Source organism: Streptomyces sp. Ag109_O5-10 (genome assembly GCF_900105755.1).
Classification (GTDB): Bacteria; Actinomycetota; Actinomycetes; order Streptomycetales; family Streptomycetaceae; genus Streptomyces.
Genome location: NZ_FNTQ01000001.1, coordinates 6045075 through 6967820, shown reverse-complemented (window position 1 = coordinate 6967820; position 922746 = coordinate 6045075). Strand labels below are relative to the sequence as shown.

Here is a 922746-nt window from a genome sequence, read left to right as displayed (position 1 = left end):
TCCAGATCGGCCGGGTCCTCGGCGACCCGCACCGTGTACGCGCGCGTGGTCACCCGTACGTCTCCTCGCGGACCTGGTCGAGCGCCTCCTGCAGGTCGGCCGGGTAGTCGCTGGCGAACTCGACCCACTCGCCGTCCCCGGGGTGCTCGAAACCGAGCCGGACGGCGTGCAGCCACTGGCGGGTCAAACGGAGCCGCTTGGCGAGCGTCGGGTCGGCGCCGTAGGTGAGGTCGCCGACGCAGGGGTGGCGGTGGGCGGCCATGTGGACGCGGATCTGGTGGGTGCGGCCGGTCTCCAGCTTCACGTCGAGCAGGGAGGCCGCGCGGAACGCCTCGACGAGGTCGTAGTGGGTCACGGAGGGCTTGCCGTCGGCCGTGACCGCCCACTTGTAGTCGTGCTGCGGGTGGCGGCCGATCGGGGCGTCGATGGTGCCGCTGGTCGGGTCGGGGTGGCCCTGCACGAGCGTGTGGTAGCGCTTGTCGACCGTGCGCTCCTTGAACTGGCGCTTCAGCGACGTGTACGCCCGCTCCGACTTGGCGACCACCATCAGGCCGGACGTGCCGACGTCGAGGCGGTGCACGATGCCCTGGCGCTCGGCGGCGCCGGAGGTGGAGATGCGGTAGCCGGCGGCGGCGAGGCCGCCGATCACGGTCGGGCCGGTCCAGCCGGGCGAGGGGTGCGCGGCCACGCCGACCGGCTTGACGATCACGACCACGTCGTCGTCGTCGTGCACGATCTCCATGCCCTCGACGGGCTCCGCGACGATCTGCACGGGCGCGGGCGCCCCCGGCATCTCGACCTCCAGCCAGGCCCCGCCGTGCACCCGCTCGGACTTGCCGACCACCGAGCCGTCGACCTGGACCTTGCCCGCCGCGGCCAGCTCGGCCGCCTTGGTGCGGGAGAAGCCGAACATGCGGGAGATGACGGCGTCGACGCGCTCGCCCTCCAGGCCGTCGGGCACGGGCAGGGTTCGGATCTCGGGAATCGTGCTCACCCGTCGAGTATGCCGGACACCACCGACGGCTCCGTACGCAAGCCCCCGCGGGCCGCTCTGGGCCGCCGCGGGCCGCTGCGGGCCCTGCGCCCCCGTCAGTCCTTGTGGACGGTCCCGTCCGGGTCCAGGCCGCGGAAGGAGAGCAGCACGATCAGGATGCCGCCGCAGACGATCGCGGAGTCGGCCAGGTTGAACACCGCGAAGTGCTTGGGCGCGATGAAGTCGACGACCTGGCCCTCGAAGATCCCCGGCGAGCGGAAGATCCGGTCGGTGAGGTTGCCGAGCGCGCCGCCGAGCAGCAGGCCGAGCGCGACCGCCCAGGGGAAGCTGTACAGCTTGCGCGCCAGCCGGAAGATCACGACGATCACCGCCGCCGCGATCAGCGTGAAGATGATCGTGAAGGCGCCGCCGAATCCGAAGGCCGCGCCCGGGTTGCGGATCGCGTGGAACTCCAGCCAGTCGCCGACGACCTCGATCGGGGCGTGGTGCTCCAGCTTCGCGACCACGATCATCTTGCTGACCAGGTCGAGGGCGTACGCGAAGGCGGCCACCGCGAACAGCACGGCGATCCGGCGCCCGCGGCCGGGCCGCTGGTCCGCGGTGGACTGCTGATCCGCACCGGACGCGCCGGGCGGCACCGTCCGCTCGCCGCCGTCGTCCGGGGTGCCCGGCGTACCGATGATGCGTTCCGCCTCTGCCACGTGAGTCCCTCAACCTAGGTGCCTGCCTCGGGACGAGACTACGGCACGCCCCGGGGGACCCCGATGCTCAGTAGCGGCGTTCCTGCTTCTGCTTGCACTCCACGCACAGGGTGGCCCGTGGGAAGGCCTGCATCCGCGCCTTGCCGATGGGGTTTCCGCAGTTCTCGCAGAGACCGTAGGTGCCCGCGTCGAGCTTCTGCAGGGCGCGCTCGGTCTGTTCGAGCATCTCGCGCGCGTTGGCGGCCAGCGCCAGTTCGTGCTCGCGGGTGATGTTCTTGGTGCCGGTGTCGGCCTGGTCGTCACCCGCGCCGTCCCCGGAGTCCCGCATCAGTCCGGCCAGGGCGCTCTCCGACGCGTCGAGCTCGGCACGCAGCCGCATCGCCTCGGTCGTCAGCTCGGTGCGCGCCTCCTCGACCTCCTCCGGCGTCCACGGGTCCTCGCCGGCACGCACCGCGAGTTCGCCCGGAGCCGCCGCGGCGATCCGCGCCTTGGGGACGGCGGTGTCCGCCGCCGTGGCCGTGCCAGGAGTCTTCTTCGCAACCACCGTCGTGGCTCCCGTCTGCTTCGCGGCCCGCGCCGCGCCCGCTTTCTTGGCCGTGCTCTTCTTCTTGGCCGTGCTCTTCGCCACCGCGGTCTTCGTCGCCGCGGCCCTGGACGCGCTCTGCTCCGCCTTCGCCGACTTCGCCCCGTCGGCCTTCTTCGCGACGGCCTTCTTCGCGGCCGTCCTCCTCACGGGTGCCTTCTTCGCGTCCTCTTTCCCGGCGGAAGCCATTCCATCCGGCGTTTTCCTGGAAGGAGCCGCCGCTCTCGTGCGCGTGCCCCGCCTTCCGCGGTCCTCTTCGGTGTCGCCGCCGGAGGCGGCCGCGCCCCTGGACCGGCCGGACGCCGGCTGCTGTACGGCGGTCTTCTTCGCCACCATGGCCGCAGCCCCTTCACATATTGTGATTTTGCACGCGAATCGTGCTCGGACGATAAATCGACTCGAGTCCCGCGGCAACGGGGCACGCCGCCCGATCCGCCTGCCCCGCACCCCCCACGCAGCAGGTATGCATGCGTTGTGCCCAGCTCCCCGCCCGGTAATCCGTCGAGCAGGACATCCCAGGATGCGAACACGCGTACCCCGCCATTCGGGTCATCTCGGCAGTCGGGCCGCCGCGCCCCGGCGGGCTCCGGAAAACGGGTCGGCCGCTGTCCGTGCGGCGCCGTACACTGGGCGGAGCGAGAAGCGTGGATGGGGACGAGTAGCGGCGTACGCAGCCCAGAGCGACCCGGGGACGGTGGAAGCCCGGGGGCGAGCGCGACGTGAAGATCACCCCGGAGCCGCCGGAAGAAAGCCCTGCAAGGGTCGGTAGAGCCGGCTTCGCGACCCCAATGAGGGGGCTCACCGGCGCGCACGGCGTCCGGAGGGCCAAGGAGGGTGGTACCGCGGGAGCGCGCCGCACACGGCGTAGGCAGGACAAGGCTCTCGTCCCTCCGACGGAAGGCAGCAAGTCCGTTGGAGGAAGCTCGCAGATGACAGCGCCGACGTACCGCCAGGTGCCCGCACAGGTCGACCTGCCCGCCCTCGAGCACGCCGTGCTCGACTTCTGGCGCGAGCAGAAGATCTTCGCCAAGACCCTGGAGCAGTCCGAGGGCCGCCCCGAATGGGTGTTCTACGAGGGGCCGCCCACCGCCAACGGCATGCCCGGCGCCCACCACATCGAGGCGCGCGTCTTCAAGGACGTCTTCCCCCGCTTCCGCACCATGCGCGGTTACCACGTGGCCCGCAAGGCCGGCTGGGACTGCCACGGCCTGCCCGTCGAGCTGGCGGTCGAGAAGGAGCTGGGCTTCAGCGGCAAGCCGGACATCGAGAAGTACGGCATCGCCGAGTTCAACGCCAAGTGCCGGGAGTCGGTGACCCGCCACACCGACGCCTTCGAGGCGCTGACGACCCGCATGGGGTACTGGACCGACCTGGACGACGCCTACCGCACGATGGACCCCGAGTACATCGAGTCGGTCTGGTGGTCGCTGAAGACGATCTTCGACAAGGGCCTGCTGGTCCAGGACCACCGCGTCGCCCCCTGGTGTCCGCGCTGCGGCACCGGCCTGTCCGACCACGAGCTGGCGCAGGGCTACGAGACGGTCGTCGACCCCTCCGTGTACGTCCGTTTCCCGCTCACCTCCGGTCCGCTCGCCGGCCAGGCCGCGCTCCTGGTCTGGACGACCACCCCGTGGACCCTGGTGTCCAACACCGCGGTCGCCGCGCACCCCGAGGTCACCTACGTCGTCGCGACCGACGGCGAGGAGAAGGTCGTCGTCGCCGAGCCGCTCCTCGCCAAGGCGCTCGGCGAGGGCTGGGAGACCACGGGCCAGACCTTCACCGGCGCCGAGATGGAGCGCTGGACCTATCAACGTCCGTTCGAGCTCGTGGAGTTCCCGGAACCGGCGCATTACGTCGTGAACGCGGAGTACGTCACGACCGAGGACGGTACGGGCCTGGTCCACCAGTCCCCCGCCTTCGGTGAGGACGACCTCAGGGTCTGCCGCGCCTACGGTCTGCCGGTGGTGAACCCGGTGCGCCCGGACGGCACCTTCGAGGAGGACGTGCCCCTGGTCGGCGGCGTCTTCTTCAAGAAGGCCGACGAACGGCTCACCGAGGACCTCAAGCAGCGCGGCCTCCTCTTCAAGCACCTGCCGTACGAACACAGCTACCCGCACTGCTGGCGTTGCCACACCGCGCTGCTCTACTACGCGCAGCCGTCCTGGTACATCCGCACGACGGCGATCAAGGACCGCCTGCTCGCGGAGAACGAGGGGACGAACTGGTTCCCGGAGACGGTCAAGCACGGCCGGTACGGGGACTGGCTGAACAACAACATCGACTGGGCGCTGTCCCGGAACCGCTACTGGGGCACCCCGCTGCCGATCTGGCGCTGCGAGGACGACCACCTCACCGTGGTCGGCTCCCGCGCGGAGCTGACCGAGCTGACCGGCACCGACCAGTCGGAGCTGGACCCGCACCGCCCGTTCATCGACGAGGTCACCTTCGCGTGCCCGCAGTGCGCGAAGACGGCCACGCGCGTGCCGGAGGTCATCGACGCCTGGTACGACTCGGGTTCGATGCCGTTCGCGCAGTGGGGCTACCCGTACAAGAACAAGGACCTGTTCGAGTCCCGCTACCCGGCGCAGTTCATCTCCGAGGCGATCGACCAGACGCGCGGCTGGTTCTACACCCTCATGGCCGTCGGCACCCTGGTCTTCGACAGGTCGTCGTACGAGAACGTGGTCTGCCTGGGGCACATCCTCGCCGAGGACGGCCGCAAGATGTCCAAGCACCTGGGCAACATCCTGCAGCCGATCCCGTTGATGGACCAGCACGGCGCGGACGCGGTGCGCTGGTTCATGGCGGCCGGCGGCTCCCCGTGGGCGGCCCGCCGGGTCGGGCACGGCACCATCCAGGAGGTCGTCCGCAAGACGCTGCTGACCTACTGGAACACGGTCGCCTTCCAGGCTCTGTACGCCCGTACGTCGAACTGGGCGCCGTCCGCGGCGGACCCGGCCCCGGCCGACCGCCCGGTCCTGGACCGCTGGCTGCTCTCCGAGTTGCACGCGCTCACCGACCAGGTGACGCAGGCGCTGGAGGCGTACGACACCCAGCGCGCCGGAAAGCTGCTCTCGGCGTTCGTCGACGACCTGTCCAACTGGTACGTGCGCCGTTCCCGGCGCCGGTTCTGGCAGGGCGACAAGGCCGCGCTGCGCACGCTGCACGAGGTCGTGGAGACCGTCACCAAGCTGATGGCCCCGCTGACCCCGTTCATCACCGAGCGGGTGTGGCAGGACCTGGTGGTGCCGGTGACCCCGGGGGCGCCGGAGTCGGTGCACCTGTCCTCCTGGCCGGAGGCCGACCTGTCGGCGATCGACCCGGAGCTGTCGAAGCAGATGGTCCTGGTACGGCGGCTCGTGGAGCTCGGCCGGGCCACGCGCGCGGAGTCGGGCGTCAAGACGCGGCAGCCGCTGTCCCGGGCGCTGGTGGCGGCGGTCGGCTTCGACGCGCTCGACCCGGAGCTGCACGGGCAGATCACCGACGAGCTGAACGTGTCGTCGCTGGCGTCCCTCTCCGAGGTGGGCGGCTCCCTGGTCGACACGACCGCGAAGGCCAATTTCCGGGCGCTCGGCAAGCGGTTCGGCAAGCGGGTGCAGGAGGTCGCCAAGGCGGTCGCCGCGGCGGACGCGGCCGCGCTGTCGCTGGCGCTGCGCGAGGGCACGGCGTCGGTCGAGGTCGAGGGCGAGACGGTGACGCTGGCACCGGACGAGGTGATCATCACGGAGACGCCGCGTGAGGGCTGGTCGGTGGCGTCGGACTCCGGTGCGACCGTCGCGCTCGACCTGGAGATCACGGAGGAGCTGCGCCAGGCGGGCCTCGCCCGGGACGCGATCCGGCTGATCCAGGAGGCGCGCAAGAACAGCGGGCTGGACGTCGCCGACCGGATCGCGCTGCGGTGGGTGTCGACCGACCCGGCGGTGATCGCGGCGCTGGCGGAGCACGCCGGGTTGATCGCCGACGAGGTGCTGGCGACGGACTTCGCGCAGGGCGAGGCCGACGGCAGCTACGGCGAACCGTTCGTGGACGAGGGGCTGTCTCTGACGTTCCGGCTCCGCAAGGCGTAAGCGCCGGCCTGTTCGAGAAGGGCCCGGTCTCCACGGTGGGGATCGGGCCCCTTTTCGTAGGTGCGGGCCTGAGCAGGTACCGTGCGCGGCTTCCCGCGCCCCTTCATGCACAGGTCAGTGTCGTGGGCGCGCGGTTCCCCGCGTCCCTCGGGATGCCTGCGCAACACGCGTAAAAAGGGCGGGGCCCCGGATCGGAATCCGGGGCCCCGCCCTGTGGTGCTGCCGACGGCTACGCGCGCTACGCGCCCGCCGTCAGTTGTCGTCCTCGTCGATGAGGAAGCCGCGCATCGGGGACGGCGCCTGGCCCATCGGAGAGGGGCCCTGCGGGCGTACCGGTGCCATCGGCTGGGTCATCGCCGGCGTCATCTGCTGCTGGCCGCCGTAGGACGGGCCGGCGGGGGACGGGCCACCCATCGACGGGTTGCCGCCGTAGGACGGGGCGCTCGCGCCGGCCGGGGCCATGGAGGGCGCCGGGGACGGCGGGAGGGAGGCCGTGGCCGGGGTGCGCGGCGGCGCCAGGGAGTCGTCGGCCTGGGTCTCCAGCTGACGCAGCTGCGACTCCAGGTACGACTTCAGACGCGTGCGGTACTCGCGCTCGAAGCCGCGCAGGTCCTCGACCTTGCGCTCCAGCGTGGCGCGCGCGGACTCCAGGGAGCCCATGGCGACGCGGTGCTTCTCCTGCGCGTCCCGCTCCAGCGCGTCGGCCTTGGCACGGGCGTCGCGCTCCAGACCCTCGGCGCGGCTGCGGGCCTCGCCGACGATCTTGTTGGCCTCGGAGCGGGCCTCGGCGATCGCCTGGTCGGCGGTCTGCTGGGCCAGCGAGAGGACACGGGCGGCGCTGTCGCCACCGGGGCCCTGACCGGGGCCGCCCATCGGACCGCCCATGGGGCCGCCCATCGGGCCACCCATCTGCTGCTGCATGGGGGGCTGGCCACCCATCGGGCCCATGCCCTGGCCCATCGGACCCTGACCCATCGGGCCCTGACCCATCGGGCCCTGGCCCATCGGACCCTGACCCATCGGGCCCTGGCCCATCTGACCCTGACCCATCTGACCGGGACCCTGGCCCATCGGACCCTGGCCCATCGGGCCGGGACCCTGCGGACCGCCCTGGCCACTGGGGCCGGCCGGCAGCTGCGGGGCACCGCTCGGCAGCTGCGGGGGACCGCCCATGGGGCCACCCATCTGCTGCTGCGGCGGGCCCGATATGCCGGCGGGCACCGGAGCGCCGGGACCTCGCATGCCCTGCTGCGGCATGCCCTGAGGCATGCCCTGCTGCGGCATCCCGCCCTGCTGGGGCATCCCGCCCTGCTGGTCCTGCTCCGGAGGCTTGCGCATGTTCTGCTGGTTCTGGGCAGCAGCACGCGTGGCCGCGGCCAGCTTGGCGCGCAGGTCCTCGTTCTCGCGGAGCAGGCGCGTCAGTTCGGCTTCGACCTCATCGAGGAAGGCATCGACCTCGTCCTCGTCATAGCCTTCTCGGAGGCGGACGGTCGTGAACTGCTTGTTCCGCACGTCCTCGGGGGTCAACGGCATCTCTTCACCTCAACGTAGTCGTCGGCATCGGCAAGACGGTAGGTCACATCGCTCATCACAGCCGACCAACGATCGCGATCAGGATGTAGACGATGATCATCAGTACGAAGAAGGACAGGTCGAGCGCCACGCCCCCGAGACGCAGCGGCGGAATGAACCGCCGCAGAAGCTTGAGCGGTGGATCGGTGACAGTGTAGGTGGCCTCAAGTACGACCACCATCGCCTTGCCGGGTTGCCATGAGCGGGCGAACTGGAACACGTAGTCCATGACCAACCGGAAGATGAGCACGATGAGGAAGCACATCAGCGCGATGTAGATCACATCCAGGAACACGCTCATGGTCCGTGCTTTCCCTCTCCCCTGTTTCCGTGCCTAGTACCGGTCTTGCGTCTCAGCTCTGGTTGAAGAACCCGCCCTCTGCGATGCGGGCCTTGTCCTCCGCCGTGACATCGACGTTAGCAGGCGACAACAGGAACACCTTCTGCGTCACCCGCTCGATGCTGCCGTGAAGACCAAACACCAAACCGGCCGCAAAGTCGACAAGTCGCTTCGCGTCTGTGTCATCCATCTCAGTCAGATTCATGATCACCGGCGTGCCCTCACGGAAGTGTTCCCCGATGGTACGGGCCTCGTTGTAGGTCCGGGGGTGAAGCGTGGTGATCCGGTAAGGCTCTCGTTCCGACACGACCTTGGGCATGATCACCGGTGCGTTCTTCTCCAGGCTCGCGCGTTCTTGTGTGATGGACGCCACGGGGGCGATGCGCGCCGGGCGCCCCGATTCCGCGGGCAGCGCCGCGGAATGCGACACCGGCTCGCGGGGGGGCGACGGCTGTACCACTCGTACCGAATCGTCCCTTTGGGACTGGTGTGAACCGTGGGACTGGTGTGACGGCTCGTGCCGTCGATGATCCCGCTCGGGCTCCGGGTCCAGTTCGGGCTCGAAGTCGTCATCGGGGTCGAATCCGCGGCCGTCGTACCCATCGTCCTCCACGAGGCCGAGGTAGACCGCCATCTTGCGCATCGCGCCGGCCATGCTCTGAGTCCTCCGCTCTGTGGTGGATCGGTGACGACTGCCAAGTCCCGCGATCCACAAGGCCGTTGTGCCCGTATTGGGCGGCATTGACCATATTTTCTGCTGTGGTCCGACTTCCTGGCGACGTTACCCGAGCCTGGGGCGGACTCCGAGTACCGCAGTGCCGACGCGTACATGTGTCGCCCCGGCGGCCACGGCTTCCTCAAGGTCCGCACTCATCCCTGCGGAGACCATTTTCGCAGCCGGATGGGCTCGGCGCAGGTCGGTCGACAAATCCATCAACCGCCCGAACGCCGCGCGTTGGCGCCCCGCGTACTCCCCGGTGAGCGGAGCGACGGTCATGAGGCCGTCGAGCCGCAGTCCCGGCGAGCCGGCGACGCAGGCGGCCAACTCTTCGATTCCGCCCGGCGCCACGCCGCCGCGCTCCCCTCGGCCGCTCGCGCCCGCGTCGAGCGCGACCTGGAGGAGGCACCCGACCTCGCGCCCGGCCCGCACCGCCTCCCTCGACAGCGCGTCCACGAGCCTGGCGCGATCGACGGACTGCACGAGATCCGCATAACCCACTACGGATCGCACTTTATTGGTCTGCAATTGACCGACAAAGTGCCAAACCAAGGGCAGATCCGAACATTCGGCGGCCTTGGGGGCCGCGTCCTGGTCCCGGTTCTCGGCGACGTGGCGCACCCCGAGATCCGACAGGATCCGCACGTCGCTCGCCGGGTAGGTCTTGGTGACCACGATCAGGGTCACCTCCTCCCGCTTGCGCCCGGCCGCCGCACAGGCGGCGGCGATGCGCTCCTCCACTTTCGCCAGGTTTCCGGCGAGTTCGGTCTTACGGTCCGTCATGCCCCATCAGTCCAGCCACACATAGCCGGCGAGCCGCCCGGTGGTGCGGTCCCGCCGGTACGAGAAGTGATCACCCGACTCCAGCGTGCACACCGGCGACTGCGCCCGGTCGAGCACTCCGGCGCGCGCCAGCTGTGCGTGCACTCCGGCGCTCACGTCCACCGCCGGAGTGCCCCAGCTGGTCTCGGCGTGCGCCGTCGGCTCGACGGCGGCCACCTCGGCGCGCATCGCCTCGGGCACCTCGTAGCACCGGCCGCACACCGCGGGTCCGGTGCGGGCGACGATCCGGGCCGGGTCGGCGCCGAGCGACTCCATGGCGTCGATCGCGGCCGGCACGATCCCCTTGACCATGCCCGGCCTCCCGGCATGGGCGGCGGCGGCCACTCCGGCCACCGGGTCGGCCAGCAGGACCGGCACGCAGTCCGCGGTCAGCACGGCGAGGGCGAGCCCGCGGACCGCGGTCACCAGCCCGTCGACCTCCGGGGTGAGCCGGGTGGTCCACGGTCCCTCGACCTCGGCCACGTCGTTCCCGTGCACCTGGTTCATCCAGACCACCCGGCCGGGGTCCAGTCCGAGCGCCTTGGCGGCGATCTCCCGGTTGGTCCGTACCACGCCGGGGTCGTCGCCGACCGCCCCGCCCAGGTTGAGCTCCTCGTACGGAGCGGCGCTCACCCCGCCCCACCTGTCGGTGAAGGCGAAGTGCGCGCCGCTCACGGTCTCGCGCTGTCCTATCACGTCGTAAGGATCACTTGAGGAAGTCCGGTACGTCCAGTTCCTCGGCCGCGCTGTCCGTGTAGGAACGGGACGGCGGGACCGGCGGGGCGACCGGGATGTCGGCCACCGGCTCGGGCGCCGGCTCCGGCTCCTCCTTCGGCGTCACGCTGCCGAGCGAGCCGAAGGAGGGGCGCTCGGGCTCCCGGCGGGCCGGAGCGGGCTCGTCGCGGCGGGCGGAGGCGGAGGACGAACCGAGGACGTTGTCCCGGCGGGCCGGGGGCTGGCCCCCGTCGAAGCCGGCCGCGATGACGGTGACGCGGACCTCGTCGCCGAGGGCGTCGTCGATGACCGCGCCGAAGATGATGTTGGCCTCGGGGTGGGCGGCCTCACTGACCAGCTGGGCGGCCTCGTTGATCTCGAACAGGCCGAGGTCGGAGCCGCCGGAGATGGAGAGCAGCACGCCCCGGGCGCCGTCGATGGAGGCCTCCAGGAGCGGCGAGGAGATCGCCATCTCGGCGGCGGCCACCGCGCGGTCGTCGCCGCGGGCCGAGCCGATGCCCATGAGGGCCGAACCGGCCTCCGACATGACCGACTTGACGTCGGCGAAGTCGAGGTTGATCAGGCCGGGGGTGGTGATGAGGTCGGTGATGCCCTGGACACCGGAGAGCAGGACCTGGTCGGCCGACTTGAAGGCGTCGAGCACGGAGACCTGGCGGTCCGAGATGGACAGCAGCCGGTCGTTCGGGATGACGATGAGGGTGTCGACCTCTTCGCGGAGTTCGGCGATGCCGTCCTCGGCCTGGTTGGCGCGGCGCCGGCCCTCGAAGGTGAACGGGCGGGTGACCACGCCGATGGTGAGGGCGCCCAGCGAGCGCGCGATGTTGGCCACGACGGGCGCGCCGCCGGTGCCGGTGCCGCCGCCTTCACCGGCCGTCACGAAGACCATGTCGGCCCCCTTGAGGACCTCCTCGATCTCCTCGCGGTGGTCCTCGGCGGCCTTGCGGCCGACGGCCGGGTTGGCGCCGGCGCCGAGTCCGCGGGTGAGTTCGCGGCCGACGTCGAGCTTGACGTCGGCGTCGCTCATCAACAGCGCCTGTGCGTCGGTGTTGATGGCGATGAACTCGACGCCCTTGAGGCCGACCTCGATCATCCGGTTGATGGCATTGACACCACCGCCGCCGACACCGATGACCTTGATGACTGCGAGGTAGTTCTGCGGTGCTGCCACGTCGAAGGCCTCTCGCCTCGAATTACGTTGCCGTCCACGTGCGGTGTCCCGCGCGGGGCGACAGATGCCGATTGGGACGGTCCGTAGCGCCGACCCGAACCCTAACGTTGAAGTTTAGGGTTACCAGTGTGTCCGTTCCTTGAAGTCTTCTGAACAGGACACTAAGTCGACAAGTGGCGCCCGTTCAACGAACACGCCGAACCTCCCGTTTTTCTTTTCACCCTATGTGATCAGCCGTAGCAGTGCCCAACCAGGGTGCTGGCCTGCGCTGATGTGCGTCAACTCGCCGATGACGCAGGGGCGGTGGGAACACTCACGTCGAAGTGCCGGGCACCGGAAGCGGCTTTCAGGAGTGCGGTGAGGGTGCGCGCCTTCGCGGCACCGTTCTCGGAACTGCCCCACTCCACGACGCGGCCGCCGCTCAACTCCAGCGAGATGTCGTCGTAGGAACGGACCTTGAGGGTCCGGGTGTCCCGGCGGACGGCGGCCGGCATGGCGCGCGCGACGTCGACCGCCTCCCGCACCAGCCGGTCGGTGCCGAACCGGCGCAGGCTCGCGGTCGCCGAACCCGACCGGGGCGGACTCAACTCCAGCTCCGGAACGCCTTTCGGCGCCTGCGAGACCGTGGCGAACCGGACGCCCTTCCTGTCCACTTCGGTGAAATTTCCGCCCTTTTCGATGAGCAGCACGGGGGCGCGCTCGGTCACTTTCAGTCCGATTCCGCGCGGCCAGGAACGGACCACGTCCACCGTGTCGATGCGGGGCAGTCTCCGGCGCAGCCGGGCCTCCATCCCGCCGGTGTCGACGGAGACCAGCGGCGCCCCGACCGGCACGTCGGCCGCCTCCAGGACGTCCTCGGGGGTCAGAACGGCCGTACCGGACACGGAGACGTGGCGCACCCGCAGCCACGGGGAGCCGTACAGCAGCCAGGCGGAGCCTGAACCGAGGAGCACCACGGCCAGTACCAGAATGACCATCCTACGAAAGCGGCGGTTCCGTAGCCGCCGGACGAGCGGCGGGCCGGACGACTCCTGCTGGCGCTCACCGCGTTCCGCGGTGGTGGTCGGTCCGGCCACGCTGCTCACTTGCCTTTCGTCATACGGTCCTACCGGCTTGAGGCGATCGCCTCGTACACCATGCCGACGAGCAGGTCGTCGGCGTCCCGGCGGCCGAACTCGCTTGCCGCACGCGACATCTCGTACAGCCGGTGCGGGTCGGCGAGCACCGGCAGGACGTTCTGCTGCACCCACTCCGGGGTGAGTTCGGCGTCGTCGACCAGCAGACCGCCGCCCGCCTTGACCACCGGCTGGGCGTTGAGCCGCTGTTCGCCGTTGCCGATGGGCAGCGGGACGTACGCGGCCGGAAGCCCGACGGCGGAGAGTTCGGCGACGGTCATCGCGCCCGCACGGCAGAGCATCATGTCGGCCGCGGCGTACGCGAGGTCCATCCGGTCCAGGTAACTTACCGGGATATAGGGCGGCATCCCCGGCATCTGGTGCACCTGCGGCAGTTCGTTCTTCGGGCCGACCGCGTGCAGGATCTGGATGCCGGCCTGCTGCAGCCAGGGCGCGACCTGCTGGACGACCTCGTTCAGGCGGCGGGCGCCCTGGGAGCCGCCGGAGACCAGCAGCGTGGGCAGGTTGGGGTCGAGGCCGAAGCGGTGCCGGGCCTCGGGACGGGCGGCGGCCCGGTCCAGGGTGGCGATGGAACGGCGCAGCGGGATGCCGATGTAGCGGGCGTCGCGCAGCTTGCTGTCCGGCGTGGAGACGGCGACCCTCGCGGCGTACCGGGAGCCGATCTTGTTGGCGAGGCCGGGACGGGCGTTGGCCTCGTGGATCACGATCGGCACGCCGAGGCGCTTGGCGGCGAGGTAGGCGGGCAGGGCGACGTAGCCGCCGAAGCCCGCGACGCAGTCCGCCTTGGTGCGCTCCAGGACCTGCTCGGCGGCCTTGATGGTGCCGCGCAGCCGGCCGGGGACGGTGATCAGCTCAGGAGTGGGCCTGCGGGGCAGCGGCACCGCCGGGATCAGTGCCAGCTCGTAACCGCGCTGCGGGACGAGCGTGGTCTCCAGGCCGCGTTCCGTGCCCAGGGCCGTGATCCCCACGGTGGGGTCCTGCCTGCGCAGGGCGTCCGCGAGGGCGAGCGCGGGCTCGATGTGGCCGGCGGTCCCCCCACCAGCGAGTACGACATGCACCGAAATTCACCGCTCTCCGGACGAGCGCGCCGCCGAGGCACGCCGTCGCATCGTGTTCCATCTCCGAGGCCCCTGAGGGCCCCCGGTTCCCCGCTTTCTACCAAACCGAGGTTGCCGCATCGCAAGCGCCGCCCGCGCAGCGGGCTCGTCGCGCGCGAAGGCGATCAGCAGCCCGATGGCGAACATGGTCGGCAGCAGGGCGGAGCCTCCGTAGGAGAACAGCGGGAGGGGGACGCCGGCGATCGGCAGCAGGCCGAGCACCGCACCGATGTTGATCACCGCCTGAGCGGTGATCCAGGTGGTCACGCCTCCCGCGGCGTACCTCACGAAGGGGTCCTCCGTGCGTCCGGCCACGCGGATACCCGCATAGCCTAGAGCCGCGAAGAGGGCGAGTACCGACAGCGTCCCCGCCAAGCCCAGCTCCTCACCGGTGACGGCGAAGATGAAGTCGGTGTGGGCTTCGGGGAGTTGTCCCCATTTCTCCACACTCGCACCGAGGCCGGAGCCGAAGAGTCCGCCGGAGGCCAGCGCGTAGATGCCATGCACCGCCTGCCAGCAGTCGGCGACACCGCTCCTCGGCTCGGTGGCGCCGATGCAGGCGAGCCGGGCCATGCGGTTGGGGCTCGTCTTGATGAGGATCACACCGAGCACGCCCGCGATGGACAGCACTCCGGCGAACAGCCGGGTCGGCGCCCCCGCAAGCCACAGCACGCCGAACAGGATCGCGGTCAGGATGATCGCCGTGCCCATGTCGCCGCCGAGCATGATCAGCCCGAGCAGCAGGAAGCTCACGGGAACGAGCGGCACCAGCATGTGCTTCCACTGGTTCAGCAGCCGCTTCTCCTGTTTGCGCGCCATCAGGTCGGCGCCCCACAGCACCAGGGCGAGCTTGCCGAACTCGCTGGGCTGGATCTGGAAGGAGCCGCCCAGAGAGATCCAGTTCTGGTTGCCGTTGACGGACATCCCTATCCCCGGCACCTGTACCAGCGCCATCAGGAAGACGGCGCCGGCGAGGATCGGGTAGGCGAGCGCCCGGTGCAGCTTCACCGGCATGCGGGACGCCACGAGCAGCAGCACGCCGCCGATACAGGCGGCCAGGAACTGCTTCCGGAAGAAGAACGAGCCCGGCAGCGACATCTGCAGCGCGGTGATCTGGGAGGCCGAGTAGACCATCACCAGGCCCAGCACGATGATGAGCAGACTGCCGCCGAGGATCAGGTAGTACGCGGTGAGCGGCCGGTCCCAGGCCCGGTGGGCGCGCATGTAGAACCGCCGCAGCGCGTTGTCGCGCGAGGCGCGGGGCGTGACGGGCCGGCGCACCGCCCGCTGTACGGGCGGGCGGCCGGTGCGGCTACCGGACATCAACGCCTCCGCTGCACGTCGACCGTCCCACGGGTCCCTCCCAAGGTCGCCCGGCAGGCGGCCGGGTCAGGCGCCGAGTTCGCGAACCGCCTGGGCGAACGCGTCACCGCGCTTGTTGTAGTTGGCGAACATGTCCATGGAGGCACAGGCGGGGGCAAGGAGCACCGTGTCGCCTTCGACCGCCAGCCGCCGGGCCTCCTGGACCGCCGCGAGCATCGCCCCAGTGTCGGTCCGGTCGAGGTCGACGACCGGGACTTCCGGCGCGTGTCGCGCGAGGGCGTCCCGGATGAGGGCGCGATCGGCGCCGATGAGCACCGCGCCGCGAAGTCGCTTTGCCGACTTGGCGACCAGTTCGTCGAAGGTCGCACCTTTCGCCAGACCGCCCGCAATCCATACGATCGACTCATATGACGCCAACGAGGCTTCGGCCGCGTGAGTATTGGTGGCCTTGGAGTCGTCGACGTAGGCGACCCCGTCCACGTCGGCGACGTGCGCGATGCGGTGGGCGTCCGGCGTGAAGGCCCGCAGTCCGTCCCGTACGGCCGTGGGGGGCACCCCGAAGGCGCGCGCGAGGGCCGCGGCGGCAAGGGCGTTGGCGATGTTGTGCGGGGCCGGCGGGTTGACGTCGGAGACCTCGGCCAGCTCCTGGGCGTTCTTCTGCCGGTTCTCGACGAAGGCGCGGTCGACCAGGATGCCGTCCACCACGCCGAGTTGGGAGGGCCCGGGGGTGCCGAGGGTGAAGCCGACGGCCCGGCAGCCCTCCTCGACGTCGGCCTCGCGGACCAGATCCTCGGTGAGCTTGTCGGCGACGTTGTAGACGCACGCGACCCGGTTGCCCTCGTAGATGCGGCCCTTGTCGGCCGCGTAGGCCTCCATGGAGCCGTGCCAGTCGAGGTGGTCGGGGGCGAGGTTCAGCACGGCCGCCGAGTGGGCGCGCAGCGAGGGCGCCCAGTGCAGCTGGTAGCTGGACAGCTCCACCGCGAGGACGTCGTACTCCTCGTCCCCTAGGACCGCGTCGAGCAGCGAGACGCCGATGTTGCCGACGGCGGCCGTGCGCAGGCCCGCGGCCTTCAGGATCGACGCCAGCATCTGGACGGTGGTGGTCTTGCCGTTGGTGCCCGTGACGGCCAGCCAGGGGGCGGCGCCGGGGCCGCGGAGCCGCCAGGCGAGTTCGACGTCGCCCCAGATCTCGATGCCGGCCGCGCGGGCCGCCTGGAACAGGGGCTTGTCCGGCTTCCAGCCGGGCGCGGTGACGACGAGCTCGGTGCCCTCCGGCAGGGTCGCGCCGTCACCGAGCCGTACCGTGACGCCCAAAGCCTCCAGTTCGGCGGCCTGTTCACGCGCGCGTGCGTCGTCGCCGTCGTTGACGACCGTGACGACCGCCCCGCGCGCGTGCAGCACCTTGGCCGCCGGGACACCGGAGACGCCGAGCCCGGCGACGGTGACGTGCCTGCCCTGCCAGTCGGTCACTTGTCCGCTGCCCATCCTGCGTAGAAGAGGCCGAGTCCGACAATCACACAGATGCCCTGGATGATCCAGAAGCGGACCACCACAAGGACTTCGGACCAGCCCTTGAGTTCGAAGTGGTGCTGGAGCGGTGCCATCCGGAAGACGCGCTTGCCGGTGAGCCGGAAGGAGCCGACCTGGATGACGACCGACATGGTGATGAGGACGAACAGGCCGCCCATGATGGCGACGAGCAGCTCCGTGCGGGAGAGGATCGCCAGACCCGTGAGGACACCGCCGAGCGCGAGCGAACCGGTGTCGCCCATGAAGATCTTGGCCGGCGAGGTGTTCCACCACAGGAAGCCGAGGCAGGAACCCATCAGCGCGGAGGCGATGACCGCGAGATCCAGCGGGTCGCGCACCTCGTAGCAGGCGTTCGGGTTCGTCAGGGTCGTCGCGTTGGCGCAGGACTCCTGGAACTGCCAGACGCCGATGAACGTGTAGGCGCCGAAGACGAGCACGGAGGCGCCGGTGGCCAGACCGTCCAGGCCGTCGGTCAGGTTCACGCCGTTGGACATCGCGAGGATCATGAACAGCGCCCAGACCACGAACAGCACCGGGCCGATGGTCCAGCCGAAGTCCGTGATGAAGGACAGCTTGGTGGAGGCCGGGGTGTTGCCGCGGGCGTCGGCGAACTGCAGCGACAGCACCGCGAAGGAGATGCCGACGATCAGCTGCCCGGCCATCTTCGCCTTGGCCCGCAGACCGAGCGAGCGCCGCTTGACGATCTTGATGTAGTCGTCGAGGAAGCCGACCAGGCCCATCCCGCACATCAGGCCGAGCACCAGCAGGCCCGAGTAGGTCGGGGTGTAGCCGGTGATCACCTTGGACAGGAAGTAGGCGGCGACCGTCGACAGGATGAAGGCGATACCGCCCATCGTCGGCGTACCGCGCTTGCTGGCGTGCTCGCGCGGGCCGTCGTCACGGATGTACTGGCCGTAGCCCTTGCGGGCGAGGAGCTTGATCAGCAGCGGGGTGCCGATCAGCGTCAGGAAGAGACCGATGACACCCGAGAAGAGGATCTGCTTCATCATCGGGCATCAACACCCTCGGCACCGGGCTCCAGGAGCGCCTGCGCAACGCTCTCCAGGCCCACCGACCGTGACGCCTTCACGAGTACGACGTCCCCCGGGCGCAACTCGCTGCGCAACAGGTCGACCGCCGCCTGTGCGTCGGACACGTGCACCGACTCCTCACCCCACGAACCCTCGTTATATGCGCCCAGTTGCAGCCAGGAGGCTTCCACTCCCCCGACGGCGACGAGCTTGCCGACATTGAGCCGGACGGCGAGCCGTCCGACCGCGTCGTGCTCGGCGAGCGCCTCGTCCCCGAGCTCGGCCATCTTGCCGAGCACCGCCCACGTGCGGCGCCCCTGACCCATGGCCGCGAGCGCGCGCAGTGCGGCTCGCATGGATTCGGGGTTGGCGTTGTAGGCGTCGTTGACGATCGTCACGCCGTCCGGGCGCTCGGTGACCTCCATACGCCAGCGGGAGAGGGAGCCCGCCTCGGAGAGCGCGAGGGCGATCTCTTCCGCGGACATGCCCAGCTCATGGGCGACGGCGGCCGCGGCGAGCGCGTTCGACACGTGGTGCTCACCGTACAGGCGCATGGTCACATCGCTTGCACCGGAGGGTGTGTGAAGACTGAACGCGGGCTGTCCCGTGTCCGTGAGTCGCACGTTCTCGGCCCGTACGTCCGCTTCGGCCGACTCTCCGAAAAGAACCACCTTCGCCTTGGTACGGGAGGCCATGGCCCGCACCAGCGGGTCGTCGGCGTTGAGGACCGCGACCCCGCCGTCCTCGGCCGCGGGCAGCGCCTCCACCAACTCGCCCTTCGCCTGGGCGATCTGCTCCCGGCCGCCGAACTCGCCGATGTGCGCGGTGCCGACGTTGAGGACCAGACCGACCTTCGGGGGTGTCAGATCGGTGAGGTAGCGGATGTGGCCGATGCCGCGGGCCCCCATCTCCAGCACCAGGAACTTCGTCTCCCCGGTGGCGGACAGGGCGGTCAGCGGCAGCCCGATCTCGTTGTTGAGCGAGCCGGGCGTGAAGACGGTCGGCGCCTTGGTGCGCAGCACCTGGGCGATGAGGTCCTTGGTGCTGGTCTTGCCGGCCGAGCCGGTCAGCGCCACGAGGGTCGCGCCGAGCCGTCGTACGACATGACGCGCGAGGGCGCCGAGGGCGGTCTGGACGTCGTCCACGACGATCGCGGGCACGCCGACGGGGCGCGACGCCAGGACGGCGACCGCGCCGGCGGCGACGACCTGCCGGGCGAAGTCGTGGCCGTCCACGCGTTCGCCCACGAAGGCGGCGAACAGGCTGCCCGGCCCCGCTTCGCGGGAGTCCCGGACGACCTCCCCGGTGACCTGGACGGACGGATCCGGTATGTCGTGCGTCTGCCCGCCGACGACTTCTGCGATCTCGGCGAGAGAGAGGGCGATCACAAGTTCATCCCCTGGGTCTTCTGGATTTTCATCCCTGGGTTTTCCGGATGGCTTCGCGGAGGACCTGGCGGTCGTCGAAGGGGCGGATCACGCCGGCGATGTCCTGGCCCTGCTCGTGGCCCTTGCCGGCGACCAGCACGGTGTCGCCGGGGTGCGCGCGGGCGACGGCGGCCTCGATCGCGGCGGCCCGGTCCTCGAAGAGGAGCACCTCACCGCGCTCGTGGGCGGGCACCGAGGCGGCGCCCTCGAGCATCGTCGCGAGGATCGCGAGCGGGTCCTCCGAGCGGGGGTTGTCGGAGGTCAGTACGGCGATGTCGGCGAGCCGGGCCGCGGCGGCGCCCATCGGGGCCCGCTTGGTCCGGTCGCGGTCCCCGCCGCAGCCGAGGACGATGTGCAGCCGCCCCTTGGTGACCTTGCGCAGGGCCCGGAGGACCGACTCGACGGCGTCCGTCTTGTGGGCGTAGTCGACGACCGCGAGGTAGGGCTGTCCGGCGTCCACGCGTTCCAGGCGGCCCGGCACGCCCGGTACGGCGGCGATGCCGTCGGCGGCGGTCTGCGGGTCGAGCCCGGCGGCGGTGAGGGCGACGATCGCGGCGAGGGTGTTCGCCACGTTGAAGGGGCCCGGCAGGGGCGACTTGGCGGCGACCTGGACGCCCTCGGGCCCGACGACGGTGAACGTCGAGGCCATCGGGCCGATGTGCACGTCCGCGGCGCGCCAGTCGGCGTCGGGGTGGCCCTCCGCGGAGTAGGTGACGACCGGGACGGAGGCCTCCCGGGCGAGCCGGCGGCCGTACTCGTCGTCGACGTTGACCACACCCCGTCTGCTGCGTTCCGGGGTGAACAGCTGTGCCTTGGCCCGGAAGTAGTCCTCCATGTCGGAGTGGAACTCCATGTGTTCCGGGCTGAGGTTGGTGAAGACGGCGATGTCGAAGACGCAGCCGTCGACCCGGCCGAGGACCAGGGCGTGGCTGGAGACCTCCATGGCGACCGCCTCGACCCCGCGCTCACGCATCACGGCGAACAGGGCCTGGAGGTCGGTGGCCTCGGGGGTGGTGCGCTCGGACTTGATGCGCTCGTCGCCGATGCGCATCTCGACGGTGCCGATGAGACCGGTGCTGTGCGCGGTCCTCAGGCCGCCCTCGACCAGGTATGCCGTGGTGGTCTTGCCCGAGGTGCCGGTGATGCCGATCTGGAGCAGGTCGCGGCCCGGACGGCCGTAGATGGTGGCCGCCAGCTCGCCCATCCGCCCGCGCGGGTCGTCGACGACCAGGACCGGCAGGCCGGTCGCGGCGGCGCGCTCGGCGCCCGCCGGGTCGGTCAGCACGGCGACCGCGCCGAGGCCGGCGGCCTGGGTGGCGAAGTCGGCGCCGTGCAGCCGGGCGCCCGGCAGGGCGGCGTACAGGTCGCCGGGGCGGACCGCGCGCGAGTCGTGGGTGATGCCCGTGACCTCGGCGGTGCCGGCCGCGGGTTCCGGCTCGGCGGCACCCAGCTGGTCGGCGAGCTCCGCGAGGGGTGTTGCGGAGACCTGAACCGGCCTGGGCGGCCCCGGATATGTCACGGATGCGCCCTTCCGGGTGGTTTGGGACTGATCAGCGTGTGGCACGGCGGTGAGCGTACCGGGCGCACCCGCTCCGGAGCGAAGCGAGGGGCGCGGCATCCCGTGGTTCCCGGGATCGGGGGTGGTCGTTGTCACGAGCTCGTTCCTGGTGGTCTGTGCGAGGTGCTGAGGTGCTGATCAGGGCTTGTAGTCGACGGGCAGGTTCGCCGCCTTGGCGCCGGTCGGCGGGATCTGCAGGGTCTTGAGGGCGAACTCCATCACCTGCTTGTAGATCGGGCCGCAGATCTGGCCGCCGAAGTAGCTGCCGGCGGTGGCGTTCTGGATGGCGCAGTAGACGGTGATGCGGGGCTTGTCGGCGGGTGCGAACCCGGCGAACGACGAGGTGTAGCCGCGGTACCTGCCGGTGGCCGGATCGACCCTGTTGGCGGTACCGGTCTTACCCGCGACGTTGTACCCGGGAATGGCCGCCTTGGCGCCGGTGCCCTGCTCGTCGTCCACCACGGACTCCAGCATCTCGGCCAGGGTCTTCGCCGTCTTCTGGCTGATCACGCGGGCCTTCTTCGGCTGGGCGGCCGGGGTGAAGCGGCCGTCGGCGCCCTTGGCGCCGCGTACCAGGGTCGGCTCGACCCGGACCCCGCCGTTGGCGATCGTCGAGTAGACGGAGGCCGCCTGCATGGCGTTGATGGAGAAGCCCTGGCCGAAAGGAATCGTGTACTGCTGCGAGGTCGACCACTTGCCCGGGGCGGCCAGGATGCCCTTGGTCTCGCCGGGGAAGCCCAGCCCGGAGTAGCTGCCGATGCCGAACTTGCGCAGGTACGAGTAGAGGACCTGGTTGGCCTGTTCCTGGGTCCTGCCGAGCTGGCCGGTGGCGAGGATGGTGCCGATGTTGCTGGACTTGGCGAGCACGCCGTTGAGCGTGAGGTACCAGGTGTCGTGGTCGACGTCGTCCTTGAAGAGCCGGTCGCCGCGGTGCAGCCGGTTGGGCACCACCACGTGCGTGAGGGGGGTGGCGGCGTTCTCCTCCAGGACGGCCGCCATCGACATGACCTTGGCGGTGGAGCCGGGCTCGTAGGCGTCCTGGACGGCCGCGTTGCCCATCGCGTCGGCGTCGGCCGTCGACAGGTCGTTCGGGTCGAAGCCGGGCGAGTCGGCCATCGCCAGGATCTGCCCGGTCTGCGTGTCCTGGACGACCACGTAGCCGCGGTCCGCCTTGGACTTCTTGACCTGCTCGCTGATGGCGTTCTGCGCGGCCCACTGGATGTCCCGGTCGATGGTCAGCTCGACGTCGGAGCCGGGCACGGCCGGGGTCTCGGTGGAGCCCGCGGTGGGCACCTCGCGGCCGCCGGACTGGGCGTAGCGGATCTTGCCGTCCTTGCCGGTCAGCTGCTTGTCGAGCTGCTGCTCGATGCCGCCGCCGCCCTTGCCGTCGGCGTTGACCCAGCCCAGTATCCCGGCGGCCAGGTCGCCGTTGGGGTACACGCGCTGGCTGCTCGGGTCGGCGAAGACGCCGGCCAGCACGTTCACGGTGTTGTCGCCGGTCCCGGCCTTGGCGGTGAGGGCGGCCTTCAGGTCCTTGATCTGCTTCCAGACCTGCGGGGTCTGCCGGGTGGCGAGCCGGACGTAGCGCAGGTCCCTGTTCGCGGGCCGCAGCAGCTTGACGAGGTCGGCCTGGCTCTTGCCGAGGATCGGGGCGAGCAGCGCGGCGGCCTGCTCGGGTCCGTCGGACACCTTGAGCTGCTTGCCGGTGAACATCGTGGGGTCGGCGGTGATGTCGTAGGCGTCCTCGCTGATCGCCAGCGCCACGCCGTTGCGGTCGGTGATCCCGCCGCGCTCGGCGGCCAGGGTGTGCACGACGTACCGGTTCTGCTCGGCCTTCGCCGCGTACGCGCTGGCGTCGACGGCCTGGACCTGGAGCAGGCGGCCGACGAAGACCAGCAGCACCAGGGTCAGGGCGAGGCCGACCATGCGCAGCCGGGGCCGGGGGCTGCCGAGCCGCAGGGGGGGCGCGGCCGGAGGACGCGCTCCGCCCGGGCGGCGGACCGGCCGGGCGCCGGGACCGGGGGCGGACCGGCTCCGGACGGCACCCCTGGGGTCCCGGGGGCGGGGCGGCTTGGCGGGGCCGGGCACACGGCGGCGCGGCGGCTGCCTGTTTCCAGAAGTGTCGGGCACTTCCGTCACCTGCCGGGGGTCGTGGTCGGGGCTGTTCCGGGCGTGAGGGCCGGGGTGGGCGTCGGTCCGGCCGCGGTCACCGGCGCGGAGGGCGTCGGAGCCGTCGCCGTCGCGGAGCCGGTGGGCGTCGGGGCGGGCGCGCCCGCGGACTGCGTGCCGAGCGCCTCGGGGGCGGCCGGCGCGGTGCTCTGCCGGAGGGCGGCGGCGCTTGGGACGCCCTTCACCGTGCCGTCCGGACCGAGGAAGACCGGGTCGCCGCCGGGGACCATGCCGAGCTCGCGGGCGCGGCGCTGGAGGGCGTCGGGGGCGGAGTAGGCGTCGATGTCCCGCTGCAGGGCCTGTTCCTCGTCGGTGAGGTTCTTCGTCTTCTTCTGCAGGTCGTCGAGTTTGAACGAGCCCTCGCTGAGCGCCGAGTTCAGCACCAGCAGGCCGATCAGGCCGCCGCCGAGGAGCAGGACGACGAGCAGGACGAACGGGGTACGGGCGGCCTGGCGGGCACGGCCGGCCGGGAAGAGCCGGGCGAGCCGGGCCGCCCGGCCCCGCAACTCGGGTTTCCTACTCACGTGTCCTCCGGTGGGTCCGGAAACCCCGCTGGCTCACTCGGCTTCCTCCCTGATGCGCTGGGCTCCCCGAAGACGCGCCGGAGCGGCCCGGCGGTTCTCGGCGACCTCTTCCTCGGTGGGAAGTTCGGCACCGCGCGTCAGCAGCTTGAGCCGGGGCTGGTACTGCTCGGGCACGACCGGCAGCCCGGGCGGCGCGGTGGTGGCGGCACCGGCCGCGAACACCTGCTTGACGAGGCGGTCCTCGAGCGAGTGGTACGACAGCACGGCGATCCGCCCGCCGACCGCGAGGGCCTTCACGGCGGCCGGGATCGCCCGTTCCAGGACGGCGAGTTCGCCGTTGACCTCGATGCGCAGCGCCTGGAAGGTGCGCTTGGCCGGGTTGCCGCCGGTGCGCTTGGCGGCCTGCGGCAGCGCGTCCCGGATCAGCTCGACGAGCCGGGCGCTGTTGCTGAACGGCTCCTTCTCGCGCTCCCGGACGATCGCCGAGACGATCCGCTTGGCCTGCTTCTCCTCGCCGTACTGGAACAGCACGCGGACGAGATCGCCGGCCGGGTAGGTGTTGAGGACCTCAGCGGCGCTGATGCCGGTCGACTGGTCCATGCGCATGTCCAGGGGGGCGTCCTGGGCGTAGGCGAAGCCCCGGTCGGCCTCGTCGAGTTGCATGGAGGAGACGCCGAGGTCGAAGAGGACGCCCTGCACGCGCGCGATGCCGAGGCGTTCGAGTACGGCGGGGAGCTCGTCGTAGACGGCGTGCACGAGGGTGGCGCGGTCGCCGAAGGGGGCGAGCCGCTCGCCGGACAGGCGCAGGGCCTCCTTGTCACGGTCCAGGGCGACCAGGCGGGCCTCGGGGAAGCGGGTCAGCAGCGCCTCGCTGTGGCCGCCGAGTCCGAGGGTGCAGTCGACGACCACGCTGCCCGGCCGCTCCAGGGCGGGCGCCAGCAGGTCCAGGCACCGCTGGAGCATCACCGGGACGTGTCGACTCTGGCCCTCTTCTCGCCCGCCACCGCCCTTGTTCGGAAGCGCTTCGCGCCCTTTCATTTTCGGGGGCCTCTCAGTTCCGGCGCGGGGACGCACCGCCGGGTCCCCGCCCGCTCGGTACGCGCACCGCGCACGTGGGGAGACGGCCCGGGCGCAGTGCCGGGGTCTCCAGGGGATTTCACCAGCGGGGAGAGCCTCGCCTCCCGCTTCGCGTCACTTTAGTCCACCGTGTCGCGCGGTCAATCAACCGGCCTGCGCGGCGCGTACGGCGTCCCGGCCGGGGTGGGGATTCACCGGGAATCACCCGTGCGGGCGCATTTTGCCCTCCGTGTGGGTTAGCTCACAACAAGCCACGATGACGTTCTTTGTCCCCTCCCGCCGGAGGCCGTGACCGCGCGTGACCAGTAACGTCTTGACTATGACGACTTCCGCAGCAGTTCCCACTGGATCCGAAGGCGCCATAACCACGGACGGCACCGTGACGGACCGCCTGGTGGACGCCAACCGGACCTACGCATCCGCCTTCACCGACCCCGGCATGGACGCCCGGCCGGTGCTGCACGTGGCCGTGGTGGCCTGCATGGACGCCCGCCTCGACCTGCACAAGGCGCTCGGCCTGCAGCTCGGCGACTGCCACACCATCCGCAACGCCGGCGGCGTGGTCACCGACGACGTGATCCGTTCCCTCACCATCAGCCAGCGCAAGCTCGGCACCCGCAGCATCGTGCTGATCCACCACACCGGCTGCGGCCTGGAGGCCCTCACCGAGGACTTCCGCACCGAGCTGGAGATGGAGGTCGGCCAGCGCCCGGCCTGGGCGGTGGAGTCCTTCCGGGACGTCGACCAGGACGTACGGCAGTCCATGCAGCGGGTGCGCACCTCGCCGTTCCTGCAGCACACCGACGACGTACGCGGCTTCGTCTTCGACGTCCGCACCGGCCTCCTCCGCGAGATCGACCCGGCCTGACCGGGCCCCTGCCGGACCGCGCACCGAAGGCCTCGTCCGGCCGACCGGTCCGCCGGCGACGACCATCGGCCGCCGGGCACGCGACCACAGCGGCCGGAGCGCCCCGCACCGGGCCGGCCGGTTCGGCCCGGCCCCGGCGGATCACGGGCGGCGCGGGCCACCCGCGTCGCCTCACCACCGGGCCGGCAGACCGTTCGGGTCCGCTCCGGCCCGGCCCCCCGGCCCGGCCGGCCCCTCTCCGCCGGGCCGGCGGTCCGCGTCACCCCACGCCGCCCGCCCGCTTCGGCGCGCTCGCCTCGGCCGCCCCGCCCCGATCGCCCCGCCGTACGGCCGGCCGCTTCGCGGCTCACCGATCCGCCGCCTCGCTCCCGCCGAGCAGACCGCGCGCCTCGGAGCGCGCCCGCCGTAAGCTGTCGACCCCCTGTCGAATAGGCGGCCGAAAGGCCGCAAGGCCGACATACTGCGGGCAGTTGTCCACAGGCGAGTGACACGAATCGGTAACGGCAGCAAGAATGCGATGTGAGACGTCGCGCGGAACCATTCACGCGTGGTGTCCGTGATTCGGGGTGGGCCGGTTGTGCGAGATGACGCGCCGGCCGGGCAATGACGGGCCGAGGAGGGCCGGGTGACGACCTATGACGATCGAGCGAGCCTCACTGATCTGACCGCCACTGTGGAGCGAGTCCGCAGTTCGGTGGAGGGTGTGATCGAGGGCAAGCCCGAGGTCGTACGGCTTTCGCTGACCGTGCTGCTCGCCGAGGGGCATCTTCTGATCGAAGACGTCCCGGGCGTGGGCAAGACGATGCTGGCGAAGGCGTTGGCGCGGTCCATCGACTGCACGGTGCGGCGTATCCAGTTCACGCCCGACCTGCTGCCGTCGGACATCACCGGCGTGTCCATCTGGGACCAGCAGCGCCGGGACTTCGAGTTCAAGCCGGGCGCGATCTTCGCGCAGATCGTGATCGGCGACGAGATCAACCGCGCCTCGCCCAAGACCCAGTCGGCGCTGCTGGAGTCGATGGAGGAGCGGCAGGTCACCATCGACGGGCAGACCTACGAACTGCCCAGCCCGTTCATGGTGGTGGCGACCCAGAACCCGGTCGAGATGGAGGGCACCTACCCGCTTCCCGAGGCCCAGCGCGACCGCTTCATGGCCCGCGTCTCGGTGGGCTACCCCAGCGTGGAGGCCGAGTTGCAGATGCTCGACACCCACGGCGCGGTCAACCCTCTCGACGACCTCCAGCCGGTCGCGCACGCGCATGACGTCGTGAAGCTGATCGAGGCGGTGCGCGGCGTGCACGTCGCCGAGCCGGTCCGCAGGTACGCGGTGGACCTGGTCGCCGCCACCCGCACCCACCCCGACCTCAGACTCGGCGCCTCCCCGCGCGCGACGCTGCACCTGCTGCGCGCGGCGAAGGCTGCCGCGGCCCTGAGCGGCCGGGAGTACGCGCTGCCGGACGACGTGCAGGCGCTCGCCGTGGCCGTCCTGGCGCACCGGCTGCTGCCCACCGCCCAGGCCCAGCTCAACCGGCGCACCGCGGAGCAGGTCGTGCAGGAGATCCTGCAGTCCACCCCGGTGCCCGCGGCCCCCCAGCAGCAGGCCGGCTTCGGCGGTCCGGGCCGGGGTGTGCCGGCCTATCCCCAGCAGCCCCCGCGGAGTCTGTGATGGGTGCTCCGGCGGAGGCCGACCGCGGGGAGACGAGCGGGATCCGCACGGCCCTGGCCGGGCTGACCACCCGCGGCCGCTCCTTCCTCGCGGCCGGCATCGCGGCGGTGATCTGCGCGTACATCCTCGGCCAGGCCGACCTGCGCCGGGTCGGGCTGCTGCTCGCCGTGCTGCCGCTGCTCTGCGCGGCCGTGCTGCACCGCACCCGCTACCGGGTGTCCGGCAGCCGCCGGCTCTCCCCCGCGCGGGTACCGGCCGGCAGCGAGGCCCGGGTGCACCTGCGGATGGACAACGTCTCCCGGCTGCCCACCGGTCTGCTGATGCTCCAGGACCGGGTGCCCTACGTCCTCGGCCCGCGCCCCCGCTTCGTCCTGGACCGGGTGGAGCCGGGCGGCCGCCGCGAGGTGTCCTACCGGGTCCGCTCGGACCTGCGCGGCCGCTATCCGCTGGGCCCGCTCCAGCTGCGCCTGACCGACCCGTTCGGCATGTGCGAACTGACCCGCTCCTTCTCGACGTTCGACACCCTGACCGTCATCCCGAAGGTCGAGCCGCTGCCGCCGATCCGGCTCAGCGGCGAGGCGAAGGGGTACGGCGACGGGCGGCAGCGTTCGCTGGCGCTGGCCGGCGAGGACGACGTGATCCCGCGCGGTTACCGCCACGGCGACGACCTGCGCCGGGTGCACTGGCGCTCCACCGCCCGCTACGGCGAGCTGATGGTGCGCCGCGAGGAGCAGCCGCAGCGCGCCCGCTGCACGGTCCTCCTCGACACCCGGGGTGGCGCCTACGAAGGAGCGGGCCCGGACTCGGCGTTCGAGTGGGCGGTGTCCGGTGCCGCCTCGGTCCTGGTCCACATGCTCGAACGCGGCTTCTCGGTCCGGCTGTTGACGGACACCGGCAGTTCGGTGCCCGGCGAGGGCGCCGAGGGTTTCGCGGGCAGCGGGCAGGAGTCGGCGGAGGCGGCCGGGCTGATGATGGACACCCTCGCGGTGATCGACTACTCGGACGGCACGGGCCTGTCCCGCGCCTACGACGTGCTGCGCGGCGGGAACGAGGGGTTGCTGGTGGCCTTCCTGGGCGACCTCGACGAGGAGCAGGCGACGGTGGTCGCGAAGATGCGCCGGCGCAGCGGCGGTGCCGTGGCCTTCGTGCTGGACCCGGACACCTGGGTCAGGGAGCCCACCGACGTGCCCGCCGCCGGCGACGCGCACGAGGAGCGGCTGCGGATGCTGCGCGAGGGCGGCTGGACGGCCGTCAGCGTGCCACGCGGCGTCGGCGTGGCCGAGCTGTGGCGGCAGGCCGACCGGGAGCGCACCGGACCGGCCGCGCTGAGCGGGGAGGCGTGGCGATGAGTGGACGCGCCCGGCTCGCCCTCACCGCGGCGGCGGCGACGCTCATGGCGTCCTGCGCGCTGCTGCCGCTGGTCTCCCCGGTGACCTGGCTGTTCCAGGCGGCGTTCCTGCTGGCGGTCCAGACGGGCGTGGGCGCGGCCGCCCGGCGGGTGCCGCTGGCCCGGCCGCTGACCGTGGCCGCGCAGGCCCTGGCCACGCTGCTGATGCTGACCGTGGTCTGCGCCCACAGCCACGCGATCGCCGGGGTGATCCCCGGCCCGGACACCTTCCGCTACCTCGGCGACCTGCTCCAGCAGGGCTCGGACGACGTCAGCCGGTACGCGATACCCGCGCCGCTGACCCCCGGCATCCGGCTGATGGTGATCGGCGGGGTCCTGGTCGTCGGGCTGGTCGTGGACACCCTCGCGGTGACGTTCCGCAGCGCGGCCCCGGCCGGGCTGCCGCTGCTCGCGCTGTACTCGGTGGCCGCGGGACTCTCCGACGGGCCGACCGACTGGCTGTGGTTCCTGGTGGCGGCGGCCGGCTATCTGATGCTGCTGCTCGCCGAGGGCCGGGACCGGCTCTCGCAGTGGGGCCGGGTGTTCGGCGGGGCCGCACGCACCCCGGGCGGCCAGGAGAGCGGCGCGGTCGCCCCGGTGCGCACCGGGCGCCGGATCGGTTTCGCCGTGCTGAGCCTCGCCCTGTTCGTGCCGTTGGTGATGCCCTCGATCCAGGGCGGCCTGCTGGACGGCGCCGGGACCGGCGTCGGCGTGGGCGACGGGAACGGCGGCACCATCTCCGCGGTCAACCCGCTGGTGTCGCTGCGGGACAGCCTCAACATGGACGAGGACCGCCAGGTGCTGTCCGTGCGGACCAGCAGCGACGACGTCTCCGACCTGTATCTGCGGATCGTCTCCCTGGACGACTTCGACGGCACCACCTGGAAGCCGGCCCAGCGGCACATCACCGGCGTGCCGGACAAGTTCCCGACCCCGGCCGGGCTCGGCGCCGACGTCCGGCGGACGACCGTGACCTCGTCGATCGCGGCCGCCGACTGGTACGCCCAGGACTGGCTGCCGATGCCGTACCCGCCGAGCAGGGTGAAGGTGGCCGGCACCTGGCGCTACGAGCCGGTCGGGATGACCCTCGTCGGCGACCACGGACAGAGCACGCGGGGTGAGACCTACCTGGTCACCAGCCTGGACGTGCAGCCGACGGCGGAGCAGCTGGCCGCGGCGCCCGAGGCCTCGGCGGCGATGAAGAAGGAGTACACCAAGGTGCCCTCCTCGCTGCCGCCGGTGGTGGCGCAGACGGCGAAGGAGGTCACCGCGGGCTCGGCGAACCACTACGAGGAGGCGGTGAAGCTCCAGGACTACTTCGCGGTGACGGGCGGCTTCCAGTACGACACCCAGGTGGAGGTCGGCCGGGGCGAGGGCGCGATCGCGAACTTCCTGAAGCAGAAGCGTGGTTTCTGCGTGCACTTCTCCTTCGCGATGGCCGCGATGGCCCGGACGCTGGGCATCCCGGCCCGGGTCGCGGTGGGCTTCGCACCGGGCACTCCGCAGGCCGACGGCACGGTGTCGGTGGGTCTGAAGGACGCGCACGCGTGGCCGGAGCTGTACTTCGAGGGCGTGGGCTGGACCCGCTTCGAGCCGACCCCGACCCGGGGCACGACCCCGTCGTACACCGTGTCGCAGACGCCCGGCTCCTCGGTGCCGGACGAGACGCTGCCCTCCAAGGGCTCCTCGGCGGCACCGTCGGCCTCGGCCTCGCAGAGCGAGGGCTGCACGCCGCAGCTGCGCAGGCAGGACGCCTGCGCCGGCCCGTCGGCGGCGGCCGCGGTGCAGAGCGGCGACGGCGGCCCGCCGTGGTGGCAGCTGGCGCTGTGGGCGCTCGGCGGTCTCGCCGTCCTGGCGGTGCCGCTGTCACCGATGCTGTACCGGCAGCGGACGAGGTCGGTCCGGCTCGGGGCGCACGACCGTACGTCTTCGGGCATGGCGGCGCGCACGCTGGCGGTCTGGCTGGAACTGACCGACACCGCCTGGGACTTCGGCATCCTTCCGGACGAATCGCAGACCCCGCGCAACGCGGCGGCCCGGATCGTCCGGCTCGGCCGTCTGGATCCGGCCGCCGCGGCCTCGGTGCACCGGGTGGCGGACGCGGTCGAACAGGTGCTGTACGCACCGCGGCCGCAGCCGACGGCGGGCCTCGCGGACGACGTCCGCCGGGTGGCGGCCGCGTTCAACGGCACGGTCGGTGTCCCCGCGCGCCTGCGGGCCTTGTTCGCTCCGCGGTCGAGCGTGCGCGCGGTGTGGGCGGCGTCGGCGGGTTGGGCCCGGCTGCGGGAGCGGGTGTCGGCCGCCCGGCCGACCCTGCGGAAGCCGTCGGAGCAGGAGGGCTGACGGGGGCTGGCGCGGGGGGGGCGGGGAGGCTTACCTGCGCTTGCCGGGTGGAGCCAACGCGACTGCGGCGCCCCGTCAGGGGCGCGGGGAACCGCGCGAACAGCCCCCACCGGTCCGCAGCCGAACGACGACGGCAGGGTCCGCGACTCCGGCCGAGCGAACAACGCCTGAGGGGTGACCACCAGTCGGCGGTCACCCCTCAGTCACGCTCTGTTCGGCCTGTCGGCCCCCTCCGGTGGAGCCGTCAGCGGCCCTGCTCGTCGCGCCGCCGCTGCCAGCGCTCCTCGATGCGGTCCATCATCGACCGCTTCGGCCGGCCCTGGCGCCGGGCCTGCGGGCCCGCGGGCTGCTCGCCGGGCTTGGGCGCCTTGCGCCAGCCGGTGACGGCGAGGACCGCGCAGCCCAGCATGACGAGGAAGCCCACCACGCTGACCCAGACCTGCTGGACGACCATTCCGGCGATGAGGAGCGCGATACCCACGAGGAAGCCGGCCACCGCCTGGTAGACCCGTCGCCGGGTGTACGTCCGCAGGCCGCTTCCCTCAAGCGCTGTCGCGAACTTGGGGTCTTCGGCGTACAGCGCTCGCTCCATCTGCTCAAGCATTCGCTGCTCGTGCTCCGAGAGCGGCACGGCGTCCTCCTCATCGTGCAGTCGCCGGGGCGACCCGGGGGGTCCCTTCAGGATAGGCAGGGAATCGCCCCCGTGAAACCCGCCCCTCTAGGCCAATTGGCCAACCGGAGCCCGCCATGGCAGTCCCGGCTCGCTGAGGCTTCCATTCCCCGGCAGCCGACCCGTCATGCCGGGCTGGTCTCCCTCGATCATACGGCGCAAACCCCTCGATCGGGGGGCCTGTGGCGTACTCCATCCGCTGTCGAGCCCCTGATCAGCGGGCTCGTCTCAGGAGAACCTCAGACCTCGGTGGCACCCGGTGTCTCGCCGAGCACGTGCAGCTGGGTGGCGAGGGCCTGGAAGGCGGGGAGCTCGGCAGCCGCGGCCTCCAGCGTGAGCAGCGCGTCCAGGGCGCCCGGCTCGGTGTCCACCAGGACGCCGGGGACCAGGTCGGCGAAGACCCGCACGCCGTGCACGGCGGTGACGGCCAGGCCCGCGCTCTCGACCAGGCCGGTGAGCTGCTCGGCGGTGAAGCGGCGCGGCATCGGGTCGCCGCTGCCCCAGCGCCCGTCGGGGTCCTCCAGGGCCTGCTTGGCCTCCGTGAAGTGGCCGGCGAGGGCGCGGGCGACCACGGCGCCGCCGAGCCCGGCGGCGAGCAGGCTGAGGACGCCCTCGGAACGCAGCGCGGCCACCGTGTTGCGCACGCCCTCGGCCGGGTCGTCGACGTGCTCCAGGACGCCGTGGCAGAGGACCACGTCGTGGGCGCCGCGCTCGACCACGTCGAACAGGCCGAGGACGTCGCCCTGGACGCCCTTGACCCGGTCGGCCACGCCGGCCTCGGCGGCCCGGCGCTCGAGCGCGAACAGCGCGTTCGGGCTGGGGTCGACGACGGTGACACGGTGGCCGAGGCGGGCCAGGGGAACGGCGAAGTTGCCGCTGCCGCCGCCGGTGTCCAGGACGTCCAGCGCGTCCCGGCCGGTGGCCTTGACCCGGCGGTCGAGGGCGTCCTGAAGAACCTCCCAGACCACGGCGGTACGGAGAGAAGCGCGGGGTCGAGTGGGGTCCGGCACGGCAGTTGACTCCTCGGCGCGGCACCGCCTGTTGCCCGGCGGCGCTAACTCGGTGCCTCCCCGGGCCCGGGGTGCGGGAGGCGGGAAGGCTTCAGGCGCTGTCCACCCTATTGCCTCCGCCGCCCGTTGCCTCCGTCGCCTTGCCTGGTCATCCCGCGTCGGGCAGCTCCCTTCCCGGCCCGCCGGCCGGCCGCTCCCCGTCCTTCGGGCGCGGCTGCGGCAGCACCGGCTGGAGGACGAGCATCCGCTCGACGATACGGAGGAACATCGCGACGTCCCGTATCAGGTCGTCGGCGTCCCGGCGGCCCGCGGCGCCCTGGATGCCGGCCTCGGCGCGGGCCCGGCGGGCGGCGCCGGAGGCGAACAGGGCGCTCCACTCGGTCAGCTCGGGCGCGACCTCGGGGAGCACTTCCCAGGCACTGCGGATCCGGGCCCGGCGCCGGGGCGAGGTCTCGGGGCGGGCGCGGGCGGCGAGCACGGCGGCGGCGGTGCGCAGGGCGGCCAGGTGGGCGGTCGCGTAGCGCTCGTTGGGGGCACCGAGCAGTTCGGCCTCGTCGAGTGCGGCGCGGGCCTGGCTGAGCAGGTCGAGGGCGGCGGGCGGGGCCGTGGCCCGGCGGAGCACGGGGTGCACGTCGCTCGCCGGGCCGGTCAGTGAGGGGGCAGGGCCGGTGGCGCGGCGCCGGTGGGCGGCGGACGCTGACGAGTTGGCCATGACGAACCTCCTGTCGTCTGAGTGACGGCGCCCTCACACGGGGTGCCGTATGTGCCCATCGTGAGGTATGGCACTGACAATCCGTTCTGACCTGGGGTTTTGCTTCGATCGTAGGTTCGGAGTAGTTTTTGCACTGACCAGTCAGTTCAAAAATCGGCTTCTGAAGAGATCTGAAGTGAGAGGCAGGGGGAACCTGTGCACGGCGTACCTGTCACGGCCGAGCGCCTCGGGCTCGAGGGCCCGCGGGGCTGGGCGTTCCGGGGAATCACCCTGGACGCCGGGCCCGGCGCGCTGATCGCGGTGGAGGGGCCGTCCGGCTCCGGCCGCACCTGTCTGCTGCTCGCGCTCACCGGCCGGATGAAGGTCACCGAGGGCATCGCGACCGTCGGCGCGGCCCGGCTGCCCAAGCAACTTGCGGCGGTACGGCGGATCAGCGCGGTGGCCAACGTGGCCGGGGTCACCGACCTCGAACCCGCCCTGACCGTCGGCGAGCACCTGCGCGAACGGGCCCTGCTGCAGCGCCGGTTCGGCGACTCCCTGCGTGACCTGGTGCGGCCCCGCGCGGAACGCCGGGCGCGGGCGCAGCGGCGGATCGACGACGCCCTGGCCGCCGCCGGGCTCGGCCTGGAGTCGCTGCCCAAGGGCGCCCGGACCGCCGTACGGGACCTGGAGCGGATCGAGGCGCTGCGGCTGTCCGTGGCGCTGGCGCTGGTCGCAAGGCCGCGGCTGCTGGCCGTGGACGACGTGGACCTGAAGCTGTCGGAGGCCGAACGGGCCGAGGTGCGGGCGCTGTTGGCGTCGATCGCCGAGGCCGGCACGACGGTGGTCGCGGTGTGCGGGGAGGCGATGCCGGGGGCGGTCGTCGTCCACACCGAGAACACCGAGAACGCCGGAAACACCGAGGCAGCCGGAGCCGCGGAGGCGGCGAGGACAGCACGGGCATCGGAAGACGAGGAGGCCGGCGATGCGCTCACCGCGACTGGCCGCGCTTGAGCTCAGGCGTTTCGGACGGGGCAGGCTGCCGCGCGCGGCCCTGGTGGCCCTGCTGGTGCTGCCGCTGCTGTACGGCGCGCTGTACCTGTGGTCGTTCTGGGATCCCTACGGCCGCCTCGACCGCGTCCCCGTGGCGCTCGTCAACGACGACAGGGGCGCGACGGCGAGCGGGAAGCGGCTCACCGCGGGCGACGACATCGTGGCCGGGCTCAGGGACAGCAAGAGCTTCGACTGGCACGAGGTGAGCGCGGCCGAGGCCCGCCGGGGCGTGGAGAACGGCACCTACTACCTGTCGCTGACCGTGCCCGCCGACTTCAGCGCGCGCATCGCCTCCAGCGCGGGCGACTCGCCGGAGACCGGCGCGCTCCAGGTGCGGACGAACGACGCGAACAACTACATCGTCGGGCAGATCTCCCGCACCGTTTTCAACGAGGTGCGCTCGGCCGCGTCGACCAAGGCGTCCCGCTCCTTCCTGGACCGGATCTTCGTCTCGTTCGCCGACATCCACGGGCAGACCGTGAAGGCCGCCGACGGCGCCGACACCCTCGCCGGCGGCATCGGGAAGGCCGAGCAGGGGTCGAAGGACCTCGCGGACGGCCTGACGGACGCCAAGACCGGCAGCGCGAAGCTGGCCAGGGGGATCAGGAAGCTGGACACGGGCGCCGGGACGCTGGAGGACGGCTCGCGGCAGGTCGCGGCCGGCACCCAGGCCCTCGCTGACCAGGTCGACGGGGTCTACGGCAAGGTCGGCCCGTACCTGGCGAAGAACGAGAAGACGATCGGCGACACCGCCCGGCTGGTCGCCGACTCGGCGCAGACCGTCCGCGACAACCTGGGCGTCCTCGTGAAGACCGCTCCGGCGGCCGCGAAGACCGCCCACGCGGCCGCCGACACCCTGGACCAGGTCTACGCGGCGCGCTGCTCGGCCGACCTGCTGACCGACCCGGTCTGCCCCGACCTGAAGAAGGCCAGGGACGCGGCCGACGACGTGGCCGCCGTCGCCGACGACCTGAACAAACTGATCGCCGACCAGAACGGCGACCTGAAGACGCTCGACGAGAACCTCGGAACGCTCCAGACCCAGGCGCGGGCCCTCGCCGACCGCGCCCCGCACCTCTCCGAGGACGTCGCCGGCGCCGTCAAGAAGATCGACAAGCTGAACGACGGCGCGGCCCGGGTGGCCGCGGGCGCCGCCGAGCTGCACACCGGACTCGGTACGGCCGTCACCGGCGCCACCGGTCTCGACAGCGGCCTTGGCAAACTGAAGTCCGGCGCCTACGACCTCAACGGCGGGATGTACCGGCTCGCCGACGGGTCCAACACGCTGGCCGGCGGCCTGCACGAAGGCGCGGCGAAGATCCCCGACTACGACAAGCAGGACCGGGACGAGCGCACCGGGGTGATGTCCGACCCGGTGCAGCTCGCCTCGCACGACCTGCACAGGGCGCCCAACTACGGCACCGGGTTCGCCCCGTACTTCATCCCGCTCTCCCTGTGGGTCGGCGCGATGGTGGCGTACATGCTGATCCAGCCGCTCAACCGGCGTGCGCTGGCGGCCGGTTCCGCGGCCTGGCGGATCGCGCTGGCGGGCTGGCTGCCGGTGGTCGCGGTCGGGGTGCTGCAGACGGCCGCGCTGATGGCCGTACTGCACTGGGCGATCGGCCTGGAGATGGTCCGCGCGGCCGGGACGGTCGGGTTCCTGTTCCTGGTGGCGGCCTGCTTCGCGGCGATCGTGCAGTGGCTGAACGCGCGCTTCGGGGCGGCGGGACGGATCCTGGTCCTCGCCCTGCTGATGCTCCAGCTGACGTCGGCCGGCGGCACGTATCCGGTGCAGACCAGCCCGGGCTTCTTCAACGCGATCCACCCGTTCCTGCCGATGAGCTATGTCGTGTCGGCGCTGCGGCGGCTGATCACGGGCGGCGGGCTCGGGCCGGTGTGGCAGGCCTGTGCCGTCCTGGTGGCGTTCACCGCGGGTGCCCTGGCGCTCACCGCCCTCTCGGCCCGGCGCCGCCAGGTGTGGACGCTGGACCGGCTGCATCCCGAGCTGAGTCTGTGAGGACCTCGATGACCTCCCCCTCCGTGCCCACGGGGACCCCTGTTCCTGTGAGAATCGGAACCATGGAAAGCAGCAGCACCACGGGCGGCAGCACACGCCGTGAGGCCACCCGGCAGAAGCTCTACGAGGCCGCCGTCACGCTCATCGCCGAGCAGGGTTTCTCGGCCACCACGGTGGACGAGATCGCCGAACGGGCGGGCGTCGCGAAGGGCACGGTCTACTACAACTTCGCGAGTAAGTCGGTCCTCTTCGAGGAGCTGCTGCGGCACGGCGTGGGCCTGCTCACCGCCTCCCTGAAGGACGCCGCCGAGCAGACCGCGCGGGAGGGCGGCAGCCGGGTCGACGCCCTGGACGCGATGGTCCGCGCGGGCCTGGTCTTCATCGACCGCTACCCGGCCTTCACACAGCTCTACGTGGCGGAGCTGTGGCGCACTAACCGGGCCTGGCAGTCGACGCTGATGGTGGTCAGGCAGCAGGCCGTCGCGGTCGTCGAGGGGGTGCTGCGCGAGGGCGTGGCGAACGGCGAGTTCAGCGACGAGATCGACGTCCAGCTGACGGCGGCCGCACTGGTCGGGATGGTGCTGGTGGCCGCGCTGGACTGGAAGTCCTTCCAGCCGGAGCGCTCCCTCGACGACGTCCACGCGGCGCTGTCCCGGCTGCTCCAGGGGCGGGTGAGCGGCAAGGGCTGAGAGCCCCCTCACGGACCCGCACGCGCGCGTGGGCGTGCGAAGGCGCCGTCCGCCGGCGGCCGCGTCCCCCGCGGGCCGCCGTCGGACCGGCGCCTTCCGTGCACCCCCGGTTTCCCGCTCTTCCCCCGGGTCCCCTCTCCCCCGTGTCTCGCTTCCGCCGACGCGAATCGGCGGAAGGAGCGGTCAAGGGCGAAGACGCCGTTCCGCCGCCCCGTGTCGGCGGTGCCGGGCCCCGCGCCCCTTTCCGTGCCTCCACTCTCCCGTTCACGCAGGTCGCGGCCCATCCGTCCGGGTACTCAACTCGTTCCCTGGGTACCTGTACTCAGGTCTGCGTACCGAGGCCCAGGACGCGCGGCCCCGGACTGGTTACGATCGCGTCCGTGTCGGTACTCCCCTTGGTCTTCACCAGCGGCTGGGCCAGCGGAATCAACGCCTACGCGGTGGTGCTGCTGCTCGGCCTCTTCGGCGCGGCGGGCCTGAGCGACGACGTCCCCGAGACGCTGCAGCGCCCCGAGGTGCTGATCGTCGCGGGCGTGCTGTTCCTGTGCGAGGCGGTCGCCGACAAGATCCCGTACGTCGATTCGGTGTGGGACTCCGTGCACACGGTGATCCGGCCGGTGGCGGGCGCCTGGGTCGGCGCGCTGCTGGCCGGGCACAGCGGCTCGGTCAACGACGTGGTGGCCGGGCTTGTCGGCGGCTCCACGGCCCTGGCCAGCCACACGGTCAAGGCCGGGACGCGGATGGCGGTCAACACCTCGCCGGAGCCGTTCAGCAACATCGTGCTCAGCTTCGCCGAGGATCTCGGGGTCGCCGGGATCGTGTCGTTCGCGATGTTCCACCCGGTGGCCGCGGCGGTCGTCGCGGCGGTGCTGCTGGCGACGGGCCTGATCGTGCTGGTGTTCCTGATCTCCCGGATCCGGCGCTTCTGGCGCCGCCGGGCCCAGCGCCGGGAGGAGCGGCGGCTCGCGGCGCAGGTGGGACGGCCGCCCGGCTGACGGCCCGCCGGACCGGACTGTCGGTGGCGGTCGATAAAGTCGCGGGCATGGGACGGATTGCGGTGATCGGCGCCGGGATGGGCGCCATGGCGGCGGCCGCCCGGCTGGCCGTCGCGGGCCACCGGGTGACGGTGTACGAGCGCACGGAGACGTACGGCGGCGAGGTGCGCCGGTTCGAGCGCGACGGATTCGCCTTCGACACCGGCCCGGGACTGCTGCCGCTGCCCGCCGTCTACCGCGACCTGTTCGTCAAGACCGGCAAGGAGCCGCTGGAGGACTGCGTCGAGCTGGTCCAGGTGGACCCGTCGGCCCGGCACGTCTTCGCGGACGGCACGGAGGTGTCGCTGCCGAACGCGTCCCGTGCGGGTGTCGTCACCGCCCTGGACGAGGCCCTCGGCGCCGGTGCGGGGCAGCGCTGGGGCGACTTCCTGGTACGCGCCCGGGAGGCCTGGGACCGCACCCGGCGCCCGCTCCTGGAGGAGCCGCTGTGGCCGAACTGGCAGGTGCTGGCCGGGCGCGAGCCGTACCCGTCGGTCCCGCACAAGAAGCTGCTCCGCACCCGCCGGGCAAGCACCCTCTACGAGATCGGCGCCTGGGAGCTGCGCGACGAGCGGCTTGCCGCGCTCCTGAACAGCCACGCGCTCGCGTACGGCCTCAACCCCCGTGACACGCCGGCGAGCGCGGCCGTGCTGCCGTACCTGGAGCACGCCTTCGGCACCTGGTACGTGCGCGGTGGCATAAGGGAGTTGGCGCGCGCGGTGTACGAGCGGTGTGTGCGCAGGAGAGTCGAGTTCGTGTTCGGCACCGAGGTCGTGGCGGTGCGGGCGAAGGGCGGCCGGGCGGTGGGGGTGGAGCTCGCCGACGGCCGTGTGGTCGACGCGGACCATGTGGTGGCGGGAGTGGATCCGGTGCGGCTCGACGCCCTCACCAGGCCCACGGGGTACCGGCTCGACGCCGACGGCGACGTGGCGGCCGGCCTGAAGCCGCCTCGCCCGGTCCGCCTCACCGTGCTGCTCGCGCTCCGTGGCGGGCCGGAGGCCGGTGCCGCGCACCGCACGGTCGTGCACGCCCCGGACGGCGAGACCGAGCTGGACCTGCTGACCGCGCCGGGCGGCGACCGGCCGGTGCGCCCCACCGTGACGGTGCTGCGCCCCGCCGACCCGGCGCTCGGGCCGGACGGCGAGCACGAGTCCGTGGTGGTGTCGGCGGTGCTGTCGGCCGAGGCCGGCTGGGAGCAGGACAGCACGGTCCGCGTCTGCACGGACTTCCTCCTCGAAGCCGCCGAGGCGGCCGTGCCGGGGCTGCGGGAGCGCCTGCTCTGGCACGAGACGCGGCTGCCGGAACCGGCCACGGACGGCACGGGGTTCGGCGGGATCTCCGCTCCCTCCCTGGCCGCCGGCGGGGGGCGGTTCCTGCACCCGGCCAACACCACCCGGCTGCCGGGGCTGTACCGGGTGGGCGGCTGGTCGCACCCCGGTGGCGGGCTTGCGCATGCGGGCATGTCGGGGGCGCTGGTGGCCGGGCTGATCGTGGAGGGGCCGGAGTTCCGCGGCTCCCAGTGAGCCGGGCGCCGCGGGAAGGGTTCAGAAACGGTACTGCTCGTCGTACCCGTTGCCCTGGTGGCCCTGCTGCTGCCCCTGGCCGTCGCCCTGGCCCTGGTAGGGGTACTGCTGCTCCTGCGGGAGCTCACCGCCGTAGGTCTCGTCGGCGCGCTGCTGCGGGACCCAGACCCCGCCGGCCGGCGTCTCTCCGTAGCCGCCGGTGCCGTACTGGCCCTGGGCGTAGCCCTGCTGGTCGTACTGCTGGCTGCCGTACGACGACTGGTCGTACCCGGCGCCGCCGTAGGTCTGGTTGCCGATGTACGGATCGGAGTAGTTGGCGTACTGCTGCTGGCCGCCGCTGGTGTCGTAGCCGTACTGCTGCTGGCCGTAGCCGGAGTAGTCGTAGGCGTAGTTCTGGTCGGTGCCCTGGGCGGCGTACGCCTGGTCCTGGCCGGCGGTCGCGTAGGCGGCCTGCTGGTCGCCGGTGGCGGCGTAGCCGCCGTCGCGGTAGACGCCGTAGGAGCCGGTGTCCTCGGGCATCGGCTGCGGTTCGTACACCGCGGTGCTCTCGGCCGCGCCGGGCTCCATGGTGCGGGCCGCCGGGGCGAAGACGTCGTCGCGGTCGTATTCGTCGCCGCCGTAGGACGGGCCGCCGCCGGCCGCGGCGTAGCCGCCCTGCTGCTCGGCGTAGGAGGAGTCGGCCGCGTCCGGGCCGCCGGCCTCCGGGCCCGGGTCCTCGTCCTCGTCGGGCTCGCCGCGGCGGCGCTTGGGCAGGCCGACGCCGTCACCGTCCGCACCGGGGCGCTTGACCGCCCAGCCGGCCTCGAAGCCGCGGCGGAAGGACAGCGTGACGTAGGTCTGGCCGACCGCGAAGGCGATCGCGCCGATGCCGATCACGACGACCGACGGGATCAGGACACCGAAGACGACGCCGAGGAAGCCCACGAAGGCGAGCAGCCGCCAGCGCAGCCGTGCCTTGTACTGCAGCAGTACCTCGCCCAGCAGCCACAGCGCGACGATGCCGAACGCTACGTAGAGGACCGTCCAGCCCATGTACGCCCCTCTCCCTGTAACCGCTACGCAGTGTGTCGTACTCCGGTGCGGCCGGTCTAGGCCTGCGGAGGATGGTGCAGGCCCAGGTTCTCGTAGATCTCCAGCGTCGCCGTGGAGCTGTTGAGCGTGATGAAGTGCAGTCCTGGCACTCCCTCGGCCAGCAGCCGCGCGCAGAACTCCGTGGCGTGTTCGATGCCAATGGAGCGTACCGCCGCCGGATCGTCCTTCGCTGTGAGGATCCGCTCTTTCAGGGCGTCCGGGAAGGCCGCGTTGCTGAGTTTGGGCAGCCGTTCGAGCATCTTCACACTGGTGACGGGCAGAATTTCCGGAATCACCGGAGTCGCGCAGCCGGCCGCGGCGACCCGGTCGCGCAGGCGAAGGTAGGACTCGGGCTGGAAGAACATCTGCGTGATGGCGTAGTCGGCGCCCGCGCGGCACTTGTCGACGAAGTGCCGCACGTCGGTGTCCCAGTCACTGGAGCGCGGGTGCATCTCCGGGAAGGCGGCGACGCCCACACAGAAATCGCCGGACTCCTTGATGAGACGCACGAGTTCGGCCGCGTAGGTCAGGCCCTGCGGGTGCGCCACCCACTCTCCCATCGGGTCGCCGGGCGGGTCGCCGCGCACGGCGAGCATGTTGCGGATCCCGGCGTCCGCGTACTGGCCGATGATGTTGCGCAGCTCGGCCAGCGAGTGGTCGACCGCGGTGAGATGGGCGACCGGGGTGAGCGTGGTGTCCGCGACGATCTGCTGGGTCTCCCGCACGGTGCCCGCTCGGGTGGAACCGCCGGCGCCGTAGGTCACGGAGACGAAGTCGGGGGCGACCGCCTCGACCCGCCGGAGCGCGCTCCACAGGTTCCGCTCACCCTTGGGGGTCTTCGGCGCCGAGAACTCGAACGAGTACGTGGTCTTGCCGTCGGCGAGCATGTCGCGCACGGTGCGTGCGCGGTCAGTCCTGGTGGATGCGGTTCCGAGGGCCATACCCGCAGGTTAGTCAGGGGCGGCCGGTCACCCAACCACACTCGGGATATTTGCCCGAATTGTCGACCTCTTATGAAGGTCGCGTCCGGATACTGGACAAGTTTCCGGACAGTCGGGTCCTGCCGCCGCACTGCACCGCCGCTGCGCCTACAGCGATCGCAGCCGCTTCGCGAACTCGGCCGCCGCCGCGCCCGGATCGTCGGCCGCGGTGAGCGCGCGGACCACGACCACCCGGCGGGCGCCCGCGTCCAGCACCTGGTCGAGGTTGCCGAGGTCGATGCCGCCGATGGCGAACCAGGGGCGGTCGGTGCCCAGGGCGGCGGTGTGGCGCACCAGGTCGAGGCCGGGGGCCGGGCGGCCGGGCTTGGTGGGGGTGGGCCAGCAGGGACCGGTGCAGAAGTAGTCCACACCGTCCTGCACGGCGGCCGCGGCGGCCTCGGACTCGGCGTGCGTGGAGCGGCCGATCAGGACGTCCGGGCCGAGGATCGCGCGGGCGGCCGGGACCGGCAGGTCGCCCTGGCCGAGGTGGAGCACGTCGGCGCCGGCCGCGTGGGCCACGTCGGCACGGTCGTTGACCGCGAGCAGCTTGCCGTGCCGGGCGCAGGCGTCGGCGAACACGGCGAGGTGCTCCAGCTCCTCGGCGGCCTCCATGCCCTTGTCGCGCAGCTGCACGATGTCGACACCGCCCGCCAGGACCGCGTCCAGGAACGGGGCGAGGTCGCCCTGCTCCTTGCGCGCGTCCGTGCACAGGTAGAGCCGGGCGTCGGCCAGCTGGGCGCGGGCGGTGTCGGTCATCGGTGGTCCCCCGTCGGGTCGGTACTGGCTGCCTCAGACGGCGAGCGCCTGGGCGCGGCGCTTCACCTCCGTGCCGCGATTCTCGCTGAGCGCCTGCGCGGGGGTGCCGGGCAGGGTCGCGTCGGGAGTGAAGAGCCACTCCAGCATCTCTTCGTCCGTGAAGCCGTCGTCCCGCAGCAGCGTCAGGGTCCCGGTCAGGCCCTTGACGACCTTGTCGCCGTCGATGAAGGCGGCGGGGACGTGCAGTGCCCTGTTCTCACCGCGGCGGACGGCGATGAGCTGGCCCTCCTTGACCAGCTGCCGCACGCGCGTCACCTCGACGTCCATCATCTCTGCGATGTCGGGGAGGGTGAGCCAGGCGGGGACGAGAGCATCGATCTTCGTGTCAATCTCGGTCACGGGATCTAGGGTAGGCGCTTCGCCGGTTCGGTCGCGATGGGTGGTTGTCCGGGTGCGGCGCGGCGAGGGCTGCTCGCGCAGTTCCCCGCGCCCCCCGGGGCGCGTTTCCGGCAGGGCGCTTTCAGCCAGTCGTGGCGTTCTTGAGCGGATTCCCCGGGTCGGACAGGGCTTCCGGGTCCATGTGGCGGCCTGCCTCGATCAGACGCCGCCCTTGCGCGAGGTCGCGTGGGCGGCCTACCGCCAGCAGAGCGACCAGGCGGTCCTCGCGCAGCCAGCAGACGCTCCACGACGGGCCGGACGGGTCGCCGCGCCAGACCAGGCGGTCGGCGGCGGCGTGGTGGCCGGCGTACTGGACGAAGCGGCCGAACTGTTCGGACCAGAAGTACGGGACCGGGTCGTAGACGGCGTCGGTCTCGCCGAGGATGTTGGCGGCGACCGTGCGCGGGCCCTGCAGGGCGTTGTCCCAGTGGTGGATCAGCAGGCGCTCGCCGTAGCGGCCGGACGGGAAGGACGCGCAGTCGCCGACCGCGTAGACGTCCGGGACGGTGGTGCGCAGACGGTCGTCGGCGAGCACCTCGCGGTGCGCGCCGAGACCGATGCCGGAGCCGGTCAGCCAGGCGGTGGCGGGGCGGGCGCCGATGCCGACCACGACGGCGCCCGCGGGCAACCGCGTGCCGTCGTCGAGCAGCACCGCGCCGGGCTCGACGCCCGCCACGCGCGCGTGCGTGCGCAGATCGGCGCCGCTGTCGGCGTACCAGGCGGCCATCGGCGCGGCGACCTCGGCGGGGAGTGCTCCCGCGAGCGGGCGGTCGGCGGCCTCGACCACGGTGACCGCGCAGCCGGCCTCGCGGGCCGCGGTGGCGAACTCGGCGCCGATCCAGCCCGCGCCGACGACCACGATGTCGTGCTGCCGGGCGAGCACGGGCCGCAGCCGCTCGGCGTCGTCCAGGGTGCGCAGCAGATGGACGCCGGGCACGCCCTCGGTGCCGGGCAGCGTGACCGGCTCGGCACCGGTGGCGAGGACCAGGTCGTCGTACGGCACCGGTCCCGCCTCGGTGTCCAGCTCGTGGTCGGCGGTGCGCACGCCCAGCGCCTCGCGGCCCAGCGCCAGCTCGATGCCGAGCGCCTCGAAGTCCACCTCGAAGGCGGAGCCCTCCGACTTGCCGAGCAGCACGGCCTTGGAGAGGGGCGGCCGGTCGTACGGCTGGTGCGGCTCGGCGCCGATCAGCGTGACGGTCCCGGTGAACTCCTGCTCGCGCAGGGCGACGGCGGTCTGCACCCCGGCCATCCCCGCGCCCACGACGACCACGCGCCGCGTCTGTGACGTGCCCCGTCGCTGCGTCTGCTCGCTCACGTGATCACCATAGACAAGAACGATAGACAACTGACAAAGAGTCAGTCAGGGGTCGTGGCGGGTGACCTGTTCCACAGCGCGGCCCGCGGCGCGGCCCGGGGCCGTCTTACGGGGGCGGAGCCCCGCGGGCTAGGGTGGCGGTGAAGCACACGCGGGAGCCCGGACGCACCGGGCTGAGAGGGAGGCTGGCGGCCTCCGACCGTACGAACCTGATCCGGGTCATGCCGGCGAAGGGAGGGGCTGGACGCCCATGTCCTCACGTACGTCCGACGTCCTCGTCATCGGGGGCGGAATCATCGGCCTGGTCACGGCCTGGCGGGCGGCCCGGCGCGGGCTCGCCGTCGCCGTGGTCGACCCCGAACCCGGCGGCGGGGCCGCGCAGGTCGCGGCCGGGATGCTGGCCGCGGTCACCGAGCTGCACTACGGCGAGCAGACCCTGCTGGGACTCAACCTGGCCTCCGCGCGCCGCTACCCCGCCTTCGCCGCCGAGCTGACCGATGTCACCGGCCACGACCTCGGCTACCGGCGCTGCGGCACCCTCGCGGTCGCGCTGGACGCCGACGACCGCGCCCACCTGCGCGAGCTGCACACCCTCCAGCAGCAGTCGGGCCTGGAGTCCGAGTGGCTGTCCGGGCGGGAGTGCCGGCGCCTGGAGCCGATGCTCGCGCCGGGCGTGCGCGGCGGGCTGCGGGTGGACGGCGACCACCAGATCGACCCGCGCCGGCTGGCGGCCGCGCTGGTGGCCGCGTGCGAGCGGTCCGGGGTGGTGTTCCACCGCGACTGGGCCGAGCGCCTGGAGGTGGTGCGGGAGCGCGCCGCCGGTGTCCGCACCCGCGCGGGGGAGGCCCTGGGCGCCGGGCAGGTGGTGCTCGCGGGCGGCAGCCTGAGCGGGCGGCTGGCGGGCGTGCCGGACGACGTGCTGCCGCCGGTGCGGCCGGTGAAGGGGCAGGTGCTGCGGCTGACCGTGCCCGCGCGGTACGCGCCGTTCCTCAGCCGGACGGTACGGGCGGTGGTGCGCGGCGGGAACGTCTACCTGGTGCCCCGGGAGAACGGCGAGCTGGTCGTCGGCGCCACCAGCGAGGAGCTGGGCTGGGACACCACGGTCACCGCGGGCGGCGTGTACGAGCTGCTGCGTGACGCGCACGAGCTGGTGCCCGGGATCACCGAGCTGCCCCTGACCGAGACCCGGGCCGGGCTGCGTCCCGGCTCCCCCGACAACGCGCCGCTGCTCGGGCCGACGCGCCTCGACGGGCTGCTGCTGGCCACCGGGCACTACCGCAACGGGGTGCTGCTCACGCCGGTCACCGGAGACGTCATGGCGGAGCTGCTGACCGGCGGCGAGCTGCCGGCGGAGGCGCGTCCGTTCACGCCGAGGCGCTTCGACCCCGTTCCCCGCGTCCTTGTGGAGCAGACCGCATGAACCTCTCCGTCACCATCTCCGTCAACGGGGAGCGCCGGGAGATCGCCCCGGGCACCGCTCTCGACGCGCTCGTACGGTCCCTCACCGCCGCGCCCTCCGGGGTGGCCGCGGCCGTCAACGAGACCGTCGTACCGCGCGGGCAGTGGGCGACGACCGGGCTCGCCGACGGCGACCGGGTGGAAGTCCTGACCGCCGTGCAGGGAGGCTGAGCACCATGGCCGACGATCCGTTCGTCCTCGGGGGTACGACGTTCTCCTCCCGGCTGATCATGGGCACCGGCGGTGCGCCCAGCCTGGAGGTGCTGGAGCGGGCGCTGGTCGCGTCCGGGACCGAGCTGACCACGGTCGCGATGCGGCGGGTGGACCCGGGGGTACGGGGCTCCGTGCTGTCGGTGCTCGACCGGCTCGGGATCCGGGTGCTGCCCAACACGGCCGGGTGCTACACCGCGGGCGAGGCGGTGCTGACGGCCCGGCTGGCGCGGGAGGCACTGGGGACCGACCTGATCAAGCTGGAGGTCATCGCCGACGAGCGGACGCTGCTGCCGGACCCGGTCGAGTTGCTCGACGCGGCGGAGACGCTGGTGGACGACGGGTTCACGGTGCTGCCGTACACGAACGACGATCCGGTGCTGGCGCGGAAGCTGGAGGACGTGGGGTGCGCCGCGGTGATGCCGCTCGGGTCGCCGATCGGGTCGGGGCTCGGGATCCGCAACCCGCACAACTTCCAGCTGATCGTCGAGCACGCGCGCGTGCCGGTGGTTCTGGACGCGGGGGCCGGTACGGCGTCGGACGTGGCGCTGGCGATGGAGCTGGGGTGCGCCGGGGTGATGCTGGCGTCGGCGGTGACGCGGGCGCGGGATCCCGAGCGGATGGCTCACGCCATGCGGGCCGGGGTGGAGGCGGGGCGGCTGGCCCGGCTGGCGGGGCGGATTCCCCGCCGCTACCTCGCGGAGGCGTCGTCTCCTGCGGAGGGCCTGGCCGTGCTGGACCCCGAACGCCCCGCGTTCTGAGCGCCGGTCCACTCCCGCCATCTCTCCCACCCACGCACCGCCCGAAACCGTCTGCCGAGAAGCGGGACTCTCCCGTGGGGGCCGGACGCCGTCGGCGGCTGCCGGTGGGTGGGAGGGAAAGAGAAAGGCGGGCTCGGGGCCGACCGCCGTCGGCGGCTGGCGGTGGGTGCGGGGGAAGGAGGGAGGCGGGCTCGGGGCCGACCGCCGGCGGCGGGTGCGGGTGGGTGGTGCCGGTGGCTGGGGGTGGGCAGGTGCGTATTTCAGCCAGGTGCAAAGCGTCACAGGTGCGCTGCAAGTCCCCGAGAAAACGGTCTCACCTGTGGGGGTGTCAGTCGGTGCTCGTACACTCGCTGGGTGGATATGACCCTTCAGGACCCTCTCGTCGGGCAGGTGCTCGACGGCCGGTACCGCGTCGACGCGCGGATCGCCGTCGGCGGGATGGCCACGGTCTACCGGGCCCTGGACATCCGGCTGGACCGTGTGCTCGCGCTGAAGGTGATGCACCCGGCGCTCGCCGCCGACGGGTCCTTCGTCGAGCGGTTCATCCGGGAGGCGAAGTCGGTCGCCCGGCTGGCCCACCCGAACGTGGTGCAGGTCTACGACCAGGGAGCCGACCGCTCGTACGTGTACCTCGCCATGGAGTACGTCGCCGGCTGCACCCTGCGTGACGTGCTGCGCGAGCGGGGCGCGCTGCAGCCGCGGGCCGCGCTGGACATCCTGGAGCCGGTGCTGGCCGCGCTGGGCGCCGCGCACCGGGCCGGTTTCGTGCACCGGGACATGAAGCCCGAGAACGTGTTGATAGGGGACGACGGCCGGGTCAAGGTCGCGGACTTCGGGCTGGTGCGGTCCGTGGACTCCGTCACCAGTACGACCGGCGCCGTGCTCGGCACCGTGTCCTACCTCGCGCCTGAGCAGGTCGAGAGCGGGGCCGCCGATCCGCGCGTCGACGTCTACGCGTGCGGTGTCGTGCTGTACGAGATGCTCACCGGGGAGAAGCCGCACGACTCGGACTCGCCCGCGGTCGTCCTCTACAAGCACCTGCACGAGGACGTGCCGGCGCCGTCCGCCGTGGTGCCGGGGCTCGCCCACGAGCTGGACGAACTCGTCGCCCGCGGGACGGCCCGGGATCCCGCGGTCCGGCCGCACGACGCCGTCGCGCTGCTCGCCCTGCTGCGGATGGCGCGGGGCGCGCTCCGTGCCGAGCAGCTGGACGCCGTGCCGCCGCAGGCGCTGGCGGACGGGCACGACATCGGCGAGGACCGGACCAGTGTCATACCCCGGTCGCTGACGGTGCCACGGCCGCTGCCCGTCAACGAGGAGGACGAGGGGGTGCTGCGGACCAGCAGGTTCGAGGCGCCGCCGGTCCCGGAGCGGCGGCGCGGGGGCCGTCGGTCCCGGCGCGGGCTGCTGACGCTGGTCGTCGCCGTACTGATCGTCCTCGGTGCCGGCGCCGGCGTCTGGTACATCAACTCGGGGCAGTTCACCAAGGTCCCGCCGCTGCTGTCGAAGACGGAGGCCGAGGCCACCGCGCGGCTCAAGGAGGCCGGGCTCGAGGTCGGATCGGTCGAGCACGCCTACAGCGACACGGTGAAGCGGGGCACGGTGATCAGTACCGACCCGGCGGCCGGCAAGCGCATCCGCAGCAACGACTCGGTGCGGCTCACCATCTCCGACGGCCCCGAGACGGTGCGGGTGCCGGACGTGCAGGGGCGGACGCTGGGCGGGGCCAAGCTGGTGCTGACCACCGACGGGCTCGAACCGGGCATGGTGACGCGGGAGTTCAGCGAGGACGTGCCCAAGGGTTCGGTCATCTCGTCCGATCCGGGTGCCGGGATCCGGCGGCACGCGGGGACCGCGATCGCGCTCGTCGTCAGCAAGGGCGCCCCGGTCGACGTCCCGGACGTCACCGGCGAGGACCTGGACGACGCCCGGCACGAGCTCCAGGACGCCGGGCTGAAGGTGACGGTGTCCGCCACCGAGATCAGCTCCGAGTACGACCAGGGGCAGGTCGCCCGGCAGACCCCGGCGGGCGACGCGCAGGCCGCCGAGGGCGACACGGTGACGCTGACCCTGTCCAAGGGCCCGGAGCTGGTCGAGGTGCCGAACGTGGTCGGGGCCACCGTGGACGACGCGACCAGGCTGCTGGAGCGGTCCGGCTTCCAGGTCAAGGAGGACCGCGGGCTGCTCGGGCTGTTCGGCGACACCGTGAAGAAGCAGTCGGTGGGCGCCGGCGAGCAGGCGCCCAAGGGGTCGACGATCACGATCACCATCCGGTGACGGGGGCCTGCCCGCGGCGTGACACCCTGGACGGGTGAAGAGCGAGCAGCCGGGTCCTTCCCGCAACCCAGTCGGCGGCCATGTCCCGGTGGCCGGCGGTCTGCACTCGGTGGGGCTGTCCTACGCCCGTGAGCTGCGGGCCGAGACCGTGCAGGTCTTCGTCGCCAACCCGCGCGGCTGGGCCACCCCGGCGGGCAGCCCGAAGCAGGACGAGGCGTTCCGCGCGGCCTGTGCGCAGGAGTCGATCCCGGCGTACGTGCACGCCCCGTACCTGATCAACTTCGGCTCGCACACCGAGGCGACCGTGGAGAAGTCGGTGGAGTCGCTGCGGCACTCGCTGCGGCGCGGCCGGGAGATCGGGGCGCTCGGAGTGGTCGTGCACACCGGGAGCGCGACCGGCGGCCGGGCCCGGGACGTGGCGCTGAAGCAGGTGCGGACGCGTCTGCTGCCGCTGCTCGACGAGCTGACCCACGACGACGACCCGTTCCTGCTCCTCGAGTCCACCGCCGGGCAGGGCGCCTCGCTCTGCTCGCGGACCTGGGACTTCGGCCCGTACTTCGAGGCGCTGGACGCCCACCCGAAGCTGGGCGTCTGCCTGGACACCTGCCACATCTTCGCCGCCGGGCACGACCTGACCGGGCCGGGCGGGATGCACCGGACGCTTGACCTGCTCGTGTCGACCGTCGGCGAGGGGCGGCTGAAGCTGATCCACGCCAACGACTCGAAGGACGTGGTGGGCGCGCACAAGGACCGGCACGAGAACATCGGCGCCGGGCACATCGGCGAGGACGCGTTCCGCGCGCTGATGACCCACCCGGCGACCGCGGGCGTTCCGCTGGTCATCGAGACGCCCGGCGGCAAGGAGGGGCACGCGGCCGACGTGGAGCGCCTCAAGCGGCTCCGGGACAGCTGAGCCCGCCCGGCACCGGCGGCTCAGAGTTCCGGGCCGTCCCCCGGCTCCTCCTGGTAGGAGTAACGCTGTTCCTTCCAGGGGTCGCCGATGTTGTGATAGCCGCGCTCCTCCCAGAAGCCGCGGCGGTCGGCGGTCATGTACTCGACGCCGCGGACCCACTTGGGGCCCTTCCAGGCGTACAGGTGCGGGACGACCAGGCGGACCGGGAAGCCGTGCTCGGCGGTGAGCAGTTCACCGTCCTTGTGGGTGGCGAAGAGGGTGCCCTCGGCGGCGAAGTCCGCGAGGCGCAGGTTGGAGCTGAAGCCGTACTCCGCCCAGACCATCACGTGCGTGACCTCGGGAGCGGGCGGCGCGAGCTCCAGGACGGTCCGCGCCGGGATCCCGCCCCACTCCGCGCCGAGCATGCTGAACTTCGTGACGCAGTGCAGGTCGGCGACCACGGTGGCATACGGCAGGGCCGTGAACTGCTCGTGGTTCCAGACGTGCGCGCCCCCGTCGGCGGTGGCGCCGAAGATCCGGAACTCCCAGCGCTCGGGCCGGAACCTGGGGACCGGGCCGTAGTGCGTGACCGGCCAGCCGCGCTGGAGTCGCTGTCCCGGCGGAAGCTCGGCTCCCGCGGTTTCCCGAGACGCGCTCTCCACCCGATGACCCATGTTCTCCATCCTGACAGACCACGGGCAGTGCACCTGACCAGGCAGACCCCTCGGATATCGACAAAACGGCCAACTGATGCCAACCGTGCACTTACTTACTAAGTACGCACTTACTGGACGATCTTCCATGCCGGTGCAATCATGCGCCGCAAGCACCCCAGCCCGTGGAAGGAGCCTCTGCGATGCAGGGCGACCCCGAGGTCATCGAATTCCTCAACGAGCAGCTCACCGGCGAGCTCACCGCGATCAACCAGTACTTCCTGCACGCGAAGATGCAGGAGAACCTCGGCTGGTACAAGCTCGCGAAGTACACCCGGCACGAGTCGTTCGACGAGATGAAGCACGCCGAGGTGCTCACCGACCGGATCCTGTTCCTGGAGGGGCTGCCCAACTACCAGCGGCTGTTCCACGTCCGCGTGGGACAGACCGTGAAGGAGATGTTCGAGGCCGACCGGCAGATCGAGGTGGAGGCGATCGACCGCCTCAGGCGCGGGATCAAGGTGATGCGCGACAAGGGCGACATCACGTCGGCGAACATCTTCGAGGACATCCTGGAGGACGAGGAGCACCACATCGACTACCTCGACACCCAACTGGAGCTGGTGGAGAAGCTCGGCGAGGCGCTCTACATCTCGCAGATCATCGAGCAGCCCGAGACCAGCTAGGCGCTCCGCGGGAAGGGCCGAGGCGGATCGCCGGCCGTCCGCGGGTCCGTCGCGGCCGAGCGCGCGGTTCCCCGCGCCCCTTCGGGGCGCTCACCGGCAAGGGCGGCGAGGACCAGCCTGCCCTCGTCGGCCGGCTCGCGGCGCGGGCAGGCGCCGCGGCCGAGGATCGCCTGGATGCGGCGGACGCACGAACCGCAGTCCGTGCCGGCCTTGCAGGCGGACGCTATCTGGCGGGGCGTGCAGGCGCCGTCCTCCGCGTGCTGCTTGACCTGCGACTCGGTCACTCCGAAGCAGCTGCAGACGTACACGCGGATTCACCTCCCGCCGGGATCGATCAGTGGTGCCGTCCCGATTGGTCGGTGAGGCAAACCTAACCTTACCCATCACTCGGCGGGCGCAACAGTGGGGTGGGGCGCCGACCGCTGTGATCCGCGCCCCACCCCCATGAGGCCGCCCTACTGGTCGCGGTACATCTCCGCGACGAGGAACGCCAGGTCCAGGGACTGGCTGCGGTTCAGCCGCGGGTCGCAGGCCGTCTCGTAGCGCTGGTGCAGGTCGTCGACGAAGATCTCGTCGCCGCCGCCCACGCACTCGGTGACGTCGTCACCGGTGAGCTCGACATGGATGCCGCCGGGGTGGGTGCCGAGGGACTTGTGGACCTCGAAGAAGCCCTTGACCTCGTCGAGCACGTCGTCGAAGCGGCGGGTCTTGTGGCCCGAGGCCGCCTCGAAGGTGTTGCCGTGCATCGGGTCGGTCACCCAGGCCACGGTCGCGCCCGAGGCGGTGACCTTCTCGACCAGCTCGGGGAGCTTGTCGCGGACCTTGTCCGCGCCCATCCGGACGACGAAGGTCAGCCGGCCCGGCTCACGGTCCGGGTCGAGACGGTCGATGTACCGCAGCGCGTCCTCGGCGGTCGTCGTCGGGCCGAGCTTGAGGCCGATCGGGTTGCGGATCCTCGACGCGAACTCGATGTGCGCCCCGTCCATCTGCCGGGTCCGCTCACCGATCCACACCATGTGCGCGGAGACGTCGTACAGCTTGCCGGTCCGCGAGTCGACCCTGGTCAGGGCGGACTCGTAGTCCAGCAGCAGCGCCTCGTGCGAGGAGAAGAACTCGACCGTCTTGAACTCCTCGGGCTCCGCGCCGCAGGCCCGCATGAAGTTCAGCGCGTTGTCGATCTCGCGGGCGAGCTGCTCGTAGCGCTGGCCGGACGGGGAGGACCTCACGAAGTCCTGGTTCCAGGCGTGCACCTGGCGCAGGTCCGCGTAGCCGCCGGTGGTGAAGGCGCGCACCAGGTTCAGCGTCGAGGCGGAGGCGTTGTACATCCGCTTGAGCCGCTCGGGATCCGGGATCCGCGAGGCCTCGTCGAAGTCGAAGCCGTTGACGGAGTCGCCGCGGTAGGTCGGCAGCGTCACGCCGTCGCGGGTCTCGGTGGGCTTGGAGCGCGGCTTGCTGTACTGGCCGGCGATCCGCCCGACCTTCACCACGGGCACCGACGCGGCGTACGTCAGTACGGCACCCATCTGGAGCAGGGTCTTGAGCTTGTTGCGGATGTGGTCGGCGGACACCGCGTCGAAGGCCTCGGCGCAGTCGCCGCCCTGGAGGAGGAACGCCTCACCCTTGGCGACGGCCGCCATCCGGGTGCGCAGCTGGTCGCACTCGCCCGCGAAGACGAGGGGCGGATACGACTCCAGCTCCGCGACGACTGTGCGCAGAGCCTCGGGGTCGGGGTACTCGGGCTGCTGCGCCGCGGGCAGGTTTCGCCAGGTGTTGCCAGCACCGAGGCTGGTCTTAGCGTTCACGGTCACCTCGTAAACATTACGGGGTCGTGTCGCCATATTTTCCTCCGGCTCGACTGGTGAGACGTCGGGATTATCCTGTGGACAGGGAGCACGGTGGGGTAAGGTTTTCGGCATGTTCGCGCATTCGACCCAGAACTGGTGGTGGACCGCTTCTCCGGCGGCCCACTGACTGCGCGTACGCAAGACTTCGCGAAGGCCGCCCGGAGGGGCGGCCTTCGGCGTTCCCGGGGTCGTTCCTCCCTCACCAGCCCCCAGGCAGAGGAACCATGGACCTGACCCAGTTGCTCCACGACGACCGCCCCTTCGCCCTGCTCCGCCGCCGCACCCCCGGCCACGACGAGAGCACGGTGGAACTCCTGCTGGGCCCGGTCACCGCCCGTGACCGCCTCGCCGACCTGCCCGAGGAGGGGCTGGCCCTGATCCCGTACCGGCAGATCCGGGAAAGGGGGTTCGACGTGCGGGACGACGGGACGCCGCTGCTGGTGCTGACCCCGACAGTGGTATGTCACATTCCACTCGACGAGGCCCTCGCCACCCTCCCCTCCCACGACGTCCGGGTCGGCTCCGGCGCCTTCGACGTCGACGACGACGCGTACGCCGAGATCGTCGGCCGGGTGCTGCGCGAGGAGATCGGCCGGGGCGAGGGCGCGAACTTCGTGATCCGGCGGACGTACGAGGGTGAGATCCCGGGGTTCGGCCGCGCCGACGCGCTGGCCCTGTTCCGGCGGCTCCTGGAGGGCGAGCGCGGCGCGTACTGGACGTTCGTCGTGCACACCGGGGACCGGACACTGGTCGGCGCGAGCCCCGAGGTGCACGTGCGGATGTCCGGCGGCACGGTGGTCATGAACCCGATCAGCGGCACGTACCGCTATCCCGCCGAGGGCCCCACCCCCGAGCACCTGCTCGATTTCCTCGCCGACGGCAAGGAGATCGAGGAGCTGTCGATGGTCGTCGACGAGGAGCTCAAGATGATGTGCACGGTGGGCGACATGGGCGGTGTGGTCGTCGGACCGCGGCTGAAGGAGATGGCGCACCTCGCGCACACCGAGTACGAGCTGCGCGGCCGGTCCTCGCTGGACGTGCGGGAGGTCCTCAGGGAGACCATGTTCGCGGCGACCGTCACGGGGTCGCCGGTGCAGAACGCCTGCCGGGTGATCGAGCGGCACGAGGTGGGCGGCCGCGGCTACTACGCGGGGGCCCTGGCCCTGCTGGGGCGTGACTCCGGCGGTGCGCAGACCCTCGACTCCCCCATCCTGATCCGCACCGCGGACATCGGCGCGGACGGCCGGCTGCGGGTCCCCGTCGGCGCCACCCTGGTCCGCGGCTCGGACCCGGTGAGCGAGGTCGCGGAGACGCACGCGAAGGCGGCGGGGGTGCTGGCGGCGCTCGGGGTACGGCCGTCCCGGCCGCGTGCCGAGGCGGCGCGCTCCCGGCTCGCCGACGACCCCCGGGTGCGGGCCGCGCTGGACGGGCGGCGGGCCTCCCTGGCGCCGTTCTGGCTGCGGATGCAGGAGCGGACCGGCGAGCTGGCCGGGCACGCGCTCGTGGTGGACGGCGAGGACACGTTCACGGCGATGCTCGCGCACGTGCTGCGGGCGGGCGGGCTCGACGTCACCGTGCGGCGCTACGACGAGCCGGGCCTGCGGGCGGCGGCGCTCGCGCACCAGGGCCCGCTGGTGCTGGGCCCGGGGCCCGGTGACCCGTCCGACCTGGACGATCCGAAGATGCGGTTCCTGCGGGAGCTGGCGGCGGCCGTGATCCGGGAGCACCGGCACGGGGTGCTGGGCGTCTGCCTCGGGCACGAGCTGATCGCGGCGGAGCTGGGGCTGGAGATCGTCCGCAAGGAGGTCCCCCACCAGGGGGCGCAGACCACGGTGGACCTGTTCGGGCGGCCGGAGACGGTCGGCTTCTACAACAGCTTCGTGGCCCGCTGCGACGACGAGGCGGCGCGGGAACTGGCCGCGCACGGCATCGAGGTGAGCCGTGCGGACAACGGCGAGGTGCACGCGGTGCGGGGACCTGGCTTCGCCGGGGTGCAGTTCCATCCCGAGTCGGTGCTCACGCTGAACGGGGCGGCGATCGTGCGGGAGCTGGTGGCGCAGTTGCGCGGTACCGGAACCGTTCGGGCTTGAGCCCCGGGCGCGGGTGCGTGGGGGCTCGTCGCGCCCACGCGTCGGAGCCGCACCTCGAATACGGCCCCGCGCCCTCTGGGTGTCCCGCCGCAGCGGTTGCGTCGAAGCTCGGCCTGGTGCCGGACGCGTCTGCGCGCCGTCACGGTGACCGTGACGGCGCGCGGGCCGGGCAGAGGAGGTCTGCGGCCGTCAGCCGAAGAACACCCCGACCTCCTCGTACAGCTTCAGGTCGACGGTCTTCAGCTTGGCCGTGGCCTCGGCGATCGGGACCCGGACGACGTCGGTGCCGCGCAGCGCGACCATCTTGCCGAAGTCGCCGTCGCGGACGGCCTCGACGGCGTGCAGGCCGAAGCGGGTGGCCAGCCAGCGGTCGAAGGCGCTGGGCGTGCCGCCGCGCTGGATGTGCCCGAGGACGGTGGTCCGGGCCTCCTTGCCGGTGCGCTTCTCGATCTCCTTGGCCAGCCACTCGCCGACCCCGGAGAGCCGGACGTGCCCGAAGGAGTCCAGCGTGCCGTCCTTGAGGACCATCTCGCCGTCCTTGGGCATGGCGCCCTCGGCGACGACCACGATCGGGGCGTACGAGGCCTTGAAGCGGGACGTGACCCAGGCGCACACCTGGTCCACGTCGAAGCGCTGTTCCGGAATGAGGATGACGTTGGCGCCGCCGGCGAGACCGGAGTGGATGGCGATCCAGCCGGCGTGCCGGCCCATCACCTCGCAGACCAGGACCCGCATGTGGGACTCGGCGGTGGTGTGCAGCCGGTCGATGGCCTCGGTGGCGATGCCGACCGCGGTGTCGAAGCCGAAGGTGTAGTCGGTGGCGGACAGGTCGTTGTCGATGGTCTTCGGCACGCCGACGACGGGCACGCCGTACTCGTCGGTGAGACGGGCGGCGACGCCGAGGGTGTCCTCGCCGCCGATCGCGATCAGCGCGTCGACCTCCAGCTTGGCGAGGTTGTCCTTGATCCGGCGGATGCCGTTCTCCTGCTTGAGCGGATTGGTCCGCGAGGAGCCGAGGATGGTGCCGCCGCGGGGCAGGATGCCGCGTACGGCGGGGATGTCGAGGCGGACGGTGTCGCCTTCGAGGGGCCCGCGCCAGCCGTCCCGGAAGCCGACGAAGTCGTAGCCGTACTCCTGCACGCCCTTGCGGACGATGCCCCGGATGACCGCGTTGAGCCCGGGGCAGTCGCCGCCTCCGGTCAGTACTCCGACCCGCATGGAAATGTCCCTTCGCCGCGGTTGCCTGTGGGACTCACGCTAATGGTGATCCAGCTCACACAGGGATGGGCGCGGAAGGGCAATTCCGGTGAATTGTCGGGCGGTTGGTTTACGCGCCGCCCGAAGATCAGATCAGATCAGTCGTCTCAGTCGTCGTCGAGCCCCGCCTCTATCGCGTACCGCACCAGCTCCACCCTGTTGTGCAGCTGCAGCTTGCCCAGGGTGTTCTGGACGTGGTTCTGGACGGTGCGGTGGGAGATGACCAGGCGCTCGGCGATCTGCTTGTAGCTCAGGCCCTTGGCGACCAGCCGCAGCACCTCGGTCTCCCGGTCGGTGAGCCGGGGCGCGTCGGGCCGGTCGGGGTCCGCTTCCGGGGCGGGCTCGGAGGCCAGCCGGCGGTACTCGCCGAGGACCAGTCCGGCGAGGCCGGGTGTGAACACCGGGTCGCCGACCGCGGTACGGCGGACCGCGTCGAGGAGTTCCTCCGTCGAGGCCGACTTGAGCAGGTAGCCCGTCGCGCCGGACTTCACCGCCTCCAGGACGTCGGCGTGCTCGCCACTCGCGGAGAGCACCAGGACCCGCAACGCCGGGTTGTGGCCGACGAGTTCCTTGCAGACCTGGACGCCCGGCTTGGCCGGCAGGTTGAGGTCCAGGACGAGGACGTCGGGCGCGGCGGCCTTGGCGCGGCGCACCGCCTGTTCGCCGTCCCCGGCGGTGGCGACCACCTCGAAACCGGACTCGGTCAGGTCCCGGGCGACCGCGTCCCGCCACATGGGGTGGTCGTCGACCACCATGACCTTGATGCTCATCGCCGCTCCGCCTTCCCCGGGGAGACCTTCGGTACCTTCAGCTCTACTTCCGTGCCCTGCCCGGGGGTCGAGCACAGCTCGGCGCTGCCGCCCAGGTCGCGCAGCCGCCCGCGGATCGACTGGGCCACCCCGAGCCGCCCCTCCCCCTCGGCCTGGGCCAGCCGCCCTTCCGGGATGCCGGGACCGTCGTCCCGTACGGTCACCACGACCTCGCCGGGCTCGTCCTCGACCAGGATCCAGGCCCGCGCCGCCTCGCCCGCATGCCTGCGCACATTGTCCAGGGCGGCACCGACCGCGGCGGCCAACTCGCGTGCGGCGCCCGGCGGCAGCTCCACCGGCGCGCCGGGCTCGGCCAGGCTGACCCGGGATCCGGCGTACCGCGCGAGCAGCGTGCGCAGGTCGACGGGGCCGCCGCCGTCCGGTTCCTCGACCAGGCGTACGACGGCGCCCTCGGCCTCGTCCTCGGAGAGCCGCGAGGGGGGCACCAGGCCGCCGGAGACCAGCGTCCGCAGGGCCACCTCCTGCTCCCCGGCGAGCCGCCCGAGTTCGGCCGCCTCGCCGCCGAGGACCGCGCCGCGGCGCTGCACCATGGCGAGCACCTGGAGCACGCCGTCGTGGATGTCCCGGGCGAGCCGCTCCCGTTCCCGGGTCGTCGCCTCGATCTCCAGGGCGCGGGCGAGGGTGCGCTCGGAGGCGCGGGCGACCTCGACGACGTAGCCGATGGCGATGGAGGCGACCCAGACCAGGATCACGTTGTGGACGGTGTCGCGGGCCGGGTGGCCACGCTCGATCAGGTTGGCGGCGGCGACCGGCGTGGAGGCGAACGCGGCCCAGCGCCAGCCGCCCTTGAGGGCGTAGGCGAGGACCGAACCGGCGGTCCAGATCGACGGCAGGGTCGGCCCGCCGCGGTCGATGTGGCCCTGGGTGACCACCCAGGGGGTCAGCACGATGCCGGTGAGCGCGATGGCGAGGTCGACGGCGAGGAAGCGCTTGGTGCAGGCCGCCGCGTTCTGCACGCGGGGCAGGGTCGCCAGGGTCCAGACGGTCAGGACGGCGTAGTAGGCGAGGGCCACGCCCGCGCGGTCGTAGTCGTCGTAGGCGGAGGCGAACAGGCCGACGGCGTACAGCAGGGTCAGTACGCGGTAGCCGGTGAGGGCGCGCCACAGCGGCTGCTCGACCGACATCCGTATGACGCGTTCCCGCTTGCTCATGTCCCCCAGTCCCCCTGCCCTCCCGGCCGCCGGTCCCCCCGGCCGCCGGCCCCCTGCCTCCGGTCTAGGACTCGGCCTTCTTCTCGGCCTTCGCCGCGTCCTTCTCGGCCTTGGCGGCCTCCGCGATCTGCCGCTTGGCGGCCGTCGCGTAGATGTCCACGTACTCCTGGCCGGAGAGTTTCATGATCTCGTACATGACCTCGTCGGTCACCGCGCGCAGCACGAACCGGTCGTGTTCCATGCCCTGGTAGCGGCTGAAGTCCAGCGGCTTGCCGATCCGGATGCCCGGCCGCATCAGCTTGGGCATCACCTGCCCCGGCGGCTGGATCTTCTCGGTGTCGATCATGGCGACCGGGAGGACCGGGGCGCCGGTGGCGAGCGCCACGCGCGCGAGGCCGCCGGGCTTGCCCCGGTAGAGGCGGCCGTCCGGCGAGCGGGTGCCCTCCGGGTAGATGCCGAACAGCTCGCCGCGCTCCAGCACGTCTATGCCGCTCTGCACCGCGGCCTCGCCGGCGCCGCGCGCGCCGGAGCGGTCGACGGGGAGCTGGCCGACGCCCTTGAAGAAGGCGGCCGTGAGCCGGCCCTTCAGCCCGGGCGTGGTGAAGTACTCGGCCTTCGCGATGAAGGTGACCTTGCGGTCCAGCACCGCGGGCAGGAAGAACGAGTCCGAGAAGGACAGGTGGTTACTGGCCAGGATCGCCGGGCCCTCGGCCGGGACGTTCTCCAGACCCTCCACCCAGGGCCTGAAGGTGACCTTCAGCGGTCCCCCGATAGCGACCTTCATCGCGCCGTACAACAACCGAGTGCCTCCTGTTTCCGTCGATCAGACCTTAACCCGGAGCGCCGGGAATGGGCCCGACGACCCTGGTCGGTGTCAGTGCCGTCGCGTACGGTGAAGCACAACTGGAGTCGTCGTCCACGGCTCCCGCAGTTCCGCCCCTCTCGAACGAACTCGAAATGAATTGGAGACCGAAGGTGCCGGTTCTCCCCGGAGCCGAGCCGTACCGCCACGACGGCGGGGAGGCCGGCGTCCTCCTCTGCCACGGTTTCACCGGCTCGCCGCAGTCGCTGCGCCACTGGGCGGAACACCATGCGGCACACGGCCTGACCGTCTCCCTGCCCCTGCTGCCCGGGCACGGCACCCGCTGGGAGGACATGGCGGTCACCGGCTGGCAGGACTGGTACGCGGAGGTGGACCGCGAGCTGCGGCTGCTGCGCGAGCGCTGCTCCCAGGTGTTCCTGGCGGGCCTGTCCATGGGCGGCGCGCTGGCCCTGCGGCTGGCCGCGCGGAACGGTACGGGTGTGAACGGCGTGGTGATCGTCAACCCGGCGAACAAGGTGCACGGCCTGTCGGCGTACGCCCTTCCGGTGGCCCGGCATCTCGTGCGCACGACGAGGGGCATCGCCAGCGACATCGCCAAGCCGGGCGCCGCCGAGGTGGGGTACGACCGGGTGCCGCTGCACAGCGCGCACTCGCTGCGGAACTTCTTCCGCCAGGTGGACAAGGAGCTGCCGCAGGTGACCCAGCCGCTGCTGCTCCTGCGCAGCGCCGAGGACCATGTGGTTCCGGCGGTGGATTCCGCCCGCATCCTGAGCCGGGTGTCCTCCACGGACGTAACGGAGGTCGTGCTGGAACAGAGTTACCACGTCGCGACGTTGGACCATGACGCGGACCGGATCTTCGAGGAGAGCCTCGCCTTCATCGGCCGGCTCGCACCCAGTGTCGGCAAGGAAGGGACGGCCGCAGTTGGCTGAGCACGACTCCGGCCGCGAGGACCGCGAGCCGGACGAGACGGGGGTGCCCTTCGACGAGGAGGCCGCCTGGGCCGCGATCGTTGCGGGGTACGGCGACGAGCCGCCGGACCCGCCGGGCACGGCGCCCTTCAAGCCGGTGAAGGACCTCGCGCTGCCCGCGATGGACGACGAGGACGAGACCGAGGCGGAGGCCGAGCCCGCCGGGACGGGGGCCGGGGCGGCCGGGGAGCAGCGGCCGGCGCAGCCGCTGGGCAGCTCGGTCTCCTTCGCGCCCGGGGTGGGCGGCCCGCGTGACTACACGGCGCCGGAACCCTCCGAGGACGACTTCGACGAGGGCGACGAGGGGCACTTCGTGCCGCCCGAGCCGCCGCCGCTGCCGGAGGCCGACGCCACGGCCAAGTTCGCGTGGCTGGGCGTGGTGGGCGGGCCGATCCTGCTGCTGCTCGCGGTGCTGCTGGGCTGGGACATGACCTGGTGGCTGGCGACGCTGGGCATCGGCGGCTTCCTCGGCGGGTTCGTCACGCTGGTGACCCGTATGAAGACGGACGACGAGGACGAGGGGGACCCGGGCCGGGGCGCCGTGGTCTGAGGCGTCGCGCCCGCTAGGACGCTGCCGGAACTCTGAGGGCGGCCAGGACCGGAAGGTGGTCCGTGGCCGCCCTCAGGTCTGCGCCGGTCACACCGGGCAGGTGCTCGGGGACGCCGCAGCCGAGCACCTCGATGCCCTTGGTCGCGAAGATCGCGTCGATGCGCTGGTGCGGGGCGCTGGAGTCCGAGGTGAACTCGCCGCCCCAGGGCGCCGCGGTACGGCAGTCCTGGTAGGCGTCGGCCAGGCGGCGGAAGGTGCGGCCGTCCGGGCGGTCGTTGAGGTCGCCACCGGCGATGGCGTGCTCCACGCCCAGGCCGGCGACCCGGTCGAGGAGCATGCCGCCCTGCTCGTAGCGCTCGTCCTGCTGGAGGCTGAGGTGGAAGCTGGTGACGCCGAGGCGGGCGCCGCCGATGCGGACGACGGCGGTCGCGAGGCCGCGGCGGTGCAGGCCGGGGGTGAGGGGGAGGAGGACGTCCTCGGTGCGCTCGACGGTGGCGCGGAGGTCGCAGAGGATCGCCGGACCGGCCGCGGTACCGCCCCCGGTGAGGATCACGAGCTCGGCGGCGGAGGCCAGGCGGGCGAGCTTCTTGCGCCACCGGAAGAAGCGGGGGGCCTCCTGGACCAGGACCAGGTCGGGGGCGCAGGCCTTGATGACGCGAGCCAGGGCGTCGGTGTCGTCCCGCATGGAGCGGATGTTGTAGCTCAGGACGCGGACGACCGCGGAACCGTCGGGCTCTGTCTGGGACTTGGGGAGCGACGCCATGTGGATCAATGTACGCCGGGTGCGGGAGCCGTGCGCCCGGCGGGTGGGGCGCGAGGTGCGTGCGCGACGGCCGGCGCCTGACGGCCGGTCGCGCGGTTCCCCGCGCCCCTGGGTGGACGGCGTTTACATGATCGGGTCGGGCTCCCGGGCCAGGTCGGCCGCGCCGACCAGGCCGGCCTCGTTGCCCAGCTGGGCCGCGATGACCTCGGCGACCGGGCGCCAGTTGCCGCCCACCAGCCAGCGCTTGTAGGACTTGCGGATCGGGTCGAGGACCAGTTCGCCCTCGTCCGAGAGGCCGCCGCCGACGATGAACGCGGAGGGGTCGAAGAGGGAGGCCAGGTCGGCGAGGCCGGCGCCGGCCCAGCGGGCGAGCTCGCGGTAGGAGTCGACGGCGACCGGGTCGCCCTGGCGGGCGGCCACGGAGATGTGCTTGCCCTCGATGCCCTCGGGGGTGCCGTCGCCGAGCGCGAGGAGGACCTCGGCGTTCTCGGGGGTGGCGTTGGCGCGCTGCTTGGCGTACCTGACCAGCGCGCGGCCGGAGGCGTACTGCTCCCAGCAGCCCTGCGAGCCGCAGCCGCACAGCAGCCCGTCCGGGACCATCCGGATGTGCCCGAACTCGGCGGCGACGCCGAAGTGCCCGCGGCGCAGCTTGTTGCCGATGATGATGCCGCCGCCGAGGCCGGTGCCGAGGGTGATGCAGATGACGTTGCGGTGGCCCTTGCCGGCACCGAACTTGTACTCGCCCCAGGCGGCGGCGTTGGCGTCGTTCTCCACCACCACGGGGAGGCCGACGCGGGCCTCGACCTCGTCCTTCAACGGCTCCTGGCGCCAGTCGATGTTGGGTGCGAAGTAGACCGTGGAGCGCTGCCGGTTCACGTAACCGGCGGCTCCGATGCCCACGCCGACGATCTCGTGCCCGGCGCGGGCGCCCTCTACGGCGGAAGCAATGGCGTCCACGATGCCCTCGGGCGTGCCCGGGGTCGGCACCTTGTGGGTCGAGAGGATGTTGCCTTCCTCATCGACCACGCCGGCCGCGATCTTCGTGCCGCCGATGTCGACGCCGATGGTGAGTCCCATGAATCCCTCAGTTTCGGTCGAGCCCCGCTACGGCCAACCGTACCCGAGGCCCTGCCGTCGGGTTCCCGTCGTCCGCCCGGAGGGCGGGCCGGGCGGCGGCGATGGGGGTGCCCCTCGCGAGTTTTCGTTCGAGCGTGCGGGAGCGCGCAGCCGCGAGGCGGAGGACAGGGTCGACGCGGTGTGGGCACCGCCCGGCAGCCGGGAAGCCGAGGGCAGGGCCCTCAGGGGCTGTCAGTCGAGATCGATGCGTTCGCCCGGGCCGTCGTCCTCGCCCTTGTCGTGGCGGTCGGCGGTCCAGCGGGTCTCCTGGGCCTGGACCGCGGACCGGTAGGCGGCGAGGAGTTCGCTGCCCGCCGCGGCCAGGTGGTCGAAGACGTCCGGGTTGCGCTCTATGACGGGCTCGACGGCGTTCTTCGCCTGCTGGACGACCTGCCGGACCACCTGCTGGGCGGCGGGTCCGGCGACCGCGCCGAGCAGTGGGGTCTGGATGCCGGAGAGCTTGTCGGCGACGGCGTCGACGAGCTTGCGCAGTTCCTCGGCGGCCGACCCGGGGGGCGGGCCGTACTGGACACGGCGGCGGGCCTTCTCCGCCTCCAGGTCCTCGGCGCAGGCGGTGGCCCAGGCGTCGTCGTCCGTCGCCCGTACCTCGTCCGCGGCCTCGGAGGCGTCGGCTGCGGGGCGCTCTTCGCTCATGACGGACTCCTGCCTACGGTTCGTCTCTACGACGTTACCCGAACGGGCGTACCGGTTTCACCGTCAGCGCGGCCACAGCTCCGGGTCCGGCGTGAACCGCAGGCGCAGCTCCCCGTCGCGCAGGGCGGCCCCGGCGACGGTGCAGCGGCGCAGGGCCGACGGGAGGGCGACGATCCGGCGGAAGCCGCTCACGGTGATCACGACCTCGTCGCCGCGCCGGACGAGGTCGAGGTCGTCCCGTATCGCGCCGGGCAGCGGGATGTGCCAGACGAGGACGCCGTCCGCCTCGATCCGGTCGGCGACCGGCCACCCGACCGGGGCGGGCACGGTGTTGACACCGGGCACGGCGAGCGCGGCGAGGTCGTCGGTGCCGCGCGGGTCGTGCCCGAGGTGGGCGACCGCGGTGACGTCGTACGCGTCCCCCCACTCCGCGAGGGCCTTGCGCTGCTGGGCGACGAGGTCGTGCAGCGGGGTGGCGTCGGGCAGCACGCGGTTGGCGACCAGGGCCGTGGCGGGCAGGCCGCGCAGGGCGAGGCCCAGACGGGCGGTGCGGACGGCGTCGGCACCGGCCGGGCCGGGTTCGGCGACCAGGCGCACGGCGGTGTCGCGGTCGGCGAGGACGGCCTCCACGGCGGCCAGCTCGGTGTCCCAGCGGGCCGCGGTCTCGTAGAGCCAGTCGGCGGGCATGGGCACGCCGGCGAGACGGCCGAGGACGGGGCGCAGGGCGCGGGCCGCCTGCCGTTCGGGCGGGAGCAGGCGGCGCAGGTAGCGGCGGAGCTCCTCGGGGAGGGAGAGGAGGGCGAGCGCCTGCGGGGCGGGGGGAAGGTCGACGACGAGCAGTTCGTAACGCTCGGAGAGGGCAGCGTCGCGCAGGGCGCGGAGGAAGGAGAGTTCCTCGGCACCGGGCAGGGGGGTGAGCTCCTCGGCGTCCAGACGGGATGCGCCGAGCAGGTCGAGGACGTTCGCGGCGCGGCTCTGGAAGGCGGCGAGGTCCTCGCGGAAGCGGCCGGCGGCGTCGGGGCGCCAGGCGGTGAGGGTGGGGGTGACGCGGGTGGGCTCCGGTCCTGTCGCCGTGCCCAGGGCGGCGCCGAGGGTGTCCGTGCGGTCGGCGCTCAGGACGAGGGTCGGGGTGCCCTCGGCCGCGGCGCGCAGGGCGGTGGCCGCGGCGACGGTCGTACGGCCGCTGCCGCCGGGCCCGGTGATCAGGATGGTGCGCATGAGGGTGAACCGTAACGGACGTCCAGGTGAGCCCTCGCTACAGCGGGCGCAGGGGGTGTCACGGTGGCTGACGCGACGGCAGCGTCCCGTCAGGGTGCGGGGAACTGCGCGAGCGACCGCCGACGACCCGCACCCGGCGTCCTACGCGTACCCCGCGAGGCGTCCCTGCCTCACTTCTCCCCCGACTCGACCCTCTTCTTCAGGCCCGCCAGCGCCCGGTCGATGATGACCTTCTCCGCCTTGCGCTTGATCATCCCGAGCATCGGGATCTTGACGTCGACGGTCAGCGAGTACGTGACCTCCGTCGAACCCGCACCCGCCGGCTTCAGCAGGTAGGAGCCGTCCAGGGAGCGGAGCATCTGGGACTTCACGAGCGTCCACGAGACCTCGTTGTCGCCGGTCCAGGTGTACCCGAGGACCTGGTCGTCCTTGATCGCACCGGCGTCCATGACCAGGCGGACCTGCTCGGCACGGCCCTGGGCGTCGGTCTTCAGGACCTCCGCCTCCTTCACTTCGCCGGTCCAGTCCGGGTAACGGCCGAAGTCGGCGATGACCGCCATGACGTCGGCCGGGGCCGCCTCGATCGTGATGTTCGAGCTGGTGTGTTCCGCCATCGCCGTGGCTCCTCCAGATGCGGGCCGGTGGGACCGGTGGGACCGGTAAAGGGGGCGGCGTGCGCGGGCGTGCGCACACACATGCCGCGTGAAGGCTACCGCGCGTCCGACCAGCCGACTTCACCCCCTGTCCGGGGTCGTCACCATTCCAGCGCCCAGGGCCTGCCGGTACCGGCGAAGTGCCCGACGTTCACGCACTCGGTGGCCCCGATCCGCATCCGCTTCACCAGTGGCTGATGGACATGCCCGAAGAGCGAATACCGGGGCCGGGTGCGGCGGATGGCGTCCAGCAGCGCCCGGCTGCCCCGTTCGAAACGGCGCGCGACCGTGTCGTACACCAGCTCCGGCACCTCCGGCGGGATGTGCGTGCAGAGGACGTCGACCTCGCCGAGCGCCTCGATCTTCGCCGCGTACTCCTCGTCGGAGATCTCGTAGGGGGTGCGCATCGGGGTGCGCAGGCCGCCGCCGACGAAGCCGAAGACCCACCCGCCGATCTCCACCCGCTCGCCGTCGAGGACCGTCGTGCCCGGACCGGCGTACTCCCGCCACAGCGGCGGCATGTCGACATTGCCGTACGTCGCGTACGTCGGTGCCGGGAACGCCGCGAACATCTCGGCGTACTGCTTGCGTACCGCCTTCTCGATCGCCGTCGCCCGGTCCATGCCGATCCCGCCCCACAGCCGGGCGCCGAGTTCCCGGGCCTCCTCGAAGCGGCGGGCGGTGCGGAGTTCGACGAGACGGTCGGCGTTCTCGACGCCGAACAGGTCGGGGAAGATGCCGCGGGAGTGGTCGGCGTAGTCGAGGAAGAGGACCAGGTCGCCGAGACAGATCAGGGCGTCCGCGCCGTCGCCAGCCCTGGCCAGGTCACGGGCGTTGCCGTGCACGTCACTGACCACGTGGACGCGGGTCCTGCGGGTGCCGGAGGGTGTGGCTGCCATGGTGATCAAGGGTAGGCCTGTGCGGCAAACGTGAACAGGCGATGGCCGGGCTCGCGGTTACTGGTCAGTCACTAAAGCCGTGGACTACCGTACGCGGAGGAACACCAACCTGTGTGACGCACCGAACATCTCGCCGGACCCCCCTGTCGAAGAAGCCATACCGGCGGGTAACGTCCGGGCAGTCCAGTCGTGCTCAGGAATTCAACCGCCGGATCTTCCAGCCCGTGGCGAACCCTGAGCACCTGCCCGAGCCTTGGACCGCACCGTCGCATCGCACAACGTCGTGGCGTCGGCGCCCTATGAGGAGCAGCAGTCTTGCGCGAGTTCAGCCTTCCGGCTTTGTACGAGGTCCCCGCGGACGGCAATCTGACCGACATCGTCCGCAGAAACGCCGCGCAGCATCCGGACGCAGCCGTGATGGCCCGCAAGGTCGGCGGTGTCTGGCAGGACGTGACCGCCACCGCCTTCCTCGCCGAGGTGCACGCGGCGGCCAAGGGCCTCATCGCCTCCGGCATCCAGCCGGGCGACCGGGTCGGCCTGATGTCCCGCACCCGCTACGAGTGGACGCTCCTCGACTTCGCGATCTGGAGCGCCGGCGCGGTCACCGTGCCGGTGTACGAGACCAGCTCCCCGGAGCAGGTGCAGTGGATCCTCAGCGACTCCGGCGCGACCGCCTGCATCGTCGAACTGGACGTCCACACGGCCGCCGTCGAGTCGGTGCGCGAGACGCTGCCCGCCCTCAAGCAGGTCTGGCAGATCGAGGCCGGCGCCCTGGAGGAACTCGGCAGACTCGGCCAGGGCGTCACCGACGCCACGGTCGACGAGCGCAGCTCGCAGGCGAGGGCGGACGACCCGGCGACGATCGTCTACACGAGCGGTACGACCGGCCGCCCCAAGGGCTGCGTCCTCACCCACCGCGCCTTCTTCGCGGAGTGCGGCAACATCGTGGAGCGGCTGCGCCCCCTGTTCCGCACCGGCGAGTGTTCCGTCCTCCTCTTCCTCCCGCTCGCGCACGTCTTCGGCCGCCTCGTCCAGATCGCCCCGATGATGGCGCCGATCAAGCTGGGCTGCGTCCCGGACATCAAGAACCTCACCGACGAGCTGGCCGCCTTCCGGCCGACGCTGATCCTCGGCGTCCCGCGTGTCTTCGAGAAGGTCTACAACTCGGCGCGCGCCAAAGCGCAGGCGGACGGCAAGGGCAAGATCTTCGACAAGGCCGCGGACACCGCCATCGCGTACAGCAAGGCGCTGGACACGCCGTCCGGCCCGGCGCTCGGCCTGAAGATCAAGCACAAGACCTTCGACAAGCTCGTCTACAGCAAGCTGCGCGCGGTGCTCGGCGGCCGGGGCGAGTACGCGATCTCGGGCGGCGCCCCGCTCGGCGAGCGGCTCGGCCACTTCTTCCGCGGTATCGGCTTTACGGTCCTGGAGGGCTACGGCCTGACCGAGTCCTGCGCGGCGACCGCGTTCAACCCCTGGGACCGGACCAAGATCGGCACGGTCGGGCAGCCGCTGCCCGGTTCGGTGATCCGCATCGGGGACGACGGCGAGGTGCTGCTGCACGGCGAGCACCTGTTCAAGGAGTACTGGAACAACCCGGGCGCGACCGCCGAGGCGCTGGCCGACGGCTGGTTCCACACCGGCGACATCGGCACCCTGGACGAGGACGGCTACCTCAGGATCACCGGCCGCAAGAAGGAGATCATCGTCACCGCCGGCGGCAAGAACGTCGCCCCGGCCGTGATCGAGGACCGGATCCGCGCCCACGCGCTGGTCGCGGAGTGCATGGTGGTGGGCGACGGGCGGCCCTTCGTGGGCGCGCTGATCACCGTCGACGACGAGTTCCTGGGCCGCTGGGCGGCCGACCACGGCAAGCCGGCGGGCTCCACCGCGGCGTCGCTGCGCGACGACCCGGATCTGATCGCTGCGATCCAGGACGCCGTCGACGACGGCAACGCCGCGGTGTCGAAGGCGGAATCGGTGCGGAAGTTCCGCATTCTGTCCTCCCAGTTCTCGGAGGAGTCGGGCCACCTGACGCCGTCCCTGAAGCTCAAGCGCAACGTGGTGGCGAAGGACTACGCGGACGAGATCGAGGCCATCTACCAGAAGTAGCGGGCCACTTGGGGTTGCGGGGGTTGCTCAGAAGTCCTCGGCGAGAACCCGTTCCATCGTCCGCTCGGCGAGCGCGGTGATGGTGACGAACGGGTTCACACCGATGTTCCCCGGCACCAGCGAGCCGTCCGTGACGTACAGCTTCGCGTACCCCTTCACCCGGCCGTAGTTGTCGGTCGCCTGCCCCAGGACGCAGCCGCCCAGCGGGTGGTAGCAGAAGTCGTCCGCGAACACCTTGCCGGTCGAGCCGAACAGGTCGTACCGGTAGATCGTGGCGTTGGCCAGGTTGATCCGGTCGAACAGCTTCTTCGCCATGGCGACCGAGACCGCGCTCTGGGCCGCGGTCCAGCCCAGCTTCACCCCGTCCCTCGCGGGGTCGTAGGTGAAGGACGCCCGTTGCGGGTTCTTGGTGATCGCCAGGTACAGGCTCACCCAGGTCTCGAACCCGATGGGCAGCGGGGCGATCTCCGCGAAGACCGGGTTGGCGGTGTTGGCCCAGTCGTCGATGCCCATGACCGGCATGGTCGCCTGGTTGGCGCCGGTGGTGTCCCAGATGTGGTTGGCGCGCCCCACCATGGTGTTGCCGTTGGTGCTCCAGCCCGCCCCCACACTGGAGTTGAGCGCGGGCAGTGCCCCGGTGTCCCGGGCCCGCACGAGCAGTTCGGTGGTCCCGAGGCTGCCGCCCCCCAGGAACAGGTAGGTACAGCTGTACCGCTTGCTCTCGACGACGTTCCCGCTCGTGTCGATCCGGTCCACGCTCAGCACGTACGACCCGTCGCTCGCCCTGGTGACGGCCTTCACCTTCTCCAGGGTGTGGATGGTGAGGTTGCCGGTGCCGAGGGCGGCGGCCAGGTAGGTCTTGTCGAGGCTCTTCTTGCCGTGGTTGTTGCCGTAGATGACCTCCTGGGCGAGCGCGGACCTGGTGGCGGCGCCGGCGGCCTCCTGCTGCATGTACCCGAAGTCGTAGACGTTGGGGACGAAGGTGGTCTTGAGCCCGGTGTTCGCGGCGGCCTTCCTGGACGTCCGGGTGAACTGGTACCACTCGGTCGACTCGAACCAGCCGGCGTCGACGGTGTTGACGCCCAGCATGGTGCGGGCGCGCGGGAAGTACGTGCCGTACATCGCGGCCGCGTCCACGGTCGGGAACTGCTCGGAGAAGTACGACTGGAGCGGGGTGACCGCCATCCCCCCGTTGACCAGCGACCCGCCGCCGACACCGCGCCCCACGTAGACGGACATGGTGTCGAAGTGCACCCGGTCGAGGACTCCCGCGTAGGAGTCGATGTCCTTGTTGACGACGTCCAGCCAGAGGAAGGTGGCGAGCGGGGCCTCGGTGCGGGTCTTGAACCACATGGACCGCTTGTCCGGGGCGGCGGTGGAGCAGAAGATCTTGCCGTCGGAGCCGGCCGTGTTCCACAGCTGCCCCATCTCGATCATGAGGGTCCGGACGCCGGCCTGCCCGAGCCGGAGCGCGGCCACGGCCCCGCCGTAGCCCGAACCGACCACGATCGCGGGCGCGTTGTCGACGTCGGCCGCTTCCTCGGCGGCCTGCGCCGACTGGAGCCCGACCCGGGTGATACCGGCCGCCGCGGCGGTCTGGAGGGCGATCATGCCCAGTATGTGACGTCTCGTCAGCTGACGCTGCATCAGTTTTGCTGTCATGCGCGCAGCATGTGCGGATTTTCCGGTTCCGCCTAGAGCTGCGACAGAGTTGGTGACAACGCGGCCCGGCCCGCTACAGCAACTCCTTCAGCCGCTCCGCGAGAAGATCCCACCGCCACCGCTCCTCGACCCACCGCCGCCCGCGCTCCCCCATCCGCTGCCGCAGTTCGGCGTCCCCCAGGAGCGCCACGATGCGCTCGGCGGCCTCCTCCGGGGATCCGCCCCGCACGACCCACCCGGTCTCCCCGTCGAGGACCGCGTCCGGCGCCCCGCCCGAATCCCCCGCCACCACCGGCAGGCCTGTCGCCGAGGCCTCCAGGTACACGATCCCGAGCCCCTCCACGTCCAGCCCGCCCCGGCGGGTCCTGCACGGCATGGCGAACACGTCTCCGGCGCCGTAGTGCGCGGGCAGCTCCGCCCACGGCACGGCGCCCGTGAAGCGCACGGAGGCCTCGACGCCGGTCTCCCTCGCGAGGCGCCGCAGCTCCTTCCCGTACGGCCCGCCGCCCACGATCAGCAGCACCGCGTCCGGCTGGGCGGCCAGGATCAGCGGCATCGCGAGGATCAGGGTGTCCTGCCCCTTGCGCGGCACCAGCCGCGACACGCACACGACCACCGGCCGGCCGCTCAGCCCCAGCCCCTCCCGCACCTCGGCACCCCCCGAGCCGGGATGGAAGGTCTTCTCGTCCACCCCCGGCGGCAGCTGCACCATCCGCCCGGCCGCCTCCGCACCGAGCGCGGCCGCGATCCGGGACCGCGTGTACTCACCGAGGTAGGTGATCGTGTCGGTCGCGTCCCCGATCCGCCCGAGCAGCTGCCGGGCGGCCGGCAGCTGGGCCCAGCCCGCCTCGTGCCCGTGGGTCGTGGCGACCAGCCGCCGCGCCCCGGCCTTCCGCAGCGCCGGCGCCATCAGCCCCAGCGGTGCGGCCGCCCCGAACCACACCGACGTACACCCGTGCTCCCGCAGCAGCCCGACCGCCGTCCGGGTCGCCCGGGGCGTCGGCAGCAGCATCGTCGTACGGTCGCGCACGACGGTGAACGGCTGCTCCGCGTCGAACGCGGCGGTGGCCTCGGCGCCCTCCCGGCCCCGCTTCCAGGTGGACGCGTAGACCACGACCCGCTCGGGGTCCAGACGCAGGACCACGTTGTGCAGGAACGCCTGGATACCGCCCGGCCGGGGCGGGAAGTCATTGGTCACGACGAGGGTCTTGTTCATCGGCGCCGACCCTACCCGCACAGGGCGTGCGGCCGCGCTTCATGGCCCCCGCACAGGACGCCGGGAGATCATGTGGCCCACTCGACACGGCGATGCCGACGGACAGGGGCTCAGGTGGACAGGACGGGCGTGCGGCGTGCCCTGGCGTTGTTGCTGGTCACGTGGGGTGCCACCCGGCTGGTGCTGCTGCTGTTCGTCCTGAAGGTGTTCGTCTTCCCCGGCGCGGACGTCACCAGCGACGTCTCCGTGATCTACCAGGGCTGGTACGAGGTCCTGCGGCACGGAACGTTTCCCCTGGACGACGTCACCTGGCAGTACCCGCCCGCCGCCGCCCTGGCGATCCTCTCCCCCGGCCTCCTCCCCTTCCTGGACTACCCGACCGCCTTCTTCGTCCTGGCCTGTCTCGCCGACCTGGTGGTCCTCGCCCTCCTCCTCCGCGCCGGCCCGCGCCCCGGCCGCACCCTGCGCGGCGCCTGGGTCTGGGTGCTGGGCGTCCCGCTGCTCGGCCCCACCGTCTACGCCCGCTACGACCTGATGGTCACCGCCGTCGCCGTCGCCGCGCTGCTCGCCGGGGCCCGGCATCCCCGGATCATGGGCGCCCTCGTCGGCTTCGGCGCGATGGTCAAGGTGTGGCCGGCGCTGCTCCTCGTGGGAGCCGTACGGCGGCGGGCCTGGGGGGCGGCGGTCGTCACGGCGGGCGCGATCGGCACCCTGTTCGCGGTGGCCATGCCGGGCGCGTTCTCGTTCCTGACCTTCCAGCGGGACCGGGGCACCGAGGTGGAGTCCCTCGGCGCGCTGGTCCTCCACATCGCCCGGCACTTCGGCTGGCACGGCGAGGTGCTGCTCAACTACGGCTCGATCGAATTCCTCGGCCCGCACGTGAAGGCGGTGAGCACGGCGGCGCTGCTGCTCACCGTGCTCGCCTTCGGCTGGCTGCTGCTGTGGCGGCTGTCCGCGGTCCGCTTCCGCTCCCACACGCCGGCGGACGCGGCCTTCACCGCCGTCCTCCTGTTCACGGTCACCAGCCGGGTGATCAGCCCTCAGTACATGGTGTGGCTGGTGGGCCTGGCCGCCGTCTGCCTCTGCTTCCGCGCCGGCCGGATGACCCTGCCGGCCGTCCTGCTCCTTTCGGCGGCCTTCGTGACCGTCCTGGAGTTCCCGGTCGGCTTCTCGCACGTCGTGGTCAGCGACTGGTCCGGCATCACCCTGCTCCTCCTGCGCAACGGCCTGCTGGTGGCGGCCACGGTCACGGCGGCCCGCGCCCTGTGGCACTCCACGGTGACCGGGGACACCGCCGCCCCCTTCCCGTCCTCGGCGGCCCGGGCGAAGGGGACCGCGGTCTCCTCCTGAACCCGGCTGCGCGGCTCAGTCGCCCAGCTGAGCCCGCACGTAGTCGCGCCAGCGGGCGGTGAAGGCCGGGAGAGTCGTGCCGAGTCGCGTCTTCAGGGCGTCCTCCACGGCGCCCGTGCGTGACGTGTGGGCGCCGACGGCGCGGTAGAAGGCGCCGAGCTTGTCCTCGCCCCAGTGGGCGGCGATCATCCGGCAGGCCAGCCAGCCGCCCTCGTAGGCCTGGGCCAGTTTGGTGGGGTCGTCGGTGAAGCCGAAGTCCTGGTCGGCGGGGAGGTCTCCGGGGGTGTCCCCGGCCTCGACGGCGCGGGCGAGTTCGGGGGCCGCCTCGGTGGGCGTGCGGCTGGTGCCGAGGTAGCCGATCCAGTCGGCGTAGCCCTCGGAGAGCCAGAGCGGGGTGGCGGCCGTGGTGTGGGCGCGGGTGGCCACGTGGGTCGTCTCGTGGGTGAGGACGACCTGCCGGCCGACCGTGCCGAGGATCGCGTACGCCTCCGGGTTGAGGATGACCCGGTCGGCGGGTGCCTGACCGGAGCCTCCCGCCTCGCCGGTGGTGACGGCGGCGATGCCCTTGTAGTTGGCGGCGGGGGCGCCCAGCAGGCCCGCCATGCCGTTCAGCGACCCGGGTACCAGCAGGACCACCCGCTGCGTCCAGTCCGTGCCCCAGGCCTTGGAGACCGCGGGGACGGCGGTGTCGGCGAGCCGGGCGTAGTCGCGCAGCGTGGCCGGGGACTGGCCGACGCCGAGGACGAGGGCGTGGGCGGTCTTGACGGCGGTCACCTTGCCCTGGTCCCAGAGCTGCTGCCCGGACTTCTTGGCGGGCTTGTCGTATGTGACATACCACTGTCCGTCGGCCGTGCGGCTGAGGGTCAGCGCCCGGTCGGTCGTCACCGGTGCCTTGTCGTACCCCTGTATCCGGTAGCTGAGCTGTGCGTCGGCGGTGGCTCCGGAGGCGTCGGGGTGGAGGGCGGTGAGCCGGTACCTCCACTCCGCGAGCGGTACGGCGCGCAGGTCGGCGTACGCACTCCGGGCGCCGGTCTCGGCGTACACCTGCTCGTCGTGGCCGAGGACCGCGGCCGAGCGGCGGTCCAGGACCTGCTGCACCTCGGCCATCGCCGTACCGGTCGGCGACTGCCCGCCGCCGCATCCGGCCAGCGGCAGGAGCAGCAGACACAGTCCCACCGCTCCTGAGCGCCACACCCGTCCACGACCAGCCACTTTCCGATCGTAAGGGCAGAAGCCCGGAAGTCAGGGCCGGGTGACGGAGGAGACCGGCATCATTCCTACCGGGTCGTAGCGGACCGGGGCGCCGGGGTAGGGGGCGTGGATGACCTGGCCGTTGCCGACGTACATGCCCACATGGCTGGCGTCGGAGCGATAGACGACCAGGTCACCGGGTTGCGCCTCGGAGAGCGGGACCTGGTGGCCGGCGTAGCGCTGCTCCTGCGAGGTGCGCGGGAGGTGGATCCCGGCGTGGGCGTAGGACCACTGCATCAGGCCCGAGCAGTCGAACCCGGAGGGGCCGTTGGCGCCCCAGACGTAGGGCTTGCCGAGGGCGGAGCGGGCGGCGGCGATCGCGGCGGCGGCGCGGGCGTCGGGGACGGTGGCGCCGGAGAGGCCGGGCAGGTCGGCGCGGTCGTCGCCGCGGGAGGCGTGCTCGAAGGCGACGAGGTCGGCGGCGGGCATCGCGTTGAGCAGCCGCCGGGCCTGGGCGAGCTTGCGCTCCACGACGGCCTTGTGCGCGGCGACGGCCTTGCGGCTCTTCTCCAGCTCGACGAGGTTCCCGGCGGCCTCGGTGCGCTCCTGGGCGAGTTCGCGCATCGCCGTCCGGAGCCGCCTGAGCTGCCCGGCCTGGCAGGCGTCGACGCGGTCGAGCAGGGAGGCCCGGTCGAGGTAGTCCTGCGGGTCGTCGGAGAACAGCAGGGCCACGGTGGGGTCGAGGCCGCCGGAGCGGTACTGGGCACCGGCGAGCGAACCGAGCGCCTCCCGCATGGTGTTGATGCGCTGCTGCTGGCGGGCGATGCGGTCCTGGGACTCGTTGACCTCGCGGCGCAGCGCGCCGGCCCGCTCGTCGGCCTTGTCGTAGGCCTGGGTCGCCTCCTCGGCCTGCTGGTACAGCCGGTCCACCTCGGCACGGGCGTCGGCGTGCGGGGCTGCGCTCGCCGGTACGGCACCGAGCGTGGCGGCCGCGGCCGAGAGCACGCAGATTGCGGCACCGGCGCCCCGGTTGAACCCGGACGACGGTGCGAGACGGCGATGAGACCCCACGGCGGTCCTTCTGCTGGCGGACGGGAACCGCTTCCCCCGGCACGGGGGACGGGGATGCCCGGGCACCGGAGGAAACGCGCCGACAGTAGCCGCGTGAGCACACCCCGGCCAAAGACCTCCACGGCCGCACAAACGCCACGCCCCGCCGCTGACGCAGGTCACCGGCGGGGTGTGGAGTCAGTTCCGGTCGGCGCGATTCGCCCGTTCGGGCGTCTCGGCGAGTTGATCTTCGGCCGTACGGGTGTCGCCGTAACCCGGTGGGGTCAGATCCGGACGCCGAACTCGAAGGTCATGTCACCGATCGACTCGTAGCGGACGACGGCACCGGTGTGCGGGGCGTGCAGTACCTGGCCGTTGCCGGCGTAGAGGCCGACGTGGTGGTAGTCGCCGTAGAAGATGACCAGGTCGCCGACCTTGAGGTCGCTCTCGCTGTAGATGCGGGTGCCGGCGTTGGCCTGCGCCTCGGAGGTGCGCGGGATGGTGACGCCGGCCTGGGCGTAGGCCCAGGAGGTCAGGCCCGAGCAGTCGAAGGAGGACGGGCCGGAGGCGCCGTAGACGTACGGGGAGCCGATCACGGACTGGGCGGCGGAGAAGGCGGCGGCGGCCCGGCCGGAGGCGGAGCCCGTGTTGCCGAGGTTCACGCGGGAGGAGGCGCGGCTGGCGGCCTGGGCCTGCTCGGCGTCGAGGGCGGCCTTCTCCTTGGCGGTCAGCGTGTTGAGCAGCTTCTGCGCGTCGGCGAGCTTGCCCTGCACGGCCGACTTCTGCTTGGCGAGCTCGGTGCGGGTGGCGGAGAGGTCCTTGAGCTTGTCCGAGGCCTCTGCCCGCTCCTGGGCGAGTTCGCGCTGTTTGTCCTGGATCTTCTTCAGGGCCTCGACCTGCTGGCCGCTCAACTGGTCGAGCGTGGACGCCTTGTCGAGGTAGTCGTCGGGGTTGGACGAGAGGAAGAGCTGGACCGACGGGTCGATGCCGCCGGAGCGGTACTGCGCGGTGGCCAGCGAACCGAGGCTGTCCCGCAGCTTGTTGAGGTCCTCCTGCCCACGAGCCACGTTGTCCTGGATCGTGGATATCTCCTTCTGCAGCTTGTGCTGCTTGTCCTTGGCGCCGTCCAGCTTCTCGGTGGCCTGCTCGGCCTCCTCGTAGAGCTTGTCGACCTTCGCCTTGACCTCGTCCTTGGTCAGCTTCTCGCTGGGCGCCGCGTTGGCGGCGTTGGCGCTGAGGACTACGGCGGCGGCCGCTGCGGTGGTGAGCACGGTCACGCGCGCACGGCTCGGCTGCTTGGGTCGACGATGGGACGCCACGGAGACGGGCTCCTTCGTTTGAGTGATCACCCGTGTGGAGGTTCGAGGCCCGACCCTAGTGACCTACCTGTGATCAGTTCAAACCCAGCAGCCAAAAAAGTGGTCACGCAACGCACTCTTTGCACATAACTCACGAGCAGTAATGCGCGATTGACGCTACGTTGCGTGACGGTTCGGTCAATTCGGGCATTGCATATGCGGGTTGCACCTTCAGGACAGTCGCTTCAGAAGCATGGCAGAAGCGACCGGACGGGCGCCCGCCTTCGCGACCCCGTCGGCGACCTCGCGGTCGGTCGAGGCGACGATCACCGGCCGGCCCGGCGGCTCGGCGCGCACCAGCTGGCGGATCAACTCGTCCGCGGTGACACCGGGCTTGGAGAAGAGGACCCGGACCCCGCGCGGCGGGGCGAGCAGCACCGGCGCGACCAGTTCGGCGCCGTCGAAGACGCAGGTGACCTCGGCGCCGGTCTGGGCGGCGAGCTGGGAGAGCTGGCCGAGCAACCGCAGCCGCTGCTTCTCCAGGGGCATCTGCGGATAGCCGGTCTTGGTCACGTTGTAGCCGTCGACGACCAAGTGCGCCTGGGGCAGGGCGAGCAGCTGGTCGAGGATGGCGGGGTCGTGCTCGGACAGGGCACGCGCCGCGATGTCCTTCGGGGTCATTCGTCCCGGTTCGACCGCGTCCACGGTCTCGGCGGGCCGCACCGACACCGGTGGCAACGCCAGCTCCCGGCGCAGCCCCTGGGCCGCGTCGAGGACGGTGTCGAGGAGCAGCCGCAGCCGCATGTCCTCGACGCTGCGCCCCTCACGGGCGGCCCGCCGGCTGGCCTCCAGGGCCGCCTCGGCCTCGCCGAGCCGGGCCTTGAGCCGCCGGCTCTCGCTCTCCGCGGCGGACACCAGGGACTGCCCCTCGGCCCGCCCGGCCTCCATCTCGGCCTGCAGCTTGCGCAGCGCCGCCTCGCCGCGCTTCACGTCACTGAGGGCGGCCCGCAGCTTGCGGTGAAGCGATTCCGCTTCCTTCTTGGCCGCGTCCAGCTCGGCGCGCAGCCGCTCCGTCTCGGACCGGGTCTGCTCCCGGGCCCGGTCCAGCTCCTCGCGCAGCCGCTCCAGTTCGGCCCGGCTCTCCTCGTCGGCCCGCTCGGCGTCCGCCCGCTGGGCCTCCTCGCCGGCCGCCGCCACGAGCTTCACCCAGCCCGCGGGGCGCAGCACATAGGCCGCGGCCGCCACGTCGAGCGGGTCCGCGGCCGGGGGCGGGGAGCCGGAGTCCAGGGCGCCGGCCAGTTCCGGCTGGGCCTCTCTCAGCTTCTCCCCGATCCGCTGCCGGAAGAGGGTGTCCGTCTCCAGCGCGGCCGCCATGGCGTTCCCCGCGAACTTGGCCCGGCGATTCGGGGCGAACCGGGCGTACTGCCTTAGCTGTGCGGGCAGTTCGGCGAGGGTCAGGCCGCCGAACCCGTCCGACACGATCTGCACGACACGCCGTCGCACGCCGTCGGGCAACGGACGGTCAAGCACCTCGGCGGTGCCGTCGCCCGGCCCCCCGCCTGTGGTCTCCACCATCCGTCACACCCCATCACCTGTACGGGGCCGGCTCCCGGCATCAGGAGTCGGCGCCCGGCCTGTCCACGAGTTCCACCTGGTCCACCGCGTTGCACCAGCGGCAGCGCACCGACTCGATGGTCTCACTGACCACCTCGCGCTCCTCGACCTTCGGCTCACCGGCCAGGTCGAGGTGGACGTACTCGACCACCTTCGACGAGCGGGTCACGTCGAAGCGCGTGAGGTTGCCGCAGAGGGTGCAGCGCCACCGCGTCGTGGCGGTCGGCAGGGGAACCGTCATCGTGGCTTGTTCGCTTCCTTCTAGTGTCCGTGACGCGCCGTCCCGACGCGTGTGGCTCGTAACCCTACGGCCTGGCGGGTACTCGACGCCGCCCTGTCCACGGCGGCGAGGCGATCTGCACCAGTGCGTCCGGTTACGCCATGCTCTATGTCCATGATCGGCGACTGGAACACCACGGCGGCGCGGACCCTGCGGAGCCTGCGTGGCACGTCCGCACCCATGACGTACACCCTGATCGCCGTGTGCTGCCTGATCTTCGTGCTCGGCCCCGCCTCCGGCTTCACCCCGTCCTACGGCACCGGAGAGGCCCTCGCGGCCGCCCAGCGGGCGTACTTCCGGCACTGGGGGGTGGTCCCCGCCGACCTGTTCGACGGTCCGGTGCGGGAGGCGCTGACCCCGGCCACGGCGCTGTTCATCCACGGCAGCTGGGTGCACCTGCTCGGCAACATGCTCTTCCTCTTCGTCTTCGGGGCGATGACCGAGGAACGGATGGGCCGCGTGGAGTTCACTCTCTTCTACATCGGCTGCGGCTATCTCGCGCTGCTCGGCTACGCGGTCGCCAACGCCACGTCCCCGCAGTCGCTGGTGGGTGCGTCCGGGGCGATCTCGGCGGTCCTCGGAGCGTTCCTGTACCTGTTCCCCAGCGCCCGTGTGACCAGTCTCCTCCCCTTCCTCTTCTTCCTCCCGCTCCGGTTCCCGGCCTGGGTGGTCCTCCCCTTCTGGGCGGCCCTCCAGTGGCTGGCCCTGGACCAGGCCCCCTCCGGCCCCGGCGTGGCCTACCTCGCGCACCTGGTCGGGTTCGGACTCGGGTTCGGCTACGCGTGGGTGCGGTACGGCCGTACCACTAAAGTGAAGGTCGCCCCAGCTCCGGCACCCGAGGGAGAGAACCAGCCGTGATCACCGCGATCGTCCTCATCAAGACCAGCGTGGACCGGATCCCCGAGATCGCGGAACAGATCGCCGCGCTGGAGAGCGTCAGCGAGGTCTTCTCCGTCACCGGTACGTACGACCTGATCGCCATGGTCCGGGTGCGCGAGCACGAGGACCTGGCCGAGGTGATCCCGGGCCGCATCAGCAAGATCCAGGGCGTGGAGGGCACGGACACGCACGTCGCGTTCCGCACGTACTCCCAGCACGACCTGGAGGCGGCGTTCGCGATCGGCCTGGACAGCTGAGGCAGTACCTTTTCGGGGCGCCCCGACTGCAGCGCGCCCCAAAGGGGCGCTGGGGGTACCCCCAGCGACCAGCCCCCACCGGCCGGCAGCGGGCACGAAGCGCCGTGGCCCCCGCGGGTACGTCGTGGCTCGTCGCCCAGTTCCCCGCGCCCCTTACGGGGCGCTGCCCCTGAGGTCGTCCGGATCAGACCGCCGGGACGCAGCGGCCTTCTTCCGTGCGGTACGTCCACTTGGCGCCGTGGGCCACCAGTTCCTTCACGGCGTTCACGAAGCGCTCAACGTGCTCGTCCGGCGTCCCCGCCCCGAAGCTCACCCGGATGGCGTTGAGGGACTTCTCGCCCGGTGCCGCCTCCGGCGCCCCGCACTCGCCCTGGGTCTGCGGGTCGGAGCCCAGCAGGGTCCTGACCAGCGGGTGGGCGCAGAAGAGGCCGTCGCGGACGCCGATGCCGTACTCGGCGGAGAGGGCGGCGGCGAAGTGGGAGCTGTTCCAGCCGTCCACCACGAAGCTGATCACGCCGACGCGCGGGGCGTCGTCGCCGAAGAGCGAGAGGACCCGGACCTCGGGGACCTCGGCCAGCCCCGCCCGCACCTTCTCGATCAGGTGCCGCTCGCGGGCGACCAGCGTGTCGAAGCCCGCCTCGGTGAGCGCCTTGCAGGCGGCGGCGATGGAGTAGGCGCCGATGACGTTGGGCGAGCCGGCCTCGTGCCGCGCGGCGCCCTCGTGCCACTCCACGGCCACTCCCCCGTCCTCGCGCCGGGTGACCTTGCGGCTGGCACCGCCGCCCGCGAGGTAGGGCTCGGCGGCCCGCAGCCAGTCGGCGCGGCCGGCCAGGACGCCGGAGCCGAAGGGGGCGTACAGCTTGTGGCCGGAGAAGGCAACCCAGTCGACGTCCAGGTCGCGGACGGAGACGGGGTGGTGCGGGGCCAGCTGGGCGGCGTCCAGGACGATCCGGGCGCCGTGCGCGTGCGCGGCGGCCGCGAGCTCCCGTACGGGCCACAGCTCGCCGGTGACGTTGGAGGCGCCGGTGACGCAGACCAGGGCCGGCCCGTACGGGTCACGGCCGGCGAGGGCGCGCTCCAGGGTCTCGACGGCCTGACGCGGGGTGCGGGGGGCGTCGAGGTAGGTGACGCGGGCGTCCTGCCAGGGCAGCAGGGAGGCGTGGTGCTCGGTCTCGAAGACGAACACCTGGCAGCCGGCGGGCAGGGCACGGGCCAGGAGGTTCAGGGAGTCCGTCGTCGAGCGGGTGAAGACCAGCTGGTCGTCGGGGCGGCAGTCGAGGAACTCGGCGACGGTCCGGCGGGCGTTCTCGAAGAGGTCGGTGGAGAGCTGGGAGAGGTAGCCGGCGCCGCGGTGGACGCTGCCGTAGTAGGGCGCGTAGGCCGCGACGTCGTCCCAGACCCGCTGGAGGGCGGGGGCGCTGGCCGCGTAGTCGAGGGCGGCGTAGGTGACCTCGCCGCCGGTGACGAGCGGGACGGTGACATCCCGCCCTAGAACGGGCAGCGGGGCACAAACGGACCGGGCGGCGGCAGCGGTGGAGACGGACATGGGTGAACTCCTGTGTGAGCAGGTGGGATCCGCCGTGCGAGCGGGTGCGCTCAAGCAGCGGCGGGGAAAAAGGGGGATGCGGAGGCGGGGCTCTGCGGCCCTATCGCATTCGCTTGCTCACGGAAGACTCCTCGACGACCAGGACCCCTGGTGTACGAGGGGTCCGCGCTTGCCGCAGACCTCACTGCCTGCGGCCTGGTCTTCACCCGGGGCACCCCGCCACGGACGGAGGGTTGCCGGACAGTCGGCCGGGGCCTCATGACTGTCACTCATGACCTGGGAAGAAACGTAGGTGAACTGATCGCGAGCGCGCAACTCCTGTCCGGATGACGGGACACCGCCAGGTGCCGAGGCCGGGCCCTTGCCATCGGCGCCGGTCCCGAAATCCTCGTTACGCCGCGACGGCGATCAGCGCGACGGTGGAGCCCGGCGGTGCCGGACTCCACCCCGGCCGGCTGGGCCGGCCCCTAGCTGTTCGTCGCCGCCGCCCAGCGCTCCAGGGTCCGCTTGGCCGCACCCGAGTCGATCGACTCGGCTGCCCTGTCCATGCCGGCGCGGAGCTGCTCGGGCAGGGTCCCGGCGCCCGGGTCCAGGGCCACCAGGGCCGCCGCCGAGTTCAGGAGTACCGCGTCCCGCACCGGGCCCTGCTCGCCGTCCAGGAGGCGGCGGGCGACCTCCGCGTTGTAGGACGGGTCGCCGCCCCGCAGCGCCTCCACGGGGACCAGGTCGATGCCGACGTCGCGGGGGTCGAAGGTCTCCTCCGTGACCTTGCCGTCGCGGACGATCCAGACGTGGGACGTGGCGGTCGTCGTCAGTTCGTCGAGGCCGTCGTCGCCGCGGAAGACGAGGGAGGAGTGGCCGCGTTCGGCGAAGACGCCCGCGACCACGGGGGCCATGCGGGGGTCGGCGACGCCGACGGCCTGGGCGCGGACCCGTGCCGGATTGGTCAGCGGGCCGAGGATGTTGAAGACCGTGCGGATGCCCAGCTGGCCGCGCGCCGCGCCCGCGTGCCGGAGCGCCGGGTGGAACTTGATCGCGAAGCAGAAGGTGATACCGGCCTCCTCGGCGACCTCGGCGACCCGCCGCGGGGTCAGGTCGAGGTTGACGCCGAGCTTCTCCAGGACGTCCGATGCCCCGGACGCGGAGGACGCGGCCCGGTTGCCGTGCTTGACGACCTTCGCACCGGTGCCGGCCACCACGAGCGCCGACATCGTGGAGATGTTCACCGTCTTGGCACCGTCGCCGCCGGTGCCGACGATGTCGACGGTGCGGCCCGGTACCTCGATGACGTTGGCGTGCGCGTACATGGCGCGGACCAGGCCGTTGATCTCGTCGACCGTCTCGCCCTTGGCCCGCAGGGCGACGACGAAGCCCGCGATCTGGGCGTCGGTGGCCTGGCCGCGCATGATCTGGTCCATCGCCCAGGCCGTCGCGTCGGAGCTCTGGTCCTGTCCGTACAGGAGCGCGTTCAGTACCCCGGGCCAGGAACGGCCCGCCGCGGTGTCGCCTCCAGCGGGGGTCACAGCGCTCATAAAGCCGCTCCTGATCGTCGTACGGGCAACAGAGGTTCTCAGAGCTACCCTATCCAGCTCCGAGCACGGCGAAGGGCCCCCGTCCGTACACCGGGCGGGGGCCCTTCGACCGTGGCGTGGCGACGCGTCGATCAGTGGTGGCCGTGGCCGCTCGTGATCTCCTTGTACTCCTCGACAGTCGGCTTCGGGATCTGGTTGTCCTCGCCGTAGTAGGCGTTGCTCAGCTTGGCGCGGAGCTTCTCGGAGCCCTTGATCTTGCGCTCGACACCGTTCTCGTCGACCGCCGGGCCGACCTGGGCCGGCTCGTACTGGTGGTGCGCCGTGAGGGTGTGCAGCTGCTCCTGCGAGAGCGGCTCGTGGACCTCGATGAACTCACCGTGCGGCAGCCGCTTGATGATGCCGGTCTCGCGGCCGTGCAGCACCTTGTCGCGGTCCCGGCGCTGCAGGCCGAGGCAGATGCGCTTGGTCACGATGAACGCGATCACCGGTCCGGCGAAGAAGAAGATCCGGACGAACCAGGTCACGTCGTTGATCGACAGGTGGAAGTGGGTGGCGATGAGGTCGTTGCCACCACCGATCAGGCCCACCATGTACACGGTCACCCAGGCCACACCGAACCCGGTACGGGTCGGGGCGTTGCGCGGGCGGTCCAGGATGTGGTGCTCGCTCTTGTCACCGGTGACCCAGGACTCGATGAACGGGTAGACCGCGATCGCGCCCAGCACCAGCCCGAACAGGACCAGCGGGATGAAGACGCCCAGGACCAGGGTGTGGCCCCAGAAGTTGATCTCCCAGCCGGGCATGTAGCGGATCAGGCCCTCGGCGAAGCCCATGTACCAGTCGGGCTGGGCGCCGGTGGACACCTGGTCCGGACGGTAGGGGCCCATGGCCCAGATCGGGTTGATCTGGGTGGTCGCCGCGATGGCCGCGATGACACCGAAGACCAGGAAGAAGAAGCCTCCGGCCTTGGCCATGTAGACCGGCAGCAGCGGCATGCCGACGACGTTCTTCTCGGTCTTTCCGGGGCCCGCGAACTGCGTGTGCTTGTGGTAGAAGACCAGGATCAGGTGGCCCACCATCAGGCCGAGCATGATGCCCGGCAGCAGCAGGATGTGGATCGAGTAGAACCGCCCCACGAAGTCGTGGCCGGGGAACTCGCCGCCGAAGAGGAAGTACGAGATGTACGTGCCGACGATCGGCATCGACAGGATGGCGCCCTCGGTGAAGCGGACACCGGTGCCGGAGAGCAGGTCGTCCGGGAGCGAGTAACCGGTGAAGCCGGTGAACATGCCCAGGACGAACAGCAGGAAGCCGAACAGCCAGTTGATCTCACGCGGCTTGCGGAACGCGCCGGTGAAGAACACGCGCATCATGTGCACGAACATGCCAGCGAGGAAGATCAGCGCGGCCCAGTGGTGGATCTGCCGGATGAGCAGGCCACCGCGCACGTCGAAGGAGATGTGCAGGGTCGAGCTGAACGCCTCGGACATCATCTGTCCCTGGAGCGGGACGTAGCTGCCGTGGTACACCACCTCGTTCATCGAGGGGTGGAAGAACAGCGTCAGGTACACACCCGTCAGGATGATGATGATGAAGCTGTACATGCACACTTCGCCCAACATGAACGACCAGTGGTCGGGGAAGATCTTGCGCATGTTGGACTTGGCCAGGGAGTAGATCCCGAGCCGTCCGTCGGCCCAGTCGGCGATGCGCTCGCCGGCCGGTGCCTGACCGCGCTCGGCGCGGTACTCGGAGTTCTCGTTAGTGCTCATCCGCGCTCCCAGAAGGCAGGACCGACGGGCTCGTCGAAGTCGCCGAGCGCCTGGAGGTAGCCCTCCTCGCTCACGCCGATGCGCAGCTGCGGCAGGGCGTGGCCGGCCGGGCCGAAGATCACTCGGGCTCCGTCGGAGAGGTCGAAGGTGGACTGGTGGCACGGGCAGAGCACGTGGTGGGTCTGCTGCTCGTACAGCGAGATCGGGCAGCCCACGTGGGTGCAGATCTTCGAGAAGGCGACGATGCCCTCGTGTGACCACTCGAGCTCGCGCTTGTCCTTGATGTTGTCCGGCTGCAGCCGGATGATCATCAGGGCCGCCTTCGCCATCACGTTCTGGAAGTCCTCCTGGGACTCCTCGACGCCCTCGGGCTTGGCGAAGGTCAGCGAGCCGACGGCGACGTCGGAGGGACGCAGCGGCTCGTTGGTGTTCATGTTGACGAGCAGCTTGCCCTTCGACCACGCCGTGTGGCGCAGCGAGGTGCCGGGCAGCGGGCCGAGGTCGCGCAGCAGCACGACGCCGGAGAGCGGGACCAGGGTCAGCGCGCCGAACATCGTGGTGCGGATCAGCTTGCGCCGGCCGATCGCCGACTCCTTCGCGCCCTGCTTGAAGTCGGCCAGGACCTTGGCCTTGACCTCCGGCGGGGCCGAGATGGCGTGCCGCTCGTCGGCGACCTCCACGTCGGACATCAGGGTGCGGGCCCAGTGGACCGCGCCCGCGCCGATGCAGAACAGCGCCGCGCCGAGGGTGAGGCCCAGGGCGAAGTTCAGCGCGCTGATGTGACCGATCGGGAAGACGAAGATCGACTTGTCTTTGGGGATCGTCACATAGGAGGCGATGAAGCCGGCCGTGGCCAGCATCGACACCGTGAACAGCGTGGCCACGACGCGCTCGGACCGCTTGGCGGCCCGCTCGTCGATGTCCTGGATCCGGTGCTCGTGGGGCGGCAGACCCGGGTCCGAGAAGGGGTCCCTCTCGTCCGCGACGCTCACCGCGCCGTGCGCGTGGTGGTCCTGCTCAGCGGGCAGGTTCTCTTCTGGAATGTCTTGGCTACTCATGACTTCTTGGCCTTTGCGGTCCGAGCGGCGACCCAGACGGCGACCGCGATCAGTGCACCGAGACCGAAGATCCAGGCGAACAGACCCTCGCTGACCGGCCCGAGGCCGCCCAGGTTGAGGCCGCCGGGGTTCTCCGTGTTGCTGCTGTTGACCGCGTTCAGGTACGCGATGATGTCCTTCTTGTTCTTCTCCGTCAGCGTGGTGTCGGGGAAGGACGGCATGTTCTGCGGGCCCGTCTGCATGGCCTCGTAGACGTGCTTGGGGGCGACGTTCTCAAGGCTCGGGGCGAACTTGCCCTTGGTCAGCGCACCGCCCGAGCCCACGAAGTTGTGGCACTGCGCGCAGTTGGTGCGGAAGAGCTCGCCACCCTTGGCGATGTCGGCACCGTCCGGGCCGTACTGCTCCGCGGTCGGGACCTCGGGACCGGCGCCCAGCGAGGCGACGTACGCCGCGAGCTGGTCGATCTGGGCCTGGGTGTAGATGTTCTTCTTCTTGACGACCTGCGGGCCCTGCGAGGTGGCGGCCGGCATACGGCCGGTGCCGACCTGGAAGTCGACGGCCGCGGCGCCCACGCCCACCAGGCTGGGGCCGTCGGACGAACCCTGACCGCCGGTGCCGTGGCAGCTGGCGCAACCGACCGAGTAGAGCTTCTTGCCCTCTTCGATGGTCAGGGACTGGGATGTTTCATCGGCCTGCGCCTTGCCCGCGGGTGCGAACGCGGCGTACAGCCCCCCTGTGCATGCCAGCGCGAGGAGTAGGACGACGACCGCCGCCAGCGGATGGCGTCGTCGTGCGGAGAGCTTTTTCACGGATTACCCCGGTGTCAGGATCTTCTGCGTCGATGCTTCTGGAAAGTGCGCTTCTGCGGCGCGTGGTGCCGGCCCGGCTACTTGATCAGGTAGATCGTGGCGAAGAGGCCGATCCACACGACATCGACGAAGTGCCAGTAGTAGGACACGACGATGGCCGCGGTCGCCTGCTCGTGCGTGAACCTCTTCGCCGCGTAGGTGCGCCCCAGGACGAACAGGAAGGCGATGAGGCCGCCCGTCACGTGCATGCCGTGGAACCCGGTGGTCAGGTAGAACACCGAACCGTACGGGTCGGAGGACAGGGAGATCCCGTCCGTCCTGACCAGGTTCGTGTACTCGTAGATCTGACCGCCGATGAAGATCGCACCCATGATGAAGGTGACGATGAACCAGCCCCGGAGCTTCTTCACGTCCCCGCGCTCGGCGGCGAACACGCCGAGCTGGCAGGTGAGGGAGGAGAGCACCAGGATCGTGGTGTTGGTCGCCGAGAAGGGGATGTCGAGGTGACTCGCCATCTCCTTCCAGTGAGCCTCGCCGGTCACCGATCGCAGGGTGAAGTACATCGCGAAGAGGGCCGCGAAGAACATCAGCTCGGAACTCAGCCAGATGATGGTTCCGACGCTGGTGAGGTTCGGCCTGTTGACCGACGGGTGCGCGTGCCCGGTATCTACTGTCGTTGCTGTCGCCACGACCGACATTATGTCGGTCGCTTATCTCGCGCTCACTCCGGGGGGTGCCGTTCGGAGTGTCCGCCCCCTGTGTAGTGCCCGGATGGCCCATCGAAGCGGTGTTCCAACAGGTGTTGACGAGGTGTTCAGGGGAGTAGCATCCGGCGCATCGGTCCTGTCCGTACGACGCTGACGTCTCGGAGGAACAATGCAGCCGACCGCCACGGTGCTGGTCTACAGCGACGATTCCAACACCCGCGAGCAGGTGCGGCTCGCCGCCGGCCGGCGGCCGGCTCCCGATGTGCCGTTCGTCGAGTTCGTGGAGTGCGCGACGCCTGCGGCGGTGCTCGCCGAGCTGGACAAGGGCGGGATCGACGTGTGCGTCCTGGACGGCGAGGCCGTGCCGATGGGGGGCATGGGCATGTGCCGGCAGATCAAGGACGAGGTGTTCAACTGCCCGCCGGTGCTGTTGCTGATCGGCCGGCCGCAGGATGCGTGGCTGGCCACGTGGAGCCGCGCGGACGCGGCTGTGACGCTGCCTGTGGAGCCGGTGGAGTTCGCGGGGGCGCTGGCGTCCCTGCTGCGGCAGAAGAGGCTGCTGAGCGCCTAGGAGGGGGCGGGGCGCGGGTCTCGTGCGCGGGTGCGGCCCGCTGGGGGCTGTTCGCGCCCGCGCGGCGGTAGCCGCATGTCGACTACCGCCCCGCGTCCCTTCGGGGCGCGTCACACCGACGTCGGCTGGAGCCGTGCCGCGTCCTGGGGCCTCGGGCCGCCCTGGGTGCCGTCGGCGAGGGCGCTGCCCTTGCGCCAGTTCTGCCAGGTGAGGTTCCAGTCGCCGAAGCCGTTGCCGAAGTTCTCCATCGTCTTGCCGTTGGAGTTGACGACCTTCACCAGGTCGCCCGGGTGGAAGGTGTCGAAGAACCACTCGGCGTTCGAGGTGCTCATGCCGGTGCAGCCGTGGCTGACGTTCTCGTAGCCCTGGGAGCCCACCGACCAGGGCGCGGCGTGCACGTACTCGCCCGACCAGGTGACCCGGGTGGCGTAGTAGACCGGCAGGTCGTACGAGTCCGAGGTGCCCTCGGCGATGCCGACCGTGGTGCCGCGCATGCGTACGAAGTACTGCTTCTCCAGGACGACCTTGACGCCGTTGCGGGTCTCGAAGCCCGGTTTGCCGGTGGTGACGGGGATCTGGTTGATCTCCTTGTCGTCCTTGTAGACCGTCAACTGGTGTGCGGCGGCGTCCGTGACGGCGAGGAGCTTGGCGCCCGTGGTGAGCTTGAGGGGGGTGGCCGGGCCGCCCCACAGGCGGTCGCTGATCCGGATGCCGTCCAGGTTGCTGTGCACCTGGATGGTGGCGTGGGCGGGCCAGTAGTCCTTGGGCCGGTAGTGGAGTTCCTTGTCGCTCACCCAGTACCAGGAGCCCTCCACGGCCGGGACGGAGTCGACCCTGAGGGCGCGCTCGACGATGGCGCGCTGGGCCTTGTCCTTGATCGGGTGGTCCAGCTGGGCGGTGACCGGCTGGCCCACGCCGTACTCGCCGGCCTTGGGGCCGAAGGTGACCTTCAGCCGCTGCCGGGTGGTGGGCGTGCTGGTGTCGAAGGTGAGGGTCTTGCGGCCGGGTGCGCCGTTCTCGTCCTCGGTGCTGACCTGGACCGTGTAATGGGCGTTGGCGGCCAGCGGGGAGGTGCTGTGCCAGCGGCGGCCGTCGGCGTCGAGTTCGCCCGCCACGAAGCGGCCGGTGGCGTCCTGGGCCGTGACGTCCGTGATGCGGTCCTCGTCGCTCTTGGCGACGACCTCCAGCGGCTTGTCGGGGTCGGCCCGCTTCCCCGTCCCGGTGGGCGTGTTGAAGGAGATCTGGTCCGCCGCGTCGTACGGCTTGTCCGCGAGGGGGTTGCCGTCCGAACCGCAGGCGGTGACGCCCGCTCCGAGGGCGATCACCAGCAGGGTGCAGCTGACGACGGTACGGGCGCACGGAGAGTGACTCATACTGTCACGCTATGAGATGTTTTCCGGACCGGCGCGGCAGTTGACCCGGACGGGTGACGGGTGCTGCGCCGAAGGCGCGACCGGCCGGAAACGGCGGGAAACGGCGGGAGCCCGGACCCTCCTGACGGAGGGTCCGGGCTCCCGTGGTGTGCGGCACGTGCCTACTGGGTGCGGTTCTCACCGCGGTAGTACTCGAACACCCAGCCGAAGAGGCCGATCATGATGATGGGTGCCGAGAAGTACAGCAGCCACCAGCCGACGGCAACACCGAGGAAGGCCAGCGCGCCGCCGACGCCCAGGGCGAGCGGCTGCCAGCTGTGCGGACTGAAGAAACCGATCTCGCCGGCCTCGTCCGCGACGTCGGCCTCCTTGTTGTCCTGGGCGCCCGCGTCGACGCGCGAGGCGGTGAAGCCCAGGTAGAAGCCGATCATGATGCACAGGCCGAAGGCCAGGAAGAGCGCCGTGGTACCGGCCGGTTCCTTCGACCACACGCCATAGACGATCGCGATGACGAGGACGAAGACACTCAGCCACACGAACATGCGGCCCTGGATCTTCACTTGCCGGCCTCCTTGCTGCCCGCGACAGCGGCGACGGCCTGACCGTGCTCCAGCTGCTCCAGGGCGGCGATCTCAGGGTGGTGCAGGTCGAACGCCGGCGATTCGCTGCGGATCCGCGGCAGGGTGACGAAGTTGTGCCGCGGCGGCGGGCAGGAGGTCGCCCACTCCAGCGAACGGCCGTAGCCCCACGGGTCGTCCACGCCGACCGGCTTGCCGTACTTGGCCGTCTTCCACACGTTGTAGAGGAACGGCAGGATCGACAGGCCGAGCAGGAAGGAACTGATCGACGAGATCGTGTTCAGCGTGGTGAAGCCGTCGGCCGCCAGGTAGTCGGCGTAACGACGGGGCATGCCCTCGGCGCCGAGCCAGTGCTGGACCAGGAAGGTGCCGTGGAAGCCGATGAACAGCGTCCAGAAGGTGATCTTCCCGAGCCGCTCGTCGAGCATCTTGCCGGTCATCTTCGGCCACCAGAAGTGGAAGCCGGAGAACATCGCGAAGACGACCGTGCCGAAGACGACGTAGTGGAAGTGCGCCACCACGAAGTACGAGTCGGACACGTGGAAGTCCATCGGCGGCGAGGCCAGGATGACACCGGTCAGACCACCGAAGGTGAAGGTGATCAGGAAGCCGGTCGCCCAGAGCATCGGTGTCTCGAAGGACAGCGAGCCCTTCCACATGGTGCCGATCCAGTTGAAGAACTTCACACCGGTCGGGACCGCGATCAGGAAGGTCATGAACGAGAAGAACGGCAGCAGCACACCGCCGGTGACGTACATGTGGTGGGCCCACACGGTCACGGACAGACCGGCGATCGAGATGGTCGCGGCCACCAGACCCATGTAGCCGAACATCGGCTTGCGGGAGAAGACCGGGATGACCTCGGAGATGATGCCGAAGAACGGCAGGGCGATGATGTACACCTCTGGATGGCCGAAGAACCAGAAGAGGTGTTGCCAGAGCAGTGCCCCGCCGTTCGCCGCGTCGAAGACATGTGCCCCGAATTTCCGATCCGCCTCCAGCGCGAACAGCGCGGCGGCGAGCACGGGGAAGGCGAGCAGGACCAGCACGGCGGTCAGCAGTACGTTCCACACGAAGATCGGCATGCGGAACATGGTCATGCCCGGGGCCCGCATGCAGATGATCGTGGTGATGAAGTTGACCGCGCCGAGGATGGTGCCGAAGCCGGAGAAGGCCAGACCCATGATCCACATGTCGGCGCCGATGCCCGGCGAGCGGACCGCGTCCGACAGCGGGGAGTAGGCGAACCAGCCGAAGTCGGCCGCGCCCTGCGGGGTGAGGAAGCCGCCGACCGCGATGGTCGAGCCGAACAGGTAGAGCCAGTAGGCGAACATGTTCAGCCGCGGGAACGCGACGTCCGGTGCGCCGATCTGGAGCGGCATGATCCAGTTCGTGAAGCCGGCGAACAGCGGCGTCGCGAACATCAGCAGCATGATCGTGCCGTGCATCGTGAACGCCTGGTTGAACTGCTCGTTCGACATGATCTGCAGACCGGGGCGAGCGAGCTCGGCGCGCATCAGCAGCGCCATCACACCGCCGATCAGGAAGAACGCGAACGACGTGACCAGATACAGCGTTCCGATGGTCTTGTGGTCGGTGGTGGTGAGCCACTTGATGACCACGTTGCCGGGCTGCTTGCGCCTGACCGGCAGCTCATCTGCGTAAGTGCCTTCAGCTGCCGCGGCACCCTGGGGTTCGTTGAGGATGCTCACAGGTTGTTCGTCTCCCGGTTCTTCTCGTGGCTCGTCTGCGCGATGCCGGCGGGAATGTAACCGGTCTGCCCCTTCTTGACGAGGTCCTTGAGGTGCTGCTGGTAGCGCTCGGGCGAGACGACCTTCACGTTGAACAGCATCCGGGAGTGGTCGACGCCGCAGAGCTCGGCGCACTTGCCGCGGAAGGTGCCCTCCTGGTTCGGAGTCACCTGGAACGCGTTGGTGTGGCCCGGGATGACGTCCATCTTCATCAGGAACGGCACCACCCAGAAGGAGTGGATGACGTCACGCGAGGTGAGGACGAAGCGGACGGTCTCCCCCTTGGGGAGCCACAGCGTCGGACCGGGGTTGCCGGTCTGCGGGTTCTTCGTGCCCGGCGTACCGACGTCGTAGACGCCACCGGCGGCTGCCGGGAATTCGTTCTTGAACCGGTCCGGGATGGCGGCCAGGTTCGCGTCGGTCTTCGCGTCGCCGGTGACACCGTCGACGGGCGTGATGTAGTTGAAGCCCCAGCTCCACTGGAAGCCGACCACGTTGACCGTGACGTCCGGCTTCTTGTCGGTGAGGCTGAGCAGCTTCGTCTCGTCGCGCGCCGTGAAGTAGAACAGCACGGAGACGATGATGAGCGGCACCACCGTGTACAGCGCCTCGATCGGCATGTTGTACCGGGTCTGGGCCGGGACTTCGATCTTGGTGCGGCTGCGCCGGTGGAAGATGGCGCTCCAGATGATCAGACCCCACACCAGCACGCCGACGGCGAGCGCGGCGGCCCAGGAGCCCTGCCACAGGGAGAGGATCCGCGGAGCCTCTTCCGTGGTCGGGGTGGGCATACCAAGGCGGGGGAAGTCCTTGTATGTGCATCCGGTAGCGGATACCAGGACCAGGCCCGCGGTCATTGCCTGCAGCAGCTTCCGCCGCATCGGGCGCCGCGGCGAGCGGTCGGAGCCGTTGGGACTCACGTAGCGCCTTCCCGAGAGTCTCGCCCGCGCGGTCGGCTGCGGCCTTCTCGCTGGTCGGTCGCCGCCCTGCGTCGGGCAGGGGTTTGGATGTTTATGCGGACCAAACCCTAGCCGACGCCCTCCGGGGGTTCGCGGGGAGGGGGGCATACGCGTCGCCTGTCACTCGGTTGGGGTGGGATTGGGCGCCCAATAGCTCGGGTTGGTGGGGTTTCGTGCGCGGGTGGGGGCTGGTCGCGCGGTTCCCCGCGCCCCGGAGGTCGAGTGTTCCACCGGCGTTCTACCGTTGCCGTGTGCCCTACTTTGACGCCGCGTCCGCCGCTCCCCTTCATCCTGTCGCCCGTCAGGCGTTGTTGGCCGCCTTGGACGACGGCTGGGCGGACCCCTCCCGGCTGTACCGCGAGGGGCGCAAGGCGCGCATGCTGCTGGACGCCGCCCGGGAGGCGGCCGCCGAGGCCGTCGGCTGCCGGCCGGACGAGCTGACGTTCACTCCATCGGGCACACGGGCCGTCCATACGGGTGTCGCCGGGGCGTTGGCCGGTCGTCGTCGCGTCGGACGTCACCTGATCGTGTCAGCCGTCGAACACTCCTCGGTACTCCATTCGGCCGAGGTGTTCGAGGCGGAGGGTGGACAGGTGACCCGGGTGCCGGTGGCACGGACGGGAGCAGTGGACGCCGGCTCCTACGAGGCCGCTCTGAGGCCGGACACCGCGCTCGCCTGCCTCCAGTCGGCCAACCACGAGGTGGGGACCGTACAGCCGGTGGCGGCGGTGGCCGAGGTGTGCCGGGCGGCCGGGGTGCCGTTGCTGGTGGACGCGGCGCAGTCGCTGGGGTGGGAGCGGGTGGCGGGCGACTGGTCACTGCTGACGGCGAGTGCGCACAAATGGGGCGGGCCGAGCGGGGTCGGGCTGCTGGTCGTCCGCAAGGGGGTGCGGTTCGCCGTCCAAGGAGCCTCGGACGAGCGGGAGTCGGGGCGGGCGCCCGGCTTCGAGAACCTGCCGGCGATCGTCGCGGCGGCCGCGTCGCTGCGGGCCGTGCGGGCGGAGGCGGAGCGGGAGGCCGCACGGCTGCGGGAGCTGACGGCACGGATCCGGGCGCGGGTACCGGAGTTGGTGCCGGACGTGGAGGTGGTGGGCGACGCGGAGCGGCGGCTGCCCGGGGTCGTCACCTTCTCCTGTCTCTATGTCGATGGGGAGACACTGCTGCACGAGCTGGACCGGGAGGGTTTCTCGGTCTCCTCCGGGTCGTCCTGCACGAGCAGCACCCTGACGCCGAGCCATGTGCTGAAGGCGATGGGTGTGCTGAGTGAGGGGAACGTGCGGGTGTCGCTGCCGGCGGGGGCGGCCGGGGACGACGTGGAGCGGTTCCTGGAGGTGTTGCCGGGGGTGGTGGCCGGGGTGCGGGAGAAGCTGGGGGCGCCGGTGCCGGTCGCGGCCGTCCAGGCGGACGTACTCGTCGTGGACGCCTTGGGCAAGCGGTGCCCGATCCCCGTCATCGAGCTGGCGAAGGTCATCGGCACCGTGCCGGTGGGCGGCACGGTGCGTGTCCTGTCGGACGACGAGGCGGCACGCCTGGACATCCCGGCGTGGTGCGAGATGCGGGGCCAGGAGTACGTGGGCGAGGAACCGGCCGAACGGGGAACGGCGTACTCGGTACGCCGGGTGAGCTGAGCGCCCCGTCAGGGGCGTGGGGAACTGCGCGACCGAGCCCCCACGCGCCCGCACCCGAGATCAGACGAGATGACCCCGGACCTCTTCCGCGGCCTCGTCCCCGTACGCCTTGGTGAACCGCTCCATGAAGTGCCCCCGGCGCAGCTGGTACTCCTGCGTGCCCACCGTCTCGATGACGAGGGTCGCCAGCATGCAGCCCACCTGGGCCGCCCGCTCCAGCGAGACCCCCCACGCGAGGCCCGAGAGGAACCCGGCGCGGAACGCGTCGCCGACGCCCGTCGGGTCGGCCTTGCGCTCCTCGTCGGGGCAGCCGACCTCGATCGGGTCCTCGCCGACCCGCTCGATACGGACGCCGCGCGCACCCAGCGTCGTGACCCGGTGGCCGACCTTCGCGAGGATCTCCTCGTCGCTCCAGCCGGTCTTCGTCTCGATGAGCCCCTTCTCGTACTCGTTGGAGAAGAGGTACGTCGCGCCCTCCAGCAGTATCCGGATCTCGTCGCCGTTCATCCGGGCGATCTGCTGGGAGAAGTCGGCGGCGAAGGGGATGGACCGGGCCCGGCACTCCTCCGTGTGGCGGAGCATGCCCTCCGGGTCGTCCGCGCCGATCAGGACCAGGTCCAGTCCGCCGACCCGGTCGGCGACCGTCTTGAGCTCGATCAGGCGGGCCTCGCTCATCGCACCCGTGTAGAAGGAGCCGATCTGGTTGTGGTCGGCGTCGGTCGTGCACACGAAACGCGCGGTGTGCAGGGTCTCGGAGATGCGGACGGAGTCCGTGTCGACGCCGTGCCGGTCGAGCCAGGCGCGGTACTCGTCGAAGTCGAAGCCCGCGGCGCCGACCAGGATCGGCCGGGTGCCGAGCTGTCCCATGCCGAACGCGATGTTCGCGCCGACGCCGCCGCGCCGCACGTCCAGGTTGTCGACCAGGAAGGACAGCGAGACCGTGTGCAGCTGGTCCGCGACGAACTGGTCGGCGAAGCGGCCGGGGAAGGTCATGAGGTGGTCGGTGGCGATGGAGCCGGTGACTGCGATGCGCACGGCTGGGACTCTCCTGAGGAAAAAGAAGGGGCGCGCGATAGCGCTCGTTGGAAGGGTGGCGGCGGGCGACGGGCGGGCGTTATTGACAGTTAACGCTACCGGGTCGGCGTGGGCGCTCTGAAGGTGCCAAAACTACCCGATAGTAGATCTTTCTTCGCGGCCCGCGGCGTGCTTACCGTTCCGTCATGACGAACCTCAAGGTCCACGCCCCCGCTCCGGCCGACCTCGACGGCGACCTCGCGTCGCTGCGCGGGGACTGCGCCCGGATGGCTCCGCACTGGGCTGTTCCCGATCACAGCGATGCCCGTCCGGTGCCGCCGTCACTCATCCACGGGGTGACCGTGCCGAAGAAGTCCGCCAGACTCCTGGACGCGATGTCCGACTACGGCGACTGAGTTCCGCCCGGCGCGTTCCCAGGGAACCGCGCGCTCCCCTCCCGCGTCCCATCGCCGTCCCCCGCGAAGGGGAGGCGGGATACGACACGGCAAGGAGCGATGCGGTGAAGAGCGAGCGACCCGAGAACGACGACGACGCGGCCGCGGGCGGCACCGGGGAGCCCCCCGAGGCCCGGCAGGCCACGGAGTCGCCGAAGGCTGCCGAGCCCGAGGGGGCCGCTGACGCCGATGCCGACGCCGACGCCGACGTGCGGGCCACCGCGGAGTCCGGTTCGTCCACCGAGGGGGCCGCGGCGCGGGTTCCGGAACCGGAGGAGGTCCCGGAACCGGACGAGGCTCCCGAGCCGCCCGAGGCCGAAGCGGATCCCGGGGCCGGCGCCCCGGCCGCCGCCGGCACCGAAGCCGATGCCCCCGTCCCCCGTCGTCGCTCCCCCGCCCTCGTCATCGCCTCCGTGGCCGCCGCCGTGCTCCTGGTCGGCGGCGGCAGCGCCTACCTCGCCGCGAACAGCGGCTCCGGCTCCGGCTCCGGCTCCGGCGGCGGTACGGCCTCGGGCGCGTCCGGCGGTGCCACTCCCCCAGCCCTCGCCCTGGACGGCTACTCGTCGGGCGGCAACGGCGTAGCCCCGGGCGAGCCCAACCCGTACGGCGTGACGTACAGGGCGAGCGGCACGCTCCCCGCAGGCCCCGGCTCGGCCGCCGTGTACCAGCCCTCCGGCGAGGTCCCCGAGGGCCGGGTCGCCGCGCTGGCCAAGGCGCTCGGGATCGAGGGCGCCCCGGTCGCCGAGGGCCAGGTCTGGAAGGTGGGCACCGACAACGACGGCTCGGGCGGGAGCCTCCAGGTGAACCGGACGGCCCCGGGCATCTGGACGTACAGCCGCTACGCCCCGGGCACCGACAACTGCAAGCGCGGCCTGGTGTGCACCCAGGACCCGGCGGTCCCGGCCGGTGACCCGGTGAGCGTCGGCGACGCCGAGCAGGCGGCGGCCCCGGTGCTGAAGGCGCTCGGCCAGGACGACGCGAAGCTCGACGCGAGCCAGGTGATGGGCGCCCAGCGGGTGGTGAACGCCGATCCGGTGGTCGGCGGGCTGCCGACGTACGGCTGGACGACCGGGCTGACCGTGAGCAGGCAGGGCGAGGTGGTCGGCGGCAGCGGGATGCTCGCGACGCCCGCGAAGGGCGACACGTATCCGGTGCTCGGCGCCGCGAAGACGCTGGACCTGATGAACGCGGCGCCGCGCTCCGGCCACCGGATGGGCATCGGCGGCTGCGCCAGTCCCGTACCGCTGAAGGACCGGCTGGAGCAGCCGTGCGGCGCATCGTCGGCGTCCGCGTCGGCGTCCGCGTCGGCGTCGGCCACGACCTCGGCCGTGGTCGAGAAGGCGGTGTTCGGGCTGGCCGCGCAGTCCGTCGCCGGGCGGCAGGCGCTCGTGCCGTCCTGGCTGTTCCAGGTGCGCGGGGCGGCGGACACGTACACCGTGACTCATCCGGCGGTGGACCCGCGGTACCTGGCCTCCGCCTCGGCGAGCCCCGGCTCGTCCCCCGGTACCACGAGGAACGTGAAGGTGGACGGCTACACGGCGGACGGCCGTGATCTGACCGTCGCCTTCACCGGGGGGGTGTGCGCCGACTACAAGGCCACGGCGGACGAGGGTTCCGAGCAGGTGGTGGTGAAGGTCATCGCGACGCCCTGGCCGGACAAGATCTGCGTCATGATCGCCAAGCAGTACCACCAGACGGTCCACCTGGACGCGCCGCTGGACGGCCGGAAGGTGGTCGGCACCGACGGCGCCGCCGTCCCGAAGGAGAAGGCGACGACGCTGAACCCCCAGGTCGGCTGAGCCCGCGCACACGAAGGCGGCGGCCCCTCACCATGAGGGGCCGCCGCCTTGCCGATGTGTGCCCTTCGGTTCAGCTGAAGGAGTCACCGCAGGCGCAGGAGCCGGTCGCGTTCGGGTTGTCGATCGTGAAGCCCTGCTTCTCGATGGTGTCGACGAAGTCGATCGACGCGCCGCCCAGGTACGGGGCGCTCATGCGGTCGGTGACGACCTTGACGCCACCGAAGTCCTTCACGACGTCGCCGTCGAGGGAACGCTCGTCGAAGAAGAGCTGGTAGCGCAGGCCGGAGCAGCCACCGGGCTGGACGGCGACGCGCAGGGCGAGGTCGTCACGGCCTTCCTGGTCGAGCAGGGCCTTGACCTTGGCCGCGGCGGCGTCGCTCAGGATGATGCCGTCGGTGGCGGTGCTGGTCTCGTCCGATACGGACATCTACATCTCTCCCGGGTTGTACGGAGACTGCTTGCCGACGAGTGCAACCGGCGGGTCCGCTGTTTCATTCCGGGCCGGCATGCGCGTTCTCGCGTTTTTCCTACGTCTTCATGCTCGCACATGCCCGAAGTGACGCACAGCAGTCGCCGTGGCCACCCACGGCGACCCGCGCACACGGCGACCACCCGGCGGCCACCCGGAGGCCACCCTCCCGTTCGGCGCCAGGATTGATGTCACATCGACACTATGGCCATCGTCAAAGTGACGTGAAGCGGTTATGATAGATAGCGTCAGATAGACGAAAAGTAGAAAGGGTGCGTGCCGTGACCACCGCCCAGACCACGGAGCTCGACGTACAGCCGACTCCGCTCGCCCTGCTGCTGCTCGGCCGCGAGGCCGACCCGAAGAGCGAGCGGGGCGTCGAGTGTCCCGGCGACCTGCCCTCGCCGTCCGACCCGGACCTGGTCGCGCGTGCCCGCGCGGCCAAGGAGAAGCTCGGCGACAAGGTCTTCGTCCTCGGCCACCACTACCAGCGCGACGAGGTCATCCAGTTCGCCGATGTCACGGGCGACTCCTTCAAGCTGGCCCGGGACGCCGCGGCCCGCCCGGAGGCCGAGTACATCGTGTTCTGCGGTGTCCACTTCATGGCCGAGTCCGCCGACATCCTCACCTCGGACGACCAGAAGGTGGTCCTCCCCGACCTCGCGGCCGGCTGCTCCATGGCCGACATGGCCACCGCCGAGCAGGTCGCCGAGTGCTGGGACGTGCTGACCGAGGCCGGCGTGGCCCAACAGGTGGTCCCCGTCTCGTACATGAACTCGTCCGCGGACATCAAGGCGTTCACGGGCAAGCACGGCGGCACCATCTGCACCTCGTCGAACGCGCAGCGCGCGCTGGAGTGGGCCTTCGAACAAGGCGAGAAGGTTCTCTTCCTCCCCGACCAGCACCTCGGCCGCAACACCGCCGTCCGGGACATGGGCATGTCCCTGGACGACTGCGTGGTCTACAACCCGCACAAGCCCAACGGCGGCCTCACGGCCGACCAGTTGCGCGACGCGAAGATGATCCTGTGGCGCGGCCACTGCTCGGTGCACGGCCGCTTCAGCCTGGACTCCGTCAACGACGTGCGCGAGCGCATCCCGGGCGTGAACGTCCTCGTCCACCCCGAGTGCAGGCACGAGGTCGTGGCCGCCGCCGACTACGTCGGCTCGACGGAGTACATCATCAAGGCCCTGGAGGCCGCTCCCGCCGGCTCCAAGTGGGCCATCGGCACCGAGCTGAACCTGGTCCGCCGCCTCGCGAACCGTTTCGCCCCCGAGGGCAAGGAGATCGTCTTCCTCGACAAGACGGTCTGCTTCTGCTCCACCATGAACCGCATCGACCTCCCCCACCTGGTCTGGACCCTGGAGTCGCTGGCCGAGGGCAACCTGGTCAACCGGATCGAGGTCGACAAGGAGACCGAGGCGTTCGCCAAACTGGCCCTGGAGCGGATGCTGGCGCTGCCGTAGCCGTACGGCGCCGTGTCACCCCGGGTCGACGGGTTTGCGCTCGGGGTGCGCGGGGTCGAGGGTGAAGACCGTGCCGTCGGAGGTCGAGAGGACCAGCGCGCCGCGGTTGAACCAGACCGTGGGCAGCAGGCCGCTGTTGCCGAGCACCTCGGCGCGGGCGGAGGACTCCCACAGGACGGTGCCCTTCGCCGCGTCGAGCGCGACCACCCGTCCGCTCATGCCCGCCATGTACACCGTGCGTCCCTGGGCGTCCACCGAGGCCTGGCCCGGCGACTCCAGGGTCGTGTGGCTCGCCCACAGCCGGGCCCCGGTCGTGGGCGAGAACGCGGTGACCAGACCGCTGGAGGTGGCCAGGAAGAGCGTGCCGTGGGCCAGGGTGGGCAGCCCGCCCCGGTACTTCTCGGGCAGCGGGGTCAGGGTGCGCTTGCCGGTGCCGGGGTCCACCCGCACGATGCGGTGGTAGATCAGGTCGGGGCCGTTCTCGACGTCCTGGTCGTCCGACTCCAGGAAGAGCAGCTGTCCGGAGAGGATGCCGACGAAACTGGCCGTCTGGGCGGGCGAGTCCAGGGTGCGCACCGAGCCGTCGGCGGGGTGGACGACGTAGAACCTCGTGGCGTGCGAGCCGTCCGTCTGGTCGCCGCAGTCCGCATAGGGGAAGTCGCCCGCGGAGAGCATCGAGCAGAGCCAGCCACGGGGCACGGGGACGGTGCTGCGCACGCTGCCGTCGCGCGCCGAGCGGACGGTGAACGTGCTGCCGTCGCCCTCCTGGGTCAGGGTCACCCCGTCGCCGTAGGCCGCCCCCAGGCTGTCGGTGCGGACCGGGTGGGACCAGACACCGCTGCCGTCCTTGCCGTCGAGCGCCATGACGGACTGGGCCCTGCCCGCGCCGTTCTCGTCGGTGATCTGGAGTTCGACGAGGACCTGGCCGTCGTCCACGCCGAGGACGGTCGTGATGTAGCGGTCGGCCGGTACGCCCGCGGGCGCTATGCCGGCCCGCCAGAGGGTCCGTCCGGTGGTGGCGTCGACCCGGGTTGGCAGGAGGGAGGTGCCGCCGCAGTAGACGGAGGAGCCGTCCGACACGCAGGACGGGGAGGTGTCGCCCTCGTAGCCCGGCGCCTTCCTCACCCCCTGCCCGGCGGTCGCGGACACCGTTGTCTGCCAGGGCCTCCAGCCGGTCGGGAGGGCGGCCCAGCGGGAGCCTGGGGACGTGGCGGAGCCGGTGCTCGCCTCGCCGTCGCTGTTCCCGGGGCCCTGCAGCAGGAAGTAGCCGGTCAGGGCCAGGGCGGTCACCGCGGCGGCGGCGAGCAGCACGCGGGGGGTGCCGCGGGACCGGCGGCCGGTGACCGGCGGGGTGGCGGCGTCGGCGGCCGGGGCGTGCCGGCCGGGGCGCGTGGCGGGCAGCCGCAGGGTCATCGTCTGCGGTTCGGCGGACGACGGCTCGGGCAGGGCCGCCGCGAACTCCCTGGCCAGGTCGTCGAGTCCGGGCCGGGCGTCGGGGTCCTTGGCCAGGCAGCGCTCCAGGACCGCGCGCAGCGGGCCGGTGACGCCGTCCAGGACGGGCTCGTTGTGGACCACCCGGTAGCCGGTGAGGTAGGGGCTGTCGGCGTCGAAGGGGCCGCGTCCGGTGACGCAGTACACCAGGAGCGCGCCGAGCGAGAAGACGTCGGACGCGGGGCCGGCCGTACGGGCGTCGGTGAACTGCTCCGGGGACATGAACGGCGGGGTGCCGACCATCTGCCCGGTCTCGGTGAGGGTGTTGTGGTTCTCGGCGGCGCGGGAGATGCCGAAGTCGATGACGCGGGGCCCGTCCTCGGCCATCAGCACGTTGGCCGGTTTCAGGTCGCGGTGCACCACCCCCGCCCGGTGGATGTCCCGCAGCGCCTCCACCAGGCCGAGGGCCAGGGGCCGCAACTCGGTGAGACGGAGGGCGCCGTGGGCCCGGATGCGGGCGGCGAGGGAGGGGCCCGGCACGTACTGGGTGGCCATCCAGGGCGCCGGCGCGTCCGGGTCGGCGTCCAGGACGGGGGCGGTGAAGGCGCCGCTTACCCGGCGGGCGGCCTCGATCTCCTGCCGGAACCGGGCGCGGAAGACGGGGTCCTCGGCGTACCGGGCGTGCACCACCTTGACGGCGACCTCGCGCCCGGAGCGCGACCTGCCCCGGTAGACGATGCCCATCCCGCCGGCCCCCAGCCGGTCGGCGAGCTTGTACCCGCCGAGGGACCGCGGGTCGTTCTTGTGCAGCGGCACGCCGAAACTCCCCTTCCCCGCCGTGCGGTTCGCGGCGCCAGCATACGGAACCGGTACGCGCGGGCAGCCGGTTCCCGGGGGTGTTCCGGGAACCGGCCGCCGTTCGCGGGACCGTCACACGGCCGCGGGCTGCGGCTCCTCGGCCGCGGGGGCGGACTCCGTGTCCCCCCGGCCCTTCTTCGCGGCCCGCTTTCCGGCCCGGCGCTCCTTGCGGAGTTCGACCATCGCGTACAGCGTCGGCACGAGCAGCAGGGTGAGCAGGGTGGAGCTGATCAGGCCGCCGATCACGACCACCGCGAGCGGCTGGGCGATGAACCCGCCCTCGCCGGTGACGCCGAGCGCCATCGGGAGGAGGGCGAAGATCGTCGCCAGGGCCGTCATGAGGATCGGCCGCAGCCGGTGCCGGCCGCCCTCGATCACGGCCTCAACGACGCCGTACCCCTGGCTGCGGTACTGGTTGACGAGGTCGATCAGGACGATCGCGTTGGTCACCACGATGCCGATCAGCATCAGCATGCCGATCATCGCGGGGACGCCCATCGGGGTGCCGGTGACGACCAGCAGGCCGAGCGCGCCGGTCGCGGCGAACGGGATGGAGACCAGCAGGATCAACGGCTGGACCAGCGACCTGAAGGTCGCGACCAGCAGCATGAAGACGATCGCGATCGCCGCGAGCATCGCCAGGCCCAGGTTCTTGAACGCGCTGTCCTGGTCCGAGGTGACGCCGCCGATCGAGGCCGTCGCGCCTGCCGGGAGCTTCAACGCCTTGAGCTTGGACTGGAGTTGCGCGCTGACCGCGCCGGTGTTGTCACCGGTCGGCTTCGCGCTGATGGTCGCGGCGCGCCGGCCGTCGATCCGGGTCAGCGACACCGGGGCGTCCACCAGTTTCACGGTGGCGATGTCACCGAGCTTCACCGGGCCCAGCCTGAGCGCCCGCAGTTGCGCGAGGGTCTCGGCGGGCCTGGCGGACTTCACGACGACGTCCCGCTCGGTGTCGTCGAGGGTCGCCTTCGCGGCCGTGGTGCCCTTGACCGCCTGGGTGACGGCGGCGCCCAGCGTCTGGTCGTCGAACCCGGCGGCCGCGGCCCTGGAGTTGGCCTTCACCGAGATGCGCGGCACGCTCTGCGCCAGGTCGCTGGTGACGTCGGTGACGTCGTCCAGCTTCGCGACCGTGGCCCGGACCTGCTCGGAGGCCGTGCGCAGCACGTCGCCGTCGGCCGCCTTCACGACGACGCTCAGGTCCTGGCTGCCGAAGCCGTCACCGGCCGACACCGTGGTCGTGCCGATGCCGGACAGCTTGTGCAGGCCGTCCTCGACGGCCTTCTGCACCCGGTCGTACGACTTCGCGTCGTCCAGCATCACCGAGTACGACGCCTGGTTGGTGTCGGTGCCGCCGCCGAAGGCCGCCATGAAGCCGGACGAGCCGACGGTGACCTGGTAGTCCTTGACGCCGTCGACGGAGGCGAGCAGCTTCTCGACCTTCTTCGCCTGTACGTCGGTCGCCGCCAGGCTGGTGCCGGGCTTCAGCTCCTGCTTGACGGTGAGGACCTCCTGGTCGCCCTGGTCGAAGAAGTTGGTCTTCAGCAGCCCGGACATGCCGAACGTGACGACCAGGACCACGATCGCGATCAGCACGCTGGTGAGGCGGCGCCGGGTCGCGAAACGCAGGACGGGGACGTACAGGCGCTGCAGACGGCTGTTCGCCTCCTTCTCCTCCGCCTTGCGGCGGGCCTCCTCGGCGTCCTCGGGGGTGCTCTTCGGGGCGCGCAGGAACCAGTAGGACAGGACGGGTACGACCGTCAGGGAGACCAGCAGGGACGCCAGCAGGGCCGCGGTGACCGTGACGCTGAAGGGACCGAACAGCTGACCCACCATCCCGCCGACCAGGCCGATCGGGAGGAAGACGGCGACCGTGGTGAGGGTGGAGGAGGTGACCGCGCCGGCCACCTCGCGGACCGCGCCGAGGATGGCGGCCCTGCGCTCCTCGCCGTAGCCGAGGTGGCGCTTGATGTTCTCCAGGACCACGATCGAGTCGTCGACGACCCGGCCGATCGCGATGGTGAGCGCGCCCAGGGTCAGCATGTTCAGGGAGAGGCCGCGGGTCCACAGCACGATCAGCGTGAGGACCACGGAGAGCGGGATGGACACCGCCGTCACCAGGGTCGAGCGGACCGAGGCCAGGAACACCAGGATGACGAGGACCGCGAAGAGCAGGCCGAGGGCGCCCTCGGTGGTCAGCCCCTTGATGGACTTGGAGACCGCCGGGCCCTGGTCGCTGACGACGGTGAGGGTGGCGCCGGAGCCGAGGTCCTGACGCAGCTTCGGCAGCTTGTCCTTCACCGCGTTCGAGATGGAGACCGCGCTGCCGTCGTGGTCCATGGTGACGTTGACGGCGAGGCTGGGCCGGCCGTCCGTGCGGGTGATGGAGTCGGCCGGGGCCTCCTGCTCCTTCACCGTGGCCACGGTTCCGAGGCGCACGGGCTTCTTCGCGCCCTGCCCGGTGACCATCAGGTCCCTGATCTGCTGCAGCGAGGTGAGGCCGCCGCCGACCTGGACGGTGCGGTTGGCGCCGCCCTCGTCGAAGGAGCCCGCCGGGACGGTCGCGCCGGCCGCCTGGAGCGACTGGGCGAGGGCGGCGGAGGTGAGACCGGCCTTCGCCAGCCCGGCGTCGTCGGGGGTGACGTCGACCTGGAGGTCCCGGACGCCGGTGACCTGGACGCGGCCGACGCCGTCGACGTCCTTCAGGGCCGGGACGACCGTCTTGTCGAGCTGGTCGGCGAGGGCCTGCTGGTCCTTGTCGGAGGTGGCGGCGAGGACCACGGTCGGCATGTCGTCCGTGGAGCCGGAGATGACCTGCGGGTCGACGTCCTGCGGCAGCTGGGCGCGGTTGACGGCCAGCTGGACGTCGGCCACCAGCTGCTTGGTGTCGTTGCCGTAGTCGAAGGACGCCATGATCACGGCGTTGCCCTCGCTCGCGGTGGAGGTGACGCCGGTGACGCCGTCGACGCCTTCGAGGTTGTTCTCGATCGGCTCGACGATCTGCTTCTCGACGACGTCCGGCGAGGCGCCCTGGTACGGGGCGATGACCGACACCATGGGCAGGGAGATGGTCGGCAGCAGCTGCTGCTTGATCTGGGGGATGGCGATCGTCCCGAAGACGAGCGCGATCAGGGAGATGAGGCCTATCAGGGCCCGCTGCGCGAGGCTGAATCTGGACAGCCAGGACATGGGTCAGGGTCTCTTTTCGGTGAGCTGCTGTGAGCGGCGGACGAACGGCACAGGGGGCACCTGTGAGCGCCCACCGCACCACTCTCGCCCATGCCCGGACCTGCCCGGGTAGCCCCTGGGTGCCGTTCCCCTGTCCGGCTCCTACTCCGCCCGCAGTACTCCCGGGTGGAGATCAGTCCATCCTCGGGCGGACCAGCCCCGACTCGTACGCGATCACCACGAGCTGCGCCCGGTCCCGCGCGCCCAGCTTGGCCATGGCCCGGTTGACGTGCGTCTTCACGGTCAGCGGACTGACCTCCAGGCGCTCGGCGATCTCGTCGTTGGAGTGCCCGCCGGCGACCTGGACGAGGACCTCGCGCTCCCGTGAGGTGAGCGCGTCGAGCCGCTCGCCGCGGGCCGGGGCACGGCCGTCGTCCCCCAGGTCGCCCTGGGCGAGGAAGCGGGCGATCAGGCCCTTGGTGGCCGTCGGGGAGAGCAGCGCCTCGCCGCCGGCGGCGAGGCGGATGGCGCTCAGCAACTCCTCGGGCTCGCTGCCCTTGCCGAGGAAGCCGGAGGCACCCGCACGCAGTGCCTGGACCACGTAGTCGTCCACCTCGAAGGTCGTGAGGATCACCACCCGGACGTGGGCGAGGGCGGGGTCGGCGCAGATCAGCCGGGTGGCGGCCAGTCCGTCCGTGCCCGGCATCCGGATGTCCATCAGGACGACGTCGGCCTCGCGCTCCCTGGTCAGCCGCACCGCCTCGGCGCCGTCGGAGGCCTCGCCGACCACCTCCATGTCGGACTCGGAGTCGACGAGCACCCGGAACGCGCTGCGCAGCAGTGCCTGGTCGTCGGCGAGCAGGACACGGATCGTCATACGGAATCCCCCAGGGCGGCCGCACGGCCCTTGGCACGGCCGGTCGTACGGTCGCCCGTACGGTCGTCGGTGTCGGTGTCGGTCTTGACCGGCAGGATCGCATGGACGCGGAAGCCGCCGCCGTAGCGGGGGCCGGTGGTGAGGGTGCCGCGCAGGGCGGTGACGCGCTCGCGCATGCCGAGCAGGCCGAGGCCGCCGCCCTCCTCGGGCGCGGTTTCCTCGCCGGCGCCGTCGTCCAGGACGGTGACCTCGATGTGCGGTCCGACGCGTACGACGCTGACCTCGGCCGTGGCGTCGGGTCCCGCGTGCTTCTGCACGTTGGTCAGGGCCTCCTGGATGATCCGGTAGGCGGCCAGGTCGACGGCGGCCGGCAGGGTGGTGCCCTGGTCGGCGCGGGCGACCTCGACCCGGAGGCCGGCGTTGCGGAACGTGTCGGCGAGTTCGTCCAGGACGTGCAGGCCGGGGGCGGGCTCGGTCGGCGCCTCGGGGTCGCCGGACTGGCGGAGCAGGCCGACGGTGGCCCGCAGTTCGTTCAGCGCGGAGCGGCTGGCCTCGCGGACGTGGCCGAGGGCCTCCTTGGCCTGGTCGGGCCGCTTGTCCATGACGTGCGCGGCGACCCCCGCCTGCACGTTGACCAGGGCGATGTGGTGGGCGACGACGTCGTGCAGGTCCCGGGCGATGCGCAGCCGCTCCTCGGCGACCCGGCGGCGGGCCTCCTCCTCACGGGTCCGCTCGGCGCGCTCGGCCCGCTCGCGGATGGCCTGGAGGACCGCGCGCCGGCTGCGGACGGCGTCCCCGGCGGTGGCGCCGATGCCGGTCCAGGCGAAGATCGCGAGGTTTTCCTGGGCGTACCACGGCAGGGGGCCGGCGGCCATCGCGGCGGCGGTGAGCACGGTCATGGTGAGCAGGCCGGCCCGCAGGGTGGTGCGCCGGTCGGTGGTGGCGGCGACGGTGAACAGGGCGATCACGGCCGCCATCGCGACGGGGGCGCGGGGGTCGCCGGTGACGCACTCGACGACGGAGGCGGCGCCGGTGACGGCCAGGACCGTCTTCGGGGCGTGCCTGCGGAAGACCAGGGCCGCGGCGGCGAGCGTCATGAGCAGCAGGCTGAGGGGGTCCGGGACGCGGATGCCCCAGGCGACGCCGTGCCCGCCGTGCGGTACGGCGAAAGAGCTCACGACCATGCAGACGAGGGCGCCGGCGGCGATGACCGCGTCCACGGCGAGTGGATGGGCGCCGGCTCTGCACCGGGCTCTTTCGAATGGGCTCACAGTGTGAACAGTACGTCTCTGGGAGCTGCCGCCCCCATACCCCCGCTTCGGCCTGAACGGCCTCGTCCTCAGCCGCCGGACGGGCTGGAAAGGGTGGTCACCGGCCTTCGTCCGCACGCGCCGGACAGACAGTTTCCCAACCGTCAGCCTGGAATGAGACCGTCGTCCCGGAGCAGTGCCCTGACCTCCTCCAGGGTCGCGTCCGGGGACGGGAGGATGAGGTCGGAGGGCTCCAGGGCGTCGTCCGGGAGCACTGTGCCGAGCTCCCGGACCTTGTCCAGGAGGGCGGTCAGGGTGCGGCGGAAGGCTGCCTCGTCGCCGGACTCGGTCTCCGCGAGGAGCTCGTCGTCCAGCTTGTTCAGTTCGGCGAGGTGGCTGTCGGCCAGCCTCACCTGGCCCTCCCCCATGATCCTCACGACCATGTCGGCCATGTCGCCCTCCAGGCGTCGGCTACTGCTTGTCGAAGCGCGGGGTGTCCTGCGGCTGCTGCGACTGCTGGCCCTGACCGGTGCCGCCCTCGATCGCCTGCTGGGGCGAACCTCCGGCGAGCTCGGCCTTCATGCGCTGCAGTTCCAGCTCCACATCCGTACCACCGGACAGCCGGTCCAGCTCGGCGGCGATGTCGTCCTTGGCCGTGCCGGTCGGGTCGTCGAGGGCGCCGGAGGCGAGGAGCTCGTCGATGGCGCCGGCGCGGGCCTGGAGCTGCTGCGTCTTGTCCTCGGCGCGCTGGATCGCGAGGCCGACGTCGCCCATCTCCTCGGAGATTCCGGTGAAGGCCTCGCCGATGCGGGTCTGGGCCTGGGCGGCGGTGTAGGTGGCCTTGATGGTCTCCTTCTTGGTGCGGAAGGCGTCCACCTTGGCCTGCAGGCGCTGGGCCGCGAGGGTGAGCTTCTCCTCCTCGCCCTGGAGAGTGGCGTGCTGCGTCTCCAGGTCGGTCACCTGCTGCTGGAGGGCGGCGCGACGGGAGAGCGCCTCGCGGGCGAGGTCCTCGCGGCCGAGGGCGAGCGCCTTGCGGCCCTGGTCCTCCAGCTTGGTGGACTGCTGCTGGAGCTGGTTCAGCTGGAGTTCGAGCCGCTTGCGGCTGGTCGCCACGTCGGCGACGCCGCGGCGGACCTTCTGCAGCAGCTCGAGCTGCTTCTGGTACGAGTAGTCGAGGGTCTCGCGCGGGTCCTCGGCCCTGTCCAGGGCCTTGTTCGCCTTCGCGCGGAAGATCATCCCCATACGCTTCATGACACCGCTCATGGGCTTCGCGCGCCCCCTTCTGACGGACTCCAGCTCACAGATCCTGCGACAGAACCCACAGTACGGGCCCTGCCTCCATTACCGCACTGTTCGGGGACCGATGCGCTCATCCCCAAGGACGACTACCGACAGCTCCGCTCCGGCACAGGTAGGAGAGGGTCCCCCTGAGCGAAGCGCCTGCAACGTCCCCTCTGTCCCCCCATGGAGACGACTGGCGTTGCGGGATCGTTCCCCGCCGGGCTAGGGCCCACACCCCGTGACCCCGTACCCTTGGGTTTTGTGTTCCGTAGCCGTGCCAAGGATGAGAAGGCCCCCGCCGACAAGGCGGCGATGACCGACTCCAAGCAGACCCGTGACCCGCAGGCCCCGAAGGGCAGGCCCACGCCCAAGCGCAGTGAGGCCCAGACCCAGCGGCGCAGCGTGGCCAACACGCCGACGACGCGCAAGGACGCCGCCAAGCGTCAGCGCGACGACCGGCGCGCCGCCATGGAGCGGCAGCGCCAGGCGCTGGCCACCGGCGACGAGCGGTACCTGCCGGCCCGTGACAAGGGCCCGGTCCGCAGGTTCGCCCGTGACTGGGTCGACTCGCGTTTCAACGTGGCGGAGTTCTTCCTCCCGCTGGCCGTGGTCATCCTGGTCATGAGCGTGGTGAACAACGCGGCGATCAAGAACATCGCGCTGCTGCTCTGGCTGGTCGTGATCGTGCTGATCGTGCTCGACGCGCTGATCAGCGGCCTGCGGCTGCGCAAGCGCCTCGCCGAGCGCTTCCCCGACCAGAACAAGAAGGGCGCCGTCGCCTACGCCCTGATGCGCTCCCTGCAGATGCGCCGGCTCCGGCTGCCCAAGCCGCAGGTCAAGCGCGGAGAGCGGCCCTGAGCGCAGAGCCGTTCTCCGGGGGTGCGGCGAAGGCCTGGCTGGACAAGCTGGGCGGGCTGCGTGATGTGGTGCGGCAGCGGTTGGTGGCCCGTCAGCTCGACGAGCAGATAGCCGGGCGTTTCCCGGTCGGGCAGCGGCTGCGGGTGCTCGACGTGGGGATGGGCCAGGGCACGCAGGCACTGCGGCTGGCCCGGGCCGGGCACCAGGTGACCGGCGTCGAGCGGGAACCGACGATGATCGCGGCCGCGCGGGAGGCCCTGGCCGCCGAGCCGGAGGGCATCCGCGAGCGGGTGCGGATCGTCCAGGGGGACGGCCGGGACACGGGCGTCCACTTCCTGCCGGGCAGCTTCGACGTGGTGCTCTGCCACGGGGTGCTGATGTACGTCCAGGAACCGGACGCGCTGCTCGCCGGGCTGGCCCGGATGCTGGCCCCGGGCGGGCTGCTGTCGCTGCTGGTGCGCAACGCCGACGCGCTGGCGATGCGGCCGGGGCTGAGCGGTGACTGGGCCGGCGCCCTGGAGTCCTTCGACACCGTCTCCTACCGCAACCGGCTGGGCCTGGACGTCCGGGCCGACCGGCTGAGCACCCTGACCGGCGCCCTCGCCGGCATCGGCGCGCCGCTGCAGTCCTGGTACGGCGTAAGGGTGTTCACGGACACCGCCGCGGACGGCGCCGGGGCACCGGCCGACCTGGAGACGCTGCTCGCGGTGGAGGAGCGGGCCGGGCGGACGGATCCGTACCGGTCGGTCGCGGCGCTGCTGCACCTGTGCGGGGTGCGCGGCTGACGTCGCCTCACCCGGTGCCGCTCGTTCGGGTCAGCAGCGCGAGCCGGAGCGTCACCGCGGCGGCGAGACTCGGGGCATGGACGCTTCCCCCGCCCGCCGGACCCTGCGTTCGGCCGCCGTGCTCGGTTCCTGCTGCCTCGCCCTGGCCTCCGGATGTTCCGCCTTCGACGGCGACGCGACCAGGGACGCCTCGGCCGCCCGGGCCGCGCAGGCGGCGGCCGTCCCCCTGGCGGCGACGGAGCTGCAGGACCGGTACCAGAAGGTGATCAGGGACGTCCTGCCGTCGGTCGTACAGATCCAGGCCGGCAGCGACCTGGGGTCGGGCGTGGTCTACGACGGCAACGGACACATCGTCACCAACGCGCATGTCGTGGGGAACGAGAAGAAGTTCAGGGTGACGACGGCCAACAACGAGGAACCGCTGACCGCGACGCTGGTGTACTCCTACCCCCAGCAGGACCTGGCGGTGATCAGGCTCGACAGGATCCCGGACGGGCTGAAGGCGGCCGCCTTCGGGGACACCGAGAAGGTCTCGGTCGGGCAGATCACGCTGGCCATGGGATCGCCGCTCGGGCTGTCGTCGAGCGTGACCGAGGGCATCGTGTCGGCGACCGGACGGACCGTCAGCGAGAACGCGGCGGGCGGCGGTACGGGCGCCACCATCCCCAACATGGTGCAGACCTCGGCGGCCATCAACCCCGGCAACAGCGGCGGCGCCCTGGTCGACCTGAACGGCCAGGTCATCGGCATCCCGACGCTCGCCGCGAGCGACCCGGACCTCGGTGGCAGCGCGGCGCCGGGGATCGGGTTCGCCATTCCGGGGTCGATGGTGAAGACGGTCGCCGACCAGATCATCAAGCAGGGCAAGGTCACCGACTCGGGGCGGGCCGCGCTGGGCATCTCCGGGCGCACGGTGGTCGACGTGAACTACCAGCCGGCCGGGGTGGCCGTGGTGACCGTCGAGCACGGGAAGGCGGCCGACAAGGCGGGCATCCGGCCCGGGGACATCATCACCAGGCTGGGTGGCGACCGCATCACCACCATCACCTCACTGGCCGAGTCCCTGGCCGTGGACCGGCCGGGGCAGAAGACGACGGTGACCTACAGCCGGGACGGCATCGGCAGGACGGTGGACGTGACGCTGAGCGAGCAGTGAACCGGTGACCGGCGGGGCGGCCGGTGGGCCGCCCCGGACCGGCACGTCTCAGGACTCGTCCGCGTGCAGACTCATCGGCCCGTAGATCTCGGTGGCGTCCTCGAAGAGCCGCACCTGGTCGGCGCCGCCGGCCAGCAGGGCCTTCCACTGCTCGCCGATCCACGACTCGGCGTCGCCCTGGGTGGTGAACTCCTCGGGCTCCACCGCGGGCTGGACCTCCGTCCCGTCGGCCTTCTCGAACCGCCATGTCCATGCCGCCATGTAGGCCTCCTTTGATCCAACTGGTGCATCGTATAAGGGCGCCGACGAAAACTCCGCTGGTTGTGGGGCCGGCTGCGGGCCGGTGCGGACAGGGCGCGCAGTTCCCGGCGCCCCTCACGGGGCGCGCAGCAGGGGGCGTCGGCTGGAGCGAGAACCGTCAGGACGGGTGAGAATCGGTCCGTGGAAGTGACTTTGCTCGGTACCGGTGCCCCCGCGGGGCTGCCTCAGCCCGGCTGTCCCTGTGCGGCCTGTGCGACGGCCGTCGGGACGGACGCGCGGGCCGCCACCGCGGTGCTCGTCGACGGAACGCTGCTGCTCGACCTGACCCCGGGGGCGGCCTTCGCGGCGGCCCGGGCCGGACTGTCCCTCGGCGGGGTGCGGCAGGTGCTGCTGTCGCATCCGCACGACGGGCCCACCGTCGAGGTGCCGGACGGGCTGCCGCAGCCGGGGCGGGTGCCGGACGGGCGGGAGCTGACGCTGCTGACGGGGCATCGGGTGCGGGCGGTGGCGATGGACGCGGGCGGCACCGGGTACGCGGTGACCGGCCCCGACGGGCAGCGGCTGCTGTACCTGCCGCCGGGCGGGGCGCAGGGCGGACTGGAGAACGGGAACGGGGACGCGGACCCGTACCACCTGGTGCTCCTCGACGTCGTGGGGCGCCCGGACGCGCTGGCACGCCTGCGGGCGGTCGGCGCGGTCGGCGCGACCACGGACGTCGTCGCCGTCCATGTCGGCCACGACGTACCGCCCGGCCCCGAGTTGCGCCGCCGGCTGGCCGCGGCCGGGGCGCGGGCGGTGCCGGACGGAACGACGCTGACGGTCGGGGTGTACGAGGACGTACCCGACGTACCGCGCCGGACGCTGGTGCTGGGCGGCGCCCGGTCGGGGAAGTCCGTGGAGGCCGAGCGGCGGCTGGAGTCCTTCCCGGACGTGCTGTACGTCGCCACCGGCGGTACGCGCGGCGGGGACACCGAGTGGGCGGCGCGGGTGGCCGCGCACCGGGACCGGCGGCCGGGGTCCTGGCGTACGACGGAGACGTGCGATCTCGTGCCGTTGCTGGCGCAGGACGGGCCGGCGCTGCTCGTCGACTGCCTGTCGCTGTGGCTGACGGACGCGATGGACGCCGTCGGGGCATGGGACGACACGGAGTGGGCGTCGGGCGGGGAGAAGGCCCTGCGGCAGCGGGTGCGGGAGCTGACGGAGGCGGTGCGGGGGACGCGGCGGACGGTGGTGGCCGTGTCGAACGAGGTGGGGTCGGGGATCGTGCCCGCCACCGCGTCCGGGCGCCGGTACCGGGACGAACTGGGGCGCCTGAACGCGGCGTTCGCGGATGAGTGCGAGCAGGTGGTGCTGGTGGTGGCGGGGCAGGCGGTGGTGCTGAGGTAGTGCGGCGGCCCGTAAGGGGCGCTGGGGGTACCCCCGGCCGAAGGCTGGGGGAGGAACCGCGCGCTCAGCCCCGCCCGCGCGCAGTCGCGCGACCGGCCGTCAGCACCCCTTCCTCGCGACGATCCGGTACGCGTTCGAGAACGGCGTCCGCCGCAGCAGCGGAGCCAGGGCATGGTCGGCGAGCCTCGCCACGGCGAGCAGCGGCGCCGCCCCGCGCAGCCACCGTTTCGGCAGGACCCGGCCCAGGAACAGGCCGAGGGCGGCCGAGATGTCGTACGGCACGTGCGGCGACTTCCGGTCGGTGCGGAGGATCCGGCAGCCCTGCGACTCCAGCTCCGCCCGGAGGTTGGCCGGCGGCATGAGGTGCAGGTGGCGGGGCTGGCCGTAGGGGATCCACCACTTGCCGAGGAGTCGGGCGAACGCGCTGCGCGGGTTCGGGACGTCGATGAGGAGGTGGCCGCCCGGGCGCAGCGCGGCGAGGGCGGCACGGAGTTCGGCTCGCGGGTCGGGGGTGTGCTGCAGGTGGTGGAGCATGCTGACGACGTCGTAGCGGCCGCGCAGCTGGGCCAGCACCTCCGGCATGGCCAGGTAGCCGCAGTGGGCCTCCTCGATATGGCCCTCGACCTGGGCGCGCCCCACGCGCAGGGTCGGGTCGAGGCCGTCGAACGACGTGTAGGCGAAGAGTTCCTGGGCCGTGCGCGGGAAGTGGGCGTGGCCCGTGCCGACGTCCAGCCAGCTCTCCGGCTCCGGCAGCGCCAGCATCACGCGGGCGGCGGCGCGGTGCCGGCGGCGGCCGGCGCGGGTGGTGTGGAGGCGGTCGGTGTAGTCCTCCAGGCGGCCGTCGTAGAAGTCCCGGTGGTAGAGGGCGAGACCGGCCGGGGACAGCCGGGGGTTCTGGAAGGTGTGGGCGCAGTCCCGGCACACGTCGACGGTGAACGTGCCGGGCCGGTGGTGGAGGAGGTCGGGCGTGCGCAGGCGGGTGCGCAGGCGCCTGGAGCCGCACCAGGGGCAGTCCTCACGGCGCGGCTCGTGGAACCGGTCGGGGCCCGCGGCGAGTTCGGGCGTGCGCGGCGGCATGGGCGGCTCCCTGTGCTCCCAGTACTCCCTGAACGCAATCCACTGCAAACCGGAACGTATGGGATACCGATCTTGCCTGCCAAGGCGCCGTGCGGGTGTGCTGGCGATCTGGCACCTGACTGCTGGTTCGGTGCCGGTACTGTTCGGCGAATGAGCTCGCTTAATCTCGACGACTTCACCGATCTGATCGAGCGCCCCGACGGCGGTGTGCGCCGTGACGCCGAGGCGCGCCGGGAGCGGCTGGCCGTGCCGCCCGGGTCGCTGGGCCGCCTCGACGACCTGGGTGAGTGGCTGGCCGCCGCCCAGGGTTCGGTACCGGTCCGGCCGGTGGAACGGCCGCGGGTGCTGCTCTTCGCCGGCGACCACGGCGTCGCCGAACTCGGCGTCTCCGCCCGGCCCGCGGGCAGCGCGGAGCTGCTGGTGCGGGCGGTCCTCGAGGGCGCCAGCCCGGTGGCGGTCCTCGCCCGGCGGCTCGGGGTGCCGGTGCGGATCGTGGACATGGCGCTGGACTGCGACCCGGACACACTGCCCGAGGAGGTCGTACGGCACCGGGTGCGGCGGGGCAGCGGCCGTATCGACATCGAGGACGCGCTGACCCTGGACGAGGCGGAGACGGCCTTCCGGGCGGGCGTCGCGCTGGCCGACGGGGAGGCCGACGCGGGGACCGACCTGGTGGTCCTCGGCGACGTCAGCGTCGGCGGCACGACGGCGGCCGCCACGCTGGTAGCGGCGCTGTGCGGGACGGACGCGTCGGTGGTGACCGGGCGGGGCGGGCTCGCCATCGACGACCTCGCGTGGATGCGGAAGTGCGCGGCGATCCGGGACGCGCTGCGGCGGGCGCGGCCGGTGCTCGGGGACCAGTTGCAGTTGCTGGCGACGGTCGGCGGGGCCGACCTCGCGGCGATGACCGGGTTCCTGTTGCAGTCGGCGGTGCGGAAGCTGCCGGTGGTGCTGGACGGGGTGGTCGTGGCCGCGTGTGCGCTGGTCGCGCAGCGGATCGCGTTCCGGGCGCCGGACTGGTGGCTGGCCGGCCACGACAGCGGGGAGCCGGGGCAGGCGAAGGCCCTGGACCGGATGGCCCTGGAGCCCCTCCTTGAGCAGGGCGTGAAGGTCGGCGAGGGCATGGGCGCCCTGCTGGCCCTGCCCCTGGTCCAGGCCGCGGCGGCCCTGGCGGCGGAGCTGCCGGAGAAGCCCGAATCCGAGGAGAAGCCGCAGGACTAGCGGGACCGTTCACCACGGCCGGGACGGCACGGCGGGGTTTGGGGTATGGGCGCCCATATGATCGCTCCTCATGGGAGATGTCCGAATTGCCGTGGAGCGGTGTGAGGGACGTGAGCCGGGGCGGCGGGGTGGCGGGGTTTCCCAGCGGGCCGCCGCCTTTGCCGTCTGGTATCTGCGGGCCGTCGCCTTCGTCAACTTCCTCAGTGCGGTGTGGCTGTCGCTGGGTCAGGACGTGCGGCGGCACAACCAGGAGAACTACTTCACGCCGTACCTGCTGACCGCCGGCTTCGCCTCCGGTGCGTTCACCGCCTTCCTCGCGATCACGACGCGGCGGCGGAAGCGGGCCGCGTGGATCCTGAACCTGGTACTAAGCGGGCTCTTCCTCGCGCTGTTCGCGTTCGCCATGGCGTTCCCGGAGATCCGGCGGTACGCGCAGAACTGGATCTCGATCGTGCTGACCGCCGCCTTCGTCGTCGCCCTGCTCGTGGGCCGGCGGGAGTTCTACGCGAAGGGCGACCGGTCCAACCCGCGCCTCGCCGCCACCGTCGCCGTCGGCGGCGGTCTCGTCGCCTCACTGCTCGCCGCCCTCCTCGTGACCGTCACCGACCAGGCGCCGCACGCCGCGCGTTCGACGTTCCTGGAGCGCTGGCACTACGGCACCCTGCGCCTGGTGTCGGTCGCCGCCGACCCCTCCCGGTTCCCGTACATCGCGCCGCCGAACTGGGTGAACGTCGTCATCAACGTGCTCAGCACCCTCCTCCTGCTCGCCGTCCTCTACGCCGCCTTCCGCTCCCGCCGCGCCGTCGACCCGATCACCGAGGAAGACGAGAAGCAGCTGCGGGCCCTGCTGGAGCGGCACGGCGAGCGGGACTCGCTCGGGTACTTCGCGCTGCGGCGGGAGAAGAGCGTCGTGTGGTCGCCCACCGGGAAGGCGGCGGTCGCGTACCGGGTGGTGGGCGGGGTGTCGCTCGCCTCGGGGGATCCGATCGGGGATCCGGAGGCGTGGCCGGGGGCCATCGTGCCGTGGCTCCGCGAGGCGCGGGCGCACGGGTGGATCCCGGCGGTGATGGGGGCGAGCGAGGAAGCGGGGACCGTGTACGCGCGGCACGGGCTCGACGCGCTGGAACTCGGCGACGAGGCGATCGTCGAGGTCGCCGAGTTCACGCTGGAGGGCCGGGCGATGCGGACCGTCCGGCAGGCGTACAACCGGGTCGGGCGGGCGGGGTACCAGGTGCGGATCCGGCGCCACGAGGACATCCCGGCGGACGAGATGTCCTACCTGGTCCGGCGCGCCGACGACTGGCGGGACGGGGCCACCGAGCGCGGTTTCAGCATGGCGCTGGGACGGCTCGGGGACGCCCGGGACGGACGGTGCGTGATGCTGGAGTGCACGGACGGGGCGGGTGAACTGCGGGCCCTGCTCTCCTTCGTGCCGTGGGGGCCGGGCGGGCTGTCCCTCGATCTCATGCGGCGGGACCGGGACTCCGACAACGGGCTGATGGAGTTCATGGTCATCGAACTGCTCCGGCGGGCCCGGGAGATCGGGATCACTCAGGTCTCGCTCAACTTCGCGATGTTCCGGTCGGTCTTCGAACGTGGTGCGCGGCTCGGCGCCGGGCCGGTGCTGCGGCTGTGGAGGTCCTTGCTGAGCTTCTTCTCCCGGTGGTGGCAGATCGAGTCCCTGTACCGGGCGAACGCCAAGTACCGGCCCATCTGGGAACCCCGGTTCCTGCTCTTCGAGAAGAGCGCGGACCTTCCGCGCATCGGTCTGGCCTCGGCGCGTGCCGAAGGGTTCCTGGAGGCGCCCGGCCTGCCGAAGTGGGTGCATCGCAGGCACCTGGACACGCAGCGGGAAACCCACGGATGAGGACCAGCGCATGACGCCGCTCGCCCGCTGGGCCCACGCCGAGTGGGGGCTGTTGTACGCCACCGTGCGCGGCCCGCTGGCGAAGCACCGGCTGCGGGCGGTGCCGATGACGACGGGGGCGGTGTGCCTGACCGCGCTGCTCCAGTTCGCGCAGAACCAGTCGTGGGGCTACGGCTTCGTGCAGGACGTCGGGGCGGTGCGCGTCGCCGACCCCCTCTGGGCCTCCCTGTCGCGCACTCCCCTGTCGCTGTTCGTGCCGGCCCTGGACCTGCCGGTGTGGGGCGCGCTGGCCCAGGTCCTGGTGGTCTTCGGGCTCGCCGAGGTGTGCCTGGGCTGGTGGCGGACCCTGGTCGTCGCGTACGCGGCGACCCTCGCCGGCACGCTGTACGCGCGCACGGGCGTCGCGCTGGGGCCGCACGGTCCGCTGGGGCTGCCGGCCTCGGACGCCCGGGTGGTGGACACCGGCCCGTCGGCCGCCGTCGTCGGGCTCGCGGTCTACCTGGGCTGGCGGTACGGCGCCTACGTCACCGCCGGCGCGGTGGCGGCCGCGATGGCGGTCGAGGTGGCGGTGAAGGACAACCTGGCCGGGAAGGAGCATCTGGCGGCCATCGCGGGGACGGCGGCGCTGTGCGCGGCGGTGCCGGCGGGACGGCGGCTGCGGCACCGATGGCGTCACCGGCGGCCGGGGTCCGGTCCGGGTCCGGGGCCGTGGCCGGGGAGACGCAGCGGTTCGGGGCGGTCGGGTTTGCCGCCGATCCAGTCCTGAAGGGTCAGGGTGAGCCGGGACCAGCGGCGGTCGTGATGATAGGTGCGCAGCCGGGCCCTGGCCCGGGCGCGCGGCCGGTTGCCGTAGAAGCGGCGGGCCCAGGCCGAGCCGGGGCGGGCGAGCCGGACCGCGCCGACGATCGCGACCAGCGGGACGATCACCCCGAAGATCGCGGTGCGCGTCTTGCCCTTGCTCAGGGCGACGAGGGAGAAGGCGAAGTTGGCCACCACGTTCGCGACGACGGCCCCGCGGTCCTGGAGTTCGTCCGCCGACAGGTCGTTGACCCCGAACGGCGAGAAGCCGGCGAGCAGCAGCCCCACCAGCGCGGCCGTGATGACGACGGCCTCGACGCTCTTGCGGCCCTCCTCGGTCCAGTAGACGTCGCCGAGGTGCAGGATGAGCGCGAACTCGTCGAGGACGAGCCCCGCGCCGATCCCGAAGGCGATCGCGGCGAGGGCCGCGCCGAGGCCGTTGCGGGAACTGGCGACCGCGCCGAAGCCGCCGATGACGACGAGGACGACGCCGGGGACCACGTGGTGGATGTGCAGCCCGCCCGCCCGCACGTTGCGGAACGGGCCCCTTCCGGCGCGGATCAGCCGGGTGATGACCCGGGTGATCACGAAGGTCAGGACGAAGGCGGTCAGGGCGAGCAGCAGCGGGAGTTTGCCCGGCTCGACGATGTTCCGCTCCAGCCAATGTCCCATGTGCGCACTTTATCCCCGACGGGGAGCCGCACCGGGAGCCCGGCCCGGAGTCCGGCCGGGCCGCGGCCTCCTGACCACGGGTAATCTGCGCCGGTGGCTGTGACCTCTGCGACTCCCTGGCTGGACGGCGTCCGCTTCGCCTTCGGCACGCTCACCGTCTTCCCCGTGAAGGTCACCCGCTGGGACCGGGAGGCGGCCCGCGGCGGCATGCTGTCCGCCCCGCTCGCCGGCCTCGCGGTCGGCGCCTGCGCGGGGGCGGTCGGCGCGCTCGTGCTTGCGGCCGGGGCGAGCGCGCTGCTGGCCGCGGTCGCCGCCGTCGCCGTACCGGCCGTGCTCACCCGGGGGCTGCACCTGGACGGCCTCGCCGACACCGCAGACGGCCTGGGCAGCGGCAAGCCCGCCGAGGACGCCCTGCGGATCATGAAACAGTCGGACATCGGGCCGTTCGGGGTCGTCACCCTGGTCTTCGTCCTGCTCGGGCAGGTGGCCGCGCTCGCCCAGGCGTACGGCGAGGGGTGGCGGCACGGTGCCCTGGCGGCGGTCGTCGCGGCGACGGTGGCCCGGCTGGCGCTGACGCTGGCCGCGGTGGAGGGGGTGCCGGCCGCCCGTCCGGAGGGGCTGGGGGCGGCGGTGGCCGGGGTGGTCCCCAAGGTGGCGGCGACCGTGGTGACGTTCGCGGTGATGCTGCTGGCGGCGGGCGGCGGGGCGCTGGTCGGACCGGGCGACAGCCTGCGGGCGCTGCTCGCGGTGGTGGTGGCCGAGGCCGCGACGGACGGGCTGCTGCGGCACTGCCGGCGCCGGTTCGGCGGGGTGACCGGGGATGTCTTCGGGGCGCTCGCGGAGACGGCGGCGACCGCGGCGCTCGTGGTGTTCGCCCTGGGCGGCGGCTGAGGAGGGCGCTTCAGCAGGCCTTCCGCCGCGCTCCCGGCTCGTACGGTTCCGGTGGCCGTCCATGCTGTCGGGGTTGTCGGGCTCCACGGTGGGGGCGCGGGCTCCCTTGGACGATCCCACCCCGGGTACGGCCCGGACACCGGAGCCCGGCGCGAGGGCAAGTGGCCGTGCCGCAACCCTCAGGTGAACACCCGCAGGAATGAGCGAACGCATACACACGCGTAGGCTCGTCCCGGGTGTTCGCCGGCGCGGGGTGAAGGCCCCGGTCGCAACGCGGTCCGAGGACGCTCCTCAGGGCCGCTTCCCGGGCCCGGTCGACCCACCCGCTCGGCCACTGCAACTCAACATCGGAAGCGAGATTTCACCACCGTGACTGCTCTCACTCTCAGCACCGCAGCGGCGCCCGGCCTCCGGGCCGACGCGATCGTGATCGGTGTCGCCAAGGGCGCCAAGGGCCCGGTCGTCGCCCCGGGTGCCGAAGCCGTGGACACGGCCTACGACGGCAAGCTGGCGGCCGTCCTGGAGACCCTCGGAGCCTCGGGTGCCGAGGGCGAACTGACGAAGCTGCCCGCCCCGGCCGGCTTCAAGGCCCCGCTGGTCATCGCGGTGGGCCTGGGCGCCGAGCCCGGCCCGGACGCGGAGTACGACGCCGAGGCGCTGCGCCGGGCGGCCGGTGTCGCCGCCCGCGCGCTGACCGGAGCCAAGAAGGCGGCCTTCGCGCTGCCCGTCGAGGACGCGGCCGCCGTGGGCGCGATCGGCGAGGGCGTGCTGCTCGGCGCCTACTCCTTCGACACGTACAAGGACAACGGTGGCGGCACCGGCAAGAGCCTGAGGGCGAAGAACGACCGGGCGCCGCTCGCCGACGGCGTGCTGCTCGGCGGCAAGCCGCGGGACGCCGCCCACAAGGCGGCCCTGGCCCGCGCCACGGCCGTCTCCGAGGAGCTCAACCGGGCCCGTGACCTGATCAACACCCCGCCGAACGACCTCACGCCGGCCGCGTTCGCGGCGATCGCGCAGGGCGCGGCCAAGGAGCACGGTCTCAAGATCCAGGTGCTCGACGACAAGGCGCTCGCCAAGGGCGGGTACGGCGGCATCCTCGGCGTCGGCGGCGGCTCGGCGGCCACCCCGCGGCTGGTGAAGCTGTCGTACACGCACGCCGACGCGGACAAGCACCTCGCGTTCGTCGGCAAGGGCATCACCTACGACTCGGGCGGCATCTCGCTCAAGCCGGCCGGCCACAACGAGACGATGAAGTGCGACATGAGCGGCGCGGCGGCGGTGTTCGCGGCCGTCGTGGTGGCGGCTCGGCTCGGCCTGCCGGTCAACGTGACCGGGTGGCTGGCGCTCGCCGAGAACATGCCGTCGGGCACCGCCGTGCGCCCCGGTGACGTGCTGCGCATGTACAGCGGCAAGACCGTCGAGGTGCTCAACACGGACGCGGAGGGGCGGCTGGTGCTCGCCGACGCGCTGTGGGCGGCGTCGGCGGAGCAGCCGGACGCGATCGTGGACGTGGCGACGCTGACCGGCGCGATGATGCTGGCGCTGGGCAGCCGGACGTTCGGGATCATGTCCAACGACGACGCGTTCCGCTCCGCGGTGCACGAGGCCGCGGAGGAGGTGGGCGAGCCGGCCTGGCCGATGCCGCTGCCGGAGCACCTGCGCAAGGGGATGGACTCGCCGACCGCGGACATCGCGAACATGGGTGAGCGGATGGGCGGCGGGCTGGTCGCGGGGCTCTTCCTGCGCGAGTTCGTGGGCGAGGGGATCACCTGGGCGCACCTGGACATCGCGGGGCCGGCCTTCAACGAGGGCGGGCCCTTCGGGTACACGCCGAAGGGCGGGACGGGGTCGGCGGTGCGGACGCTGGTGCGGCTGGCCGAGCTGACGGCTGAGGGCGAGCTCGGCTGACGTCGGGTTTTGTGGGCGGGACCTCGCGTGCGGGTAGTGCGGGGTCCCGTCGCCCGTTGGATCGGTCCGTTCCGTCGCAGGGCGGCTGCGGGCCGTGGGGGTTGCTCGCGCAGTTCCCCCCGCGCCCCTTGCGGGGCACTGCGTGTGGTGTCTCACACCCCAGCCCCGCGTCTCGTTCACCTCCGACAAGTGCGAAGATGGGGCTCGGCAGGACAGGGCCCCACCCACAGGGCCGAAGAAGAGCGGCCGGACACCAGCCGCCGCGCGGTCACCGTTGACCGGCGTACGGCGCACATGCATGGAGGACGTGACGTGGCGAACGACGCCAGCACCGTTTTCGACCTAGTGATCCTCGGCGGTGGTAGTGGCGGTTACGCCGCGGCCCTGCGCGGGGCGCAGCTGGGCCTGGACGTCGCCCTGATCGAGAAGGACAAGGTCGGCGGTACCTGCCTGCACCGGGGTTGCATCCCCACCAAGGCCCTGCTGCACGCGGGTGAGATCGCCGACCAGGCCCGCGAGAGCGAGCAGTTCGGTGTCAAGGCCACCTTCGAGGGCATCGACGTCCCGGCCGTGCACAAGTACAAGGACGGCGTCATCGCCGGTCTGTACAAGGGCCTGCAGGGTCTGATCGCCTCGCGCAAGGTGACCTACATCGAGGGCACCGGGCGGCTGTCCTCCCCCACCTCCGTGGACGTCAACGGCCAGCGGATCCAGGGGCGCCACGTGCTCCTCGCCACCGGCTCCGTGCCGAAGTCGCTGCCGGGCCTGGAGATCGACGGCAACCGCATCATCTCCTCCGACCACGCCCTCGTCCTGGACCGCGTGCCGAAGTCCGCGATCATCCTGGGCGGCGGTGTCATCGGCGTCGAGTTCGCCTCCGCCTGGAAGTCCTTCGGTGCCGACGTCACCGTCGTCGAGGGCCTCAAGCACCTCGTCCCGGTCGAGGACGAGAACTCCTCCAAGCTTCTTGAGCGCGCCTTCCGCAAGCGCGGCATCAAGTTCAACCTGGGCACCTTCTTCTCGAAGGCCGAGTACACCGCCGACGGTGTCAAGGTCACCCTCGCCGACGGCAAGGAGTTCGAGGCCGAGGTCCTGCTCGTCGCCGTCGGCCGCGGCCCCGTCTCCGCCGGTCTCGGCTACGAGGAGCAGGGTGTCGCCATGGACCGCGGCTACGTCCTGGTCGACGAGTACATGCGGACGAACGTCCCGACCATCTCCGCCGTAGGTGACCTGGTCCCGACGCTCCAGCTCGCGCACGTCGGCTTCGCCGAGGGCATCCTGGTGGCGGAACGCCTGGCCGGTCTGAAGACCGTCCCGATCGACTACGACGGTGTCCCGCGGGTGACGTACTGCCACCCGGAGGTCGCCTCCGTGGGCATCACCGAGGCCAAGGCCAAGGAGATCTACGGTGCGGACAAGGTCGTCGCGCTGAAGTACAACCTGGCGGGCAACGGCAAGAGCAAGATCCTCAACACCTCCGGCGAGATCAAGCTCGTCCAGGTGAAGGACGGTGCCGTGGTCGGCGTCCACATGGTCGGCGACCGCATGGGCGAGCAGGTCGGCGAGGCCCAGCTGATCTACAACTGGGAGGCCCTGCCCGCCGAGGTCGCCCAGCTCATCCACGCCCACCCGACGCAGAACGAGGCGCTCGGCGAGGCCCACCTGGCCCTGGCCGGCAAGCCCCTCCACTCGCACGACTGACCCTCGGTCGACGCAAGCGACGACTCAGACTTCCGCAATTCGTAAGGAGCAACCGAAACCATGGCGGTTTCCGTAACCCTTCCGGCGCTCGGCGAGAGCGTCACCGAGGGCACTGTCACCCGCTGGCTGAAGGCCGAGGGCGAACGCGTCGAGGCCGACGAGCCGCTGCTCGAAGTCTCGACCGACAAGGTCGACACCGAGATCCCGGCCCCCGCCTCCGGTGTGCTGGCCTCGATCAAGGTCGCCGAGGACGAGACGGTCGAGGTGGGCGCCGAGCTGGCGATCATCGACGACGGCACCGGCGCGCCCGCTGCCGCTCCGGCTCCGGCCGCCGAGCCCGCCGCCGCCCCGGCTCCGGCCGCCCCGGCGCCGGTCGCCGAGGCCCCCGCCGCCCCCTCCCCGGCCCCCGCCGCCGCCCCCGCCGCTCCGGCCGGTGGCGCGTCCGGTACGGACGTGGTGCTGCCCGCGCTCGGTGAGTCCGTCACCGAGGGCACCGTCACCCGCTGGCTGAAGTCGGTCGGCGACTCGGTCGAGGCCGACGAGCCGCTGCTGGAGGTGTCGACCGACAAGGTGGACACCGAGATCCCGGCGCCCACCTCCGGTGTGCTGCTCGAGATCACGGTCGGCGAGGACGAGACCGCCGAGGTCGGCGCCAAGCTCGCCGTCATCGGCGCCCCGGGTGCCGCTCCGGCCGCCGCCCCCGCCCCGGCCGCCCCGGCTCCGGCGCCCGCCGCCGCTGCCCCGGCCCCCGCGGCTCCGGCTCCGGCCCCCGCCGCTCCGGCCCCCGCGCCCGCGCCGGCCGCCCCGGCGCCCGCTCCGGTCGCCGCCGCGCCAGCTCCGGCCGCCCCGGCTCCGGCCCCCGCGCCGGTGGCCGCCGCCCCCGTCACCCCGGCGCCGGCCCCGGCCGCTCCGGTCGACGAGGGTGCCTACGTCACCCCGCTGGTCCGCAAGCTCGCCGCCGAGAACGGTGTCGACCTGGGCGCCGTCAAGGGCACCGGCGTCGGTGGCCGGATCCGCAAGCAGGACGTGCTCGCCGCCGCCGAGGCCGCGAAGGCCGCCGCCGCTGCTCCGGCTCCCGCCGCTGCCGCTCCGGCCGCCGCCGCGAAGAAGGCCCCGGCGCTGGAGGTCTCCCCGCTCCGCGGCCAGACCGTCAAGATGACCCGCATCCGCAAGGTCATCGGCGACAACATGGTCAAGGCGCTGCGCGAGCAGGCCCAGCTCTCCTCGGTCGTCGAGGTCGACGTGACCCGCCTGATGCGCCTGCGCAACCAGGCCAAGGACTCGTTCGCGGCCCGCGAGGGCGTCAAGCTCTCCCCGATGCCGTTCTTCGTCAAGGCCGCGGCCCAGGCGCTGAAGGCCCACCCGGTCATCAACTCCCGGATCAACGAGGCCGACGGCACCATCACCTACTTCGACACCGAGAACATCGGTATCGCGGTGGACTCCGAGAAGGGCCTGATGACCCCGGTCATCAAGGGCGCCGGCGACCTCAACATCGCCGGTATCGCCAAGGCCACGGCCGACCTGGCCGGCAAGGTCCGCGCCAACAAGATCACCCCGGACGAGCTGTCCGGTGCGACCTTCACCATCTCCAACACCGGCTCGCGCGGCGCGCTGTTCGACACGATCATCGTGCCGCCGAACCAGGTCGCGATCCTCGGCATCGGTGCCACGGTCAAGCGTCCGGCCGTCATCGAGACGGAGGAGGGCACGGTCATCGGCGTCCGCGACATGACGTACCTGACCCTGTCCTACGACCACCGCCTGGTGGACGGCGCCGACGCGGCCCGTTACCTGACGGCCGTCAAGGCGATCCTGGAGGCGGGCGAGTTCGAGGTCGAGCTCGGTCTCTGATCCCCAGCGGGTTCCACGGTGCCCCGTCCGGATTTCTCCGGGCGGGGCACCGTCGTCTCCACAGGCAGCGTGTAAGTCTCGTCTCACCTGCGCGAAAGCGCCCCCGTGCGCCTCTCCCGAAAGACGGTCCGGCCTTATTGTCTAAACGTCAAACGCCCTTAAGGAGCTCCCATGACCGCGCCCGTCGTCCACTCGCTGCGCGAACAGATCCGCGAGCACATCGTGGAGGGGATCGTCAGCGGGCGCTGGAAGCCGGGCGAGCGGATCGTGGAGCGGCGGATCGCGACGGAGCTGGAGGTCAGCCAGACGCCGGTGCGTGAGGCGTTGCGCGAGCTGGAGTCGCTCCGGCTCATCGAGTCGGCGCCGAACAAGGGCGTGCGGGTGCGGAACCTGACGGCGGCCGACCTGGAGGAGAGCTACCCGGTGCGGGCCGGCCTGGAGGCGATCGCGGCGGAGCTGGCGGCGGAGAAGCTGGCCGAGGACTGCTCGGCCCTCGAACCGCACGTGGCGGCTCTGTACGACGCCGACCGCAACGCCGACGGCACGGCACAGGTCCGGCACACGGTCGGCTTCCACCGCGAGCTGGTCCGGGCGGCCGGCAACTCGGTGCTGCTGCACACCTGGGAGGGCCTCGGCATCGAGGTCTTCACGGCCCTGTCGATCCGCTGGCTGGGCACGGTCCAGCAGTCGTACGCCGAGGAACACGAGGAACTGGTCGCCGCCTTCCAGCGCCGCGACCCCCGCATCGCCGACATCGTCAAGTCCCACGTCCTCGGCTGCGCCCCCAGGCCGTGAGCCCTCGGGGCTGCGGTGACCCCGGCACCCCCGAAAAACACCGTCCCGGCCGACGCGAGGGCCCGCGACGCAGCACCAAGCCGGCGAGCGGCGGAAAAGAACGACGCACCGCGCCCAAACAAGAGACCCCAGCCCACAGCGCCCCCCAAGGGGCGCGGGGAACTGCGCGAGCAGCCACAACGACGCAGCACCAAGCCGACACCCGCGACGGCGAGCGGCGAAAAGAACGACGCACCGCGCCCAAACAAGAGACCCCAGCCCACAGCGCCCCCCAAGGGGCGCGGGGAACTGCGCGAGCGGCCACGACGGCGCAGCACCGAGCCGACAACCGCCACCCACAACGGCGAGCCGCTGAACGCCGCCACGGCGGAAAAGGGGGTGCGCGCCCCCGGCAAACACACGAGCGCTCCGCCGCTCAAACACCGCCCCACCTGCGTAAACGCCGGCGAGATCACGTCACCCGGTGCCATCGCCGAAGGCACCCCGTGCCGACTTTCTCGGAATCGAGAGGTTTTGCCCTGAACCCTTTGATCGATCATCGATCAGGGAGTTAGAGTCACCGACGGGCTCTCACCCGAGCCCTTCGCCCTGTCCTGCCAAAGACCAAGGGCACCCCCGAAGAACCCCTTACCGATGAGGGAACCCCCTTCGACTGAGGAAGGCGGCGAACATGACCGACCCCCAGGCCATCCAGCCGAGCGCGCTCGACCAGCTCCACGACCGGGACCCGGAGGAGACCGCCGAATGGCAGGCTTCCCTGGACGCCGTGGCCAGGGAGGCCGGACCGCACCGCGCCGCTTACCTGATGCGCCGCACGCTGGAGCGTGCCGAAGCGGACGGCGTCGCGCTGCCGAAGCTGCTGGAGACCGACTACCTCAACACCATCCCCACCGCCGCCGAGACACCCGTCCCCGGCGACGAGGAGATGGAGCGGAAGATCACCGCGTGGAACCGCTGGAACGCGGCCGCGATGGTCACCCGGGGCAGCAAGCACGGCGTCGGCGGCCACATCGCCACCTTCGCCTCCGCCGCCTGGCTCTACGAGACCGGCTTCAACCACTTCTTCAAGGGCAAGGAGGGCGACGGGAGCGGCGACCAGCTCTACATCCAGGGCCACGCCTCCCCCGGCATCTACGCCCGCGCCTTCCTCGACGGCCGCCTCACCGAGGCGCAGCTCGACAACTTCCGCCAGGAGGCCGGCGGCAACGGCCTCCCGTCGTACCCGCACCCCCGCCGCCTGCCCTGGCTGTGGGAGTTCCCGACGGTGAGCATGGGCCTCGGCCCGCTCTCGGCCATCTACCAGGCCCGCTTCAACCGCTACCTGACCGCCCGCGGCATCAAGGACGTCTCGTCCTCGCACGTCTGGGCCTTCCTCGGGGACGGCGAGATGGACGAGCCGGAGTCCACGGCCGCCCTCGCACTCGCCTCCCGCGAGGGCCTGGACAACCTCACCTTCGTCATCAACTGCAACCTGCAGCGCCTCGACGGCCCGGTGCGCGCCAACTTCAAGATCGTGCAGGAGCTGGAGGCCCAGTTCCGCGGCGCCGGCTGGAACGTCGTCAAGACGCTCTGGGGCACCGCCTGGGACGAGCTGTTCGCGCTCGACACCACCGGCGCGCTGGTACGACGGCTGCGCGAGGTACCCGACGCGCAGGTGCAGACGTACCAGACCCGCGACGCCGCCTACATCCGCGCCGACTTCTTCGGCAAGGACCCGGCGCTCGCCGAGATGGCGAAGCTGCTGAGCGACGACAAGATCATCGAGTGCTTCCACCTCTCGCGCGGTGGTCACGAGGCGCGCAAGGTGTACGCCGCGTACAAGGCCGCCGTCGAGTTCAAGGGCGCGCCGACCGTGATCCTGGCCCAGACGGTCAAGGGCCACACCCTCGGCACCGGCTTCGCGTCGAAGAACGCCAACCACCAGATGAAGAAGCTGACGGTGGACGAGTTCAAGACGATGCGCGACGTGTTGGAGCTGCCGATCCCGGACAGCGCCTTCGCCGACGGGGTGGTCCCCTACGGCCACCCGGGCGCCGACTCCCCCGAGGTCCGCTACCTCCAGGAGCGCCGGGCCGCCCTCGGCGGTCCCGCCCCGGCCCGCCGCACCCACGCCCTGGCGCCCCTGCCGGCCCCCGCCGACAAGGCGTTCGCCTCCTTCGACAAGGGCTCCGGCTCGCAGAACGTGGCCACCACCATGGCCTTCGTCCGCCTCGTCAAGGACCTGGTCCGGGACAAGGAGACCGGGAAGCGCTGGGTGCCGATCGTCCCCGACGAGGCGCGCACCTTCGGCATGGAGAGCCTGTTCCCGTCGCTGGGCATCTACTCGCCCAAGGGACAGACGTACGAGCCGGTCGACCGTGACCAGCTGATGTACTACAAGGAGGCCAAGAACGGCCAGATCCTCAACGAGGGGATCACCGAGGCCGGTTCGATGGCCGACTTCATCGCCGCGTCCACCGCGTACGCGACGCACGGCGAGGCGATGATCCCGTTCTACATCTTCTACTCGATGTTCGGCTGGCAGCGGACCGCCGACCAGATGTGGCAGCTCGGCGACCAGCTCGGCCGCGGTTTCCTCGTCGGCGCGACCGCCGGCCGCACCACCCTGACCGGCGAGGGCCTCCAGCACGCCGACGGCCACTCCCCGGTGATCGCCGCGACCAACCCGGCAGCGCTGTCGTACGACCCGGCGTTCGCCTACGAGATCGCGACGATCGTCAAGGACGGCCTGCGCCGCATGTACGGCGAGCCGGCGCCGGGCGAGGACCCGAACGTCTTCTACTACCTGACGGTCTACAACGAGCCGCTGCCGCAGCCCGCCAAGCCTGCCGGGCTCGGCATCGACGAGGGCATCGTCAAGGGCCTGTACCGCTTCAACACGGCGGAGGCGGCCGGGCTGTCCGCGCCGGCGAACGCCCCGCGCATCCAGCTGCTCGGCTCCGGTACGGCGATCCACTGGGCGCTCAAGGCGCAGCAGCTGCTCGCCGAGGAGTGGGGCGTGGCCGCCGACGTCTGGTCCGCCACCTCCTGGACGGAGCTCCGCCGGGACGCCATGGAGGCGGACGCGGCCCTGCTGCGCGGCGAGGAGCGGGTGCCGTACGTCCGCCAGGCGCTGAACGGCGCGGAGGGCCCGGTGCTGGCCGTGTCCGACTACATGCGCCAGGTCCCGGACCAGATCGCGCAGTGGGTCGAGCAGGACTGGTCCTCCCTCGGTGCCGACGGCTTCGGGCTCTCCGACACCCGGGACGCGGCCCGCCGCCACTTCGGTGTCGACGCCGAGTCGGTCGTCGTGTCGGCCCTGGCCCAGCTGGCCAGGCGCGGCGAGGTCAAGGCGACCGCGGTGAAGGAAGCACGGGAGCGCTACGGGCTCTGAGCCGTTGACGGGGTGTCGCACGGTGGAGTGACGGTGGATAACAATCCGCCGCACTCCGCGTGCGCCCCCGGCGCCCAGGCACGATGCTGGACCCGTGATGGACGAGACGGAGTTCTGGGAGCTGGTCGACAGCACCCGCGAGGCCGCCGAGGGCGACCCCGAGGAGCAGGCCGACCTGCTCGTGGAGCGGCTGCTGCAGCTGGAGCCCGATCTGGTCCTGGACTTCGCCCGGCACTTCGAGGCCCGCTACAACCGGGCCTACCGCTGGGACCTGTGGGGCGCCGCGTGGGTGCTCCTCGACGGGGCCAGCGACGACGCGTTCGACTTCTTCCGGTGCTGGCTCATCGCCCAGGGCCGGGAGGTCTTCGAGGGCGCCCTGCACGACCCGGACGCGCTGGCGGAACTGCTGTCCGACTTCGACGAGGAGATCGACGGCGACGGCGAGGAGCTGGGGTACGCGGCGGACGAGGCGTACGAGCAGCTCACCGGGACGGTGGCGCCGGACCTGGGCATCGCCCCCGCGCCCTCCGAACCCGAGGGCACCCCGGTCGACTTCGAGGACGGCCAGGCGCTCGCCGAGCGGTTCCCCAGGCTGTGGGACCGCTTCAAGGCGTAGGGCTGCTCAGGCCACGGTACGGCGGCGGGTCGCGTCGGACGGGATGTAGGCCTGGGTCTGCTCGGCCCTGACCGCGTGGTGCATCGGCGCCGCGTCGGCCTGGTCGAGGGCGGACGCCGTGACCGCGGCCGGGCCGAGGACGACCGTCGCGACGGCGCAGACCACGGCCCAGGGTCCCCTGGACGACCAGGTCCGGCCGGCCTTCTCCGTGACCTGCGTACGGGCTTCGGTACGACTGCTGTTCATGATCCCCGCCTCCGGTCGGCTGCTGATGTCCCTGACGGTAGGACGCGGGGATCTGAACGGCCTGCGTGCCGCCTATGGCGTTCCTGTGGGCGCTTTCGCGGGCGGTACGAGGGCGGCCGGCGGGGACGGTTCCATGAGTGTCCGCAGCGGAGTTCCCGCCCGGGCTCCCCTGCCCTGCAGCCGGGCCGCCGACTCCCTGATCTCCGGCAGGCGGTCGGCGAGGGCGGCTCCGGGGCAGTTGGTCCGATAGCCGTCCTGGTGGCCGGCGACGGCGGGCAGGGCGACGGTGGTGCCCTCCCGGTACCGGCTGAGGCCGTTGCTGGAGACCAGCCGGGCGGTGCCGCGCGGGTCGACGCCGGCCAGCCCGAGTTTCCAGGCGGCGACGGCGGCGATCGCGTCGGTCATGGCGCGCGGCACGGGCACGCCGGCGGTGAAGGTGCCCAGGGCGGCGATACCGGCGGTGCGGTGGTTGAAGCCCTGGGTGTGCGCGCCGGTCACGGCCCGGTCCGCGCCGCCCGCGCGGCCCTCGTAGATGGTGCCGCACCGGTCGACGAGGAAGTTGTAGCCGATGTCGTCCCAGGCGCGGTCGCCGGTCTGGCCGGTGTACAGACGGCGGATGATCTCGGGGGTCTGCGCGCAGGAGTAGCCGTTGGGCGAGTCGGTGTGGTGCACGAAGACGGCGACGACCTGGTCGTCGTAGCGCGGCGGCGGCTGGGTGCGGCGGACGGAGGCGTCCAGCCAGGCCGAGCGCGGCACGATCCGCGGCCGGGGCGCCCGGAAGAGTGCGGCGGGGCTGGCGGGCGCGGGCGCGGCCAGGTGGATCGCGACGGGCCGGTCGGCGCTCTGGGTGCACAGCGCCAGGACGAGGGCCGCGGCGAGGCCGGGCAGGCAGCCGAGCAGTGTCAGGGCGGTGATCCGGGTGCGCCGCCCCGCTCTTGGGAAGACACGCATGGCAATCACTCTCGGGGTGATCGACTGCGCCCGCGATGTGTGCTGTGCCACCTGGTGGAACCATCATCCTGGTCCGGGGCGTTTCAGGGGGTACACGTGCGCGTGGCCGGTTCCCGGGGCCCCGGACGCGTGAACTGATCACTGGACCCGTCCCGACCGTATTGAGGGCACCGAGAGAAAGGCGGCTCCGTGGACCTGCTCGACCTGGTGCTCGTACTGGTGGTCCTCGTCTACGCGGCGTCCGGTTACCGGCGCGGGCTGGTGGCCGGCTGCGTGTCGCTGGCCGGGTTCGTGGGCGGCGCGGTGATCGGCGTGTGGGTGCTGCCGTGGGTGATGGAACTGGTCACGCGCGGGACGGCGACGGCGACGGTGGTCGCGGTGCTGACGGTGCTGGTGCCGGCGGTGGTGGGGCACGAGCTGGCCGGGAGGCTGGCGCTGCGGCTGCGCCGGGAGCTGGACCAGGGGCCGCTCCGGATGGCCGACGGGATAGGCGGCGCGGTCGCCAACTCGGTGGCGGTGCTGATCGTGGCCTGGGTGGCGGCGAGCGTCCTCGGCGCGTCCTCCTCGCCCGCGGTGACCACGGCGATACGGGACTCGAAGCTGCTCGGCGCCGTGCAGGACACCATGCCGGACACCACGCCGGCCTGGTTCTCGCGGGCCACCTCGGCGCTGACCGAGGCGGGTTTCCCGCAGGTCTTCAACCCGTTCGAGAACGAGTCGACGGCCCGGGTCGCCAAGCCCTCCGGGGACAACGTCACGGCGGCGGCGACGAACGCGGCCAAGCGCAGCACGGTCAAGATCGAGGGGGCCTCCGGCACCCAGGGCCGCGAGGGCAGCGGGTTCGTGTTCGCGCCGGAGCACGTGATGACCAACGCGCACGTGGTGGCAGGCATCGACAACCCGAGCGTGCGGATCGGCGGGGTCGGCCCGTCGTACGACGCGCAGGTCGTCCTCTTCGACCCGGACCGGGACGTGGCGGTGCTGTACGTGCCGCAGCTGCGGGCTCCGGTGCTGAAGTTCGACACGAGCGCGGCGCGCGGGAACTCCGCGGTGGTGGCCGGCTATCCGCAGGACGGCAGCCTGAACCTGCAGGCGGCCACCGTGGCGAACACGGTGCAGGCCACCGGCCAGAACATCTACAGCGACGCCACGGTGACCCGGGAGATCTACTCGATCCGCTCCACGGTCCGCCCCGGCAACTCCGGCGGCCCGCTGCTGACCACCGGCGGCAAGGTGTTCGGCGTGGTGTTCGCCCGCTCCACGTCCGACGACGAGACCGGGTACGTGCTGACCGCCGGCGAGGTGGCCACGGACGCCGCGCGCGGCGCGCACGCCACCTCGCCGGTGGACACCGGCGAACTGATCACGTCCTGATCATGTCCTGACCGTCGCGTCCTGGCCTTCGCATCCCGGCCGTCACAGCGCCCGGCCCATGATCACGTCGTCGACGTACTCGCCGTCCAGGAAGAACTCCCCGGGCAGCACGCCCTCGACGGCGAATCCCTCCGACTCGTAGAGCCGGCGGGCCGGGGCGTTGTGCCCGAGGACGCCGAGCCGGATCCGGCGGGCGCCGCGGCGGCGGGCCTCCTCCATCGCCGCCCGCAGCAGCGCCCGCGCCACGCCCCGGCCGCGGGCCTCCTCGGCGACCGCGAGCCCCTGGATCTGCCGGACGTGCGCGTTGGAGGCGATCTTGTAGGCGAGGCCGAGGCGGACGTAGCCGACGATGCGCCGGTCGACCTCGGCGACCAGGGTGTCCTCGGGGGCGTGCCGCCCGCCGAAGAACGGGTCGTACGGCGGCTGCGGCCGCGGCAGGACCGCGTGCTGGTAGGACCAGGTGGCGCGGTCGAGGGCGCAGAGCTCCTCGTCGTCGTCGGGCAGGGCGGTGCGTATGTACGGTTCCGGCATGCGGTCACCCTAGGTCGGCCGGCAGCGCGGCCCCACGGGTTTTCCCGCGTCCTTCCCGGCATGCTGGGACGCATGGAACGTTCTCGTATCGCGGTGGCCGGCGCGTCCGGCCTCATCGGCAGCGCCCTGGTGCGGTCCCTCCGGGCGGACGGGCACGAGGTGGTGCGCCTGGTACGGCGCGCCGCCCACGGCACCGGGGAGGTCTGCTGGGACCCCGGCGGGCAGTACGTGGACACCGCGGGGCTGGCCGGCTGCGACGCGGTGGTGAACCTCGCCGGTGCCGGGATCGGCGACCGGCGCTGGACGGCCGCCTACAAGCGGGAGATCCGGGACAGCCGGGTGCTCGGCACGGCGGCGCTCGCGGAGGCCGTGGCGACGATGCCGGAGCCGCCGCGGGTGTTCGTGAGCGGCAGCGCGATGGGCTTCTACGGCGACACCGGCGACCGGGTCGTGGACGAGGACGCGCCGCCCGGGGACGGGTTCCTGCCGTCGCTGTGCGTGGAGTGGGAGGAGGCTGCGGCCCCGGCGCAGGAGGCGGGTGTGAGGACGGTGTTCACGCGCACGGGACTGGTGGTGGCCCGCGGCGGCGGGGCCTGGGGCCGGCTGTTCCCGCTCTTCAAGGCGGGGCTCGGCGGCCGGCTGGGCGACGGCAGGCAGTACTGGTCGTTCATCGCGCTGCACGACGAGGTGGCCGCGATCCGGTTCCTGATGGAGACTGAGGGTCTGTCGGGGCCGTTCAACCTCACCGCACCCCACCCCCTGACGAACGGTGAGATCACGGCGGCGATGGCCCGGGTGCTGCGCCGTCCGGCCCTCTTCCCGGTGCCCTCCCCGGTGCTGCGCGCGGCGCTCGGCGAGATGGCCGGGGACGTGCTCGGCAGTCAACGGGTGGTGCCGAAGCGGCTCCTGGAGTCGGGGTTCACCTTCGCGTTCCCGGGCATCGAGGACGCGATCCGGGCGGCCTGACGGCCCCTGTGACCGTATGCGACCGGCGTGCGACCGTGCCCTGTTCATGCGCGACTGTCCTTGACCGGTCAGGGCCCTAACCTCGACCCGAACTCGGGTATCCCCGGAGCTTGTTGGGGGCATCACGTCTCCACCGGACGCGCAATCGAGGAGGGGCCTCGTGCATGAGCCCGCGTACCAGGCGGACGTCGTCGTCGTGGGGGCCGGTATCGCCGGACTCTCCGCGGCTCATCGGCTGAACAGCGCAGGAGTAACGACCGCGGTCCTGGAGGCCGCCCCTTACGTCGGCGGGCGCATGTCGACCGAGAAGGTGGACGGCTTCCGGCTCGACCGGATCGGGCAGCTCCTGTCCACGTCCTATCCGGAGCTGCGCCTCGCCCCGGGACTGGACACCCTGGTTCTGCGCCGGTACGCGCCCGGCGTGCTGCTGCATCGCGACGGGCGCAGGCACCGGGCCGGCGCTCCGGCGGGCGGCGGGAGCGCGAGGGGCGCACTGTATGCCGTGCGCGCCCTGGCAAGCGCCCCCAGGGGCGGCTCGCCGGTGGCGCCGCCGCGCTCGACCGCGCCGATGGGCGGCGCCGTCGACCAGGCCCGCCTGGTCGCGGCACTGGGCCGCATCGCCACCACGCCCGTCGAGCGCATCCTCGCCCGCCCCGAGCTCCCCGCGGCGCACGCCCTCGCGGAGCGCGGGGTGCCCGCCCGCACGATCGACGGCTTCCTGCGGCCGCTGCTCGCGGCCCTCCTCTGCGACCCCGAGCTGACGACGTCCAGCCGGTGCGCGGACCTCGCGCTGCGCTCCTTCGCGAGCGGGCGGCTGTGCCTGCCGGAGGGCGGCGCCGAGGTCCTCCCGGACCTCCTGGCCCGCGGCCTCCCGCCCGGCACGGTCCATACCGGCGTGCGGGTCACCTCGGTCTCGACGACCTCGGTGAAAACGGCCGACCACGGCGAGATCCGCTGCCGTGCGGTCCTCCTGGCGACCGACGCCCGAGCCGCCGCCGAGCTCCTCCCGGGCCTGCGCGTCCCGGACTTCCACCAGGTGACGGTGGTCCACCACACCACGGACGAACCGGTGACCCTCACCACCGGCACGTCCCTCCTCCTGGACGCCGACCGGGGCGGCCCCGTCTCCCACACCTCCGTGGTCAGCAACATCGACCCGACCCGCGCCCCCCAGGGCCGCGCCCTGATCTCCTCGACCGTCCTCGGCACACCCCCCGCGGACATCGACACCGCGGTCCGCATGCACCTCACCCGCCTCTACGGCACGTCCACGCGCCGCTGGGAGACCCTCGCCGTCCACCACACCCCCGAGGCCATCCCCGCCATGCGCCCCCCGCACGACCTGCGCCGCCCCGTCCGCCTCCTCGCCGGCCTCTACGTCTGCGGCGACCACCGCGACACCAGCACAGTCCAGGGAGCCCTCCACTCGGCCCACCGGGCAACGGCAGCCATCCTCACGGACCTGGGCACCTCAGGCTCCTTGAACAACGCAGAACCTCTACAACGCCGAGCCGCATAACGCGCCCCTCAGGAGCGCGAGGAACTACGCGACCAACCCCGACGACACCGCACCAAACCGACAACCACACCCCACAACGGCGAGCGGCATCGGCCGGCTCGGCAGCGCCGGACAGCGCCGTCGGGGCTGATCAGCGTTGCGGCGCAAAAGAGAGGGCAGCCCCCATAGCGCCCCACCAGGGGCGCGAGGAACTGCGCGACCAGCCACGACGACACCGCACCAAACCGACCACCGCAACCCGCAACGGCGAGCGGCACCGGCTGGCTCGGCAGCGCCGTCGGGGCTAATCAGCGTTGCGGCGGACGGAAGGTGAGCGGCTGAGGCACCTGAGTCGCAGAGCTGGAGCAGCGGAGAGGCGAGCCGAGTGGGAATTCGGCTCGCCCGGCGCAGCGCGCCGCGGGCAGCGGCCCAGGGCACCAACAGGTCGGCCATGGCCGCGGACGGCATTACGTCGGCCGCAGACGCGCGCAGCGGACCCGTGGGGCGTCAGCTCATTGCGGCGACCTTCTCCCGGTACCCCTTCACCGGCGCCGCGTCCTTGTACGGCTCGAGGCGGCGTTCGAAGTCCTTGACGTACTCGATCGCGCGAACCGAGCGCATCTCCGCCGCCGCGCCCGCCGCCTCGACGCCCAGCGCGCACGCCTGGTCGAGTTCGCCGAGGCCCAGGCGGGCCGTGGCGAGGACGACACGGCAGAAGAGCCGGCTGCGGGCGTACAAGGGCGCGCGGAGCTGCAGCGAGCGCTCGGCGTGCTGCGCGGACGCGCGGAACTGCTGGAGGTCCCGGTGGCAGTGGCCGAACTCGTCGGCGAGCTGGGCCTCGTCGAAGAAGCGGGCCCAGTAGGGGACTTCGTCGCCGGGACGGGCCGTGTCCAGGGCGCGTTCGGCGCGGACGAGCGCGCCCGTGCAGGCGCGCACCTCTCCGAGCACCCCGTGCGCACGGGCCTCGGCCGCGTGCAGCAGGGCCTGCACGACCGGCGGGGCGTTCGTGCCCACCCCCTGCTGCGCCACGCGCGCGAGCTGCACCGCCTCCCGGCCGTGGCCGAGGTAGACCGCCTGGCGGCTCATGGTGACGAGGACGTAGGAGCCGTAGGACCGGTCCCCCGCCGCCTGGGCGAGCCGCAGCGACTGGACGAAGTAGCGCTGGGCGAGCCCGTGCGCGGCGATGTCGTACGACGTCCAGCCCGCGAGCCGGGTCAGGTCGGCCGCCGCGCCGAACAGCCTGCGGCCGGTCTGCTCGCCGTACGTGCCGCGCAGCATCGGCTCGCACTCGTGCTCCAGGTACCGGACGAGCGCCTGCCGGGCGTGGCCGCCGCCGTACTGGTCGTCGAGGGAGCGGAAGAGCTCGCCGACCGAGCGGAGCGCGGCGATGTCGCCGCCGGTCACCTTCTGGCCGGGCCCGCGCTCGGCCTGCCCGCGCGGCCGCACCGGTGCGAGCGGCACCGGCTTGGGCGGGGCGGGCCGGGTCTGCGCCGGCACCCGGGGGGTGCCCGCCGGTGCCGCCGGCTCGCCGCGGGCCACCTTGTCGTCGGCGCGGCCGATCAGCCAGTCCCGGCTGGGGACGACCAGCCCGGCCGGGGTGAAGGCGATCTTGCGGAGCTCGGCGTGGCTGCCGGAGTCCTTGCGCCACAGCCCGCTGACGATGTCGACGGCCTCTTCGGGGGTGGCCGCGAACTCCAGCCCGGCGTACACCGGCGCGCAGGCGTCGAGGCCCAGGTCCTGGGCGGTGAGCCGGCGGCCGAGGCGCCGGGTGAAGACCTCGGCGATCAGGGCCGGGGTGGTGCCCCGGGGCTGCTGGCCGCGCAGCCACCGGGTGACCGATGTCTTGTCGTATCTGAGATCCAGCCCGTGTTCGAGTCCGAGTTGGTCGACGCGCCGGGCCAGACCCGCGTTGGAGAACCCCGCTTCTGCGATGAGCGCGGCGAGCTGGCGGTTGGGGGTGCGCTGCGCGGGTCGGTCCGTCATCTGGGGTGCGGTCTCCTGCCTTCTGGCTCAGCTCGGTCGCTTGTGCCCGGATTGCCGGTGAGCAGCCCTTTTGGCGCTCATGGACGGCGCGAATGTAGCGGAGAGTGAGGAGTCGATCGCACATCTCGCCACTCATTCATCCGATCGTGTGAGAATTAGCCCCAGGGCTGACGCGCGACGGGCGGACGTACAGTGGCTTGGGCGCGTTACGCGCCTGACGCACTGATCGCCTTATCGCCGAGGGAGGCGCTTGCCGTGAGTGAGTTGCGGTTCGTCCGCATGGGGTTCGGCGCGGACGCCGTCGAGTACCAGGAGGCCTGGGACGAGCAGCGCCGCGTGCACGCGGCGCGGTTCGCCGACGAGGTGCCCGACACGGTCCTGCTGCTGGAACACCCCCCGGTCTACACGGCGGGCCGCCGCACCGCGGACAACGAGCGACCGCTCGACGGCACCCCCGTCATCGACGTGGACCGCGGCGGCAAGATCACCTGGCACGGCCCCGGCCAGCTGGTGGGCTACCCGATCCAGAAGCTCCCGCGCCCGGTCGACGTGGTCGCGCACGTACGGCGCCTGGAGGAGGCCCTGATCCGCGTCTGCGCGGAGTTCGGCCTGGAGACCACCCGGGTCGAGGGGCGCAGCGGCGTGTGGGTGCTCGGCGACCCGGTCGAGCAGCGCCCGCAGGCCCTCGGCGGCCTCTCCCTGGACTTCGACCCCCGGCTGGCGGACGACGAGTTCGACCCCCGCCTCAACGGTCCGGAGTACGCCCCCTCCAACGCCGGCCAGCGCCGCGAGGACCGCAAGATCGCCGCGATCGGCATCCGCGTCGCCAAGGGCGTGACCATGCACGGCTTCGCCCTCAACGTGAACCCGGACAACAAGTGGTTCGACCGGATCATCCCGTGCGGGATCCGGGACGCGGGCGTCGCCTCCCTCGCGGCCGAACTCGGCCGGGACGTGACCATCGAGGAGGTGCTGCCGGTGGTGGAGCGGCACCTGAAGGACGTCCTGGAGAACGCGGATCTGAAGCCGAGGGTGATCGAGAGGACGCCGGCGGCATAAATCAGCCCGCCCGGCACTTGGCAACGAAGGGCAACCCACAACAGCCCGTCCGGCGTTCGAGGACGAGGCCGGAGGCCTGCGGCGGGGGCCTGGGAGCGGCAGCCTCCGGAGAGGCCGGAACCGCCACCGGGCATTCAAATCAACGGGCGTACCCTGAAGGTCGCCGAAGAATCAATCGCTAGGGAGCCGGTCGTGTCCGCAGTCTCACCCGACGGACGCAAGATGCTGCGCCTGGAGGTCCGCAACGCCGAGACCCCCATCGAGCGCAAGCCCGAGTGGATCAAGACCCGGGCGAAAATGGGCCCCGAGTACACCAAGATGCAGAACCTCGTGAAGAGCGAGGGCCTGCACACGGTCTGCCAGGAAGCCGGCTGCCCGAACATCTACGAGTGCTGGGAGGACCGCGAGGCGACCTTCCTCATCGGCGGCGACCAGTGCACCCGGCGTTGCGACTTCTGCCAGATCGACACCGGCAAGCCCGAGGCACTGGACCGCGACGAGCCGCGCCGGGTGGGCGAGTCCGTGGTCACCATGGACCTGAACTACGCCACCATCACCGGCGTCGCCCGCGACGACCTGGCGGACGGCGGTGCCTGGCTGTACGCGGAGACGGTCCGCCAGATCCACGCGCAGACGGCGGGGCGCGAGGCCGGCCGCACCAAGGTCGAGCTGCTCGCCCCCGACTTCAACGCGGTCCCGGAGCAGCTCGCCGAGGTCTTCTCGTCCCGCCCCGAGGTCTTCGCGCACAACGTCGAGACGGTGCCCCGGATCTTCAAGCGGATCCGCCCCGGCTTCCGCTACGAGCGCTCGCTGAAGGTCATCACCGAGGCCCGTGACTTCGGCCTGGTCACCAAGTCCAACCTCATCCTCGGCATGGGCGAGACCCGCGAGGAGGTCTCCGAGGCGCTGCGCCAGCTGCACGAGGCCGGCTGCGAACTGGTCACCATCACGCAGTACCTGCGCCCGAGCGTGCGGCACCACCCCGTGGAGCGCTGGGTCAAGCCGCAGGAGTTCGTGGAGCTGAAGGAGGAGGCCGAGCAGATCGGCTTCTCCGGTGTCATGTCCGGCCCGCTGGTGCGGTCCTCGTACCGCGCCGGCCGCCTGTACCAGATGGCCGTCGAGAAGCGTGGCGCGTTCGTCGCCGCCCAGGCGGTCTGACGGCGGGCCCGGACCGGGCCCGCCGCCGAGCGTGTGAATTCACGCACAAACTATTACTGACCAGTAGTGACCGAATGGACGCGGTCCTGACCGTCCTCGCTGATGAGGGCGCACGTCAGGGCCGCGTCAGCGTTCCGGGCCTGCGTATCAAGGTTTCATTGGCGTTTGACCGGTCGGTCACGCCCTGGTAACACCGAACAGTGACCCTGGTATCACAGCACGTACACCCACCTCGAGGGGGGACCTCCACCATGCAGGCCGCGCCGCCCGTTCGCGCCACCGCGATCCCGTCCTTCACCGACGCGCTGCGCGCCGTCGAGTCGCTGCTCATGAGCGGCGGCCAGCGCACCGCGCGCCAGAACGCCTGGACCTCCGTGCTGGAGGACCGCCGTCGCGCCAAGGACCGGGTCGAGGCCCAGCGCTTCCTCGAGCAGGCCGCCGGCCGCTCCTGACGCCCCTTCCGTGGCCTTGTCGGGACACTGCCGTCGTAGGCACTCCCGGGGCCACGTAGACTTCGGGGCATGGCGAGGAAGGAACCCGCAGCGGACGCTGCGAATGCGGGACGGCTGAAGCAGATCGTCCTGACGTACAAGATGACGCGCAAGGCCGACAAGATGATCGGTCTTGTACTTGCGGGTGTCGGTCTCGGCACCCTTGCCGTCTTCCTCGTGATCGGCTTCCTGATCGGCCACCCGGTCTATCTGGGCATCCTGGGCCTGCTGCTCGCGTTCCTCGCGGCGGCGATCGTCTTCGGCCGCCGGGCCGAGCGGGCGGCCTTCGGCCAGATGGAGGGCCAGCCGGGCGCCGCGGCCGCGGTGCTGGACAACATCGGGCGAGGCTGGACGACGACGCCGGCGGTGGCGATGAACCGCAGCCAGGACGTGGTGCACCGGGCGGTCGGCAAGGCCGGCATCGTCCTGGTCGCCGAGGGCAACCCGAACCGGGTGAAGACCCTGCTGGCCGCCGAGAAGAAGAAGATGGCCCGGATCGTGGCCGACGTGCCGGTGCACGACGTGATCGTGGGCACGGGTGAGGGCCAGGTCCCGCTGAAGAAGCTGCGGACCACGATGCTGAAGTTCCCTCGCGTGCTGACGGGGCCCCAGGTGACGACCACGAACGACCGGCTGCGGGCGATGGGCGACCTGATGTCCAACATGCCGTTGCCGAAGGGCCCGATGCCCAGGGGGATGCGGATGCCGAAGGGTGGTCCTCGGGGGCGGTAGAGCTCGCCCACGAGCTCGGGGCGCGGTGGTTGCGTGTGCGACTGCCGCGCCTTTGTCGTTGCTCGCGCAGTTCCTCGCGCCCTTGAAAGGGCGACTCGCCGCCGAACGGAGCAACCAGCCGTTTATCGGGTCATCTGCTCCTAACCTGCCAGGTGTGACAAAACGCCATATTGCATACCTCGCGTGCAGCGCCGCCCTGTGCGGCTCCCTCCTCGGTGCCGCTCCGGCGACCTCCTCGCACGGCGTTCTGACCGTGCACCCGGGCCAGTCCATCCAGAAGGCGGTCGACGCCGCCGCGCCCGGCGACACTGTCCTGGTGCTGGCCGGCACCTACCACGAGAGCGTCAAGGTGACCACGCCCGGCCTCACCCTGCGCGGCATGGGCCCGGACACCGTGCTCGAGCCGGTCAAGAAGTCCAAGAAAGCCATGAAGGCCATGAACGGCACTAAGAAGACCGCCGTGAAGTCCTGCGCCGAGATGGGCAACGGCATCTGCGTGGTCGGCGCCAAGAACCAGCCCGTCGAGGACGTGACGATCGCCCACATGACCGTCACCGGGTTCTCCCGGACCGGCGTCATGGCCGTGGGCACGTCCAACCTGCACGTGCACGGCGTGGCCGCCGTGAAGAACGGGCAGTGGGGCCTCGCCGAGGAGCGCGCGGTCCACAGCATGTACCAGAACAACATCGCCCGGGACAACGGCGACGCCGGCATCTTCCTGGCCAACTCCGTCACCGCGGAGAAGGGCGCCGCCGACACGTTCGGCACCGTCGTCGAGCACAACATCCTGGAGAAGAACCGGATCGGCGTCACCGTCCGGCGGCTGCGCAACCTCACGGTCTCCGACAACTCGGTCACCGGGAACTGCGCGGGCGTGTTCGTCGTCGGCGACGAGAACAAGCCGAAGGCCGGGAAGCTGACCGTCGCCGACAACCAGGTCGTGAAGAACAACAAGTACTGCAAGAAGACCGCCCGGCTGTCCTTCCTGCAGGGCTCCGGCATCGTCCTGACCGGCACCGAGAGCACCCTGGTGACCGGGAACACCGTCACCGGCAACTCCGGCAAGTCGCCGCTGTCGGGCGGTGTCGTGGTCTTCAAGAGCTTCGTGGGTGTCACCAGCGACAAGAACCAGATCACCCGCAACAAGCTGTCCGGCAACGCCCCCGCCGACCTGGTCAACCAGGAGGCGAGCAAGCACGGCAACGCCTTCAAGGACAACTCCTGCAAGAAGTCCAAGCCCGCGGGTCTGTGCTGACCTGACGGCCGTACGACACCCCCCACACGGAAGGAAGGCGGCACATGACCGCACCAGCACGCGACCTCTCGACGCCGGCCAAGGGGCCGGCGGAGGACGCTCCGCCGCCGTCGATGCGGCTGCGCGAGCTCGTGTTCGGGGCGGCCTGTGCCGCCGCCGTCCGCGCGGCCGCCCGGCTGCGCGTCGCCGACGCGCTCGGGGACGCCCCCATGACCGTGGAGAGCCTGGCCTCCGCGGTGAAGACGGACCCGAAGCCGCTGCGCCGGCTGCTGCGCGCCCTGTCCTGCTACGGCGTCTTCGCCGAGCGGCCGGACGGGACGTTCGCCCACACCGATACCTCCCGGCTGCTGCGCGAGGACGACCCGCACAGCCTGCGCTACATCGCCATGTGGTGCACCGAGCCGTGGACCTGGGACGCCTGGCCGAAGCTCGACGAGGCGGTGCGCACCGGCCGCAACGTCGTCGAGGACCTCTACGGCAAGGAGTTCTTCGTCTACCTGAACGAGGACGCGCCGGAGTCGGCGGACGTCTTCAACCGGGCGATGACCACCTCCAGCGAGCAGTCGGCCCGCGAGGTCGCCGCCCTGCTCGACCTCTCCGGCAGCCGCTCGGTCGCGGACCTCGGCGGCGGGCAGGGGCACGTGGTGGCCAGCCTGCTGGACAAGTACCCGGCCATGAAGGGCTATCTGCTGGACCTGCCCAAGGTGGTGGAGAAGGCGCTGCCCCGGCTGCGCGAGGGCGGTGACCTCGCGGACCGGGCGCGGGTGGTGCCCGGTGACATCCGGGAGGCCGTGCCGGTCGACGCGGACGTCTACATCATCAAGAACATCCTGGAGTGGGACGACGAGTCCACCGCGCGGCTGCTCGCCAACGTGGTCGCGGCGGGCGGGCCCGGGGCCCGGGTCGTGGTGATCGAGAACCTGGTCGACGACACCCCGTCGATGCGGTTCAGCACCGCGATGGACCTGCTGCTGCTCCTGAACGTCGGCGGGGCCAAGCACACCACCGACTCCATGGTGCGCCGGCTGGGCGACGCGGGCCTGAGCGTCAACGACATCCGGCCGGTCAACCCGTACCTGCACGCCTTCGACTGCACGGTGCCCGCCTGAGCCGGGCCGCCCTGAACGCGCCGGTGCCGGGCCCGCGTCGTGTGCGGGTCCGGCACCGTTGGCGTACGGCGGCACGCGGGGTCATGCGCCGCCGTCGCGCTCCCAGAGGTAGAAGCGCTGGGCCATCGCGTCCTTCGGGGAACGCCAGGTCTCCGGGTCGTACGCGCTGACGTACGCCGTGAGACGCTCGCTGATGTCCCTGAACTCGGGGTGCGAGGTGACCTTCGCGATGGCCGGTCCCGGCTCGCGCTCGGACTCGACGAGGTGCATGTACACATCGCCGAACTGGAAGAGGCTGCGCCGGGTGACCCCGACGAGGTGCGGCAGCTCCCCCCGGTCGGACTCCGCGAACACCTTCGCGATGTCGGGCGCGGAGCCCGGTGCCATACGGGCGACGATCAGGGCCTGGTGCACGTGTCTCTCCGTTCCTGTCTTCCTGGCGGCCGGCTCAGTCGGCGAGGGCCGGGTCGGGGCGCCGGCCGGTGGCGGCCTTCTCGATCTTGTCCCGGATCAGGGCCATCTGGATCTTGGAGTTCTTGTTGATGTTGTCGGTCATCCAGTCGTCGTCGACGGGGGCGTCCGGCTTCATCGCGAAGTCCTGGGTCCAGACCATCCGGGTACCGGCGGGCACCTCCTCGTACTGCCAGAGGATGTCCATGTGCGCGAACGGGCCGGTCTCGACCCGGCGGGCCTTGACGCGGAGGTTGCGGCGGTCCGCCGAGCGCTCGGAGACCCAGCTCCACACCTTGCCGTTCTCGTCGGGGTGCATGGTCAGCCGGAAGGTGACCTTCTTCCCGTCGTCCTCGAGGATCTCGGCGCTGGCGTACTCGCTGAACAGCTGGGGCCAGTTGGCCACGTCGTTGGTCATGTCCCAGACCAGGTCGACGGGCGCGGCGATGGTGATCTCGTTCTGGGTGTGTCCGGTCATGTCAGGCTCCCGCGGGCATGGCGCTGTTGACGAGGTCGAGGAACTGGCGCGGCGTCTTGCACCGCTCGGCGTCCACCGGCATGGGCACGCCGTGCCGGTTCTCCAGCTCGCCGACGATGCCGAGCAGGCCCAGCGAGTCGACGCCGAGGACGTCGAAGCCGCTGTCGGCCCGGTCCTGGAGATCGGCCGGGGAGACGGTGACGCCGGCGGCCTTCTTCATGAGTTCGGACAGTTCGTCCACGGTGATGCTCATAGCAACTCCTTCTGCTTCGCTGCTGGGCAGCTGGTGTGTTCGACTCACTCGGCCGCGCCGTGGCGCAGCACGAGCGCCGAGTTCGACCCCATGAGGCCCCGGCTGAGCACCAGTGCCGTGCGTGGCCGCGCGGCACGCGCGCTGCCGGTCACGAGGTCGAGGTCGTGGCAGATGTCGTGGACACCCGGGGTCGGCGGGATCAGACCGTGTTCCATGGCGAGCACCGCGGCGGCGGTGTCCAGGACCGGGGCCGCGCAGTAGCCCCGGCCGATCCCGGTCTTGGGCGCGGTGACCGGCACCCGCCTGCCGTGCGCGCCGAGCGCGTCGGTGATGGCCAGCGCCTCCGCCCGGTCGGCCTCCGGGACGCCCAGGGCGTCGGCGAAGACCACGTCGACCTCCTCGGGAGCGCAGCCGGCCTCGGCGAGCGCCCCGCGGATGGCCTGGGCGAGCCCGGCCCGGGACTCGGCCCAGCGGGAGGCGCCGGTGAAGGTCGACGCGTGGCCGTCGAGGGTGGCCCGGACCGGCAGTCCGCGCCGGCGGGCCGAGCCGGTGTCCTCCACGACGAGCATGGCGCCGCCCTCGGCCGGCACGAACCCGCAGGCCTGCTCGGTGAACGGGCGGTAGGCGCGGGTGGGGTCGGTCTCCCGGCTGAGTTCCTCGTAGCCGAGCTGGCAGACCACCGAGTAGGGAGCTATCGGCGCCTCGGTGGAGCCGGCCACGATGACGTCCGTGCCGCGGCGGACCGCGCGGGCCGCGTGGGCGAGGGCGTCCAGGCCGCCGGCCTCGTCGGCGGCGACCACCGAGCAGGGGCCCTTGAAGCCGCGCCGGATGGAGATCTGGCCGGTGCTGGCCGCGTAGAACCAGGCGATGGACTGGTAGGGGCCGACGAACCGGCTGCCCTTGCCCCAGAGCTGCTGGAGCTCGCGCTGGCCGAACTCGCCGCCGCCGGAGCCGGCCGCGGTGACCACGCCGATGTCGAACGGCGATTCTTCGGTGTCGGCGCGGCCGAGCCGGGCGTCCTCGAGTGCCAGGTCGGCCGCGGCCATCGCGAAGTGCGTGAAGCGGTCGGTCTGGACGATGAGGCGTTCCTCGACGGCGGCCGCCGGGTCGAAGTCGCGGACTTCCCCGGCCACCTTCATGGGCAGGTGCTCGCAGCCGTCGCGGGTCACCTTGTCGAGGACGTTGCGTCCCTCCTGGACCGACTTCCAGAAGGTCTCGGTGCTGGTTCCGTTGGGCGCGACGACACCGATGCCGGTGACGGCCGCCCGTCGAGACCGGGGTTCGCTCATCGTGTCCGTCCTCTCTGCCGGGTCAGGATCACCGCGGACTGGAAGCCGCCGAACCCGCTGCCCACGGACAGGACGCCGTTCAGGCGCCGTTCGCGGGCGACGCGCGGTACGTAGTCGAGGTCGCACTCGGGGTCGGGGGTCTCGTAGTTGGCGGTGGGCGGGACGACCTGGTGGGCCAGGGCGAGCACGCAGGCGACGACCTCGATGGCGCCGATCGCGCCGAGCGAGTGGCCCACCATGGACTTGATGGAGCTCATGGGCGTGCTGTACGCGTGCTGCCCGAGCGCCTTCTTCACGGCGGCGGTCTCGTGGCGGTCGTTCTGCCGGGTGCCGGAGCCGTGCGCGTTGACGTAGTCGATGGCGGTGGGGTCGAGGCGGGCGTGGTCCAGGGCGGTCTCGATGGCGCGTGCCATCTCCAGGCCCTCGCTGGTGAGACCGGTCATGTGGTAGGCGTTGCCGAAGGTGGCGTAGCCGTCGAGCTGGCAGTAGATGTGCGCGCCGCGGGCCTTGGCGTGCTCCAGCTCCTCCAGGACGAGCACCGCGCCGCCCTCGCCCATGACGAACCCGTCACGGCGGTTGTCGAACGGGCGGGAGGCGTGCTCGGGGTCGTCGTTGTTCGGGGAGGTGGCCTTGATCGCGTCGAAGCAGGCCATGGTGATGGGTGAGATCGGGGAGTCCGAGGCACCGGCGATGCAGATGTCGGCGCGGCCCTCCTGGACGGTGTGGAAGGCGTAGCCGACGGCGTCCAGGCCCGAGGTGCAGCCGGTGGACACGGTCTGCACCGGACCCTGGGCGCCGAATCGTTCCGCCACCGCGGAGGCCAGCGTGCTCGGGGAGAACGCCCGGTGCAGCTGGGGCTGCGCCTGCCGGTGATCCACGTCCCAGCGCTGGCCCGCGCCGCTCACCAGGACGTAGTCGTGCTCCAGCCGGGTGGTGCCACCGACCGCCGTCCCCAGGGAGACCCCGATCCGCCAGGGGTCTTCCCGGCCGAGGTCGAGACCCGAGTCCCGGACCGCCTCGTCGCCGGCGACCAGGGCGAACTGTATGTACCGGTCCGCCCGCTCGATCTCCCCGGCGTCCAGGCCGTGTGCCGCCGGGTCGAAGTCGCACTCGGCGGCGATCCGCGACCTGAGGCCCGAGGGGTCGAAGAAGGTGATGCCGCGCGTCGCGGTCCGGCCCGAGGCGAGCAGATCCCAGAACGCCGGTACGCCCACACCCCCCGGAGCGACGATGCCTATGCCCGTAACCGCCACGCGCCGGGTCACGACCGGACCTGCCCCACGGCGACGGCTTCCGTCTCCTCGGTGTCGACGTGGCCCAGGGCCGGGCGCGGGGCCAGCGGGCCGAGGTGGAAGACGATCCGGGCCTCGACGTCCCCCACGTTGCGGAAGCGGTGCTTCATGTTGATGGGGATCATCAGCCCCTGCTCGGGCCGCAGCGGGTGCGCTTCGCCGTCCAGGTCGACCTCCATCTCGCCGCAGACGACGTACACGAACTCCTCGGAGTACGGGTGGTAGTGCTCGGCGATGCGGTCGCCCGGCTGCACGATGGCCACACCCATGAAACCGCTGGTGGAACCCACCGTGGCCGGGGTGAGCATGGCGCGCAGATCGCCGCCGCGCCGGGTGTTTGGCTCGATCTCGCCGAGGTCCACGATCTTGGGAATGGGCTGCATGTCTGCGTTCCTCCGTGGGGGTGATGCAACAGGGAAGGGTCAGGCGTCAGGCGTCCGGGGAGCGGCGGTCGGTGAGGAGCTTCATGCGCACCGCGTCGCCGTCCAGCAGGGCGGTCAGCGCGTGGGCCGGGGTGACGTCCACGGGTGTGCCGGGCCGCTGCTCGAGCAGGCGGACGACCACGTCGTCGCGCTGGAAGACCGTGCTGTGCAGCACCGGGCTCGCCGGGTCCTCGGCCGCGGCCTCGTCCTGCTGCGCGAGCAGCTCCGCGAGCCGCATCCCGCAGCCCGGGCGTGCCGGGTAGTACAGCGCGTGCCGCTCGCCCTCGGCCAGTTCCTCGGCGGCGACGTGGTGGACGGCCGGCAGCGCGGCCCGGGTGAAGAACACCCGCGCGGACTCCTGGTCGTTGAGGTCGCGCTCCTGCTCCAGGTAGGGGTTGATGGCCTCCTCGACGGCCCGGACCTCGGGCTGCCGGGCGACGTGGCGCAGGGCGGCCATCAGGTCGCCGCGCACCTCGATGGCCCGCACGACCCGGTTGCCGTGCATGAACAGGGAGGTGCGGCAGAGCCGGGTGGAGTCGTCGACCTTCGCCTCGGGCGAGGCGTAGTCCGCGAGGATCTTCGCGACCTTGGCCTCACTGCCGGGGGTGACCGTGAAGGTGAGCGCGTGGCGGATCACGCCGTCGCCCATCCGCGGCTGGGCCTGCAGGACACGGACGGCGTCCGCCGACGGGCCGCCGGTCTCCCGTACGACGTGGAAGCGGAGCGAGCGGGTGTCGCGGACGCAGTTGTGCAGTGGCTTCACCATCTCCACGTGCTCCTCGCTGTTCACCCAGGCGAGGAACGGCGGGGCGCTCTCCCACTCGCTGGTGATCAGCCACTGGGAGGGGTTCTCGATCGACTGGCAGAGCTGGTCGCTGACGTGGCCCGGCACCTGGGCGACCTGGCTGCACAGCTGCTCGTAGGCCTCCAGGAACTGCTGCTGTGCGCCGTCGTAGACGTCCACCAGCAGGACGACCCGGAGCCGGGAGCCGTCGAAGACGGACTGGGAGACCCGTGTCGAGACCGGGCGGGTCGTTCGGGTCGGCTTTGCCGAAACCTTTTCCGAGATCGTCGTCATGCTTCGCACATCTCCTTCGCTGGGGCAGCGGCCTGCGCCTTCGCCGATGACGCGGCGTCAGCGCTTCTTGATCCTGTGCCGGTCCTCCGAAGCGCGCGACTCGCGTGAACCAGGTGGGTGATTGAGTCCGCGGAACCCCTCCCGAGGGGGCCCGGACGGGGCATGGACGTTGCGACACGCACCTGCCGCACCAACACCCGCCTCTGGAGTGCCCGATGCACCAGAAAACCGATCACCAGGTCCCCGTCCTCGTGGTGGGCGGCTCCCTCGTGGGCCTGTCCATGTCCCTCTTCCTGGGCCGACTGGGCGTCCGCCACATGCTCGTCGAGAGACACTCCGGTACCTCGATCCACCCACGCGGGCGGGGCAACAACGTGCGGACGATGGAGCTGTTCCGGAGAGCGGGCATCGAGCCGGACATCAAGGCCGCGGCCTCCCTCCTCGCCGACAACCACGGCATCCTGCAGACCCCGACGCTGGTCGGCGACGCCGGCGACTGGCTGTTCAAGGAGATCGACCCGGGCGGTGGACTCGCCAGGTTCAGCCCTACGGGTTGGTGCCTGTGCAGCCAGAACGACCTCGAACCGGTGCTCCGCCGGGCGGCCGAGTCACTCACCGGCGAGCTGCGCTACTTCCACGAGATGGAGTCCTTCGAACAGGACCCCGAAGGAGTGACGGCGTACGTCCGCGACCGTGACTCCGACCGGATGTACACCGTCCGGGCGGACTACCTGGTGGCGGCCGACGGCCCGCGCTCCCCGGTCCGCGGCCGGCTCGGCATCGGCCAGACGGGCCCCGGCGACCTGTTCGCGAACGTCAGCATCACCTTCCGCTCCAAGCTGCTCCAGCACACGGTCGGGGACCGCCGCTTCATCTGCTGCTACCTCACCGACCCGGAGGCCGACGGCGCCCTGCTCCCCGTCGACAACAAGGAGCGCTGGGTCTTCCACGCGCCCTGGCACCCCGAACGCGGCGAGACCCTCGACGAGTTCACGGAAGAGCGGCTCACCCGGCACATCCGCCGTGCCGTCGGCGTCCCCGATCTCGACGTGGAGGTCACCGGCCGGGCCTCCTGGCGGGCGGCCGAACGGGTCGCGGAACGCTATGCCGACCGGCGGGTCTTCCTGGCCGGCGACTCCGCGCACGAGATGTCTCCGACGGGGGCCTTCGGCTCCAACACCGGCATCCAGGACGCCCACAACCTCGCCTGGAAGCTGGCGGCGGTCCTCGACGGCTGGGCCGGTCCCGGGCTCCTCGAGTCCTACGACGCCGAGCGCCGCCCGGTCGCCCTCGCCACCAGCGCCCGCGCCTCCGCCCGCTCCGTGGAGCACAGCCACCCCGGCTTCGCGCCCGCCCCCGGCGTCGGCGCCGACCGGCGCGGCGGCATCCTCAACATCGTCCTCGGCTACCGCTACCCGAAGGGCGCGGTCCTCGGCGCCGACCCTGACCAGCCGCTGGTACCCAATGGGATGAACCTCACCGGCCAGCCGGGCAGCCGGGCCCCGCACCTGTGGCTGCGCCGGGAGGGGGAGCGGGTGTCCACGCTCGACCTGTACGAGCGGTCCATGGTGCTGCTGAGCGACGCGGGCTCGGCGGGCGGCGCCGCCTGGCACGCGGCCGCCCGGCGGATCGCGGACACGGAACGGCTGCGGCTGGACACGTACCGGATCGGGGTGACGGGCGATCTCGTGTACGACACGGAGGAGGGCGACGGCGGCTGGACGGCGGCGCACGGGACGACGGAGGACGGCGCGGTCCTGGTCAGGCCTGACGGTTTCGTGGCCTGGCGCTCGGAAGGCGCCGTGCCCGACCCGGAGGGAGAGCTGCGGGAGGTACTGGCGCGGGTACTGCGGAGGAGGTGAGCCGGGGTGGGGCGGGGGTGGGGACGGCGCTCACCGGCGCTTGCCGGCTGCCGCCGCGCCCGCCCGTGCCGCCCTGCGGCACGCCTGCCCACGGCTGTGCAGCCATGTGGCCGACCCGGCCGCAGCGCCCCGTCAGGGGCGCTGGGGGCACCCCCGGCCGAAGGCTGGGGGAGGAACTGCGCGACCAGCTCCCCACCGGCCCGCAGCCGAACCGCTACCTCACGTACGGACCTCGACGGTCCTCGCCAGCCGGTCGTGCAGCCCCCTGCCGTCCCGGTCCCAGACCAGCGCCGGGATCGCGAGGCACAGCAGCACCGTGCGGGCCAGGGCGCGCAGCGGCTGCACCCGGCCCGTCCCGACGCCGACCACCCGCAGCCGGAACAGCCGCTTACCCGGCGTGAAGCCGATCGTGCCCACCGTGAGGACCCCGAGGACGAAGAAGATGAGCAGCGCCCAGTTGCTGGTCGCCGGGGTGTAGCCGCGCGTGATCAGGCCGTATGCGATCAAGACGCACAGCGCCCAGTCCACGACCAGCGCCCCGAGCCGCCGCCCCGGGCGGGCGATGGAGCCCGGCCCCTGCTCCGGCAGACCGAGCTGCTCGCCCCGGTACCCGAACTCGGCACCCGCGTCCTCCATGGCCGCGCGGGGTCCGGAGAGCCACGATCCGATTGCTTGCCTGTTGTCCACCCGTCCACGGTACTGGGCCCGGCCGGGCCCCTGGGTCGGCGGGGTGCCACGGGCTACGGTGGAACCGAGGCCGGTTAACTTCAGCGAAACAAATGGGTCACGCCCGAGAAATCACCCGTCCCTAGGGTCGAGGACAACGTGTGCCACCGCACTGGCCGCACGAACGAACTACCACCCCGGCACGGGAACGGCCGGGAGTAGGAGGAGCTGGATGTTCCAGAACGCCGACGAGGCCAAGAAGTTCATCGCGGACGAGGAAGTCAAGTTCGTCGACGTCCGGTTCTGCGACCTGCCGGGCGTCATGCAGCACTTCACGGTGCCCGTCGAGGCGTTCGACCCGGACGACGAGCTCGCCTTCGACGGATCCTCGATCCGCGGTTTCCAGGCGATCCACGAGTCCGACATGGCGCTGCGCGCCGACCTGTCGACGGCTCGGGTGGACCCCTTCCGCCGGGACAAGACGCTCAACATCAACTTCTTCATCCACGACCCGATCACGGGCGAGCAGTACTCCCGCGACCCGCGCAACGTGGCGAAGAAGGCGGAGGCGTACCTGGCGTCGACCGGTATCGCCGACACCGCGTACTTCGGCCCCGAGGCCGAGTTCTACGTCTTCGACAGCGTCCGTTTCGCCACCTCGGCGAACGAGAGCTTCTACCACATCGACTCCGAGGCGGGTGCCTGGAACACGGGCGCGCTGGAGGACAACCGTGGTTACAAGGTCCGCTACAAGGGCGGCTACTTCCCGGTCCCGCCGGTCGACCACTTCGCCGACCTGCGCGCCGAGATCTCCCTGGAGCTGGAGAAGAACGGCCTGAAGGTCGAGCGCCAGCACCACGAGGTGGGCACCGCCGGCCAGGCGGAGATCAACTACAAGTTCAACACGCTGCTCGCGGCCGCCGACGACCTGCAGCTCTTCAAGTACATCGTGAAGAACGTGGCCTGGCGCAACGGCAAGACCGCGACCTTCATGCCGAAGCCGATCTTCGGCGACAACGGCTCGGGCATGCACGTCCACCAGTCCCTGTGGGCCAACGGCGACCCGCTGTTCTACGACGAGGCCGGCTACGCGGGCCTCTCGGACACCGCCCGCTACTACATCGGCGGCATCCTCAAGCACGCCCCGTCGCTGCTCGCCTTCACCAACCCGACGGTGAACTCGTACCACCGTCTGGTCCCGGGCTTCGAGGCGCCGATCAACCTGGTGTACTCGCAGCGCAACCGCTCCGCCGCGATGCGTATCCCGATCACGGGTTCGAACCCGAAGGCCAAGCGCGTCGAGTTCCGCGCGCCCGACTCCTCCGGCAACCCGTACCTGGCCTTCTCCGCCCTGCTCCTCGCGGGCCTGGACGGCATCAAGAACAAGATCGAGCCGGCCGAGCCGATCGACAAGGACCTCTACGAGCTGGCTCCCGAGGAGCACGCCAACGTCGCCCAGGTCCCGACGTCCCTCCCGGCCGTCCTCGACTCCCTGGAGCGCGACCACGAGTTCCTGCTCGCCGGTGACGTCTTCACGCCCGACCTGATCGAGACGTGGATCGACTTCAAGCGCACCAACGAGATCGCCCCGCTCCAGCTGCGCCCGCACCCGCACGAGTTCGAGCTGTACTTCGACGTGTGATCCGCACAGGCGGTGTGCCCCTGACCTCAGGGGCACACCGCCTGACGCGTCCGGACGCCGCGCGTCGTCTCAGTGGGGTGTGCTCGCCCCTGCCGGCGTTTCCTGCCGCACCGCTCGGGCCGCCCGCAGGAAGGCGTCGTTCTCCGCCGGCGTCCCCACCGAGGCGCGCAAGCGACGCGGTACACCGTTGTCGCGGACCAGGACTCCGTGGTCGAGCAGGGCCTGCCACGCCCGGCCGGTGTCGGCGAAGGGGCCGAACTGCACGAACGGAGCGTCGGATTCGTCGACGTCGTAGCCGATCGCCGTCAACTCGCCGACCATGCGCCGACGTTCGTCCTTGAGCTGTTCCACGTAGGCCAACAGCGTGCCGGAGTGTTCGAGCGCGGCCAGGGCGAGTGCCTGGGTCACGGACGACAAGTGGTAGGGCAGCCGCACGAGTTGTACCGCGTCGACCACGGCGGGGTCGGCGACCAGGTATCCCACACGCAGCCCCGCGGCGCCGAAGGCCTTGGACATCGTGCGGGTGACCACGAGGTGGGGACGTCCCTCGACCAGGGGCACCAGGGACGGCCGGTCGGAGAACTCCCCGTACGCCTCGTCCACGACGACCATGCACGGACGGGCCTGCTGTGCCGTGTCGTACAACTCGAGCACGGCCTCCGCGGGGACGGCCGCACCGGTCGGATTGTTCGGCGAGGTGATGAGGACGAGGTGGGGGCGTTGCTCGGCGAGAGTGCGGCGGGCGGCGCGCAGATCGATGCCGAAGCCCTCGTCCCGCAGGCAGGGGATCCACGTCGTACCGGTGTTGCGGGCGATCAAGCTGTGCATGGTGTACGACGGCTCGAAGCCGAGGGCGCCGCGGCCCGGGCCGCCGAACGCCTGGAGCAGCTGCTGGATCACCTCGTTGGACCCGTTGGCGGCCCACACCTGCCGGGCGTCCACGGGGTGACCCGTGGCCCGTGTCACGTACCCGGCCAGCCCGGCCCTCAGCTCGAGCGCGTTCCGGTCCGGATAGCGGTTGAGGCCGCCCGCGACCTCGCGCACCCGTTCCGTCATCGCCCGCACCAGCGGCTCCGGCAGCGGATAGGGGTTCTCGTTGACGTTCAGGCGTACCGGAGCGTCCAGTTCGGGAGCTCCGTAGGGTGTCCGGCCGCGCAGCTCGTCCCGGACGGGCAGATCATCGATGCGGGTCACCGGGGGGTACTTTCTGGTCGAGGAATTCGAGGACGAGCGGGCCGGCGAGGTCGCGGCACTCCTCGAAGTAGGCGTGGCGGGCGCCCTGGATCAGCTCCAGCCGGGCGTCCGGGATGCGGGCCGCCAGGAGCGGTGCGTTGGCGGTGGGATTGAGCAGGTCGTCGGTGCCGTGCAGCACGAGGGTCGGGGCGACGATGCCGGGCAGCGCGTCCCATGCGTCGTGCCTGTCGCTCGCGACCAGGTGCCCGCGCCGGGCATGCGCCGGCATGCCCGGGTCGCCGAGCGTGTGGTACGGGCCGGGGTGTGTGGCGAGCCAGCCCGGGGTGTACATCAGCTCCAGCAGGGCCTGTCGCGTCTCGGCCGGATCGGGCTGGGCCAGGGATCTGCGGACTTCGCCGCTGCGCTCGACGCCGTGCCGGCCGCCGGGCGAGGTGCAGCCGAGTACCAGGGCACGCACCCGCCGGGAGTGGCGGACGGCCAGACACTGGGCGACGCGACCGCCCATGGACGTGCCGTACACGTCCGCCCGGTCCACGGCCAGTTCGTCGAGGACCGCGACCACGTCGTCGGCGAACCGCTCGGTGGAGTAGGACAGCTGAGGCTTGTCGCTCTCCCCCGTGCCCCGGTAGTCGATCGTGATCGTGCTGCGGGAGTCGGCGAAGTCGTCGCGGACACCGTCCCACCAGTGGTGGTCGTTCGCCTGGCCGGCGAGCAACACGAGCGGGGGACCGGCACCGCGCACCTGGTAGGCGACGCGGACTCCGTCCGAGGTCTTGGCGTGCGGCACGGCGGTTCCTTTCGAGGTGACGGGGTGGGCGGCCGTCCGGGGCGGAGGGGGACGCGATCACCTCACCCTGCCGGATCGGCGACTCGTGGCCGGTCACCCGGCCAGGTTCGGCTTCGCCTCGGCGCCGGCCCCGTGGGAGAAGCGACCGGTGGACGACTTGAACGTGGCGGCCACCGGGGTCGCCCGCCCCGCTCGTCGAATCCGGCCGGGAGCGGACCGCGTCCGCGGCGGCAATCCTGGCACGACGATGGGCACACCTGCCGCGTTCGGTGCCGCAGCGGACGCTCTCCGCCTCACCGCCGGCTGCGCCGTGCCCGAGACGGCGGCGGCGCGTCGGTGTCGCGACAGATCACTCCGGGGTGATGGACACGACGAGCTCGCTCTTGACCTCGGCGAGCCGGCCGACGACCTCGGCTGCGTCCTTGCCGCAGACGGATGCGACCGCGACCGCGTCCTTGGCCTGCCTGGGCGGCCTGACGAGTTCGCCCGGGCGGTACGGCGCCGTGAGCTGCAGCAACCACTCGGCCCGCGGAAGCGCGTCGAACCCGTCGAAGCGCCCCAGCCTCGGCGGATAGATCATGGACCAACCGGTCGCCGGCTGGTCCACGGGCGCCTGACGACCGCTGTGAGGGACAGCGCGCCCGATCTGCGGCAGGATGCTGGCGAAAAGCAGCGAGACCCCGTGCCGATACCGAAATGTGGTGTCTATTCCGGCGCCGCCGGGACGGCCGGCCAACTCGCAGAACACCGCCCTCCCCCGGTCGTCGAGGAACGCTTCGAGGTGTGCGGCGCCACTGAACCAGGAGATGCACGCGAGTACCGCGCGGTTGAACTCCAGCAGGACTTCGAGGTCCGGCCCGTCGTCGAGGGTGTGCGACCGGACCTGCCCGTCCAGCGGAAACTCCTCGTGCGAGTCCAGATACTGCGAGACGGAGACGGCGACCGGCACACCGTTGTCGACGACGCTGTCGATGTGGAACTGGCGGCCCGCGATGAATTCCTCGGCCTCGTACCGGCCTGGACCGGCGAACCCTTGTTGCTGCAAGCGCATCAGCTCGCTCCTGTCGCGGACGATGCGCACGTCCAGGGAAGAGGAGCCGAGGACTGGCTTGACGACGATGTGACCGAACTTGTCGAGAAGCTCTGCCGCCTGGACGGGTTCGGAGATCTCCATGTATTCCGGAACCCGGATCCCGTGCGCGGAGAAATGGCGCTTCATCGCCACCTTGTCGCGGAGCAGCAGCGTGTGCTCCGTGCCCATGCCGCCGACGCCCACGGTCTCGCGCAGGCGGGCGGCCGGCAGCAGCAGCCGCTCCTGGGTCGCCACCACCCAGTCGAACTCGAGGTCACCGACCAGTTCCGGCAGCGACCCCGCGAGTTCGCCGGAGGGGTGGATGTCCACCGGGATACAGCGCGTCACCTGACCGGGTGTCACCTGGGCGAGGTCGCGAGCTCGCGCGAGCAGGGTGATGTCGTATTCGTCCGGGGGGAAGAAGGGGGTGCCGTCGTCGAAGCGGTAGGCGCCGTAATCGACATGGCTGACCAGGACTACCCGTTGACGAGTCACTGCACCTCCGCATTCACGGCGCGACGGGTATCGACTCCCGGCACCTGTTCCGACGTCATCGGTCTGCCGCTGATCGCCAGGCGCGCCAGCCCGGAGGCCAGGGCGAGGGCCAGCCCCGCGAGAAGCAGCAGCGCCCCCGGCCCCAGCGCCTGGATGACCAGACCGCTGGCCGCCGCCCCGACAGCGCCGCCCAACGACATGAACGAACTGATCCACGACTGGGTCTCCGCGGCCAGGTTCTCCGGAGACAGATCACCGACCGTCGCCCACAGGGCCACGAAACTGGGCCCCACCGCGATGCCCATGACCGCCGCGGCCACGACCAGGAGTGCCGTCCAGGTGAAGGTGGCCGCCGCCACCAGCAGAGTTCCCACGGACAGCACGGCCAGCGTGACCGGGAACGTGGCCCGGCTCGCCCTCCCGGCCGGCAGGGCGCCCAGGGCGAGGCCGCCCGCCATACTCCCCACCGACATGCAGCTGAGGAGCACTCCGCTCATCAGCGGTGCGTGGTGCTGCTGGGCCCAGGCGGGGAAGGCCAGTTCGATCGCGCGGACCGCCACGAAGAAGGCCACCACCGCCACCATGGTCCGGCGCACCGCCCGGTCGCGCAGCGGGCCCAGCCAGTGGCGCTCCGCGGACCGCGGCTGCCGGCGCTGGTGCGGCAGCTTGCGGGAGAGCAGCAGGAGGGTCGCGCTGGTGGTCAGCAGCGCGGAGGCGGCCAGGCCGGCCCAGGGCGCCACGGCCACCACCAGGAAGGCGGCGATGGTGGGACCCACGATGTATCCCACGTCGGTCAGCACGGCGTCCAGCGACAGGATCGATCTCCTCAGGTCGTCCGTGGTCATCGCGCGCCACATCAGCCGGGTCACGATATGGATGGGCGGGAGCGACGCCGAGGCGACGAACGCGCAGACCATCGTGGTGGCGGACGGTCCACGGGCGCTCTCGTTCCACACCAGGACGGTCAGCGCGCCCAGGTACACCACGAGCCCCGGACACATCACCCGGACATAGCCGTGGCGGTCCATGAGCCTGCCCCGCAGCGGGACGGTGGCACCGGCCAGGGCGGACACCGAGACCACCACGGCCGCCTGGCCGAGGCCCCGGTAGTGCGCGACCTCGAGCAGGAGGGCGACCGAGGAGATTCCTGGCTTCAGCTTGCCCGCGACAGCGGCGAACAGGGACGAGCCGAACTTGGGCAGAGCGAAGAGCTCGCGGTACGAGGACAAGAACTTCATCGGGATCAGCAGACCGGTTCGATCACTGGTTCCACGGTGTCGCGGACCGCGGCCATGCGCTGGATCAGCGTCCGGCGGTCCGGCGCGGAGACACTCACCCTGAGCGGAATGGTCGCGATACTGGTGGTGGTCGGCACCATGTCGCCCGGCCGGTAGCGCACCACCAGCTTGTCCACACCGGGCAGTCGCTCCACCTCGTCCAGCCCGCGGATCTCCACCAGCCGGCCGGCCGGTCCGTCGTTGCGAATGGCGTTGGCGCCGCAGTAGCCGTCGAACTTCACCGGCTCGGTCGCGATCTTCGGCACCTCGCCGAGCCGGCCGGCCAGGGTCTGGCGGTGCGGGTCGAGATCGCTGTGCGCGAGCCACGCGTCGATCATGGGGTAGGCGGGCAGCCGGGCGCCCAGTTCGATGAGGTAGGGCTCGCCGGCCGACATCTTGATCTCGGTGTGGCTGGGGCCCAGGCGCACGCCGAACGTGTCGAGCACCTGCCGTACGTAGTCGACCGCGGTCTGCCAGTCGGGGTCGTCCTGGGAGATCTGCGCCCACTCCCAGTACGGGAACGAGTAGTCCCGGTCGTCGGGTTGCCGGTACTCCCAGATGTCCAGGACGTGGTGCGTGCCGTCGTGCGAGAAGAAGTTCACGCCCAACTCCCGCCCGCGCACGTACTGCTCGACGAGCCAGGCCTCGACCGGCCGTCCGAAGTGGTCGGTCCGGTGCAGGGCCGAAAGGTCCTCGACGTCCCCCGGTCCGCTCAGCAGCCGGATACCGTGCGACCCGGCCCCGCCCGTGTGCTTGGCGATGGCGGGGAAGCCCACGTCGCGCGCGGCTCGGGCGATGCCGGCCGCGTCCTCGACCATCACGTAACGGGGAATGCGAACTCCCGACCGCGCGGCGGTCTCCCGCATCGCGGACTTGTCCCGGCGGGCGAGGGCCAGCCGCGCGCCGTTGCCGGGCAGGCCGAACTCCTCGGCCAGCGTGTCCGCCTTGTCCACGGCCACGTCGTTGGCGGGCACCACCGCGCGAATGTCGGCACCCAGTGCGGCGAGTTGGGCCCGGATGTCGTCGAGTTCCGCGGCGTACAGGCTGACCGTGTCACCGACGGTGTGGTCGGGGTACCGGGTCCCGAGGTGCTCGCGGGGCATCGTGTACACGGAGATCACGGCCATTCCGCGCTCGGCCACCTGGGGTTTGAAACCCATGCTCGGCCCGCAGGGGTCCATGAGCACGACAGCGGGCGTTGCGCCGAGCGAGCTGGTCATGATGCTCCTTGTGCTTTCTCGTCCGATGCGGGGGGAACTGTGCTGCGCCGTATGCCGGAGGCGGCTCACATCGAGGTGCGCACCGCGTCCTTCGTGTCGTACTCGTGGGAGAAGTAGCCGGTGGACAGCTTCGTTCCGTCGCTCACGTGAGAGCCTTCCTGAACCTGGTACAACGAGTTGAACTCCGCGGCCGCGATCGGGAGTCGCCACTGGCCGGCCTCGCTGCGCACGGTCCTGGAGGCACTGCCGCGCACGAGCTTCGCCGTCGGCTCGTTGTGCGCGGCGTGCGGGCCGTAGTAGACGGGAAGGGCGTCGGCCGCGCGGTAGGAGGGGATGAAGACGCGGCGGTACATGTCCGAGAGGTTCTTCTCCGAGGAGTGCAGGAGGAGGGGGTGGATGAACACCACCGATCCGGCGGGCCCCTCGCAGTCGACGATCGCCGACTCGTCCAGGCCCACCTCCGCCGGCGACGAGACCTTGCCCACGAAATAACCCTCCGCCTCGTGCGGGAGAAGGCCGTGCCGGTGCGACCCGGCGACCACCCGCAGGCAGGCGTTCGCCCTGGTCGCGTCGTCGAGATAGATCAGCGTGGCGACCAGATCGGTGTTCGTGTGCGGGTAGAACGCGAAGTCCTGGTGCCACTCGACGACGCTGCCCACGCGCGGCGGCTTCACGTTGAGCTTCGAGTACTGCAGCACGATGTCGGAACCGATCAGTTGCTCGACCGCGTCGAGGAGCCGGGGGTCCTCCGCGATGTCGGAGAAGAGCTCGTCCCGCGAGGTCGGGGCCCAGATACGGCGAGCCTTGGAGCTGTCCTCCGGCTCCGCCTCGGCCACCCGGGCGAGGTCGGCGGAGGAGAGCAGGCCGTCGACCACGGATCGCGCCTTCTCGACCAGTTCGGTGTCGAAAATTCCGTCGACGACACAGAACCCGTTCTCACGGTAGAAATCGACCTGACTATCGCTGAGTATGCCGGCCATCGGGTAACCCTTCCTCACCATAACCTGGTTGCTCCCGCAGATTCCTACGGTTCAATTCGTACACGTCACTGTCACGTGCCGCAAGGCGTCCATTGCTGTTCGGAGAGGCAGTTGAGCCACTAAACGCGCACTCTTCTGCCGGGTTTCTGCCGCACTTCTGCCGCTGATACGGGTGCGCTTCTTCGCTAGTGTCGACACAACACTTGCCCCGCACTCCTCCGCTCGATCGAGGTAGCCAATGCCATTGCCGACGCCACGGTCGATCGCACTCGGCGGGATCGGCGCCGATGCCCATTCAGTGGGTCTGACACTGCTGAAACACGCCATCACGGAGGCCGGCCACGCGGTCCATTTCATGGGCACGCAGAACAACCTCGACGACTTTTTCCGGCATGCGGGCGACGTGGATGTCGTGATGATTTCGTGCATGGACGGGCATCTGCGCCATTATCTGAGGCAGTTTCCGGACCTGCTGCTCAGGTATCCCGACATCGACGCGCTCTGGTATGCCGGTGGGAACCTGGACGTGGGCAATTCCGAGCGGATACGCGGTGAAGCGCGCCGGCTCGGCTTCCGGCGGGTCTTTCCGACGTACGTCGACATTCCGACGATTCTCTCGGTGCTGGCCGAGGATCTCCTGACCAGGCCTCCGGCGGTACGCGCCAGACCGGTCGCCGCCTTCCGGCCCGCCCAGCCGGGCACCGCACCGCCCGACCAGCGGCTCACCGAAGAGGACCTGCTCAAACAGCGGCCCGCGGTGCTGGAGTCCTGGCCGACCGGCGCTCGTGCGCGGGACCTGGCGGACAACGCGGCTTTCCTGCTGCGGCAGCCGTCCTTCGCGCACGCGCACGCACCGGGCCCCCGGGGGGCGCGACCGTTCCTGGTGCAGCCGCGCTCGGGCGTGGCGCTTGCCGCCGAGCAGCGCACGGCCTTCGTGGCCCTGCGCCGGGCCGGCGCGGACGTGCTGTCCTACCAGATCGATTCGCTCACCAGGAACAACGACTACCGGAAGGCCCACGACGCGATCGCGGAGAGTCGGGAAAGCGGTGCCTCCACGCTCAACGGATTCCCCATGGTGAATCACGGGGTCGACGTTCTCCGCGAGCTGATATCGGAGGTGCGGACACCGCTGCAGACCCGACACAGCACTCGCGACCCACGGCTCCTCGCCGAGATCTCGTGCGCCGGTGGCGTCACCGGTTTCGAGGGGGGCGCGATCACGTACAACATCCCCTATTTCAAGGACTACTCACCGGCCCAGTCCCTCAGGAGATGGCAGTACGTCGATCGGCTGGTCGGTCTCTACCGCGAGAAGTTCGGAGTGGTCATCGACCGTGAATTCTTCGGCACTCTCACCGCGGTCCTGATCCCGCCGAGTCTGGCGATCGTCGTCAATGTGATCGAGGCCATGCTGGCGGCCGGCCAGGGCGTGGGATCGGTTTCACTCGGATACGCCGAACAAGGAAACCGGTCCCAGGACATCGCGGCGGTCAGGGTCCTGCGCGAACTGGGCCAGAAGTATCTGGCGAACCTGGGATATCCAGGAGTTCAGGTCAACGTCGTGTTCCACCAGCACATGGCGGCGTTTCCGCAGGACCGGGCGCGGGCGGCGCAGTTGATCGTGGCCTCCGCGGCCACCGGCCGGCTGTCCGGTGCCTCGCGGCTGATCACCAAGACACCGGTCGAGGCGACCTCCATTCCGTCGGTGTCCGACAACCAGGAGGGCCTGCAGCTGAGCCGGCTGGGCGCGTTGGAGGCGAACGGCGTCGAGGTGGACGAGCGGACGGTCCGCGAGGAGGCCACCGTCCTGCGGGCCGAGGTTGATCAGATCCTCGAGAGCGTCCTCCTGGCCGGCGACGGCAGCCTCACGGACGGCGTGGTGAAGGCATTCGCGCTCGGCTATCTGGACGTGCCCTTCTCCCCCAGCGTCTACAACCGTGGCGAGGTCCTGACGGCCCGGGACGTCCAGGGCGCGGTGCGCTACCTGAACACCGGCCGGCTGAGGTTCTCCTCCGATGTGATCGAGTTCCATCGGAGCCGGATGAGCGAGCGTCGCAGGACGGAGCAGCCGCCCGTGCGAAGCGAATGGCAACTCGTCGAGCGAGATGTGCTGCGCATTCCATCGGGCCATTACCGTAAGTGGCCGCTCGACGCGTGAAAAACCCCTGATCGCCGACCAAGCCGCACCGATCTCCTCACAGAAATGGGCAGAGTCACGATGGCAACGGAATTCACGATCCCGGAGTTCAAGATATCCAGCTCGGCGGTCTCGGCACTGCTGACGCGAGAAATAGACGCTGAAACGCCTCTGGACAAGTGGCCGACGGAGACCTTCCCGACGGCCGACACGGAGATCCAGGCGCTGCGTGGCGACATAGTCTCGGCCATCCGCAAGGACGCGGGGGGCGCCGTCGTGCGGGTCGCCCCGGAGGGACTCAGCGACCAGGACATCAGCACCGTCTACTGGAATTTCTTCACGCTGCTTTTCCGCCCGGTTCCGCAGTACAGCTCCGGCGAACTCATCTATCCCGTCGAGGTCAAGGCCGCGGCCGCGGCCACCAGCCACTACTCGAACTCGAACAAGACGGGCAACTATCACACCGACGGCACCCTGCTGCCGCAACTGCCCGACGTCGCCTTCCTGTTCGGCCTGTCCGCGGCGACGGGCGGGGAGACGCTGCTGATGGACGTCGAGAACCTGGTTCGGGAGCTCGACCGGATCGACCCGGCCCACGTCGCCGAACTGAGCCGACCCGTACCGTTCGACGTGAAGGACCAGATGGCCGGAGTCAAGATCAAACGGCAGCCGGTGCTGACGCGCACGGACAACGGCTACGAACTGCGTTACGTCCGCATGTACATCGAGCAGGCCTTTGCCGCCGAAGGTACGCCGGTTCCGCCGGAGCTTCTGGCGGCCATGGACGCATTCGACCAGGTCTCCGCTGCCGCGGCGGTGAACGCGGAAGCCGTGCTCCTCGAACGCGGCGTCGGCCTGCTGTGGGACAACCGGCGCATGCTGCACGGCCGCCGGCCGTTCCAGGAGACCACCTCCCACCGCAGGCTGCGCCGAATCTACGGGGTGCAGGAAGACGGACGAGCCAACTAAGCCGAAGCGAAGGAGTGGGCACCTCATGCCACGTACAGTTGATCTCTCCCGCCCGCTGGAAACGGGTATGCCGCACGCGCGCACGATCCAGGCACCCGAATTCACGCCCACCAGCACCTGGGCGGACGACCGGATGCGGGTCATGCGCCTGAACATACCGACCCACATCGGCACCCACGTGGACGCCCCGTCGCACTTCGTCGAGGACGGCGCCACGCTCGACCAGGTGCCGGTGTCGACGCTGGTCGGCCGGGCGTACTGCATCGAGGTGCTGCGGGACGATCCCGTGCCGATCACGGCGGCCGACCTGAAGTCCGCCGTCGACCTCGAACCCGGTGACGCGCTGCTGATCCGCACCGGCTGGGACGACCGCTACGGCGAGCCGGCCTATGTGGACAGCCACCCCTACCTCGCGGTCGACGCGGCCCGCTGGGCCGTGGACACGGGGCTTCGCCTCATCGGCATGGACACCATCAGCCCGGACCTGCCGATGAGCATGCGTCCGGCGAACTTCCCCTACGACGTGCACCGCACGCTGCTGGGCGCCGGCATGCTGATCGTGGAGAACCTCGTACTGCGCGAGATCGCGGACCGATGGAGCACGCTCTTCGTCGGTGTGCTCAACGTCAGCGGTGGAGACGGCGCGCCCGCGCGGGCGCTGGCCGTACTGGACGACTGAGTCCTTTCGGCACCTCCGCCCGCACGAACGATTTCGGGCGCCGGCCCGTCAGCCCCTTCGCCGCGCGCCCCCGATCCAGGAGCGAGATCCATGCCCACTCCCTCTCCCCCCGGCCTCGTCTGGCTGCGCTCGGAACGCGACCACATCTCGGTCGCGACGGCCGACCACGCGCGCGTGGCGGACCTGACCGCGGCGGCCGCGAGCCTCGGTGTCGCCCTGCGCACGGCCACGGTCGACGACCTGGTCCTGACCCAGACGGGGCAGACGGCCGTCGTGCGGGTGCGGGGCGACCGCGTGGACCCGCGCGACACCTTCTTCCACACCGGCTCGCTCGGCGGGTCCACGCAGGCGGCGGACGCCTGGCGGCTGTTGAGCACCATCGGGATCCTCGAAGCCGCCGGGTTCATGGTCACCGTGCCCGCCGTTCACTCGATCACCTGGACAGACACGATCGTGCCGCTCCTGAGTTTCGATCTCGGCGAGGTGCGCACCCTGCCGTCGGTGCGGCTGTGTACCCGCGAGATCGAGGTCCATCGCGACCGGCTGCGCCTCTCCGACTGGGGGCTGGAGTTCCCGGTGGCGGTGCGCCCGGCGGTCCGCCGGCCCGGCGACCGGCCGTTCGTCGCGGAGAACGAACGCAGGCTGACCACCCTCCTGCAGTTGGCGGGTGCGTCCGAGGTGACCGTCCTCGTGCAGCCATGGCTCGGCGAACACGTCGTCGAACACACCGTGGTGTGCGTCGACGGCGAGCCGGCCGGTCTGGAAGGGGCGCTCGCCGAGCGGCTGTCCGGCCCCGCGCGGACGGTCGCGACCGCGCTCGGACTCGCCTACGTCCGGATCGGCTTCGTCCAGGACGCCGATCGGTTCTGGCTGTCGCACGTGGACTGCACGGGTTTCGCGCCCGACGCCGACGCCGACGCCCTGGAAGTCCAACTCGTCGCCTACCGCGAGGCGTTCCGTCGGTTCCGTGCCGCGCGCGACGCGGTTTCGCCCTCGGCAGCCGGAGTCGGAGCATGACGACAGCGCACGACAGCGACGCGATCACCATGTTCTGGATCCGCTCGGAGCGCGAGAGCAAGTCACCGAATCCCTATGACGCCGCGATCAACACGGGCTACGACGACGCCGCGCGCGCGGTCGGGATGCGGCTGACCCGGATCAGCGTCGACGACGTCGTCGTGGGCACCACGAAGGACTGTGCCTCGGTCCGCGTGCGCGGCGCGCTCGTCGCACCGGACGCGACCGTCTTCCACACGAAGCTGGTCACGTGGCCGGTCGACCGGTTCGACTACTGGCGGCACTTGACGACCTACGCCGCCCTGTCAGCGGCCGGCTTCTTCACCACGGTCCCCGTCGGGCTCAGCCTGGTCAACAACGAGAAGCAGCTCACCGCGCTACAGCGGTTCGGCAGTGTGGTGCAGCGGCTGCCGTCGGTGCGCCTGTGCACCCGCGGATACGACCGGGACCACCTCGACTGGTGCACCGCCGCGATGCGCGCGAGCGACATCGGTCTTCCGGTGGTGGTCAAACCCGCCAGCTGGGGAGGCGGGAACGGCGTGTTCGTCGCCTCCACCGTCGGGGAACTGGACGCCGTGCTCACCTGGGCGGCCGCCACCGAGCTGACGGTCCTGATACAGCCGTGGCTGGGGCGCGACGTGGTCGACTACCGCGTGTACTGCCTCGACGGTGAGCCGCACCGCGTGCTGACGCGCGAACTGCGCGGCGACGCGCTCGCGGGCAACACCGCCCAGGGCGGCTCGGCGGCGTGGAACGCCATCCCCGATGCGCTGCTCGCCCCGGCGCGGGCGGTGGCCCGTGACATCGGGCTGCCCTACCTCTGCGTCGACTTCCTCCGTGCCGACGGGCGATGGTGGTTCTCCGAGATCGAGGTCGACGGCTCCGCAGCGCGTGACCCGGATCTCAACAAGGCACGCTTCGGCTCCTTCCGCTCCCGCTTCGACACGTTCGTCCGCGATCTGCGAGCGGAGGGCGCGCGCTGACAACGCGACGTCCAGCTCTTTCTTTTCCGCTGTCATTCCGGGTTGCTTCGGGGGGCATTTACGCCCGTCGATCCGCTCTTTTCTGCCGGGCTTCTGCCGCTGGCGGACGGGCACTTCTCGGCTAGTGTCGAAACACCGTTTTCCCCATACTTCTCTGCTTGAGGTGTTCAATGTCAGAGACATCGCCGATGGTTGCCGAGGACGGGCGGCCATCCGCAGTCGAAATCCTGGACTGCACACTCCGTGACGGTAGTTATGCCGTGGACTTCAAGTTCACCGAAAGCACGATCAGGAGCGTTCTGAGCGGTCTTGAAGGAGCAGGTGTCCGGTACGTCGAGCTGGGTCACGGACTGGGCCTCAACGCCGCCGAGCGCACGGCTCATCCCATGCTGGTCTCCGACGCACGGTGCTTCGGGATCGCGTCCGAGACGCTGACGAGCGCGAGTTGGGGGATGTTCTGCATCCCGGGAATCGCCGAGCTGGATCACCTGAGGCAAGCCGTGGCCGCCGGCATGCAGTTCGTCCGGGTCGGCGTGGACATCTCTTCCGTCGCGCCGGCCGAGGCCTTCCTCACCCTCGCCAAGGACCTCGGCATCACGGCGTTCGCCAACCTCATGAAGACGAACGTCCTCGAAGCCGACGGTGTCACGGACGCGGTCCGTCAGTGCACGGAGTACGGTGCCGATGTCGTGTACCTCGTCGACTCGGTGGGTGGTTACCTGCCGTCGGACGTCACCGAGCTGTTCGAGAAGGTCGGCCAGTCGGTGACCGTTCCGCTCGGCTTCCACGGGCACGACAACCTGAGCCTGGCCAACGCCAACGCGCTCGCGGCGACGTCGAGCGGCGCACGGTTCGTCGACACCACGCTCGACGGCATCGGCCGCGGGGCCGGCAACACCGTGACAGAGACGTTCGCGGCGGCCCTGCATGCCCAGGGCTGTCGCGACACGTACGACTTCCGGGCTCTCGCGGAGTTGAGCGAGTCCGTCGTCCGCCCGTTGGAGCGACTGCACGACGATCGCACATACCAGCTCGTCGGCGGCGTCACGCGCACGCACTCCAGCTTCTTCCCGCTGATCAGCAGGTGCGCGAAGACCGCGAACGTCGACGTCTTCGAGCTGATGGCCGCGGTCGCCGACATCGACCGGGTGCACCCCGCGGAGGCCATGGTGCTGGCGGCCGCCAACGCCATGGCCGCGCGCTAGTCGTCACCCGTCGTCGCTACGGAGAGGAGCTTCGGTGGAATCGAACAACCCGGTGGTCCTGCTGGTGGACCCCGCGGACAGCCGGAACGGACACGCGTACAAGGCCGCCGTCCGCGAGCTGGGTTTCGACGTGGTCTCGCTGTCCACGAGCCCGTCGTCCACGGCCGCGGACCTGCCGGCCGACCCCGCCGGCGAGATGTCGCTCCAGGCCGACGGGGTGGACGACGCCGTCCGGCAGGTCCGTGCGGCCGGGTTCGACCTGCGGGCTGTCGTCCCGTCCCGGGGGTCGACCCTCCACCTGGCCGACGAGATCGCGGCGCGGCTCGGCCTGCCAGGGAACGACCCCGCTCTGGGCTGGGCCCGGCGCAACAAAGCGGCGATGCGGACCAGGGCCGTACAGACAGGGGTCCGCGTTCCGGAGTTCCGGCTGGTCGACTCCCTCGACGCGGTGGCGGAGGCCGCCCGGGACATCGGCTTTCCCGTCATCGTGAAACAGACGATGGGCTCGGGCTCCTACGGCGTCACGGTCATCGGTGACGCGGCGGATCTGGACGCGGCGACCAAGGATCTGGCGGTTGACCGGCACGACCGACCGGTCACCGAATGGCTGGTGGAGCAATACATACGCGGGCGCGAGTACGCGGTGAATTTCTGCAGCGCCGACGGTGAACACCGGCTGATCGACGTCTGGGAATACCGACGGCCCGACGACCGCGACTACGACTTTCCCCTCTGGGACATCGTCCAGATCGACGGTTCGCATCCCGACTACGAACGGGTGGAGCGGTTTTGCAAGCGCGTGCTCGACGCGTTCGGCATCCATTACGGACCCGGCCACATCGAGGTCAAATGCAGTGACGACGGGGACGACGTCCACCTGATCGAACTCGCGGCCCGGTTCTCGGGCGGCCCCGCGGTACCGATGTGGACGAGACACTCCGATCTGCGACCGTTCCACGATGCCGTGGAGTGCTTCCTCGGCCGCCGTCCGAAGATGATCGACGGGGACCACGGGTTCCGGGCCGTGCTCGGCTCCGTCGTCATTCGCAACGACGGCCCGCCCGGCACCCTGGTGGCCATGCACGGGCTGGACGAGCTGCGCGCGCTGCCCGGCGTCGCCGATGTGCTCGTGGAGTTCGAGCCCGGTGACCATGTGCCGACCACCAACCACAACATGTGCATTCCGGTCAGCGCCTCGGTGCACGGTCCGGACCGAGCGACCGTGCTCCGCACCTTGGCCGTCGCGCGGGAGACGGTCAGGTTGGAGATCACGTCCGACCCCGCCGTCCTGACCTGACCGTCGGACGAACGTGCTCGGCGCCGTGACCCCGTCGCGGCGCCGAGCTGCCCACCCAGGACGGGCGGTGCGGGTACTGCTAGGCGGCTTTGAGCCTGACGGTGTTGCGGAGGGCACCGACGCCCTCGACAAGGGCCTCCACCGTGTCCCCGTCCTCGATCACGCCGGCGCCGGGGGTACCCGTGGCGATCACGGAACCGGCTTCGAGGACCATGCCGCCGGAGAAGTAGCCGACCTGCCAGTAGGGGTCGTACTTCATCGCGGACACCTGGTTGGACGCGATCGGCCGCCCATTGACGACGGTGGAGATCCGCACGGCGGACAGGTCGGGGATCTCGTCGGGGGTGACGACCCAGGGGCCGAGGCTGCAGAAGGTGTCGAAAGCCTTCGCCCACGGAATGTGGCGGGGGTTGACCCTGATCGCGTCCTCGGCGGTCATGTCCAGGATGCTGGTGTAGCCGAAGATGACGGACGGTGCGTCCGCGGCCGAGACGTCGCGGCAGGTGGTGCCGATGACCACGCCGAGCTCGGCCTCGGCGGTGACGCGCTGCGACTGCGCGGGAAGCAGGATGTCGTCACCGTAGCCGATCACCGTGGAGGAGGGCCGCAGGTAGGAGCCGGGGGCGTCGGTCGGCTGCAGTACGCCCAGGTCGTCGGCGTGCCGCCGGTAGTTCAGGCCCACGCCCCACAGCTTCGGGGGGCACCGGTACAGCGGCCCGAACACCGGCTCGCCCCGCAGGCCGTGCCCGCCGGGGTCGGACAGGGCGGCGACCGTGGCCGCGAGCGCCGCGGCCTCGTCCTTCTGGATGATGTCGAGCAGGGTGGGGCCGTAGCTGGTTCCCTCGGTCGCGTTGACGAGGCTCAGTACGGCGATTCCGCCGGGTACCGACACGCCGACGTCCTCACCGGTCTCAGTGCGAAGAGTGCAGAGGCGCAATGGTCAATTCCTTTCTGGTGGTTCCGAGTTCATGCGGCGGTGTGCTGTCCCGCGATGCCGTTCCGCCCTGCGGTCGCGTGCTGCCCGACGATGCCGACGATGTTGAGCACCTTGAACATCGCCACGTCGTGACGGTCGACGCGGCGCAGGATGCCGAGGATGACGAGGTGGTAGACGTCGTCGGCGCACTCCGCGGCCGGCAGGCCCATCTGGTCCGCCACCTCCGCCACCGACCAGTAGCCGTCGGACTCGCGGGACGGCTTCTGGGACATGATCGACAGCAGGTCGCGTTGGCGGCTGCTCAGCGTGGCGACGGTGTGGTGGACCGACGCGTAGGCGTCCGGCCGCTGGGGGCCGCCCAGGGGCCGCCGTGCCACGGTGAGCGGCTCGACGGCAAGTTGCCGGGCGAGCTGCCGCAGGGAGTAGATCAGGCTCCAGTGGGCGACGGATTCGAGAGCGGCGGGAAGGCCGTCGAGCGCGTGGCAGATCCGGGCGACGTCCGCGAGGACGTGCGGGTCGGGACGGAAGGCCGGCCGGATGCGCTTCGTCTGCGCGAGCAGCAGGGCCACCGACGCGACCGCGTCCAGGTCCTCCGGCTCGATGTCCGGCGAGGGCACCGGGAGCGGCGCGAGCGGGAAGAGGGTGTCGAGGGGCATGCCGCCGGGGTTTCTCGTCGTGACGAGGATGCGCAGCCGGGGGCAGACGGCCAGGAGATGGGCTGTGAGGTCCGTCAGCTCGTCCTCCGGCCGGGCACCGTCGAGGACGAGGATGCTGTCCGCATCCCCGATCGTCTCGGCGAGGCGCCGCCGGCTGTCGGGCCCGCGGTGCACGACCTCACGCCACCACGTGGGCTGGTCCGGGGCCCCCACCGGTGCCCTTCCGCTCCGGAGCCGGTCGTCGTCGAGGGGCAGCCAGAGGACCGTCGCGTGCTCGGCCGCTTCCAGTGCGTGCGTCACCTCCCGTGCGAGCCGGGTCTTGCCGACGCCCTCGATCCCGGTGATCGTGATCAGGCGGTGGTGATCGGCGCCGAGCATCGTCGTCAACGCCGCCAGCTCCTGCTCCCGGCCGATGAACGGGCCGCTCACGGCCGGCTCGGCGGCTGACGCCGGACAGCCTGGCGAGTGGCCGTTCGTCAGCCGGTTCAGCTGCGGGGCGCTGAGCCCAAGAGCCTCGGCGAGCAGGCGCAGGGAGTCCGCCCTGGGCTGCCGTACCCTCCCGTTCTCCAGATCACGTATCGCTCGAACGCTGAGCGTGCTGGACCGCGCCAGCTGCTTCTGGGACAGTCCGCTCCGCAGTCGCAGGTCGCGCAGCCGCCGGCCGAAGGGCGCGGCGCCGGTCCCGCCGTCGTCGGCCCGGTCCTGGCGGAATCCGAGCGGAATGTCCTGCTCGCGCGGCTCACCGGCGGCGACGGCCGGTTCGCGGAGCAGTGTCACCGGCGTTTCCCGCTCCGAGGGCCAAGCGGCGATCCGGCCGACTCCTGGCACCGATGGTGTTTCCATGGCACATGCTCCTCGGGGCCCTGGGAGCGGCCCCGGATAGGTCTCGTGGGGGGCGGATCGGATTCAGGGGCGCAGCAGGCTGAACATCTCGGCCCGCAGCCCGGCGTCCTCGCCGAAGGCCCCGCGGTAGGCCGTCGAGGTCATCTGGGCGGCCGCCTTGATGCCGCGCATCGTCATGCACAGGTGCTCGCCCTTGGCGATGACGGCCACGTCCTGCGCCCCGCTGAGCGCGGTGACGGCCTCGGCGATCTCGGAGACCAGCCGCTCCTGGACCTGGAGCTTGTGCGCGTGCCGATGCGCGATCCGGGCGAACTTCGACAGACCCAGCAACCGGTCGGCAGGCCGGTAGGCGATCGTCACCGAGCAGTTGAACGGCAGCAGGTGGTGCTCGCACAGGGACCACACCTGGATGTCCGAGACGATCACCAACTGCTTGGTGCCGACCGCCTCGAACAGGGTGCCGACCGAGCCCGGCTCGTAGTTGATGAACTCGCGCCACCAGCGGGCGAACCGCGCCGGTGTGTCGCGCAGCCCGTCGCGGTCGGGGTCCTCCCCTATCTCTTTCAGGAGCTGCCGGGCGAGTCCGACCAGTGGGTCTTCCTCGCGGGGCTTCTCCGGGTCGACGTCACCCTCGGGTATCCACGTCGTCACAGACATTCAGGCACCTCTCCATTCCGACCGGCACGGCCGTTGCTCGATTCCGATGAACGGGCGGCTGCTCTCGTCAGCCGGCCGGCGTTTCAGGGCCGGTACTCGGCCCAGGTCTTGGGAGTCTCGGAGACACGCACGGAGGTCAGCTCCGGGAACTCCTTCGACCAGCACTCGTAGAGCCACACCGCGAGGTTCTCGGCGGTGGGGTTGTCGTCCACCAGGTCGTTGAGGTGACGGTGGTCGAGCGTCTGGTCGAGCCACGACTTGAAGGAGGCCAGCTCGCCGTAGTCGCGGACGAATCCCGTCGGTGTCAGTTCGGTGAGATCGGCGCTCAGCTCCAGCTCGACGACGTAGTTGTGGCCGTGCAGCCGGGCGCACTGGTGTCCCTCGTCCAGGCCGGAGAGCCGATGGCTGGCGGAGAACTCGAACTTCTTCGTGATGCGCAGCGTCATGTCCGTGATTCGTCCTTCTCGCTTGATTCGGCCGTGCGTTCAGACAGCTCGTTTGTCGCCCCACAACAAGGTGTGCAGGCGTGTGGTGAGGTTCCAGCCCCGTTCGATCACCGCGTCGGCCAGCTCGGCCATGTGCCGGCCCACCTCGGCGCCGGTCTGCCCCTTCGGCATGATCCAGACCGGGTCGAGCCCGAACTCCGAGACCAGCGCGGCCACTTCGTCCAGGTCTCGGGTGTCGCGGCAGACGAACTTGAAGGTGGTGCCGTCGGTCGCCGCGAGGCTCTTCAGCGCGGCCGGCACGATCCGCCGGTGGGCCGCGTCACCCGAGTGGGCCAGCTTCGGCGAGACGTTGAAGCGCACTCCGGCGGCCACCAGGGCCGGGTCCGCCGCGTGGGTCCCGTTGGTCTCGATCTCGATCTCCAGGCCTCGCGCCGTGAGCAGCTCGACCAGTGGGACCAGTCGGCGCTGCTGGCCGAGCGGCTCGCCGCCGGAGATGACGATCAGCTCGACGCCGAACGCTAGGAGTTCCTCGGCGACCTCGCGGACGGGACGGCGGTGCAACTCCTGGTGGGGGTCGTACGCGACCCCGGAGTCGCCCGCTCCGGTCCAGTCCCAGGTGTAGGGCGTGTCGCACCATGTGCACGACAGGTTGCATCCGCCGAGCCGCAGGAACGCGCACCTGCGGCCGAGGGACCGGCCCTCGCCCTGGACGGTCGGGCCGAAGATCTCGTTGACTACGAGTTCCGGTTCCACGCGGCACCGCGTCCTTCCGTGTCGGGGCCACCGGTGAGGCGGCCGGCGGCGGTCACCGCGGTGTCCACGCTTCGCGGTAGACCGTCGGGTCCGTGATGCCGAGGTCCGCGAAAGCCCCGCGTCGCTCCACGCACGCCGCGCACGCGCCGCAGTGGATGTCCTCACCGCGGAAGCAGGTCCAGGTCTGGTCCCAGGGCACGCCGAGCTTCTCGCCGAGAGCCACGACCCCGGTCTTCGGCAGTTCGATCAGCGGGGCGAGCAGTTCGACCTCGGGCCGGAGCGAACCCCTCGTCGCCACCCGCTCCATCTCGAGGAACAGCCGCAGGAACTCCGGAGAGGTGTCGGACGGGCCGACGTCCTCGGCCATGACGCCGAAGGCGACGGCATCGGCCCGCACGGTGACCGCCAGCGCGAAGGCCACCGACAGCAGTACGGCGTTGCGGTTCGGCACGATGTTCGGGTTCCCGCCGACCGGCCGATCCGGGCGGGGCACGGCCACGGACGGATCCGTCAGCGACGATCCGCGCATGACGCCGCGCAGCGAGCGCAGATCGACCTCTTCGTACGGCGCGCCGAGCCGCTGTGCGGCGGCGGCGGCGAACTGCAGCTCCTTGCGGTGGCGTTGGCCGTAGTCGACGGCCAGCACCTGAAGGTCGTGGCCCTCGGCGGCCAGGTGATGCGCCATGGTGACCGAGTCGATTCCGCCGGACACCACGGTGACGACTGTGCTCATGCCGTGGCCCCCGGAATGGAGTCGGGCGCGACACCGAGCGTCTCCAGGACGCTCCGCCGCGCGTACACCGGTGACATCCCCCGGCCCCCGCCGATCGGAGCGGCCAACGGCTCGATCAGCGTGTCGGGGTCGGTTTCGAAGAAGAAGACCAGCGAGAGCAGTTCCTCGTCCGGTGCCGACGGGCTCGGCGGCAGCACCCGGTGCTTCAGCGCCCGCCACCGGCCGTCGGTCCACCGCTCCATCAGGTCACCGAGATTGACGATGAGCGAGTCCGGGCTGTAGGGCGGGGAGAACCAGCCCTCCTCGTCCCACGCCTGCAGCCCACCCACACCGCGCTGCCGGCTCAGCAACGTGACGGTCCCCAGGTCGGTGTGCGGTCCGTTGCGGAACTGACCGCGGGCCACCTCTCCGATGCTCGAGTACGACGGGTACCAACTGGCGTTCTGCGTCCACGTCGCCCGCCGCGCCCGCGAGGTGAAGAAATCCTCCGGCAGCCCCAGCGTGACCGCGAGCACCTCGTTGACCGCCTGCACCACCCGCACCATGTGCGTGGTGTACGCCTCCGCCGCCACCCGCAGTTCCGGCAGCTCGACCGGCCAGCGGTTCGCCGGATAGTTGAAGCGGTCCCGCTGCTCGTCGCCGGTACGGTGACCGGGCCCCACGTAGAACGACTCGTGGAGATCCGGCGCGCTCGGGGCGTCCTCGCCCTCGCTCACCGGCACCCCGACCCCGCCGGGGGGATGCATCTCCAGCCACCCGCTGTCGTACGCGGCCTCGATGGCGTACCGGGCCTTGACGTCCTTGCGCAGCGCGAAGAACCGCTTCGCGATGTCCCGGAAGTCGTCGATCACCGCTCGCGGCACACCGTGCCCGGACGCGAGGAACATTCCGGTGTTGCGCAGTGCGGCATCCAACTCCGCGGAGATCAGCGCACGTTCGGCGTCAGACGCCTTGTGCCACGCCTCGAGGTCGACTTCGGGAATCTTTCCTGGCACAGCCTTGGCCTCTCACTTGGTCCGCTTGAGCACCCGTGCCACGCAGGTACGGATGATGTCGAGACCCTCGTCCAGGTCGTCGTCGCTGATGGTCAGCGGGGGCAGCAGTTTCACCACGTCGCCGGCCGCACCGGAGGTCTCCATCAGCAGGCCGTTCTCGAAGGCCGCGACGCACACCGCGCGGGCCACACCGGGCGTGGTGAACCGCAGTCCGGCCGCGAATCCCCGGCCCCGGACCTCCATTCCCTCCCCGGGGTGCTCGTCGGCGACGGCGCCCAAGGCCGCCGCGATCCGCTCCGCTCGCTCGCGGGTGGACTTCTCCAGCGTCCCGTCGCTCCAGTAGGAGCGCAGCGCCTGCGCCCCGGTCACGAACGACCCGCTGACACCGCGAAACGTCCCGTTGTGGTCGCCCGGTTTCCAGACGTCCAACTCCGGCCGTATGAGGGTGAGAGCCAGCGGCAGGCCGAACCCTCCGATGGACTTGGACAGACACACCAGGTCGGGGGTGATCCCGGCGTCCTCGAAGCTGAAGAACGACCCGGTGCGGCCACAGCCCATCTGGACGTCGTCCACGACGAGCAGCACCTCGTGCCGTTCGCACACCTCCGCGAGGTCGCGCAGCCAGTCCGCGTCGGCGGCCCGCAGCCCGCCCTCGCCCTGAACGGTCTCCACGATGACGGCGGCCGGCCGGTCCAGCCCGCTTCCCGGGTCCGACAACAGCCGGTCGAGGTGGCGCGGGCCGGTTTCCCCGATGCCCGGATAACCGTCGTAGGGCAGCGCCGTCGTCAGGGTCAGAGCCACGCCGGCGGCCGCGCGCTTCGTCGCGTTGCCGCTGACCGCGAGGGCCCCCAGGGTCATCCCGTGATAGGAGTTGGTGAAACTCACCACCGACTGCCGTCCGGTGACCCGCCGGGCGAGCTTCAGCGCCGCCTCGACCGCGTTCGCGCCCCCCGGACCGGGGAACGCCACCTTGTAGCTCAGCTCCCGCGGCGTCAGGACGAGGTCCTGGAAGGTCTCCAGGAAGTCCCGCTTCGCCACGGTGGACATGTCCAGCGCGTGCGAGACCCCGTCCCGGACGATGTAGTCCAGCAGGGCCTGCTTGAGGAAGGGGTTGTTGTGACCGTAGTTGAGCGCACCCGCACCGGCGAAGAAGTCCAGGTAGGGCCGGCCGTCCTCGGAGAACAGCCGGCTGCCCTGTGCCCGGTCGAACACGACCGGCCACAGCCGGCTGTAGCTGCGGACCTCGGACTCGAGGTCGTCGAAGATCGTCATGTCGTCCTCCTCGCCTGGACCACGAACCAGTGCCGGTCGAGCCGGACACCACGACCACTGCTTGCCGATGCCACATAGCGTTCGAACAGAACGCGGTCCGCCTCGGAGTCGTAGTCCTCGAAGATCGGCACCTGGCGCAGGAACCTGTCGAGTTCGACCGGCGAGTGGTAGAACTCCTCGGTCCGGAAGGCCTTCTCCAGCACCACCGTGAAACCGGCTCCGACGAGCTCCGACACCACCTCGTCCATCACCGGTCTGCCGTCCCAGCGGCCGTAGAGCTGCCCCCGGCCGAAGGTCTCCTTCAGCTCGCGGACATCCGTCTCGCCGATGCCCATGTAGATCAGGTGACCGCCGGGCTTGAGCACTCTGCGGAACTCCGCGGGGAACAACGGCCCTCGTCGGCACGTGAGCACGTCGGCCTCCCCGTCGGGAAGGCCGGTACGGGACGCGTCACGCCGCTCGAACCCGACATGCTCCAGCCCCATCCCCGCGCGCCTCCGCTCGGCGGACTCCAGCATCGACGCCGACATGTCGATGCCGAGCACGCTTCCGAACGCCGGGGCGATCCTCAGCAGGCTGCGCCCGTCGGCACAGCCGACGTCGACCAGCCGGCCGTCCGGGCCGCCCTGGGCCCTCGCCAGCTCGTCGAACGCAGCCTCCGGGTCACCGTCCGGAAAGACGTCCGTACGAAGCCCGCCGCTGGTATATTCGCCGAACTCGTCGGCAACCCGCGAGTAGAATTCGGGGTTCATGATCACCTGACTCGGTTGGGTCGATCCGGCAGGGAAAACCGCTTGAAGGGTCACAGGCCACACGCTGTGATGGCGCTGCGGCGGTTCCTGGCCGAACCGGCAGCGTCAACAATGTCGTCGGTAGGGAGCCATCAGGGCGGGCGTCACCGCGTCCCCGGTCACTACGGTCATGGGACTTCTCCTTGCGCGCCGTCCGCTGAAGGGGTGCTGAGGTCGGCAGGACCCAATCTCCGGTGTCGCCCTATCGACCCGGCATCCATGGGGGACAGGGCCGGGATAACACGGTGATAGCGGGGGCATGCGGCCGCGATGGAGACCTGGCCGACGCTGGTTCGATCAGGCATCGGCGCACGCTTCCCGATCGCGGACGTCCACGGCGCGGTCTCGGCGGTCAGGGGACACCTTCGGCGATGTCCACTCCGGCTTCGGGGCGTCGAGCGGACCTCCCGACGGCGGCCGCCGGGCATCGGTGACCGCCGAACCGCGCGCTCGCGCCGGGTGCCCGTACCTCGCGGAGTTCCGTCCCTTCGGCTCCGTTCCTGACGACGAGACCGGAAGCAAGGTCACGCACGACTGCTTCGGCGAAGCCCCGCAGGCGCGGGGAAGCCCCTGGCACCTGAGCCGACGACGCGGCCGTGGCGGAGCCGCCCTCGTCCTCAACGGCGTCCGGACATCGTCCTCACCGGGAAAGGTCGACGGCTTCGTCGAAGGAGAGCCGAGACGCCCGGCAGGAGTCGTCGGCTGCCCGGACGCCTGCCGGCCGCCCGGCCACCGAGGACACGCCCTGGACGTGACGCAGGCCGCCGGACGGTGTCAGCCGACCGACGGCACCGGCCTGTCCAGGATGGCAACGATGTCGGCCCGTGTAGCAGCGGCTTTGCCGTGGTCCAGGGTCCGCTCCCGGATCCTGGCCGATTGCGAGTAGTACTCGATGGCGTGTTCCGGGCGACGCAGATCGGCATTGACCCGGCCGAGGTCGTGCAGCACACACCCCTCCACGACCAGATCGCCGCTCGCCCTGACCATGGCGAGAACTTCCAGCAGGATCCGTTCCGCCGCCTCGTGCTGCTGCTGGTACATCAGCATCTGGCCCAGCCGCCGCAGCAACAGGGCCTGGCCCCGGTCGAAGCAGATCGACCGGCAGATGCCGAGGGCTTCGTCGATATATGTACGGGTCTGCGCGAAATCCGCTCGACGCATCGTGATGCGCGCCATCTCGCCAAGGACATACGCGCGACCGATGACGTCCTCCACCCGCCCGAAGTTCCGCTCGGCGCTCTCGTAAAGGGTCATGGCCCGGTCGTCGTCACCGTGGTGCCGCTCGATGCGCGCCAGGCCGCGCAAGGACAGCGCCTGGCCACGAACCTCACCGACCCGCTCGAACATCCCCAGGGCGGCGCTGAGGTAAGGGCCCGCCGCCTTGTAGTCGCCCCGATGCAGGTACAGGGTCCCCAAGGAGCCGAGAACAGCCGCCCGGCCCCGTTCGTTGCCGGCCTCTTGCACCGCGGTCAGCGCCACCCGATGGGTGCGCTCCCAGAGGTCGGGACAGCCACGGGCTTCGAACAGCGTCACCAGACTGGTGGCCAACTCCCAGCACAGCTCGTCCAGCCCGAACCGGGCCGCCAACTCCACCGCGCCCACAAGGTTTTCCTGCTCGCTCTCCAGCCACCCGAGCGGGTCGCGGAGGCACCGCAGCACGACGTTCTCCGGCGGATGCCAGCGCTCGGCCCGGCCGGACACGAACATGTACCGACCGCCGTAGACCTCCTTGTGCGCCCGCTCGGCGAGTGCCAACCAGCCACCGACCATGCGCCGCACCGCTTCGACACGTTCCGCCTCGGGAATCTCCGCGGCCAGCCGTTCGCGGGTGAACGTCCGCGCCAGGGGCGACATCCCATACCGGGTCTCCCCGTCCTGGTCCATGGCCGTGATGTCGAGCAGCCGCGTGTCGACGAGCCGTTCCAAGAGGTCGTTGGTGCACGGCGTGCGGTCGTCGGCGAGGGCGGCACCCGGCCAGCTCGGAATCACCGTTCCCTCGGCCAGGCCGAGCAGGCACAGAAGGCGACGTTCGGCCGCCGTCAGGCCCTCGTAGCTGAGGGAGAAACTTGCCCGGATCGACAGCTCTCCGTGTGCCAGCTCGTCCAACCCGCGGTGCTCGTTCTGGAGCCGGTTCCGCATGAAGGTCAGTGACCAGTGCGGGCGCGCGGCCAGACGCGCGCCGACGATGCGCAGCGCGAGCGGCAGCCCGCCCACCAGGCGTACGAGGTCCCGCGCCGCCTCCGCCTCACCCTCGACCCGGCGCTCCCCGACGATCCTTCCGAGCAGTCGGAGGGCCTGCTCCGTGCTCAGCGGCTCCAGGTCGAACCGGTGTGCACCCGGCAACGCCGTGTGCAGGCTGCGGCTGGTGACCAGCACGCCGCTGCTGCCGGTTCCGGGCAACAGGGGCATCACCTGCGAGTCGCTCACCGCGTCGTCCAGCAACACCAGGATCCGGCGACCGGCCAGCAGGCTGCGATACATCTCCGCGCGCTCGTCGAGTGAATCGGGGATGGTCTCGCCGGGTATGCCCAGTGCCCGCAGGAATCGCCCCAGCGCCTGAGCCGGGTCCACCGGCCGGCCGCCCAGCCCTCCGAGATCACAGTAGAGCTGGCCGTCCGGGAAGTACTCGGCCGCCAGACGGTGCGCCACGTGCGTGGCCAGCGTGCTCTTGCCGACACCGGCCCCGCCGAGTACCAAGGCCACGCTCAGCGGCCCTTTGCACTGTCCTTCGGTGACGGCGTCGCAGATCGCCGAGACGATCTTGTCGTCGGCTACGAAGTCGTAGACGTCGGCGGGCAGCTGCCGGGGGGTGGTGACGGGGTTGGGATCGGCACCGGACTCCTGCGCCGGCTGGGCGGCCTGCGTCGCCACGACGGCACGAGGTTCGGGTTGTTCGGCCAGTGCCAGGACAGGGTCGTCGGTGAGGATCGCTTGCGCGAGGTCTTGCAGTTCCCTGCCCGGGTCCAGGCCGAGTTCCTCGGTGAGCAACGCGCGGCCCTGGTGGTAGGCGTCGAGTGCCTCCGCCTGCCGGCCCGAACGATACAACGCCACCATGAGGTACCCGCGCAGCCGCTCACGCAGCGGATGGCCCGCGACGAGCTGCATCAGCTCACCGACCAGGTGCTCGTGACGGCCCAGCTCCAGCTGCAGCCGCATGCAGGTCTCCACCGCCTCCAGGCGCCTCTCGTCCCACTGCGCTGCCGTGCCGGCCAGGACTTCGCTGGGTACACCGGCCAGGCACCGCCCCCGCCACAGGGCGGTCGCCGAGCGAAGCGCCTCCACCGCAGGCATCGTCAGGCCGTCACGGGCCAGAGCGTGTGCCTCTGCGACCAGGCGCCGGAAGTTGCCGACGTCGGTCGCGCCCTCCGGAGCCTTCAGGATGTAGCCCCGGGCGCGGGTCTCGATGGTGGCGTCGACTCCCCCGTCCAAAAGCGCCCTGCGGAGCCGGGAGATGCAGATCTGCACCTGGGCGCGTGCGGTCTTCGGCGGATGGTGAGCCCAGATGGCGTCCACCAGATAGGTGGTCTCCACCATCCGGTTCAGCTCGAGCACCAGAGCTCCGAGGACTATTTCCTGACGCCCCGATGCCACGGACACGGCCGCCCGCTCGCCGCTCACCTCGAGCGGCCCGAGCACCCGGAACGGGACCGCTGCTACGCCGCTGCCGCCGTAACCGAACGAGGCTGCCATGCATACCCTTTCTGTGGTACCAGCCAGGCGATGAAGTCCGGCTTGCAAAGTCGGAGATACTCGTCCGCGCCTGGCTGCTCGACCGTAACCGGCTGCCTCGCCAGACACACCCTGAAGCTCGGCTGTCACCTACCGGCGCCCCGTGAAGTCCGTGCGCCCGCAGAGCGGTTGGAGCCACGTCGGCTCGGCGGGGCCGCTCCGGCGAGACGGGCGGAGCCACTTGACGCACTGCCGTCCACGCGGCCGACGCCGAGTTCTGCGCTGAGCAGGGCGCTCAGGCCTGAAGCGGACAGGCCGGTACGGCACGGGTGTGGCCCACGTCGGCGTACGGCCGGCCGGAGTCCGCCAGGCACCCGCCGTCCGCGGCACTTCCGGTGGGAACGGCATACCCGGCCTGCTTTCGCAGGCACTCGCGCCGGGTGCGGGAGTAAGCGTTCCGGTACCGCCGTGCCCACTCCTGCGATCGAGCGGTCCGTCGTGTCGGGCGTCGCGGCCGGACCTGGGTGGGGGCCAGGCGCGCGGCCAGGGCTCACTGGGGAATTGCTGGTGTTCATGGGGGGGGTGCCATCCTTGTAGCCATCGACGGCCGCGCTCCTGCTCACGCGCTGCTCAAGCCTCCTCGGCCCGGCGGTGCGCAGGGGCGGCTCCCGCACGGTCAGGTCACCGGGCGGGCGAACTGCCGCACCGACCAGGCCGCCGCGTGCGCCCGCGAGTGCGGACCGTGCTGCTCACGTACGCGCCGGACGCTGGTCTCGGGGGTGTGGACCGCGCTCTGCAGCCGCATCGCGATCCGTTGGTCTGCGGGGCCCTCGGCGAGCAGGTCGACGATCTGCCGTTCCCGGCCGGCCGGGGAGGACCGCTGCCCGGCGCAGGCAGCACCGTCCCCGTCCGGCGCGCAGGCGATGGTCTGTCGTGCCGACAGGGCCGCTCCGGCCCGCGCTTGGGCACGTACACGGTTTCCTGCCAGGACTCGGGCCGCGGCGGTGTACGTGCGCAGCCATCCCTGCCGGCACGGCATGGGGGGATCACCGGCCCGCTCCCGGAGCCCGAGAGGGCCAGGGGCGTGCGACGGCGGCGCCCGTACCGGTGCGGGCGCGAGGTCGTGGAGGACCCGGGTAAGGCGGCCGGCCGGCAGAACGCCGACTGCTCTGCGGCAGACGGACGTTGACGGCTCCGGTCGTGGACCGCTCGCGGCGTGCCGTACTCCACCGCCGGCCGGTGCTCGCCGGCTCCCGGCTCGCCGTCGAAGGTCATGAACCGGTTATGGTCGAGCAGGCACCCAGCCAGGGTGATGTCCTCGTCCCGACCGTACGAAGTGCTCACGTACCCACCCGGACCGGCCGGTTGTTGCGCCTCGCCATCCCCGGCAAGCCGAATTCCCTTGCGGCAGTCCGCATATGAACTCCATGAGCGACAAACATGCTTTCTGAGGCAAATGAACTTTCACTCATCCTCCCCGGACTGTCAACTCCACGATCGCATCGGAGGTGGCTTCCACCCCATAGGCACAACATGATGCACTTTCAGTCCGGAATCGCTGTGCTGCGGAGCGGGCTTGACAAGGCCAAGTAGCGGCGTTCCGCTCATCGACAGGCACCTGGCGACCCCTCAGAGTTCACGCGCGACGCGCGCAGAGTTTCTCGAAATTCCTTTGGACCGACATCCAGCCCTTCCGGAACCGAGACCACGGCGAAGACCCTTCTCACCCCCGCTCCGTCCCGGACCACGCCCTGCCGTCACGGCGATCGCGGCGGAGCCGACGGCGCGCGGGCACGAGAGGTGCTCTTCCGCATCGGCACCGGTTCGAGGAGCGGGCCGACGAACGACACCAACGACGCCCGCCCGAACCGCAGATGACAGCACCATCAGGCCAATCCCGGCCCCCGGCGACCGGCGGCGTCCCGCCCGTCCGCGGCGCCGTCGACCCCCCGCTCCCGCTCCTCCACCAGGGCCGAGTTGACCTACCGCCCGGTCGGTGCGACAGCCAAACCAAATGATCGTCAATGAAGAAGCAAAGGCTCCGCCAATCCAGTTGGACGGGTGGATCCAAATGATGCGATGCGAGATCCGCCGTGTTCGCATGCGCAAGTGACCGACAACACAGGGGCAACAGTGAACTTTCCGCCCTTCGGCATCATCTCGTTAACATAGGGGGAATCCTCACCCTTCACCGCCTCTCATGAGCACGCGCACCATGAACGGTGAAATAAAGGACCAGAAACCGTCTCAGCCGGACGTGATTCCTTGGATTTGTGCCGGTAGACGATTCCGGCGTTCCTGGAGGGCGGGAATCGGCCATGGACGGGGCCACGGCCGGTGCCGGAGCGGCGGTGTATACAAGGTGTGCGGCACGGACGCCGGAAGTGCGCTGCGTCGCCCGACTGAAGTCGTGGGCGGTGTCCGCGTCCGCGCGGGCCGGCCGCCAGGTGGCGGGAGAACCCGCCCGGCCCGGTACCGCTCCGGCCGGATCCAGACCCGGTCGCGCCGCGCAGGTCGTCATCCAGTGGTGCCGCGCGGGTCGTCCCGGGTGTCGACGGAGGGTACCGGGGCGTGTGGCAGCGGTGATCGTACTGCTGGGTTGCATTCCGGCCGCGTTCGCCCTACTGACGAGGACCGCGCACCGGCGCGCCGCAAGGGGCGTGGGGCCGGATCCGATGTACGCGGCCCCGCCGCGTGGGCGGGGCGGGGCCGCGCGGGGCCGCGACCCCTCACAGGTACCTTTTGCCGCTACTAGGCATGTTCGGAACCTTCTCATTGCCCCTGGCAGGTGCACACTGGACAGCGGGACGAGTGCCTGACTGCGGGGTGAGGCAAGATGCAGAGCCGCTTCCGGAGCGACCGCCGGCTGACCGTACGGATGACGGTCACGCTGTTCCTGCTCGGGCTGTTGTACGTCGGCTTCGTTGCCGCGTTGATCGTGTTGCTGAAGTCGTGGCTGCTGGTCGTCGTGCTGGTGGGCGCGATGTTCGTGGCGCAGTTCTGGTTCTCCGACCGGATCGCGATGTTCGCCATGCGCGGGCGGGTCGTGGAGCGGGAGGAGTACCCGGAGCTGCACGCCGTGGTGGACCGGCTGTGCGCCATCGCGGACATGCCGAAACCGGTCGTCGCCGTCTCCGAGATGGACATGCCGAACGCGTTCGCGACCGGGCGGAACCCCGACCACGCCGTGGTGTGCGTGACCACGGGGCTGCTGCGGCGGCTGGAGCCCGCCGAGCTGGAGGGCGTGCTCGCGCACGAGCTGTCGCACGTGGCGCACAAGGACGTCGCCGTGATCACGGTCGCGTCCTTCCTGGGGGTCATCGCCGGGCTCATCGTGCGGTTCGCGTTCTACTCGCAGCTCTTCGGCGGAGGCCGGCGGGACCAGAACACCGCCGCGGTGTTCGCCGCGATCATCGGGGTCTCCGCGGCCGTGTACGCGATCAGCTTCCTGCTGATCAGGGCGCTGTCCCGGTACCGGGAGCTGGCCGCCGACCGGGCCGCCGCCCACCTCACCGGCCGGCCCTCCGCGCTGGCGTCGGCACTGACCAAGGTCTCCGGTGACATCGCCCGGATCCCGACCAAGGACCTGCGCACGGCCCAGGCCTTCAACGCGTTCTACTTCACCCCGGCGACCGGCAAGGAGCCCGGCATCGAGCGCTTCTTCTCCACCCACCCGCCCCTGGAGCAGCGCCTTGAGCAGCTGGGGCGGATCTCGGCGGAGCTGGGTGAGGCGGCGACGCCCGGAAAGGCCGGGTGAGCATGGGGTTCCTGGACATCCTGCTGGGCCGTACGAAGCCGGTCGCACCCGATCTCGACCAGTTGTTCGCACTGCCGTCGGCGGCGGTGACGCTGGAGGCGGCGGCCGGGTTCCGGCCCACCGGCGGGGGCGCGGTGTGCTTCGCCACCGTGGAGGGCGCGGCCTTCGAGCAGACCCACCGGGAGGTCCAGGCACTCCTCGACGCGGACTCGGACCGCGCCGGGGTCCCGGTGGAGCTGCAGCAGGACGACTACGGGTACTCCTGGCTGGTCTCGCAGCGCTCCCCCGAGCAGCTTCCGCAGCTGGTCAACGACCTGCACGCGGTGAACAGCTCGATGGAGGTCAACGGCTTCGGCCCGCAGCTGCTCTGTTCCCTGGCCGCCTTCGAGGACGAGCGCGGGCGCAGGCTCGCGCTCGTCTACCTCTACAAGCGGGGCACTTTCTACCCCTTCGCGCCGCTGCCGGGTTCCGGTCAGCGGCGCGACAGTGCACTGGAGTTGCAGGTGAAGGCGGCGCTCGCGAACGACCTGCGGATCGAGCAGGACCTCAGCCGCTGGTTCCCGGTCTGGGGTGCCCCCGGCCTGTGACCGGCCAGGGGCATCCGCGGCCCGCCTACTTCCCCTTCTCCTTCTGCTGGCGCCGGAACTCCAGGGGGCGCTCGCGGCGGTAGCGGCGCTCCCACTTGGCCTGCTGGTCGCGGCGGTCGCGGTACGTCTTGTAGTCGCCGGCCATGCCCCCGCCCCCGCCGGACGAACCGCCCGACGAGGAGGCCGACGACGAGCCCCGCCCGTACTGCACGTACAGGAAGAGCAGGGCGACGGCGGCGAGCCACCAGTTGTGGTTGCCGAATCCGAGGATGACCAGAACGACGGTTCCGGATATGACGATGGTGCCCATGACGGGCCTCCGTGGCGTGGTGTGGTGTGAGCGGTCGACGGATCCGACGGCACGCGGGGGACGGGCGGCCGTCCATCGGTGCGCGGCAGTGTAGTCCCGAGTCCCGGAGGCGCGGCCTGCCCCTCGGAAAGCGGTGGTCGACCACTCCGCAACGCCTCTCCAGCGTAGGGAGCCGGTCACTGGGCGTGCATCCTGTTTTCCTGCGGGCACGCGAGGGCGCGGCCGTGGGTGAAGGGGCGGCACGGTCCAGCTCACCGGCTTCACCCACGAGTACGACTGCGCCCGCTGCCCGCGGAGTTCGCCGGCCACGGCTGCCCCGCCCTGGCCTTCGGCTGCCCCGCCCTGGCCTCCGGCTTCTCCGGCCACGGTGAAAGCAGCGGCGCGCCGGCGGAGGTGAGCCTGCGCCGGCGAACCGGTGATTGTCAGTGGCGTCGGGCAGGATGCGGTCAGGCGGAGTCCACGGGGAGGTCGGCATGAGCGGCGGGCGGCGGCACATCGGGGTGGCGGAGCGGCGGGCCCGGCTGGCGTTGCGCCACCGGCTGGCGGGCGCGGCGCGGGCGACGACGCCGGAGGAGGTCGCCGAGGCGCTGGTGGCGCTGCACGGCTCGGATCCGGCGACGGTGTACCTGGCGGTGGGGGCACGGCTGGCCGACGCGGTGAAGACCGTGCCGGAGACGGAGCGGGCCCTGTACGAGGACCGCGCCCTGGTGCGGATGCACGGCATGCGGCACACGGTGTTCGTCTTCCCCGCGGAGCTCACGGCGGTGGTCCACGCCTCCACGGGCCTGACGGTGGCCGCGCGCGAACGCGCCGCGCTGCTGAAGGACATGGCGCGGGCCGGTGCCCCGGACGCGGCCTGGCTCGCGGAGGTCGAGTCCGCGACGCTGGCCGAGCTGGCCCGGCTCGGCCAGGCGACGGCGTCGGAACTGACGGCCGCCGAGCCACGCCTGCGCGAGCAGTTCCCGTACGCCGCCGGCAAGAGTTACGAGGGCGTCCACACCGTCTCGTCGCGCCTGCTGAGGGTCCTGGGCGTGGAGGGCAAGGTGGTGCGGGGCCGCCCGCTGGGTTCCTGGACGTCGAGCCAGTTCCGCTGGGCGGCGGCGCCGGACCATCCGGAGCTGGACCCGGCCGAGGCCCAGGCGACCCTGCTGAACCGCTGGCTGCACGCCTGCGGCCCGGCCACGGAGGCGGACCTCAAGTGGTGGACGGGGTGGCGGGTGACCGAGGTCCGCCGGGCGCTGACCGCGATCGGAGCGGAGCCGGTGACCCTGGACGAGGACGAGACGGGGTACGTGACGGCCGGCGACCTGCCGGCGGTCACCGCGCCGTCCCGCCCCTGGGCGGCCCTGCTCCCCGCTCTCGACCCGACGGCCATGGCATGGCAGCGGCGGGACTGGTACCTGCCGCCGGAGCTGCGGCCACTGCTCTTCGACAGAAGCGGCAACGTGGGACCGACGGTGTGGTGGAACGGGCTGGTGGTGGGCGGCTGGGCGCAGCGCCGGGACGGCGAGATCGTCTGGCGGATCCCCGAGCCGGGCATCCGGAGAGAGGCGGAGCAGGCGGTCGCGGCGGAGGCGGAACGGCTGCGGGGCTGGGCGGGAGCCGCCAAGGTGACGCCACGGTTCCGGACGCCACTGGAACGGGAGCTGAGCGGGTGAGGCCCGGGGGACGCTTAACGGGCGCTTGCCGGCCCCCGTAAGGGGCGCGGGGAACCGCGCAGCCGGCCCCCACCGGCCCGCAGCCGAAACACAGGAGGCCACACCCCTGATGCAGGGGCCTGGGGGCGGCGCCCCCCAGGCGGGGGCGCTTGCCGGCCCCCGTAAGGAGCGCGGGGAACCGCGCAGCCGACCCCCACCGGCCCGCAGCCGAAACACAGGAGGCCACACCCCTGATGCAGGGGCCTGGGGGCGACGACCCCCAGGCGGGGGCGCTCGCCGGCCCCCGTAAGGGGCACGGGGAACCGCGCAGCCGACCCCCACCGGCCCGCAGCCGAAACACAGGAGGCCACACCCCTGATGCAGGGGCCTGGGGGCGACGACCCCCAGGCGGGGGCGCTTGCCGGCCCCCGTAAGGGGCACGGGGAACTGCGCGGCCGACCCCCACCGGCCCGCAGCCGAAACACAGGAGGCCACACCCCTGATGCAGGGGCCTGGGGGCGACGGCCCCCAGGCGCCAAGTGCCGGGCGCCGCGTGAAACACGCCGCACCCGGCACACCGGCTCACCGTGAATATCGCATCAGAGCCCGCACCATGTGGCACGTCGTGTCCGACGGCGGGTGGATCCCGATGCTCTCCGCCGTGCTCCGTATCGTCTCGTTGCGCGCCTGGCCCGGCATGTAGACGCCGGAGTCGAGCAGGGCGATGGCCAGGCGCATGGCCTTCAGGCGGCGGTTGTGGGTGACGTACCACTCGCGTGGCCGCCCGGCCGGCAGCGGACGCTTCTCCGCCGGCGCGTACGGCGAGTCGAGCAGCACCGCACGCTTCGCGGTGGACTGGGTCGGCAGGGACTTCGGCTTCAGTGCGGCAGCGGGCACGGGCATCCTCCTGTCGCGGTCGGAGCGCCCCCGGACCTCCCGGCGACCCTCTCGAACACTGCGTCCAGTATACCGTCCGTCACTGACAACGAGACAGACCGCAGAGGCGCCGAACTCCCAGGTGGATGCCGGTTTTTCAGATGGGGCACGATGGGCGCGAGAGGTCCGCACGACATCCCTCAGAATTCGAACAGAACCGGCCGGGGCGAGGGCTCGCGTACCGTTCCCCGCATGGAGATCTGGATCAATCCCGCCTGCTCGAAGTGCCGCAGCGCGATCGGCCTGCTCGATGCCGAAGGGGCGGACTACACCGTCCGCCGCTACCTGGAGGACGTACCGACCGAGGACGAGATCAGGGCGGTACTGGAACGACTCGGCCTCGAACCGTGGGACATCACCCGCACCCAGGAGGCGGTCGCCAAGGAGCTGGGACTGAAGGAGTGGCCGCGCGACGCGGGCGCGCGCGAGCGGTGGATCACGGCCCTCGCCGAGCACCCCCGGCTCATCCAGCGCCCGATCATCACCGCCGACGACGGCACGGCGGTGGTCGCCCGCACCGACGAGGCCGTACAGGAAGCACTGGTCAGAAGCAAGAGCTGAACAGCCCTCAACTCCACTGTGACGCAAGTTACTTCGGTGACTCCCGTAACCGCTGAGTAACGACGTTCGGTATCTCGTACCTACCGACGTACGCTCCCCCACCCCTTTGAGGAGGCGCGCATGTCGCGTAGGAGAACTCTCGGCGCAAAGAAGACGATCGCACTGCTGGTCGGCGCCGCAGCCGTGGCCGGCGGCGGGGCCTTCGTCCTGGCGTCCACCTCGAACGCCGCACAGCCCTCGCAGGGCGCGAAGACGCTGTCGTCGGCCGCCGACTCGACCGTCTGCTCGGGGCTGGCCACGGCCCTCGGCAACAACCAGAAGTTCATCGCGGACCAGAAGGCGAACCCGGACGCGCAGTCGTCGGCCCGGATCGCCAACCGCGAGGCGGTCATCGAGCAGATCAAGGTCCAGCAGAAGGCGTCCGGTTGCGTCGTTGGGGAGTCGGCTCAGGGCTCCCAGGCGGCGAGCGGGACGCAGACGGGCCAGACCGGGCAGACCGGCCAGACCGCCACGGCGGCGCCGTCGCAGAGCGCGGCAACCGGCAACACCGGTAACGCCGGCAACACGGGCGGTGCCGCCTCCGGGCAGCAGGTCTGCAAGGGCTCCACGGTCACCCTGTCAGGCGAGGCCGGCGCGCCGGCCGCCTCCAGCAACCAGTTCCCGGCGGGGACCACGCTGAAGGTCACCAACCTGGACAACAACAAGTCCACCACGGTGAAGGTCACGTCCGTCTCCGGCAGCTGCGCGCTGCTCAACAACGCGGCCTTCGAACAGGTCCGCGAGCCCGGCAAGTTCCTGATCCGCCGCGCGCTGATCGAGAAGGTCGGCTGACCGGAGACACGAACCGGGGCTCGGCCGCCGGCCTTTACGGAGGGAAGGCCGGCGGCCGCGGCGAAGGGGCGGGCACGGTGCCCGAATTGGGCTCTGTACCCCGCCCGCCGCACTCCCACAACGTGAGTCGCACCACAGAACCACCAGGTAACACCGGGTTCACATTCGAGCAATGATCGGGAAATCGCCTGTTGACAGGCTTCCGGGCAACACCGAGGCGCCCCAGTGCCGTAGCGCCACTGCACCCGCAAGTGCGCCCGACCCACCCCGAAGGATGTGGCCCGTGACCTTCAAGGCTGAGTACATCTGGATCGACGGCACCGAGCCGACGGCCAAGCTGCGTTCGAAGACGAAGATCATCGCGGGCGCCCCCGCCGGTCTCGACGCGCTGCCGATCTGGGGCTTCGACGGGTCCTCCACGAACCAGGCCGAGGGGCACTCCTCGGACCGTGTGCTGAAGCCGGTCTTCACCTGTCCGGACCCGATCCGCGGCGGCGACGACGTCCTCGTCCTGTGCGAGGTCCTGGACATCGACTTCACCCCGCACTCCTCCAACACGCGTGCCGCGCTGGTCGAGGTCGCCGAGAAGTTCGCCGCGCAGGAGCCGATCTTCGGCATCGAGCAGGAGTACACCTTCTTCGACGGCTCCCGTCCGCTGGGTTTCCCCGAGGGCGGCTTCCCGGCCCCCCAGGGCGGCTACTACTGCGGTGTCGGCGCGGACGAGATCTTCGGCCGCGAGATCGTCGAGGCGCACCTGGACAACTGCCTTAAGGCGGGCCTCGCGATCTCCGGCATCAACGCCGAGGTCATGCCCGGCCAGTGGGAGTTCCAGGTCGGCCCGGTCTCCCCGCTGGAGGTCTCCGACCACCTGTGGGTGGCCCGCTGGCTGCTCTACCGCACCGCCGAGGACTTCGGCGTCTCCGCCACCCTCGACCCGAAGCCGGTCAAGGGCGACTGGAACGGCGCCGGCGCGCACACCAACTTCTCCACCAAGGCGATGCGCGAGGGCTACGACGCGATCATCACCGCGTGCGAGTCGCTCGGCGAGGGCTCCAAGCCGCTCGACCACGTCAAGAACTACGGCGCGGGCATCGACGACCGCCTGACCGGTCTGCACGAGACCGCCCCGTGGGACAAGTACTCCTACGGCGTCTCCAACCGCGGTGCCTCGGTCCGTATCCCGTGGCAGGTCGAGAAGGACGGCAAGGGCTACATCGAGGACCGCCGTCCGAACGCCAACGTCGACCCGTACGTCGTGACCCGGCTGATCGTCGACACCTGCTGCACCGCCCTGGACAAGGCCGGCCAGGTCTGATCCGCGGACGACTCTCCCGAAGGGGCGCCCACCGTGACGGTGGGCGCCCCTTCGGCATGCCGTCGTCTCGGCGTCGTGTCAAAGAAGCGTCCAAGCAGTGAGAGGAGGGTCCTGTTTCCCGGCCGTGTCTGCTTCAATGGGCGCATGGCCAGCTTCCAGAAGTGCAGCGCGACGGGTCGCCAGGACCTCGAGCCGTTCTGGCCTTCTCGTCAGCACCACGACTTCGACCGGGTGTGTTGCCGCGCGATGAACGCGCGGGCCCTCTAAAGCCGTACACCCCGGCCTTCGGCCAGCGCGGAACGCAGTACGTCCCCGCGGCGCGCCCGACCACGAATCGCGGCCGTCGCCCCCGACCGACTGACTCCTCGCGCGAAAGAGCTGACGTCTCATGGCGACCACTCGTTCTCTCTCCCCCTCCTCCGCCCTCGGCGCCTCCTCGCCCGGCCGTCACCGGCTGCGTGCCGTCGACCGGGACGAGGTCGTGGACATGACGGAGCTGCTGCCGCCGGGCGCCACCTGGCTGCCCGCTCCGCAGCACGCCCTGCCCACCCTGCCGGGCCAGCCGCCGATGATCGGCTACCTGGTGCTGGTCCCCGCGGACCAGCAGCCGCCCTTCCTGCCGGTCGCCGTACCCGACCCGCAGGAGCCGGCCGCGGAGCCCGCCGCCGGCCCCCGGCCGCTCGTCACCGTGGACACCGTGGAGCGCACCGCCCAGGTCGACGGGCGTGAACTCGACCTCACCTACCTGGAGTTCGAGCTGCTCGCCCATCTGGTGGCGCACCCGAACCGGGTGCACACCCGCGACCAGCTGGTCACCACGGTCTGGGGCTACGGCCACGTCGGCGACGGCCGCACGGTCGACGTCCATGTCGCGCGGCTGCGCCGCAAGCTCGGCGCGGAGCACCGCCGGGCGATCCAGACGGTCCGCCGGGTGGGATACAAGTACACCCCGCCGACGGGCCGCTGACAGGCGGCCGGGCCCCGGACGGCCGCTCCGCCCTCGGCTGAACCCTCTTACGTCCGGCGTCCCCCAGGGGCACGATCAACGGCATGAGGCTTCTGGTGCTGGGTGGTACGGAGTTCGTGGGGCGGGCGGTCGTCGAGGCGGCGCTCGGGCGCGGCTGGGAGGTGACCGTCTTCCACCGGGGCACCCGCCGGCCCCCGGCCGGGGTGCGGTCGCTGCACGGCGACCGCACCGCACCCGACGGCCTCGCCGCGCTCGCGGACGGCACCGAGTGGGACGCGGTCGTGGACACCTGGTCGGCCGCGCCCCGGGCGGTGCGGGCGACCGCGCGGCTGCTCCGGGGCCGGACCGGACGGTATACGTACGTGTCGAGCTGCTCGGTGTACGCCTGGCCGCGCCCGGCCGGGTACACCGAGGACACCCCCCTGGTGACGGGGGCCGCGGCGGACGCGGAGGCGACCGCGTACCCGCAGGACAAGGTGGGCGGTGAGCTGGCCGCCGTGGAGTCCTTCGGCGCGGACGGCTCGGTGCTGGTGCGGGCCGGGCTGATCCTCGGACCGTACGAGAACGTGGGCCGGCTGCCCTGGTGGCTGAGCCGGATCGCCCGGGGCGGCCCGGTGCTGGCCCCCGGTCCGCGCGATCTGCCCGTGCAGTTCGTGGACGCCCGCGACCTCGCCGAGTGGACCCTCGGGGCGGTGGAGCAGGGCCTGTCCGGGCCGTACAACCTGGTGAGCCCGCCGGGGCACGCCACGATGGGCGAACTCCTCGAGGCGTGCCTGCGGAGCACCGGCTCGGACGCGGAGCTGCGGTGGACCGATGCGGAGACGGTCCTGGCGGCCGGGATCGAACCCTGGACGCAGCTGCCGGTGTGGGTGCCGGCGGGCAGCGAGCTGCACGACGGTGTGCACGGGCTGGACGTGTCGCGGACGGTCGCGACGGGACTGCGGTGCCGGCCGGTGGGGGCGACGGTGGCCGACACGTGGGGGTGGCTGCGGGGCCTCGACGGTGCGGCGCCGGTGCGGGCGGGGATCGGGCTCGACCCCGCTGTCGAGGCGCGGGTGCTCGGCGCTTCGCTGGAGGGACCGTGATCAGTCTGCGGGCCGGCGGGGGCTGGTCGCGCAGTTCCCCGCGCCCCTACGGGGCGCTGCAGACGAGGCCGCTGAGCAGCGCCCCGTAAGGGACGCTGGGGGCACCCCCGGCCGAAGGCTGGGGGAGGAAGTGCGCGACCAGCCGCGACGGCGCCGCAGCCGGCACATGGCAGGTCGCGGCACTCCCGGGGGTGTATCCAGCACCACCCCCTGGCACGGGGCCTCGGGCCAGTGACCCCCACTCGTGCGGTCGGCGAGACTGACGGCATGACGACGAACACAGACAGCGGGGGCTTTCGGGCCAGGGCCCGGGAGACCTTGCTCGCCGCCGTGCGCGGGCTGGTGCTGGCGATGGTGATCCTGCCGGTCTCGGTGCTCTGCTTCGCGCTGACCGCGGTGTCGGTCGCGCTCATCCCGATCGGGGTCGGCATCGTCACGACGCCGTGGATCCTGGGCGGGGTCCGGGACGTCGCGGACGTGCGGCGGCGGCTCGCGTACGAGTGGTGCGGGGTGCGGATCCGGTCGGCGTACCGGACGCTCCCGGCGGACGCCAACCCGTGGGCCAGGACCTTCGGGATGCTGCGGGACCCGCAGGTCGGGCGGGACGTGCTCTGGCTGTTCGTCGACATGACGGCCGGGTTCCTGACCGCGCTGCTGCCGGCGGTGCTGCTGTTCTACCCGTTCGAGGGGTTCGCGCTGGCGGCCGGGCTGTGGCGGGCGGTCGCGAACGGCGAGACCTACTGGTACGGCTTCGTGCCGGTCGACGGACAGGCCACCGCCTTCGCCGCCGCCGCGCTCGGCGCCGTCGTCCTCGTCGGCGCCTTCCGCTACACCCCCGCCCTGCTGACCGCCCACTTCCGCCTCACCCGCGCCGTCCTCGACCCCGGGAAGGGCGAACTCGTCGAGCGGGTACGGGTGCTGACCGAGACCCGCAGGGACGCGGTGGACGCCTCGGCGGCCGAGCTGCGCCGGATCGAGCGGGACCTGCACGACGGGGCGCAGGCCCGGCTGGTCGCCATGGGCATGGACCTCGGGACGATCGAGATGCTCCTGGACAAGGACCCGGACAAGGCGAGGCAGTTGCTCGCACAGACCCGGCAGGCGTCCGTGGAGGCGCTGGGCGAGCTGCGGGACCTGGTCCGGGGCATCCACCCGCCGGTGCTGGCCGAGCGCGGGCTCGGGGACGCCGTACGGGCGCTGGCGCTGCGGCTGCCGGTGCCGACCGAGGTGACGGTGGAGCTGCCGGGGCGGGCGGACGCGCCGGTGGAGTCGGCCGCGTACTTCGCGGTGAGCGAGGTGCTGACCAACGCGGTGAAGCACTCCGGGGCCGACCGAATCTGGGTGGACCTGCACCACGTGCCGGACGGCGGCGGCATGCTGCGGATCTCGGTCACCGACCACGGCCGGGGCGGCGCGGCGGTCGGGGCCGGGTCGGGGCTGGCCGGGGTGGAGCGGCGGCTGGGTACATTCGACGGCGTCCTGGCCGTCAGCAGCCCCGCGGGCGGTCCCACCATGGTCACGATGGAGATTCCGTGCGCGTTGTCCTAGCCGAGGACCTGTTCCTGCTCCGCGACGGGCTGGTCCGGCTGCTGGAGGCCTACGGCTTCGAGATCGCCGCCGCCGTCGAATCCGGTCCCGAACTCGACCGTGCGCTGGCCGAGTTGGAGCCGGATGTGGCCGTGGTCGACGTACGGCTGCCCCCCACGCACACCGACGAGGGGCTCCAGTGCGCGCTCCGGGCGCGGCGGGCGCGGCCGGGACTGCCGGTGCTGGTGCTCTCCCAGCACGTGGAGCAGCTGTACGCGCGCGAGCTGCTGGCCGACGGCAGCGGCGCGGTGGGGTACCTGCTGAAGGACCGGGTGTTCGACGCGGACCAGTTCGTGGACGCCGTACGGCGGGTCGCGGCGGGCGGAACGGCCATGGACCCGCAGGTGATCCAGCAGCTGCTGTCCCGGCGGGCCGACGACCGGCCGCTGGGGGGCTTGACACCGCGGGAGCTGGAGGTCCTGGAGCTGATGGCACAGGGCAGGTCGAACGCGGCGATCGCCGGGCAGCTCGTCGTCACGGAACGGGCCATCGCCAAGCACACCTCCAACATCTTCACCAAACTGGGACTCGAGGTGTCGGACGACGACAATCGGCGCGTCCTCGCCGTGCTCGCGTATCTGGACCGCGACCGCTGATTTTCCAGAAACAGCCCTGCTCAAACGGCAGTTGTGCCCCAAGTGCGTAACAAATCTCTGATGAATTTGTGAGACGCCTGAACACGTCTGAGACGGGCTGCGTATGAAAGGACGCCGCTTCACTCCTGTCGGGCGCCTCGATGCCGCCCCGCAAGGAAGGTCTGAGGAGTTCCATGGGACGCAACATACGCAAACGCCGTTCGCCGCTGACCGTCAAGGTCGTAGCCGCATCGGCGGCTGTCGCACTCGGCGGGGGCGGGCTGCTCTATGCGCAGATGAACGCTTCGGCTCACGAGTCGAACAACTCGGCGCAGAACTACACCAAGGCCGCCTCCGCGACGGTGGCGACCATCTCCTGCCCGGACGTCGGCCAGAAGCTGACGAACGTGCCGGACAAGGCCAAGATGGGGGTGGCGAGGGAGCTGGCGAACCTCGACAAGCAGATCACCGAGGCCTACTCCCGGCTCGCCTCCACGCGCCAGGCGCAGGCGAACGACGCCAACTTCGTGCAGAACGCGATCGTCGGCCCCCTGAAGGAGAAGCGGGCGGCCACGATCGACCGGATCAGGATCGACATCACGCGGGTCGGCGGCCAGTTCAACAACGCGCTGTCGCAGCTCGCCGCCTGCACCACGCAGACCGCCAACCAGACCACCGCCGGACAGGGCAACAACAACGGTGGCCAGAACAACGGTGGTCAGAACAACGGCGGCCAGAACAACAACAACGGGAACAACGGCCAGGCCAGCGCCGCCCCCAGCGCCAGCGCCAGCACCCCGGTCGACGTCGGCGCCGGCGGCCAGGCGGGCAACGGCCCCTCCGCGGCCGACTTCGTGGACATCACGAAGGTCGCGCCGAACGTCCTGGCCAAGCCGCAGAACACCGGCCAGGCCTCGACGGGTTCCTTCACCACCCGTTGCGGTACGAACCAGAACAAGAACCACAACACCGACAACGTCATCGTGGCGCCCGGCGTGACCAACGGCGCGCACCACGAGCACGACTACGTCGGCAACCAGAAGGTCAACGCGTTCTCCACGAACGACTCGCTGCTGGCCGCCCCCTCCAGCTGCCAGAACCAGAGTGACCTCTCGGCGTACTACTGGCCGGTCGTGCGTGAGCAGGACGGTTCGCAGGAGTTCGACGCGAACGCGCTCGGCGGTGGCAAGGAAGGCAACGTCGGCAAGATCATCACGCCGGTCAAGGCGCAGATCAAGTACGTCGGCAGCCCGGCCAGCAAGGTCGTCGCGATGCCCCAGTTCCTGCGCATCATCACCGGTGACGCCAAGACCACGACCAACGGTCTGGCCAACGCCAACGCGCACTGGAGCTGCACCGGCTTCGAGAACAAGGTCCAGCTGACCCAGCAGTACCCGATCTGCCCGCAGGGCAGCCAGGTGGTGCGGACGTTCGCCTTCCAGAGCTGCTGGGACGGCGTGAACATCGACAGCGCCAACCACCGTACGCACGTGGCCTTCGCGGACCCGGCGAGCGGTGTCTGCCCGAACGGCTTCAAGGCGATCCCGCAGCTGACCATGCGCCTGGTGTACAACCTGGCCCAGCCGAGCATCGTGAACGGCCAGGTCAAGAACGCCTACGCGGTGGACGGCTTCCCGGAGCAGCTGCACAAGGCCGCGACCGACCACGACGACTTCATCAGCGTCACCAAGAACAACCTGGCGGCGAAGATCGCCAACTGCGTCAACAGCGGCCGCAAGTGCCAGTGAGCGGTGACTGACCGGCGACGCCGGTGACACGGAGCGGGCGGTGGGAATCTCCCACCGCCCGCTCTCGTGTGTGCCGTACGCAGGACCGTGGCCCTCAGCCGGTGTGCTTGCTGTGGTCGACCCCGATCTCCTCCTCGCCGCCCAGCGTGGTCTGCAGCGCCTTGACGACCTTGTCGGTGCCGACGGCGACCCACTTGCGGCCGACGAGGTAGAAACCGCCGTAGTCCTTCGCGTCGTTGATCCACTCGCGCTGGCCGCGGTCGGTGGCGAAGGTGGCGAAGACGAACTTGCCGGCGGGGACCTTGCAGATCGCCTGCCGGACCTCGTCGGAGTCGATCTGCATGTCCGGGGTGCACTTCACCTTGGCGGCCAGGCTCTCCAGGCTGCCGGTGGCCGTCACCGGGATCCTGGTCTCCGCCTTGCCGTCGCCGGATCCACAGCCCGCCAGCGCCAGTACGGCCACGGCTCCGGCCACGGCGAGCATCGGTCGGGTGGTCCTCATCTGTTCCTCCGGTCGCGTTGCCGGCCCCGGGTGCCTTCAGGGGCCCGTCCCCTTCGATACGGCTGTGGGCCGCGAAGCACTCACATCGGCCCGCGTCGGCCCGCGTCGTAGCGGACACCGCAGTGTCACCCGGGTGGCGGTGACCAACCAACGGTTCGCTCGTTCTCCAGGACGTGCAGTCACAGGATGTAGCCCAGCGTCACGCAGCCGCCTCCGCCGGAGCCCCGCATCCGGCCGTCGATGTCGAGCAGGCCGAGGCCGCGCTCATCGAGCACTACCCCCGCCTGGTCCGGCTGGCCTACCTGGTGCTGCCGCCGGGGCTCGCGCGCGGCCGCCGCGTCCTGACCGCGCACGCCCTGGTCCAGCGGGCGCTCCCGCGGGGCCGGAAGCAGGTCCCGGTGGTCCCGGCCCAGTCGAACGGGCGGCAGACCGACCCCGGGTACTCCCTGGTCCGTCTCGAAGTGGTGCGGACGGCGCTGGAGGCGGGCCTGCCGCTCCGGCTCACCGCCTGGCCCAAGCGCGCCCAGTTGCCGCCCCTGCTCCCCCAGGTGCGGGGGCTGAGGCTCTTCCCGCGCTCCGGCGGCGCGGACGAACTCGCCCTGGACCAGCGGCTCGCCGCACTCTCCGCCCCGGCCCGCGCCGCCTACGCGCTGCGCGGCCTCGAACAGCTCCCCGACGGCGACGTACGCGGGCTGCTGCGGGCGGCGGGGGTCCAGCACCCCGAGGACGCGCTCGCCGAGGCGAACGGCGTCCCGGCCGAGTACCCGCTGCTCGGCTCCCCCGAGTTCGACCCGTGTTCCCTGCAGGCCCGGCCCACCGACCTGATGCGCCGCCGCCAGCACACCAAGGCAGCACTGGCCGCGGCCGCCGCGCTCGCGGTGTGCGGGGCACTGGTCGCGCTGCCGGGCGGCGGCTGGGGCGCCGACGGCGCGGCCGCCCCGGTGTACGCGCAGAACCCTGCCGCCCAGGCCGCCCTGGACCCGGCCCGGCTGACGAAGACCCCGGCCACCGCCTGGAAGACCGCCGCGCGCACCGACTTCTCCGTCTGGCCGGCCCGTGGCGCCCTCACCGGCGACACCGCGCTGCTGCGCCGCGCCCTCGCCGTCTGGGCCCGCCCCGGCGACACCGTCCGCGTCTCCGCGACCCCCGGCACCCAGACCGGCGGCCCGGCCGGACCGCCCCAGCTGCTCTACGCGGGCGTGGTCGACAGCGCCCGGGTGGTGATCTTCTACGACGGACTGCGCATCGCCCGCTACGCCGAACCGAAGGACGGCACCCAGGGCGCGGCCCTGGACTTCGCCCGTGCCGACGGCGCGACCGGCGTGGAGGCGAGCGCCCTGGTCCTCGGCCGTTCCGACGGCAACGTGCGCTATCTGACCGCCCCCTGGGTGACCGGGGCGGCCGAGCGGGACCTGACGAAGCCGGACGGAAGGGCGCTGGACCTCGGGCTGACCGACGGGGTGACCGGGCCGCTGGCCAGCCCCGCGCTGCAGCAGGGGGCGTGCACGTCCTGGAACGCGCTCCAGCTGACCGACGCGCAGGGTGTGCACGTCTCGACCGACCTGGGCGAGCTGATGCCGGCCCGGCTCACCGCCGGGCGGCCCGGCGAGGCCGGCGAGGTCTCGGGGGCGGCGGCGCTGCGCGAGTGGGCGCCGTTCGCCTGCTCGCTGGCTTCGGAGCGGTCGGCGGGGGTGCGCGGTGTCAACGCGTGGGCGTTCGCCGAGCAGGAGCTGCCGGACGCCAGTGGCAGCGGGTCGTGGGTGTGCACGCGCACCGAGACCTGGCGGGGCGACGGGACGGTGTCACTGGCCCAGTTCCGGACGCCGGGCAGCCGGTACGGGGCGGTCGCGGCCAGGGGCGCCGACGTGACGGCCTGCGGTCCGCGCGATCCGCACGTGCTGGCCGGGGTGTTGTGGAAGTCCGGCGGCGGCCAGTGGTACCTGCTGGCCGCGGGCAGCCGCGACACCGCGTCGGTCCGGGCGACCGGCGGGGTCACGGCGTCGACTCAGGGGGCCCAGCTGGTGGCCAGGGCGAAGCAGGGGGCGCAGGCCGAGCTGTCGGGGACTCTGGAGGACGGGAGCGCGATCAGCGGGCTGCGGTGAGCCGGCACCGCCGGAGAGGCTTGCTGACGTTCGCGTAAACAAGGCGGGTCAGGGGTCTTCTCAGGCCACCTACCCGTCAGTACATTGACGCCATGTCCAACAAGCAGCCGCAGCCGGTGCAGTCCGAGCACATCGCGCTCAAGGCCCGCAACGTGTCCTTCGCCTGGGAGGACACCCCTCTGCACTGGGTGCCGGGCGACCCCTTCGCCACGCACACCATCAACGTGCTGCACCTGCTGCTGCCCGCCGGCGAGCGCTGGTTCGTGCACGTCTACAAGCAGGTGCTGCCGCTCATCCGCGACGAGCGGCTGCGTGCGGACGTCGTCGGGTTCATCGGGCAGGAGGCCATGCACTCCCAGGCCCATGACGAGGTGCTGCCGCACCTCAGGGAGCTGGGTCTCGACCCGACGCCGTACACCGCGCAGGTCGACTGGTTCTTCGAGAAGCTGCTCGGCGACCGGACCCTGCCGCCCGGGAGGGCCAGGCGCTGGTGGCTGCTCGAACGGGTCGCGCTGATCGCGGCCATCGAGCACTACACCGCCTTCCTCGGCGACTGGGTGCTCAACGCCGGGGAACTGGACCGGCGCGGCGCCGATCCGATGATGCTGGACCTGCTGCGCTGGCACGGCGCCGAGGAGGTCGAACACCGCTCGGTCGCCTTCGACCTGTTCATGCACCTCGACGGCGGCTACCCGCGCCGGGCACGGACCTGGGCGACCGCGTTCACGGCGATCGTGTTCCTGTGGCAGCGCGGCGCCCGCTTCTTCATGGCGAACGACCCGACGCTCGACGCGGGCCGGGCCCGGTTCCGGGACTTCTACCTGGCCGGCCGGCGCGGCACGCTGCCCGCCACCGGCGACATGCTGAGGTCGATCCCGCGCTACCTCAGCCGCACCTACCACCCCTCCCAGGAGGGCTCCACCGAGCAGGCCGTCGCCTACCTGGCCTCCTCCCCCGCCGCGCTCGCCGCCGAGCAGGAGGGCGAGTGATGACGCCGAGGCTGCGGACCGTCGTCGCCGTCGCGGGCGCCGCGCTGCTGGTCAGGCGGGCGCTGCGCCGCCGTGTCGAGGCCTCCCCGCTGTGGCCGATGCCGGCCCTGGACCCGCCGACCTCCGGGCGGCCGCGCTCCCGGGCACTGCGGCTCCTGGTCGCCTCGCACCGGACGGTCGCCGACGGGGTCGTCCAGCTGCGCCTGGAGGGCACGGGGTTGCCCGCCTGGCAGCCCGGCGCCCATCTCGACGTGGTGCTGCCGTCCGGGCTGGTGCGCCAGTACTCGCTCTGCGGGGACCCGGCCGACACCTCGTCGTACACGATCGCCGCCCGGCTGGTCGCGGACGGGCGGGGCGGCTCCCGGGAGGTCCACGAGCAGGTCGTGGCGGGCATGGAGCTGGAGGTGCGCGGGCCGCGCAACCGTTTCCCGCTCGTCGAGGCCGCCTCGTACGTGTTCGTGGCCGGGGGCATCGGCATCACGCCGATCCTGTCGATGGTGCGGGCGGTGCCGGACGGGGTGGCGTGGCGGCTGCTGTACTGCGGGCGGACCCGCGCATCCACGCCGTTCCTGGACGAGCTGGCCGGGGACGAGCGGGTCACGGTCGTCACGGAGGACGAGGACGGCCGCCCGGACCTCGACGCGCTGGCCGTCCCGGAGGGCGCGGCGGTCTACTGCTGCGGTCCGGAGGGGCTGATGTCAGCGGTGGAGGAGCGCTTCCCGGCGGTCCGCCTCGAACGTTTCGCGCCGCGCACCGACACCGGGGCCGACCACGCCTTCGAACTGGAACTCCGGCGCACCGGACGGACGGTGACGGTGCCGGCCGACTCGTCCGTGCTGGCCGCGGTACGTGCGGAGCTGCCGGACACGCCGTACTCCTGCGCACAGGGGTTCTGCGGGACCTGCCTGCAGCGCGTGCTGGAGGGGGAGGTGGAGCACCGGGACGAGCTCCTCACGGACACGGAGCGTGCCGACTCGATGCTCATCTGTGTGTCGCGGGCCCGAAGTGGGAGACTTGTGCTGGATCTGTGAACACCCGTGAAGGGTCGGATCCGTGGAAGGCCGGATCCGATCGGTAAGGTGTTCGCATGACAACCGGGGTACGCCGCAGGATGGGAGTCGAGGAGCGGCGGCAGCAGTTGATCGGCGTCGCCCTCGAACTGTTCAGCCGTCGCTCGCCCGACGAGGTCTCCATCGACGAGATAGCCTCGGCCGCGGGCATCTCGCGGCCGCTGGTCTACCACTACTTCCCCGGCAAACTCAGCCTGTACGAAGCCGCGTTGAAGCGGGCCTCGGAGGATCTCGCGGGCCGCTTCCACGAGCCGCACGAGGGCCCGCTCGGGGCCAGGCTGCTGCGCGTGATGCGGCGCTTCTTCGACTTCGTCGACGAACACGGGCCCGGCTTCGCCGCGTTGATGCGCGGCGGTCCCGCCGTCGGCTCCTCGGCGACCAACGCCCTCATCGACTCCGTACGGCAGGCCGCCTACGAGCAGATCCTCTCCCACCTCGACATCACCGAGGCACCGGCCCGCCTGGAACTGGTCGTCCGCTCCTGGATCTCGCTGGCCGAGTCGACGGCCCTGATCTGGCTGGACGGCCGGCGCATCCCGCGCGCGGAACTGGAGATCCAGCTAGTCCACGACTTCGCCGCGCTGACGGCGGTGAGTGCGGCGTACGACGAGGAGATGACGGCGTTGGTGAGGCGGATGGTCCAGGGAGAGCCGGCCGACGGGCCGTTCGCCGACCTGGCCGCCCGCCTGATCGCCCTGGCGGGCTAGGCCCGCCGGTCCCCTTCGGCTGCGACACGCCGGGGACCGGCGCGGCAGCCGGACGACAACCGGCAGATGCAGACCTAGCCCTCGTGCTTCCGGTACGAAGGATCCAGGTCCCGTACCTCGGCCGACGCGTGCAGCACGAAGCCCTCCGGCTTCAGATGCTCCCGCAGCAGCTCCAGCGCCGCCTCCGTCAGCTTCGCCTTCGTCTCGTCGGTGCGGCCGGCCAGCAGGCCGAAGGTCACGTGGACGATCACGTGCGCCCCGTCGGAGTCGTAGCCGAAGGCGGTCTCCTCGGCGGCGCGGAACAGGGTCTCGCAGGCCTCGGGCCTGGCCGCCGCGATCTCGACCACGGCGCGGTGCAGGGCCGTGGCGAAACCCCGCCGGTCGAAGGCGGGGCCCGCCGTGGCGGTGTAGTCGACGGTGATCAGCGGCATCGGCACTCCTGTTCTACGGCTGGTGAGCCTCAGCCTAGTTCGCCAGGCTCAGCGCGAGCAGTGCGACGTCGTCCTCGCGGTCCTGGCCGAAGCAGGCCAGCAGGGTGTCGCACAGCGCCTCCAGGCCGGGCAGGGCGCCGCCGGCGGCGGCCCGGAGGTGCTCCATGGAGACCGTGAGGTCGGTGCCGCGGGTCTCGATGAGGCCGTCGGTGACCATGAGGAGCCGGTCGGTGGGTTCGAGGACCAGCTCGGTGGGCGGCGGGTGGGGCAGGCCCACGCCGAGCAGCGGACCGGACGCCTTCACGTACTCGGCGCTGCCGTCGTCGCCCAGTATCAGCGGCGGGATGTGCCCGGCGTTGGCGATGCGGGTACGCCCGGTCCGGGGGTCGATCAGGGCGAGGCAGACGGTGGCCGTGACGTCGGCGTGGTAGTGCTGGAGCAGCTTGTCCAGCCGTTCGGCGAGGGCGGCCGGGTCGCTCTCGGTGAGGCAGTAGGCGCGCAGCGCGTGCCGCAGTTCCACCATGACGGTGGCCGCGTCCAGCGAGTGCCCCACGACGTCCCCGACCGCGGTGAGCACCCCGTCGCCGACCCGCAGCGCGGCGTAGAAGTCGCCCCCGATCTCGGTCTCCTGGGAGGCGGGCTCGTACCGTACCGCTATGTCGACGCCCGGCAGTTCGGGCAGCTGGTGCGGGCGGGGCAGGAAGCTGTGCTGGAGGGTGAGCGCGACGTGCCGCTCCACCTGGTACATGAGCAGCGGCTCGGCGGCGAGCGCGGCGGCCTGCGCCAGCTGGGCCAGCAGCGCCTCGTTCTCGGGGTCGACCCTGCGCTGCCCGCGGGTGGGGGTGGCCAGGCACACCGGCACCTTGCCGTTCTGGGTGAGGACCAGCGTCAGCCGGGCGTCGTGCTGCACCCCGGGCCGGAAGAACCCGGTGGGCCACAGCGGCGTCGGCACGGTGGTGATCCGGACCCCGGACTGCCCGCGGGTGAGCCGCCGCAGCAGGCCGGCCACGTCCCGGTGGGCGCCCTCGTCGGGCAGGGCGAGGGAGGTGCGCTCCCGGTACAGGCCGAGGTACAGCTCGTCGTCCTGGTCGAGGACGAAGACGGCGGCGGGGCCGCCGAGGAGACGTGCGGCACCGTCCGCGGCGGCGTCGGCCAGCTCCTGCAGCGAGCGCGCCGACTGGATGGTGACGATCGTCCCCGACAGCAGCTTCAGCCGCCGCAGCAGCGCCTGGTCGTCGGCGCGGAGCCGGGCGGCGCGCACCGCGGCCCGGACCGCCGCCTCGATCTCCTCCGGCTCGGCGGGCACCGTCAGATACGCCTCGGCCCCCGTGTCGAGGCCCGGGCAGCGGTCCGCCGGGGGGACCCGGAGGGCCGAGAAGTGCACGACGGGCAGGGCGGCCATGTGCGGCCGCTCCTTGAGCCGGCGGCACAGCTCGAAGCCGCTCATGTCCGGCAGGTTCACGTCGACGAGGGCCACGTCGGGCAGGGACCCCTTGCGCAGCCGTACGTCGAGTTCGGCGAGCGCCTGCCGGCCGTCGGCGGCCGCGACGACCTGGTGACCGGCCCGGCGCAGCACGGTGCCCAGCGCGTACCGGCTCGCGGGCTCGTCGTCCACGACCAGCACGGTCGTGTCTGTCAGCTTGCCCTTGACGTCCATTCTTCCAGCCCCTGGACAACACCGGTGGGGCAGTACCCGATGCCGGGCCTGCCCCACCAACGTAAGGCCTCGGTCACGTCGTCCGCGAGAACACCGCCACCGTGCGCCCCGGAACCTCGAACGTACCCGTTTCGCGGTCGTACGATGCCGATTTGACGACGGAGTCCGCACCCGACGCCTGCACCGGGTGCAGCCGGTAGCCGGTTCCGGCCAGCGTGCCCACCCGCTGCTCCTGCTGCTCGGGGCTTGCGTTGAACACGACGACGAGGTCACCGAGTTCCATGGTGATCACGCCCGGCGTCTCGTCCTTCCCGGACAGCGGGAAGGAGAGCCTCGACTGCACCCGCGCGGCCGTGCCGAGCGAGAACGCCTTGTCGGTGGTGCGGATCCGCAGCAGGTCCTGGTAGGCGGCCGAGGCCCCGTCGATCTGCGGGCACCCGACCTTCACCGAGGTCAGCAGCGGCCTGGCGTAGGACCACTTGGACTGGTTGTCGGCGGCTGTCGGCAGCCCGCGGCCGAAGCCGTTGCCGTCGGCGCAGTTCCAGTGGATGGCGTTGAACCAGTCGCCGCTGTCGAAGGAGTTGCGGTCCAGGGACTTGGAGCGCAGCAGGTCGGTGCCGGCCTGGGAGAGCGAGGGCCCCTGCGAGAGGGCGGCCGTGGCCATCGCCAGGACCTGCATCCGGGCCCGGTCGGACGCGGAGGTGCCGGCCGGCAGCTTGTACGTCAACGCGTCGAACAGCGACTCGTTGTCGTGCGCGTCGACGTAGGCGAGGGCGTCGCCGGGCGCGTCGGCGTATCCGGCGGGCGAGCCGTTGTAGTCGATCTCCGCGCCGGTGACCTCCTTGCCGTCGCTGTCGGTGAACCGGTACTTGGCGAGGTTGCCGGTCAGCCCGACCTTGATCAGGTCCTGGTAGTGCAGGAGGCGGGCCTTCTGCTCGGCCTCGGTGCCGTTGGCGGTCGAGGAGTTGGGATCGGTGTAGAGGCCGGAGGCGAAGCCCTGGATGCCGGGGTCGTCGTCGAAGGGACTGCCGCCGCGTACGCCGTCCCGGGCCCGGTCGGAGAAGGTGGCGATGCCGGTGCCGGCCATGTTCTGCTGGGTGGCCTGCACGAACCGGGCGTCGTTCGCGACCTCGCCGAAGTTCCAGCCCTCCCCGTACAGGATGATCTTCTTGCCGTCGACGCCGTCCTTCTTCAGGGTGAGCGCGTCGAGCGCCTTGCGCACGGCCAGGATGTTGGCCTTCGGGTGGTGGCCCATCAGGTCGAAGCGGAACCCGTCGACCTTGTACTCCTTCGCCCAGGTGACGATCGAGTCCACCACCAGCTTGCCCATCATGGCGTTCTCGGGCGCGGTGTTGGCGCAGCAGGTGCTGTTGGCGATGCTGCCGTCGGCGAGCAGCCGCTGGTAGTAGCCGGGCACGATCCGGTCGAGGACGCTGGTGTCCGCCTCACCGCCGGCCGCCGTGTGGTTGTAGACGACGTCCATGACGACCCGCAGCCCGTCGTCGTTGAGCGACTTGACCATCTTCCGGAACTGCACGGTACGCGCGGTGCCGTCCGGGTCGGTGGCGTACGAGCCCTCGGGGACCGTGAAGTGGTAGGGGTCGTAGCCCCAGTTGTAGGCGTCCTTCGCGGCCACCGCGGAGACGCAGGCCTGCTGCTGCTCCGAGTCGGCCGGGTAGGAGGCGAGGTCGCAGTCGGGGCTCGCCTGGTCGGCCTTCCTCTCGGGCACGGTCGCGAAGTCGAAGACCGGGAGCAGATGGACGTAGGAGGTCCCGGCCCTGGCGAGCGCCCTGAGGTGCTTGGAGCCGTCGCTGTTCTTGTCGGTGAAGGCGAGGTAGGTGCCCCGGTCGGCGGCCGGGACCGTGGCGTCCGCCACCGAGAAGTCCCGGACGTGCAGCTCCTGGATCTGCGCGTCCTTCATCGGGACGGCCTTCGGCTTGGTGTACGTCGCCCAGCCGCCCGGGGCGAGGGACTTGTCGTTCAGGTCGACGACGAGGCTGCGCTCCGAGTTCGCGGTGAGGGCGACCGAGTAGGGGTCGGTGACCTTGTTGGTGACCACCTTCTGGACAGTGGGCGCCCAGACCTTCACGACGTACCGGTAGGGCTTGTTCTTCCAGGACGCGGGCCCGGTGACGGACCAGACACCGGTGGCGGGGTCGCGGTGCATCGTCTTCGGCGAGCCGTCGAGTTCGAGGGCGACGGACTGCGCGGTCGGCGCCCAGACGGAGAGCGTGGGCCTTCCGTGACGGAAGACCGGCCCGAGGTCCGCCGTCGTCGCCTTGGCGTACACGTCGTCCAGCACGCCCGCGACCTGCACGCCGGTCGCGGCCAGCACCGCGCCGTTGGCGGCGCGCTGGGAGGCGACGAGCTGTCCGCCGAGCGCCTCGCGCACCCGGCCGCGGTCGCGCGGGTCGACCGACCAGGCCGTGTAGTCCTTCAGGTACGGGAACTTCGCCTTCTGCGCGTCGGTGAGGGTGGTCCTCGTCAGCCGCAGCCACCGCTCGTCGTCGCTGGTGAGGGTCCCGTCCTTGACGGCGATCGAACCGTCGTGGGAGTAGACCAGCTGGGTGGAGAGCGCGCCGTCGACGCCGTCCCAGGCGACCGTGTCCCGGTCGATCCAGACCGCCTTGGAGGTGGACAGGTCGAGGGCGGCCGCGCTGCCGGCCGGCTGCGGGAGCAGGTACTTCTCCTGGCCGTTCAACAGCCACACCTCGTAGCCACGGGACTTGAGGTCGAGTGACTGGTCGGCGGGGAGATCCTTCTCGTCGCCCTTGTGGATGATGTAGCTGAGGCTGGTGGCACCCTCGGTGAGGGGCACCTCGAAGACCGCGCCATAGGCGTCAGTCTTCACCGGCTCGAGGGGGTTCGACCAGTCGGTGGGAGTGGCCGCGCCCGTCCAGACGTGCAGGCCCCAGCCGTCGTAGTCCCCGTCGGCACGGTGGTAGTGGATGACGGCCTTCGTGGTGTCCTGGGCCGGGTAGGCGTCGGCCGGTCTCGTCGTGAGGACGTCGGCCTTCCCCTGCTCGATCCACACCTCGCCCGTCTTGCTGACGTCGATGGAGCGGTCGGCGGAGACGTCCTTGTCGCCGTCCTTGTCGACGACGAGGAAGCCGACGTTCGTGGCGCCGGGCTTCAGCTTGACGTAGGCGAAGGCGCCGTAGGCGTCCCGGCCGGTGAACGGGTGCCCGGCGGGCCAGGTGGTCGCCTCGCCGTCGGCGAGGTCGCCCCAGGCGTACAGGCTCCAGTCGGCGTAGTCGCCGTCGGTGCGCTTGTAGTGGACGACCGCGTAGTCGCGGGACGAGGCGGTGGGCGTCTCCGCGGCGGGCGGGGTGCCGCTGGTACTCGCCGCCAGGGCGCTGGAGGTGTGCCCGGCGGTGTCGACGACGACCGCCTTGTAGCGCAGGGCGGTACCGGCCGGAACGTCCTTGCCGAGGGTCTGGGTGACCTTGTAGGGGGCGTGGTCGGCGGAGCCGAGGGTGGTCCACTTGCCGTTGCCGACCTGGGCGGCGAAGACGACCCGGTCGAGCTGCCCGCCGGTGACGTCGGCGGTGAGGTCGACGGTGCCGGTGGCGCCGGCGGCCGGGGCCTGCAGGGTGATCGCGGGGGTGGTGACGGGCTTGGCGAGGGGGCCGCCCGCCTTGTAGACGACGGCGGACTCGGCGGGGACGGTGACGGTCAGCTTCGCCGAGCCGTCGGAGGTGAGGGTGCCGTCCGTGCCGTAGGCGGCGAGGTAGCGCATGCCGGCGGAACCGGTGGCGAAGGTCGCCGTCTTCGCCGTGTCGGCGTTGTTGAAGGCGACGACGTACTCCTGGCCGGTCCTCGCGTCCGTCCGGGTGAACGCGTAGACACCGGCGCCGTCGGCCGCGTAGCGCTCGGTCTGGACGCCGTCGGCGAGGGCTGGATTGTCCTTGCGGAGCTTGCCGAGAGCACCGATCTGCTTGTAGAGCGGTGCACTGGTGTCGTAGGAGTCGGTGGCGGCGGTCCGGTCGGTGCCGATCTCGTCGTCGTCCAGGTAGTCGGCGACCTTCGACGCGAACATGGTCTGGCGGGCGTCCTTGTCGCCGCCGGAACCGGTGAAGCCCTGCTCGTCGCCGTAGTAGACGACCGGGTTGCCGCGGCTGAGGAACATCACCTCGTTGGCGAGCCTGTCCTTGGCGAGCAGTTCGGCGTCCGTGGCCTTCGGGTTGTCCTGCTCCAGGAAGTACCCGATCCGGCCCATGTCGTGGTTGCCGAGGAAGGTGACCTGCTCGTAGGCGTTCGCCTTGTCGGTCGTGTACTTGTAGTCGTCGCCGAAGACGCTCGCGAGCTTCTGTGCGCTGCCGCCCTGGGAGGCGTAGGAGCGGGCCGCGTCCTGGAAGGGGAAGTCGAGGGTCGCGTCGAGGCGCCCCTGGGTGACGTACGGCGACGTGACGGACGTGTCCGCGGAGTACGTCTCGCCGAACATGAAGAAGTTCTTACGGCCGTGGTCCGCCGCGTACTTGTCCAGCGCGGTCGCCCACTGCGTCCAGAACTCCATGTTGACGTTCTTGACGGTGTCGATCCGGAAGCCGTCGATGGCGAAGTCCTTCACCCACCGCTCGTAGATCTTCTCCATGCCGCTGACGACCTCGGGCCGTTCGGTCCACAGGTCGTCCAGGCCGGAGAAGTCGCCGTAGGTCGCGGACTCGCCGGCGAACGTCGAGTCGCCCCGGTTGTGGTACATCGTCGGGTCGTTGAGCCACGACGGCACCTTGCTGTCGCTGGTCACGGTCGGGGTGCGCGGGAAGGAGGCGGAGTCCACCGGAGGGAACTTCCTGCCGCCGGCCGCGTAGTCCGCGTCGTCGAACGGCTGACCGTCCTTGGTCAGGTAGGGGAAGGCACCTTTGGAGAGGTAGTCGTACGACTTCTCCTTGTAGTCGACGACGTCGGCGGTGTGGTTGGTGATGACGTCGAAGAAGACCTTCATGCCCTTGGCGTGCGCCTTGGAGATGAGGGTCTCCAGGTCCTTGTTGGTCCCGAAGTGCGGGTCGACCTGGGTGAAGTCGGTGATCCAGTACCCGTGGTAGCCGGCCGAGGCGTTGCTCCCGGTTCCCTGCACGGGCCTGTTCTTGAAGATCGGCGCCATCCAGATGGCGGTGGTGCCGAGCCCCTTGATGTAGTCGAGCCGCTGGGTCAGGCCCTTGAGGTCGCCGCCCTGGTAGAAGCCCTTGTCGGTGGGGTCGTAGCCGGTGGAGAGGCGGGAGCCGGTGAGACCGCCCTTGTCGTTCTTCCTGTCCCCGTTGGCGAAACGGTCCGGCATGACGAAGTAGAACTGCTCGCGGGTGTCGTCGTGCCGGGCGGGCTCGGCGGCGAGCCGCGCGTCGGAGGGTGGTGCGGGCGGGGCGGCGGCGTGTGCGGCGAGGGGCTGCACGAGCGCGGCGGCGAGGGCGGCGACGGCTACGGCCGCGACCCGTCTGACATGTATCACCGGTGTGAACTCCTAGCGATAGCGGCTCTCTTGGGTCCGACCCGGCGCGACCGTACCGCTAACGAAAGGTTTACAGCAAGAGGCTTGAAACCCACAGCAAGAACTTTCACCAGGTGTATTGACGCGACATCTCAACTGGCCCACGCTCCACGTTTGTTGAAGCCGGTCCCTCGCGCTTCGGAGCCGCGCGTGACCCCCTCCGGCACGAACGCGTACGTCGTCGGCTCCCTCGGCTCCCTCGGCTCCCTCGGCTCCCTCGGCTCCCGGAACACGGATATGTGAAAGAGGACAGCTCGGGGAACCTGACCCGGGAGTCGGGCACGAACCGGTCGTACACGGCGGGGACCTCCTCCGGCCGCACGACCGGTGACACCCGGAAGTGGCCCCGCGAGGATTCCGGCGGCATGGCGCGAACAAATCCGCGGTGTCGTGCATCGAACCTCGTGTAAGGCACCAGAGGACGGCACGGGGCGCAGACCACGCCCCGTGCCTCACGACACGAGTGGAGCGTCGTCGCCGTGAACGAAGACCTGAACACCCACAGCACCGACACCGCCGGGTCCACGGGCAGGCACCGTGGCCGCCGCGGGCTCGGCCGCGCCAGGCTCGCCGGCGGCGCGGTCGTCCTCGCCGGTCTGGGCCTCGTCTTGGCGGGCACCGCCAACGCGGCGACCCCGGCCGCCGCCGAGACCACGCCCACCTGCTCCGAGGCCGCGCTCAAGGCCACCTTCGGCAAGCAGCTCGCCGGTGGCATGAACCACGAGGGTGTCGTCATCACGCTGCGCAACCTCAGCGGCAGGACCTGCGCGCTGCGCGGCTACCCCGGCCTGGGCCTGGAGAACTCCGCGCACAAGGCGATCACCACCCACACGCACTGGGGCGACACCTGGTACGCCAAGGACCCCGGCAAGAAGACCCTCGTCCTCAAGGACGGCCAGAGCGCCGAGGCCGTCGTCGCCTGGACCCACGCCAACACCGGCACCTCGGGTGCGGCGCACGCCTCCTACCTGGAGATCACGCCGCCCGCCTCGACCAAGCACAAGACCCTGGCGTTCCCCCGGTGGGTCGACCACGCCGACCTCTCCGTGACCGCGCTGGCCAGGCACATCAACGTCAGCGACTGAGCCGGGTGCTCCGCGGGCGGGGCCGGGCAGGCCGCCTGTCGGCCGCGGCGCCGTCGTGGCTGGTCGCGCAGGTCCCGCGCCCCTCACCGGTCGCCTTGCCGGCCCTGCCTAGAGCCGCGCCCCGCCGTCCACCCGCAGCACCGCGCCCGTCACGTAGGACGCACGGTCGCTGAGGAGCCAGGCGGCAGCCTCGGCGATCTCCGCGGGGTCGGCCGTGCGGCCCAGCGGGGTCGTGGACCGCATGCGGTCGACGACGCCCGGGGTGGCCTCCTCCCAGGCGCGCACCATGTCGGTGAGGGTGCCGCCGGGGGCGATGGCGTTGACGCGGATGCCCTCGGGGCCGTAGGTGACGGCGGCCGACTCGGTGAGGCTGTTGACGGCCCGTTTCAGGGCGCCGTAGACCGGCAGGACGGGGTTGGCGCCCAGGCTGCCGACGGACGAGTTGTTGACGACGGCACCGCCGGCGGCGGTGGCCCGGATGGCCCTGACCTCCTCGGACATGGCGAACCAGACGCTCTTGAGGTTGACGTCGGTGATGTGGTCGAAGGCGGCCTCGGGGAGTTCGTCCAGGGGGCCGGGGTGCTGGATCGTGGCGCCGTTGTTGAAGGCGAGGTCCAGGCGGCCGTACACCTCCACCGTGCGGTCCACGGCGGCCCGGACGCTCGCCATGTCGGCCAGGTCGCACACCGTGTACTCCGCGGTCCCGCCGGCCGCGCGGATCTCCTCGGTCACCGTCTTGAGCTGGTCCTCCGTACGGGCCGCCAGCAGCACCCGGGCGCCCTCGCGGGCGAAGAGCCGGGCGGCGGCCGCGCCGATCCCGCGTCCGGCTCCGCTGATGAAGGCGACCTTGCCGCTCAGAAGGCCGGGGCCGGCCGTGTTCGCTGTGTTCGCTGTGATCTCCATGGTTCGAGGCTGCGCCGGCGGGCCGGCCCCATCCAGGCACCGGCGGTACCTGGATGGGGCCGGGCGGTCGACGCACACTGGAGGCGTGGACAGGCAAGAGCTGGCGGCGTTCCTGCGCAGCCGACGCGAGCGGATCTCCCCCGCCGAGGTGGGTCTGGTGCGCGGCCCGCGCCGCCGGACGCCGGGACTGCGGCGCGAGGAGGTGGCGCAGCTGGCGTTCATCTCGACGGAGTACTACACGCGTCTCGAGCAGGCGCGGGGGCCGCGGCCCTCGCGTGAGGTGCTGGGCGGGCTGGCGCGGGCGCTGCGGCTGTCCGACGCCGAGCGCGGGCATCTGCACCACCTCGCCGGGGCGCCGCCCGGGCCGCCTGCCGGGCCCTCGCGCGAGGTCCGGCAGAGCCTGCTCGACCTGCTGCGCAGGCTTCCGCAGGCCGCCGCGTTCGTGACGTCGGCGACCTTCGAGGTGCTGGCCTGGAACGATCTGGCGGCCGCCCTCATGGAGGACTTCTCGGCGCTGCCCCCGCGCGACCGCAACCTCATGCGCCGCGCCTTCCTCACGCCGCACCCGGCGGGCAGCAGGCTGTACGGAGTGTCGGACGTGGACGCCTTCGCCCGGCACTCGGCGCGGCGCCTGCGGGCCACGGCCGGCCGGTATCCGGACTCGCCCGAGGTGACCGGCCTGGTGGCCGAACTCCTCGCCGGGAGCGAGGAGTTCAGGCGACTGTGGGAGCTGCACGACGTGTCCGCCGAGCCCACCCTGGTCAAGACCTTCCGGCACCCGGTGGTGGGGCCGGTCACCGTCGACTGCGACGCCCTCGACATCACCGACCGGGACCAGCAGGTCGTGATCTACACCGCGACCCCTGGCTCACGGTCCGAGGAGGCGCTGCGGCTGCTGTCGGTGATCGGCACCCAGCGGATGGATTCTCAGCAGGTGGACTTCCCGGCGTAGATCGCGAGGGCGGTGTTCGAGGCCAGGGTGGCGGTGAACTGGCCGCTCGAGTTCACCGTCACCGACGTGTTCGCCTGCACGTTGCAGTACGTGCCGGCCGGCAGGGACGTCTGGTAGGTCCGGGTCAGCGAGCCCGACTCGTGGTTGATGGCGACGTACCCCTTGGCGCCCCGCCCGAAGGCGATCGCGTCGGCGCCGTCGTCCCACCAGTTCGTCACCGCCTGGCCGCGCACCGCGTTGCGGAAGGCGACCATGCGGATGATCTCCGGCCAGGCGTGCTGGCACTTCCAGCCGTCCTGCCAGCAGGCGTTGACGACCCCGTTGTTGGGCGGCCCGGCGTCGGCGTCCGACCATTCGTAGCCGGAGTTGATGTCCGGGGCACCGTACGGGTAGGCGAGCATGAAGACGTTGGCCAGGGTGTAGTTGGCGCCGTCCTTGTAGTTCAGCGTGGAGCCGTTGCGCTCGGTGTCGTGGTTGTCGACGAAGACCCCGGCGACCGAACTGCTCATGTACCCCCAGCCCTCGCCGTAGTTCTTCAGGTAGGCGAGGTTCTCGTCGTTGAAGACGCGCTTGAGGTCGTAGGCGTACCGGAACTCCTGGACGTCCCCGTTGCCGGTGTACTCGGTGGGCTGGACGGCCTCGCCCGCGCCGTAGATGACCTCCTGCTTCCAGTACACGGAGGGGTTGGTCAGCCGGGTTTTGATGTTGGCGAGGTCCTCGGCGGGGATGTGCTTGGCCGCGTCGATCCGGAAGCCGTCGACGCCCAGACTCAGCAGGTCGTTCATGTAGCCGGCGATGGTCTTGCGGACGTACTCCTCGCCGGTGTCCAGGTCGGCGAGGCCGACGAGTTCGCAGTGCTGGACGTTCCAGCGGTCGGAGTAGTTCGAGACGGGGGAGGTGCAGTCGTCGAAGTCGTACGAGGAGTACAGGCCGGGGTAGTTGTACTTCGTGTACGACGAGCCGCCGGTGCCGGTGCCGCTGCCCGCGGACATGTGGTTGACGACGGTGTCGACGACCACCTTCACACCGGCCGCGTGGCAGGTGTTCACCATGTTCTGGAAGGAGGTGCGGTCACCGAGTCTGCCCGCGATCTTGTACGACACCGGCTGGTACGACGTCCACCACTGCGAGCCCTGTATGTGCTCGGCGGGCGGGGAGACCTGGACGTATCCGTAGCCCGCGGGGCCGAGGGTGCTGGTGCACTCCCTGGCGACCGAGCCGTAGTTCCACTCGAAGAGGACGGCGGTGAGGTCCTTCGTGCCGGGCGGGGAGGCCGACGCGACGGACGGGGTCATGACAACGCTACAGGCGGCCAGCGCCAGTGCGGCGGAGAGTGTCTTACGTGCCATGTGGGGTTCCTTCACCATTGAAGGCTCTTGCAGAAATGTTGCTGAAACCTTGCGGTTGCGCAGATGTTAAGGGCCCGCTCCCCGGATGGGTAGCGGGCCCTCAGAAGTTGCTGCAAGAAATTACCGATTGACGCCCCGTCAGGCAGGTGTCAGGCGACGGTCAGACGCCGATGGGACGTGCTCAGGCGGTGGTCCACCACACGGTGGTGTCGGCCGGCAGCTTCGCCTCCCCGTCCGCCTCGGTCAGTTCGCCGCTGGCCAGCAGCACCGTGCCGTAGGACGGCGTCGTCACCGACTCCCCGCTCGTGTTCGCGACGCACACGAACTCCCCACGCCGGAAGGCGAGGACGCCCTCCGGGGCGCGCAGCCACTCCACCGCGTCGCCCGCGCCGAGGTCGGCCTGCTCACGCCGGACGCGCAGCGCGCCTCGGTACAGCTCCAGGGTCGACCCGGCCACCCCGGTCTGCGCCTCGATGCTCAGCTCGCCCCAGCTCGCGGGCTGCGGCAGCCAGCTGCCCCCGGACCCGAAGCCGTACGACGAGCCCTCCCGCGTCCACGGGATCGGCACCCGGCACCCGTCCCGGAAGCCGTCCTGACCCGCGCCCCGGAAGTACGCGGGGTCCTGGCGGACCTCGTCGGGCAGGTCCACGACGTCCGGGAGGCCCAGCTCCTCGCCCTGGTAGACGTAGGCCGAGCCGGGCAGCGCGAGCATCAGGAGGGTGGCCGCCCGGGCCCGGCGCAGACCCAGTTCCCGGTCGCCGGCCGTGCGGATCTGGGTGCCGAGGCCGGGTGGGTTGGCGAAGCGGGTCGCGTGCCGGGTGACGTCGTGGTTGGAGAGCACCCAGGTGGCCGGGGCGCCGACCGGGCGCATGGCTTCCAGGGTGCGGTCGATCACCGTCCGCAGCTCCTTCGCGTCCCAGTCCGTGCTCAGGTACTGGAAGTTGAAGGCCTGGTGGAGCTCGTCCGGGCGGACGTAGTTCGCGGTGCGCTCGACGGTCGGCGTCCAGGCCTCGGCGACGAAGATGCGCTCGCCCGCGTACTCGTCCAGGACCAGCCGCCACTGCCGGTAGACCTCGTGGACGCCGTCCTGGTCGAAGAAGGGCATGACATCGTTGCCCAGCAGCTTCAGCTGGTCGGCGCCGCCGAGGTCCGGCAGCCCCTCCGCCTTCACCAGGCCGTGGGCGACGTCGATGCGGAAGCCGTCCACGCCCATGTCCAGCCAGAACCGCAGGATGGAGCGGAACTCGTCGCCGACGGCGGGGTGTTCCCAGTTGAAGTCGGGCTGCTCCGGGGCGAAGAGGTGCAGGTACCACTCGCCGTCGGCCACCCGCGTCCACGCCGGGCCGCCGAAGATGGACTCCCAGTCGTTGGGCGGGAGTTCGCCGTTCTCGCCCTTGCCCGGCCGGAAGTGGTAGCGGTCCCGCGACGGCGAGCCGGGGCCCTCCGCCAGCGCCCGCTTGAACCACTCGTGCTGGTCCGAGGAGTGGTTGGGCACGAGGTCGACGACGATCCTGAGACCCAGCGCGTGCGCGTCCCGGATGAGCGCGTCCGCGTCCAGCAGGTTGCCGAACATGGGGTCCACGGCCCGGTAGTCGGCGACGTCGTAGCCGGCGTCGGCCTGCGGGGAGGCGTAGAACGGGCTCAGCCACACGGCGTCGACACCCAGGTCACGCAGGTACGGGAGTCTGGAGCGCACGCCCTCCAGGTCCCCCATCCCGTCGCCGTTGCTGTCGGCGAAGCTGCGCGGATAGACCTGGTAGATCACCGCGTCCCGCCACCAGTCGCGGCGACGGGCGACGGTGACGGTGGCGGGGGCCGGTGCGGCGGATGGCTGCTGGCTCATGGCGTCCTTGATGCGTCGTAACAGGGTCATCGGGTCAGAGGTGGGTGTTGAGGCGGCCGTGGTCACAGCGGGGTCGGATGGAGACCACGGCCGCCTACCCGCGCCCCGGGGGGAGCGCCCCGAAGGGGCGCGGGGAACTGCGCGACCAGCCACGACGACGCCGCAGACGAACGACGGCCTTCGTGGCTCGGCCGACGGTCAGCCTTTGGTTCCGCCCGCGGTGAGGCCGGTCACCAGGTTCTTCTGCACGAGATAGAAGAACACGGCCACCGGTATCGCGATCAGCACCGCCGTCGCGGTCATCAGGTTCCGCTGCGCGTCGTGCTCGCTGATGAAGCTCTGCAGCCCCACCGCGAACGTGTACTTGTCGTCGCTGAGCATGAACGTCGACGCGAACGCGACCTCGCCGAACGCGGTGAGGAAGTTGTAGAACGCGGCGACCGCGAGGCCGGGCTTGGCCAGCGGCAGGATCAGCCGGGCGAACGTGCCGAACGGCGACAGCCCGTCGACGCGGCCGGCCTCGTCGATCTCGAAGGGGATCGTGTCGAAGTAACCCTTGAGCAGCCAGGCCGTGTACGGCACCACCGTCGTGCAGTAGACGAGGATCAGGCCGAGGTAGCTGTCGATGAGGCCGAGCCGCGACATGATCTGGTACATCGGCACGATCAGCACGGCGATCGGGAACATCTGGGTCACCAGCAGCAGCCACATGAACTTCCGGTAGCCCGGGAAGCGCATGCGGGAGACCGCGTAGCCGGTGGTCGAGGCGAGGATGAGTCCGATGATCGTCGTACCGCCGACGACGATCATCGTCGTCCTGAACCAGTCCCAGAACCCGGTGTGCTGGAGGACGAAGGAGTAGTTGCTCAGCGTCATCTTGTGCCAGATGCCGCTCGGGTGCAGGTAGTCGTCCTTGTCGGGGCCGAGGGAGAGGAAGATCAGCCAGCCGACCGGGAAGAACGCGACGAGGCTCGCGACACCCAGGACGCCGTGGATGACGGCGCTGCCGAGCGGGCCGCGCTCGTCCCTGCCGCGGACTCGGGGGGTGGTCGTCACGGCGGCCTCCTCGGCGACCTGGGCGGAGGTCTGGACAGTGGTCGTACTCATGGAAACTCCTGCCTCAGATCGCGAGCTGCTGGTCGTTGCGGTTGAGCCAGCGGCGGTAGAAGGAGGTGAAGACGATCAGGATGGCCAGCAGCAGCATGCCGTAGGCGGCGGACTGGGCGAAGTCACGCGGCTGCTGTCCGAAGCCGAGGTAGTAGGCCCAGGTCACGAGGATCTGCGCGTCGGGGGCGGTGTCACCGAAGAGCAGGTAGATGACGGCGAACTGGTTGAACGTCCAGATGATGCCGAGGAGCACGACGGTGGAGCTGACGGACCTGAGGCCCGGCAGGGTGACGTACCGGAAGCGCTGCCAGGCGCTCGCGCCGTCCATCTCTGCGGCCTCGTAGAGCGTGCCGTCGATGGCCTGGAGGCCGCCGAGCAGCGAGAGCATCATGAACGGCACACCGCACCAGGTGTTCACGAGGATCGCGGCGGCCCGCTGCCAGATCGTGTCCTCCAGCCATGCCGGTTGCGGCAGATGGAGGAAGTGCAGGGTGGCGTTGACGATACCGCCGTCGGCGAGCATGAACCGCCAGCCGAAGACGGTGACGAAGGTCGGGACCGCCCAGGGCAGCACCAGGACCATGCGGTAGAAGGTGCGGCCGCGGAACTTCTCGTTGAGCAGCAGGGCGAGGCCGAGACCGATCGTGTAGTGCAGGGTGACGCAGAGCGCGGTCCAGACGATCGTCCAGATGAAGTGGGACCAGAAGCGGTCGTAGGACGTCGGCCCGAACAGGATGTCCTTGTAGTTGCCCAGGCCGATGAACTTGTAGGTGGCGTCGATGTGGTTGACGCCGATGGTGCGCGCGGTGTTGAGGCTGTTGGCGTCCGTCAACGTCAGGTAGAAGCCGTACACCAACGGGTAGATGACAAGCGCCCCGAGGACGACGGCCACGGGGGCGATCATCGCGTAGGCGTACCAGTACTTCCGGTAGCTGTTCTTCAGCCGCTGGCCCAGCCCGGGGCGGGGCGCGCGGTCACCGTGGCGTTTGCCGGTCGCGCGGTCGATGGCGACTGTCATGGTTCGACACCTTCTGGTCTTCCGGGATCTGGCTGGGCACAGGCCGGTGGCCGCCGGACCCCCTCCGTGTTCCGGGGGAGGTCCGGCGGCCGTCTGCGGCTTACTTGCTGAAGTCGGGGACGAGCTTCTCGATCCCGAGTTCGGCGGTGCTCAGGCCCTTGTCCAGGGACTCCTTGCCACCGGCGATCTTGGTCAGCTCGGTGCCGACCGGGCCCCACAGCGAGGAGTACTCGGCGAGCGCCGGGCGCGGCTGGGCGGAGGAGAGGACGGCCTGGTAGCCGGCGATGCCCGGGTCGGCCTTGACCGCGGCGGTGTAGGCGTCGGAGCGGGTCGGCAGGGTGGAGTTCTTCAGGGCGATCTCCGTCTGGGTCTTCGCGGAGGTCATGAAGGCGACGAACTTCTCGGCCGCCTCCTGGTGGGCCTTGTCCGAGCCGGCGTAGACCGAGAGGTTGTGGCCGCCGGTCGGGGCGCCCGCCTTGCCGGTGGAGCCGGCCGGGACGGTGGCGATGCCGAGGTTGGACTTGTCGCTGAACGCGGAGCCCTTGTAGAAGTTGGTGATCTCCCAGGGGCCCTCCATGGTCATGGCCACCTTGCCGTTGACGAAGGCGTCCTGGCGGTGGGCGTAGGCGTCGGCGGTCACGTCCGCCTTGTGCAGGCCCTTGCCGGAGTAGAGGTCCAGCCAGGTCTGGTAGCCCTTCTTGGCCGCCGCCGAGGTGATGGTGATCTTCTTGGCGGAGGCGTCGACCATGTCGCTGCCCTCGCCGTAGAGGAAGGGCTGCGTGTAGTACGCGGCCTCGGGGCCCCAGTAGCCGGTGGTCCCGGTCTTGGCCTGGATCTTGGCGGCGTCGGCCCTGACCTGGTCCCAGCTGGTGGGGGCGGCGGTGATGCCGGCCTTCTTCAGGAGCGCCTTGTTGTATACGAGGGCGAGGGTGTCGGTGACCAGCGGAACGCCGTAGGTCTTGCCCTCGTACTGGGCCTGGGTGATCAGGCTGGACTGGAACTTGTCCTTGTCGGCGAGGGCGGCGGTGCCGTCCAGCGGCACGAAGTACCCGGCCTTGGCGAAGGCGGGGGTCCAGCCGACCTCGGAGCGCAGCACGTCGGGGGCGCCCTTGCCGGACTGGGCGGCCGTGTCGAACTTGTTCTGCGCCTGGTCGAACTGGACGTCAACGTAGTTGACCTTGATGTCCTTGTTCGCGGCTTCGAACTCCTTGACCAAGGCCTTGTACGTCGGCGACTCGTTGGTGGCGTTGGAGGTGTCCCACCAGGTGATGGTGACCGGGCCGTCCGACTTGCTGTTGCTGTCGCTCCCGCCGCACGCCGTCGCCGTGAGGGCGAGGGACGCCACCAGCGCGGAGGCCGCTATGCCACGCCGCATGAGTTCTCCTTGAGGGTTAAGCCCGAGTGATGCGGGGGCGGTCCCGTCCACCGTCCCGCTGTCGTGCCACTGCGCCGTTGCTGCGGCGGCCGGGCGACAGGGAACGTAACAGCGATGTAAGCCTTGCGAAAGACCTTGCAGCAAAAAAGTGCAAGAGATCTCCGAAGTTATCCGGGCGTGACCTGTCGGCGACCGCCGAGAGACGCTTGTTTACGGCGGTAGAGCGCTACGGGGGCCACTTGTGCAAGACTCTGCAAGCTCTTGCCATCATGTCTCAGTAGGGAGTGCGATGACGCAGCAGCCCACAGCGGGCCGCCCCCCAGGCCGCATCAGGCGCCCGATCGGTGTGCAAGGGGACATACGGCCGGTACAGTCCAGTGGCGTGACCACACGGCTTGCCGACATCGCAGCGCAGGCGGGGGTGAGCGAGGCGACGGTGAGCCGGGTCCTGAACGGGAAGCCGGGCGTCGCCGCCACCACCCGCCAGTCCGTGCTCGCCGCCTTGGACGTCCTCGGCTACGAGCGTCCGGTACGGCTGCGGCAGCGCAGCGAGGGCCTGGTGGGCCTGATCACGCCCGAGCTGGAGAACCCGATATTCCCGGCCCTCGCGCAGGTCATCGGTCAGGCGCTGACCCGGCAGGGCTACACCCCCGTGCTCGCCACCCAGACCCCGGGCGGGTCCACGGAGGACGAGCTGACCGAGATGCTGGTGGACCGCGGGGTCGCCGGCATCATCTACGTCTCGGGCCTGCACGCGGACACCACCGCCGACATGCAGCGCTACGACCGGCTGCGGGCGCAGGGCGTGCCGTACGTCCTCGTGGACGGTTTCTCGCCGAAGGTGCAGGCGCCGTTCATCTCCCCCGACGACCGGGCCGCGATGACGCTGGCCGTCACCCACCTCGTCTCCCTGGGCCACACCCGGGTCGGGCTCGCCCTCGGCCCGAAGCGGTTCGTGCCCGTGCAGCGCAAGATCGAGGGGTTCGTGCGGGCGGTGCAGGACCAGCTGGGCCTGCCGGCGGACGTGATCGAGTCCGAGCTCGTCCAGCACTCGCTCTACACCCTGGAGGGCGGCCAGGCGGCCACCACGGCGCTCATCGAGCGGGGCTGCACGGCGATCGTGTGCGCGAGCGACATGATGGCGCTCGGCGCGATACGGACGGTACGGCAGCGCGGCCTCGACGTCCCCCGGGACGTGTCCGTCGTCGGCTTCGACGACTCCCCGCTCATCGCGTTCACCGACCCACCGCTCACCACCGTCCGCAAGCCGGTCCCGGCGATGGGCCAGGCAGCGGTGCGCACCCTGCTGGAGGAGATCGGCGGCACCCCGGCTCCGCACAGCGAGTTCGTTTTCATGCCGGAATTGGTGGTACGCGGTTCCACGGCGGCAGTACCTGGGAAGTAGTCGCCGTGCCGTAGAACATGCACCGTGAACCCAACCTTGGGATGATCTGTCGACAACGTCTTTTCTGGCAGACTCTGTGCCTATGAGTGACTCGACCGTGACAGAGCCGGAAGGTCGCGCACCACAGACCCTTCCGCGGACCGTCACGGGCGAGGGGGATCAGGGGTTCCTGGGTCGGCTGCGGACACCGCGGCGGCCCCGGCTCTGGTTCGAGATCCTGCTGATCGCGGTGAGTTACTGGACCTACTCGCTGATCCGCAACGCGGTCCCGGAGCAGAAGGCACAGGCGCTGCGCAACGCCGACTGGATCTGGAAGGCCGAGCAACGACTGGGGATCGCCGTCGAGGATTCGGTCAACCACGCCGTGAACTCGGTGAATTGGCTGATCGTCGGCATGAACTACTACTACGCGACGCTGCACTTCGTGGTGACGCTGGGCGTTCTGGTGTGGCTCTACCGCAGCCACCCCGGCCGTTACGCGGCGGCCCGCCTCGCGCTCTTCGCGACGACCGGCGTGGCCCTTCTCGGCTACTACCTGTTCCCGCTCGCCCCGCCCCGCCTGATGAACGGCGGCCGCTTCGTCGACACGGTGACGGTCCACCACACCTGGGGCTCCATGGCCTCCGGCGACCTCAAGCACATGTCCAACCAGTACGCCGCGATGCCGTCCATGCACATCGGCTGGTCCCTGTGGTGCGGCTTGACGGTCTTCGCCCTCGCCTCGGTCCCCTGGGCCCGCCTCCTCGGCCTCCTCTACCCCACCGCCACCCTCCTCGTCATCGTCGCCACCGCCAACCACTTCTGGCTCGACGCGGTGGGCGGCGCCCTCTGCCTCACCTTCGGCATCACAGTGGCCCGCCTGTGGTTCGGCACCCTCCCCTACGCCCTTCCGCGCCAGCCGACGGGCGCACCCTTGCTGCGACGCCCTGCGGGCGGCGAGGCCGGCTTCTCATGAACCACGCCCGGACCCTGCTCCGGCAGATGCTCCGGCGGACTGCATGTATCGCGGGCGTATCGAAAACCGCATACGCCGCCGCAACGGACCTCCGGGTCCCATGGACGGCGTGAACCGAAACGCAACCTTCCTCGGCCTGGCGGTCGCCGGCGTGGCGGGCGCCCTGTTCCTCCTGCGGCGGCCGCTCCTGATGTCCGCCCCGAGGTGCATGGCAGGGCAGTGGCACGGCTGCTTCGACACGTTCAACGGCGTGGTGCTGATGACGCTGGTCACGCTGCCGCTCGCCGCGCTGGTGGCGTGGGTGCCGGCGCACCGCCGTCGTGCCGCAGGTGACGGGTCGGCGTGGCGGACGTCGCTGGCCGAGGTGGGCATGGTGCACGGCACGGTGCCGTTCGTGTGGCTGACCATGATGCCGGGCGGGGCGGCCGGCGCCGCTCCGGCCCGGGTGAGTCTCGTACCGCTGCGGGACCTGGTCACCATGGGAACGCTCGGGATCGTCGGCAACCTGCTGGTCTTCGCCTCGCTGGGGTTCTTCGCCCCGATGCGGTTCGCGGCGCTGGCGTCCGCGCCGCGGATCCTTGCGCTCGGGGCGGTCTGTTCGGCGCTGGTGGAGACCGCGCAGTACGTGTTCCGCCTGGACCGGGTGTCCTCCGTGGACGACGTCCTGGTCAACGCCGTCGGCGCCCTGCTGGCCGGGCTGGCGTCGCGCCCCTGGTGGCGTACGGCGGCACCGGCGCGGTCGGACCGGCCGGGCCGCGCGCTGACGCCGACGGGCTGAGTCACCCGCCGCCGCCCGTGTCCCGTCCTGCCTACGCTGGGTACACCGTGAACAGACGCCCGAACCTCAGCGCCCGCCTGAAGCTCACCCTCAGCTACGCCGGCTTCCTCCTCGTCGCCGGCGTTCTCCTGCTGGCCGTGATGTGGGTGTTCGTGCTGCGCTGGGTGCCGAACGACGACGCCAGGTCCATCCAGAAGCGGTTCGGCGCCGTGATCATCATCGGGCCCAAGCGCTCCGACCTCCTGAACGGCTTCGCGCCCGCCGCGGCCACCGCACTGGCCTTCCTGCTCGTCTTCGGCCTGCTGGGCGGCTGGATCCTCGCGGGCCGGATGCTGGCACCCCTCACCCGGATCGCCGCCGCGGCCCGGACGGCCTCGGGCGGATCGCTCTCCCACCGGATCCGCATGACGGGCCCCAGGGACGAGTTCCGTGAACTGGCCGACGTGTTCGACACCATGCTCGAACGGCTGGAGTCCCACGTCGGCGAACAGCAGCGGTTCGCCGCGAACGCCTCCCACGAGCTGCGCACCCCGCTGGCCGTCTCCCGCGCGCTCCTCGACGCCGCCCGCGACGACCCCACGCGGGACCGGGGCGAGCTCATCGAACGCCTGCGCACCGTCAACACGCGGGCGATCGACCTCACCGAGGCCCTCCTGCTGCTCAGCCGCGCCGACGGCAGGAGCTTCCACCGCGAGCCCGTCGACCTCTCCCTGGTCGCCGAGGAGGCCGCCGAGACACTGCTCCCCCTCGCCGAGAGGCGCGGGATCGCGCTCGACGTCACGGGCGAGCCGGCGCACGCGGTCGGCTCCGCGCCGCTCCTCCTGCGGATGGTGACGAACCTCGTCCAGAACGCCGTCGTCCACAACCTTCCCGCCGGCGGCACCGTGACGGTGCACACCGAACGGCGGCACGGCACGAGCGTGCTGCGGGTCGAGAACACGGGCCGTCCGGTGCCGCCGGAGCTGGTGCCGGCCCTCACCGAACCCTTCCGGCGCGGCACGGAACGCGTCCGCACCGACGAGCACGCCGGCGTCGGCCTCGGGCTGGCCATCGTGCACAGCGTCGTCCGGGCGCACGACGGCACCCTCGACCTGGCGCCGCGTCCAGCAGGCGGCCTCGTCGCCACCGTCCGGCTGCCCGGCTCCGGCGCGGCGGGTGCCGGGCCTCGTCAGGCGCCGTAGAAAAGCTCCTCCACGACGGCCCGCGCCCTGCGCGTGGTCCGCCGGTACGCGTCGAGCATGTCCCCGGCGTGGCCGTCCCCGTACCCCAGGTACCGCCCCACGGCGGCGAGTTCGCGGCTCTCGCTGGGGAAGGTGTCGCCGGCCCGCCCGCGCACCAGCATCACGGCGTTGCGCACCCGCGTCGCCAGCACCCAGGCCTCGTCGAGTATCGCGGCCTCCTCGGCCCCCAGCAGCCCCGCCGCGGTGGCCGCGGCCAGCGCCTCCCGGGTCCGGGTGGTGCGCAGCCCCGGCTCGGCCCAGCCGTGGCGCAGCTGCAGCAGCTGCACGGTCCACTCGACGTCGGAGAGGCCGCCCGGTCCGAGCTTGGTGTGCAGCTTCGGGTCGGCGCCGCGCGGCAGCCGCTCGGACTCCATCCGGGCCTTCAGCCGCCGGATCTCGCGCACCGCGTCCTCGCCGAGCCCCTCCGCCGGGTACCTGAGCGGGTCGACCAGCTCGATGAACCGGCGCCCCAGATCCTCGTCCCCGGCGACCGGTTCGGCGCGCAGCAGGGCCTGCGACTCCCACACCAGCGACCAGCGGCGGTAGTACGCCTCGTAGGACTTGAGGGTGCGCACCAGCGGCCCGGACTTGCCCTCCGGGCGCAGGTCCGCGTCGATGAGCAGCGGCGGGTCCGCGCTGGGGATCTGCAGCAGCCGGCGCATCTCGGAGACGACCTTGTTGGCGGCGTCGGCGGCCTCGCGGTCGGCCACGCCCTCCCGCGGCTCGTGCACGAACAGGACGTCGGCATCGGAGCCGTAGCCCAGTTCGTGGCCGCCGAACCGGCCCATGCCGATCATGACGAACCGGGTCGGCAGGGTGTCCCCCCAGCCGTCCCTGACCACCGCGCGCAGGGTTCCCGCGAGCGTCGCGGCCGTCAGGTCGGAGACCGCGCCGCCGACCCGGTCGACGAGAGCGCCCTGGTCGGCCTCGACGGGCTTGGTGTCGGTGCCGTAGGAGTCCACGATGTCGGCGGCGGCGGTCCGGAACAGCTCGCGGCGGCGCACCCCACGGGCCGCCCGCACCCCGTCCTCGGCGTTGTCGGCGCGGCCGGCGGCGGCGAGGATCTCCTGCTCCAGCTGGGCGCGGCCGCGCGGCTCCAGGCCGCCCCCGTCGCCGTCGCCGAGCAGGGCCACCGCCTCCGGGGCGCGCATCAGCAGGTCGGGGGCGAGCCGGCCGGCGGACAGCACGCGGGCGAGGTTCTCGGCGGCGGCCCCCTCGTCCCTGAGCAGCCGCAGGTACCAGGGGGTCTTGCCGAGGGCGTCGGAGACCTTGCGGAAGTTCAGCAGGCCCGCGTCCGGGTCGGCGGACTCGGCGAACCAGCCGAGCAGGACGGGCAGCAGGGTGCGCTGGATGGCGGACTTGCGGGTGACGCCGGAGGCGAGGGCCTCCAGGTGGCGCAGGGCGGCGGCGGGGTCGGCGTAGCCGAGCGCCTCGAGGCGTTCCCGGGCGGCCTCCGCGCTCAGCCGGGTCTCGCCGGGGGCGAGTTGGGCGACGGCGTCGAGCAGCGGGCGGTAGAAGAGTTTCTCGTGCAGGCGCCGTACGACGCCGGTGTGCTGCTTCCACTCGCGGATCAGCTCGGTCACCGGGTCGGTGCGCAGGCCGAGCGAGCGGCCGAGGCGGCGCAGGTCGGCCTCGTCCTCGGGGACCAGGTGGGTGCGGCGCAGCCGGTGGAGCTGGATGCGGTGCTCCATGGAGCGCAGGAAGCGGTAGGCGTCGTCGAGCTGGACGGCGTCGGCGCGGCCCACGTAGCCGCCGGCGGCGAGGGCCTGGAGGGCGTCGAGGGTGGTGCCGGAGCGCAGCGTGGCGTCGGTGCGGCCGTGCACCAGCTGGAGCAGCTGCACCGCGAACTCGACGTCCCTGAGGCCGCCGGGGCCGAGCTTCAGCTCGCGGTCGACCTCGGCGGCCGGGATGTTCTCGACGACCCTGCGGCGCATCTTCTGCACGTCGGCGACGAAGTTGTCGCGCTCGGCGGCCTTCCAGACCATGGGTTCGAGCGCGTCGACGTACTCCTGCCCGAGGTCGGCGTCGCCGGCGACCGGGCGGGCCTTGAGCAGGGCCTGGAACTCCCAGGTCTTGGCCCAGCGCTGGTAGTAGGCGAGGTGGCTGCTGAGGGTGCGCACGAGGGGGCCGTTGCGGCCCTCGGGGCGGAGGTTGGCGTCGACGGGCCAGATCGACCCCTCCACGGTGGTCTCGGAGCAGATCCGCATCATGTGCGAGGCGAGCCTGGTGGCGGACCGCAGCGCCTTGGCCTCGTCGGCGTCGTCCGCGGCCTCGCCGACGAAGATGACGTCGACGTCGGAGACGTAGTTCAGCTCGTGGCCGCCGCACTTGCCCATGGCGATCACCGCGAGCCGGCAGGCGGCGGCGTCCTCGGGCGCGGCGGCCTCGGCGAGGGCGAGGGCGGCGCGCAGGGTGGCGGTGGCGAGGTCGGCGAGTTCGGCGGCGGTCTGGGCGACGTCCGTCGTGCCGCACACGTCCCGGGCGGCGATGGACAGCAGGCAGCGCCGGTAGGCGACGCGCAGGGCGACCGGGTCGGCGGCCTCGGCGAGCCCGCGTTCGAACTCCGCCACGCCCGGGTGCAGGTCGCGGGGCTCGTAGGTGACCAGGACCTCCCAGTCGCGCGGGTGCCGGGCGAGGTGGTCGGCGAGGGCGGCGGAGGCGCCGAGGACGCCGAGCAGACGGTCTCGCAGCGGCTTGGCCGCTATCAGGGTGTCGAGCAGCTCCCGGCGGGCGGTGGGTCCCGGCTGGGCCTCCAGGAGCCGTACCAGGCCGTGCAGGGCGAGGTCGGGGTCGGCGGTGGCGCCGAGGGCCTCGAGGAGCACCGGGTCGTCGCGTACGGCGGCCAGCTCGACGCTGTCCAGCAGCCGCTCGGCGGCCGAGGCATCGGTGAAGCCGTGCCGCAGCAGTCGCGTGAAGGTACTGCTCCTGCGCCCCGGCGTCATGTACGGCCTCCCCTGGGATCACGGTCGTGCTGATCAGACGAGCCTAGCCGGATCGGCCGGGACCGGCTTCGGCCGCGCGGTCGGTGGGACATGGCGGCCGCCCGGCGGGCGGGGTGCCGCGCTGCTGCGGCAGCCGGGCCGTGAGCAGGTCCGCCATCGTCCGTGCCGCCCGCACGGCGCTGTCCGCGCAGCAGTTGTTGAACAGGACGTGGACCTCTTCGGCCTGCTCGGCCAGGGCGCGCACGCGCGGCAGCCACTCCGTGAGCTCGGGGACGGTGTAGGTGTGGCGGAAGCGGTCCTCCTTGGTGCCGGTGCCCCAGTGGGGGCTGCGTCCGTGGAAGCGGACGACCGCCAGCCGGGGGGTGGTGACCCGGGCCGTCGCGGGGAGGGAGCCGGGCAGGCCCGGGGCCGTGTCCACGGCCACGGCGGTGGCGTCCAGGTCCCGCAGGAACGCCGTCGTACGCCCGCCGCGCCACCAGGCGGGGTCGCGGAACTCCACCGCGAACGGCCAGTCACCGGCGCGCTCCCGGGCGGTCCGCACGAACGCCTCCGCCTCGGGTCCGGGAGGCAGGGAGGGCGGATACTGGAAGAGGAGGGTGCCCAGGCGGCCGGAGCGTCGCAGGGGGTCGACGGCCTCGGCGTAGCGGGCCCAGACCTCCGCGCGCAGGCCTTCGTCACGGGGGCGGCCGCGCAGGTCGGCGGGGAGCGCGGCCGGGCGGGTCGGATGGCCGGTGAGGAGGGAGAACGCCTTGACGTCGAAGCGGAAGCCGGCCGGGGTGCGGTCCGCCCACAGCCGGGTGGTGCGGGCGGACGGGAGGGCGTAGTAGGGGGAGTCGGCCTCGGCGACGGGGAACTGGCCGGCGTAGTGCCGCAGCCGGCCTTCCGGATCGCGCCGGCCGGGCGGGTACCAGCCGCTCGCCACCAGGGCGCGGTCGGTCCAGCCACAGGTGCCCACGAGGATGCGTGCCATGGGGGCGCAAGTACCCGGTGTTCACCGGCTCTTCACCCGCGGGGTCGGATTCCGCGAGCCGTGGCAACCTTGTCATGTGCATGCTCAATCCGCACCCGACCCTTTCACTTCCTTCCCCAGCACCGGAGGTTGATGTGTCCGGCAGTTCCGCACGTTCCGGGATGCTGCGCCGTGCCCGTACGGCGGTGGCGTCCGCCACCGCCTTCACCGCAGCCGCCGTCGGCCTGTGGACCGGGCTCGGCGGCGCGTCCGCGCACGCCGCGAGTGCCGTACCGACCCCGGACCACGTGATCGTCGTGGTCTTCGAGAACCACGCCTACAGCCAGGTCATCGGCTCCTCCAGCGCCCCGTACATCAACTCGCTGAAGTCCGGCGGCGCCAACCTGACCCAGATGTACGCCGAGACCCACCCGAGCCAGCCCAACTACTTCGCCCTGTTCTCCGGCTCCACCCAGGGCATCACGAGCGACAGCTGCTACACGCCCGGCTTCTCCTCGGCGGCGAACCTGGCCTCCGAGCAGCTGGGGGCCGGCCGCACCTGGGCCAGCTACAACGAGAGCCTGCCCAGCCAGGGCTCGACCACGTGCAGCAGCGGCAACTACGCGCGCAAGCACAACCCGTGGTTCGGCTTCAGCAACGTCCCGACGTCGACCGCAAAGACGTTCGCCCAGTTCCCGACCGACTACTCCACCCTCCCCCAGCTGTCCTTCGTGACCCCCAACCTGTGCAGCGACATGCACGACTGCTCGGTGTCCACCGGTGACACCTGGCTGAAGAACAACCTGGGCGCGTACGCCACCTGGGCGAAGACCCACAACAGCCTCCTCGTCGTCACCATGGACGAGGACAACCAGCTCTCCGGCAACCGCATCCCGACCGTCCTGTACGGCCAGCCGGTCGCCGCGGGGTCGTCCTCGTCCACCACGTACGACCACTACGACCTGCTGCGCACCCTGGAGGACAGCCAGGGCCTGAGCGCGCACGCGGGCAACGCGGCGTCCTCGTCCGACATCACCGGGATCTGGGCGTCCTGACGTGTACGTAGCGGACAGCCGCGCGAGCACTCCGGCGACGGCGTCCGTGGACGGTACCGCCCGGCCCGCGGGGGCCGGGCGGTACCGCTCCACGATCGCGCCCACCGTCCTCGCCCTCGGCACGGTCAGCCTCGTCACGGACGTCTCCTCCGAGATGGTCACGGCGGTCCTCCCGCTGTACCTGGTGACGGGCCTCGGCCTGTCCCCGCTGGGCTTCGGCCTCCTCGACGGCGTCTACAACGGCTTCTCGGCGGTCGTACGCCTGGTCGGTGGCCACCTGGCCGACCGCGGCGGCGGCCGCCACAAGTGGGTGGCGGGCGCGGGCTACGCCCTGTCGGCCCTCTGCAGACCCCTGCTGCTGATCGCCCACACCCTCACCCCCATCGGCCTGGTCCTGGCGGCCGACCGCACCGGCAAAGGCCTGCGCACCGCGCCCCGGGACGCGCTGATCTCGCTCTCCAGCACCCCGGAGACCCGGGGCCGGGCCTTCGGCGTGCACCGCGCGATGGACACGGCGGGCGCGCTGCTCGGCCCCCTGGCCGCCTTCCTCGTCCTCCGGGCGACCGTGGACGGCTACGACGCCGTCTTCACGGTGAGCTTCTGCGTGGCGGTCCTGGGCGTGCTGATCCTCGTCCTGTTCGTACCGGGCGGCGGCCGTACCGAGGCGGCCGGCGTGCCCGCCGCCCGCCCCACCCTGCGTGCGGCGCTCGGCCTCCTCTCCCACCGCGACCTGCGCCGCATCACCGTCTGCGCCCTGCTCCTGGGCCTCGCGACGGTGAGCGACTCCTTCGTCTACCTGCTGCTGCAGCGCCGGTTCGGCGTCCCGGACCGCGGCTTCGCCCTGCTCCCGCTCGGCACGGCGGCCGCGTTCCTCCTGCTGGCCGTCCCGCTGGGCCGCCTGGCCGACCGCTGGGGCCGCCGGCGCGTCTTCCTGGCCGGCCACGGCGCCCTGCTCCTGGCCTACGCCCTGCTGCTCACGTCCTGGCACGGCACGGCCCTGCCCTACGCGGTACTGGCCCTGCACGGCACGTTCTACGCGGCGACCGACGGCGTCCTGATGGCGGCCGCCTCCGACAGCGTCCCCGAGGCGCTGCGCTCGTCGGGCCTGGCGCTGGTCCAGACGGGCCAGGCGGGGGCCCGGTTCGCCTGCTCGCTGGGGTTCGGCGCGGCCTGGACGCTGTGGGGCGACCGTACGGCGCTGAGCGTGTCGGCGGTGACCCTGGCGGTGTGCGCGCTGTACGCCCTCACCCTCCGCCCCGTCCGGAAGGCCGTCGTATGACCCTGCGCTCCCGTCTGCTGATCCTCCTCTCGGCACTCGCGGTCCTCGCGGCCGTGGCCCTCGCCTCGGTCCTGCACGCCTCCGCGCGGGCGGAGCGCCGCGACCGGACCCAGGCGGGCGGCCCGAAGGTCACCCCGGGGACGGTGACCCTCACGGCCCCCGGTCACCTGGTCTTCCGCAACATGGCCTGGGGCCCGCACCGCGACGAACTGACCACGGTCCCCGCCACCGCCCCCGCCGGACCGCGCACCTCCTCGGGCGTGACATGCCTCCGCTTCTACGCCGCCGCCGGCACCGGCGTCTGCCTCCAGGCGGTCCACGGCCCGGTCTCGGACACCTACCGCGCCCTGATCCTGGACGCGCACCTCAAGGAACGGGCCCACTACGACGTGCCGGGCATCCCGTCCCGCGCCCGGGTCTCCCCCACCGGGCACTACGCGGCCTGGACGGCGTTCGTGGGCGGCGACTCGTACGCCGGCACGAACGTCTCGACCCGCACGGCGATCGCCGACACCCGCACCGGCACCCTGATCCCCTCCCTGGAGGCGTTCCACATCGTCAGGGACGGCCGTCCCTACCGGTCCGCCGAGGTCAACTTCTGGGGCGTGACGTTCGCGTCCGACGACCGCACCTTCTACGCGACCCTGGCGACGAAGGGCTCGACCTACCTGGTCCGGGGCGACCTGCGCACCCGCACGCTCACCACCCTCCACCCGAACGTGGAATGCCCGTCGCTGTCCCCCGACGGCACCCGTATCGCGTACAAGAAGCGGGTGCCGGGCCTGCCGAAGGACGCGCCCTGGCACCTCTACGTCCTCGACCTCCGCACGATGCGCGAGACACCGCTCGCCGAGACCCGCAGCGTCGACGACCAGGCGGTGTGGAAGGACGCGCACACCGTCGTCTACGCCCTGCCGGGCGACTACGGGGCGGACCTCTACCAGGTCCCGGCGGACGGCACGGGCACGGCGCGGCGGATCAGCGTCTCGGCGGTGTCACCGGCGTACGTGGGCTGACCCCGTGCCCGTCGTTCCGATTTCCGGAATAGGGGGAATGGGCGGCATGCGACCATGGGTTGGTTGTAGCAGGAGCAGCAGACGAGTACCGGAGCACGACGTGAGCGCAGCCACGATCTCGACGTCCGTGGTCGACACCATGCGGGCATGGCGCCGCTACGCGCCGGGGCCGCTGCGGCTGGCCGGGCCTCTCCTGCTGATCGTCGCGATCCCGGTGGCGGACTGGTTCCTGCCGCCGGACATCCACCTCGCCCACCTCCTCGTCGTCGCCGTGGCGGTCACCGCGGTCGGCAGCGGGCCCCGCGCCACCGCGCTGATCGGGGCGCTGGCGGTCCTCGCGCTCGTCTGCGCCGGCCTGGAACGGCGGGTCCTGGTCACCGAGAACGTTCTCGTCGAACTCGCCGCGCTCTGCGCCGTCTGCGTCTTCTTCGTCCTCTTCACCCGCCTGCGGGACCGCCGGGAGCTGGAACTCGTCAGGGTGCGCTCGGTGTCCGACGCGGCACAACGGGTCGTCCTGCGGCCGTTGCCGAAGCAGGCCGGACCCGTCTCCCTCGCCTCGCACTACCGCAGCGCCGAGGCGGACACGGCCATCGGCGGCGACCTGTACGCCGCCGCCCGGGTCCCCGGCTGCACGCGGCTGCTCATCGGGGACGTCCGGGGCAAGGGGCTCCCCTCGATCAGCGACACGGCGATCGTGCTCGGCGCCTTCCGTGCCGCCGCACACCGCCGGATCCCGCTGCCGGAGCTGGTCGCCTACATCGAGGACGCCGTCCGGTGGGGGCTCGCGGAGTTCTCGGAGCCGGGCGAGGACGCCACCGAGCGCTTCGTGACCGCCGCCGTCATGGACATCCCGGACGACGAGCCCGTGGTGCACCTGATCAGCTGCGGGCACCCGCCGCCCCTCCTGCTGCGCGGCCGCACCAGGTCGGCGCTGGCGCTGGCGGTCCCGGATCCGTCGCCCCCGCTCGGGCTCGGCGTGTGGCCGGCCGGCGTGGACTGCGCGGAGAGCGCCGGCGGCTGCTACGCACCGGCGACCTTCCCGTTCGAGTACGGCCACCGGCTGGTCCTGTACACGGACGGCGTCAGCGAGGCCCGGAACGCGGACGGCGACTTCTACCCGCTCGCCGAGCGCGCCGCGGCCTGGGCGGACCAGGCACCCGGCCGGCTCGTCGAACAGCTCGCGACGGACGTCCGCGCGTTCACGGGCGGCCGCCTCGACGACGACCTGGCGATGATCGTCCTCCAGCGTGACGGAAGAGCGTCCTGACGAGCGCCGGCTCCCCCGCCACGCGGCTACCCGTACCTACAGCACCGGCAGGTTCTTCCGCAGCTCGAAGGCCGTGACCTCGCTGCGGTACTCCTCCCACTCCTGGCGCTTGTTGCGCAGGAAGAAGTCGAAGACGTGTTCGCCGAGGGTGTCGGCGACCAGGTCGCTGTTCTCCATGAGGGTGAGGGCCTCGCCGAGGTTCTGCGGGAGGGGTTCGATGCCCATGGCGCGGCGCTCGGCGTTGGAGAGGGCCCAGACGTCGTCCTCGGCGCCCGGCGGGAGCTCGTAGCCCTCCTCGATGCCCTTGAGGCCGGCGGCGAGGAGGACGGCGTAGGCCAGGTACGGGTTGGCGCCGGAGTCGATGGAGCGGACCTCGACGCGCGCCGAGCCGGTCTTGCCCGGCTTGTACATCGGGACGCGGACCAGGGCGCTGCGGTTGTTGTGGCCCCAGCAGATGTAGGAGGGGGCCTCGCCGCCCGCGCCGGCCGTGCGCTCGGAGCCGCCCCAGATCCGCTTGTAGGAGTTCACCCACTGGTTGGTGACCGCGGAGATCTCGGCGGCGTGCTTGAGCAGGCCGGCGATGAAGGAGCGGCCGACCTTGGAGAGCTGGAACTCCGCGCCCGACTCGTAGAACGCGTTGCGGTCGCCCTCGAAGAGGGAGAGGTGGGTGTGCATGCCGGAGCCGGGGTGCTCGGAGAACGGCTTCGGCATGAAGGTCGCCTGGACGCCCTGCTCCAGCGCGACCTGCTTCATGACGAGGCGGAACGTCATGATGTTGTCCGCCGTGGAGAGCGCGTCGGCGTAGCGCAGGTCGATCTCCTGCTGGCCGGGAGCGCCCTCGTGGTGGGAGAACTCGACCGAGATGCCCATCGACTCCAGCATGGTGATCGCCTGGCGGCGGAAGTCCATGCCGACGTTGGTGGGCGTGTGGTCGAAGTAGCCCGAGTTGTCGGCCGGGGTCGGGCGGGAGCCGTCCAGCGGGCGGTCCTTCAGGAGGAAGAACTCGATCTCGGGGTGGGTGTAGAAGGTGAAGCCGAGGTCGGAGGTGCGGGCCAGGGCGCGCTTGAGGACGTACCGGGGGTCCGCGAAGGACGGGGAGCCGTCCGGCATGAGGATGTCGCAGAACATGCGGGCCGTGCCGGGGGTCTCCGCGCGCCACGGGAGGACCTGGAAGGTGGACGGGTCCGGCTTGGCGATCATGTCGGACTCGTAGACGCGGGCGAAGCCCTCGATGGCGGAGCCGTCGAAGCCGATGCCCTCGTCGAAGGCCTGTTCAAGCTCGGCCGGGGCCACGGCGACGGACTTGAGGAAGCCCAGCACGTCCGTGAACCACAGGCGTACGAACCGGATGTCGCGCTCCTCCAAGGTCCGGAGCACGAACTCCTGCTGCTTGTCCATCTTCCGCTTCCCCATCCTTGCTGGTCAGGCCGCCTGTCTTCCTGTCACGCAGGAGGCGGTCGGGCACCTGAGCATCACACCACAACAGCATTTCACGCGCGTTGCGCACCTTGATCGCGCCGGCGACCTCGGTCCGAACGGCTCTCGTCCGGCAGGTGTCCTGCCCTGCCGCCCATCTTGCCTGCTCGGACCGACATCCGTAATGGCCGATCCGGTTTCCCGGCCCGGCCATGGGATCGCGACGCACCGTCGCGGTCACGGCGGGCGGCCAGGAGAATGCCCGCATGAGTGCACGCCCGCTGCCCCGGAGCGCCCCCGCCGCCCAGGGCGTCGACGCCGACGGTGTCGACGCCTTCCTCGACGCCCTCGAAGCCGCGCCCGGCGTGGAACCCCACAGCCTGATGGTCCTGCGCCACGGCCATGTCGTCGCCGCCGGCTGGTGGGCACCGTACGCCGAGAGCCGTCTCCACCTGCTCTACTCGCTGAGCAAGAGCTTCACGGCGACGGCCGCCGGCCTCGCCGCCGCCGAGGGCCTGATCCGGCTGGACGACCCGGTGCTCTCGTACTTCCCGGAACTCGAAGCCGAGATCACCGATCCGCGCAGCCGCGCGATGCTCGTACGGCACGTGGCGTCGATGTCCAGCGGCCACGTCGCGGAGACCCTGGACCGCGCGCTCGCCGTCGACCGGGCGAACCTGGTGCGCGGCTTCCTTCTGCTGCCGCCGGACCGAGACCCGGGCACCGTCTTCGCCTACAACCAGCCCACCACCTACACACTCGCCGCGATCGTCCAGCGGGTCACGGGCCAGTCGCTCACCGACTACCTGCGCCCTCGCCTGTTCGAACCGCTCGGCATCGGCGAGGCGCTCTGGCAGCGCGACCGGGCCGGGCGCGAAGTGGGCTTCACCGGCCTGCACGCCACCACGGACGCCGTCCTCCGGCTCGGCCTGCTGTACCTCCAGGGCGGGATGTGGGAGGGCGAGCGCCTGCTGCCCGGGGACTGGGTGGCCGAGGCCACCCGTGCGCAGGTCTCCCACGCGGACGGTGCCGCGGGCGGGGCCGACTGGAAGCAGGGCTACGGCCTTCAGTTCTGGATGTCCCGGCACGGCTACCGCGGTGACGGAGCGTACGGGCAGTTCTGCGTGGTGCTGCCCGAGCACGACGCCGTGATCGCGATCACCGCGGCGACCGAGCGGATGCAGCAGGTGCTGGACCTGGTCTGGGAGCATCTGCTGCCCGCCTTCGGGCCCGGCCCGCTGTCCGGCCGGGAGCGGACGGACGCCGCGCTCGCGGAACGGCTCGCGGGGCTCGCGCTGCCGCCGGCCGCGGGCAAGCCCGCGCCCACCGAGCGGGCCGAGGAGTGGACGGCCGTCGCGTTCACCCCCGCGGAGCCGCCGGCCCGGGTGACGTCCGTGCAGGTCGCGACAGGTGCCGACGGCACGCGCCTCACGCTCGTCGAGGACGGCCACCGCATCGGACTGCGACTGGCGGAGGGCGAGTGGAGCATCGCCGAGGAACCGGTCCCGACCGCGGTGAGCGGTGGCTGGACGGACGCCGGCACGCTGGAGGCGGACGTGATCTTCCTGGAGACCCCGCACCGGCTCACGCTGACCTGCTCCCTGGACGACCGCCGGTTCACCGCGCGCTGGCACACCCGGCCACTGCAGCCACTGCCCCTGCGCGCCATGGGGGCGCCCCGCCACCGGGACCAATGAACCGGCCCTCCGCATCCTCGCGGTCCGCCGCATCCGTCCTTCAAATTATCGGTTTCCTGTCGGACCCCGGTCTTTACAGGACTTTCCCGCGCCCTGCCTACGGCTGACCCCATCTCCCCCATTACGATCAGCAGGCCTCACCCTCCACGTCCCTTTCCTCCATGAAGGACACGGCCCATGGCTACCGCCAAGAAGAGCACCAACGCCGCCCGCAAGGCACGTATAGAGGAGATGCGGCGGGCCGAGCAGGCCCGTGAGCGGCGCAACCGGTTCCTGACGATCGGCGCGAGCGTCGTGGTCGTCGCCGGTCTGGTCGTCGGCGCCGTGGTGCTCGTCAACTCGCAGTCGGCCAAGAGCGACAGCGCGAGCGACGCGAAGGGCGGCTCGGGGGACTCCGGGCACTTCGTCACCGGCAGCGACGGCGTGCGGACCTGGACGGGCAAGCTGTCCCGCACCCACGTCACGGGGACCGTGAAGTACCCGATGCACCCGCCGGTCGGCGGCAACCACAACCCCGTGTGGCTGAACTGCAACGGCGACGTCTACACCAAGGCCGTGAAGGACGAGAACGCCGTGCACGCCCTGGAGCACGGCGCGGTCTGGGTGACGTACACCGACAAGGCGCAGAAGTCCGACGTGGACAAGCTGGCGGCGAAGGTGAAGGCGACGCCGTACTCGCTGATGAGCCCGTACGCGGACCAGACCTCGCCGATCGAGCTGTCGGCCTGGGGGCACCAGCTGAGCGTGACGAGCGCGGACGACCCGAAGGTCGGCAAGTTCTTCGAGACGTACGTGCAGGGCAAGCAGACCCCGGAGCCGGGGGCCTCCTGCACCGGCGGGACGATGTGACGTGAGGAAGCACATCGGCTGGGTCGCCGGGGCGACGGCCGCGGTGCTCGTCGCGGCCGGCGCGATCACCTACGCGGTGGCCGAGGACGGCGACGGCGGTGGCGGCAGCGGTCTGAAGGTCCCGAGCGCGGACGGGGCGGACGCCGGGTTCGCGCGGGACATGGCGGTCCATCACCAGCAGGCCGTGGAGATGTCGTACATCATCCGCGACCGCACGACGGACACCGAGGTGCGGCGGCTCGCCTACGACATCGCGCAGACGCAGGCCAACCAGCGCGGCATGCTGCTGGGCTGGCTGACCCTGTGGGACCTGCCGAAGGTGTCGGCGAAGCCGCCGATGTCGTGGATGGGCATGGGTGACATGCCCGAGCGCGGGGACGGTTCGCTGATGCCGGGCATGGCGACCGACACCGAGCTGAAGAAGCTCGGGACCCTGAACGGCAAGCAGGCGGAGATCTTCTACCTCCAGCTGATGACGGACCACCACAAGGGCGGCATCCACATGGCCGAGGGGTGCGTGGCCAAGTGCACCGTCGCGGTGGAGAAGAGCCTCGCCCAGGGCATGGTGGACGCGCAGCAGTCGGAGCTGACGACCATGAAGCAGATGCTGACGGAGCGGGGCGCGAAGCCGCGCGACTGAACCCCTGTGCACAATGGGCGATTTGTCGACTTAACGGCACCGCAAGCATTCAACAACAATCGCAACCGATCTGTAATGTTCTGTGCGCCGTCGAAACACGACCAAAAGCCCCTAATCAACGCTCACTTGGGACTTCCTTGGGTTTTTCATTCCCCTGGCATGAACGGTTCACCGAAAGAGTGACGTCGACCGTGTGATCCATTCACGGGCCGTCCCGCCGCAGGCCTCCTGGTGAACACGGATGACCGACCACTCCATGCGTCGAACCGCATAGCAGGGGGCAGTATGAGATCCAACCGTGCCAAGGTGCGGGCCAGCGTGAGCATGGCAGCGACACTGCCGATGATCGCCGGCGCACTCGCACTCGGCATACCCGCGGCGCACGCCGCGGACAGCCCGGCCCGTGACACCCTGAAGGGCACCAAGCCCACCTGGGCCACGGCCAGGGCGGACAAGGGCGCCACCTCGAACAGCGCCCAGCTCAATGCCAGGGTCTACCTGGCCGGCCAGGACGCCAAGGGCCTCGCAGCCTACGCGAAGGCGGTGTCCGACCCCAGCTCGCCGCTGTACGGCAAGTACCTCAGCGCCAAGCAGGTACAGGCCCGCTACGGGGCCACCAAGGCCCAGGTGAAGGCCGTCAAGGCCTGGCTGACCTCGTCCGGCCTGAAGGTCACCGAGGTCACCCAGCACTACATCGCCGTCTCCGGCGACGTGTCCGCCGCCGAGAAGGCGTTCGGCATCCAGCTGCACAACTACGCCAAGGGCTCGAAGACGTACCGCGCCCCGGCGGCGACGGCGACCGTGCCGGCCTCCGTCAGCGACGCCGTCCTGACCGTCACCGGCCTGGACAACGCGCCGCACAAGGCGACCCACGACGACACGCTGCCGCCCCCCGGTGCCGTGTTCAAGAACGCCGGGCCGTTCTCCTCGTACTTCGGCTCGAACATCGCGAGCACGCTGCCGGACGCGTACGGCACGAAGATCCCGTACGCCATCCAGGGCTACACCGGCAAGCAGCTGCGGGCCGCCTACGGCGCCGGCAAGTACACCGGCAAGCACGTGCGCGTCGCGATCACCGACGCGTTCGCCTCGCCGACCATCGCCTTCGACGCAGGCACCTACGCCAAGGCGCACGGCGACGCCGCGTGGAAGACGAGCCAGCTCCACCAGGCGCTGCCGGCGAACTACACGAACACCGGCGCCGACGAGTGCGACGCCTCCGGCTGGTACGGCGAGGAGACCCTCGACGTCGAGGCCGTGCACGCGGTCGCGCCGGACGCCGACGTCACCTACGTGGGCGCCGCGTCCTGCCAGGACAGCGACCTGCTGGACGCGCTCAGCAAGGTGGTCGACAACCACCTCGCCGACATCGTGTCCAACTCGTGGGGCGACATCGAGGGCAACGAGACCCCGGACATCGCGGCCGCCTACGACCAGGTCTTCCAGCTGGGCGCGGTGCAGGGCATCGGGTTCTACTTCTCCTCCGGTGACAACGGCGACGAGGTCGCCAACACCAAGACGAAGCAGGTCGACACCCCGGCCAACTCCGCCTGGGTGACCGCGGTCGGCGGTACCTCCCTCGCCGTCGGCAAGGGCGACAAGTACCTGTGGGAGACCGGCTGGGGCACCGAGAAGGCCTCGCTGTCGGCCGACGGCAAGAGCTGGACCGGCTTCCCCGGCCCGTTCACCTCGGGCGCGGGCGGCGGCACCAGCAAGACGGTGAACGAGCCGTACTACCAGAAGGGCGTCGTCCCGGACTCCCTCGCGAAGGCCAACAGCAGCACCGGCAACCGCGTGGTCCCGGACATCTCGGCGATCGCCGACCCCAACACCGGGTTCAAGGTCGGCCAGACCCAGACCCAGGCGGACGGCACCGAGGCGTACAGCGAGTACCGCATCGGCGGCACGTCGCTGGCCGCGCCGGTCATCGCCGCGGTCCAGGCCCTCGCCCAGGAGGCGCGCGGCAAGGCGATCGGTTTCGCCAACCCGCTGATCTACTCCAAGTACGGGACGAAGGTCTACCACGACGTCACGGACAAGCCGACCGGCAAGGACCTCGCGGTCGCCCGCGTCGACTTCGCCAACGGCTACGACGCCACCAACGGCCTGCTGACCTCGGTCCGCAGCCTCGGCAAGGACAGCTCCCTGTCCGCGGTCAAGGGCTACGACGACGTCACCGGCGTCGGCACCCCGGCGGGCGGCTACGTGACGTCGTACCGCAACAAGCGCTGACGCACTGAGCTGCTGATCCGCTGAGCGGAGGGGCGTGGGGTCCTGGTGACCTCACGCCCCTTTGTGTGACGCCGGGCGGAGGACTGGGTGCCCTGGCCCGGGAGTGACCGGCTTCGAGCCGTGAGAGGGATCTACCCGGTCATGGAGGGGGCGAAGGGGGTCAGGGCTGGGGCGAGTTGCATGCCGGGGGCCAGGCCGAGTGCGGTGAGGGCGTCGGGCAGGCCGTGCCCGGTGCGGGCCGCGTCCAGTGTTCCCGGTGCGGCCAGTGGGCGACAGCTGGCGGCGATGATCTCGAACAGGTGCTGCACGCGGCCGGGTCCGCGAGGCAGCAGCCGGCCGTGGAAGTCCTCGTGGTGGGCCAGCACGAGCGCGGCCAGGCCCGCGATGTGGGCAGACGCGGTGCCGGTACCGTCGAGGGCGGTATAGCCGCCGTCCGGGGAGCAGGAGAGAACCGCAACGCCGGGGGCGGCCGCATTCACCCCGGGTCCGTGGCAGCTGAACGGCGCGGCGAACAGCCCTTCCGGGCTCAGCTGCGGCCCGATGTGGGCGGCGTGGGAGGTGTCGGGCGGATAGGTGCCCAAGGCTCCCAGAGCACCCACGGCGAGGACGGTGGGCAGCGAGGCGGGGAAGGAGACCGGTCCGCCGCTGTCGCCTGCCGGAGCGATGCAGGCGATGCCCGCCGCGGTGGCATCGGCGAGTTTGCGGGAGACCAGCGCCGAGGGGTACGGGGTCGCCACCTGGATGTGGGCGATGTCGACCTCGTGCTCGATGCAGTCGTCCAGGGCGGCGATCAGGTCGCTGAAGTGGCCGTCGGGCATGACCTGGCAGACCTCGAGTTCGGCGTCGACGGCGATGCCGATGATGCCCTTGCCGGTGTCCGCCCCGGCGATGACGCCGGCCGCGTGGGTGCCGGTGCCGACCGGGTCGTGGGCCCAGCCCTCCTTCGTGCCGCGCACGAAGTCGGCACCGGAGCGCACCCCTTGCTTCAGGTCGGGGTGGTCGGCACTTACGCCCGTACCGATGACAGCGATCTTGATGCCGAAGCCGCGGAACGTGGGCGGCAGCCGGTCCAGCCGCATGGCCTGCTGGCCCCAGCCGTAACTCTGCCGCTGTTCCAGTTCCGGGTAGACCTTGGACAGCGGGGTGAGGGTGACGAGGTTGTCCTGGGTCCCCGACAGGTCGGGGCGGTGGACCCAGAGGTCGGTGTAGCCGCCCGCGGGCCGGACGTACAGGGACTGGATGGACTCCACGGTCTCCGTCGCCAGGGTGAGGGTGGCCCTCCCGTCGGGGCCGGTGAGGCCCTGGCTCGGCCATGTCGCCCCGATCAGGAACACCCCTGCACCGACCAGCGGTTCGCCGTCCGGGCCGCAGACGCGGACCGAGACCTCCACGGGCTCCTCCAGCGGCATGACCAGCCCCGGGTCGCACAACGACAGCATCCCCGCGGTCGGCGTGGCAACGGGCAGGGCTGCGGACAGCGGCAGATCCGGCTCGATGTGCACATGCAGCGACTGCATCGCCGGTACCTGGGCCTCGGCGGCCTCGACGAGCACGAGTTCGGGGCAGGAGGGCTGCACGCCCGCCGACTGCAGCTTGTCCGAAGGGCTGAGTCTGCGGACCACCGTGACCTCGGGCATCCGCTCCAGATGGTCGCACACCGCGTCCATGTCGAGTTCGGGCACTCCCACGGGCAGAAACTGCCGCGGCAGCGGGGTCACCATGTAGCGGGACCGGCGCGGCTGCACCGCGATCGATGACGGTCCGCCCTTCTTGCGTGGCCCCGGTTTCTCCTCGGGGCCCGGCCCGCCGGTCCCCGCGCCCTCGGATTCGCTCTGGCGGTTGCTCCGGGGCTTGCTTCCGGGCCTGTCCTTGACCATTACATCCACCTTAACCATGTCTGCGTAGGTTCTTGGGCTTCTGTCGCGCATGACGAGCGGCCGGCGCCTTCCGCGGCTGTGCGGTGTGCCCGGGAATCGATCCCGGGCACACCGCACAGCGCACTGCCTGCCTTGTGTCAGCCGATGCCGAAGGGCAGACCCATCTGGCCGTAGCCGAAGCCGGGCTGCGGGTACTGCTGCGGGTACTGCTGGCCGAAGCCGCCGCCCCACGGCTGGTGGCTCTGCTGGCCCTGCTGGCCGCCCTGCTGACCCTGGTGGCTCTGCTGCAGCATCGTCAGGATCGCGGTCGGCAGCGCCTGCTGCACGGACTGCTCCACGGCGCTGCGCACGCCCTGGACCAGCGTGGTGTGCAGCGCGACGGCCAGGTACGGGTGGGCGAGGTGGGCGATGCCCTGCTGCTGCAGCTGCTGCTGGACCTGCTGGATCTGCTGCAGCGTCTGCTGCATGCGCTGCGCGATCTGCTGGCTCGCCTGCTGGCAGGCCTGCTGGATGGACTGCTGGACGACCTGCGCGAGCTGCTGCTGCGGCCCGGCGATCTGCTGGCCGAACTGCTGGCCGAACTGCTGCAGAGGCGGGGTACCGGTCATCACCGACATGGATGCTCCGTTCGATGTTACAGGAAGATCAACATATGGGATTTTGTTGACCTTTTCGGAATAATTCCGACATGTTGAAGCTACGGTGATACCGGAGCACCCCACAATTCGGCGAGCCACTCGGGGCGAGGAATCGCCCGATCGGCCCCGGTGACCGGCGAACCGGCCAGGGACGCGGCAGGATGAACTGCTGCTGAAGGCGGCGAACGACCCGTGCGGGCGGCACTCACTCACCGCCGGCGCCGCGGCGGCGGCAGGGGGCTTCGGGGACCCGAGAATTCCGCTCGACACTCCCGGCACATCACCAGGCATCACGGAGAGCGCGGATAGATTGGGCAAGGCCTTACAGCGATACGCGGTAGGGCAGCGCCCGACCGGCCGAGCTCCCGCGGCCCTCGGGGTGAATGGGATATGGGGTAATTGGCAGCCCGACGGTTTCTGGTTCCGTTAGTTCAGGTTCGAGTCCTGGTATCCCAGCAAGCACGGACACGCCGGTGATCTGCTGCCGGTACGGTGGGGCGTGGGGTCCTGGTGACCTCACGCCCCCTTTGCGTTACGCCGACTTGAGGAAGTCGACGAAGGGGGTCCAGGCGGTGGCGGCGAGGAGGAGGGTGGGGCCGTGGGGGGGCGGTCTTCGAGTCGCGGACGGGGACGAGGGCGGGGAAGCCGTCGGCGACCTCGACACAGTTGCCACCGTCACCGTTGCTGTAGCTCGACTTGCGCCAACGGGCGGCGCCGGGGAAGTCGCTCGCGACCTCGACGCAGTCACCGCTGTCACCGTTGCTGTAGCTGCTCTTGAACCAGAGCGCGTCACTCAAGTCGATCCGGCTGCTTGCCCTTTCGGTAATCCCCTGCCGCCGCCTCGATCATGGCCAGGGACGCCTCCGTGTAGACCAGCGGCGGCGCGTCGGGGAACGTCATGACCTTGATGGAGGTCGCCATCAAGGGATACGCCCCGGTCCTCCGCGGGACGATCTGCGGAACGATCCGGCAACGCCCGGCCAACTCCGCCACGCGGTCAAGTTGTTCGGCCATCTCCCCCGGCGGCAGGGTCGCGTCCGTGAGCAGCGACTCCTGCAGGATCGCCCAGTACTCCGGGGTGGAGTGGTCCTCGTCGAAGAGGCGCGCACGGGCGAGACGGGCCTGGACCAGACCGAGGGATGAAGCACCTCGAATTCCGCCTCCTGGCCACTCCCGAGGCCGTACCGGAGCTACGCCGCTCCCTCAGCTCCCACAGCTTCGACATCCGCCTGTGCGCAACGGAGCTGCTGACCAACGTGATCGACCATGTGGGCGAGGGAACACCGGTGACGGTTCGGGTGACCGATGGACAGACCCATGGCCGAACTCGCATCGAGGTCACGGATCCCGACCCACGGGCCCTGCCTCTCCTCCTGTTGGCCACAGAAACGGATGAGTCGGGCCGAGGCCTGACCCTCCTCACCGCAGTGACCAACCGCTGGGGCGTCCACGAGCACCCGGCCGGCAAAACGGTCTGGTGCGAACTGGGCAACTGAGCCGACCACGCATCTCGCCTCCGGTGGTGGCAGGAAAAAGGCGGACGCCTACCACCTCATGTTTTCAAACGCTGTCGGTTAGCGAGTCGAGGGAAGCGCTTCCGCTGACTAGTACGAGCGGTAGCCTGCCGTCCTCCAGCAGATCGCGCGGCAATGAGATACCGAAATGCATTTCGATCACACCTAGCGACATGGCGAGCCGCGGGCTGTACCGTGCACCGCTCACCCGAAGGTAATCACCCGTCGGGAGGATGATGCCCGCCGCTTTAAGCTCCTGCTGGAGAAGATCCGGCTGTGATCCCCAGCGTCTCCGTTCCTCGCCAAGACCGAACGAGCACAGCAACTCACCGTCGGCTGCGTAGGAGAAGAAGGGAGGCGGATGGAATGCCTGGGGATCGAGATTCACCGCCTCGACACCGTTGCGCGAAATCCTCTTAAGGATGTCGTGCCTCGTCCCGGGGGCTTCCCCGTATTCGGCGGCGAAAGCCCACCCCTGCGCTTCCCCCACCCGTGCGACGCCGATGTCTGCCTCGGTGAGAAGCCCGACGGCTTCCCAGGCGGTCACCAGCGGTTTCGCACCGCCCGGTGAAGCACCGAGCCGGACAGCTAGCTCGTCCGGCGTGATCCCGCGGGCGAAGGTAACGCTGTTCTGCCACTCGGACTCCGCCAGCCAGCGCACACCGCGATTGTTCACGTCCTCATCTTGCCGCACGGCCTCGTCACCATGACGGCCATCTGCACCACAAGCCCTCCGGAAGCCGCGCCGATCGGTGCAGGAGCGCCGTATGCCCCTGGCGTTGGGTGCAGAAGTGGCCGGGTGCTCCGGGCACCTGCCCACACTCCTGATCGGGACGGCTCGCGTCCGTCCCGGTCAGCTCCCGGGCGGTGTCCCGGGCAGCTCCCCGCCGGTGTCCCGGTCAGCTCACGGTCGGCTGCATCGGGCGCGGCGCCGAACCGTCCGTGCCCGTACCGCGGGTGCCCTCGGGGAACGTCAGGTCCGTCGTCTCCAGGGGCGCCTGGGCGGGCGACGTGGGGCGGAGCAGGGCCGTGGGCGGGTCGGCGCCCAGGCGTTCGCAGGTCAGCGCGGAGACGAGGATCGCGTCCGTGTGACGAACGTGGGCGACACCACCGATCCCTACGCGACCGGCTGGCACCCGTACTTCACCCTGTCCCGCCCCATCGACGACCTGACCCTGCGCATCCCCGCGCACACCCTGATCCGCACCGACGCCGCCCTGATCCCGCTGCCCGGCGAGGACGCCCGAATCCCCCTGGACGACCGCCCCGACATGGACTTCCGGGTGCCGAGACGACTGGGCGGCGCGGTCATCGACGCCTGCTACGCGGACCTCGCCCCCGGCCCCGGCGGCCGGATCGAGACGGTACTGGCCGATCCCGCGACCGGCGAGGAACTGCGCGTCTGGCAGCACAGCGGCTACCCGCACGTCTTCACCGGCGACACCCTGGCCCGCGACCGCCGCGCCGCCGTCGCCCTCGAACCGGTCGAGACGATGACCGACGCCTTCAACCGCCCGGACCAAACCGCCGCCCTCGCCCTGGAACCGGGCGAAAGCCGTGCATTCGCCTTCGGCGTCACGTACGCGGCCTCAGCGGACGCTCCCTGATCCGGCGACCGTGCGGGGTGCCGACCCCGGCCGGGTTGTGAGGGGTTCGGGGAAGGAAGCTGGGGTGTTCTTGCCGCCCCTGGGGGCCCCGGAGAGTTTCTGGCTCAAGTGCCGTTTCTCTGGGGAGAGTTGCCGTGCCGATCCTGCTCGCTCTGTTGGTGCGTGCACCGCAGCCGGCCGACGCCGGCTGATCAGTCGGTCTTCCTCTGCGCGGCCTTGAGGATCTGGTCGACGTCGAGGGTGACCTTGGCACCGATCGAGTCGGGCAGCGTAGCGGTCTCGCCGGGCGAGTACGGCCTGTGGTGCTCGTACTTCTCCCCGGTGGGATCGGTGAGCACGTGGACGCGCTGGTGCTTGCGGTCGACGACGACGTAGACCGGGACCTTGGCCTGGGCGTAGGCGACGGCCTTGGTCTTCAGGTCGTCCTTCCAGTTGCTGGAGGTGACCTCCAGGACGAGACGGAAGCAGACGGGGTCGTACGCGTTGTTCTCGACGAGGTGGCCGTCGATGTCGGCGTCCACGATCGCGAGGTCGGGGATGGCGTAGTCCTCGGCTCCGGTGGGCAGCCAGAGGCCGACGTTCTGGAGGACCTCGGTGTCGCCGTCGTCCAGCCCTGACTCGATGAAGGGGCGCATGAGCTTGGTCAGGGCGCGGGCGTGAGGGGCATCCGGTGATGGGGTCACGAGGAGGTGGCCTCCGATGATCTCGACTCGGTAGCCCGGATGCCGTTCCATGATCTCTTCGGCGATGGCCGTGAGCGAGAACGGCTCGTCGTCGAAGGGCTGCTCGATGGCTGCGGCGGACATCGCGTGCCTCCCAGGGGCTGGTGTCGAGAGCATCATCGTAGGCAGACCGGGCCGCCGACGTCCCGTCTGAACCGCGTCACCCGAAAGGGACCACCGTCCCGGCCGGACATGCGACACCGGCCGGCCGGGACACCGGCCGTCAGGAGGAGTGCGCCAGGTCGGTGGCTTCCGGGACGTGGGAGGCGATCACGCGTTCGCGGCCCGGTGCCGGCACCACCCTGCGCCGGTCCACCGCGTACGCCACGCTCGCCACGCCCAGGCCGAGGACGGCGAGGGCCGCGCCCGCGATCGCCGGGGAGGTGACGCCGAAGTCCGCGGCCAGGGCGACGCCGCCGATCCAGGCGCCGCCGGCGTTGGCGAGGTTGAAGGCGGCCTGGTTGGCGGAGGAGGCGAGGGAGGGGCCGGCGGAGGCGCGTTCCATCACCATCAACTGGAGCGGTGAGCCGGTGACGAAGGCGGCGACGCCCAGCAGGACGACGGCCAGGGCCGCGCTCCACTCCGTTCGCATCAGGACCGGGAAGAGCAGCAGTACCGCGACCATCGACGCCAGGCCGCCGAAGAGCGTGCCGCGCATCGCGTGGTCGGCGAGGCGGCCGCCGACGAGGTTGCCGATGGTGGCGCCGACACCGAAGAGGGCGAGGAGCAGGGTGACGTCCGAGCCGGCGTAACCGGCGGCGCCCGTCAGCATCGGGGTGATGTAGCTGTACGCGGAGAACAGGGCGGCGAAGCCGACGACCGTGGTGGCGAGGGCCAGCCAGACCGGGAGGGAGCGCAGGGCGGTGATTTCGCCGCGCAGACCGGAGGCGGGGGCGGGGGCGTGCGTGGGGTGGATCAGGAAGAACACCGCGGCCATCGCCGCGACGCCGATGAGGCTCACGCCCAGGAAGGTCGCCCGCCAGCCGAGGTGCTGGCCCATGAGGGTGGCCACCGGGACGCCCGCGATGTTGGCGACGGTCAGGCCCATGAACATCAGGGAGACCGAGCGGGCCTTGCGCTCGGGTGCCACCAGGCCGGTGGCGACGACCGCGCCGACGCCGAAGAAGGCACCGTGCGGGAGGCCGCTGAGGAAGCGGGCGGCGAGCAGGGAGTCGTAGCCGGGGGCGAGGGCCGAGAGCGCGTTGCCCGCGACGAACAGGGCCATCAGGGAGATCAGGACCCTGCGGCGGGGCAGGCGCGCGGTGAGGGCGGCCAGGAGCGGGGCGCCGATGACGACGCCGAGGGCGTACGCCGAGACCAGGTGGCCGGCGGCGGGGATCGAGATGTGGAGGTCGTCGGCGACGTCGGGCAGCAGGCCCATCATCACGAACTCGGTGGTGCCGAGACCAAAAGCGCCGACGGCCAGGGCGAGCAGGGCCAGAGGCATGAAGGGCTTCGCCTTTCGGGGAGCGGGGTTCCGTGCGTTATAAGTTCAGCTACGGAACAAAGTGTCCCAGCCCCAGTATTCCGCCAGGTTACGGCGCGGCGCCCGATTGTCCTTACAAAGCCAGGAATGGGCCGCTGACCTGGAGTTTTTACGATCCCGATGTGGTCAGACTCACGCGGGCCGCGATCGGGAGGTGGTCGCTGCCGGTCCTCGCGAGGGTCCACGAGCTCTCCGGCTCCACGCCCTTGACCATGATCTGGTCGATGCGGGCCATCGGGAACGCGGCCGGCCAGCTGAACCCGAAGCCGCTGCCCGCCGCGCCCTGCGTGGAGCGCATCTGCGAGGTGACGCCGTTGAGGGAGCGGTCGTTCATGGTGCCGTTGAGGTCGCCGAGGAGGATCACCCGGGGCAGCGTCTCATCGGCGATGGCCTCACCCAGCGCGTCCGCGCTCGTGTCACGCTGCCGGGCGGTGAAACCGGCGTTCAGTTTGACGCGCACGGACGGGAGATGGGCGACGTAGACGGCGAGGGGGCCGTCCGGGGTGGCGACCGTGGCACGCATCGCGCGCGTCCAGCCGAGCTTGATGTCGACGGCCTTCACGCCGGTCAGCCGGTACTTGCTCCACAGGCCGACCGTGCCCTCGACCGCGTGGTACTTGTACGCCGACGCCAGCGCCTTCTCGTACGCCGGTACGGCCGTCGCCGTCAGCTCCTCCAGGGCGAGCACGTCGGCGCCCGAGGAGGCGAGCCGGTCGGCCGTGCCGGTCGGGTCGGGGTTGTCGGCGTTGACGTTGTGCGTGGCCACCATGAAGTCGCCGCCGCTGCCCTGCTTGTCGGTGAGCAGCCCGCCGAACAGGTTCAGCCAGACGATCGCCGGGAGGAGGACGGCGATCAACGCGGTCGCCGACCTGCGCAGGAAGCCGATGACCAGCAGAATCGGGATCAACAGGCCCAGCCAGGGCAGGAAGGTCTCGGTGAGACTGCCGAGGTTGCCGACGGCGTTGGGGATGCGTGAGTGCAGCAGCATCACCCCGGCGAGGAGCAGCGCCACCACGGCGGTGACGATGCCCCGGCGCCAGATGCGCGGATCGTTTCGCCAGCCCTTCAGCAGCCGTTCCACCAGGCGCCGGAACCGGTCTCCCCGCCGCTCGGGTCCCGAGCCGCCGTTGTCCGTCTCCGTCATGTACGCCTGCTGCGCCATACGCCTGCCTCACAACCTGCCGTGCACACCGTCGTCCCCCGGTTACGACCCTAGGGGATGATCGGCTCCTCTCCCGCCGTCACATGACGGCCGTACGGAAGAGGATGACGAACAAGCCGAGCGAAGGGGTTCCGGTTACCGGCGGGTCGGCGGGGTCTGTGACGAAACGCGAACACTGGCTAGGGCGACGGGACGGGGCCCAGGCCCACCAGCACCGCGTCGACGATCTGTTCGGCCAGGCCCTCGGGGAGTTCCGCGTCCGGCCGCAGGATGGCCCTGAGCAGCATCGGTCCGGTGAACATGTCGTTGGCCAGGTCGACGTCGATGTCGGCGCGGAGTTCGCCGTTGCGCTGGCCCCGGCGCAGCACTTCCTTGCCGAGTTCACGCCGGGGGGTGACGACGTTGGTGTGGTAGGCGTTCCAGATGCGGGGGCTGCTCTTCATCTGGGCGTACACGTTGTGCAGGATGGCCGACGAACGGTTCATCAGACCGCGCTGCCGCAGCGACTCGAGCAGCACGACGAGGTCGTCGCGCATGGAGGTGCCGGGGAGTTCGGGGTCGGGGGGCTCGGCGGCGCGCATGACGTCGACGAAGAGTTCCTCCTTGCCGTTCCAGCGGCGGTAGATGGTGGCCTTGCCGACACCGGCGGTCCGGGCGATCCGCTCGATGGAGAGCTCGGCGAGCGGGACGCCCTCCTCCAGGAGCTTCATCACGCCCTCCAGGATGGCGATCTCCACCGCCTCGCTGCGGGGGCGGCCGCGGGCCGGAGTGATGGACCGCGGTCCGCTGTCGGCAAGCGTCACGTCGTACCGTCCTCTCAGTGCACTGGCTGCGGGAATTCTCCCGCAGCCGAAGCCTCCCCCCGTGGTTGCCACGAGGTTCTCCCCGTGGCTCCGGGGTCTCCCCCCGGTCTCCCCCGCGGTTCCTGCCGGTGCCGGCCGGTCCGTTCAGTCGTTCGTCAGTTCAGCAGTTCAGCAGTCATCGATTCGATCATTCAGTCCTTCAGTCCTTCAGTCCTTCAGTAGTTCAGTAGTTCATGGTCACTCCGCCGCCACGACCAGTTCCTGCTCCCGGTCGCCCTGCTGACCGGCCGGCGGCTTGCCCGGCAGGAAGAGGGTCACGACCACGGCGCCGATCAGCGCGACGCCCGCGCCGCACAGGGCGGTTGTGTGCATGGCGTGCAGGAAGGCGTCGTTGGCGGGGGTGACCAGGGCCTTGCCCGGTGCGCCGAGCTTCGAGGCGACACCGAGGGTGGCCTCGATGGACTCGCCGGCCGTGTCGCGCAGCCCGGGCGGCAGCGCGCCGAGCTTGCCCTCGATGCCGTTGCGGTACGACGTCGACAGCACCGAACCGAGCACGGCGATGCCGAGGGCGCCGCCGACCTGCCGGAAGGTGTTGCTGAGCGCGGAGGCGGAACCGGCCTTCTCGCGGGGCAGGGCCTGCATGATGACGACCGAGGTCGGCGTCATGATGTGCGCCATCCCGGTGCCCATCAGGAAGAAGACGACCTCCAGGATCCAGATCGGGGTGTCCGCCTGGAAGGTGGCGAAGGCGCCGAGGGTGGCGGCGATCAGCACCAGGCCGCCCGCGGTGGTGGCCTTGTTGCCGAACCGCTCCACGACCAGCCGGGCCCGCGGCGCGAAGACCATCTGCGCGGCGGCCAGCGGGAGCAGCAGCAGACCGGACTGCAGCGGCGAGTAGCCGCGCACGCTCTGGGTGTAGAAGACGGAGAAGAAGGTCACGCCCATCAGCGCGAAGAAGACCAGCGCGATGGCGGCCATGGCGGCCGAGAAGACCTTGTTCTTGAAGTAGGTCACGTCCAGGGACGGGTGGTCGCTGCGCTTCTCGAAGATCACGAAGCCGGCCAGGACCGCGACGCCCGCGAAGACGGTGACCAGCACCTTGGTGTCGGTGAAGTCGGCGAGCTCGCCGCCCTTGATGATGCCGTAGACCAGCAGGACCAGGCCGACGACGGAGAGCACCACGCCGACGGGGTCGAGGCGGCCGGGGCGCGGGTCGCGGGAATCGGGGACCAGCCAGAACATCAGGGCGAGCGCGATGACCACGATCGGCACGTTGATGAGGAAGACCGAGCCCCACCAGAAGTGGTCGAGCAGCACGCCGCCGGTGATCGGGCCGATGGCGATGGCGAGGCCGACGCCGCCGGCCCAGATACCGATCGCCTTCGGCTGCTCCTGCCGCTCGAAGACGTTCATCAGGACGGCGAGGGTGGCGGGCATCACGGAGGCCGCGCCGAGGGCCATCAGGGCGCGGAAGGCGATCAGCTGGTCCGCGGAGCCGGACTCGGCGGCGAGGGCCGAGCCGACGCCGAAGATCACGAGGCCGCCGATGAGCACCTTCTTGCGGCCGAGGCGGTCACCCACGAGGCCGGCGGTGAAGAGCAGGCCGGCGAAGACGAGGGTGTAGGCGTTGATCGCCCACTCCAGCTGGCTCTGGGTGGCGCCGAGGCCGACCGGGGCCGGAGTGGAGATGGTCTTGACGGCGACGTTCAGGATCGAGTTGTCGAGCACCACGATCAGCAGGCTCAACATGAGCACGCCGAGGATCGCCCAGCGGCGCCGGTGCACCGCCTCGGGTATGCGCGGGCCTGGTGGAGCGTGGTCGGCAGGAGTTGTCATGCGGACGAGCCTATGACCATTTCAATACGGCACCGTCTCGTATCTGAATTCCTTTACCCGGACTTTATGGAAGGCGACTGGGCGGGGCGGACGGTGACCGACGGATCACAGGGGGGTCCTCTGGCCGACGGCGGCACGAAGTGCCACCATGAGAGGGATCCGGGGACGCCGTCAGGGTGCCTCGAGATGACTGAAGGAGCCGTTGTCATGACGCAGCTTTCGGCTGCCCAGACTGTGCAGAACAGCCCCTCCGACGGCAGCAGGACGCTGTACGGGGGTAAGGGCACCCGCCGCATCACGGTTCGCGACATCGCCCTCGCCAAGGAGCGCGGCGAGAAGTGGCCCATGCTCACCGCGTACGACGCGATGACCGCGTCCGTCTTCGACGAGTCCGGCATCCCGGTGCTGCTGGTCGGCGACTCGGCCGGCAACTGTCACCTGGGCTACGAGTCGACGGTCCCGGTGACCCTCGACGAGATGACGATGCTGTCGGCGGCCGTGGTCCGCGGCACCCAGCGTGCGCTGATCGTCGGCGACCTGCCCTTCGGCTCCTACCAGGAGGGCCCCGTGCAGGCGCTGCGCTCGGCGACCCGGCTGGTGAAGGAGGCCGGGGTCGGCGCAGTCAAGCTGGAGGGCGGCGAGCGCTCACACGAACAGATCCGGCTGCTCGTCGAGTCCGGCATCCCGGTGATGGCGCACATCGGCCTGACCCCGCAGTCCGTCAACGCGATGGGCTACCGCGTGCAGGGCCGTGGCGAGGAGGCGGCCCAGCAGTTGCTGCGCGACGCCAAGTCGGTCCAGGACGCGGGCGCGTTCGCGGTCGTGCTCGAACTGGTCCCGGCGGAGCTCGCCGCCGAGGTGACCCGGGTGCTGCACATCCCGACCGTCGGCATCGGCGCCGGTCCCGAGACCGACGCGCAGGTCCTGGTCTGGACGGACATGCTCGGCCTGACCTCGGGCCGGGTCCCGAAGTTCGTGAAGAAGTACGCGAACCTGCGCGAGGTCATGGGCGACGCGGCCCGGGCCTACGCCGAGGACGTCGTCGGCGGAACGTTCCCGCTGGAGGAGCACTCCGTCCACTGAGCGCTCCGCCGGACCAGCCGTGACGCGCCGTCTTTCGTCTGCGGCGTCGTCCTGGCCGGTCGCGCGGTTCCGCCCCCAGCGCCCCCTGCGGGCGCTGCACAGAGCCACTGCGGAAACACCAAGGACAGCCCGCCGATCTTCCCCCGTCGGCGGGCTGTCCCCTTCTTTGCGCCTAAACCGGCGCACGCTCTCGCGGAGGTGGTCGCTCACCGTCGTGGTTGCTCAATTGAGGGTTGCGGTGGTCGTCGGGGGATGCGCTGGTCGCGGTCGGTGGCCGTCAGCGGGCCTCCGCCGCGGTCGCCGTCGGTAGGACATCGGTCCGCTGTCGGCCGGCGTCGGCGGCCTGTCGGAGGTTTGTCGGTGGGGGCTGGCACCGTACTTTCCATGACGCGAATCGACAACAACGCCGTGTCCGTACGGGGGCTGGTGAAGCACTACGGCGACACCAAGGCACTCGACGGAGTTGATCTGGACGTCCGCCAGGGCACCGTGATGGGTGTGCTCGGGCCGAACGGGGCCGGCAAGACCACCCTGGTGCGGATCCTGTCCACACTGCTGCAGCCCGACGCGGGAGAGGCGACCGTCGCCGGGTACGACGTGCTGCGCCAGCCCCGCCAGCTGCGCCGGGTGATCGGCCTGACCGGGCAGTACGCCTCCGTGGACGAGAAGCTGCCGGGCTGGGAGAACCTGTACATGATCGGGCGGCTGCTCGACCTGTCACGGAAGGACGCGCGGGCCCGGGCCGACGAACTGCTGGAGCGGTTCTCGCTGACGGACGCCGCGAAGCGGCCGGCGAGCACGTACTCCGGTGGCATGCGCCGCCGGCTCGACCTCGCCGCCTCGATGATCGGGCACCCTCAGGTGCTGTTCCTGGACGAGCCCACCACCGGTCTCGACCCGCGCACCCGCAACGAGGTGTGGGACGAGGTCAAGGCGATGGTCGGCGACGGGGTGACCGTGCTGCTGACCACCCAGTACATGGAAGAGGCCGAGCAGCTCGCCTCCCAGCTGACCGTCGTGGACCGCGGGAAGGTCATCGCGAACGGCAGGGTGGAGGAGCTGAAGGCGAAGGTCGGCGGGCGGACGCTGCGGGTCCGGCCCGTGGACCCGCTGCAGGTCCGGCCGCTCGCCGCCATGATCGACGAGCTGGGGATCACCGGGCTCGCCGGTACCACCGTGGACGCGGACAACGGCACCCTGCTGGTGCCGATCCTCAGCGACGAGCAGCTGACCGCCGTGGTCGGCGCCGTCACCGCCCGCGGTATCACCATCAGCTCCATCGTCACCGAACTGCCCAGCCTGGACGAGGTGTTCCTGTCCCTCACCGGCCACCGCGCCAGTGCCCCGCAGGACGCCGCGCCCGCCGACGACCGTCAGGAGGTCGCCGTATGAGCGCCACGACCGCCACCGCCACCACGACCGCCACCGACGTCCGGATCCCGCTGCGCGGGCACCTGAGGCACACCGGGGCCCTGATCCGCCGCAACCTGCTGTGGATCCGGCAGGACCCCGAGTCGATGTTCGACGCCCTGCTGATGCCGGTCGTCTTCACGCTGCTGTTCGTGTACGTCTTCGGCGGCTCGATCGGGCAGGCGCTCGGCGGCGGCCAGGACGGCTACGTCCAGTACGTCATCCCGGGCATGATCGCGATGATGAGCATGACGCTCTCGCAGGGCGTCGGCACCGGGTTCAGCCAGGACTTCAACTCCGGTGTGATGGACCGGTTCCGGTCGCTGCCGATCGGGCGCGGCTCGGTGCTGTTCGCGAAGATCTCGGTGGAACTGGTGCGGATGCTGTTCGCGACCGCCGTGCTGATGATCGTCGCCGTGCTCGTCGGGTTCCACATCAACCACTGGGGCGGGCTGTTCGCCGCCGTGGGCCTGTCCGCGGTGTTCGCCTCCTCGATCATGTGGGTGTTCCTCACCCTGGGCGTGATCCTGAAGAACGCCCAGTCCGTGCAGGCCATGGGGTTCCTGGTGCTGTTCCCGCTGCAGTTCGGCTCGTCGATCTTCGCGCCGACGAAGTCGATGCCCGGCTGGCTGCAGGCCTTCACCGACTACAACCCGCTCTCCACGCTCGCCGACGCGGCGCGCGGACTGATGGTCGGCGGCCCGGTCGCCCACGACCTGTGGGTCACGCTGGCCTGGTCGGTGGGGATCACGGCGGTCGCGGCACCGTACGCGATCCACCGGTTCCGGACGAAGAGCTGACGGCCGCCGGGAAGTTCACCCGGACGACGTCAGAGCAGGGCGGTGACCTCCGCGCGGGAGAGGTCACCGCCCTCGGCGTACGCGGACCCGTAGGCCGCGTCGTCGGCGAGGGCGGCCCGGACCGCGGCCTCCGACCGGTCACGCGCCGTGCGCTCCAGGCCGACCTGGACATGGCCGGGCGGCAGCAGGGCGTCGGCGGCGCCCAGGCAGCGGGCCGCGTCCAGGGCGCGCACGCCGCCGTCGAGGCGGGCCAGCGAGATCGCGGCGACGGCCAGGCAGACGGACGGCAGATGCGGGGTGATGGCCTCGCTCAGCGGGTCGGCGGCGAGCCGCAGCGCGTTGCGCGCCCTGCCCAGGGCCTCCGCGTGCAGGCCTTCGAGGGCGTCCACCCAGGCCTCCTGGGTGAGGATCAGGGCGTCGAAGACCACGAAGTGCGAGATCTTGAACTCGCTGCGCAGCAGCCGGACCTGCTCGCGGGCCTCGGGGACGCGGCCGCTCAGCAGGAGCCAGGGGGTGAGGAAGAGCCGGGCGGCGGGCATCGCCTCGTTGTGCACGGCCTCGTTGTCCGCGATGACCTGGCGCAGCAGCCGCTCCCCGCGCTCGGTGTCGCCCGACTCGATCAGCACACCGCCCAGGCGGGCGTGAAGCAGGGCGGCCTGGGCGCGGGCACCGAGCCGGCCGACCCGCTCGATGGCGGCCTCGTAGTCGGCAGCCGCCGCCCGGTAGTCGCCGCTGCGCTCCCGGGCCTCGGCGCGCCCGGAGAAGGCCTCGGCGGTGCCCCAGTCGTCCCCGAGGCGCCGGAAGATCTCCAGCGCCTCGTCGGCGTCCCGGGTGGCGTCGCCCGCCCAGGCGGCCCGGTTGGCCAGCAGGTTGGCGCGCATGGCGAGGCTCCCGGCCAGCTCCCACTCGTAGCCGGGCGTCTCGCGGCAGGTGCGGACGGCGGCGTCGAGGATCTCGCGCAGCCGGTCCATGCCGCCGGTCAGCATCACGGCGAAGAACCAGAACATGCCCGGTGCCCGGCAGGTCTGCGGCAGGCCCGGGTCGTAGACCTCGGTGACCGCGCGCAGCTTCGCCTGCGCCTCGGGCGTCTGCCAGACGTCCATCTCGGTGTCCATGCAGGCCAGATGGGCCAGGTGCACACCGCGCCGGGCCTCGGCGAGGAGCTCTCCGGTGTACGGCGGCGGGGTGTCGGTGCAGCGCTGCCACACCGGTTCGGCCCGGCGCAGCGGCGGGACGAACGGGTCGGGGCCGAGGGCGATGACGTCGGCGCACCAGGTGCGGGTCTCGATCCGCTGATCGTGCATCTGCCAGTACCAGAACAGGGAGTGCAGCAGGCAGAGTGCCTCCTGCTCGTCCCGCAGGGCGATGGCGTGCCGCAGCGCGGTGCGCAGGTTCTCGTACTCCAGCTGGAACCGGGCGATGGCGGCCCGCTGGCCGGGGCCGCGCAGCAACGGCTCGTTGGTGCGGGCGAGTTCGCGGTAGTAGGTGAGGTGGGCGCGCTCGGCGGCGGCGCGCTCGCCGCTCTCGTCGAGGCGCTCGCCGGCGTACTCGGAGACGGTCTCCAGAAGCCGGTAGCGCATCCCGCCGTCCGCGGCCTCGCCCGAAGGGGCCGCAACCACCAGGGACTTGTCGACCAGGGAGCCGAGCGCGTCGAGGGCGGCCGGGCCGCAGACGGCCTCGGCGGCGGCCAGGTCGCAGCCGCCCGCGAAGAGGGAGAGGCGGCCGAGGACGGCGCGTTCCCCGGCGTCCAGCAGGTCCCAGGACCAGTCGACGACCGCGCGCAGGGTCTGCTGGCGGGGCAGCACGGTGCGGCTGCCGGAGGTGAGGAGCCGGAAGCGGTCGTCCAGCCGGTCGGCTATCTGGCGCGGGGTCAGCATCCGCAGCCGGGCCGCGGCCAGTTCGATGGCGAGGGGCAGTCCGTCCAGGCGGCGGCAGATCTCGGCGCAGGCCGCCGCGGTCTCGGCGTCGGCGTCGACCGTGAAGCCGGGGCGGGCCGCGGCGCCCCGGTCGGCGAGCAGCCGCAGCGCCACCGGCTCGGGCAGCGGCTCCACCGGGCGCAGCAACTCCCCCGGCACGCCGAGGGGTTCGCGGCTGGTGGCCAGGATCGTCAGGTCCGGACAGCGCTCCAGGAGCCGGGCCGCCAGGTCGGCCGCGGCGTCGACGACGTGTTCGCAGTTGTCGAGGACGAGCACCATCCGGCGCCGGGCGCAGTGTTCGACGAGCCGCTCGACCGGGTCGTCGTGCCGGTCGGCGGCGGCCCGCATGGTCTCGGCGCCGCCGCCGTACAGTACGGCCTGGCGGGCGCCCAGCGCGCTGAGCACGGCCTCGGGGACGTCGGCCGGGTCCTCGACGGGGGCCAGTTCGGCCAGCCAGACGCCGTCCCGGGCGTACCCCACGGTCTCGGCGGCCTCCTGCGAGAGCCGGGTCTTGCCGGCCCCGCCGGGCCCGAGCAGGGTGACGAGGCGGGCGGTGGCGAGGTCGCCCCGGATGGCCTCGATGTCGGCCTCGCGCCCGACGAAGGAGGTGAGCCGGGCGCGCAGGTTGCCGGGCCGCGCCGGTGCGTCCGCCGCGGGTGCCGGGTCGAGGAGCTCGCCGTGCAGCGCGCGCAGCTCGGGTCCCGGGTCGGAGCCGAGGCGGTCGGCGAGGAGGTGGCGTACGTCGTCGTAGGCGGCCAGCGCCTCGGCGGTGCGGCCGGTGCCGTGCAGGGCGCGCAGGCGCAGCACCTGGAGGGGTTCGTCGAGGGGGTGGGCGTCGCACAGGGCGGTCAGCTCGGGCAGGGACTGCTCGGCCTGGCCCAGGGCGAGGGCGGCGGCGTGCCGGGCACGCAGCGCGTCCAGGCGGCGGACGTCGACGCGGGCCGCCTCGGCGGTGCGGTCGGGCAGGTCGGCCAGGGCCGGGCCGTGCCACAGGGCGAGGGCGTCGTCGAGGACGGCGGCCGCCTTGGCGGGGTCGCCGTCGGCGAGGGCGCGCAGGCCTTCGCCGGTGAGCCGCTCGAAGCGGTGCAGGTCGACGTCGTCGGAGGCCGCGGCGAGCCGGTAGCCGCCGTCGGTGGAGACGATCGCGGCCGCGCCGAGCGCCCTGCGCAGCCGGCCGACCAGCGCCTGCAGCGCCCCGCCGGCGTCGGCCGGTGGCTCGTCGCCCCACACCTCGTCGACGAGCAGCCCGGCGGGCACCGCGCGGCCGGGCCGCAGCGCCAGCACGGTCAGCAGGGCACGCAGCCGCGCCCCGCCCACGGGGACGGGCGTGCCGTCGGGGCGGAGTGCCTGGGTGGTGCCGAGGATCGCGTAGCGCACGGGGTCCATTGTCCCTGGGGACGTCAGGAGCGGTCACGGGGTTTCACCGGCAGGGTGCCGGGGCCCGTCGGGAACGCCGGCCGGCCCCGCACGGGAACATCAGGGGCGGCGGGCGCGCCTCCCGGTGCCGTCAGGGGTGCAGGACGTGGCCGGTGTCCGGGGCGTCCAGTGTGACGAGGGCACCGCAGGTGCGACGGACCCGCCCCAGGCCCCCCATCGTGCCGAGGTCCACCTCCCCGAACCATCTCGGGCAGCTGTCGGCGGGCTCCAGCGTGACGGTTCCGGGCACCGCTTCCAGGCCGCGCCCCGTGCCCTGGAGCACGACTCCCGCCCGGTTCCCCTGCCCTTTCCCCTTCCCCTCCCGCGGCGGCGCCGGGTCGGCACGGCGGAAGCGGTACTCCTCGTGGACCAGGTCGACGGCATGGACGCGGCCGGTGGTCGGCCGGTCGGGTCCGCCGTGGTTCTCCACCCAGGCCTCGGCGCCGTACCCGGCGTTCCCCCGCCCGGCCCCGGCCCCGTACGCGACGAGCTTCCAGGCAACCTCGTCGCCGACGGAGAACGGCGTACCGCAGCACTCCATCTGCCAGTCCTCGTAGAACACCTTCAGCAACGGCATGGCCCCAGGCTCCAGGAACCGGGCGCCGGTCGCGAGACGTTTTCCTCCGTGCCGAGAGGTATTTCCCCTGCACCCGACGCGTTTGCGCCCCCCGCCAGGTACGGTCGGACCCGCGCCGACCCCCAGTCCTCCAGGAGCCCCGCAGATGACCGCCACCACCACCCGCCCCAGTGACCGGCGGATCAGTCCCGTGTTCGTCGGGATCCTCGCCGTCACCGCGGTCACCGGGTGGGCCACCTGGTCCGGATTCGCGGAGCGGCCCGGGGTCGCCGTCTTCCTGTTCGTGACGGCGGCCTGGATCGTCTCGCTCTGCCTGCACGAGTACGCGCACGCGCGCACCGCCCTGCACAGCGGCGACATCACGGTGGGATCGAAGGGCTATCTGACCCTGAACCCCCTGAAGTACACGCACGCCCTGCTGAGCATCGTGCTCCCGGTACTGTTCGTGATCATGGGCGGGATCGGCCTGCCGGGCGGCGCGGTCTTCATCGAGCGCAGCCGGATCCGGGGCCGCTGGCGGCACAGCCTCATCTCCGCCGCCGGCCCGCTGACCAACGTGCTGTTCGCCGCCGTCTGCACCGCCCCCTTCTGGCTGGACGCCCTGGACGGCGTCCCGCGCGACTTCCGCTTCGCGCTCGCCTTCCTCGCCCTGCTCCAGGTCACGGCCGCGATCCTGAACTTCCTGCCGGTGCCGGGGCTGGACGGCTACGGCGTAGTCGAGCCGTGGCTGTCGTACAACATCAAGCGCCAGGTGGAGCCGTTCGCCCCGTTCGGCCTGCTCTTCGTGTTCGCGCTGCTGTGGGTGCCGTCGATCAACAGCGCGTTCTTCGACGTGATCGACGCGCTGCTGCGCCACCTGGGCGTCGACGACTTCTCCCAGTACTGCGGGCAGCAGCTCTACCGCTTCTGGCAGGGGCCGAACGACTTCTGCTCGGTCAGCCAGTAACGGCGGCGATCACGCCGACAGCGGGAACTCCTCGCCCAGTTCCCGGAACACCGCCGTGTTGAGGACGAAGGCCCGCTTGCACTCGGCGACGACGCGCTGCTTCTCCAGCTCGTCGGCGTCCACCGCGTCCAGCAGTTCGCGGTAACCCCGCTTGAAGGCGGCCGGGTTGGCGATGTGCTCGAAGACGTAGAACCGGACGCCGTCGCCCTTGCGCCGGAAACCCCAGGTCCGCTCGGCCCGGTCGCGGATGATCTGGCCGCCGGAGAGGTCGCCGAGGTAGCGGGTGTAGTGGTGGGCGACGTAGCCGGCGGGCCAGCGCTCGGCGCACTCCCGCACCCGTGCCGCGTACTCCTCCGTCGCCGGCAGCGCCGTCAGTCCGGTCCGCCATCCGGCCCCGCGCAGGTGCGCCAGGTCCCGCTCCAGCGCGGCCAGCCGGAACAGCTCGGGCCGCACGAACGGCCCGGCCACCGGGTCCGCCGCCAGCCGCCCGGCCGCGCCCTCCAGCGCGTCGTACACGAACCACAGCTGCTCGGTGTAACGGGCGTACGCCTCCACACCGAGCCGGCCGGCCAGCAGGTCGCTCATGAACGTCGAGGTCTCCGCCGCCACGTGCTGCTCATGGGACGCGGTGCGGATGAGTGTCGAGAAGGAGTCCATGGACAACATCCTTTAAGGTAAGGCTTACCTAAGTCAATGCCCTTGCCGACGCTCCGTCGGTAAAGTTACCGACACCATGTCGGCAAAAGCGTACCGGAAAAAGGCCCGCTCTCCGAGGGGAGGGCGGGCCCGGCGGCAGCGGGGGGGTTACGGCAGGGTCAGGATCTCCGCGCCGGTGTCCGTCACCACCAGCGTGTGCTCGAACTGCGCGGTGCGCCTGCGGTCCTTGGTGACGACGGTCCAGCCGTCGTCCCACATGTCGTACTCGTGGGTCCCGAGCGTCAGCATCGGCTCGATCGTGAAGGTCATCCCGGGCTGCATCACGGTCGTCGCGTGCGGGCTGTCGTAGTGCGGGATGATCAGCCCCGAGTGGAACGAGGAGTTGATGCCGTGTCCGGTGAAGTCCCGCACCACTCCGTACCCGAAGCGCTTCGCGTACGACTCGATGACCCGGCCGATGATGTTGATCTGCCGGCCCGGCCGGACCGCCTTGATCGCCCGGTTCAGGGACTCCCGGGCCCGCTCCACAAGGAGCCGGCTCTCCTCGTCCACGTCCCCGACCAGGTAGGTGGCGTTGTTGTCGCCGTGCACCCCGCCGATGTACGCGGTCACGTCCAGGTTGACGATGTCACCGTCCTGGAGCACCGTCGAGTCCGGAATGCCGTGGCAGATGACCTCGTTGACGCTGGTGCACAGGGACTTGGGGAAGCCGCGGTAGCCGAGCGTGGACGGGTAGGCCCCGTGGTCGCACATGTACGCGTGCGCCACCCGGTCGAGTTCGTCCGTCGTCACACCCGGCGCGATGATCTTCGCGGCCTCCTCCATCGCCTGCGCGGCGATACGGCCGGCGATCCGCATCGCCTCGATGGTCTCCGGGGTCTGCACCTCCGGCCCGGTGTACGGGGTCGGCGCGGGTTTGCCGACGTACTCGGGGCGGCGGATGTTTCCGGGTACCGAACGGGTGGGAGAGAGCTCCCCTGGTACGAGCAGCGACTGGCCAGACATGCCAGCGAGTCTAACCAGCGGGCATGGGGGAACATGTGGATGGCGAAAGGAGCCGGTCATGGCCCTGTTCAAGAAGCGGACCGTCGCGAAGGCGGGCGAGTGGTACTACTGCCTGCAGCATCAGAAGGTCGAGGAGGGGCCGGACTGCCCCGCCAAGGACCGGTTCGGCCCTTACGCCACCCGTGCGGAGGCCGAGCACGCCATGGAGATCGCGCGGGAGCGCAACCTCCAGTGGGAGAACGACCCGCGGTGGCACGACGCACCCGCCGGGGACTCCTCCGACGAGGGCTGATCAGGAGGGCTGGGCGGGGTCGGCCGCGAGGCCGGGTGCGGGTCCGGCGGTGCGCCGGGCGCGCAGTCGTACGGCGTGTTCGTTCGTCTGCGCGTCGTAGGACATCAGGGCGGGCAGGCACAGGGCCAGCAGGCCGACCGCACCGGTGCACAGCAGGCCGCCCGCGCCGACGGACGCCCGCACGCCGAGCCATCCGGCCATGGAGCCGGAGCGGACCTGGCCGAGGGTGGGGCCCACCGAGTACGACAGCAGTTCGATCCCGGCGAGCCGGCCGCGCAGCTCGTCGGGGATCGTCTGGTTCCACATCGCGGCCCGGAAGATCCCGCTGACCATGTCGCAGCCGCCGGCGACGGCGAGGAGGAGCAGGACCAGCCACACGTTCGCCACGGCGCCGGCGGCGGCGATCGCGAGGCCCCACAACGCGGCCGCCAGCACCACCATCCGCCCGTGCCTGCGCACCCGTGAGGTCCAGCCGCTGACCAGGCCCACGAGGAGCGAACCGGCCGGAATGCTCGCGTACATCAGGCCGAGCGACCAGTCCGCGTCCAGTTCGTCGGCGAGGAAGGGCAGCACCGCGAGCGGCATGGCCAGGAACATGGCCGCGAGGTCGACCGCGTAGGTGCCGAGGAGTTCCTTGCGGTTCCAGGCGTAACGGGCGCCCTCGGCGATCGAGCGGAGGGAGGGCTTCGCGGCCTCGTGGGACGCCGGGGACGGCGCGATGCCGACGACCAGGGCGACGGAGACGACGAACGTGACGAGGTCGGCGCCGTACGCCCAGCCGAGGCCCGCGTAGGCCACGACCAGGCCGGCGACGGCGGGGCCCGCGACGCCGCCGACCGTCCAGCGGAAGGAGTTGAGGGCAGCCGCGGCCGGGAGGTCGTCGTGGGCGACGATCCTCGGCAGCAGGGAGTCGAGGGCGGGGCGCTGGACCGAGACGAGGGCGGCGGACAGGGCCGCGACCGCGTACAGCGGCCAGACCGCCGGGTGCGGCAGCAGCGCGTTCACCAGCAGGCCCGCGCTGAGCAGCCCCTGAGCGGCCTCGGTCCGGACGATCAGGGCGCGCTTGTCGAGGGCGTCGGCGAGGGCGCCGCCGTAGAGGCCGAAGAGGATGAGCGGGAGCAGTTCGACAGCGCCGATGGCGCCCACCGCGGCCGCGGAACCGGTGAGGTCCTTGATCTGCACCGGGAGCGCGACGAACGTCAGGAAACTCCCGAAGGTGCTGATCAGGCCGGAGACCCACAGTCGCCGGAAGTCGGCGGAGGCCTTCCAGGGGGCTAGGTCGGGGAGGAGACTCACGCTGGGTCATGCTGAATGCCGCGCTCGCCGGGAGCAAACGCTTTTCGCCCGGGCGCGGCTCGGTGGGGGCTGGTCGCGCGGATCCCCGCGCCCCTTCGGGGGCGCTGCACCAAGGCGCCCCGTCAGGGGTGCTGGGGGTCCCCCCCGGCCGAAGGCTGGGGGAGGAACTGCGCGAGCAACCACTACGCGCCTGCAGCCGACATCCTTGGCCGCGGGTTCCGCCTCCGCTCCCCCGCGCTTGCGTCGCAGCCGAGGTCCCGTGCCTTCTACGGTGCTGCCGAAGGCAGTTCGGCCGGCCGAGTCGGGTGGGCGGGTGGGCGGAACATCACCAAGGCGTCGGAGGCGGGGCCGTCACGGTGTCCGCGAGGCGGGCGAGGCGGTCGCGGAAGCGGCGGCGGCCTCGTGAGGAGGGGCCGTTCTCGCCGGTCGCGGCGCTGACGAGGTGCTGGACGGTGTCCAGGTCGAGTTCCGCGGCCTCGGGGACGGTGAGGGTCTCGTGGGCCATGGCGCTGAGCGCGTCGTCGGTGGTGGCGAGGGTCAGGACCGTCACGCCGGCCCGGCGGGCGGTGTGGACCCGCTCCAGGAGGGGTCCGGCGTCTCCCGGCGCCACCACGAGCAGGGTCTCGCCCCGGCGGGCCGCCTCGATGCGGCCGGGGCCGACCGCGAGGTGCGCCGGGTCGGTGGGGCGCGCGCCGTGCCGTACGAGGGTCGGCGCCAGTTCCGGCGTACCGGACCAGGCCGCCTCGTCCACGAGGTGCGCGGCCAGGTGCCACGGCTCGTACTCCGGCGTACCGACCAGGAGCAGCCCGCCGCCGTGGGCCACCACGGAGCCCCGCAGCGCGCCCGCGAATCTCCGGGTGGCGGTCAACCACTCGGTCCCGGCGAGCACTTCGCGCAACAACGCGACCCGTACGGCGTCCATGCCTCCGCATACTGCCGCAATCGGACACTCGTGACGTGGAGTTCACCCCGAATTCGCCCGGCCCGGGGAGGAGGCGGCCCATGAGTGACGCAGAAGCAAGCATTCCCTTTCGCGCGGGCGAAGAGGGCTACGCCAGTTTCCGGATCCCGGCGGTGGTGGTCTCCCGGGCGGGCACCGTGCTCGCCTTCTGCGAGGGGAGGGTCGACTCCGCGGCCGACCACGGGCACATCGACGTGGTGCTGAAGAGGTCGACGGACGGCGGGCGCACCTGGGGGCCGCTCCAGGTGGCGGCGGACAACGGGACCGATCTCGCCGGGAACCCGGCCCCCGTCGTCCTCGACACCGGCCGCATCCTGCTCGTGCACGTCCGCAGCGCCGCGTCCGCCACCGAGGACGCCATCCTGCGCGGGCAGGTGTCCGACGCCGACGGGCGGCGGGTGTGGGTGCGGCACAGCGACGACGACGGGGTCACCTGGTCCGCGCCGGTGGAGATCACCCAGTCCGTGAAGAAGCCCGGGTGGCGGTGGTACGCCACCACGCCGGGGCACGCGATCCAGTTGCGTTCGGGACGGGTCGTCGTGGCCGCCAGCCACACCCTGCCGCCCACCGGCACGGACAACGGCACGGAGGGCAGGTACAACAGCGGGCACTGCCTGCTCAGCGACGACCACGGGGCGACCTGGTACCTCGGCTACGTGGACGAGAACACCGACGGGTACATCAACGTCAACGAGACCACCGCAGCCGAACTGCCCGACGGGCGCGTCTACTTCAACACGCGCAACGATTCCCCGGCGCCGGGGAACAGGGCCGACGCCCACTCGGCGGACGGCGGCCGCACGCTGGTGAAGCCCTTCCGGCCGCAGGCCGGGCTGACCGCGCCCGTCTGCCAGGCGAGCGTGCTCCAACTCCGCGATCCCGACGTGCTGCTGTACTCCGGGCCGGGCGATCCGGGGGCCCGGGCCCTGATGACGGTCCGCGCCTCCGCCGACGGCGGCACCACCTGGCGGGCCGTGTACACGGTCGACGGGCTGCCCGCCGCCTACTCCGACCTGACGCGGATCGACGCGGCCACCGTCGGGCTGCTCTACGAGACGGGCGACTTCAGCGCGTACACGACGATCACGTTCCGCCGGGTGCCCGTGAACCGGCTCACCTGACCGCACCTGGCCGGGTACGGCCGCCGGCCCGGACGTAGAGTCGGCCCATGACCTCTACCGACAGTGCACAGCAGCCGGCGGCCGACAAGGCTCCCGCGGCCGCCAAGGATCCCTGGGACCTGCCCGACGTCTCCGGTCTGGTCGTGGGTGTGCTCGGCGGCACCGGCCCGCAGGGCAAGGGCCTCGCCTACCGGCTGGCCCGGGCCGGCCAGAAGGTGATCATCGGCTCGCGGGCCGCCGAGCGCGCGCAGGCCGCCGCCGACGAGCTCGGGCACGGTGTCGAGGGCGCCGACAACGCCGAGTGCGCGCGCCGCAGCGACCTGGTGATCGTCGCCGTGCCGTGGGACGGGCACGGCAAGACGCTGGAGTCACTGCGCGGGGAACTGGCCGGCAAGCTGGTCGTGGACTGTGTCAACCCGCTCGGCTTCGACAAGAAGGGTGCCTACGCGCTGAAGCCGGAGGAGGGCAGTGCGGCGGAGCAGGCCGCTGCGCTGCTGCCGGACTCGCGGGTCACGGCCGCCTTCCACCACCTCTCCGCGGTGCTGCTCCAGGACCCGGAGATCGAGGAGATCGACACCGACGTGATGGTGCTCGGCGAGGTGCGGGCCGACGTCGAGGTCGTGCAGGCGCTGGCCGGCCGGATCCCGGGGATGCGGGGCGTCTTCGCGGGCCGGCTGCGCAACGCCCACCAGGTGGAGTCCCTGGTCGCGAACCTGATCTCGGTCAACCGCCGCTACAAGGCACACGCCGGGCTCCGGGTCACCGACGTCTGAGCGGATGGGGGACACTGGTGGCTGCCATCGGTGTCCCCACGTCTTCGGAAAGACGTCTTCGGAAAGCGATCGACTCCTATGCCCCGCCTCGCCCTCTACGCTCTGATCGTCTGCGTCCTCGCGGCCGTCGCCGCCGTCGTCTCCTTCGTCCAGGGCAGCTGGCTGATCGGCGTGGTCTGGGTGCTGCTGACGGGGCTGTCGTCCAACATGACCTGGTACTACGTGCGTCGCGGCCGTCAGGAGAAGTCGGTCACCGGCTGATCCCCGGCTGCCTCTCCGGGCCCTCCAGGAGGACCCGCCCGCCGATCTCCACCCAGCCGTACGGCTGCGGCGCGGTCAGGATCTGCGAACCCCGGCCCTGGGTGATGTTCAGGGCCCGGCCCAGCTGCGCGGTGAGCAGCAGGGCGGCCGCCCCGGTCGCCTCGTCCTCGTCGATGCCGTCGTTCCGGCCGGGGAAGGCGCGGGCGCGGACCCGCCCGGCCGACTCGTCCTCCCAGGCCCAGGCGTAGATCCACTCCCCCGGCGCGGGCACGGGCAGCGCGTCGACCTCCGCGGCCTTGGCGTACTGGCGCAGGGTGCGCGGCGGGACCCACTCCGGGAGCGCCTCGATCCAGCTGAACTCCCCGTCCAGCCGGGCGCCGACCACGCCGGCCGGGGTGACCAGTTCGGGCACGTCCAGCAGCCACGCCGTGCCGACGCAGGGGTGGCCGGCGAACGGCAGGCGGAGGGTGGGGGTGTAGATGTCGACGACCCCGCGCTCGGGGTCGTCGACGAACACGGTCTCGCTGAACCCGAGCTTGGCCGCCAGCGCCTGCCGGTCCTCCCGGTCGGGCAGCAGGGAACCGTCCCGGACGACCCCCAGCTCGTTGCCGTAGCCGCCGTTCGCCGCGCAGAAGACACGCAGCACGTCGTAATCAGTCACAGCGGCATTGAAGCACTCACGGGCCGGGCGGGCCGCGCCGATGGAGGCAGGGCGCCGCCCCTGCCTCCGGTGCCCCCGGCCGCGTCGCCGCCGACGGCCCTCCCGCCGAAGCGTTCCGCACGTCACTTGACTCGTACTTTACTCACTCTTGGCGTGTGCTTTAACGTATCGAAATCAAGCCGTGCCTGTGATCTTTCCGTGCCCGGCGAATCGCCACCCGCGCGGGTACGAGTGAGGTAAGCCTCAGGTAAGTTAGGGCAGCCTCACCACACCACCCCAGCTTGGAGCCTGCATGCGTGCCGTCCGACTCACCGTCACCGCCGCCGCCACCGTGGCCGCCCTGACCGCTCTCTCGGCCTGCACCGCGAAGAGCGACGCCAAGGGCGACGACGCGATCCAGGTCACCGCCGCCGACGCAAAGTGCGAGACGTCGGCGAAGTCGGTCCCGGCGGGGCACGTCACGCTCGCCATCGAGAACACGGGATCCAAGGCCACCGAGGTCGAGATCCTCTTCCCGGACGACCGGATCGTCTCCGAGAAGGAGAACATCGGGCCGGGGACCAAGTACACGCTGACCGCCGAGGTGAAGGCGGGGTCGTACGAGATAGCCTGCCGGCCGGGGATGAAGGGGCACGGCGTCCGGCAGAAGCTGACCGTCACCGGCGGCGCCGTCGCCAAGCGCGACCCGAAGCTGGACGCGGCCGTCGCCGCCTACCGCGAGTACGCGCAGGAGCAGGCCGACGCGACGATCCCGAAGGTGCAGACGTTCGTCGACGCCGTCAAGGCCGGGAACATCGAGGCCGCCAAGGACGCCTACGCCCCCTCCCGGGTCGGCTGGGAGACCACCGAGCCGATCGCCGAGTCGTTCGGGGACATCGACCCCAAGACGGACACCCGCGTCAACGACCTGGAGAAGGGCCAGAAGTGGACCGGCTGGCACGCGCTGGAGAAGGCGCTGTGGCAGGACAAGAAGGCCGGCGCCGAGCAGAAGACCCTCGCCGATGAGCTGCTCGCCGATCTGAAGGACTGGCAGAAGCGGGTCGGCAAGGCCGAGATCACCCCGACCTCCATGGCCAACGGCGCCAAGGAACTCCTCGACGAGGTCGCCACCGGCAAGGTCACCGGCGAGGAGGACCGCTACTCGCACACCGACCTGAGCGACTTCAAGGCCAACGTCGACGGCGCGCAGAAGGCGTACGAACTGCTCAAGCCGGTCGCCCGGCAGAACGACGCGGCGCTCGTCACCGAACTGGACAAGGAGTTCGCGGCGCTGGACACGCTGCTCGACAAGTACCGCACGGACAAGACCTCCGACGGCTTCGTCTCGTACGACACGGTCACCGAGGCGCAGCGCAAGGAACTGTCCGACGCGGTCAACGCCCTCGCCGAGCCGCTGTCCAAGCTCGCCGCGGCCGTGGTCAAGTAGGGAGCGGGACATGGGTGACAAAGCCACTCCCTCGCGTCGGGCGGTCATCGGCTGGGGCGGCGCCGGACTCGCGCTGGGCGCCGCCGTGGCCGGGGGCGCGGTGGCCGCGGCCGAGTCCGGCGGCGACGACGCCGGGCCCGCCACCGCCGTCGCGTTCCACGGCGCCAACCAGGCCGGTATCGCCACCCCGGTCCAGGACCGGCTGCACTTCGCCGCGTTCGACGTGAAGACCGACGACCGGGCCGAGTTCGTACAGCTGCTGAAGGACTGGACGGCCGCGGCCCGGCGGATGACCGCGGGCAGGGCCGTCGGCGAGGGCGCGTACGGCGGGCTCGCCGAGGCGCCCCCGGACGACACCGGTGAGGCCCTCGGGCTCAGTCCGTCCCGGCTGACGCTGACGATCGGCTTCGGGCCGTCCTTCTTCGAGAGGTTCGGACTCGGCGGACAGCGACCCGCCGCCCTCGTCGAGCTGCCGAAGTTCCCCGGGGACAACCTCGACGCGTCCCGTAGCGGCGGCGATCTCTGCATCCAGGCCTGCGCCGACGATCCGCAGGTCGCCGTGCACGCCATCCGCAACCTCGCCCGGATCGGCTTCGGCAAGGTCGCCATCCGCTGGTCCCAGCTCGGCTTCGGGAAGACCTCGTCCACGACCCCTGACGCCCAGACGCCCCGCAACCTCATGGGGTTCAAGGACGGCACCCGCAACATCGCGGGGACCGAGACCGACCGGCTGAAGAAGTTCGTGTGGGTCGGGGACGGGGACGGACCCGGGTGGATGAGCGGGGGGTCGTACCTCGTCGCCCGGCGGATCCGCATGAACATCGAGACCTGGGACCGGACCTCGCTGCAGGAGCAGGAGGACGTGTTCGGCCGGGACAAGGGCGAGGGCGCCCCGGTCGGCAAGGCCAAGGAGCACGACGAGCCGTTCCTGAAGGCCATGAAGCCCGACGCCCACGTACGGCTCGCGCATCCGGACTCCAACGGCGGCATCACCATCCTGCGCCGCGGCTACTCCTTCACCGACGGGACGGACGGGCTCGGGCGGCTCGACGCCGGGCTGTTCTTCCTGGCCTACATGCGTGACGTCGGCAAGGGGTTCATCCCGCTCCAGCGCAAGCTGTCGGCGTCCGACGCGCTCAACGAGTACATCCAGCACGTGGGTTCGGCGGTCTTCGCGGTCCCGCCCGGCGTCCGGGACAAGGACGACTGGTGGGGCCGGACGCTGTTCTCCGAGTCCTCCGAGTCCGCAAAGCCCGCCGAGTCCGCCAAGGGGGCGTGATCCGTGTTCTCCAACTACCTGATCGGTCTGCGGGAAGGCCTCGAGGCCTCGCTCGTCGTCTGCATCCTCATCGCCTACCTGGTCAAGACCGGGCGCACGGACGCCCTGAAGCCGATCTGGATCGGCATCGCGGTGGCGGTGCTGATCGCCATGGGCTTCGGGTGCGCGCTCGAATTCGGTTCCCAGGAGCTGACGTTCGAGGCACAGGAGGCGCTCGGCGGGTCCCTGTCCATCGTCGCGGTGGGCCTGGTGACCTGGATGGTGTTCTGGATGCGCCGCACCGCCCGGCACCTCAAGGCGGAGCTGCACGGCAAGCTGGACGCCGCCCTCGCGATGGGTACCGGCGCACTGGTCGCCACCGCCTTCCTCGCCGTCGGCCGGGAGGGCCTGGAGACCGCGCTGTTCGTGTGGGCCTCCGTGCACGCGGCCAGCGACGGCACCCCGCGCCCCCTGATCGGCGTGGCGCTCGGCCTGGCCAGCGCCGTGTTCCTCGGCTGGCTGTTCTACCGGGGCGCGCTGCGGATCAACCTCGCCAAGTTCTTCACCTGGACCGGCGCCATGCTGGTCGTGGTCGCGGCGGGCGTGCTGGCGTATGGTTTCCACGACCTCCAGGAGGCCGACTGGATCCCGGGACTGACCAGCCAGGCCTTCGACATCAGCGGCACCGTCCCGCCGGACAGCTGGTACGGGACGCTGCTGAAGGGCGTGTTCAACTTCCAGCCGGACCCGACCGTGCTCCAGGTCACGGTGTGGCTGCTGTACCTGGTCCCGACACTCGCGTTCTTCTTCGCCCCGGTAGGGTTCGGCTCCGGGAAGGGGAAGGTGAAGGCACCTGATGACGCACCTGAGGACGCACCTGACGAGCAGGGATCGCGCCCCTCGACGGCTCCGCAGACTCCGTCGGCGTGACCGGAACGCGCTCATAGCGGTCTCGCTGACCGCCCTGTCGCTGACGGCGAGCGGTTGCGTGGTGGTGCACGGGGAGCGCGAGGTGCTCCCCACCACCACCCGCGCCGAGGCCGCCAAGGCGCTCCGGCAGTTCACGGACGCCTACAACGAGGCCGACAAGGCCTACGACGGCTCCCTGGACGCGGACTACACGACCGGCGCCCTCGGCGACATCGACTCCGCGCGCCTGAAGGCCGGGCACGTCAACAGCCCGGCCGGCAACTCCGCCCACTCGGCGCTGGAGTTCGACGACGTCACGTACACCATCCCGAAGAAGGCCGGCTGGCCGCGCTGGTTCCTCGCCGACGCGCACGCCAACAAGGGTGGCGACGACCGCTGGCTGCTGGTCTTCACCCGCAACAGCCTCGACCAGTCGTTCCAGGTTGCGTACCTGACACTGGTCGCGCCGGACGCCGTACCGAAGTTCACCACCGACAAGGCCGGCTGGGCCGAGGACGTACCGGCGAACAGCGCTCGGCTCACCGTCCCCCCGGGCGACCTGAGCCAGGACTACGCCGCGTACCTGAGGAGCGGCGGCACCGCCTTCGCGGACGGCCCGCACACCAGCGGCTGGCGCACCGACCGCAAGAAGTCGACCAAGCCGGGCCTGGCCACCCAGTACATCGACGAGCCGCTCACCGGCGGCGACTACGCGCCACTCGCCCTGCGCACCGCCGACGGCGGGGCGGCGGTGTTCTTCACCACCCGCTACTACGCCAAGGAGACGGCGGCCGCGGGCGCCTCCGTGCCGACCCCGAACCTCGGCGTCAAGGCCCTCACCAAGGGCGAGATCAAGCAGTCCCTGACCATGCAGTTCGTCTCCAACCAGGTCGCCCTGGACCCGGCCGGCACCGGCAAGGTCTCGATCCTGGGTCGCATCCAGGGCCTGACGTCAGCACAGGGTTCGTGACAAAACGCCCCCGCTGACAGCGCCCCGTCAGGGGCGCGGGGAACTGCGCGCCCAGCCCCCACTCGGCCGCAGCCGACCGACGGCCTGGCACAACCCAGCCGCACAACCCGACCCGGCGCTTCCCGCCGAGCACTCAGTGTCGGAGTGGCCAAGCGGCAGCGACCTGGTCGGCCTCCTCACCGGCATGCCGCGCGCACGCGTCCGTGAGGATCTCCAGCAGGCTCAGCGGGTCGGGCAGCGCGTGCTCGGGCCCGCGTACCCAGTGCACCCGCAGACCGCCGTCGCCGCCGGACAGCCTGGCGGGCGGTACGAGGACGTAGGAGCCCCGGCAGTGCCAGCGCAGCCCCGGGTGCTCGTCCATGGTCTCGGGGCGGCAGTCCAGCTCGCAGGGCCACCACTCGTCCTCGTCCTCGGGGGTGCCGCGGGTGAGGGTGAAGAAGAGCAGGCGGCCGTCGTCGCTCTCGGCGACCGGGCCGACCTCGACGCCGTTCGCGAGCAGCCGTTCCAGGGCCTGCAGGCCGGGCTCCAGGGGCACGTCCAGGACGTCGTGGCTCATGCCGGTCGCGGTGATGAAGTTGGCCTGCGGCTGGTGCCGGGCCCAGCGCTCGATCTGGGCGCGGTCGGTGGTGGACTGCGTCTGCCACGCGAACGACACCGGGTGCCGGGCCGGGGTGGGACAGCCGACGCGGTCGCAGGAGCAGCCGTAGCCGGGGGCGGGGTGTGCGGCGGGGGCCAGCGGGAGGCCCGCCTCGGCGGCGGCGAGCAGCAGCGCCGCGCGGCCCGGTTCGTCGGCGGTGGCGGCCTGCTCGGGGCGGCGGCCGCGGAGCCACTGGGAGAGTCTGCCCTGCCGGCCGGTCGGGCCGCCGAACCTCGCGCTCATCTGTCGCCTCGCCTCCCTCTGGTCCGGCCAGGATGCCTTATGGTCCCGTCTGGGCGTGAAGCGGGGGGTACGAGAGCTGTGTCACCCGGGTGGCCACGGGTCGCCCCAGTCCGCGTCCCGGGCCGCCTTGTACAGGTCGCCGTGGCGCTTGGTGACCGTCGTGCGGTGCAGCCGTTCGTCGGTCTCGCACAGGTCGAGCAGGACCTGGCCCTTGCGGATCTGGGGGCGGCGGACCACCCGGGCCGGTGCCGGGGCGGGCGGGAAGCGGGTGGCGGCCACGTAGCTGAACTTCTCGTCCTCGTAGGGCAGCGAGCCGCCCTTGACCCGGCGGTGCAGGGAGGAGCGGCTGACCCGGGCCGAGAAGTGGCACCAGTCCGTGCCGGGGGCGATCGGGCAGGCGGCGCTGTGCGGGCAGGGGGCGGCGACGTGGAAGCCGGCGGCGATCAGGCGGTCGCGGGCCTCGATGATCCGGGCGTAGCCGGCGGGGGTGCCGGCCTCGGCGATGACGACGGCCTGCGCGGCGGCCGCGGCGGCGTCGACGAGGGCGGCTCGGTCGGGCTCGTCGAGTTCGTTGAGGACGTACGACACCGTGACGAGATCGGTGCTCTCGATGGTGAGCGCCGCTCCGATCCGAGAGCGCTGCCACCGCGCGTCCCGGAGTGCCGGGTTCGCGGCGGCGATCTCCCGGCCGAGGGCCAGCGCCGGCTCGGCCCAGTCGAGGACCGTCACCGGCCGCGCGCCTGCCCAGGTGTCGGTCACCGCCCAGGTCGCCGCTCCCGTCCCGCCGCCGACGTCCACGTGGCTGCCCGGCGCCCACCCCTGCGGTAGCGCGTCGGCGAACGCCGCCAGCGCGGACCGTACCGCCTCGAAGGTCGCCGGCATCCGGTACGCGGCGTAGGCCACCACGTCCGCGCGGTCCCGCAGGATCGGTGCGTCGGTCGGGGTGGCCCCGCGGTAGTTGGCGATCAGCCGCTCGACGGCTCCGGCCGCCTGCTTCGGGGGGAGGCCGTCGAGCAGGTCGGAGAGCGCGGCGCGGAGCCGGTCGGCCGGTGGGCCGGCAGGGATGGGGTGGTTCACCCGGCGATTGTATGGACAGCCCTGGCGAGGCGGGTCGCCGCGGCCGCCCGGGGTGCGCTGTCGCCGGGACGGCGGCGCGGGTGCACGGTGTTGGCGAGCAGGACGAGGAACGTGTCCGTCGCCCGGTCCAGCACCAGGCTGGTCCCGGTGAACCCGGTGTGGCCCGCCGCCCCCTGTCCGGCCAGCTCGCCCATGAACCACGGCTGGTCCACCAGGAAGCCCAGGCCGGGCGGGGCCAGCAACAGGTCCACGAAGTCGGGGCCGAGGATCCGCGCCGGGCCGTAGGCGCCGCCCGCGAGCAGGGCCCGGCAGAAGATCGCCAGGTCCCTGCCGGTGGAGAAGAGGCCGGCGTGCCCGGCCACCCCGCCCAGCGCCCAGGCGTTCTCGTCGTGCACGACGCCCCGCAGCATCCCCCGGTCCGCCTTGGCCCACGGCCGCCGCTGGTCCTCGGTGGCCGCCGCCCCCGGGCAGGGTCCGAAGTCGGTGGCGGTCATGCCGAGCGGCCGGGTGATGCCGTCGCGGACCAGGACGTCGAGGGGGCGGCCGGTGATCCGCTCCAGGACCTGCTGGAGGAGGAGCAGGTTCAGGTCCGAGTAGCGGTAGGCGCCGGGGGCGCTGGTCGGGGCCTCCGCGCGGAGCAGGCCGAGGCGGGCCGCGTCGTCGGGGCAGTCGTAGAGCGGGAGTTCGGGGCGCAGCCCTGAGGTGTGGGTGAGGAGCTGGCGGACGGTGATGCCGTGCACGACGGCCCCGTGGAAGTCGGGGAGGTAGGCGCCGACGCGGGCGTCGATGCCGAGGGTGCCGCGCTCCAGTTGCTGCACGACGGCGACCGCGGTGAACAGTTTGGTGAGGGAGGCGACGTCGAAGGGGGTGTCGACGGTCGCCGGGACCCGGGCGGCGGGCAGCAGTTCGACACCGGCGTCGGTCTCGGGGTCGTACGCGGACCAGCGCACGGCCCAGCCGGAGGCCTCCTGCACGGCGATCACGGGTCCGCGTCCGGCGACCACGACGGCCCCGGCCGCCCAGGGCCGCTCACCGGCGGTGAGATCGTGCACTTCGCGGACGAGGTGCCTGAGTTCCGCGGGGTCGAGACCGGCCCGTTCCGGTGTCTCGACGCGCAGTCTCGGTACGCTCAGCTCCCTGCTCCCTCCGCCCTCGCACGGGTGTTCCCACGTGCTGCCCAAGGACGGCACATTCCCACGAAGCAGGCCAGTGCCACCAGTGCCCCCGCCAGTTGGACGATCGCCATGGGCACGGCGGTTCTCTCCCCGGCGACCCCGACCAGCGGCGAGGCGACCGCGCCGACGAGGAACGAGGAGGTCCCGAGCAGCGCGGACGCGGACCCGGCCGCCTGCCGGGTGCGCAGCAGCGCGAGGGACTGGGCGTTGGGCAGGGTGAAGCCCATCGCGGACATCAGGACGAAGAGCGCGGTGGCGACCGGGCCGAGGCCGACCGGGCCGAGGGCGCCGGTCGACATCAGCAGCAGGGCGGTCGCCGCGAGCACGGTCACGGCCAGGCCCGCCCCCAGCACCTTGTCCAGGCTGACCCGGCCGACCAGCACCTTCCCGTTGACCTGACCGGCGATCACAAGACCGACCGAGTTGAGGCCGAAGAGGAGGGAGAAGGTCTGCGGGGAGGCGCCGTAGATCTCCTGGATGACGTACGGGGACGCGGATATGTAGGCGAAGAGGGCCGCGAAGGCGAAGCCGCCCGCGAGCATGTAGCCGGTGAAGGGCAGGTCGGCCAGGAGGCTCCGCATGGCGCGGACGGCGGTGGCCGCTCCCCCGGCGTGCCGGTCGGCAGGCGGCAGGGTCTCCGGGAGCCGGACCCAGACCAGTACGGCGAGCAGCGTCCCGACGACCGTGAGGACGACGAAGACGCCCCGCCAGTCGGTCACCCGCAGGATCTGCCCGCCGATCAGCGGGGCGACGACCGGGGCGACCCCGGAGACCAGCATCAGGGTGGAGAAGAAGCGGGCCATGGCGACCCCGTCGTAGAGGTCGCGTACGACGGCCCGCGCGATGACGATGCCGGCCGCGCCCGCGAGGCCCTGGGCGAGGCGGAAGGCGATCAGGGTCCCGACGTCCGGCGCGACGGCGCACAGGACGGTGGCGACGACGTAGACGGCGAGGCCGGCCAGCAGCGGGCGGCGGCGCCCCCAGCGATCGCTCATCGGGCCGACGACGAGCTGTCCCAGTGCCATGCCGGCGAGGCAGGCGGTGAGGGTGAGCTGGACGGTCGCGGCGGGGGCGCCGAGGGAGCGGGTGACCTCCGGCAGGGACGGGAGGTACATGTCCATGGCCAGCGGGGGCGTCGCGGTGAGCCCGCCGAGGAGCAGGACGAGGAGGAGGCCGGCGCGGCGGGTGGCGGCGGGGGCGGGCGCCGGGCCGGGGCGGCCGGCGGGGCCGCGCGGTGCGGGGACGGCGGTGTCCTGGGCGTTCGCGGTGTCCTGGGCGTTCGCGGTGTCCTGGGCGTGCGGTGTCGGCCGCGCCGGCTGCTCGGGCATGTGTCCCCTGTCCCCCCGTCTTCGTGGGTCTCGCGGTCCGGTCGGCTGTTGCCGGACCCCGTCGGCCCCCGCATATGCTCTCAGCTCGTACAGACTGCCGGGAAACACGTGAGCGAGGGTGGGCGGCCGGGATGGGTGAGCAGAGCGTGCGGTGGGGGATCCTGGCGACGGGCGGGATCGCGGCGGCGATGGCGGCGGACCTGGTCGATCTGCCCGACGCGGAGATCGTGGCGGTGGCCTCGCGGTCCCCCGAGTCGGCGGAGGGGTTCGCGGAGCGGTTCGGAATCGGGCGGGCGTACGGGGACTGGGAGTCGCTGGCCCGCGACGAGGACGTGGACATCGTGTACGTCGCCACCCCGCACTCGGCGCACCGGACGGCCGCCGGGCTGTGCCTGACGGCGGGGCGGAACGTGCTGTGCGAGAAGCCGTTCACGCTCAACGCCCGCGAGGCCGGGGAACTGGTCGCGCTGGCGAAGGAGCACGGCCGCTTCCTGATGGAGGCGATGTGGATGTACTGCCATCCGCTCATCCGGCGGCTGACCGCGCTGGTCGCGGACGGGGCGATCGGCGAGGTGCGGACCGTGCAGGCGGACTTCGGCCTGGAGGGGCCGTTCCCGCCGGCGCACCGGCTGCGGAACCCGCTGCTCGGCGGGGGTGCGCTGCTCGACCTGGGGGTGTACCCGGTGTCGTTCGCGCACCTGCTGCTCGGCGAGCCGGACGGTCTTTCGGCGCGAGCGGTGCTCTCGGAGGAGGGCGTCGATCTCCAGACGGGTGCGCTGCTCTCGTGGGAGAGCGGCGCTCTCGCCTCGGTGCACTGCTCCATCGTCGGCGGCACCGGCACCACGGCCTCGGTCACCGGCTCGCAGGGCCGGATCGACGTCCCGGACGGCTTCTTCAACCCCGACCGCTTCGTCCTGCACCGCGACGGCCGCGACCCCGAGGAGTTCGTCCTGACCCCGGAGGACGGCCCGCGCAACACCTTCCGCCACGAGGCCAGGGAGGCCATGCGCGCGGTCCGCGCCGGCGACCAGGAGTCCCCCCTCGTCCCCCACGACAGCACCCTCGCGGTCATGCGCACCCTGGACACCCTGCGAGAGCAGATCGGCGTCCGCTACCCGGGCGAGGCGTAAAGACGCCCCCGCACTGCACGCCCCCCGCTGAACGCGCCCCGAAAGGGGCGCGGGGAACTGCGCGACCAGCCCCCACGGCGCCGCGGACAACCGACGGCCTGGCTGACGCGGCCCTCCCAGCGGAGCGCCTACGCTGCGACCCCATGGACACCAAGCAACCAAAGATCGCGGTCGTCACCGGCGCCGGTTCCGGCATCGGCCGCGCCGTGGCCACGGAACTGCTGCGCTCCGGCTGGTCGGTGGCGCTCGCCGGCCGGCGCGCCGCACGGCTGGAGGAGACGGCGGCACTGGCGCCCGGCGGCGCCTCTCTCGCCGTACGGACCGACGTCTCGCAACCCGACGACGTGGCCGGGCTGTTCGCGGCGGCCGTGGACCGGTTCGGGCGGGTGGACCTGCTGTTCAACAACGCGGGGACGTTCGGACCGGGCGGGGTGGCCGTGGAGGACCTGCCCTACGAGGCGTGGCGGCACGTGGTGGACACCAACCTCAACGGGGCGTTCCTGTGCGCGCAGGCGGCGTTCCGGCAGATGAAGGAGCAGGACCCGCAGGGCGGGCGGATCATCAACAACGGGTCCGTCTCGGCGCACGCGCCCCGCCCGCACTCGGCCGCCTACACCGCGACCAAGCACGCGCTGACGGGGCTCACCAAGTCCCTGTCGCTCGACGGGCGGCCGTACGGCATCGCGGTCGGGCAGATCGACATCGGCAACGCGGCGACGGACATGACGGCCCGGATGGAGACCGGCGCGCTGCAGGCGAACGGGGTGATCGCCCCGGAACCGGTGATGGACGTGGCGGACGTGGCGCGGACCGTGCGGCACATGGCCGAGCTGCCGCTGGCGGCGAACGTGCAGTTCGCGACGGTGCTGGCGACGGCGATGCCGTACGTGGGCCGGGGCTGAACCGCCGTTCAGTCGGACAATCCACAACCTGCACAAGCGGAATACCGACGTCCGCGATAGTGCGGCCGGTGACGGGCCTATGCTCAATTCCCCTCCACCAGAACTTCACAGTTGAGGCTCTGGCATTCCGTAGACCGCCGGCCACACCGAGGGGGGAGGCGGCAGCCGTTCCACCGGACCGGGCTGGGGGTGGACCCGTGTGGGACCGCGGGTACGCACCGGTGGGTGGAGCGGCTGCCGCGTGACGTCAGCCCGCCGTCGGGCCGGCTGGACCCGACGGTGGGTCACCCGAGTCGGGGCCGGCCGCGGCACCGGCCGCCCGCCGGCGCCGGCGCAGCGCCCACGCCCCGGCGCCCAGCAGCCCGAGCGTCAGCGCCCCGCCCTCCGCGACCCGCCACGGCGACGGTCCCGACGATCCCGAACCGGCGGCGGCCCCCGTCCCGGCCGCCCCCGCGGCCCCCTTGCCCCGCCCCGACGGACTCGCGCTCGCCCCGCCCTCGCTCAGCGGATCGACCAGCGCGCCCACGGACTGCGCCGAGCTCCCCTTCCCGAAGCCCCAGTCGAGCAGCGCGGCGGTCTGCTCGTACACGGCGTTGGTGGCGGGGTCCGGGTGCATCACGGTGACCAGCAGGGTGCGGCCGTCCCGGGTGGCACCACCGGTGAAGGTGTTGCCGGCGTGGCTGGTGTAGCCGTTCTTGACGCCGAACAGGCCCTTGTAGACGTCGAGCCCCCAGGCGCCGGTGAGCAGGCGGTCGGTGTTCTGGATCTGGAAGGTCTTCTTGCCGCCCGCCGGGAAGTTCGCGATGCGCGTGCCGCAGTAGCCGCGGAAGTCGTCGTCCTTCAGCCCGTGCCGGGCGAAGAGGGTCAGGTCGTACGCCGACGACAGCTGGCCCGGGTGGTCGAAGCCGTCGGGGCTGACCACATGGGTGTCGAGGGCCTGGAGGTCGGCCGCCCTGGCCTGCATCTCGGCGACGGTCTTCGCGATGCCGCCGTTCATGTGGGCGAGGACGTGCACGGCGTCGTTGCCGGAGCGCAGGAAGACGCCCTGCCACAGCTGCTCGACGGTGTAGGTGATGCCGGGCTTGATGCCGACCAGGCTGGAGCCGGCCGGGACGTCGGAGATGTCGGTGTCCTTGACCCTGTACCGCTCGGTCCGCTCGAACTTCTTCAGCACGGTGTCCGCGAACAGCATCTTCAGGGTGGAGGCGGGCGCCAGCCTCCGGTGCGCGTTGTACGAGGCGAGCACCTCGCCGCTGTCGCAGTCGGCGAGCAGCCAGGCCCGGGCGGTGATCTTCCTCGGCAGGCCGGTGGCACCGCTCACCTGTACGCCCCCACGGGCCAGACGCTCGCCGCCGATGACGGTGGCGGCGGAGGCGGGGGTCGCCGCGGACACGGGAAGGGCGGCGGCCGTCAGTCCGAGGACGGCACGCCTGGTCAGCCGAGAGGAATCGCGCACCTCGGGACCGTACACCGCGTCCAGCGGGGCTTCGCCGCGCGGACCCCCTCCCTGGCATATGAATTTGCTGTCTTATGAAAGTTTGCTGAGACATCCCGGTTTCTCAGCTCTGACACATCTTTTACCCAGGGCCGCTCAAAGGTTCCTCCCTAGCTTGAGCCCGCGCCCACGGCGGGCGCCAAGAACCTTCGAGGAACGGGATGTTTGGCATCTATCTCAAGCGCGAGCTGGGCCGCAGGAAGAAGGCGGCGCTGGTCATCGCTCTGGGTCTGGCGCTCGGTATCGCGCTGGTCATCACGGTCGACTCGGTGTCGGCCGGCATGACCCAGGCGCAGGACAAGGTCCTCAAGTCGCTGTACGGCCTGGGGACCGACATGACGGTCACCAAGGCCCGTACGGCCCCGGCCTCGGGCAGCTCCGGCGGCCCGAACTTCACGTTCGACGCCAAGTCCGGCAGCAGCTCCACGCAGAGTTCGGACCGGGTGCGGACTCAGGGCGGTCAGGCCCTGAAGTCGTCCCTGGTCACCGAGGTCGCCGGCCAGAAGGGCGTGCAGAGCGCGGTCGGAGCGCTCTCCCTCAACGTCACCAAGGTCGACGGCTCCTTCACCCAGGGCAAGGCGAAGTCCTCCACCGGCAGCAGCGGCCAGGGCGGCCCCGGCGAGGGCAGCAGCTCGGGCGGTGCGCCGCAGGTTCAGGGCGGCGGCGCCGACTTCGACGTCAACAGCTACTCCGTGGTCGGCGTCGACGTGGCCCACCAGGGCCTCGGCCCGCTGTCCACCATGAAGGTCACCTCGGGCACGACGTTCACCACCGCGCAGACCGGCTCGAAGGTCGCGGTGGTCGGCACGTCGTACGCCAAGGAGAAGAAGTACAAGGTCGGCTCGACCTTCAAGATCTCCGGCACCAAGTTCACCGTCATCGGGATCGCGACCCCGGACAGCAGCGAGTCCGACACCGACGTGTTCGTGCCGCTGAAGGTCGCGCAGACCCTCGGCGACGCGAAGAACCAGGTCACCACGATCTACGTCAAGGCGACCGACTCCCAGCAGATCTCCACCGTGAAGAAGGAGATCACCGCCAACATCTCGGGTACGACGGTCACCACCTCCGCCGACCTGGCGTCCACCGTCTCCGGCTCCCTGTCCACCGCCTCCAGCCTGGCGACCAGCGTCGGCAAGTGGCTGTCCGTCGCGGTCCTCGCGGCGGCCTTCCTGGTGGCGGCCCTGCTGACCTCCTCCGCGGTGTCCCGCCGGGTGCGCGAGTTCGGCACCCTCAAAGCGCTCGGCTGGCCGTCCCGCAACGTCACCCGCCAGGTGGTCGGCGAGTCCATCGTGAACGGCCTGATCGGCGGCGCCCTCGGTATCGCCCTCGGCGTCGGCGCGGCCTACGCGGTCACCGCGATCAGCCCGAAGCTCACCGCCCAGCTGGGCAGCTCCGGCGGCGGTGGCACGGGCGGCGGCCCGGGCGGCGGCGGCCCCGGCCGGCAGGCCTCCCAGCACACCCTGGAGATCGCGCTGTCCGCGCCGGTCTCCCTCACCACCATCGCCCTCGCGGTCGGCCTCGCGGTCACCGGCGGCCTGATCGCCGGCGCGATGGGCGGCTGGCGCGCCTCCCGGATGCGCCCGGCCGACGCCCTGCGCAGCGTCTCGTGACCCCCCGGCCTCGCCCCCTTACGCCTCTGACGGCAGAGCACCCAGTGGAGAACCCCATGTACCGACTCACCGGAGTCACCAAGCGCTACACGCGGGGCAAGGAGACGGTCGAGGCGCTGCGCGGCGTCGACCTGACCATCGAGGACGGCGACCAGCTCGTCATCCAGGGCCCGACCGGCGGCGGCAAGTCGACGCTGCTCCAGATGATCGGCGGCCTGGACCGCCCGACCGAGGGCAGCGTCCTGCTGGACGACGTCGACCTCGCCAGGGTCGGCGAGACCAGGCTCACCCGGCTGCGCGCCGAGAAGATCGGCATCATCTTCCAGGCGTTCAACCTGATCCCGACGCTCACCGCCCAGGAGAACGTCGAGACCGCCCTCGTCCCGCTCGGCGTCAAGCCGGCCGAGCGCCGGGAGCGCGCGGCGGAGGCGCTGCGCTCGGTGGGTCTCGGCGAGCGCCTCGGGCACGCCCCGTCCGAGCTCTCCGGCGGCCAGCAGCAGCGCGTCGCGATCGCCCGCGCGCTGGTGAAGAAGCCGAAGGTGCTGCTCGCCGACGAGCCGACCGGCAACCTCGACGAGGGCACCCGGGACGGCATCATGGCCCTCCTCGAAGGCCTGTGGCACGAGTACGGGCTGACCTTCGTCATGGTCACCCACGACTCCTCGATCGCCCGCCGCGCCCCGCGCCTGGCCACCATCGAGGCCGGCCGGATCACCCTCACCGAGCAGGGCGGCGGGCAGCGGTACGCGCAGCAGGCGGCCGGGTACACGGGTCAGCCGCAGCAGGCGCAGCACGGGTACGCGGGTCAGGCGCAGCACGGGTACGCGGGTCAGGCGCAGCACGGGTACACGGGTCAGCCGCAGCACGGGTACACGGGTCAGCCGCAGCAGGCGGGCTCCGGTCAGCAGCCGTACGCGCAGCAGCAGTACGGCGGCGGCCAGGCTTACTGACCGCCGTCGCCGAGCGGCGCGGGGCCGTTCACCGCCCGAGGAGCCGGTCGATCTCGGCCAGCTGCCCGGCGGTGAGCGGCCCCTTCGCGATCGCCCCGGCGTTCTGCTCGGCCTGGGCGACGGACCGGAAGCCCGGGATGGGGACCGTCCGCGGGCTGCGGGCCCAGATCCAGCCGAGGGCACCCTGGGCGAGGGTCCGCCCGTCGCTGGTGAGGACGGAACGCAGGGCCTCGATCCGCTCGACCCACGCGGGATCGGCCCCGTCGCCGTTCCCGAACCCGGGCAGCCAGGCCGGCGGCCTGCTGCGGATGTCGCCGGCCGCGGCCCCCGCCCGCCGGCCGCCCAGCAGTCCCATGGCGAGCGGGGAGCGGTTGATGGCGGCGAGGTCGAACTTCTCCGCCGCGTCCAGGAGTTGCGGCGCGTCCTGGAGCACGTTCAGGGCGTGCTGCACGGCCGTGCAGTGCGGTCCTTCGGCGAAGACGGCGGCGCGGGCGGGGTCGTCGGTGCTCCAGCCGTAGGCCCTGATCAGCCCCTCGCCGACCAACTCCTCACAGGCGTCCCGGAGTTCGGCGGCGCGGGCCGGGTCGGCGTCGGAGAGGTGGAGCTGGTAGAGGTCGACGTGGTCGGTGCCGAGGCGGCGCAGGGAGGCGGTCAGGGCGCGGCGGACGTAGGCCGGGGAGTCGTCGTGGCCGGTGAGGGTGCGGGTCTCCTCGTCGAAGACGTTGCCCCACTTGGTGGCGACGACGACCTCGTCCCGGCGCCTGCCGAGGGCACGGCCCAGGACGCGCTCGCTGTGGCCGGCGCCGTAGGTGTCGGCGGTGTCGAAGAAGGTGACGCCGAGGTCGAGGGCGCGGTGGACGGCCCGTACGGACTCCTCGTCGTCGACCTTGCCCCAGCCGAGCGGCTGCCCGGTGGCGTCCTGCCACTCGCCGCCGATGGCCCAGCAGCCGAAGCCGAGCGCGCTGACACGGATGCCGGAACGGCCCAGGGTCCTGGTGGTGCTGTCGGTTTCCATGCACGTGACGCTAGGAGTTGGAGCGCACCCGAGGACAAGGGATTTCCCGGTCCGTTTCCGCGCCCACCGGGTTTCTACGCCTGCCCGGTCTCGAAGCGGGAGATGCGGCCGTCGTCCTCGACCGTGAAGTCCCAGCGGGTGGCCATCTCGCCCCAGGTGTCGTTGCGGTAGTGGGCGAGCAGGGAGCGGCCGCCGTTGGACTCGTTGTCGACGTCGATGTGGCCGTTGGAGGAGAAGATCTCCTGGTCGATCCAGTCGTCGAGGTTCCGGTCGGAGCCGTCGTCCGCCATGGTCGCGTCCGGGGTGAGGAGCTTCACGAGGCCCTCGCGGTCGCTGGCGTTGACGGCGGTGACGAAGGCGCGGACCGCCGGGTCACTGAGCTTGGCTGTCTTGATCGTCATGGCAGCCAGCGTCACACCGGCCCCATCCGCCCGCCACCCGCCCGCCACCCGAACGGCCGCGCGGACGGGCCGAGCGGGCGTGCCGGGTGCGACGGTGGAGACCCGCGAACCGCATGCCGCCGATGGGAGCCCCTGTGACCCGCTACGACCGACGTGACGTGGGCCTGCTGCTGCTCCGGCTGGGCACCGGCGGGGTGCTGGCCGCGCACGGCACCCAGAAGCTGTTCGGCTGGTTCGGCGGGGGCGGCCTCGAGGGCACGGGCCAGTTCATGGAGTCGGTCGGGTACGTGCCGGGGACGCGGAGCGCGCTGGCGGCGGGGCTCGCCGAGGCGGGCGGCGGAACGCTGCTGGCGCTGGGCCTCGCGACCCCGGCGGCGGGAGCCGCGGCGGCGGGGGCGATGGCGGGTGCGGCCGCCCTGCACCGGCCGAACGGCTTCTTCGCCGCGGAGGGCGGCTACGAGTACGCCGCGACCCTGGGCCTGGCCACCGCGGGCCTGGCCGTCGCGGGCCCCGGCCGCCTCTCCCTGGACCACGCGTTCGGGCACGTCCTCGACCAGGGCTGGATGGTCCCGGCGGCGCTGGGCGTGACGGCGGCGGTGACGGCGGTGGTGATCGGGGCGCGGAACCGGCGGGTGCGGCGGGCGGCGGAAGGGGAGCAGGAGGCCCTGTTCGAGGAGTAGCGGAGTGCGGGAGTGGAGTGGCGCAGGAGTGGAGGAGTACCGGCGGGGTGGGGCGGGGCAGGCTACGGGCCATGACGGAACAGCGGACACCGCCCTGCGATCCCGCCGCCCTGTGGAGTTCCATCGAGGACCTCTGGACCTGGCTGGACGCCAACCGGAGGCACGGCGGCGAGACCGGCGTCGTGCTGCGCATGCTCAAGCTCACCGAGGAGGTCGGCGAGGTCGCCCAGGCGGTGATCGGGGCGACCGGCCAGAACCCCCGCAAGGGCGTCACCCACACCTGGGAGGACGTGCAGGGCGAGCTGTGCGACGTGGTGATCACGGCGCTCGTGGCCCTGCGGACGCTGACGCCGGACGCGGCGGGGGTGTTCGGGCGGCATCTGGCGGGGGTGACGGAGCGCTCGCTGGGACCGCGGGAGCCGTAGGCGCCGCACCTGTCCCGGCCGGAGAGCGGGACAGGTGCGCCGGGTGGGCCGGGGGCGAGTGCCGCGGCCGGGTGCCCTAGGCTTCCGCCCCGGCCTCCGGCGTGTCGGGGCCGTCCGGGGACGACAGGGTGTAGAAGACCGCCCGGCCCTGCTTGGTGCGCCGGGCCCGGTTCCGGGCGACCAGGTTCTCCAGCGTCGTGCGGATCACCGTCGTCTTGATGGTGCGTCCGGGCTGAGCGGCCCTGATCGCCTCGGCGACGTCGGTCGCGGAGCGGGGCTCCCCCTGCTCGGCGAGGTAGGCGTGGACCGCCTCGACCAGGCTCGGCTTCGGCTCCGCGGGGCCCTGCTTCGGGACGGCACGGCGGTTCGGCGTGGGCTCGGTCCGCTGGTGGGGCACGACGGCATCGGTGTCGGCGTCGGCCGCTGCCGGGGCGGGGGCTGGGGCGGAGACCGAGGACTGCGGGGTGAGCGCCTGCTGCAGCCGCTCCAGCACCACCCGGTTCTCCCGCACCGCGCGCAACTGCTCTTCCAGGGCGGCGATCTCGGTGGCCAGGCGGTCCTGTTCCTGGGCATTGACTTCGAGGTCCCGCGCGATCCGCGCGCTGTACTCGGACGCCAGCTCGGTGCCGGGTGACTCGGACATACGGTCGGACCTCTCCTCGATGTGCTCCGCACGGGGACGCCGATGTGCTCCGCGCGGTGAACAGCGTACGCACACCGGACGTCCCACGGGCGTGACGCGGGCCGCAGGTGTCCCAACCGGCGGCGGTGGCCCGTTCGATGACGTCGACGACCGCATCGGACGTGACACGTGGGCGGCAGCGCCGCCTCGCCGCGCCCACTGTACGAGGCCGTGTCGTGTGCCGTACCCGCAGGACGACCCGGTCGCCCTTTCGGGCGTACGCGCCCGCCCTCCGCCGGTGTGGCGCACGCCCCTTCGGCACGTCCGAGCGGCGAACGCCTCACCGGTCCCGGCCGGCTCGTCGGGCGCTCGGCGGAACTGGCGCTCCTCGACGGGCTCTTGGGCTCGGCCGCGGCGCGCGGCCGGGCACTGATGTCCCGTCAGGAAGCGGCAGGGGCGGCGGTGGCCGGCCTGATCGTCGCGCGGATGTGCTTCATCAGCGGCTGGTCGCTCTGCTCGCTGTAGTCGCACAGGGCGATCAGCACGTTCATCTCGGGCATGTACCCGGCCGCACAGCCGCGCGGGAGGTCGTACGGGATGGCGAGGTACCCGTTGAGCACCCGGGTACTGCCGTCCTTGGCCGTGCTCTCGATGTCCACCGGATCGAACTCCGCGATGCCCCGCTCCCGCATGTCGGCCGCGTTCATGAAGACGAGGGTGCGGAGGTTCCTGATCCCCCGGTAGCGGTCGTTGTCGGAGTAGATCGTGGTGTTCCACTGGTCGTGGGAGCGCATGGTGCCGAGCGCCAGGGTCCCCGGCGCGGGTACGACGTCGGGCAGCGGCGCCGAGGAGAACTCGGCGAGCCCGGTGGCCGTACGGAAGACCAGTTCGCGCGCGGGCTGCCGGATCCGGAACCCCAGCGGCAGCCGCACCCGCCGGTTGAAGTCCTCGAAGCCGTCGAGGACCTGGGCCATCGTGTCGCGGATACGGTCGTAGTCCTCGACGTACCAGGCCCAGGGCGTGGTGCTGTCGGGAAGCGCCGCGCGGGCGATCCCGGCGATGACGGCGGGCTCGGACAGCAGGTGCGAGGAGGCCGGCTTCTTCATCCCCACGGACAGGTGCACCATGCTCATGGAGTCCTCGACCGAGGTGGCCTGGACGCCGCACCGCTGGTGGTCCTTCTCGGTCCGGCCGAGGCAGGGCAGAATCAGCGCCTGCCGGCCGTGCACCAGGTGGCTGCGATTGAGCTTGGTGCTCACCTGGACGGTGAGTTCGCAGGTGCGCAGGGCCTCGTAGGTGGCGCGGGTGTCGGGCGCGGCGAGGGCGAAGTTGCCGCCCATGCCGACGAACACCTTGACGTCGCCGCGGAGCATCGCCTGGATGGTGCCGACCGTGTCGAGACCGTGTTCCCGGGGCGGATCGATCTCGCACACCGCGGCGAGCCGGTCCAGGAACTGGCCGGCAGGCCGGTGGTCGATGCCGCAGGTCCGGTTGCCCTGCACGTTGCTGTGCCCGCGCACCGGCGAGGGCCCGGCGCCCTCCCGCCCGAGGTTGCCCCGCAGCAACAGCACGTTGACGATCTCCCGTATGGTGTCGACCCCGTGCTCGTGCTGGCTGACGCCGAGGCACCAGCTGACGATGGAGCGGTCGGCGTCCCGGTAGATCCGGGCGGCGCGGAGGATGTCGGCACGGCTGACCCCGGACTGCCGCTCGATCTCCTCCCAGGAGGTGGTCTCGCACGCCTTCCGGTAGTCCTCGAAGCCGCTCGTGTACCGGTCGATGAACTCCTGGTCGAGTGCCTTGGGATCGGCCCTGGCCTGGTCGAGGACGGCCTTGGAGATCCCGCGCAGCAGCGCCATGTCACCGCCGACGCGCACCTGGAGGTTGAGGGTGCCGGTGCGGGTCGAGTGGCAGGCCGCCATGTCCACGAAGTCGTGCGGGATGATCGTCCGTCGCGAGGCCGCCTCGATCAGCGGGTTGACGTGCACGATCTGGGCACCGCGCTTGTAGGCGTCGGCGAGGGCGGTGAGCATGCGGGGCGCGTTCGACGCGGCGTTCACGCCCATGATGAAGAGCGCGTCGGTGGCGTCCCAGTCCTGGAGATCAACGGTCCCCTTGCCGGTCCCCAGCGAGGCGGTGAGGGCCCGCCCGCTCGCCTCGTGGCACATGTTGGAACAGTCCGGAAGGTTGTTCGTGCCCAGCTCACGGGCCAGGAGCTGGTACAGGAAGGTGGCCTCGTTCCCGAGCCGCCCGGAGGTGTAGAAGGACGCCTGATGCGGACTGTCCAGGCCCCGCAGCGCCCGCCCGACCAGGTCGAACGCGTCCCGCCAGGAGATCGGCACGTAATGATCCGACTCGGCGTCGTACACCATCGGTTCGGTCAGCCGCCCCTGGTCCTCCAGCGCGAAGTCACTCCATTCGGCCAGCTCGGCCACGGAATGAGCGGCGAAGAACTCCCGCCCGACCCGCTTCCGGGTCATCTCCCAGGTGACGTGCTTGACCCCGTTCTCACAGAGATCGAGCCGCAGCCCCTTCGTGTCGTCGGGCCAGGCACACCCGGGACAGTCGAACCCCCCGTTCTCGTGGTTCATCTTCATGATCGCCCGGGGCCCCTCGACGAGCGCCCGCTCCCGCAGCAGGAACTTGCTCACGCTCTTGGCAGCGCCCCAGCCCGCGGCGGGATGGTGATACGGATGAAAGAACGGCTCCCCGTCGGGGCTGGGCCCCACCTGCTCCTCGACCGCCCCCGGCTGTCCCGGACCTGCCGACCGCATCGGCTTCTGCTCGTCGTGGGAGGTACTCACGGCTCTCACCCTTCGCCGGCGCGGGGAACACACCGCCGGGGGCAGCGGCGTCTTTCTCATGCTAGGCAGGGTGTTCCGGGGAGGCGAGGCGATCTAGGTGTATTGACCCGCAGGATCGTTGACGCGGCTGATGGGTGGTTGGCCGTCGAGTGCGGCGTGGCACCGGCGGTAGTTGCAGGTGTGGAGGAAGTCCGTCAGGGCTTCGGTGCGTTCGGTGTTGCACGAGTACGGGCGCACGTATGCCCATTCGTCGAGGAGGGTGCGATATAGGCGCTCGACCTTGCCGTTCGTCTGCGGGCGATAGGGGCGCGCGCTTATGGACGATGCAGGTGGCGCTGAGAGTCCGGCGGAACAGGCGGGATCTGTAGCAGGAGCCGTTGTCGGTGAGGACGCGCTCGAGGGTGATGCCGTGCTCGGCGAAGAAGGTCTTCGCGCGCTGCCAGAAGGAGGCCGCGGTCTCTTTGCGTTCGTCGGTCAGAACCTCGCTGTACGCGAGCCGGGAGTGATCGTCGACGGCTGTGTGAACGAAGCTGTAGCCGGTCACGGGACTGCCGCCCCTACGCACGTCGGTTGTGGCCTGCCGATTGCCCGCGGCCTGCTGGCGGGGCATGATCCGGTGTCCGCCGCCGTCTGGAATGTTGCCGAGCTTCTTGATGTCGACGTGGACCAGTTCGCCGGGATGTGATCGTTCGTGGCGTCGGATGATCTGACGGGTGGGCCGGTCCGTCCAGCGCAACCGGTTCAGGCCCTAGCGGGTCAGGACACGGTGGACCGTCGAGCTGGGTATGCCCAGGACCGGGCCGATCCGTGCAGGACCGAGCTTGCGGTCGCGCCGTAGCTCGCAGATGCGATTCTCGACATCGGCCGGGGTTCGGTGCGGTGTCGTCAGGGGTCGACTGGAACGGTCATACAACCCCGGATCGCCTTCGGCTCGCCGGCACGGACCCATTTGTGGGCTGTGGTGTGAGAGGTGCCCGTTTCTTCGGCGACGTGGGCGATGGGCCTGCCAGCGCGGACCCGGTCGACGAGGAGCCGTCTGCCGTGGATGGTCAGCCGGGCATGGGGGTGGGGCACGGGGAACCTCTGGGACGGTGCGGAATCTGATGCGGAGTCCGAGTTTGTGCCCGAGGCGCCGATCTGGTGATCGACGTCCTCGGGCGATAGAGGGCGAGCCTTTATGGGCGGCGAGTCAGGCCGGGGCCGTCTGCGCGCCCCGCTGGATCTATTCGGCCCAGGCATGCTCCAGCTGGGTGCGGAAGGCGGCCGGCTCTCGCCCGATCAGCTCGGCCAGCGTCGAGTCGACAGCGGTGAACTCGCCGTTCCGTGCCGCGGCGAAGATGCTCAGCATCAGGTCGGCGATCGGGGCCGGGGCGCCGTGCGCCAGGACCTGCTCGCGGAAGGCGTCGTCGGGGACGACGGTGCGGGTGAAGGGCCGTCCGGTGGTCTGGGACGCGATCTCGGCGACGGTGTCGAAGTCGAGCGCCGCCGGGCCGGTGAGCGGCGGGGTGGGCCCCTCGTAGCGGTGCTCCTCGGCGAGGATCACCGCGGTGGCCTCGGCGAGGTCGTCGTGGCCGGTCCAGGCGACGGGGCCGTCGGCGGGGAGGGCGATGTCGCCGGTGTGGCGGGCGGACTCCAGGAACTGCAGGGCGCTGGAGGCGTAGAAGCCGTTGCGCAGCGCGGTCCAGGGCAGGCCGGTGGCGCGCAGCAGGTCCTCGGTCTGGGCGTGGTCGCGGCATGCCTGGAACCGGGAGTCGTGGGCGGCGCCCATCTGGCTGGTGTAGAGGATGCGGCCGACGCCGGCCTTCACGGCGGCGTCGATGGCGGCGCGGTGGCCGGTAACGCACTCCTGGCCCGTGCGGTCGAGGGAGACCAGGAGCAGTTGCTCGGCGCCCTCGAAGGAGTGCACGAGCGAGGCGGGGTCGTCGAAGCTCCCCTGCCGGACGCGTACGCCGCGATCGGCGAGGTCCTGGGCCTTGCGGGGGTCACGGACGCTGACGCCGACGCGGTCGGCGGGGACGCGCTCCAGGAGGCGCTCGACGGTGCGGCGGCCGAGCTTTCCGGTGGCTCCGGTCACGATGATCACTGGGTTCTCCCGACTCTGTTTCCGATGGAATCACTTCAACGGTAACACTGGAAATTCCGGTGGAACCAAATCCTCGGTACCATCGGTTCATGGCTACGCGCGACTCCGCCGACAGCCCTCGGCGCCGCATCGTCGAGGCGGCCGTCGAGCTGCTGGAGAACGGCGGCCCTGACGCGGTGAGCACCCGCGCGGTCGCCGCCGCGGCCGGAATGCAGCCGCCGGCGATCTACCGCCTCTTCGGCGACAAGGAGGGGCTCCTTGAGGCCGTCGCCGAGCACGGCTACGCGCAGTTCCTGGAGAGAAAGCACGCTCAGCTCGACCCCGCCCCGAAGGACCCAGTGGAGGAGCTGCGCCGCGGCTGGGACATGGTGGTCGAGTTCGGGGTCTGTCGCCCCGAGTTGTTCGCGGTGATGAACAGGGCCACCGGCCGGGGATCGGACTCAGCACACCGCGCGGGCCTGGAGATCCTCCATGGGCGGGTGCGTCGGCTGGCGGCCGGGGGGTGGCTGCGGGTCGACGAGGAGCTGGCCGCCCAGATCATCCAGGCCACCGGCCAGGGCGCGGTCACCACCTGGCACTCCACCCCCGCGGACCGCCGCAATCCGGCGCTGCTGACCGTCCTGCGCGAGTCCATGGTCGCGGCCGTCACCCGCGCCGAGCCGGCGGTCCCCACCACGGAGTCCGGTCCCGCCGCAGCGGCCCGCGCGCTGCGCGCCGCCCTCCCCGACGACGCCGATGTCCTGAGCGACGCCGAGCAGCGCCTGCTGCGTGAGTGGCTCACGCGCCTGGCGGCGGACGGTGGCGCGCGACATGCCTGATCGCGCTCAGGCGCCCTCGTGCAGGTTGAAATTCTTCCGAGGAGAGATCGCGCGACGAAGCGGTGTCCACCGGATGAGACGGTGGGCGACCACACGGCTCCGGCCGGCACCCCCTTGCCCACAACGCGCCTCCAGCCTTGATCACGTCTCCGCCGCCCACTGTTGACAACGCTCGTGGTCACTACATCCAGAAGCGGCGCGCGGCAGGGCGCCGCGGGGCCGACCTGCGGGCCGGGCGGCCGCCGAGCAGGGCGGTACCGAGCGGGTGAAGGCTGTGCAGGACCTGGTTGCCGGTGCGGCGGCTGCGCACCAGGTCGCCGGCGGCGAGAGCGTGTACGTGCTGGATCGCCGAGGCCGGTGACACGCGCAGGATCCGGGCAGGTTCCCCAGTGGTGGCCGTGTCGCCGACCGCGGTCAGGATACGGGCGACACGTGTGCGGCCCAGGGTGGGCGGGGCTTGCCGAAGTCGGCGTAGGCCGTGCCCGGAGTTCCATGGTCAATGGTATAGACCAGGACGGACTGCAGCTCCGGGTCGACCAACGGAGATCGGGGTGAGCCAGACCCCCACACAAACCGTCCGGAGCGAGGTTCGCGGCCTCCGTGACTTGTACCAGAATCACGTACCAGTGCGGTACCATTTTCGAGTACCGCCAGGAGAGAGGTGCCGCCAGATGACGATAAGCGCCAGCGAGGCCCGCAAGGATCTCTTCCCCCTCATCAAGCGCGTCAACGACGACCACACCCCCGTTCGCATCAGCTCCAAGAGCGGCGACGCGGTTCTGATGTCCGCCGAGGACTACGACTCCTGGCAGGAGACCGTCTACCTGCTGCGCTCTCCCGCCAACGCGCGCAGCCTCATGGAAGCCGTCGCCCGGGACAGGGCCGGCGAGGCCGTGGTCACCAGGACCATGGCCGAGCTGGAAGAACTGGCGGGCGACGGGTGAGGAGCGTCCACTTCGACCCGGCCGCATGGGAGGACTTCCTGTTCTGGCTCGGCTCGGACCGCGCCATGGCCCGCAGGATCACACGGCTGATCGGCGAGATCCAGCGCACTCCCTTCACCGGCATCGGCAAACCGGAACCCCTGAAGGGTGACCTGTCGGGCTACTGGTCACGCCGGATCGACGACGAGCACCGGCTCGTTTACCGGGTGGACGAGAAGGAAGTCAAGATCCTCAAGGCCCGCTACCACTACTGAGGCCACCGCTCGCCCCCGCGGCGAACACGCTGCCACGTCATCCGCCGGACGGGGCGCGGAGCACGCCGTCACGCTGACCGCCTGACGAACGCCGCTGTCGCGAAGGAACGCACTCATGGCCACGCCCACCGACACACCGGTGGGCCGCTCACCCCCGTGCCCGACAGAAACCCGGCCGCTCTCCGTATCGCCGTCGCCCGCCTCATCCCCGACGCCCTGCCCAAGTTCGACACGCACCGGGCGGAAGCCGTGAACCAGGCCCGCGACGAGTTCGGCCTTCTGCCCGGCCGCCACTTCGCCGTTCACGCGTCAAGACCCACGCCGAAGGGCCCGTCGTGATCCGGTACCAGGAGGACCACCGCGATCCCCGGCGGGCCGCTCCCGCAGCCAGCCCTACTTACGGGCTGCGGCCTCGTACCGGTCGGCCTGCTCACGCAGAAGTTTGGTGGCAGCGTCGGCATCCGCGTCCGTGAGGCCGCCGGTGCCCACATTGATCAGGGTGGGCCCGTCGAGGGTGAACTGCTGGAGCAACGTGGTGCCGTCACTGTCGATGCGTACACCAAGGGACCGGTCACCGAGCTTGTCCACGCTGATTCACCGCGTCAACTCGTCGGCGCAGTTCATTCGTCCGAGCAGGCCGACCCGCCGGCCCTGCCGCAGGCTCAGTGCTGCCCCCCTGCAACGGCGGCAACGGCGGCAACGGCGGCAACGGCGGCAACGGCACGCGACCCTCGACTGCTGCATCTGGTCAACGAACGGCGCCCTCCCGTGAACTGGTGTCGTCGACGAGCCGGGAAAGACCAGAAGTGCGGGAATGGGCCTGACCCTTCCCGGTCGCCGCTACATGATCGGCCGTGCGGCACCCGGCCCCGACAGGGGCCGACAGTCCCTTCCTGGACCCGTCGTTAGGGCCGAACGGCCCTACTTCGCGCCGCTGGGCGGCAGACTCATCGATCGCTTTACGAATCCATGACGAGCCCAAAAGGTTCTAGGGAATCCCCTCGTCCGTATGTCTGTGTGTGCGGGATCCGATGAACCGGATCAGGAGACACGGTGCTCGTTTCACGGAAGGCTGCGGGAACTCTCTTCGTGGGTGGTGCGCTCAGCTTCACCCTCGGCTCCCTCCTCTACCCCGCCATGCTCGGAGTCCAGAAGGTCAGCAGCGCACCCGAACGGGTCGTCGCCACCCCGGCGACCGGACCGTTGACCGAAGCCGACCGAGATTTCGTGGTCAAAGTGCGCTCGGCCGGACTGTGGGAGTACCCCGTCGGCCAGAAGGCGTCGAAGAAGGGGACGACGAAAGCGGTCAGGAACGTCGGGGACCAGCTGGTCGACGGGGATGCCGTGCTGGACGCCGCCTGCCGCGATGTCGCCGATCAGCTGGGCATCACGCTGCCCAACCAACCGTCACCGCAACAGCAGAGCTTCGCGTCCCGGCTGAACGGAGAGAAAGGCAAGCAGTTCGACACGGACCTGGCCACCACCGTGCGCGCGACGAACGGCCAGCTCCTCACCACGATCGCGAGCGTCCGCAGCACCACGAGGAACTCGCTGGTCCGCGCGCTGGCCGACAAGGCCAACGCCACCGTCCTGGAACACATCACGGCCGTGGAGTCGACCGGCCTGGTCGACTTCGGCCAGGCCCTCGCCCAGGAAACCACCTCGCCCGGCCTTCCGGCCCAGGACCTGACCCCGCCGCCCGCTGTCGCGGGCCAGCCGCAGGTCGTCCTCACACCGCCGGCGAACGGCACGGCCTCCCCGAGTCCGACGGTGAGGTGACGTGAGGTGAGGAGCTGAGCCGGGTCGCCTGCACCGGCCGGACCGCTGGCATCGGAGTACACACTGTGTGTATACGCGGTGTGTATAGTGCCGGGACATGGCTTCCACAACCGTCTTCCGGCGCGACGCCCCCGTCACCCTCCTCACCGCGACCACCACCTTCGGGCTGCTGCTCGGCTGGGCTACGTACGGCCTGCACGGGATGGCGCCCGTGCTGGACCGGGCGACCAACTCGACGTCCACCTGGATCATCTGGACCGCCGCGGCCGGCGCCCTGATCCGGAGCCGGCAACTCGCCATCTGGGGCGGAGCGCTGATGATGCTCGCCACCTGCGGCGGCTACTACACGGCGTCCACGCTCGGCGGCACCTTCGGGAGCGGCGGGCTCGGAACCGCCGCCGTGTGGTCGATGGCGGGGCTCGCCGGAGGGCCCCTGCTGGGATGGGCAGGGTGGACGGTACGGCGAGGGCAGGGGGAACTGCGGGCGGTGGCCGGGGCGGTCATCACGATGGTGGTGCTGGGCGAGGGGCTCTGGTTCGGGTTGAGTCTCCGTTACCGGGAAGACGCGGCTGCCTTCTTGTCCGCCGGCGCGCTGCTCACCGTCCTTCTGACCGTCTACCTGGCGCGCACCGGGGCTCACCGCTACTGGCTGTGCCCCGTTCTCGCTCCGGTGGGCGGTCTCGTCTTCTACCTTGCCGAGAAGGGCATCCTCAACGGCCTGCTCGGATCGGCCTGACGCCGTCACCGGTACGGGGCGGTACAGCCAGCGCGGGCTTCCGGCCCAGCGCGGGAGACTCACCCACGCCCACGACCCCTCCGGGAGTCTCCTTCACAGCCGTACCGGAAGCTCCGCGCCGAGAGGTCGCGGCCGGATCACGCGTCGAGGGTGAGGATGACGCGATCCCGCACGTCACCGCGTTCCAGCGGGCGATGTGCCTCGGCGGCCTCCTGCAACGGCATGGGCCTGCGGTTCTTCATGGCCAAGTTAGCGCTTCGTCCGTGCGATACATATAGTTGATGTATCACATACCTTTCTGCGCCGCACCTCGCGAAGAGGACCCGACCGGGCACCCGGGCCGCGGACGCAGACCGGGATTCCGCGCCGTCGAGCGCCGGCGCGGGACACTGCCGTGAGCCGTCGAAGCGAACCACCCCGGCTTCGCCTCGACGGGAGCGCCCCGAGCTGCGGGGCCTTGACGGCTTGGGCGCTCGGGAACGAGCAGTCGTCCTGGGGCCCGCGGCCAAGATGGTGGAAGGGTCAACCTCCTCATAAGGTGGGGCCATGGAGGAGGAAGCGCCCCGCTGGCTGAGTCCCGTAGAGGAACGAGCCTGGCGCGGCATGCTGCGCATGCACGACCTGCTGGTCCATCAGGCCGGCCGGACGTTGCAGAGCGAGTTCGGGCTGTCCGCGACCGACTATCCCGTGCTCGCCGAGCTGTCCCGCGCGCCCGGCGACCGACTGCGCGTGCTGGAACTCGCGAAGGTGCTCGGGTGGGAGAAGAGCCGGGTGTCGCACCAGCTCGCACGCATGGCGAAGCGCGGACTGGTCACGCGGGAGGAGTGCGTCGACGACGGACGCGGGGCGTACATGATGGTCACCCCGGCGGGCCGTGCCGCCCTGGAAGCCGCCGCACCCCAGCACGTCGAGGACGTCCGGCGCCTCTTCCTCGACCACCTCTCGCCCGGCCAGATCACGCTGCTCGCGGAGATCACCGACACCGTCATCGAGAAGCTCGACACCAGGTGATCGGAAGTCTCCCCCCTCTCCTCACCAGGCCCGGCGTGCAGTCGGCAGGGGCGGAAGGACTCACGATCCGGGGCATCGGCCGCCGACCCGGCTCCGGCAGTCGCCAGGACTCCTGCACCCGGCCGGACCGCCGGGGCGCGGCGGAATGAACCCGGTCACCGATTGTTGAAAGCGATATGAAAAAGATCGGGTTCCTGTCCTTCGGGCACTGGACGCCATCGCCGCACTCGCAGACGCGTTCCGCCTCGGACTCCCTGCTGCAGGCGATCGACCTGGCGGTCGCCGCGGAGGAGCTGGGGGCGGACGGCGCCTACTTCCGCGTCCACCACTTCGCCCGCCAGCACGCTTCACCGTTCCCCCTGCTCGCCGCGATCGGTGCGCGCACCAGCCGGATCGAGATCGGCACCGGCGTGATCGACATGCGCTACGAGAACCCCCTGTACATGGCGGAGGACGCGGGCGCGGCCGACCTGATCTCGGGCGGTCGGCTCCAGCTCGGCCTCAGCCGGGGCTCACCGGAACAGGTCGTCGACGGCTGGCGGCACTTCGGTTACCGGCCGCCGGAGGGCGGGACCGACGCCGACCTGGCCCGCGCACACACCGAGGAACTGCTCGACGTGCTCAGGGGTGAGGGATTCGCCCAGCCCGACCCCCGGCCGATGTTCGCCAATCCCCCGGGTCTGCTGCGCATCGAACCGCACTCCGAGGGACTGCGGGACCGGATCTGGTGGGGTTCCGGCTCGAACGCCACCGCGGCCTGGGCCGCCGGGCTCGGGATGAACCTGCAGAGCTCGACCCTCAAGGACGACGAGAGCGGCGAGCCGCTCCACGTCCAGCAGCGCAAGCAGATCGAGGCGTACCACGACGCGTGGCGCGCCGCGGGGCACACCCGCTCCCCCCGGGTGTCGGTCAGCCGCAGCATCTTCCCGCTCGTCGACGACCGGGACCGCGCGTACTTCGGCGGGGACAGCGACTCGACGGACCAGATCGGCTACATCGACCCCAGCACCCGCAGCATCTTCGGCCGGTCCTACGCCGCCGAGCCCGACGTGCTCGTCAAGCAGCTCGCCGAGGACGAGGCCGTCGCCGCCGCCGACACACTGCTGCTCACCGTGCCCAACCAGCTCGGCGTCGACTACAACACGCATGTCGTCGGCAGCATCCTGACGCACATCGCTCCGGAACTCGGCTGGCGCTGACGACCGGCACCACGGCAGGTGCCGCCGGGGGAATCGGCGTCCGGTGCGGACGCGCCTGACCCGGGCGGCACCTTCACCCCCGGCGTGATGCGGCAGCCGGACACACCGACGAAGCACACACACGCACGGCCGTACGCCGCGACGGATCACTGAGCCGACGAACGACCAAGTAGATGACGTATCATCCAGATGGTTGACACATCACCTATCTCCTCCTAGGTTGATTGAAAGTTAAAGGAACTGGGGGCCGAGGAGGTCCCCACGGATTACGGGAGCGACATCATGGGACAGCTGGACGGCAAGACGGTCGTCATCACCGGCGGCACCAGCGGCATCGGACTGGCCACGGCCCAGCGCTTCACACGGGAGGGCGCCCACGTCTACATCACCGGGCGCCGCAAGGAGGTCCTGGACAAGGCGGCCGAGCAGATCGGCGGCAACGTCACCCCGGTACAGGCCGACAGCGCGAACCTGGCCGACCTCGACCGGCTCTACGCCACCGTCGCCGACGCCGGACACCGGATCGACGTCCTGTTCGCCAACGCCGGCGGCGGCGAGTTCGCCCCCCTCGACCAGATGACCGAGGAACACTACGACACCACCTTCGACAGCAATGTGAAGGGCACCGTCTTCACCGTCCAGAAGGCGCTCCCCCTTCTGGTCGACGGCGCCTCCGTGATCCTCACGGGCTCCGTCGCCGGCGTCTCCGGCGACCCGGCCTTCGGTGTCTACGGCGCCTCCAAGGCCGCCATCCGCGCCTTCTCCCGCACCTGGGCCAACGAACTGAGCGGGCGCGGCATCCGCGTCAACACCATCTCGCCCGGCCCCATCACCACCCCCGGCCTCAACGGTCTCGCGGCGGACGAGGCAGGGGCGGCGCAGCTGCGGGAGACCCTCGCCGGCATCGTGCCCCTGGGACGGATGGGGCGGCCGGAGGAGGTCGCCGACCTCGTGCTCTTCCTCGCCACCGGCCAGTCCAGCTTCATCACCGGCACCGAGATCTTCATCGACGGCGGCGCCAAGCAGGTGTAGCCCGGTCCGCCCGCCGGCCCTCACGCGGGGCGTCGGCGGTGGCGTTCGCGCGACGGTCTTCGGACACGGGGACCGTGCCAGTCAAGGCACAGGACAGTGGCGTCGTCCTGCGGGTGGCCGTCCCAGGCGTCGGTGACCGCGGTGGCCAGAGTACGCACCACCTCGCGCGGGTGCTCGGCCGCGGTGTCACGGATGAGGCCGGGGAGGTCGACCTTCTTCGCCTCGCGTTCCTGCATGCCGTCGGTGTGCAGCACGAGCCGGTCGCCGGGGCGCAGGTCGAAACTCTGCACCCGGTACGGTCCCTTGTGCGTGGGGACGCCGAACGGCAGGTTCACCGCCAGGCGCAGTTCTTCGACCGTGCCGTCGCGCAGCCGCAGGGGCCAGGGGTGGCCGGCGTTGACGAGCTGGAAGCTGGTGCCGTCCAGGGCGATGCGCAGCAACTGGCCGGTGGCGAAGGTCTGCCCGCCGTGGGCGAGGAGCGCCTCGTGGGTGCGGCGGGCCTGTTCGGCGAGGTCGCACCCGGCACGGCGGGCGCCGCGGGAGGCGTTGACCAGCAGAGTGGCCATGAGTGCGGCGCTGACGTCGTGGCCCATGGCGTCGGTGACGGACAGGTGCAGGGTGTCGTGGTCGAGGGTGTAGTCGTAGGTGTCACCGGCGATGTCGGCGGCCGGCACCAGGGCGCCGGCGAGCGCGAACTCCGGGGCCTCGCAGGAAGGGGCGGAGGGCAGGAGCTGGCGCTGGATCTCCGCGGCCAGACTGACCGAGGTCGTGCGGTTGCCCCAGTGGTAGAGGTCGGTGAAGCGGCGGTCGGTGACGATGATGTACGCCAGCGCGTGCGCGGCCTCCTCGATCTGCTCCAGCACTTCCCGGGTGGCATCGGGGAGGAACAGCTCCAGGACACCGATGGCGTCGCCGCGGTTGGTGACGGGGGTGAGCACCCTGTGCCCGCGCTCGCCCTCCGGCACCCGCACCGTCCGCTGGACGCGCAGGACCTCGTCGTAGACGCTGTCGTCGAAGGGGACCTCTCCGGCGCGGCGCTCCTGGGGCGTGGCGGCCTCCTCGCTCACCCGCAGCAGACGTCGGCCGACGACGTCGACGAACAGGAACGACACGTATCGCGCACCGAACCGCTCGCGCAGATCGTGGGCCACGACATCGAGAGAGCGCACCGGCGCGGCGTCCTCCGCCGCTGCCAGCACCTCAGCCAGGGCGATCCGATCGCGTGCCACATCAGCCTCCTTCGGTAGAGAACCCGTTTTCCCGCTGACACGCCGGACACGGCCCCGCTGTGACCCACGTCTCAACAGGTTCGTGCGCGGGGAGGCGGGACGCAGTGCACACGTGCCGGACAGATGCGGCACTGGAGGACGCCTACGGGCTATCCGGCCGACGCGGCCCGCGACGCCGGGGGTCACACCGGGTCGGCCGAGCGTCGCGACCAAAAAATGCCGCCCCTGACCAGTAGCTAAACAGACAGAGACCACCAACAGCTGACGAGTCGGGCTGTACGCCGGGGGGTGCCACCGCAGTGCGAGACGACATTTCGCGAGCCCATCGACGGCTGGATCGTGCGGCAGCCGCACTGGTCAGCGGGCGGCTCGCGATCCGAGCTCGACTCGCCGCACGCCGCACGCCGCACGCCGCACGCCGCACGCCGCACGCCGCACCGGAGTTTGACGCCCGGATGTGGACTCCAGGAGTGGCTCAGAAGTCGATGGACCAGTCATCCGTCCGCGCCCAATCGCCGACGGAGGCGCTCTGGAAGCGGATATGAACGCTCAGTCGGCAGCCGGCGCAGTGCCTCATCAGTCCTGCCATCGAGTACAGCGGCGTGGACCGACCTTGCCAGATCGGTGACATCCGCTATGTCCACGATCCAGTCGTCCACATAGCGGTCCACGGCTTCACCGGACAGACCGACCTGAATGGCTCGCCATGGCTGCGGTTCCAGATGGAGCGACCGGTCCGGGTCCCACTGCACACGCACCGGGCACTCGGCAAACTCCGCTCGCCACTGAGCCCGGTCCTCGTGCACAGCAGGCTGGAAATGACTGAGGGCGGCGTGTGCCAGCGCCCATTCGAAACCGGCGCGGTCCAAGTCGATCCGCAGAATTCTTTCCTGATTCGGCTTCCGGGCCCAGCCGGAGCGATACATCATCCACAGGAACGAGGGTTTGATCCACGTCATGCGTTCGCGCTTGAACGGCGCGACGAACGTCCCGCCGCGCAAAGCCGGTTCAGCGATCTCCTTCGGGTAGGCCTGGTACACCGCGACCGTGGAGTCGGCGTATTCCGCCCGTACGATCCGCCTCTGCGATGCATCCCTCACTGACCGCGCACCTCGGACGCCCACGTATCCGCCTTGTGAACTTCCGGTCCCTCGACCTGTGTGGCACCGGCCGCGTACAGCAGCCACAGCAGGTCAAGGGAGCCGAAGAAGGATTCCCCCCAGCTGTCGACCCAGACGCGGAGCCGTGACGGTCCCACCCGCACGATGTCCCAGAACTCCCAGCCGCGAGATTCCTCGTCCGTGTCGAACCGGTAGATCCAGTTCTGCAAGGACCAGGGTCCTCCACCGCTGCGGTCCATGTACGCAGCGCGGCCGTGTCGGACGAATTCCTGCAGCGGCATCTCACCGTCCCTGACAGAGGCCGTCACGAACCAGGCGGGGAACTCGTCCGTCGGCAGATCCTCATCGTCGAACTCAGCCGTGCAGGCCAGGTGGAGGACGGCCGACAGGACGTGACGGACACGTAGCGCGTACTCCTCGGGGTTCCCGTCGAGGACACCGACAGTAAAAGCGGCCAGTACCGGTGGAGCCGACTCGATCGCGGGGCGCTGCCGAACGCGGTCCAGTTCGGCAGCGACGCTTTCCTCACTGTGGATCATCGCACGATCCTATCCTTCTTGTTCGACACGTCCGGAGCCCTTGACGATGTTGTCGCGGAGTTCATCGAGGAGCTTGGCCGGGATTCCGTAGAGGTCCTTCCCCTTGGTCGGATCGGAGATTTCCGGGTACTCCTGGAGCAGGCCTTTCCATTCCGTACGGCTGAAGGCATCACCGTCGGGATGGTCGTCCTTGTTCTGCGGCAGAGCTGATTCACGGACCTTGGCCAGGTAGTCTTCCGAGATCTTGAAGGAGACGATCTGGCCGCCGTCACCCCGGTATTCCAACGTGTGCCTGATGTCGCCGCTCATGTTCAGATAGAGCTTGCCCTTACCAGTGATCGTCACCTCGCCGTTCTGACCGATGTGAATCCGCTGGCTCAGTGGGTGGTCGGTCTGTTTGCGGTAGACCGAGATCAGGTCCTCGCCGCACTCTTCAAGACCGAGTGGATCGGTCCTGGTGTGCGGGTTGTGGACGTAGGTGTTGGGGTTGGGGGCGGGGGTGAGACCGAGGGGGTCGGGGGTGAGGTAGCGGGCGGTTTCGGGGTCGTAGTGGCGAAAGTAGTTGTAGTGGAGGCCGGTTTCGGGGTCGTCGTACTGCCCGGGGAAGCGGAGCGGGGTGTAGGTGGTGGCATCGCTGCTCCAGGTGGTGACGCCCCAGAGGGTGCTGCGGGCACGCCAGGCGATGTCCCCCTGTTCGTCGACGAGTTCGCGGGGCGAGCCCACGAGGTCCGTGACGATTGCGAAGAAGCGGGAGTCGATTTCCTGCTGCGGTGCGTCGGCCGCGTTGATGCGTTCGGTCTGGGCGATGGGTCTGAGGCCCTGGTGGTCCCACGTGAGGGTGACGGGGTTCGGGAGGTCGACGGAGTGCGCGGTCTGCTCGCAGAGTGTCGCGCCGTCCCACGTGAAGTCGACTCGCTCCACGACGGCTTCGCCGTCCGTCGCGAGGCGGAGTTTGGCGATGCGGCGGCCCAGGGGGTCGTAGGTGTAGCGCCATCGGGTCCCGTCGGGGGTGGTGACCTGGGCGAGGCGGTCTTCCGCATCCCACTGGTAGTGCCAGGTGTCGGGTTTACGGGACAGGCGGATCTTCTGGCGCAGGGTGATACGGCCGAGGGCGTCGTGTTCATAGCGGACGTTGCCCGCGCGGGTGATCCGGGTACCGGTGTAAGTGCGGGTGCCCGTGGCCTCGTGGCCGGGGTGTCGGTCGGGCCACGTGGCGTGTGTCTGGTTGCCGGCGTGGTCGTAGGCGTAGGTCTCGGTCCAGTTGTGGGCGTGGACCGCGGTGACGCGGCCGGTCGGGCCGACGTCGAAGTGCCGGGGGCCGTCGAGCTGATCGTCGATGGCGGTCAGATGTCCGTCGGGACGGTAGGTGTAGGCGCGGTGTTGCAGCGAACGGCCGTCCGCTCGGGTCACCGACTGGGTGGTCAGGCGGCCAAGGGGGTCGAAGCCGTGCTCAAGGGTGACCGCCTCACCGATGCGACACGTCCGTTCCCGGCCTGCTTCGTCGTAGGTGAAGTCGATGCTGCGGCCGGAGACCCACATCCCGGTGGGGCGGCCCGTGGCATCGTAGGACCAGGTGGTGGTGGCGCCGGCGGGGGTGGTGCGGCTGGTCCGGCGGCCCAGGATGTCGTAGGTGTAGGTCTGGGTCCGCCCGTTGACCGTCTCCGAGCTCAGGCGTCCGTCACGGTCGTTGAGCAGCGTGAGGGTCGTGCCGTCCGGACCGGTGGCCTGGGCAAGCTGATCGGTCAGGTCGTAGGCGTAGGTGGTCTCCTGGCCACCGACGTCCTTGCGGATGGTCCGGCCCAGTTCGTCCCGTTCGAAGCGGATCGTCTCACCGAGCACGTTGGTACGGCTGGTGAGCTGGCCCGCGGCATCGTAAGTGTAGGTCAGCGTGCGGCCGTCGAAATCTGTCTCCGTGACCAGCCGTCCGGCGGGGTCGTATGCGTACGACCAGGTCAGCCCTTGAGGGTTGGTGACCTCGATCAGGCGCAGCTCGGTGTCGTAGGCGAAGGTGTACCGAACACCGTCCGGGCCGGTACGCGCCGACAACCGATCGAAGTACGTGTACTCGAAGCGGGAGACGGCCCCCGTGGCGTCGGTGTGGCCGATGCGGTTTCCCTCGGCGTCGTATGTCCACGACTCGGTGGTGCCGTCTGCGGCGGTGCGGCGGACCGGCTTCCCGTCGGTGGTCCACTCCAGACGCGTCACATTGCCGAGGGGATCGGTGAGCGTGACGGGGCGACCGAACGCGTCAAGGGCGTATCGGGTCGATGCTCCACACGGGTCGATGATGCGTTCGGGAACTCCGGCGGCGTTGGACTGGATGCGAGTGGTGTCGCCGAGAGCGTCGGTGACGCCGGTGAGGCGGCCGGCGCGGTCGTAGGTGGACTTCTTCACGGCTCCCGACGGAGCTGTGGCAGAGGTCAGATTCCCGCGCTCGTCGTATGCGCAGTCCCACTGCCTGCCGTCCGTGCCGATGACGGTCGCCGGCAGGCCGAGGGCGCCGTAGGCGACTTGGGCCGTCCGGCCGTCCGGCCGGACGGCGGAAACGATACGTCCGTTCTCGTCTCGTTCGTAGCGAATGGTGCGGCCGAGCGGGTCCGTCACCGAGACGAGTTGGAGGTCCTCGTCCCATTCCTGGCAGGTGGAGTTGCCGAGCGGGTCCGTTTCCCGGATCAGGCGCAGTGCCGCGTTGTGCTCGTAGGTACGGACGTGGCCGAGGGAGTCACGGACGCGGGTCGTGCGTGACTCCTCGTCGTACGCGAGGGTGGAGGCCAGGGCACCTCCGGTGCCGCCGGTGTCCGTGACTCGACCTTGGTCGTCGTACCGGTACCAGTAGGTCGTGTCGTTGCGGTCGGTCCAGGAGGTGATGCGGCCTTCGGGGTCGTAGGTGTAACGCAGTGGCAGACCGGAGGAGTTGGTCTCCTCGGTGAGGTGACCGTGTTCGTCGTAGCCGAAGGTGACCAGGGTGGTGCCGGACCGGTCCGGGCGGGCCGGATCGGTGAGCCGCAGGCCGGTGATGCGGGACCGGGCGGGGTTGTGGTCGAGAACGATGCGGTAACCGCCGGAGTGCACGACGGCCCCGGGGATGTCGCCCGTCTTGTACTCGACGGTGACGCGGTTGCCGTTGCGGTCCTGGATGTACTGCAACGGCAGGTCGACGGCCGTGCCGTCGGCAGCGGGCACCGGGCTGTGGAAAACGTGGTCCAGGCCCGTGTCGGGGTCGTGGACGCGGATACCGCCGTCGGTCTCGGTGTCCCAGGACAACAGGAGGCGTGAGCCGGGGGTGTCCGGTCGGACGGGTTCACCGGTGTCGGGGGCAGGGACCGGGAAGCAGAGACGTGCGCCGTCCGCGGTCGCGTAGACGAAGCCCTCCTCGTCCGCTTGGACGCGCTGGTCGAGGGTGGAGGCCCAACTGGGCCCGAACCAGCCACCATGACGGTAGGACGATATGTGCGTGCGCTCCAGGACCAGCGGCAACACGCCTGGGAGGATCACGTCGGTGCGGGGCAGGGCCATGTCGCCGGTGGCCACGTCGATCGGGTCCCGCACGAACATCTTGACCATGTTGCGGATCGAGGCGGGCAGCTTGTTGAAGCCGGGGTTCAACTTCAGCCGCTCGAACGCGGCGCAGTCCAGCCCCATCGACTTGCCGAGCCGGGCCAGGGCCGCCGGCCCCAGTGCCTTCAGCCCCTTGCCGAGCGCCTTGCCCAGCATCCCGAACCCGACGCCCATCACCGCGCCCTCGGCGAGGATGCCGGCCAGTTTCTCCGGGTCCTTGAACGCGCCCGGGTCCTCCAGCAGGGTGGTGAACGCGGAGAAGGCTGCGCCCTGTTTGGCCAGCTTGGCGACCTCGGCGACGGCGCGGATCTCCTTGAGCGCCTTCAGCGCCCGCTCCACCCCGCGGATGACCTCCATGATCTCGCGCATGGCGGTGCCGAGGACGGTGCCCTCCTCCTCGATCCGCCCGACCAGCGCCACCACCTTCAGCGCCCGCTCCCCCGCCATCAGGGTGGCGGCCACGTCCGAGGCGCCCGCGGTCAGCACCGACAGCGCCAGGCCCGCGATCTCGAACTCGGCTATCTGCGCGAGCATCACGCCGATCTCGGACAGCAGTTCGTGGGCCTTGTCCGCGAAGTCGTCCAGGGCCTTGGCACCCTCGCGCAGCGCGTGCGCCATCTCGGTGGCCTGCTTACGCGCTGCCTTGGAGCGCTTGCCGAACGCCTTGGCGGCCCTGCCTTCCCACTCCACGCCTCGCAGGGCACGCTCCGCCGCGGTGGCGGCGTCGTCCAGCCCGTCGGCCAACTGCCGCCACTTCTTTGCGATCTCACGCACCCCGTCCGGATCCACCGCCGGGTCCGAGATGCCCAGGAACTCAAGACCACTGGCGACCGAGTCGCCGAACATGTGGTTGAACTTGCTGACGTAGTGCAGGGGGTTGAGGTCGACCACGCCCGGTCAGCCCTTGTCGTCCTGGGCCGCGGCCGCGATCAGCACGTCCAGCAGGTCGAAGGCGTCGGACACCTCGCCGATCAGCTTCGCCTCCGCCTCCCACTCCTCGTCCAGCTGCTTGGCCAGCCTGGCGAGGGTGGTCATGCCCTCGCGTATCTCGCCCGTGGCGCTGAGGAGGGACCCGAGAGCGCCCAGCGCGCTCAGGTCATGGGACTGCGCCTGGAACTGCTGCAACGGCTTCGCCGTGTGCTGCCCGATGCCACGCAGCCCCGACGCCGCCTTGTGCATCGACGCGGCTTCCTTCTTCAAGTCCGACATGCCGCCCACCCCCGGACTTCACTCTGTGCACATGCCAACCAAGACGCTACGGAGATCGAGTGCACGATAGGTATGCTTGACACCAAGGAACGGCAAAATCGGCGAATGCGCCCTGAGCTGCGGGGCGGAACTCGCGACCGTACCGCGCAGCACCGCCGAGCAGGGACTATTCCGGATAGCGCAGGCTTCAGCTCCGAACTCTGGCGTGAGCGGTCGGCTCAGCGACCCTTTCCCGAGCAAAGCCGGAGATGAACGCAGGGGGAGCAGTCACGTCGTCATGACCGGGGCAAACGGGCAGGCAAGGTGGAGACCACCCATTCAGTGGCTGGCGGCAGTGGCTGCCAGGCCTCCCAGCAGTGGGCTGGGTTCGCCGTGGTCAGAGGCCTTGAGCGGCAGACGAGTCGGGCTGTACGCCGGGTTCTGTACCCCGGTCCCTCGCGGGAGCCGGGGTGACGGCCATCCATCTAGGGCCGGTGTTGCCACCGGCCTCGTGCGGTCTACCCGGGGGCTTGGGCGGGCAGCCCTCGAACGTCCCCGCAGAGCGCCTTTCACAGCGCTCCTCTTGACCTTGCTCCGGGTGGGGTTTACCTAGCTGCCCAGGTCGCCCTGGGCACTGGTGGTCTCTTACACCACCGTTTCACCCTTACCGGGGGTCGAGACCCCCGGCGGTTTGCTTTCTGTGGCACTGTCCCGCGAGTCGCCTCGGGTGGCCGTTAGCCACCACCCTGCCCTGTGGAGCCCGGACGTTCCTCGGGAAGCCCCCTCAAGGGGACTCCACGCGGCCGTCCGCCCGGCTCGTCTGCCGTGTGGACCATGTTACCGGGCGGGACGGCCTCTTCGGTGCCGAGGCCATCGTCGCCAGCACCGAGCCGGTGAGGATCAGCGCGAAGGAGACGGCGATCGTCGGGGTGAAGCTCTCGCCCAGGAAGAGGGCGCCCGCCGCCACCGCCACCGCCGGGTTGACGTACGTGATCACCGTGGAGCGGGTCGGGCCTATCTCCTTGATCAGCTCCAGGAAGGCCACGAAGGCCACCGCCGTGCAGAGGACGCCCAGGGCGAGGAGAGAGAGCAGGGCGTTCGTGGAGGGCATCGCGGTCGGCCAGGTCGCTGCCGCCGCGGGGGCGTAGACCAGGGTCGCCAGGGTCAGGCACGGTGCTATCAGCTGCAGCGTCGGGACGTCCTTCAGGCGGCGGGCCGCTATCAGGGGCGCCGTCGCGTAGCCGATCACCGTCAGCAGGACTTCTCCCAGCGAGCGGGCGTCGCCGCCGGTGAGGTGGGGGACGGTGAGGACGGCGACGCCGGCGAGGCCGATCAGGAGGCCGGCGATGCGGCGGGTGCCCAGGTGTTCGCGCTCGCCGCCGAAGTACCTCGCGGCCACCACGCCGACGATCGGTACGCCCGCTATCAGCAGGCCCGCCGTCGAGCTGGAGAGGTGGCGTTCGGCGTCCGTGAGGGTGAACCAGGGGCCCATGATCTCTATGCACGCGAAGGCCAGCATCGGGCGCCAATGGGTGCGGAGGGTGAGAAGGAGACCTCCCTGGCGGATCGCCAGGGGGAGGAGGAGCAGGGCGCCCACGGCGCACCGCGCGAACACCACCGTGGACGGGGACACCTCGTCCACCGCCACCTTGATCATCAGATAGGGGATGCCCCAGATCACTCCCATGAGGGAGAACAGGAACCAGCCGCGTGCAGTCATACGGAGAGCTTGGCCGTCAGTACCGTCCGGCGTCTTGAACGCTGTTGCGGTACGCCGCCGGGGTCACCCCCAGCACCCGGCGGAACCAGCGGGTCAGATGGGCCTGGTCGGCGAAGCCCACCAGGGTCGCCGCCTCCGCCGGGCGCAGGCCCGAGTCCAGCAGGGCGCGGGCCCTGGCCACCCGGTACTGGGCCAGCCAGGCGTACGGCGGGACGCCCATCGTCGTACGGAAGGCCCGCAGCAACTGGTAGCGGGAGAGGCCCAGGTCGGCCGCCAGCTCGGCGAGCGACGGCGGGCAGGTCAGCTCGTCGGCCAGGCGGTCCCGGACCAGCAGGGAGATGCCGTGCCCCCCGGGGACCCGGTCGGTCGCCGGCCGTGCCGTGGAGTGGCGGCGGGACAGGGCCGTCAGCAGCCAGGGGAGACGGGATTCGGCTTCCAGGGGGTCGGGGCAGGCGGCCAGCTCGGTGTGGGTCCGGCGGAAGGCCGCGGCCAGCTCGGGGTCGTCGAGGACGGGGTCCCGGAAGTGCGGCACGGCGTCCAGGGTCCCGTCCGCCAGCAGGGCCGGGTCCGCGTACAGGGCGCGGTAGGCGTAGCCGTCGGTCGGGGTGGCCGGGCCGCCCGTGTGCATCTCGCCGGGAGCCAGGACGACGATCGAGCCGGGGCCGGTGCTGATGTGGCCGCCCCGGTAGTCGATGACCTCGGAGCCGCCGACGCACACCCCGATGGTGAACTCGGCGTGCGCGTGCGGGGCGTAGGTGTGCCGTTCGAAGTTCGCCGTCAGCAGGTCCAGCTCCGGGCCGCAGCGGCCCAGCCTCGCCCTCGTCCACCGTGCCTGTTCCGCCACGTCCGCACCCCCTCGCGCTAAGGGTGCAACGCCCGCACTCCCCGTTTCCATGCCGCGTCCAGGTCGGCGGCCTGCGGGAAGCGGCCGTGGATCTCCAGGACCACCATGCCGTGGGCGAACGCCCAGGTGGCGCGAGCCAGGTCACGGTCGCCGCCGCAGGCCCGCAGGAGCGGGAGGGCGGCCCGGTCCTCCAGGCCGTCCGGCAGCAGGGTGCGCGGCAGCGGGCGTTCGGTGGCCAGGCAGTAGAGGTGGGGGTGGGCCAGGGCGTAGGCGCGGTACGCCTCGGCCAGGGCCTCCAGGGAGCCGGGGTGCCGGGTCGCGGCCGCCTCCAGTGCCGCCGCCGACTCCTCCAGCATCTGGGCGGTGAGTTCGACCTCCACGGCGTGCTTGTCGGGGAAGTGCTTGTAGAGCGAGGGGGCCTTGATGCCGAGGCGGTCGGCGAGGGTGCGCATGGTGAGGACGGCCGGTCCCGACTCCTCCAGCAGATCCCGGGCCGCCGCGGCGATCTCCCGTGCCCTCGGCGTCAGCCGGTCGGTCGCGCCGGAAACGTCGGTCGCGTCGGTCGCGTCAGTCACGCTGGAAGCCCTCCTTGGTGCGCAGCCCGTATCCGAGGGCGCGATCGTACGAGATGTGGGCCAGCCAGCCGCAGAGCGCCGCGAACGCCGGGGGCCAGGAGAAGACGGGCTGCACGGCGTACACCGTCAGCAGCCCGAGCGGCACCAGCGCCCGGTGCATCGCGTTGTAGTACGGCACGGCGCGCGGCGCCAACTGGCCCTGCGCCGTCCGGGGCGCCTCGTCGAGGGCGACCAGGAAGGTGAGGTCCGGAAGGAGAAGGAAGAGCAGGGCGAGGGCGCCGGCGAGCCAGCCGTGGTTCACGCCCTCCAGGACCGCGAACGCCGTCCAGAACAGGGCGGCGGCCAGCCAGGCGGCGCGGCGGGCCGCCATGGTGGCGGTGCGGAGGGCGGGGGTGACGTTCGTGGTGCTGGTCATGGCTACCTCCAGAGGTACTTCAGCTAACGCCGTTAGCCACGACAGTAGGGCTAACGGCGTTAGCCGTCAAGAAGAAGGGGCGGCTACCGCACCATCCGCTCCAGCGCGTCGAACGCCGCCGCCATCCGCTCCCGGTGGTCCTCGACGATCTCCGCGAACGGGTCACCCGCCAACTGACGGCTCACCGAGGTGACGCACACCGAGCGGTACGCGGCCACCGTCACCGCCGCAACCAGCGCCGGGTCGGCGAGCCCGGCCTCGGCGAGCGCTCCGGCCAGCGCCCGTTCCACCTCCTCGACCGCCTCGCGGGCCCGGGCCCGCAGCGCGGGCGAGTCGGCGACGACCGGCCAGAAGCCCCCGAAGTTCTCCCCCACCCCGCCCAGCGGGTGCCGCGCGTCGATGAACCGGAAGGCCAGCCGGCGCAGCGCCGCCAGCGGGGTCTCGCCGGGCGCCCGGTCCCGCACCGCACCGGCGAAGGCCGCGACGGCCTCCGGGATGCGGTCGAGGAACAGGTCCTCCTTGCGCGGGAAGTAGTTGAACACGGTCATCGCCGACACCCCGGCCGCCCGCGCGACTTCCGCGACGGTCACTCGGTCGAAGCCGTGCTCCCGGAACATCACCGTCGCGACGTTCGAGATCCGCTGCCGCGTCTCCCGCTTCTTGCGCTCCCGCAGGGACTCCCCCGGCCCGCCCGGCCTGTTCTCATCGGTCACGAGAAAACTATAGCGGCTCGAAAGTTTTAGTGACTACAGTGAACCCATGAGTGAAAGCATGGCGACTACAGACAGCAACGACGGCGGGCGCGGCGAGTACGGCGCGGGCTGCGACGTGGTGGTGGCCGGCGGCGGGCCCGTCGGGCTGTTCCTCGCCGGCGAGCTGCGGCTCGGCGGCGCGAAGGTGCTGGTCGTGGAGCGGCTGGCCGAGGTGGACGAGACCATCAAGGCGGGCGGGATCAACACGGCCGGCGCGGTGAGCCTCTACCGGCGCGGGCTGCTGCCCGACCTCAAGGCGGCCTGGGAGCGGAACCGGTGGCGGATGCGGGCCTTCCTCGGGGACCGGGAGCAGAGGCAGGGCGCCGACGCGCCCCGGACTCCCCCGAAGTTCGCCGGGCACTTCGCCGGGATCATGATGCGCGGCGACCTGTTCGACGACTCCGACCCGGCGTTCGCCGACATCGGCCCCGCCGACGGCGTCGGCCTCGGGGTGCCGCAGGTGGAGCTGGAGCGGATCCTGGGCGCCCGCGCCGAGCGGCTCGGCGTCGAGGTCCGCCGGGGCGTGGAGCTGACCGGCTTCGACGCCGGCGACGAGGGAGTCGTCGTCCGCCTCGGGAGCGGCGAGGACGTCCACGCCGGATGGCTCGTGGGGTGCGACGGCGGCCGGAGCACGGTCCGCAAGCTCGCCGGGTTCGACTTCCCGGGCACCGAGCCGGAGATCACCGGCTATCAGGCGGTCGTCGAGATGAGCGGGGGCGAGCGGCTCGGGGTCGGCTGGAACACCACCGACGTGGGGACGTACGTCAACGGGCCCTTCCCCGGCCGGATCCTCACCGTCGAGTTCGACGGGCCGCCCGCCGACCGCTCCGCGCCCGTCACCGCCGCGGAGTTGCAGGCCGCCCTGCGCCGGGTGTCGGGCGTGGCCGACGTGACCGTCCACGAGGTGCACTCCTCGACCCGGTTCACCGACAACGCCCGGCAGGCGAGCGGCTACCGCAAGGGCCGGGTGCTGCTGGCGGGGGACGCGGCGCACGTGCACTCGCCGTTCGGCGGGCAGGGGCTCAACCTCGGCCTCGGCGACGCCATGAACCTCGGCTGGAAGCTGGCCGCCGTGGTCCGCGGGTCGGCCCCCGACTCGCTCCTCGACAGCTACACCGCCGAACGGCACCCGATCGGCGCCTGGGTGCTGGACTGGACCCGTGCCCAGATCGCCGTGATGCGCCCGGACCGGCACGCCCGCGCCCTGCGCCGGGTGGTCACCGACCTCGCGCTGACGACGACCGGGACGACCTACCTCGTCGAGCAGATCTCCGGCGTCTGGCAGCACTACGACCTGCCCGGCGACCATCCGCTCACCGGGCGGAGCGCCCCGGACCTGGAACTCTCCGACGGCACCCGGCTCGGCGACCACCTGCACCACGGCCGCGCGCTGCTGCTCGACCTCGCCGGCGACCCGAAGCTGCGCGCCCGCGCGGAGGGGTACGGCGACCGGGTGGACGTCGTCACCGCGGCCTGTCCGGGACGGCCGGAGCTGACCGGTCTCCTGGTACGGCCCGACGGGTTCGTGGCCTGGGCCGCGGACGGAGGCGACCGGGGGGACGACCTCGACGACGCCCTGACCCGCTGGTTCGTCGCCGTGTGACCCCGTCGTGTGCACCGGCCGTTCGACCCGACCGTTGCCCCAGCCGTTCGCCCCGGCTGTTTACCCCGGCCGTTCGACCCTGCCGTTTAACCCTGCCGCGACGTCAACGTCTCCACTGGTGTCCCATGCGGATCGGAGAACTCGCCGCCGCCCTCGGCGTCACCACGCGCGCGGTGCGGCACTGCCACCACCAGGGCCTGCTGCCCGAGCCCGAGCGGCTCTCGAACGTCCCCCACTCTCGGCTTCGCTCGAGCGGGAGGTGCCCCCTCCGGGACTACACCCTCCGGCACGCTGTCGTCCTCGCCCGCATCCGGCGGCTGACGGAGCTCGGGCTCGGGCTCGGGCTCGCCGAGGTGCGGGACGTGCTCGCGGACGACGCCGGCAAGGACCTCGTGGAGGTGCTCACCGAGCTCGACGCGGACCTCGACCCGCCCATCGGCTCGCAGACCTCGGTGACCCTCGAACTGGCCGAGCCCGTCGCCCACTTCGGCCTGCTGGGCGGCCGGCAGGAGGTTGCGCGTCGTCCGGATCCACGCCGACGACGCCACCGGCCTCGTAGAACGGCTCACAACGCGGCAGGCGACGGCACGGAGGGTCACGCGGGCGCGAACCGTACCTTCGTCGTCCCCGGGTCGGCCTCCATCAGCCGCACCGGCAGCCGCTCGCCCAGCGGGAGAGGAGCGGCGGCCTCGATCCGGCCTATGACGGCGGGCTGCTGCAACAGCACCTTCCCCACCGTCGGCCGGCGCGCCTCGACCTCCACCACGCACCCGTCGAAGACCTCCCCGACCCGGTCCTTGAGCAGGGCCGCCTCCACTATGTCGACGCACTCCCGCTCCACCGTGCCCGAGCGCCGCGCCCCTTCGGCCATCTGCTTGGGGAGCGTGTCCAGCGCCATCAGCACCCAGTCCGGCGGTTCCTCGCCGGCGGCCGCCGCCAGGCACAGTTCCGAGGCGTAGCGGTCGGCCAGGCGGCGCAGTGGCGCGGTGCAGTGGGCGTAGGGGGCGGCGACGGCCGCGTGGGTGGTGTTCGCGGGGCGGACGCCGTCCCGGAAGACGGTGTAACCGGCGCCGCGCAGCAGAGTCGTGCACTCCTGGAGGAAGGCCGCGTGGCGGGGGCGGCGCGGGTTCAGGGAGCGGATCAGCTCGGCGTACGAGACGTGGTGCGGCCACTCGATGCGCAGCGCGTGCGCGGTGCGGCGCAGGCGGGCCACCGCGCCGTCGGGGGCGGTCGGGAGAGTGCGCAGGACGCCGGTGCCGTAGCCGAGCATCAGGTCGGCCGCGGTCATGCCGGTGAGCAGGGAGATCTGGGCGTTCCAGGCGTCGGCGGGCAGCGGGGCGCGGTAGGTCAGCTCGTAGGTGTGGTCGTACTCGACGATCTCCTGTTCCGGCACGTTGAGGGAGATGCCGCCGCGCGCCACCTCCAGCCGTTCGCGGGCCTCGCCGATCTCCCTGAGCAGGGCGACGGGCTCCTCGGCGGTCCCCTCGTCGATCCGTTTCTGCACGCCCGCGTAGTCGAGCTTGGCCCGGCTGCGGACGAGGGCCCGGCGGACGTCGGCGGTCACGGTCCGGCCCTCCCCGTCCAGGTCGATGGTCCAGAGCACGGCCGGGCAGGTCTGGCCGGGCAGCAGGCTGGCCGCGCCCTCGCTGAGGACGGCGGGGTGCAGGGGGACCTTCTCGTCCGGGAAGTAGAGGGTGTTGACGCGGTGGTGCGCCTCGGAGTCCAGGTCACCGCCCGGTACGACGAAGGCGGCGACGTCCGCGATGGCGTACCGGACGCGGTAGCCGCCGTCGTGCCGGGACAGGTGCATGGCCTGGTCGAGGTCGTTCGCGGTGGGCGGGTCGACCGTGAAGAAGGGGAGGTCGGTCGCGTCGTGGCCGGGTACGGCCGGAAACCTGGCGGCGCTCTCGGCCTCCGCGAGGACCTCGGACCGGAAGGTCTCGGGGACGCCGAGCTCGGCCCGGAGCGCGGCCAGCGCGGCCCGGAGGGGCGCCTCGGGGGCACCCTTGACACGGATGTGGCGGCTGGGCATAGGACGAGCGTAGTCACATCGCACCGCTCCGGCGCTTTACGCTGGCGCGAAGCGTTGATGATGAACGCCGGTGAACGTCGTTGGTGAAGAGGAGTACCCGTGCTGGTCCTGCTGCCGCCCTCGGAGGGCAAGGCGTCCTCGGGGCGTGGTGCCCCGCTGAAGCCGGAGTCGCTGTCCCTGCCGGGGCTCGCGGCGGCGCGCGAGGCGGTGCTCGGCGAGCTGGTCGACCTGTGCGCCGGGGACGAGGACAAGGCCCGTGAGGTGCTCGGCCTGAGCGAGGGACTGCGCGGCGAGGTCGCGAAGAACGCGGCGCTGCGGACGGCGGCCACCCGGCCGGCCGGGGAGGTCTACACCGGGGTGCTGTACGACGCCCTGGGCCTGGCCTCCCTGGACGCGGCGGCGAAGCGGCGGGCCGCGCGGTCGCTGCTGGTCTTCTCGGGGCTGTGGGGCGCGGTCCGGGTGACGGACCGGATCCCGTCGTACCGCTGCTCGATGGGGGTGAGGCTGCCGGCGCTCGGTGCGCTGGGCACGCACTGGCGGGGGCCGATGGCCGAGGCACTGCCGGAGGCGGCCGGGACGGGGCTGGTGCTGGACCTGCGGTCGGCGGCGTACGCGGCCGCGTGGAAGCCGAAGGGCGAGGTGGCCGGGCGGACGGCGACCGTGCGGGTGCTGCACGCGCCGACGCGGAAGGTGGTCAGCCACTTCAACAAGGCGACGAAGGGGCGGATGGTACGGAGCCTGCTGGCCGCCGGAATCGCGCCGGCCGGTCCGGCCGAGCTGGTGGAGGCGTTGCGGGAGCTGGGGTACGAGGTCGAGGCGGAGGCGCCCGCGAAGGCCGGGCAGGCGTGGGCGCTGGACGTGCTGGTGACCGAGGTGCACTGAGTCACCCGTAAGCACTGTTGCAGCATGCGCAATGCCCTTTGCGTGCTCTGCATCGCATGGGCAGGATGTTCGTCATGCCCACCTCCGTGCTGGATCTCGCGCCCGTCGTGCCCGTCGTCGTGATCGAGGACGCCGCCACTGCCGTACCGCTGGCGCGGGCGCTGGTGGAGGGCGGGCTGCCGGTCATCGAGGTGACGCTGCGGACGCCCGCCGCGCTCGACGCGATCCGGGCCGTGGCCGCCGCGGTGCCGGACGCGGTGGTCGGCGCGGGGACCGTGCTGACTCCGGAACAGGTGACGGAGTGCGTGGCCGCCGGGGCGCGGTTCCTGGTCAGTCCCGGCTGGACGGACGGGCTGCTGGCGGCGATGGCCGCGTCCGGGGTGCCGTACCTGCCGGGGGTGTCGACCGCCTCGGAGGTGGTGGCGCTGCTCGAACGCGGGGTGCGGGAGATGAAGTTCTTCCCGGCGCAGGCCGCGGGCGGCACGGCCTACCTCAGGTCGCTCGCCGGTCCGCTGCCGCGGGCCCGTTTCTGCCCGACGGGAGGCATCGGCCCGGACAACGCGCGGGAGTACCTCGCCCTGCCCAACGTCGGCTGCGTCGGCGGCACCTGGATGGTCCCGGCGGACGCGGTCGCCGCCGGGGACTGGGACCGGGTCCGGGGGCTGGCCCGGGCCGCGGCGGGGCTCAGGGCCTGATCCGGGTCCTGGCACAGGGCCTGATCCGGGTCCTGGTTCAGGGACGCAGGTGGGACGTGTCGTTGAAGAGCCGTACGCTCGGGTTGCCGTCCGCGTAGTACGCCACCGCCGACAGCGAGGCCGCCGACAGTTCCATGCGGAACAGGGACTTCAGCGGGGCGCCGAGGGCGAGTTGCACGAACGTCTTGATCGGCGTGACGTGCGTGACGAGCAGGACCGTGCGGCCCGCGTAGGCCGCGATCAGCTTGTCGCGGGTGGCCGCGATGCGTGCCGCCGTCTCGGCGAAGCTCTCCCCGCCGCCGGTGGGGTGGGCCGACGGGTCGGCCAGCCAGGCGGTCAGGTCGTCGGGGTGGCGCTCGCGGACCTCGCCGAAGGTCAGGCCCTCCCAGGCGCCGAAGTCCGTCTCCCTGATCCCCTCCTCGATCGTGACGTCGAGGCCGAGGCGTTCGGCGACGGCCGCGGCGGTCTGCCGGGTGCGGGTGAGGGGGGAGGCGACGATCGCCTCGATCGTGCCGCGGCGGGCCAGGGCGTCGGCGGCGCGGCGGGCCTGGTCCAAGCCGACGGGGGAGAGTTCCGGGTCGGTGCCGCCGCTGCCGGAGAAGCGCTTCTGGGGGGTGAGGGGGGTCTCGCCGTGGCGGAGCAGGACGAAGGTGGCGGGGGCGCCGAGGTCGGGGGCGGAGCTCCAGCCGGGGCTCGCCACGTGGCTCGCGGCGCGGGTGTCGGCGGTGGTCTTGTCGGCCGTCGTCACAGTGCCGGCCGGCGGGGGCTGGTCGCGCGGTTCCCCGCGCCCCTTACGGGGCGCTGCCGGTGCCGCAGGTGCCTTCGCGGCGCCCGCCACCGCATCCCCGGTCCCGCCCGGCCGCTCAGCCCCGAACCCCTTTCGGGGCGCCGCACTCGCCGCGGACCGGACGTCAAGCTCCGCCGTGGACGCCGCGGGCGACCACTGCTCGCCCCGCCTGCCCGCGTCCATCGCCTCGTTCGCCAGGCGGTCGGCGTGTTTGTTCTGCTCGCGCGGGATCCACTCGTACGTGACCTGGCCCGCCGGGAACACCCGGGACGCCTCCGCCGCCAGGGGTTTGATGTCGGGGTGCTTGATCTTCCAGCGGCCGGACATCTGCTCGACGACCAGCTTGGAGTCCATGCGGACGTGGACGGTCGCGGTGGGGTCGAGGTCCCGGGCCGCACGCAGGCCCGCCAGCAGGCCGCGGTACTCGGCGACGTTGTTGGTGACGACGCCGAGGTATTCGGCCACCTCCGCCAGCGTCTCGCCGGTCGCCGCGTCGACGACCACCGCGCCGTAGCCGGCCGGCCCCGGGTTGCCCCGGGAGCCGCCGTCCGCCTCGACGATGAACTCCCTTGCCACGTACGCCCCTCAGGTGTTCCTACAGACCGGACTCGGACGTGCGCACCAGGATGCGGCGGCAGTTCTCGCAGCGCACCACGGTGTCCGGCGCGGCCTTGCGGACCTCGGCCAGCTCGGTGATGGCGAGCTCCTGGCGGCAGCCCTGGCAGGTCCGGGCGTACAGCTTGGCCGCGCCGATGCCGCCCTGCTGCTCGCGCAGCTTGTCGTAGAGCTTGAGGAGGTCCGCGGGGACGGAGCCGGCGATGACCTCGCGCTCCTTGGTGACCGTGGCCACCTCGGCGTCGATGTCCCCGGACGCGGCGTTGCGCCGGGCGGTCGCCTCGTCGATCCGGCCCTGGACGGCGCCGACCCGCTCGGTCAGCTCGGCGACCCGCTCCTGCGCGGACTCGCGGCGCTCCATGACCTCCAGGACGACGTCCTCCAGATCGCCCTGGCGCTTGGCGAGGGAGACGATCTCCCTCTGGAGGTTCTCCAGGTCCTTCGGGGAGGTGACCGCGCCGGAGTCGAGGCGCTGCTGGTCGCGGGCGGCGCGCTGGCGCACCTGGTCCACGTCCTGCTCGGCCTTGGTCTGCTCGCGGGCGGTGTCGCTCTCCTCGGTCTGCGCGGCCACGAGCAGGTCGCGCAGCTGGGTCAGGTCTTTGGTCAGCGACTCGATCTCGGCGTGCTCGGGCAGCGACTTCCGCTTGTGCGCCAGCTGCTGGAGGCGTACGTCCAGGCCCTGGACGTCGAGGAGTCGGATCTGGTCGGCGGGCGCTGCGTTCAGTTGGGGGCTCCAAGGGAGGGTGAGTGGCTGGTCCAGGGGTCGGTGACCGTCTTGGAGACGTGCACGCGGAGGTCCCAGCCGTGACGGTCGGAGATCTCGTCGAGCTGGGTGGCGGCCAGCTCGCACCAGGGCCATTCGGTGGCCCAGTGCGCCGCGTCGAGCAGCGCGAGGGGGCTGTGTGCCACCGCCTCCGACGCCGGGTGGTGGCGCAGGTCGGCGGTGAGGAAGGCGTCCACGCCGGCGGCGCGCACCACGTCGAAGAGGCTGTCGCCGGAGCCGCCGCTGACGGCGACCGTGCGGACGAGGGCCTCGGGGTCGCCGGCGACGCGGATGCCCTGCGCGGTGGCGGGGAGCCGGGCGGCGGCCCGGTCGGCGAGCTCGCGGACGGTCACCGGGTGGTCCAGCTCGCAGACGCGGCCGAGGCCCCGGCGGCCCTCCGGATCGGCGGGGTCCGGGACCAGGGGGCGTACGACGCGCAGGTCCAGGGCGCCCGCGAGGGCGTCGGAGACGCCCGGGTCGGCGGTGTCGGCGTTGGTGTGGGCGACGTGCAGCGCGATGTCGTTCTTGATCAGGGTGTGCACGACCCGGCCCTTGAAGTGGGAGGCCGCGACCGTCGTCGTACCGCGCAGGTAGAGGGGGTGGTGGGTGACCAGCAGGTCGGCGCCGCGCTTCACCGCCTCGTCGACGACGTCCTGGACCGGGTCGACGGCGAACAGGACCCGCGTGACCTCCTGGCCGGGGTCGCCCACGACCGTACCGACCGCGTCCCAGGACTCGGCCCGCTCGGCGGGCCACAGGTTCTCCAGCGCGGCGATGACTTCTGACAGACGGGGCACGGGGAAAGGCTACCTGCCTGTTCCGCGGGGCCGTACCTGCTCGCCCGCCGAGGCAACCCGCAGCACACCCGCCCCCGTTTCCTCAGGCGAATCGTCGAGTGTGCACCCGTATGTGTGAAGCCGTCGGTAGCCGGTGTGCCGCCTGTGCGTGCGAAAACTAGCTTCGTGGCCGGAGGTGACCGAACGATGACGGCCTGTGCGATCGAACCCTCGGCTGCGGACGAGGAAGACAGCGCGCCGGGGGCGGGCTGCACCATCACGGTGGACGGGGCGTACGCGGCCCGGCTGGCTCAGCAGGATGGTTCCTGCTTCCCGGAGCGGTGGACGCTGGACGGCCCCGAGCCGTACGCCGTGCCGCTGCCCGGCAACCAGCCGGAGGAGCCGGGCACGGAGGTGCAGCCGATGGGTGACGGGCGGGTGCTCATCCGCCGGCTGGTGGACGGGCGGCACCACTTCGCGCTCCTCTATCCGACCGGTCCCGGCACGGGTGAGCTGCCGCTGGGCGCGGTGGAGTGCCCGGACGAGGGGGCCGTGCTGCGGCTGCTGCCGCCGGCGCCGGGGGGCGTGCGCGCGTACGCGCTCGCCGTGGGGCCGCGTTCCTCCGCCGTCTGGCTGGTGGCGGGCGGGGCCTTCGGGCCGGAGCGGGTCGCGGTGGTGCCGGGGCGGTGTGCGGGCGGGGTCTGGCTGGACCGGTCCGGGCGGATGCTGGCCCTGGACCGGGAGCTGGGCGGGCGGACCAAGACGGTCGTGGTCGATCTGGAGCGCGCCGGCGAGGTGTCGCCGTTGCTGCAGATCGCGCCGGACAGCGACGACCGGCTGCTGCTCGCCGACCCGGACAGCGGGCTGGTCCTGGTCGGGTCGGACGCGCCCAGTCCCGGGCAGGAACGGTTGGGCTGGGGTGTCCTCGGCTCCACGCTGCCGGTGCGCTTCCCGGAGAGCCTGCGGGTGCCGGAGTGCCCGGACTGCGTGGTCACGCCGTTCGCCGCCCAGCCGGGGCAGGTGCTGGTGCCGGAGAGCTGCGGGGTGGCGCTGCGGATCGACGGTCCGCTCGGCAGCTGGGTGGGGGCCTGGCGGCCCAGAGCCCGCAGGATGTGCCATCTCCCGGCGCCCGAGGGGTGGTTGACGGGCGCCGGGATGTGGACGCAGGACGGGGTGCTGCGGCTGCCGTACGCCACGGGGGAGGTCCCGTGCGGCGTGGCGGCGGTGGCGGTGCCCTGGGGGGAGACGGGGGAGTACGGGGGGCCGGGGGACGCGGGCCCGGGGGATCCGGTTCGGGACGGCACGGCTGCCGGGGCGTCGGGTACGCCCGGGGAGCCGGCGGAACCGGACCCTCCGGGGCCTGTCGTGGCCCGGCCGGTACCCCTCCAACAGGCCCCGCTCGCACGGCTTGTAACGAACTAGTAGCGGTCGGCGTGGTCGCCTGGATTCGCCCCGTGGTGGGCCGGTTAGACTCGCCGCGCTGTAAGAAAGATCATGTTGACGGGGTGAATTCTTCCGATGAGCGACGCCAGCACGTCCCAGCACCTGTCCGCCGAGGCCCAGGAGACGGACGGCCACGGCAAACACCGTGGCCACGTCTCGGCCCAGGACAGCGAGACGGCCCCCAGCGGCCGGCACCGCAAGCCGGAGCCGGCCGAGGTGGCAGCCTGACGGCAGGAGAGGAAGAGGGGCCCACCGGGTGACCGGTGGGCCCCTTTTCCGTGCCGTCGCGGCGGCAGCCGGTGCGGCGCGGGGCCTGCTGGGGCCGGGCCGGGTTCACAGGCGCATGATGACCAGGGCGGTGTCGTCGGTGGCGTCACCGGTCGGGAGCAGGTCGGCGAGCACGGCGTCGGCGAGGGCCTCGCACCGGGCGGTGCGGTGGCGGACCAGGGAGTCGGAGAGCCGGGCGAGGCCCTTGTCGATGTCCTCGCCGCGGCGTTCGATCAGGCCGTCGGTGTAGAGCACGAGGACGGAGTCCTCGCGGAAGGGCGCGACGGCCTGGGTCCGGGGGCCGTGCTGGGGGCGGGCGGCCAGGGGCGGGTCGGTGGCCTGGTCCAGGAACTCGACGATCCCGTCCGGCCGGAGAACCGCCGGTGGGGGGTGGCCGGCGCTGCTGTAGGTGATGGTGTCGTTCTCCCAGTCGACGAATGCCGTCGCCACGGTGGTGTTCTCGGCGCCGTCGACGGTGCGGGCGTACTGCCCGAGGACCTCCAGGGCGCGGGCGGGACCCTCGGGGACGAGGGAGGCGGCGGTGAGGGCGCTGCGCAGTTGCCCCATGACGCAGGCCGCGGGCAGACCGTGGCCGACGACGTCGCCGACGGCCACGGCGATGCGGTCGCCCGGCAGGTCGATCAGGTCGTACCAGTCGCCGGCCACGTTGAGGGCCTCCGCGGCGGGCCGGTAGCGGACGGCCGCCGGGTGCCGGCCGATCCGGCGCGGGGCGGGCAGCATCGCCTCCTGCAGGGTCAGCGCGACCTCACGGGCCCGGATCAGTTCGGTGACGTCCTCCAGCCGGTGCAGCAGCAGCGTGACCTGACCGTCGTCCCCGAACACGGGAATGTTGGTCACGTTGAAGTACCGCTCGTGCCACACCCCGGGCTGGTCGGGGTCCTCCCGGTCCAAGCGCTGCAGCGCCACGACACTGCGCTCGCCGGTGTCCGCCGCCCGCCGCAGGGACGCCAGCACCCTGAGCAGGAGAGGCTCGGCGGACTCGTTGTCGATGCTGTCCTCGGGCAGGAAGCGTCCGATCAGCTGCTCACGGGGCAGGCCCCGCAGGCGCTCGAACTCCGCGTTGGCGTCGGCGTAGATCAACTGCGGCGTCACCAGCGCCACCGCCCCGGGAAGGGCCTGGAACACCGCCGCGTAGTCGACCGCCGGTCCAGCCATGATCTTCCTTGCTCACCCCGCTGCTCGCCGTCTGTTCCCGATACGAGGTCTTTTCACGATACGAGCAGGTGGTCGTGGCGCGCACCACGAGACCACGGCGCCGCCCACGGCGCCGCGGCCTGCCGGTGGTCACCCGCGCTTCAGCCCCAGCACCTCCGCCGCGGCGAACGTCTCCCCCGCCGGCCGCTCCGCGTAGTGCGGTGTGAGCGCGGCGTCGAGTTCCGCGTAGTCGAAGGTGTCCTGCTTGCTGTCGAACTTGGCCCGCACGCGCGGGCGTTCCACGACGGCGACCATGCCGCCGTGGACCACGAGCAGCTGCCCGTTGATCCGTTCGGCGGCCGGCGAGGCCAGGTAGCCGACGAGCGGGGCGACGTGCTCGGGGGCGAGGGGGTCGAGGCCCTCGGCGGGCTGTTCGAAGCCGGCGAACACGTCCTCGGTCATCCGGGTGCGGGCGCGCGGGCAGATCACGTTGGCGGTGACGCCGTACTTGGCGAGGGCGAGGGCCGTCGAGGTGGTCAGGCCGACGATGCCGCCCTTCGCGGCCGCGTAGTTGGGCTGGCCCGCGGAACCGGCGAGGAAGGCCTCGGAGGACGTGTTCACGATCCGGCCGTAGACCTTCTCGCCGCCCGCCGCCTTGGAACGGTCCCGCCAGTGCGCGGCCGCGAAGTGGGTGGTGTTGAAGTGGCCCTTGAGGTGGACCCTGATCACCGAGTCCCACTCGTCCTCGGTCATGGAGAAGACCATGCGGTCGCGCAGGATCCCGGCGTTGTTGACGAGGATGTCCAGCTTTCCGTAATGGGTTGTCGCAAGCATGAGAAGGTCTCGCGCCTGCGAGAAGTCGGCAATGTCTCCCGTGTGGGCGACGGCCTGGCCGCCTGTCGCGCGGATCTCCTCCGCGACCTGTTCGGCGGGGGCCGCGGAGGCCTCCCCCGAGCCGTCCCGGCCCGGCCGGCCGAAGTCGTTGACGACGACGGCCGCGCCGAGCCGGGCCAGCTCCAGCGCCTCGGCCCGGCCCAGGCCCCGGCCGGCCCCCGTGACGACGGCGGCCAGCCCCTCCAGCGGCCTCTCCCGCATACGGCGGCCCCTCAGATCTCTATGCAGGTGCGCAGGGCGGTGCCCGTGCGCATCTGGTCCAGGGCCTCGTTGATCCCGGCCAGCGGCACCCGGTGGGTGATCAGGCCCTCCAGGTCGATCCGGCCCGCCCGCCACAGGGCGATCGTCCGCTCGTAGGAGCGGACCACGTCCCCGCCGCCGTACATGGACGGCAGGATCCGCTTCTCGTCGAAGAACAGCTCGAACATGTTGAGCTGGAGGAAGTCGTCCATGGCGCCCGCGCCGACGACCACGAGGGTGCCGCCGCGCCGGGTGTTCTCGTACGCGGTCCGGGCGGTGGCGGACTTGCCGACGACCTCGAAGACGTAGTCGAAGCCCTCGCCGGCGGTGACCTCCTGCTTGGCGCCGGGCAGCTCGTCCGGCGAGACCGCCCGTGTCGCCCCGAACCTGAGCGCCGACTCGCGCCGCGACTCGACCGGGTCGACGGCGACGATCTCGGCCGCGCCCCTGAGCCGCGCCCCCTGGATCGCCGAGATCCCGACGCCTCCGCAGCCGATGACGGCGACCGACGAACCGGCCTCCAGATCGGCCGTGTTGAGGGCCGCGCCGAGCCCGGTGGTGACCCCGCAGCCGATCAGCGCGGCGATGTCGAAGGGCACATCGTCCGGGATCGGCACCGCGCACCCGGCGTCGACCACGACCTCCTCGGTGAAGGTGCCGGTGCCCGCGAAGCCGAAGACGTCCTGGCCGGGGCGACGGAAGTTGGGGGTGCCTGCGTTCATGAACCCGGCCAGGCAGAGCTCGGTCTGGCCGCGCCTGCAGGCGGGACAGGCGCCGCAGGCCGGGAGCCAGCAGACGACCACCCGGTCGCCGGGCTTCACCCGGGTGACGCCCTCCCCCACCTCCAGGACCTCGCCCGCGCCCTCGTGGCCCGGCACGAACGGTCCCGGCTGCGGCAGCACCCCGCTCATCGCCGACAGGTCCGAGTGGCACAGCCCCGTGGCGCGCACCCGGATGCGGACCCTGCCGGGCCCGAATCCCACCGTCTCGACGTCGTCGAGGACGTCCAGCTTCTCCTGGCCGATCTCGTGCAGTACGGCTGCGCGCATGCTGCGGCTCCCCTCAACTGCTCACTGGATCAAAGGTGTTCGACGATCGTGTCGGCGAGGACGGGCGCGTCCTCGCGCTCTGCGGCACTCACGGCGACCCGCACCCGCCCGTCGCCCCGCCACATGCGGATGCGCAGGGTCTCCCCCGGGTACACCACTCCGGCGAACCGCGTCGTGTACGACCGCACCCGGCTCACGTCCCCGCCGAGCAGTGTGTCCACGACCGCCTTGAGCGTCATGCCGTAGGTGCACAGCCCGTGCAGGATGGGCCGGTCGAAGCCGGCGAGCTTGGCGAACTCGGGGTCGGCGTGCAGCGGGTTGTAGTCGCCGGAGAGGCGGTAGAGCAGGGCCTGGTCCTCGCGGACCGGGCGCTCGACGGTCCGGTCCGGCTCGCCGGCCGGTGGGTCGAGCCGGGTCGAGGGTCCGCGGTCGCCGCCCCAGCCGCCCTCCCCCCGTACGAAGATCTGGGCGTCGTTGGTCCACAGCGGGCCGTCGGCGTCCGCGACGTCGGTGCGCATCACCAGGACGGCCGCCTTGCCCTTGTCGTACACCGCGGCGATGCGGCTCGTGGCGGTGGCGGTGCCCGCGGCCGGGATCGGGCGGTACAGGGTGAGGGACTGGCCGCCGTGCAGCACCTTGGCGAGGTCGACGTCGATGCCGGGCATGGACAGTCCGCCGATCACCCCGGGTGAGCCGGCGCCCGCGACGGTGGCGAAGCTGGGCAGGACGTGCAGCCGGGTCTCCAGGGTGTAGCGCAGTTCGTCGGGATCGGTGGCGGGGCGGCCCGCGCCGATGCCGAGGTGGTAGAGCTGGACGTCCCGGCGCTCCCAGCGGATCTCCCCGGACCTGGGTTCGGCGGCGAGGGCCTTGGCGGCGTCGATGGGCATACGGCTCCTGAGGTGTCTCAAGACCCCGGCACGGCCGTCCGCACCGTCGGCCGCACCGAGGTCGTCCACGGGTGCAGATCTAGAACGCGTTCCATTCCAGCGCACCTTGTATAGCCCAGCCCTCCGCACTTGTGAAGGCTCCTGACGTCACGTCAGATACAGCGGCGCCGGACCATGACATTTGTCCTGCCCGCGGCCGTACATCCGCCTCTGCCGAACCGGCGCCGCCTTCCGTAGGGTCGTAGCACCGGACAGTACGGCCGGACGGAACAGAACATAACGAATGGTTACGGATCCACACCGATCGGGGGAAGAGTGACATGGCGTGGTGGCAGCAGGTGAAGTGTCAGGCGGACGACCTCCGGACGGCGCGCGCCCAGTGGCGTGAGGAGACGGCCCGCTTCAGGGAGCAGCAGAAGGCCGCCCGGAAGAACGGTGAGGTACCCGACCACGCGGGGCCTCCGCCCTCCGGGTTCGCCCTGCTCCCGTGGCTGCTGATGGGGCTGGGCTCGCTCTCCAACCTGCTCCAGGGCAAGACGGCCGACCCGTGGATCGGCGCGATCGGCCTGCTCGCGTTCAACTCCCTCTACATCTACGTGGCCTTCCGCTCCTTCCACAAAGAGGCCCGGGAGGCTACCTCCACCCGGGTCGCCCTGCTGCTGATGGGCCTGCTGACCACCGGGCTGGCCCTCGGTTACGGCGGCAGCTGGCTGATGTTCTTCCCGCTGCTCGGACTGGCCACGGGCGCGGCGCTGCGCGGGCCCTGGCTGGGCCGTACCGGCATCCTGCTGGCCTGCTTCGCGGGCGCGGTCTCCTGGTACCGGGACGGCTCCGACGCCATCACCATCGCCTACGGCACCTTCCTGTCGACGATGATCACCGCCGCGATCCTCTCCCTCAGCGAGGCCGTGCGGGAGCTGCGCGCGGCCCGCGAGGAGCTGGCCAGGCGGGCGGTGGAGAAGGAGCGGCTGCGCTTCTCGCGGGATCTGCACGACCTGCTCGGCCACACCCTCTCCGTGATCGTCGTGAAGTCGGAGGCGGCCCGGCGGGTCGCGCCCCGGGACCTGGACGCGGCGCTGACACAGATCTCCGACATCGAGTCGGTCGGCCGGCAGGCGCTGACCGAGATCCGCGAGGCGGTGACCGGCTACCGGGAGGGCAGCCTGGCCGCCGATCTCGTCCGGGCCCGGTCGGCCCTGACGGCGGCCGGCGTCGAGCCGGTGGTCCGGCAGTCGGGGGCGCCGCTCGTCCCGCAGACCGAGACGCTGCTCGGCTGGGTGGTGCGCGAGGCGGTCACCAACGTGGTCCGGCACAGCGACGCCACGCGCTGCGAGATCGCCGTCGACAGCGCCGCCGGGCGGGCCCGGCTGACGGTCGCCGACAACGGCTCGGGCACGGTGGCCGCCGAGCCCTGCCGGGAGGGCATCGGCGGCACCGGCCTGCAGGGACTGACCGAGCGCCTCGCGGCGGCGGGGGGCTCACTCACGGCCGGCCCGGCGCCGCGCGGCGGCTTCACGGTCACCGCGGAACTTCCCACCGAGGCGCTGGAACTGCCGGCCCCGGCGGCCGCTACGGCGCCCAGGGCGAGCTGACGGCCCAGCTGACGTCGTCGGTCCAGGACGTGGCGCCGTCCCAGGCGTTGGAGCCGCCGTCGCTCGCTATGTAGAGGTTGTAGTCGTAGTGGCGCAGGTATTTCGTCGGATAGTTGTACGAGGCGAAGGACGTGCCCGTGCCGCTCTTCCCGGTCGTGGGACAGAAGGTCGCGTCCCGCCGAAACGTCGTGGTGCCGTCCATGGGCTGCCGGTAGATCTTGTAGTTGTAGTGGCGCAGGTAGTCGCCGGGGTAGTTCCGGGACTCGAAGGAGACGCAGGAGCCGTCGGCGAGGCCGGGGCGGACGATCCAGGTGGCGTCGTTCTTGTCCAGGGCGGAGCTGCTGGAGGTGATGGCCGACAGCACGCCGGCGTCGTTCTGGTGGCGGACGTAGTCGGTGGTGCAGCAGGAGGTGGTGGCCTTCAGGGATATCTCCGAGGCGGAGCCGAGCGTGCCGGTGGAGCCGGTCGCGCCGCCGTAGCCGACGGAGACGATGTTGGACTGGACGGCGTCGTCGGCGGCGTCGGCCGGGATGCCGGAGGTCATCACGCCCTCGAAGAACGAGCCGATGGAGCCGTTGCTGTTGTCGCCGCCGGTGCCGAGGACGATCGCGCCCTCCTGGTGCATCGGCGAGTAACCGCTGCTGGTGCTGGGCTCACCGCCGGAATAGGTGGTGGTGAGACCGCCCGATTGCGCGTTTCCCCATTTCAGTGCGAAATGGTTCTGCCCGTTGTTCTTCAGCAACGCGGTGACGAACGGTATCGCGCCGGTGCCCGTGTTGGACGAGTTGGTGCTGTAGCCGAGGTTGGACTGGAACAGCCCGTTCTCCAGGTCCGCCTGGACCCAGGGGCCGGAGCCGTAGCAGGGCGAGAACCAGCACTCGGTGCCGAAGTTGATGGCGTCCATGTGGCCGTTGCCGGTGTCCTTGTTGTTGGTCTCGGCGTTGCCGTAGTCGAAGCAGCAGCTGCCGTTGACATGGGTGCCGGAGGTGACCATGTACATCCCCTCGGCGGCACCGTTGGTGGCGACTCCCGAGGTGGAGTTGTCCCGGTAGCCCATGCCGGCCGAGATCTCCAGGCCGTACACCTGGTGCCCGCCCACGGTCACCGGCAGCGCGTCCGCGGGCGCCCCGACATCGGCCGCGCCGGCCCCGCCGGCGCCCTCGACGGTGAGGTCGTTGTGCCTGCCGGACTGGTCGTAGATCTTGGTGATGATGCAGGTCGTACCGGCGCAGAAGGTGTTCTGCGCGGCCGCGTCGGCGTAGCCGCCGGTGGCCAGCAGCCCTACGTCGGCCGTGGCGCCGTCCGAGGCGCGCCGCACCTGATAGAGGGAGCCGCCGTACGACGAGTACAGCGCCCGGACCACGCTGTGTGCGGCGACGCACGGGGTGCCGGCGGCGGCGTAGACGTCACACGGCAGCGAACTGGCGGCTGACGCCTCGGGGGCGCCGGCCCCGACGACGAGCGCGGCGACGGTCACGAACGCGGCGAGCACGGACAGCACGGCTCTCCGGACGCGCGGCGGGCGGGAGCGCAGGGCTCGCACAGGCACTGAGAACACGGTGCACCTCTTCCTGGTTCCTCGTAGGGCGGTGCGGGTTCGCGGCGTCCGGTATACCGAACGCCGTTCGATCGAAATACCGAACTTATTCAGTTGTCGAAATACCGACCATTCGCCGGCCATTCAGGGAATTGCAGAGGCGATTGTTTGAGCACGGTCAATCGGCGTCAAGCCCTGCGGCGCGGAAAAATGACTGTTCTTTAATTGCCGGGCGCGAGGCTACGCTTGGGCTGTGTACGAGCCTGCGAACGAGATGCCCCGGGACCACCGGCCGGCGAAGTCCATCAGGGTGCTGCTCGCCGAGGACCAGGGGATGATGCGCGGGGCTCTGGCCTTACTGCTCGGGATGGAGCCGGACATCGAGGTCGTCGCCCAGGTCGGGACGGGCGACGCGATCGTGGACGCCGCGCAGGCCCACCGGCCGGACGTGGCCCTCCTCGACATCGAACTGCCGGGCATGAGCGGCCTGGACGCGGCGGCGGAGCTGCGTGAGCAGGCGCCGGACTGCCGGGTGCTGATCCTGACCACCTTCGGCCGGCCCGGCTATCTGCGCCGGGCGATGGAGGCCGGGGCAGCCGGGTTCCTCGTCAAGGACGGGCCGGTGGAGGAACTGGCCCGGGCGATCCGGCGGGTGCTCACCGGGGAGACCGTGGTCGACCCGGCGCTCGCCACCGCCGCGCTCAGCGCCGGGCCGAACCCGCTCACCGCCCGCGAGTGCGACGTGCTGAAGGCGTCGGTGGACGGCGCGACCGTCGCCGACATCGCGGCGAAGCTCCATCTGTCGGAGTCGACGGTCCGCAACTACCTCTCCGCCGCGATCGGCAAGACCGGCACCCGCAACCGCGCGGAGGCGGTACGCGAGGCCCGGCAGCAGGGGTGGCTGTGAGCCGCGGGTGCGGCTGCCCCGTTGCCTGCCGTCCCGGACGTTTCCGGCCTAGCTCGCGGAGACGTTCCGCTTCGCGGTGACGTTCCGCCGCGGCAGCCACAGCAGCATCAGCACCGCCCCGGCCAGCAGCAGCCCCGTGCTGGTGCGGAAGGCGGCCGCGTACCCGTCCGTGAGGGCGGCCGGCCCGCCGTCCTCGCCCGTCCGGGCCGCCGCGATCGTCGACATCACGGCGAGCCCCAGCGAACCGCCCATCGTGCGCGAGGTGTTGACGAGCCCGGAGAGCAGTCCGGCCTCCGCCGGCGCCGCCCCGGACGTGGCCAGCGCGGCCAGCGGGGTCGCGGCCAGGCCCGCGCCGAGCATCATCAGGATGCCGGGGAACATGATGGCCGTCGCATAGGCGCCGTGCGGGCCCATCGTCGACTGCCAGGCGAACCCGGTCGCCGCGACCAGCGTGCCGGACACCGCCACCGTCCGCGTCCCCGCCCGCCGCATCAGCCGGGGCGCCGTCTTGGAGCCGACGAGCACCGCGACGGAGCTGGGCACCAGGGCGAGACCGGCCTCCAGCGGGGTGTAGCCGAGGACGTTCTGGGCGTAGAGCGTCATGAAGTACCACATGCAGAACATCGCCGAACCGGAGATCAGCATGGCCGCGTTGGCCGACGCCACCGGCCGCCGGCCGAGCAGTCCGAGGGGCATCAGCGGGGCCGCCGTACGCGCCTCGACGGCCAGGAACAGTCCGAGCAGGGCGAGCCCGGCGGCGAGCGGGAGCAGGGTGGCGGACGCCGTCCAGCCCTCGGCCTCGGTCTGCGAGATGCCGTACGCCAGGGTCCCGAGGCCCGCCGTCACCAGCAGGGCGCCGGGCAGGTCGAGGCGCCGTCCGTCGCCGGCCCTGCTCTCCGTCAGCCACAGCACGGACCCGGCGAGGACCAGCGCGCCCACCGGCACGTTGATCAGCAGTACCCAGCGCCAGGACAGCACGTCCACCAGCACCCCGCCGACCAGTCCGCCGGCCGCGCCGCCTCCCGCACCCACCGCCGTCCAGGTGGCGATCGCCCGCGCCCGGCCCGGCCCCTCCGGCACCGCGGCCGTCAGCAGGGTCAGCGTCGAGGGGGCGAGGACCGCGGCGCCCAGCCCCTGCACGGCGCGGGCGAGCAGCAGCTGCCAGCCGTCCTGGGCGAGCCCGCCGCCGAGCGAGGCCAGCGTGAACAGGCCGAGCCCGACCAGGAACATCCGCTTGCGGCCGTACAGGTCGCCGGCCCGGCCGCCGAGCAGCATGAACCCGGCGAAGGCGATGGCGTACGCGTTGACCACCCACTGCAGGCCCGACGCGCTCAGTCCCAGGTCGGTACGCATCGACGGCAGCGCCACGTTCACCACGGACACGTCGAGCACGACGAGGAACTGCCCGGCGCACGCCAGCGACACCACCAGCCAGGTGGGGGGTGCGGTGCGGCGGGATATGTGTGCGGTGTCCGCGGCTTCGAGCATGGATGTCATGCTCTCAAGCCGGTTACGGTCCTTGCATCGGCTTTTCGGCCCACGTGGCCTCCGTCGTACGCCCTAAGCGCTCCGCCGCAGCAGCGTCACCACCGCCGCCCCGCCCAGCCCGATGTTGTGGGCGAGCCCCACGCGGGCCCCGGGCACCTGCCGGTCGCCTGCCGTGCCGCGCAACTGCCAGACCAGCTCGGCGGTCTGCGCGAGGCCGGTCGCGCCCAGGGGATGCCCCTTGGAGATGAGCCCGCCGGAGGGGTTCACCACCCACCGGCCGCCGTAGGTGGTCGCGCCGGACTCGACGAGCTTGCCCGACTCGCCGACGGCGCACATGCCGAGCGCCTCGTAGGTCAGCAGCTCGTTGACGGAGAAGCAGTCGTGGAGTTCGATCACGTCGACGTCCTCGATGCCGAGGCCTGAGCTGTCGTACACCTGCCGGGCCGCGGCCCGGGACATGGGCTGCCCGACGACGTCGATGCACGAGCCCGACGCGAAGGACTCCTCGGTGTCGGTCGTCATCGCCTGCGCGACGATCTCGACGAGACCGGTGAGGCCGCGCCGTTCCGCGAACCGTGCGGAGACGACCACGGCCGCCGCCGCGCCGTCGGAGGTGGGCGAGCACTGGAGTCTGGTGAGCGGGCGGTGGACGGTGCGGGCGGCGAGGATGTCGTCGATCTCGTACACGTCCTGGAACTGCGCGTACGGGTTGAGGGCCGAGTGCCGGTGGTTCTTGGCGGCCACGGCGGCGAGCTGGGCCTCGGTCGTGCCGTGGCGCTCCATGTGCTCGCGGGCCGCGTCACCGAAGATCTGCGCGGTGGGCGGGGTCGCCTCGAAGCCGTGCCGGGCGGCCATGACGCCGTAGTGCCGGGCGACCGGGGAGGTCCTGAAGTCGCCGCCGTCGGCGCCGCCGCCCAGCGCGCCCTTCTTCATCTTCTCGAAGCCGAGGGCCAGGACGCAGTCGGCCGCGCCGCCCTCGACCAGCCGGCGGGCGAGCATCAGGGCGGTGGCGCCGGTGGCGCAGTTGTTGTTGACGTTGTAGACGGGGACGCCGGTGAGACCCAGCTCGTAGGCGGCGCGCTGGCCGGCGGTCGAGGGCTGGAAGCAGTAGCCGACAGAAACCTGTTCCACATCCGGGTAGGAGATCCCGGCGTCGGCGAGCGCGGAGCCGCCGGCCTCCCGGACCATGTCCCAGTACTGCCAGTCACGGCTCTCGGGCTTCTCGAACTTGGTCATCCCGACGCCAGCGAGGTACGCCTTCACAGCAGCCATGACGCGTGAGATTAGAACACGTTCCACCAACAGGCCAGACCCTGACACCGGGTCAGAAACCCATGGGACGGTCAAGGATTCGTTAGCAGCTCGAAGCAACGGAATAGTTGCCTGTGCATACGAGGTTTACCGAGCACTTATTCCGCACGCATGCCGTACTTCCCGTCACTCTCTCGGCCCGGAGGCCACACTCAATGACGCACACGACGACCGACCAGCCCGCCCGGGGCGCGAGCGGGGCCGTGGTCCCGGTCCTCGCCTTCGCGGGCATCGTGGTCGCGGTGATGCAGACCCTGCTCGTTCCGGTCATCAAGGACCTCCCGCAACTGCTGGGCACGGAACCCAGCAACGCCACCTGGGTCCTGACGTCGACGCTGCTGTCGGGCGCCGTGGCCACCCCGATCATGGGACGTCTCGGCGACCTCTACGGCAAGCGGCGGATGCTGGTCCTGAGCCTCGCCGTGATGGTGGTCGGCGCGCTGATCAGCGCCCTCACCAGCAACCTGCTGACGATGATCGCGGGCCGGACCCTCCAGGGCTTCGCCATGGGCGCGATCCCGCTGGGCATCGGCCTGATGCGCGACATGCTGCCGCGCGAGAAGCTCGGCTCGGCGATGGCCCTGATGAGCTCCTCGATCGGCGTCGGCGGGGGCCTCGCGCTGCCCGCCGCGGCGCTGGTCGCGCAGCACATGGACTGGCACGCCCTGTTCTACGGCGCCGCCGGCCTCGGCGTACTCTCCATAGCCCTGACCCTCCTCGTCGTACCCGAGTCCCCGATGCGGGCGAAGGGCTCCTTCGACGTACCCGGCGCGATCGGCCTGTCGGCCGGTCTGGTGCTGCTCCTGCTGCCCATCACCAAGGGCAGTGACTGGGGCTGGTCGTCCGGTACCACGCTGGGCCTGTTCGCCGCCTCGGTGGCCGTCCTTCTGCTGTGGGGCGTCTTCGAACTGCGCCACTCGGCCCCGCTGGTCGACCTGCGCACCACGGCGCGGCCCGCGGTGCTCTTCACCAACCTCGCCTCGATCATGGTCGGCGTCAGCTTCTACGTCGTCTCGCTGGTCCTGCCCCAGCTGCTCCAGCTCCCGAAGGCCACCGGCTACGGCCTCGGCCAGTCGATGGTCAGCGCCGGTCTGCTGGTCGCCCCGCTGGGCCTGACGATGATGTTCACCGCCCCCGTCTACGCCCGCCTGTCCGCCAAGTACGGCCCCAGGACCACCCTGATCCTCGGCATGGTGATCATCGGCATCGGCTACGGCGGCGGCCTCGGCCTGATGAGCGCGGCCTGGCAGAGCCTGGTCATCGCGGTCGTCCTCGGCGCCGGCATCGGCCTCGCGTACTCCTCCCTCCCGGCGCTCATCGTCGGCGCGGTCCCGGCGTCCGAGACGGGCGCGGCGAACGGCCTCAACACGCTGATGCGGTCCATCGGCACGTCCGTGTCCAGCGCCGTCATCGGCATGGTGCTGGCCAACACGGCGAACCACGTGGGCGGCGTCGCCGTCCCGACCATGCACGGCTTCCGGGTCTCGTTCCTGATCGCCACCGGAGCGGTCGCGGTGGGTCTGGTGCTCGCCCTGCTGCTGCCCAAGCGGGGCCGGCCGGCGGAGGTCGCCCAGCACACCCAGCTGCGGGCGAGCAGCGAGGAGGAGGCGGTGCTCGCGGGCGCCGAGGAGATGCTGCGCGGTTTCCGCGGGCGCGTCCTGGACGCCGCGGGCGTGCCGGTGGCCCGTGCGAAGGTGACCCTGATCGACCGGCGCGGGCGGCAGGCGGGGGCGACGCTGTCCGCCGAGGACGGCACGTACGCGCTCGCGGTGCCGGCCGAGGGGGCGTACGTACTGGCGGCGAAGGCGGCCGGCCACGGCCCCCTCGCCTCGTCGGCGATCCACACCGGCGCCGCCGGCGCGGTCGACCTGGACCTGGCGCTGCCCGGGGAGACGGTCAGCGTGTAGCACTCCGTGGGGGCGGCCGAGTACGACGTGACCGCCCCGCCGCCTGCCGCGGAGCCCGCGTGCCCTACTGCGCCGTCCGCCGTCTTGCCGCGCCGTCGTGGCTGGGCGCGCAGTTCCCCGCGTCCCTTTGGGGGGCGCTCGCCGGCACGCGGCCGCGAAGACGACGGGGCCGCCCCCGCCTGCTGCCGAGCCCGCGTGCCCCACTGCGCCGTCTTCCGCCCGCGGCGCCGTCGTGGCTGGGCGCGCAGTTCCCCGCGCCCCCTTCGGGGCGCTGCCGGACCCCGCGTCAGCCCCCGGCCGCGAAGACGACGGGGCCGCACCCGCCTGCTGCCCAGCCCGCGTGCCCTACTGCGCCGTCTTCCGTCCGCGGCGCCGTCGTGGCTGGGCGCGCAGTTCCCCGCGCCCCCTTCGGGGCGCCGCCGGACCCCGCGTCAGCCCCCGGCCGCGAAGACGACGGGGCCGCACCCGCCTGCTGCCCAGCCCCACTGCGCCGTCCACCGTCTTGCCGCACCGTCGTGGCTGGGCGCGCAGTTCCCCGCGCCCCCTTCGGGGCGCTGCCGGACCCCGCGTCAGCCCCCAGCCGCGAAGACGACGGGGCCGCACCCGCCTGCTGCCCAGCCCCACTGCGCCGTCCGCCGTCTTGTCGCGCCGTCGTGGCTGGGCGCGCAGTTTCCCGCGTCCCTTGGGGGGCGCTTGTCAGCCTGCGGCCGCGCGCTCGCCCGTCGGGCGTCTGCGGGCGGTCCTGTCGGTGAGGGACGGGGGCTGCCAGACGCCGTCGGCGCGGTAGAGGTCGGTGCCGGGGGGCACGATCTCGTCGATGCGGTCGAGTACCGCGTCGTCGAGGAGCAGTTCGGCCCCCTTGAGCAGTGCGGTGAGCTGGTCCATGGTGCGCGGGCCGATGATCACCGACGTCACCGCCGGGTGCACCAGCGGAAAGGCGACCGCCAGCTCCGGCAGGGTGCAGCCGACCTCCTCGGCGAGGGCGACGAACCGCTCGACGGCCGCGTACTTCGCGGCGTTGCCGGGGGCGGCGGGGTCGAAGCGCTGCGGGGTGAGCCTGGCCCGCCCGGTGGTGAGGTCGGCCGGCCGGCCCTCGCGGTGGGTGCCGGAGAGGAACCCGGAGGCGAGCGGCGACCAGGTCAGCACGCCCATGCCCAGGCGCTGCGCGGTGGGGAGCACGGCCCGCTCGATGCCGCGGGCGAGCAGCGAGTACGGCGGCTGCTCGGTGCGCATCCGCATCAGCCCGCGCCGCTCCGCCACGTGGTGCGCCTCGACGAGGTCCTCGGCGGGGAACGTGGAGCAGCCGAACGCCCGGATCTTGCCCGCCGTCACCAGTTCCCCGAGGACGGACAGGGTCTCCTCGATGTCGGTGGTGTGGTCGGGCCGGTGCACCTGGTAGAGGTCGATCCAGTCGGTGTCCAGCCGCCGCAGGCTGTCCTCGACGGCCCGGACGATCCAGCGCCGCGAGTTGCCGCTGCGGTTGCGGCCCTCCCCCAGCGGGCCCTCCAGCGGAAAGTGCACCTTCGTGGCGAGCACCACGTCGTCGCGCCTGCCCTTGAGCGCCTTGCCGACGATCTCCTCGCACTCACCGGCCGAGTACATGTCGGCGGTGTCGACGAAGTTGATGCCCGCGTCGAGCGCCGCGTTGATGACGCGCGCGCCGTCCTCGTGGTCGGGGTTGCCGACGCTCCCGAACATCATCGTGCCGAGACAGTGGGTGCTGACCTCGATGCCGGTCTTGCCGAGGACGCGATAGCGCATGTCGGAACTCCGTCGCAGGTGGGGCGGGTTGGCGGCGTCAGTGTAGGAGTTGGAGTGCGCTTGAGGGCCAGCCCCCGCGGCCGGCCCGGCCGGCGGCCACCCCCTGTCGACGGGCCGGCGGAGCGGGTGCGGCAGCATGGACGCCCGGACAGTCGTACGAGTGAATGACGGAGAGGACGCCCATGACCGCGGCAGCCCCCAAGCCCGAGATCCTGGCCGCGTTCGAGGCGGCGAAGGGGTTCATGCCCACAGGCGAGGGACTCGCGCTGTACGCGGCCGCCGTCGAGGCGGGGCGGCTCGGCCTGCCGCTGCTGGAGGTCGGCACGTACTGCGGGCGCTCGACGATCCTGCTCGCCGACGCGGCCCGCGCGGCCGGGGTCACCGCGGTCACCGTCGACCACCACCGGGGCAGCGAGGAACAGCAGCCGGGCTGGGACTACCACGACCCGGAGACGGTCGACCCGGAGCTCGGGCTGATGGACACGCTGCCCGCCTTCCGGCGCACCCTGCACCGGGCCGGCCTGGAGGACCACGTCGTCGCCGTGGTCGGCCGGTCCCCGCAGGTCGCCGCGTTCTGGAACTCCCCGCTCGGCTTCGTCTTCATCGACGGCGGCCACACCGACGAGCACGCCACCGCCGACTACGAGGGCTGGGCCCCCCATGTGGCCCAAGGCGGGCTCCTTCTGATCCACGACGTCTTCCCGGACCCGGAGGACGAGTTCACCGGCCAGGCCCCTTACCGCGTCTACCTCCGGGCCCTGGAGTCGGGCGCCTTCACGGAGGTCTCGGCCCACGACTCGCTGCGCGTCCTGCGGCGAACGAGGGCGGGGATCTGAGGACGCGGTTAGAGTCACAGACGTGTCGTACACGGGCCCGGAATTCGATCCCCCGCAGCAGCGCCGGTTCCGGCGGGCGCCGCTCGCCGTCGGTCTCGCCGCGCTGGTGCCCGGTGCACTGCTCGGCTGGGTGGTGTACGAGGGGGTGGGCAAGCCCGGCGGCTCCGGCGGGAGCGGTGGCGGGCAGGCGGGCGCGGCGGCGCCCAAGTCGGCGGCCCCGACGGCCGGCGACGACGCCAAGGTGCCCGGCGCGAGCCCGAGCCCGAGCGCGGCCCGCCCGCTGCAGGGCAAGGTCGTCGTCATCGACCCGGGGCACAACCCGGGGAACTTCCAGCACACGTCCGAGATCAACCAGCAGGTGGACATCGGGACGAACTGGAAGGAGTGCGACACGACGGGCACGTCCACCAACGACGGGTACAGCGAGGCCCGCTTCGCCCTCGACGTCGCGCACCGGCTGCGCACCCTGCTGGAGCGGCAGGGCGCCACGGTGAAGCTGACCCATGACGGGGACCAGCCGGCCTGGGGCCCGTGCGTGACCAAGCGGGCGGAGATCGGCAACGCCGCGCACGCCGACGCGGCCATCTCCATCCACGCCGACGGAGCACCCGAGGGCGACCGCGGCTTCCACGTCATCCTCCCGGCCTCCGTGCACTCCGGCGCCGCCGACACCCGCCCGATCGTCGACTCGTCCCGCACCCTCGGCGAGCACATCGAGAGCGACTTCGCGAAGGTCACGGGCAGCGCGCCGTCCAACTACGTCGGAGGCGGCACCGGCCTCGACGTACGCAAGGATCTCGGCGGTCTCAATCTGTCAACGGTTCCCAAGGTGTTCATCGAGTGCGGCAACATGCGCGATAGCAAGGACGCGGCACTGCTGACCAGCGGGGCCTGGCGGCAGAAGGCGGCACAGGGCATGTCTGAGGGAATCGTGAGTTTCCTGCGCGGGTAGGCATCGGCAGGCCCCTCCGGGCGGACACCCTGATCGTTCGGACGATAGTGTCCCTCCTACGATTCCTACGATCGATTCCTGGGACGAGGGGCACTTTCCCGCGACGCCTCCTCCGCCGACGAGACGACCCACGAAGGACCTGAAGTGAATATCCGCTCCCTCACTAGAGGCGACGGTGCGGTGATCGGAGCAGCGGTGTTGCTGTTCATCGCGTCGTTCCTCGACACGTTCGACAAGTCCGGCCCGAACGCCTGGGACAACCTCGGCCTCGTGATGAGCATGTACGTCGGCGGCGTCGCCGGCGCGGTCCTGATCGTCCTCGCCCGCGCACTGCCGCAGCCGTTCAAGTTCGCCGGGCTCGACCTGGGCCAGATCGGCGTCGGCCTCACGGTGTTCTCCCTGTGGACCGCGTTCTGGTCGACCATCGACCCGCTGGGCGCGTTCTCCGACCAGCTGGGCGGCGCCGACGTCGGCGCGGGTTCCGGTCTGATCCTCGGCCTGATCGCGGCGCTGGTCCTGGCCGCGGCCGCGATCGCCACCCCGCTGGTCCCGGCGCTCCAGGCGGCCCTGATCCCGGCCCCCAAGCCGCAGGCCCCGCAGCCCTACGGCGCCCAGCCCCCCGGCGGTTACGGCTACCCGGGTGCCGGCGCCCCGCAGCCCGGCCAGCCCTACGGCGCGCAGCCGCAGCCCGGCCAGCCCTACGGCCAGCAGCAGCCCCCGGCCGCCGCGCAGCAGCCGCCGGCCCCCGACTTCTCGCCGTTCTGGTTCGCCGTGCCGGTGTCCCGGCCGCTGTTCGCGGAGGACGGCTCGACCGCGCCGATCGCTGAACTCGCCCCCGGCACCTGGTACTTGGCGGTGGAGCAGCGGGGTGCCGCGCTGGTCGCGCAGACCCAGGACGGCCGCCGCGGCGTGCTCCAGGACACCTCCGGAATTCAGCGCGGCTGAACGGCCCCGCACCTGCGGCCCCTTGCCCTTCCGGGTGAGGGGCCGTTGTCGTACAGTCGCCCGGCAGTTGTCTGACGTGATGTCAGGAGGCGGTCATGCGGCTCGGGTTGGCACTCGGTTACTGGGGGCGCGGGCCCTCCCCCGACCATGTGCCGCTGGCGCGGGAGGCGGAGCGGCTCGGGTACGACTCGGTGTGGACGGCGGAGTCCTGGGGCTCGGACGCCTTCACCCCGCTCACCTGGATCGCCGCGCAGACCTCGACGATCAAGCTGGGGACGGCCGTTGCCCAGATGGCGGCCCGGTCGCCGGCCACCACCGCGATGCACGCGCTGACCCTGGACCATCTGTCCGGCGGCCGGATGCTGCTCGGGCTCGGGCTGTCCGGGCCGCAGGTCGTCGAGGGCTGGTACGGCCGCCCGTTCCCGAAGTCGCCGCTGACCGCGACCCGGGAGTACGTGGACGTCGTCCGCCAGGTGCTGCGCCGGGAGGGGCCGGTGACGGTGGACGGGCGCTTCCACCCGCTCCCCTACCGGGGGCCGGACGCCACCGGTCTCGGCAAGCCGCTGAAGCCGATCACCCACCCGCTCCGGGCCGGGCTGCCGGTCCTGCTCGGCGCCGAGGGGCCGAGGAACGTCGCCCAGACGGCCCGGATCGCCGACGGCTGGCTGCCGCTGTACTGGGCGCCGAGCCGCCCCGAGGTGTACGGCCCGGCGGTCGCCGGCCTTCCGGAGGGCTTCCTGGTCGCCCCCATGGCCCAGGTCAGGGTCTGCGAGGACGTGGCGGCGGGACTCCTCCCCGTCAAGGCCATGCTCGGCTTCTACATCGGCGGCATGGGCCACGCCGCCCGCAACTTCCACGCCGACCTCATGGCCCGCATGGGGTACGAGGAGGAGGCCCGGCGGATCCAGGAGCTGTTCCTGTCCGGGCGGCACGAAGAGGCGGTGCTGGCGGTGCCGGACGCGTTCGCCGACGAGATCTCCCTGGTCGGCCCCCGCGAACGCATCGCCGAGCGGCTGGAGTTGTGGCGCAAGGGGCCGGTGACCGACCTGCTGGCCGTGTCCCCCGACCCGCACACCCTGCGGGTGCTGGCCGAGCTCAACTCCTAGGGCCTGCGGCGGCCGCGACCGTCAGTGGGTGAGCTGGGACGCCTTGGGCACCCGGTCGGTGACCGGGGCGCCGGCGCTCTTGCCCGCGTCCTTCACGTTGTTGATGACGTCCTGGAACGAACTCGCCGCGTTCGCGTCGCCCTTGCGGAGCTTGGACGGCAGGTCCTTCAGCCCGTCGATCGCCGCGGTGAGCGGGGCGAGGGCCTTGGAGAGCAGCGGGTCGCCCTGGGCGTTGCGCTGGGCGGCCTTCAGCCGGTTGTAGGCGAAGGTGCCGGCCAGGCCGGCCTTGACCAGGGTGTAGGTGCGGTGGTGGGCGCCCTTCTTGAACTTTCCGGCCTTCCACGGTTTCACGATCCACTGGTAGGTCGCGCCTGCGGCGAGACCCGCGTTGGCGACGAACCGGGTCTTGGCGAACTTCTGCTTCTCTGCGGACGTGCTCGGACTGGGCGTGTCGGCCACCGGGGCCGCCACCACGCCGGTGTCGACGGACTTGCTCCGGGTGCTGTCGGCGCAGGCGGTGACACCGGCGACCAGGGCACAGCAGAGGGTGAGCGTGACGACGAGGCGCCGTATCGGTACGGGCACGGGATCCTCCCGTGTGTCTCGGTGTCCTCCCCGAGCGGATGCTTCCTCCGGCAGCCTCACCCAAATGGCCGCACCTCGCCACTCGGGGGCGCACCGTACAGGTTTCAAGGACCGTTCAGCGGCAACCCGGACCGTATGTCTCCTGCATATCGCGGTGCCAATCAGGCCGGCACGGTCGTCGCGGTCGTCGCCGACATCATGGCCCTCATCCTGGGCCTCTGGATCCTGATGTACCTGCTGGACGCGAACCGGGCCAACAGCCTGGTCCAGTTCGTCCACGACGCGGCCAACTGGCTGGCCGGCTGGTCGCACGACCTGTTCACCTTCGACGCGGCATGGGCACGAGTGGTCGCCGGTTACGGCTTGGCCGCGGTGGTCTACCTGTTCGTGGGCCACGCGATCGCCAACCGGATGCACCGGCACTGAGGACGCGTCCCGTAGGGGCGCGGGGAACCGCGCGACCAGTCCCGACGGCGCCGCACCCGCCGTAGCACAGCTCCCCGCGCCCCGCTAGGCGCAGCAGTCCACCTCGAGCCCGGCAGGAAGCTCGCCGCCCCCGAAGACGGCACAGGTGGCATCATGCCCCCCGAGCGCCGCGACGGCGAGCAGCAACGACCCCGCCGTCCACGTCGTCAGCTCCCGTGGCCACACCGCGTCGTCCTCGAAGACGTACCCGGTCCAGTACAGCCCCGACTCGGCGTCCCGCAGATGCTGGATGGACTGGAGGATCTCCAGCGCCCGGTCGGACTCCCCCACCGCCCACAGCGCCAGCGCCAGCTCGGCCGACTCGCCGCCCGTCACCCACGGGTTGGGTACGACACACCGCACCCCGAAACCGGGCACGACGAACCGGTCCCAGTCCTTCTCGATCCGCGCGCCCGCCTCCGCACCCGTCAACGCACCGCCGAGGACCGGGTAGTACCAGTCCATCGAGTAACGGTCCTTGTCCAGGAACCGCTCCGGGTGCCGCCGTATCGCGTGCCGCAGCGCGCCCACCGCCAACTCCCAGTCCGGCTGCGGCTCCTCCCGCTGCTCGGCGATGGCGAGCGCGCAGCGCAGCGCATGGTGGACGGACGAACTCCCCGTCAGCAGCGCCTCGTCGGCGGGGGTGCCGTCGTCCTCGCGGCGCCAGCCGATCTCGCCGCCCGGCTGCTGCAGTCGCAGCACCCACTCGACGGCCGCGTAGACGGCGGGCCACATCCGGTCCAGGAAGGTGTCGTCGCCGGTGGACAGGTAGTGGTGCCAGACGCCCACCGCGATGTACGCGACGAAGTTGGACTCGCGGGCGCGGTCGGTGACGTCGTCGTGCGCGCCGTCGGCGTAGGCGGCGTACCAGGAGCCGTCCTCGTTCTGGTGCCGGGCCAGCCAGCGGTACGCCCGCTCGGCGGCCGCGTGCTCCCCGGCCGCGTCCAGCGCCATCGCGGCCTCGGTGTGGTCCCAGGGGTCGAGGTGGTGGCCCCGGAACCACGGGATCGCGCCGTCCTCCCGCTGCACGGCGAGGATGCCGCGGACGGTCGCGGCGGCCTGCTCGGCGGTGAGGACCCCGGGCAGGACGAGGTGTTCTGTCCGGGGCGTGGTCACTTGGCGGCCGCCCCGGCCTCGTCGGACACCGCGGGCAGGTGCGGCTTGGTGGCGTAGACGACGAAGCTCTTGCCCATGACCGGGTTCAGCGCCTGTTCGGCGACCCGCGTGGCCAGCGGCTTCTTCATGATGTCCCAGACCAGCAGCTTGTGGTACGCCCGCACCGGCAGCGCCTTGTCGTTGTCGACGCCGAACGCGCACTTCAGCCACCAGTACGGGGAGTGCAGCGCGTGCGCGTGGTGGCTGCCGTAGGGCCGCAGACCGGCTTCCCTGATCTTCCCGACCAGCTCGTCGGCCTTGTAGATGCGGATGTGGCCGCCCTCGACCTCGTGGTAGGCGTCGGAGAGCGCCCAGCAGACCTTTTCGGGGCCGTAGCGGGGCACGGTGACGGCGATCCGGCCGCCGGGCTTGAGCACCCGCACCATCTCGGCGAGCACGCCTTTGTCGTCGGGGATGTGCTCCATCACCTCGGAGATGATGACGACGTCGAAGGACTCGTCGGGGAAGGGCAGCGCGAGGGCGTCGCCTTCCATGGCGGTGGCGGTCGCGCCGGCCGGGGCCTCGCCGGCCTCCTTCATCGCCGCGAACCACTTGGCGACCTCGCGGATCTCCTCGCCGTTCTGGTCGAGGGCCACCACCTGCGCGCCGCGCCGGTAGCACTCGAAGGCGTGCCGGCCGGCCCCGCAGCCGAGGTCCAGGACGCGGTCGCCCGGCGCGAGCGGGAACCGGGAGAAGTCGACGGTCAGCACGTGGCCCTGCTTTCACTCTCGTGACGAACACCAGCTGAGGCCGCGTCGCGGCCGGGACTGCGGGGCGCGGCGGGGGTGACGGAGGCGGCGCCCGGACCGGTCGCGGTGCGGGCGATGGCCTCGCGGTAGCGGGCCACCGTGCCCTCCGCGGCGCGTGCCCAGGTGTAGTGCCGCAGCACGCGCTCGCGGCCGGCCGCGCCGAGTCGCAGCCGCAGCTCCGGGTCGCCGAGCAGCCGGCTCAGCGCGGCCGCCAGCGCGCCCGCGTCGCCCGGCGGTACGGCCAGGCAGGTCTCCCCGTCGCGCCCGGCGACCTCGGGGATCGCGCCGCCGGTCGTGGCGACCAGCGGGGTGCCGGTCGCCATGGCCTCGGCGGCGGGCAGCGAGAAGCCCTCGTAGAGCGAGGGCACGCAGGCGACCTCGGCGGAACGGACCAGGTCGACGAGTTCGGCGTCGGAGATGCCCTTCACGAACTCGACGGCACCCGCGAGGCCGTAACGTTCCATCGCCTGCGCGACGGGCCCTTCGGCGGGCCGCTTGCCGACCACGACGAGGTGGGCGGCGGGGTGCTCGGTCCGCACCTTGGCGAGGGCCTCGACGAGGTACACCAGCCCCTTGAGGGGCACGTCGGCGCTGGAGGTGGTGACGATCCGGCCGGGCACCTGGGGGACGGCGGGATTCGGCGCGAAGAGGTCGGTGTCGGCGCCGATGTGGACGACGTGGACGCGGTCCTCGCGGACGCCGAGGTGGTCGACGATCTCCTGCCGGGAGGTGCCGGAGACGGTGAGCACGGAGGGCAGCCTGCGGGCGACCCGCTTCTGCATCCGGGTGAAGCCGTACCAGCGTCGTACGGACAACCGCCGCTTCCAGCCCTCGGCGGCGTCCAGCTCCAACTGCCGGTCGACGGTGATGGGGTGGTGGATGGTGGTGACCAGGGGGGCGCGGATGTCGCCCAGCAGGCCGTACCCCAGGGTCTGGTTGTCGTGGACGACGTCGAACTCCCCGGCGCGGGCGCGCAGATGGCGGCGGGCGCGGAGCGAGAAGGTCAGCGGTTCGGGGAAGCCGCCGGTCCACATGGTGGCCACTTCGAGGGCGTCCACCCAGTCCCGGTACTCGTCCCGCCGGGGCGTCCGGAACGGGTCCGGGGAGCGGTACAGGTCGAGGCTGGGCAGCTCGGTGAGGGTGAGGCGGGGGTATCCCTCGTCCAGGACGGGGTACGGCTGCGACCCGATCACCTCGACCCGGTGCCCGAGCCGGGCCAGCTCGCGCGACAGATGCCGTACGTAGACACCCTGGCCGCCGCAGAACGGGTTCCCTTTATAGGTGAGGAGCGCGATGTCGAGCGGTCGCTCGCCGTCGGCGGCGGGTTCCTCGTCGGCACCCGCCCGACTGGCCTCAGCGGTCACTCCGGGCCCCCTTCTCCCTGCACTTTCCCGCGAGATTACGCCGGGACGCTAATCTAGAACAAGTTTCAGACTTGATCGTTCAAGAGGCTCTGAATCTACCGGCAGGTAGGGGCGGAGCGAGCAGTGCATCGGGTGATTCGCGCCACGGCGGGAACCCCTGCCATGCTGTCTGATCACTCGCCCTGAGCACTGCCCTCACCGACTGTCACGGACGGGACCCATGCCTGCGGAAGCCAAGGTGGACATCGGCGCCAGATCGGCCACCCCGCCGCTCACCGAGCGGCAGGAGGCCCGGCGCCGCCGGATCCTGCACGCGAGTGCCCAGCTGGCCAGCCGGGGCGGTTTCGACGCGGTGCAGATGCGGGAGGTGGCCGAGTCCTCGCAGGTGGCCCTGGGCACGCTCTACCGCTACTTCCCGTCCAAGGTGCACCTGCTGGTCGCGACCATGCAGGACCAGCTGGAGCACATGCACGGCACGCTGCGCAAGAAGCCGCCGGCGGGCGAGACGGCGTCCGAGCGGGTCGCCGAGACCCTGATGCGGGCCTTCCGCGCCCTGCAGCGCGAGCCGCACCTGGCCGACGCGATGGTCCGCGCCCTCACCTTCGCCGACCGCAGCGTCTCGCCCGAGGTGGACCAGGTCTCCCGGCAGACGACGGCGATCATTCTGGACGCGATGGGCCTGACCGACCCCACCCCGGCCCAGCTGTCGGCCGTCCGGGTGATCGAGCACACCTGGCACTCGGCGCTGATCACCTGGCTCTCGGGCCGCGCCTCCATCGCCCAGGTGAAGATCGACATCGAGACGGTGTGCCGCCTGATCGACCTGACGGAACCGGACGGGAAGCCGTAACCGGGCGGGCGCCGGGCATGCGAAGACCTACGAGACGGGTTCCCTTCGCCGGCATGGTCCGGATCAGGTTGCTAGGGGTCGCCGTCAGGCCCTACTGCTGCCTTCCGGCCTCTCAGCCCGACCGTCGACGTCGGCACCGGCGGATGCCTATGCATCTGCGTCACGCCTGAGTCGGCTACTCCGCTCGGACTCCCTCACTCGCCTCGTAGGCTGCTTTCAGGATAGAACGTCTGAAGCAGAAGAGAACCCCCAAAGATGGATTTTTTCGACTTTTCCGGGTAGGGCGACCGCCGGAAGCGGAAACCGCCTGGCGGGCCGCCGCCGCCCGAACGCAGAATCCTCCCCATGGCACTCATCCACCACACCACCCTCAAGCCCACCAAGGTCGAACTCCTCGCCGGCTGGCTCCCCACCCGCCCCTGGTACCACGGCCCCGCCGCACCGGAGTTGACGAAGGCCGGCGGCTTCCGGCTGGACGACCCGGCGGGCGAGGTCGGGATCGAGTTCATGGTCGTCACGGACGGCTCGGCGGCCTGTCTCGTACCGCTCACCTACCGCGGTGCCCCGCTGCCCGGCGCCGAGCACGCGCTCGTCGGCACCATGGAGCACGGGGTCCTCGGCACCCGCTGGGTCTACGACGGCTGCCACGACCCGGTCCTCACCGCCGGGCTGCTCGCCCTGATCGAGGGCCGCGCCGAGGCCCAGGCGCAGAGCATCACCGACACCCCCGACCGCGAGGTCGCCCGGTCCTACGCCGGTGCGGGTCCCGTGCCCGGCCTCGGCGCCCCCGCCGACACCGACGGGAGCACCGAGTTCGCCGTCCCGGACGGCGACGGCCTGGTGCTGCGGCTGCGGCGCGTGCTGACCGCCGGTTCGACGGCCCCCGACGGCGCGCTCGGGCACGTCACCGGCGTCTGGGAACAGCCGGACGGCACCCGCGTCCGCGGGCTGTTCGCCAGTCTGGGAAGGCCTTAGTCCTCCGGCGGGAACACCGGCTCCCCGCTGTCCAGCAGGGTGATCGTGATCGCTTCCACCGGGCAGTTCTCCGCCGCGTCGAGGATCCTCCCGCTGGCGTCCGTCTCCGGATCCACGGGATGGGACTGCATGGCGGAGTCGAGGCGGAAGGAGCCGGTGGCGCGGTGGACGCACTGGGCCGAGCCGATGCAGATCGAACGGTCGACCTCGACGTGCCAGCGGTCACCCATGGCGGCCCCTCACCCCTCCCAGCCAGCCGGCAGGTGGATCATCTTGTGTTCGAGGAACTCGCCGTACCCCTCGGGCCCGAACTCCCGCCCCAGGCCGGAGTTCTTGTAGCCGCCGAAGGGGCCCAGCATGTCCAGGCTGAAGGTGTTCACGGAGTAGGTCCCGGTACGGACCTGCCGCGCGACCTCGATGCCGTGCGGCACGTCCGCCGTCCAGACGCTGCCGCTCAGCCCGTAGTCCGAGTCGTTCGCGATCTTCAGGGCTTCGGCCTCGTCGCCGTACGGGAGCAGGCAGATCACCGGGCCGAAGATCTCCTCCCGCGCGATCCGCATGGAGTTGTCGACGTCGCCGAAGAGGGTGGGCTCGACGTACCAGCCCTTCTCCAGACCGGCGGGACGGCCGCCGCCGGTGAGGATCTTCGCGCCCTCCTCCTGCCCGATGCGGATGTAGTCCAGGTTCCGCCGCTGCTGGCGGCGCGCGACCAGTGGGCCCACCTGGGTGGCCGGGTCCAGCGGGTCGCCGACCTTCAGGGCGCTCGCCGCGGCCGCGAAGGCGTCGGCGAACTCGTCGTAGCGCGAGCGCGGCACGAGGATGCGGGTCTGGGCGACGCAGGCCTGGCCGTTGTTCATCCAGGCCGCAGGGACGATGCCGGCGACGGCGGTGGCCACGTCCGCGTCCGGCAGCACGACGGCCGCCGACTTGCCGCCGAGTTCCAGGGTCACCCGGGTGAGGTTCTTCGCGGCGACCTCCATCACGCGCCTGCCGGCCGCGACCGAGCCGGTGAAGGAGACCTTGTCGACGCCCGGGTGGGAGACCAGGTACTCGCTGACCTCGCGGTCCGCGGGGAGGATCGACAGCACGCCCTCCGGCAGCCCGGCCTCCTTCGTGATCTCGCCGAGGATGTACGCGTCCAGCGGCGACTCCGGGGACGGCTTGAGCACCACGGTGCAGCCGGTGAGCAGTGCGGGGGCGAGCTTGGCGGCGGCCACGAACTGGGGCACGTTCCACGGCACCACGGCCGCCACCACCCCGACCGGCTCCCGCCGCACCAGGATCCGCCCGAGCACCCCGTCGCGCGTCTCCTCGTACGTGAAGTCGCGCGCGACCCCGATCGCCGCGTCCCACACCATCATCGCGCCGAGCGCCTGCGCGAGGACGCTCCAGGAGTACGGCGAACCGTTCTCGCGGGAGATCACCCGGGCGATCTCCTCGTGCCGCACGGCGATCGCGTCCTTGATCCGGGTGACGACCTCGATCCGCTCCTCCAGCGTCGTCCGCGGCCAGGGCCCCTCGTCGAACGCCCGCCGCGCCACCGCCACCGCCCGGTCCACGTCCGCCCGCGAGGCGTGCGGCACCCGCCCGAAGACCTCCTCGGTGTGCGGCGAGACCACCTCGATGACGTCCTTGCCCAGAGGGTCGGTCAACTCCCCGCCGATGAACAGCTGTCCGTGTTCCAGGAACTCGGTCATGGCGCCCCGCCACCCTTCCTGACGATGTTTCAGAACTGATACCAGTTCTAGTTGAAGTAAGCCAGGGGCGCGCTAGTGCCGCGGCAGGCAACGTTTGCCCGTCAAGGAGCGGCGTCCGGTGCGTGCTCTCGGCGTGCCGGCCGGAAGTCCTCGTACTGGATGTACTTGGGCTTTCGGCCGGTGCGGCGAGAGTGCGTGCCGGGCGTCGTGACGGGGCGAACGTTGCCTGTTGCGGCACTAGCCGGGCGTCGTGCCGGGATGGCCGGTCAGGTGGCGGCGGAGGAAGTCCAGTTGGTGGCCCACCAGCCGGGCGAACGTGTCGTCGGCCGGCGCGGCGTGTGTCATGCCGCTCAGCGGCAGCACCTCGTGCGGTTTCCCGGCGGCCAGCAGGGCGGCGGACAGCCGCAGGGTGCCGGCCACGAAGACGTTGTCGTCGGCCAGTCCGTGCATCAGCAGCAGCGGGCGGCTGAGCTTCGGGGCGTCGGCGAGCAGCGAGGACGACTCGTAGTGCTCCGGGTACCGGTCGGGCAGGCCGAGGAAGCGCTCCTTCCAGCAGGCGTCGTAGAGCCGCTGGTCGGTGAGCGGCGCGCCGGACACCGCGGCGTGGAAGACGTCGGGCCTGCGCAGCACCGCGGCGGCGGCCAGGATCCCGCCGAACGACCAGCCGCGGATGCCGACCCGGCCGAGATCCAGCTCCGGGTGGCGCTCGGCCGTCGCGTGCAGGGCGGTGACCTGGTCGTCCAGGGTAGGGCCGAGCAGGTCGCCGAAGATCTCCTTCTCCCAGCGCGGCCCGCGTCCGGGGGTGCCGGCGCCGTCCGCCACCAGCACCGCGAAGCCCTGTTCGGCGAACCACTGGGAGACGAAGGCGTGCGAGGCCTGCTCGGCCAGCACCTTCTGCATGGCCGGGCCGCCGTAGGGGTCGAGCAGCACCGGCAGCGGGGCGTCGGCGGCCCGGTGCCAGGAGGGCAGGAAGAGGTGCGTGCGCAGTTCGCGCGGACCCACGACGGCGGACTCGACCCGCAGGCGCAGCAGGGGGCGCTGGGCGTGCGAACGGATCTCGGCGGGTGCGGGGCCGTCCGCCTCCGGGCCGCCGTCCCCGGTCAGCCGGTGCACGGTGGTGTGCGAGCCCGGCAGCCCGGGCGTGCGCGAGACGCGGACGAACGTGCCTCCGCCGAAGGCGCCGGAGTGCACGCCCGGCCGCTCGGTCAACCGGCTTACGCCCTGGTCCGGCCGGTACCTCCACACATGGCGCTCGGTGGGTTCCGCGGCCGCCGTGAAGAACACCGTCTCGCCGTCCACCGCGAGCACCTCGTGCAGTTGCAGGCCGTCCGGCGTGACCGGGGTGCCGTCGACGGTCAGGTGCCGCGTCTCGTCCCGGTCGAGGTAGTCGACGAGCCGGCCGGTGCCCGTGCGCGCCGGCACTCCCGGCACCAGCAACTCCACCCAGCGCTCGTCGTGCCGCTCGGCCAGGAGGCCGGTCGAACCGTCCGCCGGATCCACGGCCAGCACCTGGAGGGAGCGCTGGTCGCGGCTGAGCACGACGGCGAACGGACCGTGCCCGTCCCAGCCGGCCGCGGGCAGGTACTCGAAACCCGCCCGGTCCCAGCGGACCTCGGTGCGGTTGCCCGCCAGGTCGGCGATCCACAGCGTGACCTCGGCGTTGGCGGTGCCGACCCGCGGGTAGCGGACCGCGCGCGGCGGCCTGGCGGGGTCCGCCGGGTCGGCGAGGTACCAGAGGGCGACCTCGCGGTTGTCCACCCGGGTGGTCAGCAGCCGCTCCCCGTCCGGCGCCCACCAGTACGCCCGGTGGCGGTTCATCGACTCGCTCGCCACGTGTTCCGGCAGGCCGAAGAAGACGTCCGGGCCTTCGGCCGGCTCGGGCGCGGCCACCGCCCGGTCGCCGCCGCCGTCCGTGCCGATCACCCGCAGCGCCCCGCCGCAGACGTAGGCGACGTACCGGCCGTCCGGGGACGGCCGCGGGTCCACCACCGGCTGCCGGGCGGGCAGTCGCCGTACGGCGCCGGAGCCCGTGTCCACCACCCACAGCTGTCCGGAGAGTGCGAACGCGGCCGTCCGGGCGGCCGCGTCGGTGGCGTAGTCGGTGATCCCGGCGGACTGCTGCCTGGCGCGCTCGCGCCGGACGCGCTCCTCCGGCGGCACCTCGTCGGCCGCGTCGCCGAGCAGTCCGGCGGGGTCGGCCAGCAGCCGCTCCGTGCCGGTCGCCGGGTCGAGCGTCCACAGGCACCCGGCCGGATCGTCACCGGCCCGGCTCCGCAGGAACAGGACACGCGCGCCGTCCGGCGCCACGGTGGGACGGGCGGGTGCGCCGAGGGTGAAGCGGCGGGTGCGGGCGACCTGGCGCAGGAGCGGGGAAACCGCCGTGTCCGGCGCCGCGCCGCCGGCAGAAGGCCTCATGCGCTCGTCCGTTCGTCACGCGCGGTGTGGGTCTTCGTGGCCGGTCGCCACTCCTCGGCGAGGAGTCCGAGCAGCACCTCGTCCTGGAACTCACCCATCACCCAGCCCGAGGAGCGCAGCACGCCCTCGCGGACGAAGCCGTTGCGCTCGGCGGCGCGCAGCATCGCGACGTTGCCGGAGAGGGTCTCGATCTGCAGACGGTGCAGTCCGCGCACGACGAAGCCGTAGTGGCACAGGACCGCGACCACGTCGGTGCCGTAGCCCTTGCCGCGGGCGGCGGGCAGCAGGCCCAGCCCGATGTGCGCCAAGCGGTTGTGGGTGTCGATGCCCCACAGCGTGGCACTGCCGACCAGCGTGCCGCGCGCCAGTTCCACCACGGAGAACCTGACGCTCCCGTCGTCCTCGTGGTCCACCGTGAGCCGCGAGTCCGTCGAGCCGGGTGATACCGGCCGCCACGGCCCGCTGCCGGCCTGCGTGGAGTAGACCACGTCGTCGTAGAGCTCGGCCAGCAGCACCGGGATGTCCTCTTCGTGTCGGGCCCTGAGCCCGACCGTGTCACCTCTGAGCATGCCCGCTTCCTACCCGGGCGGTCCGGCCGGCGGCAATCCAATATGCGGCCGCACCGGCCCGGTACCGACCATCTGACGGATCATCAGGTCTGGTTATAGTGGGAAGCGGCCGTGGGGCCGGCGGGACCGGACGGGGGGGCGGAGGAAGGCTGATGGCGGACAGTCTGGGCGAGTCGGCACAGGCAGGGCCACAGGTGGCCGTGCGGGATCTCGGCGGGGGCGTGCGGTCGGTCGCGGTGCCCATCCCGGACAATCCGCTCGGCCACACGCTGGTGTACGTGGTGGACACCGACCGGGGTCCGGTGCTGGTCGACACCGGGTGGGACGACCCCGGATCGTGGGACGTGCTGGCGGCGGGTCTCGAGGCGTGCGGTACGGGCGTCGGCGAGGTGCACGGGGTCGTCATCACGCATCACCATCCCGACCACCACGGGCTGTCGGGGCGGGTGCGCGAGGCGTCCGGGGCCTGGATCGCGATGCACGCGGCCGACGCGGCGATCGTGCGGCGGGCCCGGGAGACCCGGCCGGAGCGGTGGTTCACGTACATGGCGGCGAAGCTGACGGCCGCCGGGGCGCCGGACGAGCACGTGGCGCCGTTGCGCGAGGGACCGCGCCGCCGGAGCGCCCCGCCCGGTCTCGCCCCCGCCCTTCCCGACCGCGAGATCCTCCCCGGCGAACTCCTCGACCTCCCGGGCCGCCGGCTGCGTGCCGTCTGGACGCCGGGGCACACGCCCGGCCACGTCTGCCTGCACCTGGAGGAGGAGCACCCTTCGCAACTGCCGGGCCACGGACGCCTGTTCTCCGGCGACCATCTCCTCCCGGAGATCACCCCGCACATCGGCCTCTACGAGGACCCCGACGACGCGACCGTCACCGACCCCCTCGGCGACTACCTCGACTCCCTCGAGCGCGTCGGCCGCCTCGCCCCCGCCGAGGTCCTCCCGGCCCACCAGCACACCTTCACCGACGCACCGGGACGGGTCCACGAACTGCTGGCCCACCACGAGGACCGCCTCGCCGGCCTGCTCTCCCTCCTCCGGCAGCCGCTCACACCGTGGCAACTGGCGGTACGGATGGAGTGGAACCGCCCCTGGGACCAGATCCCCTACGGATCGAGGAACATCGCCGTCTCGGAGGCCGAGGCCCACCTGCGCCGCCTGGTGAAACAGGGCCGCGCGGAGGCGGTGCCGGGGAGCGAACCGGTCACGTACGTCGCGGTCTGACCGACCCGGCTCAGTTGACCGCACCCTCGGCCGTGATAAGCAGCTCCGCGAGGTCGGCGAGGGTGGCGAGTTGGCGGGGGTTCATCTGGGGCGCGCGGGCCGCGAGGCGGACGAGGCCGCTCTCGCGGAGACGGGAGAGCGGGTCGGCCTGGGCCTGCAGGCCCTGCAGCACCGGCTGGAGGGCGTCGCACAGCGCCTCGGGCTCGTCGGCGGTGAAGAAACCGGGCGGGAGACCGAAGAACCGCCGCAGCCGGTCGGTGTGTTCGAGGCTCGGCAGTCCGCTCTTGCGCCACTCGCTCAGCCACTGTCTGCTGGTGCCGGCGATCGCCGCGAGCTCGCCCAGCGAGTACCGCTTGCCGTCCGGCCGCCGCCGGTTCTCACGGATGAAGTCCAGCCGCTGACGGACCCGTTCGGCGAGCCCCGCCTCGGGCGCGGCCCCGCCCGCGAGGAGTTCGGCGACCACCCCGACCGGAATGCCGGTGCGGTACGACAGGTCGGCCACGTCCAGTACCTCGCAGAGCCGTCCGGGACGTCCGGTCAGCTCCCCCAGCCGTTCCAGTACGCCGGCCAGCGGGGCATGGGCGTCACTCACCAAGGTCCCCCTGCACGCGCGTGATCGGCCGGCCGGCCGTGCGGGCCGGGCAGACGCGAGGCTACCGAATCACCGGTCCGGCCCACCAGACATGACAAGTACCACTGCGCAAGTAGGCAGGAATTGTTGACATATGACGGTCCGACAGGAAAGGATCACGTCACCAGGCCACGGTCGAACCGACCCGCCCCGGGTGCCGCCTATGGGGGAGCGGCATCCGGGGCGACCAGCCGCCCCGCCTCCTCCCCGGAAGGTGAGGCGAACCGATGCCGCAGCCCGTCCTGCTCCTAGGCGCCGGACGCCGTTGCGCGTACGACGAGTTCGCGCTGACGCGGGTCGCCGCGGCCCGGCCGGTGCTGCTGGTGGACGCCGCGCCGCCCGCCTGGGCACACCCGTGCCTGGCCGGTCGACTCGCGGCGGACCCCGGCAAAGGCGGCGCGACGGCGTCGGCGGTGGTGCGGTTCGCGGCCCGGCACAGAGTCCGCGGCGTGCTGACCTTCTCGGGCGAGTACGCGGTCCCCGCCGCGAGGATCGCCGGGCAGTTGGGGCTGCCCGGCCCCTCCCTCGCCGTGGCCGAGGCCTGTTCCGACCCACCCGCACTGCACGCGCTGCTGGCCGCCCACACCGTTCCCACGGGCGTCCCCGACGACCCCGGCACGCCCCGCGTCTCGGCCGAGACGATCGTCCTCGACGGCGAGATCCGCATCGCCGCCATCACCCGTACGACCCTGGGCCCGGCGCCCGCCCGGCAGCCGCTCCGGCACACCGTGCACGCCCACGACGGCCTGCTGCACAACCGTTTCCTGCGCCTCGCCGTCGACCGCACCGTGCACGCCCTCGGTGTCGAGCGGGGTGTCCTGCACATCGGCCTCGCCCTCACCGACCGCGGCCCCCGGGTCACCGACGTCGCCCCGCACCTCCCGGGCGACCTGATCCCGCTCCTCGTCAGACGGGCCACCGGCGTCGACCTCCCCCGGGCCGCGGCCGCCCTCGCCACCGGCGAGATGCCCGACACGACGCCCACCCGGCAGCGGGCGGCCGCGATCCAGTTCGCGTACCCGGCCGCCACCGGCCGCCTCGACCGCCTCGAACTCTCCCCCGACGCCGTCCACGAGCCCGGCGCCGACCGCATGCTCCTCACCCAGCACACCGGCACCCCCGTCACCGCGGGCCCGCACGCCACCACCGGCGACCGGCTGGCCCTGTGGGTGGCGGTGGGCGAGACCCCGGACGCCTGCGACGACGCGCTGCGCCGCATGGGCCGCCACCTGTCGGTGGGCATCGCGCCGCTCGCGGACGCGGCTTGAACGCGCCGCCGGCAGTGCCGCGAGGTGACGTCGGCCGGCTGCGGCGCCGTCGTGGCCGGTCGCGCAGTTCCTCCCCCGGCCTTCGGCCGGGGTACCCCGGGCGCCCCTCGCGGGGCGCTGGATCATCGGGCATGTTCCGCTCTACGGTGCGGCCATGAGCGATCACCCCGAAACGCCTGTCGTCCCCGTCGAGGCCTTTGAACCCCCGTACTACATGGCCGTCTTCACCGCGATCCGGACCCAGGACCAGAGCGGCTACCGCGAGACCAACGCACGCATGGAGGACCTGGTGAAGGACGTCCCCGGGTACCTGGGGATGGACCACGCGCAGACCCCCGGCGGGCTGGGCATCACCGTCGGGTACTTCCGCGACGCCGACGCGCTCACGCGGTGGCGCACCGACGCCGAGCACCGCGCGGCGCAGCGGCGCGGGCGGGCCGAGTGGTACGAGAGCTACACCCTGCACGTGGCGAAGGTGGAACGGAGCCACGGCTTCACGCGGGGGCAGGCCGCGGACGCGGCGCCGGAACGCTAGAAGGCGTTCCGCCGCGTCCAGCACTCCGAGCCGCCTCCCCCGCCGGCAGTGCCGTCAGCGGGGCCGGCCCGGACAGCCGCTCCATGACCAGTTCGGTACGGGACCCGGTCGGCCGCACCCGGGGCGCCGGGTACCCGTGCTCCCGTACGTACGCCATCACCGCGCCCTCGGCGGCCGCGTCCCCCCAGCCGTCCCGGTCCCGGCACAGCACCCACGCCCCGCCGACCTCGTACACGTCGGCCGAACGCCCCGCCCCGAGCAGTGTCTCCGTCAGGGCGCGACCCTGACGAAGCGGTCCCGGCACAGCCCCCTCTCAGCTTCCCCGGGGCGGCCGGTAAGGTAGCCAGGTCGTCATCACCCGTACGGGGGGAAGCCGGTGCAATTCCGGCGCTGACCCGCAACCGTGAGCCACCTACCCGTGGCAAGCCGGACCGCCGCGCCCGGGACGTTGATCGGCTCATGTGCGCCGGCGCCCGTCGTCGCACGGCACCGTCGAGGTTTACGGAGCCGAGCCGCCGGGGTCTTCTCCCGCGCTGCCCGGCTCCCCGCAGGGAGAGGCATCCGCCTACCATGACCGTCCTCCGCCGCACCGCCGGGGCGCTGGCCGCCACCGCCGTCATCGGTGCCGCCATGCCCGCGACGACCGCGCTGGCCGCCGGCACCACGTCCCCGTCGCCGTCCGCGTCGACGGTGCGCCCGTCGGGGCTGTACGGCGGTGCGGACCCCAGGTTCGACGGCGTCTGGCGCCAGTCCCTCGCCCTGCTGGCCCAGCGCGCGGTGGGGGTGACCCCGGCCGCGAAGGCGGTGGACTGGCTGGCCGGGCAGCAGTGCGCGAACGGCGCGTTCGCCGCGTTCCGCGCCGAGCCGACGGCGGCCTGCGACGCCAAGGTGACGGTCGACACGAACAGCACCGCCGCCGCCGTACAGGCGCTGAAGGCGGCCGGCGGGCACGACGCCGCCGCCACCAGGGCGGTGACCTGGCTGAAGTCGGTGCAGAACAAGGACGGCGGCTGGGGCTACACCCCGGGCTCGCCCAGCGACACCAACTCCACCGGCGTGGTCGTCGGCGCGCTCGCGGCGGCCGGCGCGAGCGCGGACAGGTCGCCGTACGACCTCCTCGCCAAGTGGTCCCTCCCCTGCGGCCAGGACGGCGGCGGCGCCCTCGCCTACCAGCCGGACAAGCAGGGGAAGCTGGCCGCCAACGCGGACGCGACCGCGGCCGGGGTGCTCGGGGCCCTCGGCAAGGGGTTCGTGACGACGGCCGGCAAGGCCCGGGCGACGGGTCCCGCCTGTGCCGGCTCCGGCAGGACGCCCACGCGGGAGGAGGTGGCCCGCAACGGCGCCGCGTACCTGGCGGACGCCATGTCGAAGAGCGGCCACCTCGTCTCCGCGCTCGCCGGTGCCAAGCCCCAGCCGGACTACGGCAACACCGCCGACGCGGTCGTCGCCCTGGCCGCGCAGGGCTGGACGGGGCAGGCGAAGAAGCCGTACGCCTGGCTGGAGGCGCACGCCGCGCCGTGGGCGGAGCAGAGCGGGCCCGCGGCCTACGCCGAACTGATCCTCGCCGCGCACGCGATGGGCGCGGACCCGCGTGACTTCGGCGGGACGAACCTGGTGACGGCGCTGAACGCGACGGGACCGGCCCCGCGGGCGGCTGCCGCGCAGCACGCCGAGTCGAAGAACGAGGGGAAGAAGTCGGGCAACAGCGTGTGGTGGATCGTCGGCACCGGGCTCGTCGCCGGTATCGGCATCGGCTTCCTGTTCAGCGGCCGCCGGAAGCAGCGGCAGCTGTGACCGTGACCGCGGTCCGCCGTGCGGGGCTGCTGCTCCTGGCCGCGCTGACGCTGTACGCGACGGCCGCGGGGCCGGCGGCGGCCACCGGCTACCGCTACTGGTCCTTCTGGGAGCGGAACGGCGCGCGCTGGACGTACGCCACGCAGGGCCCCTCGACCGCGCGGCCCGGCGACGGTTCGGTCGAGGGCTTCCGCTTCGCGGTGAGCGAGGACTCGGCGGACGCGTCGCAGCCGCGCGGCACGGCCGGCTTCGGCACGATCTGCGCGGACACGCCAGCCGTCGGGGGCCGGAAACGGGTGGCGCTGGTCGTCGACTTCGGCACGCCCGCGGACGCGGCCGCCGGAGAGAAGCCGCCCGCGCGGCGGACCGCCTGCGCGGTGGTCCCCGAGGACGCGACGGCGGCGGACGCCCTGGCGACGGCGGCGAAGCCGCTGCGGTACGACACGAACGCGTTGTTGTGTGCGATCGCGGGGTATCCGGCGCGGGGGTGCGGCGAGAAGGTGACGGCGGGGGCAGGGGCGGGGGCGGCCGGGGGCACGTCGGACGGCGGACCGTCTGTCGGCCTGGCGGCCGGCGTGGGAGTGGTCGTCGTGGTGGCCGCGGGTGCCCTCTGGCAGGCACGGCGGCGGAAGAATGCGTGAGCGCCACAGCGCGGGCCGGTGGGGGTTGCCCGCGCAGTTCCTCGCGCCCCTGACAGGGCACGCCCCAGCCGCAAGCAGTCCCGCCACCGCACACCGGTCGGGGCTGCTCGCGCAGTTCCTCGCGCCCCTGACAGGGCACACCCCAGCCACAGGCAGTCCCGCCACCGCAGGCCGGTGGAGGCTGCCCGCGCAGTTCCTCGCGCCCCTGACAGGGCACGCCCCAGCCACAGGCAGTCCCGCCACCGCAGGCCGGTGGGGGGTGCCCGCGCAGTTCCTCGCGCCCCTGACAGGGCACGCCCCAGCCACAGGCAGTCCCGCCACCGCAGGCCGGTGGGGGGTGCCCGCGCAGTTCCCCGCGCCCCTGACAGGGCACGCCCCAGCCGCAGGCCGGTGGGGGCTGCTCGCGCAGTTCCCCGCGCCGCTGGCGGGGCGGTGCAGTCCCGTGCTCAGGCTGCGGGCAGTCGTGGCGCTGGGGCGATGGGGGTCGACCCGTTCGAGCGAAGTTGAGAGTGCGGGAGGGTGGGCGCAGGCGGCACCCCGCAAGCGCGGGCGAGCGACCCCACCCCCGCGTCGGCTCCCACGCGCCCGCGCCCTGCACCCCGGCGCATGGTGGCTCTGGTCCCTCTCGCTCGGGGTCGCCGCGTCGCGGACGACCAACCCGCTTCTGCTCGGCCTGCTCATCACCGTCACCGGCTACGTCGTGGCCGTCTGCCGCAGCCGGACCGCGCCCTGGTCCCGCTCCTACGCCGCGTTCGCCAGGCTCGGCCTCGCCGTGCTGGTCGTGCGGCTCGCGTTCACCGTCTTCCTCGGCTCGCCCGTCCCCGGTGCCCACACCCTCGTCACCCTCCCCGAGATCCCGCTCCCGCACTGGGCCCAGGGCATCCGCCTCGGCGGGAGGGTCACGGCGGAGGCGCTCGTCTTCGCGCTCTACGACGGGCTCCGGATCGCCACCCTCCTCATCTGCGTCGGTGCCGCGAACGCGCTCGCCAACCCGGCGCGGCTGCTCAAGTCCCTGCCCGGCGCCCTGTACGAGCTGGGCGTGGCCGTGGTCGTCGCGCTCACCTTCGCACCGCACCTGGTCGCCGACGTGCAGCGGCTGCGGGCCGCCCGGCGGCTGCGCGGCCGGCCCGACTCCGGCCTCCGCGGCCTGCTCCAGGTCGCCCTCCCGGTCCTGGAGGGCGCGTTGGAGCGGTCGGTCGCCCTGGCCGCCGCGATGGACGCGCGCGGGTACGGCCGCAGCGCCGACGTCCCGGCCCGGGTCCGCCGTACGACGGCCGCGCTCACCCTCGGCGGTCTGCTCGGCGTCTGCGCCGGGCTGTACGGGCTGCTCACCACCGAGGGCGGCGGGTACGGACTGCCCGTGCTGCTGGCGGGAGTGGCCGCCGCGCTGGCGGGGCTGCGGCTCGGCGGCCGGCGTTCGCCGCGCACCCGGTACCGGCCGGACCCGTGGGACGCGCGCGCCTGGCTGGTGGCCGGGGCGGGCGCCGCCGTCGCCGCCCTGCTCACCCTGGCGTCCGTCCGCGACCCGGCCGCCCTGCAGCCCGGTGTCGTACCGCTGGTCGCCCCCACGCTTCCGCTGTGGCCGGCGGCCGCCGTGCTGCTCGGTCTGCTGCCCGCCCTCGCCGTGCCGAAGGAGCCGTCGTGATCCGCTTCGAGGACGTCTCCGTGACGTACGAGGGCGCGGCCGGGCCCGCCGTCCAGGGCGTCGACTTCGAGGTGCCCGAGGGTGAACTGGTCCTGCTGGTGGGCCCGTCCGGGACCGGGAAGTCGACGGTGCTGAACTCGGTGAGCGGGCTCGTGCCGCACTTCACCGGCGGCACCCTGCGCGGCCGGGTGACGGTGGCCGGCCGGGACACCCGCAGCCACCGGCCGCGTGAACTCGCCGACGTGGTGGGCACGGTGGGGCAGGATCCGCTCGCCCACTTCGTGACCGACACGGTCGAGGACGAACTCGCCTACGGGATGGAGTCGTTGGGGATCGCCCCGGCGGTGATGCGGCGGCGGGTGGAGGAGACGCTGGACCTGCTGGGGCTGGCCGAGCTGAGGGACCGGGCGATCGCCACGCTCTCCGGCGGGCAGCGGCAGCGGGTCGCGATCGGATCGGTGCTCACCCCGCACCCCGCGGTCCTGGTGCTCGACGAGCCGACCTCCGCGCTCGATCCGGCCGCCGCCGAGGAGGTGCTGGCCGTGCTCCAGCGGCTGGTGCACGACCTGGGCACGACGGTGCTGCTGGCCGAGCACCGGCTGGAGCGGGTCGTGCAGTACGCCGACCGGGTCGTGCTGCTGCCGGGGGACGGGGCCGCGGCGGTGCGCGGGACGCCCGCCGAGGTGATGGCCGTGTCACCGGTGTGTCCGCCGGTGGTGGAGCTGGGGCGGGTGGCCGGGTGGTCGCCGCTGCCGATGACGGTGCGGGACGCCCGGCGCCGGGCGACGGCGACCGGGCTGCGGGAGCGGCTCGCCGGGCGGGTCCCGGAGCAGCGGCCCGCGGCGGCGACCGCGACCGGTCCTGCGGCCGGCCCCGTGGCTCCCCTCGCCGAGGTCCGCTCCCTCGGCGTCCGCCGGGGCCGGGTCGACGCGCTGCGGGGCGTGGATCTCACCGTCGCCGCCGGGGAGACCGTCGCTCTCATGGGACGCAACGGCGCCGGGAAGTCGACGCTGCTGGGCGCCCTGGTCGGACTCGTCGAGCCGGGCTCGGGCACGGTCCGGGTCGGCGGCGCGGTTCCGCACCGCACCCGCCCGCGCGACCTCGTACGCCTGGTCGGGCTGGTCCCGCAGGAACCCCGTGACCTGCTGTACGCCGACACGGTCGGTGCCGAGTGCGCGGCCGCCGACCGGGACGCGGGGGCGGCGGCGGGGACCTGCCGCGGCCTGGTGTCCGAGCTGCTGCCGGGGGTCGCGGACGGCACGCACCCCCGTGATCTGTCCGAGGGGCAGCGGCTCGCCCTCGCGCTGGCCGTCGTCCTCACCGCCCGGCCGCCGCTGCTCCTGCTCGACGAGCCGACCCGGGGCCTGGACTACGCGGCGAAGGCCCGGCTGGTGGGCGTGTTGCGCGGGCTCGCCGCCGACGGGCACGCGATCGTGCTGGCCACGCACGACGTGGAGCTGACCGCGGAGCTGGCGCACCGGGTGGTGCTGCTCGCGGAGGGCGAGGTGATCGCGGACGGGCCCACCGACGACATCGTCGTCTCCTCGCCGTCCTTCGCGCCGCAGGTGACGAAGATCCTCGCGCCCGAGCGGTGGCTCACCGTGGCCCAGGTCCGCGAGGCCCTGGCGTGACCGCCCCGGCCCCTGCCGGGGCGAGGTCCCGCGCGGCCGACCCCGTGCGGCTCGGCCCCCGCTCCCTCGCCGCCCTGCTCCTGGTCAGCGCGGTCGGAGTGGTCGCCCTCGGCTGGCCGTTCCTGGCGCCGCCCTCCTCCCGGATCGCCTCGCACGCCCAGGACGCGCCCTGGCTCTTCGCGGGCCTGCTGGTGCTGCTGGTCGCCGTACTGGCGGCGACGATCGCCGAGTCGGGGCTGGGTCCGAAGGCGGTCGCGATGCTGGGCGTGCTGGCCGCGACCGGGGCGGCGCTGCGGCCGGTCGGCGCCGGGACCGCCGGGATCGAGCCGATGTTCTTCCTGATGGTGCTGAGCGGGCGGGTGCTCGGGCCGGGCTTCGGGTTCACCCTCGGCTCGCTCACCATGTTCGCGTCCGCGCTGCTCACCGGCGGGGTCGGGCCGTGGCTGCCGTTCCAGATGCTGGCGATGGGCTGGTTCACGATGGGGGCCGGGCTGCTGCCGGGCGCGGGGCGGCTGCGCGGCCGCGGCGAGCTGGCGCTGCTGGCGGGGTACGGCTTCCTCGCCGCGTTCGGCTACGGGCTGGTCGTCGACCTGGCGGGCTGGCCGCTGCTGGCCGGCAACGCCTCGAACCTCTCCTTCGACCCGCACGCCGGGCCCGCCGCCAACCTGGCCCGTTTCCTCGCCTACAGCCTGGCCACCGCCATGGGCTGGAACCTGGGCCGGGCCCTGTGCACGGTGGTGCTCACCCTGCTCCTCGGTCCGGCGCTGCTGCGGGCGTTGCGCCGGGCCACCCGGCGGGCCGCTTTCGAGACCGCGGTCACATTCGACGGCCCCGGGACGTGAGGGGCCGTACGCGCCCGGTGACGGGACCGGTGAAGCGCCCCACATGACGCACGTCACCTACGATCCGGAACAGTAGACGGACCTTTCCTTTATGCCCGTTTTGCCACCCCGTTGACCTGTGGTTTGAGAGCCACGCCACACGCCGGCCCAAACCCCCCTATGCGACCACAACTAGTAAAAGGGGTGATTGCGGACGGCTTTCCGGCCTGCTTCTCTGGACGACGTCGCCAGGCGCCACGAGCCCACAGCGGGCCGCGGCGCCGACGCACACGGACGGCCCCCACGGGTGGTTCCGCGGAGCACACGGCGACCCCCTGTCCCCGACGAACGAGGTTCTCCGTGTCCGTGTCCTTCATCCGCCGCATCGCTTCCCCGAAGAAGGCCCTCACCACCGCCGCCGTGGCCGCTGCCGCCGCCGGCCTGGCCCTGACCGCGGCGCCCGCCCAGGCCGCCACCACGTCGGCCTCCTCCGCCCAGACGATCGCGCACAAGATGATTCCGGACGCCGCGCAGTTCAACGCCTTCAGCAAGATCGTCTCGCACGAGAGCGGCTGGAACCCCTCCGCCACCAACTCGTCCTCCGGCGCCTACGGCCTGGTCCAGGCCCTGCCCGGCTCGAAGATGGCGACTGCCGGCTCCGACTGGAAGACCAACCCCGCCACCCAGATCAAGTGGGGTCTGGACTACATGAACTCCCGCTACGGCAGCCCGACCGCCGCCTGGAGCTTCTGGCAGGCCAACGGCTGGTACTGAGCCGGCCGACCCGCGCGCGCCCGCGGTCGATCGCGGCCGAGCCGCGCACCCGCCGCCGATCCCCGGCGCCGCGCGCCCCTGAACCCCGGCACCCTCGCCCCTCCCTGGGCGAGGGTGCCGTCGCATGTCCCGGCGCACCGCCAAAGCGGGCGGTGACCGGCGTCTCGGGGGAGGCAGGAACGGGGCGTAGGGAGGGGGTGCTCCTGCCTCCCTCGGGACGGGCCGGCGGCGCCGGGAGCCGTCGGCCCGGGTCCGGGGGGAGTGGGCAAGGCGGTCTACGACGTGGTGACCTGGAGGTGTTTCACACCGTTGATCCATGCCGAGCGGAGCCGGTCCGGGGCGCCGACGAGACGCAGGTCCGGCATCGCGTCGGCGATCGCGTCGAAGATCAGGTCGATCTCCAGGACGGCCAGGGACTTGCCGAGGCAGTAGTGGGGGCCGCCGCCGCCGAAGCCGAGGTGGGGGTTGGGGTCGCGGGTGATGTCGAAGGTGCCGGGGTCGGTGAAGACCTCGGGGTCGTGGTTGGCGGAGGCGTAGAAGACGCCGACCCGGTCGCCCTTGCGGATCAGCTTGCCGCCCAGCTCGGTGTCCTGGGTCGCGGTGCGCTGGAAGGAGTTGACCGGGGTGGCCCAGCGGACGATCTCCTCGGCCGCGGTCGCCGGGCGCTCGCGCTTGTACAGGTCCCAGGCGTCGGGGTGGGTCAGGAACGCGTGCATGCCGTGGGTGATGGCGTTGCGGGTGGTCTCGTTGCCGGCCACCGAGAGCATCAGCACGAAGAAGCCGAACTCGTCGGAGCCGAGGTTGCCCTCGTCCTCGGCCGCCACCAGGGTGCTCACGATGTCCTTGGCCGGGCACCGCTTGCGGTCGGCCGCCATGTTCATCGCGTAGGCGATCAGCTCGGTGGCGGACTCGGCGCCCACCTCCTCGGTGATCGCGTACTCCGGGTCGTCGTACGAGATCATCTTGTTGGACCAGTCGAAGATCTTGGATCGGTCGTCCTGCGGGATGCCGATCAGCTCCGCGATCGCCTGGAGGGGGAGCTCGCAGGCGACCTCGGTGACGAAGTCGAAGGGGCCGGTGCGGGCGCGGGCCGCCTCGACGATCGCCCCGGCGCGGATGCGCAGCCGTTCCTCCAGGGCCCGGATGGAGCGCGGGGTGAAGCCGCGCTGGATGATCTGGCGGACCCGGGTGTGCTCGGGCGGGTCCATGTTCAGCAGGATCAGCCGCTGGGCGTCGATGGCGTCGCGCTGGATGTGCTCGCCGAAGCGGATGATCGCCGTGTTGAGCCAGGAGGAGAACAGCTCGGGGTGCGTGGAGACGTACTTGACGTCCGCGTGCCGGGTGACGGCCCAGTAGCCGTCGTCCGCGAAGCCGGCGATGCCGTGCGGCTGTTCGATCCAGCGGACCGGTTCGGCCTGGCGCAGGGCGGCGAACTCCGGGAGCGGTACCCGGTGATGGAGCAGATCGGGGTCGGTGAGGTCGAACCCGTCGGGCAGCGCGGGACAGGGCATGGCGACTCACTCCCACCGTGTACGGACCTGGACGTGCCGGCGTTCCGGCGGTCGTTCCGACAGCCATTCTGACGGACCATCAGAAATGCCGGTTGCCGTGAAGGTAATAACGGGTTCTACAAGTCGCAAGGGGCACGGTCACCCCAATTGCATGCATCCCTCTTGCGGTTGCGGACGGACTGTCAGCAGACTGCACGCAGAACTAGTACGCGTTCTAGTTCTGCGTGGCGGGCCGGGCCGGGACGCCCCTGCGCCGCGCGGGTGACCGAGGAGAGGACCGAGCCCCCATGGCCGCGGAACCCGTGATCGTCGAAGCCGTACGCACCCCCATCGGCAAACGCGGCGGCGCGCTCGCCAACCTGCATCCCGCCTACCTCCTGGGCGAGACCTACCGTGAACTCCTCGGCCGCACCGGCATCCCCGCCGACGCCGTCGAGCAGATCGTCGGCGGCACGGTGACCCACGCCGGCGAGCAGTCCATGAACCCCGCGCGTACCGCCTGGCTGACCATGGGGCTGCCGTACGAGACCGCGGCCACCACCGTCGACTGCCAGTGCGGCTCCTCTCAGCAGGCCTCGCACATGACCGCCAACATGATCGCCGCCGGGGTCATCGACGTCGGGATCAGCTGCGGGGTCGAGGCGATGTCCCGGGTGCCGCTGGGCTCGGGCTCCAAGCACGGGCCGGGCAAGCCGTTCCCGGACGAGTGGAACGTCGACCTGCCCAACCAGTTCGAGGCCGCCGAGCGCATCGCCCGCCGCCGGGGCCTGACCAGGGACGACGTCGACGCGCTCGGTCTGCTCTCGCAGGAGCGGGCCGCGCACGCCTGGGCCGAGGAACGCTTCAAGCGCGAGACCTTCGCCGTCCAGGTGCCGACGACGGAGGAGGAGCAGCACGCCGGGCAGGGCATGTGGCGCCTCGTCGACAAGGACGAGGGGCTGCGGGACACGTCGGCCGAGGCGCTGGCGGGCCTGAAGCCGGTGATGCCGACGGCCGTGCACACGGCGGGCAACTCCTCCCAGATCTCGGACGGCGCCGCCGCCGTCATGTGGGCGTCGAAGCGGATGGCCCGCGCCCTCAAGCTCCGCCCGCGGGCCCGGATCGTCGCCCAGGCCCTGGTCGGCGCCGACCCGCACTTCCACCTCGACGGCCCCGTCGACGCGACCCGCGCGGTGCTCGGCAAGGCCGGCATGACCCTCGGGGACATCGACCTCGTCGAGATCAACGAGGCGTTCGCGTCGGTGGTGCTCAGCTGGGCCCGGGTCTTCGAGCAGGACCTGGACAAGGTCAACGTCAACGGCGGCGCGATCGCCCTCGGCCACCCGGTGGGCGCCACCGGCGCCCGCCTCATCACCACCGCCCTGCACGAACTGGAGCGCACCGACAAGGAGTTCGCCCTCATCACCATGTGCGCGGGCGGCGCCCTCGCAACCGGGACGATCATCCAGCGGATGTAACGGACCGGGCTCACGGGACGGGATCCACCCGATTGACGCGGGGTGTTGCGCGCGGCGGCTACACCGCTCCGTTCGCCGGATGCGGTACCTGATCACGGCCGCCGCGCTCGGCCGGCATGCCGGCAGCCGCGCCACGGGGCGGTCCCGACAGCAGGTATGTCAGCGCGAATCCCGCAGCGACCACCGCAGCGCCGCCGACCGCGTCAAGAACCCAGTGGTTGGCCGTCGCGACGATCGCGGCCACGGTGAACAGCGGATGCAGGAGCCCGAGCGCCTTCATCCACCACTTGGGGGCCAGTACGGCGATGACGACTCCGCACCACAGCGACCATCCGAAGTGCAGGGAGGGCATGGCCGCGTACTGGTTGGTGACCGCGGTCATCGCACCGTAGTCGGGCTTGCTCAGGTCCTGGACGCCATGCACGGTGTCGACGAAACCGAGCCCCGGCGTCAGGCGCGGCGGGGCGAGCGGGTAGAGCCAGAATCCGAGCAGCCCGATCAACGTGGCGATGCCGAGCGAACTGCGTGCCCAACGGTAGTCCGCGGGGCGCCGGGCGTAGAGCACACCGAGGATCGCCAGAGGCACCACGAAGTGGAACGACTCGTAGTAGAACCCGAGGAAACGTTCCACCCGGGGCAACCGGACCACCGTGTGGTTGGCCCACTGCTCGATGTCGATATGGAGGGCCTTCTCGATCGAGTGGACCTGGTGCCCGTGCGCCTCCGCGACCGCACGGCCTCCGCTCGCGGCGGTCCGCACGGAGGAGTACGCCGCGTAGAAGACCCGGATGAGCAGCAGTTCGAGCAGCAGGCTGGGCCGCGTGACCACCCTGCGCCAGAACGGCAGCAGCGGAACCAGGGGAAGGCGGGCCGGGACCGGCGCCGCGTAGACGGTCGGGACGGGTGAGCGGAAGTGCGGCGAAGCGGTCGACAGGAACGGAACCGTGGTGGCCGCGGCCAGGGCGGCAAGCAGTACCAGGTTGTCGCGCAGGGTGTACACCACGGACACGTTCGGCAGCAGCATCTTCGCGGGCAGCGTCACCACCAGGACCACCGCGACCGGCCACGGATACCGGTCCGACGCTCGCTTGCCGACCCGCCCGACCGCCGCCAGCAGTACCCACACCAGCTGGTACGGCCAAGCGGTCGGCGACACGGCCACCACCGCGCAGCCGGTGATCGCGACCGCGAGCAGCAGCTGCCCGTCGCGGGCGTAGCGCACCGCGCGGTGCAGCGCGACGGCGGCCACGGCGGCGCCGAGCGCCAGGAACAGCACGATCTCCAGCGGACCGCTCAACCCGAACCGCAGCAGGGCGCCGTGCAGCGACTGGTTGGCGAGCGCGTCAGCCTGACCGCCGAGGCCGGCGCCGGCGATGTGGTGGATCCAGTAGGTGTACGAGTCGTGCGGCAGAGCCGCCCAGGCCAGCGCCGTGCACACGGCGAAGGTCGCGCCGGTGGCGGCGGCGGCCCGGCGGCGGCCGGTGAACCACAGCAGCGGGGCGAAGAGCAGCAGCGCCGGCTGGAGGGCGGCGGCCAGCCCGACGCACACTCCGCTGTCACGCTGCCCGCGGGCGGCGAAGCAGCCGAGGAGCACCAGCAGGACCGGGATGATGCTGGTCTGGCCGAGCCAGAGGGTGTTGCGGACGGGCAGCGAGAGCATCAGCAGGCTGATCGCGACCGGTGCGGCAAGGAGCGAGGTGCGGCGGCTCACCGGTTGGGGCAGCGCGCGGGCGGCGACCAGGCCGAGGGCGACCACCAGCAGCAGGGTGCCGAAGGTCCAGCCCCAGCCGAGGGCCTGTTCGGCGGCTCTGGTGAGCGGCTTGAGCACCAGCCCGCCGAAGGGGGTGCCGGTGAACTGCGTCGAGTCGTACAGGGAACCCTTGACGTGCAGCACGCCCTCGGGGCCGACCCAGGTCTCCAGGTCCGTGAGCCGTTCCCCGCTCGGGGTGCCGAGGACGACGGCCAGCTGCCGTACGACGAGGATCGCGGCCACCGCCCACAGGGCGAGCCGGATCATTCTGAGCCGTGTTCCGGTTTCCGCCCCGCCGAATGCCTCTCCCGCTCGCCCGCTGTGCTCCACGTTCGCCACGCCTCGCCGGCCTCCCGCCGCGTCCCGCACGTCGTCTGAGAACCCTACGAGGCTCCCACCACCTCTGTGCACAGACGCAGGCAACCCCCTCTTCGCCTGACATCCGGTCGCCTTCTGACCGGAAGACGACGAATTCGACAGGGCACGGGCGGCCCGGTCGCACCCACGGAGCGCGACAAGGATCACAGTGTCCGGCCTGCATACGGCCCCGCGGGCGGGCAGACGTCCCTGCGTACAGCACATTTAGCTGCACTGTGCAGGTAAGTGCGTACGCGACGTAACGCCCCCAAGTGCTCCTATCGTCGCTTTTCGTCCCGTCCACCGCCGTACGGGCCGCGCCCCCGTCCCCCACGAAAGGTAGGCGAGCCCCGTTTTGGCGACCGCCACAGCAGTCACCCCGTCCGCGCAGCTCCCCGGCCCCCGTACGGCCACCGCCGCCGCGCCGACCGTCACCGACCCCGCGCTGGTGAAGCGCGCCGTGAAGGCGGCCGCGCTCGGCAACGCCATGGAGTGGTTCGACTTCGGCGTCTACAGCTACATCGCGGTGACGCTGGGCAAGGTCTTCTTCCCGTCCGGCAACCCGACCGCCCAGTTGCTGTCCACGTTCGGCGCCTTCGCCGCGGCCTTCCTGGTCCGCCCGCTCGGGGGCATGGTCTTCGGCCCGCTCGGCGACCGCGTGGGCCGCCAGAAGGTCCTCGCCGTCACCATGATCATGATGGCGGCGGGCACCTTCGCGATCGGCCTGATCCCGTCCTACGCGTCGATCGGCGTCGGCGCCCCGCTGCTGCTCCTCGCCGCCCGCCTGGTCCAGGGCTTCTCCACCGGCGGCGAGTACGCGGGCGCGTCCACCTTCATCGCCGAGTACGCGCCGGACAAGAAGCGCGGCTTCTTCGGCAGCTGGCTGGAGTTCGGCACGCTGGCGGGCTACATCGGCGGCGCCGGCCTGGTGACCCTGATGACGGCCCTGCTGTCCGCGGACGACCTGACCTCCTGGGGCTGGCGCATCCCGTTCCTGATCGCGGGCCCGATGGGCATCGTCGGCCTCTACCTGCGGATGCGCCTGGAGGAGACCCCGGCGTTCGCGGCGGAGGTCGAGAAGGCGGAGTCGGCCCGCCCGAAGGTCCCGCTCCGCGAGATGATCACCAGCCAGTGGCCCGCCCTGCTCCTGTGCATGGCCCTGGTCCTGGTCTTCAACGTCACCGACTACATGCTGCTGTCGTACATGCCCAGCTACCTCACCAGTGAGCTGAAGTACGACGAGACGCACGGCCTGCTGGTCGTCCTCGGCGTGATGGCGCTGATGATGATCGTCCAGCCGTTCGCCGGCGCCCTCACCGACCGTGTCGGCCGCCGCCCGGTGATCGCGGCGGGCTGCGCGGGCTTCCTGTTCCTCTCCGTCCCCGCCCTCCTCCTGATCCGCCAGGGCAGCCTGCTCGCGGTCGGCCTCGGCATGGGCGCCCTCGGCCTCCTCCTGGTCTGCTTCACGGCAGCGATGCCGGCCGCCCTCCCGGCCCTCTTCCCCACCCGGGTCCGCTACGGCTCCCTGTCCATCGGCTTCAACATCTCGGTCTCCCTCTTCGGCGGCACGACCCCGCTCGCGGTGACGGCCCTGATCGGAGCGACGGGGAACCTGATGATGCCCGCGTACTACATGATGGCCGCGGCGGTGGTCGGCGGCTTCGCCGCCTGGCGCATGACAGAAACAGCTGGCAAGCCTCTCCCGGGCTCGGCACCTTCCGTCGAAGCCCGCTAGCAGCGCCCTGACGGGTCCCTGGGGGTCCCCCGACCGAAGGCCGGGGGACCCCCAGGGACGCGGGGGCGCGGGGAACTGCGCGACAAGCCCCCACCACCCCGCACCCGACGAAACAGGCACACCCCCCACCCCTGGCCGACGTCCCGGCCCGGCTGCCGACGGTCGCCGCCGCACTGCTGCCGGCCGTCACGGCCGCCTCCCTGACGGCCGTACGACACTCCCGCCGCCCGCCGCTGCCGCCCCCCGTCGCCGCCCCAGTAGTGCTATCCAGGTAGCTGCACTGGACGGCGATCTGCATAGGCGAAAGGCAACGGACGCATGAGCGGCTCTCAGCTCTGGGACGACGTCGACTTCTACTTCACCAGCCACCTGTCACCGGACGACGAGTCGCTGCAGGCGGCGCTGCGGGAGAGCGAGGCGAACGAGCTTCCGCACGTCAACGTCACCGCCAACCAGGGCAAACTGCTCCAGCTCCTCGCGCAGATCCAGGACGCCCGGAACATCCTGGAGATCGGCACCCTGGGCGGCTACAGCACCATCTGGCTGGCCCGTGCGCTGCCCGCCGACGGCAGGCTGATCTCGCTGGAGTACAGCGCCCACCACGCCGAGATCGCGGTCCGCAACATCGCGCGCGCGGGCCTGGAGAAGCTGGTCGAGGTACGGGTGGGGCCCGCCCTGGAGTCGCTGCCCAAGCTCGCCGACGAGAACCCGGCCCCCTTCGACCTGGTCTTCATCGACGCCGACAAGGCCAACAACCCGCACTACGTGGAGTGGGCGCTCCGGCTCACCCGCACCGGCAGCCTGATCATCGTCGACAACGTGGTGCGCGGCGGCCGGGTCGTCGACGCCGAGAGCCCCGAGCCGGACGTGGTCGGCACCCGCGCCGCGATCGAGCTGATCGCGGCCCACCCGAGGCTGACCGGCACGGCGATCCAGACGGTCGGCAGCAAGGGCTACGACGGCTTCGCGCTGGCGCGGGTCCTCGACTGACCCGGCGGGCCGGCCCGCCTGCGCGTTGTCGCTCAACCCTCCTGGTAGAAGCCCACGTTGACGCTGCGCGGGGCGGTGCGGTCCCGGATGACGATCTCGCCGGAGCCGCCCCGGGGCAGCGCGACCGTGCCGCCGTACGCGATGGCCTGGGCGTACTCGCCGACGGTCAGCAGGACCTCGGAGGAGGGTTCGGCCTGGGAGCCGCGCAGCCAGGTGACCTGCCAGCCGCCCTCGGGCCCGCACAGGAACTCCAGGTGCACCCGGGAGACGAACAGCCAGTCGTCGGGCGTGATCAGCCGGCAGGCGGCGGCGTCGCGGCCCACTCGCAACACGGCACCCGGGTCGCTGGGCGCGTCGGCCATGAGCATTCCGGCCGTCTCGCCCGCTTCTCCGGACACGGAGGCCATGGTGAGTTCGAGCACGTGCGTTCCCCCTGGACGGTTCCTGAATCCTTCGTGATCCGTCGTGGATCTCCGGCGCATGATAAAACGCCCGGCCGGGCCGCGTCCGGCACAATGGAGTCATGACCGAGCGAAAGCCACCCGGGGTACCGTTCGAGTCCTGGGTCGACAAGCAGATTCAAGACGCCCAGCGGCGCGGTGAGTTCGACCGGCTGCCGGGCGCGGGCGAGCCGCTGCCCGCGGCTTTGGAGACGTCGTACGACGAACTGTGGTGGATCAAAAGGAAGATGGCCCGGGAGGGCCTGGCTGTGCTGCCACCGACGCTCGCCCTGCGCAAGGAGGCCGAGGACGCGCTGACGGCCGCCTACGCGGCGCCTTCGGAGCGGATCGTCCGCAAGATCATCACGGATGTCAACGTCAAGATCCGCGACATGATGTTCAAGCCGCCGCCCGGGCCCCCGCTGGGCAAGAAGCCGTACGACGTCGAGGAGGTCGTACGCGAGTGGCGGGAGCGCCGGACGGCGGCCGGTGCGCAGCGGGAGCACCCGGAGCCGGACCCGCGCGGGTGACGCGCGGGTGACACGGGTGCGGGCGGCTCGGGTGACTCACATGTGCAGCAGCCGGTCCGCCAGTTCGCGGTAGTCGCGCAGGGCCAGCCGGAGCTGCTCGGTGTCGGCGCTGCCGGGGCGGTTCGCGTCGGCGGACTGCCAGCTGCCGCGCAGGGTGCGGCGGCGCCGGTCGACGGCGTCGGTGAAGCGGGCGGTGATCTCCTCGACGGCCCGGTCGGCCTCCTCGACGGCCGCCCGCGGCTCGTCGACGAAACCGGTGACCGCCTGCTGGAGCCTGCGCTCCAGCTGTCCGCACTCCTCGCGGGGCATCAGTTGCTCGCCGCCGCGGCCCGCGTCCGTCTCGTGCCCCGGGCCGTCACCGGCCACCAGCACCGCCGGCCCGGCGTCGTCCCGGTCGTCCCGGGCCGCCGCGCGTTCGGGTTTCTCCTGTCCCGGGGTGACACCGCTGACGGCGGCGTCGTCCCGGTCGGTTGTCTCCTCCTCACGTCCCGGGGGCATCGCGCTGCCGCCGGGATACACGTCACCGCCGACGGGGCGGCGGCCCGATGATCCGGTCCTGGCGTCGGTCATGTCGGTCAACTCTCCTTCGGGCGGGTCTGGTCGGCGGACCAGGGCAGGTGTCCGCCGGTGTCGGCACCGACACCGGCGCGGTGCCGGCCGTGCTCGTGGGACGAGGGGCTGACCAGGTCGACGAAGAGGGAGCGGGCCTCGATCATGGCCATCCGCATCTCCTCGGTCCCGGCCTGGCTCTGCGGCGACCCGCCCACCGGGGCCTGGACAGCACGGTGGACGCGGCGGTAGCCGTCGACGTGGTCGGCGTGGTGCACGGAGAGCGCGGCCACCTGGTCCTCGTAGTCCGTGCCGGCCGGGAAGCCGCGGTCTGCGGCCAGTTCGGCGAGCAGCAGGTCGATCTCGGCCACGGACTCCCGGGGCGAGTCGACGAAGTGCTCCTGTGCGGTGGTCCAGCGGGCCTCGTAGCGTTCCCGCTCCGCCGGTTCCAGCTCGCGCTCGTGCAGTCCGCCGTGGCGCTGCACCCGCTCGGCGAGTTCCTGCTCGGCCGCCTTGGTGTCGCCGCCGTGCTGGGCCACCGTCCGCTCGTACTCGGGTCCGAAGCGCTGCTTCAGGCCCTGCGGGCCGCTGCCCCTGGCGCGCACGGCCAGCAGGGCCGCGACGACGACCACGGCGGCCACGATCACAATCGCGATGATCAAGCCTGTGGACATGGTTGCCTTCCGGTGTCTCGGCCCGACGGGCCGTCTCCCCCACCGGGTGACCCGCACACCGCCCGGCAAACAGCCCGGCCGTCCGGAACAGGACCCGGCCGCCGATATCCGGTTGCGCGGACCACCCCGGACCGCCGGACACTACGCCCCATGACCTCCTGGACGATCGCCCCGGAACGCCCGGACTCCGCCGCCGCCCGCGCCCTGTGGCGGGCGTACTACACGGAGGTCAGCGACCGCTGGTACCTGCGCCACGAGGGCCGCCGCACCGACCCGGCCGAGCTGCACCGGGAGATCGCCGCCCGGCCGGGCTCCGAACTGGCCCCGCCCACAGGCCGGTTGCTGATCGCGCGGTACGACGGTGAGCCGGCCGGCAGCGCGGGCGTACGGCTCCTGGAACCGGCCACCGCCGAACTCACCCGGGTCTTCGTGCACGAGGGGCTGCGCGGCCGGGGCGGGGCCGCCCTCCTCGTCACGGCGGCCGAGGACGCGGCCCGTGCCCTCGGGGCCGCGCGGATCGTCCTGGACACCCGCACCGACCTGGTGGAGGCCCGCGCCCTGTACGCGCGGCTCGGCTACACGGAGACCGCGCGGCACAACGACGACGTCTACGCCGAGCACTGGTTCCGCAAGGAGCTCGTCAGCTGACCTGTCCGGCCGCGGGGTGCTGGGGCTGTTCGCGTTCAGTGCCGCACAGTTCGTCGGTCAGTTCCTTCACCAGGCGGTCCAGGTCGGTGGGCCGGTCCGGGCTCCACCAGTCGCCGAGGAGGTCGGCCAGGGACTCCTCGCGGGCCCCGGCGAGCCGGTCGGCGACCTCGCGGCCCTGCTCGGTGAGGGTCAGGTCGAGGCCGAGGCGGTCGGCGAGGTGCCGCTCCTCCAGCTGGCGGGCGCCCGCCAGGACGACGTTCATCGGGACCGGGCCGCGCTCGGCGAGCCGCCCCGGCTCCACGGAGCCGTACTTCCGGATCCGCAGCAGCAGCCAGCCGGAGGCGGGCAGCAGGTCGGCGTGACCGGCCCGCGCGTTGATCTTCCGGTAGACCTCCCGGCGCCCCTCGCGGGTGGCGAGCAGGGAGAGCGCCCGGGAGCACTCGTCGTACGACGACCGGTGAACCGGGTTGGGCGGGATGGTCTCGGAGGCGTCCGGCGCGGTGACCGAGCCGCGCAGCGGGTCCTCCTTGAGGAACCAGGCGAGGGCGAAGCCGAGGAGGGCGACCGGGGCGGCGTACAGGAAGACGTCCGTGATCGAGGACGCGTACGCGTGCAGGGCGGCCGGACGCAGCGCGGGCGGCAGGGTGGCGATGCCGCGCGGGTCGGCCTTGAGGGCTTCCGGGGTGGCGCCGGGCGGGAGGCGGACGCCGCGGAAGGCGTCGGCGAGCTTGTCGGCGAGCCGGCCCGCGAAGACGGAGCCGAAGACGGCGACGCCGAAGGAGGCCCCGATGGAGCGGAAGAAGGTGGCGCCGGAGGTGGCGACGCCGAGGTCCTCGTACGAGACGGCGTTCTGGACTATGAGCACCAGCACCTGCATGACCAGGCCGAGGCCCAGGCCGAAGACGAAGAAGTAGGCGCTCATCTGGGCGGTCGAGCTGTGTTCGTCGAGCCGGTGCAGGAGCAGCAGCCCGATGGTGGTCACGCCGGTGCCGGCGACCGGGAACACCTTCCAGTGCCCGGTACGGCTGACGACCTGCCCGGAGAGCGTGGACGACAGCAGCAGCCCGATCACCATCGGCAGCATGTGCACGCCCGACAGGGTCGGTGAGATGCCCTGCACGACCTGGAGGAAGGTCGGCAGGTAGGTCATCGCGCCGAACATCGCGAACCCGACGACGAAGCTGATCACGGCGGCGAGGGTGAAAGTACGGACGCCGAAGAGGGTCAGCGGGAGCACGGGTTCGGCGGCCCGCCGCTCGACGGCGACGAAGGCGACGGCGAGTGCCACCCCGACGACCACGAGCCCGATGATCTGCGCCGACCCCCATGCCCACGTCGTCCCGCCCAGCGAGGCCACCAGCACCAGGCAGGTGGCGACGGCGGCGATCAGGAGGGTGCCGAGGTAGTCGATGACGTGGCGGGCCCTCCGGCGTGGGATGTGCAGCGCGACGGCGATCACCGCCAGCGCGACGACGCCGACGGGCAGGTTGACGTAGAACACCCAGCGCCAGCTCAGCTGCTCGGTGAGCACCCCGCCGAGCAGCGGCCCGAGCACGCTGGTGGCGCCGAACACGGCACCGAACAGCCCCTGGTACCGGCCCCGTTCACGCGGCGGCACGATGTCCCCCACGATCGCCATCGACAGCACCAGCAGCCCGCCGCCGCCCAGCCCCTGCAGGGCGCGGAAGCCGATCAGCTCACCCATGTCCTGGGCCACTCCGCACAGCGCCGACCCGATGAGGAAGATCACGATCGCGAGCTGGAAGAGCCGCTTGCGCCCGTACTGGTCGCCGAGCTTGCCCCACAGCGGGGTGGCGGCGGTGGAGGCCAGCAGGTAGGCGGTGACCACCCACGACAGGTGTTCGAGGCCGCCGAGGTCACTGACGATGGTCGGCAGCGCCGTCGACACGATCGTCTGGTCCAGCGCGGCCAGCAACAGCCCGAGCAGCAGCGCGCCGATCGGGACCAGCACGTTGCCGGGCACCCGCTCCGCGTCCTTCGCCTGGGTGTCCGTCGTTTCCAGGGCCATGGAGACCTCCCGGGGCTTTCGGCCATCTTCCATCGTGGACGGTGTCACCCGGTACGGCCCGTCGAGTCCTTTTCGGCGCCTGTGAGACGAGGGGTTCCGGAGAACGTACGTGTGGGCGCTCTGCATAATCTGTGGAGTTCGTGAGGGGAGGGACGAACGCCGTGACGGATACGCCGGGGAGCGGGGGCCACCACCAGTGCCCGGAGTGCGGGACGCCGAAGGGGCCGGACGGCTCCCCCGCCTGCGACTGCAACCAGCGCACCGCCGACGCGTTGCGCGACGCGCGTACCGCCGAACAGGCGGCGGCGGAGGACTTCGACCCGCTGCGGATACGGCCGTACGTGGCCATCGAGACGGACGCGGCGGCCGGCCCCGGTGCCGGGACCGCGCCGCTGCCGGTGGTGGCGGCGCCGACCGTGCCGTTGCGGCCGGTGGTCGCCGACGAAGCCGAGGCGGCGCCGGCCCGGCAGCCGCGCCGGAGTCCCCGGTGGGCCCTGCTGCTGGCGGCCGCCGGGGCGGTGGCCGCGATCCTCGCGGTGGCGGGGTTCACGAGCGGGCTGTTCGCCCGCGTGACGCCGACGAGGGACGGGGCGGCTCCGGCGGACGTACGGCAGAGCGTCCCGGACGTGACCCCGAGCACGGCGTCGCCCCCGGCCGCGGCGCCGGTCACCTCGCCCTCGTCCTCCCCCTCGGCCGCACCGTCCGGACCGGCGAGCCCGAGCCCGTCGCACTCCCCGTCCCCGGCGCCCTCCGGCACGCCGGCCTCCCCCACGCCCTCGCGCTCCGCGACCCCGACCGGATCGGCGACGACGGCGGGCGCGGCGGCCTCCGCGCAGCCCACCACGGCCCCGGTCCTCCGCCCCGGCGACACCGGGGCGGAGGTGACCGAGCTCCAGCGGCGGCTGGCCCAGCTGAACCTCTACACCGGGAAGGCCGACGGCCACTACGGCCCCGGAACGGAGAACGCGGTACGCACGTACCAGCTGGCCCGGGGCATCCTGACCGACCAGTCGGGGGTGTACGGGACGGCCACCCGGGTGGCACTGGAATCGGAGACGACGAAGCCGTAGGGGGTTGCGCCGACGGGGGGTGCGTTGCCGCGCGGGGCGGTGAAGGGTGCCGGCCGGGGCGGTGGTGGGGTGGCGGTGGTGGGGTGGGTGCGGGTGAGTGGGGGCTTGTCGCGCAGTTCCTGGCGCCCCCTACGGGGCTCAGTCAGCTGCGGGCAGTCGTGCCGCGGCGAGACGGTTGCGAGGTGGGTCGCCGCAAGCGTCGGTGAGCGGTGCCGGCCGGGGCGGTGGCGGTGGTGGGTGGGTGGGTGGGTGCGGGTGAGTGGGGGCTTGTCGCGCAGTTCCCCGCGCCCCCTACGGGGCTCAGTCGACTGTGGGCAGTCGTGCCGGCCGGGACGGTGGCGGTGGTGGGGTGGGTGCGGGTGAGTGGGGGTTTGTCGCGCAGTTCCTGGCGCCCCCTACGGGGCTCAGTCGACTGCGGGCAGTCGTGCCGCGGCGAGACGGTGGCGGGGTGGGTCGCCGCAAGCGTCGGTGAGCGGTGCCGGCCGGGGCGGTGGCGCGGCGGGTCGCCGGAAGCGTCGGTGAGTGGGGGGGGTCGCGTGGTTCCCCGCGACCCTTACGGGGCTCAGTCGACTGCGGGCAGTCGTGCCGCGGCGAGACGGTGGCGGGGTGGGTCGCCGCAAGCGTCGGTGAGCGGTGCCGGCCGGGGCGGTGGCGCGGCGGGTCGCCGGAAGCGTCGGTGAGTGGGGGGGGGTGTCGCGTGGTTCCCCGCGACCCTTACGGGGCTCAGTCGGCTGCGGGCAGGCGTGCCGCGGTGGCACCCGGCAAGCTGGTGAGCGTCCCCCGGGCCTCAGGCTTCGCCGACGTGTACCCGGATCGAACCGTCCGCCGCCGCCTCGACCCGCACCTCCGTGAGGTCCCGCACCGTCGCGTCCGGTCCGTGCACCGCGGCTCGTGTCCCGACGCCGACGACCCGCATCCCGGCCGCGCGCCCCGCCGCGATCCCCGCGCCCGAGTCCTCGAACACCACGCAGTCCGCCGGAGCGACGCCCAGCTCCGCCGCCCCCTTCAGAAAGCCCTCGGGGTCCGGCTTGCTCGCGCCCACCGACTCCGCGGTCACCCGCACCGCGGGCAGCGGCAGCCCGGCGGCGGCCATCCGCACCGTGGACAGCGGAACGTCCGCCGAGGTCACCAGCGCGTGCGGCAGCCCCTGGAGGGAGGCGAGGAAGGCGGCGGCGCCGGGAACCTCCACCACGCCCTCCACGTCGGCCGTCTCCTCCGCCAGCATGCGCGCGTTGTCCGCGAGGTTCTGCTTCATCGGCCGGTCCGGCAGCAGCACGGCCATGGACGCGTGCCCCTGGCGCCCGTGCACCACCTTCATGACCTCGTCGCCGTCCAGCCCGTGCCGCTCGGACCAGCGCCGCCAGATGCGCTCGACGACGGCGTCGGAGTTGACGAGGGTGCCGTCCATGTCGAGCAGGAGGGCGCGGGCGGTGAGGACGGTGGCCGTCATCGGGCAGCTCCTAGTACACGGGCCGGAAGCGGGCCGGGAGAAACAAGGCGGCCCCGCCCGCCGGTCAGGGAAAACGGGCGGGAGCCACTTTGTTCCCCCACGGTACAAAACAGAACGCCGATCCCGCCACCTCCTTCGCCGACCGTTCACCGAGTCTTCAACCCGACCGGGGCAGCGGCGGGCCCCGGTCAGCCCGCGATCGCCTCCCACAGGCTCCACACACCCAGCGCGAGCATCAGCACCGCCGCGATCTGCGTGATCAGCCGCAGCGGCACCTTCTTCATGAGCGCCTTGCCGCCGACGATGCCGAGTCCGGCGACCGCCCACAGGCCGAGCACGGCGCCGAGACCGACGGAGAGCGGGTCGTCGTAGCGGGCCGCGAGGTTCGCCGTCATGATCTGCGTGAGGTCGCCGAACTCGGCGACCAGGATGAGCATGAACCCGGTGCCGGCGACCTTCCAGAAGGACTGGTCGGCCGGCTTGCGGATCTCCTCTTCCTCCTCGCCCTTCTTCAGCAGCAGCACGGCCGCGCCACCGAGGAAGAGCACACCGGTCAGCGCGTGCACGATCTGCTGCGGGAGCAGGGTCAGGACGCTGCCGGCCGCGACGGCGAGCACGGCGTGCAGGAGGAAGGCCGCGGCGACACCGGCGAAGACGTACGACGCCCGGTAGCGCGTGCCCAGGACGAGACCGGCGAGCGCGGTCTTGTCGGGCAGTTCGGCGAGGAAGATGACGCCGAAGACGAGCGCCGTCACGGTGATGCTGATCAAGGGTCCTCAATCGGTCGGGGCCACCCCACCGAGAGCACCGCACTTCGCAGACGATCACCTCGGCACGGCAGCGCACACGGGCGCCCGTGCCGTACGGCACGGGCATGCACTGCTTGCCGAAGGTCTCGCTGGCGGCCTCGTGACCGAGAGCGCCGAGGTGTCCGCCTCCGGGCGCCGGCTCAGACGGGCTGAGCAGTATGTCGACGGTCCGGCGAAGAGCTACTCCCCTTCAACACCGCCAAGCGTACGTGACCGCGCCGGCGATCCCAAGGCCGGAAGTCCCGGCTGTGAGTCACGTCGCACATCTTGTCGTGTCATGAACACGTCATTAGTTTCTTACCGCACGCTCACCCACCGGCAACACGGCGGCGCGAGCATTCCCTCGCTCGCGCTCCAACACCCCCACCCCACAAGGGAGTTCGCATGCCGAAGTTCTACGCGCGTCGACGGCTCAGCATACTCGCGGCCTTCACCGGACTCATAGCCTCCGCCGCCCTGTTCAACTCCCCGAGCGCCTCCGCCGCCCTCCCCACCCCGGTCAGCGCGTCCACCGCCCGCACCTACCTCGCCTCCCTCACCGTGGCCACCGAGAACCGCACCGGCTACGCGCGCGACCTCTTCCCGACCTGGGACACCATCAGCGGCACCTGCAACACCCGCGAGTGGATCCTCAAGCGCGACGGCACGAACGTCGTCACCAACTCCGCCTGCACCGCCACCAGCGGCTCCTGGTACTCCCCCTACGACGGCGCCACCTGGACCTCCGCCTCCGACGTCGACATCGACCACCTGGTGCCGCTCGCCGAGGCCTGGGACTCCGGCGCGAGCAAGTGGACCACCGCCCAGCGCGAGGCCTTCGCCAACGACGTCACCCGCCCGCAGCTCCTCGCCGTCACGGACAACGTGAACCAGTCCAAGGGCGACCAGGACCCGGCCACCTGGATGCCGTCCCTCACCTCGTACCGCTGCACCTACGTCCGCGCCTGGGTCCAGGTGAAGTACTACTACAACCTCTCCGTGGACTCCGCCGAGAAGAGCGCGCTCACCAGCTACCTCTCCGCCTGCTGAACCGGCCGGCCGCAGCGGCGTCCCGCTTCCCCCGCGTTCCCCCACGCTCCACCCCCCTTCCCTGCCCGCTTTCCCGCGTCGGGACTCCCCGTCGGCCTCCGCCGTTCCGTACCGTACGGGGCGACAGAGGCGAACCGACCGAGGAAGAGGGCGGGGCGATCGTGGCCGGACTGCGCCTGGGACCGCTGCTGAGGTACATCGACGGCTCGTCGGCGACCGTCTGGGTCGAGGCGAGCCGTCCGGGTACCGCCGAGGTGCGCTGCTCGGACGGCGCGGGCGGCACCGCACGTACCTTCCAGGTGGCCGGCCACCACTACGCCCTCGTCCCGGTGACCGGGCTGACCCCGGGAACCGCACCGTCGTACGACGTCCTCCTCGACGGCACCCCCGTGTGGCCGCCGGCCGACTCCCCTTTCCCTCCCCCGGTGATCCGCACCCCGGCCGCGGGCGAGCCCCTGCACGTCGTCTTCGGCTCCTGCCGCTGGGCCGCGCCGCCCGCCGACGGCCGGGATCCGGTCGGCCCGGACGCCCTCGACAGCCTCGCCGTGCGCGTCGCCGCCGGCGGCCAACGGCCCGACGTGCTCCTGCTGCTGGGCGACCAGGTGTACGCCGACGAGACCTCGGCGGCCACCCGGCGCTGGCTGGCCGCCCGCCGCCATCTCGCGGACCCGCCCGGCGCCGAGGTCGCGGACTACGAGGAGTACACCCGCCTCTACTACGAGTCCTGGCTCGACCCCGAGGTGCGCTGGCTGCTCTCCACCGTGCCCAGTTGCATGATCTTCGACGACCACGACGTCATCGACGACTGGAACACCTCCGCCGCCTGGCTGGCCGACGTGCGCGCCACGCCCTGGTGGCAGGAGCGGCTGCTGAGCGGACTGATGTCGTACTGGGTCCACCAGCACCTGGGCAACCTCTCCCCGGCCGATCTGGCCGCCGACCCGCTGTACGCCGCCGTGTGCGACGCGCCCGACGGCACGGACGAGTTGCGCGCCTTCGCCGCCGGGGCCGACGCCGACCCGGCCTCCGTACGGTGGAGTTACCGGCGTGACTTCGGACGGGTGCGGCTGCTGATGGTGGACAGCCGGGCGGCACGGGTCCTGGACGAGCGGAGCCGCGCCATGCTCGATGCCGGCGAGGCCGGGTGGCTGCGCGAACAGGCCCTGGACCACCGGGAGTCGTACGACCACCTCCTGGTCGGCACCTCGCTGCCCTGGCTGCTGCCGCACCTGATACACGACCTGGAGACCTGGGACGCGGCCCTGTGCCGGGGCGAACGGGGCGCCCGCTGGGCCCGGTTCGGGGAACGGCTGCGCCGCGCGGCCGACCTGGAGCACTGGGCGGCCTTCCCCGCGTCCTTCGCCGAACTGGCGGACCTGTTCGCCCGGACCGGCTCCGGGCCCGCGGCACCCGCCTCGATCTGCGTGCTCTCCGGGGACGTCCACCACGCCTACGTCGCCGAGCCCGCGTGGCCCGCCGGAAGCGCGCCCGGCTCCCGGGTGCTGCAACTCACCTGCTCCCCCGTCCACAACTCCGTGCCGCCGACGATCCGGGCCGGCTTCCGGTTCGGCTGGAGCGCCCTGGCCCGGTTCCTCGGGCGGCGGCTGACCCGGCACGGGCGGTGCGCGCGGCCGCCGGTGACATGGCGGAAGAGGGGCGGTCCGTGGTTCGGCAACCAGCTCATGACGCTGACGCTGCACGGCCGTTCGGCCCGGCTGCGGCTGGAACGGGCCCGGCGGGACGGGACCCTGGAGACCATGACGGAGTCCGTCCTCACCACCCGCTGAGCACAGCCGGGTGACAAGTGTGCCGCGTGGGCCCCACGTTGGCATCCGCCGACCGCGACGGCATGATGAGGCGGACCGTCCGCTTCCTGTTCCCGCGCGGGCGGCGTCACTGCCCTGCGCCCCCACTCGCCCGGGAGTCACCTCTTTGTCCTCCTCCCCCCAGGAGTCCCCCCAGGAGTCCCGCCGAGAGCGCGTCCAGGAGCACGTCCAGGAGTCCGCGCCGGTCTCCGTCGCCCTGGTCGGCGCCGGCCCGCGCGGTACCAGCGTCCTGGAACGCCTCTGCGCCTCCGCCCCCGAACTGCTGCCCCCGGGAGGGCGCCTCACGGTCCACGTGATCGACCCCGCGCCACCCGGCCCCGGCCGGGTCTGGCGTACGACACAGCCGGCGGAACTGCTGATGAACACCGTGGCGAGCCAGGTCACCCTGTTCACTGACGCCAGCGTGGACTGCGCGGGCCCCGTCCGTCCCGGCCCCAGCCTGCACGCCTGGGCCGCCGCCACGGACGGCGGCGAACTGGGCCCCGACGACTACCCGACCCGCGCCCAGTACGGCCGCTACCTGGAGTGGGTGTTCGCGCGGACGGTCTCCGGGGCACCGGCGGCCGTCCGCGTCGAGACCCACCGCGCCCGTGCCGTACGGCTCGACGACGACCCGGACGGCCGCCGTCAGACGCTCACCCTCCACGACGGCCGCACCCTGCCCGGCCTGGCGGCGGTCGTGCTGGCCCAGGGCCACCTCCCGGCGACGGCGTCCGCCGCGGAACGCCGGTTCGCCGCCCACGCCGCACGGCACGGCCTCCGCCACATCCCGCCCGCCAACCCGGCCGACGTCGACCTCACCCCGCTCGCGCCCGGCGAACCGGTGCTGCTGCGCGGCCTCGGCCTCAACTTCTTCGACCACCTGGCCCTGCTGACCACCGGCCGGGGCGGCCGCTTCACCCGCACCCCTGACGGCACCCTGCGCTACACCCCCTCCGGCCGCGAACCCCGCCTGTACGCGGGCTCCCGGCGCGGCGTCCCGTACCTGGCGCGCGGCGACAACGCGAAGGGCCCGTACGGCCGCCACACCCCGCTGCTGCTCACCCCCGAGGTGATCGCGGGCTTCCGCGACCGCGCGGACTCCGGCGCGGCGCCCGACTTCCTCGCGGAGGTCTGGCCGCTGGTCGCGAAGGAGGTCGAGACGGTCTACTACTCCGCCCTGACCGGCGACCCCGAGCTCACCGCGCGCTTCCTCGCGGCCGACGGCCGACGCGCGGAGGCGGCCGTACTCGACGCCCACGGCGTGCCGGAGCCGGACCGCTGGTCCTGGGAACGCCTCCAGCGCCCGTACGGCGACCGCGAGTTCGCCGATCCCGCGCAGTGGCGGGCCTGGCTCCTGGGCTACCTGCGCGAGGACGCGGCACAGGCCGCCCTCGGCAACGTGCGCGGCCCGCTCAAGGCCGCCCTGGACGTACTGCGCGACCTGCGCAACGAGATACGGCTGATCGTCGACCACGGCGGCCTGGCCGGTGCCTCCCGGCGGGCCCACCTGGACGGCTGGTACACCCCGCTCAACGCGTTCCTGTCCATCGGCCCGCCCCGCCGCCGTATCGAGGAGCTGACCGCGCTGCTGGCGGCGGGCGTGGTGGAGGTGCTCGGCCCGCGGGTGGAGGTGCACCACACGGACGGCACGGACGGCGGGGACGGCGGGGACCGCGGGGACCGCGGGGACCGCGGGGACCGCGGGGACCGCGGGGACCGCGGGGACCGCGGGGACCGCGGGGACCGCGGGGACCGCGGGGACCGCGGGGACCGCGGGGGCGGCGCCTGGGTGGCCCGCTCCCCCGAGGTCCCCGGCTCGGAGGTCCGGGTGACCACCGTCGTCGAGGCCCGCCTCCCGGAGCCGGACCTGCGCCGCACCGCCGACGAACTGCTGGCCGCCCTGCTCCGCGAGGGCGCGTGCCGCCCGCACGTGGTGGACGGCCACGAGACCGGCGGCGTCGACGTCACGCCACGCCCGTACCGCCTCCTCGACCGTCACGGCCGCCCGCACGCACGGCGGTTCGCCTTCGGGGTGCCCACCGAGGGGGTGCACTGGGTGACCGCGGCGGGAGCCAGGCCGGGCGTGGACTCGGTGACCCTGTCGGACGCGGACGCGATAGCGCGGGCGGTGCTGCGGACGGCGGCGGCCGAGGGGCAACCGCGGACGGAGACGCACCCGGAGCGGCCGGCGACGGCCGAACGGCACACGCCGGTCGCCGTACGACACCGCATGACCGTTCCCCGATAACCCTTTGCCGAACATACGAGCCCCCCGTGACACTCCTGTCACACCCCCGGCGTACGCTGTATGGCTGTCAACGGGGGGCACAACAGGACAATCGCGGGGGAACCGTCGTGTGGGAAAGCATGGGGTCGCTGGAGGCCGGGCCATGGATATACGCCATGGTCGCCCTCTCGGTCCTGCTCGACGTGTTCCTCCCGGTCCTGCCGAGCGGGGTGCTCGTCATCACCGCGGCCACGGCAGTGGCGGCGGGCACCGGCGCGTCCGCCGGTCAGGTCCCGCCGCACGCCCTCCCCGGCATCCTGGCGCTCACCCTCTGCGCGGCCACCGCGTCGGTCCTCGGCGACCTGTTCGCCTACCGGCTCGCCCGGCGCGGCGGAGCCCGCCTGGACCGTGCGATCGCCCGCTCCCGACGCCTCAGCAACGCGCAGGAACGTCTCGGCGAGGCCCTCGCCAGGGGCGGCGGCGCGCTGGTCGTCCTGGCCCGTTTCGCCCCGGCCGGCCGCTCGATCGTCTCCCTCGGCGCCGGCGCCGCCCAGCGCAGCGTCCGCGACTTCCTCCCCTGGTCCGCCCTGGCAGGCCTCACCTGGGCGATCTACAGCGTCGCCCTCGGCTGGCTCGGCGCCCAGTGGCTGGGCCCGACCTGGATGGCCACGGCAGTATCGGTAACAGCCCTGTTCGGCGCAGGCGCAGGCGCGGGCTACCTGATGCGAAGACGTCCGGCGTAATACGCACCGCCTGAGCCGCGGGCAACCCCACCAGCCATCACGCCGCGGGCAACCGCACCGGCTGGGCACGGGCAGCACCCGGCAAGCCCCGGTAAGCGTCCCCACCCCCGCCCCGCCTCAGTCGGCGGCGCCCCGCACAGCGGCCCCCCGCACCTCCAGTCCCCCCAGCAACGCGGCAGTCGCCTCCGCCACCGCATCCACCGCCCGCTCGAACACCTCCCTGTTGTGCGCGGCCGGCGCCCGGAACCCGGACACCTTCCGCACGTACTGCAACGCGGCAGCACGGATCTCCTCCTCGGTGGCCTCCTCGGCCAGCTGGGGCGGACGCAGGGTCTTGATACTCCGGCACATGTCCCCAGTCTCCCGCAGACCCCCGCCCTCCTGCGAGGATCTTCCGGAGGCGGCCACCGCTCCCGGGGCCGACCGACGAAAGGACAACGCCATGCCGAACACCCCGAACGCACCGGCCCCCCACCTCACGGTCGCCGTCCTCGGCCCCGGCGGCGTCGGCGGCCTGCTCGCCGCCCTGCTCTCCCGCTCCGGCCACCGCGTGGTCTGCCTCGCCGGCGAGGAGACCGCACGCACCCTGCGCGCCACCGGAATCCGGGTCCGCAGCGCCCTGTTCGGCGACTTCACGGCCCCCGTCGACGCCGACACGACGCTCCGCGAACCCGTCGACGCCTGCCTGGTCACCGTCAAGGCCACCGCCCTGGACGCGGCCCTCACCCGCATCCCGCCCGCGGCCCTCGGCGACGCCCTCGTCGTCCCGTTCCTGAACGGCGTGGAACACCCCGCGCTGCTGCGCGCCCGCTACGCCCCCGACCGCGTGGCCCCCGCCGTCATCCGCGTCGAGTCGACCCGCACCGCCCCGGGCGTGATCGAACACACCAGCCCCTTCGCGGAGATCGACCTGACCGGCGCCAAGGTCCCCCGCCCCCGCCTGGAGGCCCTGGCCGACGCGCTCACCGCCGCCGGCCCGGCCACCCGCGTCCTGGACGACGAGACCGCCGTCCTCTGGGCGAAGATGGCGTTCCTCGCCCCGTTCGCCCTCCTCACCACCCGCTACGCCCTCCCCCTCGGCGAAGCCCGCGCCCGGCACCGCGAGGAACTGGCCTCCCTCGTGGCGGAGACGGCGGCCGTCAGCCGCGCCTGCGGCGCCCCCGCCGACCCGGCCCGGGCGCTGGCCCGGTACGACGCCTTCCCGCCCGCCGCCAAGTCCTCGATGCAGCGCGACGCGGAGGCCGGACGGCCACTCGAACTCGACGCGATCGGGGGCGCGTTGCTGCGCGCCGCGGACCGGCACGGGGTACCCGTGCCGGTGACGGCCCGCATCGTCAGGGAGTTGCGCGAGGCCGGCCGCTAACGGCCGTTCCGCCCGGGGGTACGGGCGGCGGCGACGAAGGCGGCCATCTTCGCGCGGCTCTTGACCCCCGGCGCGGTCTCGACGCTGCTGGAGACGTCCACGCCGTAGGGCCCGAACTCCTCGATGACACCGGCCACGTTGTGCTCGTCGAGGCCCCCGGCGATCACCACCTTGCCCGGCACCTCACCGACCCAGCGAGGGATGTCCTCGAACACGCCGCTGCCCGCGCTGGCGTCGTAGAAGAAGTACCGCAGCGCCTCCGGCTTCTCGGGCGGAGTGCCGGAGGCGAGTGCGAGGTTCGGGATGTCGGCCGGCTCGTAGATCTGGACGACGTCGAAGTGCTCGGCGACGGCGGCCGTCTCGGCGAGGGTCAGGGCCACGGCGAAGACGGGGATCCGTCCCCGGGCATGGCCGGCCAGCGCCAGGGCCCGTTCGGGCGGGCAGTACCGCTTGCTCTTCGGCGTCACGACGATCCCGACGGCGTCGTACCCCAGCTCGACGGCCCAGTCGATCTGCTCCTCCCTGGTGAGCCCGCACACCTTCACGAACGCCGGCTGCCGCTGCCCGCTCATCCTGTCCTCGCTCCGTTCTCCCGCCCGGCGGGAACACGATCCTGCCGTCGCCCCCCAGGCTCTCACCGCTGACCGGCGTTCGTGCCGCGCAGCGCGGACCCGCCGGCCGCCAGGTCCCCGGATCGCCGTTCCCGGCATGGCCGGCGTCGCCGGAGACCGGGGCAACCTGTCGCCGGGCGGCTTGACTTGACGCCTTGCACCGGTCACACCACACGGGCGTGGCCGGCGCCGCGCAGCGCCGGATCATGGACCCGGCACGCGGTACGTGGGGTCACCACCGGTCCGCCCGGGGCGCGTGGGTCCGCGGAGGGGTGTCGCGGTACGGTGTGCGGCAGTCGATCGCCCGTTCTGTGATCGCCGACCCACGAGGGGGTTTCATGAATCACCGCCGCCTGCGCCACCGTCGCAGAATGATCGCCGTAGCGGTCGGCTCTGCGGGTGCGCTGGCCGTTGCACTGGGTGTGGGGCTGTCGTCGGCGATGGCCACCGGAACGTCGTCCTCCCAGCCCGTGACCACCGCGTCCTCGTCCCCCACGAGCGCGCCCTGGGCACCCGAGAACGACGAGAAGCCGCTGGGTCACCGGAAGCCCGCCGTACGCCCGCAGACTCTCTCGGCCGGCCGCAAGGCCGCGTCCGCTCTGCAGCTCAAGATGCCCGCCCCGAGCGGGAAGTACAAAGTGGGCATGGTCGGCCTGCACCTCGTCGACAAGTCCCGTACGGACCCGTACGTGTCCGGCAGCAAGTCCCGCGAGCTGATGGTGTCGCTCTGGTACCCGGCCACTTCCACGTCCGGGCACTACCAGGCGCCGTGGATGCCGTCGATCTCCGGCGCCCACTTCCTCGCCACGCGCGGGCTGTCGCCGCAGTTCGTCACCCTGCCGACCACGGCGGGTCATGTCCTCGCCCCGGTGAACACCGCGCTCGGCAAGCTGCCCGTCCTGCTGTACTCGACCGGGCTGCACTCGGACCGTGCGATGGGCACCGCGCTCGTCCAGGACCTCGCCAGCCGCGGCTACCTCGTCGTCGCCGTCGACCACACGCACGACGCCAACGAGGTGCAGTTCCCCGGCAGTCGGCTCGAGGTCAACCAGATGCCGGCGGGCGCCCACTCGTCCGACACGCTCAAGGTGCGCGCGGCCGACATCAAGTTCGTCATCAACCAGCTCTCCACGCTCAGCAAGGGCGGCAACCCGGACGTCGGCAAGGCCACCCTCCCCGTGGGGCTGACGAAGTCGGTCGACATGTCGAAGATCGGCATGTTCGGCTGGTCGCTGGGCGGCGCGGCGGTCGACACCGCCATGCAGCTCGACAGCCGTATCGCCGCCGGCGCCAACCTGGACGGCCAGTTCTTCGGGACGGCTCCGAGCAAGGACCTGAAGCGCCCGTTCATGCTCTTCAGCTCCGGCAGCCACAACCGCAACAACGACTCGTCGTGGCGCACGCTGTGGTCGCACCTGAAGGGGTACAAGGTCGACATCAAGCTCAAGGGCGCGGCGCACCTGTCCTTCAGCGACAACGAGTGGATGGTGCCCCAGTACGCGCGTCTGCTCGGGATCTCCCAGTCGCAGCTCCAGCAGCAGTACGGGACGATCGACCCGGACCGTGCGATCGCGGTCCAGCGCGTCTACCTTGCGGCCTTCTTCGACCAGGAGCTGCGCAAGCAGCACAGCACCCTGCTCGACGGCACCAGCAGCAAGTACCCGGAGATCTCCTTCGTCCCCTGACCGGACGGTCAGCCGGACAATCCGCCGGACATCCGAAGGGCGGGCCCAGCGCGTGGCTCCGCCCTTCGGCTCGCCGTGGGACCCGTGCGTCGACCGTCACAGGGCGGCCTGGTTCACACGCACGAAACAGGCGTGAAAGTGTGATGGTTATGTAATCGCCTGACGCTAGAGTGTTCGGCCTGTAGAACGTTCGGGCGCTCGGCGCCAATTGACGAAGGATTTCCTGCCCTGCCCTCCGCCCCCCGGGCGCCGCGCCGACACCGCACCCGCCGCCGCGCCGATATGCCGATCCTCGGCGGGGTGCGCCCGCCGATCGCCTCGCTCGTCGTACTCCTGCTGGTGGTCGCAGCCCTGACCATGATCGGCCTCGACGGCATCCATGCCACGGGGGTGCCGCAGGCCGTGTCGGACGGGGAGCAGCAGATCGCCGCCGACACCGCGCTGTCGATGCGCACCACCATCGACGCCGAGGCGAGCACGGTCCGCCGCACGGCCAAGGCGTACCCGGCGACGAGCGCGTCGACCCCCGCGACCACGCTCAAAGCACTGACTGCCGCCCGGAAGGGGATCCTCGGCAGTGCGCTGCTCGACCCGCGGACCGGCAAACTGCTGGCGACCGGCGGCAAGACGGTGCAGCTGGCCGGGTTCGACGCCGCCAAGGCGGCATCCGGGCACGGGGGGATCCCGCCCCGTCTGGTGACCTCGGACGGCACCCGGCAACTGCTGTACTTCGCCAAGGTCACCCTGCCCGCGCAGCAGGAGGACGCCAACCAGGACCAGAACCAGGTCCCGAGCGGGCCCGACCGGCAGTGGCTGCTGGTGGTCTCCGAGGCGCTCCCCGCCCCCACGGCGTACGGCGACGGACGCACCGCCGAGGTGCTGGACGCGAGCGGCACCGCGCTCGCCACCGCGTCCCACGGCACGGCGTCGCCGGCCGGCGCCGACAGCTCTCTGCCCTCGGCGGCGACCCGCGCGGCGAAGGGGTCGGGGCAGGACACCGACGCCTCGGGAAGCCTGCTGGGCGCTTCCGCGGGCAGCCGGCGCACGGTGGCCGGCTGGGCCCAAGTCGCCTCGACGACCGGTCCCGGTGACACCGACGGCCTCGGTCTGGTGGTGCTCACCTCCCGCACGGTGCCCGCGACGGCCACCGCCGTCGACTACTCGGGCTTCGCCCTCAAGGCGGCGGGGGCGCTGGTCGTGCTCGCGCTGCTGCTCGGGCTGGCCCTGCACTTCTTCCTGCAGCGGCCGCTGCTGTGGCTGTACCTGTCCGCAGGCCGCCTGGCCCGGGGCGCGACCGAGAGCGGACCGGCCGCGTGGGAGGAGCTGTCCCGGCCGGTTCCGGTGAACGGCTTCGGGGAGATGTCCCGGATCGGGCGGGCCCTGGAGTCGCTGCGCCGGCAACTGCTCGGCGAGAGCGGCCCGCAAGACTTCCCGGCCCGACGCGGACCGGGCTACCGGGCGCTGGCCGCGGTCGGCGTGCTGGTGGTGGCCTGCTGGGCGGTGCCGATGATCTCCGTGCTGAACCGGGCGCACAGCGCGACCGCGGTCCCGGCCTCGGTCGTCGCCGTCCAGCAGACCCGCACCGAGATCACGTCGAACCGGGTCCGGCAGTCCCTCGACCAGCTGTACACCGACCTGAGCGACGCGGCCGCGGGTCTGCCGGGCAGCAGCCGGGCCGCCCAGACCGAGGTGCTGCGGCGCACCCTCGACGACCACAAGCAGTTCCGCTCGCTGTATCTCCTGGACAGCTCGGGCGCCATCACGCTGCGCGTGGGCGGGTCACCGCTGCGCACCATCGTCCACGTGCCCGGCGGCGGCGGGATCACCACCGTCAACACCTCGGGCCGGATCCCGGCGATCGCCGCCTACGCGCAGGTCCGCGCCGTCAAGGGCAAGGCCCCGGCGGAAGGTGTGGTCCTGTTCGGCGAGATCGACGTGAAGGCGCTCAACTCCATTCTGTCCAGACCGAAACTGGGCAGCGTCTGGGTGACGGACGACGACGACAGGGTGCTGGCGGCGAACGTGGGCTACCGCGCCTTCCAGTCGCTGCCCGACTCCGGACTCAGCCGTCTCGCCCGCGCCACCCAGGGCGCCCCGGGAACCGCGGGCACCGCGACCTCGCGGGTGCTGCGCACGTCCTCCGGTCCGTCGGTCGACGGTGCCGCGCCGCTGGCGCAGAGCGGTCCGACGGCCCGGCTCGGCTGGCACGTGGTGACCGCGGAACCCGCGGCGGCGCTCCAGATTCCCGCGGTGCAGGCCGAGCAGCGCACCATGCTCGCGGGGATCCTCGGCCTCACCCTGGGCGCCGCCTGCCTGGGCTGGCTGTATGTCGTGGTGGTCCGGCCGCTGCGCTCGGTCGCGGTGCTGGTCGAGCGGCTCGCCGGCGGCGATCGCCGCACCGTGCTGCACCCGGTCAACCACGACGAGATCGGCTCGGTCACCCGCAGCCTGGAACTGATGCGCCAGGCCCTGGCGGAACGCGACCGGGCGGCCAGATCCGGCCATGCCGCCGGGTCCTCCCCGTCCCGGCGTCAGACCACCCTCCAGCGATAGAAGGACGGAATCGGCATGCTTTTCCTCTATGTCATCGTCCTGCTCTGCTGCGTCGGGCTGTGGATCGCCGGAATCGTGGAGCAGCGGCGGCACTTCGCCTCGCTGGAGCAGATACCGACGCGGGTGCTGGTCAACGGCATCCGCGGCAAGAGTTCGATCACCCGGCTGTGCGCGGGCGCGCTGCGCGGCGGCGACCTGGTCACGGTGGCCAAGACCACCGGCACCGCGGCCCGGTTCATTCATCCGGACGGCACCGAGGAACCGATCTACCGCAAGTTCGGGCTGTCCAACATCGTCGAGCAGATCGGCATCGTGCGGCGGGCGGCGACCTACCGGCCGGACGCGCTGGTGATCGAGTGCATGGCGGTGATGCCCGCGCTGCAGGAGATCAACCAGGAGAAGCTGATCCGTTCCACGATCGGCGTGCTGTGCAACGTCCGTGAGGACCATCTGGAGGAGATGGGACCGACCCTGGACGACGTCGCCCGCTCGCTCTCCCGCTCGATGCCGGTGGGCGGGGTCTGCGTGACGGCGGAGAAGGACCGGCTGCACATCCTCCAGGAGGAGGCCGACAAGCGGAACTGCCGCCTGATCGCGGTCGATCCGGAGACGGTGACCGACGCGGAGCTGCGCGGCTTCAGCTGGTTCACCTTCAAGGAGAACGTGGCGATCGCGCTGGCCGTCGCCGAACTGCTCGGCGTGGAACGGCAGACCGCGATGCAGGGCATGTGGGACGCGCCGCCCGACCCGGGCGTGCTGTCGGTGGAGCGCTACGTCACCCCCGAGGGCAAGCAACTGCGGTTCGCCAACGTCTTCGCGGCCAACGACCCCGAGTCGACGCTCATGAACGTCCAGCAACTGGAGGATCTGGGCGCGATCAGACGGCCTCTCAACGTGGTCATCAACTGCCGCCCGGACCGGGTGGAGCGCAACGGCCAGATGGGCGCGATCGTCCCCGACCTCGCCGCCGAGACGGTGTTCCTGATCGGCCACCCGACCAAGAGCGCCCGTGACGCGATCCCGGCAGCCTTCACCGGGCGGGTGGTGGATCTCGGCGGCGACCGCCGGGACCCCGAGGAGGTGACCGAGTCGATCCTCGCGGAACTCGGCCCGTCCTCCTCGATGGTGGCGATCGGCAACATCCACGGCCAGGGCGAGCTGTTCCTGGAATGCCTCGCCGGGCTGCCGCTGGACGAGTCCGAGGATCCCTTCGAGGGCGTTCCCCAGGGCGACGGCCTGGACCAGGAGACCATGCAGATCGTGCTGGTCCGGCCGCAGGTCGCGCTGGCCCGGCCGCCCGAGCCGGAGCCGTACAGCTGGGTGGCACCACTGGAGACGACCCACAGCTTCCACATCCCGAACCAGCGCGAACTCGCCCGCCAGTTCGCCGCCACCCACGGCCGGTCCGACGGCCCCGGCCGGTCCGACAGCGACGGCCGGCCCGACAGCCAGAGCGCCCCGGCCGACCCGCGCCTCTCCTACGATCAGCCCCAGTCCACGAGGAACCCGTGATCCCCGCCCACCTCACCGCACAGACCGCCGCACTCGGGATCGCCCTCGGGCTGGTCTTCTCGCTCGTCTGCTACCTGACCACCAATCTCTCCCCCGGAGGGATGATCACCCCGGGCTGGATCGCCCTCACGCTCGTCACCGACGTGCAGATGGCCGCGCTGATGGTCGGTGTCGCGGCGGTCACGTACTTCGCCACGAGGCTGCTGCAGCGCACCGTGATCCTCTACGGCAAGCGGCTGTTCGCCGCCGTGGTGCTGAGCGCGGTGCTGATACAGACCACCGTGATGCTCGCCCTCAGCCACGAGTTCCCCCTGCTGTACACCTCACAGACCCTTGGCTTCATCGTTCCCGGTCTGGTCTCCTACCAGATGGTCCGTCAGCCGATCGCCGCCACGGTCATCTCGACCACGGCCGTGACGCTGGCCACGTACGTGGTACTGGTCTCCGGTCTGCTGATCGGCGTCCTGCCCACCGGCTGACCCGCACACACCCCCCGCTCACCCCGTCATTCCAGGAGGATCGGTCATGCACTCCCACTCCGCCGGCAGAGGCAACAGCCGCCCGACCCGCCGCGCTCTGCTCGGGACGATCGCGGGCGTGGCGGCCGCCGGGGCGGTGGGCGGGTACGCCTGGAACCGGCACGACAGCGGCAGCGGCGACGGCGGCACGGCCGCCGACGGCACGGGCACCGGTTCGAACTCCGGGAAGCGGACCTTCGAGCGGCTGTCCGCCCCCGCCCGCACCGTGGTCCGCGGTGCCGACGGCGGCACGCTCGCCACGTTCACCGACGGGGCCCGGACCGCCGTGCTCACCGGGCGCACCCGCAGCTTCAGCGAGCCGCGGACCACCGAGGCCAAGGTGACCACGGACGCCTGGGTGCGGGTGCTGCCGCACCCTTGGCAGCAGGGCATGGAGAAGTCCGCCTGGTTCAAGGGCTGGTTCGACAAGACGCTCGGCGACACCAGTCCGGACGTCTTCGCGGTGGCGTTCCAGTACAGCAGCGCCGGGGCGCCCGACAAGCACACCGCCAAGGGCGTGCGCTACGCGGGCACCGCGCACTTCGGCCCGCGCAACTCGGCGGTCAACAACCCGCTGGACTTCGCCTACCACGACGAGCAGTCCGACTTCTACGACTACCTGGGCGTTCCCTGGACCTTCCCGGACGGCACCCGCGTACAGCCGGAGCAGGCCCGCTACGGCGACGTGGACTGCTCCGGCTTCCAGCGTCTGGTGTGGGGCTACCGCATGGGCATCCCCCTGCACAACACCAACACCAAGGGCACCGGTCTGCCGCGCCGCGCCTTCGCCATCGCCGCCTACGGTCCCGGCCGCCTGGTGATCCCGCACACCGGCACGAAGCAGGCCTCCGACCTGGGCACCCTGCAACCCGGCGACCTGGTCTTCTTCGCCATCATCAAGGACCGGCCGGACTTCATCGACCACTGCGGCATGTACATGGGCCTCGACGACCAGGGCAGGCACCGCTTCTACTCCAGCCGCTCCGCCGCCAACGGCCCCACCCTGGGCGACCTGTCGGGCCACTCGCTGCTGGACGGCACCGACTTCTACGCCCGCGGCTTCCGGTCGGCCCGCCGCCTGTGATCCCGCCGCCAGTGCACCGCGGCCCCACCTGACCTGCTGATCCAAGGACCCCTGCCATGACCGCCATCCCCGCCGCCCGGTCCACCGGAGCGCACCGAGGCCGCCGGGCGGCGAACCGCCGATCCGGCCCGCCGGAAGAAGCCCCGCGCTGGGAGCGCCCGGCGGTCGTCGCGGTGCTGGCCATAGCCACGCTGCTGTACTCCTGGGGCATCGGGCACGCCGCCCTCCACCCCTTCTACGGGGCGGCGATACGGTCGATGGCCGGCAGCTGGCGGTCCTTCTTCTTCGGCGGGCTCGACGTCAGCGGTTCGGTCAGCATCGACAAGCTGCCCGGCGCCCTGTGGCCCGACGCCGTCTCCGTCTGGCTCTTCGGCCCGCACACCTGGGCGGCCGCCCTTCCGCAGGTCGTCGAGGGCGTGCTCACCGTATGGCTGCTGCACCGGATCGTACGGGCCTGGGCCGGTCCGTTCGCCGCGCTGGTCGCCGCGCTGGCGCTCACCGTCACCCCGGTCACCGTGGTCCTCAACCGGGCCACCATCCCGGACACCGCGCTCACGCTGCTCCTGGTGACGGCCGCCGGCGCACTGCAGAAGGCGGTGCGCACCGAGCGGCTGCTGCCGCTGATCACCTGCGGGACCTGGATCGGGCTCGCCTTCCAGGCGAAGATGCTCCAGGCGTGGCTGGTGCTGCCGGTCTTCGCCGCCGTGTACCTGATCGTCGCCCCCGGCACACCGCTGAAACGGGCGCTGCGCGTCCTGCTCAGCGGTGCGGTCGCGCTGGCGGTCTCCTGCTTCTGGGTGCTGATCGCCTGGGCGACCCCGGCGACCAGCCGGCCCTACCTCGACGGCACCTCCGACAACAATCCGTTCGCCCTGGTCTTCGGCTACAACGGCCTGAGCCGCTTCAGCAGCGACTCCACCGCGTTCGGTGCCGTCGCGGGCACCGCCACCAGCCGCACCACCGGCAACACCGGCTGGAACATGCTGATCAACCACACGGTCGGCCCCCAGGTCGCCTGGTTCCTGCCGCTCGCCGTGCTCGCCGCGGTCCTCGGCGTCGTCTGGCGCGCCGGCCGGCCGCGCACCGACATGCCGCGCGCGGGATTTCTGCTGTGGGGCGGCTGGCTGGCCGTGCACGCCGTGGTGTTCAGCGCCTCCAACGGCAACCACGCCTACTACATGGCCGTCATCGCCCCGGCGCTCGCCGCGCTGGCCGGCGGCGGGCTCGCGCTCTTCCGGGCGGAGTACGAGTCGGCGTACGAGCCGAACCCCGGGCCCGAGCAGGAAGCCGAGCACGAGCCGGAACCCGAACCGTCGCACGGGCCGGCGCACGAGCCGGCGCCCTGGTCGCCGTACGTGTCGGCGTACGGATCGGATCCCTGGTCGCCGCACGTGGCGCAGAGCGTGCCGATGTTCGAATCCGAGCACGAGTCGGTGCCCGAGTCGGAGCACCGGCCCGAGAGCGGATCGGGCGGCCGACGGCACCTGGCGCTGCCGGCGGCGATCGTGCTGACGGCGGTATGGGCGTTGGTGCTCGACTGGCCCACCCGATTCGTCTCCTGGCTGCTGCCGGTCGCCGTGATGCTCGCACTGTGCGGCGTGGTGGGCCTGTGGACCCGCGGCCCGCGCACCTCCTCGCGGATGGTCCACGCGGCCCTCGCCTCCGCGGTCGCGGCCATCCTGGTCGCACCGGCCGGCTGGGCCGCCGCCGGCCTCGACTCGCTCTACGCGGGTGCCGCCACCGCGCCGATAGCCGGCCCGGTCGGCAACGCGTACTTCGACAGCGTCCGTCAGCACCACGCACCGCGGAGGATAGGGCTCGACCAGCCGAGCGCCCGCGACACCGCCCTGCTCGACTACCTCACCGAGCACCGCAACGGCGAGAAGTACCTGCTGGCCACCCAGGCCGCCTACGGCGCCGAGCCACTGCTGCGTGCGAAGTCCGAACCCATCCTCGTCATGGGCGGCTTCACCGGCAACACGCCCTTCCCCACCCCCCAGCAGCTCGCCGGCCTCGTCACCGCCCACCAGCTGCGCTACGCGCTGCTCACCACTCAGCGTCCCACCACAGCCGTCACCACCTGGGTGAAGTCCCACTGCACCCGGGTCCGGGCCGCCGCCTACGGCGGCGCCACCGGCGGCAGCTTCACCCTCTACGACTGCAATCCCAAGAAGTGAGACGACGCGCCCGGGCCCGCAGCGGGCCCGTGGCGCACTCCCGGCGCTGGTCCCCGGCCCACCCCGACCGCACTCGAACACATGAACCCCTCGAACGAGCTCGCCACTCATATTCGAACAGGCGTACCATTGCCGCGTGGCTGCGACCTATGACTTTCCGGGTGACCTTCTCGCCGGTCAGGAGGAGCTGCATCAGGTCCGGGCCGAGCTGTCGGCCCTGCTGAAGCAGCTCCCCTGGTCGGTCGAGCCGCTGGACGGATTCAGTGACGCCGGCGGCTGGCGCAAGGTGGAGCGTCCCGCCTCTCCGGGCTGGACCGAGGATCAGCAGGCCGCGGTGGAGAAGCTGCGCCGCCGCGAACACGAGCTCGCGGTGTTCGTCAGCGGCCACCGCTTCTGGGCGGAGATAACGGCACCGCAGCGCATGGAGGCCCGAAGCCTTCTCAAACACGCGCACGAGGAAGAGTGAGAACACGAGAAGACCCCGGCCGATCCGGCCGGGGTCTTCCTCGAAGTGGGCGCGGACGGTTTCGAACCGCCGACATCCTGCTTGTAAGGCAGGCGCTCTACCCCTGAGCTACGCACCCGAGACGAGTCGACAGCCTACATCGTCCCCTGCTCCGTCCCGCAATTCCGTTTCTCCGGACCGGCACCCGAGGGCGCGCCGCCTCCTCCCGCCCCTCGCCCCCGCGAAGTGAGCACGCGAACCGCGAACTGACCGGCCCGTGTGTTCGTCTTTCACGGGTGGGAGAATGATTCGACCCCCAGAGCACAGGGCATATCGCGGCACGGGAGAGGGATGTGACGGCGACAACGGCGACACCCGGGCAGTCGTATGCGCCTCCCCCGCCGCCCCGGAGCGGCGCCACCGCCGCCCTCCGGGACGCCCTCGTCCTCATGGGTCTGCCGCTGGCGGCCCTGCTCGTGGTGCCCGGGGCGTTCGCCGGCGGGGGTACCCGGCGGTGGTTCGGCGGGCGGGCCGAGAGTCAGCGGGCCGAGGCCCAGGCGGCCAAGGACGCGGCTGCGGCCGCCTTCTACGAGCTGGACACCGCTCAGCGGGATCTGCGGATCTCCGTAGAGACCATCTCCGCCGTCGACGACTCACCGGCCGCCCGTCGCGCCCTCTCCGACTTCGAGGCGCTGGGGCGGCGGATAGACGAGGTGAGCAACCGGTACATCCAGGCCATCGACGCCTACGACCTGGACCGCGACGATCTGGAGGCCGGTGCCGCGTCCCGGGCCCGGACCGAGATCACCCGGGCCAAGGACGAGCTCGTGGACGTCAAGCGGGAGCTGGACCGGTTCGGGCAGTCGCTCGGACCGCTGCTCGGCAAGGCAGAGACGCAGCTGGCGCGGCTCGCGCCCGCCGTGGAGCGGGCCCGGCAGGCGCTGTTGGCGGCCAGCAACGCGCTTGACGCCGTGCGAGAGACCCGGCTGCGGGCCGACGAGCTGGCGGCCCGGCTCGCCGCACTCGCGCCTGAGCTGACGAAGCTGAATCAGGGGGCCGGGCAGCATGGTGCGCAGGCCACGCTGGAGCGGGCCGGGCGGGTGCAGCGGGAGGCCGAGGCGATCCGGGTCGAGGCCGAGCGGCTGCCGGAGAAGGCCGCCGAGATCGATCACCGGCTGGTGAGCCTGCGAACCCGGGCGCAGGCGCTGACCACCCGGGCCGGGCAGGTCGACCCGGTGCTGAGCGAGCTGCGGCGGCGGTTCGCGGCAGCCTGCTGGCAGGATCTCCAGCAGGTACCCCAGCAGGCCGTGGACAACGTACGCGAGGCCGAGCGGAAGCTCACGGAGGCGCAGACCGCGCGGGACGCGCAGAAGTGGGCCGATGCCATCTCGCTGCTCGCTGTCGTGCGGGCGCTGCTCAACAGCACGGACGAAGCCGTGTCGGCGGCGGGCGACCGGCTGAGCCGGCTGAACGCCGTACAGAAGGATCCGCAGGCGGAGACCGAGCGGACCCGGTTCGCGATCCGGGACGCGCAGCGGCTGGCGATGGCCGGGCGGAGCAGTCCCGATCCGCGGCACGCCCGGCCGCTGGACGACGCCGTGGCGCGGCTGGACCGTGCGGTGGGGGCGCTGCAGGGGCGGCATCCCGACTACTGGCAGTTCCTTACGGAGACGGAGGCGGTACGGCAGTCGGTCGCCCGGGTGGTCGCGCAGATCCGTGAGGACCGGGGCACCGGTCACCCGTGAGCCGTGTGGCGTCCGAGCCGTTCGCCGTCCGAGCCGTTCGCCGTCCGAGCCGTTTGCCGTCCTGCCTGCGCGGGCGGATATTGGGAGGCGACCCGCAATCCAGATGGGGAGGCGGAGATGGCCTCACACATGGCGCAGTCGGGACACCCGGCGCATTCGGGGACGTCGCGGCGGCGGATCGTCTTCGACGAGGCACTGCCCGTCGATCACAGGCTGAACCAGGTCTACCGGGTCGGGGCGGGACTGATGGGCCTGTTCCTGCTGGCCTTCGGGATCCTGGGGCTGACCAACAACATCGGCTTCTTCGACACGGGCGGGAACACCGCGATCGGCCTGAACACCAACGGCGCGCTCAGCGTGCTGTCGATCTGCGTCGGGCTGCTGCTCTTCGTCGGCACGGTGATCGGCGGGAACTTCGCGTCCACGCTGAACATGGTGCTCGGCGTGCTGTTCATCCTGAACGGCTTCCTGTTCCTGGGCCTGCTCGACACGGACTCGGACTTCCTGGCCTTCAAGATCCAGAACGTGCTGTTCAGTTTCCTTGTGGGCCTGGTGCTGATGGTGTTCGGGATGTACGGCAGGGTCAGCACGAACCTGCCGCACGACAACCCGTACTGGCGGGCCCGCCACCCCGAGGCGGAGCAACGGGGCGGATCCGAGACTCAGGTGCGGCAGGCGCAGTCGCAATCACTCCCGCCTCACTCCCTTTAGGCTGTCCTCATGCCCCGCTACGAGTACCGCTGCCGCACCTGCGGCGACACATTCGAACTGTCCCGCCCCATGGCCGAGTCATCGGCTCCCGCGGCATGCCCGGAGGGGCACCAGGACACGGTAAAGCTCCTGTCGACGGTGGCGGTGGGAGGAACGGCCGCCGCGTCCGCCGCCGGAGCCGGCGCCCCCGCCGGCTCCGGTGGGGGCTGTTGCGGCGGCGGCTGCTGCGGCTAGTGCCGCGGCAGGCAACGTTTGCCCGTCAAGGAGCGGCGTCCGGTGCGTGCTCTCGGCGTGCCGGCCGGAAGTCCTCGTACTGGATGTACTTGGGCTTTCGGCCGGTGCGGCGAGAGTGCGTGCCGGGCGTCGTGACGGGGCGAACGTTGCCTGTTGCGGCACTAGCTCCCCTTGCGGGCCGCCTTCAGGAATTCCCGCAGGATCCGCTCACCGGCGAGCACTCCCCGCTCCGGCAGCGCGGTGATGGCCGGCCCGGCCCACCCGGCGTCGGCCAGCTCCCCGTGCCCCGGCCGCCAGCCACGGTCCGCGGCCAGCAACAGGTCCGCGTCGAGCAGGGAGTCACCGGCGGCCAGCGTCAGCTCGGCCCCGGTCCGGCGCGCGACCTCCCGCACGGCCGCGCTCTTCGTCAGCGGCTTCGGCACGGCGTAGATCTTCCGCCCCTGCAACGACACCGTCCAGCCGCGGTTCTCCGCCCACACCGCGAGGCTCTTCACCCAGTCCTCCGGCAGCAGCGCCCGCTCCACGACCAGGTAGGCGAACAGGTCCTCGGCGACCCGCTGCTTGCGCAGCCACACCGGGTCGGCGTGCTCCGTCAGGTACGCCCGCACCTCGTCGAGGGGCGCGCACTCGTCGGCCAGCCGCGTCAGCACCCGCCCGTGCCAGTCCGCGTCGGACACCCCGTCGACCAGCAGGTGGCCGCCGTTGGCACAGATGGCGTACCGCGGCGCGGGCCCCGGCAGGTTGATCCGCTCGTACTGCTTGCGGGTCCGGGTGGTCGTCGGCACGAAGACGGACGCGTCCCCCAGCTCGGTCAGCAGCTGCGCGGCCGTCTCGGTCAGGTACGACAGCGGCCTGTTCTCGTGCACCTCGACACAGAGCAGCCGGGGCGCCCGCGCGTCCGGCATGGTCAGCGCCAGGGCGCCCGCCGAGTAGATGAGCGTACGGTCGAGGTCGCTCGCGACGAGCACCGCCATCAGACGTTCACCGCGCGGCCGTCGGCGCCGGTCGCGCCACGCGTGAACTTGGGGTGGATCAACCCGACACAGGTGTACGGCAGTTCGCCGACCTCCTCCACCGGTACCCCTCTCTGCTCCGCGAGCAGCCGCACATGGTCGAGGTCCGCGCCCGCCCCGGCCCGCGCCAGGATCTTCCAGGGCACCCTGCGCAGCAGCACCCGGGTGGTCTCGCCGACGCCCGGCTTGACCAGGTTCACGTCGTGGATGCCGTAGTCCTCGCTGATCCGCTCCACCGCCGCCCAGCCCTCCCAGGTCGGCGTGCGGTCGGCCACCGCCAGCTCCTTCACGGCCGCGTCCACGGCTTCGGCCACCTCGGCGAACCGGGCCGCGACGGCGTCCAGGAAGGCCACCGACACGTCGGCGCCCGCCAGCTCGCGGTAGAACTTCGCGCCGTGGAAGTCGTCGGGACCCACCAGGTCGGCCCGCAGCACGGTCCGTGAGATCAGCCCGGAGACGGTCGAGTTGAGGCACGCGGACGGGATCAGGAAGTCCTCCCGGGTGCCGTACGTCCGCACGCACGACCCGGGGTCGGCGAGCACCGCGATCTCCGGATCGAACCCGGAGACGCCGGTCCGCGCCTCGAACTCCGCGATCGCGTCGGCGAGTTCCCGGGTGATCGCGCCCTTGCCCGTCCAGCCGTCGACGAACACGACGTCCCGCGGGTCGTGGTGCGCGGCCAGCCAGCGCAGCGCGTTGGCGTCGATACCGCGGCCGCGCACGATCGACACCGCGTAGTGCGGCAGGTCGAGTCCGTAGCGGAACTGCGCCCAGCGGCGCATCAGCACGCCCACCGGGGTGCCGGCCCGCGCCAGCGACACCAGCACCGGGCGCGGCGACCGCTCGGCCACCACGGTCTCGGTGACCACCCCGACCGCCTGGGCGATGCGCGCCGCCGAGGTCTCCAGGGCGGCGTGGAACAGCGCCTGGTACTGCTCGCTGGGCTGGTACTCCACCGGCAGCGACTCGGCGTAGTGCGCGCCGCCGCTCTGGATCGCCTCCTCCCGCTCCTCGGTCGGCGCCTCCAGCGTGACGTCCGAGAGGTCCTGGAGCAGCCAGCCGACGTCCTCCGCCGGATACGAGGAGAAGGCGGGGCCGCGGAGGGGCTCGGGCAGCATGGCGGGGCTCTCTTCGGGTAGCGCGGGGACGTACGACGGTACAGCCGCGAGCAGGACGTGCGGGGCATGCGCGCCGAGCAGGGCCAGGAGGCCGCCGGGGGCGTGCAGTTCGGGGGTGTCGCCGGCCGAGTCGACGAACAGGACGACGGCGTCGAAGCCGGCGCCGGCGACGTTGTACGCGTAGCGCTCGCCGGGGCCGTCGGCGGGGTTGTCGTGGGCCGGGAAGACGAGACGGCTGCGGATGGCGTAGCCGGGGTCGTCGACGGCCAGGACGGGCGAGCGGGTGGTGGTGGAGTACCGCACCTCGGCGGCGACCAGGGCCTCCAGCTCGCGGGCGATGCGGAGCGGGGCGTACATCAGCTCCTCGAAACCGAGCGTGAGCACGCGGCGGGCGTCGGGGGGCAGGGCTTCGGCGACCCTCGCGGCCATCGCGGGGAGGGCCGTTTCGAGGCGTATCCGGTGGGCCGGGGTGAATCCGTGCCGCCCGCCGTCGGGCAGGCCCTGCGGCCAGCGCAGGTCGATGCGGGTGACGTGGCTGCGGTGGGGGGTCGTCCGGTTGCCGTCCGGGTGCGGGCCGGTGTGGGCTGGTCGCGCGGTTCCCCGCGCCCCTGGATGGGTGGACTGACAGCCGGCCTCAGAAGCGTCGCCGGGAAGGGACGCGGGGAACCGGGCGAGCCCCGGCGCTGCCGCAGCCGACGCAACACCTGTCGCGGCACTCTCTTCGTACCGCGCAACCAGCTCCTGGCCCTTTTCCAGGACACCCTCGGGCAGCTTCACCGTCCCCGACGCCGCCGCCACCAGGTCCACCCCGGCGCCGATCTCCTCGGCGAACGACGTCAGCCGCCCCGCGTCGGCCGGTGACCGCATATCGACCAACGCCACCACGACGTAACGTTTCCGCGGATAACGGGCGTGCAGGTCGCGGATCGTGTTCAGGACCGTGTTGCCGGTGGAGAACTCGTCGTCGACCAGGACCAGGGGGCCCTCGCCGGACAGCAGGGCGGGGTCCTCGGGGAGCAGCAGGTGCGAGGTCGCGTGCGAGTGGGACTCCTCGAAGCCGCCCGCGGGCGCCACCCCGGCGACCGGCCGACGCGTGGAGTGGAGGTACGGGGCGAGGCCGATTCCGTCGGCCACCGAATGCCCGAGGCCCGTGGCCGTCTCCGCGTACCCCAGGACGACCGCCCGCCGGGCCTCCGACTCGCCGAGCAGGTCACGTACCCGTCGGCCGAGGGCGAAGCCGTGCCCGTAGACCACGGACGGCGACTGCGGTACGTGCTTGCCGAGCACGTTGGAGACCAGCAGGTGGGCCCGTCTGGGGTTGCGGCGCAGGGCGAGGCCGAGGAGGGCCGCCAGGCCGTCGTCGCCCACGAGTTCGACGCCGAGCCGCTCGGCGACCCAGCTGCCGGACCAGACCCCGTTGTTCGCTGCGATGTTCATGGGTTCCCTGTGTCGTCCCGTAACGCCCGTCAATCCGGTATCCCGGCGGCGAGCAGCTCCACGAAGCCGACGTCCTCGTTGGCCACGCCGAACACCTCGGCGCGGAGCATGGTCCGCTCGGCCCAGGCGCGGTGCGGCTTCACCTCGTTCATCTTGTTCGTGTAGGCCGAGCGAAGTACACCCCCGCCGCCGCGTTCCGGCCGCAGGATGTCCTGGGCGTCGGAGAACTCCTCGTGACTGACGACGGACAGCGCGTGCACGGGAATGACGTGGGAGGGGTGGATGCAGGTCTTGCCGAGCAGTCCGTTGGCCTGGTCGAGGGAGATCTCCCTGAGCAGGCCGTCCATGGCGTGCTCGATGAGCCGGTTGCGCAGCTCCACGGCCTGCTCCTCCAGGAAGGGGCTGGTCCGCAGCATCGGCTTGAACATGCGCTCGGGGACCCGGAAGTACTCCCACACCGGCCCGGTCACCGTGAATCCGGTGCCGTCGGCGCGGCCCAGCATGTTCACCACGTCGGCGATGACGGAGGCGATGATCTGCACGTCGTAGGCGGTCATGTCGGGGGCCCGCCGCAGCCCGTAGGACGAGCAGAAGTCGGTCACCCCGAGGCGGAGCGCCAGCACCTTGTCGCGGTACTTGTCGACGGCGCGGGCGATGCCCTCCAGGGCGTCCACGCGCGTCTCGCGGTACATCAGCTCGGGCGTCTCCAGGACCGGCATGCCGAAGAGCCGGCGGCCGCTGCTCAGCGTGGCGCCGTCCAGGGCCTGCAGGAAGGGGATGCCGCGCTCCTCGGTGAACTTCGGGAACACGAAGCCGGACAGCAGCGAGACGCTCGCGCCGAGCCGTCGCACCAGGTCGGGGATCTGCTCGGGCTCCCGCACCCGGATGAACAGCAGCGGCAGCTCCACGCCCGCCCGCTCCCGCTCGGCCAGGTCGGCGAACTGCCGCACGAGGTTCTCCTCGCCGGCCTCCACGTCCTCGTCGCCGATGGAGTCCTCCAGGCACAGCACCATCGAGACCACGCCCAGCCCCGCCTGTTTGACGATGTCGTCGGCGAGCCGCGGCCGGGTGGCCGGGCTGTACAGCGTGGCGCCGAGGGCCGCGGAGAGCAGCCTGGCCGGGGAGTCGGCGGTGAACTCGCACGGCTCCTGGTGGAAGAGGCGCTGCCGCACCTCAGGTGCGATGTGCCCGAAATGACGCATAGAACTCCCCCGTGGCGTGAGCCGAGCCTGTGAAATTGGTAAAGGGTGGCCGGTAATAGTACGTACAAAGCCGTGTCGGGGGTTCCCGCCGGGCATGAACTTCAGGTAACCCGCCTGTGTCGGTCGCGATGCCCCCCGCGTTGTCGTGACCAGGACCGAGAGGGCAGGATGACCGCATGACGCACGCGATGCTGAAGGGTTCGAACGTCCCCGTGGAAGCCACCACGGTCCGGGCCGTGCTGCGCTGGACGCCCGGGCAGGGAGTTCCGGACGTCGACGCCTCGGCGCTGCTCCTCGGCCCCGACGGACGCGTGCGCTCCGACGAGGACTTCGTCTTCTACAACCAGCCCCGGCACCCCTCCGGGAAGGTCTGGCGGCTCGGCAAGAAGCGGGTGGCCGAAGGCCTCACCGACACGATCCAGACAGATCTCTCCGGTGTCGAGTCAAATGTCGGCCGAATCCTCCTGGTCGCGTCGGCGGACGGCGTCCCGTTCGAACACGTCCCCGCCCTGCGCATCCTGCTGTACGACGCCTCGGCGCCCGACGCGGAAGCGCTGGCCCACTTCGACATCAAGCCGGAGACCGGCGCCGAGACGGCCCTGATCTGCGGCGAGCTGTACCGCAGGGGCGAGGGCTGGAAGTTCCGCGCGCTCGGCGAGGGCTACAGCAACGGCCTCAAGGGCCTGGCCACGGACTTCGGCATCTCGGTGGACGAGTCCGAGCCGATGGAGGAGCCCTCGGCGTCCCTCCCGCTCCCGCCCGAGCAGCCGACGTCGGTACCCGCTCAGCCCGCCTACGGCTACCCCCAGCCGGCCACCTACGCCTACCCGCAGTCCGCCTACCCCCAGCAACAGCCCCAGTCGGGCTACGGCTACCCCCCACCCGCCCCGATCCCGGTGGCAACGGTCCCGAACACCGACTTCCGGCTGCCTCCGCAAGGGCCGCAATTCATCGGGCGCTAGTGCCGCGGCAGGCAACGTTTGCCCGTCCAGGAGCGGCGTCCGGTGCGTGCTCTCGGCGTGCCGGCCGGAAGTCCTCGTACTGGATGTACTTGGGCTTCCGTCCGGTGCGGCGAGAGTGCGTGCCGGGCGTCGTGACAGGGCGAACGTTGCCTGCTGTGGCACTAGGGAGGCCAACCCGCTTCAGGGGCGCTGGGGCCCCCAGCCCTCGGCCGGGGGAGGAACCGCGCGAGCGACCGCAACGGCGCCGCCCCCGCACCGCACCACCCGCCCCCGTGGGCGAACTACCGCTCCGCCGTCTTGTACCCCCGCCCCCACTGCAACCCCCACCCGTACAACCGGTCCAGCTCCCCCTGGAACCCGTACACGAACTTCACCTCGCGCCGGACGACCAGCTCCCCCTTCACGTTCTCGATCATCACCACCGCACACGACCGCGCCTGCGGATGCCGTTCGTCGAGGCCTATCTCGATCCGCGGCCCGTTGCTCGGGTACAGCGTGACGATCGCGTGGGTGCGGTCGAACGCCGGCGTCTGGTCGTAGATGTACACGAACACCAGCAGCCGCTTGATGTCGTCCCGGTGGTCGAGGTTCACATACATCGTCTCGCCGGACGCCGACCCGAACCGGTCGTCGCCGCTGAGCTTGACGTACGGCGGAGCGTTCACGTCCCCGAGCAGCCCGCCGAGCGGCTGGACGACCCCCTTCGTCCCGTCGGCCAGCTCGTACAGCGCCCCGAGGTCGAGGTCGACGTTGACCATGCTCTGCCCGTGCCCGGTCACCTCCGGCGGCCTGAGCGCCTTGAAGGGGTGCCGCAGCAGACTCGTGCGCTGTTCGCCGTCGAAGTCCGACGTCCGCATCCGCCAGCTCAGGTTGATCCGCAGGTTGCCGGTGGCCGCGCCCTGCTTGGTGAGGGACACCTGCTGGTGCCGCCTGGTGAGCTCGATGGAGTTGGACGCGGCGCTGCCCGAGTCGAACTCGGCCGCCTTGCCGCCCAGCAGACCGTCGAAGAAACCCATTCCCGCCCCCAGTAACTCCTGAAAACGCCTGGGGGCGGCCGACCGGTCGGCCGCCCCCATCAGAGCGTTCCTCGTCGAGGAGGGCGTCACACCCTCCGTTTTCGGCCCGGCGAGCCGGTTCAGACCCCGGAGGGGACCTCGGCCTTGTCGTCCGACCCCGCGCTTCCCCCGGCCGCCGCGAGCCGCTGGTTGCGCCGTACGGAGGACCAGAACGACCAGCCGATCAGGACGACGCCGACGAGACCGGTGATGACCTCGTTGATCTCGTACTGGATGGTGACCATGAGGATCACGGCCAGCGCGCCGATGGCGTAGTGGGCGCCGTGCTCCAGGTAGACGTAGTCGTCCAGGGTGCCCTGGCGGACCAGGTAGACGGTGAGCGAGCGGACGTACATCGCGCCGATGCCGAGGCCGAGGGCCATGAGCACGATGTCGTTGGTGATGGCGAACGCGCCGATCACGCCGTCGAAGGAGAAGGACGCGTCCAGGACCTCCAGGTAGAGGAACATGAAGAACGCGGCCTGGCCGGCCAGCACGACCGCCGACTTCTTCTTGCCGGTGCGCTCGGCCTCTTCCTCCTCCTCGTGCTCGCGCTCCTCCTCGGCTTCGAGGCGGTCCTCGAAGAAGCCGGAGAGGCCCCCGACGATCATGTACGTGATCAGGCCGGCGATACCGGCGATCAGGACCGTCTGCGCCTTGTCGACGTGGCCGCCGCCGTGCTGGTGGGCGTGGGTGGCGAAGGTGAAGGAGGTGATCAGCAGGACGATCAGGGCGATGCAGACCGACAGCATGTCGACCTTGCCGAGCTTGGCGAGCGGGCGCTCGATCCAGCGCAGCCACTGGATGTCGCGGTCCTCGAAGATGAAGTCGAGGAAGATCATCAGCAGGAACATCCCACCGAAGGCGGCGATCGCCGGGTGGGCGTCGGTGACCAGCTCCTGGTAGCGGTCCTTGTTGTTGAGCGCGAGGTCGACGGCCTCGATGGGGCCCATCTTGGCGGTGACCGCGACGATGACGACCGGGAAGACCAGCCGCATGCCGAAGACGGCGATGAGGACGCCGACCGTGAGGAAGATCTTCTGCCAGAAGGCGTTCATCTTCTTCAGGATTCCGGCGTTGACGACCGCGTTGTCGAACGACAGGGAGATCTCCAGGACGGCGAGGATCGCCACGATGCCGAAGGCCTCCCACCCCCCGTAGAAGACCGCGGCGACCAGGCCGAGCGCGGTGATCGCGAACGACCAGCCGAAGGTTTTCAGAAGCACTGGCTACCCAATCTTGTGTGTACGGGTCTCGCTCGCGCCGTACTCGGCTTTACCTACTGTTGACCACGAAGTGTAGAGGGCGCCGGTGTCCTGCGGGTGGGGCGGGCCCTACATCCGGACCGATCGGTGCTATGAGACGTTCACACCGAAGTCGAGCGCGATGCCGCGCAGGCCCGAGGCGTAGCCCTGGCCGACGGCGCGGAACTTCCATTCGCCCTGGTAGCGGTAGAGCTCGCCGAAGATCATGGCGGTCTCGGTGGAGGCGTCCTCGGACAGGTCGTAACGGGCGAGTTCCTGACCGTCGGCCTGGTTGACGACCCGGATGAAGGCGTTGGAGACCTGGCCGAAGGTCTGGCCGCGCTCGTCGGCCATGTGGATCGAGACCGGGAAGACGATCTTGTCGCAGGTGGCGGGCACCTTCGGCAGATCGACCAGAATCGATTCGTCGTCCCCCTCGCCCTCACCGGTGAGGTTGTCGCCGGTGTGCTCGACCGAGCCCTCCGGGCTCTTGAGCTGGTTGTAGAAGACGAACCACTCGTCGCCGAGGACCCGCCCGCCCTGGCACAGCAACGCGCTGGCGTCCAGGTCGAAGGGGGCGCCGGTGGTGGAGCGGGCGTCCCAGCCGAGTCCGATCATGACGTTGGTGAGGTTCGGTGCGGCCTTCGAGAGGGAGACATTGCCCCCCTTGGCGAGCGTGACGCCCATGCTGATGGTCCTCCCCTAGCGGTGTTTCTCCGGTTGTCCTGCGCGTCCGGCGCCGACCGTAAACGGTGCGGCGCCGGACAGAGCGGACTTTCGAACGCCCCGGGGGCGTCCACCTGGCTCAGACGTTGACGCCGAAGTCCTGGGCGATGCCACGCAGGCCGGAGGCGTAGCCCTGGCCGATCGCGCGGAACTTCCACTCGGCGCCGTTGCGGTACAGCTCGCCGAAGACCATCGCGGTCTCGGTCGAGGCGTCCTCGGACAGGTCGTAGCGGGCGATCTCGGCGCCGCCGGCCTGGTTGACCACGCGGATGAACGCGTTGCGGACCTGACCGAAGGACTGCTGGCGGTTGTCGGCGTCGTAGATCGACACCGGGAAGACGATCTTGTCGACGTCGGCGGGGACCGTGGCCAGGTTGACCTTGATCACCTCGTCGTCGCCCTCGCCCTCACCGGTGAGGTTGTCACCGGTGTGCTCGACCGAGCCGTCGGGGCTCTTGAGGTTGTTGAAGAAGACGAAGTTCTGGTCGCTGGCGACCTTGCCCGCCGAGTTCAGCAGGAGTGCGCTGGCGTCCAGGTCGAAGTCGGTGCCGGTGGTGGTCCGGACGTCCCAGCCCAGACCGACGAGGACCGCGGTCAGGCCGGGGGCCTCCTTCGTCAGCGATACGTTGCCGCCCTTGCTGAGGCTGACTCCCACGAGTCCTCCCATGTGTGTCTGGGGCGGGGAGCCCCGTCGTGCTTCGGATACCGGATCAACGACTCGATCCTAGTGACGGGTTCCCGCCGCACGCAGGCCCTGGACCCCGAAGAATCACGGGGTGTCGGCCGTCCGGACCCCTAGGGGGCCCGACAGGGGGGTCACAGCGCGTCGAGCGCCGTCACGTACTCGTTCAGGTCCCGGGCGTCCGGCAGGCCGTTGACCACGGTCCAGCGCACGACGCCCTCCTTGTCGATGACGAAGGTGCCGCGGACGGCGCAGCCCTTGCCCTCGTCGAAGACGCCGTAGGCGCGGGAGGTCTCGCCGTGCGGCCAGAAGTCGCTCAGCAGCGGGTACTCCAGACCCTCCTGCTCGGCGAAGACGCGCAGGGTGTGGATGGAGTCGTTGGAGACCGCGAGCAGCTGGGTGTCGCGGTCCTCGAACTGCGGCAGGTTGTCCCGCAGCTCGCACAGTTCGCCGGTGCACACGCCCGTGAAGGCGAACGGATAGAAGAGCAGCACCACGTTCTTCTCGCCGCGGAAGTCGGACAGCTTCACGGCCCGGCCGTGGTTGTCCTTGAGCTCGAAGTCGGGCGCCTTGTCGCCGACCTGGATCGCCATCGCTGCATCCCTTCGTCAGGGGCTGTTCGGGTGAGGACACCCTATGCGGCGGCGGCCGCGCGGCGATCACGGCAGGCCGTTGGACGGACCGGCGTCGGTCCGTCCAACGGCGGGGCTCAGCGCTTCTTGGCGGCGGCCTTCGGCGTGTTCAGCCGGCTCCCGTTCCAGTCCTTGCCCACGCTGACGCTCTTGGTCTGCGAGAGGCCGGCGGTCGTGACCGCCTCGCCGATGTCGCTCGGCTCGACGTAGCCGTCGCGGCCGGTCTTCGGCGTCAGCAGCAGGATCGAGCCACCTTCTTCGAGGAAGCCGAGGGCGTCGACCAGCGCGTCCGTCAGGTCGCCGTCATCCTCACGGAACCAGAGCACCACGGCGTCTGCCACGTCGTCGTAGTCCTCGTCCATCAGCTCGTTGCCGATGGTCTCTTCGATGGACTCGCGGAGCTCCTGGTCGACGTCGTCGTCGTAGCCGATCTCCTGGACCACCTGGTCTGGCTGGAACCCCAGCCTGACGGCAGGGGTGGTCCGCTCCTCCGCGTGGTCCGCGGTCGCGCTCACGGGTTGCCTCCTGATCATGTCTTGGTGATGAACTCAGCCACGCGCGTGCGCGAAGCATTGGCCGTAGTCCACACGGGCGGGACGGATCGCGCAAGTACCCGGCCGTCCAGACCGCCGAAACGGTGACGATCCCGGCCGTGTCGCCGCAACTCCCGGCACCGTATCGCGGACGGGCATGACACACACCATTCCCTTTTGCCCGCTATATCCCTTTCGGAATCATCCTCACATACGGCGGTCGAACGAGTTTGCCAAGCGCGTCACACCCCGGGCGTATCGTTGCGTTTTGGCCGGTCCCGAGTTACCTCGCGGTAGAGATGACGCGCGCAGCCCCGGGGTGGACGATGGACAGCGGTGCAGGCAAGACGCAGGGAATGCAGGGAAAAACACGGAATCAGTGCCCCTCTGACAGGTAAGGAACAGCGTGGCTTCCGGATCCGATCGCAACCCGATCATCATTGGCGGCCTTCCGAGTCAGGTTCCTGACTTCGACCCCGAGGAAACCCAGGAGTGGCTCGACTCCCTCGACGCCGCCGTGGACGAGCGCGGCCGGGAACGGGCCCGTTATCTGATGCTCCGCCTGATCGAGCGCGCCCGCGAGCGGCGCGTCGCGGTGCCGGAGATGCGCAGCACGGACTACGTCAACACGATCCCGACCCGGGCCGAGCCGTTCTTCCCGGGCAACGAGGAGATCGAGCGCAGGGTCCTGAACGCGACCCGCTGGAACGCCGCGGTGATGGTCTCCCGCGCCCAGCGTCCGGGCATCGGCGTCGGCGGCCACATCGCCACCTTCGCCTCCTCGGCCTCCCTCTACGACGTCGGCTTCAACCACTTCTTCCGCGGCAAGGACGACGGCCTCGGCGGCGACCAGGTCTTCTTCCAGGGGCACGCCTCCCCCGGCATCTACGCGCGCGCGTTCCTGCTCGACCGGCTCAGCGAGGCCCAGCTGGACGGCTTCCGCCAGGAGAAGTCGAAGTACCCGGACGGCCTCTCCAGCTACCCGCACCCGCGCTCGATGCCGGACTTCTGGGAGTTCCCGACCGTCTCGATGGGCCTCGGCCCGATCGGCGCGATCTACCAGGCGCGGATGAACCGCTACATGCACGCGCGCGGGATCGCCGACACCTCGAAGTCGCGCGTGTGGGCGTTCCTCGGCGACGGCGAGATGGACGAGCCGGAGTCGCTCGGCCAGCTCTCCATCGCCGCCCGCGAGGGCCTGGACAACCTGACCTTCGTCGTCAACTGCAACCTGCAGCGGCTCGACGGCCCGGTACGCGGCAACGGCAAGATCATCCAGGAGCTGGAGTCGGTCTTCCGGGGCGCCGGCTGGAACGTGATCAAGTTGGTCTGGGACCGCACCTGGGACCCGCTGCTCGCCCAGGACCGCGACGGCGTGCTGGTCAACAAGATGAACACGACCCCGGACGGCCAGTTCCAGACCTACGCCACCGAGTCCGGCGCGTACATCCGCGACCACTTCTTCGGCGACGACCAGCGGCTGCGCGCCATGGTCGAGCACATGACCGACGACCAGATCCTGCACCTGGGCCGCGGCGGCCACGACCACCGCAAGATCTACGCGGCGTTCAAGGCGGCCACCGAGCACCGGGGCCAGCCGACGGTCATCCTGGCCAAGACGATCAAGGGCTGGACGCTCGGCCCGAACTTCGAGGGCCGCAACGCCACGCACCAGATGAAGAAGCTGACGGTCGCCGACCTCAAGGGCTTCCGGGACCGCCTGCACCTGCCGATCTCCGACAAGGAGCTGGAGTCCGGCCTGCCGCCGTACTACCACCCGGGCCGGAACTCGGAGGAGATCCAGTACATGCACGACCGGCGCAAGGGCCTCGGCGGCTACGTCCCGACCCGCGTCGTACGGTCCAAGCCCCTCGCCCTGCCGGACGACAAGACGTACGCGACCGTGAAGAAGGGCACCGGCCAGCAGTCCATCGCCACGACGATGGCGTTCGTACGACTGCTCAAGGACCTCATGCGGGACAAGGAGATCGGCCGCCGCTTCGTGCTGATCGCGCCGGACGAGTACCGCACCTTCGGCATGGACTCCTTCTTCCCGAGTGCGAAGATCTACAACCCGCTCGGCCAGCAGTACGAGGCGGTCGACCGCGACCTGCTGCTCGCCTACAAGGAGTCCCCGACCGGCCAGATGCTGCACGACGGCATCTCGGAGGCCGGCTGCACGGCCTCCCTGATCGCGGCCGGCTCGGCCTACGCCACGCACGGCGAGCCGCTCATCCCGGTCTACGTCTTCTACTCGATGTTCGGTTTCCAGCGCACCGGCGACCAGTTCTGGCAGATGGCCGACCAGCTGTCGCGCGGTTTCGTCCTGGGCGCGACCGCCGGCCGTACGACCCTGACCGGTGAGGGCCTCCAGCACGCGGACGGCCACTCCCAGCTGCTGGCCTCGACGAACCCGGGCTGCGTGGCCTACGACCCGGCGTACGCGTACGAGATCGCGCACATCGTCCAGGACGGCCTGCGCCGCATGTACGGCGGCGACGCCGAACACCCGCACGGCGAGGACGTCTTCTACTACCTGACCGTCTACAACGAGCCGATCCAGCACCCGGCCGAGCCGGCCGACGTGGACGTCGAGGGCATCCTCAAGGGCGTCCACCGGATCAGCGCGGGCACGGCGGGCACCGTCCCGGCGCAGATCCTGGCGTCCGGCGTGGCGGTCCCGTGGGCGGTCGAGGCGCAGAAGATCCTCGCCGAGGACTGGAACGTCAAGGCCGACGTCTGGTCGGCGACCTCCTGGAACGAGCTGCGGCGCGAGGCCGTGGCGTGCGAGGAGCACAACCTGCTCCATCCGGAGGAGGAGCAGCGGGTGCCGTGGGTGACGCAGAAGCTGAGCGGCGCCGAGGGTCCGTTCGTGGCCGTGTCCGACTGGATGCGGTCGGTTCCGGACCAGATCGCGCGCTGGGTGCCGGGCACGTACCAGTCGCTGGGCGCCGACGGGTTCGGCTTCGCCGACACGCGGGGCGCGGCACGCCGGTTCTTCCACATCGACGCGCAGTCGATCGTGGTCGCGGTGCTGACCGAGCTGGCCCGCGAGGGGAAGCTCGACCGCTCGGTGCTCAAGCAGGCCATCGACCGGTACCAGCTGCTGGACGTCACCGCGGCACACCCGGGGGCTGCGGGCGGCGACGCGTAGCGCTCCGCGAGGAGGCCGGTGGGCGACTGCGGGCCGGTGGGGGCCGGCCGCGCAGTTCCCCCCGCCCCTTCGGGGGCGTCTTACGATGCGCACATGAAGGAACAGCCCGCCCAGGCCCGTTGGGAGCAGGTCACCCAACGGCCGTTGCTGGCGCTCGCGGTGGCCTTCGCCGTCGCCTACGCGCTGCCGATCGTGGACGGTTCCGCGGGGCATGTCCTCACCACCGTGTGCACGGCGGCGGAGTGGGTGGTGTGGGGCTCCTTCGCCGTGGACTACCTGGTCCGGCTCGCCCTCGCGCCGCGCCGCAGGGAGTTCGTGCGGACGCACTGGACAGACCTGTGCGCGGTGGTGCTGCCGCTGCTGCAGCCGCTGCGGCTGCTGCGGCTGGTCGCGACGCTGACGCTGGTGGGGCGGCGGGCCCGGATGGCCTCGCAGATCCGGCTGACGACGTACGTCGTCGGCGCGGTCATCGGCCTGCTCATGTTCGGCTCGCTGGCCGTGCTCTCGGTGGAACGCGACTCGCCGAACGGGAACATCCGGACGCTGGGTGACGCCCTGTGGTGGTCGTTCACGACGATGACGACGGTGGGGTACGGGGACCACGCGCCGACGACCGGGCTGGGCCGGATGATCGCGGTGGGCCTCATGCTCTCCGGGATCGCCCTGCTGGGCGTGGTGACCGCGAACATCGCGACCTGGTTCATCGCGCGGTTCGAGAAGGACGACGTGGAGGAGCGGCGCCAGACGGAGGCGATCGCTCTGCTGACCGAGGAGGTGCGGGCGCTCAGGTCCGAGGTGACGGCACTGCGCTCACCGGCACTGGCGGGCTGCCGCTGCGCCCACCCGTGCCGCCCCAGCGGCACGGCTGCCCGCAGCTAGTGCCGCAACAGGCAACGTTCGCCCCGTCACGACGCCCGGCACGCACTCTCGCCGCACCGGCCGAAAGCCCAAGTACATCCAGTACGAGGACTTCCGGCCGGCACGCCGAGAGCACGCACCGGACGCCGCTCCTTGACGGGCAAACGTTGCCTGCCGCGGCACTAGGAGGACCGACGCGGCCGCCGGGCCGGCGCGAGTGCCGCGCCCCGTGAGGGGCGCTGGGGGGTGCCCCGGCCGGAGGCCTGCGGAGGAACTGCGCGACCAGCCCCCACCGGGCCGCGGGCTACAGGGGTGAGACGCCGCCCAGCCACAGCAGTGCCAGCAGCGTGTCGATCGCGCCGAGCACCACCGCTATCAGCGCCGGTACGGAACTCTTCGGGTTCCACGCCCGGCCCATCGAGAACCAGCCGCACACCAGCGCCGCGGGTCCCAGCACGATCCCCAGCGCGAAGAAGCCGGCGATCGCACAGATCGTGCCGACGATGCCCAGCGTGTCGCGGTCCAGCCCGCTCCGTGGACCTGTGCGGCCACGTGAACGGGGGTACCCGCGGGTTCGTTGCCCGAAGCCTGCCATCATCAACTCCTCGGTCCGCGAGACCTGTTCGGGTTGATGCCCGGGTACCCCCGTTCCACGCCCGCAGACCTGCCCGCGCGCTGCCCCCCTCCAGCAGCGCGCCGCGGCCAGCCCGTCCTCCCATGCCCTGCGGAGGACTTGACCCACTGTGACCTGCGGCGCGTGCCCAGAGCGAGGAATCTTTAGCGGAGTCACCCTGATAGGCGAACTTCGCCCCCGGAAACCGGACATATCGGCCCGGCGCGTTGCACTAGATGTGGCCGACGCCCGCACCCGCGTCCGCGTTCTCGCCGCGCTTGGTGAACAGCGCGACCAGAATCGCGACCGCCGCCACCCCGGCCGCGACGAGCGAGGCGAGGCTCATGCCGGAGATGAACGTGTCGTGGGCGACGCCGGAGATCTTCGCGGCGATCTCCGCGGGCGTGCCCTTGGCGACCGGCGCGACACCGACCTGGACGGCTTCCGAGGCCTGCGCCAGCTGCGCGTCGGTCAGCTTCGGCAGGCCCGCGTCGGCCCAGTTGCCCGGCAGGTCGCTGTCGACCTTGGAGGCCATCACGGCGCCGAGCACGGCCGTACCGAGGCTGCCGCCGATCTGCATCGCGGCCTGCTGGAGACCGCCGGCCACGCCGGACAGCTCCATCGGCGCGTTGCCCACGATGACCTCGGTGGCGCCGACCATGACCGGCGCGAGGCCGAGGCCGAGCAGGGCGAACCAGAGGGACATGAGCGCGCTGCCGGTGTCCGCCTTCAGTGTGGACATGCCGTACATGGCGATCGCGGTGGCCGCCATGCCGCCGGCCAGCGGGATGCGCGGGCCGAGCTTGGTGATCGCGGCGCCGGCCAGCGGGGAGCCGACGATCATCATGCCGGTGAGCGGGAGGAGGTGGAGGCCCGCGTCGACCGGGTCCATGCCGTGCACGTTCTGGAGGTAGAACGTCACGAAGAAGAGGCCGCCCATGAAGGCGATGGCCATCAGGACCATCAGGACCACGCCCGCGGAGAGCGGGACCGAGCGGAACAGGCCGAGCGGGATCAGCGGCTCCTTGACCCGCGTCTCCCAGAAGGAGAAGAGGGCGAAGCCCAGCACCGACGCGGCGACGAACGTCCACGTCTTGCCGTCGCCCCAGCCCCAGCTCGGCGCCTTGATGAGCGCCCAGACCAGGCAGAACATGGCGCCGGAGAGCAGGGCGATGCCGAGCAGGTCGAAGGAGCGGGGCGCGTTCTCCGCGCGGTGGTCGAGCAGCATGACCACGCCGAGGACCAGGGCGACGGCGCCGACCGGCACGTTGACGAAGAACACCGACTGCCAGCTGACGTGCTGGACCAGCACACCGCCGAGGATCGGGCCGCCGGCGGTGGAGGCGCCGATGACCATGCCCCAGATGCCGATCGCCATGTTGAGCTTCTCGGCCGGGAAGGTGGCCCGCAGCAGGCCGAGCGCGGCCGGCATCAGCAGCGCGCCGAACAGGCCCTGGAAGACGCGGAAGGTGACGACCAGGCCGATGCTGTCGGAGAGGCCGATGGCCCCGGAGGCCGCGGCGAAGCCGACGACGCCGATCAGGAAGGTCTGCCGGTGGCCGAAGCGGTCGCCGAGCTTGCCCGCGGTGATCAGGGAGACCGCGAGGGCCAGGAAGTAGCCGTTGGTGATCCACTGCACCTGGGCGAAGGTGGCGCCGAGGTCCTTCTGGATCGCGGGGTTGGCGATGGCCACGATGGTGCCGTCGAGGGCGACCATCATGACCCCGACGGCGACGGTGATCAGGGTGAACCAGGGGTGGCCGCGCAGGCCGGAGACCGGCGGCTGCTCCGGCAGGGCCGCCGGCGCCTTGTCCCCCGACCCCGCCGTGTCGATCGTGGTCTGACTAGTCATGCGTTCGAGGCTAGTGACAGCCACTGACAGTTGACAAACAAATTCACTAGTCAGTAACTGTCAGACATGGAAACGCTGCGCGAACGCAAGAAACAGCGCACCCGGGACACGCTGCTGCGGACCGCGCTCGAACTGTTCGTGGCCCAGGGCTACGAACACACCACCGTCGACGAGATCGTCGCGGCCGTCGACGTCTCGCAACGCACCTTCTTCCGTTACTTCGCCAGCAAGGAGGACGTGGCCTTCTTCGTGCCGCGGCTCACCGAGGAGCACTACGTCGAGGCGGTGCGCCGCCGTCCGCCCGAGGAGCCCCCGCTGGAGGCACTGCGCCGGTCGATCATGGACGGCTGGGACACCATCGAGGAGGCCATCGAGCGGTACGTGCCGGTCGAGCTGTTCCTGCGCACGTACAAGATGATCGAGGCGACCCCGGCCCTGTTCGCCGCCCATCTACGGCGCCAGGCGGAGAGGGAGGAGGAGATCGCGCGGATCGTCGCCGGGCGGGAGGGCGTCGACCCGGACACCGATCCCCGGCCCCGGCTCGTGGTCGCCGTGTTCGGCGCGGTCATCCGGGTCACCGAGCGGCACTGGTCGGTCGGCGCCGACTTCAGCATCACGGCGATCCGCGAACTCACCGCGTCGTACCTCGATCAGGTGGGACCGGCGCTCACCGGGAACTGGCGAGCGGGCTGACACTCCGTCACACGCGCCTGAGACAGGGCTCACGTTTGCCGAAACGTGATAACTGTCACTCAGTTAACGCGAGACCCCTTCGTTCTCCTAGTGTGTCCTCCCAGTGACTTCCTTCGACACCTCCCCGCCCCTCAACGTCTGGCGCGCACTGCTTGCCCTGGCCGTCGTGTTCGTGATGCTCGCGACCACCGGCTGGACCGCCCTGCGCACGCACCGCGAGACCACCGCCCTGCAGACCTCCGTCGCCAAGTGGGAGCACGGCAGCGTCCACGGCCTGCACCTGCCGGACCCGGAGGCGTCGCCCGCGCTCCTCACCCGGTTCTTCACCTCGCTCACCGCGCAGGAGCGCGACCGGCTCGTGCACCGGTACCCGCTCGCCGTGGGCAACATGAACGGCGCCCCGGTCGAACTGCGTTACCACGCCAACGACATCGCCCTCGACCAGCAGCGCGTCGTCGAGAAGAAACGCATGCACGACGCACGGCTCAGCGCGGCCGGGCAACAGGACGCCGGCCGCCGCATGCACCGCTACGAGGCGCTGATGGCGAAGGGCCGGCAGATCCTCGCCTTCGACCCGGACGGCGGCGGCCGGGTCGCCGAGGTGTTCGGCGACCTCACGAAGGCCGAGCGGATCTCCGTCGTCGTCCCCGGCGTCGACACCGACCTGCTCACCTTCCAGAAGACGTACCGCCCGAACACCGCGCCGGTCGGCATGGCCAAGGCGCTGTACGGGGCGGAGCGCACGGCGAGCCCGTCGACCCGCACGGCCGTGATCGCCTGGGCCGACTACACCGCACCCGACGGTCTCGGCGTGGCCGCGGCGACCGGGACGGCCGCCGAGCAGGGCGCCGTACGACTCAACGCGCTGCTGCGCGCGCTGCCCGGGGGCGCGCCGGTGTCGATGTTCTGCCACAGCTACGGCTCGGTGGTCTGCGGGGTCGCCGCGCACGCCATGCCGGACCGGGTGGCCGACATAGCGGTGGCCGCGAGCCCCGGGATGCGCGTCGAGAACGCCTCCCACCTGGGCACCTCGGCACGGGTGTGGGCGATGCGGGACGCCACCGACTGGATCCAGGACGTCCCCTACCTGGAGCTCGGCGGACTCGGCCACGGCGCCGACCCCGTCTCCTCCGCCTTCGGCGCCCGGGTGCTGTCGGCGCACGACGCGAAGGGACACGCCGGCTACTTCGAGCCGGGCACGGACAGCCTGCGCAACCTCGCGGACGTCGGGGTCGGCGCATATGGCGCGGTGACCTGCGCCCACGACGATGACGGGTGCCGGGCGGGTTTGTCCGGCACGTCGACGGCCGGACGCGCGTAGAGACAGCAGGAAGTGCGGTATGCGCGGGGATGGGACGGGGAAGCACGTGCCGCATACGATGAGCCGCATGGGTGACGTACTGGCCGGATTTCATGCCGCCTGGGAGTTCGAGTCCGACTCCGTGCTCATCCGCTACGAACGGGGGATTCGAACACCCAAGCTGTTCCAGAGCCTGGGCGAGCGCCGGGTGCCGCTGGCCGCGCTGGAGGGCGTGACGCTCACGCCCGGCAAGCGGGGCACGGTCGTGCTGAGGGCCGAGCCGCGGCCCGGTGCCGATCCGCTGCTGGAGGCGGCGGCCGGCCAGCTGAAGGACGGCAGCGACCCGTACCGCCTGGTGGTCCCGGCGGAGCGGGCGACCCTCGCCGAGTACTACGCCGACGAGCTGCGCCCGCTGCTCACGCAGTCCGGGCCGGCGGACAGGTTCCTGGTCGCCGCGCCCGAGGGGCCCCGGCAGTTCAAGGCGTACGACGGGAAGGCGAGCTTCGACGGCAGTGCCGTGCACTTCCGGTGGTCGTGGACGGGCGCGTCCACGGCGAAGTGGAAGGCCGGCGACCAGAGCTTCGCCGTCGCCGACCTCGGGGGTGTGGAGTGGCGCTCGCCCGAGGCCTTCGAGGGGCACCTGCGACTGCTGCGGCGGGACCGGGACCTCGCAGGGGCGGGGCCGACGGTCCCGGCCGACCAGGATCCGGCGACCGTGGTGTTCGGACTGGGATACGGGCCGGTGCACGAGTCGCTGCCGTTCGCGGCGGCGGTCCTGGAGGCGGTCCGGGCGAAGGGGGCCGCGGCGGTGCCGACGCCGGCCGGACGGCGGGACCCCGCCGACATCGCGGAGCGGATCCGTCACCTGGGGGAGCTGCATCGGGCGGGGCTGGTGACCGACGAGGAGTTCGCCGCCAAGAAGGCGGAGTTGTTGGCGGAGCTTTGAGGGTGCGCTGTCGGGTGCGGGTGCGTGGGGGCTGGTCGCGCAGTTCCTCACGCCCCTGAAGGGGCGCGTTTCAGTTGCCGCCCGTCTCGTAGAAGCTGATCTTGCGGTCCAGGACCGACAAGGTGTCGTGCAGCTCGGCGATGCGGGCCACGACGTCCCTTCTCGTCTGCTCCAGGAGCTCGCGGCGCTCGGGGTAGGTCGTCTCGCCCTCCCTCACCAGTTCCGCGTAGCGGACCATGTCGGCCACCGGCATGCCGGTCAGGCGGAGCTTGGTCACGAAGTCGAGCCAGTCCAGGTCGCGGTTGCTGTAGCGGCGCTGGCCGGTGTGGGAACGGTCGATGCTGGACATCAGGCCGATCCGCTCGTACCAGCGCAGGGTGTGAGCGGTCAGTCCGGTGAAGGCGACGACCTCGCTGATCGTGTAGCGGTCCTCGCCCTCGGGCCGCGGATGCCTTCTGGGCGGGGCGGAACAGATGTCGGCGGGCGCGCGGTCGGGCTGCTGGGTGGGGGCCACGGTCGTGGTGTGCATCACCGTCATGCGCCCACGCTATGACCTTGGAGTGCACTCGAAGCAAGCGGGACCCCGGAAGAAATACGCGCGACGGGGGCGCCCGGCGATGAGTAGCGTGCCGGGCATGAGTCTCGTACGCCGTGCCACGGCCGAGGACGCGGCGGAAGTGCTGCGGCTGCGCCAGGTGATGATCGACACGCTGCCCGGCGGGGACGGCTCCACAGAATGGCACGCCCTGGCGCGGCCGGCGCTGGAGGAGAGACTGGGCGAGCCGGACGGGGACTTCGCCGCGTTCGTCGTCGGCCATCCGGACCGGCCGGGGGCGCTGGCCGCGCTGGTCGCCGGGACCGTCGACTACCGGATCGGCAAGGCGGGCAACCCGCACGGCCGCTCCGGGTACGTCTTCAGCGTGGCGACCGACCCGGACGCCCGCCGGCGCGGGTACGCGCGCGCGTGCATGGCGGAGCTGCTGGCCTGGTTCCGTGAGCGGGGTGCGGGGCAGGTCATGCTGACCGCGTCCGCGGAGGCCGAGCCGCTCTACGCCGCGCTCGGCTTCGTCCACAAGCCGGACCCCACGATGATGCTGACGCTCTGAGCCGCTTAGGGTCGGGGGCATGTCCTTGAACAGCCTCGCGTCCATCGAGAACTGGCCGGTCCCCACCGCCGCGGCGGGTGTCGTACGTGCCGACGGTACGGTCCTCGGGACCCACGGGCCGGCCGGGCACCGCTTCCCGCTGGCCTCCGTCACCAAGCCGGTCGCGGCGTACGCGGTGCTCGTCGCGTACGAGGAGGGGGCGGTCGAGCTCGACGAGCCGGCGGGGCCGGAGGGGGCGACGGTACGGCATCTGCTCGCGCACACCTCGGGGCTGGCCTTCGACGAGCACCGGGTCATGGCGCCGCCCGGGGAGCGGCGGCTGTACTCGAACGCCGGTTTCGAGGTGCTCGGGGAGCATGTCGCCAAGGCGACGGAGATGCCGTTCGCGGAGTACGCGCGGCAGGCGGTACTGGAACCACTGGGTATGACGTCGACGTCGCTGGAGGGCTCCCCGGCGAAGGACGGCGTGTCCTCGGTCTCCGACCTGCTCCGCTTCGCGGCGGAACTCCAGGCACCGCGGCTGCTGGACCCGCGGACGGCGGCGGAGGCGACGCTGACCGTGCAGTACCCCGGAACGAAGGGCGTGCTGCCGGGGTACGGCCACCAGAACCCGAACGACTGGGGGCTGGGCTACGAGATCCGCGACTCCAAGTCGCCGCACTGGACGGGCGGTTCGTCCTCGCCCCGCACCTTCGGCCACTTCGGCCAGGCGGGCACGTTCCTGTGGGTGGACCCGGACGCGGGGGTGGCGTGCGTCGCCCTGGCGGACCGGGCGTTCGGGCCCTGGGCGGTCGAGGCGTGGCCGGTCTTCACGGACGCGGTGCTGGCGGAGCTGCGGGGCTGAGGCCGACCGGGGCAGGGGGGACGCTCACCGGCGCCGGCAGGCTGCCGCTGCGCCCACCCGTGCCGCCCCGCGGCACGCCTGCCGCAGCTGTGTGGCGGGCGCGGGTGCAGCGCCCCGTGAGGGTCGCTGGGGGAGGAACTGCGCGATCAGCCCCCACCGGTGCAGCCGGACAACGACCGTCGCTACCCCGCCATCTCCCACAGCAACAGCTCCGCGTCCGAGATCCCCGACGCCTCCAAGTCCTTCGCGTCGGTGATCCGTACGGAATCTCCGGGCCCCAACTCCTCGTCCTCCACCCGCACATCCCCCCGCACCACGTGCACGTACACATACGCCCCGTCCGGCACCGCCGTCCGCTCCCCCGCCCCCAGCCGGCGGACGTGCAGTATCGCGCCGGCCTCCGGGACCGCGTACGGGGTGGAGTCGGCGATGCCGCGGACGATGTCGTAGGAGGGGTCGCCGCCCGGGCGCACCGGGGCCAGCCACATCTGGACGAAGGTCAGCGGGCCGGGGCCGTCGTTGCGTTCCACGTGGCGGACGCCGCCCGCGGCGCTGAGGCGCTGGACGTCCCCGTGGCGGACCACCGTCTCGTGGCCGGCCGAGTCGCGGTGCGTGAGCTCGCCCTCGGCCACCCACGTCACGATCTCGGTGTGGCTGTGCGGATGCTCGTCGAAGCCTGCGCCCGGCGCCAGCCGCTCCTCGTTGCAGGCGATGACCGCCCCGAAGCGAAGGTTGCCGGGGTCGTAGTGCGGGCCGAAGGAGAAGGCGTGCGACGACTCGATGCCGGTCGCCGGGTCGCCTCCCGGATAGCGCTGCGCCGCGCGCCGTACGTCCATCACGGCACCACGGTAGACCGCAGTCGGCACCCGGCGGCGCAGGCTCCCGTCCGGATAAGGCAGTCTTGTCCCGTGCCCGAACCCGTAACAAGCAAGTCCGACCCCTCGGCTCATCCGGCCCACCCGCACTCCGCGACCCTGAAGCGGCTGGAGAAGTCGTCCGGCAGCCTCGCCGCCCAGGCCATCGCGCGGATGGACGAGACCCTGCCGTGGTACCGGGCCATGCCCCCGGAGAACCGCTCCTGGATCGGGCTCGTCGCCCAGGCGGGCATCGCGGCCTTCACCGAGTGGTTCCGGCACCCGGACGCCCCGCAGGCGATCTCGACGGACGTGTTCGGGACCGCGCCGCGGGAGCTGACCCGGGCGATCACCTTGCGGCAGACCGTGGAGATGGTGCGGACCACCATCGAGGTCATGGAGAGCGCGATCGACGAGGTCGCGGCGCCGGGCGACGAGAGCGTCCTGCGCGAGGCGCTGCTCGTGTACGCCCGTGAGATCGCCTTCGCCACCGCCCAGGTGTACGCCCAGGCCGCCGAGGCACGCGGTGCCTGGGACGCCCGCCTGGAGTCGCTGGTGGTCAACGCCGTGCTGAGCGGGGAGGCCGACGAGGGGGCGGTGAGCAGGGCCGCCGCGCTGGGGTGGAACTCGCCCGACCACGTGTGCGTCGTGCTCGGGACCGCGCCGGACGGAGACAGCGAGCTGACCGTCGAGGCGATCCGGCGGGCCTCCCGGCACGCCAAGCTCCAGGTGCTGACCGGGGTGCTCGGGGACCGCCTCGTCGTCATCGCGGGCGGCAACGACAATCCGCTGGCCGTGGCCAAGTCGCTGATCGGGCCGTACGCCGCCGGACCGGTCGTCGCCGGGCCGGTGGTGCCCGACCTGCTGGCGGCCACCCGCTCCGCGCAGGCCGCGGCCGCCGGGCTCAAGGCCTGTTCCGCCTGGCAGGACGCGCCGCGCCCGGTGCTGGCGGACGATCTGCTCCCGGAGCGCGCCATCGCGGGCGATCCGAGCGCGCGCGAGCAGTTGGTGGAGGAGATCTACAGACCGCTGGAAGAAGCCGGTTCGGCTCTGCTGGAAACGCTGAGCGTATATCTGGAACAGGCGAGCAGCCTGGAGGGTGCCGCCCGGATGCTCTTCGTCCACCCGAACACCGTGCGCTACCGGCTCCGACGTGTGACTGACGTCACCGGATGGTCGCCGTCCGATGTACGATCCGCCTTCACACTGCGGATCGCGCTGATCCTGGGGCGTCTGGTCGATGGAGATCCCCAGTCATAGGATTTTGTCGGGGGCCCACAAAACCCCCTCGTGTTCTTCGTCCCTGTCCCCACGGGCGGCCGTGGCCGTCCCCAAGAGAGAGTGTGAGAGTGCTCGTACTCGTCGCTCCCGGCCAGGGCGCCCAGACCCCTGGCTTCCTGACCCCCTGGCTCGACCTTCCCGGTGTCGAGGACCGTCTGCGTGCCTGGTCGGACGCCATCGGTCTCGACCTGGTGCACTACGGCACGCACGCCGACGCGGACGAGATCCGGGACACCGCGATCGCCCAGCCGCTGCTCGTCGCCGCCGGACTCGTCTCCGGCACGGCACTCGGTGACATCGCCGACATCGCGCCGGGTGCGGTCGCCGGGCACAGCGTCGGAGAGATCACCGCCGCCGCCTTCGCGGGCGTCCTGGACGAGACCGCCGCGCTGGCCCTCGTGCGCAAGCGCGGCCTGGCGATGGCCGAGGCCGCCGCGATCACCGAGACCGGCATGTCGGCGCTGCTCGGCGGCGACCCCGAGGTCTCCGTGGCGCACCTGGCGAAGCTCGGCCTGACCCCGGCGAACATCAACGGCGCGGGTCAGATCGTCGCGGCCGGCACCCTGGAGCAGCTCGCCGCACTGAACGAGGACAAGCCCGAGGGCGTCCGCAAGGTCGTCGCCCTCAAGGTCGCCGGCGCCTTCCACACGCACCACATGGGCCCCGCCGTCGAGAAGCTGGCCGAGGCGGCCAGGGAACTCGCCCCGATGGACCCGAAGTTCACCTACGTCTCCAACAAGGACGGCCGGGCCGTCGCGTCCGGCGCCGAGATCGTGGAGCGGCTCGTCGGCCAGGTCGCCAACCCGGTCCGCTGGGACCTGTGCATGGAGACCTTCAAGGAGCTCGGCGTCACCGCCCTCCTGGAGGTGTGCCCCGGCGGCACCCTGACCGGCCTGGCCAAGCGGGCCCTGCCCGGCGTGAAGACGCTCGCCCTGAAGACCCCCGACGACCTCGACGCGGCCCGCGAGCTCATCGCCGAGCACAGCTGAATCAGGAGCCCATTGCGATGTCGAAGATCAAGCCCAGCAAGGGTGCTCCGTACGCGCGCATCCTCGGTGTCGGCGGCTACCGCCCGACCCGCGTGGTGCCCAACGAGGTGATCCTGGAGACGATCGACTCCTCCGACGAGTGGATCCGGTCGCGCTCCGGCATCGAGACCCGCCACTGGGCGGGCCCCGAGGAGACGGTCGCCGCGATGTCCATCGAGGCGTCCGGCAAGGCGATCGCGGACGCGGGCATCTCCGCCGAGCAGATCGGCGCCGTGGTCGTCTCCACCGTCTCGCACTTCAGCCAGACCCCGGCCGTCGCGACCGAGATCGCCGACAAGCTGGGCACGAACAAGGCCGCCGCCTTCGACATCTCCGCCGGCTGCGCGGGCTTCGGCTACGGCCTCACGCTCGCCAAGGGCATGGTGGTGGAGGGTTCCGCCGAGTACGTGCTCGTCATCGGCGTGGAGCGGCTCAGCGACCTCACCGACCTGGAGGACCGGGCCACCGCCTTCCTGTTCGGCGACGGCGCGGGCGCGGTCGTGGTCGGCCCCTCGCAGGAGCCGGCGATCGGCCCGACGGTGTGGGGCTCCGAGGGCGACAAGTCGGAGACCATCAAGCAGACCGTCCCCTGGGACCGTTTCCACTTCGGGGACAGGTCCGGGCTGCCGGTCGACAGCCAGGGCAACGTCAAGTTCCCGGCGATCACGCAGGAGGGCCAGGCGGTGTTCCGCTGGGCCGTGTTCGAGATGGCGAAGGTCGCTCAGCAGGCGCTGGACGCGGCCGGGATCAGCGCGGACGACCTGGACGTCTTCATCCCGCACCAGGCCAATGTGCGGATCATCGACTCGATGGTGAAGACTCTCAAGCTGCCGGAGCACGTCACGGTCGCCCGTGACATCCGCACCACCGGCAACACCTCGGCCGCCTCGATCCCGCTCGCGATGGAGCGGCTTCTGGCGACCGGTGAGGCGAAGAGCGGCGACACCGCACTCGTCATCGGGTTCGGGGCGGGTCTCGTCTACGCCGCCACTGTCGTTACCCTCCCCTAGGCACTCCGTGCCGGATCATGCATCCGGAACGGGTCGCCGTCCGCAGTACCGCAGCAACCGTCTGGAACATCTAAGAAGGAGCGCCTGACATGGCCGCCACTCAGGAAGAGATCGTCGAAGGTCTCGCCGAGATCGTGAACGAGATCGCCGGCATCCCGGTTGAGGACGTCCAGCTGGACAAGTCCTTCACCGACGACCTGGACGTCGACTCGCTGTCCATGGTCGAGGTCGTCGTCGCCGCCGAGGAGCGCTTCGACGTCAAGATCCCGGACGAGGACGTCAAGAACCTCAAGACCGTCGGCGACGCGACCGACTACATCCTCAAGCACCAGGCCTGAGGCAGTTAACTAGCCTCCGGCTGCAATGCCCCGCCACCCGGCGGTGGCGCCGTCGAATCCCGTATCCGTTGGAGAAAGAATTCCCGTGAGCCCGACCAATCGCACCGTGGTCGTCACCGGTATCGGCGCAACCACACCGCTGGGTGGCGACGCAGCTTCGTTCTGGGAGGCCCTGGTCGCCGGCAAGTCCGGCGTCAGCCTCCTGGAGCAGGACTGGGCGGCCGAGCTGCCCGTCCGTATCGCGGCGCAGATCGCCGTCGAACCGGGCGAGATCATCCCCCGCCCGCAGGCCCGCAAGCTGGACCGGTCCGCGCAGTTCGCGCTGATCGCCGCCAAGGAGGCCTGGAAGGACGCCGGTTTCACCGCCAAGGCCGGTGAGGACGCGTCCGCCAACCCCGACCGGGTCGGCGCCGTCATCGCCTCCGGCATCGGCGGCGTGACGACCCTGCTCGACCAGTACGACGTGCTCAAGGAGAAGGGCGTACGCCGTGTCTCCCCGCACACCGTGCCGATGCTGATGCCCAACTCGCCGGCCGCCAACGTCGGTATCGAGCTGGGTGCGCGGGCCGGTGTGCACACGCCCGTGTCGGCCTGCGCCTCCGGCGCCGAGGCCATCGGGTACGCCATCGAGATGATCCGCACCGGGCGTGCGGACATCGTCGTGGCCGGCGGCACGGAGGCGGCGATCCACCCGCTGCCGATCGCCGCGTTCGGCAACATGATGGCGATGTCCAAGAACAACGACGACCCCGAGGGTGCGTCGCGTCCCTACGACTCCGGCCGTGACGGCTTCGTCCTCGGCGAGGGCGCGGGCGTGATCGTCCTGGAGTCCGAGGAGCACGCGAGGGCGCGCGGGGCGCGGATCTACGCGGAGGCGGTCGGCCAGGGCATCTCGGCCGACGCGCACCACATCACGCAGCCGGAGCCGTCGGGCAACGGGATCGCGCACGCGCTGCAGAACCTGCTCGACAACACGGACCTGAAGCCGGCCGAGATCGTGCACGTCAACGCGCACGCGACGTCGACGCCGCAGGGTGACGTGGCCGAGATCAAGGCGCTGCGGAAGGTGTTCGGCGACGACGTCGACCACATGGCGATCTCCGCGACCAAGTCGATGACCGGTCACCTGCTGGGCGGTGCCGGCGGGATCGAGACCGTCGCGTCGATCCTGGCGCTGGTGAACCGGACGGCTCCGCCGACCATCAACCTCGACGACCTCGACCCCGAGGTCAACGCGGACGTGGTGCGGGGCGAGGCACGGCAGCTGCCCGAGGGCCGGATCGCCGCGCTGAACGACTCGTTCGGCTTCGGCGGCCACAACGTCGTCCTGGCGTTCAGGACCGTGTGAGAGACGCTGCGCTGAGGCTTGTGGCCCGGACTCCTCGTTGGAGTTCGGGCCACTTCGCGTTTCGTTGTCGTCTGACGGCCCGGTGGGGGTTGATCGCGCAGTTCCCCGCGCCCCTGGAAAACAGGGGCGCTGCCGAACGCCCCTTGAGGGGCGCGGGGAACTGCGCGACAAGCCACGACGGCGCCGCGGTCGCCAGACGCCACGGCGCGGCACCTCCGGCGAAAGCCGACGCGCTCAGACCACCTGGTGGAGCCACCGCACCGGCGCGCCCTCGCCCGCGTAGCGGAAGGGCTCCAGTTCGTCGTCCCAGGGCTTGCCGAGGAGTTTGGCGATCTCGGCCTCCAGGGCCGTCTCGCCGCGCTGTGAGCGGGTCAGGGCGGCCCTCAGACGGTCCTCCGGGATGAGGATGTCGCCGTGGATTCCGGTGACCGCGTGGAAGATGCCGAGGTCGGGGGTGCAGCTGTAGCGCTCGCCCTCGGCCTTCGCGCAGGGCTCGGCGGTGACCTCGAAGCGGAGCAGGTGCCAGCCGCGCAGCGCGGACGCCAGTTTGGAGGCCGTGCCGACCTCGCCCTGCCAGGAGAACTCGGAGCGCCAGGTGCCGGGTGCGGCCGGCTGGCGGATCCAGTCGAGGTTGACGCGCGTGCCGAGCACCCCGGCGACGGCCCACTCGACATGCGGGCACAGCGCGCGGGGCGCGGAGTGCACGTACAGAACTCCACGTGTCGTCACCGGAACCTCCGGGCTGAGCGGGACATCTTGCTGGCTGGCCGACGGCAGTGACGCGACCGCCGCGTTGATGGCGAGGCTACCGTGCGGTGGCGCAAGGAGTGTGACGTACCGTCGGTCCCACAGCCAGGAAACCCCCGCCATTCACCCAGGGGGACGCTTGTACGGGGGTGGTCCGTTGCAGGGCGCGGGGCGGGAACTCCCGTGCGTTGTTATGGACGGGACGATCGGGCAGCGGACGGAGAGGACCGAAGGGGTATGCGCAAGCAGCGACGCCGGCGTTCGCGTGCCCTGGCAGGCGCCGTCGCCCTCACCGCCGCGCTGGGGGTGGCGGGGTGCGGCGTGCTGGGCGGTTCCTCCGCCTCGACCAAGGGCGAGAAGACGCGGGCCTCCCGGGCCGTACAGCTGTGGGACCGCAGCCCGGCCTCGATCGCGGCCGTCGGCGACTCCATCACCCGCGGCTTCGATGCCTGCACGGTCCTCTCGGACTGCCCCGAGGTGTCCTGGGCGACCGGCACCAGCGAGCACGTGGACAGCCTCGCGGTGCGCCTGCTGGGGCGGGCGCAGGCGGCCGACCACAGCTGGAACTACGCGGAGACCGGCGCCCGGATGGCCGACCTGCCGGGGCAGATGGCCGACGCGGCGGCCCGCAGGCCCCAGTTGGTGACGGTGATGGTGGGGGCGAACGACGCCTGCCGTACGTCGGTGCGCGCGATGACCTCGGTGGCCGACTTCCGCGGCGAGTTCGAGGACGCGCTGGCCACCCTGCGCAAGGCGCTGCCGAAGACGCAGGTGTACGTCGCGAGCGTGCCGAACCTGAAGCGGCTGTGGTCCGAGGGGCGGACCAACCCGCTGGGCAAGCAGGTGTGGAAGCTGGGCATCTGTCCGTCCATGCTCTCCGACGCGGACAACCTGACCAGCGCGGCGACCGTGCGCCGGGACAAGGTGCAGCAGCGGGTCGAGGACTACAACAAGGTGCTGCGGGAGGTCTGCGCCAAGGACCGGCGGTGCCGGTTCGACGGCGGGGCGGTGTACGCGTACCGGTTCGGCACCGATCAGCTCAGTCACTGGGACTGGTTCCATCCGAGCACCGACGGCCAGTCGAAGCTGGCCGCGATCGCCTACCGGGCCATCACCGCCAAGGATCCGGTGGACTAGACCCTTGGCTTAGGGTTTCCCCATGAGCGAACTTTTCGGCACACTTTCCGACGGCACCGAGGTGCACCGCTGGACACTGGAACGCGCGGGGACCCGGGTGCGGGTGCTGTCGTACGGCGGGATCGTGCAGTCGGCCGAGGTGCCGGACCGGGACGGGCGGACCGCGGACGTGGTGCTGGGGTTCGCCGGCCTGGACGGCTACCTGGAGAACCCGGGGCCCTACTTCGGCGCCCTGGTCGGCCGGTACGCCAACCGGATCGCGCACGCCCGCTTCCCGCTGGACGGCGTGACCTACGCCCTGGAGCCGAACAACGCGCCCAACTCCCTGCACGGCGGCGCCCGCGGTTTCGACAAGCGGGTGTGGGAGGCGACGGCCGTCGAGCACGGGGTGCGGCTGACCCGGGTGAGCCCGCACGGGGAGGAGGGGTTCCCGGGGCAACTGGCGGTCGCCGTGACGTACACGCTGGACGAGTCGGGGGCGCTGCACATCTCCTACGAGGCGGTCACCGACGCGCCGACCGTCGTGAACCTCACCAACCACAGCTACTTCAACCTGGCCGGCTCCGGGCACGCGGGCGGCCACGAGCTGCGGATCGCGGCCTCGCGCTACACCCCCGTGGACGGGGACCTGATCCCGACCGGAGACCCGGCGGACGTCTCCGGCACCCGGTTCGACTTCCGTGCGGCCCGCGAGGTCGGCTCCGGCTACGACCACAACCTCGTCCTCGACAAGGGGGTGACGGAGACTCCGGTGGAGATCGCCGAGCTGTACGACCCGGCGTCCGGCCGCACCCTCACCGTGGCCACCACGGAGCCGGGCATCCAGCTCTACACCGCCGAGCACCTGACCGGGCCCTTCGCCCCCGGCGACGGTGTCGCCCTGGAGACCCAGCACTTCCCGGACTCCCCCAACCGCCCCGACTTCCCGAGCACCCGGCTGGACCCGGGCCGGACCTACCGCTCGGCGACCGTGTACGGCTTCGGCGTCCGGGACTGACGCTCCGCAGAGCACGCAAGCCCCGGTCCAGGGGTCAGGTCCCGGACCGGGGCTGCTCAAGGGGGACTGGTCCCGGCTCCGACCTTAGCCGCGGCTGTGAGAAGTCGGCCGGTCATCGGGCGCGTCGCAGCGATCTCGTACGAACCCTTCACAAACGCCCACGGGCTCGTCGGGGGGTTCATGGTGTAGACCACACCGCGACCCACACGCGATACTGCGCCCGATCGGCACCACGCACCCCACTGCGACGGAAGGCCAACCCCCTTGACTTCCCCACGTGTTCGGATCGGCGTCCTCGGCGTCGTGCTGCTGGCCGGAGCGCTCGTCCCCACCGCCGCGCACGCCGCCACCGCCCCCTCCCCCACCGTCGAGGAACAGCGGCTCGACCAGCCGGTGCCGCAGGAGATACTCCGGCGGTCCGGGTTCGACACCGTGGCCCCCGGGTTCGCCCGTGCGCTGGAGGACGCCCACAACTACGCGCAGGCGCGGCAGGCCGTGGCACGGCAGGGGGCGGCGCTGTGGCGGCGGGCCGTGGACCGGGCGCAGGGGCGCGGGCCCGCCGGGGGTGACCTGAGCCGGGACGACGACCGGCCGCTGTACTGGGCGCGGCTCGGGATGACGCGCCAGGTGCGCACCTGGGCGCCGGGGTTCGCGATGGGCGAGCGGCGGCGGGCCGCGCTGCTGGACCTGCTGGAGCGGACCTCGCGCGGGCAGACGGACATCCGCTACCCGGGCAAGGGCCTCCGGCGGATCCTCGTCACCGGGTTCGACCCGTTCACGCTGGACCGGGACATCCGGATCTCCAACCCGTCCGGGGCGAGCGCGCTGGCCCTCGACGGGACCGTGATCGAGACCGACGAGGGGCCCGCGCGGGTGGAGACGGCGGTGTTCCCGGTGCGGTGGGACGACTTCGCGGCCGGGACCGTGGAGCGGACACTGCGGCCGTACCTGCCCAAGGTGGACCTGTTCACGACCGTGAGCCAGGGGCGGGTCGGGCGGTTCGACGTGGAGCGGACGAACGGCGCCTGGCGGGGCGGCTTCCCGGACAACGAGAACGTGAGCCGGACCGGGACCGTCCCGGTCGCCGACCCGGCCGCGCAGCCGCAGTGGACGACCACCACCCTCCCGTACGCGGCGATCACGGCGGCGGACACGGGCCGGTTTCCGGTGTACGACCACACCGAGGTGACCGAGATACCCGCGGGCGGGACCGACCCCGTCGTACGGGCGGACGGGCCGACCGCCGGGTCCACCGCGCGGGCCGGGGGCGGTGGGGACTACCTGTCCAACGAGATCGCCTACCGGGCCACGCTGCTGCGCGACCGCCTCGGGCTGCACGGCAGGCTGCCCGGCGGGCATGTGCACACGCCGGTGCTGCAGTTCGGCGCCGGGAACACGACGCAGGTGACCGACCCGGAGTTCGTGCGGAACCGGGTGGACATCATCGACCAGGTACGGGCGATCGTGACCGTGGCGGCGGACGCGTCGTTCAGGGACTGACGGGTTCGCCGGTCCGCTCGTCCTCCTCGGCCGTCTCCTCGCCCAGCAGGTCGCGGGCGAGGAGGGTGGCACCGGCGACCGCGCCCGGCATCAGGAACACCGCGACGAACGGGACCAGGAACGCGAGGCCCAGCGGGGTGCCGAAGCCCCACACCAGGGTCTTGCGGGACCGCAGCAGGGCGAGCCGGGCGCGCAGGTCGACGCCCCGGCGCTGGAGGGCGACGGCGGTGAGTTCCTCGGTGAGGAAGAAGCCGGTCACGAAGAAGCCGACGACCGGTACGACGGTCTGCCCGACGAAGGGCAGGAAGCCGAGGGCGAAGAGCAGGACGCCCCACAGGCCGGCCCGGACCAGGATCCGCAGGCTGTCCCGGGCGGAGATCCACAGCTCGCGCCAGAACGGCAGCCCGGACCCGGGCGCGGTGCCGTCGGGCGAGACGTCCGCGTCGACCTTCTCGGAGAGGTTCTCGTAGAACGGCTGGCCGACCAGCAGCGTGACGGCGGTGAAGGTGAGGACGGCGCCGAGCAGGCCGAGGGCGAACAGGACGGCGGTGAGGAAGCCGCGGAAGAGCCCGAGCCAGGGGCTGGACCAGTCGTCGGCGAACGGGGTGGCCCAGGCGACGAAGTCCGCTCCCCATATCGCGAGGGCGACCAGGGCCGCCGCGTAGAGAACCAGGGTGATCAGACCGGGCAGCAGACCGAACCCGAACTGCCGTCCGTGCCGCCCGACCCACCGCTGGCCCTTGAGGAGATAACCGAACCCCGCCCCGAGATCACGCATGGCCAAAACTTTACCGTCCCCCGAACTGCCCCCCGCGGGGGCAGCGCCCCGAAGGGGGCAGCGCCCCGAAGGGGGCAGCGCCCCGAAGGGGGCAGCGCCCCGAAGGGGGCAGCGCCCCGAAGGGGGCAGCGCCCCGAAGGGGGCAGCGCCCCGAAGGGGGCAGCGCCCCGAAGGGGGCAGCGCCCCGAAGGGGGCAGCGCCCCGAAGGGGGCAGCGCCCCGAAGGGGGCAGCGCCCCGAAGGGGGCAGCGCCCCGAAGGGGGCAGCGCCCCGAAGGGGGCAGCGCCCCGAAGGGGCGCGGGGAACTGCGCGAGCGGCCACGACGGCGCCGCAGACGGCAAGCGGCGGACGGCAGACGGCAGACGGCAGACGGCAGACGGCAGACGGCAGACGGCACATCGCGGCCAACCCGGCGGAGCGCTTACGCGGGGGTCACCGCCACCACCACCCCCCGGTCCGCCGCCGGGCTGACCGCCGCCGACACGCGTACGGCCGTCGCCCGAGCCACCCGGCCCGCGCCGGCCGCGGAGGCCAGCAGGACGGGCTGGAGGTGTTCGAGCCCGGTCACGGCGAGTTCCTCGGCGGCGATCAGGGCCGGCCCCGCCGCCCTGACCGTCTTCGCCGCCGCCTCGGTCAGGTCGGCCAGCGGCGGCAGCGCGGCCCGGACCACGCCCGCGCCCGCCGCGGTCGCGCGCTCGGCGAGGGCCGTCTGGAGGGGCAGCAGCGGGGCCACGGCCGAGGTGAGGGCGTCGGCGATGCGGTGGAGTTCGGGCGCGGAGTCCCGCAGGGTCTCCGCCGCGGTGCGCAGCAGCGGGGTGAGGGCCAGCAGGACGCCGGCCGCCCCGCCCGCGGCCGCCGGCAGCAGCGGGGACAGCGCCTCGGTCAGTTCGCGGAGCGCCGCCGCGAACTCCTGCACCGCCGGCTCCACCGCGTCCAGCAGCGGCAGCAGGCTGTCCCTGAGGGCCGTCAGGAGCGGCTCCGCGACCGGGTGGACGGCCAGCGGGGCGCCGCTGGTGCCGAGCCGCGTGAGGGTCTCCACGACGCGGTAGAAGGCCTCCTGCGCCCCCGGTGCGGCACTGGCCTCGGCCAGCTCCGCGGTCGTCCGGCGCAGGACCCGCAGGAGTTCGGGGGCCGATCCCTCGCGCGGGTCCAGGGTGCTGATCGCGATCCTCGTGAGGTTCTGGGCGGTGTCCAGGAGCTGGCCGGTGATGTCGGTGGTGCTGCGGGCCATGCGCAGCACGTCCGCCCTGCCGGGAAGTGAGGGAATCGTCGCCATGGGCCGGGGCCCTCCCGCCGCTGTGGGGTCTGTCCATGGTGTGTCCGCCCTCAGCATGCCCCGGTTGAGTCGAACAGGTACATCTCGCCGTACCGATCGCAGGAAGGGGTAGGTCGCCCAGGCGGGTAGGGCGTTGTTCACAGTGGGAGCTGCCCCGGCGGCTCGGTTGAGGAGAACGGATGACGCAGGAGATCACCGTCCAGGGCACGGTCGCGGAGGGCTTCGAGACGGTGCGCGAGGAGTTCGCCGCCTTCGTCGCCGACGGACCGGCCGACTACGAGGGTCAGTTGTGCGCGTACGTCCGCGGCCGGCGGGTCGTCGACCTGTGGGCGGGCGAGGGGGCCTGCGGGGATTCCCTGTACGGCGTGTTCTCGTCCACCAAGGGGGCGGCGCACCTGGTCGTGGCGATGCTGGTGCAGGACGGAACGCTGGAGCTGGACCGTAAAGTCACCTACTACTGGCCGGAGTTCGGCGCGGAGGGCAAGGGCACGCTGACCCTGCGGGACCTGCTGGCGCACCGGGCGGGCCTGGTGGGCACCGACACCGGGTTCCACCCGCAGGAGCTGGCCGACGACCGTGCGATGGCCGAACGCCTGGCCGACCAGCGGCCGTTCTGGCGCCCTGGCACGGCCTTCGGCTACCACGCCCTGGTCATCGGAGCCCTCACCGGCGAGGTGGTACGGCGCGCGACCGGCCGTACCCTCCAGGACGTGTACGAGGAGCGGGTCCGGGCGCCGTACGGCCTCGGGTTCTTCCTGGGCCTGCCGGCCGCGCACGAGCCGCGCTTCCGCACGACCCTGCCGATGCGGCCCACGCCCGAGCAGCGGGCCCTGCTCGACTCCGCCCCGTCCGGCCCGCACACCCTCGCGGGGATCGCCTTCAACGAGCACGCCGCCGAGCCCACGGACCTGACGGCCCTCCCCAACGACCGGCTGGTCCGCGCCAAGGGCCCTGCCTCCTTCGGCGGGGTGGCGTCCGCGCGCGGCCTGGCCGGGATGTACGCGGCGCTGCTCAGCGGGACCGACGGCAAGGCCGCGCTGCTGAAGGAGGACACGGTCGCGGAGTTCGGCCAGTTCCACTCGGTCGGCTACGACCTGGTGACCCGGACCCACAGGTCGTACGGCCTGGGCTTCCAGGCGACGGCGGACACCTGGCACCCGTTCCTCGGCGCGGGCACCATCGGCCACAGCGGGGCGGCGGGCTCCCAGGCCTTCGCGGACCCGAGAAGCGGGGTCGCCTACGGCTACACGAGGCGACGGTTCGCGTTCCCGGGCGGAGCGGCCCCGGAGAACGACCGGCTGGCGAGGGCCGTGCACAAGGCGGCCCTGAACGCGCCCCTTTAGGAGCCGCGGGGATCTGCGCGAGCAACCACAACGCACAACGCACGCACCCGGCACCGAGTCCGCACCCGGCACGACGAGAGACCGCACCCCACGTCCAAGGGTGCGGCCTCCGCACCACACCAACGACGACCGTCAGACCAGTGTCACGCTGATGTTCCCGCGCGTCGCCTTCGAGTACGGGCAGACCCCGTGCGCCCTCTCGACGAGCTCACGGGCAACCCCCTCCTCGACGCCAGGAATCTCCGCCGAGATCTCGACGATGATCCCGAACCCCTCCTCGTTCTTTCCGAGCCCCACCTTCGCGGTCACCCGGGACCCGGACACGTCGGCCCCGGCCTGCCGGGCGACGACCGCCAGCGCGCCCTGGAAGCACGCGCTGTACCCGGCGGCGAACAGCTGCTCCGGGTTGGTCCCGGCCCCGCTGCCGCCCATCTCCTTCGGCGGGTTGACGACGACGTCGAGCCGGCCGTCGTCGGTGGCGACCCGGCCGTCGCGGCCGTTCTCGGCGGTGGCGACGGCGGTGTAGAGGACGTCGGACTGCTGAATGGGCATGCGGTTTCTTCTCTCCTCGGTCCGCCGCGACTCGCGCCCACGATCGACGACGGTTTCGGAAAGAAATTACCGCATGCCGGAAACCGCAGACAGACCTACAGCTTGACGATCATCTTTCCGGTGTTGTCGCCGCGCAGGACGCCGAGGAACGCCTCCAGGTTGTTCTCGATGCCCTCGACGACCGTCTCGCGGTACTTCAGCTGTCCGGAGGCCACCCACGGACCGACCTCGGCGACGAACTGCGGCTGCAGGTCGTAGTGGTCGCCGACCAGGAAGCCCTCGATCCGGCCGCGGGTCTGGATGAGGCGGGCGAGGTTCTTCGGGCCGGGGGCGGGCTCGGTGTTGTTGTAGACGGAGATCATGCCGCAGACCGCGATCCGGCCGTCGCGGTTGAGCAGGCCGATGGCCGCCTCCAGGTGGTCGCCGCCGACGTTGTCGAAGTAGACGTCCACCCCGTCGGGCGCGGCGGCGCGCAGCTGATCGGCGACCGGGCCGTTCTTGTAGTTGAAGGCCGCGTCGAAGCCGTACTCCTCGACCAGCAGCTTGACCTTCTCGTCGGAGCCGGCCGAGCCGATCACCCGCGAGGCGCCCTTGAGCTTGGCGATCTGGCCGACCTGGCTGCCGACCGCGCCGGCCGCGCCGGAGACGAAGACCGAGTCGCCCTCCTTGAAGGAGGCGGTGCGCAGCAGGCCCGCGTAGGCGGTGAGGCCGGTCATGCCGAGGACGCCGAGGTACGTCGAGAGCGGGGCCGCCGCGGCGTCGACCTTGACGGCGTTCTTGGCGTCCATGACCGCGTACTCGCGCCAGCCGAAGAAGTGCAGGACGTGGTCGCCGGCCGCGATGCCCTCGGCGTTCGACTCGACGACCTCGCCGACCGCGCCGCCCTGCATGACCTTGCCCAGCTCGAAGGGGGCCGCGTAGGACTTGGCGGCACTCATTCGGCCGCGCATGTACGGGTCGACGGAGAGGTACTTGTTCCGCACGAGCACCTGCCCCTCGCCCGGCGTGGGGACCTCCGCCTCGACCAGGGCGAAGTCCTCCGGCTTCGGCCAGCCGACGGGACGGCTCAGCAGGTGCCACTCGCGGTTGATCATGACATGCGCCTTTCCTAAATTACTTCAGTACCTGAAACAACCATGCTCCTGAATATTTCATGATGTCAAGTAACGCGGTACCCTGGAGCGCATGTCGTCCACACGGTCCACCCCCGCGCAGACCCGCCGCCCCGACGCCCTGACCCTGGAGGTCGTGGAGCTCATCGGGGACGTGGTGGCCCGTTTCTACGCGGATTACGAGGAGGCGGCGGGCGAGCACGCGCTCACCGGGGCGCAGGCACGCCTGCTCAGCCTGCTGTCGCTGGAGCCGCTGCCGATGCGGAGGCTGGCGCAGAAGCTGAAGTGCGAGCCGTCGAACGTCACCGGGATCGTGGACCGGCTCGAGGCGCGCGGGCTCGTGGAGCGGCGGCCCGACCCGGCCGACCGCCGGGTGAAGCTGGCCGCGGCGACGGACGAGGGGCGCCGGGTCGCCCGAGACCTGCGCGAGGGGCTGCGCTTCGCGCGGGAGCCGCTGGCGGGGCTTTCGGACGAGGAGCGGCTGTCGTTGCGGGACCTGCTGCGGAGGATGCTCGACGCGTGACGCTCCGCTGGAGGCGCCGCGACAGGCCGTCGGCCGGCTGCGGCGCCGTCGTGGCTGGTCGCGCGGTTCCCCCGCGCCCCTTCGGGGGCGTTGCGGCCTGGAGTCGCCGGATGCGGATGGATCTCAACCTCCTGACCGTACTCGACGCGTTGCTGGAGGAGGGGAGTGTCACGGGGCCGCGGACCGGCTGCGGCTCTCCGCGCCCGCGGTCAGCCGGAGTCTGGGGGCGGATCAGGCGGCTGACCGGCGATCAGATCCTGGTGCGAACCGGCCGGACGATGACGGCCACGCCGTACGCGCCGGCGGTGCGGGCGGACCCGCACCGGCCGGTGCAGGAGGCGCAGGGGCGGGCCGGCGCACGCTGACCGTGGCGCAGGCGCCGAGGAGGTTCTTCCCCGCGAAGGTGGGGAGGGCAACGGTGGCGGCGATGCTCGACGAGGCCGAGAGCGGAAGTCATCCGGGGCGGACGGTGATTCCGGTGGACCGAGTCGGCTGTTTGCCGGGTTTGCTTCGGCGGATGCGTCGGGTGCGGGCCGGCGGAGGCCGGTCGCGCGGTTCCCCGCGCCCCTGACGGGGCGCTTGAGCGGGCCTCCCGGTCAGGTGCACCACCACAAGAACCTGTTACAGGTCTGGCTCGGGGACGGGTTCGGGGACGGATGCGAGGTCGTCGGGTCTGCCGTCGGGGTCGATGCCGCGGTGGTCGTGGGGCTCGTCGCCGGGGACGTGACCGTGCCTGGACCCGTCGACGCCGACTGGGCGCCCGTGTCCTTCGGGGAGGCCGAAGGGGAGCCGGACGCCTTGTCCTTCGAGGAGGACGGGGACGGGGAGGCGGAGGGGTCGGCCGAGGCGGAACTCGTCGAGCCGGCCGCACCGGAGGTGTCGCCCAGGGGCTGGGCGGTCGCAGTCGGGGACGACGTCGACGTACCGCCGTCGGTGGTGTCGCCGCCCGCCGCGGCCGGGCCGGGGCCGGCGAACGGTATGGCGTCCGTGCCGAGTTCGGCGAGGCTCAGGCCGCCGGCCGCCAGCACGCACGCCACGGCCACCAGCAGGACCCTGCGGCGCCTGCGGCGATGGGCCGCGGCCTTGCGGTCGCGACGACTCCCGTCGGGGGCGGACTGCCACTCCTCGGGATCCTCGGCGAGGCCCTCGGCGGCCTGCACCTGGCTCCGGCCGCCGCGCCCGCGTGCCGCCCGCCGCCGCTCGGCCCGGCCGCCCGACGGCGGTCCTTCGGCCTCGGCGTCCGCGTCGTGCGCCGGACCGGGCTCGTCGTCCCCGGCGTCGGGGAACTCCGGCTCGGTGTACGGGGTTTCACCGGGTGTGACCGGTTCAGAGGTGGCCGCTTGCGGCGCTGACGTGCGTAGCGTCTCGGCGGCGGTGCCGCACCCCGGGCAGGCGAGAGCGCCGTTGAGGTGCCGTCGGCACGGGTGGCAGTAGTCCATGACGCGGGAAGACTAAGTTCCCCGCGGGTCACATAACCAGCCACCCCTGTGAAGGTTCTGTGGGGGACCGAAAAACCTGTGGCAAGCCGTGCCGAAACCGTTACCTGTTCGACCCATTGACACCCCCGCCGCCCCGTCCTTACTGTCACGCCAGCATTTCGAACGTGTGACGAAATCTCGAACAGCTGAGGGGCAACTGCCGTGCGCATCACCGGAATCAGCACACACGTGGTCGGGACGCCGTGGCGCAACCTGACGTACGTCCAGGTGCACACCGACGAAGGGATCACCGGAGTCGGCGAGACCCGGATGCTCGGTCACACCGACGCGCTGATCGGCTACCTGCGAGAGGCCGAGGCCAACCACATTCTCGGTTCGGACCCGTTCGCGCTGGAAGACCTGGTACGCCGGATGAAGTACGGCGACTACGGCCGGGCGGGCGAGATCGTCATGTCCGGTATCGCGGTCGTCGAGATGGCGTGCTGGGACATCAAGGGCAAGGCGCTGGGCGTCCCCGTGTGGCAGCTGCTCGGCGGGAAGGTGACCGACAGGGTCAAGGCGTACGCCAACGGCTGGTACACGACCGAACGGACGCCGGAGGCCTACCACAAGGCCGCCCAGGGGGTCATGGAGCGCGGGTACAGGGCGCTGAAGATCGACCCGTTCGGCACCGGGCACTACGAGCTGGACCACGAGCAGACCCTGTACGCCGTGTCGCTCATCGAGGCCGTACGCGACGCCATCGGACCGGACGCCGAGCTGATGCTGGAGATGCACGGCCGGTTCTCCCCCTCCACCGCGGTACGCCTGGTGCGCGAGCTCGCGCCCTACAAGCCGGCCTGGCTGGAGGAACCCGTGCCGCCGGAGAACCTGAAGGCGCTGGAGAAGGTCGCCGCCAAGGTGGACATCCCGGTCGCCACCGGGGAGCGCATCCACGACCGCATCGAGTTCCGCGAGCTCTTCGAGAGCCAGGCCGTGGACATCATCCAGCCGGACGTCGGCCACATCGGTGGAATCTGGGAGACCCGGAAGCTCGCCGCCACCGCCGAGACGCACTACGTGCTGGTCGCCCCGCACAACGTCGGCGGCTCGGTGCTCACCGCCGCCTCCCTCCAGGTCGGGTTCACCTCCCCGAACTTCAAGATCCTGGAGCACTTCAACGACTTCGCCGACGCCGAGATCAAGAAGGTCGTCAGGGGGGCACCGGAGGTCGTGGACGGCTACTTCCAGCTGTCCGACGCGCCGGGGCTCGGCGTCGAGTTCGACGCCGACGCGGCCGCCGAGTTCCCGCAGCAGCAGGCCCGGTTCGACCTGTGGGCCGAGGGCTGGGAGCAGCGCAAGCCGAAGGGCACGAAGTGAGCGCGTCGCAGGTCGTCGTCGAGGCGCCGGGCGCCCACCGGGTCGAGGAGCACACGCCCCGCGAGCCGGGTCCCGGCGAGGCGCTGGTCGCCGTCCACGCGGTCGGGATTTGCGGAAGCGACCGCGAGGTGTACCAGGGGAACCGGCCCGAGGGGTACGTCCGGTACCCGTTGACGCCGGGTCACGAGTGGTCGGGAACGGTACGGGCGGTCGGTGCCGGGGTCCCCGCCTCGCTGGTCGGGCGCAAGGTGGTCGGCGAGGGGTTCCGGAACTGCCAGGTGTGCGACCGCTGTCACGCCGGGGAGACCACCCTGTGCACCGACGGCTACGAGGAGACCGGCTTCACCCAGCCGGGCGCCATGGCCGCCACCCTCACCCTCCCGGCCCGCCTGCTGCACGCCCTCCCGGACGACGCCGACCTCACCGCCGCCGCCCTCCTGGAGCCGGCCGCCTGCATCGCGGCCGCCGCGCTGAAGGGCAACGCCCGGCCGGGCGAGCGGGTCGCGGTGGTCGGCACCGGCACGCTCGGGATGTTCGCCGTGCAGTTCCTGCGCGCGACCTCACCGGGCGAACTGCTGGTCGTGGGGACCAGGAACGACCGGGAGGCGCTCTCCCGGTCGTTCGGGGCCACCGACTTCCGTACCAGGGACCAGGAACTGCCCGACGACTTCGACGTCGTCATCGAGACCGCCGGGTCCGCGTCCGCCGCGCGCACCGCCGCCTCCCTGCTCAGGCGCGGCGGACGCCTGGTCCTGACCGGCATCCCGGCCGCCGGTGCCGAGGGCCTGGACCCTACCGACCTCGTGGTACGGCAACTGGAGGTGCACACCGTCTTCGGGGCGCCGCCGGACGCCTGGTCGCACACGGTCCGGGTCTTCGCGGCCGGTCTCCTCGACCCGTTGCCGCTGGTCACGCACGAGCTGCCGCTGACCGAGTTCCCGCACGCCATCGAGCTGGTGGGGGCCGGTGATCCGAAGGTGGGCAAGGTGCTGCTCCGCCCCTAGGCGTACGCCGGTCGCGGCGCGCTCCGGCCTCGCCGTGGCTGGCGTACCACCACAGCCTTTTTTCTGCCCCGAGCCGCGAACCTCGTCCGAAATACCGAACACGAAGGACAGCTTGTGACGACCGACGCATCCGTTACGGCGGCCCGCCGACCCGGTGAGCAGGCGCTCGCCGCCCTCGGCCTGGGCGCGCCCGCCCTCGACCCCGCCGACGCCTCCGCCCACAGCTTCCCGGGCGGCGGACAGTGGCGCACCGAGATCCCCTCCTGCGAGGGTCCCGAGGCGCTGGCCGTCGTCCTCAAGGAGTCCTCGCGGCTGGACGTCCCGATCCACCGGATCAGCCAGGGCAGCGGCGTGTGGATGCTCACCGACGCCGAGATCACCGAGATGGTCGACGCGACGAACGAACGGGACATCGAGCTCTGCCTGTTCACCGGCCCGCGCGGCACCTGGGACATCGGCGGCTCGGTGCGGTCCGACTCGCGGGGGGCCGGACTGCGCGCCCGCGGCCACGACGCCGTCGCCGGCTGTGTCGAGGACGCGGTCCGGGCGACCGAGCTGGGCGTCAAGTGCCTGCTCGTCGCCGACGAGGGCGTGCTGTGGACGCTGCACCGGGCCCGGCAGGCGGGGATCATCCCGGCCGACACGACCCTGAAGGTCTCGGCGCTGGTCGGGCCCGTCAACCCGGCCTCGTACTCCGTCTTCGAGCACCTCGGCGCCGACTCGATCAACGTGCCGAGCGACCTGACGCTCGATCACCTCACCGAGATCCGGCGGGTGTCGGGCGCGCCCATGGACATGTACATCGAGGCCCCCGACGACCTCGGCGGCTACATCCGGATGTACGAGGTCGCCGAGCTGATCCGGCGCGGGGCGCCGATCTACCTGAAGTTCGGGCTGTCCAGGGCACCCGGGATCTATCCGTGGGGCACGCATCTGCGGGACGTGACCCTGGACACCGCGCGGGAGCGGGTGCGCAGGGGGCGGCTCGCCCTGGACCTGCTGGCCCGGCACGGGGCGGACGGGGGGATGGCGCCGCTGGGGTCGCGGCTGCCGGGGGTTCTGAACCGGTTCCCGGTCGAGGGTTCTGCCTGATGAACGTCGGGGACCGCGGGCCGGCCGCGACCGCGGGTCGTCTGTGGCTGGTCGCGCAGTTCCTCCCCCAGCCTTCGGCCGGGGGGACCCCCAGCGCCCTTTACGGGGCGCTTCAAGACCTTGCTTGACACATCTCAACGACGAGAAGAACAGGAACCGATCTCATGCGCACTCGTAGAAGCGCCCTCACCCTCATAGCCGGGGCCGCCTCGCTCGCTCTGACGCTGTCCGCCTGTGGGCAGAGCAGTGAGGGCGGCAGCAAGGAGGGCAGCGGCAGTGCCAAGGGCGGCACGATCGGCATCGCGATGCCGACCAAGTCCTCCGAGCGTTGGATCGCGGACGGCAAGAACGTCGTCAAGGACCTGCAGTCCAAGGGCTACAAGACCAAGCTGGTCTACGGCGAGGACGACCCGGACACCCAGGTCTCCCAGATCGAGAACCTGATCACGCAGGGCGTCAAGGGCCTGATCATCGCGGCCATCGACAACAAGTCCCTGAACAACGTGCTCCAGGAGGCCGCGGACGCCAACATCCCGGTCATCGCCTACGACCGGCTGATCCTCGGCACGAAGAACGTCGACTACTACGCGTCCTTCGACAACGAGAAGGTCGGTGTCGAGCAGGGCAGCTACATCGTGCACAAGCTGGGCCTGGACAGCGGCAAGAAGGGCCCGTTCAACATCGAGCTGTTCGCCGGCTCCAACGACGACAACAACACCAAGTACTTCTTCAACGGCGCGATGAGCGTGCTCCAGCCGTACATCGACAAGAAGCAGCTGGTGGTCAAGTCCGGCCAGACCGCGCTGAACAAGGTCACCACCCTGCGCTGGGACGGTGCGACCGCGCAGTCCCGGATGGAGGACATCCTCACCTCCTCCTACAAGTCCGCCAAGGTCGACGCGGTGCTCTCGCCGTACGACGGCATCTCGATCGGCATCATCGCCGCGCTGAAGTCGGACGGCTACGGCTCCGGCAGCCAGCCGCTGCCGGTGATCACCGGGCAGGACGCCGAGCTGGCCTCGGTGAAGTCGATCATCGCGGGCGAGCAGACGCAGACCGTCTACAAGGACACCCGGCAGCTCGCCAAGGTCGCCGCGAGCATGGTCGACGACGTCCTGAACAAGAAGACCCCGCAGGTCAACGACACCAAGACGTACAACAACGGCACCAAGGTCGTGCCCGCCTACCTGCTGCAGCCGGTCAGCGTCGACAAGTCCAACTACGAGGATGTCCTCGTCAAGGGCGGCTACTACACCGACGCCGAGCTCAAGTGACCTCCGTCCCCCACTAGTTGTCCTACTGATTGGAAGGCACGACCATGGCGGGACCCGTCCTGGAAATGCGCTCGATCGTCAAGACCTTTCCCGGCGTCAAGGCGCTGTCGGACGTCACGCTGACCGTCCGCCAGGGCGAGGTCCACGCCATCTGCGGGGAGAACGGCGCCGGCAAGTCGACCCTGATGAAGGTCCTCTCCGGCGTCCACCCGCACGGCAGTTACGAGGGCGACATCCTCTTCGAGGGTGAGCTCTGCAGGTTCGGTGACATCCGGGCGAGCGAGCAGCGCGGCATCGTCATCATCCACCAGGAGCTGGCGCTGTCGCCGTACCTCTCGCTGGCGGAGAACATCTTCCTCGGCAACGAACACGCCAAGGGCGGGTTCATCGACTGGCGGGAGACGCTGCGACACGCCACCGAGCTGCTGCGCCGGGTCGGTCTCGACGACCACCCGGAGACCCGCGTCACCGACATCGGCGTGGGCAAGCAGCAGCTGGTGGAGATCGCGAAGGCGCTGTCCAAGAAGGTGAAGCTGCTCATCCTCGACGAGCCGACCGCGGCCCTGAACGACGAGGACAGCGGCAAACTCCTCGACCTGATCCTGGAGCTGAAGAACCAGGGCATCACCTCGATCATCATCTCGCACAAGCTCAACGAGATCCGCAAGGTCGCCGACTCGGTGACGATCATCCGGGACGGTCACTCCATCGAGACCCTCGACGTGAAGTCGAAGGAGACGACCGAGGAGCGGATCATCGCGGGCATGGTCGGCCGCGACCTGGACCACCGCTTCCCCGAGCGGACCGCGTACGAGGGCGAGACGGACGCGGCGCCGGCCCTGGAGATCCGCAACTGGACCGTGCGGCACCCGATCGACCAGGAGCGCAAGGTCGTCGACGACGTGTCGATCCACGTCCGGCGGGGCGAGATCGTCGGCATCGCGGGCCTGATGGGCGCCGGCCGCACCGAACTCGCGATGAACGTCTTCGGGCGGACCTACGGCCGCTACGACGGCGGCACGGTCCTCAAGGACGGCACGGAGATCCGTACCAGGTCGGTCGCCGAGGCGGTCCGGCACGGCATCGCGTACGTCACCGAGGACCGCAAGCACTACGGCCTCAACCTCATCGACACCATCAACCGCAACATCTCGCTGACCGCGCTGAACAAGGTCGCCCGGCGCGGGATCGTGGACGAGCACGAGGAGCGGCAGGTCTCCGAGGGCTACCGCACGTCCATGAACATCAAGGCGCCGACGGTCTTCGAGCCGGTGGGCAAGCTGTCGGGCGGCAACCAGCAGAAGGTCGTCCTCAGCAAGTGGATCTTCGCGGGTCCGGACGTGCTGATCCTCGACGAGCCGACCCGCGGCATCGACGTCGGCGCCAAGTACGAGATCTACACGGTCATCGACCAACTCGCGGCCCAGGGCAAGGCGGTCGTCTTCATCTCCTCCGAGCTGCCCGAACTGCTCGGCATGTGCGACCGCATCTACACCATGGCCGCCGGCCGCCTGACCGGTGAGGTGCCGCGCGCCGAGGCCACGCAGGAAGTGCTGATGCGCCATATGACGAAAGACAAGGCGAAGGACAAAGAGGTAACGCGATGAGCACGGATGTCACCGCCAAGAGCCCGGCCCCCGCGCCGCCGGGCGGGAGCGGGTCGGCCGCCGACGGGAACCTGCTCCGGATGGTCCTGGACGGGCTGCGCCGCAACATGCGCCAGTACGGCATGCTGATCGCGCTCGGCCTGATCGTCGCCCTGTTCGCGGTGTGGACGGACGGCGACCTGCTGCTGCCGCGCAACGTCTCCAACCTGGTCCTGCAGAACAGCTACATCCTGATCCTGGCCATCGGCATGATGATGGTGATCATCGCCGGGCACATCGACCTGTCGGTGGGCTCGCTGACCGCGTTCGTGGGCGCCTTCGCGGCCGTCCTGACGGTCAACCACGGCGTGGCCTGGCCGCTCGCGTTGATCCTGTGCCTGGTGATGGGGGCGGTGGCCGGCTCGCTGCAGGGGTTCCTGATCGCCTACCTCGGCATACCGTCGTTCATCGTCACCCTCGCCGGGATGCTGCTCTTCCGCGGTCTCACCGAGATCCTGCTCCAGGGCCAGACCATCGGCCCGTTCCCGAACGGGCTGCAGAACCTGGGCAACGGCTTCCTCCCCGAGGTCGGCCCGAACACCAACTACCACAACATCACGCTGCTGCTGGGCGTCGTGCTGATCGCCGCCGTGGTCTGGCAGGAGTTCCGGGACCGGCGCCGCCAGCAGGAGTTCGCCCTGGAGGTGCCGCCCACCCGGCTGTTCCTGCTGAAGCTGACCGCGCTGGTCGCCGCGATCCTCGTCCTCACCATGCTGCTCGCCAGCTACAAGGGCGCCCCGATCATCCTGATCGTCCTGGGCGCGCTCGTCGTCGGCTACGGGTACGTGATGCGCAACGCGGTCTTCGGCCGGCACATCTACGCGATCGGCGGCAACCTGCCGGCGGCCAAGCTGTCCGGCGTGAAGGACAAGAAGGTCTCCTTCTACGTCTTCCTGAACATGGGCGTGCTCGCGGCCCTGGCCGGCCTTGTGGTGGCGGCCCGGCTGAACGCGGCCTCGCCGAAGGCGGGCGACGGCTTCGAACTGGAGGCGATCGCCTCCTCGTTCATCGGCGGCGCCTCCATGAGCGGCGGTGTCGGCACCATCCTCGGTGCCATCATCGGCGGTCTCGTCCTCGGCGTGCTGAACAACGGCATGAACCTCCTCAGCGTCGGCACCGACTGGCAACAGGTCATCAAGGGCCTCGCCCTCCTCGCGGCGGTCGGCTTCGACGTGTGGAACAAGCGCAAGTCCGGTTCGTAGTCAGCGCGGGCCCCTCCGAAAGGCGGGGCCCCTCCTATTTGCAGGAGCCGCACATGGAACTGAACAGACGCACGGTCATCGCAGGAGCCGCGGCGGCGGGCATCGCCGCCACCACCCTCGGTGCCGGTACCGCCGAGGCCGCCTCGCGTGGCAGGAAGCCGGTGCGGGAGCTCTTCGGCACACTCGCCGACGGGACCAAGGTCCACCGCTGGTCCCTGGAGAACGGCGGCACCCGCCTGAAGGTCCTCTCCTACGGCGGCATCATCCAGTCCCTGGAGATCCCGGACCGGCACGGCAGGTACGCCAACGTGTCGCTCGGGTACGACAACCTGGCCGCCTACGTCGCCGGCACCACCTTCTTCGGCGCGACCATCGGCCGGTACGGGAACCGGATCGCCAAGGGCCAGTTCACCCTCGACGGGAAGTCCTACCAGCTCTCCGTCAACGACGGCGTCAACAGCCTGCACGGTGGTGCCAAGGGCTTCAACACGAAGGTCTGGGACATCGAGGGCTTCACCTCGGGCTCCGACGTCGGCCTGCACCTGCACTACACGAGCGTCGACGGCGAGATGGGCTACCCGGGCACCTTGAAGACCAAGGTGACCTTCACCCTCGACCGGCACGGCGACTGGATCATCGACTACGAGGCCACCACCGACAAGGCCACCGTGGTCAACCTCACCAACCACACCTACTGGAACCTCGCCGGTGAGGGCAACGGCACGATCGAGGACCACGAGCTGACGATCGCCGCCGGCCGCTACACGCCCACCGACTCGGGCCTGATCCCGACGGGCGAGCTGGCCACCGTCTCCGGTACGCCCTTCGACTTCCGCAAGGGCAAGCCGGTCGGCCGGGACATCCGCGCGGGTCACCCCCAGCAGGTGCAGGCCAAGGGCTTCGACCACAACTGGGTCCTGGACAAGGGGGTCACGGCGAAGCCGGAGCACATCGCCACCCTGCGCGACCCGCGCTCCGGCCGCACCCTGAAGATCGCCACGGACCAGCCCGGCCTGCAGTTCTACTCGGGCAACTTCCTCGACGGCACCCTCACCGGCACCTCCGGCCGCACCTACCGGCAGGGCGACGGGCTGTGCCTGGAGACCCAGCACTTCCCGGACTCGCCGAACCACGCGAGCTTCCCGTCGACGGTGCTGCGGCCGGGGCAGGTGTACAGGACGCGGACGGTTCACTCGTTCGGGGCGTGAGGTGAGACAGCGTGGGCGCGGCCGGTAAGGGGCTGGTCGCGCCCACGCGCGTTCGGTTCCAAGAAGAAACGTAAACCCACACTTTTCTCACACAGGTTGAACGGCGCCGCAGCCGCCCCCGTACTCAAGGGCGGCCCGTGCTCCCCCGCGCGGGCCGCCCAAGACGACGGGCCCGGACGTCCCCATCGGGCCCGCCTCATACGGAGGTTCAATGGCCGGCAGCGTCACCTCGTTGTTCCGCAGCGGAGCTCACAGCCCGTCGATGGCGGCACTGACCCGCGAGGGGGGCGACGGCACCGGCCCGGTCGACTTCTGCATACCCTGCAACCCGTACTTCCCCACCCCGGCCATGATGGAAACGATGGCCGCCCGGCTGAAGGAGATCATCACCTTCTACCCGAGCAGCGCCGACACCATCACCGCGGAGCTGTGCCAGCTCCTCCAGCTCCCCCCGCAGGCCGTGGCCATGGGCAACGGGTCCACCGAGCTGATCACCTGGATCGACCACCTGCTGGTCCGCGAGTCCCTCGCCGTCCCCGTCCCCACCTTCGGCCGCTGGACCGACCAGCCGATGGAGACCGGCAAGCGCGTCGACATGTTCCCGCTCCAGGAGTCCAACGGCTTCGCGCTCGACCTCGCGCAGTACGCCGAGTTCATCCGCAAGCGGGGCACCAGGGTCGCCGTCGTCTGCAACCCCAACAACCCCGACGGCGGCTTCCTGCACAAGCAGGCGCTGGTGCAGTTCATGGACGCCATGGCCGACCTGGACCTGATCGTCATCGACGAGTCGTTCCTGGAGTTCGCCGACGCCGAGGCCGAGCCCAGCGTCGTCCAGGAGGCGATGCTGCGGCCGAACGTCATCGTGCTGCGCAGCCTCGGCAAGAACTTCGGCCTGCACGGCATCCGCTTCGGCTACATGGTCGCCAACCCCGCACTGGCCGGCAAGGTCCGCGCGATGCTCCCGAAGTGGAACCTCAACGCGTTCGCCGAGTACGTCGTCTTCATGCTCAAGGAGCACGGCGCCGAGTACGCGCAGAGCCTGCTGCAGGTGCGCAAGGACCGTTTGGAGATGGCCAGCCAGCTCGCCACCCTGCCCGGTCTGACGGTCTACCCCTCACAGGGCAACTTCCTCTTCGTGCGCCTGCCCGTCGGCGCCGAGGGCACCGTGGTGCGGGACCGGATGCTCACCGAGCACCGGATCCTGGTCCGCGATTGCGGCAACAAGATCGGGTCTTCCAGCCGCTTCCTGCGTCTCGTGGTGCGCCCCGAAGTGGACGTACGTCGCCTGGTGTCCGCCATGGAACAGGTGCTCTACGGGACCAGGAGGGGAGCCGCCGTACCCGAGCTGAGCACCGGGACCAGCTACAGCTCGGGTACGGCGGCGGTGGACCGGCTGGTGAGCGAGACCAACGGGGCGGGCATCCAGCTCGCCCAGGCCGTCGGCGCGGGGCCCGTCCCGGGGCTCGCCGCCGCTCCCGCCGCCGGTGTCGGCATGCCGCTCCCCGTCGCCGCGCAGCAGGGCGGCGCCGGGATGCCGATGCCGGCGGCGGCCATGCAGATGCAGCAACAGCCCCAACAGCAGCCGATGATGGCCCCGGTGACGCCGATGGCATCGGCGCCCGCGCCCGCGCCCGCGCCGATGCCCATGCAGATGCAGGCCCCGGCGCCTGCCCCGGCCCCCATGCAGGCCGGTCCCACGCCGCCCGGGGTGCCGGCCCGGGGCGGACTGACGGCGGCGCAGGTACGCGGCATGACCGCACCCGCTCCCCCGGTCCCCGACCTGGCCCCGGCCCCGGCCACCGGCTGGCCGAACGCCCAGAGCTGGCCCAACGCGGCGGGGATGGGCCAGGCAGGCTAGTCGCCGTGGGGGGCGCGGTCCCTTGCCGAGTGCGGCACCGTCGTGGCTGGTCGCGCAGTTCCCCGCGCCCCTGACAGGGCGCTTGAACCGGACAGGATCACAAGTCACCGTCGGGGCACAGTACGTAGCCGAGTGCGGCACCATCGTGGCTCATCGCGCAGTTCCCCGCGCCCCTGACAGGGCACTTGAACCGTCGAGGCACGACAGGGGTACGGGGCTGATCGGTCGGCGGTAGGGCAACGGGCCCCGGCAGGGGCGCGGGGAACTGCGCGATCAGCCCCCACCGGGGCGCGGTGGACGAACTGCGGTCAGCCTCGCGCGGCGTGCAGGAGTGAGGCTCCCAGGGGGAGGGCGTGGCAGGCCAGTCGGTTGAAGCCCGCCTCCTCCAGCAGGCGCCCGTAATGGGCCTCGTCCCGTTCCCGGCCGCCCACGTTGCACAGCATGTGGAGGTCCCAGGCGGCCGCCGTGCGGCTGGGCAGCAGGCGTTCCACGACGAGCAGCCGGCTGTCCTCGCGCATGGACTCCGCGCAGCGCCGCAGGATGGTCGTGCAGCGGTCGTCGTCCCAGTCGTGCAGGACGCGGGACAGGAGGTAGACGTCGCCGCCGGACGGGACGGACTCCGTGAAGTCGCCCTCGGCGAACGTGCAGCGGCCGGAGAGGTCGGCCAGTTCCGTCCGGGCCGCCGCCAGCGCGTCGGCGCGTTCCAGCAGGACGCCCTCCAGGTGGCCGTGGGCCCGCAGGATCCGGCCGAGCAGGGCGCCGTTGCCGCCGCCGACGTCGACGACGCGTCGTGCGTCGGAGAAGTCCACGAGGTCCGGTACCGGCGTGAACATCTCCGCGCTCGCGGCCATCGACCGGTGGAAGAGGCCGGCGAGTTCGGGGTGCTCGGCGAAGTAGGGGAAGTGGTGCTTGCCGTAGCGGTGGGCGAAAGCTTCCTTCCCCGTGCTGACGGCATACGGGAGCCCGGCGAAGGAGTCGTAGAACGGGCCGCCGTAGAGCAGTGCGAGGGAGTGGAGGGAGTGCTCGGCGTGGGTGCGCAGGGGTTCGCCGAGGGCGGTGAGGTGATGGGTGCCGTCGGGGGACGAGGTGAGCAGCCCCAGGGTGGCGAGGTAGCGGAGGAGGCGGCGCAGGGCGTCCGGGTCGGTGGTGGTGAGGGCGGCGAGGGTGGCGGTGTCGAGGTCGGGGCGGGCGGCCAGGTGGTCGGCGATGCCCAGTTCGGCCATGGTGCGGACGGCCTGGGTGGCCCAGGCGCCGGTCATGACGCCGAGGAGGGCCAGGGTGGGGTCGGGCAGGGGTTCCTGGCGGCCGGGGAGGCGGAGTTCGAAGCGCCGGTGACCGGCGGTGCGGAAGTAGAGGACGGTGACGTTCTCGTGGTTGTTGTAGCCGCCGCCGTCCGGGACCGCGCCGCCGCGTTCCGTCAGCAGGGTGCGCAGTCCGGCGGGGACCACCCGGCCCGGTGCGGTCACCGCGAAGGCGTGGTGCGACTCGTGGCCGGCCGCCCGCTCGTCGGCGGCGACCGCCTCCAGCGGGGAGCCGGGCGGCACGGGCAGCGCGAAGATCTCCACGGTCCGCCCGGCCACCGGCACGTGCACGATCCCGACCGGGCTGTCGCCGAGGGCGGCGCCGTAGCGGCGGGCCAGCCGTCCGCGCACCACCACGCTCGGAGTGACGGGGCCCGGGTCCAGGCCGGCGCCGCGCAGGTCGTCGCGGAGCCCGTCCAGGGAGGTGGGGAAGACGAGTACGGCGGTGTGGTCGTAGCCGAGGTGGCGGGCGACGTCGGCCCGCTCGTCGGCCGTCAGGCCGGGCAGCAGCCCGGCGAGGACCTGGTCCGTGTCGTGGTCGCGGACGTGGTCGGCCGCGCGCCGGATCCGGTCCAGGTCGGTTTCCGTCAGACATGCCTGTACGACGGAGAGGTTCATGAAGGGTTCCCGATGATCGTGGGGCAGGAGGAACCGGGGGCGGCGGAGCCGGCCCCGGGGGTCAGATGCCGGTGTAGTTCTCGGCGAAGAAGTCCTGGTGGGCGCGGGAGGTGCGCAGGCTCTCCAGGCGGGCGTACTGCAGCCGGCGGCCGTAGCGGGCCTCGTCGTCCGTGCCGGCCGGGCCGTGCAGCAGGCCGCTCATCCAGTGCGAGAACTCGTGGGCCCGCCAGACGCGGGGCAGGCTGTCGGCGGCGTAGCGGGCGAGGCCGGTTCCGTCGCCGTGGGCGAGTGCCGCTTCGAGGGCGCGGGCCAGCAACTCGGCCTGGAGGACGGCGAGGTTGGCGCCCTTGGCCGCCGAGGGGCTGATGAGTCCGGCGGCGTCACCGGCCAGCCACAGCCGTCCGGCGCCCGGGGAGTCCAGGACGTCGGAGCGCAGGTCGACGACGGTCTTCTCCAGGACGGGGCCGTGGCGCAGCGGCCCGAACCGGGCGGTCCGCAGCCGGGTCGCCAGTTCTGTCCAGATCCGGTCCGTGTTCCAGTCGGCGGGGTCGGTGCCGCGCGGGCACTGGAGGTAGTAGCGGGTGACGGTGTCCGTGCGGGCCATGTGGCCGGCGAACCCGCGCTCGTGCAGGGCGTATCCGACGGCCGCCAGGCTGGGTGGAGCCGCGACCAGCACGGCCAGCCAGGAGACCCCGTGGTCCCGGCGGGCGGTCCGGGTGCCGCGGGCCGTCAGCGCGGCGCGGCCGGTCCCCCGGTGCCCGTCGCAGCCGGCGACGTACCGCGCGGTGACGTCGGCACCGCCGCGCACCCGCACCCGGGCGGCCGCGCCCTCCTCGGTCACTTCGCCGGCCTCGGCGCCGAACCGGATCTCCCCGCCGCGCCGCAGGTACTCGGCGATCAGGTCCCGGACGAGTTCCCGCTGCGGGTAGACGGTGTGCGGCTCACCATGGCCCAACGTGCCGTAGTCCAGGGTGAACTCGCCGCGGTCGCTGCGGAACAGGCAGGTGGTGTGGGTCTTCCCGCGGGCCAGCAGGCCGTCGGCCAGGCCGTGTTCGGTCAGCACGCGCACGGAGTGGGCGGCCAGGAATCCGGCGCGGGCCCTGCCCTCCACCGCGGCACGGTCGCGCCGCTCGATGATCACGCAGTCCACGCCGCGGTCCAGCAGCAGGTTCCCCAGTACGAGCCCTGCCGGGCCGGCGCCGAGGATCACTACACCGACCTGTGCTGTTGCCATGCCCCGCCCCTGGAGTTGCCCTCTGTCCAGAAGGTTTCATATCAGCCGCATACCCCGCATAAGGGGAGGAAGCGGACCAATTACCCCTAAAGGGTTGACTGAGGTGACGGGAGCTGCCGGGAAACGGTGCGAACCAGGGCGGAAACGGCGCGGTGCCCGTCCGCATCGAATGCGAACGGGCACCGGATCGAGCGCCGGGCAGGCCTTGCACCTGCATTTCCCCGCAGGAAGCGGGGCGTCTTTCCTTGGACCACCAACGCAGCACCAGACACCGCGAGTTGCGGCGACCAGCTCTGAAACGATCATACCGTACGCTGCACGTCGCCCTGCAACTCGTCCCGCACGTCGCCCTGGTCGAGCTTGCTGACCAGACCGCGCAGCACGGGCCCGTACTCGGGGTGGGCGAGGGCGAACGCCATCTGCGCGACGAGGTAGTCGGCCGGGTTGCCGGTGTCGTACCAACGGCCCTGGATGACCTGCCCGTACACGGCCCGGCTGCCGGCGTAGGCGTTGATGGCGTCGGTGAGGTACACCTCGCCGGTGCGGTGCTCGTACCAGCGCCGGGTCTGCTCGCGCAGCTCGTCGATGATGCCGGGGGTGACGACGTAGCCGCCGATGGCCGCGTACGGCGAGGGCGCGTCGGCCGGCGCGGGTTTCTCGACCAGGCCGGTGATGCGCAGCTGGCCGTCGCCGAGGTCCTCCTTGACGATGGGCACGCCGTAGCGCTGGGAGTCGGCGGGGTCCATCGGCAGCAGGGCGAGGACCGGGCAGCCGGTCTGCTCGTAGGCGCGTATCAGCTGCTGGGCGCGGGGCACCTCGGCGACGAACACGTCGTCGGGCCAGAGCACGAGGACGGGCTCGTCGCCGAAGGAGCGGGCGGCGTTCAGCACGGGCGTGCCGTTGCCGTACGGCCCGTACTGGTCGAGGTAGGTGATGTGCCCCTTGCGGGCCAGCTCGGCGACCTCCTCGACGGCGTCCGCGTAGGCGGTCTTGCCGTCGGCGCGCAGCTGCTCCACGAGGGCGGGATTGGGCCGGAAGTGCTCCTGGATCAGGCTCTTGCCGCCCGAGACGACGATGGTGATGTCGGTGATCCCGGAGTCCACCAGCTCCCGCACGGTGTGTTCGATCACCGGTTTGTCGCCGACGGGGAGCATCTCCTTCGGCGTGGCCTTGGTCAGGGGCAGCAGGCGGGAGCCCAGTCCGGCGGCGGGAATCACGGCCCTGCGGATCGTCGGGGACATCAGTTCTCTCTCGGTCGAGCGGCACGGGGTACGCGGACGCTACCAACGGACCCTGTCCCACCCGGCGACACCGACCGGCCGTACCCCTACGTCCAGACGAATTCCAGGCGAAGCCGAGATGAAGAGTTCAGTGCGGCGGCTCCTGCGGCGGTGTGCCGGGGACCACTCCATCGGCGTGCAGTGCGTCGATCTCGGCGGGGCCGAATCCCAGCTCGGCGAGGATCTCGTCGTTGTGCTCGCCCAGGCCCGGCGCCCGTTTCGCCGGCACCTTCGGGACCCCTCGGAGGGTGACCGGGCTGCTGACGGTCTCCGTCAGCCCGCTGACTCCTTCCAGCGGTACGACGATGTCGTTGTCGCGCAGCTGCTGGTCCCGCGCGGCCGCTTCCGGCGTCTGGATGAGGCTGTAGGTGATGCGTTCGCGGCTCAGCGCGTCCTTCCAGTGGTCGAAGGTCTGCGAGCGGAACTCGGTGTCGAGCAGCTCGGCCAGCGCGCCGGCGTGCCGGACCATGCCCTCCAGGTCGGCGAACCGGGGGTCCTCCAGCAGTTCGGGGTGTCCGACGGCGCGTGTCAGTCCCGGCCAGCGGGTGGGCGAGGCGACCAGCATGAACCACTCGCCGTCGGCGGTCTGGTAGGGGTTGATCAGCGGGTTCGCCGGGGCCTTGCGGTCGTGCAGTTCGAAGGGGGTGCCGTGGGCCAGGGCGCCGGCCACGAGGGTTCCGGTGGCCCAGACGCCGGTGGCGAGCAGTGACGTCCCGACGTTGGCGCCCTGCCCGGTCCGTTCGCGGTGGTAGAGGGCGGTCGTGATCGCCGCGTAGACGGCGATCGCCGTCGTGTAGTCGCCGCTGCCCCACACCGGTACGGTCGGCGGGGCGCCGGCGTCCCGGGTGGAGGCCAGCAGACCGCTGCGCGACCAGAAGGCGGTCAGGTCGAACCCCGGCTGCCGGGCGTCGGGCCCCGCGTCCCCGAAGCCGGTGAGGTCGGCGTAGACGACCCTCGGGTTCCAGCCGGCGACCTCCTCGTAGCCGAGGTGCAGCTTCTCGCGCGTACCGTGCGGGAAGTTGGTGATCACCACGTCGGCCCACTGGACGAGCCGCTTGAGGACCTCGACGGCCGCCGGGGACTTCAGGTCGAGCACCATGCCCCGCTTGTTGCGGTTGGCCAGGTGCCAGCTGTAGTTGGCCTCGGCCTGCGGGCTGGGCGGTACGGAGCTCAGGCGCCGCTGGGGGTCGCCCGTCCCCGGCGGCTCGATCTTGATGACGTCGGCTCCGAAGTCGGAGAGCACGGTGGCCGCCGCGGGTCCCGCGATGAACGAGGACGCGTCGAGGACCTTCAGGCCGGTGAAGACGGATTCGGGGGTCACGGACTCGGGGGTCACGGACTCGGGGGTCACCGACTCGGGGGTCACGGATTCGGGGGTCACGGACTCGGGGGTCACGGGTTCAGGAGTCATCGCCGTCACTTCACGAACGCGCTCAAGCCGTCGGTGACGGCGCGTCCCACGATCAGGGTCTGGATCTCCCGCGTGCCCTCGTACGAGTAGAGGGCCTCGGCGTCGGCGACGAAGCGGCCGACCTTGTAGTCGAGGACGATGCCGTTGCCGGCCAGCAGCTCCCGGGCCCAGCCGACGTTCTCCCGCATCCGCACGGTGCAGTACGCCTTCGCCAGGGCGGAGTGCTCGTCCTTGTAGATCCCGGCGTCCTGCAACTGGGCCAGCCGCGTCACCATCCCGCACGAGGCCGTGGCGTTGCCGAGCATCTTCACCAGCAGGTCCTGGACGAGCTGGAAGCCGCCGATCGGGCGCCCGAACTGCTCGCGCTCCTTCGCGTACCGCAGCGCGATCTCGTACGCGCCGAACATCACGCCCACGGCCTGCCAGGCCACCCCGCTGCGCGTCTGGCGCAGGATGCCCGCGGTGTCCTTGAACGAGTTCGCGTTCTGCAGCCGGTTGGCCTCCGGGACGCGACAGCCGTCGAGCACGATGTCGGCGTTCTGCACGATCCGCAGCGCCATCTTGTTCTCGATCTTCGTCGCGGTGAACCCGGGGGTGTCCTTCTCCACGACGAAGCCCAGTACGTGGTTGGTCTCGGTGTCCCGCGCCCAGATGACGACCAGGTCGGCGAAGGTCGCGTTGCCGATCCACCGCTTGGCCCCGTCGAGGACCCAGCCGTCGCCGTCGCGGCGCGCGGTGGTCCGCAGGCCGCCGGCCACGTCGGAACCACCGTGCGGCTCGGTCAGCCCGAAGGCCCCGATCTTCTCGAAGCGGCTCATCGCCGGCAGCCACCGCCGCTTCTGCTCCTCGGAACCACAGGCGAGGATGGAGCCCATCGCGAGCCCCGTGTGCACGCCGGAGAAGGTCGCCAAGGACGCGTCGGCGTGGGCGAATTCCAGCGCGAGGAAACCCGAGAGGAGATTGCTCGGCTTCGACTCCGCGGAGTCCGGGTGCGCCCAGTCCACGAGCCCGAGTCCGCCGAACCCCGGCACCAGCTGGAAGGGGAACTCGGCCCGTGCCCAGTAGTCGTCCACGAGGGGAGCGGCCTGCGTTTCGAGGAACGCACGGACGCGCCCGATCTTCTCCCGCTCACCGTCCGTCAGGAGTTCCTCGTAGGAGTAGAAGTCGGCGGGAAGCTGCCCTTCGCCCAGGTAGGGACCGGACGGCGTCGGCAGGAGCGGAGTGGCGCCCATGGAAATCCTCCTCCAGCACTGCGGGACAGGGTGGTGGCGTCGAAGTCCCTCGCCACCCGGCACTGCCCGAGCGGTGTCTCGGTTCTCCGGCGCGATTAGACCCGGATACCGCGCCGAATTCCGCGAGCCCTCGCCGTTCAGGGGGTGTCCTGGCCGCGACGAACTACCCTAATGGCCCCTTTACTCACGCGTTTTCCGCGATGCCCTACGCCGGCCGCCGACACGGCTGTCCGAACTCCGACCGCCTGCCGGCAGGAGCCCTTCCTACGATGCCCCGTCCACGACAGTCACCTCGGACGGCGGCCCCGCGGTCCTTCTCCGACGGGCGGGCATGCGGGCGGGCCTCCGGCGCCTGGTCCGCTCACCGATCGCGCAACGGCACATTACTTGCGCACTTTTTCCCCGCCCGACCTACACACGTCCTGAACAGCGTGGTTTGATCCCGGTACCGCAAATCCACCGGGGGGATCCAGCCATGTCCAGACGCCTTTTCGCCGTGTTCCTGGCGCTCGGCGCCGCCGCCCTCACCTCGTGCTCCGACGGCGGAGGGACGGCCCTGGCCGGCGCCGGGAAGAGCAGCAATCTCGTCGGGTACGAGCACACCCAGGTCGGCAAGGAGTACTGGGTGACCATGCCGCAGATGGAGAACACGTCGGGGAAGCCGGTCACCGTCCTCAGCGGGAAGATCGTCCACGTGCCGGCCGGCCTGCGGATCACGGCGTACCGGGTGGTCAGCGACGGCACCGGCCCTCACCCCTATGGGGTGATACCCGTAGGTGTCACGGACCACAACGCCCTCGCTCACCAGGGCAGTTCGATCCGGATCCCGGCGCACACCCTGTCAGACCTCTACTACGAGGCCCGGGTCAAGGTGACCGGCACCGTGCACGGGGACCTGACCACCTGCCACTACGAGTACCGGCAGGGCTCCACCACGTACCGCGAGGACATCGGCTGCGACACCCGGATCCGCCTCGGCAAGCCCGTCTCGTGACTGGCTGAAGCCCTAGACCAGCCACCTCCCGTCGCGCATCAGGGTCCGTCCGGCCAGCTCGGGAACGGTTCCCCAGGCCTGCAGCACCTGTGGGGTGACCTGGAAGAAGACGTACGACGGGTGGTCCTCGCGAGGGTCCCAGCCGTCCTTGGCGGCGAAGGCGTCGCCCACGCCGGCCGGCAGCTCCTCCCGGGTCAGCATGCGCGCGGTGCCGTGGACCAGGACGACATCCCGGGTGTGGCCGAAGGAGAGCCGGACCCGGCCGGAGGCGATGAGATTGCGCCCGGTCGGGTTGGTGTCGCGGGTGGCCAGCCACACGGTCTCGCCGTCCCACCAGAAGGCGAGCGGAACGAGGCACGGCTCGCCGGTGCCGTCGGCCGTGGCGACCCACACGTCGTTGTCCCGGGCGAGCCGTTCCAGCGCCTCGCGCTTGCGCTGCTCCTGGCTTCGGGGTCCGGCGGGGCGAGAGTCAACTGAGGCCATGCGTCGAGGCTATGACGTGCCGCGCCCGGTCACATCGGGCGGCGGGACCAGGACGCGAGGCGTAGGACCGTTGCGGCCGGCGGCCGTTACTCAGGTGTAGCCGCCGCGGCGTGGCAGGCCGTGTTCGTCGCGCAGCATCTCCTCCGTGGTGACCGGCACCCGCCGCTGCTCGTGCAGGGCGGTGGAGGTCTCGTTGCCGGTGACGGTCGCCGCCTCCTCGTCACCGATGCTGCGGATGTTGATGCCGTGCATGTTGTGCTGCGCGTGGATCAGTTCATGCCCGTACACCAGGAAGGCGGGCGAGACGGCCTCGCCCTCGTGCGCGCCCTCGCTGTCCCGCAGGCCGTGCGGCACGGCGACGACGCTGGTGCTGCCCCTGCCGGGGGTGTCGGGGGCGGACGCGAGCCCTTCGGGCGTGTCGACGGCCGCCTCCGCGCCGACCGCGCTGTTGCCGCCCATGAACTCGATCTGCTCGGGGTGGAAGGGCACCACGCCCACCATGGCCGTGCCGGCTCCCGCGACCCCTGCGGTGAGACCGCCGACCAGGTCCCGGCCGTGCTGCCGGGAGAGCAGCCGGGCGTGGTGGGACAGCATCTGGTCCTCGAAGCCCCGCACCGGCGCGGGCGTACGGTCCTCGCCGAACGGCCGCGGGGTCGACGAGGTCCTGATGCCCTGGCCGCCGACCACCCGCGACCAGGTGTCGGACAGCTGCGCCAGGCCCTCGGTGTCCTGGGGACCGATGTCGGCGCCGACGGGGCGCAGGCCGAACCGGCGCAGGATGCCCACGTATTCGATGTGCCGCTGCTGGATCTCGTCGAGCAGGGCCTTCAGGGCGGTGGTGCGCGGGTTGGCCGTCCGGCCGGCCGGGCCGTCGGCGCGGAACTGGCCGTAGACCATGTGCTCGGCGGTGTCCAGAGACATGCCGAGGTCGTCGCAGTGCTTCTGCTGGCTCTCCCTGCCCCGCAGCCGGAACGCGAACCCCTGTGCCGTGGTGATCAAGGAGCGGGCGGTGCCCAGCATCTCCTCCACCGCGTCGACGATGGGCTGGATCTCCGGATCGGCCGTCCTGGTCCGCTGCACCGTCGCGACCGGGTCCCGGAGCCGCTGGACCGCCCGGGCCACCGCTTCGTTGCCGGCGGTCCCCTGGAAATCCCGGACGCCCGCAGGGCTCAGGTCCCGGACGGGCGGCCGGACGGTCGCCGCTGCGGACCGCTGCGGCCCGGCCCCGGTCGCCTCGACCGCGCCGGGCCGTGTCTGCGCGCGCACGCCACTTCTCCTTCATGTCGGCCAGGGCAGAGATGGAGGATCTTCCACCCCTGGCGGCTCGCGGGGAAGGTGCGGAGGGACAAGCCCGGGGGCAGACACGCCCGGCCCATCCCCGCGACAGCCGCCCCGGCGGGCCGCGCGGGGCACGGGCCCTAGTGCCGCGGCAGGCAACGTTTGCCCGTCAAGGAGCGGCGTCCGGTGCGTGCTCTCGGCGTGCCGGCCGGAAGTCCTCGTACTGGATGTACTTGGGCTTTCGGCTGGTGCGGCGAGAGTGCGTGCCGGGCGTCGTGACGGGGCGAACGTTGCCTGTTGCGGCACTAGTCGTGCGCGGCGGGGTCGAACCCCTCGGGTGCCCGGTCCAGGAAGACCGTGACGGAGCTGATCCGGCCGTCCTCCTCGAGATGCAGGACGTCGGTTCCGGTGGCGAAGGAGGTCTCCGCGCCGTCACCGGTCAGGATCTCCCAGCGGAGCCGGGCGCGGCCGTGGTGGATCTGCGGCTGCTCGCGCAGCCGGAGGGCGACCGGGCCCATGTGGGCGGCGAACTGGTTGCGGAAGTCGATGAGCGCCTGTGTCCCGCCGAGGACTCCGATCTGGGCGCGGTACTCGACGCCGTCGGTGAACGCGGCTTCGGCGCAGGCGCGCTGCTCGTGCTCGGTGCCGGTGTTCCAGAACCGTACGTATGCGTCGAGCCGTTCGGCGATCTCGGTCATGGTGGCCGTCCCTTCGCGGTGAAGTGGCTTGTCGGTTACCGACTTTGGGCTGCGCGGCGCGCCCTGTCGATGACCTGCGAGGTCATTGATTCCGGGCCGGGCAGCCGGGCAGCCTGGGATGCATGACGACGACCATCACCGAGCCGGTCGGGGTGCTGGTGCGGCGCTGGCGGGAGCGGCGGCGGCGTTCGCAGCTGGACGTGGCGCTCGCCGCCGAGTTGTCCGCCCGGCACCTGAGCTGCATCGAGACGGGGCGGGCCAACCCGAGCCGGGACATGGTCCGGCGGCTGTGCGACGAGCTCGACGTGCCGCTGCGGGAGCGCAACGCCCTTTATCTGGCGGCCGGTTTCGCCCCGGTGCACCGCGAACGCGCCTACGCCGATCTCGGCGCGGCGCGCGAGGCGGTGGAGGCCGTGCTCGCCGGACACGAGCCGAATCCGGCGCTCGCCGTCAACGTGCGGTGGGAGCTGCTGGCCGCCAACCGCGCCATGGGACTGTTCCTCGGTGACGTCCCGGCGACCGTCACCGGGCCGCCCCTGAACGTCCTGCGGGCGACCCTGCACCCCGACGGCCTGTCCGCACGCATCCGCAACCTCGCCCAGTGGCGGGCGCACGTACTGCGCCGGATCCGCCGCCAGCTGGACCGGACCTCGGCCACCGGCCTCGCCGAACTCCTCACGGAACTGGAGAGCTACCCGGCGCCCGGCACACCCGAGCCACCGGACAGCGGATCTCCCTACGACGACCTCGTGGTCCCCCTACGCCTGTCCTCCGACCACGGCGACCTCGCCCTCCTCTACACCACCACCGTCTTCGGCTCCCCACGGGACGTCACCCTCGACGAGATCGCCATCGAGACGTTCTTCCCCGCGGACGCGCGCACCGCCGCGGCGCTGCGCGCGATGACCGCGTGACCGGTCAGTGATCAGCCGATTGCAAGCATCGTTCCGAACCGAAATCAAGAAGACTCCGGGAAAACGGCTCGCTCCACGACGGACCGAACCTGCGGTGACCGGCGCCGTTTCCGGCTCCAGGGCGTCGGAACCCCGATTGGTCTGTTCGACAGGGGCGTCGGGGCCTCCTGTGGACCCGCTCACGAGGCGTTCACCCCGTCGGGTCGAACAGCCTCCAGTTCCCCTCGGAGACGACCTCGACGCCGGCGTCGGTCACCTTGATGGCGGTCTGGGCGTCGATGGCGTAGGCGGGGCCCGCGATCCCGGCGGCCCAGCGTTCCGCCTCGACCATGGTGTGTTCCGGGCTGCCGAGGTGCGGGAAGAGGGAGAAGCCGACGAGTCCCAGCGCGGTGTCGCCGCCGGTGGGGGGCTGCCAGCCGACGAAGAAGTCCCCCACGCGGGGCGTGAGCGCCATGCTGCCGGCGCTGAGCCCCACGTAGACCGTGTCGCGCAGCGACGGGAGGAGGTCGGCCAGTCCGGACTCGCGCATCCAGTGGCACAGGTACAGCGCGTCGCCGCCGTTCACCAGGAGGACGTCCGCGTCCCGGACCCAGGAGACCCAGCGTTCACGGTCGATGCCGGGCAGTGCGGTGAGTTCCAGCACGCCCACCGACTTCCACCCGAGCCCCGTCATGGGGCTGGGGGACCGGCCGCTGAGGAAACGCCACGGGCCGCCCGGATCCCCGTACGGGCCCCCGTACCCGGCGGTGGGGATGCAGAGGGCGTCGGCCTCGGCGATCGGTTTGCCGAGGAGATCGACCAGTGCCGCCCGAATGCCTTCGTTCCTGACACCGGAGTCGGTGAGGAGCAGCTTCATCAAGCCCTCGCTGAGTCGGGTTGCCGTTCGGTGGCAGGATAGGCCGTGAGCGATAGGATCGTGCCATGTCCGCCGACATCGACTTCCTGCCCGCCCGTCCGCACCGGGTCGTCGTGCTCGCTCTCGACGGGGTCTACCCCTTCGAGCTGGGGATCCCGAACCGGGTCTTCACCTGCGTTCCCGGCGCCTACGACGTCGTGACCTGCGCGGCGAGCGAGGACCGTACGGTGACGACCAACGCCGACTTCACCGTCACCGTCGGGCACGGGCCCGAGGCGCTGGAGAGCGCGGACACCGTGGTCGTACCGCCGTACGACATGGCGCGCATCGCGCAGGAGCTGTCCGGACCCGATGCCGCCGCGCTGGCGCGGATCCAGCCCGGGACCCGCATCGTCTCCATCTGCACGGGGGCGTTCGCGCTCGCGGCGGCCGGGATGCTCGACGGGCGGCCGGCGACGACGCACTGGGCACTCGCGCCGCGGTTCCGGCGGATGTTCCCGCAGGTGGCGCTGGATCCGGACGTGCTGTTCATCGACGACGGGGACGTGCTCACCTCCGCCGGGGCGGCCTCCGGTGTCGACGTGTGCCTGCACGTCGTGCGCTCCGACCACGGCAGCGCGGTCGCCAACAGCGTGGCCCGGCAGTGCGTCGTACCGCCGTGGCGGGACGGCGGCCAGGCGCAGTACATCGAGCTGCCGGTGCCGGACGAGGGTGCCACCGGTACGGCGGCGACCCGGGCGTGGGCCCTGGAGAACCTGGAACGGCCGCTGGCACTGCAGGAGTTGGCCGACCACGCCCGGATGAGCCGGCGCACCTTCGCCCGCCGGTTCCAGGAGGAGACGGGGACCAGCCCCGGGCGCTGGCTGATCCAGCAGCGGGTACGGCGCGCCCGCGACCTCCTGGAGACCAGCGAACTGTCGGTCGACCGCATCGCCGCCGAGGTCGGCTTCGCCACCGGCACCTCGCTGCGGCAGCACCTGCACGCGGCGATCGGCGTCTCCCCGCAGGCCTACCGGAACACGTTCCGGGCCACGGCGGCCGGCCGGGTCTGAGCGGGCCGCCGCCCTCCGGGTTCAGCCGGTTCAGCCGGTTCAGCCGGTTCAGCCGAAGTGGCGGACGCGGGCCGGCGTGCCGGGGGCGTACGGGAGCCGGTCCCGCACCGAGCCGGTCCTGACGAACTCGGCGACGGCGGTGGCGAACACGTGCCCGAGGGCGTACTGGACGTCGTCGGCACTGCCGAGCATCGGGCTGTCCGGGTAGGCATCGAGCGTGCCGAAGAGGAAGGGGAGGTCGGCGCAGTGCGCGGCGCCGAGGGCGTGCGGGTCCGCGGCCGGGCGGTAGTCGAACTCCTAGACGTGGGTCGCGTCGCCGCCGGCGGCGTGGTGGTCGCCGGGCTTGTCGAGGACGGGCGGGCCTCCCACACGGACCTCGCCCGCCGCGCCGGCATCAGCGCCCTGTCCGCCCGCCGGCGCCTGGCGGCGCCGGCGGGCGGCCTGGTCCTCAGGCTCGCGGCCGAGGTCGATCTCGCCCGGCTGGGCATCCGTACCGAGGCGTTGGTGCGGATGACGGTGGCTCCCGGCCGCCCGGAGGAGACCGGGCGGTGGCCGAGCCGTCGTCCACAGCTGCGGTTCGCCTCGGCCACCACCGGCTCGGCCAACCTGCTGGTGGCCGTCGCGGCGGTCGACCTCGACGCGCTCTACGGCTTCCCGGGCCACACGGCCGGCGCCCTGGAGCGCGTCTCCGCGAGGGAGGTCACGCCCGTCCTGACCGGGGTCAAGCGGACCGGACGGGTCCGGCCCGGAAGCCTGTGACCGGCCCGGCTACTTGGCGGGGCACTGCTTCCAGGCCAGGTGGTAGACGGTGCTGATCTCGCCGTCGGTGGAGTCCATGGTCATGAAGCTGACCTTGCCGGGGTTCGCGCTGCCGGCGCTCACCCGCAGCTCGGTGTTGATGTTGAAGTTGCGCTGGACCCCGCAGGGCGCCCAGACCAGCTGGGCCCAGTCGGTGGTGTCGGTGGCCTGCCAGTTGTCGTTGTAGGGGCCCGCGAAGGGGTGGTTGGCGGACGCGGTGTTGGAGGAGCCCTGGAAGTAGTACGAGGCACGCTGGGTGCCGGTGGCGCCCGGCTGGAGCGAGGCGAAGCCGCGGTAGTCGGCGCTGGCGATGGCGTAGGTGAAGCCGCCGGGCACGTGGACGACCAGGTTGAGCTGGCAGTTGCGCCGGAAGGCGGTCGGGTCCGAGTTGCCGCCCGCCTGGGCGAGGTAGGCGCTGTAGGTGACGGTGAAGGCCTCGTTGTCCTCGGACACGGCGACCGCGGTGGTTCCCTGCGGACAACCTGAGCCGTTCACCGTGGCGACGTTGATGACGATCTTGTCCGGCGGCGGGTCGTCGAAGACCGGCGACGACGAGGCCTGGGCCTGAGCGGGCAGTCCGGCGGTGAGCAGCGCGGCCAGCGCTCCGCCGAACAGGAGTCGGTGTCTCCTGGGTCCCATGGTTTCTCCGGTTCGGTGATCGAGTGGGGGGTTGCACCCGCGGCCGTCCGTAGTTCACTTTTGGAGAGTTCACTTTTGAAGGAACTGTGCGTTTCCTGTGAAGACCGGGGCGCTCGAATCGTAGGAACCATGGCATGAACCGGTCAGGTCGAACTCCGGCCATTCACACCGCCGGATTTCACACCCCGCCAAAGGGACCGCCGCAGGGGCTCAGGGGTTCTCCCAGGCCGCCGGTTCCGCCGCCAGCGCCCGTACCGGCTCCGGCAGCGCGTCCGCCGCGATGTCCGCCACCGTGACGCCTTCGAGGATCCTGCGGACGTTGGCGCGCAGGGCGATCCACAGGGGCAGCAGCGGCTGGGCCGTGCCGGTGTAGGCCAGCCCCGTCGGGCGCTCGCCGCGCACCGAGACGATCGGGCCGTCCACCGCGCGGATCAGGTCGGCCACGGTGATCGCGGACGCCTCCCGCGCCAGCCGGTAGCCACCGCCCCCGCCACGCCGGCTGTCGACGATCCCGGCACGCCGGAGGTCACCCAGAATGCCCTCGAGGAACTTGTGCGGGATGTCCTGGGCGCCGGCGATCTCCTCCGCCTTCACGGGGCCCTCACCCTGGCGTACGGCGAGCTCCAGAACCGCCCGTACCGCGTAATCCGCTCGTGCCGAGATCCTCATGCGTCCATTGTGGGGCGTCCTCCCGTGGACAATGGCCGCACCCGCGCCCCGTAAGATCGCCCGGGAGGATCCCTTGGCGCTCAGCAGACGTACCTTCAGTGCCCTCGCCGGCTCGGCCGCGCTCGGCTTCGCCCTGGGCGGCAGCGGCGGCCCCGGGGCGCCCGCGGCCTACGCGGCACGCAGTGTGCCGACCGGCCCGGCACCGGCCGCGCCGAGAGCCGACGGACGGCGGCACACCATCGGCTACGACCACTACTCCCTCGTCGTGGACGGGCGGCGCCTGGTGGTCTGGTCCGGCGAGCTGCACCCCTTCCGCCTGCCGAGCCCGTCCCTGTGGCGGGACGTCCTGGAGAAGATGCGGGGGCACGGCTACAACACCGTCAGCATCTACGTGGCGTGGAACTACCACTCCCCCGCGCCCGGCCGGTACGACTTCACCGGCGTCCGCGACCTCGACCTCTTCCTGCGCACGGCGGCCGAGACCGGGCTGTACGTGATCCTCCGCCCGGGTCCCTACATCAACGCCGAGGTCGACGCCGGCGGCTTCCCCGGCTGGCTCACCGCGACCGAGGGCGCGGCCCGGGGCACCGACCCGACCTACCTCGGCCACGTCGACCAGTGGCTGACGGCCGTCAACCGCATCGTCCGCCGCCACCAGCACACCGACGGCGGCGGGACCGTCCTGCTCTACCAGATCGAGAACGAGTACGACGGCCACGTCGCCGACCCGAGCGGCCCCGCCTACATGTCCCACCTCTACAAGAAGGTGCGGGCCGACGGCATCCACGTCCCCCTCTTCCACAACGACAAGGGCCGCAACGGCTACTGGATCCCCGGCTCCTTCGACACCGGCGGCGAGCACGGGAAGTGGCTGTACGGCTTCGACGGCTACCCGTCGCCCTCCCAGCCCCCGCCGGACTGGGGCGACTTCGGGATCGGCGGCCTCAAGGGCGGTGCGACCGCGAGCCCGCGCACCCCCGGGTTCGTGCCGGAGTACGGCGGCGGCTGGTTCGACCCCTGGGGCGGGGTCGAGTTCGGCGGCAAGGGCTACGCCGAGTCCCGGCGCACCCGCGACGCGGCCTACGAACGCCGCTTCTACCTCACCAACCTCGCCAACGGCCTCACCCTCCACAACGTCTACATGACCTACGGCGGCACCACCTGGGGCTGGCTGCCGGCACCGGTCGTCTACACGTCGTACGACTACGGCGCCGCCATCGACGAGGCCCGCAACGTCACCACGAAGATCGCGCCGATGCACCAGCTCGGCCATCTCCTGCAGCGCGTCCCGGACTTCGCGAAGCTGGACCGCGCGGCCGACGTCCACGTGGCCGGGCTGAAGACGTACCACCTCACCAACCCCGACACCCAGGCACACGTCTACGTCCTGCGCAACGACGGCGCCGAGGAGGTCACCTCCACGCTGCGCACCGCCGACGGCGACGACGTCGAGCTGACCGTCGCGGCCCACGACGCCAAGCTCGTCACCACCGGCCTCTCCCTCGGCAAGCGGAAGCTGCGCTATTGCACCGCCCAGCCGATGTTCGTGCTCACCGCGGGCCGCCAGGACATCGCCCTGTTCACCGGCCGCTACGGCGAGATGGCGCACCTCGTGCTGGAGTGCCCGAGCGAGCCGTTCGTCCAGCGCCTCGACGCCGAGGCGGCCTGGGTCTACGACCAGGGCGTCCTGCACGTCACCGCACCGCTCGGAAAGGGCGGGCTCACCCGGGTCCTGGTCCAGCGCGGCGAGTCCGAGACCCCGCTGCTCCTCCTCTTCGCCGACGACGCGACCTCCGTACGGCTGTTCCCGTACGACACCCCCTCCGGCACGCTCCTGGCCTACGGCCCGGCGCTGTTGCGCCACGCGAGGCTCGACGGGTCCACCGTCCACCTCACCGGGGACATCGTCGGGGCGAGCGGCGTGGAGGTCTGGGGGCCCCGCGGGATCGCCTCGGTCACCTGGAACGGGCAGCCGGTACGGACCCGGGTGACCGTCTCGGAGAGCCTCGTCGCCCTGGCGCAGATGCCGGCGGCACCGCGGCCGGCGCTGCCGGTCCTCACCGGCTGGCGCCGGAAGACCGAGAACCCCGAGGCCGCGCCCGGCTTCGACGACTCGGCGTGGCAGGCCGCCGACAGGAGGACGTCGTTCAGCACGACGGCCGTCCCGGCGGGCGGGCCGGTGCTCTTCGCCGACGACTACGGCTTCCACTACGGGGACGTCTGGTACCGGGCACGGGTGGAGGGCGGCATCGAGGACCTGGAGTCCGTCTCCCTCGCCTACAGCACCGGCACCCAGGGCATGCTGATGGCCTGGCTGGACGGGGTGCCGCTGGGCTCGCACCGGATGCCCGTGCCGGATGCGAAGACGGTACGCAAGGGGAGCTGGACGGCCACGGCCGAGTTCTCCGCCGACGGGCTGAAGAAGAAGCAGCGGAAGAAGCCGGGGCACGTCCTGTCCGTGCTGGTGCGGCGGATGCAGCACGACATGGACGGCGGGTCGCTTGACACCCACAAGGTGGCGCGCGGGCTGACCGCCGTCTCCTTCAAGGGCGTCTCGCCGAAGGTGAGCTGGCGGATCCAGGGGGCGGTGGCCGCGGATCCGGTGCGGGGGCCGCAGAACAACGGCGGGCTGTACGGGGAACGGGAGGGCTGGCACCTGCCCGGGTTCGCGGACGGCGGCTGGGAGCCGGTCACGCTTCCCCGCTCCGACGAGGGGATGGGGGTCACCTGGTACCGGACCGGCTTCCGGCTGTCCGTGCCGGGCGGGGTGGACGCGTCGGTGGGGCTGGTCCTGGAGGACGATCCGGCGCGGGCCTACCGGGTGCAGATCTTCCTCAACGGGTGGAACCTCGGGCAGTACGTCAATGACGTGGGGCCGCAGCACACGTTCGTGCTGCCGAACGGGATCCTGCGGACCCGGGGGTCCAATACGTTGGCGCTGGCCGTGCTCGCGGATGGGACGAGCGAGTCCGGGCCGGGGGTCGTACGGCTGGAGTTGCTGGGGAGTGCGGCCGGAGGGGTCGAGGTCGTGGGGGTGGACTCCCCCGGCCGTTGACGGCGGGTCGTGTGGGGTTCCTCGCGCGGTTCCTCCCCCAGCGCCCCCGAAGGGGCGCTTACGCCAGCCGGATCACATTCCAGGACAGGGGTTCGAGGACGGCGCTCAGTGTGCCCTCGTCCAGCGACGTGCCCTCTGCCGGACGAGGTGTCACCCGCTCCGGTTCCTCCAGGGTGTTGCGGGCATCCGGGTCCGCGTCCGCCAGGACGCTGTGCTCCGCCACGGACGTCAGGCCGAGGCCGCTCAGGGCCACCTCCAGCGGCAGCGGCTCCGTGCGGCTGCGGTTCACGGCGAAGACGGTGACCGTGCCGTCGTCGGCCCTGACCGCGGTCGCGTGCAGCAGGTCCGTCTCGCCGTACTTCTTCGTGTCGTACGTCGGTGAGTCCACGCGTACGTCCAGCACCCGGCCCCTGCCGTACCGCGACGCCTGGGCGAAGGGGAAGAACGTCGTCTGGCGCCAGGCCGGGCCGCCGGGCTCGGTCATGATCGGGGCGATGACGTTGACCAACTGGGCCAGGCAGGCGACCGTGACGCGGTCGGCGTGCCGGAGCAGGGCGATGAGGAGGGAGCCGAAGACCACCGCGTCCAGGACGCTGTAGTTGTCCTCCAGGAGACGGGGGGCCTCGGGCCAGTCCCGCGCGTCGGAGTTCTCGATCTCGTGCCACCTCGACGTGTACCAGACGTTCCACTCGTCGAAGGAGAGGTTGATCCTCTTCTGCGACTTCAGCCTGGCGCCCACGTGGTCGCAGGTGGCGACCACGTTCTCGATGAAGGACTCCATGTCGACGGCGGAGGCCAGGAAGGAGTCGAGATCGCCGTCCTGGGGCTCGTAGTAGGCGTGCAGGGAGATGTAGTCGACCAGCTCGTACGTCTGCGCGAGGACCGTGGCCTCCCACTCGGCGAAGGTCGGCATGGACTGGCTGGAGGAACCGCAGGCGACCAGTTCCACGGACGGGTCCATCTGGCGCATGGCGCGGGCCGTCTCGGCGGCGATACGGCCGTACTCCTCGGCCGTCTTGTGGCCGGTCTGCCAGGGGCCGTCCATCTCGTTGCCCAGACACCAGACCTTGATGCCGAAGGGGTCCTTGTCGCCGTGCGCGGACCTCAGGTCGGAGAGGGCGGTGCCGGAGGGGTGGTTGGCGTACTCCAGGAGCTCCAGGGCCTCCGCCACGCCCCGCGTGCCGAGGTTGACCGCCATCATCGGCTCGGCCTGCGGGCCGACCTTCCTCAGGAAGTCGACGTACTCGGAGAGGCCGAACCGGTTGGTCTCCGTCGACCGCCAGGCGAGGTCCAGGCGGCGGGGGCGGTCCTCGACCGGGCCGACCGAGTCCTCCCACTTGTAGCCGGAGACGAAGTTGCCGCCGGGGTAGCGGAGGGTGGTGACGCCGAGTTCGCGGACGAGGTCGAGGACGTCCCCGCGGAGGCCTTCGGCGTCGGCGGTGGGGTGGCCTGGTTCGAAGATGCCGGTGTAGACACAGCGGCCCAGGTGCTCGACGAAGGAGCCGAAGAGGCGGGGGTTGACCTCGCCGACGGTGAAGGCGGGGTCGAGGGTGAAGTGGGCGGTGCGCAATGTTCGCCTTTCGGGATGGGTTGTTCTCTGTCGTGGGCGGGTGCAGGTTGTCTGTGGCTCGTCGCGCAGTTCCTCCCCCAGCCTTCGGCCGGGGATGCCCCCAGCCCCCTGACGCAAGCTGGGCCGGCCGTCTTTTGTCCAGCCCTGAGGATTGGGCACAGGCTTCAGGGTGCCGTTGTCACCGGCGTCGTAGTAGGGGTACGCCGGTCACGAGCGTCTGCGCGCCGACGGGGCGCGCGTGACTTTCCTGCCTCTGGCAGTCGTTGCCGGGTGAACCACCGCTCGAACTCCCGGCCCCGGACGGCATGACGCGGACACACCCGGCCGCGTAGTCTCGGACGGGCCGACGCGGCGCGGTGACCGCCGACGGGGCGGTGCGAAGGGGGAGCGATGGACTTGGCCGGCGCGCGGCACCGGTGGGCCCGGATCGCCGCCGGGCTGCGGCGGTCCCGGCCGGCCGCCCGGCTGCGGCGGTCCCGGGCGAACGGGCGGATGCGCCGGCTCGCCACCGACCTCACCGCCGCCGTCCGCGCACGGCCCGGAAGGCCCGCCGGCGTAAGGGAGTTGTGCCGGGCGCTGTGCGACGAGACGAGCCTCGGGCGCGGGGGCCGGCCGGTCGAGCTGCGTTTCGAACGGTTCCCCGACGAGATCGAGGTGACCGGACTGTGGGTGGAGTTCCAGGACTTCGACCTGGTCATCGTCGAGGAGCGGGCCGAGGCCGTGCAGCAACTGGTCATCCTGGGCCATGAGCTGTGGCACATGCACGCACGTCACGCGCATCACCACGCGGCCGCCGCGAACGCCCTCGCCGGGCGGCCGGGCTGGGACTCCCTCGCCCTGACCGTGGCCGCCCGCAACGGTTCCCGGGAGGCCGACGAGGCCGAGGCCGACGACTTCGGGCACCGGCTCGCCGCCGCGCTCCGGCCCTTCCTGCCCGGCCGGGGCGGCGAGGCACCGCCCGACCCGGTCCAGCGGTCCCTCGGCTACCCCGGACGTGAAGGCGGACCCCGGTGACACACCCCGCACTGGCCGAGGGCCCGACCGCGTTCTTCACCGGGCTGTACGTCTCCTTCTGGCTGCCGGGCCTCGTGCTCACCGCGGCCCTGGTGATCAAGCTGCCCAGCATCCTCAAACTCTGGCGGGACCCGCTGCTGCGTGCCGTCGGCGGCCTGCTGCTGTTCGCCTGCGCGGTGTTCGCCTTCGCCGCTCCGGCCACCATCGCCTGGACCAACCGGGTCACGGGCGTGCCGAACATCTCGGCGCCCCTGGTGTACTCCCTGATCACCGCGCTGTCCGCGTCCTGGCTGCTCCTGGTCGTGCACTGGCGCAACGGCCACACCGACCGCCGGGAGCAGACCCGGCGCGCGACCCGCTGGGTGGTCAGCGTCTACGCGGCCGTGGTCGTCGCCCTGTGGGTGCTGTTCGCGCTCGCCGACGTGCCCGTGGAACAGGTCCGGGACCTGGACACCTACTACGCCAACACGCCGTTCATGCGCGAGGAGATCCTGCTCTACCTCCTCGCCCACACCGTGGCCTGCGCGATCACGACCCGGCTCGTGTGGAACTGGATCCGCACCGACGGCCTCGACGCCTGGCTGCGCTGGGGGCTCAGGTTCCTGGGCATCGGCTACGCGACGAACCTCGTCTTCAGCGCGGCCAAGTTCACGGCCGTGGTGGCCCGCTGGACCGGTCACGACCTGGACTGGCTGAACACCAACATCGCACCGTCGGCCGCCTGCATCGCCGCCACGCTCGTCGCGATCGGCTTCATCGTCCCGCACGCCGGCCAGTACTTCCACGACCGCTGGCTGCTGCGCCGCCGGCACCGCGCACTGAAGCCGCTCGCCCGGCTGATGCGGACCGTCACGGGCGGCCGCGAACCGCTCGCCCTGCGCGCCACCGCCGAGATGCGGCTGATCCGCCGCGAGACGTACATCCGGGACGCCCTCCTGCAACTGTCCCGGTTCCTCGACGAGAACCTGCGCGGCCGCGCCCACGACGCCGCTCTCGCCCTCGGCCACGAACCCGGCCGGGCGCGGGCCCTCGCCGCCGCCGTGACGGTCCTGGAGGCCGTGGAGAGCGGACGGCACGCCCCGGACGGCGACGGCACAGGCGAGACCGACACCTCGTACCTGCTCCAGGAGATCCAGGCCCTCTCCGAGGCCCTGTGCCACCCCGACGAGATCACGGCGGTACGCACCCGCGCGACCGTCCCGGCAGAGAGCATGTCCGCGCATGAGTGAACGCCCCTCCCCCGCCAGAACCGCCGTGGTCCTGGGGGGATCACACACCGGCATGCTCGCGGCCCGGGCCCTGGCGGGCCTCGCCGACCGGGTCGTCGTCGTGGAACGCGACGACCTGCCCGTGACGCCCGCTCCACGCAAGGGACTTCCGCAGGCCCGGCACGCCCACATGCTCTGGTCGGGCGGCATACGGGCGATGGAGGAGCTGCTGCCGGGCATCACCGCCGCCCTCCTGGACGCCGGGGCGCGCCGGGCCCCGGTCACCACGGACATGGTCGCCCTCTCGGCCCAGGGCTGGTTCCGCCGCTGGCCCGAGTCCCACCACGTGCTCCTGGCCGGCCGGGACCTGCTGGACGCGACGGTCCGCGCGCGGGTCCTCTCGGACCGGCACGTCGAAGTGCTCGGGGGCACCGAGGTGCTCGGGCTCACGGGCGGCGCGGCGGCGGTCACCGGCGTCCTGGTGCGGGACCGCGCCGGCCGGGAGCGGACCGTCGCGGCGGACCTGGTCGTCGACGCCACCGGCCGGGGATCCGGTGCCCCGCGCTGGCTCGCGGCCCTCGGACTGCCCGCCCCGGCGCGCCGCGAGGTCGACACCGGTCTCGCCTACGCCAGCCGGCTCTACCTCGCGCCCGAGCAGGCCCGCGCCGGCTTCCCGGTGGTCAACGTGCAGCCGGACCCGCGGAACGGCGGCCCCGGCCGCGCGGGCTTCCTGCTGCCCATCGAGAACGGCCGCTGGATCGTCACCCTCAACGGCACCCGCGGGGGCGAACCGACCTCCGCCGCCGAGGACTTCGTCCCGTTCGCCCGCGACCGGCTGCGCCACCCGCTGATCGGCGACCTGCTCGCGCAGGCCGAGCCGCTGTCCGACGTCGCCGTCACCCGCGCCACCGTCAACCGCCGGTACTTCTACGAGCGGATGCCCGCCTGGCCCGACAACTTCACGGTCCTCGGCGACGCCCTGGCCGCGTACAACCCCGTCTACGGGCACGGCCTGGCCGTGGGTGCGCAGAGCGCGCTGCTCCTGCGGGACCTGGCCCTGCGGCACGGCCTCGGCACACCGGGCCTGTCCCGGCGCGTCCAGAAGGCCGTCGCCCGGCCGGTCGGGGCGGCCTGGGACCTCGCCATCGGGCAGGACGTGTTCTATCCGGGCGCCACGGAGAACGGACCGACGGCCCGGGACCGGATCGTGTCCGCGTACGTGTCCCGCCTCATGTACACGGCCACCGGCAACGGCCGCATCGCCCGCCGCGTCACGGACGTGACCTCACTGGAGCGCCGCGCGGAGGTACTCCTGACCCCGTCGGTGCTGCTGGCGGCCCTCGCGGGCCCACTGAAGCCGCCGCTGACGGGACCACCGCTGACCGCGGAGGAGTTGAAGAGAGCCGGCCTTCAGTAGCCCCCCGCAAGGAGCGCGGGACTGCGCAGCACCTACGGCTGCCACCGCACGGACACCACCAGCCCCCGCATCCTGCCAACGACCGCTCGGCCAGCGCCCCGCAAGGAGCGCGGGACTGCGCAGCACCTACGGCTACCACCGCACGGACACCACCAGCCCCCGCATCCTGCCAACGACCGCTCGGCCAGCGCCCCGCAAGGAGCGCGGGACTGCGCAGCACCTACGGCTACCACCGCACGGACACCACCAGCCCCCGCATCCTGCCAACGACCGCTCGGGCAGCGCCCCGCAAGGGGCGCGGGGAACTGCGCGGCCGGCCACGACGGCGCCGCAGACGCTCGACTGCCCGGCGCGGCAGGACCGCCTTTCACCTGCGGGCCGCTGGGGGCCGGTCGCGCAGTTCCCCGCGCCCCTGAAGGGGCGCTGCGCGAACGGGCGCCGTCGGGCTGGGGGAGCCCGGTCGCGCGCACGCGGCGGCAGCCGCAGATGAAAGGAGCGCTCAGCCTTCGAAGGCGGGTTGGGCCACGCCCCTGCCCGCGCCCGGGATCACCAGGAGGGAGCCCGCTGTCGGGTGCGGCCGCTCCAGCCCCACGCGGGCCGTCGTGACGTACAGGTCCGTCAGATCGGCGCCGCCGAACGCGCAGGCCGTCGTGAGGGTCGCGGGAAGGGCGATGACCCGGTCGAGCTCACCCGTCGGCGTGTAACGCCGTACCGCTCCCCCGCCCCACAGCGCCACCCACACACAGCCGTCCGCGTCGACCGTGAGGCCGTCCGGGAACCCGGCGTCCTCCTCGATCGTCACCAGCGGGCGGCGGCCGACGGGGAGGCCGTCGGCGTAGTCGAAGACGTCCACGCGGCGGGTCGGTGTGTCGACGTAGTAGACGCGGCGGCCGTCGGGGCTCCAGCCGATGCCGTTGCTGACGGTGACGTCCGGCAGCAGCGTCGTCACCGTGCCGTCGGGTGCCACCCGGGAGAGGGTGCCGCCCCCGGTCGCCTCGTCGTAGCGCATCGTGCCGGCCCACAGGGAGCCGTCGGGGGCGACGGCCGCGTCGTTGGCGCGGCGGCCCGGGACCTGCTCGCGGTGCAGCCAGCGGAACGTGTCGTCGGGGTCGAGGAGGCCGACGCCGTCCCGGAGGTTGAGGACCAGGCCGCCGCCCGCGCGCGGCTTGACCGCGCCGACGTGCTGTTCGGCGGTGCGGATGGTGCGGCGGCCGGTCGCCGGGTCGTACGTGTGGATCCGGGAGCCGAGGACGTCGATCCATATCAGGCGGCCGGTCGCCGGGTCCCAGGTGGGGCCCTCGCCGAGGGTCGCCTCCGTGGCGACCGCGACCTCGTACGCCGTCGTCGTCACCGTCGTCATGCCACGCTCCGGTGGCCGAGGCGCTCGGAGAGTTCGGCGGCGCCCTTGGCCGCGAGCTGCTCCAGCTCGCCGCGGCGCTCGTCGCTCCAGCGGATCATCGGCACGGAGATGGACAGCGCCGCGACGACCTGTCCGGTGCGGTCGCGGACCGGCGCGGCGACGCAGGAGACGTCCGGGTTGGACTCCCGGCTCTCCACGGCGATCCCGCGGGCGCGGATCTCCGTGAGGGCCTCGCGCAGGGCGCCCGGCTCGGTGATGCTGTTCGGGGTCATCGCGACGAGGTCGGCGTCGTCCGGGATGCGCGCGGTCAGCTCCGGCTCCGGCAGCGAGGCCAGCAGCATCTTGCCGACCGAGGTGCAGTGGGCGGGCAGCCGGCGGCCGGCGGCGGAGACCATGCGGACCGCGTGCGTGGAGTCGACCTTGGCGATGTAGATGACGTCGGCGCCTTCCAGGATCGCCACGTGGACGGTCTCGTCGCAGGTCTCGGCGACGGACCGGGCGACCTGCTGGCCCTCGGCGGCGAGGTCGAGCTGCTCGGCGTACCGGCTGCCGAGCTGGTACGGACGGACGCCGAGCCGGTAGCGTCCGGGCTGTCCGGGCACGGGCACGATGTACGACCGGGCGGACAGCGTGGTCACCAGCTCGTGCACGGTGGTCCGCGGCAGCTGGAGTCTGCGCACTATGTCGGGGGCGGAGAGGGTCCCGTCCCCGTCCAGGAAGAGCTCAAGAATGTCGAGAGCCCGGGTCACGGCAGGCACGAGGCGTCCCACGTCCGGCCCCCTCCCTTGGGTCTAGGCGCCGGATATCGCGGTGCGGCGCGCGTCTCAGCTGCGGAGCCGTTCGAGATATCAACAGGCGATCGGCATGACGAACACAGGCTAGCCATCGGTGATTCCGTGGGCAATGGCCGGGAACCAGCCGGGCATGCGCATGTGCACCATGGGTGGCATGCAACTGGACTTCCAGCTGGTGCTGCTGCGCCGCATGGCCGACCACAACCCGGACCTGGTGGAGGACGCCCGGCGCACGCTGGGCGCGTCGGTCGCGGACATGCGGGAGGCCAACAAGCGCTGGCAGGCGATGGCCCGCTCACCCCGGTCCCGCTCGGCGGCGGCCCGCTACCGCTCGGTCCTCGGCCCGCCCGAGTGGGAGACCAAGCGCACCGTCGGCGACCTGGAGTGCGCGGTCTGGCAGTGGCCGCTCCCCCTGTGGCCCACCCTGCGCTTCGAGGTCGTGGCCGGCCCCGGCGGCGCGGTCTGGAACGAATGGCTGGTCCGCGCCCCCGGTGCCCCCGCGCCGAGACTGGACTCCTACGACGACCTCACCCCCTGGTCCTGCACGGTCGACGAGGCCGCCCGCGCCTTCGCCCCCGCCCGCCCCCTGGAGGGCTCCGCCCCTACCCGCTGGGGGCTCACCTTCCAGGTGCCCGACGGCCGTCAGGTGGTCGCCGAGTTCACCTGGGGCCTGCTGCAGCGCACCGCGGTCATCGACGAGCCGCGGTGACGATCGCCTCGGCCACCCCGGCCACCGACCCGGGGTGCAGGAACAGGAACAGGTTCGGCTCGACCAGCTCCAGCTCCATCACCTGCGGCCGCCCGTCCGCGCCGTCGACCAGGTCCACCCGGGCGTACAGCAGCTCGGGCGCGTCCGGTACGGCGGCCAACGCGCGCTCCGCCACCGCGCGTTCGGCCGGGGTCGGGGTCCAGGTCTCCAGGTCCGGGTGGGCGACCTTGTCCGCGTCGTACGCCGTACCCGGCCTGAGCACCGCCCTCTTGCGGCTGGCGTGCAGCAGCCGCCCGCCGAAGAACAGCAGCGCCCGCTCACCGCTGAAGTCGATCCCGGCGACGTACGGCTGGACCATCGCGGTCAGCCCCTCCTCGTGCATCCGGGCCACGTGCCGTACGGCCGTCCCGTGCTCGCCGGGGGTGTAGCGGGCGGCGAACCGGGCGCCGGCGCCGAAGGTGGGCTTGACGACGAAGTCGCGGTCGGCGGGCAGTTCGGCGGCCGGGCCGCCGGGGGCGAGGTACCGGGTCGGCACGACGGGCACCCCGGCCGCCGCGAGGTCACCGAGATACCGCTTGTCGGTGTTCCACCGCACGACCTTCGCCGGGTTCGCGATCCGGGTCGCCTTCCCCACCCGCTCCACCCACGGCACGAACTCGTCCGTCCGCCAGGCGTAGTCCCACGTCGAACGGATGACGACCAGGTCGAAGCCGCCCCACTCCACCCCTGGGTCGTCCCACGGGCGGGCGACGGCCTCCGCCCCGGCGGCCGTCAGCGCCGCCAGCAGCACGGGCAGGTCCTGGTCCCTGCTGGGTTCCGTGCCGGGGTCGTAGGTGGCGAGAGCTATGCGGGGCACGGCGGGGGCTCCCTCGGCTTTCGGGGTCTGCGTTGGTCCTCCGGCAGGCTAATACGGGAACGCCGTTGACCTTCACCTTCGGTGAAGCCCCAGCATCGATGGCGGACGACGCGGAACGTGAGCTCGCACCGGTGGGGAGACGGCATGGAGGCGGCATGGAGTGGCTGACCATCGGGGCCTTCGCGAAGGTCTGCCGGCTGTCGCCGAAGGCGTTGCGGCTGTACGACGAGCTGGACCTGCTGAAGCCCGCCCGGGTCGACCCGGAGACCGGCTACCGGTACTAAGGCCGCCCGGCCCGGCGACCGGTACCTGGTCTGCTCGGACGGGCTGACGCGGGAGGTCCCCGACGAGCGGATCCGGGAGTTGCTGGGCGAGGGCGACCCGGCGGACGCGGTACGCGTACTGGTCGGGGCCGCCGACGAAGCGGGCGGCGCCGACAACGTGAGCGTGGTTGTCGCCGACGCCGTGCCGCCCGCCCACCCACCCGTCTCGGTCGGATAGGAGGCCAGGGAAGTACGAGACCCGACCGGAGCGGGAGGCCCCCGCCCAGGACACCCGCGCCCGGCCCGGCCGACGGCAGGCCGCGGGGCGGCCGGGCCGACCGGGCCGACCGGGCCGACCGGGCCCGCCGACCGTGGGACGGGGAGGACGACCGCGAGACGGGGGCGGCCGCGAGGGGAGGTGGGGCGGCCCGGAGAGGGGTGGATCAGCCCGAAGAGGGCTGGATCAGCCCGAAGAGGGCTGGATCAGCCCGGATAGGGCTGGATCGACCCGGAGAGGGGTGGATCGACCGGTAGGGAGGCGGGTCGGCCGGGAGGGGGGAGCTTCGCCCTCGGGGTCGCTCGGTCCGGCCCATGGCGCCGGCCCCGCCCGGTAGAAAATTCGCCATGACACTTCACGGCACCGACGCCTACACCGGCCTCTCCGGTCTTCCTCCGCTCGTCGGGCGGGCCCTCGACGCGGCCCGGGCGCAGTCGTTCGGCTACTCGTGCCGGCCCGAGCAGGGGCGGCTGCTCCAGGTGCTGGCCGGTGGGGTCGGCGGGCGGATCGGGGAGACCGGGACCGGGGTCGGGGTGGGGCTCGCGTGGCTCGCGTCGGGCGCCCGGGCCGGGGTGCGGCTCTTCAGTGTGGAGCGGGAGCCGGAGCGGGCGCGGGCCGCCGCCGAGGTGTTCCACGACCGGCCCGACGTCACGGTGGCGTGCGGGGACTGGCGGGACATCGCGGCGTACGGGCCCTTCGAGCTGCTCGTCCTCGACGGGGGCGGGCAGGGGAAGGTGCCCGGCGACCCGGCCGCCGACGTCGAGCGGCTGCTGGTCCCCGGCGGCACCGTCGTCGTCGACGACTTCACCCCCGCCGACCAGTGGCCGCCCCGGTTCGGCGGGGACGTCGACCGGGCGCGGCTGCACTGGCTCGAACATCCCGCGCTGCGGTCGGCGGAGGTGCGGCTCGCGCCCGATCTGAGCGCGGTCGTCGGGACGCGGCGGTGGTGAGGGGCCCGGCGGTGTGATCAACGTCGTGGTGCGGAGCGCGAGTGGGGCGGCCCCGGAGGGGAGCGGCTGGTGTAGGAAGAGGCTGTCGGGGTTCCGAACGGTGAGGAGTCGTCGCGTGTCGTTTCTGTTTCCGGCCCTGGTGGACGGTCCGGGCGGGAAGGCCGCCCTGCGGTTCGGGGCGCGGTCGCTGACGTACGGGCAGCTCGCCGCCGCGGCCGGCGCCCTCGCCGGCCGGGTCGGGGAGGCCGACCGGGTCGCGGTGTGGGCGACTCCGAAGCTGGAGACGGCGGTGGCCGTCGTCGGGACCCTGCTCGCCGGGCGGGCGGCCGTACCGCTGAACCCCAAGTCGGGGGAGAAAGAGCTCGGGCACATCCTCGCCGACAGCGCGCCGGCCGCCGTGCTGGCCGCGCCCGGCGCCGAACTGCCCCCGGCTCTGGGCGAGTTGCCGCGCATCGACGTCGACGTGGCGGCCGTGGGGCCGGTGCCCGAGGACCGTACCGCCGAGTCCGACCCGGCCCTCGTCGTCTACACCTCCGGCACCACCGGGCCGCCCAAGGGCGCCGTCATCCCGCGCCGGGCGCTGGCCGCCACCCTGGACGCGCTCGCCGACGCCTGGCAGTGGACCGGGGAGGACGTCCTCGTCCACGGCCTGCCGCTGTTCCACGTGCACGGGCTCGTGCTGGGCATCCTCGGGCCGCTGCGGCGCGGCGGCTCGGTCCGGCACCTCGGGCGGTTCGGCACCGACGGGGTCGCCCGCGAACTGAACGACGGCGCGACCATGTTCTTCGGCGTGCCGACCATGTACCACCGCATCGCCGAGGCGCTGCCCGCCGACCCCGGGCTGGCGGAGGCGCTCGGCCGGGCCCGGCTGCTGGTGTCCGGCTCGGCCGCGCTGCCCGTCCACGACCACGAGCGGATCGCGGCGGCGACCGGCCGGCGGGTCGTCGAGCGGTACGGCATGACGGAGACCCTGATGAACACCAGCGTCCGGGCCGACGGCGAGGCCCGCGCGGGGACCGTGGGGGTGCCGCTGCCCGGGGTGGAGCTGCGGCTGGTGGAGGAGGACGGGACCGCGATCGCGGCGTACGACGGGGAGACCGTCGGGGAGATCCAGGTACGCGGCGCGAACCTGTTCACCGAGTACCTCAACCGGCCCGACGCGACCGCCGCCGCCTTCACCGCCGACGGCTGGTTCCGGACCGGCGACATGGCGGTGCGCGAGCCGGACGGCTATGTGCGGATCGTCGGACGCAAGGCCACCGACCTGATCAAGAGCGGGGGTTACAAGATCGGCGCCGGGGAGATCGAGAACGCGCTGCTGGAGCATCCGGGGGTGCGGGAGGCCGCGGTCACCGGGGAGCCGGACGCGGACCTGGGCGAGCGGATCGTCGCCTGGATCGTGCCTGCGGAGCCCCAGTCACCGCCGTCCGCCGAGGAGTTGGCGGACCATGTCGCCGGTCGGCTCGCCCCGCACAAGCGGCCCCGCGTCGTCCACTACCTGGACGCCCTCCCCCGCAACGACATGGGGAAGATCATGAAGCGGGCCCTCGGTGTCTGAGCCGGTCCCGGTGCCGGCGCCCGGCCCGGCACCCGCGCGGCTCTCCGCCCGCCGCATCCTCGCCCTCGTCACCGACCCCGGCACCTTCGCCGAACTCCCGCACCCGGCACGGCAGTCGCCGCCCGACGGCCCGCTCGGCTGGCAGGGGTACGACGCCTCCCGCGCCCGCGCCGCCGAGCGCACCGGCGAGGAGGAGTCCGTCGTCGTCGGCACCGCGCGGGTCGACGGCACCGCGGCGGTGCTGATCGCGTTCGAGTTCGGCTTCCTCGGCGGCTCGCTCGGCCAGCGGACCGGCGACCGGCTGGAGGCGGCGTACGTCCATGCCCGCGCCCACCGGCTCCCGGTCGTCCCGCTGGTCGCCACCGGCGGCAGCCGGATGCAGGAGGGCATGCTCGCCCTCTCCCAGCTCCAGCGCGTGGCCCGCCAGTCGGCGCTCACCCGGGAAGCGGGGCTGGCACAGGTCGCGGTCCTGCGCGACCCGACGACCGGCGGCGGCTGGGCCACCCTGGGCGCCGGCGCCGACGTGATCCTGGCGCTGCCCGGCGCCCAGGTGGGCTTCGCCGGCTCCCGGGTCCGCCCGCCGGACGCCGACCCCGCCGCGTACACGGCCGAGGCGCAGGTCGCGGCCGGGGCGGCGGACGCCGTGGTGCCCCCGGGGGAGCTGAAGGCGTCGCTCGGGCTGTGGCTGCGGCTGCTGACCTCGCCCGCCCCGATACCCGCCGAGCCGCCGTTCGCCCTCGGCGGCAGCGCGCTGCCCGCCACCGGCTGGGAGGCCGTCCGGCGCGCCCGCGCCCCGCACCGCCCGCGCGCCGAGGCCTACCTGGACGCCTACTTCACCCGCCGCGTCGCCCTGGTCGGCGACCGGTGCGGCGGGGCGGACCCGGGCGGGATGCTGTGCGGGTTCGGCGAGCGGGCGGACGGCCGTACGGTCGCCTTCGCGGCGCAGACCGGGGCGGCGACCAGGCCCGCCGGATACCGCACCGCCGCCCGCCTGATACGGCTCGCGGACCGGCTGGGGATTCCCGTGCTGACGCTCGTCGACACCCCGGGCGCCGCGAACGACGCCGAGGCGGAACGGCAGGGCGCGGGCGCCGCCATCGCGGAGCTCTTCGGCGAGGTCGCGGCGGCCCGGACGCCGGTCACCACCCTTGTCGTCGGGGAGGGCGGCTCGGGCGGTGCCCTCGCGCTGGCCGCGCCCGGCAACACCTGGGCCACCCCCGACAGCTACTTCTCCGTCATCGCGCCGGAACTGGCGGCGGCGATCCTGAAACGCGCCCCCGAGGACGTCGAGACCACCGCCGGCCAGCTGCGGATCCGGCCCCAGGACCTGGTGGAGCTGGGGGTGGTCCGGGGCATCGTGGGCAGCTCCCCGGACGGCCTCGCGGCGCCCGCACCGCCCGGCTGACCCGCGGGCGGCCGGACGGGCCCGGAACCCCCCATTCAGCGGTGCCCCGCCCGGACCCTCCCCGCAGGCGCGCCGCCGCGTTCCCCCGGAGGATGCGAAGCAGGCCGCCGACCGGCGGTGCCACCCCGCACGGCCCGCGCACCGGGAGGATCTGCCGTGACCGTCAGTCTGGAGCAGTTGCGCCGCTGCCATTTCGCCGTCGATCTGGGGGCCGCACGCACCCGGGTGTACGTGCGGGGCATGGGCCTGGTCGTCGACCAGCCTTCCGTCGCCGCGATGAACACGCGTTCCGGTGCCCTGATCGCCGTCGGCGAGTTCGCGGAGCGGATGACGGGCCGCACTCCCGACTACATCCGTGTCGTGCGGCCCATCTCCGGCGGGACCATCGTCGACATCGAGATGGCCCAGCGCATGCTGCGCCAGCTGCTCGGCGACAAGATCCGCCGTTCGCTGCGCCGCAAGCCCCGGCTGCGGGCGGCGGCCTGCACCCCGCACGACGCCGACCCGCTGGCCCAGCGGGCCACCATCGAGACGCTGGTGGGGCTCGGGGCGCGGCGGGTGGAGCTGGTCGACACGCTGATCGCCGCGGCGGTGGGGTGCGGACTGCCGGTCGAGCGGCCGGAGGCGAGCATGATCCTCGTCTGCGGGGCCGCCGCGACCCAGGTCGCCGTGCTCTCCCTCGGGTCGATCGTCTGCGCCGAGCGGATGCCCGTCGGCGGGGAGGCCGTGGACCAGGCGATCGTCCAGCACCTGCGGCACGAGCACGAGCTGATGCTGCCGAACCAGGCGGTGCGCCCGCTGCAGCTGGCCCTGGACGGCACCGGGCTCACCCCGGAGGGCCCCGCCTCCACCGAGATCCACGGGCGGGACGTGGTCACCGGGCTGGCCCGCAGCGTGCGGGTGGACACCGCGGCCGTCCGGGACGCCATCCAGACGCCCCTCATGTCCGTCCTGGACGGGATCGGCAAGGTGCTGCGCGACTGCCCGCCCGACCTGGTCGCCGACCTCGCCGACCGCGGGATCGTGATGGTCGGCGGCTCGGCGCTGCTGCCCGGCTTCGACCAGCTGCTGCGGGAGGCAACCGGCATGCCGGTACAGATCGCGGAGCGGCCGGACGTGTGCGCCGTGCAGGGCCTGGGGGCGATGCTGGAGGGCCGGATCGAGCCGCTGGTGCTGGACCCGCTGGCCGCCTGAACAGCCGTACCCGCCCACCGGGCGCCGATGTGAGCCGACGCGCCCCGTGCGCGCCTCGTCACTCCTCGATTAGGGTGGACTCACCGATGGTGACGGGAGGGGACGTTCCGTGACAGCCGACATCACCATGTTCACCGATCAGCTCGCCGAGACGGCACCGGTCCCCCGCCTCGCCGTCTCCCGCGTCGGCGTGACCGGACACCGCGTGATCCCGCCGTCCGTCCTGCCCTACGTCCGCTCCGCCCTGCACCGGCACCTCAGCCGCACCGACGTGGCCCTGGAGGCGCTCAGCTCCCTCGCCGCCGGCACGGACCAGCTCTTCGCGGACCTCGCCCTGGCGCACGGCGTCCCGGTGACGGCCGTGATCCCGGGCATGGACTACGAGGCCCACCTGGGCGACGAGGCGGCACGGGCGTCGTACCGCAGGATCCTGCGCAGGTGCGCGAAACGGGTCGAGCTCCCTGTCCAACCCACCCACGAGCAGGCGTACTTCGCGGCGGGCCAGTGGATCGTGGAGCGCTGCGACGAACTGCTGGCCGTGTGGGACGGCCGTCCGGCACGCGGTCTGGGCGGCACCGGTGACGTGGTGGCCTACGCCCGGCAGATCGGGGTGCCGGTGACCGTGCTGTGGCCGGACGGGGCGCTGCGCGACTGACGGCGCGGCGGGCCCGCCTCAGGTGCCGAAGCGCACCAGCCACTCCGTGTGCGCCGGGGACATCAGGCGCTCCGCCTCCCCCACCGCCTCGGCCCAGCCCGCCTCCGTCACCGTGGTGGTCATGGCGATCCGGCTGGTCTCCAGATCCTGTTCGATGAGCGAGTGCGCTTGTGTCAGCGGGCCGTGCCGCTGCACCTCCTGCCAGGCGACGCCCGCCGCGGCGGCCGCGCTGAGCAGCCCCGCGAGGTCGGCACCGCCGAGCAGGCTACCGGTCCGCAGCAACGCTGCGGCCAGGGCGAACAGCGTCAGCGCGGCGGTGACGCTGGACCAGCGGGCGGCGGCGCGGTGGGCACGGGAGGCCCGGTTCTTGTACCAGACCGTCTGCTCCAGGAGCCGGTCGCGCAGGTAGAGGTCCCGGCGGGCCGCGTAGGACTTGGCCCGCTCGGCACGCATCCGCGGGGTGATCTGGCCCTCCCCTCGTTCCGCGGGGTCACGGGAGTCCTCCCAGCCGCATTTGCGCAGCTCGTGCAGACGTTGCTCAAGGCGCTCGGCGAACACCGCGTCAGGGTCGACGACGTGGGAGTGGAGAGGGCCGCCGTGCGCCATGTACTCCCAGGCCAGCGACTTGAGCAGCTCGGCCACCGCCCGGTGCACCTGCCAGTGCGCCCGGGACCGGCGCCGAGAGGTGCTCAGACCGAGGGCTATCGTCAGCCCGTACAGCAACGCGGCGCACACCGCCATGACATGACCGGACGCCTGCTCGGTCAGAACAGCCGCGGTGGTGGCCAGCAGCAGAACCAGCAGATGCGTACGGACGGCGCGGAACGCGTCACTCTGGTGGCGTAACGCGCGTTGGTCGCTCACCTGGAACAGTGGCGGCAGATCTGCACTGGACAAGGTGGTGCTCGGTACAGGCGTCGCTGCTCCCATGTGTCCCCCCGGAATTCACTGCCCACCGTCGTCTTCGGCACGCCCACGAAAAGCCAGCCCGACAAACTAATAAGTGCGGAAATCGGATCCGTGCACAAGAGGTTGGCAGGGCATCTCTGCTATATCGTGCGCGTCGACACGACCGGACTCACCCCATGCATCCAAGGTCCCTGCTCCGACTGGGAGTTGCATCGCGTGACAGTCGCTGGGACAACGACAATGACTGCACCCATCCGAACCGGCTGAGAGGCACCATGACCCATTCGGAGAAGCCCGTACCGCGCCGCGTCCGCTCGGTCGCGGTCAGTTCACGGCACACCTGCCTGGCGGACATCGACCCGTACGAGGCCTCTGCGTCCCGCGACGCGCATCGCGTGATCGACGTCCCCGACCACCGTGCGAACCGGTCGGTCACGTTCAACTCCGCGGCCTGAGCGAGGGGCTGGTCATGACTCGGATCAGCGGCGTAGCCGTGACCTGCGCACAGCACGACCCGGCTGATGACCGCCCCCTTCTGAGACAGCTGGTCCTCAAAGTCCACAGCAGGTGTGATCTGCTCTGCGACCACTGTTACGTGTATCAGCACGCCGACCAGAGCTGGCGGTCCCGCCCGACCTTCATCCGCCCGGAGACGGTGCGCGCCGTCGCCGCCCGACTGGCCGAATACGCCGGGTCCCGGTCCCTGGAATCCGTCTCGGTGATCCTGCACGGCGGCGAGCCGCTGCTGGTCGGTCCGGCCCGGCTGCGCGACATCTGCGCGGAGCTCACCCGCGCCCTCGCCCCGCTGACCGCGCTCGACCTGCGCATGCACACCAACGCGGTCACCCTGAACCGGCGGCACCTGGACGTCTGCCGGGAGTTCGGGGTCCGGGTCAGCGTGTCGCTCGACGGCGACCGCGCGGCCAACGACCGTCACCGGCTCGACCGCAGGGGCCGCAGCAGCTACGACCGCGTGGTCCGCGGCATCCGGCTGCTCCAGGAGCCCGAGTACCGTCACCTGTTCAGCGGAGTGCTGTGCACGGTGGACGTGGCGAACGACCCGGTCGCCGTGCACGACGCCCTCACCGAACTGGCCCCGCCGCGGATCGACTACCTGCTTCCGCACTCCACCTGGGACAGCCCCCCACCCAACCCGGCCGGCACCACCACCCCGTACGCCGACTGGCTGCTCGCGGTCTTCGACCGCTGGGAGCAGCAGGGCCGCCCGATGCCGGTGCGGACCTTCGACTCGGTACTGAGCACGCTGCGCGACGGGCCGCCCCTGACCGAGGCGCTGGGGCTGGCGCCCAGCGACCTCGCCGTGATCGAGACGGACGGCGACTTCGAGCAGGCCGACTGGCTGAAGTCCGCCTACGCGGGCGCCCCGGAGACGGGTTACGACGTCTTCCGGCACGGTTTCGCCGAGTTCGCCGCGCACCCCGGTGTCCAGGCCCGGCAGCGGGGTGTCGACGGGCTCGGCGACACCTGCCGGGCCTGCCCGGTGGTGCGGTCCTGCGGCGGCGGCCTGTACGGGCACCGGTACCGCTCGGGGAACGGCTTCGACAACCCCAGTGTCTTCTGTGGTGACCTCCGCTCACTGATCGAGGGCATCGCCGACCGGGTGACCGACCGCGCGTTCTCCCCCGCGGTCCTGAGCTCGGACCGACTCTCCTGGGCTCAGCTGGAGTTGGACCGGTTACTGCTGCGCCGGACGCAGGAGCACCTGGCGTCCGAGCCGGACTGGGCGGACGCCTGGCGGCTGCTGCTGGCCCTGGACGCCGACGCCGGGACCGCCTCGCAGCTGGACGAGGTGCTGGCGCATCCCTACGTGCGCACCAGCCTCCAGCGCTCCCTGCGCGGCCCCGCCGACATGGCCCGCTTCCTGTCCCTGGCCGTCGCCACAGCCCTGCGGGCCGGGGTACCGGCCACGCTCTCCTGGGACCAGCCCAGCACCCGGCTGCATCTGCCCACCTGGGGCACCTACCGCCTGGCCGCCCCCGGCCGCGTCGAGGTCACGGTGGCACCGGACGCCTTCCGGGTGCGGAGCGCCGACAGACGGGGTCCCGATCCGGAAGGCGACTGGGTCCGGCCCCGCGACCCCGGCTCCGCCCCGCGCTGGAACCCGCTCGGCCGGCTGTTCGCCCCGGACGGACCGCTCATCGACGATGCCGATCCCTACCGCGACTGCTATCCCGCCGCGGTCGCCCCGGCGCCCGCGCGCAGCGAGTTCACCGAGTTGTTGAGCCGGGCCTACGACCTGCTCGCGAAGAACGCAGGGGACCGGTACGCGGATCCGGACGCGTTCCGCCCCACGGTACTCACCCCGCTGGCGGCGGGCAGTGGTCTGCAACTCGGCAGCCACGGGTTCGGGGCGCTGGGCGTGTCGGTCGACGTGACCCCCGAGGAGTTCGCCCGGGAACTCCCCCGCATCGGCCGCCGGGCCCGCCTCACCGCGCTGCGCGAGACGGCCGACCTGCACCGGCCCGGCAGCCCCGCCGGCGTTCTGCTGGACCGGGCGGACGACGGACTGGGGCAGGGGGCGCACGAGGAGGCGGCACGCGCCCTCACCGCGCTCACCCTGCTGCCGGAGTCCGAACTGACGCCGACCGGGGCCGTGCTGGTGGCCCGCATGTGGTCGCAGTGGTCGAGCGTCCGCGAGGAATCATGACCGTGACGGCACAGTCGGAGGCAGCGGAACTGGGCGACCTGCTGCGCTCGTTGGGCGTCCGGCGTGGCGGTGTGCTGGTTGTCCACGCCGCACTGAGCGGCACCGGGAGCACGCCGGAGTCGGTCCGGGACGTGTTGCTGGCCGCACTCGGCCCCGAAGGCACCCTGATCGTCCCTGCGTTCACGCCCGAGAACTCCGACACTTCGCGCAGCCACCGGGCGGCGGTGGCGGGCATGAGCGCCGCCGAAGCGACCGAGTACCGCAGGACGATGCCGCCGTTCAACCCGGACACCACCGCGTGTCCGACCATGGGCGCGCTTGCCGAGTGTGTGCGCTCGACGCCCGGCGCCCTGCGCAGCACGCATCCGCAGACCTCCTTCGCCGGGCTCGGGCCCCGGGCCCGGACGTTGCTGCGCCGGCATCCGATCCGCAGCCACTTCGGCAGGCTCTCCCCGATGGCGAGGCTGTACGCCGCCGATGCGCAGATCCTGCTGCTGCGGGTCGGGTTCGAGGTGTGCAGCGCGTTCCACCACGCCGAGTACCTGATGCGCCCAAGACCGCCTCGGCGCACCTACCGGTGCGTGGTGCATCGAGAGGGGAACTGGGTGTCGTACCGGGACATCACCCTGGACGACAGTGACTTCGGCGAGATGGGAGCCCGGCTGCCCCGCGGGCTGCTCGCGGAATCCTCCTGGGCGTCAAGGCCGGTCGTGCTCTGCGCAATGCGCGAGGTTGTCGACCACGCGAAGATCCAGATGTCCGGATATCGCCGACCTTTGACCTGAAAACGGCCGACCCTACCGCGCGGCTTTCGGGCACATTGTTGGTTCCGGTCGTCGGGCGACAGGGGGATCTGTGGGCGCAGCGGAACACCCGGAGGACCGGAGCCCGGACAACCGGCCCTACTTCTTCCTGTCGTACGCCCACACCCCGGCGTGGAGCCCGGACAGCGGAGACCCGGACCACTGGGTACGCGTCCTGTACAACGACCTCTGCAGCCACATCATGACACTCACCGACCTGCCCGCCGGCTCCCCGGCCGGCTTCATGGACCGGGAGATGCGCTCCGGAGACGGCTGGCCCGAGAAGCTGAGCGAGAACCTCGCCACCTGCCGGGTTTTCGTGCCGCTCTACTCGCCTCGCTACTTCTCCAGCGAGATGTGCGGGCGCGAGTGGTACGCGTTCCACGAGCGGATGCTGAACGCCAGGACCTCCGGGGCGGCGACCGCGTCCGCCATCGTGCCCGCCCTGTGGACGCGCTTGGACATGCGTGAACTCCCGTACTCCGTGAGGCACGTCCATGTGGAGCCCCTCCTGGAGCGCGGCCGGTACCTCAGCAACGGCATCTACGGGCTGATCAAACTCAGCAGGCTGCGTGACGAGTACGACGAGACCGTGTACGGCCTCGCCGAGCGCATCGTCCAGGCAGCCCACGAGACCCGGCTGCCGCCCGGCCGCCCCCGCGACTACGAGAGCACGCCCAGCGCCTTCAAACCGCGCGGCACCGGACCCCGGCACATCCGGCTGACCGTCGCCGCACCCACCGTGGACTCCGTCCCCAAGCACCGCGACGCCCAGGCCTACGGCGACGACACCCTCGACTGGAACCCGTACCACACGGAGTCGACCCGAGCACTGTCGGCGCACGCCGAGGAGCTGGTCCGTTCCCTGGACTACCGAGTGACGGTCGTCGGCTTCGACGACGAGGACCACGGAGAGGATGCACAGGAGTCCAGGAACGGACAGCCCGGCATCCTGGTCGTGGACCACTGGGCGCTGGCCGACGAGGAGCGCCGGAGCAGACTCAAGTCGTTCGATGCCTACTCCCGCCCCTGGGTGAGCGCGATCGTGCCGCGCTGCCGGGCGGACCTGCAGAACCACCGAGCGGAAGGGCGCCGGCTCGCCGAGGAACTTGAGCGGGTGATGCCGACGATCCTGGAGCGGACGCGGCGCGGTGACGCCCGGACGGCCGTCAACGGCGTACCCACGCTCAAGTCCTTCACCAGGGTGCTGCCCGAGGTGGTCGCCTACACGACCCGGCAGTACCTGAAGAACGCGGAGGTCCGACTGCCGCCCGGCCCGAACTTCCCCAGACCACGTCTGGCGGACCCCTACCCGTCGTCCGCCCCGGACGCGGGGCACGACCCCGGAGGAAAGGCATGACGGCCGCCGCAGACGGACGCATCATCACCTTCTACTCGTACAAGGGCGGCACCGGACGGACGATGGCGCTCGCCAACACGGCGTGGATCCTCGCCGCCAACGGCAAACGCGTCCTCGCCGTGGACTGGGACCTGGAGGCCCCGGGACTGGACCGCTTCTTCCATCCGTTCCTGGATCCGGACGTGCTCGCCGCCACCGGAGGCATCCTCAACATCCTCCAGGACTTCGCCTGGGCGGCGACGGACGGCGTCACCCGCACAGGACCCTGGCACCTGGAGTTCGCGGACGTGGAACAGCACGCCGTCTCGATCCGCCCCGAACAGCAGGGACTCAGCTTCGAGAGCGGAGGCTCGCTCGACTTCCTCTCCGCGGGTAAGCAGTTCCGCGCCTACTCGGGCGCAGCATCCTCCCTGGAGTGGGACAACTTCTACGACCGCCTGGGCGGCGGCATGTTCCTGGAGGCGTTGCGCGACAGCATGAAGCAGTCGTACGACTACGTGTTGATCGACTCGCGCACCGGTCGCTCGGACACCGCGGACATCTGCACCCTGCAGATGCCCGACATCCTGGTGGACTGCTTCACGCTGAGCGACCAGGCCATGGCCGGGGCCGCCGAGGTGGCGGACAGCGTCGCCAGTGAACATCGTGCGCGGCGCATCCGGGTACTTCCCGTGCCGATGCGCGTCGACGACGGTGAGAAGAACAAGGTCGAGGCGGGCCGCGCAGCAGCGCGCCTGAAGTTCGCGGGACTCCCGAACGGTCCGGCCGGGGAGCGCCTGAGCACCGACGAGGTCACCGCGTACTGGGGCAGCGTCGAGATCCCCTACAAGCCGTACTACGCGTACGAGGAGACCCTTGCCGTCGTCGGGGACAAGGAGGGCGACCCCAAGTCCCTGCTGTCCGCCTTCGAGCGGCTCACCGCGTTCATCACCGACAACGAGGTCACCGCGCTCCCACCGATCCCGGATCCGGTGCGGCTGCGCTGCCGGGACGCGTTCATGCGGCCGCTGCCGCAGCCCACGGTCACACAGGTCGTCATCGCCTACGCGGCGGAGAACTGGATGTGGGCCGACTGGGTCAAGGCGACGCTGCAGCGGGCGGGCTGCGCCGTCACCCTGCACGACGTGGCCGCCGGACCTCCCGACAGTCCGGCCGCCGGTACCCACATCCTGGTGCTGCGGTCCGAGGCGCTCCTCGGAGCCCGGTATGCCGGGCGCCTGCCCAACCCGGCGGCCGACGGCGCCCCCTCGGCGGGATCGCTGATGGAGGTGCGGATCGACGAGGTCCAGCCGCCGTCCCACCTCGACCAGGACGTTCTCGACGTCGATCTGCACGGGCTCGAGGAGCCGCTCTGCGAGGCCGCACTGCTCGCCGCGCTCGAACTGCCCGCGCAGTTGCCGAAGGCCGGGCCGGCTGCGCCCCGCTTCCCCGGGCACGCACCCGACCACTGGAACGTGCCGCAGCGCAACAGCACCTTCACCGGCCGGGGTTACATCCTGGAAAAGGTACGGGAGCAGCTACGGAGCGGAGTGACCGCCGTGCTGCCGCAACAGCAGGCGCTGTTCGGATTGGGCGGCGTCGGCAAGACCCAGATCGCGCTGGAGTACGTGCACCGGTTCAGCGCCGACTACGACCTGGTGTGGTGGGTGCCGTCCGAAAATGCCGACAACGTGGTGGCCTCGCTCGCCGAGCTCGGGGCCCGCATCGGCGCGCCCGGCGGCGAGGACATGGCGCTGGCCAGCAAGGAGGCCGTGCGGATGCTCTCCCGGGGCAATCCGACCACGCGGTGGATCCTCGTCTTCGACAACGCCGACGACCCGGAGGACCTCACCGGCTACCTGCCCACCACCGGCAGCGGACACGTACTGATCACCTCCCGCAACCAGGCATGGTCGGACAGGACGGCGACGCTGCCGGTCGACGTCTTCGAGCGTCAGGAAAGCATCGAACACCTCTCCCGGCGCGCCGGGATGCTCTCCCCCGCGGAGGCCGACCAGGTAGCGGAGGCCGTGGGCGACCTGCCGCTCGCCGTGGAGCAGGCCGGCGCCTGGCTGGCCGAGACCGGCGTGCCGACGGCCGAGTACCTGCGGCGCCTCACCGAGGAGACCGCAGCGGTGATGGCGCTCAACCAACCCCCCGACTACCCCGGGACGGTGGCCGCCACCTGGAACATCTCCATCGAACGGCTGAGGGAGCGCTCGCCCGCCTCGGTCCGGCTGCTGCAGCTCTGTGCGTTCTTCTCCGCCGAGCCGATCTCCTCCGAACTGCTCTACAGCGACGAGATGCTGACCGCCCTCCGCCTGACGGAGAACCTGCTGATCGGCCAGTTGGTGCGGGAGATCGGCCAGCTCGCCCTGGCCAAGGTCGACCAGATCTCCCGCTCGATCCAGGTGCACCGGCTCGTGCAGGCGGTGATCCGCTCCCAGATGTCGGAAGAGGAGCGGCGCGAGGCCCGGCACACGGTGCACGAGATCCTCAGGAGAGCCCGCCCCAAGGGTGACGAACCCACCGACAACCGAGAGAACTGGCGGCAGTTCGACATCATCTGGCCGCATCTCACCGCTTCCGACATCCGCAACTGCACCAAGGCGGAACCTCGCCGGCTGCTCATCGACCGCGTCCGCTACCTGTGGAAGCGCGGCGAGTTCAGCCGGGCGCAACGGCTGGCCGAGGAACTCCTGGCCCACTGGAAGGAACCGCTCGGCGAGGACGACGAGCAGTACCTGTTCCTACGCTGCCAGCTCGCGAACGTACTGCGCTCCCAGGGGCTGTACGTCGAGGCGCGGGTGGTCGACGAAGATGTGCTCGGGCGGCAGCGCCGAGAGCTCGGCATCCGGCACCCACACACGTTCATCACCGCCTCCGGGCTCTCCAGTGATCTGGCGGCCCTGGGCGAGTACATGAAGGCCGTGGAACTGGCGCGAGAAGCGCACAACGGTTTCAGCGACCTCTTCTACGAGGCCCATCCGCGGACCCTGAACGCAGCCAACAACCTTGCCCTGGCACTGCGCATGGTCGGCAGGTACCGGGACGCCCGGCAGATCGACGAGGTCACCCTCGCCCTCCGCACCCAGGTCCACGGCGCCGACCACATCTCCACACTGTCGTCCACCGAGAACCTCGGCCGCGACCTGCGCGAGGTCGGCGACTACAAGGGGTCGGTGGCCCAGCTCTCGCGGGCGTACGAGGAGCACAAGCGCGTGCTCGGTATGGACTTCCCGGGCACACTGCGGTGCGCGAAGTCACTCGCGGTGTCGCTGCGCCGGATAGGCGATCTGGAGGACGCGCGGCGGTTGACGGCCGCGACCCTGGATCGGTACCGGTCGCAGTACGCCGCGCCCACCCCGGACTCGCTCGCCTGTGAACTCAACCTCGCCGCCGACCTGTTCGCGGCCGGGGATCCGGAAGCCGCGCGCGACGTCGCCCTGAAGGTGTTCACCGAATACCGGAAGAAACCGGGCGAGTCCCATCCCTACACCCAGACCGCGATGAACAACCTCGGTGTCTTCCACTGGGGCTGCGGTGACCCGGAACGGGCCGAGGAGGTGTTCCTGAAGGCGCTGGACCGCATGACCGAGACCCTGGGGGCCCACCACCCGCACACCCAGTTCTGTTCCGCCAACTACGCCATCGTGCTGGCGGAGACGGGTCGGCCCGGGGAAGCCTGGGAGCGCGAGAGGCGCAGCACGGAGGCCCTGCGCGCCGACCTCGGTTCCCAGCACCCGGAGACACTGGCCGCCGTCAGCAACAGTGCCCTCACCCTGCGTGCCCTCGGCCGCCGGGAGGAGGCCCAGTTGCTGCATGACGAAGCCGTCAGGGGTCTGAAGGGGCTGCGCCATCAGCTGGGCGAGAACAACATCACCACACGCTTCGCGACGGCGGAGCGTCGGGTGTACTGGGACCTGGAACCCCTGGCCGTATGAGGGCGCGCCCCGCGGACGATTCGCCGTCAGCTCCGCGACGCGCCCGCGAGCAGCCAGTCCAGCACCTGGGGGAGCGCGCGCAAGGATGCGAAGTGGGCCGCCTTCGGCTCCAGGACGGCCTTGACGCGCGGGATGCGCGCGGCCAGCCAGGAGAAGTGGGAGGCGGGCGAGAACACGTCCTTCGCGCCGTGCCACAGCAGCACCGGCACCCTGATGCGCGCCGGATCGAAGCCCCAGGGACTGGTCAGCGCGATCGCGTCGTCGATCCACCCGTACGGGGTGCGCAACGCCTCACGATAGTTGCGCAGCAGCATCGACCAGGTACGGCTGTCGGAGACGATCCGCCGGTCGTCCTCGGTGAGCTCGGAGTACAGGTCCTCCAGCATCCGCGCCGGGTTGCGGCGGATGACCGCCGAGCGCGGGATGATCCGGGCCGCGTACCGCTCCGGATCGGTGACGGCCGTGCGGAACTCCTGGACGTTGAACGGCGCCATCCCGGCGAACCAGTCGAGCCCCTCGGCATCCCGCGGCGCGAGTGCCACCATGGCCGCCGCCCGGGTGACCCGGTCCGGCAGCAGCGCCGCACACGCGAGGGCGTGCGGTCCGCCGCCGGAACGGCCGACCACCGCGAACCGCTTCAGGCCGAGGGCGTCCGCCACCGCCGCCACATCTTCGACGGCATCCGCCACCTGCCGGCCGGCCCAGCGGTCCGACCCGCCGTATCCCGGGCGGTCGAAGCTGATGAGTGCCGCACCGCACTGTTGCAGGAACCGGATCCGGGGCCGCGGGCCGACCCGGCTGCCGGGCATGCCGTGCAGGAGGAAAACCGGCCGCTCCCAGGAGGTCACCGGCACCTCCACCTGCAATCGTCGCCCGTTGGCCGTCCTCACCAGGTGATGCACTGTCGCGTCCCTCCTTCCTCGCCGATGGCCGGGCTCGCATGGCACGAGATGTGCCCACAGCCGCGAATCGCAAAACGAGTGGTGGCCCTTGCCGCTCAGCACACGAACCAGCGGCGGGTCACCGCCCCGGCCGGTTCCCGGCGGAAGCGGACCAGGTCGGCGACGCGGTTGACCAGGAGGAGGCCGCGAGAGGCGGGGCGGTCGGCAGCGGCCGGTCGTATCGGGGGGAACCGCCTCCGGAGCGTAGCCGCCGAGGCGCGACTCACCTTCCCGAGGGGAGAGTCGGATGTGAGGTGGGGCGGGGCAGGGGGGACGAAGGGGCCGGGTGCGCCGGGCAGAAGGCGGCGCGGCACGCGCCGTGCCGGCTCCCGGACGGTCACGGGGCCGTCTCCCCGCCGCCGGTTCGGACCGGCGGTCGGGAGGCATGTGTGCGATCCGGCGCGCGTTGCCACGGGTGCGGGGCGCGCGTGCGGTCGGTGCGGGTGCGGGTGCGGGTGCGGCCGGTGTGTACCCGCCCGCCCGCACACCGGTACTAGTACGGCAGGATGCGCCCGGAAGGCGTCCTGCGGTCGATCTCCTGCCCGCGGGGAGCGGGCCGACGAACAACGCGTACGCGGATCCGACCGTCCATGACGCCCTCCTCTTGCCGAGCCTGACCGGTGCCTGCTGTCCGGTAGGAGGGCTCTGCCCCGCACATGGCGGCTCCAAGCCTGGAGCGGGGCAGGAAAGTTGGCGGGGCCACGCGAACCTGGGCCGGGCGAGGCGGCCGCCGGTGCCCTGTCGGCACGGGGTGCGGCCCGGCGGCGCCGGCGTGACTCGCTGCCGATCGGCGTGCTGCCCGACACCCGCGGGCTCACCGAACTCGTGGTGCTCAAAGTGGGGTTGGAGGCCGGGGTGATCGGCTCCGGCTGTATGCGCCGCTGTTCGTGACGGTGCCGGCCACCCCGGCCCCGCCGGACCGCTGATCGGCCCGCTCCACCGGCCAGCCGGCACACCACCCGCCCAGCGCGCCGCGACCGGCACCGGCAGAGGCACCGGCACCGACGCCGCCCCCGGTTCCGGGCAGACACCGGGAGCCGGACTCGGGGCAGACACCGGGACCCCGGACTCCGGGCAGACACCGGGACCCCGGACTCCGGGCAGGCCGCCGGCCGGGGACCCGGAGCCGGCGCCACAGCCGTCGCGACTCCACAGCCGCTTCGCGGCCCGGTGCGCGCACGGCCTAAGGTCGTCCGGTGACGAACAGCAGCGCGACGCGTTCCCACGACCTCGACGGCATACGCCCGGCGCCGAAGTCCCCGGTGTGGCCCGACCGGCTGCGCCGGTTCGGTTACGCCGGGGCCCCGCGCGCGGGCGCGCGCGGCGGTGTCCGGGAACGCCTGGTCCCGCCCTTCCCCGAGCCCCCCACGCGGCTCTGGCAACTCCTGGGCCTCGCCCCGGCCCGGGCGCGACGGCTCGCGCGGGCGACGGAGTGGCTGGGCCCGCTGCTCGTCGCCGCCCTGGCCGGTGTCCTGCGCTTCTGGCACCTCGGCCGGCCGCGGGATCTCATCTTCGACGAGACGTACTACGCCAAGGACGCCTGGGCGCTGCTGCACCTCGGTTACGAGGGCAGCTGGCCGGACCGCAAGATCGCCGACCCGCAGATCCTGGCGCACCCCCAGGTGATCTCGCTCTCCGACACCGGTTCCTTCGTCGCGCACCCGCCGACCGGAAAGTGGGTGATCGCGGCCGGCGAGTGGCTGTTCGGTCTCGACCCGGTCGGCTGGCGGTTCATGACGGCTGCCCTCGGCACCCTGTCGGTGTTCATGCTGTGCCGCATCGGCCGCCGCCTGTTCCGCTCGACCTTCCTGGGCTGCCTGGCCGGGGCGCTGCTGGCGATCGACGGCCTGCACCTGGTGATGAGCCGCACCGCGCTGCTCGACCTCGTCGTCATGTTCTTCGTGCTGGCGGCGTTCGGCTGCCTGCTGATCGACCGGGACCGGTCCAGGGCCAGGCTGGCGGCGGCCCTGCCGGCCGACGCGGAAGGCGCGGTGCGCCCGGACGCGGACACCGGCGACCGCGCCGGGACGGGCCGTCGGCCCTGGCGCCTCGCGGCCGGCGTCCTCCTGGGCCTGGCGGCCTCGACGAAGTGGAACGGCCTGTACGTCCTGGTCTTCTTCGTGGTCCTGACGCTGCTCTGGGACGTCGGTGCCCGCCGCGTCGCCGGGGCCCGCCACCCGTACCGGGCGGTCCTGCGCCGTGACCTCGGCCGGTCGGTCCTCGCCCTCGTCCCGACCGCGCTCCTGACGTACCTGCTGTCCTGGACCGGCTGGTTCCTGTCCGACGACGGCTGGGGCCGGCACTGGGCGGACGGCCGCGGCGGCACCTGGTCGTGGATACCGGCCCCGCTGCGCAGCTTCTGGCACTACGAGTACCTCGTCTACCAGTTCAACGTGAACCTGCACACGCCGCACAAGTACCAGTCGAACCCGTGGAGCTGGCTGGTCCTCGGCCGTCCCGTGCTGTTCGCCTACGACTCGCCGCAGCCCGGCCAGGACGGCTGCTCCGGCGCGGCCGCCTGCACCCGCACGGTCCTCGCCCTGGGTACCCCCATGCTGTGGTGGTCGGCCTGCTTCGCCCTCGCCTACCTGCTCTACCGGTGGGCGCTGCGCCGCGACTGGCGGGCCGGGGCGATCCTCTGCGCGGTGGCGGCCGGTTACCTCCCCTGGTTCCTCTACCAGGACCGTACGGTCTTCTCCTTCTACGCCGTGGTCTTCGTGCCGTACCTGTGCCTGGCCGTGGCGATGCTGGTCGGCGCCCTGCTCGGGCCGCCGGGCGCGCCGGAGCGGCGGCGGCTGCGGGGCGCGGTGGCCGCGGGGGTGCTGGTGCTCCTCATCGCCTGGAACTTCGTCTACTTCTACCCGGTCTACACGGGGCAGACGATTCCCTACACCGGCTGGCAGTCCAGGATGTGGTTCGACACCTGGATCTGAGCGCCGCCAGGTGACGCCGCTCCGTCGGCCTCGGCGACGAACTCCGGCGGCCGCTGCCCGGTCGCCTCGACGCCCTTCACGGACGTGACGACCGGGTCGGGCGTCGTGATGAACGCCTCCAGCCCCTGGTTGCGGCACCGGTCGGCCTGCGCGGCGGCGGTGAAGGAGTCCAGCCCGTGGAACCCGTCGAAGGTGACCACGGCCACCTGCACCGCTGCTGCGGTCAGCGGTGTGCCGTGGCCGTGGGGGTGGGCTCCGGGCCCTCCGCGCGCAGCGAGCGGTGGCCGTGGCCGGGAGTGGGGCGCGGAGTGGGCTTGCCCGCCGCCTCGGTCACCGGCTTCTTCGGGTGGTGCAGGGGCACGACGTCCTGCGGGAAGGTCAGCTGCTGGTTCATCCACTTCAGGGCGGCGGGCATCTCCCGTACCCAGGTGGGGAAGTTGTGGCTGCCGTTCTCGGGGAGGATGGAGACGACCCGCATGGGTGCCTTGACGGCCTTGATGAAGGCCTGGGTCGCGGCGTAGCCCTTCTCGCCGTGCTTGCTGTTGGCGACCAGGACCGAGACCTGGGGCACGGGCAGGTGCTTCAGCCGCCACATCAGGTCGTGGCCGTCGATCCGGGCCTGGCGGCCGGGGCCGCTGCCGAAGAGGTTGCCGGTGGTGGGGTCGTCCTTGACCCGGTAGTCGGGCGACAGGGCGGCGGCCGTGGTGTAGACACCGGGGTCGCGCATGGCGAGCTGGAGTGCGCAACTGGCGCCGGAGGAGTACCCCATGACGCCCCAGGAGCTCGCGTCGTGGCCGGCCCGGTAGACGGACTTGATCGCTTCCGGGAGGTCCTTGGCCAGGAACGTCTCGGTCTGCGGCCCGCCGGGGACGTCCACGCACTCGGTGTCGCGCGGCGGCGCGATGGTGGGCCGGATCATCACCATGATCGTCGGCTGCATCTGTCCCTTGCGCTGGAGTTCGCCGGCGGTCTGCGAGACCCGCAGGTGCTGGGCGAGGTTGTAGATGCTGCCGGGGTAGCCGCTGAGCGCGACGACCACCGGGAACCGCATGCGGTGGTACGCCTTCTGGAAGTACTGCGGCGGGAGGTAGACGAAGGCCGGGTCGATCACGCCGGTGCGCCGGCCGATGATCTTCACGGACTCCACCCGGCCGACGGCCGCGGCGGGCCCGTCGGGCAGCCCGCTGACCCTGCTCAACTGCTGGTCCCCGGCGGGCTGGACGAGCGATCCCCCGTGAACGCTGCTTATGCCGTTCACCGAGCCGCCGCCGTTCCCGCCGGCCGCCTGGGTCACGCCGACCGGGGCGGTGTCGACGTTGCCCAGCAGTTCGTTCCAGGAGCCGAAGAACTGGTACGACGAGTTCACCGCGCAGGCGAACGCCGCGACGATCGTCACCTGTGTCACCGCGACGGCCCCGAGCCGCCCCAGCACCTGCCACAGCCCCGTCTTGGCGAGCCGCGGCCACAGCCAGACCAGCAGCGCCACACACAGGGCGGCCAGCGCCGCCAGCGCGTATACGGTCGTTCGACTGGTCAAACCCATGTCACTCAGTCCCTGTTTTCCCTGCCCGTGTTTCGTTGCTTCCGCACAGGAGGAGGGCGGAAGAGCCTTCCGCGTTCCGTAACGAGGGATTCAGGAGAAAGACATGACCTGTTGGGCCATGTCGGGCAGGGGATCCGCCGCCGTGAGGTGACGAACGTCATTGACACACCCGATCCCCCGGGTTGTCATGAACACATGCAACTGACCGGGCGCCGAGCGCTTCTCGACGCCGCCCGGGTCCAGGCGGCGGCCCGCCCCGGACTGCTCCTCCACGGGCCCGCCGGCATCGGCAAGACCGCGCTCGTGGCGGCCCTCGCCGCGGACCCGGCGACCGGGACCGTCCTGCACTGCTCGCCCGCCGAGGCGGACGCCCGGCTGCCCTTCGCCGGGCTGGTCGACCTGTTCGCGCGGGTTCCGGAGAGCCGGCTGGAGAACCTGCCGCCGGAACCCCGGGCGGCGCTGCGATCGGCCCTGCTGCGCGGCGGGCGGCCCGCGGACGGCCGCGGTCTGCTCGCCGTGCGGGTCGCCGTCCTCGACGCGCTGCGCGCCCTGGCGGCCGACGGGCCCGTCCTGCTGGTCGTCGACGGCCTGCAGTGGCTCGACGAACCGACCGCCGAGGTCCTCGCCCACGTCGTACGACGGCTCGACGCCCCGGGGATACGGATGCTGGCCGCCGAGCGGGTGCCGGACGGCGGCCGGCCCGAGCGGCTGCACTGCTGCCCGCCGGGCACCCTCGAACTCCCGGTGCCGCCCCTGACCGACGGCGAGACCGCCCACCTGGTCCGCACCGGCCTGGGCGCCGACCTGCCCCCGGCGCTGCTCCGGGCGGTCGAGCAGAGCGCCGCCGGAAACCCGTACTACGCACTGGAGTTGGGGCGGGCCGTCCGGCACGCCCCGGCGCCCCCCGGGTTCGGCGCGCTGCCGCCGGTGCCCCCAGGGCTGCGCGCCCGCCTGCTGGAGCGGGCGCGTACGCTGCCGGAACCGGTGCGGCGCACCCTCCTCGTCGCGAGCGCCGCGGCCCGCCCCAGCCTCACCCTGCTGCGGGCGGCCGGGTTCCCGGACCCGGCCGCCGGCCTCGCGCAGGCGGAACGGCTCGGCATCGCGACCGCCGACGCCGACGGGGTCGTACGGTTCTGCCACCCCGTGCTGCGGGCCGCCGTGCACGCCGACGCCTCCGAGCAGGAGCGGCGGCAGGCGCACGCGCTGCTGGCCCGCGCGGTGCCCGAACCGGTGGAACGGGCCCGCCATCTCGCGCTCGCCCACCCCTACGAGGACGAGGACACGGCCCGCACCCTGATGGCGGCGGCCGGTTCCGCGCGCCACGACGGCGCCTCCGGCACCGCCTTCGAACTGGCCGCCCTCGCCGCCCGCCGCACCCCGGCCGCCCACCCGGCGGAACGTGCCGAACGGCTGCTGGCCGCCGCCGAGTACGCCTGCGACGCCGGGCGCACCGAGGAGGCGGGCGAGGCCGCCGGGGCCGTGCTCGCCCGGTCCGGCTCGGCGGCGCAGCGGGTGCGGGCCCGGCTGGTCCTGCTGCAATGCGCCGGGCAGGCGCTGGAGGGCACCGAGGACCTGATCGCGGACGGCCTGCGGGACGCGGCCGGCGATCCGCACTCCGAGGCCCGGCTGCACCACTGGGCCGCCGTGCGGGGCCTGCTGTGCGGGGAGTTGACGGAGGCGGCCGAGCACGCCCGGCAGGCGGCCGCGACCGGCGACACCGGGACCAGGATCGACGCCCTCGCGACCCTGGCCCGGGTGCGCTCCCTGGCCGGTGACCCGGTCGCCGCCGACACGGCCCTGGCAGAGGCACTGACCTTGCTTTCGGCGCCCCGAAGGGGCGCTGGGCCCCTGCCCACATGCGGCTGCCGCCGCGCGGGCGCGGCCAGCCACGACGAAGCCGCAGCCGAAGGCCACCCCGACCCGGCGGCGCCCTTCACAGGCGCGCGGCACTGCGCGACAGGCCATGTCCACGACGAAGCCGCGGTCGGCACACGGCAGATCGCGGCACCGCCGGCTGTCCCGGCGCTCCCGGCGCTCTCGGCGCTCCCGGCGCTCCCGGCGCTCCCGGCGCTCCCGGCGCTCCCGGCGCTCCCGGCGCTCCCGGCGCTCCCGGCGGAGCGTTCCCGCGGCCCGGAGAGCCGGCGGCTGATCCGGATGCGGGCGATCCTCGCCCTGGACTCCGACCGGGTCACCGAAGCCCGCGACCAGGTCCTCCCGCTGCTCGCCGTGACCGGGGAGCCGGCCGGGGCCGAGGACACCGTCGCGACCCTGGTGGCGCTGACCCGCATCCAGGTGCGCGCCGGGCACTGCCGGGAGGCGCTGCGCACCGCGGCCCGCTGCTCGCGCGCCCTGGCCGACACGGCTCCGGCGCTGTACGCGGCGGCCCTCGCCGCGACCGCGGGCGGCACCGTCGAGGAGGCCCGCCGGCTGGCCGTACGGGCGGTCCGCGCCTCGGAGGCCGACGGCGACCGGCTGTTCCTGCTGCGCGCCCTCGCCGTCCTCGGGCAGGCCGAACTCCTCGGCGGCGATCCGCGCGGCGCGGCGGCCGCGGTCGAGGCGCTGCAACGCGTCCGGGAACTCGGCGAGGCGATGTGCGCCGCCGACCCGCCGCTGCTGCACTGGTACGGCGACCTGGCCGAGGCCCTGGTCGTGCTCGGCGAGACGGAGGAGGCCGGGGCGGTGCTCCACGACGCCCGCGCGCGGGTGCCGGACGGGGCGCCCGGCAGTGTCCTCGCGGCGCTGGACCGGGCGGAGGGGCTGCGCGAGGCGGGGCTCGGCCGGGCCCGGGAGGGCGAGGTACGGCTGCGCGCCGCCGTCGACCGGCTGCGCCAGCTGCCGCTCCCGGTCGAGCTGGTGCGCACCCTGATCGCGCTCGGTGCGGTCGAGCGCCGTGCCCGCCGCCGGAACGCGGCCCGGAAGGCGCTCGCCGAGGCCCTGGAGACGGCGACCCGGATCGGCGCGGCCCCGCTCGCGGCCCGGGCCAGGGACGAACTGGCCCGGCTGGCAGCCGGGGAGCGCGGCGCCGAGGCGGGCGCGGGCGGGCCCGACCTCACGCCCACGGAGGCGCGGATCGCCGAACTGGTCGGCGGCGGGGCGACCAACAGGGAGGTCGCCGCCGAGCTGTTCATCAGCGTCAAGACGGTCGAGGGGACGCTGTCCCGGGTCTACCGCAAGGTCGGCGTCCGCTCCCGCACCGCGCTGGCGCACGCGATGGCGGTCGCTGTCATCGCCTCGGGCGCGGCGTCCGCGGACACCACCGACGACGACCGAACCGGCCCAAGCGCCCAGGCGGTGACGGTGAGTCAGGTCGCGCGGGCCCGGCTCCCCCGTCCGCTCGACACACGCCGTTGACATGACACCGGCCGTTAACACGTGACGCAAGGGTTCCCCCGCTTACGGGGGCGGGGCCGCAGTTCCTACGGTGATCCCGTTCCGCTTCCGGAACACTGCCCACCCCCCACTCCCCACCCCCACTCTCCGGAGGAACCTCGGTGAAGTCACGCCTGAAACTGCTCGGTCTGGTCGCCGCGCCGGCGCTGATCACGGCGGTCGTTCCCGCCGCCTACGCGGCCGACGCCCCGCACACCGCCCGGGCCGCCGTCGCCGGGGACGTGCTGCCCGGCCTGAGGCACGACGCGTCCCGCACCGGCAACGTCGGCTCGGGCCGGCGCATATCGGTGGCGATCAGCCTGACGCCCAGAGGCGGCAGCGCCCTCGACACCTTCATAGCGAAGGTCAGCGACCCGCACTCGGCCGCCTACGGCCACTACCTGACGAAGGGCCAGTTCGCGGCCCGCTTCGGCCGGACCGACGCCGAGGTCGAGCAGCTGAAGGACTACCTGCGTTCCCAGGGCGTCACCGTCGGCAAGGTGCACTCCGGCAACCTGCTCGTCGACGCCAGCGGCACCGCCGCCCAGCTGCAGAAGGCGTTCGGCACCCGGCTGTCGACCTGGAAGGACTCGGCGACGGGCCGCTCCTTCTACGCCAACGACAGCGCGCCGACGCTCCCGTCCTCCCTCGCCGCCATCGTCAGCGACGTGGCCGGCCTCAACAACCGCGTCCAGCTGCACCACCAGGCGACCCCGCACACCGTCTCCCCCCACAACGGCCCCGGCGGCGGCTACACCCCGGCCCAGCTCAAGGGCGGCTACAACGTCTCCGGCACGTACACCGGCAGCGGCCAGAAGATCGCGCTCCTGGAGTTCGACGGCTTCCAGCAGTCCAACATCACCAAGTACGACAACAACTACAGCCTCGGCTCACCCACCCCGACCGTGTCCAAGGTCGACGGCGGTTCCGGTGCGCTCGGCGACGGCCAGGTCGAGGTCGAGCTGGACATCGAGGTGCTGCACGCGATCGCCCCGAAGGCGAACGTGACGGTCTTCGAGGGGCCCAACTCGGACGCCGGCGAGGTCGACACCTACCAGGCCATCGTCGACAGCGGCATCCCGACCACCTCGATCAGCTGGGGCGCGGCCGAGTCCGCCCGCACCACCTCCAACATCAACGCCGTGGACGCGGTCTTCAAGGCGGGCGCCGCCGAGGGCCTCGGCTTCTACGCGGCCTCCGGCGACGACGGCTCCGACGACGCGGGCGACGGCGGCACCTCCGTCGACTTCCCGGCCAGCGACCCGTACGTCACCGGTGTCGGCGGCACCAAGCTGACCGTGACCTCCGCCAACGCGTTCAGCAAGGAGGTGGCCTGGTCCGGCGGCGGAGGCGGCAAGTCCTCCGTCTTCAAGATCCCGAGCTGGCAGACGGCCGTCCAGAAGAGCGCGGGCGGCGGCTACCGCCAGGTCCCGGACGTCTCGGCGCACGCCAACCCGAGCCCCGGTGTCTCCATCTACTCGCAGGGCTCCTGGTCCTCGGTCGGCGGCACCAGCGCCGCGGCCCCCGAGTGGGCGGCGTTCGCGGCCCTCTACAACCAGCAGGCCGCGGCGGCGGGCAAGGCCAACCTCGGCTTCGCCAACCCCGCCCTCTACGGGGCGAGCGGCACCGGCTTCCACGACATCACCAGCGGCAGCAACGGCGCCTACTCCGCGGCCACCGGCTGGGACTTCACCACCGGCTGGGGCTCGTACAACGCCTCGACGCTGGCGACGAAGCTGCTCGGCTGACCCACCCCACCCGCCGAACCGGCGAACCGCCCCTGCGTGGACCGGGACCCCTCCCGGCCCGCGCGGGGGCGCCGTGCTCAGTCACCTGACGTCGACGAAGTCACCGGCCGCCGTGGCCGGGCCGGTGGTGGCGGTGCCGGCGAAGACGAACCGGAAGTAGCCGTCGGCCTTGGCCTTGGTGGTGGTCCGCAGCGCTCCGGCGGCGCCGCTGGTGACCGTCTTCAGGGTGGTGTAGGCGTAACTGCCCTTCTTGCGGAACTGCAGCTTGACCGACTGCCCCTGGTAGCCGGTGTAGCTGCCGCTCTCCCAGTTCGCCCGGCCGAGCCTGCCGGTGACGGTGACGGTTCTGCCCTTCTTCACCGGCTCGGGCGCCGCGTTCACCGTGACCTTCGCCAGCCGCTTGATCCGGGCGGTGCCCGCGGCGTCGGTCTCGGTCCAGTCGTCGGTGTTGTCCTGGGCGCCGGCGAGCACCTTCCAGGTGCCGGCCAGGCCGTTGTGGTCGAGGTCCCGGGCCGCGTCCACGGCGAAGCTCACCTTGCAGGTGCTAGTGGTGGGGTCGGTGGCCGACACCGTGCAGGTGCCCGGCGGCGGGTAGAGCGGCAGGATGCCGTCGGCGTCGTCGGTGTTCGGGCCGTGCCACAGGTAGGCGTAGGAGGCGGCGACGCCGTCCGGGTCGGTCGCCGTCCAGGTGATGGTGACGGTCTTTTTGGTGGTGAGGCCGAGGACGATGTCCTTGCCGCCGTCGACGGCGACGTGCGAGAACACCGTGCCGCTCGGCGCGGCCCGGTCCGCCGCCAGGGCGGCTGTCGGAGCCGCCGACGCGGCAAGGGCGGAAAGGCCGGTGGCAAGGGACACGGCGGCGACGGCCGGACGGATGCGCATGGAATCCCCTCTCGGGATCGACGGCCCGCCGCCTCCGGACGGCGGGTCCTGATGCTGCGTCACACCGGCTAGACATGTGGGGGACCGTCACGGTTGCCCTGTTGTTCCCACCGCGTTCAGGGCGGCCGGAGCATCGGGGAGCGGGTCGCTGAACCGCCCCGCCATCGGGCTGAACCCCGCGGGACCGACGGCCGGAGCCGTCACGCCGTCCCGCTGCGCCCCGCGCGTCCTCCCCCTGTGCCGCCCGTGTCCCAAGGCCGTCCCAGCGGCCGTCCGTCCCCGCAGGTCACCGGCGTGTCACCGTCCCGGCGTCCCGAACCGGGGCGAGGGGCTCCGGCCCGCGGGACGGCCGCTGCCAGCATGGCCGGGCCGGGGGCTCCCGGCCAACTCACATGAGGGGGAACACAGATGGGACGGAGGACGCTACTGCGGGGTCTGACCCTCGCCGTGGCAGCGGTCCTGCCCCTGTACGGACCCACGGCGGTGCACGCGGCCCAGACCGCGACCGCCACCACGGCCACGGCCGCCGCCACCGCGGTCGCGGTCTGCGGGCACACCGGCGAACAGCCCACGCTGCGGCAGGGATCGACGGGGGACCCGACGGTCGAGGCGCAGTGCGAACTCGACCTCGCGACGAAACCCAGCCGGTACACGCCGATCGCGGCGGACGGCTCGTTCGGCCCGGCGACGGAGACGCGGGTCAAGGAGTTCCAGGCGTGCGCCGGGCTGAGCGCGGACGGCGTGCTCGGCCCGCAGACCTGGGCGGCGCTCAACACCTGGGCCGCCGCACCGCACACCTGCCCCACCCAGGGCACCTCGGCCACGGCGCAGGCGGCCGTGTGCGGTCACACCGACACGCGTCCGACCCTGCGCAAGGGCGCGAACGGTGTCGAGGTCAAGGAGCTGCAGTGCCGGCTCAACCTGGCCATGGAGCCGTTCCACTACCCGCCGCTGACGATCGACGGCGACTTCGGGGGCGGCACCGAGGGCCGCGTCGTCGAGCTGCAGCACTGCGCGGGCCTCAGTGCCGACGGCGTCGTGGGCCCCAACACCTGGGCGAAGCTGGCCGACTGGTCCGGCCGTAACACGTACTGCACACCACCGCGCCCCGCCGGCTACCCGGTCGACGGCCTGGACACGGCCAAGTACCAGCACCCGGGCGGCGCGCCGATCGACTGGAAGGCCGTACGGGCCTCGGGCGTCGAGTTCGCGACGATCAAGGCCACCCGCGGCCTGAACGTCACCGACGAGTACCTCGCCACCGACCTGCCGGCGGCCAGGGCGGCGGGACTCGCCGTCGCGCCCTACCACTTCTACACGGGCACCGCGGCCGACACGGGCGGCGCGCAGGCCGACCGGTTCATCGCCGCCGTGCGGGCGACCGGCTACACCGGGCAGCGCGCGGGCGACCTGCCGCCGGTGTTCGACCTGGAGCGCATGGACGACGGCACCGGACGCTGTCCCACCTACGGCACGGTGGCCGACGCCAAGGCCTGGCTCGACAAGGTGGAGGCCGCCTTCGGCCGTACCCCGGTCATCTACACGCAGAAGTCCTTCCTGGACGACTGCCTCGGTTCGACCACCGCCTTCGCCCGGTATCCGCTGCAACTCGCGGACTACCGCCAGTCGATCACCCAGCCGCCGCTGCCGAACGGCTCGACGACCTGGGCGATGTGGCAGTACACCGACGCCGCGCTGTTCCCGGGCATCAAGGCCCCGGCGACCGCCGACGTGTTCAACGGCACCCAGGCCGACCTGGACCGGCTGGCCAACCGGACCGGCACCGCGACGGCGTCCGTCGTCGCCGCGGCCGCGACGACCTGCTACGGCGGGGCGGTGACGGTGCGCTACGGGGACGTCCTCGACTTCGGCCCCTACTGGACCACCAGCCGCTGCACCGACATCAACATGCGGGTCACCGGCGGAACCGCGGACTACGTGAACGCCTGCGTCAAGTTCGCGAAGACCGGTACCTGCAACCGCTGGACCAAGGTCGGCCGCAGCTGGACGACCATCGCCACCGACGTGCTCGACGGCACCAAGTTCACCGTCCCCAACGGCGTGCCCCTGGAGGGCGACGACGCCGTCATGCAGATCGCCTTCTGACCCGCCGGCCGTAGGGAGACCACCATGATCCGCAACAGAACGCTCGCCTCCGCCCTGTGCGCCGCGGCCGCCCTGCTGGGCGTGGGCGCCGTGCCCGCCTCGGCGCAGACCTCGACCGCCGCCATCGCCTCGGCCACCGCCACCAGTTGCTACGGCGGCGCGAAGACCCTGACGTACCACTACCAGGCGGCCGCCAAGGAGTACGGCACCTACACCACGTCCTCGCGGTGCAACGACATCAACCTGCGGCTCATCACGGACGAGCCGGGCGTGTACCTGGACGCGTGCGTGGTGTTCGTCGACCACACCACCAAGTGCAACAACGACGACGCGTACACCACGCACGGTACCGAGTGGGGAACCGTCGCCACCGACGTCAAGGACGGCACCCACTTCGTCCTGCGCGTGCACGCCTACGACATCGACGCGCAGAACGTGACGTTCCAGATCGCCTACTGACCTCCTCGCACGCTCGAAAGGACGACCATGACCTTCTCCTCCCGTCCCCTGGACCGCCGCACCATGCTGCGCGGCACGCTGGCCGCCGGCGCCGGCATAGCCTTCGGCCAGCTGCTGTTCTCGGGCACCGCGCAGGCCTATTCCTGGTCGCGCACGCTGACCCAGGGCGCCACCGGCGCCGACGTGACCGAACTGCAGATCCGGATCGCGGGCTGGGCGGCGGACAGCGCCGGCCACAGCCGGGTGAGCATCGACGGGGACTTCGGCTCCGGCACGGCCGCCGCCGTACGCCGGTTCCAGGCGGCGTACGGTCTCAGCGTCGACGCCGAGGTCGGCCCCAACACCCAGGCGAAGCTCAATTCGCTGGAGCAGTCGGACGGCTCCACGCTCCACTTCAACTGGAGCGAGTTCGTGAACCAGTCGGACGGCACCTTCAACGGCGGCAAGCTGAGCGCCTCCCAGGTGAAGGAGAACGTCCGCCGCTGCATGTACAAGCTGGAGGCGCTGCGCAAGAAGCTCGGCGACAAGCCGATCACCGTCAACTCCGGCTTCCGCAGCATCGCGCACAACGCCGAGATCGGCGGGGCGAGCGACAGCATGCACCTGTACGGGACGGCCGCCGACCTGGACGTGCCCGGGGTGGCCACCAAGACCGTCTACCAGAAGGCGGAGACCTGCGGGTTCTCCGGCCTCGAGACATACACCGTCGACCACCAGCACGTGGACAGCAGGGCCGACCTCGGCCGTGACTGGTGGTGGGAGGACGGCACCGTCTGACGCCGCTCCCGGGGGAGCGGAGCTCCGGGTACCGCCGCTTCGGTACCCGGAGCTCCGGGCTTCACTGTTTCGGTGTGCTCACCGGCGTGGTCTTGAGCGCCGCCTCGCAGGAGGGCCAGTCGTGGAAGTCGTGCCGGACGCTCCACAGCCGGTGGGCCGCCCTGATGTTCCAGTCCGGGTCGAACGCCCGCAACGGGGTGCCGTCGAGGTCCCGCAGCCGGGCGTCGGAGATCTGGAACACACCCCAGTTGCGGCTGCCGTTGGTGTTGGGCAGCACGTACAGCGGGTCGAGGAACGACGCGCAGCGGGCGACGGCCACGGCGGTGCCGGGATCCTCGGTGAACACCTCGCGGATCCGCTGCGCCACCCTGGCCCCCGACCAGGTCGTCATCCTCACCCGCTGCGCGTAGAGAGCCCTCTTGGTGGCGTCGTCGACCACGTTGGTGGCCGGCAGCCCCGCCAGCACCTGGAACGCGGTCACCCTGCGCAGGGTCTCCGGCCCGAAGTCGCCGTCGACGGCGAGCTTGCCCTTCGCCCGGGCCAGCAGGGTCTGCACCTCGCGCACGCAGGCGTCGTGCTGCCCCATGCTCACGGTCTTGCAGGCCGGGGAGTCCAGCACCCTGTCACCGGACGCCGACGCGGCACCGTCGGGAGCGCTGCCGGGCAGCCACATGAAGCCGGCCACCAGCACCACCACGACCACGGCGGCCAGGACCGCGGCCCGCGGGGACAGCTTGTCGGGCACCCGGAACCGCCGCCTCCGCCCGATCTCCGGCGGGGTGACGTCCTCCGGCAGGGCAGCATCCTCCGGTACGGCGGCGTCCTCCGGTACGGCCGCATCCTCCGGTACGGCAGCCGCGGGCGCCGGCGCGTCCCGGTCGGTGTCCGCCAGCGCCCACAGCCGGTGGAGTTCGCGGAGTTCCTCCGCGTCGGCGCCGCACACCTTGGCGAAGGCGTGCACCACGCGGTAGTCCACCGGGACGCTGAGGCCGGAGCAGTACCGGTGCAGACTGGAACCGCTGACACCCGCCTCTTTGCCGAGGCGGTCGTATCCTCGGCCGCTGCGGTCCTTCAGCATCCGAAGACGGGCGGCGAATTTCTCGGTATGCGGAGAGGCAACCACGCGTCCCCCGTTGCTCAAGCGTCTACTGACGGGTAGAAGCTACACCGCGGAATTGGAACGCGTACGTTGTTCCGTTGCCCTGACGCGATCGCCAACGACCTTTTCTCACACGTTATTTGACAATCCATCAAACAAACTGGCCTCACCTTCCCCCCTGGCGGCCTACTTGCACTCGACCCGTCCCACCGGGGCGGTTCCGGTCGTCAGCGCCTCGCACGCCTTCTGCCAGGCGTAAGGGTCGGACTGGAGCTGGGTGCGCAGGTAGGCCGCGGTGAGGTGGCCGAGGGCGGCGACGCGCTCGGGGTTCTCGTCGGTGGTTTCGCCGGCGTCGTATCCCGATATGCCGCCGAGCAGGTGCTCGGCGCCGAACACGGTGAACAGGGTCTTGGGGGCGGGGGCTAGGTGGAAGGGGTCGGCGTGCCAGCCGGGGCCGATGTCCGTGAAGTGCGGGGAGTCGTCCTTGTCGCCGGCGACGACCAGGGTGGGGGCGGTCATCGTGGAGAAGTCGGTGCCGTGGAAGAACGGCACTCTGTCGGCCATCCACCCGTTGAGGACGTCGCCGCCCCTGCCGGGTGCGGCGAGCAGCACGCCCGTCTTGATCCGGGGGTCCCGCAGGTCCACTTCCGCCCCGGTGCCGGGGTCGGTGGTCCGGGCGCCCAGCAGCAGGCTCGCGGTGTGGCCGCCGAGGGAGTGGCCGGCGACCGCGATCCGGTCGTGGTCGAGGCGCCCGGTGAGCTGCGGCACGGTGTGCGCGATCTCGTCGAGCCGGTCGAGGACGCGGCTCATGTCCTCGGCGCGCGAGCGCCAGAAGAAGGGGGCCCCGGGGGCGTCGGCGAGCCGCCGGGCCAGGGTCCGCGAGCTGAGGTGGGTGGGCTGGACGACGGCGAAACCGGCGGCCGCCCAGAGGTTGGCGAGGGGCGCGTACCCGTTCAGCGAGGAGAGGTTGTTGGAGCCGCCGTGCCCGTGGGAGAGCAGGACGACGGGCAGGCCGGTCCCGGTCACGGGCACGGAGACACGGACCTCCAGGTCCACGGGCCGTCCGGGCACGGGCAGAGTCACCGGGCTGTACGAGAGGACGGGAGCGGGCGGGCCGGAGACGACGGCGCCTCGGTCGGCGCCGGCGGTGTCGGTGGATGCACTCATGACGAGCGGTTCCCTTCTGCGTCCGGTCGCAGCCAAGCGAAACGGAACACTGTCCCGATTACTATCCGGAACGGCGTCCCGCTTTGTCAAGCCGCGCCGGACGAACCGCGCGCGGTCATCGCTCGATCATCGAGAGCGGATCCGCCGGAAAAAATAGGGAGCGGCCGGCCGAACTGGGCTGGTAGGTAGGCGATGTGACAGAGAGTCTTGAGTATTCCGCCCTGCTGCGACTGATCGACTCACGCTGGGCGGCACCGGCGCCTGGCCCGCGCCCCTCACGGACGACGCCGCACCCGCCTCCGCTTCGGCCACGGACACGGCCGAGCAGTTGCTCCTCTTCGTCTGGGGCCGCCTCACGCCGAGCGACCTGAACATCGAGGGCGACCAGCAGGTGTTCGAGCAGCTGATCGCCTGGGAGCCCGAGGAGTAGCCGGTCAATACCGCCGGCGGACGGCCCGGTACACCCTCCGTCGATCTGCCAGTGGTCCCACCAGGTCTCGACGTCCGGATCGCGGCTCCGACATCACGGTTGTGGTCGAACGGCGCCGTCGCCGCACCGACGGCCCGGACGACATCCGCCGGGGCGCACGGCGGGACGCACACCACCTCTCGCTCTTTCGTCATCGCCCTTTCGTCATCGCCCTTTGGTCACGGCCCTTTCGTCATGGCCCTTTCCTCCGGTCTCTTTTAACCGTCATACCAAGCACCGCGCGACAGCTGCCGGCTGGAAGGCGCCGAGACGGCCCTGACGTTCGTCCGTCCATGTCGTCGGCAAAGACACCACACGCGAAGTTCCGCTTTCCTCGACATCTCTGCCTCTACACTTTCGCCGTCACACAGCGTGAGGAACGAAGTGAGAAGCGTAAACGAAATGCTGCGATCGCAGCGCCCCTTTGTTCTCCGCGCGGCGCTGATCACCGCGCTCGTCGTACAGTCGGCCGCTCTCATCGTCCAGGACTCGGAGATCGACTCTCTCCGGGCGCAGCACATGGATCTGCAGGGACACCAGGTCGAGGTCGGTCCGTCGGGCCCGCCCGGCCCCGAAGGTCCGTCCGGCCCCGTCGGTCCGCCCGGCAGGGACGGCAAAGGACGGGCAGAACGGCACGAACGGACTTGACGGGAGGCAGGGGAAGGACGGCAAGGACGGCAAGGACGGCAGGGACGGGCAGAACGCCGTAGCCACTCCACGGCCGACCGAGACCCGGTGAACGCGAGTCGGACCCCCGAGGACGGGGTCCCGGGCCCAGTCCTCCACAGCGCCCCGGCGCAGAGCCGGACGCCGCCCGCGTCGTCCCACGAGAAGGACCGCCGTCTCCGGCTCCTTGCCATCCGCACTTTTCGCTCGTCACACAGCGTGAGAGACCTTGTGAGAAACGTAAGGGAACTGCTGCGCAGACCGTGGCGCCCTCTGGTGCTGGGCGCCGCTCTGGGCACCGCGCTCGTCGCGCAGTCGGCCGCACTCGTCGTCCATCAGATGCAGATCGACGACATGTGGACGCAGAACGTCGACCTCCAGAGCTACTACGCCGGCCCCGGCCCCTCGGGCCCGCCGGGCCCCTCCGGTCCCCCCGGCCCGCGCGGCCCCTCCGGACCGCCGGGCAAGAACGGCAGGCCAGGCCGCCCCGGGAGAGACGGAATCGACGGGAGGGACGGCCACGAGGGCCACAACGGCCACCGCGGGCACAAGGGAAGGGCAGGGGCACCCGGCAAGGTGGTGTGACGCGCCGGCCGCCCACGGACGGGCGGCCCGAGGACAGCGCGGCGGACCTCCGGCAGGCACAGCACGCGCCGGTCCCGCCGCGGTCGGCTACCGCCGGGCGCCGATCCCGGTCAGCGCCCGGACTTCCATCTCCGCCTGCTTGTCCGGATCCGCGGGACGTCTGCTCAACACGGTGCCGAGATATCCGCACACGAAGGAGAGCGGAATCGACACGACGCCGGGATTCATAAGCGGGAAGCAGTGGAAGTCGACGCTCTTGACGATCGACGTGGGCGTACCGGAGACGGCCGGCGAGAGGACGATGAGCACCAGGCAGGACACCAGCCCGCCGTAGATGCTCCACAGCGTCCCCGAGGTGTTGAAGCGTTTCCAGTACAGCGTGTAGAGCATCGTCGGCAGATTGGCGGACGCGGCGAGCGCCAGGGCCAGCGACACGAGGAAGGCGACGTTCTGGCCGTCGGCCACGATGCCGCCGACGATGGCCAGCAGACCGACCACGACCGCCGTCAGGCGGGCCACCCGGATCTCGGACCGGGGATCTGCGCTACCGCGCCGTATCACGTTGGCGTAGACGTCGTGGGCGAACGAGGCCGAGGCGGCCAGGGTCAGACCGGCCACCACCGCCAGGATCGTCGCGAAGGCCACCGCCGAGACGACGCCCAGGAGCACGACCCCGCCGATATGGAAGGCGAGCAGGGGCGCCGCGGAGTTCTCCCCGCCCGGGGCGTGCACGATCGCGTCGGAACCGACCAGGGCGGTGGCGCCGTAACCGACCACCAGGATGCCCAGGTAGAACGTGAACATCGACCAGGAGCACCACACCACCGACCTGCGTGCCTCCTTGGCGTCGGGCACGGTGTAGAAGCGCATCAGCACGTGCGGCAGGCTGGAGATGCCCAGCACCAGCGACAGGGCCAGCGAGACGAAGTCGAGCCGGCTCGTCGCGTTGTGGCCGTACAGACTGCCCGGCTCCAGCAGCCGTTCGCCCAACGGGCTGTTGTGGGTTGCCTGTTCCAGGAGCGCCGAGAAGCTGAATCCGAACTTGCCGATGATGAAGACGCTGATGAAGGTCACACAGACCAGGAGCAGGCCGGCCTTGATGATCTGCACCCAGGTCGTGCCCTTCATCCCGCCCACCAGCACGTAGAGGAGCATGACGACGCCCACGCCGCTGATCAGGAGTGCCTGTCCGCCCCTGGTGTGCACGTCCAGCAGCAGGGCGACCAGCCCGCCGGCACCGGCCATCTGGGCGAGCATGTAGAAGAACGTGATCACCAGGGTCGCGTTGGCCGCCGCGGCCCGCACCGGACGCTGCCTCATACGGAAGGCCATCACGTCGCCCATGGTGAACCGCCCGGTGTTGCGCAGTCGTTCCCCGATGAGCAGCAGGGCGACCAGCCAGGCGACGAGCCATCCGACGGAGTAGAGGAACCCGTCGTAACCATGGACGGCGATCGCCCCGGAGATTCCCAGGAAGGAGGCGGCGGAGAGGAAGTCCCCGGACATCGCGATGCCGTTCTGCGCACCGGTGAAGGCGCTGCCCGCCGCGTAGTAGTCGGATGCCGTCTGGTTTCTGTTGGTGACCCTGTAGACGATGAACAGAGTGATGGCGACGAATACCAGGAAGACGCTCAGATTGAGTGCGGGGCTGCCGGTCGGGCCGGCGGCGATCTGCTGTGTCATTCCTTGTCGCCCCCTGCCAGCTCCTGGATCCTGTCGACCTGCGGATCGAGCTTCTTCGCGGCGAAATGCCGGTACGTCAGGACGATCGCGACGGTGGACGCGAACTGCATCAGGCCGAGAACGGTGCCCATGTTGATTTCGCCCGTCACTTTGTGACTCATGAACCCGTGGGCATATGCCGACAGCAGAGCGAACGTCAGGTACCAGCAGAAGAAGAGCGCACTCATCGGGAAGACGAACAACCGAATCCGTCTGCGCAGCCGGGCGAACTCCTCGCTCTGCTGAATCGCGGAGTAATCGGGCTCGCCCTCCTGACGGAGCCCGGTGAACTCCCGCCCGGCAGGCCGCTCGGACACTTCGGCGGCGGGCGCCCCTACCGGTCTGGTCACGTTCCTCGTTCCTGGGATGCGGGCAGGAGGGCACACGGACGCTCTCCTGCGACGAGCGAGGGAAGCAGCGGACCGTGGCCCCCGGGCGGTGGAGAGTGTAGTGAGATACCGCGTACCGTCAACCAACACCCAACGGCCCGGCGTTGAGCAGCGATACCCACACGGGTGTCCCGGCGCACCCCCGAGAATCGTTCACCCATTCGACGCCACGAGAAGTTCCCTGCGCCGGGAAGTCGCGAGCCGAAGGCCGTTTGATCTTCTTTTTGCCCAGGAGTTGCCGAAGCGCCCCGCAACCGCACGGCGTCACCGACCGGCCCACGAAATCCGGAGAACGTGTGAGTAACGGTTTGATGCGCCGGCGGCGCGGCCGGGGCACGGCATTGTTGCCGTTTGCTCCGCTGCCCTAAGCTCACCTCGGTTCCACCGCGTCCCTGCAAGCAAGCTGTTTCGAGCACGGAGTTCATATCGTGACCGCGGCCGGGCATACGACCACGCCTCCAGTACGACCGTCACTGTGGGCTTCGCTCGTGCAGTGGCGGAACTGGCGGCTTCTCGTGAAACTGACGGCGGTGCTGCTCGTACCCGCCCTGCTCGCCGTCGGCCTGGGGGTCGTGCAGATCCATGACGACGTCACCCGCGCCAACTCCTACGCGGACCTGCAACGCCTGGTCAGGATGCGCGGTCAGCTGCGGACGCTGCTGCAGGCCCTGCAGATGGAACGCACGATGTCCGTCGAACTGCTGAGCGCCGACACCGCCGGCGCCGTCGACGATCCCGCCGGCCTGCGGCAGCAGACGCGGAGCGTCGACAGCGCCCGGACCGCCGTCGCCCGCACGGAGCGGCGGAGCGTCTCCCTCACGGGCGTCGCGGCGAATCGTTACGGGGACGCCGTCGGCCTGCTGGCCCGCCTGCCCGCCCTGCGCGCGCAGGTGGCGTCGGACGGCATCGGTCCCTGGACCGCGCTCGGCGACTACGGCACGATCATCACGGGACTGCTCGATCTGGACCGGGCACTCGGCAGCGGGTTCATCAGCCCCGAACTCACCAGATCGGCAACCGCGTTGTACGGCCTGGAGGAGGCCGAGGAGCAGATCCACCTGGAACACGCGATCCTGCTGCTGGCCGCCGGCCGGAGCCGTCCTGCGGCCCCGGCGCTCCTCAAGGCGCTGCAGGAGGCCGATCTGCGCCTGCGGGACAGCCTCGCCGCCTTCCGGGCCGTGGCCACCCCCGCGGAGCTCAGCGGCTACCGGCGGACGGTCACCGGACCGGCCGTCAGCAGGCGCGCGCACGTGGTGAGCGACGCGCTGGCCGCGCTATCGGAGCCGGCGGCGCAGGAGAACGCCACCACGTCGCTGCGCGTCCCGGTCGACCGCTGGAACCGCGACTCGGAGACCACCGGCGCTCTCGTCGACAAGGCGGCGGACGGCTTCCTGCGCACCATGCGGACCACGTCGGCCGGGATGCAGGACCAAACGAGCGACCAGGCGGGTCTGGCGTCCGTCATCCTCTTCGCGGTGCTGCTGCTCGCACTTGCCATAGGTCTCGGGATCGGCCGGCACCTGCTGCGGTCGCTGACCGTCCTGCGCTCGACCGCACTCGACGTGGCGGAGCACCGGCTGCCCGCCGCGGTCGAGAACATGCGGGAGGGGCGGAAGGCCGACACCGTCGTCGACGCCGTGCCGGTGCACACCACGGAGGAGTTCGGCCAGCTCGCCAGAGCCTTCGACACGGTGCACGCCGAGGCGGTGCGGCTGGCGGCGGAGCAGGCCGCGCTGCGCGGTGACCTCAGGGACACCCTGGTCAACCTCTCCCGGCGCAGCCAGAGCCTGGTGGACCGGCTGCTGCGGCTGATGGAGCAGCTCGAACGGCACGAGGAGGACCCGGAGCAACTGGCCAGCCTTTTCACGCTCGACCACCTCGCGACGCGGATGCGGCGCAACAACGAGAACATGATGATCCTGTGCGGCGGCACCCTGGTGCGCTCCTCCCGGAGTGCGGCGGTGGACACCGTGCTGAGGGGCGCGGTCTCCGAGATCGAGCACTACCGGCGCGTGCTCGTCCGGCCCGGCCCGCCGGCCGACGTGATCGGGTACGCGGCCGGTGACCTGGGGCGGCTGGTAGCCGAACTGCTCGACAACGCCACCACGTTCTCCCCGCCGCACACCCAGGTGGTCGTCGGCGGCGCCCGCGAGCACGACGGCTCGCTGCTGATCGAGATCCAGGACGAGGGAATCGGGATGAGCGCCGGCGAGCTCGCCAGGTCCAACCGGCGCGTGGCGACGGGCACCGCCGCGGACACGCCCGCGTCCCGGCAACTCGGCCTGCTCGTGGTCGGCCGCCTGGCCGCCCGGCACGGCATCACCGTCAGCCTGAGTGCGCAGCCGGGCGTCAAGGGACTGCGGGCACGGGTACGGGTACCGGCGAAGCTGGTCACGGCGCAGGCGCCGACGACCCGCCCGGACCAGCCGGACACCACGTCCGAACCCCCCGCCGGCGCGCTGCCGATCCGGAGGCGTGGCGGCCGCAGGGAACCCGGTGACACGGCGTCACACCCGCCGCGACGGCCGTCCGCCGCCGCCGCGACGACGACAGCGCCCGCCCCGGCCGCGACAGGGCCCGCCCCGGCGGACGACGACGGCGCGCCCCGAGAACCGGCCGCGACCCCGTCGTGGTTCGCCGTGACCACGACGACGGAACCCGCACCCGCGCCACCGGCGGCCGGGCGCGACGCGCAGGAGCCCGAGCGGCCGGCGGCCGGCGTCACGCAGGCCGGGTTGCCCAGAAGGGTTCCGCGCACCCGGTCCGCGCCGGCCGGCCCCGAGCGGTCCGCCGCCGGGGACGGGACGGCCGCGGGCACGGCGGGCACCGCGGGCACGAAGGCCGGCCGCGCCCAGAGCTTCCTCAGCAGCTACCAGTCGGGCATCCGTCGGACGCAGCCGGACCAGACGCACAACTCATCGGAAACGGGCAGGAAAAAGCCATGACCTCACCCCAGTCCCCGGAGGTGAGCCAGTTCGGATGGCTGGTCACCAACTTCACGCAACGCGTTCCCCATGTGGCGCACGCCGTGGTGATCTCGGCCGACGGACTGCTGCTCACCGCGTCGGACCAGCTGCCGGGCGACCGTGCCGAGCAGCTCTCCACCGTCGCGGCGGGTGCCGTCAGCCTCATCCAGGGCGCCGCCGACTGCCTGGACACGGGGAAGGCGCTGCGCACCGTGGTCCAGATGGAGCACGGCAACATGCTGCTGATGACCGTCCGGGACGGGTCCTGTCTGGTCGCCCTGGCCGCTCCGGACTGCGAGATCGGTCAGATCGCCTACGAGATGACCGTGCTCGTCGACCAGGTCGGCGAGCTGCTGACCCCGGAACTGCGCACCGAGTTGCAGCAGTTCCAGCAGGCCGCGGCCCGCTAGCCCGGACGAGGAGACCATGAGCACCGGTGAAGGACCGCCCGGCCCTCGAAGAGACCAGGACGCGGAGGACGAGCAGACCTTCGCCGACGTGCTCAACGCGTTCAGTTTCGGGACCGGACGACGCAGGCGGAAGACCTCCGGCACCGGTGACACGCGGCGGCAGGCGACGGCGCGGGACGACGACGAGGCCACCCCGCCGCCTGCCGCCGAGACGGACGCGCCGGACGCACCGGACGCACCGGACGCACCGAACGAGCCGGACGCACGGACGGGCCACCTGCAGGCCACGGAGGACCCGGAGAGCGCGGAGCCGGGAAAGGCGGCGGCCTTCGTCCGCGCCTACGTGTGGACGGGCGGCCGGACCAGCTCTCACCACCACTTCGAGGTCGAGACCCTGGTCACCGCCGCCGGTCCGGAGGGCGTCCAGGGCGCTGCCGCGCAGTGGGACCGCGCGGTGCTCGACCTGTGCCGGGAACCGCGGTCGGTGGCCGAGGTGGCGGCGCTCGTGGCGGTGCCGCTGGGAGTGGCCAAGGTCCTCCTCGGCGACCTGGCGGACCGCGGGATGATCACCGTCCACGAGACGGCCACCGCCGCCGGCGACGTCCCGACCCAGGCACTGATGGAGAGGGTGCTGGCCGGACTGCGGCGGCTCTGACGACCGTACGGGACGCGCCTTCCGAGCCCTTCCGACGGTCCCCGCACCTGGCTCAAGACGTGGAACGACGTCCGCAGACGGGATTCCCGACGAGGTCCCCGCCTGCCGCCGCGGGCGGGACTCGAACCCACGGCCGCCGGATCGGCGGTCCGGAGCGGCACGAACGTCGACCGCGCGCAGCCGCGCGGCACCGCGCCCTGGACTCTCCGCACCCGGCCCGCGACCTGTCGGCTCCGGTCATCCGGCCCGCCCGAGGTAGCGCACGCCCTCCTTCTTGGGGAAAACCAGACCTGCTTGGTGAAGCCCCGACCGCCCATTCCGGGGCTGTTCACGGCTGCGCCGGTTCCGGTACACAAAGCGCGACTCTGATGAGCCCGGCACTCGCAGCACGCCCCGAACACCCGGGAGACACCAGATGTCCAGACGTCACGTCAGATCCGCGGCCGTCCTAGCCGCCACCGGAGTCCTGGCCGGCGTGACCGCCGCCCAGCCCTCCGCGTTCGCCGCCTCCCCCCACCGGGCCGCCACCAGGCATGTCCTGCTGATCTCCGTCGACGGCCTGCACCAGTCGGACCTGGCCTGGTACGTCGCCGGACACCCGAAGTCCGCACTGGCCCGGCTGGTCGGCGGCGGCGTGGAGTACACCCACGCCAGGACCACCACGCCGTCCGACTCCTTCCCCGGCATGGTCGCCCAGGCGACCGGCGGCAGCCCTGGCACCACCGGCGTCTACTACGACGACACCTACAACGCCGCGCTTCTCCCGGCCGGAACCACCGGCTGCAAGGGCGTCAAGCCCGGGGCCGAGGTGGACCTCACCGAGGACCTGGACAAGAACCAGGCCTCCATCGACGCCGGTCAGGGCCTCACGGGCCTGCCGGACAGCATCCTGTCGATGACCGGCCACCCGGAGACCCTGATCGACGCGTCGAAGCTGCCCGTCGACCCGAAGACCTGCAAGCCGGTCTACCCGCACTCGTACCTCAAGGTGAACACGGTCTTCGAGGTGGCCCGCCAGGCAGGTCTGCGCACCGCCTGGTCCGACAAGCACGCCGCCTACGAGATCCTCAACGGCCCCTCGGGCACCGGCGTACAGGACCTGTTCACCCCGGAGATCAACAGCGACGCCCTCGGCTACGCCACCGGCGACGACTGGACCAAGGACAACAAGGCCACCGAACAGTACGACGGCTACAAGGTGCGGGCCGTCCTCAACGAGATCGACGGCTACGACCACAGCCGGTCTCACAAGGTCGGCACCCCGGCGGTCTTCGGCCTCAACTTCCAGTCCGTCTCCACCGCGCAGAAGCTGCCCGCCTCGGACGGTCTCACCGGCGGCTACAGCGCCAAGAACGTCCCGGGCCCGCTGCTGGTGAAGAACCTGGACTTCGTCAACACGGAGATCGGCGCCCTGACCGCCGAGATCCGCAAGCGGCACCTGTCCGGCAGCACCACCGTCATCCTCTCCGCCAAGCACGGCCAGTCGCCCACCGACCCCGCCGCGCTCACCCGCGTCGACGACGGCCCGCTGCTGGACGGCCTCGACGCCGCCTGGAAGAAGCTGCACCCCGGCGCCGCCGACCTGGTGACGCACGCGGTGGACGACGACGCCATGCTGCTGTGGCTCTCCGACCGCTCCGCGGCCGCCACCGCCTTCGCCGAGAAGTACCTGCTCGCGCAGAGCGGCACCGGCACCGACATCAACGCCGTGCCCAAGGCCTACACCCGCAGCGGGCTCAGCAAGGTCTACGCAGGCCGGGCCGCGGCCGACCACTTCCACGTCAAGGCCGGCGACGCCCGGGTCCCCGACCTCTTCGGGGTCGCGCAGTACGGCGTCGTCTACACCGGCGGCACCAAGAAGATCGCCGAGCACGGCGGCGGCCACTCCGACGACCTCGACGTCCCCCTCGTCGTGTCCGGCGCCTCCGTCCCGGACGGCGTGCGCGACTCGGCGGACGTGCAGACCAAACAGATCGCGCCGACGATCCTGAGCCTCCTCGGTCTCGACCCCCGCTCCCTCAAGGCCGTGCGCGAGGAGCACACCGCCGTGCTGCCGGTCCGCTGACCCGTCCGGTGCGCCCCGGCCGCGTACGGCGGGGCGCACCGTCCTGCCGAGGGCCCGCCATCCCCTGCACCGGAGCCGTTGAGGGACGGTGTCCGCCCACCACTCCGCAACCACCACGAAGAAGCAGCCGAAGAACTCGGCACCACCACCAAGCGCGACACGATCAACACCGCTCTGCGGGAGGTCACGGCCCGCTACCGGCGGCTGCGCGCTCTTGAAGAAGCCCGCGAACCGGCGGCGGACGGCGCCCTCGACATGGATCTGCTGCTGGACAAGCGCGCGTACCGCCCCAGGGGCGCGGACTCGGCAACCGACGACCACGGTACCGGAGCGGACGGGTGACCGTCGCCGACCACCTCATCGACACCTCCGCCCTCGCCCGTGTCCTGCTCCGTCAGAACACCGTGGAATGGGACGACAGGATCGCCGCCGGCCTCGTCGCGATCTGCGACCTCACCGAGCGGCCCTCGACGCCCACTACGCCTGGTGCCCCATGCTCGACGGCGTCTATCGCCGCTCACGCATCGTCCAGGGACAACTGACCGCCAAGGGAGAACACCGCAGCGCGGGCCCCGTCGATCTCCTCGTGGCCGCCGCGGCCGAGGAAGCCGGACTCACCCTCCTCCACTACGACCGCGACTTCGAAACCATCGCCCGCACGACAGGGCAGCCGGTCCGCACGATCGACCTCAGACAGTAGAGCTCGCGCGGTGCCGAGCGGCACCGGGCTTCCGACCGACCCGACCGCCCGGCCGCCCGGCCGCCGGTCCGCCGCTTCTCGGCGTCATGCGCCGCCGCGGCCTGCTCGAACTCGCCACGCGCACCTCGCGCGGCCGGACAGCCCACCCCTCACAGACCGGCGCACTCACGAAGTGGCGTGCGGGACCCGGAACCTCTGCGGTCTTGATCCGGCACTGGTCACACGCTTGACCCGTGGCCTCGAAGCGGGCGACCTCATGCCGCGGTCCTGCGGGTGTCGCGATGGGCCTGGGCCGCGGCGATCAGACCGTCGAGGGAGTCACGAGTGCCGAGCAGCTCCACGATGTGGGCGGAAAGCCGGTCGCGCTCCTTGGCCATACGTTCCAGTGCCATGTCGGAGTTCTCGTCGCTGGGCGCGTCCCGGCACGGCATCAGTTCCAGGATGGTGCGGCTGGACAGCCCGGCCACGTACAGCCGCTGAATGAAGACGACCCGCTCGATGTCGCCTTCCGTGTAGTGCCGTTGCCCGCCGGCGCTGCGGGTACTGGTGAGCAGTCCCTGCTCCTCGTAGTAGCGCAGCGAACGGACACTCACCCCGGTCCGCGCCGCGAGTTCGCCGATCCGCATCTCATCCTCCCGGCGGTGCCCCCGCCCCAGGACTTGCCCCTCACATCGATGTCAGGTTCTAGCGTACTCGTCGGGCCCGCCGTTCCCGGGCCTTCGACCCGTACGAAGGAGATGTGGCATGACGGGCAGGACCACGCTGTTCGACCGCCACCGCCTGGGCGGTCTGGAGCTGCCCAACCGGGTGGTGATGGCGAGGTGCCCGAACAGGCCCGCTGCTATGCCGAGGCCGCCCGGCGCGCCGTCGACGCCGGCTCCGACGGCGTCGACCCGCACAGGGCGAACGGCTACCTGATCTCACAGTCCTACCCCGCCTACCAGTACGCCGCCTGACCGGACACGAAGGACGAGGAAGAACCATGAACGCGCTGAACAAGCCCCAGGAAGACCTCCGGACGACCGTCGTCATCGCCGGCCGGGTCTTCGTTCCCGTCGAGGAGGTCGAGACGTTCGTCGCCGAGGCACGGGCGACGTCGTACCCGCTCGCCGCGGCGAACCCGGGGAACGTGCTGATGTCGTTCTGCGTGGAGGACGCGGCGACCGGAGCCGTCACGGTGCTGGAGCAGTGGACGTCCCAGGAGGCTCTCGACCGGCACGTGGCCACACCGGAGATCACGGCGCTCCTCACCGCATGGGGCCCGCGGATACGCAATGAGGTGCGCAGGTTCGACGTCGACGAGACGGATCTCCGATCCTGAGCCGAGCCGGGTCAGGCGGGTGACGGCGGCCGTCGCCGCGCACGTGTCGGCGGCCGCCACAACACCCCAGCGACCGCTCGCCGGTGTCCGGCGCGAACCGGCGGGCGGCGCCCACCCGGTACGGGCTGTCCGGCCGGGCTGCAGCGTGGCCCGGGGCGGCCAGGTGCCGGGCGAGGTGGCCGCCGCCGAACCCGGTGGCACCGATGGCGCACATGTCCACGGTGTGCCGCCTCAGGCGGGGAGGGCGCTGCGCTCGCCGCCGTCGGCGAACAGGACGGCACCGTTGACGTAGGAACTGGCCGGGCCGGCCAGGAACGAGACGATCTCGGCGATCTCGCCGGGCTGACCCGCACGTCCGCGCGCGTTGGTGGTGTCCAGGACGGCGACGTGCTCCCCGAGCATCGCCTCGGTGCCCTCGGTGTGTACGGGGCCAGGGGAGACGGCGTTGACCCGCACCCCGGCCGGACCGAACTCGGTGGCCCAGTAGCGGGTCAGGGTCTCCGCAGCGGCCTTGGAGGCACCGTAGGCGGCCCCGATCGGAGCGGGCTGTCGGGCCGCGCTGGAGCCGACGATCACGATGGAGCCGTGCCCCCGCTCGGCCATGCCCGGCGCCAGCGCACCCACCAGAAGGAAGGGAGCGCGGGTGTTGACCGCGATGTGCCGGTCGAAGCTCGCGGCGTCCGTCGTGGCCGTCGGGGCGAACTCGTACAGACCCGCGTTGCTCACCAGGATGTCCACCGCTCCCGCCGCGGACGCCAGGCGCAGCGTGTCAGCGGCGTCGGCGAGGTCCGCGGCGACGAAACGGGCGCTGCCGCCCTCGGCTTCGATCTCCTTGACCAGCGCCTCCCCCCGGGCCAGGTCCCGGCCGTGCAACACGACCTCGGCGCCCTGGCGGGCGAGGCTCTGCGCGACGGCCTTGCCGATCCCCGACGTCGCTCCCGTCACGAGCGCGGTGCGGCCCTGCAAAGCGGTGCTGCGGGTGCTGGTGCTCATCGTCAACTTCCCTGCGGTGGTTGGTGGTCGTGGTGGCCGGCGCGGGTCGCACGCCGGCCACCGGGAACGGAACCACTATGCGTGACAGATGTTCTGTTCACAAGAACATCTGTGGCAGAGCGCATCATGTAGACTGCGCGGGTGAGCGCTTCCATGTCCGAGAAGGAGAAACAGAGCGGCGAGCCCGCGGACCCGGCACTGGACACCGATCTGGGCTGGGCGATCCGCATGGTCTCCTCGGCGTTTCGCCGTGTGGCCACCGAGTCCGTCGCCGATCTGCCCGGGGGCGCGCGCGCCTACCTCGTCCTGGTCGCCCTCGCCGGCGGGGAGCCGCCCTCGCAGCTCTCCCTGGCCAAGAAGGTCAGCCTGGACCGCACCGTGATGACCTACCTGCTCGACGACCTCGAAGCACACGAGCTGGTCACCCGCAGGCCCGACCCCCGCGACCGCCGCGCCCGCCAAGTCCTCATCACCGACACCGGACGCGCCCGCCTCGCCCAGGTACGGCACAGCCTCGCCGCCGCCGAAGGACGCCTCCTCGCCGATCTCGACGCCGACGACGCCGCACAGCTACGCACCCTGCTCGCACGCGTCGCCCGGACCGCGCAGCGCGAATCGAGCGCCCACGACGAAGCGGGCTGCTGACGGTCAACCGCCTCTCGCCCCCCTGCCCGGTCGGCAGCGACGGCAAGTAGCCGAAGGCGCACCTGGCCGGTGACGAAGCTCGCGCGCTCGCTGGCCACGAACGCGATGACCTCGGCGAGTTCCTCGGGCGTGGCGTTGCGCTTGAGCGGGTTGCCCTCGCCCCAGCTCGTGAACTGGTCGGCGCCGATGAACTCCACCACTGGCGACGTACGGAGCGCAGAAGGCGGCCGTTCGAATCCTTCACCCGCAAAATGCCGTGAGCCCGCGCCAGCCGGCGTCCGCCCAGCGTGACGAGTGGCTGCGCGGGTGTGCACCACGCTAGGACCGGCCTGACATAGAGGCAAATAGTGGCAACATATACTCGGCATTGACATCTCCTGTACCCCGAAGCCACGGTGACCGTCCGGAGCACCGCCGGACAGCGTGCAGAGACACTCCCCCTACCTGGCCGACTCGCGGACGCACACCTCAGCCGTGGTACAGCACGCGCACGGCGTACGCGTCGCCCGGAAGGGCGTCGAGGTAGTCGGTGAAGTAGCGGCGCCGCTCGGCGTTCGCGACGTCCAGCCAGCGTCCGTCCAGGGTCAGCAGGGCGTTCGAGGGCAGGGCGTCGTCCCTGGCGTGGCGCACCAGGGCGTCGAGGTCGTCGCCCAGGTTGGCGACCGGGTCGTCGCCCACGAGGTCCTCCAGTTCCGGGTTGTCCAAGAGGGCCGCGATGGCCGGCTGCGTGCGGAAGTCCTCCAGTGCCCGGGCGCGCGGGTAGTTCTCGGGGTCGGCAAAGTGCCGGGCCCAGAATTCACCCGCCGAGCGGACGGGCGGGTAGGCCTTGGCAAAGCCCAGCCACGCCTCGAAGACCCTGCGTGCCTCGGCGGCCGCCCGCGCCCGCGGCGTTTCGAGGTCCAGCAGTGCTCGCGGGCCGCCGTCGCACAGCCCCGGCGGAACACTGCGCGGCTCTCCGGACAGGGTTTCGGCCCCCCGGATGAGGCGCGGGTCGTCCTCGTGCCCCGGGACGACCAGGAACTCGATGCCCCCGCCGTCGATCTGCCAGTAGTCCCACCAGGTCTCGACGTCCGGATCACCGACTCCGGCATCACGGTTGTAGTCGAACGGCGCCATCGCCGCGGTGATGGCCCGGCCGACGTCCCCCGGGTCGCACGGGGGGAGGCACACCGTCACTCGCTCTTTCGCCATAGCTCTTTCCTCGGCCTCTTCACACTCATGCCATCGGCAGCGGGCCACAGGAGACAAGCCATCCGTCACAGCCCCACTGCCACGACCGCGTCGCATCCCAGATCATGTACAGATCCCCGACGACGCCGAGACCGCCCATGAGCCAACCCATTCTGCTCCCCCGGCCGATCACACACCGCCGGGGCTTCACCGCGCTCCACGCACTAGTGACAGCGGGCCGAACATCACCGCATGCTGTGCCCATGCCAGAGCATCAGCACATCCTCAACGGCAACGGTAGGGACCTGACGATCGACGACCTTAGGGCCTTCGTCGAACACGCCAGCAAGAACAGCGCAACCACGAAGCACGCGTTGTACGTAGAGACGTCGGGCAAGAAGCTCCGAAAGATCTGGCTCGACCTATCGAGTCCCAGCTGATCAGTGCACACCGCGCGCCCCGGCCATCCGGCGGATTCTCGGGATCCCCGCAACACCTGATGGCTTATGCGGCCATCAGTAGATCACGCAGACGCTCGGCTGGGGTTCTCCAGCCGAGCGTCTTGCGTGGCCGACCGTTGAGCTGCTGGGCGACGTGTTCAAGGTCTGCGGGACTGTGCGCGGACAGGTCGGTGCCCTTGGGGAAGTACTGCCGAAGCAGGCCGTTCGTGTTCTCATTCGAGCCGCCCTCCCGGTCCAGCGCCTCGAAGAACCTCGCCTTCAACACCTCGAAATCCACGATCCCCGCAGCTCCCTGAACTCCAGGGTGTTGCGGGGATCAGTAGAACTTGCCTCCCGGCCGGGGCTTCGTCGTGCCGGCCGCCGCCCTGGAGCGAAGGGGCAGCGGTGAGCCGTGCGGGAGAGGCCGGGCGGCGTTCAGCGTCACAGCATCGCCACAACGACCACACAGCCACCCTGGCGCTGCGCATGATGCCCCCTCAAGGGGGACCCATGAACACCCGCACAGCCGCCTGCGCCGCACTGCTCGCCCTCACCGCCGCCCTCACCGCCTGCAGCAGCGGCACCGACGCCGAGGCCGACCCAGCCGCCTGCAAAGCCGCCATGGTCAAGGACTTCAAGAAGGCGGCCGCCCAAGGCGACAAGGCCACACCCGCCGACCGACCCACCGCCTGCGACGGCCTCGACGACAAGACCGTGCAGAAACTCGCCACCGAAGTCATCAGCGAGCAGGTCGACAACACCCTGAAGGGCCTGGAGACCGCACAGCCGTAAGGAGGTGGCGCCCGTCGACAACCCCCGCAACGGGCGCCCCTGCCGCCGCCCGGCCGCCGCGCAGAAAGCCCTCGGCCTCCCATGCTGGATCCGCGGCCACAACATCCCCGCCAACGCCGACGGCCGCCGCCCCCTCGCCTCACCCTCGACCACGAGCAGCCCCCGTCGAAGGGCGGGCGACCTCCTCGACCCCGCCAACGCCCGCAGCGCACACCGACGATGCAACAGCGCACCCGCGGCGACCCCCCCTACGGTGAAGGCCCGCACGCAGAAGCCCGGCCGGGCCGCCCAGACGTGACTCGGCGGCCGTCGGCCAGGTAGTGCAGGCCGTTGACGCCGGGCAGGAAGACGTGTTCGCCGTCCTTGGTCACGACGAACGCGGGCAGCCCGCGCAGGCGGCGCCGCGCCGGCTTCGCCGCGTAGCTGAAGTCGGCGCCGGTGACGTGGTTGCCCGCGAGCGGGTCCTGGTCGGCGCCGGCCGAGACGAAGTCGCCGTCGTTGACCCCGCTCTTCGTACCCGAAGCTCGCCTGGCGGGACCTCGCGGGGTCGTGCGCACCCCGTATCCGGCTCCTCGGCGGACGACGCGGCGCGGTCAGGCTTCCGCCGGCCACCCGGCCCTCCCGGGCGGCGTCGATACCGCCGTGCCGACGCCCCTTCGCGGCAGGCTTGATAACCACTTATCGAAAACGTATTGTCGAAAACACGTTTTCGGTCCCTGCTGTCCAGACGGACGGTCATGGACCGGCGACTTGGACGACGGGAATCACTGATGAGCAAGCAGGCACCGGCATCCAACCGGCGCAAGCGGCTGACGGAGGAGCGCGAGCGCGAGATCCTCGACGTCACCTTCGACCTGGTCGCCGAGGTCGGCTACGAGCAGGCGACCGTGGACGAGGTGGCCAGACGGACGAAAGCGAGCACGGCCACGCTGTACCGGCAATGGGAGAACAAGCCCAAGCTCGTGATCACGGCGATGATGGCGCGCAAGTATCCGCCCCTGCCGCACATCGACGCCGGTAGCCTCCGCGACGACCTGGTGGCGCTGGCCCGTATGATGCCGGCGCCACCCCCGGAGGGCGCCCCGAGGCTGGGAATCTGGCAGGCGGTCGTGTCCGACCCCGCCCTCGCCCAGGCCCTGAGGGATGTCCTGTTCGCCCCCTACCTCGACGCGCTGCGCACGATCCTGGCCCGGCACGTCGAGCGCGGAACGATCCGTCCCGACAATCCGGCTCTGGCGCACTCCGAGATGTTCCTGATGGGCAGCGTCTTCGTGGAGAAGCTCTTCACCGGCACCGAGGCGGACGCCGACCAGCTCATCGCGGTCATGGACGCCCTGCTGTTGCCGGCGCTGACCAGCTAGCCGCAGATGACCCACTCCTCATCCGGCCGGCATCCCCTCGGCCAGCCAGTACGAGGACGAGAAGGCAGAGGAACTTGGCCATGAGCAGCACTTCGACCGGTACCGTCCTGGTCACTGGAGGCTCCGGATTCCTGGGCGGCCGTGTCATCGCCCAGGCGCTCGGTAAGGGCTACCAGGTCCGCACCACGGTGCGGACCCTCAGCCGCGAGGCGCAGGTTCGCAGGGACGTGGAGTCCATGGGCGTGCACGCGGGTGACCGGCTCACTTTCGTGGAGGCGGACCTCACCGCGGATGGAGGGTGGGCCGAGGCGGTGGCAGACTGCCGCTACGTCCTGCACATCGCCTCCCCCTTCCCAGGCGGCGAGCCCGACCACGAGGACGACCTGATCGTCCCGGCCCGAGAAGGCACGCTGCGCGTGCTGCGTGCCGCCCGCGACGCAGGCGTCGAACGCGTGGTGGCCACCTCCTCGTTCGCCGCCGTCGGCTACGGCAGGGCCGCCACCGAACGGCCCTTCACCGAGAACGACTGGACCGACCTGGACAGCGGCCTCCCCGCCTACATCAGGTCCAAGGCGCTGGCCGAACGGGCCGCCTGGGACTTCGTCGAGCGCGAGGGCAACGGCCTCCAGCTCGCCACCGTCGCCCCGGTCGGCATCTTCGGCCCCGTCGTCGGCACCGACCACTCCTCCTCGATCGACATGATCACCGGCCTGTTCAGCGGCGCCATGCCGGGCGTACCCCGCCTGTACTTCGCCGTCGTCGATGTCCGGGACGCCGCCGACCTGCACCTCAAGGCCATGACCGACCCCAGGGCAGCCGGTGAACGCTTCATCGCCGCCGCCGGCGACGCCGTCTCCCTGCACCAGATCGCACTCGCCATCCGCGACCGGCTCGGCGACGCGGCCAGTGCCGTCCCGACCACCGAGCTTCCGGACGAGACGGTGCGCAAGGCCGCCGAGGCCGACCCGGCACTGCAGGGTGTGCTGTCCAACCTCGGCAGGGTCCGCCACGTCAGCAACGACAAGGCCCGTACCGTCCTCGACTGGAACCCCCGCAGCAGCGACGAAGCCGTCGTGGCCACCGCCGAAAGCCTCCTGGAGCTCGGCCTTCTGCCCGTCGCGCATCCCGCATAGGTGCAAGCGCGCATTTGTGCTCCTGCCTACTCGACAGAGTCCACGGCAGCCGGCGTGCCGAAGGCGGATCCCGGGCGCCGGCCCGCCCTCGCAAGCGGAGTTCGGGACGGAGCGTGAACGGAGGGCTTGCACAGGCCTGTGCACACCGATGCCGCCCCACCAGCTCTCAACGGCGTTACACGGAAACATGGACTTCCCGACGGAGGAAACATGCCAAAAGCGATCACGCTGACCGACTTCGGCGGCCCTGACGTCCTGCTATGGACTGATGTCCCGCTTCCCCAGCCGGGCGAGGGGCAGATCAGGGTGAAGGTGAAAGCCGCGGGCGTCGGCCCGACCGACCTCGCCCTGCGGTCGGGCCGACTCAAGGCCTTTTCGCTACGGCGGAACGCCGTACTCGGCTTCGAGGTAGCCGGCACTGTCGACGCAGTCGGGCCCGGAGTGAACGGAACGCAGATCGGCGAAGAAGTGTCGGCACTGCTTTTCGACCTTGGTGGATACGCTGAATACGCGGTTGCCTCGATGTGGGTCGCGAAGCCACCTTCCGTCCCGTGGGCGGCCGCAGCCTCTCTGCCCGCCTCGGCGGAGGCGGCAGCGGGGGTTCTGCGACAGCTGGCGGTGAAGACGGGCGACACACTGCTGGTGCTCGGTGGTGGCGGGGCCGTCGGCTTGATCGCAACCCAGTTGGCTGTCGCTCAGGGCATCAAAGTGGTGAGTGCCGTAGGCGAGCGGGACGACGCACTGGTCACGTCCCTGGGTGCCACGCCCGTACGCTACGGCGCGAAGCTGGTAGACGCGGTCAGGCGTGTCGGGGCTGTCGGCTTCGCGTTCGACGCCTCTGGCAAGGGAATGCTGGCGGACGCGATCGCGCTGACCGGAGCCGCCGACTGGGTGATCACCTTGTCCGATCCCGCTGCGGCGGACTTCGGTGTCACGCTGTCACATCCCAGTCCCAAGCGGGCTCCTCACGCGTTGAAGGACACCATGGCCATGTTGGCGCAGGGGCGGCTCAGGCTGCGGGAGTACAGAACCATGCGCATGCAAGACGCCGACGAGGCGCACCGTCTGCTCGAAGGCGGTCAGGTGCACGAGCGGTTCGTACTGACCCTCTGATGGCGATTCCACGCATTGACCTCCCCCGTTTCGCTTCGGATGGTCGAGCCGGGGCGACAGTGGGGGACGGGTGCTGTCGGCCTCCGGTCGTTCAGTGGCCGCAGCCGCGGAAGAAGCGGGACTCACTCTGCTCCACGACGACCGCGACCTCGAAGCCATCGCCCGCACGACAGGGCAGCCGGTCCGCACCATCGACCGCCCGCACGACAGGGCAGCCGGTCCGCACCATCGACCGCCCGCACGACAGGGCAGCCGGTCCGCACCATCGACCTCAGGGAGTAAAGCTCGCGCGGCGCCGACGGGCACCGCGCTTCCGGCCGGCCCGGCCGCCCGGCGGTCCGTCCGCTGCGGCCTGGGCCCTCTCCCGACGCCCAGGGGTCACCGGGCGACACCGCGCGATCCCAACGCGCACCGACTGCCACGCAGTTGAACTCACGAGCAGCGGATTCGGCCCCGCGGCCCAAGTCCTGCATCCGCACGCCAGATAAGACGTTTCCACAGGTCAGAGACCTGCATGGTGGGGCGGGTGGGACTCGAACCCACGGCCGACGGATTATGAGTCCGCTGCTCTAACCGGCTGAGCTACCGCCCCATAGCGGCGTGTCGCGTACAAGTGTGCGCGCCGTCTGCCGCAGCATAGCCGCTCATACGATCTCCTGCTTCGGCTGGTCGGCTTCCGCGGACAGTCACGACCTTCAGGACATCGGTGCAGGCCCAGCGGTTCCCGCGGGCATGAAAAAGGACCCCACCAGGGGTCCTCGTTCAGCATGCTCCCCCGACTGGACTCGAACCAGTAACCTGCCGGTTAACAGCCGGCTGCTCTGCCAATTGAGCTACGGAGGACCGAGCTCCCCCGACTGGACTCGAACCAGTAACCTGCCGGTTAACAGCCGGCTGCTCTGCCAATTGAGCTACGGAGGAATGCCTCGTTGCATCGAACGTACCTGCCTGGGTATTCGCCAGGAAGCGCCCGCTCGCTGCGACACATACATTAGCGCAAGCAGGGGGGTGCTCCGCCAATCGGTACTCCCCCACGTCGGAAGGGTGGCACCGCCATGCGCTACAAGCTCACGTTCGCCGTCGGGCTCGCTCTCGGTTACGTGCTCGGCACGCGGGCCGGACGAGAGCGCTACGAACAGCTGAAGAAGTCCGCCCGCCAGGTCGCCCAGAACCCGGCCGTCCGCAACACCGCGGAGACCGCCGCCCAGCAGGGCCGCGTCTACGCCGGCAAGGCCATCCACTCGGTGAGCGAGAAGGTCGGCGACCGCATGCCCGACTCGGTCGCGTCCCGCGTCCGCTCCCTGCGCGAACGCAACACCAACGGAGCAGCGGCGGACGACTGGGGCACCAGCAACACGTAGCTCCACTTTCAGCCGCCCGGCCGCACCCCCCAGGGGCGCGGGGAACCGCGCGACCAGCCCGGACGCACCCGCGCCCGGAACGCGCCCCCCACCCGAACGGCGCCCGTCGGCCGAACCACAGCGGCGCGTGCGGCAGAATTTCGGTCATGGGGATAGTCGCCGGGTTGGACAGCTCACCCGATTTCACTCGCATCGTGGTCTGCGACACGGACACGGGTGCGGTGCTCCGCCAGGGATACGCACCGCACCCGGTCGACACGCCGGACGGCGCGGCGCGCCCCAGTGACGTGGACCCGCAGGCCTGGCTGCTCTCCCTCGGCGAGGCCGCCGGCGGCGGGCTCCTGGAGGGTGTGCAGGCCATCGGCGTGTCCGCGCAGCAGAACGCGCTGGTCCCGCTGGACGCCCAGGGCAACACCGTCCGCCCCGCGATCGTCGGCGGCGACAAGCGCGCCCAGGTCGCGGCCGCCGATCTCGTCGACGCGCTGGGCGGCCGGGAGGCCTGGGCGCAGGCGGTGGGGTGCGTGCCGCAGGCCGCGCAGCCCGTCACCAAGCTGCGCTGGCTGGCCAGGACCGAGCCGGAGAACGCCCGGCGGACCGCCGTGCTGCTGCAGGCCCACGACTGGCTGGTGTGGCAGTTGCTCGGGCGGCCGGTCCGGCGGACCACCGATCGCGGCGGGGCCTCCGGGACCGGGTACTGGTCGGCGGCCACCGGCGGCTACCGGCCCGACCTCGTCGAACTCGCCCTGGGACACCAGGCGATGCTGCCCGAGGTGATCGGCCCGTCCGACGCGGCCGGGACCACCCCGGAGGGGCTGCTGATCTCCGCGGGGACCGGCGAGACCATGGCCGCCGCCTTCGGACTGGGACTCGGGTTCGGGGACGCCGTGGTGTCGCTCGGCGCCTCGGGTTCCGTGATGGCCGTGCACACCGAGGCGCTCGCCGACACCTCCGGGATGATCACCTCGCTCGCCGACGCGACCGGCATGCACCTGCCGGTGGTCACCACCCTCAACGCCGTACGGGCCCTGCGCGGCACCGCCGAACTGCTCGGGCTGACCGATCTGGAGGCCCTGTCCGACCTGGCGATGAAGTCCACGCCCGGCTCGCACGGGCTGGTCATGCTGCCGTACCTGGAGGGCGAGCGGACGCCGAACCTGCCGCACACCGCCGGGACGCTGGCCGGGCTGCGCCGGGAGTCGATGAAGGCGGAGCACCTCGCGCGGGCCGCCTTCGAGGGCATGCTGTGCGGGCTCGCCGACGCGCTGGACGTGCTCCGTGGCCGGGGTGCCGAGGTGCGGCGGGTCTTCCTGCTGGGGCAGGCCGCCGAACTGCCGGCCGTGCAGGCGGCGGCGCCGATGCTGTTCGGCGCGCAGGTCGTCGTACCGCAGCCCGCGGACTACGCGGCGATCGGGGCCGCGCGGCAGGCGGCCTGGGCGCTCGGCGTCTCGCAGGGGACGCTGGACCCGCGCACACCGCCGGTGTGGCAGGGCGCGGCGGCGCAGGTCCTGGAACCCGGGGACGAACTGGCCGTCGGGCAGGCGGTGCGGCAGCAGTTCATCTCGGTACGGGAGCAGACCCATCCGGGGGCGTTCCGGTCGTAAACCCCGCGAAACGCGCGTCCGCGTACGGCCGTGTCCGTCCGCTGTCGGGTTAATCGGTTGAGGTAACGCGGGTGGAGTGTCGGACGATAGGGGCCTAGGGCAAACACCCCGCCCTCCGGGCAGGTGACCCTGCCCACCCCACCGCCGACTCCGAGAGACGTAGCGTGCTCATACGACTTCTGCGGACCTATCTCAGGCCCTACAGGAAACCCATCTCCATCCTGGTGCTGCTGCAGTTCCTGCAGACCTGCGCCACTCTCTACCTGCCCACGCTCAACGCCCACATCATCGACAACGGCGTCGTGAAGGGTGACACGGATTACATCCTGTCCTTCGGCGCCCTGATGATCGGCATCTCGCTCGCTCAGGTGGTGTGCAACGTCGGTGCCGTCTACTACGGCGCCAGGACCGCGTCCGCGCTCGGCCGGGACGTACGTGCCGCCGTCTTCGACCGGGTGCAGTCCTTCTCCGCACGTGAGGTGGGTCACTTCGGGGCGCCCTCGCTCATCACCCGTACGACCAATGACGTACAGCAGGTCCAGATGCTGGTCCTGATGTCGTTCACCCTGATGGCGTCGGCGCCCATCATGTGTGTCGGCGGCATCGTGCTCGCCCTCGGCCTGGATGTCCCGCTGTCCGGGGTGCTGGTCGCCGTCGTACCCCTGCTGGGGATCAGCGTGACGCTGATCGTGCGGCGGCTGCGGCCGCTGTTCCGGGCCATGCAGGTGCGGCTGGACACGGTGAACCGGGTGCTGCGCGAGCAGATCACCGGCAACCGGGTGATCCGCGCGTTCGTCCGCGACGAGTACGAGCAGGGCCGGTTCGGGAAGGCCAACAAGGACCTGACCCAGATGCAGCTGGCCACCGGCAACATGCTGGCGCTGATGTTCCCGATCGTCATGACGACGGTGAACGTCTCGTCGATCGCCGTGGTCTGGTTCGGTGCGCACCGCATCGACAGCGGCGGCATGGCGATCGGTGACCTGACGGCGTTCCTCGCCTATCTCATGCAGATCGTGATGTCCGTGATGATGGCCACCTTCATGTTCATGATGGTGCCGCGCGCGGAGGTCTGCGCCGAGCGCATCGAGGAGGTCCTGGACACCGAGTCCAGCGTCGTCCCGCCGCTCGCGCCGGTCACCGAGCTGCGCCGGCACGGCCATCTGGAGATCCGGGCCGCCGGGTTCCGCTACCCGGGTGCCGAGGAGCCGGTGCTCAAGGCCGTCGACCTGGTCGCCCGGCCCGGCGAGGTGACCGCCGTGATCGGCTCCACCGGCAGCGGCAAGTCCACCCTGCTCGGGCTGGTCGCGCGCCTCTTCGACGCCACCGACGGCCAGGTGCTCGTGGACGGCGAGGACGTCTCGGGCCTCGACCCGAAGCTGCTCGCGCAGACCGTCGGCATGGTCCCGCAGAAGCCGTACCTGTTCGCCGGCACCGTGGCGACCAACCTCCGCTACGGCAACCCGGACGCCACCGACGAGGAGTTGTGGCACGCGCTGGAGGTGGCGCAGGCCAAGGGCTTCGTGGAGAGGCTGGAGGGCGGGCTGAACGCGCCCATCGCCCAGGGCGGCACCAACGTCTCCGGCGGCCAGCGCCAGCGCCTCGCCATCGCCCGCACGCTCGTGCAGCGCCCGGAGATCTACCTCTTCGACGACTCCTTCTCCGCCCTGGACTACGCGACCGACGCCGCCCTGCGCGCCGCGCTCGCCCGGGAGACGGCCGAGGCGACCGTCGTCATCGTCGCCCAGCGGGTGGCGACCATCAGAGACGCCGACCGGATCGTCGTCCTCGACGAGGGACGCGTCGTCGGCACCGGCCGCCACCACGAACTCATGGCCGGCAACGAGACCTACCGGGAGATCGTGCTCTCCCAGCTCACGGAAGCGGAGGCTGCCTGATGGCCGGGCCCATGGGACGCATGATGGCCGGGGGCGGCCCCGACCAGCGCTCGATGGACTTCAAGAACTCGGGCAAACGGCTCGTCGCCCGGTTCGAACCCGAACGGCTCACGATCTACGTACTGCTGTTCTGCGTGGTCGCGAGCGTCGCCCTCAACGTGATCGGCCCCAAGATCCTCGGCAGGGCCACCGACCTGGTCTTCGCCGGTGTCATCGGCAAGCAGATGCCCGCCGGGACCACCAAGGAGCAGGTCCTTGCGGGCATGCACGCGCGCGGCCAGGACACGGTCGCCGACATGCTCAAGAGCACCGACTTCACCCCGGGCAAGGGCATCGACTTCGGTCAGGTCGGCGACGTCCTGCTCTTCGCGCTCTGCACGTACGTCGTCGCCGGCCTGCTGATGGCGGTGGCGACCCGGCTCGTCAACCGGTCCGTCAACCGCACGATGTACCGGCTGCGCGAGGACGTCCAGGCGAAGCTGTCCCGGCTGCCGCTCTCCTACTTCGACAAGCGGCAGCGCGGCGAGGTGCTCTCCCGCGCCACCAACGACATCGACAACATCGGCCAGACCCTCCAGCAGTCGATGGGCCAGCTCATCAACTCGCTGCTCACCATCATCGGCGTGCTCGCGGTGATGTTCTGGGTGTCCTGGATCCTGGCGCTGGTGGCCCTGGTCACCGTGCCGCTCTCCTTCCTGGTCGCCACCCGCATCGGCAAGCGCTCGCAGCCGCACTTCGTGCAGCAGTGGCGCTCCACCGGCAAGCTGAACGCCCACGTCGAGGAGATGTACACCGGGCACACCCTGGTGAAGGTGTTCGGCCGGCAGGAGGAGTCGGCGCAGCAGTTCGCCGAGCAGAACGAGGCGCTGTACGAGGCCGGGTTCAAGGCGCAGTTCAACAGCGGGATCATGCAGCCGCTGATGATGTTCGTGTCGAACCTGAACTACGTGCTGGTGGCGGTCGTCGGCGGTCTGCGGGTCGCGTCCGGCGCGCTGTCCATCGGTGACGTGCAGGCCTTCATCCAGTACTCCCGGCAGTTCTCGATGCCGCTGACCCAGGTCGCCTCCATGGCCAACCTGGTGCAGTCCGGTGTCGCCTCCGCCGAGCGGATCTTCGAACTCCTCGACGCGGAGGAGCAGAAGGCCGACCCGGTCCCCGGCGAGCGCCCCGCCGAACTGCGCGGCCGGGTCGCCCTGGAGCACGTCTCCTTCCGGTACGACCCGGAGAAGCCGCTCATCGAGGACCTCTCCCTCACGGTGGAACCGGGCCACACGGTCGCGATCGTCGGCCCGACGGGCGCCGGCAAGACGACGCTCGTCAATCTGCTGATGCGGTTCTACGACGTCTCCGGCGGCCGGATCACCCTCGACGGCGTCGACGTCAGCCGCATGTCCCGGGACGAACTCCGCGCCGGGATCGGCATGGTGCTCCAGGACACCTGGCTCTTCGGCGGCTCCATCGCGGACAACATCGCGTACGGCGCCTCGCGCGAGGTCACCCGCGGCGAGATCGAGGAGGCGGCGCGGGCGGCCCACGCGGACCGGTTCGTCCGTACCCTCCCCGACGGCTACGACACGGTCATCGACGACGAGGGCACGGGCGTCAGCGCCGGTGAGAAGCAGCTCATCACCATCGCGCGCGCGTTCCTGTCCGACCCGACGATCCTCGTCCTCGACGAGGCGACGTCGTCGGTCGACACCCGTACCGAGGTCCTGATCCAGAAGGCGATGGCCAAACTGGCGGACGGGCGGACGTCGTTCGTGATCGCGCACCGCCTCTCGACGATCCGGGACGCGGACACCATCCTCGTGATGGAGAACGGCTCGATCGTGGAACAGGGCGCGCACGCCGAGCTGCTGGCGGCGGACGGGGCGTACGCACGGCTGTACAAGGCGCAGTTCGCGCAGGCGGTGGCCGAGGTGGACTGAGCGGATGCGGCACGCTGTGGGCGCGGGCAGGGGGTCTCACTTGCCCGCGCTCGCGGGGTGCCTCCCCCGGCCTTCGGCCGGGGGGACCCCAGCGCCCGCCCGTGCCGCCCCAGCGGCACGACTGCCCGCGGCTGAGAAGGGCGGCCGGGAACGAGCGGCGGGCGAAACGCCCCGTAAGGGGCGCGGGGAACTGCGCGGCCAGCCCCCACACACCCGCCCCGGCGTCAGTCCAGATAGCCCCTCAGCTGGTCCGCAAAGGCGTGGTCCCGGAGCTTGTTCAAGGTCTTGGACTCGATCTGGCGAATCCGCTCCCGCGTCACACCGAAAATCCGCCCTATCTCCTCCAGCGTGCGTGGCCGGCCGTCGGCCAGGCCGTACCGCAGCTGGACCACCTTCCGCTCCCGCTCCCCGAGCGTGGACAGCACCGCCTCCAGGTGCTCCCGCAGCAGCAGGAACGCCGCCGACTCGACCGGGCTCGCCGCGTCGCCGTCCTCGATGAGGTCGCCGAGGGCGACGTCGTCCTCCTCGCCGACGGGGGCGTGCAGGGACACCGGCTCCTGCGCCAGCCGCAGCACCTCCCCCACCCGCTCCGGCGCCAGGTCCAGGTGCGCGGCGACCTCGTCGGCCGTCGGCTCGTAGCCCCGCTCCTGGAGCATCCGGCGCTGGACGCGGACGACCCGGTTGATCAGCTCCACCACGTGCACGGGGACGCGGATGGTGCGGGCCTGGTCGGCCAGGGCGCGGGACATGGCCTGGCGGATCCACCAGGTCGCGTACGTCGAGAACTTGTAGCCGCGGGCGTAGTCGAACTTCTCGACGGCGCGGATCAGGCCGAGGTTGCCCTCCTGCACCAGGTCGAGCATGGTCAGGCCGCGGCCCACGTACCGTTTCGCGACCGACACCACCAGCCGCAGGTTCGCCTCGATGAGGCGGCGCTTGGCCATGCGGCCCATGACGACCAGCCGGTCCAGGTCCAGCGCCAGTTCGCTGTCGAGGTCGGGGGTGCTGCCCAGCTTCTCCTCGGCGAACAGGCCGGCCTCCACGCGGCGGGCGAGTTCGACCTCCTCGGCGGCGGTGAGCAGCGGGATGCGGCCGATCTCCCGCAGGTACTGGCGGAACAGGTCCGAGGAGGGGCCGCCGGTGTCGGCGCGGGCGGCGGCCCGCGGCTCGGCGGGCTCGGGCTCCGCGTCGGGGGCGTCGGCCGCGAGCTCCTCCGGCGGCGGGCCGTCCGGTTCGGTCTCGGGATGCAGCACGGCCCGGCTCTGCGGGGGCACGCCGGCACGGCCGCCGGTATCGGCTTCCGGCTCGTCCGTGAGCGTGCTGCTGCTGTCCGTCTGGGTCAGGGTCTGGGTCTGCACGGGGGCGACCTCCAGGATGATCGCTGCCAGGGGGTACGGCAGCGGTACTTCGGGAGCGGAGACGACGGCCTCGCCGCTGTCCGTCCCGTACGCGATGAGTGGAACGGCGGGGGTGTGGGACCCGTCCGGGTCGGTCCGGCCGCGCTCCGAGGACTCAGGCACCGCCCCCAGTGTGGGGTAAGACACATCGCCGCCACGAGGGGCGTGCGGTGACTTTTTGCGTCCGGTCCGTGACCGCGCGGTTATCCCGTCGGCCCGCCGGGGCTCAGAGAGCGGCCGGCCCCTGCTCGCGCAGCGCCTGCCCGTACTGCTGGAGCACCCACAACTCGTTCTGCACGGCGGCGAGTTGGGCGGGGTCGCCGCCGTTGGCAAGGCGGGTGAGGGTGATCTGGATCTCGTGGATGCGGCGGTCGACGGCGCGGCGGCGGACGGTCACGAGTTGTTCGCCCGCGTAGTTCTCGTCGACCGTGCGGCGCATGATCGCCTCGACGGCGAGCTCCGTGACCATCGCCCGGACCCCGTCATCGGCGGCCGCCTCACGGACCCGGACCAGGTACTCCTGCGGATCCTGCGCGCCGTACTCGGCGCCGCCCGCCTCCATGATGGTCCGGCGCACGGCCGCGTAGGGCTCGGCGGTGAACTCGTCGATGCCGTACGCGTCGAAGGCCGGGGAGACCAGCTCGGGGCGCTGCAGGGCGAGTTTCAGCAGCTCGCGTTCGGTGGCGAAGACGGCGTTGCGGAGGTTCAGGGCGGGGCCGGAGACGGCGGGGCGGGCGACGGCCGTGTCGTACGACGGCTGCTGCGGCCCGCGGGCCGATCCGGCTCCCCTGCCGCTCCCGCCCTTGTCGCGGGCCCAGCGGGCCAGCTGGGCCACCCGCTTCACCACGAACTGGGTGTCGAGGATGCCGAGCATGCCGGCGAGCTGGACGGCGACCTCGTGCTGCGCGCCGCTGTTCTTGATCCGGGCGACGACCGGCGCCGCCTCGTCCAGGGCGGCCGCGCGGCCCGCCGGGGTGTCCAGGTCGTAGCGGGCGACGATCTGGCGGAGCGCGAACTCGAAGAGCGGGGTGCGGGGTTCGGTCAGGTCGACGACCGCGTCGTCGCCCTTGGCCAGGCGCAGCTCGCAGGGGTCCATGCCGTCGGGGGCGATGGCGATGTACGTCTCGGCGGCGAACTTCTGGTCGTCCTCGAAGGCGCGCAGGGCCGCCTTCTGCCCGGCCGCGTCGCCGTCGAAGGTGAAGATCACGCGGGCCGAGCCGTTGTCCATCAGCAGGCGCCGCAGGATCTTGATGTGCTCGCCGCCGAAGGCCGTACCGCAGGTGGCGATCGCGGTCGTCACGCCGGCCAGGTGGCAGGCCATGACGTCGGTGTAGCCCTCGACCACGACCGCGCGGCTGGCCTTCGCGATGTGCTGCTTGGCGAGGTCGATGCCGTACAGGACCTGGGACTTCCTGTAGATCGCGGTGTCGGGTGTGTTGAGGTACTTGGGGCCGTTGTCCGCCTCGTAGAGCTTGCGGGCGCCGAAGCCGACGACCTCGCCGCCGATGTCCCGGATGGGCCACATCAGGCGGCCGCGGAAGCGGTCGATGGGGCCGCGCCGCCCTTCCTGCGACAGGCCGGACGACACCAGCTCCTTGTCGGTGAAGCCCTGGCCGCGCAGGTAGCGGGTGAGGTGGTCCCAGCCCTGCGGGCTGTAGCCGACGCCGAAGTGCACGGCGGCGGCCTGGTCGAAGCCGCGCTCGGCGAGGAAGACGCGGCCGGTCTCGGCCTCGGGACTGGTCGCGAGCTGCTCGGCGTACCAGGCGGCGGCGATCTTGTGCGCCTCCACCAGGCGGATGCGCTCACCGCGCTGGTGGGAGGGGTTGTACCCGCCCTCCTCGTAGCGCAGGGTGATGCCGGCGCGGGCGGCCAGCCGCTCGACCGCCTCCGAGAAGGAGAGGTGGTCGACCTTCATAACGAAGGTGAGGGTGTCGCCGCCCTCCTGGCAGCCGAAGCAGTGGAAGAGTCCCTTGCTCGGGCTGACCTGGAAGGACGGCGACTTCTCGTCGTGGAACGGGCACAGGCCCTTCAGGTTCCCGCCGCCCGCGTTGCGCAGCTGGAGGTACTCGGACACGACGGCGTCGATCGGGACCGCGTCCCGTACCGCCTTCACATCCTCGTCATTGATCCGTCCAGCCACGGATGGATTCTACGGGGGTGCTGTGACAACTCCGGCGCGCCGGAGCGCCCCTTCAGGGGTGCGGGGAGCTGCGCGGGCGACCACCCGCCACCCGCACCCGCGAGACGGCAGAACCCCGCAGCCCCTCAGGCGAGCGATTCCAACGGCACATGAGGATCCGCCAACGCGTCGGTGTCCACCACGGCCCGCGAGGTGATCAGCCGCTGGATCGGCTCTGTGACATCCCACACGTTCACGTTCATCCCGGCCAGCACCCGCCCCTCCTTCACCCAGAACGCGATGAACTCACGCTTCCCCGCGTCCCCGCGGATCACCACCTGGTCGTACGACCCGGGCGGCGCCCACCCGCTGTACTCCATGCCCAGGTCGTACTGGTCGGTGAAGAAGTAGGGCACCCGGTCGTACACGGCGTCCCGCCCCAGCATCGAGCGGGCCGCGGCCGGGCCGCCGTTCAGCGCGTTGGCCCAGTGCTCCACGCGCAGCCTCGTGCCGAACAGCGGGTGCGGGAACGCGGCCACGTCGCCCGCCGCGTAGATGTCCGGGTCGGACGTCCGCAGGCGCTCGTCGACGACGATCCCGCCGCCCTGCGCCCGGTCGGCCAGCTCCAGGCCGGCCGCCTCGGCCAGTCCGACCCGCGGTGCCGCGCCGATCGCCGCGAGGACGTCGTGCGCCGGGTGCTCCTCGCCGTCGTCGGTGCGCGCGGCGAGCACCATGCCGTCCTGGCCGACGATCTCGGTGAGCCGTACCCCGAACCGGAACCGGACCCCGTGCTCCTGGTGCAGCTGGGCGAAGACGTTGCCCAGCTCGGGTCCGAGGACGCTGTGCAGGGGGGTCTGCCCGTGTTCGATGACGGTGACCTCGGCGCCGTAGGTCCGGGCCGCCGCCGCGACCTCGAGGCCGATCCAGCCGGCGCCCGCGATGACGAGGTGGCCGTTGTCGCGGCCGAGCGCGGCGAGGACGCCCTTGAGGCGCTCGGCGTGCGCGAGGCGGCGCAGGTGGTGGACGCCGGCCAGGTCGGTGCCGGGGATGTCGAGGCGGCGCGGCTCCGCTCCGGTGGCGAGCAGCAGCTTGTCGTAGCGGACCAGCGTGCCGTCGTCGCCGAGCCGGACGGTCTTGGCGGCGCGGTCGATGCGGTCCACGGTCTGGCCCAGGTGCAGTTCGACGTCGTGCTGCGCGTACCAGGCGGGCTCGTGCACGAAGACGCTGTCGCGTTCGGCCTTGCCGAGCAGGTAGCCCTTGGACAGCGGGGGCCGCTCGTACGGGTGGTCGCGTTCGTCGCAGATCAGTATCACCCGGCCGCTGAAGCCCTCGGCTCGGAGCGTCTCGGCCGCCTTCGCACCGGCGAGTCCGCCTCCGACGATGACGAATGTCTGGTCCGCGTCGACCACTTGATGCCTCCTCGTGAGGGTGCCGCCACATATGCCGCCCACATGCGCCGCACTGTGAGCCTCCCGCACGCGGCGTGCTGCGGGAAGGGGGTGTGACCCCCGCTGACGCGATCTTGCCCCGATCAGGCCAGAGGGAGTCGCGGAGAGTCACAAACTGTTCACATACGTCCCGTCAGCCGCGCGTGCAGCGACCGCGCGGAGGCGTCGGTGAGCGATGCGATCTGATCGACGATCACCCGCTTGCGGGCGTGGTCGTCGCCGGCCGCGTCGAACAGCGCCCGGAACTGCGGGTCGAGTCCGTCGGGTGCGCGCGCGGTGAGCGCCTCGGCGAGTTCGGCGACGACGACCCGCTGGTCGGCGCGGAGCCGTTCCTGCTCGGCGCGCTGCATGACGTACCGGTGGGCGATGGCCTTGAGCACCGCGCACTCCATCCGGGCCTCGCGCGGTACGACGAGTTCCGCGCCGTACCGGGTGAGCCGGCCGCCGCCGTACGCCTCGCGGGTGGCGCCCTCCGCGGCCAGGCAGAACCGGCCGATGAGCTGGCTGGTGGCGTCCTTGAGGCGGGCCTGGGCGACCGCGCTGCCGTCGTAGCCGTGCGGCCACCACTCCTCGTCCTGGAGCCGGTCGAGGGCGGCGGCGAGTTCGGCGGGGTCGGTGCCCGCGGGCACGTACAGGCCGACGGCGACCGCGAAGACCTCCTGCCGTTCCGGCTCCGCGTGCAGGCAGTTGGGGTCGAGGTGGCCGGCGTGCAGGCCGTCCTCGACGTCGTGCACCGAGTAGGCGACGTCGTCCGACCAGTCCATGACCTGGGCCTCGAAGCAGGTGCGGGTGCCGGGGGCTTCCTTGCGGACCCAGTCGAAGACCGGCCGGTCGTCCTCGTACACCCCGAACTTGGGGGACGCCGGGGCGGTGGGGTGCGCGCCGCGCGGCCACGGGTACTTGGTGGCCGCGTCCAGGGCCGCGCGGGTGAGGTTGAGGCCGACGGAGCCCTCGGGGGTGAACCGCTTGGGCTCGATGCGGGTGAGGAGCCGCAGGGACTGGGCGTTGCCCTCGAAGCCGCCGCAGTCGTCCGCGAACTCGTTCAGCGCCTGTTCGCCGTTGTGGCCGAAGGGCGGGTGGCCGAGGTCGTGGGAGAGGCAGGCGGCCTCCACGAGGTCGGGGTCGCAGCCGAGGGCGGCGCCCAGCTCCCGGCCGACCTGGGCGCATTCGAGGGAGTGGGTGAGGCGGGTGCGGGGGCTGGCGTCCCACGCCTGGGCGGAGGTGCCGGGGGTGACGACCTGGGTCTTGCCGGCGAGGCGGCGGAGGGCAGCCGAGTGCAGGATGCGGGCGCGGTCGCGCTGGAAGGCGGTGCGGCCGGGGCGTTTGTCGGGTTCGGGGGCCCAGCGGTCGGCTGACGCCGGGTCGTAGGCCGAAGAGGGTGCGGGGACTGCCATGGTTCGACAGTACGGGGTGGTGGTGACAAAACGGGGGTTGTGGGGTGCCTACTCGGCTGCCGGGTCGGGGTGCGTGCGCGGCCGCGGGTGCATGGGCGTGTCGCGCGGTTCCCCGCGCCCCCGGGAAGGCGGGCCCACCGGGCCGGCCCAGAGGGACGCGGGGAACCGCGCGATCGACCACGACGCACCCGCGGCCGCGAACGCACCGCTAGGCGGCCGCGGTCACCGGCGTTCCCCGTGCCCGCTGGTAGCGGTGGAGGACCAGCTCGGCCATCGCCTCGTGCGCTCCCAGGGGGGCGGAGGCGAGCCACGGGGCGTGTGCCGCGCACTCCGTGGCGAAGCGGCCCGGGGCGGTGAAGTAGGAGGCGAGGGCGATGTGGTGGCGGCCCCTCGCCCGCAGGGCGGTGATCGCCTCCGGGACGGTCGGGAGGGCCGCGGAGGCGTAGGCCGCGAGGACCGGGACGCGCAGACGGGCGGCGAGGAGGCCGGCCATGCGGTCGGTGTCGGCCCTGGCGTCGGGGTCGCGGGAACCCGCCGCCGCCAGGACGACGGCGCTCGCGGGCCTCGGGCGCCAGCCCGCCTCCCGCAGGCGGGCGTGCAGGGTGTCGGCCAGCAGGGGGTGCGGGCCCAGGGGCGCGGCGACCAGGGTCCGGGCGCCGGCGGCGGCCGCCATCGCCGGGATGTCCCGCTTGACGTGGTGGCCGCGGCCGAGGAGGAGCGGGACCAGGACGGCCTCGGCGCGCCCGAGGGCGGCGAGGGTGCCGGGGAGCAGCGGCTCGTTCAGCTCGATGTGACCGAGGTGCACGGGCAGGCCGGGGCGCCGTGCGCGCACCCGGTCCATGAGCGCCCGCACGGTGCTGAGCGCGCGCGGGTCGCGGCTGCCGTGGGCCACCAGGACCAGGGCGGGCGGGCCAGGGCGCGAGGAGAGGTCGGTCACCGTCATGCGAGGATCCTCGCCGGGCGAGGTTGCACGGCCGTTGCCTGGCCGTCACGCGTCTTTTCCGGCCCTTCACGGCGCGCGCCCGCAGGCTGTGAGCGAACCGGAACCCGCTGCGCTGCGTCCTCCATGGTCGGAGCGAACGGGGAGCACGAGGGGGGAACGAGCGTATGAGGATCCGCCGCCCGCGGCTGCCGCGGACGCGTGCCGGCCGGCGACGCCTGGTGCAGGGCGTGATGGCCGGGTGCGTGCTGGCGCTGCTGCCTGCCACCTGGCTGTACGTCTCGACGGCCGGCCGGCTGCGCACGGTGGCGGACGTGCCGCGCGCCGACGTCGCGGTCGTCTTCGGCGCGGGCCTGTGGGACGGCGAGCCGTCGCCGTACCTCGCCAACCGCCTGAACGCGGCTGCGACGCTGTACAAGGAGGGCCGCATCAAGGTCGTCCTCGTCACCGGCGACAACAGCCGCAAGGACTACGACGAGCCGGACGCGATGCGCACCTACCTGACCGCGCACGGCGTGCCCGGCAGGCGCATCGTCAGCGACTACGCCGGGTTCGACACCTGGGACTCCTGCGTCCGCGCGAAGAAGATCTTCGGTGTGGACCGGGCCGTACTGATCAGCCAGGGGTTCCACATCCGGCGCGCGGTGGCGCTGTGCGAGGCGGCGGGGGTGACGTCGTACGGGGTCGGGGTCGACGCCAAGCACGACGTGACCTGGTACTACGGGGGCACGCGGGAGGTCTTCGCGGCGGGGAAGGCGGCCCTCGACGCGCTCTTCGAGCCGAACCCCCGGTTCCTCGGGCGGAAGGAGCCGGGGGTGGCGACGGCCCTGGCCGCGGCGAAGCCCTGACTCCGGCGAAATCCGCGGCGGTCCGGCAGCGCCCCCAGGGGCCCGAGGGTCCCCCGGCCGAAGGCTGCGGGAGGAACCGCGCGACCAGCCACGAGGGCGCCCCGGTCGGCCAACCGGATGCCACGGCCGCATCCACCACGCACTCAGCCGTGGCCCACCCGGTCGCCCCCCTCGGTCAGCCGTGGCCCAGCCAGTCGCCGCCGTCGATGCGCCGTCCGCCGGTGCGCAGTCTCCCGGCCACGACGGGCCCGGCGACGTACACCCAGGCCCGGACCGCGGCCCCGTCCCGCAGCCGTACGACGTCCCGGGCGACGCGCACGTACAGGCTCGCCGGGTCCTGGGGCACGCACTCCTCCAACGCGTCCAGTTCCAGGAGGAGCCGGTCGTACGCCTCGGGGCGCGCCGTGACCAGTTCGCCGTGTACGGCCGCCGGTCCGCGCTCCTCCACGGCGTAGGGATAGCCCGGCCCGTCGTAGAGCACCGCCCCGTCGAGGCGGCCCGGCTCCTCGGTCTCCGTCCGGCCCCGCAGGTACGCGTCGTGGTTGACCTCGCCGGGGCGGAGCGTGCCGTAGACGAAGAACGGGAGGTGTCGGGGGCGGCGGGGGCTCCGGGTGGTCACAGGAAGGATTCTGCACCCCCTTCACCTCCACACACATCTCCATGGGGGCGCTATGGACATGACATGTCATGGCCTCTTAAATCTCTGACGTCATCAGCGCCACCCCGACGCCTTCGAGGCGCACCTCCAAGGAGACCGATGAGCCGGACCCGGAACACCCGAGTTTCCCGCCTCGCCACCGCCGGCGTCGCCGCCACCACCGCGACCCTGCTGGCCGCCGCGCTCTCCCCCGCCGCCCACGCCGACGCCAGACCGACCCGCACCACGGCGATCGCGAACGCGGCCCAGGCACTCGTCCAGCACGCCACCGCCCTCGGCCTCACGTCCGCCGAGGGCACCTCGGTCCGCGACGTGATCGTGGACAGGAACGGCACCCAGCACGTCCGTTACGACCGTACGTACCGTCAGCTCCCCGTCCTGGGCGGCGACTTCGTCGTCCACCTGAAGTCGGACGGCGCGTACCGCAGCGCCGACCGGGCGACCCGGAGCCGGATATCCCTGGCGTCGGTCGTCCCGGACGTCTCCGCCCCGAAGGCCGCCGACCTCGCGGTGAACGCGCTGCGGGCGGCGAACCTCGGCGACGCGCTGAAGCAGGTGCAGGCCAAGCCGCGGCTGGTCGTCGACGCCCTGCACGGCACCCCGAAGCTGGCCTGGCGCACCGAAGCCGTCGGCAAGGACTCGCTCGGCAACCCGGTCGCCCGCACGGTGCTGACGGACGCCCGCACCGGCGCCCAGATCGACGCCTGGGACAGCATCGAGACGGCGACCGGCGACGGCAAGTCCCTGTACAGCGGCACGGTCCCGCTGCAGACGACGCAGTCCGGTTCGGCGTACAACCTCACGGACCCGACGCGCGGCAACACGTACACCGGCGACGCGGCGAACAAGACCGACCTGTGCATCTTCGGCATCTGCATCAGCCGGGCGCCGTCGACGGTGTTCACGGACGCCGACAACCACTGGGGCACGGGCGCAACTTCGGACCGCTCCTCGGCGGCCGTCGACGCCCAGTACGGCACCAACGAGACCTGGGACTACTACAAGAACGTCCACGGCCGCAACGGCATCGCGGGCGACGGCAAGGGCTCGTACAACCGCGTCCACTACGGCAACAACTACGACAACGCCTTCTGGGACGACAGTTGCTTCTGCATGACGTACGGCGACGGTGACGGGACGACGTTCGGGCCGTTGGTCGCGCTCGACGTGGCGGGCCACGAGATGACGCACGGAGTCACCTCCAAGACGGCCGCGCTGACGTACTCGGGCGAGTCCGGCGGCCTGAACGAGGCGACCTCCGACATCCTCGGCACGCTGGTGGAGTGGTACGCCAACAACTCCTCCGACCCCGGCGACTACCTGATCGGCGAGAAGATCGTCCGCTCCGGCTTCGGCAAGACGGCCCTGCGGTACATGGACCAGCCGTCGAAGGACGGGAGTTCGGCGGACTACTGGAGTTCGTCGGTGGGCAATCTGGACGTCCACTACTCCTCGGGCGTCGCGAACCACTTCGCGTACCTGCTGGCCGAGGGCAGCGGCCCGAAGACCATCAACGGCGTGAGCTACAACTCCCCGACGTACAACGGCTCGACGGTCACCGGCATCGGCCGCGACAAGCTGGGCGCGATCTGGTACCGCGCCCTGACGGTCTACATGACGTCCTCGACGAACTACGCGGGTGCCCGCACCGCGACCCTCAACGCGGCGAAGGACCTGTACGGCAACGGCAGCACGGAGTACAACGCGGTGGCCGCGGCCTGGAGCGCGGTGAACGTGAACTGAGGCGCGGCGCACGGACGTGCGGCGGCCGCCCCGGCGAACGAACCGGGGCGGCCGTCGCATACACCGCGAACAAAGGGGAACAGCGCCATTCAAGGACCATTCAAGGAAACCGGAATACGGAAATACCGAACCCTTCCTGAGTGGATCCCATGGCGGGGGTGTGCACATTCGGTGACGGCAAGCGGAATTGGCGAACTCCTCCTTCCCGACGACCACTTGCGGCAATTCCGCGAGTGGACTAACTAGATAAATCATGAACTTGTTCAGCCGCCCCCACACGTCCCGCCGCACCCCCACGGTCCCCCCACGCCCGACGACGGCGCAGGCCTTCCCCACCTCGGCCCCCGTCCTCCTGGACCCCGCCCTCGCCGCCCTCACCGGCGAGTGGACCATCGACCCGGCCCACAGCAGAATCGGTTTCTCGGTCCGGCATGCGATGGTGACCACGGTCCGCGGGGCCTTCACCGAGTACAAGAGCCGCCTCTACTTCGACGGCCGCGACCCGGCCCGCTCGCAGGCGGAGATCATTCTGTCCACGGCGAGCGTCGACACCGGCGTGGAGCAGCGGGACGCCCATCTGACGGGGCGCGACTTCCTCGACTCCGCGAACTTTCCGCGGATGCGTTTCCAGAGCACTGCGGTGCGCCTGAAAGCGCCGGACGTCTACGTCATGACCGGCGACCTGACCATCAAGGAGACGACGCGCCCGGTGGACCTGGAGCTCACCTACATCGGCAACGTCACGGACCCGTTCGGCTACCAGCGCGTCGGCTTCGACGGCACCACCACCATCAACCGCATGGACTGGGGGCTGGTCTACAACTCCCGCCTCGCGGAGGGCGGGGCGATGGTGAGCGAGACGGTGCGGCTCCAGTTCGACATCGCGGCGATCCGGACGGCACCGGAGGGCGTGCAGGGCACGCCGTAACCCCGAGGACGCGGCCCGCCCGCACGAGCGGCTGCCGCGGGCGACGGGCCCCGGAGGGGGTCACCCGTTCACTCCCCCCACCCCCCCACCATTCGTGTGTTCTTCATACTGTCGCCCGCGCAACCCCCTTGACCTGCCCGAATCCGCCCTCGACGGGCTCCGCGACCGTCCGCCGTGCCACCCGTTCATCCCAAAACTGACGGCGCCTCAGGGGGCGCGGCCGGGCGGTTGGCTTTTACCTCGGTAGAGCAAGGGAGTGGACGACCTCGACCGAGGAGCACCATGCGACGCACCGCCCGTCTGGTGACCGGGACCGCGCTGGCCGTGGCCACGGCCGGACTCGCCGTCGCGCCCGCCTACGGCGGCGCCACCGGCAGCCTCGACGTGTACCCGTCGACCGCGGCGGCGGGCGGCCAGGTCACCGTGAACACGGCGGCCTGCGGCGAGAAGGGAACGGCGGTCGGGGACGCCAGTTCCGTCGGCGCCGGCACGTTCACCCTTGCGCCGAGCACGCACGAAGGCGAGGCGATCGGGCAGTTCCAGGTGCCGCCGAGCGCGCAACCGGGGACGTACGAGATCGTCGCGAAGTGCGCCGAGGGAAACCGGCAGGTGACCGGGGACCTGGTGGTGGCACTGGCGCCGGCCGCGGGGCAGCAGGTGCAGCCCCACGGCAGCGTGAAGACGGGGGTCGGTGGTGCCCTTGGCTCCGACCCCGTGCAGACCGCGGCAGGCGTGGCGGCTCTGGCCGTCGCCGCCGCGGGCGGTACCTGGCTCCTGCATCGCCGGGCGAGAGGCGATGCGATCTGACGGACACCCTCCGCTGTCCGTCCGCCGGTACCGCACATCCCACCCCCTCCGGGTCCGACGCCCCTCGCGGCCCGGAGGGGGAGGGGGTCACGTCGCCAGCGGCTCTCACCGCCGCCGGCGGCCCACCCCCTCGTCTGAAGTTCTCACCTCAGGGAGCGGGGTTCGCATGCGCAGGATCGGGGACACCGCGATAGCCGCCGTGACCGTCATGGCCCTCGGCTCCGGCGTATGGCTGCTCGGCCCCGGCAGCGGCCCGCGCGACGCGCCGCCCCAGCCGTCCGCCGCCGAGAGCCGCCCCGACCCCGGCGAGGAGCGCCTCGAAGCCCCCGCGCTGCCGCCCTCCCCGCCCACCCGCATCCGCATCCCCGCCATCCGCGTGAACGCCCCCCTCATGGGCCTCGGCCTCACCGCCTCGGGCAGCCTCGACGTCCCGCCCGCCAAGCAGAAGAACCTCGCCGGCTGGTACGAGGCCGGCACCACCCCCGGCGAGACCGGCACCGCGATCGTCGCCGGGCACGTCGACAACACCGAGGGCCCCGCCGTCTTCTACGACCTCGGCGCCCTCAGGCGCGGCACGGTCATCGAGGTGGACCGGCAGGACAGGAGCGTCGCCGTGTTCAGCGTCGACGCGGTGGAGGTCTACCAGGCCCGCGACTTCCCCGACGAGAAGGTGTACGGCGCCGCGAACCGCCCCGAGCTGCGGGTCATCACCTGCGGCGGCGGCTACTCGCGCACGACCGGGTACCAGGGGAACGTCGTCGTCTTCGCCCACCTGACCGGCAGCCGCTGACCGGCGGCCACCGCCCCTCCCCCGGGCCCCTCACCCCCTCACACTCACCCGCGCTCCCCGAAGAGGGCAGCGTTCCTCCCGGGAAACAGCGGTGATGCGGCCGGGTAACGTCGGCCCCGCAGGCTCCTGGGCATGACCTCGAAGACGCGTGCGGCGGTGACCGGCGCCTCCGCGACGCGCGAACCGCGCGGCACACGGGAGACGCAGGAGACGCGCGGCACGCGGGAGACGCGCGGCACGCGGGCGACGCGGGAGACGCGCGGCACACAGGCGACGCGGGAGACGCGCGGCACACAGGCGACGCAGGAAACGCGCGGCACACAGGCGACGCAGGAAACGCGCGGCACACAGGCGACGCAGGAAACGCGCGGCACACAGGCGACGCAGGAGGCACCCGTGCCGGCCGGCCGCCGTCACGCCCTCGAGGCGACCGCCCGCCCCCGCCCCACGCCCACCGGATCCGGCGATGGTCCCCTGCTCCACCCGACGCTCCCCGTGCTCCCCCACCTCCCCCTGCTCCTCGACGACGGAGGCTCCTGATGACCGCCACCCCCGGGGCCATCCCCACGATCGTGCTCGTCGGCCACGGCATGGTCGGTCAGCGCTTCCTGGAGGCGCTCGCCGAGCGCGGCCTGACCGCCACGCACCGCGTGGTCGTGCTGTGCGAGGAGCCGCGCCCCGCCTACGACCGCGTCGCCCTCACCTCGTACTTCTCGGGCCGGACCCCCGACGACCTCTCGATGACCGACATGGAGTTCATCGACGCGCACGGCATCGAGCTGTACGTCGGCGACCCGGCGGAGACGATCGACCGCGGCACGCGGACGGTGACGGCCAGGTCCGGCAGGGTCGTCGGGTACGACGCGCTCGTGCTCGCCACCGGCTCCTACCCGTTCGTGCCCCCGGTCCCCCACAAGGACGCGACCGGCTGCTTCGTCTACCGCACGATCGACGACCTGCTCGCGATCGAGCAGTACGCGACGTCGGGGGCGACCGTGGGCGCGGTGGTCGGCGGCGGGCTGCTGGGCCTTGAGGCGGCCGGGGCGCTGAAGGGGCTCGGACTCGCCGCCCACATCGTGGAGTTCGCGCCGCGACTGATGCCGGTGCAGGTGGACGAGGGTGGCGGCGCGGCCCTGTTGCGCACCGTCGAGGAGATGGGGCTGACGGTCCACACCGGCGTCGGCACCCAGGAGATCGTGGTCGACGCCGCGGGGGCCGTGACGGGGATGAAGCTGTCCGACGGTTCCGAACTCGCCACCGACCTGGTGGTGTTCAGCGCCGGAGTCCGGCCGCGGGACCAGCTCGCCCGGGACTGCGGTCTGACGGTCGGCGAGCGCGGCGGCATCACCGTCGACGAGCAGTGCCGTACCGTCGCCGATCCGCACGTGTTCGCGATCGGCGAGTGCGCGCTGGCGGCGGACGGCCGGGTGTACGGGCTGGTGGCGCCGGGCTACGAGCAGGCCGAGACGGCGGCGGCGACCATCGCCGCCGACGAGGCCGCCTTCACCGGCGCCGACCTGTCCACCAAACTGAAGCTGCTCGGCGTGGACGTGGCCTCCTTCGGCGACGCGCACGGCACGACCGCGGACTGCCTGGACGTCGTGTACTCCGACGCCCGTTCGGGCCTGTACAAGAAGCTGGTGATCGGCCGGGACGGCACCCTGCTCGGCGGCATCCTGGTCGGCGACGCGGAGGCCTACGGCACGCTCAAGGCGTTCACCGGTTCGGTCCCGCCGGTCTCGCCCGAGTCGCTGGTGCTGCCGGCCGGCGCCGGGGAGCCGGTCCTGCTGGGCCCGACGGCGCTGCCGGACGACGCGATCATCTGCTCCTGCAACAACGTCCGCAAGGACACGATCCGCCGCGCCGTCACCGAGCACCGCTGCACCACCGTGCCCGAGGTGAAGAAGTGCACCAAGGCCGGTACGACATGCGGCAGCTGCGTCAAGGTGCTCGGCCAGCTGGTCACCGCCGAGCTGGAGGCGTCCGGCGTCGAGGTCGACAAGGGGTTGTGCGGCTGCTTCGCGCAGACCCGCGAGGAGCTGTACGAGATCGTCCTGGCGCTGCGCGTCAGCAGCTACCGCGACCTGCTCGACCGGTACGGCCGGGAGGGCGCCCGCGGCGGCGACGGCTGCGAGGTCTGCAAGCCGGCGGTGGCGTCGATCATCGCGTCCCTCGCCCCGGCGATCGGCGCGAGCGGCTACGTCCTGGACGGCGAACAGGCGGCGCTCCAGGACAGCAACGACCACTTCCTCGCCAACCTGCAGAAGAACGGCTCCTATTCGGTCGTCCCGCGCATCCCCGGCGGCGAGATCACCCCCGAGGGCCTCATCACGATCGGCGAGATCGCCCGCGACTTCGGCCTCTACACGAAGATCACCGGGGGCCAGCGGATCGACATGTTCGGCGCGCGCGTCGAGCAGCTCCCGCTGATCTGGACGCGGCTGGTGGACGCCGGCTTCGAGTCCGGGCACGCCTACGGAAAGGCCCTGCGGACCGTCAAGTCCTGCGTGGGCCGGACCTGGTGCCGTTACGGCGTCCAGGACTCGGTCCGGATGGCGATCGACCTGGAGCTGCGCTACCGGGGGCTCAGGTCGCCGCACAAGCTCAAGTCCGCCGTCTCCGGCTGTGCCCGCGAGTGCGCGGAGGCCCAGTCGAAGGACTTCGGCGTCATCGCCACCGCCAACGGCTGGAACCTGTACGTCGGCGGCAACGGCGGCGCCACCCCACGCCACGCGGACCTGCTCGCCCAGGATCTCACCGACGCCGAACTGGTCCGCCTGATCGACCGTTTCCTGATGTTCTACATCCGTACGGCCGACCGACTGGAGCGCACGTCGACCTGGCTGGAGCGGATCCCGGGCGGCCTGGAGCACGTCCGTGACGTGGTGGTCGAGGACTCCCTCGGCATCTGCGAGGAGCTGGAGTCCCTGATGGCGGCGCACGTGGCCAACTACGCCGACGAGTGGGCGACCACCATCGACGACCCGGAGAAGCTCGCCCGGTTCGTCTCGTTCGTCAACGCCCCCGACACCCCCGACCCGGTCGTCGGCTTCGTGCCCGAGCGGGACCAGATGAAGCCCGACCTGCCGCTGCTGTCCATCGGCCTGCGCCGGGCGGACGGCACGGCGACCGTTCTGGAAGGAAGCTCCCAGCGATGACCCTGGCCCCCGAGACCACCGGCCTGAAGGTTCAGCTCCGGCTGTCGGACTCCTGGTTCACCGTGTGCGACCTGAGCCTGCTCACCCCCGGCCGCGGGGTGGCCGTACTCCTCCCGGACGGCCACCAGGCGGCCGTCTTCCGCGACCGCGCCGACCGCCTCTACGCCATCGACAACCGCGACCCCTTCGGCGGCGCGGCGGTCCTCTCCCGCGGCCTGACCGGCACCCACCGGAACCGCCCGTTCGTGGCCTCGCCCCTCCTCAAGCAGCGCTTCGACCTGGAGACCGGCGCCTGCCTCGACGACGAGACGGTACGGGTGACGGCGTACGAGGTACGGGCCGCGTAGCCGGTCCCGCGCATAGGGTGCCGGGATGATCGGTATCCCGGAGGCACTGGTACGCGGCACGATCGAGCGCGAGGGCGACCGCGGGGCGGCCTGGATCGCCGAACTCCCGGCAATAGTCGACGAGTTACTGGACCGCTGGGACTGCGTGCCGGACGGCGGGGTGACGCACGGCGGCGTGGGGGTGATCGTCCCCGTACGGCAGCGGCCGGCCGGCGGGCCGGCGGTCCTGAAGGTGTCCTTCCCGCACCCCGGGAACGTCCACGAGCCGGACGCGTTCGAGGCGTGGGCGGGCCGGGGAGCGGTCGTCCTCCACCGACGGGACGACGCCCGTTTCGCCCTTCTCCTGGAACGGGCCCACACGTCGACGCTGGCGGCGCTCGAGTCCGACGACGCGACGGTGGTGGCGGTCGCGGGCCGCCTGAACCACCGCCTGGCCGTTGCGGCACCACCGGGCCTGCCGCGGTTGAAGGAGCGCGCGCAGGCGTGGGAGACGGAGTTGCGGAGGGACGCTGTGGAGATGCCCCACGCGCTGCCGCCCCGCGTGGTGGACGCGGCCGTCGCCACCACCCGCGAACTGGGCCGGACCCAGCCGGACACCCTCGTCCACGGCGACCTGCACGCGCGGAACATCCTACGGGCGGACCGGGAACCCTGGCTGGCGGTCGACCCGAAGGGATACGTGGGAGATCCGGCGTACGACGGCGGTACGTTGCTGAAATCCCGCGCCCTGACGCTCATGGGCGCCGGTGACCTGACGAAAGCGTCCCTCCGCCTGCTGGACGTGTTCGCAGAGTCGGCGGAGCTGGACCGCGAACGTGTCCGGCGCTGGGCCCAGTTCCACGCCGTCCAGACGGCATTCTGGGGCCGCCGACACGGTTTCCGTAGCGCACGCGGCGGCCCTCAGCCGGACCGCATCACGGAATTCGCCGACGCACTCGCGGAGTTGCTGGTCCGGTAAAGGGATGCCGTGCACCGCGCGCACGGCTCGCCTCCACCGCATCGTCCTCGGCTCCGCCCACCCGGCGTCGGCGGCAGGCCTCCGGGCGTCGACGCCTGATCACCGTCGTCCGCCGAACTCCCAGTCGTGCACCTCGACGTCCGCGTACGGGGCGGGAGCCAGAACGGCCCGTGCCGAGTCCGGATCCGCGGCCCGGACCAGCGCGGCGGTCCCCACCCAGGTGGTGGCGTCGTCGGACAGCAGCGGCCCGAAAGCGATCAGCTCGTCGTGGTCGGCGCCGGTGGGCAGACGGAGATCGTCGGCGGTGGCCCGAGCCGGCCCGAGGCCGAGCACGAGATACCGGTCGCCACCGGCCCGTCCGCCCGGGAACTCCCACATGGTGCGCCCCAGCAGGTTGCGCCACCGCCGCAGCAGTACGTCCCGGTACACACCGGCCTGGTAGGTGGGCTCGTCGAAGGCGAAGGCACGGGCGGCGGCCGCATCGGGCAGATCGACGGCGTGCACGCTCCCGGTGGGCGTCTCACCGTCGGCGGCGAAAGTCGGCCCACGGGCGATCAGCACGTCCGCGTACCGGTCCATGTAGGCCCAGTGGTCCTCCGCCAGTTCCCTGCGCAGGGCGAGGGAGCCGGCCCGGTCCCGGTGGTAACAGAAGAACTCCATGACCGCGGAGCCTTCCGCAGGACCGCCCGGTCCCTCAACAGGGTTTCCGTGGCTCCGCCCCTCCCGGGTCCCCCGCCACCCCGCGCAGCAGCAAGTCGATGAGCCGGCCGGCCAGTTCGCGCTGTCCCTCGTTCGCCGCCATCAGGCTGATCCCGCCGAGCGCCATCAGCACGTCACGCGCGTCCACCCCGGGCCGCACCGCCGACGCCCCCTCCCCCGCGCCCAGCAGGTGGGCGATCGCGTCGACCAGCAGGGTGCGGGTGTGCAGCTTCTCGCTCTCGTCGGTCAGGATCACCCGCAACGCGTCGGCCATCCCCTGCTTCGCCGCCATGAAGTCGATGAACCGCTCCATCCACGCCCGCAGCGCCGCCACCGCCGGCAGCGCGGCCGCCAGCTCCTCCGCCGCTTCGCACAGGCGCTGCACCTCGTGCCGGTAGACGGCCTCGATGAGCAACTCCTTGGCGGGGAACCTGCGGTAGAGCGTGCCGACGCCGACGCCCGCCTGACGGGCGATGTCCTTGACCGAGGCACCCGCCCCCTCACGGGCGAACGCCGCCGCCGCGGCCTCCAGCAGCCGGTCCTCGTTGCGCCGCGCATCCGCGCGCAACGGCCTGCGGGACGTCGCCGCACCCTCGTCGATGCCGGTCAACCCAGCCCCCTCCTCGTGTCACCGCCACTTGCAACCGGAACCGGTTCCGCTTACTGTCGAAGAGCGAACCGGAACCAGTTCCGGATATGAGCGTACGACGGCCCCTGCCCCGACGCCACCGGCCGCGCCCTCAGCCGCGCCCACCCCGTTCCACCACCTTCCCCTGGAGTGCCCCATGTCCCGTTCCCTCGTCACCACCCCCTTCGGAGCCCTGAGCACCGCCGCCGAGGTGCTCACCGGTGTCGACCTCGGCGGCAGGCGCGCCGTCGTCACCGGCGGAGCCTCCGGCATCGGACGCGAGACCGCGCGCGTCCTCGCCGCCGCCGGCGCCGAGGTCACCATCGGCGTCCGCGACCTGGCGGCAGGGATGCGGGCGGCCGAGGAGATCACTCCGGCGAGCGGACCGGGCAGCGTACGCGCCGCCCTCGCCGACCTCGCCGACCAGCGCTCCGTGCGCGCCTTCGCCGATGCCTGGCAGGGCCCGCTGCACATCCTCGTCCTCAACGCCGGCGTCATGGCCACGCCGCTCCAGCGGACGCGGGAGGGCTGGGAGATGCAGTTCGCCACCAACCACCTCGGCCACTTCGCCCTCGCCACCGGCCTGCACGGCGCCCTCGCCGCGGCGCACGGCGCACGCGTCGTCGCGGTCAGCTCGGTCGGCCACGTCAACGGCGACGTCCTCTTCGACGACGTCAACTTCGAGCGGCACCCCTACGACCCCTGGGCCGCCTACAGCCAGTCCAAGACCGCCAACGTCCTGTTCACCGTCGAGGCGGCCCGCCGCTGGGCCCCCGACCAGGTCACCGTCAACGCCCTCAACCCCGGCCGCATCACCAGCACCCGGCTGGGGCGCCACATCGGGGACATCTCCAACAGCCCCGCTTCGTTCGACGCCACCAGTACCGACGTGTCCTGGAAGGACATCGCACAGGGTGCCGCCACCTCGGCGCTGCTCGCCGCCTCGCCGCTGGTCGAGGGCGTGACCGGGCGGTACTTCGAGGACTGCGTCGAGGCCGGCCCGCACCGGCCCGGCATCCGCCGGGGAGTGGCCGCCCACGCCCTGGACCCCGACCGCGCGGCCCGCCTGTGGCGGCTCTCCACCGACCTGCTGGCGACGACGGGGACGGTCCCCGCCTGAGGCCCGCCCCCGTCGAGCCGCCGGTCACCGTGGCAAGCCCTTGGGCGCGGTCCTACGTCCGCAGCGCCACCGCGACCGCCACCCCCAGCTTGCGCACGAACTCCGCCCGGTCGCCGACGCGGTGTTTCCAGCCCTCGCCGGCCGCCTGCAGGACCTCGGCGATCTGGCGGGGTGTGGCGTGGCCTGCCGCCGGCCGGCCGGCGTCGGTGATCGCCTCGGCCAGCGCGTCCAGGAAGGCGTTTCGGTGGTCGTCGCCCATGTCGTGGAGCTGTGCGGTGCCGTGCTCGAGGAGTTCGTCGACGCCCTCGTTGAGATGAGTGCCGACGTACCGGCCGAGGTTGGCGTCGAGCGCGGCCACCAGGCGGGCTTCGAGGTCCGCGCCGGGTGCGGCCAGTGCCGCGCGGACGTCCGCGAGCGCCCGGTCCAGCTCCTGCCGCACGGTCTCGCGGAAGAGCTCCTCCTTGCCCGAGAAGAGGAAGTACAGGCCGGGGCGGGAGATGTCGGCGGCGCGGGCCACCGCGTCCATCGACGTCTTGCGATAGCCGAACGTGGCGAAGACGGTCAGCGCCGCCGCGAGCACCTGCTCGCGGCGGCGCGCGTCCCCTCGGGTCGCGGTCATATGCTCACCATATCGACTGGGCGTGCTATGCATCCTTTGTCGATTCTGTCCGGTTGGAAGCAGGGCAGAGCATCATGACCAGGACCGTTCCGGTCACGGCCGGGACCGGCTGAGGGACCGGCGGCCCGCCGGTCAGGCGACCCGGCGCAGCGCCTCCGGCGTCAGGTCGGCGAGCGTCGGGTAGCCGTCGACGGCCATGATCAGGTCGGCCTCGGCGAGCAGCGCCCGCAGGACGTGGACGAGGCCGGGCTCACCGCCGACTGCGAGTCCGTACGCGTAGGGGCGGCCGACGCCCACGGCGGTGGCGCCCAGCGCGACGGCCTTGACGATGTCGGCGCCCGTCCGGACCCCGGAGTCGAACAGGACGGGCAGGCCGTCTGCGGCCTCGACCACCTCCGGCAGCACGTCGAGGGCGGGCAGCCCGCCGTTGGCCTGGCGGCCGCCGTGGTTGGAGCAGTAGACGCCGTCCACCCCGGCGTCCTTGGCGCGGCGGACGTCCTCGGGGTGGCAGAGCCCCTTGAGGATCAGCGGCAGGTCGGTGATCGACCGCAGCCAGGGCAGGTCGTCCCAGGTGAGCGGGTTGCCGAAGATCCCCGCCCAGAGCGCGACGGCGCCCTGCGGGTCGTCCTCCGGGTTCTTGCCGAGGCGGGCCCGGAAGACGGGGTCGCCGGTGTAGTTGGCCAGGCAGTTCCCGCGCAGCTGCGGGAAGTTGCCGGTGCTCAGGTCACGCGGCCGCCAGCCCGTGATCCAGGTGTCGAGGGTGACCACGATCCCCTTGAACCCGGCCTTCTCGGCCCGGTGCACCAGGCTCTCGGCCAGTTCACGGTCGGTGGGGGTGTAGAGCTGGAAGAAGCCGGGGGTGTCGCCGAACTCGGCGGCCACCTGCTCCAGCGGGTCGACGGTCAGCGTGGAGGCCACCATCGGTACGCCGGTACGGGCGGCGGCGCGGGCGACGGCGAGGTCACCGTGACCGTCCTGCGCGCACAGCCCGACCACCCCGACCGGGGCCATGAACAGCGGCGAGGGCAGCCGCATCCCGAACAGGTCGACGGACAGGTCCCGTTCCGCGGCCCCCACCAGCATGCGCGGCACCAGACCCCAGCGCTCGAACGCGGCGACATTGGCCCGCTGGGTCCGCTCGTCACCGGCGCCGCCCGCGACGTACGAGCGCACGGCGGGGGGCAGCGCGGCCAGGGCCAGCGGCTCCAGGTCGCCGTACGACATCGGGAACCGCGGCACCACACCGCGCAGCCCGTCGAGGTAGATCTCGTTCTGGTAGTCGGCGAACGCCATGCTCCGGCCCTTCTTCACGGCTGCGCCCGCGAGGTGCGGGCCCCTGGAAGTCCACAATGGGAGAGTGGCGCACATCGGCTCCGAAACGCAGGATTCCGGCTCGCACGACGAGCAGACGCAGGATGCTGCCGCCCTCCCGCCCGTACCTCCCCTGCTGACCGAGGACGAACTGGCGCTGATCAACGCGCTGCAGCTGAGCCCGCGCGCCTCCTGGACCGAGCTCGGCCGCGCCCTGGGCGTCGACCCGGTCACGGTGGCCCGCCGCTTCCACCGCCTCTCCGCGCAGGGCACGGCCTGGGTCGGCTTCTCGCCCGGCCCGCGCCTGCTGGAGCAGATCTGCGTGGCGTACGTCGTGATCGACTGCGCCCCGGGAACCACGGCCCGGGTCGCCGAGGCCCTGAGCGCCCACCCCCACATGGTGACGATCGAGCGGACGGCCTCGGGCCACGACATCCTCGCCACGGTCGCCGCCCCCGACCTGCCGGCCCTGTCCCGCTACGCGCTCGACCTGCTCCCCCACCTGCCGGGCATCACCGCCGTACGGTCCCGGATCGTCACCCACATGTTCACCGAGGGCGGCCACTGGCGCATCGCCGCCCTCGCCCCGGCCCAGCGCGCCCGGTTGACGGCCCAGGAACCCGCACCCGCCGCGCAGCGGACAACCCACCGGCAGCTCACCCCCGCCGACCGCGCCCTCGCCGTCCGTCTCGCCCACGACGGCCGCGCGCCCTACCAGACCCTGGCGCGGGACCTGGGCGTCAGCCTCTCCACCGCCAAGCGCCGCGTCGAGGCCCTCACCCGCCACGGGCTGCTCCGCTTCCGCTGCGACTTCGCCCGTCCCCTCGGCGGCTGGCCGGTCGCCGTCACCTTCTGGGCCAGGGTGCCGCCCGCCGACCTCCCCGGGGTCGGCCAGTCCCTCATCCGCCTCCCCGAGACCCGCAACTGCGCCGCCATCAGCGGCCCGCAGAACCTCATCCTCCAGGCCAGCCTGCACTCGGTCAGCGACATCCTCCGCCTGGAGACCCACCTGGCGACGGCCCACCCGGCCCTCGACATCGCGGACCGGGTCGTCACCCTGCGCCAGGACAAACTCCTCGGCCGCCTGCTGGACCCACACGGCCGTTCCGTCGGCGTGGTACCGGCGGATCTGTGGGCGGAACCGGCCCTGTAGCCGGGCGCTGTAGCCGGGTCTCGGCCGCTGTCGGTGGGCTGCCGTAGAGTGCGCCGTGGTGGGGACGCCGATGGCGTTCGAGCGGTTCGAGGGGGGAGCCCGCCATGGGTACGTCGAAGAAGGAACCGGCGGAAGAACCGAAGAAGGGGCCGAAGAAAGAGCCGAAGAAGGACCGGCCCGTACCAGTACGACCGGTACCGATGAGCCCCGAGCAGATGATCGCGGAGGCGCGGAAGGCGTTCTTCGTGATGTTCGGTCTGCTGGCGGTCGTCTGGCTGGTGCAACTGGCCAACTACTCCGACCACTACGCCCTCTCCCGGGACTACGCGGTGGTCTCCGGCGACGTCGGCACCCTGCCCGACATCCTGGTCGCCCCGCTGCTGCACTGGAGCTGGGCGCACATCGAGAGCAACTCCGGCCCGCTGTTCGTCTTCGGGTTCCTCGCCGCCTACCGGGGAGTGGCCCGGTTCCTCGGCCTCACTCTCCTGATCGCGCTGAGCAGCGGCCTGGTGGTGTGGTTCTTCGAGCACGGCGACGTGGCGACGGTCGGCGCCAGCGGACTGATCTTCGGGTACTTCGGCTACGTCGTCGTACGCGGCCTCTTCGACCGGCACCTGATCGACACGCTGATCGGGATCGTCATGGGCGCGTCGTTCGCCTACCTCCTCACCGTGGCCGTCCCCGGCACCCCCGGCGTGAGCTGGCTCGGCCACCTCGGCGGGCTGCTCGGCGGCCTGGTCGGCGCCTGGCTCTTCCGCGACCGCCGCGCCCCCCGCCCGCCTCCGGCGACCTCACCCCTCGTGCCCCGGCAGGCGGCAGGACCCCGCAGCCCCGCCCCGACTCCCCGCGCTCCGACCTGTACAAGGAGCTCGACGACCTCGGTCTGCTCTGACCGCCCTCAGTGCGGGAGGACGGCTCCCGACGGGCCCGGGGACCGCATCCCGAGCCACTGTTCGGCACCCCAGGCCTCGAACCGCTCCACCTCGGTGAAGCCCAGCTTCGCCGCGAGGCGCATCGAGGCGACGTTGGCGCTCTGAGTGGCGAGAACCACCGGCTCGCCGGGAAGTTCGCCGTCGAGCCAGCCCAGCGCCGCCGAGCACGCCTCGAACGCGTACCCGCATCCCCACGCCCGGGGCAGGAACAGGTAGCCGAGGTCCGCCTTCCCCTCGGCCGCCGGGCGGCGGTGCCCCGTCGCTCTCCTGAGCAGGACCTGACCGATCATCGCCCCGTCGAGCTCGACGGCGAAGCTGCCGGGCCACCGCTCGGGCACCCCGGGCAGCTCACGCTCGACCTCGTCCCGCGGCCGGGGCCCGCCGAGGTAGGTGTGCACCTCCGGCGAGGCGAGCAGTTCGACGAACGCCGCACGGTCCCGGTTCTCGGGCTCACGGAGCACGAGCCGCTCGGTCCTGATCGGCTGGGGCGGCCACGCCACGGGGCTCAGATCTTCCATCCGGGCACGCTAACAGGTCGTCAAACCTCCCCGGCCGCCCGCACGACGAGACGGCCCCCCGCGGCCCGCCCCGCCCCGCCCCGTCCCCGAAATGACCTCTGCGAGAGGCCACTTGGACAAGGAAGACGCAACTTCGACATGGCCCGCCCAGGCGGCTACCTTCACCTCGGTCCTCGGCGACTGCCCACGGTCGCACAGGAGTTGCCCCGGGCTGAGCCGCCCGCGAATCCGCACCCCAGGCATCCCCGACCAGGGAGAAACGCATGCCCCGTCTTGCGCTGTACACGTTCGGTGTCCTGAAGTCGCCTCTCGCCGATCCCGCGCCTCTCACGCGCGAGTTCTACGACACCGGCGAGGCCGTCTACCGGAAACTCAGCCGCCACCCCGGGTATCTCGCGCACGCCGAAGCGGCGGACGGCGACCGGGGCATGCTCTTCGAGGCGGACTGGGGTGCGTGGGGCGAGTTCGCCGTACCGGCCTGGTACGGCAAGGGCCGTACCGTGGAAACCACCGCCCTGGCCGCCACCCTCTCCCTCTGGACCGGCCTGCGCCCCGCCTTCGACGCCGTCTACACCGGTCCGCACCGTGAGGCGCTGAACAGGCGTTACGACTGGTTCGAGAGGACAGGACACCCGAGTCACGTGTTCTGGTGGGTCTCCGACGGCGTGACACCCACCTGGCAGGACGGGGTCTCCAGGCTGGAACACCTTCACGACCACGGCCCCGCGCCGCACGCCTTCACCTTCCACCACGCGTTCGCCCCGGACGGAACGCCGGCCAGGACCAAGGCCGTCGAAGGAACCACGGAGCCGACCGCTTAGCTGCCCCGGCGGCCACAACGAGGGCGCAACGGCCTCAGGCGTGCCCCGGCAACCACGAAGGGGCGGCACCCCCGCACAGGGTGCCGCCCCTCTTCTTGCGTGCCGGGGCCGCCGTCCATCGGTCTTGAGGGTCGGGGACGGACGGCGGACCCGGGGTTCGCGGGAGGCCTGGGAGGGCCTCAGCGGTGGTCGCTGCCTGCTGACTCGGTCGCCGCCCGGCCCGCTTCCAGGCGGGCCACCGGGATGCGGAACGGGCTGCAGGAGACGTAGTCCAGACCCACCTCGTGGAAGAAGTGGACGGACTCCGGGTCGCCGCCGTGCTCGCCGCAGACGCCGAGCTTCAGGTCGGGGCGGGTGGCGCGGCCGGCCTTCGCCGCGGCCGCGACCAGGGAGCCGACGCCGTCGCGGTCGATCGTCTCGAAGGGGGAGACGCCGAAGATGCCCTTCTCCAGGTAGGCGGTGAAGAAGGAGGCCTCGACGTCGTCGCGGCTGAAGCCCCAGACCGTCTGGGTCAGGTCGTTCGTGCCGAAGGAGAAGAACTCCGCGGCCTCCGCGATCTGGGCCGCCGTCAGGGCGGCCCGCGGCAGTTCGATCATCGTGCCGATGGACAGCTTCAGGTTCGTGCCCGTCGCCGCCTCCACCTCCGCGATGACCTGGTCGGCCTCCTCGCGGACGATCTCCAGCTCCTGGACCGTGCCGACGAGGGGGATCATGATCTCGGCGCGCGGGTCGCCCTTGGCGTTCTTGCGTTCCGCGGCGGCCTCGGCGATGGCGCGGACCTGCATCGTGAACAGGCCGGGGATGACCAGGCCGAGGCGTACGCCGCGCAGGCCCAGCATCGGGTTCTGCTCGTGCAGGCGGTGCACCGCCTGGAGGAGGCGGAGCTCGTTCTCGTGGGGTTCCTGGCGGGACTCGGCGAGGGCCACGCGGACCGAGAGCTCCGTGATGTCCGGGAGGAACTCGTGCAGCGGGGGGTCGAGGAGACGGACCGTCACCGGGAGGCCGTCCATCGCCGAGAAGAGTTCGACGAAGTCCTTCTTCTGGAGGGGGAGAAGGGCGCTCAGCGCCTCCTCACGGTCCTCCTGCGTGTCCGCCAGGATCAAGCGTTCCACCAGCTCGCGGCGGTCGCCCAGGAACATGTGCTCGGTGCGGCACAGGCCGATGCCCTGGGCGCCGAACCGGCGAGCGCGCAGGGCGTCCTCGGCGTTGTCGGCGTTGGCGCGCACCCGCAGCCGGCGCTTGCGGTCGGCGAAGGCCATGATGCGGTGGACCGCCTCGACCAGTTCGTCGGCGTCCTGGGCGCCCGCGTGCATCCGGCCCTCGAAGTACTCGACGACCGGGGAGGGTACGACGGGTACCTCGCCCAGGTAGACCTTGCCGGACGAGCCGTCGATGGAGATGACGTCGCCCTCTTCGACGACCTGGCCGCCGGGGACCGTCATGCGGCGGCGCTTGGTGTCGACCTCAAGATCCTCGGCGCCGCACACACACGTTTTGCCCATGCCGCGGGCGACCACGGCCGCGTGGGAGGTCTTGCCGCCGCGGGAGGTGAGGATGCCCTCCGCCGCGATCATGCCGTCGAGGTCGTCGGGGTTGGTCTCGCGGCGGACCAGGATGACCTTCTCGCCCGAGCGGGACCACTTGACGGCCGTGTAGGAGTCGAACACCGCCTTGCCGACCGCCGCGCCCGGCGAGGCGGCGATGCCCCGGCCGACCTGCTGGGTCTTCGCCTGCTCGTCGAAGCGGGGGAACATCAGCTGGGCGAGCTGGGCGCCGGTGACGCGCTGGAGGGCCTCGGTCTCGTCGATCAGGCCCTGGTCCACCAGCTGGGTGGCGATCCGGAAGGCCGCGCCCGCGGTGCGCTTGCCGACGCGGGTCTGAAGCATCCACAGCCGGCCGCGCTCGATGGTGAACTCGATGTCGCAGAGGTCCTTGTAGTGGTTCTCCAGCGTCTCCATGATCTGCATCAGCTGGTCGTACGACTTCTTGTCGATGTTCTCCAGCTCGGCCAGCGGGACCGTGTTGCGGATGCCCGCGACCACGTCCTCGCCCTGGGCGTTCTGCAGGTAGTCGCCGTAGACGCCCTGGTGGCCGGAGGCGGGGTCGCGGGTGAAGGCGACGCCCGTGCCGGAGTCCGGGCCGAGGTTGCCGAAGACCATGGAGCAGACGTTGACGGCCGTGCCGAGGTCGCCGGGGATGCGCTCCTGGCGGCGGTAGAGCTTGGCGCGGTCGGTGTTCCAGGAGTCGAAGACCGCGCGGATCGCGAGGTCCATCTGCTCGCGCGGGTCCTGCGGGAAGTCCCGGCCGGCCTCCGCCTTGACGATCTTCTTGAACCTGGTGACGAGCTTCTTGAGGTCGGCCGCCTCCAGCTCCGTGTCGACGGTGACCTGCTTGGCCTCCTTCGCCGCGTCCAGCGCCTCCTCGAAGAGCTCGCCGTCGACGCCGAGGACCGTCTTGCCGAACATCTGGATGAGGCGGCGGTAGGAGTCCCACGCGAAGCGCTCGTCGCCGGCCTGCTTCGCGAGACCCTGCACGGACTTGTCGGAGAGGCCGATGTTCAGGACCGTGTCCATCATGCCGGGCATGGAGAACTTGGCGCCGGAGCGGACCGAGACCAGCAGCGGGTTGTCGGCCTGGCCGAGCTTCTTGCCCATCCGCTCCTCGAGGGCTCCGAGGTGCGCACTCACCTCGTCACGCAGTGCCGCCGGCTCCTCGCCGCTGTCGAGGTAGACCTTGCAGGCGTCCGTCGTGATGGTGAAGCCGGGAGGAACGGGGAGTCCCAGGTTGGTCATCTCGGCGAGGTTCGCGCCCTTGCCACCCAGGAGGTCCTTGAGGTCCTTGTTTCCCTCGGTGAAGTCGTAAACGAACTTCACACCGTGGGGTTCTTTGTTTTCCGACACGGGTCTCGACTCCCTGGAAGACTCGGTGGCTGCCCTGACGGCCAGGAACATACCCAGATCAAAGGCGTCTGGGTACGTCTGCTTGCGTGTCATGCGCCCGTAACCAGTCGTCCGCCACCGGATCGAAAGTCAAAGCTTGGCAAGCGGAGACCGGATCGTGTTTTCACTTCTTGAACACAAGATCGCTCAGCACCGCACCTTTCCGCTCACTTGAGCGGTCTCACTGCACACCTGATTTCGATCGATGAACGATCAAAGGGTGGCACCCAGTGCCACCCCTTGGAGAAGTGCAGTCGCCCATGATCCGCTCATCTGAGCGCAACCCTTATCAAGGGTGGCGAGAATCACGCTGCCACAGACCGCCGGAGTTCACCATGCGGACGCGGGGGCGGACACCAGAACCCGCCGGAAACGCGCCGGTCACACGCCCAGCGCCAGCAACCGCTCCTCGACCCGCTCCGGCGCGTACAGGTGCTCCACGACCAGCGCCCCGGCTCCGACCAGCCCGGCCCGCTCCCCCAGCCGCGACGTCACGACGTCCAGATGAGCGGTGGAGCGGGGCAGCGCCCGCTGGTAGAGCAGCTCGCGCACGCCGGTGAGGAACGGCGTGCCCGCCAGGTCGCCCGCGATCATCAGGACGCCCGGGTTGAGCAGGGTCACGACCGTCGCCAGCACGTCCCCGACCAGACGGCCGGCCTCCCGGGCCAGCGCTGCCGCCTCGGGATGGCCCGAGGCGAGTAGGTCGCGCACGTCCGAGCCGGAGGCGGCCGGGACGCCCGCCTCCGCCAGCCGCCGGGCCACGGCACCACCGCTGGCGACCGCCGCGAGGCAGCCGCGGGAACCGCACCGGCACTGCGCCTCCGCGCCCACCCGGATGTGGCCGATGTCCCCGGCGCCGCCGTCGACGCCGCGGTAGATCGAGCCGTCCACCACGACCCCGGCGCCGATACCGGTCGAGACCTTGACCAGGACGAACGCCGAGCAGTCGGGGTGCCCGGTGCGCTGCTCCCCGTACGCCATCAGGTTGGCGTCGTTGTCGACCAGGACCGGGACGGCCGGCGCGCCGGTGTGCTCCGAGAACGCCCTGGCCAGGCGGCCTCGTATGTCGTAGCCGTCCCAGCCGGGCATGATCGGCGGCTGGACGACCCGGCCGGTGTCGGTGTCGACCGGGCCCGGCACCGCGAGGCCGATCCCGCACACCTCCGTCGCGCGGTGGCCGGCCTTCTCCAGCAACTCGGCGAACCAGCGGCCGAGTTCGCCGAGCACGGCCTCCGGGCCGTCCTGGATGACCAGGGTGCCGGAGTGCTCGGCGAGGAGCTCGCCGGTGAGCGTGAGCACGGCGGCGCGGGCGTGCCGGGTGTCCAGGTCGGCGGCGAGGACGACCGCGTGGGAGTCGTCGAACTCGAGGGTGATGGAGGGGCGACCACCCAGCGGGGAGTCGACCGGGCCGCCGGCGCCCTCGCGCAGCCAGCCCGCGCGGAACAGGCGGTCCAGGCGGTGGCCGACGGTCGCTCGGGAGAGGCCGGTGGCCTGCTGGAGGGCCCCGCGCGTCACGGCCCGCCCGTTGCGCACCAGTTCGAGCAGATCTCCGGCGCTCGCCTGTCCGCCGCCCTTGCCGGTCCTGCCGGGACGTCCGGTCATGCGCACCCCCTTGTGTTTCTCAAGCTTGCATTACATATTGAGTTTTGCGTGTTAAATAGACGTAACCCTACGGTAGCCACTGCCAAACCCGGTCGGCCGGACGTCTTCGGGGAGTCCCGAGTGGATCGCACTGCCCAGCTCACCACCCATGCGCTCGACCGCGGCATTGCATACGATCCGCCGCCCGCCCGCGCCGCCACCGGCGCAGGCGCACGACGGTCGCTGCACGTCAGAGCCGCACAGGTGCTCGACGGGAACTGGACCGGGAGTTCGACCGTGCCCTCCCGGAACCTGTATCCGCACCAGTGGTCGTGGGACTCGGCGTTCATCGCGATCGGCCTCAGGCACCTCTCGCCGCTGCGCGCGCAGACGGAGCTGCAGACGCTGCTGGCCGCCCAGTGGGGCGACGGGCGGATCCCGCACATCGTGTTCAACCCCTCCGTGCCCCTCGACGCGTACTTCCCGAGCCCCGACTTCTGGCGCTCCTCGACCGCGGGGCGCGCTGCGGGCGCCCCGCGCACCGTACAGACCTCCGGGATCGTGCAGCCACCGGTGCACGCGCTGGCGGCCTGGCTGGTGCACCTCGCCGACCCGGGCCTGTCGCGGGCACGGGGCTTCCTGGCCGGCGTCTACCCGCGGCTCGCCGCCTGGCACCGCTATCTGCTGCACCGGCGCGACCTGGGCGGCGCCGGGCTGGCGTCCGTCGTGCACCCCTGGGAACAGGGTATGGACAACAGCCCCTGCTGGGACGCCCCGCTCGCCCGGGTCGTCCCGGCCCCGGCGCGCTCCTTCCGGCGCGCCGACCTGGACCACGGCGCGGCCGAGGACCGGCCCACGGACCTGGACTACGGGCGGTACGTACGGCTGGCGGCCGACTACCGCGACGCCGGATACACCGACCGGACCAGGGACTTCGCCGTCGAGGACCCCGCCTTCAACGCACTGCTCATCGCCTCCGAGCACGCCCTCGCACGGATCGCGCGGGAGCTGGGCGCGCCCGGCACGGCCCGGCACGCGCGGGCGGAGAGGCTGACGGCCGCGCTGGTGGACCGGCTGTGGGACCCGGAGAAGGAGATCTTCCTCTGCCGCGACCTGCGGGGCGGCACGGACGGCGGGGCCGACGGGGGCGGCTCGCTCATCCCGGAGCGCGGGGTCTCCGGGCTGGTCCCGCTGCTCCTGCCCGGCCTGCCCCGGGAGATCGCCGCCGCGCTCGTGCGCACCCTGGACGGCCCGCACTTCGGCACCGGGTCCGGCCTGGTGCCCAGCTACGACCTGCTCGGCGAGGCTTTCGACCCGCACCGCTACTGGCGCGGGCCCGCCTGGTTCAACACCGGCTGGCTGCTGGAGCGGGGGCTGCGCGAGCACGGCGAGCGGGAGCGGGCGGACGCCCTCGCCGAGGCGGTGGTACGGACGGCCGACACGAGCGCGTTCGCCGAGTACGTCGACCCGCACACCGGCGAGGCGTGCGGCGCCACCGGCTTCAGCTGGACCGCGGCGCTCGCCCTGGACCTGCACCGCCGGCAGCACACGGCGCCGCACACCACGTTGCGCGAAGAGCCACATACCGAACGTCAAAACCTGCACAAGAGCTGACAAAACGGGGTGTCCTCGCCGGACACCGCACGTTCGACCAGAGGGACGAAGGAGGGGACCGGGGATGACGGACCGGCATCATCTGCTCGTGCACGGCACGACGTTCGCGGCAGTGGACGACCGCGGCGACATCAGCGGCGTGCGGGGCGGCGGTTCCCCGGACGGGTTATTCGTACGGGACGCCCGGCACCTCAGCCGCTGGCAGCTGACGGTGGACGGGGCGCTGCCCGAGGTGCTCACCCCGGTCGCCGACGGGGACGGCACGCGCTGTGTCCTGGTCCCGCGCGGCGGCCGCCAGGAACCGCCCGCGCACACGCTCTTCCGGGAACAGGCCGTCGGCGACGGCTCGTTCGTCGAGTCCCTGCGGGTCACCAGCAACCGTCCGGTGCCGACCACGATCCGGCTCGCGATCACCGCCGACGCCGACTTCACCGACCAGTTCGAGCTCCGAGCGGACCACCGCACCTATGCCAAGTCCGGCGCCGTCCGCTCCCGCCACGTCCTCGACGACGGGCTGGAGTTCGGCTACCGCCGGGGCGAGTGGCGGTCGTCCACGTCGATCACCGCCGAGCCGTCCCCGGACGGCGTGGAGGAGACCGGCACCGGCGCCCGGCGGATGGTGTGGACGCTGCAGCTGGCACCGCACGGCACCACCGAACTGCTCGTCCGGGTGATGGCGCGCCCGCACGGCGACAAACGGGCCCTGCGGGTGCCCCGCGACCCGGCCGCGCTGAACGAACAGCTCCTCGCGCTGGAGGGCGAGTTCGTGGAGGGCGTCGCCTTCCCGACCGGCTGGCCCGAGCTGGCGGCGGCCTGCGCCCGCGGCCTCTCCGACCTCGCCGCGCTCCAGGTGCCGGCCACCGGACCGGACGGCGAGGAGCTCAGGGTCCCGGCGGCCGGGGCCCCCTGGTTCCTCACCCTGCTGGGCCGCGACGCCCTCCTCACCTCCCTCTTCGCCCTGCCCTACCGCCCCCGTCTGGCCGCCGCCACCCTGCCCGCCCTCGCCGCCACCCAGGCCACCGAGACCGGCGCGCACTCCGTGGCCCAGCCCGGGAAGATCGTCCACGAGGTGCGCCACGGCGAACTGGCCCACTTCGGGCAGGTGCCGTACGGGCGTTACTACGGCTCGGTCGACGCGACCCCGCTGTTCCTGATCCTGCTCGGCGCGTACGTCGAGCAGACCGGGGACGCCGAGATGGCCCGGCGGCTCGAACGCCACGCCCGGGCGGCCGTCGGGTGGATGCTCGACCACGGCGGGCTGACCTCGCGCGGCTACCTGGTCTACCGCGCGGACAAGGGCGGCCTCGCCAACCAGAACTGGAAGGACTCCCCCGGCGCGATCTGCTCCGCCGACGGCAGCCGGCCGATGGGGACCGTGATGGCGGCCGGGGCCCAGGGGTACGCCTACGACGCGCTGCGCCGGACGTCGTGGCTGGCGCGGACGGTGTGGGCCGACGAGACGTACGCGGCGCTCCTGGAGCAGGCCGCCGGTGATCTGCGGGACCGGTTCCAGCAGGACTTCTGGATGCGGGACGCCGCCTTCCCGGCGCTGGCGCTCGACGGGGAGGGCCGGCAGGTCGACGCGCTCGCCTCGGACGCCGGGCATCTGCTGTGGTCCGGGCTGCTGGACAAGGAGTACGGGGAGGTGGTCGGGCGGCGGCTGCTGGAGCCGGACTTCTTCTCGGGGTGGGGGGTGCGGACGCTGGCCGCGGGACAGGCGGCGTACCACCCGCTGTCGTACCACCGTGGGTCGGTGTGGCCGCACGACAACGCGCTGATCGCGCTGGGACTGGCCCGGTACGGGCTGCACGACGAGGCCCGGGCCGTGGCGCACGGGCTGGTGGACGCGGCGACGGCGGGCGGGCACCGGTTGCCGGAGGTGCTGGCCGGGTACGGGAGGGACTCGCATCCGGAGCCGGTGCCGTATCCGCACGCGTGCGTGCGGGAGTCCCGGTCGGCGGCGGCTCCGCTGGCGCTGCTCACCGCCGTGGGCGGGGCGTAGGGGGCTGGGGGCCGTCCGTCGGGTGCGGGTGCGTGGGGGCTGGTCGCGCAGTTCCTCCTCCAGCCTTCGGCCGGGGGGGACCCCCAGCGCCCCGTCCGGGGCGCCTGCAGGACGCTGTGTTTGCCCGGTGTTTGCCGAATGGCCTGAACACGGGCCTAATGAGGGCCGTACGGACATGTGGCGGGCTCGGCCTCCGAGCGTGGGCCCGCTTCCGTTTCACGGGTCTCGCACGGAAGGACCTCCGGGTTGTCTCAGCACACGAGCATTCGCCAGCCATCGGACACGCCGTCCGGGCCGTCCGAACGCGCAACCCCGCCGGAGGAATCCGAGGCCCCGAAGTCCGAGCCGGCGGCGGCCACGGCCGAGTCCGTGCCCGTCGCCGAGCCGGGCGACGCCGCGCCCGAGGCGACCGCCGAGACCGACAACGCGCCCGAAACGACCGCCGAGACCGACACCGAAGCCGAAGCCGGCACCAAACCGGAAGCCGTCGACGGAACCGAGCGAGAGCCGGAAGCCGCCGCAGCCGCCGACGGAACCGAGCCCGAGCCGGAAGTCGCCGAAGCCGCCGCCGGCCCCAAGACGGAAGCCGCCGCAGCCGCCGACCGAACCGAGCCCGAAGCCGCAGCCGCCGACGGAACCGAGGCCGAGCCGGAAGCCGCCGAAGCCGCCGCCGGCCCCAAGACCGAAGCCGCCGACCGAACCGAGGCCGCCGTCGACGCCGACGCCGGATCCGAGAGCGTCCCCGTCCCGGAAGACGGCCCTCGTCCCCGTCGGCGCGGGTGGGCCGCCTGGAGTGGGCGGGTCCGGGAGCGGCGGCAGACCTGGCGGGACGCGCATCCCACCGCTTCCTCCGCGCTGTCGATCGGCGTCAACGTGCTCTGCGCGGTGCTCGTGATCGCGGCGCTGGTGATGCCGAACTCCCTCGCCGGGCTCGGGCCGGCGAAGTTCCTGCGGATACCGTCCGAGGGGGTCGTCGCCGCCGCCGTCGCGCTGGTGCTGCCCCGACGGCCCCGCATCGTCATGGCCGTGGTGTTCGGTGTCGTGCTCGGTGCGCTGACCCTGGTCAACTTCATGGACATGGGGTTCTACGAATACCTCGGCCGGAACTTCAACCCCGTCCTGGACTGGAGCCTGCTCGGCGACGCCGAGGCGTACCTGGAGGACACGCTGGGGCGGACCGCCACCGTCGCCATCAGTGTCAGTGCCGTCGTCCTCCTGCTGCTGCTGTTCGTGCTGCTCGCCCTGGCGACGGTACGGCTGAGCAATCTGCTGGCCCGGCATCCGGGGCGGGCCACCCGGGGCACGCTGATCGCCGGCGTCGTCTGGATCACCTGCTCCTCCTTCGGCCTCCAGGGCTTGGGCGGGGTGCCGCTGGCCTCCGACCGCACCGCCGTCGCGCTGAAGGCCAGGTCGCAGCAGGTGCGGGACACCCTGCGCGACGAGGCGGAGTTCCGGAAGGTCGCCAAGGTGGACGCCTTCGGGAACACCCCGCCCGACCAGCTGCTGACCAGCCTGCGCGGCAAGGACGTCGTCTTCACGTTCATCGAGAGTTACGGCCGCAGCGCCATCGAGGACCCGATCGAGGCGCCCGGCGTCGACAACACCCTCGCCGTCCGGACCCAGGCCCTCGCGAAGGCCGGCTACCACGCGAAGAGCGGCTGGCTGACCTCGGCGACCTACGGCGGCAGCAGCTGGCTCGGGCACTCCACCACCATGTCGGGCCTGTGGGTCAGCAACCAGCAGCGCTACCGGACCGTGATGGCCAGCGACCACCTGAGCATCACCAAGGCGTTCCAGAAGACCGGTGACTTCGACACGGTCGGCGTGATGCCGGGTATCCAGAAGGGCTGGCCGGAGCAGAGCTACTACGGCCTCGACAAGGTCTACAACGCCTTCCAGCTCGGCTACCGGGGACCGAAGTTCAGCTGGTCGACGATGCCCGACCAGTACGCGCTCCAGCAGTTCCAGGACCGGGTGCACAGCAAGAAGCCGGCCGACGGCAAGTCCCGGATGTCGTTCCTGATCCTGACCTCCAGCCACCAGCCGTGGGCGCCGATCCCGAAGATGGTGCCGTGGGACCAGCTGGGCGACGGCTCGGTCTTCAACGCCATCCAGAAGGCCGGCAACAAGGCGTCCGACGTCATCGCCGACACCACCAAGTCCCGCCAGGAGTACGGCAAGTCGGTCCAGTACTCGGTGACCGCGCTCACCGAGTGGCTGGAGCGCTACGGCAACGACAACACGGTGCTGGTCTTCCTCGGCGACCACCAGCCGATCGCCCGTGTCAGCGGCAACCACGCCAGCCGTGACGTGCCGATCTCGATCGTCGCCAAGGACCCGAAGGTGCTGGACGCGGTCAACTCCTGGAACTGGACGGACGGTCTGCGGCCGGCGCACAACGCCCCGGTGTGGAAGATGAGCGCGTTCCGCGACAAGTTCCTGGCGGCGTACGGCTCCACGCCGGACCCGAAGTCCAACTGAGCGTGCGGTTCGCCCGGCGCGGGCCGGTGGGGGGCTGATCACGCAGTTCCTCCCCCGGCCTCCGGCCGGAGGGGGTACCCCCGGCGCCCCTACGGGCGCGGCGCTCAGCCTCCCGAAGTGTCCAGTTCCGCGTCCTCGCCGATGCCCGCGCAGTCGTAGGGGTCCTTCAGCCAGCCGTCCGGCAGCACCACGCGGTTGTTGCCGGACGTACGGCCGCGGGGGCCGTCGGCGCCGGAGGGCCAGGGCTGGTCGAGGTCCAGTTCGTCCAGGCCGGCGCGGAGGTCGGCCAGCGAGGACGTGATGGCGAGCTTCTTGCGCATCTCGCTGCCGACCGCGAAGCCCTTCAGGTACCAGGCGACGTGCTTACGGAAGTCGACGACGCCCTTGGACTCGTCGCCGAGCCACTCGCCCAGCAGGGTCGCGTGCCGGACCATGACGTCGGCGACCTCGCGGAGGGACGGCTCGCGGACGTCCTCCGGACGGCCCTCGAAGGCGGCGACGAGGTCCGCGAAGAGCCACGGCCGGCCCAGGCAGCCGCGGCCGACCACGACTCCGTCGCAGCCCGTCTCGCGGACCATCCTGAGCGCGTCCTGCGCCGACCAGATGTCGCCGTTGCCGAGCACGGGGATCTCCGGGACGTGCTCCTTCAGGCGGGCGATGGCCTCCCAGTCGGCGGTGCCGCCGTAGTGCTGGGCGGCGGTGCGGCCGTGCAGGGCGATGGAGGTGACGCCCTCCTCGACGGCGATCCGGCCGGCGTCGAGGTAGGTGATGTGGTCGTCGTCGATGCCCTTGCGCATCTTCATGGTGACGGGCAGGTCTCCGGCGCCGGCGACGGCCTCGCGGAGGATGGCGCGCAGCAGGTTCCGCTTGTAGGGGAGGGCCGACCCGCCGCCCTTCCTCGTCACCTTCGGGACCGGGCAGCCGAAGTTCAGGTCGATGTGGTCGGCCAGGCCCTCCTCCGCGATCATGCGGACGGCCTTGCCGACGGTGGCCGGGTCGACGCCGTACAGCTGGATGGACCGGGGCTTCTCGGTCTCGTCGAAGCGGATCAGCTGCATGGTCTTCTCGTTGCGCTCGACCAGCGCCCGGGTCGTGATCATCTCGCTGACGAACAGCCCCTTGCCGCCGCTGAACTCCCTGCACAGGGTGCGGAAGGGCGCGTTGGTGATGCCCGCCATGGGGGCGAGGACGACCGGCGGCCGGACGGTGTGCGGGCCGACCTGGAGGGGGGACGTGGACTCGGGCATTCCCCCATTGTCCCGTACGCCGGACGATGCTCGTCGGCCCCTGTGGACAACCGCCTCTTCGGCACTCCCGGTCACGATCATGTATCACTCATTAGTTAGACGCACTATCGACACGGGCGTACGATGGGAGCCATGCCCGAGCTCAGCCCCCGCCGCCGCATGCTCGTCCTCGCGATCTGCTGTATGAGCCTGCTGATCGTCAGTCTCGACACGACCGCGCTCAACGTCGGCCTGCCGTCCATGCAGCGCGAACTGCACGCCTCTACGGCGGGCCTGCAGTGGACGATCGACGCGTACACCCTGGTCCTCGCCTCGCTGCTGATGCTCGCCGGTTCCACGGGCGACCGGGTCGGCCGCAAGAAGGTCTTCATGACCGGCCTGGTCGTCTTCTCGATCGGCTCCCTGCTCTGCTCCCTCGCGCCGAACCTCGACTCGCTGATCGCGTTCCGCATGATCCAGGCGGTGGGCGGCTCGATGCTCAACCCGGTCGCGATGTCGATCATCACCAACACCTTCACCGACCCGCGCGAGCGGGCCCGGGCGATCGGCGTGTGGGGCGCGGTGGTCGGCATATCCATGGCCGCCGGGCCACTGGTCGGCGGCCTGCTCGTGGAGTCGGTCGGCTGGCGCGCGATCTTCTGGGTCAACCTCCCGGTGGGCCTGGCGGCCCTCCTGCTGACCCTGCGCTTCGTGCCGGCGTCCCGGGCCCCGAAGGCCCGCCGCCCCGACCCGGTCGGCCAGGTGCTGGTCATCGCCCTGTTCGGCTCGCTGACGTACGCGATCATCGAGGCGCCGACGGCGGGCACGGACACCGTCCTGCCCTTCGCCGCGGTGGCCATCGCCGCCCTGCTGGGCCTCCTCTGGTACGAGCCGCGCCGCGACGAGCCCCTGATCGACCTGCGGTTCTTCCGCTCGGCCCCGTTCAGCGGCGCGACCGTGATCGCGATCAGCGCGTTCGCGTCCCTCGGCGGCTTCCTGTTCCTGTCCACGCTGTACCTGCAGAACGTGCGCGGCCTGGACGCCCTGCACGCGGGCCTGTGGATGCTGCCGATGGCGGTCCCGATGTTCCTGTGCGCCCCGCTGGCCGGGCGCCTCGTCGGCAGCCGGGGCCCGCGGCTGCCGCTGGTGATCGCCGGCGTCGCGATGACCGCGAGCGCGGTCCTGTTCGCCGCGTTCGAGGCGGAGACCTCGGACACCACCCTCTTCCTCGGCTACGTCCTGTTCGGCGTCGGCTTCGGCTTCGTGAACGCCCCGATCACCAACACCGCGGTCTCCGGCATGCCGAGGACCCAGGCGGGCGTCGCGGCCGCGGTCGCCTCCACCAGCCGCCAGCTGGGCCAGACCCTGGGCGTCGCGGTGATCGGCGCGGTGCTGGCCTCCGGGATCGGCTCGTCGTCGTACGCCGGCACCTTCGTGGGCGCCGCCCGCCCCGGCTGGTGGATCCTGGCCGGCTGCGGTCTCGCGGTCCTGCTCCTGGGCGCCGTGACGAACGGCGGCTGGGCCCGCGCCACGGCGGAGCGGGCCGCGGAACGGCTGGCGGCACCGGAGATCGGCACGGTCGTGGGGAGCGCGGAGCGCGTCTAGCCGTCCCGCCGCGTCACGAACAGCTGATCTCCGAGCGCCGGTGCCGGGCCAGGACGGCCTGGCGCAGGGCGCCCAGGGCCAGGGACTGGAGCAGGGCCGAGACGACGACCGTGCCGACGAAGAACCAGTTCGGGGTGTCCGCGCGCCAGGCCGTCCGGCCGAGCGCGGCGAGCAGCGGGAAGACCGGGAACGTGACCAGGCGCGGCCAGAGCCAGGCGTAGTCGGAGCCGTGCTCGTCCGCGTGGGCGGAGTCGACGACGGCCTTGGCGATGACGACGGCGACCAGGACCAGGTAGGCCACCGACAGGCGATTGGTGAGCATCAGCCGGACAACGGTGCGGGCCGGGCCGGATTCCATCGTCTTCTCCCCCGTGGCCGGTCGTCGATACGTCGTTGCGTCGTCTCGCCGTCTCGCCGTTCCTCGTGTCCTCCTGCATGGTCGGGGGCGGACGGCGCCCCGGTCCTGAGTACGCGTACTCAGTTGTGCGAACTGATTCCCGCCACCCGGTCAGGAGTTCGGTGCCGGCGTGCCCGCCCGCGCGAGGTCGTGCAGCCGCTCCAGGCGCTCCCGGGTGTCCTGGTCGGCCGGGACGTAGGTGACCATCCGCGCCCCGGACGCCGGGTTCAGGAACAGGTCCGTGTGTTCCAGGGTGAGGTGGCCGACGTACGGGTTGAGGAACTGCTTGGTCCTGGAGCCCGGGTCCACCACCTCGTAGCGATCCCAGTTCTCGCGGAACTCCGCGGACTCCGCGGCCAGCCGCTTCACCAGCATCTTCCAGGCCGGCTCGGCGAGATGGCCGGCCATCGACGCGCGGAGTTTCGCTGCCATCAGGCGGCGGGTCTCCTCCAGGTGCACGATCGAGCGGCACCACTCGGGGTTGGTGTACACGAGGATCATGCAGTTGCGGTCCTCGGGCGGGACCGCGTCGAGGTCGCACAGCAGACGGGCGTAGGTGCGGTTGTAGGCGAGGATGTCGTAGCGGCTGTTCTGGACGGAGGCCGGCAGGGGTTCCAGGGCGCGGAGCATCTCCTGCAGGGCCGGGGTGACCCCCGTGCAGCTCGCGGCCGGGGTCGGGTCGACGGCCTCGGCCAGCTGGAAGAGGTGGGCGCGCTCGGTGGCGTCGAGCCGCAGGGTGCGGGCGAGGGCGTCCAGGACCTGGACGGAGACCTGGATGTCTCGCGCCTGTTCGAGCCAGGTGTACCAGGTGACGCCGACCGCGGAGAGCTGGGCGACCTCCTCCCGGCGCAGTCCGGGCGTGCGGCGGCGGGTGCCCCGCGGCAGGCCCACCTCCTCCGGGGTGATCCGCTCCCGGCGGTTGCGCAGGAACGCGGCCAGTTCGTGCCGCCGGATGTCCGCACCCCGGCCCTGGGCGGCAGGCGCCGTCTGCCGCGGGGCCGTCTTCTCCTGTGCCGTCGTCGTCATGGTTCCAGCCTGCCCCGCCGCCGATCCTGTTGCCAGGTACTTCTCCTACCAGGACAAGGAGACTCTGGTACCAGTCTGGAGCCGGCCGCAGGCTCGGGTGCATGACCGAAACCGTCACCACCGCGCCCGTACGGTCCCCGTCCGCACCACCGGCCCTCGCCGGCCCTGGGCTGTTCACCGTCCTGCTGGCCGCCGCGCTTCCGCTCATCGACTTCTTCATCGTCAACGTCGCCCTGCCCACCATCGGGGCCGACCTGCACGCGGGCGAGGCGGTCCTGGAACTCGTCGTCGCCGGGTACGGCGTCGCCTACGCGGTGCTGCTGGTGCTCGGCGGGCGGCTCGGAGACCTGTTCGGGCGCCGCCGGCTCTTCCTCGGCGGCATGGCCGCGTTCGGCCTGACCTCGCTGGCCTGCGGACTCGCGCCCAGCGCCTGGACGCTGGTGGCCGCCAGGGTCGCCCAGGGCGCCGCGTCCGCCGCGATGCTCCCGCAGGTCCTCGCCACCATCCAGGCCGCCACCCGCGGCGGCCGCCGGGCCCGTGCCATGAGCCTGTACGGCGCCACCGCCGGCCTCTCCATGGTGGCCGGGCAGATACTCGGCGGGGTGCTGGTCGCCGCCGACATCGCGGGGACGGGCTGGCGGTCCGTGTTCCTGGTCAACGTGCCGGTCGTGGTCGTCGGGCTGGTGCTCGGCGCCCGCTTCGTGCCCGAGACCAGGTCGCAGCGGCCCGAGCCGGTCGACGGGCCCGGGACCGTACTCCTCGCGCTCTCCCTCCTCGCCCTCCTCGCCCCGCTCACCGAGGGCCGCGCGGCGGGCTGGCCCCTGTGGACGTGGCTGTCGCTGGCCGCGTTCCCGGGCGTGGCCGCCGCCTTCTACGCGGTGGAGCGCCGCGCCGACCGGGCCGGCCGTACACCGCTGGTCCCGCCGAGCCTGTTCGAACTCGCCTCGCTGCGCCGGGGGCTGGTGCTGATGCTGCCGTTCTCGGTCGGATTCAGCGGGTTCATGTTCGTGATCGCCGTGGCGCTGCAGAGCGGGGAGCACCTGGGACCGGTCGCGGCCGGAATGTCGCTGGCCCCGATGGCGGTCGCCTTCCTGTTCGTCTCGCTCGCCGGACCGCGGCTGATCGCGCGGTACGGCAGCCGGGTGGTGACCGCCGGGTCGGTGATCCAGGTGGCCGGCATCGTCCTCATCGTGCTCGCCGCCCGGCGGGACTGGCCGCACCTCGACTTCACCGGGCTGCTGCCCGGGGTCGCCGTCGCCGGTGCCGGTCAGGCCCTGCAACTGCCCAACGTGCTGCGGCTGGTGATGTCGGAGGTGCCGCCGGCGCGGGCCGGGGTGGGCAGTGGCGTGATGGTCACCACCCAGCAGGCCGCACTCGCCCTCGGCGTGGCCACCCTGGGCACCCTGTTCCTGTCCCTGGTCCCGAACCAGGGCGTGCGGGACGCCCTCGTCATCACGCTGCTCGTCCAGCTGGCCCTCACGGTACTGACCGGCCTCCTCAGCCTGCGCCTGCCCCGCACGGTGGGCTGAGCGGCGCCCCGCCCCGCAAGGGACGCTGGGGGTACCCCCGGCCGAAGGCTGGGGGAGGAACTGCGCGCCCGGCCACGACGGCGCCGCAGCCGCAGGACGGCAGGTGGCGGGCACTCCGGCGAAGCCCTCAGCTCCCGCCCAGCTCGAACCACACGATCTTGCCGGTACCCAGCCGGGTGGTACCCCACCGCCGGGCCAGCCGGTGCACCAGATAGAGCCCGCGCCCGTGTTCGTCGGTCGCCTTCGCCTGGCGCAGCCTCGGCAGCTGCGGCACGTCGTCGCCCACCTCGCAGCGCAGCACGTCCGTCCGCAGCAGCCGCAGGCTGATCGGCCGGGAGGCGTGCCGTACGGCGTTGGTGACGATCTCGCTGACCAGCAGCTCGGCGGTGTCGCTGAGGTCCTCCAGACCCCAGCCGGCCAGGGCCTGCCGGGTGAGCCGGCGGGCCCGGCCGGGGGCGCCGACCTCCGGTTCCAGGGTCCAGTACGCCACGTCGCTGGGTGCGATGCCGTCGAAGCGGGCGGCGAGCAGCGCGATGTCGTCGTCCCGGTCGCCCGGGCCGAGCATGTCGAGCACCTCGTCGCACAGGGCTTCGAGGGGCGGCGGCCGGTCGGGCCCGGTCAGCTGGGCGGTGGCGGCCAGCTTCTCGCGCAGCTGCTCGATGCCGGTCCACACGTCGCGCAGCCGGGACTCGACCAGGCCGTCGGTGTAGAGGAGCAGGGTCGCCCCGGTGGGGGCGTCCAGCTCGACCGCCTCGAAGTCGATGCCGCCGACGCCGATCGGGGCGCCCGGCGGCACCGTGAGGACCTCCGCCTTGCCGCCCGGGTGCAGCAGGATCGGCGGCGGATGGCCGGCGTTGGCGACGGTGATGCGGTGCGAGACGGGGTCGTAGACGATGTACAGACAGGTGGCCATGCGGTCGGTGCCGAGCCGCTGGGCCTGTTCGTCGAGGTGGTGCAGGACCTCACTCGGGGGCAGGTCGAGGCCGGCCAGGGTCAGTGCGGTGGTGCGCAGCTGGCCCATGACCGCCGCCGAGGTCATGGAGTGGCCCATGACGTCGCCGACGACCAGCGCCACCCGGCTGCCCGGCAGCGGGATCGCGTCGTACCAGTCGCCGCCGACCCGTGCGGTCTCGGCAGCCGGCAGGTAGCGGGAGGCGAGCCGGACACCGGTGGGCCGGGGCAGCGTCTGCGGGAGCATGGCGCGCTGCAGCCGGTCGGCGATGAAGGCCTCCCTGCTGTACAGGACGGCCTTGTCGACGCCGAGCGCGGTGTGGGTGGCGAGCTGCGCGGCGACCAGCAGGTCGGCGGGCTCGAACGCCGGGCGCTCGGGCCGGCGCAGGAAGACGACGGCGCCGGTGACCCGGCGGCGGCCGCGCAGCGGGGCGAGGATCGCGTGCGAGCCGGCCCAGTCGTTCAGCGCGCTGTCCGCGCCGACGAGTTCGCCGAGCGCGTCGCGGGTCGGCCGGGTGTCGGCGAACACCGGCCGGACCCCGCGCAGCACCTCGGCGAGGGCGCCGCCGGGCACCACTTCGCTCCAGTCGGAGGCGTCCAGGTCGTCCTGCTCGTCGTCCACCGTCTCCACGGGCCAGACCAGCTCGGCGCCGGGGCCCTTGAGCCGGTCGGTGCGGCGCAGCCGCAGTACCGCGGGCCCGTTGGGGCGTTCGTCGCCGACCGGCAGCGGGTCGCGCAGGTAGACGAGGGCCGCGTCGGAGTACGTCGGTACGGCGGCCCGGCACAGGCCGAGCACGATCTCGTCGGTGTCGAAGCCACGGGCGATCCGCCGGGTGGCGGCGCCGACGTAGCGCAGGCGGTCCTCGTCCGGGGCCTTCGGCGCGATAGGCGGCGCGGCGGCGAGGGCGCCCTCGCGCACGCCGAGCGCGGTCTGCGCCGCCAGCGCGTCGGCCAGGGCGATGTCGTCGTCCACGAAGTCCTCCCGGTCCGGGCGCCGCAGGAACACCGCGACGCCCACCACGGCGTCGGGGGCGCGCAGCGGGGCGAGCAGGACCCGGTTGCCCTGCGGGAGCCGGGTTGCCGTGCCCAGGAGTTCACGGAGCGCGTCGTCCACGTCGTCCGGGCCGCGGCCGCGCGCCCTGCCGCAGCGCAGCAGCGCGGCGAGCGCGCCGTCGGGCGCCACCGGTCGCGACCGCGGGGGCGATCCGCCCATGGCGCCGCCGAGTTCGGCGGGCACCCCGTCCAACTCCAGGCGCTCCGGCTCCGACCCGTCCGGCGGGTGGTCGCCGAGGTAGACGAACATCCCGTCCGCCAGGTCCGGGACCGTCACCCGGTACAGCTCATGGACGGCCTGGGCCGCGCCCTCGGCGCGCGCGATCCGGCGGCCGGCAACGGCCAGGAAACGTTGAGGATCCGGCAGCATCGCCTCTCCGTGCCGGTGGCCGCTTCACAAGGTCGCTTTCATCTTGAGCCAGGGTCAATTCCCTGTCCAGGGTTTCCACCGGTACACCAAGTCCGGCTCTTGATCCGGAGGTTGGGACGGGAAGGTCCGCGAAGGCACCCCGCGGGCCGCCCTGACCTCCTGCTCGTCCCGTGCGGCCGGGTCTCCGGCGCCGTGTGAACTCCGGGGACATCCTCGACAAAACCCGGTGAAGAAATCCCCGTTGATGTTGGTCTTGCTGCACACTCCTTGCCGTCGGCGGCCGTCGACACGTGCCGGACAGCAGACCGGGCACCGACTCCGGAGGCGTCAATGTCGCAGATCGACGAGAGCAAGGTCAGCCGCTGGGACCAGCACGGCCGGGAACACGTGGTCCGGGTGCAGCGGACGGGGGTGCAGCGCACGATCGAATGCGCCACCTGCGGCTGGCAGAAGGGCGCGCAGTTCCTGCCCTGGCTGAAGGCGGAGGAGCATCTGGCCGAGGCCCACCAGGCCACCGTGGACCCCGCGGGCACCCAGCCCTCGCGATGACGTTCCGCGGGCGTGCGGGTCAGCCCCCGCGATGACTTTCCGCGGGCGCGGGAGTCGTATCGGGCGACACCGCGCCCACCGGAAGGACGACCGATGACCGTCTCCCCGCTACACGCCGCCCTGCGCCGCCACGTCGAGGCCGGCACCGTCCCGGGAGCCGTGGGACTCGTGGCCCGCGGCGACGACGTCGAGGTCGTGACCGTCGGGCACACCGACGTCGAGGGGTCCGCCCCGATGGCCCGGGACTCGGTGTTCCGCATCGCGTCGGTCACCAAGCCGATCACCGCCGCCGCGGTGCTGATGCTGGTGGACGAGGGCCGGATCGGGCTCGGCGACCCGGTGGCCGACTGGCTCCCGGAGCTGGCGAAGCCGATGGTGGTGCGTTCGCCCGCGAGCCCGGTCGACGACGTGGTGCCGGCGGCCCGGCAGATCACCGTCGAGGACCTGCTCAGCTTCCGCGCCGGCTGGGGCCTGCCCGACGACTTCTCCCTGCCCGCCGCGCAGGCCCTGTTCACGGTGCAGGACCACGGCATCCCGTTCCGGGACTGGCCGGACCCGGACACCTGGCTGGGCCTGCTCGCCCAGGTGCCGATGCTGCACCAGCCGGGCGAGGCCTGGCTGTACGGCACCGCGTCCGCCCTCCAGGGCATCCTGGTCGCCCGGGTGTCGGGCCGCACCCTGCCCGACTTCCTGGCGGAGCGGATCTTCGAGCCGCTGGGCATGCGGGACACGGCGTTCGAGGTGCCCGCGTCGAAACGGCACCGGTTCACCTCCGCCTACGCCCCGGCCGCGGACGGCACCCTGAGCCTGACGGACACCCCGGACGGCGCGTACAGCAGCCTGCCGCGCTTCCCCTCGGGCGGCGGCGGCCTCGTCTCCACGGCCGACGACTGGCTGGCCTTCGCCCGGCTGCTGCTGAACGCCGGCACCGCCCCGGACGGCCGCCGACTGCTGACCGCCACCTCGGTGAGCCGGATGACCACCAACCACCTGACGGCAGCCCAGCGCGAGCGCGCCGCCCTCTTCCTGGAGGGCCAGGGCTGGGGGTACGGCGGCTCGGTCGACGTCGCCCCGGCCGAGCCCTGGTCGGTGCCCGGCCGATACGGCTGGGTCGGCGGCACCGGCACCACCGCGCACCTCGTCCCGGCCACCGGCACGGTCACGGTCCTGTTGACACAGACGGCGATGACCGGTCCGACGACGACCTCCCTCATGCGGGACTTCTGGCGGGCCACCGCCTAGCTCACGCGTTACGCCGTTCGAGTGAGCCTCCGGGGAGGAATCACAAGGTCAGGACACCCGTTACCACCTGCTGTCTTTACCGAATCCGAGGGCGGTGCGCACCGCTTCCCAGGCCGCCCGGGTCGCCGCCCGGCGCGACCCGGCCAAGCCTTGAGAGGTCCCCCCGTCCCTCGACAGGAGTACATCCATGCACACCACCCAGCGTCAGATCTCCCGGGCCCTCGCCGCCGGTGCGCTCTCCGTGGCCCTGCTGTCGGCCGGTTCCGCCGGGGCGTTCGCCACCGAGGCGAAGCCGACTCCGTCGCCGACCACGAGCGCCAAGCCGAAGCCGAGCCCCAGCCCGACGACCACGGCCTCGATCTCGGCCAGGGCGGACACCACCTCGGTCAAGACCGGTGACTCGGTGACCGTGACCGGCCGCACCTCCGGCCTGAAGGTCGGCTGGCCCCTGGTGCTCCAGCACCAGAAGGGCGGCAAGTGGATCCCGCTCAAGGCGACCGCGAAGGTCAAGAACGGCAGCTCGTACTCGCTGACCACGAAGCTCAGCAACCCGGGCACCGAGCACCTGCGGGTCGCGGCGGTCGGCAAGAAGGTCTACTCCCCGACCGTGACGGTCAAGGTGAGCTGAGTCCCCGCACCAGCAGCTCCACCAGCGACCCCAAGTCGTCCTCGGCCTCCGGCCGCACCCACTCCCGCGCGTAGCCCGGGTCGTGGAAGCGGCCGGTGGCCTGGAAGACGGTCCGGGCCGCGGCGGCGGGGTCGGGCACGGTGAAGACACCCGTCCCGGCCCCGTCCGCGATGATCGCGGTCAGCTGGCCGGTCAGGTCGGCGATGTGCTCGGTGACCGCCGGGCCGTTCTCCTCGGCCAGCACCATGTAGGTGGCGAACAGCTCCGGGTCGGCACCCGCCTTGCGGCGCTTCGCGTCGAACAGGGCCCACAGCCAGGCGCGCAGCCGGGCCTCCGGGTCACGGTCACCGGCCGCGATGCCGGAAAGCTGCTCCGAGGTCCGGTCCAGCCACCGCTTCGTCACCGCTTCGCGCAGCGCCGCCTTGGTCCGGAAGTGCCGGTAGACACTGCCGTGGCTGACACCGAGCGCGCGGGCCACGTCCACCACGGTGGCCTTGGCCGGGCCGTGCCGGCGCAGCACCTCCTCGGTCGCCTCGAGGATGCGTTCGGCGGTCAGGGTCGGGGACGTCGCTGCCATGGCCTAGACGGTACCTGGCGCCGCGGTCAGTGCTCGGTGCCGAGATGGCTCATCTGCGCGGCCGGGTAGCGGGTGCCCGCCGCCGCGTCCGCCGGAACGGCCTCCTCGATCGCCGCCAGGTCGGCCGCGTCCAGGGTGACGTCCAGGGCGCCCAGCGACTCGGTGAGCCGCTCGCGGGTGCGGGCGCCGACGAGCGGCACGATGTCCTCGCCGCGGGCGAGCACCCAGGCGATGGCGATCTGCGCGACCGTCACGCCCTTCTCGTCGGCGATCTTGCGCAGCGCCTCGACGAGGTCGAGGTTGTGCTGCAGGTTGTCGCCCTGGAAGCGCGGCGAGACGGCCCGGAAGTCGCCCGCGCCGAGCTGCCGGTCGCGGGTGAAGTGTCCGGAGATCAGGCCCCGGGAGAGCACGCCGTACGCGGTGATGCCGATGCCCAGTTCACGGGTGGTCGGCAGGATCTCCCGCTCGATGTCACGGGTGATGATCGCGTACTCGATCTGGAGGTCGGAGATGGGCGCGGTGGCGGCGGCCCGCCGGATGTTCGCCGCGCTCGCCTCGCTGAGGCCGATGTGCCGGACGTGGCCCTTCTCGACCAGTTCGGCGATGGCGCCGACCGTCTCCTCGATCGGCACGTCCGGGTCGACGCGGGCGATCCGGTAGACGTCGATGTGGTCGACGCCGAGGCGCTGCAGCGAGTAGGCGGCGAAGTTCTTCACGGCGGCCGGGCGGCCGTCGTAGGCGTTCCAGCCGCCGTCCGGGTCGCGCAGGGCGCCGAACTTGACGCTGGTCTGCGCCTTTTCCCGGAGTTCGGCGGGGGCGGTGCGCAGGGCCTCGCCGACCAGCATCTCGTTGTGACCCATGGCGTAGAAGTCGCCGGTGTCGAGCAGGGTCACGCCGGCGTCGAGGGCGGCGTGGATCGTGGCGATCGACTCGGCGCGGTCGGCCTCGCCGTACAGCGGGGACATGCCCATGCAGCCGAGGCCGAGGGCGGAGACCCGGGGGCCGGTGGATCCGAGGGAACGGGTGTGCTTCGTCATGGCTCCACTCTGACATGACAGCTGACAGATTTCAATATCTGTCATTCCATACTCGTCACGCCCGCCCGCCGAAGTGGTCCAGACCTCCCCTTGACGCAAGGTCTGGACCAAGAGCACTGTCATGTCTACGACACTCGCGCCGCGCCCCGACCCCACCGGGAGGCCCCGCATGATCCGACGCACCCTCGCCCTGCTCGCCGCCGCGCTCACGACCGCGGCGCTCACCCAGCTCCCCGCCGCCGCCCCCGCCTCGGCGGCCGACACCTGTGCGGTCAAGTCCCGCCCCGCGGGCAAGGTGCTGCAGGGGTACTGGGAGAACTGGGACGGCTCCGCCAACGGCGTCCACCCGCCGTTCGGCTGGACCCCGATCACCAACTCCGCCATCGCCGCCCACGGCTACAACGTGATCAACGCGGCCTTCCCGGTGATCCGCTCCGACGGGACGGCCCTCTGGGAGGACGGCATGGACACCGGCGTGAAGGTGGCCACGCCCGCGGAGATGTGCGCGGCGAAGGCCTCCGGCCAGACCGTCCTGCTGTCGATCGGCGGGGCGGCGGCGGGCATCGACCTCAGCTCCGCCACCGTGGCCGACAGGTTCGTGTCGACGATCGTCCCGATCCTGAAGACGTACAACTTCGACGGCATCGACATCGACATCGAGACGGGCCTGGTGGGCAGCAGCTCGATCACCCAACTGTCCACGTCCCAGGCCAACCTGGTCCGCATCATCGACGGCATCCTCGCCCGCATGCCGTCCAACTTCGGCCTCACGATGGCCCCGGAGACGGCGTACGTCACCGGAGGCAGCATCACCTACGGCTCGATCTGGGGCGCCTACCTGCCGATCGTCAAGAAGTACGCCGACAACGGCCGCCTGTGGTGGCTCAACATGCAGTACTACAACGGCAGCATGTACGGCTGCTCGGGCGACTCGTACTCGGCCGGCACGGTGGCCGGCTTCACCGCCCAGACCGATTGCCTCAACAAGGGGCTGGTCGTGCAGGGTACGACCATCAAGGTGCCGTACGACAAGCAGGTCCCGGGCCTGCCCGCCCAGTCCGGCGCGGGCGGCGGCTACATGTCGCCGTCCCTGGTCTCCCAGGCCTGGAACCACTACGGCACGTCCCTCAAGGGCCTCATGACCTGGTCGGTCAACTGGGACGGCTCGAAGAACTGGACCTTCGGCGACAACGTGAAGTCCCTACAACACCGCTGACCCACAGAACCGGCCGACCGGTCCCGCGCGCCGGCGCCGGACCGGCCGGTGGACGGCTGCGGGCCGGTGGGGGCCGGTCGCGCAGTTCCCCGCGCCCCAGGTGGGCTGCTGCACCCGGCACCCACAACACGTCGCCGGCCACCGCATCCCCTCCCGCCGCGACGGCGATCAACCACCACGGCGGATACCGGCGGCGCCGGACCGGCCGGTGGACGGCTGCGGGCCGGTGGGGGCCGGTCGCGCAGTTCCCCGCGCCCCAGGTGGGCTGCTGCACCCGGCACCCACAACACGTCGCCGGCCACCGCATCCCCTCCCGCCGCGACGGCGATCAACCACCACGGCGGATACCGGCGGCGCCGGACCGGCCGGTGGACGGCTGCGGGCCGGTGGGGGCCGGTCGCGCAGTTCCCCGCGCCCCCCAGGTCAGCCGCCAAACCCGGCACTCACAACACACCACCTCCCCACCGAACAACGCCGCCCCGCCCCGTCCACTCCCACCCCCACCGGCCCGCCAGATCCCGCCGCAGCGGCGATCAGCCACGACGGCGGATTTCGGCGGTGCTGGACCGGCCGGTGGATCCCTGCGGGACGGTGGGGGCCAGGCGCGCAGTTCCCCGCGCCCCTCAGGTTGGCTGCCAACGCCGGCACTCACAACACATGCGCCACCCAAAACGCCCACCCTCCAGCCGAGCGAGTCGGGTGGGAGGGTGGGCGAAGAAGGCGGAAGGGGCGTGGGCTAGCAGCCCAGGAGGCGGCCGGCGAGGTAGGACTCGATCTGGTCGAGGGAGACCCGCTCCTGCTTCATGGAGTCGCGCTCGCGGACGGTGACCGCGTTGTCCTCGAGCGTGTCGAAGTCGACGGTCACGCAGTACGGCGTACCGATCTCGTCCTGACGGCGGTAGCGCCGCCCGATCGCACCGGCGTCGTCGAACTCGATGTTCCAGTGCCCGCGCAGCGCCTGGGCGAGCCCCTTGGCCTTCGGGGACAGCTCGGCGTTGCGGGAGAGGGGCAGGACCGCGACCTTGACGGGAGCGAGGCGGTGGTCGAGGCGCAGCACCGTGCGCTTCTCCAGCTTGCCCTTCGCGTTCGGCGCCTCGTCCTCGACGTACGCGTCCAGCAGGAAGGCCAGCATGGCGCGGCCGACACCCGCCGCCGGCTCGATGACGTACGGCGTCCAGCGCTCCTGGGCCTCCTGGTCGAAGTAGGAGAGGTCCTGGCCGGAGGCCTTGGAGTGGGCGTTCAGGTCGTAGTCGGTACGGTTGGCGACGCCCTCCAGCTCGCCCCACTCGTTGCCGCCGAACTGGAAGCGGTACTCGATGTCAGCGGTGCGCTTGGAGTAGTGGGAGAGCTTCTCCTTCGGGTGCTCGTACCACCGCATGTTCTCCTCGCGCAGGCCCAGGCCGGTGTACCAGTTCCAGCGCTGCTCCATCCAGTACTCCTGCCACTTCTCGTCCTCGCCCGGCTTGACGAAGAACTCCATCTCCATCTGCTCGAACTCGCGGGTGCGGAAGATGAAGTTGCCGGGCGTGATCTCGTTGCGGAAGGACTTGCCCATCTGCGCGATGCCGAACGGCGGCTTCTTGCGCGAGGCGACGTGCACCTGGGCGAAGTTGGTGAAGATGCCCTGCGCGGTCTCCGGGCGCAGGTAGGCGACGGAGCCGCTGTCCTGGGTCGGGCCGAGGTGGGTGGAGAGCAGGCCCGAGAACTGCTTGGGCTCGGTGAACTGGCCCTTGTTGCCGCAGTTCGGGCAGTTCACGTCCGCCAGGCCGTTCTCCGGGAGGCGGCCGTGCTTGGCCTCGTAGTGCTCCTCCAGGTGGTCCGCGCGGAACCGCTTGTGGCACGAGGTGCACTCGGTCAGCGGGTCCGTGAAGGTGGCGACGTGACCGGAGGCCACCCAGACCTCGGGGGCCAGGATGACGGACGAGTCGATACCGACCACGTCCTCGCGCGACGTCACCATGTAGCGCCACCACTGGCGCTTCAGGTTCTCCTTGAGCTCGACACCCAGCGGCCCGTAGTCCCAGGCGGCCTTCTGGCCGCCGTAGATCTCACTACAAGGGAATACGAAGCCACGGCGCTTGCTCAGGCTGACGATGGTGTCGATCTTGTCGGCGGCCACGGTGCTCTCTTCATTACGACGACGGGCGACGAAGCAAAGACGCTTCAGAGCGAATGCTTCAGCGTACCGGCGGGGCCTCCCCCTCAACCAAATCGGTTCCCCTCACCGGCCTCTCACCCGAGCTTGTTGACAACGGTTTCCATGTTTGATGAAAATGACTCTCATGAACGTACGACGACGCCTCATACCCGCGGCCGCCGCGACCACTGTCACCGCACTCGGCATGGCGGTCCTCACTGCCTGCGGCGGCGACGCCACGGCGGCCCCGACCGGGAAGTTCGACGTCGTCGCGTCGTTCTACCCGATGGCCTTCCTCGCCGATCAGATCGGCGGCAGCCACGTCCACGTCACCAGTCTCACCCAGCCCGGCCAGGAGCCGCACGACCTGGAGATCAGCCCCAAGCAGATCATCGGGATCGAGAAGTCCGACGCGGTCCTCTACCTGAAGAACCTCCAGCCCTCCGTCGACGACGCGGTCGCCCAGTCGTCCGTGCAGACGAAGATCGACGCGGCCTCGCTGACCACGCTGGAGAAGCACGGCAACGAGGTCGGCGGCCACGCGGCCTCGCACGACACCTCGAAGAACGAGGAGCTGTCCGGCCTCGACCCGCACATCTGGCTCGACCCGGTGCGCTACGCCCAGGTCGCCGAGGGCGTCGGCAGGGCCTTCGAGAAGGCCGACCCGGACCACGCCGTCGACTACAGGAAGAACACCGCGGCCCTGGTGAAGAAGCTGGACGCCCTGAACACGCAGTTCAAGAACGGCCTCGCGGGCACGAAGTCCAAGGTCTTCATCACCACCCACGCCGCCTTCGGCTACCTCGCCGAGCGCTACGGCCTGACCGAGGAGGCCATCAACGGCCTCGACCCCGAGTCGGAGCCGAGCGCGGCCCGCGTCAGGGACCTGGAGACCATGGCCAAGGCCGACGGCGTCACCACCGTCTTCTACGAGACGCTCGTCAGCGACAAGACCGCCAAGACCATCGCCGCCGACGCCGGGCTGAAGACGGACGTCCTCGACCCGATCGAGGGCATCACCGCCCGGTCCCGCGGCCGGGACTACTTCGCGGTCCAGGAGGCCAACCTCAAGGCCCTCCAGCAGGCACTGGGCGCCCGGTGACACGCCACGGGACAGGAGACGACGACATGAGCGGCGAACCCGTCATATCCCTGCGCGGCGTCAGCGCCGAACTGGGCTCGCGCCCCGTCCTGCGCGGCATCGACCTCACCGTGCACCGCGGCGAGGTGGTCGCGCTGCTCGGCGCGAACGGCTCCGGGAAGTCGACCGCGATCCGTACGATCGTCGGCCAGGTGCCGGCGAGCGGCGGCGAGGTCGAGCTGTTCGGCACCCCCCGCCGTGCCTTCCGGGACTGGTCGCGGGTCGGCTACGTCCCGCAGCGCACCACGGCGGCGGGCGGGGTCCCGGCGACGGTCACCGAGGTCGTCTCCGCCGGCCGCCTCTCCCGCACCCGCTTCGGCCTCTTCCGCAAGGACGACCACGCGGCCGTACGGCACGCGCTCGGCCTGGTCGGCATGGCGGACCGGGCCAGGGACAACGTGGAGGCGCTCTCCGGCGGCCAGCACCAGCGGGTGCTGATCGCCCGCGCGCTGGTCGCCGAGCCCGAACTGCTGATCATGGACGAGCCGATGGCGGGCGTCGACCTGGCCAGCCAGGAGATCCTCGCGCGGACCCTGCGCGACCAGGTCGAACAGGGCACCACGGTCCTCCTCGTCCTGCACGAACTGGGCCCGCTGGAGCCCCTGATCGACCGCGCGGTCGTCCTCCGCGACGGCTGCGTGCTGCACGACGGGCCGCCGCCCCGCGCCGTCGGCCAGCACGCCCTCCCCGGCCACGACCACGTCCACCCCCACGACGAGCACACACCACTGCGCACAGGACTGCTGAGCTGATGGACTTCCTGAACTACGCCTTCATGCAGCGGGCCCTGCTCGCCGCCGTCCTGGTCGGCATCACCGCCCCCGCCATCGGCATCTACCTGGTCCAGCGCCGCCAGGCCCTGATGGGCGACGGCATCGGCCACGTCGCGATGACCGGCGTCGGCCTCGGCTTCCTGCTCTCCACGTCCCCCGTGTGGATGGCGACGGCGGTGTCCGTCCTGGGCGCGATCGTGATGGAGCTGATCCGCTGGTACGGCCGCACCCGCGGCGACATCGCCCTCGCGATGCTCTTCTACGGCGGGATGGCCGGCGGCGTGATGCTGATCAACCTCGCGCCGGGCGGCTCCAACGCCAACCTGATGTCGTACCTGTTCGGCTCGCTGTCGACGGTGTCCGAGTCGGACGTGACCGCGATCTGCGTGCTGGCGGCCTTCGTCCTGCTGGTCACCCTCGGCCTGCGCCGGCAGCTGTTCGCGGTCAGCCAGGACGAGGAGTTCGCGCGGGTGACCGGCCTGCCGGTACGCGCGCTGAACCTGCTCACGGCGATCACGGCGGCGGTGACCGTGACGGTCGCGATGCGGGTGGTGGGCCTGCTGCTGGTCTCCGCGCTCATGGTCGTCCCGGTGGCCGCGGCCCAGCAGCTGAGCCGCAGCTTCGCGGCCACGTTCGCGATCGCCGTCGCGATCGGTGTGACGGTGACGACCGGGGGCACGATCACGTCGTACTACCAGTACGTCCCGCCGGGCGCGACGATCGTCCTGCTGACCATCGCGGCGTTCCTCCTGCTGAGCGTGCTGGCCGCCCCGCTGGCCCGCCGACGCGCCCGCGCGGCGGCCGCGCGACGGCCCGCCGGGGATCCCGCGGAGTGCGCGATTCCGGCCACCCGGGGGGCCGCCGACGGGGTCGGAGTCTGAACGCCCTCGGCCGGGACTGGCACAATGGCCCGGCAGAGGCAGTGACGTGAGGAGGCAACCGGTGACGACCGCTGGACCGCCCGTGAAGGGCCGCTCGACCCGTCAGCGGGCAGCCGTGGCGGCGGCCCTGGACGAGGTCGAGGAGTTCCGCAGCGCTCAGGAACTGCACGACATGCTCAAGCACAAGGGCGACTCGGTGGGCCTGACGACGGTCTACCGCACCCTCCAGAACCTCGCCGACGCCGGCGAGGTCGACGTCCTGCGCACGTCCGACGGCGAGTCGGTGTACCGCCGCTGCTCCACCGGCGAACACCACCACCACCTGGTCTGCCGCGTGTGCGGCAAGGCGGTCGAGGTGGAGGGCCCGGCGGTGGAGAAGTGGGCCGAGGCCATCGCCGCCGAGCACGGATACGTCAACGTCGCCCACACCGTCGAGATCTTCGGGACCTGCGCGGACTGCGCCGGGACCGCGGGGAGCTGCTGAGCTACACGCGCGTGAGATGCCGGTCGAGGACGGCGCGCAGCCGGTCGGCGTCGGCGGGGTCCTGGAGACCGCGCTTGGGCAGCACGGTGAAGCAGGAGACGTTCTTGTCGTCGCTGTAGGTGAAGAAGGCGTCCTCGGTCTCCCGGTAGCGGGGCTGCGCCGCCCAGTTGAGCGACGTCGTGCTGTTGTCGTTGGCCAGCGTCAGCCCGGCGTCCGTCACGGTCGCGCGGAACGTGCCGTTGCGGGCGCCGAGCTTCTGGAACGCGCGGGCCTGGAGCCGGGGTGTGAAGAACACCAGGATCGCGGCCAAGGGCATCAGGACCAGCAGGAACCAGTTGGGCTTGTCGCGCCCCGCCAGGGAGAGCGAGGCGTTCAGCGCAAAGGCGAGCGCCACGGCCACGAAGGCCCAGCGCCGCGGCCGCACCCACCGCCGCCGCAGCCGCTCGCGTTCCCGCAGCGCCCCCGTGAAGTCCTCCATCGCCGGCTCGTAGACCAGCTCCACCACGCCTTGTTCGGCGTCCCGCCCCATGTCCATGACCATGGGGCGGATCGTACCGGCGCAGGTCAGTTCCGGTCGAAGCGCTTCTCCAGCCGGTCGAAGGACGAGAGGGACGGCGGACGCCTGGCCGCTTCGAGCGCCTGCACGTCGGGGCCGGCCTTCTTGCCGCGCGCGGTGAGCCGGCCGTCGGCTCGCGCCTGGTTCCCCGACGGCCCTCATGAACGCCGAGTGGCGGTCAGCTGCCGGAGGGGTTCTCCTCGGTACGGGCCTCCATGGCCAGCAGCTCCTCGTTGGGGATGGCGCCGCCGAACCGCCGGTCGCGGGAGGCGAATTCGACGCACGCCCGCCACAGGTCACGGCGGTCGAAGTCGGGCCACAGCACGTCCTGGAAGACCATCTCGGCGTAAGCGCTCTGCCAGATCAGGTAGTTGGAGGTGCGCTGCTCGCCGCTGGGCCGCAGGAACATGTCCACGTCCGGCATGTCGCCGTAGTACATGTGCTTCTGGATGGTCTTCTCGGTGATCTTCGACGGGTCGAGGCGGCCCGCCCTCACCTCCTCGGCGATCGCCTGCACCGCGTCGGTGATCTCGGCCCGGCCGCCGTAGTTCATGCAGAAGTACAGGGTGAGCAGGTCGTTGTCCTTGGTCTGCTCCTGGGCGACCTGGAGTTCCTTGGCGACCGACTTCCACAGCCGGGGCATCCGGCCCGCCCAGCGCACCCGGACCCCCAGCGAGTCGAGCTGGTCGCGGGACTTGCGGATGAAGTCGCGGTTGAAGTTCATCAGGAAGCGGACCTCTTCGGGCGAGCGCTTCCAGTTCTCGGTGGAGAAGGCGTACAGGGAGATGTTGCGCACGCCCATCTCGATCGCGCCCTGGAGCACGTCGAGGACCTGCTCGGCGCCGACCTTGTGGCCCTCGGTGCGCGGCAGCCCGCGCTCCTTCGCCCAGCGGCCGTTCCCGTCCATGACGATCGCCACATGGTTCGGGACCAGCTCGCCCGGGAGCTTCGGCGGGCGGGCGCCGGACGGGTGCGGTTCCGGCGCCTTGTACTCGCGGCGCCGGCGTCCCAGGATCCCGCGTACGACCATGTGCTTCTCGTCTCCCTCTGGGCTTTCCCGCTAGCTTCCGGCTAGCTCTTCTCCACGTACCTGAGCGAGCGCAGCCCGCGCTCCAGATGCCAGTGCAGGTAGGCCGACACCAGCCCGCTGCCCTCCCGGACGTGCCGGGCCTCGGCCGCGTCCGCCGTCTCCCAGTCTCCCGTAAGCAGCGCGCCGAGCAGAACCAGGGTCTGCGGCGAGGGTACGACGCTGCCGGGCACCCGGCAGTCGACGCAGATGCTGCCGCCCGAGGCGACCGAGAAGAAGCGGTTCGGGCCGGGCATGCCGCACTTGGCGCAGGCCTCGAAGCTGGGCGCGTAGCCGTTGACGGCGAGGGAGCGCAGCAGGAAGGCGTCGAGGACGAGATGGGGTGCGTGCTCGCCGCGGGCGAGGGTCCGCAGGCCGCCCACGAGCAGCAGGTACTGCTGCACGGCCGGCTCGCCCTCGTGGTCGGTGAACCGCTCGGCGGTCTCCAGCATGGCCGTCCCGGCGGTGTACCGCGCGTAGTCGGTGACGATCGCGCCGCCGTACGGTGCGATGGTCTCGCTCTGCGTGCACAGCGGCAGCCCGCGCCCCACCAGCTCGCTTCCCCGGGCGAAGAACTGCACGTCGACGTGGGAGAAGGGCTCGAGGCGGGCCCCGAACTTCGACTTCGTCCGCCGCACCCCGCGGGCCACCGCCCGCACCCGGCCGTGCCCGCGGGTGAGCAGGGTGATGATCCGGTCCGCTTCACCCAGCTTCTGGGTGCGCAGCACGATGCCGTCGTCGCGGAACAGGCTCATGGGCCCATTCTGCCCTGCCGCCGGACGGGCGCGCCGGGCGAGGCTGACTTCAGGAGGCCTCGCCGCGGCTGCGGGCGTGGGCGGTGGCCGCGCCGAGCCGTTCGGCCTGGGTGGCGACGCGTACGGCGTCCGGGGGCGCGTCCCACTCCCGGCCTCCCCCGTACGGCCGCAACTGCACGTAGGGGCCCTCGTGGCCCATGACGATGCCCAGCCGTCCGGTACGGGTGTCGACGGCACAGGAGCCGATGGGGAGGTTCATCGCGTTCACCTCACCTGGCTCCCCCGTCCCTGGGAATTTCACGCTTCGCATCACCGGTGTGGCGCTGCGTGCCTAGACTCGGCCGGAGTCTGTCCCGGGCTCCGGGACGGCGTTCACATCAGGCCGGCGCCCGCGAGGTACTTCGCCACGCACTCGGTCTCCTCCTGGGAGAGCGGCACCTGGGGCTCGGCGGTGGCGGGGCAGTCGATCACCCCGCGCAGGTGCAGCGCCGCCTTGAACGCCCCGAGCCCCGCCGAGCTGCCGCCCATCCGGGCCGGGTCACCGACGCCGGTCATCCGGAAGAGGCCGCACAGCCGCTCCTGCTCGGCCCGCGCCCGGTCCTGGTCGCCCGCGCGGCACAGGCGGTGCAGGCGGACGTAGCCCTCCGGGTCGACGTTGGCGAGGCCCGGGACCGCCCCGTCGGCGCCCAGCGCGAGGGCCGAGTCGACGGTCAGCTCGGACCCCGTCAGCGCGCTGAAGCCGGACAGGCCCCTGCTGCCGGTGACGACCTCGCGGAAGCCCGCCAGGTCGCCGCTGGAGTCCTTCAGTCCGGCCAGCACCCCCTCGGCGGCGAGTTCGAGGACCAGGCCGGCGGGGAGCTTGGTGTGGACGGCGACCGGGATGTCGTAGGCGACGACCGGGACCGGGGACCGCTCGGCGACCAGACAGAAGTGGCGGGCGATCTCGGCGGGGTGGGTGCGGGTGTAGAAGGGGGCGGTGACGACGACCGCGTCCGCGCCCGCCGCGGTGACGGACGCGACGTGGTCCAGGACCCGGGGGGTCGTCATGTCGATCACGCCCGCCAGCACCGGGAGCCGGCCTGCCACGTGGCCGGCCACCGTCTCGGTGACCAGCCTGCGCTGCCGGTCCGTCAGGTACGCCGCCTCCGACGTCGACCCGAGCACGAACAGGCCGTCCACCCCGGCCGCGGTCAGATGGTCGACGAGCCTGCGCAGGGAGGTGACGTCCACCTCGCGGTCCGGTGTCAGGGGCGTGCAGAGGGGCGGTACGACACCGGTGAGCGGGGCGGGCAGCGTCATCAGGTCTCCCTGGGCAGGCTGTGGCTCGGCTGGTCCTCCTCCACAGCATCCACGGGGTGGTGGCAGCGGTAGCGGTGACCGGGCCGTGACGCGGCCGAGAAGTCAGGCATGCGGACGGCACACTCGTCGTCCGCCCGCCAGCAGCGGGTGCGGAACGGGCACCCGGACGGCGGCCGGGTCGCCGAGGGCACCGGACCGGTGAGCGGGATGGGGTCGATCGGGTTCAGCAGACCCGGGGTGGCCGAGAACAGGGCCCGGGTGTACGGGTGCCGGGCGTGGCCGGTGACGTCGGCGGCCGGGGTGTCCTCGACGATCCGGCCCAGGTACATGGTGATCACCCGGTCGCTCATCCGCCGTACCGTCTGGATGTCGTGGGAGACGAAGACCATGGCGAGGCCGAGGCGTTCGCGCAGGTCGAGGAGGAGGTTGAGGATCTGGGCGCGGACCGAGACGTCCAGCGCGCTGGTCGGTTCGTCCGCCACCACCAGGTCGGGGTCCAGGGCGAGGGCGCGGGCGATCGCGACGCGCTGCCGCTGGCCGCCGGAGAGCTGGCCGGGCAGCGCCTCGGCGAGCGCCCGGGGCAGGCCCACGAGGCTCATCAACTCCCTTACCCTGTCTTCCCGTTCGGCCTTCGTGCCACGCTCGTGGACGTCCAGCGGGTCGCGCAGGACACGGCGTACGGGCAGGCGGCGGTTGAGGGCCGTCGACGGGTCCTGGAAGACCATGCCGGTGCTCGCGCCGACCGTCGTCCGGCGTTCGCCCTGCGGCATCGCCCACAGGTCCCGGCCGTGGAAGGTGACCGTGCCGGCCGTCGGCCGCTGGATGCCGACCAGCACCTTCGCCAGCGTCGACTTCCCGCACCCCGACTCGCCGACCACGCCGACCGTCTCGCCGGGCGCCACGGTGAGGTCGGCGCCGGTCAGCGCGTACACCCGGTCCCGTCCGAACAGACCTCCGCCGCGGGCCCGGTGGACCACGTCGACGCCGGTCAGCCGCACCGCGCTCATGTGACCGCCTCCGCGCTCGCCGCCAGGTCGACGGCCGGGTGGTGGCAGGCCGCGGTGTGGGTGGGGGTGCCGGTGAGACCGGGTGGTGTCGTACGGCAGATCCCGCTCGCCGCCGGACAGCGGTCGCTGAAGCGGCACCCCGCGGGGAAGTCGGCGGGCGACGGGACCACGCCCCTGATCTGGGTGAGCCGCTCGGCCCCGGACTCCAGCGACAGCACGCTGCCGAGCAGGCCGCGCGTGTAGTGGTGGGTGGGGGCGCCGACCAGTTCGGCGGTGACGCCGGTCTCGACGATCTGGCCGCCGTACATCACCACCACCCGGTCGGTGACGTCGGCGACCAGGGCGAGGTCGTGCGAGACGAGGATCAGCGCGAAGCCGAGTTCCTCGCGGAGGCGGAGCAGGAGCTCCATCACCTGGGCCTGGACGGTGACGTCGAGGGCGGTGGTGGGTTCGTCGGCGATGATCAGGCGGGGGTCCCGGGACAGGGCCATGGCGATGAGGACGCGCTGGCGCTGGCCGCCGGAGAGTTCGTGGGGGTAGCTCCGCAGGGTGCGGGTGGGGTCGAGGCCGACGAGGGAGAGCAACTCGGCCGGCGTGTGGTGGCCCCCGCGTCTCACCAGCTGTTTGAGCTGTGCGCTGACCGTCATGGAAGGGTTCAGGGAGGACAGGGCGTCCTGGTAGACCATCGCGATCTCGTGGCCGAGGAGGCGGCGGTGGGGGGTGGTCAGGTCCACCGGCGGCTGCGGGTCCGTGGGGGCTGGTCGCGCAGTTCCCCGCGCCCCTTTGGGGCGCGTTCCCTCACCGCCGTGGAAATCGATTCGGCCCGCCACCCGTGCCGCCTTCGGCTGCAAGCCCATGACCGTCAGGGCCGTCAGGGACTTCCCGCAGCCCGACTCCCCTACCAGGCCCAGGACTTCACCCGGGTAGATGTCGAAGCTGATGCCGTTCACGATGTTCGTGCCCCGGTGACGGTCCGGGAAGGCGATCGTGAGGTTCTTCACGGACAGGACCGGCGGTCCTTCCCGGGAGGGCAGGGGGCGGGCACGCCGTCGTAGCCGGTCGGCCGCCTCGGTCAAGGAGGGCAGCTCCAGGGCCGCCCCCGGCTCAAGTACCTCCACGGGCTCCGTCGGCTCCACCTCTCTGCCCGCCGGTGACGCCCACGCGTCCGAGACGCCCTCGGAGAGCACGTTGAGGGAGAGGACCGTGAGGAGGATGAGCAGGCCGGGGAAGAGGGTGGCCCACCAGCCGCCGGTCAGGACCATGTTCTTGCCGTCGGCGATGACGCTGCCCCAGGACGGTTCGGGGGGCCGCACGCCCGCGCCGATGAAGGACAGGGAGGCCTCGAAGACGATGGCCTCGGCGACCTGGACGGTGCAGAAGACGAGGACGGGGGCCAGGCAGTTGACCGCCACGTGGCGGACGACGATGTGCGGGGTGCGGGCGCCGATGACGCGTTCCGCGGTGACGTAGTCCTCGCCGTACTGGTCGAGGACGTTGGCGCGCACGACCCGGGCCACCGGCGGGGTGAAGAGGAAGGCGATCGCGCAGATCAGGACCGTGATGCCGGCGCCGAAGACGGCGACGAGGACGGCGGCGAGGGCGATGCCGGGGAACGCCATGACCACGTCCAGGCAGCGCATCAGGGTCTCGTCGACGGCCTTGCGGGAGGTGGCCGCGAGGGCGCCGAGCAGGGCGCCGGCGACCAGGGCGAGGCCGGTCGCGCCGAGGCCGATGGCGAGGGACCAGCGGGCGCCGTACATCAGCCGGCTGAGTACGTCCCGGCCGAGGCTGTCCTGGCCCATCCAGTGGGCGCCGGAGGGGTGTCCGGTGCCGTCGACGGGGGCCTGCTGGGCGAGCGGGTCGTCGGCGGCCAGGAGGGGGGCGAACACCGCGACGAGGACGATCACGGTCAGGAAGGCGAGGGCCGCCTTGGACAGCGGTGACAGTCTGCGCAGCCGTACGCCGGGGCGGGCGAGGGCGGTGGTGAGGGCCGCGCGGGTGTACGTCGTCATGTGGCCTCCCTCAGGCGCGGGTTGACCAGCAGGTAGAGGATGTCGATGACGAGGTTGACGACGACGAAGCCGGTCGCGGTGGTGAGGACGACGCCCTGGACGACGGCGGGGTCGCCGTTCTGCACGGCGTCGATCATCAGCTTGCCCATGCCGGGCAGGGCGAAGATGGTCTCGATGACGACGGCGCCGCCGAGCAGATAGCCGACCCGCAGGCCGAGCACGGTCATCGGGTTGACCAGGGCGTTGCGCAGGACGTTGCGGCCGACCACGACATGGGGTGGCAGGCCGCTGCCGATCGCGGTGCGGACGTAGTCCCTGTCGAGTTCCTCGACCACCGAGGTGCGGACGATCCGGGTGAGCTGGGCGGCCACGGGGAGGGAGAGCGCGAGGGCGGGCAGGGCCATGGTCCTCAGCCAGCCGGTGACGGAGTCCTCGGGGTTGATGTAGCCGCCGGCCGGGAACCAGCCGCGGTCGACGGCCAGGTACTGGATCATGAGCAGCGCCAGCCAGAAGGCGGGGGCGGCGACCCCGACCAGGGACAGGACGCGGATGACCTGGTCCGGCCAGCGGTCGCGGTGGATGGCCGCGGTGACGCCGCCGGCGAGGGCCAGGACGACGGCGATGCCGAGGCCGAGGAAGGTCAGCTGGAGGGTGAGCGGCAGGGCGGTGAGGACCTGGTCGAGGACCGGGGTGCGGGTGAGGGCGCTGGTGCCGAGGTCGCCGTGGAGGAGGCCGCCGACGAAGTGGACGTAGCGCAGCGGCAGGGGGTCGAGGAGGCCGTTGCGGGCGCGGAAGTCGTGGAGTTGCCGCGGGGTGGGGTTGGCGCCCTGGAAGAACGCGGACGCCGGGTCGACGTCGGAGAACCGCATCACCAGGAACACGAACAGGGCGATGCCGAGCAGCAGGGGCACCAGCAGGGCGGTGCGGCGCAGCAGGATGCGCAGGACGGCGGTCATGCGGTCAGACCCACTTGGCGGTGAGGACGTTGATGCCCGGGTAGGGCTGTGCCCTTATGCCGGTGAGTCTGCGCGGGTCCCAGGCGGTGATCAGCTCGTTGTGGACGACCGGGTAGAGGACGGCCTGTTCGGCGACGACGTCGATGTACTCCTGGATCATCGTCTTCTTCTTGTCCGGGTCCGGTTCGCGGGTGGCCGCGTCCATGTCCTTGAAGAGCTGCCTGGCGACGGCGTTGTCGGCCCAGCGGGCGTAGCCCATCCACAGGTTCCGGGGGCCGTAGTTGTAGTGCATGATCAGGTCGGCGTCGAGGCCGAACTGGTTGGGGTTCGAGACGGCGGCGACGACCTGGTAGTCCTGTTTCTGGTCCATCTTGGTGAACACGGCCGTGGTCTCCTGCGGGGACAGGGTGGTGGCGACGCCGATCGCGTCCCAGGACGACTTGATGGTGGGCAGGCAGTCGACGAGCCAGCTCACGTTGGAGGCGAGGAGGTTCACGCGCAGGCCGCCGACTCCGGCCGCCCTCAGGAGGGCCTTCGCCCTGTCGGGGTCGTGGCCGTAGACCGTCCTCGCCCTGCGGTAGGCGGGGTTGGTCTCGTTCAGGAACGAACTCGCCGGTTTTCCGTGGCCCTTGAGGGCGACCTCGACGATCTTCTCCTTGTCGATGGCGTAGTGCAGGGCCTGGCGGACCCGGACGTCGTCGAAGGGTCTGTGCTGGGTGTTGAACATCAGGAACGCGTTGTTCATCCCGGCACCGCCGCCGACCGAGAGGCCGCCCTGTTCCAGGCGGGGGATGTTGGCGTAGGGGATGTTGTCCGAGATCTGGGCGCCGGCGCCGGTCCCGGAGATCCGCGCCACGCGGGAGGCCGCGTCGACGATCGTCAGCCAGTTCATCTTCCGGAAGGCGGGCCTGCGGGGGCCGTTGTACGGGTCGTACGCGGCGAAGGTGGTGTTGGACTTCGGGTGGTGCCCGGTCTGCCGGTACGGTCCGGAGCCGACCGCGAGGCCCTTGATCGCGTCGTCCCAGGCGCCGGGCCGGGAGAAGACGTGCGCCGGCATGATCTTGGCGAGGGTGAGGCGGGCGACGCCGTCCGGGAAGGGGAACCTCAGCACCAGGTCGACGGTCCGGGCGTCGACCTTGCGGGCCTCCTTCAGCCAGCTCGCGAAGAAGCCCTGGGCGAGGGTCTGGGTGCCCGGGTCGAGGATCCGGTCGAAGACGAAGACCACGTCGTCGGCGGTGACCGGTTTCCCGTCGTGGAAGGTGGCCCCGGAGCGCAGGGTGAACCGCCAGGTGGTGGCGTTCGCGTCGGTGGGCAGCCGGGTCGCCAGCGCCGGGTAGGGGGCGCGGGTGATCGGGTCGGTGTCGGCCAGGCCCTCGTAGATGTGGTTGTTGGCGGCCATCGCGAACGCGGACGCGGTCTGGGTGGGGTCCCAGCTGCCGTCGTTGCCGTAGCCGATCACCGCGGTGAGGGTGCGGTCGGAGCCGCTGCCGCCGAGGTCGATCGTGGACTTGGGGCCGCACGCCGTCAGTGTCGTCAGCGAGGCTGCCGCGCCCAGGGCCCCGGCGTGCTTCAGGAACGTCCTGCGGCCGTGGGCCGCCTGGTCGCGCACGGTGCCTCCAGCGTGGGGGAAAGGAGACGTCGGACGTCCGGTGTTAGCGCGACCATAAGAAAGGGTTCGGGGACGGTCAAGGCAAGGCGCGCGAATGGCGTAAACCGTCAGAGGTGGGACCAATGGCACCGCCGCGGCGGGGTCCACGCGGCCGCCTCCGCGCGGAAGTTGGCGCCGGCCGCCCGAGTGGCGGCCGGCGCCGGGGTGCTACGCGGGAGCCGCCGGCCGGGCGACCACGGCCCCGCGCGAGGAGGAGCCCGAGGGGCGCTGGGGGTCCCCCGGGCCGAAGACTGGGGGAGGAATTGCGCGACCAGCCACGAGGGCGGCGCGGCAGACGAGCGGCCTGCGGCACGTCACGGCCCCGATGGCCCGCGAGACAATTAATGTACGCTGAGTCCATATAAGCGGGAACGTGGTCGGGAGGCAGCGCATGGAGCAGCGGACGGAAGGGACGCCGGTGCGGCGGGGGCGCGGGCGGCGCCCCGCGGACGAGGTGCGGGCCGACGTGCTCGCCGCCGCGGGCGCGCTGCTCCTGCGCGACGGGCTGGCGGCCTTCACCTTCGAGCGGGTCGCCCAGGAGGCCGGGGTCAGCAAGACGACCCTGCACAAGTGGTGGCCCTCGCGCGGCACGCTCGCACTCGACGGCTACTTCCACGCCGTCGAGTCCGTCCTCGCCTTCCCCGACACCGGCGACATCGAGGCCGACCTGACGTCCCAGGTCCGCGCCTTCGTCCGGCTGCTCACCGGGACGCCGGCCGGGCGGGTCATCGGCGGGCTCATCGGCCAGGCGCAGACCGACCCCGACCTGTCCGCCGCCCTGCTCCAGCGCTACACGGGGCCGCGCCGCGACCTGGCCGTGACGGCGATGCGGCGCGCCCAGGACCGCGGCCAGCTGCGCGCCGACGCCGACCCCCAGGTCCTGGTCGACCAGCTCTGGGGGGCCTGCTACCACCGCCTGCTGCTGCCCGACGAACCCCTCACCGAGGAGTTCGCGGACCGGCTGGTCGCCAACCTGCTGCACGGGGTCGGCACCGGCTGACCGGCGCCACCGGCTACGGCAGGGTCTTCTCGTACGACGCGTCGTGGTCGGAGTCGTAGACGAGCTTGCCCGCCGCGTCGTAGCCCTTCAGGTGCGGGGCCGCGGTGACCTGCTTGTGCAGGGTGCCGGTGGCGACGAACCAGCCGTGGTCGAGGACCACCTCGCCCGCGTCGCCGCCGTAGGAGACCGTCATCGTGGCCACCGAGGGGCGGTAGCCGCCGATGATCCCCCAGCGGAACGGCAGCTTCCAGGCGCCCTTGTCGAGGATCGTCTGCTGGTACAGCTTGCCGCTGTTCATGTCCGGGGCCACGGGCGTCCGCGCGCCGCCGAAGGGGTCCCCGATGCTGGTGTTCAGACCGGAGGCCGCACCGTCCTTGACGTTGCAGATGAGCCGGGCCGGCGCCGGCTTCTCCCGTACCGCGACCACGAAGTAGCCGTCGCCGGGTGCGTTGGAGTCCCCGGTGCTGCGCATCGCCAGGACGATCCGGTAGTCGGCCGGCTTGCCGAGGTCGGTGTAGGTCGGGTCCTTGGGGAGGCGGTGCGCCTTGTTGTAGTCGAGGCACTTGCCGAGTCCGGTGGCGGCCTGGTCGAAGGTGATCCCGTCCAGCAGCTGCTGCGCGGCGGACGCCGGGTGCGCCGGGGCCGTCGGTGCCGTGGTCGAAGGGGCCGAGGCCGTCGCGGGGGCCGTCGGGGTCCCGGACGGTGCCGGGGCGGACGCGGTGGCCGGGCCCGTCGGACTCGTCGGCCCCGTGGGGCTCGTCGGGGCCGGGCGCTCGCTGGCCAGCACCGTGGGGCTGGGCCCGGCCGGGCTCGTCGTGGTGCCGCCGCCCAGCGCGTACGCCCCGACCGGCACGACCGCGAGCGCCGCCAGCGCCGCCCCGCCCACGGCCAGGCGCCGCCGTCGCTCCAGCACGCCCCGGCGCCGGATCTCCGGATACGGCACCGGTGACGGCCGGACCAGGGACGCGTCCCCGGCCAGCAGCGCCCGCACCCGCGCCTCGAACTCCGGCTCGGCCGCCCCGCCCTGCTTCTGACCGCTCACCTGCTGCCTCCCTGCACGGGCGCCGCGTGGCTCATGGCCTGCGCGAGCCCCGGAACCGTACGCAACTTCGCCAGGCCCTTGGACGCCTGGCTCTTTACCGTGCCCGGGGAGCAGCCGAGCACCTCGGCGACCTCCCCCTCGGACAGGTCCTCCCAGTACCGCAGCACCACCACCGCGCGCTGCCGCGGGGGCAGCCCGGCCAGGGCCGCGAGCAGCATGCCGCGCTCGTCGGCCCGGGACACGGCGTCGTCGTACCCCGCGCGCTCCGGCGGCACGTCGGTCAGCGACTCGGCGACCCGGCGCTTGCGGAACCGGTCGCTGTTGCAGCTGACCAGCATGCGGCGGACGTACGCCTCCGGATGGTCGGTCCGGGAGACGCGCCGCCAGGACCGGTAGGCCTTCGCCAGCGCGGTCTGCGTCAGGTCCTCCGCATGGTGCGGGTCACCGGTGAGCAGATAGGCGGTCCGCACCAGCTGCGACCACCGTGCTCTGACGAATTCCTGGAACTGGGCCTCTAGTTCGGCCTGCATCAGCCACCCCCTCGCCCTCCAGACCGCCGGATCCGTGGATTCGGTTGCCCGGCGGACGAAGGCCGTTGCGCTCAGGGTGCCGTGACCCGCCGGAACTCGATCGTGTCGTACGCCGTCCTGGTGCCCGTCTCGTACAGCACCCCCACCGTGCGCCTGTCGATCTGGACGAGGTCCGAGTAGGCGGCCTTCAGGTCGGACAGGGTGAGGTACTTCTCGAAGGTGATGCCCTGGTCGGCACTGGTCCACAGGGCCATGGTCCGGCGGGCCGTGGGGACCGACGGGGCGGAGAAGAGGAGCGGCCCCTCGGCGCCCGGGAGCTGCAGGACGGAGCCCTCGACCACCGGGACCCTGGACAGGGTCGGCTGGACCGAGTAGGGCGCGTCCAGGGTCTCGCCGCCGTCGCTCGACCAGGCCTCCAGGCGGTTGCCCGGGCTGGAGCCGTTCTGGTCGCGGGCGTTGAAGTAGAGGCGTCCGTCGGGGAGTTGGGCGGCGGTCGTCTCGTTGGCGTTGTCGTGGCCGGTGTAGGAGTCGTCGACGAAGCCGAGGTGCCAGCTGTGGCCGCCGTCGTCGCTGTAGATCGCGTGGCCGCCGTAGTACCTGGCCTCCCGGCCGGTGTCGGCGGAGCCGGCGCGCGGGGCGGCGGAGTGGTCGGCGGCCACGACCAGGCGCCCTCGGTGCGGTCCCCGGGTGAGCGCGACGGCGTGCCCGGGGCCGGTCGCGTACCAGCGCCAGCCGGAAGGCTTCACCTGGGCGGTGATCTCGTGCGGGCGGGTGAAGTGGCGACCGTCGTCGCTGCTGCGCTGCACGTACACCCGGCGGCTCTGCGCCCCGGTGACCTGGCCGCGCATGATCTGGTCCTCGTTCACCGAGCCGTCGTTGTACGAGGTCACCAGGACGATCTGGCCGCTGCGCGGGTCCACCACCGGCGCCGGGTTGCCGCGGGTGTCCCCGTCACCGGCGGCCACCACGCGGAGCGGGTCCCAGGTGCAGCCGCCGTCGGCGGAGCGTCTCAGCACGACGTCGATGTCGCCGCTGTCCCCGGTGGTGGAGTGCCGGCCCTCGGCGAACGCGAGCAGGGTGCCGCGCCCGCTGCGGACGACGGCCGGAATGCGGAACTGGACGTAGCCGCCCTCGCCGGAGACGTACGGCACGGAGGACTCGCAGCCGGCCGCCGCCCAGGCCCTGGGCCCGGTCGTGAACGCCCCGAGCAGCAGCGCGGCGGCGAGCGAGAACCGGCCGGCACGGGTCACAGGAGACACATGACTCACGCTTCTCATCCTGCTCCCGGTGCGGCCCGCACCGCACTCCCGCACCGGCCGGCCGGACGGACGGTCCGGCGTGCCGTCAGGCCGTGGGGCGGCTCATGTCGAGCCGCCGCGCACCCGGCTGACGTCGTGAAACGCGACGCGGACCGGCACGGCGGGTGTCAACGGCGGCCGTACGCAGGGGCAGTGACGATCCGCCAGGTCCCGTACGGCCAACCGGGTGAACGGCCGCCGGTCGCCGCGCGCCGGGCCCGCGGGGCTCACGACGGTGTGCGGGCCGCCGCCAGGAGCCGGCTCACGTCGTCGGCGCAGATGGTCAGGGCCGCGCCGACCGTGCCGAGGACCTCGCGTTCGGCGTTGGTGTAGGGGCCGTCGGCGAGCGCGATCCGGGCGCCCTGGAGGAGCAGTGCCTCCCGTCCGGCGGGGGCGAGGTGCGGGGCGAGCGGGTCGAGTGCCTCGTGCAGCTCTATCGCCAGGCTCGCCCGGTACGGCTGCTCGAAGACCCGCCCGGTGTCCGCGACGAGGGCCTCGACCAGCGCCTCCAGCTGGTCCTCGGTGGCCTCCTCGAAACCGGCGGCGCGGACCGCGCCCACCGCCGCCTCCAGGGCCGTACGGGCGCCGGTGCCGCCGGCCGCCAGGACGGCGAGGGCGACGGTGTGCACGGCGTCGCGGAGCATCGCCGAGAAGCGGGAGGTGGTGGGGTGGTCGAGGACGTCGGTGCCGTAGTGGTGGCGGCAGGCGGCGCACTCCACGACCGGGCCGGTGGTGCCGCGCGGCAGCACCGGCACGCCCAGCAGGGTGAAGCGGCGCCGGCCGGTGAGCCGCTGGTAGTTGCGGTCACCGCCGCAGCCGGGGCAGAAGAACTCCCCGTCGCCGACGGGTGTCCAGGCGGTGCGGGTGCCCAGAATCCGGGCAGGCCTGGCGGTTCGGCAGTCTCGTCCCCGTACTGGCAGCACGTCGCACCTCCGTAACGCCGTGGCAACATCGCCACCGCTGGCGTGATGTTAGCCACATGGAGGAGCCGGAGTCAGTACCCCGTACGAGACCAGTCCGTGACCTGCACATCGAGATGGCCGGGAAACGACGGGGCCCTGATCGCCACGAGAGCTGATCAGGGCCCCGAAACCGCCGGTCAGGGGGCTATCGCGTGGCGCGGTTGACGGCGGAGACGACCGCCTTCAGCGACGCACGCGTCGTGTTCGCGTCGATGCCGATACCCCACAGGATCTTGCCGTCGATCGCGCATTCGATGTAGGAGGCGGCCTGCGCGGAGGCGCCCTCGCTCATCGTGTGCTCCTGGTAGTCCAGGAGACGTACGTCGATGCCCAGGCCCTGCAGCGCGTCGAAGAACGCGGAGATCGGGCCGTTGCCGGAGCCGGTCAGCACGGTGTCCTCGCCGTCGACGGTGGCCTCGACGGTGAGGGTGTCCACGCCGTCGGTGTCGGTGGTCGACTGGCCCGTCTTCACCTGGATGCGGCCCCAGGGGTTCTCCGGGTTCGGCAGGTACTCGTCCTGGAAGACCGCCCAGATGTCGGCGCCGGTGACCTCGCCGCCCTCGGCGTCCGTCTTGGCCTGGATGAGCTTGGAGAACTCGATCTGCATCCGGCGCGGCAGGTCCAGCTTGTGGTCGTTCTTCAGGACGTAGGCGATACCGCCCTTGCCGGACTGCGAGTTGACCCGGATGACGGCCTCGTAGGAGCGGCCGACGTCCTTCGGGTCGATCGGCAGGTACGGCACCGCCCACTCGATGTCGTCGACGGTGACACCCTGCGCGGCCGCGTCGGCCTCCATGGCGTCGAAGCCCTTCTTGATGGCGTCCTGGTGGGAGCCGGAGAAGGACGTGTAGACCAGGTCGCCCACGTACGGGTGGCGCGGGTGGACCTCCATCTGGTTGCAGTACTCCCACACGCGACGGATCTCGTCGATGTCGGAGAAGTCGATCTGCGGGTCGACGCCCTGCGAGAACAGGTTCATGCCCAGGGTGACCAGGTCGACGTTGCCGGTGCGCTCGCCCTGCCCGAACAGGCAGCCCTCGACGCGGTCGGCGCCGGCCATCAGCGCCAGTTCGGCGGCGGCGACGGCGGTGCCGCGGTCGTTGTGCGGGTGGACGGAGAGCACCACGTGCTCGCGGCGGGACAGGTTGCGGTGCATCCACTCGAAGCGGTCCGCGTGCGTGGACGGCGTCGAACGCTCCACCGTGGCGGGCAGGTTGAGGATGATCTCGCGGCCCGGGCCGGGCTGGTAGACGTCCATCACCGCCTCGCAGACCTCCAGCGCGAAGTCCAGCTCGGTGTCGGTGAAGATCTCCGGCGAGTACTGGTAGCCGAACTCCGTCTCCGGGCCCAGCAGCTTCTCGGCGTACTCCATCACCAGCCGCGTGCCGTCGACGGCGATCTGCCTGATGTCGTCCTTGGAGCCGCGGAACACCACGCGCCGGAAGACGGGGGCGGTCGCGTTGTACAGGTGGACGGTGGCCCGCCGGGCGCCCTTCAGCGACTCCACGGTCCGCTCGATCAGGTCCTCGCGGGCCTGGGTCAGTACGGAGATCGTCACGTCGTCCGGGATCGCGCCCTCTTCCTCGATGATCGAGCGCACGAAGTCGAAGTCGGTCTGACCGGAGGCGGGGAAGCCGACCTCGATCTCCTTGTAGCCCATCTTGACCAGCTGGTCGAACATCCGGCGCTTGCGCTCGGGCGACATCGGGTCGATCAGGGCCTGGTTGCCGTCACGCAGGTCCGTGGAGAGCCAGCGGGGGGCCTCGGTGATCCGCTTCCCGGGCCAGGTGCGGTCGGGAATGTCGACCTGGTCGTACGTGCCGTACTTGTGGACCGGCATGGAACTGGGCTGCTGACGGTTGACCATGATTGCGGGGCTCCTGGTGGGTGTCCGGAAGGACGGCCGACGACGCAACGCGAAGCTCCGCGGGGAGGGAGTCGACCTGGACTACAGGCCCTCGCCGCGGCAGCTAAGAAGAAGCAGCCCGAAACGCATGATGCTCCGCATGCTAGCCGAGCCCCTTCGGACGCGGGGCGCCGTATCAGTATGCGGGACCGCGCGGAGAAACAGGACAAAACGTGCGCCATACCACTGCCACTCACGGAGCGTCATCAATTGTCACCGTATTTCACCAATCATGGTTGCAGGTAGTGACAGCCATGTGACTCGGTGCGAAGGTGCGGTGCATGACGACCAACGGGGGCTCTGAGCCCGTCATCCGCCGCACGCCCGTCTTCTGCGGGATCGTGCCGCCGCACATCCTCGACCACCTCGCCCAGCACGAGGACCAGGCACTCTCCGACGCGGCGCTGCGCACCCTGCAGCACGACTCCGCGGCCCGCACCCGCCGCCGCGTGACGGCGGTCCGCACCCTGGCGGCCGCCGCCGCCCCGGCAGCGGCCGACAGCACACCCCACCGCACGATCTACGACGCCGGGCACCGCACCGACCTCCCCGGCACCGAGGTCCGCGCGGAGGGGACCGAGCCCGGCCAGGACGCGACCGTCAACCGCGCCTACGCCGGCCTCGGCGCCACCTTCGACCTGTACCTGAAGGCGTACGAGCGCGACTCCATCGATGGCAACGGGCTGCCGCTGAACGCGAGCGTCCACTACGACGTCAACTACGACAACGCCTTCTGGAACGGCGACCAGATGGTGTTCGGGGACGGCGACGGCGAGATCTTCGTCGACTTCACCACCTCCGTCGACGTCATCGGCCACGAACTCACGCACGGCGTCACCCAGTACACCGCCAACCTGGAGTACTACGGCCAGTCCGGCGCCCTGAACGAGTCGGTCTCCGACGTCTTCGGCTCGCTCATCAAGCAGTACTCCCTCGGCCAGACCGCCGACCAGGCCGACTGGCTGATCGGCGAGGGGCTGCTCGCCCCGGGCGTGCACGGCGTGGCGCTGCGCTCGATGAAGGCCCCGGGCACGGCGTACGACGACCCGCGCCTCGGCAAGGACCCGCAGCCGGCGACGATGCAGCACTACGTGAGGACCAGCCGGGACAACGGCGGTGTGCACATCAACTCCGGCATCCCCAATCACGCCTTCTACCTGCTCGCCACCGCCCTCGGCGGCAACGCCTGGGAGCGTGCCGGGCAGATCTGGTACGACGTCCTCACCGGCGGCGAACTGCGGTCGGACGCCACGTTCGCGGACTTCGCGAAGCTCACCGTCGCCGCGGCCAGGACCCGCTACCAGGCGGGCGAGGAGAGCGAGGCGGCCCTCAAGGCCTGGGCCCAGGTGGGCGTGCAGGCCTCCTGACCGTGCGGGGGCGGGGGTGCGTACCGCACGGTTCCGTACTACACAGGGACCCATGCGTATTCAGGTGAGGCGCACGGGCGGGTTCGCGGGCATCGAGCGCCGGGCCGAGGTGGACACCTCGGGCCGGCCCGACGCCCCCGAGTGGCAGGCCCTGGCCGAGCGCGCGCTCGCGGCCGGCCGGGGCGCCCCGCCGCCCGGCGTGCCGGACGGGTTCGCGTACGAGATCACGGTGGACGGACGGACGGTGTACGCGGCCGACCCGCGGCTGTCGGAGGAGCAACGCGAGCTGATCTCACGGGTGTTGAAGGAGGGGGCGTGACCGCGTCGCGTAACGGGTAGTTCACGCCCGGGCGTTGACTTACGTTACCGGGGGTAAGGATGATCCCGGCCATGGCGACAGACGCGGTCCACCAGATCCATCCCTTCCCCCGGTTCGCCGACGGCTTCCTCTGGGGCGTCTCGACCTCGGCCCATCAGATCGAGGGCGCGGCCGACCTGCGGGAGCCGTCCGTGTGGGACGTGTTCGAGGCGGAGCCGGGCCGGATCAAGGACGGCTCCACGGCGGCGACGGCCTGCGACCACTATTACCGCCACCGCGAGGACGTGGCGCTCCTGGCCGGGCTGGGCGTGGACGCCTACCGCTTCTCCGTCTCCTGGCCGCGGGTGCGCTCGGCGGGCGGCCTGGACTTCTACGACCGGCTGGTGGACGAGCTGTGCGCGGCCGGCGTCCGCCCGGTCCCGACGCTCTTCCACTGGGACCTGCCGGTGGCCCTTCAGGAGAAGGGCGGCTGGCTGGACCGGGACACGGCGGCGCACTTCGCCGACCACGTCTCGACGGTCGCGGACCGGCTCGGCGACCGCGTGAAGAAGTGGATCACCCTCAACGAGCCCGCCGAGCAGACCCTGTTCGGCTACGCCCTGGGCGCCCACGCCCCCGGGCAGCAGCTGATGTTCGACGCCCTCCCGGTCGCCCACCACCAACTCCTCGCGCACGGCCTGGCGGTACGGGCGCTGCGCGCGGCCGGCGCCGGCGACATCGGCATCGCCAACTCGCACGGCCCGACCTGGCCGGCCTCCCAGGAGCAGCCGGACCTGGAGGCGGCCGCCTTCTACGACCTCCTCCTCAACCGCCTGTTCGCCGAGCCGGTCCTGCTCGGCGAGTACCCGGACGGCATGGGCGACCTGATGCCCGGCGACGTCGCCGCCGACCTGAAGGTGATCGCCGAACCCCTCGACTGGTACGGGATCAACTACTACGCCCCCACCAAGGTCGGCGCCCCGCAGGGCACCGAGATCGAGTTCGGCGGACTCACCCTCCCCGCCGAACTCCCCTTCTCCGTCCAGGACATCGAGGGCGTCCCGGTGACGGACTTCGGCTGGCCGGTCGTCCCCGAGGGCCTCACCGAACTCCTCACCGGCTTCCGCGACCGCTACGGCGACCGCCTCCCGCCGGTCGTCATCACCGAGAACGGCTGCTCCTACGAGGGCCTCGACGACCAGGACCGCATCGCCTACCTCGACGGCCACGTCCGGGCCCTGCACCGGGCGGTCGAGGCCGGCGTGGACGTGCGCGGCTACTTCGTCTGGTCGCTCCTCGACAACTTCGAGTGGGCCGAGGGGTACGCGCGCCGCTTCGGCCTGGTCCACGTCGACTACGCGACGCAGGTGCGGACGCCGAAGTCGTCGTACGCCTGGTACCGGGACCTCCTGCGGGCGCAGAGATGACGACGGCCCGCGAGCCGGCTGAGCCGGCCGCCGCGCTGGCGGAGCCGGTCGAGCGGGTCGGCCGGGGCTGGACGTCGACGCTCTCGCTGGCCAACGGGGCGATCTGGGTGGGCTGGTACGGCCCGCTGCAGATCCTGCTCGCCTCCCAGGCCAAGGACTTCGCGCCCGGCTCCGGGATGTCGAAGGAGACGATGCTGGCGTGGGTGACCGGCGTCGGCGCGGTGGTGTCGCTGGCCGCCAACCCGGTCTTCGGCGCGCTGTCGGACCGTACGACGTCCCGCTGGGGCCGCCGTACCCCGTGGATCGTCGCCGGTACGGCGGGCGGGGCGCTGTCCCTGCTGGTCCTCGCGGGCGCCGGCGGCATGGGGACGATGATGCTGGGCTGGTGCCTGGTCCAGCTCACCCTGAACGCGGCGTTCGCCGCGGTCACGGCGGCGGTCCCGGACCGGGTGCCGCGGCTCCAGCGGGGCTCGGTGGGCGGCTGGCTGGGGGCCGCGCAGATCCTCGGTGTGGTCGGCGGCACCGGGCTCGCGACGGCCGCCGGGGGCATCGGGGCGGGCTACCTGGCGTGCGCGGTGTTCACGGCGCTGGGCGTGCTGCCGTACGTGCTGTGCCACCCGGACCTGCGGCTGGCGCCCGAGGACCGGCCGCCCTGGTCCTGGCGGGGCTTCCTGGCCGGTTTCCGGCTGAGCCCCCGCCGCCACCCGGACCTGGGCTGGGCCTGGCTGACCCGCTTCCTGATCAACCTCAGCAACGCGCTGGTGCTGCTCTACCTGCTCTACTACCTGCGCGACCGCCTGCACTACTCCGACCCCGGCCAGGGCGTGCTGATCCTGACCGCCGTCAACGGGCTGACGCTGATGGCGACGGTCGTGGCCGGCGGGGTCTGGTCGGACCGGGTGGGCCGCCGCAAGCCGTTCGTCATCTGGTCGGGGATGCTGATGGCGGTGGCGACGGCCCTGCTGGCGGTCTGGCAGACCTGGCCCGGGGCGATCGTGGCCGCGGCGGTGCTGGGCGTCGGCTTCGGGGTGTTCACCTCCGTGGACTTCGCGCTGATGACCGACGTCCTGCCGAAGGCCCTGGACCGCGGCAAGGACCTCGGCGTCATCAACGTCGCCAACGCCCTGCCCCAGGTCGCCGCCCCCGCCCTCGCCGCCCCGATCGTCACCTACCTCGGCGGCTACCGCGCCCTGTACCTGGTCTCGGCGGTGATCGGTCTGGCGGGGGCATGGCTGGTTGGGCGGATCAGAGGGGTCGACTGACCACCTCCGGCGACGGCAGCGCCCCACAAGGGGCGCGAGGAACCGCGCGACCAGCCACGACGACGCCCCGGCGCGCAGCGCACCGAAGGGGCGCGGGGAACTGCGCGACCAGCCACGACGGTGCCGCGGACGGCAGACGGCGCACCTCGGCACTCCCGGCACCGCGCTCGGCCCGGCCCCCCTGCAGCGCCCCGGCGCGCAGCGCACCGAAGTGGCGCGGGGAACTGCGCGACCAGCCACGACGGTGCCGCGGACGGCAGACGGCGCACCTCGGCACCCCCGGCACCGCGCTCGGCCCGGCCCCCCTACAGCGCCCCGGCGCGCAGCGCACCGAAGTGGCGCGGGGAACTGCGCGACCAGCCACGACGACGCCGCAGCCGGCAGACGGCGCACCCCGGCACCCCCGGCACCGCGCTCGGCCCGGCCCCCCTGCAGCGCCCCGGCGCGCAGCGCACCGAAGGGGCGCGGGGAACTGCGCGACCAGCCACGACGACGCCGCAGCCGGCAGACGGCGCACCTCGGCACTCCCGGCACCGCGCTCGGCCCGGCCCCCCTGCAGCGCCCCGGCGCGCAGCGCCCCGAAGCGGCGCGGGGAACTGCGCGACCAGCCACGACGACGCCCCAGACGGCAGACGGCGCACCCCGGCACCCCCGGCACCGCGCTCGGCCCGGCCCCCCCTACAGCGCCCCGGCGTCCCGGGCCGTCCAGACGCTCGGATAGATCGGCCGGAAGCCGAGGTCCCGGCGGATCTTCCCGGTGGACATGATCCCGAGCCAGGGGTCGGGGTCGCCGCGGGTGCCCATGTCCTCGGGCAGCTCGACGCCGTTGATCTGGTGCAGGTCCACGGCCGTGACGGGCGAGTCGTCGGCGATGTTGTACACCGGCCCGTTCACCGCCGGCGCGTACAGGAGACGCAGCAGCCCCTGCCCGACGTCGGCGTGGTGCCCCATGTGCAGCCGCTGCACCGGTGCCCAGTCCGCGGCCCAGCGCATGACGTCGGCGAGGTGCGGGTCGCCCTCGCCGTAGACGAAGGGCAGCCGCCCGACGCGCACCTCCATGCCACCCTCCAGCGCGAGCAGCTCCCGTTCGGCGGCCGCCTTGGACTCGGGGTAGGCGCCCCACATGGACCCGCCGGGCCGGCTCTCGTCGTCCTCGGTCAGCGGGCGGCCCCGCCCCGTGCCGTACACGAGCCCGGTGCTGACCTGCACGAACCGCCGTACGCCGGCCGAGACCGCGGCCCTGCCCAGGGCGATGGCCGCGTCCCGGTTGACGGCGCGGGCCTCGTCGTCCGGCACCCCGCGGAAGGCGGCGGCGACGTTCACGACGGCGTCCGCCCCGGCGACGGCCTTGCCGAGCACCTCCTCGTCGCGCAGGTCGCCGACGACGACCTCGGCGCCCAGCTCCGCGAACGGCTCCCCGCGGGCCGCGTCCCGCACCAGGACCCTTACCCGCTCACCGACCTCGGCCTGCTGGATCAGCCGCGGCACGAACCGCCGCCCGACCTGTCCGGTCGTACCGGTGACGAGAGTGATCATGACCTTCTCCTTCGTTCTGGTCCCACCACCCTCGCCCCGGACCTCCGCCACCGGGAGAGACCTCCCGATCGGGGGACCGGCAGTCCCTGGATAACCAGGGCGGCCGCGGCCACCCTGGTTGCATGGACCGTCCCGAACTCGCCGACTTCCTGCGCCGCGCCCGCAGCCGCCTGGACCCCTCCGACGTGGGCCTGCCGCCGGGCGCCCGGCGGCGCACCCCGGGGCTGCGGCGCGAGGAGGTGGCCTCGCTGGCCGGCATGTCCGCCGACTACTACACACGCCTCGAACAGTCCCGGGGCCCGCACCCGTCCCGCCAGATGCTGACGGCGCTGGCCCGCGCGCTGCGCCTGACGGACGACGAGCGGGACCACCTGTTCCACCTGGCCGGCGAGGAACCCCCGCGCCGGGAGGCGACCGGCACCCACGTCGCCCCGGGGCTGCTGCTGGTCCTGGACCGGCTGCACGACACCCCGGCGCTGGTGACGACCGACTGCGGCGAGGTCCTCGCCCAGAACGCCATGTCACGGGCGCTGAGCGGCGACGTCCTGGCCCGCCCCGCGCGCGACCGCAACCTGCTCCGCCGCTACTTCCTGGACCCGACGGCCCACGACCTGTTCCCGCCCGAGGACCGCCCGGCCCACGCCCGCGAGCACGTGGCCAACCTCCGCGCGGTGGCCGCGGCCCGCCCCGCCGACCCGGTCCCGGCCGCCCTCGTCGCCGAACTCCTCGCCGGCAGCGAGGAGTTCGCCCGCATGTGGTCCGAACACGAGGTGGCGGTACGGCGCGCGACCACCAAGCGCTTCCTGCACCCCGCGGTCGGCCTCCTGGAGCTGGACTGCGAGGTCCTCCTCAACACCGCCACCCACCAGCACCTCGTCATCCACACGGCCCGCCCGGGCACGGAGTCCTACGAACGCCTGCAGCTGCTGCGGGTGGTGGGCCTGCAGGACATGGCCCCCAGCCACACCTGACCCGCCGGGTACCTTTGCCGGAGCACAGAAGCGATGAGCGAGGTACGGCGACGGGGGTTGCGGGATCATGGCGGGGTACCGACCGGCGGACTGGCATCCACTCGACCTCGACAGGGACCCGACACCCGGTGCCCCGCAGCGCGTCCGCACCCTCGCCGCACAGCTGCACACCTTCGCCGACGACGTCTCCGAAGCGCTGCGTCTGGTCAAGGGCATGGCCGGTGAGGACACGCTCCTGCAGTGGGCGGGCAAGTCGGCGGAGGTGTTCAAGGAGCAGTTCAAGGACGTTCCGAAGAACCTGAAGAAGCTGAAGAAGTCGTACGAGATGTGCGGCGATGCGCTTGCGGACTACTGGCCGAAGCTGGAGCGGGCGCAGGCGCTTGCCGACAGGGCCCTGGTCAAGGCGAAGGAGGCGCAGTCGGACCTGTCGTCGGCCAAGTCCCGTCTGTCGTCGGCCGATTCGTGGGTGACCCGGGCCACGAAGGAAGCCGACAAGTACAAGGACGATCCCACCGGCAGCAAGTCGGACGCCGACAAGCCGGACGAGGGCAAGGTGCGGGCCGCCACCCGGGACGTGCAGAGCGCCAAGTCCGCCCATACTCAGGCCCAGTCGGACGTCACCAGCGCGCAGAACGCCCTGGACGCCGCGAAGAAGATGGCCGAGGACGCGCGGAAGATGCGTGACGACGCGGCGGGTGAGGCGAAGCGGAAGATCGACGAGGCCTCGGACGCGGGGATACCGAACCGGCACTGGTGGCAGGACGTGGGGCACTGGTTCGAGGACAACTGGGACACCATCGTCACCGTCTGCAAGGTGGTTGTGGCGGTCGTCGGGATCATCGCGATGATCATCGGCGGGCCCATCCTCGGTGCCATCGTGCTGGTGGCCGCGCTCGTGGTGCTCGCGGACACGCTCTACAAATACTCCAAGGGCCAAGCCTCGCTGTGGGACGTCGCGTTCGCCGCGCTGGACTGCATACCCGGCGGCAAGGGCATCACCAGCCTCGGCAAGATCGCCAAGGGGCTGAAGGAGATGAAGAACCTCCGCGGCGGCATGAAGGCCATGAGCCTCGCCGTCCGCGGCCTGGGCAAGAACGCCCGCGGCATGCTGGAGGACGGTGCCAAGGGCGCCTACAACCGGCTGAAGAGCGCGATCCGTTCGAAGGGCAGCGACCCGATCGACTGGGCCACCGGCACGATGTTCCTGCCGGAGACCGATGTCACGCTGCCCGGCAGCCTGCCGCTCGTCTTCACCCGTCGGGCCGCCTCGGACTACCGCTGCGGCTGGTGGTTCGGCCCGAGCTGGGCCTCCACCATCGATCAGCGGCTCGAAGTCGACGAGGACGGGATCGTGTTCGTCACCGAGGACGGACTGCTCCTCGGCTTCCCGCACCCGGTGGCGCCACACGCCCCGGTGCTGCCCGCGGCCGGTCCCCGGCTCCGGCTGACCCGGCTCGACGACGGCGGCTACCGCGTCGAGGATCCGCAGACCGGCGTGGCCCGCCGCTTCGGCCAGCCCAGGGACGGCATCGCCCTCCTGCAGCGGATCTCCGACCGCAACGGCGACGCCGTCGACGTCGACCACGCGGACGACGGCACCCCGCTCGCCCTGCGGCACTCCGGCGGCTACCACCTCCGGCTCACGGTCGACGAAGGGCGCGTCACCGCCCTGCACCTGGTCGGCGCGGGCCAGGACGGCACGGACGCCCTGCTGCGCACGTACTCCTACACGGACGGCTGTCTCACGGCGGTCGCCAACGCCTCGGGCCGGGCCATGCGGCTGACCTACGACGACCGGCACCGCATCACCTCCTGGACCGACCGCAACGGACGCGGCTACGCCTACACGTACGACGCGGCCGACCGCTGTGTGGCGGAGGGCGGCGAGGCCGGCCACCTCACCCTGACCCTGGAGTACGACGGCACCGACCCGGCCTGGCCCGGCGCCCGGATCACCACCGTGACCACCGCCGAGGGCGCCGTCAGCACGTACGTGGTCGACGACGGCTGCCGGGTCGTCGCGGAGGTCGACCCGCTCGGCGGGACCACCCGCAGCACCTGGGACGAGCACCACCGGCTCCGCTCCTGGACCGACGAGTCGGGGCACACCACCGTGCGTGCCTACGACGGCGACGGCCGCCTGCTGAGCGCCGTCCGCCCGGACGGCACGACGGTCCGCCTCGCGTACGGCGAGGCGGGCGGGCCCGTCGAGCTGACCCGCCCGGACGGGCAGGTGACGCGTCGCGCGTACGACTCCCGGGGCAATTGCGTCGAGATCACCGCGCCCGGAGGCGCCACCCGGCATTACACCTACGACGACGCGGGACACCTGTCCTCGGTCACCGACCCGACGAGGCTGGTGACCCGGGTCCGGTGCGACGCGGCCGGACGTGCCGAGCACGTCACCGACCCGCTGGGCGGGGTCACGCGGTTCGTCCACGACGCCTTCGGCCGCGTCACCGCGGTCACCGATCCCCTCGGGCGCACGACCCGGATGGAATGGGGCGCGGACGGCGAACTGCTGCGCCGGACCGCCCCGGACGGCGCGGCCGAGGAGTGGACCTATGACGGTGAGGGCAACCGGACCAGCCACACCGACGCCGCCGGCGCGGTGACCCGGTTCGAGTACACCCACTTCAACCTGCTGGCGGCGCACCTCGCCCGACGGTGTCCGCCACGTCTTCGACTACGACGCCTCGCTGCGGCTGACCGGCGTGAGCCGCCCGGACGGACGGCGCTGGACCTACGCGTACGACCTCGCGGGACGGCTCGTCGCCGAGACCGACTTCGACGGCCGCACCCAGAGCTACGGCCATGACGCCGCCGGCCGGGTCGTGCTGCGCGTCAACGCCCTCGGCGAAGAGGTCCGCATCGCCCGGGACGCGTTCGGGCGCATGGTCGGCAAGGACGCGAACGGCAGGGTCAGCAGCTACCTCTACGACCTCAACGACCGACTGGTCCACGCCGACGGCCCCGACGCGGCCGTGACCCTGCTGCGGGACCCGGCGGGGCAGGTGGTGTCGGAGACGGTCAACGACCGGACCACCACGTTCACCTACGACGCCGCGGGCCGGCCACTGAGCCGTACCACCCCCGCGGGAGCGACCAGCGCCTGGACGTACGACGGCCGCGGCGAGCGGGCCGGCACCCGCACGGCGGGCCGGACCCTGTCCTGCACCCGCGACGCCGCAGGGCAGTTGCTGTCCGTCGGCGTGGACGACGCGCTGTCGCTGACGCGGGCGTACGACAGCGTCGGCCGGGTCACCGCGCAGTCGGTGGTCACAGGTGACGGGCGCACGGTACGCGACCGTTCGTACCGCTACCGTGCCGACGGGCACCTCATCGGGATCGACGGACCGGACGAACCGACGCGGACCTTCGAGCTTGACGCGGCCGGGCGCACCACCGCCGTGCGGGCGGAGGACTGGACGGAGTCGTACGTCTACGGCCCGGACGGGGGCCAGACGGCCGCCGACTGGCCGGTCGGGCGTTCCGACGGGGCGGCCGTGGGTCCGCGGGAGGGCCAGGGCACCCGGCTGGTGCGCGCGGGCGCCACCCGGTACCGGTACGACGAGCAGGGCCGGCTGGTCCGGCGGCACCGCACACGCCTGTCCCGCAAGCCGGAGAGCTGGACGTACGCGTGGGACGCCGAGGACCGTCTGACGTCCGTCCGCACGCCCGACGGCACCCTGTGGCGCTACCGGTACGACCCGATGGGGCGCCGGATCGCCAAGGAGCGGCTGGGCTCGGACGGGACCACGGTGGTGGAACGGACCGACTTCACCTGGGACGGCACCACGCTCTGCGAACAGCTCACCGCCGACGGATCGCGGCCGCACGCCGTGGCGGTCGCCTGGGAACACGACGGGGTGCGCCCGATCAGCCAGTCGGAGCGTCTGCTCACCGCCTCGCACGAGGAGATCGACGCGCGGTTCTTCGCCATCGTCACCGACCTGGTGGGCGCTCCCACCGAACTCGTCGACGAGGACGGCAGGCTCGCCTGGCAGGCCCGCAGCACGCTCTGGGGAGTCACCTCGTGGGACGGTGGCAGCAGCGCGTACACGGCGCTGCGCTTCCCGGGGCAGTACTACGACCCCGAGAGCGGCCTGCACTACAACTTCCACCGCTACTACGACCCCGAGACGGCGCGTTACCTCTCCCCCGACCCGCTCGGGCTCGGTCCGTCGCCCAACCCGTTCCTGTACGTCCTCGACCCGCTGCTCTCCGCGGACCCGTTCGGCCTCTACGAGATCGGGAAGCCGGACCCGGCGAGCCAGGCCGGCAACCTCCCGCTGATCGCGGACAAGATCGCGGCGCACGGCGACATCAAGAAGCGGGGCATTCCGGGCGTGGACGACCTGGACGTGCCGGAGCACCTGGAGGACATGATGATCGGCTCCCCGGGGCTGCGGATGCGCAGCACTCCCTCGGGCGTCCCCCGCTTCGCCTGGTGGGACGATGCCACCGGGACGATGCTGATCCGCGAGGGCGACAAGGGCACGTTCATGCAGCCGGACGACGGCTATGAGTACTTCCTGAAGCAGCTGAAGGAGTAAAGGAGCAAGTGGACCGTGGGTGACGTGTTCTGGGGCGCTCCCGAGAGCAGGGCCGTGTGGGAGGTGCTGCCCCGGCCGGTGCTGGAGGCGGTCGCGGATGTCGACGCGCGGCGGTTGGAGGTGGAGCGGGCACGGGTGGCGCCGCATCTGCGGGAGCGGATCACGCGGCCCGTCTACTCGGTCGCGGACCGCTTCGCGTCCTGGGAGCGCCTGGTGGGAAGGATGGAGACCGGGCGTCCGGGCGGCGACGACTTCTATCCGATCAGCGCCTACGGCAACGACCTCGACTCTCGGGACAGCCTGGACGAGGTGATGGACGCCCTGCCCGCGGCGGCGCGTGAAGGGGCCCTCGGCACGCTGCTGGCCTCGCTGGACGCCCGCTTCGAGGCGGCGAGCGTCCCCGACCCGGAGGGGTCCCTGCGCCCCTGGGTCCGGCCGACGAAGGAGCACGCGCGGCTCCCCGACCGCTGGCGCCGCAAGCCGCTGCGCACCCCTTGGGACGACTGAGCGACGATCCGGGACGCGGCGCACGTGAGCGGCGAGGAAACGTGGGAAGCAGCGAAGAGGCGGTACCCCGTGGGGAGCGCCGCACGCGGGAAGGTGAAGGACCGTTTTCCGTTCGGGGTCTTCCTCGACCTCGACGACGCCCCGGGCGTCAACGGCTTCGTCGACCTGCTGTCGTACAACCCCGACGGCACCATCAACGCCCCGGAGGCCCCGCCCGTGCCGCTCCCCGAGGTCGGGGAGACCGTGGCGGGGACCGTCGCCATGCATGTGGACCGTGACCGGCAGATCCGCATCCGGGTCGGCGCCCCGTTCTGGGAGTCGTGAACGCCCGGACCGCGGACCTCCCGGTCGCAGCCGCCCTCAGAACCCCAGGCGCCGCAGCTGCTTGGGGTCCCGCTGCCAGTCCTTGGCGACCTTCACGTGCAGGTCGAGGAAGACCGGCGTGCCGAGCAGCGCCTCGATCTGCTTGCGGCTCTTGATGCCGACCTCCTTCAGGCGCTTGCCCTTGGGGCCGATGATGATGCCCTTCTGGCTGGGGCGCTCGATGAAGAGGTTGGCGTGGATGTCCAGGAGGGGCTTGTCGGCGGGGCGGTCCTCGCGCGGGAGCATCTCCTCGACGACGACGGCGATGGAGTGCGGCAGCTCGTCGCGGACGCCCTCCAGGGCCGCCTCGCGGATCAGCTCGGCGATCATGACCTGCTCGGGCTCGTCGGTGAGGTCGCCCTCGGGGTAGAGCGCCGGGCCCTCGGGGAGGAGCGGGACGAGGAGGTCGGCCAGGAGCTTCACCTGCTTGTCGCCGACCGCCGAGACCGGCACGATCTCGGCCCACTCGAAGCCCAGCTCCGTGCCGAGCTGGTCGATGGCGATCAGTTGCTCGGCAAGGGTCTTGGAGTCGACCAGGTCGGTCTTGGTGACGATCGCGACCTTCGGGGTCTTGCGGATCCCGGCCAGTTCCTTGGCGATGAAACGGTCACCGGGGCCGATCTTCTCGTTCGCCGGGAGACAGAACCCGATCACGTCCACCTCGGCCCAGGTGGTGCGGACCACGTCGTTGAGGCGCTCGCCGAGCAGGGTGCGCGGTTTGTGCAGGCCGGGGGTGTCGACCAGGATCAGCTGGGCGTCGTCGCGGTGCACGATGCCGCGTACCGTGTGCCGCGTCGTCTGCGGCTGGTTCGCGGTGATCGCGACCTTCTGCCCGACCAGAGCGTTCGTGAGGGTGGACTTGCCCGCGTTGGGGCGGCCCACGAAACAGGCGAAGCCCGCCCGGTGGACGGCCTCCGACGATTCCGACGGCTCGGTTGACTGGCTGCGAACGCTCATGGGCCCCATTCTCCCTGATCCACGAGGCCCCGCCGCACCGTGAGATTTCGGTAACCCCGACGCAACGAAACGTCACGGAAACACAGCCGTACGCAACCGGAAACCAGGACCGGTGACCCTCTGACGAGCCCCGACCGACGTTGGAGACGCCCGTGTACCTCGCCGCCGCGCACGCCGACACCGGTGACACCGCCTGGCTGCTCGCCGCGACCGCCCTGGTCCTGCTGATGACGCCGGGGCTGGCCCTGTTCTACGGCGGCATGGTCCGCACGAAGAGCGTCCTCAACATGCTGATGATGAGCTTCGTGTCGATCGCCCTGGTGACGGTGGTGTGGCTGGCGGGCGGCTACTCGCTCGCCTTCGGCGACGACCTCGGGGCCGGACTCCTCGGCGACCTCGCCCACGCGGGCATGAGCGGCCTCGGCCCGGACAGCGTGCAGGGCACCGTCCCCACCCTCCTCTTCGCCACCTTCCAGCTCACCTTCGCGATCATCACGGCCGCGCTGATCAGCGGCGCGATCGCGGACCGGGCGAAATTCGGGGCCTGGCTGGTCTTCGTGCCGGTCTGGGCGCTGCTCGTATACGTTCCGGTCGCGCACTGGGTGTGGGGGCCCGGTGGCTGGATCGCGCACCACCTCGGCGCCCTCGACTTCGCCGGCGGCCTGCCCGTCGAGATCACCTCCGGCGCCTCCGGTCTCGCCCTCTGCCTGGTGCTCGGCCCGCGGCTCGGCTTCAAGAAGGACGCCATGCGGCCGCACAACCTGCCGATGGTGGTCCTGGGCGCCGGTCTGCTCTGGTTCGGCTGGTTCGGCTTCAACGCGGGCAGCGCGCTCGGCGCCAACGGCCTGGCCGCCGCCGTCTTCCTGAACACCCTGGCCGCCGGCTGCACCGGCCTGCTGGGCTGGCTCTTCGTCGAGCAGAAGCGCGACGGCCACCCCACCACCCTGGGCGCGGCCTCCGGCGCGGTCGCCGGCCTGGTCGCCATCACCCCGTCCTGCGGCTCGGTCTCCCTGCTGGGTGCCCTCGTCGTCGGCCTCGCCGCGGGCGTGGTCTGCTCGTACGCGGTGGGCTGGAAGTTCAGGCTGGACTACGACGACTCCCTCGACGTCGTCGGCGTTCACCTGGTCGGCGGAATCATCGGCACCCTGCTGATCGGCCTGTTCGCCGAGAGGGCCATGACCGGCGGCGCCGAGGGCCTCTTCTACGGCGGCGGACCCGCCCAGCTCGGCCGGCAGGCGGTGGCGGTCGTGGCCGTCGCGGCGTACGCGTTCGCCGTGACGTACGGCATCGGCAAGCTGCTCGACAAGACGATGGGCTTCCGGGCGGCCGAGGACCAGGAGCACACCGGCCTGGACCTTACGGTGCACGCCGAGACCGCTTACGATCACGGGGTCCTGGGGCACGGCGCCCCGGTCGCCCACTCCGTCCTCCCAACCGCCCAGAAGGTCGACAGCAAGCCATGAAGCTCATCACCGCGATCGTGAAGCCCTACCGCCTCGACGCGGTGAAGACCGCGCTCCAGGAACTCGGCGTGCACGGCCTGACCGTGACCGAGGCCAGCGGCTACGGGCGGCAGCACGGCCACACCGAGGTCTACCGGGGCGCCGAGTACCGCGTCGACCTGGTCCCCAAGGTCCGGATCGAGGTCGTCGTCGAGGACGCCGACGCCGAGCCCGCGATCGAGGCGATCGTCAAGGCCGCGCAGACGGGGAAGATCGGGGACGGGAAGGTGTGGGCGCTGCCGGTGGAGACGGTCGTACGGGTGCGGACCGGCGAACGCGGCCCCGACGCCCTCTGAACCACCCGGCGAACGGCCTGCGGCCCCTGCGCCGCGACCGGGCGAACAGCGCGCCGGCCGTCGCCCCGGCGGCGAACACCACCGCCAGCACCAGCCACGGCAGCGCGAGAAACGACGCGCTCGCCGACTCCCTGGTGCCGGTCGCGCTGGCCGTCAGCGTCACCTTCCCCCGGTCGAACTGCGGTGCGCCCCGCCAGCGCGCGGTGAGCGCGACCCGCTCCCCCGGCAGCAGTTCGGAGGGGACCCCGGTGAGGTCGCGGCTGAGCAGCGTCCGGCCGAACAGACCCTCGGCACGCAGCCGCACCTTCGGGTCCAGGGTGACGTTCCCGGTGTTGTGCAGGGTGTAGGAGATGGTCGCCGTGCCGGCTCCGAGGCCGGGCACGAGCGGCTGGTGGTGGCTGATGTGCACGTTCTCGACGGCGAGGGCCGGGAGCGTCGGCCCGCTCACCCGCAGGTAGACCCGGGCGCCGACCGCCCGCTGCACGCCGAGCGCCAGGGACCCGGACCCCGGATCGACCTTCTCGTCCAGCGCGACGATCGCGCCGGGATGGTCACCCGGCTCGGCGCCCTTCGGCACCCGCAGCGTGAAGGGCACGGTGACCGTCCCGTGCGCCGGCACGGTGACCCGCGCCTTCCCGATCCGGGCCCAGGCCCCCACGCCCCGCATCCTCTCCTTCACCGTCCGGACGGCGAAGCCGCCGTCCCGCGCGGTGTTGTAGGCGTCGGCCGCGTACAGCCGGAAGGCCAGCGGCTCGCCGGTCTTGTTGGCGACGGCCACCTTGTCGGTGATCGTCTGCCCGGGGTCGAGGGAGAGGTAGAAGTACGGCCGCGCCGCGATCTTCGAGGCGACCGGGTAGACGGACCAGCTTCCGTTGTCGGCGGCGCGCGCGGGACCCGCCGTGCACAGGACGCCGAGGATCAGGCTCAGGAGGAGGACATACGGCTTGACGCGACGCATGGGTGCGGACCCCCGGTCGGAAGCGGGACGGACGGGCGACCGGGTCTCTCGGCACTCGAAAGCCCGGTCGCCGCAAGGGAGGTGACCGAGTCGGCTCAGGTGAGCGTCAGGGTCAGGACCCCGGAGTACGATCCCGGGGGCGTGAACGCCGGTACGGCCAGGGAGAGTCCGGCGTCGACCGTGAACTCACCGCCGGTGAGCGTGGAGTCCGGCGTCGAGGCGAGGGTCGCCCCGGAGCTGCCGACGGTGCCCGCCGAACCGGCCGCACAGGTGCTGGGGCTGCCCGCCTTGGTCGCGCAGGCCGGCGTCCAGCTCAGCTTCCCGGCGTCGATCTTGGCGCCGGGACCGGTGAAGTCGGTGACCTTGCCGGTGAGCGACCAGCCGGCCGGCCCGCCACGGAAGTCCTTGACGGTGACGGTCTGCAGGCTGCCCGTGGACGCCCCGCCCTGCCCGAAGTCGACCGCCGACAGCGCGACGGAGTCCCCGGCCTGGGACATGGACAGGGTCCCCGCCTTGACGGTGGTGGTCAGCTTCTGGCTGCCGGGCGGCACCGGCGTGGTGTCGTTGACGACGTAGGCGGCGGGTCCCGCCCCCGTGCCGTCGCTCCACGCGCTCCCCTCGTACGCCACGATCCCGGTCGTCGTCCTGTCGTTGACGACGAGAGGCGCGCTGAAGGAACCGTCGGAGCCCGCGGTGGCCGTCGCCCTGTCGGCGGTCTGGCTGCTCCCGGACCGCCCGGCAAGGGTCACGGTGGCCCCCGGCGTGAAGTTCCGCCCGCTGACGGTCACGCTGTCACCGGGATTCCCGGAGGCCGAACCCAGACTGATGGCACGGTTGTTGACCGGAGTGGTCGAGGTCGCCGTGACGGTCTCCGACACCGGGGCGGGCGGGTTGGTGACCGTGCACGGGGTGTCCAGCTCCAGTATGTAGCTGGTGTGGATGTTGTAGTCACCGGGCGAGAGGGTGATGGCACCCGGCGAGGTCACGGTGAACGTGCCCGTCATGGAGAACGACGGGAAGGTCCCGTACCCCGGCACCGGATCGTTCTTCTTCGGCCCGGTCACCGTCACGTCCCCGGTCTGCGCGCCGCCCAGCGTCACCTTCCCCGTCGGCGTCATGATGTCGGCCGGCAGGGCGAGGGCGGTGGGGTTGTTGGCGGCGGGCGTGACCACGGTGTAGGTCACGGTGACCGTGTCGCCGACCTTGGGGCTGGTGTTGTCCACCGAGACGGCGGCGGCGGTGGTGCCGTCGATCGGCGGGAGGCCCGCGACGGCGGGCGGGATGCAGTGCGTGGCGAAGTCGACGTTCGTCCCGGCGGCACCGGCCGGACAGGCCAGCGCGCCACCCGCCGTGACCGCGAGCGCGGTCGCCCCGAACAGTGAGATCCAGCGCCACCGTCGAGATCTTCGTGATCGTGGGGGTGAACCCATGTGTGCCCCCCTCCTGAGGGTTGCGGGCGCAGCGGCTCCTCTGCGCCGACAGGGGGCCATTGATGTGGAGGCCGCGTGAGAAGTCAATGGAGATGCCGCAGAAAACCTGACGGTTCATCAGCTTCTGCGGCATCCGGAACGAAGCCCTCAGCGGGCTCAGTCCATGACGAACGGTCCGGGCGACTGGGCGGCGCTCGATGTACAGGTGACGGTGATGCCGAAGATGACCATCTTCAGCGAGCCGCCGTGGAAGTCGAGGCTGTCGCCGGAGGCCACGGTGCCGGGGAGCGGGCCGACGGTGACCGGGGCGCCGGTGGCCATGGCCGGGTTCACGGTCCCGCTGAACACGCGCGAGCTGCCGGTGGAGTTGGCCAGGGTGAGCGTGGAGGTGATCGAGTTCGCCGACAGGGCGAGCGGTGCGGTGATCGCGCTGGAGGTGAGGGTGACGGTGGACGAGGTGCCGCTCTGGGTCGCGGTGAGCGTGGCCGAGCCGCCGCCGAAGATGCCGCAGGCGGCGGTGACGGTGGCGGTGGTCGGGGTGACGGCGGCGGCCGAGGGCGCGAAGGCCAGCGCCGTGGCGGCGAGGGCCCCCGCCGCGAGTGCCGCACCGGTGGCTGTTCGTTTCATGGGGATCGGGCTCCCTTCCCGTTGCGTGGGAATGCCATGTGGGGATGGCGACCCCGGTCCGGGTGGGTGCGGACACACCGCGGGGCCGAATCTGACGGTCCGTCGGAACTTACGGTCCCATTGATGCGCGAGCGACACAGACCTACAAGGTTGAAATCTGGCCGACTCGGGGGGCGGCGGGTAGGGGTGGCTCAGGGGTGTGGGCGAGTGCGGGTGGTGTGTGGCTGGTCGCGCAGTTCCCCGCGCCCCTTTGGGCGGGACCAGCACAGGCGCCCCGAAGGGGCGCGGGGAACTGCACGAGCAACCCCCGTGCGCCCGCACTCGCCCACACCCCTGAGCCACCCTCGGTCAACCAGCCCCCGCCCCTCCCCCGACGGAGTCAGAGAGGACCTCGCTTCTCAGCGGAGCGAGTCGGGCGGGCGGGTGGGCGAAGGACTAGGCAGGGACAGTGAGCCGCACCTCCCCGTCGGCCCCCGCGAGCAGCACCGGCGTCCCCGGCCCGCCAAGATCCCGCACCGCCGCCAGATCCTCCGCCGAAACCCCGTCGGCCCCGGAAACCACCGCCGCCGCCTCCAACGACTCCGCCCCCGACGCCACCGCCATCGCCACCGCCGTCCGCAGCGCGCTCAGCTTCAGCGAGGCGAGCTCCACGGTCCCCGCCACATACGTACGGCCCGTCGAGTCCCGTACGGCCGCCCCCTCGGGCACCCCGTTGCGGGCCCGGGCCGAGCGGGCCAGGGTGACGATCTTGCGGTCCTCGGCATCAAGCGCGTTGCTCTCGGTCATTCCCCGAGCATACGAACCCCACGCTTGACTCGGTCAACCCGGCTCACGGCCGGTCCAGCCGCAGCCGCTCCGCTCTCGGCAGGCCGGCGACGACGAGGTCGTACGAGTCCTCGATCAGCTCTTTCACGAGCCGGTCGGGGAGGTCGCCGTCCACGGTCACGGTGTTCCAGTGCCGCTTGTTCATGTGGTAGCCCGGCGCGATCAGCCCCTCGTGGTCGGTGCGGAGCCGCACCGCGTCGTCGGGGTCGCACTTGAGGTTGACCTTGAGCGGCTTCGCGTCCATCCAGCTCAGCGCGAACATCTTGCCGAGCACCTTGAAGACCGAGACGTCCGGGTTGAAGGGAAAGTCCTCCTCGGCCGCGTTGAAGGAGAGGCAGAAGGCGCGGAGCCGGTCCGGGGTCACTCGGGGTCGTCCTCCGAGGCGTCGGGCACCGGCACCGGCTCCACCAGTACCGTCACGATCTTGTTGCGGCGGCCGGCCGCCGACTCGGCGGTGAGGGCCAGCCTGCGGCCGTCGGGGAGTTCGACCTGGGCGGAGGCGCCGGCGATCGGCACCCTGCCGAGGGCCTTCGCGAGCAGGCCGCCGACCGTCTCCACGTCCTCGTCGTCGTACTCCTCCAGGCCGTACAGCTCGCCGAGGTCGGTGATGTCGAGCCGGGCGGTGACCCGGTAGCGGTCGTCGCCGAGGTCGGTGACGGGCGGGAGTTCACGGTCGTACTCGTCGGTGATCTCGCCGACGATCTCCTCCAGGATGTCCTCGATGGTGACGATCCCGGCCGTGCCGCCGTACTCGTCGATGACGACGGCGACGTGGTTGCGTTCCTTCTGCATCTCGCGCAGCAGGTCGCCGGCGTTCTTGGTGTCGGGCACGAAGAACGCGGGCCGCATCGCCGTGGAGACCAGGTCGGACTCGGACTCCCGGCTGATGTGGGTCTTGCGGACCAGGTCCTTGAGATACACGATGCCGACGATGTCGTCCTCGCTCTCCCCGGTGACGGGGATGCGCGAGAAACCCGAGCGCAGGGCGAGGGTGAGGGCCTGGCGGATCGTCTTGTACCGCTCGATGACGACGAGGTCGGTGCGCGGGACCATGACCTCCCGGACGAGTGTGTCGCCGAGTTCGAAGACCGAATGCACCATGCGGCGCTCGTCGTCCTCGATCAGCGACTCCTTCTCGGCGAGGTCGACCAGCGCGCGCAGTTCGGCCTCGGAGGCGAACGGGCCGCGCCTGAAGCCCTTGCCGGGGGTGAGCGCGTTGCCGATGAGGATGAGCAGATACGGGATCGGGCCCATGATGCGGGCCAGCGGCAGCAGCACGTACGCGGCGGCCGTCGCCGTGTTCAGCGGGTGCTGGCGGCCGATGGTGCGCGGGGAGACGCCGATGGCGACGTACGACACGAGGACCATCACGCCGATCGCGGCGAGCAGCGCCTGCCAGGTGGCGGGGATCTCCTGGAGGCACTCGTAGGTGACCAGGGCCGCGGCCGCCATCTCGCAGGCGACGCGGACCAGCAGCGCCACGTTGAGGTAGCGGGTGGGGTCGGCGGCGAGTTCGGCGAGCTTGGCACTGCCGCGCCGCCCCGACTTCACCGCCTCCTCGGCCCGGAAGCTGGAGACGCGGGCGATGCCGGCCTCGGCGCAGGCGGCCAGCCAGGCGACGACGACCAGCGCGATCGCGCCGAGGACGATCTGCGGACTCATGCTGCCCGCTTACGAGACGGTCGGCGCCGGCGAGGGCCCGGTCAGGCCCCGCTCCCCGCGCCAGCCGTCCACGATGGCCGCCTGCAGACCGAACATCTCGGCCTTCTCGTCGGGCTCCTCGTGGTCGTAGCCGAGCAGGTGCAGCACGCCATGGACGGTGAGCAGCTGGAGCTCCTCGTCCATGGAGTGCTGGGTATCGGCCTCGGCCCCCTGCTTGGCGGCGACCTCCGGGCAGAGCACGATGTCGCCGAGCAGCCCCTGCGGCGGCTCGTCCTCGTCCTTCGACGGCGGCCGCAGCTCGTCCATCGGGAACGACATGACATCCGTCGGACCCGGCAGGTCCATCCACTGGATGTGCAGCTGCTCCATGGCGTCGGCGTCCACGACGATCACCGAGAGCTCGGAGAGCGGGTGGATGCGCATCCGTGCGAGCGCGTAGCGGGCGATGTCGAGGATCGCCTGCTCGTCGACCTCGGTTCCGGACTCGTTGTTGACGTCGATCGACATGGCGCTGTGCTTGTCTACTTCCCCTTGTGCGCGGACTTCGGACGGCCGCCCTTGTGCGTGCCGTTCTCGGTGCCGTGCGTGCTGTCGTACTTCTCGTACGCGTCGACGATACGGCCCACCAGCTTGTGCCGTACGACATCGTGGGACGTCAGCCGGGAGAAGTGCACGTCGTCCACGCCGTCCAGGATGTCCTGCACCTGGCGCAGACCGGACTTGGTGCCGTTCGGCAGGTCGACCTGCGTCACGTCACCGGTGATCACGATCTTCGACTCGAAGCCGAGCCGGGTGAGGAACATCTTCATCTGCTCGGGCGAGGTGTTCTGCGCCTCGTCGAGGATGATGAAGGCGTCGTTGAGCGTACGGCCGCGCATGTACGCCAGCGGCGCGACCTCGATGGTCCCGGCCGCCATCAGCCGCGGGATCGAGTCGGGGTCGAGCATGTCGTGCAGCGCGTCGTACAGCGGGCGCAGGTACGGGTCGATCTTCTCGTAGAGCGTGCCCGGCAGGAAGCCGAGCCGCTCGCCCGCCTCGACCGCGGGCCGGGTCAGGATGATGCGGTTGACCTGCTTGGACTGCAGGGCCTGCACCGCCTTGGCCATGGCCAGGTAGGTCTTGCCGGTGCCCGCGGGCCCGATGCCGAAGACGATCGTGTGCTTGTCGATCGCGTCGACGTACCGCTTCTGGTTGAGGGTCTTGGGGCGGATGGTGCGGCCGCGCGAGGACAGGATGTTCTGCGTCAGAACCTGGGCCGGGGTCTCCTCCGCGCCCTCCCCGTTCTCGCTCGCCCGCAGCATGGCGATCGAGCGTTCCACTCCGTCCTCCGTCATCGGCTGCCCGGTGCGGAGCACCAGCATCATCTCGTCGAACAGGCGCTGTATGAGGGCGACTTCACGTGCGTCGCCGACCGCGCTGATCTCGTTGCCCCGGACATGGATGTCGGCCGCCGGGAAGGCCTTCTCGATCACGCGCAGCAGGGAGTCGCCGGATCCCAGCACGGTGACCATGGGGTGCTGGGCGGGAACCTCGAACTGAGCTCGGGCCTGCTGCTGCGCGGGAGTGTGAGCTGTGGGTGTCTGAGTCATGGGCCGGCGCTGAAGGCCTGCGGTTCCTCCTCGTCACGGCCGCGTAGCTGAGGGCGGCCTCGCGTTATCAAGCGTACGACGCGGGGCCGACAACGCCGTAGGCCTTTTCACAGCGGAAGGCGCCCCCGGTGCGGCCGTGAGCCCTGCATGCGCTCCCGCACGCCGGGGCAGGATCGGGCCGTCACCGCCCTCGCGTGGCCGGGGGCCCGCGTCCGCTCCACGCCACCTGTCCGCAGAGAAAGCAGGTAGCCGTGCTGCTGCGACTGCCCACGTCGGTGTCCGAGGCCCGCGCCTGCCTGGCCGAGGGGGCGATACCGGTCGGCGGAGCGACCCTGGTGTGGGCCGCGTGGCAGCGGGACGGCTTCCCGGAACAGGCGGTGTCCCTGCGGAAGGTACCGGAGGCGACGGCGCTGGGGAACGGGGCGCTCGGCGGTGCCGTCCTTCTCCACCAGGTGGACGACCGGGTCCCGGAGGTGCTGCGGCAGGCCGCGAAGGGCGTCGGCACGGGGGCGGTGCGCCGGGCGGCGACGGTGGGCGGGAACGTCGCCGGGTCCACCCTGCGGGACCTGCTGCCGGCGGCGCTGGTGCTGGACGCGTGGGCCGAGGTGCTCACGGCGGACGGGGTGTACGAGGTGGACCTCGCCGAGGTGCAGGCCAAGTCGCCGGTGCTGCTCGCGCTGCGCTGGCGGGAGCCGGTGACGGGGGCGTACACGAAGGTGGCCGACCCGGCGGGCGGCGAGGTCCCGACCATCGTGGCGGCGGCGGTGGACACGGCGGGTGTGCTGCGGGTCGCGGTGCGGGAGGGGTACGCGGTGAGCAGCGGGGGCGTGGGGGCCGACGGGGGCGGGGTGGAGGAGCTGTTCGCCGGGGCGCTGTCCGGGGTGTCGGAGGCGGGGCGGTCGCTGGTGCGGCAGCAGGTCGCCAAGGTGCGGGGAGAGTGAGGGCCGGTCGTCGCGTGCGGCCCGGTGGGGGCTCGGCGCGCGGTTCCCCGCGCCCCTTACGGGGCGCCGCGGTCGCGTCGGCCGTACGGCTGCGGGCAGGCGTCTCCGTTCGTCGGCCGCGGACGGTCGCGCCGCTGGGTGGGCACGGGTGAGCGCGGGTGAGTCCCCCCGGGCCCCCAGGCGGCCGCGGCTGCAGCCGCGGCCGTGACAGTCACCCCGCCCGTCCGAACCCGATCGTCGGTACCGCCCTGCGCAGTGGCCACGGCCTCACCTGGTCCTCCTCCGGTACCAGGCCCTCCAGGAACGCGTACCGGCGCAGGGCGGCCGGATCCTGTCCCGGCACGGACTGCACCCTGCGCCACCACGCCCCGATCTCCGACCACCCGGGAGCGGACAGCGAGCCGCCGAACTCCTGGACGGACAGCGCCGCCGTGAGACCCGCGAAGGCGAGGCGGTCGGCGAGCGGCCAGTCGGCGAGGGTGCCGGTGACGAAGCCGGCGACGAAGACGTCCCCCGCACCGGTCGGGTCGAGGGCCTCCACGGCGATCGCCGGGACCTCCGCGGACTCGCCGGTACGCCCGTCGACGGCGTAGGCGCCCTCCGACCCGAGGGTGACGACGGCGAGCGGCACGTACTCGGTGAGGGCGTGCGCGGCGGCCCGCGGGCTGTCCGCGCCGGTGTACCGCTGTGCCTCCTCCGCGTTGGGCAGGAACGCCTCGCAGTGTTCGAGGTCGGCGAGCCCGGCCAGGTCCCAGGCACCGGTGTCGTCCCAGCCGACGTCGGCGAATATCCGGGTGCCCTCGGCGGCCGCCCTGGCGATCCAGGGGTTGCGTTTGCCGGGCGTGAGGGAGGCGACGGCGGCACGCGCACGGGCGGGGTGGCCCGGTGCGTTCTGCTGGCGGAACAGCAGGTCCGCGGGCGGCTCGTGCCCGTGCGAGACCATGGTCCGCTCCCCCTCGTACGCCATGGAGACGGTGACCGGCGAGTGCCAGCCGGGCACGGTCCGGGACGGGGAGAGGTCGATGCCCTCGCCCCGGGCGAGGGCGTCCCAGCAGTACTCGCCGTAGTGGTCGTCGCCGAAGGCGGCCGCGAGGGAGGTCTTCAGGCCGAGGCGGGCGAGGGCGGTGGCCATGTTGGCGACGCCGCCGGGGCTGGAGCCCATGCCGCGGGCCCAGGACTCGGTGCCGCGCACCGGCGCGCTGTCGAGGCCGGTGAAGACGATGTCGAGGAAGACGGTGCCGGTGAGGTAGACGTCCCAGGGCGGTTCGTCGGGCGTGCGCAGGGCCGCCAGCGGGTCGACCTGCGCGGCGCAGTGCGGTGTTGTTGCTCCCCTGTCGTCGTCGAGGTACTCCGGTTCCTCTCCGGCGAACGCGTTGGACGCGGTCACGGTGCGCTCCCTGACGTGGTGCGGATCCGGCCAGTGTGCACCATGTCACCGGAGCGGCGGCCGCTCTCGCCGTACGACCCGCCCGATCGGGCGGCGGCCGCGACCGGTCAGCCGGGAGCGTACGGCTGGTGCTCGACCTGCGTGTTCAGCAGCGGCGGGGCGGCGGCGAGGACCGGCGTGCGGCGGCCGTCGGTGAGGCTGAGGTTCACCGGGACGCTCCCACGAGGCCGAGGCCGGCGTCGAGCAGGGTCCCGAGCTCGGCCAGGTCCGCGGCGGACGGGTCGGTGAGCGGGGCGCGCACGGGTCCCACCGGCAGGCCGCGCAGCCGGGCCGCCGCCTTCACCAGCGACACCGCGTATCCGGGCACCCGGTCGCGCAGTTCGACGAACGGCACGTAGAAGTCGCGCAGCAGCTTGTCGACGGTGCCCCGGTCACCGTCCTGGAGGGCGGCGAAGAAGGCGTCGGCGATCTCCGGGGCGAAGGCGTGCACGGCGGAGGAGTACGCGGGGACGCCGACCGTCGCGTATGCGCGGGCCTGGATCTCGGCGGTGGCGGCGCCGTTGAAGAAGAGGAAGCCGTCGGGGGCGGCGAGGGTCAGCCGCTGGAGCCGGTCGAGGTCGCTGTGCCCGTCCTTGAGGCCGATGACGCCGGGGATGCGCGCGATCCGCGCCAACGACCCGGCGGTGTACGCGACCTGGCCGCGCTGGTAGACGACGAGCGGCAGCCCGGTCCGGCCCGCGATGGCCTCGACCTGGGCGACCAGCCCGTCCTGCGGGGCGGCGACGAGGTAGTGCGGCAGCACGAGCAGGGCGTCCGCCCCCGCCTCCTCCGCGACGCGCGCGAACCGGACGGCCTGCGCCCAGCCGTACCCGATCCCGGCGACCACGGGCACCCGCCCGCCGGCCTCCTCGACCGCCACCGTCACCACCTGCCGGTACTCCTCCTCGTCCAGCGAGAAGAACTCCCCGGTCCCGCAGGCCGGGAAGAGGGCGCCGGGCGCGGCGGCCAGCCGGCCGGCCACGTACGCCCGGAACCCGTCCACGTCGAGGGACCCGTCGGCACGGAACGAGGTGAGCGGGAACGACAGCACCCCGCCCGCCATCCCGTCCCGCAGCCTCCGCGCCACCCGCTCCGGCCGTCCGGCCACCGCACCCATCTCGCCGTCTCCCCATGTAGACATCATCCACGTATGAAGACAGAGACTAGATATGCGAACGCCCCCCGTCAACGGCGCACCCCTCCCCGCCCCCCTACGATCTGCACATGTCCGAGACAGCAGGGGTCCGCGAGGTGAAGTCCGCGGCGCGCACCGTGGAGCTGCTGGAGCTCCTCGCCGCCCGCGGCGACCGCCCGGCCCGCCTCCAGGAACTGGCGGACGGCCTCGGCGTCCCGCGCAGCTCCATGTACGCCCTCCTCCAGACGCTGATCGCCCGCGGCTGGGTGCGCACCGACACCACCGGCTCGCTCTACGGCATCGGCATCCGCACCCTGCTGACCGGCACCAGCTACCTGGACTCCGACCCGCGCGTCCGCCTCGTCCGCCCCTACCTCGACGAGGCCTCCGAGGCGCTCGGCGAGACGATCCACCTGGGCCGCCTGGACGGCCCGGACGTGGCGTACCTGGCGACCCGGGAGTCCCACGAGTACCTGCGCACGATCAGCCGCGTGGGCCGCCGCCTCCCGGCCCACGCGGGCGCCCTCGGCAAGGCACTGCTGGCGGAACGCCCGGACGCCGGCCTCCCCGCGGGCCCCTACCGGTCCCTCACCCCCCACACCCACACCACGCCGGACACCCTCGCCGCCGACCTGGCCGGAATCCGCGCCCGCGGCTACTCGGTCGACCGCGAGGAAAGCGTCCTCGGCATCACCGGCTACGGCTTCGCCCTGCGGTACGACACCCCGGCCCAGGACGCCATCAGCTGCTCGGTACCGGTGGCCCGCCTCACGCCGGAGCACGAGGCGGAGATCGTGACGGTGATGCAGGAGACCCGCACGAGAATCGAGTCGGCGACGACGGGCGGCACGGTCAACTGGCGCTGAGGGGGCGGGGGACCGGTTCGTCGCCGGGTGCGGGCCGGTGGGGGCTTGTCGCGCGGCAGGTCCCCGCGCCCCTCACGGCGCGGTAGCGCCCTCAGGGGCGCGGGGACCTGCGCGAGCGACGACCACGGCCCGCACCCGGCCCTCCACCGAACCCCCCACGACGCGCGGCGCCGCTACCCCCTCCCCCGCACCCGAAACCTCACCGTGCCCCACATCACACCCCCCACCCTTCTGCTCCCCCTCCCCACTTGATACAAATTGCCCGCGCGTTCCTGTCCCTCGACGGCCTGCGCCCAACCCCCTTCCTGCACCGCTCCTTTCGCATGCCCTGGGAACGCCCGTGTCCGCCCCCCGCACCACCGCCTGGCCCCTCGTCGCCCTTTTCACGGCCGGGTACCTGGCCCCGTACCTGCTCCCGACCACGGTCGGCCGGCTCGCGTCGGGACTCCCCCTCTCCGCCACGTGGGCGGGCGCCGTCGGCAGTGCCCTGCTGCTGAGTTCGGCGACGGCGGGCTTCCTGCTCGCGTCCCGGGTCGACCGCGTCGGCGCCCGGACGCTCGCCCGCCTGGGCCTGCTCCTCGCGGCCCTCGGCTACGGCGGCGCCGCCCTGACCACGACCGTCCCCGCGGTCGTCGCCGGCGCGGTCGTCGGCGGCTTCGGCTCCGGCACGGTCACCGCGGTCGCCGCCACCGGCATCGCCGCACAGCGGGACCCCCACCGCACCACCACCCTCGGCCTGCTCGGCGTCTCCGCCCTCGCGGGTGCCGTCTATCTGACGGTCCCGCACCTGGGCCCCGGCCACGCGCAGCCCCTCGCCGCGCTCGCGCTCACGGCGCTCGCGGTCTGGCCGTTCACCGCCCGCCTGTCCCCCCGTACCGCCCCGGCCCTGCCCCGCGCCGCCGCCGGCTCCCGGCTCCCGCACCTCCGCTCGGGCCTGCTGCTGGCCGCCGCGATGCCGTGCTGGTCGGCCGCGCAGAACTCGCTGTGGGGGGTCAGCGGCCGGATCGGCCTGACGCAGGCGCACCTCGGCGAGGCCACCGTCGGCGCGGTGTTCGCGGTGGGGCTCGGCACCGGCCTGCTCGGTGTGGTCGGCGCGGGCGCCCTCGGCCCGCGGCTCGGCCGGGCGCTGCCGATCGGCCTGGGGACCGTGCTGATCGCGGGGTGCATCGCGCTCAGCGCGTCCGCGACCGACCTGACGACGTTCGCGTCCGGCGAGATCGCCTGGAACCTGCTCTACCCGGTCGTCCTGTCGTACGTCATCGGGCTGGCCGCCGCCCTCGACCCGCGGGGCCGCTGGGCGGTGCTGGTCGGCTCGGCGTCGTCGCTGGGGACGGCCGTCGGCCCGATGACCGGCAGCCTGCTGGCGGCGCGGGCCGGTTTCCCGGCGATGGGGACGGTCCTCGCGGTGGGGCTGCTGGCGGTCGCGGTGCCGCTGACGGCGGTGGCACTGCGGCGCAGGACCACCACCGTCGCGACCGGCCCGGCGCTCACCGACGGGACGACGCCGGTACGGCTGGACGTCGCGGCCTAGCCGTGGGCCCGGCCGAACTCGAAGGCGTCCACCTCCGCGAGGTAGCGCGCCCGCAGCTCCTCGTCGTCGTCGAGGAAGGACGCGAGGAAGGAGTTGCGGGCCAGTCCCCGCATCTGCTCCCTGGACAGGCCCAGGGCGTCGCGCACGGCGTGGTAGTTGTCGGCGACGTAACCGCCGAAGTAGGCCGGGTCGTCGGAGTTGACCGTGCACAGCAGCCCGGCGTCGATCATGGCCGGAAGCGGGTGGTCGGCGAGCACGTCGACCGCGCGCAGCCGGACGTTCGACAGCGGGCACAGCGTCAGCGGGATCCGCTCCCGCACCAGACGCTCCACCAGTCGCGGGTCCTCCATGCAGCGCAGCCCGTGGTCGACGCGTTCGACGCCGAGCACGTCCAGCGCCTCGGTGATGTACTCCGGCGGCCCCTCCTCGCCCGCGTGGGCCACCCGCCGCAGCCCCAGCGCGGCCGCCGCCTCGTACACCGCGCGGAACTTGGCCGGCGGATGCCCGACCTCGGCCGAGTCGAGCCCGATGCCGGTGATCCGGTCGAGGTAGGGCTTCGCCGCCTCCAGGGCGGCCATCGCCGACTCGGCCGGCTCGTCCCGCAGGAAGCACATGATGAGGCGGGTGGAGATCCCGTGGCTGTCGACGCTGCGGCCGAGCGCCCGCCACAGGCCCTCGACGACCGTCCCCATGTCCACGCCCCGCGCGAGGTGCGCCTGCGGATCGAAGAAGATCTCCGCGTGCCGCACGCCCTGCGCGGCGGCCCGTGACAGGTAGGCGTCGGCGAGGTCGTCGAAGTCCTGCTCGGTGCGCAGGACGGTCATGAGCTCGTAGTAGAGGTTCAGGAAGGACTGCAGGTCCTCGAACTGGTAGGCCTTGCGGAGCGCTTCGGTGTCCGCGTAGGGCAGTTCGACGCCGTTGCGGGCGGCCAGCAGGAACGCCAGCTCGGGCTCCAGGGTGCCTTCGATGTGGAGGTGCAGTTCTGCTTTGGGGAGGGGCATCAAAGCATCGTACGGTCGTTTCACCTGCGCTTCGGGACCGGCACTCGGAGCAGGTCGTGGGCGACGGTCAGCTCCCCCGCGTAGCCGACGGCGCGCGCCTGCCGTTCGAACTCCTCGGGCTCGGAGTAGCGCTGGCTGAAGTGGGTCAGCACCAGGTGCCGTACGCCCGCGTCGCGGGCGACGGCCGCCGCCTGTCCGGCGGTCAGGTGGCCGTGGTCGGCGGCGAGTCCGGCGTCCTCGTCGAGGAAGGTCGACTCGATGACGAGCAGGTCGCAGCCCTCGGCGAGGGCGTGCACGCCCTCGCACAGCCGGGTGTCCATGACGAACGCGAACCGCTGGCCGGACCGCACCTCGCTGACCTCGTCGAGCGTGACGTCCCCGAGGACGCCCTCGCGCTGGATCCGGCCGACGTCGGGGCCGGTGATGCCGTGCGCGGCGAGCCGTTCGGGCAGCATGCGGCGGCCGTCGGGCTCGGTGAGCCGGTAGCCGTACGACTCGACGGGGTGGGAGAGCTTGCGGGCTTCCAGCGTGTAGGCGGGGGTGACCGCGAGGTCGCCGTCCGCGTCGACCGGGGCCTCGGTGATGCCGACGGTCTCGCGGTAGGCGGTGGCGTACCGGAGCCGGTCGAAGAAGCGCTGGCCGGACTTCGGGTAGTGGGCGGTGACCGGGTGCGGGACCTGGTCGAGGTTGATGCGCTGGACGACGCCGGCGAGGCCGAGGGAGTGGTCGCCGTGGAAGTGGGTGACGCAGATCCGGTTCAGGTCGTGGGCGGCGACCCCGGCCCGCAGCATCTGCCGCTGGGTGCCCTCGCCGGGGTCGAAGAGGATGCCCTCGCCGTCCCAGCGCAGCAGGTAGCCGTTGTGGTTGCGGTGCCGGGTGGGGACCTGGCTGGCGGTGCCGAGCACCACCAGCTCACGTACGGACACGGCGGGTCACCCGGGCGGCCACTGGAGGCCGCGGCCGCCGATGACGTGGGCGTGGGCGTGCCAGACGGTCTGGCCGGCGCCGCTGCCGGTGTTGAAGACGAGGCGGTAGCTCTCCAGCTTGTCCTCGTCGGCGACGGCCTGGGCCTCGCGCAGTATGTCGGCGGCGACGGCGGGTTCGCCGGCGGCGAGCTCGGCCGCGTTCCGGTAGTGGACCTTGGGGATCACCAGGACATGGGTGGGGGCCTGGGGGTTGATGTCCCGGAAGGCGACGGTGGTGTCCGTCTCCCGGACGATCGTCGCGGGAACGTGGCCTGCGACGATCTTGCAGAACAGGCAGTCGTCCTGGGGTTCCCCTGCCACGTCTTCTCCTCGCCAGGTGATCGGTTTCGGGGCATCGTATCGTCGTCGGGTGCGCGCCCGGTGGGGGCTGGGCGCGCCCGGTGGCGGAGCCGCACGGTGATACAGCCCCGCCCCCCCTCAGGCAGGCAGAGTGGGCGGAGTCTTCGCGGGAGCCGCCTCCAGTGCCTCCAGCGCAAGCCGGACGGCCTCGTCCAGCTGGGGGTCCCTCCCCGCGCCCCAGTCCTGCGGGGTCTGTACGACCTCCACGTCCGGGTCGACGCCGTGGTTCTCGACGCCCCAGCCGTAGCCCTCCAGCCAGAACGCGTACTTCGGCTGGGTGACCAGCGTGTCGTCGACCAGGCGGTAGCGGCTGTCGATGCCGATGACGCCGCCCCAGGTGCGGGTGCCGACCACCGGGCCGATGCCCAGCGCCTTGATCGCCGCGTTGACGATGTCGCCGTCGGAGCCGGAGAACTCGTTCGCGACGACCACGACCGGTCCCCGGGGCGCGTCCCTCGGGTAGCTGAACGGCCGCATGCCGCGCGGCAGGTCCCAGCCGACGATCCGCCGGGCCAGCTTCTCCACCACGAGCTGGGAGGTGTGCCCGCCGCGGTTCTCGCGGACGTCCACGACGATGCCCTCGCGGGCCATCTCCACGTTCAGGTCACGGTGGATCTGGGCCCAGCCGGGCGCCTGCATGTCGGGGACGTGGAGGTAGCCGAGGCGGCCGCCGGAGAGTTCGTGGACGTGGGCCCGGCGGTCGGCGACCCACGCGTGGTAGCGCAGCGGTTCCTCGTCGGCAATCGGGACGACGACCGGGTGCCGCAGGTCGCCGCCGCCCGCCGGGGACACGGTCAGTTCGATCGCCTTGCCGGCCGTGCCGACCAGGAGCGGGCCGGGGCCGGTGACCGGGTCGACGGGGCGGCCGGCGACGGCCACGATCGCGTCGCCGGGGCGGACCGCGGCGCCGGGGGCCGCGAGGGGGGAGCGGGCGCCGGGGTCGGAGGTCTCGGCGGGCAGGATCCGGTCGATGCGCCAGCTGCCGTCGGCGTGCCGGGAGATGTCGGCGCCGAGCAGGCCCTGCCGGGCGCCGCCGCCGTGGCCGCCGCGCGGCGTGACGTAGGCGTGCGAGGTGCCGAGTTCGCCCTGGACCTCCCAGAGCAGGTCGACGAGGTCGTCGTGGGTGGCGACCCGGTCGACGAGCGGGCGGTAGCGGTCCAGGACGCCGTTCCAGTCGACGCCGCCGAGGTCGGGCCGCCAGAACTGGTCGCGCATGATGCGGCCGGTCTCGTCGAACATCTGCCGCCACTCGGCGGCCGGGTCGACGGTCTGCCGGACCCGGGAGAGGTCGACGGTGATGTTGGTGTCGCTGTCGTCGTCGTTCGAGGCGCGGCGGTCGCTGGGGACGACCTTGAGCTTGCCGTCGGCCCAGAGCAGGACGCGTTTGCCGTCGCCGCTGACCTCGAAGTGGTCGGCGTCGGAGGCGAGGTACTCGATGCGCTGCTGGGCGAGGTCGTAGCGCTCCAGTTCGGTCTTGGGCGCCGGGTCCTCGGGGTGGGCGCGGGAGGCCCCGAGGACGCCGCGGACCGGGTGGCGCAGCCAGAGGACGCCGTCCTTGGCGGCGCGCAGCGTGGAGTAGCGGCCGGCCTCGACGGGGAAGGGCACGATCCGGTCGGCGAGGCCCTCCAGGTCGATCCGCGTGGCGGGGGTGCCCTCGGCGTCCGGCGTCTCCTCCTTGTCGGGGGTCTCGAAGGGACGGCCGTGCCGCTGCGGGCCGAACGGCGAGGGGGTGGTGGCCGCGAGGGTGATCAGGTGCGGGCGGTCGCCGACCACGAAGGCCAGGTCGAAGACGTGCTCGTCGTAGACCGGGTCGAAGGAGCGGGTGGAGAGGAACGCGAGGTGCTTGCCGTCGCGGGTGAAGGCGGGGTCGTAGTCCCGGAACCGCAGCGGGGTGGCCTCGGTGACGGTGAGGTCGGTGGTGTGGGCGATACGGAGCTGGCAGAGGCCGCCGGCGCCGGGGTGGGACCAGGCGAGCCAGCCGGAGTCGGGTGAGAAGGCGAGTCCTGAGACGTCGCCGTCCTCGCTGCGGTCGACCTCGCGGACCTCACCCGTCTCGCGTTCGACGAGGAGCAGCCGGCCGTCGTGGGCGGCGACGGCGACCCGGGCGCCGTCGGGGGCGACGGCGAGGTCCAGGACCCGGCCGAGCTGTCCGGCGGCGATCCGGCGCGGGGTGGCGCCGGGCACGAGTCCGGTGGCGGGGGCGAACTCCAGGGCGTCGTCGCCCTCGGCGTCCGTCACCCACACCACCCATTCCTCGGCGTCCGCGCGGAAGGTGACGGGCAGCCGGGCCCGCACCCCCGGCTGGGCGGCGAGGGCGCGCGCCGGACCGGACCGGTGGGTCACCCAGTGCACGCCGCCGCGCACCAGGACGGCGCTGCCGCGCGCGGTGTGGTCGGGCGAGGCGGAGCTGAACCAGCGGGCCGCGTTGACCGGGTAGGGCTGCCGGTCGACCCGGGACCCGCCGAGCCGGATGTCCAGGCGGCGCGGCTCGGCGCCCTCCAGGTCGTCGAGGAGCCAGAGTTCACCGGCCGAGGCGTAGACGACCCGGGTGCCGTCGCTCGCCGCGTGCCGGGCGTAGAAGCCGTCGAGAGGGGTGTGCCGGCGCAGGTCGGAACCGTCGGCGAGGGAGGAGTACAGGGCTCCGGTGCCCTCGTGGTCGGAGAGGAAGGCGATCCGGTCCCCGACCCACTCGGGGTACTCCAGGTTCCCGTCCAGCTCCGCGTGCAGCCGTACGAACTCGCCGGTGCCCTCCCCGCCCCGGGCGTCCCGGTCGATCCACAACTTGCCCGCCGTACCGCCCCGGTACCGCTTCCACCAGGCCGCCTCCCGCCCCATCGGCGCGGACAGCAGCACGGTGTGCGGGCCGAGGGCGACGTGGCCGACCGGGCCGTACGGCAGGACGGTGGACGGGCCGCCGTCGAGCGGGACGGCGTGCGCCCAGCTGCGCCGGAGGCTGGCCTGGCCGTAGGTGGAGATGGCGAGGACCTGCCCGTCGGCGGTCCAGCCGCGCACCTGGGTGCGGGAACTCCCCCAGTGCGTCAGGCGGGTGGACGGGCCGCCGTCGACGGGGGCGAGGTGGATCTCGGGGGCGCCGTCGCGGGTGGAGGTCCAGGCGACCGTGGTGCCGTCGGGCGAGATGCGGGGCAGCGTCACGGGGACGTTGTCGGCGCTGGCCCGCCAGGCCCGGCCGCCGTCCAGGGGCGCGAGCCACACGTCGTCCTCGGCGGTGAAGGCGACCAGGTCGCCGTGGACATGGGGAAATCGGAGGTAGGACCGCGGTCCTGTCGCTGCACCCTGAGTCACTCGCTCAGCCTATGCACCCCGGCGTGTTCCCGGTGGCCGATTTCGATCACTTTCCCTGCACCGGCCAGCACTTGGGGTCGCCCTGGCACCAGATCGTCTTCGTGACGGTCACGGTGGGGCCGGGCCGCTGCCCGTAGGTGGGCGGCCGGTAGGTGCTGTACGCCGGCCCGGGTGTCGCGTCGCAGTTGCCCAGCCCGTTCACCCGGAACCACTCCTTGCCGCCGACCTTGGCCACGAGGTTCCCGCGCACACAGGCGCCGCTGACGGCCTTGGTGACCCGGCCGGTGACGGTGATGTCCCGGCCGTCCCTGGTCCGGCCCCGGCAGTCGACGGAGACGACGGTGGTCGAGGTGGCCGACGGCGTCTTCGTGCCCGTCGTGCTCCTCGCCGACGACCCGTGGTTGCCGGTGCAGGTGAGCCAGTCGACGTCGACGTGCTGGCGTTTCAGTTCTGCGGTGGCCGTCCGGTCGGTGGTGTAGGCGACCGTCGCGGTGTTCAGGTCGCTCGGCTGACAGGCCACCGCACCGCCCACGGCGATCACCGCGAGCCCCGCCGCGGCCGCCGCCCTGGTTCCGCGCGGCCGGCCCCAAATCCTCCTCAATGCCCCCATGGAGGGCAGCCTGCCACCGTCCCGCCGGTGGCGGTAGGGGGCTTACGGCCACTCACGTGTTCGGAGGGGTCACCCGTGCCGGTGCGCTCTCCCTCAGGTCCGCAGCAGCAGCCACTCCTGGAGTTCCACCAGGTTCCCCTCGGGGTCCTTCAGGTGGGCGACCCGCATGCGTTCGGTCATCGGCTCGGGTCCGTGCACGAGGACCGCGCCCCGTGCGGTGATCTGCTCGCAGTAGCCGTCCAGGTCGTCGACGCGCAGCACCACCAGAGAACGGTGCCCGGTCGCCGCGTCGCCCAGTTCGGAGAGTATCGCGGCCATCATCGCCCGGTCCTGCAGGGCGATCCCCGCCGATCCGGCATGCGGGCTGAACTTCTCGTACGGCCCCTCGCTCGCCCCCGACTGCGGCCTCAGCCCGAGCACCTCGGCGTAGAAGCGGTAGCAGGCGGCGAAGTCGGTGACCAGGAGCCGGACTTGGGCGAGTTCCACGGCTGTCCCCCAGGGTGTGGTGCGGTCGGTTCAGGACCACCGGCCGGTGCGGCCCAGCAGCAGGGCCGCGGCCGCCGTCCCGGCGGTCGACGTGCGCATCACGGTAGGCCCCAGGGTGTACGCCTTCGCACCCGCCTCCTCGAACAGGGCGATCTCGTCCCGGGCGACGCCCCCTTCGGGCCCGACGACCAGCACGATCTCGCCCCCGGTGGGCAGTTCGGCCGCTGCGAGCGGCTCACTGCCGTGCCCGAAGTCGGAGTGCAGGACGGCGGCGAGGTCGGCCTCCGCCAGCAGCGCGGCGACCTGCCTGGTCGTCGCCGCGTCCGCGACCTCGGGGAACCGCACCCGGCGGGACTGCTTGCCGGCCTCGCGGGCGGTGCCCCGCCACTTGGCCAGCGACTTGAGGCCCCGCTCGCCCTTCCACTGGGTGATGCAGCGGGCGGCCTGCCAGGGCACGATCCGGTCGACGCCGACCTCGGTCATGGTCTCCACGGCGACCTCGCCGCGGTCGCCCTTGGGGAGTGCCTGGACGACGGTGATGCGGGGCGACGGCTCCGGCTCCTCGGAGACCGACGTCATGCGGACGACCAGCCGGTCCTTGCCCTCGGCGGCGACCACCTCGCAGACCGCCCAGCGGCCGGCGCCGTCGGTGAGGACGACCTCCTCGCCGGGCTGCAGTCGCTTCACGGAGACCGCGTGCCGGCCCTCGGGCCCGTCGAGGACGTACTGTCCGGCACCACCGGCGGGGAAGTCCTCGACGACGAAGACGGGCGCCGTCATCGCCGGTCCCCCTCTCCCTTGCTCTCCACCGCGGCCGACAACGCTGTCGTCGCGGCGGCGAGTTCCGCCGCGAGGGTCTCCACCAGCTGACCGGCGGGCAGTTCGCGGGCCATCCGGTGGCCCTGTCCGGCCCACAGGGCCATGCCCTGGGCGTCCCCGGACCGGGCGGCGGCCTTGCGCAGCGGGGAGGTGAGGTGATGGACCTCCGGGTAGGCGGCGGGCGCGTACGGGCCGTGCTCGCGCATGAACCGGTTGACCAGGCCGCGGGCGGGCCGCCCGGAGAACGCCCGGGTCAGCGCGGTCCGCGTGAAGAGCGGGTCGGTGAGCGCCTGCTTGTGCAGGGCGGCGGCGCCGGACTCCGGGGTGGCGAGGAAGGCCGTCCCCAGCTGCGCTGCGCTCGCCCCCGCCGCCAGTACGGCCGCGATCTGGCCGCCGCGCATGATCCCGCCCGCGGCGACGACCGGGATCCGGACGGTCTCGCGCACCTGGGCGACCAGCGACAGCAGCCCGACCCCGGACCCGTCGTTCTCCGCGACGTCCCGGTGGGTGCCCTGATGTCCTCCCGCCTCCACGCCCTGCGCGATCACCACGTCCGCCCCGGCCCGCTCGACGGCACGGGCCTCCTCGGCGGTGGTGGCGGTGACCAGCGTGACCGTCCCGGCCCGCCGCAGGGAGTCCAGCACCTCCGGCGCCGGCACACCGAAGTGGAAGGAGACGGCGGCCACCGGGTTGTCCAGCAGCACGGCCAGCTTGGCCTCGTACCCGTCGTCCCGGCCGCTGTCCGGGTCGCCGAGCTCGGTCTCGTACCAGGCGGCCTCACCGGCCAGCTGATGCGCGTAGACCTCCACCGCCCCGGACTCCGCGTACTCGGGCTGGGGCATGAACACGTTCACACCGAAGGGACGGCCGGTCAGCCCCCGCAACTGCTTGATCTCCTGGTACATCCCGTCGGCGGTCTTGTACCCGGCGGCGAGGAACCCCAGCCCGCCCGCCTCGGACACGGCGGCGGCGAGCTGCGGGACGGAGACCCCGCCCGCCATGGGGGCCTGCACGATCGGAAGTGGGAAGAGATCGGTCAGTGCGGAGGACATGACGGCATGTTGTCACGTCCTCCGAACAAGACCGAATCGGGCCGCCCCTTTGGCACATGCCAGAAACCACACCTTCCGGCGGGCCGAGCCGGGCGCCCGACCAGGACTCCCGGCGGACCGAGCCGCGCGCCCGACCACACCTCGCGGCGGGCCGAGCCGAGGGGCCGAGCGAGCTTTTCGACCGGCCGAGTCGGGTGGTGGGTGGGCACAGGTCCCCGGGGGTCCGAGGGGCGGAGCCCCCTGGCGGGGTCGAAGGGGCGGAGCCCCTTCACCGCACCCGTCAACGCCCGTTGAACGCGTCCTTCAGCCGGCTGAACAGCCCCTGCTGACCGGGCTGGAACTGCCCCTGCGGCCGCTCCTCCCCGCGCAGCTTCGCCAGCTCCCGCAGCAACCGCTCCTGCTCAGGATCCAGCTTCGTCGGCGTCGTCACCTCGACGTGCACGATCAGGTCACCCCGCCCGCCGCCCCGCAGATGCGTGACCCCCCGCCCGTGCAGCGGAATCGACTGCCCGGACTGCGTGCCCGGCCGGATGTCGACCTCCTCGAGACCGTCCAGCGTCTCCAGCGGCACCTTCGTACCGAGCGACGCCGCCGTCATCGGAATCGTCACCGTGCAGTGCAGGTCGTCCCCGCGCCGCTGGAACGTCGAGTGCGGCAGCTCGTGGATCTCGACGTACAGGTCACCGGCGGGACCGCCGCCCGGCCCGACCTCGCCCTCACCGGCGAGCTGGATCCGCGTGCCGTTGTCGACACCGGCCGGGATCTTCACCGTCAGCGTCCGCCGCGACCGCACCCGCCCGTCGCCCGCGCACTCGGGGCACGGCGTCGGCACGACCGTCCCGAACCCCTGGCACTGCGGGCACGGCCGCGAGGTCATGACCTGGCCGAGGAAGGACCGCGTCACCTGCGAGACCTCACCGCGGCCCCGGCACATGTCACACGTCTGGGCGGAGGTGCCCGGCGCCGCGCCCTCACCGTTGCAGGTGTTGCAGACGATCGCCGTGTCGACCTGGATGTCCTTGGTGGTGCCGAAGGCCGCCTCGTCGAGCTCGACCTCGATCCGGATCATCGCGTCCTGGCCGCGCCGGGTCCGCGACCGCGGACCGCGCTGGGACGCCGTACCGAAGAACGCGTCCATGATGTCCGAGAAGTTCCCGAACCCGCCGGCCCCGAAGCCGCCCGCGCCCGCGCCGCCGCTCTGCGAGAGCGGATCCCCGCCGAGGTCGTAGACCTGCTTCTTCTGCGGGTCGGAGAGCACCTCGTAGGCGGCGTTGATCTCCTTGAACCGCTCCTGGGTCTTCGGGTCCGGGTTGACGTCCGGGTGCAGCTCGCGCGCGAGCCGACGGAAGGCCTTCTTGATCTCTTCCTGCGACGCGTCGCGGCGCACGCCGAGAACGGCGTAGTAGTCCGTGGCCACTTACGACTCCGCCAGGATCTGTCCGACGTACCGTGCCACCGCTCGTACCGCTCCCATCGTTCCCGGGTAATCCATGCGGGTCGGTCCGACCACGCCGAGCTTGGCGACTGCCTCGCCGCCCGAACCGTAACCGACCGACACCACTGACGTGGAGTTGAGTCCCTCGTAGGCGTTCTCGTGACCGATGCGTACGGTCATGCCCGAATCCCCCGCCTCGCCCATGAGCTTGAGGAGGACGACATGTTCCTCCAGTGCCTCGAGGACGGGCCGGATCATGAGGGGAAAGTCATGTCCGAAGCGGGTGAGATTGGCGGTGCCGCCGATCATCAGCCGCTCCTCGTTCTCCTCGACGAGCGTCTCCAGCAGAGTGGAGAGCACCGCCGAGACCGTGCCGCGGTCCTCGGCCTCGAAGGCTTCCGGCAGATCCTCCACCAGCCGGGGCACGTCCGAGAACCGGCGTCCCGCGACCCGGCTGTTCAGCCGCGCCCGCAGGTCCGCGAGAGACGTTTCGCCGAAGGGGGCCGGACAGTCGACCATCCGCTGCTCGACCCGCCCGGTGTCGGTGATCAGCACCAGCATCAGCCGGGCCGGAGCCAGGGAGAGCAGTTCCACGTGCCGCACGGTCGACCGCGTCAGCGACGGGTACTGCACGACCGCCACCTGCCGGGTCAGCTGGGCCAGCAGCCGGACGGTCCGCGCCACAACGTCGTCGAGGTCGACGGCGCCGTCGAGGAAGTTCTGGATGGCCCGCCGCTCGGGCGCGCTCATCGGCTTGACCCCGGCCAGCTTGTCGACGAACAGCCGGTACCCCTTGTCGGTGGGGATCCGCCCCGCGCTGGTGTGCGGCTGGGCGATGAACCCCTCGTCCTCCAGGGCGGCCATGTCGTTGCGCACGGTCGCCGGGGAGACCCCGAGGTTGTGCCGTTCGGTCAGCGCCTTCGAACCGACGGGTTCCTCGGTGCCGACATAGTCCTGGACGATGGCGCGCAATACCTGAAGCCTGCGTTCACTCAGCACCCGGCGCCACACCTCCAGAAAGTCGTCCCCGCGGCCTTTCGGTCCCTTCGGGCCTTTCGTCTGGCACTCTGCGAACGCGAGTGCCAGCATCCCCGCCCCAGTGTACGGCCGTGGGCCACCGACTGGGCAAGGCCGGTCAGGACCCATGACGTTCTACGGCTAGCGTCGCGGCATGACGGTGACTTGGGAAGAGCTGGGCTGGGAGCGGGTGGCCGAGGGCGTCGGCCGGTGCCGGCTGCCGGGCTGGGACTGCACGGCGGGTCTGGTACTGGGGGCGGGCACGGCCCTGATGGTGGACGCCGGGTCGAGCCTGGCGGAGGGCGCACGGTTGCGTACGGAGGCGCAGGCACTGGCCGACCGCCGTGTGACCCATCTCGCGCTCACCCATCCGCACTTCGACCACGTCTTCGGCGCGGCCGCCTTCGCGGGCACGGCCCTGTACGCGGCGGTGGGCGCCGAGGCCGTCCTCGGGTACGACCGCGAGGCACTCCGCCTGGACGCGATCCGCAACGGCCTGCCGGCCGGGGAGGCCGAGGAGGCGGCCGACGCCCTCCCCCTCCCGCGCCATCCGGTCTCCGGCGAGTGGACCCTCGACCTGGGCGACGGCCGCCAGGCCCTGCTGGCGAACGTGGGCCCCGGCCACACCCCGCACGATCTCGCCGTCCTGGTCCCCGGCGACCCGGAGGTGGTGTTCTGCGGCGACCTGGTGGAGGAGTCCGGCGATCCGCAGGCCGGCCCCGACGCCGTACCGTCGCGGTGGCCCGCCGCCCTCGACCGCCTCCTCTCCCTGGGCGGCGACCGCGCCCTGTACGTGCCCGGTCACGGAGCGGTGGTGGACGCGGCGTTCGTGCGGGCCCAGCGCGACGCCCTGGCCGCCCGTTTCGGCGTGTCGTAGGCGCGCCGGTCCGGCTTCTCCTATCGTCATCCGAATGCGCCAGTACTCCGCCGACCTGACCCCTCCGTGGAAGAAGCCGAAGCCGGTGCCCGAGGTGGCCGCCGAACCCGGTCTGGTGGTCGAGGAGCCGGGTACGGGTTTCTGCGGCGCGGTGATCCGCTGCGAGGCGGGCACGGTCACCCTGGAGGACCGCTTCGGCAAGCACCGCGTCTTCCCGCTGGAACCGCGCGGCTTCCTCCTGGAGGGCCGGGTCGTCACCCTCGTACGCCCCACGTCCGGGGGACCCGTACGTCCCTCCCGTACCGCCTCCGGCTCGGTCGCCGTCCCCGGCGCACGCGCGCGTGTCGCCCGCGCCGGCCGCATCTACGTGGAGGGCCGCCACGACGCGGAACTGGTCGAGAAGGTCTGGGGCGACGACCTGCGCGTCGAGGGCGTGGTCGTGGAGTACCTGGAGGGCGTCGACGACCTCCCCGCCATCGTCGCCGAGTTCGCCCCCGGCCCGGACGCCCGTCTCGGCGTCCTCGTCGACCACCTGCTCCCCGGCACCAAGGAGTGGCGCATCGCCCAGTCGGTCACCAGCGACCACGCCCTGGTCGTCGGCCACCCGTACATCGACATCTGGGAGGCGGTGAAACCGTCGTCCCTGGGCATCGACTCCTGGCCCCGCGTCCCGCACGGCCAGGACTGGAAGACGGGCGTCTGCCGGGCGCTGGGCTGGCCCACCGACAACACGGGCGCCGTCTGGCAGGCGATCCTCGCGCGCGTGCACTCCTACAAGGACCTGGAGCCGGAGCTGCTGGGGCGGGTGGAGGAACTGATCGACTTCGTCACGGGCAGCGGTGGGGCCTGACCCCCGTGGCCTCCACATCCGCCGCGCCCCGCGGGCGGCGGCCTGCGAACCAGGTTGGGGATCGAACCGTCGTTTCGAGGTGATTCACCCGCCGGATTGGTCAGTCCACCAGGTCTCTGACCACCGCATCCGCCAGCAACCGCCCCCGCAGCGTCAGCACGGCCCGCCCCTGCTCGTACGGTGCGGCCTCCAGCAGCCCCTCCTCCAGCGCCCGCCGCGAGGCCGTCAGTCCCGCCTCCTTCAGCAGTTCCAGCGGCACCCCCTCCCGCAGCCGCAGTTCCAGCAGGATCCGCTCGACCCTCCGGTCCTCGTCCGACAGGACCTCCCGCCCGGCGCCCGGCGACCGCCCCGACGCCAGCGCCGCCGCGTACGCCCCCGGGTGCTTCACGTTCCACCACCGCACGCCCCCCACGTGCGAGTGCGCCCCCGGTCCGGCGCCCCACCAGTCGGCGCCCCGCCAGTACAGCTCGTTGTGCAAGCAGCGGCCCGCTTCCGAGGTGGCCCAGTTGGACACCTCGTACCAGTCGAAGCCCGCGCCCGCCAGCACCGAGTCGGCGATCAGGTAGCGGTCGGCATGGACGTCGTCGTCGGTCATCGGGACCTCGCCCCGGCGGATCCGCCGGGCCAGCTGCGTGCCCTCCTCGACGATCAGCGCGTACGCCGACACGTGGTCGGGCCCGGCGCCGATCGCCGCGTCCAGGGAGGCCCGCCAGTCGTCGTCGGACTCGCCGGGGGTGCCGTAGATCAGGTCGAGGTTGACGTGGTCGAATCCGGCCGCGCGGGCCTCCGCGACGCACGCCTCGGGGCGTCCCGGGGTGTGGGTGCGGTCGAGGACCCGCAGCACGTGCTGCCGTGCGCTCTGCATGCCGAAGGAGATCCGGTTGAAGCCGCCCTCGCGCAGGGCCGCGAGGTAGGCGGGGTCGACGGACTCCGGGTTCGCCTCGGTCGTGACCTCCGCGTCGGCGGCGAGCCCGAACTCGTCGCGGACCGCGCCCAGCATCCGTACGAGGTCGGCGGCGGCCAGCAGCGTCGGCGTACCGCCCCCGACGAACACGGTCCGCACCTCGCGGGGATCGTCGCCGAGGACCTTCCGCGCGAGCCTGACCTCGTCGATCAGGGTGTCCGCGTAGTTGTCGCGGGAGGCCAGCACACCGCCGGTACCGCGCAGCTCGGTCGCCGTGTACGTGTTGAAGTCGCAGTAGCCGCAGCGGGTCGCGCAGTAGGGGACGTGCAGGTAGAACCCGAGGGGGCGGGCGGCGGCGCCGGCGAGCGCGGACGCGGGGAGCGCGCCGTCGTCGGGGACGGGCTCGCCGTCGGGGAGTGCGGAAGGCATGTCCCCCATTGTCCCGTACCGACGTCCCGTACCGATTTCCTGTACGGATCTCCTGTACGGACATCTCCCGTAGGACTTCGGTTCCTGTAGGGCCTCGGTTCCGGTAGGGCCTCAGGTTCCCGTAGGGCCTCGGTTCCCGTAGGGCCTCGGTTCCCGTAGGGCTTCGGTCACTCCGCCTGGAGGACGAGGAGTGCCAGGTCGTCCTCCGGCTGTCCGCCGCCGAACTCGTGGACGAGCCGTCTGATGCGCTCGGCGATCAGGTCGGCGTTCAGCCCCGCGCAGCCGGCCAGCGCCCGCGCGAGCCCGTCGCCGTCGTCGAACTGACGGCTGCCGGAGCGCCGCTCGGTGACCCCGTCGGTCACGCACAGCAGGCTGTCGCCGGGCGCCAGCTCGATGGTCTCGCTGGTGTACGTCTCGTCCTCGACGACCCCGAGCAGCGTCTGCGGGCGGGCGGCGGTGCTGACCTCTCCGTCGGGGCCGAGGAGCAGCGGCAGCGGATGCCCGGCGGAGGCGAGGGTGCAGCGGATGCCGCGGCCGTCGAGGGGGGTGAGCTCGCCGTAGAGGAGGGAGAGAAAACGGGTCTGCGGGCTGTCGCCGGGCGGCAGGGCGCGGCCGCCGACGGCGACCAGGGCGCGGGCGGCGGCGTCGGCGGCCTCGGTGGCGTCGTCGAGGAGGAGCTGGTTGAGGCGGTCGAGGACGTCGGCGACCCGGTAGCCCTCGCGGGCGAGGAGCCGCAGCCAGGGCCGGGCGAGGCCGATGACGACGGCGGCCTCGGGGCCCTTGCCCTGGACGTCGCCGACGGCGAAGCACCAGCGGCCGTCGCCGGCCGGGAAGAGGTCGTAGAAGTCGCCGCTGGGGCCGCCCTTGTCGCAGGGTTCGTAGACCAGCGCGCTGCGCACGCCCGGGATCTCGGCGACCGCGCCGGGCAGCAGCCCGCGCTGCAGGACGGCGCTGATGGTGGCCTGGCGGGCGTACTGGCGGGCCGCGCCGATGGCGAGGGCGACCCGGCGGCCGAAGTCCTCCACGAGGCCGTTGATCTCGTCGGGGATGCCGTCCGGGCCGGACCGGCCGATGACCAGCGTGCCGAGCGGGCGGCCGCCCGCGATGAGCCGGTAGGCGAGCGCCGAGCCGTGGGTGCCCTGCGGGCCGAGCGCCGTGCCGGGCCAGGGATACGGCTCGGGCCCGGACCGTAAGCCGCCCTGCGCGGACGGCGGGTCCTTCTCCAGGGCGTGCCGCAGTTCCTCGATGCGGTTCTCGCTGCCGTGCCAGACCCGGGCCAGCCGCGGGCCGCCCGCGCCGCCGGTTTCGCCCCAGCCGCCGCCCCGTGCGGTCGCCTCGTCCTCCAGCCACACCGCGCACCAGTCGGCGAGCCGGGGCACGATCAGCTGGCCGGTGAGCGCCGCCACCAGGTTCTCGTCGAGCTGGCCCGCGAGCAGGTCGGAGGCCTCGGCGAGGAAGGACAGCGCGCCCCGGTTGAGCCAGTCCCGGTCCCGCTCGGGGCGGTGCGAGCAGTCCCCGCGCTCTCCGCGCTCCGCGGCGGCCTCGCGCGCGTACGCGTGCGCGGGGTGCAGCTGCGACTGGGCCTGGGGTGGCTCGGGGGCGAGGATCTCGGCGACCTTCAGCTGCCGCTCGTCGGGGAGCGTGCCGCCACGGCCGGTCAGCCGCGCCCACACCGACTTGGCGCCGGTGCGGTACGTCACCCCCCAGGACTCCGCGAGCGAGGCGACCAGGCGCAGCCCTCGCCCGAACTCCGGCGTCTCGTACGGCGTCTCGCCCGGGTGGTCGCGGGGCGCGCGGGAGGGATGGTGGTCGGTGACCTCGACGACGAACGCCGTCTCCTCCCGATCCTCCAGCCACCAGTCGACCTCGACGTCCGTGCCGGCGTGCACGACGGCGTTGGTGACGAGTTCGCTGACGACGACCATGGCGTCCTCGGCGACCCGCTGCTGCTCCGGGCGGAGCAGGCCGCACTCCGTCCACTCGTCGAAGGAGGCGCGCACCAGGGCGCGGGCGGAACCGGGCGCGAGCGGGCTGCCGGGCAGGGACGCACGCCCCTGCGCACGCGGGCCCGCGGTGTCGCGCGCTTGAGCGCTGTCGCGCGCCTGAACGTTGTCATGCGCGGGAGCGTCGCCGTGCGCGGGCGCCGCGTCGTGCGCAGGCGCCTCACGGACCCGGGAGACGGTCTCCCGTTGCGTGGGTATGGCCCCCATGTCCAGCTCCCCGAGCAGTTCGGACGAATACATCCCGATCGATGCGGACAGAGTGACAGACTGACTGCGCCCATAAGCACCGAGTTACCGAAGTGGGCCGCCATGAGTGAGAACAGTGCTACGCGTGTGCTCGAAGACGGACAGAAACCGGAACAACTCCGAGCATCCGCGCTGCGCCCTCTGCTCGCCGCGATGACCGCCGCCCGCGACGGCGACTTCGCGAAAGTCCCGGAGACCGGGATCGACGGGGCCACCGGGGAGGGGATCGTCGCCGAACTCACCGCGGTCTTCAACCAGATCATGGACCGCGGCATTCACTTCAACACCGATCTGCGGCGGGTGAAACGGGAGCTGGTGCGCCACGGCCGGCTGGACGAACGGCTGTCTGCGAGCCCCGGCCAGGGCGCCTGGACGTCACGCGTCAACGACGTCAACCAGGTCCTCGACGCCCTGGTCGCGCCGGCCGCGAACGCCACGCGCGTGCTGGACGCGGTGGCCGGCGGCGACCTGACCCAGCGGGTCGATCTGCACGACGGCAGCCGGCAGCTCCGCGGTGATCTGCGCAGGCTGGCCCGCGCGGTGAACACGATGGTCGACCAGCTGTCCCTGTTCACCGGCGAGGTGACCCGGGTCGCGCGCGAGGTCGGCACCGAGGGACGGCTCGGCGGCCGGGCCAAGGTGCAGGGCCTGTCCGGCAGCTGGCGGGCCGTCACCGAGGCCGTCAACACCATGGCGTCCCGGCTGACCGCGCAGGTCCGTGACATCGCCCTGGTGACGACGGCGGTGGCCCGCGGCGACCTGACCCGCACGGTGACCGTCGAGGCCACCGGCGAGCTGCTGGAGCTGAAGCTCACCGTCAACACCATGGTCGACCAGCTCTCCGCGTTCGCCGACGAGGTCACCCGCGTGGCCCGCGAGGTCGGCACGGAGGGCCGGCTGGGCGGCCGCGCCCAGGTACGGGGCGTGTCGGGCGTCTGGAAGGACCTCACCGACAACGTCAACTTCATGGCGTCGAACCTGACCTCCCAGGTCCGCAACATCGCCCAGGTGACGACGGCCGTCGCCAACGGCGACCTCTCACAGAAGATCATGGTCGACGCGCAGGGCGAGATCCTCGAACTGAAGTCGACGATCAACACGATGGTCGACCAGCTCTCCGCCTTCGCCGACGAAGTCACCCGCGTCGCACGCGAAGTCGGCACCGAAGGAAACCTCGGCGGCCGGGCGCAGGTCAGAGGCGTGTCCGGGGTCTGGAAAGACCTCACCGACAACGTCAATTTCATGGCCGACAACCTGACGTCCCAGGTCCGCAACATCGCCCTCGTCTCCACGGCCGTCGCCCAGGGCGATCTCGGCAAGAAGATCACCGTCGAGGCGAAAGGCGAGATCCTCGAACTGAAGTCGACGATCAACACGATGGTCGACCAGCTCTCCGCCTTCGCCGACGAAGTCACCCGCGTCGCACGCGAAGTCGGCACCGAAGGAAACCTCGGCGGTCAGGCGCAGGTCAGAGGCGTCTCGGGAGTCTGGAAAGAACTCACCGACAACGTCAACTTCATGGCCCTGAACCTGACCTCCCAGGTCCGCAACATCGCCCAGGTGACGACAGCCGTCGCCAACGGCGACCTCTCCAAGAAGATCACCGTCGACGCGCGCGGCGAGATCCTCGAACTCAAGGACACCGTCAACACGATGGTGGAACAGCTGCGGGCCTTCGCCGACGAGGTCACCCGTGTCGCCCGCGAGGTCGGCACCGACGGCAGGCTGGGCGGCCGCGCCCAGGTGCTCGGCGTCTCCGGCGTCTGGCGCGACCTGACCGACAACGTGAACTACATGGCCGACAACCTCACCTCACAGGTCCGCAACATCGCCCAGGTCGCGACGGCCGTCGCCCAGGGCGACCTGTCACGCAAGATCGACGTGGACGCCCGCGGCGAGATCCTCGAACTGAAGACCACCATCAACACCATGGTCGACACCCTGTCCTCGTTCTCCTCCGAGGTGACCCGGGTGGCCCGCGAGGTGGGCTCCGACGGCCGGCTGGGCGGCCAGGCCCGCGTGGAGGGCGTGTACGGCACCTGGAAACGCCTGACGACCAACGTGAACGAACTCGCGCTCAACCTCACCACCCAGGTCCGCGCGATCGCCGAGGTCGCCTCCGCCGTGGCACAGGGCGACATGTCCCGCTCGATCACCGTCGAGACCCGCGGCGAGGTCGCCGAACTCAAGGACAACATCAACCTGATGGTGGCCAACCTGCGCGAGACGACCCGCGCGAAGGACTGGCTGGAGTCCAACCTGGCCCGTCTCGCCGCCCTCATGCAGGGCCACCGGGACCTGATGGAGGTCGCCGACCTCATCCTGCGCGAACTGACCCCGCTGGTGAACGCCCAGTACGGCGCGTTCTTCCTGGCCGACCCCGACGAGGACGGCGCCGCCGTACGCACCGCCGTACCGCCCAAGGGCCTCGCGTTCATCGCCGGCTACGGCTCCGCACAGGGCGCGACGGTCGAGACCGGCGGCCTCCCCGTGCACGGCCTGGTCCGCCAGGCGGCCCGCGAGAAGAAGCGGATCCTCGTCGAGGAGACCCCGCCGGACTACATCAAGATCAACAGTGGTCTCGGGGAGGCTGCGCCGACCACGATCGTCATCATCCCGATCCTCTTCGAGGACAAACTCCTCGGCGTCATCGAACTGGCCTCCTTCTCCCGCTTCTCCGACGTCCACCTGGCGTTCTTCGACCAGTTCGTCAACACCATCGGCGTGGCGATCAACACGATCATCGCCAACTCCCGCACCGAGTCCCTGCTCGGCGAGTCCCAGCGGCTGGCGATGCAGCTCCAGGAACGTTCGGACGAACTTCAGAAACAACAGGCGGAACTACAGCGTTCCAACGCGGAACTGGAGGAGAAGGCCGCCCTCCTGGCGACCTCTTCCCAGTACAAGTCGGAGTTCCTGGCGAACATGTCCCACGAACTGCGCACTCCGCTGAACTCCCTGCTCATTCTGGCCCGGCTGCTCTCCGACAACCCGGACGGCCGTCTCTCCGACCAGGAGGTCCAGTTCGCGACGACGATCCACCGCTCCGGCTCGGACCTGCTCCAGCTCATCAACGACATCCTGGACCTGTCGAAGATCGAGGCCGGCCGGATGGACGTCCGCCCCAAACGCCTCCCCCTGATCAAACTCCTCGACTACGTCCACGCGACCTTCCGCCCGGTGACCCTGGACCGGGGACTGGCCTTCGAGGTGACCGTCGGCGACGACGTGCCGCGCGAGATGTACTCCGACGAACAACGCCTCCAGCAGATCCTGCGCAACCTGCTCTCCAACGCGATCAAGTTCACCGCCAAGGGCCGCGTGGAACTGCGGGTGCGCCGCGTGAAGGACCCCGAGCGCCACTACGTCCACGACAGCGACGAGGTGATCGCCTTCCAGGTGTCGGACACCGGCATCGGCATTGCCGCCGAGAAACTCCCGGTCATCTTCGAGGCGTTCCAGCAGGCCGACGGCACCACGAACCGCAAGTACGGCGGCACCGGCCTCGGCCTCTCCATCAGCCGGGAGATCGCCGGCCTGCTGGGCGGCCGGATCGTCGCCGAGAGCGAACCGGGCACCGGCTCCACATTCACCCTGTACGTCCCGGTCGTCAGCCCCGGCCACACGGCACCCGCGCCGGTCGCTCAGAACCACACCGCGCCCGCCCTCGGCCCCGCACCGGTCACCGCCACCGACCCCGACGACTCCTGGCCGACCCCGACCCGCCTCGAGGCCTGGCAGACGGGCCGCGCGGGCCGGGTACTCCCCGGCCGCCGCGTCCTGATCATCGACGACGACATCCGCAACGTCTTCGCCCTCACCCACGTCCTCGGCCGCGTCGGCATGCCGGTGCTGTACGCGGAGAACGGCCGGGAAGGCATCGAGACCCTGGAACGCAACCCCGACGTCGAACTCGTCCTGATGGACATCATGATGCCGGAGATGGACGGCCACGAGACCATCGCGGCCATCCGCCGCGCCCCCCGCTGGAACGGTCTGCCGATCGTCGCCCTCACCGCGAAGGCGATGCCGGGCGACCGGGAGAAGTCCATCGCCCGCGGCGCCAACGACTACGTACCCAAACCGGTGGACGTCGACCGGCTGCTCACCGTCGTCTGCGCACTCCTGGACCCCGACAGCCCACAGGACGGCGAGCGCGCCGACGACGAACGGACGGCGCCATGACCGCTGACGACCGTGCCGGCATCCTCCTTGTCGACGACATGGAGGACAACCTGATAGCACTGGAAGCCGTTCTGGGGTCACTGAACGAGCCGATCGTCAGGGCCCGCTCCGGCGAGGAGGCGATGAAAGCCCTGCTCCGCCGCCGCTTCGCCGTCGTCCTCCTCGACATCCGCATGCCTGGCATGGACGGCTTCGAGACAGCCGCGAACATCAAACGCCTCGACCAGACGAAAGACGTCCCGATCATCTTCCTGACCGGAGCGGACGAGGACGCCGGGTACACCTTCCGCGGCTACGCCACCGGCGCGGCGGACTACCTGACGAAACCGTTCGACCCGTGGGTACTGCGGGCGAAGGTCAACGTGTTCCTGGAACTGCACCGGAAGAACCAGCAGTTGCAGGAACTGCTGGCACGGGAACAGGCCGATTTCGGCGAGTTGGGCAAGCGGTTGGCGGCCATCGAGGACCGCTTGGCCGCGGAACCCGTCGACGTGACAACACTGAGGGAGCAGACCAGGGAGCTACGGCAGCTGTTGAACAGGGCCAGGTCGAACTGAAGGGAAGGGGCGCGGGACCGAGCCGATGCGCGGCTCCGCCGCGGGGGCGCGACCAACCCCACACACCCGCACCCGCACCCGCACCCGCACCCGCACCCGCACCCGGCGACGAACCCCTAGGCCTCCCGTGTCCCGGCGTACATGTCGTCGATCAGATGCTTGTACTCCCGCTCCACGACCGGCCGCTTCAGCTTCAGGCTCGGCGTGATCTCCCCGTGCTCCACGTCGAGGTCCCGGGGCAGCAGCCGGAACTTCTTGATGGTCTGCCACCGCTGCAGCCCCTCGTTGAGCTCCTTGACGTACCCGTCGACCATCTCTACGGTCGCCGGCGCGGCCACCACCTCGGCGTAGGACTTGCCGTCCAGGCCGTTCTCCTTGGCCCACTCCAGGATCGCCACCTCGTCGAGGGCGATCAGGGCGGTGCAGAAGTTCCGGTCGGCACCGTGCACGAGGATGTTGGAGACGTAGGGGCAGACCGCCTTGAACTGTCCCTCGACCTCGGCGGGCGCGATGTACTTGCCGCCGGACGTCTTGATGAGGTCCTTCTTGCGGTCGGTGATCCGCAGGTAGCCGTCGGGGGACAGCTCGCCGATGTCACCGGTGTGGAACCAGCCGTCGGCCTCCAGGACCTCGGCCGTCTTCTCGGGCAGCCCGTGGTAGCCCTGCATGATGCCGGGGCCGCGGAGCAGGATCTCGCCGTCGTCGGCGATCCGCACCTCGCAGCCGGGCAGCGGCTTGCCGACCGTACCGGTGCGGTAGGCCTCGCCGGGGTTCACGAAGGACGCGGCGGAGGACTCGGTGAGGCCGTAGCCCTCCAGGATGTGCACACCGGCGCCGGCGAAGAAGTAGCCGATCTCGGGCGCCAGCGCCGCCGACCCGGAGACGCAGGCCCGCAGCCGCCCGCCGAAGGCCTCCCGCAGCTTGGAGTAGACGAGCCCGTCGGCGACCTTGTGCTTGGCGGCGAGCCCGAAGGGAACGGTCGCGGCACCGGTACGGCGGAAGTTCTCCTGGGTGACCTTGGCGTACTCGCGGGCGACCTCGGCCGCCCACTGGAAGATCTTGTACTTGGCGGCACCGCCCGCACGGGCCTTCGCCGCGACGCCGTTGTAGACCTTCTCGAAGATGCGCGGCACGGCGGCCATGTACGTCGGCTGCACGACCGGCAGATTCTCGATGATCTTGTCGACGCGACCGTCGACGGCGGTGACGTGACCGACCTCGATCTGCCCGGACGTGAGCACCTTGCCGAAGACGTGGGCGAGCGGCAGCCACAGGTACTGCACGTCCTCGGCGCCGACCAGGCCGGTCGCGGCGATCGCCTTCGCCATGTACGACCAGTTGTCCTGGGGCAGCCGTACGCCCTTGGGGCGGCCGGTGGTGCCGGAGGTGTAGATGAGGGTGGCGAGCTGGTCCTTGGTGATCGCGCCGACCCGCTCCTTGATCAGCTCGGGGTGCTTCTCCAGGTACCTGGCGCCGCGCTGCTCCAGTTCGGCGAGGGTGATCACCCAGTCGCCGGTCTCGGCGCCGGCCGGGTCGATGACGACGACCTGGACGATGTCGGGCAGTTCTGCGCGCTTCTGGACGGCCTTGGCGACCTGGGCCGCGTCCTCCGCGATCAGCACCCGGCTCGCGGAGTCGGAGAGGATGAACACCGACTCCTCGGCGTTGGTCTGCGGGTAGACCGTTGTGGTGGCGGCGCCGGCGCACAGGATGCCGAGGTCGGCGAGGATCCACTCGACGCGGGTGGAGGAGGCGAGGGCGACCCGCTGTTCGGGCTCGATGCCGAGTTCGATGAGACCGGCCGCGATGGCGTAGACCCGCTCGGCGGCCTGCGCCCAGCTGAGCGACTTCCAGTCGTCCGGTCCCTGCCCGGAGGCCGCGGGCACCGGATAGCGGTAGGCCTCGGCGTCCGGTGTGGCCGCCACGCGATCCAGGAAGAGGGCCGCCACGGACGGCGGTCGGTTCTCGATCAGTGTCTGTGTGTCGGTCACGACATCCTCCGGGGCCCGCGACGGTGCGGCTGGCTCTCAGTGCGGCTGGGGTTTACTCACGGTGGGGTTCGAGCTGGTTGTTTAACTCGCGAGTAACTATCGAGCAGGGATCAGAGTAAGCCGCGACCGGCCTGCGCGTAAGGGGCATCGGCCTGTCTGTTTCGCCGCATGGTCGACGCAGAGCGACGCTACGCGCGCGTAGGGGTCCGCCGCACTTTCGTACGGCGGACCCCCGTTGTACCCGATTTGCGGCCGCGACCGATTGTTACCCGCGGTTACTTCTTGCTCTTGGCCGATCCCGTGCTGTCATCGCTGGAGAGCACCGCGATGAAGGCCTCCTGCGGAACCTCCACGGAACCCACCATCTTCATCCGCTTCTTGCCTTCCTTCTGCTTCTCCAGCAGCTTCCGCTTCCGGGAGATGTCACCGCCGTAGCACTTGGCGAGGACGTCCTTGCGGATGGCGCGGATGGTCTCGCGGGCGATGACCCGGGAGCCGATGGCCGCCTGGATGGGCACCTCGAAGGCCTGCCGCGGGATCAGCTCGCGCAGCTTGGCGACGAGCCGTACACCGTACGCGTAGGCCGCGTCCTTGTGGGTGATCGCCGAGAACGCGTCGACCTTGTCGCCGTGCAGCAGGATGTCGACCTTGACCAGGCTGGAGGTCTGCTCGCCGGTGGGCTCGTAGTCCAGCGAGGCGTAACCGCGGGTCTTCGACTTCAGCTGGTCGAAGAAGTCGAAGACGATCTCCGCGAGGGGCAGCGTGTACCGGATCTCGACCCGGTCCTCGGACAGGTAGTCCATGCCCAGCAGGGTGCCGCGCCGGGTCTGGCACAGCTCCATGATCGAGCCGATGAACTCGGTCGGCGCGAGGATCGTGGCCCGTACGACGGGCTCGTACACCTCGTTGATCTTCCCCTCGGGGAACTCGCTCGGGTTGGTGACCGTGTACTCGGTCCCGTCCTCCATGACCACCCGGTAGACCACGTTCGGCGCGGTGGCGATCAGGTCGAGCCCGAACTCGCGCTCCAGCCGTTCCCGGATCACGTCGAGGTGCAGCAGACCGAGGAAGCCGACGCGGAAACCGAAGCCGAGCGCGGCGGACGTCTCCGGCTCGTAGACGAGCGCGGCGTCGTTCAGCTGGAGCTTGTCGAGGGCCTCTCGCAGCTCTGGGTAGTCGGAGCCGTCCAGCGGATACAGACCGGAGAAGACCATCGGCTTCGGGTCCTTGTAGCCGCCGAGCGCCTCGGTGGCGCCCTTGGCCTGGCTCGTGACGGTGTCACCCACCTTGGACTGCCGGACGTCCTTCACACCCGTGATCAGATAACCCACCTCGCCGACACCGAGTCCGTCGGCGGACAGCATCTCCGGCGAGTTGGTGCCGATCTCCAGCAGTTCGTGGGTGGCGCCCGTCGACATCATCTTGATCCGCTCACGCTTGTTGAGCTGGCCGTCGATGACACGGACGTACGTCACGACACCGCGGTAGGAGTCGTAGACCGAGTCGAAGATCATGGCGCGGGCGGGCGCGTCGGCGACACCGACCGGCGCCGGGATCTCCTTGACGACCTTGTTCAGCAGCGCGTCGACGCCGAGACCGGTCTTCGCCGAGACCTTCAGCACGTCCGACGGGTCGCAGCCGACCAGGTTCGCCAGTTCCTCGGCGAATTTCTCCGGCTGAGCGGCCGGCAGGTCGATCTTGTTGAGCACGGGGATGATCGTGAGGTCGTTCTCCATCGCCAGGTACAGGTTGGCGAGGGTCTGCGCCTCGATGCCCTGGGCGGCGTCGACGAGGAGGATGGTCCCCTCGCAGGCCGCCAGCGACCGCGAGACCTCGTAGGTGAAGTCGACGTGCCCCGGGGTGTCGATCATGTTGAGGATGTGCGTGCTGCCCTGGTCCGGGCCCTCGGTCGGGGCCCAGGGCAGACGCACCGCCTGGGACTTGATCGTGATGCCGCGCTCGCGCTCGATGTCCATCCGGTCGAGGTACTGAGCACGCATCTGCCGCTGCTCGACCACGCCGGTCAGCTGGAGCATCCGGTCGGCGAGCGTGGACTTGCCGTGGTCGATGTGCGCGATGATGCAGAAATTGCGGATCAGAGCCGGGTCGGTACGGCTCGGCTCGGGCACATTGTTAGGGGTCGCGGGCACGCAGGGTCCTGTCTCTTGAGGCGCCTTATGCCTCGGGTCGGATCGATACGTAGTCTCCATGGTCCCATGGAGAGGGACCGGGGACCGGTTTGGGCCATTCTCCTGCCCGCTGGTAGTGTGGGCAGCTGTGTCTCATGCCCTCTCAGCGCGAGGCACGACCTCAAGAAATCATCGGTACGGGACCTTCGCGGCCCCGCACCAGAACCTGAAAAGGCTCATTCGTGGCGAACATCAAGTCCCAGATCAAGCGGATCAAGACCAACGAGAAGGCCCGGCTGCGCAACAAGGCCGTCAAGTCCTCCCTGAAGACCGCGATCCGCAAGGCCCGTGAGGCCGCTGCCGCGGGTGACGCGGAGAAGGCCACCGAGCTGCAGCGCGCTGCCGCGCGTGCGCTCGACAAGGCCGTCTCGAAGGGCGTCATCCACAAGAACCAGGCCGCCAACAAGAAGTCGGCGCTTGCTTCCAAGGTTGCTTCCCTCAAGGGCTGAAAACTTGATTTGACGCCGGCAGGACCCGGGCGGGCCCTCTCTCATCCGCCCCCGGCCGGCACCCTAGGATCGACGCGCGGCCTGCGTTCGCCACGCGGGCGTCGATCGACAGCTTGAACCGAAGGCCCCGGCTCCCCGCCCTTCCCCAGGGTGGACGCCGGGGCCTTCGGCACGCCCGGGCGCCTCCCGCCCGGCCCGCTGACCCTGAGCTCCGCCGATCGCCCCCGGGGTCGGTCACCCCCGGCCGCGTGACCGCGCCGCCTGCGCGACCGTCACCACGGCCTTCTCCAGGGCGTACTCGGGATCGTCCCCGCCGCCCTTCACGCCCGCGTCGGCCTCGGCGACGGCCCGCAGTGCCACCGCGACCCCGTCCGGCGTCCACCCGCGCATCTGCTGCCGCACCCGGTCGATCTTCCACGGCGGCATGCCGAGCTCCCGGGCCAGATCGGCGGGCCGCTGCCCGCCCCGAGCGCCCGCGAGCTTCCCGATCGCCCGGACGCCCTGCGCGAGCGCGCTCGTGATCATCACCGGGGCCACGCCGGTCGCCAGCGACCAGCGCAGCGCCTCCAGCGCCTCCGCTGTGCGTCCCTCCACGGCGCGGTCGGCCACCGTGAAGCTCGACGCCTCGGCCCGTCCGGTGTAGTAGCGGCCGACGACGGCCTCGTCGATGGTGCCCTCGACGTCCGCGGCGAGCTGGGTGACGGCCGACGCGAGCTCCCGCAGATCGCTGCCGATGGCGTCGACGAGCGCCTGGCAGGCCTCGGGCGTGGCGGACCGCCCGAGCGCCCGGAACTCGCTGCGTACGAACGCGAGCCGGTCCGCCGGCTTGGTCATCTTCGGGCAGGCGACCTCGCGGGCGCCGGCCTTGCGCGCCGCGTCGAGCAGTGCCTTGCCCTTGACCCCGCCGGCGTGCAGCAGCACGAGGGTGATCTCCTCGGCGGGCGACCCGAGGTACGCCTTCACGTCCTTGACGGTGTCGGCGGACAGGTCCTGCGCGTTGCGCACGACCACGACCTTGCGCTCCGCGAAGAGCGACGGGCTGGTCAGCTCGGCGAGCGTGCCGGGCTGCAACTGGTCGGGGTTCAGGTCCCGTACGTCCGTGTCGGCGTCGGCGGCCCGGGCAGCGGCCACCACCTGCTGCACGGCACGGTCGAGCAGCAGCTCCTCCTGCCCCACGGCCAGGGTCAACGGGGTGAGCGGATCGTCGTCAGCAGTCTTCTTGGCCATCGCGCCAAGCATCCCACGGCCCACTGACAACAGGGCCGGCCGCGCTCCTACGGCTCCTCCCGCCATCCCTCCCACTCCCCGGCGAACTCGTCCAGCTCCGCCGGGTCCAGCCGCCCCTGCTCGTCCCTCAGCAGGACCAGCCACTGTGCGTCCTCGGCGTCGTCCTCCCCGGCCAGCGCGTCCCGCACCAGCCGCGGCTCCTCGTCGACCCCGAACCGCTCCCCGAGGGCCTCGCAGGCCTCCTGGGCCGCGTCCCGGTCGGGCAGCACCAGCACATGTCTCACATCGCTCACGCCCCCATTCTCGGGCACCGCCGGCCACCGGTACGAGCCGCGGCGACAGGGCGGGGCGCGGGGCCGGCTCAGCCCTTCGGGACGATCTGCACGTCCAGGTCGACGCGGATGCTCGGCCCGACCACCGCGATCCCGCGCGCCAGCATGGTCTGCCAGCTCACGGTGAAGTCGTCGCGGTGGAGTTCGGTGGTGGCCCGGCAGGCGGCCCGGACCTCGCCCTCCATGCCGTTGCCGAGCCCGAGGTACTCCGTGTCGAAGGTGACCGTGCGGGTCACCCCGTGCAGGGACAGCGCCCCGGTGACGCCCCACCTGGCGCCGCCCCTGTGCACGAAACGGTCGCTGTAGAACTCCAGTGTCGGGAAGCGCCGCACGTCGAGGAAGTCAGCGGAACGCAGATGGTCGTCGCGCATCCGGACGCCCGTGTCGATGGTCGCGGCGTCGATCACGATGTGCATGGCGGAGTGCTCCATCGGTTCGGCGATCCGTACCGCGCCCGCGAACGAGTTGAACCGCCCATGGATCCGCGCCAGTCCGATGTGCCGGGCGGTGAAGGCGATCGAGGAATGCGTCGGCTCGATCTCCCAGTCCCCCGGCGCCGGAAGCTCCGGCGGCTGGGCGACCTGGAGGGTGACGTCACCGAGCGCGGCGAGGCAGTTCTCGCCGACCTGCGCGGTGGCCCGGTACGGCGTGAACCCCTCGGCGGACACCGCGAGCCGGTATTCCCCGGCCGGCACCGCCGTCACGAACGACCCGTAGGGATCCGCACCCCCGCTGACCACCGTGCGTCCCATGGTGTCGGTCACCGCGAACTCGGCGTTCGTCACCGGTTCGTTGACCGGGTCGAGCACCCGGCAGCTCAGCACCCCGGCGTCGGGCGCGGTCTGCACCGCCGCGAGGGGGCTCGCCCGCTGCACCCGGTTCGTTCGGTTTCCCATCAAGCGGCCGAACATCCTCGCCACCCCTGTACGCCTCGCCGTCATCCGTTGCCGAAGAAACATTCGATCATTGATGCGGCTTTCGGGGCAACACGGCACCACATCGCGGGAATCCGGCACATGCGCCGGAACTACCCACGAGTAGAACACTACGCGCCGGTAGAAACGCGTTCTCCCACGAAACCCGAATTAGCCGCTCCGCTTGCCTTTCCACGGATTTCGCACAGTCGGCACACAGTCCAGTACGATCCCGAACCGCTCCCGGTAGACCCCGAGCACCTCCTCGTCGTGCGCCAACTCCCTCACTTCACGCGTCCCGTCGGCCGCCGTCCGCGTCAACGTCCGCCCGCTGAGCGTGATCCGCCCGCCGTCCCCGGTGACCCGGGAGCAGACCAGCGACTGGGTGAAGTGCGACGACGGCGAGGTGCTGTGCCACCACGCCCCGGCCGTGAAGTCCCCGAGCACCCGCGGCCGGACCTCCAGCCGGTACTGCGGCTCCCCGTCGCGCAGCACGTCCAGGTCCCCGCCCACCGCGCGTTCCCCGCCCCCGCCCACCGCCCCCGCCTCGTCCGGCTTGGCCTCCGCGATCCGGAACGTCCCGCCCGGATCGGCCTGCTCGCCCCGCTCCGCGAACGCCAGCGGGTGGTGGCTGTGCGCCCCGAACCCCACGTCGGCCAGCCACTCGGCGCCGTCCTCCGTCCGCACCCGCAGCGCGAGATGGTCGTACGGGATCCCGAGCCGCCCCTCCGCCCCGTACACCCGCCCCGCCAGCGGCGTCACCCCGAAACCGAGCGCGGTCAGCAACACCGAGAAGGCCCCGTTGAGTTCGTAGCAGAACCCGCCCCGGCCCGCGCCCGCCACCTTCTCCACCAGCCGCTCCCCGGCCAGCACGATCTCCTCGCCGAGGTGCACCGACAGGTTCTCGAAGGGCACGGTCCGCAGGTGCCGAAGGTGCAGCTCGCGCAGGGTGTCCGCGGTGGGCCGGGCCGGACGGGCGGCTCCGAGACGGCCGAGGTAGGCGTCGATCTGCGCCGGGTGCACCGAGTTCATGCCCTCAGTCTCGCGCCACGCGCAGCTCCCCCGCCTCCCCGCCCGTGCCGCCTCCGGTCACGGCGAGCGCCCCGTCCCGGTCGGTCCGCAGCACCATCGCCCCCACGGCCCGCAGTCCGGCCACCGTGCCGGGTGCCGGATGGCCGTACGGGTTGTCCGCCCCGCAGGAGATGAGCGCGACCCGCGGCGCCACCAGCCGCAGCAGCTGCGGATCCTGGTACGCGGACCCGTGGTGGGCCACCTTCAGCACGTCCACGTGGCCCATCTCGGCCGCGGCCGGTGATCTCAGCAGCTCCTGCTGCGCCGGGGGTTCGAGGTCCCCGAGCAGCAGCATCCGCAGCCCGGCCGAGCGGACCAGCAGGGCGACACTGGCGTCGTTCGGTCCGTCCGGCAACGGGGCCGGGTCCGGGGGCGGCCACAGCACCCGCCAGTCCAGCGGCCCGGTCCTGCGCCGCTCCCCGGCGACCGCCCGCGTGAGGGGGACCCGGTGCTCGGCGGCCTGCCTTCTGACGAACTCGACCTGGTCCACGGGTTCCTCGAACCCGGTCGTCTCGATCTGCGCCACCTCACGGCCGCGCAGCACCCCGGGCAGGCCCGCGACGTGGTCCGCGTGGAAGTGGGTGAGGACGACGAGCGGGATCCGGGTGATGCCGAGTTCCCGCAGGCAGTGGTCGACCAGTGCCGGATCGGGGCCGGCGTCCACGACCACACCCGTGCCCGCGCCCGCCGCGAGCACGGTCGCGTCCCCCTGCCCGACATCGCACATGGCCAGCCGCCAGCCGGGCGGCGGCCAGCCCGTGACCACCCGGGCCAGCGGCGCCGGACGCACCACCAGCAGCACGAGCAGCACCCCCAGCACCCCCAGCACCCCGCACCACCACGGATGCCGCAGCAGCCGCCGCCCCAGCGCCACGACGGCCACCGTCACCCCGGCCAGCAGCAGCGCCCCCGCCCAGCTCCCGGGCCAGTCCACGCCCGCACCCGGCAGCCCGGCCCCGGTCCGGGCGATGCCCGCGATCCACCCGGCCGGCCAACCCGCGCACCACGCCAGCACCTTGGCCGCCGGCATCGCCACCGGAGCCGCCGCGAGCGCCCCGAACCCCAGGACCGTGGCCGGCGCGACCGCGATCTCCGCCAGCAGGTTGCAGGGCACCGCCACCAGACTCACCCGCGCCGACAGCACCGCGACCACCGGTCCGCACACCGCCTGCGCGGCCGCGGCCGCGGCCAGCCCCTCGGCCAGCCGCTCCGGCACCCCGCGCCGCCGCAACGCCTCGCTCCACCCGGGTGCCAGCAGCAGCAGCGAACCGGTCGCCAGCACCGACAGCAGGAAGCCGTAACTGCGGGCCAGCCACGGGTCGTACAGCACCAGCAGCAGAACCGCCGTGGCCAGGGCCGGGACCAGGGACCTGCGGCGGCCGGTCGCCAGGGCGAGCAGGGCGACCGCTCCGCAGGCCGCGGCCCGCAGCACGCTGGGGTCCGGGCGGCACACCACGACGAAGCCGAGCGTGAGCGCCGACGCGAACAGTGCCGTCGCCCGCAGCGACAGCCCGAGGCGCGGAGCGAGCCCCCGCCGCTCGGTCTGCTGGGCCAGTCCCGGCGGTCCGATGAGCAGGGCGAGCAGGATGGTGAGGTTGCTGCCCGACACCGCGAGGGTGTGCGCGAGGTCGGTCGCCTCGAACGCCTCGTCCAGCTCCGGGGTGATCCGTGAGGTGTCCCCGACGACCAGTCCGGGCAGCAGCGCCCGCGCGTCCTCGGGCAGCCCGTCGGTCGCCTCCCGCAGCCCGGCCCGCAACCGTCCGGCCAACCGCTGCGGCCCGCTCGGCTCCCCCACCACCGCCGGCGCGGGACGCTCCCGCACCCGCAGCAGCGCCGCGACCCGGTCGCCGCCGGCCGTGGCCGGCGCCAGCCGCCCGCTCACCCTCAGCCGGGTCGAGGGCAGCAGCCCGAGCCACCGCGCCCGGCCGCCGCCACCGGGCGCCGGTACCCCCGTGTCCACGGCCATCAGCACCGGTGAACGGGTCGTCACCACGGTCCCGTCGCCCTGCTCCAGCCGTCGCACCTCGCCGCGCACCAGTACGGCGGCCGGCGTGGCGTGGTCCCCCCGGACGCGCGGCCTGGCGGTCCACGGGTCGCCCGTGAGCTCCACCTCGGCGGTCACGGTGGCGTACGCGCGGGCCAGACCGGGAACCGGTCCGCGACGAACGTCCGCCCCGTGCAGCCCCGCGGAGCCGGCCGCCCCGGCGACGCAGAGGAGCAGGGCGCCGCCCGAGGCCCGCCGCCAGGCCCTCGGCCTGGCCGACGTGGCATCGGCCGTCCCCGTCCCCGTCCCCGTCACCGGCCGGGTGCGGGCCCGGCCGAGCCCCAGCAGGACCGCCCCGGCGCCCAGGCAGACGACGGCGATCGCGGCCGTCCACGCGGGCGGCGCGTCCAGTGCCAGGGCCGCCGTGGCCCACACGGCCAGCGCGGGCGGCACGAGCCGCAGGTCGGCCCGCGCGTCCTGCCGGGCGGGCGCGGTCCCGGTCCGCGGCCCCGGGCCGGCTCGCACCGACCGGCCCACGGCCGCGGGTCCTGGTGCCGCTCCGTCGGTCGCGCGGCTCATGGCCGTACCAGGTCCCGCAGGTCGGAGTAGCGGCGGTCGCCGATGCCCTTGACCTGGCGGAGTTCGTCGACCGAACGGAAACCGGCGTGCTGGGTGCGGAAGTCGAGGATGTGCTGGGCCAGTACCGGGCCGACTCCGGGCAGGGCGTCGAGCTGCTCGACGGTCGCGGTGTTGAGGGAGAGCGGGGCCGCCGGGCCCGCTCCCGTCGCGGGACCGCCCGCGGCCGGACCTGGTGCGGCCGGCGGCGCGGGGCCTCCGACGACGATCTGTTCGCCGTCCGTCAGGAGGCGGGCGCGGTTGAGTCCGTCGGTGTCCGTACCGGGCCGTACCCCGCCCGCCGCCCGCAGCGCGTCGGTCACCCGGGAGCCGGCGGGCAGTGTGTGGACCCCCGGATCCCGGACCTTCCCGGTGACATCCACCACAATCTCCCCGCCAGGCCTGCCGGTTCCGGCGGGCGTACCGGGCGCCGCGGCGGTACCGGTTCCGACGGCGGCGGTTCCGGTGGCCTGGGTCTGCTCATCGCCCTTCTCGTACGGCGCCTCCGCGCGCACCACTTCGGGCGCGCTCACGGACTCGGTCCGGCCCGTCCAGAAGTGCTGCACGGCCAGTGCCGCGGCCACGACGAGCACCACCCCCAGGGCGACCGCGCCCCGGCGTTCCAGCCCGCAGCGTGTCTGGAGCCACACCGGCATCCGCTCCCGAACCGCGAGCCCGACCCTGGACCGCAGCCCGGGCAGCGCCGGCTCGCGGCGTGCCGTGACCTCGCCGGCCAGTGCGCGGGCCGACGACATCACGGCCGCCGCCGTGGACAGCGCAGCCGCGGCGGTGCGCACTCCGGCCGTGGCCGTGCGCACCGCGGTCGTGGCCGCGGTCAGTCCGGTCGCCGCGCCGGTGCCGGTCACCGTCTCCGCGGTGGGCTGTCCCTGACCCGGCCCGGGCCTGACGACGGCGCGCTCGCCGAAGAGGAGTTCCGCCCGGCGGCGCAGTTCGTCCGCCGGAGCCGGGCGGTGCCGGACGCAGGCCCGGACCGGGAACCGCCGGTGCCGGGTGCGGCCGTCGGAGGTGGGGCCCCGGCCTGGGCCACTGGTCGCATGTGTCTCGTGTGAGCGTGATCGAAGTGCCATGCGACGAGGATCGGGCTTCCCGCCGAACCGCGATGATCTTGCTCGGTTTCCGTGGACAGCGCCCGCGTTGTGGAGAACTACGCCACTCGTACGAGTGATGTGGCGAAGTGCACGCCCTCCGGTCCCCGGCTCAGCGGAGCGAGACGACCGCCCCGAGCAGCCCGGGTCCGGTGTGCGCCCCGATGACCGCGCCGACCTCGCTCACGTGCAGGTCGGCCAGCCCGGGCACCCGCGCCCGCAGCCGGTCGGCGAGGGCCGAGGCCCGGTCGGGAGCGGCGAGATGGTGGACGGCGATGTCCACCTCGGCGCCGCCCGCCCGCTCGGCCGTGAGCTCCTCGAGGCGGGCGATGGCCCGGGACGCCGTCCGTACCTTCTCCAGGAGCTCGATCCGGCCGCCGTCCAGCTGGAGCAGGGGCTTCACGGCGAGCGCGGAACCGAACAGGGCCTGGGCGGTGCCGATGCGGCCGCCGCGGCGCAGATAGTCGAGAGTGTCGACGTAGAAGTACGCGGAGGTCCCGGCGGCCCGCTTCTCCGCGGCCGTGACGACCTCGTCGACGGTACCGCCCGCCTCGGCGGCCTCGGCCGCCGCGAGCGCGCAGAAACCGAGGGCCATCGCGACCATCCCGGTGTCGACCACACGCACCGGGACCGGTGCCTCCCGGGCGGCGACGACGGCCGCGTCGTAGGTGCCCGACAGTTCGGCGGAGAGGTGGAGCGAGACGATTCCGGTCGCTCCGGTCCCGGCTACCTTGCGGTAGGTCTCGGCGAACACCGCGGGGCTGGGCCGGGAGGTGGTGACGGGGCGACGCTTCTGCAAAGCCTGGGCCAGGGAACGCGTCGAGATCTCGGTGCCCTCTTCGAGCGCCCGGTCGCCGAGGACCACGGTCAGCGGCACCGCGGTGATGCCGTGGCGCTCCACCGTCCGCGGCGGCAGGTAGGCCGTTGAATCGGTGACGATCGCGACATGGCGGGACATGAGCTGGAGGTTACCTGGCGTAGCCCGGGTGCGGCAGCCCGCCCCCGGCCGCCCGGACAGGGACCGGCCGGATCAAGTGGTGCTCTCCGGCCGGGGCTTCTTCTGCCAGGGGCACCCCCGAAGCCGGCCGGGCGGGGTGATCGCGGGCTGCACCGGCTCCTCGGCCGCGGCCGGCCGGGGTTGCTCGGGCCAGGTCTGACGGTCGGCGGGACCGGCGGCGGCCTCGGTCCACGGCGTGGTCTGCGCGGCCGGGTCCGGCCGGGTCCAGTGCCGCAGGGCGTCCGCCTCGACGCCGATCTGGGTGCTCAAGGTGTCCAGGTCGTCGTCGGCGAAGCGGCGGGCCCGGTCGCGGGCCGCCCAGCGCAGCGCGTCCGCGGACCCGGTGATCTGCTCGGTACGGCGGCGCAGTTCGGGCAGGCGGGTGGCGAGCGTGGCCCGGTCCGGTTCGGCCTCCAGGCGCCTGAGTTCACCGTCCAGTTCCTGCCCGTGAGCGCTGAGCCGCTGGAAGAGGCCGAGGGACTCCTTGAGCGACTCGTCCTCGGCGATGCCCGCGTGCAACGCGTCCTGGGTGGCCCGCATCGAGGTGCGCAGGGCGAGCCGGAGCTGGGCGATCTCGCCTGCCGGGCCGATCTGGACCATGGACTTGGCGCGCAGCGTGTGTTCCTCGACCGCGCGCCTGGCCTGGCTGATCGTGCGGTCCACGCCGCGCTTGGCGGCGCCGACCGCCTTGAAGGTGACGTACGCCCCACCGGCGACGAAGAGCAGGAAGAGCACGGCGAATACGGCGATCACTGTCTCCACGGTGCTCCTCCTCGCTGCCCACCACCCCGGCCGTTTCCGGGCACGGCGTGGATGGCCGTGCCCCTCAACGGTAAACGCAAAGGGCAGGCCCGGAGTTCCGGAGGAACCCCGAACCTGCCCGTAGGGGACCACCCGGAGATGGCCACGGGTGTCACGCCGTGACGATGTTCACCAGCTTCGGCGCGCGGACGATCACCTTGCGGATCCCCGCGCCGCCTAGCGCCTTCACCACCGTCTCGTCGGCCAGCGCCGCCTTCTCCAGCTCCTCGTCGGAGATGGCGGGCGACACCTCCAGACGGGCCTTGACCTTGCCCTTGATCTGCACGACGCAGGTCACGGTCTCGTCGACGACGTACTCCGGGTCGGCGACCGGGAAGTCCCGGTGCACGACCGAGTCGGTGTGGCCCAGCTTGCGCCACAGCTCCTCGGCGATGTGCGGGGCCAGCGGCGCGATCATCAGGACCAGCGGCTCGGCGACCGGACGCGGCACCGCGCCGCCCGCCTTCGTCAGGTGGTTGTTCAGCTCGGTGACCTTGGCGATGGCCGTGTTGAAGCGCAGCCCCTCCAGGTCCTGGCGGACGCCGTCGATCGCCTTGTGCAGGACGCGCAGCGTCTCCTCGTCCGCCTCGGCGTCGGTCACGGTGACCTCGCCGGTGGCCTCGTCGACGATGTTGCGCCACAGCCGCTGCAGCAGCCGGAACTGGCCGACCACCGCGCGCGTGTCCCACGGCCGGGACACGTCCAGCGGGCCCATCGCCATCTCGTACAGGCGCAGGGTGTCGGCGCCGTACTCGGCGCAGATCTCGTCCGGAGTCACCGCGTTCTTCAGTGACTTGCCCATCTTCCCCAGCAGGCGGGTGACCTTCTCGCCCTGGTAGTAGTAGGCGCCGTCCTGTTCCTCGACCTCGGCGGCGGGCACCGGGAAGCCGCGGCCGTCGCGGTAGACGTAGGCCTGGATCATGCCCTGGTTGAACAGCTTGTGGAACGGCTCGGCGGACGAGACGTGGCCCAGGTCGTACAGGACCTTCGACCAGAACCGGGCGTACAGCAGGTGCAGCACGGCGTGCTCGGCGCCGCCGACGTACAGGTCGACACCGCCGTGCGGCATGCCCGCGCGCGGGCCCATCCAGTACTGCTCGATCTGCGGGTCGACCAGCTGCTCGCTGTTGTGCGGGTCCAGGTAGCGCAGCTCGTACCAGCAGGAACCCGCCCAGTTGGGCATGGTGTTGGTCTCGCGGCGGTACTTCTTCGGTCCGTCGCCCAGGTCCAGGGTGACGTTGACCCAGTCCTCGTTGCGTGACAGCGGGGTCTCGGGCTGGGTGTCGGCGTCCTCGGGGTCGAAGGTGCGCGGCGAGTAGTCCTCGACCTCCGGCAGCTCCAGCGGCAGCATCGAGTCGGGCAGCGCGTGGGCGACACCGTCCTCGTCGTAGACGATCGGGAAGGGCTCGCCCCAGTAGCGCTGGCGGCTGAACAGCCAGTCGCGCAGCCGGAAGTTGACGGTGCCCTCGCCGATGCCCTTGCGGGCCAGCCACTCGGTGATGCGGGCCTTGGCCTCGGCGACCGGCAGGCCGTCCAGCCTGATGTCGTCGTTGGAGGAGTTGATGATCTTCGCGTCGTAGGAGCCGAAGGCGTCCTCCCACGTCGACGTGTCGGTGCCACGGCCGTCGGTCGGCTCCACGATGCAGACGATCGGCAGCTCGAAGGCGCGCGCGAACTCGAAGTCGCGCTGGTCGCCCGCCGGGACCGCCATGATCGCGCCGGTGCCGTAGCCCATCAGCACGTAGTCGGCGATGAACACCGGGATCTTGTCGCCGTTGACCGGGTTGGTCGCGTACGCCCCGGTGAACACCCCGGTCTTGTCCTTGGCCTCGGCCTGCCGCTCCACGTCGGACTTGGCACCGGCCTGCGCGCGGTAGGCGGCGACGGCGTCGGCGGGCGTGGCGTGGCCGCCGGTCCACGCGTCGTGGGTGGCCTCGGGCCAGGCGTCCGGGACGAACCGGTCGACCAGCGGGTGTTCGGGTGCCAGCACCATGTAGGTCGCGCCGAACAGGGTGTCCGGGCGCGTGGTGAAGACGGTGATCTTCTCGCCGTCGATCGGGAAGTCGACGCGGGCGCCCTCGCTGCGGCCGATCCAGTTGCGCTGCTGCAGCTTGATGGCCTCGGGCCAGTCCAGCTCGTTCAGGTCGTCCAGCAGCCGGTCGGCGTAGGCGGTGATGCGCATGTTCCACTGGCGCAGCTTGGCCTTGAAGACGGGGAAGTTGCCGCGCTCGGAGCGACCGTCGGCGGTGACCTCCTCGTTGGCCAGGACGGTGCCCAGGCCGGGGCACCAGTTGACCGGCGCGTCGGAGGCGTAGGCCAGGCGGAACTCGCCCAGCACGTCGCCGCGCTCGGTCGAGGTCAGCTCGTGCCACGCGCGCGTGTGGCCGGGTACGGCGCGTTCACCGGACTCGAACTGGGCGATCAGCTCGGAGATCGGGCGAGCCTTGTCGGCCTCGTCGTCGTACCAGGAGTTGAAGATCTGCAGGAAGATCCACTGGGTCCACTTGTAGTAGTCCGGGTCGATCGTGGCGAACGACCGGCGCTTGTCGTGGCCCAGGCCCAGCCTGCGCAGCTGGACCTTCATGTTCTCGATGTTGGCCTCGGTGGACACGCGCGGGTGCGTGCCCGTCTGCACGGCGTACTGCTCGGCGGGCAGGCCGAAGGCGTCGAAGCCCAGGGTGTGCAGGACGTTGTGGCCGTTCATCCGCTGGAAGCGGGCGAAGACGTCGGTGGCGATGTAGCCCAGGGGGTGGCCGACGTGCAGGCCCGCACCGGACGGGTACGGGAACATGTCCATGATGAACTTCTTGGGCCGGGCGACCACCTCGGGGTCGCCGGCCAGGTCGCCCGTCGGGTTCGGCGCCGCGTAGGTGCCGTCGGCGTCCCAGAAGTCCTGCCAGCGTGCCTCGATCTCGGCCGCCAGGGCGGCCGTGTAGCGGTGCGGCGCGGCCTCCGCCGACGTGGCGGCGGCAGCGGGGTTCGTCTCGCTCATGATCCTCAAAGCTCCATCGGTCGTCTCTGCCGGCGGCTGCGAACGTTCTAGAAACGAAAAATCCCCTCGCACAGGAGGGGACGCCGCGCCGATGCCGACCAGCCGGTCTTCCGGCGGTCGGGACTGATCAGCGCGGCCCGCTAAGCAGAAGGCGTACGGCACGCATGGCGTCAGAGTACCGCAGCGCTTGAGCAAGCCGCGACGCGCTTACGTATCAATGGTTGACACGTGTGTCTGAGGCGACCATCGGGACGAGAGTTGAACCAGGTTCAAAAATTACTTCGCGTAACGTCCGCTAAGGGACACCACAAGGGCTGCACCGCTCTTTGATAACAACGCAATAACTCAAACCTCGTACTGATCGGTATGGCGCCACTTAGGCTGCGGCACCGGGACCGCTTTCCCGAACTGCTCGGAGTTGCCCCCATGAACCCTCGTCGTAGTAACAGCTCGCTTCCCAAGCCAGGCCGATCGGCCTGGGGGGTGGCGTCCGCTGTCGTTCTGTTGCTCATACCCGTGGTTGTGCTGACCGGAGGCAGCCAGTTCCAATCGTTCCTGAACTTCGGTGCGGGCGTGCTCTCGCTCGTCTCGCTGAGCTGTTCGGTGATCTGGGGTCTGATCGCACAGGACCGCATCTTCCTCAACACCCGCCAGCGGATCGTCGGCCAGGCGGTGCACCGGACGACCGCGGTCGCCTCGATCGCGTTCCTGCTGGTGCACATCGTCACGAAGATCGCACTGGATCACACCGTGGTGATCGCGGCGATCATTCCGTTCTCGCTCGGCATCACGGGAAGCGCCGGCCTGATCGGGCTCGGTTCACTGGCTGGACTGCTGATGATCTTCGTGGGTGTCACCGGCGCCCTGCGCAGCAATTTCGCCGCTCCGGCCGTCGTCGCGGCCCGCTGGCGGGCCATGCACATGCTGGCCTACCCGGCCTGGTGCGCCGCCCTCATCCACGGCCTGTACGCAGGGCGCGCGGCGAAGCCGTTCTTCATGATCTCGTACGACCTGTGCCTGCTCGGCGTGATGGCGGCGCTGGCGCTGCGCGCCGCCCCGCGCCCGTTCAAGCGGAAGGTCGCCGACCGCCTCGTCTCCGTCCTCGGCAGTTCGGAGCGTCCGGAGCTGGACGATCTGGATGCCAGCCGTGCGCGGGTGGGCGAGTCCGGGCTGCCGGGCTACGAGGTCACCCGTGAGCGCGAGCCGCGGTCGTCGCGCGGCGGCAGGGCGGCCTCGCAGCCGAACCCGCTGTTCCCGTCCGCGGCGGCCGGCGCACCCGGCCCCGAGCCGGCGTCCGGCTTCGCCGCCGCCTACCGCGCTACGGCCACGACCGGCCAGCCCCAGTCGCCGTTCGCGGCCGGCCAGACCGCGCGCATGGAGCGTGTGGACGGTCCGTCCAGCACCTCGGGCAGCTGGCCGATCCCGTCGCCTCCGCCGGTCGGCGAGGCGCCCCGGTCGGCGTACGACCCGATGCAGGACACCGGATACAACATCCCGGCCTATAGCAATCCGGGCGCCGGCGGCACGGGCGGACGTGATGTGTACGACACGGGTGAGACGAATGCCCGGTACGGGACGTACAACTCGAATGACACGTACAACAGCGGTCCCGCCAACGAACCACCGCCCGGTGCGTCCTTCGATGCCCCGGGTTCGGGCGAACCTTGGAACACGCCTTCCGGAGGCTATAGGTGAACGAGGCCCTGCCCGACGTCCCAGAAGTCCGCGTGGTCGGTCTTCCTCAGCTCACGTCGGGTTTCGACCTTGTCGAAAGACTCGATCTGCCCATGCACCTCAAGGTGCACGGGCCGCTCGAACCCCTGGGCGGGGAGCAGCTCGCGCAGCTCTCCGAACGCATCAACCTGAAAGGCCGGGGCGGCGCGGGCTTCCCGTTCCACAAGAAGCTGCGTTCGGTCGCCGAGGCCGCGATCAAGCGCGGTGTACGGCCGGTCGTCGTCGTCAACGGCAGTGAGGACGAGCCGGCCTGCCGCAAGGACACGGTGCTGATCAACCGTGCCCCGCATCTGATCCTGGACGGCGCGCTGCTGTGCGCCGAGGCGCTGGGTGCCCGCACGCTCGTGGTGGGGGTCACCCGCGAGTCCACGCAGCGCTCCATGGAGCAGGCCCTCGCGGAGCGCGGTCTGAGCAACGGCCGGCGTTCGGCGCTGAAGGCGTTCGTCCAGCGCAACCCGGTCCGCATGGTCACCGGCGCCGCCGCGTCGCTGATCCGGTCGATCGACGGGGGCCCGGCGATCCCGCCCGGCCGCAAGACCAGTGCCTCGCAGAACGGTGTCGGCGGCGCGCCCACGCTGCTGTCGAACGCGGAGACGTTCGCGCAGCTGGCGATCGCCGCCCGGATAGGCCCGGAGCGCTACGGCAACACCGGCCTGTACGACGAGCCGGGCACCGTCATGCTGACGGTCTCCGGCGCGGTCGCCCGCCCCATGGTGATCGAGGTGCCCACGGGTGTGCCGCTGCGCTACGTCCTGCAGCTGGCCGGTGCGCCGCCGGTGCCGCAGGGTGTGCTGACCGGTGGCTACCACGGCAAGTGGATCGACGCGGCCACGGTCAACGAGGCGATCGTCTCCCGCAACTCGCTCGACGCGGTGGGCGGAGCGCTGGGCGCCGGCGCCATCCTGCCGATCACGCAGGAGACCTGCCCGCTGGGCGAGTCGCTGCGGGTCGCCCAGTGGCTGGCGGAGGAGAGCGCGGGACAGTGCGGTCCCTGCTACCTGGGTCTGCCGGCGGCCGCACGCGGCATGGAGGACATCCTCAACGGCGGCGGACCGGCCGCCCTGGAGGCGCTCAAGCAGGTCGCCAAGAACGTCAAACGGCGCGGGGCGTGCTCGCACCCGGACGGCTCCGCGATGTTCCTCGAGTCGACGATCAAGGCGTTCACCGACGACCTCGCCGCGCACGTTCTCGGAAACGGCTGCGGACGGCCCGTGGAGGGCGTTCTGCCGCTCTTCGAGGACGGCAAGATGCCCACGGGCATCCCGGGCGGTGGAGAGCCCGAGGACAACGGCGGCGGCAGCCGGCAGAAGATCTACGTCGACTGGACGCTGTGCCGGGGCCACGGTCTGTGCGCGGACATCCTCCCGGAGGTCTTCGAGCTGGGCGCGGACGGGTTCCCGACGGTCGCGCAGGCGAAGGTGCCCCGGTTCGCGGAGGCCAAGGCGCTGCGGGCGGTGCGCCGCTGCCCCGCGCTCGCCCTGCGCCTGGAGGAGGACACGCGCGCGCAGGCGCCGGCCAGAAACCTGCCGGTTCTCTCGCAGGGCCGCGGCCGCCGGGCGCTGGGACGCTGATCGCAGGTTCGCGTATACGTGGGGCGGGTCACCCTGACCGGGTGGCCCGCCCCACGTATGCGTGAGGAGTACGCCGGGGAAAGTCTTCGCGGACAGGGTTTCCACGCGCTTTCAGGACAATGCCGGCCGCAACAACGCCGAAGGCGGACCATCCGTTCGGATGGTCCGCCTTCGACTTCTGTGGAGCTAAGGAGAATTGAACTCCTGACCTCCTGCATGCCATGCAGGCGCTCTACCAACTGAGCTATAGCCCCGTGTTCTGGTCCGCCCGGTTTCCCTGGCGGCGACGCCAACATTACACGGTCGAAGGGGTGCACCACCAAATCGTTTCCGTTCTGTACGGATACGGACGCTAGTGTCGGGCTTCGTGTCCGTGATCGCGTTCTCCGAGACCCGGCGCCGGGTGCCGGTGGCGCTGGGGGCGTGTCTCCTGTCGTTCGCGGCGTTCTGGGTGGCCCAGCGGGCCGCGCACGTGTCGATGATTGACTTGATGGTCTACCGGGCCGAGGGTGCGACCGTCCGCGGGGGCGGCGATCTCTACGCGCTGCGTACGACGGCGGCTCATCTGCCGTCCACTTACCCGCCGTTCGCGGCGCTGCTGTTCGTCCCGCTGACGCTGCTGGACGTCACCGGCATGCGGACCCTGGCGACGGCCGGGAACCTGGCCCTGCTGCTGGTGTTCGTCGCGCTGTCGATGCGGCTCGTCGGGCACGCGCGCGTGGAGCACGTCCTGTGGGTCGCGGCGGCGGCGGTGTGGTGCGAGCCGGTGTGGACGACCGTGCGCTACGGACAGGTCAATCTGCTGCTGGCGGTACTGGTGCTGTGGGATCTGTCACGCCGTCCCACCGAACACCCGGACCGCTGGGCGGGGGTGGGTGTCGGGCTCGCGGCCGCGATCAAGCTGACCCCCGCCCTGTTCGCGGTGTTCCTGCTCGTCACCGGCCTGGCCGCGCGCCGCGCGGGACGGGACGGCGGCCCGTGGCTGCGGCACGCGCGCGGGGCGGCCGCCGTCTTCGCGGGGGCGACGCTGCTGGCGGCGGCCGTCCTGCCCTACGACTCGTGGCGGTTCTGGACGGGGATGATGTTCCGGACGGGACGGGTGGGGCGGGCCGAGGAGACCGCGAATCAGGCCCTGCGCGGCGTTCTGGCGCGTCTGCTGCACACTCCCGACCCGGGAGCCCTGTGGGCCGCCGCGGCGGCCCTGACGGCCGTCCTGGGGCTCGCGGTGGCGGTGGCGGCCGAGCTGCGGGGCCGGCGGGCCTGGGCGGTGGCCGCCTGCGCGGTGACCGCGCTGCTGATCAGCCCGGTGTCCTGGTCGCACCACTGGGTGTGGTGCGTGCCGGTCGTGCTGCTCCTGTGGACCCGCGGGCACCGGACGGTGGCCGCGGGCGCGCTGCTGGTCTTCTGCTCGTACGCCCTGTGGTGGGTGCCGCACGGGCAGGGGCGGCCCGAACTGCACCAGAACACCGTCGCCTTGACGCTGTCGGCGCTCTACACGGTCACCGGGGCGCTGTTCCTGGCGATCGCCCGGACATCGTTGCCGAGGCCGGGTCCCGGTCAGGCCGTGACGAACGAGTAGAAGCGCTTGAGCGTGCAGTGCTCTTCGAGGAGCCGGCCGTAGATCGGCTCGCCCTCGAGCTCACGGTAGGTCTCGATCGGGTCGCCTTTTATGATCAGCGCCCGCGCGCATTCCTCGCACCAGTACTGGTAGTCGGGGTTGATCGGCTCCATGTCGCGGACGATGGGGGTACCGCTCCCGCACCAGTCACACTTCCGCCTGTGTGCACCCATCGATCAGCTCCAGCTGTGGCCGCAGGCCGTGCACACGTAGGAGATCCCGCCGTTGTCGCCGAGCACCTGGGCGACATGCGCGGAACCGCAGGAAGGGCAGAGCAGCCGGGTGATCGTGTCCCGTATCAACGCCGCACCGAGGAGGTGGCCGCCCTCCTCAAGGATGCTCGCAGGCATCGCTACTCCTCCCGTCGGGCCGCGCCCCCTTCCGGCCGTTTGATTCTGCCACGGCCGGACCAATACGGTCAGCGACGCCTCAGTACCAGTCCGGACACGGCCCCCGCGGCCGCCGACGCGGCGAGCGCCCATGCGCAGGCTGACAGCGCCTCCGCAGAGGTATACGCCTGCGGGCCCCCAACTGACTCAAGCCGGTTCAAGAACAGTGTGCCGAACGCGGCGACGCCGAGGAGCTGGCCGAGCTGGGTGACGGTCGCGAGGAGTCCGCTGGCGTCCGCGGCGTCCTCGGGGCGCACGGTTGCGAGTGCGCCGGTGAGCGTGGGGCTGAACGCCAGCGCGAGCCCCGCGCCCACACCGGCGTACGCCACGTAGAGCTGTGCGCCCCCGTCGCCGCCCCCGTGGAAGGCCAGCCCGACCCCGGCCGCGCCCAGCGCGGTGAGCACGAACCCGGCCGGGGTCAGTGTCCGCTGCCAGGCGGCCGGCCACCTGCGCCAGGTGAGGGCGACCGCGCCGAAGACGGCGGCGGTCGGCGCGAAGGTGACACCGGCGCGCAGCGGGCTGTAGCCGAGGCCGTTCTGGACGTGCAGGGTGAGGGTGAAGAGGAATCCGGCGTTGACGGCCATGACGGCGAGGATCCGCAGGACGGCCAGGCCCATGCCGGGGTGGCGCAGCACCCGGGGCGCGACGATGGGTGCGCCGCCGCGCCGGGCCAGCCGCGCCTCGTACCCGCAGAACAGCGTGAACAGGAGCACGGCGGCGGCCAGGGACAGCCAGGACCACAGCGGCCAGTCCTCCTCCTGGCCGAGCACCAGCGGGACCGTCAGCAGGGACACGGCGGCCGCCAGCAGGATCAGGCCGGGCAGGTCCATGCCGCGGGCCCGCTCGGGACCGGATCCGGCGCCGGGCGGCAGGACACGCCGGCCGAGGACGAGGAGTACGGCGCCGACGGGCACGTTGACGAGGAACACCGGCCGCCAGCCGGTGCCGAACAGGTCGGCGCTGACCAGGACGCCGCCGATGATCTGGCCGGCGGCCGCGCCTACCGCGAGGACCGCGGAGTAGGCGCCGAGCGCCCGTATGCGGGCCTCGCCGGTGAAGGCACGCTGGATGATGCTGAGGACCTGCGGGATCATCACCGCCGATCCGGCGCCCTGCACCAGCCGGAACACGATCAGCCCGGTGGCTCCCTGGGCCAGGCCGCAGGCGAGCGACGCCGTGGTGAACAGGGCCAGGCCGTAGAGGTGGACGCGGCCGTGACCGAGCCGGTCGCCGAGCCGGGCACCGGTGATCAGCAGCACCGAGTAGGTGATGGCGTAGCCGGCCACGACCAGCTGCAAGTCGGCGCCCGAGGCGTGGAGTTCGGAGCCCATGGTGGGGGCCGCGACGTTCACGATGAAGACGTCCAGCACGGCCATGAACAGGGCCGCGAGGACGACCGCGAGGAGCAGCCGGGGCCGGTTGTCAGTGCCGGGTGTTTCACTTTTCGCAGGGGTCGCGGCGGGTGCGGGACCTGGTCCCGTCCGGGGTGTCGTCGTCATGCGACCGAGCGTGGCGGCGGGCCGGTACGGGTGCCGAGAGCCCGCCGATGCTGGTACTGGCAGCACCTGGCAGCCGGCGGGGGCTGCGTCCACGATGGAGACGTGACGACGGGGGACGTGACGATGACGACGACAGCACACCGCCGCAGGCCGGAGCTGGCCGCGTTCCTGCGCAGCAGGCGGGCCCGGGTGCAGCCGGCGGACGTCGGGATGCCGCCGGGTCTGCGGCGGCGCACGCCGGGGCTGCGCCGGGAGGAGGTCGCCCAGCTCTCGGGCGTGGGCGTGACCTGGTACACGTGGCTGGAGCAGGGCCGGCCGATCAACGCGTCGGCGCAGGTACTGGACGCGGTGGCGCGGACCCTGAAGCTGGACCTGCCGGAGCGGGAGCATCTGTACCGGCTGGCGGAAGTGCCGTTCGCCCCGGTGCCGGAGGGGTTGTCCCGGTCGGTCGGCGCGGAGGTGCAGGGCATCATCGACGCGCTGGACCCGCTGATGGCGGTGGTGTACACCTCGCGCTACGACGTGCTGGCCACCAACGCGGCCTACCGGGACCTGTTCCTGGTGCCGGAGACCGTGCGGATCGGTGTGCCGAACGTGCTGTGGACGCTGTTCACGGTCCCGGAGGAGACCAGCCCGGTGGTGCACCTGCGGCGTGAACTGCCGGTGATGGTGGCGACTCTGCGGTCCTGCTACGGCAGACATGTCGGCGAGCCGGCCTGGGAGGACTTCATAAGGGCGCTGTCCCAGGCCAGTGAGTACTTCGCCCGGCTGTGGGAGAGCGGGGCGGTGGCGCAGCCGGGGCCGCGGGTGAAGACGTTCCGTCATGAGGCGGTGGGCGAACTGAGGATGACGTCGCAGTCGTTGTCGATCGACGGGATGCCGGAGGCGCGGATCGTGGTCTACACACCGGAGGACGAACGGACGCGGGAGCGGGTGGCGTTGTTGCGGGAGCGCAGGCAGCGGCTGTGGCCGGTGACGGAGGAGGAGGCCGCGGAGATCCTCCGGGAGTGGAACGCAGAAAATCCCGCCCCCTGAAGGGACGGGATTCTGTCACCGATCTTTGACAACTCGAAAGTGTCATCGACAGCGTGCGAAGTGCCGATCTGTGGAGCTAAGGAGAATTGAACTCCTGACCTCCTGCATGCCATGCAGGCGCTCTACCAACTGAGCTATAGCCCCTCGTGTTCTTCCCGCCTTTCCGCTCGGCGGGGCGAACAAGAAGAACTTTAGCCTGCGACCTGCCGGAAAGTGAAATCCGGGCTCCGGGCGGGCCGGGTGGCCGCAGGCTCCTCAGTCGTCGTCGCCGAGCACGGGCTCCGGGAGGGTGCCGGCGTTGTGCTCCAGGAGCCGCCAGCCGCGGGCGCCTTCGCCGAGCACGGACCAGCAGCAGTTGGTGAGACCGCCGAGGCTCTCCCAGTGCCGGGACTCCAGGCCGAGGAGCCGTCCGATGGTGGTGCGGATGGTGCCGCCGTGGCTGACGACCACGAGGGTGCCGTCCTCGGGGAGCTTCTCGGCGTGCCGGAGCACGACGGGGGCGGCCCGGTCGGCGACCTCGGTCTCCAGTTCGCCGCCGCCGCGGCGGACGGGCTCGCCGCGCTTCCAGGCGGCGTACTCGTCGCCGTAGCGGGCGATGATCTCGTCGTGGGTGAGTCCCTGCCACACGCCCGCGTAGGTCTCCCGCAGTCCCTCGTCGTGGATCACGTCGAGGCCGGTGAGGGCGGCGAGCTGGGCGGCCGTGTCGGCGGCGCGCCGCAGGTCGGAGGAGACGATCACGTCCGGGCCGAGGGAGCCGAGCAGGCGGGCCGCGCGGCGGGCCTGGCCGATGCCGGTCTCGGTGAGCTCGACGTCGGTGGAGCCCTGGAAGCGGCGCTCCACGTTCCAGGCGGTCTGGCCGTGCCGCCACAGGATGATGCGGCGGTCGCGGCCCCCGCGGTCGGTCACCTCGCCGGTGGCGGTCATCACCAGTCCCCGTCCGGCTCGCCGGAGTCCTCGGCGGCCTGCAGCCTGGCGTGCTCCGCCGCCTTGCCGCGGGTGGCCTTGGCGTCGGCGGGCAGCTCGATCTCGGGGCAGTCCTTCCACAGCCGTTCCAGGGCGTAGAAGACGCGCTCCTCGCTGTGCTGGACGTGCACGACGATGTCGACGTAGTCGAGCAGGATCCAGCGGGACTCCCGGTCGCCCTCGCGGCGCACCGGCTTGGCGCCGAGTTCCTTCTGGAGGCGTTCCTCGATCTCGTCGACGATCGACTTGACCTGGCGGTCGTTGGGCGCGGAGGCCAGCAGGAAGGCGTCCGTGATCGACAGGACGTCGCTGACGTCGTAGGCGATGACGTCGTGGGCGAGCTTGTCGGCGGCCGCCTGGGCGGCGGCGGTGATGAGCTCGTGGGAACGGTCGGTTGCGGTCACTGCGTGGCTTTCCTTCGGCGGGCGTTTGACCTCAAGGGTCTCACGGACCGCAGGGCGCACCCCACGTGATTACCGGGTCACGTGGGGTGCGGGGGGGCCGCCTCAGGAGGAGGACGGCTTGTAGTCCTGGCCGAGGACGACCGAGACGTCCGCGCCGGACCCGACCGTGCCCTTGCGGACGGCACCGGCGCCGAGGCCGAGGGTCTTGGCGACCTCGGTGGCGTTCTCCTTGTCGGCGGCGTCGGAGTACAGCACCTCGGAGGCGGCCCGGGTGCCGGCGGCCGTACCGCCCTCCAGGAAGGTGTAGCCGCCGTTGACGAGGATCACGCGGGCCTTCTCGGTGTCGTCCTTGACGCCGGTGGCGTTCTGGACGGAGACGCGCACCGCGGATCCCGCCGACGGGCTCTTGGCGGTACCGCCGAGGATGTCCTTGACGACACTGGAGCTGGTCTCGGCGCTGAGGGTGCCGTCGCTCTGCACGGGCAGCAGGGCGGTCTTGTAGTCGCCGCCCTTGGCGAGGTCGGCGAGTTTGGCGAGGAAGGTGCCGAGGTCCTTGTCGGTGAGGGACGGGTCGAGGATCTGCGCGAGGGTCTGCACGGTGGTCGTCGCGGCGGAGGCGTCGGAGGACAGCTTGCGCAGCACTCCCTGCATGACCTGCCCGAACCGCTCCAGCTGGGCGTTCTGGGCCTCGCCGGAGGCGCGGTAGGTGGCGTAGGCGACGGCGGCCTTGCCCCCGAGGGTCTGGGCCTTGCCCTGGTGGACGAGGGGCTCCCCACCCTTTTTCTTGGCGGCCGGGTCGGGGACGTCGGCGTTGGTGTCGACGTCGATGTTGCCCACGAGATCGACGAGGTTCTGCAGGTAGGGCGTGTCCAGGCGCCAGGTCCCCTCGATGTTGGTGCCCAGGACGGTGTCGAGCTGGTCCCGGGTGCCGGAGGAGCCGTCGTCGTCGACGGACTTGGCGAGGGTCGTGGTGGTGCCGTCGTCGTCGGTGAGGGCGAGGGAGTTGGGCAGCAGGACGGTGCTGCCCTGCTTGGTGGTGGTGTTGTCGACGAGCAGCACGGTCGAGGTGCCGCCGCCACCGGTGTTGTGCAGGTGGACGACGATCACGTCGCGTTTCTGGGCGGCCGGCGAGATCGTCGTGCCGCCCTTGGCGGTGGCGGAGGACAGACCGGGGATCTTTCCGGCGTACCAGAGGTAGCCGACACCGCCGGCGGCGACCAGGGCGAGGACGACGACCAGGGCGATCATCCGGCTGCGGGCGCGCCGCTTGGCCTCCTCGCGGCGCTCGGTGCGGTTCTCGGTGAAGTTCAGCCAGTCGATGACGTCCTCGGAGTCGCCGTCGGGCTGTTCGACGAACGCGAACTGGCCGGTGTGGTACTCCCGTTCGTCGTCGTCCTGCCGGGGAACGGTGGCGTGGTCGGCCGGTCCGGCCTGCTGCGGGATGTGCGCGGTCTGCTCGGCGACCCGGGGCTGGCGGCCGCCCGCGGCAGCCTGCCCGTAGGGGTTGTGGGCGGCATGGCCGCCGGTGCCGTACGGGTCGTAGGCGGGCATGACCGGCTGCCGGCCGGTGTCGTGCACGGGGGCCTGCTGCCCGGTGTCGTACGACGGTGCGGCCTGCTGCCCGCCGCCCGCGTACGGGTCGTAGCCGTAGCCCTGCCCCTGCCCCTGCCCCTGGCCTGCGTACGGGTCGTACGTCTGCTGCTGTTGCGCGGGGATCTGGCGGTACACCGGCTGCCCGTACTCGTCGTAGCCGACGAGTACGTACTGGTCGCTTCCGTAGCCCGCGTCGTATCGGTCGTTCACCGGTGCCCCTCTCGGCTCACTCGCCGCGGTACAGCTCGCGCTTGTCGATGTAGCGCACGACTCCGTCCGGCACCATGTACCAGATGGGGTCGCTCTTGGCGACTCTCGCACGGCAGTCTGTGGAGGAGATGGCGAGCGCGGGAACCTCCACCAGCGAGACGCCGCCCTCCGGAAGACCGCGGTCGGTCAGATGATGGCCGGGCCGGGTGCAGCCGATGAAGTGGGCCAGGGAGAAGAGTTCCTCCGAGTCCCGCCAGGTGAGGATCTGCCCGAGCGCGTCGGCTCCGGTGATGAAGAACAGGTCGGTGTCGGGGTTGAGGGCGCGCAGGTCGCGCAGGGTGTCCACGGTGTAGGTGGGGCCGCCGCGGTCGATGTCGATCCGGCTGACGGAGAACTGCGGGTTCTCCGCGGTCGCGATGACGGTCATCAGGTAGCGGTCCTCGGCCGGTGACACGGCGCGGGAGGTCTTCTGCCAGGGCTGCCCGGTGGGCACGAACACCACCTCGTCGAGGTGGAACTGGGCGGCGACCTCGCTGGCCGCCACGAGGTGCCCGTGGTGGATCGGGTCGAACGTTCCGCCCATGACACCGAGGCGGCGTTTGCCGGTGTGCGCGGGGCCCGCCGGCGTGTACCGCGGCCGTGTCGCCATGTCGTCGGCCTCGTCAGCTGCCGGACCGGTAGGCATGTCCTGCTCTCCCATGCGTGCAGACCCTACCGGCCCGGCCCGTGGGCCCCGCCCGGAGGAGCGGTGCCGGGTTCGGTTCCGGCTCAGCGGTCGCGGTTGAAGCGGGTGGTGATCCACAGCAGGAGCAGCAGGATGACGAGGGCGCTGCCGCCGGTGACGGCCGGGTTCAGGCTGTTGTGGTTGCCGCCGTGCTCCTCGCCCTCTGCGGCGAGGGTGACCAACTGGGCAGCGGCGCTGTGGAGATTCATCATCTGCGGCAGGACCTATCGCGTGTGGACGGGATAAAGATGTCGGCTCATCGTATGCGGGCACCCCGGCGGCGATCACGCCGACTCCTCCATCGGGGAACGATCCCTGCGGCTCAGTCGTCCTTGTGTTTGTACCCGCGCAACAGGAACCAGGCGGTCAGTGCGCAGCCGACGAACATGACGACGATGACGACCCGGAGCAGATCGCCCGAGCCCTGTCGCTGGGCGGCGCTCGCGGCCTGGGCGAGCCAGGCGGCCGGGGGGTGGTGCTCCATGAGGACTCCTTCGGCTGTACTGCCCGACCACGGTATATCCGCCTAGGCTGGGCCCTGCTCCGGGGGCACGGCAGACACTCACGCACATGGGGGCGACATGTCCGACGACGGCCACGAGCAGAACGGGCACGAGCGCGTGCCGAGCAGGCAGCGCAGGCGGTTCCCGGGGATCTCCTCGCGTGCGTACGAGCATCCGGCGGACCGTTCCGCGCTGGTGGCGCTGCGGAAGCTGAGCGGTTTCGACGCGGTCTTCAAGGCGCTCAGCGGGCTGCTTCCGGAGCGGAGCCTGAGGCTGCTGTTCCTGTCCGACTCGGTCCGGGTGTCCGACCAGCAGTTCACGCATCTGAACGACATGTTGCGGGACGCCTGTTACATCCTGGACCTGGAGAAGGTCCCGCCGATGTACGTGACGCAGGATCCGCAGCCGAACGCGATGTGCATCGGACTGGACGAGCCGATCATCGTGGTGACCACGGGTCTGGTGGAACTCCTCGACGAGGAGGAGATGCGGGCGGTCGTCGGCCATGAGGTGGGACACGCGCTGTCCGGGCACTCGGTGTACCGCACGATCCTGCTGTTCCTGACCAGCCTCGCGCTCAAGGTCGCCTGGATCCCGCTGGGCAACCTGGCGATCCTGGCGATCGTGACGGCCCTGCGGGAGTGGTTCCGCAAGTCGGAGCTGTCCGCCGACCGGGCCGGACTGCTGGTCGGCCAGGACCTGCGGGCCTCGATGCGCGGCCTGATGAAGATCGCGGGCGGCAACCACCTGCACGAGATGAACGTGGACGCGTTCCTGCAGCAGGCCGAGGAGTACGAGGCGGGCGGCGACCTGCGCGACTCGGTCCTGAAGATCCTGAACGTGCTGCCGCGCTCGCACCCGTTCACCACGGTCCGCGCGGCCGAGCTGAAGAAGTGGGCCGCCTCCCGTGACTACCAGCGGATCATGGACGGTCACTACCCGCGGCGGACCGAGGACAAGGACACCTCGGTCGGCGACTCGTTCAAGGAGTCCGCGGCGAGCTACGCCAGTGATGTGAAGAGCTCCAAGGACCCGCTGATGAAGCTGGTCTCGGACTTCGCGGGCGGGGCGGGAAACCTGGGCGGCCGGGTGAAGCGCGGCTTCGACGGGTTCACGAGCGCGCCCCCGTCGAAGGACACGCCGCCTCGGGACACTCCCCCGGAGCCGGAGGGCGGCGAGGCGTAGAGCCGTGGCTGACCGCCCCCGTCGGACGGGGGCTGGTCAGACCTTGGGTTCGGCCGCGGTGGAGAGCGTCCCGCACAGGGCGGTGGCGCTGTCCGTGGCGTACGGGTTCGTGCCCGCGGGACCGCCCGCCCTGGCCGTCTGGCCGGCCAGCAGGGGGTGCAGGTGGTCGGCGGCGTCCTCGGCGCAGGACAGGGGGCCCGCCTGGACGTAGGAGACAACCAGCTGGGCCTGGTGCAGGCGCAGGTCGTCGCGGTCGAAGCGGAAGGTCAGCTGGCGGCGCACGGTGAACAGGGAGGCCTGGGCGCCGGACGGGGCGCCGGTGGGCCGCAGCGCGTAGACGAAGGTGTGGTCGGCGGTGACCTCCAGGGTGGCCGGGTCGGTCTCCGCGGCCGTCAGGTTGCCCTGGACGCGGATCCTGGGGTCGGCGAGTTCGGCGCGGGTGGGGTCGAAGCGGACCAGCCATCCGGTGGCGGCGTGCCGGCCGTCCGCCGCGGGGTGGTCGACGCTCTGGTCGAACTGGTCGAGCTGGCCGGGGTCGAGCAGCGCCCGCGCGGGCCGCACCTCGCTGCTGTCGAGGACCTCGGGGTAGAGCGAGGAGCGGACCAGGTAGTCCTTGGCCGCGGTCAGGGCGGTCACGACCTGGCTGTCGGAGAAGTGCGCGGTGCTCCGGGCGGCCGGCAGTGGTATCCCCTCGGCGCCGACCTCGTACTGCGCGGCCGGGCTGTGCGCGAACAGCGTCTCGGCGTCGGCGGCACCGGGCACCCTGGCCTGCGGGGAGAGCGGGATGACGGTCATCCGCAGAGGTTCGACGGGCTGCTGGGCCTCGTCGGTGCCGTAGGGGTGGCGGACACCCATGTAGATCGCGGTGCCGAAGGCGACGAGGATCAGCACGACGAGGATCAGGGCCTGCCGGGTGAAGCCCCGGCGCAGCGGCGGGCGGCGGCGCACGGCAGGCGCGTGATCGGTCATGCGTTCGCGTGCGGAGGACTCCTGGAGGCGGGCAGCGCGGACGAACGATTCGTCGAAGACGACGGATCGGTACTCGTCCTCACCACCCACGGGGCCGCCCTCGGGTGTCCCCTCAGGTGGGTCTCCTGGCCCGCCCATACTTTCAGAGTAGGTCTCGGGAGCCTCAGGTAAACGCCCTGCTACATGACAACTTCTGACAGGTTCTCACCAGGACTGCCACCAGGGCGGCCGCAACCGCTCAGGGGGTGCGCGGGACCACGGAGACCGCCGGCTTGGCGGACTGGGAGTAGTCGGCGGACACCGAGGGTGCCGCCGCGGTGCCCTGTTCCTGGCCGGTGGAGGGTGGCCTGGGGACCTGGTCGCGGCTGCCGCCCGAGGAGGCGCTGCGGTAGACCGCGGCGAAGGCGAGCGCGACCATCCCGATGCCCATGACCAGGGCGAGCACCCAGGCGACCGGACGGTGCCAGCGGACGTGCTTGCCGTACGTCCCGGCGGTGCCGTACCGGTCCTCGATCACGTCGCCGTCGTCCAGGTCGTCGAGTTCGCCGGAGTGCCCGAACTCGGCGCCGTCGGGGCCGTAGCCGTCCTCGTAGCGCTCGCCTCTGGCGTGGGCGCGGCGCGCCTCGGCCTCGGAGGCCTCGGCTCTGGCCTGGGCTGCGGCAAGGAGGCGTTCGACGGCGGTCGGTTCGTGGACCACGGCCGCCTTCACGAAGGCCTCGTCGAAGACCACGGAGTCGAACTCTTCGTCCGACATCCCGTGGTCATGGTCGTCGTCGGGCTCCCAGCCGTCAGGGAACGGCGTGCCCCCCACGTCCTCCGGCACGGATCCAGAGTAGACCTGGGGGGTCAATTTGGGCAGACGGTATGGAAATTCATGGGCCCGGTGAGACGCCTCTCACGCTCGCCCGGGGTCGCGTACGCCCCGCCGCGCGCCCGCACGCCGTACGGAGTGCGCGGCTGGGCCGTACGGGTGTCAGCGGCGGATGTGGCCGTCGCCGGTGACGATGTACTTGGTGCTGGTCAGCTCGGGCAGGCCCATGGGGCCGCGGGCGTGCAGTTTCTGGGTGGAGATGCCGATCTCGGCGCCGAAGCCGAACTGGCCGCCGTCGGTGAAACGGGTGGAGGCGTTCACGGCGACCGTGGTCGAGTCGACCAGCTGGGTGAAGCGCCGGGCGGCCTGCTGCGAGGTGGTGACGATGGCCTCGGTGTGCCCGGAGGTCCACAGCCGGATGTGCTCGACGGCCCGGTCGAGGGAGTCGACGACGGCGGCGGCGATGTCGTACGACAGGTACTCGGTCTCCCAGTCCTCCGGGACCGCCTCGACGACGGTCGCCTTGGAGTCCTTGGCGTGGGCGAGGACGCGTTCGTCGCCGTGCACGGTGACGCCGGCCTCGGCGAGGGCGTCCAGGGCGCGCGGCAGGAACTCGGCGGCGATGTCCTGGTGGACGAGGAGGGTCTCGGCGGCGTTGCAGACGCTGACCCGCTGCGCCTTGGAGTTGATCAGGATGTCGATGGCCATGTCGATGTCGGCGTGGGCGTCGACGTAGACGTGGCAGTTGCCGGTGCCGGTCTCGATGACCGGGACCTTGGACTCCATGACGACGGTCTGGATGAGGGAGGCGCCGCCGCGCGGGATGAGGACGTCGACGAGGCCGCGGGCGCGCATCAGCTCGTGGACGGATTCGCGGCCCTCGCCGGGCACCAGCTGGACGGCGTCGGCGGGCAGCCCGGCGCCGCCGACGGCGTCGCGCAGGACGCGGACGAGGGCGGTGTTGGACGCGTGGGCGGAGGCGGAACCGCGCAGCAGGACGGCGTTGCCGGACTTCAGGCAGAGGGCGGCGGCGTCGACGGTGACGTTCGGGCGGGCCTCGTAGATGATGCCGACGACGCCGAGCGGGACGCGGACCTGGCGCAGGTCGATGCCGTTGGGCAGGGTGGAGCCGCGGACGACCTCGCCGACCGGGTCGGGCAGCTTCGCCACGTCGCGCACGTCGGAGGCGATGGCGCGGACCCGCTCCGGGGTGAGGGTCAGACGGTCGACGATCGCCTCGCTGGTGCCGTTCTCGCGTGCCTTGGCGATGTCCTTGGCGTTGGCCTCGACGATCTCGCTGGTACGGACCTCCAGGGCATCCGCGACGGCGAGCAGCGCGTCGTCCTTCACGGCCCGCGGGAGCGGCGCGAGGTCGGCGGCGGCAGCCTTGGCACGGTAGGCGGCCTGGGTGACCGGGGACATGGCGTCGTACGGCGAGAGCGTGGTCATGAGGGAAGGGTAGTGCGCCCCGGCGGGCCGTCCACGCGTCATCCCACACCGCGAGACGTGGATCAAAACGGGTGAATACCGGCCCTCGGCAAAGGCCGCGCAGGGAGGGGGCAGGGAGTCAGAGGCGTCAGAAGGGGTGGATGCCGACCGGTGTCGCGGGCGGCGGGCCGTAGCCCTCGGCGACGCGCTGGTGGTAGGTGGCGCGGTCGACGACCTCGAGGCCGACGATCTCCCAGGCGGGCAGGCCGGCGGTCTGGCGGTGCTCGCCCCACAGGCGCAGGGCGACGGCGGCGGCGTCGTGGAGGTCGCGGGCCTCTTCCCAGTAGCGGATCTCGGCGTGGTCGCAGGCGTAGCGGCTGGTGAGGAGGAAGGGGTGGTCGTGGGCCAGCTGTTCGAGCCCGCGGCGCAACTCCGGCAGCGGGACCTCGGCACCGCAGACGCTGAGGGTGACGTGCCACAGGCGCGGCAGGTCCTTCGGCTCCTCGTAGGTGTCCCCGGCCGCGACGCTCGTCAGAGCACCGCGGGAGGCCGCAGCCCCAGGGCGCACTCGTCTCACGACGGCCTCCTTCAGCTCTGCTCGTGCGGAACGTGGTCCTGAGACAAAGTTGAGCAGGCCGCAAGGGTTCGTGTGGCGGTTTTACGGAACGTCCCCCACCGGGGTCCGCCGTGACGTCCCGTTTTACGGGTGCAGGATCACCAGGTCGTCCCTGTGTACGACCTCGCGTTCGTACGCCCGGCCCAGCTCGCGTGCCAGCTCCCTGGTCGAACGCCCGAGCAGCTGCGGGATCTCCTTGGCGTCGAAACTGACCAGTCCGCGGGCGACCGCGCGGCCCGCGGTGTCGCGCAGTTCGACCGGGTCGCCGGCGCTGAACTCGCCCTGCACCGCGGCGATCCCGGCCGGCAGCAGTGACTTTCGGCCCTCGACGACCGCGCGGACGGCGCCGTCGTCGAGGGTGAGCGAGCCCTGCGGGGTGGAGGCGTGCTGAAGCCACAGGAGGCGGTCTGCGGACCGTTTGCCGGTGGGGTGGAAGTAGGTCCCGGTGTCGCCGCCCAGGAGCGCGTCGGCGGCGTGCACGGCGCTCGTGAGGACCACCGGGATGCCCGCGGCGGCGGCGATCCGGGCGGCCTCCACCTTGGTGACCATGCCTCCGGTGCCGACGCCCGCCTTGCCCGCGCTGCCGATCTCGACGCCCGCGAGGTCCTCGGGCCCCTTCACCTCCGCTATCCGCGACGTCCCGGGCCTGCCGGGGTCGCCGTCGTACACGCCGTCGACGTCGGAGAGGAGGACCAGCAGGTCGGCGTGGACGAGATGGGCGACGAGAGCGGCGAGGCGGTCGTTGTCGCCGAAGCGGATCTCGTCGGTGGCGACGGTGTCGTTCTCGTTGACGATCGGGAAGGCACCCATCGCGAGCAGCTTGTCGAGGGTGCGGGAGGCGTTGCGGTGGTGGGCGCGGCGGCTCATGTCGTCGGAGGTGAGCAGGACCTGTCCGACGCGCACGGCGTAGCGGGCGAAGGAGGCGGTGTAGCGGGCGACGAGCAGGCCCTGGCCGACGCTGGCGGCAGCCTGCTGGCGGGCCAGGTCCCGGGGGCGGCGGCGCAGGCCGAGTGGGGCGAGTCCGGCGGCGATGGCACCGGAGGAGACGAGGACGATCTCCCGTTCTCCCCCGCTGCGGCTCTTGGCGAGAACGTCGACGAGCGCGTCGACACGGTCGGCGTCCAGGCCGCCGGAGGCGGTGGTCAGCGAGGAGGAGCCCACTTTGACGACGATCCTGCGGGCCTCGCCGACGGCCTGCCTAGCCCTTGCCACGTCCTGTCCCCACTTCTTTGCGCGTGGCAGCAATCTACGCGAAGGGGACCGGCGCCCGGCCCGTCCGTCCAGCCTCCGGACAGGCGACGGACCTGTCGCGGACCGACGGCGGGCCGGCCACGGGCAGGACGATGCGTGACGCTTCGTTCACACGTCGCGTACGGCAAAAAGGTTGTGTTGACTTTCCCTGGAAATCGAAACGAACTTAAAGTTAATTTGAAGTCTGTGTCATCCAAAGATCATCGCGTGAAGCGCATCCTCCTCAGGTCGGGAAAGAGTCCCTACGACGTCGTCGGCGTCGAGGAGGCCCTGCACCGGGACGTCATCGCCACCAACTCGGGCAACCTGATCTTCAGCGATGCCGCTCACAAGATCCTCGAGACGCCGGGAACCGAGGTCGTCTCGAACGGTATGCCCTCCGACGTCTCCGCCGCCGCCCGCATCAACGAGGAGTACGACGCCTTCGTCGTGCCGCTCGCCAACGCCTTCCGGCCGTCCTTCGAGAGCGCGTTGAAGCGGATGACCAGACTGATCTCGAAACTGGACATCCCGGTGGTGGTGCTCGGCGTCGGTGCGCAGACAGGGGTGAACTACAACCCGGACCGGCTGAAGCGGATGGAGCCGACCGTACGGGAGTTCTGCGCGGCGGTGCTGGAGCGCAGTGCGTCGATCGGTGTACGGGGCGAGTTCACCGAGCAGTACCTCAAGGACATGGGCTTCAAGGACGTCGAGGTCATCGGCTGCCCTTCCATGTTCATGTACGGCGAGCGGCTCCCGGTGCACAAGAAGGCACTGGAGTTGACGCCCCAGTCACGGATCGCGATCAACGGCTCGCACAGTGCCGTACGGACGCAGGGCCTGGACCGGATCATCACGCGCACCCACGAGCGCTATCCGAATCTGCGTTTCGTCGGCCAGAACATCAGCGACGCACGGCAGTTGCACTGGCGCGACCTGTCGGATCCCAACTCCGCGGTGACCCGGATACCGACCCACCCGGACCATCCGATGTTCCGCGAGGACAAGGTGCGGGTCTATGTGGACCCGGTCACCTGGATCGACGACCTGCGTTCGTTCGACTTCTCCTTCGGATCGCGCATCCACGGCAACATCGCGGCGCTGCTGGCCGGTACGCCGGCCACTGTGCTGTGCGGTGACTCGCGGACGCTGGAGCTCTGCCGTTACTTCGGGATTCCGCACCGACGGCTGGACCGGGCGGTGAAGGATCCCGAGTCGGCGGATCCGGCGAAGCTGTACGCGGAGGCCGATTTCGGCGGGCTGGTCGGCGGTCACCGGGAGCGCTTCGAGCGGTTCACCGGGTTCCTCGACCGGAACGGGCTCGAGAACACCTTCACGCACGGCGACGGCGGAGCGGCGTTCGAGGAGCGAATGCGGACACTGGCGTTCCCGGCGGGGATCCGCCCCTGGAACGACGTGGACGTCGCCTCGCTCACCTCGCGGTTCGGCTGGCTGCACAGCCGTATCGACGAACTGTCGCTGGACAACGCCCGGCTGGAGAGGGAACTGGCGCGCGCCGGGGCCCGCACCGCGAAGGCGACCGCCGCGCAGCTGCCGGGCTCGGTCTACCGACGGGCCCGGCGGGCGGTCGGCAGGCCGATCCGGCGGGCGCTGGGATCGGGCGGATAGGCCCGCCGGAGAGGCTGCGTCAGACGGCCGCGGGCTTCACGTCCCGGGCGGGCAGTGACCGCCGCAGCTTGCGCAGCGCGCGCCGCAGGAGGGTGTTGGCGGCCTCCTCGCGGTAGCCCTCGACGGTGCGGGCCTCGCGGGGTTCGGCGAGGTAGATCCAGTCGGGGAGGCCGGCCGCCGCGGAACGGAAGTGCGGGTACCCGAGGTAGACGCGGGTGCCCCGCCCCTCGAGGACCGCGGTGGGCTGCTTCTTCTCCCGTACGAACTCGATGACGTCCGGGAGGAGCTCGGTGCGGCGGACGGCGACCAGGTGCAGCTGGAGCCGCTCGTGGACCTTGAGGCGGCGGGCCACCTCGGGGTTCCAGTGGGCGTCCATCAGCGGTTCGGCGAGTTCCCGCTTGTGCTGCCGTACCTCTTCGGTGTCCTTGAGGAACTTGGGGCCGAACTGCGGAAGCAGTGTGACCTTGAACGGCCGGACCATGAGGCTGTCGCGCCGCGGCCCTGCCGGGACCATCTCGGCGATCAGCTTCATCAGGGCGCGCGCGGAGTCGAAGCGGAGGGTGTAACCGCCGCTCTTGGTGACGTGTTTGCCGTCCTCGCGGCCGACGAGGTAGTAGCAGGGGTAGTCGGCGACGACGGAGACGCCGTCGGCGCGCAGATAGGCCTCCATGGTGAACAGCGCGTCCTCGCCGGTCCACAGGGACTCGTCGAACCGCATGCCGTGGCGTTCCAGCAGGGCCCGGCGGAAGAGTTTCTGGGCGCTGAGGGTGAACTTGATGTTGGAGGAGAAGACGTCGGTGCGCTCGAGGGTCTTGCCCCACATCGACTGCGGGGGTTTGCGGTTGATTCCCTCGACCTTGCCGACGACGACGTCGGTGCCGTTTCTGTCGGCCATGGCGACCATGCGCTCCAGGGCCTCGTCACCGAGCCGGTCGTCGGCGTCCAGGAAGAACACGTAGCGGCCGGCGGCCTTGGCGAGGCCGACGTTGCGCGGGCCGCTGGGGCCGCCGGAGTTCTCCTGGCGTATCACGGTCACGGCCATGGCGGCGCGCGCGGCGAACTCCTCCAGGTACTCCCCCGTGCCGTCGGTCGATCCGTCGTCGACGGCGATGACCTCCATGCGGGCCGGGTCGAGGGTCTGGCGCTCTACGGAGGCCAGGCACTCGACCAGGTACGGCATCGCTTCGTACGCCCCGATGATCACGGTCACATCAGGCTGCGCAACGACGGTCACGTTTTCCCCCTAGTCAGTGGTGCGTTCCCCCTGCGTCACCTCGGTCGCAACGTCTTAGATGACCGAGCTGCGCAACAGGTTGCCCAGGAGGGCGCGCTCAGTGGCCCAGTTCACATGATGAACGGGCTGCCGGGTGGTGTACAGCGGCTTACATCGAACAGTACGGACGTGCGGTAAGAGCCGCTCAACAGGAACGGCGAAGCATGGGTAAGAACAAAATCGCGCATTCCTAAGCAACGGTAAGAGAACGCGGCGCGAGAAGAAGAGCGAGCACGACGACCAGCCAGTGGCGCACGGGCTGGGTCCCGGGGAGAAGTCCCCGGGACCCAGCCCATGCGGTGTCCTCGCGGTGATCAGCCGGCGGTCGCGCCCCCCGCCTCGCCAGGGGTCGTCTGCGGCTTCCCACCGGGCAGCGCCTCGGCGAGCTCGGCCGCCTCGGGGCCGCCGGCCGCGATCCGGGCCTCCTGGCCCAGGTTGCGGGCCTCGGCCTTGCGGGCGAGCGCGGCCACCGCGCCGTTGAACTGCTCGATGGAGGTCGGCTCGTCCGGGCCGAGCAGGTAGTGCTTGAGTTCGTCCCGGTCCGCGGCCAGCGGATCGGCCGACGGGTCCCGTACGGCGTCCAGCAGGCCGCCGAGTTCCTTGGCGCTGTTGGAGAGGATCACGGCGGCACGCACGGCGGTGTTGGCCCGCTTGAACTCCTCCGCCCCGACGCCGGCCGAGTCGGTGACGGCGTACGGCTTGCCGCTCGCGATGAAGTCGGAGACCACGCTGGAGATGTCGGAGACCATCGCGTCGGAGACGTTGAAGCAGTCGTACAGGCGGGGTTCGGGGCCCGTGATGACGGCGTGCTGGTACGGCGGCAGGGCCTGCCAGTAGAAGTCGTTCCAGGCGGTGCGCAGCCGGGCGATCTCCTCGTGCTTCTTCAGGTCGACGACGTCGTCCCGGCTGGCCTCGGCCTCGTCGCGCTTGTCGTCGCCGGTACCGGCGAGTTCGGCCAGGCGGGTCTCGATGCGGGCCAGTTCCTCCTGTGCCGCCGCCTGGGCGGCCGGGTCGGCGGTGAAGCGGGCGTCGGCCGCGCGGGCGGTGGCGGCCTTCTGGACGAGGGCGGTGACGCGCCGGTGGGCGGCTCCGGCCTCGGCGCTGACGGTGCCGGTGAAGGGGTGCGGCTTGTAGAGGACGCGGACCGGCGGGTCGGCCTTGACCAGCTTCTTCACGATGTTCTCGCCGGCGAGCACGAGCGAGGTGTTGCCGGGGTTGTCGTCCCAGCCCTCCCAGGTGGGCGCGTAGAGCACGGTGGGGATACGGCCTTCGGGGACGCCGCGCCGGCTCTGGATGGGGGCCAGCTGGGGGCGGCCGACCTCGACGATGTCGTCGTCGCGGACGCCGACGTCGGCGATGGCGTAGCGGTCGCGGCCCGCGCGGCCGGCGGTCCACACCTCGTCGTACGCCTTGCTGAACGGGTTGACGCTGGCCAGCTTGTCGCTGTCGCCGTGGCCGATGAAGACGTGCTTCATGGTGGGGACGCGCAGCAGGTGGATGTTCTTGCCGACGTTGGCCGCGTAGAGGGCGACGCGGACGGTGGAGAGGTCCATGTTCATCAGGTGCACACCGCCGGGCACGCAGATGACGGGGACGGTGGTCGGCGCGAGGCTCTGCAGGATGACGCGTTCGCGCAGCAGGATCAGCGGGCGGGACTCCAGCTGTTCCATGGTCTCCAGCCACATGTTGACCTGGTAGGCGGAGTCCTTGGAGCCGGAGAAGTACAGCACGGTCCCGGGCCGGTAGTCGGCCAGCCAGTCGTCGACGGCCGCCAGCACGGTGTCGGCGTCCGGCGGGGTCTTGCGGCCGCGCACGTACGGCATCAGGACCAGTACGTACAGGCAGCCGAGGGCGAGGGTGATGCCGATGCCGACGAATCCGGCGGTCCTGCTGTCCGTCGCCGCCGAGACCAGCAGGCCGACGACGGCCGCGAGGTCGAGGTGGAGCATCTTCTCGGCGGAGCGCTCGAGCAGGGCGCGCGGCGGGGCGTCGGGGATGCGGATGCGGGACTTCAGGTCGACGTTGCGGGTGGCGACCGGCATCCGGCGGCGGTTGCGGATCAGGGTGACCAGTGCGCCGTGCGGGGCCTGCAGGCCGTAGAAGGCGATGAAGCACGCGATCGCGCCGTAGAACACCAGGCCGTTGGAGAGGTTCATCCTGGCCAGCAGCAGGATGAGCAGCAGCTGCCGGATCAGGAAGCGGATCGACAGACCGGCCCGGACCTTGCTCAGGCGGTTGACGAGGTAGCTGCCCTTGCGGTGCAGGTAGTGGTCCGCCAGGTACGTGACGGCGGCCGCGGCCGCGAAGGCGTAGACGCTCGGGACGAGCGCGGCGACCATGAGGACCGGGAAGCCCAGCATCATGAGTGCCGCCGCGGCCAGCTCGGCGGCGCTGCCCACTCGGGCGACGCGAATAGCGGTGGATATCACGGAGAACCTTTTGCTGACAAAAAGGCCTGAATTTGACCTTGCGGACAATCTGGGAGGTGGTCGATCCGGGTTCTACGGGTTCAGGCCCCTGCGATTGCTCCGCGAACGCGCAACCACAGAGGCCTGAATTACAGATGACTAATGGCTGTCGATTATGCCACGCCGTCCTGTCGGTCCAGGACACTGGCCAGGGCCTGCTCGAAGCCGGAGGCCTGGCCGGCGGCCGCCGTCGGGTCCTGCTGGCGGACGTCGATGACATGACCGGTGAGTTCGGAGAGCAGCACGTCGAGGGAGGTGCGGGCGACGGCCTCGGAGGAGAGCAGCGAGCCCGTCGGCTCCTGGCCGAAGGCCTTGGTGCGCATCGGGGTGGCGGTGCGCTCGGGGTTGATGCAGTTGACGCGGACGCCGTCGCCGGCCCACTCGTCGGACAGGGCCTGGGTCAGGTTCACCATGGCGGCCTTGGTCGAGGAGTAGAGGCTGTACTCGGCGCGGCCGCGGGTGTAGCTGCTGGAGGTGTAGAGCAGCAGCTGGCCCTGAGTCTCGGCGAGGTACTTGTAGCTGGAGCGGGCGATCTGCACCGGGGCCAGGTAGTTGACCTTCAGCGCCTCCTCGATGGTGGCGTTGTCGGTCTCGGCGAGCTTGCCGATGCGCAGCACGCCCGCGGTGTTGACGACGTAGTCGATGCGCCCGGTCTCGGCGTACGCCTTGGAGAGCGCGTCGTCGACCTCCTCCGGGTTCTCCACGTGGGTGCCGGTGGTGGAGCGGCCGAGCGCGTAGACGCTCGCGCCGTAGGACTCGGCGAGCTCGGCGATGTCCTTGCCGATGCCGTACGAGCCGCCGAAGATCACCACGGTCTTGCCGGTGAGGAGTTCGCGGTAGGCGTCCTCGCCCTTCTGCTCGGGGGCGGCGGTGGAGGCGAGCTGGAAGAGCTTGTCGGCGATGAAGACGTCGACGGGCTGGGTGACCTTCATGTTGTACTCGTCGCCGGCGACGACGTGGATCGGCACGTCCGGCAGGTACTTGAGGACGACGGAGCAGTCGTCGGTGGCCTGGAAGTTGGGGTCGCCGGCGGCGACCTCGTAGGCCCTCTTGATCGTGGACAGCTTGAACGCCTGCGGGGTCTGGCCGCGGCGCAGCCGGGAGCGGTCCGGGATCTCGGTGATGAACTCGCCGTCCCCGCCGTGGGTCCGCGTGACGATGATGGTGTCCGCGGACGGGATGGCGACGTCGACGGCCTGGTAGCGCTCCAGCGCGGTCACGCAGTCGTCGATGACGCGCCGCGACAGCAGGGGGCGTACGGCGTCATGGAAGAGGACGTTGAGGTCCTCGCCCTCGGCCAGGCCTTCGCCGAGTGCCTCGATGGCGCGCTCGGTGGTCTCGTTCCGCGTGTTGCCGCCCTCGATGATCTTCTTGACCTTCGTGAACCCGGCCTTGGCGACGATCTTCTCGACGTCCGCGACGTAGCCCGGTGCCATCAGCACGATGATGTCGTCGATCGAGTCGGCCTTGTCGAAGGTGGCCAGGGTGTGCTCGATGACGGCCTTGCCGGCGATCTTCAGCAGCTGCTTGGGGATCGACAGACCCACCCGCTGACCGGTGCCACCGGCCAGGATCACTGCGGTGGTTCGGGGCTTGGCTATGTGCTGGGACACAGGTGACCTACCTTGGGGCATCAGGGAACCTGGAAATGGTCCCACTTCCGGTAACCGCTGTGCAAGGTGAGCGCCGTCCACCGCATATGTGCCCGCAACCTTTCATTCACCTTGCGTGGCTGGTGATGGGTGCCGCCCGTAGGGCCCCCGGAAAAGTTCCGTGAATTCGCTGTGAGTAACTGCACAGGGTATTTCGATTGCGGTGCGTGACCCGATGCACGTGTCAGCAGTGCTACGCCGTGCCGCGGGGACGACTTAGCGGCACTAAGCCGTCCCCACGGCACGCTCTCCCGGCACCTCACCGTCGTCGCAGCTTCTTCATACATCGGTGCCCCAGGACTCGAACCAGCTCCTTCGACGACGTCTGGTGCACGGTGCGGGACTTCGCCGCCGCGGCGTGGCGCACCGGGGCCGAGGCCGCCGCGGCGCGCGCCGTAGAGGGCCTGGCGGCGACCTCGGGGGGGATGCGGGCCTCGGCGGCGGGCGGTCCCGGCTGAGCGGGGATGGCGGGCAGGGCCGAGAGCAGGGCCGGGTCGCCGACGGCGCGGACGCCCGTAGCGGTGATGCGTTCCGCCATCTCGGCGCCGATACGGCCGGCGGCCTCGACGGCCCGGGCGGGGGTGGAGATCTTCACGTCGGCGGCGGTGGGGCTGCACGAGTTCTTCATATGCATGACGGCGCCGTTGCGGACGAGCTTGGAATACAGCTCGTCGAGGAGTCCGTTGCCGCGGAATTCCACGTTGAGCTTTCGCAGCATTTCGGTCTCGGTGAGGTGAGGGAGCGGTTCGCCGTGTCCGGGACGGGCTGGAGAAGATGCGCGGGAAGCCCGAGGAGGGCTTCGAAGGTACGCATCAGGCCGTCGCGGTCCCGTTCGTCGACCACGCCGACGGTGACGCGGCCGGCGCCGACCGCGCGGCGCCGGCGTTTCGTCCGCCCCGGCAGCGGAAAACCCGTTGCGGCCGGGAGCGGGTCCCGGCCGCAACGGGTGGAGGCAGGTCGGCCGGTGATCCCGGGGAACGGGGAGGCCGGTGGTGCTGCTCGACTACTCGAACGGGTCGAAGTCGCCGTACTCCCGCAGGGACTCGTCGCGTTCCGCCTGCCGGTCGCGGCGGCGCTGCACGGCGGGGCGCTGCTCCTCGAAGCGGTGGTCCTCGCCGCGGCGGCCGAGCATCTCGGCGCCGGACATCATGGTCGGCTCCCAGTCGAAGACCACGGCGTTGTCCTCGGGGCCGATGGCGACGCCGTCGCCGGCCCGGGCGCCCGCCTTCATCAACTGCTCTTCCACGCCGAGGCGGTTGAGACGGTCGGCGAGGTAGCCGACGGCTTCGTCGTTGTTGAAGTCGGTCTGGCGGACCCAGCGTTCGGGCTTCTCGCCGCGCACCCGGAAGAGGCCGTCGTCCTCCTGGGTGACGCTGAAACCGGCGTCGTCGACGGCCTTGGGACGGATGACGATCCGGGTCGCCTCCTCCTTCGGCTTGGCGGCGCGGGCCTTGGCGACGAGGTCGCCGAGTGCGAACGTCAGCTCGCGCAGGCCCAGGTGGGCGACGGCGGACACCTCGAAGACGCGGTAGCCGCGGGCCTCCAGGTCGGGGCGGACCATTTCGGCGAGGTCCTTGCCGTCGGGCACGTCGATCTTGTTGAGGACGACGATGCGGGGCCGGTCGCCGAGGCCGCCGTACTGCTTGAGCTCCTCCTCGATGACGTCGAGGTCGGAGACGGGGTCGCGCTCGGACTCCAGGGTCGCGGTGTCGAGGACGTGGACGAGGACGCTGCACCGCTCGACGTGGCGCAGGAACTCCAGGCCGAGGCCGCGGCCCTGGCTGGCACCGGGGATGAGGCCGGGCACGTCGGCGATGGTGTAGACGGTGGAACCGGCGGTCACCACGCCGAGGTTGGGCACCAGGGTGGTGAACGGGTAGTCGGCGATCTTCGGCTTGGCGGCGGACAGCACGGAGATCAGCGAGGACTTGCCGGCGCTCGGGTAGCCGACCAGCGCCACGTCGGCGACGGTCTTCAGCTCGAGGACGATGTCGTCGATGTCGCCGGGCTCGCCGAGCAGGGCGAAGCCGGGGGCCTTGCGGCGGGCGCTGGCGAGGGCCGCGTTGCCGAGGCCGCCGCGGCCGCCCTGGGCGGCGACGTAGGAGGTGCCGTGGCCGACGAGGTCGGCGAGGACGTTGCCGGCCTTGTCCAGCACCACGGTGCCGTCGGGCACCGGCAGGACGAGGTCCTGGCCGTCCTTGCCTGCCCGGTTGCCGCCCTCGCCGGGCTTGCCGTTGGTGGCCTTGCGGTGCGGGGAGTGGTGGTACTCGAGGAGGGTCGTCACCGACTGGTCGACGGTCAGGGTGACGTCGCCGCCGCGACCGCCGTTGCCGCCGTCCGGGCCGCCGAGCGGCTTGAACTTCTCCCGGTGCACGGAGGCGCAGCCGTGGCCTCCGTTACCCGCGGCGATGTGCAGCTCGACGCGGTCCACGAAGGTGGTCATGGTGCTGTGCCTCCAGTTATTGCGGGGTAATACCAATGTCAACACGCGAAAGGCGGACCCGCCTTCCCGATCGGGAAGTGAGGTCCGCCTCGCGAAACGTTCGGTCTGAGCCCTGGGTCAGGGACCTAGATCAAGCTCAGGCGACCGGAACGATGTTCACGACCTTGCGGCCACGGTGGGTGCCGAACTCCACCGCACCGGGCTGCAGCGCGAACAGCGTGTCGTCGCCGCCGCGGCCGACGCCCGCACCCGGGTGGAAGTGGGTGCCGCGCTGACGGACCAGGATCTCGCCCGCGTTGACGACCTGACCGCCGAAGCGCTTCACGCCGAGGCGCTGAGCGTTGGAGTCACGACCGTTACGGGTGGACGATGCGCCCTTCTTGTGTGCCATCTCTCCTCAGTCCCTTACTTCGCAGCCGCGGGGATCTCAGTGACCTTGATCGCCGTGTACTGCTGGCGGTGGCCCTGACGACGGCGGTAGCCGGTCTTGTTCTTGTAGCGAAGGATGTCGATCTTGACGCCCTTGTGGTGGTCCACGACCTCGGCCTGGACCTTGATGCCGGCCAGGACCCACGGGTCGCTGGTCACAGTGTCGCCGTCGACAACGAGCAGGGTCGAGAGCTCGACCGTGTCGCCAACCTTGGCGGTGGAAATCTTGTCAACCTCGACGATGTCACCGACAGCAACCTTGTGCTGGCGGCCACCGCTGCGCACGATGGCGTACACGCGGATCTCACTCTCTCGCTCGGGAACGGCACCCCCGCAGTCCAGCCGTCCGGCGAACGCGGGCGGCCTCTCCGGAACAGGGTGCGCTCCGGAGGAAGAGGTTTACGGGGATGTGGCACGTCCTCATATCCATGGACACGCCGACGGTCAAGGTTACGGGGCCGCACGGAGACGGTCAAACCGGGCCCGTGGCGGTCGGCGTGGCCGACGCCCGCGCCGACCCGGTCGCTGCTGGGAAGCGGCTGCGGTTACCCTGTGACCTCCACTCGTGCATCAGTTGGTCACCGGCTGTACACGGACCATAAATGTCGCAGTCTGCATCCCAAAACTGGAGCCAGGTAACAGAGATGTCGATCAAGGTGAGCGTCATCATCCCGGTGTACAACCCGGGTAAGTACATCCAGCCCTGCATCGACTCCCTGTTGAGGCAGACGCTTCCCGCGGACGAGTTCGAGGTCCTGTTCGTCGACGACGGTTCCACCGACGACAGCCCCGCGGAGCTGGACGCGCTCGCCGAGAAGCACCCGCATTTCCGGGTGATCCACATACCGAACTCCGGCTGGCCGGGCAAGCCCAGGAACATCGGCGTGGGCGAGGCGAGGGGCGAGTACGTCCAGTTCGTCGACCAGGACGACTACCTCGCCTCCGACGCTCTGCGCCGGCTGTACGAGATGGGGCACCGCAACGGTTCCGACATCGTCATCGGCAAGGTGGCCAGCAACTTCCGGGGCGTCCCGCACGGCGTCTTCAAGGCGGACCGCGAGAAGTGCACCATCCACGACGCGCCGCTGTACGACAGCCTCACGCCGCACAAGATGTTCCGCACGGAGTTCCTGCGCGAGAACAAGATCGCCTATCCCGAGGGCAAGCGGCGCCTGGAGGACCAGCTGTACATGATGGAGGCGTACTTCCCCGCCAAGGTTGTCTCCATCCTCGGCAGCTACACCTGCTACTACTACTCGAGGCGCGACGACGGCCAGAACGCGGGTTCCGCGCGCATCGTCCCGTCGGGTTACTACGGGAACCTCCGTGAGGTGCTCGACGTCGTCATGGCGAACACCGAGCCCGGTGAGTTCCGCGACCTGCTGCTGCGCCGTTTCTACCGGGTGGAGATGCTCGGCCGGCTCAGCGAGCCCAGCGTCCTCAAGTACGACGAGGCCTACCTCGGCGAGATGCTGGAGGCCGTGCGGCCGCTGGCCGAGGAATACATGGGCGAGGGCGTGCGCGACGGGCTCGGCGGCCTCACCCGCGTCCGCTCGACGCTGCTGGGCCGCGGGGACGGCGACGCCCTGGTGCGGTTCGCCCGCTTCGGGAGCTCCGTCAAGGGCGCGACCCGGCTGGAGACGGCCGAGTGGCGGCCCGACGGCAAGCTGGCCGTCACCCTCAGCGCCCGGCTGGTGCACGGCGAGAACGCCGAACCGGTCCGCCTGCTGCGCCGCGACGGCCGCTTCTACCTGCACCCGGAGCTGGTCCAGGACGTGCTGGAGGACGGCGAGCTGGTCGACGTCACGGACGAGATGGACCAGTTCAGGGCCGAGATGTCGCTGCGCAACCGCGAGACGGCCGTGGAGTGGCCGTGCGCGGCCGAGTTCACCTCGCACGTCGAGGACCTCGGCGACGGCGCCTGCGAGGTCGTCCTGCGCGGCGGCGGTGTGGTCAGCCCCCAGGGCGTGAAGGGCCGCGGCCCGGTCTCCAAGGGCTTCTGGGACATCTGGGTGAGCGTCCGGGGCCTCGGTCTGGTCCGCAAGGCCCGGCTCGGCTCCGACCGCGTCGCCGGTGTGGAGACGGAGCTGCGCCCCGCGCTGCTCGGCTCCCCCGCCCGCCCGGTCATCCCGTACTTCACCGACCCGCACGGCAACCTCACCCTGGACGTCGCCCGCCGCAGCAAGAAGCTGGCGCCGTACCTGGAGGACCGCCCCGTGCTGCGGATGCCGGGCAACCGTCCGGAGCTGCGGCTGGACGTGTTCACCCGCCCGAAGACCGCGTCGGCCAGGACCGAGCTGGTGCTCAGCTCCGGGGACGGCGGCGGTACGCACGTGGTGTCCGCCGAGATCCGCAACGTGGCCGGCCGCGCCCACATCGCCGTTCCCGCGCGCGCGAAGTCGGTGCCCGCCGGGCGCTGGAGCCTGGCGGCCCGGCTGGACGGCGAGAAGGCCCCGGCCCTGCCGCTGGGCACCGTGACGGTCCGCGGCAACGGGCGGCTGCGGCTCGACGACACCCTGCCCGTGGTGGACGCGGAGCTGGTGCGCACGACGCTGGCCAAGCGCCGCAAGACGGCCCTGCGGCGGCGGCTGCGTGCCGTCGGCGGTCCGGTCGTGCGCAGGCTGCCCGCACCGGCCCGCAAGAAGCTGCGCGGCCTGGCGGCGAAGCTGACCGGCTGATCCGCCGGACCACCACGGACACGCACCACGACAAGGATGTGATCGACATGCGGGAGCTCGGCATCGCCGGCGCCTGGATCCACGAACCGAAGGTCTTTCCGGACGCCCGCGGGAGCTTCCACGAGTGGTTCAAGGGAGCGGACTTCGCGGAGGCCACGGGCCATCGGCTGAACCTGGCGCAGGCGAACTGCTCGGTCTCCAGCCGTGGCACCCTGCGCGGCATCCACTTCGCCGACGTGCCGCCCAGCCAGGCCAAGTACGTCAAGTGCGTGCGGGGCGCCGTGCTGGACGTCATCGTCGACATCCGTACCGGCTCACCCACGTACAAGCAGTGGGAGGCCGTACGGCTGGACGACGTGGACCACCACTCGGTCTACCTCTCCGAGGGGCTCGGGCACGCCTTCATGGCGCTGACCGACGACGCCACCGTGGTGTACCTGTGCTCGGAGGGGTACGCCCCGCAGCGCGAGCACGGCATCCACCCGCTCGACCCGGAGCTGGGCATCGAGTGGCCGGCGGACCTGACCCCGGTGCTGTCCGAGAAGGACGCCGCGGCGCCGTCCCTGGCCGTCGCCGAGGCCGAGGGCCTGCTGCCGTCCTACGAGGCGTGCCAGGCCTATCTGGCGCAGCTGCGCGCCTGAGACCGGTACGCCGAGGGGCCTCGCGGATCTTCCGCGAGGCCCCTCGTCCGTGTCCTGCCGGCCGTCCTGGCCGTCAGCCGCCCAGGGCCGCGATCTGCCCGCGCAGCCGCTCGAAGCCGGCGCGCGGACGGCGCAGGTTCCGGGCCCGGACCAGCGCGGGCCAGAAGTCGGCCGCCAGCAGTGCCTCCGGGCGTGCGGCGTGTTTGCGCACCAGCACCTCGTCGGGGACCGGCTGCGGGTCCGGGGTGACGTACTCCTTGAGGATGTCGTCGTAGGCGTCCTGGAGCACCGTGTTCTGCGGATCGGCGCCGAAGACCACGGCGACACCTGTGGGCTCGGTGTCGATCTCGAGGACGACCAGGTCGGGGCGGTACTTCCGCAGGACCGTCACCAGCTTGTAGACGTCGCCCGTCCAGTACTTGGTGTGCCGGTCGCGGGCCGCCTCGTCCACGTCGCGGGGCAGCATGTCGTCCAGGACGATCACGCTCGACCAGCGTGAGTGGCGTTCGACGTTCATGAAGTCGCGCAGTGCGTACTCGAAGAGGTGCATGCCGTCGATGAAGGACAGCTCCAGCGTGGGATCGCCGCCGAGCACCCCGAGCGGGTCGCGGCGGGCGAGGGCGCGGAAGGGGTTGCGGCCTCGCCGCAGGTGCACCAGCGGGTCCTTGCGGGCGAAGAAGTCGTCACTGGTCGACTGGACCAGGTGGACGTCGCAACTGATCGACGTCACCACCTTGAAGGCCGGGTCGATCGCCACGGACGCGACACGTGAAAGCGCCAGGCTGCGACCGTCATTGACACCGATTTCCAGATAGTTGCGCGGGCGATAGACACGGTGAAGTCCACGCAGCAGTTCATGACGGTTCACTCAAGCGGCCTTTCGTAGTTATTCCGCTGTTCGGGTTCCCGGCGAAGTTACTCGTTGACAGGCGTGCGCGTAACCTTTCCCGTCAATCTACCGAGTGTTCCCTGTGAACCGGCGGGCGGGTGGTGCTTCTCTCACGCGACGTCCCGGTTACCGCTTCGGTCCGGGCGGTCACGCTGCGCAGTGGACGGCGGCGCACATGCGAGCGGCTCCCGGTCGTGGGACCGGGAGCCGCTCGTTGCTGGGTGGGCCGGGGCCGTCAGCTCTCGTCGGAGGCGGTGGTGACCGTGGTGGTCTTCTTCGCCGTCGACTTGGCGGCGGCCGTCTTGGCGGTCTTGGCCGCCTTCTTGGCCGTCGTCTTCTTCGCGGCCGTCTTCTTGGCAGCGGTCTTCTTGGCGGCCGTCGTCTTCGCCGCGGTCTTCTTGGCGGCCGTCTTACGGGCCGTCTTCTTGGCCGGAACTGCTTCCTCGGCGCCCTCCTGGACGGCCTCGGCGGCCCCGGTGGGGGCCTCTTCGGCCGCCGCCGGCGCCTCGGCCGACGGGACGACCACGACGGCCGCCTCCTCGGACGCGGTCGGCGCGGTGGCCTTGCGCACGGCGCGGCGGCGCGGGCGGGCCGGAGCGGCGCTCTCGGCGGCCGGGGCCGCCTCGGGCTCCGCGACCGGTTCCGTCGCCGCTTCCGCGACGGTCTCCGCGACCGGGGCGCTCTCGGCGACGACCGTCACCACGGTCGCCTCGGCACCGGCCGGGGAGCCGGCGGGCGCCGACACCTTCCGGGTGGCACGCCGACGCGTACGGCCCGCGGGAGCGGCCTCCTCGGCGGCCGGGGCCTCGGGGGCCTCGACCACCGGGTCCTCCGCGGCGACCGGCTGCGCCGTGGCGGCCGGCTCGGGCAGCACCGGACGCTCCGCCTCGACGGCGGCCGGTACGTCCAGCGCGGTCGGCGCCTCGGCCGGGGACCCGGCCTCGGTGCGTGCCGTACGGCCCCTGGGCGCGCCGGCCGGGGCCGAGGCCCTGCGGCCCGCGCGGCGGCGGGTACGGCCGCGGCCGGCCGCGGCCTCCGCCTCGGCGACGCTGCTGTACAGCTCCTCGTCGGGGGCGAAGTCGGGCGCGGGCAGCGCGACGGGTTCGGCGGCCTCGGCCGCGACCTCCGCCGCCGTCTCGACCGCGTGGACGGCCTCGGCGTGCTCGACGGCCCCGTCGGCCACGACCTCGTGGGTCTCGTGCGTCTCGTGCACGTCGTGGTCGTGTCCGTCGCCGCCGCGTCCGCGCTTCCTGCGCTTGCCGCCGCCACCGCCGCCGGAGCTGGGCTGCTCCATGTGGACGATGACGCCACGGCCGTTGCAGTGCACGCAGGTCTCGGAGAAGGACTCCAGGAGGCCCTGTCCGACGCGCTTGCGGGTCATCTGGACGAGCCCCAGCGAGGTCACCTCGGCGACCTGGTGCTTCGTACGGTCCCGCCCGAGGCATTCGAGCAGGCGCCGCAGCACCAGGTCCCGGTTGGACTCCAGGACCATGTCGATGAAGTCGATGACGATGATGCCGCCGAGGTCGCGCAGCCGGAGCTGGCGGACGATCTCCTCGGCCGCCTCCAGGTTGTTGCGGGTCACCGTCTCTTCGAGGTTGCCGCCCTGGCCGGTGAACTTGCCGGTGTTGACGTCGACGACGACCATCGCCTCGGTCCGGTCGATGACCAGCGAACCGCCGCTGGGCAGCCAGACCTTGCGGTCCAGCGCCTTGGACAGCTGCTCGTCGATCCGGTAGGTGGCGAAGACGTCGACCTCGGAGGTCCACTTCGACAGGCGCCCCGCGAGATCGGGCGCGACGTGCGAGACGTAGCCGTGGACGGTCTCCCAGGCCTCGTCACCGCTGACGACGACCTTGGAGAAGTCCTCGTTGAAGATGTCGCGGACGACCCGGACGGTCATGTCGGGCTCGCCGTACAGCAGCGTCGGGGCGTTGCCGTTCTTCGACTTCTTCTGGATGTCCTCCCACTGCGCCTGGAGCCGTTCGACGTCGCGGCGCAGTTCGTCCTCGCTGGCGCCCTCGGCGGCGGTGCGCACGATGACGCCCGCGTCCTCGGGGACGATCTTCTTGAGGATGGTCTTCAGCCGGGCGCGCTCGGTGTCGGGCAGCTTGCGGCTGATGCCGGTCATCGAGCCCTCGGGGACGTACACGAGGTAGCGGCCGGGAAGGGAGACCTGGCTGGTGAGGCGGGCGCCCTTGTGGCCGATCGGGTCCTTCGTGACCTGGACGAGGACGGGCTGGCCGGACTTCAGGGCGGCCTCGATGCGGCGCGGGCCGTTGGCCATGCCGAGCGCCTCGAAGTTGACCTCGCCGGCGTAGAGGACGGCGTTGCGGCCCTTGCCGATGTCGATGAAGGCGGCCTCCATCGACGGCAGCACGTTCTGGACCTTGCCCAGGTAGACGTTGCCGACGTACGAGGTGGCCTGCTCCTTGTTGACGTAGTGCTCGACGAGCACGCCGTCCTCCAGGACGCCGATCTGGGTGCGGTCGCCGTGCTGGCGTACGACCATCACGCGCTCGACGGCCTCGCGGCGGGCGAGGAACTCGGCCTCGGTGATGATCGGGACGCGGCGGCGGCCCTGCTCGCGGCCCTCGCGGCGGCGCTGCTTCTTGGCCTCCAGGCGGGTCGAGCCCTTGATGGACTGGACCTCGTCGGACGGCTCGGAGGGCTTGCGGGGCTCGCGGACCTTGACGATCGTGCGCTCGGGGTCGCTCTCGGCGGGCTCGGTGTCGGGGGTGTCCCCGGCGCGCCGGCGGCGGCGCCGGCGACGGCGGCTGCTGGAGGAGGACATGCCGGCCTCGTCGTGGGCCTCCTCGTCGTCCTCTTCCTCCTGCTCGGCGGTGTCCTCGGCATCCTGCTCGGCCTGCTCGGCGGCGAGCTCGTCGGTGCCGTCGTCGGCGCCCTCGCCGTCGGCGGCGTCACCGCGGCGGCGGCGCCGGCCACCGCGACGGCGGCGCCGGCGGGAGCCAGACTCCTCGGCCTCGTCCTCGCCGTCGGCGAGGTCCTCGGCGGACTCCTCCGGTTCGTCGGTCTCGTCCTCGGCGGCGGTCTCGGTGGCCGGAGGCTCGTCCGCGGCGCCCCGGCGGCGGCGTCGGCGGCGGGAACCGGCCTCGGCCTGCTCGGCCGGCTCGGCGGCGGACGCCGTACCGGCGGGAGCGGCGGTGGCGGCAGCGGGCTCGGCGGAAGCGGAGGCAGCCGTGGCGGCCGCGGGCTCCTCGGTTTCCCAGGTGCCCGCGACGGAGGCGGCGGCCTCGGCGGCGGCGCGCTCCGGGGTCTGGAACTTCGGTTCGGTGAACACGGGCGCCTGGAAGACGGCGACGGCGGGCCGGGCCGGGCGGCGCTGCGGCTCCTCCTCGGCGTCGGCCCGTGCGGCGGGCTCGGAGAACCCGGTGGCGGCCTGCCGCACGACGCGCCGCCTACGGCGCGGCGTCTCGGTCTCGGCGGTCTCGGCGGCCGGGGTCTCGGCGATTACGGCCTGCGGCTCCTCGGCGGCGGCCGTCTCTGCGGCAGCGGCCTCGGGCGCACCGGCGGGCGCGGCCACCCGGCGGGTGGCGCGGCGGCGGGTACGGGGGACGGAGGCGGTCTCCTCGGGAGCCTCGACGGCCTCAGGCGCCTCGTCGGCGGCTTCCGTGCCGGCCTCGGCGGCGACGGCCGTGGCCTCTTCGCCCGCCTCGGCGGGGGCGCCGGCGGGCGCGGCCACCCGGCGGGTCGCACGGCGGCGCGTCCGCGGAGCGGGCGCGGCCTCCTCGACGGCCTCGGCAGCCTCAACGGCCTCGGCCGGCTCGGCGGTCTCCGGCTGCTGTGCCTGCTCCGTCCGCGCCACGGCGGACGGCTCCTCCGGCGCGTCCGGGGACGCGGTGGGCGCGGTGACCCGGCGGGTCGCACGGCGGCGCGTCCGGGGAGCGGGCGCGGCCTCCTCGACGGCCTCGGCAGCCTCAACGGCCTCGGCCGTGCTCTCGGCGGGCTCGGTGACGGCACCGGCGGCGGCAGCCGGGGGTACGACGGTCTCCGCGGCCTCGGTGGGGGCACCGGCGGGCGCGGACACCCGGCGGGTCGCGCGGCGGCGCGTCCGCGGAGCGGGCGCGGCCTCCTCGACGGCCTCGGCGGCCGCTACGGCCTCGGCCGTACCGGAGGCCTCGGCAGCCTCTTCCGTGACGTCGTCCGTGGCGTCGGCGACGGCCTCGAGGTCCTCGGCGGCCGGTATGGCCGGCACCGTGGTCTCGGCCACGGCCTCGGTCCCGGCGGGCGGTCCCGCGGGGCGGGACGCGGCACGGCGACGCCTGCGCGGCGGCAGGGTGTCGCTGGGGGTGTTCAGTTCGGAGCCCTCGGTGGGCTCGGTCGGTTCGAGCATGCGGGCGTTTCTCCCGTCAGGCTCCCGGGCGCCGCGCCTGGTCCGGCGTCGATCGGATCGAGCGACCGCCGGTGACGTCCACGGCTCGCGCGATGCGCGGTGCCGCCGTGTGGGGCGCGGGCGCCGCACAGGAGCTTTCTGTGTCCTGTCTCGCCGGTTCCGTACGCCTTGTCGCGGACGGCCTGGCGAAAGTCTTCTGGTCGGTGCGCTGCCCGACCCAGGTGGCTCCCGAGTACGAGGGCGACGCTACGACGTCCGTCCTTCGCGGGACCTTCCTTACGCCGGCGCCGTCGCGGCGGCAGTCGGTTCGGCCTTCGAAAGGGCCTCGGCTGCCTCGCGGTCGGGCGCGAGCGGGTCGGTCACCGTGCCGGTCTCTTCATCGAGCAGCCCCTGCGCCAGCCTGGTCACCGCTGCGGGGACCGGCGGCGCCAGGTCGGCCACGGCGCGGAGACCGGACAGGACGTCGTCGGGTCGTACGGCAGGCGTCACGTGCCGAACAACCAGCCGCAGTATCGCACAGGGCTGGTCCGTCGGCCTATCAGCCGTTTCACTCCGTGTTTCGAGTTGTACGACGGCGGGGCGGGCGTCGAAGGTGCGGACGCCGTTCTTGGTGGTGCGCTGTACCTCGACGGACTCGGCGGCGTTGAACGCGGCGACGGCCTTCTCGGCCTCCGCCGGGTCCTGGCCGGTCAGCCGCAGCTCCCACACGGAGGCGGTGAGCCGGTCGGCCAGTCCCGACGTGTGTGCCTCGACCGCGTCGACGATGTCGAGCCCGGTGGGCAGGGACTCGTCGAGGAGGGCGCGCAGCTGCTCCGGGTCGCGGTGTGCGGTGAGCGCGATCTCCAGGTACTCGGCCTCGCTGCCCGTGCCGGTGGGTGCGGCATTGGCGTACGACACCTTCGGGTGCGGTGTGAACCCCGCCGAGTACGCCATCGGCACCTCGGCGCGGCGCAGCGCACGCTCGAAGGCGCGCTGGAAGTCACGGTGGCTGGTGAACCGGAGGCGGCCGCGCTTGGTGTAGCGCAGTCGGATGCGCTGCACCGCGGGTGCGGGCGGCGGGCCTTCGGGCTGTCGCTTGCCCAGTGTCGTCAGTCCTTCGTGGTTCTCGTGCGTTCGTGTGCGGGGGCCGTACCGCCGGGGCCGTACGGCTGTGTGCTGCTACCCATCAAGAGTACGTGTGTCGCGGCCTTCGGGTTCCCGGCGGTCCACGCGCGCGGGTGGCCGCGGCTCGCCGAAGAGGGCGCGGCGGAGGTCGGCGCGGGCCTGGCGGACGGTGCGGCCGATCGCGCGCGCGGCCTCGGCCACCGGGTGCAGGACGAGGTCGCGGACGACGTGCCCGACCGGGGTGAGGACGGTCCGGTACACCCATCGCGCGGGCTCCAGGAAGATCCACCGGAAGAGGGTCCCGATCACCCGTCCGAGGGCACGTGCGACGTACCCGGCGGCCCGCCAGGCGTGGCCGAGTGCCTCCCCGATCTCGCGCAGGACGACGGCGAGGACGCGGCCGACCGGGGCGAGGATCCAGCGCCACAGGGCGAGGGCGGGCAGGACGAGGAGGGCGCGCGCGGTCCAGTACAGGGCGGTGCCCAGCATCTCGAACGCCCATTCAAGGGCCTTCGCGACGGGGACGAGGAGCCGTACGAGTACGTGACCGATCGGGGTGAGCACGCGCGCGTAGAGCCACACGAGTGCGCGGCCGGCCGGCGGGAACACTCGCGCGCAGATCCACCGCAGGGCGTGGCCGAGGGGGGTGAGCAGGTGGCGGTACAGCCAGATCAGGGGTACGACGAGGAGCGCGTGGAGAATCCGGCCGATCGCGCGTCCCACCGGGGCGAGGACGTACCGCCACAGGAACCGTGCGGCCACGGCGAACGCGTCCCAGAGCAGGCGTATGGGCAGCACGACCAGGAAAACGAAGAGGCGCACGGGGATTCTGACCGCGGCGACCAGGCATCCCTCGGGGTGCTGCGACTGTGGCTGTGGTTGTGGCGGCCGCTGCGGCCGTTTCTGCATGTCCATGGCCGGAAGGACGTTATCGGGTACCGCACGGATGCGTTCGGCCGCCCTTGATCACCGTACGGCGGCGAGACGGTAACAGTTGACCCGCACACGCCAATCTGATTGGAACCGGCCACGTCGGCTTGATTTGCTGTGGGCACAATCACGCCTTGACCCCCGGGGGGACGAGTAATGAACTGGTACGTGGACGTACTGAAGAAGTACGCGGTGTTCAACGGACGCGCGCGCAGGCAGGAATACTGGATGTTCACGCTGATCAACGTGATCATCGCGATCGTGCTGGCCGTCGTCGGCAACGCCATCCACTTCGCCGCCCTCGCCGCGATCTACAACCTCGCGGTCCTGCTGCCCAGCCTCGGTGTCGCGGTCCGCCGGCTGCACGACACCGGCCGCTCGGGCTGGCTGATCCTGGTCGGCATCATCCCGCTGGTCGGCTGGATCTTCGTGCTCGTCTGGCTCGCCTCCGACGGCAAGCCCGAGGAGAACCAGTACGGCGCCAACCCGAAGTAGGCGGCCGCCGTCTGACCCGCAGTCACCACGAAGGCCCGCCGGAACCGTCCGGCGGGCCTTCGCCGGTTTCCGCTACGCGGCGGAGGGCGGACTCTTGCCGCGTTCGGTCCGGAGGCGCAGCACCAGGAAGACGACGCGCAGGAGGCCGTCGCAGTCCGCGGAAGGCGTCAGTCTGGGCGGCGGCGACACGCTCCGGTGGCACGGTTACCAGGCCTGGCGGACAGCGGAGACGCACACCCGGGGGAACCACTTGTGGTCGGCGGGAACGACGTACCACGGCGCCCATCGCGTACTGGTGGCGGACAACACCCGGGAGAACGCCTGCCGGCAGTCGTCCCAGTGGGCCCGTTCGCGCACGTCGGCCGACGAGGACTTCCAGTTCCGCTCGGGTACGTCGATGCGTTCGAGGAAACGGGTGCGCTGTTTTTCCTCGTTCCAGGGGACCTTGAAGCCGGCCACGCGCACGCCCCGCGGGTTCACTCCGCTCATGACGTGGCGGATCGTGCAGTCCTTGCCGCCGGCGTCCAGGGCCTGCAGGCACAGCAGCACCCCGTAGGTGTCCTGGGCGGCCAGCCGCCGCTGGTAGTCGGCGGGTCGCACCGTGCTGCCGGGCTCACCCGTAGCGGCTCGATGAACTCCGCGATGCGGTCGGGTCCGTCGTCGCCCACGGCCCACCCGCCCTTCCGGACCGGCCGTGCTTCCCGAGCGACCATGCTCGAGCCGGCCGCCGGGGACGTCCTCACCCCTGGCGGGTGAGGGTCAGGCGGTGGGGGCGTCGCCGCCGTCGCCGGGAGGTCCGCCGGCCCCGCGGCGCGGAAGGACGCCGGCCGCGAGAAGGGTGTCGTACAGCCGCTGCTGTTCCGGGTCGAGGCCGGAGTACAGCATGTCGTACGCCTCCTCCTCGCCCCGCACCGTCTCGACGGGGTCCCAGTCGTCACCGAGGGCCGCCATGACGTGGGCGCGGCGGGTCAGCTCGTGACCGGTGAGGTCGACGGAGAACTCGACCGGCTCGGCGGGACGGGAGGCATCTTTGTCGGACATATAACCGAATTTAGGTAAGCCCTCCGGGTGTGGACAAGGGGTCGTGGGACACATCACAGCAGGTCGGAGCGGTGAGACGAGGACGGGCTACGGCCGGTTCACGTCGGCGGTTCGGTCCCGGCCTGCTCGCTCACCAGGTAGCGGGCGTACCAGTCCGGCCAGTCCGGGTCCTCGGCGCCGGTGCGGGCCTCGTGCTCGCCGTGCGCCGCCTCGGCCCGGCGCAGCGCGCTCGCCAGGTCGTCGGCCGAGGAGAACGTGGTGGCCGCGGGGTCGAGCCGTCCCGGCAGCCGGGTGGTGACCTCCTGGAGGAGCCAGCCGTTGCCGTCCGGGTCGCTGAACGACAGGAAGGAGCCGTAGCTGCCGTCGGGGCCGGGCACCCGGGCGTCGGAGCCGGCGTGGTGGAAGACGCCGCCGGCGTCGTGGAACACGTCGCTCGGGTGGGCGCCGTGCTGGGCCAGTTCGTCGTGGGCGGTCTTGATGTCGTCGACGATCAGGTGCAGGCCCTGGGCCGAGCCAGGGGCCTGGCCGGTGACCGAGGAGCCGAAGATGACCGACGCCGGGGAGCCCGGCGGGGTCACCTGCACCACCCGGAAGTCCCCGTCGCCGGTGACGTCCGCGTCGAGCCGCCAGCCCAGCGTGGTGTAGAAGTCCTTGGCCCGGTCGACGTCGGCCACCGGTACCACGACGACCTCCAGCTTCATGTCCATGAGTCGCGCCTCCCGTCTCGTAGGGGCAATGGGGTTGGCCGGCGCGGGCGGGCGGTCAGTGCGCGAGCAGTTGCTGGCCGCCGTCTATGTCGTACGTGGCGCCGGTGAGGGCGTCGTTGACCATGATGTGCACGGCGAGCGCGGCGACGTCCGCCGGGCCGACCACCCGCCCGATGGGCAGCGTCCGGCGCAACTCCTCGCGCCGTGCCTCCAGCCGGTCACCGAGCAGGGCGGCGGACAGCGGGGTGTCCACGAACCCGGCCGCGATGAGGTTGACCCGGACCGGAGCGATCTCCAGTGCGAGGTTGGCGGTGAGCGCAGGCGACGCCGCGGTGACCGCGCCCACGACGGCCATGCCGGGCGCGGGCCGCCGGCCGCCGGTGCCGCCGATGAACAGCAGCGTTCCCAGGGGCCTGACCTTCTCGCGGCCCGCCCGCGCCACCGCCAGCATCATGGCCATCCGCGCGCCGAAGTCCCGGGCCGCGTCGGCCGGATCGAGTTCGGCGAGCGGGGTGTACGAGGGGCTGCCCGCCGTCACCAGCACGTGGTCGACCTGTCCGGGCAGCTCCCCGAGGAAGCGCTCCAGTTGCGCGGTGTCCTGGGCGTCGAACGCGGCCGTGCTCAGCGGGTGCAGTTCGTCCGCGGCCCGCTGCAGGCGCTCGGGGTTGCGTGCTGCCAGGACCAGGTCGCCGCCGGCCGACCGTACCTGCCGCGCCGTCTCCAGGCCGATGCCGGCGCTGCCGCCGACCACGACGACCGTCTGCCCGGCCAGTTCTCCGTGCGCTGCGCTCGACCCGCCGGCCATGACCGCCTCCACGTCCGCCGGCACCGCCCGCCGAGCGGGCCCTGCCGGCCGCTACCGGTAGCCCCCCGAACGCGGGTTGTGCGGTGCCGTCGACGAGGTGCCGGCCCGCACACCGACGAGCGGGAACCCCAGTCTGTCACCCACCCGGAGGAACGGCATCCGGGCTCATCGGCACACCCCGGCCCCACCGGACGGCCCCGTCACCGCCGTTCACCCGGCCCCCGCTCCCCCAGCCCCCGGTCCGGCCGTCCCGGGCAGCTCAAGGCCGAGCTTCCGCTCCAACTCAGGGCCGAGCCCCCGCTCCACTCAAAGCCGAGCCACTCAAGGCCGAGCCCGCTCCGCTCAAGACCGGGCCACCGCTCCGGAAGCCTCGTCGTGGACCAGGGGCCGGGATGCGAGCAGCCGTCTCAGCACGGGCAGGGCGCTGGTCGCGCTGCCCGCCTGCGCCGCGGACAGGCGGCTGACGTCGACCGGCAGCCGCGTACCCCGGCGGGGGACGGCGAGAACGGTCATGCCGGCGGCCGCCGCCGAGCGGATGCCGTTCGGCGAGTCCTCGACGGCCACGCACCCGGACGGCGGGACGCCGACGGCTGCCGCCGCACGCAGATAGGGGTCCGGCGCGGGCTTGACCCGGACCACGTCCTCCCCGCACACCACGGCGCTCAGCTGCGGACGGAGGCCCAGTTCCCCGAGGACCGCGAGCACGAACCGCCGGGGGCTCGCCGTCGCCACGCCCACGGGCCCGTGCCGTCCCGCTTCGAGAACCAGCTCCACCGCTCCCGGAAGTGCCCGCACCCGCCCCTCGGCACACGCGCCGACCATCGCGGTGGTACAGGCCTCCACCACCTCGGCGCTGCTCACCGCGCCGCCGCACAGCCCCGCGACGTACGACGCCCAGCCGCCGTTGCCGTGCAGCGCGGCCTCGTCGCCGGCCTGCCAACGGTGCCCGTGCCGGGCGGCGAAGGCGGCGCACACCCGGGACCACTGCGCTCCGCTGTCGATCAGTGTGTCGTCCAGGTCGAAGACCGTCGCTTGCCGCACCGGCGTCACACCGCGCTCGTGTCCGGGCGCAACGGCAGCGCCGCCGACAGCTGATCGATCGACAGCAGGGTCAGCCCGTGCTCGTCGGCGAACGCCCGCAGCCGGTCGGACCGGGTGACGGAGCCGTCGTCCTCGCAGATCTCGCTGATCACGGCGACCGGGAGCAGTCCCGCGAGGCGCATGAGGTCGACGCTCGCCTCGGTGTGCCCGCGCCGCTCCGCGATTCCTCCGGCCCTGGCCCGCAGCGGGAACACGTGTCCGGGACGGATCAGCGCGTCGGGACGGCAGCCGGGTTCGGCCAGGGTGCGGACGGTCAGCGCCCGGTCCGCGGCGGAGATGCCGGAGCCGACACCGGCCGCGTCCACGGAGACGGTGTAGGCGGTGGCCTCGGGACCGGAGGCAGCCGGAACCATCAACGGCAGCTCCAGCCGGTCGGCGATCTCCGGCGCCATGGGCACGCAGATCAGTCCGCTGGTCCGGCGGACGAAGAAGCCGAGGGCCTCGGCAGTCGCGAACTGGGCCGCCATGACGAGGTCGCCCTCGTTCTCGCGGTCCGCGTCGTCCACCACGATCACGGGCCGGCCGGCCCGCAGATTCTCGACGGCGACGGCCACCGTGCCGAGGTCCGCACCCGGCGGCCGCGGCACCGAAACTGACGTCACAGAACCAGCCCTTTCCCGACTCGTCACTCCTGCCCACTCCATCGGTGGCCGGACGAGCCGGCTTGAGGGATCCCGCGGCGGCGCGCGCATCACTCCGGCCCGGCCGGATCGCGCCCGGCGGACACTCCGCGCACCCCCGGATCGCGCCCGGGGGACACCCCGCCCCCCTGCGGACATCGACGAGCCTCCGGTCGCGCCGCCGGTGACGTCAGGGGTGCGTCACGCCGGTCGCCCTCTCCGCGCCCCTCGCGCCCCTCGCGCCCCTCGTGCCGCTCGCCCCACTCGCCTCACTCGCGCTCCTCGTGCCGCTCGTGCCGCCCAGCAGCGCCGACAGCTCGCCCATGACCACCCGTGCGGCACGCTCCGGCTCCACGGCGGCCGGGGCGGTGCCGGCCGCCTGGCCGCCTCGTGACCCCCTGATTCAGCAGGCTGTTCGAGGAGAACCTGCGTCTGCTGGGCGAGGACCGGTGGCCCTACGGCATCGCCGCCGACCGCAAGGCCGTCGACACGTTCCTGCGCTACCACCACGAGCAGGGACTCTCCGCCGGCTGCTCACCAGTGACGACATCTTCGTCCCCGAGTTCCTCGGCACCTGAGCGCGAACGGCACACCGTGCCCGCGGGCCGGCCGATGAGTTCGCGCGTCCCGAGCGGTCTGCCCCCGTGCAAGCCGAAGCCGTCCACGAGATCTGTGAGGACACCATGACCGACCTCGCCCTACCGCCCGTAGTCGACGTCAACGCCTGGGAGCAGCGGCTCGAGGCACTGCGGGCCCGGGAGAAGGCCGCGACACGGGAACTCGACGCCATCGCCGCCGAGCGCCGCCGCCTGCCGATGGTGGAGCTGCCCGACTACACGCTGGAGGGTGAGGACGGCCCCGTCCGGCTGGCGGACGTCTTCGAGGGCAGGAGGCAGCTGATCACCTACCACCACATGTGGTTCGCCGGAAAGGAATGGCAGTGCCCTGGCTGTACGGGGTTCACCTCGCAGTTCACCCGCCTGGAGTTCCTGGACCCGTACGACGCGCGATTCGTCGTCGTCACCCAGGGCCCGATCGAAGAGGCACTCGCCTACAAGCGCCGGGTCGGCAACCGGATGACGTGGTACTCGACGGCCGGCAGCCCGTTCGGGTCGGACGTCGGCGCACCGCCCGACGGCGGGTTCGCGGTCAATGTGTTCCTGCGTGACGGCGACACCGTCTACCGCACCTGGCACACCGACGGCCGGGGCACCGAGCAGCTCGGCCACAGCTTCGCCCTGATCGATCTCCTCCCGTACGGACGCCAGGAGGAATGGCAGGACTCACCCGAGGGCTGGCCCCAGTCCCCGACCTACAGCCGCTGGGCGACGTCCGAACACATCGCCGCCCTCCACGGCCCGGCCACCGCCTGACCCCGCCCCGCCACCCCCGACGGCCTCAGTGCACGTGCCCGCCGGACGCAGACGCGCCGTTCTTGACCGTCAGCGGCAGCAGCTTCTTGCCGGTCGGGCCGATCTGGATGCTGGTGTCCATCTGCGGGCAGTGAGCCATTCACAACCACACGGACCGCTTCATTGGGCCGGGCCGAGTACCTCGTCGGCGCTGCGCGGCTCGGTGCGTGGCTGTTGGTTGAGCTTGTGGCGCGCGATGGAGGATTGCCGGTAGACCTCCTTGCGGGCCCGCATGATGTTGCCCAGGGGGGCGTGCTCGGCGGTGACCCGCCAGGGGGTGAAGGACAGCGCGTCCATCTTCTCCAGGTTCTCCGGGTCGGAGATGTCCTGCTGCGGCAGCCGCAGCCTGGCCACGGTGACGGACGGCGAGAGCGGTTCGGGCCACTCCACGGTGGTGTCCTCCACCGGCATGCGTCGCAGGTCGGTGCAGAGTTGGACCTGGATGTCGAAGGTGTAGGGCCGTTCCTGCAACTCGCCTTGCAGGGCAGGTCGGAAGACCTCCGCTGCCGAGGTCGGGTCGATGGTGCGCCGGACCACCGCGGCGGCAGAGGACGGGTCGGGCGTGAAGCGCAATTTGGCGATGTAGTCACCGTGGCGGACCGCGCCCATGGTCCAGTAGCTCGACAGCAGCACGTTCGCCGGAGGAGTCTTCGCCAGGCGCAGGAAGGCCAGGAACTCGTCCCACGCCCAGTTGTCCTGGTCCAGAGTTCCCTTTCCGGTCACGAAATCGGTGTAGAAGCGATGTGCGCCGGGGCGGCCCTGGGAGAAGTAGGCAGGTGCGTTCAGGAACAGATCCTGGATGAACAGGTAGTGCTCGACCGTGTTGCAGAAGAAGATCGGTCCGTTGATGTTGGCGTAGTCGAAAGTGCCCGTGTCCGGTTCGTCGTCCAACAGGGTCGGACCGGGGATGTCGAACATCTTCAGGGCCAGTCCGGTGGCGGCGCCCAGGCGCGCGTCGGCTCCGGCGTGGGGCGAGCCGTTGGAGAAGCGGATGAGCGCGTCGTGGGTACCCGGGGTGGCGTAGATTCCCTGGGCGTACTCGGGGGGCAGCCCCGCCAGGATCTCCACTTGCCCGCGGACCAGCCCGTAGCCCTTTGCGTGGGCGTCGCGGAGGGCCTGTCCGGTGCCGCCGGCCTCGACCGACTCGGCGATGTAGTTCTTGGTCTTCTCGATCACCGTCTGCACGTTGCGTTCGAAGTCCGGGTCGTCGTCTTCGACGTCGGGCGTGTAGCGGACGAACTCTGCTGCCATGACTCCGACCTCTCCTCCCAGAGACCGTGATCGAACTGCAGGGGCTTGGAATTGCCCTCAGCCCTCGAGTTCGGCGAGCCAGCGCAGGGCGCGCAGTCCCGGCACGAAGCAGTACTCGCCGCCACGGGTGACCACGAAGCTGGGCAGGTTCTGCAGGCGACGCCGGACCGGCTTCTCCGGGATGGTGACGCTGCCGGTCCCGCCGTGGTGCCCAGCCACCGGGTCCTTCTCGCCGGGGTAGCCGATGAAGTTGCCGTCGTTGACCCACTCGGCCTTGATGAACTCGAACTGCCGCTCAAGGTGGGCGCCGATGAATACACCGACCAGGCCCCGGTCGGCGCCGTCGTCCTCCAGCACGCCCTCGGGCAGCGGCGGACCGTAGGTGGTGCCGCGGCGGATGAGCCGGTGCATCCGCGCATCGCCGATGATGGTGGCATCGCGGGGGTTGGTCCGCCGGATGTGCGCACCGGCGGGGCACCGGTACCCCCGGTCGTCGTTCTCCCGGTACAGGAAGTTGTTGACGCGGTGCGGATCGGCCGCCAGCTCCGGATCGTCGTGCTCCGGCGTCAGTGCCAGCGGGGCGCCGCTCGGCCAGCGCCCGACCATCTTGGCCGCCAGGAGTGCCTCCTCCTCGGCGCTGGCGGTGTTCGCGTGCAGGTACTGCCGCCAGGCCGCCACGTTGGTGTGGATCTTGCGGACGGCCGCGTAGGTCCCGTTGCGCCCCAGCACATCGGGGCTGGGCATGGGCGGCAGGCTGCCGGTTTCGTCGGGGTAGCCGAGGATGAACTCGCCGGCCTTGATGGGAGTTTCCTGCGGGTTGGAGCCGGGCAGTCCGACGCCTTCGATGTTCGGATGGCTGATGCCGTCACGGAAGCCGAAGGTGGTGCGCCCGGTCGGGAGCTGGTGGACGTCCTGCTGCCAGATCACCTGGACACCGGGGGTGTCCTCGTAGGCGACGCGGGCCCGCTCCAGCTCCTCGTCGAGCTGTCCCGTGTCGGAAGAGAGGGCGCTCAGGGCGATGTGGACGTCACCGGTTCCGAACGGTGCCTCCCAGTGGGCCGGCGCACTCTCACCCACGTCGCCGATCAGCTCCGCCCGAGCGGCCATGCCCTCACGAAACGCCCGCGGAAAGCTGTCCAGCGACTCCTGCGGCACCCCCAGGGCCTTCAGCCCCTGATAGGTGAAGGCCAGAGCGACCCACGCCTCCTGGCTCCGGTCTGCGCCTGGCAGACCACCCGAGGTCACCGGTAGCAGCCGCCGCAGCAGTGCGCGCCCGGCGTGGCGGTCCTCGACGTGCAGGAAGACGAACTTTCCCTCGTACGGAACGGGCCTCGGCCGCAGGGCCCCGCTCTGGACTTCGTCGATCTCGACGCTCGTGCCGGCCGCGCTGTCGCTGTCCGCAGTGTTCATGATCGCTTGCGCCTCCGCGTCGGTCTCTGCCTGGAAATTCGGCAGCGGCTGTGGCGCGCCTGTCGACGCGGTCCACCAAGGACGGGTGGGGTTGGGGGTTGGCTGTGTGCGGGTTCTAGGCCGAGGCTTCCTCCAGCAGCTTCTGGAAGGCCGGCGTGGCCAGCAGTTCGGCGTTCGCGGGGTTGTCCAGTGCCGCCCGGAACTGGGGGGTGTCCAGCACCTCCTGGAACGCGTCGTCCACGCGATGGTCCTTGTAGATCTGCTGAACGGTCAGGTCGGGATAGGCACTGACGAAGACTCCTGCGGGCTCCTGGTGGGCGAGGAACCAGTCCTTGACCCCTGGATCCTTGATGCCGGGGAACCCTTCACTGTGCGAGAAGACCTTGTCGAAGCGTTCCCCGACCACCGTCTTGGCGAAGTCGTCGATGTAGGTGTCCCAGGAGCCGTCGAAGACGCTGGCGAACATGAACCTGGTGTCATTGTCGAAAATGACGTGCCGTGCGTCATGCAGCGTGCCGATCTGGCGCAGCGCCGCATGGACGTTCTCGTCGTTCGCCGCGTCGGCGAGCCAGGTGAGGTCCGCGCGCAATGCATCGGCCTCGCCCGGCTTGATCTTGGTGAAAACGGTGAACTCGTTGGAGACCCCGTCCGTCCTGCCCGGGTGCTCAGGGTGAGCCGACGGGGTTGCACCTGTCGCGGTCATCGCGAAGCTCTCCTGTCGCGGATCGGTGCGAGAGTCGCCAAGCGCTCGGACGTGAGGCGCCATCGCCCTCGCCCCTTCATCCTGACCACAGACAACTCGTCTCGCATCCCCTGCCAGGGGTGATGCGGTCACCCGGAGTGGAGCATCGAGAGAGTCTGACGGCTACGGTCGCACCCGCCTGCTCTTGAGGCGCGCCCCGACCGTCATCCTGCCGAGAACGGGCGCATTCTCGGGTGTCGGCTCACTGCCGAGCGCGATGGGGGCACCACCGGGAACAACGAGCAGGCCAAGGCCCTCGGAGCTCCGAACGGCTCGCAAGGACAGATTCCTCAGAGCACAGGAACATGGAATGCGAGCATGTCAGGTTCGTCGTCGGCACGCTCTCGGGCAACTGCGTCCCATGTTGGCCGAGGCGCACAGCCACAGAGCCGACCGCTGAGGATCACCGCCCAGATGCACCACCTCCGGAGAGGCCGCGGACCTGGTTCCGTGATCCGATGTCACCCGTCCCGGACACGCCCACCACAGATCCACGGGCTCCGCGTTCAGACGGTCGGGCCTCCCACTCCCATAAGACGTCGCTCAACTCGACAGCCGCTCTGACCCCCACCTGGAGGCAATCATGGGCAAGGTTCTCGGTGACGTATTGGGTCTTGCAGCCGGCGTCGCGGTCAGCCCGCTCCCGATCATCGCAATCATCCTCATACTCGCCACACCTCGCGGACGTCTCAACGGCGTCCTCTTCACTGTCGGCTGGATCCTGGGGCTCTCGGCACTGGGCGCGATCATGCTGGCGGTCGCCTCCCCCGCAGGTGCCTCCGCCCACAAGCACCCGGCCACCTGGGTAGGAGCCCTCAAGCTTGCCCTGGGCCTGTTCCTCGTCCTCTTCGGCGCCCGCCAGTGGCACCGCCGCCCCAAGGACCCCTCGCAAGCCCAGCTCCCGAAGTGGATGAGCGCGATCGACCGCCTCACCCCGGTCAAGATCTTCGCACTCGGACTGGCCCTGGCCGCCCTCAACGCAAAGAACGCCCCGCTGACCATCGCCGCGGGCGCCGCGATCGGCTCAGCCGGACTGCCGGTCGGGCAGCAAATCGCATCGCTGGCGATCTTCGTCGTGATCGCCACCCTCGGCCTGCTGGCCCCACTGGCAGTTTTCCTGCTCGGAGGAGAGCGAGCCAAGACCACACTCGGCAACTGGAAAGACTGGGCAGCCCAGCACAACGTCGCCGTGATGGCAGTCCTGTTCTTCGTCCTCGGACTCAAGCTGCTCGGAGACGGCATCGACATCCTCGTCTCCTGACGGTCCGGACCCGTGCCGAGACAGACGGGAACGCCGGCCCGGACGGGGCCGGGCCCGCCGCCAGATGCCAACGAGCCCCCTCCTTGCCAGGAAAGGGGGCTCAACAGGCTACGCAGGCAGACAAACCGAGAACGGGCTTCAGACCAACTCCGCCTCGGAGACGATCCGCGAAGTGCCTCCAGGGCTCGGCAGTGGCGTCCGCAGAACGCGCTGCCGACACCCAGACGCACCGACAGCAGCCAAGGCAGCGGCCACCTCCTCCTCGCTCACCCCCGCTAGCGCCTCAACCACCCGATCGAGTGCCTCGCTCACCTCAGTGTGTGTGACCGCTCGGAGCCGACGTCGGACCCGCGTTCTTGACCGTAAGAGGCAGCAGCTTCTTGCCGGTCGGGCCGATCTGGATGCTGGTGTCCATCTGCGGGCACACCCCGCAGTCGAAGCACGGGGTCCAGCGGCAGTCCTCGACCTCTGTCTCGTCGAGGGCGTCCTGCCAGTCCTCCCAGAGCCAGTCCTTGTCGAGGCCCGAGTCGAGGTGGTCCCAGGGGAGGACCTCCTCGTAGGTGCGCTCGCGGGTGGTGTACCAGTCGACGTCGACACCGAGGGGGGCGAGGGCCTTGTCGGCGCAGGCCATCCAGCGGTCGTAGGAGAAGTGCTCGCGCCAGCCGTCGAAGCGGCCGCCGTCCTCGTAGACGGCGCGGATGACGGCGCCGATGCGGCGGTCGCCCCTCGACAACAGGCCTTCCACGATGCCCGGCTTGCCGTCGTGGTAGCGGAAACCGATCGAGCGGCCGTACTTCTTGTCGCCGCGGATCTTGTCGCGGAGCTTCTCCAGGCGGGCGTCCGTCTCCTCGGCGGAGAGCTGCGGGGCCCACTGGAAGGGGGTGTGGGGCTTGGGGACGAAGCCGCCGATGGAGACGGTGCAGCGGATGTCGTTGGAGCGGGAGACCTCGCGGCCCTTCGCGATGACCTTGGTCGCCATGTCGGCGATCTGGAGGACGTCGTCGTCGGTCTCGGTGGGCAGGCCGCACATGAAGTACAGCTTCACCTGGCGCCAGCCGTTGCCGTAGGCCGTCGAGACGGTGCGGATGAGGTCGTCCTCGGAGACCATCTTGTTGATGACCTTGCGGATGCGTTCCGAGCCGCCCTCGGGGGCGAAGGTGAGGCCGGAGCGGCGGCCGTTGCGGGTCAGTTCGTTGGCCAGGTCGATGTTGAAGGCGTCGACGCGGGTGGAGGGGAGGGACAGGCCGATCTTGTCCTCCTCGTAGCGGTCGGCCAGGCCCTTGGCGATGTCGCCGATCTCGGAGTGGTCCGCGCTCGACAACGAGAGCAGGCCGACCTCCTCGAAGCCCGTCGCCTTGAGGCCCTTGTCGACCATCTCGCCGATGCCGGTGATGGAGCGCTCGCGGACCGGGCGGGTGATCATGCCGGCCTGGCAGAAGCGGCAGCCACGGGTGCAGCCGCGGAAGATCTCGACGGACATGCGCTCGTGGACCGTCTCGGCGAGCGGGACCAGGGGCTGCTTGGGGTAGGGCCACTCGTCGAGGTCCATGACCGTGTGCTTGGAGACGCGCCAGGGGACGCCCGACCTGTTGGGGACCACGCGGGCGATCCGGCCGTCGGGGAGGTACTCGACGTCGTAGAAGGCGGGGATGTAGACGGAGCCGGTCTTCGCGAGGCGCAGGAGGACCTCCTCGCGGCCGCCGGGGCGGCCCTCCGCCTTCCAGTCGCGGATGATCCTCGTCATGTCGAGGACGGCCTGCTCGCCGTCGCCGATGATCGCCGCGTCGATGAAGTCCGCGATCGGTTCGGGGTTGAAGGCCGCGTGGCCGCCCGCGAGGACGATCGGGTCGTCGAGGGTGCGGTCCTTGGACTCCAGGGGGATACCGGCCAGGTCGAGGGCCGTGAGCATGTTCGTGTAGCCCAGCTCGGTGGAGAAGGACAGGCCGAACACGTCGAAGGCCTGCACCGGGCGGTGGCTGTCCACGGTGAACTGGGGGACGCCGTGCTCGCGCATCAGCGCCTCCAGGTCCGGCCACACGCTGTAGGTGCGCTCGGCGAGGACGCCCTCCTGCTCGTTGAGGACCTCGTAGAGGATCATGACGCCCTGGTTGGGCAGGCCGACCTCGTAGGCGTCCGGGTACATGAGCGCCCAGCGGACGTCGCAGGTCTCCCACGGCTTGACCGTGGAGTTCAGCTCTCCGCCGACGTACTGGATCGGCTTCTGCACATGCGGGAGCAGAGCTTCGAGCTGCGGGAACACAGACTCAGCGACCCGGGCGGCGGCTTCGGCAGGCATCTCGCGGACCTTTGTGTGGTGGCTGGGGGGCGCCCTCCGGCCGGTGGCCGGAAGGGTGACCATCAAGCCTAACCCGGTCGGAGGGCTCCTCCGTACGCCCGGATCACAGCCGTGCCCTGGCCTTGATGTCCGCCCAGGCCCCGGGCGCCTCCGCCTCGACCGCCGCCGCCCGCTGTTCCTCGCGGCCGTAGAGCAGCCCGTACGTGAAGGCGCTCTCCCCGGCGGCGTGGGCCACCGCGGACAGTTCGCCCAGGATCTCGCGGGCCATGACGCTGTCCTGGTGCTCGCCGAGCAGGGTCTGCAGGGACTTCATGGACTTGACCATGGTCTTGGCCGGTCTGCCGAGGGCGGGGCGGGCGGCCTCGGCCGCGTAGCGGGTGCGCTTGGCCTTCTTGCGGGCTTCGTGCAGGCCGAGGTCGCGGTCGTGGCCGGGGGGTTCGGCCATGGCCGTCTCGATCAGGTCGGTGACCTTGGCGAAGTCCTTGCGGACGGCCTTGGTGAGGACCTTCCGGGGATCCTTGGCAGCGGCCTTCAGCAGGGGCGGGTCGGCGGCCACGGCGTCCAGGGTGTCGAGGAGCGCCAGGTAGCGGGCGGAGTCGAGGATGCCGAGGAGGCGGCTGCGGGAGCTGCGTTCGCTCGCCTCGGCCCAACGGTGGACGCGGTCGTGGACGGGGCCGTGGACGAGGGCGGGGGGCACGTCGGCGAGGGCCGACATCAGGCGTTCGGCCAGGACCTCCTGGTCGCGGCCCGCGCCCAGTTCGCCGGCCAGCCATTTCAGCTCGTCGGCTATGGGGTCGGTGACCTGCCGGTCGAGGACGTTGCCGAAGGTGCGGAAGGTGCTGCGCAGCCGGCGGGTGGCGACCCGCATGTCGTGCACGCCTTCTTCGGTGTCCAGGCGGACGGCGGGGTCGAGCTCGACGATCGCGTCGCGCTGGGCGCGGACGTAGGCCATGACGTGGTCGCCCGCCGTGACGGGCGTGGCGGATCCGGTGCTGGGCGGGCGGGGCTTGCCGCCCTTCGTCTCGGCCAGGGCGCGGGCGAGTTTCGACGCGGACTTCGAGGGGCGTACGCCCGCTTTGCCCAGGCGCTTCTCCACCTTGTCGAGGAAGGCGGGGTCGCCGCCGTCGGCGAGTTCCACCTCGATCTCGGTCCACTCCGCCTTGCCGTCGCCGCCGAAGAGCCGGTCGGCCCGGACGCGGTCCACGCTGACCTCGGCGAGCAGGGCGCCGTGGGCGTCGACGAGGTGCCGGACGTCGCGGGTGGTGCGCAGGCGGATCACCGGGACCAGCTGGCCCTCGCGGACCCGGGAACGGGCCAGGGCGGCGAGTTCGCCGGGGAGCGTGTCGGAGAGGGGGGCGTGGATCTCGTCCCGGACGCCGGGGGCGACGGGGAGTTTGAGGTGCCAGCCCGCGTCGCTGCCTCCGCTGCGGCGGCGCAGAGTGACCTTCGCCGAGGCCAGGCGCAGGTCGGAGGTGTCGTGGTAGGTCGCGTCGAGGTCGGCGGTGCCTTTGTCGACGACGTTCGCCACTCCTGCGACGCCGGTCAGGTCGGGCAGGCCACTGTCCTCGGATTCGTACTTGCGCTCGATTTCACGCTTCGTGTCCGCCATGAGTTGAATCTAGTGGTCGGGCCTCCGCAGAGGCAGAGGCCAAAGTGGGTAAATCACAGGAAGACCGAATAAGTGCGGGAGGTGAACAGATCGGTCGGGTCTGTTCACCTCCCTGGGTTCCCCGGGCGCGCACGTCCATGCCGACGTCGGCCGAGTCGCGGGCGCTATGCCGACATCGGCCGAGGCGCGGGCGCTATGCCGACATCGGCCGAGGCGCGGGCGCTATGCCGACATCGGCCGCTGCGCCCTGATCGACTGGAGCAGCCCCACCGCCACCCACACCGCGAACATCGACGAGCCGCCGTACGACACGAACGGCAGCGGCAGGCCGGTGACCGGCATGATGCCGAGGGTCATGCCGATGTTCTCGAACGCCTGGAACGCGAACCACGCCACGATCCCGGCCGCGACGATCGTGCCGTACAGCTCGGTCGCCTCGCGGGCGATGCGGCAGGCGCGCCACAGGATGACCCCGAGGAGCACGATGATCAGGCCCGCGCCGACGAAGCCCAGCTCCTCCCCCGCGACCGTGAAGACGAAGTCGGTCTGCTGCTCGGGGACGAACTGGCCGGTGGTCTGCGAGCCGTGGAACAGGCCCGCGCCGGTCAGGCCGCCGGAACCGATCGCGATCCTCGCCTGGTTGGTGTTGTAGCCGACGCCGGCCGGGTCGAGGCTCGGGTTGGCGAAGGCGGCGAAGCGGGCGATCTGGTACTCGTCCAGGATGTGCAGCTGCCAGATGGCGATGCAGCCGACCACGCCGGCGGTGAGCAGGCCGAAGACCCAGCGGTTGGAGGCGCCGGAGGCGAGCAGCACGCCGAGGATGATCGTCACCATGACCAGGACCGTGCCGAGGTCGGGCATGAGCAGCACGATCAGGATCGGGACCGCGGCCAGGCCCAGGGACTGCAGGACGGTGCGGTGGTCGGGGTATTTCTTGTCACCGGCGTCGACCCGCGCCGCCAGTATCATCGCCATGCCCAGGATGATCGTGATCTTCACGAACTCGGCGGGCTGCAGCGAGAAGCCGCCGCCGAAGACGATCCAGTTGCGGCTGCCGTTGATGGTGGCGCCCAGCGGGGTGAGCACCGCGAGGATGCCCACCAGGGAGAGGCCGTAGAGGATCGGCACGGCGTTGCGGAGCTGGCGGTGGCCGACCCAGATGGTGCCGATCATCAGGGCGAGCCCGATGCCGGTGTTCATCAGGTGCCGGACCAGGAAGTAGTACTGGTCGCCCTGGTTGATCTCGGTGCGGTTGCGGGTGGCCGAGTAGACCAGCACCGAGCCGAGCAGGGACAGGGCGACCGCGGCCAGCAGCATCGGCCAGTCCAGGCGGCGGGTCAGCGAGTCCCGGGCGAAGATCCGGGTCCAGCCGGCCCGCGCGGGGCCGTACCCGGAGACGGAGAAGCTGTTGACGCCGGTCATGTGAGCATCCTCCGGCTTCCCCGCTTGCGGGCTCGTCTGCGGGTGTTGCTGTTGCCCGTGGACGGTGAGGCCGTGGTGGCCGCCGGGGGCTGCCCGTCGCCGGTGGTCTTGTCGCCCTGCTTGGAGAAGACCTGGAAGTCCTTCGCCGGGTCCTTGGAGACCTTCGGGGAGTCGATGGTGCCGTCCGTGCGGACCTTCGGCAGGCCCTTCTGCGGGGTGTAGAGCAGCGCCTTGTTCTTGTCGATGGAGCCGTCGGCCGCCACGCCGTACAGCGCGCTGTAGATGTTGCGGACCGCCTCACCGGAGGCACCGGAACCGGTACCGGCCTGGGAGATGGTCATGATGACCGTGTAGTCCTTGCTGTAGGTGGCGAGCCAGGACGTGGTCTGCTTGCCGTAGACCTCGGCGGTACCGGTCTTGCCGTGCAGGGCGATCTTGTCCTGCGGCCAGCCGCCGAACTTCCAGGCCGCGGTACCGCGGGTGATGACGCCCGCGAAGGCCTCGTCCATGCCCTTGAGGGTGGCCTGGGTGACCGGCAGCTTGCGGACCACCTTGGGCTTGATCTCCTGGACGGTCCTGCCGTCGGCGCTGACGATCGCCTTGCCGATGGTCGGCTGGTACTCGGTGCCGCCGTTGGCCACGGCGCCGTAGATCATCGCCTCCTGGAGCGGCGTGACGAGGGTGTCGCCCTGGCCGATGGAGTAGTTGATCTCGTCGCCCTCGCGCATCTTGTTGCCTTCGAGGCAGTTCTCGTACTCGATCTTCTCGACGTAGGTGCCGTCCTTCTTCCCGGACTTGCACCAGGCGTCCTTGTTGGCCTTCCAGTAGTCGATCTTCCACTGGCGGTCGGGGACGCGGCCGGTGACCTCGTTGGGCAGGTCGATGCCGGTCTCCTTGCCGAGGCCGAACTGGTGGGCGGTCTTGAAGAAGTAGTCCTTCGGCTCGCCCGGCTTGGGATTGATGCCGCCGTCCTTCTTCCACTCGCGGTCAGCGAGGCCGTAGAAGACGGTGTCGCAGGAGACCTCCAGGGCACGGCCCAGCGAGATGTCGCCGAAGTTCTCGCCCTCGAAGTTCTTGAAGACCTGGCCGCCGACCGAGTAGGAGCTGGTGCAGGGGTAGCCGCCGTCCCAGGCGTAGCCGGCGTTGACCGCGGCGGCGGTGGAGACCACCTTGAACGTCGAACCGGGGGCCGCCTGACCCTGTATGGCCCTGTTGAGCAGCGGGTAGTCGGAGTCCTTGCCGGTGAGGGCCTTGTAGTCCTTGGCGGAGATGCCGCCGACCCACACGTTCGGGTCGTAGGTCGGGGCGGAGGCCATGGCGACGATCCGGCCGGTCTTGGCCTCCATCACGATGACGGCGCCGGAGTCGGCCTTGTAGTTCTCGTGGGTGATGCTGTCGTACTGCTGGCGGGCGGCCTTCATCGCCCTGTCCAGCTCGTACTCGGCGACCCGCTGGACGCGGGAGTCGATGCTGGTGACCAGGTTGGAACCGGGCTCGGCGGCGTCGGACTTGGCCTTGCCGATGACGCGGCCGAGGTTGTCGACCTCGTAGCGGGTGACGCCGGCCTTGCCGCGCAGCTCCTTGTCGTACTCGCGCTCCAGGCCGGACCGGCCGACCTGGTCGGAGCGCAGGTAGGGGGAGGCGGTGTCCTTGGCCTGCTGGATCTCCTCGTCGGTGACCGGGGAGAGGTAGCCGAGGACCTGGGCGGTGTTGGACTTGCCGGGGCCCGCGTAGCGGCGGACGGCCTCGGGCTCGGCGGTGATGCCGGGGAAGTCCTCGGAACGCTCGCGGATCTGCAGGGCCTGCTTGGCGGTGGCCTCGTCGGTGATCGGGATCGGCTGGTACGGCGAGCCGTTCCAGCAGGGCTGGGGGGTCTTGGCGTCGCAGAGGCGGACCTTCTGCACGACGTCCTCGGGCTTCATCCCGAGGACGCCGGCGAGCTTGGTCAGGACGGCCTTGCCGTCGTCCTTCTGCTTGAGCAGGTCGGTGCGGGAGGCGGAGACCACCAGCCGGGTCTCGTTGTCCGCGAGGGGGACTCCGCGGGCGTCCAGGATCGAGCCGCGCACGGCGGGGTCGACGACCTGCTGGACGTGGTTGCCGGAGGCCTCCTTCTGGTACGCGGAGCCTTCGCGGATCTGCAGATACCACAGACGGCCGCCGAGGGTACCGAGCAGGGAGAGGACGAGGATCTGGATGACGACGAGACGGATCTGGACACGTGGGGTCCGACCTGTCTCGGGAATGTTGGTCACTGGGCTGTCTCCCCCTCTCCCGGCACAAATGCGCGTGCGCGTACGAATGATGAACGATCCACCTGTGAGGCCGCGTTCCGCCCCCGTGCACCCGTTCGGGTGAACTCACCCGCGTTCACAGGCGCTTGACCCCCTTGATGCGGCCGACGCGGACGTTGCGGGTGCGGGCCTTCACCCTCAGGCTGCCGAGGCCGCCGCGCTGCCCGCCGATGCGCATCCCGGTGCCGGAGGAGATCCACCCCGCGGAGATGTCACCGGCCTTCCCGCCGGAGTTGGCCTCGGTGAGCGGGTCGTTGTCGGCGCGGCGGGCCAGGGCCATGACGCCGGGGACCACGAACGGGGCGAGCAGCAGGTCGTACAGGGCGGCCGTGATGAGCAGGCTGGTCATGCCGACGTGCCGGGCGGCGGTGTCGCCGACGAGGGCGCCGACGCCGGCGTACAGCAGGGTGGAGCCGACGGCGGCGGCGACCACGACGAGCATCGGGCCGGTCGCGGACTTCAGGCGGCCGTTCTCCGGCTTGATGAGCCCGGCGCAGTAGCCGACGACGCAGAGCACCAGGGCGTAGCGGCCGGCCGCGTGGTCGGCGGGCGGGGCGAGGTCGGCGAGGAGTCCGGCGCCGAAGCCGACGAGGGCGCCGCCCACGTGGCCGTAGACCATGGCGAGGCCGAGGACGGTGAGCAGCATGAGGTCGGGGACGGCGCCGGGCAGGTGCAGGCGGGCGAGGACGCTGACCTGGATCACCAGCGCGACGACGACCAGGGCGGCGGAGAGCAGGATCCGGTTGACACGCATGGGGGATTCAGCTCCTACTGCTGCTGGCCGGTGGTGGCGGACGCGTTGGCGCTCGCGTCGGCGGACGGGGTGACCGTGACGGTCACCGTCGGGGTGGGGGTCGGCTTCGGCTTGGCCGGGAGCACCTCGTCGCGCGGGTCCTTCTTCGGTGCCTGGACGACCACGCCGACGATGTCGAGCTTGGTGAAGGACACGAACGGCGTGACGTACAGGGTGCGGGTCAGGCCGCCGTTGGACGGGTCCACGCGGGTGACCGTGCCGACCGGGACGCCGGGCACGAACGGCTTGTCGCCCTGGGAGCCGAAGGTGACGAGCCGGTCGCCCTTCTTCACCTCGGCCTTGCTGTCGAGGAGTTCGACGCGCAGCGGGCGGTCGCCCTGTCCGGAGGCGAAGCCGAGTTCGTCGCTGCCCTCCATGCGGGTGCCGACGGTGAAGTCGGGGTCGTTGGCGAGCAGCACGGTGGAGGCGTCGGGGCCGACCGTGGTCACGCGGCCGACCAGGCCGTTGCCGTTGAGGACGGTCATGTCCCGCTTGATGCCGTCGTTGTAGCCGACGTCGATGGTGACGGTCCAGGAGAAGCCCTGCGCCGACCCTATGGCGATGACCTGGGCGCCCTTGATGCCGTACTGGCCCTCGGCGGCGACGTTGAGCATCTTCTCCAGCTGACCGAGGCGGCTGCGGTTGCGGTCGTCGCTGCCGAGCTTCGCCTTGAGGGTCGCGTTCTGCTTCTCCAGCCGGGCCAGCCGGTCGTGCCGGTCGCCGGAGTCGCGGACGGCGGAGACGGCGTTCCCGACCGGGTCCACCACCGTCGACATGCCGTTCTCGATCGGGCCGAAGACGCCGGCCGCGGCCTGCCGGGCGCCGTCGACCGGGGAGTTCCTGCCACCTCGGATGTCCACCGTGATCAGCGCGAACGCGATGGCGATCAGCAGCACCAGGAGCAGCCGGCTCTCTTTCGTGTCCCTCACGTGCGGCGGCCGTGCCTTCCTCGATAGGAACTTGCGGGGCTTGTTGCGGATGCTTGTGAAGCAAGGTGGGGCATGTGGGGGGGTGCGGAGGCTTGCAGGGGGGAGGAGGGGAAGGCTTACGGGGGGGAACTCGCTCTGTGCGAGCCTATGCCTCCATGTCAACGATCCGCCGCACGAGGGGAGATCGTCTCGCACGGCGGAATCGAAGAGTTACCTCATCTGCGCGGCTGGGCGTCCAGGACCTGCTGGAGCGCTTCGAACTCCTCGACGCACTTGCCCGAGCCGAGCGCCACGCTGTCCAGCGGGTCCTCGGCGATGTGGATCGGCATGCCGGTCTCCCGGCGCAGCCGCTCGTCCAGACCGCGCAGCAGGGCTCCGCCGCCGGTCAGAACGATTCCCCTGTCCATGATGTCGCCGGACAGCTCCGGCGGGCACTTGTCGAGGGTGGTCTTGACGGCGTCCACGATCGCGTTGACCGGCTCCTCGATCGCCTTGCGGACCTCGGCGGCCGAGATGACGACGGTCTTGGGCAGGCCGGAGACCAGGTCCCGGCCGCGGATCTCGGTGTGTTCGTCGGAGTCGAGTTCGTACGCCGAACCGATCGTGATCTTGATCTGTTCGGCCGTCCGCTCACCGAGGAGGAGCGAGTACTCCTTCTTGATGTGCTGGATGATCGCGTTGTCCAGTTCGTCGCCCGCGACGCGGATGGACTGGGCGGTGACGATGCCGCCGAGCGAGATGACCGCGACCTCCGTGGTGCCGCCGCCGATGTCCACCACCATGTTGCCGGTGGCCTCGTGGACCGGCAGACCGGAGCCGATGGCGGCGGCCATGGGCTCCTCGATGATGTGCACCTGGCGGGCACCTGCCTGGGACGACGCCTCGATGACGGCACGGCGCTCGACACCCGTGATGCCGGAGGGCACGCACACCACCACGCGCGGCCGCGCGAGGTACCGGCGCTTGTGGATCTTGAGGATGAAGTAGCGCAGCATCCGCTCGGTGATCTCGAAGTCGGCGATCACGCCGTCCTTCAGCGGCCGCACGGCGACGATGTTGCCGGGCGTGCGCCCGATCATCTTCTTCGCCTCCGCGCCGACCGCGAGAATTCCACCGGTGTTCGTATTGATCGCGACAACGGACGGTTCGTTGAGTACGATCCCGCGACCCCTGACGTACACCAGCGTGTTGGCGGTCCCGAGGTCGACAGCCATGTCACGGCCGATGAACGACATTGAGTTCCCCATCAGGATTCGTCTGGCCTTCCTGGAAGCTTTTGAGGGCATTTCAGGTCGGCGAAGTGGGTGCTGTGACGTGAAGGCTTCCATGGTAGACGCGCCTGCACGAACACTGCGCGAGGGTCTTCGCCATTGTCAGCACGTGTACGGCCGCCTCGCTTGTGGAGACGGTCCGACGGGGCCACTCGTTCCCCCGATCGGCACGCATATGCCGAGGGACGGCCGAAATCGCCGGCCGTCCCGGGCCCGTCCCAGGCCGTGCAGCTCAGTGGACTGACGCCTCGTCAAGAACTTCCACGAAAAATCCGTACGGGCCCTTCGCGGGGGGCCTGCCGGTCGCGGCGGCTACGCGCGGCCGGGGAAGAAGATCTTGACCTCGCGCTCGGCGGACTCCTCGGAGTCGGACGCGTGGATCAGGTTCTCGCGGACGATCACACCGAAGTCACCGCGGATGGAGCCGGGCGCGGCGGCGATCGGGTCGGTGGGGCCGGCCAGGGCGCGGATGCCCTCGATGACCCGCTCGCCCTCGACGATCAGGGCGACGGACGGGCCGGCGGACATGAACTCGACCAGCGGCTCGTAGAACGGCTTGCCGACGTGCTCGGCGTAGTGCTGCTCCAGCGTGGCGCGCTCCAGGGTGCGCAGCTCCAGCGCGGTGATCTGCCAGCCGGCCTTGCGCTCGATACGGCTGATGATCTCGCCGGTCAGGCCCCGACGAACGGCGTCGGGCTTGAGCAGGACGAGGGTGCGCTGGGTCACGGGAGGGCTCCTTCGGTACTGGCCGGGTGCGGTGAGGAGAGGCTACAGGGCTGGTCTGAGCGCCCGTTACACAGTGTGCGGCTCGGTGAGGCGGCCGTCCTCGGGAGCTGCCGCCCCCGGACCACCGCATCGGCCTGAACGGCCTCGTCCTCGGACGCCGGACGCGCCGGGATGTGGCGCCGCCCGGCCGGGACGCGGTGCCGGCCGGTCCTCGTCCTCAGGCACCCGACGGGCTGTCCTGGGCGCTCTGCGCCGCGAAGCGGGCCTTGGCCTCGTCGATCTTCCTGCCGTAGTGGACGGACGCCCACCACAGGCCCGCGAAGATCGCGCCCATGAAGTACATGGTCGGGACGTAGATCCCGGACGCGACCAGGGCGATCTGCAGGGCCCAGCCGAGGGCGACGCCGCCGGGGCGGGTGAGCACGCCGCACAGGGCCAGGCAGAGGAACATGGCGATGCCGCTGACCAGCCACACCGTGGAGGCGGAGAGGCCGGGGTCCTTCATGGCGACCAGTGCGGCGAAGCCGATGACGAAGAACTCGCCGATCAGGGTGGACGAGCAGAGCGTGCGCATGGTCAGGCCCTCCCGAGGAGCAGTCGGGCCTCGCCGACGGTGATGACGGAGCCGGTGACGAGGACGCCGCCGCCCGCGAACTCGCCCTCCTCCTCGGCCAGCGTGATCGCGGCCTCCAGGGCGTCGGGCAGCCGCGGCTCGACCTGGACGCGGTCCTCGCCGAACACCTCGACGGCGACCGCGGCCAGCTCGTCCGCGTCCATCGCGCGGTGGCTGGAGTTCTGGGTGACGACGACCTCGGCGAAGATCGGCTCGAAGGCCTCCAGGAGGCCGCGGACGTTCTTGTCGCCGCTGGCCCCGACCACGCCGATCAGCCGGCTGAAGTCGAAGGCCTCGCCGACGGCCTCGGCGGTGGCGCGGGCGCCGGCCGGGTTGTGGGCGGCGTCGAGGACGACGGTGGGCGAGCGTCGTACGACTTCGAGGCGGCCCGGGGCCGAGACGGCCGCGAAGGCCTTGCGGACGGTGTCGATGTCCAGGGGCTCGGGGCGCTGGGCGCCGACGCCGAAGAACGCCTCCACCGCCGCCAGGGCGACGGCCGCGTTGTGGGCCTGGTAGGGGCCGTGCAGGGGCAGGTAGACCTCGTCGTACTCGCCGCCGAGGCCGCGCAGGGTGAGCAGCTGGCCGCCGACGGCGACCTGGCGGGCGACGACGCCGAACTCCAGGCCCTCGCGGGCGACGGTGGCGTCCACCTCGACGGCCTTCTTCAGGAGCACCTGCGCCGCGTCGACCGGCTGCTGGGCCAGGATCACGGTGGCGTCCTGCTTGATGATGCCGGACTTCTCGCCGGCGATCTCCGCGGTGGTCTCGCCGAGCCGGTCGGTGTGGTCGAGGTCGATGGGGGTGACGACGGCGACGTCCCCGTCGATCACGTTCGTCGCGTCCCAGGAGCCGCCCATGCCGACCTCGACGACGGCGACGTCCACGGGGGCGTCCGCGAACGCCGCGTACGCCATGCCGGTCAGCACCTCGAAGAAGGAGAGCCGGTACTCCTGCTGCGCGTCGACCATCTCGACGTAGGGCTTGAGGTCGTTGTACGTATCGATGAACCGCTCGGCGGAGACGGGGGCGCCGTCGAGACTGATGCGCTCGGTGATCGACTGCACGTGCGGGCTGGTGTAGCGGCCGGTACGGAGTTCGAAGGCGCCGAGCAGGGCCTCGATCATGCGGGCGGTGGAGGTCTTGCCGTTGGTGCCGGTGATGTGGATCGAGGGGTACGACCGCTGCGGCTCGCCCAGCACGTCCATGAGGGCCGCGATCCTGGTGACCGACGGCTCCAGCTTGGTCTCGCCCCAGCGGGTGGCGAGCTCCGCCTCCACCTCGCGCAGGGCCCGGTCGACCTCGGGGTCCTCGGGGCGGCCCGGGACGTCGGCCTGCTGCGGGCCGCCCCGGGTGCGCAGGGTCCGGCTGCCGGCCTCGATCACCGCGAGATCGGGGTCGCGTTCCGTCTCGGCCTCGACGATCTCGTCGAAGCCGTCCTCGGAGCCGTCCTCGAAGTCGCCGTCGAAGCTCTCATGGGGGTCGCGCGGGGGCAGATCACTCACGGCACCAGTCTACGGAGCCCGGCGCGCGCGTGGACGCGTCGGGCACCGGGAGCGGCTGCTCGCACCAGATCGTCTTGCCGGTGGAGGTCTGCCTGGTCCCCCACCGCTGGGTGAGCTGGGCCACCAGCAGCAGGCCGCGGCCGCCCTCGTCGAAGACCCGGGCCCGCCGCAGGTGCGGGGCGGTGCTGCTGCCGTCGGAGACCTCGCAGATCAGCATCCTGGTGTCGCGGATGAGCCGGAGGTGGATCGGGGTGCCGCCGTAGCGGACGGCGTTCGTGACGAGTTCGGAGACCACCAGTTCGGTGGTGAAGGAGAGCTCGTCCAGCTTCCAGGAGGCGAGCTGCTCGGTGGCCAGGGTCCGGGCCCCCGCGACCTGCTCGGGGTCCGCGGGGACCTCCCAGGCGGCCACCTGGTCGCGGGGCAGCGCGTGGGTGCGGGCGAGCAGCAGGGTGACGTCGTCGGCGGGTTCGCCGGTGCGCAGCGCGGCCACCACCCGGTCGCAGGCCGCCTCCAGCGTCTCCCCCTCCCCGGCGGACGTGAGCGTGCGGCGCAGCCGGTCGAGGCCGTGGCCCATGTCGAGGTTGCGGGAGTGCACCAGGCCGTTGCTGAACAGGGCGAGGAGCGAGCCCTCGGCGAGGTCCAGCTCGGTGGTCTCGAACGGCAGCCCGCCGAGCCCGAGCGGCGGCCCGGCCTGGCCGGGGGCCGGCTCCACCGACCCCTCGGGCGTGATCACGAAGGGCAGCGGATGGCCCGCGCTGGCCAGGGAGCAGTGCCGCGAGATGGGGTCGTAGACGGCGTACAGGCAGGTCGAACCCACCTCACCGGCCTGTTCCCCGGCGCCGTCGTCGAGGTGCAGGACCAGGTCGTCGAGGTGGGTGAGGAGTTCGTCGGGTGGCAGGTCGACGTCGGCGAGGGTGCGGACCGCCGTGCGCAGCCGGCCCATGGTGGCGGACGCCTGGATGCCGTGGCCGACGACGTCACCCGCGACCAGGGCCACCCGGGTGCCCGACAGCGGGATCACGTCGAGCCAGTCGCCGCCGACGCCGGCCCGGGTGCCGGTGGGCAGGTAGCGGTAGGCGAAGTCGACGCCGGGGCAGTCGGGCAGGCCGTGCGGGAGCAGGCTGCGCTGGAGTGCCAGCGCGGTCTCGCGCTCCCTGGTGTAGCGGCGCGCGTTGTCGATGGCGGTCGCGGCCTTCGCCGCGAGTTCCTCGGCGTCGGACAGGTCGTCCTGCTCGAACGGCGGTGAGTCCCGGGTGCGCCAGAAGACGATCACTCCCATCAGGACGCCCTGTGCCGACAGCGGTGCGGTGATCAGCGAGCCCATGCCGTAGTCGAGGAGCTGTTCGGTGCGCCGCGCGTCGGGAAACCTCGCTGTGCGGGTGACCCGGAGGTCGGCCATGAGGGCCGCGGCGGCGTCGGTGTGGCGGGTGGCGCCGGGCGGCGGGTCCACGGCGATCAGGGCACCGGTGGGGGCCAGCGGGGAGTCGTCGCGGACGCCGCCCCGGGCGACGCGCCGCAGGACGGTCTCGGCGGCCGTCGGCTCGCCGCCGTGCAGCACGGACTCCTCCAGGTCGACGGTGACGAAGTCGGCGAAGCGCGGGACGGCGACCCGCACCAGCTCGTCGGCGGTCCGCCCCATGTCCAGGGTGTTGCCGACGGCGGTGCCGGCGTCGTAGAGCAGCCGCAGCCGCCGGTGGCTCTTCTCCAGCGAGCCCGCCATCGTGTTGAACGCGGTCTCCAGCTGCCCGATCTCCCGGCGTCCGGACGGCGGCACCCGGGCGGCCATGTCCCCGGCGGCGAGCCGGGTCGCGAAGCCGGCCATCCTGCGCACCGGCCAGACGATCACCCGGGTCACGTAGGCGCCGTAGGCGACGATCAGGAGGACCGCCGCGCCGACGCCGACCGACGCGGAGATCGTGAGCATGCGCATCCGGGCCTCCAGCGCGTTCTCGCGCCGGTTGATCGCGGTGCGCTCGGTGCGGACGTAGCGGGCGAACTGGTCCCGGAGTGCGTCGAGCCGCCGCTTGCCCTCCATGGTCCGCACCGTGCTGCTCGCGTCGGGGTCGCCGCGCCGGGCCTCGGCCACGAGCGGGACCGAGTAGTCGTCGACGAAGGACTGGCCGGACCGCTGGATCTGCTGGGCGAGCTGCCGCTGGACGGAGGACGTGCTGACGTCCACGAGCCGCTGCGCCTGCGCGGGATAGGAGGCGCGGGCGGCCCGCCAGGGCTCCAGGAACGCGTCCTGGCGGGTGATGATGTAGCTGCGCTGACCGCCCTCCATGTCGAAGAGGGTGCCCTGGACCACGCCGACCTGGGTCAGGGCGGGCCGGCCGCTGCGCGCGGAGAGCAGGGAGTGCTGGGCGTCCTCGATCGCGAGGACCAGCATCAGGAAGACGAGGCCGATGAGCACGGCGAGCAGGCCGCCCGCGCCGGCCGCCAGGGGGACCAGTCCCCGGTGCGGAGGTGTCCTCGTTCGGCCCCTGTGCTGCATGTGGGCGTTCCCTCCACCGCATAACACCAAAAAGGAACATTAGGGTCATGTTCCTACTTCTGGATTGTAGGGCGGTGACTGGTGGGCGCTTTGTGACCCGGACGGCCCGGAAGCGGCCCGGGAGCCGGCCGGGAGCAGGCGCCGGAAATGGGCGCAGGCGTCCGGCAGCCCCTTGGGAGGGGCTGCCCGGACGCCTGCGGGGGACGCTCCGGTTACGCCGGCGGAAGGCGGTCCAGCTGGGCCTGGATGCGGGCGATGTCCTCCTCGGCCTTGGCGAGCCGGGTGCGGATCTTCTCCACCACGTTGTCCGGGGCCTTCCCCAGGAACGCCTCGTTGCCGAGCTTGCCCGTCGCCTGCGCCTTCTCCTTCTCGGCGGCCGCGAGGTCCTTCGCGAGGCGCTTGCGCTCGGCGGCCACGTCGATGGTGCCGGACAGGTCGAGGGCGACCGTGGCGCCGGCCACCGGGAGGGTCGCCGTCGCCGCGAAGGCCTCGCCCTCGGGCTGGAGGCGCAGCAGCTGGCGGATGGCCGCCTCGTGCGGGGCGAGGGCCGTGCCGTCGAGGGTCAGGCGGGCCGGGACCCGCTGGCCGGGCTGCAGGCCCTGGTCGGCGCGGAAGCGGCGGACCTCGGTGATGACGGACTGGAGGCTCTCGATCTCCCGCTCCGCCGCCTCGTCGCGGAAGCCGCTGTCGGCCGGCCAGTCGGCGATCACGACCGACTCGCCGCCGGTCAGCGTCGTCCACAGGGTGTCCGTGACGAAGGGGACGACCGGGTGGAGCAGCTTCAGGGTGACGTCCAGGACCTCGCCCAGGACGCGCCGGGAGACCTCGGCACCCCGGCCGCCCGCCTGGAACGTCGTCTTGGACAGCTCGACGTACCAGTCGAAGACCTCGTCCCACGCGAAGTGGAAGAGGGAGTCGGACAGCTTGGCGAACTGGTAGTCGTCGTAGAACGCGTCGACCTCGGCGACCGTTTCGTTGAGTCGGGAGAGGATCCAGCGGTCCGTCGCCGACATCTCCGACGGGTCCGGGAGCGGGCCCTCGACGGTCGCGCCGTTCATCAGTGCGAAGCGGGTGGCGTTCCAGATCTTGTTGGCGAAGTTGCGGGAGGCCTGGACCCAGTCCTCGCCGATCGGGACGTCGGTGCCGGGGTTGGCGCCGCGGGCCAGGGTGAAGCGGACGGCGTCGGAGCCGTACTTGTCCATCCAGTCCAGCGGGTCGACGACGTTGCCGAAGGACTTCGACATCTTCTTGCCGCGCTCGTCGCGGACCAGGCCGGTCAGCGCGATGGTGCGGAAGGGGACCTCGCCGTCCATGGCGTAGAGGCCGAACATCATCATCCGGGCGACCCAGAAGAAGATGATGTCGTGGCCGGTGAGCAGGACGTCGGTCGGGTAGAACTTGCGCAGGTCCGCGGTCTGTTCGGGCCAGCCGAGGGTGGAGAACGGCCACAGGCCGGAGGAGAACCAGGTGTCGAGGACGTCGGTGTCCTGCTTCCAGCCCTCCGCCTCGGTGCCGGGCGGCTGCTCGTCGGGTCCGACGCAGACGACCTGGCCCTCGGGGCCGTACCAGACCGGGATGCGGTGGCCCCACCACAGCTGGCGCGAGATGCACCAGTCGTGCATGTTGTCGACCCAGTCGAAGTACCGCTTCGACATGTCCTCGGGATGGATCCGCACCCGGCCGTCGCGGACCGCGTCACCGGCGGCCTTCGCGAGCGGACCGACCTTGACCCACCACTGCATGGACAGGCGCGGCTCGATGGTGGTCCTGCAGCGCGAGCAGTGGCCGACGCTGTGGACGTACGGGCGCTTCTCGGCGACGATCCGGCCCTGGGAGCGCAGGGCCGCGACGATGGCGGAGCGCGCCTCGAAGCGGTCCAGGCCCTGGAAGGGGCCGTGGACGGTGATGACGGCGCGCTCGTCCATCACGGTGATGGACTCCAGGCCGTGCCGCTGGCCGATCGCGAAGTCGTTCGGGTCGTGGGCCGGGGTGACCTTGACGGCACCCGTGCCGAACTCGGGGTCGACGTGCGTGTCGGCGACGACGGGGATCGTACGGTCCGTCAGCGGCAGCTTGATCCGCTTGCCGACCAGGTGCCTGTAGCGCTCGTCGTCGGGGTGGACGGCGACGGCGGTGTCGCCGAGCATGGTCTCGGCACGCGTGGTGGCGACGACCAGCGTCTCGTCACCCTCGCCGTACTTGATGGAGACCAGCTCGCCGTCGTCCTCCTGGTACTCCACCTCGATGTCCGAGATGGCCGTCAGGCAGCGCGGGCACCAGTTGATGATGCGCTCGGCGCGGTAGATCAGCTCGTCGTCGTAGAGCTTCTTGAAGATGGTCTGGACGGCCTTGGACAGGCCCTCGTCCATGGTGAAGCGCTCGCGGTCCCAGTCGACGCCGTCACCGAGCCGGCGCATCTGGCCGAGGATCCGGCCGCCGTACTCTTCCTTCCACTGCCAGACCCGCTCGACGAACTCCTCGCGGCCCAGGTCCTGACGGGACTTGCCCTCCTCGGCGAGCTGCTGCTCGACCTTGTTCTGGGTGGCGATGCCGGCGTGGTCCATGCCGGGCAGCCACAGCGACTCGAAGCCCTGCATGCGCTTGCGGCGGGTCAGCGCGTCCATCAGCGTGTGCTGGAAGGCGTGGCCCAGGTGGAGGGAGCCGGTGACGTTCGGCGGGGGGATGACGATGGTGTACGCGGGCTTGTCGCTCTTCGCGTCGGCCGCGAAGTAACCGCGCTCTACCCAGCGCTCGTACAGCGGCCCCTCTACGTCGGCCGGCGCGTACTGGGTCGGCAGTTCGGTGCTGGGCGCTGTGGGCTGCTGCTGAGCATTCTCGGTCACGCGGCCCAGTTTAGAGGTGTCCCAGGGCTGTCCCGAAACGCGTTTGTTCCGTAACGGTGGGCACCCTCGCGCCATGAGCCCCCCGTGACTGCGCCAGGATGTCAGGAACACATAAGCATCTGGAGGGGAACCCAGAGATGAGCTACAACCAGCCGGGCCCGTACGGCGGGCCGCCGCCCCCGCAGCAGCCGGGACCGTACGGGCAGCAGCCGGGTCCGTACGGCGGGCCGCCGCAGGCGCCGCAGCCCGGCTACGGCTACCCGCAGCAGGCTCCGCCGGCGGCCCCGCCGCAGCCGGGGCCCTACGGGCAGCAGCCGCCGCAGCCGGGCTACGGCTACCCGCAGCAGGGCGTTCCCCCGCAGCCGAACCCGTACGGCCAGCAGCCCCCGTACGGCCAGCCCCCGTACGGCGTTCCGCAGCCGCCGGCTCCGGAGGGCGGGAAGAAGCGGACGGGGCTGGTCGTCGGGGCGGTGGCGGTGGTCGCCGCGATCGCGGTGGGCGCGTACTTCGTCCTCGCCGGGGGCGGCGGTGGCGGGCTCAAGGACGACGGGCCGCACAAGCTCTCCGCGCCGGCCTCGATCCTGTCCGCCAAGTACAAGCGGGTGGGCGACTCCAGCGAGCAGAAGGCCAGTTCGAGCGACGCCGAGGACCTCGCCAAGTCCGGTGTCACCGATGCCACTTCGGTCACCGCGATCTACTCGACCATCGACCTGGAGTCCCTGGACACCAGCAACCCGGCGGACGTGGCGAAGGCGCAGACCGCCGAGAACGTCACCCTCTTCGGGGTGTACGGCACGGTGAAGGACCCGCAGGCCGCGTTGGACGCCACCTTCGCCAACATGAAGAAGGACGGCACGTCGGACGACAGCGTGCAGCTGGTCGGGGACGCCCGAACCGTCTCCCCCGACGGGCTGGACGGCGCGGTGATGAAGTGCCAGCAGGCCAAGGGCAAGAACCAGCTCACCGGCAAGGCCCAGACGGCCTACTTGTGCATCTGGGCGGACTACAGCACCGTCGGCATGGTGGAGCCGACGGCGGCGGTGAAGACGTACGGCCTCGACGAGTCGGCGAAGATCGCGGCCGACGTACGGGGTGAGGTGCGCGTCGCCAGGTAGCCGCGGCTGACGCACACCGGCACACGCACAGGCGCCGGGCCCTTGGCAAAGGGCCCGGCGCCTGTGCGTGTGGACGGGGTTACGCCGACTTCTGCTCCCCCGCGCCCCGCCCGCGGGCGTCGCGCGGGATCAGGGTCGGGTTGACGTTGGAGTGGACGACGTCGGCCGTGATGACGACGCGGGCCACGTCCTTGCGGGACGGGACCTCGTACATCACCGACATGAGGACCTCTTCCATGATGGCGCGCAGGCCGCGGGCGCCGGTCTGGCGGAGGATCGCCTGGTCGGCGATGGCCTCCAGGGCCTCGCGCTCGAAGTCCAGCTCCACGCCGTCGAGTTCGAAGAGACGCTGGTACTGCTTGACGAGCGCGTTGCGCGGCTCGATCAGGATCTGGAGGAGGGCTTCCCGGTCGAGGTTGTGGACGCTCGTGATGACGGGGAGACGGCCGATGAACTCCGGGATCATGCCGAACTTGACCAGGTCCTCGGGCATGACGTCCTCGAACTGGTCCTTGGACTGCAGTTCGCGCTTGGAGCGGATGGTCGCGCCGAAGCCGATGCCCTTGGCGCCCGCCCGGGACTCGATGATCTTCTCCAGGCCGGCGAACGCACCGCCCACGATGAACAGCACGTTCGTTGTGTCGATCTGGATGAACTCCTGGTGCGGGTGCTTGCGGCCGCCCTGCGGCGGGACCGAGGCGGTGGTGCCCTCCAGGATCTTCAGCAGGGCCTGCTGCACGCCCTCGCCGGAGACGTCCCGCGTGATCGACGGGTTTTCACTCTTCCGCGCGACCTTGTCGATCTCGTCGATGTAGATGATCCCGGTCTCGGCCTTCTTGACGTCGTAGTCAGCGGCCTGGATCAGCTTGAGGAGGATGTTCTCCACGTCCTCGCCCACGTAGCCGGCCTCCGTCAGCGCGGTGGCGTCGGCGATCGCGAACGGCACGTTCAGCATGCGGGCCAGGGTCTGCGCGAGGAGCGTCTTGCCGGAGCCCGTCGGGCCCAGCAGGAGGATGTTGGACTTCGCCAACTCGATGGCGTCGTCACGGCCCTGGGCGCCGCCGTTCTCCCCCGCCTGGACGCGCTTGTAGTGGTTGTACACCGCGACCGAGAGCGCCTTCTTGGCGGGCTCCTGACCCACCACGTAGCCCTCCAGGAACTCGTAGATCTCGCGGGGCTTGGGGAGTTCCTCCCAGCGCACCTCGCTCGTCTCGGCGAGCTCCTCCTCGATGATCTCGTTGCAGAGATCGATGCACTCGTCGCAGATGTACACACCGGGCCCTGCGATGAGCTTCTTGACCTGCTTCTGGCTCTTGCCGCAGAACGAGCACTTGAGCAGATCGCCGCCGTCACCGATGCGTGCCACGGTGTGCTTCCCCTTCGCCTGGGAGACGCCTGGACTCTCTCGAATCCAGCGGCTCCTGGTGCTGCCTTATGTCGACGGTACCTTGCCGGGCCCCCCGTACGGGCCCCCCTTGGCACGGTTCACTTTGACGTGCACCTTGCCGTGCGCGCGGTCGAACCGTGCCAAGAGCGGCAGAGAATACATTCTCTGTCAGCGGCCTCCGTCAGCGGACGTCGGTGTTGTTCATCTTCCGGGTGGAGATGATCTGGTCCACGATGCCGTACTCCAGCGCTTCCTCGGCCGTGAGGATCTTGTCGCGCTCGATGTCCTCGCGGACCTGCTCGATCGCGCGGTTGGAGTGCTTGGCCAGCATGGCCTCCAGCTGGTCACGCATCCGCGTGAACTCCTTGGCGATGATCTCCAGGTCGGAGAGCTGGCCGCGGCCGGTGGAACCGGCCGGCTGGTGGATCAGCACCCGGGAGTTCGGCAGCGCCATGCGCTTGCCCGGCGTGCCGGCGGCCAGCAGGATGGCCGCGGCGGAGGCCGCCTGGCCCATGCAGACCGTCTGGATGTCGGGCTTCACGAACTGCATCGTGTCGTAGATCGCCGTGAGGGCGGTCATGTCGCCGCCCGGGCTGTTGATGTAGATCGAGATGTCGCGGTCGGGGTCCATCGACTCCAGGCACAGCAGCTGCGCCATGACGTCGTTGGCGGAGGCGTCGTCGATCTGGACGCCGAGGAAGATCACGCGCTCCTCGAAGAGCTTCGCGTACGGGTCGTACTCGCGGATGCCCTGGGAGGTGCGCTCGACGAAGCGCGGGATGACGTAGCGGGCGTCGGGCCGGGGCCCGTCGTAGCGGGCGTCAGCCGTGCCGGGGATGTTGCTCATGAGGGTGTTCACCGTCCTGGTGGCGTTCGGGGGGCTGGAGTCTCGGCGGAGCGTGGCGTGGCCGGGCCTGGTCTCAGGCGCCGGTGCCGCCGCCTCCCGGAACACCGGAGGCATGCGTGATGATCTCGTCAATGAGACCGTACTCCTTGGCCTCTTCCGGGGTGAACCAGCGGTCGCGGTCGCCGTCGCGGATGATGGCCTCGACGGTCTGGCCGGAGTGCTGCGCGGTCAGCTCGGACATGCGCTTCTTGGTGCGCAGCAGGTACTCGGCCTGGATCTTGATGTCCGAGACGGTACCGCCGAGGCCCGCGGAGCCCTGGTGCATCATGATGTCGGCGTGCGGCAGCGCGAAGCGCTTGCCGGCGGCGCCGCCGGTGAGCAGGAACTGGCCCATCGAGGCCGCCATGCCCATCGCGATGGTCACCACGTCGTTCGGGATGTACTGCATGGTGTCGTAGATCGCCATGCCGGCCGTCACCGAGCCACCGGGGCTGTTGATGTAGAGGTAGATGTCCTTGCCGGGATCGGCCGCGAGCAGCAGCAGCTGCGCGGTGATCTTGTTCGCGATGTCGTCGTCGACCTGCTGGCCCAGGAAGATGATCCGCTCACCGAGCAGCCGGTTGTACACCTGGTCGCCGAGACCGCCACCGATAGAAGGCTCGCCGGCGGCGGAGGGCATCAGATTCGTCACGTATCCACCTGCTCGTCTGTACGACGGCGCCGGGCCGTCTCACGTTTCCGTAGCCGGGGGCTTGGCTGCCCTCGTACTCATGGACCCTAACGCGATGGTCCCTTCGGGGAATCCCGGTAACAGGGCTGTTCGCCGGGGGCGTAGTCGCCTTCGGCGGCGGTCCGGCCGCTGTTTCGCCGTGTGTGAAGGTGCGTGGGCGTGTGCGGGTGCGTCGTGGTCGCCCGCGCGGTTCCCCGCGCCCCGGGGGACGGCAAAGGGGCCCCCGGGATGGTCCCAGGAGCCCCTGTGCGCCGTTATGGGCGCCGTAGGGCTCAGCCCTCGGTCTTCTCCTCGGCGGGGGCGTCGGCGGCCTCGTCGGCGGCCTCAGGGGCCTCCGTCGCGGTCTCGTCCTCGTCCTCGTCGTCCAGGTCGACGATCTCGCCGTTGGTGTCCTTCACCGTGGCGGCCTCGACCACGACGGCCAGGGCCTTACCGCGGGCGACCTCGCCGACCAGGAGCGGGACCTGCCCGCCTTCGACGACGGCCTGGGCGAACTGGTCGGGGGACATGCCCGAGGAGGCCGCGCGCCGCATGAGGTGCTCGGTGAGCTCCTCCTGGTTGACGTTCAGCTTCTCGATCTTGACCAGCTCGTCGAGGACGAACTGGGTCTTGATGCCCTTGACCGCGGCCTCGCGGGTCTCGGTCTCGAACTCCTCGGCGGTCTTGCCCTGGATCTCCAGGTACTTGTCGAGGTCGAGGCCCATCTGGGCGAGCTGGTGGTGCTCCAGGTTGTGCTTGCGGGTGTTGATCTCGTCCTCGAGCAGCTTCTCGGGGACGGGCACCTCGACGAGCTCCAGGAGCTTCTCCAGGACGCGCTCCTGGGCCTGCGTGGCCTGGTCGTACGTCTTCATGTCGGCGAGGCGCTTGCGGCTGTCGCCCTTGAGCTCGTCCAGGGTGTCGAACTCGGAGGCGAGCTGCGCGAACTCGTCGTCCAGCTCCGGGAGTTCGCGGGCGGCGACCTGGGTGACCTTGACGGTGACCTCGGCCTCGCGGCCGGCCGCGGAGCCGCCCTTGAGCTCGGAGGTGAAGGTGGCCTCGCCACCGGCCTCCAGGCCCTTCACGGCGTCGTCGATGCCGTCCAGCAGCTCGCCGGAGCCGATGGTGTAGGAGACACCGCTGGCGATGCCGTCCTCCAGCACCTCGCCATCGACCTTGGCCTCCAGGTCGATGGTGACGACGTCGCCGTCCTCGGCGGCCCGCTCCACCGGGGAGGTGGAGGCGAAGCGCTCGCGGAGCTGCTCCACGGACTTCTCGACGTCCTCGTCCGTCACCTCGACGGCGTCGACCTCGACCTCGATGCCGGAGTAGTCCGGGATCTCCAGGGCCGGGCGGACGTCGACCTCGGCGGTGAAGTTCAGCGTCTCGCCGTCCTTCAGCTCGGTGATGTCGACCTCGGGCTGGCCCAGCGGGTTCAGCTCGGCCTCGTTGACCGCTTCGGTGTAGAACTTCGGAAGCGCGTCGTTGACGGCCTCCTCCAGCACCGCTCCGCGGCCGAACCGCTGGTCGATGACGCGGGCCGGGATCTTGCCCTTGCGGAAGCCCTTCACCGTGACCTGCTGGTTGATCTTCTTGTACGCCGCGTCGAGGCTGTCCTTGAGCTCCTCGAAGGGCACCTCGACAGTGAGCCGAACCCGGGTCGGGTTCAGGGTCTCCACGGCGCTCTTCACGGTTCGGTCTCCTTGTGGCTGACTTCTCGGGTTCTGCCGGCGCCAGAGGGGCCCGGCGGAGTTTCGCCGCCCGGAGGAGTTCGCAGGCCACCGTAGACGGGGCCGGGACACACGGGCGCGCAGCTTGCATAGTAACCGCAGCGGCTCAGCGCCCCAAAAGGCGATCAACACGGACGCCGTCAGGTGGTGGTCGGGGTGGCGGGATTTGAACCCACGGCCTTCCGCTCCCAAAGCGGACGCGCTACCAAGCTGCGCCACACCCCGTTTCGGTGCGACACGTAGGGTACATGCCCGGGCCGCCCGCGTAGGCCGCTTTGTTCACCCGCACGGGCATCGCCCGGCCGCCGCTTTCGCGCCGCCCCATCGCGTTGGCCTACGCGCCGCACGACCCGCTACGATGCCTTCTGTGCCGCGGTCCCCGACCTGCGGCGCGTGTTGTGCGGGCGTAGCTCAATGGTAGAGCTTCAGTCTTCCAAACTGACTACGCGGGTTCGATTCCCGTCGCCCGCTCCGAATGGCTCAGGCCCAGGTCACCGCTGGTTCTACTCGGTGACCTGGGCCTGAGTCGTTGTCGGTCACCGCCGCCGGGGTGCGCGCCGGCCGGCTCCCGCGGTCAGAAGTTGATCGAGTTTATGGTCTGCGCCAGCGAGTCGAGGAAGCGCTGGATGGAGGGGGCCATCCCGGTGGACGCGAGGAAGAAGCCGAACAGGACGGCGACGATCGCGGGGCCCGCCTTGATGCTCCCCCCTCTCATCATCACCACAAGGATGATCGCCAACAGCAACACCACAGACAGTGAAATGGCCACAACTGATCACACCCTCGGTCGGTCCGCTCTCCGGCCTGGGGTACGGCCCCGCACCCCGCCAGATCCATCGTGCCACCAACCCGGCCGCACTATGCGGTTCGTGACACAACGTCGACAACTCACCGCACACCGACAACTGCCCGCACTGCAATTCGAGGCCCCACCCGCCCACGGATCCACGGCAATTGACGGACATGGTTTCCGTGTCCACACAACTCGTGCGCAGCCAATTCGAATTGTTGACACAGGCGTGGCAAGGCCCGGGAACCTGTGGTCGTTATGCCCCAATTAGTAGGGATGAATAGGGACATCACGGCTGTAAGTGCCGCATGGAACTGCAAAGGCGCAGGCATCGGCCCCGGTAAATCCCACGGCGATCAAGATTCGGTTCCCGCCGATTCCCAGGAATCACCCCGGCCGTTTTACGGAATCCCACAGGCGACGCTAGGGTGCCTCAGATGTTTGCCGCCGCCACGTCCCCCGGCCAGAACCGCACACCACGCCCCCCGGCCCGGCCGCCGGCGGGCAGATCGCGCGACGCGTTCTTCGACAACGCCAAGTACCTGGCGATCGTGCTCGTCGCGATGGGTCACTCATGGGAGCCACTGAAGGGCGACAGCCGCGTCCTGGAGGCGGCGTACTGCGTCGTGTACGCCTTCCACATGCCGGCGTTCATCATCATCTCCGGCTACTTCTCCCGGAACTTCGACATGCGCCCGGACCGGCTGAAGCGGCTGGTCACCGGGGTCGTCGTCCCCTATGTCCTGTTCGAGACGGCCTACTCGCTCTTCCAGCGCTTCGTGGTCGGCGACACCGGCCAGGACATCAGCCTGCTCGACCCCTGGTACCTGACCTGGTTCCTGTGCGCGCTGTTCGTCTGGCGCCTGACCACGCCCCTGTGGCGGGCGGTCCGCCATCCCCTTCCGGTCGCCTTCGGCATCGCGATGCTGGCGTCCGTGTCCCCGAGCATCGGTGACGACCTCGACCTCCAGCGGGTGCTGCAGTTCCTGCCGTACTTCGTGCTCGGCCTGTGCCTGCGGCCGGAGCACTTCCGGCTGGTGCGCCGGTGGCCGGTGCGGATCGCCGCGGTGCCGGTGTTCGCGGCCGCGCTGGCGTTCTCCTGGTGGTCGGTGCCGCGGATGAACACCGCGTGGTTCTACCACCGGGACTCCGCGCAGGAGCTGGGCGCGCCGTGGTGGTGCGGGCCGGTGATGGTGCTCGCCATGTTCGGCTGCTCGATGGTGCTGACGGCCGGCTTCTTCTCCTGGGTACCGGGCCGGCACACGTGGTTCACGGCACTGGGCGCGGGCACGCTGTACGGCTACCTCCTGCACGGCTTCGTCGTGAAGTACGGCCTCCACGCGGGCTGGTTCGACCCGCGGTGGCTGCACGGGCCGGCCGGCGAGATCCTCGTCACGGCGCTCGCGGGCGGGTGCGTGACGCTGCTGTGCACCTCGCCGGTGCGGCGGGTGTTCCGGTTCTCCATGGAGCCGCGGATGGACTGGGCGTTCCGGCGGGACACGGCGGAGCCGGGCCGCGAGCGGGAGCCGCGGAGCCGGGAGACGGCCGGCGCGTGACGCCGGGTCACGCCTGGGCGGGGAGGCCGAGGAGGGCGCGCATCCGGGCGTACTTCGCGGTCAGCCGGCGCCGGGTGGCCTCGTCCAGTACGGCGAGCCGGCCGGGGTCGGCGTTGTGCGCGAGGTCGGCCTCCTTGACGAGGAGGGCGCCGGGGGTGGCGAGGACGCGCCGGGCGTACGACTCCGGGGACTCGCCGGGCTGCTTGGTGAGGGCGCGCACGACCGCCTTAGTGCGGGGGCTGAGGGGGGCCGTGTCCAGCCACTCCTCGGTGAGGGCGTGATCCTCGACGGCGTCGTGCAGCCAGGCGGCGGCGATCTGGTCCGGGTCGCCACCGCGGGCGCGGACGCCGTCGGCCACGGCGGCGAGGTGCTCGGCGTAGGGCCGGCCGGCCTTGTCGGTCTGCGCCGCGTGGGCGTCTCGGGCGAGTCGCTCGACGTCGGCGAGGGAGAGCGGGGTCGGGGTCACGCCGCGAGTATCTCGTGACCGGGGGCGGGGCGTGTCACTCACCGGCGCTCGCACGGTCCCGCCGCGCCCACCCGTGCCGCCCCAGCGGCACGACTGCCCGCAGCCGGGCTCTCGTCTGCCGGGGCGTGGGGAACTGCGCGCGCGGCCCCGACGGGCCCGCGGCCGTGCCGGCGCCCCTACGGCCGTGGGCCGCACACGTGGCCGCCGCTGGACGAATGTGGCTGGGGTTGTGCCCCGTCAGGGGCGCGGGGAACTGCGCGATCAGCCCTCGCGCGCCCGCGCCCGCCTGCGGTCCGCGAGTCGCGGCCGGTGCGCGTTCAGCGCGCCGCCTCCCGGCAGATCAGCAGCAGCGCCCTGTCGTCGTTGACGTCCTTCGCGACCGCCTCGATGAGGTGCCAGGCGGCGCCGTGGAAGCCGCCGGCGACGTAGCGGTCGGCTTCTCCCGTGAGGCGGTCCATGCCCTCGACGATGTCGCGGTCGGCGGTCTCCACCAGGCCGTCCGTGAAGATCATGAGGACGTCGCCGGGGCGCAGGGAGCCCTTGACCGGGTCGAACTGGGCACCGTCGTACACGCCGAGGAGGGGGCCCTCGGCGGCCTTCTCCTCCCAGCGGCCGCTGCCGGCGCTGAGCTGGAGGCCGGGCGGGTGGCCCGCGGAGTACAGCTCGTAGTCGCCGGAGTCGAGGTCCAGGACCAGGTGTATGGAGGTCGCGAAGCCCTCGTCCCAGTCCTGGCGGAGCAGGTAGCCGTTGGCGGCGGGGAGGAAGGCGTGCGGCGGGAGCGAGCCGAGGAGGCCGCCGAAGGCGCCGGACAGGAGCAGGGCGCGGGACGCCGCGTCCATGCCCTTGCCGGAGACGTCGGTGAGGACGACCTCCATCGTGCGGCCGTTGTTCGTGCGGGCCGCCACCACGAAGTCGCCGGAGAAGGACTGCCCGCCGGCCGGCCGCAGGGCCATCTCGCGGTGCCAGCCCGGCGGCAGCTTCGGCAGCTTGCTCTGCACCCGGATGCGTTCGCGCAGGTCGAACAGCATGGTGCCGCCGCGCCGCCAGGGCACGCCGACCCGGCTGCGGAACTGCGCGGTGAGCAGACCGAAGAAACCGCAGGCCGCGACGGTCAGGACCACGCCCGGGGTGACCCGGGAGGGGCCCTCGGTGTAGGGGCCGAGCCGTATCGACTCCACGATCAGGGCGGTGGCGGCCGCCGCGTACAGGCCGAGCAGGCTCGCCGGGCGCAGCAGCAGGCCGCCCGCGACGATCGGGAGGACCAGCGTGGCCGGCGAGAACCAGACCGAGTTGGCGAGGGTCATGGCCGCGAGGACCGGGACGGTCAGGAACAGGCCGATCAGGGCGATCCAGTCGGATCCGTCGCCGCGGAAGTAGTCCACGGCGCTTCTGCGCACGCCGACGCGGACCCGGTGCCACTGCACTTTCCACCGGGCCGGGAGGGTGTCGGCCTTCGCGCGCCGCTCTCGGTCTACTGCCATTAGTTCGGGACCCTATCCATCGGACCAGCTGCTTGGCACGGGAGGTCCCACTTGTCCCCCGTCCGAGGCTCACCTTCGGGTGCGACTTCACAGTGAACTTCACCGGAAGCCCCCGCGTCGCCGTCCGGGAGAAATTCGCTGGCTCGTCCCGCAATGCCCTGGTAGTCATGGCGTATGGCGACCGAGCGTGCGACTGAATTGAGGGTGCTGCGTCCCGAGGAGTTCGACGGCTGGTGGGACCACCTGGTGCGGGCCTTCGGCGCCGGTCCGGCGCCGGCCGAGGAGCGCGACCTGGACCGGTCCCTCACCGAGTACGAGCGCTCGCTGGCCGTCTGGGACGGGTCGGAACTGGTCGGGACGGCGGGGGCGTTCCGGTTCCGGATGACCGTGCCGGGCGGTGCGGTGCTGCCCACCGCGGGGATCACCATGGTGAGCGTGGCCGCGACGCACCGGCGGCGCGGGGTGCTGACGTCGATGATGCGCCGCCAGCTCGACGACATCCGGGAGTGGGGCGAGCCGCTGGCCGCGCTGACCGCCTCCGAGCCGGCGATCTACGGCCGCTTCGGGTACGGCGCCGCGACCTTCCAGCTGCAGGCCGAGATCGACACCAGCCGGGTGACGCTGGACGCGCCGGCCGGGACCGGTGACGTGCGGCTGCGGTACGCCGATCCGGCCGAGGTGCTCGACGCGTGCGAGGCGGTCTACGCGGACCTGGTGCCGCTGCGGCCCGGGATGCTGGCCCGGCAGCCCGGCTGGGAGCGGGCGGGGCTGCTGGACCCGGAGAGCGAGCGGGGCGGGGCGTCGGCGCTGCAGTGCGTGGTCGCCGAGCGGCAGGGGAAGGTCACCGGGTACGCCCGGTTCCGTACGAAGATGGGCTGGTCGCAGAGCGGGCACGACGGCACGGTGACGCTGGAGGACCTGGCCGCGCTCGACCCGGCGAGCGACGCGGCGCTGTGGCGGTTCCTGTTCGGCATCGACCTGATGTCGAAGCTGACGGTGCGGGGACGGCCGGTCGACGACGCCTGGCAGTACCAGGTCTCCGACATCCGGCGCTGTCTGACGCGGGTGCGGGACATGGGCTACGTGCGTCTCGTCGACGTCGGTGCGGCGCTCGCGGGGCGGACCTACCAGGCGCCGGTGGACGTGGTGCTGGAGGTCGCGGACGCCTTCTGCCCCTGGAACGTGGGGCGTTGGCGGCTGACCGGGGACGCCAAGGGGGCGTCCTGCGAGCGTACGACGGACGCGGCCGAGCTGGCGCTGTCGGTACGGGAGTTGGGGGCGGCGTACCTCGGCGGCGTGTCCCTGCTGTCGCTGGCGCGGGCCGGGCGGGTGGGCGAACTGCGGCCGGGAGCGCTGGCGGAGGCGTCGGCGGCGTTCGGGTCACCGGCGCTGCCGTGGCTGCCGCACGGGTTCTAGCGCGCTCAGCGTTTCTGGCAGGTGGGGCACCAGAAGAGGTTGCGGGCGGCGAGTCCCGCGGTGCGGATCTCGGAGCCGCAGAGGTGGCAGGGCAGGGCGGCCCGGCGGTAGACGTACACCTCGCCGCCGTGGTCGTCCACGCGCGGCGGGCGGCCCATCGCCTCCGGGGTGTGCTCGGGCCGGACGGTGTCGATGCGGTTGTCGCGGACGCCCTCGTGCATGAGTCCGACGAGGTCGGCCCAGACGGCGTCCCACTCGGCGGGGGTGATGTCCCTGCCCGCGCGGTACGGGTCGATGCCGTGCCGGAACAGGACCTCGGCGCGGTAGACGTTCCCGACGCCGGCGATGACCTTCTGGTCCATCAGCAGGGCGGCGATCGTCGTACGGCTGCGGGAGATCCTGCGGTACGCCGCGTCCGGGTCGGCGTCGGCGCGGAGCGGGTCGGGGCCGAGGCGGGCGTGTACGGCGGTCTTCTCGGCGTCGCTGATCAGCGCGCAGGTGGTGGGGCCGCGCAGGTCGACGTAGGCGGTGGGGTTCGCCAGGCGCAGGCGGACGGTGTCGGTGGCCGGGGGCGCGGGGGCGTCGCCGAAGGTGACCTTGCCGAACAGGCCGAGGTGGATGTGGACCCAGTCGCTCTCGCGGAAGCCGAGGAAGAGGTGCTTGCCGTGGGCCTCGGTGCGGGTGAGGGGGGCGCCGTCGATCAGCTCCGCGGCGTCGGAGAACTTGCCCTGCGGGCTGCTCGCCCTCACGGGCCCGGTGAGCCGCCGGTAGTCCAGCGCGAGCCGATGAATCGTGTGCCCCTCTGGCACTGACGTGATTCCTTTCCCACCCACCCACCCGACTCGGTCAGTGGAGAGGTGAACGTCGAAGGACCGGAAGACCCCGGCCCGGACCGCGGCGCCCCGCAGGAGGCACGGAACTGTGTCGACCGCAACGACCACAGCACCCCGCAAGACAGGACCGTGTCGACCGCAACGACCACAGCACCCCGCAAGACACAGGACCGTGCCGACCGCAACGACCACAGCACCCCGCAAGACACAGGACCGTGCCGACCGCAACGACCACAGCACCCCGCAAGACAGGACCGTGTCGGCCGCGCCGGCCCCAGCGCCGCGCAAGCCACAGGACTGTGTCGGCGCGCCGGCTGCGGCGCCCCGTGAGGGGCGCGGGGAACTGCGCGATCAGCCCCCCGCGGGCCCGCGGCCGGGCGACAGCCGGGTGGCGCCCTGCCTCGCCTCTCGGGCGAACGCTACGGCTGGGGGTGGTGCGCCGGGATGGGCGGGAGGTCGCCCGTCGTCTCGTACGCGGACAGCATCTCGATGCGGCGGATGTGGCGCTCGCCCTCGGAGAACGGCGTGTTCAGGAAGGTCTCGACGAACTTGGTCGCCTCGTCCTGCGTGTGCATGCGCGCACCCACCGCGACGACGTTCGCGTTGTTGTGCTGCCGGCCGAGCGACGCGGTCTCCTCGCTCCAGGCGAGCGCCGCCCGCACCCCCTTCACCTTGTTCGCGGCGATCTGCTCACCGTTGCCGGAGCCGCCGATCACGATGCCGAGGGAGGCGGGGTCGGCGGCCGTCCGCTCGGCCGCGCGGAGGCAGAAGGGCGGGTAGTCGTCGTCGGCGTCGTAGATGTGGGGGCCGCAGTCCACGGGGTCGTGGCCCGCCGCCTTCAGCCACTCGACGAGGTGGTTCTTGAGTTCGAAGCCCGCATGGTCGGAGCCGAGATACACGCGCATGGGACGAGTGTGACACGGGCGTGAACGCCCGGCAGGGCCGGGGCCGGGCCATGGAAATGGTGAGTGGAACTACAGAACCTCAGGAAAACCTCAAGTAACGATCTGGATTCAAAGGTTCAGGAATCAGTCCACCTCCGTTTCACTGGACCGACTCGTACGCCGCTCGTGCGAGAGCCTGCTCACCCGGCACAAAGGAATTCCCCCCATGACTGGTAACGGCCCCCACGACGGTCCCCGGGACGGTCTCCACGCAGGACTGAAGAACCGGCATCTGTCGATGATCGCCATCGGCGGTGTCATCGGCGCCGGCCTCTTCGTCGGCTCCAGTACCGGCATCGCCACCGCAGGCCCCGGCATCCTGCTCTCGTACGCGCTCGTCGGCACGCTCGTGGTGCTGGTGATGCGGATGCTCGGCGAGATGTCCGCCGCCAACCCCACCTCCGGATCGTTCTCCGCGCACGCGGACCGCGCGCTCGGCCGCTGGGCCGGGTTCTCCATCGGCTGGCTGTACTGGTTCTTCTGGGTGGTGGTGCTGGCGGTCGAGGCGACCGCCGGTGCCACGATCCTGGCAGGCTGGATCCCGGCCGTACCGCAGTGGGGCTGGGCACTCATCGTGATGGCGGTGCTCACCGTCACCAACCTGGTCTCCGTCGGCTCCTACGGCGAGTTCGAGTTCTGGTTCGCCGGCATCAAGGTCGTCGCGATCAGCGCGTTCATCGTCGTCGGCCTGCTCGCGGTGCTGGGCGTGCTGCCCGGCGCGGACACCGACAGGGCGAGCTTCTCCAACCTCACCGGCCACGGCGGTTTCCTGCCGCACGGGCCCGGCGCCATCCTCACCGGCGTGCTGCTCGTCGTCTTCTCCTTCATGGGCAGCGAGATCGCCACCCTGGCCGCCGGCGAGTCGGAGGACCCGCAGCGCGCGGTCACCAAGTCCACGAACAGCATCATCTGGCGGATCGGCGTCTTCTACCTCGGCTCGATCCTCATCGTCGTCTCGCTGCTGCCGTGGAACGACCCGGCCATCAAGGAGAAGGGCTCCTACGTCGCCGCCCTCGACTCCCTCGGCATCGCGCACGCCGGCCAGATCATGAACTTCATCGTGCTGACGTCCGTGCTGTCCTGTCTCAACTCCGGCCTGTACACGGCCTCCCGGATGGCCTTCTCGCTCGGGCAGCGGGGCGACGCGCCGAAGGCGTTCGCGCGGACCACCGCCCGCGGGGTGCCGATGGCCGCGATCGTCGCGTCCGTGCTGTTCGGGTTCGTCGCCGTCTTCTTCAACTACAAGTTCCCGGACTCCGTCTTCCTCTTCCTCGTCAACTCCAGCGGCGCGGTCGCCCTGTTCGTCTGGCTCGTCATCTGCTTCTCGCAGCTGCGCATGCGGAAGATCATCCAGGCCGAGGCGCCGGAGAAGCTCGTCGTGAAGATGTGGCTGTACCCGTACCTGACCTGGGCGACGGCCGGTCTGATCGTGTTCGTCCTCGGCTACATGCTGACCGACACGGAGGGCGAGAGCAGCGGCCGTACCACCGTGCTGCTCTCGCTGCTGGTCGCGGCGGCGGTGGTCGCCGTCGCGGTGGTGAAACAGAAGGTGACCGGCGGCCGGGCGAAGGAGGCGGTCACCGAGCCCGCCGACCAGGTGTCCGTCGGCTGATCCTCACAGCACGGTGAAGCTCTCTTTCACCTTCTCGTAGGTCCGTACGGCCTGGGCTTCGACCGCCGGCTGGTACCAGGTGTTGACCTGGTACGACTTGCCGCCGGCGTCGAAGCCCAGCAGCCGTGCGTGCCAGGGGGTGCCCCTGAGGGTGAAGGTGTACTCCCAGACCACGGCCGGGTGGCCGCGGAAGGTCGTCCCGGCCAGCCGGATCTTGGTGTAGTCCTGGCCCTGGTGGGCGCTCTGCTCGGAGGCGCGCCAGCTGTCCATGAGGTTGCCGCGGGCGAGTGAGGACTTGGCGACGAGTTCCTGGCTGCCGTCGGGTGAGGTGCAGTGGACCTCGGCGCCCGTCTTCACGTCCCGGCGCCAGCCGGGGGGCGGCGCCCAGGCGAAGCCGCCGGCCTCCTCGTGGGTGCCGGGCGGGAGGGAGCGGGGGCGCGCGGTGCCCGCCACGGTGGCCGACGGGTCGGTTGTGACCGAGGGGGTTGAAGAGGTCCCGGTCGCTGTGTCCTTGTCGCCGCCGCGTGTCGTGGTGGTCAGGAGGATGACGAGGGCGGTGGCTACTGCGGTGGTTCCCAGTACGGCCAGGAGAGCTGTGCGTTTGGGGGCTTTGCGCCGGTGGGTCGCCGCGGGCTCGTTGTGGCTGGTCGCGCCGTTCCCCGCGCCCCTGACGGGGCGCTGCGGTTCGGGGCGTTCAAGCGTGGGGCCCGTGGGGTTGCCCGGGGAGTTGCCCGCCGGGGTCTCCGAGCGGACCTCCGTGCGCGGTTCCGAGGCTGCCTCCGTCGATGTGCTCACCGCCGGCCGCGAGCGTTCGTCCTCCGGGGACGGAACGCGCATCACGTACGTCGGCGTCGGGCGTTCCGCGGGCGCCGGGTGGGCCACCGGTTTCAGTACCCGTTCCACGTCCTCCAGGCCGGGGCGTGCGGTCGGGTCCTTGGCCAGCAGTGCTGCCAGCAGGCCGTGCAGCGGGCCTGCCGTGGCGGGGAGTTCGGGTTCCTCGTAGAGGACGGCGTGCAGGGTGGCCAGGGTGGTGTCGCGGGAGAAGGGGGAGCGGCCGCCGAGGGCCGCGCACAGGGTCGCGCCGAGCGCCCAGAGGTCGGAGGGCGGGCCCTGCGGGCGGCCCGAGACGCGCTCGGGTGCCATGTAGTCGGGGGAGCCGACGAGCATGCCGACCATGGTCAGCGCCTTGGCGTCCTGGATCGCGGCGATGCCGAAGTCGGTGAGGACGACCCGGCCCGCGGTGCTCTCGACGAGGACGTTGCCGGGTTTGATGTCGCGGTGCAGCACTCCCCCGGCGTGCACCTGGCGCAGCGCCGCGACCAGGCCGAGGCCGATCCGGGCGGCCGCGCGCGGGCTGAGCGGCCCCTCCTCGGCCATGATCCACTCCAGGGAGCGGCCGTTGACCAGCTCCATGACGATCCACAGGCGTTCGCCCTCGTCGACGACGTCGTAGACCCGCACCACGTTGGGGTGGTCGATCCGGGCGGTGGCCCTGGCCTCGCGCAGGGTCCGTTCGCGGCGGGTACGGGTGTCCTCGGCGTCGAGGCCGTCGATCCGCATCTCCTTGACGGCGACCTGCCGGTCGAGCGTCTCGTCGGCGGCCCGCCACACCCGCCCCATGCCGCCCTGCCCGATACTCTCGGCCAGCCGGTAGCGGCCGGTCACCAGCAGCCCGGGCACACCGCCCGGCCCCGCGTTCTCCGGATTCCCCGGGCTCCCCGCACCCACTGAATTCCCTGAATTCTCTGAATTCCCCGGCAATTCGCTGCACCCCCTCAACGACCGCCCCTGCCGACACGCAATGGTCACACTTACGGCCGTACCAGCATAGTGCGGAGAAATCTTGTGGTACCTCTTCAAGTGACCGCGAATTCAGGCGCGGTCCAGGGGGTTGCAAGGGGGACGGACATGAGTTCTCGTCGTACGCTCCGGCGGCTGACCGTGGTCACGGGATCGCTGGTCACGGCATCTTTCTCGGCCGTGCTGATCCTGCCGTGCACGGCCGTCGCCGACGACCAGGGGCCGGGGAGCGGCAAGGGGGGAAAGGCGGTCGATCAGGCACCGGACGGGGTGCGGCTGACGACCACACTGCCCGAGCGGATCTCGGTCGACAACAGTTCGCAGAAAACGGCGATTACCGCCACCGTGAAGAACGAAGGGACCAAGGAAAGCGACAGTATCCGGCTTTTGGTGGTCGGTTTCGACGGGCTGAAGGTCACCGGGGTGCAGGGGTGCGACGCCGTCGCCGCGAAGGACCTGCCGGCCGGTTCGAACAGCGCCTTCAGCTGTCCGGTGGGCGCGCTGGGCGCCGGCAGGTCGAAGTCGTACGCGGTCGACGCGACGTTCGACCTCGGCAGGACCGGGAAGATCTGCCTGCCCGTGCAGAGCACGGACGGGAAGAAGACGTTCTGGCAGCAGGGCCCGGTGCCGTTCGGTACGACGAACCCGTCGCCGAACGCCCCGGCCACCCCGCTGCTGCTCGGCACCGACAACAAGCCGGTGGGGCCGAGCGGCGACCAGCTGCCGAAGACCGGCGCCGGGAGTGACGCGCTGCCCCTCGGCGCGGCCGGCGCGGCGCTGATCGCGGCCGGGGCGGCGGGGGTGTGGTGGTCGCAGCGGCGGCCGCGGCAGAAGTCGTAACGGGCCGTACGACAGCGGGGCCCGGGGTGCCGAAGCATCCCGGGCCCCGCCGCGGTGGTGCGGGGTCAGCGCTTGCCGACGAGCTTCCAGGCCGCGGGGACCGCGCCCATCGCCAGGGCCGCCTTCACCGCGTCGCCGATCAGGAACGGGGTGAGGCCGGCCGCGATCGCCGCGGACGCGGACATGTCCGCGGCGTAGGCCAGGTACGGCACGCCGACCGCGTAGATGAGCGCCTCGCCGACGAGCATCGTGCCCGCCATGCGCAGGACGCCGCGGTCGGCGCCGCGCCGGGCCAGGGCGCCGACGACGGCGGAGGCGAGCATCATGCCGACGATGTAGCCGAAGGAGACCGAGACACCGGAGGTGCCGCTCGCGAACCACGGCACGCCCGCGAGGCCGGCCAGCGCGTACAGGGTGAGGGAGAGCAGGCCGCGGCGGGCACCGAGGGCGGTGCCGACGAGCAGGGCGGCGAAGGTCTGGCCGGTCACCGGGACCGGGGAGCCGGGCACCGGGACCGCGATCTGGGCGGCGAGGCCGGTGAGCGCGGCGCCGCCGGCCACGAGGGCCACGTCGCGTACCCGGGACGCGGGCAGGAGGTCGGCGAGGACGGTGCCGGTGCGGGTCGACGCGGCGGCGGTGGCGGTGCTCATGGGGACTCCGCGGGGTGGGGGCAGGCAAGGGACTCTGTGACGCTATCCCGGCCGGTCTGAGCCGGACACGTCAGCGGTCGACAAAGGCCGGAAGCGGCACTTGGTGGGCTCCCCACAAAGGGTGCGGGTTACACGCGGTACGGGGTGACGCCGATCACTGAGGCAGGGATGTTTCAGTCACGTCAACGGCATTGAACAGGCCTGTGGAGTTCCGCCAATCGAATCCCATCGGTCTGGTGGGATTCAAGGTTTCTGGCCTACGCTTCCGGACATGGTCGCCCAGTCCCGGAACTTCACGTCGCGTCGCTATGTCGACCTGCGGCGTCAGGGGGCTGCCACCTGTCGCCGTACGCCCTGAGGCCGCGCGGCGGGAGACCGGTCCGGCGCGCCTCGCTCCGAGAGACGTGTCGGCCCCGTTCCCGAGGACGGTTTCCCATGCCCCGTACCGCGGCACCCCCGCTCACCTCCGCGCCCCGTGACCGGCGACGGACCAGCGCCAGCGTGGTCCTCCGCTCGGTGCTCGAGCACGGGCCGGTCGCCCGCTCCACCATCGCCCGGCTGACCGGGCTGTCCCCGGCCTCCGTCACCGACTACTGCGCCCGGTTCACCGAACTCGGCCTGATCCGCGAGACCGAGGCGCCGCAGCGGGTCAAGGGCGTGGGCCGGCCGCACGTCCCGGTCGACGTGGACGACTCGCGGTTCGTGGTCGGCGGGGTGCACGTGGCCGTCCGGTACACCACGGTCGCGCTGCTCGACCTGCGCGGGCGGGTCGTCGTACGGCGGGAGTTGAAGCACCGTTCCACCGACCCCCGCGAGGTGCTGGCGCGGGCCGCCGCGGGGCTCGCCGCGCTGCTCGGCGAGGTGCCCGGCAGCCGGCCGCTGGGCGTCGGGGTCGCCGTCGGCGGCTGGGTGGACCGGGACACCGGGACCGTCGTCGAGCATCCCCTGCTCGGCTGGCGCGAGGTACCGGTGCGCGAGCTGCTCGGCGCGCACACCGGGCTGCCGGTCCATGTGGACGGCCACGCACGCGCGTTGGTCAACGGGGAGCGGCTCTTCGGGCGGGCCCGGGGCAGCCGGAGCGTGCTGCACCTGTTCGTCGGCAACGTGGTCGACGCGGCCTTCGCCACCGGTGACGAGGTGCACCACGGCCCGCGCTCCCAGGCCGGCATGATCGGCCACCTCCCGGTGCCGGGCGGCACCGAGCCCTGCGGCTGCGGTCGCACCGGCTGCCTCCAGGTGGAGCTCAGCGAACGCACCCTGGTGCGGCGGGCGCGGGCCGCCGGGGTGGTGGACGGCGCCAATCCGATGGACGTCCTCGCGGCGGCGGAGGCCGGCGATCCGGCGGCCGCACGGCTGCTGGTGGAGCGGGCGCGGCTGACCGGGCGGGCGGTGGCGCTGCTGCTCGACGTCCTCAACCCGGAGAGCGTGGTCGTCACCGAGGTCGGGGTGCTGTACCGGGAGGACTGTCTCGCCGCGCTGCGGGAGGTGGTGGGCGCGGAGCGGGCGGCCGTGGTCGCGCCGACCAGTTTCCGCGAGTCGGTACTGGCGGTGGCGGGTGGTTCGGTGGTCCTCGACGTGCTGTACCGGGACCCGCTGAGCGCCTCGCACGCCTCGGCTCCGGCTCTGTCACCAGAGCTTATTTAATTCAGAAACTCGGAATGTTGACAGCCGTCGTACACGGCAAGGAACATCCATCTCATGACCTGTCGCACCCTCTGTTGCTGACGTCTTGACGCGCCCCAGGCGCGCATTTCCCTCTGCGTGAGATCTCTCTTTCCGGCCCTCCGTCGCCGGGAATTCGCCCTGCCTTTCTGCCGCTTTTCTCCCCGGAGCACTCCCATGCCTTCTGCGTCCTCCCCCGGCATCGACCGCCGGCTCTTCCTCACCTCACTGCTCGGCGCCTCGGCGGCCGTGGCCGGGCTGAGCGGCTGCGCGGGCGGCAGTGCGGCCGCCGACACCGCGGGCGCCTCGACCGCGCCGCTGGCCGACAAGGTCCCGGCCGGCACCAGCCTGAAGATCGCCTCCTACCAGGGCGTGCAGCAGCTGGAGTTCAAGCTGGCGAAGCTGCCCGCGCTGCCGTTCACGGTGTCCAGCTGGGTGAACATCGGCGCCGGTCCCGATGTCATCAACGCGTTCCGTGCCAAGTCCCTGGACGTCGCCAACAACGCGGGAATTCCGCCGATCCAGGCACAGTTCCAGGGTTTCGCCGCAAAAATCGTGGCGATCGAGCTGACCCGCAAGCCGAACTACCTGTTCGCCACCAAGCCCGGCAGCGGCATACGCACGGTCGCCGAATTCAAGGGGAAGAAACTCGCCTTCTCGCAGGGGCAGGCGCAGGGTGTCGTACTGCTGCGGGCGCTGAAGAAGGCCGGGCTCGCCTACGACGACGTGAAGCTGGTCCCGCTGACCAGCAACCAGTTCCTCACCGCCCTGCAGTCCGGCCAGGTGGACGTGGCCCCGCTGGCCAACTCCCAGGCGCCCGCCTACCTCCAGCAGTACGGCCCGAAGGGCGCGCACACCATCGCCACCGACGTCGTGGACCTGCTCAACCTGCTGTGGGCGCCGCAGTCGGTGCTGAACGACAAGGCCAAGGCGGCCGCGGTCGCCGCGTACATCCCGCAGTGGGCCAAGGGCCTGGTCTGGCAGTGGGAGAACCCGGACACCTGGGACGAGGAGTTCTACGTGAAGACGCAGAACCTGACCCTCGCGCAGGCCCAGGGCATCACCAGGCTCGCCAACAAGCCGCTGTTCCCGCCGAGCTGGGACGAGGCGATCAAGTGGGAGCAGGAGACCGCGGACCTGCTCGCGGAGGGCGGGTTCGTGAAGAGGACCGACGTCTCCGGCCTCTTCGACCACCGCTTCGAGTCCATCGCCGCCAAGGCCGTACCGGCGGAGTACCGGAAATGACCGCCGTGACCACCGGCACCGTGCCGGTTCCCGTCGCGGAGGAGGAGGTCCGCCAGGTCCGGCCGCGCCGCCGGCTCTCCCCCGGCCGTCGGCTGCCCGCCGCCCGGCTGGCCGGGCCGCTCGTCGTCCTCGCCGCCTGGGCGATCGCCTCCGCCGCCGGGCGGCTCGATCCCGGCGCGATCCCCGCGCCCTGGACCGTCCTGGACACCGCCGTCCACCTGTGGACCGCCGGGACGCTGCGCACCGACATCCTGACCTCCGTGGAGCGGGCCGGGTACGGCTTCGCGATCGGCCTGACCGCCGGGGTGCTGCTGGCCCTGGCCTCCGGGCTCACCCGCACCGGCGAGGCGCTGATCGACGGGACCGTGCAGATCAACCGGGCGATCCCCACCCTCGGCCTGATCCCGCTGTTCATCCTCTGGCTGGGCATCGGCGAGACCTTCAAGATCGCCATCATCGCGATCGTCGTCTACATCCCGGTCTACCTGAACACGCATGCCGCGCTCTCCGCCATCGACAGCCGGTACGTCGAACTCGCCGAGGTGCTGGACCTGTCGAGGTTCCGGTTCATCCGGGAGGTGGTGATCCCCGGCGCGCTGCCCGGATTCTTCGTGGGGCTCCGGCTGGGCGTCACCGGATCCTGGCTCGGCCTGGTCGTCCTGGAGCAGATCAACGCCACCAGCGGCCTCGGCTACATGATGTTCCAGGCCCAGAACTACGGGCGCAGCGACATCATCCTCGTCGGCCTGCTGATCTACGGCGTCTTCGGCCTCGTCTCGGACTCCGTGGTCCGGCTGATCGAACGGAGGGTGCTGTCATGGCGCCGCACACTGAGCAGCTGACCCGCCCCGCCGTCCGGATCCGGGGCCTGACCCGGTCGTTCGGGGAGCGCACGGTCCTCGACTCCGTCGACCTCGACCTGCCGGCCGGGCAGTTCACCGCGCTGCTCGGGCACAGCGGCTCCGGCAAGAGCACCCTGCTGCGGGCCGTCGCGGGACTCGACCACGGGGTCTCCGGCAGCGGGGAGCTCAGCGCGCCGGAACGGGTGTCGGTGGTCTTCCAGGACTCCCGGCTGCTGCCCTGGCGCCGGGTGCTGGACAACGTGGTCCTCGGCCTGGACGGCAGGGACGCCCACGACAAGGGCCGGTCGGCGCTGACCGAGGTCGGCCTCGCGGGCCGCGAACGGGCCTGGCCGGGCGAGCTGTCCGGCGGCGAGGCACAGCGGGCCGCGCTCGCCCGCTCCCTGGTCCGCGAACCCGAACTGCTCCTCGCCGACGAGCCGTTCGGCGCCCTGGACGCGCTCACCCGGATCAGGATGCACCACCTGCTGCGCGAGCTGTGGAAACGGCACCGCCCGTCCGTCCTGCTGGTCACCCACGACGTCGACGAGGCGATCGTCCTCGCCGAGCGGATCCTCGTCCTGGACCGGGGCCGGATCGGCCTCGACCTGACCGTGGACCATGACCGGCCGCACGGCGAGTACCGGGGCCGGCTGCTGGCGGCGCTGGGCGTCACGGAGGACGCCGCGTGACCGTCGGCCGCGGTGGCCGCCCCGTGGGCTGCCGCCCCCGGACCCCCGCTTCGGCCTCCGGCCTTGTCCTCGACCGCCGGACGGGCTCACACAACCCCGTAAAGGACCCCGTATGACCCGCCAGCTCCATCTCAACGCCTTCCTGATGAACACCGGTCACCACGAGGCCTCCTGGCGCCTCCCGGAGAGCGATCCGTACGCGCACGTCGACCTCGGGCACTACGTCGGGCTCGCCCGGACCGCCGAGCGCGGCACCTTCGACTCGCTCTTCCTCGCGGACGGCCCGCACCTGTGGGGGAGCGTCGCGCAGCGGCCCGCCGGAGCGCTGGAGCCGCTCACCCTGCTCACCGCGCTGGCCACCGCCACCGAGCACATCGGGCTGATCGCCACCGCCTCCACCTCCTACAACTCGCCCTACAACCTGGCCCGCAGGTTCGCCTCGCTGGACATCGTCAGCGGCGGCCGGGCCGGCTGGAACATCGTCACCACGGCGGGCGCGGACGCGGCCCGCAACTTCGGCATCGACGAGGAGCCCGCGCACGCCGAGCGGTACGCGCGGGCCGCCGAGTTCCTCGACGTGGCCCTGAAGCTCTGGGACAGCTGGGAGGACGACGCGATCGTCGCCGACAAGGCGGCCGGAGTCTGGGGCGACGACGCGAAGATCCATCCGCCCCGGCACCGGGGCACGTACCTCAGTGTCGAGGGCGCCCTCAACGTGCCCCGCAGCCCGCAGGGTTACCCGCTGCTGGTGCAGGCCGGGTCGAGCGAGGACGGCAGGGCGTTCGCGGCCCGGTACGCGGAGGCCGTGTTCACCGCGCAGCAGACCCTCGAGGAGGCGCGGGCGTTCTACGCCGACCTCAAGGCACGTACGGCCGCGGCGGGCCGCGACCCGGACCACATCAAGGTGCTGCCCGGCATCGTCCCCGTCATCGGCTCGACCGAGGCCGAGGCGCGGGCGCACGAGCAGGTCCTGGAGGACCACATCGTGCACCGGCACGGGGTCGCCAACCTGGAACGACTGCTCCATGTCCCGGCCGGCACCCTGGAGCTGGACGCCGAACTCCCCGCCGAACTGCCGCCCGAGGACGCCATCGAGGGCGCCAAGAGCCGTTACACCCTGGTGGTCGGGCTCGCCCGCCGGGAGCGGCTCACCGTGCGGCAGCTGATCGGCCGGCTCGGCGGCGGCCGCGGCCACCTGACCTTCGCCGGAACGCCCGAGCAGGTCGCCGACGCGATCGAGACCTGGTTCACCCGGGGCGCCGCCGACGGCTTCAACATCATGCCGCCGGTGCTCCCCTCCGGCCTGGAGACCTTCGTCGACCACGTCGTCCCGATCCTGCGCGCCCGCGGGCTGCTGCGCGGCGAGTACGGCCCGCGCCGGACCCTGCGGGAGCGCTACGGCCTGCCGCGCCCCGCCAACCAGTACGTCACTCCCGCACTCGCCACCCTCTGAAAGGACTCCCCGCATGTCCATCGAGATCCGCAAGGTCACCGCGAACATCGGCGCCCAGGTCCTGGGCGTGGACATCACCAAGCCGCTCGACGAGGAGCAGGTCGCCGCGGTCCGCGAGGCCCTGAACGTGCACAAGGCCCTGGTCTTCGACGACGTCCGTCTCGACGACGAGGGCCAGGAGGCCTTCGCCCGGCACTTCGGCGACCTCACCACCGCCCACCCGACGGTGCCCGCCGTCGACGGCGCCCCGAACGTGCTGCCCGTCGACAGCGAGCGCGGCCGGGCCAACCACTGGCACACCGACGTGACGTTCGTCCTGAACCCGCCCCAGGCCAGCACCCTGCGCTCGCTCACGGTCCCGCCGTACGGGGGCGAGACCCTGATCACCAGTTCGGCCGCCGCCTACCGCCAGCTCCCGGAGCCGCTGCGGGCGCTGGCCGACACGCTGTGGGCGGAGCACACCAACGACTACGACTACGCCGTGCCGGACGAGGAGATCGACGAGGAGAAGGCCGCGCAGCGTGCTCAGTTCACGTCGGTCAAGTTCCGCACGGTCCACCCGGTCGTCCGGGTTCACCCGCTGACCGGTGAGCGCGGCCTGTTCATCGGGGGGTTCGCGCAGCGGATCGCCGGCCTGTCGAAGGACGAGTCGCGCCGGATCCTCGACCTGCTCCAGGCGTACGTCACCCGCCCCGAGAACATCCTGCGCCACCGCTGGTCCCCGAACCAGCTGGTCCTGTTCGACAACCGGATCACCCAGCACTACGCCGTCGACAACTACGACGGTCTGCCGCGCCGCCTCAACCGCGTCACCGTCGCCGGTGACGTCCCGGTCGGCATCGAGGGCAAGGAGAGCTACTCGATCGAGGGCGACGCCTCGCACTACACGTCCGTGGCCGCGTGACCATGGCGCGTTGACGGCGCGTCCGCTTCCGCGAGGCCCTCACGTGACGACACGTGAGGGCCTCGCTTCTTGCCCCCGTCCGGCTTCTTGTTGCTAACGTGTAGTTGCAAGTTCTTTGCAATAAGAGGTTCGGAGGGGACCACACCCATGCCCGTCTACACGCTTCCTGAACTGCCCTACGACTACTCGGCGCTCGCGCCGGTGATCAGCCCCGAGATCATCGAGCTGCACCACGACAAGCACCACGCGGCGTACGTGAAGGGCGCCAACGACACCCTGGAGCAGCTGGCGGAGGCGCGGGACAAGGGGAGCTGGGGAACGGTCAACGGGCTGGAGAAGAACCTGGCGTTCCACCTCTCCGGCCACATCCTGCACAGCATCTACTGGCGGAACATGACCGGCCCGGAGGACGGGGGCGGCGAGCCGCTGGCGGCGGACGGCGTGGGCGACCTGGCGGACGCGATCGCCGAGTCCTTCGGCTCGTTCGCGGGCTTCAAGGCCCAGCTCACGAAGGCGGCGGCCACCACCCAGGGCTCCGGCTGGGGCGTCCTCGCCCACGAGCCGCTCAGCGGGCGGCTGATCGTCGAGCAGGTCTACGACCACCAGGGCAACGTCGGCCAGGGCTCGGTGCCGATCCTCGTCTTCGACGCCTGGGAGCACGCCTTCTACCTGCAGTACAAGAACCAGAAGGTCGACTTCGTCGAGGCGATGTGGGCCGTGGTCGACTGGCAGGACGTGGCCCGCCGGCACGCCGCCGCGCGATCCCGGGCGGATGTGCTGCTGCCGGCTCCCTGAGCCGCCGACGCGTCCTGCCTCGTGATCGTCTTCTCACCGTTCACCGCGGGCAGGCGGAAGGAAGGAGGCCCCCGCGAGGACGTGACTCGCGGGGGCCTCCTGTGCGCGGGGCCGTCGGGAGGGACCCGCGCCCGGCGTGCGGGCCACCGGGCGCGGCGAGGGGCCTAGAGGTTGCTGAAGTCCGGGCCCTTGGTGCGGGTCCGCTTGATCTCGTAGAAGCCGGGGACGGAGGCGACCGCGAGGGTGCCGTCCCACAGGCGTGCCGCCTCCTCGCCCTTGGGGGCGGGGGTGACGACCGGCCCGAAGAAGGCGATCTGCTCGCCGTCGGAGCCGGGCACCGCGATGACCGGGGTGCCGACGTCCTGGCCGACCTTGTCGATGCCCTCCTTGTGGGAGGCGCGCAGCTCGGCGTCGAACTCGAAGTCCTCCTGTTCGGCGTAGTCGATGAGGTCGGCCGGCAGGCCGACGTCCGCGAGGGCGCCCGCGATGGCCTCCACGGTCGGACCCTCGCCGTTGTTGTGGATCCGGGTGCCGAGCGCGGTGTACAGCGGGCCGAGGACGTCGGCGCCGTGCTTCTGCCAGGCCGCGGTGACCACGCGGACCGGCTGCCACGCCTTGACCGCGAGCATCTCTCGGTACTCCTCGGGCAGCTCGTCGAGCTTGGGCTCGTTGAGGACGGCGAGGCTCATGATGTGCCAGCGGACCTCGATGTCCCGGACCTTCTCCACCTCGAGGACCCACCGGGAGGTCATCCAGGCCCAGGGGCACAGCGGGTCGAACCAGAAGTCGACGGGGGTCTTGCCTGAGCTGGTCACGGTCTCGGACATGCTTCTCCTCGCAATACAGGCCTTTTCCAGCGGCAACACCGTCACCGGCCACCCCATTCCCGGGTGCCCGCCGTCAGGGGCACGTGGGAGGATCAGTGCTGTCCCGGCTACCGACGACGATGTCGTACCCACCCGAAGGAGTGCCGCCCGTGCCCGGTGAGAATCTGTCCCGCGACGAGGCCCGGGAGCGGGCCGCCCTGCTGTCGGTCGACGGGTACGACGTGTCGCTGGACGTACGGTCCGCCGTCGGGGAGAGCCAGGACGAGCCGCGCACCTTCCGCTCGGTGACCACGATCCGCTTCCGCTGCAACGAGCCGGGGGCCACCACCTTCGCCGACCTGATCGCGCCCGGCGTGACCGCCGTGACCCTCAACGGCAAGGACCTCGACCCCGGGGAGGTCTTCGACGGCACCCGGATCGCCCTGGAGGACCTGGCCGCGGAGAACGAGCTGGTGGTGGACGCCCGCTGCGCCTACTCCCGCACCGGCGAGGGCCTGCACCGCTTCGTCGACCCCGAGGACGGCGAGGTCTACCTCTACACGCAGTACGAGCCGGCCGACTCCCGCCGGGTCTTCGCCAACTTCGAGCAGCCGGACCTCAAGGCGCCGTTCCGCTTCGAGGTGCGGGCGCCCGAGGGGTGGACGGTGTGGAGCAACGGCGCCGGTGAACTCGCCGACGGCGTGTGGCGGTTCGCGGAGACCAAGCCGATCTCGACGTACATCACCTGCGTGGTGGCCGGGCCGTACCACTACGTGACGGACTCGTACTCCCGGGCCCTGCCGGACGGCTCGACGCTGGAGATCCCGCTCGGCGCGATGTGCCGCAAGGGCCTCGCCCCCCACTTCGACGCGGACGACGTCTTCCTCGTCACGAAGCAGGGGCTGGACTTCTTCCACGACCACTTCGACTACCCGTACCCGTTCGGAAAGTACGACCAGGCGTTCGTGCCCGAGTACAACCTCGGGGCGATGGAGAACCCGGGTCTGGTGACCTTCCGGGAGGAGTACATCTTCCGCGGCAAGGTGACGCAGGCGTCGTACGAGGCGCGCGCCAACGTGATCCTGCACGAGATGGCGCACATGTGGTTCGGTGACCTGGTCACCATGGTGTGGTGGGACGACCTGTGGCTGAAGGAGTCCTTCGCGGACTTCATGGGCACGTTCGCCAACGTCGGCGCGACCCGTTTCAAGAACGCCTGGACCACCTTCGCCAACCGCCGCAAGGCCTGGGCGTACCGCGCCGACCAGCTGCCCTCCACGCACCCGATCACGGCCGACATCCGCGACCTGCAGGACGCCAAGCTCAACTTCGACGGCATCACCTACGCCAAGGGCGCCTCGGTCCTCAAGCAGCTGGTGGCCTACGTCGGCCAGGACGCGTTCCTGGAAGGCGCCCGCCGCTACTTCAAGCGCAACGCGTACGGCAACACCCGCCTCGGCGACCTGCTGTCGGTCCTGGCCGAGACCAGCGGCCGGGACATGGGCGCCTGGGCCGGGAAGTGGCTGCAGACGGCGGGGGTGAACTCGCTGACCCCGCAGGTGCTCCTCGACGCGGACGGCAGGGTGGCCGAGCTGGCGGTGCTGCAGGAGGCGGCCGAGTCGCACCCCGAGCTGCGTCCGCACCGGGTCGCGATCGGGCTCTACCGGACGGAGGACGGCGAGCTGGTCCGGTACGCGCGGGCCGAGGCGGACGTGGACGGCCCCCGTACGGTGATCACCGAGCTGGCCGGTGCCGACGCCCCGGAGCTGGTCCTGGTCAACGACGACGACCTCACCTACTGCAAGATCCGCTTCGACGAGACCTCGCTGGCCACCCTGCGCGACCGGCTCGGCTCGCTCACCGACCCGCTGGCCCGGGCGCTGTGCTGGTCGGCGCTGTGGAACCTGACCCGGGACGCACTGCTGCCCGCCCGGGACTTCGTCGCCCTGGTGCTGCGGTTCGCGAGCCGCGAGTCGGACATCGGCGTGCTGCAGATGCTGCAGGCGTGGGCGGAGTCGGCGCTGGTGCACTACGTGGCGCCCGAGGGCCGGGAGGCGGCCGGGGAGGAGCTCGCCGAGGGCGCCCTGCGGGAGCTGCGGCAGGCGGCGCCGGGCAGCGAGCACCAGCTGGCCTGGGCGCGGTTCTTCGCGTCGACGGCGACGGACGGTGCGGACCTCCGGCTGCTCCAGGACCTCCTGTCGGGGGCGGCGGTGATCGACGGCCTGGACGTCGACCAGGAGCTGCGCTGGGCGTTCCTCGAACCCCTCGCCGCGCACGGGCTGGCCGACGAGGCGGTGCTGGCGGCCGAACTGGCCCGGGACGACACGGCGTCCGGCAAGCGTCACCAGGTGCGCTGCCTGGCCGCCCGTCCGTCGGCGGCGGTGAAGGCCCAGGCGTGGGCGCAGGTCGTGGAGTCGCAGGCGCTGTCCAACGCGCTGGTGGAGGCGACGATCGCGGGCTTCGCCCAGGCCTCGCAGCGGGAGCTGCTGGCTCCGTACGCCTCGAAGTACTTCGAGGTCATCGCCGGGATCTGGGAGGACCGCTCGATCCAGATCGGCATGGACGTGGTGCGGGGCCTGTACCCCTCCTTCCAGGACCGCCCGGAGACCCTGGCGGCGACGGACGCGTGGCTGACGGCGCACGCCGACGCGCCGCCGGCGCTGCGCCGGCTGGTCCTGGAGGCCCGCGACGACCTGGCACGGACGTTGCGCGGACAGGAGTGCGACGCGCGGGCCACCGAGGCCGCCGCGAGCTGACCTTTGGCCAGAGGTCACCCGCCGGGTGACCGTTACGCAATTCATTCCATCATGGCCGTAACCCCTGGTCCCCACCCATCCGGACCAGGGGTTTTGGCTCCCTACTCGGCATCCGAACACCCGTCCTTTAGTACCGTGTTGTCCGCATTTATCGACGAACACGTAACACCGGTTAAGGACCCGGCCGGCCCCGGGAATCCCGAGGCCATGACCCACAACACCCCGCTCTCCCCCCGCCCCCTCCGCCACCTGTCCGACGTCCACCGCCGGGTCCTGACGACGGCCCAGCTCCGCTCGCACGGCGTCGCGGCCAACGAGATCGCCGAGCAGTGCCGGCCGGGCGGCCCCTGGCAGCAGCTGCTCCCGGGCGTGGTCCTGCTCCACCCCGGCCCGCCGACCAGCGAGGAACGCCTGCACGGCGCCCTCCTGTTCACGGCGCGCGAGCCGGCCCCGGGCGTCCCGGCGCAGCCGACCGCCGACTCCCCGCACCGCCCGGTCTACGCGGACGTGATGATCACGGGCCTGGCCGCGCTGACCCTGCACGGCTTCTCCGCGACCCCGCCGCTGCTCTCCCTGGACCACGTGGACGTCCTGGTCCCGCGACTGCGCCGGCTGCGCTCCACCTCCTACGTCCGCGTGCTCCGCACCCCGGACCTGCCCACCCCCGAGCAGGTGACGGGCCTCCCGGTCGCCCCGGTCCCCCGCGCCCTCGCGGACGCGGTGGCGGACCTGAGCGACGCGGAGGCGGTACGGCGGCTGCTGACCGAGGCGGTGCGCGGCGGCCACTGCGAACCGGCGGCGGTGGTCCGGGAGTTGACCCGGGCGAAGCTGCTCTCCCGGCCCCACGTGGTGGACGCCGTCGACTCCCTGGTCGCCGAGGGGCGGGCCATCGCCGAGGACCGCCTGTACCGGATGGTCCACGAGTACGGCCTCCCCGACCCGGTCTGGAACGTCGACCTGAGGCTGCCGGGCGGCCCGCACCTGGGCGGCGTCGACGCCTACTGGCCCGAGCAGGGGGTCGCCGTCGAACTGGACACCCGCGCACCGCGCCAGGACGAGGACGCCCTGTGGTCCGAGTACGCCCGCAAGCGCGAGCACCTGGAACGGCTCGGCATCACGGTCGTGTACGTCACCCCGCGCAAGCTCCGCGAGGCGATGGAACAGCAGGCGGCGGTGGTCCGCACGGCCCTGATGGCGGCGGACGACCGCGACCCGGCCGCGTATGTGGTGGTCCTGCCGCGCTGAACAACGCCCCCGGAAGGATCCCGAGGGGGCGCTGCAGGGGCGCGGGCTGTGGTGAATCCGCTCGGCCGCGCGGGCGCGGCCGCCACGACGGCGCCGCGGCCGGCCGACGACGCATCGCGGCAGCGGCAGCGGCAAGGCATGGGGGGGACGCGACCAGGAGGGGCCGCCGGTTCGGAGGGGAACCGGCGGCCTCTTCGTACGTGTCTCGCCGCTACTGCCCGCCGACGCCCGGACGCAGTCCGTCGCGCACGTCGCCGACGACGTGGTCGAGCAGGTCGGCGTAGGCGGCGATCATCCGGGTCCGGCTGAACCGCTCGCGGCTCGCCGCCAGCGCGGGAGCGAACAGCTCGCGGTCGGCCACCGCCGCCGACCAGGCGAAGGCGATGGCGTCGGGGTCGAAGGGCGTCACGAACCCGTGCCCTTCGACGATCGAGGCGCTGTCGCCGACGTCCGTCGTGACCGGGACGGCGCCGCACATCATGCCCTCGATGAGGCAGAGCGGCGCCGCCTCGCCGGAGACGGAGGTGAGGGCGACGACGTCGGAGCCGGCGTAGACGGTCTCCATGTCGTGCCGTACGCCGAGCAGGTGCAGCCGGTCGCGGAGCGCGGCCCGGTCGGCGCCGAAGGCGACCTCGATGTCGGCCCACAGGGCGGGGTTGTCCTCGGTCATCCCGGCCCCGCACATGACGACGTGGCCGCCGCCCTCGCGGGCCAGCCAGGCCCGCGCCGCCCGCAGGAAGAGCGGCACGTTCTTCATGCCGGCGTACCGGGCGGCGAACACGACGACGGGGGCGTCGGGAGCCGTGGCGGGGATGCCGAGCGACTCGCGGAAGGCGAGCCGCAGCGCCGCGTCCGGCCGGAAGCGGAGCAGGTCGACGCCGTTCGGGATCACGTGCAGCAGCTCGCCGGGGATCCCGGCGGCCTCGTACGCGTCCCGGGTGGACTCGGCGCAGCACACGCAGGCGACCACCGTGCCGTCCGCGATGGCGGCCTTGAGTTCGTCGAGTGCCCGGCCCTGGTTCTCCGGGTCGGACCGGTGCAGGCAGACGACGACGGGGCGGCGGGGCAGCCCGGCCTGGTTGAGCAGCGCGAGCGGCTGCTCCTTCAGGGACAGGATGACGTCCGCGCCGGCCATGGCCCGTGCCGTATCGGCCAGCTCCGGGCCGCTGAAAACCGACGCCGCGACGGTGCCGTCCACCAGTCCCGCGGTGCGGCCGAGGGAGGTGACCTCGATACCACCGGCCGTAAGCGCCCGGTAACACGCGTCGTCCTCCATGCGCTGCGTGGTGGCTTCTCGGTGGACCTCACCGTGCAGACTCAGCACCCGATGCCACTGCTGTCCGCCCTCCACCAGGCCCAGCAGCACATCACTGTGCACGATCCGGGCCCCCCCGGAGAAAAAGCCCTCGTAGACCGAGAGCACACGAAGTCCGAGCCGAGCGCCCACACGAACACCTGCCTTGCACCAGATCGAGCCATCCCCGGGATCCGCGGGTTAGCCGATATGAGGCGGTACGGACGTTTCATTCGGATGAACGGAGTGTCTCGTGTCGAAGTCGGCTGCGTTTACAGGATCAGCGCCGGACCCACTGCCGTCAACATCATTCCACTTTCCGCGCCGACACCCTTCTGACCTGCTCTTTTGTGAGGTCTTTCGGTTCCCCCGCGTCCTCCGGACGGGTGCGGCCGACGGCAAAAAATCGGCAAGCGGAGGACCCGGACACGCGACGATGTCACGTGCCGCGGTCGGCGTCGGGCCCGGCGTCGAGACGGGCGGCCCGGGTCAGGTGGTCGCGTCGGCGGCGGCGCGGCCCATGGTGGTCGCCTCCACCTCTGGGACGGAGCCCGCCACGGGTTCTCGACGCCGCCGCCGAGGGTTTCTCAGGCCTTCCTCAGGACCAGCTCCGTGTTCCGGTCCGTCGTGTTTCCGGCGAGGGCCTTGCCGGCGCCGGGGGCGTTGAAGGCGAGTTCCCGGTAGAGGGCGGCGAGGCCGGTCTGGGAGAGGTCGGCGAAGTCGGTGCGGTGCGGGGCGGCGGACTCGATCAGCGTGGTGAAGAGCGAGATCGTGCCGTCCTTGTTGTCCACCAGCTCGACGATCCGCGCCAGCTGCGGGTGGTCGACGTGCGAGGCGGTGGTGATCTCCCAGAAGGAGTTGCCGTTGGAGGCCTTGTGCGGGGTGATGAGGTTGCGGTGGATGTGGCCGTTCACCCAGGCCAGCACGTTGGCGTGGCGGTTGAGCAGGGTGACCAGCTCGGTGCCGGTGTGCCGGCGGTCGCCCGGGTGCGCCGGGTCGGGACGGGTGTTGGTCATCGACTTGCTGGTGTGGTGGCTGAAGACGACCGCGTAGGAGTCCTTGTTCTCCTTCAGGGTCTTCTCCAGCCAGGCGAGCTGGACCGTGCCGACCGATCCGTCGTAGTGGCCGCCCGCGTCCGTCGTGTCCAGGCTGATGCCGATGACGTCGTCGGAGACGCGGAAGGCGTAGTACTGGGTGCCCGCGGCCAGGTTGGCGCTGGAGTAGCCGTGGCCGACCGGACCGAGGCCCTGGTAGGCCGGGTCCAGGTGGGCCTTGAGGTAGTCCGCGGGGGTGTAGGGGGCGCGCCTCTCGTCCCCGGTGACCGAGCGCATCGAGCGGGCGTGTGCCTTGAGGAAGTCGCGGTAGCCGCTGCCCTTCGGGTCCTGGGCGGTGCGGATGGTGTCCTGGAGCTTCTTGGCCTCGGCGTCGCCGACCGACATCAGCTTCTTGCCGGCGACCGCGGCCTCGGCCAGGTAGGGGTCGGCGTGCGAGCCGAAGCAGCCGAGCGGCAGGGCGTCGTGGTTGCCGACCGTGGAGTACCAGGGCAGGTTGAGGCCGGGGCTCCGCACCTCGCGGATCGCGGCGGCCAGGTAGCCCGCGAGGTGCGGGAAGCCGACCGACTTGTCCTGGTCGCGGACGGTCGAGGAGGCCTGCCAGTACAGCTTCATCCCGCTGTTCTGGACGCCTTCGTAGTGGTGGGGGTCACCGGTGTTGGGGGTGATCCGGCCGCCGCTCATCACCTTCATGAACCACTCCAGTTCGGAGTGGGCGTTGTTGTCGGTGTTGTCGCCGGTCGTCATCACGAAGTGCAGCGGCGAGCCGGTGACCGGGGCGCCGCGCAGCGCGTTGACCCGCTCGACGAGCGAGACCGCGCCGGGCACGGTGAGCGCCTCGTGCGGGCGCCAGGCGTGCCGGTCGTGGACGCGCACGTACTCCAGGCGCAGCGGGTGCTGGACGTCCATCAGGTGCAGGTCGGTGAACTGCACGAACGCGGCGAGGGCGGTACGGCGGTTCTCCCGGCCGGGCCTGGCGGCGGCCAGGTCGGAGCGCAGCACGCGCGTCCAGCCGGCGCCGTCGCCGAGCCGCTGGTAGCCGGAGCTGTTGCGGGGCGCGGCGACGGAGGCGAGGGTGGTGCCCTTGGTGTACGGGGCGAGGGCGGCCGCGGGGGCCTTGCGGCCCTCGGCGACCGGCTGTTCCGCGGCCGCGGCCGCGGCGGCCTCGCTGTCGGTGGGGCGCAGTGCGTAGCCGATGCCCGCGGAGAGCGAGACGGCTCCGGCGGCGGCGAGCACGGTACGGCGGTTGATCTCCGGTGCCTCGCGGTCCTTGCGGGCCGCGGAGGTGGCGACAGAGCGTGTGCGCGACATGGCGCGATCTCCCCGAGTACGAACGCGTCGGCAGTGGTCACGGGCGATCGCTTCCGCGAACTTCCCGCTCACTGTGGATCGTTGGCACCGGGGGTGACCTGTGCGTGAACGCGGCTGCAACGTGCGGCGCCGATCACCGTACGTGGATCAGCCGAGGTGGGGACCGGTCATGGAGCGGATCGCGGGCGGCCGGGGTCCGGCCACTCCGCGTTCATCTGCCGGGGCAGGGGAGGGTCCCCGGCGCCTACGACCGCTCTTCCGCGAACCGCCCGGCGGCCGGCCGCTCCCGCCACAGCCGCAGGGCGACGTCGATCAGCGGGACGCGCCTGAGGGACGGCACGGCGTCGAGGTCCTGCCAGGCGGCCATGTCGGTCGAGCCGCCGATCTCGTTCCTGAGTTCGCCGCCGACGATCTCGCCGGTGTAGAGGATCCGCACGCCGTGGTGGTCGGTGGCGGGGCGCCGCAGACCCGCGCGGGGGAAGCGGACGCGGTTCGAGTCGATACCGAGCAGGCCGGTGACCTCGATGCGGTAGCCGGTCTCCTCCATGAGTTCGCGGCGGACGGTGTCGTAGGGGTCCTCGCCGTGTTCCATGCCGCCGCCGGGCAGCACCCACTCGGGTGTGCCGTCGTCGGCCGGTGACCGGGCGAGCAGGATCTGACCGTCACGGACGCACACGGCGTAGGCCGCCACCCTGAGCTTCTCGCGCACGTCGGCACGGTAGGGCCGGTGGCGGCCCGCGGCCAACGGGATTTCCTCTCACAGCCAGGGCACAGATAGGGGGTTTTCCCCATACGTTCATATCGATTCGGTCAACGTTCCCAAAAGGCCGTTCCCTTGGGTAAAGCTGTGCGCCTACACGCCGGTACTTGACCAAGTTCCGGACGCTCCATGCTCGTTCCTTTACCTACAAGGGATGCAGATGACCCTCAGCCCCCAGCACGACCCGATACCGGGCCACAGACGCCTGGGACGCATAGCCGTCGCCGTCGGCGTCGTGGCCGCGCTCGCCGCCGCCGGGCCGATACCCCTGGCCGCCGCCGCGACCCCGGCGGCGGCGTCCGCCGGCACCGCCGACCCCGGCACCAAGTCGGCCCACGACAAGCTCGGTTCGGACGACGCCGAGCTGCTCACCGAGGCCAAGGCCGCAGGCGCCAAGAACGTCACGATGATGGTCGCCACCGCGCCGGGGCAGACCGGCCAGGTCGCCGAGGAGCTGGACGCGGTCAAGGGCGGCTCGGTGGGCCGTACGTACGACAAGCTCGGCTACGTCCGGGCGACCGTCCCCACCGGGCGGGCGGACGCGGCGATCGCCGCCGCCGCGAAGCTGTCGTCGGTGCACGCGATCGACCTGCGCCAGGAGATCCAGCTCGACGACCCGACGGTGAACGGGACCGACGGCAAGGCCACCAAGTCCGGCAAGTCCACCACTTACCCGGGGCCGGACAAGAACACCCCCGCCGAGAACCCCTACAACCCGTCCTTCGAGACGGGCGCCGTCGACTTCGTCAAGGAACACCCGAAGGCGGACGGCCGGGGCATCACCATCGGCATCCTGGACTCCGGCGTGGACCTCGGCCACCCGGCGCTGCAGAAGACCACCACCGGCGAGCGGAAGATCGTCGACTGGGTGACGTCGACCGACCCGATCGTCGACAGCGACCAGACCTGGCGGCCGATGGTCACGGCCGTGTCCGGGCCGGCCTTCACCTACGGGGGCAGGAGCTGGACGGCGCCCACCGGGTCGTACGAGATCAGCACCTTCAAGGAGTCGTACACCGCGGGCGGCGACGCGGCCGGTGACGCCAACCGGGACGGGGACACCACCGACAGCTGGGGCGTGCTCTACGACCCGGCGGCCGGCACGGTCACCGTCGACCTGAACAACAACTACGACTTCTCCGACGACACGCCGATGAAGCCGTACAAGGACGGTTACCAGGTCGGCTACTTCGGCACCGACAACCCGGCGACCGACGTCGTCGAGCGGCAGCCGTTCGTCGTGCAGATCCGCAAGGACGTCCCCATGGACCCGTACGGCGGGGACTGGGTCGGCAAGACGGCGGACTTCGTCAACATCGGCGTCATCGAGTCCGAGCACGGCACCCACGTCGCCGGCATCACCGCCGCCAACGGCCTGTTCGGCGGGAAGATGAACGGCGCCGCCCCCGGCGCGAAGATCGTCTCCTCCCGGGCCTGCACCTGGACCGGCGGCTGCACCAACGTCGCCCTCACCGAGGGCATGATCGACCTGGTCGCCAACCGCGGCGTCGACATCGTCAACATGTCGATCGGCGGCCTCCCGGCGCTGAACGACGGCAACAACGCCCGTGCCGAGCTGTACACGCGGCTCATCGACACCTACGGCGTGCAGCTGGTGATCTCGGCCGGCAACTCCGGCCCGGGTGCGAACACCATCGGCGACCCGGGGCTGGCCGACAAGGTCATCTCGGTCGGCGCGGCCATCTCCAAGGACACCTGGGCCGCCAACTACGGCTCCCAGGTGACGACCAAGTACCAGCTGCTGCCCTTCTCCTCGCGCGGCCCGCGCGAGGACGGCGGCTTCACGCCGACGCTGGTCGCGCCCGGCGCCGCGATCAACTCCACCCAGACCTGGCTGCCCGGTTCCCCGGTCGCCGAGGCCGGCTACTCCCTCCCGGCCGGCTACTCGATGCTCCAGGGCACCTCGATGGCGTCCCCGCAGGCGGCGGGCGCGAGCGCGCTGTTGCTGAGCGCCGCCAAGGAGAAGGGCATCGCCCTCTCCCCCGCCGACCTGCGCACCGCGCTGACCTCGACCGCCCACCACATCAAGGACGTTCAGGCGTACGAGGAGGGTGCGGGCCGCATCGACATCGTCGACGCGTGGGAGTCCATCCGCGACCACGCCACCGCGCACGACTACACGGTGAAGGCGCCCGTCGACACCGCGATCGACTACGCGCTGAAAACCCCGGGCTACGGCACCGGCCTGTACGACCGTGAAGGCGGCCTGAAGGCCGGGCAGAAGAAGACGTACGACGTCACGATCACCCGCACCTCCGGCGCGGACAGGGCGGTCCGGCACGAGCTGCACCTGGCGAACAACGCCGGGCACACCTTCAAGATCCTCGGCTCCGACGAGGTGGCGCTGCCGCTGAACCAGCCGGTGACGGTCAAGGTGCAGGCGAAGCCCAAGAGTTCGGGCATCAAGTCCGCGATCCTCGAGGTCGACGACCCGCGGACCGAAGGCGTCGACAAGCAGATCCTGACCACGGTCGTGGTGTCGGACCCGGTCCACTACGCCTACTCGGCGTCGGGTTCGGTGCAGCGCAACAGCTCCACCTCGTACTTCGTGACCGTGCCCGAGGGCGCCACCTCCCTCGAGGTCGCGATGAGCGGGCTCGCCGACAAGAGCCAGACGCGGTTCATCGCCATCCACCCGTACGGCACTCCGGTCGACAACACCGGTACCCCGTACTGCTACAACAACTACCTGAACGGCAACGGCTGCACGCCCGACGTCCGTTCGTACGCCGACCCGCAGGCCGGGGTCTGGGAGATCGAGGTCGAGGCGCGCCGCACCTCGCCGCTGCTCGACAACCCGTACCAGCTGGGCGTCACCGTGCTCGGCGCCACCTTCGACCCGGCGACCGTGACGGTGCCCGAGGCGAAGGTCGGCACCCCGGTCACCGCCTCCTGGAAGGTGACCAACAAGTTCGCCGCCCTCGACGGCAAGCTGGTCGGCGGCCCGCTCGGCTCGTCGAAGACGGCCCGTCCGGCCATCAAGGAGGGCGAGACCCAGACGACCACGGTGACCGTGCCGGCGGGCGCGAACTCCCTGGACGTGGCCATCGGCAACGTGTCGGACACCTCGGCCGACCTGGACCTGACCGTGTACGACGCGTCCGGCAAGCAGGTCGCGCAGTCCGCCGACGGCGACTCCGAGGAGGCGGTCTCGATCGCCTCGCCGGCCGCGGGGACCTACACGATCAAGGTCGTCGGCTACTCGGTCCCGGCCGGTTCCACCGACTACGACTACCGGGACGTGTTCTTCTCCGCCGCGCTCGGCTCCGTCACGGTCGCCGACTCGACGCCGGTCAAGCTCGGCACCGGTGCCTCGGCCACGGTGACCGGCCAGGTCACGGCGGCGGCCGTGGCCCCCGCCGGCCGGGAGTTCTTCGGCCGGATCCAGCTGGTGAACTCCCGCGGCACGGTCGCGGGCACCGGCAGCGTGCAGATCGAGAAGGTCACGCCGTAACGGGGTGACGCGCACAGGAAGGGCGGGCGTCCTGCGGGGCGCCCGCCCTTTCAGCTGTCCGGGCACGTCATGGTCCGCGACGCGGGCAGGTCGCGGACGATCCAGGACCGCTCCGCCGCGATCCGCGCCTCCCCGACCGCGTACCGGTCGGGCACCTGCCGGCCGGCCGTGATGCCGACCAGGAGGCGGGCGCCGGTGCGGATCCGGGGGTCGGCGCCGGAGTCGAGGAGGAACTCCACCTCGTCGGCGGTCCTCGCCGGTTTGTAGGCGCGGGTCACGCGCAGGGTGACGCGTTCCTGGCCGGAGTCCGCGAGCTGCCGCACCCCGGTGACCGTGCCCTCGACGACCAGCCGGGCGCAGGCGAGGTAGCCGGGGCCGCCGGTCTGCTCCTTGCCGCCCTGACCGGCCGAGCCGGCCGCGCTGCTCGCGGCCTTGTCGGAGCTGGCGCCGTTCGACAGGGAGCCGGCACCGCCGTTCGCCGCGAGCCATCCGATGCCGAACACGGCCCCCGTGACCGCCGCCGCGAGGGCACCGGCGAGACCGAGGGCCCGGACGCCCGGGTGCTGCCAGGGGCGGCGGCGCGCGGCCGGGCGGGGGCGGGGTTCCGGCCGAGGGGGTGGCGCGGCCAGGACGTCCCCGATGATCCCGAGGTGCTCGCGGAGCAGCGCCACATCGGCGCTCGCCGCCCGGTGCTCGGCCATGAAGGCGGGGTCGGCGCGCTGCCCGGCGGTGAGCGGCTCGTCCGCGAGGACCGCGAACAGGGCGTCGATGCCGTCCGGCGCACCGGGATCGCCGTCGGGTCCGGCCGGCATGTGCCCGTGGTGTTCGTCAGGCATGTGGTCGGCGGGCATGGTCACACCACCTCGTCCTCGTGCAGGCGGGCGCGCAGGGCCCGCACCGCCGTGTGCAGCCGGCTCTTGACCGTGCCCTCCGGGATGCCCAGCTCCCCGGCTATGTCGCGTACCGGCAGGTCGGCGTAGAAGCGCAGGACGAGGATCTGGCGCTGGGCGTCCGGCAGCTCGTCCAGACCGCGGGCGACGGCGACGGAGAGCAGCCTGCTGTCCTCGCCCACGGCGTGGTCGGGCTGGCGGAGGGAGGCCAGCCGTTCACCGAGGCGCTCCTGGCGGCGCTTGGCACGGTGCCAGTCCATGGCGAGCCGGGAGGCGACGACCGCCGCCCACGCCGACACGTCCCGCGGCGCCTCCTGGCCGCTCGCGGCCCGCTCCAGCAACCGCAGACGTACCTGCTGCACCCCGTCCGGCAGGTCCGCCTGCGGTACGCCGCCCAGCGCGAGCACCGCCCGCACCCGGCGCTCCTGGTCCGCGTCCAGGGGATCACCGTGCTGGTCCCCCCGGTCGCGGCGGGCCTTTCTGCGCAGCACAACCCACCCCCTCCACCGCGTTTCTCCTACGACGCAGCGGCCCCCGGAAACGTTCGCCCCGCCGCCCGGAAATCTTCCGCGCGGTCTCCCGGGGGCCTCCGAGGCGTACGTCACACCGGCGTGCGGCGCAGCACAGCTTGCGGCACGACGGCCGGGCGGAGGTAATTTCTCCAGCTCAGCCGGGGTGTGCGCGGGAGTTCCGCGGGCCGGGTGGTCCGGTCGGTGGGCGTGGCGCTCAAAGAATTGGACAGGCTGGCCCTGGTCGGCCGCATGATGGAAAGGCCGTAGACACACGTCAACGTATGCAGAGGGAGTCGCTGTGAGGGTCGGAATCGTCGGAGCCACCGGTCAGGTCGGCACGGTCATGCGCAGGATCCTCGCGGAGCGGAACTTCCCGACCACGGAGCTGCGCCTGTTCGCCTCGGCCCGCTCGGCCGGGACCGTGCTCGACGGTGTGACCGTGGAGGACGCGGCGACCGCCGACTACACGGGCCTGGACATCGTGCTGTTCTCGGCGGGCGGGGCCACCTCCAAGGCGCTCGCGGAGAAGGTCGCCGCCCAGGGCGCCGTGGTGATCGACAACTCCTCCGCCTGGCGCAAGGACCCCGAGGTCCCGCTGGTCGTCTCCGAGGTGAACCCGCACGCGATCGCCGACCGCCCGAAGGGCATCATCGCCAACCCGAACTGCACGACCATGGCCGCGATGCCGGTCCTGAAGGTGCTGGACGCGGAGGCGGGCCTCGAGGCGCTGGTCGCCACCACCTACCAGGCGGTGTCGGGCTCCGGTCTCGCGGGTGTGGCGGAGCTGCACGGGCAGGTGCAGAAGGTCGCCGCCGACGCGGAGAAGCTCACCCACGACGGCACGGCGGTCGACTTCCCCGAACCGCAGGTCTACAAGCGGCCCATCGCCTTCAACGTGCTGCCGTTCGCCGGCAACCTCGTCGACGACGGGCTGAACGAGACCGACGAGGAGCAGAAGCTGCGCAACGAGTCCCGGAAGATCCTTGAGCTCCCCGGGCTGAAGGTCTCCGGCACCTGCGTGCGCGTCCCGGTGTTCTCCGGGCACTCCCTCCAGATCAACGCCCGGTTCGCCCGGCCGATCTCCCCGGAGCGGGCGACCGAGCTGCTCGCGGAGGCGCCGGGTGTGGAGCTGTCCGACATCCCGACCCCGCTGCAGGCGGCCGGGCGGGACCCGTCGTACGTCGGCCGGATCCGGCGCGACGAGACGGTGGAGAACGGGCTGGCGCTGTTCGTCTCCAACGACAACCTCCGCAAGGGGGCCGCGCTGAACGCCGTGCAGATCGCTGAGCTGGTGGCGGAGGAGCTGGCTTCTTAGCGGCCGGGTGCCTCGGGGGGGGTGCGGGGATCGGCCGCCGCGCGGGTGCGGGTGTGGGGGGCCGGAGGCGCAGTTCCTCCCCCGGCCTTCGGCGGGGACACCCCCAGCGTCCCTGACGGGGCGACGGGGCACTGCCGTGGCCGCGTCCGGGCGGGTGGGCGCCGTCCTGGCCGGTCGCGCGCACGCGACGGCACCGCATATCGGCACAGCCCCGCGCCCCTTCGGGCGCGTCGCAGCGAGGTTCGTCATCGAAGGGGAGCCGGACACCATGAGCAACAGCCAGCCGTCGTGTGATCGGCCACGTGTTCTCGACGGCAAGGTCGCGATGATCACCGGGGCGTCCAGTGGGATCGGGGCGGCCGCCGCGCGGTTGTTCGCCCGGGAGGGGGCGGCCGTCGTGGTGACGGCGCGGCGGGCGGAGCGGCTGCGGGCGCTCGTCGAGGAGATCTCGGCCGTCGGCGGGCGGGCACTGGCCGTGCCGGCGGACGTGGCCTCGGCCGCGGACGTCGAACGGGTCGTCCGTTCGGCCGTCGACGCCTTCGGGCGCCTGGACTGCGCCTTCAACAACGCCGGGTTCGGCACCGCGGGCACCGAGCTGCACGAGACCGGCCAGGACGTCTACGAGCAGACCATGGACGTCAACGTGCGCGGGGTGTGGAACTGCCTGCGCTTCCAGATCCCCGAGATGCTGGGGGCCGGCGGCGGCACGATCGTCAACACGTCGAGTGTCGCGGGGCAGCGGGCCACCGGGGCGTCGGCGGCGTACGTCGCGGCCAAGCACGCGGTCCTCGGGCTCACCCGGGCGGCCGCGGCCGAGTACGCGCAGCGCGGCATCCGCGTCAACGCGCTGGTGGTGGGCAGCACCCGCACCGAGATGATGGACCGGGCCGTGCGGACCATGCCGGAGCTGCGCGAGCGGTTCGAGGACGAGACGCTCCAGAAGCGCATGGCAGGGCCCGCCGAGGTCGCCGAGGCCGCGCTCTGGCTGTGCAGTGACCGCGCCTCCTTCGTCACCGGCGCGGCGATGCCGGTCGACGGCGGCACGACGGCGGCCTGACGGCGGCGGCCCGCGCGATCTCTGGGGTTTTCCCTCGTCGCCCTCCTCCCCGGTCCCGTGGAAGGATGGCGCAACCCACACATAACGAGGAGATGACCGCGTGCCTGGCACAAACCTGACTCGCGAAGAGGCACAGCAGCGGGCGAAGCTGCTCACCGTTGACTCGTACGAGATCGATCTCGACCTCTCCGGCGCGCAGGAGGGCGGTACCTACCGGTCCGTGACCACGGTGCGCTTCGACGTCGCCGAATCCGGCGCCGCGTCCTTCATCGACCTGGTGGCCCCCGCGGTCCACGAGGTCACCCTGAACGGTGACGCCCTCGACCCTGCCGAGGTCTTCGCGGACTCCCGGATCGCGCTGCCGGGGCTGCTGGAGGGCCGCAACATCCTGCGGGTCGTGGCCGACTGCGCGTACACCAACACGGGTGAGGGCCTGCACCGGTTCGTCGACCCGGTCGACGAGCAGGCCTACCTCTACACCCAGTTCGAGGTGCCGGACGCCCGCCGGGTCTTCGCCAGCTTCGAGCAGCCGGACCTCAAGGCGACGTTCCAGTTCACGGTGAAGGCGCCGACCGGCTGGACCGTGATCTCCAACTCGCCGACGCCCGAGCCCAAGGACGACGTCTGGGTCTTCGAGCCGACGCCCCGCATCTCGTCGTACATCACGGCCCTGATCGTGGGCCCGTACCACTCGGTGCACAGCGTGTACGAGAAGGACGGCCAGAGCGTGCCGCTCGGCATCTACTGCCGGCCGTCGCTCGCCGAGTTCCTCGACTCGGACGCGATCTTCGAGGTGACCCGGCAGGGCTTCGACTGGTTCCAGGAGAAGTTCGACTACGCGTACCCGTTCACCAAGTACGACCAGCTGTTCGTGCCGGAGTTCAACGCGGGCGCGATGGAGAACGCGGGCGCGGTGACCATCCGCGACCAGTACGTCTTCCGGTCCAAGGTGACCGACGCGGCGTACGAGACGCGGGCCGAGACCATCCTGCACGAGCTGGCCCACATGTGGTTCGGCGACCTGGTCACCATGGAGTGGTGGAACGACCTGTGGCTGAACGAGTCGTTCGCCACCTACACCTCCATCGCCTGCCAGGCGTACGCCCCCGGCTCGCGCTGGCCGCACTCGTGGACGACGTTCGCGAACTCCATGAAGACCTGGGCGTACCGGCAGGACCAGCTGCCCTCCACGCACCCGATCATGGCCGAGATCCGGGATCTCGACGACGTGCTCGTCAACTTCGACGGCATCACGTACGCCAAGGGCGCGAGTGTCCTGAAGCAGCTGGTCGCGTACGTCGGCATGGACGAGTTCTTCAAGGGCGTGCAGGCGTACTTCAAGCGGCACGCGTTCGGCAACACGCGCCTGTCCGACCTGCTGGGCGCCCTGGAGGAGACCTCCGGGCGTGACCTGGGCACCTGGTCGCAGAAGTGGCTGCAGACGGCCGGGATCAACATCCTGCGCCCGGAGGTGGAGACGGACGCCGACGGTGTCGTCACCTCCTTCGCCATCCGCCAGGAGGCCCCGGCGCTGCCGGCCGGTGCCAAGGGCGAGCCGGTCCTGCGTCCGCACCGGATCGCGATCGGCCTGTACGACCTCGACGAGACGACCGGCAAGCTGGTGCGCACCGACCGGATCGAGCTGGACGTGGACGGCGCGCTGACCGCCGTACCGCAGCTGTCCGGCCGCCGCCGCCCCGCGGTGTTCCTGCTCAACGACGACGACCTGTCGTACGCCAAGGTCCGCCTGGACGAGCAGTCGCTGCACGTCGTCACCGAGCACCTCGGCGACTTCGAGTCCTCGCTGCCGCGGGCGCTGTGCTGGGCCTCGGCCTGGGACATGACCCGGGACGGGGAACTGCCCACCCGGGAGTACCTGTCCCTCGTCCTGTCGGGCATCGGCAAGGAGTCCGACATCGGTGTCGTGCAGTCGCTGCACCGGCAGGTGAAGCTCGCCATCGAGCTGTACGCCGACCCGACCGCCCGCGAGGCCCTGCTCACCCGCTGGACCGACGCCACGCTGGCCCACCTGCGGTCCGCCACGCCGGGCAGCGACCACCAGCTGGCCTGGGCCCGCGCCTTCGCGGCCACCGCCCGCACCCCGGAGCAGCTGGACCTCCTGGACGGCCTGCTGGAGGGCACCCAGACCATCGAGGGCCTGGCCGTCGACACCGAGCTGCGCTGGGCGTTCGTGGAGCGGCTGGCCGCGGTCGGCCGCTTCGACGAGGCGGAGATCGCGGGCGAGTACGAGCGGGACCGGACCGCCGCCGGTGAGCGGCACGCGGCCACCGCCCGCGCCGCCCGCCCGACCGAGGAGGCGAAGGCGGAGGCCTGGGCGTCGGTCATCGACTCCGACAAGCTGCCCAACGCCGTGCAGGAGGCGGTGATCGGCGGCTTCGTCCAGACCGACCAGCGTGAGCTGCTGGCGCCGTACACCGACAGGTACTTCGAGATCCTGAAGTCGGTGTGGGACTCCCGCTCGCACGAGATCGCCCAGCAGATCGCGGTCGGTCTCTACCCGTCCCTCCAGGTCTCCCAGGACACCCTGGCCAAGACGGACACCTGGCTGGCCGCGGCCCAGCCGAACGCGGCCCTGGCCCGGCTCGTCTCGGAGTCCCGCGCGGGGGTCGAGCGCGCCCTGAAGGCCCAGGCGGCGGACGCGGCGGCCCAGTAGGCGGTACCTCTCGTCGGGGCGCCCGGAGGGATCTCCACCGGGCGCCCCGCCCTATGCGCGAAGTACCCTTCACCCAGGACGAGTTGAGTATCCGTGCTCACGCCCGGGGCGGTCGCGCGTTGCGAGGATCGACGCAACGGCGCGGCACAGAGCGCCGGTCCGATCGGCTCAGACGGCCTGAGCCGGCCCGAGCCAGCTACGGAGAACTCGCCATGTCCCGTCGTATCGCCCTGTCCGTGGTCGCCGGTGTCGTCGTGCTCGCAGGTGCCGGGGCCTTCGCCCTCGCCTACGCCGACGACCAGGACCCGGCGCCCGCGCTGTCGCACGGCACCGTCCGCTACACCGCCCCCGAGGCCGGTCACCCGGGCTCGCTCTCCTTCACCACCGAGGTCACCGCGCCCTCCGGTGTGAAGAGCCTGAAGGTGCTGGCCTGGCCGGAGAAGTCCGAGTTCGCCGACCGGCCGCTCACCGCCAAGGACATGGCCGAGGTGGAGTCGGCGACCTGCACGCCGGCCGGCGGTCACACCGTCCGGTGCGTGTACCGGGAGGCGGTGTCCGCCGCCGACGCCGCGTCGTCCGCGCACGGCACCTGGCACATCGCCGTGCTCGCCACGGCCGAGGACGGGCACACCACCCTCGACACCGAGGCGGCGGACTTCACCCTCGCGTGAACCGGCCGCCCGGCGGTCACCCGGCGCTCAGCCGACGTGGGTGGCCAGCGCCTTCTCGACGTCCGGCGCCTGGGCGTCCTCGCCCGCCCAGGCCACGTATCCGTCGGGGCGCACCAGGACGGCCGTACGGCGGCCGCTCCTCCAGTGCGCGAGGGCCAGCCGGTCGCCGTACCGCCTGCCGGTGTCGTCCGGAGCCGGGGCCGGGGCCGAGGCGGGGGCTTGGGCGGGGGCCGGGGTGACCAGGACGAACCGGCCGCCGCGCAGGGCCTCGTACAGGCGGCCGTCGCCTTCCAGGGCGAGGTCGGGGGCGCGGGTGCCGGTGAGCGGGTGGGAGCCTCGCGGGGCGGGGTAGCGGTAGCCGATGCCGGTGATCTGGGCCAGGATCCGGCGGCGGACCGGGCCCACCAGGCCGAACGCGCGGATCAGTCCCGAGCGCACCGGCAGCATGGGGCCCTTGGCCATCGCCAGGCGGATCAGCGCGCCGCTGCTGCGCAGTACGGTCCTGCCGACCGGGTGGCGTTCGCTCTGGTAGCTGTCGAGCAGGCCGGGATCCGCGTGGCCGTGCAGCACGGCGGCGAGCTTCCAGCTCAGGTTGGCGGCGTCCTGCAGCCCGGTGTTCATCCCCTGGCCGCCGGCCGGGGTGTGCACGTGCGCCGCGTCGCCGGCCAGGAAGACCCGGCCGACCCGGTAGCTGGGCACCTGGCGCTCGTCGCTGTGGAAGCGGGACATCCAGCGGGGGGCGTGCATCCCGTAGTCCTTGCCCAGCGCCAGCCGGGTGATCTCCCGGACCTCGTCGAGCCCGACCGGTTCGCGGTCGGGGACGTCATGCCCGCGGTGCCAGCAGATGACGCGGTGGTAGCCGTCGCCGAAGGGCGCCAGGAACGCGAACGCGTCGCCGACCGCCGCGGCCGTCAGCAGCGTCTCCGGCTGCTCGGTGAGCAGTACGTCGGCGAGGACCACGGACCGGATCGCCGACCTGCCGGGGAACGGCAGCCCGACCGCCTCGCGCACCGCGCTGTGCATGCCGTCGGCGCCGACCACGTACGCGGCACGCAGGCTTTCGCCACCCTCGACGCGCACGGTGACCCCGGCCGCGTCCTGGGTCAGGCCGGTCACCTCGCACTCGTTGCGGAACTCGACGCCCGCCTCGGCCGCCCGGCGCTCCAGCACCTTCTCGACCTCGTACTGCGGGAGGACGAGGATGTGCCGGAAGCGGGAGGGCAGGTCGCCCAGGTCGAGGGTGAGTCCGCCGAAGAGACCGAAGCGGGCGAGCGGCTTGCCGACGGCTTCGAGCTCGTCGGCGAGGCCCCGGGAGTCCAGCTGCTCCAGGGCTCGGGCGTGCAGGGCGAAGGCGCGGGACAGATTGCTGATCTTGCGGGGGCGCTTTTCGAGGAGGGTGACCGGGATGCCGGCGGCGGCGAGGTCACCGGCCAGCAGGAGGCCGGTGGGGCCGGAGCCGACGACGATCACGCGGGCGGTCGGGCCGGGTGTGCCGTTCGTGCCGTTCATGGGGGCCTCCTGGATGTCCGCGCTCGTTTGCCAACATCCGATGACCAACACTTGTTGGCCAACGCTTGTTGACAAGCCTAGGATGCGCCCATTACGCGGTCAACACTTGTTGGCCCACAAGTGTTGGCCTACGCTCGTTGGCATGACCGGCACTCCCAGGGGAAACACAGGTCCCGCGAACGGCTCGGCGAACGGCTCGGCAAGTGGCCCGGCGAGCGGCCCGGCGGCGCGCCGCTCCGACGCCAGCCGCTCCGCCATCCTGACCGCCGCCCGCGAACGCTTCGCCGCCGACGGCTACGAGCGCGCCACCATCCGCGCCATCGCCAAGGACGCCCGCATCGACCCCTCCATGGTCATGCGCTACTTCGGCAGCAAGGACGGTCTCTTCGCGGCCGCCGTCACGCTCGACCTGCGGCTGCCCGACGTGTCCGAGGTGCCGCACACCGAGGTCGGGCACGCGCTGGTGAGCCACTTCCTGGACATCTGGGAGGCGAACGAGGAGCTCACCGCGATGCTGCGGGTCGCCGTCACCAACACGGCGGGCAGGGAGCGCCTGCAGGACGTCTTCCGGGAGCAGGTGGTGCCGGTGGCGGCGCGGGTGTGCCCGGATCCCGAGCAGGTGGTGACGCGGGCGGGACTGTGCGCCGCCCAGCTGATGGGGCTCGCGCTGACCCGTTACGTGGTGCGGCTGGCGCCGGTCGTGGCGCTGGCGCGCGAGGAGGTCCTGGCGTGGCTCGGGCCGACCGTGCAGCGGTACCTGACCGCGCCGAGCCCCTGAGGAACGCACCGAGGGCGCCGGTCGCCTCCCGTACGTGCGGCACGCAGGGGAGGCGACCGGCGCCCTCGGTGAAGCGGGGAGCCTGGGCCCAGGCCTTGGCCTACGCCTTGGCCTTCGGCTTGGTGACCCGGACCTTGGACTTGTCCAGCGCCATCACCAGGCCCGCGATGACCGCGAACAGCACGAGCGGTATCAGGACGTAGAGACCCAGCGTCTGGATGACGCTCAGGCCCTTGCCGGGGTCGTCACCGTCGTCACGCGCGAGCGCGAGGGCGGGCGACGACATGAGCAGCATCATCAGCGTCGTACCGGCAGCCAGGGCGCCGGCGCGCAGGGCGTTCTTCTTGTCCACGAAGCCAAAGTTAGCGGGCCGACCTGGGGGGCGCGCGTCCGGGGGTACCCGTAAGCCGCCCTCGCCCGTGGCCCGGGCGGATCGCCGGAAAAAGGTGACATCATCCGTCACCTTTGGCGGGCACCGTGGTGCCATGGACGACAAAGACATGAACGGCCACGACATCAGCACCCAGGACTCCGCCACGCAGGACTCCGGCACCCGGGACACCGGCCGGGAAGGCGCGCTCGCCGGCCGGGTCGCGCTCGTCGCCGGGGCCACCCGCGGCGCCGGACGTGCCCTCGCCGTGGAACTCGGGCGGGCCGGCGCCACCGTGTACGTCACCGGCCGCACCACCCGCGAGCGCGCCAGCGAGGTCGGCCGGACCACCGAGACCATCGAGGAGACCGCGGAACTGGTCGGCGCGGCCGGCGGCACCGGCATCGCGGTCCCCACCGACCACCTGGACCCGGACCAGGTCCGTGCCCTCGTCGAGCGGATCGGCCGCGAACAGGACCGGCTGGACATCCTCGTCAACGACCTCTGGGGCGGCGAGCACCTGCTCACCGGCTCCGTCTTCGGCAAGAAGAGCTGGCAGACGCCGCTCGCCGACGGCCTGCGCATCCTGGACCTCGGGGTGCGCTCGCACGTGATCACCGCGGCGCTCGCCCTCCCGCTCCTGGTCCGCTCGGACGCGCCGCTGCACGTGGAGGTCACCGACGGCACGGCGGCCTTCAACCGCCGGTACCGCGAGAACCTCTACTACGACCTCGCCAAGACCGCCCCGATCCGCATCGCCTTCGGTCTGGGCCAGGAGCTGGCGGAGTACGGCGGCACCGCGGTCGCCGTCACGCCGGGCTTCCTGCGCTCGGAGCAGATGCTCGCCCATTTCGGCGTGACCGAGGAGAACTGGCGTGACGCGGTCACCCAGGACCCGCACTTCGCCATCGCCGAGTCGCCCCGCTACCTCGCCCGCGCGGTCGCCGCGCTCGCCGCCGACCCGGACCGGGCCGCCCGCTGGAACGGCGGGTCCACCTCCAGCGCGGAACTCGCCCGGACCTACGGCGTACGGGACGTGGACGGCAGCCGGCCGGACGCCCTGGCGTACTTCGAGGACGTCGTGTACGGCGGCAAGGCCGGCTCACCGGACGACTACCGCTGAGATTTCCTCGCTACCGCCGACCCTCCGGTTCGGGGGCGTAGAGGGCGGCGAGGGCCCGGGCATGTGCCCGGAAGCGGGCCCGCAGGCTCGCCGGGGCCAGCACCTCGACGTCCGCGCCCAGCCCGGTCAGCTGGCCGAAGGCGACGTCCTCCGACTCCACCGGCAGGTCGAGTGTGACCCGCCCGGCGGCGTCCGGCGCGGTCGCGGACGCGGACGCCAGCGCGACGGCCACGCCCGCCGGGTCCGCCACGGCGGGCAGCCGGGCCAGGCCGGGCCCGGTCAGCCGCACGGTGACGGTCGTGCGCAGCAGCGCCCGGGCGAACCCGGCCGCGTGGGCCCGCCAGTGCGCCGCCAGGTCGAAGGACGGGTCGCGGACGAAGGGTCCGGCGGCGCCGGGAGCGGCGGAGAGTGCCGTGACGCGGTCGACGCGGTACGTGCGCCAGACGCCGTCCCGGCCCGCCGCCCGCTCGGCCGGGACGCGCCCGACGACGTACCAGACCCCCGCCTTCAGGACGAGCCCGTACGGCTCCAGCAGGCGGGTCACCGTGCGGGGCGGCGCGCCGTCCCGGCCCGGCCGCGCGTAGTCCAGTTCGACGGTGCGGTCGGACCACACGGCGCGGGCGAGCTCCGGGAGCAGTTCCGGTGCCGACGGCTCGCGGAACCAGGCCGGGGCGTCCAGGTGGAAGCGGCGCACCGACGACTCGGCCGCCGCGCGCAGTGAGGGGAGCAGGGTGGCCGACAGTTTCAGCCGGGCGGTGTCCGCCGCGTCCGACAGGCCCAGATCGCGCAGGGCCGTGGGCAGGCCGGAGAGGTAGAGCGTCTCCGCCTCGGTGGGATGCAGCGTGGTGAGCCGGGTGCGGTGGCCGGGCGCCAGGTGGTAGCCGCCCGCCCGGCCGCGCTCGGACCGGATGGGGACGCCCGCCTCCTGCAGGGCCTGGGCGTCGCGGATCACCGTGCGCCGGGAGACGTCCAGCTCGCGGGCGAGGGCATCGGCGGTCAGTCCGGGGCTCGACTGGACGAGAAGCGCCATGCGGATCAGGCGGGCGGCACGCATGCCTCAAGGATCGTCGACCGGCGTCCCGACGGCTCTCGGCGTCCCGACGGCTCCCGGCGTCCCGACGGCTCCCGGCGTCCCGGGAGGCGCCAGGACGCCGGGGCGTCGTCACGCGGTGGACGGGCCGTCCGTGTGCAGGGTCCGGAACAGCGCCCGTACCCGCTCGGAGGCCGTCAGCTCCTCCAGGGTGACCGGGCGGCCCTTCGTGTCGGCGATCGGGAGGCGCCAGTTCGGGTACTGGTCCCAGGTGCCGGGGAGGTTCTGGGGGCGGCGGTCGCCGACGGCGTCCGGGAGCCAGACGCCGATCATGCGGGCCGGGGTGCGGAGCAGGAAGCGGTGCACGGCCCGGATCTCGGCCTCCTCGTCGCCGGACTCGGAGGCGGCGATCAGGCCCAGGCGGGTCAGCAGGGCGAGCCACTCGGCGATGTCGGCGGCCGCTTCGGCCCGTTCCTCGGCGAGCGGGCGGGTGAGCAGGCCGAGGCGGTCGCGGAGTTCGACGTGTTCGCCGGTGAGGCGGGCGGCGGTGGGCGGCAGGTCGTGGGTGGTGGCGGTGGCGAGGCAGTCGGCGCGCCAGCGTTCCGGGGGCAGCGGGCGGCCGTCGCCCGCCCAGTCCCGTTCGAACCAGAGCACGGACGTGCCGAGCACCCCGTGCCGCTGGAGCGTCTCGCGCACCCCGGGCTCCACTGTGCCCAGGTCCTCCCCGATCACCACCGCCCCGGCGCGGGTCGCCTCCAGGGCCAGCAGGGCGAGCATGGCCTCGGCGTCGTAGCGGACGTAGGTGCCCTCCGTCGGCGGCCTGCCCTCGGGCACCCACCACAGCCGGAACAGGCCCATCACGTGGTCGATGCGCAGGGCCCCGGCGTAGCGGAAGAGGGCGCGCAGGAGTTCGCGGAAGGGGGCGTGGCCGGAGGCGGCGAGGCGGTCGGGGCGCCAGGGCGGCAGGCCCCAGTCCTGGCCCCGGGCGTTGAAGGCGTCGGGCGGGGCGCCGACGGACATCCCGGCGGCGAAGTGGTCCTGCTGGGCCCAGGCGTCGGCGCCCGCGGGGTGCACGCCGACGGCGAGGTCGTGCACGATCCCGACCGGCATCCCGGCCTCGCGGGCGGCGCGCTGGGCGGCGGTGAGCTGGGTGACGGTGAGCCAGGCGAGCCGGGCGTGGAAGGCGACCCGGCCGGCCAGCTCGGCGCGGGCGCGGGCGGTCTCCGGCGAGCGGGGGTCGCGCAAGGCCTCGGGCCACCGGTGCCAGTCGGAGCCGTGCCGCTCGGCGAGGGCGTACCAGGTGGCGTGATCCTCCAGGGCCTGTCCCTCGGATGCGCGGAAGGCGTCGTAGGCGGCCCGCCGGCCGGGGGTGAGCGGCGCGGCGGCCGCCGTCTCCAGCGCCTCCCGCTTGAGCTCCCACACGGCGTCCCGGTCGATGAGGGCGCCCTGGTCGAGAACGGCGGAGCGCAGGTGTCCGGCGCGGTCCGCGAGGGAGCCGGTCCCGGTGTACTCGGGTACGGCCTCCGGCCGCAGGTGTACCGGATCGGGGAACCGGCGGGAGGAGGGCCGGTAGGGCGACGGGTCGGTCGGGGCGCCGGGTACGGCCGCGTGCAACGGGTTGACCTGCACGAACCCGGCGCCTGCGGTGCGTCCGGCCCAGTCGGCCAGCTCGGCCAGGTCGCCGAGGTCGCCCATGCCCCAGGAGCGGCGGGACAGCAGCGAGTAGAGCTGGACGAGGATTCCGTAGGAGCGGCCGGCGGGGGTGGGCAGCCGGTCGGGGGCCACGATCAGGTGGGCGCGGGCGACGCGGCCGTCGGGCGCGGCGGCGGTCAGCTGATGCACCCCGGGTGGCAGACCCGCCACGTCCTCCCGGCTCTCCCCGTCCTCCGTCCGCACCTCCAGGCGGGTGCCGGCGGGCAGGCCGAGGGCGATCTCGCCGGTGCCCGTCCAGTGGACGACGGTCGGCGGCAGCAGCCGTCCGGCGAGTTCCCGCTCCCGGTCGGCGAGGGCGGCGCGGACGGCCTCCGGGCCGCTCGCGTCGACGCCCAGGGCGCCCAGCGCGGCGGTCACGGCACCGGCGGAGACGGCGACCGTGCGGTCCGGGGCGGGGCTGTAGGAGGTGGCGACGCCGTGCAGCTCCGCGAGCCGGCACAGCCCCGGGTCCAGGGCTTCGTTCATCTACAACCCCGGCTCGCTGGTCAGCGGCACCGCGTCGGCCAGCGGCGGCTCACTGGTGAGGGGCTCGGCGTCGGGCAGCGGCGGCTCGCTGGTGAGCGGCGCCTCGGCGCGGGCGCTCTCGGCGCCGGACACGCACAGGTTGGGGTCCTCCTCGGTCCGCACCGGGGGTTTGAACTGGGCCGGGATCGGATGATGAACCGTTACGGCCACGACGGCCTCCTCGTCTGTCGTCGGGTACGGCGGCGAATGCCGGGTCAGAGCAGGCCTACCCCATCGGTGCGAGGGCACTCCCCGCGGCCGTCCCGCGGACGGCGGCCGGTGCCACTATTCACTCAGTACATGTATCCAGTGCATAATGGCGTCATGAGCACCCGGCACATCCTTCTGGGGCTGCTGGAGGCAGGGCCGAGCCATGGCTACGACCTCAAACGGCGCCACGACGAACGCTTTCCGCAGGCCCGTCCGCTGGCCTACGGACAGGTGTACACGACCCTGCAACGCCTGGTCCGCGACGGTCTCGCCGAGATCGAGGGGACCGACGCCGACGGCGGGCCGGAGCGGACGCTGTACCGGTCGACCGACGACGGGGCACGTGAACTGGTCCGCTGGGCCGGAGAGATCGCGCCGCCCGCGCCGTTCGTGGCGAACGAGATCTTCGCCAAGGTCGTCGTCTCGATCCTGGCCGGTGGCGATCCTGCCGCCTATCTGCGCGCCCAGCGTGCCGCGCACATGGAGCGGATGCGGGAACTCACGGCCGTGAAGACGGCCCGGGGCGCCGATCTGGCGACCGTGCTCTCGGCGGACTACGCCCTCAACCACCTCGATGCCGACCTCCGCTGGATGAACACCACGGCGGACCGGCTGACCACTTTGACCGCGGAGGTAGACGCAGGATGAGCAAGAAGGGGGACTCCTCGGCGCCGCTTCTGGCGGGCCGGGACCTCGTCAAGGCGTACGGCAGGACACAGGCGCTGCGCGGCGCCTGTGTCGAGCTGCACGCCGGCGAGATCCTCGCCGTGACCGGGGCCAGCGGCAGTGGCAAGTCCACGCTGCTGCACTGTCTGGCCGGGATCGTACGAGCGGACGCGGGCTCAGTGGCCTACGACGGGCTGCGGCTCGACCGGCTGCCGGAGAAGCGGCTGAGCGAACTGCGGCGCTCCGACTTCGGCGTGGTCTTCCAGTTCGGGCAGCTGATCCCGGAACTGACCGCCCTCGACAACGTGGCGCTGCCGCTGATGCTGGCCGGCGCGGCCCGCGCCGAGGCCCGGGCGCGGGCCGGCACATGGCTGGAGCGGTTCGGGGTGCGCGGACAGGAGGAGCTGCGGCCGGGCGAGATGAGCGGCGGCCAGGCACAGCGGGCCGCCCTGGCGCGGGCGCTGGTGACCGGTCCGAAGGTGGTCTTCGCGGACGAGCCGACGGGGGCGCTGGACTCACTGGCGAGCGAGCAGGTGATGACGTCGCTGGTGCACACGGCCCGCGAGTCGGGCACGGCCGTGCTGCTGGTCACTCACGACGCGCAGGTCGCGGCGTACGCGGACCGCGAGGTGCGGCTGGGCGACGGGACCGCCGTGCCGCAGACAGGGGTGGCGGCGTGAGGGCCGACCTGCGCCTGGCGCTGCTGCTCACGCGGGGGTCGGACCGACGGGAGTGGTGGCGGATGCTGCTGACGGCGGTCGGGGCGGCGCTGGCGACGGGCATCGGGCTGGTGATCGCGGTCCTCGTCCCGATGGACGGGCAGTACAGCGTCCCGGTCGGCGCCGGGCTGCTCGACCAGCCGGGAACGCGCGACGGAGTGATCACCGCGCTGATGCTGCTGTTCATCCCGGTGTTCGGGTTCCTCGGGCAGTGCGCGCGGGTCGGCGCGGTGCACCGCGACCGGCGGCTGGCCGCGCTGCGGCTGGCGGGGGCCACGCCCGCGCAGGTGCGGCGGATCGCGGCGCTGGAGTCGGGGCCGGCCTGCCTGGCCGGTTCGGCCGTGGCCACGGCGTTCTCCGTGCTGTCCTTGCTGCGTCTGTGGCACCGTCCCGGCCCGTCGGTCTGGGCCGGCATCGCCGTGGTGGCCGTGCTGGTGCCGGTGCTGGGCGCGGCCGTGAGCGCTCTGGCGCTGCGCGGGGTGGTGGTCTCGCCGCTGGGCCGGCTCCGCAGGGTGCGGCCGGCCAGGGGTCCGGGGCGGGCGTTCCAGGCGGCGACCGGGCTGCTGGCCGTGTTGGCGGTGCTGGGCGCGCTGAGCGCGTTCGTCGGCGCTCCCTCCGCGTTCCCGCTGGTCGGGTCCGGCCTCGCCCCGCTCGCGGTCTTCGCCGGATGTCTGCTGGCCGGCGCCTCGGCGGTGTGGCTGGCGGGCTGGTCGTCCCGGTGGCTGGGGCGGGTGTTCGCCGCCCGTGCGCAGCGTCCTGCGCTGCTGATCGCGGCGGAACGGCTGCGCGACGACCCGTGGGCGGCGGCCCGCACGCACGCGGCCGTCCTGCTCGTGACGGTCGTGGGCACGGGATTCATGGGGGTGCGGCAGGCGCTGCTCGCCACCCTGCACGCCATGGACCGGGCAGGCAGCCTCGGCACGGGCCTCACCTTCTACACGACGGGGCTGGACCTCACGGCTGCCGCGATCCTCGTCGCCCTCGCGATCGCCCTGTCCGGGCTCGCCGTCGGCACCGCCGAGTCGCTGGCCACCCGGCGCCGGGGCCTGGCCGCGCAGACCGCCGCGGGCGTCCCGCGCGGTGTGCTGGGCCGGGCGCTGCTCCTGGAGACGGCGCTGCCGCTGGCCCCGGCGGTCCTGGTGGCGGGCACGGGCGGCATGGCGATCGGCGTCTGGTACGCCTCCGCCGTCGGGAGGTACACCGTGCCGTACACGGCCCTGCTGGTTCCGCTCGCGGTCTACGGCACCTGTCTGCTGGCGGCGGCCACCGCGCTCCCGCTGCTGCGCCGCTCGGTGCACCCGGCGGAGCTGCGCTACGCGTGACCGCGGGACGAATGTCCGGTCCCCGGGCACGGGGGTAGCCCGGGGACCGGAGCACGCACGTGCCCGGGTGCGCAAAAGCCCGGATCGTCAGGCGGAGATGCCGTCGATCCGGGCCAGAGCGTCGTCCGCGCCGTACGGCTGCAGGTACGGCAGCCAGCGCGGGTCCCTATGGCCGGTGCCGATGATGCGCCAGGCCAGGCCGGTGGGTGGGGCTGGTTTGTGCCGCAGCCGCCAGCCGATCTCGAAGAGATGGCGGTCGGCCTTGACGTGGTTGCAGCGGCGGCAGGACGCCACCACGTTGTCCCAGACGTGCTGACCCCCGCGGCTGCGCGGGATGACGTGGTCGACGCTGGTTGCGACGCCACCGCAGTACATGCACCGGCCCCCGTCGCGCGCGAAGAGCGCCCTGCGGGTGAGAGGAACGGGCCCCCGGTAGGGAACCCGTACGAATCGCTTGAGCCGGACCACGCTGGGTGCGGGGACTGTGACGGTTGCGCTGTGCATATAGGCGCCCGATTCCTCCAAGGCGACGGCCTTGTTCTCCAGGACGAGGATGAGCGCGCGGCGGAGCGGTACGACGCCGAGCGGCTCGTACGACGCGTTGAGGACCAGGACATGCGGCACGGGTGCCTCCTTGGGCGTCGGCGGCGCGTGGCTCGCGCCGGGACGATCTGTGGCCAGTCTCCCCTCATGCCTGGTGGACGCGCCACCATCTCCCGGTAACGGGCTGGGAGTGTTTTCGACCACACCGCATTCATCCCCCGGTTGCACCCCTCTTCAAGCGGCCCCTCTTCAAGCGGCCCTTCTTCGAGCGGTGGTGAGAAGCGGGCGTGAGCACGGTCTCTCCTTCTCGTATCGGCCCGGCCCACACACAATGCCCCGTTAGTGTGGTTGTCCTGCCCGTCCGGTGACCTTTCCGTGACCTGGAACGCCGTATCTGACCCTGAACGCCGTGCCGGAGGGCAGTACCGCACCGCCTGGAGGTACCCGCCGTGTCCTTGCCCGCCGTCCTACTGGCCGCCGGTTCGTCACCGTCGCCGTCTCCCTCGGAGTCGGGGACAGCGACCGTACCCACGCTCCAGGACGCCCAGGAGAGCGCCGTGCACACGGCCAGCTGGGTCGAGCAGAACTGGTCGACGTGGCTGGCGATCGGGCTGAAGGTGCTGCTGGTCCTGGTGATCGCGGTGGTGCTCAGAAAGTTCGTGCTGCGGGCGATAACCAAGTTCATCGACCGGATGAACCGGACGGCAGAGTCGGCGGAGGGCACCACCCTCGGCGGGCTGCTGGTCAACGCCGAGCGGCGGCGGCAGCGGTCGCAGGCGATCGGGTCGGTGCTGCGGTCGGTGGCGAGCTTCCTGATCCTCGGCACGGCCGCGCTCATGGTGCTGAGCAGCTTCCAGATCGACCTGGCCCCGCTGCTGGCCTCCGCCGGTGTCGCCGGTGTCGCGATCGGTTTCGGTGCCCGGAACCTGGTGACGGACTTCCTGTCCGGCGTGTTCATGATCCTGGAGGACCAGTACGGCGTCGGCGACTCGATCGACTCGGGCATCGCCTCCGGCGAGGTGGTCGAGGTCGGCCTGCGCGTCACCAAGCTGCGCGGAGCCAGCGGCGAGATCTGGTACGTCCGCAACGGCGAGATCAAGCGCATCGGGAACCTCTCGCAGGGCTGGGCCACGGCGGGCGTCGACGTCACCGTCCGGTCCGGCGAGGACCTGGACCGGGTCCGCGCCACCCTCGACGAGGTCGCCGAGAAGATGGCCAAGGAAGAGCCCTGGAACGAGATCCTGTGGAGCCCGATCGAGGTGCTCGGCCTGGATTCCGTGCTCATCGACTCGATGGTGGTCCGGGTCTCCGCGAAGACCATGCCGGGCAAGGCGCTGACCGTGGAGCGCGAGCTGCGCTGGCGGATCAAGCGGGCGTTCGACGCGGCGCACATCCGCATCGTGGGCGGCGAGACGGCCGTCCTGCTGGACGAGGACACCCCCGACCCGACGGCCGCGGTGGCCGCCCCCTCGGCCTTCTCCAACACGGACTCCCCTCAGGTGGCGGCGACGGCCCCGATCGCTTCGCCGCGGTCGGCGACGGCCGGGAAATAGCGGAACGGTTCAGCACGCTCGTTCGAGTGAGGGGTGGGACATTCCGGCGTCCAGGAGCTTCTCGGTGGGCTCGGCGCCGAGGGCACGCGCGCGACGCGCCAGTAAGGCTGCGGTCCCCCGGCCGGCCCAGGGCGGCGAGAGCGCGATCCAGGCCACCGGATACCCGATACCCGGCCCTGTCCCGCACGGTCGGCCAGGAGAAGCCGTCGTGGACGAGGTCTCCTGGCCGGTGTCGGGGCCGAGGACCGGGAAGCGGTGCGAGCGGCACGGTTGACCGGCGCCGACGGTCACCGCGACGCAGTCGTGATCAAGGAGCGGGACGCGCGCGGATTCAGAGGGTCTTCACAGGCCCCCCGCACTCTCCGCGCACCCGCGATGATCTAAGGTCAGCCCACCACGGGCCCTTGTTCTGGAGCGCGACGTCGCCCAGGGGCCCGTCTCGAAGGTGGGGAAAATGAGAAAGCTCGCCCTGGGCGCCGCCCTGTCCGGTGCCCTGGCCGTGGCCGGAATCGCGGCGCCCGCCGCCTCCGCGGCCACTCCGAACCTGGTCTTCTCCGGCGTGACCGTGAACAACGGCAAGGCGATCGTCGTCGGCACCGCCAAGACGGTGAACGTGCCGGTGTCGTACACCCTGACCCGGCCCGCCGACCTGGTCATCGACAACAAGAAGACGTTCGCCGCGGTGATCCTCTACCGCGGCACGCTGCGGAGGCTCGCCAACGAGCTGGACCCGGAGGTCATGCCCGTCTGCACGACGACCACGACCACGGACACCACGGTCACCGAAAGCTGCACCGAGACGATCCCGGTCGCCCCGGGCGACTCCCTGTACGAGGCCGCGGACGCCACCACGTGGAAGGCCGGAGGCCTGTACGCCCACCTCGACGGCACCGTCTCGGACGACTTCCTCAGCTCCGAGTCCGACGTGGCCATCTGGGGCAACCTCACCACCGCCAAGGTGCAGCGCGCCGCCAAGCTGACCGCCGACGCCTCGCCGGAGCCGGTGGCCAAGGGCAAGACGATCACCGTCAAGGGCAAGCTGACCCGGGCGGACTGGGACTCCACGTCGTACAAGGGCTACTCGGGACAGAAGACGGTCCTGCAGTTCCGTGCCGAGGGCAGCAAGACCTACACGAGCGTGAAGGCGATCACCTCCGGCACCGGCGGCGCCCTGTCCACCACGGTGAAGGCGTCGAAGAGCGGCTACTACCGGTACGTCTTCGCGGGGACGACGACCACGGCGGCAGCGACGGCCACCGGGGACTACATCAAGGTGAAGTAACGGTTCTGCTCTGAGGCCGTCCACACATCGCAGGGCCCGTCCGGATCTCCGGGCGGGCCCTGCGCACGACCTTTCGCGCACCCCGCCGCGCGGCCCTCCGTGTAACCCTTCGCCTGCCCAAGCGCAGGTAACGACTGGGTTGCCGCACCGGCGGGCTATTGACGCTCTCCTTCCGGCCCCTTACGTTTTCCAGCCAACAGGAAACTTTCCTAACAGTGATCATGGGCGGACGGTCCGAGCCGGTCACCGGGGTGGACCGATCGCCCAGGTCACTGGGAAACTGAGCGGCTGGAAAGGCAGGTGTCGAACCCATGGCAGGAACCGCCGGTACGCCGGGCACCCCGCGCGTGCTGCGCGCCATGAACGACCGCGCCGCACTGGACCTGCTGCTGGAGCACGGCCCGCTCTCGCGCACCCGGATCGGCAAGCTGACCGGCCTCTCCAAGCCGACCGCGTCCCAGCTGCTGGCCCGCCTGGAGGCGGCCGGGCTGGTGCTGGCGACCGGCACCAGCGAGGGCCGGCCGGGCCCCAACGCCCAGCTGTACTCGGTGAACCCGCGCGCGGCCCACGCCGCCGGGCTCGACGTGAACCCGGGCCGGATCCGGGCCGCCGTCGCCGACGTCACCGGCCGTACCGTCGGCGAGTACGAGCTGCCGACCCCCGGCCGGCGCCCCGCGCAGTCCGTCGTACGGCAGGTCACCGACGCCCTCGACGGGGCCGTGAAGGCGGCCGGGCTGGCCCGGGACGACGTCCACCGGGTCGTCGTCGGCACGCCGGGCGCCTTCGACCCGAACACCGGCCGGCTGCGCTACGCCTCGCACCTGCCCGGCTGGCACTCCCCCGCGCTGCTCGACGAGCTCGCCGCAGCGCTGCCGATGCCGGTCGAGTACGAGAACGACGTCAACCTCGCCGCCATCGCCGAACAGCGGCTCGGCGCGGCCCGCGGCCACGGCGACTTCGTGCTGCTGTGGAGCCAGGAGGGCCTCGGCGCCGCCCTGGTCCTCGGCGGCCGGCTGCACCGCGGCTGGACCGGCGGCGCCGGCGAGGTCGGCTTCCTGCCGGTGCCGGGCACCCCCCTGGTCCGCCAGGTCACCAAGGCCAACAGCGGCGGTTACCAGGAACTCGCCGGTTCGCAGGCCGTGCCCCGGCTGGCCCGCGAACTGGGCATCGAGGACCTGCCGGCCGGTCCGTACGACGAGGTGGCCGCCGAACTCGTGGCCCGCGCCGCCGACCACGCCACCGGCCCCTACCACCAGCTGCTGCGGACCTACGCGACCCGGCTCGCCACCGGTCTCGCCTCCCTCGTCTCCGTCCTCGACCCCGAACTCGTCGTCCTCAGCGGCACCGCCCTGACCGCAGGCGGCGAGGTGCTGCGCGCCCTCGTCCAGGCCGAACTGGAGGAGCTGGCGGCCGCCCGGCCGCGGCTCGTCGTCGGCGACGTCCGTCAACACCCCGTGCTGCGCGGCGCGCTGGAGAGCGCGCTCGCGACCACCCGCGACGAGGTCTTCGACACCTCGCGCTGAGCCCACCTCAGACCCCCGCACAGCCAGTCCTTCCCACGCACACCGCCCGCCCCGGGAGATCTCGCCATGCCCATACCCTCCGCTGCCCGAAAGACGGCTTTCGCCCTGACCGCGGCGGCCAGTTCGCTGGCCCTGCTCACCGCCTGTACCGGCCAGTCGTCCTCCGGAGCCGACGACGACGCCTCCGCGAACACCACCATCAACTTCTGGCACGCCTGGAGCGCCCCGAACGAGGTGAAGGCGGTCAACGCGCTGATCACCGGCTTCGAGAAGGCGCACCCCAACATCCACGTCAACGTCGTCAGCAACATGACCGACGACAAGATCAACCAGGCGCTGCGCAGCGGCGGCGACAAGGCCCCGGACGTCATCTCGTCGTTCACCACCAACAACGTGGGCAAGTTCTGCTCCTCGGGCGCGCTGGTCGACCTGAACCCGTTCTTCAAGAAGTCCGGCATCGACCCGGAGACGACGTTCCCGAAGGCGATGAACGAGTACACCCAGTACGACGGCAACCGCTGCACGGCGCCGCTGCTCGGTGACGCGTACGGCCTCTACTACAACAAGACGGCGTTCAAGGCGGCCGGCATCACCAGCCCGCCGAAGACGTGGACCGAGTTCAAGGCCGACGCCAAGAAGCTGACGATCAGCCAGGGCGACAGCTACAAGCAGCTCGGATTCATGCCGGACTACCACGGCTGGGAGACCACGACCGAGCACTACGCGGCGCAGTTCTCGCCGACGTACTTCACCTCCGACGGCAAGTCGAACGTCGCCAAGGACCCTGCCTTCACCGCGGCGTTCACGCTGCAGAAGGACCTCGTCGACGAACTCGGCGGATTCCAGAAGCTGGAGAAGTACCGGGCGACGCTCGGCGACGAGTGGGGCGACAAGCACCCCTTCCAGACCGGTCAGGTCGCCATGCAGCTCGACGGCGAGTGGCGGCTCGGCATGGCCCTCGCCACCAAGCCGAAGTTCGACATCGGCGTCGCCCCGCTGCCCGTGCCCGACGACCAGGTCGCGCAGTACGGCAAGGGCTACATCACCGGCACCATCGCCGGTATCGCGGCGACCAGCAAGAAGCAGAACGCGGCCTGGGAGTTCGTCAAGTACATCACCACGGACACGGACGCGGTGGTGAACTTCTCCAACGCCATCCACAACGTGCCGTCCACGCTGGCCGCCCTGAAGTCGCCGAAGCTGACGTACGACCCGCGCTTCAAGACCTTCCTGGACATCGCCGCGAACCCGAACTCCACGACCTCTCCCGCCTCCATCAACGGCGGTGTGTACCTGGCGACGATCCAGAACTTCGGATACGACTACGAGAGCGGCAAGGTCAAGGACCTCACGTCCGGTCTGGCGGCCACGGCCAAGCAGATCGACACGGACATCGCGCAGGCCAAGTAGCGATGAGCACCGTCACGTTGGCGTCGAAGCGCCGCCGGTCGGCGCTTCGCACGGTCGCTTTCATGTCGCCCTGGCTGATCGGGTTCGCGGTGTTCTTCGCGTACCCGCTGATCTCCACGGTCTACTTCTCCTTCATGCACTACGACGGCTTCAAGGCGCCGACGTGGACCGGCACGAAGAACTGGACGTACGTCTTCGAGCACTACCCGTACTTCTGGCCCGCGCTGCGCAACACCCTGTGGCTGGTGGTCGTGATGGTGTCGCTCCGGGTCGCCTTCGGGCTCGGCGTCGGCATGCTCATCACGAAGATCAAGACAGGTACGGGGGTCTTCCGCACCCTTTTCTACCTGCCCTACCTGGCCCCGCCGGTCGCGGCGACCATGGCCTTCGCGTTCCTGCTCAACCCCGGTACCGGGCCGGTCAACTCGATCCTGGAGAAGGTCGGCATCCCGGCCCCGGGCTGGTTCAACGACCCGACCTGGTCCAAGCCGGCCCTGACCCTGCTGGCCCTGTGGGGCGTCGGCGACCTGATGGTCATCTTCATGGCCGCGCTGCTCGACGTGCCGAAGGAGCAGTACGAGGCGGCGGAGCTGGACGGCGCGTCGGCCTGGCAGCGCTTCCGGTTCGTCACGCTGCCGAACATCTCGCCGATCGTGATGTTCGCGGTCGTCACGGGTGTCATCCAGACGATGCAGTACTACACGCAGCCGCTGATCGCCGGAAAGGTCGCCTCGGGTGTCATCCAGGGCGCCGGCACGCAGTTCGAGCCCGGCTATCCCGAGAAGTCGACGCTCACCCTCCCCCAGCTCGTCTACAACCTCGGTTTCCAGCGCTTCGACTACGGCTCCGCGTGTGTCGTCGCCCTCGTGCTCTTCGCCCTGTCCATGGTGTTCACCGCGTTCCTGATGCGGCGCCGGGGCGGTCTCATCCAGGCAGGTGACTGACGATGACCCAGGTACTGGACCGGCCCGCGGAGCTGAAGGCCCCGGTGTCGGAGGCCGAACGCATCGCCCGCCGCAAGGCGTTGCTGAACTGGGTGGCGGTGCACTCCCTCGGCGTCGCCGCCGCCCTGTTCTTCACCCTCCCCTTCGTGTTCGTGTTCCTGACCTCGCTGATGAGCGACAGCCAGGCGCTGAGCCGGGACCTGATCCCGCACACCTGGGAGTGGGGCAACTACAAGCGGGTGTTCGACACTCCGGGCTTTTTGACCTGGTGGAAGAACACCCTGATCTACGCCGGCCTGGGCACCGTCCTGACCGTCGTGTCGTCGCTGCCGGTGGCGTACGCGCTCGCCAAGTTCCGCTTCCGCGGCCGCAACCTGTCCCTGATGCTGGTCATCTCGATGATGATGCTGCCGCCGCAGGTGGTCATCATCCCGATGTACCTGTTCTGGGCGAAGCAGCTGGATCTCTCCGGCACCCTGTGGCCGCTGATCGTGCCGATGGCGTTCGGCGACGCGTTCTCCATCTTCCTGTTGCGCCAGTTCCTGATGACGATCCCGAACGAGTACCTGGACGCCGCGAAGGTGGACGGCTGCGGGGACCTCAGGACCCTGCTGCGGGTGGTGATCCCGATGGCGAAGCCGGGCATCGCCGCCGTCGCCCTCTTCCAGTTCTTCTACGCCTGGAACGACTACTTCGGCCCCCAGATCTACGCCTCGGAGAACCCGGGCGCCTGGACCCTCTCCTACGGCCTGGAGTCGTTCAAGGGCATGCACCACACCGACTGGAACCTGACCATGGCCGCGACCGTGCTGGTCATGGCCCCCGTGATCCTCGTCTTCTTCTTCGCCCAGAAGGCGTTCGTCGAGGGCGTCACGCTCACCGGAGTGAAGGGTTAACCCATACATGAAGCTCACTGTGGTCGGCGGAGGCTCGACCTACACCCCTGAACTCGTCGACGGTTTCGCACGGCTGCGGGACTCCCTGCCCATCGAGGAACTGGTCCTCGTGGACCCGGCCGCCGAACGCCTGGAGCTGGTGGGCGGACTGGCCCGCCGGATCTTCGCGAAGCAGGGCCACGGCGGCCGTGTCGTCACCACCTCGGACCTGGACGCGGGCGTCGAGGGCGCCGACGCGGTGCTGCTCCAGCTGCGCGTCGGCGGCCAGGCCGCCAGGCAGCAGGACGAGACCTGGCCGCTGGAGTGCGGCTGCATCGGCCAGGAGACCACCGGCGCCGGCGGCCTCGCCAAGGCCCTGCGCACGGTCCCGGTCGTCCTGGACATCGCCGAACGCGTCCGCCGCACCAACCCGGCCGCCTGGATCATCGACTTCACCAACCCGGTGGGGATCGTGACCCGCGCCCTGCTCCAGGCGGGCCACAAGGCGGTCGGGCTGTGCAACGTGGCGATCGGCTTCCAGCGGAAGTTCGCGGACCTGCTCGGTGTCACGCCGTCCGAGATCCACCTGGACCACGTCGGCCTCAACCACCTCACCTGGGAGACCGCGGTCCGCCTCGGCGGCCCCGAGGGCGAGAACGTCCTGCCCAAGCTGCTCGGGGAGCACGGCGACACGATCGCCGCCGACCTGAGGCTGCCCCCGGCCCTCCTCGACCGCCTCGGCGGCGTGATCCCCTCCTACTACCTGCGGTACTACTACGCGCACGACGAGGTGGTGCGGGAGCTGCGCACCAAGCCGTCGCGCGCGGAGGAAGTCGCCGCGATGGAGCGGCAGTTGCTGGAGATGTACGGCGACCCGGCCCTGGACGAGAAGCCGGAGCTGCTCGCCAAGCGGGGCGGCGCCTACTACTCGGAGGCGGCGGTCGACCTGGCCGCGGCCCTGCTCGGCGGCTCCGGGAACCCCTACCAGGTGGTCAACACCTACAACGGCGGCACGCTGCCCTTCCTCCCCGACGACGCGGTGATCGAGGTCCAGGCGGCCGTGGGTGCGAACGGCCCGGTGCCGCTGCCCGTCCCGGACGTCGACCCGCTCTTCGCCGGGCTCGTCGCGAACGTGACGGCGTACGAGGAGCTGGCCCTGGAGGCAGCCCTGCGCGGCGGCCGGGACCGCGTCTTCCGCGCCCTGCTCGCCCACCCCCTGATCGGCCAGTACGAGTACGCCGACGCCCTGACCGACCGACTGATCGCGCACAACCGGGAGCACCTCGCGTGGGCCTGACCGCAAGTGTCCTCGCCATCGACGCGGGCAACAGCAAGACCGACGTCGCGGTGGTGGCGGCGGACGGCGAGGTCCTCGCCACGGCCCGGGCCGGCGGCTTCCGGCCGCCGGTGGTGGGCGTGGAGCAGGCCGTGGACGAGGTGGCCGCGGCGGTCGCCGAGGCGTACGGCGCCGCCGGGGTCGACTCCGCCGCCCACGTCTCGGCGTGCCTGGCCAACGCCGACTTCCCGTTCGAGGAGGAGCAGCTGGCCGCCGCGCTGGCCACGCGCGCGTGGGGGACGACGGTGGCGGTCCGCAACGACACCTTCGCGATCCTCCGGGCCGGCGTCACCGAGCCGCGCGGGGTCGCCGTCGTGTGCGGCGCCGGCATCAACTGCGTCGGTATGCGCCCCGACGGCCGCACCGCCCGCTTCCCCGCCATCGGCCGCATCTCCGGTGACTGGGGCGGCGGCTGGGGGCTGGCGGAGGAGGCCCTGTGGCACGCGGCTCGCGCGGAGGACGGCCGCGGGGAGGGTACGGCGCTGGCCCGCGCGGTCCCGGCCTACTTCGGGTACGACAGCATGCTCGCGCTGATCGAGGCGCTGCACCGGGAGGAGGTCGAGCCCGCCCGGCGGCACGAGCTGACGCCGGTGCTGTTCGCGACGGCGGCCGACGGGGACCCGGTGGCGCGGGCGGTGGTGGACCGGCTGGCGCAGGAGGTGGTGGCGATGGCGGTGGTCGCGCTGACCCGCCTGGATCTGCTGGACGAGGAGACGCCGGTGCTGCTGGGGGGTGGGGTGCTGGCCGGCGGTCATCCGCAACTCGACGACGGGGTGCGTGAGTTGCTGGCCGCGCGGGCACCGAAGGCGGTGCCGCGGGTGGTGACGGCGCGACCGGTGCTGGGTGCTGCGCTGCTGGGGCTGGATGCGGTGGGGGCGGGGGTGGCCGTGCAGGAGAGGGTGCGGGCGTACTTCGAGGGGTGACCAGGGGTGGGGCCGGGGGACGCTCACCGGCGCTTGCAGGGTGCCGCTGACGTGACTGCGGCGCCCCTTCAGGGGCGCTGGGGGTACCCCCGGCCGGAGGCTGGGGGAGGAACCGCGCGGCCAGCCCCCACGCACCCGCGGCCCGGAACGCACCGTCACCACCCCTCCGGAACCGAACCGATTCCCCCGGCGTATTCATGGGCAGGGGTTCCGCTGCGATCCGATCAAGATCCAGTGAAGTCCGGTGCCGAATGTCAGTCCGGGCGGCGATACTGGGCGGCGACCGGATGACCATGGGGGAGGTCACGTGACACACCCGCCGACGAAGAGCGCGGCACCGCCGGGCGCAGGCGCTGCCCTGCCCGCGCAGCGGACCGGGTCCCCCACACCCGCGGCGGCGCCCTCGCGCCGCCGCACCGCGTTCGCCGAAGGCGTCGACCGGCTCCGCACCGCCGCCACCACCGAGCCCGGCCGGCTCCGGGTGATAGGCGCCGTCCTGGCCGTACTGATCGTCGCGTTCGGCGCCGTCACCGCCTGGCAGATGAGCGAGCGCGCGGCCGCCGCGGACGACGTGCTGCACCGCAGCCAGCCGCTCAGCTCCGGTGCGGCCGACATCTACCGTTACCTGGCGGACGCCAACACCGCCGCCTCCAGCGGCTTTCTGGCGGGCGGTCAGGAGACGGCCGCCTCCCGCCAGACGTACGAGACCGACATCCAGAAGGCCGCCGCCGGGCTGGTCAACGCCGCCGCCAACTCCGAGCCCGGCTCGCCCGCCGAGAAGGCCGTGGCGAGGCTGAACCAACTGCTCCCGGAGTACAAGGGGCTCATCGAGCGGGCCAGGGTCTACAACCGGCAGGGCTACCCGGTCGGCGGCGCCTACCTTCGGTACGCCAACGACAAGATGCAGGACGACATGCTCCCGGCGGCCCAGGAGCTCTACGCGAAGGAGAACGCGCGGCTGTCGTCCGACTACTCGGACGCGACCCCGTACCCGTGGGCGGCCATCGTCCTCGGCCTCCTCGCGCTCGCCGCGCTCGCCTGGGCCCAGCTGCGGCACTACCGCCGGACGAACCGGTTGCTGAACCACGGCCTGGTCGCGGCCTCGGCGGCCACCGTCGTCACCCTGCTGTGGCTGGTCGTCGGTCACACCCTCGCCCGAGCCGGTCTGGACAGCTCCTACGACCACGGCGTGCGCTCGCTGAACGTGCTGCACGACGCCAGGATCGCCTCCCTGAAGGCGCGTGGGAACGAGAACCTGAGCCTGGTGTCGCGCGGCGCCGAGACCATCACCGTCGACAAGAAGTCGTACGACAAGTACTACTACGACTTCGACAAGGAGATGACCGCCCTCGGCAAGGGCCTCACCCTGGCCGCGGCACTCGCGGACGACTCGGCCGGCAGCAAGCCTGTCGTCGCGGCCGAGGGGAACATGAAGGTGTGGAAGGAACGGCACGCCGTCGCGCGCGACGCCGACGAGAACGGCGACTACCAGACGGCGCTGGACAAGGTGATAGGCACCAAGGACGCGACCGCCGAGTGCTTCGACAGCGTCGACGGCAACCTGAGAGTCGCGTTGGCCCATGAGGACGGCGAGTTCAAGGAGCGGGCCACGGACGGGCTGGACGCCATGGCCGGGCTGCCGATCGGCGCTGCCATGCTGGGGGTCGCGGCGGCGGCGGGCGCGCTGTTCGGCATCGGACGCAGGCTGTCGGAGTACCGGTGAGAGGGGGTGCGGCCATGTTCTCGCAGCGGATGAGGACCTCCCTGCGCGGCTGGGGCGGGGTGGGCGCGATGGCGGTCGGCTGTGTACTGGCGCTGGCGTTCGCCCTGCTGCTGCCCCTCACCCAGTCCCGTGGCGGGGGCGGTGAGGGCGTGGGGCTCGGCGGTCCCGGGCTGGCCACCGGCAGCCCGGCGAAGGCCGGCAGCTGCGTCGACTCCCAGGCGCAGAACGACACATGGTCGCCGTCGAGCGCGGACGGCGGGACGATCGACGCCATCAAGGCACGTAAGGGCGACAAGCGGAAGCTGATCGTCGGCGTCGACCAGAACAGCTACCGCTGGGGCTACCGCAACCCGAACAACTCGAGTGCGGACCTGGAGGGGTTCGACATCGACCTGGTGCACAAGATCGCCCAGGAGATCCTCGGTGACCCCGACGCCGTGACCTTCAAGGCGATTCCGACCAGCCAGCGGATACCGGCGATCCAGAACAACCGGGTCGACATGGTGGTGCGCACGATGACCATCACCTGCGAGCGCCTGGGCGACGTCGCCTTCTCGGCGCCGTACTTCAAGACCGGGCAGCAGGTACTGGCGCCCAAGTCGTCGCCGATCAAGGGGTACGACGCGACGCTCGCGAACAAGAGGGTCTGCACGGCCGCCAGTTCGACGGCGTACGACGACGTGACCGCCGACAAGGGGTCCGGCCGGCTGCCCTCCTCGGTCAAGGTCACCGTCGTCCCCAACCAGCTCGACTGCCTGGTGCGGTTGCAGCTCGGCGAGGTCGACGCGGTGGTCACCGACGGCGCGCTGGCCGCCAGCCAGGCCGCCCAGGACCCGACGGTCGAGCTCAAGGGCGCCGCCTTCACGACCGAGTACTACGGGGTGGCGATGAAGAAGGACGCGACCGATCTGGTCCGCCGGGTCAACCAGATCCTGGTGGAGTACCGGTCCGACGGCTGGCAGGCGTCGTACGACAAGTGGTTGTCGGCGACACTGGGAAGGGACTCGACGGCGTCGAAGCCACCCGCGCCGCAGTACCTGCGCACCAGCTGACCCGCATTCGCGAGGCCCAGCCCCGACGAGCAAGCGAGAGGTGATCGATGGGCGTCACGGACCCCGCCGGGCCGGTGATGGACCGGGACGAGGTGGACCGTGCGCTGGCGCGGCTGGGCGCGGAGCACGAGGCGATCGAGACCTCGCTGCTCGCCCTGCAGGACCACGCGGGCCGCAGGCTCCTCGAAGGCGCCGAGCTGACCGGGACGACCCGGGAGCGGTGGACGTCCGCGGATGCCTCGATCACCCTGCTGTGGGCGTACTTCGACGCCTACACGGACGCGTTGCGCTCCGCCCGCGAGATCAGGGCCCGGCGCCGCTGGTCCAGCCGTGAGGACCTGGTGGAGCTGACCGAGCTGCTGCGCGGCGAGTCCGTGACGGTGGCGGGCAGCGCGACCGCGACGGCGAACGCGCCGACGCTGCTGTCGGCGGCCGGCCGGCTCAGCGAGCGGTTCTCGCTGAGCGGTCTGGTCGACCGGATGAACGAGCTGTACGCGACCTCGCTGGACATGGTCGTCACCGCCGACGCGGTGTGGTCGGCGCTGCCCGCGCGGATCGATTTACTCGCCGCCGAGCTGCAGCGCACCCGCACGCTGGCGCACTCCGTCGGCGTACGCCCCGGCGAGCACCCGGCCGGCGACGACCTGGAGCGGATCACCCGCACGCTGACGAGGCTGCGCGCGGACGTGGTCTCCGATCCGCTGGCGTTCTGGGTCCCCGCGCCGGGGAGTTCGGCGCCCGGCGGCGGCCGTCCCGACACCACGGTGTACGACCGGGAGGCGCGGGCGCTGGAGGAGGTGCGGCGGGAGATCGACGCCGTGCTGACGGTACGGCAGGACGCCGAGGCCCGGCTGATCAGGCTGCGGGACGTGCTGTCCCGCGCGGACCGCACCCTCGCCGAGGCGCGCACGGCACGCGGTGAGGTGCTGGCGAAGATCGCGGCGACCGAGGTGCCGGTGGTCAGCGGCCCGCCGACGGTGCTGCAGGAGCAGCTGGCGACGGCCGCCGAGTACCGGCGGGGGGCCCAGTGGCACCGTCTGTCGCCGCTCCTTGAGTCCCTGGAACAGAAGGCGGAGGACGAACTGCTGCGCGCCCGTGAGTCGTTGACGGCGGTCACCGCGCCGCTCGCGGTCCGGGCGGAGCTGCGCGGCCGGCTGGACGCGTACAAGGCGAAGGTGGCCCGGCACGGGCTGGCGGAGGACCCGTTCCTGGTCGAGCGGTACGACGCGGCCCGGCGGATGCTGTGGAGTGCGCCCTGCGATCTCAGGGTCGCGGAGCAGGCGGTGCTGCGCTACCAGCAGTCGGTGGCCGAGGCGCTGGGGGCGCCGCGGGTGCCGCAGCAGGGCGGGCCCGAGGACCGGAGGGGGGAGTAAGCCGTGAGTCAGGCGGGAGAGAGCTGCCAGCGGCCGGACTGCGAGGGGACGTACGAGGACGTCGGCGGCGGTGAGCTGTACTGCGACACCTGTGGTCTGGCCCCGGTCGTCTCGGCCGGGAGTCCGCCCCCTGGGGGAGGGATGGTGGGCTCGCCGCCGACCGGGATCACGGCGGGCGGCAAGGGGTCGGCGGGCAGCGGGAGTTCGGGCTCCAGCAGCCGGAGCAGCCGGAGCAGTTCGCGTACGTCGTCGCAGTCCTCGAAGTCGCGGCGCTCGGTCTCCGGGCGGCTGTCGCGGTCCCTGTCGGGGAAGTCAACGGGCCGTTCGGTGTCGGTGCGCAGTTCCGGTTCGTCGGCGAGCACGTCCGGGCGCAGCCGGCTGGGCGCCGGTCTGGTCACGGTGCCGCAGGTGCCCAAGCCCGACCCGCGCGAGATGGTCCTGGAGAACCCCGAGGTGCCGGAGCGCAAGCGGTTCTGCTCGCGGGCGGACTGCGGGGCGCCGGTCGGGCGGTCCCGCGGCGAGCGGCCGGGGCGGACCGAGGGCTTCTGCACCAAGTGCGGCAACCCGTACTCGTTCGTGCCCAAGCTCAAGGGCGGCGACGTGGTGCACGGCCAGTACGAGGTCGTGGGCTGTCTCGCGCACGGCGGCCTGGGCTGGATCTACCTCGCGGTGGACCGGGCCGTCTCGGACCGCTGGGTGGTCCTCAAGGGCCTGCTGGACACCGGCGACCAGGACGCGATGGCCGCGGCGATCTCCGAGCGGCGGTTCCTCGCGGAGATCGAGCACGCCAACATCGTGCGGATCTACAACTTCGTCGAGCACCTGGACCAGCGCACCGGCTCCCTCGACGGGTACATCGTCATGGAGTACGTCGGCGGCAAGTCCCTCAAGGAGATCGCCAACGACCGCCGTACCCCGGAGGGCCGCCGCGACCCGCTGCCGGTGGAGCAGGCGTGCGCGTACGGCATCGAGGCCCTGGAAGCCCTCGGTCACCTGCACAGCCGCAACCTGCTGTACTGCGACTTCAAGGTCGACAACGCCATCCAGACCGAGGACCAGCTCAAGCTGATCGACATGGGCGCGGTGCGCCGGATGGACGACGACGAGTCGGCCATCTACGGCACGGTCGGCTACCAGGCGCCCGAGGTGGCCGAGGTCGGCCCGTCCGTCGCCTCCGACCTGTACACGGTCGGCCGTACCCTCGCGGTCCTCACCTTCGACTTCCAGGGCTATACGACCGTCTTCGTGGACTCGCTGCCCGACCCGGACAACATCGAGGTGTTCCGGCAGTACGAGTCGTTCTACCGGCTGCTGGTGCGGGCCACCGACCCCGACCCGGCCCGCCGGTTCGCCTCCGCGCAGGAGATGGCCGAGCAGCTGACCGGCGTGCTGCGCGAGGTGGTCTCGGTGCAGACCGGCACGGCCCGGCCCGCGCTGTCGACGCTGTTCGGGCCCGAGGTGAAGGTCACGGACACCGAGCTGTTCCCGAAGCTGGACGGAGACGTGTCCCGGCTGGGCGGACGGAAGGTGGCCTCCAGACCGCTCGCGCTGGACCCGTCGGGACCGGCCGCGGCCCCGGCCGACCCGGCTCTGGTCAGGCCCATCGACACCGCCGCCGCCGCGCTCGCCCTGCCGGTCCCGCTGGTCGACCAGAGCGACCCGAACGCCGGTTTCCTGGCCGGCCTGTCGACCTCGCTGGTGGGCGAGGTCAGCCTGCTCAGCGCGCTGGCCGCGGCGCCGGCGCAGACAGTCGAGACCGAGCTGCGGCAGATCCGCGCCCGGCTGGACAACGGCGACTTCGAGGCCGCGCTGGTGAGCCTCGGCCGGCTGGAGGACGAGCGGCCCGACGACTGGCGGGTGGTCTGGTGCCGGGGCGTGGCCGGCCTGGTCACCGGTGACTTCGAGGGCGCGGCGCTCTCCTTCGACGCGATCTACGACGCCTTCCCCGGCGAGACCGCGCCCAAGCTGGCGCTCGGCCTGTGCGCGGAGGTGCTCGGCCAGCTGGACAACGCGGCCGAGTACTACCGGCTGGTGTGGGCGACCGACCCGGGCTTCGTCAGCTCCGCGTTCGGCCTGGGCCGGGTGCAGCTGGCGGCCGGGGACCGGCGGGGTGCCGTACGGACGCTGGAGTCGGTGCCGGAGGCCTCGATCCACTACACGGCGGCCCGGGTGGCGGCCGTACGGGCGCGGCTGCGGCACCGGACCGCGACGGCCGGCGACACGCCGTTCCTGGACGACCTGACGGCCGCCGCCGGGCAGATCGAGGCGCTGGCCGCGTACGGTCTGGATCCGGCCCGGCGCGAGCAGTTGTCGGCGGAAGTCCTCGGCTGCGCGCTGGACTGGATACTCTCCGGAGGCCAGGACTCCCAGCCCATTGCCGGCGGCCGGGAGCTGCTGGGCAGCGGTCTGGACGAGCGGGGCCTCCGCTTCGGCCTGGAACGCTCGTACCGCACGCTGGCCAGACTGGCGACCGGCGGTGCGGAGAGGATCGACCTGGTGGAACGGGCCAACCGTTACCGCCCCCGGACGTGGGTGTAGTTGATGTCGCAGATGCCCCAGCAGGCCGCACCGGCGAAGTGCCCGAGCTGCGCGGAGCCGCTCGAATCGGGTGACCTGTTCTGCGGCGCGTGCGGGTACGACCTGTCGGCCGTGCCCGCCGCGCCGCAGGACCACCCGACCCTCACCATGGGCGCCGCCGGTGTGGGACCCTCGGGCGTGGACTGGCCCCCGCCCGAGCCGGAGAGCTCCGAGACGCCCGCGGCACCGCATCTGCCGACCGACCTGCCCGGCACCGACTCGGGCGGCAAGTCGCTGCCGGTGTCCCCGCCCGCGCACGGCTCGCCTGCCTCCCCGCCGCCGCACGGCGCGCCCCCGCACGGCTCGCCGGTGTCCCCGGCCTCCGGGGTGCGGTTCGACCGCGCGCCGGAGCCGGACGAGTACCCGCTCCAGGCGCCGGACCCGCGGGTGGCCGCCTCCGCCGCCGAGACGGGCGCATCGGCCGAGACGGCAGGGACCGCCGAGACCACCGAGCTGCCGAAGGTCTGCGTGGCCTGCCGCGCGGGCCGGGTCGACGACGACGGCTACTGCGAGAACTGCGGGCACGCCCAGCCGCGCGAGCGCGACCACATGGAGCAGGAGGCGGGCCCGGTGGCCGCCGTCAGCGACCGCGGGCTGCGCCACCACCGCAACGAGGACGCGTTCGCCGTCGGCCACACCACGCTGCCCGACGGCACCCCGGCCGCGCTGGCGGTCGTCTGCGACGGCGTCTCCTCGGCGACCCGGCCGGACGAGGCCTCCATGGCCGCCTCCCGGGCCGCCGTCGAGGCGCTGCTGGCCGCGCTGCCGCAGGGCACCCATCCGCAGCAGGCGCTGCACGACGCGATCGTCGCCGCCTCCCAGGCCGTCAACGCCCTCGCGGAGGAGCCCCCCTCGGCCCGTGAGCACACCCCGCACCAGAACGCCCCGGCGTGCACGATCGTCGCCGCGATCGTCGCCTCGGGCCTGCTGGTGGTCGGCTGGGTCGGCGACAGCCGCGTCTACTGGGTGCCGGTGGACCGGGGCGCCCCGGCGGCCCGGCTCACCGAGGACGACTCCTGGGCTGCGCAGATGGTCGCCGCGGGCCTGATGAGCGAGGCGGAGGCGTACGCCGACGAGCGGGCGCACGCGATCACCGGCTGGCTCGGCGCGGACGCCTACGAACTGGAGCCGCACACCGCCTCCTTCAAGCCGGACCGGCCCGGCGTGGTGGTGGTGTGCACCGACGGCCTGTGGAACTACGCGGAGACGGCCGAGGAGATGGCCGAGGTCGTCCCCGCCGACGCGGACGTACGGCCGCTGCACGCGGCCCGGGTGCTGGTCGGCCACGCCCTGGACGGCGGGGGCCACGACAACGTAACAGTGGCGCTGCTGCCGTTCCCGGAACCGCCGCAGGGGGCAGGATCCGCCTGAGGCCGCCGCAAAACGGCCGCAAACGGCAGCGAGACGCACGGGGAAGAGCACCGGGAAGAGGCGTACGGCGACAGGCGTACGGAGAAGTACCGGCGGACCGGAGGGGACCGGTCCGCACACCGTCAGCACCCACCACGCGTGGGGTGGAGGGGGACCAGAGCAGTCATGGCCAATTTCTCGAAACCGAGCATGCCGCAGTTCTCGGTGGACGTGTACCAGAACGAGTACCTCCCGGAGGGCGGCCGCGAGGTCAACGCGATCGTCACGGTGACGGCGACCGGCGGCGGCACCGTCGGAACCGCGGCCGGCGCCTCGTACGCCCCCGGGCAGGGGCCCGCCGCCGGGGTGGCGATCATGGTCGACTGCTCGGGGTCGATGGACTACCCGCCCACGAAGATGCGCAACGCCCGGGACGCCACCGCGGCCGCGATCGACACCCTGCGCGACGGCACCCACTTCGCGGTGGTCGGCGGCACGCACGTGGCCAAGGAGGTCTACCCGGGCGGCGGCCGGCTCGCGGTGGCCGACCGCGCCACCCGGGACCAGGCCAAGCAGGCGCTGCGCAGGCTCGGCGCGGGCGGCGGGACGGCGATCGGCACCTGGCTGCGGCTCGCGGACCGGCTCCTGTCCTCCGCGGACGTCACCATCCGGCACGGCATCCTGCTCACCGACGGCCGCAACGAGCACGAGTCGCCGGAGGACCTCAAGGCCGCCCTGGACTCCTGCGCCGGGCGGTTCACGTGTGACGCGCGCGGTGTCGGCACCGACTGGGAAGTGAAAGAAGTCACAGGGATCGCCTCCGCGCTGCTCGGCACCGCCGACATCGTCGCCGACCCGACCGGTCTGGCCGCCGACTTCACGCGGATGATGGAGACGGCGATGGGCAAGGAGGTCGCGGACGTCGCGCTGCGGCTGTGGACCCCCGTGGGCACGACCATCAAGTTCGTCAAGCAAGTGGCGCCCACGGTCGAGCAGTTGACCGACCGCCGCACCGAGGCCGGGCCGCGCGCCGGGGACTACCCCACCGGCTCCTGGGGGGACGAGTCCCGTGACTACCACGTCTGCGTGGAGGTCCCCACGGCCGGCCTCGGCCAGGAAATGCTGGCCGCGCGCGTCTCGTTGGTCGTCCCGCAGCCTGGGGGCACCTCCCGCTCGAGCGCAGCCGAGAGTGGGGGAGGTAGCGTCCAGAACCTGGGCGCACAGGGGCTGATCAGGGCGGTGTGGACGGACGACATGGTCGCCTCGACCTCCCTCAACCCCCAAGTCGCCCACTACACAGGCCAGGCCGAACTAGCACAAGCCATCCAACAGGGTCTCGATCTGCGCAAAGCGGGCGATATGGACGGGGCAACGGCCAAACTGGGTCGGGCCGTTCAGTTGGCAAGCGCTTCCGGGAACGCGGATACTGCGAAACTGCTTGCGAAGGTGGTGGACGTGGTCGACGCCACGACAGGTACTGTGCGACTGAAGGCGAAGGTCGAGGAGGCCGACGAGATGACTCTCGAGACCCGGTCCACAAAGACTGTTCGTGTAAAGAAGTGACCTGACAGTCCACACGCAGGACCACCCAGACAGGCTCAGGACGATCCTGACAGAGAGGGAAGCACGCCATGCCGACCTGCCCGAACGGACACCAGTCGGGTTCCGACGACTGGTGCGAGGTGTGCGGTCACCGCATGGCCGGTGCCGTACCTCCGCCGCCTCCGCCCCCGCCGACCGCAGGCGGCTACGGCTTCCCGCCACCCGCGTCCGGCGCCCCGGCCGGCGGCCCGATGGGGGGCGGCCGGCATCTGTCCGCCGTGCCGAACTCCCCCGAGCCGGAGCTGTGCCCGCAGTGCCGCACGCCCCGTGAGGGCGGTGCGCCGTTCTGCGAGGAGTGCCGGTGGAACTTCCTGACCAACACGGCCACCTCGTACACCCCGGCCGCCCCGCGCCCGCCCGCGGGCGGCGGCGGCCCGGCCGCGCCGACCTTCCGGCCGCCGGCCCCGCCGACCTTCGGCGGCGGCGACTCGTACGAGTACCAGGGCTCGCGCCCCTCGCAGGTGAACCGTCCGGCCGAGCCGATCCCGTCCTTCGGCAGCGAGCCCTCGGGCCCGACGCCGTTCGCGGGCGAGCGCGGCGGCCGGCCCGGCCCCTCGGGTCCTTCGGGTCCCGCCGGCCCGCCGGCCTTCGGCGGCGACCGCGGCCAGGCGGGTCCGCCCGCGTTCGGCGGCGATCGCGGCCAGTCCGGCCCGCCCGGGCAGTCCGGGCAGTCCGGGCCGTCGGGCTTCGGCGGGGGTGACCGGGGCCAGTCCGGCCCTCCGGCGTTCGGCGGCGACCGTGGGCAGTCCGGGCCGCCCGCCTTCGGCGGCGGCGACCGAGGCCAGTCCGCTCCCCCGCCCTACGGCGGCGAGCGCGGCCCGTCCGCGCCGTCGGGGCCGTTCGGCGGCGCCCCCGGCCAGAACGCCGGCGGCGCGTCCGCGTTCGGTGCCCCGCCCGGCACCGGCCAGGCCTCCGGCCCCTACACCCGCGATCCGGCCGGCGGCCCCGCCGCCGGTCCGTTCGGTGGCTCGGACCCGTCCCGGCCGCCGGTTCCGCCGCCGCCAGGCGGCCCCGGTGCGACCACCGGCGGCGCTCCCGGCGCCTTCCAGCAGTCGGCCCCGCCCGCGCCGCCCGGCTTCCCGCAGGAGACCAGGCCGCCGGCCGGCGGCCCCTCCTTCGGCGGCGGTGACGACGACTGGGTGATCTCCCCGCCGGGCCAGGCCGCGGGCCCCGGTGCGCCCGCCCGTCCCGGCGGCTACGGCTACCCGCAGCCCGGCGCCACCCAGGCCCCGCCCGGCGCCGGCTTCCCGCAGGCCCCGCAGGCTCCGGCGACCTGGACGGCGACGATCGGCCCGGACCGCGACTACTTCATGGCGATGATGCAGCGCTCGGGCCCCGAGGCGGCCGGTCTCAACCTGCCCGCGTACTCCCCGGAGCAGCAGCGCGCGCTCACCGGCAACCAGGTCACCATCGGCCGCCGCCGGCACTCCACCGGCGACACCCCCGACATCGACCTGTCGGTGCCGCCGGAGGACCCGGGCGTCTCGCACCAGCACGCGGTCCTGGTGCAGCAGCCGGACGGCGGCTGGGCGGTCGTCGACCAGAACTCGACGAACGGGACGACGGTCAACGGCGGCGAGGAGCCGATCCAGCCGTTCGTCCCGGTGCCGCTGCGGGACGGCGACCGGGTGCACGTGGGCGCCTGGACGACGATCACCGTGCGACGGGGCTGAACCGCGGCGCCCCCTCGGGGCGCCGACCCGTCCCCCGCACGTGCTCCGGGTCCTAAGCCTCGAGTCCTCGGCCATCCCGTCTGAGACCATGTACGTGTGAGAGAGATTCGGCGCGGCACGCTTCAGGAGAAGACCTTCTACGAGCAGGTCGGCGGGGAGGAGACCTTCCGTCGGCTCGTCCACCGTTTCTACGAGGGCGTCGCCGAGGACCCGGTCCTGCGGCCGATGTACCCGGAGGAGGATCTGGGCCCGGCCGAGGAGCGGCTCACCCTGTTCCTCATCCAGTACTGGGGCGGTCCCACGACGTACAGCGACAACCGCGGCCATCCCCGGCTGCGGATGCGGCACGCGCCGTTCACCGTGGACCGGACGGCGCACGACGCCTGGCTGCGGCACATGCGGGTGGCCGTGGACGAGCTGGGCCTCACCGAGGAGCACCGGGAGACCCTCTGGAACTACCTCACCTACGCGGCCGCCTCGATGGTCAACACCCCCGACTGAGCGCCGACGGCGCGGCACTCAGCGGACGCTGACGTCCAGCGCCCCGAGCCCGGCCCGGCGTACGGCGATCGACCCGAACGGGGTCCGCAGCCGCAGCCAGGCGCCCGCCGAGAGCAGTACGGCCTCGTCGCCCGGCTCGGTGGGCGGGCGCAGGAAGCCCAGTGACTGCGCAGCGTGGACGGCCCGGACCGGCAGCCCGGTGCCGCCGACGGTCCGGGACCAGATGTCCCGCCCGATCCGGTCGAGCGCGGCGCGGGTCCGGCCGTCCGGGCCCAACTCCTCCGTACGGGACCGGAATTCGCCGACCGCGGCGGAGACAGTGGCGCGCAGCGCCTGCGGCCCGGGCAGCCCCGGCTCGGCCTGCCAGCCGCCCCGCGGCGGCAGTACCCCGGCCCACGGCGGCCCGGTCACCGCCTTCGGCACGGCGGCCGTGGCGGCCCGTTCGTCCAGCGACTCCAGCAGTTCGCCCGCCGACACGGTCACGTCGAGGGTGACGTCCAGCCCGTCCTCGTACGGCTTGGCGAGCCGCACCGCGCGGATCGCCAGCACCTCGAAGGAGGGCGGCCGCCCGAAGACGGCGAGCGCGGTGCCGGCCGCCTGCAGCCGCACCGCGGCCGAGCGGTCGTAGTGGAGCAGCCGGGAGAGGAAGGCGGCGAGGTCCGCCGTCTCCCCGTCGTCGGCGAGTTGGAGCACCGTCATGCGGCGACGGCCTCCTCCTTGTCGTCGTCGCGGTACTCCTCCAGGAAGTCCCGCTCCTCGGCGGTGATCCGGCGCGGCCGTCCGGCGTCGAAGTCGAACGGCACGACGACCGTCGAGGCCCGTACGTAGACCAGGTCGTCGTCCTTCACCTCGTAGGTGATGGTGAACGACGCGGCCCGGATCTCGGTGATCCACAGCTCGACGTCGACCGGGTGGTGCCGGTGGACGAGCTGCCGTTTGTAGTCGATCTCGTGGCGCGCCACCACCGACCCCTGCTTGAACTCCTTGTCCGGGCGGAACAGGAAGTCGATCCGGGCTTCCTCCAGGTAGCGGATGAAGACCGCGTTGTTGACATGGCCGTACGCGTCCATGTCGGACCAGCGCAGGGGGCAGCGGTAGAGATGGCGCAAGGTCGATCAGCCCCGAGTCAGCTTCTTGTAGGTGGCGCGGTGCGGACGCGCGGCGTCCGGTCCCAGCCGCTCGATCTTGTTCTTCTCGTACGACTCGAAGTTGCCCTCGAACCAGAACCACTTGGAGTCGCCCTCGTAGGCGAGGATGTGCGTGGCGACCCGGTCGAGGAACCAGCGGTCGTGGGAGACGACCACGGCGCAGCCGGGGAACTCCAGCAGCGCGTTCTCCAGGCTGGAGAGCGTCTCCACGTCGAGGTCGTTGGTCGGCTCGTCGAGGAGCAGCAGGTTGCCGCCCTGCTTGAGGGTGAGCGCGAGGTTGAGCCGGTTGCGCTCACCGCCGGAGAGGACACCGGTCGGCTTCTGCTGGTCCGGGCCCTTGAACCCGAAGGCGGACACGTACGCCCGGCTCGGCATCTCGACCTGGCCGACGTTGATGTAGTCGAGCCCGTCGGACACGACCTCCCACAGCGTCTTCTTCGGGTCGAGGTTGGCGCGCCCCTGGTCGACGTACGAGATCTTGACGGTCTCGCCGACCTTGATGTCGCCGGCGTCCGGCGTCTCCAGGCCCTGGATCATCTTGAACAGGGTGGTCTTGCCGGCACCGTTCGGACCGATGACGCCGACGATGCCGTTGCGCGGCAGCGTGAAGCTGAGCCCGTCGACGAGGACCTTCTCCCCGAAGGCCTTGTTCAGCTTCTCGACCTCGACGACGACGTTGCCCAGGCGCGGGCCCGGCGGGATCTGGATCTCCTCGAAGTCCAGCTTCCGCATCTTGTCGGCCTCGGCGGCCATCTCCTCGTACCGCGCGAGACGGGCCTTGGACTTGGCCTGGCGCCCCTTGGCGTTCGACCGCACCCACTCCAGCTCTTCCTTGAGCCGCTTCTGCCGCTTGGCGTCCTTCTGGCCCTCGACCTTGAGACGGGTGGCCTTGGTCTCCAGGTACGTGGAGTAGTTGCCCTCGTACGGGTAGGCGCGCCCGCGGTCGAGCTCCAGGATCCACTCGGCGACGTTGTCCAGGAAGTACCGGTCGTGGGTGATCGCCACCACGGTGCCGGCGTACTTGGCGAGGTGCTGCTCCAGCCAGTTCACCGACTCGGCGTCGAGGTGGTTGGTGGGCTCGTCGAGGAGCAGCAGGTCGGGGGCCTCCAGCAGCAGCTTGCACAGCGCCACACGCCGCTTCTCACCACCGGAGAGGGTGGTGACGGGCCAGTCGCCGGGCGGGCAGCCCAGCGCGTCCATGGCCTGCTCCAGCTGGGCGTCGAGGTCCCAGGCGTTGGCGTGGTCCAGATCCTCCTGCAGCTTGCCCATCTCGTCGAGCAGCGCGTCGGAGTAGTCGGTCGCCATCAGCTCGGCGATCTCGTTGAACCGGTCGAGCTTGCCCTTGATCTCGGCGACACCCTCCTGGACGTTCTCCAGGACGGTCTTGTCCTCGTTGAGCTGGGGCTCCTGCATGAGGATGCCGACGCTGTAGCCGGGCGAGATGAAGGCGTCGCCGTTGGACGGCTGCTCCAGCCCCGCCATGATCTTCAGCACGGTCGACTTGCCGGCGCCGTTCGGGCCGACGACGCCGATCTTGGCCCCCGGCAGGAAGTTCAGGGTGACGTCATCGAGAATCACCTTGTCGCCGTGCGCCTTGCGCGTCTTGCGCATGGTGTAAATGAACTCAGCCAAGAGAAACCGTCCGGCAGCTTGAAATCTGGCAGTGGGCAGATACACCCCATCTTGCCTGACGTCCAGCCTCGGGTGTTAACCCGTTTGGTCCGGGGGCTGTGACCTGGGGGTTCACCGGTGGCGACGGTCACCCGCCGGTCACTGTCGGTCGCTGTCGGTCGCTGTCGAGTCGCCTAGGGGAGCCTCGGACGGCCCAGGGACGACCCGGAGCCGGCTGACTCGTGGGCCGAGGGACCGGGCCTGTTGGCTATCGTCGGGACTGTGACGGTCCCCGGCGAGGATGCCTTGCTCCTCCAGCCGGCGTCTCCCTGGCGGAGGCGGACATCGGGCACGGTGTCGTGGAAGCGGGGAAGTCGGGGACCGGCCACACGCACCACCTGACCAGTCTGGCGGCCCCTGACCTGGTAGGGCGGTCGGGTGCCGTCGGCGCGTGCGCCGCCCACCGGACACCCCTGCTCCCCCCCGGTTTCCGCCGCTGTCAGGCACGGAAGGGGCACGAAGTCCCCGCGGCGCAGGCGACCGGTCGGCCCAGGACGACGTCCGGGTCCCGGCCCTCTGCGTCGATCCGGTCCGCGCCCCGACGCCTCCAGCGACGTCCCGCGCAGCCGGTCGCCGTCCGGCGGGGTGGTCTCCGCCGTGCTGGTGCGCGGCCCGGGGCCCCACGGGCGAATGGCCCGTTCCCTTCGACATGACAGCACTCGGGCGGGAGCGCAAGCTGGGAGGGACGAAGGGGCGATCATGATGCGGTCGATACGGGCGCTCGTGGCCGACAGGCCCGGTGAGCCGGGTGACGTCCTTCGGGTGGAGTCCCGGCCCGTTCCCACGGCGGGGCCGGGTCAGGCGCTGGTGCGTGTGGAGGCGACGCCGGTCCACGCCAGTGATCTGCACGTGCTGCGGGGGCGCTACGGCTTCTCCCTCGAGTTCCCCGCGGTCGGCGGGTACATGGAGTGCGTGGGCCGTGTCGAGGCCCTCGGTCCGGGCACCGAGGGGCTGACGATCGGCGAACGCGTGGTGTACGTCGCGATCCCGGCGGTGCCCGGGCCGCAGGTCGACGGCACCTGGCAGGAACACCTCGTCGCCGATACGCACCGGCTGCTGCCGGTCCCCGGCCGGCTGAGCGACTCCGACGCCTGCCAGCTCGCCGTCAACCCGCTGACCGCGCTGCTCCTGGTCACTCGCGAGCTCGACGTGCAGCCCGGTGAATGGCTCCTGCAGACCGCGGCGGGCTCCACCGTCGGCCGGCTCGTCATCCAGCTGGCCGGGCATCTGGGGATCCGCACGATCAACGTGGTGCGGCGGCGCGCCGCCGTCGACGAGATCAAGGCGCTGGGTGGCGACGAGGTCGTCTGCACCGAGGACGAGGACCTGGTGCGGCGGGTGGCCGAGATCGCGGGGCCGGACGGTGTGCGCAAGGCCACCGACTGCGTCGCGGGCGACGTGGGTGCCCAGGTCTCCCGGGCGCTGGCCCCGGGAGGAGTGACCGTGGTCTACGGCGCGCTCTCCACCCACCGGCAGACCGACCCGGCGGCGCTGACGATCCCGGTGTCGGCGCGCTCGGTCATCTACGAGACGAAGGTGGTCCGCGGATTCTGGCTGAACCGCTGGTTCGGCGCCGCCTCGCCCGCGGACATAGCGGACGCGCTCAGTGAGGTGCGCAGCCTCGTCGTCGGTGGCGTGCTGAGCATCCCCCCGGGCCGGCCGTTCCCGCTCGACCGTTTCGCCGAAGCCGTCTCGTTCGCCGAAGCGCCCGCTCACGGCGCCAAGCCGTTTCTCGTCTTCGACGGACGGGACGGGCAGGACGGACGGGACTGAGAAGCGGCCGCCTGGCGAGGGCGCCGGGCCTTGTGCAGGAGCAGGGCGGTCACCGCGACCGCTCCGACGACTCCGACCGCTCCGACGACTCCCCCGACTCCCCCGGCTCCCCCGGCTCCCCCGGCTCCCCCGGCTCCGGTCGAGCGGAAGGCTCGGGTGGAGCGCCAGGACAGGATGGACCAGCGGGAATTGGCGGAGAGGACGGAGCCCGTGCTCAGCCAGGACCCGGCCGAGACGAGGGACAGCGCCGAGCCGATCGAGCCCGCCGAGAGGGCGCTGCCGATCGAGCCGACGGAGAGGGCCGAGCCGACCGACCCGATGGAGAGCACGGAGCCCACCGAGCCGATCGACAGCACCGAGTCGTGCGACCACAGGGACAGGACGGAGTCCGATGACGCACCGCGGGGCGCGGGTGAGTTGGTCATGACGTCATGGTGCCCGTCCGGGAGTCAGTCGGTGTGCTGGTTCTCCCGCTGGCGGAGGATCACCAGGACCGCACCGCCGATCACCACCAGACCGATGGCCACGCCCGTGATCACGCCGGTCGCGGAGTCGCCGCCGGTCGCGGCCAGGTTGACGTCGGAGGCGGTGCCGCCCACCGAGGCCGGGCTGGGCTCGCTGAGGGTCTGGGTGGCGAGGCCGGCGTCGGCGCCCTGGGTCCTGCAGTCGAGGACACCGGTGAAGCGGCGTTCGAGGCCGTTCGCGCCGGTGATCGTGAAGTCGTAGGCCTGGTCCTCCTGGAGCGGGACGGTCACCGTCCGCGAGGAGTCGGCGGGGATGGTGTACTCCGTGCTCACCAGCTCGAAGGTGAACGGCTTGTCCCCGGTGTTGGCCGCGGTGATGTCCACGCCGCTGCGGGCGCAGTTCTTCTCGGCCGACAGTGCCGGTATCGCGCCCTGGTCCGCCCAGGTCGCGTTCGCGGTCGCGGCGACCGTGGACTCGCTGGAGCCGGCCAGGATCTGCGTCTGGCTGCGGCTCCCGGAGGTGAAGGCCCGGCCGACGGGGACGGTCGTCGACGCCTGGACGGTCAGCTCGGCAGATGCGTCCGCCGCGTCGCCGGGGACCTTGAAGTACAGCTCGCTGCCGTCCCGGGCGGTGGTGACGGGCTTGCCTGCCTTGTCGGTGATCCGTACGCCGCTGAGGGCCGAGTCCGACGGCGGGACGACGGTGACCGTGCTCGCGTTGGTGTGGACGGTCACCGGGCCGAGCAGGCCGCCCGGCCGGCCGGACACGGCCGGCGGGGAGAGGGTCAGTGAGCCTTGCGGCTCGTTCTGGCCGCGGGCGTTCTTCTCCAGGTAGTCGGCGAGCTTCTCGGCCTGCGGATCGACGGCGTCGACGTCCGCGCCGTCCGAGTAGCGCCAGATCGCCACCTGCGTGCCGGCCGCCGCGTCCTGCTCGGTGAGGCTGCCGGCACCGGCCTTGCGGGCCAGCTCGGCGAGGTCGTTGACCTGCGGGTAGGAGTTCTGCAGGATCCAGCGGATGTTGCCGGCGTTCTTGTTCGCGCCGAGCGAGGTGCCGCTCCACGCCGTCTCCTGGTACTTGGCGTCCCGCTGGGCGGGGTTGTGGAGATCGACGCAGTACGTCTGGAGCGTGCCGCCGCCGTCCACGGACATCTCGAAGAGGCCCGCGGCCACCTGCTCGTCGCCGCTGTGCCCGTGGACCACGGCCTCGCCGTAGGTCTTCAGGCCGTTCATGGTCGCCGTGGCCCCGCTCTGGCTCTGGGCGGTCCCGTCGTCGGCCGCGGCCGGACCGGCGCCGGTCAGCGCGGCGGCGGCCACCAGCCCGGACACCAGGGCCGCGGCGGCGAGGCGGACCATGCCTCTCGCGGCCACGACGGTGCCGTAGTGCCTGGTGGACGCACGGGGCGCCGAGAGACCAGAGAACGCAGCGAGCACAGAATTCCCCTTCGAGCAGGACCCGTTGGACGCGGGGGGCGGTCCCACCAGCAGAATCAGCGACCCCAGGGGCCATGCCCGGCATCCTATGGATCAGCCGGACCGCACCCTCGCGGTGAGATGGTCCGATGAGCGATCCGATCCGTAATCGTTATCGCGGAGGCACGAACGAGCGGGGCCTGTCGACAGATCCACCCGGTCGTGGTGACGGGCACTTCGGAGCGCATTCGCCGACAAGCCGTCAAGAAATGTCATGGGGCGTCAAGGGGCGGCAAGGGACGGCAAGTGCCGTCAGGGATCGGCCAAGAGCCGCCAAAGAGCCCTTCAACCGGCTGTCGATGGCCGGCGCCGGCCGCTCGTGGATGCCGAGGGACGGCGACGGGTGTCAACGGACAGTCGGGCGGCCGCCGTTCGGATGGGCCGACGCCGACGGACCTTGACGCGCAGTCACCTCATGCCCCGTCACGGCGCGGCGGACGCCACCGCCACCGGTTCCGGTTGCGCCCCGGCGGGCGGGTCGGGGGACTCCGCCGGTGTCTCCCAGTCGGGTTCCGGGCGCGGTGGCGCGGGTGCCGTCGTGTCCGGCCTGGCGGTTCGCCGGAAGGCCGCCGTGCCGCGGGCGAGGTCGTGGCCGATCGCCACCGCGTCGATGTCGGCGGAGGTCCGCTGCTGGCCCTCCCGGGTCTCGGTGCGCACCTTCAGCCGCCCCTGTACGACGACGGGGTCGCCGACCGTCAGCGAGGTCGCCGCGTTGGTGGCGAGCTGACGGTTGGCCCACACCGTGAAGAAGTTGGTGTGGCCGTCCGTCCAGGCGTTCTTCTCGCGGTCCCAGTAGCGCGCGGTCACCGCCAGCCGGAACCGGGCCGACGGACCCGCCGCCAGTTCCCGGAACACCGGCTGCGTCGCCACGTTGCCCACCGCGCAGACCATCGTCTCGTTCATCACGAACCCCTCCCTCGCCCGGCCGCCGTGGCCGGGCGGATCCGCGTACGGGGCCGCCCCGTACGGCTGTGTCCACCACGGCGACCGCCTGCCCGGGACGCCGGTCGCGGTCGCCGTGGGTCCAGACTGCCGCCGACGGCGCGGGCCCGCCGAGCGCTGTGGACCACTGCCGGCGTGTGGACAACCCCGTCACCCGGACGAGTGACCCCGTCCCCCCGGACGGAGCCCCGCCCGGGCCCGAACCCCGGACGGGGCCCCGCCCAGGCCCGAAACCTGGGCGGGGCCCCGCCCCGTTCCCCGGCCTCACCCCATTCCGGCCACGCCGGCCACTCCGGCCACCCCGGCGCCCGTCCGGGTCACCCTCGCGTACTGCTCCCGCACCTCCTGGTACCGCAGCAGCTCCGCCGCCACCGGATCCAGCACGCGAGCCCGCCCGCAGCCGGCCGCCGCCTCGCGGAGCCGGCGTTCCGCCTCCAGGCCGTACCGGCGGGCCGGGCCGCGGGCCGCCATCCGGCAGCCCCACTCGACCAGCGGGCCACCGATGATCCCGGAGACCATCAGCAGCACCGGAACGCCCAGGTTGGGCGCCGTCACCCCGGTGATCTGCCCCATCAGCCACAGTCCGCCGACCACCTGAAGGAGCGTCATGGCGGCCTGGGCGAGCACCGCCACCGGCCACCAGCCCGGCCGCGGTGGCCGCCCCGGCGGCAGCCCGGCCCGCGCGGCCAGGTCGTCGAGCGCTTCCGGAAGGCCCTGCGACCCACGTACGGCCGCCTCCCGCACCGCCTGCGCCCAGGGCGCCGGCAGTCCGGCCGAGGCCCGCTCGGAGACCGTGCGCACCGCCTGCTCGACGCGCTGCCGCGCGGTGGCCTCCACCTCCGGCTGGGCCTTCTGCAGACGTCCGGTGGGCGGCTCGCCGCGCTTCTGGTACCAGCGCCACAGCCGGAGCCAGGGCGTGCCGCAGGCCCGGTTGGCGTTGCGCCGCCAGGCCCGTTCGGCGGCCTCGCCGGCGGCGGTGGCACCGACCGCGTCCGCGAGCCGCCCGGCGAACTCGTCGCGCGCCTCCTCGCTGAGCCCGGCGCGCCTGCCGGTGGCGTAGACGGGCCGCAGCCGGGCCGCGGCGGCGTCCACGTCGGCGGCGACCCGGCGGGCCGCCGCGCCCCGCTCGGACACGAACTGGCCGAGAAGTTCGCGCAGTTCGCCGACGCCGTCGCCGGTGAGCGCGGACAGCGCGAGCACGGTCGCGCCCGGGTCGCCGTACTCGCCGAGGGCGATACCGTCGTCGTCGAGCAGCCGGCGCAGGTCGTCCAGGACCTGGTCGGTGGCCTCGCCGGGCAGCCGGTCGGTCTGGTTGAGGACGATGAACATGACCTCGGCGTGGCCGGCCATGGGCCGCAGGTAGCGCTCGTGGAGGACGGCGTCGGCGTACTTCTCGGGGTCGACGACCCAGATCACCGCGTCGACGAGTTTCAGGATCCGGTCGACCTGTGCGCGGTGCTGGACGGCGGCCGAGTCGTGGTCGGGCAGGTCGATCAGGACCAGCCCGCGCAGCTGTGCGTCCGCCTCCGGGTTGTGCACGGGGCGGCGGCGCAGCCGGCCCGGGATGCCGAGCCGGTCGATGAGGGCCGCGCTGCCGTCGCTCCAGGTGCACGCGATGGGCGCGGAGGTGGTGGGCCGGCGTACCCCGGTCTCCGAGATGGCGACTCCGGCGAGCGCGTTGAACAGCTGGGACTTGCCGCTGCCGGTGGCGCCGGCGAGGGCGACGACGGTGTGCTGGCCGGAGAGCCGGCGCCGGGTGGCCGCCTCGTCCAGGACCCGGCCTGCCTCGCCGAGGGTGTTGCTGTCGAGGCGGGTGCGGGAGAGGCCGACGAGCTCGCGCAGGGCGTCGAGGCGGGAGCGCAGCGGGCCGTCGTAGGCGAGCGGGGCGGGGGCCGGGGCGCCGGGGCCGCGGGTCTCCACGACGGGGACGGCGGCCTTGGCGGTCTCGGTGACCCGGCGGGCGATGAGGCCGTCGTCCCAGACGTCGTCACCGGCGTCCGGATCGTCCTCGGCGGCGGCCGGGCGGTCGCCGGTGACGGGCGGGCGGTCGCCGGTGGCCGGGGGGCGGTCGCCGGCGGGGGGCGGGCGGTCGTCGGCCGGTTCGCGCTGCTCCCGCACGCGTGCGTGCGGGACGCTCTCGGCGGCCGGCTCGGCGGCCTCGGTCGCCTCGGGAGTCTGCGGGGATCCGGAGGCCTCGGGAGCCTCGGCGGTCTCCTCGTGCTCCTGCTGCTCCTTGAGGTCCTTCCCTGCCTCGTCCCGGTGCCGGTCGCCGTCCGGGGCACGGTCCCGTGCCGACTCCCGTGCCGACCCCCGCCCGGACTCCCGTGCCGACTCCCGCGCGGGCTCCCGTACGGCGTCCGGCGCGGTGTCCGCCGCGGCCGGTCCGGCGTCGAAGTCGCTGGCGTAGTCACCGGTGAAGTCACTGGTGTGATCCATGCGTTCCATGCGATCCGTGTGGTCGTGGTCAGTGACGGCGGTCACCGGTCACCTCTCCTTCTGCAGGACGGACAGGGCGGCGATGAGTTCGGCCTGGGGCTCGGGGTGCACGTCGAGGGCGTCGAGCGGGGCCAGGCGGCGCTCGCGTTCGGCGTGCAGGACGCGGTCCACGTGTTCGGAGAGCAGCCGTCCCGCGCGGTCGCGCAGCCGCAGCGCGCCGTGGGCGCCGATGCGCTCGGCGAGCCGCTCCCCCGCGATCTTGGTGCGCCGGCCGCCGAGCAGCGCGGTGGCGACCAGGGCTGCGACCACCTCGGAGTCCGGGGCGATGCTGCGGTCCAGCTCGCGCACCTCGTCCTCGGCGTACTCCTCCAGCTCGCGCCGCCAGCGCCGGACGGCGAGGCCGATGCGGTGCTCGGCGCTCTCCAGGGACGGGTCGCGGTCGGTGAGCCCGGGAGCGGCGGAGGCCGGCTCGCGGCGCCAGGCGTCGTCGACGCGTTCGTCGGCGGCGGTGACGGAGCAGAGCAGCAGGGCGGCGAGGCTCTCCACCAGGGCGTCCAGGAGTTCCTCGGCGGAGCAGTCGAGGGGGTAGGCGCGCCAGCGCTTGAGGGCGTCGCCTGCGAGGACGGCTCCGGCCTGGAGACGTCCTCGCAGGCGCGCGTGCTCGCTGTCGTAGGCCGTGTCGACCGCGGAGGTCAGGCGCAGCGCGGCGGCGTACTGGGCGGCGGCGGCGCCGGCCAGCTCGGGCATGCGGGCCTTGAGGGAGTCGAGGAGGCCGTGCGCGGTGCGGGCCAGGGTGTGGCTGCGGGCGCCGGGATCCTGGGCCTGGTGGAGGAGCCAGGCGCGCAGCGGGGCGACCGCGGTGGCCGGGAGCAGGCCGCCGCCCCAGGCCGACTCCGGCAGCTCGGGCACGGTGAACCGGGGTACGTCACCGAGTCCGGCCTTGGTGAGCAGGGCGCCGTACTGCCGGGAGACCTCCGAGACGACCGTGTGCGGGACCCGGTCGAGGACGGTCACCAGGGTGGCGTCGTACTCCTTGGCGGTGCGCAGCAGGTGCCAGGGGACGGCGTCGGCGTAGCGGGCCGCCGTGGTCACCATCACCCAGATGTCGGCGGCGCAGATGAGTTCCGCGGCGAGGACGCGGTTGTCGACGACCAGGGAGTCGATGTCGGGGGCGTCGAGCAGCGCGAGGCCGCGCGGGATGCTGTCCGCGGTCTCGACGCGCAGCACGCGCGGGGGGTTGTCGCCGGGGAGGAAGGGGTCGTCGTTGGGCTCCTGGTGCGGTACCCACTCCCGGGTGAGGTCGGGCAGCACGCGCATGCCGCTGAACCAGTGATGGTCCTCCGGATGACAGACCAGGACCGGGGTGCGGGTGGTCGGCCGGAGCACGCCCGCCTCGCTGACCCGGCGGCCCACCAGTGAGTTGACGAGGGTCGACTTCCCGGCGCCCGTGGACCCGCCCACCACGGCCAGAAGTGGCGCTTCGGGTTCTCTGAGGCGGGGCACCAGGTAGTCGTCGAGCTGTGCGAGCAGTTCGTCGCGGTTGGCACGCGCGCGTGGAGCCCCCGCCAGGGGCAGCGGGAAGCGTGCGGCAGCGACACGGTCGCGCAGGGCGGAAAGTGTGTCGAGCAGCTGAGGCCGTACGTCCAAGGTCACCACATGCGAAGAATGCCCAATTTTAGGGGAATTCTGAAGCATATAGACATGTCTGCGCGCCGACAGGACACAACGGGCGGAAGGGGCGACTGGGACGGAGGCACAGTCCAGGCATAACGAGTGCACAACACCCGGTGCGCCGGACGCCAAAAGCGATGCACGATTCGTACCTGCCTGCGATTATCAGGACCGCTTCACCGAACCTCCACATTGAGCCACGGAGGCGAAGCAACAGGGACACGGAGCGGGGAGTTCTATCCTTGTCCCCGGCAACGTCACGGACCCGCCCCCACCAGGGCAGTGCGTACGAGGCCAGCACAGCCGGCCCCCGTAGCTCAGTGGATAGAGCAGGCGCCTTCTAAGCGCTTGGCCGCAGGTTCGAGTCCTGCCGGGGGCGCTTCGCGGAGGCGGCGTGGCAGGTGGCCGGTTCTCTCCTGTGACCGCAGCGGATCTCCCGTCGTGCCGTAGTGGATCCCCGGCCGTGAGGCCTGCGAGGACCGGCGGCCCGGTGCGGCCTCGGCCAGCTCGTCGACGCACGGTGGGAAGAGTCGTCCGACAACGCGGTGCGCTCCGTGAGCAGACGTACGTCTACCGCATCCGCCGTTCCCTGGGCGAGGAACGCCCCGGCTGGAGACCCCGCAGGGCGGATACCGGCTCGACGTCCCGGAACAGGCCGTCGGCGCCCCGCGTTTCGAGCGGCTCGTCCGGGACGGCGAGGAACCGCGGGCCGCGGGCGGACCGGCCCCGCCCTGCGCGCGCCGTCGACGCAACTGCCGCCTGCGCATGGCGACTTCGTGGGCCGGGAGCGGCTGCGGCAGCGGCTGGGGCTCGCGTTGCGGCCCGGCGGGGAGGCGGCCGCGCTGCCGGTGCCGCAACTGGACCACGTCATCGGGCAGATCCGGCGGATCGCCGAGGCGAACGGCCGCGGCCCCGGCGCCCTGCGCACCGTCGTCCGGGTGAATCCTGCGGTGACGGCGCCGTGCCGCACGAACTCCTGCGCAAGGGCTGAGGAGCTCGGCGCGGGTCGCCGCCGCGGCTCACAGGTCGGCGGTCAGGTCCGGGAAGCCGGGCGGGCCGGTCTCGGTCAGCTCGGCCCAGACCGTCTTGCCGTGCCGGGCGTGGCGGGTTCCCCAGCGGGCGGCGAGCTGGGCGACCAGCAGCAGGCCGCGGCCGCCCTCGTCGAAGGTGCGGGCCCTGCGCAGGTGCGGGACGGTGCCGCCGGCGTCGGAGACCTCGCACAGAACGGCGCGGGCGGGACCGTCGCCGGGCCGGCCGGGGGTCCGGGGCAGGATCAGGCGCAGCCGGACGGGCGGGCTGCCGTAGCGGATGGCGTTGGTGACCAGTTCGCTGACCACCAGTTCGGCGGCGAAGGCGAGGTCCTCCAGGTCCCAGGCGGTGAGCTGCCGTGCGACGGCCGCACGGGCCGGGGCGACGGCCGTCGGGGCCGGTTCCAGGTCCCAGACGGTGACCCGGTCCGCGCCGAGGGTGCGGGGGCGGACCAGCAGCAGCGCGACGTCGTCGTGCGGCCGGTCGGTGGGCAGCAGGGCCTGGAGCACCGTGTCACAGGCGGTCTCCAGGGAGGCGGCGGGCCGGGCGAGGACCTCCCGCAGGGCGGCGAGGCCCGCCTCCACGTCGCCGTCGCGGCCTTCGAGCAGGCCGTCGGTGTACAGGGCGAGCAGGCTGCCCTCGGGCAGGTCCGCCTCCACCGCCTCGAACGGCAGCCCGCCCAGGCCCAGCGGCGGTCCCGGCGGCAGGTCGAGGACGGCGGCGGTGCCGTCGCGGTGCACCACGGTGGGCAGCACATGGCCGGCGCGGGCCAGGCTGCAGCGGCCGGCGACGGGGTCGTGGACGGCGTACAGGCAGGTGGCGCCGATGTCCCCGGCCGGCGCGGCGCCCGGATCCGGGCCCGGACCGAGTTCGGGACCGAGGTCGGGACCGAGGTCGGGACCGGAGTCGACGGCGGGGCGGGGGCGGCCGGGGTCCGGATCCGGGTCGGCGGCGGCCTCCGCGGAGAGCCGGATGACGACGTCGTCCAGGTGGGTCAGCAGTTCGTCGGGCGGCAGGTCGATGTCGGCGAGGGTGCGGACGGCGGTGCGCAGCCGGCCCATCGTGGCCGCCGCGTGGATGCCGTGGCCGACGACGTCGCCGACCACCAGGGCGACCCGGGCCCCGGACAGCGGGATCACGTCGTACCAGTCGCCGCCCACCCCGGCCCGGCCGCCGGCCGGCAGGTAGCGGCAGGCGACCTCGGCGGCGGACTGCTCGGCGGTGCGCCGCGGCAGCAGGCTGCGCTGCAGGGTGAGCGCGGTGGCCCGGGCGTGGGTGTAGCGGCAGGCGCTGTCGACGGCGACGGCGGCCCGGGCCGCGATCTCCTGGGCGAGGACGAGGTCCTCGTCGTCGAACCGGGCGGGGTCGCGGTGCCGGCAGAACCGGGCGACGCCGAGCGTGGTGCCGCGGGCGGTCAGCGGCACCACCAGCGTCGCGAGGTCCGCCGAGGTCTGCCGGGCGGGCCGTCCGGTGACCAAGGCGCGGGCCACCGGTGACCCGTCCGGGCAGCTGTGCAGCTCCTGCACCTTGACCGACGGTTCCGGGGCGCCGCCCGGCGCGTACGTCCCCTGGGCGACCCGGCGCAGCAGGTACCGCTCCGCCGCCCGCGGGGTGTGGCCGCGGACCACGGAGTCGAGCAGGTCGACGGTGACGAGGTCGGCGAAGTCCTCGGCGGCGAGGTCGGCCAGCTCCTGGGTGGTGCGGGCGATGTCCAGGGCGGTCCCGACCCGCAGGCCGGCCTCGTTGACCAGGGACATCCGCCACTGCAGCCGCCGGTCCCGTTCCTCCTGGAAGGCGAGGACGCTCTGCTCGCCGATGCGGTCGACGTACCGGGTGGACAGGGCGAGCAGCCGGCGGGCGACCGCGTCGACCAGGCCGGGGTCGTCCGTCAGCCGGGGCAGCTCGGCGAGGAGGCTGTCGAGGAGGACGCCCTCGGCGAGCCGGTGCGCGCGCAGCATCACGGTGACGGGGACGCCGCGCCGGGCCAGTCGGCGGGCGTGGTCCACGTCGCCCGGCGGCGGCTCCGGACCCCTCGGGTCGAGGCCCGCTTCCAGGCCGCCCAGCACGCCGGCGACGTGCTCGGCGATGTTCTCGGAGGTCATCCTGGTGAGCTCCGGGTCCTCCCACAGCTCGGGGACCTCGGCGCGCAGGCACCGGGTGACGTCCGTGATCAGCTCGTCCGCCCGCGGGGCGAGTGCATGCGCGGCCCGGAAGACGAGCCCGTCGGCGGTGCCGTCCACACAGTCGACGGTACGCCCCGCGGGTGGCTCCGGGATGACTTGAGCGCCCGCAGGGGAGCGGGGCCGTACCCCTGTGCGGCTTCGCCACGGGGGCGCGACCAGCCACGACGGCGCCGGAGCCGGCACACGGCGGCGGTTCCGGCGGAACGCTCGGTCGCGCCGGCGCACGGCGGCGGTTCCGGCGGAACGCTCGGTCGGTCACGGCGTGGGCTGTTCACCACGGCGGGCGACCGCAGCGCACCGAGCGTCTCGACCGGCTTGGGCAGCCGGGCTACTCGTCAGCCGGGCTACTCGACAGCCGGGCTTCTGGACCGGCTTCGGGGCGCCGTCAACGCCGGATCGCGTCGCCGGGGCCGCTGACCGGGCGGACGCCTCGCGGAAGGTGGCCCGGCGCCCCCTGCCCGGCGCCCACTGCCCGGCCTCGGCTGACGGCCGGGGCGCCGGCAGGGCCTAGGACAGGCTGCCCTGGTCGCAGACCCGGCGGGCGACCTCACGGAGCTTGACGTTCTTCTCCTGCGAGTAGCGGCGCAGCACGTCGAAGGCCTCTTCCTCGGTGAGGCGGTGGCTGCCCATGAGGATGCCCATCGCCTCGCCGATCAGGTGGCGGGTGGCGACGGCCTGCTCCAGCTGGGCCTGGGTGCGGGCGCTGGAGAAGGCGACCGCCGCGTGCGAGGCCAGCAGCCAGCCGGCCAGCTCACTTGCCTCGGTGAAGGCGCCGGGCCGGCGGGAGTAGATGTTCAGCGCGCCGAGTTCCTCGTCCTCGGTGTACAGCAGGAACCCCATCATGCTGCCGACGCCGAGCCGGTGGATCTCCGGGCCGAAGGCGGGCCAGCGCGGCTGCTCACGGGTGAGGTCCCGGATCCGGAACACCCGCTCCCCCGCCCTGGTGCGGGCCGCGTCGAAGCAGGGCCCCTCGCCCAGCCGCTCCTGCAACCGGTCGCTGTCGACCACCAGTTGCTCAGTGGGCGCGAGCGTGCGCACCTTCCCGCCGTTCAGCACCAGGATGCCGGCCGCGTCACAGCCCTCCACCAGCTCCACGGCCGAGGCGGTGATCCGGCCCAGGGTGGCGTCGACCGACTCCTGCGCCAGCAGGTCCCGCGCCATCGCCGCCAGTTGCTGCGCGAACCAGGCCCAGTCCGTCACGTCCACCACCTCCCGGTCGGTTGCGCCGAAGGCGCGCCCTCAGCATGCCACGCCCCCCGGACTGTACCTACGAGCCTCCCGCGGCGCGGGAGCGGGTGGTTCAGGCCCCCGCGGGCTCCTCCGGCACGGCCGCGGCGGCGACCTCGCCGGCGACCTCGCCGACCACCGTGCGGGCCCGCCCCTCCGGGACGCCGGCCGCGATCAGCGTGGCGACGGCCGTGCGGGTGCCGTCGTCCTCGAACGTTCCGCCGTTGACCTCTTCCAGGAGGGCGATCGCCATGCCCTCCAGGGCGGCGGCGAGCACCGCGGGCGGGAGGTGGGGGTGGAAGACGCCGTCCCGCTGGCCGTGCTCCACGACGGCCGTGGCCCGCAGCCTGGCGGGCCGGAGGATCCCGGTCACGCGTTCCGCGCCCAGGTCCCGGTGGGCGAGGGCCAGCAGCATCCGGTAGCGGTCGCCCACCGGCCACATCGACAGGCAGAAGCGCGCCAGGGCCCGGTCGGCCGGCTCCGCGGGCTGCGCTCCCCGTGCCACGGCCGCCTGGAGCGCCTCGGCGGCCTCCTCGGCCAGCGCCTCCAGGAGCGCGGCGCGCCCCGGGAAGTGCCCGAAGAGCGTGCGCCGTACGACACCGGAGGCGCGGGCCAGCTCCTCCAGGGTGATGTCGGGGTTCCGGCCGAGTTCCTGGCGGGCGGTGGCCAGGATCCGCGCCCGGTTGGACCGTGCGTTGCGACGCTGCGGCACGCGGCCGACGGGCTGGGACACGGACTACCTCGATGAAGACCGGACGGGCGACGGGCGTCCTCATTCTGACATGGGCGCCCCGGGACGCTGGACAACGTTGTCAGAAGGCGGGTGCGCCTGATGTCACCGGTGGCCGTGCCGTCGTCCCACCGGTGGCATCGGGCGCACCCGGGGCTCAGGTCCGGTCGACCAGTTCGCTCAGGGTCGCGGCCAGTTCGCCCACCGACTGCTCGCGCAGCAGGTGGTGGGCCGGCACCGGGATGTTCAGGGCCGACTCCAGGGTGCGCTGGAGGGTGAGCGCGGTGAGGGAGTCGATGCCCTGGGTGTAGAGGGGGCGGTCGCGGGCGATGCGGTGGGCCGGGGGGATGTCCAGGTGCTGGGCGAGGTTGTGGCAGAGGAACGTCTCGAACGCCTGCCTGCGGTCGTCGCGGGAGGTGTCGCGCAAGGCGCCCAGATCCAAGGCGGTCGTCGGTGTGCCTGACACGGTCTCATCGTCCTTTCGGGTGGCGTGGTCGTGGCTGGGAACTGCGCAGTTCGCGGGGATCGGGGCCAGGACGCGGGCCCGCGCCGTCGGACCACACCAGCCGGAACCGCCAGCGGTGCAGCCGCCAGCCGTCCCGGGTGCGGAACGCCTCGCCCTCGCTGTAGCCGCCGATGTCGAAGCGGCCGTCCGGGTCCGGGCCGTCCTCGTGGTGGACGTGGGACGCGAGGAGGTGGACACGGATCCGGGCGGTGTCCCCCGACACCCGGATGCCGTAGTTGGCGGCCAGGTGGTGGGTGCGGGCGAACCGGGACTTGCGGTCGTGGTGGAAGGCGGCGGCCCGGTCGCGGCCCTCGACGGTGCCGACCGGGAACTCCAGGCGGCAGTCCGGGGTGAAGACCGTGGCCGGCCAGGTGGGGTCGAAGCCGTGGTCGTCCTGGGTGTCCAGCAGGGTGATGTAGCGGTCGACCAGCTCGGCGACCGCCGCGCGGTCGGCGAGGGCGCCGAACTCGGCACGCAGGGCGTCGAGTTCGGCGCGGAGTTCGGTGACCGCGTCGGTGCGGTCGAGGGAGGGGGAGGTCATGGGGCCGGGACTCCGATTCTGTCGGGGATGGGGGCGCCGGTCGGCTGGAAGCGCCGTGATGCGCCGTCGACCGGCCGCGGCGCCGTCGTGGCTTGTCGCGCAGTTCCCCGCGCCCCTGCGGGGGCGCTGCCGAACCGCAAGAAGACCGACCGACCGCAAGAGCCGAGACAAACCGTCGACCGGCCACCGCACCGTCGTGGCCGGTCGCGCAGTTCCCCGCGCCCCTGCGGGGGCGCTGCCGAACCGCAAGAAGACCGACCGACCGCAAGAGCCGAGACAAACCGTCGACCGGCCGCGGCGCCATCGTGGCCGGTCGCGCAGTTCCCCGCGCCCCTGCGAGGGCACTGCCGAACCGCAAGGGGGCCGGTCAACCGGAAGAGCCGCGACAAGCCGTCGGCCGGTCGTGGCGTCGTCGTGGCCGGTGGCGTAGTACCGGGCGTCCTACGGGAGCCGCTGTCCGGGCCGTCGTCATGCTGCTCGGGTGTCGGTGAGGCGCCAGCCGCGGGGGTCGCGGTGCGTGGTGATGCGTTCCGGGCGGCGCCAGCCGGCCACCGGGCGGGGCGCGACGGGGCAGGGGTCCAGCGCGGCCAGGGTGGCGGCGCGGGCGAGCAGGACGGTGGTGAGGGCGGCGAGCTCGGCGGGGCTCGCCTGCCCCTTCACGACCCTGATGAGCAGGGCGCCCTCCGCGCCGTCCGGGTTCTCCGGCGCGCTCACTGCGGCGGGTTGCCGTGCTTGCGGCACGGCAGGTCGGCCTGCTTGCTGCGCAGCATCGCGAGGGCGCGGATGAGGGTGCTCCGGGTCTGCCGCGGGTCGATGACGTCGTCGATCAGACCGCGTTCGGCCGCGTAGTAGGGGTGCATCAGCTCCGCCTGGTACTCCTTGATCTTCTGCGCGCGGGTCGACTCGGGGTCGTCCGCGGCCGCGATCTCCCGGCGGAAGATGACGTTCGCCGCGCCCTCGGCGCCCATCACGGCGATCTCGTTGGACGGCCAGGCGAGCGCGAGGTCGGTGCCGATGGACCGGGAGTCCATGACGATGTACGCGCCGCCGTACGCCTTGCGCAGCACCAGGGAGATCCGCGGCACGGTCGCGTTGCAGTACGCGTAGAGCAGCTTGGCGCCGCGCCGGATGATGCCGTTGTGCTCCTGGTCCACGCCCGGCAGGAAACCGGGGACGTCGATCAGGGTGACCAGCGGGATGTTGAAGGCGTCGCAGAACTGCACGAACCGCGCCGCCTTCTCGCTGGCGTCGATGTCCAGGACCCCGGCGAACGAGGCCGGCTGGCTGGCGACGAGGCCGACCACCTCGCCGTCCAGCCGGGACAGCGCGCACACCACGTTGGTGGCCCAGCCGGGCTGGATCTCGAAGTAGTCGCCGTCGTCGACGATCTCCTCGATGACGGTCCGCATGTCGTAGACCCGCCCGGGGTCGTCCGGGACCAGTTCCACCACCCGGTCGGTACGGCGGTCCGCCGGGTCGGTGGTCGCCGAACGGGGTGGCAGCTCACGGTTGTTGGACGGCAGCAGCGACAGCAGGTGCCGTACGTCCTCCATGCAGCCGCGCACGTCGTCGTAGGCGAAGTGGGCCACGCCGGAGGCGCCGGCGTGGACGTCGGCGCCGCCGAGGTCGTTCTGGGTGATCTCCTCGCCGGTCACCGCCTTCACCACGTCCGGTCCGGTGATGAACATCTGGGAGATGTCCCGGACCATGAAGACGAAGTCGGTCAGGGCCGGCGAGTAGGCGGCGCCGCCCGCGCACGGGCCGAGCATCACGCTGATCTGCGGGATCACGCCGGAGGCGCGGGTGTTGCGCTGGAAGATGCCGCCGTAGCCGGCGAGCGCCGAGACGCCCTCCTGGATCCGGGCGCCGGCGCCGTCGTTCAGCGACACGAGCGGGGCCCCCGCCGCCATGGCCATGTCCATGATCTTGTGGATCTTCTGGGCGTGGGCCTCGCCGAGGGCGCCGCCGAAGATGCGGAAGTCGTGCGCGTAGACGAAGACGGTACGGCCGTGGACGGTGCCCCAGCCGGTGATCACCCCGTCGGTGTACGGCCGTTTCTTCTCCAGGCCGAAGCCGGTGGCACGGTGCCGGCGGAGCATCTCGACCTCGTTGAACGACCCCTCGTCGAGCAGGAGTTCGATACGTTCGTACGCGGTGAGCTTGCCCTTGGCGTGCTGGCGCTCGGTGGCGAGGGGGTCGCCGTGGCGGGCGGCCTCCTTCATCAGGCCGAGTTCCTCGATGCGCTCGGCGGCGGTCCACTGGCCGCGGTGCTCACGGTCGTGCAGGCTCGGGCGGCCGGCCGCTGGACCGGCTTTCTGTTCGAGTGACATTGGCGGGTCACGCTCCCCAGTCGGATACTCGGGTGGTCACGCCCACGGGCACGGGGACGGGCACGCCCACCGTCCCGTCGGCGTCCAGGTCGACCGTCTCGCCCGCGTACAGCGCGGCCGGCGGCACCCAGCGCACGGTGACCTGGTCCGGCGCCGCACCGCGCACCGCGACGGCCGCGTTGTGCCGGGGCCCGGACGGCAGGTCGAGCAGCGTCCAGCCGGCCGGCCTGCGCTGCGGGTCGGCGCCCAGGTAGTCGTGGCCGGGGTCGCGGGAGAGCCCGGTGCCGAGCGCCTTGAGATAGGCCTCCTTGCGGGTCCACAGCCGCCCGAAGGCGGCGCGCCGTTCCCCGGCGTCGCCGAGCGCGGCCAGCTCGGCCTGCTCCCCCGGGTGCAGGGCCGGGGTGCAGACCTCGACGGTCTCGGCCCGCGGCAGCCGCTCCACGTCGGCGCCGACGACCGTACGGGAGACGGCGACCACGGCCATGCCGTGGCTGTGCGCGAGGGAGAAGTGCAGCGGCGGGTCGGGGTGCGCGACCGCCGGCCGGCCGTGCGGCTCGGCGCAGCCCGGGCAGGGCTCCCGCACGAACGGCACGTCCCGTGGGGGCAGCCCCAGGTAGCCGCCGAGCAGCCGGCGCAGGGCGACGTGCGCGGAGGCGTACGTCACCCCGTCCGCCGGCCGGACGAAGGACGCGGTCCGCCGGCGCTCCGCCTCGCTCAGCTCGGACAGGTCGAGCAGTTCGGCCGCGGTCTCCAGGGCGGCCCGGCGGACCAGCCAGACGTCCAGCCGGCCGGCGGCGGGCAGTCTCGGCGCGGCGGCGAGGGTGGCCGTGCCGAACTCCAGGACCGGCATCTCCCCGATCACCTCGGGCTCGGCACGTGGTGCGCGACCAGGTGGTGCCAGCCGCGGCCGGCGTGCTTGTGCGGGCTGTCCTCCGGGCCGAGCTGGCCGGCGAGGCAGTCGACCAGCTCGGCCGCGCTGTTGGCGCGCAGCAGCCGGTTGAGGTTGACGTCGACACGCAGCGCGGCCTCCATGCGGCGCTGGAGTTCCAGGCCGTTGATGGAGCCGATGCCCAGGCTGTTCATCGGGCGGCCCACGGTGTCGATGCTCTCCGGGGCGACCCGCAGCACCCGGGCGAGTTCGCCGCGCACGTACGCGTCGATGAGCCGGGTGCGCTCGGCGAGGCCGACGGAGGCGAGGTGCGCGAGGCTGGGCGGCACCACCTCGACGATCTGGTCGCGCTCGAACTCGTAGTCCAGATCGTCGAGTTCGTCGTCCAGGTCGTCGAAGACCCAGGTCTGCGTTGTCTGGTCCATGGTCATTCCCCGTGGTGTGGTGAGGAGGGTGGGGGCTGGGTGCGGATCAGGCCGGTGAGGCCGACGAGCAGACCGAGGAGGCCGAGGGCGGCGACCAGGGTCAGTGCCGGCCGGCAGGCCGCCGCCGCGGCGGCCGGGCCCGCGCCGGGCACCGGCGCGTGGGCGGCGAGCAGGGCGGCGCAGAGCGCGACCGCGAGGACCGCGGCGAGCTGGACGGCCGTCTGGTACAGGCCGCTGCCGGTGAGCCGGTCGGCGGGGGCGAGGCGGGACATCGCCTGCATGTTGAGCGCGGCGAAGGAGAGCACGAAGGCGGCGCCGACGAGGAGGAGCGTCGGCAGCATCCGGGCCGGGTAGTCCAACGGCCATGGATGCGGCCGGAGTTGCAGCAGGGTGCCCGCGAACGCGCAGGCCGCGCCGGCCACGATGAGGCGCGGGGCGCCGAACCTGGCGACCAGGCGGCCGGCGGCCGGCGCGGTGAGCGCAGGGGGCGCGGCGGCCGGGAGCAGGGCGAACGCCGTGCGGAGGGGGGACCAGCCGGCGAGGGTCTGGGCCTGGTACGTCAGGACGAACAGGAGGCCCAGATAGGAGCCGTTGAGGCAGGCGGCGCCGACGGCGGAGCGGATGAGGGTGGGGTTGCCTCGCAGGGGGCCGAGGTTCAGGAGCGGGGCGGTGGAGCGACGCTCGATCTGCCGGAAGGCCGACAGCAGCAGGGCAGCGGTGCAGAGCGGCCCGACGGCTCTCGGGTCGCTCCAGCCGTGCGCCGGGAGCTGGGTGATGCCTTGGACGAGGGCCAGGAGGGCTCCGAGGAGAGTGAGGGCGCTGGGGATGCCGAAGTGCCGGGTCGTCGTCCGGGTGCGGCCCGGTGGGGGTTGGTCGCGCAGTTCCCCGCGCCCCTTCAGGGCGCTTTCCGCGGCCCCCGTTGGAACGCTCCGGCCCTTTGCGGTGTTTTCCGTGGCTCCTCTCGGAGTGCTCGGGGCGGTGCCCTCGTCGCTCCTCGGGATCAGGCGCAGCCCGCACGCGAAGAGCAGCAGCACCACCGGGGCCGGGAAGGCGAAGGCCCAGCGCCAGGACGTCTCCGTCAGCCAGCCGGAGAGGATCAGGCCGGCCGTGAAGCCTCCCGCGCCGAACAGGGTGTAGACGGAGACCGCCCTGTTGCGGGGCCCGCCCTCGGGGAAGTGGCCGGTGATGATGGCGAGGCCGGTGGGGGCCGTCAGGGCGGCGCAGAAGCCCTTGGCCAGGCGGGTGGCCAGGAGCAGCCAGGGGTCGTGGGCGAGGGCGCTGAGCACGGAGGCGGCGGCGAAGGCGAGGAGGGCCGCGAGGTAGACGCGACGGCGGCCCAGGAGGGTCACCACGCGGGCGCCGAAGAGGAGCAGTCCGCCGAAGCCGGCGGCGAAGCCGGTCATCGCCCACTGGGTGACGGTCGGCGGCTGTCCCAGGTCCGTGCCGATGGCGGGCAGCGCCACCACCGCGACGGACACCTCCAGCGCGTCGATGAGCATGTTGCCGGCGAGGACGAGCAGCAGCCCCCACAGCCGGCCGAACCGCTCGTCCGTGCCCGCGGCGGCCGGTGCCGGAAGGGTCCTGGTCACCGCGTCACCCGAGGAGGGTGCCGCCGCTCGCGTCGACGAAGGAGCCGGTGACCCAGCGGGCGTCGTCGGAGACGAGGAAGGCGATGACGTCGGCGACGTCCTGCGGTTCGCCGACGCGGTTGAAGGCGGACAGCGCGGACATGGCCTCGACGGCCTCGGGGACGTCGAACAGCGGGTTGCCGTTGCGGGTGATGCCCGGCGCGACGCTGTTCACGGTGATCCCGCGCGGGCCCAGCAGCTTGGCGTAGTGGAGCGCCAGTTGCTCCACCGCGCCCTTGCTCATGGCGTAGGCGATCTCGTCCGGGTTGGCGAACCGGGTCAGCCCCGAGGAGATGTTCACGATCCGGCCGCCGTCGGGCATGTTGGCCAGCGCCCGCTGGATGACGAAGAACGGCGCCCTGGCGTTGACGGCGAAGATCCGGTCGAACTCCTCCGGGGTGGTGTCCTCGGCCTTCACCCCGCCCATCACGCCCGCGTTGTTGACGAGGATGTTCAGCTCGGTCTCGCCGGTGCGCTCCTTGAGGCCCGCCTCCAGGGCGAGGAACAGCTCGTGGACGTCGCCGGTCGTGCCCAGTTCGGCGCCGACGGCGAAGGCCCGCCCGCCGTCCTTCTCGATCCCGGCGACCACCTCGGCGGCGGCCTCCGCGCTGCTGCCGTAGTGCACGGCGACCAGCGCGCCGTCGGCGGCCAGCCGTTCGGCGGTGGCCCGGCCCATGCCCCGGCTGGCGCCGGTGACGAGGGCGGTCTTTCCGGCCAGGTTGCCCATCTTCCTTCTCCTGACGATTGGTTGTGGTGGGTGGGGGGCGGGGGCGCCCGGGTCGGGTGCGAACCAGCGGCCGAGTGCCTCGTGCAGGCCGTCCGCGGTGGGGCCGGCCCAGGCGACGTAGCCGTCCGGGCGTACGAGCACGGCGGCGAGGCCGTCGAGGGGCCCCGCGGGACGGGTGACGACCGTGTCGACGGACGCCGACCGGTCCCCCACCGCCCCGGCCAGCGCCGGGTCCGTCACGAGCAGCAACCCGCGTGCCGGGCAGAGCAGTTCGGCCGTGGTCGCCCCGGAGTCGAGCCGCACCTCCTGCAGCCGCGAGCCGATCAGCGGCTGCCGGTCGTCGTCCCCGTACCGCACGTCGAGGCCGCTGATCGTCCCGGCGAGGTGGGTCCGGACCTTCTCGTACGACGTGAGTTCGCCGACGACGGAACGCAGTGACTCCACCTCTGGTCCGCCCAGCAGCAGCCGGGCCTGGGCGCGGATGGCGGACAGGACGCGGCGCCCGACGGCGTGCCGTTCGTCGTGGTAGCTGTCGAGGAGTCCGGCCGGGGCCCGGCCGAGGACGGTGGCGGCGAGTTTCCAGCCGAGGTTCACGGCGTCCTGGAGGCCGAGGTTGAGGGCCTGGCCGCCGATCGGCATCTGCTGGTGGGCCGCGTCGCCGGCCAGCAGCACCCGGCCCGCGCGGTAACGCTCGGCCTGCCGGGAGGCGTCGCCGAAGGAGTTCACCCACAGCGGGGTGCCGTGGCCGATGTCCTCGCCGGTGACGTCCCGCCAGGCGGCGACGATGTCGGCGAAGCGGGTCTGCGCGGTGCGCGGCGGGGTGCCGAACCGGTGGACCATGACCCGGGTGACGCCGTCGCCGCGTCTGGCGGCGATGGCCAGCCCGTTCGGCAGCCGCTGGAAGCGCCGGTTCGGGATGTCGATGCCGTCGACGTCGGCGCGGATCAGTTCCCGTCCGGCCGCGTCGCCCGGGAAGGCGATGCCCGCGAGGCGCCGTACGGCCGACTGCTCGCCGTCGCAGCCGACGACGTACCGGGCGGTGAACTCCCGTCGGTGGCCCTGTTCCTCGGTCGCCACGGTGACGTGGTCCGGGTGCCGCGTGAGGGCGAAGACCTCGTGTCCGCGCAGCACCCGCGCGCCGAGCCGCTCGGCCCAGGCGCCGAGGACCTCCTCGGTGCGCGTCTGCGGGACCTTCCACTGCCCGGGGTGGCTGCTGGGCAGGGTGAGGTCGAGGGGGAGGCCGCCGAAGTGGCCGCGGGGCTCGTTCGGCGGCGGTTCGGGGTCGGCGAAGCCACCGGGCCCTTCCAGCAGCCCGCGCTGCCGCAGCAGTTCCATGGTGCGTGCGTGCAGGGTGGACGCCCGGGACTCCGTGGTGGGGACGGCCAGCCGTTCCAGGACGGTCACGTCGGCGCCGCCGAGGCGCAGTTCCCCGGCGAGCATGAGCCCGACGGGTCCGGCGCCGACCACCAGGACGTGCGTGTCGACCGCGTCGGCACCGGCCATCGGTCAGCGCCTCGCTTCGGCGTACGCCTTGGCGTGGTTCAGGGTGGCGCGGCTGTTGGTGCTGAGCGCGCCCTGCACGTACTCCCGGGCCTCGGCGACGCCCGCCTCGGGACCGAGGATCTTCGTGATGTTCTCGGGCCGCAGCACGACGGTGTGCTGCGAGGAGGCGAAGGTGCCCTCGTCGGTCTCGCGGAAGGTCCAGTAGCCGGTGTGCAGGTTCATCAGGGCCGGCAGGGTGGTCTGCTTGTAGGCGATCTTCCGGCCGTCGAGGCAGACCCGGTACGACCTGGTGGTGTGCGTCGAGCCGTCCTTGGCGCGGGTGTCCATCTCCAGGGTCTGCAGGCCCGGGGTGTCCTCGGTGAGCCGGACGGTCGCCACGTGCGGCAGCCGCTCGGACCAGCGGTCGGCCTCGTTGACGAAGTCGTAGAGGTCCTTGGCGGCCCCGTCGACCCGCACGGTGTCCTCGAAGGAGAACGTCAGCTCCTCGGCCGCGGTGGCGAGTTCGAGGTTCGTCTTCAGCGCGGCCAGCTCGGAGCGGGAGTTGCGGTCGACGGCCTCGTCGATCCAGGCCAGGCCCGCCGGGTCGTCGCCTACGGCGGTGTAGTCGTGCAGCAGCCGCACCCGCGAGGCCCCCTCGCCGGCGGGCTCGATGATCCAGGTGCCGCCCATGGTCGCGACGGGCGGGGTGGAGACGGTCTGGCGGAAGGTGATCCGCAGGCCCTCGGGGTCCAGGACGCGGCGCGAGGTCCAGTTCTTGGCCTCGCCGCCCGCGGTGGCCCAGATCCCGATCAGCTCCTCGTTCCCGGAGCGCTCCAGGTGGTCGACGTAGATGGTCGGCGGGAAGATCCGCGGCCAGTTGGCCACGTCGGCGATCAGCCGGTAGACCTCGGCGGCCGGCGCCGAGACCATGATCTCGTGCTCGACTTCCTTCGGCTCGGACATGGGTGAACTCCTAGAGGGTGCCGGGGTTTTCAGAAGTTGCCGAGGCCGCCGCAGACGTTGAGGGCCTGCGCGGTGATGGAGGCGGCGGTGTCGGAGGCGAGGTAGCCGACGAGGCCGGCGACCTCGTCCGGGGTCGAGTAGCGGCCGAGCGGGATCTTCGCCGTGAACTTGTCGAGGATGGCGTCCTCGCTGGTGTCGTAGGCGGCGGCGTAACCGGCGCGCACCCGCTGTGCCATGGGCGTCTCCACGTATCCCGGGCAGACGGCGTTGACGGTGATGCCGGTGGGGGCCAGCTCGTTGCCGAGGGCCTTGGTGAAGCCGACCACGCCGTGCTTGGAGGCGGAGTACGGCGCCCCGAGCACGACGCCCTGCTTCCCGGCCGTGGACGCGATGTTGATGATCCGCCCCCGGCTCTTCTCCCGCATGCCGCCGGTGGTGAGGGCGGCGCGGGTGAGGCGGAAGACGCTGTTGAGGTTGGTCTCGACGACGTCGTACCAGAGTTCGTCGTCGATGTCGGCGGTCACGCCACCGCCGGACCGGCCGGCGTTGTTGACCAGCACGTCGACGGTGCCGTACCGCTCCACGGCGGCCCGCACGAAGGTCTCGATGGACAGCGCGGACCGCACGTCGAGGGTGGTCCCGTCGACGTCGAGCCCCTCCGCACGCAGTTCCTTCACGGTCCGCTCGACGTTCCCGGCGTCGCGGGAGCCGATGAAGACGCGGTGGCCCTGCCGGGCCAGCAGCCGCGCCGCGGCGAGACCGATTCCGCTGGTGGCCCCGGAGACCAGGGCGACCCTCTGCTGCTGTTCGGACATGTCTGCAGCTCCCTTTCAGGACATGGGGGAGCCGCCGGCGCCCGGTCAGGACGGGCGCCGGCGGCCGGAGGGGGGTCAGGCAGCGGCGGCGACGTCACCGAGCTGCGTGTTGACGACGGCGAGCAGCTCGCGGGGCGTCCTGGCCTCGGTCACCACGGTGTCGTCCAGCGTGATGTCGTACTCCCGCTCGATGCGCCCGCAGGTCTCCAGGATGGCGAGGGACTCGTAGCTGAGCTCCTCGAAGTCGGTGTCGAGGATGTCCCCGTCGAGGTCGACGCTCTCATCGGCACCGGCGGCCTCCAGCAGGATCCGCTTGAGGTCGTCGAGGGTGAAGGACTGGGTGGCCACGGTGATCTTCCTTTCACGACTGAGAATGAAAACGCCCGCCCTGCCGGCCCCGGACGTGGGAGAGACGGAAGGGGCCGGAAGGACGGGTGGGTCTCTTTATTTGCGGGGAGGGGGTGGGGACACTCACCGGCGCTTCCCGGGTGCCGCCGCACCCGCGCCGCCCTACGGCACGCTGCAGCGCCCCGTCAGGGGCGCGGGAAACCGCGCGACCAGCCCCCACCGGGCCGCGGCCGCGACACCGCACAAACACCCACGGTCGTCGGCGGCACGACTGGAAGGCCCGACTACAACGCCCCGCCAGGGGCGCGGGAAACCGCGCGACCAGCCCCCACCGGGCCGCGGCCGCGACACCGCACAAGCGTCCACGGTCGTCGGCGGCGCGACTGAAAGACCCGACTACAACGCCCCGCCAGGGGCACGGGGAACCGCGCGACCAGCCCCCACCGGGCCGCGGCCGCGCCACCGCACAAGCGTCCACGGTCGTCGGCGGCGCGACTGAAAGGCCCGACTACAACGCCCCGCCAGGGGCACGGGGAACCGCGCGACCAGCCCCCACCGGGCCGCAGCCGCGACACCGCACAAACACCCACGGTCGTCGGCGGCACGACTGGAAGGCCCGACTGCGGCGCCCCGTCAGGGGCGCGGGGAACCGCGCGACCAGCCCCCACCGGGCCGCGGCCGCGGCATCGCGCGAGCCGCTGCGGTCGTGGGCGGGCTACGCCCGCACGACCATCGCCGAGTTGAAGCCGGCGTACCCGCGCGCCAGCACCAGGGCCGTCCGTACCTCGGTCAGGCGCGGTTCCCCGACCACCAGGTCGAGGTCGTACCCGGTCTCCGGTGAGACGTTCACCGTCGCCGGCACCACCCCGTCGCGGACGGCGAGCAGCGCCGTCGCGACGTCCAGCGGCGCAGCCCCCGAGTACAGCCGCCCGGTCATCGTCTTCGGCGCCGTCACCGGCACCCCGTGCGGCCCGAACACGTCGGCGATCGCGTCGGCCTCCACCCGGTCCAGCTCCGGCACGGCCGCCGCGTCGGCGAACACCACGTCGACGTCGGCCGCGTCCGCCCCCGCGTCCGCGAGGGCCAGCTCGATCGCCTTGCGCAGCCCGGGCGGCCGCCCGCTCCCCGGCGCCGGGTCGAACGTCGCGCCGTACCCCGCGATCTCCCCGTACACCCGGGCACCGCGCCGTACGGCCGTCTCCTCGGCCTCCAGGATCAGGATCGCGCCGCCCTCGCCGGCCACGTGCCCGGCCGCCGCGGAGTCGAACGGCAGGTAGGAGCGGTCCGGCTCCTCCGACGTGGACAGGCGGTCGCTGGCGAGCTGCGCCACCCACCCCCACGGGCAGATGGACGCGTCGATCGCCCCGGAGACGATGAGCCGCGTCCCCTTGCGGATCTGCCGGCGCGCGTGCGCGAGGGCTTCGAGGCCGCCCGCCTGGTCGGAGACGACGACACCGCTCGGGCCCTTCATGCCGTTGCGGATGGAGATCTGGCCGCTGTTGACGGCGTAGAACCAGGCGAACGACTGGTATGCCGAGACGAACTGACTGCCCTGGCTCCACAGCTTCTGCAGTTCCCCCTGCCCGAACTCGAAGCCGCCGGAGGAGCTGGCGGTCACGACGCCCATGTCGTAGGCGGGCAGGTCGGCCGGAGTGACCCCCCCGTCGGCCAGCGCCCAGTCCGTCGCGACGAGCGCTAGGCGGGTCATGTGGTCGGTCTGGGCGAGCAGCCGGTTCGGCAGGTGCTCCGCGGCCCTGAACCCGGGCACCTCACCCGCCAGCTTCGCCGGATACCCGGACGGGTCGAACCGCGTGATGCGGCCGATCCCGCTCTTCCCGGCGCGGGCGGCCGCCCAGTAGTCGGTCGTGCCAAGGCCGTTGGGCGCGGCGATGCCGAGCCCGGTCACCACGGTCCGCGTGCTCATGCGGCCGCGCTCCTCTCCGGTCGGGCGAGCACCATCGCGCTCTGGAAGCCGCCGAACCCGCTGCCCACGGTGAGCACCGCGTCGGTGCGGTGCTCGCGGGCGGTGAGCGGGACGTAGTCCAGGTCGCACTCGGGGTCGGGGGTGTGCAGGTTGGCCGTCGGGGGCACGACGTTGTGCTCCATGGCGAGGACGGACGCGGCGATCTCGATGGAGCCGATCGCGCCGAGCGAGTGCCCGACCATCGACTTGATCGAGGAGACCGGGGTCCGGTAGGCGTGGTCGCCGAGGCTCTTCTTGAACGCGGCGGTCTCGTGCCGGTCGTTCTGCTTGGTGCCGGAGCCGTGCGCGTTGATGTAGTCGACGGCCTCGGGGTTGAGGCGCGCCTCGTCGAGGGCGACCGTGATGGCCTCGGCCATCTCCGCGCCGTCGGGCCGCAGCCCGGTCATGTGGAAGGCGTTGCAGCGGGAGGCGTACCCGGCGATCTCGGCGTAGATGTGCGCCCCGCGTGCCCGCGCGCCCTCCAGTTCCTCCAGGACGAACACGGCCGACCCCTCCCCCAGCACGAAGCCGTTGCGGGTGCCGTCGAAGGGGCGGGAGGCGTGTTCGGGGTCGTCGTTGCGCGGGGTGGTGGCCTTGATGGCGTCGAAGCAGGCCAGGGTGATCGGGGAGATCGGGGCGTCGGTGGCGCCGGCGATCATCGCGCAGGCCGAGCCCTCCCGGATCAGCTCCACCGCGTGCCCGACGGAGTCGAGCCCCGAGGTGCAGCCGGTGGAGACCACCGTGGCGGCGCCCTCCGCGCCCACCGCCCAGGCGACCTCCGCCGCGAACGAGCTGGGCACCAGGTAGTTGTAGAGGTGCGGGACGGCGTAGGTGTGGTCGACCAGGTCGAGCCGGCCGCCGTCGCTGACCACCCGGTACTCCTGGTCGAGCCCCATGGTCGCGCCGACCGCGCTGCCGATGGTGACCCCGACCCGGTGGGGGTCGGCGCCGGACAGGTCGAGCCCGCTGTCGGCGAGGGCCTCGCGGGCGCTGACGACGGCCAGCTGGGCCGCCCGGTCCATCCGCCGTATCTCCTGCGGGCTCAGCCCGTGCTCCTCGGGGTCGAAATCGACCTCGGCGGCGACCCGGGACCGGAAGGAGGACGGGTCGAAGAAGGTGATGCCGCGGGTCGCGGTGCGGCCCTCGCTGAGCAGGTTCCAGAAGTTCTTGGTGCCGACACCGCCGGGGGCGATGACGCCGACCCCGGTGATGACCACTCGCCTGGCGTTCACGCCCGGCCCTCCCAGTCGTAGAAGCGCGTGGCGACCGCGTCGGCGGGAGAGCGCCAGGTGGCGGGGTCGTACGCCTGGATGAACGGCTTCAGGTCCTCGCTGATCCGCACGAACCGCTCGTCGCTCTTGGCCTCCTCGATCAGCTCACCGCCGTTGTCGGTGTCGAAGTGCTGGAGGTGGAAGTACAGCCCGCGGTAGGCGAAGAGCTCCCGGCGCCGCGTGCCCATCAGATGCGGCATCTCGGTCCGGTCGAACTCCCCGAACAGCCGCGCGACCTCCGCGCTGCTCCCCGGTTCCATCCGGGCGACGATCAAGGTGCTGTGCATGGGGTTCACTCCTTAAAGGGGTCCAAAGCGCCCCCCACAGGGGCGCTGGGGGGCACCCCCGGCCGAAGGCTGGGGGAGGAACTGCGCGACCGGCCACGACGGCGGGGCAGCCGCGGGACGACAGATCCCGGCACTCTCGGCGGCGCCCTCAACGCGCAGGCCCGAACCACCGCTCGAGGGCCATCGGCAGATCCGCGTGACTGCCCGGCGCCGCCCACGCCACGTACCCGTCCGGCCGCACCAGCACAGCCGTGGTAGCCGCGAGCGAGCCGTTGGCCGCCACCGCCGTCACCACGTCCACCCGGTCCCGCCAGGCCCAGGCGCGGTCCCGCAACCTCTCGTTGCCGGCGAGGTCGAGCAGCACACCCCGCCCGGCGCGCAGCGCCTCGGTGCTGGAGGACACCCTCCGGTGCCCGGTGAGCGGCACGTTCGGCAACCGTCGGCCGAGCAGCGGATGCCCGCCCCCGTCGACGTCGTAGTGGATCTCGAGTCCGGACACCATCGCCGCCAGGTGCCTGCCGACCTCCGGATAGCGGATCAGCTCGTTCAGCACGTCCCGCAGCGGCTGCACCTCGGGCCCGGACAGGAACAGCAGTCCCTGCGCCCGGGTGTTCATCATCAGCCGCTCCCCGACCGGGTGCCGTTCGTCGTGGTACGTGTCGAGCAGCGTCTCCGGCGCCCGTCCCCGCACCACCGCACCCAGCTTCCAGCCGAGGTTCACGGCGTCCTGGATGCTGGTGTTCATGCCCTGCCCGCCGGCCGGCAGGTGGATGTGCGCGGAGTCGCCGGCGAGCAGGATCCGGCCGCGCCGGTACTCGGTGACGAGCCGCGTGCCGTCGCCGAACGACGACACCCACACCGCCTCGGCGTGCGAGATGTCGTCGCCGGTCAGCCGCTGCCAGGCCGCCGCGGCCTCCGCCCAGGTCGGCGGCTTGTCGCGGCGCTGCGGCGGGGTGCCGCGTTCGCAGATGATCAGCCGGGTGGTGCCGCCGGGCAGCGGGCCGACCATGACCATCCCGCCGGGCAGGGTCTCCCCGATCATCCGGGGCTCCAGCTCGATGCCCTTCACGTCGGCGAGGTACATCTCCAGCGTCGACGGCGTCCCCGGGAAGTCGAAGCCGGCGGCCTTGCGGATGGTCGAGCGGCCGCCGTCGCACCCGACGAGGTACTCGGCGCGCAGCCGGTGCACGCCCTCGGGGCCGCGCACCTCGACCTCGACGCTGTCCTCCTTCTCCTTGACGGACAGCACCTCGTGCCGGCGCCGGATGTCCGCGCCGAGCCGGCCGGCCCACTCCTCCAGGACGGTCTCGGTGACCGACTGCGGGATCGTTTTGGCAGCCTGGTGGGCGCCGTCCAGGACACCGAAGTCGACCGGCAGGCCGCCGAAGTGGCCCACGTTGCTGACCTCGATGTCCCCGAAGCGGGGCAGCAGTCCGCGCTGGTCGAAGACCTCCATGGTGCGGGCGGTGAAGCCGAGCCCGCGCGACTCTCCGGTGCGCGCGGGCAGCTTCTCCAGGACGATGACGTCGGCGCCCGCGAGCCGTAGCTCGCCCGCGAGCATCATGCCGGCCGGGCCGGCGCCCACGACGATGACTTGTGCGTCCATGACACTCCTCCGGAACGGTTCCGTACGGCCCCGTCGGGGAGACCGTCGGCGAAGACGAACTGTCAGCGGTACAGGCGCCCGATCGCCCGGTTGGCCACGTGCGCGGCCGCCGCGTGCCGCGGGTCGGGCGCCAGCGCCTCGTGCCGTACGGCCACTTCGGCGAGCTTGATGGCGTGCTCGTCGCCGATCTGGACGGCCTCGGCGAACAGGGCGGCCGGGTCGGGGGCGTCCGGCAGCGGGGCCGCGGGCCGGGGCACGGCGTGGAACCAGTCGAGCATCGTGCGGCTGACGGCCCGCGCCACCCGGTACGACGGCCACCGCTGGTCCGCCGGCAGGTGCTCCACCACCAGCCGTACGGCGGCGGGCCCGGTGACCGAGTGGATCAGCGGGACCGGGTGCGGCAGGGAGAGCGTGGCGTAGATCCCGGAGAACTCGGCGACGAGCTCGTCCAGCGCCCCTACGACGTCACCGCCCTCGCCCCCGCTCTCCTGGACCACCACTCCGCCCTCGGAGTACCGGGCCGCCCAGTACCCCAGCCCCTGCGCCAGTTCGGCCAGCCGCAGGCGGCTGTCGGGCCCGGCGGTCACCACCGCCCGGACCGCGTGCGCGGTGCGGATCACCCCGTGCGTGAGCACCCCGGACAGGCCGGGCAGCAGCCGGGGCCACCAGCGGGCCAGGACGTCGGTCCACTCGCCCTCGGCCAGCTCACGCTCGAACAGGGCGGTCCAGTCGGCGACCCGGCCGAACTCGCCGAGCGCCTGCCGCCAGTCGGCCTCGTCGGACGGGTCGAGGGCGAACCGCCGCTCGGGCACGTCGTGGAAGGTGTGGCTGCGCAGATGGCCCTCCACCCAGCCGGGCACCTCGTCGGCGTACCCCATGTGGGCCAGGGCCTCGGCGGCCATCGGCGCGTGGTTGACGAAGCCGCGCCCGTACTCGTACCCCACGGAACGCAGCCGCTCCAGGGCATCGTTCATGGCGTCGGAATAGGTGAGTGCTGCCAAAACGATCAGTCCTCGGTGGGTCCGGATCAGTCCTTGATGTCGCAGACCGGGGCGCCGGCGGCGAGGGCCTGCCCCACCTCGGCGGCGATCCCGGTCACGGTGCCGGAGCGGTGCGCGGCGAGCGGCTGCTCCATCTTCATGGCCTCGAGTACGACGACCAGGTCGCCCTTCTCGACCGTCTGCCCCTCGGCGACGGCGACCTTGACGACGGTGCCCTGCATGGGCGAGGTGAGCGTGTCCCCGGAGGCGGCCGGCACGGCACCGCCGGCGGTGCGGCGGCGGGACCTGGGGGTGGCGGCCGCCGCCACGAGCGTGCGGTCGGGCACCCTGCCCAGCACCGCCGGCAGCGAGACCTCAAGCCGGTGCCCGCCGACCTCGACGACCACCGTCTCGCGACCGGCCGCCTCGGGCTCGGCACCGGCGGCCGGGGCCGCCGTGAAGGCCTCGATCCCGTTGACGAACTCGGTCTCGATCCAGCGGGTGTGGATGCGGAAGGGGTCCGCGGTGAAGGCCGGGTCCCTGACGACCGCGCGGTGGAAGGGGATCGCCGTGGCCATCCCCTCGACGCGGAACTCGTCGAGCGCCCGCGCGGCCCGTTGCAGCGCCTCGGCGCGGGTGCGGCCGGTGACGACCAGCTTGGCGAGGAGCGAGTCCCAGGCCGGGCCGATCACGCTGCCCGACTCCACGCCGGCGTCCAGCCGTACGCCCGGACCCGACGGCGGCTCGAAGAGCGTCACCGTGCCCGGGGCGGGCAGGAAGCCCCGGCCCGGGTCCTCGCCGTTGATGCGGAACTCGAAGGAATGACCGCGCAGCTCCGGGTCGCCATAGCCGAGCACCTCGCCGTCGGCGATGCGGAACATCTCGCGGACCAGGTCGATGCCGGCGACCTCCTCGGTCACCGGGTGCTCGACCTGGAGGCGCGTGTTGACCTCCAGGAAGGAGACCGTGCCGTCCTGCCCGACCAGGAACTCGCAGGTGCCCGCGCCGACGTAGCCGGCCTCCTTGAGGACGGCCTTGGACGCCCGGTACAGCTCGGCGGTCTGCTCCGGGGTCAGGAACGGCGCGGGGGCCTCCTCGACCAGCTTCTGGTGGCGGCGCTGCAGCGAGCAGTCACGGGTCGATACGACCACGACGTTGCCGTACCGGTCCGCGAGGCACTGCGTCTCGACGTGCCGCGGCCGGTCCAGGTAGCGCTCCACGAAGCACTCGCCGCGGCCGAAGGCGGCCACCGCCTCACGCACCGCCGACTCGTAGAGCTCCGGCACCTCCTCCAGGGTCCGGGCGACCTTCAGCCCGCGCCCGCCGCCGCCGAAGGCCGCCTTGATGGCGATCGGCAGGCCGTGCTCCTCGGCGAACGCCACGACCTCGTCGGCACCCGAGACCGGGTCCGGGGTGCCGGCCACCAGCGGGGCGCCCGCCCGCTGGGCGATGTGCCGGGCGGCCACCTTGTCGCCCAGGTCGCGGATGGCCTGCGGCGGCGGGCCGATCCAGGTCAGGCCCGCGTCCAGGACCGCCTGCGCGAATTCCGCGTTCTCCGAGAGGAACCCGTAGCCGGGGTGGACGGCGTCCGCGCCGGTCTCCCGGGCGGCCCGCAGGACCTTCCCGATGTCCAGGTAGCTGGTGGCGGGGGTTTCACCGCCCAGCGCGAAGGCCGCGTCGGCGGCCCGGACGTGCAGGGCGTCGCGGTCCGGTTCCGCGTAGACGGCGACGCTCGCGATCCCGGCGTCCCGGCAGGCCCGGGCCACACGGACGGCTATCTCGCCACGGTTGGCGATGAGCACCCTGCGCATGTCAGGACGCCTGCCGGGCGTGCTGGAAGCGGTCCGCGCCGGTCTCCAGCGGGCCCAGGGAGCCGTCGAAGAAGATCAGCGGTTCCAGGCCGTGCTCGGGGACGCCCAGCTCCACCACCTCGCCGATGACGATGTCGTGGTCCCCTGCGGTGTGCACGTCGACCGTGGTGCAGGTCAGGTGGGCGAGGGCCTCGCTGAGCACGGGCAGCCCGTCCTCGGTGAAGTGGTGCGGGACGCCCTCGAAGGCGTCCGCGCCGGCGGTGGCCCGGCGTCCGGCGAAGTGCCGGGCCAGCGGCTGCTGCCGGCCGGACAGGAAGTTGACCGTGAAGCCGCCGCTGCGCTCCAGGAGCGTGTGCAGCCGGGACCGGTGGTGCAGGCAGAACAGCACCAGCGGGGGTTCCAGCGAGACCGAGGTGAAGGAGTTGACGGTGGTGCCGTCCGCGTCGCCGTCGGGGCCGGTGGTGATGACCGTGACGCCGGTCGTGAACAGGCCGCACACGCGGCGCAGATCCAGCGGTTCGACGGGCCGGGTCTCTTCGGCGCGGGTCAGCGACCGCGCTGCTGCGGACATGCGCATCCCTTTCTGGCTGGGCTGGGAGTGGTCAGAGGAGCTTGCGGACCTTCGCACCGGCCTTGAGGATGCCGAGCAGGAACTCGCGGCCGACGCTGTTCATCTCGGCGGGGGCCTCGACGGAGGCCCAGTACAGGAAGCGGGCCATGGTCAGCGTGGAGGGGTAGATGAACCGCTTCTCCTCGTCCTTCCAGCCGAAGACCGGGTTGACGACCGGGGACTCCTTGAGCAGCCCGAAGACGATGTCGGCGGCCTCGTCGCCGGTGAGCGCGCCGGCCTCGTACTTCTCGCAGGTCTCGGCGGTGGCCTCCAGGATCCGCTTGAAGGAGTCGCTCTGCGGCCACCACAGGCCCGGGTGGGCCACCTTCTCCAGCTCCTCGAAGTGGCGGGTGTCGTGGTCCTTGAAGTGCTTGAGGCGGGCCCGGGTCAGCCGCATGGTGCCGGGGGTGATGAAGGAGCCCCAGACCCGGAAGACCGCGTTCCAGAGCCGGAAGTGGGAGAAGGCGATGAAGGAGCTGTTGACCAGGTCGTCGTTGTACTGGAGCAGGCCCTGCTCGACGCGCTCGACGTACTCGAAGCGCTCGGCGGAGAAGTCGCCGTCCTTCAGGGCGGGGATCAGCCGGGAGGTGAGCGCGTCGACGACCTCCATGGTGTTGGACAGGCCGCGGGAGAACAGCGGGTCGAGGAAGCCGGCCGCGTGCGACATCAGGCACCAGCGGTCGCCGATGGTCTGCCTGGAGGAGTACTGCAGCCGGTCGGTGGAGATCCACTCGCGGACCCGGGTGGCGCCGTCGAACTGGCGCTTGACCGCCGGGTACTTGTCGAGGAAGGACTGGAACTCCTGCTCCGGGGTGAGGTCCTTCGGCTTGGGGTAGGTGCGCTCGTCCATCGTCAGGCCGACGCTGCACAGCGGGTTGCGGGACTTGGCGTGGTTGTCGAAGGGGATGATCCAGAACCAGCCGCGCTCGATGAGGTGGTGCATGGTGCCGGTGTGCCAGTCGGCCGGCGGGCGCAGGTCCTGGGGGTGGCCGCTGACGTCGTCGAACCGCTTGATGCCGACGTAGTGCGTGAACATCGAGCGGGAGTGGTGCTTGAAGCGGGCGGTGGGCTTGTCGCGCAGGTCGAACTTGTCGGCGAGCGGGGAGCGGAAGCCGGAGGCGTCCACCAGGTACCTGGCCCGGTACCGCTCGGGCTCGGCGCCGGGGGCGGCGCTGCGGCCGAGGACGGTGACGCCGTCGTCGTCGAAGTCGACTTCGTTCGCACGCCAGTTCTGCCGAGGGGTGCAGCCGTACTTGACGGCGACGTGGAACATGAAGGAGTCGCTGTCCTGCCGGAACATGTGGCTGTTCTGGTGGAATATCTTCGGCAGGGCGAGCTGGGTGGCCTCGCGCGGGTTCGGCTCTTTTCCGACCTCGTGCTTCATGAATCCGAAGTGGGCCTTCGTGCCGAAGGTGGGACCGATGTCACGGGTGGAGGCCTCGACACTCGCCAGGCTTTTCAGCTCGGGAATGTCGTGGCGTTCGGCGAGGATGTGGATCCATTCCACGAGTTGCGGGGTCATGGACTCGCCGATGGCGAAGCGCGGGTGCGCGGCGGCGTCGACCAGCAGCACCTTGGCGCCGTGCCTGGCCAGGACGGCACCGGTGACGGAGCCGGCGAGGCCCGAGCCGAGGATGATGACGTCGAAGGTCATGTCCTCGGGTGTGCGCGCCGGTTCCGGCGCGCCGTCGGTCTTCTGGGCGACCATGACTGTCTCCTTCGTCGAGGGGCGGTGCGCAACGGGAAATCAGCATGAAAAAAGGCCCCTCGCGGCCCTTCCGTAAGTAGTTCGGAAGGGCGGCGCGAAGAGCCTGGAAAAGGTCTGGAAAAGGGCGCGGGGTATCCGCTGAATTAAGCGTGACATCCTTTGGCCAGAGGGTCAACCCCTGGCGGGGACGGATGACTTGGCGTTCTCGGCGAATGCCGGCCCGGAATGCGTCGGGGCGAGGAGTTTCAGCAGGAGCTCCCGCAGTTCGTCCTCGCCGCCGGGGCCGAGCATGGCGGAGACGTCCGCGGCGAGGCCCGCGACGGCCCGGGCCACGACACCGAGCTGCTCGCGGCCGAGGTCGGTGACTTCGAGGGCGTAGCGGCGCCGGTCGTGCGGGTCCCGGCCGCGGCGCACCAGGCCCAGCTTGACCAGTTCGTCGACGAGCTGGGAGGCGGCGGGTCCGGTGATGGCGAGCAGTTCGGCGAGCCGCTGCTGGGCGATGGGCCCGAGCACGTCGAGCGCGGACAGCGGGCCGTAGTGCCGCACCCGCAGGCCGGTGCCGGCCAGCTTGTCGTCGCCGTGCTTGCGCAGCCGGTGATGGGCCTGCCCGACCAGGTACTCGGTGCCCTGCACGAGGGGCTGCGCGGACTCGGGCAGCAGCCGGCCCAGCAGCTCGTCGAGCCGGGCGGTCTCCTCGTCCGTCAGTACGGCGGTGAGCCGGGCGTCCCGCTCGGCGACCGCCCGCCGGCTGGCCTCGACGGCCTCGCGCCCCTTGTCGGTCAGGGAGAGCACGTACTGGCGCCGGTTGTCGGGGTTGCGGGTGCGCCGGACCTCGTCGCGGGCCTCCAGGCGGTCGATGACGCCGACCATGATGGTGCGGTTGATGCCGAGCCGCTCGGCGAGGTCGAGCTGGGACTCCCAGTCGCGGCCGGTGAGCGCGTCGAGGACCAGGAAGTCACGGGGGTCGCTGTCACCGCCGTCGTCGGTGGCGGCGAACTGTGCGTAGACGCGGCGCAGGAGGTAACCGATGAAGTCGGTGAGCGCGTCCGGGAGGACGCCCGGGACCTCCGCGGTCTGCTCGGTCCGGGTCACCGGACCGCGATCGTCGTCGCTCTCGTACCGCAAGACAGCACCTCCTGCCCGAGTATATCGACGGCGCCCCGACCGGTACCGGCACCGACGCGGCGCCGGTACCGGGGAACCGGCGGCCCCGCCCGGGTCGTCAGGGCGGGGCCGCCGGGGTCGGTCACAGGGCGACGGGCGGGTGTTCGGCGTCCTGCTGCTGGGGGCGGGTGCCCGGCAGGGTGGCCAGGGCCACGATCAGGGCCAGCAGGTAGAAGCCGCCGCCGAGCAGGAACCCGTACGAGTAGCCGGTGGTGAGGGCGTGCGGGACGCTGCCCGGCAGCTCGTGGTCGGTGATGGCGGTGGCCGCCGCGGCGAGCGCGGCGAGGCCGATGGCGCCGCCGATCTGCTGGGCGGTGTTGACCAGTCCGGAGGCCGCGCCGGTGGCCTGCGGGGCGACCCCGCGGACGCTGACGATGGTGACGGCCACGAAGACCATGCCGAGGCCGAGACCGGCGACCAGCTGGGCCGGCAGCAGCGCGGCCCACGGGGTCTGGCCGGGCTCGATGAAGCTGAACCAGACCATGCCCGCGGTGCCGATCAGCAGACCGAGGGCGATCACGTTGCGCTCGGGCAGCTTGGCTAGCAGCTGCGGGCCGACGCCGCCGGCCGCGATGCCCATGCCGAGGGCGAAGGGCAGGTAGGCGACGCCGGTGACCATCGGGGCGTAGCCCTTGACCAGCTGCATGTAGAGGGTCAGGAAGTAGAAGGTGGCGAGCATGCCCGCGCCGACCAGGAACATGATCAGGTTGGCGCCGACGCGGCTCCTGTCGGCGAGCACGCCGCCCGGGATCATCGGCGCCTTGCTCGCGCGCTGGATGAGGACGAAGGCGAGGATCAGGACCAGCGCGGCGCCCAGCCCGGCCAGGGTGACGCTGTCGCCGAAGCCCTTGTCGCCGGCGCGGTTGATGGCGTAGACGAGCGAGCCGAAGCCCAGGGTGGCCGTGAGCGCGCCGGGCACGTCGACCTTGCCGCGCTCGCGCTCGCCCTCGACGAGGACGCCGGTGCCGAACAGGACGGCCAGGGCGATCGGGATGTTCACGAACATCACCCAGCGCCAGCTCAGGTACTCGGTGAGCGCGCCGCCGAGCAGCAGGCCGACGACCGAGCCGAGGCCGCCCATCGCGCCGTAGACGCCGAGCGCCTTGTTGCGGGCGGGGCCGGCCGGGAAGGTGGTGGCCAGCAGGGACAGGGCGGTCGGGGCGGCGATGGCGGCGCCCGCGCCCTGGATCACGCGGGCGGCGATGAGCAGTTCGCCGCTCTGGGCCAGGCCGCCGAGCAGCGAGGCGGCGGTGAACAGGACGAGGCCGGTGCGGAAGACCCGGCGGCGGCCGAAGAGGTCGCCGGCGCGGCCGCCGGCCAGCAGCAGACCGCCGAAGGCCAGGGCGTAGGCGGTGACGATCCAGCCGAGGCCGGACTCGCTGAGCCCGAGGGCGCTCTGCATGCTGGGCAGGGCGACGGCGACGATCGTGTTGTCGAGGACGAGCATGAGCTGGGCCGCGGCGATCACGAGTAACGCCAGTCCGAGTTTGCCGTCCTGCTGCGGCGGGGCCGCGGCCTTGGGGACGGCCTGAGTGCGGTCTTGCAGCGACATGGGATGTCTCCGTGTCTGTCTCAGGGTTGGGGGTGTCGAGCGGAGCGGAACCCCTCGGGATCCGGTCAGCGGCTGGTGGTGGCGGTCTCGGGGGTCCAGATGCCGAGGTCCTCGTAGGCCTTGCGCCAGTCGTTCTCGTAGGCGTTGCGCAGCGGCTCGGGCAGGCCGCCGAGGAGCTTGGCGGCCTTCGCGGCATCGACGTCGTCGAGCAGCCAGGGCAGGTAGCGGACGGAGTCGTCGCCGACCCGGGTGCGCTGCTCGCCGGCGAAGGCCGCCCACTGCTCCTGGGAGAGCGTGATGTCCATCAGCTGCAGGGCGTCCCGCTCCTCGTGGTCGAGGTGGGCGCCGAGCTTGGTGTAGAGGGCGTCGGTCAGGCCGGTCAGGCGCTCCAGGCCGGAATCGCGGTCGGCGAGGGCCGCGTCGATGTCGGCGAGCAGCGGGTCGATGACGCCGTGCTCGGCCTCCATGTCGGCGAGCAGCGCCAGTTCGGAGTCCTGGCCGGCCAGCGCGGTCTCCATGACCGGCCAGATCTTCACGTCCTCGGAGGTGTGGTGGATGGTCAGGAACTTCTTGAACAGCTCCCAGCCGACCGCGGTGCTCAGTACGTGCCGGGGGTCCTCGTCGACCCGCGCGGTGATCCGGGCGATCCGCTCCAGCTCGCGGCGGAGCGCGTCGTGGATGGCGAACATCATCGTCATGTCGAGGTTCTTGAAGTCCTGGCTCATCGTTCTCTCCCTCACTGCCTCACTTGCTGCGTCGTACGGCGAGAGTATCGTCAACTCACTTATCTATCAAGCTTCCAACTAGCAATCTTCCAACCATCAGGGCCGGAACTGTTCGCCGGTCGGCGGCTGACGCCGCTGCCCCGCCCGCAGGCGCAGGTCAGCGGGTTCTCGCGATCTCCAGAGCGGGTTCGTCCTGGCCGGTTCCGGCCGTCTCCCGCTCGGGCTCCTCGTCGATCCCCTTGCGGATCCGGGTCAGCGCCGGGGTGGTCATGGCCGTGGTGAGCAGCGCCATCAGCACGAGGACCGTGAACAGCTCCGGCCCGATGACCCCGAGACCGAGCCCCATGTTGAGGACGATCAGCTCGGTCAGGCCACGGCAGTTCATCAGCGCGCCCAGCGACATGGAGTCCCGCCAGTCCCGGCCGGAGAGCCGCGCGGCGAGCGTGCCGCCGCCCCACTTGCCGGCCACGGCGACGGCGAGCACGGCCCCCGCCCACAGCCACTGGGCACCGCTGCCGCCGAGCAGCCCCACGTCGGTCTTCAGCCCGGTGCTGACGAAGAACAGCGGCAGCAGCACCGGCACCGCGAAGGCCCGCATCCGGGCCGCCGTGGCCTCGATCCGCCGGCTGCCGCGCGGGGTGACCACCCCGAACAGGAAGGCGCCGAACAGCGCGTGCACCCCGATCCGGTCGGTGGCGAAGGCGGCCAGGCTCAGCCCGCTGAACAGCACCACCAGCACGACCGCGTCGGCGTACCGGCGTTCCGCCCGCGCGGCCCACCTGGCCAGCAGCGGCCGTACGACGAGGAACATCACGGCGGCGAAGGCGAGCGCGTACCCGGCGGTGGTCAGGGCCTCCAGCGGCGAGTTGCTCTTCGTCACCGCCACCACCGCGGCCAGCAGGCACCAGGCGCTGACGTCGTCCACGGCCGCGCTGGCCATGGCGAGTGCGCCGAGCCGGGTCCGGTACAGGCCCCGGTCGGTCAGGATGCGGGCCAGCACCGGGAACGCGGTGATGCTCATCGACACCGCGATGAACAGCACGAACGGCAGCTTCTCGGTGCCGGGCGGGGCGAAGTCGCCGTACATGCCGAGGGCCAGCAGCGTGCCGAGGAGCAGCGGCAGCGCGATCCCGGCCTGGGAGACCGCTACGGCCGTTCTGCTGTGGCCGCGCAGGGACTTCAGGTCGAGTTCGAGTCCGACGAGGAACATGAACACGAGCAGGCCGATGTTCCCGAGCACGCCGATGTAGGGCAGCGCCGACTGCGGGAACAGCCAGGTCTGGGCGCCGGGCCAGAGCCAGCCCAGCAGGGACGGGCCGAACAGGATGCCGACGACTATCTCGCCGACGACAGGGGGTTGCCCGAGCCGCCTGAGCAGCTGGGCCCCGGCCCTGCAGGCGAGGATCACCACAGGCACGGCGACGAGAAGAGGGGTGAGCGGATCGGGGGCGACGGCAGCCATCGCGTTCTCCTCATGAAGTGGGATCAGGTGACGCGCCCCTTCAGGGGCGCGGGGAACTGGGCGATCAGCCACGACAGCGCCGCGGTCGCCCGGCAACCACACGAGGCACCGCGATGCGCACGAAGCGCCGCGCTCCGTGGTGGGCCGACCGCAGGTCCGATGTGGCTGGTCGCGCAGTTCCCCGCGCCCCTTGCGGGGCGCGTTGTCGCCGCCGGAACTGTCACGTCCCGTAGGGACGCGCGGACTTGGCGTCACGCAGCGCCGTCGCCCACCACGTGAGCTGGTCCAGCATCAGCTTGGCCGCGGCCTCGGCCCCCGCCGGCTCCGCGGGAAACGTGCCGTCGGCACCGTAGTGCTCCAGCACCCGCGGGAACGTCACGACGTCCTTCATCCCCACGCAGTGGAACTCGGCGAAGATCTGCCGCAGATGCTCGATCGCCCGCACCCCGCCCGCCGTGCCGAGGCCGTAGCCGACGAACCCGACCGGCTTGGCCTGCCACTCGGTCTGGAAGCTGTCGATGAGGGTCTTCAGCGGCCCCGGAACGCTCCGGTTGTACTCCGGTACGACGACCACGTACGCCTCCGCCCCGCCCAGCCGCGGCCGCAGCGCCGCCGCCCGTGGGTCGGCCTCGTCGAGGCCCGCCGGCAGCAGGTGCTCGGCCACGTCGACGACGTCCAGGACCAGGTCGTCGCGGGAAGCGGCGACCCGCGCGAACCAGCCCGCGACGTCCGGGGCGAGCCGCCCGTCACGGGCCGAGCCGACCAGCAGCACCACCCTGACCGGTCGGGTGACCAGACCGGCGGCGGTCACGGCCGGGCCGCCCGCAGCCGCGCCGGTTCGGCGACCGGCGTCAGCGCGAGGAACTCGGTGGCCTCGACCCGGGAGAGGATCCGCCGGGTCAGGGCGGGCATCTGCGTCGTACCGTCGTCGGTGAAGACCACCGGCGCGGTGACCCGGATCCGGCGGCCGCGCGTGGTGATCTCGCAACCGCCCGCCGCCAGCACGTTCTTGACCCAGTCGGAGCCGGGCCCGTACGGCAGTGTGATGACGATGTCCGCGCCGCGCCGGAACAGCTTGACGGGGGTGGCGAACTCGCGCCCCGACTTGCGGCCGCGGTGGTGCACCTTCCCGAAACCGGGCAGCCGGCTGAACAGCGGCCCGACGAAGTGGTTGGCGAACCGCCGGTTGAAGCGGGCGACTTTCCTGTCGATCGGCATGACTCAGGTCCCTCCGTAGGGCACGTCGATTCCATGGCGGCACGGCCCGGCCCCCGCCGCCGTCAGCGGGGGCCGGGCCGCGCGGCCGGGCGCGGCTCAGGCCGCGGGCTTGCCCGCCGGAGTCAGCGGGCCGGCCGGCCTGCCGCCGGACTGGAGGAACTTCTGCAGGGCGAAGTTGTCGACGATGCCCCAGCGCTCGGCGATCCGGTCGCCCTCGAAGCGGAACCAGATGATCGCCTGGTGCTGCACCTGCAGCCCGGTCGGCTGGATCCCGATGAAGGGGCCGGTGTGCCGGCCGTGCATGACCCAGCGGATGGCGGCCTTGTCGCCCATCGATATGAAGTCGAGGATCTCGTACTTGATGTCGCTGAACGCGGACTGCTGGATCCGGATGGTGTGCTTGAACGCCTCCGGGCCGCGCATCGAGTCGTCGTGGCTGCCGTGGTTGCGGAAGTCGGCGGTGAGGTAGCGGTCGGCGGCCGACAGGTCGCCGAGGTCGAGGCCCTCGTGGAAGACCTTCTCGATCAGTTCCTTCTGCTGGTCCGCGGTGAGCGTGGTCGGCATGGGTGCGTTCTCCTCTGCTGAAGTGGCTGCCGAAGCGGCTGCCGAAGGGGGCAGGTTTCCCCGGGTGTCGAGGGTCTGCCGGTCGACCTGGGTCACTCCCCTGGGCACGGCGCCGGTCGTCCACACGATCCGCAGCCGCAGCCGGTCGAAACGCCAGCCGCCGGGGGTGCGCCGGGCCGTGCCGGTGAAGCGGCCGCCGAGTTGGAAGTACTGGGTGGGGTCCGGCGGCAGCGGCGAGCCGTGGTGCACGTGGGAGGCGATCAGGCTCCAGCTCAGTTCGGCCCGGTCGCCGTCGACGTCGACCTGGGTCTCCGAGCCGTGGTGGTGGGTACGACCCCAGCGCGCCATGATCTCGGTGGTGAAGCCGGACACCCCGGCGAGGCCCCGGTGGCTGCCCACCGGGAACGTCATCTCGATGTCCTCGGTGAACAGGGACCTCGCCCAGGTCTCGTCGAAGCCGCCCTCGTCGAGGCCGGCCAGATAGCGCCCGGCCAGGTCCCTGAGGCTCAGCACGTCGGTGAGCCGGGCGACCTCGGCCGTCATGACACCCGGCGCGCTTCGGTCCGGGCGTCCGTCGCGTAGATCACGACGTCGTCGGGGCCGTGCACGACGGCCTTGCCCTCGCCGGTGAGCGCGTCGCCGTCGTGCCGCGCGGTGATGTCGATCTGGATGTACGCGGCCCGGTGGCCGTTGGGGCTGATCTGGGTGACGTCGAGGTTGAAGTCCTCGCGCAGGGAGAACTCCAGCGAGTCGTCGCCGGTGACGGTCCAGGCGCCGGTTCCGGTGCTCTTGCGCGTGGTGACCGAGAGCGAGCCGTCCGGGGCGAAGGCGACGGTGTACTCGTCCACCTCGCCGTCGTGCGTGACCGTACCCGTCCATTGTCCGACGGGTGTCCAGGTGGAAACAGGCATCGACCACACTTCCTCAAGTCGGGGCGGAGGGAAAACAAAAAATCCGCGCCCCGGTCGGGGCACGGATTTCGGGATGGATGCCACGGGCTCGAATGCAGAAGCCCGCAAGAAGCGCCGCCGCCGTCTGGGCAGGGGGGCGCCGAAAAGAGTGTGACACCTCTGTTCGGATGCGTCAACTGCCCTTTAAATGAAGCGAGTTGATGATCAGGGCGGTAACCGAAGAAGCCCCCGCGGCAGGGGGACGGGCCGCGGGGGCTGCTTCGTACCGGATCCCCGCACGGATCCGGTTTCTTGCGGTGATGGTCGGTGAATTCCGTGCGGCGGCGCGGACTTACTCGAATTCGCTGTGGTTTTGGGGCCTCGCGCCGGCTATTCGGTCTCGCCCCTGCGCACCAGTGCGAACAGTTCGTCGAGGTCGTACTCGGCGCGCCGGGGGCCGCCGTGGCGGGTGAGTTTGCCGCGGCTGGCCCATTTGCGGATGGTCGCCTGGGTGACGCCCATCGCGAGGGCCGCCAGTTCCGTCGGGACCGTGCGCGGCTTGGCGGCCGCGGGCACCGTCCCGCCGTCACCGTCTCCCGTGCCCGTCATGTCGTCACCGCCTCCCGCGCCCGGTTCGCGACCAGCAGCCACTGGCGCGGCGGCAGCGCGTGGCCGGCGTCGCAGGCCACCTGGTCCGGCACCCGGTCGCCGCCGTCCGCCGGCAGGACGCCGTAGAGCGTCCCGGCGCACTCCGGCCGGGTACAGGCGCCGAGGGCGAACCGGCGGACCGGGCCGGGGCCGAGCAGGTGGCCGAAGTCGGTGAGGAGCTCGGCGAGTTCCTCGTCGAGGTCGGCGCCCGCCGGGTGCCCGGCGAACCAGGACAGCTGCCCGCGCAGGAACCCGACCAGTGCGGGCACCCCGCGGTCCGCGGGCCGGGCGCCGGCGCGCTCGTCCACGACGAGCCGCGCCCACAGCGCCATGACCTCGGCCGCCCGGGCCCGCAGGGCCAGCGTCCGCTCGTCGAGCACGATGCCGACGGTGGCGCGGCTGCCGCTCACCCGCTCGCGCAGCACCGGCGCCCCGGGCACCAGCGCCTGGTCGCTCTCCCGGTACAGGTCGAGCAGGGTGCGCAGGCCGCCGTCGATCCGGTCCAGGCAGCGGACGCAGATCCGGCCGCAGCGCCTGCGGCAGTCGCGGCTGACGTGGTCGTCCGTGAGTCGCTCCGGCTCTTCCATTCGGATCCCCCGAATCCTCGGTCCGTGTGGAACTGCGTCCAGTCTCACGGGGGCGGGCGGCCGCTTCAACGCACGGCGGTTCAGGCTTCCCACAATCCTCCGCAGCTCTGTCAGCGGAGTGTCAACCCTGTGTCAACTGGCCGGATTCGCACTCTTTTACAAACAGACCTGTCTGATTGAGGACGCATTCGGGACGTCGCTCACCGCGCATGTTTCCGGACACCCACCCCTGCCGCCAGGGAAGTTGGGATCGTGTGGAGATCATGCGGAGGTAGGCCACCGCCGGGGTCCTCCCATGAAACAGGCATGGTTGTATGATTCTTACCACCATTGGTACCGATGCCCGCAGCGCGTGCACGTACCGGGCACACTGCTGGCAGGGAAGGCGGGTACGACCTGATGCAGGCGCGATCCGAGCACACGCGTCAGGCTCTCGTCCATGCCACCGCCGAGCTCATCGCGGACGGTCGGCTGTCCGACGCGGGACTGGTCAACATCTGCCGCCGAGCCGGGGTCAGCCGGGGGGCGCTCTACCACCACTTCGCCTCCACCACCGCGCTGACCGCGGCCGTGTACGAGGAGGCGAGAGCGCGGGTGGAGGCGCTGACCGAGGAGGCCTTCGCGGGGCCGGCGGCGGACGCGCCCAAGCGCTTCCTGTTCGCGCTCGGCGAGGCCATGCGCACCGAGAAGGTCGTCCGGGCGGGCATGCAGCTGGCCGCGGACGGCTCGGCCGGACCGCCCCGGCTGCGCGACGACCTGCTCGCCGCGGTCCACGAGCGGGTGACGGAGGCACAGAAGGAGTCCGCGGAGCAGGCCGGGGACCTCGCCGACCTGGCGGTGGTGATGGCCGCGGGCGTCGAGGCCCTCGGGCACACCGACCCGGGCTGGTGGGACGGCGAGATCACCCAGCGCCTGTGGCGGCTGCTGCGCCCGCTGTTCGACCGGGACCTGCCGCCGGGCCGGGGCGGCGAGCGCAGGATCTGAGGGCGGGCCGGTCACTCCTCGGGCGGCGTCGTGCGCAGCCGCCCGACCAGGCCCGGCGTGGCGAGTCCCGGCAGCAGGAACTTCCACAGGACGCTGGTGCGTTCGGGCAGGTCGGCGCGGCCGGTGTAGGCCTGGGACATGATCTGCAGACCGGTGAACGAGCCGACGACCAGCGAGGCCACCTCGCGCACGTCCACCCCCGGCAGGATCTCGTCCCGCTTCTCGGCCTCCTGGAGCAGCGTCAGGATGGTGTCCATGGACTGTTCGTAGGTGGTCTGCGGCGGGCAGTCGAACGACGTCTGCTCCGTCGTCAGCCGCACGCTCGCGCGCAGCACCGCGTCGTGCTGCAGGCGCCGGGCGAACTCCAGGGTCAGGTCGATCACCGACTGCAGCCTGATCGGCCGTTCGGGCACTTGCAGGGCCTCGGCGTGGGCCTGCACCAGGGCCAGCGCGATGGCTTCCTTGGAGGGGAAGTGGTGATAGAGGGACCCCCGGGTGAGTCCGGTGCGGGCCAGGATCTCGTTGGTGCTGGCGGCGTCGTAGCCGCGCTCGTCGAAGACCTGGGCCGCCGCCTCCAGGATCGACCGCCGTGACCGCTTGCCGCGTTCCTGCTGAGCCATGCCAGATCCTTACGCTCTCCCGCTGAATTCAACAGACTGGTCTGTATCGTAAGCCGCACAGGCGGCTCACGGTCAGTACCGCGGCGGGAGTTGTCGGCAAGCGGTTCCCGAGCCGTGCGCCGGAATCGGACGTGAGCTGGGATAACGCGGGAGAGGGCTAGGGACTGCCGATCCGGAAGCCGACCCCCCGGACGGTGACGATCCAGGCACTGGAGCCCAGTTTGCCGCGCAGGGTGCCCACGTGGGTGTCGACCGTGCGGCCGCGCGGCGACCACGCGTCGTCCCACACCTGGGCCATGATCTGGCGGCGCGGGATCACCGTGCCGGGCTGCGAGGCCAGCAGGTGCAGGAGGTCGAACTCCTTGCGGGTCAGGTCGAGGGGCCGCCCGTCGAGGACGGCCGTGCGGGCGCCCGGATCGATGCGCAGCGGCCCGTGGGTGACGACCCGGCCGGCCGCCGGCTCGTCCGCCGGCCGGACCCCCACCCGGCGCAGTACCGCCTCCATCCGGGCCAGCAGCTCCCGGAAGCCGTACGGCCTGACGAGGTAGTCGTCCGAACCGGCCTGCAGGCAGAGCACGCAGTCGAGTTCCGAGCCGCGTGCGGTCACGGCGATGATCGGCAGGTCGCTGACCGCCCGGATGCCGCGGCACACCTCCAGGCCGTCGAGGTCGGGCAGGTCGAGGTCGAGCAGGACCAGGTCGGCCTCCCGGTGGGCGCGCAGCGCCTGGGCGCCGGTGGTCGCGCCGTGGGTGGCGTAGCCGTGCCGGGCCAGCCCCTGCAGGAGGGGGTCGGCGGCCCGTGGGTCGTTCTCGACGACCAGGACGTGCAGCGCGCCCGCGCGGGGCGCGCCGTACGCGGGGGCCCGGTGGGCCGGGTGCGCTGCCGAGTGGCCGGCCGGGTGACCGGCCGGGACGAGCGGGCCGTGCGAGCGGTGGCGGCGCGGCGACGGCGCCACGAGGTCCGCGTACTGGCGCTTCATCTGCTCCCCCTGAGGCACATCCACGTCATCTCGGACTGCGGGTTCACGACCAGACCGTACCAAACAGACTTGTCTGATTGTCAACTGCCCCGAGCCAGAGGCGCGCCGCTCGCGCCACCCCTTAACACCCCTATCTTGAGCTGCGATTTCGTCGGAATACCGGACAAGTGGGAGGTCAGACTCCGTTAAGTCGCCCCACGGAAAGACTTGGCCAAGGGTCATACATCTTCCATGAACCATACAACCTTGTACGTTTCATGGTTACAATGCCGACATATCGGACCGTTGACATCGATGGCAAGCCCTCAAGGCATCCCGACTCGCCCAAGAAATCGCTTCGCCTCTTGCAGAACCGGACCGACCTGTCTGTATCTTGTGGGGCAGAACGTCGGCCACGGGGGGTGACAGCCGGCGTACGGCTTGTTGCCCCCTCCTTCCCGTCACACCGACACAGGAGCGCTGCACATGCCGCACCTCACCGACCGGGCCATCGCCCCGAAGCCCCTGCTTCCCGGACTGACCACCACTGTGCCGCGTGAGTACGTCCACCGCGCGGCGGTCTCCGAAGTCCTGCTCACCGGCTGGGAGCGCGACGAGTCCCCGGGCGCCGACGGCTTCGACGGCTTCGTCGTCCGGGCCCAATGGCCGCGCAGCCACGCGCTGTTCGCCCCCGACGGCGGATACCAGGACCCGATGCTGCTGATCGAGTCGATCCGCCAGATCGGATCCCTGCTCGCCCACGCCGAGTTCGACGTGCCGTTCGGCTACCAGTTCCTCATGTCTGACATGTCCGTGACCGCCGAGCCCGACCTGCTCGTCGCGGACGCGGTCCCCACCGACGTCGAGATGCACGCGGTCTGCCGGGACGTCGTCCGCCGCGCCGGCCGGCTGCGGGAGATGCGCTACGACGTGACCGTGGTCCGGGAGAACGGGGCCCGCGCCACCGCCTCGGCCGCGTTCCGCTGCATGAGCCCGGACGTGTACCGGCGCATGCGCGGGGAGCGCCCCACCAGCACCGACCGCACCCCGCCGCCGGCCCTCGACCCGGCCGCCGTGGGTCACGCCACCGCGCGGCACGTCGCCCTGTGCGAACCCGCGCCGGGCACCCGGGGCAGATGGGAACTACGGGTCGACACCGCGCACCCGACCTACTTCGACCACCCGGTCGACCACATACCCGGCATGTTCCTCCTGGAGGCCGCCCGGCAGGCCGCGCACGCCCGCACCGGGGCACCCTGCGCCCTGCTGCTCGGCACGCGCAGCGAGTTCACGCGGTACGCCGAACTCGACGCGCCCTGCTGGATCACGGCCGACCCCGAACCCCACGGCGACCGCGGCGACCTGCTGGTGCGGGTGCGCGGCAGCCAGCGGCAGGAGACGGTCTTCACCGCCGAACTCCTCCTGCGGCCCCGTGTCCGCTGACCGCGACCGCTTCCCGGGAGTCTCCCCGTGTCCATCCTTCTCATCACCGGCGCGTCCGGGTTCGTCGGGGCCCACGTGACGCGCGAGGCACAGCGCCGGCGGGCCGACCTCAGGCTCATGAGCCACCGCCGGTCCCTGCCGCGGTCCTGCTCAGGGGCCCGGACCGTGCACGCCGACCTCACCGACCCCCGCTCGCTGCGCGGGGTGTGCGACGGGGTCGACGTGCTCCTGCACTGCGCGGCACAGATAGGCGGCAGCGCCGCGGCCAACGAGGCGGTCAACGCACGCGGCACGGCCGCGCTGGTCGCCGAGGCGCGGCGGGCCGGAGTGCGCCGGATCGTCCAGCTCAGCACGGCCTCGGTGTACGGCCGCGGCACCTTCCGCGGCCTCCGGCCCGAGGAGCTCACCCGCAATCCGGGCTCCGTCACCTCCCGCACCCGCGCGGCGGCGGAGGACGCGGTCCTCTCGGCCGGCGGCGTGGTGCTCCGGCCCCATCTGGTCTTCGGAGTGGGGGACCTGTGGGTCGGCCCGACCCTGGCACGGCTGCTGCGGGCCCTGCCGGGAGTGGTGGCCGGCTGGCTGTCACGGGCGTCGGTCATCGGCGCGCCGGACCTGGCCCGGCTGCTGGTCGCGACCGCGCTGGCGCCGGACGGGGTCCTGACCTCGCGGGTGTACCACGCCGCGGATCCGGCGCCGGTCACCGTGGGCAGTGCGCTGCGGGCGGTCGCCGGGTGTGCGGGGATCGACTGGCCGCGTGACAACCTCACCGTCGAGGGGGCCAAGGCGATCCTCGCGGCGAAGGGGGTTCCGCAGGGCACGCTCGACATCCTCACGACGGACCACTTCTTCGCGGCCGACGCGCTCTGGGCGGATCTCGGTCAGCGGCCGGGGGGTGGCTTCGAGACGTGGTTCGGCCTGGCCGAACCGTGGTACCGCTCCATCCTTGCGACGAACTGACGTTCCGCCCGGCACCCGCTGCGCCCGGTACCGGGTCCGGTGGCCCCACCCACCGGACCCCTTTGCGCCGCCCTGATCAGGGGCGGCTTTTTCGTGCGGTGCCGTGCTGTGCGCCAACGGGGGTGCCGGGACCAGTTGTCGGGCGGCCGCGGGTGGTCTTCGGCCGGCCGCGCAGTTCCTCCGCCGGCCTTCGGCCGGGGGTACCCCCAGCGCCCCTGCCGGGGCGCGTCGGAGTCGCCGGTACGGTGAGGCAATGGGTCTTCGTTGTGCTGTGATTGACGACTTTCAAGGCGTTGGCGGGGAGTTCGGGGACTGGGCCTCGCTCGCCGGTCAGGTCGAGGTGGTGTCGCTGCGGGAGCATCCCGGGGACGAGGACGGACTCGTCGCGGCTCTCGCCGGCTTCGACATCGTGGTCACCCTGCGCGAGCGCGTCGCCTTTCCCGCCTCGGTGCTCGGGCGGCTGCCCCGGCTGCGGCTCCTGATCGCCTCCGGGATGCGCAACAGCGTCATCGACTACGCGGCCGCCGAGGCGCGCGGGATCACGGTGTGCGGGACGGAGAGTTCCTCGACGCCGCCGGTCGAGCTGACCTGGGCGCTGCTGCTCGGGCTGGCCCGGGGGCTGGTCCAGGAGAGCGCGGCGCTGCGGGACGGCGGGCCCTGGCAGTCCACCGTCGGCGCCGATCTGCACGGGCGCCGGCTCGGGCTGCTCGGCCTGGGGAAGATCGGCAGCAAGGTCGCGCGGGTCGGGCTCGCCTTCGGCATGCACGTCAGCGCCTGGAGCCAGAACCTCAGCAAGGAGCGCGCCGAGGAGGTCGGCGTCGGCCTCGCGCCGAGCAAGGAGGACCTGCTCGCCACCAGCGACTTCGTCTCCGTCCACCTGGCGCTCGGCGACCGCACCCGGGGGCTGCTCGGCGCCGCCGAACTCGCCCTCCTCAAGCCCACCGCCTACCTCGTCAACACCTCCCGCGCGGCCATCGTGGACCAGGACGCGCTGCTCGCCGCGCTGCACGAGGGCCGGATCGCGGGCGCCGGCGTCGACGTCTTCGACACCGAGCCGCTGCCCGCCGGCCACCCGATGCGCACCGCGCCCCGGCTGCTGGCCACGCCCCACCTCGGTTACGTCTCCTACGCCAACTACACGACCTACTACGGCCAGGCCGTGGAGAACATCCGGGCCTTCCTGGCGGGCGCCCCGGTACGGCGGCTGCCTCGGGGGGTGTCCTGACTCCGGCCCTTGGAGTGATCGTCCGCTGATCGGCGTGACCAGCCGCAGGTCGGGGCGTTGAACGGGGAGTGCGGCGGCTGGTCCTGCCGCCGCACTCCCCGAGCAACAAGAAGGAGAACGTGATGTCTCGCATCGCGAAGGCCGCCGTCGTAGCCCTCGGCACCGGCGCTGTGGTGATCGGCGGCGCCGGCCTGGCCCTGGCCGACGCGGGTGCCAACGGCGAGGCCGTCAGCTCGCCCGGCGTGGTGTCCGGCAACGTCATCCAGGTCCCGGTCAACATCCCGGTGAACGTGTGCGGCGACACCGTCGACGTGATCGGTCTGCTGAACCCGGCGTTCGGCAGCACCTGCGGCAACGAGGGCCACCTCAAGGCCGGTGACGGCAAGAACGGCGGCTACGGCTCCTGAGCCGCCGCCCGTCAAGGAGCCCCGGCGCCCTGGGCGCCGGGGCTCCTCCCGTGTCCGGACCGGCTCAGGCGTACCGGTAGATCCGGCTCACGTCCTCCAGCGACTCGGGGGTGACGTCCCACGGCGGCAGCTTCCCGCCGCGGGCGACGATCCGGTCGCGCTGCGGGTCGCCCGGGCCCGGCGGCTTCGCCGGCAGGTAGCGCTGCCCGCGGTGCCGGGACCTCCAGCGCTCCCACTGGAGGTCGAGGAAGGCGTGGTGGAGCCAGAAGACGGGGTCGTTGACGGAGGCGCCGCCGAGCATGGCCCCGCCGACCCAGCGGTGCACCCGGTTGTGGTTGTGCCAGGACGCCTTGCCGCTGCCGGTCCCCCAGCCCTCCAGCCGGTTGCGGAAACCCCGGGCGACCGTCGAGTCCCACGGCGGGACGTCGTAGGCGGGGTCGGCCAGCGCCCGGTCGAGCTCGGCCCCGGTGGGCAGGTCGATCGGATCGTGGGCCCGGCCCAGGTCCCGGGCGAGGAACTCGCCGTCGGTGATGCCCTCCGTGATGGTCCAGTGCCCCGCCGCATAGGCGAACGGGCCGGTCATCACCTGCTGGTCGCGGGGCCGGCCGTTGCCGCCGAGCAGGTCCTTCGTCCACGGCACACCGGACGCCGAACGGTCCCTCGTCCAGTCCCAGTACGGCACCGTCACCGACCCGTCGACCCGGCGCAGGGCCTGCTCCAGGTCGAGCACGAAGCGGCGGTGCCAGGGCAGGAAGGAGGGCGCCATGTGGGCGGCGCGCAGTCCGTCCTCGCCGTCCGGGGTGTAGTACTCGATGTGCGTCCGCACGAACTCGTCGTACTCGCCCCGCCGTTTGACCTCCAGGAACGCCTTGACGAGCCGCCCCCGCTCGGTGGCCGTCAGCCTGCTGACGTCCTTACGCACGTACGCCATGGTCTCCCCCCATGTGCAGGTGGCCCGGCGCCGGATCGCGCAGCCGCTGGCCGGGACCCATCTCGTCGACGGCCCCGCGGGTCGCCGCCAGCGGGGTCGGGTACGAGCTGTAGTGGTCGACCATGCTGAGCCAGCTGCCGTCGGCCCGCCGCATCAGATGCAGCGGGCGGCCGTCGACGGTGACCTGCCACTGGCCCCCGTCGACGGCCCGCCCGGCCGCAGGTACCAGGGCGCCCCTGATACGGCGGCCCCGGTAGGACTCGTCGAAGGAGGTGCCCGCGGGCGCCGCGGCCGGGGGCGAGGGGCGGGAGGCGGCGACGACCGGGGCGAACGCCAGGGCGACCACGGAGGCGAACAGCCCCCGCGTCAGCTCGCGCCGCGTCGGTCTGCCCGTCCCGGCTCTGCCCGGCTGCCCGGCTCCCGGCTCCGCGCCCACCGCCACACCACCGATTCCGACGACCATGCTCACTCCTCGTACGGTTAACCGACCACTGTCGGTACCGGTAACCGTCCGAGGGGGCGCCCGGTCACCACCGCGCCGCCGTCCGGCGCGGGACCGGGCCGAAAGGGCCGTACCCCGAGGAGGGTTACCGGCCGGTACCGGAGCCGGCGCCGAGCTTGCCGCCGACGACCGTCTGCAGGACCGGGGCGAGCACCCCGACCTCGGGCATCTTCAGGTGCGGCACGCCGTAGTGCTGCGGGTCGGGCGCGCTGAGGGGCGCGTCCAGCGCCAGGCCAGGGGTGAGGGTGCGCAGGTCGGAGGCGGGGAGGTCGACGCCGACGTGGTCGAAGCCGGCGCCGAGGGCACGCGGGAGCGGCACGCTGAGGCCGACGCCCGGCAGCTGGCCGTTCATCGGCACCCGCGGCAGCGCGCCCTCCGGGATGAGCCGGCCCTCGACATACCGGGGCCCCTCGGGGACGCCGGGGATCAGCAGCGGCAGCTCCATGCCGAGCTTGGGCATCTCGATGCCGAGGGACTTCTCGGCGCCGTCCAGCGGCACGGGAACGGGGACCCCGTCGGTCGCGGCGGCGGGCGTGGCGGCCGCGCCCATGGCGACGGCGACGCCCGCGACGACGACGGCAAGGGTTCCTCGGGTGGTCGGCTTCATGTCAGGTACGGGCCTTTCGGGATACGAGAGGAGCGGGGTCCGTACCGGGTAACGAGCCGGAATCGGCATCAGTTCACAATTCGCCCGGGTGCAGCATTAGTCGGCTGTACACCAATCCGCACTCGTCCGCTCTTCCGGAATCCCACTCCTCCGGATTTCCGCTTCTCTGAAATTTCACTTCTCTGAAATTCGGGTATTCCGTAGTTCCGTTGTTCAGCTCGTCCAGAAGTCCCACCACCGGGTCAGGACGAGCATGCCGACGACCCCGGTGTGCAGCACCGGCGGCACCCAGGTGAACTCGCCGAGGAACTCCCGCAGCGGGCGCGGCGCGGGCAGGAACCGCCGGCGTACGACGAAGGCGGTGACGTACCAGAACAGGACGATGGTGGCGACCCAGGCCAGGCAGCACCACAGGCACAGCGCGCCGATCCGGTACAGCGACTCGAACTGCAGCCAGGACACGAACCCGATGCCGAAGGCGCAGCCGGCGTCGAAGGCGAGCCAGTACCAGGCGGGGAAGCGGGCGCCGGCCAGCAGGCCGGTGCCGACGCAGATCACCACGGCGTAGGCCACCAGGCCCAGCATCGGGTTGGGGAACCCGAACGCCGAGGCCTGGGCGCTCTTCATCACGCTGCCGCAGGACACCACCGGATTCAGACTGCACCCGGGCACGAAGCGCGGGTTCTCGAGGAGCTTGAACTTGTCGAGGGTGATGACCCAGGAGGCCAGCAGCCCGGCCGCCCCCGCGACCACCGTCAGCAGCGCGAACCCCCGCCCGGCCCCCGCGGCCTCGGCCATCAGCCGCGCAGGCTGCGGGCCGGCAGGACGACGTGCGCGGCGGCGGTCAGGGTCTCCTCGGCCCCGGCGAAGTCCCGCAGCGCCTCGGGGTCGACGGGCCTGCCGGGTTCGCCCTCGGGCCACGGGCGGGTGGTGAACACCAGGTAGGCGTAGCCGCGTTCGCCGACCGCGGCGAGCCACTCCGCGGGCGCGGGACACTGGGCGTTGAGCGGTGCGAGGCTGAGGACGGCCTGGCCGGCCTCGACGAGCAGGGTGACGGGCAGGCCGGGCCGGGCGGTGCCGTCGACGAGGTCGCCGCCGACCGGCAGCCCGTTGTTCGCCAGCAGCGCCTCGATCGCGGCCGCGGTGGCCTCGGCACCCCCCTCGGCGTCACCGAGGGAGTAGGCCAGCAGGTAGGGCATGTCACTGCCGTCGGGGGCCTCGCCGCTCCAGGCCAGCACGACGAGCGTGCCGAGGTCGGCGAGGCGGAACGGGTGGGTTGCGCTAGGGGTTGAGGTCACCGCGCGACCCTACCGACGGGCCGTGCGGCGGCCGGGGGCCCGCTCACCCGGTCGGCGGACGCCCGCCGGCCGGGCCACACGAACGAGGGACACCCCTCGGTGCCCCTCGAACACTCCCGGCCCGGCGCGTCCCCCACCGGCTCAGCTCTGCAGCGGCAGGCCGCCCAGCAGCGGGTTGTGCCGGTTGAGGGCGCCGGCCGCGGCCTTGACCGTGTTGAGCGGGGAGCGCTTGTTCTCGGTGTCGAGCGCGTTCGACTGGTGCCGCAGCGGCATCGCCTGGTTCAGGTCCAGGCCGTCCTTGGTGATCGTGTTCACGGCGCCGTTGAGGCTGGTGGGCGTGAGGTCGGCGGTGTTGTAGGCGAACGCGGGCGCGGCGACGCCGACGAGGGCCACGGAACCGGCGGCGACGGCGACGGCCTTCAGCGAGTTCATCATGTTCCTTTCTTCGGCGACTTTCGGCAACGCAAGCCGCCCGGGGGAATTCGACGTCATGTCCAACGATGTCCCGGCGGACCGGAAACCCCGTTTTCGGAAGACATATGAGATCCCGAAGGCACCGTCCGGACCGGGCACGGTCCGGGAAGCGGCCGGAAAAACGGACCGGCCGTCCGCCCGCGGGGGCGCGGGCGGACGGCCGGCCGAAGGGAACAGCCGATGCGTCAGTCGTTGACGCAGGTGTTGCCGAAGCCGGGGTTCAGCAGGCCGATCACGTCGATGGTGTCACCGCAGACGTTGACCGGCACGTGGATCGGAACCTCGATCACATTGCCCGACAGCACGCCCGGGGAGTGGGCGGCGGCGCTGTTCGCGCCGCTGTCGGCGACAGCCGCGGCGGCACCGCCGGCGACGGCCGCGACGGCGGCGGTGGACAGGACCAGGCCCTTCGCGATACGCGACATGGAGAGGTCTCCTTGGGGTCGAAACAAACATACGGGCGGATGCCCAGCGCTGTGTCAACGCGTGGCACCGCGCCGGGTTGTGCCGCCATCGGGGTGATCTCCGGGCAGCCGCCTTCACGACTCCGACACACTTGACCGGTTTTGACGGATTAATACGGATAGCGACTAGAGTTGCGAACCTCCGGACTTACCCGTATTGCCATCACATCGGACTCTTCCCGCCCCCCTCCCGCCCCTCCCCCTGAAAGAACGAAGCCGGTCATGCGCAATCTCCTGGGCCCGCTGCTGTGCCGTGCGTCGGCGAGCGCGTTCGTCCTCGCCTCGGTCCGGGCACCGGGCACCGCCCGGGCGACGGCTCCGCCCGTCCCCGAGGCTCCGCGCATCCCCTTCGCCGAGCGCTACCACGCGCCGCTGCTGTACGGGGGCGGCAACCTGCCGGCCGGCGAGCAGCAGCCGGGCGCGGACGACGGCCGGGTGCTGATCGCCGAACCCGGCGGCGCCTGCGCGGAGTTGCTCGCCGACACGGTCGTGGGCCACCGTGCGGACCACGGCGCCGACGCCTTCCAGGCCTCGAGGGACGCGACCGAACCGGTCCGCTCCGGCGGCGCGGGACCGTGGACGGTCGGCCGGGTGAGCGCGGCCGCGGGCCGGTCCGCGGCCGGTGCCTGGGGCGGCTGGACGCTGGTCGTGGGGTACGGGGACCCGGCGCAGCCGCTGCGCACGCTCTCCCTCCGGGACGGCTTCGCGTACCTCGGCACACCGGCCGAGGTACGCCTGAACGGGCTACCCGCCCCGCGTGGCGCCGGCGGCCTGGTGGGTCTCATGGCCTACAACGGCGCCCGGGGCGTAACCGGCGACTCGCTCACGTACACCACGGCCGGCCACGCTCCCGTCCCGCTCCAGGACTCCGCCGACCCGGCCGACGACGTACTCGACTCCACGATCAACGAACCCGGCCCGGTACGCGCCCGGCGTGAGCCCGCGTACGCCAACACGCTCGGCTACGACTCGGATGTGTTCGATCCAGGTACCGGTCTCGCCCACGGCGGTGACCAGCTGACCTTCCGGCTCGTTTCCCAGCGCGACGCGGCGTGGGCGGGCGCGCTCTTCGCCGCCGTGGACGCGCGGTAGTACGCCGCGTCCCCGCCCGCAGTCCCGAGCGCGCCCCCCGTGAGCGAGGAATCCGCGTATGCACCGATCAGCCACCGACCCTCGGCCACGGGTCCTCCACCTGGCGCAGCCCGTCGAGGGCGGAGTGGCCCGGGTCGTCCTGGATCTGACGAAGGCCCAGCTCACGGCCGGTCTGCGGGTCACGGTGGCCTGCCCCGGTGGTGAACTGGCGCAACGCGCGCGGGCCCTGGGCGCCGAGGTGCGCGGGTGGCACGCCGACCGCTCCCCGGGTACCGGTCTCCCGGACGAGGTACGACGCCTCGGCCGGCTGCTCGACGAGGCACGGCCCGCCCTGGTGCACGCGCACAGCGCGAAGGCGGGTCTCGCCGGACGGCTCGCCGTGCGCGGGCGCGTCCCGACCCTGTTCCAGCCGCACGCCTGGTCCTTCGAGGCGGTCGGCGGCGCCACCGCCGCGCTGGCCCTGCGGTGGGAGCGGTGGGGCGCGCGCTGGGCGCACCGGGTGGTGTGCGTCAGCGAGGCCGAGCGCACGACCGGCATGCGCGCCGGGATCCGCGCCCGGTACACGGTCGTCCCGAACGGCATCGACACCGAGCACTTCACACCGGCCGGCCCGGGCGAGCAGCCCGCCGGGGCTCCCCTGGTCGTCTGCGTCGGGCGGCTGTGCCGGCAGAAGGGCCAGGACGTGCTGCTGCGGGCCTGGCCCGAGGTGCTGCGCCGGGTGCCGGACGCCCGGCTCGCCCTGGTCGGCGACGGACCCGACCGGGACGCGCTGCGTCGGCTCGCTCCGGATTCCGTCGAGTTCGTGGGCCCCGTCGCGGACGTCCGCCCCTGGTACCGGGCCGCCGACCTGGTGGTGCTGCCCTCGCGCTGGGAGGGCATGGCGCTCGCCCCGCTGGAGGCGCTGGCCTGCGGGCGGCCGGCGCTGGTCACCGATGTCGACGGCGCCCGCGAGAGCCTGCCGCCCGGCCACGCGGCGCACTGCCTGGTCCCACCGGGCCGGCCCGGTGCGCTGGCCGGGGCCGTCGCCACGCTGCTCCTCGACCCGCAGCTGCGCGCCTCGCTCGGCGGCCGGGGGCGCCGGCACGTCCTGTCCACGCACGATGTGCGGCGCACGGCGGAGGCGGTCGCGGAGCTGTACCGCGAACTCCTCGGCGGGCGGCCGCTGGTGTCCTTCGAGCGCAGGGAGTCCATCCACTCGTGACCGCGGAAAGCACCGTCCCCTCCCCCGGCGCAAAGCCCCGGGACCACGGACTCTCGCCCGTCTCCGTGCTGCCGCCGCGCACCGCCGGCGGCTTCCGGTTCCCGCTGCGGCGGCCGCCCGTGCGGCCCGCCTCCCCGGTGCCGCTGCTCGCCGCCGACCTGGGTGCCGCGCTGCTCGGCGGAGCCGCGCTCGACGAGGCCGTCCGCCGGCCCGTTCTGGTCGCCCTGCTGGTGGCCGGGGCGATACTGCTGCGCCCGCAGACGGTCCGGCGGATGACCGGGATCCTCGACGAACTCCCGTCCGTCTGCGGCCGGATCGCCGTGGTCTGGCTCGGCCTGGCCGCGGCCGTCGCCGCCTGGACCCCGGACCGTGCGCTGTCCGTCCGCGCCCTGTTGCTCGGCTTCGCCCTGCACGCGGCGGCGGCCGGCGCCGGCCGTGGCCTGGTGCACGGGCGGCGCCGCCGCGCCCTGCTGCGCCGGCCTCGCGCCGCCCTGGTCGTCGGGCCGGCCGCCACCGCTCAGCGGGTCGCCGCCGCCGTGCTGCGCCACCCGTCCTGCGGAGTGCGCCCGGTGGGCGTCGTCGCCGAACACCCCGAGGGCGCCGAGGGCCTGCCCGTGCTGACCACCGGCGAGGAGGTCGAGCGGGCCCTGATCCAGAACGGGGTCCGGGCGGTCCTGACCGTCCACCCCGCCGTCCGCACCGAACAGGGCCCGCTGCTGCGGGCGCTGGCCGAGTCCGGCTGCGTGGTGTGGGAGGTCGACGCGGACTCACCGGCGTACGAGACGCGCGACCAGCTCGCCGGGTTCTCCTGCCGCCGCCTGGAGATGGGCTCGCGGCGGCGCGGCAGCATCGGCAAGCGGGTCCTGGACATCGCCGTCTCCGGGGCGGCGCTGGTGCTGGCCGGGCCGCTGCTGCTGGTCTGCGCGACCGTGCTGCGGATCACCGACGGGCCGGGGGTCGTCTTCCGGCAGGAGCGGATCGGCAAGGACGGCCGCCCCTTCACCCTGCTGAAGCTGCGCACCCACCGCCCGGTCGACGAGCACGAGGCCGCCACCCGCTGGAGCGTGGCCGGCGAGATCCAGATGAGCCGCTTCTGCCGCTTCCTGCGCCAGACCTCCCTGGACGAGCTGCTGCAGTTGTGGAACGTGCTCTGGGGCGACATGAGCCTGGTCGGCCCGCGCCCCGAACGGCCCTACTTCGTCGGCCAGTTCAGCCAGACCTACCCGGGCTACGCGGCCCGCCACCGGATGCAGACCGGCATCACGGGACTCGCCCAGATCAACGGGCTGCGCGGCGACACCTCCATCGAGGACCGGGCCCGCTTCGACAACGCCTACATCGACAACTGGTCGCTGTGGCAGGACGTCTGCATCCTGCTGCGCACCGCGGCCGCGCTCGTGCGCTCGACGGGGAGCTGAGAATGAGCTTCGCACTGTCACCGGCCAGGCCGCTGCGGCTGCCGCCGGTGCTGGCCGCGGTCGCCGTGCTCGCGGTCCTCGCGCTGCCGCTCGCCCCGGGCGGCGAGGAGGGCGGTGCGGGGCCCGCCGACGCGGTGTCCGCCCTTGTGGTGCTGTACGCCGCGCTGCGCACGCTGCGGGAGCGGCGGCGCCCGCTGTCCGCCACGGCCGTGGCGGTGCTCGGCCTGCCGGTCGTGGGACTGGCCGTCGCGGCGATGGGCGCGGCCTCGCCCGGCGCCGGGCTGACCGGCCTCGGCCGCTACCTCCAGGTGTTCGTCCTGGTCCCCGCCGCCGTCGTGCTGCTGGTCCGGGACCGTGCCGACTTCCGGCTCCTCGCCTGGTCGTTCGTGGGGCTCGCGGTCTGGCAGGGCGCGGTCGGGCTGCACCAGTACGTCACCGGCACCGGGGCGTCGTACCAGGGCGAGGAGATCCGCGCGGTCGGCACCTTCGGGCCGCAGGACGTGATGGGCATGGCGACGGTGGTGTCGTTCGGCCTGGTCTGCGCGCTCGGGCTGGCGCTCGGGCGTTCCCCGGTACGGCAGCGGGTGGCGGCGGGGGCGTGCGCGCTCGGGCTGCTGCTGCCGCTGGCCGTCTCCTTCAGCCGGGGCGCCTGGATCGCCACGGTCCTGACCTGCGGTGTGCAGCTCGCCCTGGCCGGGCTGCGGCGGGCCCTGAAGGTGGCGGCGGTCGCGGTCGCGGCCGGTGTGGTGCTGGTGGGCGGCTTCGGGGTGGGTACCGCCATGCTCCAGGAGCGGCTCAGCAGCATCGGGCAGGTCACGGACGCGCCGGACCAGTCGGTGGTCGACCGGTACACGCTGTGGGCGGCGGCGACGGGGATGTGGCGCGAGCACCCGGTGACCGGCGTCGGCCTGAAGAACTTCCCCGCGTACCGGGACTCGCACGCCTCGCTGGCGCTGTCGTCCGGGAGCGACACGGAGGGGGCGGGGACGGCGTACCGGAAGCAGCCGCTGCTGTCGCCGCACAACATGTACCTGCTGGTCCTCAGCGAGCAGGGCCTGCTCGGGCTGCTCGCCCTGGCGGGCAGCTGGCTGGCGCTGCTGGCGTGCGGGCTACGGGGGCTGTGGCGGGTGCGGGGCGGTGACGGCCTCGACTGCGCCCTGGTGGGGTGCGGGCTGCTGATCTGGCAGCTCGTCGATTTCGCGTACGCCGACATCGGGGGGCCGTCGACGGTTCTCACGGCGGTGCTGTTCGGGGCGGTCGGCTGGTGGGCGTTGGCGGGGGCGGAGCGTGCGGAATGACTGCGGCGCCGGGGGTTGAAGGGTCGGATGTCGACCACGGGTCCGATGTGGCCGGTCGGGCCCACGCGGCGGAGCCCCACGTGTCACAGCCCCGCGCCCCCGAGAAGGAGGTCGCCGGCGCCGGCACCGAGAACGCCGGCCCCACTCGTGGCTTTCTCGCCAAGGCCGCTCTCGGTACCGCCGTGTTCTCCGTGCTCGGGTCGCTGCTCGGGCTGATCCGGGACCAGTCGCTCGCGCGGCTGTTCGGGGCCGGGCGGGACACCGACGCGTTTCTCGTGGCGTGGACCGTGCCCGAGTTCGCGGCGACGCTGCTGATCGAGGACGGGCTGGCGTTCGCGCTCGTGCCCGCGTTCAGCGTGGCCCTGGCCCGGCGGACGCAGGGGGCGTCCGGCGATCCCGTGCGGGGCCTGGTCGCCGGGACGCTGCCCAAGCTGACCCTGGCCTTCGCGGGCGTCGGCGCCCTGCTGATCGGCGGGGCCCCGCAGCTCGTCGCGGTGCTCGCGCCGGGGCTGCGGGACCCCGGCCTCGCCGTCGGCTGCACCCGGCTCACGGCCACCTGTGTACTGACCTTCGGGCTGGCCGGGTACTGCAGCGCCGCTCTGCGCGCGCACCGGCGGTTCCTCGCCCCGGCCTCGATCTACGTCGCCTACAACGCCGGGATCATCGCGGCGATGTTCGCGCTCGGCGGCCACTGGGGGGTGCGGTCGGCGGCGTTCGGGGTGGCGGCCGGGGGTGCCCTGATGGTCGCCGTACAGCTTCCGTCGCTGCTCGGGCAGTTGCGGCACCGGCCGAAGGCGCGGCAGGAGGGCGGCCCGGCCGTCACCGAGGAGCGGCCGCTGAACGTGGCGCTGATGGCCACCGTGCTGCTGTTCGCGCTGTGCCGGCAGTCGCAGGTGCTGATCGAGCGGTTCCTCGCCTCGCACCTGCACTCCGGGGCCATCTCGCACCTCAACTACGCGCAGAAGGTCGCGCAGATCCCGATGACGATGTCGATGATGCTGTGCACGGTCACCTTCCCCGTGGTGGCCCGGGCGCTGGCCGAGGGCGACACCGAGCGGGCCCGGAGCCGGGTCGAGCGGGACCTGTCGGTGGCCGCGAGCGTGGTGCTGCTCGGCACCGCCGTGGTCGTGGCGTGTGCGCCGCAGCTCATCCAGCTGCTGTTCCAGCGCGGCGCGTTCACCTCCGTGGACACCGCCGCGACGGCCGGGGTGATGCGCGTCTACGCGCTCGGGCTGCTCGGGCAGACCCTGGTCGGGGTGCTGGTCCGCTCCTACTTCTCGGCGGGCCGCGCCTCCTGGTACCCGGTGGGCGCCATGGCCGCCGGGATCGTGCTGACCTCCTGGATCGGCGCCCTGACGGTCGGCGCGTACGGCGTCACCGGCATCGCCGCCGCCAACGCCGCCGGCATCACCGCGACCGCCGTGCTCCTGCTGGCCGGGACGGGCCCGCGCAGCGTCCCGATCCGTACCCGGCGGGTGCTCGTCGAGCTGAGCCGGCCGGTGCGGGCGGCGGTCGCCGCGACCGCCGTCGGGCTCTTCGCGGCCGCCCGGCCGGCGGACCCGCTCACCGGTCTGGCCGCCGGCGCCACGGCCGTCACCGTCGTCTTCGTCCTGCTCGGCCGGGCCCTGGGCGCCCAGGGCTTCGCACCCGCACTCCGTTCCGTAGCCACCGTCACCCGAAGGCTCGCGCATGCCGTCTTCCATTGAGTCCGCCGCGAGGGCCGGACGCCTCACCGGTCCGGTCCCCTGGGTCGCCATGTACCACTCCGTGGGCGACTGTTCCGACGACCCGTACCGCGTCACCGTCTCCCCCGGGCGCCTGGAGAAGCAGCTGGGCTGGCTGCGCCGGCGGGGGCTGCGCGGGGTGTCGGTGGCCGGGCTGCTCGCCGCGCGCGCCCGCGGCGAGGGGCGCCGGCTGGTGGCGCTGACCTTCGACGACGGGTACGCCGACTTCCTCGACCACGCCCTGCCGCTACTGGACCGCTGGGGCTGCGGCGCCACCCTGTTCGTGCTGCCCGGACGGCTGGGCGGTGACAACGCCTGGGACCCGCTGGGCCCGCGCAAGCCGCTGCTCACCGCCGACGGCGTCCGGCGGGCCGCCGGCAGCGGGGTGGAGATCGGCTCCCACGGGCTCACCCACGCCGACCTGACGAAGGCCGACGCGCAGACCCTGCGGGCCGAGACCGCCGACAGCCGGGCGCGGCTGGAGGAGCTGGTCCAGTCCCCCGTCGAGGGCTTCTGCTACCCCTACGGCAGCGTCGACCAGCGGGCCGTCGACGCCGTGCGGGACGCCGGCTACGGCTACGGCTGCGCCATCGACCCGGGCCCGCTGGGCGGCCCGTACGCCCTGCCCCGCGTGCACGTCGGGCAGAACGACCACGCCGGGCGCCTCTTCCTGAAGTACCGGCTGCACCGGCTCCGCCGCCGTCCCGTCCAGGGGCTGTGAGATGAGGGCCCTCCACGTCATCACGGGCCTGGGGACCGGCGGCGCGGAGCAGCAACTGCGGCTGCTGCTGCGGCACCTTCCGGTGGCCTGCGACGTCGTCACGCTCACCAACCCGGGGCCGGTCGCGGCCGGGCTGGCCGCGGACGGGGTGCGGGTGGTCCACCTGGGGATGGCCGGGAACCGGGACCTGGCCGCGCTGCCCCGCCTGGTGCGGCTGATCCGCCGGGGCCGCTACGACCTCGTCCACACCCACCTCTACCGGGCCTGCCTGTACGGCCGGATCGCCGCGCGGCTCGCGGGGGTGCGGGCCGTGGTCGCCACCGAGCACTCACTCGGCGACTCTCAGCTGGAGGGGCGCGACCTGACCGCGGGCGTAAGAGCGTTGTACCTGGCGGGTGAGCGGCTCGGGCGGTCCACGGTGGCCGTCTCGCCGACCGTCGCCGAGCGGCTGCGCCGGTGGGGGGTGCCGGGACCGCGGATCGAGGTCGTGCCGAACGGCATCGACCTGGACCGGTTCCGCTTCGACGCGGCCCGGCGCCGGCGCGTCCGCGACCGCCTGGGCATCCCGCAGGACGCCTGGGTCGTCGGCGCCGTCGGGCGGCTCGCGCCCGGCAAGCGGTTCGCCGTCCTGGTCGAGGCCCTCGCCGCTCTCCCCGCCGACTGCAGGCTGCTGCTGGTGGGCGGCGGTCCTGAGGAGGCCGCCCTGCGCCGCACCGCACGGGCGGCCGGGGTCGCCGGCCGGGTGCTGTTCGCCGGCGAGCGGCCCTACGCCTCCGACGACGACCAGGACCCCGACCTGCCCGCCCTCACCTCCGCCATGGACGTGTTCGCCTCGCCCTCCGCCGAGGAGGCCTTCGGGCTGGCGGTCGTCGAGGCGCTGGCCGCGGGGCTGCCCGTGCTCTACAGCGCCTGCCCGGCCGTCGAGGACCTGCCGCCCGCCGCCGCGCCGGGCGCCCGCCGCGTCACGGGCGGCGCCGCCGCCTACGCCGGGGCGCTGGCCGCAGCCCGCGCCGCCGGACCCGGCCCGCGCGGCGCGCCGGACGCCGCCCGTCACTACAGCATCACCCGCAGCGCCGCCCAGCTCATGGACGTCTACGCGGCCGCACTCGCCACCACACCTCAGGGAGCCAGCACGCCATGACCGAGAACACCGTCCGAGCACCCCGCCCGTTCCCGCGCGCCATCCCGCCCTGGTCACTGCTGGCGGCCGGGGTCCTGGCCGGCGGGCTGCTGGGCGGCGCCTACGGCGTGCTGACGCCGCCCAGCTACACGGCGACCGCCTACGTCATCGCCGTCACCGCTGACAAGTCCGACACCGCGTCCGCGCAGGGGTTCGCGCAGGCCTACGGCCGGGTCGCCACCCAGCTCGCGGTGCTCGGGGACGCACAGATGTGGGCCGGCGTGCCGCTGAAGACGCTGCAGAACAGTGTCCAGACGGAGACCTCGCCGGACGCGCCGATGGTCGCCGTCTCGGCCAGCTCACCGCACGCCCTGCAGGCCACCGACATGGCCAACGCGGTGGCCCGCTCGCTCATCCAGCACGCCAACGACACCAAGAGCGACACGAACGTCGAACTCCTGCAGTTCTCCCGTGCGCCGAAGCCGACCACGCCGACCTCCGCGTCCTCGAAGGTGACCGCTCTGGTGGGCGCGAGCGCGGGCGGGCTGCTGGGCGGTCTCGCGCTCCTGGTGCGGCCCCGGCGCCGGCCCGCGGAGTCCGCGCTGCAGGCCTCGGTGCCCGGTCCGGCCGTCGCCGCCGACGTGCACGGGCAGCTGTGACCACGACGGCCCCCCCGACGCTCGCCGCGTACACCACCGAACTCGTCACCGACGAGGGCGCCTTCGCCGAGCTGGCCCCGGCCTGGGGCCGCCTCTACCGGCGGTGTGGCACGGCCACCCCGTTCCAGAGCCACGCCTGGCTGCACTCCTGGTGGCGCTCCTACGGAACCCCCGGCCGGCTCCGCCTCGTCCTGGTCCGTTACGGCGGTGAGCTGGTCGGCGCGGCCCCGCTGACGCTGGTGCACCGGCCGCTGCCCGCGCTGGTGCCGCTGGGCGGGGCGATCTCGGACTACGCGGACGTGCTGCTCGCCGACGCCGACGACGGCCGGGTGACGGACGCCCTCACCCGGGAGCTGGCGGAGGCGGCGCGGACGGCGCTGATCGACTTCCGCGAGGTGCGGCCGGGCGGTGCGGCGGAGCGGGTCTACGACCGCTGGCGCGGCCCGTGCCGGAAGCTGCCGGACTCGGTCTGCCTGGAGCTGCCGGCCGTGTCGATGGACGAGCTGGTCGGCAGGCTGCCGTCGAGCAAGGCCCAGCGGGTCCGCGCCAAGCTGCGCAAGCTGGGCTCGCTGGGGGTGCGCCGGGACGTCGTGCCGCCCGACGGGGTGGACGCGGCACTGCGCCGCCTGCTCGACCTGCACCGGCTCCAGTGGCAGGGGCGGAAGGTGACCACCGAGCACCTCCAGTCCCGGTTCCAGGAGCATCTGGTGCGCTCGGTGGGGCCGATGGTGCGGTCCGGGGACGCGGTGGTCACCGAGTTCCGGCTCGACGACGAGGTGGTCGCCGTCGACCTGACCCTGCTGGCGCCGAGTCTCGCCGGCGGCTACCTGTACGGCGCGCATCCCCGGCTGCGGGAGCGCAAGGCGGACGTGGCGGTGATGCTGCTGGACGCCTGCACCCAGCACACCGGCACCGGTGAGCGCGGCACGCTGAGCCTGCTGCGCGGCGACGAGCCGTACAAGCACCACTGGCGGCCCGAGCCGGTCGTCAACCAGCGGCTGCTGCTGGCCCGGCGGCGCACCGCCCCGCTGCTGTCGGCGGCGCTCTGCGACGCCGCCGCCCGGCAGCGGATCAAGGAGGTGCGGCAGCGGTGGAAGGAGCGCCGGCAGGAGTAGGGGGCGCCGGGCGCACCCGCCCGTCAGTCGAGGCTGAAGCAGAGCTTGCCGCCGAGCCAGTACTCGATCCAGGCGCCCAGCTCCATCGATGTGCAGGAGGACGTGGGCGTGGCACTCGGCGTGGCGGACGGGGTCGGGGTCGGGGTCGGGGTCGGTCTGGGAGTGGCCGGCGTCGGGGTCGTGGTGTCGGTGCGGCCGAAGAGGACCTCGCGGTAGACGTGCGCGGAGCGCGGGTTGACCGAGCACTGCCAGACGCCGTGCGGGCAGTAGTCGGTCAGCGTGTTGTACAGCGGCTTGTGCTGGTCCATCCAGGCGAGCATCCGGCGCATGTACTCGGCGTTGTCACCGTTGCGGAAGAGGCCCCATTCCGGATAGGAGACCGGCTTTCCGTGCGCCTTCGCGAAATCGACGTGCTCCTGAAGTCCGTAGGGCTCCCGCACCTGTTGGTCGAAGGAAAGTCCGCTGGGCTGGTCGTACGAATCCATGCCGATGATGTCGACCGTGTCGTCCCCGGGATAGCACTGCGTCCACGGAACGGCGTCGCGGCCCCGGCTCGACGTGAAGTCGAACCGGAATTTCTGGCCCGGCACCGCGCGCATGGTGGTGACGATCCGTCGCCAGTACGTCTTCCAGGCCTCCGGGTCCGGCCCGCAACGATGGGTGTAGGTAATGCCGTTCATCTCCCAGCCGAGCACGATGACCGTGTCCGGGACCCGCAGGTCCACCAGCCGCTGGGCCAGGGCCCGGAAGTGGTGATCGAACGCCCCGGCCGCGCCCTGCCGCAGCAGCGAGCGGACCTCGTCGTCCCCGATGCCCTCCTCGTTGCGCTCCTGCATGGGCACGTTGAGGACGAGCGTCCGGTCGGCCTTCTCCCGTCGCCAGTGCGCCCAGACGTCCAGGAAGCCGGGGGCGCCCTCGATGTCGGCCCAGCGGTTGCCGGGGAGATACGTGTGCGCGACCTTGAGCTCGGTGCCGCCGAGCCAGCTGCTCAGCTGGGCCATGCGGGCGACGCCGAGCGGGCCGGAGTCGAGGAACGCCCCGAAGGCGGGGGGCGTCGCCCTGGCCGGCGTGCCGACCGCAGGTGCGTCGGCGGCCGGGGTCGGGGTCGGCAGGGGGGCCGCCGACGCCGGGACGGACGTCGTGGGTGTCGGGACGGCTGTCGCGGGTGCCGGGACGGACGTCGTGGGTGTCGGGACGGACGTCGCGGGTGCCGGGACGGACGTCGCGGGTGTCGGGACGGCTGTCGCGGGTGCCGGGACGGCTGTCGCGGGTGCCGGAGCCGGAGGGCCGGTGACCCGCGCCGCCCCCGCGCCCGCGGCGAATCCCGGGCCGGTCGCCAGGGTCGCCGAGGCGACGGCGACGGCCGCCGCGGCCACGGCCGGCCGATACCGCCGGAACCGCGTTCGCTCTCGCCGCTGTGGGGTCATGCCTGCTCCTTTCTCCGTCGTTGACAGTCCGTTTGCTCGTCTGTTCGCAGCACTCCTGAGGAAGTGCCACTTACTGACACTTAGTCATATCAATATGAATTACGCCAGTGCGGCTGCGGCTTTCGGGTGCCCCGGACGACCGCACGGGTGAACCGACGCAAAGGAAATGGTCCGTGTCGCTGCTAGACATCCGGGTTCCCGCGGTTCTGCTGCGGATCGACCGGAACCCCTTTCACCACGGCACCCTGGGGGCCGTGCGCTCGCTCGGCAGAGCCGGGGTGGAGGTCCACGTGGTCGCCGACTCCGCGGGCAGCCCGGTCCGCAGGTCCCGCTTCGTACGGCGGCTGCACCCGCCGCCGGCGCCGGGCGCGTCGCCCACCGAGATCGTCGCCGTGCTGCGCCGGGTGGCGGCGCGGATCGCCCGCCCGGCCGTGCTGATCCCGATGGACGACGCGAGCGCCGTCGCGGCCGGCCGGTTCCGCGCGGACCTCGCGCCCGCCTACCTGCTCCCGCAGCAGCCCGGCACGCTGCCCGAGCGTGTCGCCGACAAGGCCGAGCTGGCCGAGGTGTGCGCGGCGGCCGGCGTCCCGCACCCGCCGACGCTGGTCCCGGACAGCACCGAGGAGACCGCCGCCGCGGTCCGGCGGCTCGGGCTGCCGGTGATCGCCAAGTGGAGCCGGCCCTGGCTGCTGCCGGCCGCATCCGGGCTGCGCAGCACGGTCGTGGTGCGCTCGGCTCGGGAGGCGGTGGAGCTGTTCCTGCGCAGCGAGGAGGCGGGCAGCAGGCTGCTGCTGCAGGAGTTCCTGCCGCCGGGCCAGGACCGCGACTGGTTCTTCCACGGCTACGCCGACCGCACCGGGCAGGTGCGCGCGGGCGGCCCCGGCCGCAAGCAGCGCGCCTGGCCGCGCGGAGCCGGGCTGACCGCGGTCGGCCTGTGGACGCCGAACCCGCAGGTGCGGGAGCTGGCCGAGCGGCTCACCGGCGAGCTCGGCTACCGGGGCATCTTCGACCTGGACTTCCGGCGCTGCGGCGGCACCGGCCGCTACCACCTCCTCGACTTCAACCCCCGTCCGGGCGCCCAGTTCCGGCTCTTCGCGGACAGCGCCGGCCTGGACGTCGTACGCGCCCTGCACCTGGACCTGACGCACCGTCCGCTACCGGACGGGGCACCGCTGGCCGGGCGGGCGTTCGTGGTGGAGAACTACGCGCCGCTGAGGGCGCTGCGGCCGGCGCCGCGCGGGCGGGAGCTGGCCTGGTCCGCGCCGGACGACCGGGGTCCAGGCCTCGCGATGTGGGCGCTGTGGGGCCGGCACGTGGCGGCCCGGCTGCTGGACCGGCTGCGCGACGGGACCGCCGACCGGGCGCCGCGGCCGCACGCGCCCGTGGTCCGCCAGGCCGGGGAGCCCCTCGTGCCCGCCCCCCAGACCGCGGAACCCCTCGTGCCCGCCGCCCGGGACGAGGAATCGGCCGGTGGGGCCGGTGTCCCCGCCGCGCCCGGCGTCTCCGCCCTCTCTGGTCAGCCCGACCGGTCCGACGACGAGAAAGCGAGCAGCTGCTGATGTACGACCTGCTGGTGGTGGGAGCGGGCCCGTACGGCCTGTCCATCGCGTCCCACGCCGCCGCGGCGGGCCTGAACGTGCGGGTCTTCGGCCGCCCGATGGCGTCCTGGCGCGACCACATGCCCCGCGGGATGTTCCTCAAGTCCGAGCCCTGGGCCTCCGACCTGTCGGACCCCGAGGCGCGTTGGCGGCTGGACGTGTGCTGCGCGGGCCGCGGCGTGACCGTCCGGCACGGGCAGCCGATCCCACTGGAGATGTTCGCCGAGTACGGCCTGTGGTTCGCCCGCAACGCCGCGCCGCCCGTCGACGAACGCGTGGTCACCCGGGTCGCGCCGCACACCGGCGGTTTCGAGGCGACGACGGCGGACGGCGAGGTGCTGCGCGGCCGGACGGTCGCCCTCGCCATCGGTGTGCTGCCGTTCGTGGAGATCCCCGCGGCCCTGCGCGGCCTCTCCCCCGACCTGGTCACGCACAGCAGCCACCACGCCGACCTGGACCGCTTCCGAGGCCGGGACGGCCCTGGAGACGGCGGCGCTCCTCGCCGAACTGGGCAGCCGGGTACGGGTGCTGGTGCGCGCGGACGGACTGTCCTGGAACGAGGTGCCGCCGCCCTGGCAGCGCCCCTGGTGGCAGTCGGTCCGCGCCCCGCACAGCGGGCTCGGCCCCGGCTGGCGGAACTGGTTCTACGCCGAGCGGCCCGGCCTGTACCGGCGGCTCGCGGAGCCCATCCGGACCCGGATCGCGGCGAGCGCCCTCGGCCCGGCCGGCGCCTGGTGGGTGCGGGAGCGGGTGGAGTCCGGGGTGGAGGTGCTGCTGGGCCGCGAGGTGACGGCGGCGCGCGCGACGGCGAGCGGAGTCCGCCTGGACACCACGGTGCGCGGTGGCGGGGCGGTCACCCTGGAGACCGGACACGTCGTCGCGGCAACGGGGTTCAGGGCGACGCGCGGACGGCTCGCACTGCTCGCCGACGACCTGCGGACGGCCCTGGTGACCGGGGCCGACGGGGCGCCCGAGGTGGGCCGGGACTTCGAGTCGTCGTATCCCGGGCTGTTCCTGGCCGGTCTGGTCACGGCGGCGGGCTTCGGTCCTGCCATGCGCTTCGTGCACGGCGCCGGCTTCACCGCCGGGACGCTGGTGCGCGGGGTACGGCGGCGGCTGCGCTCGGGGCCGGCTGGCTGGGGCGTCCCGGCCGGGCGGCGGGAGTCCGCACCGGACGTGGTGCGCGGCTGACGGGCGGGTGCCGGGCCTCGCTGCGGGCTTCCGGCACCGCCCTCCCGGCCGGAGAGCGGAAGAGCCGGCCCCGGAACGCGGATGCGAAGGATCGGCGTTCCGGGGCCGGCCGTGCCACAGCCGAGAGGGCTGGTGCGCCGTGTGACGTCGTCAGCTGTTGGCGCAGACGCCGGCGAACGCCGGGTTCAGCAGCGCGATGACGTCGACGGTGTCGCCGCAGGCGCTGACCGGGACGTGGACCGGGACCTCGATCACGTTGCCGGAGACGACGCCCGGGGAGTTGGCGGCAGCACCCTCCGCACCGGCGGAGGCGAAAGCGGGGATGGCACCGCCCAGCGCCAGGAGCGCGCCGGCGACCACAGCAGCGGTCTTCTTCATGAACTTTCCCTTCTCTGCGGTCATGCCCGTATGTCGGCCGAAACCGAGCGAGCACAGCATGAACGGCTCGCACCATGACCGGCAGGCTGTAGAACGAGGAATAGACGGTCGAAGAAACTACGGAACGTGCCTCTTCGACCAATTCACTCGAACGCCCGCCGAGAATTGACACGGAGAGAGGAAACGCTTCTCCTCGCGGCGGAATTTCGGGGCACGACAAAAGCCCGCCCGGGCGGCGCGGTCACGCGCACCGCCCGGGCGGGCTTCACAGGACCGGGGTCACTGGTTGGCGACGCCGTTGGCCGACAGCGCGGAGATGTCGTCCAGGATGTGCGACACCGGTTCGTCGCCCTTGGCCTGGGTGGAGTTCTCGGCGCACTGCTGGTTCTGCGGCGCGGACAGGACCGGGATGTCCTGGGCCACCCCGACGGCGGCGATGAGGCCGAGGATCCCCTGGGCGTTCGCCTTCGCGGGAAGGCCGACGCAGAGCTTGTTGAGCGAGCTCTGGACCAGTGTGGCCTGCGGGCTCATCTTGCCCTTGGTCACCGAGTTGCCGAACGCCTCCTGGGCGCCGTTGCCGCTCGCGGAGGTGGTGCCGTGGTCGTTGCCGGTGGCAAGCGCCTGGGGGGCTGCCGCCGCCGACACACCTACGACGGACACGGCGACCGCCGCCGCGGCCATTGCCTTCTTCAGCATTTCGCTTTTCCTTTCCCGGCGCTCAGGCCAAGACGGACGTTCCTGTCCGGCATCAACCGCGCGCGTCCGGAATGGTTGCGGCACCGGGCGCCACGTCACCCGTTCGGACCGACGGCCTCCCGGAATTCCCCGGAAAACCGGGCCTTCCCGCAAACGGGCGATTTCCCGGCGTGGGCCGTTGGAGTGAAGCGGAGCAACCAACCAGAGCGCGCGCAGTTGACCAGTGCGCTCCGGTGGACGGGGTGTCCTCAGAAGGGAACTGACAAGTGATCAAGAAGGTTCTGGCCGCCGCCGCAGTCGCAGCCTCCGCCATCGGCGCCTCCGCTGCCGCCGCCTCGCCGGCCCTGGCCACCGGCAACGACCACGGCACCACCTCGTTCAGCGGCAACGACGCCCAGCAGGCGTTCGGCAACTCCGCCACGTACGGCAACATGAGCCCCCAGCTGGCGCTCATCCAGGGCTCCTTCAACAAGCCCTGCATCGGCCTCCCGGCGAAGCTGAACCTCCAGGGCCTGGTCGGCCTGGGTGCCGTCGGCGTCCTGCAGGACGTGCCGATCCTGTCCGCGCCGCAGAACCAGCAGTGCGTCGAGAACTCCACCCAGGCCAAGGGCGACGAGCCGCTGTCGCACATCCTGGACGACATCTCCGCGCTGTCCGCGAACGGCACCGGCAACAAGTAGTCCGGAAGCACTCCGGGCCCCGGTTCGAGGGCGCGCCGGTCGACTGATCGGACTGCGCTCCGCCAATCGGGGCATACCACGCAACCTGGGCGAATCCGGGTAAGTTGACGATCACGCAGCTCCTCCCCGGAGTCCGCCTTTCGAAGGGAACAATCATGAAGAAGCTGTGGGCGACCGCGGCTGTCGCCGTCACCGTCGCCGGTTTCGCGGCTACGGCCGCTCCCCAGGCCCTGGCCACCGGCAACGACACCGGCACCACCTCCCTCAGCGGCAACGAAGCCAAGTCGGAGTTCGGCAACTCGGCCACCTTCGGCGACCTGAGCCCGCAGCTCTCGCTGGTCCAGGGATCGCTGAACAAGCCGTGCGTCGGTCTCCCGCTCAAGGCGAACCTGCAGGGTCTCGTCGGTGCGGTCGCCGTCGGCGTCGCCCAGGACGTGCCGATCCTGTCCGCGCCGCAGAACCAGCAGTGCGTGGAGAACTCCACCCAGGCCAAGGGCGACGAGCCGCTGTCGCACGTCCTGGACGACATCTCCGCGCTGTCGGCGAACGGCACCGCGAACCAGTAGTCCTCGGACGCCGTGGGCGGCGGGCCACCGGTTCCTCCGGTGGCCCGCCGCCTTTTGCTCACCTGCGGTACAGCGCCTCGATCTCGGCCGCGTAGCGGGCCGTCACCGCATGCCGCTTGACCTTCAGGGACGGCGTGAGCAGGCCGTTCTCCTCGGTGAACTCGCCCTCCACCAGGACGAAGGCACGGATCGACTCGGCCCGGGAGACGGCCAGGTTGGCGTGGTCGACCGCCTTCTGCACCTCGGCTCGCATCCGGTCGTCGCGCACCAGCTCCGCGAGCGGGGTGTCGGGCGGCAGCTTCCGTACTGCCAGCCAGTGGGCGACCGCCTCGGGGTCCAGGGTGACCAGCGCGGCGACGAACGGCCGGTTGTCGCCGACCACCAGGCACTGGCCGACGGGCGCCCGGCTGCGCAGCCGGTCCTCCAGGACGGCCGGGGAGACGTTCTTGCCGCCGGAGGTGACCAGGATGTCCTTCTTGCGGCCGGTGATGGTGAGATAGCCGTCCGCGTCCAGGGCCCCGAGGTCACCGGTCCCGAACCAGCCGTCGTCCGCGAGCACTTCGGCGGTCGCGGCCGGGTTGTTCCAGTACGACCCGAACACCACCGCACCCTTGATCAGCACCTCGCCGTCCTCGGCGATCCGGACGGCCGCCCCCGGGATCGGCTGCCCCACCGTGCCGGGCCGCGGGGCGAGCGGCGGCACGATGGTGGCGGCAGCGCTGGTCTCGGTCAGGCCGTAGCCCTCGTAGACGGCGATGCCGGCCGCGTGGAAGAACAGGTTCAGGTCGCGGTCGAGGGGCGAGCCGCCGCTGACGGCGTACCGCATCCGGCCGCCGAGCTCCTTGCGGATACGGCGGTAGACCAGCAGGTCGTACAGCGCCCAGGCGGCGTACAGACCCGGGCCGGGGCCCTTCCCCGTGCCGAGGGACTTCTCCAGGTGGGCCGCGGCGAACCGCACCCCGGTCCGCTCGGCCCGGTCGAAGGACGCGGCGCGCCCGATCTTCTCCGCCGTCGCCCGCCCGGTGTCGTGGATCTTCTCGAAGAGGTACGGCACCCCGACCAGGAACGTGGGCCGGAACTCCCGCAGCGCGGGGCGGAGTTCGTCGGGCTTCACGCTCGGGAAGTGGCCCATCTCGATCCGGCCCAGCAGGCAGGCGAGCTGGAGCGTACGGCCCAGGATGTGGGCGAGGGGCAGGAACAGCAGGGTGGACGCGGTCCGGCCGGTGACCGCCCGGAAGACGGGGTGCAGCAGCTCGACCGTGTTGGCGGCCTCGGCGTGCAGGTTGGCGTGGGTGAGGACACAGCCCTTGGGGCGGCCGGTGGTGCCGGAGGTGTAGCAGACCGTGGCCGTGGTGTCGGGGGTCAGGCCGCCGCGGCGTTCGGCCACCTCCTCGTCCGGGACGGCGCGACCGAGGGTGGTCAGGTCGGCGAGTGCGCCGGCGTCCAGCTCCCAGATGCGCGGCGGGTGTGCGTGGGAGGCCGTGCCGGTGGTGACGGTGGCGGTGTTCTGCGGGGTCTCGGTGACGACGTGGCGGGCACCGGAGTCCCGGACGATCCACTCCACCTGCTCCGCGGAGGAGGTGGGGTAGACCGGGACGGTCACACCGCCGGCCGCCCAGATGGCGAAGTCGAGCACCGTCCACTCGTAGCGGGTGCGGGACATGACGGCGACGCGGTCGCCTGCGGCGAGGCCGGCGGCGATCAGGCCCTTCGCGGTGGCGGTCACCTGGGCGGCGAAGGCTGCCGCGGTGACCGTGCCCTCGCTGCGGCGGATGGCCGTGGCGTGGGGTTCCTCTGCCGCGTTGGTGTACGGGAGGTCGGCGAGGGAGCCGCTCGTGAGCGGGGCGGCGAGGGGCGGGCGGCGTGCCTCCCGCACGACCCCGGCCTCGTCCCTGACGACCTCGACCTTGCCCCGGTCTGCCAGGTCCGTCCGCCGACGTGCTCGTGCGAGGTCGCTGCGTACGCTCATGGGCCGTCAACTTACTCGGAAGTAAGGGGAGGTCAATGGGTTCGGACGGTATGGGGTTCGGGTGCGGGTGGGTGGGGGCTGAGCGCCCGGTTCCTCCCCCAGCCTTCGGCCGGGGGTACCCCCAGCGCCCCTAAAGGGGCGCCGCCTCGCTGATCGCGGTTGAGAGGCCGGCGACGTCCTTGTCCTCGGTCACCTCCGCCAGCGTGGCCGCCCGGGACTGGAGCCTCGTGAGGCTCGGTGCTCCCGGGATGTCGTACTCGCCGTCTGCCAGCGCGTCCGCGAAGTAGGCCGCCACCGCCGTCACCTGGAAGCGCGGGGAGGCCGACCAGATGTCGTGGTGCAGGGCGCCGGTCTCGATCGCGCCCGTGTTCTCGTGCGGGGTGCGGGTGTCGGGGGCGAGCCAGCGGACGGTGGCGGTCGCCAGGTGGCCGTCGGTGCCGGGGTTCGTGCGGACGGCGTAGAGGGCGGTGACCGTGTGGCCGGGGCCGACCTCGCCGCCGTCCACCGTGTCGTTGCGGAAGTCCTGGTCGGCGACCTTGCGGTCCTGGTAGCCGATCAGGTGGAACTCCGCGACCGTGTGCGGGTCGAAGGCCACCTGGGCCTTGGCGTCACGAGCCACCAGGTCGATGTTCTGCGGGAGTTGGCGGCAGAAGACGTCGTCGGCGGTCGCGGTGTCGGAGACGTACACCGTGTGGCCGTCTCCCTTGTCGGCCAGGCGTTCCATGAGGGCGTCGCCGTAGTCGCTGCCCACGCCGACGCCGAACAGGGTGATGCCGTACTCGCGGCGGTCGCCGTCGATGCGCCGGAGGATGGCGTTCGGGTCGGTCTCGCCGTCGTTGGCGAGGGCGTCGGAGATCAGGACGACGCGGTTGGTGGCGTTCTTGCGCAGGCCCTCGACGGCGGTGGCGTAGCCGGTCTCGACGCCTTCGCCGAGGTTGGTGGAGGAGAGTGCCTCCAGGCCGTCGACGGCGTCGTGGATCTCGGCGCGGTGGCCGCCGAGGCGGGTCATCGGGAGGACGGTCTCGGCGTGTTCGCTGAAGGTGACGAGCGCGACCGAGTCGCCGTCGCGCAGCCGGTCGGTCATCGTGTCCAGGGACTTCCTGGCGAGGTCGAGGCGGCCCGGTTCGCCCATGGAGCCGGAGACGTCGACGACGAAGGTGAGGGCGGCCGGGGGGCGGGTGCCGGGATCGCCGGCGGGGCGGGTGGCGAGGCCCACTCTGACCAGGGACCAGTTCGGCCTGCTGGTGCGGGCGCCGTCGACGGTGACCGTGAAGCCGTTGTGCTCGGGGGTGCGGTAGTCCTGGCGGAAGCTGTTGACGAATTCCTCGGGCCGGATGGTCGAGGGGTCGGGGCGGCCGCCGTCGGCGAGGGTGCGGCGGGCGTAGCCGTAGGAGGCGGTGTCGACGTCGAGGGCGAAGGTGGAGAGGTGGTCGGAGGGCGCGGCGGTCTCGTTGCCCGCCGCCTGGGAGGGGGCGGGGGCCCGGGTGGCGGTCGTGTACTTCGGGCCGTTCGCGTGGTTCTCGTCCGCGCTGCAGGCGGTCAGCAGCAGGGTGCCCGCGGTGGTGAGGGCGAGCAGTGCCGCGCACGTCCGTCGTCGGGTCCGGTGTCTGTTCATCGCTGTGCCCCCTGTGCCGGTCGGAGTCGACTTCCTGGCTTCTCGTCGACTGTGACGGCGCAGGGGGCCGGAACGTGCGCCCCGATGCGTTGCGGATGGATCTCGAAGCGGCCACGGACCAGGGGTTCCGAGGCCGGAGGGAGATCGTCCGGTGACCTAGGAGACGATGTCCTTGCGGGCGAAACCCCGGAAGGCCAGGGCGAACAGCACCAGGGCGTACGTTATGGAAACCGCCGCGCCCTGGATCATGCCGGACCACTCCAGGTGGGGTTGTACGGCGTCCGCCCAGGCGTACTGCCAGTGGGCAGGCAGGAAGTCGCGCCAGTCGCCGAGGGCCGTCACCTGGTCGAGGACGTTGCCGACGATGGTCAGGCCGACCGCGCCGCCGACCGCGCCGAGGGGGGCGTCGGTCTTCGTGGAGAGCCAGAACGCCAGCCCCGCGGTGACCAGTTGGGACAGGAAGATGTAGGCGATCACGACCGCGAGGCGCTGGGTGGCGGTGGTGGTGTCGAGGGCGCCGCCGGTGGGGATCTGGAGAGGCCCCCAGCCGTAGGCGACCGTGCCGACGGCCAGGGCGACCAGCGGCAGCAGGATCATCGCGGCCAGGCTGAGGCCGAGCGCGACGACCAGCTTGGACCACAGCAGCCGGGCCCTCGGCACGGGTGCGGCGAGCAGGTAGCGCAGGGAGGACCAGCTGGCCTCCGAGGCGACCGTGTCCCCGCAGAACAGGGCGACCGGGATGACCAGCAGGAAGCCCGCCGACACGAACAGGTTGACCGCGGCGAAGTTGGCACCGGACGCGGTGGCCGTGTCCAGGAGGGTGACCTGGCCGTTCTGCCGGCCCGGCTGACCGCCGATCGCGAACGCGATCAGCAGCACGACGGGCAGTGCGGCGAGGATGCCGCCCATCACCAGGGTGCGGCGCCGCTTGAGCTGGCGGACCAGCTCGACGCGGAGCGGCAGGGTGCGGCCCGCCCGGTAGCCGGAGGCGACCGCGGCCTTCTCGGTGAGCGTGCTCACGCGGAACCTCCGATCAGGGTCAGGAAGGCGTCTTCCAGACGGCGGTGCGGGCCGACCGACGCCACCGGGACGTCGAGCCGGACGAGTTCGGCGACCAGGCGCGGGGCGCTGCCGCCGGGCTCCATGCGGACGAGCAGGCCGTCGGCCGTGCTGGTCACGGAGGCCACGCCGGGCAGCGCGGCCACCTTCTCCACGACCGGCTCCTCCACCGGGGTGCCGGTGCCGACGAGGATGGTGTCGCCGGTGCCCACGATGTCGGCGACCGGTCCGGCCTGGACGAGCCGGCCGCGGTCCATCACCACGAGGTGGGTGCAGGACTGCTCGACCTCGGCGAGGAGGTGGCTGGAGACGATCACCGTGCGGCCGGCGGCCGCGTAGCGGATCATCACCTCGCGCATCTCGCGGATCTGCGGCGGGTCGAGGCCGTTGGTGGGTTCGTCGAGGATGAGCAGGTCCGGCAGGCCGAGCATGGCCTGGGCGATGGCGAGGCGCTGGCGCATGCCCTGCGAGTAGGTGCGGACCGCGCGGGCCAGCGCGTCGCCGAGGCCGGCGATCTCCAGCGCCTCGTCGATGTGGGAGTCCTCCAGCGGGCGTCCGGTCGCCTGCCAGTACAGCTCCAGGTTCTCCCGGCCGGACAGGTGCGGCAGGAAGCCGGCACCCTCCACGAAGGCGCCGACCCGGGAGAGGACGGGTGTGCCGGGGCGGATGGCGTGGCCGAAGACCCGGACCTCGCCGCCGTCGGGCTTGATCAGCCCCATCAGCATGCGCAGGGTGGTGGTCTTGCCCGCGCCGTTGGGACCGAGGAGGCCCAGCACCTGGCCCTTCTCGACCCGGAAGGACAGCTCCTTGACCGCGTACCGGTCGGTCGAGCCCCGGTAGCGCTTGCTCAGGTCCGTTATCTGGAGCGGGACTTCGGCGAGCGCCGGGTCCGGTGCGGGGCCGCCGGTGCGGCGGCGGCCGGTGAGCAGCAGGGCAAGGGCGGCCAGCGCGCCGGCCGCCGGCAGCCACCACACCCAGGCGGGCAGCGGCGCGGCGGCCGTGTCCACCTGGGGCGCGGTCGGCACGCTCAGGGGGCTCTTGAGGGAGACGGTGTAGGTGGCCGGGGCGGTCGGGGAGGCGTAGCCGAGGTCGGTGGAGGCGAGGACCAGGCGCAGCCGGTGGCCCTTCTGCACCTCGTGGTCGATGGCCGGGAGGGTGATCGAGACGTCCTTGCCGGCCTTGGCGCCCTCGACGCGGACCGGGGCGACCAGCTGGGCGGGCAGCACCTGCTGGGTGCCGTCGGGGCCGACGTCGTACACCTTGCCGAAGAGCACGGCGTCGTCGCTGGTGGAGGTGAGATGGACGGTGGCGGTGGGGGTGCCGGTGATCTGCACGTTGCCGGCCATCGGGGCCGAGTCGAAACGGGCGTACTGGCCGGGGAAGTCGAGGGAGACGCCGACGCCGAGGGAGGAGAGCTGGGCGAGGCCGCCACCGCCGAGGCCGGGCAGCGCGGAGACGCCGGGCGGGCTGGCGCCGGCCGGGTTGGCGACGCGCTGGGTGCCGCCCTTGAGGGCGATGTCCTTCCGGTCGCTCTCCAGTCCGGGGTAGTTGCGGGCGGTCGCGCCGCGCAGCAGGGCGGCGCCGTCGGTGGAGTCGATGCCGCCGGTGCGGGTGATCCGGAACGCCGGCCCGGTGTCCGTGTTCTTGTCGCCCTTCAGATACCGGTCGAACCACGACGTCACCCGGCCTTCGACCCGGCTGGTCTCCAGGTCGCCGCCGTCGTGGCCGCCGGCGATCCAGTCGACGTCGACGGGGGCGCCGTTGGCCTTGACGGCCTTCGCCGCGGCGTCGGACTGGGAGAGGGTGAAGAGGGAGTCGGTCTGTCCCTGGAAGAGGAGCGTCGGCACCTTGATGCGGCGGCCGACGGCCGAGGGCGACCGCTCTTCGAGGAGCTTGACGGCCGCCGCGTCCGGCTTGCCCGACTCGGCGACCCGGTTGTACATCGCGCACAGCTCGGGCTGGAAGTTGGCGCAACCGCCGCCGCTGTTGAAGAAGATCCCGGCCCAGAGCTTCTTGAAGACGCCGTTCGGGAAAAGGGCGTCCGCGAGGTTCCAGTACGTGATGGAGGGGGCGATCGCGTCGACGCGGTCGTCGTAGCCGGCGGCGAGGAGGGAGATCGCGCCGCCGTAGGAGCCGCCCGCCATCCCGACGCGCGGATCACCGGGCTTGTCGAGCTGGACCTGGGGCTGCTTCGCCAGCCAGTCGATGAGCCTGGAGACGTCGGCGACCTCGCCCTTGGGGTCGTTGAGGCCGATCTTCCCGGTGGACCTGCCGAAGCCGCGGGCGGACCAGGTGAGGACCGCGTAGCCGTCGCGGGCGAGGTCCTCGGCCTCGGTGCGCATGTCGTCCTTGCTGCCGCCGAAGCCGTGGGCGAGGAGGACCGCGGGGCGCCGGCCGGTGCCGGACGTGGTGAAGAACGAGGTGTCCAGACGCACCCCGTCCACCGCCATGACCTTGTCGGTCCGCTGCACCGGGGGCGGGCCGTCGGAGGCGACGGCCGTCCACGTACCGGCGCCGGCGAGCACGACGACGGCGGCCGCGGCGGCGACCAGCCGCCGCGGCCGCCCGCGCAGCGCTCGCAGGCCGGGGGGTCGAAGATCCATGCTTCAACGGTACGGGCCCGCACCGACATCCGATGCCGACGGTGGGCTGAACAGCGGGCCATCCCGGAGGAGTAGGAGTACCCCGTCACGTACTTCGAGCGCGGTACACCGCGACAGCGACGCCGGGACCGGCCGGTGGATCCCCGCGGGCCGGTGGGGGCCGATCGCGCAGTTCCCCGCGGCCCTTCGGGCCTCTGGCCGCCCCGGCGCTCACAACCGACCGCCGCCGCACCTCGACCCGCCGCAACGGCGATCAACTCCGGCGATGCCGGACCGGCCGGTGGATCCCCGCAGGCCGGTGGGGGCCGATCGCGCAGTTCCCCGCGGCCCTTCGGGCCTCTGGCCGCCCCGGCGCTCACAACCGACCGCCGCCGCACCTCGACCCGCCGCAACGGCGATCAACTCCGGCGATGCCGGACCGGCCGGTGGATCCCCGCAGGCCGGTGGGGGCCGATCGCGCAGTTCCCCGCGCCCCTTCAGGCCGCCGACCGGCCCGGCGCCCACAACCGGCCGCCGTTGCACCCCGTCCCGCCGCGACGGCGATCAGCCACGACGGCGGACTCCGGCGGTGCCGGACCGGCCGGTGGGTTCCCGCGGGCCGGTGGGGGCCGATCGCGCAGTTCCCCGCGGGCCTTCGGGCCTCTGGCCGGCCCGGCGCTCACAACCGGCCGCCGCCGCACCTCGTCCCGCCGCAACGGGGTTCCCCGTGTTCCTAGTGGGGGGTCACGTCGTCCGGGAGGGAGACGAGCCAGTGGGTTTGCTTGCGGGGGCGGAGGTAGAAGGCCCAGTAGAGGGTGGCGGCGGCGGTGATGCCGCCGGTCCAGAGGAGGTAGGTCGTCTCCTGCTGGGTGAGGATGTAGCCGAGGACGGCGATGAGGATGATCGGCATCGCCGGCCAGAGGGGCATGCGCCAGGCGGAGGTGTGCCTGTGGTGGCCTCGGCGGGAGAGGAGGGCCGCCACGGCGACGAGGAGGTACATGCCGGTCACCGAGACGCCCGTCACGCCGTACAGGGTGTCGAGGTTGACGAAGCAGAGGAGGGCGCCGGGGACGCCGACGGCGAGGGTGGCGACCCAGGGCGAGCCGAAGCGGCCGAGGCGGGAGAGGGCGCTGTTGACCGGGGCCGGCCAGGCCTTGTCGCGGGCCGAGGCGAACAGGACACGGGAGTTCTGGATGACCATCACGATGCCCGCGTTGATGATCGCGAGGGCCACGCAGAGGCTGACGAAGGTGCCGACCGCGGAGTTGGACCAGGCGGTGACCATGGAGCTGATGTCGCCGCCGGTGAGGGCCTTGAGGTCGGTCGCCCCCATGGTGATCGCGGCGACCGGGACGAGGATGATCACCGTGGAGATCGCGAGGGTGGCGAGGACCGTACGGGCGACGTTGCGGCGCGGGTTCTCCAGTTCCTCGGAGAGGTAGACCGCCGTCGAGAAGCCCTGGGTGACGAAGAGGGCGATGGCGAGGCCGGAGACGACGAGCATCGCGGTGACCGTGGTGGTGTGGCCGCCGGCGTCCGCCACCTGCATGGAGGTGAGGCTGCCGACGCCCCGGTGGCTGTGGGAGAAGCCCAGCACCGCCACCACGCCGGCCGCGATGACCTCCAGGACCAGGAAGATGCCGGTGATCCAGGCGTTCGCGCGCAGGTCCAGGAGGCCCGCGAGGGTGGCGAGGAGCATCACGCCGGCGCCGGTCATGGCCGGGTCGAGGTGGACGATCGGGGCGAGGTAGTCGGCCGTGCCCATCGCGATCACCGGCGGCACGATCATCACGACGAGGAGGGAGAGGACGAAGACCAGCCAGCCGGCCAGGCGGCCCGCCATCGTCGAGACCATCGCGTACTCGCCGCCCGCGCTGGGGATGAGGGTGCCCAGTTCGGAGTAGCAGAACGCCACGGCGATACAGAGGAGGGAGCCGATGGCGATCGTGAGGGCGGTGGCGGTCCCGAGAGAGCCGAACAGGTCCGGGACGACCACGAAGAGCGTGGAGGCCGGGGTGACACAGGAGAGGGTGAGGAGGGTGCCGCCGACCACGCCGATCGAGCGCTTGAGCTTCTGCGGGCTGTCCGAGGCCTCCGCGGAGGCGATCTCGACAGGGTGGAGCGTGTCGGTCATGAAGCGGTTCCGATCGACTGGAGCGGCGAGGAGTTTCGGCCGGGAGCGCTATCGCCTCCGGCGGCTCGTCTCGTACGTCTCTTCGTCCGCTCCCGGTTGCGATGCATGGAACCCCGACGAAAACCGTCACGTCAATGGTCGTTAACCTACGGAATCCGTTGATCTCCTCGCCGTATTCCACGTATACGTCAATACGAGGCAGGCCAATCCACGCTGTCGACCCCTACGGGAATCGCAGTGCGGGCGTCAAAAAAACGTGAAGACGTCCGGCATCCGGACCTGTCAGTGTGTCCCGCTGGAGTCATCGACAACAGAACTCACAACCGAATCACAGCAATGGGTGGGGACTCATGAGGCTGAAGTACACCGCTGCCTGGGTGGGGTTCACGGCGGCGGCGACGGTCGCCGTGTCCGCGTGCGGCTCCGGCGGGGTGAAGACGGCCACCTCGGCCGTGAACAGCGCGGACAAGATCATGGCGGTGCTCTCGCGCGCGACCGACCGGACCGACCAGCTCGGCTCGGCCGAGGTCAGGATGAGCACCGACACGGGCACGGGCACCCCGGTCACGCTGAACGGCACCTACTCCTGGGGGGACGGCGTGGCGGTGGATGTCCTGATGGACACCAAGGCCGCGAACATGCAGGCGCTCCAGCACCGCGCGACGATCCGGGCGCTGTTCGTGAAGGGCGCCTACTACTACAACGTCGACCCCCAGACCTCCGGCCCGCTCAAGGGCAAGCAGTGGATGAAGGTCGACGCGTCGGTGCTCTTCGGTTCCAAGGGCGCCCAGGACTTCGACGGCGGCAGCGCGGGCAACCCGGTGGCCGCGATGAAGTACCTCAAGTACGCGAAGGACGTGAAGGACCTCGGCAAGGAGACCGTCGACGGGCAGCGCACGACCCGCTACCGGGCCGTCGTCCACCGGGCGGAGATGGGCAAGTACAAGGACGTCTTCAGCAGCGACGGCATGAAGGCGCTCACCGGCGGCTCCGACTCCGTGACGATGGACGTGTGGATCGGCGCCAAGGACCTGCCGGTCCGCCTGAAGGACCAGTTCGGCAAGGCGACCGTGACCATGGACTTCAAGAAGTTCGGCGCCACCGCCCCGGTGAAGGCCCCGCCGGCCGGCCAGACCGCCGACCTCACCAAGGCGATCGAGAACTCCCGGAAGCAGCAGGGCTGACCCCGGACACGCCGGTGCCCCGCCTCTCCCGGGAGCGGCGGGGCACCGTGCGCCGTCAGTGGTTGCGCGGGAAGCCCAGGTCGACGCCCGCGGGGGCGTCGGCCGGGTCGGGCCAGCGGGTGGTGACGACCTTGCCGCGGGTGTAGAAGTGCGTGCCGTCGTTGCCGTAGATGTGGTGGTCGCCGAAGAGCGAGTCCTTCCAGCCACCGAAGGAGTGGTAGCCGACGGGGACCGGGATCGGCACGTTGACGCCGACCATGCCGGCCTCGATCTCCAGCTGGAAGCGGCGGGCGGCGCCGCCGTCCCGGGTGAAGATCGCGGTGCCGTTGCCGAAGGGGGAGGCGTTGATCAGGGCGACCCCCTCCTCGTACGTGTCCACGCGCAGGACACAGAGGACGGGGCCGAAGATCTCGTCCTGGTAGGCCTTGGCGGTGGTGGGCACCTTGTCGAGGAGCGAGATGCCGATCCAGTGGCCGTCCTCGAAGCCCTCGACCGTGTAGCCGGTGCCGTCCAGGACGACCTCCGCGCCCTCGGCGGCGGCGCCGGAGACGTAGGAGGCCACCTTGTCGCGGTGGACGGCCGTGATCAGCGGACCCATCTCGGAGGTGGGGTCGTTGCCGGGGCCGATCTTGATCTTCTCGGCGCGCTCGCGGATCTTCTCCACCAGCTCGTCGCCGATCGCGCCCACGGCGACCACGGCCGAGATGGCCATGCAGCGCTCGCCGGCCGAGCCGTAGGCGGCGGAGACGGCCGCGTCCGCCGCCGCGTCCAGGTCGGCGTCGGGCAGCACCAGCATGTGGTTCTTGGCACCGCCCAGCGCCTGGACGCGCTTGTGGTTGGCGGCGGCGGTGGTGTGGATGTAGCGGGCGATCGGCGTCGAGCCGACGAAGGAGACCGCCTTGACGTCCGGGTGCTCCAGGAGGCGGTCGACGGCCACCTTGTCGCCGTGGACCACGTTGAAGACGCCGTCGGGCAGGCCGGCCTCGGCCAGCAGCTCGGCGAGCTTGATCGAGGCCGACGGGTCCTTCTCCGAGGGCTTGAGGACGAAGGTGTTGCCGGTCGCGATGGCGATCGGGAACATCCACATCGGGACCATCGCCGGGAAGTTGAACGGCGTGATGCCCGCGACCACGCCGAGGGGCTGGCGGATCGAGGAGACGTCCACGCGGGACGCGACCTGGGTGGACAGCTCGCCCTTCAGCTGCACGTTGATGCCGCACGCCAGGTCCACGATCTCCAGACCGCGGGCGACCTCGCCGAGCGCGTCGCTGTGCACCTTGCCGTGCTCGGCCGTGATCAGCTCGGCGATCGCGTCCCGGTTCGCGTCCAGGAGGGCGCGGAAGCGGAAGAGGATCTCCGTGCGCTTGGCCAGCGAGGACTGGCCCCAGGTGACGAACGCGTCCTTGGCGGCGGCGACCGCGGCGTCGACCTCGTCGACCGACGCGAACGCGACCTTCGTGGTGACCGCGCCGGTGGCCGGGTCGGTGACCGGCCCGTAGTTGCCCGACGTGCCGTCGACGGACTTGCCGCCGATCCAGTGGTTGACGATCTTCGTCATGACCGGTTACTCCTTCACAGATGGCGGCGTCGGGTGGAGACGTGCCGTTCGTAGAGCTCACGTGCCTTGACCGCGGAGGATCGGGTCGCGGTCTCGGCCACAGGTACATCCCACCAGGCCTGCGCGGGAGGCGGGCCCGACACAGTGTCGGCCGTTTCGGTCTCCACGTAGACACATGTGGGAGTGTCGGCGGCCCGCGCCTCGGCGAGCGCCGCGCGCAGGTCCCGGACAGTCTTCGCGCGCAGGACGCGCATGCCGAGGCTGGCCGCGTTGGCGGCCAGGTCGACGGGGAGCGGGGCACCCGTGAAGGTGCCGTCGTCCGAGGTGAAGCGGTACGCGGTGCCGAAGCGCTCGCCGCCCACCGACTCGGAGAGCCCGCCGATGGACGCGTAGCCGTGGTTCTGCACCAGCAGCACCTTGATGGCGATGCCCTCCTGGACGGCGGTGACGATCTCGGTCGGCATCATCAGATACGTGCCGTCGCCGACCAGCGCCCACACGTTCCGCTCCGGTGCCGCGAGTTTCACCCCGATGGCGGCCGGTATCTCGTAGCCCATGCACGAGTAGCCGTACTCCAGGTGGTACTGGTCCCGCGACCGTGCCCGCCACATCCGGTGCAGGTCGCCGGGGAGCGAGCCGGCCGCGTTGATCAGGACGTCCGTCTCGTCCACGAGCGCGTCCAGGGCGCCGAGGACCTGCGGCTGGGTCGGCCGGATGTCCGGCTCGTCGGCCTCGTAGCAGGCGTCGACGCGCTGCTCCCAGCGCCCCTTGTCCTCGGTGTACTCGGTGACGTACGAGTCGGCGGTGCGGTGGCCGTCCAGGGCCTCGGTCAGCTCCGTGAGGGCGCTGCGGGCGTCGGCTATCAGCGGCAGGCCGGCCAGCTTGTGGCCGTCGTACGGGGCGATGTTGAGGTTGAGGAAGCGGACGTCCGGGTTCTCGAAGAGGGTGCCGGAGGCCGTGGTGAAGTCGGTGTAGCGGGTGCCGACGCCGATCACCAGGTCGGCGGTGCGGGCGAGTTCGTCGGCGGTGGCGGTCCCGGTGTGGCCGACGCCGCCGACGTCCTGCGGGTGGTCCCAGCGCAGCGAACCCTTGCCGGCCTGGGTCGAGGCGACCGGGATGCGGGTGGCCGCGGCGAACTCGGCGAGCACGGCCTCGGCGCGGCTGTGGTGGACCCCGCCGCCCGCGATGACCAGGGGCCTGCGCGCGTTCCTGACCGCCGCCGTGGCCGCGGCGAGTTCCGCGGGGTCGGCGCCCGGCCGTCGTACGGTCCACACCCGCTCGGCGAAGAACTCCTCCGGCCAGTCGTACGCCTCGGCCTGCACGTCCTGCGGGAGGGCGAGGGTGACGGCGCCGGTCTCGACGGGGTCGGTGAGGACCCGCATCGCGGCGAGGGCGGCGGGGATCAGCTGTTCGGGCCGGTTGATCCGGTCGAAGAACTTCGAGACGGGGCGGAGGGTGTCGTTGACGGACACGTCGGCCGCGTGCGCGACTTCGAGCTGCTGGAGGACCGGGTCGGCTGGGCGGGTGGCGAAGACGTCGCCGGGGAGGAGGAGGACCGGGAGGTGGTTGACGGTGGCGAGGGCGGCACCGGTGACCAGGTTGGTGGCGCCCGGCCCGATGGACGTCGTCACGGCGTGCGTGGCGAGACGGTTCGATTGACGCGCGTAGCCGACCGCCGCGTGCACCATGGCCTGTTCGTTGCGGCCCTGGTGGTACGGCATCTCGTCCCGGTGCTCCAGGAGCGCCTGGCCGAGGCCGGCCACGTTGCCGTGGCCGAAGATGCCCCAGGTGGCGCCGATCAGGCGGCGGCGCTCGCCGTCCCGCTCGGTGAACTGGACGGCGAGGAAGCGGACAAGCGCTTGCGCGACGGTCAACCGAATCGTCATCGGTAACCCTCCGTGTGGTCCGGGTGGAAGCAGATCCGCCACTCCCGCGTCGCACCGGGCCCCGCCATGACGTTCAGGTAGTACATGTCGTGCCCGGGCTGCGCGATCGACGGGCCGTGCCATCCGTCGGGAACGAGCACGGCGTCGCCGGAGCGGACCTCGGCGAGGACGTCCGTACCGCCCTCACGGGAGGGGAATACGCGCTGATACCCGAATCCGTTCGCGCCGTCGATCTCGAAGTAGTAGATCTCCTCCAGCTCCGACTCCTCGCCGGGCCGGTACTCGTCGTGCTTGTGCGACGGATACGAGGACCAGTTGCCGCCCGGGGTGACGACCTCCACGGCGATCAGCTTGTCGCAGTCGAACGCGTCCGCGGAGGCGAAGTTGCGCACCTGCCGGGCGGCGGTGCCGCTGCCGCGGTCTTCGACGGGAACCTCCGGCGCGGGGCCGTAGCGGGCGGGGAGTCGTCGCTCGCACTTCGCTCCTGCCAGGGCGAAGCGGCCTCCCGCGCCGGAGGCGATCTGGACCTGGGCGTCCCGGGGCACGTACACGAAGTCGGAGACTCCGCTGAACACGCTCTCCCGGCCCAGGATCTGGAACTCGTTTCCCTCTGTTTGCACCGTACAACCGCCCTGCAGCGGAAGCACGATCCACTCGCTGTCCCCGGTGGTGAACAAATGCGTTCCGCCAGGGGGCAGTTCGACGATCCGCAGGCTGCTGTGCGCCCAGCCGGCCCGCTTGGGGTCGATGTCGAGCGCGTACTGGGCGTTCGCGGTCGAACCCTTGGTGAGATGCAGCTCGTTGGTCGTCATCTTCTCGCCCTCACAGGAGTCCGACGGCGGTGTCCACGGCGGCGGCCACGTCGCCGTCCGCCGGGTACAGCAGCGAACGGCCGACCACCAGGCCGCGCACGGTGGGGAGTTGCAGGGCGCTGCGCCACTTCTCGTAGGCGCCGTCCTGGTCGTCCCCGACCTCGCCGCCGAGCAGCACGGCGGGGAGGGTGGACGTCTCCATGACCCGGGCCATGTCGTCGGGGTTCTCGGTGACCGGCAGCTTCAGCCAGGTGTAGGCCGAACTCCCGCCGAGGCCAGAGGCGATGGCGATGGACCTGGTGACCGCCTCCGCGGACAGGTCGTTCCTGACCTTGCCCTCGGGGGTGCGGCGGCTGATGAACGGCTCCACGAAGACCGGCAGCCGGCGCGCGGCCATGTCGTCGACGGCCCGGGCCGTGGACTCCAGGGTGGTCAGCGAGCCCGGGTCGTCGTAGTCGATACGCAGGAGCAGCTTGCCGGCGTCGAACCCGAGGCGCTGTATGTCCTCGGCGCGGTGGCCGGTGAAGCGGTCGTCGAGCTCGAAGGAGGCGCCCTGCAGTCCACCGCGGTTCATCGAGCCCATGACGACCTTGCCGTCGAGGGCACCGAGCAGCAGCAGGTCGTCCAGGATGTCGGCGGTGCCGAGGACGCCGTCGACGCCGGGGCGGGACAGCGCCAGGCAGAGGCGCTCCAGCAGTTCGGCCCGGTTGGCCATGGCGAGCTTGTCGCCGCCCACGCCGAGGGCGCCGCGGGCCGGGTGGTCGGCGGCGACGATCATCAGCTTGCCGTCCTCGTTGAGGAGCGGACGGCGGGAGCGCCGGGCGGCCGCCTCGGCGATCGCCTCGGGGTGGTGGGTGCGGGTGTGGACGAGGGCGGAGATGTCCACCTTCATCTGCGGGGCGGGAGCGCCGGCGCCGCCCTCGTGGTGCGCGCCCGCGACGCGGCCGGCCCTCACAGCACCGCTCCGGCGGCGAGCGCGGCGTCGATCTCGTCGCCGGTCGGCATCGCGGAGGAGCACTCCAGGCGGGAGGCGACGATGGCACCGGCCGCGTTGGCGTGGCGCATGGTCTTCTCCAGGTCCCAGCCTTCGAGGAGGCCGTGGCAGAGGGAGCCGCCGAAGGCGTCGCCGGCGCCGAGGCCGTTCAGGACGTTGACGGGCAGCGGCGGGACCTCGGCGGCGTCGCCGTCGCGGCTGACGGCGAGGACGCCCTTGGGGCCCTGCTTGACGACGGCGATCTCGACTCCGGCGTCGAGGAGGGCCTGGGCGGCGGCCTGCGGCTCGCGCACTCCGGTCGCGACCTCCACCTCGTCGAGGTTGCCGACGGCGACGGTGGTGTGCTTGAGCGCCTCCGCGTAGAACGGGCGGGCGGCGTCCGGGTCCCGCCAGAACATCGGGCGCCAGTCGAGGTCGAACACGGTCGTGCCGGCCTTGGCCCGGTGGGCGAGGGCCGCGAGGGTCGCCGTGCGGCTGGGCTCCTCGCTCAGGCCGGTGCCGGTGATCCAGAAGATGCGGGCCGCACGGACGGCGTCCAGGTCCAGCTCGTGGGCGTCGATCTCCAGGTCCGGGGCCTTGGGCTGCCGGTAGAAGTACAGCGGGAAGTCGTCCGGCGGGAAGATCTCGCAGAACGTGACCGGGGTGTTCAGGCCGGGGACCGGGGTGACCCAGCGGTCGTCCACGCCGAAGCCCTGGAGGGCCTCGTGCAGGTAGGCGCCGAAGGCGTCGTCGCCGGTGCGGGTGATGACGGCGGTGCTGCGCCCGAGGCGGGCGGCCGCGACGGCGACGTTCGTCGCCGATCCGCCGAGGAACTTGCCGAAGGACGACACCTGGGCGAGCGGTACTCCGGTCTGGAGCGGATAGAGGTCCACCCCGATCCGCCCCATGGTGATCAGGTCGTACGCCATCGGCTTCCCTTCGTCATTGCTCTCCCGTGGTTTGTAGTCCGGGAGAGGAGGTCGTGTCAATGGTTTGTCCGGACATTCTGACGAGAAGGGGGTGGGGCCGAGGCGCCTACGGAGGTGGCGGGAGCCATGGGTGCGCGGGCGCGGGCCGGGTGTGGCCGATCACGCGGTTCTCCGCGCTCTCGTGGGGCGCCTCACGGCCGCCCCGGTTGTCAACGCGCCCCGCCGGTGGCCGGGCACGCGCCTGTGCCCCGGGTGTGTCACAAACTCCCCCCTTGTGTCACACATGTCACGCGTACGCGGGCTCTCGGTCACACCCGGCCCACAGGCGCTTGCGCACAGTCACTCTCCGTCGTTCACCGGGCACAGGCTTTGTGATCGCCAGCGCAGCGCCCGGTTCCCCCGACGACCGCCTCCGGTCGCCCCCGCGGTGCGCGCAGGGAGGTGCATCTCATGACCGACCGACGGCTCTGGTCCTACAAGGAGATCGCGGCGCACATCCGGGTGCAGCCGGACACCGTCCGCTCCTACCGCAAGCACGGGCTGCTCCCGCCGCCCGACCACGTCGAGGGCGGCAAGCCCTACTGGTACGCCGACACGGTCCGTGCCTGGGTCGCCTCCCGGCCGGGCAACCGGGGGCGCAGAGACCTCTGAGGCGGGGTGCGGCCGGGTCAGGCCCAGGGCTCGACGACCGTCACCCCGGCCGCCGGCGCCCCGTCCATCGCCGCCAGGGCCGCCGGGGCCGCGTCCAGGGTGATCGTCGAGGTGACGAGGAGGTCGGGGCGGAGGGTGCCGGCGCGGACCAGTTCGAGCATGGCGGGGTAGGTGTGGGCCGCCATGCCGTGGCTGCCGAGGAGCTCCAGCTCCAGGGCGATCGCGCGGGCCATCGGCATGGGGGTGGTGCCGTCCGGGGACGGCAGCAGGCCCACCTGGACGTGGCGGCCGCGCCGGCGCAGGGAGTTGACCGAGGCGGCCGAGGTGGCGGGTGAGCCGAGGGCGTCCAGGGAGAGGTGGGCACCGCCGGAGGTCAGGTCACGGACCGCCGCCGCGGGGTCCGCCGTCTCCGACGCGTTCACACCGTGGGCCGCGCCGAACTTCCGTGCCAGGTCCAGGGCTTGGGGCGACACGTCGACCGCCGCCACCCGCGCCCCCGACGCGGCCGCGATCATCACCGCCGACAGGCCCACGCCCCCGCAGCCGTACACCGCCACCCACTCCCCCGCCGCGACCCGACCCTGCTGGACCACCGCGCGGAAGGCGGTGGCGAAGCGGCAGCCCAGGGAGGCGGCGGTGGCGTACGACATGTCGTCCGGGATCGCCACCAGGTTCACGTCGGCGTGGTCCAGCGCCACGTACTGGGCGAAGGAGCCCCAGTGCGTGAAGCCGGGCTGGGTCTGGCGCTCGCAGACCTGCTGGTCGCCGGCCGCGCAGGACGGGCAGCTGCCGCAGGCACAGACGAAGGGGACGGTGACCCGGTCGCCGGGGCGCCAGGCGGTCACCCCGGCGCCGGTCTCCTCGACGACCCCGGCCAGCTCGTGGCCGGGGACGTGCGGGAGGGTGATGTCCGGGTCGTGGCCCCGCCAGCCGTGCCAGTCGCTCCGGCAGAGGCCGGTGGCCTCCACGCGGACGACCACGCCGTGGGGGGCCGGGCGGGGGTCGGGGACGTCCCGTACCTCGGCGGGGGTGGCGTAGTGGTCGAAGACGACGGCTCGCATCGCGCGTGCTCCTTTCGGGGGCTGCGCGAAGGGTAAGCGCTTCGCTGGGGGGCCGTGGTGTGCCGGTTGCTGTTCGCCTTTTGCCGAGTGCGGAGGCCGAGTGCGGAGGCCGGATGCCGGATGCGGATGCCAGATGCGGATGCCGGATGCCGACTGCGGCGCCGTCGTGGCTGGTCGCGCAGTTCCCCGCGCCCCTTTGGGGCGCGGCCAGGTCAGGCATGTCGACCAGGGCCGCGGCCGAATGGAGCGCGGCCGGTTCAGGCGCGTCTGGCCCGCGCCGCGGCCGAATGGGGCGCGGCCAGCTCAGGCGCGTCTGGCCGACGCCGCGGCCGAATGGGGCGCGGACGGTTCAGGCGCGTCTGGCCGGGGCCGCGGCAGGGTGGGGCGCGGCGGGTTCAGGCGCGGCCGAGTGGGGCGTCCGCTGCTCGCCCTCGCTCAACCCGAACCGGTCGTGGAAGCGGCGCAGGGGGGCCGGGGCCCACCAAGTGGCCTTGCCGGTGAGGCGCATGATGGCCGGGACCAGGAGGCTGCGGACGACCATGGCGTCCATCAGGACCGCCAGGGCGATGCCGAGGCCGAGCATCTTGGTGTTGGTGACGCGGGAGGTGCCGATCGCCACCATCACCACCGCGAGGATGACCGCCGCCGCGGTGATCAGGCCTCCGGTGCGCTGCAGGCCGAGCCGGACCGCCCGCTCGTGGTCGCCCGTCCTGTCGTACTCCTCCTTGATGCGGGAGAGCAGGAACACCCCGTAGTCCATCGAGAGGCCGAAGGCCACGCAGAACATCAGGACCGGGAGCGTGGTCTCGATCGAGCCGGGGCTGGTGAAGCCGAGCAGGTTCGAGAGGTGACCGTCCTGGAAGACCCAGACCACCGCGCCGAACATCGCCGTGAGGCTGAGCGCGTTGAGCAGGACCGCCTGTACGGGGATGAGGACGCTGCCGGTGAGAAGGAAGACCAGCAGCAGGGTGACGATCGCTATGATCGCCGCCGCCCAGGGCAGGCGCTCCCCGATGGCGTGCTTGGAGTCGACCAGGACCGCGGCCGTGCCCGTCACCTTCGTGTCGAACGGGGTGTTCAGCGCGCGCAGTTCGCCCACCAGGCGCTGGGCGCCGTCGTCCACCGACTCGCCCTTCGGCTGCACCGTGAAGTACGCCGCGTCGCCCTCGACCAGGGGTCCGGCCACCCCGGCCACCTCCGGCAGGGCCGCCACCCGCTCCTGGTACGCCGCGTACTGCGCCCTGGTCGCCCCGCCCTCGGCCAGGACCTCGAGGTCGCCGCCGGGATTGCCGGGGAAGCCGTCCCGGATGTGCTGCTGGACGACGTGGGACTCGGCGCCGGCCGGGAGCTGACGGTCGTCTGCGGTGCCGAACTTCACGCCCAGGAACGGCAGTCCGAGGACGATCAGGAAAGCCGTGGTGGCGACGGCGAAGAGCGGGGCGCGGCGCATGACCAGGGTCGCGGCGTGGGCCCAGGCCGTGCCCTCGGCGCCGGAGGGCCGGGCTTCCCGGCCCCGGCGGAACAGCCGGCGCAGGTCCAGCGCGTTGACCCGGTCGCCCAGCAGGATCAGCGCGGCCGGGAGCAGGATCAGGGCGGCCGCCGCGGCCAGCAGGACCACCGCTATGCCGGCGTAGGCGAACGAGCGGAGGAAGTACTGGGGAAAGACGAGCATCGCCGCCAGCGAGACGGCCACCGTCAGGGCCGAGAACAGCACGGTGCGGCCCGCGGTGCGCAGGGTGGTGCCGACCGCTGTCAGCGGGTCGGCGCCCGTGGCCAGTTCCTCGCGGAAGCGGCGGACGATGAAGAGCGCGTAGTCGATGGCGAGGCCCAGGCCGAGCGCCGTGGTCAGGTTCATCGCGAAGACCGAGACGTCCGTGAAGGACGTGATGCCGCGCAGCACCGCGTTCGTGCCGAGGATGGCGACGATGCCGATGCCCAGCGGGAGGAGGGCCGCGATCGCGCTGCCGAACACCATCACCAGCAGGATCAGGGTGATGGGCAGGGCGATCAGCTCCGCCCGGGCCAGGTCCTCCTTGATGATCGTCTGCATGTCGCTGCGGACCGCCACCATGCCGCCGACCTTGACGGTCACCGGTCCGTGCGCGCCCCGGTAGTGCGGGGCGAGGCGGTCCAGGGTGTCGGCGGCCGCCTTCTCGTCACCGGTGATGCGGGCCGCGATCAGGCCCTCGTGTCCGTCCTCGGCGCGCAGGGACGGCGACTTGGTCTGCCAGTACGAGCCGACGCCTATGACGCCCTTCTCGCCGGACAGCCGGGTGACGAGGGCCTTTGCCTCGGCGGACACCGCAGGGCTGTCCACCGAGCCGCCCCGCGCGTCCACCAGGAGGAGCAGGTTGGGCTGGGAGCCCGGGAACTCGCGCTCCAGCGCCTTCGTCGCGTACGTCGACTCCGCGGCCGGGTCCTCCCAGCCGCCGCTGCCCAGCCGGTCGGCGACCCCGCTGCCGGCCAGCACGGCGAGCGCGGTGATCACCAGGGCGAGCAGCAGCGAGAGCCGTGGGCGGGCGGTCACGAACCTGGTCCAGCCCCCCGGGCGGGCCCCGGTCCCGGCCGCCGAGGGCTTGTTGACTTCGGTCATCCTGCGGTGTCCCCTTCACCCTGACCACTGCCTGCCGGTACGCATCAGCTTCGTGCACAGGGCAGCATGGGTCGGCCATTGCCTTTTAGACTGGCAAACACGAGTCGACGCTCGCGTTTACAAGAATGCGAGCGACCGCTCGCGTTTGTCAATCGCGTTCGAAGAGCTGGGGATAACGCGTGCCCGACAAGCCCGACATGCCAGAGCAGCCCGACGGTCCGCGCGGCCCCGACGGCACGGCCACGGCCAAGGAGCAGCCGCGCCGGCGGCAGGCCCGCGGCGAGCGGCGCATCCAGCAGCTGCTCGAAGCCGCCGCCTCGGTCTTCTGCACCTCGGGCTACACCGCCGCCAGCACCAACGCCATCGCCCGGGAGGCGGGCGTCTCCCCCGGCACGCTCTACCAGTTCTTCCCGAACAAGGAGGCGATCGCGGTCGAGCTGGGCGAACGGCTCATGCACGACCTGCGGGACACCTACGGCGAGGCGCTCGCGCCGATCGACCCCGGCACCTCGCTGACGGACGCGGTCGGCGCCACCGTGGACCGCCTCACCGCCTTCAACACCGAGCACCCCGTGTTCTTCGCGCTGATGCACGGCCCCGACGTGCCCGGCGGGATCACCGAGGCCCACGACGCGCTGCACACCAACCTGCTCGGCCGCGTCGAGGGCCTGCTCGCCTCGCTCCTCCCGCCGGACGCCGACAGGACTCGCGTCACGCGCGCGGCACACGTCAGCCTCGGTATCTACAAAGCGGGGCTGGAGCTGGTGCTCAGCCACGAGGGCGCCGAGCGCCAGGCGTACATCCAGGAGATCAAGGACGTGCTCACCCGCTACCTGGAACCCCTGGTCGGCGACCGCCTCGGCCGCCCCGTCGACTGACCCGCCGGCCACCCCCGACACCGGACCACCACCCCCTCGAACCCCCCAGACTGCGACACACGGCACATCTGCCTAAAGTGCGGGTAAATCGCACCGGTCTCGCGCGGATCCCGCGCCGACGCCGAGCCGATCCCGAGCCGTCGAGCGCCACCCGCACCCGCAGGAGCACAAGGGGGACCCGCCGTGACCCACTCTCCGCCGCCCGGCCGCCCGCAGGCCCGGATCCCAGGTCCGCAGCAGCCGCCACCGCCGTACCCCCGGATCCGCGCCGGCCTGTGGCGGCGCTGCCTCGGCGGCGGGCTCGCCCTGTGGGTGCTGACCGCGGTGGTCACGTACACGACGAAGGACACCACCCCGCTGCCGACGCTGATCCTGCTCGGCAGCTTTCTCGTCCCGGTCGTCTTCGTGCTGTGGGCGTACGAGCGGCACGGCCGCGACCTCGGGGTCAGCGCGATCCTCGGCTGCTTCCTGACCGGCGGCACGCTGGGGCTGCTGGGCACCTCGGTGGTGGAGTCCTACCTGGTCCGTCCCTCCTGGGGGATGTTCGTCTGCGTCGGCCTGATCGAGGAGGCGGTGAAGCTCGGCGCGCTGGTGTTCGTGCTGCGCCGGCTGCCCGGGATCCGCGGCATGCGGGCCGGGCTGGTGCTCGGCGCCGCGGTCGGCTTCGGCTTCGCGGCCCTGGAGAGCGCCGGGTACGCGTTCGACGCGGCCGTCTCCACCGAGGGCGTCGACCTGCGCGCGCTGATCGAGACGGAGATCCTGCGCGGGGTGGTGGCCCCCTTCGGGCACGGCCTGTGGACGGCGGTCGCCGGCGGCCTCCTGCTCTCCTTCCGCCGCCTGAGCGGCCGCTTCCGCGTCACCGCGCCCGTCGTCGCCGGGTACCTCGGGGTCGCCCTGCTGCACGCCCTGTGGGACTCCACGCACGGCCTCGCGATCTGGCTGGTGGCGCATCTGGTGGGTACCGGGATGGAGCCTCAGATGTTCGCCGAGGGGTACATCCCCCGTCCCAGCGCGGCACAGGAGCACCTCTTCTCGGTGTTCTCGGTCGGCCTGCTGGTACTCGTCTCACTGCTCGGAGTCGCCTGGGTGGTCTCGCTGGCGCGCCGCGATCCCTCTTGGAGAAATACCCCCTAGGGGTATAGTCTGACGAAAGTGGGGTTCCCTCGTGGGCCCCATCGGCCCCACCCGCCTCGACGAGGAGAACGACATGACCGCCCAGACCGACACCCCGGGCTCCGTGACCGCCGTCTACAAGGTGACCGGCATGAGCTGCGGACACTGTGAGGGTTCCGTCTCCGCAGAGATCTCCGGACTGCCCGGCGTCAGCTCGGTGACGGCCGTCGCGGCCAGCGGCGAGGTCACGGTCGTCTCCGCCGCCCCGCTCGACGAGGAGGCGGTCCGCGCCGCCGTCGACGAGGCGGGCTTCGAGCTCGCCGGCCGCGTCTGAGGGCCCGGTCACACGCACCGACACGCACCACGAGCAGTACGTACGACGGAAACGTATCTCTCCGCCGGGCCGTGCCGACCAGCTGATACTGGCTCCGCGCGGTCCGGTCCGTTGTCTGGAGTCCGGACATGACGACCAGCACCACCACCAGCACCACCGCGCAGACACCGATAGCCCTGCCGCGCCCGGCCGAGGGCGAGTCCGAGGTCGAGCTGCTCATCGGCGGCATGACCTGCGCCTCCTGTGCCGCCCGGGTCGAGAAGAAGCTCAACCGCATGGACGGCGTCACCGCGACCGTGAACTACGCGACCGAGAAGGCGAAGGTCACATACCCCCAGGGGGTTCAGGTCGCCGACCTGATCGCCACGGTCGTGAAGACGGGTTACACCGCCGAGGAACCCGCGCCCCCGGAGCCGGAGCCGGCGCCGGAGGCCGGGCCGGAGCGGGATCCCGAGCTCGCCGCCCTGCGCCACCGCCTCCTGGTCTCCGCCCTGCTCGCGGCCCCGGTCGTGCTGCTCGCGATGGTCCCGGCGCTGCAGTTCGACAACTGGCAGTGGCTGTCGCTGACGCTCGCCGCCCCGGTGGTCGTCTGGGGCGGGGCGCAGTTCCACCGGGCCGCCTGGACCAACGCCCGGCACGGCGCCGCCACCATGGACACCCTGGTCTCGGTCGGCACGCTGGCCGCGTTCGGCTGGTCGCTGTGGGCACTGTTCTTCGGCGACGCGGGCATGCCGGGCATGCACGACGAGTTCCGGTTCACCGTCTCCCGGATGGACGGCGCGTCCACGATCTACCTGGAGGTGGCCTCCGGGGTGGTCGCGCTGATCCTGCTCGGCCGCTACCTGGAGGCACGCTCCAAGCGACGCGCGGGCGCGGCCCTGCGGGCGCTGCTGGAGCTGGGCGCCCGGGACGTGGCGGTGCTGCGGGACGGGCGCGAGGTGCGGGTCCCGGTGGCGTCGCTCGCGGTCGGCGACCGGTTCGTCGTACGGCCCGGGGAGAAGGTCGCCACCGACGGGACCGTGGTCGAGGGGGCGTCCGCGGTGGACGCGTCGATGCTGACCGGCGAGTCCGTGCCGGTGGACGTGACCGTCGGCGACGCCGTCACGGGCGCGACCGTCAACGCGGGCGGGCGGCTGGTCGTCGCGGCCACCCGGGTCGGCGCCGACACGCAGCTCGCGCGGATGGCGCGACTGGTGGAGGACGCGCAGAACGGCAAGGCAGAGGTGCAGCGCCTGGCCGACCGGATCTCCGCCGTCTTCGTCCCCGTCGTCATCCTGATCGCGCTCGGCACCTTCGGGGTCTGGCTGGGCGTCACCGGGGACACGGCCGCCGCGTTCACGGCCGCCGTCGCCGTCCTGATCATCGCCTGCCCGTGCGCCCTGGGCCTGGCCACGCCGACCGCGCTGATGGTCGGCACCGGGCGGGGCGCCCAGCTGGGCATCCTCATCAAGGGCCCGGAGGTCCTGGAGTCCACGCGCCGGGTCGACACCGTCGTGCTCGACAAGACCGGGACGGTGACCACCGGGCGGATGAGCCTCCAGGAGGTGTACGCCGTCCAGGGCGCCGACGAGGACGAGGTGCTGCGGCTCGCGGGCGCCCTCGAACACGCCTCCGAGCACCCGGTCGCCCGGGCGATCGCGGCGGGGGCCGAGGAGAAGGTCGGCACGCTGCCCGCCGTCGAGGACTTCGCGAACGTCCCCGGACGGGGCGTACGAGGCCGTGTCGAGGGCCGCGAGGTGGCCGTGGGGCGCCTCTTCGACACCGTCCCCGAGGAGTTGGCCCTGGCCCGCTCCCGGGCCGAGCGGGCGGGCCGTACCGCCGTCCTGGCCGGCTGGGACGGACAGGCCCGGGGTGTCCTCGCGGTCGCCGACGCGGTCAAGGACACCAGCGCCGAGGCGGTTCGGGAGCTGCGTGCGCTAGGGCTGACGCCGGTGCTGCTGACCGGGGACAACCGGGCGGTGGCCGAATCGGTCGCGAAGGCGGTCGGGATCACCGAGGTCGTCGCCGAGGTGCTGCCCGAGGAGAAGGTGGACGTCGTACGGCGGCTGCAGCGCGAGGGGCGGACGGTCGCCATGGTCGGCGACGGCGTCAACGACGCGGCGGCGCTGGCCACCGCCGATCTGGGGCTGGCCATGGGCACCGGGACGGACGCGGCGATCGAGGCCGGCGACCTGACCCTGGTGCGCGGGGACCTGCGGGTGGCGGCGGACGCGATCCGGCTGTCCCGGCGGACCCTCGCCACCATCAAGGGCAACCTCGTGTGGGCCTTCGGCTACAACGTGGCCGCGCTCCCGCTGGCCGCCGCCGGTCTCCTCAACCCCATGATCGCGGGGGCCGCGATGGCCTTCTCGTCGGTCTTCGTGGTGACCAACAGCCTGCGGCTGCGCACCTTCCGCTGAAAGTTACCGGCGGTTCGGCCCAGTGGATGTATGAGTCCCCCTAGAGTCCAACGCGCACCTCACATAAGCTCTTCACAAGGCTCGCGCATCATCCTTACGCTTGAGCTCCGATCGCCATATCGGGGCTCTTGCGCATCTATCGGACAGATGCAAGAGACGCAGATCACAGTGATGTGAACGTAACCATCGAAGGGGTTCGAAGGTCTAAGTTGGCGATGTCAGAGATGCGTCTTGGGGGGCGCTGACCTGGCATCTGGGGATGTCTTGGGGGACTTCCTCAGAGATGCGTTGCCGGGGCACGTACGACGGGAAGCTTTGAGCGGCCCTCCCGTGCCGTACGGGTCCCGGCAGATCGCACCGCATCACTGGACGTAGGAGTACGGCGAGCTCTGCTCGCTGTGCTCAAAGCAGCGATTCAGGCGCTGCCGTACCGACGCCCGGCCGGATCCCGTGGGGGGAATCCGCACCGGGACACGGGAAGGCGCCCTGGTCGCCGGCCCGTGGGGGGACCGGCGCTCCAGGGCGCCTTCTGCTGTGCCGGTACGGCCGCTAGCGCGTCAGCGCTCCTCGACCGGCACGAAGTCGCGCTCGACGACGCCCGTGTAGATCTGGCGCGGGCGGCCGATGCGGGAGCCGGGCTCCTTGATCATTTCCTGCCACTGGGCGATCCAGCCGGGCAGCCGGCCGAGGGCGAACAGGACCGTGAACATCTCGGTCGGGAAGCCCATGGCGCGGTAGATCAGGCCGGTGTAGAAGTCGACGTTCGGGTAGAGGTTGCGCGAGACGAAGTAGTCGTCGGAGAGCGCGTGCTCCTCCAGCTTCAGCGCGATGTCCAGCAGCTCGTCGGACTTGCCGAGGGCCGAGAGGACGTCGTGCGCCGCGGCCTTGATGATCTTCGCGCGCGGGTCGAAGGACTTGTACACCCGGTGGCCGAAGCCCATCAGGCGGACGCCGTCCTCCTTGTTCTTCACCTTGCGGATGAAGGAGTCGACGTCGCCGCCGTTGGCCTGGATGCCCTCCAGCATCTCCAGGACGGACTGGTTGGCGCCGCCGTGCAGGGGCCCCCAGAGGGCGGAGATGCCCGCGGAGATCGACGCGAACATGTTCGCCTGCGACGAGCCCACCAGGCGGACCGTCGAGGTCGAACAGTTCTGCTCGTGGTCCGCGTGCAGGATCAGGAGCTTGTCGAGGGCCGAGACGACGACCGGGTCGAGCTCGTAGTCCTGCGCCGGCACCGAGAACGTCATGCGCAGGAAGTTCTCCACGTAGGAGAGGTCGTTGCGCGGGTAGACGAACGGGTGGCCGACCGACTTCTTGTACGCGTACGCGGCGATCGTCGGAAGCTTCGCGAGCAGCCGGATGGTGGAGAGATCGCGCTGCTGCGCGTCGAACGGGTTGTGGCTGTCCTGGTAGAACGTGGACAGCGCGGAGACCACCGAGGACAGCATCGCCATCGGGTGGGCGTCACGCGGGAAGCCCCGGTAGAAGTTCTTGACGTCCTCGTGCAGCAGCGTGTGCCGCGTGATCTCGTTCTTGAACGTCGTGAGCTCGTCCACGGTCGGCAGCTCACCGTTGATCAGCAGGTACGCCACCTCCAGGAAGGTGGAGCGCTCCGCCAGCTGCTCGATCGGGTAGCCGCGGTAGCGGAGGATGCCCGCCTCGCCGTCGAGGTAGGTGATGGCGGATTTATAGGCAGCGGTGTTGCCGTAGCCGCTGTCCAGGGTCACGAGACCGGTCTGGGCGCGGAGCTTCCCGATGTCGAAGCCCTTGTCGCCGACGGTGCTGTCGACCACCGGGTAGGTGTACTCGCCGTCGCCGTACCGCAGTACTACAGAGTTGTCGCTCACGTCTTCCCTCACCGACGTAGTGCCTCATCTTCGAGGTGCCCTGACTGTCTCTACCATCCCCCATTTGGCTCAGGAGAGTGCACTCGGGGTCGACCGTTGGGCCCATTGGCGGCACTCAGTGCCGCCAACCTGCTCATCCTGCCCCCTTGTCTCTCTATGTGGAAGGGCTCTGTGACCTTCACGACTCATTTGATCGATCATTTTTCCGGAGATCGCTCCGGCCGAGCCGGAAGTCCAGCGCCGTACAGCGCCGACCTGCGGACACCGTCCGTACCGCCTGCCCGATCGCCTTGCGCGAACCGACGAGGACGACCAGCTTCCTGGCCCGGGTGACCGCCGTGTAGAGCAGGTTCCGCTGCAGCATCATCCAGGCACCGGTGGTGACCGGGATCACCACCGCCGGATATTCACTCCCCTGCGAACGGTGAATGGTCACGGCGTAGGCATGGGCCAGTTCGTCCAGTTCGTCGAACTCGTACGGCACCTCCTCGTCCTCGTCGGTCAGCACGGTGAGGCGCTGGTCGACCGGGTCGAGCGAGGTGACCACGCCCACGGTGCCGTTGAAGACGCCGTTCTCGCCCTTCTCGTAGTTGTTGCGGATCTGGGTGACCTTGTCGCCGACCCGGAACACCCGCCCGCCGAACCGCTTTTCGGGCAGCTCGGGCCGGGCCGGGGTGATGACCTGCTGGAGCAGTCCGTTGAGCACGCCGGCGCCGGCCGGGCCGCGGTGCATGGGCGCGAGCACCTGCACGTCCCGCCGCGGGTCGAGCCCGAACCTGGCCGGAATCCGCCGGGCGGCGACGTCCACGGCGAGCTTGCCCGCCTCCTCCGTCTCGTCCTCCACGAAGAGGAAGAAGTCCTGCATGCCGTCGGTGACGGGGTGCTGTCCCGCGTTGATCCGGTGCGCGTTGGTCACCACGCCGGACTGCTGGGCCTGCCGGAAGACCCGGGTGAGCCGGACGGCGGGGATCGGGCCGCCGTCGGCGAGCAGGTCCCGCAGCACCTCCCCGGCCCCGACGCTGGGCAACTGGTCCACGTCCCCCACGAAGAGGAGGTGCGCCCCGGGCGGCACGGCCTTGACCAGCTTGTTGGCGAGGAGCAGGTCGAGCATCGACGCCTCGTCCACCACCACCAGGTCGGCGTCGAGCGGCCGGTCCCGGTCGTAGGCCGCGTCCCCGCCGGGCTTCAGCTCCAGGAGCCGGTGCACGGTCGACGCCTCGGCCCCGGTCAGCTCGGCGAGCCGCTTGGCCGCCCGCCCGGTGGGTGCGGCGAGCACCACCTTCGCCTTCTTCGCCCGCGCCAGCTCCACGATCGACCTGACGGTGAACGACTTGCCGCAGCCGGGCCCGCCGGTCAGCACCGCGACCTTCTCCGTCAGCGCCAGCCTGACGGCCGCCTCCTGCTCGGCGGCGAGGTCGACGCCGGTGCGGTCCTTCAGCCAGGCGAGCGCCTTGTCCCAGACGACGTCGTGGAACGACGGCATCCGGTCGTCGTCGGTGCGCAGCAGGCGCAGCAGCTGGGCGGCGAGGGCGACTTCGGCCCGGTGGAAGGGGACGAGGTAGACAGCGGTGACGGGTTCGGCGTCCGGGGCCGGGCCGGGGAGCTTCTCCCGTACGACGCCCGGGTCCTCCCCGTCCTCGGGCGGCGCCGCCAGCTCGGCGAGGCACTCGATGACGAGGCCGGTGTCGACCTGGAGGAGTTTCACGGCGTCCGCGATGAGCCGCTCCTCGGGGAGGTAGCAGTGCCCCTGGTCGGCGGACTGGGACAGGGCGTACTGCAGCCCGGCCTTGACCCGCTCCGGGCTGTCGTGCGGAATCCCGACCGACTGGGCGATCTTGTCGGCGGTCAGGAACCCGATGCCCCAGACGTCCGCCGCGAGCCGGTACGGCTGGTTCTTCACGACGGAGATCGAGGCGTCCCCGTACTTCTTGTAGATCCGCACGGCGATCGACGTCGACACCTCGACGGTCTGGAGGAAGAGCATGACCTCCTTGATCGCCTTCTGCTCCTCCCAGGCGTCGGCGATCTTCTTCGTCCGCTTCGGCCCGAGCCCCGGCACCTCGACGAGCCGCTTCGGCTCCTCCTCGATGATCCGCAGGGTGTCCACCCCGAAGTGCTGGGTGATCCGGTCGGCGAACACCGGCCCGATGCCCTTGACCAGCCCCGACCCCAGATAACGCCGTATCCCCTGCACGGTGGCCGGCAGCACGGTCGTGTAGTTCTCGACGGTGAACTGCTTCCCGTACTGCGGGTGCGAACCCCACCGCCCCTCCATCCGCAGCGACTCCCCCACCTGGGCGCCGAGCAGCGCGCCGACGACCGTGAGGAGATCACCGGCGCCCCTGCCGGTGTCGACGCGGGCGACCGTGTACCCGTTCTCCTCGTTCGCGTACGTGATCCGTTCGAGCACGCCTTCAACGGTGGCGAGCCGTCGTTCGCCGGTGGGGGTCCCCGTCTGCTGAGCCATGCTCCGACGGTACCGGTGCGGTCTGACAGCGATCATTGCCCCGCCCCCGGACAGCCTCGTCACATGCCGACGTCGGCGAAAGCCGCACACCCGCACGACAGTCGGACCCTATGATCGCTCCGCCCCGGTGGCCGCCACCGCCGCACACACCTCCGAGACAGGCCGAAGCCAATGACGAGCGCCACCCGCACAGCTCCCCACCGCCTTGCCCGCGCCGCGCAGACCGCGATCGCCGCGGCGACCGTGTCGGACGTGTTCCGCGCGGTGGCGCTCCGGGACCACTATCTGCACCCCTCGGACGCGTCCCTGCGGAGGTCGGGCCTCGTCTCCACGGTCTTCGTCTATCTGATGACCCTCACGACCGTCCTGTTCCTCGTGTGGCTCGCCCGGTCCCGGCGCAACGCCCAGGAACTGTCCCCCGAGGCCGCGGTTCCGAGCCCGGGCTGGACGATCGGCGCGTGGTTCATACCGGTGGTCAACCTCGTCGCCCCGCGCCGTTGCGTCCTCGACATCGGGCGCGCCGGCTCCCCCTCGTGGGAGAAGCGGGACACGACACTGGTGAATCTGTGGTGGGCCGCCTGGATCGGGCACGCGCTGCTGCTCACGGCGGCGAACCTGGCGGCCCCCCGCTCGCCGGCCCTCCTCGTGGTGACCGAGGCGCTCTTCCTCGCGGCAGCGGTCCTGGTGGGGCTGGTCATCGAGCGCGTCACGGCACGTCAGGCTGCTGCCCTCCGCGTCACGGTTCCTGTCGCCGCCCCGCAGCCTTGATCCCCTCGACGAAGCCAGCGAAGGCTCCCACCGGGAAGGTGAGGGTACGGGCGGCCGGGGCCTTGGAGTCGCGGACGGCTGTGAGCCGCACGCCCGGCAAGGACGCCGACGTGATCCTGCTGCGCACCGGCGGCCTCACCGTCTTCCCGGTCACCGACCCGGCCGGCACAATCGTCGCCGCCGGTCATCCGGGTCCGGTCGACACGGTTCCGATCGCGGGCCGGGTCGTGAAGCGCGACGGCGTGCAGGCCGACGTGGACCTGCGGGCACCGCGGACCCGCCTGCTGGAGTCCCGTGACCGGGTCGCGGCGGCGGCCGGCGTCCCGCTGGACGGCGCCTGGCAGCCGCAGCCGAAGTCGGTGTGACCGCAGCTCACTTCGTATCGGCGTCGGCGTCGGCCAGGGTGAAGCCGGCCCGGGTGAACTCCCGTCGGCTGTGCGCGAGCAGCTCGCGCACCGGTGGGTTGTGCGCGCTCCGCCAGACCAGGGCCAGCAACGCCGGTGTCTCGACGTCGTCGACGGTACGGGCGACGAGCCGGTCGCGGTGGCTCGCGGCCATCGACTCGCTGAGGACGGCCACGCCGAGCCCGCGCGCGGCGAGGTCGGCGATCGCGTCCGGGGCACTGGCCTGCAACGCGATCGCGGGCCGCAGGTCCTGCGCGGCGCAGGCCTGGTCGAACACCGCGCGCAGGCCGGTCCCGGTCGGCATGCACACGATCGGATGGGTCGTCAGGTCGCGCAGGGTGACACGTGGCCGGCCGGCCAAGGGGTGCTCGGCCGGGACGGCGGCGACGATCCGTTCGCTGATGACGGTCAGCGCGTCCAGCCCTTCGGGGGTGGCGCTCGCGGTCCCGACGAGCGCCATGTCCACGGTCCCGCCGCGCACACCGTCGACGAGCCGGTCCGAGCCGTCCTCGAGGAGCAGGAGCTCCACGCCGGGATGCGCCTCGTGGAACGCGGCGAGGGCGTCGAACAGCGGGGTGAGGGTGCAGCCGATGACCATCCCGACGGTGAGCCGGCCCCGGATCAGGTCGGTCACCTCTCCCACCGCCTGGCCGACCGCCCCGGCCGCGGTGAGTGCGGCGCGGGCGTAGTCGAGCGCGGCCCGCCCCGCGACGGTGAGAGTGACCGTGCGGGCCGACCGGTCGAACAGCTCGGCACCGAGCTCCCGTTCGAGCTGGCGGATCTGCGCGCTGACCCCGGACTGGCTGATGCGCACCCGCTCGGCCGCCCGCGTGAAGTTCCGCTCCTCGGCGACCGCGACGAAGTACTCCAGCTGCCTCAGCTCCATGACCACCCCTCCGTGACCGCGCCCCCACGACCGCGCCTCCATGACTGGAAATTCTAGTTCATAGAAGATCTATCTGTTGGACTTCTGGATGGCCTCCCACCACCCTGGAAGACGCCGACGTCCGAACCGAGGAGGTATCCCATGACGGAGTACGAGAAGGCCATGCGGCCCGAGGACATCACCCGCCTGTTCGTCGAGCGGTCCAACGCCGGTGACGCGGCCGGGGTGGCCGCGCTCTACGAAGAGGACGCGGTGCTGGCCTTCCCGCCCGGTGAACGGACGGTGGGGCGGGAGGCGATCCGCGCGCTGTGGGAGAAGGTGCTCGCCAACCGCCCTCGCTTCGAGCCGGAACAGCCGCTGCCGACGCTGGTCAGCGGCGACATCGCCCTCACCTCGACCCCGCCGAAGGACGGGACCGGAGCGCGGGCCCAGGTCGTCAGGCGCCAGCCCGACGGCAGCTGGCTGCGTCTGCTGGACCAGCCCGAGTTCGTGACGCCGCCGCAGAGCCCGGGGACGTGACGCGGGCGGGGGCCGCCTCCCGGTGAGCGGACCGTAAAACCCCGGCCGTTCCGGTGGCGAGAAACGGCCAGGACGGTGAAGGTGGGCGGCGGGGAACTTTTTCACGCGCAGGGAGAGCTGGAGATGCCCGAAGTCACTACTCCGTACCCGACCGGGACCCCTTGCTGGGTCGATCTGATGGCACAGGACCAGCAGGCCGCGCTGGACTTCTACCGTGACCTGTTCGGCTGGCAGGGCGAGGTCGGCGGGGCCGACTTCGGCGGGTACGCGGTCTGCACGCTGCACGGCAAGCCGGTGGCCGGCATCGGCTCGGCCATGGCACCCGAGGGGCAGCCGGAGCCGCCGACCGTCTGGACCACCTACCTGGCCAGCACCGACGCCCAGGCCACCCAGGACACGATCGTCTCGGCGGGCGGCACGCTGATCGCCCCGGTGATGGACGTCGGCGACATCGGCCGGATGCTGATCGCGGCCGATCCGCAGGGCGCCGTGTTCGGGGTGTGGCAGCCGGGCGACTTCCACGGCGCGGGGATCGTCAACGAGCCGGGCGCGCTGATCTGGAACGAGCTGAACACCAGCGACGTACCCGGCGCCACCGGCTTCTACGGCGAGTCCTTCGGGATCGAGATCCAGCCGATGGAGGGCGCCGACGGGACCTACTGGTCGCTCAACGTCGGCGGCCGGGCCGTGGGCGGCGCCGCCCAGCTCGGCGACGACCGTCCCGGCGTCCCGCCGCACTGGCTCACCTACTTCGCGGTCGACGACGTCGACTCCACCGTGGACGCCCTGGTCAAACGCAACGGCACCGTGTTCGCACCGCCGTTCGAGATGATGGCCGGCCGGATGGCCGTGGTCGCCGACCCGCAGGGCGCGACCTTCGCGGTGTTCAAGCCGAAGGAGATGTGAGCCGCCGACGGCAGAGCAGCCCCCGGCCGCAGGCACCAGCCCCCGCCCCTCTACCACTTTCCCAGCCGCCCGGGATACCCCTGAGACGACCGGCGGTACGGGCACGGAAGGGGACGGGGTCATGGGGATCGGGCAGGCCGGGGACGGCTGGCGGGTGGACGAGCGCTGCACGAACTGCGACGTGGCACGGCAGCTGGCCCCGGGGCTCGTCGGGGAGGTGGCGGGACGCTCGGCCGTACTGCGCCAGCCGGGCGACGCGGCGGAGACGGCACGGTTGCACGCGGCGGCGCACGCCTGCCCCACCCGGTCCGTCCGGCCACCGGGCGGTCGGCTGGACCCGGCCCGGGATCCGTTCCCGATGCCCCTGGAGGACCCCGGTTCCGACACCGGCGCCGTGCTGCTGTGCGGCCACAACTCGCCGCACACCGCGGGCGCCAACTCCTACCTCCTGCGCCGCCCCGACGGCACGTCGATGATGATCGACACCCCGCGCTGGAGTCCGGCGCTCGCCGCCCGCTACGAGGCGCGGGGGCCCGTCACCGACGTACTCCTCACCCACCGCGACCACGCGGCGCACGGCCGCAGCTACGCCGACGGCTTCGGCGCCCGGCTCTGGATCCACGAGGGCGACCTCGCCGCCGCGCCGGACGCCGACCGGGTGCTGCGCGGCACCGAACCGGCCGAGATCGCCGACGGCGTCCTCGCCCTCCCCTTCCCCGGGCACACCCGGGGCAGCGTGCTCTACCTGGCCGACGAGCGGTACTGCTTCAGCGGCGACAGCTTCTACTGGTCGCGTACGACGGCGGACGTCGAGGTGGTCGACAGCGTCACCTGGTACTCCATCCGTGAACTGGCCGCCTCCCTGGCCCGGACCGCCGACCGGCTGCGCTTCGAGTGGCTACTGCCGGGACACGGTGACCGCCGCCGCCTCCCCCACGAGGAAATGGCCGCACGCATACGGAACCTGACGGCCCGTACCCGCGAACTCGCGCCCCGCCCGGTGGACTTCACCGCAGTCCGCTGGTGAGTTCCCCCGCCCGGTCTCGTCTCCGGGTTCGGCCCCGCCCGCCGCCGCGCAGTGGTAGGACGGGGCTGGGGAGCGGTCTGCCGAAAAGGGGAGCTGGGCATGGCGGCACAGAACATCGACGACGTGGTGGACGGGCTCGCCGGGATCGTGCGGGAGGCCGAGCGGGGCGGTGACCGGATCGGGTACTTCGCGGCGCTGTACCGGCAGGTGACCGTCGAGATCCGCGCCGCCGTCCACGCCGGGCTGTTCGAGGACGGTCCCCGCATGGACCGGTTCGACACGATCTTCGGCAACCGCTACTTCGCCGCGTACGACGCCTGGCGCCGGGACCGGAGCGGGCCGCGCTGCTGGCGCGAGACGTTCGGGCTGCTGGACGACGCCGACACCGTCATCGTCCAGCACCTGGTCCTGGGCGTGAACGCGCACATCAACCTCGACCTGGCGGTGGCCGCCGCGGAGACCGTCCCGGGCGGGGACATCCAGGACCTGCGACACGACTTCCTGCTGATCAACGACATTCTCGCCCGGGTGGTGCTGGCGGTGCAGGACTCCGTCGACGCCCTGTCGCCCCTGCTGTCGCTGCTGGACAAGGTCGGCGGCCGCACCGACGAGCAGATCCTCGACTTCAGCATCCGCGAGTCCCGCGCGGAGGCCTGGTACAACGCCGTCCTGCTGGCCGGCCAGAACGCGGCGGAGCGGGCGGCCACCGTCGAACGGCTCGACACCAGGGCCGCCGTGCTCGCCCGGCTGATCGCGCGCCCCGACGGCATCGTCCGGCCGGCCCTGGAGCTGATCCGGCACACGGAGAGCGCCGACGTGCCGGCCGTCATAAGGCACCTGGACGGCGCCGTGGCGGCGACCGCCTAGCGGCCCCGCCGACGCCGGACGAGGTCCCGCACGTAGACCGCCAGGAACCCCAGGTACAGCACCGGCACCGTGACCGCCCAGGCCGGGGAGAGCTTCCCGCCGGCGATCAGGGAGCCTTCCATGAGGGCGACGCACAGCAGGAGCGCACCCTCACGTCGTTCGCCTCGCGTCATGACCGGAATTCCACAGGTCAGGCCGCACGTGGGCCGGCCTCTCCGGTTCACCCTTCGGTCACGATTGGATTTCGGCCACCTCCGGGGCCTTGCCTCAACCTCGTGTAATCGATTCCAATCCTCTCTACGCAATGCGTGTAATCGATTCCATGAGTTCCACGAGGAGGTGGAGCGGCGATGGCGAGTATCAAGGACGTGGCCGCCGCGGCGGGCGTCTCCGTCGCCACGGTGTCCCGTGTCCTGAACGACCATCCGTCGGTCAGCGCCGACGCCCGAACCCGTGTGCTGGCCGCCGTCGAGACGCTGGGCTACCGCCCGAACGCCGTCGCCCGTTCCCTGCGCACCGACCAGACCCGCACCCTCGGCCTGGTCATCAGCGACGTACTCAACCCGTACTTCACCGAGCTGGCCCGCTCGGTCGAGGAGGAGGCCCGCGCACACGGCTACAGCGTGATCATCGGCAACGCCGACGAGCGCCCCGAGCTGCAGGACCATCACGTACGGACACTGCTCGACCGCCGTATCGACGGGCTGCTCGTCTCCCCCACCGACGGCGGCTCGCCGCTGATGCTGGAGGCGGCGCGCGGCGGGACGCCGATGGTGTTCGTCGACCGG

At 71.9% G+C, this 922746-nt stretch carries 794 protein-coding genes, 11 tRNA genes, 1 other RNA gene, 17 pseudogenes and 4 riboswitches (2 of these 827 running past the window's edge); of the genes and pseudogenes, 373 read left to right on the top strand and 450 right to left on the bottom strand.

The window, feature by feature from the left end; all coding sequences use genetic code 11:
* From BLW82_RS31775 to BLW82_RS31760, 4 genes are all read right to left on the bottom strand, one after another.
* Positions 1 to 53, bottom strand: the 5' end (the start) of a protein-coding gene (locus tag BLW82_RS31775; RefSeq protein WP_093504114.1) for a GNAT family N-acetyltransferase. The gene continues 418 nt to the left of window position 1, outside the view; only the first 53 of its 471 coding nucleotides appear in the window; it begins with the start codon at positions 51 to 53; the stop codon falls past the left edge of the window.
* Positions 50 to 994, bottom strand: a complete 945-nt coding sequence (locus BLW82_RS31770; RefSeq protein ID WP_093504112.1) for an RluA family pseudouridine synthase — start codon at positions 992 to 994, stop codon at positions 50 to 52. The genes BLW82_RS31775 and BLW82_RS31770 overlap by 4 nt, the downstream gene beginning before the upstream one ends.
* Before the next feature lie 95 nt (positions 995 to 1089).
* Positions 1090 to 1695: a signal peptidase II gene (gene lspA, locus BLW82_RS31765; RefSeq protein WP_093504110.1), complete on the bottom strand. Its 606-nt coding sequence runs from the start codon at positions 1693 to 1695 to the stop codon at positions 1090 to 1092.
* Between the two features lie 67 nt (positions 1696 to 1762).
* A complete protein-coding gene (locus tag BLW82_RS31760) occupies positions 1763 to 2614 on the bottom strand; it encodes a TraR/DksA family transcriptional regulator (protein WP_177233141.1) in 852 nt (283 codons plus the stop codon).
* 593 nt (positions 2615 to 3207) lie between these two features.
* Here BLW82_RS31760 and ileS point away from each other — a divergent pair.
* Positions 3208 to 6345, top strand: coding sequence for an isoleucine--tRNA ligase (gene ileS / locus BLW82_RS31750; protein ID WP_093504106.1), 3138 nt, complete (start codon positions 3208 to 3210; stop codon positions 6343 to 6345).
* A 252-nt stretch (positions 6346 to 6597) separates the two neighbouring features.
* Here the strand turns inward: ileS and BLW82_RS31745 are convergent, their stop codons facing one another.
* The 16 genes from BLW82_RS31745 to rsmH all read right to left on the bottom strand — a co-directional run bounded on the left by BLW82_RS31745 (position 6598) and on the right by rsmH (position 24533).
* Positions 6598 to 7878, bottom strand: coding sequence for a DivIVA domain-containing protein (locus BLW82_RS31745; protein ID WP_093504104.1), 1281 nt, complete (start codon positions 7876 to 7878; stop codon positions 6598 to 6600).
* Positions 7879 to 7933: 55 nt separating this feature from the next.
* Complete coding sequence (locus tag BLW82_RS31740; RefSeq protein WP_046729537.1) at positions 7934 to 8218, bottom strand: YggT family protein; 285 nt, start codon at positions 8216 to 8218, stop codon at positions 7934 to 7936.
* Between the two features lie 52 nt (positions 8219 to 8270).
* Positions 8271 to 8912 (bottom strand): cell division protein SepF, encoded by a 642-nt coding sequence (locus tag BLW82_RS31735; RefSeq protein ID WP_093504102.1) that lies wholly within the window; start codon positions 8910 to 8912, stop codon positions 8271 to 8273.
* A 126-nt stretch (positions 8913 to 9038) separates the two neighbouring features.
* Positions 9039 to 9758 (bottom strand): YggS family pyridoxal phosphate-dependent enzyme, encoded by a 720-nt coding sequence (locus tag BLW82_RS31730; protein WP_093504100.1) that lies wholly within the window; start codon positions 9756 to 9758, stop codon positions 9039 to 9041.
* A gap of 6 nt (positions 9759 to 9764) precedes the next feature.
* Positions 9765 to 10493, bottom strand: coding sequence for a peptidoglycan editing factor PgeF (gene pgeF / locus BLW82_RS31725; protein ID WP_093504098.1), 729 nt, complete (start codon positions 10491 to 10493; stop codon positions 9765 to 9767).
* A 10-nt stretch (positions 10494 to 10503) separates the two neighbouring features.
* Positions 10504 to 11700: a cell division protein FtsZ gene (ftsZ, locus tag BLW82_RS31720; RefSeq protein WP_093504097.1), complete on the bottom strand. Its 1197-nt coding sequence runs from the start codon at positions 11698 to 11700 to the stop codon at positions 10504 to 10506.
* Positions 11701 to 11978: 278 nt separating this feature from the next.
* Positions 11979 to 12776 (bottom strand): cell division protein FtsQ/DivIB, encoded by a 798-nt coding sequence (locus BLW82_RS31710; RefSeq protein ID WP_093508388.1) that lies wholly within the window; start codon positions 12774 to 12776, stop codon positions 11979 to 11981.
* Positions 12777 to 12805: 29 nt separating this feature from the next.
* Entirely contained in the window at positions 12806 to 13894 is a 1089-nt protein-coding gene (gene murG, locus BLW82_RS31705) for an undecaprenyldiphospho-muramoylpentapeptide beta-N-acetylglucosaminyltransferase (protein ID WP_093504093.1), read from the bottom strand.
* Positions 13895 to 13900: 6 nt separating this feature from the next.
* Positions 13901 to 15256, bottom strand: a complete 1356-nt coding sequence (gene ftsW / locus BLW82_RS31700) for a putative lipid II flippase FtsW (protein ID WP_093504091.1) — start codon at positions 15254 to 15256, stop codon at positions 13901 to 13903.
* 66 nt (positions 15257 to 15322) lie between these two features.
* Positions 15323 to 16741, bottom strand: coding sequence for a UDP-N-acetylmuramoyl-L-alanine--D-glutamate ligase (gene murD / locus BLW82_RS31695; RefSeq protein WP_093504089.1), 1419 nt, complete (start codon positions 16739 to 16741; stop codon positions 15323 to 15325).
* Positions 16723 to 17793 (bottom strand): phospho-N-acetylmuramoyl-pentapeptide-transferase, encoded by a 1071-nt coding sequence (gene mraY, locus BLW82_RS31690; RefSeq protein WP_093504086.1) that lies wholly within the window; start codon positions 17791 to 17793, stop codon positions 16723 to 16725. Before mraY ends, murD begins: the two co-directional genes overlap by 19 nt.
* Complete coding sequence (gene murF, locus BLW82_RS31685; RefSeq protein WP_093504085.1) at positions 17793 to 19205, bottom strand: UDP-N-acetylmuramoyl-tripeptide--D-alanyl-D-alanine ligase; 1413 nt, start codon at positions 19203 to 19205, stop codon at positions 17793 to 17795. The genes mraY and murF overlap by 1 nt, the downstream gene beginning before the upstream one ends.
* Before the next feature lie 28 nt (positions 19206 to 19233).
* Positions 19234 to 20898, bottom strand: coding sequence for a UDP-N-acetylmuramoyl-L-alanyl-D-glutamate--2,6-diaminopimelate ligase (locus tag BLW82_RS31680; RefSeq protein WP_177233140.1), 1665 nt, complete (start codon positions 20896 to 20898; stop codon positions 19234 to 19236).
* 42 nt (positions 20899 to 20940) lie between these two features.
* A complete protein-coding gene (locus BLW82_RS31675) occupies positions 20941 to 22941 on the bottom strand; it encodes a peptidoglycan D,D-transpeptidase FtsI family protein (protein WP_093504081.1) in 2001 nt (666 codons plus the stop codon).
* Positions 22938 to 23495, bottom strand: coding sequence for a cell division protein FtsL (locus BLW82_RS31670; protein WP_093504079.1), 558 nt, complete (start codon positions 23493 to 23495; stop codon positions 22938 to 22940). Before BLW82_RS31670 ends, BLW82_RS31675 begins: the two co-directional genes overlap by 4 nt.
* 33 nt (positions 23496 to 23528) lie before the next feature.
* A complete protein-coding gene (rsmH, locus tag BLW82_RS31665; protein WP_093504077.1) occupies positions 23529 to 24533 on the bottom strand; it encodes a 16S rRNA (cytosine(1402)-N(4))-methyltransferase RsmH in 1005 nt (334 codons plus the stop codon).
* Between the two features lie 358 nt (positions 24534 to 24891).
* Here rsmH and BLW82_RS31660 point away from each other — a divergent pair, with 358 nt between their 5' ends.
* From BLW82_RS31660 to BLW82_RS31645, 4 genes are all read left to right on the top strand, one after another.
* On the top strand, positions 24892 to 25440 hold the full coding sequence (locus BLW82_RS31660) for a beta-class carbonic anhydrase (RefSeq protein WP_093504075.1): 549 nt from the start codon (positions 24892 to 24894) through the stop codon (positions 25438 to 25440).
* Positions 25441 to 26065: 625 nt separating this feature from the next.
* Entirely contained in the window at positions 26066 to 27106 is a 1041-nt protein-coding gene (locus tag BLW82_RS31655) for an AAA family ATPase (protein ID WP_093504073.1), read from the top strand.
* The gene (locus tag BLW82_RS31650) at positions 27106 to 28455 is read left to right on the top strand and encodes a DUF58 domain-containing protein (RefSeq protein ID WP_093504071.1); all 1350 of its coding nucleotides are present in this window, start codon (positions 27106 to 27108) and stop codon (positions 28453 to 28455) included. Before BLW82_RS31655 ends, BLW82_RS31650 begins: the two co-directional genes overlap by 1 nt.
* Positions 28452 to 30836 carry a transglutaminase TgpA family protein gene (locus BLW82_RS31645; protein WP_093504069.1) on the top strand — a complete coding sequence of 795 codons (2385 nt, stop codon included), beginning with the start codon at positions 28452 to 28454 and terminating at the stop codon, positions 30834 to 30836. The genes BLW82_RS31650 and BLW82_RS31645 overlap by 4 nt, the downstream gene beginning before the upstream one ends.
* A 244-nt stretch (positions 30837 to 31080) precedes the next feature.
* On the opposite strand, the gene BLW82_RS31640 is transcribed toward BLW82_RS31645, so the two are convergent.
* The 3 genes from BLW82_RS31640 to BLW82_RS31630 all read right to left on the bottom strand — a co-directional run bounded on the left by BLW82_RS31640 (position 31081) and on the right by BLW82_RS31630 (position 33228).
* On the bottom strand, positions 31081 to 31467 hold the full coding sequence (locus BLW82_RS31640) for a DUF3040 domain-containing protein (protein WP_093504067.1): 387 nt from the start codon (positions 31465 to 31467) through the stop codon (positions 31081 to 31083).
* Between the two features lie 278 nt (positions 31468 to 31745).
* The gene (locus tag BLW82_RS31635; RefSeq protein WP_093504065.1) at positions 31746 to 32516 is read right to left on the bottom strand and encodes a methyltransferase; all 771 of its coding nucleotides are present in this window, start codon (positions 32514 to 32516) and stop codon (positions 31746 to 31748) included.
* 148 nt (positions 32517 to 32664) lie between these two features.
* Entirely contained in the window at positions 32665 to 33228 is a 564-nt protein-coding gene (locus BLW82_RS31630) for an SAV_6107 family HEPN domain-containing protein (protein ID WP_093504063.1), read from the bottom strand.
* Between the two features lie 195 nt (positions 33229 to 33423).
* On the opposite strand from BLW82_RS31630, the gene BLW82_RS31625 reads away from it, so the two are divergent.
* The 5 genes from BLW82_RS31625 to BLW82_RS31605 all read left to right on the top strand — a co-directional run bounded on the left by BLW82_RS31625 (position 33424) and on the right by BLW82_RS31605 (position 39523).
* Positions 33424 to 34221 (top strand): ATP-binding cassette domain-containing protein, encoded by a 798-nt coding sequence (locus tag BLW82_RS31625; protein WP_093504061.1) that lies wholly within the window; start codon positions 33424 to 33426, stop codon positions 34219 to 34221.
* On the top strand, positions 34193 to 36277 hold the full coding sequence (locus BLW82_RS31620) for a YhgE/Pip domain-containing protein (RefSeq protein WP_093504059.1): 2085 nt from the start codon (positions 34193 to 34195) through the stop codon (positions 36275 to 36277). The genes BLW82_RS31625 and BLW82_RS31620 overlap by 29 nt, the downstream gene beginning before the upstream one ends.
* Positions 36278 to 36339: 62 nt before the next feature.
* Positions 36340 to 36966 carry a TetR/AcrR family transcriptional regulator gene (locus tag BLW82_RS31615; RefSeq protein ID WP_093504057.1) on the top strand — a complete coding sequence of 209 codons (627 nt, stop codon included), beginning with the start codon at positions 36340 to 36342 and terminating at the stop codon, positions 36964 to 36966.
* 380 nt (positions 36967 to 37346) lie between these two features.
* Positions 37347 to 37961 (top strand): DUF4126 domain-containing protein, encoded by a 615-nt coding sequence (locus tag BLW82_RS31610; protein WP_093504055.1) that lies wholly within the window; start codon positions 37347 to 37349, stop codon positions 37959 to 37961.
* Between the two features lie 47 nt (positions 37962 to 38008).
* Positions 38009 to 39523, top strand: coding sequence for a phytoene desaturase family protein (locus BLW82_RS31605; RefSeq protein ID WP_177233139.1), 1515 nt, complete (start codon positions 38009 to 38011; stop codon positions 39521 to 39523).
* A 21-nt stretch (positions 39524 to 39544) separates the two neighbouring features.
* Here BLW82_RS31605 and BLW82_RS31600 read toward each other — a convergent pair whose 3' ends face one another.
* From BLW82_RS31600 to BLW82_RS31580, 5 genes are all read right to left on the bottom strand, one after another.
* Complete coding sequence (locus BLW82_RS31600; RefSeq protein WP_093504051.1) at positions 39545 to 40555, bottom strand: SCO2102 family sporulation regulator; 1011 nt, start codon at positions 40553 to 40555, stop codon at positions 39545 to 39547.
* Positions 40556 to 40611: 56 nt separating this feature from the next.
* Positions 40612 to 41535, bottom strand: coding sequence for a methylenetetrahydrofolate reductase [NAD(P)H] (gene metF, locus BLW82_RS31595; RefSeq protein ID WP_093504049.1), 924 nt, complete (start codon positions 41533 to 41535; stop codon positions 40612 to 40614).
* A 147-nt stretch (positions 41536 to 41682) separates the two neighbouring features.
* Positions 41683 to 42330: a thiamine phosphate synthase gene (thiE, locus tag BLW82_RS31590; protein WP_093504047.1), complete on the bottom strand. Its 648-nt coding sequence runs from the start codon at positions 42328 to 42330 to the stop codon at positions 41683 to 41685.
* Between the two features lie 33 nt (positions 42331 to 42363).
* The gene (locus BLW82_RS31585) at positions 42364 to 42729 is read right to left on the bottom strand and encodes an Rv2175c family DNA-binding protein (RefSeq protein WP_093504045.1); all 366 of its coding nucleotides are present in this window, start codon (positions 42727 to 42729) and stop codon (positions 42364 to 42366) included.
* A gap of 121 nt (positions 42730 to 42850) precedes the next feature.
* Positions 42851 to 44083 (bottom strand): NAD(P)/FAD-dependent oxidoreductase, encoded by a 1233-nt coding sequence (locus BLW82_RS31580; RefSeq protein WP_256216023.1) that lies wholly within the window; start codon positions 44081 to 44083, stop codon positions 42851 to 42853.
* Positions 44084 to 44224: 141 nt separating this feature from the next.
* A riboswitch (TPP riboswitch) is annotated at positions 44225 to 44336 on the top strand.
* On the opposite strand from BLW82_RS31580, the gene thiO reads away from it, so the two are divergent.
* The 5 genes from thiO to BLW82_RS31555 all read left to right on the top strand — a co-directional run bounded on the left by thiO (position 44334) and on the right by BLW82_RS31555 (position 49702).
* Positions 44334 to 45503: a glycine oxidase ThiO gene (thiO, locus tag BLW82_RS31575; RefSeq protein ID WP_093504041.1), complete on the top strand. Its 1170-nt coding sequence runs from the start codon at positions 44334 to 44336 to the stop codon at positions 45501 to 45503. Its footprint overlaps the riboswitch before it by 3 nt.
* Complete coding sequence (gene thiS / locus BLW82_RS31570) at positions 45500 to 45712, top strand: sulfur carrier protein ThiS (RefSeq protein WP_093504039.1); 213 nt, start codon at positions 45500 to 45502, stop codon at positions 45710 to 45712. The genes thiO and thiS overlap by 4 nt, the downstream gene beginning before the upstream one ends.
* 5 nt (positions 45713 to 45717) lie before the next feature.
* Positions 45718 to 46512, top strand: coding sequence for a thiazole synthase (locus tag BLW82_RS31565; protein WP_093504037.1), 795 nt, complete (start codon positions 45718 to 45720; stop codon positions 46510 to 46512).
* 354 nt (positions 46513 to 46866) lie between these two features.
* The gene (gene pknB / locus BLW82_RS31560) at positions 46867 to 48789 is read left to right on the top strand and encodes a Stk1 family PASTA domain-containing Ser/Thr kinase (RefSeq protein WP_093504035.1); all 1923 of its coding nucleotides are present in this window, start codon (positions 46867 to 46869) and stop codon (positions 48787 to 48789) included.
* A 34-nt stretch (positions 48790 to 48823) separates the two neighbouring features.
* A complete protein-coding gene (locus BLW82_RS31555) occupies positions 48824 to 49702 on the top strand; it encodes a deoxyribonuclease IV (protein WP_093504033.1) in 879 nt (292 codons plus the stop codon).
* Positions 49703 to 49722: 20 nt separating this feature from the next.
* On the opposite strand, the gene BLW82_RS31550 is transcribed toward BLW82_RS31555, so the two are convergent.
* Positions 49723 to 50355, bottom strand: coding sequence for a sulfite oxidase-like oxidoreductase (locus BLW82_RS31550; RefSeq protein ID WP_177233138.1), 633 nt, complete (start codon positions 50353 to 50355; stop codon positions 49723 to 49725).
* A gap of 182 nt (positions 50356 to 50537) precedes the next feature.
* On the opposite strand from BLW82_RS31550, the gene bfr reads away from it, so the two are divergent.
* Positions 50538 to 51020 carry a bacterioferritin gene (gene bfr, locus BLW82_RS31545; protein WP_093504029.1) on the top strand — a complete coding sequence of 161 codons (483 nt, stop codon included), beginning with the start codon at positions 50538 to 50540 and terminating at the stop codon, positions 51018 to 51020.
* Here the strand turns inward: bfr and BLW82_RS31540 are convergent.
* Entirely contained in the window at positions 51017 to 51328 is a 312-nt protein-coding gene (locus BLW82_RS31540) for a (2Fe-2S)-binding protein (protein ID WP_177233137.1), read from the bottom strand. The genes bfr and BLW82_RS31540 overlap by 4 nt on opposite strands.
* Before the next feature lie 147 nt (positions 51329 to 51475).
* On the bottom strand, positions 51476 to 52828 hold the full coding sequence (locus tag BLW82_RS31535; protein ID WP_093504025.1) for a class II 3-deoxy-7-phosphoheptulonate synthase: 1353 nt from the start codon (positions 52826 to 52828) through the stop codon (positions 51476 to 51478).
* Between the two features lie 106 nt (positions 52829 to 52934).
* Here BLW82_RS31535 and BLW82_RS46370 point away from each other — a divergent pair, with 106 nt between their 5' ends.
* Positions 52935 to 52991, top strand: coding sequence for a trp operon leader peptide (locus BLW82_RS46370; protein WP_071659820.1), 57 nt, complete (start codon positions 52935 to 52937; stop codon positions 52989 to 52991).
* Positions 52992 to 53088: 97 nt separating this feature from the next.
* Positions 53089 to 54954 (top strand): anthranilate synthase family protein, encoded by a 1866-nt coding sequence (locus BLW82_RS31525; protein WP_093504023.1) that lies wholly within the window; start codon positions 53089 to 53091, stop codon positions 54952 to 54954.
* A 189-nt stretch (positions 54955 to 55143) separates the two neighbouring features.
* On the opposite strand, the gene BLW82_RS31520 is transcribed toward BLW82_RS31525, so the two are convergent.
* The 4 genes from BLW82_RS31520 to BLW82_RS31505 all read right to left on the bottom strand — a co-directional run bounded on the left by BLW82_RS31520 (position 55144) and on the right by BLW82_RS31505 (position 58976).
* Entirely contained in the window at positions 55144 to 56172 is a 1029-nt protein-coding gene (locus BLW82_RS31520) for a 6-phosphofructokinase (RefSeq protein ID WP_093504021.1), read from the bottom strand.
* Between the two features lie 146 nt (positions 56173 to 56318).
* Positions 56319 to 56981: a response regulator gene (locus BLW82_RS31515; protein WP_093504019.1), complete on the bottom strand. Its 663-nt coding sequence runs from the start codon at positions 56979 to 56981 to the stop codon at positions 56319 to 56321.
* Positions 56978 to 58192 (bottom strand): MacS family sensor histidine kinase, encoded by a 1215-nt coding sequence (macS, locus tag BLW82_RS31510; RefSeq protein ID WP_093504017.1) that lies wholly within the window; start codon positions 58190 to 58192, stop codon positions 56978 to 56980. Before macS ends, BLW82_RS31515 begins: the two co-directional genes overlap by 4 nt.
* 64 nt (positions 58193 to 58256) lie before the next feature.
* On the bottom strand, positions 58257 to 58976 hold the full coding sequence (locus tag BLW82_RS31505) for a lysophospholipid acyltransferase family protein (RefSeq protein ID WP_256216022.1): 720 nt from the start codon (positions 58974 to 58976) through the stop codon (positions 58257 to 58259).
* 191 nt (positions 58977 to 59167) lie between these two features.
* Here BLW82_RS31505 and BLW82_RS31500 point away from each other — a divergent pair, with 191 nt between their 5' ends.
* Both BLW82_RS31500 and BLW82_RS31495 read left to right on the top strand, forming a co-directional pair.
* Positions 59168 to 59947: an alpha/beta hydrolase gene (locus BLW82_RS31500; protein ID WP_093504012.1), complete on the top strand. Its 780-nt coding sequence runs from the start codon at positions 59168 to 59170 to the stop codon at positions 59945 to 59947.
* Positions 59940 to 60536 carry a hypothetical protein gene (locus tag BLW82_RS31495; protein ID WP_093504010.1) on the top strand — a complete coding sequence of 199 codons (597 nt, stop codon included), beginning with the start codon at positions 59940 to 59942 and terminating at the stop codon, positions 60534 to 60536. Before BLW82_RS31500 ends, BLW82_RS31495 begins: the two co-directional genes overlap by 8 nt.
* Positions 60537 to 60549: 13 nt before the next feature.
* Here BLW82_RS31495 and BLW82_RS31490 read toward each other — a convergent pair whose 3' ends face one another.
* The 6 genes from BLW82_RS31490 to BLW82_RS31465 all read right to left on the bottom strand — a co-directional run bounded on the left by BLW82_RS31490 (position 60550) and on the right by BLW82_RS31465 (position 65839).
* Complete coding sequence (locus tag BLW82_RS31490; protein WP_093504008.1) at positions 60550 to 61299, bottom strand: endonuclease/exonuclease/phosphatase family protein; 750 nt, start codon at positions 61297 to 61299, stop codon at positions 60550 to 60552.
* A 123-nt stretch (positions 61300 to 61422) separates the two neighbouring features.
* Positions 61423 to 62376, bottom strand: coding sequence for an ROK family glucokinase (locus BLW82_RS31485; protein WP_093504006.1), 954 nt, complete (start codon positions 62374 to 62376; stop codon positions 61423 to 61425).
* 231 nt (positions 62377 to 62607) lie between these two features.
* Positions 62608 to 63069, bottom strand: coding sequence for a DUF5304 domain-containing protein (locus tag BLW82_RS31480; RefSeq protein ID WP_093504003.1), 462 nt, complete (start codon positions 63067 to 63069; stop codon positions 62608 to 62610).
* Between the two features lie 63 nt (positions 63070 to 63132).
* A complete protein-coding gene (locus BLW82_RS31475; RefSeq protein ID WP_093504001.1) occupies positions 63133 to 64287 on the bottom strand; it encodes an ArsA family ATPase in 1155 nt (384 codons plus the stop codon).
* A gap of 170 nt (positions 64288 to 64457) precedes the next feature.
* Positions 64458 to 64901 carry an SRPBCC family protein gene (locus BLW82_RS31470; protein WP_093503999.1) on the bottom strand — a complete coding sequence of 148 codons (444 nt, stop codon included), beginning with the start codon at positions 64899 to 64901 and terminating at the stop codon, positions 64458 to 64460.
* 140 nt (positions 64902 to 65041) lie between these two features.
* Positions 65042 to 65839 (bottom strand): metallophosphoesterase family protein, encoded by a 798-nt coding sequence (locus tag BLW82_RS31465; protein ID WP_093503997.1) that lies wholly within the window; start codon positions 65837 to 65839, stop codon positions 65042 to 65044.
* A gap of 315 nt (positions 65840 to 66154) precedes the next feature.
* On the opposite strand from BLW82_RS31465, the gene BLW82_RS31460 reads away from it, so the two are divergent.
* The gene (locus tag BLW82_RS31460) at positions 66155 to 67951 is read left to right on the top strand and encodes an AMP-dependent synthetase/ligase (protein ID WP_093503995.1); all 1797 of its coding nucleotides are present in this window, start codon (positions 66155 to 66157) and stop codon (positions 67949 to 67951) included.
* Between the two features lie 27 nt (positions 67952 to 67978).
* Here BLW82_RS31460 and BLW82_RS31455 read toward each other — a convergent pair whose 3' ends face one another.
* Both BLW82_RS31455 and BLW82_RS31450 read right to left on the bottom strand, forming a co-directional pair.
* Positions 67979 to 69562, bottom strand: coding sequence for a GMC oxidoreductase (locus BLW82_RS31455; RefSeq protein WP_093503993.1), 1584 nt, complete (start codon positions 69560 to 69562; stop codon positions 67979 to 67981).
* Between the two features lie 124 nt (positions 69563 to 69686).
* Entirely contained in the window at positions 69687 to 70829 is a 1143-nt protein-coding gene (locus BLW82_RS31450) for a glycosyltransferase family 4 protein (RefSeq protein WP_093503991.1), read from the bottom strand.
* 114 nt (positions 70830 to 70943) lie between these two features.
* Here BLW82_RS31450 and BLW82_RS31445 point away from each other — a divergent pair, with 114 nt between their 5' ends.
* Positions 70944 to 72179, top strand: a complete 1236-nt coding sequence (locus tag BLW82_RS31445; RefSeq protein WP_093503989.1) for a glycosyltransferase family 87 protein — start codon at positions 70944 to 70946, stop codon at positions 72177 to 72179.
* A gap of 15 nt (positions 72180 to 72194) precedes the next feature.
* Here the strand turns inward: BLW82_RS31445 and BLW82_RS31440 are convergent, their stop codons facing one another.
* The 5 genes from BLW82_RS31440 to BLW82_RS31420 all read right to left on the bottom strand — a co-directional run bounded on the left by BLW82_RS31440 (position 72195) and on the right by BLW82_RS31420 (position 77573).
* A complete protein-coding gene (locus tag BLW82_RS31440) occupies positions 72195 to 73355 on the bottom strand; it encodes a hypothetical protein (protein ID WP_093503986.1) in 1161 nt (386 codons plus the stop codon).
* A 66-nt stretch (positions 73356 to 73421) separates the two neighbouring features.
* Positions 73422 to 74441, bottom strand: coding sequence for a C40 family peptidase (locus BLW82_RS31435; protein WP_177233134.1), 1020 nt, complete (start codon positions 74439 to 74441; stop codon positions 73422 to 73424).
* 263 nt (positions 74442 to 74704) lie between these two features.
* Positions 74705 to 75739, bottom strand: coding sequence for a C40 family peptidase (locus BLW82_RS31430; protein WP_093503981.1), 1035 nt, complete (start codon positions 75737 to 75739; stop codon positions 74705 to 74707).
* Positions 75740 to 75949: 210 nt separating this feature from the next.
* Positions 75950 to 77293 carry an NYN domain-containing protein gene (locus BLW82_RS31425; RefSeq protein WP_093503979.1) on the bottom strand — a complete coding sequence of 448 codons (1344 nt, stop codon included), beginning with the start codon at positions 77291 to 77293 and terminating at the stop codon, positions 75950 to 75952.
* Between the two features lie 40 nt (positions 77294 to 77333).
* Positions 77334 to 77573 carry a hypothetical protein gene (locus tag BLW82_RS31420; protein WP_009309707.1) on the bottom strand — a complete coding sequence of 80 codons (240 nt, stop codon included), beginning with the start codon at positions 77571 to 77573 and terminating at the stop codon, positions 77334 to 77336.
* Between the two features lie 153 nt (positions 77574 to 77726).
* Here BLW82_RS31420 and BLW82_RS31415 point away from each other — a divergent pair, with 153 nt between their 5' ends.
* Together BLW82_RS31415 and BLW82_RS31410 are read left to right on the top strand one after the other, a co-directional pair.
* Complete coding sequence (locus BLW82_RS31415; RefSeq protein WP_093508387.1) at positions 77727 to 78470, top strand: rhomboid family intramembrane serine protease; 744 nt, start codon at positions 77727 to 77729, stop codon at positions 78468 to 78470.
* Entirely contained in the window at positions 78467 to 78748 is a 282-nt protein-coding gene (locus BLW82_RS31410; protein ID WP_093503977.1) for an Lrp/AsnC family transcriptional regulator, read from the top strand. Before BLW82_RS31415 ends, BLW82_RS31410 begins: the two co-directional genes overlap by 4 nt.
* A gap of 184 nt (positions 78749 to 78932) precedes the next feature.
* Here BLW82_RS31410 and BLW82_RS31405 read toward each other — a convergent pair whose 3' ends face one another.
* From BLW82_RS31405 to BLW82_RS31380, 6 genes are all read right to left on the bottom strand, one after another.
* Positions 78933 to 80294, bottom strand: a complete 1362-nt coding sequence (locus BLW82_RS31405; protein ID WP_093503975.1) for an aminotransferase class V-fold PLP-dependent enzyme — start codon at positions 80292 to 80294, stop codon at positions 78933 to 78935.
* Positions 80295 to 80454: 160 nt separating this feature from the next.
* Positions 80455 to 80571: riboswitch (SAM riboswitch) on the bottom strand.
* 190 nt (positions 80572 to 80761) lie between these two features.
* On the bottom strand, positions 80762 to 81826 hold the full coding sequence (trpD, locus tag BLW82_RS31400) for an anthranilate phosphoribosyltransferase (protein ID WP_093503973.1): 1065 nt from the start codon (positions 81824 to 81826) through the stop codon (positions 80762 to 80764).
* Between the two features lie 131 nt (positions 81827 to 81957).
* Positions 81958 to 83598, bottom strand: coding sequence for a cytochrome bc1 complex cytochrome b subunit (locus tag BLW82_RS31395; RefSeq protein WP_093503971.1), 1641 nt, complete (start codon positions 83596 to 83598; stop codon positions 81958 to 81960).
* Entirely contained in the window at positions 83595 to 84656 is a 1062-nt protein-coding gene (locus tag BLW82_RS31390; RefSeq protein WP_093503969.1) for a cytochrome bc1 complex Rieske iron-sulfur subunit, read from the bottom strand. The genes BLW82_RS31395 and BLW82_RS31390 overlap by 4 nt, the downstream gene beginning before the upstream one ends.
* A complete protein-coding gene (locus BLW82_RS31385; protein WP_093503967.1) occupies positions 84653 to 85465 on the bottom strand; it encodes a cytochrome bc1 complex diheme cytochrome c subunit in 813 nt (270 codons plus the stop codon). Before BLW82_RS31385 ends, BLW82_RS31390 begins: the two co-directional genes overlap by 4 nt.
* Positions 85466 to 85542: 77 nt before the next feature.
* Positions 85543 to 86163: an aa3-type cytochrome oxidase subunit III gene (locus tag BLW82_RS31380; protein WP_093503965.1), complete on the bottom strand. Its 621-nt coding sequence runs from the start codon at positions 86161 to 86163 to the stop codon at positions 85543 to 85545.
* A 178-nt stretch (positions 86164 to 86341) separates the two neighbouring features.
* On the opposite strand from BLW82_RS31380, the gene BLW82_RS31375 reads away from it, so the two are divergent.
* Entirely contained in the window at positions 86342 to 86743 is a 402-nt protein-coding gene (locus BLW82_RS31375; protein ID WP_093503963.1) for a response regulator, read from the top strand.
* A 110-nt stretch (positions 86744 to 86853) separates the two neighbouring features.
* On the opposite strand, the gene BLW82_RS31370 is transcribed toward BLW82_RS31375, so the two are convergent.
* From BLW82_RS31370 to coxB, 4 genes are all read right to left on the bottom strand, one after another.
* Complete coding sequence (locus BLW82_RS31370) at positions 86854 to 88116, bottom strand: L,D-transpeptidase (protein WP_093503962.1); 1263 nt, start codon at positions 88114 to 88116, stop codon at positions 86854 to 86856.
* 161 nt (positions 88117 to 88277) lie between these two features.
* Positions 88278 to 88676, bottom strand: coding sequence for a cytochrome c oxidase subunit 4 (locus BLW82_RS31365; RefSeq protein WP_093503960.1), 399 nt, complete (start codon positions 88674 to 88676; stop codon positions 88278 to 88280).
* Positions 88673 to 90406 carry an aa3-type cytochrome oxidase subunit I gene (gene ctaD, locus BLW82_RS31360; RefSeq protein ID WP_093503956.1) on the bottom strand — a complete coding sequence of 578 codons (1734 nt, stop codon included), beginning with the start codon at positions 90404 to 90406 and terminating at the stop codon, positions 88673 to 88675. The genes BLW82_RS31365 and ctaD overlap by 4 nt, the downstream gene beginning before the upstream one ends.
* Positions 90403 to 91365, bottom strand: coding sequence for an aa3-type cytochrome oxidase subunit II (gene coxB / locus BLW82_RS31355; protein WP_093503953.1), 963 nt, complete (start codon positions 91363 to 91365; stop codon positions 90403 to 90405). Before coxB ends, ctaD begins: the two co-directional genes overlap by 4 nt.
* A 290-nt stretch (positions 91366 to 91655) precedes the next feature.
* Between coxB and BLW82_RS31350 the strand changes: the two genes are divergently transcribed.
* The gene (locus tag BLW82_RS31350) at positions 91656 to 93032 is read left to right on the top strand and encodes a cysteine desulfurase/sulfurtransferase TusA family protein (RefSeq protein ID WP_093503951.1); all 1377 of its coding nucleotides are present in this window, start codon (positions 91656 to 91658) and stop codon (positions 93030 to 93032) included.
* 60 nt (positions 93033 to 93092) lie between these two features.
* Here BLW82_RS31350 and BLW82_RS31345 read toward each other — a convergent pair whose 3' ends face one another.
* Positions 93093 to 94067 carry a carbohydrate kinase family protein gene (locus BLW82_RS31345; protein ID WP_093503949.1) on the bottom strand — a complete coding sequence of 325 codons (975 nt, stop codon included), beginning with the start codon at positions 94065 to 94067 and terminating at the stop codon, positions 93093 to 93095.
* A 185-nt stretch (positions 94068 to 94252) separates the two neighbouring features.
* On the opposite strand from BLW82_RS31345, the gene BLW82_RS31340 reads away from it, so the two are divergent.
* Together BLW82_RS31340 and BLW82_RS31335 are read left to right on the top strand one after the other, a co-directional pair.
* Positions 94253 to 94462 (top strand): hypothetical protein, encoded by a 210-nt coding sequence (locus tag BLW82_RS31340; protein WP_093503947.1) that lies wholly within the window; start codon positions 94253 to 94255, stop codon positions 94460 to 94462.
* Positions 94463 to 94566: 104 nt separating this feature from the next.
* Positions 94567 to 96300: a hypothetical protein gene (locus BLW82_RS31335; RefSeq protein WP_256216021.1), complete on the top strand. Its 1734-nt coding sequence runs from the start codon at positions 94567 to 94569 to the stop codon at positions 96298 to 96300.
* Between the two features lie 70 nt (positions 96301 to 96370).
* Here the strand turns inward: BLW82_RS31335 and BLW82_RS31330 are convergent, their stop codons facing one another.
* Complete coding sequence (locus BLW82_RS31330; RefSeq protein WP_030951236.1) at positions 96371 to 96727, bottom strand: iron-sulfur cluster assembly accessory protein; 357 nt, start codon at positions 96725 to 96727, stop codon at positions 96371 to 96373.
* A gap of 323 nt (positions 96728 to 97050) precedes the next feature.
* Between BLW82_RS31330 and nadA the strand changes: the two genes are divergently transcribed.
* The gene (gene nadA / locus BLW82_RS31325) at positions 97051 to 98235 is read left to right on the top strand and encodes a quinolinate synthase NadA (RefSeq protein ID WP_093508385.1); all 1185 of its coding nucleotides are present in this window, start codon (positions 97051 to 97053) and stop codon (positions 98233 to 98235) included.
* Between the two features lie 15 nt (positions 98236 to 98250).
* Here the strand turns inward: nadA and BLW82_RS31320 are convergent, their stop codons facing one another.
* The 6 genes from BLW82_RS31320 to BLW82_RS31295 form a co-directional block, all read right to left on the bottom strand.
* Positions 98251 to 100482 carry a protein kinase domain-containing protein gene (locus BLW82_RS31320; protein ID WP_093503945.1) on the bottom strand — a complete coding sequence of 744 codons (2232 nt, stop codon included), beginning with the start codon at positions 100480 to 100482 and terminating at the stop codon, positions 98251 to 98253.
* 114 nt (positions 100483 to 100596) lie between these two features.
* Complete coding sequence (locus tag BLW82_RS31315) at positions 100597 to 103710, bottom strand: efflux RND transporter permease subunit (RefSeq protein ID WP_093503944.1); 3114 nt, start codon at positions 103708 to 103710, stop codon at positions 100597 to 100599.
* A gap of 172 nt (positions 103711 to 103882) precedes the next feature.
* Entirely contained in the window at positions 103883 to 104566 is a 684-nt protein-coding gene (locus BLW82_RS31310; RefSeq protein ID WP_093503942.1) for a response regulator, read from the bottom strand.
* Complete coding sequence (locus BLW82_RS31305; protein ID WP_093503940.1) at positions 104563 to 105837, bottom strand: sensor histidine kinase; 1275 nt, start codon at positions 105835 to 105837, stop codon at positions 104563 to 104565. The genes BLW82_RS31310 and BLW82_RS31305 overlap by 4 nt, the downstream gene beginning before the upstream one ends.
* A 143-nt stretch (positions 105838 to 105980) precedes the next feature.
* Positions 105981 to 106259, bottom strand: a complete 279-nt coding sequence (locus BLW82_RS31300; protein ID WP_093508384.1) for a PspA-associated protein PspAA — start codon at positions 106257 to 106259, stop codon at positions 105981 to 105983.
* A 28-nt stretch (positions 106260 to 106287) separates the two neighbouring features.
* The gene (locus BLW82_RS31295) at positions 106288 to 107079 is read right to left on the bottom strand and encodes a PspA/IM30 family protein (RefSeq protein ID WP_093503936.1); all 792 of its coding nucleotides are present in this window, start codon (positions 107077 to 107079) and stop codon (positions 106288 to 106290) included.
* Between the two features lie 201 nt (positions 107080 to 107280).
* Between BLW82_RS31295 and BLW82_RS31290 the strand changes: the two genes are divergently transcribed.
* The 3 genes from BLW82_RS31290 (at position 107281) to BLW82_RS31280 (ending at position 109896) form a co-directional block, all read left to right on the top strand.
* Complete coding sequence (locus BLW82_RS31290; protein ID WP_093503934.1) at positions 107281 to 107955, top strand: DUF3043 domain-containing protein; 675 nt, start codon at positions 107281 to 107283, stop codon at positions 107953 to 107955.
* 83 nt (positions 107956 to 108038) lie between these two features.
* Positions 108039 to 108740 (top strand): class I SAM-dependent methyltransferase, encoded by a 702-nt coding sequence (locus BLW82_RS31285; protein WP_093508383.1) that lies wholly within the window; start codon positions 108039 to 108041, stop codon positions 108738 to 108740.
* A gap of 76 nt (positions 108741 to 108816) precedes the next feature.
* A complete protein-coding gene (locus BLW82_RS31280; protein ID WP_093503932.1) occupies positions 108817 to 109896 on the top strand; it encodes a S1C family serine protease in 1080 nt (359 codons plus the stop codon).
* A 48-nt stretch (positions 109897 to 109944) separates the two neighbouring features.
* Here BLW82_RS31280 and BLW82_RS31275 read toward each other — a convergent pair whose 3' ends face one another.
* Positions 109945 to 110157 carry a hypothetical protein gene (locus tag BLW82_RS31275; RefSeq protein ID WP_093503930.1) on the bottom strand — a complete coding sequence of 71 codons (213 nt, stop codon included), beginning with the start codon at positions 110155 to 110157 and terminating at the stop codon, positions 109945 to 109947.
* A gap of 180 nt (positions 110158 to 110337) precedes the next feature.
* Here BLW82_RS31275 and BLW82_RS31270 point away from each other — a divergent pair, with 180 nt between their 5' ends.
* Positions 110338 to 111543, top strand: a complete 1206-nt coding sequence (locus BLW82_RS31270) for a bifunctional adenosylcobinamide kinase/adenosylcobinamide-phosphate guanylyltransferase (protein WP_093503928.1) — start codon at positions 110338 to 110340, stop codon at positions 111541 to 111543.
* Positions 111544 to 111642: 99 nt separating this feature from the next.
* Here BLW82_RS31270 and BLW82_RS31265 read toward each other — a convergent pair whose 3' ends face one another.
* A complete protein-coding gene (locus BLW82_RS31265) occupies positions 111643 to 112620 on the bottom strand; it encodes a class I SAM-dependent methyltransferase (protein ID WP_093503927.1) in 978 nt (325 codons plus the stop codon).
* A gap of 150 nt (positions 112621 to 112770) precedes the next feature.
* Between BLW82_RS31265 and cobT the strand changes: the two genes are divergently transcribed.
* From cobT to BLW82_RS44660, 3 genes are all read left to right on the top strand, one after another.
* The gene (cobT, locus tag BLW82_RS31260) at positions 112771 to 113841 is read left to right on the top strand and encodes a nicotinate-nucleotide--dimethylbenzimidazole phosphoribosyltransferase (RefSeq protein WP_093503925.1); all 1071 of its coding nucleotides are present in this window, start codon (positions 112771 to 112773) and stop codon (positions 113839 to 113841) included.
* A gap of 70 nt (positions 113842 to 113911) precedes the next feature.
* Complete coding sequence (locus tag BLW82_RS31255; protein ID WP_093503924.1) at positions 113912 to 115708, top strand: phosphatidylglycerol lysyltransferase domain-containing protein; 1797 nt, start codon at positions 113912 to 113914, stop codon at positions 115706 to 115708.
* A gap of 10 nt (positions 115709 to 115718) precedes the next feature.
* Entirely contained in the window at positions 115719 to 116474 is a 756-nt protein-coding gene (locus BLW82_RS44660; RefSeq protein ID WP_177233133.1) for a hypothetical protein, read from the top strand.
* On the opposite strand, the gene BLW82_RS31245 is transcribed toward BLW82_RS44660, so the two are convergent.
* Positions 116381 to 117178, bottom strand: a complete 798-nt coding sequence (locus BLW82_RS31245) for a hypothetical protein (protein ID WP_093503922.1) — start codon at positions 117176 to 117178, stop codon at positions 116381 to 116383. The genes BLW82_RS44660 and BLW82_RS31245 overlap by 94 nt on opposite strands.
* 93 nt (positions 117179 to 117271) lie before the next feature.
* Between BLW82_RS31245 and BLW82_RS31240 the strand changes: the two genes are divergently transcribed.
* From BLW82_RS31240 to BLW82_RS31210, 7 genes are all read left to right on the top strand, one after another.
* Positions 117272 to 118069 (top strand): adenosylcobinamide-GDP ribazoletransferase, encoded by a 798-nt coding sequence (locus BLW82_RS31240; RefSeq protein WP_093503920.1) that lies wholly within the window; start codon positions 117272 to 117274, stop codon positions 118067 to 118069.
* 369 nt (positions 118070 to 118438) lie between these two features.
* Complete coding sequence (locus tag BLW82_RS31235) at positions 118439 to 119977, top strand: leucyl aminopeptidase (protein WP_093503919.1); 1539 nt, start codon at positions 118439 to 118441, stop codon at positions 119975 to 119977.
* 312 nt (positions 119978 to 120289) lie between these two features.
* Positions 120290 to 121678 carry a dihydrolipoyl dehydrogenase gene (gene lpdA, locus BLW82_RS31230; protein WP_093503917.1) on the top strand — a complete coding sequence of 463 codons (1389 nt, stop codon included), beginning with the start codon at positions 120290 to 120292 and terminating at the stop codon, positions 121676 to 121678.
* Positions 121679 to 121738: 60 nt separating this feature from the next.
* On the top strand, positions 121739 to 123532 hold the full coding sequence (gene sucB, locus BLW82_RS31225) for a 2-oxoglutarate dehydrogenase, E2 component, dihydrolipoamide succinyltransferase (protein WP_093503915.1): 1794 nt from the start codon (positions 121739 to 121741) through the stop codon (positions 123530 to 123532).
* A 171-nt stretch (positions 123533 to 123703) separates the two neighbouring features.
* On the top strand, positions 123704 to 124327 hold the full coding sequence (locus tag BLW82_RS31220; RefSeq protein ID WP_089101179.1) for a GntR family transcriptional regulator: 624 nt from the start codon (positions 123704 to 123706) through the stop codon (positions 124325 to 124327).
* A gap of 670 nt (positions 124328 to 124997) precedes the next feature.
* Positions 124998 to 127700, top strand: coding sequence for a pyruvate dehydrogenase (acetyl-transferring), homodimeric type (aceE, locus tag BLW82_RS31215; protein WP_093503913.1), 2703 nt, complete (start codon positions 124998 to 125000; stop codon positions 127698 to 127700).
* Between the two features lie 97 nt (positions 127701 to 127797).
* The gene (locus BLW82_RS31210; RefSeq protein WP_177233334.1) at positions 127798 to 128316 is read left to right on the top strand and encodes a DUF4240 domain-containing protein; all 519 of its coding nucleotides are present in this window, start codon (positions 127798 to 127800) and stop codon (positions 128314 to 128316) included.
* 6 nt (positions 128317 to 128322) lie between these two features.
* Here BLW82_RS31210 and BLW82_RS31205 read toward each other — a convergent pair whose 3' ends face one another.
* The gene (locus BLW82_RS31205) at positions 128323 to 128562 is read right to left on the bottom strand and encodes a hypothetical protein (RefSeq protein WP_093503910.1); all 240 of its coding nucleotides are present in this window, start codon (positions 128560 to 128562) and stop codon (positions 128323 to 128325) included.
* A 72-nt stretch (positions 128563 to 128634) separates the two neighbouring features.
* Entirely contained in the window at positions 128635 to 129513 is an 879-nt protein-coding gene (locus BLW82_RS31200; RefSeq protein ID WP_093503908.1) for a peptidoglycan recognition protein family protein, read from the bottom strand.
* Positions 129514 to 129702: 189 nt separating this feature from the next.
* Between BLW82_RS31200 and BLW82_RS31195 the strand changes: the two genes are divergently transcribed.
* Positions 129703 to 130887: a MarP family serine protease gene (locus tag BLW82_RS31195; protein ID WP_093503906.1), complete on the top strand. Its 1185-nt coding sequence runs from the start codon at positions 129703 to 129705 to the stop codon at positions 130885 to 130887.
* Positions 130888 to 130929: 42 nt separating this feature from the next.
* Here BLW82_RS31195 and BLW82_RS31190 read toward each other — a convergent pair whose 3' ends face one another.
* Positions 130930 to 131418 carry a GNAT family N-acetyltransferase gene (locus BLW82_RS31190; RefSeq protein WP_093503904.1) on the bottom strand — a complete coding sequence of 163 codons (489 nt, stop codon included), beginning with the start codon at positions 131416 to 131418 and terminating at the stop codon, positions 130930 to 130932.
* 72 nt (positions 131419 to 131490) lie between these two features.
* Here BLW82_RS31190 and BLW82_RS31185 point away from each other — a divergent pair, with 72 nt between their 5' ends.
* Together BLW82_RS31185 and BLW82_RS31180 are read left to right on the top strand one after the other, a co-directional pair.
* Positions 131491 to 132384: a TIGR01777 family oxidoreductase gene (locus BLW82_RS31185; RefSeq protein WP_093508382.1), complete on the top strand. Its 894-nt coding sequence runs from the start codon at positions 131491 to 131493 to the stop codon at positions 132382 to 132384.
* A 160-nt stretch (positions 132385 to 132544) separates the two neighbouring features.
* Complete coding sequence (locus BLW82_RS31180; RefSeq protein ID WP_093503902.1) at positions 132545 to 133903, top strand: NAD(P)/FAD-dependent oxidoreductase; 1359 nt, start codon at positions 132545 to 132547, stop codon at positions 133901 to 133903.
* A gap of 486 nt (positions 133904 to 134389) precedes the next feature.
* Here BLW82_RS31180 and BLW82_RS31175 read toward each other — a convergent pair whose 3' ends face one another.
* Positions 134390 to 135865, bottom strand: coding sequence for an NsdA family TPR-like regulatory protein (locus BLW82_RS31175; RefSeq protein ID WP_093503900.1), 1476 nt, complete (start codon positions 135863 to 135865; stop codon positions 134390 to 134392).
* Between the two features lie 255 nt (positions 135866 to 136120).
* On the opposite strand from BLW82_RS31175, the gene lipB reads away from it, so the two are divergent.
* From lipB to BLW82_RS31145, 6 genes are all read left to right on the top strand, one after another.
* A complete protein-coding gene (gene lipB, locus BLW82_RS31170; protein WP_093503898.1) occupies positions 136121 to 136924 on the top strand; it encodes a lipoyl(octanoyl) transferase LipB in 804 nt (267 codons plus the stop codon).
* A 192-nt stretch (positions 136925 to 137116) separates the two neighbouring features.
* Positions 137117 to 138082 (top strand): lipoyl synthase, encoded by a 966-nt coding sequence (gene lipA, locus BLW82_RS31165; RefSeq protein WP_093503896.1) that lies wholly within the window; start codon positions 137117 to 137119, stop codon positions 138080 to 138082.
* A gap of 251 nt (positions 138083 to 138333) precedes the next feature.
* The gene (locus tag BLW82_RS31160; RefSeq protein WP_093503894.1) at positions 138334 to 138534 is read left to right on the top strand and encodes an SCO2195 family GlnR-regulated protein; all 201 of its coding nucleotides are present in this window, start codon (positions 138334 to 138336) and stop codon (positions 138532 to 138534) included.
* Between the two features lie 69 nt (positions 138535 to 138603).
* Entirely contained in the window at positions 138604 to 139305 is a 702-nt protein-coding gene (locus BLW82_RS31155; RefSeq protein WP_093503892.1) for a DUF4191 domain-containing protein, read from the top strand.
* 154 nt (positions 139306 to 139459) lie between these two features.
* Positions 139460 to 140560, top strand: a complete 1101-nt coding sequence (locus BLW82_RS31150) for a right-handed parallel beta-helix repeat-containing protein (RefSeq protein WP_093503891.1) — start codon at positions 139460 to 139462, stop codon at positions 140558 to 140560.
* 113 nt (positions 140561 to 140673) lie between these two features.
* On the top strand, positions 140674 to 141669 hold the full coding sequence (locus BLW82_RS31145) for a methyltransferase (RefSeq protein WP_177233333.1): 996 nt from the start codon (positions 140674 to 140676) through the stop codon (positions 141667 to 141669).
* Between the two features lie 81 nt (positions 141670 to 141750).
* Here BLW82_RS31145 and BLW82_RS31140 read toward each other — a convergent pair whose 3' ends face one another.
* From BLW82_RS31140 to BLW82_RS31110, 7 genes are read right to left on the bottom strand one after another with little or no spacing between them, the layout of a single operon-like run.
* On the bottom strand, positions 141751 to 142083 hold the full coding sequence (locus tag BLW82_RS31140; protein ID WP_093503887.1) for a TcmI family type II polyketide cyclase: 333 nt from the start codon (positions 142081 to 142083) through the stop codon (positions 141751 to 141753).
* Positions 142084 to 142117: 34 nt separating this feature from the next.
* Positions 142118 to 142597: an SRPBCC family protein gene (locus BLW82_RS31135; protein WP_093503885.1), complete on the bottom strand. Its 480-nt coding sequence runs from the start codon at positions 142595 to 142597 to the stop codon at positions 142118 to 142120.
* A 1-nt stretch (position 142598) separates the two neighbouring features.
* The gene (locus BLW82_RS31130) at positions 142599 to 142850 is read right to left on the bottom strand and encodes an acyl carrier protein (RefSeq protein WP_089101200.1); all 252 of its coding nucleotides are present in this window, start codon (positions 142848 to 142850) and stop codon (positions 142599 to 142601) included.
* Between the two features lie 44 nt (positions 142851 to 142894).
* Positions 142895 to 144139 carry a ketosynthase chain-length factor gene (locus BLW82_RS31125; RefSeq protein ID WP_093503883.1) on the bottom strand — a complete coding sequence of 415 codons (1245 nt, stop codon included), beginning with the start codon at positions 144137 to 144139 and terminating at the stop codon, positions 142895 to 142897.
* Positions 144136 to 145404, bottom strand: coding sequence for a beta-ketoacyl-[acyl-carrier-protein] synthase family protein (locus BLW82_RS31120; protein WP_177233132.1), 1269 nt, complete (start codon positions 145402 to 145404; stop codon positions 144136 to 144138). The genes BLW82_RS31125 and BLW82_RS31120 overlap by 4 nt, the downstream gene beginning before the upstream one ends.
* A complete protein-coding gene (locus tag BLW82_RS31115; RefSeq protein ID WP_093503881.1) occupies positions 145401 to 145814 on the bottom strand; it encodes a cupin domain-containing protein in 414 nt (137 codons plus the stop codon). The genes BLW82_RS31120 and BLW82_RS31115 overlap by 4 nt, the downstream gene beginning before the upstream one ends.
* A 46-nt stretch (positions 145815 to 145860) precedes the next feature.
* A complete protein-coding gene (locus BLW82_RS31110) occupies positions 145861 to 146931 on the bottom strand; it encodes a SchA/CurD-like domain-containing protein (protein ID WP_093503879.1) in 1071 nt (356 codons plus the stop codon).
* Between the two features lie 215 nt (positions 146932 to 147146).
* On the opposite strand from BLW82_RS31110, the gene BLW82_RS31105 reads away from it, so the two are divergent.
* Entirely contained in the window at positions 147147 to 148793 is a 1647-nt protein-coding gene (locus tag BLW82_RS31105; protein ID WP_093503877.1) for an FAD-dependent oxidoreductase, read from the top strand.
* A gap of 219 nt (positions 148794 to 149012) precedes the next feature.
* Here the strand turns inward: BLW82_RS31105 and BLW82_RS31100 are convergent, their stop codons facing one another.
* Complete coding sequence (locus tag BLW82_RS31100; RefSeq protein ID WP_093503875.1) at positions 149013 to 149480, bottom strand: RDD family protein; 468 nt, start codon at positions 149478 to 149480, stop codon at positions 149013 to 149015.
* 211 nt (positions 149481 to 149691) lie between these two features.
* Here BLW82_RS31100 and glnA (BLW82_RS31095) point away from each other — a divergent pair, with 211 nt between their 5' ends.
* Positions 149692 to 151101: a type I glutamate--ammonia ligase gene (glnA, locus tag BLW82_RS31095; RefSeq protein WP_093503873.1), complete on the top strand. Its 1410-nt coding sequence runs from the start codon at positions 149692 to 149694 to the stop codon at positions 151099 to 151101.
* Between the two features lie 69 nt (positions 151102 to 151170).
* On the opposite strand, the gene BLW82_RS31090 is transcribed toward glnA (BLW82_RS31095), so the two are convergent.
* The 6 genes from BLW82_RS31090 to BLW82_RS31065 form a co-directional block, all read right to left on the bottom strand.
* Positions 151171 to 152295, bottom strand: a complete 1125-nt coding sequence (locus BLW82_RS31090) for a histidinol-phosphate transaminase (RefSeq protein ID WP_093503871.1) — start codon at positions 152293 to 152295, stop codon at positions 151171 to 151173.
* Complete coding sequence (locus tag BLW82_RS31085; RefSeq protein ID WP_093503869.1) at positions 152279 to 153082, bottom strand: alpha/beta fold hydrolase; 804 nt, start codon at positions 153080 to 153082, stop codon at positions 152279 to 152281. The genes BLW82_RS31090 and BLW82_RS31085 overlap by 17 nt, the downstream gene beginning before the upstream one ends.
* A gap of 349 nt (positions 153083 to 153431) precedes the next feature.
* Positions 153432 to 154649: an ATP-grasp domain-containing protein gene (locus BLW82_RS31080; RefSeq protein ID WP_093503867.1), complete on the bottom strand. Its 1218-nt coding sequence runs from the start codon at positions 154647 to 154649 to the stop codon at positions 153432 to 153434.
* Positions 154646 to 155887: an MFS transporter gene (locus BLW82_RS31075; RefSeq protein ID WP_093503865.1), complete on the bottom strand. Its 1242-nt coding sequence runs from the start codon at positions 155885 to 155887 to the stop codon at positions 154646 to 154648. Before BLW82_RS31075 ends, BLW82_RS31080 begins: the two co-directional genes overlap by 4 nt.
* A gap of 5 nt (positions 155888 to 155892) precedes the next feature.
* Positions 155893 to 157146: an ATP-grasp domain-containing protein gene (locus tag BLW82_RS31070; RefSeq protein WP_093503863.1), complete on the bottom strand. Its 1254-nt coding sequence runs from the start codon at positions 157144 to 157146 to the stop codon at positions 155893 to 155895.
* A 65-nt stretch (positions 157147 to 157211) separates the two neighbouring features.
* On the bottom strand, positions 157212 to 158126 hold the full coding sequence (locus tag BLW82_RS31065) for a phytanoyl-CoA dioxygenase family protein (protein ID WP_218162388.1): 915 nt from the start codon (positions 158124 to 158126) through the stop codon (positions 157212 to 157214).
* A 238-nt stretch (positions 158127 to 158364) separates the two neighbouring features.
* On the opposite strand from BLW82_RS31065, the gene BLW82_RS31060 reads away from it, so the two are divergent.
* The 7 genes from BLW82_RS31060 (at position 158365) to BLW82_RS31030 (ending at position 166413) form a co-directional block, all read left to right on the top strand.
* A complete protein-coding gene (locus BLW82_RS31060; RefSeq protein ID WP_218162387.1) occupies positions 158365 to 160284 on the top strand; it encodes a methylaspartate mutase subunit E in 1920 nt (639 codons plus the stop codon).
* Positions 160285 to 160344: 60 nt separating this feature from the next.
* Positions 160345 to 161232: a TauD/TfdA family dioxygenase gene (locus BLW82_RS31055; protein ID WP_177233131.1), complete on the top strand. Its 888-nt coding sequence runs from the start codon at positions 160345 to 160347 to the stop codon at positions 161230 to 161232.
* A gap of 25 nt (positions 161233 to 161257) precedes the next feature.
* The gene (locus BLW82_RS31050) at positions 161258 to 161911 is read left to right on the top strand and encodes a cyclase family protein (RefSeq protein WP_093503859.1); all 654 of its coding nucleotides are present in this window, start codon (positions 161258 to 161260) and stop codon (positions 161909 to 161911) included.
* Between the two features lie 90 nt (positions 161912 to 162001).
* Entirely contained in the window at positions 162002 to 162928 is a 927-nt protein-coding gene (locus BLW82_RS31045; RefSeq protein WP_093503857.1) for a hypothetical protein, read from the top strand.
* Positions 162925 to 163911: an ATP-grasp domain-containing protein gene (locus tag BLW82_RS31040; RefSeq protein WP_093503855.1), complete on the top strand. Its 987-nt coding sequence runs from the start codon at positions 162925 to 162927 to the stop codon at positions 163909 to 163911. Before BLW82_RS31045 ends, BLW82_RS31040 begins: the two co-directional genes overlap by 4 nt.
* A 170-nt stretch (positions 163912 to 164081) precedes the next feature.
* On the top strand, positions 164082 to 165116 hold the full coding sequence (locus tag BLW82_RS31035; RefSeq protein WP_093503853.1) for a beta/alpha barrel domain-containing protein: 1035 nt from the start codon (positions 164082 to 164084) through the stop codon (positions 165114 to 165116).
* A 34-nt stretch (positions 165117 to 165150) separates the two neighbouring features.
* Positions 165151 to 166413: an ATP-grasp domain-containing protein gene (locus tag BLW82_RS31030; protein ID WP_093503851.1), complete on the top strand. Its 1263-nt coding sequence runs from the start codon at positions 165151 to 165153 to the stop codon at positions 166411 to 166413.
* A gap of 79 nt (positions 166414 to 166492) precedes the next feature.
* On the opposite strand, the gene BLW82_RS31025 is transcribed toward BLW82_RS31030, so the two are convergent.
* From BLW82_RS31025 to BLW82_RS30975, 11 genes are all read right to left on the bottom strand, one after another.
* The gene (locus BLW82_RS31025) at positions 166493 to 167305 is read right to left on the bottom strand and encodes a fumarylacetoacetate hydrolase family protein (protein WP_093508378.1); all 813 of its coding nucleotides are present in this window, start codon (positions 167303 to 167305) and stop codon (positions 166493 to 166495) included.
* A gap of 74 nt (positions 167306 to 167379) precedes the next feature.
* Positions 167380 to 168849, bottom strand: coding sequence for a helix-turn-helix domain-containing protein (locus tag BLW82_RS31020; RefSeq protein ID WP_093503849.1), 1470 nt, complete (start codon positions 168847 to 168849; stop codon positions 167380 to 167382).
* 63 nt (positions 168850 to 168912) lie between these two features.
* Entirely contained in the window at positions 168913 to 169506 is a 594-nt protein-coding gene (gene folE, locus BLW82_RS31015) for a GTP cyclohydrolase I (RefSeq protein ID WP_093503847.1), read from the bottom strand.
* An 83-nt stretch (positions 169507 to 169589) separates the two neighbouring features.
* A complete protein-coding gene (locus tag BLW82_RS31010; RefSeq protein ID WP_093503845.1) occupies positions 169590 to 169952 on the bottom strand; it encodes a 6-pyruvoyl trahydropterin synthase family protein in 363 nt (120 codons plus the stop codon).
* A gap of 39 nt (positions 169953 to 169991) precedes the next feature.
* A complete protein-coding gene (locus BLW82_RS31005; protein WP_093503843.1) occupies positions 169992 to 170705 on the bottom strand; it encodes a 7-carboxy-7-deazaguanine synthase QueE in 714 nt (237 codons plus the stop codon).
* A gap of 52 nt (positions 170706 to 170757) precedes the next feature.
* Complete coding sequence (locus BLW82_RS31000; protein WP_093503841.1) at positions 170758 to 171438, bottom strand: 7-cyano-7-deazaguanine synthase; 681 nt, start codon at positions 171436 to 171438, stop codon at positions 170758 to 170760.
* Positions 171435 to 172433 carry an isopenicillin N synthase family dioxygenase gene (locus BLW82_RS30995; RefSeq protein WP_093503839.1) on the bottom strand — a complete coding sequence of 333 codons (999 nt, stop codon included), beginning with the start codon at positions 172431 to 172433 and terminating at the stop codon, positions 171435 to 171437. The genes BLW82_RS31000 and BLW82_RS30995 overlap by 4 nt, the downstream gene beginning before the upstream one ends.
* Before the next feature lie 12 nt (positions 172434 to 172445).
* The gene (gene ectB, locus BLW82_RS30990) at positions 172446 to 173705 is read right to left on the bottom strand and encodes a diaminobutyrate--2-oxoglutarate transaminase (protein ID WP_093503837.1); all 1260 of its coding nucleotides are present in this window, start codon (positions 173703 to 173705) and stop codon (positions 172446 to 172448) included.
* A complete protein-coding gene (locus BLW82_RS30985; RefSeq protein ID WP_143063728.1) occupies positions 173702 to 174457 on the bottom strand; it encodes a class I SAM-dependent methyltransferase in 756 nt (251 codons plus the stop codon). The genes ectB and BLW82_RS30985 overlap by 4 nt, the downstream gene beginning before the upstream one ends.
* 813 nt (positions 174458 to 175270) lie before the next feature.
* Entirely contained in the window at positions 175271 to 178186 is a 2916-nt protein-coding gene (locus BLW82_RS30980) for an AfsR/SARP family transcriptional regulator (protein WP_093503833.1), read from the bottom strand.
* A gap of 655 nt (positions 178187 to 178841) precedes the next feature.
* On the bottom strand, positions 178842 to 179204 hold the full coding sequence (locus tag BLW82_RS30975) for a helix-turn-helix domain-containing protein (protein WP_093503831.1): 363 nt from the start codon (positions 179202 to 179204) through the stop codon (positions 178842 to 178844).
* Positions 179205 to 181001: 1797 nt separating this feature from the next.
* Here BLW82_RS30975 and htpX point away from each other — a divergent pair.
* Together htpX and BLW82_RS30960 are read left to right on the top strand one after the other, a co-directional pair.
* The gene (gene htpX, locus BLW82_RS30965) at positions 181002 to 181922 is read left to right on the top strand and encodes a zinc metalloprotease HtpX (protein ID WP_093503829.1); all 921 of its coding nucleotides are present in this window, start codon (positions 181002 to 181004) and stop codon (positions 181920 to 181922) included.
* Positions 181923 to 181924: 2 nt separating this feature from the next.
* Positions 181925 to 182509 (top strand): PspA-associated protein PspAB, encoded by a 585-nt coding sequence (locus tag BLW82_RS30960; protein WP_093503827.1) that lies wholly within the window; start codon positions 181925 to 181927, stop codon positions 182507 to 182509.
* Between the two features lie 25 nt (positions 182510 to 182534).
* On the opposite strand, the gene BLW82_RS30955 is transcribed toward BLW82_RS30960, so the two are convergent.
* The gene (locus tag BLW82_RS30955) at positions 182535 to 182819 is read right to left on the bottom strand and encodes a hypothetical protein (RefSeq protein ID WP_093503824.1); all 285 of its coding nucleotides are present in this window, start codon (positions 182817 to 182819) and stop codon (positions 182535 to 182537) included.
* Positions 182820 to 183292: 473 nt separating this feature from the next.
* Here BLW82_RS30955 and BLW82_RS30945 point away from each other — a divergent pair, with 473 nt between their 5' ends.
* Positions 183293 to 184477, top strand: coding sequence for a winged helix DNA-binding domain-containing protein (locus tag BLW82_RS30945; RefSeq protein WP_093503820.1), 1185 nt, complete (start codon positions 183293 to 183295; stop codon positions 184475 to 184477).
* A gap of 561 nt (positions 184478 to 185038) precedes the next feature.
* Here BLW82_RS30945 and BLW82_RS30940 read toward each other — a convergent pair.
* Positions 185039 to 185353, bottom strand: coding sequence for a hypothetical protein (locus tag BLW82_RS30940; protein ID WP_093503818.1), 315 nt, complete (start codon positions 185351 to 185353; stop codon positions 185039 to 185041).
* 231 nt (positions 185354 to 185584) lie between these two features.
* Between BLW82_RS30940 and BLW82_RS30935 the strand changes: the two genes are divergently transcribed.
* The 8 genes from BLW82_RS30935 (at position 185585) to BLW82_RS30895 (ending at position 194061) form a co-directional block, all read left to right on the top strand.
* On the top strand, positions 185585 to 185953 hold the full coding sequence (locus BLW82_RS30935) for an arsenate reductase family protein (RefSeq protein WP_093503816.1): 369 nt from the start codon (positions 185585 to 185587) through the stop codon (positions 185951 to 185953).
* A gap of 120 nt (positions 185954 to 186073) precedes the next feature.
* Positions 186074 to 186784 (top strand): RlpA-like double-psi beta-barrel domain-containing protein, encoded by a 711-nt coding sequence (locus BLW82_RS30930; RefSeq protein WP_093503814.1) that lies wholly within the window; start codon positions 186074 to 186076, stop codon positions 186782 to 186784.
* Between the two features lie 283 nt (positions 186785 to 187067).
* Positions 187068 to 188099: a glutamine synthetase gene (glnII, locus tag BLW82_RS30925; RefSeq protein ID WP_093503812.1), complete on the top strand. Its 1032-nt coding sequence runs from the start codon at positions 187068 to 187070 to the stop codon at positions 188097 to 188099.
* A gap of 388 nt (positions 188100 to 188487) precedes the next feature.
* Entirely contained in the window at positions 188488 to 189066 is a 579-nt protein-coding gene (locus BLW82_RS30915; protein WP_093503810.1) for a winged helix-turn-helix domain-containing protein, read from the top strand.
* Between the two features lie 83 nt (positions 189067 to 189149).
* Entirely contained in the window at positions 189150 to 190151 is a 1002-nt protein-coding gene (locus BLW82_RS30910) for an SDR family oxidoreductase (protein WP_177233129.1), read from the top strand.
* A 267-nt stretch (positions 190152 to 190418) separates the two neighbouring features.
* Positions 190419 to 191699 carry a sensor histidine kinase gene (locus tag BLW82_RS30905; protein WP_093503806.1) on the top strand — a complete coding sequence of 427 codons (1281 nt, stop codon included), beginning with the start codon at positions 190419 to 190421 and terminating at the stop codon, positions 191697 to 191699.
* Positions 191684 to 192334 carry a response regulator transcription factor gene (locus BLW82_RS30900; RefSeq protein WP_093503804.1) on the top strand — a complete coding sequence of 217 codons (651 nt, stop codon included), beginning with the start codon at positions 191684 to 191686 and terminating at the stop codon, positions 192332 to 192334. The genes BLW82_RS30905 and BLW82_RS30900 overlap by 16 nt, the downstream gene beginning before the upstream one ends.
* A 173-nt stretch (positions 192335 to 192507) precedes the next feature.
* Positions 192508 to 194061 (top strand): DUF1996 domain-containing protein, encoded by a 1554-nt coding sequence (locus BLW82_RS30895; protein WP_093503802.1) that lies wholly within the window; start codon positions 192508 to 192510, stop codon positions 194059 to 194061.
* A gap of 94 nt (positions 194062 to 194155) precedes the next feature.
* On the opposite strand, the gene BLW82_RS30890 is transcribed toward BLW82_RS30895, so the two are convergent.
* Positions 194156 to 194563: a hypothetical protein gene (locus BLW82_RS30890; protein WP_093503800.1), complete on the bottom strand. Its 408-nt coding sequence runs from the start codon at positions 194561 to 194563 to the stop codon at positions 194156 to 194158.
* Between the two features lie 173 nt (positions 194564 to 194736).
* On the opposite strand from BLW82_RS30890, the gene BLW82_RS30885 reads away from it, so the two are divergent.
* From BLW82_RS30885 to BLW82_RS30870, 4 genes are all read left to right on the top strand, one after another.
* On the top strand, positions 194737 to 196665 hold the full coding sequence (locus BLW82_RS30885; RefSeq protein ID WP_093503798.1) for a hypothetical protein: 1929 nt from the start codon (positions 194737 to 194739) through the stop codon (positions 196663 to 196665).
* 92 nt (positions 196666 to 196757) lie between these two features.
* On the top strand, positions 196758 to 197654 hold the full coding sequence (locus tag BLW82_RS30880) for a metal-dependent hydrolase (RefSeq protein ID WP_093503797.1): 897 nt from the start codon (positions 196758 to 196760) through the stop codon (positions 197652 to 197654).
* The gene (locus tag BLW82_RS30875) at positions 197654 to 198685 is read left to right on the top strand and encodes a PDR/VanB family oxidoreductase (RefSeq protein WP_093503795.1); all 1032 of its coding nucleotides are present in this window, start codon (positions 197654 to 197656) and stop codon (positions 198683 to 198685) included. Before BLW82_RS30880 ends, BLW82_RS30875 begins: the two co-directional genes overlap by 1 nt.
* A gap of 56 nt (positions 198686 to 198741) precedes the next feature.
* Positions 198742 to 199431, top strand: a complete 690-nt coding sequence (locus BLW82_RS30870; protein WP_093503793.1) for a TetR/AcrR family transcriptional regulator — start codon at positions 198742 to 198744, stop codon at positions 199429 to 199431.
* A gap of 74 nt (positions 199432 to 199505) precedes the next feature.
* On the opposite strand, the gene BLW82_RS30865 is transcribed toward BLW82_RS30870, so the two are convergent.
* From BLW82_RS30865 to pulA, 3 genes are all read right to left on the bottom strand, one after another.
* Positions 199506 to 199862: a 5-carboxymethyl-2-hydroxymuconate Delta-isomerase gene (locus tag BLW82_RS30865; protein ID WP_093503791.1), complete on the bottom strand. Its 357-nt coding sequence runs from the start codon at positions 199860 to 199862 to the stop codon at positions 199506 to 199508.
* A 34-nt stretch (positions 199863 to 199896) separates the two neighbouring features.
* Positions 199897 to 201519 carry a fused response regulator/phosphatase gene (locus BLW82_RS30860; protein WP_093503790.1) on the bottom strand — a complete coding sequence of 541 codons (1623 nt, stop codon included), beginning with the start codon at positions 201517 to 201519 and terminating at the stop codon, positions 199897 to 199899.
* 73 nt (positions 201520 to 201592) lie between these two features.
* Positions 201593 to 206965 (bottom strand): pullulanase-type alpha-1,6-glucosidase, encoded by a 5373-nt coding sequence (gene pulA / locus BLW82_RS30855; RefSeq protein WP_093503788.1) that lies wholly within the window; start codon positions 206963 to 206965, stop codon positions 201593 to 201595.
* Positions 206966 to 207483: 518 nt separating this feature from the next.
* On the opposite strand from pulA, the gene BLW82_RS30850 reads away from it, so the two are divergent.
* Positions 207484 to 208089 (top strand): DUF4232 domain-containing protein, encoded by a 606-nt coding sequence (locus BLW82_RS30850; RefSeq protein ID WP_093503787.1) that lies wholly within the window; start codon positions 207484 to 207486, stop codon positions 208087 to 208089.
* A gap of 108 nt (positions 208090 to 208197) precedes the next feature.
* Here the strand turns inward: BLW82_RS30850 and BLW82_RS30845 are convergent, their stop codons facing one another.
* A complete protein-coding gene (locus BLW82_RS30845; RefSeq protein WP_093503785.1) occupies positions 208198 to 208992 on the bottom strand; it encodes an SDR family NAD(P)-dependent oxidoreductase in 795 nt (264 codons plus the stop codon).
* 85 nt (positions 208993 to 209077) lie between these two features.
* On the opposite strand from BLW82_RS30845, the gene BLW82_RS30840 reads away from it, so the two are divergent.
* Positions 209078 to 209944 (top strand): helix-turn-helix transcriptional regulator, encoded by an 867-nt coding sequence (locus BLW82_RS30840; protein WP_093503783.1) that lies wholly within the window; start codon positions 209078 to 209080, stop codon positions 209942 to 209944.
* Here the strand turns inward: BLW82_RS30840 and BLW82_RS30835 are convergent.
* The 5 genes from BLW82_RS30835 to BLW82_RS30815 form a co-directional block, all read right to left on the bottom strand.
* Entirely contained in the window at positions 209920 to 211293 is a 1374-nt protein-coding gene (locus tag BLW82_RS30835; RefSeq protein WP_177233128.1) for an alpha-amylase, read from the bottom strand. The genes BLW82_RS30840 and BLW82_RS30835 overlap by 25 nt on opposite strands.
* Positions 211294 to 211474: 181 nt before the next feature.
* The gene (locus BLW82_RS30830; RefSeq protein WP_093503781.1) at positions 211475 to 213136 is read right to left on the bottom strand and encodes a glycoside hydrolase family 13 protein; all 1662 of its coding nucleotides are present in this window, start codon (positions 213134 to 213136) and stop codon (positions 211475 to 211477) included.
* Between the two features lie 198 nt (positions 213137 to 213334).
* Positions 213335 to 214243, bottom strand: coding sequence for a sugar ABC transporter permease (locus BLW82_RS30825; protein WP_093503779.1), 909 nt, complete (start codon positions 214241 to 214243; stop codon positions 213335 to 213337).
* A gap of 13 nt (positions 214244 to 214256) precedes the next feature.
* Positions 214257 to 215261: a carbohydrate ABC transporter permease gene (locus BLW82_RS30820; protein WP_093503778.1), complete on the bottom strand. Its 1005-nt coding sequence runs from the start codon at positions 215259 to 215261 to the stop codon at positions 214257 to 214259.
* A 100-nt stretch (positions 215262 to 215361) separates the two neighbouring features.
* On the bottom strand, positions 215362 to 216636 hold the full coding sequence (locus BLW82_RS30815; protein ID WP_093503776.1) for an extracellular solute-binding protein: 1275 nt from the start codon (positions 216634 to 216636) through the stop codon (positions 215362 to 215364).
* Positions 216637 to 217018: 382 nt separating this feature from the next.
* Between BLW82_RS30815 and BLW82_RS30810 the strand changes: the two genes are divergently transcribed.
* From BLW82_RS30810 to BLW82_RS30795, 4 genes are all read left to right on the top strand, one after another.
* Positions 217019 to 218041, top strand: coding sequence for a LacI family DNA-binding transcriptional regulator (locus tag BLW82_RS30810; RefSeq protein WP_093503774.1), 1023 nt, complete (start codon positions 217019 to 217021; stop codon positions 218039 to 218041).
* Between the two features lie 82 nt (positions 218042 to 218123).
* Positions 218124 to 218996, top strand: coding sequence for a phosphatase PAP2 family protein (locus tag BLW82_RS30805; RefSeq protein WP_093503772.1), 873 nt, complete (start codon positions 218124 to 218126; stop codon positions 218994 to 218996).
* 100 nt (positions 218997 to 219096) lie between these two features.
* Positions 219097 to 219774, top strand: coding sequence for a VanZ family protein (locus BLW82_RS30800; protein ID WP_093503770.1), 678 nt, complete (start codon positions 219097 to 219099; stop codon positions 219772 to 219774).
* A gap of 47 nt (positions 219775 to 219821) precedes the next feature.
* Positions 219822 to 220955, top strand: a complete 1134-nt coding sequence (locus tag BLW82_RS30795) for a sensor histidine kinase (RefSeq protein ID WP_177233127.1) — start codon at positions 219822 to 219824, stop codon at positions 220953 to 220955.
* Here BLW82_RS30795 and BLW82_RS30790 read toward each other — a convergent pair.
* Both BLW82_RS30790 and BLW82_RS30785 read right to left on the bottom strand, forming a co-directional pair.
* Positions 220943 to 223936 (bottom strand): bifunctional [glutamine synthetase] adenylyltransferase/[glutamine synthetase]-adenylyl-L-tyrosine phosphorylase, encoded by a 2994-nt coding sequence (locus BLW82_RS30790; RefSeq protein ID WP_093503768.1) that lies wholly within the window; start codon positions 223934 to 223936, stop codon positions 220943 to 220945. The two genes, BLW82_RS30795 and BLW82_RS30790, sit on opposite strands and share 13 nt — an antisense overlap.
* 43 nt (positions 223937 to 223979) lie before the next feature.
* The gene (locus BLW82_RS30785) at positions 223980 to 224906 is read right to left on the bottom strand and encodes a DUF72 domain-containing protein (RefSeq protein WP_093503766.1); all 927 of its coding nucleotides are present in this window, start codon (positions 224904 to 224906) and stop codon (positions 223980 to 223982) included.
* 161 nt (positions 224907 to 225067) lie between these two features.
* Between BLW82_RS30785 and BLW82_RS30780 the strand changes: the two genes are divergently transcribed.
* From BLW82_RS30780 to BLW82_RS30765, 4 genes are all read left to right on the top strand, one after another.
* Positions 225068 to 225940, top strand: a complete 873-nt coding sequence (locus BLW82_RS30780) for an alkaline phosphatase family protein (protein WP_177233332.1) — start codon at positions 225068 to 225070, stop codon at positions 225938 to 225940.
* 1 nt (position 225941) lies between these two features.
* Positions 225942 to 227219 (top strand): MFS transporter, encoded by a 1278-nt coding sequence (locus BLW82_RS30775; RefSeq protein WP_093503762.1) that lies wholly within the window; start codon positions 225942 to 225944, stop codon positions 227217 to 227219.
* Entirely contained in the window at positions 227216 to 228235 is a 1020-nt protein-coding gene (locus BLW82_RS30770; RefSeq protein WP_093503760.1) for a TolB family protein, read from the top strand. Before BLW82_RS30775 ends, BLW82_RS30770 begins: the two co-directional genes overlap by 4 nt.
* A 100-nt stretch (positions 228236 to 228335) precedes the next feature.
* A complete protein-coding gene (locus BLW82_RS30765) occupies positions 228336 to 229502 on the top strand; it encodes a PP2C family protein-serine/threonine phosphatase (RefSeq protein WP_256216017.1) in 1167 nt (388 codons plus the stop codon).
* A 36-nt stretch (positions 229503 to 229538) separates the two neighbouring features.
* Here BLW82_RS30765 and glnA (BLW82_RS30760) read toward each other — a convergent pair whose 3' ends face one another.
* Entirely contained in the window at positions 229539 to 230900 is a 1362-nt protein-coding gene (glnA, locus tag BLW82_RS30760; protein ID WP_093503759.1) for a type I glutamate--ammonia ligase, read from the bottom strand.
* A gap of 284 nt (positions 230901 to 231184) precedes the next feature.
* Here glnA (BLW82_RS30760) and BLW82_RS30755 point away from each other — a divergent pair, with 284 nt between their 5' ends.
* The 4 genes from BLW82_RS30755 to BLW82_RS30740 all read left to right on the top strand — a co-directional run bounded on the left by BLW82_RS30755 (position 231185) and on the right by BLW82_RS30740 (position 236336).
* Positions 231185 to 232615 (top strand): serine hydrolase domain-containing protein, encoded by a 1431-nt coding sequence (locus BLW82_RS30755; protein WP_093503758.1) that lies wholly within the window; start codon positions 231185 to 231187, stop codon positions 232613 to 232615.
* 177 nt (positions 232616 to 232792) lie between these two features.
* The gene (locus BLW82_RS30750) at positions 232793 to 233464 is read left to right on the top strand and encodes a DUF3105 domain-containing protein (protein ID WP_093503757.1); all 672 of its coding nucleotides are present in this window, start codon (positions 232793 to 232795) and stop codon (positions 233462 to 233464) included.
* Between the two features lies 1 nt (position 233465).
* Complete coding sequence (locus BLW82_RS30745; protein ID WP_093503756.1) at positions 233466 to 234104, top strand: DUF305 domain-containing protein; 639 nt, start codon at positions 233466 to 233468, stop codon at positions 234102 to 234104.
* 285 nt (positions 234105 to 234389) lie between these two features.
* The gene (locus tag BLW82_RS30740) at positions 234390 to 236336 is read left to right on the top strand and encodes a S53 family peptidase (RefSeq protein ID WP_093503755.1); all 1947 of its coding nucleotides are present in this window, start codon (positions 234390 to 234392) and stop codon (positions 236334 to 236336) included.
* A gap of 131 nt (positions 236337 to 236467) precedes the next feature.
* Here BLW82_RS30740 and BLW82_RS30735 read toward each other — a convergent pair whose 3' ends face one another.
* On the bottom strand, positions 236468 to 238213 hold the full coding sequence (locus BLW82_RS30735; protein WP_256216016.1) for a S8 family serine peptidase: 1746 nt from the start codon (positions 238211 to 238213) through the stop codon (positions 236468 to 236470).
* A gap of 137 nt (positions 238214 to 238350) precedes the next feature.
* Positions 238351 to 238830 (bottom strand): hypothetical protein, encoded by a 480-nt coding sequence (locus tag BLW82_RS30730; RefSeq protein WP_093503753.1) that lies wholly within the window; start codon positions 238828 to 238830, stop codon positions 238351 to 238353.
* Positions 238831 to 239235: 405 nt separating this feature from the next.
* On the opposite strand from BLW82_RS30730, the gene BLW82_RS30725 reads away from it, so the two are divergent.
* Positions 239236 to 239307 (top strand) — tRNA-Gln (locus BLW82_RS30725).
* A gap of 76 nt (positions 239308 to 239383) precedes the next feature.
* Here BLW82_RS30725 and BLW82_RS30720 read toward each other — a convergent pair.
* Together BLW82_RS30720 and BLW82_RS30715 are read right to left on the bottom strand one after the other, a co-directional pair.
* Positions 239384 to 239678: pseudogene (locus BLW82_RS30720) on the bottom strand (DUF397 domain-containing protein).
* Positions 239641 to 239979, bottom strand: a pseudogene (locus tag BLW82_RS30715) (Scr1 family TA system antitoxin-like transcriptional regulator); the annotation flags it as partial. The pseudogenes BLW82_RS30720 and BLW82_RS30715, both read right to left, overlap by 38 nt.
* 11 nt (positions 239980 to 239990) lie before the next feature.
* Here BLW82_RS30715 and BLW82_RS30710 point away from each other — a divergent pair.
* Positions 239991 to 240347 (top strand): ATP-binding protein, encoded by a 357-nt coding sequence (locus BLW82_RS30710; protein WP_093503752.1) that lies wholly within the window; start codon positions 239991 to 239993, stop codon positions 240345 to 240347.
* 64 nt (positions 240348 to 240411) lie between these two features.
* On the opposite strand, the gene BLW82_RS30705 is transcribed toward BLW82_RS30710, so the two are convergent.
* The gene (locus tag BLW82_RS30705) at positions 240412 to 241026 is read right to left on the bottom strand and encodes a DUF6461 domain-containing protein (protein WP_256216015.1); all 615 of its coding nucleotides are present in this window, start codon (positions 241024 to 241026) and stop codon (positions 240412 to 240414) included.
* A 427-nt stretch (positions 241027 to 241453) separates the two neighbouring features.
* Here BLW82_RS30705 and BLW82_RS30695 point away from each other — a divergent pair, with 427 nt between their 5' ends.
* Positions 241454 to 241972 carry an aldose 1-epimerase gene (locus BLW82_RS30695; RefSeq protein WP_256216014.1) on the top strand — a complete coding sequence of 173 codons (519 nt, stop codon included), beginning with the start codon at positions 241454 to 241456 and terminating at the stop codon, positions 241970 to 241972.
* Positions 241973 to 242163: 191 nt separating this feature from the next.
* Here the strand turns inward: BLW82_RS30695 and BLW82_RS30690 are convergent, their stop codons facing one another.
* The 5 genes from BLW82_RS30690 to BLW82_RS30670 all read right to left on the bottom strand — a co-directional run bounded on the left by BLW82_RS30690 (position 242164) and on the right by BLW82_RS30670 (position 247981).
* Positions 242164 to 242778, bottom strand: coding sequence for a Uma2 family endonuclease (locus BLW82_RS30690; RefSeq protein WP_093503751.1), 615 nt, complete (start codon positions 242776 to 242778; stop codon positions 242164 to 242166).
* A 139-nt stretch (positions 242779 to 242917) separates the two neighbouring features.
* Entirely contained in the window at positions 242918 to 244141 is a 1224-nt protein-coding gene (locus BLW82_RS30685; RefSeq protein WP_093503750.1) for an MFS transporter, read from the bottom strand.
* A 148-nt stretch (positions 244142 to 244289) separates the two neighbouring features.
* Positions 244290 to 245342, bottom strand: coding sequence for an endonuclease/exonuclease/phosphatase family protein (locus BLW82_RS30680; RefSeq protein ID WP_093503749.1), 1053 nt, complete (start codon positions 245340 to 245342; stop codon positions 244290 to 244292).
* Positions 245343 to 245521: 179 nt separating this feature from the next.
* Positions 245522 to 246145, bottom strand: a complete 624-nt coding sequence (locus BLW82_RS30675) for a TetR/AcrR family transcriptional regulator (RefSeq protein WP_177233126.1) — start codon at positions 246143 to 246145, stop codon at positions 245522 to 245524.
* Positions 246146 to 246382: 237 nt separating this feature from the next.
* Positions 246383 to 247981, bottom strand: a complete 1599-nt coding sequence (locus BLW82_RS30670) for an MFS transporter (RefSeq protein WP_177233125.1) — start codon at positions 247979 to 247981, stop codon at positions 246383 to 246385.
* 207 nt (positions 247982 to 248188) lie between these two features.
* Here BLW82_RS30670 and panB point away from each other — a divergent pair, with 207 nt between their 5' ends.
* The 3 genes from panB to BLW82_RS30655 all read left to right on the top strand — a co-directional run bounded on the left by panB (position 248189) and on the right by BLW82_RS30655 (position 251274).
* Complete coding sequence (panB, locus tag BLW82_RS30665) at positions 248189 to 249064, top strand: 3-methyl-2-oxobutanoate hydroxymethyltransferase (RefSeq protein WP_093503747.1); 876 nt, start codon at positions 248189 to 248191, stop codon at positions 249062 to 249064.
* 384 nt (positions 249065 to 249448) lie between these two features.
* A complete protein-coding gene (locus BLW82_RS30660) occupies positions 249449 to 250456 on the top strand; it encodes an ATP-binding cassette domain-containing protein (RefSeq protein WP_093503746.1) in 1008 nt (335 codons plus the stop codon).
* Positions 250453 to 251274: an ABC transporter permease gene (locus BLW82_RS30655; RefSeq protein ID WP_093503744.1), complete on the top strand. Its 822-nt coding sequence runs from the start codon at positions 250453 to 250455 to the stop codon at positions 251272 to 251274. The genes BLW82_RS30660 and BLW82_RS30655 overlap by 4 nt, the downstream gene beginning before the upstream one ends.
* Before the next feature lie 29 nt (positions 251275 to 251303).
* Here the strand turns inward: BLW82_RS30655 and BLW82_RS30650 are convergent, their stop codons facing one another.
* Together BLW82_RS30650 and BLW82_RS30645 are read right to left on the bottom strand one after the other, a co-directional pair.
* A complete protein-coding gene (locus tag BLW82_RS30650) occupies positions 251304 to 254576 on the bottom strand; it encodes an AfsR/SARP family transcriptional regulator (RefSeq protein WP_093503742.1) in 3273 nt (1090 codons plus the stop codon).
* A gap of 121 nt (positions 254577 to 254697) precedes the next feature.
* The gene (locus BLW82_RS30645; RefSeq protein ID WP_093503740.1) at positions 254698 to 255183 is read right to left on the bottom strand and encodes a DUF6578 domain-containing protein; all 486 of its coding nucleotides are present in this window, start codon (positions 255181 to 255183) and stop codon (positions 254698 to 254700) included.
* A gap of 145 nt (positions 255184 to 255328) precedes the next feature.
* On the opposite strand from BLW82_RS30645, the gene BLW82_RS30640 reads away from it, so the two are divergent.
* Positions 255329 to 256129, top strand: coding sequence for a site-2 protease family protein (locus BLW82_RS30640; RefSeq protein WP_093503738.1), 801 nt, complete (start codon positions 255329 to 255331; stop codon positions 256127 to 256129).
* Positions 256130 to 256138: 9 nt separating this feature from the next.
* On the opposite strand, the gene BLW82_RS30635 is transcribed toward BLW82_RS30640, so the two are convergent.
* Entirely contained in the window at positions 256139 to 256786 is a 648-nt protein-coding gene (locus BLW82_RS30635) for a biliverdin-producing heme oxygenase (protein ID WP_093503736.1), read from the bottom strand.
* A 147-nt stretch (positions 256787 to 256933) separates the two neighbouring features.
* Positions 256934 to 257791 carry a type I methionyl aminopeptidase gene (gene map / locus BLW82_RS30630; RefSeq protein ID WP_093503734.1) on the bottom strand — a complete coding sequence of 286 codons (858 nt, stop codon included), beginning with the start codon at positions 257789 to 257791 and terminating at the stop codon, positions 256934 to 256936.
* 58 nt (positions 257792 to 257849) lie between these two features.
* On the opposite strand from map, the gene BLW82_RS30625 reads away from it, so the two are divergent.
* Positions 257850 to 258083, top strand: a complete 234-nt coding sequence (locus tag BLW82_RS30625) for a hypothetical protein (protein ID WP_093503732.1) — start codon at positions 257850 to 257852, stop codon at positions 258081 to 258083.
* Here the strand turns inward: BLW82_RS30625 and BLW82_RS30620 are convergent, their stop codons facing one another.
* The gene (locus BLW82_RS30620; protein WP_093503730.1) at positions 258084 to 259379 is read right to left on the bottom strand and encodes an MFS transporter; all 1296 of its coding nucleotides are present in this window, start codon (positions 259377 to 259379) and stop codon (positions 258084 to 258086) included.
* Between the two features lie 325 nt (positions 259380 to 259704).
* Entirely contained in the window at positions 259705 to 260301 is a 597-nt protein-coding gene (locus tag BLW82_RS30615; protein WP_093503728.1) for a hypothetical protein, read from the bottom strand.
* 80 nt (positions 260302 to 260381) lie between these two features.
* Here BLW82_RS30615 and BLW82_RS30610 point away from each other — a divergent pair, with 80 nt between their 5' ends.
* From BLW82_RS30610 to BLW82_RS30600, 3 genes are all read left to right on the top strand, one after another.
* Entirely contained in the window at positions 260382 to 261461 is a 1080-nt protein-coding gene (locus tag BLW82_RS30610) for a sialidase family protein (protein ID WP_093503726.1), read from the top strand.
* A gap of 47 nt (positions 261462 to 261508) precedes the next feature.
* Entirely contained in the window at positions 261509 to 262234 is a 726-nt protein-coding gene (gene npdG / locus BLW82_RS30605; RefSeq protein ID WP_093503724.1) for an NADPH-dependent F420 reductase, read from the top strand.
* A 78-nt stretch (positions 262235 to 262312) separates the two neighbouring features.
* Positions 262313 to 262495: a hypothetical protein gene (locus tag BLW82_RS30600; RefSeq protein WP_093503722.1), complete on the top strand. Its 183-nt coding sequence runs from the start codon at positions 262313 to 262315 to the stop codon at positions 262493 to 262495.
* Here BLW82_RS30600 and BLW82_RS30595 read toward each other — a convergent pair.
* Complete coding sequence (locus BLW82_RS30595) at positions 262485 to 263156, bottom strand: PhzF family phenazine biosynthesis protein (protein ID WP_093503720.1); 672 nt, start codon at positions 263154 to 263156, stop codon at positions 262485 to 262487. The two genes, BLW82_RS30600 and BLW82_RS30595, sit on opposite strands and share 11 nt — an antisense overlap.
* Positions 263157 to 263448: 292 nt before the next feature.
* Here BLW82_RS30595 and efeO point away from each other — a divergent pair, with 292 nt between their 5' ends.
* From efeO to BLW82_RS30575, 4 genes are read left to right on the top strand one after another with little or no spacing between them, the layout of a single operon-like run.
* The gene (efeO, locus tag BLW82_RS30590) at positions 263449 to 264582 is read left to right on the top strand and encodes an iron uptake system protein EfeO (protein WP_093503718.1); all 1134 of its coding nucleotides are present in this window, start codon (positions 263449 to 263451) and stop codon (positions 264580 to 264582) included.
* A 10-nt stretch (positions 264583 to 264592) separates the two neighbouring features.
* Positions 264593 to 265861, top strand: a complete 1269-nt coding sequence (gene efeB, locus BLW82_RS30585) for an iron uptake transporter deferrochelatase/peroxidase subunit (RefSeq protein ID WP_093503716.1) — start codon at positions 264593 to 264595, stop codon at positions 265859 to 265861.
* A 3-nt stretch (positions 265862 to 265864) separates the two neighbouring features.
* Positions 265865 to 266770: an iron uptake transporter permease EfeU gene (efeU, locus tag BLW82_RS30580; RefSeq protein WP_093503714.1), complete on the top strand. Its 906-nt coding sequence runs from the start codon at positions 265865 to 265867 to the stop codon at positions 266768 to 266770.
* On the top strand, positions 266697 to 267719 hold the full coding sequence (locus BLW82_RS30575; protein ID WP_093503712.1) for an SCO2278 family lipoprotein: 1023 nt from the start codon (positions 266697 to 266699) through the stop codon (positions 267717 to 267719). Before efeU ends, BLW82_RS30575 begins: the two co-directional genes overlap by 74 nt.
* Before the next feature lie 133 nt (positions 267720 to 267852).
* Here the strand turns inward: BLW82_RS30575 and BLW82_RS30570 are convergent, their stop codons facing one another.
* From BLW82_RS30570 to BLW82_RS30555, 4 genes are all read right to left on the bottom strand, one after another.
* On the bottom strand, positions 267853 to 268599 hold the full coding sequence (locus tag BLW82_RS30570; RefSeq protein WP_093503710.1) for a bifunctional DNA primase/polymerase: 747 nt from the start codon (positions 268597 to 268599) through the stop codon (positions 267853 to 267855).
* An 81-nt stretch (positions 268600 to 268680) separates the two neighbouring features.
* The gene (locus BLW82_RS30565) at positions 268681 to 269676 is read right to left on the bottom strand and encodes a small ribosomal subunit Rsm22 family protein (protein WP_177233124.1); all 996 of its coding nucleotides are present in this window, start codon (positions 269674 to 269676) and stop codon (positions 268681 to 268683) included.
* Positions 269673 to 270866 carry a serine hydrolase domain-containing protein gene (locus BLW82_RS30560; RefSeq protein WP_093503708.1) on the bottom strand — a complete coding sequence of 398 codons (1194 nt, stop codon included), beginning with the start codon at positions 270864 to 270866 and terminating at the stop codon, positions 269673 to 269675. The genes BLW82_RS30565 and BLW82_RS30560 overlap by 4 nt, the downstream gene beginning before the upstream one ends.
* Positions 270806 to 272179, bottom strand: coding sequence for a multidrug effflux MFS transporter (locus tag BLW82_RS30555; RefSeq protein WP_093503706.1), 1374 nt, complete (start codon positions 272177 to 272179; stop codon positions 270806 to 270808). The genes BLW82_RS30560 and BLW82_RS30555 overlap by 61 nt, the downstream gene beginning before the upstream one ends.
* Before the next feature lie 131 nt (positions 272180 to 272310).
* Between BLW82_RS30555 and BLW82_RS30550 the strand changes: the two genes are divergently transcribed.
* The gene (locus BLW82_RS30550; RefSeq protein WP_093503704.1) at positions 272311 to 273309 is read left to right on the top strand and encodes a Gfo/Idh/MocA family protein; all 999 of its coding nucleotides are present in this window, start codon (positions 272311 to 272313) and stop codon (positions 273307 to 273309) included.
* 143 nt (positions 273310 to 273452) lie between these two features.
* The gene (locus tag BLW82_RS30545) at positions 273453 to 274211 is read left to right on the top strand and encodes an SDR family oxidoreductase (protein WP_093503702.1); all 759 of its coding nucleotides are present in this window, start codon (positions 273453 to 273455) and stop codon (positions 274209 to 274211) included.
* 247 nt (positions 274212 to 274458) lie between these two features.
* On the opposite strand, the gene BLW82_RS30540 is transcribed toward BLW82_RS30545, so the two are convergent.
* Positions 274459 to 275667: a D-alanyl-D-alanine carboxypeptidase family protein gene (locus tag BLW82_RS30540; protein WP_177233123.1), complete on the bottom strand. Its 1209-nt coding sequence runs from the start codon at positions 275665 to 275667 to the stop codon at positions 274459 to 274461.
* Between the two features lie 200 nt (positions 275668 to 275867).
* Here BLW82_RS30540 and BLW82_RS30535 point away from each other — a divergent pair, with 200 nt between their 5' ends.
* The gene (locus BLW82_RS30535) at positions 275868 to 277319 is read left to right on the top strand and encodes an ABC transporter permease (RefSeq protein WP_093503698.1); all 1452 of its coding nucleotides are present in this window, start codon (positions 275868 to 275870) and stop codon (positions 277317 to 277319) included.
* A gap of 56 nt (positions 277320 to 277375) precedes the next feature.
* Positions 277376 to 278047: pseudogene (locus BLW82_RS30530) on the top strand (ABC transporter ATP-binding protein); the annotation flags it as partial.
* A gap of 250 nt (positions 278048 to 278297) precedes the next feature.
* On the opposite strand, the gene BLW82_RS30525 reads toward BLW82_RS30530, so the two are convergent.
* Positions 278298 to 279284, bottom strand: coding sequence for an aldo/keto reductase (locus tag BLW82_RS30525; protein WP_093503696.1), 987 nt, complete (start codon positions 279282 to 279284; stop codon positions 278298 to 278300).
* Positions 279285 to 279358: 74 nt separating this feature from the next.
* Complete coding sequence (locus BLW82_RS30520; RefSeq protein WP_093503694.1) at positions 279359 to 279685, bottom strand: hypothetical protein; 327 nt, start codon at positions 279683 to 279685, stop codon at positions 279359 to 279361.
* Between the two features lie 134 nt (positions 279686 to 279819).
* On the opposite strand from BLW82_RS30520, the gene BLW82_RS30515 reads away from it, so the two are divergent.
* Positions 279820 to 280365, top strand: a complete 546-nt coding sequence (locus tag BLW82_RS30515) for a DoxX family protein (protein ID WP_093503692.1) — start codon at positions 279820 to 279822, stop codon at positions 280363 to 280365.
* 71 nt (positions 280366 to 280436) lie between these two features.
* Positions 280437 to 280790 (top strand): MazG-like family protein, encoded by a 354-nt coding sequence (locus tag BLW82_RS30510; protein WP_093503690.1) that lies wholly within the window; start codon positions 280437 to 280439, stop codon positions 280788 to 280790.
* Between the two features lie 76 nt (positions 280791 to 280866).
* On the opposite strand, the gene BLW82_RS30505 is transcribed toward BLW82_RS30510, so the two are convergent.
* From BLW82_RS30505 to BLW82_RS30490, 4 genes and pseudogenes are all read right to left on the bottom strand, one after another.
* Positions 280867 to 281433, bottom strand: coding sequence for a hypothetical protein (locus BLW82_RS30505; RefSeq protein WP_093503688.1), 567 nt, complete (start codon positions 281431 to 281433; stop codon positions 280867 to 280869).
* 419 nt (positions 281434 to 281852) lie between these two features.
* Entirely contained in the window at positions 281853 to 284186 is a 2334-nt protein-coding gene (locus BLW82_RS30500; RefSeq protein WP_093508371.1) for an FdhF/YdeP family oxidoreductase, read from the bottom strand.
* 123 nt (positions 284187 to 284309) lie between these two features.
* Positions 284310 to 285290: pseudogene (locus BLW82_RS30495) on the bottom strand (IS481 family transposase).
* Between the two features lie 148 nt (positions 285291 to 285438).
* A complete protein-coding gene (locus BLW82_RS30490) occupies positions 285439 to 286299 on the bottom strand; it encodes an SDR family oxidoreductase (protein ID WP_093503686.1) in 861 nt (286 codons plus the stop codon).
* Positions 286300 to 286388: 89 nt separating this feature from the next.
* On the opposite strand from BLW82_RS30490, the gene BLW82_RS30485 reads away from it, so the two are divergent.
* Positions 286389 to 287117, top strand: a complete 729-nt coding sequence (locus tag BLW82_RS30485; RefSeq protein ID WP_093503684.1) for a TetR/AcrR family transcriptional regulator — start codon at positions 286389 to 286391, stop codon at positions 287115 to 287117.
* Between the two features lie 181 nt (positions 287118 to 287298).
* On the opposite strand, the gene BLW82_RS30480 is transcribed toward BLW82_RS30485, so the two are convergent.
* Entirely contained in the window at positions 287299 to 287481 is a 183-nt protein-coding gene (locus BLW82_RS30480) for a hypothetical protein (RefSeq protein WP_093503683.1), read from the bottom strand.
* Between the two features lie 307 nt (positions 287482 to 287788).
* Here BLW82_RS30480 and BLW82_RS30475 point away from each other — a divergent pair, with 307 nt between their 5' ends.
* The 3 genes from BLW82_RS30475 to BLW82_RS30465 all read left to right on the top strand — a co-directional run bounded on the left by BLW82_RS30475 (position 287789) and on the right by BLW82_RS30465 (position 288654).
* Positions 287789 to 288061, top strand: a complete 273-nt coding sequence (locus tag BLW82_RS30475; protein ID WP_067040800.1) for a type II toxin-antitoxin system Phd/YefM family antitoxin — start codon at positions 287789 to 287791, stop codon at positions 288059 to 288061.
* Positions 288058 to 288315 (top strand): Txe/YoeB family addiction module toxin, encoded by a 258-nt coding sequence (locus BLW82_RS30470; protein ID WP_093503681.1) that lies wholly within the window; start codon positions 288058 to 288060, stop codon positions 288313 to 288315. Before BLW82_RS30475 ends, BLW82_RS30470 begins: the two co-directional genes overlap by 4 nt.
* Before the next feature lie 156 nt (positions 288316 to 288471).
* Positions 288472 to 288654, top strand: a complete 183-nt coding sequence (locus BLW82_RS30465; RefSeq protein ID WP_093503679.1) for a hypothetical protein — start codon at positions 288472 to 288474, stop codon at positions 288652 to 288654.
* A 54-nt stretch (positions 288655 to 288708) separates the two neighbouring features.
* On the opposite strand, the gene BLW82_RS30460 is transcribed toward BLW82_RS30465, so the two are convergent.
* A complete protein-coding gene (locus tag BLW82_RS30460) occupies positions 288709 to 288903 on the bottom strand; it encodes a hypothetical protein (RefSeq protein WP_093503677.1) in 195 nt (64 codons plus the stop codon).
* Between the two features lie 501 nt (positions 288904 to 289404).
* Here BLW82_RS30460 and BLW82_RS30455 point away from each other — a divergent pair.
* From BLW82_RS30455 to BLW82_RS30435, 5 genes are all read left to right on the top strand, one after another.
* Complete coding sequence (locus BLW82_RS30455) at positions 289405 to 290094, top strand: DUF4142 domain-containing protein (RefSeq protein ID WP_093503675.1); 690 nt, start codon at positions 289405 to 289407, stop codon at positions 290092 to 290094.
* A gap of 97 nt (positions 290095 to 290191) precedes the next feature.
* Positions 290192 to 290830, top strand: a complete 639-nt coding sequence (locus BLW82_RS30450) for a DUF6518 family protein (RefSeq protein WP_093503673.1) — start codon at positions 290192 to 290194, stop codon at positions 290828 to 290830.
* 612 nt (positions 290831 to 291442) lie between these two features.
* The gene (locus BLW82_RS30445) at positions 291443 to 291841 is read left to right on the top strand and encodes a MarR family winged helix-turn-helix transcriptional regulator (RefSeq protein ID WP_093508370.1); all 399 of its coding nucleotides are present in this window, start codon (positions 291443 to 291445) and stop codon (positions 291839 to 291841) included.
* A gap of 176 nt (positions 291842 to 292017) precedes the next feature.
* On the top strand, positions 292018 to 293040 hold the full coding sequence (locus tag BLW82_RS30440; protein WP_093503671.1) for an LLM class flavin-dependent oxidoreductase: 1023 nt from the start codon (positions 292018 to 292020) through the stop codon (positions 293038 to 293040).
* A gap of 282 nt (positions 293041 to 293322) precedes the next feature.
* Positions 293323 to 294072 (top strand): SDR family oxidoreductase, encoded by a 750-nt coding sequence (locus tag BLW82_RS30435; protein ID WP_093503669.1) that lies wholly within the window; start codon positions 293323 to 293325, stop codon positions 294070 to 294072.
* Between the two features lie 20 nt (positions 294073 to 294092).
* On the opposite strand, the gene BLW82_RS30430 is transcribed toward BLW82_RS30435, so the two are convergent.
* The 11 genes and pseudogenes from BLW82_RS30430 to BLW82_RS30375 form a co-directional block, all read right to left on the bottom strand.
* Complete coding sequence (locus tag BLW82_RS30430) at positions 294093 to 295301, bottom strand: PP2C family protein-serine/threonine phosphatase (protein ID WP_093503667.1); 1209 nt, start codon at positions 295299 to 295301, stop codon at positions 294093 to 294095.
* Between the two features lie 494 nt (positions 295302 to 295795).
* Complete coding sequence (locus BLW82_RS30425) at positions 295796 to 296401, bottom strand: DUF4291 domain-containing protein (protein ID WP_093503665.1); 606 nt, start codon at positions 296399 to 296401, stop codon at positions 295796 to 295798.
* The gene (locus BLW82_RS30420) at positions 296398 to 296961 is read right to left on the bottom strand and encodes a hypothetical protein (RefSeq protein ID WP_093503663.1); all 564 of its coding nucleotides are present in this window, start codon (positions 296959 to 296961) and stop codon (positions 296398 to 296400) included. The genes BLW82_RS30425 and BLW82_RS30420 overlap by 4 nt, the downstream gene beginning before the upstream one ends.
* Before the next feature lie 9 nt (positions 296962 to 296970).
* Positions 296971 to 301410, bottom strand: coding sequence for a DUF6531 domain-containing protein (locus BLW82_RS30415; RefSeq protein ID WP_256216013.1), 4440 nt, complete (start codon positions 301408 to 301410; stop codon positions 296971 to 296973).
* 6 nt (positions 301411 to 301416) lie between these two features.
* Positions 301417 to 301728 carry a hypothetical protein gene (locus tag BLW82_RS30410; protein WP_256216012.1) on the bottom strand — a complete coding sequence of 104 codons (312 nt, stop codon included), beginning with the start codon at positions 301726 to 301728 and terminating at the stop codon, positions 301417 to 301419.
* A gap of 393 nt (positions 301729 to 302121) precedes the next feature.
* Positions 302122 to 302526: RNase P RNA component class A (rnpB, locus tag BLW82_RS30405), an RNA gene on the bottom strand.
* A 115-nt stretch (positions 302527 to 302641) separates the two neighbouring features.
* Positions 302642 to 303364 (bottom strand): annotated as a pseudogene (locus BLW82_RS46365) (DMT family transporter); the annotation flags it as partial.
* Positions 303365 to 303443: 79 nt separating this feature from the next.
* On the bottom strand, positions 303444 to 304322 hold the full coding sequence (locus BLW82_RS30390; RefSeq protein WP_177233122.1) for a helix-turn-helix domain-containing protein: 879 nt from the start codon (positions 304320 to 304322) through the stop codon (positions 303444 to 303446).
* The gene (locus BLW82_RS30385) at positions 304289 to 304798 is read right to left on the bottom strand and encodes a TetR/AcrR family transcriptional regulator (RefSeq protein ID WP_093508367.1); all 510 of its coding nucleotides are present in this window, start codon (positions 304796 to 304798) and stop codon (positions 304289 to 304291) included. Before BLW82_RS30385 ends, BLW82_RS30390 begins: the two co-directional genes overlap by 34 nt.
* 40 nt (positions 304799 to 304838) lie before the next feature.
* The gene (locus BLW82_RS30380; RefSeq protein WP_093503657.1) at positions 304839 to 305261 is read right to left on the bottom strand and encodes a DUF4260 family protein; all 423 of its coding nucleotides are present in this window, start codon (positions 305259 to 305261) and stop codon (positions 304839 to 304841) included.
* An 83-nt stretch (positions 305262 to 305344) separates the two neighbouring features.
* Positions 305345 to 305974 (bottom strand): TetR/AcrR family transcriptional regulator, encoded by a 630-nt coding sequence (locus BLW82_RS30375; protein WP_256216011.1) that lies wholly within the window; start codon positions 305972 to 305974, stop codon positions 305345 to 305347.
* A 58-nt stretch (positions 305975 to 306032) separates the two neighbouring features.
* Between BLW82_RS30375 and BLW82_RS30370 the strand changes: the two genes are divergently transcribed.
* A complete protein-coding gene (locus tag BLW82_RS30370) occupies positions 306033 to 307616 on the top strand; it encodes an FAD-dependent monooxygenase (RefSeq protein WP_093503655.1) in 1584 nt (527 codons plus the stop codon).
* A gap of 125 nt (positions 307617 to 307741) precedes the next feature.
* A pseudogene (locus BLW82_RS30365) lies at positions 307742 to 308041 on the top strand (MerR family transcriptional regulator); the annotation flags it as partial.
* A 170-nt stretch (positions 308042 to 308211) separates the two neighbouring features.
* Here the strand turns inward: BLW82_RS30365 and BLW82_RS30360 are convergent.
* Entirely contained in the window at positions 308212 to 309648 is a 1437-nt protein-coding gene (locus tag BLW82_RS30360) for an RNB domain-containing ribonuclease (protein WP_093503653.1), read from the bottom strand.
* Between the two features lie 99 nt (positions 309649 to 309747).
* On the opposite strand from BLW82_RS30360, the gene yaaA reads away from it, so the two are divergent.
* Together yaaA and eda are read left to right on the top strand one after the other, a co-directional pair.
* Positions 309748 to 310530 carry a peroxide stress protein YaaA gene (gene yaaA / locus BLW82_RS30355; protein ID WP_093503651.1) on the top strand — a complete coding sequence of 261 codons (783 nt, stop codon included), beginning with the start codon at positions 309748 to 309750 and terminating at the stop codon, positions 310528 to 310530.
* Between the two features lie 74 nt (positions 310531 to 310604).
* Positions 310605 to 311225: a bifunctional 4-hydroxy-2-oxoglutarate aldolase/2-dehydro-3-deoxy-phosphogluconate aldolase gene (eda, locus tag BLW82_RS30350; protein WP_305729058.1), complete on the top strand. Its 621-nt coding sequence runs from the start codon at positions 310605 to 310607 to the stop codon at positions 311223 to 311225.
* A gap of 37 nt (positions 311226 to 311262) precedes the next feature.
* Here the strand turns inward: eda and BLW82_RS30345 are convergent, their stop codons facing one another.
* From BLW82_RS30345 to BLW82_RS30335, 3 genes are read right to left on the bottom strand one after another with little or no spacing between them, the layout of a single operon-like run.
* Positions 311263 to 312588: a bifunctional RNase H/acid phosphatase gene (locus tag BLW82_RS30345; protein ID WP_093503647.1), complete on the bottom strand. Its 1326-nt coding sequence runs from the start codon at positions 312586 to 312588 to the stop codon at positions 311263 to 311265.
* Positions 312589 to 312607: 19 nt separating this feature from the next.
* On the bottom strand, positions 312608 to 313351 hold the full coding sequence (locus tag BLW82_RS30340) for a zinc ribbon domain-containing protein (RefSeq protein ID WP_093508365.1): 744 nt from the start codon (positions 313349 to 313351) through the stop codon (positions 312608 to 312610).
* A complete protein-coding gene (locus BLW82_RS30335; RefSeq protein ID WP_093503645.1) occupies positions 313348 to 314187 on the bottom strand; it encodes a Nif3-like dinuclear metal center hexameric protein in 840 nt (279 codons plus the stop codon). The genes BLW82_RS30340 and BLW82_RS30335 overlap by 4 nt, the downstream gene beginning before the upstream one ends.
* Positions 314188 to 314373: 186 nt before the next feature.
* Here BLW82_RS30335 and BLW82_RS30330 point away from each other — a divergent pair, with 186 nt between their 5' ends.
* Positions 314374 to 315588 (top strand): hypothetical protein, encoded by a 1215-nt coding sequence (locus BLW82_RS30330; protein ID WP_093503643.1) that lies wholly within the window; start codon positions 314374 to 314376, stop codon positions 315586 to 315588.
* 96 nt (positions 315589 to 315684) lie between these two features.
* Entirely contained in the window at positions 315685 to 315837 is a 153-nt protein-coding gene (locus tag BLW82_RS44655; RefSeq protein WP_093503641.1) for a hypothetical protein, read from the top strand.
* A 105-nt stretch (positions 315838 to 315942) separates the two neighbouring features.
* Here BLW82_RS44655 and BLW82_RS30320 read toward each other — a convergent pair whose 3' ends face one another.
* The 4 genes from BLW82_RS30320 to BLW82_RS30305 form a co-directional block, all read right to left on the bottom strand.
* On the bottom strand, positions 315943 to 317052 hold the full coding sequence (locus BLW82_RS30320) for a PP2C family protein-serine/threonine phosphatase (RefSeq protein WP_093503639.1): 1110 nt from the start codon (positions 317050 to 317052) through the stop codon (positions 315943 to 315945).
* Positions 317053 to 317181: 129 nt separating this feature from the next.
* Positions 317182 to 318126, bottom strand: coding sequence for a 3-oxoacyl-ACP reductase (locus BLW82_RS30315; protein ID WP_093503637.1), 945 nt, complete (start codon positions 318124 to 318126; stop codon positions 317182 to 317184).
* A gap of 11 nt (positions 318127 to 318137) precedes the next feature.
* Entirely contained in the window at positions 318138 to 319214 is a 1077-nt protein-coding gene (locus BLW82_RS30310) for a Zn-dependent alcohol dehydrogenase (protein ID WP_093503635.1), read from the bottom strand.
* 29 nt (positions 319215 to 319243) lie between these two features.
* Positions 319244 to 320101, bottom strand: coding sequence for a MaoC/PaaZ C-terminal domain-containing protein (locus BLW82_RS30305; protein ID WP_093503633.1), 858 nt, complete (start codon positions 320099 to 320101; stop codon positions 319244 to 319246).
* Positions 320102 to 320421: 320 nt separating this feature from the next.
* Between BLW82_RS30305 and BLW82_RS30300 the strand changes: the two genes are divergently transcribed.
* The gene (locus tag BLW82_RS30300) at positions 320422 to 321693 is read left to right on the top strand and encodes a sensor histidine kinase (protein WP_093503631.1); all 1272 of its coding nucleotides are present in this window, start codon (positions 320422 to 320424) and stop codon (positions 321691 to 321693) included.
* Here BLW82_RS30300 and BLW82_RS30295 read toward each other — a convergent pair.
* Positions 321671 to 323242: an alpha-L-arabinofuranosidase B gene (locus BLW82_RS30295; protein ID WP_093508364.1), complete on the bottom strand. Its 1572-nt coding sequence runs from the start codon at positions 323240 to 323242 to the stop codon at positions 321671 to 321673. The genes BLW82_RS30300 and BLW82_RS30295 overlap by 23 nt on opposite strands.
* Before the next feature lie 262 nt (positions 323243 to 323504).
* On the opposite strand from BLW82_RS30295, the gene BLW82_RS30290 reads away from it, so the two are divergent.
* Positions 323505 to 324137, top strand: coding sequence for a response regulator transcription factor (locus BLW82_RS30290; RefSeq protein WP_093503629.1), 633 nt, complete (start codon positions 323505 to 323507; stop codon positions 324135 to 324137).
* 48 nt (positions 324138 to 324185) lie between these two features.
* On the opposite strand, the gene BLW82_RS30285 is transcribed toward BLW82_RS30290, so the two are convergent.
* Positions 324186 to 325634, bottom strand: coding sequence for an MFS transporter (locus tag BLW82_RS30285; RefSeq protein ID WP_093503627.1), 1449 nt, complete (start codon positions 325632 to 325634; stop codon positions 324186 to 324188).
* A gap of 63 nt (positions 325635 to 325697) precedes the next feature.
* Entirely contained in the window at positions 325698 to 326897 is a 1200-nt protein-coding gene (locus BLW82_RS30280) for a thiolase C-terminal domain-containing protein (protein ID WP_177233121.1), read from the bottom strand.
* 194 nt (positions 326898 to 327091) lie between these two features.
* Here BLW82_RS30280 and BLW82_RS30275 point away from each other — a divergent pair, with 194 nt between their 5' ends.
* A complete protein-coding gene (locus BLW82_RS30275) occupies positions 327092 to 328843 on the top strand; it encodes an MFS transporter (protein WP_093503623.1) in 1752 nt (583 codons plus the stop codon).
* 696 nt (positions 328844 to 329539) lie between these two features.
* Here BLW82_RS30275 and BLW82_RS30270 read toward each other — a convergent pair.
* On the bottom strand, positions 329540 to 330604 hold the full coding sequence (locus BLW82_RS30270; protein WP_093503621.1) for an aldo/keto reductase: 1065 nt from the start codon (positions 330602 to 330604) through the stop codon (positions 329540 to 329542).
* Positions 330605 to 330786: 182 nt separating this feature from the next.
* On the opposite strand from BLW82_RS30270, the gene BLW82_RS30265 reads away from it, so the two are divergent.
* The 4 genes from BLW82_RS30265 to BLW82_RS30250 all read left to right on the top strand — a co-directional run bounded on the left by BLW82_RS30265 (position 330787) and on the right by BLW82_RS30250 (position 334443).
* Entirely contained in the window at positions 330787 to 331440 is a 654-nt protein-coding gene (locus tag BLW82_RS30265) for a class I SAM-dependent methyltransferase (protein WP_177233120.1), read from the top strand.
* A 22-nt stretch (positions 331441 to 331462) separates the two neighbouring features.
* Positions 331463 to 332392 carry an N-acetylmuramoyl-L-alanine amidase gene (locus tag BLW82_RS30260; RefSeq protein ID WP_093503617.1) on the top strand — a complete coding sequence of 310 codons (930 nt, stop codon included), beginning with the start codon at positions 331463 to 331465 and terminating at the stop codon, positions 332390 to 332392.
* A 144-nt stretch (positions 332393 to 332536) separates the two neighbouring features.
* Positions 332537 to 333337 (top strand): hypothetical protein, encoded by an 801-nt coding sequence (locus tag BLW82_RS30255; RefSeq protein ID WP_093503615.1) that lies wholly within the window; start codon positions 332537 to 332539, stop codon positions 333335 to 333337.
* A gap of 95 nt (positions 333338 to 333432) precedes the next feature.
* Positions 333433 to 334443, top strand: a complete 1011-nt coding sequence (locus BLW82_RS30250; RefSeq protein WP_093503613.1) for an LLM class F420-dependent oxidoreductase — start codon at positions 333433 to 333435, stop codon at positions 334441 to 334443.
* 21 nt (positions 334444 to 334464) lie between these two features.
* Here BLW82_RS30250 and BLW82_RS30245 read toward each other — a convergent pair whose 3' ends face one another.
* Positions 334465 to 335028, bottom strand: coding sequence for a hypothetical protein (locus BLW82_RS30245; protein WP_093503611.1), 564 nt, complete (start codon positions 335026 to 335028; stop codon positions 334465 to 334467).
* A gap of 135 nt (positions 335029 to 335163) precedes the next feature.
* On the opposite strand from BLW82_RS30245, the gene BLW82_RS30240 reads away from it, so the two are divergent.
* A complete protein-coding gene (locus BLW82_RS30240) occupies positions 335164 to 335454 on the top strand; it encodes a hypothetical protein (RefSeq protein WP_093503609.1) in 291 nt (96 codons plus the stop codon).
* 84 nt (positions 335455 to 335538) lie between these two features.
* Here the strand turns inward: BLW82_RS30240 and BLW82_RS30235 are convergent, their stop codons facing one another.
* Genes BLW82_RS30235 through BLW82_RS30225 form a run of 3 tightly spaced genes read right to left on the bottom strand, consistent with a single transcriptional unit; the run spans position 335539 to position 338761 of the window.
* Complete coding sequence (locus BLW82_RS30235) at positions 335539 to 336609, bottom strand: prenyltransferase/squalene oxidase repeat-containing protein (RefSeq protein WP_093503607.1); 1071 nt, start codon at positions 336607 to 336609, stop codon at positions 335539 to 335541.
* Positions 336606 to 337358, bottom strand: a complete 753-nt coding sequence (locus BLW82_RS30230; protein ID WP_093503605.1) for a class I SAM-dependent methyltransferase — start codon at positions 337356 to 337358, stop codon at positions 336606 to 336608. Before BLW82_RS30230 ends, BLW82_RS30235 begins: the two co-directional genes overlap by 4 nt.
* The gene (locus BLW82_RS30225; protein ID WP_093503603.1) at positions 337352 to 338761 is read right to left on the bottom strand and encodes a glycosyltransferase family 4 protein; all 1410 of its coding nucleotides are present in this window, start codon (positions 338759 to 338761) and stop codon (positions 337352 to 337354) included. The genes BLW82_RS30230 and BLW82_RS30225 overlap by 7 nt, the downstream gene beginning before the upstream one ends.
* 220 nt (positions 338762 to 338981) lie before the next feature.
* Between BLW82_RS30225 and BLW82_RS30220 the strand changes: the two genes are divergently transcribed.
* Both BLW82_RS30220 and BLW82_RS30215 read left to right on the top strand, forming a co-directional pair.
* The gene (locus BLW82_RS30220) at positions 338982 to 339611 is read left to right on the top strand and encodes a TetR family transcriptional regulator (protein ID WP_093503601.1); all 630 of its coding nucleotides are present in this window, start codon (positions 338982 to 338984) and stop codon (positions 339609 to 339611) included.
* 23 nt (positions 339612 to 339634) lie between these two features.
* A riboswitch (TPP riboswitch) is annotated at positions 339635 to 339817 on the bottom strand.
* A gap of 139 nt (positions 339818 to 339956) precedes the next feature.
* A complete protein-coding gene (locus tag BLW82_RS30215) occupies positions 339957 to 340586 on the top strand; it encodes a maltokinase N-terminal cap-like domain-containing protein (protein WP_093503599.1) in 630 nt (209 codons plus the stop codon).
* Here BLW82_RS30215 and BLW82_RS30210 read toward each other — a convergent pair.
* The 4 genes from BLW82_RS30210 to BLW82_RS30195 all read right to left on the bottom strand — a co-directional run bounded on the left by BLW82_RS30210 (position 340583) and on the right by BLW82_RS30195 (position 345267).
* Positions 340583 to 340816, bottom strand: coding sequence for a ferredoxin (locus BLW82_RS30210; RefSeq protein ID WP_093503597.1), 234 nt, complete (start codon positions 340814 to 340816; stop codon positions 340583 to 340585). The two genes, BLW82_RS30215 and BLW82_RS30210, sit on opposite strands and share 4 nt — an antisense overlap.
* A 9-nt stretch (positions 340817 to 340825) precedes the next feature.
* Positions 340826 to 342283, bottom strand: coding sequence for an aldehyde dehydrogenase (locus BLW82_RS30205; RefSeq protein ID WP_093503595.1), 1458 nt, complete (start codon positions 342281 to 342283; stop codon positions 340826 to 340828).
* Between the two features lie 237 nt (positions 342284 to 342520).
* Positions 342521 to 344698 carry a S9 family peptidase gene (locus BLW82_RS30200; protein ID WP_093503593.1) on the bottom strand — a complete coding sequence of 726 codons (2178 nt, stop codon included), beginning with the start codon at positions 344696 to 344698 and terminating at the stop codon, positions 342521 to 342523.
* The gene (locus BLW82_RS30195) at positions 344695 to 345267 is read right to left on the bottom strand and encodes a GNAT family N-acetyltransferase (RefSeq protein WP_093503591.1); all 573 of its coding nucleotides are present in this window, start codon (positions 345265 to 345267) and stop codon (positions 344695 to 344697) included. Before BLW82_RS30195 ends, BLW82_RS30200 begins: the two co-directional genes overlap by 4 nt.
* Positions 345268 to 345419: 152 nt before the next feature.
* Here BLW82_RS30195 and BLW82_RS30190 point away from each other — a divergent pair, with 152 nt between their 5' ends.
* Positions 345420 to 346490 carry an MBL fold metallo-hydrolase gene (locus tag BLW82_RS30190; RefSeq protein ID WP_093503589.1) on the top strand — a complete coding sequence of 357 codons (1071 nt, stop codon included), beginning with the start codon at positions 345420 to 345422 and terminating at the stop codon, positions 346488 to 346490.
* A 10-nt stretch (positions 346491 to 346500) separates the two neighbouring features.
* On the opposite strand, the gene BLW82_RS30185 is transcribed toward BLW82_RS30190, so the two are convergent.
* Positions 346501 to 347082 carry a helix-turn-helix domain-containing protein gene (locus tag BLW82_RS30185; protein ID WP_093503587.1) on the bottom strand — a complete coding sequence of 194 codons (582 nt, stop codon included), beginning with the start codon at positions 347080 to 347082 and terminating at the stop codon, positions 346501 to 346503.
* A 266-nt stretch (positions 347083 to 347348) separates the two neighbouring features.
* Here BLW82_RS30185 and BLW82_RS30180 point away from each other — a divergent pair, with 266 nt between their 5' ends.
* From BLW82_RS30180 to BLW82_RS30140, 9 genes are all read left to right on the top strand, one after another.
* Positions 347349 to 348389: an ATP-grasp domain-containing protein gene (locus tag BLW82_RS30180; protein WP_093503585.1), complete on the top strand. Its 1041-nt coding sequence runs from the start codon at positions 347349 to 347351 to the stop codon at positions 348387 to 348389.
* Positions 348390 to 348543: 154 nt separating this feature from the next.
* Entirely contained in the window at positions 348544 to 348924 is a 381-nt protein-coding gene (locus tag BLW82_RS30175; protein ID WP_093503583.1) for an antibiotic biosynthesis monooxygenase family protein, read from the top strand.
* Positions 348925 to 349007: 83 nt separating this feature from the next.
* Complete coding sequence (locus BLW82_RS46360; RefSeq protein ID WP_177233119.1) at positions 349008 to 349211, top strand: hypothetical protein; 204 nt, start codon at positions 349008 to 349010, stop codon at positions 349209 to 349211.
* Positions 349212 to 349252: 41 nt separating this feature from the next.
* Positions 349253 to 349383: riboswitch (cobalamin riboswitch) on the top strand.
* 111 nt (positions 349384 to 349494) lie between these two features.
* Positions 349495 to 350718: a prenyltransferase/squalene oxidase repeat-containing protein gene (locus BLW82_RS30165; protein ID WP_093503581.1), complete on the top strand. Its 1224-nt coding sequence runs from the start codon at positions 349495 to 349497 to the stop codon at positions 350716 to 350718.
* A gap of 2 nt (positions 350719 to 350720) precedes the next feature.
* Positions 350721 to 351359, top strand: a complete 639-nt coding sequence (locus BLW82_RS30160) for an SCO2322 family protein (protein WP_093508363.1) — start codon at positions 350721 to 350723, stop codon at positions 351357 to 351359.
* 469 nt (positions 351360 to 351828) lie between these two features.
* On the top strand, positions 351829 to 353004 hold the full coding sequence (locus BLW82_RS30155; RefSeq protein WP_107408621.1) for an energy-coupling factor transporter transmembrane component T: 1176 nt from the start codon (positions 351829 to 351831) through the stop codon (positions 353002 to 353004).
* The gene (locus BLW82_RS30150) at positions 353001 to 354635 is read left to right on the top strand and encodes an ABC transporter ATP-binding protein (protein WP_093503579.1); all 1635 of its coding nucleotides are present in this window, start codon (positions 353001 to 353003) and stop codon (positions 354633 to 354635) included. Before BLW82_RS30155 ends, BLW82_RS30150 begins: the two co-directional genes overlap by 4 nt.
* Entirely contained in the window at positions 354632 to 355477 is an 846-nt protein-coding gene (locus tag BLW82_RS30145) for an ECF transporter S component (protein ID WP_093503577.1), read from the top strand. The genes BLW82_RS30150 and BLW82_RS30145 overlap by 4 nt, the downstream gene beginning before the upstream one ends.
* Positions 355478 to 355816: 339 nt before the next feature.
* Entirely contained in the window at positions 355817 to 356230 is a 414-nt protein-coding gene (locus tag BLW82_RS30140; RefSeq protein ID WP_093503575.1) for an aggregation-promoting factor C-terminal-like domain-containing protein, read from the top strand.
* A gap of 275 nt (positions 356231 to 356505) precedes the next feature.
* On the opposite strand, the gene BLW82_RS30135 is transcribed toward BLW82_RS30140, so the two are convergent.
* Entirely contained in the window at positions 356506 to 357741 is a 1236-nt protein-coding gene (locus BLW82_RS30135) for a cytochrome P450 (protein WP_093503573.1), read from the bottom strand.
* Positions 357742 to 358028: 287 nt separating this feature from the next.
* Here BLW82_RS30135 and BLW82_RS30130 point away from each other — a divergent pair, with 287 nt between their 5' ends.
* On the top strand, positions 358029 to 359198 hold the full coding sequence (locus BLW82_RS30130; protein ID WP_093503571.1) for a steroid 3-ketoacyl-CoA thiolase: 1170 nt from the start codon (positions 358029 to 358031) through the stop codon (positions 359196 to 359198).
* A 58-nt stretch (positions 359199 to 359256) separates the two neighbouring features.
* On the opposite strand, the gene BLW82_RS30125 is transcribed toward BLW82_RS30130, so the two are convergent.
* Positions 359257 to 361287, bottom strand: a complete 2031-nt coding sequence (locus BLW82_RS30125; protein WP_177233118.1) for a bifunctional glycosyltransferase 87/phosphatase PAP2 family protein — start codon at positions 361285 to 361287, stop codon at positions 359257 to 359259.
* 373 nt (positions 361288 to 361660) lie between these two features.
* On the opposite strand from BLW82_RS30125, the gene BLW82_RS30120 reads away from it, so the two are divergent.
* Positions 361661 to 363040 carry an MFS transporter gene (locus BLW82_RS30120; RefSeq protein ID WP_093503567.1) on the top strand — a complete coding sequence of 460 codons (1380 nt, stop codon included), beginning with the start codon at positions 361661 to 361663 and terminating at the stop codon, positions 363038 to 363040.
* A 318-nt stretch (positions 363041 to 363358) separates the two neighbouring features.
* A complete protein-coding gene (locus tag BLW82_RS30115; protein WP_093503565.1) occupies positions 363359 to 364030 on the top strand; it encodes an O-methyltransferase in 672 nt (223 codons plus the stop codon).
* A 32-nt stretch (positions 364031 to 364062) separates the two neighbouring features.
* On the opposite strand, the gene BLW82_RS30110 is transcribed toward BLW82_RS30115, so the two are convergent.
* Positions 364063 to 364452, bottom strand: a complete 390-nt coding sequence (locus tag BLW82_RS30110) for an FHA domain-containing protein (RefSeq protein WP_093503563.1) — start codon at positions 364450 to 364452, stop codon at positions 364063 to 364065.
* A 101-nt stretch (positions 364453 to 364553) separates the two neighbouring features.
* Here BLW82_RS30110 and BLW82_RS30105 point away from each other — a divergent pair, with 101 nt between their 5' ends.
* Positions 364554 to 365000 (top strand): DnaJ family domain-containing protein, encoded by a 447-nt coding sequence (locus BLW82_RS30105; protein ID WP_093503561.1) that lies wholly within the window; start codon positions 364554 to 364556, stop codon positions 364998 to 365000.
* Between the two features lie 36 nt (positions 365001 to 365036).
* On the opposite strand, the gene BLW82_RS30100 is transcribed toward BLW82_RS30105, so the two are convergent.
* Complete coding sequence (locus BLW82_RS30100) at positions 365037 to 365570, bottom strand: hypothetical protein (protein ID WP_093503559.1); 534 nt, start codon at positions 365568 to 365570, stop codon at positions 365037 to 365039.
* Between the two features lie 5 nt (positions 365571 to 365575).
* Complete coding sequence (locus tag BLW82_RS30095; RefSeq protein ID WP_093503557.1) at positions 365576 to 366223, bottom strand: hypothetical protein; 648 nt, start codon at positions 366221 to 366223, stop codon at positions 365576 to 365578.
* Positions 366224 to 366373: 150 nt separating this feature from the next.
* Between BLW82_RS30095 and BLW82_RS30090 the strand changes: the two genes are divergently transcribed.
* A complete protein-coding gene (locus BLW82_RS30090; protein ID WP_093503555.1) occupies positions 366374 to 366871 on the top strand; it encodes a GNAT family N-acetyltransferase in 498 nt (165 codons plus the stop codon).
* Here BLW82_RS30090 and BLW82_RS30085 read toward each other — a convergent pair.
* Positions 366864 to 368900 (bottom strand): MDR family MFS transporter, encoded by a 2037-nt coding sequence (locus BLW82_RS30085; protein WP_177233117.1) that lies wholly within the window; start codon positions 368898 to 368900, stop codon positions 366864 to 366866. The genes BLW82_RS30090 and BLW82_RS30085 overlap by 8 nt on opposite strands.
* Before the next feature lie 161 nt (positions 368901 to 369061).
* On the opposite strand from BLW82_RS30085, the gene BLW82_RS30080 reads away from it, so the two are divergent.
* A complete protein-coding gene (locus BLW82_RS30080) occupies positions 369062 to 369970 on the top strand; it encodes a peptidoglycan-binding domain-containing protein (RefSeq protein ID WP_093508361.1) in 909 nt (302 codons plus the stop codon).
* 787 nt (positions 369971 to 370757) lie between these two features.
* Here BLW82_RS30080 and BLW82_RS30075 read toward each other — a convergent pair.
* Both BLW82_RS30075 and BLW82_RS30070 read right to left on the bottom strand, forming a co-directional pair.
* Positions 370758 to 371420, bottom strand: a complete 663-nt coding sequence (locus BLW82_RS30075) for an HAD-IA family hydrolase (RefSeq protein WP_093503552.1) — start codon at positions 371418 to 371420, stop codon at positions 370758 to 370760.
* A gap of 188 nt (positions 371421 to 371608) precedes the next feature.
* A complete protein-coding gene (locus tag BLW82_RS30070) occupies positions 371609 to 372190 on the bottom strand; it encodes a TMEM165/GDT1 family protein (protein ID WP_093503551.1) in 582 nt (193 codons plus the stop codon).
* Positions 372191 to 372613: 423 nt separating this feature from the next.
* Between BLW82_RS30070 and BLW82_RS30065 the strand changes: the two genes are divergently transcribed.
* From BLW82_RS30065 to BLW82_RS30045, 4 genes are all read left to right on the top strand, one after another.
* Entirely contained in the window at positions 372614 to 373258 is a 645-nt protein-coding gene (locus BLW82_RS30065; RefSeq protein WP_093503550.1) for an HNH endonuclease family protein, read from the top strand.
* A 161-nt stretch (positions 373259 to 373419) separates the two neighbouring features.
* The gene (locus tag BLW82_RS30060) at positions 373420 to 375045 is read left to right on the top strand and encodes an alkaline phosphatase D family protein (RefSeq protein WP_093503548.1); all 1626 of its coding nucleotides are present in this window, start codon (positions 373420 to 373422) and stop codon (positions 375043 to 375045) included.
* A 235-nt stretch (positions 375046 to 375280) separates the two neighbouring features.
* Positions 375281 to 377314 (top strand): FAD/NAD(P)-binding protein, encoded by a 2034-nt coding sequence (locus BLW82_RS30055; RefSeq protein ID WP_256216243.1) that lies wholly within the window; start codon positions 375281 to 375283, stop codon positions 377312 to 377314.
* A gap of 155 nt (positions 377315 to 377469) precedes the next feature.
* Positions 377470 to 378036 carry a DedA family protein gene (locus BLW82_RS30045; RefSeq protein WP_352091895.1) on the top strand — a complete coding sequence of 189 codons (567 nt, stop codon included), beginning with the start codon at positions 377470 to 377472 and terminating at the stop codon, positions 378034 to 378036.
* Positions 378037 to 378153: 117 nt separating this feature from the next.
* On the opposite strand, the gene BLW82_RS30040 is transcribed toward BLW82_RS30045, so the two are convergent.
* A complete protein-coding gene (locus BLW82_RS30040) occupies positions 378154 to 378387 on the bottom strand; it encodes a DUF2277 domain-containing protein (RefSeq protein WP_093508360.1) in 234 nt (77 codons plus the stop codon).
* Positions 378388 to 378478: 91 nt separating this feature from the next.
* Here BLW82_RS30040 and BLW82_RS30035 point away from each other — a divergent pair, with 91 nt between their 5' ends.
* Positions 378479 to 379399 (top strand): ketopantoate reductase family protein, encoded by a 921-nt coding sequence (locus BLW82_RS30035; RefSeq protein ID WP_093503544.1) that lies wholly within the window; start codon positions 378479 to 378481, stop codon positions 379397 to 379399.
* Here BLW82_RS30035 and BLW82_RS30030 read toward each other — a convergent pair.
* Complete coding sequence (locus tag BLW82_RS30030; protein WP_177233116.1) at positions 379396 to 379971, bottom strand: phosphoribosylanthranilate isomerase; 576 nt, start codon at positions 379969 to 379971, stop codon at positions 379396 to 379398. The genes BLW82_RS30035 and BLW82_RS30030 overlap by 4 nt on opposite strands.
* 410 nt (positions 379972 to 380381) lie before the next feature.
* Here BLW82_RS30030 and BLW82_RS30025 point away from each other — a divergent pair, with 410 nt between their 5' ends.
* From BLW82_RS30025 to BLW82_RS29990, 7 genes are all read left to right on the top strand, one after another.
* Complete coding sequence (locus BLW82_RS30025) at positions 380382 to 381695, top strand: alpha/beta hydrolase family protein (protein ID WP_256216010.1); 1314 nt, start codon at positions 380382 to 380384, stop codon at positions 381693 to 381695.
* 300 nt (positions 381696 to 381995) lie between these two features.
* Positions 381996 to 384248, top strand: a complete 2253-nt coding sequence (locus BLW82_RS30020) for a cache domain-containing protein (RefSeq protein WP_256216009.1) — start codon at positions 381996 to 381998, stop codon at positions 384246 to 384248.
* A 15-nt stretch (positions 384249 to 384263) separates the two neighbouring features.
* Positions 384264 to 385760, top strand: coding sequence for a poly-gamma-glutamate synthase PgsB (pgsB, locus tag BLW82_RS30015; RefSeq protein ID WP_256216008.1), 1497 nt, complete (start codon positions 384264 to 384266; stop codon positions 385758 to 385760).
* Positions 385757 to 386239: a poly-gamma-glutamate biosynthesis protein PgsC/CapC gene (locus BLW82_RS30010; RefSeq protein ID WP_093503538.1), complete on the top strand. Its 483-nt coding sequence runs from the start codon at positions 385757 to 385759 to the stop codon at positions 386237 to 386239. The genes pgsB and BLW82_RS30010 overlap by 4 nt, the downstream gene beginning before the upstream one ends.
* Before the next feature lie 46 nt (positions 386240 to 386285).
* On the top strand, positions 386286 to 387362 hold the full coding sequence (locus tag BLW82_RS30005) for an NlpC/P60 family protein (protein WP_093503536.1): 1077 nt from the start codon (positions 386286 to 386288) through the stop codon (positions 387360 to 387362).
* 56 nt (positions 387363 to 387418) lie between these two features.
* Positions 387419 to 389539 (top strand): ArnT family glycosyltransferase, encoded by a 2121-nt coding sequence (locus tag BLW82_RS45725; protein WP_256216007.1) that lies wholly within the window; start codon positions 387419 to 387421, stop codon positions 389537 to 389539.
* 136 nt (positions 389540 to 389675) lie between these two features.
* Positions 389676 to 390005: a hypothetical protein gene (locus tag BLW82_RS29990; protein ID WP_093503534.1), complete on the top strand. Its 330-nt coding sequence runs from the start codon at positions 389676 to 389678 to the stop codon at positions 390003 to 390005.
* A gap of 46 nt (positions 390006 to 390051) precedes the next feature.
* Here BLW82_RS29990 and BLW82_RS29985 read toward each other — a convergent pair.
* A tRNA-Val gene (locus BLW82_RS29985) sits at positions 390052 to 390123 on the bottom strand.
* Between the two features lie 214 nt (positions 390124 to 390337).
* Between BLW82_RS29985 and BLW82_RS29980 the strand changes: the two genes are divergently transcribed.
* The 3 genes from BLW82_RS29980 to BLW82_RS29970 all read left to right on the top strand — a co-directional run bounded on the left by BLW82_RS29980 (position 390338) and on the right by BLW82_RS29970 (position 392674).
* Positions 390338 to 391729, top strand: coding sequence for a coiled-coil domain-containing protein (locus BLW82_RS29980; protein WP_093503532.1), 1392 nt, complete (start codon positions 390338 to 390340; stop codon positions 391727 to 391729).
* Positions 391730 to 391858: 129 nt separating this feature from the next.
* Complete coding sequence (locus BLW82_RS29975) at positions 391859 to 392440, top strand: DUF4383 domain-containing protein (RefSeq protein ID WP_256216242.1); 582 nt, start codon at positions 391859 to 391861, stop codon at positions 392438 to 392440.
* A 9-nt stretch (positions 392441 to 392449) separates the two neighbouring features.
* Positions 392450 to 392674: an FmdB family zinc ribbon protein gene (locus BLW82_RS29970; RefSeq protein WP_093503528.1), complete on the top strand. Its 225-nt coding sequence runs from the start codon at positions 392450 to 392452 to the stop codon at positions 392672 to 392674.
* Positions 392675 to 392835: 161 nt separating this feature from the next.
* On the opposite strand, the gene BLW82_RS29965 is transcribed toward BLW82_RS29970, so the two are convergent.
* From BLW82_RS29965 to BLW82_RS29955, 3 genes are read right to left on the bottom strand one after another with little or no spacing between them, the layout of a single operon-like run.
* Complete coding sequence (locus BLW82_RS29965) at positions 392836 to 393648, bottom strand: HAD family hydrolase (RefSeq protein ID WP_093503526.1); 813 nt, start codon at positions 393646 to 393648, stop codon at positions 392836 to 392838.
* Positions 393648 to 396242, bottom strand: coding sequence for a phosphoribosyltransferase (locus BLW82_RS29960; RefSeq protein WP_093503524.1), 2595 nt, complete (start codon positions 396240 to 396242; stop codon positions 393648 to 393650). Before BLW82_RS29960 ends, BLW82_RS29965 begins: the two co-directional genes overlap by 1 nt.
* Before the next feature lie 29 nt (positions 396243 to 396271).
* A complete protein-coding gene (locus BLW82_RS29955; RefSeq protein WP_093503522.1) occupies positions 396272 to 397444 on the bottom strand; it encodes an HpcH/HpaI aldolase/citrate lyase family protein in 1173 nt (390 codons plus the stop codon).
* Between the two features lie 176 nt (positions 397445 to 397620).
* On the opposite strand from BLW82_RS29955, the gene BLW82_RS29950 reads away from it, so the two are divergent.
* On the top strand, positions 397621 to 398406 hold the full coding sequence (locus BLW82_RS29950; RefSeq protein WP_093503520.1) for a TerD family protein: 786 nt from the start codon (positions 397621 to 397623) through the stop codon (positions 398404 to 398406).
* A 281-nt stretch (positions 398407 to 398687) separates the two neighbouring features.
* On the opposite strand, the gene BLW82_RS29945 is transcribed toward BLW82_RS29950, so the two are convergent.
* From BLW82_RS29945 to BLW82_RS29920, 6 genes are all read right to left on the bottom strand, one after another.
* On the bottom strand, positions 398688 to 399422 hold the full coding sequence (locus BLW82_RS29945) for a TerD family protein (protein WP_093503518.1): 735 nt from the start codon (positions 399420 to 399422) through the stop codon (positions 398688 to 398690).
* Between the two features lie 119 nt (positions 399423 to 399541).
* The gene (locus tag BLW82_RS29940) at positions 399542 to 400687 is read right to left on the bottom strand and encodes a DUF475 domain-containing protein (RefSeq protein ID WP_093503516.1); all 1146 of its coding nucleotides are present in this window, start codon (positions 400685 to 400687) and stop codon (positions 399542 to 399544) included.
* 129 nt (positions 400688 to 400816) lie between these two features.
* Positions 400817 to 401392: a TerD family protein gene (locus BLW82_RS29935; RefSeq protein ID WP_093503514.1), complete on the bottom strand. Its 576-nt coding sequence runs from the start codon at positions 401390 to 401392 to the stop codon at positions 400817 to 400819.
* A gap of 118 nt (positions 401393 to 401510) precedes the next feature.
* On the bottom strand, positions 401511 to 402086 hold the full coding sequence (locus tag BLW82_RS29930) for a TerD family protein (RefSeq protein ID WP_093503512.1): 576 nt from the start codon (positions 402084 to 402086) through the stop codon (positions 401511 to 401513).
* Between the two features lie 161 nt (positions 402087 to 402247).
* The gene (locus BLW82_RS29925) at positions 402248 to 402706 is read right to left on the bottom strand and encodes a peroxiredoxin (protein ID WP_093503510.1); all 459 of its coding nucleotides are present in this window, start codon (positions 402704 to 402706) and stop codon (positions 402248 to 402250) included.
* A 116-nt stretch (positions 402707 to 402822) separates the two neighbouring features.
* A complete protein-coding gene (locus BLW82_RS29920; protein WP_207921612.1) occupies positions 402823 to 403260 on the bottom strand; it encodes a DUF3052 domain-containing protein in 438 nt (145 codons plus the stop codon).
* A 424-nt stretch (positions 403261 to 403684) separates the two neighbouring features.
* Here BLW82_RS29920 and aceE (BLW82_RS29915) point away from each other — a divergent pair, with 424 nt between their 5' ends.
* Positions 403685 to 406432, top strand: coding sequence for a pyruvate dehydrogenase (acetyl-transferring), homodimeric type (gene aceE / locus BLW82_RS29915; protein ID WP_093503507.1), 2748 nt, complete (start codon positions 403685 to 403687; stop codon positions 406430 to 406432).
* Between the two features lie 93 nt (positions 406433 to 406525).
* Positions 406526 to 407311, top strand: coding sequence for a potassium channel family protein (locus BLW82_RS29910; RefSeq protein ID WP_093503505.1), 786 nt, complete (start codon positions 406526 to 406528; stop codon positions 407309 to 407311).
* Between the two features lie 283 nt (positions 407312 to 407594).
* Here the strand turns inward: BLW82_RS29910 and BLW82_RS29905 are convergent, their stop codons facing one another.
* A complete protein-coding gene (locus tag BLW82_RS29905; protein WP_093503503.1) occupies positions 407595 to 407885 on the bottom strand; it encodes a small hydrophobic protein in 291 nt (96 codons plus the stop codon).
* Positions 407886 to 408135: 250 nt separating this feature from the next.
* Complete coding sequence (locus BLW82_RS29900; protein WP_093503501.1) at positions 408136 to 409755, bottom strand: MFS transporter; 1620 nt, start codon at positions 409753 to 409755, stop codon at positions 408136 to 408138.
* A 66-nt stretch (positions 409756 to 409821) separates the two neighbouring features.
* Between BLW82_RS29900 and BLW82_RS29895 the strand changes: the two genes are divergently transcribed.
* The 3 genes from BLW82_RS29895 to BLW82_RS29885 all read left to right on the top strand — a co-directional run bounded on the left by BLW82_RS29895 (position 409822) and on the right by BLW82_RS29885 (position 412694).
* Positions 409822 to 410448 carry a TetR family transcriptional regulator gene (locus BLW82_RS29895; protein ID WP_093503499.1) on the top strand — a complete coding sequence of 209 codons (627 nt, stop codon included), beginning with the start codon at positions 409822 to 409824 and terminating at the stop codon, positions 410446 to 410448.
* Between the two features lie 103 nt (positions 410449 to 410551).
* Positions 410552 to 411769 (top strand): alpha/beta hydrolase, encoded by a 1218-nt coding sequence (locus BLW82_RS29890; protein WP_093503497.1) that lies wholly within the window; start codon positions 410552 to 410554, stop codon positions 411767 to 411769.
* Positions 411770 to 411836: 67 nt separating this feature from the next.
* Entirely contained in the window at positions 411837 to 412694 is an 858-nt protein-coding gene (locus BLW82_RS29885; protein ID WP_093503495.1) for a DUF4429 domain-containing protein, read from the top strand.
* A 70-nt stretch (positions 412695 to 412764) separates the two neighbouring features.
* Here the strand turns inward: BLW82_RS29885 and BLW82_RS29880 are convergent, their stop codons facing one another.
* Positions 412765 to 413232: a MerR family transcriptional regulator gene (locus BLW82_RS29880; RefSeq protein ID WP_093503493.1), complete on the bottom strand. Its 468-nt coding sequence runs from the start codon at positions 413230 to 413232 to the stop codon at positions 412765 to 412767.
* A 97-nt stretch (positions 413233 to 413329) separates the two neighbouring features.
* Here BLW82_RS29880 and BLW82_RS29875 point away from each other — a divergent pair, with 97 nt between their 5' ends.
* Entirely contained in the window at positions 413330 to 413800 is a 471-nt protein-coding gene (locus tag BLW82_RS29875; RefSeq protein WP_093503491.1) for a GNAT family N-acetyltransferase, read from the top strand.
* Positions 413801 to 413819: 19 nt separating this feature from the next.
* A complete protein-coding gene (locus tag BLW82_RS29870) occupies positions 413820 to 414644 on the top strand; it encodes a serine hydrolase domain-containing protein (RefSeq protein WP_093503489.1) in 825 nt (274 codons plus the stop codon).
* A gap of 182 nt (positions 414645 to 414826) precedes the next feature.
* On the opposite strand, the gene BLW82_RS29865 is transcribed toward BLW82_RS29870, so the two are convergent.
* Positions 414827 to 415480, bottom strand: a complete 654-nt coding sequence (locus BLW82_RS29865) for a pirin family protein (RefSeq protein ID WP_093508358.1) — start codon at positions 415478 to 415480, stop codon at positions 414827 to 414829.
* A 72-nt stretch (positions 415481 to 415552) separates the two neighbouring features.
* On the opposite strand from BLW82_RS29865, the gene fasR reads away from it, so the two are divergent.
* The 5 genes from fasR to fabF all read left to right on the top strand — a co-directional run bounded on the left by fasR (position 415553) and on the right by fabF (position 420503).
* Positions 415553 to 416758, top strand: coding sequence for a fatty acid biosynthesis transcriptional regulator FasR (fasR, locus tag BLW82_RS29860; protein WP_093503487.1), 1206 nt, complete (start codon positions 415553 to 415555; stop codon positions 416756 to 416758).
* Positions 416759 to 416847: 89 nt separating this feature from the next.
* Positions 416848 to 417768, top strand: a complete 921-nt coding sequence (locus BLW82_RS29855) for an ACP S-malonyltransferase (RefSeq protein ID WP_093503485.1) — start codon at positions 416848 to 416850, stop codon at positions 417766 to 417768.
* A gap of 17 nt (positions 417769 to 417785) precedes the next feature.
* Complete coding sequence (locus tag BLW82_RS29850) at positions 417786 to 418817, top strand: ketoacyl-ACP synthase III (protein WP_093503483.1); 1032 nt, start codon at positions 417786 to 417788, stop codon at positions 418815 to 418817.
* 89 nt (positions 418818 to 418906) lie between these two features.
* Positions 418907 to 419155 carry an acyl carrier protein gene (locus BLW82_RS29845; protein ID WP_046425089.1) on the top strand — a complete coding sequence of 83 codons (249 nt, stop codon included), beginning with the start codon at positions 418907 to 418909 and terminating at the stop codon, positions 419153 to 419155.
* Between the two features lie 85 nt (positions 419156 to 419240).
* Entirely contained in the window at positions 419241 to 420503 is a 1263-nt protein-coding gene (gene fabF / locus BLW82_RS29840; RefSeq protein ID WP_093503481.1) for a beta-ketoacyl-ACP synthase II, read from the top strand.
* A gap of 234 nt (positions 420504 to 420737) precedes the next feature.
* Here the strand turns inward: fabF and BLW82_RS29835 are convergent, their stop codons facing one another.
* On the bottom strand, positions 420738 to 421232 hold the full coding sequence (locus tag BLW82_RS29835) for a DUF3145 domain-containing protein (protein ID WP_093503479.1): 495 nt from the start codon (positions 421230 to 421232) through the stop codon (positions 420738 to 420740).
* A gap of 255 nt (positions 421233 to 421487) precedes the next feature.
* Here BLW82_RS29835 and BLW82_RS29830 point away from each other — a divergent pair, with 255 nt between their 5' ends.
* From BLW82_RS29830 to BLW82_RS29820, 3 genes are all read left to right on the top strand, one after another.
* Entirely contained in the window at positions 421488 to 422387 is a 900-nt protein-coding gene (locus tag BLW82_RS29830; protein WP_093503477.1) for an SGNH/GDSL hydrolase family protein, read from the top strand.
* A 22-nt stretch (positions 422388 to 422409) separates the two neighbouring features.
* Positions 422410 to 423384: an aldose epimerase family protein gene (locus tag BLW82_RS29825; RefSeq protein WP_093503475.1), complete on the top strand. Its 975-nt coding sequence runs from the start codon at positions 422410 to 422412 to the stop codon at positions 423382 to 423384.
* Positions 423385 to 423648: 264 nt separating this feature from the next.
* On the top strand, positions 423649 to 424884 hold the full coding sequence (locus tag BLW82_RS29820) for a pyroglutamyl-peptidase I (RefSeq protein ID WP_093503473.1): 1236 nt from the start codon (positions 423649 to 423651) through the stop codon (positions 424882 to 424884).
* Here BLW82_RS29820 and BLW82_RS29815 read toward each other — a convergent pair.
* The gene (locus tag BLW82_RS29815; RefSeq protein WP_093503471.1) at positions 424874 to 425662 is read right to left on the bottom strand and encodes an EI24 domain-containing protein; all 789 of its coding nucleotides are present in this window, start codon (positions 425660 to 425662) and stop codon (positions 424874 to 424876) included. The genes BLW82_RS29820 and BLW82_RS29815 overlap by 11 nt on opposite strands.
* A gap of 420 nt (positions 425663 to 426082) precedes the next feature.
* Positions 426083 to 426937 carry a serine/threonine-protein kinase gene (locus tag BLW82_RS29810; protein WP_093503469.1) on the bottom strand — a complete coding sequence of 285 codons (855 nt, stop codon included), beginning with the start codon at positions 426935 to 426937 and terminating at the stop codon, positions 426083 to 426085.
* A gap of 179 nt (positions 426938 to 427116) precedes the next feature.
* On the opposite strand from BLW82_RS29810, the gene BLW82_RS29805 reads away from it, so the two are divergent.
* Positions 427117 to 428280 carry a serine hydrolase domain-containing protein gene (locus BLW82_RS29805; RefSeq protein WP_093503467.1) on the top strand — a complete coding sequence of 388 codons (1164 nt, stop codon included), beginning with the start codon at positions 427117 to 427119 and terminating at the stop codon, positions 428278 to 428280.
* A gap of 132 nt (positions 428281 to 428412) precedes the next feature.
* Here BLW82_RS29805 and BLW82_RS29800 read toward each other — a convergent pair whose 3' ends face one another.
* Positions 428413 to 428832, bottom strand: coding sequence for an organic hydroperoxide resistance protein (locus tag BLW82_RS29800; protein WP_093503465.1), 420 nt, complete (start codon positions 428830 to 428832; stop codon positions 428413 to 428415).
* A gap of 95 nt (positions 428833 to 428927) precedes the next feature.
* Positions 428928 to 429926 (bottom strand): NADP-dependent oxidoreductase, encoded by a 999-nt coding sequence (locus BLW82_RS29795; RefSeq protein WP_093503463.1) that lies wholly within the window; start codon positions 429924 to 429926, stop codon positions 428928 to 428930.
* 91 nt (positions 429927 to 430017) lie between these two features.
* Here BLW82_RS29795 and BLW82_RS29790 point away from each other — a divergent pair, with 91 nt between their 5' ends.
* Complete coding sequence (locus BLW82_RS29790; protein ID WP_093503461.1) at positions 430018 to 430467, top strand: MarR family winged helix-turn-helix transcriptional regulator; 450 nt, start codon at positions 430018 to 430020, stop codon at positions 430465 to 430467.
* Between the two features lie 110 nt (positions 430468 to 430577).
* Positions 430578 to 430814 (top strand): annotated as a pseudogene (locus BLW82_RS29785) (LysR family transcriptional regulator); the annotation flags it as partial.
* Between the two features lie 249 nt (positions 430815 to 431063).
* On the opposite strand, the gene BLW82_RS29780 reads toward BLW82_RS29785, so the two are convergent.
* Positions 431064 to 431906 carry an SCO2400 family protein gene (locus tag BLW82_RS29780; RefSeq protein WP_093503459.1) on the bottom strand — a complete coding sequence of 281 codons (843 nt, stop codon included), beginning with the start codon at positions 431904 to 431906 and terminating at the stop codon, positions 431064 to 431066.
* A gap of 201 nt (positions 431907 to 432107) precedes the next feature.
* Between BLW82_RS29780 and BLW82_RS29775 the strand changes: the two genes are divergently transcribed.
* The 8 genes from BLW82_RS29775 (at position 432108) to BLW82_RS29740 (ending at position 442549) form a co-directional block, all read left to right on the top strand.
* Positions 432108 to 433265, top strand: coding sequence for a mandelate racemase/muconate lactonizing enzyme family protein (locus tag BLW82_RS29775; RefSeq protein WP_093503457.1), 1158 nt, complete (start codon positions 432108 to 432110; stop codon positions 433263 to 433265).
* Positions 433262 to 434269, top strand: coding sequence for a zinc-dependent alcohol dehydrogenase (locus tag BLW82_RS29770; protein ID WP_093503455.1), 1008 nt, complete (start codon positions 433262 to 433264; stop codon positions 434267 to 434269). The genes BLW82_RS29775 and BLW82_RS29770 overlap by 4 nt, the downstream gene beginning before the upstream one ends.
* Positions 434270 to 434383: 114 nt before the next feature.
* A complete protein-coding gene (locus BLW82_RS29765) occupies positions 434384 to 435361 on the top strand; it encodes a hypothetical protein (RefSeq protein WP_093503453.1) in 978 nt (325 codons plus the stop codon).
* Positions 435362 to 435525: 164 nt separating this feature from the next.
* The gene (gene chvE / locus BLW82_RS29760; RefSeq protein ID WP_093503451.1) at positions 435526 to 436635 is read left to right on the top strand and encodes a multiple monosaccharide ABC transporter substrate-binding protein; all 1110 of its coding nucleotides are present in this window, start codon (positions 435526 to 435528) and stop codon (positions 436633 to 436635) included.
* A gap of 44 nt (positions 436636 to 436679) precedes the next feature.
* Positions 436680 to 438242: a multiple monosaccharide ABC transporter ATP-binding protein gene (mmsA, locus tag BLW82_RS29755; RefSeq protein WP_093503449.1), complete on the top strand. Its 1563-nt coding sequence runs from the start codon at positions 436680 to 436682 to the stop codon at positions 438240 to 438242.
* Entirely contained in the window at positions 438239 to 439483 is a 1245-nt protein-coding gene (gene mmsB / locus BLW82_RS29750) for a multiple monosaccharide ABC transporter permease (RefSeq protein WP_093503447.1), read from the top strand. Before mmsA (BLW82_RS29755) ends, mmsB begins: the two co-directional genes overlap by 4 nt.
* A gap of 53 nt (positions 439484 to 439536) precedes the next feature.
* On the top strand, positions 439537 to 440691 hold the full coding sequence (locus BLW82_RS29745; RefSeq protein ID WP_093503445.1) for an aldose epimerase family protein: 1155 nt from the start codon (positions 439537 to 439539) through the stop codon (positions 440689 to 440691).
* 211 nt (positions 440692 to 440902) lie between these two features.
* On the top strand, positions 440903 to 442549 hold the full coding sequence (locus BLW82_RS29740) for a pyridoxal phosphate-dependent aminotransferase (RefSeq protein WP_093503443.1): 1647 nt from the start codon (positions 440903 to 440905) through the stop codon (positions 442547 to 442549).
* Positions 442550 to 442857: 308 nt separating this feature from the next.
* On the opposite strand, the gene BLW82_RS29735 is transcribed toward BLW82_RS29740, so the two are convergent.
* The 5 genes from BLW82_RS29735 to BLW82_RS29715 all read right to left on the bottom strand — a co-directional run bounded on the left by BLW82_RS29735 (position 442858) and on the right by BLW82_RS29715 (position 449625).
* On the bottom strand, positions 442858 to 444468 hold the full coding sequence (locus BLW82_RS29735; protein WP_093503441.1) for a methyltransferase: 1611 nt from the start codon (positions 444466 to 444468) through the stop codon (positions 442858 to 442860).
* Positions 444469 to 444529: 61 nt separating this feature from the next.
* Complete coding sequence (locus BLW82_RS29730; RefSeq protein WP_093503439.1) at positions 444530 to 445702, bottom strand: 4-hydroxybenzoate 3-monooxygenase; 1173 nt, start codon at positions 445700 to 445702, stop codon at positions 444530 to 444532.
* Positions 445703 to 446004: 302 nt separating this feature from the next.
* On the bottom strand, positions 446005 to 446943 hold the full coding sequence (locus BLW82_RS29725) for a UTP--glucose-1-phosphate uridylyltransferase (RefSeq protein WP_093503437.1): 939 nt from the start codon (positions 446941 to 446943) through the stop codon (positions 446005 to 446007).
* A gap of 127 nt (positions 446944 to 447070) precedes the next feature.
* Positions 447071 to 448393: a CaiB/BaiF CoA transferase family protein gene (locus BLW82_RS29720; RefSeq protein ID WP_256216006.1), complete on the bottom strand. Its 1323-nt coding sequence runs from the start codon at positions 448391 to 448393 to the stop codon at positions 447071 to 447073.
* A 5-nt stretch (positions 448394 to 448398) separates the two neighbouring features.
* The gene (locus BLW82_RS29715; RefSeq protein WP_093503435.1) at positions 448399 to 449625 is read right to left on the bottom strand and encodes an acyl-CoA dehydrogenase family protein; all 1227 of its coding nucleotides are present in this window, start codon (positions 449623 to 449625) and stop codon (positions 448399 to 448401) included.
* A gap of 475 nt (positions 449626 to 450100) precedes the next feature.
* Here BLW82_RS29715 and BLW82_RS29710 point away from each other — a divergent pair, with 475 nt between their 5' ends.
* Positions 450101 to 450619 carry a hypothetical protein gene (locus BLW82_RS29710; RefSeq protein ID WP_093503433.1) on the top strand — a complete coding sequence of 173 codons (519 nt, stop codon included), beginning with the start codon at positions 450101 to 450103 and terminating at the stop codon, positions 450617 to 450619.
* A 12-nt stretch (positions 450620 to 450631) separates the two neighbouring features.
* Here BLW82_RS29710 and BLW82_RS29705 read toward each other — a convergent pair whose 3' ends face one another.
* The 3 genes from BLW82_RS29705 to BLW82_RS29690 all read right to left on the bottom strand — a co-directional run bounded on the left by BLW82_RS29705 (position 450632) and on the right by BLW82_RS29690 (position 453078).
* The gene (locus BLW82_RS29705) at positions 450632 to 451102 is read right to left on the bottom strand and encodes a pyridoxamine 5'-phosphate oxidase family protein (protein WP_093503431.1); all 471 of its coding nucleotides are present in this window, start codon (positions 451100 to 451102) and stop codon (positions 450632 to 450634) included.
* A gap of 90 nt (positions 451103 to 451192) precedes the next feature.
* Complete coding sequence (locus BLW82_RS29700) at positions 451193 to 452368, bottom strand: type III secretion system effector protein (RefSeq protein ID WP_093503429.1); 1176 nt, start codon at positions 452366 to 452368, stop codon at positions 451193 to 451195.
* A gap of 317 nt (positions 452369 to 452685) precedes the next feature.
* Positions 452686 to 453078, bottom strand: coding sequence for an isomerase (locus BLW82_RS29690; protein WP_093503425.1), 393 nt, complete (start codon positions 453076 to 453078; stop codon positions 452686 to 452688).
* Positions 453079 to 453200: 122 nt separating this feature from the next.
* Here BLW82_RS29690 and BLW82_RS29685 point away from each other — a divergent pair, with 122 nt between their 5' ends.
* Positions 453201 to 453992, top strand: a complete 792-nt coding sequence (locus tag BLW82_RS29685) for a helix-turn-helix domain-containing protein (RefSeq protein WP_093503423.1) — start codon at positions 453201 to 453203, stop codon at positions 453990 to 453992.
* A gap of 190 nt (positions 453993 to 454182) precedes the next feature.
* Here BLW82_RS29685 and BLW82_RS29680 read toward each other — a convergent pair whose 3' ends face one another.
* The gene (locus tag BLW82_RS29680) at positions 454183 to 454848 is read right to left on the bottom strand and encodes a Type 1 glutamine amidotransferase-like domain-containing protein (RefSeq protein ID WP_093503421.1); all 666 of its coding nucleotides are present in this window, start codon (positions 454846 to 454848) and stop codon (positions 454183 to 454185) included.
* Positions 454849 to 454913: 65 nt separating this feature from the next.
* Here BLW82_RS29680 and BLW82_RS29675 point away from each other — a divergent pair, with 65 nt between their 5' ends.
* Positions 454914 to 455900 (top strand): GlxA family transcriptional regulator, encoded by a 987-nt coding sequence (locus tag BLW82_RS29675; RefSeq protein WP_093503419.1) that lies wholly within the window; start codon positions 454914 to 454916, stop codon positions 455898 to 455900.
* A 48-nt stretch (positions 455901 to 455948) separates the two neighbouring features.
* Here BLW82_RS29675 and BLW82_RS44640 read toward each other — a convergent pair whose 3' ends face one another.
* Positions 455949 to 456092 carry a hypothetical protein gene (locus tag BLW82_RS44640; RefSeq protein WP_177233115.1) on the bottom strand — a complete coding sequence of 48 codons (144 nt, stop codon included), beginning with the start codon at positions 456090 to 456092 and terminating at the stop codon, positions 455949 to 455951.
* Between the two features lie 54 nt (positions 456093 to 456146).
* On the opposite strand from BLW82_RS44640, the gene BLW82_RS29670 reads away from it, so the two are divergent.
* Positions 456147 to 456659 carry an Lrp/AsnC family transcriptional regulator gene (locus tag BLW82_RS29670; RefSeq protein ID WP_177233114.1) on the top strand — a complete coding sequence of 171 codons (513 nt, stop codon included), beginning with the start codon at positions 456147 to 456149 and terminating at the stop codon, positions 456657 to 456659.
* 9 nt (positions 456660 to 456668) lie between these two features.
* Here BLW82_RS29670 and BLW82_RS29665 read toward each other — a convergent pair whose 3' ends face one another.
* Positions 456669 to 457337: a DUF4360 domain-containing protein gene (locus BLW82_RS29665; protein ID WP_093503417.1), complete on the bottom strand. Its 669-nt coding sequence runs from the start codon at positions 457335 to 457337 to the stop codon at positions 456669 to 456671.
* A 210-nt stretch (positions 457338 to 457547) separates the two neighbouring features.
* Positions 457548 to 458006: an RrF2 family transcriptional regulator gene (locus BLW82_RS29660; protein WP_093503415.1), complete on the bottom strand. Its 459-nt coding sequence runs from the start codon at positions 458004 to 458006 to the stop codon at positions 457548 to 457550.
* 73 nt (positions 458007 to 458079) lie between these two features.
* On the opposite strand from BLW82_RS29660, the gene BLW82_RS29655 reads away from it, so the two are divergent.
* Positions 458080 to 461061 (top strand): beta-galactosidase, encoded by a 2982-nt coding sequence (locus BLW82_RS29655; protein WP_093503413.1) that lies wholly within the window; start codon positions 458080 to 458082, stop codon positions 461059 to 461061.
* Between the two features lie 58 nt (positions 461062 to 461119).
* On the opposite strand, the gene BLW82_RS29650 is transcribed toward BLW82_RS29655, so the two are convergent.
* The gene (locus BLW82_RS29650; protein WP_093503411.1) at positions 461120 to 462631 is read right to left on the bottom strand and encodes an arabinosylfuranosidase ArfA; all 1512 of its coding nucleotides are present in this window, start codon (positions 462629 to 462631) and stop codon (positions 461120 to 461122) included.
* A 390-nt stretch (positions 462632 to 463021) separates the two neighbouring features.
* Between BLW82_RS29650 and BLW82_RS29645 the strand changes: the two genes are divergently transcribed.
* From BLW82_RS29645 to BLW82_RS29635, 3 genes are read left to right on the top strand one after another with little or no spacing between them, the layout of a single operon-like run.
* Complete coding sequence (locus BLW82_RS29645; protein WP_177233113.1) at positions 463022 to 463645, top strand: toxin-antitoxin system, toxin component family protein; 624 nt, start codon at positions 463022 to 463024, stop codon at positions 463643 to 463645.
* Positions 463642 to 464874, top strand: coding sequence for an MAB_1171c family putative transporter (locus BLW82_RS29640; protein WP_093503409.1), 1233 nt, complete (start codon positions 463642 to 463644; stop codon positions 464872 to 464874). Before BLW82_RS29645 ends, BLW82_RS29640 begins: the two co-directional genes overlap by 4 nt.
* On the top strand, positions 464867 to 466270 hold the full coding sequence (locus BLW82_RS29635; RefSeq protein ID WP_177233112.1) for an NAD(P)/FAD-dependent oxidoreductase: 1404 nt from the start codon (positions 464867 to 464869) through the stop codon (positions 466268 to 466270). The genes BLW82_RS29640 and BLW82_RS29635 overlap by 8 nt, the downstream gene beginning before the upstream one ends.
* A 499-nt stretch (positions 466271 to 466769) precedes the next feature.
* On the opposite strand, the gene BLW82_RS29630 is transcribed toward BLW82_RS29635, so the two are convergent.
* Positions 466770 to 467630 (bottom strand): SMP-30/gluconolactonase/LRE family protein, encoded by an 861-nt coding sequence (locus tag BLW82_RS29630; protein ID WP_093503407.1) that lies wholly within the window; start codon positions 467628 to 467630, stop codon positions 466770 to 466772.
* Positions 467627 to 468400, bottom strand: coding sequence for an IclR family transcriptional regulator (locus BLW82_RS29625; protein WP_093503405.1), 774 nt, complete (start codon positions 468398 to 468400; stop codon positions 467627 to 467629). The genes BLW82_RS29630 and BLW82_RS29625 overlap by 4 nt, the downstream gene beginning before the upstream one ends.
* 133 nt (positions 468401 to 468533) lie before the next feature.
* On the opposite strand from BLW82_RS29625, the gene BLW82_RS29620 reads away from it, so the two are divergent.
* The gene (locus BLW82_RS29620) at positions 468534 to 469133 is read left to right on the top strand and encodes a hypothetical protein (RefSeq protein WP_093503403.1); all 600 of its coding nucleotides are present in this window, start codon (positions 468534 to 468536) and stop codon (positions 469131 to 469133) included.
* Here BLW82_RS29620 and BLW82_RS29615 read toward each other — a convergent pair.
* Positions 469114 to 469989, bottom strand: a complete 876-nt coding sequence (locus tag BLW82_RS29615) for an ATP-grasp domain-containing protein (RefSeq protein ID WP_093503401.1) — start codon at positions 469987 to 469989, stop codon at positions 469114 to 469116. The two genes, BLW82_RS29620 and BLW82_RS29615, sit on opposite strands and share 20 nt — an antisense overlap.
* A 98-nt stretch (positions 469990 to 470087) precedes the next feature.
* On the opposite strand from BLW82_RS29615, the pseudogene BLW82_RS29610 reads away from it, so the two are divergent.
* The 7 genes and pseudogenes from BLW82_RS29610 to BLW82_RS29585 all read left to right on the top strand — a co-directional run.
* A pseudogene (locus BLW82_RS29610) lies at positions 470088 to 470270 on the top strand (MerR family DNA-binding transcriptional regulator); the annotation flags it as partial.
* A gap of 82 nt (positions 470271 to 470352) precedes the next feature.
* Positions 470353 to 470490, top strand: a complete 138-nt coding sequence (locus BLW82_RS44635; RefSeq protein ID WP_177233111.1) for a hypothetical protein — start codon at positions 470353 to 470355, stop codon at positions 470488 to 470490.
* Positions 470491 to 470876: 386 nt separating this feature from the next.
* Complete coding sequence (locus BLW82_RS29605) at positions 470877 to 471479, top strand: class I SAM-dependent methyltransferase (RefSeq protein ID WP_093503399.1); 603 nt, start codon at positions 470877 to 470879, stop codon at positions 471477 to 471479.
* A gap of 115 nt (positions 471480 to 471594) precedes the next feature.
* A complete protein-coding gene (locus tag BLW82_RS29600) occupies positions 471595 to 473037 on the top strand; it encodes an acyl-CoA synthetase (RefSeq protein WP_093503397.1) in 1443 nt (480 codons plus the stop codon).
* The gene (locus tag BLW82_RS29595) at positions 473030 to 474442 is read left to right on the top strand and encodes a carboxyl transferase domain-containing protein (protein WP_256216004.1); all 1413 of its coding nucleotides are present in this window, start codon (positions 473030 to 473032) and stop codon (positions 474440 to 474442) included. The genes BLW82_RS29600 and BLW82_RS29595 overlap by 8 nt, the downstream gene beginning before the upstream one ends.
* Positions 474443 to 474598: 156 nt before the next feature.
* Positions 474599 to 475636, top strand: coding sequence for a rod shape-determining protein (locus BLW82_RS29590; RefSeq protein WP_093503393.1), 1038 nt, complete (start codon positions 474599 to 474601; stop codon positions 475634 to 475636).
* A gap of 127 nt (positions 475637 to 475763) precedes the next feature.
* Complete coding sequence (locus tag BLW82_RS29585; protein ID WP_093508354.1) at positions 475764 to 476291, top strand: hypothetical protein; 528 nt, start codon at positions 475764 to 475766, stop codon at positions 476289 to 476291.
* A gap of 18 nt (positions 476292 to 476309) precedes the next feature.
* Here BLW82_RS29585 and BLW82_RS29580 read toward each other — a convergent pair whose 3' ends face one another.
* A complete protein-coding gene (locus tag BLW82_RS29580; RefSeq protein WP_093503391.1) occupies positions 476310 to 477221 on the bottom strand; it encodes a DUF4231 domain-containing protein in 912 nt (303 codons plus the stop codon).
* A 254-nt stretch (positions 477222 to 477475) separates the two neighbouring features.
* Between BLW82_RS29580 and BLW82_RS29575 the strand changes: the two genes are divergently transcribed.
* The 5 genes from BLW82_RS29575 (at position 477476) to fxsT (ending at position 485954) form a co-directional block, all read left to right on the top strand.
* Positions 477476 to 477655, top strand: a complete 180-nt coding sequence (locus BLW82_RS29575; RefSeq protein ID WP_093503389.1) for a hypothetical protein — start codon at positions 477476 to 477478, stop codon at positions 477653 to 477655.
* A 14-nt stretch (positions 477656 to 477669) separates the two neighbouring features.
* Positions 477670 to 479868: a radical SAM/SPASM protein FxsBH, inactivated beta-hydroxylase extension form gene (gene fxsB, locus BLW82_RS29570; RefSeq protein ID WP_093503387.1), complete on the top strand. Its 2199-nt coding sequence runs from the start codon at positions 477670 to 477672 to the stop codon at positions 479866 to 479868.
* Positions 479865 to 480653 carry an AAC(3) family N-acetyltransferase gene (locus BLW82_RS29565; protein WP_093503385.1) on the top strand — a complete coding sequence of 263 codons (789 nt, stop codon included), beginning with the start codon at positions 479865 to 479867 and terminating at the stop codon, positions 480651 to 480653. Before fxsB ends, BLW82_RS29565 begins: the two co-directional genes overlap by 4 nt.
* Before the next feature lie 70 nt (positions 480654 to 480723).
* The gene (locus BLW82_RS29560) at positions 480724 to 482031 is read left to right on the top strand and encodes a TIR-like protein FxsC (protein ID WP_177233110.1); all 1308 of its coding nucleotides are present in this window, start codon (positions 480724 to 480726) and stop codon (positions 482029 to 482031) included.
* Positions 482028 to 485954 carry an FxSxx-COOH system tetratricopeptide repeat protein gene (gene fxsT / locus BLW82_RS29555; RefSeq protein WP_093503383.1) on the top strand — a complete coding sequence of 1309 codons (3927 nt, stop codon included), beginning with the start codon at positions 482028 to 482030 and terminating at the stop codon, positions 485952 to 485954. Before BLW82_RS29560 ends, fxsT begins: the two co-directional genes overlap by 4 nt.
* A 26-nt stretch (positions 485955 to 485980) precedes the next feature.
* Here fxsT and BLW82_RS29550 read toward each other — a convergent pair whose 3' ends face one another.
* Positions 485981 to 486856, bottom strand: a complete 876-nt coding sequence (locus BLW82_RS29550) for an alpha/beta hydrolase (protein ID WP_143063726.1) — start codon at positions 486854 to 486856, stop codon at positions 485981 to 485983.
* A 729-nt stretch (positions 486857 to 487585) separates the two neighbouring features.
* On the opposite strand from BLW82_RS29550, the gene BLW82_RS29545 reads away from it, so the two are divergent.
* On the top strand, positions 487586 to 487786 hold the full coding sequence (locus BLW82_RS29545) for a hypothetical protein (protein ID WP_093503379.1): 201 nt from the start codon (positions 487586 to 487588) through the stop codon (positions 487784 to 487786).
* 305 nt (positions 487787 to 488091) lie between these two features.
* Complete coding sequence (locus BLW82_RS29540) at positions 488092 to 489828, top strand: dolichyl-phosphate-mannose--protein mannosyltransferase (RefSeq protein ID WP_177233109.1); 1737 nt, start codon at positions 488092 to 488094, stop codon at positions 489826 to 489828.
* Positions 489829 to 489851: 23 nt separating this feature from the next.
* Here the strand turns inward: BLW82_RS29540 and BLW82_RS29535 are convergent.
* Both BLW82_RS29535 and BLW82_RS29530 read right to left on the bottom strand, forming a co-directional pair.
* A pseudogene (locus BLW82_RS29535) lies at positions 489852 to 490040 on the bottom strand (AraC family transcriptional regulator); the annotation flags it as partial.
* A gap of 11 nt (positions 490041 to 490051) precedes the next feature.
* Complete coding sequence (locus BLW82_RS29530; protein WP_093503377.1) at positions 490052 to 491371, bottom strand: alpha/beta hydrolase; 1320 nt, start codon at positions 491369 to 491371, stop codon at positions 490052 to 490054.
* Between the two features lie 195 nt (positions 491372 to 491566).
* On the opposite strand from BLW82_RS29530, the gene BLW82_RS46090 reads away from it, so the two are divergent.
* Entirely contained in the window at positions 491567 to 494722 is a 3156-nt protein-coding gene (locus tag BLW82_RS46090; protein ID WP_093503375.1) for a LuxR family transcriptional regulator, read from the top strand.
* A 140-nt stretch (positions 494723 to 494862) separates the two neighbouring features.
* Positions 494863 to 496488, top strand: a complete 1626-nt coding sequence (locus BLW82_RS29520; protein WP_093503373.1) for a S53 family peptidase — start codon at positions 494863 to 494865, stop codon at positions 496486 to 496488.
* Between the two features lie 81 nt (positions 496489 to 496569).
* On the opposite strand, the gene BLW82_RS29515 is transcribed toward BLW82_RS29520, so the two are convergent.
* Positions 496570 to 497370 carry a hypothetical protein gene (locus tag BLW82_RS29515; protein WP_093503371.1) on the bottom strand — a complete coding sequence of 267 codons (801 nt, stop codon included), beginning with the start codon at positions 497368 to 497370 and terminating at the stop codon, positions 496570 to 496572.
* A gap of 408 nt (positions 497371 to 497778) precedes the next feature.
* On the opposite strand from BLW82_RS29515, the gene BLW82_RS29510 reads away from it, so the two are divergent.
* The 3 genes from BLW82_RS29510 to BLW82_RS29500 are packed head-to-tail and all read left to right on the top strand — an operon-like array spanning position 497779 to position 500712.
* Positions 497779 to 499476 carry a GH25 family lysozyme gene (locus BLW82_RS29510; RefSeq protein WP_093503369.1) on the top strand — a complete coding sequence of 566 codons (1698 nt, stop codon included), beginning with the start codon at positions 497779 to 497781 and terminating at the stop codon, positions 499474 to 499476.
* 24 nt (positions 499477 to 499500) lie between these two features.
* The gene (locus BLW82_RS29505) at positions 499501 to 499935 is read left to right on the top strand and encodes a hypothetical protein (protein WP_093503367.1); all 435 of its coding nucleotides are present in this window, start codon (positions 499501 to 499503) and stop codon (positions 499933 to 499935) included.
* 27 nt (positions 499936 to 499962) lie between these two features.
* Positions 499963 to 500712 (top strand): D-Ala-D-Ala carboxypeptidase family metallohydrolase, encoded by a 750-nt coding sequence (locus tag BLW82_RS29500; protein ID WP_177233108.1) that lies wholly within the window; start codon positions 499963 to 499965, stop codon positions 500710 to 500712.
* 61 nt (positions 500713 to 500773) lie between these two features.
* Here BLW82_RS29500 and BLW82_RS29495 read toward each other — a convergent pair whose 3' ends face one another.
* Both BLW82_RS29495 and BLW82_RS29490 read right to left on the bottom strand, forming a co-directional pair.
* Positions 500774 to 501835 carry a helix-turn-helix domain-containing protein gene (locus BLW82_RS29495; protein ID WP_093503365.1) on the bottom strand — a complete coding sequence of 354 codons (1062 nt, stop codon included), beginning with the start codon at positions 501833 to 501835 and terminating at the stop codon, positions 500774 to 500776.
* Between the two features lie 162 nt (positions 501836 to 501997).
* Complete coding sequence (locus tag BLW82_RS29490; protein ID WP_093503363.1) at positions 501998 to 502978, bottom strand: alpha/beta hydrolase family protein; 981 nt, start codon at positions 502976 to 502978, stop codon at positions 501998 to 502000.
* Between the two features lie 232 nt (positions 502979 to 503210).
* On the opposite strand from BLW82_RS29490, the pseudogene BLW82_RS29485 reads away from it, so the two are divergent.
* Positions 503211 to 503408 (top strand): annotated as a pseudogene (locus tag BLW82_RS29485) (hypothetical protein); the annotation flags it as partial.
* Positions 503409 to 504344: 936 nt separating this feature from the next.
* Positions 504345 to 504698, top strand: coding sequence for a collagen-like triple helix repeat-containing protein (locus tag BLW82_RS29480; protein ID WP_143063725.1), 354 nt, complete (start codon positions 504345 to 504347; stop codon positions 504696 to 504698).
* Between the two features lie 87 nt (positions 504699 to 504785).
* Here BLW82_RS29480 and BLW82_RS29475 read toward each other — a convergent pair whose 3' ends face one another.
* Together BLW82_RS29475 and BLW82_RS29470 are read right to left on the bottom strand one after the other, a co-directional pair.
* Positions 504786 to 506381, bottom strand: coding sequence for a solute symporter family protein (locus BLW82_RS29475; RefSeq protein WP_093503361.1), 1596 nt, complete (start codon positions 506379 to 506381; stop codon positions 504786 to 504788).
* Complete coding sequence (locus tag BLW82_RS29470; protein WP_093503359.1) at positions 506378 to 506770, bottom strand: DUF485 domain-containing protein; 393 nt, start codon at positions 506768 to 506770, stop codon at positions 506378 to 506380. The genes BLW82_RS29475 and BLW82_RS29470 overlap by 4 nt, the downstream gene beginning before the upstream one ends.
* A 569-nt stretch (positions 506771 to 507339) precedes the next feature.
* On the opposite strand from BLW82_RS29470, the gene BLW82_RS29465 reads away from it, so the two are divergent.
* The 3 genes from BLW82_RS29465 to BLW82_RS29455 are packed head-to-tail and all read left to right on the top strand — an operon-like array spanning position 507340 to position 510840.
* Complete coding sequence (locus BLW82_RS29465; protein ID WP_143063724.1) at positions 507340 to 509754, top strand: sensor histidine kinase; 2415 nt, start codon at positions 507340 to 507342, stop codon at positions 509752 to 509754.
* A complete protein-coding gene (locus BLW82_RS29460; RefSeq protein ID WP_093503355.1) occupies positions 509751 to 510185 on the top strand; it encodes a roadblock/LC7 domain-containing protein in 435 nt (144 codons plus the stop codon). The genes BLW82_RS29465 and BLW82_RS29460 overlap by 4 nt, the downstream gene beginning before the upstream one ends.
* A gap of 16 nt (positions 510186 to 510201) precedes the next feature.
* Entirely contained in the window at positions 510202 to 510840 is a 639-nt protein-coding gene (locus BLW82_RS29455; protein ID WP_093503353.1) for a DUF742 domain-containing protein, read from the top strand.
* Positions 510841 to 510946: 106 nt separating this feature from the next.
* Here the strand turns inward: BLW82_RS29455 and BLW82_RS44630 are convergent.
* A tRNA-Gly gene (locus tag BLW82_RS44630) sits at positions 510947 to 511029 on the bottom strand.
* Between the two features lie 226 nt (positions 511030 to 511255).
* Here BLW82_RS44630 and BLW82_RS29450 point away from each other — a divergent pair.
* The 3 genes and pseudogenes from BLW82_RS29450 (at position 511256) to BLW82_RS29440 (ending at position 513605) form a co-directional block, all read left to right on the top strand.
* Positions 511256 to 512905 (top strand): alkaline phosphatase family protein, encoded by a 1650-nt coding sequence (locus BLW82_RS29450; protein ID WP_093503351.1) that lies wholly within the window; start codon positions 511256 to 511258, stop codon positions 512903 to 512905.
* Positions 512906 to 512983: 78 nt separating this feature from the next.
* Positions 512984 to 513247 carry an antitoxin gene (locus tag BLW82_RS29445; RefSeq protein WP_093503349.1) on the top strand — a complete coding sequence of 88 codons (264 nt, stop codon included), beginning with the start codon at positions 512984 to 512986 and terminating at the stop codon, positions 513245 to 513247.
* A pseudogene (locus BLW82_RS29440) lies at positions 513244 to 513605 on the top strand (VapC toxin family PIN domain ribonuclease). The gene BLW82_RS29445 and the pseudogene BLW82_RS29440 overlap by 4 nt, the downstream one beginning before the upstream one ends.
* 254 nt (positions 513606 to 513859) lie before the next feature.
* Here BLW82_RS29440 and BLW82_RS29435 read toward each other — a convergent pair.
* Complete coding sequence (locus BLW82_RS29435) at positions 513860 to 514231, bottom strand: MerR family transcriptional regulator (RefSeq protein WP_093503347.1); 372 nt, start codon at positions 514229 to 514231, stop codon at positions 513860 to 513862.
* A gap of 192 nt (positions 514232 to 514423) precedes the next feature.
* On the opposite strand from BLW82_RS29435, the pseudogene BLW82_RS43520 reads away from it, so the two are divergent.
* Positions 514424 to 514531, top strand: a pseudogene (locus tag BLW82_RS43520) (alkene reductase); the annotation flags it as partial.
* Positions 514532 to 514587: 56 nt separating this feature from the next.
* Positions 514588 to 514926 (top strand): putative quinol monooxygenase, encoded by a 339-nt coding sequence (locus BLW82_RS29425; RefSeq protein WP_093503343.1) that lies wholly within the window; start codon positions 514588 to 514590, stop codon positions 514924 to 514926.
* Positions 514927 to 515157: 231 nt separating this feature from the next.
* Here BLW82_RS29425 and BLW82_RS29420 read toward each other — a convergent pair whose 3' ends face one another.
* On the bottom strand, positions 515158 to 515919 hold the full coding sequence (locus BLW82_RS29420; protein ID WP_093503341.1) for an SDR family NAD(P)-dependent oxidoreductase: 762 nt from the start codon (positions 515917 to 515919) through the stop codon (positions 515158 to 515160).
* 141 nt (positions 515920 to 516060) lie between these two features.
* Between BLW82_RS29420 and BLW82_RS29415 the strand changes: the two genes are divergently transcribed.
* Entirely contained in the window at positions 516061 to 516564 is a 504-nt protein-coding gene (locus tag BLW82_RS29415; protein WP_256216003.1) for a MarR family winged helix-turn-helix transcriptional regulator, read from the top strand.
* 71 nt (positions 516565 to 516635) lie between these two features.
* Here the strand turns inward: BLW82_RS29415 and BLW82_RS46355 are convergent.
* A pseudogene (locus BLW82_RS46355) lies at positions 516636 to 516932 on the bottom strand (hypothetical protein); the annotation flags it as partial.
* Between the two features lie 100 nt (positions 516933 to 517032).
* Complete coding sequence (locus BLW82_RS29405; protein ID WP_143063723.1) at positions 517033 to 517755, bottom strand: hypothetical protein; 723 nt, start codon at positions 517753 to 517755, stop codon at positions 517033 to 517035.
* A 242-nt stretch (positions 517756 to 517997) separates the two neighbouring features.
* Here BLW82_RS29405 and BLW82_RS44625 point away from each other — a divergent pair, with 242 nt between their 5' ends.
* A complete protein-coding gene (locus BLW82_RS44625) occupies positions 517998 to 518174 on the top strand; it encodes a hypothetical protein (protein WP_177233107.1) in 177 nt (58 codons plus the stop codon).
* A gap of 64 nt (positions 518175 to 518238) precedes the next feature.
* On the opposite strand, the pseudogene BLW82_RS29400 reads toward BLW82_RS44625, so the two are convergent.
* Positions 518239 to 518418, bottom strand: a pseudogene (locus tag BLW82_RS29400) (transposase); the annotation flags it as partial.
* Positions 518419 to 518684: 266 nt separating this feature from the next.
* Here BLW82_RS29400 and BLW82_RS29395 point away from each other — a divergent pair.
* Positions 518685 to 518966 (top strand): hypothetical protein, encoded by a 282-nt coding sequence (locus BLW82_RS29395; protein ID WP_093503335.1) that lies wholly within the window; start codon positions 518685 to 518687, stop codon positions 518964 to 518966.
* Between the two features lie 248 nt (positions 518967 to 519214).
* Here BLW82_RS29395 and BLW82_RS29385 read toward each other — a convergent pair whose 3' ends face one another.
* On the bottom strand, positions 519215 to 519523 hold the full coding sequence (locus tag BLW82_RS29385) for a hypothetical protein (protein ID WP_093503333.1): 309 nt from the start codon (positions 519521 to 519523) through the stop codon (positions 519215 to 519217).
* A 213-nt stretch (positions 519524 to 519736) separates the two neighbouring features.
* Here BLW82_RS29385 and BLW82_RS29380 point away from each other — a divergent pair, with 213 nt between their 5' ends.
* The 3 genes from BLW82_RS29380 (at position 519737) to BLW82_RS29370 (ending at position 522573) form a co-directional block, all read left to right on the top strand.
* The gene (locus BLW82_RS29380) at positions 519737 to 520327 is read left to right on the top strand and encodes a TetR/AcrR family transcriptional regulator (protein WP_177233106.1); all 591 of its coding nucleotides are present in this window, start codon (positions 519737 to 519739) and stop codon (positions 520325 to 520327) included.
* A gap of 80 nt (positions 520328 to 520407) precedes the next feature.
* Positions 520408 to 521460, top strand: a complete 1053-nt coding sequence (locus tag BLW82_RS29375) for an SDR family oxidoreductase (protein WP_093503329.1) — start codon at positions 520408 to 520410, stop codon at positions 521458 to 521460.
* A gap of 210 nt (positions 521461 to 521670) precedes the next feature.
* The gene (locus BLW82_RS29370; protein ID WP_093503327.1) at positions 521671 to 522573 is read left to right on the top strand and encodes an alcohol dehydrogenase catalytic domain-containing protein; all 903 of its coding nucleotides are present in this window, start codon (positions 521671 to 521673) and stop codon (positions 522571 to 522573) included.
* Between the two features lie 515 nt (positions 522574 to 523088).
* Here BLW82_RS29370 and BLW82_RS29360 read toward each other — a convergent pair.
* The 3 genes from BLW82_RS29360 to BLW82_RS29350 all read right to left on the bottom strand — a co-directional run bounded on the left by BLW82_RS29360 (position 523089) and on the right by BLW82_RS29350 (position 523494).
* Positions 523089 to 523165 (bottom strand) — tRNA-Ile (locus BLW82_RS29360).
* 178 nt (positions 523166 to 523343) lie between these two features.
* A tRNA-Asn gene (locus BLW82_RS29355) sits at positions 523344 to 523416 on the bottom strand.
* Between the two features lie 5 nt (positions 523417 to 523421).
* Positions 523422 to 523494 (bottom strand) — tRNA-Asn (locus BLW82_RS29350).
* A gap of 134 nt (positions 523495 to 523628) precedes the next feature.
* On the opposite strand from BLW82_RS29350, the gene BLW82_RS29345 reads away from it, so the two are divergent.
* The 4 genes from BLW82_RS29345 (at position 523629) to BLW82_RS29330 (ending at position 529361) form a co-directional block, all read left to right on the top strand.
* Complete coding sequence (locus BLW82_RS29345) at positions 523629 to 523934, top strand: hypothetical protein (protein ID WP_093503323.1); 306 nt, start codon at positions 523629 to 523631, stop codon at positions 523932 to 523934.
* A gap of 146 nt (positions 523935 to 524080) precedes the next feature.
* Complete coding sequence (locus BLW82_RS29340; RefSeq protein ID WP_093503321.1) at positions 524081 to 525535, top strand: xylulokinase; 1455 nt, start codon at positions 524081 to 524083, stop codon at positions 525533 to 525535.
* 164 nt (positions 525536 to 525699) lie between these two features.
* On the top strand, positions 525700 to 527433 hold the full coding sequence (locus tag BLW82_RS29335) for an ABC transporter ATP-binding protein (RefSeq protein ID WP_093503319.1): 1734 nt from the start codon (positions 525700 to 525702) through the stop codon (positions 527431 to 527433).
* The gene (locus BLW82_RS29330) at positions 527433 to 529361 is read left to right on the top strand and encodes an ABC transporter ATP-binding protein (protein ID WP_093503317.1); all 1929 of its coding nucleotides are present in this window, start codon (positions 527433 to 527435) and stop codon (positions 529359 to 529361) included. Before BLW82_RS29335 ends, BLW82_RS29330 begins: the two co-directional genes overlap by 1 nt.
* A 224-nt stretch (positions 529362 to 529585) precedes the next feature.
* Here the strand turns inward: BLW82_RS29330 and BLW82_RS29325 are convergent, their stop codons facing one another.
* The 5 genes from BLW82_RS29325 to BLW82_RS29305 form a co-directional block, all read right to left on the bottom strand.
* Positions 529586 to 530881 carry an RNA polymerase sigma factor gene (locus BLW82_RS29325; RefSeq protein WP_093503315.1) on the bottom strand — a complete coding sequence of 432 codons (1296 nt, stop codon included), beginning with the start codon at positions 530879 to 530881 and terminating at the stop codon, positions 529586 to 529588.
* Positions 530882 to 530984: 103 nt separating this feature from the next.
* Positions 530985 to 532898 carry a DNA primase gene (gene dnaG, locus BLW82_RS29320; RefSeq protein WP_093503313.1) on the bottom strand — a complete coding sequence of 638 codons (1914 nt, stop codon included), beginning with the start codon at positions 532896 to 532898 and terminating at the stop codon, positions 530985 to 530987.
* A 125-nt stretch (positions 532899 to 533023) separates the two neighbouring features.
* On the bottom strand, positions 533024 to 534286 hold the full coding sequence (locus tag BLW82_RS29315) for an NAD(P)/FAD-dependent oxidoreductase (protein WP_093503311.1): 1263 nt from the start codon (positions 534284 to 534286) through the stop codon (positions 533024 to 533026).
* A 158-nt stretch (positions 534287 to 534444) separates the two neighbouring features.
* Entirely contained in the window at positions 534445 to 535719 is a 1275-nt protein-coding gene (locus tag BLW82_RS29310; protein ID WP_093503309.1) for a deoxyguanosinetriphosphate triphosphohydrolase, read from the bottom strand.
* Between the two features lie 208 nt (positions 535720 to 535927).
* Positions 535928 to 536662 carry a sirohydrochlorin chelatase gene (locus BLW82_RS29305; RefSeq protein WP_093503307.1) on the bottom strand — a complete coding sequence of 245 codons (735 nt, stop codon included), beginning with the start codon at positions 536660 to 536662 and terminating at the stop codon, positions 535928 to 535930.
* Between the two features lie 164 nt (positions 536663 to 536826).
* On the opposite strand from BLW82_RS29305, the gene BLW82_RS29300 reads away from it, so the two are divergent.
* Positions 536827 to 537507 (top strand): SanA/YdcF family protein, encoded by a 681-nt coding sequence (locus BLW82_RS29300; protein WP_093503305.1) that lies wholly within the window; start codon positions 536827 to 536829, stop codon positions 537505 to 537507.
* 175 nt (positions 537508 to 537682) lie between these two features.
* On the opposite strand, the gene BLW82_RS29295 is transcribed toward BLW82_RS29300, so the two are convergent.
* Positions 537683 to 538126, bottom strand: a complete 444-nt coding sequence (locus BLW82_RS29295) for a gamma-glutamylcyclotransferase family protein (protein WP_093503303.1) — start codon at positions 538124 to 538126, stop codon at positions 537683 to 537685.
* A 138-nt stretch (positions 538127 to 538264) separates the two neighbouring features.
* On the opposite strand from BLW82_RS29295, the gene BLW82_RS29290 reads away from it, so the two are divergent.
* The 8 genes from BLW82_RS29290 (at position 538265) to BLW82_RS29255 (ending at position 546896) form a co-directional block, all read left to right on the top strand.
* Complete coding sequence (locus BLW82_RS29290; RefSeq protein ID WP_093503301.1) at positions 538265 to 539908, top strand: M4 family metallopeptidase; 1644 nt, start codon at positions 538265 to 538267, stop codon at positions 539906 to 539908.
* Positions 539909 to 540161: 253 nt separating this feature from the next.
* The gene (locus BLW82_RS29285) at positions 540162 to 540836 is read left to right on the top strand and encodes a YceI family protein (protein ID WP_093503299.1); all 675 of its coding nucleotides are present in this window, start codon (positions 540162 to 540164) and stop codon (positions 540834 to 540836) included.
* 282 nt (positions 540837 to 541118) lie between these two features.
* On the top strand, positions 541119 to 541643 hold the full coding sequence (locus BLW82_RS29280; protein WP_093503297.1) for a hypothetical protein: 525 nt from the start codon (positions 541119 to 541121) through the stop codon (positions 541641 to 541643).
* A 166-nt stretch (positions 541644 to 541809) separates the two neighbouring features.
* Positions 541810 to 542433, top strand: a complete 624-nt coding sequence (locus BLW82_RS29275; RefSeq protein ID WP_093503295.1) for a class F sortase — start codon at positions 541810 to 541812, stop codon at positions 542431 to 542433.
* Between the two features lie 132 nt (positions 542434 to 542565).
* Positions 542566 to 542973 (top strand): hypothetical protein, encoded by a 408-nt coding sequence (locus BLW82_RS44620; protein WP_177233105.1) that lies wholly within the window; start codon positions 542566 to 542568, stop codon positions 542971 to 542973.
* On the top strand, positions 542973 to 545591 hold the full coding sequence (gene nirB, locus BLW82_RS29265; protein ID WP_093503293.1) for a nitrite reductase large subunit NirB: 2619 nt from the start codon (positions 542973 to 542975) through the stop codon (positions 545589 to 545591). The genes BLW82_RS44620 and nirB overlap by 1 nt, the downstream gene beginning before the upstream one ends.
* Positions 545588 to 545938: a nitrite reductase small subunit NirD gene (nirD, locus tag BLW82_RS29260; RefSeq protein ID WP_093503291.1), complete on the top strand. Its 351-nt coding sequence runs from the start codon at positions 545588 to 545590 to the stop codon at positions 545936 to 545938. The genes nirB and nirD overlap by 4 nt, the downstream gene beginning before the upstream one ends.
* Before the next feature lie 25 nt (positions 545939 to 545963).
* Positions 545964 to 546896: an aminoglycoside phosphotransferase family protein gene (locus BLW82_RS29255; RefSeq protein WP_093503289.1), complete on the top strand. Its 933-nt coding sequence runs from the start codon at positions 545964 to 545966 to the stop codon at positions 546894 to 546896.
* A 99-nt stretch (positions 546897 to 546995) separates the two neighbouring features.
* Here the strand turns inward: BLW82_RS29255 and BLW82_RS29250 are convergent, their stop codons facing one another.
* Both BLW82_RS29250 and BLW82_RS29245 read right to left on the bottom strand, forming a co-directional pair.
* A complete protein-coding gene (locus BLW82_RS29250; RefSeq protein WP_093503287.1) occupies positions 546996 to 547556 on the bottom strand; it encodes a YciI family protein in 561 nt (186 codons plus the stop codon).
* A 34-nt stretch (positions 547557 to 547590) separates the two neighbouring features.
* The gene (locus BLW82_RS29245) at positions 547591 to 548205 is read right to left on the bottom strand and encodes a TetR/AcrR family transcriptional regulator (RefSeq protein ID WP_256216002.1); all 615 of its coding nucleotides are present in this window, start codon (positions 548203 to 548205) and stop codon (positions 547591 to 547593) included.
* 175 nt (positions 548206 to 548380) lie between these two features.
* Between BLW82_RS29245 and BLW82_RS29240 the strand changes: the two genes are divergently transcribed.
* Positions 548381 to 549343 (top strand): SDR family NAD(P)-dependent oxidoreductase, encoded by a 963-nt coding sequence (locus BLW82_RS29240; RefSeq protein WP_093503285.1) that lies wholly within the window; start codon positions 548381 to 548383, stop codon positions 549341 to 549343.
* A 52-nt stretch (positions 549344 to 549395) separates the two neighbouring features.
* Here BLW82_RS29240 and BLW82_RS43515 read toward each other — a convergent pair whose 3' ends face one another.
* Together BLW82_RS43515 and BLW82_RS29230 are read right to left on the bottom strand one after the other, a co-directional pair.
* Positions 549396 to 549962: a TetR/AcrR family transcriptional regulator gene (locus tag BLW82_RS43515; protein WP_256216001.1), complete on the bottom strand. Its 567-nt coding sequence runs from the start codon at positions 549960 to 549962 to the stop codon at positions 549396 to 549398.
* 132 nt (positions 549963 to 550094) lie between these two features.
* On the bottom strand, positions 550095 to 551255 hold the full coding sequence (locus tag BLW82_RS29230) for an alpha-hydroxy-acid oxidizing protein (protein ID WP_093503283.1): 1161 nt from the start codon (positions 551253 to 551255) through the stop codon (positions 550095 to 550097).
* Positions 551256 to 551319: 64 nt separating this feature from the next.
* On the opposite strand from BLW82_RS29230, the gene BLW82_RS29225 reads away from it, so the two are divergent.
* Together BLW82_RS29225 and BLW82_RS29220 are read left to right on the top strand one after the other, a co-directional pair.
* Positions 551320 to 552426: an Lrp/AsnC family transcriptional regulator gene (locus BLW82_RS29225; protein WP_256216000.1), complete on the top strand. Its 1107-nt coding sequence runs from the start codon at positions 551320 to 551322 to the stop codon at positions 552424 to 552426.
* 104 nt (positions 552427 to 552530) lie between these two features.
* A pseudogene (locus BLW82_RS29220) lies at positions 552531 to 553124 on the top strand (rhomboid family intramembrane serine protease); the annotation flags it as partial.
* Positions 553125 to 553324: 200 nt separating this feature from the next.
* Here the strand turns inward: BLW82_RS29220 and BLW82_RS29215 are convergent.
* Complete coding sequence (locus BLW82_RS29215) at positions 553325 to 553876, bottom strand: GNAT family N-acetyltransferase (RefSeq protein ID WP_093503279.1); 552 nt, start codon at positions 553874 to 553876, stop codon at positions 553325 to 553327.
* Positions 553877 to 554139: 263 nt separating this feature from the next.
* Here BLW82_RS29215 and BLW82_RS29210 point away from each other — a divergent pair, with 263 nt between their 5' ends.
* Entirely contained in the window at positions 554140 to 554697 is a 558-nt protein-coding gene (locus BLW82_RS29210; protein WP_093503277.1) for a DUF3291 domain-containing protein, read from the top strand.
* A 179-nt stretch (positions 554698 to 554876) separates the two neighbouring features.
* Here the strand turns inward: BLW82_RS29210 and ppdK are convergent, their stop codons facing one another.
* Both ppdK and BLW82_RS29200 read right to left on the bottom strand, forming a co-directional pair.
* On the bottom strand, positions 554877 to 557597 hold the full coding sequence (ppdK, locus tag BLW82_RS29205) for a pyruvate, phosphate dikinase (RefSeq protein WP_093503275.1): 2721 nt from the start codon (positions 557595 to 557597) through the stop codon (positions 554877 to 554879).
* 420 nt (positions 557598 to 558017) lie between these two features.
* Positions 558018 to 559238, bottom strand: a complete 1221-nt coding sequence (locus BLW82_RS29200; protein ID WP_177233104.1) for an ROK family transcriptional regulator — start codon at positions 559236 to 559238, stop codon at positions 558018 to 558020.
* Between the two features lie 120 nt (positions 559239 to 559358).
* Between BLW82_RS29200 and BLW82_RS29195 the strand changes: the two genes are divergently transcribed.
* From BLW82_RS29195 to BLW82_RS29185, 3 genes are all read left to right on the top strand, one after another.
* Positions 559359 to 560831, top strand: a complete 1473-nt coding sequence (locus BLW82_RS29195) for an MGH1-like glycoside hydrolase domain-containing protein (protein ID WP_256215999.1) — start codon at positions 559359 to 559361, stop codon at positions 560829 to 560831.
* Between the two features lie 64 nt (positions 560832 to 560895).
* Positions 560896 to 562833 (top strand): amylo-alpha-1,6-glucosidase, encoded by a 1938-nt coding sequence (locus BLW82_RS29190; RefSeq protein ID WP_093503271.1) that lies wholly within the window; start codon positions 560896 to 560898, stop codon positions 562831 to 562833.
* Between the two features lie 369 nt (positions 562834 to 563202).
* Positions 563203 to 565314 (top strand): sulfatase-like hydrolase/transferase, encoded by a 2112-nt coding sequence (locus BLW82_RS29185; RefSeq protein WP_256216239.1) that lies wholly within the window; start codon positions 563203 to 563205, stop codon positions 565312 to 565314.
* A 104-nt stretch (positions 565315 to 565418) separates the two neighbouring features.
* Here BLW82_RS29185 and dusB read toward each other — a convergent pair whose 3' ends face one another.
* Positions 565419 to 566561, bottom strand: coding sequence for a tRNA dihydrouridine synthase DusB (gene dusB / locus BLW82_RS29180; protein ID WP_093503269.1), 1143 nt, complete (start codon positions 566559 to 566561; stop codon positions 565419 to 565421).
* 132 nt (positions 566562 to 566693) lie between these two features.
* On the opposite strand from dusB, the gene BLW82_RS29175 reads away from it, so the two are divergent.
* Positions 566694 to 568145 carry an MFS transporter gene (locus BLW82_RS29175; protein ID WP_093503267.1) on the top strand — a complete coding sequence of 484 codons (1452 nt, stop codon included), beginning with the start codon at positions 566694 to 566696 and terminating at the stop codon, positions 568143 to 568145.
* A gap of 13 nt (positions 568146 to 568158) precedes the next feature.
* On the opposite strand, the gene BLW82_RS29170 is transcribed toward BLW82_RS29175, so the two are convergent.
* Together BLW82_RS29170 and BLW82_RS29165 are read right to left on the bottom strand one after the other, a co-directional pair.
* Positions 568159 to 568503 (bottom strand): SCO4225 family membrane protein, encoded by a 345-nt coding sequence (locus BLW82_RS29170; protein ID WP_093503265.1) that lies wholly within the window; start codon positions 568501 to 568503, stop codon positions 568159 to 568161.
* A gap of 150 nt (positions 568504 to 568653) precedes the next feature.
* On the bottom strand, positions 568654 to 569568 hold the full coding sequence (locus BLW82_RS29165; RefSeq protein ID WP_093503263.1) for a helix-turn-helix transcriptional regulator: 915 nt from the start codon (positions 569566 to 569568) through the stop codon (positions 568654 to 568656).
* Positions 569569 to 569669: 101 nt separating this feature from the next.
* On the opposite strand from BLW82_RS29165, the gene BLW82_RS29160 reads away from it, so the two are divergent.
* On the top strand, positions 569670 to 571097 hold the full coding sequence (locus BLW82_RS29160; RefSeq protein WP_093503261.1) for an MFS transporter: 1428 nt from the start codon (positions 569670 to 569672) through the stop codon (positions 571095 to 571097).
* Positions 571098 to 571224: 127 nt separating this feature from the next.
* On the opposite strand, the gene BLW82_RS29155 is transcribed toward BLW82_RS29160, so the two are convergent.
* A complete protein-coding gene (locus BLW82_RS29155) occupies positions 571225 to 573471 on the bottom strand; it encodes an ATP-binding SpoIIE family protein phosphatase (protein WP_371131430.1) in 2247 nt (748 codons plus the stop codon).
* A 330-nt stretch (positions 573472 to 573801) separates the two neighbouring features.
* Between BLW82_RS29155 and BLW82_RS29150 the strand changes: the two genes are divergently transcribed.
* From BLW82_RS29150 to BLW82_RS29140, 3 genes are all read left to right on the top strand, one after another.
* A complete protein-coding gene (locus tag BLW82_RS29150) occupies positions 573802 to 574020 on the top strand; it encodes a hypothetical protein (protein WP_093503259.1) in 219 nt (72 codons plus the stop codon).
* A 93-nt stretch (positions 574021 to 574113) separates the two neighbouring features.
* A complete protein-coding gene (locus BLW82_RS29145) occupies positions 574114 to 575262 on the top strand; it encodes a serine hydrolase domain-containing protein (protein WP_093503257.1) in 1149 nt (382 codons plus the stop codon).
* 187 nt (positions 575263 to 575449) lie between these two features.
* Positions 575450 to 575890 (top strand): hypothetical protein, encoded by a 441-nt coding sequence (locus tag BLW82_RS29140; RefSeq protein WP_093503255.1) that lies wholly within the window; start codon positions 575450 to 575452, stop codon positions 575888 to 575890.
* Here the strand turns inward: BLW82_RS29140 and BLW82_RS29135 are convergent.
* Both BLW82_RS29135 and BLW82_RS29130 read right to left on the bottom strand, forming a co-directional pair.
* Complete coding sequence (locus tag BLW82_RS29135; RefSeq protein WP_093503253.1) at positions 575877 to 576467, bottom strand: TetR/AcrR family transcriptional regulator; 591 nt, start codon at positions 576465 to 576467, stop codon at positions 575877 to 575879. The two genes, BLW82_RS29140 and BLW82_RS29135, sit on opposite strands and share 14 nt — an antisense overlap.
* Positions 576468 to 576493: 26 nt before the next feature.
* Complete coding sequence (locus BLW82_RS29130; protein WP_093503251.1) at positions 576494 to 577504, bottom strand: aldo/keto reductase; 1011 nt, start codon at positions 577502 to 577504, stop codon at positions 576494 to 576496.
* 169 nt (positions 577505 to 577673) lie between these two features.
* On the opposite strand from BLW82_RS29130, the gene BLW82_RS29125 reads away from it, so the two are divergent.
* Positions 577674 to 578720, top strand: coding sequence for a chitinase (locus tag BLW82_RS29125; RefSeq protein WP_093503249.1), 1047 nt, complete (start codon positions 577674 to 577676; stop codon positions 578718 to 578720).
* A 736-nt stretch (positions 578721 to 579456) separates the two neighbouring features.
* Here the strand turns inward: BLW82_RS29125 and BLW82_RS29120 are convergent.
* Entirely contained in the window at positions 579457 to 580839 is a 1383-nt protein-coding gene (locus BLW82_RS29120; RefSeq protein ID WP_093503247.1) for a glycine--tRNA ligase, read from the bottom strand.
* Between the two features lie 163 nt (positions 580840 to 581002).
* Here BLW82_RS29120 and BLW82_RS29115 point away from each other — a divergent pair, with 163 nt between their 5' ends.
* The 4 genes from BLW82_RS29115 to BLW82_RS29100 all read left to right on the top strand — a co-directional run bounded on the left by BLW82_RS29115 (position 581003) and on the right by BLW82_RS29100 (position 584136).
* A complete protein-coding gene (locus BLW82_RS29115) occupies positions 581003 to 581959 on the top strand; it encodes a metal ABC transporter substrate-binding protein (RefSeq protein ID WP_093503245.1) in 957 nt (318 codons plus the stop codon).
* A 26-nt stretch (positions 581960 to 581985) separates the two neighbouring features.
* Positions 581986 to 582750 (top strand): metal ABC transporter ATP-binding protein, encoded by a 765-nt coding sequence (locus tag BLW82_RS29110; protein ID WP_093503243.1) that lies wholly within the window; start codon positions 581986 to 581988, stop codon positions 582748 to 582750.
* The gene (locus BLW82_RS29105) at positions 582750 to 583652 is read left to right on the top strand and encodes a metal ABC transporter permease (RefSeq protein ID WP_093503241.1); all 903 of its coding nucleotides are present in this window, start codon (positions 582750 to 582752) and stop codon (positions 583650 to 583652) included. Before BLW82_RS29110 ends, BLW82_RS29105 begins: the two co-directional genes overlap by 1 nt.
* 61 nt (positions 583653 to 583713) lie before the next feature.
* Complete coding sequence (locus tag BLW82_RS29100; RefSeq protein ID WP_093503239.1) at positions 583714 to 584136, top strand: Fur family transcriptional regulator; 423 nt, start codon at positions 583714 to 583716, stop codon at positions 584134 to 584136.
* A gap of 1 nt (position 584137) precedes the next feature.
* Here the strand turns inward: BLW82_RS29100 and BLW82_RS44615 are convergent, their stop codons facing one another.
* The 9 genes from BLW82_RS44615 to BLW82_RS29055 form a co-directional block, all read right to left on the bottom strand.
* Positions 584138 to 584677: a YcxB family protein gene (locus BLW82_RS44615; protein WP_093503237.1), complete on the bottom strand. Its 540-nt coding sequence runs from the start codon at positions 584675 to 584677 to the stop codon at positions 584138 to 584140.
* Positions 584678 to 584870: 193 nt separating this feature from the next.
* A complete protein-coding gene (locus BLW82_RS29090; protein ID WP_093503235.1) occupies positions 584871 to 585722 on the bottom strand; it encodes an isoprenyl transferase in 852 nt (283 codons plus the stop codon).
* Between the two features lie 41 nt (positions 585723 to 585763).
* Positions 585764 to 586513: a DNA repair protein RecO gene (gene recO, locus BLW82_RS29085; protein WP_093503234.1), complete on the bottom strand. Its 750-nt coding sequence runs from the start codon at positions 586511 to 586513 to the stop codon at positions 585764 to 585766.
* A 49-nt stretch (positions 586514 to 586562) separates the two neighbouring features.
* Positions 586563 to 586772 (bottom strand): hypothetical protein, encoded by a 210-nt coding sequence (locus tag BLW82_RS29080; RefSeq protein WP_093508346.1) that lies wholly within the window; start codon positions 586770 to 586772, stop codon positions 586563 to 586565.
* 113 nt (positions 586773 to 586885) lie between these two features.
* Positions 586886 to 587812, bottom strand: coding sequence for a dihydrodipicolinate synthase family protein (locus BLW82_RS29075; protein WP_093503232.1), 927 nt, complete (start codon positions 587810 to 587812; stop codon positions 586886 to 586888).
* Positions 587812 to 588819, bottom strand: a complete 1008-nt coding sequence (locus BLW82_RS29070) for an oligopeptide/dipeptide ABC transporter ATP-binding protein (protein ID WP_093503230.1) — start codon at positions 588817 to 588819, stop codon at positions 587812 to 587814. Before BLW82_RS29070 ends, BLW82_RS29075 begins: the two co-directional genes overlap by 1 nt.
* Complete coding sequence (locus BLW82_RS29065) at positions 588816 to 590831, bottom strand: dipeptide/oligopeptide/nickel ABC transporter permease/ATP-binding protein (RefSeq protein ID WP_093503228.1); 2016 nt, start codon at positions 590829 to 590831, stop codon at positions 588816 to 588818. The genes BLW82_RS29070 and BLW82_RS29065 overlap by 4 nt, the downstream gene beginning before the upstream one ends.
* Positions 590828 to 591787, bottom strand: a complete 960-nt coding sequence (locus BLW82_RS29060) for an ABC transporter permease (protein ID WP_093503226.1) — start codon at positions 591785 to 591787, stop codon at positions 590828 to 590830. The genes BLW82_RS29065 and BLW82_RS29060 overlap by 4 nt, the downstream gene beginning before the upstream one ends.
* Before the next feature lie 4 nt (positions 591788 to 591791).
* Positions 591792 to 593396: an ABC transporter substrate-binding protein gene (locus tag BLW82_RS29055; RefSeq protein ID WP_093503224.1), complete on the bottom strand. Its 1605-nt coding sequence runs from the start codon at positions 593394 to 593396 to the stop codon at positions 591792 to 591794.
* Positions 593397 to 593826: 430 nt separating this feature from the next.
* On the opposite strand from BLW82_RS29055, the gene BLW82_RS29050 reads away from it, so the two are divergent.
* Positions 593827 to 594435: a TetR/AcrR family transcriptional regulator gene (locus BLW82_RS29050; protein ID WP_093503222.1), complete on the top strand. Its 609-nt coding sequence runs from the start codon at positions 593827 to 593829 to the stop codon at positions 594433 to 594435.
* A gap of 13 nt (positions 594436 to 594448) precedes the next feature.
* Here BLW82_RS29050 and BLW82_RS29045 read toward each other — a convergent pair whose 3' ends face one another.
* The 5 genes from BLW82_RS29045 to leuA form a co-directional block, all read right to left on the bottom strand.
* On the bottom strand, positions 594449 to 595477 hold the full coding sequence (locus BLW82_RS29045; RefSeq protein ID WP_093503220.1) for an RAD23 family protein: 1029 nt from the start codon (positions 595475 to 595477) through the stop codon (positions 594449 to 594451).
* On the bottom strand, positions 595474 to 596007 hold the full coding sequence (locus BLW82_RS29040) for a SigE family RNA polymerase sigma factor (protein WP_093503218.1): 534 nt from the start codon (positions 596005 to 596007) through the stop codon (positions 595474 to 595476). Before BLW82_RS29040 ends, BLW82_RS29045 begins: the two co-directional genes overlap by 4 nt.
* A 71-nt stretch (positions 596008 to 596078) precedes the next feature.
* The gene (locus tag BLW82_RS29035) at positions 596079 to 597257 is read right to left on the bottom strand and encodes a sialidase family protein (protein ID WP_371131512.1); all 1179 of its coding nucleotides are present in this window, start codon (positions 597255 to 597257) and stop codon (positions 596079 to 596081) included.
* Between the two features lie 275 nt (positions 597258 to 597532).
* Complete coding sequence (locus BLW82_RS29030; RefSeq protein WP_093503214.1) at positions 597533 to 598228, bottom strand: TerB family tellurite resistance protein; 696 nt, start codon at positions 598226 to 598228, stop codon at positions 597533 to 597535.
* A 184-nt stretch (positions 598229 to 598412) separates the two neighbouring features.
* A complete protein-coding gene (gene leuA / locus BLW82_RS29025) occupies positions 598413 to 600134 on the bottom strand; it encodes a 2-isopropylmalate synthase (RefSeq protein WP_093503212.1) in 1722 nt (573 codons plus the stop codon).
* 320 nt (positions 600135 to 600454) lie between these two features.
* On the opposite strand from leuA, the gene BLW82_RS29015 reads away from it, so the two are divergent.
* From BLW82_RS29015 to BLW82_RS29000, 4 genes are read left to right on the top strand one after another with little or no spacing between them, the layout of a single operon-like run.
* The gene (locus BLW82_RS29015) at positions 600455 to 601540 is read left to right on the top strand and encodes a M4 family metallopeptidase (protein WP_093503210.1); all 1086 of its coding nucleotides are present in this window, start codon (positions 600455 to 600457) and stop codon (positions 601538 to 601540) included.
* 52 nt (positions 601541 to 601592) lie between these two features.
* Positions 601593 to 601859, top strand: a complete 267-nt coding sequence (locus BLW82_RS29010; RefSeq protein ID WP_093503208.1) for a protealysin inhibitor emfourin — start codon at positions 601593 to 601595, stop codon at positions 601857 to 601859.
* 59 nt (positions 601860 to 601918) lie between these two features.
* Positions 601919 to 603265 carry a GH1 family beta-glucosidase gene (locus BLW82_RS29005; protein WP_371131429.1) on the top strand — a complete coding sequence of 449 codons (1347 nt, stop codon included), beginning with the start codon at positions 601919 to 601921 and terminating at the stop codon, positions 603263 to 603265.
* Positions 603262 to 604527, top strand: coding sequence for an MFS transporter (locus tag BLW82_RS29000; protein ID WP_093503204.1), 1266 nt, complete (start codon positions 603262 to 603264; stop codon positions 604525 to 604527). Before BLW82_RS29005 ends, BLW82_RS29000 begins: the two co-directional genes overlap by 4 nt.
* 678 nt (positions 604528 to 605205) lie before the next feature.
* Here the strand turns inward: BLW82_RS29000 and BLW82_RS28995 are convergent.
* Entirely contained in the window at positions 605206 to 606063 is an 858-nt protein-coding gene (locus tag BLW82_RS28995) for an NAD-dependent epimerase/dehydratase family protein (protein ID WP_093503202.1), read from the bottom strand.
* A gap of 122 nt (positions 606064 to 606185) precedes the next feature.
* On the opposite strand from BLW82_RS28995, the gene BLW82_RS28990 reads away from it, so the two are divergent.
* The 5 genes from BLW82_RS28990 (at position 606186) to BLW82_RS28975 (ending at position 612421) form a co-directional block, all read left to right on the top strand.
* Complete coding sequence (locus BLW82_RS28990) at positions 606186 to 607034, top strand: helix-turn-helix transcriptional regulator (RefSeq protein WP_093503200.1); 849 nt, start codon at positions 606186 to 606188, stop codon at positions 607032 to 607034.
* A gap of 67 nt (positions 607035 to 607101) precedes the next feature.
* Complete coding sequence (locus BLW82_RS45700; protein ID WP_256215998.1) at positions 607102 to 609852, top strand: DUF6531 domain-containing protein; 2751 nt, start codon at positions 607102 to 607104, stop codon at positions 609850 to 609852.
* A complete protein-coding gene (locus BLW82_RS45695; RefSeq protein WP_256215997.1) occupies positions 609749 to 611590 on the top strand; it encodes an RHS repeat-associated core domain-containing protein in 1842 nt (613 codons plus the stop codon). Before BLW82_RS45700 ends, BLW82_RS45695 begins: the two co-directional genes overlap by 104 nt.
* A gap of 15 nt (positions 611591 to 611605) precedes the next feature.
* The gene (locus tag BLW82_RS28980; protein WP_093503198.1) at positions 611606 to 612097 is read left to right on the top strand and encodes a hypothetical protein; all 492 of its coding nucleotides are present in this window, start codon (positions 611606 to 611608) and stop codon (positions 612095 to 612097) included.
* A 69-nt stretch (positions 612098 to 612166) separates the two neighbouring features.
* Positions 612167 to 612421 (top strand): hypothetical protein, encoded by a 255-nt coding sequence (locus tag BLW82_RS28975; protein WP_093503196.1) that lies wholly within the window; start codon positions 612167 to 612169, stop codon positions 612419 to 612421.
* Positions 612422 to 612457: 36 nt separating this feature from the next.
* Here BLW82_RS28975 and era read toward each other — a convergent pair whose 3' ends face one another.
* Positions 612458 to 613426, bottom strand: a complete 969-nt coding sequence (gene era / locus BLW82_RS28970) for a GTPase Era (RefSeq protein WP_093503194.1) — start codon at positions 613424 to 613426, stop codon at positions 612458 to 612460.
* A 143-nt stretch (positions 613427 to 613569) separates the two neighbouring features.
* Between era and BLW82_RS28965 the strand changes: the two genes are divergently transcribed.
* Complete coding sequence (locus tag BLW82_RS28965; protein WP_093508345.1) at positions 613570 to 614880, top strand: ammonium transporter; 1311 nt, start codon at positions 613570 to 613572, stop codon at positions 614878 to 614880.
* The gene (locus BLW82_RS28960; protein ID WP_093503192.1) at positions 614877 to 615215 is read left to right on the top strand and encodes a P-II family nitrogen regulator; all 339 of its coding nucleotides are present in this window, start codon (positions 614877 to 614879) and stop codon (positions 615213 to 615215) included. Before BLW82_RS28965 ends, BLW82_RS28960 begins: the two co-directional genes overlap by 4 nt.
* Here the strand turns inward: BLW82_RS28960 and BLW82_RS28955 are convergent.
* From BLW82_RS28955 to BLW82_RS28920, 8 genes are all read right to left on the bottom strand, one after another.
* Entirely contained in the window at positions 615109 to 616173 is a 1065-nt protein-coding gene (locus BLW82_RS28955) for a DUF7507 domain-containing protein (RefSeq protein WP_093503190.1), read from the bottom strand. The genes BLW82_RS28960 and BLW82_RS28955 overlap by 107 nt on opposite strands.
* A 95-nt stretch (positions 616174 to 616268) precedes the next feature.
* A complete protein-coding gene (locus tag BLW82_RS28950; protein WP_177233103.1) occupies positions 616269 to 617603 on the bottom strand; it encodes a beta-xylosidase in 1335 nt (444 codons plus the stop codon).
* Between the two features lie 156 nt (positions 617604 to 617759).
* A complete protein-coding gene (locus BLW82_RS28945) occupies positions 617760 to 618230 on the bottom strand; it encodes a hypothetical protein (RefSeq protein ID WP_093503188.1) in 471 nt (156 codons plus the stop codon).
* 435 nt (positions 618231 to 618665) lie between these two features.
* Complete coding sequence (locus BLW82_RS28940; protein WP_093503186.1) at positions 618666 to 619016, bottom strand: cytidine/deoxycytidylate deaminase family protein; 351 nt, start codon at positions 619014 to 619016, stop codon at positions 618666 to 618668.
* A gap of 43 nt (positions 619017 to 619059) precedes the next feature.
* Positions 619060 to 619419 carry an MmcQ/YjbR family DNA-binding protein gene (locus BLW82_RS28935; RefSeq protein WP_093503184.1) on the bottom strand — a complete coding sequence of 120 codons (360 nt, stop codon included), beginning with the start codon at positions 619417 to 619419 and terminating at the stop codon, positions 619060 to 619062.
* Positions 619416 to 620717, bottom strand: a complete 1302-nt coding sequence (locus tag BLW82_RS28930; RefSeq protein WP_093503182.1) for a hemolysin family protein — start codon at positions 620715 to 620717, stop codon at positions 619416 to 619418. Before BLW82_RS28930 ends, BLW82_RS28935 begins: the two co-directional genes overlap by 4 nt.
* A gap of 9 nt (positions 620718 to 620726) precedes the next feature.
* On the bottom strand, positions 620727 to 621224 hold the full coding sequence (gene ybeY, locus BLW82_RS28925) for an rRNA maturation RNase YbeY (RefSeq protein WP_093503180.1): 498 nt from the start codon (positions 621222 to 621224) through the stop codon (positions 620727 to 620729).
* 14 nt (positions 621225 to 621238) lie between these two features.
* On the bottom strand, positions 621239 to 622306 hold the full coding sequence (locus BLW82_RS28920) for a PhoH family protein (RefSeq protein WP_093503178.1): 1068 nt from the start codon (positions 622304 to 622306) through the stop codon (positions 621239 to 621241).
* A 251-nt stretch (positions 622307 to 622557) separates the two neighbouring features.
* Between BLW82_RS28920 and BLW82_RS28915 the strand changes: the two genes are divergently transcribed.
* Positions 622558 to 623247, top strand: a complete 690-nt coding sequence (locus BLW82_RS28915; protein WP_093503176.1) for an FAD binding domain-containing protein — start codon at positions 622558 to 622560, stop codon at positions 623245 to 623247.
* A 211-nt stretch (positions 623248 to 623458) separates the two neighbouring features.
* Here the strand turns inward: BLW82_RS28915 and BLW82_RS28910 are convergent, their stop codons facing one another.
* On the bottom strand, positions 623459 to 624634 hold the full coding sequence (locus tag BLW82_RS28910) for a carbohydrate kinase family protein (protein WP_093503174.1): 1176 nt from the start codon (positions 624632 to 624634) through the stop codon (positions 623459 to 623461).
* Between the two features lie 205 nt (positions 624635 to 624839).
* Positions 624840 to 625790, bottom strand: coding sequence for a 5-dehydro-4-deoxyglucarate dehydratase (locus BLW82_RS28905; protein ID WP_177233102.1), 951 nt, complete (start codon positions 625788 to 625790; stop codon positions 624840 to 624842).
* Between the two features lie 107 nt (positions 625791 to 625897).
* Here BLW82_RS28905 and BLW82_RS28900 point away from each other — a divergent pair, with 107 nt between their 5' ends.
* Both BLW82_RS28900 and BLW82_RS28895 read left to right on the top strand, forming a co-directional pair.
* Positions 625898 to 626674: an IclR family transcriptional regulator gene (locus tag BLW82_RS28900; RefSeq protein ID WP_093503172.1), complete on the top strand. Its 777-nt coding sequence runs from the start codon at positions 625898 to 625900 to the stop codon at positions 626672 to 626674.
* A gap of 340 nt (positions 626675 to 627014) precedes the next feature.
* Complete coding sequence (locus tag BLW82_RS28895; RefSeq protein ID WP_256215996.1) at positions 627015 to 628205, top strand: MFS transporter; 1191 nt, start codon at positions 627015 to 627017, stop codon at positions 628203 to 628205.
* On the opposite strand, the gene BLW82_RS28890 is transcribed toward BLW82_RS28895, so the two are convergent.
* The 10 genes from BLW82_RS28890 to hrcA form a co-directional block, all read right to left on the bottom strand.
* A complete protein-coding gene (locus BLW82_RS28890) occupies positions 628202 to 629206 on the bottom strand; it encodes an adenosine deaminase (protein WP_177233101.1) in 1005 nt (334 codons plus the stop codon). The genes BLW82_RS28895 and BLW82_RS28890 overlap by 4 nt on opposite strands.
* Positions 629207 to 629226: 20 nt before the next feature.
* Positions 629227 to 630132, bottom strand: a complete 906-nt coding sequence (locus BLW82_RS28885; protein WP_093503168.1) for a ribonuclease Z — start codon at positions 630130 to 630132, stop codon at positions 629227 to 629229.
* A gap of 6 nt (positions 630133 to 630138) precedes the next feature.
* Positions 630139 to 630492, bottom strand: coding sequence for a histidine triad nucleotide-binding protein (locus BLW82_RS28880; protein ID WP_093503166.1), 354 nt, complete (start codon positions 630490 to 630492; stop codon positions 630139 to 630141).
* Between the two features lie 117 nt (positions 630493 to 630609).
* Positions 630610 to 633834 (bottom strand): S41 family peptidase, encoded by a 3225-nt coding sequence (locus tag BLW82_RS28875; RefSeq protein WP_093503164.1) that lies wholly within the window; start codon positions 633832 to 633834, stop codon positions 630610 to 630612.
* A gap of 46 nt (positions 633835 to 633880) precedes the next feature.
* On the bottom strand, positions 633881 to 634444 hold the full coding sequence (locus tag BLW82_RS28870; RefSeq protein WP_093503162.1) for a hypothetical protein: 564 nt from the start codon (positions 634442 to 634444) through the stop codon (positions 633881 to 633883).
* Positions 634445 to 634537: 93 nt separating this feature from the next.
* On the bottom strand, positions 634538 to 634930 hold the full coding sequence (locus tag BLW82_RS28865; RefSeq protein ID WP_093503160.1) for a VOC family protein: 393 nt from the start codon (positions 634928 to 634930) through the stop codon (positions 634538 to 634540).
* A 30-nt stretch (positions 634931 to 634960) separates the two neighbouring features.
* A complete protein-coding gene (locus BLW82_RS28860) occupies positions 634961 to 635710 on the bottom strand; it encodes a 16S rRNA (uracil(1498)-N(3))-methyltransferase (RefSeq protein WP_093503158.1) in 750 nt (249 codons plus the stop codon).
* Complete coding sequence (locus tag BLW82_RS28855) at positions 635707 to 636801, bottom strand: nitronate monooxygenase (protein ID WP_093503156.1); 1095 nt, start codon at positions 636799 to 636801, stop codon at positions 635707 to 635709. Before BLW82_RS28855 ends, BLW82_RS28860 begins: the two co-directional genes overlap by 4 nt.
* Before the next feature lie 280 nt (positions 636802 to 637081).
* On the bottom strand, positions 637082 to 638218 hold the full coding sequence (gene dnaJ / locus BLW82_RS28850) for a molecular chaperone DnaJ (protein ID WP_093503154.1): 1137 nt from the start codon (positions 638216 to 638218) through the stop codon (positions 637082 to 637084).
* Positions 638219 to 639235 (bottom strand): heat-inducible transcriptional repressor HrcA, encoded by a 1017-nt coding sequence (gene hrcA, locus BLW82_RS28845; RefSeq protein ID WP_093503152.1) that lies wholly within the window; start codon positions 639233 to 639235, stop codon positions 638219 to 638221.
* Positions 639236 to 639407: 172 nt separating this feature from the next.
* Between hrcA and BLW82_RS28840 the strand changes: the two genes are divergently transcribed.
* Positions 639408 to 640130, top strand: coding sequence for an MBL fold metallo-hydrolase (locus tag BLW82_RS28840; protein WP_093503150.1), 723 nt, complete (start codon positions 639408 to 639410; stop codon positions 640128 to 640130).
* Between the two features lie 34 nt (positions 640131 to 640164).
* Positions 640165 to 640980 (top strand): DUF3097 domain-containing protein, encoded by an 816-nt coding sequence (locus tag BLW82_RS28835; protein WP_093503148.1) that lies wholly within the window; start codon positions 640165 to 640167, stop codon positions 640978 to 640980.
* Positions 640981 to 641080: 100 nt separating this feature from the next.
* On the opposite strand, the gene hemW is transcribed toward BLW82_RS28835, so the two are convergent.
* A complete protein-coding gene (hemW, locus tag BLW82_RS28830; protein ID WP_093508342.1) occupies positions 641081 to 642313 on the bottom strand; it encodes a radical SAM family heme chaperone HemW in 1233 nt (410 codons plus the stop codon).
* A gap of 167 nt (positions 642314 to 642480) precedes the next feature.
* Positions 642481 to 644523: an ATP-binding SpoIIE family protein phosphatase gene (locus tag BLW82_RS28825; RefSeq protein ID WP_177233100.1), complete on the bottom strand. Its 2043-nt coding sequence runs from the start codon at positions 644521 to 644523 to the stop codon at positions 642481 to 642483.
* Between the two features lie 102 nt (positions 644524 to 644625).
* Between BLW82_RS28825 and BLW82_RS28820 the strand changes: the two genes are divergently transcribed.
* Complete coding sequence (locus BLW82_RS28820; RefSeq protein ID WP_177233099.1) at positions 644626 to 648747, top strand: HAMP domain-containing protein; 4122 nt, start codon at positions 644626 to 644628, stop codon at positions 648745 to 648747.
* Positions 648744 to 649304, top strand: a complete 561-nt coding sequence (locus BLW82_RS28815) for a response regulator (protein WP_093503144.1) — start codon at positions 648744 to 648746, stop codon at positions 649302 to 649304. Before BLW82_RS28820 ends, BLW82_RS28815 begins: the two co-directional genes overlap by 4 nt.
* Positions 649305 to 649420: 116 nt before the next feature.
* On the opposite strand, the gene BLW82_RS28810 is transcribed toward BLW82_RS28815, so the two are convergent.
* Both BLW82_RS28810 and lepA read right to left on the bottom strand, forming a co-directional pair.
* Positions 649421 to 651295 carry an AMP-dependent synthetase/ligase gene (locus tag BLW82_RS28810; RefSeq protein ID WP_093503142.1) on the bottom strand — a complete coding sequence of 625 codons (1875 nt, stop codon included), beginning with the start codon at positions 651293 to 651295 and terminating at the stop codon, positions 649421 to 649423.
* 275 nt (positions 651296 to 651570) lie between these two features.
* Positions 651571 to 653445 carry a translation elongation factor 4 gene (lepA, locus tag BLW82_RS28805; RefSeq protein WP_093503140.1) on the bottom strand — a complete coding sequence of 625 codons (1875 nt, stop codon included), beginning with the start codon at positions 653443 to 653445 and terminating at the stop codon, positions 651571 to 651573.
* A 221-nt stretch (positions 653446 to 653666) separates the two neighbouring features.
* On the opposite strand from lepA, the gene rpsT reads away from it, so the two are divergent.
* Positions 653667 to 653933, top strand: coding sequence for a 30S ribosomal protein S20 (gene rpsT, locus BLW82_RS28795; RefSeq protein WP_030735567.1), 267 nt, complete (start codon positions 653667 to 653669; stop codon positions 653931 to 653933).
* A 234-nt stretch (positions 653934 to 654167) separates the two neighbouring features.
* Here the strand turns inward: rpsT and holA are convergent, their stop codons facing one another.
* From holA to leuS, 9 genes are all read right to left on the bottom strand, one after another.
* On the bottom strand, positions 654168 to 655160 hold the full coding sequence (holA, locus tag BLW82_RS28790; RefSeq protein WP_218162386.1) for a DNA polymerase III subunit delta: 993 nt from the start codon (positions 655158 to 655160) through the stop codon (positions 654168 to 654170).
* A gap of 47 nt (positions 655161 to 655207) precedes the next feature.
* A complete protein-coding gene (locus BLW82_RS28785; protein ID WP_093503134.1) occupies positions 655208 to 655453 on the bottom strand; it encodes a hypothetical protein in 246 nt (81 codons plus the stop codon).
* Between the two features lie 68 nt (positions 655454 to 655521).
* Positions 655522 to 656403, bottom strand: a complete 882-nt coding sequence (locus BLW82_RS28780) for a YceI family protein (RefSeq protein ID WP_093503132.1) — start codon at positions 656401 to 656403, stop codon at positions 655522 to 655524.
* Between the two features lie 174 nt (positions 656404 to 656577).
* A complete protein-coding gene (locus BLW82_RS28775) occupies positions 656578 to 657429 on the bottom strand; it encodes an arylamine N-acetyltransferase family protein (protein WP_093508340.1) in 852 nt (283 codons plus the stop codon).
* Positions 657430 to 657442: 13 nt separating this feature from the next.
* Positions 657443 to 660040, bottom strand: coding sequence for a ComEC/Rec2 family competence protein (locus BLW82_RS28770; RefSeq protein ID WP_093503130.1), 2598 nt, complete (start codon positions 660038 to 660040; stop codon positions 657443 to 657445).
* Positions 660037 to 661164 (bottom strand): ComEA family DNA-binding protein, encoded by a 1128-nt coding sequence (locus tag BLW82_RS28765; RefSeq protein WP_093503128.1) that lies wholly within the window; start codon positions 661162 to 661164, stop codon positions 660037 to 660039. Before BLW82_RS28765 ends, BLW82_RS28770 begins: the two co-directional genes overlap by 4 nt.
* A 130-nt stretch (positions 661165 to 661294) precedes the next feature.
* Positions 661295 to 662140 carry a DegV family protein gene (locus tag BLW82_RS28760; protein WP_093503126.1) on the bottom strand — a complete coding sequence of 282 codons (846 nt, stop codon included), beginning with the start codon at positions 662138 to 662140 and terminating at the stop codon, positions 661295 to 661297.
* Between the two features lie 72 nt (positions 662141 to 662212).
* A complete protein-coding gene (locus BLW82_RS28755) occupies positions 662213 to 662941 on the bottom strand; it encodes a hypothetical protein (protein ID WP_093503124.1) in 729 nt (242 codons plus the stop codon).
* Positions 662942 to 663092: 151 nt separating this feature from the next.
* The gene (gene leuS / locus BLW82_RS28750; protein ID WP_093503122.1) at positions 663093 to 665972 is read right to left on the bottom strand and encodes a leucine--tRNA ligase; all 2880 of its coding nucleotides are present in this window, start codon (positions 665970 to 665972) and stop codon (positions 663093 to 663095) included.
* A 426-nt stretch (positions 665973 to 666398) separates the two neighbouring features.
* On the opposite strand from leuS, the gene BLW82_RS28745 reads away from it, so the two are divergent.
* Positions 666399 to 667667, top strand: coding sequence for a cytochrome b/b6 domain-containing protein (locus BLW82_RS28745; protein WP_177233097.1), 1269 nt, complete (start codon positions 666399 to 666401; stop codon positions 667665 to 667667).
* Positions 667664 to 669277, top strand: coding sequence for an NADH-quinone oxidoreductase subunit NuoF family protein (locus BLW82_RS28740; protein WP_093503118.1), 1614 nt, complete (start codon positions 667664 to 667666; stop codon positions 669275 to 669277). Before BLW82_RS28745 ends, BLW82_RS28740 begins: the two co-directional genes overlap by 4 nt.
* Before the next feature lie 181 nt (positions 669278 to 669458).
* Here BLW82_RS28740 and BLW82_RS28735 read toward each other — a convergent pair.
* Positions 669459 to 669531 (bottom strand) — tRNA-Ala (locus BLW82_RS28735).
* Between the two features lie 113 nt (positions 669532 to 669644).
* On the opposite strand from BLW82_RS28735, the gene BLW82_RS28730 reads away from it, so the two are divergent.
* Entirely contained in the window at positions 669645 to 670856 is a 1212-nt protein-coding gene (locus BLW82_RS28730) for a glycosyltransferase 87 family protein (protein ID WP_256215995.1), read from the top strand.
* On the opposite strand, the gene BLW82_RS28725 is transcribed toward BLW82_RS28730, so the two are convergent.
* The 3 genes from BLW82_RS28725 to BLW82_RS28720 all read right to left on the bottom strand — a co-directional run bounded on the left by BLW82_RS28725 (position 670835) and on the right by BLW82_RS28720 (position 672783).
* Positions 670835 to 671068 carry a hypothetical protein gene (locus tag BLW82_RS28725; protein WP_006136074.1) on the bottom strand — a complete coding sequence of 78 codons (234 nt, stop codon included), beginning with the start codon at positions 671066 to 671068 and terminating at the stop codon, positions 670835 to 670837. The genes BLW82_RS28730 and BLW82_RS28725 overlap by 22 nt on opposite strands.
* A 3-nt stretch (positions 671069 to 671071) precedes the next feature.
* The gene (locus BLW82_RS43505; RefSeq protein ID WP_107408581.1) at positions 671072 to 671245 is read right to left on the bottom strand and encodes a hypothetical protein; all 174 of its coding nucleotides are present in this window, start codon (positions 671243 to 671245) and stop codon (positions 671072 to 671074) included.
* Between the two features lie 68 nt (positions 671246 to 671313).
* On the bottom strand, positions 671314 to 672783 hold the full coding sequence (locus BLW82_RS28720; RefSeq protein ID WP_093503116.1) for an MFS transporter: 1470 nt from the start codon (positions 672781 to 672783) through the stop codon (positions 671314 to 671316).
* Between the two features lie 123 nt (positions 672784 to 672906).
* On the opposite strand from BLW82_RS28720, the gene BLW82_RS28715 reads away from it, so the two are divergent.
* Positions 672907 to 673818 carry a helix-turn-helix transcriptional regulator gene (locus BLW82_RS28715; RefSeq protein WP_093503114.1) on the top strand — a complete coding sequence of 304 codons (912 nt, stop codon included), beginning with the start codon at positions 672907 to 672909 and terminating at the stop codon, positions 673816 to 673818.
* Between the two features lie 71 nt (positions 673819 to 673889).
* Here the strand turns inward: BLW82_RS28715 and BLW82_RS28710 are convergent.
* From BLW82_RS28710 to BLW82_RS44605, 7 genes are all read right to left on the bottom strand, one after another.
* A tRNA-Ala gene (locus BLW82_RS28710) sits at positions 673890 to 673962 on the bottom strand.
* Positions 673963 to 674073: 111 nt separating this feature from the next.
* The gene (locus BLW82_RS28705; protein WP_093503112.1) at positions 674074 to 674742 is read right to left on the bottom strand and encodes a histidine phosphatase family protein; all 669 of its coding nucleotides are present in this window, start codon (positions 674740 to 674742) and stop codon (positions 674074 to 674076) included.
* Positions 674742 to 675185 carry a ribosome silencing factor gene (gene rsfS, locus BLW82_RS28700; RefSeq protein ID WP_093503110.1) on the bottom strand — a complete coding sequence of 148 codons (444 nt, stop codon included), beginning with the start codon at positions 675183 to 675185 and terminating at the stop codon, positions 674742 to 674744. Before rsfS ends, BLW82_RS28705 begins: the two co-directional genes overlap by 1 nt.
* A gap of 102 nt (positions 675186 to 675287) precedes the next feature.
* Complete coding sequence (locus tag BLW82_RS28695; RefSeq protein WP_093503108.1) at positions 675288 to 676988, bottom strand: LCP family protein; 1701 nt, start codon at positions 676986 to 676988, stop codon at positions 675288 to 675290.
* Positions 676989 to 677004: 16 nt separating this feature from the next.
* Positions 677005 to 677688: a nicotinate-nucleotide adenylyltransferase gene (gene nadD / locus BLW82_RS28690; RefSeq protein ID WP_093503106.1), complete on the bottom strand. Its 684-nt coding sequence runs from the start codon at positions 677686 to 677688 to the stop codon at positions 677005 to 677007.
* Between the two features lie 68 nt (positions 677689 to 677756).
* Positions 677757 to 677924, bottom strand: a complete 168-nt coding sequence (locus BLW82_RS44610) for a hypothetical protein (protein WP_177232770.1) — start codon at positions 677922 to 677924, stop codon at positions 677757 to 677759.
* 110 nt (positions 677925 to 678034) lie between these two features.
* Positions 678035 to 678196, bottom strand: coding sequence for a hypothetical protein (locus BLW82_RS44605; RefSeq protein WP_093503104.1), 162 nt, complete (start codon positions 678194 to 678196; stop codon positions 678035 to 678037).
* A gap of 97 nt (positions 678197 to 678293) precedes the next feature.
* Between BLW82_RS44605 and BLW82_RS28675 the strand changes: the two genes are divergently transcribed.
* Positions 678294 to 679400 carry a M48 family metallopeptidase gene (locus BLW82_RS28675; protein WP_093503102.1) on the top strand — a complete coding sequence of 369 codons (1107 nt, stop codon included), beginning with the start codon at positions 678294 to 678296 and terminating at the stop codon, positions 679398 to 679400.
* Between the two features lie 36 nt (positions 679401 to 679436).
* On the opposite strand, the gene BLW82_RS28670 is transcribed toward BLW82_RS28675, so the two are convergent.
* From BLW82_RS28670 to proB, 5 genes are all read right to left on the bottom strand, one after another.
* Positions 679437 to 680507 carry an SCO2583 family membrane protein gene (locus tag BLW82_RS28670; RefSeq protein WP_093503100.1) on the bottom strand — a complete coding sequence of 357 codons (1071 nt, stop codon included), beginning with the start codon at positions 680505 to 680507 and terminating at the stop codon, positions 679437 to 679439.
* Positions 680508 to 680607: 100 nt separating this feature from the next.
* On the bottom strand, positions 680608 to 681219 hold the full coding sequence (locus tag BLW82_RS28665; RefSeq protein WP_371131428.1) for an SCO2584 family spore wall biosynthesis protein: 612 nt from the start codon (positions 681217 to 681219) through the stop codon (positions 680608 to 680610).
* Between the two features lie 123 nt (positions 681220 to 681342).
* Entirely contained in the window at positions 681343 to 682629 is a 1287-nt protein-coding gene (locus tag BLW82_RS28660) for a glutamate-5-semialdehyde dehydrogenase (protein ID WP_093503096.1), read from the bottom strand.
* 127 nt (positions 682630 to 682756) lie between these two features.
* Entirely contained in the window at positions 682757 to 683185 is a 429-nt protein-coding gene (locus BLW82_RS28655) for a hypothetical protein (protein ID WP_093503094.1), read from the bottom strand.
* A gap of 123 nt (positions 683186 to 683308) precedes the next feature.
* Positions 683309 to 684436 carry a glutamate 5-kinase gene (proB, locus tag BLW82_RS28650; RefSeq protein ID WP_093503092.1) on the bottom strand — a complete coding sequence of 376 codons (1128 nt, stop codon included), beginning with the start codon at positions 684434 to 684436 and terminating at the stop codon, positions 683309 to 683311.
* Between the two features lie 246 nt (positions 684437 to 684682).
* On the opposite strand from proB, the gene BLW82_RS28645 reads away from it, so the two are divergent.
* Positions 684683 to 686083, top strand: a complete 1401-nt coding sequence (locus BLW82_RS28645; protein WP_093503090.1) for a polysaccharide pyruvyl transferase family protein — start codon at positions 684683 to 684685, stop codon at positions 686081 to 686083.
* A gap of 19 nt (positions 686084 to 686102) precedes the next feature.
* Here BLW82_RS28645 and BLW82_RS28640 read toward each other — a convergent pair whose 3' ends face one another.
* The 7 genes from BLW82_RS28640 to rplU form a co-directional block, all read right to left on the bottom strand.
* On the bottom strand, positions 686103 to 687317 hold the full coding sequence (locus BLW82_RS28640) for a glycosyltransferase family 2 protein (protein ID WP_371131427.1): 1215 nt from the start codon (positions 687315 to 687317) through the stop codon (positions 686103 to 686105).
* A 353-nt stretch (positions 687318 to 687670) separates the two neighbouring features.
* The gene (locus BLW82_RS28635) at positions 687671 to 689785 is read right to left on the bottom strand and encodes a CDP-glycerol glycerophosphotransferase family protein (protein WP_256215993.1); all 2115 of its coding nucleotides are present in this window, start codon (positions 689783 to 689785) and stop codon (positions 687671 to 687673) included.
* A gap of 152 nt (positions 689786 to 689937) precedes the next feature.
* Complete coding sequence (locus BLW82_RS28630; RefSeq protein ID WP_093503084.1) at positions 689938 to 691437, bottom strand: bifunctional cytidylyltransferase/SDR family oxidoreductase; 1500 nt, start codon at positions 691435 to 691437, stop codon at positions 689938 to 689940.
* 298 nt (positions 691438 to 691735) lie between these two features.
* Positions 691736 to 692194, bottom strand: a complete 459-nt coding sequence (locus tag BLW82_RS28625) for a hypothetical protein (RefSeq protein WP_371131426.1) — start codon at positions 692192 to 692194, stop codon at positions 691736 to 691738.
* A 285-nt stretch (positions 692195 to 692479) separates the two neighbouring features.
* The gene (obgE, locus tag BLW82_RS28620; protein WP_093503082.1) at positions 692480 to 693919 is read right to left on the bottom strand and encodes a GTPase ObgE; all 1440 of its coding nucleotides are present in this window, start codon (positions 693917 to 693919) and stop codon (positions 692480 to 692482) included.
* Positions 693920 to 694055: 136 nt separating this feature from the next.
* Positions 694056 to 694310, bottom strand: a complete 255-nt coding sequence (gene rpmA, locus BLW82_RS28615; protein ID WP_020940020.1) for a 50S ribosomal protein L27 — start codon at positions 694308 to 694310, stop codon at positions 694056 to 694058.
* A 14-nt stretch (positions 694311 to 694324) separates the two neighbouring features.
* The gene (gene rplU, locus BLW82_RS28610) at positions 694325 to 694645 is read right to left on the bottom strand and encodes a 50S ribosomal protein L21 (RefSeq protein ID WP_093503080.1); all 321 of its coding nucleotides are present in this window, start codon (positions 694643 to 694645) and stop codon (positions 694325 to 694327) included.
* Positions 694646 to 694992: 347 nt separating this feature from the next.
* On the opposite strand from rplU, the gene BLW82_RS28605 reads away from it, so the two are divergent.
* Together BLW82_RS28605 and rfbC are read left to right on the top strand one after the other, a co-directional pair.
* A complete protein-coding gene (locus BLW82_RS28605; protein WP_093503078.1) occupies positions 694993 to 697026 on the top strand; it encodes a glycosyltransferase family 2 protein in 2034 nt (677 codons plus the stop codon).
* A 47-nt stretch (positions 697027 to 697073) separates the two neighbouring features.
* Positions 697074 to 697667 (top strand): dTDP-4-dehydrorhamnose 3,5-epimerase, encoded by a 594-nt coding sequence (gene rfbC, locus BLW82_RS28600; protein WP_093508337.1) that lies wholly within the window; start codon positions 697074 to 697076, stop codon positions 697665 to 697667.
* 73 nt (positions 697668 to 697740) lie between these two features.
* Here rfbC and BLW82_RS28595 read toward each other — a convergent pair whose 3' ends face one another.
* The 4 genes from BLW82_RS28595 to BLW82_RS28580 form a co-directional block, all read right to left on the bottom strand.
* Complete coding sequence (locus BLW82_RS28595) at positions 697741 to 698535, bottom strand: class I SAM-dependent methyltransferase (protein WP_093503076.1); 795 nt, start codon at positions 698533 to 698535, stop codon at positions 697741 to 697743.
* A gap of 256 nt (positions 698536 to 698791) precedes the next feature.
* A complete protein-coding gene (locus BLW82_RS28590) occupies positions 698792 to 702910 on the bottom strand; it encodes an Rne/Rng family ribonuclease (protein WP_093503074.1) in 4119 nt (1372 codons plus the stop codon).
* Between the two features lie 276 nt (positions 702911 to 703186).
* Complete coding sequence (locus BLW82_RS28585) at positions 703187 to 703951, bottom strand: TIGR03936 family radical SAM-associated protein (RefSeq protein ID WP_093503072.1); 765 nt, start codon at positions 703949 to 703951, stop codon at positions 703187 to 703189.
* Between the two features lie 117 nt (positions 703952 to 704068).
* Complete coding sequence (locus BLW82_RS28580) at positions 704069 to 704929, bottom strand: hypothetical protein (RefSeq protein WP_093503070.1); 861 nt, start codon at positions 704927 to 704929, stop codon at positions 704069 to 704071.
* 171 nt (positions 704930 to 705100) lie between these two features.
* Between BLW82_RS28580 and BLW82_RS28575 the strand changes: the two genes are divergently transcribed.
* On the top strand, positions 705101 to 705439 hold the full coding sequence (locus BLW82_RS28575) for a DUF805 domain-containing protein (protein ID WP_093503068.1): 339 nt from the start codon (positions 705101 to 705103) through the stop codon (positions 705437 to 705439).
* 204 nt (positions 705440 to 705643) lie between these two features.
* On the opposite strand, the gene BLW82_RS28570 is transcribed toward BLW82_RS28575, so the two are convergent.
* The 6 genes from BLW82_RS28570 to ribB form a co-directional block, all read right to left on the bottom strand.
* On the bottom strand, positions 705644 to 706039 hold the full coding sequence (locus BLW82_RS28570; protein ID WP_256215992.1) for a polyphosphate kinase 2 family protein: 396 nt from the start codon (positions 706037 to 706039) through the stop codon (positions 705644 to 705646).
* A gap of 159 nt (positions 706040 to 706198) precedes the next feature.
* Positions 706199 to 706480: a DUF6400 family protein gene (locus BLW82_RS28565; RefSeq protein ID WP_093503066.1), complete on the bottom strand. Its 282-nt coding sequence runs from the start codon at positions 706478 to 706480 to the stop codon at positions 706199 to 706201.
* A gap of 98 nt (positions 706481 to 706578) precedes the next feature.
* The gene (locus BLW82_RS28560; RefSeq protein ID WP_093503064.1) at positions 706579 to 707187 is read right to left on the bottom strand and encodes a VOC family protein; all 609 of its coding nucleotides are present in this window, start codon (positions 707185 to 707187) and stop codon (positions 706579 to 706581) included.
* Between the two features lie 55 nt (positions 707188 to 707242).
* Positions 707243 to 707992 (bottom strand): SDR family oxidoreductase, encoded by a 750-nt coding sequence (locus BLW82_RS28555; RefSeq protein WP_093508336.1) that lies wholly within the window; start codon positions 707990 to 707992, stop codon positions 707243 to 707245.
* 342 nt (positions 707993 to 708334) lie between these two features.
* A complete protein-coding gene (locus BLW82_RS28550) occupies positions 708335 to 709033 on the bottom strand; it encodes an HAD family hydrolase (RefSeq protein WP_177233096.1) in 699 nt (232 codons plus the stop codon).
* 5 nt (positions 709034 to 709038) lie between these two features.
* Positions 709039 to 709695: a 3,4-dihydroxy-2-butanone-4-phosphate synthase gene (gene ribB / locus BLW82_RS28545; protein WP_218162384.1), complete on the bottom strand. Its 657-nt coding sequence runs from the start codon at positions 709693 to 709695 to the stop codon at positions 709039 to 709041.
* Between the two features lie 701 nt (positions 709696 to 710396).
* Here ribB and BLW82_RS28535 point away from each other — a divergent pair.
* A complete protein-coding gene (locus tag BLW82_RS28535) occupies positions 710397 to 711086 on the top strand; it encodes a DUF899 domain-containing protein (protein ID WP_093508334.1) in 690 nt (229 codons plus the stop codon).
* A 159-nt stretch (positions 711087 to 711245) separates the two neighbouring features.
* Here the strand turns inward: BLW82_RS28535 and BLW82_RS28530 are convergent, their stop codons facing one another.
* From BLW82_RS28530 to BLW82_RS28520, 3 genes are all read right to left on the bottom strand, one after another.
* Complete coding sequence (locus BLW82_RS28530; RefSeq protein ID WP_093503060.1) at positions 711246 to 712376, bottom strand: catalase family protein; 1131 nt, start codon at positions 712374 to 712376, stop codon at positions 711246 to 711248.
* Positions 712377 to 712433: 57 nt separating this feature from the next.
* Positions 712434 to 713786: a Dyp-type peroxidase gene (locus tag BLW82_RS28525; protein ID WP_093503058.1), complete on the bottom strand. Its 1353-nt coding sequence runs from the start codon at positions 713784 to 713786 to the stop codon at positions 712434 to 712436.
* Between the two features lie 115 nt (positions 713787 to 713901).
* Positions 713902 to 714489: a hypothetical protein gene (locus BLW82_RS28520; RefSeq protein ID WP_256215991.1), complete on the bottom strand. Its 588-nt coding sequence runs from the start codon at positions 714487 to 714489 to the stop codon at positions 713902 to 713904.
* A gap of 622 nt (positions 714490 to 715111) precedes the next feature.
* On the opposite strand from BLW82_RS28520, the gene BLW82_RS28515 reads away from it, so the two are divergent.
* Positions 715112 to 715789, top strand: a complete 678-nt coding sequence (locus BLW82_RS28515; RefSeq protein ID WP_093503057.1) for a GAP family protein — start codon at positions 715112 to 715114, stop codon at positions 715787 to 715789.
* Positions 715790 to 716102: 313 nt separating this feature from the next.
* Here BLW82_RS28515 and BLW82_RS28510 read toward each other — a convergent pair whose 3' ends face one another.
* The 12 genes from BLW82_RS28510 to BLW82_RS28455 form a co-directional block, all read right to left on the bottom strand.
* Complete coding sequence (locus tag BLW82_RS28510; RefSeq protein ID WP_093508332.1) at positions 716103 to 718085, bottom strand: TIGR03960 family B12-binding radical SAM protein; 1983 nt, start codon at positions 718083 to 718085, stop codon at positions 716103 to 716105.
* 103 nt (positions 718086 to 718188) lie between these two features.
* On the bottom strand, positions 718189 to 719694 hold the full coding sequence (locus tag BLW82_RS28505) for a CYTH and CHAD domain-containing protein (RefSeq protein ID WP_093503055.1): 1506 nt from the start codon (positions 719692 to 719694) through the stop codon (positions 718189 to 718191).
* Positions 719695 to 719916: 222 nt separating this feature from the next.
* A complete protein-coding gene (gene rodA / locus BLW82_RS28500; protein WP_093503053.1) occupies positions 719917 to 721116 on the bottom strand; it encodes a rod shape-determining protein RodA in 1200 nt (399 codons plus the stop codon).
* Complete coding sequence (gene mrdA / locus BLW82_RS28495; protein ID WP_093503051.1) at positions 721113 to 723368, bottom strand: penicillin-binding protein 2; 2256 nt, start codon at positions 723366 to 723368, stop codon at positions 721113 to 721115. The genes rodA and mrdA overlap by 4 nt, the downstream gene beginning before the upstream one ends.
* Positions 723369 to 723483: 115 nt before the next feature.
* Complete coding sequence (mreD, locus tag BLW82_RS28490; protein WP_093503049.1) at positions 723484 to 724161, bottom strand: rod shape-determining protein MreD; 678 nt, start codon at positions 724159 to 724161, stop codon at positions 723484 to 723486.
* A gap of 14 nt (positions 724162 to 724175) precedes the next feature.
* Entirely contained in the window at positions 724176 to 725129 is a 954-nt protein-coding gene (gene mreC, locus BLW82_RS28485; RefSeq protein WP_093503047.1) for a rod shape-determining protein MreC, read from the bottom strand.
* Between the two features lie 215 nt (positions 725130 to 725344).
* On the bottom strand, positions 725345 to 726364 hold the full coding sequence (locus tag BLW82_RS28480) for a rod shape-determining protein (RefSeq protein WP_046734341.1): 1020 nt from the start codon (positions 726362 to 726364) through the stop codon (positions 725345 to 725347).
* A 348-nt stretch (positions 726365 to 726712) separates the two neighbouring features.
* A complete protein-coding gene (gene ndk, locus BLW82_RS28475) occupies positions 726713 to 727126 on the bottom strand; it encodes a nucleoside-diphosphate kinase (protein WP_093503045.1) in 414 nt (137 codons plus the stop codon).
* Positions 727127 to 727343: 217 nt separating this feature from the next.
* The gene (locus BLW82_RS28470; protein ID WP_093503043.1) at positions 727344 to 727700 is read right to left on the bottom strand and encodes a DUF4233 domain-containing protein; all 357 of its coding nucleotides are present in this window, start codon (positions 727698 to 727700) and stop codon (positions 727344 to 727346) included.
* 2 nt (positions 727701 to 727702) lie between these two features.
* On the bottom strand, positions 727703 to 729241 hold the full coding sequence (locus tag BLW82_RS28465) for a bifunctional tetrahydrofolate synthase/dihydrofolate synthase (RefSeq protein WP_371131425.1): 1539 nt from the start codon (positions 729239 to 729241) through the stop codon (positions 727703 to 727705).
* On the bottom strand, positions 729234 to 731732 hold the full coding sequence (locus BLW82_RS28460) for a SpoIIE family protein phosphatase (RefSeq protein ID WP_093503041.1): 2499 nt from the start codon (positions 731730 to 731732) through the stop codon (positions 729234 to 729236). Before BLW82_RS28460 ends, BLW82_RS28465 begins: the two co-directional genes overlap by 8 nt.
* A gap of 212 nt (positions 731733 to 731944) precedes the next feature.
* Entirely contained in the window at positions 731945 to 734575 is a 2631-nt protein-coding gene (locus BLW82_RS28455; RefSeq protein ID WP_093503039.1) for a valine--tRNA ligase, read from the bottom strand.
* A 137-nt stretch (positions 734576 to 734712) separates the two neighbouring features.
* Between BLW82_RS28455 and BLW82_RS28450 the strand changes: the two genes are divergently transcribed.
* The gene (locus BLW82_RS28450) at positions 734713 to 735690 is read left to right on the top strand and encodes a hypothetical protein (protein ID WP_093503037.1); all 978 of its coding nucleotides are present in this window, start codon (positions 734713 to 734715) and stop codon (positions 735688 to 735690) included.
* A 79-nt stretch (positions 735691 to 735769) separates the two neighbouring features.
* Here BLW82_RS28450 and clpX read toward each other — a convergent pair whose 3' ends face one another.
* The 5 genes from clpX to BLW82_RS28425 form a co-directional block, all read right to left on the bottom strand.
* Entirely contained in the window at positions 735770 to 737056 is a 1287-nt protein-coding gene (clpX, locus tag BLW82_RS28445; protein ID WP_093503035.1) for an ATP-dependent Clp protease ATP-binding subunit ClpX, read from the bottom strand.
* 202 nt (positions 737057 to 737258) lie between these two features.
* Positions 737259 to 737924, bottom strand: a complete 666-nt coding sequence (locus BLW82_RS28440; protein ID WP_093508330.1) for an ATP-dependent Clp protease proteolytic subunit — start codon at positions 737922 to 737924, stop codon at positions 737259 to 737261.
* A gap of 73 nt (positions 737925 to 737997) precedes the next feature.
* Positions 737998 to 738603: an ATP-dependent Clp protease proteolytic subunit gene (locus tag BLW82_RS28435; RefSeq protein WP_093503033.1), complete on the bottom strand. Its 606-nt coding sequence runs from the start codon at positions 738601 to 738603 to the stop codon at positions 737998 to 738000.
* Between the two features lie 323 nt (positions 738604 to 738926).
* Positions 738927 to 740321, bottom strand: a complete 1395-nt coding sequence (gene tig, locus BLW82_RS28430) for a trigger factor (protein ID WP_177233095.1) — start codon at positions 740319 to 740321, stop codon at positions 738927 to 738929.
* Between the two features lie 187 nt (positions 740322 to 740508).
* Positions 740509 to 740585, bottom strand: a tRNA-Pro gene (locus BLW82_RS28425).
* 175 nt (positions 740586 to 740760) lie between these two features.
* On the opposite strand from BLW82_RS28425, the gene BLW82_RS28420 reads away from it, so the two are divergent.
* A tRNA-Gly gene (locus BLW82_RS28420) sits at positions 740761 to 740831 on the top strand.
* Between the two features lie 103 nt (positions 740832 to 740934).
* On the opposite strand, the gene BLW82_RS28415 is transcribed toward BLW82_RS28420, so the two are convergent.
* Positions 740935 to 741129, bottom strand: coding sequence for a hypothetical protein (locus BLW82_RS28415; RefSeq protein ID WP_093503029.1), 195 nt, complete (start codon positions 741127 to 741129; stop codon positions 740935 to 740937).
* 458 nt (positions 741130 to 741587) lie between these two features.
* Between BLW82_RS28415 and BLW82_RS28410 the strand changes: the two genes are divergently transcribed.
* Positions 741588 to 742706, top strand: coding sequence for an acyltransferase family protein (locus BLW82_RS28410; RefSeq protein WP_093503027.1), 1119 nt, complete (start codon positions 741588 to 741590; stop codon positions 742704 to 742706).
* Positions 742707 to 742713: 7 nt separating this feature from the next.
* Here the strand turns inward: BLW82_RS28410 and BLW82_RS28405 are convergent, their stop codons facing one another.
* Together BLW82_RS28405 and BLW82_RS28400 are read right to left on the bottom strand one after the other, a co-directional pair.
* Positions 742714 to 743172, bottom strand: coding sequence for an HD domain-containing protein (locus tag BLW82_RS28405; protein WP_093503025.1), 459 nt, complete (start codon positions 743170 to 743172; stop codon positions 742714 to 742716).
* A gap of 317 nt (positions 743173 to 743489) precedes the next feature.
* A complete protein-coding gene (locus BLW82_RS28400) occupies positions 743490 to 744653 on the bottom strand; it encodes a PP2C family protein-serine/threonine phosphatase (RefSeq protein ID WP_093503023.1) in 1164 nt (387 codons plus the stop codon).
* 174 nt (positions 744654 to 744827) lie between these two features.
* On the opposite strand from BLW82_RS28400, the gene BLW82_RS28395 reads away from it, so the two are divergent.
* On the top strand, positions 744828 to 746069 hold the full coding sequence (locus BLW82_RS28395; RefSeq protein ID WP_093503021.1) for a GNAT family N-acetyltransferase: 1242 nt from the start codon (positions 744828 to 744830) through the stop codon (positions 746067 to 746069).
* A 5-nt stretch (positions 746070 to 746074) separates the two neighbouring features.
* Here the strand turns inward: BLW82_RS28395 and BLW82_RS28390 are convergent, their stop codons facing one another.
* Together BLW82_RS28390 and BLW82_RS28385 are read right to left on the bottom strand one after the other, a co-directional pair.
* Complete coding sequence (locus BLW82_RS28390; RefSeq protein WP_093503019.1) at positions 746075 to 746878, bottom strand: Fpg/Nei family DNA glycosylase; 804 nt, start codon at positions 746876 to 746878, stop codon at positions 746075 to 746077.
* 443 nt (positions 746879 to 747321) lie between these two features.
* Positions 747322 to 747807 carry a ribose-5-phosphate isomerase gene (locus BLW82_RS28385; RefSeq protein WP_093503017.1) on the bottom strand — a complete coding sequence of 162 codons (486 nt, stop codon included), beginning with the start codon at positions 747805 to 747807 and terminating at the stop codon, positions 747322 to 747324.
* A 205-nt stretch (positions 747808 to 748012) separates the two neighbouring features.
* On the opposite strand from BLW82_RS28385, the gene BLW82_RS28380 reads away from it, so the two are divergent.
* Positions 748013 to 749458: an amino acid permease gene (locus tag BLW82_RS28380; RefSeq protein ID WP_093503015.1), complete on the top strand. Its 1446-nt coding sequence runs from the start codon at positions 748013 to 748015 to the stop codon at positions 749456 to 749458.
* 3 nt (positions 749459 to 749461) lie between these two features.
* Here the strand turns inward: BLW82_RS28380 and BLW82_RS28375 are convergent, their stop codons facing one another.
* Complete coding sequence (locus tag BLW82_RS28375) at positions 749462 to 751078, bottom strand: serine/threonine protein kinase (protein WP_371131511.1); 1617 nt, start codon at positions 751076 to 751078, stop codon at positions 749462 to 749464.
* Between the two features lie 288 nt (positions 751079 to 751366).
* On the opposite strand from BLW82_RS28375, the gene BLW82_RS28370 reads away from it, so the two are divergent.
* Positions 751367 to 752098, top strand: coding sequence for an LPXTG cell wall anchor domain-containing protein (locus tag BLW82_RS28370; RefSeq protein WP_093503013.1), 732 nt, complete (start codon positions 751367 to 751369; stop codon positions 752096 to 752098).
* A 65-nt stretch (positions 752099 to 752163) separates the two neighbouring features.
* On the opposite strand, the gene BLW82_RS28365 is transcribed toward BLW82_RS28370, so the two are convergent.
* Positions 752164 to 752748, bottom strand: a complete 585-nt coding sequence (locus BLW82_RS28365; RefSeq protein WP_093503011.1) for a biotin transporter BioY — start codon at positions 752746 to 752748, stop codon at positions 752164 to 752166.
* 435 nt (positions 752749 to 753183) lie between these two features.
* On the opposite strand from BLW82_RS28365, the gene BLW82_RS28360 reads away from it, so the two are divergent.
* From BLW82_RS28360 to BLW82_RS28330, 7 genes are all read left to right on the top strand, one after another.
* The gene (locus BLW82_RS28360; RefSeq protein WP_093503009.1) at positions 753184 to 754392 is read left to right on the top strand and encodes an ROK family protein; all 1209 of its coding nucleotides are present in this window, start codon (positions 753184 to 753186) and stop codon (positions 754390 to 754392) included.
* Between the two features lie 195 nt (positions 754393 to 754587).
* The gene (locus BLW82_RS28355; protein ID WP_093503007.1) at positions 754588 to 755655 is read left to right on the top strand and encodes an ABC transporter substrate-binding protein; all 1068 of its coding nucleotides are present in this window, start codon (positions 754588 to 754590) and stop codon (positions 755653 to 755655) included.
* Entirely contained in the window at positions 755652 to 756497 is an 846-nt protein-coding gene (locus tag BLW82_RS28350; RefSeq protein ID WP_093503005.1) for an ABC transporter permease, read from the top strand. Before BLW82_RS28355 ends, BLW82_RS28350 begins: the two co-directional genes overlap by 4 nt.
* On the top strand, positions 756473 to 757186 hold the full coding sequence (locus tag BLW82_RS28345; protein WP_093503003.1) for an ABC transporter ATP-binding protein: 714 nt from the start codon (positions 756473 to 756475) through the stop codon (positions 757184 to 757186). Before BLW82_RS28350 ends, BLW82_RS28345 begins: the two co-directional genes overlap by 25 nt.
* Positions 757187 to 757298: 112 nt before the next feature.
* Positions 757299 to 758639 (top strand): LLM class flavin-dependent oxidoreductase, encoded by a 1341-nt coding sequence (locus BLW82_RS28340; protein WP_093503001.1) that lies wholly within the window; start codon positions 757299 to 757301, stop codon positions 758637 to 758639.
* 13 nt (positions 758640 to 758652) lie between these two features.
* Positions 758653 to 759543 carry a TauD/TfdA dioxygenase family protein gene (locus tag BLW82_RS28335; protein WP_093502999.1) on the top strand — a complete coding sequence of 297 codons (891 nt, stop codon included), beginning with the start codon at positions 758653 to 758655 and terminating at the stop codon, positions 759541 to 759543.
* A 147-nt stretch (positions 759544 to 759690) separates the two neighbouring features.
* Positions 759691 to 760338 (top strand): superoxide dismutase, encoded by a 648-nt coding sequence (locus BLW82_RS28330; RefSeq protein ID WP_093502997.1) that lies wholly within the window; start codon positions 759691 to 759693, stop codon positions 760336 to 760338.
* A 164-nt stretch (positions 760339 to 760502) separates the two neighbouring features.
* Here the strand turns inward: BLW82_RS28330 and BLW82_RS28325 are convergent, their stop codons facing one another.
* On the bottom strand, positions 760503 to 761165 hold the full coding sequence (locus BLW82_RS28325; RefSeq protein ID WP_093502995.1) for a mycothiol-dependent nitroreductase Rv2466c family protein: 663 nt from the start codon (positions 761163 to 761165) through the stop codon (positions 760503 to 760505).
* 149 nt (positions 761166 to 761314) lie between these two features.
* On the opposite strand from BLW82_RS28325, the gene pepN (BLW82_RS28320) reads away from it, so the two are divergent.
* Together pepN (BLW82_RS28320) and BLW82_RS28315 are read left to right on the top strand one after the other, a co-directional pair.
* Positions 761315 to 763900 (top strand): aminopeptidase N, encoded by a 2586-nt coding sequence (gene pepN / locus BLW82_RS28320; RefSeq protein ID WP_093502993.1) that lies wholly within the window; start codon positions 761315 to 761317, stop codon positions 763898 to 763900.
* Positions 763901 to 764107: 207 nt separating this feature from the next.
* Positions 764108 to 765145 (top strand): hypothetical protein, encoded by a 1038-nt coding sequence (locus BLW82_RS28315; protein ID WP_093502991.1) that lies wholly within the window; start codon positions 764108 to 764110, stop codon positions 765143 to 765145.
* Positions 765146 to 765356: 211 nt separating this feature from the next.
* Here the strand turns inward: BLW82_RS28315 and BLW82_RS28310 are convergent, their stop codons facing one another.
* The 3 genes from BLW82_RS28310 to BLW82_RS28300 form a co-directional block, all read right to left on the bottom strand.
* Positions 765357 to 766568 (bottom strand): glycosyltransferase, encoded by a 1212-nt coding sequence (locus BLW82_RS28310; RefSeq protein WP_093502989.1) that lies wholly within the window; start codon positions 766566 to 766568, stop codon positions 765357 to 765359.
* A 458-nt stretch (positions 766569 to 767026) separates the two neighbouring features.
* Positions 767027 to 768802 (bottom strand): TIGR03767 family metallophosphoesterase, encoded by a 1776-nt coding sequence (locus tag BLW82_RS28305; protein WP_093502987.1) that lies wholly within the window; start codon positions 768800 to 768802, stop codon positions 767027 to 767029.
* Positions 768803 to 769046: 244 nt separating this feature from the next.
* Positions 769047 to 769511, bottom strand: a complete 465-nt coding sequence (locus BLW82_RS28300) for an NUDIX hydrolase (RefSeq protein ID WP_256215990.1) — start codon at positions 769509 to 769511, stop codon at positions 769047 to 769049.
* Between the two features lie 211 nt (positions 769512 to 769722).
* On the opposite strand from BLW82_RS28300, the gene BLW82_RS28295 reads away from it, so the two are divergent.
* Complete coding sequence (locus tag BLW82_RS28295; protein ID WP_093508327.1) at positions 769723 to 773037, top strand: S8 family serine peptidase; 3315 nt, start codon at positions 769723 to 769725, stop codon at positions 773035 to 773037.
* Positions 773038 to 773087: 50 nt separating this feature from the next.
* On the opposite strand, the gene BLW82_RS28290 is transcribed toward BLW82_RS28295, so the two are convergent.
* Complete coding sequence (locus BLW82_RS28290; protein WP_256215989.1) at positions 773088 to 773888, bottom strand: hypothetical protein; 801 nt, start codon at positions 773886 to 773888, stop codon at positions 773088 to 773090.
* Positions 773889 to 773890: 2 nt separating this feature from the next.
* On the bottom strand, positions 773891 to 774418 hold the full coding sequence (locus tag BLW82_RS28285) for an RNA polymerase sigma factor (protein ID WP_093502985.1): 528 nt from the start codon (positions 774416 to 774418) through the stop codon (positions 773891 to 773893).
* Between the two features lie 319 nt (positions 774419 to 774737).
* On the opposite strand from BLW82_RS28285, the gene BLW82_RS28280 reads away from it, so the two are divergent.
* The 4 genes from BLW82_RS28280 (at position 774738) to BLW82_RS28265 (ending at position 780156) form a co-directional block, all read left to right on the top strand.
* Positions 774738 to 775754, top strand: a complete 1017-nt coding sequence (locus BLW82_RS28280; RefSeq protein WP_093502983.1) for an aspartate-semialdehyde dehydrogenase — start codon at positions 774738 to 774740, stop codon at positions 775752 to 775754.
* Between the two features lie 268 nt (positions 775755 to 776022).
* The gene (locus BLW82_RS28275) at positions 776023 to 776811 is read left to right on the top strand and encodes an SDR family NAD(P)-dependent oxidoreductase (protein ID WP_093502981.1); all 789 of its coding nucleotides are present in this window, start codon (positions 776023 to 776025) and stop codon (positions 776809 to 776811) included.
* Between the two features lie 100 nt (positions 776812 to 776911).
* Entirely contained in the window at positions 776912 to 779485 is a 2574-nt protein-coding gene (gene pepN, locus BLW82_RS28270; RefSeq protein WP_093502979.1) for an aminopeptidase N, read from the top strand.
* 212 nt (positions 779486 to 779697) lie between these two features.
* Entirely contained in the window at positions 779698 to 780156 is a 459-nt protein-coding gene (locus BLW82_RS28265; protein ID WP_093502977.1) for a DUF5707 domain-containing protein, read from the top strand.
* 27 nt (positions 780157 to 780183) lie between these two features.
* Here the strand turns inward: BLW82_RS28265 and BLW82_RS28260 are convergent, their stop codons facing one another.
* Positions 780184 to 781665, bottom strand: a complete 1482-nt coding sequence (locus tag BLW82_RS28260; protein ID WP_093502975.1) for an FAD-dependent monooxygenase — start codon at positions 781663 to 781665, stop codon at positions 780184 to 780186.
* Positions 781666 to 781807: 142 nt separating this feature from the next.
* Between BLW82_RS28260 and BLW82_RS28255 the strand changes: the two genes are divergently transcribed.
* Positions 781808 to 782443 carry a TetR/AcrR family transcriptional regulator gene (locus BLW82_RS28255; RefSeq protein ID WP_093502973.1) on the top strand — a complete coding sequence of 212 codons (636 nt, stop codon included), beginning with the start codon at positions 781808 to 781810 and terminating at the stop codon, positions 782441 to 782443.
* A 100-nt stretch (positions 782444 to 782543) separates the two neighbouring features.
* Here BLW82_RS28255 and BLW82_RS28250 read toward each other — a convergent pair whose 3' ends face one another.
* Positions 782544 to 782795 carry a hypothetical protein gene (locus tag BLW82_RS28250; protein WP_093502971.1) on the bottom strand — a complete coding sequence of 84 codons (252 nt, stop codon included), beginning with the start codon at positions 782793 to 782795 and terminating at the stop codon, positions 782544 to 782546.
* A 148-nt stretch (positions 782796 to 782943) separates the two neighbouring features.
* Here BLW82_RS28250 and BLW82_RS28245 point away from each other — a divergent pair, with 148 nt between their 5' ends.
* Entirely contained in the window at positions 782944 to 783936 is a 993-nt protein-coding gene (locus tag BLW82_RS28245; protein WP_093502969.1) for an SDR family oxidoreductase, read from the top strand.
* 10 nt (positions 783937 to 783946) lie between these two features.
* On the opposite strand, the gene BLW82_RS28240 is transcribed toward BLW82_RS28245, so the two are convergent.
* The 3 genes from BLW82_RS28240 to BLW82_RS28230 form a co-directional block, all read right to left on the bottom strand.
* A complete protein-coding gene (locus tag BLW82_RS28240) occupies positions 783947 to 784990 on the bottom strand; it encodes a helix-turn-helix transcriptional regulator (protein WP_093502967.1) in 1044 nt (347 codons plus the stop codon).
* A gap of 108 nt (positions 784991 to 785098) precedes the next feature.
* Entirely contained in the window at positions 785099 to 787144 is a 2046-nt protein-coding gene (malQ, locus tag BLW82_RS28235) for a 4-alpha-glucanotransferase (RefSeq protein WP_093502965.1), read from the bottom strand.
* Positions 787145 to 787354: a hypothetical protein gene (locus tag BLW82_RS28230; RefSeq protein WP_256216270.1), complete on the bottom strand. Its 210-nt coding sequence runs from the start codon at positions 787352 to 787354 to the stop codon at positions 787145 to 787147.
* Between the two features lie 153 nt (positions 787355 to 787507).
* On the opposite strand from BLW82_RS28230, the gene BLW82_RS28225 reads away from it, so the two are divergent.
* Genes BLW82_RS28225 through BLW82_RS28215 form a run of 3 tightly spaced genes read left to right on the top strand, consistent with a single transcriptional unit; the run spans position 787508 to position 790100 of the window.
* Positions 787508 to 788041, top strand: coding sequence for a PadR family transcriptional regulator (locus BLW82_RS28225; RefSeq protein WP_093502963.1), 534 nt, complete (start codon positions 787508 to 787510; stop codon positions 788039 to 788041).
* Positions 788038 to 788739: an ABC transporter ATP-binding protein gene (locus tag BLW82_RS28220; RefSeq protein ID WP_093502961.1), complete on the top strand. Its 702-nt coding sequence runs from the start codon at positions 788038 to 788040 to the stop codon at positions 788737 to 788739. Before BLW82_RS28225 ends, BLW82_RS28220 begins: the two co-directional genes overlap by 4 nt.
* The gene (locus BLW82_RS28215; protein ID WP_093502959.1) at positions 788736 to 790100 is read left to right on the top strand and encodes a hypothetical protein; all 1365 of its coding nucleotides are present in this window, start codon (positions 788736 to 788738) and stop codon (positions 790098 to 790100) included. The genes BLW82_RS28220 and BLW82_RS28215 overlap by 4 nt, the downstream gene beginning before the upstream one ends.
* An 87-nt stretch (positions 790101 to 790187) precedes the next feature.
* On the opposite strand, the gene BLW82_RS28210 is transcribed toward BLW82_RS28215, so the two are convergent.
* Positions 790188 to 790724, bottom strand: coding sequence for an HNH endonuclease (locus BLW82_RS28210; RefSeq protein ID WP_093502957.1), 537 nt, complete (start codon positions 790722 to 790724; stop codon positions 790188 to 790190).
* A gap of 368 nt (positions 790725 to 791092) precedes the next feature.
* Here BLW82_RS28210 and BLW82_RS28205 point away from each other — a divergent pair, with 368 nt between their 5' ends.
* The 16 genes from BLW82_RS28205 (at position 791093) to BLW82_RS28130 (ending at position 812340) form a co-directional block, all read left to right on the top strand.
* Positions 791093 to 792196 (top strand): mechanosensitive ion channel family protein, encoded by a 1104-nt coding sequence (locus BLW82_RS28205; protein WP_093502955.1) that lies wholly within the window; start codon positions 791093 to 791095, stop codon positions 792194 to 792196.
* 454 nt (positions 792197 to 792650) lie between these two features.
* Positions 792651 to 793478: a hypothetical protein gene (locus tag BLW82_RS28200; protein WP_093502953.1), complete on the top strand. Its 828-nt coding sequence runs from the start codon at positions 792651 to 792653 to the stop codon at positions 793476 to 793478.
* Between the two features lie 311 nt (positions 793479 to 793789).
* The gene (locus tag BLW82_RS28195) at positions 793790 to 795001 is read left to right on the top strand and encodes an ROK family transcriptional regulator (RefSeq protein ID WP_093502952.1); all 1212 of its coding nucleotides are present in this window, start codon (positions 793790 to 793792) and stop codon (positions 794999 to 795001) included.
* Between the two features lie 66 nt (positions 795002 to 795067).
* Entirely contained in the window at positions 795068 to 796411 is a 1344-nt protein-coding gene (locus BLW82_RS28190; protein ID WP_093502950.1) for an ABC transporter substrate-binding protein, read from the top strand.
* Positions 796412 to 796413: 2 nt separating this feature from the next.
* The gene (locus BLW82_RS28185; protein ID WP_093502948.1) at positions 796414 to 797355 is read left to right on the top strand and encodes a carbohydrate ABC transporter permease; all 942 of its coding nucleotides are present in this window, start codon (positions 796414 to 796416) and stop codon (positions 797353 to 797355) included.
* A gap of 2 nt (positions 797356 to 797357) precedes the next feature.
* A complete protein-coding gene (locus tag BLW82_RS28180) occupies positions 797358 to 798251 on the top strand; it encodes a carbohydrate ABC transporter permease (protein ID WP_093502946.1) in 894 nt (297 codons plus the stop codon).
* Between the two features lie 7 nt (positions 798252 to 798258).
* Positions 798259 to 799527: a 6-phospho-beta-glucosidase gene (locus BLW82_RS28175; RefSeq protein WP_093502944.1), complete on the top strand. Its 1269-nt coding sequence runs from the start codon at positions 798259 to 798261 to the stop codon at positions 799525 to 799527.
* On the top strand, positions 799518 to 800489 hold the full coding sequence (locus BLW82_RS28170; protein ID WP_093502942.1) for an N-acetylglucosamine kinase: 972 nt from the start codon (positions 799518 to 799520) through the stop codon (positions 800487 to 800489). The genes BLW82_RS28175 and BLW82_RS28170 overlap by 10 nt, the downstream gene beginning before the upstream one ends.
* A 307-nt stretch (positions 800490 to 800796) precedes the next feature.
* The gene (locus BLW82_RS28165) at positions 800797 to 802212 is read left to right on the top strand and encodes a hypothetical protein (protein WP_371131424.1); all 1416 of its coding nucleotides are present in this window, start codon (positions 800797 to 800799) and stop codon (positions 802210 to 802212) included.
* A 14-nt stretch (positions 802213 to 802226) separates the two neighbouring features.
* The gene (locus tag BLW82_RS28160; RefSeq protein WP_256215987.1) at positions 802227 to 803264 is read left to right on the top strand and encodes a glutamate ABC transporter substrate-binding protein; all 1038 of its coding nucleotides are present in this window, start codon (positions 802227 to 802229) and stop codon (positions 803262 to 803264) included.
* A gap of 47 nt (positions 803265 to 803311) precedes the next feature.
* Positions 803312 to 804637 (top strand): hypothetical protein, encoded by a 1326-nt coding sequence (locus BLW82_RS28155; RefSeq protein ID WP_093502940.1) that lies wholly within the window; start codon positions 803312 to 803314, stop codon positions 804635 to 804637.
* Between the two features lie 3 nt (positions 804638 to 804640).
* Positions 804641 to 807175, top strand: a complete 2535-nt coding sequence (locus BLW82_RS28150) for a serine/threonine-protein kinase (RefSeq protein ID WP_093502938.1) — start codon at positions 804641 to 804643, stop codon at positions 807173 to 807175.
* On the top strand, positions 807176 to 808585 hold the full coding sequence (locus tag BLW82_RS28145) for a PP2C family protein-serine/threonine phosphatase (RefSeq protein WP_177233094.1): 1410 nt from the start codon (positions 807176 to 807178) through the stop codon (positions 808583 to 808585).
* A 165-nt stretch (positions 808586 to 808750) separates the two neighbouring features.
* Complete coding sequence (locus BLW82_RS28140) at positions 808751 to 810127, top strand: vWA domain-containing protein (RefSeq protein WP_093502934.1); 1377 nt, start codon at positions 808751 to 808753, stop codon at positions 810125 to 810127.
* 68 nt (positions 810128 to 810195) lie between these two features.
* Positions 810196 to 811839, top strand: a complete 1644-nt coding sequence (locus tag BLW82_RS28135) for an FHA domain-containing protein (protein ID WP_093502932.1) — start codon at positions 810196 to 810198, stop codon at positions 811837 to 811839.
* A gap of 96 nt (positions 811840 to 811935) precedes the next feature.
* Positions 811936 to 812340, top strand: coding sequence for a globin (locus BLW82_RS28130; RefSeq protein WP_093502930.1), 405 nt, complete (start codon positions 811936 to 811938; stop codon positions 812338 to 812340).
* A gap of 18 nt (positions 812341 to 812358) precedes the next feature.
* Here the strand turns inward: BLW82_RS28130 and BLW82_RS28125 are convergent, their stop codons facing one another.
* The 3 genes from BLW82_RS28125 to ettA are packed head-to-tail and all read right to left on the bottom strand — an operon-like array spanning position 812359 to position 815120.
* Complete coding sequence (locus BLW82_RS28125) at positions 812359 to 813039, bottom strand: DUF8185 domain-containing protein (RefSeq protein ID WP_093502928.1); 681 nt, start codon at positions 813037 to 813039, stop codon at positions 812359 to 812361.
* A complete protein-coding gene (locus tag BLW82_RS28120; protein WP_093502926.1) occupies positions 813036 to 813449 on the bottom strand; it encodes an acyl-CoA thioesterase in 414 nt (137 codons plus the stop codon). Before BLW82_RS28120 ends, BLW82_RS28125 begins: the two co-directional genes overlap by 4 nt.
* Before the next feature lie 6 nt (positions 813450 to 813455).
* Positions 813456 to 815120, bottom strand: coding sequence for an energy-dependent translational throttle protein EttA (ettA, locus tag BLW82_RS28115; protein ID WP_093502924.1), 1665 nt, complete (start codon positions 815118 to 815120; stop codon positions 813456 to 813458).
* A 738-nt stretch (positions 815121 to 815858) separates the two neighbouring features.
* Here ettA and BLW82_RS28110 point away from each other — a divergent pair.
* Positions 815859 to 816932: a zinc-dependent alcohol dehydrogenase family protein gene (locus BLW82_RS28110; protein WP_256215986.1), complete on the top strand. Its 1074-nt coding sequence runs from the start codon at positions 815859 to 815861 to the stop codon at positions 816930 to 816932.
* Between the two features lie 104 nt (positions 816933 to 817036).
* Here BLW82_RS28110 and BLW82_RS45690 read toward each other — a convergent pair.
* The 5 genes and pseudogenes from BLW82_RS45690 to BLW82_RS28085 all read right to left on the bottom strand — a co-directional run.
* Positions 817037 to 817357 (bottom strand): annotated as a pseudogene (locus BLW82_RS45690) (hypothetical protein); the annotation flags it as partial.
* A 24-nt stretch (positions 817358 to 817381) separates the two neighbouring features.
* Positions 817382 to 818749: a Cys-Gln thioester bond-forming surface protein gene (locus BLW82_RS28100; RefSeq protein WP_093502922.1), complete on the bottom strand. Its 1368-nt coding sequence runs from the start codon at positions 818747 to 818749 to the stop codon at positions 817382 to 817384.
* Positions 818750 to 819289: 540 nt separating this feature from the next.
* Positions 819290 to 819769: a single-stranded DNA-binding protein gene (locus tag BLW82_RS28095; protein WP_093502920.1), complete on the bottom strand. Its 480-nt coding sequence runs from the start codon at positions 819767 to 819769 to the stop codon at positions 819290 to 819292.
* 303 nt (positions 819770 to 820072) lie between these two features.
* Entirely contained in the window at positions 820073 to 822253 is a 2181-nt protein-coding gene (locus BLW82_RS28090) for a YfjP family GTPase (RefSeq protein WP_093508321.1), read from the bottom strand.
* Positions 822254 to 822292: 39 nt separating this feature from the next.
* The gene (locus BLW82_RS28085) at positions 822293 to 823900 is read right to left on the bottom strand and encodes a dynamin family protein (protein ID WP_093502918.1); all 1608 of its coding nucleotides are present in this window, start codon (positions 823898 to 823900) and stop codon (positions 822293 to 822295) included.
* Positions 823901 to 824221: 321 nt separating this feature from the next.
* Here BLW82_RS28085 and BLW82_RS28080 point away from each other — a divergent pair.
* A tRNA-Arg gene (locus BLW82_RS28080) sits at positions 824222 to 824294 on the top strand.
* Positions 824295 to 824934: 640 nt separating this feature from the next.
* Here BLW82_RS28080 and BLW82_RS28070 read toward each other — a convergent pair.
* The 32 genes from BLW82_RS28070 to BLW82_RS27910 all read right to left on the bottom strand — a co-directional run bounded on the left by BLW82_RS28070 (position 824935) and on the right by BLW82_RS27910 (position 858783).
* Positions 824935 to 827184 (bottom strand): SpoIIE family protein phosphatase, encoded by a 2250-nt coding sequence (locus tag BLW82_RS28070; protein ID WP_093502916.1) that lies wholly within the window; start codon positions 827182 to 827184, stop codon positions 824935 to 824937.
* Positions 827185 to 827634: 450 nt separating this feature from the next.
* Entirely contained in the window at positions 827635 to 828327 is a 693-nt protein-coding gene (locus tag BLW82_RS28065) for a GAF and ANTAR domain-containing protein (protein ID WP_256215984.1), read from the bottom strand.
* 100 nt (positions 828328 to 828427) lie between these two features.
* Positions 828428 to 829087 (bottom strand): TetR family transcriptional regulator, encoded by a 660-nt coding sequence (locus BLW82_RS28060; protein ID WP_093502914.1) that lies wholly within the window; start codon positions 829085 to 829087, stop codon positions 828428 to 828430.
* Between the two features lie 154 nt (positions 829088 to 829241).
* Positions 829242 to 829550, bottom strand: coding sequence for an acyl carrier protein (locus tag BLW82_RS44600; protein ID WP_177233093.1), 309 nt, complete (start codon positions 829548 to 829550; stop codon positions 829242 to 829244).
* Positions 829551 to 829554: 4 nt separating this feature from the next.
* Positions 829555 to 830130: a nuclear transport factor 2 family protein gene (locus BLW82_RS28050; protein ID WP_093502910.1), complete on the bottom strand. Its 576-nt coding sequence runs from the start codon at positions 830128 to 830130 to the stop codon at positions 829555 to 829557.
* 468 nt (positions 830131 to 830598) lie between these two features.
* The gene (locus BLW82_RS28045; protein ID WP_093502908.1) at positions 830599 to 830844 is read right to left on the bottom strand and encodes an acyl-CoA carboxylase subunit epsilon; all 246 of its coding nucleotides are present in this window, start codon (positions 830842 to 830844) and stop codon (positions 830599 to 830601) included.
* Positions 830841 to 832460: an acyl-CoA carboxylase subunit beta gene (locus tag BLW82_RS28040; RefSeq protein ID WP_093502906.1), complete on the bottom strand. Its 1620-nt coding sequence runs from the start codon at positions 832458 to 832460 to the stop codon at positions 830841 to 830843. Before BLW82_RS28040 ends, BLW82_RS28045 begins: the two co-directional genes overlap by 4 nt.
* A 7-nt stretch (positions 832461 to 832467) precedes the next feature.
* Positions 832468 to 833310 carry a 4'-phosphopantetheinyl transferase family protein gene (locus BLW82_RS28035; protein ID WP_093508319.1) on the bottom strand — a complete coding sequence of 281 codons (843 nt, stop codon included), beginning with the start codon at positions 833308 to 833310 and terminating at the stop codon, positions 832468 to 832470.
* A gap of 8 nt (positions 833311 to 833318) precedes the next feature.
* Positions 833319 to 833774 carry an acyl carrier protein gene (locus tag BLW82_RS28030; protein ID WP_177233092.1) on the bottom strand — a complete coding sequence of 152 codons (456 nt, stop codon included), beginning with the start codon at positions 833772 to 833774 and terminating at the stop codon, positions 833319 to 833321.
* A 2-nt stretch (positions 833775 to 833776) separates the two neighbouring features.
* The gene (locus BLW82_RS28025) at positions 833777 to 835363 is read right to left on the bottom strand and encodes an MFS transporter (protein ID WP_256215983.1); all 1587 of its coding nucleotides are present in this window, start codon (positions 835361 to 835363) and stop codon (positions 833777 to 833779) included.
* Between the two features lie 4 nt (positions 835364 to 835367).
* On the bottom strand, positions 835368 to 837632 hold the full coding sequence (locus BLW82_RS28020; protein ID WP_093502902.1) for an SDR family oxidoreductase: 2265 nt from the start codon (positions 837630 to 837632) through the stop codon (positions 835368 to 835370).
* 3 nt (positions 837633 to 837635) lie between these two features.
* The gene (locus tag BLW82_RS28015) at positions 837636 to 838574 is read right to left on the bottom strand and encodes an aromatase/cyclase (RefSeq protein WP_093502900.1); all 939 of its coding nucleotides are present in this window, start codon (positions 838572 to 838574) and stop codon (positions 837636 to 837638) included.
* Between the two features lie 29 nt (positions 838575 to 838603).
* Positions 838604 to 839389 carry a 3-oxoacyl-ACP reductase FabG gene (fabG, locus tag BLW82_RS28010; protein WP_093502898.1) on the bottom strand — a complete coding sequence of 262 codons (786 nt, stop codon included), beginning with the start codon at positions 839387 to 839389 and terminating at the stop codon, positions 838604 to 838606.
* A 75-nt stretch (positions 839390 to 839464) separates the two neighbouring features.
* Positions 839465 to 839737 carry an acyl carrier protein gene (locus tag BLW82_RS28005; protein ID WP_093502896.1) on the bottom strand — a complete coding sequence of 91 codons (273 nt, stop codon included), beginning with the start codon at positions 839735 to 839737 and terminating at the stop codon, positions 839465 to 839467.
* Between the two features lie 715 nt (positions 839738 to 840452).
* Entirely contained in the window at positions 840453 to 841661 is a 1209-nt protein-coding gene (locus tag BLW82_RS28000; RefSeq protein ID WP_093502894.1) for a ketosynthase chain-length factor, read from the bottom strand.
* Positions 841658 to 842932: a beta-ketoacyl-[acyl-carrier-protein] synthase family protein gene (locus BLW82_RS27995; RefSeq protein ID WP_093502892.1), complete on the bottom strand. Its 1275-nt coding sequence runs from the start codon at positions 842930 to 842932 to the stop codon at positions 841658 to 841660. The genes BLW82_RS28000 and BLW82_RS27995 overlap by 4 nt, the downstream gene beginning before the upstream one ends.
* Positions 842929 to 843258, bottom strand: coding sequence for a TcmI family type II polyketide cyclase (locus BLW82_RS27990; protein ID WP_093502890.1), 330 nt, complete (start codon positions 843256 to 843258; stop codon positions 842929 to 842931). Before BLW82_RS27990 ends, BLW82_RS27995 begins: the two co-directional genes overlap by 4 nt.
* Before the next feature lie 148 nt (positions 843259 to 843406).
* The gene (locus BLW82_RS27985) at positions 843407 to 844864 is read right to left on the bottom strand and encodes an FAD-dependent monooxygenase (protein WP_093502888.1); all 1458 of its coding nucleotides are present in this window, start codon (positions 844862 to 844864) and stop codon (positions 843407 to 843409) included.
* Positions 844865 to 844926: 62 nt separating this feature from the next.
* The gene (locus BLW82_RS27980; protein WP_371131422.1) at positions 844927 to 845838 is read right to left on the bottom strand and encodes a hypothetical protein; all 912 of its coding nucleotides are present in this window, start codon (positions 845836 to 845838) and stop codon (positions 844927 to 844929) included.
* Between the two features lie 53 nt (positions 845839 to 845891).
* Positions 845892 to 847655, bottom strand: a complete 1764-nt coding sequence (locus tag BLW82_RS27975; protein ID WP_093502884.1) for an acetyl/propionyl/methylcrotonyl-CoA carboxylase subunit alpha — start codon at positions 847653 to 847655, stop codon at positions 845892 to 845894.
* A 1-nt stretch (position 847656) separates the two neighbouring features.
* Positions 847657 to 848226 carry a flavin reductase family protein gene (locus BLW82_RS27970; protein ID WP_093502882.1) on the bottom strand — a complete coding sequence of 190 codons (570 nt, stop codon included), beginning with the start codon at positions 848224 to 848226 and terminating at the stop codon, positions 847657 to 847659.
* Between the two features lie 31 nt (positions 848227 to 848257).
* Positions 848258 to 849973: an NAD(P)/FAD-dependent oxidoreductase gene (locus BLW82_RS27965; protein WP_177233091.1), complete on the bottom strand. Its 1716-nt coding sequence runs from the start codon at positions 849971 to 849973 to the stop codon at positions 848258 to 848260.
* Positions 849974 to 850144: 171 nt separating this feature from the next.
* Positions 850145 to 851065: a MarR family winged helix-turn-helix transcriptional regulator gene (locus BLW82_RS27960; RefSeq protein WP_371131510.1), complete on the bottom strand. Its 921-nt coding sequence runs from the start codon at positions 851063 to 851065 to the stop codon at positions 850145 to 850147.
* Positions 851066 to 851219: 154 nt separating this feature from the next.
* Positions 851220 to 852689: an MFS transporter gene (locus BLW82_RS27955; RefSeq protein ID WP_093502878.1), complete on the bottom strand. Its 1470-nt coding sequence runs from the start codon at positions 852687 to 852689 to the stop codon at positions 851220 to 851222.
* 65 nt (positions 852690 to 852754) lie between these two features.
* Positions 852755 to 853414: a hemerythrin domain-containing protein gene (locus tag BLW82_RS27950; protein WP_093502876.1), complete on the bottom strand. Its 660-nt coding sequence runs from the start codon at positions 853412 to 853414 to the stop codon at positions 852755 to 852757.
* Positions 853415 to 853571: 157 nt separating this feature from the next.
* A complete protein-coding gene (locus tag BLW82_RS27945) occupies positions 853572 to 854876 on the bottom strand; it encodes a cation:proton antiporter (RefSeq protein WP_177233090.1) in 1305 nt (434 codons plus the stop codon).
* Between the two features lie 220 nt (positions 854877 to 855096).
* The gene (locus BLW82_RS27940) at positions 855097 to 855687 is read right to left on the bottom strand and encodes an NADPH-dependent FMN reductase (protein ID WP_256215982.1); all 591 of its coding nucleotides are present in this window, start codon (positions 855685 to 855687) and stop codon (positions 855097 to 855099) included.
* Positions 855684 to 856094 (bottom strand): nitroreductase family deazaflavin-dependent oxidoreductase, encoded by a 411-nt coding sequence (locus BLW82_RS27935; protein WP_093502874.1) that lies wholly within the window; start codon positions 856092 to 856094, stop codon positions 855684 to 855686. Before BLW82_RS27935 ends, BLW82_RS27940 begins: the two co-directional genes overlap by 4 nt.
* A gap of 96 nt (positions 856095 to 856190) precedes the next feature.
* On the bottom strand, positions 856191 to 857201 hold the full coding sequence (locus BLW82_RS45685; RefSeq protein WP_256215981.1) for an ester cyclase: 1011 nt from the start codon (positions 857199 to 857201) through the stop codon (positions 856191 to 856193).
* Entirely contained in the window at positions 857198 to 857569 is a 372-nt protein-coding gene (locus tag BLW82_RS27920; protein WP_256215980.1) for a dehydrogenase, read from the bottom strand. Before BLW82_RS27920 ends, BLW82_RS45685 begins: the two co-directional genes overlap by 4 nt.
* Before the next feature lie 369 nt (positions 857570 to 857938).
* A complete protein-coding gene (locus BLW82_RS27915; RefSeq protein WP_093502872.1) occupies positions 857939 to 858157 on the bottom strand; it encodes a hypothetical protein in 219 nt (72 codons plus the stop codon).
* Positions 858154 to 858783, bottom strand: a complete 630-nt coding sequence (locus BLW82_RS27910) for an OvmZ protein (RefSeq protein ID WP_177233089.1) — start codon at positions 858781 to 858783, stop codon at positions 858154 to 858156. The genes BLW82_RS27915 and BLW82_RS27910 overlap by 4 nt, the downstream gene beginning before the upstream one ends.
* A gap of 399 nt (positions 858784 to 859182) precedes the next feature.
* Between BLW82_RS27910 and BLW82_RS27905 the strand changes: the two genes are divergently transcribed.
* Positions 859183 to 859767 carry a TetR/AcrR family transcriptional regulator gene (locus BLW82_RS27905; protein WP_093502870.1) on the top strand — a complete coding sequence of 195 codons (585 nt, stop codon included), beginning with the start codon at positions 859183 to 859185 and terminating at the stop codon, positions 859765 to 859767.
* Between the two features lie 11 nt (positions 859768 to 859778).
* Here the strand turns inward: BLW82_RS27905 and BLW82_RS27900 are convergent, their stop codons facing one another.
* Positions 859779 to 860387 carry a ScbR family autoregulator-binding transcription factor gene (locus tag BLW82_RS27900; protein ID WP_093502868.1) on the bottom strand — a complete coding sequence of 203 codons (609 nt, stop codon included), beginning with the start codon at positions 860385 to 860387 and terminating at the stop codon, positions 859779 to 859781.
* Between the two features lie 157 nt (positions 860388 to 860544).
* Complete coding sequence (locus tag BLW82_RS27895; protein ID WP_093502866.1) at positions 860545 to 861366, bottom strand: response regulator transcription factor; 822 nt, start codon at positions 861364 to 861366, stop codon at positions 860545 to 860547.
* A 465-nt stretch (positions 861367 to 861831) separates the two neighbouring features.
* On the opposite strand from BLW82_RS27895, the gene BLW82_RS27890 reads away from it, so the two are divergent.
* From BLW82_RS27890 to BLW82_RS27875, 4 genes are all read left to right on the top strand, one after another.
* Positions 861832 to 862788 (top strand): ScbA/BarX family gamma-butyrolactone biosynthesis protein, encoded by a 957-nt coding sequence (locus BLW82_RS27890; protein WP_093502864.1) that lies wholly within the window; start codon positions 861832 to 861834, stop codon positions 862786 to 862788.
* 27 nt (positions 862789 to 862815) lie between these two features.
* Positions 862816 to 863745, top strand: a complete 930-nt coding sequence (locus tag BLW82_RS27885) for an NAD-dependent epimerase/dehydratase family protein (RefSeq protein WP_093502862.1) — start codon at positions 862816 to 862818, stop codon at positions 863743 to 863745.
* A 253-nt stretch (positions 863746 to 863998) separates the two neighbouring features.
* Positions 863999 to 864970 carry a D-2-hydroxyacid dehydrogenase family protein gene (locus tag BLW82_RS27880; RefSeq protein ID WP_093502860.1) on the top strand — a complete coding sequence of 324 codons (972 nt, stop codon included), beginning with the start codon at positions 863999 to 864001 and terminating at the stop codon, positions 864968 to 864970.
* A 122-nt stretch (positions 864971 to 865092) separates the two neighbouring features.
* Positions 865093 to 865377, top strand: coding sequence for a chaplin (locus BLW82_RS27875; RefSeq protein WP_093508311.1), 285 nt, complete (start codon positions 865093 to 865095; stop codon positions 865375 to 865377).
* A 64-nt stretch (positions 865378 to 865441) separates the two neighbouring features.
* Here the strand turns inward: BLW82_RS27875 and BLW82_RS27870 are convergent, their stop codons facing one another.
* The 7 genes from BLW82_RS27870 to BLW82_RS27840 all read right to left on the bottom strand — a co-directional run bounded on the left by BLW82_RS27870 (position 865442) and on the right by BLW82_RS27840 (position 869614).
* The gene (locus BLW82_RS27870; RefSeq protein ID WP_093502858.1) at positions 865442 to 866308 is read right to left on the bottom strand and encodes a tyrosinase family protein; all 867 of its coding nucleotides are present in this window, start codon (positions 866306 to 866308) and stop codon (positions 865442 to 865444) included.
* Positions 866292 to 866771, bottom strand: coding sequence for a tyrosinase cofactor (locus BLW82_RS27865; protein ID WP_093502856.1), 480 nt, complete (start codon positions 866769 to 866771; stop codon positions 866292 to 866294). Before BLW82_RS27865 ends, BLW82_RS27870 begins: the two co-directional genes overlap by 17 nt.
* A gap of 124 nt (positions 866772 to 866895) precedes the next feature.
* Positions 866896 to 867417 (bottom strand): hypothetical protein, encoded by a 522-nt coding sequence (locus tag BLW82_RS27860; protein WP_093502854.1) that lies wholly within the window; start codon positions 867415 to 867417, stop codon positions 866896 to 866898.
* A gap of 213 nt (positions 867418 to 867630) precedes the next feature.
* Positions 867631 to 868215, bottom strand: coding sequence for a vitamin K epoxide reductase family protein (locus tag BLW82_RS27855; protein ID WP_093502852.1), 585 nt, complete (start codon positions 868213 to 868215; stop codon positions 867631 to 867633).
* Positions 868215 to 868715 carry a DUF5949 family protein gene (locus BLW82_RS27850; protein WP_093502850.1) on the bottom strand — a complete coding sequence of 167 codons (501 nt, stop codon included), beginning with the start codon at positions 868713 to 868715 and terminating at the stop codon, positions 868215 to 868217. Before BLW82_RS27850 ends, BLW82_RS27855 begins: the two co-directional genes overlap by 1 nt.
* Before the next feature lie 141 nt (positions 868716 to 868856).
* Positions 868857 to 869147, bottom strand: a complete 291-nt coding sequence (locus BLW82_RS27845) for a hypothetical protein (RefSeq protein WP_093502848.1) — start codon at positions 869145 to 869147, stop codon at positions 868857 to 868859.
* 227 nt (positions 869148 to 869374) lie between these two features.
* Positions 869375 to 869614 (bottom strand): chaplin, encoded by a 240-nt coding sequence (locus tag BLW82_RS27840; RefSeq protein ID WP_093502846.1) that lies wholly within the window; start codon positions 869612 to 869614, stop codon positions 869375 to 869377.
* A 261-nt stretch (positions 869615 to 869875) separates the two neighbouring features.
* On the opposite strand from BLW82_RS27840, the gene BLW82_RS27835 reads away from it, so the two are divergent.
* The 9 genes from BLW82_RS27835 (at position 869876) to BLW82_RS27795 (ending at position 880001) form a co-directional block, all read left to right on the top strand.
* Entirely contained in the window at positions 869876 to 870745 is an 870-nt protein-coding gene (locus tag BLW82_RS27835; RefSeq protein WP_093502844.1) for a hypothetical protein, read from the top strand.
* A 58-nt stretch (positions 870746 to 870803) separates the two neighbouring features.
* Positions 870804 to 871946 (top strand): glycosyltransferase, encoded by a 1143-nt coding sequence (locus BLW82_RS27830; RefSeq protein WP_093502842.1) that lies wholly within the window; start codon positions 870804 to 870806, stop codon positions 871944 to 871946.
* Positions 871943 to 873364, top strand: a complete 1422-nt coding sequence (locus BLW82_RS27825; protein ID WP_093502840.1) for an exopolysaccharide biosynthesis polyprenyl glycosylphosphotransferase — start codon at positions 871943 to 871945, stop codon at positions 873362 to 873364. Before BLW82_RS27830 ends, BLW82_RS27825 begins: the two co-directional genes overlap by 4 nt.
* A gap of 2 nt (positions 873365 to 873366) precedes the next feature.
* Complete coding sequence (locus tag BLW82_RS27820) at positions 873367 to 874662, top strand: O-antigen ligase family protein (protein ID WP_093502838.1); 1296 nt, start codon at positions 873367 to 873369, stop codon at positions 874660 to 874662.
* 80 nt (positions 874663 to 874742) lie between these two features.
* Positions 874743 to 876368 (top strand): lipid II flippase MurJ, encoded by a 1626-nt coding sequence (locus BLW82_RS27815; RefSeq protein WP_256215977.1) that lies wholly within the window; start codon positions 874743 to 874745, stop codon positions 876366 to 876368.
* Positions 876352 to 877107, top strand: a complete 756-nt coding sequence (locus BLW82_RS27810; protein ID WP_177233088.1) for a polysaccharide deacetylase family protein — start codon at positions 876352 to 876354, stop codon at positions 877105 to 877107. Before BLW82_RS27815 ends, BLW82_RS27810 begins: the two co-directional genes overlap by 17 nt.
* Before the next feature lies 1 nt (position 877108).
* Positions 877109 to 878248 carry a glycosyltransferase gene (locus tag BLW82_RS27805; RefSeq protein WP_093502832.1) on the top strand — a complete coding sequence of 380 codons (1140 nt, stop codon included), beginning with the start codon at positions 877109 to 877111 and terminating at the stop codon, positions 878246 to 878248.
* Positions 878245 to 878886 (top strand): YveK family protein, encoded by a 642-nt coding sequence (locus BLW82_RS27800; protein ID WP_093502830.1) that lies wholly within the window; start codon positions 878245 to 878247, stop codon positions 878884 to 878886. Before BLW82_RS27805 ends, BLW82_RS27800 begins: the two co-directional genes overlap by 4 nt.
* Complete coding sequence (locus tag BLW82_RS27795) at positions 878883 to 880001, top strand: GNAT family N-acetyltransferase (RefSeq protein WP_093502828.1); 1119 nt, start codon at positions 878883 to 878885, stop codon at positions 879999 to 880001. Before BLW82_RS27800 ends, BLW82_RS27795 begins: the two co-directional genes overlap by 4 nt.
* A gap of 23 nt (positions 880002 to 880024) precedes the next feature.
* Here BLW82_RS27795 and BLW82_RS27790 read toward each other — a convergent pair whose 3' ends face one another.
* Positions 880025 to 881428 carry a glycoside hydrolase family 26 protein gene (locus tag BLW82_RS27790; RefSeq protein WP_093502826.1) on the bottom strand — a complete coding sequence of 468 codons (1404 nt, stop codon included), beginning with the start codon at positions 881426 to 881428 and terminating at the stop codon, positions 880025 to 880027.
* A 173-nt stretch (positions 881429 to 881601) separates the two neighbouring features.
* Here BLW82_RS27790 and BLW82_RS27785 point away from each other — a divergent pair, with 173 nt between their 5' ends.
* Both BLW82_RS27785 and BLW82_RS27780 read left to right on the top strand, forming a co-directional pair.
* Positions 881602 to 882987 carry a carboxylate--amine ligase gene (locus BLW82_RS27785; RefSeq protein ID WP_256215976.1) on the top strand — a complete coding sequence of 462 codons (1386 nt, stop codon included), beginning with the start codon at positions 881602 to 881604 and terminating at the stop codon, positions 882985 to 882987.
* Positions 882987 to 884217 (top strand): annotated as a pseudogene (locus BLW82_RS27780) (dimethylaniline monooxygenase). Before BLW82_RS27785 ends, BLW82_RS27780 begins: the two are co-directional and overlap by 1 nt.
* A 150-nt stretch (positions 884218 to 884367) precedes the next feature.
* Here the strand turns inward: BLW82_RS27780 and BLW82_RS27775 are convergent.
* Both BLW82_RS27775 and BLW82_RS27770 read right to left on the bottom strand, forming a co-directional pair.
* Entirely contained in the window at positions 884368 to 884595 is a 228-nt protein-coding gene (locus BLW82_RS27775; protein ID WP_093502824.1) for a chaplin, read from the bottom strand.
* Between the two features lie 279 nt (positions 884596 to 884874).
* Positions 884875 to 885291, bottom strand: a complete 417-nt coding sequence (locus tag BLW82_RS27770; RefSeq protein ID WP_093502822.1) for a rodlin — start codon at positions 885289 to 885291, stop codon at positions 884875 to 884877.
* A 266-nt stretch (positions 885292 to 885557) separates the two neighbouring features.
* Here BLW82_RS27770 and BLW82_RS27765 point away from each other — a divergent pair, with 266 nt between their 5' ends.
* Together BLW82_RS27765 and BLW82_RS27760 are read left to right on the top strand one after the other, a co-directional pair.
* A complete protein-coding gene (locus BLW82_RS27765) occupies positions 885558 to 885971 on the top strand; it encodes a rodlin (protein ID WP_093502820.1) in 414 nt (137 codons plus the stop codon).
* Positions 885972 to 886126: 155 nt separating this feature from the next.
* Positions 886127 to 886537 (top strand): rodlin, encoded by a 411-nt coding sequence (locus BLW82_RS27760; RefSeq protein ID WP_093502818.1) that lies wholly within the window; start codon positions 886127 to 886129, stop codon positions 886535 to 886537.
* Between the two features lie 58 nt (positions 886538 to 886595).
* On the opposite strand, the gene BLW82_RS27755 is transcribed toward BLW82_RS27760, so the two are convergent.
* The 5 genes from BLW82_RS27755 to BLW82_RS27735 form a co-directional block, all read right to left on the bottom strand.
* On the bottom strand, positions 886596 to 888506 hold the full coding sequence (locus BLW82_RS27755; RefSeq protein ID WP_093502816.1) for an AMP-dependent synthetase/ligase: 1911 nt from the start codon (positions 888504 to 888506) through the stop codon (positions 886596 to 886598).
* Positions 888507 to 888636: 130 nt separating this feature from the next.
* Complete coding sequence (locus BLW82_RS27750) at positions 888637 to 890121, bottom strand: vWA domain-containing protein (RefSeq protein WP_093502814.1); 1485 nt, start codon at positions 890119 to 890121, stop codon at positions 888637 to 888639.
* Positions 890122 to 890277: 156 nt separating this feature from the next.
* The gene (locus BLW82_RS27745; RefSeq protein ID WP_093502812.1) at positions 890278 to 891141 is read right to left on the bottom strand and encodes an ABC transporter permease; all 864 of its coding nucleotides are present in this window, start codon (positions 891139 to 891141) and stop codon (positions 890278 to 890280) included.
* Positions 891138 to 893783: a CocE/NonD family hydrolase gene (locus BLW82_RS27740; protein ID WP_177233087.1), complete on the bottom strand. Its 2646-nt coding sequence runs from the start codon at positions 893781 to 893783 to the stop codon at positions 891138 to 891140. The genes BLW82_RS27745 and BLW82_RS27740 overlap by 4 nt, the downstream gene beginning before the upstream one ends.
* A gap of 712 nt (positions 893784 to 894495) precedes the next feature.
* The gene (locus tag BLW82_RS27735) at positions 894496 to 895896 is read right to left on the bottom strand and encodes an APC family permease (protein WP_093502810.1); all 1401 of its coding nucleotides are present in this window, start codon (positions 895894 to 895896) and stop codon (positions 894496 to 894498) included.
* 350 nt (positions 895897 to 896246) lie between these two features.
* Between BLW82_RS27735 and BLW82_RS27730 the strand changes: the two genes are divergently transcribed.
* Complete coding sequence (locus BLW82_RS27730) at positions 896247 to 897080, top strand: SCO4651 family lipoprotein (protein WP_093502808.1); 834 nt, start codon at positions 896247 to 896249, stop codon at positions 897078 to 897080.
* A 55-nt stretch (positions 897081 to 897135) separates the two neighbouring features.
* Here the strand turns inward: BLW82_RS27730 and mmsA (BLW82_RS27725) are convergent, their stop codons facing one another.
* The 5 genes from mmsA (BLW82_RS27725) to iolC are packed head-to-tail and all read right to left on the bottom strand — an operon-like array spanning position 897136 to position 903238.
* Complete coding sequence (mmsA, locus tag BLW82_RS27725) at positions 897136 to 898638, bottom strand: CoA-acylating methylmalonate-semialdehyde dehydrogenase (RefSeq protein WP_093502806.1); 1503 nt, start codon at positions 898636 to 898638, stop codon at positions 897136 to 897138.
* Between the two features lie 14 nt (positions 898639 to 898652).
* Entirely contained in the window at positions 898653 to 900524 is a 1872-nt protein-coding gene (gene iolD / locus BLW82_RS27720; RefSeq protein ID WP_093502804.1) for a 3D-(3,5/4)-trihydroxycyclohexane-1,2-dione acylhydrolase (decyclizing), read from the bottom strand.
* Complete coding sequence (gene iolB, locus BLW82_RS27715; protein ID WP_093502802.1) at positions 900521 to 901336, bottom strand: 5-deoxy-glucuronate isomerase; 816 nt, start codon at positions 901334 to 901336, stop codon at positions 900521 to 900523. Before iolB ends, iolD begins: the two co-directional genes overlap by 4 nt.
* A gap of 10 nt (positions 901337 to 901346) precedes the next feature.
* Positions 901347 to 902228 carry a Cgl0159 family (beta/alpha)8-fold protein gene (locus BLW82_RS27710; RefSeq protein ID WP_093508309.1) on the bottom strand — a complete coding sequence of 294 codons (882 nt, stop codon included), beginning with the start codon at positions 902226 to 902228 and terminating at the stop codon, positions 901347 to 901349.
* Positions 902229 to 902287: 59 nt separating this feature from the next.
* A complete protein-coding gene (gene iolC / locus BLW82_RS27705; protein ID WP_093502800.1) occupies positions 902288 to 903238 on the bottom strand; it encodes a 5-dehydro-2-deoxygluconokinase in 951 nt (316 codons plus the stop codon).
* 450 nt (positions 903239 to 903688) lie between these two features.
* Here iolC and BLW82_RS27700 point away from each other — a divergent pair, with 450 nt between their 5' ends.
* Positions 903689 to 903889 carry a helix-turn-helix transcriptional regulator gene (locus tag BLW82_RS27700; protein ID WP_037649824.1) on the top strand — a complete coding sequence of 67 codons (201 nt, stop codon included), beginning with the start codon at positions 903689 to 903691 and terminating at the stop codon, positions 903887 to 903889.
* Between the two features lie 17 nt (positions 903890 to 903906).
* Here BLW82_RS27700 and BLW82_RS27695 read toward each other — a convergent pair whose 3' ends face one another.
* Together BLW82_RS27695 and BLW82_RS27690 are read right to left on the bottom strand one after the other, a co-directional pair.
* Positions 903907 to 904950, bottom strand: coding sequence for a zinc-dependent alcohol dehydrogenase family protein (locus tag BLW82_RS27695; protein ID WP_093502798.1), 1044 nt, complete (start codon positions 904948 to 904950; stop codon positions 903907 to 903909).
* A 349-nt stretch (positions 904951 to 905299) separates the two neighbouring features.
* On the bottom strand, positions 905300 to 907543 hold the full coding sequence (locus BLW82_RS27690) for an MMPL family transporter (protein WP_093502796.1): 2244 nt from the start codon (positions 907541 to 907543) through the stop codon (positions 905300 to 905302).
* 197 nt (positions 907544 to 907740) lie between these two features.
* Here BLW82_RS27690 and BLW82_RS27685 point away from each other — a divergent pair, with 197 nt between their 5' ends.
* The 4 genes from BLW82_RS27685 (at position 907741) to BLW82_RS27670 (ending at position 912267) form a co-directional block, all read left to right on the top strand.
* Positions 907741 to 908421: a TetR/AcrR family transcriptional regulator gene (locus BLW82_RS27685; RefSeq protein ID WP_093508308.1), complete on the top strand. Its 681-nt coding sequence runs from the start codon at positions 907741 to 907743 to the stop codon at positions 908419 to 908421.
* Positions 908422 to 908604: 183 nt separating this feature from the next.
* A complete protein-coding gene (locus BLW82_RS27680; protein WP_093502794.1) occupies positions 908605 to 909555 on the top strand; it encodes a PrsW family intramembrane metalloprotease in 951 nt (316 codons plus the stop codon).
* A gap of 73 nt (positions 909556 to 909628) precedes the next feature.
* Positions 909629 to 909868, top strand: coding sequence for a heavy-metal-associated domain-containing protein (locus tag BLW82_RS27675; protein ID WP_093508307.1), 240 nt, complete (start codon positions 909629 to 909631; stop codon positions 909866 to 909868).
* A 128-nt stretch (positions 909869 to 909996) separates the two neighbouring features.
* Positions 909997 to 912267: a heavy metal translocating P-type ATPase gene (locus BLW82_RS27670; protein ID WP_093502792.1), complete on the top strand. Its 2271-nt coding sequence runs from the start codon at positions 909997 to 909999 to the stop codon at positions 912265 to 912267.
* A gap of 557 nt (positions 912268 to 912824) precedes the next feature.
* On the opposite strand, the gene BLW82_RS27665 is transcribed toward BLW82_RS27670, so the two are convergent.
* Positions 912825 to 914114, bottom strand: coding sequence for a citrate synthase (locus tag BLW82_RS27665; protein ID WP_093502790.1), 1290 nt, complete (start codon positions 914112 to 914114; stop codon positions 912825 to 912827).
* Between the two features lie 178 nt (positions 914115 to 914292).
* A complete protein-coding gene (locus BLW82_RS27660) occupies positions 914293 to 916581 on the bottom strand; it encodes an SF1B family DNA helicase RecD2 (protein WP_093502788.1) in 2289 nt (762 codons plus the stop codon).
* A 171-nt stretch (positions 916582 to 916752) separates the two neighbouring features.
* On the opposite strand from BLW82_RS27660, the gene BLW82_RS27655 reads away from it, so the two are divergent.
* Entirely contained in the window at positions 916753 to 917349 is a 597-nt protein-coding gene (locus tag BLW82_RS27655) for a DUF4328 domain-containing protein (protein ID WP_093502786.1), read from the top strand.
* On the opposite strand, the gene BLW82_RS27650 is transcribed toward BLW82_RS27655, so the two are convergent.
* On the bottom strand, positions 917318 to 917440 hold the full coding sequence (locus BLW82_RS27650; protein WP_256215974.1) for a DUF397 domain-containing protein: 123 nt from the start codon (positions 917438 to 917440) through the stop codon (positions 917318 to 917320). The genes BLW82_RS27655 and BLW82_RS27650 overlap by 32 nt on opposite strands.
* On the opposite strand from BLW82_RS27650, the gene BLW82_RS43500 reads away from it, so the two are divergent.
* The gene (locus BLW82_RS43500) at positions 917430 to 917714 is read left to right on the top strand and encodes a hypothetical protein (protein WP_177232769.1); all 285 of its coding nucleotides are present in this window, start codon (positions 917430 to 917432) and stop codon (positions 917712 to 917714) included. The genes BLW82_RS27650 and BLW82_RS43500 overlap by 11 nt on opposite strands.
* A 7-nt stretch (positions 917715 to 917721) precedes the next feature.
* On the opposite strand, the gene BLW82_RS27645 is transcribed toward BLW82_RS43500, so the two are convergent.
* A complete protein-coding gene (locus BLW82_RS27645; protein ID WP_093502782.1) occupies positions 917722 to 918639 on the bottom strand; it encodes a LysR family transcriptional regulator in 918 nt (305 codons plus the stop codon).
* A gap of 141 nt (positions 918640 to 918780) precedes the next feature.
* Here BLW82_RS27645 and BLW82_RS27640 point away from each other — a divergent pair, with 141 nt between their 5' ends.
* From BLW82_RS27640 to BLW82_RS27625, 4 genes are all read left to right on the top strand, one after another.
* Complete coding sequence (locus BLW82_RS27640) at positions 918781 to 919158, top strand: YybH family protein (protein ID WP_093502780.1); 378 nt, start codon at positions 918781 to 918783, stop codon at positions 919156 to 919158.
* 123 nt (positions 919159 to 919281) lie between these two features.
* Positions 919282 to 920064 (top strand): VOC family protein, encoded by a 783-nt coding sequence (locus tag BLW82_RS27635; protein WP_093502778.1) that lies wholly within the window; start codon positions 919282 to 919284, stop codon positions 920062 to 920064.
* A 121-nt stretch (positions 920065 to 920185) separates the two neighbouring features.
* On the top strand, positions 920186 to 921091 hold the full coding sequence (locus tag BLW82_RS27630) for a 4Fe-4S domain-containing protein (protein WP_093502776.1): 906 nt from the start codon (positions 920186 to 920188) through the stop codon (positions 921089 to 921091).
* Between the two features lie 99 nt (positions 921092 to 921190).
* Positions 921191 to 921958, top strand: coding sequence for a DUF5995 family protein (locus BLW82_RS27625; RefSeq protein ID WP_093502774.1), 768 nt, complete (start codon positions 921191 to 921193; stop codon positions 921956 to 921958).
* On the opposite strand, the gene BLW82_RS44595 is transcribed toward BLW82_RS27625, so the two are convergent.
* A complete protein-coding gene (locus tag BLW82_RS44595) occupies positions 921955 to 922131 on the bottom strand; it encodes a hypothetical protein (RefSeq protein WP_177233086.1) in 177 nt (58 codons plus the stop codon). The two genes, BLW82_RS27625 and BLW82_RS44595, sit on opposite strands and share 4 nt — an antisense overlap.
* A gap of 177 nt (positions 922132 to 922308) precedes the next feature.
* Between BLW82_RS44595 and BLW82_RS27620 the strand changes: the two genes are divergently transcribed.
* Positions 922309 to 922746 carry the start of a LacI family DNA-binding transcriptional regulator gene (locus BLW82_RS27620; RefSeq protein WP_093502772.1) on the top strand. Its footprint extends 594 nt past the window's final position, so only the first 438 of its 1032 coding nucleotides appear in the window; the start codon lies at positions 922309 to 922311; the stop codon falls past the right edge of the window.

Coding starts and splice junctions, on each gene's coding strand:
- BLW82_RS31760 (WP_177233141.1), bottom strand. CDS start 2,614: ATGGTGGCGAAGAAGACCGCCGTACAGCAGCCGGCGTCCGGCCGGTCC.
- ileS (WP_093504106.1), top strand. CDS start 3,208: ATGACAGCGCCGACGTACCGCCAGGTGCCCGCACAGGTCGACCTGCCC.
- BLW82_RS31745 (WP_093504104.1), bottom strand. CDS start 7,878: ATGCCGTTGACCCCCGAGGACGTGCGGAACAAGCAGTTCACGACCGTC.
- BLW82_RS31740 (WP_046729537.1), bottom strand. CDS start 8,218: ATGAGCGTGTTCCTGGATGTGATCTACATCGCGCTGATGTGCTTCCTC.
- BLW82_RS31735 (WP_093504102.1), bottom strand. CDS start 8,912: ATGGCCGGCGCGATGCGCAAGATGGCGGTCTACCTCGGCCTCGTGGAG.
- BLW82_RS31730 (WP_093504100.1), bottom strand. CDS start 9,758: ATGACGGACCGTAAGACCGAACTCGCCGGAAACCTGGCGAAAGTGGAG.
- ftsW (WP_093504091.1), bottom strand. CDS start 15,256: ATGTCCGGTAGCCGCACCGGCCGCCCGCCCGTACAGCGGGCGGTGCGC.
- murD (WP_093504089.1), bottom strand. CDS start 16,741: ATGGGCAGCGGACAAGTGACCGACTGGCAGGGCAGGCACGTCACCGTC.
- mraY (WP_093504086.1), bottom strand. CDS start 17,793: ATGAAGCAGATCCTCTTCTCGGGTGTCATCGGTCTCTTCCTGACGCTG.
- rsmH (WP_093504077.1), bottom strand. CDS start 24,533: ATGAAAGGGCGCGAAGCGCTTCCGAACAAGGGCGGTGGCGGGCGAGAA.
- BLW82_RS31660 (WP_093504075.1), top strand. CDS start 24,892: ATGACGACTTCCGCAGCAGTTCCCACTGGATCCGAAGGCGCCATAACC.
- BLW82_RS31650 (WP_093504071.1), top strand. CDS start 27,106: ATGGGTGCTCCGGCGGAGGCCGACCGCGGGGAGACGAGCGGGATCCGC.
- BLW82_RS31645 (WP_093504069.1), top strand. CDS start 28,452: ATGAGTGGACGCGCCCGGCTCGCCCTCACCGCGGCGGCGGCGACGCTC.
- BLW82_RS31630 (WP_093504063.1), bottom strand. CDS start 33,228: ATGGCCAACTCGTCAGCGTCCGCCGCCCACCGGCGCCGCGCCACCGGC.
- BLW82_RS31620 (WP_093504059.1), top strand. CDS start 34,193: ATGCGCTCACCGCGACTGGCCGCGCTTGAGCTCAGGCGTTTCGGACGG.
- BLW82_RS31615 (WP_093504057.1), top strand. CDS start 36,340: ATGGAAAGCAGCAGCACCACGGGCGGCAGCACACGCCGTGAGGCCACC.
- BLW82_RS31605 (WP_177233139.1), top strand. CDS start 38,009: ATGGGACGGATTGCGGTGATCGGCGCCGGGATGGGCGCCATGGCGGCG.
- BLW82_RS31600 (WP_093504051.1), bottom strand. CDS start 40,555: ATGGGCTGGACGGTCCTCTACGTAGCGTTCGGCATCGTCGCGCTGTGG.
- metF (WP_093504049.1), bottom strand. CDS start 41,535: ATGGCCCTCGGAACCGCATCCACCAGGACTGACCGCGCACGCACCGTG.
- thiE (WP_093504047.1), bottom strand. CDS start 42,330: ATGACCGACACCGCCCGCGCCCAGCTGGCCGACGCCCGGCTCTACCTG.
- thiO (WP_093504041.1), top strand. CDS start 44,334: ATGTCCTCACGTACGTCCGACGTCCTCGTCATCGGGGGCGGAATCATC.
- thiS (WP_093504039.1), top strand. CDS start 45,500: ATGAACCTCTCCGTCACCATCTCCGTCAACGGGGAGCGCCGGGAGATC.
- BLW82_RS31565 (WP_093504037.1), top strand. CDS start 45,718: ATGGCCGACGATCCGTTCGTCCTCGGGGGTACGACGTTCTCCTCCCGG.
- BLW82_RS31550 (WP_177233138.1), bottom strand. CDS start 50,355: ATGGGTCATCGGGTGGAGAGCGCGTCTCGGGAAACCGCGGGAGCCGAG.
- bfr (WP_093504029.1), top strand. CDS start 50,538: ATGCAGGGCGACCCCGAGGTCATCGAATTCCTCAACGAGCAGCTCACC.
- BLW82_RS31525 (WP_093504023.1), top strand. CDS start 53,089: ATGGACCTGACCCAGTTGCTCCACGACGACCGCCCCTTCGCCCTGCTC.
- BLW82_RS31520 (WP_093504021.1), bottom strand. CDS start 56,172: ATGCGGGTCGGAGTACTGACCGGAGGCGGCGACTGCCCCGGGCTCAAC.
- BLW82_RS31515 (WP_093504019.1), bottom strand. CDS start 56,981: ATGAGCATCAAGGTCATGGTGGTCGACGACCACCCCATGTGGCGGGAC.
- macS (WP_093504017.1), bottom strand. CDS start 58,192: ATGAGCAAGCGGGAACGCGTCATACGGATGTCGGTCGAGCAGCCGCTG.
- BLW82_RS31505 (WP_256216022.1), bottom strand. CDS start 58,976: ATGAAGGTCGCTATCGGGGGACCGCTGAAGGTCACCTTCAGGCCCTGG.
- BLW82_RS31490 (WP_093504008.1), bottom strand. CDS start 61,299: ATGGCGTCGCTCCCCAAGTCCCAGACAGAGCCCGACGGTTCCGCGGTC.
- BLW82_RS31485 (WP_093504006.1), bottom strand. CDS start 62,376: ATGGGACTCACCATCGGCGTCGACATCGGCGGCACGAAGATCGCGGCC.
- BLW82_RS31480 (WP_093504003.1), bottom strand. CDS start 63,069: ATGAGCGAAGAGCGCCCCGCAGCCGACGCCTCCGAGGCCGCGGACGAG.
- BLW82_RS31475 (WP_093504001.1), bottom strand. CDS start 64,287: ATGCGCACCATCCTGATCACCGGGCCCGGCGGCAGCGGCCGTACGACC.
- BLW82_RS31470 (WP_093503999.1), bottom strand. CDS start 64,901: ATGGCGGAACACACCAGCTCGAACATCACGATCGAGGCGGCCCCGGCC.
- BLW82_RS31465 (WP_093503997.1), bottom strand. CDS start 65,839: ATGGCAGCCACACCCTCCGGCACCCGCAGGACCCGCGTCCACGTGGTC.
- BLW82_RS31455 (WP_093503993.1), bottom strand. CDS start 69,562: ATGATCGCCCTCCAGACCGCCGCGGCGGCCGGTATCACCCGGGTCGGG.
- BLW82_RS31450 (WP_093503991.1), bottom strand. CDS start 70,829: ATGAACAAGACCCTCGTCGTGACCAATGACTTCCCGCCCCGGCCGGGC.
- BLW82_RS31425 (WP_093503979.1), bottom strand. CDS start 77,293: ATGGTGGAGACCACAGGCGGGGGGCCGGGCGACGGCACCGCCGAGGTG.
- BLW82_RS31420 (WP_009309707.1), bottom strand. CDS start 77,573: ATGACGGTTCCCCTGCCGACCGCCACGACGCGGTGGCGCTGCACCCTC.
- BLW82_RS31415 (WP_093508387.1), top strand. CDS start 77,727: ATGATCGGCGACTGGAACACCACGGCGGCGCGGACCCTGCGGAGCCTG.
- BLW82_RS31405 (WP_093503975.1), bottom strand. CDS start 80,294: ATGTCCGTCTCCACCGCTGCCGCCGCCCGGTCCGTTTGTGCCCCGCTG.
- trpD (WP_093503973.1), bottom strand. CDS start 81,826: ATGAGCGCTGTGACCCCCGCTGGAGGCGACACCGCGGCGGGCCGTTCC.
- BLW82_RS31395 (WP_093503971.1), bottom strand. CDS start 83,598: ATGAGCACTAACGAGAACTCCGAGTACCGCGCCGAGCGCGGTCAGGCA.
- BLW82_RS31390 (WP_093503969.1), bottom strand. CDS start 84,656: ATGAGTAGCCAAGACATTCCAGAAGAGAACCTGCCCGCTGAGCAGGAC.
- BLW82_RS31380 (WP_093503965.1), bottom strand. CDS start 86,163: ATGTCGGTCGTGGCGACAGCAACGACAGTAGATACCGGGCACGCGCAC.
- BLW82_RS31375 (WP_093503963.1), top strand. CDS start 86,342: ATGCAGCCGACCGCCACGGTGCTGGTCTACAGCGACGATTCCAACACC.
- BLW82_RS31370 (WP_093503962.1), bottom strand. CDS start 88,116: ATGAGTCACTCTCCGTGCGCCCGTACCGTCGTCAGCTGCACCCTGCTG.
- BLW82_RS31340 (WP_093503947.1), top strand. CDS start 94,253: ATGACGAACCTCAAGGTCCACGCCCCCGCTCCGGCCGACCTCGACGGC.
- BLW82_RS31330 (WP_030951236.1), bottom strand. CDS start 96,727: ATGTCCGTATCGGACGAGACCAGCACCGCCACCGACGGCATCATCCTG.
- BLW82_RS31315 (WP_093503944.1), bottom strand. CDS start 103,710: ATGTCCTGGCTGTCCAGATTCAGCCTCGCGCAGCGGGCCCTGATAGGC.
- BLW82_RS31310 (WP_093503942.1), bottom strand. CDS start 104,566: ATGACGATCCGTGTCCTGCTCGCCGACGACCAGGCACTGCTGCGCAGC.
- BLW82_RS31300 (WP_093508384.1), bottom strand. CDS start 106,259: ATGGTCGTGAGGATCATGGGGGAGGGCCAGGTGAGGCTGGCCGACAGC.
- BLW82_RS31295 (WP_093503936.1), bottom strand. CDS start 107,079: ATGAGCGGTGTCATGAAGCGTATGGGGATGATCTTCCGCGCGAAGGCG.
- BLW82_RS31290 (WP_093503934.1), top strand. CDS start 107,281: ATGGAGACGACTGGCGTTGCGGGATCGTTCCCCGCCGGGCTAGGGCCC.
- BLW82_RS31280 (WP_093503932.1), top strand. CDS start 108,817: ATGGACGCTTCCCCCGCCCGCCGGACCCTGCGTTCGGCCGCCGTGCTC.
- BLW82_RS31275 (WP_093503930.1), bottom strand. CDS start 110,157: ATGGCGGCATGGACATGGCGGTTCGAGAAGGCCGACGGGACGGAGGTC.
- BLW82_RS31265 (WP_093503927.1), bottom strand. CDS start 112,620: ATGCCGCCGCGCACGCCCGAACTCGCCGCGGGCCCCGACCGGTTCCAC.
- cobT (WP_093503925.1), top strand. CDS start 112,771: ATGAGCTCGCTTAATCTCGACGACTTCACCGATCTGATCGAGCGCCCC.
- BLW82_RS31255 (WP_093503924.1), top strand. CDS start 113,912: ATGGGAGATGTCCGAATTGCCGTGGAGCGGTGTGAGGGACGTGAGCCG.
- BLW82_RS44660 (WP_177233133.1), top strand. CDS start 115,719: ATGACGCCGCTCGCCCGCTGGGCCCACGCCGAGTGGGGGCTGTTGTAC.
- BLW82_RS31245 (WP_093503922.1), bottom strand. CDS start 117,178: ATGGGACATTGGCTGGAGCGGAACATCGTCGAGCCGGGCAAACTCCCG.
- sucB (WP_093503915.1), top strand. CDS start 121,739: ATGGCGGTTTCCGTAACCCTTCCGGCGCTCGGCGAGAGCGTCACCGAG.
- BLW82_RS31220 (WP_089101179.1), top strand. CDS start 123,704: ATGACCGCGCCCGTCGTCCACTCGCTGCGCGAACAGATCCGCGAGCAC.
- aceE (WP_093503913.1), top strand. CDS start 124,998: ATGACCGACCCCCAGGCCATCCAGCCGAGCGCGCTCGACCAGCTCCAC.
- BLW82_RS31210 (WP_177233334.1), top strand. CDS start 127,798: ATGGACGAGACGGAGTTCTGGGAGCTGGTCGACAGCACCCGCGAGGCC.
- BLW82_RS31205 (WP_093503910.1), bottom strand. CDS start 128,562: ATGAACAGCAGTCGTACCGAAGCCCGTACGCAGGTCACGGAGAAGGCC.
- BLW82_RS31200 (WP_093503908.1), bottom strand. CDS start 129,513: ATGCGTGTCTTCCCAAGAGCGGGGCGGCGCACCCGGATCACCGCCCTG.
- BLW82_RS31190 (WP_093503904.1), bottom strand. CDS start 131,418: ATGCCGGAACCGTACATACGCACCGCCCTGCCCGACGACGACGAGGAG.
- BLW82_RS31185 (WP_093508382.1), top strand. CDS start 131,491: ATGGAACGTTCTCGTATCGCGGTGGCCGGCGCGTCCGGCCTCATCGGC.
- BLW82_RS31175 (WP_093503900.1), bottom strand. CDS start 135,865: ATGACGGACCGACCCGCGCAGCGCACCCCCAACCGCCAGCTCGCCGCG.
- BLW82_RS31160 (WP_093503894.1), top strand. CDS start 138,334: ATGCAGGCCGCGCCGCCCGTTCGCGCCACCGCGATCCCGTCCTTCACC.
- BLW82_RS31155 (WP_093503892.1), top strand. CDS start 138,604: ATGGCGAGGAAGGAACCCGCAGCGGACGCTGCGAATGCGGGACGGCTG.
- BLW82_RS31145 (WP_177233333.1), top strand. CDS start 140,674: ATGCGGCTGCGCGAGCTCGTGTTCGGGGCGGCCTGTGCCGCCGCCGTC.
- BLW82_RS31135 (WP_093503885.1), bottom strand. CDS start 142,597: ATGACCGGACACACCCAGAACGAGATCACCATCGCCGCGCCCGTCGAC.
- BLW82_RS31130 (WP_089101200.1), bottom strand. CDS start 142,850: ATGAGCATCACCGTGGACGAACTGTCCGAACTCATGAAGAAGGCCGCC.
- BLW82_RS31125 (WP_093503883.1), bottom strand. CDS start 144,139: ATGAGCGAACCCCGGTCTCGACGGGCGGCCGTCACCGGCATCGGTGTC.
- BLW82_RS31115 (WP_093503881.1), bottom strand. CDS start 145,814: ATGCAGCCCATTCCCAAGATCGTGGACCTCGGCGAGATCGAGCCAAAC.
- BLW82_RS31110 (WP_093503879.1), bottom strand. CDS start 146,931: ATGACGACGATCTCGGAAAAGGTTTCGGCAAAGCCGACCCGAACGACC.
- BLW82_RS31105 (WP_093503877.1), top strand. CDS start 147,147: ATGCACCAGAAAACCGATCACCAGGTCCCCGTCCTCGTGGTGGGCGGC.
- glnA (WP_093503873.1), top strand. CDS start 149,692: ATGTTCCAGAACGCCGACGAGGCCAAGAAGTTCATCGCGGACGAGGAA.
- BLW82_RS31075 (WP_093503865.1), bottom strand. CDS start 155,887: ATGAAGTTCTTGTCCTCGTACCGCGAGCTCTTCGCTCTGCCCAAGTTC.
- BLW82_RS31070 (WP_093503863.1), bottom strand. CDS start 157,146: ATGACCAGCTCGCTCGGCGCAACGCCCGCTGTCGTGCTCATGGACCCC.
- BLW82_RS31065 (WP_218162388.1), bottom strand. CDS start 158,126: ATGGCCGGCATACTCAGCGATAGTCAGGTCGATTTCTACCGTGAGAAC.
- BLW82_RS31060 (WP_218162387.1), top strand. CDS start 158,365: ATGCCATTGCCGACGCCACGGTCGATCGCACTCGGCGGGATCGGCGCC.
- BLW82_RS31055 (WP_177233131.1), top strand. CDS start 160,345: ATGGCAACGGAATTCACGATCCCGGAGTTCAAGATATCCAGCTCGGCG.
- BLW82_RS31050 (WP_093503859.1), top strand. CDS start 161,258: ATGCCACGTACAGTTGATCTCTCCCGCCCGCTGGAAACGGGTATGCCG.
- BLW82_RS31045 (WP_093503857.1), top strand. CDS start 162,002: ATGCCCACTCCCTCTCCCCCCGGCCTCGTCTGGCTGCGCTCGGAACGC.
- BLW82_RS31040 (WP_093503855.1), top strand. CDS start 162,925: ATGACGACAGCGCACGACAGCGACGCGATCACCATGTTCTGGATCCGC.
- BLW82_RS31035 (WP_093503853.1), top strand. CDS start 164,082: ATGTCAGAGACATCGCCGATGGTTGCCGAGGACGGGCGGCCATCCGCA.
- BLW82_RS31020 (WP_093503849.1), bottom strand. CDS start 168,849: ATGGAAACACCATCGGTGCCAGGAGTCGGCCGGATCGCCGCTTGGCCC.
- folE (WP_093503847.1), bottom strand. CDS start 169,506: ATGTCTGTGACGACGTGGATACCCGAGGGTGACGTCGACCCGGAGAAG.
- BLW82_RS31010 (WP_093503845.1), bottom strand. CDS start 169,952: ATGACGCTGCGCATCACGAAGAAGTTCGAGTTCTCCGCCAGCCATCGG.
- BLW82_RS31000 (WP_093503841.1), bottom strand. CDS start 171,438: ATGAGCACAGTCGTCACCGTGGTGTCCGGCGGAATCGACTCGGTCACC.
- ectB (WP_093503837.1), bottom strand. CDS start 173,705: ATGACGATCTTCGACGACCTCGAGTCCGAGGTCCGCAGCTACAGCCGG.
- BLW82_RS30985 (WP_143063728.1), bottom strand. CDS start 174,457: ATGAACCCCGAATTCTACTCGCGGGTTGCCGACGAGTTCGGCGAATAT.
- BLW82_RS30980 (WP_093503833.1), bottom strand. CDS start 178,186: ATGGCAGCCTCGTTCGGTTACGGCGGCAGCGGCGTAGCAGCGGTCCCG.
- BLW82_RS30975 (WP_093503831.1), bottom strand. CDS start 179,204: ATGCCGTGCCGGCAGGGATGGCTGCGCACGTACACCGCCGCGGCCCGA.
- htpX (WP_093503829.1), top strand. CDS start 181,002: ATGCAGAGCCGCTTCCGGAGCGACCGCCGGCTGACCGTACGGATGACG.
- BLW82_RS30960 (WP_093503827.1), top strand. CDS start 181,925: ATGGGGTTCCTGGACATCCTGCTGGGCCGTACGAAGCCGGTCGCACCC.
- BLW82_RS30955 (WP_093503824.1), bottom strand. CDS start 182,819: ATGGGCACCATCGTCATATCCGGAACCGTCGTTCTGGTCATCCTCGGA.
- BLW82_RS30945 (WP_093503820.1), top strand. CDS start 183,293: ATGAGCGGCGGGCGGCGGCACATCGGGGTGGCGGAGCGGCGGGCCCGG.
- BLW82_RS30935 (WP_093503816.1), top strand. CDS start 185,585: ATGGAGATCTGGATCAATCCCGCCTGCTCGAAGTGCCGCAGCGCGATC.
- BLW82_RS30930 (WP_093503814.1), top strand. CDS start 186,074: ATGTCGCGTAGGAGAACTCTCGGCGCAAAGAAGACGATCGCACTGCTG.
- BLW82_RS30915 (WP_093503810.1), top strand. CDS start 188,488: ATGGCGACCACTCGTTCTCTCTCCCCCTCCTCCGCCCTCGGCGCCTCC.
- BLW82_RS30910 (WP_177233129.1), top strand. CDS start 189,150: ATGAGGCTTCTGGTGCTGGGTGGTACGGAGTTCGTGGGGCGGGCGGTC.
- BLW82_RS30905 (WP_093503806.1), top strand. CDS start 190,419: ATGACGACGAACACAGACAGCGGGGGCTTTCGGGCCAGGGCCCGGGAG.
- BLW82_RS30895 (WP_093503802.1), top strand. CDS start 192,508: ATGGGACGCAACATACGCAAACGCCGTTCGCCGCTGACCGTCAAGGTC.
- BLW82_RS30890 (WP_093503800.1), bottom strand. CDS start 194,563: ATGAGGACCACCCGACCGATGCTCGCCGTGGCCGGAGCCGTGGCCGTA.
- BLW82_RS30880 (WP_093503797.1), top strand. CDS start 196,758: ATGTCCAACAAGCAGCCGCAGCCGGTGCAGTCCGAGCACATCGCGCTC.
- BLW82_RS30875 (WP_093503795.1), top strand. CDS start 197,654: ATGACGCCGAGGCTGCGGACCGTCGTCGCCGTCGCGGGCGCCGCGCTG.
- BLW82_RS30870 (WP_093503793.1), top strand. CDS start 198,742: ATGACAACCGGGGTACGCCGCAGGATGGGAGTCGAGGAGCGGCGGCAG.
- BLW82_RS30865 (WP_093503791.1), bottom strand. CDS start 199,862: ATGCCGCTGATCACCGTCGACTACACCGCCACGGCGGGCCCCGCCTTC.
- BLW82_RS30860 (WP_093503790.1), bottom strand. CDS start 201,519: ATGGACGTCAAGGGCAAGCTGACAGACACGACCGTGCTGGTCGTGGAC.
- BLW82_RS30845 (WP_093503785.1), bottom strand. CDS start 208,992: ATGGAGATCACAGCGAACACAGCGAACACGGCCGGCCCCGGCCTTCTG.
- BLW82_RS30835 (WP_177233128.1), bottom strand. CDS start 211,293: ATGGCACGTAAGACACTCTCCGCCGCACTGGCGCTGGCCGCCTGTAGC.
- BLW82_RS30830 (WP_093503781.1), bottom strand. CDS start 213,136: ATGAGCCAGCAGCCATCCGCCGCACCGGCCCCCGCCACCGTCACCGTC.
- BLW82_RS30825 (WP_093503779.1), bottom strand. CDS start 214,243: ATGAGTACGACCACTGTCCAGACCTCCGCCCAGGTCGCCGAGGAGGCC.
- BLW82_RS30820 (WP_093503778.1), bottom strand. CDS start 215,261: ATGACAGTCGCCATCGACCGCGCGACCGGCAAACGCCACGGTGACCGC.
- BLW82_RS30815 (WP_093503776.1), bottom strand. CDS start 216,636: ATGCGGCGTGGCATAGCGGCCTCCGCGCTGGTGGCGTCCCTCGCCCTC.
- BLW82_RS30805 (WP_093503772.1), top strand. CDS start 218,124: ATGAGTGACTCGACCGTGACAGAGCCGGAAGGTCGCGCACCACAGACC.
- BLW82_RS30800 (WP_093503770.1), top strand. CDS start 219,097: ATGGACGGCGTGAACCGAAACGCAACCTTCCTCGGCCTGGCGGTCGCC.
- BLW82_RS30790 (WP_093503768.1), bottom strand. CDS start 223,936: ATGACGCCGGGGCGCAGGAGCAGTACCTTCACGCGACTGCTGCGGCAC.
- BLW82_RS30785 (WP_093503766.1), bottom strand. CDS start 224,906: ATGGCACGCATCCTCGTGGGCACCTGTGGCTGGACCGACCGCGCCCTG.
- BLW82_RS30780 (WP_177233332.1), top strand. CDS start 225,068: ATGCTGCGCCGTGCCCGTACGGCGGTGGCGTCCGCCACCGCCTTCACC.
- BLW82_RS30770 (WP_093503760.1), top strand. CDS start 227,216: ATGACCCTGCGCTCCCGTCTGCTGATCCTCCTCTCGGCACTCGCGGTC.
- glnA (WP_093503759.1), bottom strand. CDS start 230,900: ATGGACAAGCAGCAGGAGTTCGTGCTCCGGACCTTGGAGGAGCGCGAC.
- BLW82_RS30755 (WP_093503758.1), top strand. CDS start 231,185: ATGAGTGCACGCCCGCTGCCCCGGAGCGCCCCCGCCGCCCAGGGCGTC.
- BLW82_RS30750 (WP_093503757.1), top strand. CDS start 232,793: ATGGCTACCGCCAAGAAGAGCACCAACGCCGCCCGCAAGGCACGTATA.
- BLW82_RS30740 (WP_093503755.1), top strand. CDS start 234,390: ATGAGATCCAACCGTGCCAAGGTGCGGGCCAGCGTGAGCATGGCAGCG.
- BLW82_RS30735 (WP_256216016.1), bottom strand. CDS start 238,213: ATGGTCAAGGACAGGCCCGGAAGCAAGCCCCGGAGCAACCGCCAGAGC.
- BLW82_RS30730 (WP_093503753.1), bottom strand. CDS start 238,830: ATGTCGGTGATGACCGGTACCCCGCCTCTGCAGCAGTTCGGCCAGCAG.
- BLW82_RS30710 (WP_093503752.1), top strand. CDS start 239,991: ATGAAGCACCTCGAATTCCGCCTCCTGGCCACTCCCGAGGCCGTACCG.
- BLW82_RS30690 (WP_093503751.1), bottom strand. CDS start 242,778: ATGTCCGCCGCAGCCATCGAGCAGCCCTTCGACGACGAGCCGTTCTCG.
- BLW82_RS30685 (WP_093503750.1), bottom strand. CDS start 244,141: ATGCCTCTGGCCCTGCTCGCCCTGGCCGTCGGCGCTTTTGGTCTCGGC.
- BLW82_RS30680 (WP_093503749.1), bottom strand. CDS start 245,342: ATGGCGCAGCAGGCGTACATGACGGAGACGGACAACGGCGGCTCGGGA.
- BLW82_RS30670 (WP_177233125.1), bottom strand. CDS start 247,981: ATGACAACTCCTGCCGACCACGCTCCACCAGGCCCGCGCATACCCGAG.
- panB (WP_093503747.1), top strand. CDS start 248,189: ATGACGCAGCTTTCGGCTGCCCAGACTGTGCAGAACAGCCCCTCCGAC.
- BLW82_RS30660 (WP_093503746.1), top strand. CDS start 249,449: ATGACGCGAATCGACAACAACGCCGTGTCCGTACGGGGGCTGGTGAAG.
- BLW82_RS30655 (WP_093503744.1), top strand. CDS start 250,453: ATGAGCGCCACGACCGCCACCGCCACCACGACCGCCACCGACGTCCGG.
- BLW82_RS30650 (WP_093503742.1), bottom strand. CDS start 254,576: ATGGACCCCGTGCGCTACGCGATCCTCGGCACCACCCAGGCACTCCGC.
- BLW82_RS30645 (WP_093503740.1), bottom strand. CDS start 255,183: ATGCCGTTGCTGAAGGTGTTCTACGAGGACTGGCAGATGGAGTGCTGC.
- BLW82_RS30640 (WP_093503738.1), top strand. CDS start 255,329: ATGACCGCCACCACCACCCGCCCCAGTGACCGGCGGATCAGTCCCGTG.
- BLW82_RS30635 (WP_093503736.1), bottom strand. CDS start 256,786: ATGGACTCCTTCTCGACACTCATCCGCACCGCGTCCCATGAGCAGCAC.
- map (WP_093503734.1), bottom strand. CDS start 257,791: ATGTCTGGCCAGTCGCTGCTCGTACCAGGGGAGCTCTCTCCCACCCGT.
- BLW82_RS30625 (WP_093503732.1), top strand. CDS start 257,850: ATGGCCCTGTTCAAGAAGCGGACCGTCGCGAAGGCGGGCGAGTGGTAC.
- BLW82_RS30615 (WP_093503728.1), bottom strand. CDS start 260,301: ATGGACGCCGTACGGGTCGCGTTGTTGCGCGAAGTGCTCGCCGGGACC.
- BLW82_RS30610 (WP_093503726.1), top strand. CDS start 260,382: ATGAGTGACGCAGAAGCAAGCATTCCCTTTCGCGCGGGCGAAGAGGGC.
- npdG (WP_093503724.1), top strand. CDS start 261,509: ATGACCTCTACCGACAGTGCACAGCAGCCGGCGGCCGACAAGGCTCCC.
- BLW82_RS30600 (WP_093503722.1), top strand. CDS start 262,313: ATGCCCCGCCTCGCCCTCTACGCTCTGATCGTCTGCGTCCTCGCGGCC.
- efeO (WP_093503718.1), top strand. CDS start 263,449: ATGCGTGCCGTCCGACTCACCGTCACCGCCGCCGCCACCGTGGCCGCC.
- efeB (WP_093503716.1), top strand. CDS start 264,593: ATGGGTGACAAAGCCACTCCCTCGCGTCGGGCGGTCATCGGCTGGGGC.
- BLW82_RS30575 (WP_093503712.1), top strand. CDS start 266,697: ATGACGCACCTGAGGACGCACCTGACGAGCAGGGATCGCGCCCCTCGA.
- BLW82_RS30570 (WP_093503710.1), bottom strand. CDS start 268,599: ATGAGCGCGAGGTTCGGCGGCCCGACCGGCCGGCAGGGCAGACTCTCC.
- BLW82_RS30555 (WP_093503706.1), bottom strand. CDS start 272,179: ATGCCCGAGCAGCCGGCGCGGCCGACACCGCACGCCCAGGACACCGCG.
- BLW82_RS30550 (WP_093503704.1), top strand. CDS start 272,311: ATGGGTGAGCAGAGCGTGCGGTGGGGGATCCTGGCGACGGGCGGGATC.
- BLW82_RS30545 (WP_093503702.1), top strand. CDS start 273,453: ATGGACACCAAGCAACCAAAGATCGCGGTCGTCACCGGCGCCGGTTCC.
- BLW82_RS30535 (WP_093503698.1), top strand. CDS start 275,868: ATGTTTGGCATCTATCTCAAGCGCGAGCTGGGCCGCAGGAAGAAGGCG.
- BLW82_RS30525 (WP_093503696.1), bottom strand. CDS start 279,284: ATGGAAACCGACAGCACCACCAGGACCCTGGGCCGTTCCGGCATCCGT.
- BLW82_RS30520 (WP_093503694.1), bottom strand. CDS start 279,685: ATGACGATCAAGACAGCCAAGCTCAGTGACCCGGCGGTCCGCGCCTTC.
- BLW82_RS30510 (WP_093503690.1), top strand. CDS start 280,437: ATGACGGAACAGCGGACACCGCCCTGCGATCCCGCCGCCCTGTGGAGT.
- BLW82_RS30505 (WP_093503688.1), bottom strand. CDS start 281,433: ATGTCCGAGTCACCCGGCACCGAGCTGGCGTCCGAGTACAGCGCGCGG.
- BLW82_RS30500 (WP_093508371.1), bottom strand. CDS start 284,186: ATGCGGTCGGCAGGTCCGGGACAGCCGGGGGCGGTCGAGGAGCAGGTG.
- BLW82_RS30485 (WP_093503684.1), top strand. CDS start 286,389: ATGGCTACGCGCGACTCCGCCGACAGCCCTCGGCGCCGCATCGTCGAG.
- BLW82_RS30475 (WP_067040800.1), top strand. CDS start 287,789: ATGACGATAAGCGCCAGCGAGGCCCGCAAGGATCTCTTCCCCCTCATC.
- BLW82_RS30450 (WP_093503673.1), top strand. CDS start 290,192: ATGGCTTCCACAACCGTCTTCCGGCGCGACGCCCCCGTCACCCTCCTC.
- BLW82_RS30445 (WP_093508370.1), top strand. CDS start 291,443: ATGCACGACCTGCTGGTCCATCAGGCCGGCCGGACGTTGCAGAGCGAG.
- BLW82_RS30440 (WP_093503671.1), top strand. CDS start 292,018: ATGAAAAAGATCGGGTTCCTGTCCTTCGGGCACTGGACGCCATCGCCG.
- BLW82_RS30435 (WP_093503669.1), top strand. CDS start 293,323: ATGGGACAGCTGGACGGCAAGACGGTCGTCATCACCGGCGGCACCAGC.
- BLW82_RS30420 (WP_093503663.1), bottom strand. CDS start 296,961: ATGATCCACAGTGAGGAAAGCGTCGCTGCCGAACTGGACCGCGTTCGG.
- BLW82_RS30410 (WP_256216012.1), bottom strand. CDS start 301,728: ATGTCGGACTTGAAGAAGGAAGCCGCGTCGATGCACAAGGCGGCGTCG.
- BLW82_RS30390 (WP_177233122.1), bottom strand. CDS start 304,322: ATGGAAACGGGGAGTGCGGGCGTTGCACCCTTAGCGCGAGGGGGTGCG.
- BLW82_RS30380 (WP_093503657.1), bottom strand. CDS start 305,261: ATGACCAGCACCACGAACGTCACCCCCGCCCTCCGCACCGCCACCATG.
- BLW82_RS30370 (WP_093503655.1), top strand. CDS start 306,033: ATGGCGACTACAGACAGCAACGACGGCGGGCGCGGCGAGTACGGCGCG.
- BLW82_RS30360 (WP_093503653.1), bottom strand. CDS start 309,648: ATGCCCAGCCGCCACATCCGTGTCAAGGGTGCCCCCGAGGCGCCCCTC.
- eda (WP_305729058.1), top strand. CDS start 310,605: ATGCCCACCTCCGTGCTGGATCTCGCGCCCGTCGTGCCCGTCGTCGTG.
- BLW82_RS30330 (WP_093503643.1), top strand. CDS start 314,374: ATGACGGCCTGTGCGATCGAACCCTCGGCTGCGGACGAGGAAGACAGC.
- BLW82_RS44655 (WP_093503641.1), top strand. CDS start 315,685: ATGAGCGACGCCAGCACGTCCCAGCACCTGTCCGCCGAGGCCCAGGAG.
- BLW82_RS30320 (WP_093503639.1), bottom strand. CDS start 317,052: ATGGCTGGACCGGCGGTCGACTACGCGGCGGTGTTCCAGGCCCTTCCC.
- BLW82_RS30315 (WP_093503637.1), bottom strand. CDS start 318,126: ATGCGGGAGAGGCCGCTGGAGGGGCTGGCCGCCGTCGTCACGGGGGCC.
- BLW82_RS30310 (WP_093503635.1), bottom strand. CDS start 319,214: ATGCGCGCAGCCGTACTGCACGAGATCGGCCAGGAGAAGCTGGACGTC.
- BLW82_RS30305 (WP_093503633.1), bottom strand. CDS start 320,101: ATGCCCATCGACGCCGCCAAGGCCCTCGCCGCCGAACCCAGGTCCGGG.
- BLW82_RS30300 (WP_093503631.1), top strand. CDS start 320,422: ATGGCGTGGTGGCAGCAGGTGAAGTGTCAGGCGGACGACCTCCGGACG.
- BLW82_RS30290 (WP_093503629.1), top strand. CDS start 323,505: ATGCCCCGGGACCACCGGCCGGCGAAGTCCATCAGGGTGCTGCTCGCC.
- BLW82_RS30285 (WP_093503627.1), bottom strand. CDS start 325,634: ATGACATCCATGCTCGAAGCCGCGGACACCGCACACATATCCCGCCGC.
- BLW82_RS30280 (WP_177233121.1), bottom strand. CDS start 326,897: ATGGCTGCTGTGAAGGCGTACCTCGCTGGCGTCGGGATGACCAAGTTC.
- BLW82_RS30275 (WP_093503623.1), top strand. CDS start 327,092: ATGACGCACACGACGACCGACCAGCCCGCCCGGGGCGCGAGCGGGGCC.
- BLW82_RS30270 (WP_093503621.1), bottom strand. CDS start 330,604: ATGCGCTATCGCGTCCTCGGCAAGACCGGCATCGAGGTCAGCACCCAC.
- BLW82_RS30265 (WP_177233120.1), top strand. CDS start 330,787: ATGACCGCGGCAGCCCCCAAGCCCGAGATCCTGGCCGCGTTCGAGGCG.
- BLW82_RS30250 (WP_093503613.1), top strand. CDS start 333,433: ATGCGGCTCGGGTTGGCACTCGGTTACTGGGGGCGCGGGCCCTCCCCC.
- BLW82_RS30240 (WP_093503609.1), top strand. CDS start 335,164: ATGTCTCCTGCATATCGCGGTGCCAATCAGGCCGGCACGGTCGTCGCG.
- BLW82_RS30220 (WP_093503601.1), top strand. CDS start 338,982: ATGCCTGCGGAAGCCAAGGTGGACATCGGCGCCAGATCGGCCACCCCG.
- BLW82_RS30215 (WP_093503599.1), top strand. CDS start 339,957: ATGGCACTCATCCACCACACCACCCTCAAGCCCACCAAGGTCGAACTC.
- BLW82_RS30210 (WP_093503597.1), bottom strand. CDS start 340,816: ATGGGTGACCGCTGGCACGTCGAGGTCGACCGTTCGATCTGCATCGGC.
- BLW82_RS30205 (WP_093503595.1), bottom strand. CDS start 342,283: ATGACCGAGTTCCTGGAACACGGACAGCTGTTCATCGGCGGGGAGTTG.
- BLW82_RS30200 (WP_093503593.1), bottom strand. CDS start 344,698: ATGAGGCCTTCTGCCGGCGGCGCGGCGCCGGACACGGCGGTTTCCCCG.
- BLW82_RS30195 (WP_093503591.1), bottom strand. CDS start 345,267: ATGCTCAGAGGTGACACGGTCGGGCTCAGGGCCCGACACGAAGAGGAC.
- BLW82_RS30190 (WP_093503589.1), top strand. CDS start 345,420: ATGGCGGACAGTCTGGGCGAGTCGGCACAGGCAGGGCCACAGGTGGCC.
- BLW82_RS30180 (WP_093503585.1), top strand. CDS start 347,349: ATGCCGCAGCCCGTCCTGCTCCTAGGCGCCGGACGCCGTTGCGCGTAC.
- BLW82_RS30175 (WP_093503583.1), top strand. CDS start 348,544: ATGAGCGATCACCCCGAAACGCCTGTCGTCCCCGTCGAGGCCTTTGAA.
- BLW82_RS46360 (WP_177233119.1), top strand. CDS start 349,008: ATGACCAGTTCGGTACGGGACCCGGTCGGCCGCACCCGGGGCGCCGGG.
- BLW82_RS30165 (WP_093503581.1), top strand. CDS start 349,495: ATGACCGTCCTCCGCCGCACCGCCGGGGCGCTGGCCGCCACCGCCGTC.
- BLW82_RS30135 (WP_093503573.1), bottom strand. CDS start 357,741: ATGCCCTGTCCCGCGCTGCCCGACGGGTTCGACCTCACCGACCCCGAT.
- BLW82_RS30130 (WP_093503571.1), top strand. CDS start 358,029: ATGGCCGCGGAACCCGTGATCGTCGAAGCCGTACGCACCCCCATCGGC.
- BLW82_RS30115 (WP_093503565.1), top strand. CDS start 363,359: ATGAGCGGCTCTCAGCTCTGGGACGACGTCGACTTCTACTTCACCAGC.
- BLW82_RS30105 (WP_093503561.1), top strand. CDS start 364,554: ATGACCGAGCGAAAGCCACCCGGGGTACCGTTCGAGTCCTGGGTCGAC.
- BLW82_RS30100 (WP_093503559.1), bottom strand. CDS start 365,570: ATGACCGACGCCAGGACCGGATCATCGGGCCGCCGCCCCGTCGGCGGT.
- BLW82_RS30095 (WP_093503557.1), bottom strand. CDS start 366,223: ATGTCCACAGGCTTGATCATCGCGATTGTGATCGTGGCCGCCGTGGTC.
- BLW82_RS30090 (WP_093503555.1), top strand. CDS start 366,374: ATGACCTCCTGGACGATCGCCCCGGAACGCCCGGACTCCGCCGCCGCC.
- BLW82_RS30085 (WP_177233117.1), bottom strand. CDS start 368,900: ATGGCCCTGGAAACGACGGACACCCAGGCGAAGGACGCGGAGCGGGTG.
- BLW82_RS30075 (WP_093503552.1), bottom strand. CDS start 371,420: ATGACGGCCACCGTCCTCACCGCCCGCGCCCTCCTGCTCGACATGGAC.
- BLW82_RS30065 (WP_093503550.1), top strand. CDS start 372,614: ATGCCGAAGTTCTACGCGCGTCGACGGCTCAGCATACTCGCGGCCTTC.
- BLW82_RS30045 (WP_352091895.1), top strand. CDS start 377,470: ATGGTCGCCCTCTCGGTCCTGCTCGACGTGTTCCTCCCGGTCCTGCCG.
- BLW82_RS30040 (WP_093508360.1), bottom strand. CDS start 378,387: ATGTGCCGGAGTATCAAGACCCTGCGTCCGCCCCAGCTGGCCGAGGAG.
- BLW82_RS30035 (WP_093503544.1), top strand. CDS start 378,479: ATGCCGAACACCCCGAACGCACCGGCCCCCCACCTCACGGTCGCCGTC.
- BLW82_RS30030 (WP_177233116.1), bottom strand. CDS start 379,971: ATGAGCGGGCAGCGGCAGCCGGCGTTCGTGAAGGTGTGCGGGCTCACC.
- BLW82_RS30025 (WP_256216010.1), top strand. CDS start 380,382: ATGATCGCCGTAGCGGTCGGCTCTGCGGGTGCGCTGGCCGTTGCACTG.
- pgsB (WP_256216008.1), top strand. CDS start 384,264: ATGCTTTTCCTCTATGTCATCGTCCTGCTCTGCTGCGTCGGGCTGTGG.
- BLW82_RS30005 (WP_093503536.1), top strand. CDS start 386,286: ATGCACTCCCACTCCGCCGGCAGAGGCAACAGCCGCCCGACCCGCCGC.
- BLW82_RS45725 (WP_256216007.1), top strand. CDS start 387,419: ATGACCGCCATCCCCGCCGCCCGGTCCACCGGAGCGCACCGAGGCCGC.
- BLW82_RS29975 (WP_256216242.1), top strand. CDS start 391,859: ATGGCGCAGTCGGGACACCCGGCGCATTCGGGGACGTCGCGGCGGCGG.
- BLW82_RS29970 (WP_093503528.1), top strand. CDS start 392,450: ATGCCCCGCTACGAGTACCGCTGCCGCACCTGCGGCGACACATTCGAA.
- BLW82_RS29965 (WP_093503526.1), bottom strand. CDS start 393,648: ATGGCGGTGCTCGTCGCGAGCGACCTCGACCGTACGCTCATCTACTCG.
- BLW82_RS29960 (WP_093503524.1), bottom strand. CDS start 396,242: ATGAACATCGCAGCGAACAACGGGGTCTGGTCCGGCAGCTGGGTCGCC.
- BLW82_RS29955 (WP_093503522.1), bottom strand. CDS start 397,444: ATGCGTCATTTCGGGCACATCGCACCTGAGGTGCGGCAGCGCCTCTTC.
- BLW82_RS29950 (WP_093503520.1), top strand. CDS start 397,621: ATGACGCACGCGATGCTGAAGGGTTCGAACGTCCCCGTGGAAGCCACC.
- BLW82_RS29945 (WP_093503518.1), bottom strand. CDS start 399,422: ATGGGTTTCTTCGACGGTCTGCTGGGCGGCAAGGCGGCCGAGTTCGAC.
- BLW82_RS29935 (WP_093503514.1), bottom strand. CDS start 401,392: ATGGGCGTCACGCTCGCCAAGGGGGGCAATGTCTCCCTCTCGAAGGCC.
- BLW82_RS29925 (WP_093503510.1), bottom strand. CDS start 402,706: ATGGCGATCCAGGTCGGCGACAAGGCGCCCGACTTCGAGCTCAAGGAC.
- BLW82_RS29910 (WP_093503505.1), top strand. CDS start 406,526: ATGAAGGAACAGCCCGCCCAGGCCCGTTGGGAGCAGGTCACCCAACGG.
- BLW82_RS29905 (WP_093503503.1), bottom strand. CDS start 407,885: ATGGCAGGCTTCGGGCAACGAACCCGCGGGTACCCCCGTTCACGTGGC.
- BLW82_RS29900 (WP_093503501.1), bottom strand. CDS start 409,755: ATGACTAGTCAGACCACGATCGACACGGCGGGGTCGGGGGACAAGGCG.
- BLW82_RS29895 (WP_093503499.1), top strand. CDS start 409,822: ATGGAAACGCTGCGCGAACGCAAGAAACAGCGCACCCGGGACACGCTG.
- BLW82_RS29885 (WP_093503495.1), top strand. CDS start 411,837: ATGGGTGACGTACTGGCCGGATTTCATGCCGCCTGGGAGTTCGAGTCC.
- BLW82_RS29880 (WP_093503493.1), bottom strand. CDS start 413,232: ATGACGGTGATGCACACCACGACCGTGGCCCCCACCCAGCAGCCCGAC.
- BLW82_RS29875 (WP_093503491.1), top strand. CDS start 413,330: ATGAGTCTCGTACGCCGTGCCACGGCCGAGGACGCGGCGGAAGTGCTG.
- BLW82_RS29870 (WP_093503489.1), top strand. CDS start 413,820: ATGTCCTTGAACAGCCTCGCGTCCATCGAGAACTGGCCGGTCCCCACC.
- BLW82_RS29865 (WP_093508358.1), bottom strand. CDS start 415,480: ATGGACGTACGGCGCGCGGCGCAGCGCTATCCGGGAGGCGACCCGGCG.
- BLW82_RS29850 (WP_093503483.1), top strand. CDS start 417,786: ATGTCGAAGATCAAGCCCAGCAAGGGTGCTCCGTACGCGCGCATCCTC.
- BLW82_RS29845 (WP_046425089.1), top strand. CDS start 418,907: ATGGCCGCCACTCAGGAAGAGATCGTCGAAGGTCTCGCCGAGATCGTG.
- BLW82_RS29830 (WP_093503477.1), top strand. CDS start 421,488: ATGCGCAAGCAGCGACGCCGGCGTTCGCGTGCCCTGGCAGGCGCCGTC.
- BLW82_RS29825 (WP_093503475.1), top strand. CDS start 422,410: ATGAGCGAACTTTTCGGCACACTTTCCGACGGCACCGAGGTGCACCGC.
- BLW82_RS29815 (WP_093503471.1), bottom strand. CDS start 425,662: ATGCGTGATCTCGGGGCGGGGTTCGGTTATCTCCTCAAGGGCCAGCGG.
- BLW82_RS29810 (WP_093503469.1), bottom strand. CDS start 426,937: ATGGCGACGATTCCCTCACTTCCCGGCAGGGCGGACGTGCTGCGCATG.
- BLW82_RS29805 (WP_093503467.1), top strand. CDS start 427,117: ATGACGCAGGAGATCACCGTCCAGGGCACGGTCGCGGAGGGCTTCGAG.
- BLW82_RS29800 (WP_093503465.1), bottom strand. CDS start 428,832: ATGCCCATTCAGCAGTCCGACGTCCTCTACACCGCCGTCGCCACCGCC.
- BLW82_RS29795 (WP_093503463.1), bottom strand. CDS start 429,926: ATGATCAACCGCGAGTGGCACCTGCTGAGCCGTCCCGTCGGCTGGCCG.
- BLW82_RS29790 (WP_093503461.1), top strand. CDS start 430,018: ATGTCGTCCACACGGTCCACCCCCGCGCAGACCCGCCGCCCCGACGCC.
- BLW82_RS29780 (WP_093503459.1), bottom strand. CDS start 431,906: ATGGACTACTGCCACCCGTGCCGACGGCACCTCAACGGCGCTCTCGCC.
- chvE (WP_093503451.1), top strand. CDS start 435,526: ATGCGCACTCGTAGAAGCGCCCTCACCCTCATAGCCGGGGCCGCCTCG.
- mmsA (WP_093503449.1), top strand. CDS start 436,680: ATGGCGGGACCCGTCCTGGAAATGCGCTCGATCGTCAAGACCTTTCCC.
- mmsB (WP_093503447.1), top strand. CDS start 438,239: ATGAGCACGGATGTCACCGCCAAGAGCCCGGCCCCCGCGCCGCCGGGC.
- BLW82_RS29745 (WP_093503445.1), top strand. CDS start 439,537: ATGGAACTGAACAGACGCACGGTCATCGCAGGAGCCGCGGCGGCGGGC.
- BLW82_RS29740 (WP_093503443.1), top strand. CDS start 440,903: ATGGCCGGCAGCGTCACCTCGTTGTTCCGCAGCGGAGCTCACAGCCCG.
- BLW82_RS29735 (WP_093503441.1), bottom strand. CDS start 444,468: ATGAACCTCTCCGTCGTACAGGCATGTCTGACGGAAACCGACCTGGAC.
- BLW82_RS29730 (WP_093503439.1), bottom strand. CDS start 445,702: ATGGCAACAGCACAGGTCGGTGTAGTGATCCTCGGCGCCGGCCCGGCA.
- BLW82_RS29725 (WP_093503437.1), bottom strand. CDS start 446,943: ATGTCCCCGACGATCCGCAGGGCCGTGATTCCCGCCGCCGGACTGGGC.
- BLW82_RS29720 (WP_256216006.1), bottom strand. CDS start 448,393: ATGACTCCTGAACCCGTGACCCCCGAGTCCGTGACCCCCGAATCCGTG.
- BLW82_RS29715 (WP_093503435.1), bottom strand. CDS start 449,625: ATGGGCGCCACTCCGCTCCTGCCGACGCCGTCCGGTCCCTACCTGGGC.
- BLW82_RS29710 (WP_093503433.1), top strand. CDS start 450,101: ATGTCCAGACGCCTTTTCGCCGTGTTCCTGGCGCTCGGCGCCGCCGCC.
- BLW82_RS29705 (WP_093503431.1), bottom strand. CDS start 451,102: ATGGCCTCAGTTGACTCTCGCCCCGCCGGACCCCGAAGCCAGGAGCAG.
- BLW82_RS29690 (WP_093503425.1), bottom strand. CDS start 453,078: ATGACCGAGATCGCCGAACGGCTCGACGCATACGTACGGTTCTGGAAC.
- BLW82_RS29685 (WP_093503423.1), top strand. CDS start 453,201: ATGACGACGACCATCACCGAGCCGGTCGGGGTGCTGGTGCGGCGCTGG.
- BLW82_RS29680 (WP_093503421.1), bottom strand. CDS start 454,848: ATGAAGCTGCTCCTCACCGACTCCGGTGTCAGGAACGAAGGCATTCGG.
- BLW82_RS29675 (WP_093503419.1), top strand. CDS start 454,914: ATGTCCGCCGACATCGACTTCCTGCCCGCCCGTCCGCACCGGGTCGTC.
- BLW82_RS44640 (WP_177233115.1), bottom strand. CDS start 456,092: ATGCTCGGCAGTGCCGACGACGTCCAGTACGCCCTCGGGCACGTGTTC.
- BLW82_RS29665 (WP_093503417.1), bottom strand. CDS start 457,337: ATGGGACCCAGGAGACACCGACTCCTGTTCGGCGGAGCGCTGGCCGCG.
- BLW82_RS29660 (WP_093503415.1), bottom strand. CDS start 458,006: ATGAGGATCTCGGCACGAGCGGATTACGCGGTACGGGCGGTTCTGGAG.
- BLW82_RS29645 (WP_177233113.1), top strand. CDS start 463,022: ATGGACTTGGCCGGCGCGCGGCACCGGTGGGCCCGGATCGCCGCCGGG.
- BLW82_RS29635 (WP_177233112.1), top strand. CDS start 464,867: ATGAGTGAACGCCCCTCCCCCGCCAGAACCGCCGTGGTCCTGGGGGGA.
- BLW82_RS29630 (WP_093503407.1), bottom strand. CDS start 467,630: ATGACGACGGTGACGACGACGGCGTACGAGGTCGCGGTCGCCACGGAG.
- BLW82_RS29620 (WP_093503403.1), top strand. CDS start 468,534: ATGGCCGGGAACCAGCCGGGCATGCGCATGTGCACCATGGGTGGCATG.
- BLW82_RS29605 (WP_093503399.1), top strand. CDS start 470,877: ATGACACTTCACGGCACCGACGCCTACACCGGCCTCTCCGGTCTTCCT.
- BLW82_RS29585 (WP_093508354.1), top strand. CDS start 475,764: ATGTTCACCGATCAGCTCGCCGAGACGGCACCGGTCCCCCGCCTCGCC.
- BLW82_RS29580 (WP_093503391.1), bottom strand. CDS start 477,221: ATGGGAGCAGCGACGCCTGTACCGAGCACCACCTTGTCCAGTGCAGAT.
- BLW82_RS29575 (WP_093503389.1), top strand. CDS start 477,476: ATGACCCATTCGGAGAAGCCCGTACCGCGCCGCGTCCGCTCGGTCGCG.
- fxsB (WP_093503387.1), top strand. CDS start 477,670: ATGACTCGGATCAGCGGCGTAGCCGTGACCTGCGCACAGCACGACCCG.
- BLW82_RS29565 (WP_093503385.1), top strand. CDS start 479,865: ATGACCGTGACGGCACAGTCGGAGGCAGCGGAACTGGGCGACCTGCTG.
- fxsT (WP_093503383.1), top strand. CDS start 482,028: ATGACGGCCGCCGCAGACGGACGCATCATCACCTTCTACTCGTACAAG.
- BLW82_RS29530 (WP_093503377.1), bottom strand. CDS start 491,371: ATGGGTTTGACCAGTCGAACGACCGTATACGCGCTGGCGGCGCTGGCC.
- BLW82_RS46090 (WP_093503375.1), top strand. CDS start 491,567: ATGCAACTGACCGGGCGCCGAGCGCTTCTCGACGCCGCCCGGGTCCAG.
- BLW82_RS29515 (WP_093503371.1), bottom strand. CDS start 497,370: ATGCGCATCCGTCCGGCCGTCGCCGCCGTGTCCCTTGCCACCGGCCTT.
- BLW82_RS29510 (WP_093503369.1), top strand. CDS start 497,779: ATGGGACGGAGGACGCTACTGCGGGGTCTGACCCTCGCCGTGGCAGCG.
- BLW82_RS29505 (WP_093503367.1), top strand. CDS start 499,501: ATGATCCGCAACAGAACGCTCGCCTCCGCCCTGTGCGCCGCGGCCGCC.
- BLW82_RS29500 (WP_177233108.1), top strand. CDS start 499,963: ATGACCTTCTCCTCCCGTCCCCTGGACCGCCGCACCATGCTGCGCGGC.
- BLW82_RS29490 (WP_093503363.1), bottom strand. CDS start 502,978: ATGAGTGCATCCACCGACACCGCCGGCGCCGACCGAGGCGCCGTCGTC.
- BLW82_RS29475 (WP_093503361.1), bottom strand. CDS start 506,381: ATGACACAGCAGATCGCCGCCGGCCCGACCGGCAGCCCCGCACTCAAT.
- BLW82_RS29460 (WP_093503355.1), top strand. CDS start 509,751: ATGACCTCACCCCAGTCCCCGGAGGTGAGCCAGTTCGGATGGCTGGTC.
- BLW82_RS29455 (WP_093503353.1), top strand. CDS start 510,202: ATGAGCACCGGTGAAGGACCGCCCGGCCCTCGAAGAGACCAGGACGCG.
- BLW82_RS29450 (WP_093503351.1), top strand. CDS start 511,256: ATGTCCAGACGTCACGTCAGATCCGCGGCCGTCCTAGCCGCCACCGGA.
- BLW82_RS29435 (WP_093503347.1), bottom strand. CDS start 514,231: ATGCGGATCGGCGAACTCGCGGCGCGGACCGGGGTGAGTGTCCGTTCG.
- BLW82_RS29425 (WP_093503343.1), top strand. CDS start 514,588: ATGAACGCGCTGAACAAGCCCCAGGAAGACCTCCGGACGACCGTCGTC.
- BLW82_RS29420 (WP_093503341.1), bottom strand. CDS start 515,919: ATGAGCACCAGCACCCGCAGCACCGCTTTGCAGGGCCGCACCGCGCTC.
- BLW82_RS29405 (WP_143063723.1), bottom strand. CDS start 517,755: ATGGCGAAAGAGCGAGTGACGGTGTGCCTCCCCCCGTGCGACCCGGGG.
- BLW82_RS44625 (WP_177233107.1), top strand. CDS start 517,998: ATGCCAGAGCATCAGCACATCCTCAACGGCAACGGTAGGGACCTGACG.
- BLW82_RS29395 (WP_093503335.1), top strand. CDS start 518,685: ATGAACACCCGCACAGCCGCCTGCGCCGCACTGCTCGCCCTCACCGCC.
- BLW82_RS29380 (WP_177233106.1), top strand. CDS start 519,737: ATGAGCAAGCAGGCACCGGCATCCAACCGGCGCAAGCGGCTGACGGAG.
- BLW82_RS29375 (WP_093503329.1), top strand. CDS start 520,408: ATGAGCAGCACTTCGACCGGTACCGTCCTGGTCACTGGAGGCTCCGGA.
- BLW82_RS29370 (WP_093503327.1), top strand. CDS start 521,671: ATGCCAAAAGCGATCACGCTGACCGACTTCGGCGGCCCTGACGTCCTG.
- BLW82_RS29345 (WP_093503323.1), top strand. CDS start 523,629: ATGCGCTACAAGCTCACGTTCGCCGTCGGGCTCGCTCTCGGTTACGTG.
- BLW82_RS29340 (WP_093503321.1), top strand. CDS start 524,081: ATGGGGATAGTCGCCGGGTTGGACAGCTCACCCGATTTCACTCGCATC.
- BLW82_RS29330 (WP_093503317.1), top strand. CDS start 527,433: ATGGCCGGGCCCATGGGACGCATGATGGCCGGGGGCGGCCCCGACCAG.
- BLW82_RS29310 (WP_093503309.1), bottom strand. CDS start 535,719: ATGGCAGTCCCCGCACCCTCTTCGGCCTACGACCCGGCGTCAGCCGAC.
- BLW82_RS29305 (WP_093503307.1), bottom strand. CDS start 536,662: ATGACGGTGACCGACCTCTCCTCGCGCCCTGGCCCGCCCGCCCTGGTC.
- BLW82_RS29300 (WP_093503305.1), top strand. CDS start 536,827: ATGAGGATCCGCCGCCCGCGGCTGCCGCGGACGCGTGCCGGCCGGCGA.
- BLW82_RS29290 (WP_093503301.1), top strand. CDS start 538,265: ATGAGCCGGACCCGGAACACCCGAGTTTCCCGCCTCGCCACCGCCGGC.
- BLW82_RS29285 (WP_093503299.1), top strand. CDS start 540,162: ATGAACTTGTTCAGCCGCCCCCACACGTCCCGCCGCACCCCCACGGTC.
- BLW82_RS29280 (WP_093503297.1), top strand. CDS start 541,119: ATGCGACGCACCGCCCGTCTGGTGACCGGGACCGCGCTGGCCGTGGCC.
- BLW82_RS29275 (WP_093503295.1), top strand. CDS start 541,810: ATGCGCAGGATCGGGGACACCGCGATAGCCGCCGTGACCGTCATGGCC.
- BLW82_RS44620 (WP_177233105.1), top strand. CDS start 542,566: ATGACCTCGAAGACGCGTGCGGCGGTGACCGGCGCCTCCGCGACGCGC.
- nirB (WP_093503293.1), top strand. CDS start 542,973: ATGACCGCCACCCCCGGGGCCATCCCCACGATCGTGCTCGTCGGCCAC.
- nirD (WP_093503291.1), top strand. CDS start 545,588: ATGACCCTGGCCCCCGAGACCACCGGCCTGAAGGTTCAGCTCCGGCTG.
- BLW82_RS29255 (WP_093503289.1), top strand. CDS start 545,964: ATGATCGGTATCCCGGAGGCACTGGTACGCGGCACGATCGAGCGCGAG.
- BLW82_RS29250 (WP_093503287.1), bottom strand. CDS start 547,556: ATGGAGTTCTTCTGTTACCACCGGGACCGGGCCGGCTCCCTCGCCCTG.
- BLW82_RS29240 (WP_093503285.1), top strand. CDS start 548,381: ATGTCCCGTTCCCTCGTCACCACCCCCTTCGGAGCCCTGAGCACCGCC.
- BLW82_RS43515 (WP_256216001.1), bottom strand. CDS start 549,962: ATGACCGCGACCCGAGGGGACGCGCGCCGCCGCGAGCAGGTGCTCGCG.
- BLW82_RS29230 (WP_093503283.1), bottom strand. CDS start 551,255: ATGGCGTTCGCCGACTACCAGAACGAGATCTACCTCGACGGGCTGCGC.
- BLW82_RS29215 (WP_093503279.1), bottom strand. CDS start 553,876: ATGGAAGATCTGAGCCCCGTGGCGTGGCCGCCCCAGCCGATCAGGACC.
- BLW82_RS29210 (WP_093503277.1), top strand. CDS start 554,140: ATGCCCCGTCTTGCGCTGTACACGTTCGGTGTCCTGAAGTCGCCTCTC.
- BLW82_RS29200 (WP_177233104.1), bottom strand. CDS start 559,238: ATGACCGGACGTCCCGGCAGGACCGGCAAGGGCGGCGGACAGGCGAGC.
- BLW82_RS29190 (WP_093503271.1), top strand. CDS start 560,896: ATGACGGACCGGCATCATCTGCTCGTGCACGGCACGACGTTCGCGGCA.
- dusB (WP_093503269.1), bottom strand. CDS start 566,561: ATGCCCGAGTCCACGTCCCCCCTCCAGGTCGGCCCGCACACCGTCCGG.
- BLW82_RS29175 (WP_093503267.1), top strand. CDS start 566,694: ATGCCCGAGCTCAGCCCCCGCCGCCGCATGCTCGTCCTCGCGATCTGC.
- BLW82_RS29170 (WP_093503265.1), bottom strand. CDS start 568,503: ATGGAATCCGGCCCGGCCCGCACCGTTGTCCGGCTGATGCTCACCAAT.
- BLW82_RS29165 (WP_093503263.1), bottom strand. CDS start 569,568: ATGACGACGACGGCACAGGAGAAGACGGCCCCGCGGCAGACGGCGCCT.
- BLW82_RS29160 (WP_093503261.1), top strand. CDS start 569,670: ATGACCGAAACCGTCACCACCGCGCCCGTACGGTCCCCGTCCGCACCA.
- BLW82_RS29155 (WP_371131430.1), bottom strand. CDS start 573,471: ATGCTGCCGGATCCTCAACGTTTCCTGGCCGTTGCCGGCCGCCGGATC.
- BLW82_RS29150 (WP_093503259.1), top strand. CDS start 573,802: ATGTCGCAGATCGACGAGAGCAAGGTCAGCCGCTGGGACCAGCACGGC.
- BLW82_RS29145 (WP_093503257.1), top strand. CDS start 574,114: ATGACCGTCTCCCCGCTACACGCCGCCCTGCGCCGCCACGTCGAGGCC.
- BLW82_RS29140 (WP_093503255.1), top strand. CDS start 575,450: ATGCACACCACCCAGCGTCAGATCTCCCGGGCCCTCGCCGCCGGTGCG.
- BLW82_RS29135 (WP_093503253.1), bottom strand. CDS start 576,467: ATGGCAGCGACGTCCCCGACCCTGACCGCCGAACGCATCCTCGAGGCG.
- BLW82_RS29130 (WP_093503251.1), bottom strand. CDS start 577,504: ATGACGAAGCACACCCGTTCCCTCGGATCCACCGGCCCCCGGGTCTCC.
- BLW82_RS29125 (WP_093503249.1), top strand. CDS start 577,674: ATGATCCGACGCACCCTCGCCCTGCTCGCCGCCGCGCTCACGACCGCG.
- BLW82_RS29115 (WP_093503245.1), top strand. CDS start 581,003: ATGAACGTACGACGACGCCTCATACCCGCGGCCGCCGCGACCACTGTC.
- BLW82_RS29110 (WP_093503243.1), top strand. CDS start 581,986: ATGAGCGGCGAACCCGTCATATCCCTGCGCGGCGTCAGCGCCGAACTG.
- BLW82_RS29105 (WP_093503241.1), top strand. CDS start 582,750: ATGGACTTCCTGAACTACGCCTTCATGCAGCGGGCCCTGCTCGCCGCC.
- BLW82_RS44615 (WP_093503237.1), bottom strand. CDS start 584,677: ATGGTCATGGACATGGGGCGGGACGCCGAACAAGGCGTGGTGGAGCTG.
- BLW82_RS29090 (WP_093503235.1), bottom strand. CDS start 585,722: ATGGTCGTACGCGGGATCCTGGGACGCCGGCGCCGCGAGTACAAGGCG.
- recO (WP_093503234.1), bottom strand. CDS start 586,513: ATGAGCCTGTTCCGCGACGACGGCATCGTGCTGCGCACCCAGAAGCTG.
- BLW82_RS29080 (WP_093508346.1), bottom strand. CDS start 586,772: ATGAACCTCCCCATCGGCTCCTGTGCCGTCGACACCCGTACCGGACGG.
- BLW82_RS29075 (WP_093503232.1), bottom strand. CDS start 587,812: ATGACGCTGCCCGCCCCGCTCACCGGTGTCGTACCGCCCCTCTGCACG.
- BLW82_RS29070 (WP_093503230.1), bottom strand. CDS start 588,819: ATGAGCGCGGTGCGGCTGACCGGCGTCGACGTGGTCCACCGGGCCCGC.
- BLW82_RS29065 (WP_093503228.1), bottom strand. CDS start 590,831: ATGACGACGTACACCCGCGCGGCCCTCACCACCGCCCTCGCCCGCCCC.
- BLW82_RS29060 (WP_093503226.1), bottom strand. CDS start 591,787: ATGACCGCCGTCCTGCGCATCCTGCTGCGCCGCACCGCCCTGCTGGTG.
- BLW82_RS29050 (WP_093503222.1), top strand. CDS start 593,827: ATGGAGCAGCGGACGGAAGGGACGCCGGTGCGGCGGGGGCGCGGGCGG.
- BLW82_RS29040 (WP_093503218.1), bottom strand. CDS start 596,007: ATGCAGGCCGAACTAGAGGCCCAGTTCCAGGAATTCGTCAGAGCACGG.
- leuA (WP_093503212.1), bottom strand. CDS start 600,134: ATGGTCAACCGTCAGCAGCCCAGTTCCATGCCGGTCCACAAGTACGGC.
- BLW82_RS29015 (WP_093503210.1), top strand. CDS start 600,455: ATGACGACCAACGGGGGCTCTGAGCCCGTCATCCGCCGCACGCCCGTC.
- BLW82_RS29010 (WP_093503208.1), top strand. CDS start 601,593: ATGCGTATTCAGGTGAGGCGCACGGGCGGGTTCGCGGGCATCGAGCGC.
- BLW82_RS29005 (WP_371131429.1), top strand. CDS start 601,919: ATGATCCCGGCCATGGCGACAGACGCGGTCCACCAGATCCATCCCTTC.
- BLW82_RS29000 (WP_093503204.1), top strand. CDS start 603,262: ATGACGACGGCCCGCGAGCCGGCTGAGCCGGCCGCCGCGCTGGCGGAG.
- BLW82_RS28995 (WP_093503202.1), bottom strand. CDS start 606,063: ATGATCACTCTCGTCACCGGTACGACCGGACAGGTCGGGCGGCGGTTC.
- BLW82_RS28990 (WP_093503200.1), top strand. CDS start 606,186: ATGGACCGTCCCGAACTCGCCGACTTCCTGCGCCGCGCCCGCAGCCGC.
- BLW82_RS45700 (WP_256215998.1), top strand. CDS start 607,102: ATGGCGGGGTACCGACCGGCGGACTGGCATCCACTCGACCTCGACAGG.
- era (WP_093503194.1), bottom strand. CDS start 613,426: ATGGGGCCCATGAGCGTTCGCAGCCAGTCAACCGAGCCGTCGGAATCG.
- BLW82_RS28960 (WP_093503192.1), top strand. CDS start 614,877: ATGAAGCTCATCACCGCGATCGTGAAGCCCTACCGCCTCGACGCGGTG.
- BLW82_RS28955 (WP_093503190.1), bottom strand. CDS start 616,173: ATGCGTCGCGTCAAGCCGTATGTCCTCCTCCTGAGCCTGATCCTCGGC.
- BLW82_RS28950 (WP_177233103.1), bottom strand. CDS start 617,603: ATGGGTTCACCCCCACGATCACGAAGATCTCGACGGTGGCGCTGGATC.
- BLW82_RS28945 (WP_093503188.1), bottom strand. CDS start 618,230: ATGAAACGAACAGCCACCGGTGCGGCACTCGCGGCGGGGGCCCTCGCC.
- BLW82_RS28940 (WP_093503186.1), bottom strand. CDS start 619,016: ATGACCGAGAGCAACGCGCTTGATGCCGAGGACCGCAAGATCGTCACC.
- BLW82_RS28930 (WP_093503182.1), bottom strand. CDS start 620,717: ATGAGTCCGCAGATCGTCCTCGGCGCGATCGCGCTGGTCGTCGTCGCC.
- ybeY (WP_093503180.1), bottom strand. CDS start 621,224: ATGTCGATCGACGTCAACAACGAGTCCGGAACCGAGGTCGACGAGCAG.
- BLW82_RS28920 (WP_093503178.1), bottom strand. CDS start 622,306: ATGACTCAGACACCCACAGCTCACACTCCCGCGCAGCAGCAGGCCCGA.
- BLW82_RS28905 (WP_177233102.1), bottom strand. CDS start 625,790: ATGGGTGCGGTGGCCGGACGGCCGGAGCGGGTGGCGCGGAGGCTGCGG.
- BLW82_RS28900 (WP_093503172.1), top strand. CDS start 625,898: ATGTCCGAGACAGCAGGGGTCCGCGAGGTGAAGTCCGCGGCGCGCACC.
- BLW82_RS28890 (WP_177233101.1), bottom strand. CDS start 629,206: ATGCCCCTCCCCAAAGCAGAACTGCACCTCCACATCGAAGGCACCCTG.
- BLW82_RS28870 (WP_093503162.1), bottom strand. CDS start 634,444: ATGGGGGCATTGAGGAGGATTTGGGGCCGGCCGCGCGGAACCAGGGCG.
- BLW82_RS28860 (WP_093503158.1), bottom strand. CDS start 635,710: ATGACGGCGCCCGTCTTCGTCGTCGAGGACTTCCCCGCCGGTGGTGCC.
- BLW82_RS28855 (WP_093503156.1), bottom strand. CDS start 636,801: ATGTCCTCCGCACTGACCGATCTCTTCCCACTTCCGATCGTGCAGGCC.
- BLW82_RS28840 (WP_093503150.1), top strand. CDS start 639,408: ATGACGGTGACTTGGGAAGAGCTGGGCTGGGAGCGGGTGGCCGAGGGC.
- BLW82_RS28835 (WP_093503148.1), top strand. CDS start 640,165: ATGCGCCAGTACTCCGCCGACCTGACCCCTCCGTGGAAGAAGCCGAAG.
- hemW (WP_093508342.1), bottom strand. CDS start 642,313: ATGCCTTCCGCACTCCCCGACGGCGAGCCCGTCCCCGACGACGGCGCG.
- BLW82_RS28825 (WP_177233100.1), bottom strand. CDS start 644,523: ATGGGGGCCATACCCACGCAACGGGAGACCGTCTCCCGGGTCCGTGAG.
- BLW82_RS28820 (WP_177233099.1), top strand. CDS start 644,626: ATGAGTGAGAACAGTGCTACGCGTGTGCTCGAAGACGGACAGAAACCG.
- BLW82_RS28815 (WP_093503144.1), top strand. CDS start 648,744: ATGACCGCTGACGACCGTGCCGGCATCCTCCTTGTCGACGACATGGAG.
- holA (WP_218162386.1), bottom strand. CDS start 655,160: ATGGCCAAGAAGACTGCTGACGACGATCCGCTCACCCCGTTGACCCTG.
- BLW82_RS28780 (WP_093503132.1), bottom strand. CDS start 656,403: ATGTTCGGCCGCTTGATGGGAAACCGAACGAACCGGGTGCAGCGGGCG.
- BLW82_RS28770 (WP_093503130.1), bottom strand. CDS start 660,040: ATGAGCCGCGCGACCGACGGAGCGGCACCAGGACCCGCGGCCGTGGGC.
- BLW82_RS28765 (WP_093503128.1), bottom strand. CDS start 661,164: ATGGCACTTCGATCACGCTCACACGAGACACATGCGACCAGTGGCCCA.
- BLW82_RS28760 (WP_093503126.1), bottom strand. CDS start 662,140: ATGTCCCGCCATGTCGCGATCGTCACCGATTCAACGGCCTACCTGCCG.
- leuS (WP_093503122.1), bottom strand. CDS start 665,972: ATGAGCGAGACGAACCCCGCTGCCGCCGCCACGTCGGCGGAGGCCGCG.
- BLW82_RS28745 (WP_177233097.1), top strand. CDS start 666,399: ATGAACCCTCGTCGTAGTAACAGCTCGCTTCCCAAGCCAGGCCGATCG.
- BLW82_RS28725 (WP_006136074.1), bottom strand. CDS start 671,068: ATGGGTGCACACAGGCGGAAGTGTGACTGGTGCGGGAGCGGTACCCCC.
- BLW82_RS43505 (WP_107408581.1), bottom strand. CDS start 671,245: ATGCCTGCGAGCATCCTTGAGGAGGGCGGCCACCTCCTCGGTGCGGCG.
- BLW82_RS28720 (WP_093503116.1), bottom strand. CDS start 672,783: ATGACGACGACACCCCGGACGGGACCAGGTCCCGCACCCGCCGCGACC.
- BLW82_RS28715 (WP_093503114.1), top strand. CDS start 672,907: ATGACGACGACAGCACACCGCCGCAGGCCGGAGCTGGCCGCGTTCCTG.
- BLW82_RS28705 (WP_093503112.1), bottom strand. CDS start 674,742: ATGACCGCCACCGGCGAGGTGACCGACCGCGGGGGCCGCGACCGCCGC.
- nadD (WP_093503106.1), bottom strand. CDS start 677,688: ATGGGAGAGCAGGACATGCCTACCGGTCCGGCAGCTGACGAGGCCGAC.
- BLW82_RS44610 (WP_177232770.1), bottom strand. CDS start 677,924: ATGATGAATCTCCACAGCGCCGCTGCCCAGTTGGTCACCCTCGCCGCA.
- BLW82_RS44605 (WP_093503104.1), bottom strand. CDS start 678,196: ATGGAGCACCACCCCCCGGCCGCCTGGCTCGCCCAGGCCGCGAGCGCC.
- BLW82_RS28675 (WP_093503102.1), top strand. CDS start 678,294: ATGTCCGACGACGGCCACGAGCAGAACGGGCACGAGCGCGTGCCGAGC.
- BLW82_RS28670 (WP_093503100.1), bottom strand. CDS start 680,507: ATGGGCGGGCCAGGAGACCCACCTGAGGGGACACCCGAGGGCGGCCCC.
- BLW82_RS28660 (WP_093503096.1), bottom strand. CDS start 682,629: ATGACCACGCTCTCGCCGTACGACGCCATGTCCCCGGTCACCCAGGCC.
- BLW82_RS28625 (WP_371131426.1), bottom strand. CDS start 692,194: ATGCTGCGAAAGCTCAACGTGGAATTCCGCGGCAACGGACTCCTCGAC.
- obgE (WP_093503082.1), bottom strand. CDS start 693,919: ATGACCACCTTCGTGGACCGCGTCGAGCTGCACATCGCCGCGGGTAAC.
- rpmA (WP_020940020.1), bottom strand. CDS start 694,310: ATGGCACACAAGAAGGGCGCATCGTCCACCCGTAACGGTCGTGACTCC.
- BLW82_RS28605 (WP_093503078.1), top strand. CDS start 694,993: ATGTCGATCAAGGTGAGCGTCATCATCCCGGTGTACAACCCGGGTAAG.
- rfbC (WP_093508337.1), top strand. CDS start 697,074: ATGCGGGAGCTCGGCATCGCCGGCGCCTGGATCCACGAACCGAAGGTC.
- BLW82_RS28590 (WP_093503074.1), bottom strand. CDS start 702,910: ATGCTCGAACCGACCGAGCCCACCGAGGGCTCCGAACTGAACACCCCC.
- BLW82_RS28580 (WP_093503070.1), bottom strand. CDS start 704,929: ATGGACATGCAGAAACGGCCGCAGCGGCCGCCACAACCACAGCCACAG.
- BLW82_RS28575 (WP_093503068.1), top strand. CDS start 705,101: ATGAACTGGTACGTGGACGTACTGAAGAAGTACGCGGTGTTCAACGGA.
- BLW82_RS28565 (WP_093503066.1), bottom strand. CDS start 706,480: ATGTCCGACAAAGATGCCTCCCGTCCCGCCGAGCCGGTCGAGTTCTCC.
- BLW82_RS28560 (WP_093503064.1), bottom strand. CDS start 707,187: ATGGACATGAAGCTGGAGGTCGTCGTGGTACCGGTGGCCGACGTCGAC.
- BLW82_RS28555 (WP_093508336.1), bottom strand. CDS start 707,992: ATGGCCGGCGGGTCGAGCGCAGCGCACGGAGAACTGGCCGGGCAGACG.
- BLW82_RS28535 (WP_093508334.1), top strand. CDS start 710,397: ATGACCGACCTCGCCCTACCGCCCGTAGTCGACGTCAACGCCTGGGAG.
- BLW82_RS28530 (WP_093503060.1), bottom strand. CDS start 712,376: ATGGCAGCAGAGTTCGTCCGCTACACGCCCGACGTCGAAGACGACGAC.
- BLW82_RS28525 (WP_093503058.1), bottom strand. CDS start 713,786: ATGAACACTGCGGACAGCGACAGCGCGGCCGGCACGAGCGTCGAGATC.
- BLW82_RS28520 (WP_256215991.1), bottom strand. CDS start 714,489: ATGACCGCGACAGGTGCAACCCCGTCGGCTCACCCTGAGCACCCGGGC.
- BLW82_RS28515 (WP_093503057.1), top strand. CDS start 715,112: ATGGGCAAGGTTCTCGGTGACGTATTGGGTCTTGCAGCCGGCGTCGCG.
- BLW82_RS28510 (WP_093508332.1), bottom strand. CDS start 718,085: ATGCCTGCCGAAGCCGCCGCCCGGGTCGCTGAGTCTGTGTTCCCGCAG.
- BLW82_RS28505 (WP_093503055.1), bottom strand. CDS start 719,694: ATGGCGGACACGAAGCGTGAAATCGAGCGCAAGTACGAATCCGAGGAC.
- rodA (WP_093503053.1), bottom strand. CDS start 721,116: ATGACCGGCGTCAACAGCTTCTCCGTCTCCGGGTACGGCCCCGCGCGG.
- mreD (WP_093503049.1), bottom strand. CDS start 724,161: ATGCGTGTCAACCGGATCCTGCTCTCCGCCGCCCTGGTCGTCGTCGCG.
- BLW82_RS28480 (WP_046734341.1), bottom strand. CDS start 726,364: ATGTCGTTCATCGGCCGTGACATGGCTGTCGACCTCGGGACCGCCAAC.
- BLW82_RS28470 (WP_093503043.1), bottom strand. CDS start 727,700: ATGCGCACGCTCTGCTCGTCCACCCTGATCGGCGAGTTCTTCGTCATC.
- BLW82_RS28460 (WP_093503041.1), bottom strand. CDS start 731,732: ATGCAGCACAGGGGCCGAACGAGGACACCTCCGCACCGGGGACTGGTC.
- BLW82_RS28450 (WP_093503037.1), top strand. CDS start 734,713: ATGAGCTACAACCAGCCGGGCCCGTACGGCGGGCCGCCGCCCCCGCAG.
- BLW82_RS28440 (WP_093508330.1), bottom strand. CDS start 737,924: ATGAGCAACATCCCCGGCACGGCTGACGCCCGCTACGACGGGCCCCGG.
- BLW82_RS28435 (WP_093503033.1), bottom strand. CDS start 738,603: ATGCCCTCCGCCGCCGGCGAGCCTTCTATCGGTGGCGGTCTCGGCGAC.
- BLW82_RS28410 (WP_093503027.1), top strand. CDS start 741,588: ATGTTTGCCGCCGCCACGTCCCCCGGCCAGAACCGCACACCACGCCCC.
- BLW82_RS28400 (WP_093503023.1), bottom strand. CDS start 744,653: ATGGCAGTAGACCGAGAGCGGCGCGCGAAGGCCGACACCCTCCCGGCC.
- BLW82_RS28395 (WP_093503021.1), top strand. CDS start 744,828: ATGGCGACCGAGCGTGCGACTGAATTGAGGGTGCTGCGTCCCGAGGAG.
- BLW82_RS28385 (WP_093503017.1), bottom strand. CDS start 747,807: ATGCGCGTGTATCTCGGCTCCGACCATGCGGGCTTCGAACTCAAGAAC.
- BLW82_RS28380 (WP_093503015.1), top strand. CDS start 748,013: ATGACTGGTAACGGCCCCCACGACGGTCCCCGGGACGGTCTCCACGCA.
- BLW82_RS28375 (WP_371131511.1), bottom strand. CDS start 751,078: ATGGGGCGGGTGTGGCGGGCCGCCGACGAGACGCTCGACCGGCAGGTC.
- BLW82_RS28370 (WP_093503013.1), top strand. CDS start 751,367: ATGAGTTCTCGTCGTACGCTCCGGCGGCTGACCGTGGTCACGGGATCG.
- BLW82_RS28365 (WP_093503011.1), bottom strand. CDS start 752,748: ATGAGCACCGCCACCGCCGCCGCGTCGACCCGCACCGGCACCGTCCTC.
- BLW82_RS28360 (WP_093503009.1), top strand. CDS start 753,184: ATGCCCCGTACCGCGGCACCCCCGCTCACCTCCGCGCCCCGTGACCGG.
- BLW82_RS28355 (WP_093503007.1), top strand. CDS start 754,588: ATGCCTTCTGCGTCCTCCCCCGGCATCGACCGCCGGCTCTTCCTCACC.
- BLW82_RS28350 (WP_093503005.1), top strand. CDS start 755,652: ATGACCGCCGTGACCACCGGCACCGTGCCGGTTCCCGTCGCGGAGGAG.
- BLW82_RS28345 (WP_093503003.1), top strand. CDS start 756,473: ATGGCGCCGCACACTGAGCAGCTGACCCGCCCCGCCGTCCGGATCCGG.
- BLW82_RS28340 (WP_093503001.1), top strand. CDS start 757,299: ATGACCCGCCAGCTCCATCTCAACGCCTTCCTGATGAACACCGGTCAC.
- BLW82_RS28335 (WP_093502999.1), top strand. CDS start 758,653: ATGTCCATCGAGATCCGCAAGGTCACCGCGAACATCGGCGCCCAGGTC.
- BLW82_RS28330 (WP_093502997.1), top strand. CDS start 759,691: ATGCCCGTCTACACGCTTCCTGAACTGCCCTACGACTACTCGGCGCTC.
- BLW82_RS28325 (WP_093502995.1), bottom strand. CDS start 761,165: ATGTCCGAGACCGTGACCAGCTCAGGCAAGACCCCCGTCGACTTCTGG.
- BLW82_RS28315 (WP_093502991.1), top strand. CDS start 764,108: ATGACCCACAACACCCCGCTCTCCCCCCGCCCCCTCCGCCACCTGTCC.
- BLW82_RS28305 (WP_093502987.1), bottom strand. CDS start 768,802: ATGTCGCGCACACGCTCTGTCGCCACCTCCGCGGCCCGCAAGGACCGC.
- BLW82_RS28295 (WP_093508327.1), top strand. CDS start 769,723: ATGACCCTCAGCCCCCAGCACGACCCGATACCGGGCCACAGACGCCTG.
- BLW82_RS28290 (WP_256215989.1), bottom strand. CDS start 773,888: ATGCCCGCCGACCACATGCCTGACGAACACCACGGGCACATGCCGGCC.
- BLW82_RS28275 (WP_093502981.1), top strand. CDS start 776,023: ATGAGCAACAGCCAGCCGTCGTGTGATCGGCCACGTGTTCTCGACGGC.
- BLW82_RS28265 (WP_093502977.1), top strand. CDS start 779,698: ATGTCCCGTCGTATCGCCCTGTCCGTGGTCGCCGGTGTCGTCGTGCTC.
- BLW82_RS28260 (WP_093502975.1), bottom strand. CDS start 781,665: ATGAACGGCACGAACGGCACACCCGGCCCGACCGCCCGCGTGATCGTC.
- BLW82_RS28255 (WP_093502973.1), top strand. CDS start 781,808: ATGACCGGCACTCCCAGGGGAAACACAGGTCCCGCGAACGGCTCGGCG.
- BLW82_RS28245 (WP_093502969.1), top strand. CDS start 782,944: ATGAACGGCCACGACATCAGCACCCAGGACTCCGCCACGCAGGACTCC.
- BLW82_RS28240 (WP_093502967.1), bottom strand. CDS start 784,990: ATGCGTGCCGCCCGCCTGATCCGCATGGCGCTTCTCGTCCAGTCGAGC.
- malQ (WP_093502965.1), bottom strand. CDS start 787,144: ATGAACGAAGCCCTGGACCCGGGGCTGTGCCGGCTCGCGGAGCTGCAC.
- BLW82_RS28225 (WP_093502963.1), top strand. CDS start 787,508: ATGAGCACCCGGCACATCCTTCTGGGGCTGCTGGAGGCAGGGCCGAGC.
- BLW82_RS28220 (WP_093502961.1), top strand. CDS start 788,038: ATGAGCAAGAAGGGGGACTCCTCGGCGCCGCTTCTGGCGGGCCGGGAC.
- BLW82_RS28200 (WP_093502953.1), top strand. CDS start 792,651: ATGAGAAAGCTCGCCCTGGGCGCCGCCCTGTCCGGTGCCCTGGCCGTG.
- BLW82_RS28195 (WP_093502952.1), top strand. CDS start 793,790: ATGGCAGGAACCGCCGGTACGCCGGGCACCCCGCGCGTGCTGCGCGCC.
- BLW82_RS28190 (WP_093502950.1), top strand. CDS start 795,068: ATGCCCATACCCTCCGCTGCCCGAAAGACGGCTTTCGCCCTGACCGCG.
- BLW82_RS28185 (WP_093502948.1), top strand. CDS start 796,414: ATGAGCACCGTCACGTTGGCGTCGAAGCGCCGCCGGTCGGCGCTTCGC.
- BLW82_RS28180 (WP_093502946.1), top strand. CDS start 797,358: ATGACCCAGGTACTGGACCGGCCCGCGGAGCTGAAGGCCCCGGTGTCG.
- BLW82_RS28175 (WP_093502944.1), top strand. CDS start 798,259: ATGAAGCTCACTGTGGTCGGCGGAGGCTCGACCTACACCCCTGAACTC.
- BLW82_RS28160 (WP_256215987.1), top strand. CDS start 802,227: ATGTTCTCGCAGCGGATGAGGACCTCCCTGCGCGGCTGGGGCGGGGTG.
- BLW82_RS28155 (WP_093502940.1), top strand. CDS start 803,312: ATGGGCGTCACGGACCCCGCCGGGCCGGTGATGGACCGGGACGAGGTG.
- BLW82_RS28140 (WP_093502934.1), top strand. CDS start 808,751: ATGGCCAATTTCTCGAAACCGAGCATGCCGCAGTTCTCGGTGGACGTG.
- BLW82_RS28135 (WP_093502932.1), top strand. CDS start 810,196: ATGCCGACCTGCCCGAACGGACACCAGTCGGGTTCCGACGACTGGTGC.
- BLW82_RS28125 (WP_093502928.1), bottom strand. CDS start 813,039: ATGACGGTGCTCCAACTCGCCGACGACGGGGAGACGGCGGACCTCGCC.
- BLW82_RS28110 (WP_256215986.1), top strand. CDS start 815,859: ATGATGCGGTCGATACGGGCGCTCGTGGCCGACAGGCCCGGTGAGCCG.
- BLW82_RS28100 (WP_093502922.1), bottom strand. CDS start 818,749: ATGGTCCGCCTCGCCGCCGCGGCCCTGGTGTCCGGGCTGGTGGCCGCC.
- BLW82_RS28095 (WP_093502920.1), bottom strand. CDS start 819,769: ATGAACGAGACGATGGTCTGCGCGGTGGGCAACGTGGCGACGCAGCCG.
- BLW82_RS28090 (WP_093508321.1), bottom strand. CDS start 822,253: ATGGAACGCATGGATCACACCAGTGACTTCACCGGTGACTACGCCAGC.
- BLW82_RS28050 (WP_093502910.1), bottom strand. CDS start 830,130: ATGACCTCCCCCTCCCTCGACCGCACCGACGCGGTCACCGAACTCCGC.
- BLW82_RS28040 (WP_093502906.1), bottom strand. CDS start 832,460: ATGTCACTCGAACAGAAAGCCGGTCCAGCGGCCGGCCGCCCGAGCCTG.
- BLW82_RS28035 (WP_093508319.1), bottom strand. CDS start 833,310: ATGCCGGTCCTGGAGTTCGGCACGGCCACCCTCGCCGCCGCGCCGAGA.
- BLW82_RS28030 (WP_177233092.1), bottom strand. CDS start 833,774: ATGGACCAGACAACGCAGACCTGGGTCTTCGACGACCTGGACGACGAA.
- BLW82_RS28020 (WP_093502902.1), bottom strand. CDS start 837,632: ATGGCCGGTGCCGACGCGGTCGACACGCACGTCCTGGTGGTCGGCGCC.
- BLW82_RS28015 (WP_093502900.1), bottom strand. CDS start 838,574: ATGTCCGAGCCGAAGGAAGTCGAGCACGAGATCATGGTCTCGGCGCCG.
- fabG (WP_093502898.1), bottom strand. CDS start 839,389: ATGTCCGAACAGCAGCAGAGGGTCGCCCTGGTCTCCGGGGCCACCAGC.
- BLW82_RS28000 (WP_093502894.1), bottom strand. CDS start 841,661: ATGAGCACGCGGACCGTGGTGACCGGGCTCGGCATCGCCGCGCCCAAC.
- BLW82_RS27990 (WP_093502890.1), bottom strand. CDS start 843,258: ATGCACAGCACCTTGATCGTCGCCCGGATGGAACCGGGGAGCAGCGCG.
- BLW82_RS27985 (WP_093502888.1), bottom strand. CDS start 844,864: ATGGACGCACAAGTCATCGTCGTGGGCGCCGGCCCGGCCGGCATGATG.
- BLW82_RS27980 (WP_371131422.1), bottom strand. CDS start 845,838: ATGAACGATGCCCTGGAGCGGCTGCGTTCCGTGGGGTACGAGTACGGG.
- BLW82_RS27975 (WP_093502884.1), bottom strand. CDS start 847,655: ATGCGCAGGGTGCTCATCGCCAACCGTGGCGAGATAGCCGTCCGTGTG.
- BLW82_RS27970 (WP_093502882.1), bottom strand. CDS start 848,226: ATGTCCGCAGCAGCGCGGTCGCTGACCCGCGCCGAAGAGACCCGGCCC.
- BLW82_RS27965 (WP_177233091.1), bottom strand. CDS start 849,973: ATGGTCGCCCAGAAGACCGACGGCGCGCCGGAACCGGCGCGCACACCC.
- BLW82_RS27955 (WP_093502878.1), bottom strand. CDS start 852,689: ATGTCGCTGCAAGACCGCACTCAGGCCGTCCCCAAGGCCGCGGCCCCG.
- BLW82_RS27950 (WP_093502876.1), bottom strand. CDS start 853,414: ATGAGCCAGGACTTCAAGAACCTCGACATGACGATGATGTTCGCCATC.
- BLW82_RS27945 (WP_177233090.1), bottom strand. CDS start 854,876: ATGGCTGCCGTCGCCCCCGATCCGCTCACCCCTCTTCTCGTCGCCGTG.
- BLW82_RS27935 (WP_093502874.1), bottom strand. CDS start 856,094: ATGCCGATCGACAGGAAAGTCGCCCGCTTCAACCGGCGGTTCGCCAAC.
- BLW82_RS45685 (WP_256215981.1), bottom strand. CDS start 857,201: ATGACGGCCGAGGTCGCCCGGCTCACCGACGTGCTGAGCCTCAGGGAC.
- BLW82_RS27920 (WP_256215980.1), bottom strand. CDS start 857,569: ATGCCTGTTTCCACCTGGACACCCGTCGGACAATGGACGGGTACGGTC.
- BLW82_RS27915 (WP_093502872.1), bottom strand. CDS start 858,157: ATGACGGGCACGGGAGACGGTGACGGCGGGACGGTGCCCGCGGCCGCC.
- BLW82_RS27910 (WP_177233089.1), bottom strand. CDS start 858,783: ATGGAAGAGCCGGAGCGACTCACGGACGACCACGTCAGCCGCGACTGC.
- BLW82_RS27905 (WP_093502870.1), top strand. CDS start 859,183: ATGCAGGCGCGATCCGAGCACACGCGTCAGGCTCTCGTCCATGCCACC.
- BLW82_RS27900 (WP_093502868.1), bottom strand. CDS start 860,387: ATGGCTCAGCAGGAACGCGGCAAGCGGTCACGGCGGTCGATCCTGGAG.
- BLW82_RS27895 (WP_093502866.1), bottom strand. CDS start 861,366: ATGAAGCGCCAGTACGCGGACCTCGTGGCGCCGTCGCCGCGCCGCCAC.
- BLW82_RS27890 (WP_093502864.1), top strand. CDS start 861,832: ATGCCGCACCTCACCGACCGGGCCATCGCCCCGAAGCCCCTGCTTCCC.
- BLW82_RS27880 (WP_093502860.1), top strand. CDS start 863,999: ATGGGTCTTCGTTGTGCTGTGATTGACGACTTTCAAGGCGTTGGCGGG.
- BLW82_RS27875 (WP_093508311.1), top strand. CDS start 865,093: ATGTCTCGCATCGCGAAGGCCGCCGTCGTAGCCCTCGGCACCGGCGCT.
- BLW82_RS27870 (WP_093502858.1), bottom strand. CDS start 866,308: ATGGCGTACGTGCGTAAGGACGTCAGCAGGCTGACGGCCACCGAGCGG.
- BLW82_RS27865 (WP_093502856.1), bottom strand. CDS start 866,771: ATGGTCGTCGGAATCGGTGGTGTGGCGGTGGGCGCGGAGCCGGGAGCC.
- BLW82_RS27860 (WP_093502854.1), bottom strand. CDS start 867,417: ATGAAGCCGACCACCCGAGGAACCCTTGCCGTCGTCGTCGCGGGCGTC.
- BLW82_RS27855 (WP_093502852.1), bottom strand. CDS start 868,215: ATGGCCGAGGCCGCGGGGGCCGGGCGGGGGTTCGCGCTGCTGACGGTG.
- BLW82_RS27845 (WP_093502848.1), bottom strand. CDS start 869,147: ATGAACTCGCTGAAGGCCGTCGCCGTCGCCGCCGGTTCCGTGGCCCTC.
- BLW82_RS27840 (WP_093502846.1), bottom strand. CDS start 869,614: ATGTCGCGTATCGCGAAGGGCCTGGTCCTGTCCACCGCCGCCGTCGCG.
- BLW82_RS27835 (WP_093502844.1), top strand. CDS start 869,876: ATGCGCAATCTCCTGGGCCCGCTGCTGTGCCGTGCGTCGGCGAGCGCG.
- BLW82_RS27830 (WP_093502842.1), top strand. CDS start 870,804: ATGCACCGATCAGCCACCGACCCTCGGCCACGGGTCCTCCACCTGGCG.
- BLW82_RS27820 (WP_093502838.1), top strand. CDS start 873,367: ATGAGCTTCGCACTGTCACCGGCCAGGCCGCTGCGGCTGCCGCCGGTG.
- BLW82_RS27810 (WP_177233088.1), top strand. CDS start 876,352: ATGCCGTCTTCCATTGAGTCCGCCGCGAGGGCCGGACGCCTCACCGGT.
- BLW82_RS27805 (WP_093502832.1), top strand. CDS start 877,109: ATGAGGGCCCTCCACGTCATCACGGGCCTGGGGACCGGCGGCGCGGAG.
- BLW82_RS27800 (WP_093502830.1), top strand. CDS start 878,245: ATGACCGAGAACACCGTCCGAGCACCCCGCCCGTTCCCGCGCGCCATC.
- BLW82_RS27790 (WP_093502826.1), bottom strand. CDS start 881,428: ATGACCCCACAGCGGCGAGAGCGAACGCGGTTCCGGCGGTATCGGCCG.
- BLW82_RS27775 (WP_093502824.1), bottom strand. CDS start 884,595: ATGAAGAAGACCGCTGCTGTGGTCGCCGGCGCGCTCCTGGCGCTGGGC.
- BLW82_RS27770 (WP_093502822.1), bottom strand. CDS start 885,291: ATGCTGAAGAAGGCAATGGCCGCGGCGGCGGTCGCCGTGTCCGTCGTA.
- BLW82_RS27760 (WP_093502818.1), top strand. CDS start 886,127: ATGAAGAAGCTGTGGGCGACCGCGGCTGTCGCCGTCACCGTCGCCGGT.
- BLW82_RS27755 (WP_093502816.1), bottom strand. CDS start 888,506: ATGAGCGTACGCAGCGACCTCGCACGAGCACGTCGGCGGACGGACCTG.
- BLW82_RS27750 (WP_093502814.1), bottom strand. CDS start 890,121: ATGAACAGACACCGGACCCGACGACGGACGTGCGCGGCACTGCTCGCC.
- BLW82_RS27740 (WP_177233087.1), bottom strand. CDS start 893,783: ATGGATCTTCGACCCCCCGGCCTGCGAGCGCTGCGCGGGCGGCCGCGG.
- BLW82_RS27735 (WP_093502810.1), bottom strand. CDS start 895,896: ATGACCGACACGCTCCACCCTGTCGAGATCGCCTCCGCGGAGGCCTCG.
- BLW82_RS27730 (WP_093502808.1), top strand. CDS start 896,247: ATGAGGCTGAAGTACACCGCTGCCTGGGTGGGGTTCACGGCGGCGGCG.
- mmsA (WP_093502806.1), bottom strand. CDS start 898,638: ATGACGAAGATCGTCAACCACTGGATCGGCGGCAAGTCCGTCGACGGC.
- iolD (WP_093502804.1), bottom strand. CDS start 900,524: ATGACGATTCGGTTGACCGTCGCGCAAGCGCTTGTCCGCTTCCTCGCC.
- iolB (WP_093502802.1), bottom strand. CDS start 901,336: ATGACGACCAACGAGCTGCATCTCACCAAGGGTTCGACCGCGAACGCC.
- BLW82_RS27710 (WP_093508309.1), bottom strand. CDS start 902,228: ATGAAGGTGGACATCTCCGCCCTCGTCCACACCCGCACCCACCACCCC.
- iolC (WP_093502800.1), bottom strand. CDS start 903,238: ATGGCGTACGACCTGATCACCATGGGGCGGATCGGGGTGGACCTCTAT.
- BLW82_RS27700 (WP_037649824.1), top strand. CDS start 903,689: ATGACCGACCGACGGCTCTGGTCCTACAAGGAGATCGCGGCGCACATC.
- BLW82_RS27695 (WP_093502798.1), bottom strand. CDS start 904,950: ATGCGAGCCGTCGTCTTCGACCACTACGCCACCCCCGCCGAGGTACGG.
- BLW82_RS27690 (WP_093502796.1), bottom strand. CDS start 907,543: ATGACCGAAGTCAACAAGCCCTCGGCGGCCGGGACCGGGGCCCGCCCG.
- BLW82_RS27685 (WP_093508308.1), top strand. CDS start 907,741: ATGCCAGAGCAGCCCGACGGTCCGCGCGGCCCCGACGGCACGGCCACG.
- BLW82_RS27675 (WP_093508307.1), top strand. CDS start 909,629: ATGACCGCCCAGACCGACACCCCGGGCTCCGTGACCGCCGTCTACAAG.
- BLW82_RS27670 (WP_093502792.1), top strand. CDS start 909,997: ATGACGACCAGCACCACCACCAGCACCACCGCGCAGACACCGATAGCC.
- BLW82_RS27660 (WP_093502788.1), bottom strand. CDS start 916,581: ATGGCTCAGCAGACGGGGACCCCCACCGGCGAACGACGGCTCGCCACC.
- BLW82_RS27655 (WP_093502786.1), top strand. CDS start 916,753: ATGACGAGCGCCACCCGCACAGCTCCCCACCGCCTTGCCCGCGCCGCG.
- BLW82_RS27645 (WP_093502782.1), bottom strand. CDS start 918,639: ATGGAGCTGAGGCAGCTGGAGTACTTCGTCGCGGTCGCCGAGGAGCGG.
- BLW82_RS27640 (WP_093502780.1), top strand. CDS start 918,781: ATGACGGAGTACGAGAAGGCCATGCGGCCCGAGGACATCACCCGCCTG.
- BLW82_RS27635 (WP_093502778.1), top strand. CDS start 919,282: ATGCCCGAAGTCACTACTCCGTACCCGACCGGGACCCCTTGCTGGGTC.
- BLW82_RS27630 (WP_093502776.1), top strand. CDS start 920,186: ATGGGGATCGGGCAGGCCGGGGACGGCTGGCGGGTGGACGAGCGCTGC.
- BLW82_RS27625 (WP_093502774.1), top strand. CDS start 921,191: ATGGCGGCACAGAACATCGACGACGTGGTGGACGGGCTCGCCGGGATC.
- BLW82_RS44595 (WP_177233086.1), bottom strand. CDS start 922,131: ATGACGCGAGGCGAACGACGTGAGGGTGCGCTCCTGCTGTGCGTCGCC.